Source organism: Halotia branconii CENA392 (assembly GCF_029953635.1).
Lineage (GTDB): Bacteria > Cyanobacteriota > Cyanobacteriia > Cyanobacteriales > Nostocaceae > Halotia > Halotia branconii.
On the sequence record NZ_CP124543.1, the window covers coordinates 3,690,977 to 4,613,722 of the forward strand.

Genomic DNA, 922,746 nt, shown 5'->3' on the forward strand with positions numbered 1-922,746 from the left:
GACAATGCGTAAGTTCTATCAGGAATTCATCAAAGTCAGGCTAACTGCCCAGTACTTCACTGATTTGTTCTGCCAGTTTCAATGGACGGAAAGGCTTGGCAAAAATAGCAGCAACATCCAAATCAGTAAACCTCTCTCGATCCGATTGCTGGACTTTGGCTGTTAATAAAATTACTGGAATTTTTTTAGTGGCGGGGTTAGCTTTCAGTTGCTGCAAAGTTGTACGCCCATCCATATCAGGCATCATCATATCTAGTAAGATGACATCTGGTTTGTGGATGGCAGCTACGTTCAACGCTTCTTGACCAGAACTAGCTGTCAATACATTCCAGCCAGCACCCATTTCTAATCCTAACTTGGCGATCGCCCGCACATCTTCTTCATCATCAACAATCAAGATATTTTTGTTCATAGTGACATTCTTGCCAAATGTATGTGCTGATTTGTTTGATCGCTCTTGAGATACTCTAAAGCTAAATCGGGGAAAAGTAGGAGAGAATTAAGCAGTTAAAAGCTATTTATTATAAAGCTGCTAAAGGTAATAGTACATAAAAAGTACTGCCTTGATTCAAATTGCTCTTAACCCAGATTTTACCGTTATGTTGCTGGACGATATTTCGACAAATAGCAAGCCCTAAACCTGTTCCTCCTTTGTTGCGGGAATCGGATGCATCTACCTGTTGAAAGCGCTCGAAGATAATTTGTAATTTATCTTCAGGAATTCCTCGTCCTTGATCTCGGATACTAATCAGGAGAAAACTAGGTAATAGATTGTCTTGTGTTGAGGAATCCTCATTTTCTCCTAACTTAATGCTCTTGTGTTCTGTGAGTGTAGCACTTACCCATATCGTATCGCCTGGTTGAGAAAACTTAATCGCGTTGCTTATGAGATTGGTCAGAGTTTGCAATAAGCGATCAGGGTCTGCCCAAAGTTCAACTGATAGAGGATGAACAATCAATTTAACTTGTAATTTATCTGCCATTGCCTGCATTGTTTCTGTTGCCATTATCAGCAGATCGGCAGCGTTACACTTCACCTTTTGCATGAATATTTGGGCTGATTTCATCCTCTCTAAATCGAGAATATCATTGATCAATCGGATTAGGCGTTCAGTATTAATGGTGGCAATGCTGAGAACTTTTTGTCCTTGTTCAGTTAAAGTTCCTAATTGTCCTGATCCCAATAAATCTAACGCTCCCATTGTAGAGGTTAAAGGTGTGCGTAATTCGTGACTAACTAAAGAGATAAACTCGTTTTCTAAGCGTTTACGTTCGGTGATGTCGTTAGCAATTAATAAAGCGCATTGCACCCCTCCCAAGTCAATCAATTCGATGGATAGTAGTATAGTCTTGGACTCTCCCGACTTAGTAGAAAATTCAAATTCTTGATTATAAAGTGACCCAGTATCAGATATAAGTTGGATGGTCTGGGCAATCGATACTGTATCCTTACCTAAATTCAGTACAGTCACAGTGTGTCCAATCACTTCTTCCAATGAGTAGCCGCTCATCTTCAAAAAACTGGGATTGACATCAATAAAGCGTGCTTCAGCAATGGTAGCGATCGCAATTGGATTGGGACTAGAACGAAAAACTTTAGCAAACTTCTCTTCAGCTTTGGTGCGATCTTGAATTTCTTGCTGTAGTTGCTGATTTTGTGCTTGGAGTTGTTGTTGCAATTGTCGAATTGTCAAGTGATTTTCAATTCTTGCTAAGACCTCTTCTAGCTGAAAAGGCTTAGTAATATAGTCAACTCCACCAACTGCAAATGCTTTCACTTTATCCAGCACATCACCCAAAGCACTGATAAAAATTACTGGAATTTCGCGGGTGCGATCGTTGGCTTTCAAGTTTTCACAGACTTCATAGCCATTCATTTCAGGCATATTCACATCCAGCAAAATCAGGTCAGGCAAAACTGCATTTGCACCACGTAACCCTGTAGAACCTTTAGTTACACTCCTAACTTTGTATCCCTGTTCCGTCAGCATGGCAGATAAGAGATTCAGGTTTTCTGGTGTATCATCAATTACTAAAATATCAGCTTTGGGGAATTCGAGTGACTGGTTAAGCATCACAATATCGACTTGAGCCAGAATGGTTACTCATTATTCTTAGAAATTTTAACCTGAGTTGACTTTCACTCTAGTAAGTTACCCAAGCCCAGCGTAGATGAAATCAATTTTCTTTCTCAGCCTTTCAAACGCTTGTTTCGGTTTGTAGCATAGTTCTGATTCAAGCGTTCCAAGCGTAAAGGGATGCTCACAAGCGGCATAACACAAACCATCTTCTCTATAAAAAATCTCTAACAGCAGTCCTTTGTGCTGCTCGTAATGAACCGTCATTAGTCAAAATTCCCTTTTATGTCACATTCACAACGGAACCCCACTTTATTAGTGGGGTTTAGCATCAGGTATTTACGATCGCGTTTTGGCGATCGCGTCCACAAATAGATTAAATAGCAGGTTAGCCACCTTAGCCATCAACTTGCTTTGCAAGTGTTTACCATTGAGCAATTGTCTCCCCGATTCATCAGTAAAGTCTTTGAGCTTAGTACGGTATTTGAGCATGGCGGCGGCAGTGTCACTATCGGGTAGTTTTTCTGTTTCTACCTGACACAACACATACTGCCAAAAAGACTTTCGACATAAAGCAGAACCACTGGTAACTTCTGCCAACTCATCACCAGACTGCTCTAAAATCGTTCCCATACCTAACCGCATTTTAAAAGCGTCGCGGCTACGGTTACGTTTAACTCGTTTAACATCACCAGGGGAACGTTTGACGATCGTGCGACTATCACGGCGAATTTTTTCTACCCGCTTTACCTCTCTAATTTCGTACTCAATCAATGGTTTACCATTTACCAAGAAGGCTTCAAACGGATAAATCCGACTTAGTAACCGCGCCCGAACTCGCAAGCCAAAACCAAACTGACTAAAAATTTGGTTATAAAGCTGGAAACACTCACTCTCAACAAGAGTTTTAATTTCAGTTTCAAGGCGCTGCTCAGTTAATCCAATGTCACATAACCAATCGGCGTGTTGTCTTAAGATTGGGTCAATGGATATACCGTAATGCTTGGCAGCTGATAATTCATATTTATTGTTCATCATCTTCCAAGCTTGCGGTGATACCTCCATCTGACGTTCAGTTAACCATCCCCAAAGCGGCGGTACATTACCAACCTTGGTGCTTCTAGATTTGACATGGGCAACTTCGGGAAACTGCCAAGCAAGTAATTGTCGAGCGTAGTTGATAATTGGGTTTTGTACTCGATTGAGATGTTCGAGTTGTTGGCACAGTTCTCGTAGTCGGTCAATTTGTTCTGGCCTGTGCATGAGGAAATATTTGAGGTTGAGTTCTCCTGTTTCGGTGTGATGTTCTAGATCCAATGCGTAAGCAGCCATAGCCAAAGCATCAGCAGCATCACTTTTATTTGGCAGGTTTTTTCCGCCACGGTAACGCCGTAACTCTATATGACCTACCCAGAGAATTTTTATTTCTAAGCTTTCAATTATCTTTGACCACAGTCGAGAATAATGATTGCCAGTTGGCTCCAAAATAGCAATATTAGGCTTGTGTTCTTTAAGAAAGTTAGCAAAATCAAAAGCGTTTTTTTGTTTCTTTTTTGGGTCAGGATTGCTGTAAAAAACTGGATACAAACTTGATGATTTATTTCTAGTTTTTTCCCAATATGCTTTTAAACCTCCTTTTGGATAGCATGATAAAATATGAATTGTGACTGATGATTTAGAAACATCAATACCCAAGGTTTTTAATTCAATTGTCATGGTTCAGCTAACAATTTATAAGAGTGTAGTAACAGTGAGGCAACACTGTTTCATTTGTGTGTTGAAAACCCAGCTTTGAGCGCACGAATCACCCTAACGCCCCACATCAATCAAGCAGGGGCGCGATTCACTCCTAAACGAACTGGGAACCCATTACACTTGGGAAGCTGCGCTTGAAAGTACAAAACGCCTCAATTAAATGGGCGCGTTTCTTAATTAACGCCGCATTCCTGATGTAATGGTGCGAACTGCTTTGGACACAATCCGCGACGGTAGGCAGTGCCTACCGTTTCGGCTACTGTGTCAGGTAGCCTCATCAGGCGGTTTCATCGTCGTGAGTAACTAAATCGTTATCAATTATTTCTATTAGCCTATCTGAGGCTATCTCAAGAGATAATTTGATTTCCTTGTCAATTTCAGCAGTTGAATTTTCGCTGTTTTTCATAATTTTTAAAGCTTCATCAATTCTTGCTTTAATGCCATGTAATAAACGCCAAGTTCCGTAATAATCCCAACTTGGATCTGGTTGAGGAATGTTTGATAAATTTTCGTTATTCATAAATTTCGTCGTCCTCAAAATCGTCATCATCTCTAACTAATGACCATTCATTATTGGGGTCGATTTGGTTGAGAACATCAACAGTTGCACGACCGCTGAGAACATCAAAAACGGAGTAGCCACCAGCCGCGATCGCTTGCTCAACTTGGCGCATTTTCCAATGCTGTTCTAGTTCAGGAGTTCTCAAGCGGGGGTCGATGTCATCAATACTGTTGATTGGTGGCGGTTGCTCGTCACCCTCGATCCAGCGGTCGTGCTGGCTGTTATAAAATTCTCGCCAAGCCCTAGCTGATGGTGGCTGTGGTGCAGTTTCAAAAAAATCAGCAACTTCCTTGCTGCGCTGGAAGCCTTCAGCGCCACATTCCATAGCTTCAACCCAACCGTCAGTCATGGCAAAGCCACCTTGAAAAACTGCTTCTTCCATGACTTCGGTGACATGAACACCGCGACGGCTGGCAATTAGTTGAGCTAAAGCGTTGGCTTGAGGTGGAATGAGTCGTTCTAAATCTATAATCCACAATGCAACCTGTTCACGATTTACAGTGACTCGCTCCAGGGGGAACGGGTCACGCATGGGTAGACCGTAGGGGAACAGGTCTAACACTGGCTCGTAAGGATTGCCGGGTTTGAGCTTTACCCAGGTGTCATGTTTAGTCATCAATGCAAAATGTGATATTTTTGACATGTTCAAGGTTGAAGCAAGTGAATTTGAAAGGCGATCGCGTTTCCCATTGGCGCGATCGCCTTTGGCTTTGCTATCCTTGTGTAACTTGTTGGGGTAGCTTGTCGAAAACCACCTGAAAATTTGCTCCTGGTGTTAGACGGCGTAAGATGCTCATGTAAGCATCGGCATCGGGACGAGTACGAAATCGGGCAACGCAGATATTGTCAACTGCGGAAACACGACGAAACACAGCCCACGGTCTTAAGTCAGGACGGTAAGTCATAATTTAAAATCCAAATTTTTCTCAAAAAAGCACCAGCGCGAACTGTACCAGCAGCATGGCGCTGGAGCATTACCTATAAATTCAAAAAAACGTCACAACAAATCACTCGTTGCTACATAGACATAACCTCCAACGAACGTTACAGAGAGAGCGCGACTCGGTGATGAGGGAGGAAACGCCAGTGGGTGTACTGGCGAATAATGATTTCAAGTGCATAGATGTTGGTTACATGTGATTTGCGTCTAAATTTATACCTCCAATAAACAGCATGACTGTACAGGTGCTGTGGTGAAGTGCATAGCACCAAAATTTGTCATTTGGCTACAAGTTGTCTATGACTTAGCTACAAGTTGTCTCTAAGTTTTTGTAATTTGCGGATGTTCCGCGCAAGGTCAAGGCGCGGGTGATTGCTCCATGTTTGCCCTCACAGGCACTAAGGCAAGGGTGAGGGGGGAGAAATTAACGTGCGAACGTTTCTAGTGTTATTATAAAGTACGAACGTTATCTGTCAACTCTTTTGTTCGTACGTTTTGTTTTGTTCGTACACTAAAATGAGGTTATTGTTGTGAACACTAGAAAGAATGGCGAAACCCAGAAAGATAGAAAACGAAGTACGCGCAACGATTCGGATCAACTCCGAGGACTGGGAGGGGTTCAAGTCTCAAGCAGATACGATGGGACTGACTCGCTCAGAGTTAATACGTCAGATTGTTCAGGGCAAGATTCCGCTAGGCCAAGTTTCGATGGAAACACGCCTTTTGGGAAAATTCTCCAGCGTCTCAAATTAATTGAGGAAGCTCATTTAACATACGTGCATAGTCATCGGCAACGTCTTGAGGCGCGTCTAGAAGAAAACAAAGAAAGTGAAGAAAGCTTCCGTCAACAAGTAGCAGAACTAGAACAAGAAATTTACAAACTGGCTACTCAAGCTTCAGATGATAGTGTTTCTGAACCATAAACCGTCCCGCATTTGGTGAGGACGGTTTTTTAATGGCGCGATCCGTTGCTTAGGAGGCGCGATCGCCACAAAGCTAAAACCTCCCGGCAGTTCTAAAACAGGGAGGCAGAAGAAAATACGCATCTATCTAGTTTCATCATGCCAGAAAACAACAAATTACAAAACTCCCAGTGGACGGAGCAACACGACGCGTTCTGTCTAGAAAACAAACTCACCCCCGCGGCCAAACTTCTATGGCAATGGTTGATCCGCCAGGGAATGGGAGAAGAAATAGAACCAGACCTCAAAGAAGAATTTAACCATTGGGTAGAAAAACATCGAGGTAAACCATACCACCGCGACACCCTCAAAGAAGCCCTACAGCAATTAATCAACTGTCGTGTGGTGCAGCTAGTAAAAAAGTTTAAGTGGCACATTGTAAGAATCATTACACGACCCTTAGACTGGTTAAAACCGAGAAAAAATTCGCCAAAGCGCAATCAAAATTGCGATTCACCACCCTCAAATCCGCAGTCAGCCGAGCAGGGGTTTAGCAGCAGCAGCAATACATCTTTTAGTGAAGACCAGCTTCTGATAATGGAGTCCGTTCTCAGTGAATGCGAGAAAGAGGGTATTGTTTTTGACCCAGTTCAATCACCTGAGATTTTAGAATACAGCCTAGAGGAAGTGCAATATGCCTTAGCACTTTTTAAAAACCGTGGCGGTCATCAAACAGATTATCGTGGCAAGCCCAGAATCCGTAACCCTCAAGGCTGGCTGCTAACTTGTTTAAGAAAGTGCTGGTATCGCCAAGCCGATCAATGGAGTTTCGGGGGCTTGCTTGCAGCGCTGGGGTTTGACTTATGACAAATCAATTATCATTGTTTGACCTGCAAGCATTCCAGTGGCAGCAACCAGTTTACGATCCAACTTGGGATGATACCCAAGACCCCCCAGATCCAGACGATTACCCAACACTCCAGGAATATGAAACAGCCTGGAATGAATGGGAACAGAAATTTCCGGAACTAATAGCACACGTCCAGGGCATGAGTGTTCTGGAGCAAGTTACACCGAATACTCAGCAAGCTTCAAACAATGATAATCATGTTCTGGAGCAAGCATCAACAGATACTGCTCCAGAACACAAGCACTGGGTAGAACAGTACAAAGTAGTTCGATGTGGAAAAGAACATTACTATTACCGTTACCTGTGGATGTCTGGCCGGAAGCTGCACCATGTCCATATACCCGGTGGTAATGTGCGATCGCCATTAGCTATTGAAAGAAAGGAGATGGTAGAGAATGCGATCGCGGCTAAATTATCCCCGGTGCAGATCGAAAAATTGATAAAAATGCGATCGCATAACCGGAGTTGAAAAGCGATCGCAGAATGCCAAATTATTACTTGTGCCATTAGCACGTAGTTCTGTCACTCTAGAGTACTGTAAGCTTCTGTTGTAAGAATTTCCAGTGCTTTGGTCAACATCAGTGGATTGTCAAAAGCACCAGCCTCAAACTTTTGATAAAAAACCCGAATTTTCAAAAACAACAAATCCTGGCTAGTTAACATTTGTTGCGTATTCATCAATCAATCCTCAACAATGTTGTTACAAAGATAATCAACATCGTCCCATGCCCTGTTAGCTAACGCCTCTAGTGCCACTGCTAAATCAAACGGATGATCGTAGACACCCTCTTGTAGCTGGCAGTAGAAAAACTCAATTCTGACAAATAAACTGTGGTTCATAAAGTGGCGATCGCGTTTTTAACTTGGTCTTGAGTCACATGAATGTACCGCCGGAGGGAATCTAAACTAGAATGCCCGGTAATCTCCTGAATAATCGGTAAAGCAATACCTTGATTTCCCAGTTCAGTAGCTCCTGAGCGTCTAAAACTGTGAGTTGAATATCCTAGTCCATCAAGTTTGGCCGCCAGCACAGCCCTTCTGAAAGCGTCATCAGCACTCTGAAACTGCAAATGAGTACCAAGCTTTGAGCCAAAAAATAAAAAATCATCATATTTCGGTTGAGATTCAAACCAGTAAAGCCGTAAGTAGTTTTGCAACTTCTCATTAATTGGCACTTGCTTAGTTTTTTTACATTTAGTACTCTGCTTTGGATAAGTGATAGTAGACAAAGGCTTACCATTTTCTTGGTAAACGTCACTAGTTTTCAGCTTGCACACTTCACCCATGCGCGCACAAGTAAAATAGGCAATTTGAAAAATTAGTTTATGATTAGCTCCCTCAGTGGCACTAATCAACTTATCAAAATGCCCTGGTTGAAAAATAGCAGCTTGCCCATGTCCATTGACTTTCATATACAACTTTCACTAATCAGCAAATAAAATCATGTATATGCTTTATTTAGCTATTAATTATTAACCAGTCAAATATAGACACAGTAACTATTACAGGCAATCAGTGAATCTACAGCTTTTAGGTAAAAGTTGTAGATTTACAGTCTTTTAATTGCCGAGTAAAACAGATTTAGATTGTTAATAATTACTAACTACAAATGGCAGAACCAACATTAACCGCAGTCTTCGGTGCAAACGCCACACAAACAAGCACTACCATCACCATTTCAAAAGCCGACTTACCAGGATTGACTGCTAGCGCGAATAACACAGCTGAAAGTTTATTAGTTGGTTTAGTGCTATTAGCCAAGCAATCATTAAGTCAGACCAACTTCGATGCAAATTTAAACCAAAGTATTTACGTTGATAACGGCTTTCCTACATTCACCTTTCGAGGCACTAACAACGACTCATATCGAGTTGATCAATTAACAATTAACCTAGCTAAACCAGATACCGCAGGCACAATTGACCCGGATGATTATTAAAAATGACGCAATGTTTTCGATTTTACGGTCAAGGGACAGACGGAAAAAATTACGAGTTTTTTGCTTGTGGCATAACCCCAGAGTATCGTCCGAGAAATTCAAATACCTCTTATCTATTTTTAGACGACATTAACATTGCTGGTACAAATTATTTTTACATAACTACAACAGCACAAGTAACTGTTGTAGATAATGATAATTCTACGGCTGGTTACACCAAATTCGGTAGTTGTATCGCTTGCAATGCGGTTTCTTACGATTGTATCAATGGAATTTGTGTCAAAAAAACTGTGTATAACACTCCAGGTTTTTACACAACTATTAGCGACTGTGAAACAGCTTGCGGTACTGGGTGTAGTGGCAAGTGCATTTCTAACGCTGAATGGTCACAAATTCAAGGCTTATCTAGTCAATTAAAAAATAAGAATTGCAGTTAAAAATATGAGTGCATCCGGTACGATTTCAAATCTCCAACAAGCTTTAAATTGTGCTGGTAAATGCGATTGTTGTAGCAACTTACAACAGCAAATCAACGCACTCAAATCTGAATTACAAGCACTTAAAAATAGACCGCCTAGCGTAGATGAAGAAGCGCGAAGATTAGCTAAAGGCGCTTTACATTTAGCACGGGATGCATACGCCAGAGCTGGCGAAGCATTGAATGAAGCTGAAGATGTTCGCAGAGAACTCAAAGAACTTAAAGCAATTTTAGTCGCCGCCGCCGCTGCCGCGGCATTGGCAGCAGCAGCATTGGCAACTGCCGGTACAGCTGCGACCGCTGCTGCTGGTGCTGTGAAGACTGCTTCTACTGCTCTAAGTCGGATTGCTGGCATTTTAGAGAAATTGGATCGGGTACTAACGATCGTTGATACAATTCTGTTTTTAAAACAAGTAGTAGATCAAATTAGGGCGGGTCAGCTAGATTTACAAACAGCTGTAAATGCTTTACAGTTGGCTGTTGGCTTTTTGAGAAATCGTCCCGGATTACAAGGCACTCCCGGACGCAATGGGCAAACCGGAAGACCAGGACGTGACGGGCAATTTGGTAGACCTGGAACCACTGGCAGAGCCGGACGCGATGGTCAGACGGGAAGACCGGGAAGAGATGGACAGCGTGGACTACCAGGACATAATGGTCAACGTGGACTGCCAGGAAGAGATGGTCAACGTGGACTGCCAGGACGTGACGGTCAACGTGGGCTACCAGGACGTGACGGTCAACGCGGACTACCAGGGCATGATGGACAACGTGGACTGCCAGGACGAGACGGTCAAAACGGTAGAAACGGCACTGATGGTAGAAAAGGCAATGACGGCAGGAATGGTGTTAACGGTCGTGATGGTCAAACTGGTAGACATGGTGCTGACGGCAGAAACGGCAATGATGGACAAGTCACAACCATTGAGTTAACCAAAACTGAGGTTAAAAACACCTTTGAATATATTTACAGGCCGGCCCCCGCGCCTATAGTTGTTCATGGCCGCGACGGTAGAAATGGTTTAGATGGTCGTAACGGCAAAGACGGACGTGATGCTATTCCCCTGAAACCTTACCCCATACCAAGAAATGGTGTTGATGGTCGTAACGGTAGAGACGGTCTTCCTGGTCGTGTTGGCTTACGCGGCTTACCGGGAACCAACGGCAGGAATGGCACTGACGGACGTAACGGTGTAGCTGGCAGGAATGGCACTGACGGGCGTAACGGTGTAGCTGGTAGAAATGGCACAGATGGGCGTAACGGTGTAGCTGGTAGAAATGGCACAGATGGGCGTAACGGTGTAGCTGGCAAGAATGGAACCGATGGACGTAACGGTGTAGCTGGCAGGAATGGCGTTGACGGGCGTAACGGTCTAGCCGGTAGGAATGGCACTGATGGACGTAACGGTGTAGCTGGCAGGAATGGAACCGATGGGCGTAACGGTGTAGCTGGCAGGAATGGAACCGATGGGCGTAACGGTGTAGCTGGCAGAAATGGCACAGATGGGCGTAATGGTGTAGCTGGCAGAAATGGCACAGATGGGCGTAATGGTACAGACGGGCGTAACGGTGTAGATGGTAAAAATGGCGTTGACGGGCGTAATGGTACAGACGGGCGTAACGGTGTAGATGGTAAAAATGGTGAGGATGCAGATGTGAGGTTTACTTCAATTAAAGTTCCTGTCTGCTTATGCACTCAAGATGTTAACGGTGAATGGAAAGTAGAAAGACGTGAAGAAACCGTCAAAGCAATTACAAATAAAGCTGGTACAGCGAGTAATGCAGCGACAATTATTTCTGAACATGAGGAACTATTTAAAGCTAATTCTGAACTTTGTTTAGCTAAAAATAAAGAATTTGAAGCTTACATTTCAGTCCCTGATTATTGGCAAACTCGTAGTCCTCAAAAACCCCAATTAGCCATTCAATATGCAGAAAATTTAGGTGACGGTAAAATTGGCCGTTCCAGGTGGACTTTAATTATTCCACATTATCGGTATGGTGAATCTCATAAACCCAACTTCCCAACTTATCAAAAAGGGAATTATAGAGGCGTTCAAGTTTTAAATGACAATTCTAAAATTATTGTCTGGTGTAAAACTGAAACTGAATGTTTACGGGTTTTGAATGCTTTAAAGCAATATGTACATCCTGATTTCTTGAGAGGAATAGAACCTCCTCAAACAACTAATTCAAATAGTTCTCGTAAAGAAAACTCAGTTACTCCTACTCTGTGTCAGTTTTTTCCTTTGGGACAGAAAGACACTGTACCTCAATGGAGTAAAAAGCTGAGGACTAAAAAATGAGAGTCCTAGAGCTTGATAATGTTTTTGTTGTTAATGGACGATTAGCTATTAAGTTAATCACATTTGCTAAACTGCTGCATTATTCAGATATCTATTTACTGCAACTTATTAAAAAATTATTAAAAAAAGGTATAAAAATAGCTTTTAAATGGAAAAAAAATTGGTACATTTTTCTCCCGACTACTCCGATTAAGTCAATTATTCAGAATAAAAGTAATAGTGACGGTGGCGAAGTTGCTATTACTCCATCTGGAAACAGTATTAATACTAATTGGGATGCAGCTGTTAATGAATTACCACTAGCTGTTAATACGGCTTTAGGTCGCACAAATTTTACAATCACCGTTATTAATAACAGGCTTGTAATTCCGACTCCATCATCTGTCACACTTTCTTCGACATTAATCCCAAAGAACGGAACTCAGTTCATTCCCCCTAATTTGGGACTTTTTCCGGCTATGACTGATTATAAGTACGGCTATTACATTTATTACGACGAGAATAAGATGAGTACATTCGACCCCGGAACGGCTGGAAGCCTCAAATCTACCCAAATTCCTCAAGCTTTTTTTGAAGTCTGTCGCGCTCTTGATGCAGCTGAAAATAGCAGAAATGGTGCTAATCCTGGTTTACCACCGCGCCGAAATTTGTCTACTACAGTTAGTTTTGATACTGGAACTATTGCTGTTGCTGCAACTGTTCCCATTGTTACTAGTATTCAATCCGATGGCACAATCAAAATTGTTGCTAGTGATTATTTAGGCAGTACATATTCAGCGTTTACCAATGGCAGTGGTGATTTAACCTCAACCAATATGGTAGCGGCGTTTTTAGAAATTGCTTCTTTATTATCAGCTTCTGAAAAAGCTGTAACTCCTGCTGAAAACCAACCAAATAACATTCAGATTCAGGTTGATGTTGAAGCAGGAAGTGCTGTTGTATCTGCTAATTTGCCTTTTACAACTGCGTCTGCAACTAATGGTGATGTCACCATTCAAGCCATTGATTACCTCTAAAGTTTACCAACATAAACCATAAGGAGGTTTAAATAATGCCTAAAGGTGTAAAGTTAGGACCACGCGTCACAGTAGAGTTTGCAGCTGCCAAAAGAGGTAGTAAAAAAACTGGGACACAAGGTGGTTCTGCCCGATATGTTTATATTCTTAAGTCTACAGCCGAAGCATTGGGACTTAAGGTTGTTCCAGCGGCTGGTGTGAAGAACAAAAAAGGAACTACAATCGCTGTACGCGGTTCCAGCGGTGCAGGTAGTATTAAAGTTCCTATTGGTGATGGCAAGGATGGGAAGCAGAAATACAAGAGTATTCCTGTCCCTGGCGGTGCAACTATTAATGAGATTAGACAGTTTCTGTCTAAAGCATCAAAGAAGCCTCAATCATTTGTCAGCGTTGATGGTAGGACTTACCCACTGTCTACTAAGTAAGTAAATGTTTGAAACTCAATTAGTTTTTAGGAATGAATACAGATGGGACTTGAAAAAGATTAATTCTGTAATCATTCCTTACTTATTTGATAATGATGCCAGTTTGGTTATTACGGTTGAGTCAAAATCAAAGTTGACTAAAAACTATACTTCTGCTGGCAAGTTAGATCAAATTTTAATTGATTATCCACGTAAGTTAGTCGCTAGTTCTCAAGTCATTAACTTGACTAAAAACTATCAAGTTAATTTCCCGCAAGAAGGAAGATTTCAGTTAGAGTTCTTCCCTTATCAGTTTTTAGGTAAAACTCTTATATCTATCAGTCGGATTTTAGATTGAGTCCAAATAGAATGCAAATTACTTTAAAAGATGCTCTAGAATTTGCAATCTTAATTTCTGGAGTAATTGCTGTAGTAGTGAGAATAACGCGGCTAGAAAGTAAAATACACGAACGTATTACAGCTGTTGATAATCGCTTACTGTTACATATATCTGAATGCAATGGTGATAAAGAAATGGTGTTGTATCGAATTAATGGACTAAATGAAAAAATAGATCATAAATTCGGAAGACTTCACAGTATCCAAAAAGACATACAAGATTTTCTAGCTAAAACTACAAGTTTTATTAAGCGAGAAGGGACATGAGTCAAAAAACTTTAGATAGGATTACCACAATTTTAGGGTTGATTGCTGGCGGTTCTGCTTTGTTGGGCGGTTCTAGTGTGATTAGTCAACCAGTGGCGGGGACTATTGGTGGTGTGGCTGCGGCTGTACTCGGTTACTTTATACAGCGTCCCGCAGCCACCGACAAGCCAGTTAGTTAGTTACTGGGGATTCTTAATAATCAGTTACAAAAAACATAGCAATTTTTTGGTTATCTCCCCCATTTCTCCCCGATTCATCCCTAATCTGATAACCATCAAATCAAGTTTGTAGCTCATAACTAAATTCCCCAACAAGGAGTAACAACTATGCAAACTTTAACCATGCGTAAACCAATTGTTCTCAAACCAGGAGAAGGTAAGCAATTTTCAATTCTTGGCGCACATTTTACAACCAAAGCAACCGGGGAAGATACAAATGGAGCTTGGACAGTTTATGAAATTACAGATACACAAGAAAATGGCCCACCATTGCATACTCATCCTTGGGAAGAAGCATTCTATATTCTAGAAGGAGAAATAGACATTCAAATTGGTACAGAAACAATTTTGGCATCATCAGGCTGTTTCGTTAATATTCCTCACAATGCACCACACGGCTTCAAAGTACGTTCTGCTACTACTAAATTTTTAATTTTAGTTGCCCCCCAGGGAGCGAAACATTTCTATGAAGAAATGGGTGAAGTAGCTGATAGTCCAGTATTAAATATGGAAGGAATACAGCCTATTTTGAATAAGCATAGATTGCAGTTTATGGAATAAATTGGACAAAATTCTGCTTCTTGTCTCTTCAATAAATCTATTTCTACAACAGTCATCCAGTCATGATGAAATCAATAAAAAATCAGCAACTTAATTCTATGCCAAAAGCTGTTCGTCTCTTCGCTGCTAGTGCCCTTAGCTTTAGCCTCAGTGCCAGCCTTATTTTTTACCCAAATGCCAGTCAGGCTGGCAAAAATGACGCTGGAGTGCCTACCGAACTTCAAGGCGAGTGGCGGTATGGTCGAATCTCGTCCATCCAATACCAAGACAGCTACACAGGACAGCCAGCAGCCCCGAACGGTTCTAGCGATCAATTTCAACTTGCTGCTAACGGTAACTATCAGCGCAGGAGGTTAATTCAAATTACCACTTACAACTGTGCGTCTAACTTGTTCATAGAAGAAACAGGCAAAGTTAAGGTTGAGGCTGGGCTTTTGACTTTCCAACCCAACGACAGCACATCTAAAGGGCAAATCTGCAATAGCGGACGCACCTACTCTAGCCGTAACACAGCAAAACCTGAGGCTTACCAGTGGTCAATTGAGACAAATGAGTACGGGCAGCAAGTTCTACTACTTGAAACTACTGATGGGCAAGGTAAAGCTCATTATGGGCGACCCCAGTAGTATTGCCAAAAGTTAATAACTAATAAGTAATTAAGCATCATCAAACATCACTAAATTGAGGTTATTCCATGATTCACCATATTTCCATTGCTGTTAAAAACCCCAATCATGTTGCCCAAGTTTTGGCGGAAATTTTAAAAGCACAAGCTGTTCCTTTTCCTCCTAACCCAGGTAGTTACATAGTTATACCTTTCGATGAACACGGTACAGCTATTGAACTTTATCCTTTAGGTTCTCAAATAGAACCTGGTGAAGGTGATGAACAATGCGTATTTGTACATACTGCTACTATTTCGAGGTTTACAGATATTCATGCAGCTATTTCTGTATCCGTTAGCCAGAATGAAATTGAACAAATCGGTGTGCGTGAAGGCTGGCGCGTAATCCGCTGTAACCGCGATTCTTTCTTTGATGTAATTGAGTTTTGGGTAGAAAATAGATTAATGATTGAATTTCTAACACCAGAAATGACAACACGGTATTTGAACTTTACCACTCAGCAAGAAAATCTGAAGTACTTTTTGGCAGAACCCGCGTTAGCAACTGTTTGATCTGCAATCATTTTCTGTCACTTGAGGAGACCTCAATCGCTGGAAACCTCTGATATCGTGTCCGGTTAAATACTTGTCATTAAGACCGCAGGGGGCAGCACTTCGGCTACGCTCATACCAATTCTGTATGAAGATGCGCCCAATTATCTCAGGCTTAGTATAAGAAATCAAAAACGTAGACCGAAGAGCTTGCCGTAGGCTACCGCAAAGTACGCAAAGTACGCCAAGATTAAGAGTTTAAGAGAGTTGGGCGCAGCTTCACAAAGAAACGGTATCAGTGACCGAGGGCAAAAAGCAGGGGGAAACAGGGTTTCATGCTTTTTGCATAGATGCGGGAATTATAACTAATTACGTGGACATGATATAGGACTCCTATTTGATTTTTGAACACGATTCAGTACATATCTATCCCTTCTTAACTGTTCCCTGTTTCCTGTTTCCTGTTCCCTACCTACACAAATAAATTTGGGAATAAAACCGGATTACTATATGAGAGCTTTAATTTTTAGGTTTTGGCTATAAATTTTAGTTGCTGTTAGCAAAGAACAGATCAAAGCTTGATTAAACTAAAGTTTTAGAGTCTTGCTTCGATTATTGTTTTCCGAGAGTGACAAAATGTGGACAATGATTAATAAAGAATTACGAATCAGTTAACTCGATAATTTCATCGAAGCAAAAGTTACGGACTAAATTTGTTAATTCTGCTGCTAAGTAAGACTGAGTGAGATCGATTTGCTCAATTAGTTGGCAAATGCGCTCACCATCGACTTCAATGGCGGCCTGATTTAATTCTGCTATCCATTGAGCAGGCATAACTTGAATTGCACAGTGAAGATCCAATATAGAAGATTGAACATTATCCGGCTTTTTTTCTGTAGCATTTTCACTGGTTTCTTCTGCATAGATATAATCTACCTGCAAATGTTCAGCGATCTTTTCAAAAATCACCTGCTCCCGAAATGGCTTACGAACTAAGTCGTCACAGCCTGCGGCTAAGATACTTGCTTGTTGTTCTTCAAAAGCACTGGCAGTTAAAGCAATAATTACAGTGCGGAAGTTTATATCTGTATTTTTTTCTCTAGCTCTAATTTCTTTAGTTGCATCATAGCCATTGATTATAGGCATCCGCATATCCATCCAAATGAGGTGGGGTTGCCAAGTTTGCCAAATTGCGATCGCCTCTTGCCCATTATTAGCAGTTTTAAGCTCAAAACCAATACTACTTAAAAGCTGCACAACTAAATCTCGGTTTTCTTTGCGATCATCTACCACCAGAATACGGTAAGCAGGTTGGTTTGCTGCCAACTCGATTACGCGTCCCTTACTCAATTTGGGTGTAGCTTTAAAGGCTGCGGCTAAATTCACTTGAATATCAAAGCTAAAAGTAGAGCCTTTCCCAACAGTACTGATAATATAAATGTCGCCACCTAGCAACCGTACAAATTGTCGGCTAATAGTTAATCCTAGTCCAGTACCCTCCTTGGTTTGGATACCACTTGTTGTTTGTACAAAAGGTTGAAACAAATTGTCCATTTCTGCTAATGCTATTCCCCGTCCAGTGTCTTCAACTTCAAAGATGAGAGATTGGGGCATCGGGTGTTGGGCATCGGGAATTGTTCTCTCCTGCTCCTGATTCCCTAATCTCACTCGCAGCGTTACTTTGCCTGTCTGGGTAAACTTAACGGCGTTGCCTAAAAGATTGATTAAAACTTGGCGAAGTTTACCTTCATCTGTGTGAATGTAACGTGGAAGATTGGGGGACATTTCAAATTGGAGGCATAATTGCTTGGCTTGTGTCCGCACTTGGAACATTTCTTGTAATGTTTGCAATAGTAGATGAAGGTCGAAGTCTTCTGGATTGAAAATGATTTGTCCGGCTTCGATTTTGGACATTTCCAAGACATCGTTAATCAAGTTGAGCAAGTGTTCTCCACTGCGATTAATGGTAGCTAATGATTCGCGCTGGTTGGAGTTAAGGCTAGTGTCTCGCTCCATTAATTGAGAAAAACCGAGAATCGCATTTAAAGGGGTACGAAGTTCGTGACTCATGTTAGCGAGGAAAGCACTTTTGGCTCGGTTGGCAGTTTCGGCGGCTTCTTTGGCAATTCTCAGGGCTTCTTCGGCTTGATGTCTAGCCCGACCGATCGCTATTATTTCACCTACGAGTTTCAATAAATTAATATCTTCTTGGTTCCAGGTTTTCGTATAATGAATCATCGCTGCACCAACAAACCCCACAACTCTGCCGGCATGAAGCATCGGCACAGCTAGTAAAGATTGAAACGACATACTTTCAAACAATTTTCGCTCAGGTAGATGAGGCGATAGTTCTTCTACACGAGAGATTTGACGATGTCTACCACGGAGAATTGGCTCGTAGAAATAGGGGAAAGCTTCCACGGGCGAACCTCTGGCAATATCTATCAATGGTGCAACATCTTCGCCACACCATTCATGAATCAGGTAAAATTCTCTTTGATCGTTGGAACATTCAAAAATGCAACTGTGTTCGGCATTAATAAACTCAGCGATCGCCTGGAGTGTAAAATTAATTGCTGTTTCTAAATCTTGGTCAATAAATTGCCGAGAAATACTACTAATTAAACTTTCTGCTTGAGTACGACGTTGCAGGGCTACTTCTGCTCGTTTGCGATCGCTAATATCACGCGCTACACCCACAATCTGAAAGTTACCTTGGGCATCTTGGGTGCGTACTATGTTCGCAGTTTGCCAAACCCAGCCCCCATTCCGATGTCTGCCACGAAACTCACTATCCGAAATTCCTTCACCTGTTGCTAAAACAGTTTGGGCGACATTCATACATTTTGGTACATCTTCGGGATGGGTAAAGGATGCGAAGGGATTGCCTTCTATTTCGCTGGGGGCAAATCCGATAGTATTTAAAATATTAGGAGAAATATAAGTAAATATTCCATCGGCATTAATAATAAACATTACATCATTAACTTTTTCAACGATAGTGCGAAACTTTAACTCGCTTTGCTGTAGGGCGGCTTCTGCTTGTTTGCGTTCCAATTCAGCACCAGCACGGGCAGCAAAAATTTTGACAATTAGTTCCCGTCCGGGATCGGGCTGCATTGGTTTGACATCGATCACTGCAAGGTGGCCGATGATTTCGCCGGATGAACTGGTAAGAGGAACACCAAAAAAACTTTCGGCATTCATCCTCACTAAATCTCCATCTTGGGGAAAAACAGCTTGCACTTCTTGAGGGTAGTGACACATATTGCCTTGCAAGGTATGTTCGCAAGGAGTTCCCTGTAATTCATATTCCAAGTTCTCGCTAATAACTCCACAAGACCAAAACGCTAATGTGCGGACTTTAGTTTTGAGTTCATAATCTAACTCAGTAACTAAGGCATATTGAACTTGCAATACCTCAGCCAAGTAACGAACACAGGAATTGAAAAATTCGTCACCTGTTTTGGCTGCCGTTCCCTCAACAATTAAGCGTAAAGCCTGCTCTTGCTGTTTGCGATCGCTAATATCTGTAAATACGCAATCGAGACAAGATTCTTCCGAATTGAGGCGCAGTGACAACAAAAGCCAAACTACAGAACCATCAAGACGATGCATCGCTATTTCAAAATTACATACTTCGCCATACTCTGCTATCTGTTTTAAAATCAGCGCCCGTTCGTTGGGATCGATATACAAATCAGTGATAGAACGCTTGCCAATTAAGTCAGAAGCACAGGCAAAACCCAAAATATTTGCACCGCGATCATTAGCATCGAGAATTAATCCATCCCCAGGGCGGGTACGAAAAATCCCCACTTGAGAATTTTCAAAGATGTTGCGGTATTTCATTTCACTACGACGCAAGGCTTCTTCTGCTTGCTTGCGTTCTGTGATGTCGCGTCCTACACCTGCGATCGCAATTTCGCCACTATAAGTATTGATTGTGGAAGTATTAAAGTTGAACCATCGCCAGCTACCGTTTTTGTGTCGCAATCGCACTTCAATATCAGTCAGCTTTTCGCCTGTCACTGCTCTTTGTAAGGCGGCGGCGCTAGTTGCTAAATCTTCAGGTTTGGTAAACTCTACTACCGAATGACCTTCAATTTCTTCCAAGTTGTAACCCATAATTGCCGTCACATTCGGCGAGTGATAAGTAAAAATTCCCTCTGGCGACAGCACAAATATCAAGTCATTGGCATTTTCGACAATGGTACGGAATTTTAACTCACTTTCTTGGAGGGCTGCTTGGGCGCGTTTGCGTTCTGTGGCATCAGTGCCGACAGAAAGAATTTCGATTAAGTTGCCTTGGGCATCTAAAATGGGTTTATTCGCCCAAACAATCCAAACGCGATCGCCATTCTTACACAAGTTCTCATTTTCATTAAATATATAATTTTCTGGGTGCTGACAAATATCCACCATTAATGTCTGTAAGTCGCGCCCAGAAGTTTCAGTTTCGGGAACAATTGTACCCATGACATTACGTCCGATAATTTCATCTGAATCGAAACCAAATAGCCTTTGACCATAGTCATTTAGAAATATGATGTTACCATTACTGTCCCAGCGTAAAATGATGCAGTTGGCTGTTTTCACCAAATCCCGATATTGGACTTCGCTTTGGCGTAATGCTTCTTCGGTGCGCTTGCGATCAGTAATATCCCGCACTATTGCCAAAACGTGTCGCTTGCCATTATAAATACAAGTCGTTCCTTTGACTTCCACATCGATTAAAGTACCATCTTTGCAGATATCAACAGCTTGCCCATAAAATTGCTCACCCACTCGTGTTTTTTCAATAAATTCATGGAAAACAGTATGTGAATCTGGGTGAATATAAACAGATGGATGCAAAGTGATAAATTCTTCGTAGGTGTAACCGTGCATCTGACAAGCAGCCGGATTAACTTCGGCGACAGTTTCAGTTTCTATTTCAGTAATAAATAGTCCATCATTAATCGCTTCAAAAATACTGCGGTATTGTAGCTCACTTTGTTTTAGTGCTTCTTCTGCTCTTTGCCGTTGAGTAACGTCGCGGAAACTCCATACTCTGCCAATAATCTGTTCGCCAATGCGTTGAGGACAGGAGTATCGCTCAAATACTCTACCATCTTGCAGTTCCAATAAATCATTACTAACTAGCTCTGGCTGTGTGTATAATTCTCGGACTCGTTGCAAAAAAACATCTGGATCTTTTAATTGATTTGCCAAATACGCCAACCGCTTGGGATGATCTGGTTCTGTCAAAAGTTCTGGTGGAATTGACCACATTTCTAAGAATTTTTGATTGTAACTAGTGATATTACTGAAGCTATCGACTACTAAAATACCGTCTTGAATCGATTCAAAAATAGCACTTAATAAAGATAGAGAATTTTCTAAAGCTAATTGGGTTTGTTTATGATGGCTAATATCCCTACCTAGAATTACCAGACTCTTACGTCTGCCATCTTGGTGAAACAGAGGAACTTTGAGCATGTCTGCAATGAACACTGTACCATCAGGTCGAGTAACAACCTCCTCTACCCGATGAACACATCCTTGTTGCCAAGATTGCTCATCTGTTTTGTGGCAATTGAGCAAGGCATCGTGATAGTGGTTACTGAACTGCGCCAATTCTAAGTCGGTTTTGCCTTTATAATCTATGTTTTGGAGTTCTAAAAATTCCAGGTTCGCTTGGTTCGACTCTAACCATCTGCCTGAGCCGTCCTTTAAACAAATAAAATCAGGTGTAGCATTAATAAGTGTCCGCAACCGTTCTTCGTTTTCTTGCAAAGATGCTTGAGTCTGCTGAACCTGCGTTATATCCCGAATAATCAGTACGGCACAATTATCATCGGTAAGTCTGGCAAAACTTCCAGAGATTTGCAATACCAAAGAACTGTCTTTTAGTTGCAACTCATATTCTGTTGTTTGATACTGTCCACTGTGTATCTGCACATCAGGATAAGCTACCAAAGCAACTGGTTGTCCTGCTTGTGTTAGAGGTAGCAAGTCAGGTAACTTCGCGCCACAGACAGTATTATGGGGTTGATTCACCAAATGCTCAAAGCTAGGATTGCACCATTGGATGTATCGGTCTTTTCCTACCCAGACTACAGCATCAGCGATCGCACCTAATGTTACTTCCATCTTGGTCAGGGTAGCTTGCAATTGCTCTACCTGCCCCAATTGTTTAGCGCTCATCACCAACTCCTTAATATCTCCTGGATAGATAGAACTATTTGGTATAAGCGATTGTATCTTTAGTTGATTCTTCGGATGTCTAACTACAGCAAAACTACATATTTACTTTAAATGTTACAGCATTAATACTGATATCAGCATCATAATACCCCAATGAATCCATGCTGCAAAAATTCTCTGCAATTTGCAACTATCTCCCCTATTTCTCCCCTATTTCTCTCTAAATTTAAATCAGAAAAGCAGAGAACACCGCCCCAAACCAGCGCACAACCTCTGCCTGATTAATAAAGTCAACAAAAACAAAGAAAAAACTATGCTACACCAAATTAAAGAATTACTAGAAAACGTACAATTACAACAGCAAATCAAAGCAGCAACTAACCAAGCAGAAGCGATTAAAGTGTTAGCGATCGCTAGTGCAGAGAAAGGTTATAACTTCACAGTTGAAGCTATCTCCCAAATGCTGGCAGAGTTAACTTTTATGGATGCCAATGAATTGAGTGAAGAAGAATTACTAAGTGTTAGTGGCGGCATGATGGCTGATACTGGTCATGGTCACATGTCATGTTGTACCGATTGTCCCAAGGGAAATGGTCAATGTTGATATTTCTGCACTTAGCTAAAAATATTTTTCATTGAACCTGACTGTAAAAGAGAGAAGAAAAGGATAAGGGTATCAGGGGTCAAACAACAATTTTTTCCAATTGCGATTATATCCCATATTTCTTCCTGATTTCTCTCTAAATTTATATTTGTAAACGCAGAGAACACCGCGTAAAACAAACAAAAAGTCTGCCATTTTTTTAAGTAAATTGAAAGGAGAAAACAATCATGTTACACCAAATCAAAGAACTGCTGCAAAACATTCAACTACAACAAAAATTAGCAGCAGCGGCTAACGAAGCAGAAGCAATTAAAGTATTAGCGATCGCTAGTGCCGAAAAAGGTTATAACTTCACAGTTGAAGCTATCTCTCAAATGCTGGCAGAATTAACATTTGTGGATGCCAATGAACTGAGCGAAGAAGAATTACTCAGCGTTAGTGGAGGCATGATGGCTGACACTGGTCACGGCCACAAGTCATGTTGTACTGATTGTCCAAAAGGAAATGGTGAATGTTGATATTTCAACACTTAGCCAACAATATTCTGCATTGAATCTATGAAAAGGGGAAGAGGCTAACTCTTACCCCTCTACTTCCCTGCTCCCCTGTAAGCCAGTATTATGAAAAATCCAGTCATCCTCAAATCAAGTATCCCAAGTTTCACAACTATTGTTGCCAACGCCAGTTTTCTTTGGGAACGCCTCGATACAGAAAGATTTGTTATTGATATCGATTCGATTAATGAAAAAGAAATTCAGCGTCGGCTTGATCGCTGGTATCACATTTTAGGCGACTGGAATACTTTAAATAAACGCTTGCAGTGGGAAAACTTAGACCTTGATAGCATTCGTCCTCACTTGGGAAGTATTGACTGGAATCCGCAAGCAGCATTGCCAATATGGGCAGAAACTTTGCGGCAAATCACCCAAACGGCCAGGGAATTTGTGCCGACACAGGAAATAGATTTACCAATCAATCCAGAAAATCCCATTCCCTTTGAAGATATTTTACTGCCTGCGATCGCAGTTGCCAGACAGCAACTTTTAACTCGGCTTGGTTCTAGACAACTGACTGAAAAAAGCTTACCTCTATCAGTGCTTTCAAAAGCTGCTTATCGAGAATTAGAGCGTAGTTTGCTACAACGATTAACAGGAATTTGTACCAAGACACTAAATTTTGAATTTTCTCAAGTTCGCCCATTTGGTGAAAATCTGCTTAACTTGCTAGGAGTAGCAACAGAAAATAGCAATAATAAAACTTACTATAATAAATTTGTCAATCAACTTCTAAAAGATGGATTGTTGACTTTTTTTAATAAATATTCAGTTCTCGGTCGTTTAGTAGCAACGGCGGTTAATTTTTGGGTAGAGTCGGCGAGTGAATTTATCCAACGTTTAGCTAAAGATAAAGTAGATATTCAGCAAACTTTTAGTTCAACAGTTGATAACTTGGGCAAAGTTGCAGAAATTCAGACTTCCCTTTCTGACCCCCACAAGCGCGGACGAACAGTTATTTTATTGACCTTTGAATCTGGACTCAAACTCGTTTATAAGCCGAAAGATTTAGGGCTAGAAGTTGCTTTTAACCAATTTTTGAATTGGTGCAATCAACATAGCCAGCTTTTAGATTTCAAAGTTATCCAAGTATTAAACCGAGATAATTATGGTTGGGTAGAATACATTACACATCAACCCTGTAGTGATGAAGCTGCTGTAGAACGTTTTTATCAGCGAGCTGGGATGTTGTTGTGTGTGCTTTACGCTTTGCGGGGAACAGATTGCCACCACGAAAATTTAATTGCCAGTGGCGAACATTTGGTGTTAGTGGATATGGAAACATTGCTACACCATGAAGCCAATTTGATTGAAGATTCACCGAATGCCCCAGATTTTGAGACAGCAGCAGAACAGCAATTCTGGGAATCTGTTTTACGTACCGGGCTGTTACCGCGTTGGGACTTTAGTAGCGATCGCCGCATAGCCTATGATGTTAGCGGATTGGGTAGTACAGATTCTCAAAAAACTCCTCATAAAATACCCAAATGGCAGCACATCAACACTGACGATATGTGTCTGCACTCTGAATCTGTCACCATGTCCGTGGGGAAAAATGTACCGCGCTTGGGTGAAATTGCTTTATCTGCCAGTGATTATCAAGCACAAATTACTAATGGCTTCGAGGTGATGTATCGCTTTTTGATGATGCATAAGGACATATTACTGGTTCCTGGAAGTCCTTTAACTGCAATGCAGAATCAGCAAGTCCGCTTTGTTTTCCGCAACACTCGCATTTATAGTGCCATCATCCAAAAAACTTTATCACCCGATTACCTCAAACACAGCGTAGACTATAGCATTGAGTTGGATCGCCTCAGTCGTGCCTTTTTAGTTGCTCAAGACAAACCAAATGCTTTGCCGATTTTAAGTGCAGAACTGCGAGCAATGGAACAATTAGATATTCCATTTTTTACCGCGAATGCTGCTAGCGACCGACTTCAGGTGAGCAGCGATTTATCTATTCCCCAATACTTTAAGCAACCGAGTTATCAGCACGTCTCGAACCAGTTGCAAGCAATGGATGAAACTGACTTAGCCCGCCAAACGGCGATTATTCAAGGCTCATTTCATGCTAAAGTAGCCCAAACTCCCAACCAAGGAAGTCCGCAATGGAACGCCGAATCATTACCATTGCTGAGTGCAGCAGAATTAATTGCCGAAGCCAGTGCGATCGCTACAGATTTGGAAACAACAGCAATACCAGATCCCGATGGCAGTGTTAACTGGATCGGCTTAGGTTATGTCCATGAAGCCGAGCGATTTCGATTGCAAGTTTTGGGCAACAGTCTTTATGATGGACGCTGCGGAGTTGCCTTGTTTCTCGCCGCACTTAGTCAGGTAACTAAAGATTCACATTCCTCTGATTTGGCACTAAAGGCATTACAACCACTACGTCGGCAAATTCAAACCCTGAACTTAGAATCTCGGCAAATCATGGCTCGGCTCATGGGTATCGGTGGCGCAGCAGGTTTGGGTTCGATAATTTATGGCTTGGTGAAAGTCAGCCAGTTCCTCAAAGATGAGACACTATTGCCAGATGCTCAAGCATTAGCCGAGTGGATGACACCAGAGTTGATTGCTGCCGATAAAAAGCTGGATATTATGAGTGGATCTGCGGGAGCTATTCTGGGACTGTTATCCCTTTATAGAGTAACCGGGAATGCCACAGTTTTAGAGAAAGCGATCGCCTGTGGAGATCATTTACTCAAGCATCGAATTAGCTACGAGAATGCTCCCAAAGCTTGGCAAACCGTAAGCGAAAAGCCCTTAACTGGATTCTCCCACGGAGCCGCCGGAATCGCTTATGCTTTGCTGCAACTCTACGCTGTCACACAAAATCAAGCTTATTATCAAGCAGCACTAGAAGGCATCGAATATGAGCGCAGCGTCTTTAGTGAATTTCATGCCAACTGGCCTGATTTTCGTAGCCTAGAACCCAACCAGCCACCAAGCTTTGCGGTTGTGTGGTGTCACGGTGCAGCCGGAATTGGGTTAGGGCGTTTAGGTTGCGTCAGACTTGGAGAAATTCCCGGAGTTGAACGCGAGATTGAAATTGCCCTGCAAACTACCCAGAACTATGGATTAGAAGCCAGCGATCACCTGTGTTGTGGTAATTTGGGTCGAATAGAAACTCTGTTAGTCGGCGCACAACACTATTCTCGCTCTGATTGGCGTGAAATTGCTCTCCAGAATGCTACCAACGTTGTAGCTAAAGCCAAACGAACCGGAGCGTATCAAATGTTCGTTAACTTGCCCAGTTCAGTATTTCACCCCAGCTTATTCCGGGGTACAGCCGGCATTGGCTACGAGTTGCTACGGCTAGCTACCGATGATTTGCCTTCAGTACTGTTGTGGGAGTGAGCTTGTTGTTCGTACTCAAAAACCGCTTTTGACTACACCCTATTAGCTAAACTAATAGGGTCAGAACTAGCCTTCTCAAGGTGTTGGCTGCTGATAAAGACCCAAAAACTAGTCATCTCAAAATTTTAACGTTCTGCTGGTTTCTGTGTGACTGAGGCAGTTGGATTTAGACTTGAAGTGATGAGACTGGAGGAAAGACTGGTGACGAAAGCAATTGGTCTAGAGCAAATTATTGCCCAAAAGGTTCTTACCTTATCAAAGGAACAACAGCAGCAAGTACTTGATTTTGTAGAATTTCTGCAATTGAAATCGTCAACAGTAAAATTTAGGTATCATAATGGCACGCCAATGTCTGCTTTAGAAGCAGCAGGAGACTTAGTTGGCTGCGTGGATTCTGGGCCTGGGGATCTCTCGACAAACAAGGAGTACCTTAAAAGACCATTAACAGAATGAAGCAAGCGGTAATGCAATAGGGCTTTTGGTCAATTGCAATCTTAGCGGTAGCGTAAGGGTATAGCGATAGGGATTGGTATTTGGAGCGAAGGATTGGGACATTTCTAAGTACAGCAGTATTTATTTCCATAAATTGGGCAAAATTAATCACCTGTGCCATATTGGTAAAACCCAATACAAGTATGAGATAAAAAACTATGGATTTTATTGATGCGGTTAAAGATGTTGCCCAGCATATTGAAAAATTAAAAGACTCGGTACAGACAGAACAAGCTGCAAAAGCTGCTTTCGTTTTACCTTTAATTCAAGCTTTAGGATATAAGATTTTTGATACAACTGAAGTCTGTCCTGAATATATAGCTGCTACACCAGGCTTAAAAGGTGAAAAAGTTGATTATGCCATTTTAATAAATGGAGTCCCATCAATTTTAATAGAATGTAAATTTCATAAAAATGATTTAGCACATCCCAAAAATTCCTCACAATTATTCAAGTATTTTAGTGCAACACAAGCAAGATTTGCCGTGTTGACTAATGGAATCCATTATTGGTTCTATACGGATACAGAAAAAACTCACATTATGGATGAAAAACCTTTTTTTGAGTTTAATGTATTAGATTTCAATGAATCGTCAATAAATGAACTTAAAAAGTTCTCTAGGGAAGTATTTAACCCTGATGAAATGGCTAGTTGTGCAAGACAGCTTTTATATAAAAAGGAAATTAACCGATTAATCTCAGAACAGTTTACAAATCCTTCTCCTGATTTTGTTAAGCTTTTTGCTGCTCAGGTGTACAAAGGACACATGGTTGTATCAGTGGTAGAAAAATTTACTGAAATTTTCAAAGGTTGTCTTAAAGATTATATTAACGAGCGAATTAATGAAAAGATAAGATCTGCTATGGATATTGATATTTCTGATACAACAAAAACAGACGTACCAGACCCTGCTAAAGTCACAATCAATATCAACACTGAAGTTATTGATACTATTATAACTACAGCAGATGAGATGGAAAGCTTTTACATTATTAAATCCGTGTTGCGTGATGTTATCGAATTACCTCGTATTCAGTATAGAGATACAAAAAATTATTTCGGAGTTAACATTGACGGGAAAGCTAGCAAAACTATTTGTCGTTTATGGCTTAATTCGGAGAAAAAATATATTGGTTTTCTGGATATAAATAATAAAGAAGTTAAAACGCCAATTAACTCTTTAGACGAGATTTACAAATTTGCCAACATCTTAAAAGATAGGGCAATATTTCTAGCTAAAAATAAGGTAGAAGCAGAAGTAACTGAACAATAAAATTTTGATTAGGAATTTTTACCAGCGTTGGTGCAGCCTTTGGGTAGAGAAGCAAGGTATTGGTGATGAAGCAGTAAAAGCGATCGCTTCCCTTGTTTCTCCCCTAGTTCTCCCCGATCGCACTTTAATCTTGAAAGTCTAGATCCTAAGCGCCATCAGCAAAGAGGAGAACAATGCAACTCAAACATAGCCACATTTTCCGCCCAGAAGCGCTAGATCGCTTATCTTCACCAGAACAACTGGATCAAGCAATACAAGTTGTTAAACCTCAAGCTTGGTTAACCCTATCTACTTTAAGTTTTGTGGTTGCTGTGGCTGGTTTGTGGAGTGTGTTTGGTAGAATCCCCCTCACTGTCTCAGGTCAAGGTATATTGATTAAACCGCATCATGTTGTGGAATTTCAAGCACCCAGTTCTGGCCCATTACTAACTCTCAAGGTCAAGGCGGGGGATGTTATTAAACAAGGTGATATTTTAGGTATTATCGACCAATCAGCGCTGAAGCAGCAGTTGCAGCAAGAACAAGTCAAATTACAGCAACTACAAACCCAAAATCAAGAAACTGACAGACTCCAAAAGCTGCTAATTGACCAACAAATCATGACCCTTGGGCAGCAAAAACTGGATTTAGAAAATAATCTCCGCCGAGAACAAGATGCGCCAAAGTTACGCGATCAAACCCAAAGAGCGATCGCCCAAAAACGTCAAAGCATCAATTCCCGTAAGCAACAAATTAACTACTTACTACAAGCTTTACAAGCACGGGTTAATAACCGTCGTCGCCTCTTTGAGGAACATGTTATTAGTCAAGATATGCTGGTGCAAGCTGAACAGGAATATTTTAATACTCAAAGTGAACTTTCAGATATTGATGTGCAACTCAAGGATCTGGAAATTCAACAAACCACTACACAACGAGAATATCTAGAAAATCTCAACAAAATAGACGAAATTAAAACCAAAATTAAAGATATTAATACTCAAAATACTAAACTACGCGAACAAAATTTAAAGCAAGCGATCGCCAAAATAAATCAAATTCAAGAAGTCAAGCGGCGGATTGCCCAATTAGAACTGCAACTATCTCAAGAAAGTAGAATAATTAGTAAATATAACGGTCACATTCTCGAATTGAGTGCTGTCCCTGGACAAATGATGAATCCGGGTAGTCGCCTGGGGTCAATCGAAGCGGAAGAACCAAATTCTAAACTTGTCAGCTTGGTCTATTTTGCAAACAAAGATGGTAAGCAAATCAAGCCTGGGATGCCTGTACAAGTCACTCCTAGTTTTGCCAAGCGGGAGCGCGAAGGTGGAATTGTCGGAGTCATTACAAATATTTCTCCCTTCCCTGTAACTACAAAAGATATTACAGCGATCGTTGGTAATGGAGAAATAGCCGCCAGTTTTGCAGGTAAAGGTGAAGGACGGGTGCAAGCTTTTGTCAAACTACAAGAAAACCCCACTTCAGTTAGTGGCTACAAATGGTCATCTTCTGATGGTTCATCTCTAAAAATATCTTCTGGCACAACAACATCAGTTCAAGTCAAAGTTGGCGAAACAGCACCGATTTCTTATATTATTCCTATGCTTCGTTCTTGGACTGGGATTTATTAAATGGGCATTGGGCATTGGGCATCCCTTCGGCTTCGCTCAGGGCAAGTGGGCATAGGGCATTGGGCATGGGAGGTTAAAATCTGAGGGTTTACTTTCAGAAGTCCAACGTTAACCCTTGAAAGTCCAACGTTAACCCTTGAAACTTCAACGTTAACCCTTGAAAGTCCAACGTTAACCCTTGAAACTTCAACGTTAACCCTTGAAACTTCAACGTTAACCCTTGAAACTTCAACGTTAACCCTTGAAACTTCAACGTTAACCCTTGAAACTTCAACGTTAACCCTTGAAAGTCCAACGTTCGCTCTTGAAACTTCAACGTTTAAGTTCTAATCCCCATGCCCCATGCCATGCCCCGTGTCCCATGCCCCATACCCCATGCCCTATGCCCACTTGCCCTGAGCGAAGCCGAAGGGATGCCCCATGCCCATTAAACCGAAACGTGTCCATACTCCCAGACTTTTGCAAATGGAAGCAGTTGAATGTGGTGCGGCTGCTTTAGGAATTATTCTGAGCTATTATGGTCGAGTTGTGCCTTTGGCTAAATTGCGCGAAGATTGCGGTGTCTCGCGGGATGGAAGTAAAGCTTTTAATATCCTCAAAGCGGCGAAAACCTATGGACTAACTGCCAAAGGTTTAAAACAGTCCCTAGAACAAGTAATAAATCTTCAGCCTCCCTGTATTGTCTTTTGGAATTTTAACCACTTCCTTGTAGTGGAAGGATACAACAAAAAACGCGTTTATCTTAATGATCCCGCTGCTGGTCAAAGAACAGTTACCTGGGAAGAATTTGACCGCGCATACACTGGCGTTGTACTGGTGATGGAACCAGGAGCAGACTTTCTCAAAGGAGGGAAAAAAAATCATCTTGTCTCAGCCTTAACTACCCGCTTACAAAACTCATGGGGTACTATTTTGTTTTGTCTGCTGGCAGGGTTATTGCTGACGCTGCCTCGATTAGCAGTACCAGCTTTTGCTCAGGTATTCGTTGATGAAATTTTAATTCAAGACCGTCAACAATGGCTGCGACCTTTGCTGTTGGGAATGGCGATGACTGCCTTATTAAGGGCATTCCTAGCGAGACTGCGGCTGACTTATCTGCGGCGACTGATGGTGAAGTTATCAGTCAGTATGTCAGGACAGTTTCTTTGGCATATTTTGCGATTACCCGTTGGGTTTTATGCTCAACGCTTTGCTGGGGAAATCAGTAGTCGAGTGCAAATTAATGGCAAGGTTGCAGAGATACTTTCAGGGCGTTTGGCAACTACATTAATTGATGCAGTAATGATGGTGTTTTACCTGCTGATTATGATTCAGTATGATGTATTGCTGAGTGCGATCGCAGTTGGTTTTGCTGCTATTAATATTATTGCTCTAATACTTTTATCGCAAACTCGTGTTGATGCCAATATGCGGCTAGCTCAGGAACATGGTAAGGTTTCTGGGGTGGCGGTGAGTGGCATTCAAACCATAGAAACCGTTAAAGCTTCTGGGCTAGAGTCCGATTTATTTGCTCAGTTTGTCGGTTATTATGCCAAAGCACTCAACACTAAACAGAAATTAGGTTTACAAACTCAAATTCTCACTACATTACCAACGATTTTAACTGCCCTAACCACGGCTTTTATTTTACTAGTTGGTGGTTTACGGGTAATGAATGGAAATCTGAGTATTGGGATGCTGGTTGCCTACCAAAGTTTAACGCAAAGCTTTTTAGAACCAGTTAATAGCCTCGTCAATTTCGGCAGTACCTTACAAGATTTGGAAGCTGACTTAAACCGCCTTGACGACGTATTGCAAAATCCCATTGATTCGGAAGTGGAAGAGAGACAGGGAGCTGGGGAGGCAGGGGGAGCTGGGGAGGCAGGGGAGGCTGGGGAGGAGAGGAGCAGAGAGGAATTTATTGCAAGTCTTGACCATACCCCATGCCCCATGCCCCATGCCCCATACCCAACGGGACATGTTGAGTTACGAAATGTCACCTTTGGCTACAGCCGGGTACAACCTCCATTAATTGAGAATTTCAGCTTAGTTGTAAAGCCAGGGCAACGAATCGCACTTGTAGGGGGAAGTGGTTCAGGTAAGTCTACAATTGCCAAATTGATTTGCGGTCTTTATCAGCCGTGGGATGGGGAAATCTGCTTTGATGGTATAGTGCGATCGCAGATTAAACGCTCGGTTCTTGCAAGCTATTTGGCAATGGTGGAACAGGATATCTTTTTATTTGCCGGCACTGTGCGAGAAAACATCACTCTCTGGGATTTTACTGTGCCAGAAGCTGATTTGGTGCAGGCTTGCCAGGATGCAGCTATTCATGATGCGATCGCATCTATGCCTGGAAAGTATGACTTTGAGTTGATTGAGGGTGGCATGAATATTAGCGGTGGGCAACGCCAGCGTTTAGAAATTGCCCGCGCCCTGGTGAGAAATCCAGCAATATTGGTACTGGATGAGGCAACCAGCGCTCTGGATGCAGAAACGGAGTTGATTATTAATCGCAATTTACAACAGCGTGGTTGTTCCTGCATTGTAGTAGCCCATCGCCTCAGCACAATTCGCCACTGCGATGAAATTATTGTGTTGGAGCAAGGTAAAATCGTGCAGCGTGGTACCCACGAGGAATTGTGGCAGCAAGATGGAAGTTATGTCCGCTTACTTCATGCAGCACAGACAAAGTAGTACTAGTAAAAAGCTGATTCTGAGTTTAAATGTTTTTGACTATAGCTCCTATAACTAGGCGTAGATTATAGTAGAAATTTATGACTATCTTATAGTTTTTTACGTCTATTTTGGCTCAACACTATGTTAAATCATCCCATTATTCTGCCTTTAATTGTCACTTTGATTATTCTTGGAGCTTTGATAATGGGATTGTCCATTTTAAATACCCAAAAAATTCTCAAATTATTCAATAATAAATCAGATAGACTAAGTTGGCAAATCATGTTTTCACTCATGATTTTTTTTCTCGGCGGTTATATATTATGCATATATTTAATAACTTCGAGGTTAATTGAATGGATACCAATGCTCACTGGTATGGTTTTCTTTTTCGGAGCATTATTCGTTTTATTTAGCGTTACTATCTACTATCAAACATTACAACACCTGCTTCTAATACAAGATCAATACCGCATAGCCAAAGAAGATGCCGAATCAGCGTTGTTTAAATTACAAGAAACTCAGCAATCTCAAATGCAACTAATTCAACGCGAAACTATGCTGGCGTTGGGGAAAATGGTTGCTGGAGTTGCTCACGAAATTAATAATCCAGTCAGTTTTATTCATGGTAATTTAAAATATCTTTATCAATATACTGATGATTTACTAAACCTTCTAGCAACTTATGCCGCTGCATATCCAAATCCAGATGTTAAAATTGTCGAAGCTCTGGCTAACAGCGATCTAACGTTTATCCAGAAAGACTTACCAAACTTGCTAAACTCGATGCAGGTTGGCACAAGTCGTATTAGTGACATTGTAGAATCGCTCTCAAATTTTTCGCGTTTGAATGAAGCTAACTATAAAAAAGCGGATATTCACCAGGGTATTGATAGCACTCTTGTAATTTTGCAGCATCGACTGTACGGTGATGATAGTAATAATAAACCTATTTCAGTAATTAGAGAGTATGGGAAAGTTCCTCTTATTTTTTGTAATCCTCGATTTTTAAATCAGGTATTCCTAAATGTAATTAATAATGCTATTGATGCCTTGATTAAAAAGACAGTTATTTTCAGTCAAACTATAGATGAAAAACCAACTATTTGGATTAGTACATTTCACACTCAAGACAATCAAATCACTATCTTAATTGCTGATAATGGTTGTGGTATGAGCGAAGAGATTTGCCAGAGCATTTTCCAGCCCTTTTTTACTACTAAGACTGTTGGAGAAGGAACTGGTTTGGGTTTGTCTATTAGCCATCAAATTATCGTTGAGCAGCACGGTGGTTCTATTACATGTACTTCTATTGCTAACCAGGGAACTCAAATCGATATTAGACTTCCGATTAAACAAGTAGAAAATAGCAATTAGGGCAGCCTATTCTACAAAATCAAAGATTAAGTGTCTACGAGCCAAAACTTTTCACACTTCCAAAGCGATCGCACTCAAGTTAGTGTTACTCCAAGCTACTTTATTTATCGATATTCTGTTCAAGCCAAGCAACTAAATCAGATACATCGGCAAAATCTAAAAACTCCTCTCCTAATACTTCTAACTGTTCGGTAGATAAAACCCTCAGACGCTCAATTATTGATGCATCTATTTCTCCAAATCGCCGATTTAATTGACGCTGTAAAAAACGCAGGGCTTCTTTTTGTTCTCCCTTGAGTAAAATATCCTGATAAATAACTGACTCTTGCATCATATCCTCGCTCAGTTTTATTTATTAATATTCTGTTCAAGCCAAGCAACTAAATCAGATACATTGGCAAAATCTAAAAACTCCTCTCCTAATATTTCTAACTGTTCGGTAGATAAAACCCTCAGACGCTCAATTATTGATGAATCTATTTCTCCAAATCGCCGACTCAAAAGGCGCTGTAAAAAACGCAGGGCTTCTTTTTGTTCTCCCTTGAGTAAAATATCCTGATAAATAACTGACTCTTGCATCATATCCTCGCTCAGTAGTTGACGAATCAAATCTTTTTCAAACCTCAACCCTGCTAATATCTCTGTATAAGCTGCTGTATTTTGTCTAATCCCGATATCTGGAATTTTAGCAATTTCCCCTGCCACCTGAGATAATAATACCTGGGCTGAATCTGTTCTTGTCAAAGGTGCTAGCGGTAATAGTGCCAAATTACTCAAAAAGAAATTTGAATCTTGTTCCCACATCCGTATGACTCGATATCGATGATTTGTAACTTCGCTGATGTATTCTTCAGTAAAAGCAATTTCATCTGTTGTTTCTTGCAAGAAAATTACCACCTGTGTCACCGACACTTGATATTTTCGCGTCAGTCTGACGTAATAATCCAACATTCGTAGAGCAATTGGTGTCTTGGATTGAATCGTAGTTTGAAATTCTAGGTGTAAGATGCGATTTTCGGTTTGGAGAAATGTCACCGAATCAGCGCGTATCGGTTCGATACTCAATTCAGTTTTTAAAATGGTAATTTGTTGCGGTTGTTGATTTAATAACCAACGGGCAAAATCAAAAGGATATGTTTGTGCAAGGATTTTACACAGGTTGTCATATTCTGCCATTGCTAAAAGTTATACCTGGTTTGACTGGGCTGATTGCCACAAACTATCAAGCGATCGCACTCAAGTTAGTATTACTCCAAACTACTTTATTTGTTGATATTCTGCTCAAGCCAAGCAACTAAATCAGATACATTGGCAAAATCTAAAAACTCCTCTCCTAATACTTCTAACTGTTCAGTAGATAAAACCCTCAGACGCTCAATTATTGATGAATCTATTTCTCCAAATCGCCGATTTAACTGACGCTGTAAAAAACGCAAGGCTTCCCTTTGTTCTCCTTTTTTTTCTCCTTTTTGTTCTCCTTGTCTCTCTCCCTTGAGCAAAATATCCTGATAAATAACTGACTCTTGCATCATATCCTCGCTCAGTAGTTGATGAATCAAATCTTTCTCAAACCTCAACCCTGCTAATATCTCTGTATAAGCTGCTGTATTTTGTCTAATCCCGATATCTGGAATTTTAGCAATTTCCTCTGCCACCTGAGATAATAATACCTGGGCTGAATCTGTTCTTGTCAAAGGTGCTAGTGGTAATAGTGCCAAATTATTCAAAAAGAAATTTGAATCTTGTTCCCACATCCGTATGACTCGATATCGGTGAGTGGTAACTTCGCTGACGTATTCTTCAGTCCAAGCAATTTCATCTGTTGTTTCTTGCAAGAAAATCACCACCTGTGTCACTGGTACTTGATATTTCCGTGTGAGTCTGACGTAATAATCCAGCATTCGTAGAGCAATTGGTGTTTTGGATTGAATCGTAGTTTGAAATTCTAGGTGTAAGATGCGATTTTCGGTTTGGAGAAATATCACCGAATCAGCGCGTATCGGTTCGATACTCAATTCAGTTTTTAAAATGGTAATTTGTTGCGGTTGTTGATTTAATAACCAACGGGCAAAATCAAAAGGATATGTTTGTGCAAGGATTTTACACAGGTTGTCATATTCTGCCATTGCTAAAAGTTATACCTGGTTTGATTGGGCTGATTGCCACAAGCTATCAAAGGCAATATACCAGAAGCGATCGCTATGCCAAAATAATCACAATCAAGGGGCATCTTAGCCTCAAAGAAACATTCCATTCGTTGAGCAGTGAATAGCCCGCAAGTGAATCCTTCTTCTAAAATCTCCTCTGTTCAAGCAAATGAACCAGTACTGTTAAACAATCCAGAAACATTCTGGATAGTGCAGTCTGGAACATTGGCGGTGTTTGCCACTCAAGTTAAAAATGCTTCACTTGAAAAACATCGCCACTATCTATTTCATGTCGGCGCTGGTGAGGCATTGTTTAGTACATCTGGGGAATGGGGATTTGTGGTAGTAGCAATAGCACCCACAAAATTATGTCAGATGTCAATGGCTGATTTGGAATCAGTCGCACTTTTGGAAGGTTGGATATATCATTTAGGGCAATTTCTTAGCGCCCAGCAAACTATTTTAACAACGCCATTGAGCCAAGTGTCGGTATTTGAGCGCGATTTTTCGTTATCGCCTGGTGAAACACTACAGCAAACAACACTTGTATGGGTGAAGTTACAGCAAGGTAGTACTCGTTGGATGGGAATTGCTGAATTAACGATTAATTCCACTTCGCCAGTGTTTCCGCTGACGCCTGCCATGTGGCTAGAGGCAGACAATGCGGTTACTGGACAGATATTGCCAACGACAGATTTAGAAAATTCTGAGGAACTCTTGGCAGGTTTGGCCAGGCTGCATACTTATTTCTTTCACTACTTTAGTTTGCTGGCGAACAAAGAAGCAGAATTTCGGCAGTTTCAGGAACGCGAGCAATTTAATCAGCAAGTAATAGAGGCAGCACTTTCTGATTTGGCAGCAGTTTTGCAGCCACAGCAGGAGGCGGTTTTCTTTCAGGAAGGGTCGCCATTACTGGTAGCAGTTGGGGCAGTCGGGCGATCGCTAGGAATAGAAATTCGTCCACCAATAGAGGATTTAAATTCTATTAAAGACCCGATCGCGGCGATCGCTAGAGCCTCACAAATTCGGATTCGGCGGATAACTTTAACAAATGATTGGTGGCAACAAGATCTAGGGCCTTTGTTAGCTTACACCCAGTTAGAAAACCACCCAGTAGCTTTATTACCCACGGAAAATCAAAGTTATCTCGTATTTGACCCCACAGCACAAACTCGCACACCCCTCAATGCTTCAGTAGCCAAAACACTGAAAGATGTAGCTTATGTTTTGTATCGACCGTTACCCAAGGTTGTGAACAATGCCATTGAGCTACTTCAATTTGGGGTGAAGGGCTACGAAAAAGACATGATTAATATTGCGATCGTGGGGATAATGGGGACGTTGCTGGGAATGATTGCACCCCAGGCAACCATAATTTTAATCAACAGTGCTATTCCTGATAGCGATCGCGCCTTACTGTGGCAGATAGGATTGGTATTGTTAGCAGCAGCTTTTGGGCAGTTAGCTTTTCAGATTGCCCAAGGCATTATCACCCTACGAGTTGAAAGTGCTACTGATAGCGCCTTGCAGCCAGCCATCTGGGATCGACTGCTGAGATTAAGTCCCGGTTTTTTTCGTCAATATGCTTCTGGAGATTTGGTCAACCGTGTGATGGCGGTGAGACAAATTCATGAAAAACTCAGTGGTGCGACTCAAAGAACTTTGTTGAGTGGAGTTTTTGCTTTATTCAACTTAGCACTGATGTTTGTTTACAGTTGGCAACTAGCTCTTGTGGGGGTGAGTTTAGCAATTGCTGCTGCTGTGGTAACGGCTGTTTCCAACTTCCTTTTAGTTAGAAAATCACAAAAACAGCAAGAACTAGATGGTGCAATCCAAGGACTGACTGTGCAACTGATTAATGGTGTTGCCAAGCTGCGGGTAGCAATGGCAGAAGAACGAGCATTCGCAGCTTGGGCAAAAAAGTACAGTCAACAAATCCGTTTAAAGGCGAGTTGGCAACAAGTAAAAGACGGCGTTTCTATATTTAACGAAGCACTGCCTTTAATTAGTACTTTGCTGCTGTTTGGGTTTGTGATGTTGGTAATGCAGACAAAGTTAAATCTTGGGACATTCGTTGCTTTTAACTATGCTTTAGCAATTTTTATTAAGGGAGTGATTGACTTGAGCAATACTGTAACCGACATCTTGGGTATTCTACCAATTTGGGAACGGGCTAAACCAATTTGGCGATCGCAACCAGAATCAGACTCAACTAAAGCAAATCCTGGTGAGTTAAGCGGTCGTATCGCCCTAAATTGTGTCAGCTTTCGCTACTCGGAAAATAAAAATTTAATTCTTAACGATGTCAGCCTTCATGCCGAACCAGGAGAATTTATCGCAATCGTTGGCCCTTCAGGAAGCGGAAAATCAACAATATTGCGGTTGTTATTGGGGTTTGAAACTCCATTAACAGGCAGCGTCTTCTATGATGGCAAAGACTTAACAGAGTTAGATATTCAGGCTGTGCGAAGACAGTTAGGAGTGGTGCTACAAAACGGTAAAATCGGCACAGGCTCAATTTTTCAGAATATTACTGCTAGAGCCTTGGTAACGCAAGAACAAGCTTGGGAAGCGGCACGAATGGCAGGCTTGGCTAGCGACATTGAGCAAATGCCAATGGGAATGCATACCATAATTAGCGAGGGAGGGACTAATCTTTCTGGTGGACAACGACAAAGATTATTAATTGCGCGATCGCTTGTTTCCCAGCCGAAAATTATTTTGATGGATGAGGCAACTAGTGCTTTAGACAACCGTACCCAAGCAATTGTGACTGCAAGTTTAGCAAAGTTAAATGCTACTAGAGTGGTAATTGCCCATCGCCTCAGTACGATTCGTCATGCCGATCGCATCTATGTTATTGATGCTGGTCATGTTGTACAAGTAGGTAATTTTTCGGAACTGATTGCCCAATCAGGGTTATTTGCCAGACTGGTAGCCCAACAGTTAGAAGGCGAACTTTAGTTATGCTTGAGCATGGAATTAGCAACTTGGTATAAAGATTGTAGCTTCAACCCATCATGAGGATACTCAACTACAGCATAATTGCAGGTTGCCTGGAAGCGATCGCCATTGAAAGCTGTAAATACTTGTTGGCGGAGCTTGGTTAAAATTTCACTCAGGCGATGTTGAACAATCAGCCGTTCTGTTTCAGAAAACCCAGAAACTCCTACTACAAATTCTCCGTTACCCCAATAGCCCAATATTTCACCATTGTAAAAGACCGATTGCAATAGACGACTCCATCGTTGCAATACTTGATTACCAGCCTCATGACTGTGCTGAATATTAATTTGGCGTAAATCACTGATACTCAAGATCATCAAGTAAACCGATTGCTGATTTTTCTCGGCTTGAGTAATCAGGTGTTGTAAGTCACGGCTAGATTGGAACTGATTTGCTAGTCCCGTTAAAGAGTCTTTGGTAGAGAGCGATTGGAGTAGGCGACTGCGTTCAAGGCGATGGGTAATCCTTGCTAACAGTTCTGCCCCTACAACAGGTTTCACTACATAATCATCTCCCCCAGCAGCAAATACCTGCTGCACCGTTTCCATCTCCCGATGAGCTGTCAGAAATACAATTGGCAATTCCTGCCATTGGGGATCTGTGCGGACTGCCTGGCAAAGTTCCATACCATTGATGTGGGGCATTTCCACATCCAAAATCAACAAATCTGGTGCAGTAGCTTGTAATACTTCCCAGAAACGTAGAGGATCGTCCAAGCCAGTGATACGCATTCCCCAAGGTTCTAACATTGGGGCTAGTGCCGCTAAAATCAGTGGATCATCATCAACTACTAATATATTTACTGTTAAAGAACGGGTAAACTGCAATATTTGAGATGCAGTTTCTCCGATTTGAATTGCTGTCACAGGCTTAACAAGAAAACCCCGCGCCCCAGACTGAGCCAAAGTCACGCGATCTATTAGCTGATCAGTGATAGCCAGGATTAGAACAGGTACAGGAGGAGTACGTGTTGCTAAATTTAACATTAGTGCCAAACTTTCCTCTCGCTGCCCTATTTCATCTACATTTAGTACTACTAAATCTGGTGAGTTGGTTTGCAAGAAGTTTCTTGCATTTTCTAGCGTTGTTATTTGTTGCCAGCGCATTTCTGTAGGAGAATATGCTAATTGTTGCAACTGTGAACCCAGCTGTAAATCAGGGTCTATTAACAGTAAATTGGGACTAATCTCTTCCTCTATCAAGGTAGCAGTTTGATTAACTACCTTTTGTGACATTAGATTTAATAAATTGCCTAACTCTTGTATTAGCGATATCAGTTGGCGTTTTTGTGCTGGTAACAGCTCTCTATCTTTATCTAAAGTTTGTTCGATTTCCCGCGCTATTTGAGTGCCTGTTTCTTGTTCAAACATTCCCAAAACACCAGCTAGCTTGTGCGCTTCACGTTCTGCCGATTTACGTAACTCTATAGTTAGTGTGCCGCTAGATAGTGCTTTAGCTGCTTGTTGCAGTACCTCCATTCGCTGTGTCATTAGCCCTTGGTATTGATTCCACAACCCGCTCATTGCTTGGTTAAATTGCTGTTCAACGGATGGGGAAGTATCGGATATTAAGGAATTTTGCTTTGGATTTTTTTGAATTATTTTTTCGCTATTTCTACTACTAGTAACTTTTTGGGAGTTTAAGCGATATCCCAAACCATAAACGTTTTCAATCCAGTCTACGGCTCCAACTACTTTTAACTTGTGTCGCAACCACTTAATATGAGACTTAACGGTTTCCTCTTGGGGTGGATCGTCAAAAGTCCAGAGATGTTCGATAATATCTCCGCGACTAAAAACCCGCAATGGATTTCGCAGTAATAACTCTAGCAGACCATATTCTTTGGGTGTTAAATCCAGAACTTGATTATCGTATGTTACCTTGCAAATACTTGGATCTAACCGCAATGCCCCAACTTCTAGCACTGGAGGACGAGGAGTATCGCCGCGACGTAACAAAGCGCGTACCCTTGCTTGGAGTTCTCCCAAATTTAAAGGTTTAATGAGATAATCATCTGCTCCAGCATCGAGTCCACGAATGCGATCATTAGTTTCATCTTTTGCTGTGATCAACAAAATAGGAGTGGAACAGCGACTAGAACGTAAGCGCTGACACAAAGTAATGCCATCGAGTTTCGGCAGTCCAACATCTGTTAATATCAGGTCGTAGTTTGTACCTTGGGCATATTCCCAGCCAATTTGTCCATCTTGTGCAATTTCAACAGCATAGTGGTGTTGGGTAAGAGACTGTAACAAAGCACTCGCTAAAACTTCGTCATCTTCGATCAGCAAGATTTTCATCTGAACCTATCCTACTATTAGTCTGTCACAGCGGCTTTGGCGCTTGATGGGGAGCCGTTTTCACCAACTTTTTCGCGTACTGCGGTGATGGGGTATGTTGATGTGTCTTCATGAGAAACATGTCTGAGGATAAGGGTATCATTATTGACATCTTCAACTATCAAAGCAGGGTCTTTATCAGCGTCATCTTTGAGTTTTACGCGATCGCATTCAAGAATTATTCGACCAACTTACAATTGATCAGGTAATTTCTGTCTTTTCTTATAACTTTATTCTAGAAGCTCTATTCTATGCAGCTTCACATTAAATTGGTATTAAAAGCCATATTATTGTATTACACGCAAGCGATCGCCATTATAGTCATTAATATAAATAACGAATGAATAATCGTTACTAACTAAAATTATGATTAAAATCCTCCACCTCTCCGATATCCACATGGGAAGTAGTTTCTCTCATGGACGAGTCAATCCAGCCACAGGCTTAAATACACGGTTAGAGGATTTTGTCAATACCCTATCTCAATGCATTGACCGAGCGCTAGCAGATGGGGTGGATTTAGTAATATTTGGCGGTGATGCTTTTCCTGATGCCACTCCGCCGCCGTATGTACAAGAAGCCTTTGCTAGTCAGTTTCGCCGCCTCGTAGATGCTGACATTCCTACAGTGCTATTGGTAGGCAACCACGACCAACATTCCCAAGGACAGGGAGGAGCAAGTTTAAATATTTACCGCACCCTAGGAGTACCAGGGTTTGTTGTAGGTGATACGTTAACTACTCACTGTATATCTACTCGCAATGGCAGCGTCCAAGTGATCACTTTACCTTGGTTGACTCGCTCAACACTAATGACTCGCCAAGAAACAGAAGGTTTGTCTTTATCAGAAGTCAATCAACTATTAACAGAACGGCTGCAAGTGGTTTTAGAGGGAGAAATTCGTCGTCTTGACCCAGATGTACCAACAATTCTTTTGGCTCATTTAATGGCTGATAATGCTACCTTGGGAGCCGAACGTTTCTTGGCAGTTGGTAAAGGCTTTACTTTACCTTTGTCTTTGCTGACACGACCTTGTTTTGATTATGTCGCCTTGGGACACGTCCACCGCCATCAAAATTTGAATAAATCCAACAACCCGCCGGTGATTTATCCAGGGAGTATTGAGCGAGTAGATTTTAGTGAAGAAAAAGAAGACAAAGGCTATGTAATGATCACACTGGAAGGGAAACAAGTTGATTGGGAATTTTGTCCTTTGCCAGTTCGGACTTTCTGCACAATCGAGGTGGATATCTCCAAAGCCGACGATCCTCAAGCTGCATTAATCAAAGCGATCGCTAAACATGATATTCAAGATGCTGTAGTGCGATTAATTTATAAGCTTCGCTCAGAACAGATCGATATAATTGATAGCGCCTCTTTACATACTGCCTTAAGTCCAGCCCACACCTATACTATTCAAGCAGAATTAGTTAGTCAGTTAGCTCGGCCCCGTATTCCCGAATTAAGCGCTAGTAGTAGTATTGACCCAATGGAAGCTTTAAAAACCTACTTAAATAACCGCGAAGATCTCAAAGACATAGCATCATCAATGTTAGAAGCAGCACAAAAGTTATTAGCTGATGATGTGGAAGTTTGGCTAGAAGCAGCAACTAATGAGTAGGATAGATATAGTTTTTGTCAGGTGATTTAGAACATCAACTAATCATAAAACCCTGACATCAAAAGACTTTCAAGCTTATCTCCTGTTCCCTGTTCCCTATTATAATAATGACACCTGAAGAAATTGCGGCTACGCTGACAGAATTATTTGAGCCAACAGATGTACAAGCGATCGCTCCTACCTCTTGGCAAGTAGATACTGCTAATTTTCGCTTATTGGTACTACTATCTGAAGATCATGCTTGGCTACGAATTTTACTACCAATTGCCCCAATTCAAGAAGCTCAGGAATTTTTAGCACAGTTTTTAGAAGCTAATTTTGATGAAACTCAAGAAGTCCGCTACGCTTTCCATGAAGGGGTAATTTGGGGAGTGTTCTATCACAATACTATCACTTTAGTAAGTGCAGATTTTAAGAGTGCGATCGCTCGACTAATATCTTTACATGAAGCTGGTTTAAATAATGTCTTTAACCAATTAATTGAAAGCCGCATCCGGCAAATTATCCAGGTTGCAAAACAGCAGGGACAATCACTTTCAGCTACTATGCAAACTTTAGAACGCTTTTATGCAGAAGGATTGATGGGGGAAATCAATCAAACATCAGCAGCGCGAGAAGAAGTACTAGCAGCTTGGCAACGTCAGTTAGAACGCCTCTGGAGTGAGGTAGATTTAAATCCCTAAAAGGCAATCATTATGGATATTATTGAAATCCTCAAACAAGACTATCAAAGATTTCCAGCTAATCAAACATATAGCATTTATTCAGAAGATGTTTATTTTCAAGATCCATTAAATAAATTTAACGGCGTTGAACGTTACAAAACGATGATTAAGTTTATCCAAACTTGGTTTATCGATCCCCAAATGGATTTGCACGATATCAAACTTTTGGGAAACACAATTAAAACTGAGTGGACACTGAGTTGGAATACTCCTTTACCTTGGAAACCACGCATTTCTATCCCTGGTTGGAGTGAGTTAGGTCTAAATTCTGATAGTTTGATTATTTCCCATATTGATTATTGGAAATGTTCGCGCCTAGATGTGTTGAAACAGAATATATTTCCTTTCTAGCAACACACCTTGAGCTTACAAAAGTTGTGGCAACACTAAAGAAATTAATCACAGCCAAAAACTTGTAACATCAGGTCGGGATTTGCTTTTTTCGGTAAAATTTAGTCATGTCAGTAATTCGCCATCACCCTTAAAAATTATGATATCTGCTGACACAACTTCTGAACTGTTGACAATTCCGCCTTTAGAAAACGGCGACAAACTCACCCGCCAAGACTTTGAGCGGCGTTATCGCGCTATGCCTCATCTAAAGAAAGCAGAATTGATTGCAGGAACTGTTTACGTAGCATCACCCTTGAGAATCAAAAGTCATGGAGAACCCCATGCTTATATTATGACTTGGCTAGGAGTTTACAAAGCAGCAACCCCAGGCGTAGGCTTAGCAGATAATACTACAGTTATCATCGATGCCGATAACGAACCACAACCGGATGCGATACTGAGAATAGAACAAGGTGGACAATCAACGATTAGCAAAGATGATTATGTTGAAGGTGCGCCAGAATTAATTGTAGAAATTGCCGCTTCTAGTGCTTCATACGATTTGCATGAAAAACTAAAAGTATATCGTCGTAATCAAGTCCAAGAATATTTAGTTTGGCGAGTTTATGATCGTCAATTTGATTGGTTTAGGTTAAACGAAGGAGAGTATATCCAACTTGAGCCGAACACAGGTGATATTATTTGTTCGCAAGTATTTCCTGGGTTATGGTTAGCAAAATCGGCTTTATTATCAGGAAACTTAGCTAAAGTATTAGCCATTTTAAATCAAGGATTATCTACATCAGAACATCAAAGTTTTGTAGAAAAATTACCTACTACGATTGTGTAGTTGGCATTTGATCGCTCAAGTGCCAACTACGAGCTTAATATATTAGTATACAAAACCAAGCAATTTCTTAATTCAAATGTCTACCAAAGTAACAACAACTTCTAACCTTTCAACGCCTTTCTAAAGTTTTGACGATAAGATTTATTACTAATAAATAAAGCTGGCCATAACAAAGACAAGCCAAGACGGTTAGATATACTAGGAGTAAAATTAGTTCGTCTAAAACCAGTCCAGAATTTCCAAACACCACCTATATAAACTACTATTAAACCAAAAGTAATTAAACTACCCATTCTCATCAACTCCGCTAGTAACTGATAAAATTTGATTTCAGCATTGATGGTATTGATTAAAACCATCAGTCTTTGACATCTAAGTCACTTGATGATAAATTCTCTTATTCCAGTTTAAAGTAGCTTTCCATATCACAGCTAATTAGTTAACAAACAGAAGTACCTATTGCCAAAATAGAACATCAGCCTCAGAAAAACAAATCAAAAGATCAAAATATTGATCTTGTAATCTATGTTACTTGCTGACAATTATCTTGATTGATTTTCTCTGAGCGGATAGGCTGATGAAATGAGTAAAAATGCTTATTCCTGTTCAGATGCATCTTGCGGAAGTTCCTCAAATATGAATATCCGTAGGAGACTAAAGAAAGAAAAACACAACATAACTATCACAGGTCTTAAAGCAGCAAATATTGCAAACAGTTAAGGAGGATTTATGCGTGCAGTACTGATGGCAGGCGGTTCGGGAACACGGCTTCGCCCGTTAACTTGCGATTTGCCCAAACCGATGGTGCCAATCTTAAATAGACCAATTGCCGAACACATTATTAATCTTCTCAAACGACATCAAATTACAGAAGTCATTGCAACATTGCATTACTTACCTGATGTTTTGAGAGACTACTTTCAAGATGGCGACGATTTTGGCGTACAAATGACTTATGCCGTCGAAGAAGACCAGCCTCTTGGTACGGCAGGCTGTGTAAAAAATATTGCCGAACTTTTAGATGAAACTTTTTTAGTCATTAGTGGTGATAGTATCACAGATTTTGACTTAAGTGCAGCGATCGCCTTTCACAAACGAAAAGGCTCAAAAGCAACTTTAATTTTAACCAGGGTTCCTAACCCCATTGAATTTGGGGTGGTGATTACCGACGATCAAGCCAACATTCGCCGCTTTTTAGAAAAACCCTCTACCAGTGAGATTTTTTCAGATACTGTTAATACTGGCACTTATATTCTAGAACCTGAGGTTTTGGAATATCTACCAGATAACACTGAATCTGACTTTTCCAAAGATCTATTTCCTCTACTTTTAGAAAAAGGTGAGCCAATGTATGGTTACATTGCTCAAGGTTACTGGTGTGATGTAGGTCACTTAGATGCTTATCGTGAAGCTCAGTATGATGCATTAGAGCGTAAAGTCAACCTCGATTTTGCTTATAAAGAAGTTTCGAGTGATTTATGGGTAGGGCAAAATACTTTCATTGACCCAACAGCTACGATTGAAACCCCAGCAATTATTGGTGATAATTGCCGAATTGGGGCGAGAGTGCAAATTGAGTCGGGAACCATTATTGGGGATAACGTCACTATTGGCGCTGATGCTAATCTCAAGCGTCCGATTGTCTGGAATGGAGCAATTATAGGGGATGAAGCACATCTGAGCGCTTGTGTAATTTCTCGTGGGACTCGTGTAGACCGCCGCGCTCATGTATTAGAAGCATCTGTGGTCGGTTCTCTTTCTACTGTGGGAGAAGAAGCTCAAATTAGCCCAGGTGTACGTGTTTGGCCGAGTAAAAAGATTGAATCGGGGGCAATTTTAAACATTAATTTGATTTGGGGTAACACAGCCCAACGTAATTTATTTGGGCAACGTGGTGTACAAGGATTAGCTAATATTGACATTACTCCAGAATTTGCGGTGAAGTTAGGAGCCGCTTATGGTTCTACTTTAAAACCTGGTTCTAAGGTGACAGTCTCCCGTGACCAACGTAATGTTTCGCGCATGGTGACGCGATCGCTCATTGCTGGTTTGATGTCAGTAGGGATTAATATTCAAAACCTTGATGCTACAGCTATCCCCATCGCTCGGACAATTATCCCGACAATGGCGGTGGCTGGTGGCATTCATGTACGGGTACATCCAGATCGCCCTGACTACATCCTGATTGAATTTATGGATACTAAGGGGATTAATATCACCAAAGCTTTAGAAAAGAAAATCGAAGGGGCTTACTTTAAAGAAGACATGCGGCGATCGCAAATTCATGAAATTGGCGATGTGTCATACCCCAGTCAAGTCATTGACCGTTACTGCACTGCCTTTGAGAAACTGTTACATGTTCATACCCTGCGCCATAGTCGAGCCAAAGTAGTAATTGACTATGTTTATGCGGTGTCTGGGGCAGTTTTACCCCAAATGTTAGATAAATTTGGCGCTGATGCAGTGGTGTTGAATGCTAGTGTAAATAAAACGGCTGTATCTGTGACTGATCGTGAAGGACTATTGACTCAATTAGGTCATGTAGTGGAAGCACTCAAAGCTAACTTTGGTGTCCAAGTCTCAGCTAATGGAGAACAGCTGATTTTAGTTGATGAATCAGGCTCCGCGATTCGTGGAGAAACTTTAACAGCCTTGATGGTAGACATGATGTTAACCTCTAATCCCAGAGGAACAGTAGTAGTACCAGTTCATGCTTCCAGTGCTGTCGAACAAGTTGCCCGTCGCCACGATGGCAGGGTAATTCGTACCAAGGCTAACCCTACAGCCTTAATGGAAGCTTGTCAGAAAAATCCTAATGTCATACTAGGAGGGAGTGGAGAAACTGGTTTTATTTTCCCACATCTGCATCCGGGATTTGATTCCATGTTCTGCATTGCTAAACTAATTGAAATGCTGACTATTCAAGAGCGATCGCTTGCTACTGTGCGAGCAGAATTACCTCGTGTAGTTTACAAAACTCACACAGTCCGCTGTCCTTGGACATCTAAGGGGGCGCTGATGCGTTATTTGGTCGAAACTCATCCAGCCCAAAATTTAGAACTGATTGATGGAGTGAAAATTTGTCAGCCCTACGATGATAGTTGGCTGTTAGTTTTGCCAGATGCTAGTGAACCTTTAGTACATTTATATGCCAATAGTAATGATCGCGATTGGGCAGATGAAACTTCGAGAAACTATCGCACTCGTGTTCAGGCTTTTATAGAGAGACAACAAGAACAGCAACCTGCCGAAGTGTAATTAGTCTTTATTAGTGTCTTTGTGGTCAAAAATTGGTTTTTTAACCACTAAGACACAAAGGCACAAAGGAAAGTATCAAGCTAGTTGTAGTTTCAGGTAATTAATGAAATCTATAATTTCTGCATCAGTTAATTGTAAGCGCGATCGCTTGCCATACTTCTGTTGTAAATACTCTCTTCCTTGGTCTGGTGTCCAATTTAATTGTGCTAAATACGTGTCGGTTTGAGTTATAAAGATTTCACGTTTTTCAGATGTGTAACTTTGGTTTTGATGATAGTTATGATTTTCGTTAATTTTTAGACTGACTTTTTGTCCTAATGCTTGCCAATCTATCTCTTGATGTCCGTTCCAACTAACATCTAAGGAGCGATAACTCATCGGATCATAAATATTGCAAAAAACTACATTACTATCTCCTGGGCTGACTGCGATCGTCAGTGGATTACGCAGTTGTTCAAAGGTAAGGGCATCTAAGGATAATAATAAACTTTTGGAAAAGTAAGTATCATTTCCTGATTGAATAATATAAGGTTTATCTGCTAAGACACACAAATTTGTTTTTTTGTCTGTTCCAAATGTATTTTCAACTTGTCTATCAACTTTTATTTCTGTTATCACTCCAGTTAAAGCTCTTTCATAAATTGGAATGCGCCTATTATCTTCAGCAAGCATATACCAGCAGCAATCATTATCTTTTTTGACAAAGACATATTGAGGTCTTGGAACTGCTCCAAATCCTAATTTTACTTCCATATTTCCGGTTAATGTACAAGTTACTTGATAGATATAACTGTTGCCAAATAGTTTAGAACATCAGCTGAATATAAAACCCTGATATCAAGAGACTTTCAAGCTTATTCCCCGTTCCCTGTTATATAATTCCCTGAATAATTAAGTTAATCAACATTGAAGTAAAAAATTCTGTTCTGCACTTCTGTTGACAGCAAATTTTAAAAAAAAAGAGTGGGTAAAAAACCCACCCTCAAAGCAGTAGTAATTTAAATCAATAGCTATCTAATTGCTAATCGCTGGCGCACTCAAAGAAATTTGTGGCGCTTCTTGTTTTTGCTGTGCTAACGTCGGCACAGAATCACGCAACCTTGCTGTCAACTGTACAGTTGTCGCGTCATACATCTGAGTAAGTAACTTGGGATAAAGACCAATACCAATAATTGGTACTAACAAACAAGCAATGATAAAAACTTCGCGGGGTTCAGCATCTATCAAAGCTTGGTGAGAAACTAATTCTTCGTTCTCTTGACCGTAGAAAATTTCTCGCAACATTGACAGCAAATAAATCGGAGTTAAAATCACCCCAACTGCCATCAAAAATACCACGATGACTTTAAATGTGGAGCTGTAAGCATCGCTAGTCGCAAAGCCAACAAACACCATTAATTCAGCTACAAAACCACTCATTCCTGGCAATGCTAAAGAAGCCATCGAACAGGCAGTAAACATAGCGAAAATTTTCCGCATCCTCTTACCAACACCACCCATTTCATCCAACATTAAGGTGTGTGTGCGGTCATAAGTTGCACCGACGAGGAAGAATAAACTTGCCCCAATTAATCCGTGAGAAACCATTTGTAAAACTGCCCCACTCAATCCCAAATCTGTGAAGGAGGCAATACCAATAGTGACAAAGCCCATGTGTGAAATTGAGGAGTAAGCAATTTTTCGTTTGAGATTTCGCTGGGCAAAGGATGTAAGGGCTGCGTAAATGATATTAACTACCCCCAAAACTACTAGCACCGGCGCAAAATAAGCGTGGGCATCGGGGAGCATTTGAGCATTCATCCGAATTAAGGCATAACCGCCCATTTTCAGCAGAATACCTGCCAGTAACATGTGTACTGGCGCTGTGGCTTCACCGTGGGCATCTGGTAGCCAAGTGTGCAAGGGAATAATTGGCAATTTAACAGCGTAGGCAATCAGGAACCCGGCATATAGTGCTAGTTGAAAATTGAGGGCGAAGTCTTTAAGGGCGATCGCTCGCATGTCAAATGTCACCGTATCGCCATAAAATCCCATTGTTAGGGCTGACAGCAAAATAAACAGCGAACCACCAGCAGTGTATAAAATGAACTTCGTCGCTGCGTATTGTCGCTTTTTGCCTCCCCAAATCGATAGCAGAAAGTATATCGGTACTAGTTCCAGTTCCCACACCAGGAAAAATAACAGCATATCCTGAACAGCGAACACGGCAATCTGACCGCCATACATCGCCAAAATCAAGAAGTAAAATAGCTTTGGCTTAAAAGTCACAGGCCAAGCTGCTAAAATCGCCAGCGTGGTAATGAATCCAGTCAAAATAATTAGGGGCATTGATAAGCCATCTGCCCCTACTGACCAATTCAAATCTAGTTGCGGAACCCAAGGGTAACTCTCTACCAGTTGCAAATCGGGATTGGAGAAGTCGTACCCAGTATAAAAAGCATAAACAATCAGCGCAAAATCTATCAACCCTACGATCAGGGAATACCAGCGTACTGTTTTGCCGTCTTTATCTGGGATGATGGGAATCAGTAGTGACGCGGCTATCGGCAACAGAATAATCGTCGTCAGCCACGGGAAATTAGTTATATTCATCACAATTCGTCTGCAATCAAAGTCATGTTTGGCAAAAAGTCACTAGCTATTAACTAACAGTTTTTTGGGTATTTGGTCTCTCTTGTTAGGTTGATTTAATTAAATTGGCAATTCCCCATTTTGCTCTTGTAAATCTATTTTGACTAGAGGGAGGGGTGCAAAATGTGGGTTAGGATACACCCAGCCAAGTCAAAAATTTATCCTCAAAAAGCCTTTAGTGGTCTGGCAACCCAAAAATGACAGGTGGAGGCAGGCAGGGGAAGCAGGGGAAGCAGGGGAAGCAGGGGAAGCAGGGGGAGAAAAGAACTGGACTTTTTCACATTAACTCCGCAAAGTTCTCTTGGCAGACCACTAGTGGTCTGTCGCAAAAGTTTTGATAGGTGAATCAGGTTTTAAATTTCTCTTCTTTACCTCTTAACTGTGTACTCTTAGGGTACTTTGCAGGTTCGCCCTTGGCATTCTCGTTCGCGTAGCGTCTCCGTCAGGAGAAGAGTAGCCTAAGAGCGCGTCTGCGTTCTTCTAACCCTCAAAATTAATGGGACAGACCACTACTTATCCTACGGGTACTCCTGATCAAAAACTCAAAGATTAGCCGCTGGTACATCTTTGGAATACACCGTTTAGCATACATAACAATTTTAGTTTTCCGTAGTCCGCGCAGTTGTCAACGCTTTGCTATCGAGCGTCAGAAACTCACTTTTACATAATCCATTGCATCCTTGAAGGTGTCGGGTAATTTGCATACAACCAAGTTGCTTTTTCTTGGCAGACTAAGATTTTTGACTCATCCATAAATTTATTGTCATGAAATCATCATATAACTTGCGTCTCCAAAGCCGAGCTAGCTTTAAATGTCAGAAAACTATAACAATTTGATCCCCCAAGAGCTAATAAATTCGTAGAACAGTTAAAAAAGTGCCTTTATACCCCTTGATCCCTACTAGGGGTTACTGGTTAGTATTTACTTAACAAAAGGACACCTTCTGATCCCAAAGAAATGCTAATCTTGGCACGAACAAGGAATGGAAAGGAAGTCAACTTTAATTTAAAAACAGACTAAAAAACTTACAAACTGGGCAACCCAGAAGTCAGGAATAAAAAATTCATCTGGCTGAATGACATTTTGAATAGGTTCTTTAACCAGGGGAAATCACTCACATTTCAAACTACTGGAGGCCAAATTCATGGCAAAAGAACGCCCACCGCTAGAGGAAATGACACTGCGGCAACTACGTAAAGTTGCTAGTGAATGTAGCATTTCTCGCTATAGCCGAATGCGTAAATCTCAACTGCTGGCAGCAATTCAAGAAGTCCAGCGTCATAAAGTTTCACTTAGCCCATCTCGTTCACTGGAGGCACAGGAAACCGTGGAAGCAGCAAAATTTGAATTAGGACAAGAAGATCGCACTGGTGGCTCTCTAGCTGATGTTGATGAAGGACTCGCAGATCTACCAGCAGGTTACGGTGACAGCCGGATTGTGCTTTTACCCCGTGATCCCCAGTGGGCTTATACTTATTGGGATGTTCCTAATGAACATAAAGAAGAACTGCGGCGGCAAGGTGGACAACAACTAGCACTGCGGATCTACGATGTCACTGACATTGATCTAGATCACCAAAGCCCTCACAGCATTCAAGAATATCCTTCTGATGAGCTTGCAAGGGAATGGTACATCCCAGTTCCGGTGAGCGATCGCGATTATGTGATTGATATCGGCTATCGTGCTAGTGATGGACGTTGGTTGGTATTGGCTCGTTCTGCTCGTGTACACATCCCCCCTGTTTATCCATCCGATTGGATTGAGGATGTGTTCGTCACCGTCAACTTTGAAGAAGACTTGCGCGGTAAGACTGTCTACGAATTAGTTCCTCCTGCCAAAAAGATCGCAGCGACAGCAAAAACAGGCGCAAACGGCAGCAACCCCATCTATGACCAAATCTTTGGCATGGCTGAATCTGCCGAAGCACAAAGAGTTGCTGGTTCTTTATTTGGTTCCATGCAACAAGTACCGGGTTCTGCTCGTCCTGAAGAAGCTATCAGTTCCTACATCTTCCCCTCTGGTGTAGGTATGTGGGCAGTTCCCACCACATCTGGTTTAACCATGTCTGGTGCAGGAATGTCAGGTGTTGGCTTCTCAGCTTCCGCTGTACCAATGCGTCCACGCCAATTCTGGTTAATTGCTGACGCTGAACTAATTGTCTACGGTGCAACTGAACCTGATGCTACTGTGACTATTGGCGGTCGCCCAATTCAGTTGAATCCAGATGGTACATTCCGCTTCCAAATGTCCTTCCAAGATGGTTTAATTGACTATCCAATTTTGGCTGTTGCTGCCGATGGTGAGCAAACACGGTCAATTCAGATGAAGTTTAATCGTGAAACACCTTCTCGAAATACCAACACCAAAGAAGAAGCCGTTGTAGAATGGTTTTCTTAAAATAACCCCAGATTGAAATTTTGAATTATTCCCCGCTATAGTCGTTCTGTAGCGGGTTTTTATTGATTAATTAAGATGTCTGTAAACAAAATATTGTTTTTATCTGTATTTATCTTTAGTATGAGCTTGTTATCAGGTTGTAAACAAATCAAGGCAATCTCCGCACCAGAATTATCTCAAACTTGTATTGGAGAAGATCCTAAATTCAGTATTGAGTTTTTCAAAACTAATAATCAAGGAGATAAATACACAAAAGGTATCAACCATGTGATTATTTTTAATCCTCAATCACCAGCATTAGATTTTAAAGTTAATGTAGGTTTATCTCATAAACTTTATGCCCAAGATGCTAGAGGAAAAATACGCAAAGAATATGTACCAAAACAGTTTCAGGAAATTATCTCTGATCAAAATGCTACATTAGATGGACTACAACCTATAGCAGCAATTAACGCCGATTATATAGATACTGATAATCAACCCCAAGGATTAAATATTTCTCGTGGAGTAGAGTATTCGGGAGCTTTTAAAAATAGACGTTCTTCTTTTGGAATTTCAGGAGGGAAACCACAAGAGCGAAAAGCTACTATTCAGGCTGGTAAAAGAGCAGCAAATATTCTTAATTATAATTTAGTCGGTGGTAATGGCAGATTCTATCGTCAAGGTAAATTTAAAGATATTTGTGAAGATTTAGGAGAATTTGCTTGTAGACAAGCGACTAACAGATCTATGGCAGCAATAACTAATAAAGGTTATGTGATTTTATTAGTTAATGATTCCAAAGCAAATTCCAATATTGACTTTTCGCCAATTAATCAAGAGTTAGTTCCAGATAAATTTGATGATGTCTTAGAAGGCATTGCCCGTAATAATTGTTTGGGTAAAATTCAAGAAGGAATGTTATTTGATGGAGGGATGTCTCCAGGGTTATATTATAATCAAAAAATATATGTAGAAAATTTTGGCCCTATAGGTTCAGTATTTTTAATTTATAAAAAACCCAAATAAATTAAGTGCAAAAAAGCAGGATGCTCCCCTCTGCTTCTTGTTACCAGATATCGTCTCTGACATCATCAAAACGGTAAGCTAAATTAGGCAGCTTTGGTGTGATTATCCCCTAACCGTGAAAACCGATACCATCTTTTACAGCCTATTTCAGGCATTCCCCAGTATATTTTTTGAACTAATCAATCAGTCTCCAGCAGAAGCAATTAGTTATAAATTTACATCTAGCGAAGTCAAACAACTTGCATTCAGGCTTGATGGTTTATTCTTACCAACTATCAAAGACCCAGCAAAACCCTTCTACATAGTTGAAGTTCAGTTTCAACCTGATGATGATTTATACTACCGCCTGTTTGCTGAACTTTTTCTTTACTTGCGGCAATATAAACCTTCTCACCCTTGGCAGGTTGTAGCCATCTATCCAACTCGCAGCATTGAAAGAGAACCGGATTTACAATTTAGTGAAATTCTGGTTCTTAATAGAGTCAGACGTGTTTATTTAGATGAGTTGGAAACAGAAAATTCTATCGGTGTTGGTGTTGTTAAGCTAGTTATTGAGCCTGAAGAAACCGCACCAGAAATAGCAAGACGCTTAATTGAACAAGCAAACAAGCAGCTAACTGATGCAGCTACTAAGGGTGACCTAATTAACTTAATAGAGACAATTATCGTTTATAAATTACCGCAAAAGAACCGCGAGGAGATTGAAGCAATGTTAGGTTTAAATGATTTGAAACAGAGTAAAGTCTATCAGGAAGCTTTAGAAGAAGGCAAGCAAGAAGGTAAGCAAGAAGGTAAGCAAGAAGGTAAGTTAGAAGCAATACCGCGCATGATCCAGTTTGGTTTGAGTGAGGATGCGATCGCACAATTATTAGATTTACCATTAGAGGTAGTTCAGCAAGCAGTGATAAATCAACATCTCTAAATTCAGGAAAATCTGCTGAGGCTGCACATCAGCTAACTGGAGTAATATTTATGACAACTAGTTAGACTATGTATCATGTTTAAAATATTGCCAGTTACTTTAGCCGCTGCTACCGTTTTATTATTATCAACTAATAGCTCCGATATAACTCTGGCTGGAACCTGTGCTTCTAAGTGTGGGGCGCGGCCAATTCAGTTTACACCTGGGCAACGCATCCAAGTTCAAGTAGTTAATAGCACACCCCGCCTCATTAAACTGCAAAAACCTTCTGTAACTGATCCCATTCTCCTGAGTCCAGGAAAAACATTACAGATGGAACAGATAGAAGGTACTGAACCAAATACATCTTTGATATTTTGGGATGACACAGGTTTGTCAGTACAAGCAATTGTCTCCAAACCTAACTTCGGCACATTGCGGGTTGAACTTCGTCCCACTTGGCGATCGCCTGGCGATCGCTCGTTGTATATTACGGATGATGGTCGGATAAATATCTTTTAATTACTAGCAATATAGTCAGGACTTACGCAACTGGCACAGAACTCCAGTTAGACAAATACCAACGCCAAGGTAAATCTACGCCTTTGGTTAAGCCGATACGAACAGTTTGTATTAAGCTTAAATGCCCTTCTTCTAGATATTGTTGGAACTGAAAATGTCGAGGTTCCAGCCATAATGGTTGTCCTGGTTGAAGTAGCGTAGTGTTTAAGTTAACATCAATCATTAATGCGCGGCAGAGCTTTCCTGGCCCCGCAGCAATTAGATGGGGTTTTCGTCGCTGTGGAGGCTGAATCCAAGAAGGAATGCTTTCTAGCTGAAGGGCACGAATAAGAACAGCACTTGCTACTTGGTCTTGGTCAGTCACAATATTTAGACAATGATAAATGCCGTATATTTGATATACATACGCCCTGCCCGCAGGGCCAAAAATGACTTGATTTCGCTTCGTGCGGCAGCGATAGGCGTGCATGGCAGGATCATCGGGCATGTAAGCTTCAGTTTCAACAATCAGACCCCGCACAATTAGTCCATCTGGCATTAGGCGGACAAGGGTACAACCAATTAGCATGGGTGCAACTTCTATAGAAGGACGACTGAGCCAGACAGCATCTATCGGTGAAGTCACGCTACCTCCTGTTAAAAAAGTGAATGCCCTTATTTATCCTAAATTAATTACAACAATTATGATCAAAAGTCCACTACGCTACCCAGGTGGTAAGTCAAAAGCCATTAATCAAATAATCGAATATTTACCAGAAAAATTTTCTGAATTTCGAGAACCTTTTGTGGGTGGCGGTTCTGTATTTATCTATTTAAAGCAAAAATTTCCTCATCTAAAAATTTGGATTAACGATTTAAACCGTGAGCTATTTCTGTTTTGGAAATTCACTCAATCTCATTTACCTCAGTTAGTGGTAGAGATACGTCGTATTAAAGATAAATTCACAGATGGTAAGTTACTATTTAAAGAATTGACTAGTGTAGTTACTAACAGTTTGTCTGATTTTGATAGAGCAGTACGTTTTTTTGTTCTGAATAGAATTACTTTCTCTGGTACTGTAGAATCAGGAGGATTTTCTGAGCAAGCTTTTCATAAACGCTTTACTGACTCGTCAATAAATCGCCTGGAGAAGTTAGAACAAATTTTAACGGCAGATGTCAAAATTACTAATTTGGATTATAGAGAACTATTATACGCAGACGGTAAAGATGTATTTATATTTTTAGATCCCCCTTATTTTGCTGCTACTAAATCCAGGTTGTATGGCAAAAATGGTAATTTACACACATCTTTTGAGCATCCGATGTTTGTTGAATCGATAATGAAATGCCATCATCATTGGCTCATAACTTATGATAATTCACCTCAAATTAGAGACAATTTTCTCGATTTTAATCTCTTTGAGTGGGAATTACAGTATGGAATGAATAACTACAAACAAAGTAGTGCTGCTAAAGGTAAAGAATTATTCATTACAAATTATAAAAATAGACGTAAATCTAATTAATGTAGATAGAAACAATAGTCAAGATTTAAAAACCCATCAACAATTGAGTCTATAAGCTTTGATTATAGTCCATTTTTTCATTGCAGTTGTAATTCAAGGCACTGTATGCTGTTTTTGGTATTTAAAAAATTAACCTTAAAATCAAGTAACTAATGCTGCGTTCAAACAGTGTATGGCTTGTTCCGGTAGTTTTTTCATTAGCAAGTTTTGGGTTAGATGCTACAAAAGCAATCGCGCAAACTAATTATGAGTTTGAAGCTGTCTACAATTTAGAACTTAGCTTGAGGGAGATTGCGCCGAATATCTCGATGACAATGGCGGTTGGTAATAGTCTTGATGCTTCCTACGGCTTAACTCAATTCTCAAGCATGAGCTATTCTCAACTCAATCCTAATACTGGTGTGTCTATAATCAGTTCAGATGCAACCGCGTTTAGTTTAGAAGATTTACCACTACTCACTGACAGGTTTTCTAGTAACGATAGTGATGATAGTTTGATTGGCAGCAGTAAACTTACTGGTACAATTGACCTTGAAAATCTGACGGCATCGGCTTTTGGTATTCTGACTATTACTGGTGGTACAAATAGATTTAGTAGTGCGATCGGCACACTAACTCTTACCGAAAATTACATCATTAGTCCAGACCCCACTGTTCCTTTGATGGGTCAAGCTTTAGTTCAAGGTTCCTTCGAGATACCTGTGTCAGTGCCAGAACCGGGAAATTCCTTAATGCTACTAAGCATTGGCGCGATTAGTACTACTTTTGTACTGCATCGGCATTATCGAAAAACCAATCATAGATACTCGTAGGGACACAATGCCGTGTCCCTAACCGTGTACCTCATCAAATGAGAATTGCTATATATCGACGCTAACTAACAACCGAAAACTCAAAGCCGATTAGTGATAAACGTTGGCGGCGGATTTAAATAACCACCATCTGCTTTGATAACTGTTCACTGCTCTAATTCTCTATTTTACTCTGATGAACACTCCACCAATGAAAAAATAGTCCTAATCCCCATCCTAATAGTGGAAAGATAGCCCAAAAATAACTGGGACTAGTTATTAAATTCAACACAATTAAGAATAAATTCACTGCTAAGTAAGAAACCAAATGTCCCCAAAAGCTTCTGCGTCGAGAAGTATTAAGTCTGCGCTGCAAACGTTCTTCTTTTTGTTGAATTAACCACTTTTGTTCAGTTTTTTCCAAAACATTGGCGGAAATACCTAATTCAGCTGCCATTTCTAAAAGTTGTTCTCGTGAAAATTCTCCTTTGTGTTTACGAGCTAGTGCTACTTGCAGGATTTTTTCCACATCTTCCGAATCATAAGTCATTGTAATTACCTTATAAAGTTGTGTGTAAATGCGCGGTTAATTCCACAAAGTTCTCAATTTACTTCGATAAATTCAATTAGCGATCGCATCCACGTTTTGCACCCAATACTTAGTTGCATTCACAACCTGATTATTTTCTCACCATTGACTGATGACTACTGTATTTGTCAATACGTCTATATTAATTTCGTCTGAAATTTCAACTGTAAAAATCAAATTAAAAGTAATTTGCTAACTCAAAAATATTCAATATTTTAATTGTTTTTTTCAGCAAGAACTACTATCGGTTTTTTATTTCATCAATGGTAGTGAGTGCGTTAGGTCAAATGCCGTAACGCACACTACAAAATAGGATATTGTTTTAATTAATAGACAACACCCAATCGCGTAAAAGTGAGTTGATTTGATCGGGTACTTCGTCATGAGGACAGTGACCCGCTTTGAGAAAATGCTCCGTGAGTTCAGAATAATATTGACGAAACTTTTGGGAACGTTCTCTAGCATTCATCCAGGGATCAGCTTCTCCCCACAACAGCAATAAAGGACAATTTAATTGCTTCAACAATACATCTACTTTTTCTCCTTGGGGAGTGCTAAATACTGAAACAAATACATCCAATGCACCAAAATCATAAGCAGGGCGAGAAATTTCTTCTATCAATTGGTCTGTAATTGCGCTCTTATCTAGATAAACTTTTTCTAGAGTTTGGCGAATTACCCAACGTTGTCGCACGTATTGAAATAGAAGAAATTGAGCTAAAGGTTGTTGAAAAATCCACTTGACAGAGTCACCTAATAATTTTTCTAAAGATGAAGATTGTTTAGGTGGCTGAATTTCAGTTTGTAAAGCTTCCGGCTCAGATGTCGCCTCAATTTTATTAAAAGGGCCTGCACTATTGAGCAATACTAAACCAGCTGCATTATCAGGACATTGTGCAGCAACACACAAACAAGCATAACCACCAAGAGAGTTACCTGCTAATATTGCTTTTTGACCAATCACTTCACTGATAAAATCATTGAGTTGGTCGCGCCATAAGTCACCGCCATACTGCAATTTTGGTTTTGCTGAACGTCCAAATCCCAAAAGGTCGATCGCAAATACTTCAAAATCTAGACACAGTCCTGTGATATTCTTGCGCCAGTGGTCAGTGGAAGCACCAAACCCATGCACTAATAATAGAGGTGGACGTTGCGGTTGTTTCTCTCCTGCATGGACATAATAAATCTTATGCCCTCGCCACTGCCAGTATTGACCAGGAATTGGAGTTGTAGAAGGAGCCTTAGTTACTTGCATAGATAAAGAAATGTTAAGTCACTTCTAATAATTGTAGGCTAGAGCAGAGGGGCAGAGGGAAGAGGACAAGGTGCAGGGAGCAGGGAGCAGGGGGAGAGAAAGAGACAAGGAGACAGTTATTTCCAAAATTCTCCAATTCTCCTTGTCCCCAATTCCTCTTCACAATGCCCAATGCCCCATGCCCAATGCCCAATGCCCAATAACAACTGACTACTGACAAAATTATGATTACAGGCAAAACGAAACTTTTAGGAGTAATTGGACATCCGGTAGAACATTCGCTGTCGCCAGTGATGCATAATGCCGCGATCGCTCATTTGGGATTAGATTATGTTTATCTGCCTTTTCCTATAGCGCCAGAAAATTTAGAAGCTGCGATCGCAGGTTTCGCGGCTGTTGGGGTTGTCGGTTTTAGCGTTACAATACCTCATAAACAGTCAATTATGCCGTTTTTATCGGAAATCACTCCCATCGCCCAAGCTATAGGTGCAGTTAATACCGTTAGTCGTCAAGCTCATCAGTGGGTAGGGACGAATACAGATATAGAGGGATTTATCGCCCCTTTGCAAACAACATATCAACGAGATTGGAGTGATAAAACGGCTGTTATTTTAGGCAATGGTGGCGCAGCCAGAGCAGTTGTAGCAGGTTGTCATCAACTGGGTTTTGCCAAAATTTATGTGTTGGGGCGCAATGTGCAGAAATTACAGGCATTCTGCAATAGTTGGAGCAATTCACCCATAGAAGAGAATTTGCAAGTTGGTACATGGGATGAACTAGCAAAACTGATTTATCAAGCAGATTTATTAGTAAATACAATACCTATCGGCATGTATCCCCAAGTGGATGAGTCGCCATTAAGTGCCGATGAAATTAAAAATTTGCCGCCTGACGCGATCGCTTATGATTTGATATACATTCCTCAGCCGACGCGATTTTTGCAACTGGCAGAAAAACATGGTGTAATTGCGATCAATGGCTTAGAAATGCTCGTTCAACAAGGAGTTGCAGCCTTAAAAATTTGGTTGCAAACAGAAATAGTGCCTGTAGATGTGATGCGCCAAGCACTAAAAAATCAGTTAGGTTTAGATTAAAATTTTTATGTTTTTTTGTATTACTTAGATTTTACTATTGATCTGCTAATATGCCGCTGAAATTCATCAGCGTACTACAAAGGAACGGCACGTATGGAGCAGGCAGGCTCAAACTTTTATGACGATGAGGTAGTTTTTACAAACTACATACGCCATCGTCAACGTGTAGATACGCCGAACGAGACGCTGGAAAAGCCAGTGATGATAGACCTCATCCAACCGATTACTGGCAAACGTATCCTTGATCTGGGGTGTGGCGATGCAGCAATTGGGCGAGAACTCCTCCAGTATGGCGCGGCAAGCTACCTTGGTATCGAAGGCTCGCAAAAGATGGCTGCTGTTGCGACCCAAACACTTGCTCACACGGCTGGTCAGATTATTATGCAGACTATTGAGCATTGGACGTATCCGCACGCAGCATTTGATCTGGTTATTGCCCGACTTGCTCTACATTATGTCGCTGATCTCGCGCCAATTTGCGCTAATGTCTTTCATGCACTCGCACCAGCAGGACAGTTTGTCTTTTCGGTTGAGCATCCTGTAATCACGTCGTGTGACCGTGGCTGGACAGCTGGGACACTCCGCCAAGATTGGGTCGTAGATAATTATTTTACGACCGGACTGCGAGTTACCGATTGGCTAGGCGGCACGGTGCAAAAATATCACCGCACGGTCGAAGATTATTTCCATCTCCTCCAAGAAGCTGGATTTCTCATTGGAAATCTACGCGAAGCACATCCGCAACGCCAGCACTTTCATGACGTGCAAACCTACGAAAGGCGAAAGCGTATTCCGCTGTTTTTAATTCTGGCAGCGCGCAAGCCCATATAGCGCAAGTGCATACCTATGGGATAAAACAGGCGTATAAATAACAAGCTTTTCCAGTCTTGATTTCTGTTTTTACATAGGTCTCGACTCAACGCCGAGTTGCTTAAAAATCACTCTACCCAAGCTAAATCTTCTTTTAACTTGTCCCTTACGGGTTCGCCATGATTACCCCCATCGGTTCTATTCTGCCAGAGCATCAAGTTTAGCCAGTATTCTTAAGCCTTCTTCTGAGTTCCCAGTTGCAGCCATTGCTTTAAATCTGGTATTAGCATCAAATTCCGCTAGAGCGATGGTGGAAAGTTCTTCAATTAGCTTATTGACACTTATGCCTTTGGCTTGGGCAAGTTCTTTTAATCTGTTGTGTTTTTCGTCTGGTAAACGAATAGTTAAAGTAGCCATTTTTGTTTAACTCCTAATAATTTCTTCGGGTTTTACGATTGATAAGTTAGGAAATAACAATTCTGCATTTTGGAAATCTCTGATATTTTGAGTGGCAATAATTTGAGCGTTACCAGCGATCGCTAATTCAATTAAGTGGTTGTCAGCTTCATCTTTTAAATTAGGTCGCCATAAGTAGTAAATATAAATCCATTGACTCACGCTCATAAATGATGCCAGTAAAGCAGAAATTTCTGCACTAGTTAAAGGGCATTTGGCGAGAATTTCTGATCGCTGAATGACTGACTCATACTCAGAAAATAAAGCATTTCCCATCAAAGGCTGATATTCGCCTTTCAAGCAGCGTCGAATCAGTTCTCTATTGGAACCCTTAGAACTAATAAGCGCACTAATAAAAACGCTGGTATCAACCACAATTTTAATCGCCATGTTGTTATGATAGCATATATGCTGTCATCGAAGCCTCAGCTATCGAAATATTGCATCTATGTTTTCTAAACCCAAAATATTTTTATCATGGCTGGCATTATTGCTGAGTTTTGGCAGTGTATTTCTCAGTGCTTGGATTATTCTTCCTGCTCCCAATATGCTCTTACTAACTTTAGGAGTGGGAGCGCCAGAAATCAGTCCTGGATTATTTCTACTAAATTTATTTTCTTTATTACTTGCTTTTTTTGGCATCCGTCGCCGTCAATTACAGCGTTTAACTTGCATTATCAGTTTAATCGGATTGCTAATTTGTGGATGGGTGCTGGTGAGTATCCCAATAACTCAAATGCAAATGGCTAGGGCGATGCAACAAGGATTGGGAGCAGACTATCTCAAGCAAATCCCAGCTTCAGCTAAAGCTAAAATGCAAATTTATCCTTTTAATTTAGCTAATTTCTTTGGGGGTATTCCATTAGGTAGAACGCGTCATCAAACAGATATTGTCTTTGCTACACCTGCGGGAGTACCTTTAACAATGGAAGTTTACCAGCCTCCAGAGACAGGAAAATATCCAGCATTGGTAGTAATTTATGGGGGAGCTTGGCAACGTGGCAATCCTAGAGCTAATGCTGAATTTAATCAATATATGGCTAATCGTGGATATACAGTATTTGCGATTGACTATCGACATGCACCTAAATATCAATTTCCAACTCAATTAGATGACGTGCGTACAGCCCTTGATTTTATTCGTAAACATGCAACGGAATATGAAGCAGATTTAGAACGTATGGTAATTTTAGGTCGTTCTGCGGGAGCGCACCTAGCCATGCTTGCGGCTTATCAGCCGGATGCACCACCTATCCGCGCTGTAGTGAACTATTACGGGCCTGTTAACTTAACTGAAGGATACAAATCACCGCCAAGTCCAGATCCGATCAACACCCGCGCTGTGTTAAGAACATTTCTTGGTGGTTCTGTTGAAGAATTACCCCATCAGTATCAAATTGCTTCACCAATAAATTATTTGACGCACCCAGTACCACCAACTTTATTAGTTTACGGCGATCGCGATCATTTAGTAGAATCACGATTTGGCAGACAAATGTACAAGCGTTTACTTCAGTCTGGTAACACCGCGGTTTTTCTCGACATTCCTTGGGCAGAACATGCTTTTGATGCTGTTTTCAGTGGTGTAAGCAATCAATTAACGCTATATTACACCGAAAGATTTTTAGCTTGGGCAGTGTCCAACCAATAATTACGAATTACGTTAGCGACGCAGGAGCGTTACTCGTACTGACTTGTGCTGAGCGTAGCCGAAGTAGCGTAGTCGAAGTATTACGAATTATTGAGGCCAGCGCCAATTATAACGATTCCATTCATAGATGCCTTGAATTTCATACTCAGCGCCGCTGTAGAAACGGACAACGCAATTGGTAGAAGAATCATCACCATTGCTAATTTCATTAACCTCAAGGACGATACAACTAAACCATTCCCGCTTACAGGGGCCATCTTCTTGTACCCATTCCCACATTGCATTAGAAACTTCAATGCGATCGCCTACTCTTAATTTCAGGGCATCCTCAAAGTAAGAATATTTATCAAAATGATACGATTCGACACGATTTAACCATTGTAAACCATAGCGTTGGCGAACAAATTTTACTTCTCCAGAGTCATTGTCGTGCAGCCAGTCGTTGAGTAATTGCACTTTCCAGGTGCGGTTTTGTTGTTCTTGTGTTTTGACGAACTCTAGAAATGCTTCTAGTTCTTCTGGTGTCAGATCATCTAAGGGATTAGCTACATCTGACATTCGAGATTTAGAGTTTCCCTGAATTTGCTCAATTACTTGCAGTAATATCTGTTTTTGAATATCAGTGAGAGGACAGCTAGCTGCATCGCAACTATTAAAGGCTGCTTGCAAGGCTGTTTCAATCTCATCTGGAGTCATAAGTTAATAGCAATTTAAGGTTTGATTTCCTTAATTATTACAAATGCTAAATTCCAGTCTACAATCCCCAAGTACTTAAATTCAGGTAAGCTGGGGTTATAAGTTGCATATTGTTAGATTAAATCACGGGGTGTTCTATGCGGTTGCGCTCACTCACGGCCGTCTTTATTGCTTGTTTCGTCACCTTTCTATCGTGGGCGTTTACTCCCTCTGCCATAGCATTGACACAGATTAAACTTTCTCATGTCTCCTACAAAGATTGTCCACCAGAACTAGCCGAAGGGGCTGTGATTAGCAGTGGTAGTGCAGCTGCTAATTGCTTTATTGTTACTGGCAAAGCGGAAAATGGCACTAATAAAACCGTTTATGATGCAGATATCTTCGGGCGCATTTATGATGCCAGTAACAACCCGGTATTACAAAATCGGACTCGACTTGGTTCGATTGCTGAGGTTCCACCAGGTATCAGCGATTTTGAATTAAGAATTTCTGTACCAGCCAATCAGTCGTTACCTTTAAAGTTGAAACAGTTTAAAGCAACTGGGTTTAGCGGCAAAGTTCGTAGATAAGTAAATTTTGGATCTCAGTCCAAGATGAAGTAAGTAGGCATGAATATAGCGGTTTGATTATAGATAAAATACTACTCTAGCCCCTAGCCCTAGCCCCTAGCCCCTTTTCTCTAAAAGTAAAGTAGAGACGCTGTTAAATTTAACGTCTCTACAAATGAAAAGTACTTAAAATCCCTGTACAAGTGGCAAGGTAGCCAAACTACTGAGTAAGCTACTTACAAAACTAAGCGCCAAGAAAGCCAAGATAGGGGAAAAATCCATACCACCCAATGGGGGAATAATTGAGCGAAACAGATTCAGATAAGGGTCAGTAATTTGGCTCAAAGCGGTGAATGGTTGATTGTACCAGTTGATAGCGGGGAACCAAGTCAATAAAACCCGAATAATTAGTAAGTAGCTATAAATCGTTAAGAAGGTAACGAGTGTGGTAATCAGTAAATTCATGGATGGCTTGTTTTCCTGTTAAGTCTCAAAATGGTCTTATTATTGATTTTAATTTAGTCTACGCCATGATGTTTGTAGATTATTGCCGTATTAACCACATCAACACCTTTACTTAACATGAAATAATTTAGGAATCTGTGGTAAGAGAAGGGTCATTTACAGACGCAGATGAATTGCCATTGACATTACCCAGATGTTTCCGCACTTCGTCAATTGTGGCATTAAGTTGGGCGATTTTATCTTCTAGCGATCGCCTAGCGGTTTCCATTTCCATACCCTCACTATCCGAGGCTAAAATTTGACGGCGTTTTACTGACACTTTCTTTGTTTTGGCAGGGTTATCAGTCAGTTCTGACTCTTCCTCAGTTAATAATTCCCCATCGCGCCTAGAAGCGATCGCCGCTCCTACAATACCACCAACTACGCCACCAACAAAAGCCCCTGCTAAAAACCCACTGGCAAAACCGTCACGCTGACTCATACTTTACCCCCTTGAAGAAACCTTGCAACTTTCCTTAGCTGCATACTAACTTAAGTACCAAAGATGCGATCGCCTGCATCTCCTAATCCAGGTACAATATATCCTTTGTCGTTCACTATCTCGTCAATAGTCGCTGTGTAAACTATCAAACCAGGATATGTAGCACTTAACTTTTGTAATGCTGGGGGAGCCGCGACTACACAAACAATCCGCGCCAAGGTTGGATCAATACCCCGTTGTGTCAATTCTGCCATTGCAGTCATAATCGATCCTCCGGTTGCTAACATCGGATCGGTAATTAACACTCGTGTTTGCGGATCAAATTTTTCTGGTAACTTGTTCAAATAACACGCAGGTTGCAAAGTCTCTTCATCTCGCACTAAGCCTAGATGGTAAATCGAAGCCAAAGGCAATAAAGTTTGCGCTCCTTCCAATAATCCTAACCCTGCTCTTAAAATCGGCACAACTGCCACAGGTATCTCAGGATTAATCAAAGTTGCGGGACAGGAATCTAACGGACTCTGCACCATTGTTTCTAAAGTTGGCAACCATTCTCGTGCAGCTTCATAAGTTAGCCATCGACCTAACTCAGTTATGGCACTGCGGAATAATACTGAAGGTGTAGCAGCATCGCGGGCAACTGCCAGCCAGTGTTTAATTAAAGGATGAGGTGGAACATAAACACGCAATTGGGGCATCATAGCCAGAAATAGGCACTTTTATTGTACTAGAACTGAAACATCATCATACTCTTTTGCGCGTACTGCTGAACGCTAAAATTAGCACCGCCAAGTTTATTGAAAATCTTTTTCATTAATAGTTGACATCTATTCTCAATCAAGGTTATATTATTATTCAGTGTTCTCCTCTCTTTAAGGATCGGCAGACGGGATTAGCCAGCGGTAGCAGGCTTGTCCCTCTTTTTTATGGCATAAACAACAAAATAGAGGAGTTTTTAATTGTGTGTAATCAGTTCTAGCTGAGGATTTGAAAGCCAAAAACTTTTGTAATATTTTGATATGCAGCAGCTAATTTATGACTTACGCACAGGTAACGGAAAATTAAACCACAGAGGCACAGAGAGAATTTACGTGCGTGGGTTCCCCACGTTGAGTAAACTTCTCCTATCAAAGACGCTACGCGAACGGGAGAACACAAAGAATTAAGAGTTTGAGAGCAATTAATTTTGCGTAAGTCCTGTAATTAAAGAATAGGAATAATTTATTGCGTATTATTTATACAAGTAAAAGTAATATACAGTACTATTTTCTTGGTTAATTTTATGCAATAGCTAAATTTTATGTATCCAACCTTTAACACCACTACCTCCTCCTCAAATCCTTTATTTGATGTGATTGTTATTGGTTCTGGTATTGGCGGCTTGGTAACAGCAACCCAGCTAGCAGCAAAGAAAGCAAAAGTGCTGGTACTAGAACGCTATTTAATTCCAGGCGGTAGTGCTGGCTACTTTGAACGTCAAGGCTATCGATTTGATGTGGGTGCATCAATGATTTTTGGGTTGGGAGACAACGGCACAACTAACTTACTCACTCGTGCTCTTAAAGCGGTCAATGTTAATCAACAGACAATTACTGACCCTGTACAGATTCACTATCACCTACCCAACGGATTAGACATCAAAGTTGACCGAGTTTATGATAATTTTTTGCAAAATCTTATTGCTTATTTTCGCCATGAAGAAAAGGGGATTCGTCGCTTTTATGACGAATGCTGGAAAGTTTTCAATTGCCTTAACACTATAGATTTGCTGTCGTTAGAAGAACCTCGGTATTTAATGCGGGTATTTTTTCAGCATCCTTTAGCGTGTCTTGGTTTAGCTAAGTATTTGCCTCAAAATGTTGGAGATGTCGCACGACGCTACATTAAAGACCCCCAGTTATTGAAATTTATCGATATGGAATGTTACTGCTGGTCGGTGGTTCCAGCTAACATGACACCAATGATTAATGCGGGAATGGTCTTTTCTGATAGACACTATGGCGGAGTTAACTATCCCAAAGGAGGGGTAGGGCAAATCGCTCAAAAATTAGTAGAGGGCTTAGAAAAAGCTGGAGGTAAAATTCAATACCAAGCCAGAGTTACGAAAATTATTACAGAGCAGGGACGAGCTGTAGCCGTACAATTAGCTAATGGCCAAGTCTATCGAGGTAAGCGCATAGTCTCAAATGCTACACGCTGGGATACATTTGAAAAATTACTACCTGTAGAGAAAATACCTAATAATGAGAAAAAGTGGCAACAAAGATATCAAAAATCACCCAGCTTTTTGAGTTTACATATCGGGGTGAAACAGTCAGTGTTACCAACTGGAACAGAGTGCCATCACATAGTTTTAGAAGATTGGGAAAAAATGGCAGCACCGACAGGTACAATCTTTGTTTCGATTCCTACATTGCTTGACCCAGATTTAGCACCAGCAGGATATCACATCATTCATGCTTTTACGCCCCACTGGATTGACGATTGGCAGGGATTGTCTGCAAGTGAGTATGAAGCCAAGAAAGAAGAGGCAGCTTGGCAAATAATTGACCGATTAGAGAAAATTTTTCCTGGTTTAGATGCTGGCTTAGATTATCTGGAAGTGGGAACACCTCGTACCCATCGCCGCTTTTTAGGGCGAGAGGATGGCACTTACGGGCCGATTCCTCGGCGCAAGCTGCGGGGGTTATTAGGAATGCCGTTTAATCGCACAGCTATCCCCGGACTGTATTGTGTGGGGGATAGTACCTTTCCTGGTCAAGGTTTAAATGCAGTCGCATTTTCTGGGTTTGCTTGCGCCCATCGCATTGCTGTTGATTTGGGATTTTAAAGTATTAAAAAATTATTCAAACATTCCAGGACTTACATACACATAAGTAACAGAAAATCTAACCGCATAGGACAAAGAGAAATAGGAGTTTCAGAAACTTATTGCGTAAGTTCTACATGCAAGTGTTGAAGCTAAATTGAAAATTTCTGAACAACGTAGAATATATAACCATAATACTCAGAATATTTTCGATAAAGATCAATTTCAAGTTGTTCCATATTAACTACTTCTAGAGCTTCTGCATCATTTTGGTAATGTTTTTTTAATACCTGTAATCTTTCTTCGAGGGGATTGTAGTAGTCATTCCACCACGCTGATTCAGGTAATACAAAGTAGTCAATAATTTTGTATTCACTATTTCGGATAATTTGCAAATTACCTTCGATATTTTGCATGGCAGGATAACCTGCATCCCAAAATTCTTTGATTTCACTTGGTGGATATGGTTTGAGCCATGTTATTTCGGAAGCTGCTAAATAACCTCCTTGTTTAAGTAAGGGTCTCCATTGTTTTAACCCATTTTCAAACCCGATAATATAAATTGCACCTTCAGCCCAAATAATGTCAAAGTTTGTGTTAGGAAAATCAAGTGTAAACATATCAGCATTGATGACTTGGATTCTGTCTGACAATCCTTTTTGAAGCACTTGTTGTTTAAGTTCATCAATATAAATAGAATGATTATCAATAGCAACAATTTTTCCGCTTGTCAGGCTAGCTAAATCGAAAGTCTGAATGCCTGTCCCACAGCCAATATCCAAAATATTTGGATTTTGTGGCAAATCAATCATTTGAAGAAAAGCATTTCTTGTTGATTCAGAATTACCAGGGCCTTCTCTAGGTAAACTCTGATGAATTTGAAAAAAAATTTCTGTTTGCTTATCGTTCACACCTACTCCCCATCATGGTCTATAGTAAAGGTGGCAAGAGTTAAAACCCTACAAACTTTCGTTTATTTACTGCTATTAATAGGATAAATCAACTAGACAATTGTGATTTTACTGGCTGCTTTTGTAGCCTTTGCTCTTGCCTCTTGTACATCAGTACCTTTAGCTAAAGCTACTCCCATACGGCGATAAGGATGAGCGCTGGGTTTACCAAAAAGCCTAATATCAACATCTTTTGCAGATAAAGCTTCAGCGACACCTGTAAATGCAACAGAATCTGATTTTTCAGCAGCTAAAATAACGGCACTAGCTGATGCACTTAGCTGTTCTATATGGGAAATTGGTAAGCCTAAAATAGCTCTGAGATGCAGTTCAAATTCGTTGAGATTTTGTGAGATTAATGTCACCATTCCTGTATCATGGGGTCGGGGAGAAAGTTCGGAAAAGATAACTTCATCTTGGGTGATGAAAAATTCAACACCAAAAATTCCGGCTCCACCTAAAGCATCTGTGACTTTTTTGGCTATTTGTTGAGATTGTAATATTTTGTCTTCAGAAATACCTGCTGGTTGCCACGACTCTTGATAATCTCCTCTTTCTTGACGATGACCAATCGGAGAACAGAAGATTGTCGGTGCATTCCACTGTTTAATTGTTAGTAAAGTAATTTCGATTTCAAAGTTGATAAATTCTTCGACTATTACCTTTTGACTGTCACCTCTAGAATTAGCGATCGCATAATTCCAAGCTTTTTCTACTTCACTCTGGGATGATACCACAGACTGACCTTTACCAGAAGAAGACATTACGGGTTTAACTACATTAGGAAACCCTATTTCATTGGAAATAGCAATCAATTCTGTTAAAGTTTCTGCATAACCATACTTAGCAGTTCTAATACCTAATTCTTGATGTGCCAGTTCCCTAATTCTGTCACGATTCATTGTATAGTTAGTAGCCGCCGCCGTGGGAATAACTGTAATTCCTCTTTGTTCAAACTCTAAAAGTTTTTCTGTTCTAATAGCTTCAATTTCTGGTATAATAAAGTCAGGTTTATACTTTGTTACTACAGCTTCTAAAGCATCAGCACTAAGCATAGAAATAACTTCAAAACAGTCAGCCACTTGCATAGCAGGAGCATTGGCATAGCGGTCAACAGCAATCACATAATTTCCTAAACGTTGAGCAGCAATTACAAATTCTTTGCCTAGTTCTCCTGAACCTAACAACATCAGTTTTTGGGGTAAATTAATTGAATTATTCATCAATTTAATTTAAACTATTTCAAATTTTTGTGTTTTCATTAATCATCTATTGAAGAGTTAAATATGGCTCCTCGTCTTTGTAAATCTTTACGTTGCAATTCGGTCAAGCCAATACCAAAGCCAAGCTGACATCCTACAACTAAAGTGTCCAACCAAATAGTCTCATTTAAGGTTGCACCTTGTAAATTAGCATTTCTTAAATCGGCTTTGGTAAAGTTGACAAATAACAAGTCTGCATTTAATAAACTACTATTTTGCAAGTTAACTCTTGATAAATTTCCCCGGATAAAGTTGACTTCATCTAAAATTAAACCAGATAAATCTGCCCCGACTAAATTGGGAAATTTTAGCTGGCTGGGATTTTGAAAAAATCGCATTATACAAGTTATATTTGCTTCATTAAGACGCATTTGAGTTAAGAAATCATAACGAGCTATACCTAATGTTTGGAGAATTTGTAGACGTTTTAAGGGACTTTGTTTTAAAAATTCGATAGCGGTAGAGCGTAAGTCTAGAATGGGACTATTGAGCATAATAATACTTGTTTATTTATTTTGAATTAAAGTTACGTCAGGAACAGTGTACAATACCTTGCTGTCCTATCCTGGAGATAAGTAATATTGTGGGTGAGACTGTGTTTTTCAGTGTTGTGATACCGACTTATAATCGTCAGCCGATTTTAGAAAAATGTCTCCGCGCTTTGGAGGCGCAGGAGTTCAGTACTTCCAGCTCAGTCAGTGATTACGAGGTTGTCTTGATAGATGATGGTTCTACTGATGGCACATTGAAGTGGTTAGCGGCACACAAAGACGAGTTTCCTCATGTACGTTGGTTTCAACAAAACCATGCTGGCCCAGCCGCAGCACGAAATTTAGGAGTAGAACAAGCGCAGGGTGATACAATTATCTTTATTGATAGTGATTTAGTGGTACTAAAAGATTTTTTACAAGCTCATGCAAATGCATTAGTAGCAGGACAAAAGCAATTAGACTGCGATCGCTTTTTTACTTACGGTGCAGTAATTAATACTTGCAACTTCGATAATCCTACTGCTGAACCCTATAAAATCACAGATTTTTCAGCCGCATTTTTTGCCACAGGAAACGTTGCAATTCCTAAACATTGGTTAGAAAAAGCTGGACTTTTTGACAATAGCTTTCACCTTTATGGTTGGGAAGATTTGGAATTAGGAGTAAGATTAAAAAACTTAGGTTTAAAACTAATTAAATGTCCGGCTGCTGTTGGCTATCACTGGCATCCAGCATTTAAATTAGAACAAATTCCCAGCTTAATAGAAAAAGAAATTCAACGCGGACGTATGGGAGTTTTATTTTATCAAAAGCATCCTACTTGGGAAGTAAGGATGATGATTCAAATGACTTGGCTGCATCGTTTACTTTGGGGTATCCTCTCACTCAATGGCGCACTTAATGAAAAGACGATGGCTCCTTTTTTGCGTTGGTTGATTAATTTAGGTAGACCTCAATTAGCTTTAGAAACTGCTCGAATTTTTCTAAATTGGTATAACGTTAAAGGTGTTTATGAAGCTTATGCTCAAATGCAGAAAGCATCATAAGAATGAGCGCCTACAGTAAATTTTATGGGCAAACTGACCCAGTAAAACATATATATGTTAACCTAGGAGAGTTGACTAATCTCGCACACCTAAGAATTCGGGTGTTTCCTGACGAACGGAAATACGCTTGGGTGGAGGTTTAACCCGAATAGGAGAAAAAAATACATGCCAGTCGTTTCTTTGGCTCAGATGATGGAGTCTGGGGTTCACTTTGGGCATCAAACCCGGCGGTGGAACCCGAAAATGTCTCCTTACATTTACACTTCCCGCAATGGTGTACACATCATTGATTTGGTGCAAACTGCCCAATTGATGGAAGATGCTTATACGTACATGAGAACTCAATCGGAGCAAGGCAAAAAATTCCTGTTTGTTGGCACTAAGCGGCAAGCAGCAGGAATTATCGCTCAAGAAGCTGCTCGTTGTGGCTCTCATTATATCAACCAACGTTGGTTGGGGGGAATGCTCACCAACTGGGCGACCATCAAAACCAGAGCAGACCGTCTCAAAGATTTAGAACGCCGTGAAGAAAGTGGCGCGTTGGAATTATTGCCCAAGAAAGAAGCTTCGATGCTGCGTCGGGAGATGGCAAAGCTTCAGAAATATTTAGGTGGCATTAAAACAATGCGGAAAGTTCCTGATATTGTGGTGATTGTCGATCAAAAACGGGAATATAACGCAGTTCAAGAATGCGAAAAATTAGGGATTCCAATTGTATCGATGTTAGATACAAACTGTGATCCGGATGTAGTAGATATTCCGATTCCAGCGAATGATGACGCTATCAGGTCAATTAAGTTGATAGTTGGCAAATTAGCAGATGCCATTTATGAAGGTCGTCACGGTCAATTGGATGCAGAAGACGACTACGAAGATTACGAAGGCGGTGACGAGGATTACGATTACGACGAAACCGAGTACACCGACTCAGTAGTTCCCAACGACGAAGAGGGAGAAGAATAACTTTAGTTATGAAGGATGAAATTTCATCCTTCATACTTGACACCGTCCTGAGTAAGATAGAAATACTCAACACCTGTGAGCGATTACAACTCTAGGTCAAGTTAGGAATTGAGGCAACATGGCGGAAATATCTGCAAAACTCGTCCAAGAGCTACGCCAAAAAACTGGTGCTGGCATGATGGACTGCAAAAAGGCGCTAAAAGAAACTGAAGGCGACATAGAAAAAGCCATAGAATGGTTGCGACAAAAAGGCATCGCTTCGGCGGGTAAAAAAAGCGATCGCATTGCGGCAGAAGGTCTAGTAGACACCTACATTCAGCCTGATGGTCAAGTAGGTGTACTTATAGAAGTTAACTGCCAAACTGATTTTGTCGCCCGTAACGAAGCTTTTAAAGCTTTAGTTAAGAATCTAGCCAAGCAAGCAACAACTGCTGATAGTGTTGAGGCTTTATTAGCTCAACCCTACATTGAAGATAAAAACGTCACTGTAGAACAATTCATCAAGCAAACCATAGCCCAACTTGGTGAAAACATTCAGGTGCGTCGCTTCGTCAGTTTTTCGCTAGCAAAAGGTAAACCAGGTGTAGTAGATAGCTATATTCACACTGGCGGTCGTGTTGGTGTGTTGGTTGAACTTAACTCAAAAACTGACTCAGCAGCTGGTAATGAAGAATTTCAAGCCTTGGCACGGAATACGGCTATGCAAGTCGCGGCTTGCCCGAATGTCGAGTATGTGACCGTAGATCAAATTCCGGCTGAAATTGCCCAAAAAGAAAAAGACATTGAAATGGGGCGAGATGATTTGGCTAACAAGCCAGAGAACATCAAAGAAAAGATTGTTCAGGGACGGATCGAGAAACGCCTGAAAGAAATGACTTTGCTGGATCAGCCCTACATTCGCGATCAAAGTATTTCTGTAGAAGACTTGGTGAAGCAAGTTAAGGCTCAAGTTGGCGAAGAGATCCAAGTCAATCGCTTTGTACGTTATGTGCTGGGCGAGGGCATTGAAAAGCAAGAAAGTAACTTTGCTGATGAAGTTGCTGCACAAATGGGTAACAAGTAATTGAAGTTAGGAGTTAGCAGAAACTTTGCTTCATAACTCTTAACTTAATAACTATTGCAATAACAGGTCAGTCAAATTAAATTGTGCTGACCTGTTTTATTCGTTATCAGGATCAGGATATTGATAAAAACTCTACCCAAACAACTGACAACTGACCACTGACCACTGACAACTGACGCATAGTTAAATATAAAATTTAAAGTCCTTTGGATGACTATTTGAAAATAAATAGGTACATTTGTACCATGCTAAGGTTGAGATGAGCTATCAAAAGAAGATATGGCAAGAGCAATTGAGCGAATTGAGCAGGATATCGCAGCCCTGCAAGAACAGATCCGGGCGATCGCAACAGAACTTCATAGCGCTTATGCCAGTTATCTAACTACTTTGGGGCAAGCCTTACAAAAACAGTTGATTCTGGCTAGTTACCACTTGTGTACTCAAGGGTATCCCGAAAAATTCTTAGGTTTGTCATTAAATCAGCGGCAAAAATTACAACAAGCTATCCGTAAATTAGGTAAACAGGCAGCTGAGAAATTGCTCGCTTTGATGAAAAGTGAGGAAGACAGAGAATTGCTAACTGATGAAGAGAGCGATGAGAAATTAACAGATGAAGAAAGTCTACGCCCTACCCTTTGGGAAGAGATTAGCTCCACGGTAAGCAACCCAGAAGAACTATACACCCCATCACCCCGTTACTTAACATCCCCTGACCCTTCTAACCCCGTAGAATTAGCAAAATGGCAACAGGGATTAGAACATCAGACACAACAAACTCTGAAAAAAGTCTCCCATGACGCTAATCTGGTATTACAAAAAGCTGATCTTTTATCCAAAAAATTACCAAAACCCATTTTAGAAGCAGCAGCAGCAGCCTCAGAAGCATCTGCCGAGGTGATGCCAGGGCCACCTAACCTTTTAAATTTGGTAATTGAAATTGAAAATGAGCAAGATGCAGAAGACTCCAAGCTGACACAGCTGATGGCGATTAATCTCAGGCTAGGGGAAATTGAATTTGCCGATGTGGCACTTTCATCTGACCGCAAGCAAATTCGCAATATTTTAGGTAAGCTAAACAAGCTAGGACGAGAGTATCAAAAAAAGCAACGAGAGCGATCAATTGCTGAAGCCGAGGCTGCATGGCGTGCTAGTTGGTTTGAGGATTAATCCAGAGTCAAACAGTAATAACCAATGACTAATGACACGCCAGATTGGATTAGATTACATAAAGCCTTGGCAGTAGAGGCTGAACACGGCTTTACCGATTTGATGGGCAAGCAATACCGCTTCAGTGAATTTCTCAGCCTGACTTTTGGTAAATTCCCCACAATCTTACCTGCTATTGAACGCCGCCGTTGGCAAGAATTAGCTGGGCAATTTGTTAATTATCCCCATTTGGTACTAGAAGAAAGACAACATTTAGTAGCAGAAACTCGTAGATATCTTTATCAACTGCAAAAAGAGCCAGGGAGCAGCACTTCGACTACTTCGGCTACGCTCAGCACAAGTTCGCTCAGTGGCCGGGGAGCAGGGGAACAGAAAAGAAATTATCAATCTCAAGTCAAAAATCCTACATCTCCTATGGTTGCGGAGGTGAGTAAAAGACTTGCGCCAAAAATTGATCAAAAACTGAGTGATTTACCAGAAATTGGCATTAGAAAAGCTGATAAGTTGGCAGTTTTGAATTTGTATACTGTGCGTGATCTGTTGTTCTATTATCCCCGCGACCACATTGACTATGCACGTCAGGTAAATATCCGTGAGTTACAGGCGGGTGAGACAGTAACAATAGTAGCCACCGTGAAGCGTTGTAATTGTTTTACTAGCCCGAAAAATCAGAAATTATCAATTTTAGAACTGATATTAAAAGATAATACAGGTCAAATTAAAATTAGTCGCTTTTCTGCTGGTGCGCGTTTTACTAGTCGTGCTTGGCAAGAAAGTTTAAAACGCCGCTATCCAGTAGGTAGTATTCTAGCAGCGTGTGGGTTGGTCAAAGGTAGTAAATATGGCTTGACCCTGGATAATCCAGAATTGGAAGTTTTGGCAAATCCAGGAGATGCAATTGAGTCACTAACGATTGGGCGGGTAGTGCCAATTTATGCCCTAACCGAGGGAGTGATGGCAAGTATGGTGAGACAGGCAGTTACTACCGTTTTGCCAGCCGCAGTTCATCTCAAAGATCCTTTGCCTAAAGGTTTGCGCGAAAAATATGGTTTGATGGAATTGAAGGATGCGATCGCTAATATTCATTTCCCTGATGATAGCGCTACCTTACAAGTTGCTCGTCGTCGCTTAGTCTTTGACGAATTTTTCTACCTCCAACTTGGTTTACTGCAACGTCAACAGCAAGCAAGACAAATTCAAACTAGTGCCATTCTTGCTCCCAAGGGTCAGTTAATTGAAAAATTCTACGAAATTCTGCCCTTTCAACTAACTAACGCACAGCAACGAGTTCTTAACGATATTCTCAACGACTTACAAAAGTCTGCACCGATGAATCGTTTAGTACAAGGTGACGTAGGTTCTGGTAAAACTGTTGTGGCTGTAATTGCCATCTTGGCAGCAATTCAATCTGGTTATCAAGCAGCACTCATGGCTCCTACAGAAGTGTTAGCAGAACAGCATTATCGCAAGTTAGTCAGTTGGTTTAACCTTTTACATTTACCAGTAGAATTACTCACAGGTTCCACCAAAGCTGCTAAACGGCGAGAAATTCACTCTCAACTAGAAACTGGTGAACTACCTTTGTTGGTGGGAACTCACGCTTTAATTCAAGATACCGTCAACTTTCAGCAATTGGGTTTAGTAGTAATTGATGAACAGCATCGCTTTGGAGTCAAACAGCGGGCGCTATTACAACAAAAAGGCGAACAACCCCATGTATTAACTATGACTGCTACTCCCATCCCCCGGACACTGGCACTGACAATACATGGAGATATGAATGTCAGTCAAATTGATGAACTGCCACCGGGACGGCAAAAGATTCAGACTACTATGTTAACAGGGCAGCAACGCACCCAAGCTTATGACTTAATTCGCCGCGAAGTTGCCCAAGGAAGGCAAGTTTATGTGGTGTTGCCATTGGTAGAAGAATCAGAAAAACTAGATTTGCGATCGGCGGTAGAGGAGCATCAAAAGTTACAAGAAAGTATTTTTCCAGACTTTCAAGTGGGATTACTGCACGGTCGCATGAGTTCAGCCGATAAGGACGAAACAATCACCAAATTCCGCGATCGCGAGACCCAAATTTTAGTTTCTACCACTGTTGTTGAGGTTGGTGTAGATGTACCGAATGCCACAGTAATGCTGATTGAAAATGCGGAACGATTTGGTTTATCTCAGCTACACCAACTACGGGGGCGTGTCGGTCGAGGCGCGGCTCAGTCCTATTGTTTGTTGATGAGCAGTACTAGAAGTCCCGATGCTCAACAACGGTTGAAGGTATTGGAACAGTCCCAGGATGGCTTTTTTATTTCAGAAATGGATATGCGGTTTCGTGGCCCTGGGGAAGTACTGGGAACTCGGCAATCAGGAGTGCCAGATTTTACCTTAGCTAGTTTAGTAGAAGACGAGGAAATATTACTTCTGGCGCGGCAAGCAGCAGAGAAGGTGATAGAGATCGATGTAACTTTAGAGCGTTGGACTTTGATGAAAGCAGAGTTGAAGTATCGGTATGAGCGACTAATGGGTGGAGCGATTTTGACCTAATCGTAACCCGGTGGGTTTCGGAAAGCATTAATGACTCGATCAAGCTTGTCTGCGATCGCCAACAACTCCATTTCGCACCACCGCTTACCAACAATTTGCATCCCAATTGGCAAGCCGTTTTGAGTTTGTCCAATTGGAATCACGACAACAGGATGCCCACTTAGATTAAATGGCATAGTATAAGCTCCGTTGGCCACAGCATGAGGGTAAGATCTGCCATCAATATCAATAGCACTCCAAGCGTTTCGATGAGTAAAAGCAGAAGTTGCTGCAACAGGAGTCAGCCAAGCATCCCAAGGTTCTAATGCCTCATCCATTTCGGCTATGAAGCGATCGCGTTCGGTGAGTGCCTCAAAATATCCTTTTAGGCTGGGATTCAATAATTCTGGTAGAAGGCGGCTGAAATCTCCCATTTTGCGGAGTTCTTTATCGCCTTGGGTGGCAGTGCGAAATATCTGCTGCAAACTTCGACGCACATTATATTGATCTATTGGTTGAGCGTAGATGTTAATGTATGCAGCCATCCGTCCATAAAGATTGAGTATTTGTGATAGCTCAAATTTTTTAGGAAACCAATGTTCTATTTGGACACCTACTTGAGATAGTGTTTGGGCGATCGCAGCCATTGCCGAGCCAATTTCGGATGCAACCGGAACTTCTGCCCATTCATCACTCCAAGCAATTTTGAGATTTTGCAAAGACTTACCAGAGGGCGTATCTAATGGAATTGGCGGGACATCAGGACGGCGAATATCAGCACCTGCGATTAATGAAAAGCATAGCCGAATATCTTCAAGCGATCGCCCAAAACAACCCACTGTAATCATTTGCCGAAGACATATTGGCATTCCAGGCACTTCTGGAATTTGCCCGGCTGTAGAAATCCGGCGATCTGTAGGCTTCAAACCATACACACCACAGAAATGAGCAGGTTGACGCACTGAACCCGCAATATCGTTGCCTAAATCCAAGCTTGAAAGTCCTGCTGCCACAGCCGCAGCACTACCTCCAGAACTACCCCCAGCAGTGTAGTCCAGATTCCAAGGATTGTTGACTCGTGGAAACAAAGAATTTGTACTTTGGTAATCACCAGCCAATTCCGCCATATTCGTCTTTCCCAGGATGATTGCTCCTGCTTTCCGCAGCCTTGCCACAACGCTAGCATCTTGTTGAGGTACATAGTCTTTAAGAGGAATGTAACCTGCTGTGGTTAATAGTCCCTCTGTTTCAAAAATATCTTTAATCGTGATTGGAACTCCGTGCAGAACTCCCCAGTTTTCTTTTTTACTTAAAGCTTCGTCTGCTAGCTTGGCCCTGACAAGGGCATTATCTGCATCCAGTGTACAAACGGCATTCAGCTTACTGTTGTGTTTAGCGATTTGATGCAGATGAGCATTGATAACTTCAACAACAGAAACAGTGCGATCGCGAATCATCTGCGCTAGTTTATGCGCTGGAGTAAACGTTAGGCTACTCATAAATATTAAACTGGTAGTTCTTAATAAAGTTATTCTCAAAAAGTAAGGATTCAGGTCTAATATTGAGGAAGCAAAGAAGGGCGAGACTGATAATTAGTAGAGTCAGCAATTAGAGCTTGTGCAAAAAAATCAATTACAAGCTTGGTTCCCATAACCAGTGATTGCCATAATCATTAACCAGGCGGAGTTCGCTGGGAATATTAGTTCCTTTGTCCAATGTCTACCAACTCCTTGAACAGCAAAGGTTGAAATTCCACCTAAACCTGCAACAATCTAAATATCACCATCTTCTTTGTAAGTTCCAATGTCTTGTGAACGAATGTTATCTATCCTAGAAGAAGTTGCATTTCCCATACGATACAAATCAACGTGAGTTTTTCTCATACCAATCAGTTAAAGACTTAGACTTCAGGTTATAGAATGATCGCACTTCCTCTGATACAGTAAGAAATGCGATCGCTAACTTGATTTACTTCGCTACCATCAAATTAACTGGCGCAACCCCAGCTAAATCCAAAATTGGTGTAATCAAATCTTCTCGCTTCACCGCCATCATGTGGACACCCTGACATAATTGCCGCGCAATTTGTACTTGCTCCGCTGCAATTTTCATGCCTTCTGCAAGCGGCTCTTTGGCTTGTGCCAACCTATCAATAATATGTTCGGGGATATTTACACCCGGAACGCACCTATTAATAAATTGAGCATTTTTCGCTGACTTCAACAAAAAAATTCCTGCCAAAATTGGTTTTTTATGGGTAGAAGCTATCTTATCCATAAACTTTTCTAGTCTTTCAAAATCAGTAATTAATTGACTTTGAAAAAACTGCGCTCCGGCTTCTATTTTGCGTTCAAATCGACTTTGTAAACCTGACCAACTTGCACATTGCGGATCTACGGCTGCACCTGCAAATAAATCTGTCGCTTCGTCACTCAAAGGTTTTTCGTTACAATCAACGCCTTGATTTAATTTACGAATTAATTGCAGCAATCGCACAGCTTCTAAGTCAAACACAGCTTTGGCATCGGGATGATCGCCTGCTTTTACTGGGTCGCCAGTCAAAGCTAAAATGTTACGAATACCCAAGGCATGAGCGCCCATGAGATCGGCTTGTAAACCAATACGGTTGCGATCGCGGCAAGCCATCTGACAAATTGGTTCAATGCCGTTTTGCAATAAAATTGCTGATGCCACTAATGAAGACATCCGTAATACAGCGCGGCTACCATCAGTAATGTTGACGGCATGAACCCTCCCCTTAAGGGTCGCCGCCATTTGCAGCATTTGTGCTGGATTTCCTCCTTTTGGTGGTGCTACCTCGGCGGTAACTAAAAATTCTCCCGCTTGCGTGGCTCTACGGAAATGATTCAAATTGTTATAGCTATAGCTATGGTTATTGTCCATAACATTGATAATTTAGTTCTCTTCAAGGGTAAAACAAATCACACCTTAAAGAGAAACTATCACCAGAAGAGGCAGAGGAGCAGGGAGCAGGGGAGCAGAGGAGCAGGGGAGCAGGGGAAGCAACAAGAGGGGGGAAAAGGTTAAAGGGTAAAGGGTAAAGGATGAAGAAACAAACCCTTTAACCCTTCCCCTTTCCCCCTTACCCCTTCTTTCCCATGCCCCATGCCCTTTTGTTTGACTTACACAGGCAAATAATAGCCCAAAGCAGCTTTTACATCTGCTAAAGTTTGATTAGCGATCGCTTGAGCTTTTTCTCTACCATCGCGTAGCACAGAATCTAAATAGCCTTTGTCTTCTGTAATTGCTTGATATTTTTCTTGGATTGGTTGTAAAGCTGCGATCGCACTTTCCATTAATAAGGGCTTAAATTGCCCCCAACCCATATCCTGACACTCAGCGGCTACTTCTTCTTTGCTTTTTCCAGAAAATAGCATATATAGAGTTAACAAATTATTACACTCTGGACGCTCTGGATCGTCGAAGGTCAAACCACGAATCGGATCAGTTTTACAACGTTTAATTTTGTACTGAATTTGCTCTGGTGAATCTAGTAAATTAATTCGGCTCAAGTCGGAAGGATCAGACTTAGACATTTTGCGTGTCCCGTCTGCCAAACTCATTACCCTGGCTCCTTCCTTACGAATCAAAGGATCTGGTAACTTCAGTACTGGCTGATCTGGTTTAGCAAATAAATGATTAAATCGCGCGGCAATATCTCGTGTCAATTCCAAGTGTTGCTTTTGGTCTTCACCCACTGGCACTTTATCAGCTTGATAAAGCAAAATATCAGATGTCATTAACACAGGATAATCTAACAAGCCGACGCTGACATTTTCTCCCTGTTTGACAGCCTTTTCTTTGAACTGGATCATATCTTCCAACCAGTTCAAGGGTGTAATGCAGTTGAGTAACCAAGTGAGTTCACTGTGAGCAGAAACGTGAGATTGTACAAAAATAGTGGAATGCTGTAAATCTAGACCACAAGCTAGATAGAGCGCCGCTAGGGTGTAGGTATCAGATGCCAACTTAGTCGGGTCATGTGGTGCTGTAATCGCGTGCAAATCAGCAACGAAGAGGTAATTTTCGTATTCGCTTTGACCTTTTACCCAGTTACCAATGGCTCCGAAATAGTTACCCAAATGCAAATTACCCGTTGGTTGAACTCCAGAAAGAACGCGCTGCTTGCCCATAAATTTCACTCTAGTAATCTCAAATCTGCGTTATGTATAGCGATAAGTCGCTGAGTGCCGACGCAAAACTCATTTAATTTTGACACTTTCTAGGGTAACTCGCTGTTGAGGATGAGATATTTAACGGTATTGCTGATTTATGGGATGCATTTTATCTCACGCAGAGGCGCAAAGGCAAGGCAGTACGGTCTTGGGGGTTTCCCCCATGAGTGACTGCCGTGCAGAGAGGATAAGGAGTTTTAAGTTTCAATATCTCAGGAATGAGGATTTAGGCAAAGCCTAAGTGTGTGGCTTTGTTACCGTTAAAAAAAATATCGGATGCAGGTCTGACTACTTTCTTATGCTAAATTACTAAGGCTTGGGGTTGGGAAACTCCGGTGAGATTCCGGGACTGTGCCGCAGCTGTAAAGGTTAGGATTCACTTTTTTCTTTCCGAGTCAGAATGCCAACTCCAGCAATGTCTTTATGGCATATTTATTATCTACTCTCTGCGTCGCACAGAGAAGGAGTCTGAGTTTTGCTGTCTGGATTAACTCCCTGTCCTGGGTTATTTTACACCACACCTGCTCAAGATGGTACATTGTCTCGCCTGAGAATACCCGGTGGCATTCTTGATAGTCAACAATGTCGGGCGATCGCAGATATAGTTGACCAGTATGGCGGTGGTTATGTTGATGTGACGAACCGCGCTAATATCCAAATCCGTGAGATTGATGGCAAGCTCAGTACCGCAGTTTTGAAGTATCTCCAGGATATGGGGCTAGGTTCTCGCAACACTGCTGTAGACCACATCCGTAATATTATGACCAGTCCTACGGCTGGTATTGATCCTCAAGAGGTGATTGATACCCGTCCTTTTGTCCAAAGTTGGAATGATTATATTGAGGCACATCCAGCTTTATCAGGACTGTCTGCCAAATTTAGCGTTTGCTTTGACGGTGGTGGAATAGTTCGAGTGAGCGATCGCCTCAATGATATCGCCTTTGTTGCGGTTTTAGTTGATGGTAAAGTTTACTTCCGCCTTCATTTAAGTGTCGGCGTAAAAGGAAAGCCACCTGTTGCAACGGGAATTTTACTTTCACCTGAGCAATGTTTGCCAGTGTTGGCTGCTTTGGCTAATGTTTATTTAAATCATATTGATACAAATAGTAGACGCAAGGCACGTCTGAGGGAAGTAGTTAATGATTTGGGTTGTGAAAGTTATTTACAGGAAGTAGACAAAAGTTTGCCTTTTGCTCTTTTCACCACAGAAGATCAGGTAATGGAGGGACAATTCTCCAATCTTTTTGTAGAAAGTTCAGATAACCAGTATCAGCATATCGGCATCCATCCCCAGCGGCAAAAAGGTTTATTTTATATTGGCGTTGTGTTGCCTCTTGGTCGCTTGGAGAGTAGGCAAATTATGGGTTTAGCGGATTTAGCCCAAAGATATGGTAGTGGTACTTTGAGGTTAACTCCTTGGCAGAATTTGCTGCTTACTGATATTCCCCAAACAAGGCTTGCTGATGTCCAAAAAGAAATTACATTTTTAGGCTTAGATTACTCAGCCAACAATATTAAAAGCGGATTAGTTGCCTGTTCTGGTAGCCGGGGTTGTGCTGCTGCTGCTACAGATACTAAAGGTCATGCATTAGCATTAGCCAAGTATCTCGAAACTCGCCTGACTTTAGATTGCCCAGTTAATATCCACTTTAGCGGCTGCGAAAAATCTTGCGCCCAACATAGCAAAAGTGATATCACCTTGCTCGGTGTCAGTAATGGCAAGAGGTCGAGTTATCACATTTATATTGGTAATGGTGACAGCAATCAAAAATTTGGCCGCGAACTCTACCAATATGTCAGCTTTGATGAATTGCCTGCATTGGTAGAACAAATGTTAAAGGTATATCAAATCAAACGCATAAATGTTAACGAATCATTTGGTGAATTTGCTAACCAATATGCGTTGGCGCAACTCAAACAGTTCTTCTCACCAAATACGGCATTCCATCAAGAAAGAATCACCGCCTCTCCTCTGGCATAAAAAGCATAGGTAATACCAATTCACAAAGATTCTAATACACTTTAAATTCTTTCCCCCTGCCCCAATTCCCATGTCCGATTACATCCGAGATGCTAGTGAAATTTATCGCAATTCCTTTGCCATTATCCGGTCGGAAGCTAACTTAGATGTGCTGCCACCAGATGTAGCAAAAGTTGCAGTGCGTCTGATTCATGCCTGTGGAATGACTGATATTGTCACTGATTTGGGATATTCATCAACGGCGGTACAAGCGGGACGAGCTGCCCTAGCGGCAGGAGCAGCAATTTTGTGTGACTGTCGCATGGTTGCGGAAGGCGTTACCAGAAAGCGGTTGTCAGCGAATAATCCAGTAATTTGTACGCTGTATGAGCCAGAAGTCCCAGAAATGGCTAAACGCCTTGGTACTACAAGGTCAGCAGCAGCTTTGGAATTGTGGCACTCTTATCTAGAAGGAGCAGTTGTGGCTATTGGTAATGCACCCACAGCCCTATTCCGCCTGCTGGAAATGCTTGACGAGGGAGCGCCTAAACCAGCGCTGATTTTGGGTTTTCCAGTGGGATTTGTGGGTGCAGCCGAATCAAAGGCAGCATTGGCAGCAGATAGCAGAAATGTCCCTTTTATAACTTTACATGGTCGGCGTGGTGGCAGTGCGATCGCCGCTGCCGCAGTTAATGCCCTAGCAACGGAGGAGGAATGATCATGACAGCTAAAGGTCGTCTCTATGGAATTGGTGTAGGGCCTGGTGATCCAGAACTATTGACCCTCAAAGCGTTGCGGCTATTACGGGCTGCCCCTGTGGTTGCTTATCAATCGGCAACAGACAAAGAAAGTATAGCGCGGGCGATCGCTGCACAGTATCTAACTGGCAATCAAATCGAGGTATCATATCACCTCCCCCGTGCTTTAGAGCCTGAGAAAGCTGAGTCTATTTACGATAAGGAAGTTGAACCAATTGCTCAACATTTAGCTGCTGGGCGAGATGTAGCGGTACTGTGTGAAGGCGACCCGTTTTTCTACGGCTCATTTATGTATGTGTTCACGCGCTTATCTGAGCATTACCAAACAGAAGTCGTCCCTGGAGTTTCTTCACTCATGGCTTGTCCTGTGGCATTGGGTGTACCGTTTACCTATTACAACGATATTTTGACTGTCCTCCCTGCTCCCATGCCAGCAGAACAATTGACTACACAATTGCTGACGACTGATGCAGCGGCCATTATGAAGCTAGGCCGGCATTTTACCAAAGTGCGGGATGTGTTACATCAATTGGGCTTAGCATCACGGGCGCTCTATATTGAACGGGCGACAACGGCACGGCAACGAATTATACCGCTTGATGAAGTTAATCCGGCGGAAGTACCCTATTTTGCAATGATTGTGATCCCAACCAAAAATCGACTGTAATAAATACATTTATCGGGCAAGTGGGCATGGGACAGTGATACAAAAATGTCCTGATACGGCGCTAAAGGTTAGAAGAATTTATACAGACAAATAATTCTTTGTGTAAGTACCAGGAGCTACTGCAATCATGGCTATGACATCCGTTTATGTATTAAAAATTGCTGAAAATCATACTATTGAAATTGCTCAAGATGAATTGCGATCGCTATTAGGTGAAATTGAAGCTGAATTACATCGTAGTCAAGTTTATCGTCGTGCTGTTGCTAGTTTACAAAAATTACTAGGTTCTTCAAACGAACATGCCAAGACTTTATTTAAAGCTGTAGGTAGAGAAGCCATTGGTTTAGCATTTCAGCAGTTTGCCCAAAAACATCCACACGTTACAGATACTGATCCACCTACGGATACTGCTGCCGTTTTATCAAATGTTGAACAAGAAAATGTTACTGACTTATCAGCTTGTATAGCTAATGTTAAATTAAATTCTCAAAATACTAGTACAAATACTAATGAAGAAAATTTAATGTCGGCATCTACAATGGTAGCAAATACAACTATCAATTTTATGAAAAAATCAGAAAGCAACCTTCCAGTAGCAATACTGATGAAGTGGCTAAAACCAAATAAACAACCTTCAAAAACTGAAATAGTCAATCAAGCTGCTGAACAACGCTTGGAACAATTACGTCAAATCGGTCAGCAATTAAAACAAGCTCGTGAAGCTCAAGGTCTTTCTTTAAGACAACTTAATATTTATACTCATATCGCTATCCATCAAATGGAAGCGTTAGAAAATGGCAATTTTGAGTTATTGCCAGAAGATATTTTGGTACGTGGTTTTATTCGCCTAATGGGCAATGCTTTAGGACTAAACGGCACAATTTTAGCTACCTCTTTACCTGCAACTGAGACAGCGAAATCGGTTATACCTTCTTTGTCTGGTTCTAAAAATATGCCTGGAGGATTGGGAATAGCAATCAGCCCCACACATTTATATATAGGTTATACAGCTCTTGTTGCTGGGGCTGTGGGAGGATTATCTTTAATTTCTCAGCAAGTAAATCCTGACAAAGGACTGAATCCAAATATCATCGTTATTCCCCCGTCATCTATTTCTCAATCACCTCAAAATACTGAACCGACTGTTAAACCAGGACTAAAGGCTAATACTACTGGTATCACTGTTGGTTCAGATATTGCTCCACCAGAGGCATTTTAAGGGACTTCCAGCTAAAAAAATATCCCATCACTATTTAGGCAGGGGAGCAGGGAGCAAAGAGAAATATATTATCTGAGTAAATTGGATAATTTATTTTCTGGAAGTCCCTAAAGCAATTTCCTTTTTTTATGAATTGATCGCACTTAAATCGGACTCAATCAATGAGTTCAACAATGTCCACAACTGCAAATCGGTAAAGTCTGGAATTGCCATAAATGCGCCAATTTCTCGCAAAATCTGGGGATCATAAGTAGAGGCAATACCAATAGTACGAATGTTAGCAGCGATCGCAGCCCGAATGCCAGAGGGAGAGTCTTCTAATGCGATCGCTTCTTCTGCTTTGATTTCCAATTTTTCTAAGGCGACTTGATAAGGAGTGGGATCAGGTTTACCTGCTAGACAATCTTCTGCTAAAACAACTGTGTGGAAAGCTGCTTGGATTCCTAGAACCTTTAGCATAAATTCTGCATTTAATCTAGGTGCATTAGTTACTAAAGCGCGTTTGAGTTGATGTGCATCTGTCCAGGCTATTAATTCGGCAAAACCACTTAGTGGTTTCAGTTCCCCAGCCTTATAGCGAAACAGCGCTTCTTTTTCATCTGCAAATCGTTGACCTGCTGCTAGTGATAACTGCGGCAATATATCTTTGACAATTTCTGGGTTTAAGCGACCACTAATCCTAGATTTATAAAATATCTCATCAATTTCGATGTCATAACTCAACAAAGTTTGTTTCCAAGCTTGGTAGTGTATAGGATCAGTGTTAACAATAGTGCCGTCCAAATCAAAGAGAATTGCAGTTAGCATGATTTGTTGGTAAAGTTATGAATAATTATTAAGTTAATTTACACAGTCTACATTGTTTTTTTATCCTTAGTCATTGTTCTTTTGTGAACATGAGATAAAAAACCACACAGCAGAAATCAGCTCAACCCTGAAATCTATTCTGCAACGCCAAACAAAGTTGGGAATTATTATTCGCAACTGAACTTATACTGGAGTGCTTTACCCAACAATACTCAGTCATGAATTCTGTTCCCCTTGAAACAGCTGCATCTCTAACTCTAGAAATTCCCCAGACTGTTACACCACAAATTACACTTCCTCCAATCTCAACACTCAGTCCTCGAATTTCTAAGAATGCTATTCGCACCAGTTTAAAAGCTTCCACTACAGATGCCGTTCTAGCAACGGTTTTTTCTATAACGACTGGCGGAATCCTACTGAGTAATTTTCTAGTGGAATTAGATGCTAGTCCAGTGGTATTTGGGATGCTATCTTCTATCCCCATGCTGGTGAATCTTATTCAACCCTTCGGTGCTTACCTATCAGAACGTACCACCAGTCGCCTGCGGTATTCTCTTTGGATTCATGGAATTTCTCGGCTACTATGGCTAATTTTAGTTGTGGGCATTGCTATCTTCAATTGGGGAGGTTTAAATTCCCACCAGTTAGTAGTATTGACACTTTTGATTGTCTTATTTAGCCATCTTGTGGGAGGACTAGGAAGCGCATCGTGGTTAAGTTGGCTAGCAATGATAGTTCCTCGACGACTACGAGGTAGGTATTTTGGCTTACGCAATAGCGCTGCCAGTATGACTAATTTGCTGTGTGTCCCTTTGGCAGGTCTAACCATATCACATTGGTATGGCGGGAGTTTACAAGGTTATGGGGTGGTACTGCTAGTAGGTACTGTGTTGGGGATAGTGGGCTTGGGATGTCAATGCTTGAAAGCGGATGTGAATCCACAACTACAAAATATCGTTTTCCAGCCTCCTCAAAACTCAACAAGTGCAGCTGATGAAAATGAGCAAATTTGTATACCTAAGATTACTCCACCACAAAATGATTTTGTCAGCAGCATCTGGAAAAACTCTAACTTTTTGATGTTTTTGCTTTATTTCAGTTTTTGGATGCTGGCTATTAATCTCAGCGCTCCTTTTTTTAACTTCTACATGTTAGAAACACTACATTTAGATGTAAGTTTGGTAACAATTTATAGTAGTTTGCAAGCGGGAGCAAATTTGCTCATGCTTGTTTTGTGGGGCAAATTAGCAGATAAAATCGGCAATCGTCTAATTTTAATCTCGGTGGGGATTTTAGTGGCAGTGATACCACTATTTTGGCTAGGAATAAATACTGACAGCTTTGATTTATGGTTATGGTTGCCGCTATTACATATTTTGATTGGAGGGACTGGGGCAGCAGTTGACTTATGTAATAACAATATGCAATTAGATATTACACCAATTAGAAATCAGTCTATTTATTTTGCGATCGCAGCTGCCGTCGCTGGTGTCAGCGGTGCTTTAGGTACAACCATCGGCAGTTTAATTGCCCAATTTACGGGATCTGGAGGATTACTAGGATTGTTTGCTTTATCTAGTCTGTTGCGATTAGTAGCACTCACCCCACTAATGTTTGTAAAAGAACCAGGACGATAAGAAAGCAGAGGAGCAGGGAGAAGAGGACAAGGTGCAGGGGGCAGGGAGCAGGGGAGAAGAGGACAAGGTGCAGGGGGCAGGGAGCAGGGGAGAAGAGGAAAGAGTGTTAAGCACAAGTCAATAAGCGCGAAGTAGTTTCAAACTCCTCCTTGCACCCCGCACCCTGCCCCAATTCTTCTTAATTGCCCAATGCCCAATTCATTTTATAACTGCTTGTCCTAATACTTTTTCTTGGCTAGGGGAAAATAATTTCGCCTTAAGTTGGTAAGAATGTGATGATTGAGTAGGGGAAATTTTCAGCTTGTGGACATCCCGCAATACCGTACCTCTACTTATTTGTTCAGGAGAAACGTATCCGTCTAGCAAAAATGTATGAGAAAACTTAGTTGGATTGTCATTGTCTGCACCCGAAGCATCAGTAAAGCGATCGCGCCAACCAATTTGAAGTAAAACATCTGCTGGTAGTGGTGTGAGAAATTGCCAATAAAATGTGATAATCAAATCTCCATTTGTAGACACTTTTGTTTGATTCAAGTCATAACCTAGTAGCCGTACTTGCTCACCGAAAGACAAAGACAAAGGAAACTGGATATGTTTTATATCTTCAGCTAAAGGTAATGCGCCAGGATAAACCCATACATAGTCAACATCATGCAGCCGTACAGTGTATAGAGGTTGCTGCATAGCAAAATAATTCAATATCTTTGGTTCTGGCAATTGACGCTGCAATTGATTTTTGTAAAATACTACTCGATTCGCCTGTGTCCAAGGTTGGATTCCCGATGAAATACGCTTGTCTATGGGTAAGGTTTCACCGTGGAAATAAGTGGCAAAATATCGACTATACCAACTAGCTACTTTAATTTCTTTGACATTAGGTGACTGATTTAACCATTGTGCAGCTTTTTCTAAACCTTCCCCTTGACCAATCATAAATATATTTTGGGCTACTTTTACACCACCCAGCAAAGGATTATAGTAAGTCAAGTAATAGGGATAGTGGGGTAAAAGGAAGATAAGTTGCAACAGTAATAAAGTTAATGCTGTCAGCAGTCCGCGATCAATAAGGAAGTTAGGGACGCGATCGCCTAGCCAATATTTCATCCCAGAAATTATTTTTAGCCAACCAACCGCCCCTAGCAATCCCAGGACAGGTAAGCAAAGATTAATATAACGGTCTATTTTGTTGTCACTTAGCGATAGTATCAGCAGCACACACAGAGAAATCAGGATGAGTGCTGTCAATTCAGGCACTTTTTGCTGCTGACGGCGCAGTTTTGGTATCAGCAATACTGTACCAGTTGCTAATAACCCTGCTTGCAGCACAGGTGAGAGGCGATATGCTAACACTAACGGATAAAAAAGGATTCCTGGGGAATGAGTGAGTTGTCCTAAGAAAAAAAGAAATCCGCGATCAGACTCTTGCAAAACACCCTTGTATATCTTAGTGAAAACATATCCAGGTGAAACCCACATTGCGGGAAAAATCAGAATAAACACTACAACAATAGTGGTTACCCAAAATGCAAAATCCTGAAATTGCCGCTTCCAACCTCTTTTAGGAAAACTACTTTGCCATACTCCTAACTCAATTAATATTATTAATAAAGCAACAGCAGGTAATAAAAATAACGCAGTTATTTTTGCTGCCGTAGCTAGTCCTAAAAATAATCCCGACAATAAAAGAGATTTGCGTTCCCCATCTTTTCGCAAATATAAAAGAAACAGCAGTATAGCCAAAACAGCAAAATCAGCTTGTAGTGCATCAGTAGTAATAAAGCGTTGATATGCTAAAAAGAATGGCTCTAATAGCAGTAAGCTAACGGTACACAGGGCTACGGCTTTACTAAATAAACGTTTAGCGAGTATATATAAATACACCATACAAGCAGAAGTGATTACTGCTTGCGCTAAGCGGGGAATTATATATAAAGGAATGGGAAACTCTTGAATATTCAAACAAGCCCCCACATTTAAGGGCAAATCTATATCTATCAAGCTGGGAAAAAGCTTGTGTAGCCAGCAATTTAACCACATACTGCTACCACTCAGCCACATGTTGGGAACCCCAGGGTGATGCTTGAGAAAAGTACCGATTAAATCTCCCTCTAACAAGTGTTTAATAAATTGACTGCCACGATATATCCACAACCCCTCATCTGTATTAAGAGAAGCAGTGATTTCTAAGGTTCGTAGCGTTAATGAGATGAGGAAGATGGCAAATAATAACGGGGAACGTTTCATTGAAGCAAAAAATTCGCCTGTAACTTTTCTGGGATAGCTTATCAGACGAAGATATACAGTTTAAGTTTTTGCTTTATTTTCTTGATTATTGGAAAATCATTACTCACGAAAAACTTGAAGTATTTATAGCGGTTTTCTTATGAATGAAATAACCACTCTAGCCCCTAGCCTCTAGTTCCTAGCCTCTTTTTAATAAGACCAAGGGACGATACAAGTCCAATTTAAGGCATTGGCCGATGAAACTGGAAACCCCAAAACGACTGCGAAGCCAAATTGGGGTAGTTCACTTTATTCAGCGGCCGTGGAACTTAAGGTCATTGTCTCCCATAACACCATTGGAGGGGTATTGGGTATGGGTTGGTGCAAGGCGATCAATTGCGCTAAGGTGTTCTTTAACTGGGTACGGGGTACAATATCATCGACAAAACCGTGTTTCAGTAAATCTTCCGCAGTTTGAAAGTCTTCTGGTAGTTTTTCCCGTAGTGTTTGCTCAATCACTCGCCGACCTGCAAAGCCAATAGTTGCTTTTGGTTCTGCCAAAATGATATCTCCTAACATGGCAAAACTAGCAGTAACGCCACCAGTGGTAGGATTTGTCAAAACAGGAATGTACAACAGTTTTGCATTGCGATGGCGTTCTAGGGCTGCGGATATCTTGGCCATCTGCATTAGGGAAAGCATACCCTCTTGCATTCTAGCGCCACCTGATGTACAGACAATAATCACGGGATACCGTCGCTGAGTCGCTTGTTCAATCAAACGAGTGAGTTTTTCTCCTACGACCGAACCCATACTACCGCCCATGAAGCGAAAATCCATCACACCAAGGGCAATGTGTAAGCCATTAATTTGACCTAAACCAGTTTTAACTGCGTCTATTAAGCCAACTTTTTCTTCTGTTTCTCGTAGGCGATCGCTATAAGATTTGCGATCGCGAAATTGCAAGGGATCTGTCGGTCGCAGATTTTCATCTATCGGTCTCCAGGTGTTTGGATCTATCAATTGCCGGATGCGTTCATCACTATCCACCCGATTATGATGACCACACTCAACACAAACCATTTGATTGATTCTCAAGTCTTTTGTATAAGTCAATACACCACATTGAGAACACTTATTCCACAGTCCATCAGCAATTTCACGTTCTTGGCGTTCGGGGCTGGTAGATCCTGATTTACGTCGGTTTGCAAACCAATCAAACAGAGACTTTAAACCGCGTGATTCTTCGTTGTTCGCCATTTTTATCTTAATTTAAGTAGGTATGAGGTCGAAAACAAGTCAAGCCGTTACCGGAAGTTAATAGTCCATAGTCATTAGTATTTGCTATTGACTATAAACTTTTGACTCTTAAACGCCAGTCGCCAAAGTTGGAAAACCCTCAAACAAGCACTGGCTCCTCTTGACTACATTGTCAAATTACGCTTCTAAGCACTTCAGACATTATTTTGCATCTTTGGTTGCCAGCTTAACGAAATTACTGATGCTAACACAAGTACCTTGTCCACCGAATCTTGTAAACGTGTTACCAAAATTAACGATGCAGTCAGCATCTATGAAATTTAGTTATGTTCGGCAAAGGATACTTTTCGTTCAGAGAGTAATACAAGTCACAAGGCTGATATTACCAAAATGCGAAGGGTCGATGAGGTAATGGGGACTACAGTCATGAATAATCAAAATGGAAATGGAGCATAGAGAAAAAGGTTAAGGGGAAAGGGGTAATACCATTTCACAAAATTATTGATACAAATTACTTTTCTTACTCCTCTTGCCTCCGGTCACTGAGCGTAGCCGAAGCGCTGCTTCCCCTGCTCCACGGCAGTTGCTCCTGGGGGGAACCACGCCACTTGCTCCACTTGGTGAGGAAGTTCAAGTCTTGGCGGTTCCCGTCGAGTTGAAACTTCCGAATCCGGAGGGGGAGACCCCAAGACCGCAGTGGCTCCCCAAGACCCACAAGGGGTGCGGCAGTCGCTCCTGGGGGAAACCCCCAAGACCGCGCTGCCTTACCGCACTGCCTCCCCTGCTTGCCCAAATGTATCAACTTTAAAGTGAAACGGTGTAAGGGGGAAAGGGTTTATTTTTTTCTCCAAGTGATTAACCACAAAAATGATGATGCCTACGCTAAAACTCTTGAAAACTCGTACTGGGTTTTCTGATGGTTGACAAATCCGATATATCGCAATATATTTCGTTTATAATAAAGATATATCGTGATACGTCAAAAACACAAGGAGTCATATAATGTTTAGACAACTTCATTCACGTTTTCCTGTACCAGCCCATGCCGGAGAAGGATTTGTCCATCAATTTTCTATGAGTAGGCGACATGGACACAGAGGTTCATCTGGCGGTGGCTGGCAAGAAGAGCCTCGCACCCGTCGCGGTGACATCAAATTTATGCTGCTTGGGCTTTTGTCTGAGCGTTCCCAGCATGGTTATGAACTGATTAAGGAGCTAGAAAACCGTCGCGGAGGCTTTCGCCGCCTAAGTCCAGGTTCAGTCTATCCAACGCTTCAAATGTTGGAAGAAGGCGGTTATTTAACTAGTGAACAAGTCGAAGGTAGGCGTGTCTACACAATTACAGAAAGTGGTAGACAGTTATTGAGCGATCGCAAACAGCATAATGATGCCAGAAACACTCATGGCAGTTTTACAGAAAACAAGTCTTCGGAATTGATTGAGTTGCGGCGGACTTTAACACAATTGAATGATGCAGTCACACAAATTGCGCGCAGTGGCAATTTAGAGCAAGCTTTGCAAGTACGCGATCTATTAGTTCAGGTAAAGCGTGAGATTTACAAGTTTCTGGCCGAGCAGTAAGAAGTAGGTTAATGTCAATTTATCGACCTACTTAACTAAGAGGTGACAATGAATCTCAATTATTGAAAATACTGTTGATGAACTGAAAATCCATTTGCTGCTCCTTGCCTGTCTTAACTTGTAGAAAAAAACAACCGCAGATAAGCAGATAAAATTGTTTGGCCGCCAAACACACTAATCACTGCTCCTAATGCCAAAAAGGGGCCAAAAGGTATCTTTTGTCCCAATTTACGTTGCGATAGAATGATGCCAGTGATACCTACTAATGCCCCTACTGCACAGGCAATAAATCCAGCTAAGAGCAAACATTTCCAGCCTAACCAAGCTCCCATCATGGCTGCTAATTTCGCGTCACCTGCCCCCATTGCAGTTTTACCTAAGGCAACTGAACTAATAAGAGCGATCGCTTCAAATAACCATAACCCTAATACTGCTCCGATGATCGCCATCATTAGGTGATTGATTAATCCTACCCAACTGGCTGCTGATAAAAAACCAACTATCATTTGAAAAACCATCCCCGCGACTAACCCCGACTGAGTCAGGGCGTTGGGTAATGTCATCGTGTCTAAGTCAATTAGCGATAGTGCCAATAACCAACTGCAAAAGACCCAATATCCTAATGTCTCAATTGAGACTTTAAATACTAAAAAAATCAGTAAAAATATGATACCTGTTATTACTTCTACCACAGGATAACGGGCAGAAATCTTGCTTTTACAATATCGGCATCGTCCTTTTAACCATACCCATCCCAGCACAGGGACATTATCGTAAGCTTTTAGCTGGTTTAAACAACGGGGACAGCGGGAAGGCGGCCAAAGAATAGATAACTTAGCTGGTAGGCGATAAACTACAACGTTGATAAAGCTGCCAATAGATGCACCCAAAGTGAAAACAATCACACTTGCAGGTGCGACCATCAAAATGTCCATATAGTCGTGTGTCATTTGTTCTGTGTCATTTGTCGTGCATCTTGAGCCTTTTGTCGAGAGTCATCGACCACTGACAACTGACAACTGACCACTGACTAATACATGTGAGATTCAATTTGATTCAACGGCACAAAACATTCTTGCGGTAATAAGACTGGTTGATTAGTAAAAATCACTTTACCTCTATGAGTAACGCGATTAATGGCTACTCCTGAAGTTTGACCAGCGATTTCAGGATGTACTTCACAGTGGGTGTAGTATATTTGCCCCGCTGCTCTAATTAAGGCAGGATCAACCAAGGGAGGCTGTTTCCTGGGAGTAGTAAAGTTAGTTTGTTCTTGTCGTAATGCGTACACTATCGACTGCTGTATAATTGCTAGATTTGTTTTTAGTTTACCCGATACTTTTAGCGAATATTGCCAAATTGCCTGTTTTGGACTAGAAACTTATTTTTTTTCGATTGTTTTAATTAATGCGTCACCCATAGCACGGCAACCTAGTAAATTCATTCCTTCAGACATGATATCTCCAGTGCGATCGCCTTGTGCTAAAACTTGCAAGACGGCTTTTTCAATAAAGTCTGCGGCTTGGGGCTGGTCTAAACCGTAACGTAACATCATCGCCGTACTTAAAATCTGTGCCAAGGGGTTGGCTTTATCTTGTCCTGCAATATCTGGGGCGGAACCATGAACTGGTTCAAACACACCAGCCTCAGCAGCGCCTAAGCTAGCAGATGGTAACATGCCAATACTACCTGTGAGCATGGCCGCAGCATCAGAAAGAATATCACCAAATAAATTGCCTGTGACAATCGTATCGAACTGCTTAGGAGCGCGTAACAACTGCATGGCAGCATTATCGACATAGAGGTGAGATAGTTCGACATCGGGATATTCGGCGGCAAGTTTGGTGATGCGATCGCGCCATAACTGAGATACTTCTAATACATTGGCTTTATCTACTGAACAAAGTTTGCCTTGGCGTTTCCGTGCCGTTTCAAAAGCCACCCGGCCAATTCGGTCAATTTCTGCTTCGGTGTAAACCATCGTATTTACACCCCGTTTTTCACCTGTCTCAGTGGCAAAAATTCCCTTGGGTTTACCGAAATAAATCCCGCCTGTGAGTTCGCGCACCACCATAATATCTACGCCTTCTACAACTTCGCGCTTCAAAGTCGAAGCGTCAATGAGTTGGGGTAAAATTTGAGCTGGGCGTAAATTGGCAAATAATCCCAATCCTGCACGTAACCCCAACAAACCTGCTTCTGGGCGTAAATGAGATGGTAGAGAATCCCACTTATAACCACCAATAGCGGCAAGTAAGACAGCATCACTATTACGGCAAGTATCTAAAGTAGTAGATGGTAGGGGTTCGCCTATAGCATCAATTGCTGCACCGCCAATTAATGCTTCTTGAAATTCAAACTGAAGATCAAATTGCTTCCCTACAACTTTCAGCACATCTACCGCTACGGCCATAATTTCGGGGCCAATGCCATCGCCGGGAAGTAAGGTAATGCGGTAGTTCTGAGTCATAGCTGGTGTTTACTTGGTAAATGCTTGCAGATTAAATATCATACCGAGCAATTGCACCCCTAGAGTTTTTAATTTATTTGCGCTACGTGGGTCAGTTATCAGTAAGTTTTAGATTGGTTAAATGCTCAAGTGCCTAAAACACTTTGTTTGAACTCATTCACCGGATGGCAATAATAAATGAGCAAGATCGTCAGTTCTACCACCATAAACTTAAGTTAAGCAATGATTTAGAATTGACTAATGACCAAAAAACAGAAATTTCCTTACCTAGTTGGCTCTAAGTGGACAACGCAGCAAAAAATAGATGGTTGGAGACACTTTCAAGTTGTCAACCGCAAAAATCAGGGGAAGTGGGTGTATGCCGAAATGGTCGCCGCTTGTGACCCTAAAGTCCGCTTTTGGGTCAACGCTAAATTATTACAAGATAACTCCCAGTGGCAACCAGGCTGGCAATCATTGCAAGAAATTGAACAATCTAACTTGATTCCCTAATGTTTTGCAATCAAAGCTTGGAACTTTATTGAGCTAATATTTCAAAATTAATAATTTTTTACACCATCACCCCAGATATCTCAAAAGCATCAATCATATCTTCTTGGTAATTCAATAAAATCTGCTTGGAAAACCTTTCTGTATAAAGGTGCAGTGGTATTGGCAGTATAGGTTTGCAAAGATTTCATATCACTTTGAGATCCTGCCTATCTTCCTGGCTTTTTATTTGTCTAACTATAAGCATCCATCTATGAAAACCATATATTACAGGCAATTTAAGCTTATTGTTTTTTGTAACTATTTTTATATAAAAAATAATATAAAAATTTTTATAACTGTTTTTTTATGTAAATTATCGGTTTTTAGGAAAAAATAACCATAATATATCTGTATTAATATTTAATAAGCCTAATAAAACCATTTTAGAGATTACAGCCACCTTTCTTTTCCCTGTGATTTCGACAATAATGACACTTACGTACCTCATACCGACATCTGAGGCTAGGTGAAGGCAAATGCTTGAGCCACGAGTTTGACAAAAAACTATAAAGAGGCAAACAACAGTGAAACTAGCAGTTTACGGAAAAGGTGGGATTGGCAAATCCACAACTAGCTGTAATATCTCAGTCGCCCTAGCCAAACGCGGCAAGAAAGTTCTGCAAATTGGTTGCGACCCAAAACACGACAGCACTTTTACCCTCACAGGGTTTTTGATTCCAACAATTATTGATACCCTTCAAGAGAAAGACTATCACTACGAAGATGTCTGGCCTGAAGACGTAATTTATAAGGGTTATGGCGGTGTAGATTGCGTAGAAGCAGGTGGGCCACCAGCAGGCGCTGGATGTGGCGGCTACGTAGTTGGCGAAACCGTGAAATTACTTAAAGAACTTAACGCCTTTGATGAATACGATGTCATTTTATTTGATGTATTGGGTGACGTTGTGTGTGGTGGTTTTGCAGCGCCACTTAACTATGCTGATTACTGCTTGATTGTTACGGATAATGGTTTTGATGCTTTGTTTGCTGCCAATCGAATTGCAGCTTCAGTCCGGGAGAAAGCACGGACTCATCCATTGCGTTTAGCTGGTTTAATCGGCAACCGTACATCCAAGCGTGACTTGATTGAGAAATACGTAGAAGCTGTACCCATGCCAGTTTTGGAAGTCTTGCCTTTAATTGAAGACATCCGGGTTTCTCGTGTTAAGGGTAAAACTTTGTTTGAAATGGCAGAGCATGACCCATCTTTGAGCTATGTTTGCGATTATTATCTCAACATCGCTGACCAGATTTTGGCGCGTCCAGAAGGAGTTGTACCGAATGACTCCCCAGACCGTGAATTGTTCTCTTTGTTATCTGATTTTTATCTAAATCCGAGTAAACCCCAGGTTCCTAATTCAGAAGAGGAACTAGACTTGATGATTGTATAACATCATCAAGTTCTCAGGATGAGGAACAATATGGCTTTCTTCAATAGCTTTACAGATTCAATAAGACAAAAGTGGTTGCAATTCTTTCAGGTAAACCATGATTGGATTACTCTGCACATGAAAGCAGAATCAGTATACACTCCTGATGGCGGGAAGCGACCACCTTCTTACCTCATCCTGGGCGTTGTTAACGCGCTGGAACCAAAGTTAGCGCAGTTAATGTTGCCCTTTTCCAAGCTGAATCCTGACGCTGATACGCTAATTGAGGTGCTGGATTTGCATTTTGACCCAGACATTGCTTTAGGGAACCGTTTTATGCCCCCAATCGAACCGGAGGCAGAACAATACGAGCCAACAATCATCGGCCATGAAAACCCCGAAGATGAAACTTTGGCAATTTCTCATACAAATGGTTTTGCCAGAGAAGCAATGGCTCAAGAGTTTGCCATCCAAGAAAGCCACAATGAGTTGGGGGATATTTCCTTAAACTCTAGTGATCAGTCTTATCAAACATCTAGTATGCAAGCAGATGATTTTAGCGAGATTTCCTTTGATACAACAACTGCAAGTAAAGGAAAGCTAGATGAGCAAATTCTTGATGAACTGAATACACAAGAAGAAAATGCGTTTAGTGACGTGTTATCAGATGTCTGGGGCGATCAAACAGCTTTGCAAAAGGGTGAAGATAATAATGATTTTTTAGGGGAAGAACTACCAGCTGGCGTTTTTGATGAATCGGAGATTGCCCGTCTCTTCCCCAATGCTTAATTACTAAAGTTAGGAGTTAAGAGTTAGGAGTTCGTAAAATCACAACTCATAACTCATCCTCCTAACTGGAAAAATCAAGGGGAGAAAACCGAAATGACTGTTGCTCAACAACCAGAAGCTTTAAGCTTTGAGTGTGAAACTGGAAATTACCATACTTTTTGCCCAATTAGCTGCGTAGCGTGGTTATACCAAAAAATTGAAGATAGCTTCTTTTTGGTGGTTGGAACCAAGACTTGTGGGTACTTTCTGCAAAATGCAATGGGGGTAATGATTTTTGCTGAACCCCGCTATGCAATGGCAGAATTGGAAGAAGGTGATATTTCCGCCCAACTGAATGATTATGAAGAACTAAAGCGGTTATGCTTACAAATTAAGCGCGATCGCAACCCCAGTGTAATCGTATGGATAGGCACTTGCACTACTGAAATTATTAAAACGGATTTAGAAGGCTTAGCACCGAAACTGGAATCCGAAATTGGTATTCCCATTGTCGTAGCGCGTGCTAATGGTCTAGATTACGCCTTCACCCAAGGAGAAGACACAGTATTAGCAGCAATGGCTAATCGTTGCCCTGATAAGGCTCCCGTAGCAGAGACGGAAACAGACAAGAACGAACGTAACGCCATTCAAAAGCTGCTTAACTTCGGTAAGAAGAAAGAAGATGTTGCCCAAGAAGAATCTGAGTATGTGGATCATCCACCTTTAGTTCTGTTTGGTTCTCTTCCTGATCCTGTTGTGACTCAGTTAACTTTAGAACTGAAGAAACATGGTGTCAAAGTTTCCGGTTGGCTACCTGCAAAGCGCTTTACCGAACTGCCAGTAATCGAAGAAGGATATTATGTTGCTGGTGTCAATCCATTCCTGAGTCGCACTGCTACTACTTTAATGCGTCGCCGTAAATGTAAACTTATCGGCGCACCGTTCCCCATTGGCCCTGATGGTACACGCGCTTGGATTGAGAAAATCTGTTCGGTGTTTGGTATTACTCCCCAAGGTTTAGACGAGCGCGAAGCGCAAATTTGGGAAAGCTTAGAAGATTACGTGAAACTAATTCGCGGTAAATCTGTATTTTTCATGGGTGACAACTTGCTGGAAATCTCCCAAGCTCGGTTTTTGGTGCGTTGTGGAATGACAGTTCATGAAATCGGCATCCCCTACATGGATAAGCGCTATCAAGCTGCTGAGCTGGCCTTATTAGAGAAGACTTGCCAAGAAATGGGTACACCTATCCCTAAAATTGTTGAGAAGCCGGATAACTATAACCAACTTCAGCGGATTTATGAACTAAAACCAGACTTGGTAATTACTGGTATGGCTCACGCTAACCCATTAGAAGCACGCGGTATCAATACTAAGTGGTCTGTAGAGTTCACTTTTGCTCAAATTCACGGTTTTACCAATGCGCGTGACATTTTAGAGTTAGTAACTCGTCCTCTACGTCGGAATAATAATTTGAAAGACTTAGGCTGGGATAAGCTAGTCAAGGAAGAAGCGAAAATTTAGAGTTTGGGTTTTAATTGGGCAACACCATAAGATCATAAATTAAAGGCGAACCGAGAGTTCGCCTTTTTTTGATCCCGCAAATATCCAACGCTATAATTTACTGTTCCCTGTTTCCTGTTCCCTATTCAGTGCTATACCTTGAGAACAACGGTCAAACCACTCTTGGTATTTTTTCTGGAGTGATTCATTTTCAACAAGAACTGCTACTTTAACTTGCTGAGAACCGTGATTTTTCTCTAGGGCGATCGCATTTAAAAGCAAACTAGCAGTTTTAACTGAGCTAAATTCACCACTCACTGTTAAACTACTATCAAAATTGGTAATTTCTCGATCTTCAGTTTCAGTTAATTCAGTACCAGAAATTTCTCCTTGTTCTAAATCAATTTCTGCAAGTTGTTTATATTCTGGAGTAACTTGTTCGACTATTAACTTTTCACGTTGAACAGGAACTTGGATCATCCGAGTTTCGATTATTTTGCGAACAATAACTTCGCCAACTTTATGTTTTTTACTATCAATTATTAACCGTTCTTCTAGCAAACGAATAATCTCTTCTTCGGCTATTTCCTCTGAGTTTTCTAGTTCAGTCTGGTTACTTATAATCTCATGATCAGTTGGTTTTTCTGTAAGGTTCTCTGATGAAAATTGTTCATCGCCTGGGCTTTCTGTTCCTAAATATTCAGGCATATATTTTATTTCTGATTGTTCTAAATCTATGAAAACAGATTTATTAAGATTGTCAATCCTAATAATTTTTTGGCTTTTTAAGAAAGCTAATCTATAATTATTTGCTGCTTTTTGGGCTTGTTCTTTAATTTGTTGATTTATTTCTTGAGATATGACTAAATTTAGCCGATAATTAGCATCTAAAACTAAATCCTTAACCTTACCTACTAACTGATCTTGTTTATCAATTACAGCAAAACCTGTTACCTTTTTTTTCAATGTTTTTAGCAAAGTATGAATACTATTTGTTTGATTTACTTGTCTAAAATTATTCATAATTGATGCAATGGCTTTAGCAAGTTAGGTATATGATCTTATTTCATTTAGTTGACACAAGTACAGGTAAAGCTGCTTAAGTAGCTCTACCTGCACTGTATTTAGTCAGTAATTAGTTATGAACTAATTACTGAATTGATTAGCGTTCTTCAATGGGAAGATTAGGAGAGCTGACATCTAACTCTTCGCGACGCACGGTGTCTTGAGCTTCAACTGTTTCTTGCTCAACAACTTTTTTAACTCGAACTTCTTCACGCAAAACTGCTTCTTTGCGAACGTCAGCAGTTTCTTCATAAATTTCAACACGAGCAACTTCGCCTTCACGGAAGTTAGCTTCACCAGGAGAAACAGCCCTACCAGCACCTTCGGGAGTTACGCGTTCAATAACCACATGTTCTCTTTCTACAGGTACTGCAACTCTTGCAGTTTCTGTTTCAATGTGTTTACCAACTGTGACTTCTCCAGTTTTTCGGCGTTGTTTGTTGGCAATTAGACGTTCTTCATACAACCTCAGGGTTTGATGATCTTGATCATTTAGCCCGTATAAAGAAGGCTCATGTTGATAATTGTAGGTGTCACGATTATATGTTGGCGTAGGTGTGGGTGTTGCGGTTCCGACAGCGCCAGTTTGGTATTTAGGGTTACGATATACTCCCCGAACTTGTTCTTCGTAGTCGTAATCTAGTGTCCGACGTTCATCAAATTCAGGTAGATTTTCTGCTTGCTCTCTTGTCATACCAATAGCGTAGATGCGATCGCTACTGTAATCAATGCGAGAACGACCAACAGGTAATAGTACTTTTTTACCAAAAATCCAGAAGCCTAAGTCAACGACTAGATAGCGGAAATGACCTTCTTCATCGACTAAAGCATCATTTACAGTGCCAATTTTTTCATCGTTTCCTTCAGCGTAGACTCCAAATCCCTTAATATCGTTGCCTTGAAAACTGTCCCGGTAATCTGGATCAAAATCTTCTAATCTGTGAAGTGCCATTATTTTTTTCCTCTTAAAGATTTAATAACATCTCTGTGAGAATTATTCTAAAAATTTATTCTTTGCTTTTCATCTTTCTCTCGACTTAAGCATGTATCATCAAAAGTAAGAGATATTTGATCTAGTTATTTCCAGTAACTAAAATTAGGACTTATACCAATTCTTCATGAAGATGCACTAAATTTTTTCATTACGATTTGCTAAGAGCGCCAAGGAAGAAAAGGATAATCATTAAAATGCAAATTTATAAAAAATTGGTATTACGTATTAGTAATGAAAAGTAAGCCTTTGCAATTACTACCCTGCGGGAACACTTCGTGTTAAGCGTAGCGTCTTTGACAAGAGAAGGAACGCAGGGCGCAGGGGAAGAAAGAAAAATATTATCTGAAAAAATCGGATAATTTATTTTTTGGAAGTCCTTATACCGTTTTACTTTAAAGTTTATACATTTGGGCAAGCAGGGGAAGCAGCACTTCGGCTTACTTCGGCTTCGCTCAGTACAAGACGCTCAGTGACCGGAGGCAGGGGAAGCAGGGGAGTAAGAAAAGTAATTTGTATCAATAATTTCGTGAAATGGTATTAACTCAAAATTACAGGCAAAAGTAGATATCTCCCTTGCCTGCAAAGCCAACAATTTATTTCGACTAGATACTAAACAGAATCTTTTCTATTTGTACCAGTTTCATTCACATGTAACTCGCCGTTAGTATTAATATCTAATTCTTCTCGACGAATCGTTTCTTGTGCTTCTACTGTATCTCTATCTATTACTTTTTTGACTCTCACTTCTTCTCGCACAAACGCTTCCTTACGAATCTCAGGAGTTTCTTCGTATACTTCTATGCGTGCTACTTCACCCTCTTGAAATTGAAGATTACTTGGATCTACTACTGTTGTAGCTGCTGTTGATGAAACTCGCTCAATTACTACTCTTTCTTTTTGAATAGGAACTGTAACGTGTGCAGTTTCCGTTTCAATATGCTTACCAACTGCTACTTCACCTCTTTTTATGCGTTGCTTATTAGCAATTAATCGTTCTTCATACAGTCTAAAAGTTTGATGGTATTGGTCATTTAAATTATATAAATTTGGTTCTTTTTGGTAATTGTATGTATTGCGATCATAAATTAAATCACTGGTTGGAGAACGAAATACTCTGCGTACTTGTTCTTCGTAGTCATCTACAACTACCATGCTTTCTTGATACTCTGGTAACATTTCTACTTGCTGTTTACTTAGTCCATCAACATAGACACGCTTTGATGCATAATTTATCCGAGAAAGACCAATTGGTAGCAATATTTTTTTACCCAGAGAATCCCAGCTTGTATCGATAACTAGATATCGAAAGCGACCGTCGTGATCCACCAAAGCATCAGTAACAGAACCAACTTTGACTTCACCTTCCGTATAGAGATCTAAAGCCTTAATATCTTCACCGCCAAAGGTTTCTCGGTAGTTAGGATCAAAATCTTCCAATTTATGAAGAGGCATAAGCTGTTACCAAGTTATTTAAAATATCTGATTACTATTAGCATATATAGAATAATGTCAGTTTTCCTCCTGCTGACGACTGAAGCCAAATGAGAGATTTCATCGCTTCAGGTTCAACTTTATTTCTTTTGGTTACAGTTGAGTAATCAATCAAGCAAAACTAACTTATAATTTCAACCAAAAGATATTTCTTGAGGTAGTTGTAACAGTCAATTTAAAATAATCTTACTCGTGACTTTTTCTTCAGCGTTAATATCGTAAACAATGGGGATACCAGTCACAAGTTCTAAATTGGCAACCTCTTGTTCATCGAGGTGATCGAGATACATGATAATTGATCGCAGTGAATTACCATGAGCCGAAACTAAGACATTATCTCCGTCTCGTAGGTGTTTCATAATGCGATCGCCAAAAAAGGGAATTGTCCTAGCGGCTGTGTCAGCAAGACTTTCACCCCCTGGCGGTCTAGTGACAAACGATCGCCGCCATTGATGTACTATATCTTTGCCGAATTTCTGTACAGTCTCGGTTTTATTTAAACCCTGTAAATTACCGTAATAGCGCTCATCTAGGTCACGGCTAGTAAAAATGGGGATTTCTTGACTATGGTCGCCTTCATAATTATCCCAGCCTTTCCAATTAGGGTCATCAGCATCGTGTTTAAAAACCGGACTTCTACCACCACAGACTTGTTCACACTCAGTCAAGCAAATTGCGATCGTTTCTATTGCTCGTACCAGTAAGCTGGTAAAACCTACGTCAATTTGATAAGAACTCAGTTTATGAGCAGCTTGAAATGCTTCTTGGCGACCTTTTTTGTTGAGTGGGACATCGACCCAACCGCTAAATCGATTAGCTGCATTCCAGGTACTTTGACCGTGACGGACTAAGAAGAGTTTTGTCATGGTTTTAAGCGGTATCCTCGCCAGTTTGCACTAATCATGGTTACTTGCTCCTGAATTTATTTGCTTAAACTATCTGTTTCGTGGTCTTGCTCCAAAGCTTGCAGCGCTTTATGATACTGCTCTTGGACATCTTGGCGGTCTTGCTCCTCTGGCAATCCCTCGTGACTACCTCGTTTAATCATGTCTGCATGACGGCGCAAATTTTCTCTATCTTGGGGATTGTGGGTGTAATTAGCAATAATAGTTATGGCTTCAAGTAGACGAATGGTAACTGCGGCATCAGAACGACCATACTGCCGAATTTGATTAAAGGCATCATTAACCATTCCTGCAAAAGTTACAGGTTCGGCAATTATTCGTAGTTTGTTGTCGTCATCATAGCGGTGGGGTGAAGGAAATTCCCGTTGTACTAAATGGCATAATCCAGCGCACAGTCGATCAACACAACGGATCGCAGTAAATGGATCGTTAATTCCAGGGGAAAGAGCGCGTAGAGCAATTTCTACTAATTGATTAATAGGAAATGCTACATCTTGTTGATCAGTACGTTCTTTACCTAGAATAAATACCTGTTCAATTTGCTGGGTAAGTTTTCGATTGACTCGTTCACTAGGCCAAGCCATAGCTAACTCGTTACCTTGGAATACAAACTTGCCGGGTCGAGACTTGATGTGAATTAAAAGATTATGCTGAGTGGCAATCTCCATTAATTTTTGATTATCAATTGCTTGGAGATAACCATTACCATTAGCTCTAATTAAGTAAGCCTGTAACTCAAAAGCAGGTGGGATTTCTCCTAGATGTAGTTTGTGTTCTGGGGGATTAAGACCAATTCTGTCTGGAAACAGCCGAGCAATTGCTTGATCTAAATCTTGACTGACACCTTCAATAACATGGGATGCCTGAATGATCGTTGATGCGTGATGAATAAAGTAAATTAGCACACCGATACTAGCGATCGCTAGTATTAGACCAATTGTCACCGATAGATGGGGAACAAACAGATTGTAGTTTTCCCCATAGATAGTCCTTAATACAATCAAGGAGTAAATGAAAGTACCAATGAAAGTGCCTAAGACTATTTGATTGCCTGTATCCCGCATGAAATTACGCAAGATTCGTGGTCCAAAACTGGACGAAGCTAGTTGCAGAGCCACAATTGTAATCGAAAAGGCTGTAGCAGCAACACTCACCATTGAACCAGCGATCGCAGAAAGCACTGCTCGCGCCCCATCGGGGCCACCAGTGTAAATCCAACTTAAGCCGTCAAAGCCGATTGTGCGGTCAAGGGTGATCATGACAAACGCCAGAATGACTGCCCCTAGTGCGATGATTCCTGGCAAAAACCAGTAACTAGAGTGGAGTGCATCCCAAAGTTTTGCCAACTGCACGTTCTTCATGATTCGTTGTCATGTACTCTGTTATTGCCATTTTGCATTTGCACCAGCTGCTTGAGTGAACCACTGATGCTGCGTGGTTGAGGAACTTCGTTTTTTCCAGCAGGCCAGCCTTCGCGTTGACGAGAGCGATCGCCATCTGTCTCTTCGGTTTGATCGTGGAATAAAACTTGTGTGGTAGGAAAGGGTAAATCGATACCGTTTTCTACCAGCTTGCGTTTGATTGCAGAGATCACCTGATCTCTTGAATCTAAAGAATCTGCCCGGCGTGGCGGACTAATCCACCATCGAGCGCGGATATTAACAGTGCTTTCGGCAAGTTCCATCACCAATGCATCAGGGGCTGGGTCTTTGAGTACAATGTCTACACTGTGCATGGCTTCAAGCATCAACTGCTTTGTCTGATCCAAGTCATCGGCATAACCAACGCCGATATCATATTCTAAGCGGCGGTTCTCAAAAGCAGTATTTACTGTTACTGAATTGGTAAATAGTTCAGAATTAGGAATGACAATCCGGCGACCATCGTAAGTTCTAATGGTTGTAGCTCGTGTTTGAATATTTTCTACCGTACCTTCAAAATCTTTAAAAACAATTTGGTCATCAATTTGAAATGGCTCAGTCAACAAGATTAAAATGCCAGCCAAGAAATTTTGTAAAATATCACGAAAAGCAAAACCAATTGCTACCCCACTGATCCCCAACAGCTGCACCAAATCGGAGGCTTTTAGTGAAGGAATAACAATAGACAAAGCAATAAACAGACCAACTAGAATTGTAGTCCCCTGTGCTAATCGACCTAACACCATCCCCAAACTGCGAGCTTCGCGACGATGGCGGGTCAAACGCTTAACTAGTCGCTTAATTGCCCTACCAACAAAGAAAAATAATGTAAATACAACCAATCCCAACAAAATATTAGGCACTAGAGCAATAAAGCCGTTGACCATTTTCTGCATTTTGTCGAAAAGTGCCGATATATCTGCATTCATCCAGCTTTCCTCGCTCATCAGTCGTTGCTAATTTTACTCAAAGACGATGAATTTAAATTCCTCCTGGAGTCTGTATATTACTGTTCTATAAGATAGATTTTGAGAACTTCATCTGGGTTTTCGAGATTTTAAAGAATTGATATGATGCGATCGCCTAGTTGTCTATTCGTGATTATTGACTTTGTTTTCTTGGTTGAGCTTCCGTCTATGTAGCATTCTCAAAACACGCTTGAATTTTTCAAAGTCTTCTTGACTCAACTCAGTTCTTTGCCAAACTTCTCGTTGCATCAAACGCTCAAACCAATCTTTGAGTTTGGGGTAATTATTGAAACTAAAACCCAATTTTGATAATAAAGACATATCTGTTCCGGCAACAATATCTGCTAGAGTCAACTGTTTGCTAGCAAAATAAGGACTATTTCCTAAACATTCCGTTAAAAAGACTAAGACTTGATTGATATGTTCCTTTGCTTGTAACAATTTTGGCGAATCTTCAGTTTCAAACATTAAAGAAATTGCTTTGGGAAAGAGTTCATTTGTAACCGTCATTTGCACCATTCTGACTACGGCTAAAGCCTCAGCTTCTGTTGGTAGTAAAGCAGGTGCGGGATATTTAGTCTCTAAATAGTCCAAAATAGCCAGAGATTCTATTACTCGAAAACCTTGATCGACGATCGCTGGAACATGATGAAATGGATTAATTGCCAAAAACTCCGATTGTAGTTGATCACCATTCAAGCTTAGTAAAACTGGCTCGAATGAAATTTCCTTTTCTAGCAAGGTTCACTCTAGTAACTTGTGGGGAATGGTTAGTACCAGGTACAAGCAAGGGCTAATACTTTAGCCCTTGTAGATTAAGGGTCTCAGGTTTCTTTTGCTAATGCCTGTATACTTTCACGCTAAACTGTAGCCATTCTTTACAGGCGCAACACGCACCACTACAAGACTATTATTTCCGTATTCAGTGTAAAAAGTTACCTCCCACACATCTGTTTCGTCATCCCATTCCATACCGATAAAGTCATAATCTCTGTATCCTTTCTTGACCTTGGTTTCTGTTAAGCATTAGTTGTTATTTTCCTTTTTGGCCAACACCTATTACAATTGCGACCATCGCCATCGCAGCACGGGCAATCTATCCATTTAGAGGATTCGTAATGTCCCGTATCATCATTGACATAATTGGCAATGCGCTGTCCGCCTTCCCCGAAGCAAACCATACAGGTTCCTGGACGCAATTTAATGTCTTTCGTCATTAGTCGTTATTCCCTAAACATCAACAGAACCACTACCATTGCAACGAGGGCAACAGAGCAAGTCACCTTCAACTTGAATTAATCCACCTCCATTACACTTGCTACATAGAGAGTCATCGTAGTATTTGTAGTATTCTGGATCTAAATCTTTCTTAGCTTGTTTCCTTTCAGTGTTTTTTTTAATCCAATTAAAGTTAGGCATAATTCCCTTTTCGTCACATTTACTTCTCAGCCAACACCTTCACCAGTTCACGGAACAGTAACCGCGTTCCGATCGCAGCAACTTTCATTCTCACCAATTTGACCGGGCGGCCTGCTGCTTTCTCGGTATCCAGTTTCTCACCTAAAGTTTTGCCAATATCATTTTTTAACCGCGATCGCTTGGGTTCAATCCTGGTAAAAACCCACTGCCACAAAGCAAGCCGGCATAAGTCAGAACCTCCAACCACTTTAACTTTACGGCTATCCCCGGATGCCTCCAAGCTAGGAGCAACCCCCAAAGCCTTCTGAAATCTTCTTAAAGATAAGTGCCGCTTGGTAGACTTTTTGGAGTTTCGACCCTGGCGTATTTTCACTTCTGGCTTGCCATCTTCACCCAGGAAACCTGCCAGCGGGTAAATTTGGGAGAGAACGATCGCGCCGAGACGATCACCAAAGCCAAACCTGTGGAAAACTTCAAGGTAAGGCTGAAATCTAGCGTCAGACAGCAATTGCTGTAACTCTGTTTCAATTGCTAATTCTTCAAGTTGCAGATTGCATAATCGTTCGGCGTGATAACGCACAGTATCGCTAATTCCTAGTCCTGCGGTTGTTTTGTAAAGGTTGTCATAACGTTTACTGGTGCGTCTTTGGGCTAACCATCCCCAAAGCAAAGGTACTAGACCAGCTTCACCGCGACGCGATTGCACTTGTGCAACTTCGGGGAACTGCCAAGCCAAATCCTGACGCAAACGGTTGATTATGGGGTTTTGGACGCGGTTTAAATGTGCGAGTCTCAGCACTAGTTCCCTAATTCTGACAATAGTTTGATCACGAATTTGGAGAAACCGACGCTGATCAGCATGGTAGTCAAAGTAGTAACAAGCGAGTGCTAGGGAATCCGCATCATCATCTTTATCAGGTAATGCTAGGTGATTGGCTCGATAATTTCTTAACTCTCTGTGACCTACTAAGCAAACCTCGACACCTGCGCGGGCCAAGTGAGTGCCCCAAAGCTTGCTGTAATTGTTGCCTGTTGGCTCCATCAATGCAATATCCGGCTTGAGTGCCAAAAGCTCTTTAATCCCGGCGCTGTTGGCACTTAAGCGATAGAACGGACATTCATAATAAAATTGTCGTGGCACATCTGGCTTATCTAAAAGCAGACACGCAACAACTGAGGACTTGCTCACATCAAGTCCTAAAATTCTGGTCATTCAATTTACCTCTTGGTGGTTTTATGTCCCTGATGCCGTGCCTGCGAATCACCCGTAAGCCAGTAGCTTTTTTCACTCTCAAGGCAATGCCGCAGCGGTCAACTGCGGCGACATGGGATAAAGACAGAACACAGACCAGTAACCGAGCTTACGAACCTTGGAAAGCCACAAGAGCTTGTTTCTCCACAAAAGCCCTAAATTACTGGCTGTTGTGCTGTGCGTCTGGGTTGGACTCCAGACCGCGACGTGAGCAGCGCTCACGTTTCGCCGGTGAGTCAGTCCGGCTCATCAGGCGTTATTCTTGGCTAAGTCGTGTCGTTTCCAGCAAATTAACAAGTTCAAGCAAATCTTCATTAATAGCTTCATGAGATTCAGCGTTTGGTTCCTCAATGTCACCCACAAACTTTATTAATTGTTCGAGTTTAAATTTGGCTTTAAATAATTTGTGCCAAAGTATGTAGTAGTACCAGCTTGGATCGGGTTGAGGAATGCTTGATAAATCTTCGTTATTCATAGTTGATTTTGAGCAATTGCGATCGCATTTCAAAAATTTGGGTTAATTAAATATTGTGGTCCTTTAGAAATTTCCTAGTTCATTGGATGTGGTGGATGAGTCAAAAGGGATATCGTCTGGGTTTGGTTCCTCCGCCCCGGCTAATTCGTCTTTTTCAGCCTTGAGGCGTTCTACTTCTTTTTTAAGGTCATGTAACTCTTGCTTGAGTTGGCTAATCTCTGACTCTATTTGTTGACTGGCATCTTCTCTAACTTTTCGCTCTACTTTCTCCATAAGTCTGGAGGCTGCCTCTTCTGCGTCTTCGCCTTCAAAGATTTCAGCAAACATCTCTAAATGTTTACTTTCGTAACTTCCAGCATTGAAAATCCGTTTATAAGTAATGGTTTTAATTTGCATAGCGGGACTTAGGCAAAAAAAGAGAATAAAAAAGGCTATAATGCAGAATTAGCATAGGTTTTACGTCAAACTAACCCCCATGAAAGAGACAACTCCCACAGCTATGCCCCCATGCTTTGAAAAATGGTGTCAAAGGTTTGACGATGTATTTGGTCATAAAGCGCAAAAAAGGGAGTTTAGACATTATTTAGGGGGGTTGTTAGGAGAAAGCGAACGGAAAAACTTGTTCCAGCTCGCAGAAAATGCCGTAGGAGTAAATTACCACCGATTACACCACTTTTTGACAGATTCCCCTTGGTCGGCCACAAAGGTGAATGAACGACGCTTAGAGGTAATGAACAAGTGTAGTCAGACTAAAATCAGTAGGGGATTTAGCTTGATAATTGATGATTCAGGGCATAGGAAAAGTGGTAACTTTACCGAAGGTGTGGGAAGACAATATATCGGAGAAATTGGCAAGACAGATAATGGAATAGTGGTGGTAACAACTCATTTATATGATGGGAGAAAAAGCCTACCATTAGATATAGAGTTATATCAACACGCTGATTCATTACCCGAAGGAAAACAAGACCCTCTATTTGAGAAAAAAACAGAGATAGCAATTAAGTTAATAGACCAAACAAGAGAGCGAGGATATCAACCAGGAATAGTGATTGTAGATGCCGGATATGGTAACAATACATCATTCCTATTAGAACTAGAAAATCGCAAATTAAAGTATTTAGGAGGAATAGCCAAAAATCGGAAAGTCACAATTAGTGAGCAAGAGAATAATCAACGAACAATTAGGATAGATGAGTTAGCAAAGTCTATACCCCAAGAGGCTTTTAGCGAAACTCAACTCAATTTAGATAAACCTAGAAAAGTATGGGTAGCAACTTTTGAAGTAGAGATATCACGTCTGGAAGGTAAACGAAGTATAGCTATCGTCATGAATGCTGCTACTTTTTCTGATGCCACAGATATCGACTACTTTATTACCAATGTTTCTACATCTGTTGTAACTTCAGAATGGATAGTAAACACCTATTCTCAACGCAATTGGGTAGAGGTCTTTTATAGAGAAGCCAAGGGTTTTTTAGGATTGAAAGAATATCAAGTCCGAGATAAAACCAGTCTCATGCGACATTTTATCTTGGTATTTTGTGCCTATACTTTTGTCCTTTGGCATCAGTTGACTGGTGGTTTTAGACGTAGGTGGGCAACTAAACCGTTGAACACTTTTACTGAGGCTTTAGAAGCCTTTAGAACTGCTATTTCTTTCCGATTTATTGAGTGGTTGACTGTTAATCGTGACGTATTTGCCGCTCATAAAGCCAGTTTCGGCTTTATTTGGGCTTGATTTTTCCTTAAGTCCCGATAGTCCTGTGATATTTTTGACATTAGTTGAATCAGCCCAGAGGCGATCGCGTTACCTCCTTCACGCGATCGCTTTTGGCTTATGAGCCGAAATCCCTCCTAAGTTTTTCAATCAACCTCATTCCCTGGTCGTAACGCTTGCCTGTGTAACCTAAAATTTCGGTGGCAATGGTGCTGTCAGATTTTCCCTCCCCAAATTTCTGAATTAGCCGCCAAATCAAGCGGTTTTCATCCCCAGTATTTTCGCTATAATCCTTATCCTGACTAGTTTTCAGCGATTGTTCTGGGTGATTTTCAGTGCTGATCGCGTTGTTGGGCGATGGTTGGACTATGGTTGAACCATTCCGCATTGTTGCGGCTTTCATCTCGCGGTATGGGGGGAGTTTCAAAGGTATATCATCCAGTAAGCAGTGTGACTGGTCGGTTTTTAACCAGCTAATAAGCTGCTCATTTTTCAATGATTTGGCGTGTGCTTGAGCCTTTTTCCCCAGGCGTATGCGGTAGAAAGCATCAGCTAAATCACTTTTACCATCCAGCCCCCAGGCTGATACTCGGTCGTACTGACTGAGTAGAACTGTAAAGCGTCGTGCTTTTCGTCCCCTCCTAGCGTGACGCTCTAACCATTCGCCGGAACTGGCAACCTTTGAAACGAGTTCTGGGTATTCCTCGGCGATGATTACGCGCTCACTGCCAGCCAAAGCACCGTCACCGCGCTCAGTTCTGAGTTTGAGTTGGTCACTCAAGTCCTCCAAATCCTCAGCCATTCCCAACTCAATCGCTGACCAATTCTCACCCTTGCCAATGACCTCAAGCCCTTGCCAGTCGGTCGGTGTCCCCTCGCACTCGTAGACACGAACCCGACCGCCGACAGTGTAGGCGAGGTATTGGGCAAGGGTAGATTTACCCGTCCCCATCTCGCCGATAATCATGACTTGCTTGCCCTCGATGGCACTGATGATATCGGTAATGATTTCCAGTGGTTCATCTACTGGTACGGCTGACGCTTCAATGACTTGAGTCATGGGTGTGCCGGCATAGGGTAGGGCATCGTAGACTTTGAGTAAGCGTTTGACCCCAGCTTCCAACCCATCGCACAACCAAATACCGAGTTTTAAGCTGGCGCGGGTGATGTTGACTGAGAATAGTGAAAGTGAAAATATCACCCTCCCCATTCCCCAGGCACAGTAACGCCCAAGAGTTTGTGCATTGGGTAGATGCATATCTACCCAAACACCAGCTGTAGTAGTTTTTGGAGGTGAGGCAACCTTGATGTCTATTAGGTCATTTGCCATAGGTCACCCCGTCTTTAAACATCGAAAATTCAGATTTACAGGTTTTTAAATTGTCTTGCAACTGCTGGATGTTGGCTTCATAACTGCCAGAACGGTCTTGATACCACAGGGTAAAACCTACAGCTAATACTGCAACCAATAGCCAAGACAAGTTACTTTCGCTTTTCATGGGTTTAATCGAGTGCATCTAAAATCGCGTTTAAGTTGTACAACGAGCTATCTGGTTCTGGATCTGCTTGGGGCATGGGGTCAAAGTTAGCGCTGATTGCTTGTCTGATTTCTGATTCAGAATTACCCAGATCCAAGTTTGGCTGTAAGTTCTGAACAGGTAGACTTGAATCTGGTGGAGGTAAACTACTGCTGTGCATTGGTTTGACCTCGGTGATAGTGTTCCATTGCCTGATTTACAGCCTGTTGATCTTCAGAAGAACGCCCCAAGTCTGGTTTATGAGGGTCATCTTTAGCAACGACTATTGATGCTTTCTCGGCTATATCCTGGGGAACACCGCCGGCTGTCAGGTGTTGCAGTGATGTTTTGTAAACTTCTAGGTTCATCCTCCAATCCTCCGATACATAAAGGAATTGGTTGATGACCCCTCACGGGCAACCAATTCCTCTTCTGGTGTATCTGCGATGATGTCAGCCCAGCCGGTTTTATCGTTGTTGCGGATGTTATTTTCAGCTAGAGCGCCAGTGCCGGGGCGAACTGCTTCAAACTCCTGAATTACTTTTTGTTCTTTGGGTGTTAGCGGTCTTGGTTCAGTCATGGTAAATTTTAGTTACTCAATTGTTGAGTCAAAGCAAGCCCTAAGCGCTCACTGGGGCTTGTTTTGGCTTTTGATTTGGATGATTGGACAAAGAAACTCGAAAGCAGCGACCGGAACCGACCATCATCACTTCACGGTCAGCGAGGCGGACGGCCTTGCTACGGCTGACTTTCATCATTGGGAATGAACCATCAGCACTGAGACTAAACATTTCGTAGTTTTTGAGAGAGTTCCATTCCACAGCTGTACGGTCAGCCAAGCCGGAATACTCGACAGTATTCATGTCTGCGGCCGAGACTGCACTTGGTAAAGATGGTAAGTGCCGCTTCTGCTTGTTTTTGGGTTTATCGTCGGTCTTTGATCCTGTCTTAGTGCCATTAATGGCGGGTTCTAGTGCTTCCATAGTGGTTGCATAAGGGTATGATGCACGGACTTAAGTCCGTGCATAGTGCTTTTACAGTCCGGGCATAGTGCGGTTTAAGTGCCACTATGCATGGTGTTTAGTACTGCGACACGCCGCAGTGATTTTTGCTAAAGGCTTGCTGCTACTGAGTTATAGCGTTTTTAGCCTCCATAATTTGGGTTTTTGTTTTGGTGTGCAACGCAAGGTTTAGGCGTTGGGAAACTAGTGCATAATTCATATCTTAATAAGATACGGATATAGTCTAGCATCTTATATAATAAATTTTATAGAAAATCTTGGTAATCTTATATAAGAAGAAGTCCATCATGGTTTCAGAAAATGTCGAAATCGCCGAAGTCCAAGCACAGAGAGCATGGAGAAATCAAGAAAGTATTCAGTATGGGGTTAACTCAGACAAGCGTGGAGGGGTTAGACAGGCTGGCACAGAAATTAGGGGTGAGTCGTTCGCAACTGATAGAAATGATTGGCAGAGGGGAGATTTCACTGAGCAATGTGGACAAGCAATTCTTGGGGGAATCATTGATCGGCTGATCTCAAAGACCCTCGATCTCATAGAGGAATCTGAAAATAGAACAGCCGAGCTAAAAAAACATGTTGAAGAACTAAAAGAATTGTCTACTCAGTTCCAGGAGAAAACTGAAAACAAAGAATAACCCGTCCTACGTACAGATAGGGCGGGTTTATTCATGGCGATCACGTCTAACTTCAAAACCGGGCGCGATCGCAGCTACTCTAAAAAAATACTCACCAGAGATTAAGTGGTGAGTAAAACTTTTCAAAATATCAAAAATACTAATGAATAATAACAGAAAACAAAAGACTGAAATAGCAATTCAGATAACTTTTAATGCCGTCATTGAAAGTAATTATAACACAACATCTGGAGGAACTGAGAAATGGTAGCAGTTCCTTATTCCTACACAGATGAATACAGTTTTAAACCTGCTGACGATAGGTTGCCACCACAAAATATTGAAGCAGAAGAGGCTGTTTTAGGTGGTATCTTGTTAGACCCAAGCGCCATATATCGTGTTAAAGACAGGCTAGAAACAGAACACTTTTATATCGGCGCACACAAAGATATTTATCATGCTTGTCTTCGGCTAAACAAGCAAGGATTACCAACCGATTTATTACATGTTAGTAGCTGGTTATCAGACCATGATTTACTTGCAAGAATTGGTGGCAGAAACAAATTAGCTACCCTTATAGATCGCACAGTCAGTGCTGTAAACATTGATAGCCATGCAGCAATAATAATTACAAAATCTAAGCGTCGAGAACTCCTAAAATCAGGCTATAAGACTATACAGTTAGCCTACGATGAGGAGCAGGATTTGATAGACATCTATGCTAAAGTTACCAACAGAATAAAAGCAGTAACAGATACACCACTAGCACCTACAAAAGATGAATATCAACGCTGGAAACATGACCAACTACTAGAAGAGGTGACAAGTATTTATACAACTTGTGTAGAGCCGTCTTTCAGGTTTCTCAAACTGCATGAACTAGCCAAGGAGCATTCAGTTACTAACAATTTCTTAGAACATTTTTACTTAAAAAGTCTGACTGCTCAATGTAGTAAATTACTCACCTATGAAGAATTAAAAGAGTTAGCAGGTTCTACAGTTCGTGAGTGGTTATTAAATGGCTTGGTTCCTAAAAGCACAACTATTTTACTAGCTGCTGATGGTGGAGTTGGTAAAACTAAACTCGCTTATGGAATTGGTAAAGTCCTGATTCAGGGTAATCAGTTTGGTAATTTCATTGCTACAGGAGAGAAACGCAAAATTCTCTATTACCAAGGAGATGAAAGCCCCGGTGATATGATGCAGGCACTAGAGTCGCTAGGTTATTCAGAAGAAGATATTGGCAAGTACGTTAGGGTGCGGTTTGGCTGGAGTGCTGAAAATATCCCAGCTTTAATTGAAGACTTAAAAGAGTTTCAACCTGATTTTGTTGTCATCGACTCGCTTTCAACCATTAACAGATTTTCAATTTATCAGGAATCACAGATGGAGTATGCCCGTCCCATCCTAGAGATGACCGGGCTGGCCACTAATTATAAAACCACCTTTTTACTAATTCATCACAGCAATAAGCTAGGTGGTGTCAGGGGTACAACAGCCATTAGAAATGCAGTTAGTGAGGTCTGGACACTATCAAAGGACAGCAGTGAAACTGGTACGCCTAACGACCGCATCTTAGAAATTGACAAATCGCGATCGCGCTCCTCCGGCAATAAATATCGGATGTTTTTCAATCCTGAAGACCTCAGCTTTACTTTTATGGGAGAAGAGGGGCAAGACTTCGGTGGTCCAGCGCAATCGGCAAAGGAAAGAACATTGCAACTGCTGGCTGACCACAGAAACGTCAAATTTACTAGTGAAGAGATAGCCCACAGGCTAGGCTTTTCAAAGGATTATGCCCGTCGTTACCTAACGGAGCTATCAGCCGATGGTTTGGTGAGCGTAAAGCGCCAGCCGGGGAAAGCCAACCTCTATTTCCTTGCTTATGAAGGATCACCAGAGGATCACCCCTCGGATCACCTCGATACACATCCTGAAACCTTTGCTAATGGAGACATACAGCCAATTCTTAATGTTGGTATAAAAAAAGCAGGATCACCCCAGGATCACCCCTCGGATCACCTCCAAAAAGCAGATACAGTAAGCAACACAGCCAAAGGTGATCCTGAAAGTGCTGAAAATCGTGAAAAAATTCAGCAGTCAGAAAATTTTGTAGCCCAAAGCCACCTTGAGGATCACCTTTGCTCGAATGCCTTGCTAGGTATAGAGTCTGGAGGTGATCCAGGGGGTGATCCTACCCCGGATATGTGTGAAAAGATACATACCCAGGAAATAGCAGTCAAAGACTTATCAGAGAATAATTGCAGCCATTCTCCGCAGGGTGATCCGGGGGGTGATCCTAGGTTAGACCCCTCACCCGCAAACCCAGAATTATCTCCCTTACCTTTGATCCAGGAAAAATGCAAATACTGGAGCATATCCCAAAATCGAGAGGTGGAGGTATTCCACATTTTTGATAATTTCTCTGAGGTCAGTTGCAGGATTCCAGGCAGAGGTACTGTTACCCTACCTTTCTTAGATTTGCAATCCTGCCCAGAATCACCCACTTACCAGTTGAGTGTTAGAGATGAGGTGGTAATTTTGATAGGCAAGCATAAAGAAACCTTTGCCACCATCACCACCATTACAAATACTGGCATCTACCTAAAATCTGACAGTGGCAAGCTACTTGGTAAGTCCTACTTTCCTCACCAGATGGTCAAAGTCTGAAGAAAGGCGACATTATAACCCGCGACTCAATGAGTGACAACTATCGTCTTCGAGCAGTGCTGCTGGATTTTCCCGCAGCAGCTTTTGAAACTTCCTCAATTCATCCCAGGCACGGCTAGTCATGTCAGGTTTTTTAGAATGCTGGTTTGGGCGAAAATTGCGCTGCCTAAATTTGATGTAGCAGTCAATAGCATCAAGAATTAAATCGGCTGTATTGACGTGTGACACGTCTTTGCCGCTATCTATTGCTCTGGCATAATCCATGATTTGAGCCTCCAGCACAATTGGTACTCGAATTGTTTTCGTTTCTCCGCTGTGCCAGGTGCTACCACCTGTCCAAGTACCAGGAGTATGTCCACCCTTGCCCATGCAAAAATCCTTATATTGACGTGTGACACGTCAATATAGCATCAAGCCATAAAAAATGCGATCGCGCTAATAGGGTCAAAATTGCGATCGCAGAATCCCAAAATATTACTGATGTTGTGCTTAGCATATTCGCTTGGTCGGGCTTTGTCACAGGTTTGGGGGGTTTATAGAGTGGCGATCGCGTCCTTAACATCGTCATCGCTGACCTCGATGTAGCGAGACAAAACCTTTAAATCGGTGTGTCCAGTGGCTTTTTTAATAGTTGCAAGGCTGACACCTCGCTTTGCCAACTTGGTAATAAAACTCCGGCGGGTGCTGTGAGTGCTGATGCCTTTAGCAGCCAATCCAGCTTTTTCAACAGCACTACGCAAAATCATGTCAGCCCAGCGGAGCGAGATTGCCTTGTCTCCTGCGCGGTCGGGGAACAGCCAACAAGAATTTTTTTCTGGCTGATAAGCTGCTAAAGATTCATAAAGTACCGGATGTACAGGCACTTGACGAGTTTTTCGCTTTCCGTCAGGACTGGCCTTGCGAGTCCTGGCTCGAAAATTGATATACTCGCGTGGTGTATGGTCATCGTTATAAACATCGTTGACTTGCAATTGCACCAGCGCCCCCCAGCGCTCACCAGTGTACCAAGCCAGATCAAGAAGTAAGCGATATTTCCTACTTCTAATCTGTTTGCGAATTTTGGCATAATCCGCTTCTGTCAAAATGGCTGCTTGTCCATTTCGGTTATTCTTCATTATTATTTTTCTCTGCTTCTGCATGTTCCGGTTTAACCAACTGCAATGGTTAAATCGGAATATTTCTAATTAATGGTATTAGCAATATTCGGCTTAATCTTAGTTGTAGCAATGGTTTCACGCCATCCGTAAATCTTCCGGTTCTACATAAAACTGGAAGATTTACATAAATTTCAATCGCTCATAAAACGGATCTATCACTTCTATTCACTTCATCAAAAATTCGTTTTATGGCAGAACCAACTTTAACTCAGGTATTTGGTGCTAACGCGATTCAGGACGCAACAACTATTACTATTACAAAATCTGATTTAGCAGGATTAACCGCTTCTAGTAACAACACTGGCGAAAGTTTGTTAGTAGCTATTTTGTTGCAGGCGAAATCTTATTTAACTACGACTAACTTTGACTCCAATATTGACCAATCTATTGTTATCGATACTGGCTATACAAGCTTTATCACACGCGGCACTGATAACACTGGGTATAGGACTGATCAACTAACAATCTCTTTGAGCAAAATTGACACCGCTGCAACAATTGACCCGGATAATTACTAAAGATGACTCAATGTTTTCGGTTCTACGGCAAAGGGGCTGACGGGAATGTTAGTTACGAATTTTTTGCTTGTGGCACAACACCTGAATATCGTGCCAGAAACTCAACTACTGTATATCTTTATCTTGATGGTGTAAACGTTGCCGGGACAAATTATTTTTATCTGACTACAACGGCACAAGTAACTGCTGTAGCTAATGATAATCCTAATGCTGGTTATACAAAATACGGTAATTGCACCGCTTGTAACGCGGTTCCTTATGATTGCATAAATAATTCATGTGTCAAGAGCAATGTTTACGGGACTCCTGGCGAATATGACTCATTAGCTGAATGTCAAGCCGGCTGTGGCATGGTCAGCGGTCAGACATGTCCAGATCCATTTAAGTGTCTCGATCCAAATAACTATTGTCCTCCTGACATGGTTTGCATAGAACAAGCTGAGTTCAACGAAATTAGGAGATTATTAAGGTGATATGCCAACTTCTGGAGGGCAAACATTAATAAGTGATGTCGATGGGCTGAAATCGGCATTACGCGCACTAGAAATAAAGTTAAGTGATACCACAAACATAGCTGTTAGAACCGCTAATGGTTTAAATACGGTAGAGAGGAAAACAGATAATTTATCATCAAAAATTGATATCGTAGACGGAAAAGCTACTAGGTCGCTTAGTACCGCTAACGGTGCTAGTAACGAAGCTAAAAATGCAACTGGTGTCGCCAACAAAGCCGACAATAAGGCCAATAAGGCGTTGAATGTTAGCAACGAAACACAAGGCACAGCAAGACGAGCGCTCGTCGTAGGTGAACGTGCTGAAATCGTTGGCACAAAAGCAGACAGAGACGCGGCGGCTGCATTCGGTCAAGCTAATAATGCAAGCGCTCAAGCAACTAAGGCTGCAAGCGATGCCGAGTTAAGTAAAGGTTTGTCTATTCAAACCAGAAGAGTAGCAGAAACGGCTATCAGTGAAGCCAAAGCGTCAACGTTAGTGGCTAAAGAGGCAAGCGCACTAAGTAAAGCGACTAGGGGGATTGCTGACAATGCTGTAGGGGTAGCAAAAGCAGCCCAACGCGCTATTGACATCGTAGACAACAAAATCGCTAGTGTTGTCGGTCAAGTTGGCAGGCTTGCTAGCAAAGTAGCAGATGTAGCTTTAGACGCGGCTGAAGCAATAGGCATATCAAGAAAAGCGTTAACTACTGCTGGTAAGGTAGCTGGTGATTTATTGGGACTTGCCGCTAGAGTGGCAGGTTTAGCGAGTACTGTTATCGAAATTTTGCAGTTAGTAGCCTTCGCTGAGGCTTTGGGTTCTCGGATAGACGGCATAGAGCGAGAGTTGACATCACTTGGTGACGCTGTATCTAATATTTTAGGTCGCCAATTGCCAACCATTAGAGGTATAGCCAGGAATGCTTTAGAGGTAGCTAGTTCGGTGCGTGGTGTAGCTGACTATGCCGTAAGCTTAGGAAATTCTGCAAGCTCTCAAGCAAGCAGTGCAATATCTCAAGCTAGGCAAGCAATTGGCACAGCGGGACAAGCAATTCTTGCAGCTAATGTTGCTCAAACCGTTGCATCCACAGCAATCAATACAGCAGTACAAGCAAATTCTCAGGCAGTGAAAGCTGCAAGTATTGCGATCGCTGCGGGTAGCGTCGCCGCAACTGCAAACGTAACTGCCAACGCTGCTAGCACTTCAGCAAATGAAGCTAAATCAACAGCTAAGGATGCTAAGGACACAGCCAAGAAAGCCCAAAACACTGGTGATAATGCCCTAGCAAAAGCTGTAGAAGTAGCTGCGGGACTAGCGACATTATTGGGACTGTATCAATTGCTTAAACTTAAACCCGGCATTCCAGGTGTTCCAGGCATTCCGGGTCGTGACGGTAGACCCGGCAGGGATGGACGGCAAGGCGCTCCTGGTATCACGCAAATTATTCAAATTCCAGGCCAACCGGGCAGAGACGGAAGAGATGGTTTAAATGGATTCCCCGGTAGACCAGGGAGAGATGGAAAGGATGGAGTAGATGCAGTGCCTTATAACGATTCAGGGCTAAAAGCCTTTATAGCAGCTCAACACTCAGCAACTAGGTCATCGATATTGGCTCCGATCATGGCATTGCTAGCCCCAATATTTGCTATTTGTAAGCAGATTTTAGATGCTGTTAGTCAATTTAGTAATGCCGCACAATTAGCACTATTAAACATTATTAATAATAAGCTCGGTGTCCAACTTCCTGGTGGCATTGCTGGTAAGTTATCGCGAGTAGCTGAATGGCTGCATTTAGATCGAGTTTTGAATGTTCTTATCTGGTGGCAGACTTTGCACAATGCCTATATGCTCAGTGCCAATTTAGGACAAACATTAACTAGTGCAATATCCAATGTATTAGCAGCAATTGGTATCAAAGATGCAGAAGGTAGCCCTTTAGATATTGGTGCAATTTTAGGTGGTCAGTTTGATTCACTCGCTAAATCTGTAATTGGTGAGAGTGAATGGGGAAGTATTAAAGCTGAATATAAAAAATGGAACCGTATTTATCAAGCTGCTGCTAACTTAATGAATAGCATTCAATCAATTGGCTATTCAATTTTAAGTGCTTTAGAAGTTGTTGGTTCTTGGGTTGCTTTTATTGGTAATGCTTTAAAAAGATGGGGAAAGGTTAGCGAAAAAGCTTACAGATGGATGAATCCTACACCTAACTTTCAAAATAAATTTTTTACTAATTTAGAAAACGCTGAAAATGTAGTTTCTCAAGTAGATCAAGTTGCTAGTGAGGTTCTCTCTGTCCAGCAAACTGTTAACCAGATTGGAGAACAAAAAGAACAATTTACTAAAGCATTGAGTCAAGAGCCAGAAAGTAAGCAAGGAACTACACCACCAGAGGCAGCACAAATTAAAGCTGCTTCTGATGTTGCTAAATTGTTTAGTGCAACTGGTTTGGCTATTACTGATATAGACAAGGAGGCAGATGATTAATGCCATTACCAGAAGGATTTGATGAGTGGGAAAATCTACAAGATATTGTCAGACTGGAGCATAATAAAGCAGTTCGAGCATATTTTAAAAACCAGCCAGATGATGATATTAGTAATCCTAAGCCACGACTGAAGCATTCTTGTTTAATGAAAGATGACGACACCGATGTTATGACCATGATGAGGATGTGGTTGTTTGAAGTAACAATAGGAAGGTTAGAAGCAGTTCAGCGCCCAGTGTATGGTGTTCCTTGGTTTGATGTGCAATCAGAACGAACTTTTAAGCCTCAAGTAAAACTATTCTTTTTAGAACCTTATAATTTTGAAATTCATAGCAATGAATCAACACCACAAGCAGAAGGCGAAATAACTTTTAGGTTGATGAATGAATCAAGTGAAAGTATCAGCAGAACTGACGCAGAAACATTAGCAAGAAAAATTAAAAGTGTTTTTGCGACACCTCCTTTTGTTTGGCATAAAGGACGCTTTAAATGTACTTATTCAGATAAAGAACGTGGTTATGAATTAAAACTGTTAGTTCCCAGTAAGACTGAGGGAGAAAGAATTATTCGAGCCGTGCTAGATATCCAAAATCATTCTCTTGACCGTGATTATCTGCAATTTATAGACAATGACCGCGTTTATTCAAATAACCCAGGAACACATCGAGTTTATGGGCGTACAGTTAAAAAGTTCGTGCGTAGACGCACATCTGACGTAAAGTTTCGTTATGCTCAGTTGTTTATTTGGGGAAAACAGAATCCTGTGAATTTAGTAGCTGTTAGTGGATCTCGGCTACGAAGTGTAATTGAACGCGTTTAATTGAATAAAACTAAAAATTTTACGGACAACCTTATGTTATCCGGTTGAGAAAATTACTGCTAAACCCTTGCTAGAAATGATTTACGCAAAACATTTTTTACACAAACCTCAGTAACTATGGGAAGACGCAAAAGCGCCAAACAGATTGAAAAAGAGTTGCAATATGCTCGTGCAAGGGAAGCTTATAACCCACCCGTTAGAGAAGATGGTGCAAGTACTCGCAAAAATCCTTTAATTGCAGTAGCTTACAAACCTATACAGATTGCAGCTGGAGAAACTGCTAAAAAGTACAAAGTACAGGCATCCCAAAAAAGTGTCGTGTTTTTTGGACAGACAGCTTTAAACTTGGTTGATGCCGGTTCAGAAGATCCTTTACCTCGCGGCGCTAAGCCTGCGAAAGTTCACGCTACTGTATCAGACGATTCACCTAATATCATTCGGGCTTTAGGTAGTAATCGCCCATACAAGAGATATGCGCCAGGGAATCGTGGCAGTAACACCCAATATTCTTACACTGCACCACTTTCAATTCAATCAGCAGCAGCTTTAGATAATGAAGTGAAAACTGTTTTCAACGCTGTTAAAGGCAAATTAGGGGGTGCTTATGGGCGTGTTTGGTTTACGCCTGAATATTTTGTATTAACTGGCAGTGGTGAATAATTTTTTAGAAACTCCTGCAATTTGGTATCCGGGACAGTCGCAATTGGAGTATGAGGAGGAATTAAATCTCATGCTCCAGCGGGCAAATATGACAGCAGCGTTTCTGCGCGGCAATATTCACCCAGATACCTTTCTCGACTTCCTGGACGAACAAGAGTATGACGTTTTTGAACTAGCTGAAGATTGGGAATTAGTCAAAATATGACACTTCAGCTTGACCTAACAGCAATGGGAGCTTGGGAATTAACTTACTACCAAAAGTTAGTAGGTAATCCCGACAACCGCAGAGCCAGAGCGCCGCTAATTGACCCAGTAGAGCTTCCTTATTTGACTGATAGTCACGTTTTTTTAGTCGGGGCTTCCTGGCTTAATGCCAAACCTACTTGGATTAGAGCAGGATATTTCTATCAACAAATTAGCGGCATTCATGTTGACGACACTGTAGTTTTTGAGGGATTGGGACAGGTTCCAACCACTGAAGTAGATGGTACACGCCGACTAATTAAGCTTAATGCGATTGAGTTGGTTCAGTTTCCCAAGCTGACCGAATCTTATCGTTTGAGGTTTGAGGCTTTACCTTGGATTTACCAAGTCACTCTGGCTGTCTGGGAATACAGAGGAATAGAAACTGATACCACGGAAGATTTAATCAACGCGGTTCGCTCCAAATTAGAAACAATTGAGTTCAAAATTGATAATTTATGACTACTGCATTAAGTTACAGCGCATTAGCCGAAAAGTTACCCGCTGGTTCAATTGAATTTGTTGGAAATAATCAAGTCAAGCTTAATTTCAGCACAACTACAGAAAGCGGTAGCAATCTGACTCTTAATGCTTCTTGTGTTAAGGGAATTGTTAAACTTTTGCAAGGATTAGCTGCATTAACCGACCAAGTGAATGAAGCAAGAGTTAATGCTGAATTACCACCTATTCAATTTGCCAGTCAACAGCTTACGGGTACACCGGAGATGCCAGAGTATGAGTTTACTGTCCGGGTGAAGGTTGACACAGCACAGTTTATTGAAAATTTGGATGATCCAACTGATTAACACAAGTGACTACTACAAAATCAGTAATAGCTGTTAGTAACTCAACTAACAGTAACAGCCCAGGAATCACAATTACTTTAGAATCTACTGGTATATTTTTAGGAATCCTTGTTAGCTTTTCCATTTTAGGTGGGTTAGGCATCAAAATTGTTAGCAGTATCAATAGAATTTCAACTTCAATTATTCAAATTGAAGAAGATTTGAAAGAGTATGCTAGCAATGCCGAGAAGATTAGAGAGTTAGACAAAAGATTTGATTTACACGTTCAAGAGTATATCAACAGAAAAGATGTAATTCAAATGCTGTTGGGTCAAATGAATGAAAAAATTGACCACAAGTTTAAACGAGTTTTATTCTACACCCGCGATATTCAACGCTTTTTACAGCGCGACACTAACTTCCAAATTCGGGAATACGAAGAGAATACAGAACAGGAGTAATTACAAGTGAATCAAAAAACTTTAGATCGATTCAGCACAGTTTTAGGTTTGGTTGCAGGAGTCTCTAGTGTCCTGGGCGGTAGTGGGATGATTGGCAGTAACACTGCGACGATAATCACAGGAATATCTACAGCTATTCTGGGCTATCTGGTGCAACGCCCGGCTAGTGACAAGCCGGCTGACTAACCGGACGGAGATTACTTTAGTTCAAGAATCAAGATCAACAATCCAAAATAAAAAGAAAAGCTTAAACACAGCATCCCAAATAGTTTAAGTCTTCCCCAAGGATAACCATATAAATCATCGTAATAGGCTATAAACGTTGAGGGTAAAGTTCCCCAGTATTTGATAAATTCGTCTAATTCTCTAATTAATTTTTCAAGGTTGAACATGATTAGTAAGTTTACGTTAGAAAATTACTTTCAGATACACGAAGGAAAAGCAATTGATTTTAGACTTAGAGTCCAAAAAGACCAAAACAATCAGTATAGCTTTTACATTCACCCCCAAGATATTAACGGGGAAACTTGGGATTTTAAGGTTATTGGTAATTTCCTAGAATGCACTACATCCACAAGTGAAACTTTAAACAGTCTATTAGTAGACGGTGAGACACTTGACAATCTTGATAAAAACGTATTGTTTTTGATGATTAAGCATCTCAACACTAAAATCAGCGAACTAGAAACCGTCAGCACTTCGCAACGCGATCAGCTATTTCGCCGGGTACAAGAATTAGAACAATTCCAGCGTGAGTACGAAACTGCACAGGAGTATGAAAGCGATCGCAGTTAGGTCTACTGGGGATTCATCTAAACAGCGAATTGCCACCAAACCTTGCAGTCCACCACTTTCAAATTGACGACGTAAGTTTTCTCGTTCGTCTAAAGAAGTGTGGGCGGTGTAGGTGCTGACTTTATATCCCAATTCTACACCTAAAATTTTGGCAACGGCTTTTAGTTGACGCAAGGATGAACGCTGTCCTATTTCTTGTGAACCATCGCTGCAATAAAAAAGTGTATGAGTGGTTTCGCGGCGAGTTACCATTAAATCTCGCAAGGCATTTAATTTATTTTCTGCCGCACCAATTAATCTAGCTCGTTGCATCAATAATGGCTTTAAATCTTCATGGTCTTCAAAAATTTTTGTTTCTCCATGTTCTCGTTGTCGATATAATAGCGATCGCCCGATCTTTTTTGTTAGTTTTAAATAGGCAATGCTTTCGGTTTCAGTTAACTCCACCAAAATTGGATAATACAAATAATGCACTAAAGCACTTTGAGAAATTGCATCCTTCAAAGTGAACTCTGGTTGCAACACTGAACCAAAGTAATCAAATAACGATTGAGTACCACAGTCATCAAAATACCTTTCTGGGGTAGCAGATAAAGCTAACCGCAACCCCACCCGCCGCGGCAGACTTTCTTCTAATTTGGGTGCGCCTAAATTATGCGCCTCATCGCCAATAATTAGAGTTTTCGCGGGAAAATATTTGAGTTGAGATTGAAAACCATCTCCAATTAATGTGGAGTTGGTAGTAATTACCGTGACGAATTGCTGAGAACCAGAACGCAGATTATAAAGTTGCGTGGAAAGTTGACTTTGCCAAGTGCGTAAATTTTCAAAAGCTAAGATAGGCTGCAAATTAAATTTTTCACATTCTCGCGCCCATTGGGTGACAAGATGACGGTAGGGACAAACTACTAACAAGACTTGTAAGTTAATCTGCTGGTAAAGTTCACAAGCGATCGCTAATGCTGTAATAGTTTTACCACTACCAGTAGCCATTTTCAGCGTTCCTCTGCCATTATTGCTAAACCAATTAGTAATAGCTTGTCGCTGATATTGCCGCAATTGCAAAGATGGAGGAAGTCTGGGACATCCTGGTAGTGGTTGTTGAGTTTGGTAACTACCCTTACTTTCTTTGGCAAATGGTAATTTCAGCCGGAAAGAGGGCAGTTGCTGCACTGGATTTCGTGTCAGGTACATAAATCAATGGGGCATGGGGCATGGGGCATTGGGCATGGAAATATGGGTTATTTCCCTTTATTCCTTATTCCCTATTTACTGTTTACTGTTCTCAGTAACCGCGCCAAACACCAATGAGAGAACCTTGTACCTGCACTTGCACAGCGGATACTTCAATGGGATTGTACTTACGATTAGCAGGTTTTAGAGTCACGCGATCGCCGTTTCGATAAAAACGCTTCAACGTAGTGCCGTATCCGTCAACTCTAGCAGCAATAATTGTGCCATTTTTGAGATGATCTGGTTCTGGTACTGGCAACAGAAACACTACATCTCCATCGGCAATTAAGTCTTCAATCATGCTGTCGCCAGTTACCCGCAAAGCATAAGTTTTAGCAGGTAATGTGAGACTAGAAAAATCTAAATGATCTACAGCATCAGTAAATGGTTCTATTAAACCACCAGCAGCGATTGTGCCCAAAATCGGGATACCTTGCTTAGTAGAATGTAAAATCCGAATAGTTCGCGCTTTACCTTCAGTCCATTCAATATATCCTTTGGTGCGTAAATGTTCTAAACGACTTTGAATGGGCGCTGGTGATTTCAGGTTCATTGCCTGCATCATTTGCCGAATAGAAGGTGAATGCTGGTGTATTTTAATATATTCTGCCAGCCATTCATAAAGTTCTTGTTGAGCTTGTGTTAGACTTTCCATAAATTTGTTGGGAGATAAATATAAATGTCTCTAGAACATTAGTACTACAAAAAAACTCCCATAACAAGATAAAAGTAAAAATATTAAAGGTAAAAGAAAGACTATCAGCTTCTCTTTTACCTAATTAAGGTTTCAATTTGTACCTAAAATGCTGGCAAGTAAAGCTTTTTGAGCATGTAAACGATTTTCTGCTTGTTCCCAAACTCGTGAGTGAGAACCTTCAATAACTGCATCAGTAATTTCTTCACCGCGATGGGCTGGTAAACAGTGTAAAACAATTGCCTGAGAATCGGCAAGACTTAATAGTTGCTCAGAAATTTGGTAAGGTTGAAAAATTGGTAAGCGATCATCGGCTTCTGTTTCTTGTCCCATACTTGCCCAAACATCAGTATAAAGTACGTTAGATCCTTTGGCTGCTAATTTTGGGTCATCAGTGAGGAGAATTTCAGTTTTATTGGCAGCGATCGCTCTTGCTTGTTCTACAATTTCAGAATCCGGCTCATATCCCTTTGGGGTAGAAATTCTTACATTCATACCTACCAAAGCACATCCCAGCATCAGTGAATTAGCTACGTTGTTACCATCACCCACGTAGGTTAAAGTTAATCCCGCAAGCTCACCAAAGCATTCTTGAACTGTCAATAAATCAGCTAATATCTGACAGGGATGTTCTAAATCAGTCAGTGCATTGATTACAGGAATCTTGGCATAGTGAGCAAAAGTTTCCAATTCTTGCTGTGCAAAAGTGCGAATTGCCAAAATATCTAAATATCTATCTAACACCCGTGCTGTATCTTGTATGGGTTCTCCGCGACTAACTTGAGTGACATTAGGATTAAGATCAATTACTTGTCCACCCAATTGGTACATCGCCACGGTAAAACTGACTCGTGTGCGAGTTGAAGCTTTAGAGAACAACAAACCCAATACCTTATTACACTGTAACTTTAGCTGTTGTGATTTGAGTTGAGTTGCTAGTTGCAAGATGTCTTGAAGTTCTGTTGGACTGAGGTCAGCCAAACCTAATAAATCACGTCCGATCAATGCTGCCATGCTTCTGAACTGTAAAAAACAATTATATATTTCTTTCAAAGGAAAAGAAATATATGCTACAATCATAAATCGTTAGTTAAGGACGTATAGCTCAGTTGGTTAGAGCGCTACGTTGACATCGTAGAGGTCACTGGTTCGAATCCAGTTACGTCCATTTTTGTTGTACAGTGACTAGTTATTTGTCGTGTGACTTTACCCATAAGTTTGCCGCAACGGCAAGCTTATGGGTAAAGTCACAAATACCATTAACAAAGCCGATGATATCAGGCCGTTTGGAATAGAGAGAACCTTTAATAGACAACTCCCGCACTATTAGGAAATGATTATTTTCAGGGTTTTGAAAGTCAATCACTTTGAGGCGGGGATTGATGGTTTCACCCTCTGGATTTTTGTAGGGTTTCTCTAGGATACCTTCGCGGATGAGTTGATATTTTTTCTGGTTGATGGTAACTAATTGGTCTGAAATATTAGATGTGGTGAATTGGGCGATCGCATCGTCGTATACTTGCTGTGGATGACCAGGATTAAATTTCTCTAATGCTTGGCGAAGATAGCGTGTGAGGACAACTTCTCGTTTATCTTTGCGTCCTAGTGTACCGTTAGTACCGAATGTTTCTTTTTTGTATGCGTAAACTGAGTGCCATTTCAGGGTTTGTTCAAAGAAGTTAGCGGTAGTTTGTTGCACTAGGCAGTCTTCGGAATATTCGGCACTCATGGGGGTGATAAGTAATACAGGTAGCTATTATATTGATAGCTTTGGAATTGAGTAAGTAGCAAGTATCGCCTTTAAAAGAATTTCAAATTTTAAGCGATGATGGATGTGTGACCATAAATGACAATTGGTAATTAAAGATGGTTTCAGTCGAATTACTTAATACACTGCAAGGGCTTAACCGTGCTGATAAACTTTATATTGTGCAGGTTTTAGTATCAGAGTTAGCTCAACAAGAGACTGAACTAATCAAACCTGGACAATCTTATCCTGTTTGGTCTCCTTATAATGCCTTTGAAGCCGCAAATACAATGCTAGAAGTTTTGCAAGCAACCAAAAATCAAAACAGTGTCTAGCGTCGAGCAATTTCCTTTTGTCAATGCTGACACAACGTTAGGTGAGGCTGGTTTTCGTCCATATATGCCAATTCAGCTTGTGAGTCAGCAATGTTCAATAACAGCATCCGCTTTGTTAGATACAGGAGCAACAGTAAATGTGTTACCTTATCAAGCTGGAATTGAACTTGGATACATTTGGGAACATCAGACAGCAACTTTGAACTTGACAGGTAATCTTGCTCAATTTGAAGCTCGTGTTGTAGTGATTCAAGGAGTGATTCGTCAGTTTGAACCTATACAACTTGTATTTGCTTGGACAAAATCTGTGCAAGTTCCTCTGATTTTAGGACAAGTGAATTTTTTTATGGAGTTTGACGTTTGCTTTTACCGCTCACAACTTTATTTTGCAGTAATTCCTAAGAAAAAGCTTTCAGAATCATCATAGCGTCTTATTTAAATATTCCCGCACCAACCCTAAATAACGTTCTTGCTGACCGCGATACAACCAAGCGATCGCCGTGATATTCTGGAGTTGTTCTTCACTAAAATCGCGGATTTTGCGCGTCACTACCCGGTAGACATTCCGCGCATCAATCATCAATACTTTATCTTGGCGTTCTGCTGGTTTTCCGTTGTCAAAAAACCACAATGTACAAGGTAGAGGTTTCGTGTAAAAAAAGTTTGTGCCAATTGAAACAATCATATCTACCGCTTGGGTAGCGATTAACTCTTCCCGAATTTCTTTTTCCCCATATCCTGCATCCGATGCCGAACTCGCCATGACAAACCCGGCTCTACCTCGCTGATTTAAATAACTGTAAAAATACTGTATCCACAGGTAATTTGCATTGCTTACTGCTTTAGTTTTCGCCGCAATTCCTGGTATCTTTTTCTCAGTAAACAGCCAGGGGTCAGTCTTCACTTTCTCTGGACTCACACCATCGACGTTAAACGGCGGGTTAGACATGACAAAATCACATTGACCAAGCAACTCTTCCCAGCGATCGTAAAAAGTATTACCCTGGCGAATTATCCCTTCTAAAGCGTGAACCGCCAAATTCATCCGCGCTAAACGGGTGTTAGTATCCGATTTTTCCTGTCCGTAAAAAGTAATTTTTGCTGACGCATCCTCACCGCGATTTTCTACAAAATGTCCCGTCTGCACAAACATACCCGCACTACCGCAAGCAGGGTCTAAGACATTTCCCCGGTCGGGTTCAATCATATTTACAATCGTTCGTACCAAAGAAGGCGGTGTAAAAAATTCTCCTCCTTCCTGTGCGCCACTCATGGCAAACTTATTCAAAAAATACTCATAAATTCGCCCAAACACATCGCTCGTAGCTTTCCGTAACTCCTCCCGGTCAAAAATTCGCACCAAGTTATACAGCAAATCCGGCTCAAAACTGGTGTACTCCTTCGGTAACACTCCCTGCAACATCTCAGTTTCGTCCTCAATCGCTTTCATCGCCGCATTGATAGCCTTGCCAATATCTGCATTTTCTGCCAAGTTCAAGATGCGATCGTACTGGGCTTCTGTGGGTAAAAAAATCGCTGACTTTCCTTTAAAGTCATCTTTGGTAATCGGGCGTTTTTTTCCACCCCGCGATGGTAAACTATTTTCAATCTCCGCTTGTACAGCATTGAAGCGATTTGTCGCATGGCGCAGAAAAATTAGCCCCAGTACGGGCATACTGTATTCATTGGCATTGAGTTTTGAGTTAGCGCGGAGTTGATCTGCGGCTTCCCACAGGGAAGATTCAAGTTGACTGATATTGAGCATAGTTTGTTAGCGATCGCTTAGGCGAAATTATGACTGTCTACTTCGCCTAAAAAATTATGAGTTTACATATTAACTGTTTTGGCAACCAGAGAATCTGTTATCCTTTCGCCTAGCCCAAACAAATATACTTAGCACGTTTAGTTCCTATATAGGAATTTTTTAACCTAAAATAACGTTCCAACAATGATCGCTTGGAAACAGACACGATAAATCGCCGTCTCTACAGCAAATCTATTCGTTAATTATTTCTTGACACACTAGGCGATCGCAACTCAAACCCACTAAGCGTTTACACCTTATTTACCCTGACTTGGTGGAATTTTGCCCTCATTCTGAGCTTGTTTAATCGCTCGTTTCACAATTAACACCGCCATTTGAGACAAAGACCGCTCCTCTGCATCAGCTAACAATTGCAGGGCTGCTTTGTCTTCTTCTTCCATATAAATAGTTACAGTTACTTTTGCCATGTCATCATCATAAGCAATTTTGATTATTTTTATGTTAAACGCATTAAAACACACTAATTAACATAAAAACACTTTATTTTAGCGTATAATTACTTATTAAGTCAAAAGCCAGCCATCAACTTTCTCAGGGCGGATGCTGGCTTTTGGCCCCCATATCACAGGAGACATATACAATGTTAAAGCCTGTTAGCTACAAAACAGATGAACACAGAGCTTATCAACAAGCTTTAGGTGATTTTGGCATCACAGAATTATTGGCAAAGCTCAACAACTACTCTGATGCTGACTTTGATAGCACTTGGGTACAACTCCAGCAGCAAGAAATAGAAACTCTAGCTGCGATTCTGATTTCTGGGTTAACTCACAGCATCAGTGGTAAGTTGATTGCTGACTATCTCAATCTCATTCGGCACAATCACCAAGATATAGCCCCAGGTTTGATTAACCCTTCTCTGCGAGACGCTACGCGAACGGCTACGCTCAGGGTTAACCTCAAATACACAGACGCATCTATTGAGCTTCCTGTCAACTTTCCTGATGTAGCCAAAACACCCAGATTTTTATATGGCGATCGCTTGCGTTGGCTTTCTCATGAAAGCGATACTGACTGGGGTATTGTCATTGGTCGATTTTATAGCTTTGGTTGCGATCGCTGTTGCTGGAGTTGGTGTTATCTGATTTGGTTGAGCTAGGTATCGCAGCAATTTGTAAATCATACGCGCCAATGGGAGTACCTAAAGCATAAAAGCTAGCCTACCGAGATACAGGCTGCTATTTTCAGGCGATACAATCGCATTGTGACTTGATGCAATGGCATTGTCAAGGGACTTTATCAGATGTATGTCAAACTCGCTCAAAGCATCAATGGCAGGACTAGCAATCGTGGACAAAGCCCGGCAACGTCTTGGTTGGACAAAAACCAGTACGGCGCGTTGGTGGCAAGATGCACATACATCTAGAGCTACTTTACGGCGATTTTGGCAGGGCGATCGCATTCAGCGAGAAATCTTCATCGCCATTTGTCAAGCTGTTGGCATTAGTAATTGGGAAGCGATCGCAGATGCGGTTAATTTGAACTCGGATATTGCAGACATCACTACACCTTACCTTGACTGGCAGCAAGCGCCTGATATCGAAAGTTTTTATGGACGAAATCAGCAATTGCAGCAGTTAGAGCAATGGATTACAAGCGATCGCTGTAAATTAATCACTATTGTTGGCATCGGTGGTATTGGCAAAACTGCCTTAGTATTAGCTTTAACAGACCGTATGCAGTCGCAATTTGATTTTTTGATTTGGCGTTCATTTTCCACTGTTCCATCTCTGATTTCCCTGCTGGATAGTTTGTTAAGCATTTTTGATCAAACCGTTGTACAAGATATTTCTCAAGGTACAGCGCAACTTATATATCACCTGCAAAAACGTCGTTGTCTGCTGATATTAGATGGACTAGATGCTGTTGAAAATTTAAATAATTATAATCAGTTTATCCAACAATTAAGCCGTAATCATCAAAGTTGCATTCTTATTACCAGTCGTGAACAACCAAAAGCTATTGAAATCAATTCAACAACAATTTGCTGTTTGACTTTAAAGGGTTTGCCAAAAACAGATGCAGTAGAGTTATTAAAATCTAGAGGATTTACAGGTCAAGAATTGGGACTATCAACCTTAATTAAACTTTATCGCGGTAATCCTTTGGCACTGAAACTTGTAACCCCATTGATTCAATCTGTATTTGTTGGCAATGTCGCTACATTTCTCGCTCAGAATACTTTGGTAATTGGCGATCGCTTACGAACTATCCTCAAACAACAGTTCATGCAACTTTCTGATTTAGAAAAAAACATTCTCTATTGGTTGGCAATTTGGCAAGAACCGATTACTTTTTGCCGTTTGCAAACTCATTTATTGGTATCTGTTGATCCGGCTACAATGTTAGAAACAATTGTCGCTTTAGAAAGGCGATCGCTTCTAGAAAAATGGATTAGTTTTGAGGGAACTTCATTTACATTGCAACCATTAGTTATGAAAATAGTAATTGATGAATTAATTGAAAATGCTGTTCAAGAAATTTATCAGGTGATGCAAAGTTCTAATATTACTCATTTTAAAATACTACGAACTCATTGGTTATTGCGACCGGGTACTGATGATATTGCAAGCGATCGCATTTTGCATCAACTGCAACAAAAACTATGGCAAGTATATAATGCAACTTTACCACAAACCCTCAATCAAATTTTCTTGCTGTTAAAAGACCAATCTCCTTTAGCAATTGGTTACATCGCTTGTAATTTGACGACACTTCTCAACGCCTAATAAAAGCCAGATTTAATGTTAAAATATAGTCAAAATGCCTAAAATAGTCAAAACTATGCAGACCTATACTCTTACAGATGCTCGTAACAAACACGGTGAAGTTTTTGACAAGGCTGCTATTGAACCAGTTCTGTTAACCAAGCAATCACGGCCTAGCCATGTGATTATTTCAGCTGACAACTACCAAAAGTTAATGAATCGGCTGCAAGAATTAGAAGATATGGTTTTCGGTCAAGCTGCCCAAACAGCTTTAAGTCAGTCCAAAATGGTTGGGACAGAAACTTTTACATCTGCATTGAAGCATTTTGCTAATGGCGAAACTTGATGGTCTAGCAGCTGTTCTTGATTTTCTGAAGGGCTTGCAACCTAAAATAGCAGCGCAGATTGCAAAAAAAGTTTTGGCTTTGAATGTTGAGCCTTTACCAACTGATAGTGAGCAACTATCTGGTTATCAGGGTTTATACCGTGTTGATAGCGGTGAATATCGAATTATTTACAGATATTTTCCTAAGCAAGATTTAGTAGAAGTGATTTTAGTTGGTAAGCGCAATGATGATGATGTTTACAAAAGATTAAAGCGTTTATTGGACTAAACTTTGGTTTTGATTAAAAATGCTAAAATCAGTCCAGCACCATGCTTTCAGGCATCTTCGATGACTTTCGATGTTCCCAATTCTCTAATTCTTGATACAGCGCTTTCAGTATCTGGATTAACTGACTATATCCGCTTGCTGTTAGAGCAAGATGAACAATTGCGGCAAGTTTGGATAACTGGCGAAGTTTCTAGTGCTAATCAGCATCGTAGTGGGTTATTTTTTACCCTGCAAGACCCAGATGGGACAGCAGGAATTAAGTGTGTAGCGTGGAATAGCCAATTAGCAAAACTCGCCCAAATGCCTATTGCTGGTGAGCAAATAATTATTTTGGGCAGTATTCGGGTTTATCCGCAAAGGGGAGAATATCAAATATCAGTTTGGCAAGCTTTACCTGCTGGTGCGGGTTTACAAGCACTGCGTTATCAACAATTGAAAAACCGTTTGCTAGCTGAGGGTTTATTCGACGCAGAACGAAAACGTCCTCTTCCACTCCACCCCCAAACGATCGCTGTTGTCACTTCACCAACTGCGGCAGCTTGGGGTGATATTCAAAAAACCCTTAAGCACAGATATCCGGGTTTACATGTTTTATTTTCTCCTGCGACTGTGCAAGGTGAACAAGCACCAGACTCTATAGTGAAAGCGATCGCACGAGTAGAACAAGATGGTCGTGCCGAAGTGCTAATTTTATCGCGGGGTGGTGGTGCAGTTGAAGAGTTAGCTTGTTTTAATGATGAACGAGTAGTGCGATCACTGGCTAATTGTTCAATACCTGTAATTACTGGTATTGGCCATCAACGAGATGAATCTTTAGCAGATTTAGTTGCAGATGCTTCTGTGCATACACCAACTGCGGCAGCGGAAACAGTAGTCCCAGCATTATCAGAGTTGTATACTCAGCATCGTCAGCGAGTTGTGGCTTTACATGAGGCGGTAAACGATTCTGGGGAAACTGCTGTTAATCAACTGCAAGTATTGCGAAACCGTTTAAAGCGTTTGCGGCTAGAAAAGCAAGTGCAGCAAGAGATGCGGCAGCTAACTTGGAAGCGTCAGCAATTGATGCAGGTGACACTGGGGCGATCGCAGCAAGCAAAGCAGCATCTAGAATTGTTACGGCAAAAGTTAGTAAGTCTTGACCCGAAAGCTGTATTGCAGCGTGGTTATGCGGTGGTAAGACAAGAAAATGGCGCGATCGCTCGTTCAACAGGTGAGTTAGCTGTGGGGCAAAATTTGATGATTCAGTTGGGACAGGGTGAGGTTAAAGTGAAGGTTAGGGAAATCAAAGATTAACTAACTGTATTAGACAATTGCTGCACAAAATTCTGATGTTCAACTGAATTTAGCCCTTTCTGCAACACTGCTAAAACCTGTTGCATATTGTCGGTAACTAATGCTGATACATCAAGCCATAATCCTGGAAACACTTGACTTTGAATTATGCCTGATGCATTTGGTGTTAGCGCGACATATTCCCCATTCTGCAAACTAAACCAACTAACAGTACTTTCAAACACCTGCCAAACAATATATTCCTGAATACCATTGCGGCGGTAGGCGCGTTTTTTATCATACAAATCTTTGGTTGCACTACTGGCGGCAACTTCTGCCACTAGTTCTGGCGATCCTTCCACATAACCATCATTACCCAGATATGATAATCCGCCACACGCTGCATTGATTAATAAAATGGCATCGGGTTGGGGTTCATTATCTAAATCTAGCCGCACAGTTGGATTATCACCCAGTCTGACACCCGGCGTAGCTACTTTATATGACCACAACCAGCCCATCAAATTACCATGTGGTTCGGCATGGGGTTCAAAGCGTAAAGGTGATGCCACGTGAACGACTCCTTCAATTAATTCGGCTTTCTTGAGGTTGGGCATAGCATTGTAGCGACGCTCAAATTCAGGACGAGTGAGGCGATCGCCACTCTCAAGAGGCGGAATGTATGAAGGGGAATTGGTGGGGGTCGGATTTTGTGGGGAGGTATTAACCACGATCGCAAGTGGTAAAGGTGGGTAAATTGATTGTATCGTCAAGGAAGAACGAACCGCCAAGGCGCAGAGGACACAGAGAAATTGATGGTTAAACGTAAAAATGCAGCTAATTCTGATGCAATGGATGGTTGGAATTATGAGGCGAAGGTTAATGAAATAGAAGGGATTATTACTCGTATTGAGGCGGGTGAGTTGGAATTGGAAGAGGTTTTTGATCAATTTGCTAAAGCTGTTGAATCTTTACGTCAGTGTGAAAGTTTTTTGCAGCAGCGACAACAACAGGTAGATTTATTGATAGAAACTTTGAATAATGAATAAGTCTTTTGCAAATGTTAAATAGGTAAGTGTGAATATTTGTCGTTGGAATCAGGCAGGAGGCAGAACGGAAGAGGTGTTAAATTTTATTGATTTTTTACATAGTTAGTTTTAATTTTATTGACCTACTTATTAATCCAGTAATTTATACCAATATCAGTTACCAGGAATGGAAATTAATCACACTATTTCAGTGTTATCGAAACATTGAATTGTTTTTTGACAATCATCATTAATTAGTATTTCTGTAAATTTTTCTGTTGTATATTCTCCAATAACACTGCGCCAGAATTTTTGAGCAACTATATTTGTGGTAATTTGATGAATCTCCCACTTTCCACAAAATCGGTCAAAAATTTGAAAAGCAACCTGCTTGCCAATTCCTTGCTGTCTGTACTTTCGTAAGATGAAGAACTCTGCGATTGAATATTGACTGTCTGGAATGTAGGTGTACTGATTCACTAAAACAAATCCAGTTAGTTTTCCTCCTATTCGCACAATGAAGGGATAGCGATCATCTTCAACCCAGTAATAATCTAAGTATGGATATCCAAAATAACCATGTTCATTGATGTCTTTATCTTCAAACTCTGAAAAGTCATGCTGATAAAGCTCCATCATCCGTTGGATGATTGGTTTGTCATTAATTGAAGCAGATAATACTTCTACACCGCTTGAGTGTCTACGTTTTTCCATAATTTTGCGTAAATCCTGGGCACTTTAGCGTACCCTGGTTAATTACTATATATCTACAGAGCGATCGCATAAGTTAGTGGCAAAGTTACAGTAAATGTTGTACCCAAACCCACTTCGCTTTCAACGCTAATTTGACCACCATGTAGTTCAACGGCGCTTTTAACAATTGTTAATCCTATACCGTTGCCAGCAATTGTTTCTGTGTTACTACATCTAAAAAAAGATGTAAAGAGTTTTGCTTGATCTGCTTGAGGAATGCCAATTCCTTGGTCTTGGATGCGGAATAGGGCATTTTGATGGTCGCACGTTAATTCAAATTGGATATTGCCGCCTTCAGGTGAATATTTAATAGCGTTGGAAAGTAAATTAGTCAGAATGTGGCGTAGGAGTTTTTCATCCATTAGGGGCAAGTCTTGGATTTTTGAAGCATAAAAACACCGTTCTACAAAATTAATATGATAGCGATCGCCCGCGTTAAATTGCTGTTCTTCAACTATTTGTAAACAGAAGTCTATCAAATTTAAGGGTACAGGCTCGAATTTGAGTTTTCCTGCTTCTGCTTTACCGATAACTAAAATGTCTTCGACTACTTGATTAAGATGTGTAACGGCTGATTTTATTTGATGAAAATATCTTTCTTTTTTCTCTTCAGTTAATTCTTTATCATATTTTTTTAACAATTCACAAGATAATAGAATACTAGTTAAAGGTGTACGAAATTCATGAGAAGCAATAGAAATAAATCGGGATTTGAGTTCACTAGTTTCTGTTTCTTTTTCCAGCGCTAAACGTGTTTCTTCTGCTTGTTTGCGCTCGGTGATATCTTGAGCAATACCTACTCGACGATAAACTTCTCCAAAGTTATTTTTGACTAAAAAGCTGCGTTCCCAAATCCAACGCACTGAATTATTCGGCTGGATAATACGATATTCATGACCATAAACGCTGTTATGGTTGTTCTCTATGGTGGTCAGTACGCATTCTCTATCTTCTAAATGAACCGCATCTATCCAAGAGTTAGGATTGCTATATAAACTTTCGCAACTACGACCCCATACTTGTTCATAAACTGGACTGATGTAAATGATTTCGTTACTGAAAATATCTTTGAGCCAAAATACCTCTTGGATGTTTTCTGCTAATTGGCGAAACTTTTGTTCGCTTTGACATAGCATTTCTTGCACTACCAATTTTGAGGTAAGTTCCATCTGTAACTGGATGTTGCTGGTTTTGAGTTCATTTTCTTGTTGAGTCAAAGTTAAGACCATTTGACTTAGAGATTGAGATAACTTAGCGATTTCGTCTGTGCCTTTGAGTATGGGAATTTTAATTAGTTTGTTTCCAGAACGAATGCCGTTAGCAGCTGTGGCGATCGCTAGCATAGGATTAGTAATTGCTGATGCAACTAACCAACCCAAAATTGCAAATATTAAACCCAAAGTCATATTCCAAATAAATATTTGCTGTTGCAATCGACGTACAGGCGCAAAGGCATTATCAGTTTTTTGCCGTACCAGCACCACCCACCCTAAGCCAGGATAATTACGATAACCAACGCTTTGAGTAAAGCCAGTTAAATAAGTTTTACCATCAGGCCAAGTTTCAATTAGATAATTTTTATCACCTTTTTTGGCTGCTTGTAGACTCTTTAAAGATTGTAAGTTTGTAGCCTGAAATCCAGGTGGTGATAATAACAAATCACCATTTTGTCTAAAAATAAATATTTCCGTTTTATGCCTTTCTTGGGAATTTAATAATGATTTTTGAACTTCTCTAGACCATGACCAACTCAGATGAGTCCCTAATACACCGTGTACATTTCCTTGAAGATCTTTCACAGGTATTGCCAAATCTACAAAACGTAAAGGTTCGTCTGTTGAGTTGGGCAGCAATTTGGCAAGTTTCACCGCATCATGCACATCTCCCACATAAGGAGTTTTTTGCCCTTTGATGAACCAAGGTCGTTGAGAAATATCTTTACCTTCTAGTAATTTTCCTGTGCTGGCAATAACGATACCTCGATTATTGGTCAAGCCGATCCAAGCATAGTTAGTATAAGTACTTTGTAGTTTTTCTAAAAGGGCGCGCTGCTGGAATACAGAAGAGTTAGGATTGCTGAAAATATCCAGTGTGCTAATAATTTTAATATCGCGATAACGCTCAAACATTCCCCTATCTAACTTGTCAGTCATTTGATAAGCTAGTTCTGCCAGCGATCGCCCGACATCCACCTTGACTTGTTCGCTGGCGGTGTATCCAACAATTAAACTGGCAAATATTGACAACAAAAAGGCAATCCCACCAATTGCCATTCCTAGGCTGGTTTTAAGGCTATTGTGAGGATTGAGCTTAGTAGGTAAACGACCTAACAGCTTAAGTATGATCACCACAACAGAAGTTCCTAATTTATCACTGTTTTAATTTAAACTATCAAGCAGGTAGATTGTTATTTATACTAAATTAATTTATTAATGGGCATGGGGTATTGGGCATTGGGCATGGGGCATGGGGCATGGGGCATGGGAAGAAGGCAGCACTTCGACTACGCTCAACTGCCGCGTAGTCGAAACTCAACAACCGAGGTAGAGGGGAATATTTTGTAAAGCGGTTGACCTCTAACCATTTTGGTATCAAACCACTAAACAATGATAAAAGCACAACTTCAATCTGCTATCCGCCAGTTTCAGTCTTGGTTTTTCCAGGCTAAAAACACTAATCCCGATAATGTCCTTAATCAACCCCCTAAAGAAATTATTGCGGAATTTGCTCAGAAACTGTATCAGCTTCCTCAGCCGCTAAAATATCGCACTACTGTTCAAGAAGCTTTAAATGTAGCGATCGCAGATTGGCAACAAAATCCTCAAGCTGCTAATAGTCTGGTGATTTTAGGTTCTCCGGTGGAGGCGATCGCGCAAATTGTCCAGTCAAGTTTGACAGCAGATTTGCTTGGCAATTTACAGGTGATCAATCCCCTCACACAATGGCAGCGATCAACCGATCCCTCAGCGCTGCAAACAGTTATTAGCAATGCTCTTGCTAGTCAACTAAAATCCCCCCAGTCTGTCAATTCCCAACTCAGCGAACGGCAAACCTTGATTGTGATTCCTTGTCTGGCACAATGCTTTCTGCGATGTATCCAAGGTTGGGAAGGAATCGAGTTTCTACAAAATGCTGTTATTCAGGATCAATCTCGATTCTGGTTGATTGGTTGTAATTATTGGGCTTGGACATTTCTGAACCAAGTTTGTCAAGTAAGTGCCTATTTAGAGCAAGTTCAGCCTTTACCAGAGTTAGCAGGAGATGAACTTCAGGAGTGGTTAAAACCTGTTACTACAGAATTTAAGCCCCAAGAAGGTGTTGAGCTGGCTTACTGGAAATCTCTTGCCAATTTTGCCTCTGGGTTAAGCAGTGTAGCAGCCAATCTTTGGCTACAAGCACTGAGGATTCGTGCTGCTGACACACCTGATGCTGTTTCTGAAGCCAAGCCTGGGCTGATAGATCATGATGTAAATCTAGAAGTTACTGCTAACCTTCTACAGACAAACCCAATTTTGCCGATTATGCCTGATTTGATTACCTTTGATCGTTACTTGCTACATTCTTTATTGCTTCACGGTCAGATGACTAGACCTCATCTAGCTTTGAGTTTAGGCGAAAATGAACAAATTGTGCGATCGCGTGTACAAACACTTCAACGTGCAGGAGTAATAGTCCAACAGCAAGAGCAATTAAGTCTCAATCCTGCTTACTATCCCACACTCAAAATAGAGTTGAGTAACAACAATTTTTCGGTTGGAGACAAATAATCATGCTTTTGCCTTGGTTGTTTACTGAAAGTTCTACTTTTATTGTTAAGACTAGACTGTTTGCTCAATTGATTAATAATAATGGCGCAATCGAAAAACTCCTGACTGACATCACAGTTAAAAAGATTATTAAAGCCCTAATTAGTATTTTCGTTGCCTACGGAATCTCAGTCACAAATCAGTCTTTGATTAATTGGCTATCTGAGCGAGTACCGCGACGCTTTCGATTACTAATTAAACAATCAGTACCTTTTTGGAAAGGTCTAATTTTAATTGTCACTACAGTTTACCTGCTTAACTTATTTCTCAATCTGTCTCAAAATAATTTTTTGGCACTTACGGGTACTCTGGCTGTAGCCTTGGGATTTGCCTTTAAAGACTATGTGAGTTCCATCATTGCTGGGATTGTGACTTTATTTGAAGCACCGTATCGGGTAGGCGATCGCATCCGCATTGGTGAAAACTATGGCGAAGTTATCGGTTACGGGTTACGTGGACTAAGGCTACAAACCCCTGACGATAATACCGTCACTATTCCCCATAATAAAACTTGGACTGATGCCATCTCTAATGCCAATAGTGGGCAACTAGAAGCACAAGTAGTTACGGAATTTTACTTAGATCATGAAGTTGATGTAGAGCAGGTAATCAGAATTTTATATCAAGCAGCTTACAGTAGTCGGTACACACAGTTAAAGCTGCCCGTTGCTGTGGTTATGGAAGAACTACCTTCGAGTACTCACTTTAAACTCAAGTCTTATCCAATGGATGCTAGAGACGAGTTTGTTTATAAAACAGATTTGATCCGACGGGCTAAACAAGTGTTTGCCAAATATGGACTTTCCTATCCCCAATTGAGCCAAGAATCTCCTCAAATTTTGGCTAAATCATAATTAACTAACAAAAAATGATCGTGATTGCTAGGTAGTTGAGGACACAAACTAATTATAAAAAGCACTTCTTTGAATAATTCTGACACTAGCAAGAATACACAAGAGCCAAAATCTGGTAGATTATCTCGGAACGCATGGTCAAGAATTTGTGCTTGCAGATTGTACCTAGCGAGTCTTCAAATTTTTGAGTAATTTGCCATCTACTAACTTGTAAAACCATGAAACCATTTCTTTTTGTTACTGATCTAGATCACACTTTTGTAGGTAACGACCAAGCTTTAGTAGAACTGAGCCAACTTTTGAGTCAACATCGCCAAGATTATGGGACTAAAATTGTCTATGCTACAGGGCGATCGCCTGTTCTTTACAAAGAACTCCAAGTAGAAAGAAATCTCATCCAACCAGATGCTCTGGTTCTTTCTGTAGGTACAGAGATTTATCTTGATGGTACTGAGACTCCCGATTTTGGTTGGTCAGAAATTCTCTCACCTGGATGGGATAGGGAAAAAGTACTATCCATCACTCAGTGTTTTCCTGAGTTGGCTTTGCAACCAGATTCAGAGCAGCGTCCTTTTAAAGTAAGTTGTTTTCTGCATCAAGAAGTTGCAGCAGATGTTTTGCCACAGCTAGAGTCAGAACTGCAAAAATGTGAATTAAATATAAAGTTAATTTATAGTAGCGGTATTGACCTTGACATTGTGCCACTTACCAGCGATAAAGGTCAGGCAATGCAGTTTTTACGTCAAAAGTGGAAATTTGCAGCAGAACGGACAGTTGTCTGCGGTGATTCAGGTAATGATATTGCTTTATTTGCTGTAGGCAACGAAAAAGGAATCATAGTCGGGAATGCACGCAAAGAGTTACTCCAGTGGCACAACGAGTATCCCGCTGACCATCGTTACCTAGCACAAGGTTCTTGTGCAGGTGGCATTCTTGAAGGCTTAAAACATTTTGGTTTCTTAGAATGATTAGCTATCTCAAAGGAATCGTCGCTGGTATTCAAACAATTAGCGGTAATCGCGTTGTTTTGACTTTAGAAGTGAATGGCTTAGGGTATGATTTGCAAATTCCTCAACGCCTAGCACAGCAATTGCCAGACTCAGGAGGAGTGATTCAGATTTTTACCCATTTGCAAATTCGGGAAGAAGTACCGTTTATGTACGGCTTTGCCTCCCCAGCAGAACGTGATTTATTCCGTCATTTACTGACTGTTAGCGGTATTGGTGCGTCTTTAGCGATCGCTTTGCTGGACACTTTGGAATTACCAGATTTAGTCCAAGCAATTATCGCCGCTAACACGCAAATCTTAATTCAAGCCCCTGGTGTCGGCAAAAAAACCGCAGAACGCATTTGTCTAGAACTCAAAAGCAAATTAGTCGAGTGGCGCAAATCAGCAGGCTTCTTCGTCGCCACAGGCGGCCCAGCACCAGGGATTCTTGAAGAAGTGCAAATGACTCTCTTTGCCTTGGGATATACTGCCCATGAAGTCAGTCACGCCCTTCATGTCGTCAGCGAAGACATTGGTCTACCCAAAGACGCTTATGTGGAAGACTGGATCAAACAAGCGATCGCTCATCTAAGCAGCAGCGAACAAGTTAGTTAGTCAAGGTGCATTCCCCATGCCCTATGCCCTATGCCCTATGATTGGATAGCAGAATCTCTTACAACCATTCACCGAGCAGATTGGTATCGCTCAGTACAAACAATCCACGGTCGCCCTGGTGCTACTGTGCTTTTGGCTGGGCAAGAGGTGATTAACTTTGCCAGTAACGATTATTTGGGATTGGCTGGAGATGAACGCTTAATGACTGCGGCAATTGCTGCCATTCAAAAATTTGGGACTGGTAGTACTGGTTCTCGATTACTTAGTGGACATCGTGAATTACATCGGGAATTAGAGCAGGCGATCGCATATCTAAAACAAACAGAAGATGCAGTAATATTTAGTTCTGGGTATCTAGCAAATTTAGGTGCAATTACTGCTTTAGTAGGTAAGCGCGATTTAATTTTATCCGACCAGTACAATCATTCAAGTCTCAAAAATGGGGCGATTCTCAGCGGTGCAACGGTAATTGAATATCCACACTGTGATGTTGCAGCACTAAAAACCCAATTAATTCAACAGCGGCAAAACTACCGACGCTGTTTGATAATTACTGATAGTGTCTTCAGCATGGATGGTGATTTATGTCCCTTACCAGCACTTTTAGCTCTAGCTGATGAGTTTAGCTGTATGCTGCTAGTCGATGAAGCTCATGCCACTGGGGTACTAGGAAAAACTGGCGCTGGATGCGTCGAACATTTTGGATGTACAGGTAGGCAATTAATTCAAATTGGCACTTTAAGTAAAGCCTTGGGTAGCTTAGGCGGATACGTTGCCGGAAGTGCTACTTTAATTGACTTTTTACGGAATCGCGCCCCTAGTTGGATTTATACCACTGCACTTTCACCCGCAGACACAGCAGCAGCCTTAGCAGCAATTAAAACATTGCAGCAAGAACCACAACGCCTAAACCAATTGTGGCGGAATATAGATTATTTAAAAAATTTAATACACGAACAGCTACCTAATTTAAAATTGTTACCTTCAGAATCACCTATATTATGTCTTCAATTGCCAAGTGCTGCTGCGGCACTCAATGCTGCTAAACAACTCAAAAATCATGGCATTTTTGCCCCAGCAATTCGTCCGCCCACAGTACCCATAAGTCGGATTAGAATTTCTGTAATGGCAACTCATCAACCAACGCATATTGAGAAATTAGTAGCAGCATTAAATAACATTAATAAAAAATTATAAATCACTTTTATATCAAAATTAACAGGAAAATTAACAATGGTAAGCAGCCTTAAAGAACTAATTGATGAGCCAGAATTGGGACATGCTGAAGATCCAGAGGAAAGGTTCATCAGCAGTGGCGTAAGTTGGGATAGCTATGAATCATTACTAGCCAAGCTAAAAGACAACTTTCATTATCGTGTTACTTATTTAGATGGAATATTAGAGATAGTGTCGCCATCAATCAGGCATGAAAAAATCAAAACGAATTTAGGGATGTTGTTAGAACGTTTCTTTTACAGCAAACGCATTCGTTTTGTACCTATGGGAAGTTTCACTTTTAAAAACAAAGCAAAAAAAGCAGGTGCGGAACCAGATGAATGTTACTGCCTAGGTGAAGAAAAAAACGTATCAGACTTAGCGATAGAAGTAGTTGTCACCAGCGGTAATATTAATAAACTGGAAATCTACCGAAGATTAGGAGTTGCAGAAGTTTGGTTTTGGGAGAGAAACCAATTTAAGTTATACCATCTGCGAGAAAGTTCTCAGAAAGAACAAGCCACAGTTTACTCTGATACCTATGGATATGAGCAAATAGCAACAAGTGAAATACTGCCAGAATTGGATATTTCTTTGTTAGAGCAATGCATTTCAATTTCAGATTCAATTCAAGCTGTTGATGAATTTGGACAGGGACTAAAAACGGTCATTAATTAAAACAGAATGGTCACAACCGCTTAAGAATTACTTATTGAGTTACCTAAAACTTGTTGTTTAAGTAATTCAATTTCTTGAGCTAATTCTTGGCGAGTTGAAGACTTTATAAGATAACGAAAAATAAACCAACTTACATAACCAAGTCCAATCACCTCAAAAATTGGTGCTAGTAATGGAATATCATTGATTGCATCTACCATTGCTAACAATACCTTGCCTGTCACAATTGCCGCCACAATCAAAACGACAGTAATTAAAGGCTGTTTATATTTTTGAAAAAATCTACTAAAATATTTGGGCAATTGCGTTATAGATTCAGCAGTCTTTGTGCTAATTTGCCGCCATTGAGATTTAGGTTCTTTAGCTGGTGGTAACTTAGGCAAGTTTTCATTTTCTGCACTTTGGAGTGCTAGCATACCTTCTTGCGACATAGCATTTGCTGATTCGAGTCGCTGTTGTTCAGTTTCCATAATTTTTCTTTTTTAGCGATAACAGCAGTTTTAATAAGGGGTTAGGAACTAGGGGTTAGGGATTAGAGTGGTGTATTTCGTTCATCAAAAAACTGTTATGTTATAGATTTTAGATTAAGTACTAATCTAAAATCTATAAATTACCTATTCACTAATTTAGCTTTGTGGCGGAGCAACTATTGCTTTAACAACTACATTAGTGACACCTTTGATTTCCTTTGATAAAGGTTCAATTTTAGATAACTGATCCTGATTTTTAACAGTACCTGCTACAGTAACAGTACCATCTTTTGCAGCCTCAACTGTTAGTTGACCACCAGGAATATTAGCCTCCAACTTAGAGCGTACTTCACTTGCTAAGTCACCTACGGCTCTATCTGCGTCACCCCCAGTTACATTATTGCGTCCTTCACGAGCGCGAATATCAGCATTAAGTTGTCTTCTACGAAGTTCACTCTGAGCATCTTCTTTAGCAGCTTGTGTTGTTTCCACAGATGGAGCCTCTGGGGTTTCACCTGGAGCAGGGGCTTCTACGCTTGTTTTGGCAGGATTTTGACAAGCAACTGCGCCAAAAAGTAAAAAACCACTAATTAAGAAGGGAGTTAGCTTTTTCATTTGTTTAATTCTTGATCGAAGCGTGAAAATTGTGAAAGTCTTTGCTATTTATTAAGAGCGACCAGGAGCAAGTTTCTTTGTTGCTCCTAGAAGAATCAATCAAAATTAACTTGGGTTAGATTCTTTCATCTCGGTGATCAACAACGATTACATTAGGATCGTCGTGATCGCTTGTTGCTGAATAAACAGGTGTTTCATCATAACGGTTGCGGTTGAGGTCTGGGCGATATGCTCTATTGTTGTCATTGACATCGTAGGTGGCAAATTCTTCAATACCCCGATGTCTGAGAATCGCTTCAGCTTGACGGACTTCAGATTCCGTCCCATCAACGATGATTAAGTAATCGCCTCTTTGAAAGCGATCGTTATAAACTCGTGCCCGATCTTCAGGAATACCTAAACCAACAAGTCCGCCAACAATACCTCCGGCTGCTGCACCAATAGCACCACCTGCAACTGTTGTTGCGATCGCAGTGGCTGCTGCACCACCTGCAATTACAGGACCGACTCCAGGAATGGCTAAAGCACCAAGACCAACTAACAAGCCTCCTAAACCTCCCAAAGCGCCGCCTGTAACTGCTCCAGTTTTTGCTCCTTCGTCTGCCTTATTGCCGACACCAACATTTCTATCTGCACCAGCAATATTATGACCTGTTGTATCTTTAGCAATTAGCGAGACGTAACTCATCGGAAAACCAGCGTCTCGAAGTTCGCTCAATGCTGCTTCTGCGTCCCGGCGATGGGAAAATACGCCGATCGCTCGTCTAGTATGATTAATATTGGTATGAGTTGGAGCTGTATGAGCAACATCAGTGGTTACACGCTCGCTGTCAGGATAGTCATACACCCCAAACTCTTCTATCCCATGTCTACTGAAAATTGCTCTTGCTGTAACGATTTCTGCATCTGTGCCATCAAGCATCACCAAGTAGTGACCCCGTTCTACCCGTTCGTTGTAAACTCTGGCTCGTTCTTCAGGGATTCCTAAACCAATTAATGCGCCAATTAAACTACCTGCTACAGCACCAATACCAGCACCAGCTAAAGTTGTAGCCAAAGCGGTTGCAGTTGCTCCTGCAAGCATAATTGGCCCAACTCCAGGAATTGCTAAAGTTCCCAGACCAACTAATAAGCCAGTCAGACCACCCAAAACACCGCCAGAGACTGCTCCTGCTGTCGCGCCTTCGTCAGCTTTATCGCCAACTTTTTCGGTGACTTGAGTCCCAGCAATATCATCTCTTTTATCTGCATCCCTGGCAATGACAGAAACTCTGTCCATTGGAAAGCCTGTATTTTTCAATTCATGTAATGCTTGTTCAGCATTTGTGCGATTTGAAAATACACCTACGGCACGTCTACGTACACCTACAACCATTATTTACTTCTCCTTAAATACGAAATTATTTATTTACGAATTTATTAGATGTCACCTTCTTTCTAATTAACGCCCATTTTTATTAAAAATGCATCAATCTAGTGGAATAAATTCTTTCTATATCATTAGATATAGATTTGTTTTACGAACAGAAAAAATCAAAATCAACGAATTATTTACATAAAATATTTATTTTTATACTTTTATGCATTACAGAATAATACTCAAGTATGATTTTTTGTTTTTAGACATTATTATCTGAATCAAGTTATTAGCAATATGGCAGTTAATAAATATTATTTAAAATTTTAATTTCTTAAGCTTGATTTAAATTTAACCACAAAGATACTAAAACACAAAGATGGAAATAATTTTTATGTAATTTATTTTACAGGCTTAATTATTGCTACTTAGTAATTTAAAAATCTAACTTTTGTTGAAGACCTTTATTACCTAGGAAGGTGTAAGTCACGGTGAGTGTTATTTAAAGTTAAAAGTAGACATTTTAGAAATTATTTCATCCACTAAGTACAAATAGAGATGTGTAGTTATGTTGCAAAATTTTGAAAGTATTTTGATATGGAATTGGTTACCTTTAGGAATAGCTCCTACAAACCAATTGCCAGAGATTATAACTCCAACAGAAGTATCGCTTGTATTTTCTGGCTCTAAGTTTTTAGTAGCATTCTTGGCTGGTACTTTGATGGCATTTGCTTTTCAATTTTTATTAACCAACTTTTCCGTTGCTGTCGGAATCTCGACTTGGGGAAGTGATGCATATCCTGATTCTGATTCAGAAACTTGGGGTGGAACAATTCGTAAATTTGAAGCTAAAGTTGGTTCTTGGGCATTAATAACTGCAAGCATAGCCTTATTTATTGCTTGTTTTTTGGCAGTCAAACTTAGCGTAATTGAAAGTGCTTTGCTAGGAGCAATTATCGGCATAGTCATCTGGTCTGCCTATTTCTCGATAGTAGTTTGGTTAGGTTCATCAGCAGCAAGCTCTTTGATTAGTTCTATGATTAGTACTGCTACTTCTGGCTTGCAAAGCTTGATGGGTACGGCAACTACTGGCATTGGTACTAATGCTGCCAAAAAACAAGTTGTTGCTACTGCTGAGGAAGTTACAGCCGCAGTTCGACGTGAATTGACTTCAGGATTTGACCCTGAAAGTATTAGTAATACGCTGCAAAGTTCTTTAGCTTCTTTACAAATACCAAAGCTAGATTTAGCTGAAGTTCGCAGTCAATTTGAGAATTTTTTGAGTGATATAGATTTACAATCTCTTGGTGATAGTGATCTACTAAAAAATATTAATCGTCAGACATTTGTGGATTTAATTAGCAGCCGTGTCAACTTACCTAAAGAAAACATTAATCAAATTGCTGACCAATTAGAAGATGCTTGGAAGCAAGTAGTAGTTCGCAAAAATCCGACAGAGCAAGTAATTAACTTACTCAAGTATTCTACTCCTGAAGAATTGAACTCAGAAGATTTAGGAGAAAGACTTCAGCAACTAATTGAAGTTAGAAAAAACGGCGACGGCACAAATGGTGTGATGAAGCAAGCGGTTAGATATGGCTTGGGTGCTGCTGTACCAGCATTATTAAATAGGGTAGACATCTCAGATATTGATGTGGGAAGAATTAGAACTCAGCTAGAAAAGCTAAAAGTCAAAGTTCAAGATATCGATGTTGATAAGATTACACACGAACTGCAAAGTTTTACAAACGAAACTACTGCCCAAATATCTCACAACTTGCCAACATCAAGATCTAATACTATCAAAGCAGATGTAGAAGACTACATCCGCAATTCTTTCCCTTGGCATTTCAACCGCATTACAGTTAAAGATGAATTTCAAGAAGTTATTTATGATTCTCAAGCAGATCCTACAACTGCACGTCGGGAATTAGAGGAAATTAATCAAGAGTATTTTGTGAAATTGCTGACGCAGCGAGGTGATATCAGCGAAGTCAGAGTCAAAGAAATTTCACAGCAAATGGAAAGCACCCGCCAGGAAGTTTTAGAACTGGTGCAACAAACACAAGCGCGAGAAAAAGGTCAAGACTTCCGCAGCCGCATTGAAAATTATTTACGTTCTACTGGTAAAGAAGAACTTAACCCAGAAGGAATTGAGCGAGACTTTACTAAGTTGGTAGAAGATCCAGAAGCTGGTTTAGAAGATTTAAACGATCGCCTATCCCAGTTTGACCGTGATACTTTTGTCCAATTACTCCAGCAACGTCAAGATATTAGCGCCGAAGAAGCTAATAATATTGTTAGTCAAATCGAAAACGCTCGTGATCAGGTGTTGAATCGTGCCAAAGAACTGCAAGCACAAGCAACAGCCAAAGCCGATGAACTGCGCCAAAGAGTAGAAGACTATCTGCGAAATACCAACAAGGAAGAATTAAATCCTGAAAGTATTAAGCGTGAATTGCGGATGTTACTGGAAGATCCTCAAGTCGGAATTAGGCTTTTACGCGATCGCCTGGCACAATTTGACCGTGATACATTGATACAACTGCTAACTCAGCGTCAAGATTTGAGTGAAGAACAAATCAACCAAGTTATTGATAATCTAGAATCAGTGCGGGATAGCATTTTGCAAGCACCCCAAGCAGTAAAAGCACAATACGAACAAACAACAACAGCGATCGCCCAATATCTCCGCAGTACCAATTTAGAAGAACTTAACCCAGAAGGTATTAGACAAGATTTAGAAAGATTACTCAGCGATCCTCAACAAGGTGCTGTGGCATTACGCGATCGCTTATCTCAGGTAGATCGAGAAACCTTAACAAAACTTGTCAGTCAACGAGGAGACTTAAGCGAAGCACAAGTTAATCAAATCATTGATAACTTCCAAGAAGCAATTCAAAGTATAATCAAAGCGCCGCGTCGCTTGGCAAAGCGCACTGCTCAAAGAGTTGCAGATTTTGAAGCTAGGTTTGAAGATTATCTACGTTACACCAACAAAGAAGAACTCAACCCAGAAGGTATCAAGCGCGATTTACAATTGCTATTGCAAGATCCGCAAGTGGGAATGGAAAATTTAAGCGATCGCTTGGCTAAATTCGACCGTTCGACAATTGTGGCGCTACTATCTCAACGAGAAGATATTTCTGAGGAAGAAGCTAACCAGTATGTAGATCAAATCGAGTCTGCACGCAACTCAGTTGTAGAAAAATTTCAGCAGATTCAGCAAAAAGTGCAATCTGTAATTGATCAGATTTTCGCTAGAGTTCGCAACTATCTCAACTCCCTAGAACTTCCAGAATTAAATTACGAAAGTATTAAGCAAGACTTTACCAAAGTGTTTGATGATCCACAAGCCGGATTTGAAGTGTTGCGCGATCGCCTGAGTCAATTTGATCGTGACACTTTAGTCGCTGTAATCAGTTCTCGTAAGGATATTTCAGAACAAGATGCTAACCGGATCATCAACCAAATAGAAGCAGCACGAGACAGCGTCTTGCAACGAGCCGAACGCATCCAACAAGAAACACAAAAACGTCTGCAAGCTGTGCAAGCAGAAGTTCAAAAGCAAGCACAAGAAACCAAAAAAACCGTTGCTAGTGCCGCTTGGTGGCTATTTGGTACGGCTCTCACTTCCCTTGCAGCTAGTGCGATCGCTGGAGTCATAGCCGTCACAGGTCTAACTTTTCCTGGTTAAATGTGCGCTATCCAAAACCCTTGTAGAGACGCGATTAATCACGTCTCTACTTTTTTTCACCTCCAGATCGCTCTCGCGCCAAACTATCAATCGCATCACCCAAAGCAGTAGTCAGGCTTTTGCGGGTTTGAGCATGACTTTCTTGTTCAGTTTTCAAAGCTTGTAACAAGCGATCGCGTTCTTTGGTGATAGCAATCAATTTAGCTTGCAACTCTTCTGTAGACTCGATTTGTTGGATTTCTTGTTGAATGGCTGTCGTCGCTTTACCATCACCAAGCATTCCGCCCTCAATACCTTTGAGTTGGTGAATTTCGGCCTTGAGAGAGACAATTGTCTGTTGAAATAAATGAGCATCTGTACGACGTTGTTCGGCTTCAGTGTTGTAAAGTTGTCGCCACTTTTGGGAACTTTCCCAAGCACTATCGCGATCAATCTGCTGTTGCGTCAACTGCTGTTTGAGCGCTTTAATTTCTGCCAACCACTGTTTTGTTAAGTCTTGACTCATAAAAAATTATTTTGGATTACTTTAATTTACGCTATGCGGGTCAGTTGTCAGTTGTCAGTGACTCCGTAGAGTTTTTATTTATAGCTGTTTCCAATTACACGAGGTACATAATACCTAGCCCCTAGCCCCCTAGTCCCTAGCCCCTGATCTTAAAGAGATGTACCTTACTAGACTAGGAAACGCCATATCTTCTTTCAAATTTCTCATTATGACATTTTGCCAATTAGTATTTAGTCAGTTGAATCGTATTCATATTTAAATATGTTTAGAGACTGGTTTGCAAAAAACTTGGGAATTGGTCAAGTTCGTAAAGAACAAGTATATCTAGATATATGTAGGTCAGTAAGTCTTGAAGATGTCAGCTATTGGATTCAGGTATTGTTTGCAGCTGGCATTGCTACCTTGGGACTAGTATTGAATAGTCCAGCTGTGATCATTGGGGCAATGTTAATTTCTCCATTGATGGGAGGTATTCTCGCCAATGGGCTAGCACTGGCTGCGGGTGATGTGATCTTAGCTATGCGGGCACTACTAAATCTGGCCTTGAGTTGCTTTGTTGCCATTTCTTTTGCAGTGCTACTGGTGTCTTTGTTGCCATTTAAAGAAATGACCGCTGAGATTGCTGCTAGGACTCGACCCAATATCCTGGATTTAGTAGTTGCTTTATTTTCTGGTGCAGTCGGTTCAGTCGCAATTTGTAAAGAACCCAAAGGGGTAGCAACTTCTATTCCTGGTGTGGCGATCGCAGTTGCTCTCATGCCACCATTATGTGTTGTCGGTTATGGCATCGGTATAGCTATCAGCGTAAATCCCATGAATGGACTAAAAGTAGCTAGTGGTGGAGGATTACTTTTTTTCACCAACTTGGTAGCGATTACATTCACGGCCATGTTGATTTTTTTGGGTTTACATATTGACAATTATCAAGTTAAAGAAAAAGTGAGAGAGTGGCGGAATACACACCCAGAAAGTATTTGGATGCAAAGTATTTTAGAAAGACTACCTGCCTACCAAAAAGTTAAAAAAATTGGAACTCTTCCGGGGAGATTGTTGTTAATTTTTATTACCATTGTGGCAATTATTTTTCCACTCAATCAATCTCTTAGCCAACTCAGACGCGAAATCTCTTTGCAGCAACAAGAAAATCGCATTCGTGCAGCCGCAACAGAAGTATGGCAAAAGGAATTTGCAGTACTTAACGGCGAACCACGCTCTTATATCAGCAATATTTCGACCTTAGAGCAAAATAAAAAACTGACAATTCAACTCCAGGTATTTACTAGTAAACAATATACGCCAGAGGAAAAGAATAGTTATATCCAACAGCTAGCTGCTAATTTAGGTAAACCTCCAGAATTGTTAACACTAAAGTTGATTGAAATTCCTACTGCATCCAATGAACTGTTACGTCAAGTAGCTGAAGAAAAATTGCCGGAACCAGTAATCACCATCGCGCAGCTACAATCAAGTTTCATGCAAGAAGTGCAGTCTGCTTTGGGTGAACTTAGACTTCCTCAACCAGCACAGATGGTTAATTACGAATTAATTACCATTCCTTATGAACCATTAAATATTCGATTGGTGTATTTAAGCGAACGTGACATAGATAGAGACGCTCAAACTCTGCTCATCGATAACATTCGGTCTCAGCTAGATTATCAAACTGCCAAAATCAGTATGCAGAGAATAGCAACTAACTTAGGAGTTATAGCTTATGAACCTGAGCAATCAACACTAACACCAGCTGCGGTCAAACAATTAGATCGTGCTGTCCAATTTTTGCAGCAACACTCCAATTTAAAGCTACAAATCACGGTTAACCAAGAAGCAAACGAGCCACAAGAAATAATTAAAGCGCGATCGCAAGCAATTACACAATATCTACAGTCAAAATGGCCAATCAGTGGCGATCAAATAGTTATGCAAACAGGAGTAGAGCCTAAACCAAGTGCAATACTCCAACTTACGGTAAAATCACTGAGAAAGCCACCAAAGATAATTCAACCCGAATCATTCTAGTAGTGTGTCAAGAAATAGTTGACGAATGGATTTGCTGTAGATACGGCGATTGATCGCGTAAATGATTTTGACAGACTACTAGAGCGATATCAATAGAAAAACCAAAGCTTTGCTAATACAGAGTTTTTCTCTTGTAAATTTTGACTGACTGTAGTTATGCCAAAGTCTCGTTTTATCAAGTTTTTTCGTCATTTTAGTTGGCACACCCTCAAGAAAACCATTGTGAGGACAACCCAAAGACGATTGTTAGGACTAGCCTCAGAAATTGCCTTCAATGCGATGTTATCGTTGTTTCCAGCGATTCTTGCTCTCCTCACAGCCATCGGCTTATTTGAAAAATCCTTACAAGACACTTTTAGACAGCTAGCAAATCAAATCAGTCAAGTTGCACCGGAAGCAGCATTAACTCTAATTCGCGAGTTTGCCACCAAAGAAATTACTGACCCCAAAAACGGAGGTTTGTTTTCTTTGAGCTTTGTAATTGCTATTTGGACTGCTTCTGGAGCGATTAGTACCGCCATGACTGCTCTTGATCAAATCCACCAAATCCCTCCCAAAAAAATGCGTCCTTTTTGGAAAGCAAAACTCGTCTCTTTAGGATTAACAATCGGTACAATTTTGCTATTTGTACTGGCTTCTTTCTTAGTGTTTATGAGTGACTTGTTATTAGTAATGGTGGTAAATGGCAATTCTTCTTTGGAATTTTTATTGCATATTTGGCAACTGTTACGCTGGCCTTTAGCTTTAGGTATAGTTGCTAGCGCATTTAGTTTTGTCTATCGCTATGGCCCTAGCATTTGGAACCCAGGTACACCAATGATGCCTGGGGCAATCGTTGCAGCTGTTTTCTGGGCAATTTTATCTGCCCTATTTAGAGCTTACGTGGCAAATTTCGGCAACTATAATAAAGTTTATGGTGCTGTAGGGGCTGTCATAGTTTTAATGCTATGGCTGTGGATGAGTGCTGCTGTTTTGTTGGTAGGCGACCAATTAAACGTGACCGTTGGTGAACAGATGCGGTCAAAAGCAGATGAAGATTTGTTGGAAAATACTCATCCCAGAGTTAACCAAAGTATGAAGTAAGATATTGAACAATTCAATTTTAAACAAGCGATCGCTCTCATGCCCAATTCGATTGAACCTGAAGTTAAAGCACCTACCTTAAAACGGCTGCGTCAGATCAGTTGGCTGATGGATAATGTAATTACCATTCCCGGAACTAAAGTTGGTGTTGGTCTAGATCCAATTTTAGGATTTATACCTATTGGTGGTGATTTTTTAGGAGTCATGTTTTCTAGCTACATCATCTTAGAAGCAGCGCGTCTAGGTGTATCTAGGGAAACCTTGGGAAAAATGGTCATGAATGTGATCATCGATGGCTTGGTAGGCGCTGTTCCATTGTTAGGAGACTTGTTTGATTTTACTTGGAAAGCCAATGCTTATAATATCAAGTTATTAGAAGAATACTTAAGGTTTCCCAGCGAAAGAAAGAGTGCAGATAAATTATTTATCTTTGCCGTCTTGGCTGGATTACTACTACTTGCCATTGTCTTAGTTACTATACCCGTGATATTAATTAGAATGCTGTGGCAAGCTTTTACTGGCGCTTAAATTAGTTATAAATAACAGGAATGAAAGATTGGTGGCAACAGACTTTTCCTCAAGGGCAACAAAGTCTAATTATTACAGACGCTCAAGGGTATCCTGTCAAAATTGCTTATGGTGAAAAAGGCACAGGTAAGCCATTAATTTTATTACACGGTATGGGCAGTTGGAGTTATAATTGGCGTTACAGTATTGACCCATTATCTAAATATTTTCGGGTAATTTGTTTTGATGCCAAAGGCTACGGTTTTTCAGAAAAGCCTTGGTCTCGCCGGGAACATAATGGACATCAAGTTATTGAGCTAGAGCGAATTATTCAAGCATTATGTGATGAGCCTCCTGTGATTGTAGCAGAATCTTTAGGAGGATTAATTGCTCTTGCCCTAGCTCAAAAAAATCCTCAATTAATTGGGCGATTAATAGTTGTAAATGTACCTATTTTTACTGAACGTTTACCCCATTGGGCAATGTGGTTACTTGCTCAAACACCATTAGAATTTATTCAAACAATAGACTCTTTGCGTTTAGCATATTTGTTTGCACCTCTAGTTAGAGAAGTTATGGCAATAGAAAGACGTGGAGTATTATTTGATCCATCAATTCTGACACAAGAAGATGTCTATTGGATAACTTACCCATTTATTGAACTTCCTGGTACTCTGGTGAAAGTTGCTGAAGAATTACAAATTGCCGCGCAAGAGATAGAGCATTGGCAGACAAATAAACCTAATATGCTCACTAAAATTCAAAATAATTTGCACACTATTAAGTGTCCTACACTAATTTTGTGGGGCGATCAAGATAGTTGGTTCCCTGCTAGCCACGGAGAAAAATTACATCGATGTATACCTAATTCTAAATTGCAAATTTTGCATAATTGCTGTCATGATGCCTCAACTGGTTCTTCAGAAGTATTGAATGCAGCTATTGTTGAGTTTATACAGGATACAAATTTTTGGTAGGATTCAGGACTTTGGGGCTGCGAGATCCTACTTTCTCCCTGATACTACTATTTTGATTACGCCTCTTAATTAGCTGCAAAAACAGATTCTTTCCGCCATGAAAATACCTCTCTCTCTTTATTTGCTAGAACCATCACTCTGTAACAGGACTTACGCAAGCCCAAATCGTCATTGCGACCGAAACGAAGTGTAGGGAAGCAATCGCAGGATTTTTGCGATTACGTCGCTATCGCTCGTAATGACGAAATTGCGTTAGTTTGCGTAAGTCCCATATAAGCTCGACTTTATCCATTTTCTGAGGTGAAAATCAGCGAACGGACTGTACTGACACCTGACGGCGGCGGAGCGTTAAATCGTTCTACGTTACACCGGAGGTTTCCGAATTGTTAGACAATTGACTGTTGACAGTTGACTCTTGACTAAATAATGATTTCTCTCAAAAATCAAATCATTTTAATTACTGGTGCAAGTAGTGGTATAGGTACTGCTTGTGCCAGAATATTTGCCCATGAAGGTGCAAAATTGATTTTAGCAGCGCGACGGCTGGAACGTTTGCAGCAACTAGCAGATACACTCGCTAAAGAGTTTAATATTGAAATTCATTCATTGCAGTTAGATGTACGCGATCGCATTGCTGTAGAATCTGCCATCTCTACTCTACCCGCTGCTTGGTCTAACATTGACATTCTTATTAATAATGCTGGTCTCAGTCGTGGTTTAGACAAGTTGCATGAAGGTGACTTTCAAAACTGGGAAGAAATGATTGATACCAACATTAAGGGTTTACTTTATCTTACTCGCTATGTGGTTCCCGGCATGGTAAGCCGTGGTGGTGGTCATGTAGTTAACATTGGTTCTATTGCTGGACATCAAACTTATCCTGGTGGTAATGTTTACTGTGGTACGAAAGCTGCTGTCAAGGCGATTTCTGAAGGCTTAAAACAAGATTTGTTAGGAACTCCTGTGCGTGTGACTTCTGTTGATCCTGGAATGGTAGAAACAGAATTTAGTGATGTGCGGTTTCACGGCGATACTGAACGTGCTAACAAAGTTTACCAAGGAGTGACTCCCTTGACAGCCGATGACGTGGCTGATGTGATATTTTTCTGCGTCACGCGATCGCCTCATGTCAATATCAATGAAGTGATACTTATGCCTGTTGATCAAGCTAGCGCCACTTTGGTTAATCGGCGAACATAAAAGTAATGCATATAAAGTTAAGTCGAGCAACCTATGGAAAATACTGCTAACTCTGAAAAAATTGGAGTCACTGCACTCACAGCTATTAATATCGCAAAAATACTTCCCCTTGTCTGGTTTATAATTTTTGCGATCATTTTTGGTATCCAAGACTGGCGACAGCTAATTTATGTTTGTTTACACGGCAGTTATTGTCTCTGGTGGTTGATAGAACAATGGTTTTATCCCCAGCGACGAGAATTATTTAATGAGCCTCTAGGAGCTTTGGCATTCATCTTTGCACTTTTGTATGTCGGAGTTTTTTATGTCTTACCAGGATATTTAGCGTTTACGAATCCTGTCCCTTTATCGATGGCAACGGCATCTGTAGCATTGATAATGTATATTTTCGGCAGTTTAATTAATGCCAGTGCTGATGTACAAAAGCTAACTGCCAAACAATTCGGCGCGGGACTAGTTCGTGATAACATTTGGCGCTTCTCACGCAACATTAATTACTTTGGTGATTTGCTGCGGTATCTAAGTTTTAGTGTGGTGGCTGGTTCACTGTGGGCTTATTTAGTACCAGGATCAATCTTGCTGTTATATCTTCAACGCATGTCTCAAAAAGAACAGTCTGCTTCTAATAAATACCCAGATTATGCCGAATACAAACAATCTAGCGCCCGTTTGATTCCATTTATTTGGTAACTGTTCTTTATTTTTCATACTCTTTTTTTGTCAAAGATCGCAGCAAAAAAACCTGCGATTTTTTTTGCAAACCACTTGCAAGTCATAATCATTTCGACTATGATTTATTTATGTTAATTAAATAAATAACCCCAGCTATGGAAAGCCTTGTCATTGGTGTCATCGCCAGTTTAGCAGCAGGACTTGCCACAGTCATTGGTGCTTTGCCAGTTTTACTACCAATCAATCTCACACAGCGAGTACAGGGAATCATGCTGGGGTTTGGTGGAGGAGTGATGTTAGCAGCAACATCATTTTCGTTAATATTACCCGGTACAGAGGCAGCGGTCGCCCAAGGCCAATCTCAAACAAATGCTGCTTTAATTATTGTTGCAGGGATTTTATTAGGTGGGCTATTTTTACAGCTAGCCCATCGGTTTATGCCCCACGAACACTTCTTTAAAGGTAAAGAAAGCTATCAAGGCAATAATCTCAAGCGAATTTGGTTATTTATTGCTGCAATTACTATTCACAACTTCCCGGAAGGATTAGCCGTAGGAGTGAATTTTGGCAATAATAACATTACCGATGGCATTCCTGTAGCTTTAGGAATTGGCTTACAAAATATCCCTGAAGGTTTAGTAGTTGCCTTATCTTTAGTAGCTGAAAAATATTCAGCAGGTTATGCTGTATGGATTTCGTTACTTACAGGTTTGGTTGAGCCAATTGGTGGTTTGATTGGTGCAGGTGTGGTGAGTATAGCTAATTTTATTTTGCCTTGGGCTATGGCATTTGCAGCCGGAGCGATGTTGTTTGTAATTAGTGATGAAATTATCCCTGAATCTCATCGCCAAGGCTTAGAAAAAGAAGGAACTTTTGGTGTGATGATTGGTTTTGTTGTGATGATGTTTTTAGATATTGCTTTGGGGTAAAAGTTGCTGATTTTTGACTATTGAACGTTAAATTAATTTATTGATCGCTAGGAGCGAAATATGAACTTTCTTCGCTTTGAACACATCAACCTTTCTTGCCAAGATATCGAAGCCAGCAAGAAATTTTACCAAACAATTTTCCCTGATTGGTATGTACGTGCTGAAGGTATATTCAATGGCGATCGCTGGATGCATTTTGGCAATGACCAATTTTATCTAACTTTAAATGACAGTTCCGGACAACAGCAAGTACATCAGGCATACGAAAATATTGGTATTAATCACGTTGGTTTTGTGATTAAAGATGGCGAAGCTATGACCAAATTGCTTGATGCTGAAGACATTGAATATTACACAATGACAGCACCTGAAACCAAACACAGAATTTATGTTAACGATCCAGATGGTAACGAGATTGAGTTAGTTGAATATCATCTAGAGTACGCACTTAAGTAATTGATTGATCACAGGAGAAAAGCTTTATGAGTACAACTCAAAAAGTTGCAGTTATCACTGGCGGAAATCGCGGTTTAGGATTTGAAACTGCTCGACAATTAGCAAAAAAAGGATATCAAATAATTCTTACTAGTCGAGATGCAGCCAAAGGCCAAGCCGCAGCTGAAAAGTTAAAAGCTGAGGAATTAGATGTAATTTCTCATCCCCTTGATGTTACTAATCATGAAAGTATTGACCAATTAGCTGAGTTTATTCGTCAACAATTTGGCAAAGTTGATGTACTGGTAAATAATGCAGGTATATACATTGATGACAAAGTAAGTAACAATAGCATTTTCGATGCCAAAATTGACACTTTACAGCAAACAATAGAAACCAATGTTTATGGTGCATTGCAAGTAACTCAGGCGTTAGTTCATTTGATGAAGAACAATAACTATGGACGTATTGTGAATGTTTCTTCTGGAATGGGACAACTACATGATATGGGTGGAGGCTACCCAGCGTATCGCCTTTCTAAAACAGCTTTGAATGCTCTGACGCGAATTTTTGCCAGTGAATTAAAAGGCACAAATATTTTAGTTAATTCTGTGTGTCCAGGATGGGTAAAAACTGATATGGGGGGAGCAAATGCAGCGCGAACTCCCGAACAAGGAGTAGATACAATTGTTTGGCTAGCAACTGCTGCTGATGGGAGTGCTACTGGAGGATTTTTTCGCGATCGCCAACCTATTGATTGGTAATAAAACATTCTACTCTAAGACAGCTACAGTTTAGGCGATCGCGCTTCAAGAAAATTCCCGAATTGGGGATCAAAATGTGTAGACTGATACAATAGTTTTCCAATAACTGTTATAAGGTTTGAAAACCCTTTACTTTTACCCTTATAGTGGAAACTTCCGCTAAAGAAGCACCAGAGCGATAGGAAATTATCCTTAAATCAAGTACGATTGATATTCATCAAACGTAATACTTGTACAAAGTGTAATTAATTTCCTGCGCCCTGGTGATTTATTTATTTGTTGTAGTTAACCCAGTACAGTTTATAAAAGCTTTTTTTGCGTCAACTGGTAAATGATTTTACTTAGTGTCTTGGTGTCTTCGTGGTTAATTAATTTTTCTTGCCACAAAGACAAAGATAGGATGAAGAGAAGAATAAATTAGCTTTGCTCGTAATGAACCCGGCTGAAACTCCCAACCACGAAAATTCTGATAATCCTTTTCTCACCCTCAACTACGAACCAGCTTTAGAATCTTTGGGTGATGATTACTACGACGAAGTTGTTGCAGCAGAATTTCCTCAACACATCCTCCGCTGGCGCAACGATGCACTGTTACCCTGTTTAGGGCTAGATACTCAAGCAGTAACAGACGAAGATTTCATCACCGCTTTTGGTAAATTTCAGGGACGTAAGCCATTGTTAGCCCTGCGCTACCACGGCTACCAATTTGGTGAATATAACTCTAAATTAGGCGATGGTAGAGGCTTTCTCTACGGACAAGTCCGCGCCACTAATGGCGAACTTTATGACTTTGGTACGAAAGGTTCTGGTACGACACCTTATTCTCGTGGTGGTGATGGGATGCTTACCCTCAAAGGCGGCGTGCGAGAAATTTTAGCAGCAGAAGCACTGCATTGTTTAGGAGTACGCACCTCTCGCTGTTTGACTATGATTGAGACAGGTTTACCTCTGTGGCGGGGTGATGAACCTTCACCGACTCGCTCATCTGTGATGGTGAGGATGAGTAGTTCTCATATTCGTTTCGGCACTTTTGAACGTTTGCACTTTTTCCGCCGTCCAGATTTAAGCAAAAAGTTATTAGACCACGTAATTGAGCATTATTACCGTCACTTACTGGGGGAAAAAGATAAATATGCTTTATTTTATGCAGAATTAGTCAAACGAGTAGCAAAATTAGTAGCGCAGTGGATGGCTGCTGGTTTTTGTCATGCAGTACTCAACACTGACAATATGTCAATTACTGGTGAGAGCTTTGACTACGGCCCTTATGCATTTATTCCTACTTATGACCCATATTTTACGGCTGCATATTTTGACTATTACAGACGTTACTGTTACAGTCATCAACCAAGTATTTGCAAATTAAATTTAGAAATGCTCCAAGAACCGTTAAAGGCAATTATTGACCCAGCGGATTTAGAGGCAGGACTAGCAAATTTTAATGAGTATTATCATGCTACATATCGTTCCTTAATGTTGAAAAAACTAGGCTTTGAGGAGTTGTCTTATTCAGAGGCAGATGAGCTTTTACATCTAACGATTAAATTTTTGCAAGATAGTCAAATTGGTTATCACGAGTTTTTTTATGAGATGGCTCGTACTTTTTCACCCAAATGGCGAGACGAGCCAGGATTGGTATTGAACACTTCCAATATCGTGCCAGCTTCAGGTACATCCCCAATTTTTGATGATTGGTGCGTACTGTACCATAAAATTTTGAATTATTTCGACCTTGATCACTTAGATACAATTTCTCGCACATTAACCAATCAAAATCCTCAGACTGCATTGTTAAGACCACTTATTGAGTCAGTTTGGGAACCAATATTTCAAGCGGATAATTGGCAACCTTTTTATGAATTAATTAAAAAGATTCAGTCTGGCAAATAATCCAAATGCCAGGATTATTAAACTAATTTCAAGTACTAGAATTTTAATAGGACTTACGCAAAATTTACGTGATTACGTTATTAAGTTGGCGTTAGCATTCCCGGAGGGTAGTGAGTTTTACGGCTCTAAAAAACCCTGCTTCCATTCCTCTCCCTCAAGGTGAGAGAGGCTTTGAAAGCTGGATTGTTCCGTTCAAAACTAGAAAATTTTTGCTTCTCTCCAAGTCGGTTATACCATTTCACGAAATTATTGATACAAATTACTTTTCTTACTCCCCCTGCCCTCTGCTTCCCCTGCTTCCCCTGCCTCCTCTGCCTCCCTTGCTCCCTCTACCTCCCCTGCTTGCCCAAATATATCAACTTTAAAGTGAAACGGTATTACAGCGTATACACAAGTCTTTTAAAGTTGCCCTATAGCCTTTTAATCCTTCCAACTCCCTTTTTAAGGAGGATTTATACTATAAACAGCAAATTATAAATTAGTAAGAAATATGTTGCGCCCCTACTCGTGTACTTCATTTACGTGAAATACACCCTAGCTCTTAACATAAATATCAAGCTAATAACAGGCTTGACAGATAAACACTACATATATCATTGGTTTTGAATATAGTAATCCGGTTTGATTCGGTGAATTTATTTGTGTAGGTAGGGAACAGGAAACAGGAAACAGGGAACAGTTAACAAAGGATAGATATGTACTGAATCGTGTTCAAAAATCAAATAGGAGTCCTATATCATAGACCAACAGATTAGATAATTTTAAAATTAGAAGATCTAAATAAAGTTATATAAAAGCTTCTTGCTGTTTTTTTATATATAAACTAATCTAATTTTTACTAACAAATTGACCTGTTGAGAACAAACTTTGGAACTATGCAAATTAATCTATTCAGGACTAAGTAAGTCGGTGAAATAAAATCAAACTATGTGAATAAAAGTAAATAAGGCTCAAACTCTTTCTCTCCCTGCTTTCTACTTACCTTGAATAAAATATAGCAATCCGATTTGATTAATGAACATATTTGCGTAGGGAGGGAACGAGGAACTTTTAACGGGGAACACTTCGGCTACTTCGACTGCGCTCAGCACAAGTACGCTCAGTACATCGCAGGAAAAAAGGGATTTAGGGGTGTACTAAGTTTTTTCTCCAAATCAAATATGAGTCTTATATTTGATTTTTACTTAAGAAGACAATTTACGTAATTACCACATTGTGATTGATGTATTAATTACTTACTGTAAACTTTTACTAATAGCTTTCAGGAAACAGATTACTGAATGTGCTGGAGGAAAAATCAGTGGTTAGGCAGCACAGATATTACCAACTTGGATCTGTAAACCTGTTTAGTAAACGAGGATTGCTGCCACTTTTAATTGGTATTATAGTTTCAATTGCAGTAATTATACTCTGGCAAAAATTAATAACAGAAGAAAAAACCGATATTAGGCAACTAATTCAACAGCAAGCGATCGCCATCACAACTGAATTAAATAGTCAACTGAATACTCGTGTTATGGCGTTGGAGCGAATGCAAAAGCGTTGGCAAAGACATCAGGGAATTTCTCAAAACGAATGGGAAGCAGAGGCAAGAGACTACCTTAAAGATTATGGAGGATATCAAGCAATAGAATTAGTTGATCCATCGTTTCGGGTACGTTGGATTGTACCATTAGCCGATAATAAAGCTGCACAAAATTTAGATCTTAGCCAAGAGCCACGGCGGCGTGCTGCTCTAAAAATGGCTCGCGATCGCCGCCATACCACTTTTACTTCTACAATAAACCTTGTTCAAGGTGGCAAAGGATTTCTCGCCTACGTACCTTTATTTGTGAGCGATCGCTTCGATGGTTTTATATTAGGAGTTTTTCGATATCAAACCCTGTTAGATTCAGTTGTGCATGTACCGAAAGGTTACAAAATTAGGGTCTTTGATAATCGAGAATTAATTTATACTAATGATTCACAACTGCTAGCACCATCACCTTGGCAACAAGAGGTAAACTTAGACCTATATAAAATTCATTGGCGAATCCAGGTTTATCCAACTCCAGAGTTATTAACAAGACTGCACTCTCCCCTGCCAATAGTTGTATTGTTGGCAGGGTTATTAATTGCTGTCATGCTGACATTATCAATTTATTTTGCTCAATCGACTGAATCGAGCAGCCGTCAAATAGCAGCAATCAATCACCAGTTAGTCCAGACAATTTTTCAGCAAGGACAAAGCGAAACTCGTCTGCGGCAATTATTAGAAACAGTCAAAGTTATTCCTTGGGAACTAGACTTGAAAACCTGGCGATTTACTTATGTTGGGCCTCAAGCAGAAACTTTACTAGAATATCCCCTAGAAGAATGGTATCAAGAAAATTTTTGGTTGAATCATCTGCATCCCCATGACCGAGAAAAATCTCTAAGTTTTTGCCAACAAGCAGTTAGCAGGGGAGAAAATTACGAGTTTGAATATCGCATGTTGGCAGCAGATGGGCGAATTGTTTGGCTGCGAGACATTGTAAATGTATTTCAAGAAGCAGGAACCCCCACTATGTTAAGGGGGTTCATGTTTGATATTACCGACCTGAAATTAGTTGAAAAAACTTTACGATTGAGAGAACGGGCGCTAGCTGCTACTAGTAACGGTATTATTATTGCCGATGCCAAACTGGCAAATAATCCAGTGATTTACGTCAACTCTGCCTTCGAGCAAATTACAGGCTACAGTGCTACCGATGTGATTGGGCATGGCTGTGGATTTTTACAAGGCACAGATATCAATCAACCAGCAATCAATGAACTGCGCTTAGCAATTAAAGCTGGCATAAGTTGCAAAGTTGTACTCCGCAACTACCGCAAAGATAACACTTTATTTTGGAATGAATTAACTATTTCTCCTATCCATGATGAAAACGGTCAACTAACTCATTTTATTGGCATTCAAAATGATATTAGTGAACAGCAAGCTGTGCTGCGCGAACGCCAACTTACCGAAGCAGCTTTGAGAGAAAGTGAAGAACGCTGGCAATTGGTAATTCAAGCTAACCATGATGCAATTTGGGATTGGAATATCATCACTAATGAAATGTTTTGTTCTGCACAGTGGGCGGAGCTAGTAGGAGAACCAGAACATCAACTCATTAGTAGCAATCACGATGATTGGGTTGACCGCATCCATCCTGATGATTATGACCGAGTCATGGCTATGAGGCAAGATTACCTCAATCGTCAAATTCCTCATTATGTCGTTGAGTATCGTCTACGCTGCAATGATGACAGCTATAAATGGGTATTGGTACATGCGATCGCTCAATGGGATAAAGAGGATAATCCTGTGCGGATGGTTGGCTCAACCAAAGACATTACTGAACGCGTGCAAGCACAAGATGCCCTAAAACGAGAATTAAATCGGACGCTGCTGCTAGAACGCATTACTTATAAAATTCGCCAGAGTCTCGAAACCAAAGAAATCTTTGAAACGGCTGCTACCCAAATTGGACTAGCCTTTGAAGTGAGTCGCTGTTTAATTCACTCATATATAAGTGAACCTGTTCCCCGCATTCCTCTAGTAGCAGAGTATATTGTTTCCGGTTACTGCTCCATGTTAGACAGGGAAATTCCCATAACTAGTAATCCCTATGCCCAAAAGACAATAGCACAAGATACAGCGATCGCCTCGCCTAATGTCTATACTGATCCATTACTCCAGGCGGCCACACCTTTATGTGAAGAACTCGGACTGAAGTCCCTGTTGATTGTTCGCACTTCCTACCAAGGAAAACCTAATGGAGTTATTTGTTTACATCAGTGTAACGATTTTCGCCAATGGACTCCAGACGAAATTAAATTATTAGAAGCAGTAGCAGCTCAATTAGGCATTGCCTTAGCACAAGCTCAACTATTAGAGCAAGAAACCCGTCAAAGTAAAGAACTCACCTGGAAAAACTTTGCCTTAGAAAAAGCCAAACGTCAGGCGGAATCTGCAAATCGGGCCAAAAGTGAGTTTTTAGCCATGATGAGCCATGAAATTCGCACCCCCATGAATGCCATTATTGGCATGACTAGGCTGCTGTTAGATACTAACCTGACTCCTCAGCAGCAAGACTTTGTGGAAACGATACATACTAATGGAGATGCTTTGCTCACCATTATTAACGACATTTTAGATTTCTCTAAAATCGAGTCAGGCAAGCTAGAACTGGAAGAAAAGCCGTTTGATGTCAGAAATTGCGTCGAGCAGGTGATTGATCTATTTGCACCAGTAGCAGCCCAAAAAGATATTCAACTAACTTATCTAATCTACCCTCAAGTACCTATTCAAATTGTTGGCGACTTGACTCGTCTGCGTCAAATTTTGATGAACCTCCTCAATAATGCCATCAAGTTTACCCAACAGGGAGAAGTTGTACTTTTTGTTCATGCTAAGCCAACTGCAAGTACAAAAGTAGAAAATAGTTGCGAAATTTTATTTGCGATTGAAGACACAGGTATTGGTATTGCACCAGAAAAAATCAAACGTTTATTCCAATCCTTCACTCAAGCCGATGCTTCCACAACTCGACAATATGGTGGCACAGGACTAGGGCTAGTAATTAGCAAACGCTTAAGTGAAATGATGGGCGGTAGCGTTTGGGTTGAAAGCCAAGGTTGTATCGCTGGTAATCCCTCTTTGGGATGGCAACCAAAAAAGTTAGTTTCATCAACCTATCCTTCCTCTGGTTCTATTTTTTACTTCACCATTACTGCCCAAGTAATCACTAATCAAGAATTAAATGAATCCTGCCATCTGCTAGCTCCACTTATAGGTAAGCAGTTGTTAATCGTAGACGCAAATCCTACTAGTCTGCAAATACTCAGCTTACAAGCAGAGTTTTGGCAGATGAAAACTTATACTGCCAAATCCGGTGCAGCCGCTTTGACTCTACTCAAACATGGAACACAGTTTGATGTTGTCATTTTGGATATGCAGATACCTGATATCAAAGGTATCACCCTTGCTCACGAAATCCGCAAGCATCCTGGCTATGAAAATACACCCTTAGTGATGCTGACTTCATTGAGTAAACAAGATTATGATTTTGATTTTAATGACTTCCCACTTAGCACCTGTTTGACTAAACCAGTCAAACAAACTCAACTTTACAATGTTCTTGCTCATGCTTGGAACAATCAGCCATTTCTAGCTAATATCTCTCATTCTCCCCAAGTTAATCCCTATTTGTCAGAGAAACTACCGCTGCGGATTCTACTTGCAGAAGATATGGTGGTTAATCAAAAAGTTGCTCTTTTGATGCTACAGAAAATTGGTTATCGGGCAGATATAGCAACTAATGGATTAGAAGTGCTGACGGCATTACAACGTCAGCCCTACGATGTAGTGTTAATGGATATTAATATGCCGGAAATGGATGGTTTAGAAGCTAGTCGGATAATTTGTCAGCAGTGGGAAATTAATTCTCGTCCTTATATAATCGCTATCACTGCCAATGCCATGCGGGGCGATCGCGAAGCCTGTATTGCTGCTGGTATGGATGAATACATTAGTAAACCCGTACAAATTCAAGAATTAATTGACGCACTTAGCAAATGTCGTCCTCGAATCAGTGCAGACTTTACTACCCAAAATAAACAAAATCCAGAAACGAGTTTTTTCAATTCACTCAAAACAGGGCAAGAAAATACACAATTTATTGTCATTGATGCCAAAATTTTGCAATCTCTGCGAGATATGTTGGCAGGAGATAAAAAGGCATTTGCAGAACTAATTGAATGCTATCTGAGCGAAACTCCTAAGTTAATTCAAAAGATTATCACAGCAGTCACAGAGCAGGATACCCAAGCGATATGGAAGACAGCCCACAACCTGAAATCTAGCAGTGCTTCAGTGGGAGCCACCAAACTTGCACAACTTTGTAAGCAGCTAGAAATTCAGGGACGAAGCAACAATCTTCAAGAGAGTAGAGAAATTTATTTACAAATTAACCAAGAGTTTGAGCGAGTTAAAACTGTTTTGCTAGCAGAACTGGAGAAGGAAGCATGATTACCACTACTTTTCCAGAATGCCAAGCTTTAGTTTTAATTGTTGATGATGAACCATTTATCCGTAAACAGTTGCGACTTTCTTTAGAGCGTGAAGGTTATCGCATAGCAGAAGCTGAAAATGGTAGAGAAGCTTTAGTTGCTTTTCAAGAACTTCACCCGGATATAGTGCTTCTTGATGCCATCATGTCAGATATTGACGGATTTGAGTGTTGTACTCAGTTACAGTCCCTTGAAGGTGGTCAACATACTCCTGTTTTAATGATTACAGGATTAGAAGATCAAGAGTCAGTTGATCGGGCATTTGCAGTAGGTGCGATCGATTATGTCACCAAACCAATTCATTGGCCAGTTTTGCGTCAGCGGGTACGGCGCTTAATTCAGCAATCTCAAACGCAGCAAAAACTAGAAGCTGCTAATCGAGAGTTACAACGATTAGTGACGATTGATGGATTAACTCAAATAGCTAATCGCCGACGATTTGAGGAGTATTGTACCCAAGAATGGCAGCGCATGGCACGAGAGCAACTGCCTTTATCTTTAATTCTCTGCGACGTTGACTTTTTCAAATCTTACAACGATACTTATGGTCATCAGGCAGGCGATCGCTGTCTGCAAAAAATTGCTGGATCTATCCAAAATACTGTTAAACGCCCTGCCGATTTAGTTGCTCGTTATGGAGGAGAAGAGTTTGCTGTAATCTTACCGTCTACAAGTATTGAGGGTGCTATTTTTTTGGCTGAAACAATTTGCTCTGCGATCAGAAACCTAGCAATTCTCCATCGAAATTCCCTAATTAATTCTTATGTAACCGTTAGTATTGGGGTGGCGACAGAAACTCCTCAAATAAGTTCTGACTTTCAAACAATTATTGCTGTAGCTGATCAAGCATTGTATGAGGCAAAAACAGCAGGGCGCGATCGCGTGAAGTTTTATAATCAGCAATCACCTATCAAAATTGGTTTTTAAGCTGAATTTCGTCAGCTTTAATGGGTAAGAAACACGCTGTTATTGCAGTTACACGCTTTGCTTTAGCTGATTTTCTATTACAGTACAAGATGGCATAAATCAACCATCCATTCCAAATCAATAAAAAGCTTATGCTGTGTTCATTTTTAATTTTTAATTTTTAATTTTTAATTCCGCCTTGCGGTACTATTTTCCACAACCTACCTCTTTGGTAAATCATAGTCAGGTGATAGTTTTTTTCTATTTCCGATCTAAATTTTTGAGATGGATTAAATAAAAATACATTACTGAAATTACGAGGAATATTCGGTATATTTGGCTCTACGACTAATTGCATTTTCACATTTGGATTAAGCAAGTGACTCAAAGACATTAAATCACCAATATTGAGGGAAGAAGTACTACTAACTATCAGTGGATTATGACTTTTATTAATTATCCGAGCTACTTCAAGATTGGCATGACTACCTTTATTCCACCATGTTTCGGCTTGAGAACTAACAGCACAAGATAGCAACCCAATTAAAATTACTAGAACTATGACTGATTGCCAAAACTTACGAACTATTAATTTCGCAGCAATTATTTGAGTTGCTAATAAGTAAGCAATAGCTAGCTGAATCCCTATATAACATGGCATGACATATCTAGCCCTAACACTTAATTCTCCCCCAATAATCACATCAGGTAAAATGAGGGCTAATGCAGGCAATCCACTCAATGTAAAAATAAATAACCAAACTCTAGGTGCTGTTCGTCGATAAAGAAATAAAAATGCGTAAATTACTAAAATTAAAAGTAAAGGAACTAAAAATCTACCCCAACGTAAAATAGGCAAGTTCAAGTCTGGAAAAAATGGTTCGTAACGCCAAAAGTCGGCAAATAATCCGCCAATATTAGTAATCCAATTGGCAACCAAGCTTGATAGAGATTGTTTTGTTTGAGCGCTAGCTGTAGTGCGATCAATTTGAGATAAATTATGAATAATATTAATAATCCAAGGCACAAAAGCCAGAATCCCCAAGCTAGTTGCTATCAAATAAGTTTTAACTGTTTTGGTTAATCGCCAACCTTCTATAGCCATTACGTAAATGCCATGAGCGATCGCTACTAATCCAGTAAACAAAAATGTATATAATCCAAGTGCTACTGTAACTGCATAAATTCCCCATAGTCGTCGCTTACGAAGGCGTATTGCTCTCAGCAAAACAGCACTCTCTAACAGGATAGTTACAACCCATAAACTGAATTGTCGTGCTTCTTGAGCATATAAAACATGTAAGGGTGAGACTGCCAAAAGTGCTATACTCATCCATGCTGTTATTGGTGACTCAAATAACTCTAAACACAGCCAATAAATACAAGGAAAAGCTAGTAGACTAATAATGACTGACAGGCTCCTCGTTGCTGCTAATGAGTTGCCAAAAGTTTGTACCCATAACCTAACCATCACATAATACAGTGGCGGGTGCTGGGCTTCATCTACTGCTAAAGAATTGATTGTACTAATTACACCTGTTTCTGAATGGGGACGCTGATAATTTTGGATGGCATCAACATTGATGACTCGCCCATCAAACACTTGTTGGACAAATTCTGTTTTAGTGTAACCAGAAATTCGTAATGAGGTATAAGCTTCATCATGCCAATAGACTTTTCGATCCAGATTGACAAAACGCAAATATATTCCCAAAACTAATAAAACGATAATTAAAAATTTTAGCCAAGGAGGAGGAATATTTCTTAAATTTTGTAAAGTGTTTGTTTGAGAAGTATAAGTTTTCATCAATTTTTAGAGAATTGAATGATAATTCATTTTAATAGTAAAATTACCATGTTTTTAGTTGACTGAATAACTTAGTAGTGTATTATATATGTTTTAATGTAATAATGTCGTGGAACAGTAGTTAGATGTTTTTTTGAAATTCAGAACAATTATTGCATAAATATCAACAAGAGGTAGCTTAAAAAAAGACAACTATAACGAATAACAGTTTGATTAGTTAAATACAAAATTGCAAACAAAAGTTTTTTTACTTAAATTTAAATAGCACAGTTAGTATAGATTAAACAACAAACAATTATAATTTACGTCAAATTTTACACACTCTTTTTTTTTAGACTTACAATTTACTTTATGAATGTCAACTCATTCGACACGCTGTTAAAAGTTCCCACTGGTGTATTACAGATTTCCGATTTGTTACCTACCAGCATGGACAGAGATAATGAAGGCATTCATTTATCTCTAGTGATTCCCACTTATAAAGAGCGTGATAATATCCAGAATGTAATTAGGATATTAAGTCAATTATTGGATGAGTTGATACCAAAAGACTATGAACTGATTGTGGTCGATGATGATAGCCCAGACCGTACTTGGGAAGTAGCACAATTCTTAACGAGAGAATATCCGCAACTGCGGGTGATGCGCCGCCAAAAGGAAAAGGGACTTTCATCGGCAGTCATTCGGGGATGGCAGGTAGCAAGAGGACGGGTATTAGGGGTAATTGATGGAGATTTGCAGCATCCGCCAGAGGTGTTAACACAACTATTATCGGGGATTCAACAAGGCGCAGATTTAGCTGTAGCTAGCCGTCATGTCGAAGGTGGTGGTGTTAGCAGTTGGAGTGCTGTCAGGCGTTTTTTATCTCGTGGCGCTCAGGTATTGGGATTAATTTTGTTACCGGGGGTGCTGGGGAGAGTTTCTGACCCCATGAGTGGTTATTTTATGGTACGCCGCAGGGCGATCGCTGGGGCAATCCTAAATCCTGTAGGATACAAAATTCTCTTAGAGGTAATCGGACGCGGACAAGTAAACGAAATTACTGAAGTGGGTTATGTCTTTTGTGAACGCCAAGAGGGCGAAAGCAAAGTGACATGGAAACAATATATAGAATATCTCCACCACTTATTGCGGTTGCGGTTGTCCATAGGCAGGTCAGGACGAATGAATGAACAAACCGGGTTCCCTGTAGGTAGATTTTTGCGTTTTGGATTGGTGGGATTAAGTGGTGTATTTGTAGATATGGCAATGCTGTATTTGCTTAGTGACCCGACTACTTTAGCTTTGCCATTGACACGCAGCAAAATCATTGCTGGTGAAATTGCGATTTTAAATAATTTCTTTTGGAATGACGCTTGGACTTTTGCTGATGTCAGCAAGAAGCAGCAGGAATGGCATCAACGCCTGAAGCGCTTTTTAAAATTTAATCTCATTTGCTTGGCTGGATTGATTTTAAACGTTTTGGTGTTGAACTTGGTGTTTAATTTTATTATTCCTAACCGCTACATTGCTAACTTAATTGCGATCGCCGTTGCTACTATTTGGAATTTCTGGGTGAACTTAAAATTAAGCTGGCGTGTAACCGACGTAAAATAATATATGGGAACAGGGAACAGTAAATAAGAAAGGATGCATCTATATATAATATATGGGAACAGGGAACAGGGAACAGGGAACAGTAAATAAGAAAGGATGCATCTATATAATCGTTATTTCGCCATTCCTCATCGCTGGTTTCACCCCTTGCTGTGCCTGATTTTGTTTCTAATTGGGCTGTGTCTGCGTCTGGCTAATTTGACTGGAAAGCCTCCTTGGACTGATGAATTTTCCACCTTGGTATTTAGTTTAGGCAACAGCTTTTTGCCAGTACCGCTAGATCAAGCGATCGCACCTGATATTTTATTACAACCACTACAACCACAACCCGGCGCTAATATCTCCGATGTCTGGACACGCCTCAGTAGTGAAACTAACCATCCTCCACTTTACTTTTTTCTAGCTCACTGGTGGATGCAGTTGTTTCCTCCACAAAATAGTTTAGTTTCTTTGTGGGGAGCGCGATCGCTCGCTGCTATTTTTGGCGCTGCATCTGTTCCAGCTATTTATGCCTTAGGCTGGCTAACTTTTCGCTCTCGGTTGGTTGGCCACTTAGCCGCTGCCATCATGGCAGTATCACCTTACGCTATTTTTTTGGCGCAAGAAGCCCGTCATTACACTTTGGCAATTTTGTGGGTGATTGCTTCTTTAGCCTGCTTGGTAGTTGTCACGCGTCACATTCAAAACCGCAGTCAATTACCCATCTGGATAGCCCTTGCCTGGGTGGGAATTAATGCTTTGGGTATGGCAACTCATTACTTTTTTGCTTTGACTCTGTGTGCAGAAGCTTTGGTTTTGATAGTTTTAGCTTGGCATCAAAGCCAAGAAGAGGCAGGGGAGCAGGGGAGCAGGGGAGCAGGGGAGCATAAGAAGAGTTTTTCCCCTCTGCTTTCTTATCAAAAAGGTAGAAAATTTTCTCCCCTATTTTTCCTTCCCTGGCGGCGCATCTATGCTGTGGCTGCTGGTACTTTTGTTGCTAGTGCGGTTTGGCTACCAATGTTTTTGCACAATAGCTATGGTAGTAAATTGACAGATTGGATACAGCAACCACGAGAGGGATTTGCTTGGTTAAGTCCAGTTTTTCAAGCTCTTGCAGCATGGATCACCATGCTTTACCTGCTACCAGTTGAAGCCCCCCAACTAGCAATTGTCATTGTCTCTGGGCTAGCGATGTTGGTGTTCTTGATTTGGGCAGCACCAATTTTAGTTCGTGGGTTTAAGACGCAACTCCAACAACCAGAAAATCAATTGATGACACGGGTATTATCTGGGGTAATTGTAGGAGCGATCGCTTTATTCTTTATTTTTACTTACTTTCTTAACATTGACCTCACACGAGGCGCTCGTTATAACTTTGTTTACTTTCCTGCTGTTATCGTCTTACTAGGAGCGAGTTTAGCAGTTTGTTGGCAAAGTCCTCAAGGGTTTACCCTGAGCGCAGTCGAAGGGTCAACCGAAAAAGTCGGACGATGGGGAATTAATGGGAAAAAAGCCGTCGTTCTCATTTGGTTGATGGGATTTTTTAGTGCTGTGACAGTTGTTAGTAATCTTGGCTATCAAAAATACTATCGTCCCGACCTTTTCTTACAACTAATTCAAAAAACATCCCAAGTTCCAGTACTTATTGCTACTACCCAAATTACTCATGTCCAAATTGGGGAAATGATGGGTATAGCCAGGGAGTTGAAAATTCAAAATAATTCTTCTTTATCTCCCTTGTTTTTACTTGCCCATCAAGATCAAAATCCTCAGACTTCCACCACTGTCTTAGAAAATACATTAAAGACACTGCCGCAACCTTTTGATTTATGGCTAGTAAACTTTCATGCCCCCATAGCAGAAGAAGTTAAAAAATGTGTTCCTGAGACCCAATCTTTACCAGCAGTTAACGGTTACGAGTACAAAATTTATCACTGTAATCAAAATTAAATTAGCTTGATATAGCATTTCCTTTTACCAAAAAGTTGTGTTATGGTTTTACTGAATGAACATTCAGTCAGTAAACATGCAAGCAAAAAGTTCCCGGCAGCAACAAGCGATCGTGCGGCGCGAACATCTGGTAGATACAGCGTTGGCACTGTTTTCCCAGCAGGGTTATGACGCAACGAGTATCAAACAAATCGCGGCGGCGGAGGGTGTAGCAGTAGGACTGCTGTATCATTACTTTCCGAGTAAAAGCGAGCTACTGAGGGCGGTCTGGGAGAGACACAGCTTTTTGCCAGAGTTGCGATCATTGCTTTTAGTAGAACATGGCGAGACAGCAGCGTGTGTATTGCAGAAAGTGGCAGAGCGCTTTTCAGCGATGATTGATCGCAAAGAGTCACTGTTTCGCCTCATGGTGCGCGAAAGTCAGAGTAACCCTGAAGTTGCAGACTGTCTACATGCGATCGTCGAAGAAGGAATTACAGCGTTGGGGGCTTATTTAGAAACCCGTGTTGAACTAGGGGAATTACGTCCTCACAATACAGCCTTAACTGCCAGAATGCTGCTTGGAACAGTGTTAACCACACACTTAGCACGTCTACCGATTCGCCCTTGGGTAGAGTTAGTTACTCAACTACTGCATGGCATCAGCGTTCACCCTAATTAAGAATAATTTTGAAAACTGAGGTTAAAACTATGAAGTCAACAATTAAAACAGATGTGATTATCGTTGGAGCCGGGCCGACTGGGCTTTCCCTAGCTGTACAATTGATGCGTTACGGCATTGACTTTGTAATCTTTGACAAGAAAGAAGGTGTCACCGATTTGTCAAAGGCTTTAGTTGTTCATGCCCGCACATTAGAAATTTACGACCAAGTTGGTTTGGCACAAAAAGCCGTCCAAGATGGAGAGATTGTGCAGAAGGGTATCTTGATGCATGACGGTAAAGTCAGCAGTAACATAGATTTTTCGGACTTCGGCGTACAACTCAGTCCCTTTCCTTTTATGCTCGTTTATGAACAAAGCAAAAACGAACATTTGCTTTACGAGCATCTCCAACACCACGGGAAAAATGTGCAGTGGCAGACCGAAATGTCAAGCCTGACGCAAGATGCAGAGGGCGTGACAGCGGTTCTGAAAGCTGCAAACGGCGAAACGCAGACAATTGAAGCCCGATATTTGGTGGGTTGTGACGGTGCAAGCAGTCCAACACGACATTTTCTGAATCTTGGTTTTGAAGGTTCAACCTACCCGCGCTTGTTTTATGTTGCGGATGTAGAGATGGAGTTCCCAGCAGAGGAAGGCACATTTTACGCTTCTTTAGGACATGACTCTTTTGTGCTAGTTGTTCCTATGCAAGGCGGCAAACACTGGAGATTTATTGGCAATTTACCTGAATACAATGACCAAGTTGATCGAGAAGTGACCTACGATCAAATCGAAAATAAGGTCAAGCAATTGATTCAGCGTCCGCTAGATATTACGAATGTGCGCTGGTTTTCGAGTTACAAAGTGCATACTCGTCGCGTCGATAAGTTCTCCGTCGGCAGATGTTTTCTGGCAGGCGATGCTGCACATGTCCATACACCTGCGGGGGGTCAGGGCATGAATACGGGTATCCAAGACGCTTACAATTTGGCATGGAAAATTGCGTTTGTTTTGCGCGGCGATGCTAAGGATTCGCTTCTCGAAAGTTACGATGAAGAACGCCTCGCGAATGCGAAACGCCTCTTGGAGACTACTGACCAGTTTTTTGAAGTTGCGGCGGGTGATCATTGGTATTTCCAATTTTTCCGCGATCGCATTTTACCAAGTCTTGCTGGTTTTGCGATGCAGTTGGGGGCAGCAAAAGAGTTTCTTTTTCCAATGGTTTCTCAAATCGGACTTAACTACCGCCACAAATCTTTAAGCAAGCATCAGGGCGATCAAAAGTTTGAGGTCAAATCCGGGGATAGAATGCCTTATTTTCTAGTCGACGGAATGAGTCTTTACGACAAACTTCGTGATCCCAAATTTCACCTGCTTGTGTTCTCAGATGGTAAACACGATTATGAGGGTTTGAAGGCAGAACTCGCAAACAAATACGGCGATTTAATCGACTTCAATGTCATTCCCCTTTATCCAATAGTCGGGGAAATCTTCGGCACTCATCAACCTTTCCAAGTACTGCTAAGACCTGACAATTACATCGGATTTATCTCCACAGACTTCTCCTTAAACGATCTCCAAGCCTACTTTGATCAGTTAGGCACTGGTAAACGCCGCTTATCGACTGCTGTCGCGTAAACACTACAAATAGAGCGATGCAAGCGATCGCTGAATTTTAAGAAGAGATGATCGATACATCAATAAGGTTAAAAAGCTAATTATTAAATAAGCTTTTTAGCCTTTTGTTCTCTACTAACTTTAACGTGAGTTCGATAGATTTTAAAGAACCTCTCCCCGAAGCGGCTACGGTGTACACACAAGTCATCTAAAACTGCCCCATTGACTGACAATGCGATTGTATCGACTAACAATGCGATTGTATCGATTAACAATGCGATTGTATCGACTGACAATGCCAATGTCTCGACTAACAATGCGATTGTATCGACTAACAATGCCAATGCCTCGACTAACAATGCGATTGTATCGATTAACAATGCCAATGTCTCGACTAACAATGCGATTGTATCGACTGACAATGCCAATGTCTCGACTAACAATGCGATTGTATCGATTAACAATGCCAATGTCTCGACTAACAATGCGATTGTACTGGCCTGCAAAAATTAACCTACCTTACGTTACACAGCAACTCTAAAAGACTTGTATGTACACGGTAGCCGAAGCAAAGAGAGGTTTGAAAACCCTATTTTTTCGTACCAATTTGTGGATTATTTGCCCTTTCCCTTGTAAAGAAGGGGTTGGGGTTAGGTTCCGTCAAACTCACGTTAACTTTATTAATCAATTCTTGGCATGAAATAATTAAATATAACGCAAGCTTGATTGAGCAAAACTGCTGTGACTGTAATGCTGTTAAAACAACAATTCAATTTTGTCATTAAGGCAATACTGTCAATACTATTGAGTTACATTATTCCCTTAGTTTTTCTGCCACCATCTGCCTTAGCTGTAGGATTATCAATACCTAGACAGATTAACAATCCCATAATTATTGAAAATCAAAAAATTGGTAGTACTGATTGGCAGTTAAATAACCCAGCTACGAAGCGAGAAATTGAAGGCTATGCCTCACTAACAAGCGTCAATCGCGGCGATGAAATTAAGTTGTTTGTGAATACGAAAGAGCCAAATTACAAGATGGAAATCTTTCGGATGGGCTGGTATGGCGGTGCTGGCGGACGTAAAATGGTATCTGCAATCAAACGAAAAGGAGTTAAACAACCACGTCCAATTGTAGATCAAGCAACTGGTTTGATTGAGTGTAACTGGCAAGATCCTTATATTTTGAAAATTCCCTACAATCCCAAAGATCCTACACAATGGGCAAGTGGAATTTATTTAACAAAACTCACTGCTAATAAGAGTGGTAAGCAAAGCTATATTATCTTTGTGGTGCGTGATGATAGCCGTCCTTCTGATATCTTGTTTCAATCGAGCGTCACGACTTATCAAGCTTATAATAATTGGGGTTGGATGTCCCTTTATCGCTGGAATAGTCGCGGTAAACAAGCATACAAAGTTTCCTTTAATCGTCCCTATGCTGCTAGTCCCAACTCAGCCGCCGCATCTGGAGTGGGAGCAGGTGAATTTTTAACCAATTTTCAACCAAAAAATAGAACGTCTAGCGCTGGTTGGGAATATAACATGGTCAGGTGGCTTGAACGTTCCGGCTACGATGTCACTTACTGCACAGATGTTGACACACACAACAATCTTTTAGATATATATACTACCAAGCCCTTACTTTGGTTGCATAAAGCATTTCTTGCAGTTGGCCATGATGAATATTGGTCTGCACAGATGCGGCAAAATGTAGAAACTGCACGGGATTATGGTGTTAGTTTGGGCTTTTTTTCTGCTAATACTTGTTACTGGCAAATTCGCTTTGAGCCTAGCTTGATTACTAAAGAGATCAACCGGACTATTGTGGCCTATAAGGAAAATGCACTACTAGATCCATTTGCCAGAGATGATAATCCAGAAAACGATTTCCTTGTGACAACTATTTGGCGTGGTAAACCAGTAAATCGCCCAGAAGAATCTTTAATTGGAATAATGTACGAAACGTTTCAAGTCAATGCCGATATTATTGTTGATGAGACAGCACCAGATTGGTTGCTTGCTGGTACGCAACTAAATTTAGATGAGACTACAGCATCTAATAAAGCATATTTGAAACAAATGCGCCTTGAGGGACTTTTAGGCTACGAAGTTGATCGAATGTTTAGTTATGCGCCAGCTAATACTGTTCGTATTGCCCATTCACCTTATCGATATAACGGTAAAACGAAATATTCAGATATGACTTTTTATACTACAGATTCTAGTGCAATAGTGTTTGCAACCGGATCTATGCAGTGGATTTGGGGACTTGATGATTACAATTCACCACAATTGCGTCCTAATGTGGAAAGTCTGGACGCTCAAGCTATGACACGCAATATTTTGGATAGGATGATAGATAATAATTAGATAAAATTCATGGGGCATAGGGCATCCCTTCGACTTCGCTCAGGGCAAGTGGGCATGGGGCATTGGGCGTGGGAAAACAAAGTTGAGTTTAATTATGCCCGATTACTCAACTTGAAGATAAGTTTTGTTTATTCAGCGCTTTTAATTTTTTGGTATACCAACGGGTGATAATCCAGCGATCGCCCGCAAGTTTTGGCAGCGCATCAATTCGCTAAAATTAAAACTGGTACGTCCTTCAATTTTAGCGATCGCTTCAATAGCAGATAATAAATGCTGGGCGGCTTCGGTTTCAGAATAACCTCGCCGTTGGGCTATTTTAATGGCTGTGGCATCGGCACTTAATTCTGACTCTTGAGATTTATTATTACGCCAAATACGAGCTAAAGCGATCGCACTCAATCCTCCAGCAACAGCTACACCCACTACATCTGACTGTGCTGATTCGATTAATCCACCCACAAGTCCCGCCACTACTACACCTTTATAAATATTGGGTTTAAACCACTTCACTCCTGTTAACCAGCTAACTTTTTGCAATAGTATTAAGTCTCGTTGTGGTTTTGCCAAACGCAGCCATAAGTCAAAATTAATATATATCGGTCGCTCCTGATTCCACGGCAACGGAAAAACAGCATCAATGACCTTAGCTTGTTCTGGCTTGCTGACGATTTTTGTAGTCATGCGAGCAGAGGCGGGCATTATATCTAATAAACGACGAATTTCAAAATTTGGCTCCATGATTTTAAAGAAAATTGATGCTGACATCCCAATTTTGAAGCACTTGGTGAGGGATGTCTAGCGAAAAGCCGCTTTACGAATTACAAACTGGAGGTTAAACCTATACGAAAAGTAAAGCCAGGACTATAGATACGATTAACTCGCTCGTATTGTTCATCTAGTAAATTTTCTAAGTAAACTGTTAGTCCCAAACTACTATTTATAGGTATGCGACCGCTTAAATCTAAATTTACAAAAGAAGGTATAAAATCTAGACTTGTGTCACCAGGATTCGTAAAAAAGGCTCTACGAGCGCCACTATTGTAAGTAACATACAAATTAGCTTGCCAGCCAGAATTTTGATAACCTATACCACCTTGCAAGACGGAGTAGGGAATAAAACCTAATTGCAAACCTTTTTCTGAGCCTGTTTTGATTTGGGCATCTGTATAAGTGTAGTTAAGAAAAGTTGACCAATTAGCAGCAAATTTTAATTGTATTGCTGCCTCAAAACCATTGGTATCTACTAGTCCAATATTTTCCCATCTTCCGGCAATAATTCCTAATCGATTATCTAAACTACTGCCGAAGTAAGTGAACTGTCCAGTCAAATTATCAGAAAACTTGATATCGACTCCCGCAGTCCAAGATGAGCCTGTTTCTGGCTCTAAATCAGGGTTTTGTTCCCAACCATGAACTGTATCATAAACATACAATTGATCTAACCCAGGATTACGCTGTCCTCCTGCCCAACTACCGCGTACAGCAACATTTGGTGTGACGGCATAACGTAAGCCAGTACTAGGATTAAAATAGCTGCCAAACTGTCCATCAAAGCTTTGTCTTAATCCTAAATCTAACTGAAAATCATCACTAATATTCCAAGTATTGACAGCAAATAAGGCTGTATTCAATACACTTCTATTTTCAGTTTCATTATTGGCAATTCTGCTAGGATTAGTACTTAAAACATCGCCGTTTAAGTCAGTATTTTTTAAATCTAATCCCCAACGTAATTTATTATTAGTAGTCAATTTCCATTCATGATCAACCCTAGCGGTGATTTGTTGTGTATCTAAAGCCCCTGTGCGGTAAAAATTTCCTGTAGGTCCATAAGTGCTAAAGTAATCTTGGTTATAGCCTAGTGAAGTTGTCAAAGTAGAATCTTGAGCATTACCTAGCTGAGTTTTCCAAGATAAGCCAACATTTAGCCCATCATGGTCTAGTCTGTCTCTTTGCAGAGGAAAACCAAAATAAACTAAGCCGCGACGACTGCTGAGTTTAGTAACATCTAAATTTAAAGAGTTTTTGGGATCTAAATTTAGGGCAATGCTACCAAAGTAAGTACTTGTAGCTGTGTCTGCATTTGATAAAAAACCCTGAGAATCACGATTTGCTGCACCAAGCGGAACACGGTAACGGTTATCGGTAAAGTATCTTTCAAAGCTAAAGTTATATTTGACAGCACCAGATGAGCCACCATAACTCACCTGTTGATTATTTAAACTCAATGAGCCAAATTCTACGCTACCAGTCAATTTAGGTTCGCCATAACCTTCTTTGGTGATGATATTGACAACTCCTCCAAAGGCTGATGAACCATACAAAGCGGAGGTAACACCGCTATATAATTCCACTCGTTCAATAGCTTCTACAGGGATACTATTTAAGTCAGTTCCACCATGATAGGTATTGATGTTGGTATTAATTGGTCTGCCATTAATTAAAAATACAGACTGATTAATTGATGCTCCCCGGTAGTATGTACCTGTGTGAATATCCGCACCATGACCGACATCATTAATCGCGAATCCAGGCATTTTTTTTAATACATCAGCTAGACTTGCAGCACCCTGTTTTTTTATTTCTTCTTGATCAATAACGTAAACGGGAGTAGATTCGGGTAGAGTATCTTGTTCTCCGATTACTTCGATAAAAATGTCTGCATCATCAGTGGAAGTCGGATCTGTTTCTGGCTGATTTTCTGAATCAACGTTATTTGGTGTAGATTCTTGAGTTAATAATTCAGCATTAGTTGCAGGTAAATTGATTTCATGCAAATGATAAATAACTGCATTTACCTGAGTTGATTTATTAACATCTTTTGGCTCAATATCCGCAGCAAAGACAGGAAAAGCTATCAGTAAGCTTGGTAAAGCAACTGGAACAAAAAAAAACACCTATTCACGTTTATCTCTCACACCAAGTAAAAACAGTAACCAAATGATATTGTTCCTGTTTTTGTAAATGAGTGTCAAAAGACAAGCTGTCATACTTGTACTAAGCAATTTCAGTTGCCAATTGGATTTGTTGTCGGAGACTTTTTAGTAAGTCTAAAGTTTTTTGATAGGCAACCTGATTTCCTTGATGTCCAAAATACTTAGATGCTGTTTGTAAATCAGCGATCGCCTTTTGATGATACCCTAAACGATAGCTAGCCACTCCTCGGTTAACATAAGCTTGGGCATTACTGGCGTTCAATCGAATGACTTGCGAAAAATCTCGTATTGCACCAAAATCATCGCCGTTTCTGCCGCAAGTACAAGCTCGGTTAAAATAAGCTCTGTCATCTTGAGGATTAAGACGAATTGCTATATCAAAATCGAGTACTGCTGCGGCAAAGTCTTGTAACTCAAAACGCACCAAGCCTCGGTCATTGTAAATATTCGCTAACGGTAAACTAGTAGTCTGAGGAATTTGAGTCAGAGCTAGATTATAATTAGTGATCGCCTCTAGGTAATTACCTTCGCCTGTGTGGGCTAGTCCTCGGTTATAATAAGCTCGAAAATCATCAGGTCTTAGAGCGATCGCTTGGTTATAATTAACAATGGCAGCTGGGTAATTTCCTTGTCTGTAATGTGCCAATCCCCGGTTAAGATATGGTTCAACATTGTCTGTTGCCAAATTTATCGCTTGCGTACAATCTGCGATCGCTTGGTGGTAATCTTGTAATTGTAGATAAGCCAGACAGCGATCGTTATAAGCTACAGGCAAATTTTGCTGTAGTTGAATTGCTTGGTTGAAATTATCTATTGCTTTATTGTAACCACCATTCCTCATTTGCTCTATACCCAAATTTAAGAACTCGCTGGATGTATTTTGGGCAGTAAATAGAGGTGACGAATGGGCGTTAGGAGTCGAAAAAATCAACAAAAAAGCAATAAATATACTGAGAAACAATCGCCTAAAATCAGTCATAAGCGTCCTAGGTGACAATTTCAGCTACAACAAAATTAGCGGGACAAAAAGCCCCGCAAAGTGTTAATTGTGGAAGTTCAATTGATTTAACCTGAACTACCAGCCCTTGTCTGCTTGTTCAATTACATAAGCAGCTACATCTGCAATTTGGTCTGGTTTTAAACGACCTTTAAAAGCTGGCATAGCATTTTTACCATTCGTCACTTGAGCAATAATCGCTTCTGCTGAGTACATATCGTACTTTTCTAAAGCGTCTTTTTTCAAGTTTTTGGCAGCTTGAACTAAATTCTTACCACCCGCATGGCAAGAAGCACAATTAGCACTAAATACTTTGGCTCCACTAACACTGTCTGCTGCCAAAGCCGGACTACTGAAGGCAAAAGTGAAGATTGCTATGCCTAACAATAGTACCGAAAAAATTCTTTTCATCTCGTGTTCCCTCTACAATAACGGCTAATTTGAGGCGATACCCTTCATAATTGTTCATTTAAATAGTTACCTACGTCAAAAGACAAGCCGTCAAACTTTGCTTTTCCTATGCCCCATACCCCCTCGCCCTGAGCGAAGTCGTTCGACGGAGTCGTTCCCGAAGGGTAGGGATGCCCCATACCCTATGCCCCATGACTTTTTGCAGCCAATTCTGTCAGCGCCTCTTCTGTTACTCGGCAGATTCGCCAATCATCTAAAATAGATGCGCCCATACTGCGATAGAATGCTTGTGCCGACACATTCCAATCTAAAACACTCCATTCTAGTCGCCCACAACTGCGCTCTACAGCTATTTGAGCCAGTTTAGTTAAAAGAGCCTTACCAATACCTTGCCGCCGATATTCTGGTGATACAAACAAATCTTCTAAATAAATTCCGGGCTTGGTAAGAAATGTAGAATAGTTATAAAAAAATAGAGCAAAACCAACAGCTTGTCCTGCATATTCTGCTAATATTGCCTCAACGTATTTTTGGGAGCCAAACAGATGCTCCTTGAGTTCAAAGGCATTGCCGGTTACGGCATGAGATAATTTTTCGTACTCTGCAAGCTGTTTAATTAATTCAAATAGTATATTGCTATCAGCTGGTTCCGCAAAACGCAAAATCAAATCACTACGTGCAGTCATCAGTCTAAAATCCTTAGTCTATAGTTTTATAGTCTATAGTCTTTGGTGTAAATTTTTTGACCAAATGATTTTTAACGCAGATAAGTAGTATAGTTTGAGACCATTAGAACATCTTAAAAACTTTTATTTCAAATCCCAAATTGATATTACGGAATAAAGAATCGAGTTTATATAGCTATTGGTAGATAATTTAGGACATAAACTGAGATAGTAAAACTCAAAAACAAAAAGACTTTTAAGTTTGTTCCCTATTCCCTATTTCCTTGTTATAGATACCCAGGTGGTGGTTAGGATTAAACAATATACTTCAAGCCCCCTATATTTCATCGGGAGCCAATCGGCTGTGGGGTTGCATTTCTATCTCCAGCAAAATCATATCTGACTGCTTAAATTAACCAACCCTTTAAACGTTTGGCTATGTGAGGACGACGCAATTTTCGCATAGCTTTACTTTGAATTTGCCGCACGCGTTCACGAGAAAGATTGAACATATTACCGACTTCTTCTAAAGTGCAAGGTTCACTAGTTGTCAAACCATAGCGCAGAGAAATTACGTCTTTTTCTCGCGGAGTTAGCACATCACCTAAAACTTCCCAAATCTCCTGACGCATCATGTTTTCATTCATCTTTGCTTCTGGAGATAAATTATCTTCATCTTCTAGCAAATCCATTAATTCCGTATCTTCTTCCTTACCAACACGGTGATTAAGGGACAGTGCTTGACGACGTAGTTGTTGTAGTTGACGTAGCTGTTGGACATTCATTTCTAAAGCTTCTGCCATTTCCGCTTCGGAGGGGTTGCGACAGAGTTTTTGTTTTAATTCTCGCTGCGCTTTTTTCAGCTTGTTAAGTTTTTCGACAATGTGGATGGGCAAACGAATTGTCCGCGCATCATTAGCTATAGCTCGTGTAATCGCTTGTCTAATCCACCAATAGGCATAGGTAGAAAATTTGTATCCTTTATCGGGATCAAATTTTTCTGTAGCACGATTTAAACCCATTGCTCCTTCTTGGATTAAATCCAGAAAAGGGACTCCGCGATTTAGATATCGTTTGGCAATTGATACGACTAATCTCAAGTTTGAGCGAATCATTTTACGTTTCGCCACTCTACCTTGATACAAGCGACTTTCTAATTGCTTTTCTGTCAAATCTAATTGAGAACCTACTTGCTCTTTGGTAGGTTGCTCTTTTAGTTCCAACTCCAAAGCAACTTGTATTTCTCTAACTTCCTCTAAAAATCGCACTCGTCGCGCTAATTCCACCTCTTCATCAGGTTTTAATAGCGGATAACGTGCCATTTCTTTAAAAAACGCACCTACAGCATCGTCATGCTCAGTTTTGTTATATCCTGAAGGCCGAGCTGCGGCCATTTCATCTCCATCACGTTCATCTGATTCCAGATTTTCGACAATAGAGGAATCTTCTTCTATTAATGGTTCTAAATTATGGAGTGATTGTTCTTCATGCTCAACTGCATTCTCCAGTATTTCCATTGTTCCCAATTCAGCAATATTCATAGTTTCCTTTAGGGACTGTTGCTTTGTTTGGTACATAATTAGTGACAGCTGTTTATTTGAGAATTGGTAGTTTTCCCTAAGAAACAAATGCACCCGCTTCATAGCAAAATACAGGTTACTGCCAATTGCCTATCAGAAGTCGAAATCAATCTCTAGCTGTCATTTTGTTGGTTATTGCTAGATAGATCTTCTAACGAATAGTTGTTTTTGCACTCAAAAACTATCTTCTCAGGTTCCAACAGATATATTCCTTATTTTTTTATTAATCCCCAAATCTGTCAAACCCCCTTCAACCTTCATCCACCTTAACAAATATCAAGTACTCAGGTAAATCTCCCCATATCTTAAAAAATCATATATTTTTAAAAATTTTTTAATTTATATGGGTTGGTATTAATTGCTGCGATCGCAATTTTTACTTCTGGGGTTATATATTTTTCATAAACTCCCCTAAAACGGCACTAATTAAGCAATTTAATTTTTCCAAATATCTTCTTTGTATAAAAGCATCTCATATACTCAAAGGATTGAATATCTATCGGTAGGCGGAAAAAGGCTATGCCCTATTTAGTAAATAGACACACTTTTTCAGAAATAGCCGAGGAGAAAGTTTGATTTTTTATAGTGAACTTCAAATATTTATTGCATGTATGGTTGCTATAAGTTTGTCTAGTAGATTACATAAGCCGAAATTTATCAAATCTTATGTGTATTAAAAGTATTGTTAAATACACTTTACATTTCAGAAAGTAAAAAGTTAAATTGATGCCAGATAGGCAAAGTCAATAAAAATATCTGTCTATAAAATTCAGAAACTATGTATATAAATGACATAAATTTACCTAATTTTATGGTTGCTGAACCGGGAGAATCCTATCAGTCAAATAAAAACACAACTCAGTGGATAGAAGTACTGGTGGACTTTCCAAGCAACACCGGATTATTTACCTACCGATTGCCCCCACAGTTAAAAGTAAAACCTGGGGATATTTTAAGTGTGCCATTTGGCGCACAGCAATTAGGCGCGATCGCCATTCGTTTATTAACAAAACCAAACGTAGATCTACCACTAGAAAAAATTCGAGAAGTAGAAGATGTAGTCAGTGCTGGATTTTTTACCACTGCTTATTGGGAATTATTAAATCGAGTAGCCGCATATTACTATACACCTTTAATTCAAGTTATCCGGGTAGCTTTACCACCAGGTTTGCTTGGGCGATCACAACGTCGTATTCGTTTGACTATAACTGGTGCAGCAGTTTCTCCTAAAATTAATGCCAATATCTGGTCAGATAGACCCCTATTTCGTTCTTGCCATTATCCTTATTCCCACTTACTAAATTTGTATTTATTTAATATTTTGGAAAAGAATGAACTAATTAAAACTTTGGCTTTATTAAGCTTTAAAAGCTCGGTAGCAGAAGTCAAAAGTACAGACGCTAATAAAATTTTGCAGATCCTCCAACAACAACCAGAAGGCGACTATAGCTTCCGATATTTACAGCGTCAAGTCCAACGAGCCTACAAAGAAGTACGCGAACTTTCACAACAAGGTTTTGTAGAAAGCTATTTAGAAACACCACGACAAATTAAACCTAAATTTGAAAAAGCAGTGACGCTTGTAGGAAATACGTTTGACCGAAATTTAACTACTCGCCAAAGAGAAATTTTGGAAGTTCTGCGACGACGTGGTGGTGAGTTGTGGCAAAGTGAATTATTGCAAATTTGTCATGCTAGTTCATCTACCCTCAAGACGATGGCACAAAAAGGCTATTTAGTTATTGAAGATAGAGAAGTGCTGCGAACAGAACAAAGCCAATTATTAACCCAAGATCAAGCAAAGTCTTTAAATTCCGACCAAGCTAACGCTTTGACAAGCATACAAGCAATAGACGGGTTTGCTCAAGTATTATTGCATGGAATCACAGGTTCCGGCAAAACAGAGGTATATTTGCAAGCGATCGCACCTCTAATTCAGCAAGGTAAATCTGCTTTAGTCTTAGTGCCAGAAATTGGACTGACACCGCAGTTAACAGACCGTTTCCGCGCCCGATTTGGTAGCAAAGTCAGCGTTTATCACAGCGCCCTCTCAGAAGGAGAACGTTACGACACTTGGCGACAAATGCTCACCGCAGAACCCCAAGTAGTCATCGGGACTCGCAGTGCAGTTTTCGCCCCATTACCCAACTTGGGCTTAATTATTTTAGATGAAGAACACGACAGCAGCTTTAAACAAGATTCTCCCATCCCCACTTACCACGCCCGCACCGTCGCTCAGTGGCGGGCAGAATTAGAAAACTGTCCTTTAGTGTTGGGTTCTGCTACGCCTTCTTTGGAAAGTTGGGTAAGCGTGGAGGAACAGGGGGGCAGCACTTCGGCTTCGCTCAGTGACCAGGGGCAGGGGGCAGGGGAGGCAGGGGAGGCAGGGGAGGCAGGGGGAGAATTTAGCTCCTCAACTTACTACTTATCATTGCCTGAACGTATTAACTCCCGTCCTCTGCCACCGGTAGAAATAGTGGATATGCGGCAAGAATTGCAACAGGGAAATCGTTCTATATTTAGTAAGCCGCTAAAAGAAGCTTTAGAACAACTACAAGAAAGACAACAGCAGGGAATTTTATTTATTCATCGGCGGGGACATAGCACTTTTGTCTCTTGTCGCAGCTGTGGCTATGTCTTGGAATGTCCCCATTGTGATGTTTCGCTATCTTATCACCACACCGAAGCCGGAGCGCCGCAATTATTACGCTGTCATTACTGTAACTATGGGCGATCGCATCCGCAAGAGTGTCCCGAATGCAGTTCTCCTTACCTCAAATTCTTTGGTAGTGGTACTCAGCGTGTCGCTCAAGAATTAACACGACAGTTTCCGCAGCTACGTTTTATCCGCTTTGATAGCGATACCACCCGCAATAAAGGCGCACACCGTACCCTACTGACTCAGTTTGCTAATGGGGAAGCAGATTTATTAGTAGGTACACAAATGCTGACTAAAGGTTTAGATCTTCCCCAGGTAACGCTTGTCGGTGTTGTCGCTGCCGATGGACTGCTGCATCTTAGCGATTATCGCGCTAGTGAACGGGCATTTCAAACCCTAACTCAAGTTGCTGGACGCGCTGGCAGAGGTGATGATCCCGGTAGAGTAATTGTGCAGACTTACACCCCGGAGCATCCAGTAATTGAAGCTGTCAAACAGCACGATTATCATTCTTTCTCTGAGGCTGAACTACAACAACGGCAAGAACTCAATTATCCCCCTTACGGCAGGTTAATTTTATTGCGATTGAGTAGCCTTGATCCCATACAAGTACAAAATACAGCGCAAGCGATCGCAGTAGCATTAAGTGCCAAATCAGGATTTGAAATTTTAGGCCCTGCACCAGCTAGTATTGTGCGGGTGGCTAATCGTTATCGCTGGCAAATCTTATTAAAATTTGCCCATGATGCATTACCACAATTACCCGACTGGGAGAAAGTGCGGTCGCTTTGTCATGATGCTGTTAGCTTAACAATAGACGTAGATCCATTAAATATTATGTAATATGGTCAAAAAAGTAGCGATCGTTGGTGCTGGACCTAGTGGACTTCTTTTAGCTCATTACCTGTTGCGTCGTAGTGATAAATATCAAATTGACATTTATGAACGTCGCAGTGATCCCCGAATAATTCCCTTTTCCAAATCTAGAACCTTTCCTATCTCCCTCAGCGCCAGAGGAATGAATGCTTTACGACAAATTCCTGGATTGGAAGCAGCAGTCAAAGCTATCAGCTTGGAGATGACGGGAGCAGTTTTTCACCAAAAAAATGGCAAAGCGCGGCTGACACCCAGAAAACAATCTCTGTTTACTCTTGACCGTACTAGTTTAGTAATTGTGCTATTAGAAAAGTTAAATGAAAAGCATGATAATAGTCAACTCAATATTCACTTTAACTGTCAATGTACTCAGGTAGATTTTGCAGCGAAAAAGGCAATATTTAAACAAGTTGAAACAGAAACAGATTTTACTGTTGATTATGACTGGTTAATCGGTGCTGATGGTTCGCGTTCTGTAGTTAGAGAAAGTTTTTTTGGTACAGAACTATTTGAATGTGAGCAGAAGTACATCCCCTCAGATTACAAGTCGATTTTCCTTCCCCGTCCAGATGCCAACGTAGAAACTAACCTCAAACCCGATAAAATCCATACTTGGACATTAGATGACAGCACAATATTTCTGCTTTTACATCAACGAGATGGGACAATTAGTGGTGTTATTTACTTTCCTCATCAAAACAATCAGCTAATTGGACTTTCTAGTAAAGAAGAGGTTATCAAATTCTTTTGTGAGCATTTCCCCGAAGTTGGTCAATTAATGCCAGAATCAGAAGCCGCAGCTTTCCTCACTAGACCGATATCGAGAATTATCACAATTCGCTGTAACCGTTATCACCAAGGCAATAGTGTACTATTAATTGGAGATGCGGCTCATGCTGTGTCATCATCCATTGGTCAAGGTTGCAATGCAGCTCTTGAAGATGTGGTTTTGTTGAATCAGCTTTTGGATGAGTATTCTGATAATTTACCTACAGTCATAGAACAGTTTACGATTCGTCGCCAGTCAGATGCCCATGCTTTAGTAGAACTTGGTGATTATGCTTTTCCTGCATCTAAGAGTTTATTAATTGAGTTTATTTTTAGGGAACTAATTAGCAAAACCCTACATCGGTTGTTTCCTCAACGGTTTTCACCATCTTTATTTGAACTGATATCTGAAAGTACAGTTCCCTATTCAGAAATTTTGAATTTATACCAAGGTTGGATATCCAAAGTTAAAAAATCGAACCAAATATAACGTGATACTTAGAGTAAGTATTAGGGAATACTAAAGCAGAGAAACAACACTATGAGAATCGCTGCAATGTTAGTACTATCCGATACAATATTTACCCTGCCCGGATATCGCATTACTGAGCAAATCTACTCAGGCAGCAAAACCCTAGTTTATCGAGGCTTTAGAGAACAAGACCAAACAAGTGTGATTATCAAGCTGATGCGGAATGAGTATCCCACCTTTAATGAAATTGCTCAGTTCCGCAATCAGTATACCATCACCAAAAACCTTGACCTTCCTGGCATAGTTAAACCTCTATGTTTAGAAAATTACCGTAACGGCTACGCCCTAGTAATGGAAGACTTAGGTGGTATATCACTCAAAAATTGGGGACAAGGAAATAAGGGAAAAGAATTAAATGGTTTAGGTCTAAAAGAATTTTTCCATATCGCCATAGAAATAGCATCTACCTTAGAAGGATTGCATCGCGCTCGCATCATCCATAAAGATATTAAACCTGCAAATATTCTCATTAATCCCAATACAAATGAAATCAGACTTATTGATTTTAGTATTGCTACATTACTACCCAGAGAAATTCAATTTCTCACCAATCCCAACGTTTTAGAAGGAACACTTGCTTATATTTCCCCCGAACAAACGGGAAGAATGAACCGAGGTGTCGATTATCGTAGTGATTTTTATTCTTTAGGTGTCACCTTTTTTGAACTGCTCACTGGCAAGTTACCTTTCAACAGTACTGACCCGATGGAGTTAGTTTACTCCCACATTGCTAAACAACCACCAACAGCAAGATATACAAATCCTCATGTTCCCTTAATCTTATCTGATATTGTCAGCAAGCTGATGGCAAAAAATGCCGAAGACCGCTATCAAAGCGCCCACGGACTCAAGTACGACTTAGAGGTGTGCCGCAATCAGTGGCAAGAAACAGGAAACATTGTAGCCTTCAAATTGGGAACAAATGACATTTGTGACCGTTTCCTCATTCCTGAAAAACTCTACGGTCGTCAACAAGAAGTAAAAACCCTACTTGCAGCTTTTGAGCGTGTTACGAAGGGAACAACAGAAATGATCATGGTTGCGGGGTTTTCTGGTATTGGTAAAACTGCTGTAGTTAACGAAATCCATAAACCCATTGTGCGGCAACGCAGCTACTTTATTAAAGGAAAATTTGACCAGTTTCAACGAGACATTCCCTTATCAGGATTAGTACAAGCTTTTCAGGATTTAATTGGGCAAATTCTATTAGAAACTGATGATCAAATTCAATATTGGAAAACTAAAATTTTGGCAGTATTAGGCGAACAAGCTCAGGTAATTACTGATGTCATACCTGAACTCGAACTAATTATTGGTAAACAACAATCAGTTAGTGAACTTTCTGGGAGTGCTGTTCAAAATCGTTTCAATTTATTGTTTCAAAGATTTATCGATGTCTTCACTACCAAAGAGCATCCTTTAGTGATTTTTCTGGATGACTTGCAATGGGCTGATACAGCATCTTTAAAGTTTATTCAATTATTAATGAATAAAAGTAACACAGTTAACAAAAATATTTTAATATCTTCCCCGGAAAGAATGGAGAATGTATGGACTCCCATTTTTGATGGTGAAGCTTGGGAACTAGATGAAACACAGGAAGTTAATGAAACTGAAGGAGGACTTTTACTAATTGGTGCATATCGTGACAATGAAGTTTCCAAAGCACATCCACTTGCTTTAGCACTCCAGGAGATAAAAGAAACAGGAGTAACCATTAATACGATCACTCTAGCACCTTTAAATCAGAGTCATTTAAACTGTTTGATTGCTGATACTCTTTGTTGTCAAAAATCTGTTGCTGTTTCTTTGACCCAGATGGTGTTTGCCAAAACTAAAGGTAATCCCTTCTTTTCTACTCAATTTCTTAAGTCTTTATATAAAGATGAAATAATTAAATTTAATTTTGATGTTGGCTTTTGGCAATATGATCTTGCAGAATTGCAGACATTAGCTTTGACAGATGATGTTGTAGAGTTTATGGCGCTTCAATTAGAGAAATTACCAAAAATTACTCAGGAAGTATTAAAACTAGCAGCATGTATAGGCAACGAATTTGACTTAAAGACTCTGGCGATTATACATGAAAAATCTATAGTAGACACTGCTTCTGATGTATGGGCAGCATTACACGAGGGGCTGGTTTTACCTCAAACTGATGTTTATAAGTTATATCAAGATGGTAGTACTTCAGGTCAATTTATTGATAGCTCAGAACCTCAAAAATTATCTATTGGTAGTTTACAATTACCCAAATATAAATTTATTCACGACCGAGTACAACAAGCTGCTTACTCTTTAATTCCTGAAGAACATAAAAAAACAATTCATTTAAAAATTGGGCTGTTACTGTTAAATAACATCCCAATTGTAGAACGGGAAGAAAAGATTTTTCAACTTGTTAATCAATTTAATATTGCAGTTGAATTGATTATAGATAAAACTCAGCGTGATGAATTAGCACAAATGAATCTGACGGCTGGACGTAAAGCTTTAATATCAACAGCTTATCCAGCTGCCCTCAAGTATTTAACTACTGGAATTGACTTACTAACAGCTGATAGTTGGGAAACAAAATATGAGCTAACCATAGCTTTGTATGAAACAGCAGCAGAGACAGCATATCTAGCCGGCGATTTTGAGCAGATGAAAAAATTTGTCCAAATCGTATTGACAAAAGCGAAAACACTGCTGGAAAAAGTGAAAGTTTATGAAGTTAAAATTCAAGCTGATGGAGCGCAAAATCAAGCACTAGAAGCTGTCAATACTGCACTAGTTGTTCTGAAATTATTGGCAGTAGAATTTCCTGAAAATCCCAATCAGTCTGATATTCAGCTAGCAATGGCAGAGCTCACATCGAGTCTAGCTAACAGGCAGATTGAAGAACTTATAGACCTACCAGAGATGATAGAAGGCAAATCATTGGCAGCAATGTGTATATTGTCAAGTGCATCTGGTTTAGTTTATCAAGCCGTTCCTCAACTTTTTCCACTATTTGTACTGAAACAAATTGAATTATCCCTTCAATATGGCAATGCACCATTATCTGCTTATGCCTATGTTCTTTACGGATTAATGCTCTGTGGGATGATGGGAGATATTGAATCTGGCTATCAATTTGGCAACTTAGCATTAAATCTGGTTACTAAGTTCAATACTAAAGAAGTAAAAGTGAAGATTAACTTAGTATTTAATACAGCTATTTTGCATTGGAAGGTACATGCTAACAATATTTTAAAACCTTTGATGGAAGGTTACTCTACTGGACTAGAAACTGGAGATTTAGAATACGCAGCTTATTCTCTTAATGCTTATTCTTATTGTTCTTATTTCATCGGAAGAGAACTCACAGAATTACAACGAGAAATGGCAATATATAGCCATGCTATTAGTCAAATAAAACAAAAAACAGTATTTCATTGGAGTACAATATATCGGCAAAATGTCTTGAATTTGGTATTTTCTGGAGAAAAACACTCTGATTTAATCGGTAGCGTAGATGAAAAACAAATATTGCCGCTTCTTTTAAAAGCTAATGATAGAATGGGACTTTTATATTTATATTTTGCTAAACTACATCTTTGTTATTTATTTGAGGATTTCCCTCAAGCAGTTGAAAATTCAAATTTAGCAGAAAAGTATCTCGATGGTGGAATAGGACAACTAGTTTTTTCTCAATTCTATTTTTTTGATTCACTAGCTAGACTAGCCATTTATCATGATATTGAGGAATATGAACAAAAGCATATTTCTCAAAAGGTAAGAGCTAATCAAGAAAAGATACAATATTGGGCGCATCATGCCCCCATGAATTATTTAAATAAATTTTATTTAGTAGAGGCTGAAAAATATCGTGTTACTGGTCAATATCTTGAAGCAATAAATCATTATGATCGTGCTATTTACCACGCTAAAGAAAATCAGTATATTAATGAAGAAGCTTTAGCTAATGAATTAGCAGCTAAATTCTTTATTGAATGGGAAAAACCGAAAATTGCTCAAACTTACTTAACTGACGCTTATTATGGCTACAGTCGTTGGGGAGCAAAAGCTAAAGTTGATGATTTAGCAAAACGTTATCCCCAATTACTTGCTCCCATACTCCAACAAGAAAAACTGAGCCTCCATACCAGTGATAAAAGTACTTATCCTACTTCTCAATCTATTTCAAGCCTCAGTAATAACCAAACAGTTATTGGCTCAAAAACAAGTATTTCAGATTCTTTAGATTTGGCTGCTGTTATTAAAGCGTCTCAAGCACTCTCTGGGGAAATTGAGCTTGAACAACTGCTTTCTACCTTAATGAAAGTTGTGATGGAGAACGCAGGAGCCTCTAAGTCTGCTTTAATTTTAAGTAAAGGCGATCGCTTGGACTTAACTATCACTGCTGTTAGTTCTAGTTCAACTTTTGAGTCTATCTCCACAGAATTTCCATCAGTTAATTTGGAGTTGAGCTATGATGTTCCAATTACTTTGATTAAGTACATTAAACGTATAAAGGAAATCTTTGTTGCCGATGATGCTAAAACTGTTGCTTTTTTAGCAGGCGATCGCTACATTGTTCATGAAGAACCTAAAAGTATTTTATGTATCCCAATTCTCAATCAAGGTAAATTACTAGGTATTCTTTACCTGGAAAATAATTTAACAACAGGAGCATTTACACGCGATCGTGTCGAAGTCCTCAAACTCCTCACCACCCAAGCAGCAATCTCTCTAGAAAATGCCATTCTCTATAAAAATTTGGCACAAGCAAATCAACACTTAGAAGAATATAACCATAATCTAGAAGAAAAAGTCGCAAAAAGAACAGCAGAACTTAACGATAAAAATCATAGTTTGCAACAAACACTACAAGAATTGCAACGTACCCAAACTCAATTAATCCAAAGTGAAAAGATGTCTTCTTTAGGACAAATGGTGGCTGGTATTGCCCATGAAATCAATAATCCCATCAACTTCATTCATGGCAATATTACTCATACCAGTGAGTATGTAGAAGATTTACTGGATTTGATTACTGTCTATCAACAGGAATACCCCAATCCTTCGCCTCTAATCGAAAAGAAAGCCTTAGAAATTGACATGGATTTCTTAGCAGAAGACTTACCCAAAATTATCGATTCTATGAAGGTCGGAAGTTCACGCATCCGAAATATTGTTTTAGGTTTACGCAACTTTTCCCGCTTGGATGAATCGGAAATGAAGCCTGTTGACATTCATGAAGGTCTTGACAACACTTTAATGATCTTACAACACCGACTTAAAGAACAAAGTGAAAGACCTGAAATTAAAGTAATTAAAGAATACACCCAACTACCACAAGTAAATTGTTACGCTGGTCAACTTAATCAGGTATTTATGAATCTTCTTAGTAATGCGATCGATGCTTTAGAAGAGTCATTTGTCAGTGGTCAGTGTGCAAATGAAACAACAACTAATAATCTACAAATTCAGATTCAGACTCAAATCGTTGATAGCAACTGGATAAAAATTTGCATTGCTGATAACGGTTTTGGTATGACTGAAGCAGTGCAACAAAAAGTTTTTGATCCATTTTTTACTACTAAACCAATAGGAAATGGTACAGGATTGGGGTTGTCAATTAGTTATCAAATCGTAGTGGATAAACACAAGGGACAGTTAACCTGTAATTCTACTCTAAGACAAGGGACTGAGTTTGTGATTGAGATACCGATATAACAGTAAGATAGCTAGACTAAAGGGCAGATGTAGTTGCTATATTTTCTAGAGACTTTTGATTAACACGCTGCCCTGTAATTACCATTTTGACTCCATTTGCAGGTGCAAGGGCAAAACCTCGACGCTGAGGTTTTTCTGGTCGTCGATCAACTAACGTGAGCTGATAGCGCGACAGGATAGTTGCTAAAACTAATTTCATTTCAAACTGAGCCAAAGCTTCACCCATACAGCGACGTACTCCTCCACCAAAAGGCATAAATTCATAGGGAGAAAACTGCTGTTTTAGAAAGCGTTCTGGCTTAAACTGCTTTGGTTGCGGATATAAATCTTCACGTTGATGAGTTAGATAAATGCTGGCAAGCAGTACTGTACCAGTCTCTAAAGGATGTCCTAGCAGTTCACAAGGTTCTTGCACTATCCTGGGGAACGAGAACATTACAATAGGGTAAATTCGCAAGGTTTCATTACAGACAGCCGTGAGATAAGGTAATTGGAAAATCTTCATGGGGTCTGGAAATTGACCCAAAGTATCCAGTTCTTGAAGCAATTTTTCACGGACTTGAGGCAAATAATGAATCCAGTACAATGCCCAAGCGATTGCTGTTGCTGTAGTTTCATATCCGGCTAGTATTAGCGTCATTAACTGATCGCGCAACTCCTGATCTGTCATTGCTTGACCAGCTTCATCTCTAGCTGATATCAATAAAGAAAGAATATCGATGCGTTCTGAATCTGGTTTTGCTCTGCGTTCAGCAATTTCAGCATATAGCAATTCATCAATTTTTTGGCGATCGCGCAAAAACTTTCCCCAAGGACTCCAAGCTCCAAAATCTTTTTGCAGAAATGAGAAAAAGAATAAGCTAGAAGTGAGTGGTGACTTAAAAAGATCCAATAACAACGTCAGTAGGTGCTTAAGTTTTTGAAATCTTTCTCCTTCATGAAGACCAAAAACAGCTTGCAAAATAACTTGAAGAGATATCTCCTGTGTAACATTCCGAGCGATAAAAGGCTCACCTATTGGTAGCTGACTAAAGACTTTTTCGGTCAGATTAGAGATTAACTGACCATAGGCTTGCATCCTTTCTCCATGAAACGAGGGTGTTACTAATTGTCGTTGCCGTTTATGCTGATTGCCATCTAATAATATGAGTGAATAGCTTCCAAGAAAGGGATGTAAAATTTTGTTTACCCCGCCAAGGGCAGCAAATTTTTTACGATCATCAGTTAAAATTTCCTGAATAGTTGCAGGATGATGTACGAATACTACAGTGTTTCCAAAACCAACTACTTCAGCAGTAAAAATCTCAGGATATTGCTGAGCTGCATTTTCCATAAATCCTACAGGGTCTAAAACCCATTGGAGTTTTTGGAGAAAAGCAGGAGTTGTCAGAGTGTTCGGTAATTGCATCTGATTTATCATTCTTGTTGCAGAACGTACTATACTTCAACTAGCTCTAAACTTTCTACTAACTCTAGTCTTTTTACAGTTTGATAGCGATCCGAGGAAAAATACCAATCGAGATTACTACGTATCCATGCATGACACCCTGAGATATATGCTGCAATTTGAGCATCTAACTCTTCTCCAAAAGATTGAATAGATGCTTCTAAGTTCAGAAGATATTTGACTTCTTGATCGTGCATTGCAGCAACTTTATTCATTGCTTCCTCCACAGTAATTTTTTGGTAATAAGATAGTACTAATACAAGATTATGAACATCACCACTAGCCATTTCTCTATGTGCTGAAAAGATATCGTTAGACCAAGCAATAATTTGTCCTGTCATTAGTTTTATCTGGTTCAGTAAGTGGTGATTTCGGAGAAAATTATTCACTGTAAATTGGTGGCAAAGTTCAGTCAAAGTGAGGAAAATATTTACTCCTACGCTTGATCTACGTAATAATATGTAAGTATTAACATCAGGTACTATTTTTTGAGCGCGGATTGTTGCTTCTTGGGCATATCCGTGGAACCATTCCTCAAAACCGTGAACTAAGTGAACAAACCATTCTTTGCTGGCTCTTTGGAGGGTCTGCTGTCGTAAATCTCTTAAAGCATGACTAAGAGGTATATCCTGACTTGTAAGTTCTGCTCCATGCAAAATTTCTAGAAATCTCTTGTGAAACATTTTTACAACTTTAGGTTGTTTTCCTAATTCTGACAAATCGCATTGATCATCCCAAATAAACACCCAACTTAACCAGTTATTAGCAATTTTAAGTTCTTCAAGTTGGCATTCAGGATATGCATGTGCAGCTAGCAAAAAAAATTTTGATTTTGAAAAACGCTGATATGATGATTCATTTGCTAGAAGATCGAAGCGTCGCACCCATTCTAAAGAACAGTTTTCCATAACATCAACATATTTATTGATTTTAGATGGAAATGGGCAGTATAAATCAGGGAAAATAATCTCGTTCATAAATCCTCCATTGGTTACAAACAGAAAAAACAAATTGGCTTCTTGAGAGAAGTTCAAAAAATATAAGAAGTCAATTGAATTTTTGATAAGCCAAGATAATCAAAGCCTATCATTACAATGTTTCGCAAGACTTCAGTTGAGTTCTTATATTAATGTCACTCTTGAAACTGAAAATTTTGAAATCTAACAACCTTAAGCATAAAAGCCATAGTTTAATCTTTTGACAACACGAAATCTAAAATTTCATGATCAAAAGATCACTATTATTTAATTTACAAGAAGATATTTTTAAGTCTGCAAAGCTACTGCAAAACAGCAACGCAGATAGAGAAACCCCCATCTTCTTTTAAGGTGTATTTTCTTGTATTCTGTAAACTTTCAGGAACAACACTTGATAAATTAATTTTCACACCGTATCAAACTCATTATGTGCGGTGTTGTATGAGATTGTGTTTAACTAGGTTGGAATCTCAAAAACTAACTTACTTAAGTATTATTTTATTTTTTCGCAAACATAACCGTAATTGTATGTAACTATAAAAAAAAGTTAAGTTTTTTTGTATACAAAGTAACAAAAAATACAAAATTTTAGCTAAATTACTTAAATTTCTACGTTTTTTCTTAAGATTTTATAGTTAAAACGGTTATATGTAACATATTTTATAAATTAAGTAAAATGCGTAAGTAATTCTATTTATAATTTTTAAGTTATTTTAATAACTTAAAAATTAAGTAACTAAACGTAAATATCATAGAACCATAACATAATCATCATTATCCTGATAAAAATTTTGTGATTAGCTCATTTAAACACAGGTTATAGAAACCTATTACCTATTCTGTTTTCTATCTAATGGCAGATGTAATTATAAGCAGTCAACTATAGTTGTAAATAATACAACGGTAATAATATTTCTAAACGTTAGTAAAATATCAATCTAAATAAAGATGACAACTAATAATTATTGCTATATATGTAGTTATTTTGAAGCAGCTTTAGGCACAAACTTATTATGCCCGCACTAGCTTTGAGCAATGATTTTTGAAGAGCGATCGCCTGTGATGAGTTGACGATAAAATAAGGGTTTACAGCTAATAGTCATTGCTTAACCCAGATCACAAACAACTGACCAGCGTAGCGTAAACAAAAAGTAATTCCTGACAACTAAACAAATGACTAATAACGATTCTGCTCTGATTTTAGTTGTGGATGATGACGATTTGACGCGAATGCATCTGTGCTATCTGATGAAACAAGCAGGATATCAGGTAGCAGAGGCGAGTAACGGTGACGAAGCACTGACTATTTATAATCATCGACAGCCAGATATAGTGCTGTTGGATGCGATGATGCCAGTGATGGACGGATTTACTTGCTGCGCTAAATTGCAAACACTTTCTGTTGCCAAAAGTACACCTGTACTAATGATTACGGCTCTTTACGATCAAGAATCCGTGGAACAAGCTTTTGCTGTGGGTGCAACTGATTTTATTAACAAGCCTATTCAATGGTCAGTGTTGCGTCAAAGAGTAGATCGTCTGTTAGCAGCTAATCGCACAATGCAGGTATTACGACAGCAAACTGAGCAAGCTCAACTGCGGGAAGCACAACTACGGATGGCACTAGAGGCAGCCCAAATGGGCATCTGGAACTGGGATTTGCAAACCAATAAAATTACCTGCTCGGATACCTTAGAAGCACTTTATGGTGTGAAAGAAGGTACTTTTAATGGCAATTGTGCAGCTTTTACTAACTGTATTCATCCTCAAGAGCGTGATTTAGTCAAACAAGCTAGTCAACAGGCAGTACAGAAAGGGGAAGATTACGATATTGAATTTCGAGTTGTTTTGCCCGATGGCAGCATTCGCTGGTTAGCCAGCAAAGGAGTAGTCTTTTATGATGCTTCTGGAATGGCTGTAAGAATATCGGGCGTAGATATAGATATTACCAAGCATAAACAAGCAGAGGAAACTTTGGAAGTTTATGCCAAACAACAAGCTATTTTGGCAGAGATGAGTCAAATGGCACTAAGTGGTACAGATTTAACTACACTGATGAACTTATGTGTTATTCACGTTGCTCAATGCTTGAAGGTAGAATATAGCAAAGTTTTAGAACTGCTGTCAGATGGCAATGCATTACTACTAAGAACAGGAGTAGGTTGGCAATCTGGGCTTGTAGGGCAAGCAACCGTCAGTAGCGGCATAAATTCCCAAGCTGGCTACACTTTGCTTTCTAGAAAACCAGTTATTGTCGATGACCTGCGTACAGAAATGCGATTTAATGGGCCACAATTGCTTCATGACCATCAAGTAGTTAGTGGCATTAGCGTTGTTATTGATAGTAAAGAACATCCTTTTGGTGTCCTAGGGGCGCATACAACTAAACAGCGCACCTTTACCAAAGATGAAGTTTATTTTCTTCAAGCCGTTGCAAATATACTTGCAACAGCTATTGAGCGTCAAAGAGTTGAAGAGGCACTGAAAAAAAGTGAAGAACGGGCTTCTTTGGCTGTACGGGGAAATAATGATGGCATTTGGGACTGGAACTTAAAGACTGATGAAGTATTTTTTTCGGCACGTTGGAAGGAAATGCTTGGTTACGAAGTCTATGAAATTGATAACCATTTAGATGAATGGATCAAAAGAATACATCCAGATGATCTGACTACGGTGAGACAAGCGATCGCTGATCATTTTGCTAAAACTACCCCATTTTATATCAGTGAGCATCGAGTCCGATGTAAAAACGACACATACAAATGGATTTTGGCTCGTGGTCAGGCTGTGTGGGATCAAGATGGTCATGCAATACGAATGACAAGTTCTCATACGGATATTACAGAACGCAAACTAGCACACGCAGAATTAGAACGGCAAAATATGCGATCGCAATTATTTGCCGATATCACTTTAAAAATTCGTAAGTCTTTACAAATTGATAAAATTCTCCAAACCAGTGTCACAGAGGTACAAAAGCTATTACACGCAGACCGTGTATTAATCTTGCGGCTCAAATCTGATTACTCTTTCATGGTGATGCAAGAAGCAGTAGTTCCTGGTTTGCCTATCTTTGTGGGGCAGTTGATTAAAGACCCTTGCTTTGGAGAAGATTACATCCAGCAATATCGTCAGGGAAGGATTAGTACTATTAACGACATAGAACAAGCTAATATCCAACCTTGTCATCTAGAATTACTAAGACAATTTGGTGTTAAAGCCAACCTTGTCGTCCCCATTTTCTGGAAAAATCAACTTTGGGGGCTACTAATTGCCCATCAGTGCGCCCATCCCCGCCAGTGGACTAACTGGGAAATTGAGCTTTTGCGACAACTAGCAGATCAAATAGGTATTGCTCTAGCTCAAAGCTTTATTCTTGAAAAAGAAACTCGTCAACGCCAAGAACTCGCTCGGTCTAACGAAGAATTACAACAATTTGCTTTTATCGCTTCCCACGATTTAAAAGAACCACTGCGTAAAATTAAAACATTTAGCGAAAGGCTGCAAACTACCTGTGGTGAATCTTTAAACGAACAGGGACATGACTATTTAGAACGGATGCACAATGCAGCCTTGAGAATGCAGAATTTGATTGAAGACTTGTTGACACTTTCGCGTGTTACTACTAGAAAACAGCCTTTTGTGTTGGTAAATTTAGCACAGATTGTACAAGAAGTCTTATCCGATTTAGAAGTATCTATTCAGCAAAGTGGAGGATGTATAGAGGTGGGTAAATTACCTATCATTAAAGCTGACCCTCTGCAAATGCACCAATTGTTACAAAATCTCATTGGCAATGCTTTGAAATTCCATTGTCCCCACACACCACCTATTGTTAAAATTTATAGTCAATTTTTAAACAGTCAATCAGATCAAATTTCCGTTGATTCCGAAACGTGCCAAATTGTTGTAGAAGATAATGGAATTGGTTTTGAAGAAAAATATATTGATCGCATCTTCAACATTTTTCAACGCTTACATAGTCGCAAAGAATACGAAGGTACAGGTATGGGTTTAGCTATCTGCCGGAAAATTGTTGAACGTCATCATGGAAAAATTACTGCACAAAGTAAACCAGGAAAAGGAGCAAAATTTATTGTCATTTTGGCAGTCGATTCTCAATCCTAATTTTTCTTACTGGAGAGGGATTATCAAAAATCCCTAAAATGAGGTTTATTGTACAACTATGACCAACGCTTATTATAATTCAACACTAAATTGATACTAATAATTATCATAAAGGAGACAATGCAGAGTGAAAGTTCGGCGAACAATGGTTACAATTTTAATGGCTGATGATGACGATGATGACAGCATATTAGTTCAAGAAGCTTTGAGAGAAAGTCAATTGTCAATTGAACTATGTATTGTCAAAAACGGTGAAGATTTAATGGATTATCTTCATAACCGTGGTCGATATACTGACAAGAATATTGCCCCACGTCCAGGTTTAATTTTGTTAGATTTAAACATGCCTAAAAAAAACGGTATTGAGGTACTGAAAGATATTAAAAATGATCCAAATCTCCGGCGAATCCCTGTCATAGTATTAACCACCTCAGAAGCACAAGGAGATATTTATCATACCTATGATTTAGGTGCAAATTCCTTTATAGTCAAACCAGAGAAGTTTGCTTGCTTAGTTGACGTGATGAAGACTATAGGAAAATACTGGTTTGAAATTGTAGAACTACCGCTAGAATTAGTGGGAGATGAAAATGAACAAAACCTTAATCAGAGTTCTTCTAATTGATGATGACGAAGATGATTACATCTTAACTCGTAATTGGTTTAGTGAATTTCAGGGAGCTTGCTGTGATTTGGATTGGGTAGATAGTTATACAGCAGCAAAGGATGCGATCGCCCGTCAAAATCATGATATATATCTTGTAGATTACCGTTTAGGTATACACAACGGACTCGAACTATTACGCAAAGCAATTGCCGACGGATGTTGTTCTCCATTCATTTTGCTCACTGGTCAAGGAGATAGAGAAATTGACCTAGAAGCAATGAAAGCAGGAGCAGCAGATTATTTAGAAAAAAGCCAATTGACTGCACCTTTGTTGGAGCGTTCTATCCGTTATGCTATTGAACGCAAACAAACAGAACAGAAAATTCGCCAACAAGCTGCTTTACTCGATGTTGCTACCGATGCCATTTTTGTACGTGATTTAGAAAACCAAATTTTATTTTGGAACAAAGCAGCTGAACGTTTATACCTTTGTAAAAAGGAGGAAGCTATTGGTAAGAAAGCACAGCATCTCTGGCATGAAAATGATTTGTCACACTTGCAATCAGCTCTCCATATTCTCATAAAAAATGGCTCCTGGGAAGGAGAGTTACATCAACGAACAAAGTGTGGTAAATCAATCACTGTAGAAAGCCGCTGGACATTAGTAAAAGAGTTTGGCAATAGACCACAATCTATTTTGGTTGTTAACACTGATATTACCGAAAAAAAACAACTAGAAGCCCAATTTCTCCGCGCTCAACGATTAGAAAGTATTGGCACTTTGGCAAGTGGCATCGCCCACGACTTGAATAATGTCTTAGCTCCTATTCTCATGACAGCGCAACTTTTAGAGTCATATATACATGATGAGCGCCCCCGGCGGCTGCTACCAATATTGATTACTAATGCTAAACGTGGAGCTAATTTAGTTAAGCAAGTACTGTCATTTACGCGGGGTATTCAGGGAGAGCATACTACCTTACAATTAAAACACTTAATCACTGAAATCCAGCAAATTGTTAAAGAAACCTTTCCCAAATCAATCGAAATTTCTATCCAAGTTCCGCAAAATCTAGGAACTATATCTGGTGATGCCACCCAATTGCATCAAGTATTAATGAATCTGTGTGTAAATGCTCGTGACGCTATGCCAAATAGCGGTAAATTAAAAATTTCAGCAGAAAACTTTTTGGTTGATGAAAATTACGCCAAAATGAATCTTGATGCTATGGTTGGTCCTTACATTGTAATTAATGTTACTGATACTGGAATTGGTATCCAACCGGAAATATTAGAACGGATATTTGAACCATTTTTTACTACTAAAGAACTTAGTAAAGGTACTGGGCTTGGTCTTTCAACAGTACTTGGTATTGTTAAAAGCCACGGTGGTTTTATTAATGTATACAGCGAGGAAGGCAAAGGTAGCCAATTCAAAATTTATTTACCTGCACAAGAGGCAACAGAAACTATAGAAGAAATAGAACAGGAATTACCTCAAGGTAATGGAGAATTGATTTTAGTTGTGGATGACGAAGCTGCAATTCGAGATATTACCAAAACATCTCTAGAAAGCCATAACTACCAAATAATTACAGCCAGTGATGGTATTGAGGCCATAGCCTTGTATGCAGAACATCGTGAGCAAATATCTTTAGTTATAACAGACATGTTAATGCCGTCTATGGATGGCATCAATACAATTCGGACATTACAAAAAATTAATCCTGATGTCAAAATTATTGCTGTTAGTGGGCTATCAACCAGTGATAAAGTTGATACAGCTTATGAAATAGGTATCAAAGCTTTTTTACCCAAACCTTACACTACTAACCAGTTATTGCAAGCTATTAGCAAAATAAACAAAAATAGGGAATAGGTGAGTTTAGCACTGCAAAGAAAACGACTTGTATTCCTTCACCGAAGAGGCAGAGGGGCATTGGGAATAGGGGATGGGGCATAAGAGGCAGGGGGCAGGGAGCGGGGTGCAAGGGGGATGAAGAAGAAGCAGGGGTGCGGGGTGCAGGGTGCAAGGGGGAGTTTGAAACTACTTCGCACTCATTCACTTGTGCTTAACACTCTTTCCTCTTCTCCCCTGCTCCCTGCCCCTTGTTCTTTTCTCCCTGCTCCCTGCTCCCTTGCCTAACAAGCTAAGACCAGCGTCTTTGATAAAACAAGGGTGAAAGATAGACTAGAGATTTTGGGAACACTACATAGCAGTCCTAAATCATCCGTGAATAATAACATCCTCGACTTCTTTAAAGAAGTCGGGGTTCTGATGCCTCTCAAAAAATAAACAGGGATTGGTTGATGTCAAAAGGTGAATCGAACCACCAGAAAAAAAATACATTTCCTATGCAAGGGTCTACAGCACACCTGAAACAAATCAGGCGTAATACGATTACCCATGAATTTGACCAAAATTCGCCTCAAGAAATGTTACTTGTACAAGAAAGTGAGAACCAATTATCAGAAGCATCCCAGCTATTACGCCAAGGAATTCAACAGCATAAATCTGGTGAACTCTTAGCTGCATTTAAATCGTTAAAGCAATCCTTAGAGATGTTTCAGGTAATTGCGGATGTACAACAACAAGAGCAGACACTTTCTTGTTTAGCACTGGTAACTTACGCTTCAGGTGATTACAAAAGTGTGATTTCTTACTGCCAGCAGTGTCTAGCTTTAAAAAAAGATACCCCAGACCTATTGGTACAGATGCAGGTCTTGTCCCACTTAGGTAATGCTTATCGTCACCTGAATGATCATGAAAAAGCAGTTGAGTATCTAGAGAAATGTTTAAAAATTACTCAAAAATTGCAAGACAAGCGCAGTCAGGTTGCAGCATTAAATAATTTGGGATTAGTATATAAAGCTTCAGGTAATTTTGTACGGGCCATTGAATATCAGGAGCAAAGCCTAGAAATTGTTCGAGAACTCCAAGATAAATGGGGTATGGAGCAGGTATTAAAAAATTTAGGTAATGCCTGGTATGCTTTAGACGATTACCCAAAAGCGATCGCTTACTATGAAAAATGTGTAAAAATATCACGCTCTTTGAATAATCTTCGCAGTGCTACCCAAGTACTCAAAAATTTAGGCAATGCTTGTTACGCCATCAGCGATTATGCCAAAGCCATTATTTATTATGAGGAGCGTTTGCAACTAGCCAGGGAACTCAAAGATAAACGCAGTGAAGAACAGTCCCTTGGTAGTTTAGGAGTAGCTTGTGAAGCTCTAGGTGACTATGCTAAAGCCATTAGGTACTATGAAGAGCGTTTGCAACTTGCTAGAACCATCAAAGATAAACGTATAGAAGAACAAACCCTTGCTAGCTTAAAAGTTGCTTGCTATGCCTTGGGTGATTATGCCAAAGCAATGGAATACCAACAGTAAACATCTGCAAGTATTCATGGGCATGGTGAGACAGCGCTGCGGGAGGGTTTCTCTCCGCAGGCGACTGCGAACCCGAAGGGGTCATGGTAAAACTGAATTTAATTATGCTCAATCACTTAGTTTAGAGTGTATTTGATTTCAAATTCACTGATAAAATGAAAGTTATACACTCAAAGCTATAGCTATATTTCACTGAGATTAAACAGCTGTTGCTGACCGCCATATCCCGATTTTCATGAACAGCGAAATCCAACTCAGTCTATTTAACGATGACTCTAACCCTCACCAACAAGGGCTAATTCCCACAGACTCAAAAATTCCTATTCCTCCCGGAACTTATGCCAATATGACCGAATTGGCACAGCACTGCAATCAATGTCACCGCTGCGAGTTAGGAAATACTCGTACTCATGCTGTGGTCGGACGGGGAAATTTGCAAGCACCAATTATGGTGATAGGGGAAGCACCAGGTCAAAACGAGGATGAAACAGGTTTACCTTTTGTAGGTAGGTCAGGGCAATTGCTAGAAAAAATCTTAGCATCTGTGAACCTGAGTACTGAACATGATGTATACATTGCCAATATCAATAAATGCCGACCACCAAATAATCGAGTTCCTACTCCTGATGAGATGGTAGCTTGTAAGCCTTATTTATTAGAACAAATTCGCTTAGTTGACCCCAAAATCATTTTGTTAACAGGTGCAACTGCGGTCAAAGGTATAACTGGCGATAAACGGGGAATTACTAAAATTCGTGGTCAGTGGATAGAGTGGGAAGCACGTTTATGTATGCCAATTTTTCACCCTTCCTACTTACTACGTAACCCTTCTAAAGAAAAAGGTGCGCCTAAATGGTTAATGTGGCAAGATATCCAAGCAGTGCGTGCCAAGCTTGATGAAATCCAGCAAAATAACAAGAGTGTAACTTAAGTTTACAGGTATGCAACGTCTTTGGGGCAGGAAAATATCAGATTTGGCTTTTGGCGAATTTTTACAAATCCTAGAATGGATTGCCAAAAAGAAGAATCAATTAGTTGTTTTCATCGACCAATGGTATCCCAGCAGCAAGACTTGTTCTCATTGTGATCATATTTTAGAAAGTTTAGATTTGTCTTGTCGGTCGTGGCGTTGTCCCTCCTGCCAATCAGTTAATAGAAGGGATGAAAACGCCAGTCGCAACATTTGTGCAGTTGGGGCATCGACTGTTGGGTTAGGTGAAAAACGCGGTCTTGAGGGTTTTCTTCAAAGAGCGATTTTGAACCCGTAGGGTGATGTAAGTCGGGCTGCGCCTATAATTGCTGTTTGAGCCTAGAATCCCTGCAATTCAATTGCGGGGAGTATGTCAATAGATAAAAATAGGTAAAAATCATTTTAAGTTAGTCTTTTCTAAAATAAGTGCAAATTTTATATGAATACTCAAATAAAAAATAAACTTCCTATACCCCCGTACTTTAACCCTAATAAGGTGGGAGAAGTCTGGCGCGTACCTTATCAAGAACGTGCAGCAGAAGCTGAAGTATGGGCAAAACAAGAAAATATTAAACCAGCTTCTTTAGATAAGACTCGTATTGCCTTACTTTTAATTGATGTCCAAAACACTTTTTGTATTCCTGGATTTGAATTATTTGTAGGAGGAAAATCTGGAAGTGGGGCAGTTGATGATAATCGACGATTATGTGAGTTTATCTATCGGAATCTAAGAATAATTACGACAGTTATACCTACATTAGATACTCACACAACAACACAAATTTTCCATCCAATTTTTTGGGTGAATGATACAGGCGAACATCCCACACCAGCAGCGACTAACATTACTCCAAAAGATATTGAGCAAGGTATCTGGAAAGTTAACCCAGCAGTTGCTCACAGTATTACTAATGGAGATTACGAATTATTAGAAAAGCACGCTTATTATTACGTTAAAAAACTCACTCAAGACGGCAAATATCCTCTCACAGTTTGGCCTTATCATTCTATGTTGGGTGGTATTGGTCATGCTTTAGTTTCATCAATAGAAGAAGCAATATTTTTCCATTGCATTGCTCGTCAGAGTCAGACACAATTTGAAATCAAAGGCGAAAATCCTTTAACAGAAAACTATTCAATCTTACGTCCAGAGGTGTTAGAAGATTTTGAGAAACGTCCACTGGGACAGAAAAATATGCGTTTGATTCAGCAGCTTTTAGAATTTGATGCTGTAATTATCGGTGGACAAGCTAAAAGTCACTGCGTAGCTTGGACAATTGATGACTTGTTAACAGAAATTAAACTGGTAGATGCTACCCTGGCTCAAAAAGTTTATTTGCTAGAAGATTGCACTTCTCCCGTTGTTGTTCCGGGTGTTGTGGACTATACAGAACAAGCAGATGCAGCATTTGCTAGGTTTGCAGAGGCAGGAATGCACATTATAAAATCGAGCGAAGTTATCGAAATTTAGGAATTGGTTAGTTGTCAGTTGTCAGTTGTTATAAGACAAGAGGCAACAGCTAGTGATTATTTCTTGTTCATTGTTTGAAATAAGTTTTTGGATCTTCTGCTACCCAGCCTAAATCTGAGCTAGCACGCATTTCAAAATGAAGATGGGGTTGTTTGGAAGTAGGTTTTCCAGTTGTACCGACTGTTCCTATTAAGTCTCCTTTGTTGACTTTTTGACCAACGGTAACTTCGATATTATTAAGTTGGGCATAGCGACTTTGGAGTTTGCCACTGTGGTTGATAATGACTAGCTTGCCATAACTACCTTGATCGTTAGCAAATACTACGGTTCCCGGTGCGATCGCTTCTACAGGAGTTCCAACTGCTGCTAATAAATCTACGCCACTATGAAAAAATACCTCACCCGTAATAGGATTAATTTGCCAGCCATAAGCTAATCCCACAGTTCCTATTTGCTGTAAGGGATATCCAGATATAGAAGCGCGATCGGGCTTCTCTACGTCAGCAGGTGCTGCAATAGGGCGATTTGGCGAGCCATTTACTTCTGGAACAAAGACGATTCTGGGATTTTGTTGACAGCCATTAATTTCAAACAGTGTATCGGCACGGACTTTATATTTTGCAGCCACTTGTCGCCAAGTTTGTCCACGAGGAACTTCTACAACAATCCCGTTGTAGGGAGGAATCTGAAGTTCGCTACCAACAGTCACACTGCCATTACCTAAAGTTGGATTCATGTCGATAAGTGTTGTAGGAACAAGATTGTAACTTTGTGCGATACTCTCCAAAGTTTCACCACGAACGACTTTATGGCGTTGGAAGCGAAATAAAGCTGGAATTGGGCAATCCGCTACCGCAGCAGTGACACTTTTTGGTTCTGGCAATATGGATGCTAGTCCCAAAGTGCTAACTAAGCTACAGAGCAAAAGCAAACGATAAGGAATAGTCATATTTACACGTCAGCAAAGCGCTAGTTTTAAATTTTAGATGGGAGTTTAAAAAGGGGCTAGGGGCTAGGGGCTAGGGGTTAGGAAAGACAGGGGAGCAGGGAGAAAGAAAGGGAGAAAGAGGTAATTCCTCTTCATCTCCTCTGCCCCCTGCCCCTCTGCCTCTTTCCCATTTCCAATTCATAACAATTTTTATGAAAATTGATCTGTCCACTTGCCGTTTGCTTGACTACACTTAGAAATTAACAACAGCACTGCTGTTTTGGCTTAAACGTAATGATTATGAATTTATCCTTAAAACAACTGGCTATTTATCTATCTTTACTAGCAATTGGCGGCAGTGCGGGCTTGTTTGGCAGTCGCTATTTTCTGCCACACAATCGCTCGTTTCAACAGTTGAAAAATGTGACAATGGCTTTACCTCCAGATTCTGTAGTCCCTAGCTATGGAAGTGGGACGAATGGTTCTACTGGAGGCGATAATGTGAATTTTATTGCCACAGCAGTCCAAAAGGTTGGCCCAGCAGTGGTACGAATTAATGCCACCCGTAAAGTACCCAATCCCATCTCTGAAGCTTTAAAAAATCCTTTGTTCCGTCGGTTTTTTGGCGAAGATGAGGAACCAATTCCTAGAGAACGGATTGAGCGCGGCACTGGTTCAGGATTCATTTTGAGCGAAAATGGCGAATTATTAACCAATGCTCATGTTGTAGCAGATACAGATACAGTACAAGTAACCCTCAAAGATGGCCGGACTTTTGAGGGCAAGGTAATGGGCGTTGATGCGATCACAGATGTAGCGGTGGTGAAAATCCCCGAAAATAAATTGCCCACAGTTCAGCTGGGCAATTCACAAAACTTAGCGCCAGGACAATGGGCGATCGCTATTGGCAATCCTTTAGGTTTAGATAATACTGTCACCATCGGCATCATCAGTGCCACTGATCGCACCAGCGCTCAAGTCGGTGTACCCGATAAGCGAGTCAGTTTTATCCAAACAGATGCAGCGATTAACCCTGGCAATTCTGGTGGGCCTTTGTTGAATGCTCAAGGTGAGGTAATTGGTGTAAATACTGCTATCCGCGCCGATGCTCAAGGACTTGGTTTTGCCATTCCGATTGAAACTGCTGCTCGTGTTGCAAATGATTTATTTACCAAAGGCCGGGCGGAGCATCCTTTTTTAGGGATTGAAATGGCAGACCTTTCTCCAACTAAAAAACAGCAGATTAACCAAGAAAACGACCTCAATATTCAGGAAAACACAGGCGTTGTCATTAAGGGAGTTATGGACGACTCCCCAGCAAAGCGGGCGGGACTACTTCCTGGAGACTTGATTCAAAAAATTAACGGTAAACCGATCAAAATAGCAGCTCAAGTTCAGAAACTGGTAGAGTCCAGTTCTGTTGGAGATATCTTGGTCATGGAAGTCAACCGCAGCGGGAAAATTCAAACTCTAAAAGTACAATCAGGAAGTTATCCTGAGAAAAAAAGGTAGTCAAATCGCTTTGCTCCAATTAAAAATTAAAAATTATTAATTAAAAATTGCAAGGCGTTCGCGGATTCGCTACCGCTGCATTATCAGTTGGGGCTTTTACCCACCAATGGCTGGAGACCACTGAATCTTTGAATCAGTGAGGGCTTGTACTCAGAATTAATTAAAAAGCGAAAAGTGCGGTCTTTTCTCAGGGGGAAACGCCAAGGGCGATAGGGAGCCAGTCCGGTCTTGGGGTCTCCCCAGGTGGGGGATCTTAACGTTTTTACCAACAAGGGGTAAAGGGAAAGAATTAAAAACTTTTCCCCACATGTATAAAGCCTACTTCGGCTACACGGTAGTTGAGCGCACTTGTATTGAGCGAAGTCGAAGTAGTCGAAACTCAGTGCATCGCCTCTTTTTAAAGATAAAGAACGAAAAAGATGTATTTCGAGATACGTAGTACAAAACAAGTCGGGAAGCCTGCCTAAGCAGGTGTCTCAACTTTTCAAGACATTTTCCTTGTTAATTTTCAATTCAAAAAAAGTCAATAGTCCTAAAATTGTCAGTTATGGACTATTGACTAATTGACTATTGGTTGTTAGACAAATGCTCTAATTGCATTCTTTGTTCCATCTGACGCAGAAAATACCCCGTCATCATGGCTGATGCTAGTAGCCCAGCGAGATTATCCCTGTCTGTCGTGATTTGCACGTTGAAGTTTTCTGCGGGGAGCATTCCCACTAGCCCTTGGACATTTTGCGAAATGATTTGTTTAATTTCGGGGCTTACGGACTGGGCTACACGAGCTAAAACATCAGGAGACTGATGCTGTAGATATTTGAGTAGCTGATTGGGGTATTCCTCAGAGTGGTCGTTCAGAAGCTGGTTGGGGTGTTCTTCAGAGTTGTCATGTAAAAAGTCAGGATCAAACACCATGGGCAATTTTTTTTAGCTTAGTTGCTAATTCTACTTTAAACCATAGTACAAGGGTAGTGCATTCTCCACGGGCATAAATAACTGGGGCATGGGGCATTGGGCATTGGGCATAAGAGGCAGGGGGCAGGGTGCGGGGTGCAAGGGGGATTAAGAAGAAGCAGGGGGCAGGGTGCAGGGTGCAAGGGGGAGTTTGAAACTACTTCGCACTCATTCACTTGTGCTTAACACTCTTTCCTCTTCTCCCCTGCCCCGGTCACTGAGCGCAGTCGAAGTGCTGCTCCCCTGCCCCTCTGCTCCCTGCTCCCCTGCCTCTTCTTGGAGTGTTAAATCTAGTTCTAATTGTTCTTCTTTGTGATTATTGGACAATATTTGAGGAAGTTGGTCGATTTGGAAATACTGATGAAATTTTGGTGTTACTTGTAACGAGTAGGAGCGAGATTCATTATTTCGGCGTTTGCGGACAAAACCAAGTTCGACTAGTTCTGGAACGTGCTGATATACTCCTGAACCGCGCAAGTTAATTAAGTCACTTTGGAGTATGGGGTTATTAAGAGCGATCGCTGCTAAAGTCCGCAATGCTCCTAATCCCAATTCTACGGGAATCAGTGCTTGGACTAAGTCATGAAAATCAGACCGCAGTTGCAGACTGTAACCACCAGGGGTTTCTATCACTTCTAGAGCGCTATCTCGACGGGCATAGTTGTCAATTAGTTCAATGATGCCTTCTTCAATAGTGGCGCGATCGCAGGCGGCATACTCGGCGATTTCACCGAGCGACAAGGGTTTACCCTTCAAATAGAGAATTGCTTCTATCTTCGTCGCTGTGGCTGTGTTCATTTAGTCATTGGTCATTGGTCATTAGTCATTAGTCATTAGCAACTGACATTTGACAAAGGACGTTAACTTGTGTGTGGAATTATACTGCAAATATTCAAAAAAGTCAATTTAATTTTGACTTGATTAAGAGCCTCGGTTTGTGAGGATAAATTCTGCGATCGCTAAATCTTGGGGAGTGGTCACTTTTAAATTTGTCTCTTCTCCCTCAACAATTCGTACTTCGATGCCGCACCTTTCAAATAAAGCAGCATCATCAGTTACTTCCCAACCTTGGCTGACACCTTCGGCGTGGCACTGTTTCAACAACTTGACATTAAATCCTTGGGGAGTTTGTGCTGCCCACAGTTGCTGTCGGTCGGGTGTACTTTGAATGATGCCATTTTCATCCACAACTTTAATTGTGTCTTTTACAGGTACGGCGGCAATTAAGCCAGGACATTGACGAATAGCTTGGGCGCAGGAATTTAGTAAATTTGGTGTTACCAAACATCTAGCGCCATCGTGAATCAATACTTGCTCTGCGGCTGTTGGCAGTGCTTGCAAGCCATTATAAACAGATTCTTGGCGGGTAGAGCCACCGATAATTAGTTCTACTGGTTTAGTGAGCTGCAAATCAGCAAGAATTGCCTTGAAATCTGGCCAATCAGTGGGCTGGGAGATAATTCCTATCCACTGAATTGTACTTGCTGCTGCCGCAGCTTTGAGAGTCCAAGCAATAATTGTTTGCGATCGCACTTCGAGTAGGAGTTTATTGCGGTTACTCCCCATTCTTTTGCCGCTTCCTGCGGCTGGAATTAGTAAATACACAAAATTTAGGGGCTAGGGGCTAGTAAAAAAGCAGGGGAGCAGGGAGCAGGGGAGCAGGGGAGCAGCACTTCGACTGCGCTCAGTGACCGGGGCAGGGGAGAAGAGGAAAGAGTGTTAACCACGAATGAATAAATGGGAAGTAGTTTCAAACTCCCCCTTGCACCCTGCCCCCTGCCCCTCTGCCTCTTCTTCCCAATGCCCAATAATAAATCTCTGATACCCAATACCTATATTCCCCTAAAATAGGGAGCGAGTACGCGTCAATAAATATTATGCGAGTAGTAGCCCTTGTACCTGGCGGAATTGGCGACCAAATCCTCTTCTTTCCGACTTTAGATGACCTGAAGCGCTATTACCCTAACGCTCAGTTAGATGTCGTTGTTGAACCCCGGTCAAAGGCTGCCTACCGGGTGAGCAAGTCAGTTAATGAAGTAATCACATTTGATTTCAAAGATCGTAACAGTCTGGCAGATTGGGGTAATCTGGTGGGTGCAATTCGCGATCGCGAATATGATGCCGCCATTGCTGTAGGGCAAAGCTGGTTGGTGGGTCTTTTTCTCTGGTTAACAGGGATTCCCACACGCATTGGCTACCAAGGCAAAGGATCAATTTTTCTCACCAATTCTGTGCCGTTCAAACCATCCCAATATGGGGCGGCGGTCTACCATGACTTGGTGCAAGGATTAGGTATTGACACCCTTTGCCCAGAGTTAGCAGTGAATGTACCAAAACCAGATATTGAGTGGTCACAGAAGGAACAAACACGCTTAAAACTGCATGAAACAGGTTATGTCTTGATTAACGACGGTTTTAACCAGGATTCTCAGACTAAAAGTTTGGATACAAGCTATCCTGTAGCGAATTGGCAGCAAATTATTCAAGATTTTCAATCTAAACAGCCGGATTTGCCTATGGTGGTCGTTAAAGGAGTTGACAACGAGCAATTTGTGCGATCGCTCTTGGAATATAGCCCCCAAATCAAGGTGACTGCCCCAAGCGATATTGGTAAGTTGGCTGCTATGATTGCTGGGGCAAATTTAATGTTGACTACAGATAGTGCGCCACTACATCTGAGTGTGGCAGTACAAACCTATACCATCGCCTTATTTGGCCCCACAGAACCAGCCAAAGTATTACCCAAAAACGATAAATTTCTTGCCATAAAATCTCCCACAGATCGAACGGCAGATATTTCCCCCAAAGCAGTTTTAGAAAAAATCTGGGGCGGCTAAAAGAAAGCAGGGAAGCAGGGAGCAGGGAGAAAAAGAGAGAAGTGCGGTCTTGGGGTCTCCCCAAGTGGAGCAACTTCGGGAGAAAGAGGTAATTTTTCTTTATCCCCCTTGCGCCCCGCACCCTGCCCCTCTGCCTCCTTTCCATGCCCTTTTAACATCTTTCAAATAAAGCATCATCCAACTCATAACCAAACATTTGCGCCATGTGTTTTAGCCGTGATAAACTGGGCAAATTTTTCTGTTTGAGCCAATCGCTTAAAATGAAAATTTTATGCATCAAAAAGATTTCTAAGGCTTCGGGGTTATACTGTATGCCTTCTTTGGAACTGAACTGATGGGGTACTAACATGGCAGTATAGCGGGCTAATTCCCCAGATTTCCAATCTAGTAAAAACAAAAACCAAGGATACTTGGCATCTAAACGAATAAACCACAGTCGTAACTCTGGAATTTCTGAAAGTTCGCGAGGGTCGCTAGGTTCCAGGGAATAATCGATATCAAAACACAGTTGCTGCTCGTAACAGATGTAGATGCTCTGTGTCTTGTCGTCAGACATTGCTTCTTTTTGCAACATGTCATCAATCACCGTTGATGCAGGTGAAAGATCCAAATTATTAATAGAGTCAGCATTCAGTGCGATCGTGATTGTCATTGACTCAGCAGCCACTTTCTTTATGCTCAACAGTAGAATTGAGTATCCACAGTACCAGCTTTCAGGAATTGATGCTACCTATCTGCATTAGGTCACTTTAATTCAGTCCACTTGAGCAAGAAAAGCACCTGTCTTAAGGTGGACATTTATAGTAATTGTAAGCTAAAGTTGTAATGAGTTTGTTTTAGATTAGGGTGTGACAAAACAACCGTCAATAAGCAACCAAAGTCATTACCTCAGACTGTGAATTTCGCAGCAACTACAAGCAACAAGACAGGTAGAGGTGAAATGACGGTGTGTAATATCCTTGCATATAATCAAGAACCAACGAACATTAAAAACGGAAAATTTTTCCCAATAGTTAACAAACTTAACTATGCAAAAACAAACAATATCAACAAAACCGATTTGTTCCTTAGAAGATGCTTTAGAGCGTTGTCAAATGCTGGGTATGCGCGTTAGCCGCCAGCGTCGCTTTATTCTAGAGTTATTATGGCAAGCAAATGAACATCTTTCTGCTAGAGAGATTTATGATCGCCTCAATCACCAAGGTAAAGACATTGGTCATACTTCTGTCTATCAAAACTTAGAAGCTTTATCTAGTCAAGGTATTATTGAGTGTATTGAACGTTGTGACGGGCGTTTATACGGCAACATCAGTGATTCTCATAGTCATGTCAATTGTGTTGATACCAATCAAATTCTTGATGTTCATATAGAACTACCAGAAGAAGTTATCCGTCAAGTTGAACAAAAAACAGGAGTGAAGATTACCGAATACACGATTAATTTTTATGGATATCGTAATCCACAAAGATAGCATAGGGCATGGAGAGCAATTTTCATTTCTTGTCAAATCTTGTTAAATACTTATGTGTTCTCTTGTGCAGCCAGCCGGACAGATTTTACATCAACACTGAGCTGTTGAGCAATCTGTTCTACACTCATCCCTGTTTGTAGTAACAGGGGTACTGTAACTTTCAACATTTCAACTTCCCGTTCTTCTCGACCCTCAGCTTTCGCTTCCTGATAAAACCTTGTTTGATCTAAAGTCAGTCCCAGCATAGCTTCCACTTCCTCTCTACTCAAAGACGAAAATTTGTAAACAGCAATTGTGGTGATAATATCTATAACTTCGTTTTTCGGCAGTGACTTTGTTGACTCTAATTGTACCCGTTGAATTAATTGCTTTGCTTTATCTGCGACCACTTCATCTGATGCAATTGTCAGCTGCATCAAATTGATCCCTATTGGCTGCTGATTAGAAGTACTTAACTCATCTAAATAAATGCACTGCACTTGGTTGCTGTTTAAAAATATTCGATGAGTTCTTGTATCAGATGGTAACAAACTGCGTGATGGGAAAATGACCACACAGTACCAATCATCATATTCAGACTGATTCCGGTATAGATACATCAACGACTCAGTAAAGAAGCGATGATAAAGAGCTTCATCTTTCTGAAATTGAACTTCTGCAAACAAGATAATCCTGGGTGTTGCACCTGCTGGAGGTAAAAAGACCCCATCAATGCGAAAGGCAGTTTCTTTGACCTCAACTGACTCAAATCTATAGTTTTGTGCCTGTTCAGGACGGTAATCAACGAGTTCAAAAATTAACCCAGGAAAACGCTTAAAAATTTGGTAATAAATAGGGTCTGCTGAACAGCTTTAAAAGTCTTGTCTTGTAAAGTTTTGCGGCTATTTTTTGAGAAAAAAGTGCATGAAAATAGGCGTATAAGCCTTAAAAACCTTGGATATCAAATTTTTTGGAGTTCAAAAAATTGGAAACCATAGGCATAAAACTGTTCCCTGTTTCCTGCCCCTATCAAAAGACTTTTTCAGTAAGCCCTAAATAGAGTCGCGTTTCACTAAAATACCCAATAATAATAGCTGTTTATTAACTAGTAATTTTATTGTTAATTGGCATTATTACTTCAATTACTTGTTAGGACTTACGCACTTACAACTAAAGTATAATTGGCAAATAATACGATTAAAATAACTTGGGATAACAGACAATTACTCATTACTGTAATTACGAGGATTCACCTCAAAAACTGTTTCGTCCTCACAATCATCATCGTATAAATCCATTGGAGAAATCGGTTCATCTTCTAAGCCTTCAATTAAGCTCATATTTGCAGTCTTTTGAGACCAAACATCTGTGTTAAGTGCGGTGTCAGAGATGCTCAAAAGAGATTGCTGTGACAGTAAACTTTTTAGGGTTTGAAACTTCTCTAAGGAAAATAAAGCACCATTGAGGGTAGCAGTTTCTCTATCAGCATCAGAGAGGATAGTCTGAAATAAGCAGGTGTTCGTCAGATTAGCAGTTTGAAGATTAGCACCTGTAAGGTTAGCACCTGTAAGGTTAGCACCTGTAAGGTTAGCACCTGTAAGGTTAGCACCTGTGAGATTAGCGCTTGTAAGGTCAGTGCCTGTAAGATTAGCACCTGTAAGATTAGTATCTGCTAAATTTGCTCCTATAAGTACTGCATTTGATAAATTGGTCTGCTCAAGATTTACCCCAGTTAGCATGACTTGCAATAAATATGCACCTGAGAGGTTGAGTTTAGCTAGAGAGTGTATTCGCTTTGTAAAAGTGGTATTAGATAAAACTGCTGCTCTACCAATCAATACTAGCAGTGCTTCTGGATAAAACTCTGTCACGTTGGCTGGATTACCACAAGGGCAAAAGGAAACTTTTATTTCTTGATAGCCAGCGCTGAGTAATAAAAATACGTTGAGTCCCACATTGGCATTTATGTGTTCAACGTTCACAGGATTTTGCAATGTGTGAAAATAAGTTAAGACTTGGTGTGCTATCCCTTCATCTAACCAACGACCTTGACAGTAAGCCCGCCAAAAAGATTCTAGACGTGGTAAAAAAATTTCCCAAGTAAAATCGCTGGTTTGCTGCTGTAAGCTTTTAATCACCAGTTCGGTAATTTCTGGAGTAAGAATGCCATAACCGAGTAATTGATAGAGATGCTGGGCGATACTACTAGCAGAATCAAGGATAAAACTGAGTGTTCCATAAACATCAGCTTGACGTTGAGTCAGGATTTGTAATTGAGCAGCAATAGCTTCAGCGCAGAGGTACTCTCCTAATTTGGGGTGAGAAAATTCTGTATTAATTGTTTGTGATACCTGAGAACTGACAAAAGAGCGAAAATAAAAAGCTGGTAAGATATTTGTGCTTAATTCCGCAGACAAGGTAACTTGATGACGATCGCCATGTAAAATTTGTAGAGCGATCGCTTGCATTTGAGTCAGCAAATCTTGGGGATGGCGACCAAAAAGTAGGTTGGCAATGGCTTCTGGTGTTCTATGAATATGAGCTGATCCTGACCGTAGTAACATTGTCTTAATCCCGCCAGTCAGAGGATAACCCAATAACCATCGGCTCAGACGATGATAAATTTCCCATAGTAAAGCAGTGTCGGTAGTTTGCAACACTTGATTATCTAAAAATCCGTCACGGTGCAAAACACCCAACAAATAAAGCATCAAGGGTTGACGGACAAGGTTAGAGAGTTCTGATAACTGAGATTTACTGGTAAATAACCCTGCTTGCTTCAAAAATGTAAAGTAATTTTGAGCAATAGGTAAAGACTGCACTGTCGCCCATTGCTGAAACCATTGTTTTAGTTGGTCAGCTTCTAAAGGTTGAATGGTAATTCGCTGCCATTGCAACGATATTTCTGGGGAAATTTCTTGTAAAGTCGCTGTTCGACTAGTCAACAAAATTTTATGTCGGCGTTCAGATTGCAATTTTAATAACTGCTGAATAAAAATTGCCTGTGTTCTTTTACCTTGACTAGAAGGAGGTAATTCATCTAGACCATCAAGCAGTAACAGACATTGAGGATAATCTTGCTCTAGCCAAGTGGTAAGGTCGGTGTGAAAATTACTAGGAAAACCAGAATTGAGAGTTTCAGTTAAAGTACTGCCATACTTGACATCTCGTAGTCGGATAATAATCGGCATCCAAGTAGGGTAAAGTTCCTGGGCTACTTGCGCCGCCCAAATTTGACAAAAACTGGTTTTACCATAACCGGATTCCGACTCAACTACAGCAATAGTTGATAAATCAGCTAGTTGCTGTTGCGCCCATATTTTCAAATCAACTGATGAAGTAGTCTTTTCTTGGAGTGGTAAACCAACCAGAGGAACATAGATATCCTTGAGGGCGAAGGATTCTATTAGCAAAGGTGTACTCAGGCTTTGTAGTAAACTTGCCCGGTAGTTTTCTCGGTGCAAATCAATTTTGTCACCTACTATAGAAGCGGAATTTTGGATATCACCAGCAATTCCCAAACGGAAAAATTTTTGCAGTTGGGCTAAAGGAGGAGCATTTTGGGCAACTACTGTTAACAAATGTCCATCCAGGGCGGATGTTAAACGCTGCGTTAATAGTTTAGCCTCTAGTTCCTCTGCACCATTGGCGATAAACCAAGCTACCGTGGCGTTATTTATTTGTTGCACCAGAAATGAATCTGCCACCAAAGAAAGGGCTTGTTCGGCTTGAGTGTCACTCAGTTTTCCAGGGTTAAGAGTTTTTAATAGCCCTTGCAATTGAACATCTTGCAGAAGAGATTTACCGATTCCCTGTTTAATTACTGGTTGGGAGGGTATCATCGCCCGATTTAGCCAAGGTCTTTGTAGACTTTCTTCTTGGTCTAAAATTTGTCGTAATCCTCTAAGATAAGCAATCTGAAACGTCAGCCATGTACCCTCATTGCGTTTTAAGGCCTTTTTTTGGCTTAAACTACGTAATAAATTTTCGCTCAACAAAGCAATGATAGTGATGTCTTCCCCAACAGCGCCTAATGGTAGTTCTAAAACCTCTGCTAGGGTACAAATATCAAACGGCATGAGGCTTTTACCTTCCATATCCTGAACAATCCGGTAGGCAATACCTGCCAACTGTCCAGATAAAAACTCTGTGATGGAATTGATTTCGATATGTCGTTCTGCCAGCCAATGCTGAATATTGAAGTTCATTTAATTACATGGTTAGTAGCTGCCTATGGCAATTATCATCCATTTATCAGTAGACGAAAACAGGTAACAATGGGAAGGACTAAGCCTAGCGTGAAAAAGCAAGGGAGTAGCACTTCGGCTTCGCTCAGTGACCGGGGGCAGGGAGCAGGGAGCAGGGGGAGCAAGCCCTGCTCTTCTTGGGCGCTCGAACTTAGGCGGAGTACAAGCTCCGTTTCAGCCTCTCCCCTTTGCTAAGAGTTCCCTGTTCCTCTGCTTCTTTTGACTAGAAAAAACGGTGCTTGTGTATTTGAGCAAAATATGAGCGATCGCCCTTTAAAATTATTATTAGTTGACCAAGACCCTATCTTCCAGCTGGGACTACGGGTAGCCTTAGAAGAAATCCATAACATCCAAGTGGTATCGACGGTAGAAACCGATACCGCCGCCTTGCAAGTATTAGCAGAACTTGCCCAGCAAGACCCCAACTTAGTAAATTTGGTCATTTTAGAATTGGGTAATGGTCGCTCTCTTGACAGTCAGCAGCAAGGTTTACAACTTTGTCGGCAACTAAAAACTCAATATCCTAATCTACCGATTTTACTTTTTAGTTTTATCCGAGAACCAGAAATACTGCTGCTAGCAAAATCTGCTGGTGTCAATGGTTACTGCCCTAAAGGTACTTCTATTACCCAATTAGTCGCGGCAATGGAAGAAGTAGTAGCTGGCGGTTCTTATTGGTTGAATGAAAGAGTAACAGATAGAAGTATCAGTAAATTAGTAGCTGAGGAAAATCAAAATTCCTCACGCCTTCCTGTTTCCTCACTTCCTTTTGCTAGATTACGCCATAATTGGCATTTGTCAGGAATTGGTTATATTGATGCCACATTAAAAGCAGTTACAGACCAATTACACATTCCCGGATTACCACTAATAGATAAAGCAGTGCTGGCTGGACAGCGACGAGAACTACTAGCAGCTCGTTGGCTACTCAGTCGTTTATTAATTTCACCACAAGAAAGACAACAAAAACAGCAACAATTTATTTTTTCTACTCAACAAGAGCCTACTATCTCTTCACTCAGTAGCACTATTGTCTGGCAAACCTCACCACCTTTACTCAGCCCTAGAGCGCTACAAGCTACTTTATTTTCATCTTGTGTCACTAAACTGCAATTTTCTTTACAAAATGTGACAAATGTGGCTTTAGAAATTGATATTTTTCGGGAAGAGAAGAAGCGGGAATTACTTTATTTAATTTTGCAAAAACTGGCTCAACAATTGGATGAACTGCGAATTGCTGAAATTACAATCAATCAATTAGGAGATTTAAAAAGTACTATATTACTTGATTTATGGCAATCAACAATTACAGATTTTTTTGGTAAGTTTTCACGATTGCAATTAGGGAAGCAAAATATCGAAATTGTGAATTTATTACTGCAAAATCCTGGAGTTGTCCAAGCAGAAATTTTAAATAAAATTCCTTTAGTTGGAGAGTTATTTGCTTATTTATTATTTCAGATAGATTTACAAATTGATAATACCTCTTACCCAGCGGGAAGCTCTGAAGCCAAGTCTCAAGCCGAAATAATTTTAGAAAATTTGCTGATTCAAGTAGCAAATGGTGTAGTGCAGCCGTTACTGAACTCTTTGGCAGATGTAGAAGTAATTAAACAGAATTTTTATGACCGGAAATTGATTTCTACGCGAGATATTGAACGTTTTAGAAATGATTTGTCATGGAAATATCGTTTGAATAATTATGTTAAAGAAGCTCAAAGAACTTTTGAAAGCCGTTATGAGTTATTTGTCTTAGCGCCTCGCGGAATTGCCAATACTTCGATTTATGCTCCCCGTGGTCAAGAATTAGCCCAACTTTCGGGAATCCCTTTAGTGGTGACTTTGGTACTGGAATTTCGAGATGCGATCGCTCCTCGTCTGCGATCGCTGTTATCCTTTTTAGGTAGTGGCTTTGTCTTCATTCTTACTCAAATCATTGGTCGTGGTCTAGGTTTAATTGGTCGTGGTATTCTGCAAGGTATTGGTAGTGTGTCGTTTCCAGAAAAAAACTTTAAACGTAACAGCGATCGGCAAAAATAAGACAGGGAACAAATGACGAATAGCGATTTTATGGGGTTAGCGTTCTCCTATATCTACGCAATTTCTCTACTAATTTTGGGCGAAGGACTACGTAGGCTGTTTAATGTGCAGCCAAATTTAACCCGTAAAATTATCCATATTGGTGCAGGAATGTGGATTTTCGGTGTATTGTCGCTGTTTAATCGTTGGGAAATTGGTATTCTGCCCTTTGCTACATTTATCGGACTCAATTACCTGTTTTACCGCTACCGAATTATCGGCGCGATGGATACTGAAGATAGTTCACCCGGTACGATTTATTTTGCTATTTCGGTAACACTACTATTTGGGTTGCTGTGGCGACCGGATAGCGCAGTTGACAACGTTCCTGTTGCTGTGGCTGGGGTGATGGCGATGACTTGGGGAGACGCACTGGCGGCGTTAATTGGCAGGCGTTTCGGACAGCATAAATACCAAGTTGGTAATTCTGTGCGTTCTTGGGAGGGTTCGGTGGCAATGTTACTGGCGAGTACGTTAGCGATATTTTTAGTACTGCTGTTATTACCTGGTTCGTCCCTCAGTCCTCTAGCAATACCTGTAAGTGCGGAAAAGGCTTTTTTGATAGCGTTAGTTAGTGCTATTTTTGCCACCCTAGCTGAGGCAGTTTCGCCCCACGGTACAGATAATCTCAGTGTGCCGCTAGTGACGACAGGGGTAGCATGGTTGATGATGCAAGGTTTATCCAACTTTGAGTTTAGCTGATTATTCTCAAAAGCTAAAAAGGTCGAGCCAACGGCTAAGACAAAAAAACTAGCTAGGTTAAATTTTATTTAATTCATTAAGACTCAACTCTCTTCCTCCCAATCCTCAATCTGCAACCTATTCACTCGACTAAACTCCCGTGTATTATGTGTAACCAATATTAAATCATTCGCTAGTGCAATAGCTGCAATTTGAAAATCATTGGGGCCAATAGGAGTCCCCCTAACTGACAATTCCACGCGAATTATTCCGTAAATGAGGGCAGCAGAATCATCAAACGGCAGCGAAACAAACAACTTGAGAAACTCTTGTTGGCGAGCTTTGGTCCTTTCAGGATTCTTGCTTTTTATTGCACCATAAAATAACTCACCTTTGACCACAGAACACACAGCAATATCTGCAATATTTGTTGCTCGCAAATGCTCCCGAATTGCCATTGACCTACCATTGAGATAACGAGCGCAAACATTAGTGTCCAGTAAATATATCACACGATTTCTTCCCTTTCTTCAAAATCACCCTCAGAATCAATAACAATAGGGTCATCTTGACAGCTACTATAAGTCTGCTCAAAAAAACCAGGAGGCCAACCCAATTCTTCTGGTGTTTTTTGCTGTTTTGGTATTTCTATCGGTTGATAAATTACCATGATTTCAACTTCTTTATCTGTGATTCCCACGGGAATTTCTAAATGTAAAATCCCATCTTTGCCGACACGCTTTGTTAATTTAATACTGTGCATTATTGTTTATCCTTTAGATATTACTCTACTGGAGTTTAGAATAGTTCGCGGTGCAAAACTAGAGACAGAATCAAGCAAAACTATTATTAAAGCTGGAAGAGAAAAGATAGAATGAAGAGCGATAATAGCAGCAAACAAAAAATTAGTTAAATTCCAATATCTTCGTCAAGAAACTAATATTGATGAAGTGTGGTTTGTAAAATGAAAAATCTCAAATTATTTAACAGTCTCAGTCTGCGAAATTAAACCTCGACTGATAATAGTTAAATTATGAGCGATTATTCCCCAGCCCACCCAACGTTTTAATCCCATGTCTCCTCTATACAAACAACGTTGGAATCCAAAACATCTTTTCAAAAAACTAATACGTCCTTCTACACCGTTATGCCAATACTGCCTTAAAATTAAACTTTCTTTGACATTTTTAATTTTTTTCTCATAACTTAGGCTGCGTAAGTGTTTTAAAGTTAACATCCTGAATATCACTTCTACAGGAGTTGATTTTCTTCCCGTCTTGCTGGAGAGTGGATAACGTTTTGAAAAGTCTGCTGACATTAACTCAAGCAGCTTGTCATCACAGAGCAGATGGTCAATTTGAGTCATTTGCTCATCCATTTCACCAAACAGGTGCAAGATAATGTTGAACTCCCGGTCAATGTGATATTTTTTTCGTAACACTTCTAGAGAGCCTTGTGATTGAGTATATTTTTCGTTTTCTCAATCACTGTAAGGCTTTTGGGTTTCGCACCGCGAACTAGTCTAAACTCCAGAAAGTTGGTATTGCACTAATTTAGATCATATACAAATAAGTTTCCATCTTTGGGAACAATAAACCTATTAAAGCTCAGGCAAATAGGTAAAAGCATTGATTGATGAAACTGACGAACCATTGTACCCCTCTGTTGAGAAATTGGTTCAGGAGATTGTGGCAATTAACCACGCGTGGAAAGTGGCTTGTGAATTGTTTGGACAAAATTCACATCTATCTACTTCTTCGCGGGATTTAAAAACCTGTTTACAAGTTCGTTTGTTGCGAAGTTATTCACCAGAACAGGTTTATTTAATTGAGGATAAACAATCAGAAGGTGAACCACTTTACAGCTTACGTTTACGGGAACCTATAGGAAATCGCTTATATGCAGAACATCTGCCAATGCGGGTAGCTAAAGAAGTTCTTGCGGATAAAGAATTAGAACAATTCCAAAAGATATAAACAAGAGGGGTGCAGTGTGGAAATAGCAAAAGTTTGGGGCATTATTTGGGATAATGAACCTTTTCATTGGGCAATTGCTTTTGTGTTAATAGCTGCAACTGTCGTCGAACTTTACACAGTATGGCAGTATTGGCGCTCAGAGTGTGGAACAACTGAAGCCTCGATTAAGTTTTTGAAAAATTTTAAAAATGGTAAAAATGTAAAAGTTCGCTCCTGGTTAAAAAAGCATTTAGGAACCGATGATGAAAACAGAATTAGGCAACAAAAAGAAAAGGATGGTAACTTTGTACTGATAAAATATCCATCTGTCTTAGCCCGACCCATACCTCGAACTTCCTTGCGTTTTGTGACAACCTTATGTACTGCTATCGGCGTTTTAGGAACCTTTTACGGCATACAACAGGGACTTCAAGGAATCAATTTAACTACAGATAATCCTCAGCAACTGATGAGTGACAGTAAAGTTCTGCTGGTAGGAATGAAAACAGCTTTTTCTACTTCCTTGATGGGGCTTGGTTCTGGTAGCTTGTTTACTTTAGTTTTATTTATATGTGATTTGCTACGGCAGACACGGCGTGAGAGTTTGCGTCAAAAACTAGAGAACATTGCAACTTTAAAAACGGCAGACAATGCCAATATTGAAGTAGCTGAAACACTTAGTCTTGTAGCAAAAAACTTGACTGGTTTAAAACAGTTAAATGCAGAAGGTATTGGTCAAGCTGTAGGTAGGAGTATTGCAGAACAGTTTGCAGGTTTAAATGAGTTGTCAGCCCCAGCTATTGGTCAAGCTGTAAAGCAGCAAATTTTCCCAGCCTTGGAAGCAATATTCAAAGAACAGAAAAAACTTCGGGAACTTGAAGAAAATCAAGGGCAGAGAGTATTAGAAGAACTTATCAAAGATTTACGAATCCAGGTACTTGAGCCGATTGTAGTTCGACTAGATAAAAGTGCAGAGTTAACCCAGCAAGCTTCCACGGCAGTCTTAACATTACATCAAGAACTTGGTGGTATCTCTCAAAGATTAGCAAGTTCCATCCTGACAATTCAGAACTTTCAACAAGAGACTTTGGTGCAACTCCAAGGATTTGCTCACACTTTGGGACAGACTCTAAATCAATTTCAAACAGATACAAAAGGTGTCTTACAAGAAACAGCACAAGAAATTAATCAAGCCGTAGACCACAGTATTCAGGGAATGACAGCCCAGCGAAGTGCCTTTGAAGCAAGTGCAGTCCAAGCTGCTGATACCTTCCGAGGAATCCGAGAAGAACTGCAAACAGCACTACAAGAACGCGCCGCAGTAGAACAAAAGATGCTTCAAGCTACTCAGACTGGAATTATCCAAATTCTCACCCAAGCAAATAGAACCTTTCAGGAGCAAACTAATACTCTAAAAACAGTGGGTAATCAAGCTTCTGAATTGATGAATGATGCAAAAAATAATCTTCTGGCTACTTTAGGAAATATCGACGCAACACTCACGGCAACTCGCCATACAGTAGAAAATGATTTGACAAGATTCAGAGAAGAATATCAAACAAATTTACAGACATTCTTTGAACGACAAAACAACTTACTTGAGAGAACGCTAGGCAAACAACGAGATGGATTATCGGGAGTTGTGAATAATCTTGATCAAGTCTTCCGGGAAGAATTTAAAAGACGCAGTGAATTGACTCAAGAAGTAGACAAAAGTATGACTAAAATTCAGACATCTGTCGAACAAATTAACAAGTTAGTTATTGCGGCTGGATTAAACGATACAGAACGACTAATGCAACTAGAAAATCTTGCTCGTGGTATTGGCGAACAATTACAAAAATTGGACAATTCATACAGAAACTTGAATCACAAATTTGACAGTAGCCTTCAGTCTTGGCAGAGTCATCTTGAAGGTTCTATGCAAAGAACTGTTGACTTACAGGTAAACTTTTTCAAACAGGCAGATACTTCTATGGCTAAAGTTTGTGGAGATTTACTCAAAACAGCAGAAGTTCTGGTAGCAACAAACAATAAATACTAAATTATCAATAAAGTAATTGGAATGGTTAATTTAATCAATGACGATTTTTTTGAACCAGAGTTCATAGAGGATGATGACTCTAATATTTATTTGTCTATTGGCGATTTGATGTCTGGTTTACTAATGTTCTTTGCTTTGTTATTTATAACTGCCCTACTCCAGCTTGCCCAAAAAGATGTACCAAAACGGGTAGTAATTGGCAATGTTGTGGGACAAATGAAAAGCAACAATATCAATGTCAAAGTCAACCCAGATACTGGGGATGTTAGTATCCAAGAATCAATTTTATTTGCCAAAGGAAGCACAGAACTTAAACCAGAAGGTAAAGCTTTTCTACGCCGTTTTATTCCTGTTTATAGTGGTGTGATTTTCTCAAAATCAGAATTTGAGCAGGAAATTAGCCGCGTAGTCATAGAAGGTCACACTAGCTCAGATGGAGACGATAAAACAAATCTAGAACTAAGCTTGTTGAGGTCTTCATCAGTTTATCGATACATTTTCTATGACATGAATTTCTCTACCAAATTACCTTTAAGCCGGAAAATATTAGCTGCTGGACGTGGAGAAATTGAATCTAACAAGAAAATTGATAATCCAGGCGATCGCAAAGTAGTTTTTCGCTTTCAATTTCGTAGTGATGAATTAAAGAAAGATATTATAAAAACCTCTATTTAAAGGAGAAACAATTTTGAGTTTTCAGTTTTCTATTCCTTCTCTACCTGAAACTCCTCAGTGTAGTCCTAATCAACTTATTCAGATTGCAAGTAGCTTACCAAATGCAACAACATCAATACCAAGTGTTGATAAAGTATTAGAAGCTATTGAACAGGGTAAAGCTGATCAACTAAGTAAATTAGACTGGGTTTACTGTATCTATGCTAAAGCACAATGGGATCGGCAAAATATTGACCAATCCTACAAAACATCAGCAGCCATTTGGAGGGTAGCAATTTCTAATTCATGGTTGCAACATCAACTATTGTGGCGTATAGCTCTTTATTATAGTGGTCAGCAAGAACAGGTATTAGCACAGTCTCTAGCTGAATCTTTTGATGTATTTGCTAATTCTGACTTAGTTAGTAGCCTACTACCAGTTCAAATTATTCAGGTGCTTTGTAGTGAACAAGCAGGTCATAAATTAGCAAAAATTACTTGCGAAAAGCATATTACTCAAACTGAACTGCTAAACCAAATTCGAGAAAGTTTACCTGTTTGGATTCCATTATTTAGCCAATTCATAGAAGATATAACTCCCTATTTTACTACAATTATTTCTCCTGATAACCTACAAGTAAAATGGTTATTAAGTTGTTTGGGTGAAATGTTAGATAATCAGCAAATTAAAGCGGTTAATCATTTACTCACTAATATTTCTAACGAAATAGTTAGCGACCATTCTTTACTGATTGATTGGTTACGAAATAACTACAGAAATGGTGGAAATTGGTATAAACTTTCAACTCCAGCAAAGCAAAGACTTCGAGAGTGGATTGGAGGCATCAATTATGGTGATTTCCAAAAGTTAGTTAATTTAATATTAAACAAGCTCGATTTACAAAACTTCGAGTCAAATCAGCTATGTAGACGCAGAGACTTTTGGGCTGATTACAGTAACCGCTTTGAACGGCTTCGCATCTTGTTACCCAAAGCATCACAAATTGCCATAGGGTATCAAATCCAAGGTGATGTTAATCTACTAGAAGATGATGGTAGCGACCCGACAGAGGTTTGTATATTCGATTTTGGTGAATGGTTTGTAGTCGAGTTCTTTCGGGGAAAAGGTAGTGAGATGCGCCTGTTTCCGAAAAATTCCATAAACGAACAAATCCTTTTTGGTGAATCCACTCTTTCAGTCAAGCGGATTCGCTGTCTGGGTGGCGATAGACATGATCATGTTTATCTTTGGCAGGAATTTTCCCCCACTTGGCTTAAAAATCATGGAATTTTGCCTAATCCAAATACCCGGCTTTCCAAAAACCCAACAGCAGATAAATTGCAAAAGCGAGAACACAATCTTGAGCGATGGAAAAAAGAAATTGAGTATCTAGAAAGGGAAGCTAGAGTTTACCTATGATGTTATAAAAAGTATTTTATATTAGTTTACTTTGTTCACAAGCAATTCACATATCATACATTACAGTTCAGACTGGCAACATGACTCGCAAACCTCACGATCAGTTTGCAAAACAGTTTTTAGAGGAGCTACTATCATCTTTGGGCAAGGTAGAAGCCAACAAGGAAGTGATAGATGAAGCTCGACAGGTAGATGTTTTGTTTTCACCAGTGCTAACAACTCCAGCGCAAGCACCAAATCTAGGGTTATTGGGCAGAATTGCCTTGCTGAATACAGCTTTACTGGAGCCGTTTCGCAATCAACCCAGTAAAACAGAAATACGGAACTGCCTTACAAAGCTGTTTGCCGTAATCGCAGACTCGCAACGTAAAGCCAAAAGAGAAGATACAACCATAGCAGAGAATAATTTAGCGCGGCTATGGATTTTGTCACCGTCAGCTTCAGAAAATCTGCTAGCAGGTTTTGGCGCTAAACTGGACTTAGAAACTTGGCTGCCTGGGGTGTATTTTCTACCCTTATCTTTTAGAGCAGCGATAATGGCAATCAACGAGTTACCTATTACGGATGAAACTCTTTGGTTTAGGTTGTTAGGGCGAGGGGCTGTTCAACAGCAAGCAGTTAGGGAATTGGTTGCGCTTCCATCGGAGAATGTTGTACGCCGTAATGTTCTAGAAATAATTTACAGGTGGCGCATCAGTGTAATGATGCAGCAAGAGTTAACTGAAGATGAACAGGAGTTAATTATGAGCTTAACAGACGCTTACCAGGAAGCCAGGGCTGCTGCTGTACTTGAAGGAGTACAACAAGAACGCCGCCAAGTTGTAGAAAATTTGTTGAGATATCGGTTTGGTTCTGTAGATGGGGAACTAACAAGAGTTGTTGATAGTTTATTACAGCTACCTCCAGAAGAGTTTACGTCTTTGTGTTTGCAATTATCTCGTGAGGAACTGTTAGATAGATTTTGAAACACGGGGCGATAGAAGTAATCTCTATACTCAGCCTTCCAGAAATCCGACAGTAGATAAAAAGTATTTTGTATTACAATTGTTGTCTTTAGACTTGGAAATATCATAAATTCCAATTACGGCGGAAATGGAAAAAGCCTTCTAAAAAGTCTTGCAAAGCAATTTTGTTATTTAATTTGTAGTTACTCCACTCTCTGGCAGCTTGTTCGAGAATTTCTGAAAAGCTGGGATAGACAGAAGCTAAATTTGCTAAATGTTTTACTGAAATTTTTTGAGACATAGCAAAAGCAATCAAATTTATTAACTCTCCGGCTTCTGCACCTAATATAGAAGCCCCCAAAATTTCCCCATTTTTTAATACTATTAATTTGCAAATACCTGTGGTTTCATCCCGCAGTTGGGCTGCTGCTACTGATTTATAATATTGCCGTAAAATTAAAACTTGATCTCGCTTAAATTGGCGTTTTGCTTGCGCCTCTGTCAAACCTACTTCTGCTAACATGGGGTGAGGAAATATCGCCCAAGGAATACACCGATAATTGACTTGGAACCTGGGAAAAAATAGGGCATTTTTCAAGGCGATTCTGGCTTCATAATTAGCGACATTAACAAAATCATAACCACCAATAACATCGCCACAAGCATAAATTCGGCGGTTGGTGGTTTGCAATTTATTGTTGACAACCAAGCGATGTCGCCGCCATTTTACTCCTACCGCAGCTAAATTGAGAAATTCTACATTGGGCTGTTGTCCAGTTGCTACTAAAATTTCATCAGCTTCAATTGCCTTATCTCCTGCTTGAATCCACTTTTTATGCTCAATTCGCATCACTTGAGTTACTACAGTTTGGGTGAGGAGGCGCACACCATCAACTTCTAATTGCGCTTGAAGTAGCAGGGCTATCTCTGGATCAGCATAAGGCAAAATATGGAGAGATTCGACTACCAGCGTTACTTTACAATCCAATCGCGCTAAGATTTGGGCTATTTCAATGCTTTGGGGAACACCACCAATAATCACCCAATTTTTGGGCAGTGTTGGTTCTTTCAAAGACTGCCAAATATTAGATAGAGTCAAGTAACCAGTGGTTGACAATCCTGCAATATCTGGAATTGCTGAACGAGAACCACTCGCGAGTAAATAAGTTCTGGCTTTGAGTAGACGGTCATTAACGGTAAATGCCAGATGGGGTGAAGATTGAAATTGACCACTGCCAAAAATTACATCAACTCCTAGCGCCGCTAAGGTAGCAGGAGAACTTTGTTGTTGAATATTTGAAACGACGCTGCGCGTATACAGCATAGCTTCTTGCCATGCTATGGAAGTCTGTGTGGCATGAATACCAAAATCCGTTGCATGATTAAGACTTTGTGCGAGTTTGCCAATTTCGCTCATGGCGTGGTGATGAAGAAACCTGCTATTTATGGGAGGTTCTACTAAAGCAACTGTGGCATGTAGTTGGGTGGCAACTAAAGCAGCGTAACGTCCGGCTAGACTACCGCCAATAATCACGACATCGTAATCAATAGTCATATTAGTCAATGGTCAGTAGTCAGTGGTCAGTGGTCAGTTAGTGTAGGTTGGGTTGACGTAAGGAAACCCAACACCTTTATCAATGTTGGGTTTTGCTGCGCTCAACCCAACCTACAATCTACAATCTGACAAAAAATTCAGAACTTAACACTTAGCAATGAGTGTAGCGCTGTTAGTAAGCGCTGGTTATCAAAATCGGAACGTACAGCAATCCTAAAAAAGCGATCGCCTAGTTCTTTAAAACTCAGGCAATCGCGGATTAAAATTCGCTCATGCTGGAGTAATTGTCGCTGTAACTGCAAACTTGACTGTTGTGACTCAATCAGTAAGAAGTTAGCAGCACTTGGTTGGGGTTGCAATCCTGGAAGTGAGGCTAAACCCGCAAACAGTTGATTTCGTGCAGGTGGTAGCCATTTCCAGGTTTGTTGTTGGAATTTTTGATCTTGGATGGCAGCAATTGCTGCTGCTGCCGCTAGGGTGTTTACAGGCCAGGGATCACGCCATAGTTGCCATTTAGTAAGGCGTTTGGGGTTAGCGATCGCATATCCTAATCTCAGTCCAGGGAGACTGTAAAATTTGGTTAGCGATCGCAATACCACTAAGTTCTCATATTCCTGCACCATCGAAATCAAGCTTTGTTCCTGATTGGGGTGCAAAAAATCCATAAATGCTTCATCCACCACCACCAAAGCAAACTGTTTCAAATAAGGCAAAATAGCTTGCCGCGAAAACAGCTTTCCGGTTGGGTTATGGGGATTATTCAGAAGTAGTCCTTTGTCCTTGGTGTTTTGTCCTTTATTAAATGACAAATCATCGTTATCCCCTAAATTTAAGGGAAACTCCAGTACTTTAGCGTTGTACGCTGCTAGGGTACGGTAATAATCGCCAAAGGCTGGAGTAATTAACGCTGTTGCGGCTAGTTCTACTAATTCCCTACCTGCGAGAGTGAGTAACTCTGCTGAACCATTTCCAGGCAGAATCCACTCTGGCGGTAATTGATGGAAGTGACTGAGAGCAAGTCTCAGTTCACTATAATCTGGGTCTGGATAGTGCCTGAGATTGTCGATTTGGGACGTAATAGCAGCGATGGCGCTATTTGGTGGTCCCAAAGGACTGATGCTGGCAGAAAAATCCAGAATAGCGTCAGGGGGACAGCCAGCCAGTGCTGCTGCCCAAGCTAAATTTCCCCCATGAGCTGGTTGCCGCATCAAAAAAATGTTTCCAAAAACAGAACCTATGATTTTGGGGGTGCGACTCTTTCTCTAAAGAGCTTACCAGCGGAAAAAGCAGGAACCTTAGTTGCTGGAATTTCCATCTTTTCATTGGTTTTGGGGTTACGACCTTCACGAGCTTTGCGTTCCCGTGATTCAAAGGAACCGAATCCTACTAGCGTCACTTTATCGCCAGAAGAAACAGCTTCAACAATCGTTTCCAAAGCGGCGCTTAAGACTGCATCCGCTTGTTTTTTGGTAACACTTGCCTTTTCAGCTACGGCATCAACCAATTCACCCTTGTTCATGTCAAACTCCTTGTGGTTTACTTGAGATTCTTTACGGATGCACCCTGTCGCATCCTTACGGAAATCTCTGTTGGGAGAAATATAAAAATCGTCCTTTGGGAGTACTTTTACTTAAAACGCCTGTAAATCCCATCGGCTCGACTTTTCAATGAATCATTCTAAGGCGTTGTAGCCTGAAGTGGATATATGAAACCATTAATTTATATGGATTTCAGGATTTTTTATGTTTTTTGGTAGTTCTTTCACTAAAAACCACCCCTAAATTAGGAAAAAATACTTACTAAATACCCTTTTAGTGAAAAATAGGTAAAGAAAAGTTAGTAATTCAAAATTCAAATTTATTTGCTTATTTACGTAATATAGGTAAATATTGATACATTTTCAATTTTCAATTTTTAATTTCCAAGAGGATGCCCAACTACTGTTAAAAATCAATTCATATATCCGGTTATGCACTTTCAAAGACCCTTCTTCTTTAATTATTAACCCCGACAACAGCAATTCTCTTGCTTCTGGACTATCTACTGCGGGAATTTTTTCTTGATGCCAAATTTGCTGATATAGTTCTAGTAACCCAACAGGGTGGCGAGTATTTTTGAGGATGCGATCGCGAATTGTTCGCAAATGCTCCGGCTCATCCTGTGATTCCCAATTATTGATGATATTCGTAAACACCAAACTTTCAATCCATTCTGCTTCACTATTTGTAGGAATAGCAGATACCGAACTGCGAATCAACTTACAAAGTTTCTGGGTAAGGAAAGGCTGACCACTAGTCCAAGCTAGTACTTCTTTGAGTACTAATTGAGGATTACTAACTTTTTGTGTCAATCCCTCCAACAAAGGTTGAGCTTCATGAACATGAAAACCATTTAATTGAATTGCTTGACCAATATTAAAAGGTGTTCTTTGATAATCCGTAATCAAATCGGACGGAGTAGCAACGCCAAATAAAGCAAAAGTTAAACGTCGATATTTAGGATTAATGCTGCGCTGATTATAACAAAAGCGAATTAAAGCAAAAAAATCATTAACTAGAAAATCTAAAGATAAAACACTATCAATTTCATCAATAAAAATAAAAATATTTTCGTCTGAAACTTGATCTAATAAAACATCTTCTATAAATCTACTTAAACACTGGATAGGTGATAAATTTTTTTGCTCATGCCACCAAGCTTTTAAATTCACCTTTCCTAATAAATTAAAACTCTGCCACAACTCCACGACTAATCCTTTATACCATTGAGCAGGAGTAATATTTTCGCAACCCAGGCGAGTGATATCGATGGCCGCACAGTTAAACCCTTGCTTTTGAAGATGATGTATAATCCTTACCATCAAGCTGGATTTGCCCATTTGTCGGGCATTGAGAACGTAACAAAACTCTTTATTCTTTAATGCTTTGTAGAGATAACGGTCTGCTGAACGCACGACATAAGTAGGAGCATCCATAGGCAAACTTCCCCCTACTTGATAATCAAAAATTGAAGATTGCTCTGCACTTTTAAGCAAAGCATTTTCAAATACAAGTTCTGCTTTAGTAGCTTTAAGAATTTCTAGTGTTTGTGATAGCTCTTGAGTCCGTTCTTTGACTTTTTGTTCTAAATTTAGGTTAGATTTAGCTAACGCTTCTTTAGCTTCTTGTAAGGCAAGATTCTTAACTTTCAACTCTAAAATTAACTGTACTCGTTCAGCTTCTGATTGTTTGCGTTGTGTGATATCTTGAAAAGCGGCTATGGCATAAACAATTTCACCTTGTTCATTAAAAATTGGCGTAGCCGACACCTCTAAAGGAATAATCTTGTCGGCTTGGTGAATCTCCATATTATCGATAATGACACTTTTACCGTTTAATGCTTGCACAATAGGCTGCTGTTCTGTAGGGTATAACTGCTTTTTACCTGCCAAATAAACTTGATAAATCTCTGCTAATTGAGTAGGTGTGGCTTCAGTGACGATTCCCTTACCAAGTAGCTGCTGTGCAGTTTGATTAGCGTAGTAAGGTTGACCATCACTATTAACTACGAATATGCCCACTGGCACAGCTTCTAAGAATTGAGTCAGCCTTGCTTGGCTTTCACGTAATGCTAACTCTGCTTGTTGGCGTACTGTGACTTCTTGTTGTAAACGTACTAATAATTTTGCTTGAGTTTCTTGTACTAAAAATTCCTGCTTCTTAGCTATTTTCATTTGCTGCACATGTTGCAGAGTTTTACTAGTTGTAATTTCTAAATCCTGAAAATTTATTGGTTTAGTTAAAAAGTCAAAAGCACCACGATTCATCGCAGTTCTGATATTTTCCATATCATTATACGCAGAAATAATTACTGCTTTAATAATGGGATATAACTCATTAAGTTTGGTAATTAAAGTTAACCCATCCATTTCCGGCATATAGATATCAGTTAACACTATATCTATATCCGGTTCCATTTGTAGTATTTCTAATGCTTCAACACCATTACGGGCAAAAATCAGATGAAATTGTTTTTCCCGAATTTTTTTTCTAAATTTCTGGCGGAGTAAGAGTTCTAAGTCAGGCTCATCATCCACAACCAGTATTATTGCTGGCATAGTTTCTTACCTGATGTAGATTATTCATAAATTAAGTATTTTTTCTTTCAGCTTGTCAAATTGAATAGGTTTTGTGATATAGCCATCAGCTCCATATTGTTTAGCTGTTAAGTAATTATATTCATCATCATAAGCAGTAATGATAAATACTTTGAGATTCGGATAATGATCTTTAATAACTTTGAGCATTTCTAAGCCGTTCATTCCAGGCATATTAATGTCGGTTACTATCAAAGCTAGATGATTAATTAATTGACTTTGTAAATATTCCAAAGCTTCTTCTGCTGAAAAAGCAAAATATAATTTGATTTGCTCTTGTTTAAGTTCTCTCCTAAATTTCTGTCTAAACAACAATTGAACATCTTGTTCGTCATCTACAACCATTATTTTCATTTAAAATTTATATCTTGACAAAGTGAACCAAGTATAGGTAAAAAGACTAGCTGAGTAGAGCTTTTATAATTTATAATTCAATGAAATCAAGATTTATTACACAAACGTTAGGTTAATATTTGCTAAATTACGTAATTTTTTATACCATAAAAACACAAGTGACTAAGTAGTGAATCAGAAATTGCACACACCAAAATGCATGAGATACCCTGATTGTATTTGTGTTTTTGTAGTCAAAAATTGAAAGATCAAGCATTTTTTAGTCAATCGTCATAAAAATGGCGATAATTCTATACTACTATGAGTGCTAAAGCACTCACCAAAGGCGGCGGGAAGCCTACTTCTTTGAGGAGTGGGATAAGCTTAATACAAACTGTAAGCATCTTTGTTTAAAATTTAGCAGAAGAAGTTTCTATACTTTTTGAAGCTATTTCCTGTAAGCAACAAATTTAGGTAAGATAATAATAAAATATGTATAAAAATTTACTTTTGTTTCTACTTTGATTTCTCCTTGATGTTGCTGGACAATAATATCATGAGTAATAGATAGACCTAAACCAGTTCCTTCACCAGTCGGTTTAGTTGTAAAAAAGGGATTAAAAATCTTATCTAGTGCTTCTTGGGGAATACCTTCGCCGTTATCGTGGATATGAATTTCTATTCGTTGATTCAAATCTTTAGTAGTTATCGAAAGCATCGGTGAAAATTCTTCACCATTAGCTTCTGCACTGGCGATAAAACGCATTTTCTTTTTATGTGTTGTATAGCAAGCATTATTAATTACATTGATAAAAGCGCGACTAATATTTTGGGGTACGACATTTACTTGACCAAGATTATCAGCATAATCTGTCTTGATATTGATATTGAAAGAGGGCATCTTAGCACGCATTCCGTGATACGATAGCTCGATCGCTTCTTTAAGCAAAGCGTTAATATCTGTCATTTGCCGATCGCCAGCATGTCCGCGCGAGTGCATCAGCATTGCATGTACAATATTATCTGCCCTTTTGCCATGCTCATTGATTTTTTGGGCGTTTTGTTTGAGATCGTTTAAGGTTTCTGCAATATATTCTCTAGTTTCTGGATCTAAACGATTTTGCTGATTGGCAATTTCTTCGCAGAGTTCTTGAGTTAACTCTACGGAAAGCTCGGCAAAGTTGTTAACAAAGTTTAAGGGATTTTTGATCTCATGGGCAATACCAGCTGTTAAAGCTCCTAGAGAAGCCAGTTTTTCTTGGGCAATAATTTGAGCTTGTGTGGTTGTTAATGTTTGCAGGGTACTGGCTAATTCCAGATTTGTCTTTTGGAGTTCTTGAGTTCTAATTTCTACTTTTTGTTCTAGAGTCCGACTGTAACCTTCTAGCTGATCGTAAAGACGGCAATTCTCAATAGAAATGGCGGCTTGAGTCGAAAGGATTCTTAAAACTTCCACGCGATCGCTTGTAAAAGCACCTGTGGTTAAATTATTTTCTAAATATAAAATACCGCTAAGTTTGCCTTGATGAATTAAGGCAGTACAGAGAATAGATTTAGGTTGAGTAGTAATAATGTAGGGATCAAGAGTAAATTGTGTTTCGTGGGTGGCATCATTTAAGACTACATCTTTGTGAGTGTGAGCTACATAATTAATAATAGCTGTTGATAAAAGAGGAATTTTAGTTCCAGGAGCCACTGAATCTATTGGCAAGGATTGCAGTAAAATTAAGTCATCAACATCTACTGTTCCTTGGGCTTCAATCACTAAGTTATCTTGTTTATAAAGAATCAAAAAGCCTTTTTGAGCGCCAGCGTTTTCAATCACAATTTTCATTAATTTTGCTAGCAACTTATCTAAAACAATCTCTCCAGAAATTGTTTGTGAGGCTTTCAATATACTAGCAAAATCTAATACACCTGATGTAGTTTGATCTGAGTTGCTAGTTAAAGGATTTAAGCCAATAGCAAAGCTTTCTGTTGAGGTTTTAGTCAAAAATCGTGGGTATCTGGCCTCCAAATCTTTGACTTTAGCCACAGCCCCCCAACGCTGATAAGCATAATGAGCATCTTGTAGGTAGTGGCGAGCCAGATGTTTTTGGTTTTTAGCTAAATAAAATCGCCCTGCTAGCTCATAAGCTAGAGCTTCTTCATGGAGATATTCGTGTTTATGAGCTAGAGTAATGGCGCGATCGTAATATTCTCTGGCATCTTGATCTTTACCTAATACACAGCAACGTTCGGCTTCTACTAAATAAAATTTGTGTAAATAATTCATGGGAGCATGATTTGCCCATGTTTGCATTTTTTCTTGGTTAGCAGCAACTTTTTCCAAAATGCTATTTTTATCATTTACAGAAGCATCAGCAAACATCATTAACCGAGTTAACGAATCATAAAAATAAGCCGGGGGAGCAAAACAAGTTGTTGCCGCATTAACTAAATATTCTTCCAACTTTGTTGCATTTTCACTTGCTTGCTCAAATTGATGAAAGTGATAGCTAAGGATTAATTTATTTGTATATAAATGCAGCATTGCAGTTCGATCTTGAACTTCTAAATGCAACGGCAGCATTTTGTTTTCATCGTAGACTTCACCATTTAAACAACAAGGGTTTTCTGCCTTACCAATCCAGTTGAGAACTACCTGCCAAAATATGCGATGCCAATTGAGAAATGCTTCTTGTTTAAGTTGAGCGATCGCTTGATGATAAATTGCTTGCTCTTGTTCTAGTTTTACTAATTCTTTGCCACTTAAATATGACATCATGCAGTAACCCATTGCTCCACCAGCAGCAAATTCAAAATCTCCACTTTCCAACCCACTTTGATAAGCTTCTAACTCGTATAACAGTACTTTTCTCAGATGCTCTTTTAAATGTCTGACAAAATTACAAAATACATAGATCTTGGCTTTAAGTTTTGTGGCATGGAATTTTTCTAACAGATGTAAAGCCAATTGACTGAATTGATATGCAGTATCAATCTGCCCCTGACCGCATAAAATTAATCCATAATTTGCATAAGCAAAAGCTGATTCAGCAGCGTTACCTCCAGTAACCGAAAGATTTATCTGTTGGCAAGCAATTAACGGAATCAGTTCATTTACTGTTAAGTAAGCAGGACTCCAGACAATAGTCATAATTTGCATGGCTGCCAGTTTGACCAAATCGGTCATTATCGGCAAGTCAATCAAGTCTGAGGGTGCTTTTGCTGCTAAAATTGAATGTGTTTGTTGCAAAGCCAAAATTATATCTGGTTGACTTGGTTGTTCTGGAAAGGTGATATTTAATAACTTCAATACTTGCAATGCCGTTTTAACAGCTTCTAGATGTTTGTTTTCTGCCCAATAAGATTGGATGCGAACTTCGTAAACTCTGACCTTTTCTAGTAGCGTCTCGGCTTGTTGCAGAACTATATTTGTTAATAGCTCCATTGCTGCAAAATCAGTACTTAGATAAGCCGCCTCTGCTGCCTCTACATGAAGTTCCAAAGTCAGATTGTATTGATGATGCCAACTATCTTGTTGTAATAGCCTTAAACCAGTTTGCAAATAGTTAAATGCTGATTGATAAGCTGCTGAGTCTTTGGCTTTTTTTCCCGCCTGTAAATTTAATTGTGCTAATTGATATTTATCTCCTTGGTGGTTAATTAAATCCTGTCCTTGGTTTAGTTGATTCACAATATCAAATAAATTTTCATCTTGCTTTTGTGGCGGCGTATTTTGTAGTAATAGTTGACCCACACGCAGATGCATTGCCTTTTTATCTATTTCAGGAATTAGTAAATAGACTGCTTGCTGGATTCTGTCATGGGCAAATTTATATTCTGCTGTCAACCTGTCTAACAAACCTTCTACATCTAGATTTGTCAATTTGTAAGTATTGCTTAGAGGTAACACAAATCTCTTAGCGATCGCTGGCCAAAGAACAGATGCTGTTTCTTGTGGCGTTTCCTCAGAAATTGTTGATAATTTTTCTAAGTTAAATCGGTTGCCAATACAAGCGGCTAACTTCAAAATAGTTTGTGTCTGTAGCGGTAATTTTTGCACCTTATCGGCCATCAATTCGACTACATTGTCGGTAATTTGTTGAGATTGGATCTGCTCTAAATTCCATTGCCAACAACTTTGTTGATAATTAAAAGTGACTAGGGCTTCTGCATATAAAGACTTTAAAAACTCAGTCATAAAAAAGGGATTACCATTAGTCTTATTCAGGATTAACTCGGCTAAGGGGATAGCAGTTGCTGGCTCACAGTGGCAAACATCGCTCACTAGCTGAGTTATCTGTAGTAAAGTTAAAGGTGATAGAAAAATCTGATTAACTGTTGCTTGGGCTTGCTTGATTTCAGCCAAAGTCAACATTAAAGGATGTGCTGCACTGACTTCATTGTCTCGATAGGCTCCGATTAAAAACAGATATTTACTATCTGCTACTGTCATTAACATCTCAATCAACTTTAACGAAGCCCCATCAACCCATTGCAAATCGTCTAAGAAAATAACTAGGGGATGTTCTTGACGGGTAAATACTTTAATAAAGTTTTGTAAGACTAAGTTAAAACGATTTTTAGCTGCTGCTGGTGGTAAATCAGTCACAGGAGGTTGCGAACCAATAATCAGTTCTATTTCTGGAATCACCTCAATCATCACTTGGCCATTACCACCTAAAGCCGTAAGCAACTTTTCTCGCCAAAGCGCGATCGCGGTCTCATTTTCTGTAAGTATTTGTAGTATTAATGACCGAAATGCCTGGATAATCGACGTATAGGGAATATTACGTTGAAACTGATCAAATTTTCCAGCGATAAAGTAGCCGCGTTGGCGGGTAATTGGTTTATAGACTTCCTGCACTAAGGCTGACTTACCAATTCCTGAAAATCCTGATACCAACATCATTTCATTTGCACCCAGGCTTACCCGTTCAAAGGCAGCCATTAAAGTTGCGATTTCTTCTTCCCGCCCATATAGCTTTTGCGGAATTTGAAACTTATCTGAAATATCATATTGTCCTATTAAAAAAAGTTCAATTTGTTGTTTGGCTTGCCATTGCTGTAAACATATTTCTAAGTCTGCTTTTAATCCACATACTGATTGATAACGATCTTCAGCATTTTTATTCATCAATTTCAAAACAATCTCTGAAATCATTTGAGGAATGTCTGACTTATATTCATGTAAAGGCACAAATCGTTTAGCAATATGACAATGTACTAACTCCAAAGCATCATCTGTAGGAAAAGGCAATTGACCTGTTAATAATTCGTAAAAAGTTACTCCTAATGAATAAAAATCTGTGCGATAATCAATGGCTCGATTCATTCGTCCAGTCTGTTCTGGCGAAATGTAAGCGAGGGTTCCTTCTAATACATTAGGATTGCGAAATGTAGAATTTTCTCGCGATAGTACTATCGAAATCCCAAAGTCGATGAGTTTAACTTGTCCTGTTTGCTGATTCCAAACAATATTAGCTGGGTTAATATTCTTATGGATTACCTGATATTGATGTATCTCTTTGAGAATTTGCACAATATTAATGGCAATAGAAAGAAATTCTGCAATAGTAAATTGTCTCTTTTTAATGAAGTGATTGAGAGATTCACCACCAAAATCTTCTAATACCATTACCCATTGATGCAAATAGTTTTCTAAGCTGTAAGCTTCTATCACCCCTTTAAGTCGTAAAGATTTGGTCGTCTCATACTCTTGTTTAAACCAAGCTATTCTTTCTGGTGATGGATAAGTTGGTTTGAGGACTTTGAGGATGATTGGTTGAGAATTTTCTAGGCGATATCCACGATAGACAAACGAGTTAGGACTATCATGTAGTGCTTCAATGATTTGGTAGCCTGGAAAAGATGTTGGCATTCATCTACCTCCCAATTATTTGAATTGTTATGTGGCGCTTTCCATTGTTAATACTTCCCTCTCCCTTAAATTTGGAGCAAAACGGCGGTAAATAAGTTGCTCTGCATAACGGTAAAGATTTATAACGCAAGAAAATTTGAGGAAATCTATATTTTCTCAGTGCAGCGCGGTGTCGCCGCTGAAAAACCGGATAACTCGAAAGTTTCACGTCCGGTTTTGTAGACGAGTCGCTCTGGTCAAAAGACACAGGAGAGCAGGGAGCAGGACTTCGGTGACGGGGCGGCTTAGTCACTATCACTGCTCATTTTACCCCTCACCCTATAAGGTTAACTTTTTATCTGATTCTGTTTCCACTCAGTTCCTTCTGCATAGCCTTGACGATAGTAGAGGAAGATATTAAGCAGCCAATGTTGGAGCAAGGAAAAACGCTTAATTGAGCCATTTCTCCAGCCCAAGCAATAGAGTCTGTATAAGCAACCCATACGTTCATTCTGCATTTCACATTTCCAATTGCTTACGTCTGCTGGTGTACTGCCTTTAAGTAATTAGCTCTTAACAACATGTGTATACATGCTAAAATTCTGCATTGCTCTGTTAATTCACACAGTGCTATACTCTACTAAATAATTTATCTACCAGTTTTTTTTCAATAACTGGTAGACCGGGTGACGGTAGTTGTTTCACAGATGATTATGCTGTGAGCGATGTCATTTGTTTTTTCAGAGCATCAACTTGTGAAATTATAATTTTGTTCATTTTGCCGATTTCCCTTTCTTCCATCCAGATCGTCATAGATGAGATGATTAATTCTTTCAAGAAAGCATAAGAGAAGCCCTTAGTCTTCTGAGCAATTTGAGTGATGTCCGTCTTCGATACGCACATTTCAGATTTGAATTCTTCGTTCCAAAGAGTAATATACTTAATTCGTTCTTCGACAGTAGGTAAGTCAAATTTATATATGCGATCAAATCGACCAGGACGCTTCAGAATTGCTTCATCTATACGCTTTGGATAGTTAGTTGTCGCTAAGATCACTATTCCTGTATTATCGGCAAAACCGTCTAGCTCGTTGAGCAGTAACGAACGACTTTCCTCTAATATAAGTGAGTCTAAATCTTCAAGGACTAGGATACAAGGAGTCGTTTCCCGTGCTCGCTCGAACACTTGTTGGATACTATAGTGATCATTATCGTACCGAGATTTTAAGCTTTTAACGTACAAACACGGTACCTCCATTTCGTTAATTATAGCTTTGATAGTGTGACTTTTTCCGTTTCCAGGAGGACCGGTAAATAAGATTCCGCATTTATGGGATACACCATAGTATTCATACAAGTCTTGCGAGGCAAAAAACCGCCCTAAGTAATCTTGAATATCTTGTTTGAGAGTTCCACTCAAAATTAAAGTATCGAAACAGGCACTACGAATAGACTCAAACAATTTTGGATCTCTTGACCAATAACCATTTTGAAAAACTAATATCTCGTCTTGAATTTCTGAATTCCAATCACAAACAGCAGTAAAAAAGTTTTCAGCAATTTCTTTGTTATCAGCTATGATCCAATGATAATTGACTTGACAATAAGCCTCCTGCCATTTCATCGAAATTACTTCTAGTTTATTTTCTTGTGATATAACTTCAAAATGTCCATTTTTGGTAAAGTTGTAAATTCTATTTTCTATCCCATTCCAACCCGATATAATCTGGTTGTAGTTTGATTGGTTATGTTGAATCTTGCAAAGATTTGCTTTTGCATATCTTGTGATATTGAAGTTAAAGTCACTAGTTTCCAACAGAGCTTTTTGAGGATACATTTCGGCTAATCTCCGGCGAACATGATAGGAAATAGCATTATTAGGAAGGCTAAGAGCTTCCAAGATCAGTTGTTTTAGTTGCATGTTCATAATTAGGTAGTTCTACAAAAGTAAGGATGCATTTTAGTGATGAATAAAATACTATGTTCGCTCCTACACCAATTCTTAAAGTTTTTGGGCATGGCTGCCGTAACTTAATGTTTTATTTGACACTGCTCAATCATGAAACTGTTAAATCAAGCCTGAGCTATGAAATGAATAGAAGCAGTTACATTGCTCACACAAAGTAGTAAATGTCGCTCGGCAATCCTTGCTCAAATTCCTTGGGTAAAATGCTTTTTAATTCAGCCTCGATGTGATTCATCGCAAGTGATATGATAAAACCTGAGTAGGACACGCACAGCTTGCTCTAAATCCTTTTCTTTAATTAAATCTAAGATAGCTACATCTGCACCAGCCTTGGCCACAAGGAATAAATCAGCAGGTGTATACAATTCTGATTCGCTGATAATGATGATGCCTAGATTTTGTAGTTGCGATCGCCTAGCTGCTAGTAGTTGCTCAGTAGCGCAGATATCGACACTAAAATCTACTAAACTCTGATTGTTAATTACTACTAGATTTAAATTGTTAAGCTTTAACACCCGATCTAGTTCAGTCAAGGTATGAACTTGTACTAGAGCATTCATGCCCAAATCTTGAATTACTCTCAACAAGTTTTGCAGTTGTTCATCTGAAAGAATTGCTGCAATTAGTAGTACTGCGTCTGCACCGGCTTCTCTTGCCAAATAAACTTGGCAGGAGTCTAAAATAAAATCCTTACACAGTATGGGTAATCTTACTCGTTTACGGATAGTGCGTAGAGTGTCATAACTACCTTGAAAAAATTTTTGGTCAGTATACACAGATAGACAAGTTGCACCACCGCGTTCATAAGCTTGGGCGATCGCTACTGGATCAAAATTTTCTCTAAGGATGCCGTGAATTGGGCACGCCTTCTTCACATCTGCAATGATGCAAGGCTTGTAAGGACTTTGTTGCAAAGCGGTGAAGAAATCTCTGACACTCGGGGCTTTGGTTAACTGGCGTTCAAAAAAAGCAACAGGCATTTGTTGCTGAATTTGTGCAATTTCTTCTTTCTTATAAAAGAATATCTCCCTAATAATAGCTTGTAAACGACTATCAGTGATATCAGATGGGTAAGTCATAAGCTGCTAGGAATCAAGTAAGGAGGCGAGGAAGTCGCCGACACACTCTTGCGTTTGAGCGTCACCCCCTAACCTATTAGCAAGGCAAGAGCATCAGGGCTTGCTGCACGCTAGGATGAGGTATGAAGAGCCAAATTTTGCTCTCTTCAGACTTCGCCCTTCCTGTAGGTGTGCCTCCGTTGAAGACTCACGTAATTAAAGTTAATTTGAGGTCAAACGCCTTCGCAGTCTTGCTATCAGTTTGACTTTGTTTTTAACTCTCAACTAATCTATTAGTTGTTTTTTGTTAATCGATTATAGGTGCGGTAAGGCATATAGTGTAACGGGTTGTAACCTAAAAAACGCAAAATCAATACACATGCCCAAGAATATTTGCCAGCGATAATTGCTTCGGTAATTGGCTCAATTTGCTTGGTATTAATTTTCCAATCTGCTTGTGTCTGATCATCATTAATGTTCTGAGTCATAACTTCCACCCTTGTGTATAGATAGACTTAAACCAATGTCTAATACTAATTTGCAATTAGTAGTTGAGATATATCCCAACATACATAAGTAAAGCAGTTTTAAATCCAGGGCAAACGAACCTCAATCAATCTCGCCCACGACTACGATTGAGCTATTAAGAATATAGCAGTCTTAGTTAAGATTTTAGTTGCCGCTTTCATCTTATGACTTCAAATTTATAGTATTTTTTCAAATTTTGCAAATAAATTCTGTTATTTTTTTCTTCTTTTTACAGCCCTAAAAAAGCCTGAATTCAGTGTCAATTTCAGTAGACTTCAGTAAACTTCAGTAAACTTCAGTCTAATTCAGCTAAATATCGATAAATGTCCCTAATTTCATCATCACTAACAGCAACTCTCCAGACCCAGATAAATTAGTTACTAAGCGAAACTCACTTTTTATTTATAAATCGCAAAAATTAATCACTTTATAGGCCTGAGCATCATCAAATGACTCCAGAAAAACAGCAAGCACTTCAAGAACATATACAAATTAAACTTTTATGTCAAAATTCCGGTATGAAACTCCATAAGAGCAATTTTTTAAGTAATCTTTAGATAAATAGTGTTGCTCTCAGACAGTTAGCGATCGAGCAGATAGTAAGCATCATTAGACATAGCACTTACGCAAACTATCTCTCAAATTCTTATTTTTTTGTATACTCTGTGCTTACCTCTGCGGTTTTATTCTTCTGTGACTTGTGCGTAAGTCCTAAGACAATATATAAAGTGGTTCATCGAGTAATTGACGCAGGTGGTAGACCGACTTAAGGTTAGCTAAAAACAAGATAATTGAACTTTTTTCAAGCTCTCTTTTACCTGGAGTTAACTTAATGAATATTAACGAAGTATGTGAATCGGTAATAGATTTTAACAAAATAGTTGAATTGGTCAATCAAGCAGCTGCTAAATATTTCAAAGATGGCTGCATGAATCCTATTCATGAGTGTGTGATTCGGGGAACTTTGGAAGGTCTAACTTACCGAGAGATACATCAACGGTACAATAAAAAAATCAAGGTTTCATTGGACACATTTATAAAGGATTATGGTTGTGAACTTTGGAAATCGCTCAAAAATGTAAAGACACTAGAAAAAATCCATAAGAAGAATGCAGAGACTCTACTAACAAATTTAATCAAGGCAAAAGGTGGAGACACTCAACTAACAAATTTAATCAATGCAAAAGGTGGAGACACTCACCCTTCATGTTATGAACACACTTTACTACCTACAATCTATTGGACTCTAGACAACCAACAAAATCTGACGAAAAAAAACATCTTAAGAAAACTTAATGTAATTGGAGATGCAGAATCGTTTAAAATTTTCGGTCTTCTAAGTGCCCCTACTAATAGGAAGGAAAACTGGACTGCTCAAGACCTATTTGATCGCTTGCCACATAGTAATAATGGACTATGTTTAGAAGAATTTATAGATTCAGTCCTCCACTTAATTCGTGGCGGAAGGTCAAATAACAGTAGGAAAAACTACCGAGAAGATCAATTGACGTTCTGGTCATCAGATAGTAGATTACTTAAACTTACAGTAAGTAAGATGGAAGTCTTCAAGAATGGTTCAATAAGGTTTACTATGATACTTCAGGAAATTATAGCCATAGGATTCATAGAAAACGCGCCTAATCTAAAATCAGCTACGCTAGCAACTGCTATAATCCTTGGGAATCGCCTTCAATGGGATGTGTGTGACATATTTCTGCTAATACTTAATTCTGGGGATTTTCAGAATAAGCCACCAAAGGAAAAGAAGAGATTACTTCTAAAACTTCAAAACTCGTACCAGTATATTAAAGAAGATGCTGAAAGTCGTAGAAAAGGTGAAGCTTATGACCAGACAAATGAAGATAGACTTAGAGACTGTTTTGAATCTGAGCATGAAAAAGCACTAATTACAAATAATTTGCAAGAACAAGAGAGCCACAAACAAGTTCTACTTGAGATTGATAGGTATAGTATCGATGAAATCCGATTTGCATTAACTGAGCTTAGTAAGTTGAATAAGATTGTGATGCGTATGATATTGAGAGAGCTAAATTTATACTACTTGAGTTCAGACTAGTTCCCGGTGCAAAACTAAATTTCCAAAAAATAAGGATACGGATTTAAGATGTTTCCAGGAACTAAAACCTTGGTTTTTAGGCTTTATAGAATGAGCTTTCTGAGTTTCGCACCGAGAACTAGACTAGGCAACATAACCGATGATGATTCTCCTTGACCAGGGCTTCGCCCTTAAGGAAGAGGTTCGAGGGAAGAGGGAAGAAGTGAGTTCAGCCACGCATACGGAGATGAGTTTTCTTCCTTCTTCCTTCGTTTCTGACTGCTTAGCATACTGCTTTTTTCTATGACTTGGATTGCTCCCTTTCTTACTAGAGCTATTTTCATAAGTTTGTTTTATAATAATTCATTTATTTAATGTAAGCTAGCTTCCAGTATTTACTTTAGATAAAAACTATGGAAAAAACGTTCGAGACCATTTTTCGGCATAACCTATGGAATTGTTCTGAGTCAGCTTCCGGTTGTGGTTCAACACTCAAAAACACAGAAGAGATTAGAAAACAGTTGCCTGGTTTAGTTAAAAAGCTAGGCGCAAAAACATTTCTGGATCTTGCCTGTGGTGACTTTAATTGGATGAAAGAGATTGACCTCAAAGTCGATACATATTTTGGGGTTGATATAGTTCACAGTATTTGTGAAAACAATAGGCACAATTATGCACAAGATAATAGAGATTTTAGAAGACTAGACTTTACAAAGGACGAACTACTCAAGGCTGACATCATTTTGTGTCGAGATGCATTAGTGCATTTGTCTTTTTACGATATCGGTCAAGCTATTCAAAACATTAAGAAGAGTAGATCTCAATATCTGCTGGTAACAACTTATCCTAACGTTGAAGTGAATTTTGAGATATGTACTGGGGGTTGGAGACCACTAAATTTGCAAAAACCACCCTTTAATTGGCCAGAACCAATCTTTTATATAGAAGATTCTGACGAAATTGGTCTACCGGATTGGGGTAAGCACTTAGGGCTGTGGGAAGTCCAAAAGGTAATGGTTCCTAGTTATGGAACTTATTTATGTTCCGGTTTTGTTGATGTGCCAGGCTCTTATGCTACAGTACTTCCTACACTGTCATGGATAGAAGCTTATCAAGAGATAAGCCCGAAAGTCATTCATGAAGTCGATTAATTGCAAAAAGCAATACTTTTTGCCAAAAATGTTAAATACTGAGAACTGAGGTCGAATCAAACAGTAAATAATTACCAGTGCATAAATCAAGATTTTTTTAGAAAATACTAAAAGCCCTGTGATGACGGGGCTTTTAATAGCTAAGAAATTATTTTTTTAGTTACATCTTGGCAATGAAAAAGCACAAAGATATAACTCAAGCTAATCTTCTTTAGAAGGCTCAGGTTCGGGATCAGGATCAGGAAAAGGATCTTCTGGATTAGGATCATTGCAAATTTCCGCTAATGGAGTCATTTCATCAGCGAATAAAGCTGCAATTTGTTGACTACTCTTACTTGCAAAAGCTGCCTGAGCTGCTTTTGAAAATCCAAGCATATCTGTCAGAATAACTGGCTGTTGGACAAATGCTATCTGCTGTTTGGGATTAGTAGCAATATCGGTCAGAAAATCGAATAAGCTGCTCATAGTGAAATCTCTCTTAACTATTGGAGAATAAATTGAGTACAACCTCCAAGAGTGAATATATTTTATCAGTCAACCCTGGCCCACTCTTCGGCGATCGCTGTTAAAACTTGATTGATCTCTTCGGGATTAACTTTGTCGTATCCTTCTTCGTAAACGCGCTGTGCCAATTTAGCATACATTTCAGAAGGAGACAGATTCAGGTTAGCAGTCAAAGTAGGCTGACTGAGATTAGCAGCTAAAAAACTTGCTGATGGAGGCAGAAACACTTCGCCAATATCTAAAACGATAGGGCGTTTAAAAACGTTGAGATAAGTCTTTAAACTCTTTTCGAGATCAAGATAAGTTAGCTTCCATTGTTCTAAAGCACCTGCTTGGTTCCCATTGATTTCTAATGCTCTGGCTTTTTGCCGATGAATTGCGGCTCGAAAAGCTATGGCCCAAGCATATTTATTATTTAACTCGATCGCTCTACTAAAATCTTTGATTGCTTCGTCGTAGTTGGGCTGTTCTGGTGTACCATCCTCTCCTTTGAGATGCCCAAGAAATCTATATACAGAGCCTCTACGGGCGAAAGCCCAAGTATAGTTGGGATCAAGATCGATAGCTTTATCTAAATAGGTTTTGGCATTCGATAAAAGTATTTTGACTTTTTGCTGATCGTTTCTGGGTCTTTCGGCGATCGCCCACCAAGTATTATTTTCGCCTCGATGTGCCAAAGCCCAAGCATAATTGGGATTTTGTTGAAGTGCTTGATCAAATTTTTCATCTGCTTGTTGGTAATACTCGAACTTTTGGTCGTTTAGACGTTTGAGAGTACCACCGCGGTACGACAGCGTCGCGCCCCAATGAGACCAAGCCCATGCATAACTATCATCTTCTTGAATTGCTTCTTCAAAATACCGTCCTGCCCGTTCAAGTAGGCTATCGATATTATCTTTGATAAATTCGTCCTGGTTGTACCTAGCCAACAGACGAAAACTCTCTCCTTCTCTGGCTTTGGCTATAGCTGCTTTTCTGCCCATTTTTAGGTCTCCTTGGTGTTTGTATTTAGCACTAATCAAGTTCAGAAATTAAGTTTAAAAACTTCGGCAATTTTCGCATTTCCAGCCATGCTATGTCATGACGAGCAAACTCAACCGCTTCTTGATCTAGTGGGATCGCTGTTTGCAGATAGTTCAAAGCTATCTCTATCTGACCCTCAATCGCAGCTAGTCCTCCCAATCGATAGAGAACCATCCCGCGCTCTTGAGTGTCCCGCAAAGTTAATAATAATGCCCGTGCTTTTTCAATATCTAGACTGGCCTTTGCCAATCCTTGCCAACGAGCTTGAAAGATTGCAATGTTATACAAAGCAAAGTGATTATTTGGATCTGCTTGCAAAGCTAACTGACAACAGTTGATCGCTTCGGCGTATCGCCCAACATAACTAAGCAACGAGCCGCGCTCACTCAGCCAATTGTCAAATACTGTCTGATCAAGGGCGATTGCTCGATCAAAATCAACTAATGCTTCCTCATACCGTCTTAATAGATCATAGATACGCGCTCGATAAGCAATTGCCCAAGCATAATTAGGGTTAAGGTCAATTGCTCGGCTAAAATCTGCCAAAGCTTTTTGGTAATAATGCTTTCCCATGCAGCGGTAAGTTACGCCCCGATGAGCAAATGCCCAAATATAGTCAGGCTGTAATTCCAGAGATTGGTTAAAATCAGCGATCGCTTGGGGATAGTATTTCATCTGTCGATAAACTTCTCCCCGGTGGGCAATTGCCCAGGTATAGTTAGCATTTTGAGCGATCGCTTGGTTAAAATATGTCAAAGCTTGTTCATACTGTTTAGCCAAACGGTAGGCTTCTCCTTGATGAGCGATCGCCTCAGTATTATCGAGATTGTGTTTGATTGATTGATTAAGGCGATCAAGGGTTTCCCCGTAACTTTTCAAGTTCATCCTCCTTCATAAGTTAACGATTGAAAACGTGGATAATCGCGTAGATTCAACCAAGCTAAGTCCCGGCGTGCTAATTCCAGCGGTTCATTATCCAAAGCAATAGCTTGTTGAAGATAGTTAAAGGCTTGCTCTGCATCACCTTCAAGAGCAGCTAAACCCCCCAATCTGTAAATAACGCCAGCATTTCTTGACTGTTTGGCTATTGCTTTTAAGATATTTCGGGTTGTTTTTATTTCTACTTGTGCTGCTGCTAGACCCTGCAAGTGGGTTTTAATGACAGCAAGAGTATATAAGGTAATATAATCAGTTGGGTTTTGCTGCAATCCTTGCTCACAGCCAGAAATTGCCTCAGAGTGTCGCCCTAAATAACTAAGTAGTAGCCCGCGCTCACCAGGCCAATAAGGAATAATAGTTTCGTCAAAAGCGATCGCTCGATCAAAATCGACTAATGCTTCTTCATGGCGCTCCATTTTGATATAAAGGTTAACCCGGTAAACTAGCGCCCAAGGATAGTTAGGTTGTAATTTGATGGCTTGGTTAATATCAACTAAGGCATCTTGGTAATACTTTAATTTATAGTGGCTTGCTCCTCGGTGTGCCAATGTCCAGGCATGTCTGGGTTTAAGGGTAAGAGAACGGCTAAAATCAGCTAGGGCTTTTTCGTAGCGTTTCATTTGCCGATATGTTTCCCCCCGGTGAGCGATCGCCCAAGCATAGTTGGGGTTAAGCTCAATGGCACAATTAAAATTAACTAGAGCTGCTTCCAAATACCCCATCAGCCGACAGGTTTCACCTTCATGAGCCAAAACCTTAGCATCATTGAATTTCTGTTCAATCGCTCGGTCGATGTTAGCCAAAGTTTTTTGATAGTACTCCATCCGTTGACTTGCTCTGTTGTAGTTTCTTTGGCAAAAGACATACCCAAACGGGTCATCATTTCACAATCTAAAGTTACTGGGGGTTGAGGCGGAACATAAAGCGTGGAAATTGGTGTAACATCGGCTTCTGGCAGTCTAAACAAAGGAATCCGTTGGATTGTTGGTTCACAAACTGGATAATAAACTGCTGCTTGGTAAACAATCACTTCATGGTCAAAACTATAGTGTGTTGCCAAAACCTCGGCTAACACTGTCAGTCCATGCAAATGTTCTCCTTCTTTGTAAAAACCAAGATTACCGACCATTGCAATCTGCCACAGAATTAAAGCGCTAGTAGGATCAAATCTGCGATGTCGGATCAAAAAATCTGTGGCTTCAAAACTCTGACAACCATTACGTCCGGGATCAAGACCAAGATCAGCATATAAACAATCTTCGGCAGAAATTCCAGGGAGCATTTGTGCCGTGAAACCTTCACTACGTGCTTGTTTAATTGCTTGATGTGCTGGATCGGCAAAGACACCTGGATGTCCGTAAAAAACCACACAAACATTTAACCCCTGACGAACTCCAAGCAGCATTCTTTCGACCATTTCACTATAGGTCTTTTTACGCCGCTGATAGTTGGTATTGTAAGGTAGGGCTTCTGCCGTAGGATTGAGCGATCGCAGCCATTTTGCTGTGATTGGGTCAGCTACAGCAAAAAAAACCTTATCAGCCTGCTCAATCCAAGCTTTCGCAGCTAAAGTCAGATGACCTACTAATTGAATACCCGTACCAACAATAATTAAAGAACCTACTTTCAAATTTAAATTCCTCCTCACTTTAAGAAGGTTTTGCTCTGTTATGGGTTCTTCTTATCCCCATAAATTAAAAGTCTCTAAAATAGATCAACTTTTTCTGATTCCGCAACCGATAATTATTGATCAAATCAATTAATTTTTCATAATATTTGGAATGTTGAAGGTTTCCAACTTAAGCTAATATTAGCTTTTGATTAGATATTCATAAACAGACTTTAAATCAACTTTTATAGAAGATTATGTCTAGAATATTATATCTAAGCTACAGGTACAAATAACTGATTATGGTGAAAAATCAGCAAATACTCAGTTGACTTAATTACAGTTAATCATACCGTTACTGGATTATTGCACAATACGAGAATATACAAAAGATACATTTTTTTATATTCTATTTAATATGAGATTAATTAGAGTTTTAAATAATTTGAATATGAGGTTTTCTATGAGGTTTTATATGAGGTGTGTCTAGTTAATAAGATTAATAATGTGATATTGATAAATGGACAGTGGTAGTGATGCTCTAGATTGCGGAATATATTTTCATCTGCTATAGTTGTACAATAAATAGTACAACTATGAACCGATGAAAGTGGTGACTTTTAGCGAAGCGAGAAGTAATCTCAAGACTGTTTTAGACCAAGTGGTGGAAGATGTCGACTACACCATCATTACTAGAAGAGATGCGGAGGATGCTGTAGTGATGTCGCTAGAGTTATTTAATAGTTTGCTAGAGACTGTCCATTTACTCAAGTCTCCTGCCAATGCTGCTCATTTAGAGCGTTCTATTGCTCAGTTCAAGCAGGGGAAAGTGGTAGGGCAAAATTTGTTGAATGACTAGAAAGTTAGCATGGACAGATGAAGCTTGGAATGATTATCTATATTGGCAAGGGCAAGACAAGAAAATATTAAAACGAATTAACAAGCTAATTGAGGCAACAATCCAATTACCGTTTGAGGGAATTGGAAAACCAGAACTACTGAGGGAGAATTTGGCTGGTTTTTGGTCGCGGCGAATCGATGATACGAACCGCTTAGTATATGCAGTAAATGACGAATATCTAACAATTATTTCTTGTCGATACCATTATTTTGATTGAAAGCGGCGGTAAACTCCATCCCTTCATGGGGCATTGGGTATTGGTAACTTCTTCCACATTCCCTTTTGGGTAAAGTTTTTCATATTTGTCTATTTTCAGGGAAGAAATCTCGCTGAAAATAGTGTCTATATAACTGACAACTAAGTGTAGCTTTATTATTAGCTAATTTAATTAATCCCATACTGCTTAACTTGTATGCAATGATGGGTTCTAATAATACAGGTTCAGTAGTACTGATGACAGCACCAAGAGCGATCGCTAATTCTGGCTGTTTTTGCAAAGTTGCCCAATGACGTTGTAAGTGATGCACATAAATTCCAGTCGATGTCGGTGCAGTTTCCAGTAATTGCAGCAATGTTATTTCCCCGCGATTCAGGTGATATAATGCTATATTTACCAATGCAGGATGTCCTCCAACCATATCCATAAGTTGTTGAGCTTCCTTGCCATCAGTCCAGTCAAGTCCGTAGCGCTGGGCTAACTGCTGTACCTGTTCTAAACTAAAGCAAGTTAACTGAACTGGTAAACCGACATTAAAAGGCGATTGCTGAAGTTGCAGCGGCACATAAATTTCAGTTGAGTGGACTATAATTAGACGCAGTTTTTGCCAGACAGGCAATCTCTTGGCTTCTTCATACCAAGAACGCAGCAGGGGTAAGAAGTCCTTGGCTACTTGAGGATACTCAAAAATGTGGTGCGCCTCATCCAACACCAAAACTAAAGGAGAATCAATCTGCTCTAGTAGACAGTTGCGGAAGTATAGACTACAGCTGACTTTGCTACCAATATCTTCATCCCAATAATCATCAAGTTTTGCATCAAAATCAAGTTGACTAGCGACGTTCGCACATAGCCAACGCAAAAAACGATTCAAATTGCTCAATATTGCTTGGTCAGTTTGCTCTAGATTGAGGCTAACAGTATAGTAGCCATGACGCTCGGCATAATCTAGAGTTCTGAGAATGAGTGAGGTTTTACCCATTTCTCTAGGAGCTTTAATACGTACTAAAGCTCCTGGCTTTTTAATTTCTGCATATACCTGATCATCAACTAAAGAGCGTTTCAGATAAAATGAGGAATTTAGTGGAACTGAACCACTGGGATAGCGAGGTGAAGACTCTTGGTTAGTATCTGAAGGAAATTCTATAAGTTCTTTTTGGATGTTGATGACTGATACTGTTTGAGAAGTAGCATAAGACTCCAGTAACAGACGACAGTTTTTTTTATTAATGCGTTGACCAATTAGTGCAAATAGGCGTTGAAACAGCTCTGGAGCAACTACATTTGTCAAGTATCCAGTACTGTAGCTACCTTCCTCAGCAATTTTACTATAGGTTTTATAGTGCCAGATACCTCGAATAATTAGAACTTCTGCGGAATTGAGGGGGCGACTTTGAGTTTCCCGCAGTTTTTGATTCACAATCCTAATGAGAGAATCAAGGTTCATAGAGGCTCAAAGCTCATCTTATACCTACAAATTGACCTGTCCATAACCAAAATACCGTTTTTTGGCATGAAACTGAGCATCAATCTATGTATGAAAAGAGAAGATTTGAACAACAAGATCCCCGACTTCTTAAAGAGTTGGAGATCTTAGCCTCTCAATTTTAATTTGTGATGCGAGGTTGGAACGCCTATTCCAGTAATATAGGTGATCATCAAGAAGTTTTAATAAATAGATCATGTCTTCATCTCCTTTGACACTGAATCTAATTGAGGGTTCTGTTTCCTTTAGTTTTTCACCCCAAGCTGCACGGGAATTAAAAACCGCTATAAATCAATTGATGGAGCGACTCAAAGCTGTCGCTGCTAAACCAACACCTGGTGGTGGTAAAGCGACTCCTCAACCTCCTTTAGAATACCGCTACACTGGTGAAGTGTTTTTAGAAGTTTTCTGCAATCCTAATATCTGGCCTACTCCCTTTGCAGCCAAAGTCTTACTTACTGTCCGGGATGTCAGCATTCGTTTGACTACAGAAGCTGAACTTACACGGATTATTGAAGATATTAATCAGTACTTAGAGCAAGTAGGATAACAACTCTGTTTTTGGGCATGGGGCATGGGGCATGGGGGAGGCAGTGCGGTCTTGGGGTCTCCCCAAGTAGAGCAACTGCCGTCATGGGGCATGGAAAAGAAGTTATCAGTTATCACTTGTTGAAGTCTACGCCTTGAGCTTTGATTTCGACTAGAGCAACTGCCGTCATGGGGCATGGAAAAGAAGTTATCAGTTATCACTGTTAATTGTTAACTGTTCACTAATTTAACCACCTATGAAGGGATGGAGTTTCTCACCGCTTTCGATGAGGTAGTGCTAAAAAAAATCACCTCTGAAAAACTACCGGAGCAGTTCAATATAAGGAACTGCTCCGGCCAGTAAATCTACATAGGATATTCAACTAATAACATTAGATTTACACAACTGCTTGTTCAATGTTTCGGCTAACTTGAAAAGTTGTATAAATCCTATTTTAATGCTTTTGCATCAATGGAAAATAGAAGATTCTGGATGGGGAAATACTGAAATCACAACTATAGATTACACCTCAAATCGGGTATTGAATATTTCTTGTCAAATCTAAACGTTTAAAAGAAACTCCCAATCCAAAAATCATCAAGTGAATTAGTCGTTGTCCCATTGTTCACGACCAATTAAATCGCCGATGCGATCGCGTAGTAAAAAGTCACATTTCTCTAACTCACATTCAACGCAAACCCACTCTCTTGCTGGGATGTATTGGCAGAGCGTATATATTGGCTGTTGTCTGCTGACCATTCCCCTTTCCACCAGACGACGAGCTTCATCTTGAATTACGTCCAGAGAATAGTAGTTGATAGAAGGCACCGTATTCACACTCATGGTTTTTACTCACAAATTTACACGTAGATAGTGTTCCCAAGAATTACTGGGAACAAACATGACAAGGATTAGACTTGTGGCTAGGGTTTTGTAGTTTGCTATACGGAACTATTTCCATTTTGACGCTACACATCCTAAAATTATCCTAAGAAATGTTAAGAATGTCAACATTTCCTGACATATTGCCTAAATGTGGTTCATCTTGTCATATCGGTGGTAATTAACTTAACCCGCCAATAAAGTTATTTATTTTGCATTTAAAAAGTCTCAAAGCTTTGCTATAACTACTTTCAAGCATGATTGGATAAGTGAAAATATTTCAGCAGGTAGATTGTTAATGTACTAAATCATCACTGTAGAACCAAGCTTTATAAGCTTGGTATTTGTGCATCGTTGAACAACATGGAGATTTGTGCCAGAAGCAACGGTATAAAGCGTTGCCAAACACCAGGGCTACCGTACACTAGAAAAACTTGTAATGCACCATCTGTTAATCATTTCTTAAAAACATCTGTGATTATTGGTTAATTGCTGCACAGTAAACAAACAGGCTGCTTTAAGTAAGCATCTGTGAAACAAGGGGATGATGTGCCTTTAGAGTAGCAGTAACTTACGTAAAGCGATCGCCAAATTGCCTATCTGAGTCATAGCTAGGGCGCAAGTTGGCTCTGATATCTGCTGCTTTAGCCATAAATTAAGTAAATCATTACTGTAAGTAAGTCGGTGCAATAAAACCAAACTATGTAACGAAAAGTAAATAAGGCTCAAACTCTTTCTCCCCCTGCTCCCGGTCACTGAGCGTAGCCGTTCGACGGAGTCGTTCCCGAAGGGTAGGGATGCCCCCTGCCTTATTCCAACAGTAATTATTTACGCCGACCTACTTAGTAGGTTATGACATACCTATTTTTCCGACAAATTACTGATGATAGTTCTAAATTTATCCGCTGAACCCAAAGAATAATCCCTTAATTTAAAGTCACCAAAAGGCTTATTTTCTAACCTATCTCTGAGGGCTTCATCTAGAATTACATTTGCCGATTGTTTTTTAACACCAATCAAAATAACACTTCTTTGGTATGCGGTTGCTTCTTGATTTGTCTGACAATTACTACGTTGAAATCTGCCCAGATTTAATAAGCGATAACCTTTGACACTGGGTGTATTGCTAAACAACTTTTTTGCTAAAACTTGAATTTGTTTGGAACGCTCAAAGGCTCTGCGTTGTTCAACCTCTACATTACCTTCACAAGAAGCCATGCCTACAGAAATAATCTCACTAGGATTTTTCATAATTTTCTGTATTCCTTCTTGTTCTAAATTTAATTTTAAAACTTCTAGACTAATAACTTGATCGTTATATTTTATTTGAAAATTGCTGCCTACAAGCCATTTATACTCTACTGATAAAACAGCGATATTAAATTTAGCAATTCTACCTTGATTGTCTCTACCTTCCTCGTAGGGAAAATAATCAATTTTGCCTTTTCTTTGGGGAAATTGTCCTTGGCTTGGTAATGCTACAAATTTAGGATAACCCGTTGCAAAGGCGATCGCATTCAGTAACCCTAATGATACCAGCATTGCTGCAAACAAAGCTGTCAGAGGCACTTCTTTTGACTGCTTTGCTGATGGTGGTAAAGATGTATGAAGTTTTGTCTGGGATATTTGTTTAATTTGAGACTGTTGCTGTGCAGTTTCTTGAGCTGTTGGATGACTGCGCCGTTTTTGAAGCCACTGTTCTGAGTCGAAGCTGTCGATTTTTGCCATTGCAATGCAATGTAATACCAAACCATTTCTAGTTCGATATTGAAAATAACTATCGATTTGAGGAACATCAGCTTGTTGTCGAAACAGTTCTACTGCTTTAGCATCGTTTGATAAATCCTCATGAAGTACCTTGAGGATTTTCGATGTACTGTGTTCGTGTATCTCATAAACTTTGCCAAAGCCAGTTTTGTCACTTAACAAACGTATTACCCGATAACGGCCTAGCAATTCCAACTGAGAACCACAACTTTTACAGAAGCGGTCTTTGTCATTTTCAGAGTAATAGGGTTGAGGACAAGCTGGATTTATACAAAGGCACATAACTGACTGAATCTGTGGTAAAACTTAGCACAGGCTCATCTCATTCTGGTGTTTGCGTCGAATGAGCATGAGATAGATTCACCTATACTCTTCTGCTAAGAAAGCTGACACAGTCCGGTTAAATGCTTCAGGATTGCTCAAAAAAGGCCAATGATTGCCGGGAACTTGGCACAAATGTAAATTTTTCAAATAGGTTTTGTAAGGTTGGAGTTGCCAATCTTGACGGTTAACCCCTTTTTCTGGCTGAATGAACAAAGTAGGAGTATCAAGGAAAGTTGTCAAACCCGGTACTTGCATTACTTCCTCAAAAATTTGATCGCGGGCTGCTAAAGTAAACTTACTACCCCAGCTACCATCAGCTTTTTGTTCAATTCCGGCTTGAAAAACTTGCTGCTGTAAAGTAGTCCATCCTTGATATTGGCTTAACTGGCGTATTTGTTGTTCTGCTTCTTCGTAACTAGCAAATGGCCCCATACCTTTGAGAAAAGGCAAGACTCGGTATAAAAAGGGAAATGTGAACTTGAAGAAACTGGGCATTTTCCAGATGAAAATCGGATCAACCAGAACCATACTCCGCAAACGTTCTGGACTTTTTCTTGCCCAAATAGCAGCTAATTTCCCCGTCCAAGAGTGACTAACAACATGAGCAGAAGTCCATCCCAAATGATCCATGAGTGCTTCTAAATCTGCGATCGCACTATCAAAGCTATAATCTTGATCTGGCTTGCTGCTTTCGCCATGACCGCGCATGTCTGGGGCAATAATGTGATAATCTGCTGCCAAGTAATCACCTAAGCTAGACCAAACAAGGGCGTTGTCGGCTAAACCATGCAACAGCAATAAAGGTACTTGACCTTGCTGCCACTCTAAATAAGAAAGTTGAATATCAGGCTGGGATAAAACTTGACGTAAAGGCATCAGAAGACATCCATCTGGAGATAGACAAACTGTTAAGCATTTAATTTGCACATTGAGGTCGCAGGGGGGCAGGGAGCAGGGGAGAGGATTTGCAGCTTTTATTACCATGAACATGGTGCAATTTAAATGATGATTAACTTAGCTTGGCGCTTATATGGTACTGTAAAAGCCTTCTTTCAAGTTATGACTTTTTCTACAGAAACGTTGAATGTCAATAAAAGCCTGATACAAACCAAACGATTAAGATTTACGACTTTCACGCCGCCACTTTTCCCGCATCAGGCGAATTTCATCAAAGGTGTAGCTTTCACCCAGTTGTTCTTTAATTGGAGTCAATGAAATATCACCAAGCACTTCTAAAACTTGCCAAATTTTTTGTTGATGTTCTAATGGTATTAACTGATTAAAATCTACAGGTTGATTTTTCTCAATTAATTTTGCGAGGTGATTAAAAACTGTCGAGGGGCTGAGATTGCGTTTTTGGGCAATTTCGGCAATATTCAAACCTTGTTGATGCAATTTTAAGGTTGTCAATTCGGTGTCAGTAGGTAAATTTTTAAAGGCTGTATCACTATCTGATTGTTCTGGTATGCCTTGTTCTTGGCGATAGGCTTTGATTTCTGCCAGGAACTTTTTACCATACTGAGCAAGTTTATGACTACCTACGCCAGAAAGTTTAGCAAACTCAGTTAAAGTTTGAGGTTGTACTTGCGCCATGAGTTTCAGCGTCGAATCGGGAAAGACAACATACGGTGGTACAGATTGTTGATCAGCTAGTTGTTTGCGGAGCGATCGCAAATTTTGCAATAATACTTCTGCGGCAACAGCTTTTTCACTTCCTTCTTCCCAAGTAATTTTTTGGGCGATGGGAACCGCAATTGCCACTGTACGCTGACGCTTCATGACTTCCCAACTTAAGGCGTTCAGTTTCAAAACAGAGTAACCATCATTAGTTTGTTCTAGCAGACCTTGGTGCAAAAGCGATCGCCCCAGCATTCGCCACTCATCTAAACCTCTATCTTTACCAATACCGTAGGTAGAAAGTTTATCGTGTTCGTATTGAGTAACTTTCTGGTTTTTTGCACCCCGCAACACATCAATAATGTGCAACATCCCAAATCTTTCTTTACAACGCGCCACACAAGATAAAAACTTCATGGCTTCAATTGTCCAATCTTGCATGGGTTTGGGATGACGGCAATTATCACAGTTGCCACAATTACCCGAAAAACGTTCGCCAAAATAACCTAATTGAATTGTACGGCGGCAATCTGTACCTTCAGCATAATCAATTACCTGCCGTAGTTGTTGTTTAGCAATCAATTGTTCTTGAGGATCAGTTTTTTGATTAATACTCCATTCAATAGTTTTAATATCACTAAAACTAAAAAATAATGTACAACGTGAGGGTTCGCTATCTCTTCCTGCCCTCCCAGATTCTTGATAATAACTTTCTAAATTACGTGGTAAATCAAAGTGAACAACTAACCGCACATCAGGTTTATTAATTCCCATCCCGAAGGCAATTGTTGCCACCATCACGCGGACATCATCTCGAATAAATCGAGTTTGATTTGTGGAACGTTCTGCATCAGTTAATCCGGCATGATAAGACAAAGCCGAAATCTGATCATTTTGTAGTTTAAAGGTGAGTTCATCAACCTTTTTACGAGTTAAGCAATAAATAATTGCCGAACCATCAATTTCTCTAATTAATTCTAATAGTTCAGTATAAGCATATTTAGTTTTAGAACGAACTTCGTAATATAAGTTTTGGCGGTTGAAGCTGGCAATGTGGATACTAGGTTGCTTTAATCCTAATTGTTGGATAATATCACCACGGACACGATCTGTTGCTGTGGCTGTGAGGGCGATAGTAGGAACATTAGGATAGCGTTTCCGTAATGATTTTAACTGGCGATATTCTGGGCGAAAGTCATGCCCCCATTCGGAAACACAGTGTGCTTCGTCAATCGCAAAGGTAGAAATACCAATTTCGTGATTTACTAAATCTAAAAATGGCAAAAATCTTTCACTTAAAAGACGTTCTGGGGCGACGTAGACTAATTTAACTTTACCTTTAAGAATAGCTTCTTCACGCGATCGCACTTGATAAGCATTCAGACTGCTATTGAGAAATGTGGCGCTAATATTATTATTTCGCAGCGCTTCCACTTGGTCTTGCATTAAAGCAATTAGTGGCGACACCACCACCGTTAAACCTTTTTTGATTAGTGCTGGTAATTGAAAACACAGAGACTTTCCTCCACCCGTAGGCATTACAACCAGTAAATCTCGATTTTGCAGCGCATCTTCGATAATTTGTCGTTGTCCAGGGCGGAATTGATCGTAACCGAAGTTATATTTTAGCGCTTGTTCGAGATGAGGATACTGAAGCATAGCGATCGCTTTTTGAGAGGCGTTCTGTGTAAATAGTTATAACAGCATTATAAAAAACTCCACCCACAAGGGGATAGAGTTTGGTCAATGGTTAGTGGTCAGTGGTCAGTCAACTAACAACTGACCCGCATAGCGTAAATCAAACAGTCACTATATAAGGCGAGTTAATCGCCGCTACACGATTGGCATCAACCAAAGCTTGATATACCATTACTGCTACCTCAGCGCGTGTAGCATCGCGGGTAGGGTTAAGTTGCTTGAGATTTGGATAATTAACAATAATCTGCTTACCGATAGCTTTTGCGACCTCATCTTTAGCATAATCAGGAATCTTTGCTTGGTCATCAAAAGCCTTAATGGCAGTTGCAACATTGCTAGATAATCCTAAGCCGATACCGTTTATCAAAGAGACAATTACTTGTACACGCTCGATATTTTTGTTTGGGGCAAAGGTATTATCAGGAAAGCCAGAGAGAAACTGTCCTTGATATGCTTGTTCAATTACTTTAGATGCCCAAAAACTATCTGCTACATCTTTGAATTTAATTGCAGCACGTTTAACGGGTGGATTAAAAGCCTTTACTAATAAAGCTGCAAACTGCGCCCGTGTCATTGTAGCATCGGGTCTAAATGTGCGATCGGGAAAACCGCTGACTATTCCTTGTTTGACTAATTCTCGAATAAATACAGATGCCCAATGATTACCAATGTCACTTAAGTCGATAGGACTAGGTGTGGGGGTTGGTGCAGGTATAGGAGTCGGTGTCGGGGTTGGCGTTGGTACAGGTATGGGAGTCGGTGTCGGTGTTGGTGTTGGTGCAGGTATAGGAGTTGGTGTCGGCGTTGGGGTTGGGGTTGGAACCTGATTATCTGCAAACTCTACGTTACCCGTAACCTTAGCCGGATTGATTTGATTGCCTATTGAAATTAGTTTGTTGGAACTGGCATTCTGCACATCAAATTTACCGTTATTACGTAAAATATTCCCACCTGGGTTATTGATGCTGCCAATGTCTGGTAACGCATTGGCAATTATCGTAAGACCATCATCAGTGTTATTTTCACTAAGATTGTTACGCAATACAGGACGCGCACTACCAGAAATGATTATTCCAGAACGGTTTTCAGAAATTTTGTTGTCTATTAGTGTGGGTGATGCTGTATCACTAATAGCAATACCATAACCTGTTTTATAGCAAGTATTACCTTGAATTTTACCTTGGGAATTTTTAGCGATCGCAATCCCATTTGCAGCATTCTCGCTGAACACGTTACCCAAAATAATTGGATTAGCATCGCCTGTAGTAAAGACTCCCTCACGTTTGCACTGGGTAAAGGTGCAATTAGCAACGGTAGGAGATGTTGATTCCACCCAGACACCACTACCCCGACTCGCTAAATTAGTAACTGTCACTCCTCGAAGTTCGGCGTTATCTTGCAAGACGAAGGTGACATTTTGACCAGCAAAGGTGCGGCTGAGGTAACTACCACTGCCTTCGATCAAAATACTGCTACCCTTGTTGATTTCGTTGCCAACCACCATTACTTCAGATGGAACTGTCAGAGGAAAAACTTCCCCACTAGCGGCATTGTAATTACCAGTTGCAAGTTGAATCTTGGTATCGCTTGTGGCAACCTTGAGGGCTTGAGTGATTGTTTTAAATGGGGCTTGTTGATTACCAGCATTAGTATCACTGCCTATTGCTGGATTTACGTAAAAAAGCTGTGGCATATTTATACTGTCAAAAAATACATTGCCATCCTAAGCGCTAACCTTTAAAATCGGTAGCGATCGCAACATTTTAATTTGCAAAAATAACTACCACAGTCACCCAGCACATTCCAGAAGACTGAGAAGAAGGCGGCTTTGCGGGAAACTCCCCACTCCTGCCAAAGTAATCATCTCTTTGATGATGTTTGAAGTTTACCAAATAAAGTAAAAAGCGCGATCGCTCGACCTTTAAGCTTGGTGATTCAACTTCTGAACTCGAAAGTTGAACTTTGGAAGCTGAATGATGCAGTAAAAAGCGCGATCGCTCGACCTTTAAGCTTGGTGATTCAACTTCTGAACTCGAAAGTTGGACTTTGGAAGACGAATGATGCAGTAAAAAGCGCGATCGCTTCACCTTTGAGCTTGGTGATTCAACTTCTGAACTCGAAAGTTGAACTTTGGAAGATGAATGATGCAGTAAAAAGCGCGATCGCTTCACCTTTAAGCTTGGTGATTCAACTTCTGAACTCGAAAGTTGGACTTTGGAAGCTGAATAGTTATACCATTTCACGAAATTATTGATACAAATTACTTTTCTTACTCCCCCTGCCTCCGGTCACTGAGTTTCGACTACGCTCAACTGCCGCGTAGCCGAAGTGCTGCTTCCCCTGCTTGCCCAAATGTATCAACTTTAAAGTGAAACGGTATTAATGGTGCGATCATCAACATTCTTTGATAATGAGTATGTACAACCTGTTAAAACATCAATTAAGCAACCACATGTTTACAGACACATCAAACTCTGTTGCCTTTTCTGCTTCTCCTGTGGAGATTTACGATGTTGTAGTGGTTGGCGCTGGCCCGATTGGGCTAGCAACTGCTATTGGCTTACGCAAGCGTGGTATTGAAAACATTCTTGTTATTGATCAAACTCGTGCCTTTCGTCAGGTTGGTCAGGTTTTGGATCTTCTCCCCAACGGATTAAAAGCCATCAAACATCTAGATCCTAATGCTTACGAAGAAGTCAAAAAAAGTGCTATTAATTTCTTGAAAAATACACAGCCTCATCATGAAAAATCTGTCAGTAAAGCTCCAGATAAAACCCCTCCCAAAACTTCACGCCAATGGGTTTATAAAAACTTGCATGGGCAGAAACTTCGGTCAATTCCTCTAGATTTCGACGACTGGTTTCGAGATTATGGTGAGGGTCGAGTATCAATTTTTTGGTATGTTTTGCAAACAACATTAAGACACTTACTTCCCCCAGACAAAGTAAAAGCTAATCACCGTTGCATCAACGTTGTCAATGAGCCAGAAAATTGTTGTGTTCGCATAGACTGTGTATCTGATACAACGATGGAAGCTAATCCTTATGCATATTGGGTTGATAGGCAGCAACAAAATGATATACAGTCTCAGATGTTAGATACTGCTCCTCAAGAATCAGCGACAAAATCGTTTCGAGCTAAGTTAGTTGTTGCAGCAGATGGAATCAATTCTACAGTTCGTAAAATACTTTATACAGATAGTCCATCTCATGATTTTGCCAAACCTGAATATTCTGGATTTGCAGCAATAGCTTGTAGAGAAATAGCCGATATCTCAAATAATTTGCAAACAGAAATTAAAGAAAAATTCTTTCCAGATTCATCAGTTGTTACCGTCAGTAATGATGAAATATCCACAAATCCTGATTGTACACAAGATACAAGAATGATGTTATTTCGTAGACAAGATAACCAACTGGGATATCTTCTACATTTGACTTTGCCTTTAGATGTTTTACAAGGTAAATCTGGCAATTCCTTAACTCAATTAGCCTTGCAGGAACTAAAAAAAGCAAACTTCCCCAATATACTCAAGCAATTGGTGAGTGTATCTCCTGCTGCCACAATAGAGCAGCGTCCATATTATATTCACCGTGCTGTCACTCAATCAGCCTGGAGTGCAGGACGAATTGTGTTAGTTGGTGATGCAGCTCATGGAATGCCTCCTTTCATGGCTCAAGGAGCTAATCAAGGATTGGAAGATGCCTTGGTAATTGCAACACTGATTGCTAAAATTGCAGAATCAAATAACTGGGATGACATACCAACTTTAACGAAAGCCTTCAAGAAATATGAGCATCTTCGTCGCCCAGTCATGGCTTATGTGCAACAGGTAACACTAAAACGGTTTCCTTATTCGTCAGACAAAGATTGGCAAGAGTATGGCAAACAAGTGTATTGCCGAAATTTTGATCAAATGCTAGAAGCTTTAATGTAAAAGAGACTAGAGACTAGGGACTAGGGACTAGAGTGGTGTATTTCATCCAAATGAAAACCGCCATAGTAACTGATAACTGATAACTGATAACTGATAACTGATAACTGAAATGAGTAATCAACTTCAAGACTACAATCCTAGCGGCATAGGTGAAATCAATGGCAACCTTTTAGGCTTGCCGTTTGATTACGAATCTGCAAATTTGATTGTTTTTGGTATGCCCTGGGAAGTTACTGTTTCCTATGGCGCAGGTACAGCCAACGGTCCCCAACGGGTTTTGGATGCTTCAACTCAACTAGATTTATTTGATTTCGATCATCCTGATGGCTGGAAACAAGGGATTTTTATGGTAGAAATTCCCCAGGATATTTTAGAGAAAAATATATACTACCGCGCCTTAGCAGCAAAAATTATTGAACGCTTAGGACAAGGTCAACCACTCACAGCAACACCAGATTTGACACCTGTCCTTAGAGAAATTAATCAAGCTGGTCAACAGGTAAATCAATGGTTGTTTGCCCAGTGCCAAGAAGCAATGAACAAGGGCAAGCGAGTTGCTGTCATTGGTGGCGACCACAGTTCACCATTGGGTTATTTACAAGCATTAGCAGCGAAATACACCGATTTTGGAATTTTGCACATCGACGCTCACGCAGATTTACGTGATGCCTATGAAGAATTTGAATTTTCTCATGCGTCTATTATGTTTAATGCAATGAAACTACCGCAAATTTCGCGGTTAGTGCAGGTCGGTTTGCGTGATATTTGTCATGATGAAGTGCAAATAATTGACCAATCTCATGGCCGCATTGTTGCTTACTACGATCCAGCTATTAAACAAAAACTTTACTCTGGCACGACTTGGATTGATTTGTGTCGAGAAATAATCAGTCATTTACCTGAATACGTTTACATCAGCTTTGATGTAGATGGTCTTGATCCTAAACTCTGTTCGAGTACAGGTACTCCTGTTCCTGGTGGACTGGAGTTAGAACAAGCTTTTTGTCTGTTTAGAGAATTGGTCAAGAGTAGTAAAAAAATTATTGGTTTTGATGTCTGCGAAGTTGGTGATGCTGAGTGGGATGGTAATGTAGGTGCGCGGATTGTTTATAAGTTAGCAAATTTGATGGATTTATCTCAGCGACAATCTACGACGGCATAATCGCTGACGATATTTTGTCATCTGTATAAACCTGTAATACTTTATATTTATGAATCAGCTAAGTAAGTCGGTGAAATAAAACCAAACTATGTGAATAAAAGTAAATAAGGCTCAAACTCTTTCTCACCCTGCCCCCTGCCCCCTGCCCCCTGCCCCCTGCTTATCTCAACGATAATTATTGACATCGACCTACTTAACCGACTCCTTAGCTTGCGGTTGGGCGCGGACTTCATTCGGACAGGGACGGCCTTGTTCAACGTCAGCAATATTAGCAAAAGTTGTCTCTGCAATATTTTGGAGAGCTTCTTCTGTAAAAAAGGCTTGGTGTCCAGTAATCAAGACGTTAGGAAAAGTTGTCAAGCGTTGAAAAACATCATCTTGAATAATTTCACCAGACAAATCTTCAAAGAATAAGTCTGATTCTTGCTCGTAAACATCCACACCCAAAGAGCCTATCTGGCAGGATTTGAGTCCTTCAATTACAGCTTGGGTATCTATTAGCGCTCCGCGACTGGTGTTAATTAACATTACCCGTGGCTTCATTTGTTTTATCGCTTCGGCGTTGATTAAATGATGAGTCTCAGGAGTTAGAGGACAATGCAAAGAAATGATATCAGAGTTGGCAAATAGTTCAGGTAGTTCTACATATTTCCCCCCCATTGCCTCTAATTCTGAGTTGCGGTAGACATCATAAGCTAGTATGTGACAACCAAACCCTTTCATAATCTGTCCTAAAATCAGACCGATTTTTCCAGTACCGATAATCCCCACTGTGCGACCATTGAGATTAAATCCCAAAAGTCCTGCGAGGGAGAAATTACCTTCTCGGACACGGTTATAGGCTCGATGAATGTTGCGATTGAGGCTCAAAATTAACCCAACAGTATGTTCTGCTACTCCATAAGGTGAGTATGCAGGAACACGGACAACAGTAATTCCTAAGTCTGCTGCGGCTTGTAAATCTACATTGTTGAACCCTGCACAGCGGAGAACAACTAAACGCGTTCCCCTAGAGGCCAGAATCTCTAAGGTTGAGGCATTAACTTGGTCATGTACAAATACGCAAACTGCTGGAAATTCGGCGGCTAAGATAGCAGTATCATGATTCAGTCGGGGTTCAAAGAAGACCAACTCATGTTGGTTGGGAGAATTTGCAGCTGACAAAAACTGCCGGTCATAGGCTTTTGTACTGAATACTGCGACTTTCATGCAAAACCTTGGGCTGAAACTGCATATTTTCTTATATATAATAGCTTGCGGATTTAAAGGTGCGTTAACGTCAGTTTTGCCGCTAGGCATCGCTCTTTCTCTAACTGCCAGCCATAGCTACCATTATTTGAGAATCTCACGACTAAAGCAAAACTTGAGGATTTAGCAGACTACACTTCTGTTTGCAGAAATTTTCGCTGATAGCGAGTCCGCGAGCGTCTTGTAATCTTTAACTTTTAATTTTTAATTTTCCGAAGGGTTGGCTGGCGTTTGAGTGTCGAAATATTCACGCCATCGACTGATATAACCATCTTGGAAATCGATAACAATAACATCGTGGGCTTTGTTACGATGACCTGTAGCTTTTTCAGTATCTTCATAATGCCACTCAACTGCGGCTTGATTATGGTCAATCAAAATCCGTTTAATATCAATTTTTACATTTGTATATTGTTGAACAAAATTAGTAATCTCTTCTCGAATTTTTGTTCTTCCTTGCCATTTTTTACCCGGCAAAATAATTTCACCATCTGCTGTAAACATTTGTGTAATAGCATCAGCGTCTTGATTAACCCAAGCATGTCTCGCTTTTTCAATTAAAGTCATAATTTCTTGTTGATTCATATTATTTCGATTTGCGAATGCCGGATCATTTAACAATTTTATATATAGGAATGCTGTTGTAATTCTTAGGGTTAGACAGTATTTATATGAATCATTTTAAAAATAACTATTTTGTGGTTTTCAATGTAACTTACTTAAAACATGATATAGGACTCCTATTTGATTTTTGAACACGATTCAGTACATATCTATCTCTTCTTAACTGTTCCCTGTTTCCTGTTTCCTGTTCCCTACCTACACAAATAAATTCACCGAATCAAACCGGATTACTATATCAAGAGAACACTAACCAGAGATAGGTAATAGCAATCAAGACAGTTATTTCTTCAGTTTGACTATGGTTATTCCCCAAGAGAGACTAACTTTCAGTTTTGAAATTGCTATTGTTATTACATAACAGTTTAGTACTGGATGGGTGTTATGCCGCTGTGACCCATTGTCGTGTATCCAAGGAGAGCGATCGCAGATACATGGACAGTACTAGAGAATAACTCAGCAACTTGTGGAGTTTTTATCGCTTCCTCCACTTTGTTACCACCAAGGGAAGGCTAAACCCTTCATCAGAGCGGTCTGAGGTGGTAAAGAGCTAGTGTTTTTCGGTAGTTTCTTAAAATTATTTAAGTTGCTCTACTATTTAATCTGCTTTCGTTCACTTGATGAATGAAGGCAGTTTAGCTATTAAAAAACTGCGATCGCAGTCAGTATTCAGTATTTTGTATTTTTACCACTAAGACACAAAGATGAAGAAGGGTTTTTGGGGTGTAAATGCGATCGCCTTTTCTCCCTGCCCACTGAGCGACTTGTACTGAGCGTAGTCGAAGTAGGCCGAAGTGCTGCCCCTCTGCTCCCTGCTTCTTTTGACCCCTAACTCTTAAAATAGGAACTATGTCTACTAAAAGAGCAGGATTGGAAACTGTGACTACTTCATTTGTGCCTAACTTTGGATCAACAGTAAAACTCAAACCTAGTTACAATATCCCTGTAGTATTGGTGATTGCAGCCATTCCCTTAGTCTTGGTGCAAGCTTGGTTAGGAGTAGCGATCGCTTTGTTTGGCTTGTTTCTTTTGTTTCAAACTGTAACATTGTCCTTGCATTTTACCGCCACCGACTTAGATATTTATAGAGGCGAAAAATTACTCCGGCGCTTTCCCTACCAAGAATGGCAAAACTGGCGGATCTTCTGGAATCCAGTTCCTATACTGTTTTATTTTAAAGAAGTTAAAAGTATTCACTTTTTACCGATTTTGTTTGACCCCAACGCCCTGAAAACTTGCTTAGAAGAACGTTGCCCACGAATTTAGCTAGGGGCTAGGGGCTAGGGACTAGGGGCTAGGGTGGTGTATTCTATCCGTAAGAAAAACGCTATATTTCTGAAAGCTATTTATTCGCATTATAGGAATTGCACTATAGTTTATGAACTCAGAGGAATCCCGAACCCCAGAACCGATTGATGAATGGTTAGAGCAAATACAAGAACAAAACCTTAATGTTGAAAATTCAGATGTGGAAACAGCAGGGTTAACTTCTGAAGTTAACGCCCAAGCAGATGATGCCAACCAACCTCTGTCCGTATCTAATCAGAAAATGGCAGATTCTGAAGTTGAGCTGACACAAGAATCAGATGCCGAATTAGTAGCAAATACCACACAAGAGTCAGAAACAGTAGAATTAACGCCATCAGATAATTCACCATATACACAAGCAGAGCAACGAATTGTCCAGTTGCAAAGCACTGAAGCAGCTTTAAAAACAGAAATAGCTAACTTACAAACGTCCTACAAAACCCTCCAGGCACAACTGAGTGAAACTCAAACTACGATGGGGCGATTTATACAAGAGTCGCTGGTGCAACTAGAACAACGTAAACAAGCACTGCAAATTTCTGTAGAACAGCTAGAACGCCGTCAAGAACGCATCCGTAATGAGATGCGAACCACTTTTGCAGGAACATCTCAAGATTTAGCGATTCGGGTACAGGGTTTTAAAGACTATCTTACCGGTAGCTTACAAGATTTAGCCGTCGCTGCCGAGCAATTGCAACTTGTACCCTCTGTAGTAGAACGACAAAAGCCAGATGTCCCAGAAACTAGAGCAACCAAAGCTGAACCTGAACTAGTAACACCGCAATTTGCCCAACAACAGTTTCAAGAAACAACAAAGAAAATTCGCCGCTTACTTGACCAATACCGCAGCAAACCAGATTATTATGGCCCTCCTTGGCAATTGCGTCGTACCTTTGAACCAGTTCATGCTGAACGAGTTGCTAACTGGTTTTTTAGCCAAGGAGGACGAGGTGCTTTGCGGACAATGGGTAGCCGCTTACAAAATATTCTCATTACCTCAGCAGTGATTTCGATTTTACACAAGCTGTATGGCGATCGCGTCCGTACTTTGGTTTTAGCTAATACGCCAGAACGACTCGGTGAATGGCGGCGCGGCTTGCAAGACTGTCTAGGAATAGGTCGCCCAGATTTCGGACCTGATCGAGGTGTAGTATTGTTTGAAACACCAGAAGCTTTATCCCAAAAAGCAGACCGCTTAGTAAAAGCAAATCAGCTACCCTTGATTATTATTGATGATTCTGAAGAGCAAATCAGTCTGGCAATGCTGCAATTTCCTTTGTGGTTGGCATTTGCCCCTGACCCCAAAACAGTGAGAAATTATGATAATGACTTTTAATTAGTCAGTGGTATTGGTCAGTAGTCAGTGGAAATAAGCAACTGACTACTGACAACACTTCGACATGGTTCGACTGCGCTCACCAGCCGCTCAGTGCATCGCTGACAACTGACAACTAACAACTAACAACTGACAACCGACAACTAACAACCGACAACTTTTATGACTATTTGGTTAACTTTATGTGGGGCAATTGTAGTCGTAGCTTACCTGCTGGGTTCCTTTCCCACTGGCTACATTGCTGTGAAAAAGTTAAAAGGTATTGATATTCGGGAAGTTGGTTCAGGTTCAACCGGAGCAACTAACGTATTAAGGACTTTAGGCAAAGGGCCGGGAGCATTTGTATTAGTACTGGATTGTTTGAAGGGAGTCTTAGCTATCAATCTGGTTTACTGGTTGTTTGAGTTTGCTAACAGTGAAAATTTGATCCCTGCAACGGTAGATATAAATTTGTGGCTCTCTTGGATGGTAATTTTGATTGGGTCAGCCGCTATTCTAGGACACAGTAAATCAATTTTTTTGGGCTTTAGTGGTGGGAAATCTGTAGCTACTAGTTTGGGGATTTTATTAGCAATGAGTTGGCAAGTAGGTTTGGCCACAGCAGGTATTTTTGCTTTTGTCTTTGCTGTATCGCGGATTGTTTCTTTGAGTTCAATTGCAGGTGCGATCGCTGTTTCTGCTTTTATGCTAATTTTTCATCAACCATTACCTTATATATTGTTTGCGATCGTTGGTGGAATTTATGTAATATTGCGCCATCGTAGCAATATTGAGCGACTACTTGCAGGAACTGAGCCAAAAATTGGACAGCAAGTCGTAACGAAACCAGAACAAACTGCATAAATTGCGAAATGCCAGCAATGTTTGGGGAGCTTTGGCAGTTGGTTCTAATGATGCTTGTGTTACTGGCTGGGGATATAATACCAATCATTCAGGAAAAGGTAAGTCTATTGCAGCACGCTATGCTGTGCAAACTTGTAAAAATTATGGTGGTGTAAATTGTCGAGTAATTTTCACTAGAGAAGCTAGATATCGTGTTATTGATCATGGGTTAGTATTAGTTCCAGCTAAGCAGTAACTAGTTTGAGGGCGATATTCAGATTATTGACTAAAACTGCGCTGTTGCTGTTGGCATTTTGTTGTTCCTTTAAGCTTGCTCTTTATCTCTCCTCATCTGTAGGCTCTGCTACGTTTTCCCGTAACTGATGAATGTAGAATTTATTCAGCGATAGTTTAATGGAGTTTAGACAACAACAGCAAGGTCTTGGAAGCAGATATCGATAAGTATAAACTACCAACTCTGCTTACAAGTTGACCATAAATTTAAGGAAACTGAAATGTCAGGAATGCTCTATTTTACATATATATTTTAGCCCTTGAACTACGTGGCAGTTGAGCGCAGCGCCGCACTGACTTGTGCTGAGTTTAGCCTGAGCGTAGCCGAAAGGCGCAGTCGTAAAGCCTACGGCATAGCTACGCTTATCGCGCAGCGTCTTTGACAGGAGAAGGGCGTAGTCGAAGTGTCGAAACTCAGGGCTTTAATTAGTCGTTGACTAAATGAAGGAATACGCAATTTTTCAGCAAGATTATGTTCAAAGCTCATCAATTTAGACTTCTATCAGAGCTATATCTAGGTAATTGATAGTAATAACTTTGCCTTGGTAGTCAAGAGTATAGCAGTATATGCCGTACTCAATTTTATAGGTAAAGTATTTATGAAATTGTTGATGTAGTCTCTTTCAAACTCCACAAAAGTAATTTAAGTTGCAGCAAATATCGGCAAGTTTTTACTTACTGATATCTGTCTACAAAAACATACTTGCTTAATTTGTGCCAGGTTGCCATCAAAAATAGTATCTGGGTGAAGCAAACTCTTGAATTTTAAGCAATATTCGGCTTTGGGCTGCTGTTGTTTTTTGAAGCTGGCTGTTTGCTAAAAACCCTTATTGACAAATTTAACTAAGCCTACGTAGCTTTTTACTTCCATCAGCACAATTTAGATAAACAGGCAACTTACTATGTCAAGGGTGACTGAGACAAGATCAATAGAGCAGCCACTTGATCCAGAACAACCTAAGGTTTGGTGGGGTATTGCTGTAGCTCTGCCAATAGCGATCGCAGCTGGACTTCTCACCACAGCTAAAGTTGAACAGCTCAGAAAGCTAAGCCCATCTGTGCCTGTAAAACCAGCTGCTAACAGCATTAGTGCTGTAGGGCGTTTGGAACCACGAGGGGAAGTGATTCAACTTTCTGCCCCAACCGCAGGCGCACAAGCTGCATCACGAGTTCAGCAAATCTTTGTCAAAGAAGGAGAACGGGTAAAAAAAGGTCAAGTAATTGCGATTTTAGACAATCATGATACTCAAATAGCAGCTTTAGAAGAAGCAAAAGCCAAACTACTAGAATCTCGTGCTAATTTAGCCCAGCTAAGAGTGGGATCACCAAGGGATATTCAAGCTCAAACAGCAATTATTGCTCGTTTACAAGCTCAGTTGCGTGGAGAAAAAGAAGCCCAGCAAGCCACAATCACTAGAGTTGCTGCCCAATTGAGTGGGGAAAAACTTACTCAACAGGCAACAATAAATCGTCTAGAAGCAGAACTTCGGGGGCAAAAAGATAGTTTAAGAGCAACGATCGCGCGGGTACAAGCTCAACAGCGTAATGCTCAAGTCGATGCTGGACGCTATGACTACTTATACCGAGAAGGTGCTATTTCCCAGCAAGAACGGGACAATAGACGTTTGAGTGCAGTAACTACTAGTCAACAAGTTATTGAAAGCCAAGCCACCTTAAGGCAGACACTAGCAACTTTAAGGCAACAACTGGCTGAGGCTAGAGCTAATCAAGTTACAAATTTAGCAACTTTGCAACAGCAACTGATCGAAGCTAAAGTTAACCGCGACAAAACTGTAGCAACTTTGCAAAAGCAAATTGATGAAGAAAAAGCCAGATTGAACAGACTTATAGATGTTCGTCCTACTGATATGCAAATAGCCCAAGCTCAAGTTAGTAATGCGATCGCTAGTGTCAGACAAGCGGAAGCACAACTAAAATTAAGCTATGTCCAAGCCCCAACTGCTGGCGAAATTTTAGCAGTTCATACCAAGTCAGGAGAAGCCATCAGTCCCAATGGTATTGCTGAGATTGGACAAACCGAGCAAATGATGGTGATTGCTGAAGTTCCTGAAGACAGTATTGGTAGAGTGCGTTTAGGTCAAAATGCCACGATTACCAGTGATAATGGGGCTTTTAGTGAAGAATTAAAGGGAACTGTAACTGAAATTGGCAGAAAAATTGGTAAAAAAGATGTGCTGAATACAGATCCAGCAGCAGACGTGGATGCCAGAGTCGTAGAAGTCAAAATTGCTTTATCTCCAGAAGATAGCTTCAAAGTTTCAGGTTTAACTTACGGCAAAGTTCTTGTTGAGATTAATAACTATAGCAACAATCAAGTACCTTAAGACATCGAAAAGGTAACTACTTCAGAAAAAAAAGCTGAAGGTTGTTAGCGTAATGAGACATTACACCAATTCTCCAAAATCTGGCAACACATTCAAACTCCGAAACCCAGATCAGAACTTTTATTAATTACGAATTGGTATTAGTCTAGACTGAAATTTTATCATTCATCATTCCCACTTCTTACTTTATCAAAGCCTAGAAAATGAATCATAAAATACCTCTGTCTTGGCTACAATTAACGCGGGAAAAGACTCGTTTAGCCGTAGCTTTGGCAGGAATTGCCTTTGCCGATATTTTGATGTTTATGCAACTTGGTTTTCGGGATGCTCTCTATTATAGTAATGTCCGTTTACATAGTAGTTTGATAGCTGACGTTGTTTTAATCAATAGTCAATCTAATGCTGTGTTAGCGATGAAAAGCTTTTCCCAACGGCGATTGTATAAAGCTTTAGAATTACCAATAGTAAAATCAGTACATCCAATATATTTAGATTATACAAGCTGGAAAAATCCCGTGACTGGTCGTCCTCGGAGTATTTTGACATTTGGAATTAATCCAGAGACGAATGTGTTTGATTTACCTGGAGTTCCGGAAAACTTAGAAAAGCTAAAACTGCCTGATGTAGTTTTATTTGACCGTTCTTCTCGTAAAGAATATGGTCCCATTGCTGCTGAATTTAATCAAGGAAACATTGTAACAGCAGAAGTAAGAAGAAGAAGAATTAAAGTAGCAGGACTATTTACTTTAGGTGCGTCCTTTGGGGCAGATGGTAATTTAATTACTAGTGATGTTAATTTTTTGCGGATATTTAATAACCGTCAGCGGGGATTAATTGATATTGGTCTCATTAAATTAAATCCGGGAGTAAATGCGACTATTGCTGCTGAACAATTGCGAAATTATTTACCTGAAGATATTAATGTTTTAACTAAGCAAGAATTTATTGATTTTGAGCGTAATTATTGGGCTAGTAGTACAGCTATTGGTTTTATTTTCACTCTAGGAACAGTTATGGGTTTTATCGTAGGAACCGTAATTGTTTACCAAATTCTTTATACCGAAGTTTCAGATCATTTATCTGAATATGCTACTTTAAAAGCCATAGGTTATACACAAACATATTTATTAACTGTGATTCTTCAAGAAGCTTTAATGTTAGCTTGTTTAGGATATATACCAGGATGGATATTTACTATGTTGATGTATAACACTGCTAGAAATGCTACACTTTTGCCCGTTTTTATGAGCTTTGAACGTGCAATCACAGTGCTAATTTTGACGATAATTATGTGTTTTATTTCTGGAGCGATCGCAGTTCGTAAATTGCGCTCTGCTGATCCAGCAGATATCTTCTAACTGCTGTAAAAAACTATTGAATTGTAATACCTAACTTATGATGAAAAAAGAACCTGTAATTTCCATTAAAAACCTCAATCATTACTATGGTAAAGGCTCACTCAAAAAACAAATTTTGTTTGATATTAACTTAGATATTTATCCTGGTGAGATTGTGATTATGACCGGACCATCAGGGTCAGGTAAAACAACATTATTGAGTTTGATTGGTGGTTTGCGCTCTGTACAAGAAGGAAGTCTCCAGTTTTCCGGTATAGAATTGTATGGTGCTAGCCAAAATAAATTAGTCCAAATTCGGCGGAACATTGGCTATATTTTTCAGGCTCACAACTTGCTAGGATTTTTAACTGCTACCCAAAATGTCCAGATGGCAGTGGAATTGAATAAAACAGTTTCTCAAAGCGAAGCAATTGCTAAATCACAAGCTATGTTGGGGGCTGTTGGTTTACAAGAACGAGCTAGTTATTACCCCGATAATCTTTCTGGTGGACAAAAACAAAGAATAGCGATCGCTCGTGCCTTAGTAAATAGTCCTCCACTAGTTTTAGCAGACGAACCAACCGCAGCATTAGACAAACAATCAGGACGTGATGTGGTAGAGATCATGCAAGGACTAGCCAAAGAGCAAGGAACTTCTATTTTGCTAGTGACACACGATAACCGGATTTTGGATATAGCTGATCGCATTGTAGAAATGGAAGATGGTCTTTTAGCTCGTGACTCCCAAGGCACAGTCACCAGTCCCAATCCTGAGAGCCAAAAATCATAATAGCTAAAGTCTAAACAGTTATTATTGAGTGCAGAAACCCAAAAACCCTCTCCTCTGCGCCTCTGTCTTGAAAAGTTTCCTACGCCGGGAAACCCGGCTTTCCTGCGGAACGCTTACGCGAACGAGGAACTTTTCGCTGCGCCTCTGCGTGAGATAAATAATCTGTGGTTCATTACCTAAAGCCACCTAAAAGCTAAATTATGCTGTTGCTAAAACCGCAATGCATAATGATAAAACTCCTCGTCTTTTAAATATCCACGCGATTCATATAGCTCTTGTGCTGCCGAGTTTAAAATCTGAGTTGATAACACAACTCGAACCGCTTTACTTTGTTTTGCATAGTTTTCGGCAGCCTCCATCAATAATCGAGCTACTCCCTTGTTTCGATGCACTTCCTGCACAAACAAATCATTCAAAATCCAAACTCTTTTCATCGATACCGAAGAAAAGCTGGGATAAAGCTGTGTAAACCCTACCAAGTCGCCCTGATCATTTGCTACAAATATTACAGAGTCACGATTTTGGAGCCGTTCATCTAAAAATTTCTTCGCAGATTCAAGATCAGATGTCTGTTGATAAAAAACGCGATACTGATCAAACAATACTGTTAAGCCTTCTAAATGTTCATCAGCTGCTAAAATGACTTGCATTCATTTACCCCACACTTGAATGTAGACTACATGCACCATATAGCAGTGAAACGTAGTCATACTAAATTATTTACCAATTAATATCTCATTGATGATCTCAAAATAATTTAACCTTAAACACCAAATTAATAGCCTTTCAACAAGCATTAAACGACCGAAATATATTCGGCATAACTTATAGCTGCACCCTCAAACTATAATTATTTAACTCCAGACTACTTTTGCGGTGTCATAGCATTTGGTTGGCGACTAGTGCGGAAAGTTACATTCACGCCCTCATTTGATTGTTCCAGCACCAATAAAGGTGTAGGCTTAGCCTTTTGATCCCAATGCATGTGGGCAATTCGGCCTTGAAGTGTTGGTTGCCAAGTATCGTGGTCTTCTATGGGGCTAAGATAAGTTTCAATACAGTCGATAATTTGGCTAATAGTAGCAGAAGTTGCTTGTGTCGGTAACTTCATCAAGCGAATTTGAATGCGAAACAGTACTCGCTTAGCTGAATTTGGTGGTGTACCTGTCTCATACTCGACATCAAAGGTTTCATCAACTTGCCGTCCAGCACTATTAGCAATTCCTACTGTTCCTTGTTGGGATTGATTGGGACGTAAAGCTTGAGAAATTTTATCTTTAACCCTAATTTTAATTTGATTCAAGATTGCAAAATGAAACACTTCCTCAGACATTCGCATTCGCAGATAGTCGAGGTTGAAGTCCCGTGAGTTAACTAAATCAGGATTAGTTTCCATTTTGCGAATTGTTTCCAGCGCTAGTTTAAACTTTTTCTCTAGTTCTCGCGCCCGGAATTTTTCAAACTTGAGCTTTTTCTCAAATTTATTCATCTGGAACTTGCCATACACAATCAAAGCAATCACTGCTAAAGCTAGTCCTCCAGAAGTTGCAACTAAAACTGGTGGCATCTGAGGATCGCTTGCTGGTACTTGCTGGGATGCCTTTCTAGGCTTTGCTCCTGAGGATTGGGCAAGAAACATCGGATTTAGCATGGCTGGCAAACATAGATACTTGACTTATTATTTTTAGGATGCCCAAATTGTGAAGGTCATCTTGCTGTATTATGTGTATTTTTTACGGCTTTTATTAAATTGCGTATGTACGGAGATTTCACAAGTTCTAGGCAACTGTCTCAGATTACATCTAACTGCTTGAGTAACATTCGCCTCATCGCTACAGATATGGATGGCACATTGACTAAGAAAGGCAAGTTTTCTGCCGCATTACTACAGACTTTAGAAGATTTAGCAGCAGCGAGGATCAAAGTACTAATTATTACGGGACGTTCCGCTGGCTGGGTAAGTGGACTGAGTAGCTTAATGCCAGTTGCGGGTGCTGTGGCAGAAAATGGCGGTTTATTTTATCCATCTGGGAAAGAAGAACCAGTCGCCTTAACACCGATTCCCGATTTAGTAGAACATCGCCAACATTTAGCTGGGGTTTTTGCACAATTAAAACTTAAATTTCCGCAAATTCAAGAATCTGCTGATAATCGTTTTCGCATCACTGATTGGACATTTGATGTAGCAACTTTAAATACCGATGAACTACAGATACTAAGTAATCTCTGTCAACAAATGGGTTGGGGATTTACCTACAGTAACGTGCAGTGTCACATTAAACCCCAAGGACAAGATAAGGCTGTAGGATTGTTACAGGTATTGCAAGAATATTTACCCGACTACTCACCAGAACAAATTGTGACTGTTGGTGATAGCCCTAATGATGAAAGTTTATTTAATCAACGTTATTTTCCTATTTCTGTTGGTGTAGCCAATGTGTTGAAATATGCAAAGCAATTACAATATCAGCCTACTTATATTACTGCCGCAGCTGAAGGAGAAGGTTTTTGTGAATTATCTAGTTATATTTTGAACAGTCTTGAAGATTTCCCTGGCTTTAAGGTTTAACCAAAGCCGGGGATCATTATTTGATGTAACTTCCATCGGTTAGAAGAAAATCACAAAATCAAAATTATTTTTCGTTATGCTTCATTTCATATTGATTATGTATTTGTTTTGGTAGAATCAAGGCGATCGCTAACATCAGTCGCAAAATCTTCATAGCGTCTCAAAGAAACCACCTCAACATGAACATACTGCCCCATTTTTTTCATAACAGGTAAATCCAACAGAATTTGGTCGAGTATATCTGGTGATGGGACATCGACAATCGCAATCACTCGCCGCATCCCCACACATTTCCACAAATCTACGATAGTGCCGTTTTGCTTAGCTGCCAGCGCTGTATCTGCTTCTTCTTTCCAGATAGTCAGTAGATCTTGCTGTGACATATCCGCAGCGTATTCAACTTGAAAATCCAGATGGTACAACATAGTTATATTAAGTAAAGGATACAAAAGATGTAGACAATAGGGTTTCGTTGAAACCCTATAAATTAAGTTACTCTAATCCACACCTATTTCTTTAAACCAAATAACTAGTATTAGGCACAATTGGAAAGAAAGCATACTCATACCAAGCAGTCCAGATAAAACTACGAATCCATCGCTCTCGTTTTTGTGGACTCAACTCATATTCAAACACTCCTTGAGATGCATCAATGGCAGATAAGTGAGAATTACAACCGCAACCATGCTGATAAGTAAAACCGTACTTGGAAGCAATGCTTTGTATTTTCATTTGCATAGCAAACACCTTACCAGCATGTAGCATGGCATCCCAAGACCGCTTATGCTCTATATCACGCTTGTCAAATCTCAGGGCGCGTTCTTCAAACACATGATCTCGATAAATGGGAGCTAAATGCACATGGTAAAAGCTTGCAGGAAGTTCGTAACCAAACTCCTGGAAAAGTTCCATGCCAATCTGAGCCACTTTCATCTCATCAGCATAATTAACACCTTTAGACTCAACATCACGTAGAACTTTTGCAAAGTTTGGATAGTTGTGAGTCATTAAGTCATGTCCATAAAATTCTAGGGTTTCACGTCCTAGATATCCAAATAGTTGGGAAAATGAAGGTTTGAGGTGAGCTAATGCTGGGTGATCGCTAAACAAGTCTACATCACCTTGTTCTAATTTATATTGAAATAACTGTGCCATCTCAACATAAATTTGGGGATTGCAGAGTCCGACATTTGCTGTTCCCTGAGCGATGTCTTGCCACACAGGAGGTAGTTGAGAAATAGGAAGGGCATTTTCCCCTGCAATGACTGCAATATTAGGAACTTCAAGCAGTTGCATACGTAATTTCCATTAAAACTGTAATCAGTAATTTACCGTAAGTAACACTTATCTTGTTGTATCAACAGAATCAAAAAATGTTTTACAGACCGTCTTTTGACAAATGGCAGATAGTAGTGTTAGCAATTGGGCTAATCAAGTTAACTTTTATGTTTTAAATTTCGCCAGCGATCACTGTTGATGGTATTTTGAGACTTGGTAAGTTTGTCTAAGAGTATCTTCTATAGAACCTACACTTTCAAACACTTCTATGAGTTCGTGAGATTTTGTTTTCCGCTTTGCCAAAATATTTTTTAGTGGTGTTAACAAATGATAGTCTGGATCATCTTTTAGGGCAGTTTCAACTGCTTGCATAACTTTTGTGGCATTGGCAAAAATATTTTCGTTATCAAAGCCTTCTTTGGCTGAAAGCTGGTGTAAATCTGCATCAGGTGTAGTTGCTCTCCCTAGTAAAGTTTGATCTAAAATCAGACCTTTTAATAATGCCAGTAATGCTGCATACATTGAAAAATCATCACAACTATCACAAGCTTTAAATTCGATACGGCCTACTTCTGCGGGAAGGCGGGCAATTTTTGTTAACGAAGGGGTGCTATTAATTAATTGTTCTTGTGTTTGGACAAAAACTAAGGCAGCTGGTCTTTTTCCTGTTCTGATAAATGTCCTGACTGATAGTCCATCCCATAGACTGCCATTATAAAAGGGAGAACTATAACTAAAAGGCACAATATAAGGACTATAATAAGTTAATTTTTTTCCGATATCAATGACAGTTTCAATCGGCAAATCTGCCACTGAAATATTTAAATCTGGACCATACGTCACCATATAAATATTAGCAGTTTGTTCGTCAGGATAAGCCTGTAGTTGTTTCAGCTCATAATCATTTAATGGCGGTTGAGGTTCAAAAACTGTTTTGTAGGGATTAAAACTAGTTAAAACTGGTGAATAATTAAATTTAGTAGCAATTTCACATAATAAACGAAAACTGTCGGATAATTCATCAATAGCATTTTGAATATTAGAATGTATGGTTGTTCTGATTTCGATACCTTTTGAGACGCAATCAATGACTTTATCAGAATTAGCAAATCGCTCAAATCCCTCAATGTACCATCTCTTCATTCTAATGCCGGCATCACCAACCCGTAGCTGCAAATAATCATCAGGATATATGGGTAGTTTTTCCACAATTTGATTGAAATCAGTAAACTTAGTGCAGGAAAAATCAGCAAACTTTCCTTCTTTATTCAAGAAAGCAACTTCGTGTTCAAGACCAAAAAAGAATTGCATATATACCTTAATTACTGATTGAACCTTGTGGATATTAGTTGAACTAGTCGTGTACTCACTAGTTAAGACTTATTCCTGATAAACAACGAACTATCTGAGTTATTTTTGCAGTAGTGAATCTCTCAAATCCGCAGCTAATTATACCCAAAATCGTAGATAATTAGGGATTTACTGTGATTAAATATTCTGTCTAAAACTCGTAAGCTTTGATTCAGAGGGAAATTAGTAATATCTTTTGAAGAAGACCAGGATTAATTTTAATTGTGCTTATGAATGTCTCCACTGTCCACTACACAGATTAACTCCTTTCTTTAGTTTAATAAAAAATATTCTCAAGACTAATTTAAATGAATTTTACCTCAAGATGTACTATTGCGGATAAAAAATTTGATGTTGCTGAATATATCTTTTTGAGTTGCAAGTCCTGAAAACCAATATTTATTACTAGCGATAGTGTCAAGTAAGTCGGTGAAATAAAATCAAACTATGTGAATAAAAGTAAATAAAACTCAAACTCTTTCTCCCCCTGCTCTTGGTTACTGAGCGACTTGTACTGAGTTTAGCCTGAGCGTTGGTTGCTGAGTTTCGACTTCGCTCAACTGCCGCGCAGTCGAAGCAAGCCGAAGTGCTGCTCCCTGCTTTATCCCAACGATAATTATTAACATCGACCTACTTAGGGCTTGCTGAGATAAAGTCACAGTAACAAGATAAATTACCAAAATTTGTTAGGTTTCTCACCCATAGCAGTTTTTGAAAGAAAGCAACATTGTAAGTATTGAAAAGTCAGAATAGGACAAACTACTTTTGGCATAGTTACGTATCCTGCTGTCAAATCCTTCTTAGTGTCGATTTACGAGTAATGATTGCAAGCTGCACAACTTAAATTTATTTAAAAAGTGGAAAATTATGGCAGCCGAACATAACTTGATTCTTGATTTAACAACTGTTTTAGGAGCCTCAGCCTTGGGAGGATATCTAGCCAACCGACTGCGTCAACCTGTTTTGCTAGGTTATTTAATCAGCGGGTTAATAGTGGGGCCTTTTGGCTTCAAGCTGTTAAGTGATGTGCCACGAATCCAATCTTTGGCATCAATTGGTGTGGCTTTCTTGTTGTTTGCTTTGGGTGTTGAATTTTCTTTGGCAGAATTGAAACGAGTTAAAAATATTGCTATTCAGGGAAGTCTGCTGCAAATTGGGTTAACCACAACATTTGTAGCATTGTTAACTATTTTACTAGGTTGGGCTGAGGGAATTACCCAAGGAATTTTTTTAGGAGCAGTTCTTTCGCTTTCCTCTACAGCGGTAGTATTAAAAACTTTGGCTGAAAGAGGCGAAACGAATACACTCCACGGTCAAGTCATGCTAGCAATTTTAATTGCCCAGGATTTAGCATTGGGTTTAATGTTAGCGATTTTACCTGCTTTGAATCAGCCGGAAAGTATTGGCTTGGCGTTAGGTAGTGCTTTGCTAAAAGTTTTGGTCTTTTTAGCAGCAGCGATCGCCTTTGGTAAATGGATAGTGCCAAGTTTAATTAGCAACGTCGCCGCTACTGAGAGTACTGAACTCTTTATCCTGACTGTGATTGCTTTATGTTTGGGGGTAGCTATAGTCACAGCTAAACTTGGCCTTTCCATCGAAATGGGTGCATTTGTTGCTGGGTTAATGGTTTCGGAGATTGACTATGCAGATCATGCACTCGCTAAAGTTCTACCTTTAAGAGATACCTTTGCTTGTCTGTTCTTTGCCTCGATTGGTATGCTGATCGATCCTGGTGTTTTAATCCAAAATTTGGGGCTAATTTTGGCACTGGTAATTTTAGTGATGTTGGGTAAAGCGATGATTATTTTGCCCATCATTTTGAAATTTGGCTACTCTCTCAAAACTGCTATTATTACTAGTCTTGGCATTAATCAAATTGGGGAGTTCTCTTTTGTCTTAGCTTTGGCGGGTTTGGAACTCAAGCTAATTTCAGAGAGAAATTATCTTTTGCTGTTAGGCACAACGGCAATTACCCTGGTTCTCACCCCAATGTGGCTTAACATTTCTCCTCATCTAGCATCTCGCTTAATCCAAATGCCATTTTTTACTCAGTACCTACAGCAATTTGCAGAACCCAAAATTTTATCTATTCCAGAAAGTATTAGTGGTCATGTTGTTGTTGCAGGTTATGGAAGAGTTGGACAAGTCCTGGTCAAAATTTTACAAAATCAGGGATATTTGGTTTTAGTAATTGAAAATAGTGAAGCTGCCATTCAAAGACTAAGAATGCAACAAATCCCCTATATTTTTGGTGATGCTGATTCCGAACTTGTGCTAGAGAAAATTCATTTAGAAACAGCAAAAGCCTTGGCAATTGCTCTACCCGATCCTGCTAGTTCTCGTTTGCTGTTACAACGGGCTTTAGCGATCGCTCCGGAATTGGATATAATTGCACGCTCACATCATAATAGTGAAATTGACCTTTTAACTCAAATGGGCGCTAAAGAAGTCGTACAGCCAGAATTTGAGGCAGCACTAGAGTTAGGCGCTCATTTATTAGCAACTTTAGGCGAGCCAGTCAATCAGATCCGCACAGTTATTAGTAATATTCGCACCGATAGGTACCGCAGTATTCGACCGGAACAATAAGGGACTTCCAACTAAAAAAATATCCCGTCGCTGGGGTAGGCAGGGGAGCAGGGGGCAGGGGGAAGACAACGAATATTATCCAATTTACTTGGATAATTTATTCTCTGGAAGTCTCTAACAAAGAGGGTAGTAGTTTATCAAGTTTCAATTGATAAATGAGTAAGTTCGTAGTGAGGACTTTAGTCCTTCTTTTCCAAACCCTAAAAACCAGCATCAAAATAGCGTATTTTAGCATCTTGAAACCGAATTAAAATTTTTCCACTCCTTCAAACTGCTTCATGTTTTTAGCATTTGCAGCTTCCCCGCAAGTGCGGGGTGTAGGAAACATCTTTTCAGGATTTGCTAAACCTTGAGGATTAAATACTTGCCGTATCCATTGCATAGTTTCTAAGTCAGCGGCACTAAACATATCTGGCATATAACATTTTTTATCTGCTCCAATGCCATGTTCTCCAGAAATACTACCACCAACTTTCACACAAAGTTTGAGAATTTCTCCTCCTACTTCTTCTACTTTTTCTAATGCACCATGCACAGAATTATCAAACAAAATTAATGGATGTAAATTTCCATCACCAGCATGAAACACATTAGCAATCTGATAACCATACTTTTGACTTAAGGCTTCAATTTCTTGGAGAACATAAGGCAATTGAGTCCGAGGAATTACGCCATCTTGCACATAATAATCTGGACTTAAATGTCCAGCCGCAGCAAAAGCCGCTTTCCGACCTTTCCACAATTTCAGTCTAGTTTCTGGGTCACTAGCAGTAGTGATGTTACGCGCTCCATTTTTTTTACAAATATCAGCAACACGCTGTTTATTTTCTGCAACTTCAACTTCTAAACCATCAATTTCTACCAATAAAATTGCAGTAGCATCGCGGGGGTAACAATTTGTAGCAACAACATCTTCAACTGCATTGATACTAATATTATCCATCATTTCCATACCGCCGGGAATAATTCCCGCGCTGATGATATCAGAAACACTAGCCCCAGCAGCTTCAACACTGGTAAAGTCTGCTAATAATACACAAATTGATTCTGCACTTTTGAGGATTCGCAGAGTAATTTCTGTAGCAATGCCTAGAGTACCTTCTGAACCGACAAATATACCTGTTAAATCATAACCAGGCATTTCGGGAATTTGTCCGCCCAAATTGATAATTTCTCCTTCAGGTGTGACAATTTTTAATCCTAAAACGTGGTTAGTTGTAACCCCGTATTTAAGACAATGCACCCCACCAGAGTTTTCAGCAACATTACCACCAATAGAGCAAATAATTTGGCTAGAGGGGTCGGGAGCGTAGTAAAATCCAGCACCACTAACTGTTTGTGTCACCCAGCTGTTAATTACTCCAGGCTGTACCACAATCCGTTGATTGTCTAAATCAACGTTTAGAATTTGCCGCATTAATGAAGTAACAATCAAAATAGAATCTTCAGTTGGTAAGGCTCCACCAGATAGACCAGTACCAGAGCCGCGTGCTATGAACGGGATAGAGTGTTGATTGCATATCTTTACCACTTCAGCAACTTTTTCTGTAGTTCTTGGTAGTAACACCAAAGCCGGACGTTGGCGATAGCTAGTTAAACCATCACATTCATAAGTAATCAGTTCCTCACGACGTTGGATTACACCATTTTTGCCGAGGACAGCCTCAAATTGTTTAATGATAGGTTGCCAGTTACGTTGTTTTTTATCTTCGATCAGCATGGTTTTTGAATGGGGTTAGGAGCGAGTAAAGAACGGTGGCAATAAAATACTCATTTTAAATGTCTGGAACCCTTGCAAAAAAGTAATTACGAATTACGAATTATAAAGGTCTGATTTAGTTCTGGTAAATTCAATGCTGATTTTGCCACCGAAATCTGGAATAGGTGCAGAGGGTTTACTGACAGTTAGTTGAACCTTGGTAACACGATCGCACTCTTGTAGTATAGAATCTGCGATCGCCCCTACCAAGCGTTCTAGCAAAGCAAACTTGGATGTTTTTACCAGATTTTGAATCAAGCTGATGATGCTGCGATAATCTAAAGTGTCTTCTATAGCATCAGTCTTGGCAGCGGTGGACATATCTAACCATAATTTTACATCGACCTCAAACCATTGACCTAACACCTGTTCTTCTGGCAAATACCCGGTGTAACCGTAGCAGCGAATCCCCGTCAAATGAATACAGTCCATAAGAGCCTAAGAGCGAAATTAGTATTTTGTAGATAGTTGAACCTGTCGTGTGCGAGTATTTACTCCCATTAATAGCGGTATCGGTTTCTGTACCGCCCAACTTTTCCAGACGGATTTTAAATTAAATTTCCCTATACAAAAACTAAAATTAAAAATTGTCTAATATTTATCTTTAAATTTAATGCCGATCGCCTATAGGAATGTTAATCAATTTTGGGCTTATGTCTTAACCGAGACACTAAAACGTCTGGGATTGACTTGTGCTGTCATTTGTCCCGGTTCACGTTCCACACCGCTAGTAGTCGCCTTTGCTGAACAAGTACCTGAGATTGAAGCGATTTCTATTCTCGATGAACGTTCCGCAGCTTTTTTTGCGTTGGGAGTAGCTCAAGCAACTGGTAAGCCTGTAGCACTAGTTTGTACCTCTGGTACAGCAGGAGCGAACTTTTACCCAGCAATCATTGAAGCGAGAGAAAGTCGTGTTCCCATGTTGGTATTAACTGCTGATAGACCAAATGAACTGCGAAACTGTCACTCTGGACAAACAATAGATCAACTGAAGCTATATGGAAATTACCCAAACTGGCAAGCAGAGGTAGCCTTACCTTCCCTAGAAATGGGAATGCTAGCTTATCTTCGGCAAACAATAATTCACGCTTGGGAGAGAACGCAAACTCCGACAAAAGGCCCAGTACATCTAAATATTCCCTTTCGTGATCCTCTCGCCCCCATACCTGACAATACTGACTGGAGCTATTTGCAGTCACAGTTTAATTTAGAAGACTTCTTTGCTGGAATCACAAACCCATGCCCACTTGCCCATGCCCTATGCCCCATACCCAAAGAATGGCAACAATGCGATCGCGGTATCATTATCGCTGGTGTAGCCCAACCGCAACAGCCACAGGAGTATTGTAAGGCGATCGCGCATCTTTCCCAGACTCTTAAATGGCCTGTGCTAGCAGAGGGACTTTCCCCACTGAGAAATTATGCTCACCTCAATCCCTATTTAATTTCTACTTATGACCTAATTTTGCGTAATCAGCAACTAGCCAAGCAGCTAGCACCAGATATCGTAATTCAAGTAGGAGATATGCCTACTAGTAAAGAACTGCGTAACTGGATTGATGCAACCCAACCCCGACGCTGGATCATTGATCCTAGTGACCAAAACCTCGATCCCCTTCATGGGAGAACAATTCATTTACGAGTTGCGATAGAACAACTGGCAGGTGAGCATACTTCGACTGCGCTCAGTAACCAGGGGAGTAGGGGGATAAAATCTTCCTCATCTGAATACATGCAAAAATGGTGTGTAGCAGAAACACAGGTGAGGGTAAATATTGACCAGAACATGGCGACAATGGAGGAATTATTTGAAGGTAAAGCCGCGTGGTTATTATCTCAGATACTACCGCCCAAAACGCCTTTATTTATCGCCAATAGTATGCCTGTGCGGGATGTAGAATTTTTTTGGAGACCAAATAATTTAGGAGTGCGATCGCACTTTAATCGTGGTGCAAACGGCATTGATGGTACATTATCCACAGCTTTAGGAATTGCCCACCGCCAGCAAAGTAGTGTGATGTTAACAGGAGATTTAGCGCTGTTGCATGACACCAATGGTTTTTTAATCCGCAATAAATTTATTGGACATCTCACAATTGTATTAATCAACAACAACGGCGGTGGGATTTTTGAAATGTTACCCATTGCCAATTTTGAGCCTCCATTTGAAGAGTTTTTTGGCACTCCCCAAGATATTGATTTTGCCCAGCTTTGCGCTATTTACAATGTGCAGCATGAATTAATTACTTCTTGGCAGCAGTTGCAGCAAAAATTAAACCCGCTACCAACTAAGGGAATGCGGGTTTTAGAGTTGCAAACAAATCGCAAAAATGATGCAAAGTGGCGACAAGATAATCTACGTAATTTTGCCACAGATATTGAAATTTAACTATTCTGGTAGGTATTGCTGAACAGCGATTAGGTGAAAATAAATAATTTTTTGTGTTATCAAAGTTAAAAGTAATTTACCAGAAGTCTTCAAATTACTGATGTTGATTTACAGTATTCTAAATTTCTGAATTTTAATCGTGAAAACCTTAAATATAGAATACATAATCCGCAATTCAATTTTTTAAAAAGGTATATATACATCTACAAATTCAAATCTACCATCATAGTGGTAAATTGTATTCAAATTCTTAGCTACCATTAAGCATATTTTTTTATTTTCATTTAAACATTTAGTAAATTCTTGTGGTATGTCTAATGATATTATAAGGGATTTACTAGCTTCGTTCCAATTAATATCTGCTTTTACATCTTTTACAAAATCATCCAATGTTCTTTTATATCCATATTGAATTAATTCAAAATATAAACTTGTCTTTATTAAATCATAAAACTCATCAAATAATAGTTCTAACTTATCTTCATTACTTATAGCATCGATATAGAAATCATCATATTTTTGCTGAAAAAAATTACAATTAGCTATATGATAAAGATTATATTCTTCCAATATATCGCTAAAAATTTTAGCTTTAATAAAATGAATACGAGCAATAGTTTGTTCTTTATTTATAATATATCTAGCAATATAATTATCTTCATCTATCTCAAATGTATCAATTTTCTCTTCATCAAATAGCATTCTTATTAATTTTGAATCTATTATTGAAATCAGATTAAATTGATAAATATAATTTAATTTTTCTGAACTTCTTCGTTTTGGTAGAGAATTAATTTCATAAGACTGCGCTTTCATTAATGAACTAATAGAGCTAAATATCGCCGTGTCATTTTTTGGATTTCCACTATCAATATCCATCTCCTGATATGCAAAAATTTGAAATTTAGGTGTACATAAAGCTCTACCAACTTTCTTGTTAATTATATTTTCATAATAATCATTTTTAAAGCCACTCATAGAGGTAATAAATTCTAAAACTTTATTGTTAGACCAAACATGAACAGGTTTTAAATCTAAGTTTGGATCTTTCTCATCAAGCTTCTTAGAAAGAAAAGCCCAAAGATTTTTTTCACTTTTTTTACAGCTAATAACAAGCGTAGTAAAAATTCTAATGTCCTTCGTATCCATAACCTTATAAGCTATAATATCAATTTCTCTTACCTCTTCTTTCACATCATCAATATAATATTTATTATTTATTGTAGACCATCCAGATTTTCGCAGGATTTCCGAAATACGGAATTCTAAATCAAAACCTGTCTTTTTAATATTCAAATGGTATTTTTCAAGATTCATATATAATTTGTTCTGCTAATTTTTATAAAAAAACCATAAAAAATGACAAAATTAAATGTTTTTTTGGGAAAAGTTGCAGGATATTAATTTTAGCGATTGCTTTCCTTTTTTGTGTGAAATTTATCCTTTGGTTGACCTTGTAATTACCTTTCCAAATCAACGATCGCAATCTCAATTCCAACAACGCCAAAGCTAACGCTTCCAAGGTTCCTCAGCAATTTCATCAAATAATCGTTTTAAAAGTCAGAGGACTAGCGATCGCACTTTTTCTTCCACTGCTTCTAATATACCCGTGTGTCTGCAAATGCTTCTTCACGTCGGAAACCTTCATTTGTAGCCATAATTATTTTACAAAGTGTGATCGCCTTTCTTTTCTGCGCCTCTGCGCCTCTGCGTGAGATTTACCCTCTTGGTTGACCTTGTAACCACCCTTCCAAATCCGCCATAGAGGAAAAATCTAACAACGCCTCACCTAAAGCTTCCAACTGTTCTAGCGACAACCCTTGAATCTGGGACAGCAGCGCATCGGGAAGCTCACCCAATAGCCGTTTTAATTGTCGGAGGACGAGCGATCGCGTTTGTTCCTCCTTCGCGTCCCTAATAGCCCGTGGTTCTTCTTCCAAATTTAGTCCCAACATCGCTTCAATCTCCTCTCGACTCAAGGTAGAAAACTTGTAGACTATAATCGTCGTCACTAAATCTATTATTGCTTGTTCCGATTGTTGCTGTGCTTGTTCCAGCAAAAACCGCGCCCCTTCCACTGCTTCCGTTTCAGAATTAACATTTGTCAATAACATCAACCCTAGCCCCAAAGGTTGTTGTTTTAAATCCCCCAACTCATCCAGATAAACCCGCCGCACTTGATTACTCTCTAGCAAAGCGCGATGAATCGCAGGATTTGAAGGTTCCAGACTGCGAGAACGAAAAATCAGCACTCCAGACCAGTCATCGTAACGGATAGAGTGGCGATAGAGAAACAAAAATAATTCACTAAAAAAGCGGTGATATAAGTCTTCATCTTTCTGAAACTGCACCTCAGCGAAAAAGACAGTTTTGGAAACTGCATTAGCGGGAGGTAAAAACACTCCATCAATCCGAAACGCCGTTTCTTTGACTTCAACCGATTCAAACTGATAGTTCTGTGCTTCTGCGGGTGGTTCATCTACTAATTCAAACAGTAAACCCGGAAATTGCTTAAATAATTTATAGAAGATGGTGTCACGTCGCATTTTTATTCCTCAACACCTAGACAATTAACAGATTGTAAAAGCTTGAGACACCAATTTTAGCGATCGCCTGTCCATTTAGAATTTGCAGAAGAATAATGAAAAAATGGCTTTCTATTGTCGGTATTGGTGAAGATGGGTTACAGGGATTAAGTGCGATCGCTCGTTCTTTAATAGATCAAGCTGAAGTAATTGTGGGAGGCGATCGCCATCTGGCAATGTTGCCTCCAAATGACCAACGTGAGAAACTAACTTGGGCATCTCCCATTAGTGCCTCAGTAGCAGAAATTATCCGTCGTCGTAATCAATCTATTTGTGTACTAGCGAGTGGTGATCCCATGTGTTACGGCATTGGTGTTACCTTAACGCGGCAAATTCCTATATCAGAAATCACAATTATCCCTGCGCCTTCAGCCTTCAGCCTCGCCTGTGCCCGATTAGGATGGTCTTTAACTGAAGTGGAAACCTTGAGTTTGTGCGGTCGTCCACCTTCGTTACTTCAGTCTTACATCTATCCCCAAGCCAAGTTGTTAATTTTGAGCGAGGGAAAAAATACACCTGCAATTGTGGCTGAAATTTTGACCAAACGTGGCTATGGTGACAGCGAAATTACAGTATTAGAACGCATAGGCGGTATTGAAGAAAGAATTGTCACTGGTACGGCTGCATCTTGGCATGTAATAGAACTTGCCGATCTTAATGCGATCGCAGTTAATTGTATTGCTGATCCTGGAGTTGTGCCTTTGCCAAGATTACCAGGACTTCCAGATGACGCTTATCACCATGATGGACAACTTACCAAGCGCGAAGTTAGGGCAATTACCTTAACAGCTTTAGCACCGACACCAGGAAAACTGCTGTGGGATGTCGGCGCGGGTTGCGGCTCAATTTCGATTGAATGGATGCGGACTCATCCCAGGTGTCGGGCGATCGCGATCGAACAAAATTCTTCTAGATTACATTATATTGCTGAAAATGCTTCTACCCTTGGTACTCCCAACTTACAAATCATTGCAGGTAAAGCACCAGATGCCTTCAAAAATTTGCCTACACCAGATGCCATTTTCATTGGTGGTGGAGTCACAGCAGAGAAGCTTTTCGATATTTGCTGGGAAGTTTTGCGACCCGGTGGACGTTTAGTAGCAAATGTTGTCACGGTAGAAGGTGAACAAACTTTATTTCAGTGGCATCAACAAGTTGGTGGTAAGTTAAACCGGATTGCCATCCAAAGGGCGGAACCTATTGGCAAGTTTTTGGGCTGGCGGGCAATGTCACCTGTAACACAATGGATAGCAGTTAAGGCTTAATTGTACGCCAAATATCTTAGACAAATCAACGTCTCGGCTGTCTTGGAAAGTTCTGATCAAAGGAAGCCTCCGCTCAGAGTTTCCGCTATGTCTACCATTGTGTCTTGCCTTTTCACGTTAAATTACGAATTACATAAATACCAACTTTGTAATGCCGATCGCTGAATTTCACGCCAAGGAATATTATATTTTCGGGCTAATTCTGCACAATCTTCATATTCTGGCTGCACGTTAGCAATGAGTTTTTCTGGTAATTTTCCCTGCCATGCTACCTTGATGCGTACCTGACCATATTCAGTTGCCACCGATTGAATTTCCCGCTGTAAGATGGTTCTTTGCTGGGTAGTCCGGCGAATGCCTAAAGTAGTTGTCTCCCGAAATAAAACTGCTTCACAATTGAGTACATTTTCCGGATCACAAATCACAGTCAGTAAAATTCCCGGACGTGACTTTTTCATTCCTACAGATTGAGTAAACACATCCAGCGCACCCACAGCAAACAACGCCTCAAATACATAGCCGATTGCCTGGGGATTTAAATCATCAATTTGGGTTTCTAGTACTGATATTGTCTCTAAAGTAGAACTAGTATCGTTAGAATTGGTAAAATTTGCCTGTAAATTAATACTTTCGCCCAACCATAGACGTAATATATTGGGAATGGGTAAATCTATAGAACCTGCTCCCAGTCCTACTTGCTTGATAGTCATTGGTGGTGGCGCACCAAAATCTCTCACGAGAGTAGTGGCGATCGCAGCTCCTGTAGGTGTCACTAGTTCCCGATCAATACCATTACTATAAACTGGACAACCCCGCATTTCCCATAGTTTTAATACCGCTGGGACTGGTACTGCCATCTGACCATGTGCCGCCCGCACTGTTCCCCCTCCCGTCGGGAACGCTGAACAATATAGTAGGGGCAATCCCTGATGATTACTTACAATGCCCAACCAATCCAACCCTAAACAAGTACCGACAATATCCACGATCGCATCCACAGCACCCACCTCATGGAAGTGTACTTTCTCTGGGGCAATGCCATGTACTGCCCCTTCTGCTACTGCTAACTGCCGAAATACTGCTAAACTCCAAGCTGCTGCCCGTGATGGTAATCCTGCTTTGCTAATCATTTGCACTATTTCTGGCAAGTGCCGTCCATGATGATTGTGTTTGTGGTCGTGGTAATGATCTATTAAATCTACATGAACTTTCGTCGCTTGCTGACCATTGCGTTGCACAAGTTCTGCCCTTAATTGGTACTCTTGGGCAATTCCCAAATTATTGAGTTTTTCTATTAAATACTCTATAGGGACACCTAGACTAACTAAGGTTCCTAGGCACATATCACCAGAAATTCCCGTCGGACATTGAAGATAAGCAAGTTTAGTCATAATAAATAAATTTAGATAAATTAGTCAGCTTAATTTTAGTGGCGATCGCCCTTTCATAAGGGACTTCCAACTAAAAAAATATCCCATCGCTGTGTAGGCAGGGGGCAGGTGAACCAGTCCGCAGAAAGTTGTTTCAACAAAGAGGAGCCAGCGCGGTCATGAGGGTTTCCACAAATACATTTCAACGCCTAATTCTGTAATTTTCCCTTTCAAGTCTCTAAACCTTATGGCCAAAATTTTTGCAGTCCATCCTGATAATCCTCAAATCCGCCGAATAGAGGAAATAAAATCAGCGCTCTCTAGTGGCGCAGTTATGCTCTACCCTACTGATACAGTCTATGCCATTGGTTGTGATTTAAATGCTAAGTCAGCGGTGGAACGAGTGCGGCAAATTAAGCAGCTAGCTAACGATAAACCACTGACATTTTTATGTCCTTCACTATCGAATGTGGCAACTTATGCCTTTGTCAGTGATACTGCTTATCGGATTATGAAACACCTGATACCAGGCCCTTACACGTTTTTATTACCCGCTACCAAGTTAGTGCCGCGACTGGTGCAAAGCCCCAAGCGAAAAACTACTGGGATTCGCGTCCCCAATCATCCTGCGTGTTTAGCATTACTAGCAGCTTTAGGCAATCCAATTATTTCGACTTCGGCACATCTGCCGCCAGATGAGGCAGATGCTGGCACAGTAGAGCTAAATCCAGAACTAAAAATGTCGCGTGTGGAGCTATTTGACCGTTTGGATAACTTAGTAGATGTCATTGTAGACACTGGTGAAGAACCAACATACCAAGTGTCTACGATTTTAGACTTGACGGGAGACGAACCAATGATTACACGGCGGGGTTTAGGTTGGGAAGCAGTCACAGCGTGGGTATGAAAACTTCACCTCACGGGCTGCTTGAGCAATTTCGGAATAATGTATTAAAAATACTCCAGTTTCGTGATTGTCATACTTATAAAAATTTTCAACAAAGAGAACTGGATGAAGGAAAGGTTAGATATAGCAAGCATTTTGGCTACTTTTGATGTTTGACAGATATACTTGTGTCACCCTCAATTTAATTGCTTGTGAAAAAAGCGACACATTACTTTCACTGTAACTTTTTGAGATTTCCTACAGTCTTATATATAAGCAGTGCTTACAGAAAATCAAATACTGTCTCTGCTTTGTAGTTAAGGTGCGATACCACACCCAGGAAAAGTCATGAAAGCTAACCTTGCCAATCTACCAACCTCTACATCCACTTTTGAGTCCGGCGTTGCCATTGAAGAATTACCAATTACGGATAGCTTGGCGCAACTGCTGCATCAAGAAATGCAAGCTCAAGTCAAAGCAGCGCCTGGGTGTATACAAGCTTTAGCACAGCGTATCGCTAAAGAAGTCAAACGAATTTGCGACAAAAGCTACCGCATTCAAACATCAGGAGAAATACAGTCTTGGCAGCTAACTTTGTCTAGACATCGTTTGCAAAAGTGTTTACATTATTATCGACTTGGTTCGAGAAAAGGACGTGTGGAATTGCATAGTACTTTAGGTGCTATGGTTTACCGTCATGTGACAGTTGCCGGCTCAGAGTTAGGATTTGATGCTCGCTACACCCTCATTGAAGATTTTTTACAAGCATTTTATATTGAAGCTGTTAAAGCTTTCCGCCGCGAAAACGAACTTCCAGAAGATTACACCCCACGTACTCAGCTGCAATTAGCAGAATACATCGCCTTTACAGAGCAGTATGCCAAGCGCCGCATTAATTTACCGGGTGGTAATAATCAGCAATTAATTATTCTGCGCGCTCAAGGGTTTGCTCGTCGTCAGCCCCAAGAAACTACCGTAGATATTGAAATGGCGGTAGAATCTGCTAAAAGTGAAGAAGCAGAATCTTATCAGCGCAGCTCGACAGCCCAACAAATCCGGTCAAAAATGATTGCTCAAGCTAGTTTTGACCCCTCGGAAGCATCAGAACGCGATCGCGTTATCTCAGAATTGGTAAAATACTTAGAGTCTCAAAATCAATCTGATTGTGTAGATTACTTGACTCTCAAACTCCAAGACCTCTCAGCACCAGAAATTGACGAAATTTTGGGTCTAACTAGCCGTCAACGCGACTATCTGCAACAGCGTTTTAAATACCATGCAGAAAAGTTTGCCAAGCAGCATCAATGGCAGTTAGTACATCAGTGGTTGGGTGCAGGTTTAGAACACAAGTTGGGACTTTCTGCTCAACAATGGGAAACCTTTTTAGGTACGTTATCTTCACAGCAACAACAAATCTTACAGTTAAAAATTGCTCAGCAAAGTGATCAGGCGATCGCTAAAATAATTAAATGTACCCCTAAACAACTACAAAAACGCTGGACTCAGTTATTAGAACTAGCCTGGGATATTCGTAACGGTAACAATGAAGCTCAAGCAAGCTAAAGTCAAGGTCTATTTAGTACAAGAGTACCAAATTTTCCTTGTTTCTACCTGTTAATTTAGCCTTGTGTATCCAAAATTGAAAATTCATATTAAGTAAATGACTACTTATCCTGCTTTCAAGGAATCCTAAAATTAGGAACTCTTGTGAAAATTATCAGGATAAATATGACTCAAGGCGGAAGAGCAGTTACTTCTGGCAATGTTCTAGAAAAAACCGTAGAAGGTGCTTTGCTCGGACATAAATATGTCCAAGTTGGGTTTGATTTACCAAAAAAACAAAGATTTGAATGGCTTGTAAGCTCTAAAAATATACCAAAACGATATGCAAAGCAGGTTTATATTGGAGAAGGAATTTATGGTAGCGATATATATGTAGACTTTTATATTATTGGCTCTGCATCTATATCTTCTGGATTAATTATTGAGTGTAAATGGCAGCAAACTAGTGGTTCAGTTGATGAAAAACTACCTTACCTTAACTTAAATATTCAAAAATGCTACCCTACACAAGCACTTGTATTAATTGACGGTGGAGGAATGAAAGCAAAAGCCATATCATGGTTAGCCGCACAAGTCGCAGAAAATCAAAATTTGTTAGCAGTTTATAACTTAAGTTCATTTCTTATATGGTCTAATAACCATCTTTAATAAGAAGTTACTAATACTTCAGTAATATTTCCCCGCTTCTTGCTATTAGAATTAATTGACCTTGCCGCTGATATAGTATATATATTGAAATCAATATAAAGATTACGAATAAAATCACAATCTGAATTAGATAGCATAATTTTTACTCCTCGATCAGCTAGTTTTACAAATACGTCCTTGAGTTTAATTTGTTGCTCTTCAGCAAAACAATGATTACTATAAGCAGTAAAATTACTAGTTTGACTCACGGGATAATATGGCGGATCAAAATAAACAAAATCATCATGGCTGTTTGCTTTATTTAGCACAGCAGTAAAATCTGCTTGTTGAATTTTAGATGTAGAAAGCGCTTTAGAAGCTAATCTTAGTAAATCTTCAGGACAAATATTAGGATTTTCGTACCTGCCTAATGGTACATTGAATTGTCCCTGAGAATTGACTCGATATAAACCATTAAAACAAGTTTTATTCAGATAAATTAAACGAGCAGATTTTTCTAAAGCAGTACCTCCAGAATTAGCCCTGACATGATAGTAATAGTTTCTAGTATGTTTAATTTTATGTTCTTTAAGTAAGCAGATTAATTCCTCAACTTGATCCTTAACACAGCAATAAGTAGTAATTAACTCAGAATTGATATCAGTTAAAATTGCCTGTGAGGGTTGCAGATGGAAAAAAATAGCACCTCCACCTAAAAATGGCTCATAGTAAGTTTTATAATGCTTGGGTAAATAAGGAATATATTGTTTAATTAATTTACTTTTACCTCCCGCCCACTTTAAAAATGGACGTGGATAAGCTTCTTTAGTGATTTGAGTTACCATTTAATCGAAATTTAACTGAAACTAAGCTACTAAATATAACAAAATTTAACTGAAAAACCATATTTTATGGTAGCTGAGAAATATTTCACCTGTATAGATTACAATTAGTATGGATAAAACACATCAAAACAAACGTAAGTCTATAGCAAGGCAGTTTATATTCAGATGTTTGATGGATTTTGGGATAATATCTCTCGCTACCCCCGTTACTTCGTGACTGTTCTCTTAGGCGTGTTTATAAACACGTTTGAGCCATTAATGCCACTTTTGAAACGTCCAGTTACCTTAATTGCCCTTTTGGGTTTATTCGTGGGCAGCTTGGTCTTTGTTTCTCTTACCCTACGTGCCATGCTGGGCTTGAACACCATCTAGAGGCTGTATCGGGGTTTTGATCTACAGACAGTTGTTGTCGGTGGTATTGCCAGCGTTAACAGTGAACAGTAAAAACTGGTGACTGATAACTGATAACTGATTAATTACGTTGTACAACCTCTGTAAGGAGGCTTAATTTTTATGGCTACAAATCGCCGCATTTCCCGCGTTGCAGAAATGATCAAACGGGAAGTTAGCCAAATGCTAATCAATGGGATTAAAGATGATCGTGTAGGTACGGGTATGGTAAGTGTTACCGATGTAGATGTTTCTGGCGATTTACAACACGCCAAAATCTACGTCAGTATCTATGGTACAGATGAAGCCAAGGCAGAAACAATGGCTGGCTTAAAATCGGCGACGGGTTTTGTTCGCAGCGAACTAGGTGCGCGGGTACGGCTGCGTCGCACACCAGAAGTAATCTTTATCGAAGATCCTTCTATAGAACGGGGTACTAAGGTATTATCGCTCTTAAACCAACTCCAGTATCAGCGATCGTCAGAAAATCTAACAGCAAGAGAAGATACTACAGATGAATATGACGAAGAATCCTGAGAATTAAGTAGTTTATACCAGAATGTATAGCAACAGACAGGTCATTTAGGACATCGTGTTCTGATTCAAAGGGAACAAATAAATGTCCTAATAATTGTGGCTACTGCTATAACTTTAGAACAATTAATATTTAAAGAATCCGCCAAACAGTTTACAGACGCGATACCTTTGCGTCTGTTTCAATATGACTATATCGCCTTAGAGAATGATCGTTGAAGTTTTTATGCTCCCATTCCAGAATACCGTTTTAACCCTGCACGCCACAGTAAACGATTTGCACCCAAAAATATTAATATCCAAGCGATTATAGATAAAAATCCTCGCCCAATATCTACAGGTAGCCCTACTAAAAGACTGGCAGGAAAATTAACTAAATAAGGAAATGGTGTAAATAGCACTACTGTTCGGATAGGTTCTGGAAACACATCTAAAGGTGCAATTAAACCAGATAAAAATAAATAAAACAATAACCATAAATTTTCTAAAGATGTAGCCCTTTCTGTCCAAAAAGCGAACATAGCAAAGGTGTATTGAATTGTAAATCGTAAAATAAAAGCTAAAGCTACCGCCACTATGAATAGTAAAATTTGTCCTAAATTCGGTAACCAAACAGCCTGGGGATAGAGTAAAAAAAATAATGCAATTAATAACAAAGCAAATGGTATACGAGCAATTCTTTCAGAAAGATGGGAAGCGACATGATGCCATACAGGGTCTAGGGGTTGTAGCAATCTAGGCGATAACTTACCTTCCACTACTTCCCTTTCAAATTCGTAAATTACCCAAGCAACGGTAATTTGTCTCACAATAAAAACCGTCAAAAAGTAACGAGCAAAGTCTACCGATGTCAAACCAAATTGTCCACTTTGGGCTGCCTTTATCCAGACACCCATGAGAATAATTGGCAAAGACCCAGATAAAACCCATAAAATTAATTCTGCTCGATATTCAACCATGTAGGCATAGTAGACCGAAAGCAAAGTCAGGGCTTTTCTAATAATCTTTTTCATACTTCCTATGCTATCCCCGCCTGAAAAACTTTTCCAATTACTTCTTCTACAGGCGGCTCAGTTACAGTTAAATCAATTACTTCTAAATCTGCCAAAATCCGAGATACTGTCACGGTAAGGGCTTCTTGTTGCACCATAAAACGCACTGCTCGCCCTTCTAAGAGTTTCACATCTCCGTAAACCTTTAATTTTTCTATCGGCAGAGGCTGTGCTAACTCTACATGGACTTCACGATAAGGTGCAAAACTTTCTAGTAGCCCATCTAAGCTACCATCGTACATGAGATTACCTTGGTGAATTAAGAGTACCCGTTCACACAAAGCTGTGATATCGGCCATGTAGTGACTAGTCAACAAAACTGTCGCTTGATAACGCTGATTATACTCACGCAGAAAATCACGCACTGCTACTTGAGCATTGACATCGAGTCCTAAAGTCGGTTCATCCAAAAATAGTACGTGAGGACGATGTAAAAGTGCTGCCAATAATTCTGCTTTCATTCGCTCACCCAAAGATAACTTGCGTACAGGTTGGGTAAGCTTACCTTCTAAGGCCAGCATTTCGGTTAATTCTCCTACTCGCCGCTGAAACTCTTTATCGGAGATTTCATATACAGCAGCGTTAATTTTCAAAGAATCTAGCGCTGGTAAGTCCCACAGGAGTTGCTGCTTTTGCCCCATCACTAAGGTAATTTTTTGTAAAAATGCCTGTTGGCGAAGAAAGGGAATATGTCCAGCGACTCTGACTATACCGTTAGAAGGATGAATCAGCCCTGTAAGCATTTTGAGTGTGGTGGTTTTACCAGCACCATTCGGCCCCAAAAAACCTACCACCTCGCCTGGGTCGATTTCAAAATAAACGTCTTGAACTGCTTTAATTGAACGGTAGGTGCGGCGAAAAAAGTGGGTGATTGTGCCTTTAATCCCCGGCTCTTTGACTGCTACCGGATAGAATTTACTTAAATTTTCAACAACGATGATTGACATAAATTTTAAGTTACGACCACAAGATAAACACAAATAAACGGTGGTTCATTCGTGTTTATTAATGGCTACAAAAATTCAACAAAGATCTTTGTAAATTAGATAATTAGTATTTGATTTAAAAAAAATCATACACTTCTACCTTTTTTACTGTTCCCTGTTCCCTTCCCTATACATTTATCGTAAACGTCCCGATCGCAATATACTTACAATTAACCACAATCCCAATAAACTCGCAGCTGCAAACAGCACACTGCTTAAAAAAGATACTTGAGAAGTTTGCGCTTTGTTAGAAATAATTGCTGCTCCCATAATCAGCGAACCTACCAATATACTAAAGGATAAACGATTAGCAGCATCATCCATAGTCCGCCGCATTCCGTCCAAACCACGTAGTGACAGATTCCACTGTAAAGTTTCTGAAGTAACTCGGTCTAATAACAGTTCGATTTGACGGGGAGATTGCAATGACAGACTTTTAAGATCTAAGGCTGTTCGTAGCAGCGATCGCACTGGATTATCGCCTATTAGTTGCTTACGAAACAAGTCTGTCATTAAGGGCTTGACTTCATCAAAAAGATTTACCTCTGGGTTGAAGGTACGCGCCACTCCTTCTAAATTAGCTAGGGTTTTGGCATATAAACCCATGTTGCTAGGTAATCTAATTTTATTGTTGCGAGCAACTTGTAAAACTTCGTAAATTATCTGGCTAAAATTGACTTCCGTTAAACTGACATTGTGATACTTTCGCAACATGCGATCGTAATCATTTTCCAACCGTGATAAAATTACAGGCTGAGGAGAATCTGCTAACTGCAAAGTTAACTGAGCGCATCTTCCCGCATCTAAATCGACGATCGCTAACAGCATTTCTGTTAATATTTGCTGAGTCCGGGGATCAAGTCTTCCCACCATGCCACAGTCTAGAAGCGCAACCCGCCCATCACTCAGATAAAATAAGTTTCCTGGATGGGGATCAGCGTGAAAAAACCCATCAATATATAGTTGCTGAAAAAACGCTCGAAATAATAAAGTAGTTATAGCTTGACGCTCGGCAACTGGATCTTTCCCGTTGGTACTATTATTTAAATCTGCTGAGAGAAACGGCACTCCATTCAGCCACTCCATTACCAGTAATTTTTCTGTTGTCAAATCCCAGTAAATTTCCGCAACGACTATTTGTGTGGGATCAAACCAGCGACCTTTGGATAGATTACGTCGTAGCTGATCTGTAAAACCAGCTTCCCGTGTAAAATCTAACTCGTCTTCTAATGCTTTAGTAAATTCTCCAGCAATAGATTTAATTTCATAAGTTTGCCCAAAATCGGTACGCGCTACTAAATCAGCAATACCTTGAATTAAAGCAATATCTTGAGCAATAGTAATATCAATACCAGGACGTTGCACCTTTAGAGCAACTTCTCGACCGTCTATTAATGTCGCTCGATGTGTCTGGGCAATTGATCCCGCTGCTACTGGTACAGGATTAACTATACTGAATGTCTCTTCTAGCGGGCGTTTTAGTTGTTTGCGAATGACTATCTCGATATCTGTCCAGGGAACGGGGGGTACTTCGTCTTGCAGTGTTGAAAGTTCCTCAATGTAGCCAGCACTGAGTAAATCTGGACGAGTGGAAAGTAGTTGACCGAGTTTGACATAAACTGGCCCTAAATCCACCAGGATATTTTTTAAAACCGCAGGTGTAGGTAACTGGGGTTCATCAGCTTTACCGCCAGTTAACAACCTTCGCATATAATCCCAGCCATTGCGAAGGACTACTTCAATAATTTCTCGTTGACGAGGAACAGTTTGGGTCAGGAACATTTTTGTCAGGAACTGCAAAGACGCAGGGTAATTAAAGGGGTAAGCAACAGGGGATGACAATAAAACCGCAGTTGGAACTAGCTAAAGTTTTGCTGGCTGTAGCGCAGTTTTGCAATCTTTGTCTGGATAATTTGACAGTTTCGATCAGGCTTTGCTCACTTAATAAGATTTTTTTCACAAAATTAGAACAGGAATCTCCACCGTGTAATAGGCGATGGGGGCAAGAAAATCCTTTAACAGGAGAAATATATTGTTGATAACCGTTAATAGAGTTAATGGCGATCGTTTTAGCTAGAGGCTCAAAGTTGAGGATTGGCATAACTGTCAGCAAACAACAACAGACAGTTAAGTTATAATAGAAAAAGCTCAATTTGAGCCTCTGCCAGGGGTTTTAACTTTTATAATTTCAAGTTATAGCAGGTCGGTGAATCGGGGATCACCTTGGAGGGTTTTGAGAACTAGCTTGATTTCTTGGGTGCGGTCTTTGTTAACAATCAGGGTGACGTTGCGATCGCGCACAATCACCACATCCTCTAAACCAATAGTAACAATTACATCTTCTGGATTAGTAGCATAAACAATAGCCCCCCGCGTATCTAGCCCTACATGGGTAGCAAGTTCTACATTAGGATTATCTTCTTGTTTAAGTAAGCGTTCGATCGCATTCCAATCTCCTAAATCATCCCAACCAAATTCCACTGGCAAGACATGTGCTAAGGTTGTCTTTTCCATGAGCGCATAGTCTATACTTTTCTTAGGCAACTGAGGATAAATATCAGGGCCATGTTGCTCTAAAGGTTCAATGATTTCTGGTGCATGGGTATGTAGTTCCTTGAGAACAACCCCAGCCCGAAACACGAACATGCCGCTATTCCAGCTAAAACGTCCCGTAGATAAAAAAGCTTCTGCCGTTTCCCGGTTGGGCTTTTCAGTAAAACGATTGACGTGATAAGCTGGCAAGTCATTAAAGCTACCAATTTTTTCGCCTTGTTCTATGTAGCCGTAACCAGTTGATGGGAAAGTAGGCTTGATCCCCAAAGTGACAATTGCTTCTGTGCTTGCCGCTAGCTGAGTAGCAGCGCTTAAGGTGTTTGCAAACGCCTCTTTGTCAGCTATCCAGTGGTCAGAGGGAAAAAAGCCGATAATAGCGTCTTCTCCGTAACGCTTCTCAATTTCCAAACTTGCCCAAGCAACGGCAGCAGCAGTATCCCTACCCTGTGACTCAATTAGTAAATTTTGAGATGGCAGTTCGGGTAACTGTTGCCCTACTCCTTCAGCTATCTGACTAGAGGTGATCACCCACAAGGACTTCCAACTGCCTACGATTTCTAGTAGTCGATCGGCGGTTGCTTGCAATAGACTTCTAGAGCTACCATCGAGACTTAAAAATTGCTTGGGTCTGTCTTGGCGACTGAGAGGCCAAAAACGCTCACCTTTGCCTCCGGCAAGGATTACTGGGAACAAAGAACTATTCATGTTGTCATACACACATACTGAAGACCAATACATAGTGTACAGTGAGCTTTTACTCTGGCGAGATTTGTAGCTTGCATTAATAACTTTTAGGGAGTGGTTGAGTGGGGAGATAATTGTGATTAAACAAGTTCAATGGTCGGAAAATCAGTTTACGCCTCAACAAATACCAGAATTGGATTTGGAGGTCAGACCTCAACAAATACAAATAGCAGAAGAAACTGAGGGAACAATTCAGCCAGTACCAGTTTCGGATTTAGAAGCGCCACAGCAACCAGCAAATACTTCCCGTAGTGTTGTCGAGTCCGTGGGCGCAATTCCCAACGAACTCTATGAGAGATTGGGTTTGACCATGCCTCGATGGCTACTGTGGATTTTAACAGTTGTTGTCGGCATTGTTTTATCTGGATTGTTGGTATCGACTCTGGCACTGTGGACTCCCCTATGGAGCAATCTAGATCGAACAGATGAAGAATTAGGATTTGCTGGCAAAAATGAGCAAAAAATGCCATTACCTGGGGAATTATGGAGCAAAATTTCCCAGTACAAGCTGTCACGTCCAATGAATATTCTCATTATGGGGATCGAACCAGTCAGGGGTACAGTTGATGGCTCACCAGAAAGTTTTGCAGGCAAAAGCGATAGTATGCTGCTTGCAAGACTCAACCCTAGTGATCAATCAATGCGGGTACTGTCGATTCCCAGAGATACGATGATCGCGATTCCAGAGGAAAAGGGATTAACTAAAGTATCCGATGCCAATGCCCAAGGCGGTCCTGTCTTGGCAGCGCGGGTAGTTAGCCGTACCCTCAACAATGCGCCTATTGATCGCTATATCCGCATATCTACTAGTGGTTTAAGGGAATTAGTTGATCAACTCGGTGGAGTAGAGGTATTCGTTCCCAAAGCAATGGAATATCAAGACTCTAGCAGTCCGTCATCGGTAAGTTTAGTTAGTGGATGGCAAACTCTTAACGGCGAACAAGCAGAACTATTTGCCCGCTTCCGCGAACCAGGCTTAGGAGATTTACCAAGAGTACAGCGGCAACAAGCACTCGTAGCGGCATTACTAAAACGGCTGAATAGTCCTACTGTTTTACCGCGATTGCCCCAATTAACCCGCATAATGCGGAAATATTTTGATACAAATCTAAAGATAGAAGAAATGATGGCTTTGGTGAATTTTTCCGCCAATTTAGAACGGGATAATTTCCAAATGACCATGTTGCCTGGTACGTTCAGCAAATTCAGCAAAGACCCTGATAGTTATTGGCTGAATATGACTGGACAACAGAGCCTACTGAATAATTATGTTGGGGTAGATGTACCTGGTCTTAAGCCAGACTTGCGTCCTGTTCCTAACCTCAAAATTGCTATTCAAAATGCTTCTAATCAACCTCAGTTAACTGAAAAAGTTATGGCCTATCTCAAACAGAAAGGCTTTAAAAATGTTTATACAGTGCCGGATTGGCCAGACACCCAACGACAGACTCAAATTGTTGTCCAAAAAGGGAACCGTAGACCAGGGGTTGACCTACGAAAAATTATCGGCTTAGGTAAAATTGAAGTGTTGGCAACTGGCGATCTAGAATCTGATCTAACAATTCGTATTGGTAAAGATTGGAAATAGTCACTAGTCAGTCGTCAGTAGTTATAAATTCTTACACCACTGACAACTGACAACTGATAAAATTTTAAAGTTATGAAAAAGATTTTAATTCGATTGTTTAGTTTGATTGTAATTTTGATTTTGGCTTGGTTATGGATAATCATCAATCCCAAGCCAGCCTTTGCTCAACTAAACACAATTAACTATAGCAATATAAATCTAGCAAATCGTGACTTTGAAGGCGCTGACCTCGCAGGTGGAACTTTTGTTGCGGCGGAAATGCGGGGTACAAATTTTCAAGGAGCAAATTTAACTAACGCAATTCTCACTAAAGGAGTTTTATTAAAAGCCAACTTGGAAAATGCTAACTTAACTGGTGCTTTAGTTGATCGCGTAACTATGGATGGTGCAAATTTAAAAAATGCCATTTTTACAGAAGCAACTTTGACTCGCAGTCGTTTTTATGATGCTGTGATTACGGGTGCAGATTTTAGTAATGCTTTAATTGACCGCTATCAAGTATCATTACTTTGTGAAAGAGCAGATGGAATTAATCCAATTACAGGTGTTTCAACACGAGATAGTTTAGGATGTCGTTAGTTACGGCTTGTAAAAAAATCTTCAATCTTGGAAAAAGGATAAGGTTTAAAGGAGAATTTAATTCCTTTAAGCCTTATCTTTTTTTATTAAGACTTGGAGGATTGCAATTTTTCGAGTTGTGCCAAAACTTCTGTGCTGTGAACAGATGGGTTGACCTTAACAAAAGTCTCACGCAAGATTCCCTTGGGATCGATGATAAAACTATGACGCATAGAAACAAAACCAATCCAAGAACCGTAAGCTTTACTCACTGCGCCATTAGTATCAGCCAAAAGGGTAAATTTTAGCCCTTCGGAATCACAAAAATCGGCATGAGAGTCAACGTCATCAGCACTAACGCCAATTATTTGAGTGTTTTTTTCAATATATTTGGGTAAATCTTGTTGAAAACGACGAGCTTCAATAGTGCAACCAGAAGTGAAGTCTTTGGGATAAAAATAAAGCACTACCCATTTACCTTGCAAATCAGATAGGGAAACTTTGCCATTGCCTGTGTTGGTTGGCAAAGTAAAGTCTGGTGCAGGTTGGTTAATTGCAGGTAGTTTGCCACCCATAGCATCAGCAGAAGGGAGAAAATTTAACCAACTGATGACAGTAAAACAGGTGATAAATAATATACTCAAAAAATTGCGGCGGGAAATCATGGTAAAGATGAAAATTACAACTTTACATAAGTTTACCTATAAGCAGGCTTCTGTCATTATCTCTCATTCAATTTTGAACAGGTTGGAGAGACATGATAAATCGCTTGTTTAAAGCAAATCTATTCGTTAACTATTTATTGACACATTTAGTAGAGCGATCGCTTTTTTGAAGGCAAAATAAAAATAAGCCTCGATTTCCAAGGTCACTAGTTTAATCCCGTTTCGGTACACACAAATTTTAAAGGTTTATCCCAAGGGTCAATGGGTAATTCAGGTAAATAGGCAAAATCAAAAACAATGCCAATAGTAGATTTATTTTGCCAATCAGCAGCAACTAGTAAGCGATCATAATATCCGCCACCATAGCCAAGGCGATATCCTTGATAGTCACATGCAACACTAGGGATAAGAATCAAATCCACTTCTTCAGGATTTAAAATTGGAGCTGTGGGATGAGGTTCAACAATTCCGTAAGTGCCGATTTGCAAAGAATCATTCGATGTCCACAGATGCCAAGAAAGGGAGTTATCAACGCAGCGAGGAAATCCCCAACGATATTTAGTCTGTGCAAATAGTAGGCTGATATCTGGTTCTTGGCGAAAACTGAAATAAGCAAGTATAGTTTTGGCTTGGGTAAATAAAGAGGATGTTTGCAGGTGCGCGCAGATGCGATCGCTTTTTTCTCTCCATTCTAGAATAGACATTGATTGCCGTCTTGCGAGAAGCGATCGCCGTAGTTGTGTTTTTTCCATCATTTAAAAATTATTAACCACCAAGACACAAAGAAAACACTTCTTTGTGTCTTGGTGCGGGCAGTCCGTTCAAGTCGGCGGCACTTCCTACAAGTCGGGGAACCGCAAGGGCGGAGTGCCTTGGAAACCCGCCCATACGGCTGCCCTCGTCTTTGTGGTTATATTTTGCCTAAACAGAAGCAGCGTTTTTACGCCACCACTCAATGGTATTTTTTAGCCCTTGCTCAAAGCTTACCCCAGCAGTAAAGTTAAAAGCTTGTTTAGCCCGTTGAGTATCTAAACATCTACGAGGTTGACCATTTGGCTTGTCAGTTTCCCAAACAATTTCACCATCAAACTCCATCAGCTCACAAATCAAGGTAATTAAATCACGAATAGAAATTTCCTCACCTGTTCCCAAGTTAACTGGTTCAGAGTCATTGTAGGATTGAGTACCCATGACAATCCCCCGCGCTGCATCTTCTGAATATAAAAACTCGCGGGTAGGGCTACCATCACCCCAGACAGGAAGTTGTTTTACTCCCTGAATTTGTGCTTCGTGAACTTTGCGAATTAACGCTGGAATTACGTGAGAACTGCTAGTATCAAAATTATCTTCAGGACCGTATAAATTTACTGGCAACAGATAAATACCATTAAAACCATACTGCTGACGATAAGATTGTAACTGGACTAACAGCGCTTTCTTGGCAATTCCGTAAGGGGCGTTAGTTTCTTCTGGATAACCATTCCAAAGGTCATCTTCTTTGAAGGGTACTGGGGTAAATTTGGGATAAGCGCAGATTGTACCAACACAAACGAATTTTTCTACTCCAGCTTGATGGGCAGCGTGAATTAGCTGGGTTCCCATGATCAAGTTGTCGTAGAATAACTCTGCTGGTTTTTCGCGGTTAAGACCAATACCACCAACATGAGCTGCTAAGTGGATAATGATGTCTTGCTGGTCAACTGCACGCTGGCAATTTTCCCAAACACGGATATCACAATCACGCGATCGCGGTACTGTAATCTTCGCACTGTCAGCCCCAGCTTTACACAGTTGATCTATTACCTGACGACCCAGGAAACCTGCTCCACCAGTGACGAGAATCCGTTTATTTGTTAGTTCTAAGGCGGTCATTTTCTTATCCTCTGTGGTGTAAATCAGAAGTGGAGAGCGCCCAGTTCTTGACGAATAGTAGCAATATCACGAGGCATTGAGGAAGCATTGCCGTTGGGTGAGGTGTGACCTAATGCTTGTAAGTCTGCCTCTACCATCAAGGCTACAAGCTCTTTAAAGGTTACTGAAGGCTTCCAACCCAACTTCTGTTGCGCCTTGGTAGGATCGCCGATTAACAAATCTACTTCAGCTGGACGCAGATAACGATCATCGAACTCTACATGATCTTGCCAATTGAGATTCACATAACCAAACGCCAGTTCTAGAAATTCTCGCACTGAGTGAGTTTCACCAGTAGCAATTACGTAATCGTCTGGCTGGTCTTGCTGCAACATTAGCCACATTGCTTTGACATAATCCTTGGCATAGCCCCAATCACGCTTAGCATCAAGGTTGCCCATAAAAATTGTTTTCTGCTTCCCAGCAACAATTCTGGCAACTGCCCTGGTAATTTTGCGGGTTACAAAGGTTTCACCCCGCCTTGGTGATTCGTGGTTAAAAAGAATGCCATTGCAAGCAAACAAGTTGTAAGACTCACGGTAATTGACTGTTTGCCAGTGGGCGTAAACTTTCGCACAAGCATAAGGGCTACGGGGATAGAAAGGCGTGGTTTCGCTTTGCGGTACTGCTTGCACTAAACCATACATTTCTGAAGAACCTGCTTGGTAGAAACGTACCTCGATACCAGTACGTCTTTGGTAGTCTCGGATTGCTTCTAGCAATCGTAGGGTTCCCATTCCTACTGCATCAACAGTATATTCTGGTGAATCAAAGCTGACTCTAACATGGGATTGAGCGCCCAAGTTGTAAATTTCTGTGGGCTGGACTTCTTCTAAAATACGTCGCAGCGTTGTACCATCTGTCAAGTCCCCGTAGTGAAGCAACAATCGCACTCCCTCTTTATGAGGGTCTTCGTAAATGTGATCGATGCGGTCTGTGTTGAAAGTAGAAGTCCGGCGAATAATGCCATGAACTTCATAACCTTGCTCTAGCAAAAATTCACTCAGGTATGAACCATCTTGACCAGTAATACCAGTAATCAACGCTCGCTTGTTTTGGGTCATGCTCAATTATCCCTTGTTATCTTTGATAAAATAGTCGCAGTGCAATTGATACAACCTAGCAGCTAATCGCTAAATTGCCTAATGGGAAACCTACGGGTTTTAATTAATTGATACAGAAGCTTTACGTAAATAAATATACCAAATCATCAATTAATTTAACAAATTAGCCCTAATCTGCTCAACATTAGATTATTGAGGCATTTGGTGTAAATTTTTTAATCTTTGTCAAAACTTTATCTAGAACGAGTTTTTGTTAAGACTGAACCAACTCAAAATTTTGAATGAACTGAAATCTAATACCAATTTGAAAAAAGAATGCGACAGATCTGGTAGGTTGGGTCAAGAATAGCGCCGCCTAACAAAGCAACGTAAATGTTGGGTTTTTTTATATTCAATATATTCAATGCCCAGTAGTAAATAGTGTGGATGTTCTGGGACTGCACTCAACTACTTACTGAAAAATTTCTCTTCAGTGCAGTCAGACACAATTAACTGCCCATGCGATAACAAGTCGAAAGTTCTCGCAAAAAGGTCTTTTGACTTTTGCGTAAGCAGCACTAGGGGCATAAACTGCCCCACATCATAAAAGTTGAGTTGTGGTTTAGTACGCTCCGTTATTTTTAGGGATAATAACTACATCAATCGTTTTTAACATGATCCATAAATCGAGCCAAAAATTCCTAAACTTGACGTAATGCAAGTCTATTTGGACTCTTCGGGGGTAAGGAATGTCATTACGTCCCGAAACTTGCCACAATCCAGTGATTCCTGGTCGAATTGTTAAAATCTGCTCGATGTGACAACCATATTTTGGTAATTCTTCTGCTACTAGAGGGCGTGGCCCAACAACACTCATGTCCCCTTTTAAAACGTTCCAGAACTGGGGAAATTCGTCCAAGCTAGTAATTCGTAAAAATCGACCAATTTTTGTAATACGGGGGTCTTGTTTGAGCTTAAAACTGCTCTCAAATTCTTGTCGCAACTGGGGCGATGTTTCCATCATTTGTACTAGAACCTCATCCGCATTGCTCACCATTGTTCGGAATTTAATACAATTAAATAGCCTGTAGTTTTTACCCACCCGTTTTTGGACATAAAAAATCGGGCCTTTTGAACTCAAAGCAATTAGCAAGGCCAAGATTAAGTAGACGGGGAAGAACAAAATTAATACGAACAGCGAAAACGTTATATCGAATAGTCGCTTAGCAAACTCTCCGTTTAAGCCCTGAAAAGACAAACCTTTGGGTTTGACTCTGGGCATTTTTGTTTTTTGACCACGCTTTAAGAAAGTACGCGTAGACGTTCTAGCGTCTTGCCGTAGGCCTCGCTTGCCGGAGAGGAGTGAGCTCTGGGCAGTCATCATACTCCTTAATAATCCACACCACACATAGTCCCAATCTTAAAGCCAAAAGTAGGTGCTTCTGGAGGGAAATTGCCAAAAGCCTACAAAACAATTACAAAAATCAAGACCTTTCTAGATGTGATGGTCTTTTTTCTTGGCAATTGTTTATAAAGTCCAGATAGCGCTGTGCAAAGATTTGCGGCGAAAACTGGGCAGCGTGCGATCGCAAATACTCAGGATTAATCGAATTTTGATACAATTCAAATTTTTCTACTGCCTCCACTAAAGCTGCTTCTGTTTGAGTCTTAAAAAATATGCCTGTCCCTGTATCTACATTAGAGCGCAGATCTCGCACAGTTTCTAAAGCGCCCCCTGCACCATAGGCAATCACCGGAGTACCACAAGCTTGTGCTTCCACTAAGGCAATGCCAAAATCTTCACAAGCTGCATACACAAATGCCCTGGCTCTGGCCATATATTTTTTTACCACATCATCAGGCTGCCATCCCAGTATTTGGATGTTAGAGTTAGATATCTTACGAATCTTTTTCATTTCCCCTCCTGTACCAATAATCACCAATGGTCGTTGCAATTGATTGAAAGCTTTGACAATTAGAGATACCTGCTTATAACTCACTAACCGGGAAACTGTCAGGTAAAAATCCTCCTTTTGAGAAAAAAAAGGAAATGCCTCAACATTCACTGGTGGATAGATGACTGTTGCTTCTCGCCGATAGCAGCGCCAAATGCGACGGGCTGTATGCTGCGAATTGGCCACAAAGTAATCAACACGGTTCGCACTCAATACATCCCACTGGCGCAGACGATGCAGCAAATACCGAGTTATCCATCCAGCTACACTATTGCCTAGTTTGCTGTGGCGTAGATAATCAAAGGTTAAATCCCAGGCATAGCGCATGGGGCTGTGACAGTAACAAATATGCAACTGTTCTGGAGTGGTCAAGACTCCTTTAGCTACAGCGTGGGATGAAGACAAAATGATGTCATATTGTCGCAAATCTAGTTGTTCAATCGCCAGCGGCAATAAAGGTAGATATTTTTGGACACCATTACGAGCATTAGGCAAGTGTTGAAGAAATGTTGTGCCAATCTGACGTTGATATAAATAACTTTCACGATTGCTGGATTCAAAGTCAATCAGGGCGTATAAATCGGCATCAACATGATTCAGAATTTCTTGTACAACTAGTTCTGAACCTCCAGTGGCCTTAGGTGTCAGCCACTCATGAACCAGAGCGTATTTCAAGGGCACAGCTAACTTTAACGAGGTAGAAAATATGTAAAAAAGTGTGAGGTTAACTGAAAAGTTTCCCTTTGCAATCAACGAACGGGAAGCGCCCCAGGTTAAACCTAAGACGTTATTCTTTCTCCAGAGGTTCCAGACCTGATAACCTCAGATAGGGAATAGGGCATGGGGCATAGACAGTTATCAGTTATCAATTATCAGTTATCACTGCCCCCTGCTTCTCTGCTCTCTAGCCCCTAAAAACTAAAAATAAGAATGGGAAATTTATGCGAATTTTAATTATGGGTGGTACTAGGTTCATTGGTGTTTACCTAACGCAACTGTTGGTGGAAAAAGGACATGAAGTAGTGCTGTTCAATCGTGGTAATCGTCCTATACCTTCTTTACAGGGGGTAGGACAAATTATAGGCGATCGCACTGACCCCACCCAGCTAAAAGAAAAATTATCTTCAGAAAATTTTGATGCTATTTTCGACAACAATGGCCGAGAACTGACAGATACTCAACCATTGGCAGAAATTTTTCAAGACCGCTTGCAACACTTTGTTTACATGAGTTCTGCGGGAGTGTATCTCAAATCTGACCAAATGCCCCACATCGAAGGGGATGCAGTAGATCCTCAAAGTCGCCATAAGGGTAAGCATGAAACGGAAGCTTACTTGAATGAACAAGGACTGCCATTTACTTCGATTCGCCCAACGTATATTTACGGGCCGCGTAATTATAATGACTTAGAAAGCTGGTTTTTTGACAGAATTGTGCGCGATCGCCCAATTCCTATTCCTGGGAATGGATTACATATTACTCAGCTAGGACATGTCAAAGATTTAGCCACAGCCATGACTCAAGTTTTAGGCAATCAGCAGGCGATAAAACAAATTTATAATGTTTCAGGCGATCGCTATGTCACTTTTAATGGTTTAGCCCGTGCTTGTGCTGTAGCTGCTGGCAAATCACCCGATGCTATCAAAATTGTTAACTACGACCCGAAAAAATTTGATTTTGGTAAGCGTAAGGCTTTTCCAATGCGGGTGCAGCATTTCTTCGCCTCAGTAAATAAGGCTCAAACACAGTTAAATTGGCAGCCTGAATATGATTTGATTTCTGGGCTTAACGATGCCTTGGAAAATGATTATTTAGCAACTGGGCAAGATAAAGCTGAGGTAGATTTCTCTATTGATGAAGAGATTTTAAAAGCTGTTTAGAACTGATCTGAATTACGAATTAGTTTGGATCAATTCCCAATTCTCGTAACTTTGCGCTAATCTCTCAGCCCTTTGGCTTTCCCGTTCTACTGGAGTAGGAACCCAATTTTCCTCTGCATCGTACCAGCGCAACCACAATCGCTCAATTCCTTGGTAAGCACCTTGCCATATTCCTAACCCTAGTTGCAGACTAGGCATCCATATCCGTGGTGTAATCAGATTCAACCCACTGTAGCGGTCTGCAACTAGCTGGAAAGCTTGTAATTTATCAGTGTAGCGATTAAATACAATGTAATATGGAACTCGCAAAATTCGTTCATAAACTTCCCATTTTGTTAGGGGTTGGTTAACTTCCTGTAGAGTTTGCCCCAAGTCTTCTTTTTCTGTCCCAGGAGACAGCAACTCTACCATAACGAAGGGAGCAACGCCTTCTTGCCAAATCACATAACTCAGACGCAAATCTCGTTGTTCATAAAGGCGAGATACTCCCACAGCCGCAAACCAGTCTGGGCGTTTGTACCATAGTGGATGATGAGGATCATAGTAGAGGTTTAAGTCACTGGCAACAAATACCTGCTCTGGTTGATAGTCGGGTGGAGAAAACGTATCGCGCAAGAGTTGGGGTTGGAAAGCGTGAAATTCGTCAGGCAAGCCAGGTTCCTCAGGGTTCTCGCTGGGAAGATCATACATTGTAGGTAAGGCTTCTTTCGCAGGGCGGGGAGGGTCTGTTTGATACATCAGGGCATTCCTAACGGACTATCTTTAAGTTAGCGGATGAGGGGGAAGGTTTGGTAAAGATTAAAATTCTTAAGAAAAAATCTTTTCTATTTTCATTTTATTAAAAAGCAATTAACATCGATTACAAATAATATTTTTTAAAACTATGCTCACAGCATTAATTACAGGAGGCGCAGGTTTTATCGGTGCTAACTTTATTCTTTTAGCCAGAAATAACCAATGGTTAAATGTAATTAATTTAGACAAATTGACTTATGCAAGTAACCTACAAAATTTAGCAGAACTCCAAAATGATAATTATTACCATCTTGTACAAGGAGATATTGGCAATATTGAGTTAGTAACTTATTTACTAGAACAATATCAACCAAATGCAATTATTAATTTTGCTGCGGAAAGCCATGTTGATCGTTCTATCTTAAATCCGCAAAAGTTTATCCAGACTAATGTTTTAGGAACATTTTATTTACTAGAAGCAAGCAGGTTTTACTGGCAAAAACTATCTTCACAACGACAACAGCAATTTCGCTTTTTACATGTCTCAACAGATGAAGTTTACGGCTCACTTAACCTAAAAGACCCAGCCTTCCGAGAAGATACACCTTATGCACCTAATAGTCCTTATGCAGCATCTAAAGCAGCATCTGACCATTTTGTACGAGCCTACTATCACACTTACGGACTGCCCACTTTAACAACAAATTGCTCCAATAATTATGGAATGCGCCAGTTTCCAGAAAAATTAATTCCTTTGACTATTCTCAATGCTATAGATGGTAAACCTTTACCTATATATGGAGACGGGCAAAATATCCGAGATTGGCTTTATGTTATTGACCACTGTAAAGCTATCTATTTGGTTCTACAACAGGGCAAAATGGGTGAAACTTACAATATTGGTGGTCTGAATGAACAAACCAATTTAAGTGTAGTAGAAAAAATCTGTGCCATCCTAGATGAGTTGGTTCCTAAACCTGATTTTAGTTACTCTTCTTTGATGACTTTTGTTAAAGACCGTCCTGGTCATGACCGAAGATATGCCATTGATTGTAATAAAATCAAGCGTGATTTAGGTTGGCAACCTCAAGAAAATTTTGACAGTGGTTTATTAAAGACAGTTCAGTGGTATCTCAATAACTTTGATTGGGTAAATCAGGTACGCTCAGGAGCTTACCAAAACTGGCTAAAACAAAACTATGAAAACAGAAAATCTTAGCAATGCATTATGAAAGGTATTATCTTGGCTGGCGGTTTTGGAACTCGTCTTTATCCATTAACTCATGTTATTAGTAAGCAACTAATGCCTGTTTATGACAAACCAATGATTTATTATCCTTTGTCTGTCTTAATGTTGGCAGGTATTCGGGAGATTTTAATTATTTCTACACCTAACGACTTACCATTATTTCAAAGACTGTTGCATGATGGTAGTCAGTGGGGTTTAAAGTTTAGTTATATTGCCCAACTAAAACCTGAAGGTTTAGCTCAAGCCTTTATTCTAGGCAAATATTTTATTGCTAACGAGCCAGTATGCTTAATTTTAGGTGACAACATTTTTTATGGACATGGTTTAACAGAAGTATTAAATCGGGCTGCCAAATTGAGCCACGGTGGATTAGTATTTGGCTATCAAGTGAAAGATCCTCGACAATATGGGGTAATCGAATTTAACGCATCCGGTTATGTAATCGGTATAGAAGAAAAACCTATAATTCCTAAATCTAAATACGTGATTCCTGGTATTTACTTTTATGATGCCCAAGTTGTAGAAATCGCTGATAGTCTCAAACCTTCTAATCGCAATGAGTTAGAAATTACCGATCTAAACTTAGTTTATTTGCAGCGTGGTCAACTGCAAGTAGAACTTTTAGGAAGAGGATACGCTTGGTTAGATACTGGTACTCACGAATTTCTACACCAAGCAAGTAGTTTTATTCAAACTTTAGAAGAACGACAAGGATTAAAAATAGCTTGTATAGAAGAAATTGCTTATTATCAAGGATATATTGATTCTTGCCAACTCCAATATTTAGCTGAATCTATGGCAAAAAGTAGCTATGGTCAATATCTCATGCAAGTTTTAGAAAATGAGCAAATGTTACCGACAATATCACCGTCAAATATCAAGGAATCGTCTACTGATCATAGTTTACAACTTTTATAGATTATCAATCAATAATTATATTTAGTATATAAAAATGTAGTTATAAAGGTACATTAATGAATATTATACAGACAGAGATTGCTGATATACTAGTGATTGAACCGCATGTATTTAAAGATGATCGCGGTTTTTTTTATGAAAGCTACAACGAAAGAGTTTTTCTAGAAAAAGTAGATATTACTGAACATTTTGTCCAAGATAATCACTCTTATTCTACCAAAAATGTATTACGTGGTTTGCACTATCAAATTCAGCAACCTCAAGGTAAATTAATACGAGTAGTATCAGGTGCAGTTTTTGATGTGGCTGTGGACTTGAGAAAAAGTTCCTCTACTTTTGGTCAATGGATAGGTACAAATCTCACTGCTGAAAATAAAAGACAACTATGGATACCAACAGGCTTTGCTCATGGTTTTTTAGTACTCTCAGCTTATGCTGAAGTTTTGTATAAAACGACAAACTACTATGCACCACAGCATGAACGTACTATATTATGGAACGATCCTAATTTAGCGATCGCTTGGCCAATTCAAACAAAACCCATACTTTCTGCTAAAGATCAAATTGCTAAGTTGCTACCAGACGCAGAGGTGTTTGCATGAAAATCCTCCTCACAGGTGTTACTGGACAGGTGGGTTGGGAATTGCAACGCACTTTGATGACTTTAGGTGAAGTAATTTCTGTAGGACGCAGCCAGCTAAATTTAGCTCAACCAAATACTATTCGCTATATTATTCGAGAAGTTCAACCGAATTTGATTATTAATCCCGCTGCTTACACGGTGGTAGATAAAGCCGAATCGGAACCAGAATTAGCAATGACCATTAATGGTATTGCTCCTGGTATCATGGCTGAGGAAGCAAAGCGATTGGGTGCAGCGATAATTCACTATTCTACAGATTATGTATTTGATGGCGCAAAGACCACACCCTACACAGAATCAGATCAACCTAACCCACAGAATACCTACGGTAAAACTAAACTAGCAGCAGAACAGGCGATCGCATCTGTAGGAGTACCACATTTAATTTTACGCACTAGTTGGGTATATGGGTTGCGAGGTAAAAATTTTTTACTGACTATGCGAAAGCTAGCTTTAGAGAAAGAAGAAATTAAAGTTGTTAATGACCAAATTGGCGCACCTACTTGGAGTCGTGTAATTGCTGAAGCTACAGCACAGATTTTATCTCAAGCTCGACAGGATGTATCTAGTTTTTTTGCTGAAAAAGCTGGAGTTTATCACTTAACAGCCAGTGGAGAAACTAACTGGTATGAATTTGCTCAAGCAATATTTACCTATGATGTCCAATATGATGAGCGCAAGTTACAGAGATTGATAGCAATTAAATCTAAAGATTATTCTACAGTAGCCAGTAGACCAGCGTATTCTTTGTTAAATAGTCAAAAGTTGACTAATAATTTTGGGTTGATTTTACCAGATTGGCAAAGAAGTTTGAAGTTAGTTTTGGTTATGAATAAATAAGTAATTAATTTATTCAACAATGTCATAAATTCCGCGCAGGTAATGGAAGAAAAATCTAACCACAGAGAACGCAGAGAACACAGAGAAATAAGAGTTTTGGAGAGTTATTGCTTAAGCAGATTGCAAATGAGTAGGGTGACAACATGTTGTGTCCCTACCCGTGTCCTTAATTTATGTGAAATATGCTGTATTTTAAACCTTCGCTGTATACGTCATACTTGGTATAAGTATGACACTTTGTCTTTTGACATATCTGAGTCGGTTATTTATTATGCCTAAGCTGCTTCTAGACTGAATTTAGCTTGTATGACCGACAAACACAATAAATTAAAGCTGTTATCCATAGGCATCTCACCGCATGATGGTTTATTCTCGATTGGTGTCTCCCCTCATGGATTAATTTCGATTGGTGCAATTCCCCACGGTTTGATTTCGATTGGATTAGTACCAATGGGCGTTGTTTCGATTGGATTTGTTTCAATGGGGTTATTTAGTGCTGGAACGATCGCAATGGGACTACTCAGCTTTGGAAAAATTAATATGAGTTTAATGCAACTCAACCCAACTAGTATAGAACAGCAACAACCCAGAATGCAGATGAATCCTCAACATAATATGTCTCATTAAAAAAAGGTATTGAGTTAACAATACCTTTTAGTTGTCATCTTAAATTTCAGCTACTGCTCGTTCAATCAAGCGGCGTGCTAAAGTTTGTGTACCTGTGTGTTCGTAATAATTCGTGGACATATCGAGGAATGCTGCCAGGTAATCTAACTTGTCATCGGCAATTTCCACAAAACCTTGCAAGTGATTAACAACCTTTTGGGGCGTTAAATTATTGCCATTAACTAGTCCACTCATCCAACCTTTAACTGAATCAAAACTCTCGCCGATAAAGTTAAGTTTACTACTGGCATTATTGCCCGGTATCGCATCTTGGATGCCTTTGAACGTCGAGTTATTTTCTAATTCCTGGGGATTTGTTTGATTGAGTGCAGATATAGCTTTGCTAATAAAATCTGGCCCTAAGGGAATTAAACCATCAACGCAAACTAACGCCACCATCCGCATGAGTGACTCGCCACTATACTCACCCAAGGAAGCAACAAAATCCCCAATACTATCTCCAGGAATACCGTTGATTTGACAAAAAGCTACTAATTCGGCGACTAATTTCAACGATAAATCAATAGTTTGAGCTTTATCTGCTTTAGGAGTGACAGAATTTAAAAAACTCAAAAGGGGAATTTTTTCACCAACTTTGTTAGCTAAAGCTGCTGCACCAAGGGCTTTATCTGTATTATCAACGGTTTGATAGAGCCACATAGCTCGTTGGTATCCTTGGGAGCGATCATTATAGAGATAAATCGCTCGTTCGCCAATCTGCTGAATTAAATCTTCGTCGGTTTCGCCAGTTACGTCCCTAATAGTGTTAACAAAGCCGACAGTATTTTGCCACTCACCAGGAGCAACAAAATCTAAAGACTTTAACATAGAAATGGTCAAGCCGCTAGTTGGTAGTTCATCAACCAACTCAAAAATTGATTTGCTCACAAAAATCTCACTTATTTAGGTTTTGTTATTTCAATGACAGTATTACAGGTCATTTGAGTTTAGCTAAACCAGTTAGGTTAAATTTCTTGATCCAAGCTGCGCGATCGCTTGCGGTAAATGATGAATCGCGAGAAAGTACTTTTACTTGGTACTTATTTACTAAAATTGCAGTCTGCGTCTTACCTACTTCAACAGCTGGATAGCCGGCAATCTTTTTGGTACTCTTCGAGAATTTTGCTGCTGCACTAGGTGTACTAGTAGTATCAGAAATCGATAGGGCGGCTAATTCTTTATTTTCTTTTTTTAACTTTGCTTCGGCAAAGCCCTTTTTCTCTTGGGTAAATACTTGCTCATACCCAGCTTGCTTCGGTGGAAAGAATTTATTAAATTTCTCGCCTTGGGTAGCGTTTTTGGCAACTGCTTGACCACTTTTTTGTTTACTGCTTTCTTGTTGTACTTGGTCAAAACGTCCTGGTACTTTAGGAGTACAGGCTGTAGTTAGCAATACGACAGACAGTAAAAAAGCAGCTAAAATTTTGTGCCTACGGTTTAAAATCATCTTTGGCTTTTCCTTGTACTTGAGCTTTGAGGCAATTATCAGCGCTGTTGTCGACTTTAGCTGCAAAAATTTACTATTTGATCATATAGTGGTTTTTTTATGAATAAAATACACCATTCTAGCCCCTAACCCCTAATTCCCAGTCCCTTTTTCTTACCTACGACGAGCTATCACAGCATAGAATGGATCTCCTCCGGTTGCACCCAACCACTGCAAAAAATTGGGCGCTGTAGATTTATGAGTAATAATTTCTGGGGTTGTAAACTCTGGTACTGAGGCGAAGTAGTTTTTAACTAATTCCACCCTGGTAGCTTCTGAAGCGTCCCGCCAAGCTTGAATCGCCTTTTGAAAAAACATACGGTTAGAAAAGCTGATAATAGCTATACCACTAGGTTTAAGGATACGGTAAATTTCTGAAAAGACTGCCTCTGGATATTGAATATACTGCACTGAAACGCAATTGAGGACAGCATCAAAATCTTGATCTCCAAAGGGTAGCTGGGGCTTTTCGTTGATGTCTTGTACAAAGTAATGATCTAAGCGGGGATTGCGTGAGAGTTCTTCAGCGTTAAGTCCATGTCCTTCAACATGAGCAAATTGCATTTCTTCTGGTAGATGCGATACCCAACTGCCCATCATATCTAGTATGCGCGTGTTGGGTTGGAGGCGATCGCGATATAAATCTGTTAGCTGTTGAATAAATCCTTCATCGACATGGGTAACGAAGCGCGGATAAGCATAAAACAGCTTGTCATCTGTATCGTCTAATTTCTGACGTTGATTCGGTCTAAGCATTATCAATCTCTGTTTTTACAGGTCTTTTATTTCAATCTCTGATAGGGATTTTGTATACTTGCGTTAACCTAAATTTTAGTAAAATAGCCTTCAAATACAGATATGCTAAGCATTTTAGGCACAAAACTAAACGGCGTTGTTGAATCTAGGGATGAAATTTATGTGTTGATATCTAAAACTCCTTATTTTCTCTGCGCGGCAGTCGCTACCCTGCGGGAAGCCGCAGAAGCGTCTACAAGTCGGGAAACCCGCCCAACGCGCTGCCTTGCCTCTGTCTTGAGAAGTTGCTTACGGAGCAATACTGCTCGGTTAAGCTCAAAAAGCTTAATCTTTGTAGGTTGGGTTGAGGAACGAAACCCAACATGTCTGGGTTTTTTTTGGGTTTCACTTCGTTTAACCCAACCTACAATGATCCTTAACCGAGTAGTATTGGGTTACGGAGGGAAACCCTCCTGACAACTTTTCGCTGCACCTCTGCGTGATAAAAATCATCCCGCATTTATGCAACGCCAACTAAACTTGTTTTGCTCAACACCTACATGACGCAAATGCAGTACTTGTAATTTCACTTTATGAGAAGCGATCGCAGTTCCGTTACAGCGATCGCCCCGCGATCAACCCCTAGCCACAGGAATCAACCAATAAGATTGTATGTCTTGTAATGAGTTCAGGGTTGCGGTGGCAGCCCCCCCACACCCTCTACTACAAAATTTCAGAAAGGTGATCGCTTTACCTAGCCACAGGTAAGCAATCACTATAAAGTAATGGTGTGTATACGCTTTGAAGAGTAAACACAAACTACAATTAGTACTTTATCATCATCAGGTTTTTTAAATGCAGACATTACTAAAAAACATCTAACTCGACTACTTGATTAACAATTATTTACCTTTGCAACCCCCAAGTCATGGATCAATGAAAGTCAATAGTAGGCTGAAGAAGTAATGTAATTGCACCTACAACTACAAACGACAACGTTACCCAAAATAAAACTAAATTTAGTCTCATGATATTTTTCTAAATTAAAACAAAAGTTAAATAAATTTTAATAGCCAAGAATCGTAATAATCGTCTTTCTTAAGTATCGATACTCAATCTTTCTTTGGGAAGGTTTGTCAAGTTATATATCTCCAAATAACTGCTCATAAATAAAATATGAAAATACCTCTATCCTAGGTTATAAATATTGTTTACCAGACAAACATTCATTAAATACCAATTTATGTAAAATGAGGGTTGACGTTTTGCATATAGGAATCCAATTTGATTAATGAACATATTTGCATAGGAAGGGAACTCTTAAGGGGAACACTTCGGCTACGCTCAGTACATCGCAGGAAAACAGGGATTTAGGAGTGTACTAAGTTTTTTCTCCAAATTAAATATGAATCCTATAGTTTGTAAATAAATCTTAGCCAAGACTTGATCTAGTTTTAATAACTCAATTTGATGTTTCATTTAGATTTACATCTAATTGTTAAACTTACGTAATATTTAAACTTTTATGCAGATGTAGTAAATTAAGATTTTTTTTAGATTTTGTTAGTAACTTTATTAACGGATTTAGTTGAGGAGCAGTTATGAAAACGTATTCTATAAACTCAAAAATATTACGTCAACTTTGGTCTATAGTTGAAGAAACTCAAACTAGTACTCTTCTTGGACTCAACGATACAGATTTAGTCAAGCAATTATTAGAGCAAATAGAGAAGCAAAAAGCACTTAATCCTCAAGAAACTAACACTCTGAGCGCTTATATTCATTCTAAAACGTTGTTAATACGTGATTTAGCCCAGGCAAGATTAGTCAATTGTTAAATATTAGCTCAAACAGAGAGTTGAGTGTTTGTGTAAGTATTGAGGATTATGTCACATTGTTATTAAAAAGATTTGTTCATTAGGCAAATAAATATAGTTAGCTATGCCATTGGTCTAGTATGTTTAACTGCCTGCATTATATTCTGGCAATGAGAGCAATAATGTCTCTTGTCAAGCTAGGAGCAGTCTAACTTTTATTGAAGTAAAAATCCCCGGATGAAGCGCAGCAGAATGGGGAGAGCGTCAATTCTTAATAGGAAATGTAAAGAAATATTAAAACAGCAATATGATTGAAAAGTGCTGAAACATCTGATAAATAAGGGTTTGAGTATGTCTTTATATTTCTTAATCAACTCCCTCAGGATGTTTAAAAAATTGCACAAAATTTGCACAAACAGGTTGCTTTAATCAAAGGTGGTTCAAAAGGCACTGAACTCTTGACTACTAGGTCAGGGTTCAGATTCCCTCAAACTTTATTTAAATATTTAGGGAATTGATTGTCATGCATATCTGTTTATTAGGCTGTGTAGTGGGTTGCTCTGAATCGAAAAACAGCGTTAGAGGCTGAGCTCTCCTTTGTTACGCCTTCAAAAGCTTTTGTTTGCCCGTTCATCAATACTCACGGCTCAATATTCTGCACCAGTCAGCCTTTGAACCACTTTAACTCATGTCATAACAGGAGAAGATCGAATGCTAGACGCTTTTACCAAAGTAGTTGCTCAAGCAGACACCAGAGGCGAATACGTAAGCGATACTCAAATTGATGCGTTGAAAAATATGGTGGCTGAAGGTACTAAGCGGATGGATGTTGTTAACCGCATCACCTCAAATTCCTCTGCGATTGTAGCTAATGCAGCGCGGGGATTATTTGCAGAGCAACCTCAATTGATCGCACCTGGTGGTAATGCTTATACCAACCGCCGCATGGCAGCTTGTTTGCGGGATATGGAAATTATCCTGCGTTATGTGACCTACGCTGTGTTTGCAGGTGATGCTAGCGTTTTAGACGATCGCTGCTTGAATGGTTTACGGGAAACTTATGTAGCTTTAGGTGTTCCTGGTAGTTCCGTAGCAACTGGTGTCAGCAAGATGAAAGAAGCAGCGATCGCGATCGCTAATAACCCCGATGGAGTTACTCGTGGTGATTGTAACAGCCTGATGTCTGAACTAGGCAGCTACTTCGACCGTGCAGCTTCAGCAGTAGCTTAAATTCCCATAAATAAAGACTTTTTGTCTTTAGATTTACGACAACGATTTTGCAAAATTTTACAAGAGGTATATTTAGCATGAAAACTCCTTTAACAGAAGCAGTAGCAACAGCAGATTCTCAAGGACGCTTTCTCAGTTCCACAGAAATTCAAGTGGCTTTTGGTCGGTTCCGTCAAGCTGCTGCTAGCTTGGAAGCTGCTAAAGGATTAAGCTCCAATGCTCAAAACTTGGCTAATGGTGCAGCAAATGCGGTGTATCAAAAATTTCCTTACACCACTCAAATGCAAGGCTCCAATTATGCTTCAACCCAAACAGGTAAAGACAAGTGTGCGCGGGACATTGGATATTACCTCCGCATGATTACTTATTGTTTAATTGCAGGCAGCACTGGCCCAATGGATGACTATCTCATTGGTGGACTGGCTGAAATTAACAGAACCTTTGAATTGTCTCCTAGCTGGTATATAGAAGCGCTCAAGCATGTCAAAAATAACCACGGTTTGAGTGGAGATCCAGCTGTAGAAGCTAATTCTTACATTGACTATGCCATTAATGCCCTAAGCTAAGGGTATTTTCTAGCCCAGAACAGCAGAATACTATGTAAGGGAACAGGGAACAGAGAACAGGGAATAGAGAAAACTAAGTCATCCGCAAGGCGCTGGCTCAACTTGAGAAAACTGGCATTGGGGTTTCAACCTACCTACCCCAAGAGCATTAGCGCAGCGGTATAAAGTACGGCTTTAAACCTTGTTTTGTGGTTAATGCTTTGTTTCGTTGCATAAAGTAGTCTGTGGTTCTGGGCATGTTGTTTCTGATATTCAGGAGCTAAGATCATGACAAGTTCTATGGCAGCTAGGCAGTTAGGGTTTGAGCCATTTGCAGAGCCATCTCTTGTAGAATTGCCGATAAATTGGACTGAGGGCGATGTGCAAGCAGTGATTTGTGCCGCTTATCGTCAGGTATTTGGCAACGACCATCTGATGGAAGTAGAACACTTAATCAGTGCCGAATCGCTACTTCGCAAAGGTGACATTACAGTCCGGGATTTTGTGCGCGCTTTGGCTCAGTCAGAATTGTACCGACAAAAGTTTTTTCACTCAACGCCCCAGGTTCGCTTTATCGAACTGAACTATAAGCATCTTCTTGGTCGCGCACCTTATAACGAGTCAGAGATTACCTACCATGTTAATCTTTACATTGAAGAAGGATACGAAGCAGAGATTAATTCTTATATTGACTCTGTGGAATATCAAGAAAGTTTTGGAGAGTCCATCGTTCCATATTACCGGGGATTTGAAACTCAACGCGGACAAAAAACCGTCGGTTTTAACCGCATGTTGCAACTTTATCAGGGATATGCAAACAGCGATCGCGCCCAAGGCAAAAATAAATCAGCATGGCTAACTCACGATCTAGCTCGTAACTTAGCAAATCCAGTGCGGACACCGACCTTTGGAAAAGGACTTTCTGGTACAACCAGTGGCGATCGCGGACAGATCTATCGAGTGCGTGTAATGCAATCTTCTAGTAGTCGCACGCCCCAAATTCGGCGCAGCATGAGTGAGTATGTTGTTGCCTACGACCAACTTTCACCTACACTCCAACGGTTGAATCAGCGTGGTAGTAAAGTAGTAAGTATTTCCCCTGCTTGATCGAATTAATGGTCAAACATAACCATACAAGGAGAAGAGTTTAATGGCAATTACAACTGCGGCTTCCCGTCTAGGAACTGCCGCCTTTAGCGGAAGTAGCCCCATTGAACTACGTGCAAACTGGACGCAAGAAGATGGTAAAGCCGTTATAAATGCGGTTTACCGTCAGGTATTGGGCAATGAGCATTTAATGGCGGCAGAACGTCTTACTAGTCTTGAGTCTCTGCTTTATAACGGTCAACTTAGTGTGCGTGAGTTTGTTCGTGCTGTTGCTAAGTCTGATTTATATAAAAACAAGTTCCTTTACCCGCATTTCCAAACGCGAGTAATTGAATTGAACCTCAAGCACTTGTTAGGACGCGCTCCCTATGACGAATCTGAAGTGATTGAGCATTTAGATCGCTATCAAAATCACGGATTTGAGGCAGACATTGATTCCTACATCGATTCTGCCGAATACGAGGCGAATTTTGGCGATTACATCGTTCCCTACTATCGCGGGTTTTCAACTCAATCTGGTCAAAAGACCGTGGGTTTTACCCGGATGTTTCGTCTTTATCGAGGCTATGCTAGTAGCGATCGCTCCCAGTTAGAAGGAACTAGTTCTCGTCTAGCGGGTGAACTTGCTAGAAATAGCGCTTCTGCGGTTGTTGGCCCTTCCGGTGGTAGTGACGGTTTTGCTTACCGTCCTTCCAAACAAGGTGTTACGCCTAACCGCGCCTTTGGCAGATCTTCAGTTGGCTCTGCCAGTGGTCTTTACCGCATAGAAGTCTCAGGCATCTCTCTACCTAGATATCCTTGGGTTCGTCGTAGTAATAAAGAGTTTATCGTTCCCTACGACCAGTTATCAGATACCCTCCAGCGAATTAATAAGCTGGGAGGTAAAGTAGCAAGTGTCACACTTGCACAATAACAATAAATTGGGCATAGGAAAGAGGCAGAGGGGCAGGGGGCAGGGCGCAGAGGGAACAAAAAAGAATTGGGGATAAGGAGAATTGGAGAATTTGGGAAAGATAATGTCTCTTTGTCTCCCCATCCCCTTGTCTCCCTGTCTTCCTCTGCTTCCCCTGCTTTTCCTACTCCCTGCTTCTTCCCATTGCCCAACCTACATAAATCCTCATTTTTAGCTTACTGAAACGTATTGAATTAAAAATCGGTATCACCCCTTAATAGGAGATATTGCAGCCATGTTGGGCAAATCTGCATTGACTAGAGCTTCTAATTCAACATCAAATAATCGTATTTTTGTCTATGAAGTGGAAGGACTGAGACAGAATGAGCAAACTGATAAAAACAGCTACCCAGTTCGCAATAGCAGCACAGTTTTGATTCAAGTGCCTTACAGCCGTATGAATAACGAGATGCGTCGTCTGACTCGGTTAGGAGCCAAAATCGTTAGTATCCGTCCTCTTACAGAAAGTTCAACTGAAAATTAAAGTATGGGGCATGGGGCATGGGGGCATGGGGCATGGGGCATGGGGCATGGGGCATAGACAGTTATCAGTTATCTATCAGTTTTCACTGGTCACTTGTTAACTGTTTACTGTTCACTGCCTCTCTCAACGCTTTTCGATTTGAGAAATCGCTAATTTGGCTAGTAAGCGTACAACCTCTAGTTCGTCTTTGAGGGCGGCTTGTAAAGGTTCTAAGGCGGTGCGATCGCCTATTTTGCCAAGAGAAGTCACAGCGGTCTTTCTCACTTCGCCATCGCGATCGCGCAATGCCAAAATCAGATGAGGGATGGCTGGAGGATAGTTGATTTGAGCTAATGCTGCTGCGGCTTCTGTACGAATTACGGAGGCTGGGTCAGTTAAAGATGAGACTAAAACCTTACAAGCGCGTTCGTCTGATTGTTCTTGAGCTACATGAGCGATCGCACCTACTACCGCACATCTTACATCTACAGAATCGGAATCGAGGGCTGCATACAAATGTTCTGCGGCTTCTGAGCCAATGAACGCTAGTGCCCAGGCGGCTTGTCCTTTAGTACTTTCGGGATATTCAGTTGATGCTAAAACCTCTAGTAATGCTGGCACTGCTGTTTCACCTGTCCTAGCTAATGCTCCAGCAGCTGAACCTCTAACTACGGTATCTTCATCATTTAATAAGGCGTGGAGTAAAGGTGATACAGCTGTAGGGTCAGCAATAATGTTAAGAGTTTTAGCAGCAGCTCGCCGGATTACTGGGTTAGGGTGATTTGCTAGTGCTTCTATTAAGAATGGAGTTGCTGGTTCTCCAATTTCACCGAGTGTCTCTGCAAAACGCAGCCTAACTAAACCTCGCGAATCTCCTAGACCCTCAATCACCATCCGCTTCAGAAGTTCATGATCATTGGGGTCAAAGGTGTCGAGTGTAATTTGGTCACTAACCATCTCAATCAGGGCATCAGTTTCTGCCTGAGCTAACAAAATCGAATCATCTCCAGATTGCGTTTTGGAGTTGAGCATATTACTCATCGCAAGTTCCCTACCACCAGTGACTTCGTTAGATGACAGTTTTTAAATTTAATATTCAAAAACTGCATTATTAATTTTTAGTTCTTAATTTCAGGTCAAAGATTAACTTAATTCTCTATGTCAAAGCAGCTTGCTGATTACGGAGTGCTTGGAGAGTGGCATCAATTTTAGCAAGATCAGGCTCTAGTTGTGCCAATGCTTGAGACCTTAGCATCTTAGCCCGTTGTGCCATTGTCAGGGTGTCGTTAACTAGGCGTTCCCGATATTCTTCGAGTTCTGTAATCAACTCCGTCAGTTCTTGAGCAGTTACCGGATCTGTTGCAGTCAGTTCTGAAGATTCAGTCATATTTATTGTTTTTCCTAAACGCTGTTGCTAAATGCTTGTATCCGATCTTCTCAGATCGCGTTACCAGTGGGCAAACCTTTTTTAAAATAAGCAAAGTAGGCATTGAGAATAGGGCATTGGGCATTGGGCATTGGGCATGGGGGCATTGGGGAAGAGGATTTTAAGTTAAGCGTTGCATAAATGCGGGATGAATTGAGATATTTGACCAAGACTCAAGATTGATTTTTCGCGCCTTTGTGCCTACTTTGCGAGTTCCGCTTTAGCGGTATGCACAAAAAAAATTCGTCCCATCAATCACCAACGCCATTATATTTATTTATTCAAGATTCGTAGACGAGTATCAAAGACTTGTGAGCGCCTCAATGCCCAATGCCCCATGCCCCATTCCCCATTCCCCATTCCCCTTAGTCAATATCACCAAAATACTCTCGCACATCAGAAATTTTGCCGTTTTTAACATTAAATGAAATAGCATTCCGTCCCTTGAAAGGCTGATTGGCAATGGTTCCTTGGCTTTCAAACTCAAAGGTTACTGTTTTATCGTTACTGGTGACACGATCTGGTGGACTGAATGTGAGGCGATCGCCTTTTTCTTTACGCCTCCATAGTCTGGCGATTATTTGCTCTTTACTCTCATATCCAAAGGATGTGTTTCGTTGTTTGCCAACTGGAATCCAAAACTTGACTTGATCACTGAGCATGTCAATGTAAGGTTGAAACTCTCCAGTTGACCATCCTTGAGCAAGATGATCGAATGCTTGTTGAGCAATTTTAAAAGTTGGAGTCTGCTGCATCTGGATGGCAGAATTAAGAATTTTGAGGATTTTGAGCGATCGCCACTGCCAATTCTCGATATCGACGTGGATCACCTTCTGGAAAAACCAACCGTTCTTGAACTCGGCGATCGTAAAGTTTCTCCATAATTAAGTGCCAATCCATTGCTGACAAAGGCGAGGGCTGCTCTTCAACAGATTGGGACACAGGAACTGCTGTGGTTGCGGCTAGTTGCTGCTGTGCCATCCAGACACGACCGCGAACTGCCCAACTATCATCGCTGTTGGCCATTTGCTCAAACTGCGCCATAATTTGCGATCGCCAATCTGCATAATCAGCAGAGATTGCTGTTGCCAAGCAGTGTAAGCCCACAACTGCGGAATACCGCACAATCCACTCTTCATCCTGTTGGGCGACAAATAATAGAGCTTCTAAAGCTTCTTCTTGAGCAATTTCTAAAAACTCATCCGGGAACCAATGCCACTTCATGGTTCCTAAACCCCTAGCTGCTGCTCGGCGGACACTCAGGGCAAAATCAGCAGTTGCTGCCCCCAATAAGGTGACTAATCCTCTGGGATCGCCAATACCTGCTAAGGCACGAATTGCCCAAGCTCTAGCAGAATAGTTATGTCCATCCAGTTGATCTAGTAAAGCGGGTACTGCTGGTTCTCCGATTTGGATTAGCCCATCCACAGCCGCAACTGCTGCCCCTGGATTGTTGTAGCCCAAAGCTGCAATCAAAGTTGGTACAGATCCTTCTAGACGAACTGCTGCTAAGTTTTGTACAGCTTCTAACAGCAGGGTAGAAGAATCGGCTTCTTCTACGGCACGAATCAAAGATTGGAGAGTGGCATTCATGAGGAGTGAAAATTAAGGATGAATAAAAATCTTTTAAGTAATTGATACGTATATCAAATATATATAACAATCTTATAACAATTTATGGGGCTTTGATTTTGTGATGGAGACGTGCCGTTGCCCATTTCTACACCGATATAAAATAAAAATAAATCAAATAATAAGGCAGTATCTATGGCAACCCAGGTTAGTGAGACCAAATCCTCAACTGAACTGGTAATTTCTTGGGAACCATTGCCCGATGATTTTCAGTTAGAGGATGATCCAGTGGAGAATACAGGTCAGCCAATCTTGGCTGGTGCTTTGCGTGAGAGTCTAGAAATTAGTGGTTTCATCCAGCCCCAGATGCTGATAGCTTCCAATTTTGGTATTTGTGCAACACTCAACGGACAGTTTATTGCTAAAGCTCCTGATTGGGTTTATATTCCTTCTGTAAATCAGGTTTTAGCTAACCGCAAAAGCTACACACCCAATTTAGAAGGGGAAATCCCGGCGGTTGTGATGGAGTTTCTTTCTGATACTGAAGGCGGAGAATATTCAGTTAAGCGAACTTATCCACCGGGAAGATGGTTTTTCTACGAGCAAATTTTGCAGGTTCCCCTTTATATAATTTTTGAACCCGATGGGGGTTTACTAGAATTTTATCAACTCGAAAATGGACGTTATGAGTTAAAGCAACCTGATGAAAATGGTCGTCATTGGATTGCGGCGATGGGATTATATTTAGGAACTTGGCAAGGAACAAAAGAAGCCAGAACAGGTTATTGGTTGCGATGGTGGGATGAATCGGGTAATCTGTTGCTTTGGGCAGTGGAACAGATTGAACAAGAACGCCAACGTGCTGAACAAGAACGCCAACGTGCTGAACAAGAACGCCAACGTGCTGAACAAGAACGTCAGCAAAAAGAACGGTTGATTACCTATTTACAATCTCAAGGTATCGATCCGAATAATTTGCCTACAGGTTAAATCAGTAAACAGTAAACAGTTATCAAATGGCTTTTGACTGATAACTGTTTACTTCGGCTTCGCCCTTCTTTATGAGAGGCTATGTTCAGAATAAACTCAGGATAAATTCAGTACAAGACGCTCTAATAACCATCCAGAGCGAATTTGTTCTAAAAAACCTCAAGGGGTTTGCTTATGGATGAAATACACCACTCTAGCTTCTAGCCTCTTTTCCTGACTGGAGTGTATTGCACATAACCAAGAAGCGTTATATTACCGTTAAAGCAATTCATCCATCAATGTCATCACCTTAACTGCCCCTGATGATAAATTTGGTGGCGTGGTTTGTTGCAATTGTTTTTCTAGTAAACCTTTAAGGGCGATTAGTTTAAGACTATTTTCTGCTAAAGTCTCAGCGATCGCCTCTGCCGCAGGTAAATATCCAATTGCTCCTAAATCAGCTAAAACAGCCCGACGTAATTGTAAATCTGGGTTGGAGAGTTCTTGGATTAAGCGATCGCCATACTTATTTGCTGCTTGTGGATCAGATGTTAACTGGTACATCGCCCGCGCTGCGGCATATTTAATCCTAGGCAGAAAGTGATCCAAAAAACTCATAATATCTGGAATTGCATTTGTTGCCCCTAGTGTTCCCAATGCTTCTAGAATTGAGTCGAAAGGTTGAACTAGTTGCGGAGGTTCGGGAGCTGGCAGGGTTCCTGGTACATTATCCTTGAGCAATTCAATCAAAACTGGAATGCAAGCTAAATCTCCCAACATCTCTAGGGACTGTGCTGCTGCTTCTCTGACATAAAAATCAGAACATTCTAGCGCCTGCATTAAGGGAGCCACCGCCCGGCGATCGCCTAATTTTCCTAATGCTCTCGCTGCATTTCGCCGTAAAGGATAACCACCAACTTTTGTGCGATCGTCTTCATCTTCTAATGCTTGAATCAATACATCAATCGCTTGTTGGTCATCAACCCGAAAACGCCCTAACCACCAAGCAGCGTACACCCGCAATCCCAAATCTTCACCTTGAAGATTAGCGATCGCTTGCTCTACTGTGAGTTGATTTTCGTCTTGGATACCAGATTCGTTGTCCATAGCGAAACATTTTAGGGTCGAAGACAAAAGCCAAGAATAAGTAAGGTCATAGTCAGGACTTTAGCCCTGATTTTTATAAGCACTAAAGTACTTACTACAAACCTTCAAAACTAACTTGAAAGACTACTAATTCAACAACTTTACACAAAACAATGCCCGGAGTGGTAAACAATCACTAACATTTGTCAGTCACTGCATACCCCTCCGGGCAGGATTTTCGACTAGCTTAGAGCGTTGATAGCGTAGTCGAGGTAAGAGTTAGCTTCAACAGCAGGATCGCCTGTTTGACCGTGGTTAGCTTTGACATACTTCAAAGCTTCAATGTACCAGCTAGGAGATAACTCAAATGTGCGGTTGATTTCAGCCAAACCACCGAGTAAGAAATCATCCAATGGACCTGTACCACCTACAACTAAACAGTAGGTAACAATGCGAATGTAGTAACCAATGTCACGAACGCACTTGTCTTTACCAGTTTGAGTAGAGGCGTAGTTAGGGCCTTGGGTGCTGGTGGTGTAGGGAAATTTTTGGTAAACAGCATTTGCTGCACCTTGAGCCAAGCTTTGAGCATTAGAAGTCAAAGCTTTAGCAGCTTGTAAGCTAGCTTCAGCTTGACGGAAGCGACCAAATGCAACTTGAATTTCGGTAGAGCTGAGGAAGCGTCCTTGAGAATCAGCAGCAGCTACTGCTTCGGTTAAAGGGGTTTTCATGGTTTACTTAATCTCCCAATTTATGTTGTGAAAAACGTAGCAGTGGAATAGTGACTTAATATTTAGTCGCTTTTTCAGCAATTATTAACAATTAAGCAACAGCAGAAGCAGCTTTATCGAAATAACCACTTAGTTCAGAAATAAGGCTGTTGCAATCGCCTCTGGTGATGCCAGTGTTGTCGTTAGCGATCGCGATCGCTGCATCCTTCATTTTCTTAACACCCACTGCTACAGAAGCACCAGGAGTACCCAAAGCTTGGTAGGTTTCCCGTAGACCATTTAAGCAACGATCATCTAAAACGCTAGCGTCTCCAGAGAAGGTCGCGTAGGTGATGTAACGCAAGATAATTTCCATGTCGCGCAAACAAGCAGCCATCCTACGGCTGGTGTAAGCATTGCCACCAGGAGCAATCAACTGGGGCTGCTCAGCAAACAACTCACGAGCCGCATTCGCAACAATCGCTGATGAGTTGCTGGTAATACGGTTGACGATGTCCATGCGCTTGTTGCCATCAGCAACCATGGAACTCAGTGCATCCAGTTGAGAAGCACTTAGGTATTCGCCCCGTGCATCAGCCTGAGAAACCACCTTTGCAAATGCGTCTAACATAAACTCAATCTCCTAGTATGTTTTAGTTGAGTACGGTTTTGATCACAACCGAATTTGGTTAAGTTTGGCGTAAGACTGCTTGAACAGTCTAGGGAAGGCAAGGCCAGTTGATGATTCACCAGCGAAATGTCTCCCTTTCTTCCGAATCTGGAAACTTGGAAGATTTTACATTTCTTAAAAGATTGAATGGACTGGATCTTAGGTTACTGGATAACCTGCACCTGTTCTTTAAACTTGCATTTCAACCTTTTTTTCAACCTTCTTTCTTTTATACTATGTCGTTGGATCATTTTTTGTTACGAATTATCATGAGTTTTGATAACTTTCCGTAACTTTACTTTACAAATGATTCATAAAAAGAGGCTAGGGGCTAGAGACTAGGGACTAGGGAAAGCAGGGGAGAATAATGATCTCTATGCCCCATGCCCTATGCCCTATGCCCTATGCCCAATTGTCAATTTCCGTTCTAAGTCAAACAAAAAACCGTGGATATATTCTTCAGTCCATTCGGTTCCATAAAAGCGGGTGAACATGCCCCGTGCAGGGTCTTTCTCAGCCCGATAGCGTAGATAACGCAGTTGAGCTTGTTCAATATCCGCTAAAGCATGAGAATCGGTAACTGGTTGTGCTTGGTCAACAAAATTTAGGTAAGCCTGGAGATAGTCTTTAAAAGCAGCCAATACATGGGTTTTTACCGTTTCATCTTGCTGTGTGCGAGTCCAGAGAAAGGCAGGTGAGAAAAAGGGACGGGCTTCTTCAGGAAAATCTCCTCCCCAAGGAAGATGTTGTTGATATGCTTCAAAAATAGACAATATGGGTTGTGTGTACTTGGCTTGGTACGCTGGATCATCTCGAAACAGTGGTTGCATATCCAAGGCAATCAGATGTCCTCCAGGTAGAGTCACCAGATCTGCACCGAAGAAGGGTAAATCGTAATTCAGATGAGGAAAGATGACAAAATTGAGAACTTGCAGCGATTTTCCGCCTTGGACATGAGCAGCTCGAATTTGCCGCAGTTTTGGGGATTGAAAGCCAGTACTGGTCGTTAATACCTCTTCTTGATGTTTGCCCTTGCCTACAAGTGCTGATTTACTTTCAAATCCTGTGGGGATGGGATAGGGTTGTAAGTCTAAGCGTTCATGCAAAAGAGCGATCGCATAGTCCAAAAAAGGCTGATATAAAGTCATGGTAAATCTAATTTACTTTTTGCTTACTCCAACAGCTAATGGCACTGCATCCTCAAATAAAAACTCATACAAAAATCGCTCTGACCATTCATGACCAAAGTAGCTGCTGAATAAACCAGATGCAGGATCACGTTCAGCACTGTATTGATCGTAATCTTTCTGGGCTTTGACAATTCGCTGAATATCTTCTGAGTCAGTTAAAGGTGTAGCTGACTCTAGCATCTGCCAGTACAGATTTAGATAATCTTTAAATGCTGAAAATACCCTTGTCCTTACAGTTTCGGCATCTGTCTTAGCAAACAGCAGGTATTTCGAGAAGTACTGATTAGCATCGTAGAACTTCATTTCTAAATCTTGTGCTAAGTCAGGATACTTTTCATGCAAGGCTTTTAGAGGATGAATATACTTTTTTAGGTAAGCTTCATCTTGAAACAACGGCTGAAAGTCCATCACAATCAAGTTTTTTACTTGGCCGAACGAGAGAAAGTCTACGCCGAGTAACGGTAAATCGTAGTGGTGACTGGGATAAATAACACTATTAAGGATTTGGGCGCTAGCACCCGCATCAATACTGGTATAGCGAATTTTACGCAACTCTGGACACTGATAACACCAACTACGAATAGTAGCGGGATTTTTGCCGCGATCGCTTGCTTGATAATCTAACCCTGATGGAATTGGGCGACTTTGTAAATTAAACCGTTGAAATAAAGATTGTTCTAGATGTTGAATAAAGGTTCTATACATCAATGTTATGCACTCATATACCTTTAACCCTTGAGAATACGAAACATCGTGAATCCATGTCCCATTTCTCATAAATAATGCAACAATCCTTAATTTTTGGCATGGGAAGGAGGAATTGGGGCAAGGTGCGGAGTACAAGGGGGATGAAGAAAAATTACCTCTTTCTCCTTTTCTCCCTGCCCCCTGCTCCCCTGCTTCTTCATTTACTAGCCCCTAGCCCCTAATTCCTAGCCCCTAATCTCTAGACAAATTACGTTGCATCATCTGTGTTAAAACTTCTTCAGACACACAGCGCCGTTCGGAGCAATAGGTCATTAAATAAACGCCATTCATCATCCGAACTGTGCTAGCGCGTACCCGAAAGTCATCTGTCAGAAACCAACAACGCTCTTGACCTTGATTATTGTCATATTCTGTATCAATGGTCAAAATGCCATCTTGACCAAACCAATAACGACTAACCACCGGAATTTTTTCTACATAACCTTGGTCGCGTAATAGTTTACCAGATCGTCTTGTTTCGTCATCCGGTACATCAACCAAAACTGCTGCATAGTCTGGATTTGGTGCTTGTTCATCCAAGTTATCTTGCCACATAAAGCTGGCTCCCCCCATCGATTTAGCTGGATCAATTCCCTGCTGTTCACAGATGGTTTTAACCCTGGGGTCATCTTTAGTAATGATGCCTATATGCAGGTTCGATTCTCCTGACTCATCTGCCACCAAATCAAAGTGATGCACGGTGCGCTGGATAAACCAGACACCTTCGCTTTTACTAAAAAAGTCAAGCATCGTCATAGGGGGGATGAGTCGCATCGTTTTTCTACCTCAGATTGCTTCTATCTAAAAATAAATGAAATGTCCGCGATCGCTGCACTCATGTCAGTGTGAATTTTTGCCATTATTCATCCTACGACGATTGCTGTCACAATTACCAATAGATTTTGTAGAGTTTTAGACAATCGAGAACAGCTATAATACCTCTAAATAATTAATCTCAATTCATAACAGGTAAGGAGATGCAAAAACCATCCCCAGAGATTTTAGCTGCTATCAAAGCAGGGGTAGCTCTCAATCACGAAGACTTATACCAATTGAATTTCAGTGGTCTTGATTTACAAGGAGCCAACCTGAAAAAAGCTAATTTGATTGGAGTTAATCTCGCTCAAGCAAATTTGAGTGAGGCAGATTTGAGTCAAGCTGATCTCCGGGGAGCAGATCTAAGTCAAGCTGTTTTGAAGAACGCAAATTTACAAGGAGTCTGTTTACATCGGGCGGATTTAAGTGGGGCAGATTTAAGTGGGGCTAATTTAGCAGGAAGTAAGCTGCAAGTATCTCGCTATGATAGCCAAACAATTTTTCCGGCAGAATTTGCCTACAAAAGCTCAGGGGCGGTTGGGCCTGGTGCTAACCTAAATGGAGCTTATCTGAATACTGCTAATTTGCGTAATGCTGATTTACAGGGTGCAAATATGCTGGGGGCATACCTCGGTGGCGCTGACTTGACAGGAGCCAATTTAAAAGGTGCTAGACTCAGCAGTGCTGACTTGCGGAGAGCTTTTTTGACGGGTGCTTATTTGCGAAATGCCCGATTAAATGGAGCAAATCTCGCATCTGTTGATTTGCGGGCGGCGGATTTAACTGATGTGGAGTTTGATCATCTAGAAAGTATTGCTGGAGCAGATTTTAGTAATGTGCAAGGACTGAGTAAAGAAAATAGATCACGCTTACTTAGCCAACCGATGGAAGAATTAGATGCTTGGAACTCATTTACGCGTAGTACAACGCGAGCTAGTTTGCAGAGGGATTAGGGCTTTAAATAATAAGTCAGAAGCAAGGAGGAAGTATTTCCTCTTCCTTTTGACTTGTTCAATTTTATTTGAAAGCAGAGTTTATAGTAATCAAATAATCTCTAAATTATGGTGTTAATATTATTTTTCATTGTATAGAACAAGTTTGCTCTTTACTTTTTTAATAATTCCTGCCAACACCAGTTTAAAAAGAAATTCCTCACATTGTTACTCTTGCATTGATTGTCGTTGCCATAAAATAAGCAACCGAGGTCAATTTAACCGCTGTTCTAAATACTGACCAATCATTTGTTCTTCTCCAGCGCGGGAAATGATCGTTTGGCGGGTGCGGTATTGAGTGCCGATTAGTTTTAATTCTTCTTCAAACACGTTTCCACTGTACTCGGTTCGCAAACACATGGTTTTGGGGTCGCGCATAGAAAATTGAGCGATGATCGGTTTTGAAGTGGAAAATCCGCGATCGCGATACAATGATGTTCCTAAAACCCCAAATACTGTTTCACCTTTCGTCTGCTTGGGACTGGGGCTAACATAATTACTTTCCCACGTTGTTAAAGCTCCACAAATTAAAGCAGTTTCATCTGCCATTTCGTGCAATCTAGCTAATTTTATTAGTTCCTCGTGTCCTGGCTCTAGAAACTGCACAGTTAAAAAACTAACTACTTCCTGTGTTTCTCCATCCTTGAGTGTATAGTAACGACGCTGCGATCGCCAGCTTCCCTCAGATTGCTGAAAAAATTCTTTAACCAGGGATTCTGAGGATAGCTGAGTAATTTGAGGCTGAAATGTCATAACAGGATTTAACCTCTTCAGGATGGAGATTTACATAAAAGTTTGTGTGTCAAGTAGTCTACAACATTTTTTATATTTTGTCACATAAGTTAATATTTATACATTTCTGTAGAATGTCTGGTTTGTATTAATGTTGCTCAATAGCTGCTTTGGGACTGGATACAGAAAAAAGTATTTTATTAAGGTGATTTTTGATGAAAAAAATACTTGTGTTGACGAGTTTCGACTACTTCGACTACGCCCTTCGGCTGCGCTCAGGATAAACTCAGCACAAGTTCGCTCAACTCTTGACCATTTTAGTTGGTTGAGCGAAGTCGAAACCAACGGCTATGGTAATTTTATTAGTATTAATTTACTTAAACAGTTACCCAACCTTTTTTAAGCAGTGCCAAAAAAGTCGCATATCCTTTAGAAAACTCTTTCGGGTCTGGCAAAAAATACTCAGGAAATTCCTCATAAGGTCGCCAAGGTTCTGAGGAATTATGCCGTAAATGCAAGGCACAATCTGTTGAACCTGCTAATTTCCAAGTCATTTGACCTTCTGTTTGGATCTCACTCATAGTTTTCTCCACCAAAATACTAAAACAATTATTAGCTCCTCAAAATTTTGACACCTTAGCCATTAATTTCTGTAAATGTTAATACTATTCATTGGAAATATTACTAGTGTATTAATATTGTGCTATGAAGTCTTAAGTTTAGTAAGGTACGTACTATTGCCTTACACTCTTAGAAAGCAATATTGTAACGTACCTTACAAAAATTGGAATTAAATCCGCGTTTCTTAGTTGATTTTAGTCATAGGTGCAGTTGCTTCTTCACAACAGCACCTATGTCCACAAATAACTAGATGCTTAGTTATTGGACTTAGCACCCAACTGAGATACTACATTACGAATGAAGATCACTTTGCGGTCGAAGTCCATTCCATTGAGTGATTTTAAAAACTCTTGCCCTTCAGATGGCAATGAATAGTCAGACGGTACTTGGATAACTGCTTTTTGATCCATACCTTGGGCAAGCCGATACCAAAACGCCAGCTTGTTAGGAGTATCCATATCGCTGTAGGTTTGGTTAATCGGTGTATTTGCTCCTGCTAACAAATCACGCATGATCTGTAATTGCTCATCAGGAGTCATCTGTTGAACTTCAGGTACTAGTGAATCAAGGGCATCATGTCCCGCTACGTCCGTTGAATCTTTTTTGCTAATTGCTCCGCCAAAGTCTTCGTAGATATACCACAGCAAAGCTAGCTGATTGTCAACGCTAAATTTCTGGAACCTTTCTGCAACTTGTTCTAGGTTTCCAACAGCACTAAAAGTCATAAAACTTTACGAATTTCTACCGTTTCATCCTAACTAAGATGAACTGAGTGTAAATCGTTCATAAGTAGTGAAGAAAAATCACTCATAAGTTAGAGGATATTTTTGGGAATACTGAACTTACAAACGTATATTGCACATTCCGTAACCTCTAGTATCATGTTGGCATTCTTAAAATATCCCTTGCAATCAAACGGTTTTATTCCGCACGGACATTGTTATCTTTGGAAAACGGGACTAGTGTGGCTGCATATTATTTCTGATGCCACGATCGCCTTAGCTTATTATTCCATTCCTATATTACTGATTTACTTTATTTCTAAACGCAAAGACGTTCCTTTTAATGGAGTCTTTCTGCTATTCGGGGCTTTTATCATTGCCTGTGGTACTGGACACCTGATGGAAATTTGGACACTTTGGCATCCAGATTACTGGATTGCAGGTAGTTTAAAAGCTATAACCGCGATTATTTCCATATATACAGCATTTGCATTAATTTATTTGATGCCGCAAGCTTTGACACTACCCAGCCCAGCCCAGTTAGAAGCTATTAATCAAGTACTTTCAACTGAAATTGTAGAGCGCAAGCGTATCGAAGAAGAACTACGCAAAGCCGAGGAAGTGGCGAATAACTCTAGCCAAGCTAAGAGTGAATTTCTTGCCAACATGAGTCATGAGTTACGCACACCTCTCAACGGCATCCTCGGTTATACACAAATTCTCCAACGCACAGAATCTTTAAGTGAGAAAGGTAGCAAAGGAGTTAGCGTTATTTACCAATGTGGTTCTCATTTATTAACCCTAATTAATGATGTTTTAGATCTCTCCAAAATTGAAGCCCGCAAGCTGGAATTGAATCCGATTGATTTTTACTTGCCTGCGTTTCTAGACAGTGTAAGTGAAATTTGTCGCATCCGTGCCGAACAAAAGGTGATTGGATTTTATTTGCAAATTGACCCCGATTTACCAACAGGGATTCGTACTGATGAAAAACGCTTGCGACAAGTATTAATTAATTTGCTGAGTAATGCTACTAAATTTACCAATCAAGGTAGTGTCACCTTCAAAGTTAAAGTGATTAATCAATCAACAAATAAAGATGGACAAATCATCTATAAAATTCGCTTTGAAGTAGCAGATACCGGCACAGGTATCACCCCAGATCAAGTCGAGAAAATCTTTGTACCTTTTGAACAAGTAGGAAATCAAAAACGACAAAGTGAAGGTACAGGATTAGGATTAGCTATCAGCCAAAAAATTATTTCGTTGATGGGTAGTCAAATTCAGGTAGAAAGTGAGTTGGGCAGAGGTAGCACTTTTTGGTTTGAGGTAGAAGTGCCACAATCTCAAGATTGGGCTAAGGCTTCGCGAATAGTTGAGAAGGGAACTATTATTGGTTATCAAGGACAAAGACGCACCATTTTGATTGCAGATGACAAATGGGAAAACCGCTCAGTAGTTGTCAATTTACTAGAACCAGTAGGGTTTAATGTTATTGAAGCTAGTCACGGTCAAGAAGGATGGGAACAATTAAAAGCCCATCGACCAGATTTGATTATTACTGACTTGGTTATGCCTGTGGTGGATGGATTTGAGTTTATTAAAAGTTTGCGTCAGTCTGACGAATTTAAACAGATATCTATCATTGCTTCCTCGGCCAGTGTTTTTGCAGCTGACCAATACAAAAGTATTGATGTAGGTGCAGATGCCTTTCTACCAAAACCTATAGAAGTTGAAACGCTACTGGAACTACTGCGACAGTATTTACAACTGGAATGGCTGTATGAGAACAAGACAAATATAATCAACAAAACCCATGTAGATAATTCAAATAATCCAGTTGAAATGGTTCCTCCACCCAAGGAAGTTTTACAAAAATTACTAGAATTGGCACAAGATGGTGACATTCAAATAATTTTAGAAATGGCTCAAGAAATTGTTACATCTAATGAGCAGTTAAGTACTTTTTCTCATCAAATTAATCAGTTGGCTAGCAATTTCCAACTCAAACGTTTGGAAACTTTTCTCAAACAATACCTTAAATAATTTGGGATAAATTCTACTTGTAAATGCATGATGACTACGAGTTTAAATAACGGATTTATTTTAATTGTGGATGATAATCCCACTAATTTGTCTGTTCTATCGGAAGCGCTGGCTAGTGAAGGGTTGCGTTTTCGGGTTGCAGTCGATGGCGAAAGTGCGATCGCCCTTACTGAACGCAATCAACCAGAGTTAATTTTACTAGATGTGCAAATGCCAGGTATTGACGGATTTGAAACTTGTTGTCGTCTTAAAGCCAATCCTGTTACTGAAAATATTCCGATTATTTTTACTACTGCTTTAGCCGATACAGAAAGCAAAACTAAAGGATTTTTTCTAGGTGCAGTAGATTATATCCCCAAACCGTTTGCTCAAGAAGAAGTGATTGCCAGAGTGCGGGTACATTTGCGACTCAAACAATTGACTGAATCTTTAGAACAACAAATCAGCGATCGCACCACCGCTTTACAGCAAGCCCAAGTTCAATTGGTGCAGAAAGAAAAACTTTCAACATTGGGAGAGTTAATCGCTGGGATTGCCCACGAAATGAACAATCCCATTAGCTTTATCACTAACAATATCCCGCCTCTCAAGGAATACATTGCCGGAATAACTGAGCTTCTCCTGCTTTATGAACAAGAGTATCCCAACCCCACAGCCACAGTTACCAATCTTATTGAAAACTTAGATCTGAAATTTGTTCTCGAAGATTTAACAAAAATTTTGAACTCATTCCAGCTAGGGTCTGAACGGATTCAGCACCTTTCTACTTCACTGCGGAGCTTCTCTCGTTCGGATAGCGATACCAAAATATCGGCGGATTTGCACTTAGGACTAGATAGTACACTGATGATTTTACAACATCGTCTTAAGGCCAATGGCGATCGCCCCCGTATTGAAGTTATGAAAAATTATGGAAAATTACCACAGGTAAATTGCTATATCGGGGAAATGAATCAAGTGTTTATGAACCTTCTGGCTAACGCCATTGATGCCCTTGACGAAGCCATCATGCAAGGTGAAATGAGTTATAAAATCCCTCGAATTGAAATTACAACAGAAATAAATTCTCAACAAATGATTGTAATTGAGATTGCTGACAATGGGCTTGGTATTCCTGAAAGACTCAAAAAACGGCTATTTGAGCCTTTGTTTACCACAAAACCCGTTGGTAAAGGGACTGGACTTGGCTTGTCGATAGCCCATCAAATTATTGTGGAAAAACACAATGGTACATTAGAAGTAAATTCTCAGCCAGGTGTAGGAACCGAGTTTAAAATTACAATTCCAACCTTGAGTACCACTACATAGATTAGCTGAGGAAAACTGAAGTATTTTACATAAATTTTATCTTAAATAATTAGATCAAATCTTCCATTGCCGCCCCGATTACACGATGATCGGTATCTTGTCTTAGTTGAGCCAGAGCTTCTTTAGCATCAGGTTCATCATAATGTTTCAGAGCGTAAGCAACCTGTACCCGAATGCGTTCGGACTCGGAATTTTTGAGTATCAAAAGCTGGGATAAAGCAGCTTGATGTTGACGAGAGCCAGCTAAAGTTCCTAGTGCTTCAACAGATGCTTCCTCTACACTTGCATCTTCCCCTGCTAATCCTTGGATGCAAACCTCAAATAATTCTTCAGGACACTCCAGTTCAATTAAAGCTGCTAAGATGCTGCGGCGTAACAACCAGTGATCATTCATAAAAAATGCTTCTACTAAATGGGAAGCTGAAACCCTGCCAAACAAAGATAGAGAGTTAGCAGCTTCTGCCTGCACATTGGGAGTATTATCAAACTTGATCATTTGGAGTAAAGCAGCAAAAGATTCAGATGTCTGCTGTTTGCCTAATCCTCTAGCAACAAACGATCGCACCAAAAATTCTGGATCTTGGATGTGCTTAGTGAGTAAAGGCAAAGCTACTTCTGGGGGATAATCTTTAAGAGCTGCGATCGCATCAAGGCGATACTTAAAATCTGGATTTTGCAGATTTGTTTCGATTTGATTGAGTTCCATAATTAAAGAGGCAGAGGGGCAGAGGGGCAGGGGAAGAAGAAGCAGGGGGGCAGGGAGCAGGGGAGCAGGGGGGCAGGGGAAGCAGGGGAAGACAGGGAGACAAGGAGACATTATCTTTCCCCAATTCTTCTTTATCCCCTCTGCACCCTGCACCCTGCCCCAATTCCTCCTTCCCATGCCCCATTTATTTTATGCCTGTCCATCAAATCGTGTGCGAAAGCTGCCATATTTCAACCAATATTGCTTCAGGTTATGACAAGGAGTATGCAAACTGGCTTTAGCACGATATAAAAAAACTTGGCGATGATCTCCCATCCATAGTTTATCAATCGGTTCAACCGAAATTACAGTTCCCCCTAATGCGGCAACGCAGTCAGAAAAACGCTCGACGGCGCTATAGTCTACCGTTTCAAAAATAAAAAAATTACCTGAACAAATCAAATGACGGCTGCGGAGCCAACATTGCATCTTTTTTTGAGCTTCTGGTGGCAACATTTTTGCTTCAACTGATTCCAGACTCTTCAAAGAAGCGTTACATGATAGCTGGGACTTCATGGGCAAAACTCTCTCGTTTTTCAAACCGCAAGGGCCCGAAGGTTGAACCCCAAATCTGTTCGTTGGTATTAACATCCATACCTCTATCGAGGCTAACCCAAGTGGTTTCTGTGACTTCAACATCGCTCACTAGGTAAGTCTGGCAGCCATCACGCTCAATCAAACATAAATTTCCAGGTTCTACATTGCCTCGAAACAGATCACCGTCTCGCTGAAAAATCATGCCGCAGTGAAACCGTCGCTCAATGCAGTCGTTGTTAATAGTCTTGAGGATGTCTGAATTACGCGCCGCACCGGCATAAAGAAAGGCGTTTTTTAGACCGTAGTTTTCAACATAAATATGGTCTTTTTTATCTACTAGCCGATGTACACCTTGACGATAGGGACTCCACAAATCGTAGTCATAAACTTGCTCAGAATAGAAGCCAATTCCAGAGAAAAACTCAAAGGGCAATGGACGAAAAAAAACATGGATATGAGCATAATTTTTAGGATTTTCAAAAGATTGTTTATAATTACTGAAATCCCCTGCCATACAACGAGCCAGGGTCACTAAATCATGGGATTTAGACTCAGAGTTATGCAGTGGAGTAGTCATTATTATGGATTGACTAAATTTGGATATCGATTTTTGATAAGTGTTAACTGCGATGCACTAAATTTCGACTACGCGGCAATCGAGCGAAGTCGAGATTCAACTACCGTTTGTCGAAGTGTTCACTGATTTAATTTCTTGGCGGATTTCTGAAGAAAATGAAGCTGTAACAACGCCTGTATTAGCACTAGTTTTGATTAAAGAAACTCGACAGCGGACATTAGGATTAATAAACCAGATTTTTTCTTCTGCGGCTGCGCGATCATATCCTGTAACTAAGACAAAGGTTTCATCTTCAGTTAAATAATAAGTACCGGCCGCTGCCATCGTCTCTGCATAACCTTGGTCACGCAGAAGTTGACCACGATTGGGGTGTTCACCATCAGGAACAGGAACTAAGATGCAACTGCCTTTGAGAACTTCATTTTCATCCCAGTCTGATTGACCTTCCCAACTCATCCGAAATGGAGACACAATTATTTGAGTATCAATATTATAGGATTTGCACAGGTCAATAACTGCTGGATCATCTGGAGACAAGGCAACAATGTCGATTACTGATTGTACGGCTTCAAAGTGACCAAAAGCCAAGTGATGGACGCTGCGCTGCGATCGCCACCGCCCAATAGAACGCTCAACAAATTCTGTAATGTTCATCAATTGAAATTGGGAATTGGGCACTTGTACTGAGCGAAGCCGAAGTATAGGGCATGGGAAAGAGGCAGTGTTTCGACTACGCGGTAGTTGAATCTCGACTTCGCGGCAGTTGAGCGTAGTCGAAACTCGATTGCCGCGCAGCGCTGCACTGAGCCTGTCGAAGTGTAGAAACTCAACTACCGGGGCAGGGTGCGGGGTGCAGAGGGGATGAAGAAGAATTAGAAACAAGGAGAATTGGAGAATTGGGGTAAAGATAATGTCTCCTTGTCTCCCTTCTTCCTCTGCTTCCCCTGCTCCCCTGCCTCCCCTGCCTCACTTGCTCCCCCTGCTTCTTCTTCTCCTTGCTTGGTTGAATTGAAAAAGTTTTTATTTAAATAGACAAATAGGGTAGACATTGCCCACCCTATTTGGGTTTACGCGATTTCGGTGATGCTAACGATTTTTCCACTGGTGCGGTTAATCCGCTGGATTTGTGGGGTCATTTTGCTAGCGGGAACAATATATTCAGTGGTACTAACGCGACGAGGACTGTCAAATTTTGAGCCGGAAACAACAATTTTAAATTGCTTTTCACTACCTGAGCCAATCACAGTTGCCGAAGATGGCTTGATGGAATTGGTAGAATTACTAGCAACTGAGTAGACTAATTGAGAAGACTTGACAGCGCTGTCAATTTGAGCAGGGCCGCGATCCAGAGCAAATGTGCGGTTATAGCCTACTTGCTTCATATTGGCTTCGCTATTTTTACCGCGAGAGTAAGGCACAATATTTTCACCAAAGGCTGACTGATATTCATCGCTGTCAATGTAGGAGTCAATCTCAGCTTCATAGCCTTCAGCGACACAACGAACGATGTGTTCAGAAATTTCTCTTTGATCTTGGGGGGCGCGACCGAGTAGGTGCTTAAAGTTCAACTCGACAAAACGGTAGGGGGCGCAGGATTCAAAATAGCGGGTGCGGTAGAAATCCGATTTAGCAACGGCTCTCACAAAATCACGCACAGAAATGGCGCGATCGCACAGCTGCGACTCAGCCGCTACTAAACGCTCACTCTCCATCACATGAGGATTTCCTAAAACCTGCTTGTAAACTGCCCGAATTATAGTTTGAGTGTTTTCTAAACTGTCGGTAGACCACATAAGTTCAAAAACTGCGGGTGATGCCATTGCCATCTATCTCCTAAAAATGATTCAATTTTTTGGTTTGCTTAAATTCATATCAAGGATCTGGTAAACGGTAATGTGTAACAGTTTATATCAGTGCTGAGTCCTGATTTTCAATTACAAACTACCAATTACCAGCTAATTCGTTGGGTATTGCAGCCTACTACTGACTAGACAGCTGTAATACTGGCAATGACACCACCTTGTTGGTGAATCCGTTGGTATTCCTGCGATAATTTTTCGTAGGGTACTAAAAAGACTTGGTTAGAACGGCGGAATTTAGAAACTGCGTTCACAGCTTTTGCTCTGTAGCCAGTGACTTCAATGCGATAAACCTTACCATCGGCACTAGCACCTACTCCTTGACGAGAGCGAGAAGTTCCTGCTGGTGTACGGAAGGTTGCGCCATCGCTAGCAGGTGAAACTACTGGAGTGGCAATTGACTGAATAACTAAAGAATTTAGTTTGGGACTCTTCCCTGCTAAATCGCCCTTCAGGCTGCTACTAGAAGCACCACGAACTAATTGGAAGGTATGGGTAAACTGAACCATACTTTGAAGGGCATCAGTTTTGTAGCCTCGGATGTAAGGTACAAAGTTTTCACCGAAGTTGTTTTGGTATTCGTCGCTGTCGATATAAGAATCAATCTCGGCTTCAAATCCCTTAGTATCGAGAATGGTGCTATGCATCCGCATTTCTTCCAAATCGAGTGGAGGACGACCTAGAAGATGTCTAAAGTTTAGTTCGATCGCTCGGTAACGAGCGCAACTGGTAAAAAAGCGGGAACGATATAAGTCAGACTTTGCTACTGCACGCACAAATTCGCGGACGCTGAACATACCCAGCTTGAACTGCGACTCTGGTACGGCAAGCCTCTCGCTTTCCATGACGTAGGCATTGCCTAGCACTTGTCTGTAGACTGCCTGAATAATTGATTCTGTTTCTTCTTGTGAGCGACCGGGAACCCATTCTACGGGGGGGGTTTCATCAAATAAGCTGACCCCTAAGCGTGAAGCTGGTCCAAAAGGCATTTAACGATATCTCCTGCGTTAACGAGAGAGTTTAAGAAATTTGTTTCAAAAAGTGAAGAAATTTCAGATTGTTTATCCAGCCAAATTAAGCTGCTGGATTGATTTGTTTGATCACAAAGCAGAAATTTCTCCATAAGAGACTTTACCCCGATATGTTATAAAATTTTTCGGGGTTTTATACGCTTTGTTATGATCATCTTCATACGAGTCTGTAACCAAAGACATGAAGATTTATGAATCTTGATGATTTTACTTTACAAAACTTAATGTTATTAATTAATTAAAGCGCTTATCGGTTGTGTGGATTAACTGTGGTAGGAAAAGGGGCTAGGAACTAGGGGCTAGAGGCTAGGAAAGAGGCAGGGGGGCAGGGAGCAGGGAGAAAAGGAGAAAGAGGTAATTTTTCTTCATTCCCCTCTGCACCCCGCACCCTGCCCCATTTCTTCATTCTGTTGCACCTGCTTTAATCAAAATCTCTGCTGCTTGAGAGGAACGAAAAGATTTTCGGGCTTCACTCAATGCTGTTGCCCCCCAGCGATTTTGGGGACGGAAATCTGCACCGTTTTCTAGCAAAATTGTCATTGTTTCTAAATCACCTCGTGCTGATGCCATCATTAAAGGAGTCCAACCACCTAGATTTTCGGTGTTCACCTCACCACCCAGATCGATAAGTGCCTTCATAGTGTATGGATGACCATTGTCTACAGCAAGATATAATGCCGTATCGCCAATTTTATTAGTGGCATTGACTTCAGCTCCCATTGTCACCAAACGCTGCACTATATCAGTTTCCCCGTGACGTGCCATCGACATCAGTACTGTCTCCCCATAGTGATTGCGATCGCCTATATTGGCTCCATGATCAAGTAAGAGTGAAACAATTTCTCTATAGTTTGATTCGGCTGCATACATGAGAGCAGTGTAATTTGCCGTATTCTTGACATTTATATCAGCATTGTGAGCAAGCAATAGCTTCACAATCTCCAGATATCCATCTGTGGCTGCCCACATCAGGGCAGTATTACTGGCTCCAACGGCTGTTACACCACCAGTTGTATTGACATCTGCACCTTGCGCTAATAACGCTTCTGTGCTGGTGGTATCACCTCTGACGATCGCTCGAATTAGTTCATTGTTAAGAGACATAATAAAAATTTGGGAATGGGGCATTGGGCATAGGGCATGGGGCATTGGGCATTGGGCATGGGGCATTGGGCATTGGGCATGGGACATGGGGCATAGACAGTTACCAGTTATCAGTTTTCACTGTTCACTGCCCTTTGCCTACCCTGCCTCTTTCCTAGCCTCTAGCCCCTAGTTCCTAGCCCCTTTTCCTACCCTGCCTCTTGCCTAGCCCCTAGTCCCTTGTTTAGTTCAACTTTAAAAATGCTGTCAGCGGGCTTTTGGGCGATGGTGGCATCCCAAGCGATCGCTTGTAAAAATGCTTTTGAGGCAAGTGTTTCTACTACATCTACGCCCCATTCTCCTAATTGTAGAGCATCAGGTGAAGTGCTTGTGGGAGGAGTTGTTTTGATGCCACCTAAAATGAGAATCTCAGGAATTGATGAGCCTTGTGTCTGCCGCTTCTGTGCTAGCGCATCAGCACATAATTTTCCTACTTGCTGGGGTGAAAATTCCTCTGGAGAAAATAAAACCTCTACAATCCAATGAGGATTATTCACCGGACGACATTTAATGTTTTTATCAGCAATCAAGCCCTCTTGAAACACTTTAGTAAACTCTTCCCGACTAAGGGCTGGTACGATGTCCGTTGTAATATCAAAGTTGTGGGAAAGCAGCATCCGCCCTTGGAGTATATCGTTCACAATTTTTATTTTTCGTTTATAAAATCTTTGATTCCAGCCTAACTTAAATTAGTTATCAATTACTGTTCACTGTTAATTGGTAACTCGAATTTTCTAATTTTGGAACTGTTTTAATTGTTTAATCAGGTGATCGAAATAGGGGGCAAGCATTTCTTGTTGCTGTGGTTCCACGCGCTGTAAACTTGCAGTCTTGATACCTGCTAATCCTACTACCATTGCATCTAAAGGCACTTGCAATTCTTGATAAAGTAGTTGCATGTAGTGCAAGCCTTCTGCACTGGTGTAATCGGTGTGTCCTCCAGCAATGCCGTAGGTAATGCAGCGCAAAAAGTGCCAAAAGTCGCGCCAGCAAGCCTCAGCTCGTTCTGGGGGGTAGAGTCCGCCGCTTGGTTGGGTAATATGAGGAAAGGTTTTTAAGACCTCGGCTCTAGCTTCGTCAACGATATCATTGACGCGATCGCGCAGCATTTCTGTAACTAAAATCAATTCTGCTGTGTCTGGTACAAGGTTTTGCAGTTGCTGACAATCTTCATCTGTGAGATAACGTCCTTGATCGTCGGCTGCCTGAAATAGCTGGATAGCTGCTGCTGGATGGGTATTTTGCCAAGTTGCAAAGCTGACAATCCGGGCTTTTCGGATTAGTTCTTGAACTTTTTCGCTCAGTTGTGGTTTGATCATGAGACTTCTTGCATGAATGTTTAACGACTTGACTTATTATTACGAAGGGAATTGTCCTCAAACTGGCGATCGCTTAAGATTACCTCGGACTTCTTTGGCAGAAGCGATCGCATATAATTTAATGCAACATCTGGTCAACAATCACCTTTATTCTTGTGAAGGCAAAATGTATGGGGTGTTATTAGTTGAACTATCTACAGGCGAAAAACGAGTATTAAAAGCTTTTTCTGGTCTTTTGAACGGTAAAAGTGTTGTTGAGGGATGGGTTCCACCAATTCCAGGTAGAAATGAAGTTGCTGTAGAAGAAGCCCGCACCTTGGCTGAACTGGATGCCATCAAGCAAGAGTTAATTACTTTAAAGCATCTACCAGAATGGCAGGAATACAAAAACTTATGTCATAAATTTGAACAGCAACTGCAAATAATAAGCGATCGCCATCGACATTGCAAGCATCAACGACACGAAAAACGTCAGCTAATCTGTAAAACATTAACAGGAGAAGCGTTAACTACTGCGCTTGCAGAACTCGACAGCCAAAGCCGTCAGCAGAAAATTGAGCGCCGACAACTCAAACGCCAGCAAAATGAAATATTGCAACCCCTCAAGCAGACAATTACAACAACACAACTGCGGATACAGGAACTAAAACAACAGCGTCAAGTACTATCTCGCCAATTACAAGCTCAAATGCACGCTGCTTACAGCCTGACTAACTTTTCAGGGGTATCCTTATCATTGCAGCAATTAATGCCGATGGGCTTACCCACAGGTACAGGCGACTGTTGCGCCCCCAAGTTATTGCACTATGCAGCAACACATAATCTTAAACCTTTGGCAATGGCAGAGTTTTGGTGGGGATCTTCCTCGCCCAATCAAGACAAAATTCAGGGACAATTTTATGGAGCTTGTGCAGAACGTTGTCAACCGTTGATGGGGTTTTTGCTTTCAGGATTGAAAATTAATCCTCAAAATGAAGAAGTAAACATCCCGATTATTTATGAAGATGAATGGTTGATTGCTGTCAATAAACCCGCTGGGTTATTATCAGTGCCTGGTCGTTATCACGATCGCCAAGATAGTGTGCTGAGTCGTTTACGTAATCTATTACCGGATGGTATGACACTGGCGACTGTACATCGCCTTGATCAAGAAACTTCTGGTATTTTATTGTTAGCGCGCGATCGCTTCACCCATCGTCAACTCAGTCGGCAATTTCAGCAAAGACAAATTCACAAAGTTTATGAAGCCGTACTTAGCGGTGTTGTAAATACTGAACAAGGTGTAATTGAATTACCATTGTGGAAAGACCCGCAAAATCGCCCTTATCAACAAGTTGATTGGCAACAGGGAAAACCGAGTATAACTCACTTTCGAGTCATAGCGAGGTCAAAAGACTACACTCGTGTAGAGTTTACACCATTAACAGGACGCACCCATCAGTTAAGGGTTCATGCGGCTGATGCGCGAGGACTTGGGGTAACTATTTTAGGCGATCGCCTTTATGGATGTAACGCTGTTGCTGATCGGTTACATCTCCACGCTAGGGAAATTTACTTTGAGCATCCGCAGTTAGAAAAAAGACTGCATTTACAAACAATTACGCCATTTTGATCTTGTATCAAGAAATACTTCTAATAATAGATGACTGAGTTGTAAAAACGGGGATAATTCTGAAGTGTTCTAATCAGGAAATTATTCAATGAAAACTAGAAAACTAGGCAGTCAAGGGCTAGAAGTTTCCCAATTGGGACTTGGTTGTATGGGAATGTCTGAATTTTATGGTAGTCGTGATGAACAAGAAGCGATCGCTACTATCCATCGGGCGTTAGAACTGGGATTAAATTTTCTCGATACTGCTGATATGTATGGGCCTTTCACCAACGAAAAATTAGTCGGTAGAGCAATCAAAGATCGTCGAGATCAAGTAGTACTCGCAACCAAATTTGGTAATGTTCGTACCGAAGACGGTGGCTGGAAAGGAGTTAATGGCAGACCTGAATATGTTCATCAAGCTTGCGATGCTTCACTCCAACGTTTGGGAGTAGAGGTGATTGATTTATACTATCAACATCGAGTTGATTCAAATGTGCCGATAGAAGATACTGTCGGAGCAATGAAAGAGTTAGTACAGCAAGGTAAAGTTCGTTATCTGGGACTATCAGAAGCTGCCCCGGCGACAATTCGACGGGCGCAAGCAGTTCATCCAATTACCGCCCTACAATCAGAGTATTCACTGTGGACTCGTGAGCCAGAAGATGAAATTCTAGCGACTGTACGGGAATTAGGAATTGGATTTGTGGCCTACAGTCCCCTTGGTCGTGGGTTTTTATCAGGAGCCATTACTCGTTTTGAAGACCTAGCAGCAGATGATTACCGTAGAAATAACCCGCGTTTTCAAGGCGAGAACTTCTCTAAAAATCTGCAATTAGTAGAAAAAGTCAAGGAAATTGCTGAACACAAGCAAGTTACATCTAGTCAACTAGCTTTGGCATGGCTAATGGCTCAAGGTGAAGATATTGTACCGATTCCTGGTACAAAGCGACGCACTTATTTAGAAGACAACATTGCAGCTACCGAGATTGTTCTCACTCCAGACGAGCTAAATCAGATTGAAACCGCTGCACCTAAAGGTATTACCGCAGGCGATCGCTATCCTGATATGAGTACCGTCAACCGATAAATTATGAAGTACGCACATCTGCTGGAGGCGCAGATGTGCGTTTCTGAATAGAAAAACCCGTTCAAATCTAACATCTGAACGGGTTATTTTCATCTTTTAAGTTATTTTTACTACAGATATAACTAACGCTGTCGTTCTACAAATCAGGAGGTAACATCACCTGATCAATTGCATGGATTACACCGTTACTACCTGTAATATCTGCTTTAACAACTTTGGCATCATTGACAACCACGCCAGTACTAGGATCAACTTTGACGTTGATAGCACCACCTTCAATGCTTTTCACTTCACCAGATTTTAAATCGGTGGACAATACCTTACCACGCACAACATGATAGGTTAAAAGTTTTACTAGTACTTCTTTATTCTCTGGCTTTAATAAATCTCGCACTGCATCTTGTGGCAATTTAGCAAAAGCAGCGTCAGTCGGTGCAAAAACTGTGAAGTCTTCTTTACCTTCAAGAGTCTGTGTTAATCCAGCTGCTTTTAATGCCTTGGTTAACATTGTAAAAGAACTGTTTGACGCTGCGATCGCTACTAAGTTTTTGTCTTGAGTAGGAGTTTCAGTAGTTGGTACTTCGCTTGGGGGTGTAGTAGGTGTTTCTTCCGGGGTAGTAGTTGGTGGGGTGGGTGCAGTTTCGCTAGGGGTAGTCTGACTACCACGGTTATAAGGAGGCTCATCAAAAATACTAGGCCGAGGATTTAATGGGCTGTTTCCGCCACCTTGGGCTATTTGCTTTGTGCTTTTGGTGCTTTCTGAAACAGGCTCAACTTGAATTTGAGTATAAGGAGCTTCACTAAAAATACTGGGGTGAGGATTTGTTGCTTCTTTTGCTTTAGATGGCAAAGTTATCAACAGACTAACGCCTGCTACTCCTACTACACTTGCCAAGCCGTTCAACAATTTGCTGTAATTTGCCTTCATAAATTTTGTTTGTTTTGATTTTACACAAGTTACATAAAGACTTATAACATTTTGCTACGCACAAAATCTAACCATAGAAGTAAGATTTTTTGGCAAACTTATGATTTCCTGGTAAGGCTCTCTAATCACGGATCTTTAACATCTAGGTAATGTCAATTAATCCAATTTACTCTTCAGCTTGACTAGCTATTGTTTGCAGCATAATTTTCATCTTTCCTCATGCCAGACTAAATTCTCAAAGAATATGAGTTATTGGAGAAATAAATCTTACCAGTAGTAGATTCATAACTACAAGTTAAAAATAACTCACAGTGAAATTGTTAAATTAGCTACTTATCTTTGGAATAATTGCATATATATCAAAAGGTGCTAACGTATATGAGACGTAGGCTGATGCTAAAAAAGTTCCTAGATGGTCAGATTAAATTAGGTAAACTTAAAAAATCCTAGAAAAAGTATGCTACAAGCAATGGAAACAAACTTGACTAGTGATACTGGAAGATTAATCAGTTAAGTTGATGTATGCCTGTATAGTCAATTAACTGAATTAGTTGATCTTCTCACCAAACAAAGCATACTTTTTTCGATTAAATGACTAGATTGCTAGAAAAATCTATTTTCTCGTCAATTATTTTGGCAATAATATTGATTGTTTTACTCGGAAAATAGCTATAACTAAAGATACAATGATAAAGTTGATTGAGCAATTACTTATCAGGTATCAATATGTTAGAATTATACCAATGGGAACTATCTCAATATTCAGAAAAAGTACGCCTAATTCTAGATTTTAAAGGGCTGGATTATCGAAAAATAGAGGTTGCGCCTGGAATCGGACAAGTAGAATTATTCCGACTAACTGGTCAAAGACAAGTTCCAGTCTTGAAAGATGGTAATAAATATATTGCTGATTCCACAGAAATAGCTAAGTATTTAGACTTAGAATATCCAGAACGCCCATTAATACCAAAAGACCCAAAGCAAAAGGGTTTATGTTTATTGATAGAAGAATGGGCAGATGAATCAATAGGCATTAAAGGTAGGAAAGCTTTATTCTCTGCGATTAGTCAAGATCAAAATTTCCGCAAATCCTTATTACCCACCTCAACACCAGACGTACTCAAAACCCTAGTAGGAGGAGTACCCAGTGATTTACTTACAGCTTTAGGATTTGGGGTAGGTTATAGTCCAGATGCGATTAAATCAGCGATCGCTGACTTAAAGCAAGACTTAGAAGCGTTAACTTTATTATTGACAGATAGTCCTTATTTAACTGGGGATGAACCGACTTTAGCTGACTTGGCAGTAGCAGGTTTATCAATGATCTTAAAATTTCCTGAAGGGTCATATTTAGATTTACCAGCATCAATCCGAGGTAAAGGAGTTCCAGCCTTAGCGCATAATCCCAATTATGAATTATTCTTCACTTGGCGCGATCGCCTCTATACCCAATTTCGTAAACCGCTAATCCCTACAGCTGGATCTGGAAGCGCCCCCACGGCAATTCAAATTGATTAGATGATCTAGCAGTCTTAATAGGGATGGAATACACTACTCTAATCCCTAGCCCCTAGCCCCTAGTCCCTTCAGGGAAAATTTCACTATTGACTAATGGCTATTAACTTATGACTATTGACTTATGACTATTGACTAACTAAATGAATGCTGCACAACCATTAGGTTCGGTAATCGAAGGTTCTTTGACTGGGGGATTAGAAGTACGATTGCACCCCGATATTTCCGTTGAAGATATGCGGGTGGGTAAGTTTTTAGTTGTGCAGGGGATGCGATCGCGTTTTTTCTGTATGCTGACAGATGTGGCGTTAGGAACTGCTAACGCCCGCATTATTGCTAATCCCCCCAGTTGGGAAGATACTTTTTTACGAGATGTTTTAGCCGGAAGCGGTACTTATGGAACTATTAACCTCTCACCGATGTTGATGTTCACTCCCGAATCTGATGAATCTTTCTCGTCCACAAACGGCAAATCGACTAATCCCTTTTTACCATCAACTACAGGTTTGGCATCATTTCAGCCCCAAACCAGCACCACGATGGAATTATTACCAGTCAAAACTATTCCCAGCCATTTTAGCCAAGTTTACGAAGCCAATGTTGACGATTTTCGCCGAGTCTTTGGTTGGGAAGATGATCCTCAAAGGCGCAACTTTTCCATCGGTAAACCGCTAGATATGGATGTCCCAGTATGTATCGATTTAAACCGTTTTGTGGAACGTAGCAATGGCGTTTTTGGTAAATCTGGTACAGGTAAATCTTTTTTGACACGCTTGCTATTAGCTGGTGTAATTCGCAAAAATGCAGCAGTCAACTTAATTTTTGACATGCACTCCGAGTATGGCTGGGAAGCAGTCGCAGAAGGGAAGAACGTCAATACAGTTAAAGGACTCAAGCAACTGTTTCCAGGGAAAGTCGAAGTCTATACCTTAGATCCCGAATCGACAAAGCGCCGGGGTGTGCGGGATGCTCAAGAACTTTATCTTAGTTATGAGCAAGTTGAAGTTGAAGATATTAAATTATGCAGTCGAGATTTAGGATTGTCGGACGCAGCTTTAGATAACGCCAACATCCTATATAACGAGTTTGGCAAATCTTGGATTGTTCAACTGCTGAACATGACTAACGAAGAAATTGAGATGTTTTGCGACGAGAAGCGAGGACATAAAGGTTCAATTATGTCTTTACAGCGCAAACTTCTACGGATGGATAGTTTAAAGTATATGCGAGCCGTTTGTCCTCAAAATTACATTAATAAAATTTTGCAATCTTTAGAAGCTGGGAAAAATGTAGTTGTAGAATTTGGTTCTCAGTCAAATATGCTCTCTTATATGTTGGTGACTAATATGATCACCAGACGGATTCATGAGCATTATGTCAAAAAAGCAGATAAATTCTTACAAAGCAAAAATCCCTGCGATCGCCCAACTCCATTAATGATTACAATAGAAGAAGCCCATCGCTTTCTTGATCCAGGAGTTGTCCAAAGTACTATCTTTGGGACGATCGCCCGCGAACTGCGGAAGTATTTTGTCACTCTCATGGTAGTTGATCAACGTCCATCGGGGATAGATAATGAAGTTATGTCCCAAATCGGGACTAGAATCACTGCTTTGCTCAATGATGAGAAAGACATTGATGCAATTTTTACTGGTGTATCAGGTGCTGGTGGACTGCGATCGGTGTTAGCAAAATTAGACTCTAAACAACAAGCCTTAATTTTAGGTCATGCCGTTCCAATGCCCGTAGTGGTGCGTACCCGTCCTTACGATTCAACCTTTTATGCAGAAATTGGCGACCCAGCTTGGGAAGAAAAGCCAGATGAAGAAGTGTTTGCCGCCGCTGAACTAGCTAAAGCCGACCTCGGTTTTTAGCATTTCGTAACATCCCCCCATTGTCACACTCAACAAAGTTCGGTTATCTCGCTAGTTGAAAGCAACTGTAGAAGAGGTTTTGCCGTCACTATAGAAATAGTTGGATTTATTAAGGGACTTGAAAATAAAATTTGGCAAGTAGACAATTTTGCATTATAATTTAGAGCCTTCTACAGGCTGCTTTACTATTTGCCTAATTTGTCTTACTATAAGAAAAGTAGAACTCATATCGACTTCGGATTTTATCGTTACTACTAACGAGTAAGGATAGGTAAAGTAAATAACTCTCAAAAATAAACCAGCGTGCTTTTAAAAGATTAAAAAATTTAGAGAGGGTAGGGGAACCTATCTCAGGGACGCAGCTTCTTAAAACGGACGTACAAACAAATCGCTTTTGGTAGCGCCTGAGTTCCGTGATAGATGTACTACCTTTTTCATTCACTTAGTTATTAAATATTCATTGTGTTTACGGAGTAGAGGATAAACGCAGCAATGCCTACTGTCAACACCCAAAGCGAAAACTTGAACACCAAATTTACAGCCGATATGGTGCGAACCTATCTGCGGGAAATTGGTCGTGTGCCATTGCTAACTCGTGAGCAAGAAATTGTTTTTGGCAAGCAAGTACAACAAATGATGAAGCTTGTGGATGCTAAAGACGAATTAGCGAAAAAACTGGATCGTGAACCAACTTTAGTTGAGTGGTCTGAACTTGTTCAGCAATCAGAAACTGAGGTAAAACAGACAGTTGCTCAAGGTAAACGAGCCAAGCAAAAAATGATTGAAGCGAATCTCCGCTTGGTAGTGGCGATCGCCAAAAAATATCAAAAGCGGAATATGGAGTTTCTGGATCTGATCCAAGAAGGAACTTTAGGATTAGAAAGGGGTGTAGAGAAATTTGATCCTATGAGGGGTTATAAGTTCTCGACCTACGCTTACTGGTGGATTCGCCAAGCAATCACACGAGCGATCGCTCAGCAAGGTCGGACTATTCGCTTACCAATTCACATTACCGAAAAACTGAATAAAATCAAAAAAGTGCAGCGAGAACTAGCTCAAACCTTGGGGCGATCGCCTTCTCCTGTGGAAATTGCCAAAGAATTAGAGTTAGAACCAGCTCAGATTCGTGAGTATCTCAACATGGCACGTCAACCAGTGTCTTTGGATGTGAAAGTTGGCGATAACCAAGACACTGAACTGCAAGAAATGCTGGAAGATGACAGTCCATCACCAGAGTATTACACTACTCAAGAGTTCTTGCGCCAAGACTTAAACACTCTGTTGGCAGAACTAACTCCCCAACAACGAGAAGTCGTCGCCTTGCGCTTTGGTTTAGAAGACGGTAACGAGATGTCACTGGCAAAAGTAGGTGAGCGACTGAATCTCAGCCGTGAGCGCGTCCGCCAGCTAGAACACCAAGCTCTTGCTCATCTGCGTCGCCGTCGCGCTAACGTCAAAGAGTATGTTGCTAGCTAAAAACAGATAGCTTTTAGTTAGGTGACGCGCCTCCTGAGTACAGGGGGCGATTTTTTTTGCCTATGTCCTACATTCCGCCTCAATACTGTTCGGTTAACAAACTGATCTGTTGAGGCAAGCAGGGGAGGCAGTGCGGTCTTGGGGGTTCTCCCCAGGAGCAACTGCCGTGGAGCAGGGGGAGAAGAGAAGCAGGGGAAGAGAAGAATTATTCAACAATGACCCTTTTCCTCCTCTGCTTGCCCAAATGTATCAACTTTAAAGTGAAACGGTATTAGAACTGGCACACGGGGTATTTTTGACGCATTAATTAAATGGTACGTTTATCGTGGCTCAAATTCAAAGTCAAGAGACTCAAAACCCTTACGGTTGCTTCGCTTTGTGTCTTTGTGCCTTAGTGGTGAAAAATCTTGAACTACAGAGACGAGGGCAGCCGTGTGGTGAGGCAGCGCGGTCTTGGGGGTTTCCTCCATGAGCGACTGCCGAAAGGGTTTACCGACTTGAACGGACTGCCCGCACCAAGACGCAAAGAGAAAAATAATCAAAACTAATTCGGAATGAAATACGCTCTGTTGTAGCTCTCTAAATAATCCTAAAAATGTGAATTTTAAATTCTATAAAATGTCAAAAGCACGATATCCAACAATTTATGAAAATGTTTAACTTTGGATTTACATCACCCAATCGGGTGAATCTATGGGGTGAAGAAAGAATGTATGAATTAATGATAGGGTATGACTATCGTCAAAAATTAAACAAAAGCTTCCTTTTACGCTAGTTTTTTATTTTAAACAATATATCAAACCTTTGATGGAGCCTTGATCATAGATAGTTGTTTATGGTTTAAGTGAGTCGCAGAGGAAATAGTTAGTTTTTTAACAGGAGAAATCGGGTGCTTAACAACATTGCTAAATTCTTTCCCCCGCGTCGGTTACAAATTCCCTTCCTTAGCTTACTTATCGCCCTTGGTGCTGTAGGTGAGCAAACAAAACCAGTTCTGAGTAATCAAGTAGATCCAGAGTTAGAACCCACATCAATAGCGTTATCTGAAGATTTTTCACTATCAACTGATACGAATTATCAAAGTAGCTATCAGCCTTCTGTATTGTCAAAGCTGAGAGAAATTCGAGACCAGAGAAGTCAAGTCTATTCTCAACAATATTCTGAGTTACCATCCTCTGTAACTTTGTCAGAGAAAAATGACAAAATATCATCTACAACAACAGTGCAGACTATCGAGACTCGAAAAGCTGCAAAAGAAACAGAAATGATGCCAAGAGCGAATTTCCCTAAAAAAGATGGAATTTATCTCTATGGTCAATCGCCAAAACCAAATCAGTTGGGACAAGGGTATGTTTTATTTCAGAAGCAGCAAGACAAAGTAATAGGTGCTTTGTATATGCCTAACTCTGAGTTTAGTTGCTTTCAAGGCACGCTTGATCGCTCAGGAGAGCTAGCAATGACAGTTAACAGTTCGCCAGATGAAGATAGTTTGACTCAAGTAGCTACATCCAACGGTATACCTAGGATTAATGGAGATGAGCCTATTACTTATGCTTATTCGGTAGCACTGCAAGACTATCATCAATTAAAGTCGATTAGTGTTAACGATCGCCGCATGTTGCAGATGTGTAATCAATCTTCTACAGGTCTCTACACAAAACTAGTTAAATAATGAAAAATTCCAGATTTTAATCAACAATGAATTGTTTTTAAACTTCATTGTTGATTAAAAGCTAGTATTCAGTAAAAACTGACAACTAACATTAATACTCAATTCCTGGTTGCGCCTTAACGCCTTGATCGCGGAAAGGATGCTTAATTAGCGTCATTTCGGTTACTAAGTCAGCTCGCTCAATTAAAGCCGCTGGTGCGCCTCTACCTGTAAGAATAACGTGTTTATGAGGCGGTTTTTTTGCTAACCCATCTAAAACTTCATCTATTTGTAAATAACCCAGCTTGAAAGCAATATTAATTTCATCCAGTAGCACTACATGAAAATCTGGGTTGAAGATGTATTCTAAAGATTTTTCCCAAGCGGCGCTGGCTTTATCGAGATCGCGATCGCGGTCTTGAGTTTCCCAGGTAAAACCTTCACCCATAGCGTGAAACTCTAACTGGTTTTCCCAATGACTGAAAACGGCTTTCTCCGCAGGTTCCCAGCCTCCTTTGATAAATTGGACGATCGCCACTCTATAGCCATGACCAAGCGATCGTAACACCATACCTAAAGCCGCAGTAGTTTTACCTTTACCGTTGCCAGTATTAACAATAATTAACCCTTTTTCTGGCACAGCTTGTGCTATGCGCCGTTCTTGCACTTCTTTACGGCGCTGCATTTTCTGGCGGTACTGTTCATCAGTTAACTCAGGTAAATTTGAGGACATTACTTCGTCAATTAAGCGCTCAATTTCTTTATCTGAGTTTAACTCTTCTGGTGTATCGCTTTTCATCAAACTTGCCTGAAAATACTGCTGCAATTAATAAAATTACCTAACTTGACTGAGATAGTGTTATCAAACGTGTCTAGTCAGTTGAGACTCAAAAATTGATATTTAATTAATTTAATTAATATATTTATTCAATAAATATGCAACAACATACGATACAAAAATAGAATCTTTAGCTTGATATAATTTTTGCTATTTGGAAGCAAAAGTCAAGTTGCTTTGCTTTAATTAAAAATTGTAACTGCTATCTAGTAAATGCTACGCGTAGATTAAGCGCACTCTTTCTATTGTATTTAATATCATATTTCCAAAAGATTTAAAGTGACATTCTACTATCTTATCAATAACGAATTTGGCTTTGATTTCTGAATTGCTGTTATTGAGATTTTGACGATATGTGTAAGGCGCACCTAGACGCTGACACTCTGTGCTACCACTTTAACTATGAAACTAAATAATATATAGTAATCCGGTTTGATTCGGTGAATTTATTTGTGTATGTAGGAAACAGGAAACAGGAAACAGGGAACAGTTAACGAGGGATAGATATGTACTGAATCGTGTTCAAAAATCAAATAGGAGTCCTATATAAGTTTTTCAGATTATTTTGTAATTTATTTAAATTAAGATAACCACTTAAATGATTACTAAACTTTAATGTTGTATTTACGTCTTATTTACCTTCTGTTATACAACCAAAGATATATTGCAATCGCTAAGTTTTACTGAACTTCTAAAACTTTGCACAAACAATTGCAGTTTTTTAACAAATGAAAAAGTCTAAAATTTTCAGGGTTCTACCTATTGCTGCTGGTACAGCAATATTTTTCACTCTGTTTAATTATCTACAAACAACTGCCCAAACTTCAAGTGTTCATTTAAGAATGGGAAATCCCAGTAATGCCGGGAGTAGTTACAGCAATCGGTTATTGAGCAAATCTCAGTATGCAGTGTCTTACAATTGCTATAGAGGAACACCTAATTGGGTTAGTTGGCAATTAAACAGATCATGGCTAGGAAGCGCACCTCGCCAAGATGATTTTCGTCCAGACACTACATTACCTTCAGGCTGTTATCGAGTCACTTCTTCCGATTATACTGGTAGCGGATTTGATAGGGGACATACAGCTCCTTCAGCAGATAGAACAAACACAGTGACCAATAATTCTGCTACTTTTTTAATGACAAACATGATACCCCAAGCACCTGATAATAATCAGGGAGTATGGGCAAGTCTAGAAAGTTATTGTCGAGATTTGGTGAATAATCAAAACAAAGAACTTTATATTATTTCAGGTTCTTATGGTACTGGTGGTACAGGTTCAAATGGTTTCAAAACTACAATTGCTGGTGGTAAAGTTACTGTTCCGACAAGAACATGGAAAGTTATTGTAGTATTAAATTCATCAAATTCCAGTGCTAGTAGCGTCACTACTAACACAAGAGTAATTGCAGTCAATATACCTAATACACAAGGTATCAGAAATGCGAATTGGAAAAACTACAGAGTTAGTGTTGATTCTATTGAAGCGAACACTGGTTACAATTTGCTCTCTAATGTTTCTACATCTGTTCAAAGTACAATTGAAGCTAGAGTTGATACTTTGTAAGACTTGTTAATGCAAACTAAAGCCTGTCCATATCAGCAGGGAACAGGGAACAGGATTGAAACTTTCTATATGGCTTTGTTCTTAAAGTTTGTACCTTATATATCTGCAATTTGCTGTATATAGACAGGCTGATGATTGATTAATTATGTTTCTACAACTTTTGTTGAAATTCCAGCTAAATCTCCAGATGGAGTTTTACCAACAATATAGACATCGATATTTGTGATACCAATGCGATAAACCTGAATATCAGTCAGGTTATTTTTTAATGTTTTGACGAGCGATTGAAATTTGGGTACATTTTGTTTTTGTGTTTCATCATACCATTCCTTTTCTTGAGCATGATTACGAAAAAAATAATTTAGTTCTACTGTTTCAATTGATGTTTCTGGAGGATGTCCTGTTAACTGGAGAAGTTTTTGATTTGTCAAAGGTTCTTGAGCTTGATTAGACCGCAAAAAAACTGCAAATGGATACTCTGATTCACTCATCATTAGTAAACCATTGGTAGCTTGATTGAGCTTTTCAGTAATTTCATTAGTCATAGAATTATATAATTTATTTATATACGATACTTTTAATTTAGCATCATTATAATAACTTAATATTTATTATAATAAAAACTAGCGATCGCCTACTTTATTCTTAGAATTTACTTGTCTTTGCTTTTTTTCTCATCTAGTGCTTTCTGGATAGCTTCTCTACAAAATTCAGGCGGGTCATCTTGTGATTTAACAGATTCTTTCATTTCCTTAGTGACACGAAAATTTAATTGTTCAGTTAAATCTTTGCTAGGCGGATTATTGAAATTTTCTGGTCTACCTTTGCGTTCCGACATTTATTTAGAAAAATAAATATAAGTTGAAATCGATGTTAACATCGGGATAGAGTTTAAATCGGTAGGTAATACAGCCTGAGAAACTTGTTACCTACCGATACCACTTTTATCAAGAGGTAACTCTATTTTATGTTCACGAGAACCGAACTGGAACTGTTGACAATCCAACAGTTAAGAATTTTATGTAATCGCTATGGATTACGCCCTACTGGAAACTCAGGTTACAAGGATTCGTACATTACTACCCTGATGGCATTTTCGGTATTAGCTCTCAAGCAGTTAGAAGATAATAAAGGGTTGAGATTACCATCATTCGGTAGTTTACAGGCTATGAATATAGCCTTAGACGAGATGAACACCCCTACTGACGAACAAATAGCACTGATTAGAATATCTTTGGAAGGTAGGCGTATGAATTATCCAGATAGGTACGACCAAGAGAAGTTGTTAGCCATTTATAAAGCTAAATTAGCCCTGGAACAAGTGATTAACTTATTAGAGGTTCACTAATCAATTTTTAATCTGTATTAAGGGAGTTTGACCACTCCCTTGTTTTTTCAGCTGAAGTTAATTATGAAACCCTGATACCAAGTCTAGCTGTTCCCTGCGGGTGAACGAAATTTTGTGTGGGATTTCTAGCTAAGTATCCAAAAAATTATCCTCCACACTCCCCACACTCCCCACACCTTTTTTCGCTCACCCAGTTCCCTGCTATAACATTGTATTCGGGCGTGTTTACTATTCGGGAGTCTAAAAATGTCAAAACAGCTGGGTCAAAAAATTGCACCCATACCGATGTCAACTGATATCGGGGTGGTGGATTTGATTGATAATTACTTCACTGCTTATAATTCGGCGCGGTTACGAGAAATCTGCCAACTATTAAGTCGTGATGTACTCACAGCAGACGTTACCGTGGGAGTTAGTCTTTCCGGTGCGATGACACCAGCCGGCTTTGGGGTTTCTGCGCTTGCACCCTTAATTCGTAATGGTTTTATTGATTGGATGATTAGCACTGGCGCTAATCTTTATCATGATATGCATTATGGCTTGGGTTTTGAATTGTTTGCTGGTAATCCGTTTTTGGATGATGTGAAACTGCGTCAACAAGGCACTATCCGCATTTATGACATTATCTTTGGCTATGATGTGCTGCTAGAAACTGATGCTTTCATCCGTAAGATTTTGCAAGCAGAACCGTTTCAAAAGCGCATGGGAACCGCCGAATTTCATTATTTACTTGGTAAGTATGTCCGGGAAGTAGAAAAGCAATTGGGAGTAAAGCATTCTTGTTTGCTGGCTACAGCTTACGAATATGGTGTACCCATTTATACTTCTTCTCCTGGAGATAGTTCCATTGGCATGAACGTGGCAGCTTTGGCCTTAGAAGGTTCCCAGTTAATTTTAGATCCTGCAATTGACGTAAATGAGACAGCTGCGATCGCATATTCGGCGCGAGAATCAGCAGGTAAAAGCGCCGCTGTAATCATCGGCGGTGGTAGCCCGAAGAACTTTTTATTACAAACCCAACCGCAAATTCACGAGGTTTTAGGACTAGAAGAACGCGGACATGATTACTTTATCCAGTTTACCGATGCTCGTCCAGATACAGGCGGTTTGTCAGGGGCAACTCCCTCAGAAGCCGTTAGCTGGGGTAAAATTGACCCGGAAGAGTTACCCAGCACAATTGTTTGCTATACCGATAGCACGATCGCTTTACCATTGGTGACAGCATACGTGATCAAACAGTGCCAGCCCCGGACTTTGAAGCGATTGTATGATCGACGAGAAACAATGTTTGACAAATTACAAAAAGATTATTTAGCAGCCAAAACCCAACCATTAGATCAAGTTCCTGCGGCTGTAGCCGATAGTGCATCCCAACAAGCAGCTACTTATCCTTGCGGTAGAATGATTCCTAATACTCCTTAAGCAAAATTGGGAATGGGGGAAACGAACAATAATGATTTCTCTCCTCCCTATTTAGATTGCGATCGCTTCATAACTAAACATTGCCATATATCGCGATCGCTGCTCCCCAAATATATTTAGTGCCTTCAAAGGCTAAAAAGCAGATTAATTTTGGCAGAGTTTCTCATTAATCAGCATTTAAAAGCCTTAACGAAGGATCGCAAATTCTGTTAATTTAAGTAATTTCTCCTAATTTATAAATTGTCATAGCTTACGGCAAAGCTTGTACTTACGTAATTTGTAATTGACTTTAATCGGCTAGCTATGCCGTGAAAACAAGATTTTACCAAAGAAAAAGATTTTGTTTATTTGTATATTTTTTATCTTGACGCTGATAACTTCATAAGTTAGAAAATAGGAATCTACGCAATATATTATACGTAGTTCTATCTATAACGTATAGCCTCTAGCTGTTCAACTCCGGCATAGAGAAATTTAATTATGCACTGAGGCGGGAGTTTTTGACGAACGCTAGCTTTTGCCTGAGTAAAAAGCTAATCGGGAATTTATGTACATTCTCAATGGCGTGGAATGCACGTTTTTTGTAGGGATACACAGTTAGCTGTATGCCCAAATGTGTCGTATCTATGACACACCATAAGACTCACCTCAACTTGTCTTTTTCACTTGGGGATGTGTTGATTTTGGCTGACAGAAAACAGGGTTTTCATCTACTTGAAATTACTACACCATTCATTCCAGATTCATTTCCACCTTTACGTAAGGACAAAAATTGATGTCAGATATTTGGGAAAATGCCATAAATCTCACTCTCAATACCCCTTTGACAGGCACTTGGTCAGGTGCTGTCAACGACTATCAGTTTGCTGTAAACAATACTTTTACTGGCATTGGACAAACAGCAACCACAGCCACAGGTGCAGATGTAGTTTACAAGTTCACTGCTCCCAGTGCAGGCACTTATTCCTTACGCGTCAAAGCCTCGACTTCTGCACCTGATATTGTGCTGTATGCCCTGAATAGCATACCAGCAACGACTCCCAGCACACCCATCAATATTAACTCTGCTAACGTCTTGGCAGGAGCTAATCGTAACAGTAGCAATAGCCAGCCAAGAGCGGAAGAGGTCTATAATCTCTCCTTAAGCGCCAATCAAACCATCTACTTAGTAGCGGATATCGCCTCTGGCACTAGCACCTCTGGCTTTACAGTAGAAGTTAACCCAACGGTAACGGAAACAGAGTCCAACGATACACCTGCTACTGCCAACCCCTTGTTTTTTGGTATCGAAGGCTCAATTAACCAAATTGGAGACTTTGACTATTACAGCTTATACCATTTCACGAAAAGCCTGATACAAATAAAGCATCCAGAATAAAACCCCAACCTGTAATATTCGCAACAATTGATGTGTTTAATTCCTCAAGACGTTGCCAAATAACTGTTCTTAACTCGTCCAAATTAGCAAAGCATTCCCAACTTAAATTCCTTTTTACTTCTTCCCATAAACGTTCAATGGGATTGACTTGGGGAGTATGTGGAGGTTGAAATAATAAAATAATATTTTCTGGAATTTTAAGAGTCTGGCTTAAATGAAAAGCACCATTGTCTAATTGAAGTATGTGTATATCTTCCGGATACGTAGCTGCAAACTGTTCTAAAAAGATATTGAAGCAAGCTGTGTTGAGATGAGAGAATTCCCAAATATAATACTCACCAGTTAACGGCTCTACTAAACCATATAAATAGAAATTTTCTCGTTTCCATTGCATGATGCCAATAGGTTTAATGCCACAAAGCGTGATCAGTCTTCCTAATTCTGTTTTTAATCCTACACGGCTTTCATCACCACACCAGTATCTAATTTCTTTATGTTTATCTTTTGGCTCTATGACGTGTTTTTTTATAACTTCTAGGTATTGTGGCAGTTTTTTTTAAATTCTAATTCTGCTTCTTCATTGTGTTTTATCCCTACTGCTCTTGGTACTTTTAACTTCGCTTTCATTCGATAGCGTACTGTATCATGTACTACTTTATACGACGCTCTCACACCTTGAACCGCTTTCAACCATGTTCGGATTTCTTCATAGCTTTTAAATCCAAATGGCTGTTCAAGTTCTTTTAAAAGTTGTTCTTTGGTCGAACCATCAATAATTGGCGGTCGCCCTGGACTTTTTTTTGTTGACAATAGACCGTTTATTCCCGACTCTGTATATGTTTTTAACCATCTTTGCACTGTCACTCTTTCTCTGCCTACGACAAAAGCTGCATCCTGTACCGTTCTTACTTGCCCCATTTTCAGTAAATACAAAGCTTGAACTCGTTCACGGCTTGATGCTGTTTTCTGTTTGACGAGCAGTTCATGCAACTGTTGGACTGATTCTTTTATTTCGACTTTGGTGACTCCAACCATTTTTACCCGTTCATATTTATTCCTAATTTATCTGTATCATACTTTTAGTGAATTGGTATTAGGTACTCCAGCATCTGGGTCGCGGGTGTTTGCATTTATTGACGGGTTGGCTGGTAACACTTCTGATTTTGATCTGCGTGTCACCACAGCAACTGACACTTTGGAGTATGATGATTTAGATGGAGATGTTCTGTTTGGGCAATCAGGTTTCAACCCTAGTATTGCCGGCACCTCTTTAACAGGTGTTCCCAGTTACTTGCAGGTGACACGTTACCAGAACTCCACTGTGGCTGAACCCTATCGTCTCTACGCAGTGGTGCAACCCGGTATTGCTAATGCCACCGTTGAAACTGAGGGTAACGACACCCTAATCACCGCCAACACTGCCAGTAATAACTATTTTTCCGGGGCGCTCTCCTCAACGGCTGACTTAGACTTTTACGCCTTTACTGCTCGCGCTGGCGATTTAGTATTTCTGAGTTTGGATGCTGACCCCCTCCGCAACAACACACCCTTTGACGGTAGGTTAGCCCTGCTGGATAGCACCAATACTATTTTAGTTAATGTTAATGGTGGCGGTGGTTCTTCTAATACCACTTTAGGCATAGGCAGCCTCACAGTCAGCAATCCCAACTATCCCAGTGAAGGGCTGGTCTATCGCATCCTCACTGATGGTACTTACTACGCCCGTGTGAATGCAGCCTCTACATCCATCGGCGATTACCTGCTTTCTATCTACAGCATTGCAGCCACCTCAAACAGCATTCAAGGCACATCAGGTGCAGATGTCTTGTTTGGTACACCAAGTGACGATAGCATCAACAGTGGAGATGGCAATGATCGCATTTTCGGTATAGCAGGTAACGACACCCTAAATGCTGGCGCAGGTAACGACTATGTATTTGGCGGCGTAGGCAATGACATTATCAATGGTGACGATGGTAATGACTTTTTGTATGGCGAAGCCGGCGATGACATCATCAATGGTGGCGACGGTGGCGACAACCTCAATGGTGGCGCTGGTAGTGATACCCTCAATGGTGGTTTAGGCGATGATATCTACACTGTTGATGCAGATGACACAATTAATGAAAATGCCAATCAAGGCATAGATCAGGTCAACGCGGAGATATCTTGGACACTAGGAAATAATCTTGAAAACCTCACCCTCAGAGGTAATGCCGCAATTAATGGTACTGGCAATGAACTCAATAACCAAATCTTTGGTAACGATGCTGTCAATACCTTGAATGGTGGCGGTGGTAATGATTGGCTTTTAGGCAAAGGCGGTAACGACACACTTATTGGTGGCGATGGCAACGACCGACTCGATGGCGGTAGTGGTGATGACATCCTCAATGGTGGTAATGGTAATGATCTTTATGAAGTAGATAGCCTCAATGACCAGCTGATTGAAGCTGTAGATGCTGGCACAGATACAGTTTTGTCTTCTGTAACTTGGACGTTGGCTGATAACTTCGAGAACCTAACTTTGATTGGCACTCAAGTTATTGATGCTTCAGGCAATAGCGTTAATAACCGCCTACAAGGTAATGCCGCTAATAATGTTTTGTCTGGTCTTGATGGTAATGACTACCTCGCTGGCAATAATGGTGATGATGTACTCATCGGCGGTATTGGTAGTGATACCCTTGTCGGTGGTTTGGGTAGAGATATGTTTGACCTTGCTGATACTCGTACTGGTGGCTTTGATACTCTAGTTGATTTCAAGGTGGGCGATGATACTGTTTTACTCTCGGCTAGCGACTTTGGGCTAACTCAATCATCAGGTGTTCTCGATTCTGGTTTGTTTGTTCTTGGTAGCATTGCTACTAATAATACTCAACGCTTTATTTACAATCAAACTCAAGGTTCTCTTTGGTTTGATAGTGATGGCAATGGTGGTAATGCGGCGGTACAGATTGCTTCGTTCTCAAATCGTGTTGCTCTTTCTAATACTGATTTTCTAGTGTTTGATAATGGTGGTTTAACATAGCTCTATAGCGATAGCCACAATTGTTATGACATTTATGTGTTCCCTTTGAATCAGAATACGATGTCCTAAATGAACGTGAGTTCGACGTTTATAAAGAACCCCTTTTTAAACCTCTCTCCCACGGTGGGAGAGGTTCATCGAACTCACGTTTTATGAGGTGTGCGATCGCACCATACTAATGATGTAGTCAAAAAAATACGCTCATATTGTGAAAACCTGTTTGAGCAAATTATGTTTTAGATCAAAGAATGCTCTATGGCTTCGGCCACGGAAAGTGTCAAAAAGGTTCCCAGCCAGTTCCTTTGTAGCCATAATCAAAAATCTCTGGATGCAAAATATCTGCCAAAATTTCTAAAGAATCTGCTAGTCGTGGCCCTGGACGGTTGAAGTAGGCATTACCATCTGTAATGTAAACTCTACCACATTGAACAGCATGGAGTTTTTCCCACTCTGGACGTTGAGCTAATAACTGGGCTTCTTGACGAGTGCGATTTAAATCAAAACCGCAAGGCATAAAAACAATCACATCTGGATTACTGACTATTAATGTCTCCCATTCCAACTTAGGAGAAGGTTGGCCTACTACGCTAAAAAGTGACTGTCCTCCTGCTAAATTGACTAATTCGGGAATCCAATTCGCACCTGTCATTAAAGGATCAATCCATTCAATACAGGCAACTTTGGGAAATTCGTTGAGAGAAAGTCCTTGGATTTTTGTCTGACAAATTTTGACGCGAGCTTCTAAGTTTTCGATTACCTTTACTGAGTCTACGCTAAAAGTATTACCTACTCGTTCAATATCAGCCCAAACATCCTCAAGAACATTGGGGTGTAAAGAAATAATCTGGGGTGAACTGTGGGTGAGGCTAGCAACTGCTTTTTCGACTTCTTCAAGGCTGACAGCACAAACGTCACACTGGTCTTGAGTGATAATGTGGGTAGGCTGTAATTGCTCTAAGACATCTGTTTTGATTTGATAAATACTAAGAGCAGATTGTAATAAATTATTTACTTCACCGTGAATTTCGTTGCTGGGAACGTTGCTATCCAACCGGGCTTGGGTACAAATAGGGCGATTCTGGATTTCTGGAGGATAATCACATTCGTGCGATCGCCCAACAATTGCATCAGTTAACCCCAGCGTAGCTAAAATCTCTGTTCCGCTGGGAATTAAAGAGACGATTCTCACACTACTATTTGTCATTATTCTACCTCTGCAACAGCTGTTACACTAATTTTTACAAACTTCAACCCTTAGGGTATCTTTCTCTAGAGGAATGCACAGATTTTTAAATAGTCAGGATTTGCAATATAGCTGTTTTTAATTGTGAGTACTACGTAATTACTTAAGTAATTAGAACTAAATTATCACAAATTTTATACTTTTTAAGTTCTGCTGAGAGTTGCGTGTATTTTTTGATTGCCGAAAATACTTCCTTATTTGACTCAGGAGTTAGGATTCAATTAAATTTTTCCTCTTTACCTGACTAATTTTTTGAAGTTGCATGTATTGCATTTAGTCGAATGCCGTAACTCTTTTGATAAAGCTGTTGTGTAGGCGATAAGCACAACATGTAAAATAATTAACGTTCTACTGTTTTGTCATCATCATACAAAATTTAAAGCATTAGCTCCAAATTTATTCTTTAGGAGTGATGCAAACTTGGTATCTTCAGTGTTAACTAATGTAAGCATAAATAACTCTGTCTCTTAATCTATGGTTTTGACTCTTCGACTACGCTTAGGGTCAAATGATTTAGGTTCAGGAATTTAAAAGGTACGTAGATTTTGCGAACTCAATTTACAGATTTTGTTATATTACGTTTTTTGTTGAAATATAATAAAGATTTAACAAATGTTTATCGTTTACGTAGACCGTTAACCATGAGTCAAAAGCAAGCGATCGCTCTTGATCTAGCAACTGAAGCGAAAGATGAAGTTTGCGCTTTAGAAGGGTTAAGAATGGAGATACAAGAATATTTACTGATTAGAAACATAAAATCAATAATTTTATACAGAGATAAGCTACGTGTAAATGAACAACAAAATATTTTTGCCGTCAAATATTATTAGCAACAACTGCGATTTTTATCCAGTGGCTATTTTTCAAGTATTATATGACACCACATGAGGGTGGAATTACTGTAGATGATAACCATACCCTGGACAACATGACTAACTATGAAGTTACAGAACTAATTTCCCCAAACAGCTTTGAACTTTTCACCCTCGAATCACAAGATTTGATGAAAGAAAATATACCTTCCGGTTGTGAAAACCCCAGTGAAGTAATTGTAGTTAGAAAAGACGGTTCTACTTTTCCTGTAGAGCTGCAAGGTAAAGTAATTTCTTCCCAGGGGCAAACAATGCAGGTAATGGTGGTTAAAGATATTACAGAAAGTCAGCAAGCCCAAGAAGCTTTGCAAATTAAAGAAAACGAACAGCGCAAACAAAGTCAAACATTAGTGCAATTGGCAAGGAGTAAGACATTTCAACAAGGTAACTTAGATACGACATTAAAAGAAATCACTGAAGCTGCGGCTCGGACACTCTCAGTCAAGCGAGTTGGCGTATGGTTATACAACGAAGATTGTTCTGCGATTGAATGTGTTGATTTATACGATGTAATTACAAGAGAGCATACCTGTGGTAGGTCTTTTTTGAAAGCGAATTATCCTGCATATTTTCAGGCTTTAGAAGTAGAACGCAGTATTGCCATACATGATGCCATTAACGATCAAAGAACCCAAGAGTTATCTGCATCTTATCTTTCGGTATTTGGTATTGCTTCTTTGCTAGAAGCACCAATTTGGTTAGGTGGTCGTTTGATAGGAGTAGTATGCCATGAACACTTTGGCAAGATTCGTCAATGGACTTTAGAAGAAGAAAACTTTGCTGGATCGATCGCAGATTTTGTGACTTTAGCAATTGAAGCGAGCGATCGCAATGCTGCACAAGAAGCACTACGAAAGAGTGAAGCCCAATTTCGAGCAATTTTTGAGCGTTCTTCTATGGGCATCGGGCTTTCTGATATGAAAGCACAAATAGTAGATGTCAACCCAGCGCTGTCTCAGATTTTGGGTTATCAGCGCGAGGAACTATGCGGTAAACGCTTCATAGATTATATTTCACACCGAAGAGGAGATTTAGAACTTTATAAACAACTAATTTCCGGAACTCACTCCAACAACGAACAATCTGTAGCCAAACATCACATTGAAATGGAAAGACAACTCCTGCATCAAGACGGCAGGTTAGTTTGGACTCATTTATCTGTTTCGATGATTCCCGGTTGGAATGGTGAACCAGAGTTTTTCTTAGCGACTATCGAGGATATTACTGAACGTAAGCAAACAGAGTCAAAACTACTCGCCTCTCAAGCAGCAGCAGAAGCTGGTAGTCGAGCGAAAAGTGAATTTTTAGCAACGATGAGCCACGAACTGCGAACACCCCTGAACGCAATTATGGGCTTATCTCAATTGTTACAACAAGAAATGGTTGGCTCTCTCAACGAGAAGCAAAAAGAATATATAAGTTGTATATATGACAGTGGTGAGCATCTGCTGGCGGTGATTAACGATATTTTGGATTTATCTAAGGTGGAAGCAGGTAAAGAAGAACTGTCTTTATTACCTTTATCAGTGCCAGAATTATGTAATTACGCCTTATCGACAGTAAGCGATCGCGCCCAAGAACAAGGATTAGAACTTACAAGTATAATTGATCCAGAAGCGGATATATGCATTGCTGATGCACGGCGCATGAAGCAAATGTTACTTAATTTGCTTACCAATGCCATTAAATTTACCCCAGAGGGAAGGGTTTGTTTAGAAGTCAAAAAAGTCTCTGGAGGTGTGAATTTCACAGTCTCCGATACTGGTATTGGTATTAATGCTAATCAGTTTCAATTTCTCTTTGAACCTTTTAAACAATTAGATAGTCGCTTAAATCGTCAGTATGAAGGCACTGGTTTGGGCTTAGCATTAACTCGTAAACTAGCACGACTGCACGGGGGAGATGTGACAGTTGTTTCCACTTTGGGAGAAGGCAGTCAGTTTACTATATTTTTGCCAAATCGCTCAGATGAAGAAGTAAACACATTGTCTCCTGCTTCTCATACCAAAAAACGTATTTTACTTATAGAGCCAGAGGAAAACACTGCCGTATTTTTGCAAGATTATCTACAAATAATTGGCTACCAAGTAGATTGGACAAACAATAGTAATAGTTTTCTCCAAGAAATGCGAACCCTAAAACCAGATTTAATTTTATTGGATGAGCAATTAGAAGGAGATATCAATAGTTGGGATTTATTGAAAAGTATCAGACAAGAATCTGATTTGCAAAATTTACTAGTAATAATGATGAGTGTTAACGAACCTCCGTTAGAAAAAGTTAGCGGTTTAAAAAGTGAAGTTAACGATTATCTTGCCAAACCAATTCGCATAGGACAATTAGAAACCCTACTGAAGCGGTACTTAAAATAAATATTGTGTCCGATTAAAGACTTGTCATTAAGACCGCAGGGAGCAGGGGGAAAGAAGGTTTCATGCTTGATGCACAGATGCGGGAATTGTGACTAATTACGCGGACATGATACAATTACAAAATTTTTTCAAAATAAGTATTTTAATGATCAAAAGATTATAAATTATCACTTATAAATATTAAGTTTTTTTCTCATTTTTATATGCAAAATATCAGCTTCTGTAAACGTTTCTCCTGTTTCTATAAAATCCAACTGTTTGTATAAATTTTTAATATATACTTGGGCATGAACTACAACTTCAGGAATATTTTGATTTGCGATAATTTCAAGTGCTAATTCCGTCATTTTCTTACCTATACCTTGTCTTCTAGCTACAGATAAAACAGCTAGCCTTTCTATCTTGGCAGTATTATCATCCAAATATCTAATTCTAGCAGTACCCACAGCTTGTTGATCTAAATAAGCAATCAAATGGTTAGATATCTCATCTTTGCCATCAAATTCTAAAGCAGGGTCTACTTTTTGTTCTTCTTGAAAAACTGATTTTCTAATTGCTGCGATCGCTGGAAAGTCTTCAGGTAATTTAGCTATTTTTATAATTAAATTATTCATCCAAATCTTTCTGTAGTTCAATTATAAAATAAGGTGGGCAATGCCCACCTATAAATTTAATCTGCGCCTTCAATTGGTGCAAAACCTTGGCGCTGAATATTTTCTGTAACCGTGCGCGGTTCGAGGAATTGCAGCAGATAATCAGGCCCACCTGCCTTAGAACCAACACCAGAAAGTTTAAATCCGCCAAAGGGTTGCCGAGCAACGATCGCGCCTGTAATATTGCGATTAATGTATAAATTGCCGACTTCAAAATCTGTTTGCGCCTGTTGGATGTGGGAAGGCGTTCTTGAATAAAGTCCCCCAGTTAAAGCATAATTAGTACCGTTAGCGACTGCTAAAGCTTCGGCAAAATCTTTCACCCGAATTACTGCCAGTACAGGGCCAAAAATTTCTTGCTGGGCAATTATACCATCTGGTGGTACTTCACTAAAGATCACAGGCCCAACAAAATAACCTTGTTCTGGTGCTGGTAATTCTAGTGCTACTTGTGCTTCTGCCTTACCCTTTTCAATATACTCGCAGATGCGATCGCGGGCATGAGCATCAATTACAGGCCCAACTTGCGTACTTGGTAACTCCGTCTCCCCAATATTTAAAGATTTTGTTGCTTCTACCAACCGTTGCACAAAAGCATCATAAATTGGTTGCACCACAATCACCCTGGAGGCAGCAGAACATTTTTGGCCACTATAACCAAATGCTGATTGCACCACCCCGACAACACCTTGGTCTAAATCAGCACTTTCATCAATGATGATGGCATTCTTTCCTCCCATTTCCGCAATTACACGCTTCATGTGCTTTTGTCCAGGCTTGAGAGTTGCCGCCTCTGCATAAATTCGACAGCCAACTTCCTGAGAACCAGTAAAAGCAATTACATGAGTATCAACATGATTTACCAAATAAGCGCCGACTTGTGAACCTTTCCCTGGCACGTATTGAAAGACACCTTGGGGTATACCAGCCTCAACCAAAATTTCTGTGAATTTGGCAGTAATTACAGAAGATGTTTCCGCAGGTTTGAGCAAAGTACAATTCCCCGTAACCAAAGCTGCAACAGTCATTCCGCAAGCGATTGCTAAGGGGAAATTCCAAGGAGAAATCACCACAGCAATTCCTCGCGGTTGGTAAATATAACGATTCGTCTCTCCAGCCACGTCATAAATCACACCTTGATCTAGACGTTCCATCTCATCAGCATAATAAAGACAGAAATCTATCGCCTCAGAAACCTCTGCATCTGCCTCCTTAACTGGCTTACCAACCTCCAAAACAATCCAAGCAGCAAGTTCAGCGCGGCGTTGTTCCATCAAATCAGCAGCCTTACGCAAAATATCAGCACGTTGCTTCGCTGGTGTTTTCCTCCAACCAGGAAACGCCGCCTTCGCCGCTTGCATCGCCTGTTCTGCCTGTTCCACACTAATCAGCCCAACCTTCCCAATCACCTCACTAAAATTAGAAGGATTCAGAGAATCAATCACCTCCGAAGTACTAACATACTCACCATTAATCAACGGTAGATAACTTCTTCCCAACTGCTGACGAACAACTTCAAAAGCTTCAGCAGACATCCTTCTTTCTTCCTCTTTTGCATAATCACTATCTGCCACACCCGGAAAACTTGTCTTTTCTTCTTTGCGCCTTTGCGCCTTTGCGTGAGATAAATCCACCCCCGGCGCTGCTAAAAGTTCCTCAATTGGTCGATTCTCCAAATTTTGCCGTAAAAAAGAACTATTAGCCGTATTTTCCAACAAACGCCGAATTAGATAAGCCATTCCCGGCAACAACTCCCCATAAGGACAATAAACCCTAACCCTGTAACCCTTATCAACCAAAGCCTTAGCTAACTTATCACCCATCCCATAGAGGACTTGCATTTCAAACCGCCGCCGAGGTACATTTAAACTTTCAGCTAAAGCTATAGCCCTAGCTTGCGATCGCACATTATGACTACCAATGGCAGCGTAGACATATTGATGATTTTCTAGCAATAACTGAGTTATGGTTTCAAAATTAGCATCCGTTGCCGCCTTATCATTGTAGACAGGCTGTGGCCAATGCTTTTGTTCTGCCTTGATAGTTTCTTGATCCCAATATGCCCCTTTTACCAAACGAATTGTCAAAGGATAACCGCGCTGTTTTAACCAATTAATTAAATCTTGGGCATCTTCCTCACTATCACGCAGATAAGCTTGGATTGTCATGCCAATATCTGTCCGTTGCCGAAACTCTGCTTCCAGCAACAATTTTTTGAGAATATTTAAAGTTAAATCTTTATACGCATACTGTTCCATATCAAAATGCACAGCTGCGCCTAACTCTTTAGCACGACGTAATAAAATACGAATGCGATCGCTAACTCGCTCTTCACTACCTTTCGCATCTAATGGGTCAAATTGCGAATAAAATGCCGTTAACTTCACAGAAACTTGGACTTTGGGGATAGATTCACCATCAGCCTCATCAATGGCAGGAATTGTTGACCAACTTTTTGACGCTGCTACTAATTGTTGCATCAATTCTAGATAACGTTCTAGATAAGACTGCGCTTCTGCTTCAGTAATGACAGCCTCACCTAATAAATCAATGGTGAAAGCCATTTTTTCTTTTCGCAGCCGTTCAACTGTCTTAATGACTTGTTTAATATTTTCCCCAGAAATATATTTGTGGGCTAGGGTTTCTACTGCTGTGCCGACAGTTGTAGCCGCAACCTGCCCCGGCATAGACTCAGGGTTAGCAAAGTTAAGCATTCCCTTGAGGGCGGCTGGTAATTCTACAGATTCATCTCCTAAATATTCTTGTAAATGTGCAGCAACTTCCGGTTTACTATGTAACGCTGGCAGTGTATCTATAAAGCGAAATAACTGCACCCGCAAACTTGGATTACTCATTGCCCAAGCTAGTAATTTATCATCCCAGCGCATTTGATCGCGGAGGGAAGCCAAAAAAGAGCGATTTTCTTGAGTTGCTGTGAGTAATTGTTTAGCAATTTCTTGAGTTTTAGGTTCGTAGGTGCTGGTTTTTACTTGTAATACCACTGATAATAATCTCCTGTTAAGGGGCTAGGGACTAGGGGCTAGGGGCTAGTGGCTAAAGTGATATATTCCATCTATATAAAACCTTTTCCCAAGTCTGTGTCTTCTATTTTGACGTTTTCATCTTGCTGTCACCATAAGTAGAACGTAAATTAGTAAAATTAAGCGACAAAGATGAAGCCGCAATTTACTAAATTCAGATTAAATGAAACATCAGTTTACTATTGACATTTTTGTATTACGTATGTTACAAAACCTAATTAGATAATAAAAAGTGTCGTTGTGTAAATTTTGCTGTAAAAATTATCTAGCAACTAGCATAGTCCTTATCTACTAACTTTATATCTATAGCAGTTTTAAATCATTTGTGAAAATTATCTATTTCTTTCTTCTTTCTTTACTTTGCGTCCTTGGCGTTCTTCTCTCTCTAACGAGACGCTACGCGATGGCGGTAGCCTACGGCAAGCCGCTTTGCGTCTACATTTCCTTATCTATATTTTTCACAACTCATTTTCGGATTACTATAGTAAATTGAAATATGACCAGTGAATTTATCTATAAAGCTATGTAATAATTAAACAACTCAGTTGTGATATCAATCAACTACTGCTGTATAAATAAAAAACATGGAATTTGATTATTTTAGAAGTAACGAAAATAATGCTGCAAATAACAAAAGTCAAAGTTTAATTTCTAGCGGTTGGCGACCATTTCGGCGAGATTTAGACTGGGAGTTTTTATGGCAATTGTGGTGTAATGACACACATGAATTTACTCAAAAATCGTTTAATTTAGCTAGTAATTTTGCTGAAGTATTAGGACGCAATAATTATACTTGGTGGGCTAATTTATTAAGTGTAGTATCTGATAACACCCGCTACGAATTTGAAAAATTTTGGAACTACATTACACCTGACCCCCAATCACCAGACCATCGCTACAAGGATGTTTTAAGTACAGAAACGCCTATTGTTCAATTTGTCAGTCGTAGTAGTATTCCTATTGATTATGTCCTAAATCGATTGCAAGAAATTACTGTACTACGAGTTCTGCACTTATTAGAACGTCCAGATATTATTACCCAATATTACTTAGAAAGAGATTTTTATCTGCCTGTAGAAAAGTTTATCAATTGGGAACGTTTAGAAGTTATTAATACCGTTTATGCGTATTGGTCAAAGTATGATATTTGGCTACAAATTGACTCTTATGATCGCGGTCGGCGACAATATACATTAATGTCCAAAAATATATCGCCATTAATTAACAAAGCGACTTACGATTTAGCAGTCATGCTGAGTGGATATCAAAGTCGTGTAGGTAAAGTTTATAGTCAATTTCCTATTCGGACTTTTCCAGCAGATATTCAAGAATTTACTGACATATTACAACAGGCAGTGCTAAATCAAAACCAGTTAGCGGTTGTAGTACACGGAAAACCGGGTACAGGTAAAACAGCATGGACACAAGCAGTAGCAAAAGAAATTCTTGTACCTTTAGGGTATGTCATTTTTATTTTAGACCATGATGCGATCGCTAACTTTGTCCCACCAACTTACTTAGAGCGTATTTGTATTATCATCAACGAAGCCGATAACCTAGCCCAAAATCGGGCTTTTGAAGTAGCACAATACAACAATAAAACAGAACATATTTTAAGTTTACTAGATGGAACTTTATACCAAAGTGTAATAGATGACTCTGGGATTCAAATCAAGCAGCGGTTAGTTGTCTTAATGACTTGTAATACTACCGAAAGATTAGACCCAGCTATGTTACGGAAAGGAAGGGTAGATTTGATGTGTGAATTTACGCAACTATTTGTATAAAAAAACATTATTTAACTCATCTTCTCTGCGTCTCTGTCTTGAAAAGTTTGTTACGGAGGAGCAAGTGGCGTGGTTTCCCCCATGAGCAACTGGCGTTGGAAACCCTCCGACGCTCGCAGACTCGCTACCGTTACGCTATGACAACTTTTCGCTGCGCCTCTGCGTGTGATAAATTCACCGTAATCACAAACTAAACTCCGCTGCATCATCCTCATCCACAACAGTAGGCTTAAATTGAGAGTCATGAATTAACTCATTAAAACTCATTTTCGGATTTTGATGAAGGATATTCAACACACTAATAAAATCCCGGACAATTTCCCCTGGCGTAAGTAACGCTTCCGCCCCCAAGCGACTGACAATTTCTTGAACAAATGCTTGTAACTCACGATTTGTCAAAGTCTTTTCATACCCAAAATTCAGCGTATGAATCTCAGATATGCGTTGCAAAAGCGTGAGGATTTCTTCCTCACTTAAAGGATTTAGCCGAATCACAGGCCCTAAATATTCTTGCACATCGGTCTGTGTAGCGAAACGGCTTTCTTTAGTGCGTCTTCGCCAAGCTTGGTCTGCGAAAAGTCCTCGGTTTGGGTCTTCTAAAAACTTTGTTGTCCCACCAATGAAAATCCCTAGATGTTCGGCTTTACATTGCATGGTGTCATTAAACATTGCTAAAAGTCGGTTATAGTTCTTTTCACGAGTGACTGTAGCGGGTATTTGATATAAATTTACGGCCTCATCAACTAAAATTAACAGTCCTTTATAACCAATTTCAGCGACAAATTTAGCTAATAGCTTAATATAATCGTACCAACTTTGATCATCAATAATAACGCGCACACCTAAAGCTGTTTTCGCCTCGGTTTTGGTGTTGAACTCTCCACGCAACCAACGCATTGAGGCATTTTTCAATTCATCATCGTCTAATCGGTAGCCACGCCAGTAAGCAATAATAACATTACCAAAATCAAATCCGTGAACTAAATCTTCAATATACTGAACTACTTCTCTAATTTTCGCTTCAACTTGGTCATCAAAACCATCATCATTGGGACGCAAACTAGTTTCTTGGACTACTGTTTGTTGAATTTTATTAATCCATCCTTCCAAAATTGAAACTAAAGCACCACCATCAGGACGAGTTTTTGTAGCCAAGTGGCTCATTAATTCTCTATATGTTGCTAGACCTTCATTATTACTTCCTGCTAATCGGCGTTCTGAAGATAAATCAGCATCAGCAACGACAAAACCTTGCTCTATAGCCCGGTTACGAATTAATTGGAGAATAAAGCTTTTTCCCGAACCATAGTTACCAATTATAAAACGAAACGCGGCGACACCTTCTGCAATATCATCAAGATTTTGTGACAAGCTTTTAAGTTCTTTTTCTCGACCAACTGCTATATGTTCAACTCCCATTCTAGGAACTACTCCTGCACCAAGGGAATTGATTAAAGCAGTAGAAATTTTTTTTGATATTTTGAGCTTTGCCATGTAGTTCACTTTACTGGATTTTCAATGCAGAGGCATGTACATATAGTAATCAGGTTTGATTCGGTGAATTTATTTGTGTAGATAGGGAACAGTTAAGAAGGGATAGATACGTACTGAATCGTGTTCAAAAACCAAATAGGAGTCCTATGAATTATCAATAATCTGACAACATTCCAAAAGTTTTTAATTTGGTGAAGCATGTCTAGTCATGATAACTTCATACATAGAAAGCAATTTTCTGACGTTGACTATATGCTCTTGATAAACTTCTGGGATATCTACACTTGGCTCAATGATTAATTCTCCAATCGTATCGTTTGCACATTCATTAATCGAGTCGATTAACAGATTTGGCATTGTAATATGGTCTTCGGCAATTTTTTTAATTGCCATACTAGGATTATCTTGTTCTACTATAGCTTTTAGTACCTGAATTTCATGACTAGGCAACTTTTCGAGGAAATTAGTCCACTCTTCAGGTAAGCTTTCAACTACTTCTGAAAAAGGCAACAAATCATTTTTTTCTGGTTGGATATTTCCTGGCAACAAATCTTGATTGAGTATTTCTGTCTGTTGAAGTAATTCCCAAACTTGACTTTGTAATAAATCGCGTTCTTCTTGTAGTAATGAAACTTCGCTTTTTAGCTGTTGTAGTTCGGTTTGTTGTTCTCCTCTTTGCTTTTTTAAAGAATCAAGGCTAGCTGCTATATCGTCTTTTTGTATGGCTGTATCTACAAGCAATTTGCTTTGCTGATTAACTTCTGTTTCTAAGTCTTGAAGGGCAATCCGTAGTTCGTAAAGTTTTTCTTCTAATTGGGGTTTTAGTCTCCCCAATAAAGTTAAGTTACTCTCTATTTCTTGTTTTTCTTGCTGGAGTTCGCTAATTTGACTTTGCATCTGATTGATTTCAGAACGATGGGCGTTACAGTGCAATTCTAGACGGCGTTTTTCTGCTGTGAGAGTTGTCAAGGAATGATTCAGTTCTACTTGATTATTTTCAAGGATATAAAGTTCAGTTTTTAACTTATTAGATTCATCTTCTAATTGCTTTTTTTGCCCAGCAAAACTGCCTAATTCTCTGTGTAGGCTATTTCTTTGATTGCGGCATTCTAAGATTTGATTTTGGAGTTGTTGCGACTCTTTATATAATAAATCTCGATGCGTTTCTATTTGGTTGATTTCTCTGACAATCCGGGACTTCAATCCCTCCATGTCTTTAATTCGCTTGTGCAGTGAACTTAAAACTAGCATTTCATGATTTCTACGTCGCTGGTCTACAAACAAAGCTGCTGTATAAGTAGCAAGGACAGTAATTATAGCTGTAATCAGAGATTGCTTAAAATTCCAGTTAGGAACAAGACTCAAACCAAAACTCACACTAAAGGCAATTATACCTAAAATCAATCGATTACTTACCATTAATGATTGCATGTTGCTGGTTTTTAGCGTAGTTAAGTTATTAGAAGCAGTAGGTATTAAAGACATTATCCTTCACTTGATAGTGCGGATTTTTCCAGTTGTAAGTGTTTGTGTATAACATTGTTATAGAAGTAATAAAAAAGAGAAGTCAATAGCAAATAAATTTGATAATTACGTAGCAGATGTATTGTTATTTTTAGCAAAAAACACTAACTCGGCTTTTAAAAAATCGATAAATTGACGGGCTGTGCGTCCAGAACGTCCGTTGTGGCGAGTTGCCCACTGTAATGCTTGATATTCTAAATCTTCCTGGCTAAGATTAATTTCGGACTGGGTGGCTAGATGCTTAACTATTTGTAAATAGGTTTTTTGATTTGCGGCCTCAAAGGTTAAGGTTAACCCAAAGCGATCGCTAAACGAAAGTTTCTCCTGCATAGTGTCCCAGGCATGAATTTCTGTATTATCTTTGGGTGTAGGTCTATCTGCAAAAAACTCCCGAATCAAGTGACGGCGGTTAGAAGTGGCATAAACTACTACATTTTGTGGTCGTGCAGTCAAATTACCTTCTAAAACTACTTTCAATGCTTTAAAAGCATCGTCATCTTCCTCAAAAGACAAATCATCCACAAAAATAATAAATTTTTGGGGTACGCCCCGCAAATGTTCCACAATTTTTGGTAAATCTTGCAAGTCCGATTTGGCTACTTCTAGCAAACGTAGGTTGTAGTTACCATACTCATTCAACAAGGCTTTTACCAAAGAAGATTTTCCTGACCCCCGACTACCGTAAAGTAATACATGTAGTGCTGTCTCTCCTGATAATAGAAACTCTGTATTTTTTAACAAAGCATCTCGCTGAGATTCATAACCTACAAGTGCATTCAGCTTTACTGGGTCAGGATAGCGAATACCAACAAACTGCCCAGTTTGCCAGCGCAAAGCCTGATATTCAGCAAATAAACCAGTACCAAATTGCCGATAATAAACCGCTAACTCTTCAACAGCGTCAGCCCAATTTTCTAGCTGTTGCCAAGACGCAATATAAGTCATCTCTGGATGCTGCTTTATCAATCCCGTCTCTATTCCCACCCCATTCTGCTCCTGATACCATACAACAGGAGAAACAGGCAAATGAGCTACAGCTTGTACCCACTCACTTAAAACAGCGCTGCTACATTCGTAAAGGCTCTGCAACGCCTGTAAATCATGTTGAACTGCTGCGATTAAAGCCCGTGGTAAATCCTCAAATTCTTGTTGTTGAGCAAGCCTACTAAAAGGATTTTCGCAAATCAGAATTTGAGTAATTAGGTAATCCTCCCAATTTTGATTTTTAGCAGCCAAGACATGAAAGTAATTACCATAAGCTTGGAGGCAGCCCCTAGCGTCGGCATCAGTGTAACGTATAGCTTGCAACAGGTCAAGAAACGCGATCGCCACTTCGCTTTGAAGGACAGATTGGTACAGTAAAAGTGAGGCTGCTTGGCGCTGGAGGAATTGAACTTGAGCAGAGTATGAAGTACTTGCTATTGGCATTACTTAACTATCCATTAGTGAAAAAGTAGGGGAAGACAAGAGGCAGGGGAGCAGATGAGCCAGCCCGCAGAAAGTTGTTCCAACAAAGAGGAGCCAGCGCGGTCATGGGGGTTTCCCCCAGGAGCGACTGGCGTTGGACTGGCGAACCCGAAGGGGAGCAGGGGAAAGAGTGTTAAGCACAAGCGAATAAATGCGAAGTAGTTTCAAACTCCCCCTTGCACCCCGCACCCTGCCCCAATTCCTCTTAATTGCCCCATGCCTCTTATCAAAATCTACATAGGTTTTAACAATGAATTTAAGTATAGTTGCTGCTCTTGCCTACGGCATTTTAGCGTTGATTGGTGGTATTATTGGTTACATTCAAGCTCATAGTCAAGTCTCGCTACTCAGTGGTACGATTAGCGGCTTATTACTAATTTTTGCTGCTTACTTTCAATTCCAAGGACAAAACTGGGCTTTGATTTTAGCAGTTGGCGTTACTGTTGTTTTAGTAGCTTTCTTTGCATTTAGGTTGGCTAAAACCCGTAAGTTTATGCCTGCGGGATTAATGATTATTTTGGGTACACTGGCGCTGGCTGTAATGGTAAATCAACTTGTTAGCTTTCAGTAAAAATTACCTTCTTGCTCTTGTGATCATTTTATATAGTACATGTATATTACCGAATAGTGAATTGGGCGACACAGGAGCAGGGGAGCAGCACTTCGACTTCGCTCAGTGGGCAGGGAGCAGGGGAGCAGGGAGCAGCACTTCGACTTCGCTCAGTGGGCAGGGAGCAGGGGAGCAGAGGAGCAGGAGAAGCAGGGGAAGAAAATAACCAATGCCCCATGCCCTATGCCCAATATCAATATTTGTCAAAAATAAATTAATTATTACCTGCCTAAAATCTCCGGTTTTTTTCAGTTTGTAATGATAAATAAAAATAATGACATGAATTATGTTGATTATGCATTTGATGACATCATCTCAAAATCAGCAAAAATTCTCATTAAGAAATGAATATTTAACATCCCGAAACATCCATCCGTAGATAGTTTTTGGGAATTAGTGATTTCGAGTAAACCTAATTATTGAGTCTATAAAGTGACCAATAAATATGTTGAATTTATTAGGAATAACTAATTAGATAATTTTAAAGATTTGATATATTTAACAGCATAATTTAAAGTAAAAATAAAGGTAACATTGCCATTTTGGCAGGTTTTAATCAAAGACATGAGATATTAATAGATTGGAACAAACATGATTAATATTTGCACATTTGTTGTTGTCTACCGAAACTGCTAAAGCCAAATAAATCATGATATTTGGTAATCTTCTCAGCAATTTTACGAAGTAGGACATAATACATGTTATTACCAATGTCTTCTCAAAACGTCATCCAGTATCTGCAAGAGACAGATTTGTGTAGCTCAGAAAATGCCACATCAAACGAAACTGAGTTGTCAAAAAGTAGCAGTAAGAATTGCAATTTACTGGTGACGTTAGCAGATAATCGTAAGTTGCTGGTTAAACAAGAACGCAGTCTGAAAAATCATCAAACCTCTCACGAGTTATTTAATGAGTGGCTATTTCACCAATTGCTTCAGCAGTTTCCAGTTCTCGGCAATATTTCGGCGATCGCTCCATTAGTGCTACATTTTGATCAGGAAAACTCTATCCTCGTCCGTAACTACTTTAGCGAATATTTAGAAATAGACGGATTTTACCGTCACAATAATATTTTCCCATCAGAGATTGCGACTGCTATTGGTACTACCTTAGCAGGGTTGCATCGTGCGACTTTCCAACGTCGAGAATATCGTGATTTTATGGCAACTGCTCCCCAAGGAGAGTTTCGCTATCATTTTTACAATCCAGTACAAGGTATAGGTTCTATTAGTCCAGAAATTTTTGGTACAGTTCCGACTGAGGCATTAAAATTCTATATTTTATATCAAAATTATGAAAGTTTAGAGTCAGCGATCGCAGATTTGGCTTATGAATGGAATCCTTGTTGCTTGACTCACAACGATCTGAAGTTAGACAATATATTAATTCATTCTCGCTGGAATCAACTAGACAATTGCTTAGTACGACTGATTGACTGGGAAGCTTGTGCTTGGGGAGATCCAGCTTTTGATTTGGGAACTTTACTAGCAAGTTACTTAAGAATTTGGCTTTCTAGCTTAGTAGTAGATCCTACTATTAATTTAGAAGAATCTCTGGATTTGGCAATGACACCATTAGAACTTATTCAACCTTCATTACTAGCTTTCATTCAAGCTTATCTCAATGATTTCCCGATGATTTTAGAGGAACGTCAAAACTTTCTGGTGCAAGTTATCCAGTTTACGGGACTAGCACTAATTCATCAAATTCAAGAAACAATTAATGATCAAAAAAACTTTGGCAATTCTGACCTTTGTATGTTTCAAATCGCTAAAAATCTTCTCACTATACCTGAGCAATCTGTGATGAGTATTTTTGGTATCTCTGAGTCAGAAATTTTTAGTCCTTTGGCGAAACTCCATAAATTACCTCAGCCAGAAAAAGAGCAACAGTTAGTGCGGCTTTATTACGAAAAAACTCGTCTACGGGGTTGTTAATAATATGAAAAATTCAAACATTAAAATCAGGTGTCATGTTTTGAACTTTGAATCTGCCATCATTTTATTTACCCAAACTTAATTTTTTCTTAACCAAAATATAGGACTCCTATTTGATTTTTGAACACGATTCAGTACATATCTATCCTTTCTTAACTGTTCCCTGTTTCCTGTTTCCTGTTCCCTACCTACACAAATAAATTCACCGAATCAAACCGGATTACTATAGAATATTTACCACTGAGTGGTTGTCTAATTTTTAATATCCACTTTTGAGTTTGAATTGAGTAATGCAAAATTCTTCTACCAATACCCTTTTAAATCCTCTCTTTGACATTGCTAGTAATATCCAAATCGAGCCAAACTTCTGTATTCACCATCCTAATTATCAGCCTTTTGCTTTGCCAACGAAAGTAGCAGACAGATTTCAGCAAAATTCTCCCGCTTTACAACATAAATATCTCACTTTATTACTGCGAAATTTCCTCTACGGTATCTATTATAATGGTTCGCTACAAAGTGTTTTGGCGGTTAATACTAATACTGCTAATTGCCTACAACACCATAGCTTAGAAAATAATTCTGTTTTAGACATTGATTGGGAATTTTATCAACAACTGCACACCAGCAATCACGGTAGAGGTTATTTTGATCCTAGTTGGCAAGTGTTGCGCCAGGAACCAGACGGTAGTATGGCTGTGACTAAAGGTGGTTTGACGCTATATATTGAGCCTGATTGTCATCTTAAACCTAGTTCAAAATCGGCTAAGGCTGGCGAATCAGTAGCCATCTGGATGCCCAAAAATCGGCTACAAAATGGCTGTTACTTAGCAGTCAGCAATGTCGGACAAGAAAGACAATGTAGTCCTGACGCTGATTTAGGCACAGGACGCATCTATTTTAATTTCACTGCATCCGGTGCGATCGCGCTTATGGATAGCTTAACGCAGCAGTTAAACGCAGATACAATCCCGTTTACTTTTCAAGTTCTCTACAATCCCTCAGCATACGGACGCTATGACTCAGGGGTACTTTACTTTGAACGTCACAACTACCCAGCAATTCGTAAAATTCTTCAGAGTGTTTACACGCAGCATCAAGACGATTTTCAGTCCGAAATCCCCCTATTCACCAAGTTTTTAGCACCAGGGTTGAGTTTAGCCGAGGAACCAAGCCAAAAATTTGCCGCACAAGAAACTTTTGGCATGAATCGTTGCCAAATTGTAGCGAATGCTTTGTTAGAAGCTTGGCAAAAAGGTAAGAATGCAATCGAAGAAAAGATGAAGGTAATTGATCAACACTTTGCCCGACACTTGATTGACTTGCAGCGCCCCTATCTCAACCCCACTTCTGAGGATATCTATTCGCCTTTAAATAAGTAGCATTTAAGTAGCAGGGTTAAAAATCTGGACAGCTGGCGTTTACAACATTTGGATGAGTGTAGTGAAGCAAAACTGTCTGGATGTCGTCACCAAGCCACTTGGCAACTTTATCGGGACTAATACCGCTACTAATTGCCCAAGTTGCGAATGTATGCCTTGCAGCGTAAGGTTTGAGGTAGTAAGGCAGCTTTCCTTCTGCTACCAGCTTGGACACCACTCCCAAGTAAAAATACTTTTTTCCATTGCTGCTGGTTGATGTTGTTCCCTTCCAAATATCGTTAAGGGTGTAGCTGGTCATCTTATTGCCCAACTTCGTTGGAAAAATTATTTTGTCTTGGCTGCTTGCTTCTGTCCTCCTATTCAAAAGCAGCTTTTGAAGTTTTGAGTTAGGAGAGGTAGGAAAAACTCGTTTCTTCCCGTTTTTAGTCCCTTTCAGGATTCCATGTAGGTTTCTAGATTTAGAAATGGATATCAGACAGCAATCCGACGATATGTCGCCCCAAGTCAAAGCAAAAGCTTCCCCAGGGCGACACCCAGTCAGAAAGAGAAATTTCACCAAGTCCGCGTAGTGAGAATAACTAGGATTATTTTCAAAAGCCTCAATGATGATATTTCTCTGCTCTAAGGTGAACGCTCGGTAATCTTCAGTGTCAGTCGATTTTTTTTTGGGCTTTTCGATTGTGAGAGATGTAAATGGATTGGACACAATTAGCTGTGAATTGACTGCCCAGTCACAGCAACGACGGTAGTAATTTAAGTTGTCCCAAGCCATATATAGAGAGATGTTGTTTAGCAACCAATCACGAATCTTTACCGCCTGGGTTAAGTCTTGGGTAGGTAGTTTGCGGATGTAACGAGCGATCGCCGCGTAGCTGCTCTTAATAGTTGTCTGCTCCAGCTGCTTTGACTGGAAGTCAGTGTATAACTCCCACAATTCACCGAGTGAGTAGTGAGTGGTAACTTCTGGCTTCTGAGGTTTCGCGGCTGGCTTATGTCCGAATTGATAACTCACCAGGGAATCATCAAATCGTCCTAGAGCGATATCGGTGGCGATCGCATCTCTACGAATCCTTACAATCTCTCTGTTGCGTTTGGTATCCTTCAGTCCTGTTGCTATAAAAAATTGCTTGCCAGCCCCCTTTGCCCAAAAACGAATGACTAGTCGATTGCTGCGTTTATCGACGCTGATCCATTTGTCATCAGTCATCGTTGTTAAAATCCCAAGGCCAAAACATTAGCCAGTCACGATAAAATCCGTCCTCTTCGATTTGGTGAGACCAATCTGCAAAATCCCACTTTCTTCCATTCGCACTGACTGGAATAGGAGGCATAAAGATTTCACGATATTCAGGTGAACAGTTATATGGTTGTGTAGGGTCGTAAGCCCAGGGTGAAGCAAAAGTTACTTCACTGTCTAAAGACAGATGGTGAATGACTAGCAGCCCTCCCCTTGGATGTTGCTTATATGGCAGTTCGATTGCGCTCCACCATCCAGCAAGCCACAATTCCAGCCGAACGCTCTCCACCCAAGCGTTGTAACGGTCGTTCTCAGCAATCATGTGTTCAACATTAGGGCAGTCGTAATCATAATTTGGTACTGAAACAAGCAATCCCACCCCGGTTAGCCACGAAGGATTAATGTCATAGGGTATAGGCCACGGTTCTGCAAGATTTTGACAGTAACTACGGTTTTGGCAAACTGTGCGATCGCCCATCAACGCACAGTCAAAACCGATAGGACAATAGCTATTCATTACCGCAGTTTCGTTTCCTTAACTGATGTGGTTGATAAGGTTGCCCGTTATTCGCCATAGGTGGAGCAAACCCTTTAGTAGATTTCCTTAGCCAAATACCAGTGCCATCGATGGAGCTAACTATTAGCGTTTGCCCCCAGTGCTGCCCTGCAATAACTTCTACTTCATCGCCAGGATGCAAACTTATTGATACATCGGTAAGAGGCAATTCACCTTTTATTTGTGGTTCTGGTGGTTCTGCCTGGGTGGGTGAGGGGTCAGACCCCTTTTTAAGTGATCCAGGGGTCTGACCCCTCAGGGGGTCTATTGCCTGGATCACTTCTGGATCACTTTGAGGATCACTTATGAGGATCACTTTTTTTTCTATATCTGGCAAAGGTTCTGGCGATAAGTGATCCTCAAAATCCAAAATTTGCGATTTTTTCGAGGAAATTTCTGACTCGTTTATTAGTGCATTTTTAAGAGGGATCGGATCACTTTCGCCTGTAACCCTTGCCTCTACTGGAGAAAAAAAGTGATCCCGGATATTGGTGGCACTTGGATCACTTTTATCACTTTCGGCTGAAAGTGCTGTTTTTCCGTTCAAAGAAGTGATCCTGTACTGATTTTTGGGGGTATCACTGGTGTCTGATGTTTCACCTCCAATCAAATAAAGGTTGGAATAGCCTCTGCCTAAAGCTTTCGGCTTCAACCGCGTGATAATGCCGTCTTGAACCAATTGGAAGCATAATTTGCGAACAGTGTTTAAATTGTCACCCATAGCATGGGCAATTTCTTCAGCCTCAAATGGTGTGCCTCGGTTGTCCAACAAGAACTGCACGATCGCATCTTTGATGGTGGCATTGGGTGATGCGGGGTCTTCATCTGCTCGTCCCAGGCAAGTCCATGATTTGTCTTCCGGCTCAAATCTCAAACGATAGGCGGCGGGTGCGCGTGAGCGAGATTTCTCAATTGTCAGTAGACGATCTAAGCCATCGGCGTTATTTTGGTCGTCACGTTTGAGTGACCACACCTCAGACACGCTGTTAAAAATGGCTTTGGTTCCTCTGGATTCACCGTTACTGTTGCTGTGGTGAATAATCAGGATCGTGCATCCAAATTCTTGGGCGATATCTCTAAGCAAAAGAATTGGTCTAGCGTACTCGGTGTCATTTTCGGTGAAGGTCGAGTGACGACTGACCGAGGTTAAAGAGTCAATCAAAACTATGTCAGGCCGGAACTCTTCAATCTCTTGACGTAGATGCTGGATGTGGTCTGTTGTCCATTTGGTTTTGTAGCGAATGTCCATGTCGTCGGTAAAGCCTCGGTCTTCTAGAGCAGACAACATATCGTTAGGCGACTCGTCCGTTTGAATCACTAGACATCTACTTTTCTTGGTGACAGGGAATCCTTGCCAGTGTGTGCCTGTCGCCAAATGGTAGAAAAAGTCGTAGCTGAGGCGAGTCTTGCCCGTGCCACCTTTGGCATGGAGCAGTACCGTAGTACCTTTGGGTAGAAATCCGTGTATGAGCCATTGGCGGATCTCATTGCCGTAAAGTTCTATGATTTCTTGCATACTGATTAATCCTTCGTTCTCTGAGTGGATCAAGGATTTAAAGTAGATATTTTCTAAATCCTTAATTGATTGACCAAGCTTTTTAGACAATTTAGACATTTTAAAAAGTCTCTTCCCAGGGTCGAGGCACTCAAGTTCAATCTGTCTAATCGCCTCAATCATTTTGTTGTATTCCAAAGTTTCTCGATCTTCTTTTGACTGAAACGAGAACAATTCGTGAAGGGAAGTTGAGTTTTCTTTGAAAAGTGACATTGCTTCAGAAACTTCTATTTCTGTTGCGTGTCCAAGCTTACGTGTGTAGCTGCTAAATTTAATTAATTGACGACGAAATGCTGAATCAATAACTAGTTGAGCATGGTGATCTATGTTGATAGCACTAACAGTTCTATAGACTAGATCTGCTAGCTTATTTCTACCGCCAATACGTTCTAGTAATCCCTGCCTTGTTAGGTAGCTAGTAACAGTTAACAAGTCTGTTGGCTGCTGTTTTTTTGCTAGTTCTAAACAAATCTGATAGATTTCTTTGTGTGCTGAAATGTAAAAATGCTCCGGCTCCAACTTTTCCGAAATTCTTCCTATGGCTGATGGATCACTCAAGATGCCGCCTAATATCTTTTCTTCGGCTTCTATCTCTTGTGGAGGTAAACTATTGTCTTGAGAACTAAAGTCAAAAGTTGACTCTAACCGGGAAAATGAGCTTACCATTATTGCTCACCTCCCTTTAAAAATGTTAGAATTAACTTGAAATCGAATATTTTGCAAGTTATTTTTGAGGGGGGGGAATGCGCGAACATTCGTCCTTTTTTTTATACATTTATTCATTGTTTATTTGCCTCGATTGTATTGATTTACTACTGTTTTGAGAGTGCTTAAAGTGTTAAATTCACTCAGTATTCTTGTGCAAATTAAGTCTTTGTCTTGTTGGCGACCTTTTAGTTCTGCCAGTTCAGAAGCTAGGGCATAATTCGTTTCTAATGCGATTAATAGATGCGATCGCAAGATGTCTACGGTGCGCTCTAACTTGTCAAGTCGTTGCTGTGTTAAGTCTTTGGGGTCGGTCATAAGTAGTAAGGTTGGTCACAGATTGCTTGGATTTCTGTAGCAACCGAGTTAAGCGCATTTTTCCAAGCCACTAACTCGGTATCTGGGTATTGCTTGAGGACTCCTATCTTTTCACGCAATTCTCGCTCAAAGGCTTGGGTCAAAATTTCGACCGCATAGCGTAGATGCTCGTCAGACATAACTTGTTCTTCTCTGGTTTTGGTCATTGCTGTTAAGGAAATTTAGTACGGAGGTGTTCTGGTATCCGCTGCCACCAGCTTTTTACTTCCCCGTTTTCGTCAAGGATGGCGATGTAGAAGTATTTGGGAAAGTCGGGATGTTGGAAGTTAATCCACTCTGGCGGGGGTGGTAGTAGAGAAATTTCAAATGGTTTAGGTTTAGTCATTGGCTGTTAGTTATCGATCTGCGGAGACTACCTGCAAAAAAAGCAGCAGTTAACCTCCGCTTTTTTGTTGGCTAATTAGCGGCTAGGTACTGTGTAAAAGGCACTTAGCAGAAACTACATAATTCACTCCGTGACTTTTCGCTCAAAATTAGCGCTCAAGGATGTGAATGTAGTGAATGGGCAGATCTGTTTGGCTGCACATCTGCCCAAAAAATGTACTTTACTTAACTATGCAATCTGCTTGGCGTTTTGCCTATGCAAATTGCATAGCGTTTTGCTATCATGATAAACGAAAAACCAAATTTTGTGGAAGGCGTGTCTTTTTTAAGGCAATTACGTGAGGCGTTAAATCTGACCCGTGAGCAGTTTGCGGTAAAAATTGGCACGACAGGAAGCACTGTTTACCGATGGGAAACAGGCAGGCATCCTGTCAGCTTTAACTCGCGACAGTGGAAAAGTTTTCATAAAGAAGTTCTTGAACCACTTGGTATTAACGTTTACGACTTACCCGATGACTTAGGAGCGCCTTACAAAATGAGTGCCTAATGCACCCCAGTCGATTTTGCTTTAGCAATTTAGAACACCACTCACCCCAAACCAAGTAGAGATGGCAGCCTGCCGCCAGTAGTGCAATAAAGAAAGACCTGCCCGTGGTGAGTGTGTTCTTCAAGAGAATCGCCAATTACCCATAAGTCGTAGCGTCGCGGGGTAGCGATAACTAAATACTAAAACTCCAGAATGAAGCTGAACACCCTGGAGAAACTAAAAAGGAGGAATACGGATGCTGAACAGCATAACAAAAGCAATAAAAAATGCTGACAACCATCTACGGAAGTCGCCAGCACGGTCTTTATCTATAAGGATTTTAAACCAATGACACAGCCAATAGGGTACTGGACTAACTACACTCCTGGGGATGGTTCCTATCTAGAAACGCTACAAGAGCGTTACGGGTCAAGGTTTGAAGAAATGACCAAGCGAGAAAAACTATCTTTGATAGTCGCCCTGGCTTCTCACCTGTGCTGCACTGCCCCAGAGGAATGCCGTAGCGAAATTTTGGCGCTAGGCAGCGAAATACCTGAGAAGCTATCTGTTAGCGATCAAGCTGACTTTTCCCGTTATCTCCTTGATTGAGCGATCGCTTACTATACCCCTAGCCCAAAACCCTATTCTCTAGTGATTCATTATCATTAATCTTAATTTATTGAGAAAAAACTCTAGTCTGAAACCCTTGCTATTTCGTGCTTTTAAGACTTAACGGGAAAAGTCAGAGCGATCAAGAAGGTTTAATGCAAGCGGTGATCAACCAAATCTGCACTGGCTGCTATAGCAAAAATGTATCTCTGACTCACTCAACCTAAAACTTATGCCCCCGGTGTCTCACCACCGGAGGACTTCCACTCCATCAGAAGCGACCTGAAAGGAGGGCGATAGTATCTTACTTCACCATGCCCACTTTCACCAGTGGGCTTTTTGCGTTTAGTCATTCATGAGTCAAATAAAAATCGTGACTACAAATCGACTCAAATTTGACCCATCACTTGCCTGGATACCAATTGTCCAAGCTGCAAAATTGCTCAACGTCCACCCCAGCCAAGTTAGGAGAGATAGAGCCGTTGTAGAAGCTTTGGGGTTAATTACCTATACCAAGCACAGCGGCGGCTTTAGTCCTCAAGACTTTGAGGTTTTGTGGATATTTCGCCAGCTGGTCAAAGAACGGGGACGCAAAGAAGCAATTAAAGCGATCACACAACAATTAGAGGAATACCGTGAACGAGAAAGATAGACAGGCAGTGGCTGAAGCCCTTCGCCAGCAGAAACAAGAACATGGTCACTCAACCAGAACCGAGCAAATAGGTGAAGATGCTGCCCAAGGTGGCACAAACCAGTTATCAGCCATCTCAGATCAACTAGCTGATAACATTGTTGACTTCGTTTGGGCTGATGCCTTGCAAAAAGCCTTTGAACGTATGGGCAATGGGGATATGGGTAACGTTGCCCCTCAGCTGATTAAATCCTTTAGTCATGGCATTACCAGCAACTTTGAAATAGAGATTAAAGCTCTACAGGAGTGGCACGATTCCCCAAAATACGCTCTACCACCGGAGCAGTACAGCGATGGGTAGCAGTTGGTGTGGGGGTAGTTGCCCTCGCTGCCAGCTTTTACTTAATCGCTGCCACCAAAAACCAATGCAACTATGAAACGGGTAATCAAACGACGTATTACCCGCCCCGACCTTAGCCATGAAGAAGAAGATATCAGCGAGGTGAGCAGCAGTGGATTAATCGAAGTGTTGCTTATTCCTTTAGCACTTACAGGGGTGGGGGTCGGGTGCTGGGTAATTCTCCAAGCTGGGGTAAGGCTGGGAACTATTATCAATCCAGAGGTAAAACATGAAAAGATACACCTACAAAGGTGAAAAGCACAACTTAAAAGGGTTTCGGGCTGGACAAGGAAAAAAACTCGCTGACAATCTGTCCTCAAAATTGCCGTTTGGCTGTAAAACCAGTGGCAACTTGACCGAAGAGGATGTACAGCGGTCAGATGCTATCAAAATTGGCATGAAAGACCAAGCGCAGCGCTGGCACACCTACGCTAACAACATGACTCAAGCGATCGACGACGTACCAGAAGTAATCGACCAACAAAACCGAGTTAGAGGTGCTGTTTTAGATGCTGCTACCAAAATTGTTCAGTCCACGGCCAAACTTGACGAGAAAGGAGCCGTCCACCTAGGGGAACTGAGCAAAACCCACGCTCAAGTTACAGGTAACGTCTCTAATATCTTGTTGAAAGCAAGGCTAGCAGTGCGATACGTCGGACAGGTGGTTAATCAATCGGGCAGAGAAGCCAAGACTAAATTTCAGCTTGACTCTCAACTGTCAAATCACAAGCACCAAGTTAACCAAAATAATGCTCGTGCTAGTTTCCGCGAACGCTTAAAAGCGGTTAGAGAAACTAAACAAACTTACTCTCTCCAACCTGGAGACATCGACTTGTAGAAAATTTAGATGGGCTGGTTGCCCATCTAAATGCAGTTCTATCGCTCTACTTATGAATAGATTAAGTCGTTGGCAGTACCTCAGGTACGTTGCTTGGTTTTTGGCTGGAGTTTCTGGAGCTAATTTGATTGGTTTGTTAATCGCTCCCACATGGCAATTGACTTGGGGCATCAGAATCATTGCATCTGTGGCGATCGCTTCTGCTTGGGGAAGGAGCAACGGAGAATCTTTACTCGAACTGCCCCAAGAAACCCGCATTACTATTACTGCGATCGCTCTATCGGTTCAGCTTGGTCTACTGCTGGCAGCGTGGGGGTGATATGGAAATAAAATTGACTCCTAACACAGCCTTTGCTAGTGGCATCATCTTGGCCGGATTATCATTTGTCTTAATGTCGTCTCAATCTGCACCCAAAGATAAGTACAGTCCACACCGCACAATCACGGCTGCAATGTGCTTGATACTTGCTTCATCTGCTGCTATTTTCGCCACTAATGGCGAGGAAATGGACAACGATCAACAAGAACAAAAGCAAATAGCCAGAACTAAAACCACCGAACAGCGGATCATGGATATGGAGGCAGATTTAGCTGTTGTGGAAAGGGAACACGACAACGAAGATCAAATTGATGAACTTGAACAAGAGTTCGCCATGCTGGGGGCAGCCGCGCCGCTGTTGATGCAAATGGCGAATATTAGCGCTGGTATCGAAGCTGGGAATATGGCAATTTACAACAGTTATGGGTTCTCTGGTAAAGAAGACAAGCCAGCCTTGCCGATGGCAGGCAACGACCAAACGAGTGATACCATTCTTGATTTCTACAATTGGGATGACGTAGAAGATGAAGCCAGCGGCATCATTATTGTTGGTAACACCGGTTATGGTAAAACGTCCGTTGCTTGTTGGCTGGCCGGACATCTGACCAAGAATAAACCCGCCCAAATGTTGGCGCTTGACCCCCACGCCAGCAGAAATCCACTGTGGAAGCAATTAGAAATCCCTGTAATTAGTAGTTTTGAGGGGATAGAAGCCCAGATAGAGTTATTAATTGAACTTTTGGACGACCGGCGCGAACTTCCTGAAAACGGCGATCCAGTAATTGTATTTGCTGATGAAATTAACTCATGTTTAATCAACTTTGAGCAGCCCCAACAGATGGAAATAGCACTCAAACGTTTGGGTGCTGAAGGGCGAAAATATGACATTGTTTTCATTGCCCTTAACCAAAGTCCTAACGTTGAAGACTTACCTCTGTCTGCGGCCATGCGAAACAACTACTTTCTGTTGGCACTGGGGGCAGCTGCTAGAAGTTTGGGCGATCGCTGGCGAAACACCGATCCTAGAAAGCAACATCTCAATGCTGTTGCTTATCCCTGTGCTGTGGGTGGTTGCGTACCAACTCAAATTGCAGTGCATCCCACCCACGCCGATTACAGTAAGTTTGTTAAAAAAGGCAATCCTCCCAAAAACATCCAGTCTATTAACAAACTTCCTCTGACTATCCCCCTCGCTGAAGGATGGGGACATTTATATTCTCACTTTCGTCAGGAGCGCAGACCGCAACCAAAAACACTAGAAACAGTCCAGCCTTTTGATAATCGTCCACCAACAGAAGCACAACAACGATTACAGCAAATTAAACAGTTAAGAGAACAAGGACAATCGCCCCAAGTGATTATCAAAATGTTGTGGAATATCACCCCCAATGACGGTGAACGCTGGGAGTACGTCAAAGGCATTTACTTGGATATGTGCCAAATACTGGAGATACCACCAGAAGACCCCCCAGGGGCTAAAGTATCAGCCGTAGATACTGAAAACAATACTCCATCAAAAATTGTATCTGCCCAGAAATCAAACAGTACTGCCACTTCAAGCGGTGAGAATACACTAGATACCTATCCAAATTTCAACGGCTTACCCACAGAAAATGAGCTTTTGCAAATGCTGCAAGATACTACCCTCGCCCCAGGCGAGTTTATTAAACGAACACTGAAACTGACCAAGGGAGAACGCTATCGCTTAGGTATAAGAGCAATCCGGTATGTAGTTCGACGCTATGGTGATTTTCAGCTGATGGAGAAGTTTCAAAAATATTTGTAAAGTAAGGGCGATCGCATAACCAGGGTCAAAAGTTGCGATCGCACAGCAATGAATGTTCAGCGTATTCCCCCTACTCAGCTTTGTCCTGCTGATGAATCTTAAAGATTTGAATAAATTAATACTCTAATAGCTTCAGTACAGTTACTCAGGCGATATCTTCGTATGTTTGCATAAGTTCCGGTTTAACCCTGTTGTAAGGTTAAATCGGTATATTTTTAAATACTTAATTAGGGGGTATTGCTGGAATACTTACACAGCAAGATATAGACCCCGTGAAGTTACTTCCGAAAATACATAAAACTGGAAGATTTACCAATTCTTAAATCACGAATACAACGGATTTATTCACTTCAATAAATCCAAAATTGATTTATGGCAGAACCTACAATCGCTCAGATTTTTGGAACCGGCGCAACAAGATTAGCTAGCGGCGCGGCTACACCATCAGCAGGATTATTCATTCCAGATACGGCCCTACAAACAGCCGGGCTGGCGACACCATCAACTGCAACAGCAGAAGGGCATTTTGTAGCAATTAATATGGGCGCAAAAACTTATCTCACACAAACAAACTTTGATACCAATACAGATCAGTCTTTGTTAATGGCTGATGGATACGCATCTTTTATCGATCGTGGATCAACCAAATATCGAGTAGACCAAATAACATTATCACTTGCAAAGGTTGATGATAACGCCACAATTGACCCGGATAATTACTAAAGATGACTCAATGTTTTCGGTTCTACGGCAAAGGGGCTGACGGGAATGTTAGTTACGAATTTTTTGCTTGTGGCACAACACCTGAATATCGTGCCAGAAACTCAACTACTGTATATCTTTATCTTGATGGTGTAAACGTTGCCGGGACAAATTATTTTTATCTGACTACAACGGCACAAGTAACTGCTGTAGCTAATGATAATCCTAATGCTGGTTATACAAAATACGGTAATTGCACCGCTTGTAACGCGGTTCCTTATGATTGCATAAATAATTCATGTGTCAAGAGCAATGTTTACGGGACTCCTGGCGAATATGACTCATTAGCTGAATGTCAAGCCGGCTGTGGCATGGTCAGCGGTCAGACATGTCCAGATCCATTTAAGTGTCTTGACCCCAATAATTACTGCCCTCCTGACATGGTTTGTATCGAACGTGTGGAATTTAATGAAATCAAAAGTTTAATAGGGTAATGGCTACCTCTGAAGGACAATCAGTTATCAATGATTTACGTAGCATTAAAGCCCAGTTGGCTGCATTAAGGTTTGAAGTTAGCGATGCAAAGAATTTAGCTGCAACTGCTTCTAATACTGCCAACGCTGCTAACAAGAACGCCAACAATGCACTTAGTAAGGCGGAACTGGCAGACAATAATGCAAGTCGAGCAAATCGAACTGCTAATGATGCAAGCTCAGAAGCTAAGAACGCTAACAATACAGCTAGAACCGCAAGCACAAAAGCAGACAACGCTTTGAATGTAGGCAACGAAGCACAAGGCACAGCAAGGCAAGCGCGTAGTGTAGCCGACCGTGCCGAAATTATCGGCACAAAAGCAGATAGGGATGCAGCCGCTGCATTTGGACAAGCTAATAATGCAAGCGCTAGGGCAACAAAGGCTGCAAGTGATGCTGAGTTAGCAAAAGGATTATCTATCCAAGCAAGGGGAGTTGCTCAAGCCGCTACAACTGAAGCAAAGGTAGCCAATGCCGTGGCCAAGGAAGCTAATTCTATCGGCAAGATTGCAAGAGGAATAGCTGACAAAGCCATCGGGACAGCAAACGCGGCACAACGAGCTATTGACGTTGTAGACAACAAAATCGCTAGTGTTGTAGGGCAAGTTGGTAAGCTTGCTGGCAAAGTGGCAGATGTAGCTCTAGACGCGGCTGAAGCAATCGGCATTAGTCGCAAAGCTTTGACAACTGCTGGCAAGGTTGCTGGTGACTTGTTAGGACTAGCCGCTAAGGTTGCAGCATTAGCTGGTACTGTTATTGAAATTTTGCAGTTGGTGGCATTTGCCGAGGCATTGGGTTCTCGAATTGATGCAATAGAGCGTGAGGTTACAGCTATTGGTGCTGATGTCTCCAACATCCTTGGTCGTTTGCTGCCAACGATTAGAGGAATAGCTAGAAACGCACTAGATGTTGCTAATTCTGTTCGTGGCGTGGCTGATTATGCCGTAAGTATTGGTAATTCCGCTAGTTCTCAAGCAAGTAGCGCCATATCCCAAGCACGAGAAGCGCTGGGGCAATCTGGGCAAGCAATTCTTGCGGCTAATGTGGCACAAGGGGTTGCTACTACAGCGCTTTCGACTGCTGTAACTGCTAATTCTCAGGCAGTAAAAGCTGCAAGTATTGCGATCGCCGCTGGTGCTACAGCTGCTTCAGCTACAACTACCGCAAACAGTGCAAACACTACTGCAAATGAAGCCAAGACAAACGCAAGAGATGCGAAGGAGACAGCCAAAAAAGCGCAAACGACGGGTAACAATGCGTTTGCTAAGGCAGTAGAGGCTCTTGGCATTGCGACTACGCTGTTGGGACTATATCAGTTGCTCAAAAATAGACCCGGCATACCGGGAAGAGATGGTAGACCCGGTAGGGACGGAAGACCCGGCAGGGATGGGAAAGATGGTTTTATTTACACAATTCAAATACCCGGCATACCGGGAAGAGATGGTAGACCCGGTAGGGACGGAAGACCGGGGCTTACAGGCGCACCAGGAAGGAATGGAATAAACGGAAGAGACGGGAAAGACGCAATGCCATACAACGATTCTGGCTTGAAAGCTTTTATAGCGGCTCAACACTCAGCAACGAGAACTTCAATATTGGCTCCGATCATGGCATTGCTAACCCCAATATTTGCTATTTGTAAGCAGATTTTGGATCTAGTTAGCAAGGTAGGAGATGCGGCACAGTTAGCCTTACTAAACATTATTAATAATAAATTGGGTGGACAAGTAGTAGGTGGAATTAGTGGATTAATTACCAGGATTGCTGAAAATTCGTATATTGAAAAGGCGCTCAATGTTCTGACTTTTGCTGCGACGATGCATAATGCATTGATGTTGTCGAATAATCTTGGACAGACCCTTGGAGGGATAATCAATACTGTAGCGAATCTAATTTTCCCCAAAGGAATTGATGGGCAACCAATTGATATTTTTCAAGCAATTAATAAAACTACCGAATTTTTAATAAAAGAAGCTATTGGAGAACAACAATACACCAAATTGACAGCAGAATGGGCGCGTGCTAACAGAATTTATCAAGCGACAGCTAACATATTTAATGCTCTCCAAAATGCCCAAAATGCCATCATGAACGGCATGGAAGTTATCGGTGGACAATTAGCAAAAGTAGCCAATGCCTTGAAGAGATTTGGAGTGATTTACGAGAAAGCCTACGAGTGGTTTAATCCCCAGCCGAACTTTCATAACAAGACAATCATTGCTTTAAACAATGCACAGGAAGCCGCAAATATTATTGAAACCGTTGTACAAGTTCCCGTGTCAATTGCCGATGCGAGAACCCAAATAGTTCAAGCAGACGAGGAATTTAAAGCTGCTATTCGTGGTGATAAAAACGAAGATGGTACGGATAAAGCAAAAGGTGTAGAGACGGAAGAAAACAAGCCTAAAAAAGAAGAATTTGATGCCGGTAAAGCAGTATCCACATTCTTTGACAACATCTTTGAAGAAATGTTTGATGCTGGAGAATAACTAATGACAAATTCACCTCCCAACAATGCTTTACCGGATGGTTTTGATCCTTGGGAACATCTGCAAGGTCAATACATCACAGAATTTAACCGACGCGTCAGGCAATACTTTTCAGATCATAATGATAACTGGCAACCGAATGTTGCTGATAAACGCTCAAGCATGAGAGTAGCTTGCACAATGCTTGATACTGATAATCATGCAATGATGGCTCTTAGGATGTCTTTCTTTTTTGATTTACTTGGATACAGCAAAAAAGATTTGATAGTGTACCACGGCTCTAGAGAAAATATAGATCCACCGGTTGAGGGACATCCAAAGGTACTTCTGTATTTTTCACAAGATATGGAATCAATTCCTAAAGGCTACGATAAAGTTGATGCCGAAATAAGTTTTAGGATAATGAACGAAACCCAAGCAACTTTTACTGAAGCTAAAGCTAAAGCACTTGGGGTCAAAATCAAACAGCAATTTATTCAAAATGGTCAAGGAATTGTTTTTACAAAAGGAAAGGATATTTACAGCTATGTCGATAAATTAAACGGCTACAGAATGCGAGTATATTGCACCACAGAAACGGATGCTATAGATGTTGTGCGACGCGCTTTAGAATGCCAAAATTTCACTTATAACAAGAATAATTTAACCAAACACGAACCAAAAAAAACGAGCGATCCTAAACCAGGAAATCATCTCGTTTATGGAAAGCAAAGACCCAAGAAACGTTATCGCCCAATCGCAAATGTTCGCTTTAGATACGCTACTTGTGAAGTTCCGGGGATGAACAAAGAAGTTGTGCTGTATGACACCACTAACAAATTACCCGCCATAGTGTTCCCTTGAAGCACAATCAATCATCCTAAATGCTTGTGCGACATAACAGCCACACAAACCCAGAGAAATCAGAATGAGTATCCCTACACTAGACCGACGAGTGATTGCTTTGATGGCTTTGTAGCAGGATCTTCGTTTGTGTGGCGCTATGGGGAAACTTATAAGTTTCCTATACTCAAGAAGCTTATATATAAGTAGTTACAGTGATTTTAAGCACCAGCAAAGGAATCACTCATGGCTACTGCCGCAAAAAAGAAAACTACATATTTCATTAACGTTACTGCTACTAAGGTAGTCCGCATTAAAGCTGTAAAAGCTTCTGTCGGCAACTTGGCGGACAATCTTGGATGGACGGAAAGCACCACTGGGGAAGTGCCAGATGGCAAAACACTCGTAGGCACAGGCATCTCGGATGCACTACTGAATGGTTGCTTCCCCGTTGCCGTTTACTACACCAAAAACGGTACAGAACGCCGCGCTATTGTATTATGCTCTCCCACCAAGGCGGATACTATTGCCACTGAAGCAAAAGCAGGGACTTATTTAGGTTCTCAAGTGGTCAAAGTTACCGCTGTTCGTCGCCGCAAGTTTGTTTACTAAACATCAGCAATAAGTTTATTTATTAATACCTAATAAGGAGTAAGTCATGGCTCAAGGTTATATCGTAGCCCGCAAAGATGCAGATGGTGATGTTGATGCATATTGGGACGGAACGCAATTTGTTTTAATTACAGATGATGCAGACGCAATTGATAGTTCTGATTTTGTTGAGACTGTTGAAAATGCTCGTTTTATCCAAGGCAGTATTCAGGCTGCTAACACTGATTTTGATGTTGTTAAGCTCGAAGCAGAATCAAACATTACTTTAATCCCGTAATGACAACTTGGAGCAAGATATACCAAAGGTCTTTTTATCATCTCCAAGTACCAAAGCGTCAGCATATTGATATTGTTCAACCGCTATTAACCAATTTAGTAGCGGTTGAATTGTCAAAAATTGGTGGATGGGATTACCGTTTTGTAGGGCATTTAGCACCATTTACTTATATTCCCTCTTCTTTGCCAGGTAGAGCTTATGGGAGATGGAAACGTTTGTACATTGGTAGACAAGTACTAACCTTATCAGACGCGGATAGATTAGGAAATCTTGAATTTATACCAAGATTATGGGTTCCAGATATCAGTATTACTGTCTGGTTAGGTAGTAGTTAAAAATCCATGAAATATGAAATTACCTGACGATCCAATCACAATCGGAACTTTTCTTTTAGCTTTAGGTGGAAATTGTGTTTGGGCATTGCTATTCTTTGCTAATTCCATCAAACGGAAATATGCCGCTGAAAGAGATTTTGGACACATTAAAAATAATCTCAAAGACTTAACAAACAATTTAGAATTTCTTTTTAAGGAGCTTGATAGAAGACTAGACTCTCAGGATCGGGATTTATCAGAATTGAAATCTTATTTAATTGGGAAAGCAATACGTCGAGACCGCGAACACGAAGAAGGCTAGCGTCTGCGTTATCACAGTTAACTTTTTTGGGAATTATTCAGAAACAACAGAATTTTAGGATTAGAGAATAGGAATAATAAAATGTCTCAGAAAACTTTAGATCGTCTGACTACAGCTTTAGGTTTAATTGCAGGAGTTTCTAGTGTGTTAGGTGGCGCTGGCATGATAGGGAACAATACAGCCGGTCTAGTTACAGGCATTTCAACCGCTATTTTGGGCTACCTAATACAACGCCCAGCCGCTGATAAGCCAACCACTACTAATTAATCGTGCGGGGATTCACTCTAGTAAGTTTCAAAACTTGCAAACGTAAACAAGGCTAGTGGACTTTGGCAGACTCTATGTAAACAAACAATAATGCAAGCAGCCAAAAATACATCTGTAGGAAGTCTTTGCCAATCAAGGTAATACGGCTCCGTCAAAATTCTGTGAATAGTTTTAGGTGACAAAATACGTGATACCCGGTCAATGGCTGCATAATAGTCACTTTCAAACTTTCTCCGTTTCATTAGTCGTTATTCCCTTTTTGTCACACTGACTCTAATAATTTCTCAAAATAAGCAGCATTTGAGTAGCGCGATCGCGGTCGGCGATCGCCAAAAATCTTAGTTAAAAAGCATGATTTTAGTAGCAAACAAGTAGCTATTTGTGAGTAGAGGTCTACAAACGCTTGTGTCGCGCTGTTTCTTTATGCTTTGTTAGAAGCTTGGCAAAAAGGTAAGAATGCGATTGAAGAAAAGATGAAGGTAATTGATCAACATTTTACGCGCCATTTAATTGATTTGCAGCGCCCTTATCTCAATCCCACTTCTGAAGACATATATCACCCTTTAAAATAATCGCTATTATCGTAAAATTATGTTGTAAAGCAGGTTATAAGCCTGCTATTTTTGATTTTGAAAAATGCCTTTTACTTATAATCGCATTATTCGTTTTCATGATACTGATGCTGCTGGGGTAGTTTATTTTGCTAACGTTTTAAGTATCTGTCATGAAGCTTACGAAGAATCTCTAGCAGCATCAGGTATTAATCTCAAAGACTTTTTTACTAATGCATCTGTGGGTTTTCCTATTGTTCATGCTAATGTGGATTTTTTGCGTCCGATGTTTTGCGGTGATAATTTAGTAATTAGCTTAATTCCCCAAAAACTCAGCGTTGATAAGTTTGAAATTACTTACGAAGTTAATAATACTGATGTGTTGCTTGCTAAAGCAATTACTAGACACGTTTGTATTGATGTAAGTAGTAGAAGTAAGCAAGAGTTACCTGATGAGATAATTGAGTGGTTGGAAATGAACCGCAGAGACGCAGAGAACGCGGAGAGAAGAAAGTCAAGAGAGGTTTTGTAGGAATTTTTGGGCTATTTGCTGTAGTTGTTGACGATTGATTTTACCTTGGGAGTTACGGGGTAAGTTTTGCTGAGGAATCCAGTATTTAGGTATTTTAAATTTACTGAGTTTGTTTTTGAGTAGGGTTTGAATTTCTAAGTTAGATGTGTTTGAATCTTTGGGAATATAAAGGGCTGTTAATACTTGCCCCCAGTGTTTATCTGGTATACCGATTACACAAACATCAACAACCATTTGAGTTGCTTGAATAGCTGATTCAATTTCTATGGGGTAGATGTTTTCTCCACCTGTGATAATTTTGTCGCTGTTACGTCCGACAATATTTAAATAACCTTGTTCGTCTAAAAAACCTAAGTCATCTACTGAGAAAGAATCTCGATTTTCCTCGATTTGAGGATAATAACCAAGGGCTAGAGATTTAGTTTGAACAGTAATATTTCCTGTCTGATGGAAACTTAAAACCGAACCTTGCTGATTGCAAATTGTTACTTTAGCATGGGGTAGAATTTGACCACTACTAATTTTTCCATTAAGAAAATCATCGGGTTTAAGGGTAGCAATTTGAGAGGCGGTTTCTGTCATGCCATAAGTAGGCGCTAACCGAATATGATGAAATCTGGCTTTTTCTAGTAGTTCTGGCCACGCTGGCGCGCCTCCCAAAAGTACAGTTTGAAATTGTGCTATCCACTCTGTTAATTGGGGATTTTGTAAGCAACGTTGTAATTGTGTTGGTACTAAAGATGTAAAAAAATCTGAAGGATTTATTTTGTAATTTTTACCAGATTCTATTGTTTTAAATGATGTAACTGCTAGTTGACCTCCAGTAGTGAAGGAACGCATAAATTGCATTAATCCACTAACATGATATAACGGCAATATACATAAAGAATTGACTTGTTTTAGCTGAAAATATTCAGTAAATCCTTCTACAGATGACATTAGAGTTTCCCAAGTGTGGATGGCAAATTTAATTTGTCCTGACGAACCGCCTGTAGGAATCATGATTTGATTGGGCATGGGGCATGGGGCATGGGGCATGGGGCATGGGGCATTATTCCTATGCCCCATACCCCAAATAATATCGGGCTGTATTAACTCAAAGACTTGTTGCCATTCTTGTTTTCCCCAATCGGGGTTACAAAGAAATACTGGACAACCAGCAGCACAAGCGGCGATAAAACCTGCTAAAAATCTTACTGGTTCGCGTTCACATAAAATGATTTTTGGTGGTATTTTATTAGTTAATAACTGAGTTAATTCTAAATATAATATTTCGGCTAGTTGCTGAAATTGATAGCTGTTGCCACCAATCAACCAGTCAGATTCAGTATAGTTATTGAGATATGCTAAAGGTCTTTGCATAGATCTTGTAACCAAGTTTCCTCTTGGGCAAAAAAGTGGTTAACGCCAAAACCAACTGCCCTATTTTTTTGGGATAATGCTGTTGCTAATTGGAGGGCAGCTTGTCTACCAATCGCAGTTTCAAATACTGATGAAAATACAGCATCTATTTTATGCTGTTGACAAAACTGCCGAAGACGCGATGGTGAACCTACTATCCCCGGTTTTATCACAAAAATTCCTCGCCAGCCTTTTGCATAACAGGTAGTGAGTTGCTTAAGTGTGGCGACAGATTCATCTAAAGCGATCGCAGTTGCATAACATCTATTCAATTCCAACATTTGCGGAAATTTTTCAACAGGTAAAGGCTGTTCAATAAACTCAATATTTGCCCAGAGGCGATCGCAAGTTTCTAGCCATAAGTTCGCTTCTTCATAACTAAGTCCACCATTAGCATCTAATCGCAGCTTGGCAGAACTTGGTAATCTGTGAACAAGTGATTTAAAAACTTTTAATTCCTGAGCGATCGCATCTACCCCAATTTTCCATTTAAACGTCCGATATCCTTGCTCCCACAGCACTTGCCATTGTGCTAATGCCACTTCTCCAGCTGACAATAAACCGCTATTGGGCATTGGGCATGGGGCATTGGTTATTTTCTTCCCCTGCTCCCTGCTCCCTGCCCACTGAGCGAAGTCGAAGTGCTGCTCCCCTGCTTCCCCTAGCGCTGACTCAAAGCCAAACTGACAAGCAGGTAACTCGTCTGGGATGGAAAAAATTATTTCTTCTGTGAGTTCTGTTGGTAATTGATGACAAAAATCTAAAGCTTGTTCTAAAGTTTCCGAACCAAACCAACTAATGGGGGCAATTTCTCCCCAACCGACTTTACCTGTTTCATCGCTAAGACGAAGGATAATACCTTTACGAATATCCCAATTACCATGACTGGTAGTCAGCGATCGCGCAAATTTTCGCTGATAAGGACGAAATTTAAATTTATAATTTACCACATGAAAATCAAGTTAACTCATTAGGTTTATCAGTTATTAAGCTAATCGTCATTTAAATTGCATCATGTTAATGGTAATAAAAGCTGCAAACCCTCTCCCTTGCCCCCTGCTCCCTGCCCCCCTGCGGCCTCAATGTGCAAATTAAATGTTTAACAGCTTAGTTATTGGTGTTTTGCTATTGACAACTAACCACTAACAACTGACAACTGACCACTGACTAAATCATAAATCCCAAACCGAACAATAAGCAGCTCCAAAAATGCATTTTGACGGCGATGAATTTACAGTTACTAACTTTTTCTGGTAAATAATGATTTTGTTGGACATGACGGCATAACTTAACGGCATAAGGCAAACTTAGCCAACTTAACAATGTCCAACTTGGGAAAACGCCCAGTAACACAAACAGTAAAGTAAAAGGATAAATACTGCCAGTGAACCAATACAGCAGTTGAGCAGCTTTTACCGTACCCAACCGGACAACAGGCGATCGCTTGCCCGCGGCTATGTCATCCTTAACTTGATGAAAGTGGGAGCAAAATAAAATTAAAGTTGTGGGAATGCCTACAATTATCGAGGCTGCTAAACTTGTCATTGACCAAGTTGAGGTTTGGCTGTAATATGCTGCCGTGACTGCTAAAGGGCCAAAAGCAAAAAAGCAAATTATCTCGCCTAAACCCTGGTATCCTAAGCGAAAGGGCGGCCCTTGATAAACGTAGCCTAAACCACAACATAGTAGAATTATCCAGATGACAGTGGGGTCTTTTTGCCAAGTAGCGATCGCTATTATTCCTAACAAACCCGAAATTAAACTTAAATTTCCTAACCAGAATATTAGTCGCTTGTTACCAGTTAAATTTACTAGAGAATGATGTTTATTTTGATCGATTCCTGTTTCCGAATCAAAGACATCATTACTAATATTTTCCCAGGCCAGAATTAAAATCGCCGCAGCTACAAAAGTGGAAAATACTACTAGATTAAAAATCTTGGTTTCTGCAAAGGCAACCGCTGTTCCTACCCAAATGGGCATAATCGCAACGCTATACATTGGCGGTTTAATTGCCGCCATCCATAACTTCGTTTTAGGATGTGAAACCTGCTTTGTAGTCATTACTTGTGATTAATTAATTACCAGCAATTTACTTATTACGTGAAATTTTACAATTTTCAGATACACAAGATGTTAGTTATGTGCGAAATCTTATAACTTTTGCTGTGACTGGTTAACCTCCCTTTAGTAACAATCACTTTTTAATTGCAACCCAAAGTAGGGCATGGCTTGCCAGCGTCTGAGAACACCACAAACAAGACAGACCATACTCTGGTGAAATGGCAACTTAATATGTTACCTGTAGAAATACGACCACGTTTAATTACACTTTAGGAAGATAACTTAAAAAAAGTTTACTATTGCTAAATCCATGACAGTTTCACCATGTCGTAACAACTTCTTTGTTAAACACAAAGATTTATATCAATTTCTGTTATCCGTTCAAAAAAGTTGTCTCAAAAATGATTGCAAGCAAATTGTCAGTATTTCGCTAGATATTGACTGGGTAGATCCTTTAGTTGTATTAGATCAACTTACGCAAGCAAATGAAATAAATTTTTACTTTGAGAATAAAGGTAAAGAAGAAGCGATCGCAGCCATTGATGCTGTAGCAAAATTGCAAGTTGATGGACAAGAGCGTTTTATGCAAGCTGAAGATTTTATCAAATCTTGTCTAAAAAATATAGTTAATTTTGGTAATATTAATCAACCCTTTGCAGGTTCTCATTTTTTTTGTTATTTCAGCTTTTTTGATCAAAATTCTCAAGTCAATTATCCATTTCCATCTGCTACTATTTTCCTACCTCGTTGGCAAATAGCTGTTAAGAATCAGCACTGCACATTAGTAAATAATATAATTGTCAACGCCAGGGTAGATGTGCAGAAGATTATCCAAAATTTGCAGAATAAGCTGAAACTTATAGACTCTTTAGAGTATCATTCTTCAAAGCTTGATTATTTTCCTGTAAAATATCGTAAAAAACCTGTTACTAATTCTGCACAATTTAAACGCTCTGTTGTATCTGCCCTAGAAAAAATTAATTCTAGTCGTTTAAGTAAGATTGTGCTGGCTGATGCATTAGATGTCAAATCAAAAAATCATTTTAACTTATATAAATCTTTAGATAATCTCCGACAAATACATCCTAACTGTTATATTTTTTCTACCAGCAATGGTAAAGGACAAAACTTTATTGGAGCCAGTCCAGAAAGATTAATTAGTATTCATAACCAACAGTTAATTACTGATGCTTTGGCCGGTTCTGCACCTAGAGGTAAAACCCCAGCCGAAGATGCAGCTAATGCGAATCATTTACTTAATAGTGAAAAAGAAAGACATGAACATTTGCTAGTGATTGATTTTATTACACAACGCTTATCACAGTTAGGTTTGTTACCTCGAATACTAGCACCACGCTTGCGACAATTATCTAACATTCAGCATTTATGGACACCAATTAGTGCCGTAGTTCCTACTAACGTCCACCCATTAAAGATTGTCTCCCAACTGCATCCGACACCAGCCGTTGCCGGTGCAGCCAGAGATGTCGCCTGTGCCGAAATTCGTCGTTATGAAAGCTTTGAGAGAGGTTTATATGCTGCGCCTCTAGGTTGGATAGATTCTCAGGGAAACTGTGAATTTATAGTTGGCATTCGTTCAGCATTGATCGATGGCGATCGCGCTAGGTTATATGCTGGTGCTGGGATAGTCGCTGGTTCCGATCCCGAAAAAGAGTTTGCAGAGGTACAACTTAAGCTTCAAGCTTTACTCAAAGCATTAGTTTGAAGCTGCAATATAATCTATTTCTTACTTATGACAGTTGTTCTTTTTTGCTGCTACTGCCAAAGTTAGATATGAGTACATAAAAAATGAGTTTTATATATTGTGTTTTCACCTTGGCAACTTCCAATTCCATTGGGAGAAAATACACCAGTTCGTGTCACCGTCTACTTTTTCTGGAATAGCCAATGGGTTCCAATCAAGTTTTGTACCTTGGAGAAAGCAGTCCAGCTTTCCTATAAAGCATTATCCTTCGATAAGGAAATTTTTTTATTTCCTGTTGACTTAGATCCCAACGATTTTTATAGCACTCGTGAGGTAGCTTAGTAGCTGTTGTAATTTATGCCCATCAGATTGAGTTAGGAATCAGGAGTTGAGAAAACTTCTGACTCCCAGTTTTTTAGCTCAAAACTTAAGATTGTTTATACAAAATCTTGATGAGTAAATGCCTTAGCATTAGCTCCAGTATAACTTGCTACAATATGACCATTACCTGTCATTTGATACTTGTATGTCACCAATCCTTCTAAACCCACAGGGCCACGAGGAGGCATTTGTTGAGTACTAATCCCTACTTCTGCACCAAAACCGTAGCGGAAACCATCAGCGAAGCGAGTCGAACAATTATGAAATACATTCGCTGAGTTGACAGTTCCAAAGAAAGTTTCCACAGCCGTAGCATCTTCTGTAACGATCGCATCAGTATGACGAGAACCATAATCATTAATATGAGCGATCGCATCTTCTAGAGAATCCACGATTTTAATCGACAAAATATAATCGCTGTATTCTGTCTCCCAGTCTATTGCTGTAGCAGCCACAATGTTAGGTAAAATAGCCAAGGTGCGTGTATCACCTCTTAATTCTACATGGCATTCTTGCAAAGCCTGGGCTACTTTTGGTAAGAATTTAGCAGCAGTCGATTGATGAACTAACAAAGTTTCAATCGCATTACAAACAGCAGGATATTGTGCTTTCGCATCGACTGTAATGTCTACAGCTTTATCCATATCAGCCATTTTATCTATATAGAAATGACAGATCCCATCAGCATGGCCTAATACTGGAATCCGCGTATTTTCTTGGACAAATCTGACAAAAGAATTAGAACCTCTCGGAATAATTAAGTCTACATATTTATCTAAATTTAAAAGTTCTCTAGTTTCTTCTCTAGTGGTTAGTAACTGTACAGCATCCGGATTAACAGCTGTTTGAGATAATCCTTGTTTAATTGCTTTAACTATTGCTTCACAAGAACGAACAGCTTCTTTACCACATTTTAAAATTACGCCATTACCCGATTTAATCGCCAAAGAAACAATTTGAATTGCTGCTTCTGGACGTGCTTCAAAAATAATTCCTAAAACACCCAAAGCACAAGTAATCCGCTTCAAAATTAAGCCTGTATCGAGTTCGCGGTGAATTTGGATTTTACCTACTGGATCAGCTAACTTGCCGACATCTCGCACTCCTGCGATCGCATCTCTTAACTTATGTTCATCTAATTGCAAACGTTTATAAAGTGGCTGGGGAATTACTTCCGCAGCAGCTTGACAATCAGCAAGATTTGCTTGCAGTATTTCATCTTTTGCCAATTCTAAAGCTTGAGCGATCGCTTCAATCGCTTGATTTTTAGTGTCAGTAGAAGAAATGGCCAGCTTAGTTGCAGCTTGACGGGTTTTTTGAGCGATCGCAATTAAAGGAGAAGCAACTTGAAAAGTAGTCATCTGACAAAATAATTTTTCAGAATGGGAAAATATTTACCTTTTTCTCATCCTATCAACCTTAGTTAATCATTGAGCATAGTCTAGTTGTGGCACATGAAAATGTGCCACATAAAGCAGGGGTATCTCTGGAATTTTTCAAATAAAATATGTATATATCATTACAAATATAAAAGCCTGTTGGAAACTTAATATGAAATATTGTCGCCCCCGACTTAATTTTCGAGGCGGTTGGTTATTAGCTGTACTGACCGCTATAACTACTACACCTGTAATAGCAGAAACACCAAACTTTAGTACTTTTAGTCTTGCACCAGACTTTGAGCAAATTAAGGGAAAAGTTACAGGCTATACAGGCGGTTCTTTTTCATTGTCTGCTTTAAGTAACCGCGATCGCGATCGCAAAGCCTGTATTGGCTTCGCCGATCCTAAACCCGATCACATTATGATTTTAGAAAAAGACTTTTCTCACCTCAAAATATTAGTCAACAGTCGCGGCTTTGATACTACTTTACTTATTCAAGGGCCAAACGATAACATTATTCGCTGTGGTGATGACACTGGTAAAAGTAAAGATGCCAGCATTGATGACCTCGACTGGAAAAAAGGAACCTATCGAATTTGGGTTGGTACTTTTAACGCTGGTGTCAAACGTAACTATACTATAACCGTCAAGCAGTAAGCAGAGGGACTAGGGGCTAGGGGCTAGAGGCTAGGGAAGAAGCAAGAAAAGAGGAAAAAGATCAGGGAGCAAAGATTATGAACAAATTCAAGACATTCTTCATTCCCCTCTGCACCCTGCACCCTGCCCCTCTGCTTCTTTACCCATGCCCAATTGATAAAGATTACCCTTGAAACGATAATATGGGAGGGTAAGCTAGTTTTGCTTTCCGAGGGTATTATCTCGTGCTATCTACACTACGTGCTGACTTTCGTATCATATTTGAGCGTGACCCAGCTGCCCGTAACTGGTTGGAGGTCTTGTTCTGTTACCCCGGTTTGCAAGCCCTGCTATTTCATCGACTGGCTCACTGGCTGCATCATGTTGGTATTCCCTTTATCCCCCGCCTGACTTCTCACATCGCTCGGTTTTTGACCGGAATTGAAATTCACCCAGGCGCAACAATTGGACAGGGTGTGTTTATTGACCACGGTATGGGTGTGGTCGTTGGTGAAACTGCGATCGTAGGCGATTATGCTCTAATTTATCAAGGTGTCACTTTGGGAGGCACAGGGAAGCAATGCGGTAAGCGCCACCCTACTGTGGGTGAAAATGTTGTTGTAGGAGCTGGAGCGAAAGTACTAGGCAATATCCAAATTGGCAACAATGTCCGTATTGGCGCTGGGTCAGTTGTTCTGAGGGACGTACCTTCTGACTGTACTGTAGTCGGTGTACCCGGTCGTATTGTCTACCGCTCTGGAGTGCGGATTGCTCCTCTAGAACACAGCAACTTGCCAGATTCAGAAGCTGAAGTCATTCGCGCTTTAGTTGACCGCATTGAGTCGCTAGAACAACAAATCCAACATCTCCAAGGACTTCATTCTCCTGCAAAAACTCCTGTCTTATCAGATAACTTAGCTGCCCAAAACGGTCAACTAGTACAAGAGTCTCCTGTGTGTAATCTCCGAGATAAAGCAATTCAGCAGTTTCTAGATGGTGCTGGTATTTAGTAAATTATGAACGGAGCATCTATGAAATGGATTTACATTGTTGCGGGGATAGCTTTGTTTGTCAAATTCTTGATTATGCCCAATCCTGCACCAGACTTACAGGATATTTCTATCGTTGAAACGGTTGTCCAAGATAGTGGCATACCTAATGGAGTTTCGGGAATCATTTTCAGGAATCGGCTGTATGACACTATCTTTGAGGTGGTGGTATTTACGATCGCCATCATGGGTGCATACTTTCTCCTAGCGAATGAAAAACCATTAAGCACAGTTTATCGTTTCACCGATCAACCATCCATTATACTGGCGCGTTTGGGTGCGACCATTACCGCTTTAGTCAGTATCGAACTAGCAATTCGGGGACATCTGAGTCCTGGCGGTGGTTTTGCGGCTGGGGTAGCTGGTGGAACGGCGATTGGTCTTGTGGCAATTACCTCATCTCCAGAATGGATGCAAGCAATTTACCAACGCTGGCACGCCGCTATGTGGGAGAAAGTTTCGGTACTGATTTTCATTGTATTGGCGGTCATAACTTTAGTCGGAGTAGAGTTACCCCACGGAGAGATGGGCGCACTAGTTAGTGGCGGAGTTATTCCCTTACTAAATATTTTAGTTGCTATTAAAGTTGCATTGGGTTCGTGGGCAGTTATTTTAGTTTTTATTCGTTATCGGGGATTGTTGTAAGAGTTGATAAAATACGTTTTGGTTAAGATTGTTTGATAGATCAAAAAGACGTGATAAATTACCATCTTGTCAATAATCAATCCATCATCAAGAAAAAGTAGATAGACAAATTTTGTTTGTATTAGTAATATGCCAAAACAATTGAGTGATTTTCAGGTTTTTCCTAAACATGTTGGCACTTGGTCAGGTTACTGGATCAGAATGGATGCTAATGCTCAAGAGACAGAACGTTTTGAAGCAGAAATCACCCAAAAGATAGTTGATAATCAATGGCTACAAACAAATACTTACTATTACGCCGATGGTCGAATTGTCACTAACGATTTTGTTGGGAAGGTAATTAGTAATGATGAAATAGAAATAGAAGCATTAGATGTTCCTGCATGGGGAGGTTTTACCACTATTGCACGGGAACATGCAGATAACATTATCATTTTTAATGTCTGGAATAAAGCTACGGGTAATTTATTGGCAACGGAAATGATTAATCTTGTCAATCAAGATAATAAATGCCGTACAAGCCAAAGTTTTACAGAAGATGGAAAATTGAAAGGTTTGATGTTAATAGTTGAGAAACGGATATCTAATTAATTGATGACGAGTAGTATCTTCCAGACTAACAAGGGCGGTTATTCCCACCGGGAATTTATAACTTAATCTGTCAAGATTAAAAATAGCTGGAGGTTAAAAACATGAAATTTTCAATCCAATCGCTTTACAGTTGGTATCGCAACACGCTTCGTAATCCTAAGTACCGTTGGTGGGTAATTTTAGGAACACTAGTTTATTTGATTAGCCCTATTGATATTGCCCCAGATTTTTTACCTATTGTCGGGCAAATTGATGATGTTTTTCTTTTGACATTGTTAGTTTCTGAAGTGTCTGGGCTAGTGATTGAAGGCTGGAAAGCTCGTAAGGGTGTCACTGATACTGAAGTTGCTTATACTTCAGAAGGTTCTACTTCTCAAGCTAGCACCATTGATGTTGATGCGGTCTCTGTTAAATAGATTTTTCTATAAATTAAATATCATAAAACCCTTACCTTTGTTGTCTGCTATTAGCTTTAATACTGAGGTAGGGGATATTTTTTGCTAGCGATTGATCGCCTTTACTGAGAAATCAAATCGGATTACTCACTTGATCCAGCAACATCTAATCAGGGTAATCGTGAGAAACAAAGGGAATTTCTACTATTTCACCCTCGGTTTCTCCTATTTGAACTTTCAAACCAACCCCACCAGCTTTGCTGCGAACATAACCCAATCCGAAGTAACCATCAGCAGTTTCGGTGTAACTGGTAAGTTTGCCAACTTTTTCATCTCCAACTGCGATCGCACTTCCTACTTCAGCAGGAGCATTGAGGCGGATACCCCAAAGGTGTTGTTTTACACCTTTATATGTGTTTAATCTCGCAATGGTTTCTTGACCAATGTAGCAACCTTTGGTGAAAGAAATGGTTTGCCATAAACCAGCTTCTAGAGGGTTGTAATCATCTGTGAGTTCCAAATCTGGGACTGGACGACCTTGTAGTACGCGTAACGTATTCCAGGCGCGATCGCTCAATTCTACTGCCCCTAATTCTAAAATTTGATTCCACACCTGCTGTTTTTCGGAAGCTGGTAAAATCAGCGTATATCCCGCAGAAGCTAAGCCGCTACCTACTGCAACTATGATTTCCTCTTTAACTAACAAATGATTACCGTAGGGTTGACCAATAATTGCTTTAGCACCCAGCTTTTCTATGACAACATCACTTTTTGGCCCAATCAAGCTGAAGGTTGCGGTTTCGCTGGTAATATCTGTTAATTTCACTTTGTCAGCAAAGAAAATATAACGATCTAACCATTGCATCAAAAATTCACAACGATTAGGTGAAACCAGTAGTAATACTGCATCATCAAGAACGTAGGCTGTGACTAAATCAATTGTACGGGCGGTGGATGTCACCATGACAGTATCACAGCCTTGTCCTGGTTTGAGGCTTTGAAAGTCGTTAGTACTTTGGTTGTGTAAAAACCTAATCCGGTCATCATCAGAAACACGGATTCTTCCCCAAAGTGAGCGATCGCATATAGCAACTTCTTCTGTCGCTGCTTGGATGGCTGCTATGTCTTTACCGTCAATTGCAGATGTTGGCATAGTGATGAAGAGTTGCTTAGTTTCAATGTTTCTGCATTGAAAATCTTAGCAAATAAAAGTTTGCAGCTTCAATGATGTAGAGATGTATCATGTTCAAAAGACTTATCATTAAGACCGCAGGGGGGCAGCACTTCGGCTCCTTTCGACTGCGCTACTTCGGCTACGCTCAGTACAAGTCAAGGCAAGACGCTCAGTGACCGAAGAAGCGGAGGGGCAGGGGGTTCTTAGCTTTCTTGAGCAAGCCCTGTCCTAGAGCCGTGGAACGCAGCGGAACATGGAGAGAAGTCTGAGCGGAGGCTTCCTCCGATCAGAACTTCGGGGTATGTTCGCGTAGCATGTCCAAGACTTGCCCCGCCCTTACTTCGACTACGCGGTAGTTGAGCGTAGTCGAAACTCAGTAACCATCTAGGGCGCTCGAACTAATGCGGAGTACAAGCTCGTCTGGTGTTTTCCCCATTGCTCCCTGCTCCCTGCTCCCCTGCCTCTTTTGACGACTATTTTTGTAAATTACCAAGGTGTAAACCACACTCTTTAGCAGTGGATTCTTCCCACCACCAGCGACCTTCCCGTTCATGCTGGTTAGGAAGCACAGGTCTGGTGCAAGGTTCACAACCAATACTGACAAAACCGCGTTCGTGCAATTTGTTGTAAGGTACATCTAAGGCGCGGATGTATTCCCACACTTGGGCAGAAGACCAATTTGCTAAAGGATTGAATTTAATTAGTTGATGGTCTGGGGTAGAAAAGGCGGTATCAACTTCAATGACAGGGATATGATTACGGGTGCTGGGACTTTGGTCTTTGCGCTGACCTGTAATCCAAGCATCAAGGGTATTCAGTTTGCGGCGCAGTGGTCTTACTTTTCGGACACCACAGCATTCTTTGTGTCCATCCTGATAAAAGCTAAACAATCCTTTTTCTGATACTAAGGCTTGTACTTCTGCTGCATCGGGGAACATTACTTCTAATTTAATTCCATAATGTTCTCTTACTTGATCCAAAAACTGATATGTTTCTGAATGCAAGCGTCCCGTATCGAGTGTAAAAACTTGAAAGTTTTTAGAAATTTTTGAGGCAATGTCAATCAAGACAACATCCTCAGCGCCGCTGAAAGAAATTGAAATATTGTCAAAAGTTTCCAAAGCAAAGTTAAGAATTTCCTTTGGTGTTGTTTTACTATATTCTGCTTCTAAGGCGGCAATATTTAAATCTGTATGGGCGGCTACCATGTCTTCACGTTCTCATCTTTCTTACCCCAAATTTTACCAATTTCAGATGCTGTTATACTAAATTCTAATCAAACAATCCTATATTCATCTGTTGGATAAACTATTTTATACTTTATTAGGACTTACGCACAGGCAACGTAAAATCTAACCGCAGAGGACGCTGAGAACACAGAGAAATAAGAGTTTCAAAGAGTTATTGCGTAAGTCCTATTTATTAAAAGCAGTTTTTTTGATGACTGCAACAGATTTTGGCAGCTACATGTTCTAAATAAGTTGATGTGTTATTACTTTGAATTATCCTAATATTAGGCGAGTAGTATAAATTTAAGCATGACCACAAGCATAGCCATTGCCAAAAAAATTACTACTCTTCATCAAGTTGAGGAGAAACTGGGGTTAACACTAAGTGGTGATAGTCAATTTTTTAGCGAATGGACAACAATTTTACCAGCATTAAGTGAAGCAGAGCAAACAAGATTAGAACAAGTTCGACAAAACTATCTTTATCAAATCTCCTATGGAAGTCTTTTAGAAGAAACTATCAAAATGGTCGTGCTGTCGCCCTTACTTGAACTTGCTCTTTTCTATCAAGCACCTTACAGATTTAAAACCGAAGTATCCGTTGAGATTGAAGCACAAGGAGATAATGAGGAGATTTTACGAGGAAGAATTGACGCTTTAGTTTTACAAGCTAAATTATGGATTGTCCTAATTGAGTCAAAAAAAACGATCTTTGATTTAGAATTAGCAATTTCCCAAACATTAGCTTACATGGCTGTTCATCCCAAACCAGAACAACCTCTGTATGGCATGATTACCAATGGCAGTAGCTATTTGTTTATTAAAACTTTAGGTAAACAGTATGGTATTTCCGATTTATTTGCCACGCGATCGCGATATCATAACAATTTATCTGAAGTTTTAAAAATCCTTAAGCATTTGGGTAAAATTATTACGTAATCTTAAGTCTACGACTACGAAAAGTCAGCAGTTAGTAGTCAGTTGTCAGTTTTTTTTGCTACTGACTACTAACACCGTCCGGTGGCAGGACAACTATCCTGGACACTCCTCGTTCGCGAGACTCGTCTCTGAAACAGAAGAAGTGGGCTTCCTGCCGCCTTTGGTAAGAAAGACTAGCAAACAGACTAAGCTGAGAAAACAAAGTCGTTTGCTGTCAGGCTAGTTGATGTAATTCCCAGTAATGAAACTAGTTCAGTAGTTCCTGTTTTGATCACAGTATCGCTACACTGTTGCACTAGTGTTAAAGCATTAAACTGAGTAACGCCAATACCACCAATGCCAATTACATCAATTCCAGATGTAAAGTCGGTGATAATGTTTTTGCTAGTTGGGAGACTGGCGTTCGCAACCCAGAATTGGTCAGCACCAGCGCCACCAGTTAAACGGTTATTACCTCCTTGACCAGCAAATAAAATATCATCACCACCGCCACCAAATAGGGAGTCATTGACATTAGAAAATAAGATGTCATCGCCGGAACCACCGTAAAGACGGTTATTGTTACCGCCACTTTTGAGGGTGTCGTTACCTGAACCGCCATAGAGAAATTGACGAGAACCTTCAATTACTTCCAAGTTGTCATTACCTGCTTCTCCAAACAGATTATTGCTACCGTTAGCTTCAACTACGGTAAGTTGATCGTTACCTGCACCACCATTAACAGTAGTATTTTTAGCAGGACTATTAGCACCAATAAAGACTTGATCATTATCATTGCCTGTTGATACTGAAGAGTCACTACCTGCAAATACCGTATCGTCACCGTTCCCAGTCACAATGGTATTACCTGTGGTAGCCTCGACGATATCTGCACCATCTCCTGTAAATAAGGTTTGGTCAGGTTGGAGATTGTTGGTAGAACCAAATTGAATATCTGGTTTCTTAGCTGGGTCTACTTCAAATTGGCTGACAATTTGCGGTTGACGGTTGGTAACTGCACTAGGATTAGCTGCTAATTCCTCACGGGTGTAGGGTTCAATTCCATAAGTTGTGACAGTTAGCTTTTGAGTTTGGGGGTCAATATCAAACTTAGTCCAGCCGTAGGTTTGGGTGGCGACGTAATCTCCTTGTATGAGTTTGGCGCTAATTAAGCCGTTAGCTTGGGGAAGATTATTATTTAAGCCCACAGGGTCATAACCTAGAGGAGTTAAACCAGCATTTATCGCCTGCTTAATGAAATCGTCTTTGTCGTTGGGTAAACTATCGGCATCATTGGCAACAGGTAGGGAGTCGTAGAATGCTTTTTGTTCGGGATTGAGAAAGTCCGCTACTGTGGGGCCAAAAGGTGCATCGAAGGCAACAGAACCAGTACTAATTTCAAAGGCACTGGTAGCAATTTGTGGTTGACCCGGTGCTAATTGGTAGGTGAGATTATTGACTAATGTGCCGTGAATATCAGCAGTCACAAAGACGACATTGTTGATGTTGTTATCGTGGATGAACTTAAGAATTTCGGTGCGTTCGGCAGCGTAACCTTCAAAGCGATCGCTTGCAGCAGCTACCCCTAAATTCTGGATTGGTTCTGGAACCATAATAAACTTCCAGGTGATGCCATTGTTCTTGGCCTGCAACAAGTCGCGCTTAAGATCCTCAATTTGCTGGCTTCCTAATAATGTGCGATCGCTATTAAAAGACTTGCCCAGATAATCGGCTACTTGCGCCGGATCATTGGGGTTAGCAATAGCTGGTAATTCTGGATCTCGGAAAGAACGCGCATCTAAAACGAAAGTGGCCGCATCACTGCCGTAAGTATTATAACGGTAAAGTTTGCGTTCTCCATCGGTGCGGGCATCACCTGTTTGACCATAAAATTGGTCGCTGATGGGGTTGTATTCTTGGAAGGCTTGCAGACCGTTTTCATATAGTGGCGAGTCGTTGACTAACCCGGAAGTCGCACCGTATAAGGCTTGGTCTGCGGCTGAAGCAGTTGCTAAATTCTCGCCGCCTTGGAAGTCGTTGACTACTTCGTGGTCATCAATTGTGGCCAAGATAGAGGTCGAAGCTCGTAAATCTTCCCAGGTATTTTTGCCGTAGCGATCGCTGTAAACTTCCGCTTGTTTGGCACGGTAATCTTCTAAAGTTATAGCTTGGGCTTTTTCTGTACCATCTGGGTTTTTCAGTCCGGGTGAGGGAAAGTCAGCGTAGATGGTATCGCCAAATTCCAAGAAGAATTTCAGATTGGCATCATCTGCGTTACTGATGGCGGGATAAGGTGCTAATTCGCCACGCCAGTCGCCAGAGACACCGAATGTTAATCCTGCTTTCGTGCCAAGTGTTGCAGCTGTACTAAACTTGCCTGTTGCTGTTGCCCCTGCTGCATCTGTAACTCTGTAGTAATATTGAGTTCCTGCTTGCAAACCAGTAACTTCAACTTTCACAGGTTGATTTATATTCGTAACGCTAGCAGTTTTTGTGCCAGCGATCGCCTTAAAGTTAGCATCGGTGGAATATTCAAATGTTACTTCACCAGGGAAGATACTCCGCGCCCAAAGAACTGTCGAGTTTTGGGTAGTGTCACCGCTAGCGATCGCATTTACAGGAAGTTCTCCGGCAGCGTTGGCGACTTGTTGACGGTTAGTTTCAGTAGCACTCCAATTACCATCAATCAGTGTGATTGTAATATTTCTTGCTAAAAATCTACCGCCTTCTGATTCTAAATCCCCTGTACCTGTATTGCTGGAAGCACCTAAAGTCAAACCAGGAACACCAGGCTGAATCTCCGAAACATTTAAACCGAGGCTGCTAGCTTGGTCAAATTTAGTAACTGCAACCCCAGCAATTGTACTGAGTTCGGCAATATCGGGGTTGTAAGCAGGGATATTGATATTTAAACCTACCCCTTTTGGTAGTAAATTTGCATTTCTACCTTGGGTGGCTTGGAGTTGGTTAATCGCATTAACTACTAACCTCGCACCAATTTCGTAAGCATTTTCCGTGCTGGATGTGTCGCCTGTTTGTAACCCAGTTAAATCTATGCCAGCACTAACTGCGATCGCGGGGATGCCATTTTGCAGTGCTGTCACCGCCGCGCTGAGTGTACCAGAAGAAATGGCATCTAAACCGATGTTTTCACCTTCGTTAATCCCGGAGATCACCAAATCAGGTTTAGCGATATTCTCTTTGTTGGGGAAAATGTAATCAAGTCCCGCCCAGGTGGTAACAACCGGAGTACCATCGACATACCATTTGTTTTGACTGGAATCAAATTCCGCAACTTCGGTATTTTGGAAAATTTTATCGGTGTTGATGGAAGTTCCTTTGCCGCTTTGCTGGTCTTTTGGTGCGACTAAAATGACATTGTGACCAGCAGCCGTTAAAGCTTTATAGAGAACGTCAATACCTTTGGCTTGATAACCATCGTCATTCACCAGCAAAATATTTAACGACTTCCTAGCAGTTTCAATGGGGTCAGTCAGACTTGGGGGTGTGAGGTCAAGGCGAGAACTGATTTTGGGACGTTGATCTAAAGTTGTACCCCAATCACCATCAAAAGCAGTTACCGTCACCCGATTTGCTAAAAACTGTTCGCCTTCCGATAACGGTTTTGGTGTTGTGCCATCAGGTAAAGAATTTTGCGTATAAATTATGCCTTGACCTGTGCCGAAGTTAGGCGGTAATTCCCCAAATTTGAAGTCAAAACTACCTGCACGATCAAACTCTGTAAAAGCTATACCTTCAATTTGGTCAGTTGCCGGGATATTGACGTTTAAACCAATGCCTTTTGGTAATAGACCTGAATTATTACTTTGTTTTGCTTGTAATTCGGAAATCAAATCAACGACGTAATTAGCACCAACATCGTAAGCTTTATCAGTACTAGGGTAGCCTGTGCTACGTTCTGCCGTCTTAATACCCGCACTCACTGCGATCGCCGGAACGCCTTGATTTAATGCTGACACCGCCGCGCTAAGAGTCCCGGAAATGATTCCTTCTAAACCGAGGTTTTCGCCTTCGTTAATCCCAGAAATGACTAAATCGGGAGGATTATCTTTTAAAATGTAATCAATTCCCGCCCAAGTTGTCACAACTGGTTTGCCATCGACGTACCATTTATTCGGTTCGTAGTTAACAACCTCCAACGGTCTACCAAATTTATCAGTATCGAGGGCTGTACCTTGACCGCTTTGCTGTTGCTTGGGTGCAACCAATGTTACATGATGACCAGCCGCAACTAATTTGTTGTAAAGAACATTAATTCCTTTTGCTTGATAGCCATCATCATTTACTAATAGGATGTTTAGCGATGGCTGGGGTTTAGTAACCGCGATGTCATGAGGTAATTCCAAAATGCCGAGTTTTTCAGGTGTAGACCCGGCAATTTGGAAATCGTTGTCGTTAATTAAAGCTAAAGTGTTGGGTGCAACTAATGCTAAACCCTCTAATTTTTCTACCCCGGTGTAACCTAACTGGGCAGCATTAGCTATCAGGCTTTTGCTGACAGGAGTAATTTTGGCAGTAGTTAACTCAGCCGGAGTTAGTTGTTCAATAGTTTTCCCATCTGGCAATCTAAAATTAGCAGGATTATTGATATTTGTCGCTTCTGCTAAATCAATTTGATAGATTAATTTGTTGCCAGCATTCGTACCATTATCATCTCGTTCTACGACTGCGAATTTACCATTACCGAGGGAAACTGCATCGCCAATTTTGTCTGTTGCTGGTAGACCTTCGAGGAGATATAAGTACTCGCCTGTTACCTGATTGCTGATAATATCAAACTCTAAAATCCTCAAATTACGAGAAGCTTTAGAAGTTGCATCATTAGCAACATCAGGATTATCGATGGGGCTTTGAATAAAGGCATAGAGTTTAGAACCCTCCAAAGCCACAGCTTCAAATCCCCGGTTGTTGCGGCGTTGGGCGTAAACTTCTGGTAATACCTCAGTGCCAAAAGTACCCGCGCCCTGATCTGGATTTGGTGCGGTTGCAGTGCCTTTGGGAATAAACCGATCAATTAATTTACCGTTACTATCAAAGTGGTAAATCGCTGGACGGTATTCATCTACCAGCCAATAATCACCGTTTTCTGCAACTGCAATTCCCTCTAAGTCTGCACCTAAAGGATCGTTAGGTAGGGGATTGTTATCTAAATCAACGCCAATTTCATCTGTGTAGGCTGTTCCATTCTCCCCAGCTTGCAGATTTGGTAATCCAGTTAACGGAGTTGTACCATCTGGTCGGAATAATCCAGTGCGCTTGGTAATGGTAATTTCGCCTGTGGTGCGGTTGAGTTCAAAGCTGACGATTTCTGGTTGAAAATCGGGTAATAAAAATGGTCTATTTGCGCCAACAGGTTCACCATTCGGGCCACGATCTGTGTGGGTAACAAATCTCAAATTACCGTTAGGTGCAATTCCTTGGAAGTACAACCCAGAAAAACCACCCAAGAAAATATCTTCACCTTGAGAAGTTGTACCTAACTTTGGTAAGTCTGTAAATTCATAGTTAGTCAACTTGGGTTGGGCAACAGGATTACGCGGATCGTAACTACTGGTATCAATATTTAAAGGAGTAGAAAAGGCGTTAGCGATGTTTTCCCAAGGTACTAACTTGAAGTTAGTGTTGACATTTTCCAGTTCGCCTTCATCTAGGACTAGTTTGGCTGGTTCATTGTTACCATCTTGAGTAACAAATAAACCGTAGGGAAAGTTAGACCCCAATGGCACATTAATTACATCTGCCCCATCAGATTCTTGTACACTATCAATTGCCCCATTGCTACCAACGACAAAGTTACCCACATATTCGTTGTTACCTTCACGGGTGTAGGCAACAAAGGTGCTATCACCTTGGCTGGACGCTAACAGATAGCCTGTGCCATTTTTGCCGTAGTAGATTGTTAAACCTTCCACATCAGCGGTGAGATGATTACCGCCCAAGTCTTTGACTGTATCAATTAGCTTGCCAGTTGTACCGCCGTTGGGTTCTGCTTGGAACTTCCAAATACCGACATTTTCTTGACCAATGTAAAGAAAACCAGTCTCTTGGTCTACTACCATGCCCTCAGTTTGCGGATCACGTTCGCCTAGTGCAGGTATAGTAAATTCTCGTACTCGTTCGTAGCCAATTTTGCCATTACCTTGGTCGGTTAGCTTGAACTGGGCTATATCTCCGGTTTCGCGGCGACTAGTAAAGACGTAGTAATCGTTAGTTATAGGACTACGATATAAAGCTAGTCCGTAAGAACTGCGGGAGGATGAAGAATAAGGAGAAGCAAAAGGTGAAGATTGAAAAATCGTACTAATATTGCTATCGGTAATATCTTCTAAATATTCACCAGGGATGCTGGGATTGGGGTTAATCTTGAATATTGCTAGTTTATCGTTACCGCGATCGCTGGCGACAGCAATATCTATTTTTTTCCCACCTAATTTAAAACCATATTGCAAATCAATGTTGTTGTAGCGAATATCACCCGGATTAATCGTCTGCAATAACTTCCCAGATAAGTCATAAACCCGCAAACCGGCATTTTTGACCGAGGTTAATACTAAACTGTCAGCAGAGTTGTTGGCGTTGACATAAATAGCAGGATCATCAGCATCAGCATTTTGATCTACTGGGGCTTGTGTCGGATCTTCGTCGTCAAATAAATCGGGACGGGTTTCTAATCTGGGTATAGCAGTAGGTACTAAATCTGCATTCAAAGTGAGGATTTGGGTAAACTGGCTATTACCAAAGTTGTTATCACTCACCAATACAATTGACTGACTACCATCGGCTAATTTAGCGCCAAAAGCAAGACCTTCAATGTTATCTACTCCCGTGGGATGATTAGCGTCAGTAGGGAGATTTAAATCATTTAAATTTAACAGTAAACGCTTTTGGGCTGGTTGAATAGCAGCTAATTGAGTTTCGCTTAAACTGCTGAGTGAGTCGATGCTGCTAATATCCGTTGCACCTTGTAAAGTGACTTCGTAGATTTTAATTGTATTGCCTACGCCCACAGCATAAGAACGTTCCAATGCCAAAAAAGTGCCACGATTATCTATTGCGAGTAAATCCACCAAACCATTATCACTAAATTCTGTTTCCGGTTCTGGCGTTACAGCTGCATCTGTAATGTAAAGGTATTCTTTCTCTGGCTGTCCACTTACCAAGTTATATTGCAGAATCCGCGATCGGCTACCACTAGTAGTAGATACCCTCGAACCATCTTGGAAGAGGGCGTTTTCTGTAGCGGTGAATAAAGTTTTTTGGTCTGGTGAGATAGTCAGACTTTCAAACGCCAAATTATTGTAAACGCCTGATATTTGGGTATCATCAGCATCTACAACACCATTGTTGTTAGTGTCTTGCACTACTGGTAAAAACTTAGTAGGGACAGGTAAAGAAAGTATTTCTTGCCCCGTAGTGAGGGAAAATTCTTTAATGAAGGGATTGCTAACCCGACCAGCACCAAGATTTACTTCGCCTTCTGAAGATATGAAAACTGTGCTGTTATTAGTTAAAGCAATGCCTTCCGGGTCGAGACTATTAAGGGCAAAAAAGTTGCCATTACTATCTTTTAGGGGTGTGACATTAGTAAAAGTCACCTGATCATCAGTAGTAAAAGTATAAAAACGGGCAGGGGCAACTTGTGAGCGATCGTCGGAGATAGCATAATAGCGATTGTTAGCAGCATCGTAAGTCACACCAGATAATCCCCCTAATGGTGTTGATACTCCATTTACAGTACCCGCCACACCAGAAGGAATAAAACCTGTCTCAAAAATTTGCTGTCCTACAAATCCTGCATTGGGAATAGTTTTCCCTGGTTCAGTTGCGCCAACCTCCACATCTGCAAAGACTAACCGATGGTCAGAACTAGGGAAAGGAAAAGTCCCTACTAGAGAAAATGTCGGGTCAGTATTTAAAGGCCAAAAAACTGCCGAGTTAGTAATTTTCAAATCACTTGAAGGCAATACATAATCTGTCCGCAGATTTCCGGGGGCTGTATCAGCGAAGTCTGCGGTGTCAAAACTAGGATTACCTTGTTGAGTAGCGTTTGCACCACCTTGTAAATCCGCTTGTTGCCGTCCACCAGCACTACTGGGAATAAAATTGGTATTAATACCTGGGTTTTGCAATAATTGCCGGATAGCATTGTCAAAACTGTCACCATCTACCGGGTCAGCATTTTGATCACCCATAATTACAAAGCGCGAACCAGCATTCAGACCGCCCTTTTTACCCTCATCATCATAGATGTAATCACCTTTACCAGGAGTAATATAATCTGCCCAAAAGCGAATTTCATCATGGTTGCGTTTACCATTGCGGTCTTCCAAACCATCAAAAGTAGGAGGCGTAGGGTGACTCACCAAAACATGAACTGTCTCCCCATTTACCTGAATTGGTACATCCCAATGACTCTTAGAAGACAGACGCAAAGCATTTTGTTCCTCCGAAGAATACCAAGATATACCAGAAGCATCGGTGATAGTAGGCAGCAAAGAATCCGGCATATCCTGCCACAGGAAATTTTGGAAAGTCCGCACATTAGCCGTATCAATAGGATACTTAGACAACAGCAACATGCCAAATTGACCAGGAAAATTCCCAAACCCGAAAGCATCATCACCGTATCCCGGTGCGCCTGGAATCGTAACTACATTACCGTCATTATTCAAATCAAACCCAGAAACAACCCCAGTATTAGAAGGCGCAATATAAAAATAAGGATAATCAACAGCACCTACACCATTTTGACTAACCCCAAGATAATTTTGTTGAAACAACCGCACCGCTTCAGGATCATAATCAAACTCATTAATCAACAGCACATCCGGATTATTACGCTGAATAACTTCCGCAACCGCCCTCGCCTGAACATTATCACCACCAGACAAATCACCAACCAACTGACCTTCAGTATTCCGATTCAGCGAAGCATTAAACTGAGAAAACCGAACAATATTACTAGTGACCATATCTTTCTTTGCGTCTTTGCGCCTTTGCGCGAAAAAAATAATTTGAGTAACTAAACAAACAAAAAGCGACTATCCATCGCCAAATTAGTATTTACATCCAACCCATCTTCAACAACAGCAACCAACTCCGTACCGTTACCAGTAAAAATACCGACAGCACCTCTGCTCGACCTCAAAGAATAATCACCAGCAACTCCCTTCAACTGCATCCGATCATTGCCCTTAAATCTGATAATCTCCGCATAGTCATTATTTTGAGAACGAGCATAAAAAACCGTACCCTCATCCCCCAAAACATAAGTATCTATACCCTGTCCACCATTGAGGATGTCGATTTCCTTAGTGCCATTTCCCCAACCAATCAGACGGTCATTGCCATCGCCACCTAAAAGCGTGTCATAGCCACTTCCACCTATCAGCGTGTCATTACCATCACCACCAGTCAGGATATCAAGGCCTCCTTTACCATCGATATAATCATCACCCTTACCGCCATTGATCCACTCGGTGTTACTAGTACCAATCACGCGATCGCTTCCAGCTAAAGCATTAACTACATACTTATTCAAACCACTAAGTTGACTGGTATAAATGATGTCATTCCCAGCAGTCGCCTGATTATTAGCAACAATCAAATCAAAAGTATCGCTAACATTGCCGCCTCTACCATCAGCAGCGGTAACTGTAACTGCAAAAATGCCAGTTTTGGCGACAGTACCTGATATCTCACCTGTATTGGCAACAATATTAGATCCAGTAGGTAAACCTGTAGCGCTGTAAGTCAAAGTATCACCTGCATCGATGTCAATAAATTGATTACTGACATTGAAAGAGAAAGCCTTATTAGTAGAAGTGATTTGATCATCAATCGGCTGTATTACTTGAGGAGCATTATTCGCAGCTAAATTAAACCGAGCCACACTAGGATCATGGTCACTATCCTGGTCAAAAAACTCAGAATTGATGTGAACAACATCATATCCATCTAATTTATTGAGCAAGTTATTACTAACTAAAATGTGATCCAAAACTTGGGCATTACCTTGGAAGTTGTAGGTATAACGCTCATTTTCTGGCAGAGTTTCAATTAAAGAAGTCAGTCCCGCACTTTCTAAAGTGCTAACCGGGTTAGAAAACTCAAAATCATTCAAGTCACCCACTACCGCAATATTAGCTTTGGGGTTAATAGCTAAAATACTCTCAACAAAATTTTTCACCACCGTAGCTTGCTGCTGACGCTGTACTTCACTACTGAGGGTAGGCGGTTGATTTGGCCCATATAAAGGTTGGTCGCCACCTTTAGAATTAAAGTGGTTGCCAATCACATACACAGTTTCACCGTTAAAAGTAAATTCACCAACTAACGGTTTCCGGCTGTTATTAAAGGCAGAATTAGTAGGATCAAGGCGACCAGGACTAGCAGAAAGTACAGGCACACCATCCACATTGGTAACTGTGGTATCAGTGAGGGAACCGCCACCGGGAATATCCACAAAACTGACACGACTAGGATTAAATAAGAATCCTTGCCGGATATTACCACCAGGTTCACCGCCATCTTGATTGTTTACTGGGTCGATTTGGCGATATTGATATGTGGGGCCACCAGCAGCAACAATGGCATTAATTAATGTTTGATAAGTAGTACTAGCATCAACCACACCATTATTTGTTGCCCCGTTGTTGTCTTGAATTTCTTCGATAGTTAAGATATCTGGTGACTTGAGGTTATTGACAATGCGGTTGGCTAGATTACTAAACTTGGTTGCACCATCATTTGGATCGAGGTTTTCGACGTTGAAGGTGGCAACTGTGAGCTGATCGATAGTAGAAGTGAGGTTAGTAACTTCTTTGGTTAGGGTGTCTGAAGTAACAGTTAATGAGGTAGGCAGAACTTCATAGTTATTAAAGCTGTAATCGACTACGCCTGCGATCGTTTCTAATGTCGCAGCTACATTAACTTGAGGAGAGTTACCAGAAGTAAACAGTGTGTCATCAATCTGAATGCGCTCTGGATTAAAATCATTGGCACTAATAACAATACCGCCCCGCGCCGTGCGTCCGGTAGCATTCGCGCCATTATCTGCCAATACCCAAATTTCCCCAAAGGAATTTGTCGGACTAACTGCTACCGGATTATTGACCTGCACCAGCATTGCTTCTAAGCTTTCATAGAAATCAATGCCATCTTCAGCAGGGTCGAAAACACCATTTTGTTCTACATTGCTGGCATCATCTTCAATAACTGTATTGGGAATTGCCCGCCCACCATTACCTAAAACTGTGGCAGTTGGTAAAGTATTACCACTAGATAATATGGCAACATTAGGGCTAGTAATTTCTGTAATCGTCAGGTTGTCAGTGCCGCCAGAACCGCCAGGACGGAACTCTGTGACTGTTCCACCAACTAGTACTGAGTCTCCCACTTGCACATTTGGTGCTGAAGAAGTGAAGACAAAAATTGCCTCACTGGTGCGGTTATCGTTATCTGGATTGGGGTCTTGTAGATAGAAACCGTTAGATTTGAGGGCAGTGACTATCCCTGGTACATCAGCAACATTTTGTCCATTGAACGGCGAAATGTGAGATGCTCCTTGAATTTCATGAATGCGAGGAGTTAGAGCTACATTATTAACTATGGTAGTAATGGCAGCAGCAGTATTGTTAGTTTCGTTGCTCTCAGTAATGATGTTGTTGGGGTCTACAGTTGCTGTGCCACTAGTCAGGAGACCTATTGTATTAGGAATGACTTCAACAGTTAGAGTTGCCGTCCCGCCAGCATTAATGCTACCACCAAAGAAAGTAACAACATTGCCAGCTTGATTAACACTAAAATTATTAGCAACTGTAGCCCTACTATAAGTAACGTCACTGGGTAAGGCGTATTCTACTGTAATGTCATTAGTATTAGTAGTGCTGCTGTTACCTACAGTCAGGGTATAAGTGAGAGCATTGCCTACAATTACTGGATCAGGAGAGTCAGCTTGAGTAATGGTTAGGTCTGGTTGAGAAGACATACCCCCAGACACATTAATATTGCCAGTTGGTAAAGAAGTTTCACTGCCAAATGTCCAGTTGGCTGCATTATTAATTGCCGCTAACCATTCAGCTTTAGTACCATTGCTGAGTGTATTGAGATTAAATGCTGCAAATGTAGCTCCACTATCAAAGAGAGTCGCTGTATTCTCAGCCTGCGATAACCCTGTAATCACACTACCCGTTGTGGAACTAGTTGCATCTTCAAAAGCACCAGTGTTATCAATCTGATAAATAGCTGTAAAGCCGGAAAAAAGAGGATTAGCAGTGTTTGTTGACTGTACGGCAGCAATTTGTTCACCAGATTGACTAAAAGAAAGATCGTTATAGCTGCCATTTGGTGTGCCAATTGATCCTGATGTAGTCCAGGTGAAATTAGCAGATGTATCAGTGCTACGAATAACTGTACCCGTAGGAATATCAGTATTTGCTGTGAATCTAATTAAATTCTCGTTACCATCACCGTCGGTAGAACTTACTCCCCTAAAACCTGAACCAGTCCAGCCATTATCATTGAAGTAAATTACTGTACCTGAGCCAATAGGAGCTAGGTTAACAAAAGAAAAAGAGTCAGGACTACCATTTGTAATGTAACCAGTAATCGCTATATCGCCAGGATTAAGAATTGTAGATGCCATAAATAACGTATGTCTGCTTACGAATTTTTGTGTGCTAAATCTAACTTGCAGTCTCTGAGCAAAAGTACATGATTAGCCGACTTGGCTATGCGATCGCAGTTTTCTTAATAGTTGAAATCAAGATAGATATAGATGCTGCAACTGCAAAGATGCTGTTTACAGGCGGGATAATCCAGAGATTCAGTATGAATAATCGCGGCATCAGTATTAATTCTGATTCAGTGAACTCAAACTATCCCAAGTAGATTAAGAAACAGCTAGCGAAAGGTTAAAACGACAACCTTTATAGGACTCACGCACACTCTATAAAATAAAATCTTGGCGTTCTTTCTACCCTCCGGGTTTGCCCTTAGTGTTCTCGTAGAGTAGCCGCATTGCGTCTAAGGCATCTCGGCGGTAGTCTGCGGTGAGCCGCTTTGCGTTTACGATAAATTAAAAACGATCTTTGCGTAAGTCCTGCTTTAAAATCTCTAGCAGACAAGTAGAGGTAAATTAAGATGAGTGAAACCACAGAAACGATTTTTAGTAAAATCATTCGTCGAGAAATTCCAGCTAATATTGTTTATGAGGACGATTTAGCTTTGGCATTCAAAGATGTAAATCCCCAAGCACCAGTTCACATCCTCGTTATTCCCAAAAAACCTATTCCTCAATTAGCTGATGCCGAATCCTCAGATCATGCTGTTTTAGGACATCTTTTATTAACTGCTAAGCGTATTGCCGAAGAAGCTGGACTTAAAAAAGGTTATCGCGTTGTGATCAATACTGGTGCTGACGGTGGCCAAACCGTCCACCACTTACATTTACATATTTTAGGAGGACGGCAAATGACATGGCCTCCTGGTTGATCAAACTGGATGAATCGTGGTTTCTAAATGCGATTCATCACAAAAACAAATATCTAACATAACAAATACTTAATTAAAATAGCTTTACAAATCTCAATTTTACTTTTAAGGTAGTAAACAGGACAGGTAAGCAACTTTACCTATCCAATTCATAAGAAACATAAAGCACTCATAAAAACATGACTACAACCTTACAACAGCGCTCCAGCGCCAATGTATGGGAACGGTTCTGCGAGTGGATCACCAGCACCGAAAACCGGATTTACATCGGTTGGTTCGGCGTATTGATGATTCCTACCTTGCTAGCCGCTACCACCTGCTTCATCATCGCCTTCATCGCTGCACCTCCAGTAGACATCGATGGTATCCGCGAACCCGTTGCAGGTTCTTTGATTTATGGCAACAACATCATCTCCGGTGCAGTTGTTCCTTCTTCTAACGCTATCGGTTTACACTTCTACCCCATCTGGGAAGCAGCTTCCTTAGATGAGTGGTTGTACAACGGTGGTCCTTACCAATTGGTAATTTTCCACTTCCTAATTGGTTGCGCTTGCTACCTAGGTCGTCAGTGGGAATTGTCCTACCGCTTAGGAATGCGTCCTTGGATCTGTGTAGCTTACTCTGCGCCATTGGCATCAGCTACAGCAGTATTCTTGATCTATCCACTAGGACAAGGTTCATTTTCTGACGGTATGCCCTTGGGTATCTCCGGAACCTTCAACTTCATGATCGTCTTCCAAGCAGAACACAACATCTTAATGCACCCCTTCCACATGCTAGGTGTGGCTGGTGTATTCGGTGGTAGCTTGTTCAGTGCAATGCACGGAAGTTTGGTAACTTCCTCCTTGGTGCGTGAAACCACCGAAACCGAATCACAAAACTACGGTTACAAGTTCGGTCAAGAAGAAGAAACCTACAACATCGTCGCTGCTCACGGTTACTTCGGTCGTCTGATCTTCCAATACGCATCTTTCAACAACAGCCGTTCACTGCACTTCTTCTTGGCAGCATGGCCAGTAGTAGGCATTTGGTTCACCGCATTGGGCATCAGCACAATGGCGTTCAACCTCAACGGTTTCAACTTCAATCAGTCTGTGATTGATTCTCAAGGTCGCGTTATCGCTACCTGGGCTGATGTGATCAACCGCGCTAACTTGGGTATGGAAGTGATGCACGAGCGCAATGCTCACAACTTCCCCTTAGACTTGGCTGCTGGTGACGTTGCTCCTGTTGCTTTAACTGCGCCTGCAATCAACGGCTAATCTTCTCAGTCTTAGCTGAATAAAGAACGCCTCCCATTTGTGGGAGGCGTTTTTTGCTTTTATCAAAAGGCGACGGGAAACCCACTTCTTCTCTTTCAAAGACGCTGACGCGAACGAGGAGTATCCGGAATAGTACTTTGGCTGCGCGCTAAGCGTAGCTATGCCGCAGGCTTTACGACTACGCCCTTTCGGCTGCGCTCAGGCTAAACTCAAGACAAGCTCAGTAACCATCGCCCCGTCGCCGTCAGAATATCATAAGTTGTTAAACATTTAATTTGCAAATTGAGGTCGCAGGAGAGCAGTGGGCAAGGGAGAGGGTTTGCAGCTTTTATTACCATTAACATGATGCAATTTGAATGACGATTAGCTTACCATTTCACGAAATATTTGAAACAGAAATGTAGTTTTCTATTGCAGTTTGTAACTGTTTTGTGTTATCGAAAGGAATATTCCTTTAGACTGAATCTCAATTGAAAAAATTGGGATAAACGCAAATGCATTCAATAAATCTTTTGTGTCACGAGTTTGTAGTTGCCGTTTCCTTTGTTGCCTGTATTGTCGGTCTAGTATTGCTTTGGGATGACAAACAATCAAAAGACGATTTAGAAGCAACTGAACAGATTTTGTTTAGAATGAGCTTTTCTTATTGGCTAGTTTATTGTGTTGCTTTTGCCATAGAAAAGATGATTTTACCCGATTGGGAAAATCTAGTCATGACTTTGAAAATAACTACGGCCTTGTCATATTTCTTAACTTTTTCTTGCATACTGAGTCTGCCACTACATAAATTTGCAGTACACAAAGTTGAAGAATAGTTATTAGTTGACTATAGACTATTAAATTAGTTAATTTTTCATAGCGCTCGCAATCGCATCTTCAAACTTATCCTGATTTAAAGTGGTCAGGATAAAAACCTCTTGTACTGTTTTACCTTGTCTGGCAATCACTTTATAACCACCACGAATTGGTACAGATACACGCAGTTGCATTTTTGGGCAATGACCCCTTACGCGCCCAATTACTCCTGGCGTGACGGTTTGAATGCCATTCTGCTGACACAGACGTTCTAAAATGGGGATAAGACCAGGAATATGAGTAGAGTGATTCCAGACTAGTCTGCCGTCTTTAGCAGAAGTGCTTGGGAGAGATGCTGATTTGGGTTTGCCCATGATAATTAAGCTGCTTCTAAAGGAGCCATTGTTAAACCAGCTCGGCGCAGCTGTTGATGATAAAGTTCTGCGGGTTCTTGTGGACCAACCCAGACGATCGCTTGCCCTTCATAGTGTACCTGATTTGTGAGTTCCCAAGCGCGATCGCTTGTCATTCCGGGAATATATTTTGTTAAACAATCAGCAACGTGTTGAAAAGTGTTGAAGTCATCGTCTAGAACGATGACTTTGTAGCTCGGATAAAGCTTACGGGTAACTTGATTAGACCGTTCAGGAGCTACAGTTGGTGCTGTACCCATCCCATAAACAGCTGAAAGTCTTGTAACCATAAAACACTTAGCCAACAAAATTTTGCAAAATTACCTTTAAATAACTAGTTTAATCCATAGTCAGCGGCTATTAAAACTAGGGTATAGGGTATGAGCAAGAAACAGGAACTGACCCATGCCCCATGCCCCATGCCCTTATGGGCATTAACTACTTCCAATCATCCCAGTTTTGGTTAAAAATCGACGTATCAGGGAAAGCAGTAGGGTTGCCATTTTGCTCTAACAGACGTTTAAGCGCTTGCAATTGCGGTTCTGCTTTGGGTAAATCATCTACCAATTGATAGGGGGCAACATCATTTTTTAAAGAAAAAGCTGCCACAGTTCCCGCCGCTGCACCAGCAGACCATTCAAAGGAGTGTACTCGATAGGCAGCCGCAGCAATATGGCTAGTAGCAATGCTTTTACCTCCGACTATTAAATTATCAATTTTTTGGGGAATCATCGCTCGTAGGGCAATTTGGAAGGGATAAGCTTGACCAGCACCGCGCCTTTCACCTGGACGTTCTGTGTTACCAGGGGCTTCTGGTGGGCTTTGTACCATGCAAGGATGAAAATCTATCGCGTAGTGACCGATACCCACAGCATCAGGAAAGATGGTAGAACGAGTCCGCCGCATTGCTTGGTCTGGGGAAACTTTACCATCAATTACCGATACTGCTTCCAAACCTGCAAGTGCTGCTTTTAAGCGGCGATACATATCTGCGGGTAAAGTTTTACGATAATACTCGTCATTGTAATCACGGCGAGAAATATCAATTTCCCAAATCCCAAAACCGCCAGGTTGTCCCCAACTGGGTCGTCCAATAACCCGCCTTCCTTCCCGCATATAGGGATATTTTGATAAACCATGCACCGTTCCCATTGGGGAATTTATACCCGATAAAAAGCGGTTATTTATTTGCTGCTGTTTCACACCTTCTCCCAGTTGAGAATCTGTAGTACCAGCTACCAGCCAGTAATAAAATGACAGGGCATTTTCTTCTGCTTTGTCGAGGGTTGCTGTTCGCAGTCCTCCCATCCAACCCCCTGGTTTTAACTGCCCCGTAGCTTGCAACTGTTGGCGAGTGTAAACTAAGTTATCTTTAGCAGTGCCAGGACGGTAGTCATTGCCCCAAGTCCAGTTTTGCATGGAGATATCCCCAGGCGTAGGAGTAGTAAAACCTATCCCACCAAATTTTTCTGGTTTTCCTTTTTTGGGACTCCAAATCCGCCGATAAGTAAAAAGTAAGTCGAAACTGGCTAGTCGCTTTAATTCATAGCTGAAATATGGGGCGTATTGTAAATAAAATGGGGGCATTTTCTGCGGTTGTGGTTCCTTGGTGGCCTCCATTGCAAAAGTGTAAGTAAAGCCTTGAGGACAATAGGGGTCGTTTGTAGTGCTGGAAGCAGAAGGTTCTAGGTAAGAACGCGCATCAATGCCTAATCTGTAAGGAACATCAGCCAGAGCAATAATTTCTCCGGTTTCGCTAGCGTCTACGACGTACCACTTAGGGGCATTTCCTTTATTTTGCTTGGGAGCAAGGCGGATAATATTTTTGGTAAACCGTGAAGAGTTTTGGTAACGATAAGCATCTTCAATGGTATTAGATAAAGGAAAGGTATTAATTGGCGGTGCGCCTTTTGCTGGTTGATGTTGGATGGCGATCGCACTTTTAATTAATTGTCCACCTGCTTTGCTATCTTCTTTACTAAGGGGTGAAATTTCTAATTCCTTAATTACTGTGTTGGGGAACCATTCCAACTTACCTCTGCCCCGTTTTTCGGCATCTTTGAGCATTTCAGTCAAAATTTTATGGGCATCGCGGGGAAGAAAGCATGAATCGCTAACCCAGCAATCGCCAGGGTTGAGTTCACCGTATTTGCGCCGAATGCGATCGCGCAGTTCCAAATAACCGCGAGAATAAAATTGACGCATTCGCTGGGTTGGTCGTTCATCTAATGCTGATGTCCCTTGAGAAGAAATTTGTCCTCCCAACCAGTCGGTAATTTCTGTCAAGCAAACCTTTCTTCCTGCAAGTAAAGCCTCGTAAGCTGTAGCTACGCCAGAAAGTCCACCACCTACAACCAAAATCTCACAATCTACAGTTTTGTCTGGGTTCCTTGGGGGCGCAGCAACAACAGTATAATCAGGTATAAAAAAGTTAGATATTAAGCTGAAAGTAATAAGCGATGTCTGGAAACCGGCCACTTTGTGTCTGCGCTTCATGATTTAAAACTCTTTTCACTCCTGGGTTAACTTGTAGACGTTAACATCCAGTAAATGTTTATCACAAGTTTATTTTGGACAATAAAAGCTAAATATCTGCCTGATTTAGATTTTTGTAGATACATTAGTTCATACCACTCACCAAGAGCAAAATTTTCGCTCACTCGCTCTAGCTGGTGAAAAATCCGATTTTATGAGTAAAAAAAGTGTATGGCAAGTCTAACCAAGTACAATATGTGATTAATCAAGAAAATAATCATATACTTTACTGTTATTAGAATTTAAAACTTGTACCTAAACACATAGATATCAGTTTTTACACAATTAAATTGAGTCTTATTGATTATAGAAGAGCTGTGTTATAAGTGCTAAGATTTAGGCGAAGTCATTAATGTTTACCTATTCTTCTGTGGCTAGAGCTAGTACAGCGATCGGTGTTAGTCCAATTATTAAGGAGATTGTGCAAAAACAGGCACATTCGACACGTTTGACCTTGAAAGAGGTGATTCTTATGGGGATGTTAGCAATTGACAAGCTAGATGATCAAAGTCGTCAAGAACTAGCAGATCAAGTTCATCAAATGCAAGTTAATGGAGAGATTTAAGTAAATAGTTATGAGTTATAAATTTTATTTACTCACTCCTAACTACCCACTCTTAAGTTAGTCTAACTATTGACTAAAGCGATAACGACTACCTATAAGATAATCCTCATTAATTTCAAAAGATATCCATCGGCGTTCCAGAGTTTCAGCAACAAACCCAGTTGTGTTAGAACCTGCGAATGGATCTAAAACTAGATCACCTTCGTCAGTTAAAAATTTGATAAAAAACTCGGCAAACCCTTGAGGAAAACGTGCTGGATGGGGTTTAATTTCTGCTGCTTTACAACGGCGTAAATAAGCACTATTTGATTCAGTGTTAGCAATTTCTAAAACGTTTGCTGGAATTGCGCCTTGGTTATCTTTTTGGAATTTCTGAGAAATATCATGTCCACTAGGACGTATTTTAGCTTGATAGCCATTTGTGAGTAACTTTTTCATACTTTGGCTATAGGGCTTTAAAACTTTTCTGTTATCTGCTTTGGGATTTGGTGTTTTCGATAACCACCAAACTACATTTACAGAATCTTTCACCCGAATCCGTTTGATTGTCACCCACTCCGCAGGGGTAGGTAATCGAGCTGGATTGTAGTGGTAAAATTCTTGAGCAAGAAAAAAGCCCACTTCCTTACACAATCTCACTAAAAGCTCATATTGATAAATACTCCGTACCGGATTACCAGGAAGGTAAGCACCTCCCAAATCTATAACAAATGAACCATTATTTGCTAATATCCTTTTAAATTCATAAGCGAAAGGTAGAAACCATTCAATATATTTTTCCGCACTTTCATTGCCATATTCTTTTTTACGTGTCAGAGCAAAAGGAGGTGAGGTTAAAATTAAATTAATACTATTTTCGTCAATTAGTTTAATAAGTTCAAAACTATCACCACAGTAAGCAACTCCGTTTTTTTGTGTGTAATAAGGTGCAAAATTAATTGTTTCTTTTGTCAAAATTGATAATTTAATTAAGTATTTTATTTACGCTACGCGGGTCAGTTGTCAGTTGTCAGTTGTCAGTTGTTATTTATCTCTCCTGCCCCTCTGCTTCTAAAACGATGGGATACTTTTTAGTTGAAGTTCCTTACTACTGACTACTAACCACTGACTACTGACAAATAGTTAGCTAATCTAAGCTCCGACAGCTTCCTTCGCCGCATAAAGTACTTCAGCGTTGATTTCTTTGAAGCCGCGATCGCGGGCAAACTTCTCAGTATTTCGCTTGACTTTACCGCGCACAAATCCCGGAATTTTGTTCAATTCTGCTTGACCATCTTTTGTCCAGTTCAAATCAGAATCAGCAGAAATTCCTTTAGTGATTACTTCTTTGGTATCATGACCACCGAATATTTCTAATAGGTGATCTTCCATTCCCAAAGTGAAGGAATTGTAGATCAAATCTGTAATCTGATTTGTACCTTCGTAACCTAAAAATGGTTTGTAACCAATAGGAAAGTTTTGTACGTGGATTGGTGAAGCAATTACACCGCAAGGAATATCTAAGCGCTTACCAACGTGGCGTTCCATTTGAGTACCAAAGATGGCGGAGGGTTCAACACGAGCGATCGCATCCCCAATTTCGCCGTGATCATCAGTAATCAACACTTCGTCGCAATACTCACTAACCTGTTCGCGGAACCAGTCAGCATCATACTTGCAATAAGTTCCAGCCCAAACAACGTGAATCCCCATTTCTCGCGCCAAAATTTTGGTAACGGCGGCGGCGTGGGTGTTGTCACCAAATACTACAGCTTTTTTGCCAGTCAAATTTTGACAGTCAATAGAACGGGAGAACCAAGCAGCTTGAGACACATGCAAAGTTTGCTCATTGATGAAATCTTCGTAGTCAACATCTGCACCTTGTTCGTTAATTACCTGCTGAATCTTACGAATACAACGGGCAGTTTCCACCACACCCATCGGAGTAATATCGATGTAGGGTGTACCAAATTGTTCTTGTAAGTAAACAGCTGCCATTAAACCGAGTTCACGGTAAGGCACTAAGTTAAACCAAGCCCTTGGCATTTTCTTCAACTCACTTACTGAAGCACCTTCGGGAATTATGGTATTTACCTCAATTCCCAAGTCAGCCATTAGCCGCTTGAGTTCGGTGCAGTCGTGTTGGTTGTGGAAGCCAAGGGTGGAAGTACCAATGATGTTAACAGAGGGCTTTTCGGTTTTGCCTTCTGGTAGTTCTCCTTTTTTACGGGCTTTCTCAATATAGTATTGGACGATTTGATGCAAAGTGCGATCGGCTGCTTGCAGTTCGTTAAAACGGTAGTGGTTCACGTCCGCTAGCATCACGTCACTTTTTGCTTCCAGTTGCGCCCGTTCCACAAAGTTATGTAGGTCTTCTTGCAGAATGCTGGAAGTGCAGGTAGGAGTTAACACAATTAGATCCGGGTGTTCTTCGGCATCTTTGCGGGTAATGTTGTCTACCACCTTCTCTTGAGAACCGCGTGCCAAAACGTTACGATCAACAACACTAGTTGTTACTGGGGTAAAGTTTCGCTCCCGCGATAACATCGAACGCATAACGTTGAAGTAGTCATCACCAAGTGGGGCGTGCATGATGGCATGAACGTTTTTAAACGAACTGGCGATTCGCAGAGTGCCGATGTGAGCTGGGCCGGCATACATCCAGTAAGCCAATTTCATTATGTGTTCTCCCTTTTCAACTTAAATTAAGATGGAGTCCGATAAACGGTGGACTATGATTGCTTGACTATTAATTAAATCGCTTCTGAGATTGTCTCAAAACTTGTAACCCCAAAGAAGTGGGTGCTTATCTAGGTTTACACTCCAATGTAATCGCCCAAACTCTTTCAGTGAGAGGGGTTTAGCTGTTTACTTAAACAACATTAAGGTTGTTTAAGTAAAACAAATCTTAATTTTTCAGCAAATATTTTTATCAATTTGGGTTAGTAGTGGTGTAAGGATTCAGGTCTAAAATATGACAATAGCCCGTGATTAACGCGGCGTAAAACTTTCAGCAGTTTCCACCTCTTCTATTACAGTCTTAATTTTCAGGATAAGTCCTCATCTCGAATCTTACTAAGATCCTTTTCAAAGCTTTTTCTGAACTAGACTTTCACGATTTCGGCTCCAAAAGTTGAAAGATGGAGTCGCTGTTAACCAGTTCAGTTGTTTCACCTTCCGCGATCGCTCGTTCCATTACTATGTCTTCAATAATTTCTGCCAAAAATTCAGAGACTTCTTCACGTTTATCACGAATCAATTCGATGATCGCGCTTTTCAATATTTCCTTGAGTTGTTCTGAGTTTAGGGTAATCTCGGACATTATGCCTCTATTAAATTAAGTTGAATTTGAGAAATTAATGCCAACAGCTTCAAGTTGTTGGTTTATTCAAGCCGTTGCGATCGCTTCATGCGTCTCTCTCTATCGGCTGTTCTATTCCTGTTTTAGCCATTCAACTCAAACGGTTGAAAAATCAATATTTTCATAAAGTTCTGCAATTTGAATTTGCAACTCAAAGGTACTCAAAGAAAGGGTGACAGTTGGGTCGTCGTATTCTGAAAATAGCCACTGATGAGCAGCTGTTTTGACATGATGCTCAACGTGTATGCGATATTGATCGATCAGCAAATACTCTTGGAAGGTAGGAATTTTACGATAGGCAACAAATTTCTCACTGCGATCGTAGTTTTGGGTGGACTTAGACAACACTTCCGCGATAAAGCAAGGGTTCACCACGGTATCTTTGCGTCCAGTTTGAAGTTCTAAGGGTTTGGGCAGAACCATCACATCGGGATAGGTATATAGGCTGACACTGGGAATCCAAAGTCGTTGATCGGCATAGAAAGTTCGGTAGTTTTTACCTTTTAGGGCAGATTTAAGCAAAATATACAAGTTTCCAGCAATATCGTTATGGTTGGGTGTTCCACCAGTCATTGGAATAATTTCTCCATCGCAGTATTCGTTGCGGATATCGGAGGCGATTTCAAGTTCCAGGTACTCTTCAACGGTGTAGTGTTTTGTCTCAGGTTGAGCAATCATGTCAGTTTTACCCCCAAGGCTTCAAGTTGCTGGTTTATCCAAGTTGTGGCTGTCGCTTCATCGGTTTCTATCGCCCGTTCTACTCCTGTTTTAGCAATTTCTAGCAGTGGTTTATATATCCCTTTCTTCATCATTGATTGTCTGTTGCTCATATTCTGCAATGATGCTCTGAATATCTTTTGCTGCAATATCAACTTGTTTAGATTTGGTATAAACAGTCAGTAGAATGATTCCAGTTGCTGTTTTGACGTAATAAATCAGACGATAGCCGCCACTTTTACCTTTTTGAGCGTCGCTATTTCGGACTCTCAACTTGAAGATTGCATAACCAACACCAGGTATTTGATCTCCTGATAACTCTCCCTGCTGAAGTTGTTCGATAACAGGTTGTATGTCATTCCGAATACTGCGATATTTTTTAGCAAGAGCGCGTATATTTCGTTTAAACGTTGGCGAAGCTTGAACTTGAATCAAAGGCTGATCAACCATCTTCAAGACCTTCCCAAAGTTGAGCCACCGGGATAGTGTGCCCAGTCATGGCTTCGTGCCAAGCTTGCCGGAAATCTGCTAAGACTTCTACTTGAGATTGATCATCGAGAACTTCTTCTTCTTCAGGGATTAGCACAATGACTTCTACTCGGCTATTTTTATCAGTTAAAAGCGGATGATCTAAAGTTAGTTGTCCCTGATCGTTAATCGTTGCCATAACTTTAAGTGCTTTCATGATTACTCCCAGATGCTTTAAGTGGTCGTGGTTAGATTAATGCCCAAGGCTTCAAGTTGCTGATTTATCCAAGTTGTGGCTGTTGCTTCATCAGTCTCAATAGCCTGTTCTACTCTTGTTTTAGCAATTTCTAGTAGTTGTTTGGATTTTAGTTTTAATGAAAATGATGAATTTATCTTTTCAACAATCTTTTGCTGTTGAAGTTTTGGTAAAATTGGAATTAACAAATTGGCTAAATCTGGTTGAGAAATACTGTAGTAGGCTACGCCATGAACTCGACGCTCAACCTGTAAGTAACCGAATTTTGAATTCAAAAATAAACTGACATACTCTGGTAAAACTTTTTGCCTAGAAACTGAAGTTAAACGTAGAAGCATAATTTCACTGCTAATAATCCCGTTAACTTCTAGTTCTGTAACAACTGCGGAATTACCAAAACTACCTTTACGGGTAAAAAGAATATCTCCGATTTGTAAGCCCACAGGCTTATCAACATCAGCCATCGTAATTGGAATTTTTACGGCACTGTCAAAATTAATCTGTCCGTTTTTGACATCGCCAACACGAATATAAGGCGTTCCTTCTTCGTTATACTCTCGGTAGTCAAAACCGTTTTGAATTGGTTCTATCAATGAACCTAAGTTTTGAGATGAAAAACCACAATTTTTAATAGCTTCTTCTGCTTGATCATATTTTGGTTGATAATATTCAGCATCTAAGCGCTCGGAGGACAGGAACGACTCAGCAAAACTCTTGACGGCAATGGTTTCTTCGGTAGATTGCCAGTTCTGCAAGCCAAGCTCCGACAACAGCAAATCCTCAGCTTGTTGATATATGTCCTTAGACAACTCTTTCGTTTCCCAAGATAGGTCAATTAATGATTTTATTCTTAGTTGAAATTTTATATTCAAAAAGGGTATGGGTATTAATCTGACTTTATTTAAGGGTAATCCTTGCTGAACCATACCGGAAGAATTTCTAATAACCCAGTCATAGCCAATATTTGAATTTAGGTAGGCTAAGAGATATTCAGGAAGAATTGGTGAATTTGAAATAATTGCTATTCTGGCAATATCTTGATCTATATTTGCTGGCAAAATATCACTTTTAACAATAGAACAACATCCTATTGTTCCACGATTAGCCAGAAGAATATCATTTTCTTGAAGAGAAGAACGTTTATTTTTATCATCAACCCATTGAGCTAATCCATCTGCACCAATTTTATCTGTAAACCAGTTCTTCGTATTTTTAGCCGTTATATGAGAGATGTTTGATGTTTCATCTACTTCATGATATCCATGCTGACCATCAGTAATAAATGCAATATCACCAAGAATGATATTTTCAAACTTATTTCTTTGAAAATATTCTTGTAAATATTGTTTTTTAAAAAAATCACTATCTACTCTAAAAGAAATATTTTCCTTCAAAGCTTCCTTTAAACTTAATTCAACTGCTTCCAGCCCATCCATTAACTGCTGATACTTCACAGCATCAAACGGCGCAACAGATGGGCTTAGTTCAAAAAAACTGAAGTTCTCCTTTTTGGCAAACTCAATAAACGCTTCAGCAATGCCGTCTTCTGTCTTTCCTTCGTGGTTATACAGGTCGTGATCTACCACTAAATGTTCGTGATTATCTCGCAAAAAATCACTCTCTACCCCAACGACTCGTTGCACTGGAGAAGGCGGCATCAAATCGCTGAGTTCATCATTGGGTGGTGCAGCCGCAGACGATGAAATCTTGCGCCAAATTTTGTCTCCAGAATTATCCTTCCCCGACTTTCGCATCGTGGCAAAAAAGATGTTGTAGTCATCCTTTCGGGGGCAGAGTGCGCCTGCTTTGGGGTCATCATTCCATTTCTGCACAAACAGCACAGAGGTTTTTGTGCCTGTGTGCGGCTTAAAGGTGTTGCCATGTAGTCCCACCACCGCCAAAATCCGGCAGCGTTCCGCAATGAAATCTCGAATGTTCTTGTCGGAAGAGTTGTTAAAGCGTCCTTGAGGAAGCACGATCGCCATTCTACCCCCTGGTTTCAAAAAATCCAGATTGCGCTCAATAAACAAAATATCGCGCCCGACTTTACTTTGCCACTTGCCATCCGGCTTTTTCGCTAGGTCATAGCGGGCAATCATGCGCGGTTCTTTGATGTCTCCTGCAAAGGGTGGATTTGCCATCAGCACATCAAATTGAAACTCTCGATAGTCCTTGCTATTTTTTGGCCGCAGCCGTTTCAGCCGTTTGAATCCCTCATGGTAAATGTCATCCCAATCATCTTGCTCGGTGACTTCATCGTGTTCAGGTGCAACACATTCGTCTGCCCATCCCCCGCAATCAGGTTTAGCGTCCGCGCCACTCGCACCGCCTTTTCATCAAAGTCGATCGCAAACACCTTTTCTTCCACATACTCCTTGCACCGGGGCGGCTTATCTTCCAGCGAAAACAAATGACTGGCTTGCAAACCCTCATCATCTAAAATCTGACGCCACACATGAAAAATTGTATGCACCGGAAACCCCGATGACCCCGCAGCTGTGTCGATCATGTACTCATCCTCTTGCGGGTTGAGCATTTTCACGCACAGATCAATTACATAGCGCGGCGTAAAAAACTGTCCCTTTTCGCCCTTGCTGCTCTGGTTGATCAAATACTCAAAGGCTTCATCGATTACATCCAGGTTGGAGTTAAACAGCTTGACATTTTCCAAAGATGACACACAAACCGACAGGTGAGACGGCGTGAGGCTAATTTTGGCATCCTCGCTAAACACCCCTTCCCACTTCTTCTTGGCTTTGTCGAATAGATCCTGAATCTTAGTTTTCAGTGCGGCTTCTGTCTGTCCCGTATTACGAAATTCTAAAGAACGGGTCGATCGCCTGTTGCCCTGTCCAGAATACCATTCATCATAGAGCTTGGTGAAAATCAGCTTAAACAGTTCCTCAAATACATCCACCCCAGCATTTGCTAGCACCTCATCTTCCATTTCTTCGATTAAGGTCTTGAGAGATTTATTCTCCTTCACCAATTTGTCATTAGCGATCAAGTCTTCCAGGGTGAACTTGATCTGGAGAATATCTGCTAGGGTTTGATTCGCATTGGGCAGCCCTGGAATGTCTTCAAAATAATTGGGATCTTTGCGCTGATAGTAGGAAATTTGATCGCCATTCGTCCAGACTGCGATGGGCGCACCTGTGGCATTGCAGTAAGAGCGCAGCTGGTCTTTTCCATCCTTGAGCTTTGGCTTTTTTAGCTCTACAAGTATGTAAACCGTGTTAGGACGGTCTTTGTCCATCACCACGATGTCTGCCCGTTTCACTTCTCGCCCAAAGTTCACCCCATACTCAACCTGAATGCGACTGAGGGGATAGTGCAAGCGATCGCTCAAAACTCGTAAATATAATTGCCGGATTGCCTCCTCTGGCGTTAGCTTAATCGCCTTTTGGCGCACCAAACAAACCGTATAAGGAACATCACCGTTTTTGGTCGCCTTGAGAGTAATCGTCTGCTCTAACTGCTCAATTTCAGCGATCGCAAACTGCGACAGCTTATAATTTGAGTCTTTGAGGATATCGGCTAATTTCATCAGGGGCTATCAAATTGACTCTAAGGGCTGCTTCGTCATCAGAGTTTAGCGTCATTGTAGTCACTGCCTGATAAATTTTTTTAATTCTTGAATGGCGATCGCTGGTTCTCAATGGACTCACGCCCGACGATGGACGCGCTATTTTTCTGCAAAAGGGGGCGTTTGTAGGCTAAGACACCCAGTGGCAAACTTTGATCGAGATTCGTTAAAATGTTATCGATTCAGCCTCACAGCAAAATGTTCTCCAACAAGTCAATTCACTGCTTTGGCGATCGCTGCTGTTTCTATCAATTACACTTTAATTTAATTCAATGGCTTCATTTTAACTTTTCCTGGGTTTGTTCACCAAAGGCGGCGGGAAGCCCACTTCTTCTCTTCCAGAGACGCTAACGCGAACAAGGAGTGTCCGGGATAGTCGCCCGCCACCGTCCGGTGTCAGTAGTCAGTGGTCAGTAGCGAAAACAACTAACAACTGACTACTGACCACTGACACGAAATCCCATCCCCTTTTATGGGATGAGCTTAAGGTAAATTAATGGCTGGATTGCGGGGAAAGAAGCCTCTAGGAGCAATTTTAAATCCAACTCGGTGAACAGGCATTACAGGCCAATCCTCCGATCGCGGGATATGAGTTACGCCCATTGTGTACCACAAAACGATATCTTCACCCATCAAAGATTCATCATTTGAAATGTATTTTGGTAAACCTTGGTTGGGTTGAGTTTGATTAGGATAATCGCCACCAGCGTAAAGTTCATCTGGCTGATATTTTGTTACCCAGACATGATGAGTAGCAAATTCTGCTTTCTGGCGAATTTTTGAAGCTTCCACAGGTAAAAATACAGCATTTCCTCCTGGCATTAGCATATATCCAGGTGCAGCCTCCAGAGTATTTTTTTGGTCTGCGCTGACAATCATCCATTCTCGACTGTGTTTTAAATCCAGATCGCGTACAGCAGTTGTTTCTTTTGCTAAGGGAGTTTCTTCAACTGCGATCGCATTTCCTAAAGGATTTTTTTCATCCATCGGTAAGGCTTGGACATTCATTTCCATGACAGAATTAGCCTGACCATCTACATCCATATCTAAACGGTAATTGAAAAAGTGCTGATGATTCACTCCAATAATATTCTTAGCTATTAACTTACCATAGGCATCTGCTTCAGCAGCCGTTCCTTTTGCCAGCACAATCCCCGTTAATTCGTTTTCCACCTCCAAAGTACCATCCTGATGAAAAATCCAATTGAGGCTGTAATCATAGTTATCAACTGCCACAGTCATCGTCATTACTAGTTCACGACTGCGGCGTACATCATTACGTTGAGTATTATATTCATAATGCTTCCAAAGCATTCCGCGATCGCGTTCGTAAATACCCACAATCCCCGGCATTACAAAAGGTTCTCCTTGCTCATTAGCTAATACAGAATCCAATAACAAGCCGTTTTCGGGAATTTCTTTACCTAATTCCATTCTGCTTGCTAAAGAACCTAAGTTGTATTCTCCAACATCAAAGGCATTCCGAAATGACCAAGTAGGATCGGGATCACCATAAGGTACAACCATCTCCGATAGACTGGCACGGTATAATACTGGTCGAATTTTTTCTCCGTCGTTGTAATTAACCAAGTACAGGATTAACCCTTCACGGGGATGCATTAAATAGCGAAACTTCCAACCTTGCCAGCTAATCTCATTATCATTAATTCGGAAATTTGCACCTTGAGGTTGCAAAATTTTTAATGCTTTGAGTGGTGAAAGTAATTTGCCTAAAGACTTTAGATCGTAGTCCCAGTTTGCTTTCGAGAAGGGAACAATTCCCTGATCTACAAAACTGGAGATTGTACCAGTATTTAAGTTGACCGTTGCCAACACTCCCTCAATGGGACTGCCGTAATAATTCCAGCGTTCGCTTCCAGCGCGCCGTAGGTGTTCGCCTTTGTAATAAGATAAAGCTCGACACAGACGATTACCTGCGGCTTCTTCTTGTTTACTGAGAACTCCCGCCGCCCAACAACTGATTTGGACTTGATCAAAATCTGTAATTCCCCGCTTCTTCATTGCGGTTCGCCAGCGAGGATCAGCTTTGACTACATGGTTGGCCAATTCATATTCTGGATTAACAATTGCAGGCTGAACACCAGTTATTTCTTGCCAAGAACTTAATTTTTGAGTTTGCAGATCAACTACACCTTCATAAGTTTTGTTTTGCGATCGTTCATAGACTACTAAAAAAGCTTGTCGCGGAAATGATTTACCGGATGTAAAATTAATAACTGCATTTTTATCTGGTTCTTGTAAGGCAATCACTGGAAATACTGCCATTTCACTCAACGTTTTTGCTTTTTTGAGTACTGAAACCGCAGTTGTAATTTCTGCTTTTGTTAAAGAAGCTAAAGGATGGGAGATTACAGGCTGTTGAGCTGATAATCTTTCTGTCAAACCTACAGAGAACGAAATGCAAATAATGATGGCGATCGCTAAACCAAAAAACTGTAGCCTCTTAATCATTTTTTATATGTTGAGAACAATGTATAGTTATCTATTTCCTAACTTCAGCTAGGAACCCGATAGATTTAGAAGCTTAGACCAAATTAATTTACCAGCATTGGTTATTAGTAAACATAAGTAGCTCAGAGCGAGTTTCTAGCTAAAAAAGGTAGATTCAAACAGATCTTGCCCATGATTCATACCGTTTCACTTTAAAATTGATACAAATAGGCAGCAGGGGAGCAGGGAGCAGGGGGAAAGAATTAAAGACCAATCATCTGTTTCAAATATTTCGTGAAATGGTATCAAAATAGGATGTTTATTTAGATTTAGAATATGATATTTCTAGAGTCAGAAACTAAAAACTAAAAATGACAATATATGCCCTAAATTTACCTGACCAGTTGAAACATGAGATTGAGCAATTAGCTCAGAGTCAGGGTATTTCGCTTGACCAATTTATTTTGTGGGCTGTAACAGAAAAAGTAAGTACCCTGAAAGCGTCTTTTCTACAAATTGCTTATCGTCAGGGTGCAAAAGGGCAAATTGTACCAGTCATCAAAGGGACAGGAATTAGAGTGCAGACTGTGGCGATCGCTTTCCAAAAATGGGGTATGAATCCAAGTCAGATTGCTAATGAGTATGAGCTTACTGAAGTGCAGGTAAAAGAAGCTCTGAGTTTTTATGCAGTAAATAAAGTGCAGATTGACACGGCGATCGCTTTTGAGCAATCCTTAGAACTTGCCAATGGTGAAACTTAAGCTTCATCTGGATGCAGATACCTCAAGTAAATCCCTGCATTCAGCATTGGTGGCTAAAGGGCATGATGTCACTCGTACACCAAATGACTGGATGTCCTTGGATGCTAATGATGAAACTCAATTATTACGCTCAACTGCTCAGAGCAGATGCATCTTTACTTTTAACGTGAGAGACTTTATTGTTCTAGCACAACAGTATCCTCAACATAGCGGGATTATCCTTGCTGCTCAGAATAGTTGGTCACTTTCAGATTTGATTGCGGCATTAAATGGCCTGTTATCTGAGGCAAAAGCAGCAGATTGGGTTGGTCAGATAGATTGGCTCAATCGGTGGCGAAAGTAGTTATTAAATCAGATTTATTTGAGTTATAATTTTCCTCGGAATGCACAATTTGGAAACTTAGATCAAATTAATTTACCAGCATTGGTCATCTATAATATTTTCTCAATTTTGTTTTATTAAGTTTAATAAATATTAAGTGCATTTTCATAGAGTGTTAGTACCGGGAGCAATATGAAAATAAAAATCTGGCCAATAGCTTTAACACTCTTTTTATGTTTCGGTTATATAGTTTCTCAGGTGAAAGCAGCTAAACCTATAAAGAACAACGGTATGGATGAGCAATTTAGAAATGAAGCAACGAAGCAGTTTACTCGCCCTTGGTCTGCAAGGCGAGGTATTGAATCGATTGATCGCAATGCTGAAGTTATACTTGTGAAAGTACCGTTAGATCAGCTATCCAATGCTCTTGCTAAAAAATCTATAGAATCCCGATATGATGTGATGGGAAAAGAGATCGAAGCGTCAGGTACTTTTGTATTTGCATATCAATTAGTTGGACATCCTTGGTCGATTATAGTTTCTGACACAATGCATTTGCAATCAACCGAATTAGCCCAGCTTTCAAAACAATTAGAAAAACCAGTTATCAAGCTGAATGTAAGTGACACTAGCGGTACAATTGGCTACGATTTATTTGAAGATGGAAGACTTGTTGAATACTTTCAGGGAGAAGAAGGTGAGTTAGCTGATGATGCTAACGAACATGGAATCCAGCCGCAACGGTATCTATTATCTCCATACCCAGATGATGAACCCGAAACTCAACAAACGGCATATTTTTGGTCACTTCGTCGTCAATTAATAGCTAAAGAAATTGGCAATATTTGGAGTTTTACAAATCAATTTTTGATTGAGTATGATGCCTTTGATCCTGCCATTGACTCTAGCTATCTACTAGGAGAATCTTCTTTAAGACGTGGCGATCGCTATCAAGTTCAAAATCAAGGTTTCACTTTAGTTTTAGGTTATGGGCAAAAAATTACGTCTGTACCTGATTTAGTCAGGGTCGATTACTTCAAATTGGGAAATTAATTCAGTTACCTTTGATAAACTATGCAGAAACCAAACGGCGTAAAGATTCAGCCCGACGTTTGGCTGTAGTATTATTAGGAGCAAATTTTAATGCTTCTTCGTAAGCTTGTAATGCCTGAGTAGTTAATTTTTTTCGTTCATAAGCATGTCCCAAATTATTTAAGGCTGTCACATAATCGGGTTTACGTTTTAAGGCCTCTTTGTATTGACGAATTGCTAAATCATATTGCTCTTGAGCAAAATAAACATAACCTAGTCCGTTGAAAATAGGAGCGCTATCTTCTTCTTGTTCTTCTTCAGCGGCTTTAATCGCTTTTTGAAACAGCGCGATCGCCTGAGAAAAAACCTTTTTTTCTGAATAAATACTCGCTAATTCGTAATATTCTTGAGCCGTACCCTTTTCTTTTTCCAATTTTTTTCGCAACCGTGACATTGCATTTTCACGCTTACGAGTTTTAAAAATCTGGCGAAAAATACTCACAACTGCAAATGCAAGTATACCTACAAAAATTGAGAGGTAAACAACGGCTAGATTATTATCCATTATTTTGAAATATAAATACTAAAAGTTACTTAAGGCAAACCCCAATACTTAGCACGTTCTTTTAGCCAACCTTTTGCTGTGTAAAGCGCGATCGCTTCATTAATCTGTCGTCTTAAATCATCGTACTGCAATCCCTTGGGCATGACTACAGATAACGGTGCAGTTGATAGCTTCGTTGGCAAAAGTCGATATTGGGGATATTGTTGCACCCAACCGCTAAGAACGCTAGTATCTGCGGCAAAGGCTGTTACCGCATTGCTTTCTATTTGTTGTCGCGCTTCTTCATAAGAATTAACACCAACTAACTCAGCATTAGGAACATAATACCGAACTTCGGCAATGGTACTAGAGTGATTGAGTACGGCAACTTTCCGTTTTGCCAAATCACTAAACTTCTGCACAGAGGCATCTTTTGTAATTAAGACAGTACCATCGAAGTAATAAGGTACACTGAAACTTACCAAACGAGCGCGTGATTCAGTTGCTGTAACTCTAGCGATCGCCAAATCAACTTTATCATCTAAAACTACAGACAGGCGATCGCGGTTTATTACTGGTTGCAATTTTACAGCATTATCTTTATCTAGCAATTCTTCTGTCAAGCGTTTTGCTATGTCAATCTCTAAGCCTTGTAGATTGCCATTAGCATCTTTAAAAGCTAAGGGACGAAGGTTATCTTTAACAGCAATCTTTAAATAGCCCCGCCGTTGAATTTCTGGCATGGTGGCGGCAGATGCAGTCAATCCGATTCCTAAAAACGAATAGCAAAAAATAGTGGCTGACAATATCAAAGTTAAGTATGTACAAGCTTTGGGGGCAAATTGGCGTAGATTAGAGTAAAGAATGAAGGATGAAAAAAAGAATTTTTGCCTCATGTATGTATTCTTTTTTTCCAAGCAATTAGCTTCTCTTGGCAACTTATCTTCAGATCTATCTGTAGAATATACTTCAGCCTTCATTCTTTACACTTTACCCTTTTGCTTGGCTTGCCAATTCAGCAACTTTGCTAAAGCTAGCTGGATCGAGGACTGCCAATTGTGCCAACATCTTACGATTGAGTTGGATGTCTGCTTTTTTCAAGTTGCCCATCAGCTGACTGTAACTCAAGCCATGTTGTCTAGAAGCCGCGTTAATCCGGGTGATCCAAAGGCGACGAAAATCGCGCTTTTTCTTTTTGCGATCGCGGTAAGAACTGCGTAGTGCCTTCATTACCTGTTGGTTGGCGGTTCTAAATAAAGTTGAGTGAGAACCACGAAAACCTTTAGCTAGTTTGAGAATTTTATTGCGGCGTTTACGAGCTACATTACCGCGTTTTACCCTAGTCATAATTTATTTCCTGAAAAACTTATACTTACAAATATGGGAGCATCAAGCGCACATTCTCTGCATCGCGTTCATTGACAAGTGCAGTCTGGGACAGTTTACGCTTTTTGTTGGCAGACTTGTGTTCTAAAAGGTGATTTTTGAAAGCTTTACGGCGCACGATTTTACCTGTGCCAGTGGCACGGAATCGCTTCGCTGCTGCTTTACGGGTCTTTAATTTAGGCATGGTCTAGCTTGGAATCGACACAATCTCTAATTATAGACTAAGACCATGAAATTGCGCGAGTTGCTGGGTTGAAGTTTTAAACGAAGTTCTCTCGCATAACTTTACTTGGTGTATGGTTGGCGATCGCTGTGAGTTTTTAAATTATCGCTAAAAAACTTAAAATAGAAGATATGAGTTGGCCGTTAATTCGTCCGCCTTTACCAGGATTGATTTTATGTAGACATAGGCGGTAAAAAAAATTAAGAACTGCATGTACTTCACATGTCATGAGAAACCTGTCTTGCGGAATATGACTATAGTCACGTTTAAAAACGGTCAGAAACAAACTCAGTAAGTCCTCGTCATTAAATATATTACAGACATAAATGGAAGCCCTACTATGACACGCTTTTATCGTTGGAAATCTGGAACTGCTGCACTTATGACAATGGCAATGACTACAGTTGCCCTTACTCCTCTAATTACATTAGCTCCTGCTAATGCACAATACAATATCGGACAATCTAGAAACATCACCATTCCTTCAGGGGTAAGTTTTCCTGTGAGAGCCGACAGCGATAAAATTACTGTTAAGCCTGGGGAAACTAAATCTTTAAGACTGAAAATTGCCAATGACATTATTGATAGGAATAGAAATGTATTAATTCCTAGAAACACTGAAATTGTTGGACAACTAGAACCTGTAAATCTAGATACTTATTATAGAGATAGAGATAACAGACAAGGTGTACGGTTTGTAGCCCAAGAATTAATATTTTCTAATGGCCAACGTCAACAGATTAATGCTACTTCTCAGACATATACTACAACCGAAAAAATTTCCCAAGGACCTAATACTGGTCAGGTTTTAACTGATGCAGCTATTGGTGCAGGTGCTGGTCTTTTAGGTTCACTAGTTACAGGTAATCGAAGAATCGATGATTTAAAACCTGTGATTGGTGCGGCTGCGGGTGCAGGAGCAAGTGTACTATTACGGAAACAAGAAACTGAAGCCTTCGTCATTAGACCAGAACAGGATTTAAGACTCACATTAAATTCTAACTTGACATTATATCGCTACTAAAAATCGTTCATTTTTAGTCGTGAACTTAATCATTATCTATGAGCGATCGCCGCTTTTAATATAGTAGGCGATCGCTTAGTTTTTAATCGGAAAAATATTTAATTATCAGCAACTTTCCTGCCTTTTGTATCGTCTTCTATTATATCCACATTGGTTTGATAGCAAGTAATAGGTATTAGGTAATTGCACTATTATCTAATACCTATTTTTTAGGATATAAAGTTGTTTTAGAACTGCTATTTAGAGTAAAAATAGACATAAAACATCAAAAAAATAGGAACTTTGTATTTCATAAATGGTCTAAGTAACTAACAGAAGAAAAAATAAATTTAATGGAGTAAAAACAATGTTTACTTTAAATCGTTGGCAATCTAAAACATCTGCTCTTATGGCTTTGAGCCTTACAGTAGGTGCTATGGCTCCTTTTGTTGCAGCCGCACCATCTTTAGCTCAAACTACCTTTTCTGATGTTTCATCTAATTATTGGGCATCACAATTTATTCAACAATTATCACAGCGAGGTGTAATTGCTGGCTTCCCTGATGGTAGTTTCCGTCCAGAAGAACCTGTGACACGCGCTCAATTTGCGGCAATGGTCAACAAAGCTTTCCAAAAAGCCCAAAAACGTCAGCCAATTGGATTTGTAGATGTACCTAGCAACTATTGGGCATCAAGCGCCATTCAGCAAGCTTATACTATTGGTTTCTTGTCGGGATACCCTGGCAATCGCTTTGAACCTAACCAAGCTATTCCCCGCCAACAAGTTTTAGTTTCCCTCGCCAATGGTCTGGAATATTCTCCCATTGGTAACGTTAACAGCACTCTCCAATACTTCAATGATGCCTATAACATTGCTGACTATGCCCGTAGTCCCATCGCAGCAGCGACTGAGAAGCAAATTGTAGTCAACTATCCTAACGTTAAGTTCTTAAATCCCACTACAACCGCTACACGCGCCCAAGTAGCAGCTTTTATCTACCAAGCGTTGGTTAGTTCTAATCAAGCCTCGGCAATTAACTCGCCTTATATCGTGGCTGGTGGACAAACTACGCCAACACCCGTAGCTGTAACCATTCCCCAAGGAACCTCTATTCCTGTCAAATATGACAAGGCAGAAAAAATTCTGGTGACTAAAGATGAAACAGCACCTTTAACGCTAACAGTATCGCAAAGCGTAGTTACTCAAGAAGGAGCAGTAGTGATTCCTGCTGGTAGTCAAGTTATTGGTCAACTCAAACCTGCAACAGGCGGTTCTCAATTCGTGGCTGAAAAACTAGTTTTAACTACAGGCCAAGAGTATCAAATTAACGCTACTTCGGAAGTTATTACCAAAAAAGAAACTGTGAACAAGGGTACTAGTACAGGTACAATTCTCAAGAATACTGTTTTAGGGGCAGGAGCCGCCGCCGCAGTCTCTGCCGTCACAGGCGATCGCGCGATCGCCACAGAAGAAGTCTTGGGTGGTGCTGGTATCGGTGCATTAATCGGTTTATTCTTTGGCAAGAATAGCGTTGATTTAATCGCTATCAACCCAGACACCGATTTGCAGATGACAATCAATCAAAATCTGTTAGTTTCACTCAAATAGCCCGTACCCTAGTTTAACTACGAATTGTGAAAAAGCAGGAGAAGCTCTATCTTCCCCCCTGCTCCCCTTCGGGTTCGCCAGTCCAACGCCAGTCGCTCCTGGGGGAAACCCCCATGACCGCGCTGGCTCCTCTTTGTTGGAACAACAAGACCGGGCTGGCTCACCTGCTCCCTGCCCCCTGCCTCTTATCAACTTCCGGCAACCAAACAATAAACGTAGTTCCCGGAGTATCGGGTGAAGTAATATCTGAATTGATTGCAGGGCTGAAAACTTCAATTTCGCCCTGCATTTGTTCGATTAATTGTTTAGCGATCGCTATTCCTAAACCCGTACCAGGAATTTGAGTTTGAGCTTGTACACCCCGATAATGTCGTTCTCCAAGATGTGCTAAATCTTGTGGAGGAATGCCAGGGCCAGTATCACTAATAGCAACTCCTTGAAAATTAGCTTTTTTTTGCCCTGCCTGGATGGAAATTTTGCCACCTGTGGGAGTATATTTCAATGCATTATCAATAATATTGCTTAATACTTCTCGCAATGCTTTGATGTTGGCTTTTACTATTGGCAAATTGGTAGGGATTTGTGTTTGTAGTTGCAGATGGCGCTCTTGTGCTATGGCTTGAGTTGAAACTAACAATGGCACTAATAAATCTTTTAAATAGCAATTAGTCGCTTGATCTCCCGTTCCTGGCAATAATAATGCTGGTTTGGATTCTTGTTGGACAGTAGCTTCTACAAATACTTCGTTTTCGGGCAGCGACCGTGGTGTTAAGTCTAACTCTGTCCAGTCAATGACTTTATCAAACTCTTGAAGTAATTCTTGCAGGCGATCGCTTTCTCGGACAATATTGGCTCCTACATCTCGGTTAGGATCACCTGGGCGCAGTCGCTTTAATAGCAGTTTGCCAAAGGTTCGTAAGGCTGTTAACGGGTTGCGGAACTGGTGCAATAAATTATCTAACAAATCTTGTTGCTGTTCTTGGAGAATTTGTTGTTGATGCAGTTGATGTTGCAGCCAAGCCCGACGTTGATCCAAAATACAAGCGATCGCCAGGGTTTGAACTATTCTTTGTATTTTGCTTTGCTCTTGTTCGTTCCAAGGGCGATCTTCCCTAGCTGTCACCAATAAACCGAGCATTACGCCCTCATGGATTAGAGGTAGCACGATTTGGTTTTGACTGAACAGGTATTCATCTTTTAAATAAGATTGCTCAGTATCTGGTATTTCTGTCTCCTGTGAAGAGTTAGGAGATTGCGATCCTGTAGTCAATAATTTTCCCTGTTGCCGGGGTAGTAGCAAAACATTGCTTATTTGGAGTTGCTTGCGTACTGTTGCTTGACTAATTTCTTGCCCTGACTGCAACAATGCTGTCTCTGGATAAACTACCACAGGAATCAATTTTGCCTCATCGGTTGGAGCATCTACCAATTCGTGTGTGAGGTAAACAACACTTAAAGTTGCTCCTAGCCCTTGGGTTAGCAGTGCTATTTGCTCTCGACATAGAGCAACAAAATCTGAACTGGCAGACATTAACATTTTTCAGCTCTTGCTCAGGATCACGGAATTTGAGGGAAGATTAAAGAAAACACTTAATTTTCCCTCACTCATTCAATAAAGCTTAACTAAAACTTCTCAGTAATAGCTTGCTTTTGGGGATTATATCTTCCACCACTATCGATTTAGCTATATACAAAAATATTATTTTTCCCGTATCAAAAGTTAAAAAACTATTGATTTTTTTAACTAGAACTTATATAATTGCGACGGATTTTGTAGCTATAACTACAATCTATCAGCTTGAAAGAGGAGGACAATAGGTTGGCAAGGAGACGCAAACGCAAAAGCCGTCGTCGCCAAGAAGGACGACGAATCTTAGAACATGTGCCTCAATATAGCATTGAAAGTGGCGAAGAAAAGCCTGTGACAGCAGCGAGAAAATTTATTCAAGCTGAGAGGATAGCGCCACCTGCTTTACTACTGGTAAAGCGAAATGAACACACCACAGACCGTTATTTCTGGGCAGAAAAGGGGCTGTTTGGTGCTCAATACGTAGAAGAAAACCATTTCTTGTTTCCCAGCTTACGGGTATTAGAAACTCCTGTAGGTACTGAACCTTTGGCTGTGGCTGTAGCTAGTCGCTAACCATAGATGGTTATTTTAATATGTTGAATGTGTCTTCTGACAATCATTTAACTGGCAAAGTTGCTCAGTTTATGCAAGATTTTGGTTTTTTTAAAGTTTGTAGCTGATTTGCCAGTAGACTTAATGTCCAAGTAATTGGATAATCAACTCTGATCAAACCGCTACGGTTTGTATAGTATTGGTTTTTAAGTCTAATGATGATGCACAAGGGAGTCAGGATAGAGCGAAATGCATCCAAAAACGAGAGTTGAGTTGCGCTCTCATCTTAGGGATTGCCCAGGAAGAAAGCTCTGTCAACAAACTACAGCTTTTTCCCTACAACATTTTGTCGTAGGGAAAACCTACGTCCCGTTAATCGTTTTTCCTTCTCCCTAATGTCCATTTCCTCAAGAATTGTCTAGAAGTCTGCATTTCACATTAAAGCAAGGGTAACAGAAAACCAAGTTTACTCACTAAGCTTAAACTGTAGTGTCTTTTGTAACTCACTGAGTTCATCTCGATGAGCAATTACAGTCAGCTTACTTGAGGAGTGTTGCTGATTTGGATTTGCTTCCAGTTTTAGTGACACTTTCTCAAGTCTCCCAGCTTTTCTCCAATAAAAAATACCACTTAAAGGTGATAGCAGTACTATTCCTAAAAAAAGAGTACCGACATTAGGAATGAGCATAGATAAAACCAATGCTAGACAAGCAAGACCAGCCGATGCCAGCAGTGTCAAAAACACTGCTAAAAACCAGCTTGGTTTTACAAACCCTTCAAAAGTCACTTGGTTTTTTTCCCGGTCTACCGCTGCCACTCGATAAGACCGAGAGCGAAAATACTCCTGTAATTGCGGCATTAAGGTAGCTTCGTTTTGCTCAGATACTAGTTGCACTATTTCTGTGCGGTCTTTGGTCGAGGCACGAATAAAAAAAATTAGCCCAACCGCTAATAACAAAGTTAGTAGCAACGTGGATGGCAGAATAGCAGTATCCATAACTAATTGTTAGTGTTTGACTGGAGGAGATTTATTCATTATCAATATCAATTATTCGTTAATTTGTCCTCCGATTGATGTAATCATGCCAAAGCTGGGCCAAATCCTGTGCTTGAACTTGCCATTCTGGAGAAACTTGGTACATCCGCCTCGGTCTTCCCCGACCTTCGAGTTTCTTCCAATACCCAGTGATTGCCCTATGGTCTTCGAGAAATTTGATCGCACTATAAAGTACGGTATCCGAAAGCCGATAGGTTGGATATTCAGTTTCCAATTGTTGGATTAACTCGGTTCCGTAGGATTCACCTCGTAGCAAAATATACAAAATATAACAAACTGCTAGTTCCTGACAGAGGTAAGTTGGCGGAGGATTCTCAAAGAATTGATATATATCCTCAAGTTTCATGGTTGGTGAATGGCTAAAAAAATGCCTTAGGGTAGAATCTACAAACCTTGCAGTAAGTATATAATGCTACTTTAATAAAGTAAGCATTATGATAGTGCTACTGAGACAAGACTTGCTAAACGTCAACATTAAACAGTAACCCACGATGCTAAATTCGCGGGAGGATAGTGAAAATCTTAGGAGCGCAAGATATACGCCCCTATCCAAGCTCTAGGCGGTGTGGTGAGGAGCAATTTAAGACAATGGTGCAGCCATTATCTTGGTGTCAAGTGATGCCGAGCTAGTTAGAACTGCTTAAGCATAAGATGCTATCGAAGAAATTTTACAGGTAAAATGCCGTTTTGTCTGTAAAAGTTAATAAACACTTTGTTGGATAGTGATTATCTTAGTGCAAATCTTAAAAAACTAAACCAAGTTAGATATTATGCGTATAAACACAAGAAAGCAAACATTTAGTACTGATTGTCTAAACTTGAGATATTCATTTCGTATCTGGTAAGTGTGATAGTAAATTTAGCAAGTGCCTAATACATAGTTGATCAGTATGTCGCAAACTCCGGACACTCCATCGTCTTCGTCTAATCTTCGGGCAATAGCCCAAACCTTTCGCCTGATAGGTTGGATTAGCTTCTGGATTCAGTTAGTACTAGGCGTAGTTTCTGGCATAATTGTGTTGCTGTTCGCCATATTTAATCAAAGATCTGGCAGCCCCAGTAATAATCCGGGAACTGGCTTTGGTGTTTTTTTAGCAGTTTGTGGATTAGTTGTTTTGGGTGGGGGCATTTATTTAGCTTACCGTTACACCAGAATAGGTAATCAACTACAATCTTCTAACCCCAGTAACCGTCCTCGTAAAAGTGAAACGGTGCAAGTATTACGCTTGGGACTGTGGGTAAATTTAGGCGGAACACTGGTGACTCTTTTGGGAGCTCAGGCGATCGTTGGTACGCTGGTAGCAAGGTCTATATCTCCCCAAGCTATAACTACTCAATTTTTTGATCCTACGCGGATTATTAGCGGTTTAGACATGCTTGTAGTACAGGCAAATACCAACACTGTATCAGCGCACTTTGCTGGACTTGTAGCGTCGCTTTGGCTACTCAATCGCGTCAACCGTCCTTAATAGGAGAAGTCGGCAAAAAAGGTAGAGGTTTTAAGAATATATGTAACCAGGGGCTAGAGGTTAGGGGCTAGGGGCTAGGAGTTGTGTATGTACTTCATGTAATTGGGAACTTCTATAGTGTGCAACTTTCTAGCTTTAGTAAAATTGCTAGGGCAAAATAAAAATTTTGCTTTTCCTGTGATGGCAAGTCAAAATCAGTATATGCTGATGTTTTGGCAGGTGAAAGACTGAGAAAAATCTGTGCTGGATATTAAGCAAATACGGGAAAATCCCCAACTCATTCAAGAACGATTGAATAGTCGTAGTGGTAAGTACGATATCGCCCCGATATTAAATTTAGATCGGCAACAGCGAGAATTGGAAGTGACACGCAGTCAACTCCAAGCTCAAAGCAACGAAATCGGTAAAATTGTTGGGCAGAAAATCAAATCTGGCATTACTCCTCAAGACCCAGAAATTCAATCCTTGCGGGACGAAGGTAACTCGATCAAAGCTACATTGAGTCAACTAGAACCCCAAGAGAAAAATCTCAAAACAGAAATTGAGCAATTAATCCTAGCACTGCCCAACTTGCCCAGCGATTCTACACCTGTGGGTAAGAGTGAAGAAGATAATGTAGAAGTGCGCCGCTGGGGTGATGAGTATATTCCCCAAAATCCGAATATTGTCCCTCACTGGGAAATTGGTGAAAAGCTAGGCATTCTCAATGTTGAACGGGCTGTGAAAGTGGCTCAAAGTCGCTTTATTACTCTGATAGGTGCTGGTGCTGCATTGGAGAGGGCATTAATTCAGTTTATGCTTGATTGTCAAACTCAAGCTGGGTATTTAGAAGTCAGTCCGCCACTTTTAGTGAATACTGCATCTTTGACAGCGACTGGTCAATTACCCAAGTTTGCGGAAGAAAGCTTTAAATGCGCTGATGATGACTTGTGGCTAATTCCGACGGCGGAAGTTCCAGTTACTAACCTCTACCGTGGTGAAATTCTTGCTGCTGAAGATTTGCCTATTTACCACTGTGCTTACACTCCTTGTTTTCGCCGTGAAGCTGGTAGTTATGGGCGCGATATGCGAGGATTAATTCGTCTGCATCAATTCAACAAGGTGGAATTGGTAAAATTTGTCAATCCTAGCACTTCCTTTGATGAATTAGAAAAATTGGTGGGGAATGCAGAAGCGATTTTACAGGCACTACAACTGCCTTATCGAGTCATAAATTTATGTAGCGGGGATTTAGGGTTTTCATCTACAAAAACTTATGATTTAGAAGTTTGGTTGCCTTCTTCTGGTAAATATCGAGAGATTTCTAGCTGTTCCAATTTTAAAGATTTCCAAGCACGACGGGGTGATATTCGTTTTAAAGAAGCCGGGAAGAAAGGCACTCAGTTCGTGCATACTCTCAATGGTTCTGGTTTGGCGGTAGGACGTACAATGGCAGCAATTTTGGAGAATTATCAACAACCAGATGGAACTGTGCAGATACCGGAAGCGTTGCAAACTTACTTAGGGCGTGAAGTGTTGTAATTTAGCAATCAACAGGTGTGCAATTGATAGGTATGGTAATTACAAATCGAGTACCTTCTCCTGGCGAGGAATTTACTTCTAGAGTCCCACCATGTTTTTCTATAATAATTTCATGAGCGATCGCTAACCCTAAACCAGTTCCTTTACCTAGAGGTTTGGTGGTAAAAAACTGCTCAAACATTCTCTGTTGTACTTCTTGGGGCATTCCTACACCGTTGTCAGCAATCTCAATCAATATAGATTTTTCGTCACTTGTAACGACTGTGCGAATCCAAATTGTCGGAGATTGTTTATTAGTATTTGCTTCGACTTGATCTATTAATTCATCAATAGCGTCAATAGCATTAGATAAAAGATTCATAAAAACTTGGTTGAGTTTTCCGGCGTAGCACTCTACTAAAGGCAAATCACCGTACTCTTTGACTACATTGATATTTGGTCGTATCGATGTGGCTTTGATGCGACTACCCAAAATGATCAAAGTACTATCAATGCCATCATGCAACTGTACCAATTGTAATGCCGTCTCGTCTAATCGGGAGAATAATCGCAGCGATCGCACAATATTTTCCACCCGTTCAGTACCCATTGTCATTGAGGATAAAAGCTGCGGCAAATCTTGCTTGAGAAAGTCAAGTTCGATTTGAGTTGAGTAAGCTTGAATCTCCGGAATAGGATGAGGTGTATGAATTTCATATAAGTGTAACAACTTCAGTAAGTCTTCTATATATTTTTGAGCATGAATTAAGTTACCAGAAACAAAATTTACCGGATTATTGATTTCATGAGCAATTCCTGCCACTAATTGCCCTAGGGAAGACATTTTTTCTTCCTGTACTAATTTTAATTGAGTTCTACGTAATTCTAGGTGGACATTGATTCGGGCTAATACCTCTTCATATTCAATGGGCTTTGTAATATAGTCTACTGCTCCTATTTGTAATCCCTTTACCTTATCAACTGTTTCAGAAAGAGCTGTCATAAAAATTACTGGAATATCTTTAGTTTTGGGATTATGTTTGAGGCGACGACACGTCTCAAACCCATCAATTCCCGGCATCATCACATCTAGCAAAATTAAATTAGGTAGAATTTCTTGCACTTTTTCTAAAGCACTTTTTCCATTTTTAGCCACAGAAACTCTAAAACCAGCTTGATTTAATATTTCAAATAAAACTTTGATATTAGTTGGGATATCATCAACTATCAAAATCGAATTATTGGGGATATTTTTCATAACGCACATTCTCAAATGCCTGACAAAAATAAAATTGTTGTAATTAAATATTAAAAAAATTATACTTGCGATAACTTTGGTTTAATAAACTCAACAATTGCTTCATCTTCAAATTCCTCAAGTAATTCTAAAATTTTATTAGTAAAGAGTGTATATTCAGAATTTAGCTTTTGAATGCGGTTTACTTCTTCTTGAATTTCCAAAACATAACCAGATTTAGCAGCTTGATATAAATTAACTAGTTCGACTGATGGTGGAAATGTTATTTCCTGAAAATTAACATCAAGAGTTGTAGAAGATTGATTAGACTGATAAATCCAGACTAATTGCAAGTGATTTTGTAACTTATCAAGCAACTCATCAACTTGCACAGGTTTAGGCAAAAAATCATTACAGCCAGCTTCTTGGCTTTGTTGGCGGTTCAATGTAAATACACTAGCAGAAGAAGCAATAATTACTGTATTTTGATATTCTGGTTGGGAACGCAAAAGTCGTGTCATCTGAAAGCCATCCATTACAGGCATTGCCAAATCAGTAATAATTAAATTGGGTTGGTAGGCTTTTGCTTTATCTAAACCCTCTTGACCATTGATAGCCTCAATGATTTTAAACCCTAACGGTTGCAGTAAATTGACAATGACAGCACGATTTTCCCAAAGATCATCAACAACTAAGATAGTTATTGATTTACCTTCATATTTAATGATATTAATGGGATTGTTATTTAATTGTGATTCCTCTAACTGGATGTAACTTGTAACTTCTGGTAAATCTAAATCAAACCAAAACTTGCTACCTTGACCATAAATACTTTCAACTTGAATTTCACTACCCATCATTTCCACAATTTGGCGGCTTATAGTTAGTCCTAAACCTGTGCCTTCAGTCTTAAAAGACATTTCTCCAACCTGTTCAAAAGGTAGAAAAATTTTCTGTAATTGCTCTGGAGTCATACCAACTCCTGTATCTTCAACTTGAAATCTAATTGTAGTAATTGGTAGTTGTTGATCTTGACTAAAATCTACTAATGATGTTATTTGATTAACTACTCCTACCGTAAATGTTACTTTTCCATCAGCTGTAAATTTAATAGCATTACCTAAAAGATTAATTAATACTTGTCGTAGACGTTTTTCATCAGCATAAATAACAGTTGGTATATAGTTGGAGATTTGATAATGAAAACTAACTTCTTTTTGTTCTGCTTTCACACGGCAGATATCACCAACTCCCGTCAAGAAGTTTTTTAAGTTAAAGTTATTTGGGTAAAGTTCTAGTTTCCTCGCTTCGATTTTGGAAATATCTAAAATATCATTAATCAGCATCAAAAGATGAGAACCGCATTGATAAATAATACTGATAGCGTCTTTTTGGCGGGAACTAACAGTTTGATCGCGTTGTAAAATTTGGGCGTAGCCCAGAATACCGTTAAGGGGAGTACGAAGTTCGTGACTCATATTGGCCAGAAATTCGCTTTTTGCTTGGTTGGCAGCATCGGCTGTTTCTTTTGCTGTTTTTAATTCTATAGTTCGTTCTTCAACCCGCTTTTCTAAAGCTGTAAAAGATTCCCGTAATTGTCCTGCCATTTGGTTGAAAGCTTGGGCAAGAATGCTGAGTTCTTTAACATCAGAAACTTCTACTGTTTGGTCAAGATTACCAGATGCGATCGCACTACTAGCTTTAGTTAAACTTAAAATAGGCTGAGAAATCCAACGAGATGTATATATTCCTAAAATTGTCGCTAAGAAAAGCGCCCCTAGACACAGCCAGATAGTAGTCTGATTATTAGCATTAATTTGAGCCATAAAGTCAGTTTCAGGAACAATGACAATCACTAGCCAATCCAAACCGAATTTGTCATGCCAAGGTGTTACTTGTACAAACTGACGTTCGCCGTGAAATTTTAATGCAACTTGTTGGGTCTTTTTAATTTTTTGAAAATTGCCAAATTTTTGTTGTAGATATTTTGCCGTACTTTTAATTAAAGCATCATTGCTATTTAATGCTGATAATCTTTGTGCTTGACCAGCAATCACTTTGTATGGTAAATCGTCAACTGAAGAAGCTACTATTTCTCCAGAACGCTCTACAATAAATATTTGACCTGACTTACCAAGTTTCAAGCTGGTTAAAAAATTACTAATTTGTGACAAAATTAAATCGACACTAATTACACCAACTAACTTTTGATTCACATCATCATAAATAGGATAGCTGGAAGATATCGAAAATATTTCTGGTTTATCTTCCCACTGATAAATTTGACTCCACACAGGTTTACCTGCCTTGGCGGCATCTGTATACCAAGCTTCTAGGCGAGGGTCATAATTTTTAACTGCTGTTAGTTCGCGGCGATTTCCTTGATTATCTGTGGTATAAACATAAAGTTTACCAATGCCTTTGGGTGCAGAAACTTCGTTAATCAAAAGATTGCCATCATCTAAACGTTCAACTCCAATAAATTCTCCTTGGGGGTTGGCAAAGCTATTGTAGCCAATATTAAATACCCGCATTTGTTTCCAGAAGTAATACCCAGTTTGCTGAAAATCTTGTAAATTCAGCATTTTTAATTCTCTGGCATCTGCATTGATTTGATTAATTTGATGAGGAATTGCTAGGTAAGTATCAAGATGCTGACCAACTAGTATATTGACTTGACTCATTAATTGTAGAGCAAGGTCATTAACTGCTTTTTGCCCATTTCTAAAAGATAAATAACCTACTAGTCCGACTGCGGCAAAGATTTGGATGACAAAAGGAACAATGAGGATGAGGCGCAAGGGCATCTTTTGGGAATTTTTAGCACCATGCTTCATAATTTTAAGTTTTGGGCTGCTAAGAATGTGTGGTGTAAATCTCTGGCGTTATTTTGCCCATTCTCTTGCTATTGATATCATCCAATACATTAACCTACTGTCTCCTGTTATCGGAATTTTACTGCGATCGCTTTGTGATCAATAATTTAGTTGTATCAATACCTCCGCCATTTTTGTGTAGTATCTGTTGGGTTTCCCTGCGGGTTCGCTGAAAGCATTCTCGTCAGAGTAACCCCTTCGCGTCTACGTGCCTCAATCAAACCTACGAATCAAGGCTTTTTTTACTTTGGCGAAGGTATTATGTATCTATTTTTAAGTAATTAATGCTTCATGTGTGGTATGTGTAGTTCTACTGGGCATTTCTGGCGGTTGGGGTAGTTGGGGAACTCAAGTTTAAGAAATCAATCAGCGTCAGGATTCTATTACTAATTTTCCAGCGCCCATTTCTGTTGAGAATGACATCATCTTCATAGGTACCATTGGCAACATCAATGCTGGTTTCCGAACGTTTGTGAGTTGCATGGAGGTAAGAGGACATCTTGGCACGGTTAGATCGAACCGAGATGTTGATCGTACCTATAAGATGTTGAGTAGCTAGATATCCATTTCCTTGGAATACAGAATAAACAAAATCCGCCCAAGCATCTGTACCAATGCGTGTTTCACTTGCGCCATTAGGGAAAATGGCAGTGATACGTGCATCTTGAGTAAAACAATCCCGATAAATATTTTTCCCTTCTTGGAGGTTTCCTCTACCAATGGCATCAGTTCCCAGTGCATAACAGTTTGTTAATTTTTGAATTTCTAATTCTGCATTAGGTTGAGTTACGCTTGCTGACTCAAAATTAGGTTGAATCGCGCTTGCTAGTTCAAATCTACTTCCAAGTAATAACGTCAAAATAGCTGTCAGCGAAATTAAGGTTACACGATGTAATAGAAACGAAATAACCTTTGAAATTACTCGCTTGTTTTCTCTGTTTTTTTCCACAAAAGGAATCCTTTGTTTTAATAATTTTTACATCTTACACCTCACCGTAAACTTAGATTACAGCCAAAAACTTTAGTTTATTAACATAGACTAAAACTATTGCATATTTATCTAAAGCTTACTTAATAGTTCAGCAAAAATTATTTATTGGTGAATTTCGGATTGGTGTAAAATTTCAGTATCCAATTATTTATAGCAAGTAAAAAATTAATTTGTAACTGTTATTTGTAACCAATATTATGCTGATAAATCTAGCTAGAACAGCTAACATTGGCATGAATTATTTACCACCGAAATCATACTTAGGGCTTGCTGAAAAAGTCTTTTGGTAGGGGCAGGAAACAGGGAACAGGGAACAGGGAACAGTTTTATGCCTATGGTTTCCAATTTTTTGAACTCCAAAAAATTTGATATCCAAGGTTTTTAAGGCTTATACGCCTATTTTCATGCACTTTTTTCTCAAAAAATAGCCGCAAAACTTTACAAGACAAGACTTTTAAAGCTGTTCAGCAGACCCTACTTACAATCTAGATGAAGAGTTTAAAAAGTCAATTGCTTCGCTTTACTCGCAATGACAATTGGGTATTGTTTTACTTTGAGTACTCTTAACTGTTATCAGTTATCAGTCATCAGTCATCAGGTAATTTCTATTCGCCAATTTACAGCAAATTTCATTTGGATAAGGTACATTTTTCTAGCCTCTAGCCTCTAGTCTCTAGTCTCTAGCCCCTTTTTTCTTAAAAGGTGTACTACACCCAACCGAGAAACGCTGTAAATCATTTCTACCAATGTCATTCTACTGTCTCATTAACTGGGAATCGATCAATTAATTGCATAGCTCGACGGGCATTGCGCTGTAGAGATTCTGGCAAGTTGGGAACGTGGGGAATCTGGGATAATAAATCCAAAGTCCGGCGTAAAATTCTCACTACATCACCTTCATCTAAGGTGGTATGATCGCAGAGTTCTGTCCATTCTTTTCCTAATGCCCATTGTTCGACAATGGCAATTAAGTTAAGAAATCGATGCTCTAAACCAACAGGTAAGGCTACACCATGTCGGTATTGAATCTTTAAAACCGAACGGCGGATTGGTTGTAATCTAGACCAAGCATTATCTGCTTCTGAGGAAAGTTCAAAGTTAACTTTAGTGTCAGGACGTGGGGTTTCTGTCACCAAAGCGGCGGCGACTGCTGCTAAATGGTGCGGATCTATATAGTCTAATTCACCACTGGCGAGTGATAAACCCAGCCATAATTCATTTTCTCCTCGAATTGCCGCCGCAACTTCCCCCAATTGTGTGGGTACTAAGTTATCTAAACAGCCAAACTGTTGCAGAATCGTGATTAAGTTGAGAAATTCTTCCCAATGACGTTGTGATTGTTGCTCTACTTGAGTTTGCAATTCTTCCAATTCTGCTTCTAGTTCTACATAGCGCGCCCTACGTTTGTAAATCGCACCCACATTGCCCGATTGATGTATGGGATGATTTTCTAATTGCTCTTGGACAGCAGTCGTCCGACTGAGTTGTTCGGCAACTTCTGGGGGCGTGTACAGAAACTCTCCAGGGTCAGGAATTTGTTGAGCGATCGCCCATGTGACTTCATTTCCACGGCCTGATTGCCCTGGTTGAAAGAGCAGTTCTGGTGGTGGTAAGATTTCTGGCGGCACTTCAACTCGTGGTAATTCGGCATATAAATCAACTACATCCTCGCTTGTGGCCACATACCAACGGTTATCGCATCCCAAACACACTAAATAAGGAAGTTCTACAGAATCAGGTGTTTTCCCGACTAATACTGCTGTTATGGGTGAAGACACTGTGATGTTTTTACCCTTGAGACTCAATAGAGTTCCGGAGATTGCAAAGCTCAACATCATACCTAATTGTTCTTGTCGGTCTTGTTGTGCTTGTTCTTGCAGTGTTTTTAATAACTGGCGTTCTACTTTCAGGCGTTGTCGCAATTTTTCATAAATTGCCAATTCGTTTTCATCAACAGCGTCAATTTGCTCTTGCAGTTGAGCTAATTGTGCTTGGATATCGGCAATTTCATCATAATCTGGTCGCAGATGCAACGTCGCCATGTACTGCCCAAAGCTGCGTTCTATCAGTTCTCTGGTTTGTTCTAAGGTATGGGTTTGCAGTAGATTCAGCACCATACCGTAGCTAGGCGTAAACTGGCTAACTAAGGGATCTGGTTTAGATGTGGCTAAATATGCCGCTTCTTTCGCACCTTCAAAGGGAGTTTGAACTGTGACTACATGACCTTGTTCATCCATGCCTCGACGGCCAGCCCGCCCTGCCATTTGCAAAAATTCGGAAGCGTTCAATAAGCGGTGTCCAGAGTCGGTGCGCTTAGAAAGGGTGGAAATGACTGTTGTCCGGGCGGGCATATTAATACCCGCAGCCAGTGTTTCGGTAGCGAAAACTACTTTAATTAGTCCTTGCTGGAACAATTCTTCTACCAACACTTTCCATGCAGGTAAAATACCGGCGTGGTGGGCAGCAATTCCCCGGTAAAGGGGAGCAATTTGTCCAGAACGCCCAGCTTCGGGGTTGCGATTTAAAAAATCATCAATTTGTCGGCGCAATGTCTGCGATTCGTCATTATTTACTAGCCATAGATCACCTACTTCAGCCACCGCTTTATCACATCCCCGACGACTAAAGATAAAGTATATTGCTGGCAACATGTCTCGTTGCTGAAGCTGGCTGAGAGTATAAATAATCCCAGGTGCTTCTGGTCTTCCACCTTTACCTCTATCCCCTTGCCTTCTTTTGCCCCTATTTGCCAAGCGGGGGTTAATTTTAGTTTTGCTATCGTTCAGCAGGGGAAATAAGCCTTTGGGATTGCAATAATGAAATTCCAAGGGTACAGGGCGAAAATCAGAGTAAATTAGGTCAGTTGGGCCATGAACGCGATTTAACCAATTGGTGAGTTGATCGCTGTTGGCAACTGTAGCTGAAAGGGCTGCTAGTTGAATTTCACGAGGACAATAGATGATTGATTCTTCCCAAACTGTGCCTCGTTGGCGATCGTTCATGTAGTGGCATTCATCTAGTATCACCGCTTCAACATCTACCAAGGAAATGCCAATTTGTCCAATCGGTGTGCCATAAAGCATGTTGCGGAAAATTTCTGTGGTCATCACCAAAATTGGTGCATCTCTGTTAATAGAAGCATCTCCAGTTAACAGTCCTACTTGGTCAAAGCCAAATTTTTCTCGAAAGTCACGTAATTTTTGATTCGACAACGCCTTGAGGGGAGTGGTGTAAAACACACGTTTTCCTCGTGACAAGGCGCGATAAATGGCGTATTCGCCTACTAATGTTTTGCCCGAACCTGTGGGCGCACATACAACTACAGAGCGATCGCCATTTAAGGACGCGATCGCATCTTTTTGGAATTGATCCAGATCAAAGGGAAATATCAACCCTAGGTCAAGTTCTGGAGACGGCGCGGGATAATTCACTCAATCACATTTGCAACCAGATTGTTTACTATATTAACGGCTATCTTGTCAACTTCGTTAGGAGTATTAGGGATTGTTTATAAGGAAAGCTCTTTCCCTAACCCCTCATTTTCCCAATTCTTGAGAGCGTTGTGCAGCCACTTTCACGGCTTCAATTAAAGCTGAACGAAAACCTGAGCGTTCTAGCTGGGCAATCCCAGCAATGGTAGTACCGCCGGGACTGGTAACGCGGTCTTTTAGTTCAGCTGGATGCATTTTGCTTTCTTGTAATAGTTTCGCTGTTCCCAGTACAGTTTGCAAGGCTAGTTGATTGGCGATGCCTCTGGGCAAACCTGCTGCTACTCCTCCGTCAGCCAGGGCTTCTGTCATTAAGGCTACGTAAGCAGGGCCACTACCAGATAATCCTGTGACTGCATCCATCAACGTTTCTGAAACTTCTACAACTTCTCCTACCGCCGAAAAAATTTGTTGTGCTATTTGCTGGTGTTTGGCGTGGGTGTATGCACCTAAACAGATCGCTGTAATTCCTGCCCCTACTGTTGCTGGTGTATTGGGCATGGCTCTAATTACAGGTAATTGCGGAAACGCAGCTTCTAACTGATTTAAACATACCCCTGCCAAAATAGAAATTACTAGGGGCGAGATTTCTATAGTAATAATATCTGCTAATTCTTGAGCGATCGCGCTAAATACTTGCGGTTTTACTGCCAAAAATACGACTTCACTTGCTTGGGTAAACACCAGGCCATTATCTATAGTTATAGCCACATCATATTTTTGCTGCAAAAAATCTTGACGCGCCGATAAGGGTTCGCTGACTATAACTTCCGAAGGCTGATAAATTCCCCGCGCAATAAGGCGGGATAATAGCGCTTCTCCCATTATCCCGCCACCAATTAAACCAAATTTAATAGTCATTACTTAATAGTCAATAGTCATTAGTTAATAGTTAGGTATGAGCGAATTTAATCTATCAATATATGGTAAAACACTATATACAGTTAAACTCGCCCGTACAAGAATCAAAAACTTTTGACTCTAAACTATTGACAAATTTAACTTTACTGTGCCATCCGGTTGGTTTCGTTGCCCCAGGCTGGAGTTGCATTAGTTGCGGCGGGACGTGCAGGGCGGGCTGGCGGTTGTGGTACTTCATGAATAACTCCACCTTGAGTACTAACTTGCACACAGCTTGGTGTAAACAAAAAGATGCTTTCTCCGATGCGCTCTTGATGTCCATCGAGTGCGTAAGTCCCACCTGCAACAAAATCTACTGCCCGTTGGGCTTGATCCGGGTCCATGATCGTCAAGTTTAACACTACTGACTTGCGCTCTCTTAAAGCTTGAATTGCTTGAGGCATTTCTTCAAATGTCCGTGGTTCAAGCACTAATACTTCTGAAATTCCGTTACTTGCTCCTGGCATACCAATCACATTCCCCATTGTAGACTTTGATACTGCTGCTGCTACATCATCACTCATTGTAGTCACGGGTTCTCGCCAACGTCGATTTTGAGCGGTGGCTTCTGCTGGTGCTGGCTGAGGATTTTCTTGCTGATATAGATTTTGATAATTATCTGTATCTGCCTCTTCTTCGTAATACTCGTATTCTACTTGTTCGTTGAGACCTACAAAGTCTCGAAGTTTGGAAAATATATTGTTCATTATTTCGCTCCTGGTAAAAATTACCCTTATTTGATGTGGCTATGAGTTAATGTAGCCAGTTTTAATCGCTACAAAAAAGAACAACCTCATGATTTTATCGCTGCTTGTAGCCTCTATCACAGTGATCAGTGATGAACTGGCGCTGTCGGCAACGCCTGTAGATTAACCTAGATACAATAATGAGTCAAGATTATATCCTAATGATTGTCCGAAATAAAACTGAGTTTACCTCCTTTTTTCTGAGCAGTCACGTTTTTTAAAACTAATTTTTGTGTACAATCACGCACCAGTATTATCTAAAAAACCTCTGTAGGTTATCCCTAGTGCTATTAATACTTAACCCAAAAGATCGGAACTTAGACGCTAAGTGCGATCGCCAAATAATATCGTTCCTAATCTTACCATCGTTGCTCCAGCTTGCACTGCCAGTTGGTAGTCGCCTGACATCCCCATCGACAACTGCTCCATTTTTAGATGAGACCAACTTTGTTCTTGGATTTCTTTAGCTAACTTGCGAGTACTATTAAAGACGCTCAGTATCTCCGTATTACTTAATGCTAACGGTGGAATTGTCATCAAACCTTGAATTTGTAAAAATTTACACTGATTAAGTGCAGGTAAGTCAGCTAATAGTTCTGACACACTCCAACCCGACTTGTTAGAATCGGCAAGAATCTTCACTTGCAAGCAAACCTGAGGACTAACTCCTAGATCTTGCGCTAATTGATTTAAGCGCTGTGCCAACTTCAAGTTATCTACAGAATGAATCCAAGGAAATAGTTCAATTGCTTTTTTGGCTTTATTACTTTGCAAATGTCCAATAAAGTGCCAGGTAATATCCGATAAATCTTGCAATTCGGTTTGTTTACTGGCAGCTTCTTGGATACGATTTTCGCCGAAATCGCGGATTCCGGCGTTATACGCAGATCGAATTACCTCAGTCGGAACTTGCTTGCTGACAGCAATCAATCGGACTGAAGGTGGAAGTGAGGCGCGAATTGTGGTAATACGTTCGTTAATCGAACTAGTCATTGGAAGGTGCGTTGGAAAACACTCTGAAGCTGATCGTACTCCTGAGATTGACCACTGCGACGCAAAATACGCAAGCGATTTTCTAACAGCATTCTTGCCTCTGTACGTCCTATAGGCTGAAATTTAATACCTTTAACATCATTGGCGACGACAAAAAACAAGCGTTGAGCATAAAGTGTAGTGAACAGATCTTGGTTTTCGTCAACCATGCAGATCCGATAAAGCAAACCCCAAGTTGGATGATTTATGTAGGTTTCAGAGTTTTCTGGATTCATTTAGTAGTCAAGGTAGGAGTATGTATCTTTTTGCAGATAAGTACAAACATCCAGACGATAATAACTCTCTTTCGTCAGAATATTTGGACAGAGTTACGCAAAACTCAGCAATTTTTGCCGTTGAATAACGGTGATGAAAACCTTAATCTAGTTCCTCATGGGCAGATGAAGTTAGCCATAGGGAAGCAGAACAGTACAACAGAGGCGATAATTCTGGTATTGTCAAGCCTTTGAGGTAGATTGGACAATTGAACCCGCAAAGAAATCGCTGTTTGCTCTTGACGAATCATACTCAGTTGCAATTGCTAAACCAGAAAGTCTTAACCATTTTGCTTGATTTTCCCCGTGGCAACAGGATACACCCCTTTCAGCGCCCAAGGGCAAAAGTCAACCCACCCTGCTTTTGACTGCCGCAGAAGCATCTACATAGCTTCTGTTTACACTAGCTTCTTTTAATGTTGCCATAATTATTGATTTGTGGCGCAAAATAGCTTAGGAATAGGGCATTGGGCATTGGGCATGGGGCATAAGAAGCAGAGGTGCAGGGTGCGGGGAGCAAGGGGGATAAAGAAAAATTACCTCTTTCTCTTTCTTTCTCCTTTTCTCCCTGCTCCCCTGCTTCCCCTGCCTCCCCTGCTTCCCCTGCTTCCCCTACTCTCCTGCTCCCTGCTCCTTTTTCTCTTGATTGAGAGTTTTAGGGATTGAACATTTTAAGGGCTGCTAGTTGTGCTTGCGCTTTGTGTAGAGATTCATCCCATTCTCTTTGTGGATTGCTGTCTGCGACGATTCCGGCTCCTACTTGTCCCCAAACGGTATTGAGTGGAGAGTGGGTAGATGAGGGGGTTAATAGCAAGGTGCGGATTAAGATATTTAAGTCTAAGTTGCCTCGCCAATCTAAATATCCACAAGAACCGTAGAATAAACTGCGTCGCATGGGTTCTAGTTCTTCGATGATTTCCATGCAGCGAACTTTAGGGCATCCTGTGATTGTGCCGCCAGGGAACAAGGCACGAATCAAATTAGTGGCAGTGCATTTGCATTTTAAAGTACCTTGAATATTGCTGACAAGGTGCATAACATGGCTATATCGCTCGATTGTCAGCAATTCATCGACATTTACTGTACCATATTCGCAAACGCGCCCTAAATCGTTGCGTTCTAGATCTACTAGCATTATGTGTTCTGCACGTTCTTTAGTGTTGCTGAGTAGTTCTTGTGCCAATTGATTGTCTTGTTCTGGGGTTGCACCACGCGATCGCGTCCCGGCAATTGGTCTAGTTTGCGCTTGCCGATTTTGTAATAATACCAGACGCTCTGGTGAACAGCTCATCACTTCTCCCCAAGGCGTTTGCCAATAGCTAGCGAAGGGTGAAGGATTAATTTTTTGTAAAGCTTGATAAATTGACCAGCCAGAAGCCGATGTGGTAGTGGTAAATCTTAAAGAAAGATTCGCCTGAAATATTTCTCCAGCTTGAATGTATTTTTTGGCACGGTTGACTGCTGCTTCATAATCTGGCTGAGATGTCAAGAACTCAGGGGCAAAGGTGAGAGGATTAGAGGAGTTGTCGTCATATTTTCTGGTTAACCGAGTTTCTAAGTGATGGATATCGTCAATTTCACTAGCTGCTAGCCACAAAATTTGTTGGGCGTGATCCAAAATGGCAAAAGCATCTGGTTCGTACCAAAAAGCCACGGGAAACGGTAAATTATCAGATTTTTTATCAGGTAACTGTTCAATTTCCCAAGCAACGTCATAGCCTAGCCATCCTAACCAACCACCTGTGAAGGGGAGGTGGGGAGGCAGCACTTCGACTACGCTCAGTGACCGGGGGCAGGGGGGCAGGGGGGCAGGGGAGCAGAGGGGCAGGGGGGCAGAGGAAGAATTTCTAGTTTGTAGCAAGTTTTCTAGGAAGGGGAGGACTGTTCCTAGTGGCGGTGTCCACATCTGCGGAATTTTATTTATTATCCGAGGAGCGCCTGCACAGATAGAATATCGACTAAGTTGGGGTTGGTTGGTTGGCGTTGGGTAAGGACTTTCGAGGAGGGTAGCAATTTCAGATACATTATTTGAGCGAAACAAAGCAGCAAAAACTTCAGAACCAGTACGATTTTTTAACGGAAGCGATCGCCAATACCAAGGTTTGGTCATAATTTATCAATAGTCAATAATCATTAGTTACTCTCCCATGTCCCATGCCCCATGCCCAATGCCCCATTTCAAAATTGATTTCCCAAAACTACTCGCACTCCCCAAAACAGGGTCAACATTGCAATAGCCAACCAATCTCGCGCTTTAAGTCTCAATTCATGCCACTTAACGCGGTGTTCATTTGGACTGGTAAAACCGCGTACCATCATCGCACTAGCCATTTGTTCTGCCCGGAGTAACAAATTTTCTAATAGTCTTTCTGCGACTATCATCCAAACTTTAAATGCTCCTTTCAATCCCAGCTTTTTCCAATTAATTGCCCTTGTCATCACAGAACGAGCTAAGTTTTGGACTTCTTCTAGGACTAGGGGAATAAATCGCAAAGACAAAGTTAAAGTCAAAGTAATTTCAGTTACAGGTATCTTGAACCGTCGTAGAGGCTGCATTAAACTTTCTATGGCAGTCGTGATTTCTTCTGGTGCAGTTGTGAGTAGATACAGGTTAGTGCTGTAAATCACGGTAAATAAAATTGTACTGAGGCGTACTGCCAAATCTAAAGAATGACGAGTAACTTTGACTGGTCCCTTATGAAATAAGACATAGCTGTACTTTTTAGTATTAAAGACTTGCTCTGTAACAACTTTGGCATTATTTGTGTTTGATTGCTGGAGCAAAGCTTGTTCATTAGCTGGCAGACGCGGTTGATAATCTATACCTAGTCCATCTGGACTCACAGCTGCAATAAGTAAAACTAAAACCGAAAGTGTTAATAGCCAACCCATCTGCTGTTGCCACACTCTGCGGGGAATTTTGGCAACTAAGGTAAAAATAATTAACAATGCTACCAGTAATATACGCCATTGGTTATTGGCAAAACTGTAGCTTGTCAAAAAGCTCATCAACCAGAAAATCTTGACTCGTGGATCGAGTTTATGTAACCAAGTTTGCGGTTGTTCTAAGTAAAGTCCAAGTGGTAGCGATCGCAATAAGTCCATGTTTGAGTGCTGGGTAGTAGAAAGCCAGGGCTTTGCATTCACTATTCTACGAACAAAAATATCCCCGACTTTTTATTTTATTAGTTTAAATCCTGTAGAAAATTGCTATTTTTATTTATCAATTGTTTTCTTTGTAAACTTGATTTCGGTGTTTTACTTTGATTACAGTTACCAAGAAAATATCTTCAAAAATCTCGTATATTACACGATATATACCCACTCGAATACGATATAGATCTTCTTCGTTCTTCAATTTTTTCACACCACTTGGACGAGGCTATATTGCTAATTCATTAATTTTAGTTTTTATCCGCTCCTGTATATCTAGAGGTAATTTCTGGAATTGTTTTCTTGCACCTTTGGAAAACTCTACGCTGTAAGTCACGCAACGTCCTTTTTAATTTCGTTTTGGATTTCTTTCCAAGGTACAGTACCATTAACACGTATATCTTCTCTAGCTTCTAGAATTGATTTTAAATCCTCTTCATCCTCCTGTTCATCAATTGTTTTTAATAAACCATAAATTTCATCTAAAGTACTGTCGTAAGCTTGGTAAAGCAGTAAAATGATATCTTGAATTAACTTTTCTCTCTCACGATCAGTTTTCATTTTGACACCTCTATTGTCTAATTTTTATATCCTGTATTACAGTACGGATGTGTTAGCTGTCCATTATCTATAGTCGCCAAGCCACCATCTTCCTTGCGCTGTATATGATCAATTGAAATTGAATTTCTATGGATAAAACCACGACAGATATGACATTTAGGTGCATTTGGCAATGTACTTCTTATATAAATTTCACTCTTTTTATTTGCATCAAAGTCTTTTGCAGATGAGTTATTTTCTTGATTGATTTGACGAAGATTTAAATAATTAAAATCATTTTGGGATATAATATAATGTATTGCATCATTTATTGTTTTTTCTAATTTCAAATTGTTAATCATTTCTAGAAAAAAAATTGATAGATATTTATAACTCTTCTGTACAGACCTATACTTGACGTAAATTTGCTGAATTAAATAATCATTATTAAGCAGAAAGTCTTCAAATTTTTCCCTAACTTCTATGAAATCATTAACTTTATTACGTTTATTTAGTTCCATAACAAAATCAACAATGGCTAGAAAAGATACCGTTCTATGCCTTCCTTCTTTTGAATAAAAATATACAATTGGGTGCAAACCTAGAGATGAGGGATGATTCCCATTTAATTTATATGCAATTTTTTTGACATTCTTTAAAAATTGTATTGTTGCCTCACCTGTTGTGTCATTATTAACTCCCTTATTATTAAAATCTATATTATTAACGATATTAACGAAATCTAAAATTAGTGGTAGTGTTTGAGGAGAATATAATTTTCCTCCCATTGGTATATCCAAAGTTTTTATAGTATTGTGCAACTTGGGTTCAAAAAGTATTTCATTAATTTCTTTAGCTATTCTTTGTATCTGATTTTGAATTTCATCTGAAAAGGACGACCAATATTTGTGACCTCTACCACTTCTTATGATTGCGCGTGCTGCGATGCTATTAGGTTTCTTTCTAGATTCTAAAAGTTTTAGCTCAGTTTTATCAATTGGGGCTGCTTGCTGATTAATTTTAAAGAATGAGCTTTCTGCTTTACTTGCATCACCTTCAACCCATTGAAGTTGAATTGCTACTGCTGCTAGGTTTTTTGCATATTTGGCAACTTCCAGTTTGACTTTATCAGGGTGCGTGAGAGCTAACCGAGAATCTTCGTATGAGCCGATTGTTTTGTTAATTAATTTTCGTGTTTCTTCAGCAACTTTTATTTGTTCATCAGGAATTACGCCATCATAGAAAAGCTTTGATATCTTACCATCACCATAATCGTCATTTACCCAAGCAGACAATGCACTTAATCTATGGCTGCCATCAATTACGAATAAATAGCCACCTGTACTTCGCCACAAAATAATAGCTGGTATTAAATCACCCTCTATAAAACTTTTTATAAATTCGCAAACTTTGTATTTATCCCATTCGTTAGTTTCTCTTTGAAAATCTGGTTTTCGGATATTTGTAAAGAAAAATGAATCAGCTTTGATATCTTCAATAGCAATTCTGTCTTTTTTCGTACCTGAATTGATATTGTCTTCTACTTCAAAATCTTCTCTTGAAATCAGAGCATCTAGATTAATTTTAGCCATGAGTTTTTCTGTGTGTTTTTACTGTGAATTATTCACTTAAAAAGTATAATACAAGCTTGAACACAGCAAGTAAGACTAATTTGATTGTATAAAGTTGTGGCAAAATACTAAAATCCCCGACTTTTAAAAAAAATCAGGGATCTGAATCATCATTTATTTAACGCGAGTTGCTCTGTTGACGCTACCAACTTCCATATCTCGGACTTTCTTACTCCGCCACAGTAGACGAATGGGAGTACCTTTAAACCCTAATTGTTGCCGGAATTGTCTTTCAATGTAGCGGCGGTAGTTGTCGTTAAAGCGTTTGGCTTCGTTGACAAATAAGGCGATCGTTGGTGGTTGTGTACTTACTTGTGTACCATAATAAATCTTACCCTGACGACCTCCGCGTGAGGCTGGGGGAGAATGCCAGCTAACAGCATCTTCTAGTACTTCGTTAATAACTGATGTACTGACACGGCGTTTATGTGCCTCAGCTGCTATATTCACAAGTTCTAAAATCTTTTCTACCCGTTGTCCTGTTAAGGCACTCACAAAGATAGTTTCTGCCCAGTCAGTAAAATCTAGCCGGGATTGCATCGTTTTTTCATAGTCGTAGATAGTGTAAGAGTCTTTTTCGACTGCATCCCATTTATTGACGACGATGACACAAGCTCGACCTTCTTCGATAATTCGCCCGGCTAATTTTTGGTCTTGATCGGTGACTCCATCAAGGGCATCTATGATCAATAAAACCACATCGGCACGACGAATTGCTTTGAAGGCGCGGTTAATGCTAAAAAATTCTGTGCCGTATTCTATATGTTTCTTTCTGCGAATGCCAGCAGTATCAATCAAGCGGTAAGTTTGCCCATCTCGTTCGACGACAGTATCAATAGCGTCGCGGGTTGTGCCAGAAATGGGACTGACGATCGCCCTTTGTTGCCCGACGAAAGCATTTAATAAACTGGATTTACCGACATTTGGTCGCCCGATAATTGCAACTTTGATTTCGTTGTTTTCCGGTACTTCATCAACGCTCGGAATGTGACTAATTAACTCGTCGAGTATTTCTCCCGTACCGTTACCATGAATTGCGGAGATCGGGAAAGGTTCGCCCAATCCCAACTCCCAAAATTCGGCGGCTTGCATTAAGCCTTGTTCTATAGACTCGCATTTATTTACAGCCAGTAGAACAGGTACTGGTTGTTGACGCAACCATGTAGCAATTTCTTCATCTGCCGAGTTGGGGCCAGTTTTACCATCTACGACAAAAATAGCGGCACTTGCTTCTGCCAGGGCTGTTAATGCTTGTTGGCGAATCAATGGTAGAAATTCGGTGTCATCGTTAAATACTAAGCCACCAGTGTCCACTACTAAAAATTCGCGATCGCCCCAGTAAGCTGGCATGTAAGTGCGATCGCGTGTCACACCCGGTTCGTCGTGGACAATCGCCGTTTGCTCCCCGGCGAGACGATTAACCAGGGTAGATTTGCCCACATTCGGGCGACCGATAATTGCAACGATTGGCAGTCCCATAAAACCAGGGTGAGTAAGAGAGCTAGTATATCACGTCTCTATATTTTAGCTACTTTAAATCTTTATTTAATTCCTCAACCCCCAAGGTGATTTACCGCCAAATTTAAAGAAATAGCATAACGGAAAAACTGGCAGTCACATCAAAGGAGATTATGCCTTGAGAATTAATAAGTGGCTCAAACAAGCCAGTAATTTAGCTTGGCGATGTTTAGGATGGTGCATTATTTTAGGATGCTGTACCTTACTATACGCCAAGTTAATTGAACCGAATTGGATCGAGATTAATTCTTTACAACTGACCCTACCTCATCTTTCATCGGAATTTAATGGTTATCGCATTGTGCAAATCAGCGATATTCATCGAGATAGATGGATGACTCCAAGACGTATAAAACGTATTGTTCACTTGGTTAATCAACAAAAACCAGACTTAGTAGCAATTACAGGTGATTTAATTACTCGTCATTCACCGCAGTTAATTCCTACTCTTGAAGTTCCCTTAGCTCAACTTAAGCCCAAAGATCAAACTGTGGCAGTATTGGGTAATCATGACCACGAAAACGACACTAAGAAAATTATCAAGGTACTGGAACAAAGCGGTATATTACACCTTGGTAACGCTGTTTATACACTACAGCGGGGTAGTGCAACGTTGCATATCGCTGGGGTAGATGATGTGGGCATGGGTGAAGACCGTTTGGATTTAGTTATGCAACGCTTACCTGATGAGGGTGCGGCAATTTTATTAGCCCATGAGCCAGATTTTGCTGATACTAGCGCTACTACAGGGCGGTTTGATTTGCAACTATCAGGGCATTCTCACGGCGGACAGGTGCGTTTACCTTTTCTCAAGCCGCCGATTCTACCACCTTGGGGTCAAGAGTATTACTTAGGATGTTATCAGGTAAAAGAGATGCTCTTATACACCAATCGCGGCTTAGGTATGACCGGATTGCATCTGCGCTTTTTTGCTCGTCCTGAAATTACAGTGTTTACTTTGGTTGCACCTAAATTTTGATTAATTAAGGTTGATGCCCAATCTGTTAGCCTTAAAGTTATTGGTAAGGCGATCGCAAAGTCTGGTATTACTGGTTGTCTTGCTGTTCCTCAACTTCCAAATCTAAAGCAAATATCAAAGCTTGTTTGATTTTGAGTATTGCTTCATCCGGTAATTTACCCAGTTTGCGTTCCAACCTCACTACAGGAATTGAACCTAAACCTTGGATATTTGCAATAGAGTCTTGCCGTAAAAAAGACATTACAGGCAGTTCGACTTCATATTTACTATCCCGATTTTGCGTGGTGACAGGGACATAAAGAACTAAAGCACGTGGTGGGGCGGGGTCATAGCGAGACACAACTATAACAGGACGCACCTTAGCAGCAAGTCCCAAATCAACCAGCCATACTTCACCAAGTTTCGAGTTCATCAATCAAATCTAATACTTCTTGCTCAACCATTCTAGAACGAAGAATGTCTAAAGCATCTTGGTCTGCTAGTTCAATAATCTCTATGAGGCATTGTCGCACCTGTTGAGCAATGTCGGGTTGCCATTGGCGCAGTTTTGTGTCAAGTTCTTGGACTAAAGCATCCATTTCCAGTTCTCACAAGATGTTGTATTTGGTTCTATGCTACGGTATCCAGCAGCAGACTCACAACGTCCATACACACCGACCGCTAGGAAGGGAAGTATCATGTTATCCCACGAACCAGCCCTCGCCGAACAAGCTAAAACTTGGAAGTTCTTAGAGCTTTGGATCGATCCAGTCCTTTTTCCACCTAAAATCCTAATGCTAATTGGCGATCAAGATGGTACTTGCCGTATTTTTAACCCTGCTTCTGACTATAAGCTTGTGGTTGCTCACTCAAACTATCAAGCAGCGCAGGAATGGTTGCTTGAGGATGAATACGAACGAGTTCAAGGTCAACTTTTAGCAGAAGCAATTCTGTAAGCAAAGTTCAGGTACAAAGTTTGACTATATCAGGACTTACGCACAGGTAACGGAAAATCTAACCGCACAGAAGCCAGTGCGTTGGGCGGGTTCCCCGACTTGTAGACGCTTCTGCGGCTTCCCGCAGGGTAGCAACTGGCGCGACGCTGAGAACACAGAGAAATAGGAATTTTAGAGAGTTCTTGCGTAAGTTCTGTATATAAAAAGTTAGGTGGGCAATTACCCACCTATTTTGTCGAGACTAGGCTATGGTTACGTCTGGCGACAAATAAACATCCTGAATAGCGTGAAACAGTTTCACTCCTTCTGCAAACGGACGCTGAAAAGTCTTGCGTCCAGAAATTAACCCTGTACCACCAGCCCGTTTGTTAATTACCGCTGTGCGAACTGCTTCGGCAAAGTCATTTTTACCAGTCGCCCCACCAGAATTAATTAATCCTGCACGTCCGCAGTAGCAATTCAGCACTTGGTAACGAGTCAAATCAATTGGATGGTCAGTTGTTAATTCTGTATAAACTCGTTCGTCGGTTTTACCGTAACTCTTACTAGTAGCTTTAGCGATCGCACCATAACCATTATTGCATTCAGGTAACTTTTGTTTGATGATATCGGCTTCAATCGTCACACCCAAATGATTTGCTTGCCCAGTCAAATCAGCAGCAAGATGGTAGTCTTTATCTTGTTTAAAAGCGTTATTACGCAAATAACACCAAAGAATTGTCACCATCCCTAATTCATGAGCGCGTTTAAAAGCTCGGCTGATTTCTTGAATTTGCCTAGTAGAATTTTCTGAGCCAAAGTATATTGTTGCACCTATCGCTACAGCACCTAAATTCCAAGCTTGTTCTACATCAGCAAACAATACTTGGTCATATTGATTAGGGAAAGTTAGCAGTTCGTTGTGGTTGATTTTGGCAATAAAAGGAATTTTGTGGGCATATTTGCGCGACACACTACCTAATGCTCCTAAGGTAGTAGCAACAGCATTGCAACCTGCTTCCATTGCCAGCCTGAGAATATTTTCTGGGTCGAAGTAAATTGGATTAGGTGCAAAAGATGCTCCTGCTGAATGTTCAATGCCCTGGTCTACAGGTAAAATTGAGAGATAGCCTGTATTGGCCAGACGACCAGTAGAGTAAAGTTGCTGAAGATTACGTAGTACTTGAGGATTGCGATCGCTATTCAACCAAACTCGATCTACAAAGTCTGAGCCTGGTAAATGTAGTGAATCTTGAGAAACTTTGGCTTTATAGGTAAGCAGGGATTCCGCCTCTTTACCTAATAATGACTCAAGGGAATTAGCCTCTATGAGGGTTGTAGTCATAGAATTTTCCTCAAACTAGGGCAAATAACTTTGCTTTTAAGTTAACATTTCAATGCTAACAGTCGCAGATGATTTGGGAATTATCTATATTTTCTATATTTCTTATTAAAGAGAGTTCGCTTCATCGGAAAGCTCGTAAATACATCCCTTAGTTATTTAGTAGTGTAATAGCGATCACTTCATCTAACCTTAATACAGCTACATAACATTTCTATAGATACTCTCTATTTAATTTTGACCATTCTTTTATGCGATCTCTGAATTTTGACCATTCACTATAAACTTCATTAAACAATTTATCTTTTTTTGCATAGTATTTTAATAGGTCATCTGTTTCTTTTTTAGCTCTTATTAAAATTTTTTGATCAAAAGGTTTAGGTATAATACCCAGTGACTTTAGTACTTGCAATTTATCACTATTTTTTTGATCGTATTCAGCTAATATTTTTATATGAGTTTCAAGGCAAACAGCCCTAAATATTTCTTGATATTTTTTTGGTAAGTCTTTCCAGGCGTATGTATTGACTTGTATATCATACGTCGTACCTGGTTCCCACCAACCTGGGTAATAATAATATTTTAATACATTATGTAATCCTAATTGAAAGTCATCGTACGGCCCAACCCACTCAGCTGCATCAAGTGTTGTGTCTCTAACTTTATCTGCTATTTGATCAATTGGAATCTTCTTGAAAGGTAAGTCTTTCTCTGTTTTGACACCCAATTTTCGTAAGACATCTCCTCCTAATCCAGGAATACGCATGGTTATACCATTAAAATCTGCGATTGAATTAATCTCTTTATTAAACCATCCTCCCATTTGTGCGCCTGTAGCTCCTGCGGGGAAAGGAATTACATTTAAGCCTAATTTCGGATATATTTTTTGCATGAAAGTCAATTCATCATCAGGATTATCTTTGTAATGAAGCCAAGCATTTTGTTCTTGAGGATTTAGACCAAAAGGGATGGCACAACCAAAAAATAGAACTCTAAAACTTTCCCTGTTGTAGTAGACCCCACTGTAACCACACTCTCTGTTGCCATCACTAACGTCTTTGAGAATTTCTTCTGTATCCCCAGTGTTAACTAGCTCAATAGTAAAGTTACCACCTGTCATCTGGTCGATACGCTTACGGATTATTTCTGGAGCTTGCCAAAGTATTAGTTTGTTAGGATTATCACCCACAAAACTAACCATTTTCCAGGTAACACGCGGCCAATGCTGACCAGCAAACCAACCACCAGTTAGTCCCACCGTTGTACCAGTAGCGGTCTGTATAAAAGCTCTACGAGACATCCGCTTTGGTAAAAATCTATTTATTTTGATCGTTTTTTTAACTTCTTCTGGAAAATTAGGCAACTGACTGATGTTCTGACTAGATTCACTAGAAGGTGAATTTATTTTGTCACTTCCTGTTTGGTTTGGCGTTTGTATGTGAGGAAACCCAACGTTAACATTGACAACGTTGCCAGTTGAATTGCTATGTGTTTGATTTTGATTATTATCATTGCCAATAGTACCCTGCATTCCGCCCTCTATTGTAGAGTCTTCAGCGTTTTGCTGAATACTAGGCTCAGAACTGGGTGGTGAATTGTCGGAGTAAGGCGATGGCAATTGGCTCACAGTTTCACTCTGCTAAAGTCCAAAGAAGGATTTTGCAACATTTAACCAACCTAATAGTTGACCTAAAATAGGTTGAACTTTTTCTACAAGTCCTTTGCCTGCACTAAGAGTTTTACTGGCATCTTCTAAGGTTTCCGCCATTCGTTTTAGATTGCCTGCGGCCAATTTTTTGTCAGGTTCTTTCTGCTGAACCTCATCAACTGCGGCTCCCAAGCGATTACTGGCTTTTTGTTTGATATCTTCAGGTAAACTAGAGCTTTGAAGAAGCTGTTGAATTTCACTCAGCAGTCTGAGTACGTCTTCTTGGGTAAGTGCTTTTTGTGCAGGTACAGTCTGAGCTTGCATAAGCTGTTGATTATTATTGCCGATCGCTGCTTGCATTCCACCAGACATTTGACCTGTGTTGAATTGTGAAATACCACTTGGATTGCTGGACATCTTAAACCTTCCTGGTGCTATGAAGTTACCCTTGGTACATGTAATCTAGCTTCATTCAGCGGACTGTGGTTTAATGACTTAATTATACTGAATTTTTCAGTATAATTTTCCTAGAAAAGCGATCGCCTGTGCATCTAAATATTTCTACTAGCAAATTATCTCAAACTAGTCTCATCAATAACTTAGTTATTAATAGATATATACTTTTACCGTATCCTTTTTTTACCTTGCACCATATATGAATGCTAAAATCCTTTGGTAGACAGTTAGGATACCTCGATGCCAGTTGTAGCTAACTCTATTAAATTTGGTACAGATGGTTGGCGCGGCGTTATTGGTGATGAGTTCACCTTTGAACGCCTAGCCCTAGTAGCACCAGCCGCTGCACAAGTATTATATAATACATATTTTTCTACGGTCGGTAGCCGAACAATTGTTGTTGGCTACGATCGCCGATTTATGGCAGAAGACTTTGCTCGTGCTGTCGCGGATAATGTCACTGCCGTCGGATTTGATGTTTTACTCAGTGAAACTTATGCCCCCACTCCCGCTTTTAGCTGGGCAGCAAAACAACTTAATGCTTTAGGGGCGCTAGTAATTACAGCTAGTCATAACCCTGGTACATATTTAGGTTTAAAAGTCAAGGGATATTTTGGTGGCTCAGTTTCGCCAGAAGTAACAAAAGAAATCGAAACGCTATTGCTAGATGGAGTACCACCAGCCAGTACTCCTGGCAAGGTAGAAAGCTTTAATCCCTGGCCTAGTTATACAGAAGCACTAGAAAAAAAAGTAGATATTGCCAAAATTCGCTCGGCGATCGCCTCTGGTAAATTGACGGTATTTGCTGATGTGATGCACGGGGCGGCGGCTGGTGGATTAGAAAAACTTCTAGGCGATCGCGTCCATGAAATCAACAGCAATCGCGATCCTTTATTTGGTGGCGGTGCGCCGGAACCTTTACCTAAGTATTTATCGCGTTTATTTGAAGTGATCAAAACTCACCGCCAGACAGATAAATCAGGTTTAGCAGTGGGATTGGTATTTGATGGCGACTGCGATCGCATTGCCGCAGTTGATGGTGAAGCTAATTTCTTGAGTTCCCAAATATTAATCCCGATCTTAATTGACCACTTGACCTTAAGGCGGGGCTTTAGTGGTGAAATAGTCAAAACTGTCAGCGGTTCTGATTTAATGCCTCGCGTCGCAGCATTACATAACCTATCAGTTTTTGAGACACCAGTCGGTTACAAATACATCGCTGACAGAATGTTAGCTGCAAAAGTACTGCTAGGTGGTGAAGAGTCGGGAGGAATTGGCTATGGTAGCCATATTCCCGAACGTGATGCCTTGTTGTCAGCATTGTACGTTTTAGAAGCGATCGTCGATTCGGGGTTAGATTTAGGTGATTATTATCGCCAGTTGCAAGAAAAAACAGATTTTATATCAGCATACGATCGCATTGATTTACCCTTAGCAAGTATGGAAGTGCGATCGCGTCTTTTGCAACAACTACAAACTCAACCCTTAACAGAAATTGCCGGGTTAGCAGTAATTGATTGTCAAACAATTGATGGTTACAAATTCCGTCTAGCCGATCAAAGCTGGTTAATGATCCGCTTTAGTGGAACAGAACCAGTCTTACGCCTCTATTGCGAAGCCCCCACACTTGAGCAAGTGCATAAAACTCTTGCTTGGGCGAAACACTGGGCAGAATAAACAATCTTGGGAAAAGGTTAAAGGACGAAAAAACAAACCCTTTTCCCCTTACCTTCTTTTCCATGCCCCATGCCCCATGCCCAATGCCCCATGACAAAACTACTCGTAGTCGCCACAAGCAATCCAGGTAAGTTGCGAGAAATGCAAGCTTACCTCGCAGATTCTGATTGGGAATTAACTCTCAAACCGGAAGAATTAGAAGTTGAAGAAACAGGCGATACCTTTGCTGCTAATGCTTGTCTCAAAGCCTCTCAAATTGCTCAAGCCACAGGAGAATGGGCAATTGCTGATGATTCTGGCTTAGAAGTAGATGCCCTAAATGGTGTACCCGGAGTATATTCTGCACGTTATGCTAACAACAACTCAGAACGCATTGCTAGATTGTTGAGGGAATTAGGTAACGAAGTAAATCGCCAAGCACAATTTGTCTGTGCAGTGGCGATCGCTCGTCCTGATGGTGCGATCGTTTTACAATCTGAAGGTATTTGTCGTGGTGAAATTCTTCATGCACCCCGTGGTAATGGTGGTTTCGGTTATGATCCAATTTTTTATGTTCCAGATAAACAATTGACCTTTGCTGAGATGGGGCGGGAATTGAAGGGGTCAATTAGTCATCGGGGTCAGGCTTTAAAAGCTCTAATTCCTCAACTGAAAACGTTGCTAAGTACTGAATAATACGTTTATTTTAAATAGGGAGAAGAACTAACTTTGTAAACCAGCGTCAAAAATCTCTTGTGCGGTTAAATTCAATTGCGGAAATGTTGGTGACACAATGCGTTCCCCATTTTTAAATAGGCTAACTTGGTATTCGCTTTCCACTAGTTGATAAATCGAAATAGTTGGTTGTTTGGGGTTGCCGATAAACCGTCTTCCACCCAAGCCAAGATAATCGACAATCCAATATTCAAGAATACCAATTTTTTCATAATCGCCAGCTTTATAAAGATAATCATCACGCCAGTTAGTACTGACAACTTCTACTACTAATGGGATTGATTCACCATAACTAACTGTTGATTGATTTTTCCATCTCGGTTCTGTTGCTAAATTAGGACGGTTTAACAAAAGTACATCTAGTGAGTAACCTGTTTCGCTTTCAGGTGGTTTGACTAAAGCTGTTTTGGGTATTCGATAAGGCAAGTTTAAACGGGTATATTCTGTAACTAACTTTTCAACCAAAAAACCAACAATATCTTCATGGTCGCCTAATGGTTGTGACATCTCAACAATGACCCCATTGTGTAATTCATAACGTCCATTATCTGGTTTCCAATTTGCAAATTCTTCAAAAGTTACTACTTTAGGTAAAGCTTGAGTCATATTCCGCTGCCCTCGTTGCGATTGCGTAAGATGCGAAGAATTTCATTAAGGAATATTGTGTGGTTGGCTAGCGTATCTGTATGGCTGAAAAGAGTGTTCTCTTGTTCTAGTTAGAGTAGTCTTAATTCCACTTTGCTAGCTATGGTGTCAAATTAATCGCCGATTATTGGAAAATATATACTAGGTGATTTACGACAAACTTTAGGATTTATATTTCTCCTGGTGATTTTAAATTGGATATTTAATGGCTGTAGTAGTTTTGTTCGATATACGTTTCGAGGTAGTCATAATGACTGCATGATTCAGTGCGTTAGTGCTGGTAGAAAGTTTTGCGAAAATGAGTGCAAATAGCTTATTACTTTAAAACTATTGCAGTGTTCGCTCCTAACTAAGGCGATTGCTTTTTTATGCAGATTTTTAAACAGTTTAGTTTAGCATGAATTATTTTTGCAAGAGGTCTAATAGAAAGCGTTGCTGATTTCAAAGATGAAAATTTACCTGAGCGTTATCATGTTCGATATACTTCATCTTCCTATTCAGCAACGCCAAACTCATTCTTTAGCACGAGCTACACTAACAGTATTCAGTATTTAAACTGCTTCTGTGTTCTTTTCGCCAGTGCGAATCCGCACAACTTGTTCAACAGGTGAGATGAAAATTTTACCATCACCGATTTCCCCTGTACGGGCAGCAGCGATAATTTTATCCACCACCATATCAACTTGACTTTCCTCAACAACGATTTCTACCTTCAGTTTTTGCAGAAACTCAACGGTGTACTCAGAACCGCGATAGCGTTCAGTTTGACCTTTTTGCCGCCCAAACCCCCGGACTTCGGAAACGGTCATCCCGACAATACCAGCGTTAACCAGGGCAATTTTCACTTCATCAAGCTTAAATGGACGGATAATTGCTTCTACTTTTTTCATCTTCTCGACTCCTGACTTCTAATAGGTTCGTTTATCTATCTAACCAGATATGTTGTCTAACAGTTTCACCATTCGCACTATTTCAAATAGATATGTAAAAATTACAACTTTTTTTAAACTATATGCACTCTAAATAAGCAATGTTGACATTAGTTAGAGTGACAATCATTGATTAATTGATTAATCCTTGAGGTTGTAATATATGACAATTGTTTTCTAACAAGCGTTTTTGTATGTGGTTTTCGTGACTCCAAATATAGATAAATTCTATTATTGAGTAAATTTAGGTAAAAGCTAGATACTTGCAGCAACTACGAGGATATCCTCTAGCGACTCTGGTGTTGAAATAAAGGACGCACAATTAAGTACCCAGCACCAAAAGCGGTAAACATAATTAACAAGATAGTAAGAGCTAACCACCAGCCACTAAATTCTTTAACCTCTGTCTGTTTGGGAGGGTAATAGTTGACTTCCTGCTCTTCTATATAGACTGTTTCGGCCATTGGATAATTTATTTCCCCTATAGGTACAGAAAAATCTGAAGCACGGCTTTTGTGGCTTGGCACTTCTGCTGTTACAGAAGGACGGGCAGGAACAACAGGTTGACGCGACCGAGAAACGTGCTGAGGTGGACGTGCTTCAGTTGCTTGATGATTAGCAGAAGTACGTGGAGTTTGGTGATAACTGGATATAGCAGGGGAATCTACTAAGTTTTGCAGGTGTAAAAAAGACTGAACAACTTTAGTAATTTCCTGACGCAGCAGTTGGTTTTCTTGCACTAGTTGTTGATTTTTATTTGTAAGTGCATCTAACCTCGCCTGTGTTGCTTGCAATTCGGCTGCCAATTCTCGGTATACGGAAATGGGAACAGACGGGGGATAGGTGGGAGAGCTTGGTTTTGATGAATTGTGGTGAACAGAACCTGTGGTTGTTCGCATTGGTGACTTGGTATCAAAAATTAAGGTATGAGATTATTTCAAGATGCTATCAAAGATAGTTATCCCGGAAACTAGCCCAAGAATAATAGAAAAATGCTCCCAGAGCAAAGATTTTTTATGGTTAATTATGTAACAAAGAAAAGAAATGTCCTACAGGCCCTTGACCTTTGCCAATATTTATTGAGTCGGTGAGTGCATTTGTAACATATTCTTTTGCCTGTTGTACTGCTGACCACAATTCTTTTCCCATCGCTAGATTAGCAGCGATCGCAGCTGATAATGTACAACCAGTACCGTGGGTATTTTTTGTCTCTACTAACTTTGTTGTCAAGACTTCCAGTTTTTGTCCATCAAACCAAACATCAACACCACGCAAAGTTCCCTGCATTCCCCCACCCTTAACTAAAACAGCCTTCGCCCCTAAGTTCTCGTAAATCACTTGAGCTGCTGCACCCATATCATCTAGAGAATTGATTGGTAAATTGCTGAGAATTTGTGCTTCATAGCGATTGGGCGTGACGATAGTCGCTTGGGGAATCAAAACATCACGCAGAGTCTTCACAGCCTCATCGTCAATTAATTGCGCTCCTGTACGTGATACCATCACTGGGTCAACCACTAAATTGCTGATTTGCAAAGTTTCCACCTGCTGGGCAACAGCAGAGATAATTTCTTGGTTGAGCAACATTCCGGTTTTGGCAGCTTGTACGCCGATATCTTCAATTACAGCTTGAATTTGTGCCACAACTGCCTCTGGAGGTATAGCATCAACCCGCATAACTCCCAAAGTATTTTGTGCCGTAACGCAAGTTATAGCGCTAGTACCGTGGACACAATGAAAAGCAAAGGTGCGTAAATCAGCTTGAATCCCTGCACCACCGCCACTATCTGACCCAGCAATGGTTAAAGCCACAGACACCCTGGATTTTGTTTCAGCGTTCATAGATAAAAAGATTACTGACGAGATTGTAGTTGCTTGGCTAGTGCTGTCAAAGGATTTGGCTGGGGATTTAGCGATCGCTCTTGTGGTACAACAGTTAAATAAGGTTGAAGTTGCGCTTCGTCCACCCAACCAGAGTAATATTTAACGCTGGTTGATTGAGGAGAAAGATTAAGTAACTCTAAATCGCCACGCATAGCATTCCAATTAATAGGAATATTGGGAGAAAGTTCACCAGAACCGATGCCTTGCGGGCCACCACCAACTAAATTCAAAGAAACTTCATCCAATCCTCGCACAAAGCGTTGACCATTCCAATGCCACTCAAAACCAGGCCACTCCACAGCTGGTTTTCCTGGCGGCAAAAAACGCTGCAATTCATAAATACTTGCGCCTCTATCTAGTTTGACTGTGAAACCTTGAGGATATCTCACTTCATAGCGTCCTTTACCTGTCTGGAAGTCAATAAAACTCCACCACAACACTTCTATAGTTTCTTGATTATTACCAGATAAAGAAACAGCAGCAGTTTTGTTAGTCAATCCACTGTAAAGCGGTAGTTTTTTTGATGGTAGTTTAGCCATTGCCGTAAATCGCCAACAAGACCAATTATCAAAATTGTCAGCAGCTTGCCATTTAACTTGACAAACACCGTTAGCTGTACTGACCCACAGGCGATCGTTTTCTAATCTCAGCTTATCAGGAATTGCCCCCACCAAGGGACTATTATGAACATTATAACTAGTCAAAGAACCAGAATTAGGATTTTGGAAATCGGGACGATAAGCAACTAATCCCTTGGCTGGAATGTAAAGATTACCTTCTCCACTAACTTTAGTACCCAGCCAAAAAGTAGGGTTTTTAACATCTCCAGTTATGGCCAAATCAGTAATTTGTGTAAACCCTAGTTCCGGCGGCTGAATTAGGGTAAATTTGTTATTCTGGGGATTATATCTGACAATAGTAGCGATGCCAGTATTACCTTCACCTTGCTCAAAAGCAATTGACCACCAAAGAGAATCGCCATAAACTATAGCAGCTGTAATACGAGGAAAACCGAGTTGATTTCCTGTTGCAGAAAACCCAGCTTTTACTGCTGCTGCTTGTAAGTCTTTGAGAGTATATAAAGTTTTTTGTTGGGTTTCTTTACTATTAGGAGTAATTAACTCAAATACAATTTGATCATTAGTTGGCTCTGGTTCATTCGGTCTGGAAATATTATTGTCACCTAATGAAAACTGCGGTTTTCTCACAACGCGATATTGATAATTTTCACCCTGGAAATCAAGATTTTTGAATTTAGGGTTCACTAATTCTTGCGCGACCTCTGCATAATTATTTGGTGGTTGTAACTTCTTGGGTAGACTTCCTGGTTGTACCGTCCAATTATTATTACTTCGGCAGAAAACAAAATCTTGCTTTAAAGTTTGAAACTTAATCGTATCTACATCTGATGCAATATTGAGGATGTGGAAATTAAATCTGTCATAAAAGTTTTCATTTTTATTAGGGACAGGCAAAGATACGACTGTAGCCTTGGGACAGTTTTCTGCTTGAGGCTTGACAGTATTATTTACCTGCAAAGCAGTGTTGACGCTAGAAACACAAGCATTTAGCAGTAAAGTAATACCGAAAATAGGAATAAATTTTTTCATGGTCAAATATGTTCTTTAACAAGAACATTCGCTCTCTTACTTCATTCAATAAACTACAAAATCTCTAGAGAAAATTCCTAATCTTATTAAGATGTTTTGGAAATACTGGTATATAGTTATTATAACTATGTTTAAAACTGCAATTATCAGCGTAATTGATAAATTTGTTGAGAATATGACTAGTACAGATCACAGTTTTTAAGTATAGCAATCCTCTTAAAAACAGTGAGAGTTACAAACTGCCAAGTATGCCAGGAAAGAAAACGCTCATTTGACAAATAGTTTAAGATTGCTATATTGACTATCAACTATTGATTTTGTTCCGAATGTAAGTTTAGTAATGTATTTTGCAAATATTTACCCCATTGAGCTGCTAAAGGAATTTCTGTAAACGGAACATGTACCGAGTTTGCGGGTTTGGTAAAAAGAAATTCTAACTCAATCGTCCGACCTTTTTCGGGAGGAGTTTCTATTTCTACTGGGTTGCCATCTATCAAAAGTCGGATTTCTTGGATATCAAGTAAAGAAAAGGTTTCTAATTTAATTGGCCCTTTTGGTGTGGGTTTTCCCCAAGTTATATTGTGACCTTTTTGACCCAATACAGCATAAATATCGTATTTAGCTCTCTCAAATTGTTCTGCCCAAGTGCGGTAAGCTTCGACTTTTTGATACTCTTTCGAGCCTTGCCAAGCCAACCAAAAAAATGCTGCTAATAGAGGCAACCACAAAAGACCACGTTCCATCGTTTAAGTCCTGAATCCTGTGTGAAACTTGTGTAACTAAAAGTGCAAAATCCATCAATCAGAGACAGAGATAAGTTATGGTAGTGAGCAAACTGGCAAAAAGCGGTGATGAATTGATATGAGAAGACTTATATTATTGTGCTTGTTTGTCATCGGGTTAATAGCTGCTGTGTTTGGTTTCTGGAATTTTCAAGGACTAGCAGCCAAAGGTGATTTTGAGACAATTGTGCTTGATTTTCGGGAAGATATTCCTACAGAGTCAGTGAAGCGTGATTTACAAGCGATCGCTCAACAATACAACGTTACACCTCAATTAGACAATAAATTTTCAGCGTTAGACAATGTATATATTATCAAAGGCGATCGCCAGCGACTCAAACAACTGAAAAAATCTCAATTTGCTAAACAGACAGAGTTTATCGAACCAAATTATATTTACAACATAATTCCTCAACCGATTGAAGGTGTAGGATTAGGAACAATTTTGCAATCTCCCACTCCCAACAAAGAGAAAGCAAATCCTTCATTAGTTGGCCCTAATGACCAATATTACAGCAAACAGTGGAACCTCCACAAAATCGGCATTGAAGGCGCATGGAGTCAAACTAAAGGCAGCGGCGTGACAGTTGCTGTGATTGACACAGGTATTACTAAAGTGCGCGACTTGCAAGAGACGAAATTCGTCAAAGGCTATGATTTCGTGAACGACCGCGAAACAGCCACCGATGACCACGGACATGGTACTCATGTCGCTGGCACAGTAGCTCAATCTACTAATAATAACTATGGCGTAGCAGGAATTGCTTACGAAGCTAATCTCATGCCGTTGAAGGTACTCAGTGCTTATGGTGGTGGTACTGTTGCCGATATTGCCGAAGCAATTAAATTTGCTGCTGATAATGGCGCAGATGTAATTAATATGAGCTTGGGTGGTGGCGGTGAAAGCCAGTTGATGAAACAAGCAATTGAACATGCTCACAGAAAAGGCGTTGTCATAATTGCTGCTGCTGGAAACGAAAATGCTAATGGGGCAAGTTATCCAGCACGTTATCCTTACGTGATTGGCGTTTCAGCAGTCGGTCCAGACGGAGAGAAAGCATCTTATTCTAACTTTGGTGCTGGTGTTGATATTTCTGCCCCTGGTGGCAGTGAAACTGGTACGATTCTGCAAGAAACCATTGACGAAAACGGCCAAGGAGTATTTTTAGGACTCCAGGGTACTAGCATGGCTTCTCCCCACGTTGCAGGTGTGGCAGCTTTGATTAAAGCAGCTGGCATCAAAGAACCAGATGAAGTTTTAAAAGTTCTCAAGCAGTCAGCACGAGTTATTCAAGATGATGGTTTGAATTATTACGGTGCTGGACACCTGAATGCCGAAGCAGCCGTTAAACTTGCCATCACAGGGCAAATCAGCTTCCAAGATTTCTTCCGCTGGTTACGTGATAACGGCTACATTAACCCTGGCTTTTGGATTGATGGCGGTGTTGTAGCATTGTTACCCAAAGTTTTAATGGTACTGGGTTCATACTTGCTAGCTTGGTTTTTACGAGTTTACTTCCCCTTCACTTGGAGTTGGTCTTTAGCCAGTGGCTTAATTGCTGGTAGTTCTGGGTTATTCTTCCTCAAAGGAATTTATATCTTTGACCTTCCCCAATGGCCTTTCCGAGTTTTAGGAAGTTCCATTCCCGAACTAGGCAACACTTTACAAGGCACTGATGCTTTTAATCCTCTGTTTGCCAGTGTTTTGATTCCCATTGCTTTAGTAGTATTACTTTTGGGTCATCCTCGTTGGAAATGGTTCGCCATCGGTTCTACTCTAGGTATTGCAGCGTGTTTAACAGTAAGTGCAGTGTACGACCCAGAAGTTTGGGGCTTAGGAAGCGGTAACTTAGCCAGATTTTTCTTAATTACTAATGCCTTACTTTGTTATGGACTAGCTCGTTTAGCATTAAAAGATGAAAAAAGGGCATAGGGCATGGGGCATGAGGAAGAGGAATTGGGGCAGGGTGCGGGGTGCAAGGGGGATGAAGAAAAATTATCTATTTCTCCCTGCCCTCTGCTCCCTGCTCCTTGCTCCCCCTGCTCCCCTTGCCTCTCCTACACTACTCCCCCACTTACAATTATGAGCATCACAATTACAGGTACAATTGAACGGCGTGAACTTGGTATGGGCGCTTGGGCGTTAGTCTCAGATGAGGGTGTTACTTACGAAATCCTCAAAGGTGCTGACAAAAATTTACTTAAAGCCGGACAAAAAGCTAAAGTTAAAGGACAGGTGCGTGAAGATATCATGACAACTGCCATGATTGGCCCTGTCCTAGAAGTAAAATCTTTCGATGTAATTAGTTCTGACTAGCTGTGGAATTTAGAACCTCTTGGAGACGGCTTCTAAACTCTCCTTTGGGATGGCCTCCTTTAACTTCACCAATAATCTGAAATTCTCCTTCTGGAGCATCACAGATAATATAAGTAGGCCATCCCATCTCTGATTTATCGGGATACTGGCTCAGCAACACTTGGCGATATTTGCGGTAAGTAGCTGTGTCTTGCATTTTCACATCAATAAATTGCAAACCCAGTTCTTCAGCCACTTTTTGGTCGTAGAAAGACATTTTGTGGCAGATACCGCACTCTTCGGAAGAAAACTTAATGACAGCTAAATTCATCTGGCTCTGCGCCTCTTTTGCATGTAGGCGATACATTTTAGCATTTAGCATGGCTCTTGAGAGCCAATCATATTGTCATAAGTCCAAAATATGGACATTAAGTATTTAGACGTAAAAATTATAGGAAAAAATAAAAAACTTCACGCCACTTGCGGGATCAAGTTTTCGGGCAGGGGGCAGGGGGCAGAGGGAGAAAGAGTTTGAGCTTTATTTACTTTTATTCACATAGTTTGATTTTATTTCACAGATTTACTTATGGAAAATTAATCAAAATCAATGATATGATTAGCGGACTGCGGTGTTTATAAGGTGTAAATCCCATAACAGTTTTTGAGCAATGCCTCCGGCAAGCAGATACTCGGTACAATGCGAAACAATCAATATCTTTAAATAATTAGTGGTTTGGCCAATACTAAGAGTTAAAGCACCTAAATTAATTTCATAGCGCTAAGAGTAACCTAAAAAAACTATCAGTGAAGAGGATAATTGCGAGAGTTCAAAGTAAATTTGTGTCAGCAAAGTGTGACATTAATAGAAATGTATGTTATCTACGCTAGAATATTGTTCTCGACTTGCGCTAGAATATTGCCCTAAGCAACTACCAAGTAGGCAACCTACACAAGCAAAATATTTACCAAAAAAATCCCCTAGAGGGTGTTAAACAACCAGGGGAGTTAATTATCAGGGTGCATCTACCAATTAAATGTTCTAAGATTAAGCGCAATCCTCCGGATTAATCTGTACAAACCGAGGTTGTTTTTTCTAAAAAAAATTCCCCAGTGGTGGCAGCCAACTAGGGAAGTTAGTTATCAGGGTGCATCTACTAATAATTTGTTCTAGGATTAGACAGCATGTTCCGGATAAAATTGTCACAATTAATAGTGCTGTTTACTCAGCACAAAAAAATCCCCCGGTGGTGGCAACCGACTAGGAGAGTTAATTATCAGGGTTACGTTTATCAATAATTGATTTGTTAAAGGCGCAATCAGCATCTTTCGGATAGAATTTTTATCAACGGAGTTGCTGTTTGCCCTAAAAAAATCCCCCAACCAGTGTTAGCCAGTCAGGGGAGTTAGTTATCAGGGTGCATCTACCAATTAAAGATTCACGTCACAATCATCATTTCCCGGACAAATGTTTAATAATTATGGTTGTTGCTAGTTTGCCCTAAAAAAATCCCCCAACCAGTGTTAGCCAGTCAGGGGAGTTAGTTATCAGGGTGCATCTACCAGTTAAATGTTCACGTCACAATCATCATTTCCCGGACAAATATTTAATAATTATGGTTGTTGCCCAATAAACTCAACAAAAAAAATCCCCTAACCAGTGTTAGCCAGTCAGGGGAGTTAGTTATCAGGGTGCATCTACCAGTTAAATGTTCACGTCACAATCATCATTTCCCGGACAAATATTTAATAATTATGGTTGTTGCCCAATAAACTCAACAAAAAAAATCCCCTAACCAGTGTTAGCCAGTCAGGGGAGTTAGTTATCAGGGTGCATCTACCAATTAAATGTTCACGTCACAATCATTGTTTTCCGGACAAATGTTTAATAATTATGGTTGTTGCTGTTTTGCCCTAAAAAAATCCCCCAACCAATGTTAACCAGTCAGGGGAGTTAGTTATCAGGGTGCATCTACCAATTAAATGTTCACGTCACAATCATCATTTTCCGGACAAATGTTTAATAATTATGGTTGTTGCTGTTTTGCCTTAAAAAAATCCCCTAACCAGTGTTAGCCAGTCAGGGGAGTTAGTTATCAGGGTGCATCTACCAATTAAATGTTCACGTCACATCATCATTTTCCGGATTAATGTCTGATAATTATGGTTGTTGCTGTTTTGCCCTAAAAAAATCCCCCAACCAGTGTTAGCCAGTCAGGGGAGTTAGTTATCAGGGTGCATCTACCAATTAAAGATTCACGTCACAATCATCATTTTCCGGACAAATGCTTGATAATTATGGTTGTTGCTGTTTTGCCAATAAAAAAACCCCTAGTGAGTGTTAGCCGACTAGGGGAGTTGAAGATCAAGGTGCATCTACCAATAAATTGTTCTATGCAGATGCTAGCCAATCCGGATAAAGTTGTAGAAGCCTATCAGGTCAAAGAACTTGGTTCAGAAACATTCAGTAACAGGATGCATCTAAGTTATCAGCAGGAGCAAAAAATCGACTTGAAACTTTCGCGTTTCAAACTAGATTTAGGAGGCGAACAGGAGAAGTTGTGACCCAGGAATTTCATGTTTCTGTAACGCCAGTAGGGCAAAATGACTACTTGGTGCGGACGGAACGAGTCGCGCCTGGGGTTCCCTTGGCAGAAGAACTAGTGACGTGGCCTGTAACTGAATGGTTGACCGCAGCTGGGCATTTAATGAATGACCCACTAAAGTCGGTATTGCAGGGAGACATGTTCGCCAGAAACTCTGTTAACTTGGTGGCATTGGGTCAGCAATTTTATAACGCACTGTTTCAAGGCACTCTCAGGGATAGTTGGATTACTGCCCAAGGTATTGCCCAAAATCACCAAGAAGTCCTGCGCCTACGCTTGGGGTTAAAAGACACAAGACTAGCGCGTCTGCCGTGGGAAGTGATGCACGCAGGCGATCGCCCCCTTGCCACTGGCCCTTATGTGGCTTTTTCTCGCTACCAAAGTGGAATTTTAGCGGCTTCTCGTTTCCCATCAAGAAATAACTCAAACACGCCTGAAGAAGGTGGCGTAAAAGTTTTGATGGTACTGGCATCACCCCCAGATCAAGTCCGGTTGGAGTTGCTGAAGCAAGAATCGATGAGATTACAAGCTGAACTGCATCGAAAAATATCCCGAACCGCTGAAGGTGGCGATCGCCTCCCCGAAATTGAACTCACTTTGCTTGATCAACCAGGACGAGAAGAATTAACCCAAGCTTTAGAACAAGGAAGATATCAAGTTCTACACTACTCCGGTCATAGTAGCTTAGGACCAAACGGTGGCGAAATTTATTTAGTTAGTAGCAGAACTGGCTTAACAGAAACTCTCAGCGGAGATGATTTGGCGGGTTTGCTGGTTAATAATAATATCCAAATGGCGGTGTTTAATTCCTGTTGGGGAACATACACAGCTAACTCGGATAGTGTTGGCGATACAGGTGAACGCAACCTTTCAGAAAGTTTGGTAAAACGCGGGATCAGGGGCGTTTTAGCAATGTCAGAACGGATTCCTGATGAAGTAGCACTAACCCTTACACAATTGTTTTACCGCAACCTTAGTCAAGGATATCCTGTAGATTTGTGTGTGAGTCGAGTGCGTCAGGGCTTAATTTCTGCTTATGGTTCTCACCAAATGTATTGGGCTTTACCAATTTTGTATCTCCAGCCAGAGTTTGACGGTTTTCTCTGCCCAGAAATTTCTTTAAATGCAAATACGGAATCGCCGAATAATTATAGGCCGCCTTTACAGATCAATCCCAATATGATGTACTCGGCGATGGCAGAGAATGATGAGATGCATTTACCAATGGAGGATATGATCTCCTCTGGTTTGCCTCATGATCCTTCTGGGTTGGATTGGCTGGGTGAAGAGACTTGGGGCGATCTGGTTGATGAAATTGAGTATGATGATCCCATTTATACAGATGATCCAAGCTATGCAGAAGATTCTGCTTTAGTTTCGGATTTATTTCGCCAGTTGGATAACCAAAAAGCAAATCATCAGCAATTTCCTGGCGATGAGGAACTGGTGCAACAGGCAAGAGAAAATCAACATCAAGGGGAAATTGCTTTTATTAATCAGCAAGCAGGGTTACAAGAAGAAGTGCCAGAAGCCCTAACCGAAACTAACCGAAATTTTGCAGAAAACGAAGAAAATTTACAACTAGCCTCATCGCAACAAGCCACATCAAAACATCTCACCATTCGTCAACGGCAGGCTATTTTGGGCATCGTAGGCGCAAGTGCGATCGCCACAGTGATCGGTTTGGGTTGGTGGTGGCAAAATCGCCAGATGTTAGTATCGTCCGATATACCAGTAATTCCTACACAATCTCAAACCACCCAAAATAATTCTAAAATCAACTTACAAAAAGCTCCTACTGAAATTGTTACCGCTAATGCTACGGAAAAATTGAGCCAAGGAGACTTACAACCTGGGCTGGTAGCTGTCGAAGAACTTCTCAATCGTGGCGCACTTAATGCTGCTCAAACTGCCTTGAATCTGATTCCCCAAAAGCAAGCTAATGAGGCATCTGTCAACTTTTTCAAAGGGCGATTAGCGTGGCAGCTAATTCAAACTGGAGACGACAAATATAGTATTGATGATGCCCGCCGTTATTGGGAAAGTGCTGTTAAGGCTGAACCAGACTCATTTTTGTATAAAAATGCTTTGGGTTTTGCTTACTACGCAGAAGGCAATGTCAATCGAGCCAATGATTCTTGGCTAACGGCGTTGGATTTAGCGCTGAGACAACAAAACGCAACTTCTAACGCAGTAGTATCCTTTAAAGGATCAGTCCCTCAAGATGCTTTAACTTCTTATGCTGGTTTAGCTATTGGGTTGTATAAATCTGCACTGAATCAACCTGCTGCCAAACAAGCACAATATATGAAAGAAGCGATCAAACTACGTCAAATGGTGCTTAAAGATGATCCAGTTAATTTTCAGGTAAATAAATTAAGTAACAATTGGTTGTGGACAGAAAAGGCAATTAGCGACTGGCGATCGCTACTTCAGGAAAAATATCAATAGTCATTCCGTCTTACGAGGTTTTTATGTCAGAAGGAGCAAAATTAGTTGCCATCAACGCATCTGATGCACCGACAAGAACTAAGCCCTCAAACTATCCTAAACCGTTTGCATCGCGTATGGTGGGCAGGAAGAAACACCCACTTAGTCCCGGATTTCTCACAAGTAGTGAAAAATCAATTTACATGACCTGATGTGAGGCATTTTTTTGATACATCATCAATCAAAATTTAGGTGTAGAGATAAATTAAGTATAAAACCGCATTTATAAAGGTAAAATAATCACTATTTTTTTATGGGGAGTAAAATTAAAATGCTCTGCTCATAAAATTAAGCATGACAAAACAAGACTTGAATCTTGAATCAACCTAAGCCCAAAGTATAACTGATTAGAAATAAGTCAAAGGCAATTTAACTTAAAATTAAGCAGTATTAGTCAGCATTCTTAAACGTCTATGAGCAGTAGCAAAGATATTTTTGTATGGGCAAGAACTAGTAATTGCAATTAAAATACAGCGTGTATTTACAGTAATTAAAGCTCCTAACTTCAATAACTTGGTACGAATAGTTCCAACAGTAGCATTTTGTAATTCAGTTTTAGTTAAACATTTTTGGCGCAAAGCATTCATCAAAACGTAAGCTAAAGAAGAAAACCATAAACGTAATTGGTTCCCTGGAAATGTGTGGGTGCTTGTTCTATCACTAAAAAGTTCTAGTTGTTGTTCTTTAAAACGATTTTCCATCTCCCCTCGCTGACAATATTTTTGTTTATATAGTTGACTAGGTGGTACTTTATTGGTAGCAAGAGTTGTTACAACAAAACGAATATTAGTCCCCTTTGCTCCATATTCAACCTTACAAACAACACGACGACTACGACTCCAAGATTCACGAGTTTGATAGTCTAATGACTTATACCAAATTGAGTTATCAATCAAGTCACAAGCAAGCCTTGGAAGCTGTTCATCTGGTTTAAATACTGTTTCCAAAAACGAAACTGCTGTTGATAATTTCTGCTCAAACTCAAGTGAGGCTCTACTTTGAATCGTCGTAGTCATCCCAATTAAACGACTATTTTGCGCTAATCCAAAAACATAATCTAAACCGGGCTGTGATTCACACCACGTCATAATATCGTCCCTAGAATAGGCACTATCTCCACGTACTAGAATCTCAACATTCTTCCATTGTTGACGTATTTGTTTAATGACTCTTTGTAATTCTGATAACGCCCCAAATGCTGGGTCTACATTAGAAGGGCGCAGTTTGGCTGCTAATAGATGTTTTCCACAAAATATATAAAGTGGAGCATAGCAGTATCCTCCATAATAAGTGTTGAAGAAAACTTGCTCCTGCGAACCGTGTACTAAATCATCGGTTACATCTAGATCCAAAATAATTTGCCTTGGTTCTTTGGCGTGAGATTCTAGAAATATTTTGACAAATAAGCTTTCAATTTCTGATGGACAATGCCCAATTTTATGGTAACGGCTGTCTGCTCCTTGTTCCACATCTTCTGGACAATGTTCCAGCCGATTTAATGTACTTTTTCCTGCCAATATTGTTGGTTCATCCTCTATTCCCATTGTTTTTAACACTGCTAGAGCAAACATCGGGTCTTGACGTAATTCCTCGTGGTCATTTAAGTCTTCATATCCCATGACCAACCCGTATATACGTTGTTTAATTAAACTCTCTATTGAATGGTCAACTCGATTTGGTTGACGGTAATCTTGGAAACACTGTGCAAATTTTGATGTGATTTCTAATTTTCTGTCTATTTCCGCAATTAAGCTTAATCCTGCATCCGATGTTACCGTCCCACCCTGAAAATTAACTACAATCGGGTGTGATTTTTCCCCGGAGAATTTGAATTGTTTTGGTGTACGATCTGTGAAAGTCGGGGTCATGCTTTATAACTGCTGAAATGCTTATCCTATATACATTTTCGCAGTTTTTGACCCCCTTTTTTTATCTCTTTGTGAGAAATTCGGGTTTAGTGACCTGTTTGGGATCACGAACTTTGGTGTAAACCTAACACGCCTAGCTCCCCAGGCAATCTCAGCCCTTCGTCACGCTCACAGCAAGCAAGACGAGTTCGTGTATATTTTGGAGGGGCATCCAACGCTATGTACCGATGAAGGTTGTACACAACTCTCCCCAGGTATGTGTGCCGGCTTCAAGGCTGGCACTGGTAACGGCCACCACCTGATTAACGAAACCTCAGAAGATGTTCTTTACCTCGAAATCGGGGATAGAACACCGCAAGACGAAGGCAGCTATCCCGATGACGACCTTATGGCCAATTTAGAGAATGGCTTGTGGAAATTTGTTCACAAAGACGGTACACCGTACTAATTATGACCAAGAGTTAAACTGCGGTGACTAATGCTGCTAATGCACGCATTCTTTTATAGAAATTATACAGAAAAATATCGTGTAGTTTGAAGTGCGATCGCCTCAATAAAAAACGCCTTCCAGAAATGGAAGGCGTTTTTTATTTAGATTTAAAACTTGAGAATTAACCGTTAATAGCAGGTGCAGTTAAAGCAACAGGAGCAACATCACCAGCAGCCAAGTCTAAGGGGAAGTTGTGAGCGTTACGCTCGTGCATTACTTCCATACCCAAGTTAGCGCGGTTGATTACATCAGCCCAGGTAGCGATAACGCGACCTTGAGAGTCAATCACAGACTGGTTGAAATTGAAACCGTTGAGGTTGAAAGCCATTGTGCTTACACCCAACGCTGTGAACCAGATACCAATCACAGGCCAAGCAGCTAGGAAGAAGTGCAGTGAACGGCTGTTGTTGAAAGATGCGTATTGGAAGATGAGACGACCGAAGTAACCGTGAGCAGCGACGATGTTGTAGGTTTCTTCTTCTTGACCGAACTTGTAACCGTAGTTTTGTGACTCGGTTTCGGTTGTTTCACGAACCAAGGAAGATGTTACTAGTGAACCGTGCATTGCAGAGAACAAGGAACCACCGAATACACCAGCTACACCTAGCATGTGGAAGGGGTGCATTAAGATGTTGTGTTCTGCTTGGAAGACAATCATGAAGTTGAAGGTTCCGGAGATACCCAAGGGCATACCGTCAGAGAATGAACCTTGTCCGATGGGATATACCAAGAAGACTGCGGTTGCTGCTGCTACTGGGGCAGAGAAGGCTAGGCAAATCCAAGGACGCATTCCTAAGCGGTAGGATAGTTCCCATTCACGACCTAAGTAGCAGAATACGCCGATTAGGAAGTGGAAGACTATCAATTGGTAAGGGCCACCGTTGTAAAGCCATTCGTCTAAGGATGCTGCTTCCCAAATGGGGTAGAAGTGTAAGCCGATAGCGTTAGAGGAAGGCACAACTGCACCGGAGATGATGTTGTTGCCGTAAATCAAGGAACCTGCTACTGGTTCGCGGATGCCATCGATGTCTACTGGAGGTGCGGCGATGAAGGCGATGATGAAGCAGGTGGTGGCAGCTAGCAAGGCGGGAATCATTAGTACGCCGAACCAACCAATATATATACGGTTGTTGGTGTTGGTGATCCAATTACAGAATTGCTCCCATACGTTGGCGCTGGAGCGCTGTTGTAAGGTTGTAGTCATGTTTTTATGATTGCGATTGTTTTATGTATGTATCAGGCTCTTTGTTTGTGCCTGTTAAAAATACTTTACAATGCTTTACAAAACTTAAGCAAGTAGTTAATGCTTTGTAAAAGTGATAATAAACATTAGTTTTAGTTATGCAAGCTACTTACATCTACTGGTCTATCACTCCGTCACTAAGAGGCTGCGAGATCCTTCAAGAAGTCGGGGATCTTACCAGATGGTGGCATTACGGTATTATTCTTGTGCAGTGATTTTGTCTGGAAAAAAATTCCATCATCTTAAAAGGAGCTTGTCAGAATGTCTACAAAACCTACTCCACGCCTGATTTTGGAGACTTTACTGCCTCATCTCAAAGTAGCAGCAGCTTATGCCCGCTTTCTACAACCAAAGATTGCTGCTTTACCTGCGAAAGAATCAGGAGACAACTTTTTTGCGGCTGCACTAACTGATGCAGATTTAGCAATTCAAAATTTGGTCGAAGTTGTACTACTGGGTACTTTCCCGGAAATTCGCTTTTATGGTGAAGAGTATGAAAGTTCTGGTAATACTAAATATTTTCGTGCTGTCGAACTCGGTTCAACTGATGATTACTTAGTCACTCTTGACCCGATTGATGGCACAAAGTTTTACATGGATGGACATTCTAACTATCAGATTATTCTTAGTATTCTTAATACAGATGACTTTGAAGCAGTACTCGCCATTTCCCCTGCCCAAAACATTTATGATTACGCTTTGCGAGATCAAGGTGCTTTTCAAGGAACGCTGGAGATGGACTTAGATAACTGCAAACCGCTACGGGTAACATCCTCCAAACCTCATGTATTGTTAGGGTGGGGAATGAGTTCAATCGCACCTGCACTAGAAGGACAATATCAAGTAATTGATGTAGTAACAGACTACTCTAGTGATAGACAAATTCCTAACCTCAATGGTATTCTCAGTGGCGACTTGAGTGGAGCAGTTATCAAGTCGGGTAAATTTATTGATGGTGCTGCACTTGCTTTTTTGGCGAGAGAGGCTGGTTGTATTGTTACCACTTTAGACGGCTCAACTCTACCACCACTACATACTTGTAAAGAATACAGTCGGTCTGGGCTGATAGTCGCTACCTCTAAAGAAATTCACCAACATTTGCTGCAAGCGACGCAAAACTCATTTGTTTGACAGCAATAATTTTTTCTACTTTTCCTGAACAAGTAAAACCGATTTTACAGGTCGTTTGACAACATTACCCTGTGAATTAATCTTGCCGTAGAAGGTTTTGCCTTTGTAATATAGGGAGGACGAACTTCCTCCGTCTAAGTTCATTGCTTTTTGGACACCAAGGGTTTTCATGAAATCTGCCAAGGCTGGTAAAGATATCCCAGAATCAGCAGGAGCCGAAGGTTTTTGAGCTACCATTACTAAAACAATCGTTCCGTCATGGGTAATACCTACAGCAGTTCTGGCGTTGAGTTGGTTACTGCCAAGGGCATCTCGTCTATTGTTATGATCTACAAAGCCTTCTTGTACTGATGTCAGTTTTGGTAACAGACTCGGCCCAGCACCGATAGCATCGATTAATTGACAACCTGCGGGTGCTGACTGATTATGTAAAGCAATATCGTAACGGCTAGTTTGCCCACATAAGTAACGGCGGAACTCCGCACGATTGAAAATTTGATTTAGGTAAGGTTTTAATTTGGGATTGTTTACCAACCGTTCGTTTTGCTTGGGGTCAGCCACTATTTGACCGGAGAGGATAATATATGATGTAGATTTTTGGTTGACTGGATCAAAAAAGCCTGCATTTAAGATGGCGATCGCTCGATATTTCTGAGAAAATTCTTCTACAGTAGCTACTTTTTCTGATATTGCCGGAGTCACTAAAAATCGGCGATCGCTAGGAATAAACAGTATATGAGCTATACTCTGGGCTAAAGTGCGCTGCTCGTAGCGAATTTTTTTTGGTAGTGGGGGCTTCTGTGAAGGTACAACAGCATTCATTAATAAAGAACTTTGTCCGTAACCTCCCACAAATAACAGCATCCCCAAACTAATTAACACTCCCCCTAATAGCCAAATTTTTCTCACTTATTTCCTACTCAAATTTGTTTGCAACTTTGATTATATAAAAATGGGGTATTGGGCATGGGGAAGAAGAGGAATTGGGGACAAGGAGAATTGGAGAATTGGGGAAAGAACTGTCCCCTTGTCTCCTTGTCTCCCCTGCTCCCTGCCCCCTTGCTTCTTCTGCCTCTGCCTCTCGTCGCTTAAACTGAAGAAGTCCGGATTTAGATAATCTTTCGTACAGGCAATCTATGACATTGGTGGCTCCCAAGCAGTATAACTTTTTGCCTCGATTTTACCGACTAGCAAGTATTAGTGTGCTTTCTAACATGATGGTTCCTCTAGCAGGTTTGGTTGATATTGCCTTCCTCGGACATTTGGCAGATATCCGTCACCTAGCTGGAGTCATTTTGGCAACCATCCTTTTTGACTACCTTTATCGTGTATTAAAATTTCTGCGTTCAAGTACTAATGCAATTACCGCACAAGCTGTTGGACTTGATGACCCCAAAGCCGTTTTATTGTCAGGATTACGAAGTGGTTTAATTGCCTTGGGAATTGGATTACTTATCTTACTGCTTCAGTATCCACTGCAACAAATTGGATTTACCATCCTCAGTGGTTCTCCAGCGATTGAAAGCTCTGGAGTAGATTACTATTGCGCCCGGATTTGGGGAGCTCCTGCTGTCTTGCTCAACTTTGTGTTGATTGGTTGGTTTCTGGGACGAGAAATGAATAGCGTAGTACTGCTCATCTCGATTATTGGCAACGGTTCTAATGTATTGCTGGACTATTTGATGATTGTCAAATGGGGTTGGGCAAGTATGGGAGCCGGACTGGCAACAGCTCTTAGTCAATATTTAGCACTGGTTACTGGTTTGGTTTGTGTCTGCTTTAGTATCAAATGGCAAACTTTACCAGCTGCTTTGCAAGAGGTTTTTGATTGGGTAGCTCTTAAAGAAGCTGTTGTACTCAAAAGTAATATTTTAATCCGATTTTTGGCTTTGATTTCCACTTATGCCATTTTCACTAATCTCAGTGCGGTAATGGGAACAACTTTCTTAGCAGAAAACGGTTTGCTGCTCCAGATTGCTTTATTGAGTCAGTTCACAGTGCAAGGGGTAGGAATGACAACCCAAACCCTGACCGGAAATTTTCAGGGTAAAGGAACCAGAGAACAGATGTTTCCATTACTTCTTGTTTCGGTACTCACTAGTTTGGTAATTGCTTTGGCTTTCGCCGCCGTGTCTGTTTTATTCCCAGATGTAGTATTCGGATTGTTGACTAATCATACAGAGATTAATCAACATATTAGTGGCTATGTGGTTTGGTTATTGCCTTTGTTAGGGTTTACTGCTATCGCTTTCATGCTGGAAGGATACTTCATTGGCTTAAAAGAGGGTAAAACTTTACGTAACGCCGTTTTAATTGCCTTTGGATTGGGTTTTAGTCCTCTGGCGATCGCCGCATGGTATTTTCACAATAACCACCTTTTGTGGATGTCTCTTGTAATGTACATGGCAATTATTATGGTAGTACTGGGTGTACAACTACCTCGGACGTTGGATAACCAAAACCTGCAAAATCAGGAACTACTTCCAAATCCTTAATTTTTCTTACTTCCAGCTATGACTGAGAACAAAAACTTACAGCCAGGGATGCCTAAGACAAAAAAAAAGGGCAAGTCTCTCCCGCCAAAGCTAATTATCAAGCTGGGTAAGTTTGTTTGGACGACACTTTGGCACACAATGATGTCAAAAATTGCTCCCCGTAATCAATCTGGAGAATACATTCGTCCTAGCAGCCAGTTTAGAAGCTTTATTACAACGCAAGCAGTGGCGGGACGCTATCACCTTTATGTCGGTATGAGTTGTCCTTGGGCGCATCGAACTTTGGTTGTACGCGCACTCAAAGGACTAGAACAAGCAATATCAGTGTCTATTGTCTCTCCTGATGCGACTTCTGGAGGCTGGGTATTTAATGAACCAGAACAAGGTTGCAATACCCTGGCTGAGTTATATGAGCTGGCTAACCCTGGTTATAGCGGGCGTTCTACAGTTCCAGTGTTATGGGACAAACAAACAAACACCATTGTTAATAATGAAAGTGCAGAAATTATTGTGATGTTGAACTCACAATTTAATGAGTTCGCACTCAATCCTACACTGAATCTTTATCCAGAAGAGTTAAAAGAAAAGATTGACTCGTGGAACGATCGCATTTATAAAAATGTCAACAATGGTGTATATCGCTGCGGATTTGCCCAAAGTCAAGCAGCCTACAATCAGGCGTGTGAGGAACTATTCACTACTTTAGATGAGATTGATACCGTACTAGAAACCAATCGCTACTTATGTGGGAACAATGTCACCCTTGCAGATGTGCGTTTGTTCACCACATTGTTTCGATTTGATATTGCATATTATGGTTTGTTTAAATGCAACCGCCGCAGAATCAAAGATTATCAGAATTTGGGAGCTTATCTGCGTGATATGTATCAGTTAAAAGGCGTTGCAGATACTTGTGACTTAGAAAGCGTCAAGTACGATTACTATGGCAGTCTTTTTCCATTAAATCCAGGTGGTATTATTCCTGCCGGGCCTGACATCACATATCTATTAGAGCCACATGGTCGTGCTTAAATAGCTGATAGGGCTTTTAAGAAGGCATTATTAGCATTCCCTGGGCATAAATATCAATGTTGTATAGACTACATTCCTGGCGGACTATCTGGCGGCAAATATATCTATCCTCTGTATTTCCTTATGTCAGTTTGTTAATTTGGACACTGCCGTTATTGCTATTTAGTTCTGGACAGAATAGCTTGATGGCACACGATGAAGGGCTGTACGCTTGGCGGGCGCGCCAAATGTTCGACTCTGGCGACTGGATAGCTCCTTGGGGTAATGTTCATCATAAAACCCCTGGCCCTTATTGGTTGATTGCTATTGCTTACAAGCTATTTGGTATTAGTGAAAACAGTGTGCGAATTACTAGCATAATTGCTGGTATTTTTAGCTTATTACTGGTATATGAAATCGGCAAAATTATACTGAGTAAAAAGTTAGGTTGGCTAGCTGCGGCGATTTTGAGTGTAGAGTTTCTCTGGCTGCAATATTGTCGCTTAGGCACACCTGATGTACCAATGATTTTTTTGATACTTTTAGCTATTTGGTCTTTAATCAAAGCTGAACTAAATTTTAAATATCGCTATTTGTGGAGTTTTATTGCTGGTTTAAGTTTGAGTTTAGGCTTTTTAGTCAGAAGCTTTATGATTTTTTTGCCGATGATGGCTTTATTACCTTATTTAATTGGTGAACATCGCCGTCATCGTCATCTTGCTAACCCCATGTTGTATGTAGGATTTGCAATTGGATTAATTCCTACTTTGGGTTGGCTGTGGTTCAATTGGCTACGTTTTGGAAATGCTAGTTTTGCAGAATTATTCAGGTTTGTTTTTCAATTGGGTACTCATGAACGTGGCGGCAATGGCATAATATTCTATTTTTGGAATGTACCAGCTAAATCTTTCCCTTGGTCTTTGTTGAGTATTTTAGGTTTAGTTTTAGTATTTCGCCATCCCATTCCTCGTTACCATTTGCTATTAGCCGGCTTTCCGCTAGTGCTATTTGCTGAACTGAGTATTTTTTCTACGCGCCTGTCTCACTATAGTCTTAGTCTTTATCCGTTTATCGCTTTTTTGGCTGCGGTTGGTTTAGATTGGTTAAGCAAAATTTACCAAAGAGGAATTACAAAAAATATTCCCCGTAATCTTAGTTATGCCTTTGGTGTATTGGGTGTTTTACTTTTGCTAGCAGGTATAGGTGTTTTTGTTTGGGGTGATGCTAAAATTCGTGACTATGCAATTCTGGGCTTGATTGTGGGATTGAGTTGGTTAATTTTACCTGCGGTATGGATTGCTCGTTACCACTTGGGGATGAAGTTTTTTACAGCAAGATATTGGGTGGCTGGTTGGCTAATTCCCTGTTGGCTGGCTTTGGCTATAGCTGGTAATTTAGGCTTATTAGGTAATTATAATTCTGATGTTAAGACGTTTATTCAAAAACCTGCGATCGCCTCAATTGTGCAAACTCATCCTATCTACTTTGTACAAGTCGGTGGAAAAACTGCTGTGTTGCTCAATTTTTATACTCCTGTTCATGGTAAAAAAGTAGACTCTATTTCTCAAGTTCCTGTCTTAAGCTATGCTTGGGTTTCTCCAGAAGAGGCGGCTAAATTATCAATACCTTACCGCGTTCTTGGTACTGTGCAGAAACATTTATTGATTCAAGTTATGTGAGTTTGGGCATGGGGCATGGGGCGTGGGGCATGGGGCATCCCTTCTCTACGAGACGCTGCGCGAACGGCTGCGCTCAGGGCAAGTGGGCATGGGGCAAAAAATCTCAAGTTTGTCTTTCTTGCTAATATGCAGCAATTTCGCTAGGATCAATATTACGTATGCTAAATAATTAGTTAAATGATTGCTCAATCAGATCATTCATCAGGTTTAGAATCGTGGCAGCAAAATCTAGCGCCATATAATTTGGGCTACAGAATCAAATTGCTCTCACAATTGCTCACTCGCAAGTTTACAGAGAGGCTAGAACCCTTTGGACTAACTCCATTTCACTGGCTAGTACTATGTTGTCTGTGGCAAGAAGATGGTTTACCAACTTCTTGTATTGGAGACAAACTCCAGCAAGTCGGAGGAACTTTAACAGGTGTTCTAGATCGGATGGAAGAACGCGGTTTAGTACGTCGAGAACGCGATTCACACGATCGCCGGATCTGGCGAATATGGTTAACTGATGCTGGTAAAGAACTAGAAGCAGTTTTGCCCCCAATTGCCGCCCAAATGCGCGATGCCGCAATGGATGGTATTTCTGCTGCTGATCGTGAACTTTTTTCGCAACTTCTCAATCAGGCGATCGCTAACCTTTCCTAAGACTATGCCATAATCACTCCATTGGGTGAAGTATTGTTGAGATGCTTTTGTAAGAATAATACGTATATAAAATAAACGATATATAAAAGACCATAAGCAAATATTAATTACTCTAATTAAATTTCTAATCAGGAATTGGGAATGTCTACAAAAAAATGTTCATGGAAAGTTAAGTAATACCAACTTGCCTTAAAAAAAAATTCTGCTTTAATAACATCTCTCCACTTAGTAGTCTATCGCAGCAACTTTGCAAAGTTAATGTGAAAAAGTCCAGTTCTTTTCTTCCCCTGCTTCCCCTGCTTCCCCTACCTGCCTCCACCTGTCATTTTTGGGTTGACAGAGTACTAGGGGGGGTTGTAGCTACGTCGAAATGATATCTATAAAAGCATTACTGGTATAAAGTAAACCTTACATGAACAGACAAGCTATCCAGAAAGAATCGCTACTACCAGCATTAAGATCAAGAAACTACCGTTTGTTTTTTGTTGGACAAGGTATTTCCTTAATCGGGACATGGATGACACAACTGGCTACAATTTGGTTAGTTTATAACTTGACAAATTCCCCATTTATGTTGGGTGTTGTGGGATTTACCAGTCAAATTCCTAATTTCTTTTTAGCTCCCTTCGGCGGAGTATTTGTAGATCGTTTTTCTCGATATCGTACTTTAATTGGCACGCAAGTACTAGCCATGATTCAGTCGCTAACTTTAGCAGTGTTAGCGTTGAGTGGAGTCATTCAAATTTGGCACATCATAGCTTTAAGCTTATTTCAAGGATTTATTAACGCTGTAGATTCACCTGCACGGCAAGCATTTGTACCAGAATTAATTGAGCGCAGAGAAGATTTAGCTAATGCGATCGCTATTAATTCTACGATGATTAATGGGGCGCGATTAATTGGCCCAGCGATTGGGGGTTTACTTATCGCTAGTGTCGGAACTGCTTACTGTTTTTTAATTGATGGTTTGAGTTACATTGCCGTGATTACTTGTTTATTGGCAATGAAAATTCAACCTTGGAAATTTGCAGCCACTCAGGGTAATCCCTGGCAAAAAGTCAAAGAAGGATTTGTATATGCCTTTAGCTTTCCGCCAATTCGCGCCATCTTACTGCTATCATCTTTAGTGAGTTTGATGGGACTACAAAATACGATTCTTGTACCAGTTGTTGCAGAAGAAATTCTCAAAGGAGATGCAAAAACTCTGGGATTTTTAATGGCAGCATCAGGAGTTGGAGCTTTATCAGGTGGTATTTATCTAGCTACACGGCGAACAATCTTAGGAATTGGTAAGTTGATTAGTTTAGCACCAGCTATTTTAGGAATTGGTTTAATTGCTTTTGCTTTATCTCGATTTTTACCTTTTTCATTATTTACAATGCTGTTTGTAGGTTTAGGAACAATTCTTCAAATTGCCGCTAGTAATACCTTTTTACAAACAATTGTTGAGGAAGATAAACGTGGAAGATTGATGAGCTTGTATACAATGGCATTTTTGGGAATGATGCCCGTGGGTAATTTATTAGGAGGAATATTAGCAAGTCACATTGGGGCTGCTAATACTTTAATTATTGACGGAGTAGCTTGTTTAATCGGATCTATAATTTTTAGTAGACAGTTGCCTAATTTAAAACAAATGGTTCTACCAATTTATGAACAAAAAGGAATATTAATCACCAGAAAAACTTAAAATAATTATTATATTGATCAGTAAAATTTAGCTCTAATACCATTTTTTTGTGAAGCTGCGCCCAACTCTTTTAAACTCTTATCTTGACGTTCTTGGCGGTAGCTTGCGGCAAGCCGCTTTGCGTCTACGTTTTTAACGTGAGACTCCAACCGAAACAGAGGCGCACGTATTTATAAAGCGCATCTTTATACAGAATTATTACTACTACGAACTTATCAAGTGTTACAGGTTAACATTTAAGTAGTAGGTACGGGAAATAAGGAAAAAGAAATGCTGTTTTCCCTATTTCCCAATCATTGCAAAATCTCTATTGCAACTTACTTAAAATCATACTGACATCAACAGCTAACTTTTGACCCAACTTCAGTAATTGATTGCACTGATTACTATCTTCTTCATTAGCAACACTAGTCAGACACAAAGGCATAATTTGACTATGCAGACAGCTAAAGTATAGCTCTTGCGATCGCTCTAGGGAGATACCAACATTTAGCTGATACCCAACATCAATAAATCGTTCAAATAGTTGGATATCTGCATGAAAACTACCATTAGCGTCATGCAACAATTGCCAAAGCGATCGCGCAATTAATTGTTCTAACATTTGCTTGGCTTCGGGAACATTCAGCCGACAACGCAGATGTTTGGCCTCAGTGGCGATCGCTTCTAATTCTACAATATGATTCCAACACAATTGAGGTTCAGTGATATCTTGCTCTAGCGATCGCAATGTCATCATACAGCGATAACCCAAAGCAATTTCTGCTGCCACCTGCAACTCTTGGGGTACTTCTAGTCCATCGCGGTGAAACGCCATCAGTACGCCATAATTTTCTCTATATGCCTGGGTATATAATTGGTCTAACCGTGTCAAGGTTTCTTGACTAATTAACCGCATAATTCGATGGCGTTCTTCAGTAAAGAGATTCTGCAAACTAAAAGCTTCTTCTCCAAATAGCTGCGTCATTACCAAGATAGAGTGAGCTGCACTCGCTTGTTGCAGCGCCTCAAACAGCTTTTCTTTGAGTTGGGTGTAGTCACGTCGTCCCATAAATTGTTGAATGCAACAGTGAAAATCCCAGCCTCCCAAATGGAGAACGGCAAACACTAAATGTTCGCTTTCCCAAGTAATTTCTGACACCATTTTTAAGTGTCCTACAACCAAAGTTAGCGATCCCATGCGTTGTAGCTGGTAATCTAACTCATTGGCAGTGTAGCAATAAACTCGCTTTTGGTAAGGCTGAGGATTTTGACTAGTAGCATTTTCTCTAGAGATGAAATTGCGCGTTTCTGCTGGCTGATAATTACTAAACAGTGAAGTAATAGCGTAATGCGCTGCAACTTGTTTAAAGCCTATCTGAGCAGTTAGTACCAATTGGCGATAAATTTCCGCACCATGCTGGAAACTCTCAACATTACTAGGGGCTAAACCCAAATGTTTGAGGAAACCTTTTTCTAGTTGTACACCCGCCACATCTCCGGCTAATTCTAAAGCACGGGCGGCGTAACGCAGAATCTGCGTTCCCTCTGGACGAGAAATTTCTTCAAAAAACCATCCGCAGCTAGTGAACATTAATAAAGCGTGACGCTGCATTTCTAATAAGCGCAGAGCGTCTACTTGTTCGGCTGCTGTGAGTTTGTGGGTTTGATGACAAGACAGGAAACGGCTAACATTGTCAGTAGAGCGATCGCGCAATACTTGAATATATTCGTCTCTTGCTTGCCAGGGATCATTAAAAAGTTGTTTGCCACATTCTTCATACACTTCTATTAATTGATCCCGCAGCCAGTTTAAAGCATCTCGTAGAGGTCGCCGCCATTTTTGATGCCATACACCGCCTTCACCACCACAACCACAATCATCTTGCCATCTATCTACACCGTGAGCGCAACTCCAGGCTGTAACTGACTTTAATTCTACTTCCCAAGTAGGAGGATTAAGGCTGAGGTAGTGGGCAAAGTTTGTCACCGTCCAACCATGCTGGGGAAACTCATTAATAAAAGCGTAGGCTAAAGTTTTTTCAGTTCCTTTCTTGTGGTGTCCAAAGGTTTCGCCATCTGTAGCCACAGAAATTAATTGTGCTGGACGATGATCCCCGCGCACAGCCGAACCAATACGTCCAGCGAAGTGATGAGAGTTATAAACAACATCACTAAAACCCATGTCTCTTGAAATCGGACCATCGTAGAAGAAGATATCGATGTAAGGACGGGAGTCATCATCACTTCCATTTCCTTCATTGATGGTGCTGAGGGGTGAAGATGAATTGCTGAGTGTAGGCTTTAGATAACAGCGATAAGGACGTGTGGGATCAATTTGACTGCCACCAACTTCATGCCATTCCGGTTGAGAATGATCTGGGGTAGGTAGGAGACGACAACGCTTGGCTTGAGATGGTGCAAGGATAATAAAGCGAATCCCTTCAGTAACTAAAGCTTCTAGAGTGGCATAGTCTACGCCAGCTTCAGCTAACCATATACCTGCGGGATCACGTCCAAAGCGAGAACGGAAATCTTCTTTACCCCAGCGAATTTGGGTATATTTATCACGCTCGTTAGCTAGGGGCATGATGATGTGATTATATACTTGCGCGATCGCGTTGCCGTGACCTTGCAAACGCTGACAACTTTTGGTGTCTGCTTCAATAATCCGCTGATAAACTTCCATATCATGGCGCTCTAGCCATGACATCAGCGTTGGGCCAATATTAAAGCTGAAATACTCGTAATTATTCACGATCCCCACTACCTCGCCTCGGTCATTTAAGACTCTGGCAAAGGCATTGGGACGATAACATTCCGAGTGGATGCGCTCATTCCAATCATGGAAAGGTGCAGCACCGGGTTGGCGTTCAATCGCGTCGAGATAAGGATTTTCCCGTGGTGGCTGGTAAAAGTGTCCATGTACCGTTACATAAACACCATTCGCTTGGTTCACGGGATCGCTTTGGTGAGTATCTTTATCAGTATCAATTAAATTTGATGTAAATGTTGAGCCAGAACTAGCTGGCATTTCAGCAGCAGAAGTCATGTATATTTATCCAAAACAAAAAACTTGTATTTGTGCCGAAAACATTGTATTTAAACCTTTCTACAGAGGTTTGAACCCAAATTCCGGTATATATGAAAACTATGTGTATAGAATATCAAATCTCCGAGAAAGCTGCCTTACTAGAGTGGGAAATCTGCGTTATCGCACAGCGCTTTCCTACAGGCTCGAAATCATCAGCCATTGACTAAACACCTCAATTAGGGGTTTTCTCTTTGGCAGTGTCAATAAAAATTTAATTGTCTTTATAATACATTAAATTCGATTATTGAGATCAAATTTCGGCTATAACTGACATTTTTGCTAAGAAAGATTGCAAAAGCTCCATAAATTGCAATTTTGTTTTACACATCTCGTACAAGTGAACAGTATAATCTCTCGATGGATTCATGGACAGTTGAGAGTATCCTAGAGTCTGGTTGTAAACCCCTCAAATATCCTAATAGATCACAGACATCTGTGAATGGTACTCTCAAATTAAGGTAGCAAATGTCCGGTAAAAATGCTCTTTTTCTAGTTTTCTTACTGTTTATCCCAGTTTCTTTAGTAGCCCACTTTTTGCAGTGGGGAGACTTAATAGTTTTTATCACAGCTGGTTTAGCAATTCTGCCCTTAGCAGCCTGGATGGGTACAGCCACAGAAGAAATTGCTGTAGTAGTTGGGCCAACATTGGGAGGATTATTAAACGCCACCTTTGGCAATGCAACAGAACTGATTATAGCTTTAATTGCCCTGAATGCGGGGCTAGTTAATGTCGTCAAAGCCAGTATCACCGGATCAATTATCAGTAACTTATTACTGGTGATGGGTTTTTCTATGCTGTTAGGCGGACTGCGCTACAAAGAACAGACATTTCAGTCGATTGTGGCGCGAGTAAATGCTTCGTCGATGAATTTGGCGGTAATTGCTATGTTGCTACCAACGGCGGTAAATTACACCTCCATTGGAATTAACGAAAAAACTCTGCAAAATTTATCTCTTGCCGTTGCAGTCGTGCTAATTGTAGTCTACGTTCTCACACTGCTATTTTCGATGAAAACTCACGCCTATTTATATGATGTGGGTGTAGCAGAAATTGAAGCAGAAGAAACGCCTCATACCAAACCCAATATTTGGCTGTGGAGTGGTGTGCTGTTAGGATGCACCTTATTAGTGGCACTAGAATCTGAATTATTGGTCGATACTTTAGAATTGGCTACGTCCCAGCTAGGTTTAACATCGCTGTTTACAGGGGTAATCTTAGTTCCCATTGTCGGTAACGCCGCTGAACACGCTACAGCCGTAAGTGTAGCCATGAAAGATAAGATGGATCTTTCTGTATCCGTGGCAGTGGGATCAAGTTTGCAGATAGCTTTATTTGTTGCTCCTGTTTTAGTAATCGCAGGATGGATAATGGGTCAACCAATGGATTTGGATTTTAACCCTTTTGAATTAGTGGCTGTGACTGTATCAGTATTGATTGCCAATAGCATTAGTTCAGATGGTAAATCCAATTGGTTAGAAGGCACTTTACTATTAGCCGCCTACATTGTACTGGGTTTTGCTTTTTACTTTCATCCAGTCATCGAAGGTATTGGGTAGTATAGCAGCGATCGCTTTTTAGTTTAATAGAGAGCGATCGCTTTCTGCTCAAGCTTGAGTAATCAAATGAAATGGCAAATTGGAAATACAAAAATCTTACCTATAGATATACTGCTTAAGGTAGAATAAATTTTCTCTAATCTAGAGTTTATTGTTGACAGGATAAATACAGAAAGCAGGACAACAAGTGGATCATTTATCCACTCTTTCAGCAATCACTGATGATTGTCATCAAATGGTGGCAATTTATTGATTTGTCAATACACACCATTCCGGAATTACGGCAATTTTTTTGTCAAAGGAAATATGGGTGTTAGTAACATCAAATGCAATGAATGATATTGTCCTGCTGATGACAGGTGTGTTGATCGCAAAACAACCATCTCCCTCCAATTTACTCAATCAGCCTGTGATTCAGCTAGATGATGGCCTGCAAAAGCCCCCAAAGAGTCACTTATATCAGGTATATCAGGTTCCAACTTCTAAAATTGCGCCACCTGAATTTATACAATCAGCTGAAAATTTCCCAGCTAATCGATTAGCGATTAAGCCTGAGTATTCCAAAACTCTAATGAGTAAGACAGATAAAAATCTTGTCAAAGACTTATATAGCTTAACTGAGTTCCAACATTTCCAGCCTGTAAAGGTGAAGTTTCCTAGTGAACAACGCCTAATAGCTCAACAAAGTCGTGACAAAATCGTTGTTACAAAATTTCAAGGGATACGTTTTTCTAATAAACAACGTTTAATAGCTCAACAAATTGATGACGACATTGTTGTTGCCAAAAATCCCAGGTTTAGTAATCCTACTGTACCAACTCTACGTTTTAATAGTTCAGGTCTTGCTGTCAGAATATTGCAACGGTTATTAGTTGCTAACGGTTATGCTATTCGAGTTGATGGAGTATTTGGGGCGCTAACAGAGACTGCTGTTAAGGCATTTCAAAACCAGCAAAATTTGGCTGTAGATGGCATAGTAGGGCCGAGAACTTGGCATTCTTTGACAAGATAGTAACTTTATGGGTATGGGACATGGGAAAGAGGCAGAGGGGCAGGGAGCAGGGAGACAAGGAGAGAAGTGCGGTCTTGGGGTCTCACGCCAGTCGCCTCAAGTCGGGAAACCCGCCCACGGCGCTGGCTCCCCAAGTGGAGCAACTTTGGGAGAAAGAGGTAATTTTTCTTCATCCCCCGGTCACTGAGCGATTTGTACTGAGTTTAGCCTGAGCGTAGCCGAAGGGCGTAGTCGAAGTAAGCCGAAGTAAGTCGAAGTGCTGCTCCCTGCTCCCTTACCTCTTTTTGATTACCGATACTGATGTTGTTCTAAGAGTTTTTTAGCTGTGGGTTTGTAAATTAAATAGAACAACGACTCAATGTAACGCAACAAATCTTCTCGATTTTCTTTTGAGGTAAAGTTCCAAAAGCCATAAATCCGCGCTAAGGATAGCAGCTTGCTTGTATGAATTTTCCAAGTGTATGTGCTGTAAACCCGGTCAATTGCTTTACGAGAAACTTCTTCCCAATATTGAGGACTATGCTCACATTTTGTGACAAATTCCAAAATTTTGGCGGCTGTTTCCTCTAAATTAGTTGGGTTAATGTAGAAGCCATTCACTTTATTCTGAATAATTTCTAATGGCCCACCAAATTGGGTAGCAAAAGTTGGTAATCCCGAAATCATCGCTTCTAAAATTGTCAAACCAAAAGCTTCAAATAAAGCTGGTTGGACAAATACACCTTTATGATCGGCTATAACTCGGTAAATTTCTCCAGAATCATTTTTTGAAAGACGCACACCTAGCCAACGAATCTTACCGTGGAGATTGTATTCGTCAATGATGTGGTAGAGTCTAATAATTTCGTCACGTTCTTCGTTGTCGCCTGATTCTTCTACGCGCAACTTACCAGCTACTAAAATTAAGTTGCAATGTTCTTGCAATTCTTGACTTTGACCAAAGCATTCTGCTAAACCTGTGAGGTTTTTAATTCGGTCGAGACGCGCCATTGAAAAGATCGGTCGCTTGTTGGGATCATCAAGTTTGCCAAAGATTTGCGAGGGATCTTCAAGAGTAAAGAGGATTTCCGCCAAGCGATCGCGATCTTCTTGAACTCGGTCTTCAGTCCGCGTGTAAGGAAAATAAGCATTTTCGTTGACCCCAGGTGGTACAACGTTAAATTTGGGGCTAAATAGTTCAACTCCATTCACCACATGATACAAATCCGGCATAGTGAAGCACTTGTATGACTCGTACTGTCCTACACTATCGGGTGTCCCAACAATTTCTTGATAAGTGCTGCTAATGACAAAATTGGCAGCATTCATGGCAATTAAATCAGCGGTGAATTGCAGAGAAAAATGATATTTATCTTCTAAATCTTGCCAGTAGAGGTTACTGAAAAGATATTTAGATTTTTCTAAAGCGTGGGCAACATTACACTGAGTAACTTTCATCCGCCGCGCCAGCAAAAACGCTACTAAATTACCATCAGAATAATTACCTACGATTAAGTCAGGTGTACCGTGAAATTCTGCTAGTAGTTCTTTTTGGGAATCAATCGCGAAAGTTTCTAGGTAAGGCCAAAACTCAAACCGGGAAATCCAGTTTTGAGTCATGTTGGGATTGAAATCTCGCAGAGGAACTCGCAAGATCCAGGCATTTTCTGTACCGTGGACTTTTTCTAGTCGTTGATTGCAAAGTGTGCCATCGCTGTTAGGAATCAGGCGGGTGAGAATAATCACCTTGGGCTGGACATTCAATCCCTCTAACCCAGCGAGGATAATATCTTCTTGTAGTTGCTTTTCTAAATTTTTGGCTTGGTCGAGAACATAAACTACTTGACCACCAGTATCAGGACGACCCAAAACTCCCTCTTGGCCAAACCAACCGTGGGCGGAGACTAAAACGATCCTAAAAATCATCGGGACGCGAGAAATAAAGGCTTCTAGCGTCTGAGGATCAGGAGAATCGATTAATTCATCTAGAATATTCAGCGTATCTTGGACACGCCCAGCGGTATTACCCCAACCCGGTTCAAAACCCATCATTTGCAGTTGAAAGCGGAATTGTTCGTAGGGTTCATCTTCGGGGCGATCGCTAACAAAACCTATGGCTTTTTTAACTTGCAAAGAAAGTTGCTGCTGTGTTTGAATGCGATCATTGATCAACAGTTGGAAACCGTTGTAATGGTGTAGACGCAAGAAATTTAATAAGCTTTCTAGCCATTGTTTAGCGTCTTGAAAAAGTTTGCTGGACAGATAACGGTTGAGGAACTGTACCCCTTTACCGATATTTTTCGGGTCGCGGATTGTTGGGGTGTAGTCATAAAATGGACCAAAATCTAGTTCTAGCAGATCACCTTCTTGGGGTTGAAATTTGTTCACCAAGCGATCGCGCAGATCCAGCAGTTCTTCTGTTGTCATTGGTTCAATATCTAAGTCTGCTGTCAGCCGATACACTTCTTGACTAGCAATCTTAGGACGAATGATGAAACAAAGGTTTGAGTCTTCTTGAATAATTTCTTGAGTGTAATAAATTAATTTGCCCAGATGAGAAGAAGTATAAAAGTTGTCTGGCTTCTCAGACTTAGAGCAATATTCACCAAATACATTCAATATATCGTTCCGCAGCAAGTAATTTTGGTCATGCTGGCGTAATTGACTCATGAAAGAACGCAAATCACTTTTTTCTTCGCTATCCAGTATTGCTTGGATCAATTCAGACATGTGTACCCCTAAAAATGATTTCGTATTTTTGACTTAATCAGGCATAATTAAGTGCCTACCTTTTTGTCTGAGCGCATATAGGCACGAATAAACATAAGATAAACTGCTATCTTGGTTTCCCTCAGGCAGCAGTTTTCTATAAGGCGTTTAAATTCGTGTTACTCTCTTACCTTAAGATACTAAGATACTAATAATATCTATTACTCAGTATTTTTTGACTCTAACCAAAGGCGTACAATTTACTATGCTTTTGGAAGATAAAATGTTTATAGTAATTTTCTCATAAAGGTTTCAAATTAATTTGTTTTTTTCTAAAATAGTATTTATTAACATAATTAATAATTGTTCTTATTAAAAAAAATTATGTTTAATAAAAGTAAAACTGATTATTTAGGAATCTCTCATTAAAAAATTGTTTTATTTACATTTGCATAATTCAATTAATATAGGCCAGTTGCCTTCAAACTTGTTCAGTTCTTTTTGAACATGATTTTGAAATCCTAATAATCCCTTATGTTGTTTCCAATGTAGTTGGAAATCTTCTTTCTTTTCTAAATTCATTACTTTCCCATCTGGAGGAAAGTTAATCGGATAACCAAATATTTCTTCATAAGTAGGCAGTTTGTCCCAATTATTTGTTATCCAAATTACTTGGACTAAACGACAACAACTAAACTCAGAATTAAAGCCATGATCGTAAAGAACATTATTTAAAAGTTTAACAATATGTGTGACTCTAGCGCGTTGTCTTAAAATTATCAATTCACCTTCTTTAGGCTTATACGCATTTTCTTTAGATGTATTTTTCCAATTTAAAAGAAAAATTTTAGAATTAGAATCGAAATCATAAGCCCAATATTTGCCACGACTTTGATGATTTACATTTTTGCTCCACTTTAAACCTGTTAAATCAATTATCATTATCTTTGCCCTATCTGATAAATCTAATTTTAGATTGCCCTGAAGTAGTGCAAAAATAACAACTTATTTTATAGAGATAATTTTAACAACGCTGCAATTTAGTTAAAAATACCACAATTTCATCCATTGCTTGCCGCACTAAACTTGCAGGCTGATCAGATTGATTTACCATCATACTAAAAACTAATGGTTCATATTGAGGTGTATTCACATATCCAGAAAGAGAAATTACACCATTCATTGAGCCTGTTTTTGCTTGTACTGTTCCCACAGCAGTTGTGTTCAAAAAACGGTTTTTCAATGTACCGCTGACACCTGCAACAGGTAAAGAAGCACGAAAAACTTCTGCTTGTGGTGATTGCGCCATTAACTGTAAAACTTGCACTAAAGCTTCTGGACTAATTAAGTTTTTGCGGGATAAACCAGAACCATCTACTAAAACATAACTTGTAGGATTAATTCCCATTTGGGTTAAAGTAGTTTTCAAAACTTTTAACCCGGCATCAGCAGTAGTTTGGTTTTTTTCTAGTGGTTGTTTGATAGCTAAAGTTCTCAGTAAAGCCTCAGCATATAAATTATTACTATTTACATTTGTTTCAACCAATAATTCAGATAATGGTGGAGATTCCACGGCTGCTATTTCTTGTACATTCTTACCACCAGTAGCGCTGAACATTCTTGTTACAGAAATTCCTTCTATTGACAAACTTTGACGGAAGTGCCGTAAAAAGTGTTCAATAGGATCAAAAACAGCGATCGCAGTGATATCAGGCTGAGAATCCACAGGCAATTGACCTTGAATCTTTAGTGTAGCTCCTTTTAAATCACGACTGACTTCAACTGATCCTGGTGTATCTGTTTGCGTAGTTACAGAGTTATTTTCAATTTGCCAGCGATATGCTTCTGTAGGTTCCGTCCACCGCAGTCGTAATGGCTTTCCTATAGTTTGAGGTAGCAACGACAATACAGCAGCATTTTCATTCAAAATTAAGCTGTTGACTGGTGCGCCATAATAAGCTTGTACATCTTCCCATTGCCAACTAGAATTAATAATTTCTCCTTGAAAATAACTATCATCGGCAATCAACTGTTGAATTTGACTAACACCAAGCTTGCGTAATTGCTTGGCTAATTCTGTTAATTGAGCAGTTTTAAGGCTAGGATCTCCCCTACCCACAACACGCAAAATGCCTTCACCATCTTGATAAATAGAGGTGCGAATCCGAAAATTTGCGCCTAGTTGCTGTAATGCTGCTGCTGTTGTGAGCAACTTGGCATTAGAAGCTGGAGTAAAATATTTTTCAGCATCCCGACTATAAAGAGTTTGAGCAGATGATAGCGGCTTGACAAGAACACCCCAACGCATCCGACTGAATTGAGGACGATTAATTAACACATCCACCACTGGCTTTAGTTGGTTAGGACAAATTGATTTAGTTGAGTTTGTCGGTATAACAGGAGTTTGTGCTTTAACACCTGTAGAACTAAAAGCTATCTGGGTAGTTAAAAATAGCAACAAAAAGCTCAGTGGTTTCTTGAATGTGTTAAATCTCACTCATGCTCCTTCTACTAAATTATCGATTTTGATTAAAATTTCTGTTATCAAACAGAGTTAGTTAAGTATAGTTACTTAATAATATCTGATTAAGACGTTAACCAAGAAGACGGCGGTAAGCTCACTTTTTCGAGGAGTGGGAAGAATAGTACTTCGGCTTACTTCGGCTACGCTCAGCACAAGTACGCTCAGGCTAAACTCAGTACAAGTCGCTCAGTACAAGTCGCTCAGTAACCATCGCCCCGCCGTCGTCCGGTGTTAGTTTTCAGTTATTAGTAGCAAAAACAACTGACCACTGACAACTAACGCGAAATCTCACTCCTTCAAGGGATGGAATGAGCTTAACTCATTATTAGCGATCGCTGTTCAAAGAAAACTGTTGGTTTACATTTACAAAGCTTTAGTAAAAAAAATTTAGCTACTCAAAATTTTTATGAAGAGAATGATTAAATGGGAGAGAATTAATAGGTAGTAGCCAGCGATCGCTGTTTAAGTGTGAGTGAGTGTGGACTTATTCTCCATAAAAAATAATATATCTGTAGGCTCAATGGAAATACCATAAATAAGCAGCAAACAGGAGGCATTCTCACCTAAATCTAGCTATACTCGTGTTGCTACTATTAAGTTATCCTTGGTAAGAATAAAACTGTGTGTGTGATTGATTGCTGAGGTCACACAATACTGGCAAGTCTACTAAGCATAAAAAATTACATATAGCTATTGTTATAGAGCGAGTAAATGGACTAGACGGACGAGGTAAATGAATATACACACCTTTGATAATCATTATGTTACTTGCCCAATTTGCCAAAGAAATGCTAGACCAAAACCAATCAAGACTGGCATTGGCTTGTTTAGCTGTCCGTATTGCCAAGAAAGACTAGTAGTCTGTCGCAGCGGTCATTATGTCCGCGATCCGTTTACTCTCAAACAAATAATGATCTGTTCGGCACTACGCCGTCAAAGTAGCCCATTAGCTCGAATTATACGAGATTTTGTTCTACTCAAACGTCCTGTATTAGCTCTGGCTGTAGGAAGTGCAATTCTTTTAAGCATGATTACAATGACTCAGCAAAACACCAGCTACGATCAGCAACTGCCATCAGTAACAGAGAAACTTAAAGATACAGAAAAAGGAATTGGGAATTAAATCAGTTATCACAGTTTCAGCTTGGGACTTCAACCCAAATACATCACTGTTCAGTGTTCACTCTCTCCCCGTCCCTCCCCTACCCCGGTCACTGAGTTTTGACACTTCGACAGGCTCAGTGCAGCGCTGCGCGGCAATCGAGCGAAGTCGAGATTCAAGTACCGCGTAGTCGAAGTGCTGCTCCCCCTGCCAGCCTCCACCCGTCATTTTTAGGTTGACAGACCAATAGCCTCTCCTAGAGAAGCCACACTATTTGACCACAAGTCCTTTATAACTAAATATCAATCATCAAAAGGCGACGGTAAACCCACTTCTTCTCTTTCAGAGACGCTGACGCGAACAAGGAGTGTCCGTAATAGTACTTCGGCTTACTTCGACTACGCCCTTCGGCTTGCTTCGACTGCGCTCAGCAACCAACGCTCAGGCTAAACTCAGCACAAGTCAGTGCAGCGCTGCGCGGCAATCGAGCGAAGTCGAGATTCAACTACCGCTAGCCGAAGTGTGGTGAGTAGCAAAAACAACTGACCACTGACCACAGACACGAAATTCCGCCCCTTCCAGGGGTGGAATGAGCTTAACCATGCTACCAGATTAAAGCTAATCTCCACATTGTTGGGAGAGGGAATATCTGGTGAAGAAGTTTGCATATTTGCGAGTCAAGCTGATTTCGCAGATAATAACTAGTGCCTATGAAAGGAAACTTGTCAAGCACTTTTTACCTTTCATTGCGGAAACCAAACAACTTAAACTGTAGCAAAAGTATTCCAGTAAACTATTTTAAGCTTAGAGCCGATGAGCGAAACTAGCCAACGTCGAATTGTTATTGGGGATGTGCATGGTCACTATGAAGGATTGATGACTTTGTTAGAGGCGATCGCCCCTAGCTCAGATGATCAAGTCTATTTTCTGGGTGACTTAATTGACCGCGGCCCTCATAGTTCAAATGTAGTTAATTTTGTCAAACAAAATAATTATGGGTGTCTGTTGGGAAATCATGAACAAATGTTGTTAAATATTCTTACCAGCCAAAATATCCCCACACCCGCCATGCAAGCATGGCTATACAGCGGTGGTCAAGCGACTATAGCCAGTTACCAAGAAGCCACTATTCCCCATGAGCATTTAGATTGGTTCAAAGCTTTGCCCACATATATCGATTTAGGGGATGTTTGGTTAACTCATGCTGGGATTGACCCCAATATGCCTTTAGCCGAACAAAGCGCTGAACAATTTTGCTGGATACGAGATGAATTTCACAGCATTACCAAGCCATACTTTCCTGATAAGCTGATTATTATTGGTCACACAATCACATTTACATTTCCTGGTGTTACCCCTGGTAAACTTGCTCAAGGACAAGGCTGGCTAGATATAGATACTGGTGCTTATCATTCTCGTAGCGGCTGGTTAACTGGATTAGATATTACCAATAATCTGATTTATCAAATTAACGTTTTTAGCAATTGCCTCCGTACTATGCCCTTAGCAGAAGGGGTAATTACTATTGAACCATCCCAAATCACTGAGCGCCGCAAGAAGCAGCGAGCATAACAGGATATGAGATGGAACTTTGTGTTTTGCACTATTGAGATCAAAACTACAGCAATGGTCGGATATTCGCTCTATAAGCAGCATGATCCAATCCATAACGTGAATTACTAGGATTGGCATTAATGGCACGTTGTAGAGCATTAATGCGATCGCCTGTTGCAGGGTGAGTACTCAAGAATGTAGGAACAGAACCCTTGTTCAACAGTTTTTTCATGAAAGAAACCATTGCAGACGGTGCATAACCAGCCCTTGTCAAAGTTCTTAATCCTCTTTGATCCGCATCATATTCATCTTGACGACTGCGGGGACGATTGAGTGCTAGTTCTACACCTATACCTACCGCTTGATTGCGATCTAAACCTGTTGCTGAAGCTACACCACTAGCAACTGCTCTTTGTCGCATTTGTTGAACTAAGTGTTTGCCAGTAATGTGACCCCATTCGTGAGCAATAACACTGGCCAGTTCTGCTTCATTATCTGCGGTTTTGATTAAACCTGTATTGACATAAACATAACCGCCCAAAGTCGCAAAAGCGTTAATAGCATCATCTTCAACTACCTGAAAAGTAGGTGGTAGATTGGGGCGATCGCTATTAGCTACCACACGCCGACCAATTTGATCTACATAACGATTAATTTCAGAATTGCGGTTAAGTCGAATTTCACTACTCACCAATTGCTTATTCATCTGTTTACCCAGATCAACTTCCTGGCTCTGGGATATATTAGATAGCTGGAGTATTTGGGCCCCTTGAAACAGAAGAGGTAATAAGTCTATAGCCTTACTAGGAGTAGCTGCGCTCAAAGACACACTTAAAGCGACCACCAAAGAAATTAATGGATAATACCAGCGACGCTGCCTTACACGGTAGTTAGCAAAGAAACTTTTCCAATTAATCATAGTCAGGTATGAGGATAATTTCCAAAGAACACTTAAGATAATTAGACGAATCGAGGGCTTTCTAAGTTGCACAATCTATACAACAAGAAGATGCGTAGCAATAAAATCCCTGCCCTATCTATAAAATAGACCAGACAACTCTTTGTTTTAATAAGTAATTGAGCATAATTAAATTCAAATTTGTTTTCTTATACCCTATGCCCTATGCCCCATGCCCATAAATATATTTATTTTCGTCTAGTTACTCATATTCATACTGCTTTGCATTTCCAAACTCGTGATAGACTGTCGCATGATTGTAATGCCTAGTCGCTTTGAGCTATTACCAAGCAGAGAAAATTGCCGTGTCCCTAATTAAACTTGTTGTTACAATCAATTACTTCGCTTGTATCTGGAAAAATTTTTTATGGCTCTTTTAGATTCCAAAGGTCGCTTGTTCGGTAAAATTAACATTCTCGATTTAGGTGCTGCACTGGTAATTCTGCTAGTTATAGTTGGCATCTTTGTTTTTCCTGGTACCACTGGTTCTGTTGCCCAAGTCGGTACAAAAACAGTACCCATCGAAGTCGATTTAGCAGTTCGCGGTTTGAACGTGCGTGACCCTGAACAGCTATTTAATAACGGCTTCAAGAAAGGTGGTAAAACTAACGTCATCATCCGCAACCAACCTTATGGTCAAATTGGAATTAAATCGATTCAAGTGTTACCTAGAACCGTAACAGTTTCCCAACCAGATGGATCTGTCAAAGAATTACCAGATCCAAGGACAAATAACTTTAGTACAGATATGCTTTTGACTCTAGAAGGCAAAGCTCAAGTAACTAACAATGGGCCAGTTTTAGGTAACAGTAAAGTAAAAATTGGTATGCCTTTTGAGTTGGAAGGCTTCAACTATAATTTCAATGCGACTGTTATTGATGTCAGATTGAAAGACAAATAGTATTTGTATATTTATCAGATAATAGCTCCCCTGATTATTACTCATTATTGGGGGCTATTTTTTGTATCTAAAGATTTTAAATTTTTATCATTTTCTTATGTAATTATACTATCTCCATAATTACAAAAGCAGGATAACTAAGGTATTCAGGCTTGACAGGAGCAAAATTGCCCTAAGATTGTAACATATATACCAGTAATTTTCGTAAGACTACCCTTTTCATAGCTCGGCAGCGTTAACAAAACTTCCCGCAATTGTGACGATTACGCTAGAATTATTAAAGCTTCTTTACAGAATTTGCTAATCATCCCCAATTCTGTTAGAAAAGCCTAGCATTCAAAATGTAAATCAGAAAACCCCCTCTAGAGTTCACATAAAAGCTCCTATGACGCTCCCAATTCGTAACGTCGCCATTATTGCCCACGTTGATCACGGCAAAACCACCTTGGTTGATGCACTCCTCAAACAATCCGGCATTTTCCGTGAAGGTGAAGACGTTCCGGATTGTGTCATGGATTCCAACGCCCTGGAACGAGAACGGGGTATTACTATCCTGTCCAAAAATACAGCGGTTCGCTACAAAGACACGCTAATTAATATTGTCGATACTCCTGGACACGCCGACTTTGGCGGTGAAGTTGAACGGGTACTCGGCATGGTTGACGGATGTCTTTTGATTGTCGATGCCAACGAAGGCCCCATGCCCCAAACGCGCTTTGTACTGAAAAAAGCTTTGGAAAAAGGGCTGCGTCCCATCGTTGTCATCAACAAAATTGATCGTGCCCAAGCTGACCCCCACGTTGCTGTTGATAAAGTATTAGATCTGTTCTTGGAATTAGGGGCAGATGAAGACCAGTGCGACTTTACCTATCTGTTTGCTTCCGGTATGGGAGGTTTCGCCAAAGATAGCATGGAAGCAGAATCGGTAGATATGCAACCTTTGTTTAATGCGATTCTGCAACACGTTCCACCTCCTGTAGGCGACATTAATAAGCCCCTGCAATTGCAAGTCACAACTCTAGATTATTCTGAATATCTGGGACGGATTATAATTGGCAGGATTCACAACGGCACTATCCGGGCTGGACAGCAAGCAGCTTTAGTAACAGAAGATGGCACTATTGTCAAAGGTAAAATTAGCAAATTAATGGGTTTTGAAGGGCTGAAGCGGGTAGATATGGAAGAAGCTACCGCTGGTTATATTGTGGCCGTTGCTGGTTTCGCCGATGCTTATATTGGGGAAACAATTACTGACCCCAACGAACCCCAAGCTTTACCATTAATTAAAGTAGATGAACCAACCTTACAAATGACCTTCTGGGTGAATGATTCACCTTTTGCTGGTCAAGAAGGTAAATTGGTGACATCAAGACAAGTACGCGATCGCCTGTTCCGTGAACTAGAAACCAACGTTGCTTTGCGTGTCGAAGAGACCGATTCTCCCGATAAATTCTTAGTTTCCGGTCGTGGCGAACTGCACTTGGGTATTTTAATCGAAACCATGCGCCGAGAAGGTTTTGAGTTTCAAGTATCTCAGCCTCAAGTAATTTACCGTGAAATCAACGGTCAACCTTGCGAACCTTACGAACTTTTAGTATTGGATATTCCTGCTGATGGTGTTGGTGGTTGTATTGAACGCCTGGGACAACGCAAAGGCGAAATGCAAGATATGCAACCAGGTAGTGGCGATCGCACCCAACTAGAGTTTGTCATTCCCGCCCGTGGTTTGATTGGTTTCCGGGGTGAATTTATGCGAATGACTCGTGGTGAAGGCATCATGAATCACAGTTTCCTTGATTACCGTTCACTTTCTGGTGATATTGAAGCCCGAAATAAAGGTGTATTAATTGCCTTTGAAGAAGGAGTTTCTACTTTCTACGCCATGAAGAACGCAGAAGATAGAGGTTCATTCTTTATTACTCCAGGCACTAAGGTTTACAAAGGCATGATTGTGGGAGAACACAATCGTCCCCAAGATTTAGAGTTGAATGTCTGTAAAACCAAGCAATTGACCAACCACCGCGCCTCTGGTGGTGAAGAATTGGTACAGTTGCAAGCACCAACAGATATGAGCCTAGAGCGTGCTTTAGAATACATCGGTCCCGATGAATTAGTGGAAGTTACACCCCAATCGATTCGCCTGCGGAAGATGTCGAAGAAGTTGGCGAAACGTTAAGTAAAATTTTTTAATTAATTTATAAAGCCCGCATTAGCGGGCTTTTTCTTTTGTAAGTTTCTTGAGTAAGAAGTTACCGTTTATACAATTTAGTGAAGCTAATAAGCTCATAGTAACAAACTGATTAAAATTGAGGCTATACTGACTCATTACAGTCTTTTTAGTAAGAAAAATGGCAAACAAAGGAGGGCGCGGGCGCATCCGTGTATTTTTCGCAGAGGTTGAGGACGATGATGAAACTATTCAAGAAGGTTTACAGGCAATTAACGTAGCAGCTAACAAAATTTTTCAGTCTCCTCCGAAAACGATAAAGGTTTTATCAGCTTCTGCGGTTCCTAGTGATGAAGATGAGCTTGTCGAAGAGCTTGACACAGAAGACGAAGAGGAAGATGTGAGTGTTGCAAGTGTTTCTACAAACTCGAAACAGAAGAAGAGTTCGTACAAGCCTCCCACAATGACAATTGTCAAAGATTTAAACCTACGACCAGAAGGCGAGCCTTCATTTCGGGACTTCCATTCTCAGAAAAATCCTAAAACTCAAGAAGAAGCTATTACTGTAGCAGTTTATTACTTGAAACGAGTCCTAGAGCTAGACAAGATAACTCCAAACCATGTTTTTACATGCTTTAAGGATGTCGGACTACGGACACCAAAGAATATGCCTCAAAGAATTCGAGAGACTGCGACGAGGAAAGGATGGGTTGATACCTCGGAGCGAAGCAACATTAAAATTACCAACCACGGTGAGAATTTGGTTGACCATGACTTACCTGCTGCCAAAGGAAAAAAAGATTCGTGAGATTGTAGATGGAAATAGAAGATTTTTGTATTCGACTCAATCAAATTGAACTGTCAAACGCTGAACGCGCTCTGGCTATTTTATGGTTCCATGATTGTGCAACACCAGGTACTTATATAAAGGCTGGTACGTTGGCAGGTATCATTTATAAAACTGGACTGGGTAACCCTAATCCAACACAGCTTGAACAAGCGATTGCTAAGACAAAGCTGGTAACCAAAACCAATGCAGGATTCAAGCTTAAACCGACTGAGCGGAGTACTATTAAAAACTGGCTTGTACCAATTCTTGAAAGGCCACCTGCTGACGTTGACTTAGAGCATGGTTACCTACCAGAAGAAATATGGAAGAATACAAGGGGTTATATCGAAAAAATAGCTTTTCAGGTAAATGGTTGTTTTCAATATGGTTTTTATGATGGTGCATCAGTACTTGTTCGTCGGCTCGTTGAAACACTTCTAATTGAGTGTTACGAACATGAAGAGACTCAATCGCGTATAGCTGATTCGGATGGCAATTATTTTATGCTGTCAGTAATTATTGCGGATGCTGCTGATAAGAATGGACTTTCTCTAGGCCGTGAAACGAAGAATGTTTTGCGTGACTTAAAATTAATAGGCGATCATGCAGCACATAACAGACGATACAATGCTGTTCGTGCTGACTTAGAGAAAATTCAATTACGTGTTCGGTTAGTGGTAGACGAGTTGATTCAATTGGCTGAATTAAGGCGCTAGGTTCTCTTTTGTATCTCCCCAGCCTGTTAGACTCTGGGAAGGAAAGGCGGGGAGATTTTCACATGGAATTTGAATGGAATCCAGATAAAGCAACACTAAACTTTGAGAAGCATGGTGTTTCTTTTCAGGAAGCCGCAACCGTATTTAATGACCCGTTATCTGTAACTTTTACCGATCCTGACCACTCTATTGGAGAAAGTCGTTACGTTATTATTGGCTTATCTAGGTTTGGACAACTCTTAGTTGTTGCACATACTGATAGAGAGGAAAAGATACGAATTATCAGCGCCCGAAAAGCTACTCGCCAAGAGAAGAGGTTTTATGAACAAGGAAGTTGAAAACGAAATGGAAGATGAATTACATCCTGAGTACGACTTCGCTCAAATGCAAGGAGGAGTTAGAGGTAAATATGTTGAGCAATATCGTAAAAAAAACAACCTAGTGCTGTTAGATCCCGATGTTGCACAAGCTTTTCCCAACGAAGAAGCGGTCAATGAGGCATTAAGGTTGTTAATCAAGGTTGCCCAGAGTCAGCAATCCAACAATACAGTACAGCAGAAAGAATAAAAGTTGAGGTGCATGGATTATAAATGTGAGTATTGTGAAGGAACCGTTCAACCCCCAACTGTCAAGCGTGAGGCGTTTAAACATAGAGATGGATTCGTCATCCTTGAAGATGTAACGATTGGTGTTTGTGATACTTGCGGCAATCGTTACTATTCAGCAGATATTCTTCATGCAGTTCATGCTGTTGCAACTGGAGCAAAACCTCCTGAAAGAACCGAACAAATTCCAGTTACTGATCTAGAATCAGCATAATTGACGCGCTAGCCAGCAGCATTATTACAAAAAGCGATCGCCCTGGACTGAAAAAGGATTATTCTCATGACTATTCGTGAAACTGCGATCGCAAAATTGCAGCAACTTTCCGAACCACTTCTACAAGAAGTGACCGACTTCATTGATTTTGTGATGCACAAACATCAAGTTAAAACTGCTGACAGTCAGCCTGATGAACTACTTGTGGAAAAATGGTCACAATGGTTTGAGGCTGTGGATTCCTTAGAGGTATCTCCACCTGAAGCAGTCAGTAACTATCAGCAACTCCTACTCAACAAATATCGGCAACAAGGGCTAGAGCTATGATCCTGTGCGATGCAGGAGTCTTATTGTGTTTAGTTGATCGCACTCAGCCTCAGCACAATGCTTATAAAATCGCAGTGATGCGTTTGGCAAAGCCTCTGGTCACAACCTGGTCATGCCTGACAGAAGCCATGTATCTTGCCCTGCATCGTGGCAGCTGGCAAATGCAAAAACAGTTGGGGCAGCTTCTTTTAGATAAACTGTTGACCATTTACGAGATTCAGGAAAGTGATTACAGCCGTTTGTTGGCGCTGATGGAACAATACCGCGATTGCCCAATGGATTTAGCAGATGCAACGTTGGTTTTGACGGCTGAAAAGACAGGGTATCGTCAAATTCTCACTCTCGATTCTGATTTCTTATTTTATCGAATTGGTCATCAAGACACCTTTGAAATTATTTCAGTCTGAAGCAATGAGTAACCAAATCACAATTTAGATGAGGTTTAGCAACGCTAGGATGGATGTCTGTTTGAATGACCTGCTCGTAGATGTAGCCCGTCGTGGAAATTCCTAGCCAACAGGTATTCTTAGAGAAAGCGATCGCCAAACCCTAGCTTTTGCTCAATAGCCTGAAAATGAAATGGAAGATGAAGAAAGAAATGCTGTTATTGGCTTACACAGACGATGGAATCTTCTGTATTCAGTGAAGTTACTCAAAAATAGTTCAATTGCGATCGCCCTTGGCCTAAATTTAGTCAAATTTTTGAGTAAAAATGAAGAGACTGAAAAAGGATTATTCTCATGACTATTCGTGAAATTGCGTAGGTGTAGCCCGTCGTAGACATCGCCATTTATCAGCATAGATTTGACGCAATGGAGTAAATCATATAAGGAAAGGAGCGATCAAAAACAAATCAATTATTTTTAAAGCGTATAATAGTTGTGCTGGCAAAGAGTATGTCACAATTCAGGCAGGGATTGCTAGAGGTGAACGCGATGCCCCCACTACTCGACCGAACTACCGACCAACGCATTGTCCATTATGGGACGTGGGAACAGTTCAAGTTCATCCAAAAAGGTTTTGACGGTTCTCCTGGTGTGCGGCTGTTTTACTATGACGATACAATCGAGATTCTCATGCCAGGACGCGAACATGAAATTTTTGCCAGTATCATCGGTTATTTAGTGACAACCTTTCTCGTCGAAAAAGGCATTTTCTTTCAGCCAACTCGATCAATGACTCAGGAAAAAGAAGGGGTTGTCTCGGTTCAAGCGGACGAGTCCTACTGCATTGGCAGCGCTAAACCGATTCCAGATTTGTCCATCGAAGTCGTTTTTACCAGTGGTAGTACCAGCAAGTTAGAGCGCTATAAAGCTTTGGGAGTACTGGAAGTCTGGTTTTGGGAAGATGGGCTATTAACGCTCTATCATCTGCATGGCGGTAGCTATGAACGTGTCGAGCGCAGCCAACTGTCCGGACTCAATGATCTCAATTTGGATTTACTGAGACGCTACATTTTGATGGCTGAGACTGATGCTGGAGAAGCTATTATAGCATTTCGTCGAGAGATTTAAGCGGATGACTCGTGGTGAAGGCATCATGAATCACAGTTTCCTCGATTACCGTTCACTTTCTGGTGATATTGAAGCCCGAAATAAAGGTGTGTTAATTGCCTTTGAAGAAGGTGTTTCTACTTTCTACGCCATGAATAACGCAGAAGATAGAGGTTCATTCTTTATTACCCCAGGCACTAAGGTTTACAAAGGGATGATTGTGGGAGAACACAATCGTCCCCAAGATTTAGAACTAAATGTCTGCAAGACCAAGCAATTGACCAACCACCGCGACTCTGGTGGTGATGAATTAGTACAGTTGCAAGCACCAACAGATATGAGCCTAGAGCGTGCTTTGGAATACATCGACCCCGATGAATTGGTGGAAGTTACACCCCAATCTATTCGCCTGCGGAAGATGTCGAAGAAGTTAGCAAAACGGTAATTCGCGGCGGTGGATTTTATTTATCCATTTAGTTAATAACATGATAAAATAAAGCCTGCATCAGCAGGCTTTTTACTTCTATTAGTGCTGTAATAGTTAAATCTAGCACTCACTATACGCTAATATAAATTAATAATCGATTTAGAGCGAATCAGTAAAATTAGATTCGCAAACACAATAGTTAGAGAGTTTTTTATATGAGCGATGGAAACCGCAATAATACTTACAATATATATTTAGGGGCTGGTGGTAACTTTAACAATTCTATTTCTATTGAAGGTAATTATTTACAAGTACACGGTAATTACACAAGTATTAGTCAGGATTTATATCAAGCTACTACACAGATACAAGAGTTATTGCATCAACTAGAAAATCAAGGCTATAGTCGCCAAGATGCTCAACAGAAGGTAGCTAAAGACTGGGTAAATGAAGTTAAAAAGAATCCCACAACTAAAGGTAAGCTTGTTAAATTAGGGCAATCAATACATGATGCTGCTGCAAGTGCTGTCATAGGAGAAGCTACACTAAATGTGATTAAATTAGTTTTTGCTTCATTAAATATTCCTTTGCCATTTTAAAATGTCAACTATTTCGATGCCATAAAGCGCTATTCAAAAGTTGAAATATGAAAATCCCAATAAAGCAAATATGCAGAGAGTTTTATCTTCTGAGCAATCGGCTTTCGTTGGTAGAGAAGTTAATATACTGTTCGTTTGGCATAGTTTTAATTAGGGCTATATACCTAACTATTATTAATTTATGGCAAACAATTATTACTAGTATTATAGCCAAATCTCAAATAATTTATGCTATTTTTTTAGGCATAATTGTATTTGGATTAGGTTTTTATTTATATATTTCAATAGTTAAATATAAACAAAACAGACTAGAAGGAAGTTCACTAGATGATGATATAAATGAGCCTCGCAATATCTATCCAGAAGGTAATTATAACGAAAATATAAATGTTAATGGTGATCACATTGAGATACATGGAGATGTTATTAACATCAATCAAAATTTTTCAGAAGTTGCACAAGAAATTCGTGAGTTAATAACTGAACTGCAAAATCAGGGTTATAGTGAAGAAGAGGCGAAGACGGAAATTGCAACTGAATTAGCAGAAGAAGCCCGTAAAAAGCCCAAGGTTAGAAAAAAGCTTTTTATGTGGAAAAAATCCTTTAGTACTAATACTAAGAGAACTAATGATGAAAACGAGATAGCAAGAGAAGTTGTTACTAGTGCTACAGTCTATAGTCATACTTCTTCTAAAGATTTCACTGAAGTAGTTTCCGGTTGTTATCAGAAATTAGATGAATTACTTAAAGCTAGGAAATGGGAGGAGGCTGGGGACTTCCAAGAAATAAATTAATCAGCAAAAATCATAAGTTAATCTTTAAGAGATAATGATAATCATTCTGAAAGGGTAAGAGGTGGTTGCCGTCGGCAACCACCTCTTACCCCCTCAAACACAGAAGGAAAAGTCTGCATCTGCACTCTGTAAATAATTTCAGTGCAATATCATAATTAATATTCATGTTTTTAGATTTAAAAACTGAAGAGTGAAAATTAAGTGCTGCCACAACAAATATCAACAAACCATTTGCCTAAATCGGGAAATTTTTCATGTTCCGAGTTAGTGAGTCTTTCTATTTGTTTTTCAACAGCAGACATAGCCTCCTTAGTAAGAGTAACCCCAGTTTCATAAGTTTGAGTCACTAACTTAACCACAGGATTCTTACCTTTCCACGTCATGTTTTGAGCAAATTTTAAAGCGGTTGCAACTTCATCTAAAATACTGCCATTCCAAGAATTTTCTAATATCCCCCATACTCGCTCGATGGGATTATATTTGCTGTGATAGGGTGGATAGTAGGCTAAACGTATATTCAGTTGATATTCATGAACAAACTCAACGATACGTTTCATAAACTGGGTACGTCTAGAATTATTATCTGTCCCATTATCCTGGTTAATAATCAGGGTTTTTATTGAGGAAAATCGCCAACTCTCACTCTTCCAAAAATCTTCTAGAACGTCTACAATAAAATCACTCGTTACATTAGACTCTGTAAAGTATAAAAATAGTTCGTCTAATTCTGGAAGGAAGATGCCGTAAGGAGTTACGGTAGTTTTTGGATGAAAATTATGGTCTTCTGTTTCTGTGACAACTCGGTTTTTACCTCCTCTGTCAAAGTAGCCAATATCTACACGGGCTTTGGCATCCAGACTGAGACGTAAGATACTTGGATCATCCAGGGCGGATTGATTAACTATTGCTAATTGTTCAAAGATTGCGTCTGTTTCTGGAATTTTTTTTGAGGTAAAACTTTTGCTACTCGCTTGAGTCTATAACCTAAATCATTCAATTTAACTCTCATTGTTTCTTCAGTAGGTAACTGTTCATCCGTATAACCAAATTTATCAATTAATAGCTTTCTGACCTGACTAGCAGTTAGGCGTGTATACAGCCTTTGGCTTTTAAAACTTGGATCTGTTTGGCTTTGGAAATCAACTAATTTTTTGATATCTTCTAACAGGTTTGGTAAATGCTCTTCTACTTTCCATCTACCCCTAGCTGAATAATTATCTATACAACTAATCCCACTGGTTAGTTCTTTAATTCCTTTACGAATAGTATTTCTATCCCAGCCCAATTCTTTTTGAGCCAGTAATTGTCCTCCGTAACCTAATTCCATGACAATTTGTGCTTGAAAACGCCGCCTTGCTGCACCTTTGAGTTGGTTTGCTGTTTCCTTGAATACTTTTTTGACTGAATCAGTTAATTCGAGCAACACTCCTGTCCACCCACAAAATTCCCTCCAAATTGAATTTACTACGAATAGGGGGGAAGGAGAAGCAGCCTGCGGCTGCTTCTCCTTCCCCCCCCCCTTAGAATGATTATCATTATTATAATTGGTCATTTTATTCCTTGGAAGTCCCCTGATTTAGAAACGGCTAAAATAATCTATGTAATATCTCATAAAGAATTACCAGAAAACTCACCATACAAAACTTATTTGACAAACAGTTTTGGCTCAGAATATATAAAAGTCCTTCCCCGAAAAGACTTAAATAATATAAATAAACTCTGGTTAAAGTATAGCAATGGACGGTTTGGATTTAGCGCTCAAAAACGTATTTGGAAACGTCTTGGAGATGGTTATAATACCACTTATAATAGCTATGAAATCCAAAAAAAATTTGGTGATGAAGTTGGCTGGCGAAAAGAAGGAAATTGGTTATACTACTCTGATATTTACTATTGGCGGACAGCACTATCGGGTCATCTTCCAATACTTTTAATGCTCAGATCAGGTAAATCAGAAAGATGTCATATTGATTTTGAAATACTAAAAGTCCTTGTTGAGCGTATATAATTGTTGCCAGTTTATTGTGTACGAAAACCTTGTTTCCTTAATAAATGCTAACTGGACTTCATTGCTTTGAGTACGTAATTCAACATCGTTGGTTGTCGTGGCATAAATAAATTCCATAACGACGCAAGCCAAGGGCGATCGCTAGTCGGCAGGTATTCTTACAAAAAGCGATTATTAAGTTTTATACCTTGCGAAAGAGTTTAGAAAAGCTAAATATACGTATACTAATCTTATAATCTAATAATTCAAGTATTCTAAAATTCTCTGACTCTGCGTCAGCAGCAAAGTTTTGAGGGTTTTTTGAAGAAGAATCTTTTTTCTTCTAATAAAGAATTTTGAGAAACTGTTTAGGCTCTCTCTACGTTCTTTATTAGTCATATTTATGTCATATCTATCAAAGATACTTGGTAATAGACGGCTGTTTTAGCCCAAAGCCGCCCTGCTAGGAGCAAAATAAATGATTTTGGACGGAAATAAGCCACAAAAACTCTTGAAAATGCCAGATGACGCAGCCATAAATCAAATAATTTACACCAATCAAGAAGAAAACAGAGGAATGTTTTTTCGTCTGTTTAGATCGCCATCGAAGTTATTGATTGTTTGCCTGTTAGGCATTGGATTAATGACAGCGAGTTGTGGTTCATTTCAGAAAGAATCAGCCAAGGCACAATCTCAACGTTCTAGTAAGACAGGAGAAAGTGCAACACCTGTGGATGTGGCGATCGCCAGTACTGGATTGCTCAAAAAACCTCTAGAATACACAGGTACTACCACGGCTTTCCGTACAGTGTCATTGCGATCGCAAGTAGAAGCTAGGTTATTGGCATTGAATCTAGATGTAGGCGATAGAGTAAAGCTTGGGCAAAACGTTGGGCAGTTGGATGAGGCCATACTTTTGACAGGATTAAGGCAAGCAGAAGCAGAACTAGCAGCCTTAAAGTCAGAAGTAGCTAGAACCCAAACTCAAGTCAGTAATGCTCGTGCAGATGTGGAACGGGCGCGGTTAGAAGTGGTGCAAGCCCAAGCAGACTCGCAACGGCAACAAAATTTATTTAAAGAAGGTGCGATCGCCGAACAAACTGCCGAACAAGCACGTACTGAAGCCCAAACAGCAGCCCAGGCACTACAAGCTGCTCAAGAGCAAGTCCGTACAGAACAAGAAGCTGTCGCCGCAGCTCAAGGTAGAGTAGTTGCTCAACAGGCAGTAGTTGCCCAAGCAAAAGAGCGTCGCTCCTACGCTCGACTGGTATCTCCAATTACTGGTGTTGTCACAGAAAGGGTGACAGAACCAGGTAATCTGCTGCAAGCGGGTAACGAAGTCTTGCAAATTGGAGACTTTAGCCGGGTCAAAGTTGTAGTGCAAGTTTCTGAATTAGAACTGGCAAAAATTAAAGTCGGGCAATCTGTGCAAGTTAGCTTAGATGCCTTTCCCAATCGCTCATTTATGGGGAAAGTAACACGGATTTCTCCGGCTGCGGATGCGACAGCTCGTTTGATACCAGTAGAGGTCGTGATTCCCAATACTGCTAATAACATTGGTAGCGGACTATTGGCACGAGTTACATTTGGCAACCAGACACCACAGCGAGTAGTAGTACCGCAAACAGCTCTGCAAAAGCCAGCAGGAAACAAAAAAGCTGATGCGGATGCAGAACAAGAAAATCAAAATGGCACAGTATTTGTTGTTACAGATACACAAGACAAGCCAAAAGTAGCCGCGCGTGCTGTCACTTTAGGAAAAAAGATTGATAACAGAGTAGAAATTTTATCTGGTCTGCAACCAGGCGATCGCTATGTTGCTCGTAGTGCCAAACCTTTAAAAGACGGCGATGTTGTAAAGCTATCAATCTTATCAGAAACAGCAGATAAAAAAACTAATTAACATTTTAAATCTGGCATTTTTAATTGGAGCAAAGCAATAGTAATGCAGCAGGTTAATAGCGGATTTAGTATTAGTGGGATTTCGATTCGCCAACACATTGGTACTCTCATGCTCACCTTAGCAGTGATTGTGATGGGAGTATTTTTTCTGACTAAATTACCCGTAGATTTACTACCATCAATTACTTATCCAAGAATTGGTGTGCGGCTAGAAGCACCTGGAGTTGCTCCAGAAATTGGGGTTGATGAAGTCACAAGACCATTAGAAGAAGCCTTTTCCGCTACTGAGGGCGTAGTACAGATTTTTTCTCAAACTCGTGAAGGACAGATAAATTTGGATCTGTACTTTCAACCGGGCGGTAACATTGACCAAGCCTTAAACGATGCCACAGCTGCCTTTAACAGAGCTAGAAGCGGTTTACCAGACACTATTGAAGAACCTCGCTTATTTAAGTTTGATCCTTCTCAGCTACCAGTTTACGAATTTGCTTTAACTTCACCCTCCTTAAAAGGCGTTGATTTGCGTGTTTTTGCCGAAGAAGAATTAGCCCGCGAACTGAGCGTAGTATCTGGAGTCGCAGGGGTAGACGTATCGGGAGGAGTTCAAGAAGAAGTTAGAGTCAACATTGATTTAGATCGCTTGCAAGCTTTGGGTGTAGGTTTAACAGATGTATTAGATGAACTGCGAAACCGCAATCAAGATGTTTCTGGTGGTCGGATTTTGGGGCAAAATTCTGAGCCTTTAACTCGTACCGTTGGACGCTTTGAAAATGCGAAAGAAATCAGCAATCTTTCTTTTGAAGTATCTGCTCCTGCTGCTTCAACCTCCACCTCACAAACCCCAGTCGTCAATCGCCGCGTCTATTTGCGAGACTTTGCTGAAGTCATTGATGGCTCAGAACAACAACGGATTTTTGTCTTACTCAATGGGCAAGAAGCTGTTAAAGTTAGCATCCAAAAACAGCCAGATGCTAATACCATTAATGTTGTCGAGGGAGTAAAAAAACGCTTAGAAGAACTGCGACAATCTGGTGTAGTTCCTGAAGGGACAATTTTGACATCTACCTTAGATGAATCGCAATTTATCAGCAATTCTATCTCGAATGTTACCACTTCTGGGTTAATCGGCACAGGATTAGCAGCGATCGCAGTTTTATTATTTCTTGGTTCTTTACGACAAACTTTTATTATTGTTTTAGCTATCCCCCTGGCAACTCTTTCGGCCATTATCTTAATGGGGCTATTTGGTTTTTCCCTCAATGTTTTTAGCTTGGGTGGTTTGGCATTAGGCGTGGGTATTGTGGTAGATAACTCCATCGTCATGTTAGAGAACATTGCCGAGGGTGTGGGCATGACTCCCGGTAAAAATAGTAGAAGCCGCTTAAATCAACAACAAGTAATTTCTCAAGCTCAACAAAGTAGTCAGGAAGTAGAATCAGCTTTAATTGCTTCCACAAGTACAAACTTGGTAGCAGTATTACCGTTTTTGCTGATTGGCGGCTTTATATCATTACTATTTAATGAGTTAATTCTGACTATTACCTTTTCTGTTGCAGCTTCAATTTTGATCGCGGTGACAGTTGTACCGATGCTTTCATCGCAGATATTGGGATGGAAATTTTCCAGTCGGTTAAATCAATTTTGGCTATTACAAAAGTTTAATCAACGGTTTGATGCCGCTACGAGGGGGTATGGTAATTTTTTAACTAGGATATTGCGCTGGCGGTTAGTAACAGTAGCGATCGCTATTATCATTTTTGGTGGTAGTAGTTTATGGATGGCTCCGCAAATTCCCCAAGAAATCCTTCCCCGAATTAGTACTGGACAAGCTAACTTGAGAGCGCAATTTCCTCCGGGTACGCCTCTAGAAACCAACCGCAAAGTTATGGCTGCCGTGGATGACATTCTTCGCAATCAGCCAGAAACAGAATATGTTTTTTCCACAGCAGGTGGTGCGCTCTTTGGTACTAATACTAGTGCTAATGCTCAAAGGGGTTCTAGCACCATTACTTTAAAACCAAGTACAGATGTCGAAGCTTATGTAGAACGAGTTACCCAGGAATTTGACAAGCTAAATTTAGTCGGGATTCGCTTGCGTGTATCTCCTGGACAAGTGCGGGGTTTGATTCTCAATAACTCTCCTGTTCGTGGTGCTGATGTTGACGTAATTCTTCAAGGTAATAACTCTGATGTATTAGAACAAGCAGGCAATCAAGTATTAGCAGCTTTAGAACAGCAAGCTAATTTAGTCAGATTCCGCCCCGATGCTGATGAGCGCCAACCAGAAGTTCAGATTCTTCCTGACTGGGAAAGAGTTTCGGCTTTGGGATTAAATACTACAGACATTGGCGAGACAATTCAGACTGCACTCGAAGGAAGCATACCAACTCAGTTACAACGCGGCAATCGTTTAGTAGATGTCCGTGTCCAATTAAATGAAGAATCGGTGCAAACACCTTCTCAATTAGAGAGATTACCTTTATTTGTAGATAACAATCGTCAAATCCGCTTGAGTGATGTGGCGAAAATTGCTGAAGCCCAAGCTCCCGGAGAAATTCAGCGAATTAATCAGCGTCAAGTTTTCTTACTCGCTGGTGATTTGACTGAGGGAGCTAACCTGAGTGCGGCTCTAGAACAGGTGAATACAATCCTCAGTAGTTTAGATTTACCTGAAGGTGTCAGCGTCTTGCCCAGTTCGGCGGCTGAATCTAATCAACAACTGCAAAACTCACTGCAACTTTTAGGGGGATTAGCTGCCTTTTTAGTTTTTGTAGTCATGGCAGTGCAATACAATTCTCTTGTTGATCCTTTGGTAATTATGTTGACAATTCCTCTAGCATTAGCTGGGGGTATATTCGGGCTTTATATTACTAATACTGCCATTGGTGCAACTGTAATTGTTGGAGCGGTGTTGTTGGTAGGGATTGTAGTTAACAACGCCATTATCATGGTAGAACTGGCAAATCAAATTCGTGAACGAGAAAAAGTTGACCGCAAAACTGCCATTTTACGAGCTGCTCCTCAACGCTTACGTCCAGTTTTAATGACCACCATTACTACTGTTTTAGGTATGTTTCCTTTAGCCTTGGGAATTGGGCAAGGTTCAGAATTTTTGCAACCGTTGGGTGTAGTGGTGTTTTCTGGCTTGTCTTTAGCAACAGTGCTAACGCTGTTTATTATTCCCTGCTTTTATACTCTATTGCACGATCTTATCGGTGGTAAGTGGACGAAGCCAGTGTTTATCTGGTTACGTGTACTGAAAAAAAGATTCAGTTAGAGACTATTTATAACAGCCGTAGCCACATAGGTTAGGACATTTTAAAAGCATGAATGCTATTGATGGCAGTAGTTTTACCTTCTGCCTCCTGCCTTCTGTATACTTAACGGTTTCAATGTTTCGCTCCGATTATTGTTTTTTGAAAGTGACAGAACAGGGTTAATCAAATTCAGGTTAGTCAAAAAAATAGTTAATAAAAATACTGAAATTATAAAAGTATTATGTATTAAGTAATACAAGCTGCTTTTACATCATTATGAATGTAATCAAGCTAATAAATAGTTAATACTGAACTAAAAAATTACTGATTTAACGATTTTTGACGGTTGCTAAGACCTAAATAACTAAAATACTTTCGGGAAATAGTCAAAAAATTCTGTGTAGTAACTTTTGTTCAAAATCTCTAAAAAATCAATGTTACTCTGCCCTTATTACCAACTTTCACCCAAATCTTGGTATTTGAAAGATTTCAAACTGGATTTATTAGTAAGCGTGTACTAAATTTAGTTTTCCCACAATTGGGTAAATGGGTAAAACTGAAGGGTATAAAAGTTGGAAGATTTATAGGACGGGCTTTGCCACGCTCTCTTTCCGTTTGAGCGGTCATTTTGGCTCAGTGCCAAGTAAGGAATTTCATGAACAGGTTATGAAATAAAACTAGTAATTTATCCTACTTAAATAAGGTGCAAAATGAAATTATTTCACTTATTTAAAAAAAAAGAGCCTAATCTTATTCAGTCATATTATGAAATAAAAAAACAATGTCAATTTCAAGTTTTGTTTTCGGGTGTTCTCTTAATCAATTTTTTTATTCTGCAATATTCCGTACCAGTATCTTTAGTATTACTTGGTAGCCTCACAAGTTCAAGAGAGCAACTTGCTTTATTTTTACAAAGAAGTTCTACTTCATCTCAAGATACTCAAAAGGCAGAATTAGATGAGAATTTAGCTAAGAAAGAAGCTGAAATATTATTGGGAAAAATAATATTTATATTTGGTATTATAACTATATTGTTAGGGGTTATAAATAATACTGTTCGCCCCGCAGAAAATTATGATACTTGTGCTAAGTTTAATAGTAAGTTTTCCCAATTTCAACGTAAATTAGACTTACAAATTTTAAATCAAGGAGGTTTACAAAATAAGCTACCTGAAACAGATGACTTCAAACTTATTTGCTTATTTTTGATCAAAAAAAGTGATGAGCTTACTAAGTTGATACATGAATTTAACGAAGCTAGATCTCTTAGCCCACGAGAAGCTAATATACAAGCTTTAAATAATCAAGAGAATAAAGATGAGTTAAAAAGTACTAATAATACTTCACATGATTTATTTGATAGTGCTATTTCTAACAATGCAACGATTAATCACTCAAATTCTAATAATCATAAGTAAATCATAAATACAGTTAAACTGCATTTCAACGCAAAGGTACGCAGAGATTTTTTAAAGATAATTCGCTACGTTCTCAAATCATTAGACGCATCTTCATACAGAATTGGTATTAGCAAGGTGATGGAAGAGAAATGATTTGTACTGGAGATTTGCCGATTTGCCTTTACATTGAATCGAGCCGACGACGTAATTGACTGCTGAAAGAATCAATCACTGTAACAACTACCAGCAGTACTAACATCATGGTTGTTGCTTTAGTGTATTCAAAACCATCAATGTAATTTTTTAACTGAAAGCCAATACCACCTGCACCAACTACACCCAAAACAGAAGCAGCACGGATGTTATACTCAAACATCCATAAGGTATAACCCAATCCTAAGGGTAGTACTTGGGGCAAAATACCGTATTGGGCAATTTGTAACCTAGAGGCTCCCATCACTTGTAAAGATTCTAGAGAACGAGGATCAACCGCTTCAATGGCTTGTTGATAAAATTTAGCAAGGTAGCCGATAGTATAGATTGCCAACGCCAAAGTACCTGCGGGTGCGCCTAATCCGGTGGCAGCGACAAAAATTAGCCCCAAAATAATCGAAGGCACAGAACGCACAGCATTTTGCAGCAAATTAGCCAGCGATCGCAACCATTGAGGAGCAACGTTGGTAGCACTAGCTACAGCAATAGGCAAAGAAAGGATTGCTCCAATGCTAGTTCCCCATATAGACATCTGCACAGTTTCAACCAATGCCTTAATTGCTATATCTATAACTGTTAAATCAGGAGGAAATAACCGAGATATGAAATCAATGATGTAAGGCCAGCTAGATTTCAGCAGTTCAAAGTCAAGTTTTAGACCTTGCAAAGCCCAACCATAAACTGCAAAAACAATTAAAAGAATGAGTAAGGGAATTACCCAAGGATAGCGACGTAGGAGTTTTAAATTAAATAAGTAATTCATATTTTAAAAAAGGGCATGGGGCATTGGGCATGGGGAAGAAGAGGAATTGGGGACAAGGAGAATTGGAGAAAGAACTGTCTCCTTGTCCCCTTGTCTCCTTGTCCCCTAGCCCCTTGTCCCTCTTACATCGAAGCGTTAGCAAATTGGGCTTGTAAGTTATCACAAATGCCGTCATAAACTATGCGTCCAGCGTCTAAGACGATCGCTCGTTGGGCGTATTTTGCAGCTATACCCAAATCGTGCAACACTGCCACAATGGTCATGCCTTGCTGGGTGTGCAAATGAGATAAAGTCTGCATTACTTGTTGGGATGCGACAACATCTAATCCTGTAATCGGTTCATCGGCTAAAAGAATTTGTGGTGATTGAATTAAAGCACGAGCAATTGCTACTCTCTGTTGTTGTCCTCCACTGAGTTTACTGGTTTTTTGCTCGGCTAATTCTCTTAAACCCAACTGCTCTAATAAGTCTAGGGCTAATAAGCGATCGCGTTTGGGAAAGCCTAATAAAGTCTGCCAAGTTGTCCTGACACCCAGGCGGCCGCACAAGACATTTTCCAGTGCTGATAATTGCCGAATTAATCCTCCACCTTGAAACAACATGCCAATGTCACGGCGAATTTTGGGCAGGGTTCGGGGAGTTACTGTCATGCCATTAATCTGAATTTCTCCTCGTACTGGTTTGATTAATCCCACCAGCGATCGCAATAAAGTGGATTTTCCTGCGCCATTCAGTCCCAATAAAACGACAAATTCACCTCGTTTGATCTGGCAATTAATTCCGTTGAGGATAGGGCGATTGAGAGATGCAGCGTAAGCTGTTTCTAGGTTATGACACTCAATAATACAATCACTCATCCTCAACCTCGGTCAATTTTAGCGGTTCATTAAAAAGTTAAGAGTTAGGAGTTATTCGTTTCTAACTCCTAACTTTGCATTCATGTTGTTATGGTTCAATACCAACACGCTTAAGAGCATCCTGGATTGGTGCTAAGTGATTATCATGATCAACTTTCACCAAACTTGTAGCATTAGATAAGTCTTTGAGTAGCTCGTTGTTTGGTGATTGATTCAATTGCATTAAGGCAGCAATCAATTTTTCTCGCATGGGAGCTGCAACACTGTCATCAATCACGACACCGTGGGCAGGTACACCTGTAATTGCGTGAAGAACTCGCAATTGACTTTTTTCTTGCGCGGTTACATACGGTGGATTAAGCGCATATTCTGATACCGCAGCTGCATCTGCTTGACCGCGCAAAACTGCTTGCAATGCACCAGAGTAATTACCGCCGTATGAAACTTGTCCAAAGAAATTATCCAAGCGATCGCGGTTAGGTACAAATCCTTGTTTCACTAATTCACCGACAGGAAAAATAAATCCTGAGCCAGAAGTTGGAGAAACAAACGCCATTTTTTTACCCCGCAGTTGTTCTAGGGTAGCTTTGACAGAATTTTTGGATGTTAAAGAACTATTTTTGGGAACTACAAAGATTGAGCTATAAGTGTGGCCTCCAGAGTAATTGGGACGCACTTCTGCCAAATACAACCGAGCATTTGCCAACTGTTCAGCTTTCAGTGCCGGGCGACTACTCAAAAAAGCTGCATCAACTCTACCCGCTCTTAAGGCTTCTACTGCTGCTGTTTCATCGGCTACAACTGCCTGAACTGGCATTCCCACTTGCTTAGACAAAAAAGTCGCTACAGCATTTGCTTTATTTTGGGCATCTGTGATTTCACCCCGCTTAGGAAAAGCTACTCTTAAAGTCTTCTGGTTTTGGGCAATCAAGGTTGATGCCTGTTGATTATTTATGGGTTTGGCAATAACCTGTGTTTGCGTTTCCCCAAAGGTGCTAATTAATAAACCTGTAAGTGCCACAAATGCCGCGCCAGCACTCAATAAACCCTTTTTGCTCACACTCATTTATAACTCTCCATTCAGAATAATTCGCAATATTTTTGCAAATGTATATCAATTAGTCTCTTAAAAAGATCTATAGCTTTTAAGAACAAAAGTCAATATGGCGTTTCTTAATTGTGTGCAGTAAACTCTCGCGAAGAAAAAGGACTAGTACCGCAAGGTAGAAGTCAAAAGTATTATGGAATAAGCTCTTTAGAGCTTTTCAATGGTATACTTATTTCCGCCGCGCTGGACTAGAGGCTAGAGTCTCAAGTAGAGAAATTGCGATCGCGGGTTACAATCCTCATAAAATGTACTGCAACCGAGACTAACTGGCAGCAAAACTCAACAGCAGAAGCTTTTGAAGAACTCCAAATTGCTTTAGAAAAACTTAAAATAGCCTGTGAAGAGTTAGAGTCTACACGAGCAATAGTAGAAAAAGAACGTCAGCGCTACCAAGAGTTATTTAATTTTTTTGCACCAGATGGTTACTTAATGACTAATATCTACGGCAATATTCAAGAAGCTAACCGTGCTGCGGCTGTATTGTTCAATAATTAGAAAAGTGCGATCGCAAGAAGCAGAAAAAGAGGATAAAATTCCTGCTATAGCACTAACAGTATTTGCGAGAACTGAAGAATGTCAACTCGTCCTAGAAGCTGGATTTCAAGCTCATATAACTAAGCCCATTGAGGCAGACGAGTTAGTAGTAGCGATAGCAAACCTCGCTGGACTTAATAAGTAGTAATAAGTAGGTTGGGTTAAGCACAGCGTAACCCAACATGGATGAAGGTGTTGGGTTTCCTTACGTTAAGGTGAGTTCGATGAACCTCTCCCCAACCCCTCTCCGACGCGGAGAGGGGCAGAAAATTTACTAGTTTTAAACGAAAAATCAAGGTTTCAAAGCTTATCCTAGCAGTTTTGACTTAGACTGCAATTTTCGCTTCAGCAGTAATGATGTGCTTAATACACCCAAGAGTGCAACAGTCATTGATGGTTCTGGTACTGATTGCCTTTGACGCGATTGAATATATTCAGATAAACCAGTGAGATTGTCAGTGTTAATCAAGTCAACATTGGCATCATAGAGTGGCCCCCAAACGCTGGGCGCATCTTGTGGCAAATTCCAAAAGCGCAAGATTTTGTTTTCACCATGCACTTGAGCCACGACATCGTCTAAGGTTGCTTTAGTGTCATCTGGAATTGTGCCAGTACCGTCCCAAGCCAAATCGCCGTTAAAAAAAGTATTCCAGTTGTCGCTAATTAAGGGGATAAACTCAGGTACAATACCCATCCCTATATCATCTTGACGACCGTCGTAGGCAGCATAACGTATATCCTGCGAGAGCATATAATCTCGTGGTCGATTACCTGATATCACAACATTAACTGCTCCTTTTTGCATGTCATAGCCACCAGAAGCATTTTTGGTGTAAGTATTAAACAATCCCGGATTATTAACTGCGTAGTTGGCTAAAGTTTCATGTAAGCGTTGGTAAGTCGAAACACCTTCACTCTTAATATCAACTAATAAAAGTAGAGGTGTGCCGTCAGCGTAAATGCCACCATTATTTACCTGAGTTGCCAAGTTCTGCAATGGTGTCAGATATAAATCTTCCAAAGTAGGCAATGTTAAGGGGTTGTCTACTGGGTCGTGAGCAACACGCAAATCTGTATCTGTGTCATAAAGCCAAATATCAGCCTCGGCGCTAACGAAACCGTTGTGGAGGGCTTCAAAGAGTGGATACTCGTGTTCGTAGTCGTTGTGAGCATGGGTGCGCGGTACAGAATAGTCAAGAGAATCTGGAACTGTATCGGCATAAGCTTGACCGACATAACAACTTGCTGTAATTACGCCAACAGCCAACGTGCGAATGAGACTTTTCATGGTTTATCTTCCTTGAAGTCTCTTCAAAAGTAATTGGCTTATGTGTTAAAGCAAGTTAAGCTTCAGTAATCTTTTTTTTAAAGCTTCGGCTTGCGGAAATAGAGTTTTGACTTCGCAGCAGTTGAAGTGTTGAGACACTCAAAGGTTCAACTTTCGACTTCAGAGGTTCAACTTCCGACCTCAAAGGTTCAACTTTCGACTTCCAAGGTTCAACTTCCGACCTCAAAGGTTCAACTTCCGACCTCGAAGGTTCAACTTCCGACTTCCAAGGTTCAACTTCCGACCTCAAAGGTTCAACTTCCGACCTCAAAGGTTCAACTTTCAACTTCCAAGGTTCAACCTTTGACTTCAGAGGTTCAACTTTCAACTTCAAAGGTTCAACTTCCGAGAATAAGTAATAGGACAAAAATATTTACAGTCATTGCAAGCAAAGCAAAGCAATCCCAGTCATTGTGATTGCTTCGCTTTACGCGCAATAACATTATGTAATTAATTCTGTTCAACTACTTGAAAGTAGCTCTTCCCAATGCCCTATGCCCCATGCCCCATGCCCCATGCCCACTTGCCCTGAGCGAAGTTGTTCGACGGAGTCGTTCCCGAAGGGTAGGGATGCCCCATACAATTAAACTACTGCAATACAGTCAATCTCCACCAACACATCTTTTGGTAAGCGAGAAACTTGAACACAAGCCCGCGCAGGGGCTGTATCTTCAGAAAAATATTTAGCATAAACGGCATTTACTGCTGCAAAATCGTTCATATTAGCGAGAAACACAGTAGTTTTAACCACATTTTCAAAACTTGCGCCTGCTTCAGTCAGAATGGCTTCTAGATTAGCCATTACCTGTTCAGTTTGCTTGGTTACATCATCTGTATAAACAACGTTACCAATATGGGGATCAATAGCAATTTGTCCAGCGACAAATACCATCAGACCAGAAGCTGCGATCGCTTGATTATATGGCCCTACAGGAGCTGGTGCTTGATTAGTATTAATTACTTTACGAGTCATAGATATTATGGCAGGTAACAAACTTGAAAGTCTTTTAATGTCAGTTGTTTGATTTATTGACTACTAACCACTGACCACTGACTACTGACAAAACTCCACTTGGCTACAGCATTTTAACCTAATCGCGGACGTATCCCATAATGTTGATACTGCCAATAATCTTGCAAAATGCGATCGTGGTCAAAACATAAATTACTAGGCATACGCCAAGACTCGAAAATTCCGACATTTTTAGCATCATCCCCAGCCTTTGGTTCTCCCATCGCCGTCGCTAAGAATACAATGCTGATTGTATGTTGGCGGGGATCACGACTAGGATCGGAATATACCAAAAATTGCTCAACTAACTCCACCTGTAAACTTATTTCTTCTTCAGCTTCGCGCTTCGCCGCCACTTCTACAGCTTCACCATAATCGACAAAACCACCGGGAATTGCCCAACCCAGTGGTGGATTATGTCTCTCAATTAACACTATTGGCCGATGTGGTCGATCCACTAATTCAATGATGATATCAACCGTCGGTGCAGGATTTCGGTAAGTCATGGTTATTAGTCAGTAGTCAGTGGTCAGTTGTCAATAGCAAAAAATGACTGACTACTGACAAAGGGACAATAACATGAATACTCTTCCATGATAAATTCGATGCGATCGCTTCCTCTTAATAATTTAAGTTACTTATGCCTTTCAACAGATCCAGCGGCATTTTGCTACATCCTACCTCGTTTCCTAGTCGATTTGGCATTGGAGATTTAGGTTTAGAAGCCTATAAATTTATTGATTTTCTCGAAAAGAGTTATCAACAATATTGGCAAGTTTTACCCTTAGGCCCCACTGGTTACGGTAATTCTCCATATATGTGTTACTCAGCGATGGCAGGAAATCCCTTGCTGATTAGTCCAGAACAATTTATAGATCAAGGTTTGCTAACTGAAGCAGACTTTGCTAATTTACCAGGATTTCCAGGAGATAAAGTAGATTTTGAGCAAGTTGCAACCATTAAAATTGATCTCTTAAAAAAAGCTTGTAATAACTTTAGAACCCAAGCATCTCCCATTCAACAAAAGGAATTTGCCGGTTTTTGTGAAAGCAAAGCTTATTGGCTAGACAATTACGCTTTATTTATGGCGTTGAAAGATTACCACAACAATGCTAGTTGGTATACCTGGGAACCAGAACTTGCTAAACGTGAACCAGAAGCCTTAGATCAAATACAACGACAGTTGACTGAAGAGATTTTTTATTACAAGTTCACCCAATATGAGTTCTTCCGGCAGTGGTCAAATGTTAAAAGCTATGCCAACATGCGCGGTATAGAAATCATTGGTGATATTCCCATCTACGTATCTCATGACAGTGCTGACGTATGGGCTAATCCTGAGATCTTTTGCTTGGATGAAGAAACGGGAGCCGCTGCACAGATGGCGGGAGTTCCCCCAGATTACTTTAGCGCCACTGGTCAATTGTGGGGCAACCCTGTTTATCACTGGGAACAGTTGCAAAAGCAAGATTTTAAATGGTGGGTACAGCGCTTTGAAGCCATGCTGGATTATGTTGATATTATTCGTATTGACCACTTCCGGGGTTTTGAAGCTTTTTGGGCTGTAAAACAAGGTGAGGAAACAGCCATGAATGGAGAATGGATTGAAGCGCCTGGAGAAGAGTTGTTTGATACGATTAGACAAAAATTAGGTAAGTTACCTGTCTTAGCCGAGGATTTGGGAGTGATTACCCCAGAGGTAGAAGCGCTGCGAGACAAGTATGAATTTCCAGGGATGAAAGTTTTGCAGTTTGCCTTCGGTTCTGATCCCAGTAATCCATTTTTACCGTTCAACTACTCACGAAATGCGGTAGTTTACACCGGGACTCACGATAACGACACCACTGTAGGTTGGTTCAACACAGCGAGTGATTGGGAAAAGCAAAACTTATTGTTGTATTTAGGTTGTGTCAGTCCTGAAGGTATTCATTGGGATTTAATTCGCTTGGCTTTAAGTTCTATAGCCAATCAAGCAATTATTCCTTTGCAGGACATTTTGGGTTTAGGAAATGAAGCACGGATGAATTTTCCTAGTGTTGCTGAAGGTAACTGGGAGTGGCGCTATCAATCAGAAGCATTGACAGAAGAATTAGGCGATCGCCTAAAAATGCTCACCAAACTCTGTGGACGCGCCCCGGAAGGAAATTGAGGAATTTGGGCATGGGGCATTGGACATGGGGCATTGGGCATGGGGAAGAAGAGGAATTGGGGACAAGGAGAATTGGAGAATTGGGGAAAGAACTGTCCCCTTGTCCCCTTTTCTCCTTGTCTCCCTGCTCCCTGCTCCCCTGCTCCCTCTCAAGACTCAGGCTGGGCAGCAATTTTAATTTCTTCAACTTTACCTGGTTCTCCCATTTGCTTGGCTTCCTGCTGATTGACACTCATCAGCACACCACCTGCATTATCTGTTTTCACCGTCAGTTGTTCTTGGGCTTTCCAAACCCGATGTGTACCCTCTGGTAGAATGCCCTCAAACTGAGTTTTACCATCGGCTACTACCCGAATCCAAGAAGAAGCTTTTAGTGTGACACCAATCTGTAATGACCGATTTTCTTTGAAGCTACTGCGGGTGTCACTAACAGGTTGAACTATTGTTGATTTTTCTGGTTGAGTTAACTCTGGGTGTGATTCACTTTGACTATTATCTGCTTTGAGAACAGCATTATTTAGTAATTGAGACAAGCTGCTGACAGAGCATACAATCATGAACACATAAAGTAAATAAAGATGAATTGGACGGAATTGACCCATTGAACGAGTGTTTCCAGTAGTTGGCAACTTCACCTGTTGAGCAGCGACAGGAAAGTTGCTGGAAAACTCTGTTCCATTAAAGCCTAATACATCGGCAAATTGTCTAATCAAACCTTGAGTGTAAATTGGTTCTGGTAAATTGTCTAAATTACCTTCTTCGATCGCCTGTAATAACCGTCGGGGAATTTTGGTCAATGCTACCATTTCTTCTAGAGAGAAACCCCTTTGTTGACGCGATGCCCCAAGTTGAGCGCCGATTTCTGCCAACTTTTCGGTTTGTTGTTGTTCTAATGAAGGTGTTGGCTGTTGATGAGTTTTTCTTTTAAACCATTTCATATTTTTTCTACTCCCCTGACCTCGGCTGAATCTTTAATAGGTATATGCTTTATTTGCTTTTGCAAAAAGCGAATTTCATTCTCTTGTAAAAACCGATAATTACCTTCACGCAATAAGTTTACTCTTAGAGGGGCTACCGTGGCTTTTGGTGTTTGTAATTTGATTGCGCCTATGGCAGTCCGATGTAGTTTGATGACTGGATGTCCTAACTGTTCAGCTACACGACGAATCTGGCGATTTCTTCCCTCCTTTAAAATTATTTCTAAACGGCTATTTAGAGCAAGTCTTTCGATCATGTTTACTTGGGCTGGCAGGGTTTTTCTTCCATCTAACATCACACCTTCACGCCACATCTTTAATACTGCTTCAGTAGGATGTCCTTTAACCAAAACCTGATAGGTTTTCGCAATGCTATGGCGTGGATGAGTTAACCCAAATGTTAAATCTCCATCGTTGGTAAGTATTAATGCCCCTGTAGATTCTGCATCTAAACGACCAACTGGGTGAATACCTGTACCCTCACGCAATTCTTTAGGGAGTAAATCTAAAACTGTCTTTCGTCTTTGAGGGTCATAGCAAGTTGAAACTACTCCAACTGGCTTGTGCAGTAACAGGTATAACAAAGGCGGACGTTGCCTGCCAGAAACGGGCTTACCATCAACAGTAATCGTATCTCTTTGGGGGTCAACTTTTTGACCTAAATGCGCTAGCAAGCCGTTTACCTGCACACGCGATCGCCGAATCATTTCTTCAGCTTCACGTCGTGAGGCAATACCCCATTTAGCGATAATCTTTTGTAACCTTTCCTCCATGTGGAAATTACTGATTTTTTTCCTAACTTTAAATAATAATCAGAAATATTGGCATTTTGTAGTAAATAACCATAAATGTTAGATTTAAGACTTACTTAAGTTCAGTCCCTTGCTGAGCAAATACCCATTACAAGAGTGGTTAAATGCCAGAAGATAATTTCCCGACAAAAAGTTCCCATAAGATCCGGCTAATTACCAACGCACTCACAGCAGCATTAAAGCTATGGTTAAGAGCGCAAGTCAGCCAAGTATCTCAATTAGAGGTAGAGATAAAAGCTAGCGATCGCCAAATTCTCTCTGGCTGCATTCCTTGGGTATCTATTTTTGCCAGTCATGCAGTCTATCAAGGCCTCTATATTACACGAATTAAACTAATAGCGGAAAATATTCAGATCAATATAGGCTCAGTACTTAAAGGAAAGCCGCTACGACTGCTAGAAATAGTACCAGTAGTCGGCGATCTAATAGTAGAAGAAAAAGACCTCAATAATTCCCTGGCATCAGAACTATTATCAACTGCTTTAAATGATGTACTGGTTAAACTTTTACCAGAAAATTGCCTCCAATCACAACCAAAATGGCAAAAAATTATCCTTGACAATAATCAAATAACACTCTTTGCTAACTCAGGAGCCACCACTGAAAATATACCTCTAGAAGTGAGATTTGATTTAAAGTTAATTGGCAATCAGGAGTTGCAATTAATACATATTCAAGTTATTAAAAACGACGTAGCACTTTTAGAGGGTGAACATAATTATCATCTCGATCTTGGTTCAGATGTCGATATTCAAGAACTCAGTTTGATCCCTGGTCAATTAGTGTGTCGCGGACGAATCAACGTTAACCCTTAGAGGCTGTTTGCAGCGATCGCTATCATTAAATCAATGAACAGTTAACAGTTATCAAGTGGCTTTTGACTGGTAACTGATAACTGTTGAGAGTGCCTATAATCTATAAAAAGCCGTCAAATTTTCCCTTTAACCAATGACTGCAACACTCCTCACACCACCGGATGAAATAATTCACCTATCGGGGATTAGCTGGCAAACCTACGAAACATTGTTAACAGAACTGAGTGATCGCCGTCTTCGCCTCACTTACAATCGTGCTACTCTTGAAATAATGACTCCTTCTCCAGAGCATGAAAGATTTAAGAAAGTCGCAGGGCGCTTTGTAGAGACAATTGCAGAAGAACTGGATATATCTATTGAACCTTTGGGGTCAACCACGTTTAAACATCCTGGAGTGAGTGGCGCAGAGCCAGATGAATGCTTCTATATTCGTAACATTGCCCTAGTTCGGGGAAAAAAACGACTAGATTTAACACAAGACCCAGCACCCGATTTAGTCATAGAAATTGATGTGACAAGTAGTTCCAATAATCGTCTCCAAGTGTATGCAGATTTGGGCGTAGCAGAAGTGTGGATTTATAACGGAGAATCCCTGGTCATTCAACAATTGCAAAATGACACCTATATCACCTCCCAAACCAGTCAATTTTTTGTGAATTTACCCATTCCAGAGATTGCCAGATTTTTGCAACAAGCCCCGACAATGGATTATCTAGAATTGGTGAAAGCATTTCGTAATTGGGTTAGAAGCCAGTTACAAAATTGAAAAAGGTAACGATGAGACTTCCAAATAATACGAATTACGTAGCTTGCTTCTCACCTTTAGCGAGTATTACGAATTACGAATTACGAATTACTGGTAATAAAAGTGTCACGAAATAATAAACCAAAGGGGCTGTAAAAATGTAACTGTCAGTACGGTCTAGAATGCCTCCATGACCAGGGATCAGCTGTCCTGAATCTTTAACGCCAGCATCGCGCTTGAGCATAGACTCGGTAAGATCGCCCAAAAGACTAGCGATCCCAATTAGCAAACCCAATGCTACACCAGTAATAATAAATCTAGGAAAGTGTAGATAAGAGGCTCCTGCTAAGGCTACAGCAACGCTGGCAGTGATGCCAAAGACTGCACCTTCAACAGTTTTTTTAGGGCTAATGTCAGATAACGGGGTTTTACCAAAGAATCTACCAAAAATATAAGCGCCAATGTCAGCTGCCCAAATGCATAAAAAAGTCAGCAGTGTCATTGTTAACCCTTGGGGCAAATAGGTAAAATTTTGCTGCCAAATATCTGCCCAATTTAATGGCCAGTAACCACCCAATGGCAGATTACTTAAAGCTGCACTACCAAGGGCGCGTAACCTGACCCAGAAACTTGCTAAGTAACCCACATAAAATAGTCCCATAATTGAAGCGGAAATATCGGCGATTGTGGCCATCTTGGGCTGAAATAGCAAATAAAAACAGATAAATGTCCCAGCTAAAGGTAATACAGCATCAGCTAAATTGCCATCAACTGTACAGATTACGAGCAAGACTTGGCTGACAAACATCGTGGTTTTAGCAGCGGGAGCTATACCTCTGGCTCGCACTAAATTAAAATATTCTTGATGACCCAAAAAGACAATCACCGCAATTGCAATAGTAAAGTACCAACCCCCCAGTAGGGTTGCAACCAAAGCAAGAGCGATCGCAAAAATTCCACTAACAATTCGAGACCAAGGCATAGAAGTATTTTGGATTTTGAATTTTGAATTAGAAATTAGGTATTGAGGATTAAGATGGGAAGTTGGTAATTGTAGCTTAGTTTCTCATTACCTATGACTTAATCCTCAATCTAAAAATCTAAAATCTAAAATCTAAAATCTTTGAGGTTTAGTCTAGTTTCTCACCACTAACGATAAAAATAGGATCAACAGCTGCAAAAGTTTGAGAAAAGCCGCGTGTTTCCAAACGGTTGACCGCAGACTGAACAACTTCGATATTTCTCGCTTGTAATTGAGAAAAGCTCTGGGAAATAGCATACAGACTCTCTAGATTAGCAGCTGTAGCTACAACTCGTCCTGATGGCGGTAAATAATGCCACACAGTTTGCAAAATTTCTTGGATGGGACGACCCCCCTCGATACAAACACGGTGAGGAGGTACTTTGAGGTCGTGCATACAATCTGGGGCGCTACCTTCGATGACTTCGACGTTTTTAACATCAAAGCGATCGCAGTTGCGCCGAATTAGATTAGCGACTTCTTCATCCCGTTCTACAGCCACAATTTGTCCATTAGGACACAGCAGCCCCACCTCTACCGGAATTGTACCTGTCCCTGCGCCAATGTCCCACAAAACTGAATCGGGTTTGAGCCGCAATTGGGAAATCAACAGCAGCCTAACTTCTCGCTGACTGAAAGGAATACCCGGTAACTGCTCAAATAATTCATCGGGTATACCAGGGGTGATGTAAGGCCAAAGTTGGGAGGGCATAAAAGCACGCGATTATACTAAAAAATATGGGCTTGTGCAACTTGACAAGTTATAAACTATCAAAACTTTTAAATGTAGCGTCATCAGCAATAATTATGATTCAGGAAATATTAAACGGCCGCTACGAAGTCCAACAGCAATTAAGTAAAAAGGCAGGACGACGGATATTTTTAGCTCAAGATCAAATCACTGATGAATTAGTAATTGTGAAGTTACTTTCTTTTAGTAGTGATTTTGAATGGGACGATTTCAAGTTGTTTGAGCGTGAAGCTGAAACTTTAAAATCTTTGTCACATCCGTTGATCCCTCGTTATTTAGACTATTTTGAAGTAAATTCACCTACTATCAAAGGATTTGCCTTAGTACAGAGTTATATCCCAGCTCAAACTTTAGAGCAATACATTCAGACTGGACGAACTTTTACAGAAGCCGAAATTAAACAGATAGCCAAGACACTTTTAGAGATTCTCGTTTATCTACATCAATTGCACCCGCCTGTAATTCACCGTGATCTTAAGCCTAGCAATATTTTATTAGGCGATCGCTCTGGCAACAGTTTGGGTCAAGTTTATCTCGTGGATTTTGGTTCAGTGCAAACTGTCTTAGCTACAGAAGGTGGAACTAGAACTGTAGTCGGAACCTACGGATATATGCCACCGGAGCAATTTGGCGGCCGCACGGTTCCAGCATCTGACCTTTATAGTTTAGGTGCGACGCTCATTTATTTAGTAACTGGTGTCCATCCAGCCGATTTACCGCAAAAAGATTTTCGGTTTCAATTTGAGCAACTGACTAATTTAAGCCCTAGTTTCACTCGCTGGTTGCAGCAGATGACTGAACCCAATTTAGAAAAGCGGTTGAGTTCTGCAAGCGTAGCGCTAAAGGCTTTAAATGAGCCGCATTTTCCTGACACTACTGCTTTAGTTGTTAATCAACCAACTGGTAGTACAATTCAACTATCCAAAGATTGGGATCATCTAGATATTGTTGTTCCACCAGTTGGCTTTAAACCGTCAATGGTGTTTTTGAGTTTATTTGCGATCGCCTGGAACTCATTTATTCTGTTTTGGACAATTGGCGCTCTTTCTGCCCCTTTTCCGCTGAATATTCCCTTTGCTTTGTTTTCATTGCCTTTTTGGGGTGCAGGCTCGTTTATGGTGTATACGTTTCTATTTAATATGTTTGGACGTATACACTTACGCCTGAATCAAGAGCAAATTGCCTTAACCTGGGAGTTATTTGCTTTTAAATTCCATCGTCCTCGGCCATCACCAAGACAAAGTATCACTAAACTAGTTTATATTTCCAAACACTTTACTAGAGACTCTGAAGGCTCTAGAGTTAGTGTTCCAGCGCAATTAGATATTTGGTCAGGAGTGTACAAGTATAAACTTGGTGGTAGTGGTGGTGCGATTGAATCTGAAGCAGAGATTGAATGGTTAGCCCAGGAATTAAGTGATTGGTTAAATATACCAATTACGCGAGAATAAACAAACCAAGTAATATAAAGAGGTCTGAAAATGACAACTACAAGCAAAAGGCAATCGCTAATAGAATTAATTTATAAACATCTAAACATCGCACCCGAAAGCACTTTAGAAAAAGTTTTAGAACTTTTAGAAGATGAAGAAGATATTAGAGATGCTCGTGCTGAAATAGCAGAAGCAAAAATTAACGGTACTATATCTTGGGATGAATATAAGAAAGAAACCGCGCGACTTATCAAATTGAATTTACCAAGGGTGCTAATAAACAACTAAAGAAATTATCAAGCGATATCAAAGAACGTATTGACTCAAAAATTCAAGAATTAGCAATAGAACCACGTCCAGCTGTAGTTAAAAATTAGTAGATGAAGAATATTTATATCGGATTAAAGTAGGTGATTACAGAATAATCTATCAAATACTTGATACTATTTTATTAGTGAGTGTGATTAAAGTGAAACATCGTAGAGACGTTTATAGAAATGAGTCTTGATACAGAACAGTAAAAATTAATTATTGAGAGGAACTGTGTATGTTTGGATTGGGATGGCCGGAAGTAGGTGTAATTGCGATCATTGCTATTTTAATTTTTGGTCCCAAAAAAATTCCGGAATTGGGAAATGCACTGGGTAAAACACTGCGGGGCTTTAAGGAAGAACTCAAAACTTCTAGTGATGACAATGATCCTGAGCAAGAACAATAATGTCAAAAGTTAGGCAATTGCTGCTTCACAGATAGCAAAAAGCATATTGGCTAGAAAACTTCTACATTGAAAAAGGGTGTGGGGTGTAGGCGAAAGAACCCTTTTTATAGAAATTACCTTCTGCCTCCTGCCTCTAAACTAAAGCAAGGTGTTGATCACAGAAGATGTCACCCCATTTTGATTATCTACAACCATTGTAGAGGCGTTTTGTTGAATTTCCTCTTTGACCAAACCGCGTACCTTAATTAACTTGATAGCGCGATTGACACTTTCTGGTAAGATTACCACTAGACCATTATCAGGAGCCGTGTCCAAAGCTTTGTTAATGGCTGCGGTCTCATCCATAATTACTTCATAACGGGCATCACGGTTAACTTGAATGATACCTTCAGTAATTAACTCAGAAGCTGATCCCCGTGGTCTTCCTCGTGTGTCATCGTCTTCTTTGACAATGATGTAGTCAAAAATATCTGCTGCTAGTTTACCTAAGGTAACAAAGTCTTCATCGCGGCGATCGCCTGGGCCACCAACTACACCAATTCGCGCTCCTGTATTCCAGTTACGTACAAAAGAACCTAATGCTTCATAACTGGCGGGATTATGAGCATAGTCTACCAAGGCATGGTAGTTTCCTAAATTAAACAAATTCATGCGTCCCGGCGTTTGGCTGACAGAGGCACGGAAGGTCTTTAAGCCTGCCCGAATTTGCTCAATCGTCACATTTTGCACAAATGCTGCCAAAGCGGCTGCTAAAGCGTTGGCAATCATAAATGGCGCTCGTCCGCCCATTGTTAAGGGAATATTTTCTGCTCTTTCTATCCGGTGTGTCCAATCGCCTTTAACAATCGAGAGATAGCCATTTTCGTATATTGCTGCGACTCCACCTTTTTGGATATGCTGCCGCACTAATTCTGAGTCGGGATTCATTGTAAAGTAAGCAACATTAGCCTTAGTTTTTTGGGCCATTGCGGCGACGCGGCGATCGTCGGCGTTAAGTACAGCATAACCATCAGGAAATACAGCTTCCGCGACTACACTCTTAAGATTTGCCAACTGATCAATAGTATCGATATCACCGATTCCCAAATGATCGGCAGCGACGTTTAATACTATACCTACATTGGCAGATTCAAAGCCCAGCCCAGAACGAAGAATACCTCCACGAGCGCTTTCTAATACCGCAACTTCTACAGTTGGATCTTGTAAGATGACATGGGCGCTTTGAGGCCCTGTGTTATCTCCGGCTTCTACTAAGAAATCACCGATGTAAGTTCCATCCGTAGTTGTATAACCGACTACTTTGCCTGTCTGCTTATAAATGTGCGCCAGCAATCGGGTAGTAGTGGTTTTACCATTAGTGCCTGTCACACTCAGTATGGGAATGCGGCTGGGTTGTTCGTTGGGGAACAACATATCCATCACTGCTCCGGCAACATTGCGGGGTATGCCTTGACTGGGGGCAACATGCATCCTAAAGCCAGGGGCGGCATTAACTTCTACAATTACGCCATCCATTTCTCTCAGGGGGCGACTAATATCCGTAGTGACAATATCAAGTCCGGCGACATCCAGGCCAATAATTCTCACTACCCTTTGTGCTAACCAAATGTTTTCGGGATGAATTTCATCAGTACGATCTACAGCACTACCGCCTGTACTCAAGTTAGCTGTTGCTCGGAGATAACAAATTGTATCCCTGGGTGGTACGCTATTTAAGGTGTAGCCTTGCCTTTCTAATAATTGATAACTAGTCCGGTCTAGTTCAATCTTAGTCAAGACGTTATCGTGTCCTTCACCGCGATTTGGGTCTTGGTTTGTTTCTTCAATGAGTTCGGCAATGGTAGATCTACCATTACCAACGATGTGAGCTGGCACACGTTCGGCTACTGCTACTACTTTGCCATTGACTACTAGTACTCTGTGGTCACGCCCAACATAATATTTTTCAACAATAATTGACCGTGAAACTTGTCTAGCTGCTTCGTAGGCTGCTTCAGCTTCTTCCCAAGTTCTAATATCGATGGTGATCCCGCGTCCATGATTACCGTCTAGCGGTTTAATGACGATGGGATAGCCGCCAACATATTCAATAGCTTCTTCTAAATCGTCTAAAAAGTTAATTACCGTACCTCTAGGTACTGGCGCTCCGGCTGCGGCTAGGATGCGTTTGGTAGCTTCTTTGTCGCAAGCTAGTTCTACCCCTAAAATGCCAGTATTGTGAGTCATTGTGGCTTGCATTCGCTTTTGATTCACACCGTAGCCCAGCTGAATTAAAAAGCGGGCGCTCAATTGCATCCAGGGAATACCTCTTTTTTCGGCTTCCTTGACGATCGCTTCGGTTGAAGGTCCTAAAGATGAATCACGCCAGAAGTCTTTCAGGTCTTGAATATCTTGCTCTAGTTCTGCTTTGGGATAGCGACCCCGATCTGCAATACTTTGACACAGGCGCACAGCGGCTCGTCCAGCGTAGCGTCCTGCTTCTTCGTTCAGGTATTCAATCACTACCTGAAAAATTCCGGGTGTAGCGGTTTCGCGGGTACGGCCAAAGCCAACATGCATTCCAGCTAGTTCCTGGAGTTCTAGGGCTACGTGTTCGACAATATGACCCATCATGGTGCCTTCTCGCACTCGCATTAAAAAGCCACCGCGACAGCCAGGCGAACAATAGTGACCCTCCAGACTCGGCAGCGCCTCAACTAATCCTTCATAAAAGCCAGGGATTTCATTCGAGGGCGTTTCAGCCAGGTTTTCTAAATCGAGGCGCATGACGATCAGCTTGTGGCGTCGAATGCTCCAGTAGTTTGGGCCGCGTAAGGTCTGGATCTTGAGGATTCTCATGGGAATAGGTAGATGGAGATTCGGAACCAAAATTCTAGTTTCTTACTGGAATTGACCGCTAAACTGTCCATTGTAAACAGTTTTTTCTTTTTACATGGTATTTCTCTGATTTTTCTACAGCAAGAAATAAAGTAAACGATCAACACACTGTAACCTCAGATACTCTATTCCGTCAGCTGGAGATGCGGTGTACAGCGGGTAGTACAGTGCGCTGGTACAGGTGGAAGCGATCGCCATAGCTGAGGATATGCAGACGTAAGTTGTGTATAGTTAAGGGTTCGTTAGCACCGACATGAGGCTCGTTGGTATGAGTTACTTCAGTGGGATCAACAATGGTGACGCTGCCTTTGCCCATGACTTGTAACCAACCGTCACGTTCAAATACAGCACAAGTATCTTCGTCAATGCCAATACCAAGACGGTCAGGATGAGCTGCGATCGCACTGATTAGTCTTCCCATGCGATTACGGTTGTGAAAGTGTTGATCAACAATCACTTCGGGGATAAATCCCAAACCCGTGGCCATATCTACCAAAGAGCGATTTGGCGTTTCACCACTACCACCACCAGCAATCATGTGATGCCCCATTACTGCTGCTCCTGCACTGGTTCCGGCTAAGGTCAATTGTCCACCTCTGACTCGTTGCCGGATAATTTCCATTGCTGGCGTGTCTGACAACACACCACAAAGGCGTAATTGATCTCCTCCCGTCAAAAACACGCCACTACAAGCTTCTAGAGATGCTTTGATTTGGGGAATTTCACACTGTTCGCGTTCGCGAATGTCTAAAATTTCCACCTTCTCAGCACCCATTTCTTCAAAAATGCGAATATACCGACCACCGATGATTGCGGGTTCGCGGGAGGCAGATGGAATAATTGTAATATAGGCCTTACTAGCACCGGCGCGGCCAACAAAAGTTCGCAGGATTTCGCGTCCATGAACTTTATCTTCTGCGCCGCCGATCACTAGAACGGCGGTTTTAGTTGCTTGGGGTGTCCTCATTTCCAGCGATTTAGCTTTTAATTGCGGCATTGTGTTTCTCCTGTCAACAACTTCAGGAGCCATCGCCTTGGTGTTAGCACAGCGTAAAGCCTACGGCATGGCTTCTCTAACGAGACACTACGTGTAGCTTGCTTCCCCGCAGGGGTACGCTTAGAACGAAGCAGGAGCGTCGGCAGCGCGGTGAGTCCATTGCTGCGTAAAGCCTACGGCATAGCTACGCTTAGCGCGTAACGTCTCGCAGAGAAGAGAAGTGCGGTCTTGGGGGTTTCCCTCCATGAGCGACTGCCGAAAGAGTTTCCTCGCTTTTGGCGAATGGCGTGCAAATTTAACAAAAGAGGCAGCCTGATAATTTTTGCACTTTGCTTGATTGAGAGGAGACTTTTTGTAATGTTTGGAGCGAAGTTGCTCCCAATTTTCGCTTAACATACACAATGCCTCGGAAATCAAGTGTCTATTGCCGTTACTCAAAACCAGCGCTTTGTTGTTCACCTGTCCACTTTTTCCAGACTGGCAAAATAGTGCTTGGGGGGCTTGGGTTGCACTCTGGGGTTTGGGGCGAGGAGAGTTTGACACGCTTTTTCTGAGGCTGGCTCGATGCATCCTGAAAGTTGTTAACCTAGTCAGATTATTAATTTAAATGTAGTTGTGACAATATTTAAACATAAATTAAGTAATTAGAGAAACTTTTGATCCCAGAAAAATCAATAGTTCTGGTACTTTTAGACACTATTGATTAAGCTTATCTGTAGTTTTACCTGACATTAGCATCTTGTGTTTGCTAGACATTCAACTTTAAGATTAGTGTTCTCGAATACGAATTACTGTGCGCTTTGATATAGTTACACTTTTTCCTGACTGTTTTACCTCAGTTCTCAACTCTGGGTTGCTGGCTAAAGCCTTAGCCAAACAAATTGCCCAAGTAAATCTGATCAATCCTAGAGATTTTACAACCGATAAGCACCGGAAAGTAGATGATGAACCTTATGGAGGTGGCGTAGGGATGCTGATGAAGCCAGAACCCATATTTACGGCTGTGGAGTCCCTACCAAATTTACCCCGAAGAGAGATTATTTTAATGAGTCCTCAAGGACAAACAATCAATCAACCTCTATTGCGAGAATTGGTGACAAATTACGACCAGTTAGTAGTTATTTGCGGACATTACGAAGGAGTAGATGATAGGGTACTACATTTAGTGACTCGTGAGGTATCTTTAGGTGATTTTATTTTGACTGGGGGAGAAATTCCGGCAATGGCATTACTAAATGGCGTAGTGCGTCTTTTACCAGGAACTGTAGGTAAAGTAGAGTCTTTGAAAGTAGAAAGTTTCGAGCAAGAGTTACTAGATTATCCCCAATATACTCGCCCAGCCAATTTTCGCGGCTGGAAAGTGCCTGATGTCTTACTTTCTGGTAATCACGCCGCGATCGCTCAGTGGCGTTACGAACAACAAATCAAAAGAACAAGCGATCGCCGCCCCGATTTGCTCAAAGAGTGGGAGCAGAGGAGCAGGGAGCAGGGAGCAGGGGAGGCAGGGGAGCAGGGAGCAGGGGAGCAGGGGAGTAGGGAAAAATAACAATGCCCAATGCCCAATAACAACTAACAACTAACAACTGACAAATGACAAACATACGTATTGGTAACGGCTACGATATTCACAAATTAGTGAGCGATCGCCCTTTAATTTTAGGAGGAGTCCAAATTCCCCATGAACTTGGTTTATTGGGACATAGTGACGCTGACGCACTAACCCACGCCATTATGGATGCCATGTTAGGGGCATTATCTTTAGGAGATATTGGGCATTATTTTCCCCCTACTGATCCCCAATGGGCAGGTGCAGATAGTTTAATGTTATTAACTCAAGTACATCAACTAATTCAAAATCAAGGTTGGCAAATAGGTAACATTGATTCAGTTGTGGTTGCTGAACGCCCCAAATTAAAACCGCATATTGAAAGGATGCGTGACAAATTAGCAAATGTTTTAAAATTACAACCAAATCAAGTTGGTATTAAAGCTACAACTAACGAAAAACTCGGCCCTATAGGAAGGGAAGAAGGTATTTGTGCTTATGCTGTTGTCTTGCTAGTTGCTTGCGAGTAATTGTCTTTAATTTATTCATAACCGTTAAAATTGAAATTAATCGCATCCTTAACTTAGTGGGACATTAAAGCAATGTTAGCTGCCAACTTAGAAGATGTAAATCGTCCTGACTTCGTAGCCTTAGACAAAAATGGGCAGATTGTTCTCATAGCTGAAGTCAAAGGTTTCCCATTCAACTTTCAAGAAACCAAAACCAAAACCTATGCTATTTTGCGGCTTGTTGATTATTTGCAAACGGCAAAAATAGTGATTCCTTTTGCCATGCTTGTTGATGTAGATAAAATTCAAATTCTCAAATGGGATGGTAATAGTTTATCAGAGCCAATTATCTGCTTGAATACTGCTGATGTGCTAAGTTATTATGAGCCAAAATTCCGCGACAAAAAGATATTTAGTCTTTATCTTAAAGGTTTAACAGAAGCATGGTTACGTGACTTGGCATATAATTGGAAATCTGCAATACCACCTTTCACAAAAGAAATGGCAGAAATTGATTTATTGCAATTAATAAAAAATGGAACAACTAAAATTTATTAATTCTGTGTAGTGATAATTTACGTTGAAACTAATTTTTTGATGGGTATTGCTAAAGGGCAAGATACCCTAGCCCAAGAATTACTGCAAAATACACCCTCTTTTTTACGTTTAGTAGTGCCAAGTATTTGTTTTGTAGAATCATTAACAACATTAGAACAAGAAGAAAAATATAATCTAGATTTTCTTCGTAATTTAGATATACAAATTAATCAAGCAGAGCGAGATAACTCAGACAATGCACAAACACTGCTATCTTATCTAGAACAATCAAGAACTAGTTTTTTGCAACGAGCTAACGAAGTTAAAAAACGTTTTGATGTAGCTTTTAATCAGCTTGTTAGTAAATCAGAAATGATTACATTAAATACGGGTATTTTTCAAGTAACATTAAATAGAGCAATTTTTGAGAAGCACATTATAGATAAAATAATTTTGGAGTGTATAATTTTTCATGCTGGCTTACACCACAATGAAAATAAATTGTTTTTAAGTAATAACTCTAAGGAGTTTGGTAAACGAGAAGTTACAGAAATTTTACGAAATGTTGGTATCCAGTATTTTAATAAAACTCAAAGTTTTCTTGGTTGGCTACAGTCTCAAACAAATTGATTTACCTATTCACATATTGAAATTATGAAATTTATTAGTGGTATTTTTTCCAATTTTAAACGTTTTTATTTACCTGTAATTTTAGCTTCATTAACAGCCATTACTGTTGCCGCTTGCAATCCAGAGAATTTTAAAAGTTCAGCGGCTCAAGTACCACAGTTAGTAAGTAGCATTCTCAGCGATCCCCAAACCTTTAACTATCCCCTCAATCAAGATGCATCAACAACGAGTCTTCTAGGATTAGTTTTTGACGGCTTAACTACACAAAACCCTACAACTGGTAAATTTGAGCCAAGTTTAGCAGAGTCTTGGCAAATTTCTGATGACAAATTGGGGTTTGTTTTTACCATGCGTGAAGGATTGAAATGGTCTGATGGTCAACCATTAACAGTAGATGATGTGGTGTTTACCTTCAATGATATTTATCTTAACGAAGCAATTCCTACAGATGCTAGAGATATTTTACGCATTGGTGAAAGTCGGGCATTACCAAAGGTGAGAAAAATTGATGATCGCCGAGTTGAATTTAGGACACCAGAACCTTTTGCACCGTTCTTAGGAAATATAGGATTGCCAATTTTACCTGCTCATGTATTGAAAAAATCTATAAAAACAAAAGACCAAAATGGGAAGCCAATATTTCTGACAAAGTGGGGCGTTGATACTCCTTTAGACCAAATTATCGTTAATGGCCCTTATAAATTAGAGCGTTATGACACCAGTCAGCGCATAGTATTTAGACGTAATCCTTATTATTGGCGCAAAGGATCTCAAGGAGAACCACAACCTTATATTGAACGAATTGTATGGCAAATTGTGGAATCAACAGATACTGCCTTGCTTCAGTTTCGTTCTGGTAGTTTAGATACGATAGGAGTTACACCAGACTATTTTTCTTTGCTCAAAAAACAAGAAAAGCAAGGTAATTTTAAAATTTATGAAGATGGGCCAGCTACTGGAACATCGTTTGTTTTGTTTAATCTCAATCAAGGCAAAAGAGACGGAAAACCGCTGGTAAATCCAATAAAGTCACGTTGGTTTAATACAGTCGAGTTTAGGCAAGCTGTAGCTTATGCCATTGATCGACAAAAGATGATCAATAATACTTTTCGTGGCTTAGGTAAACCACAAAATTCACCAGTTTCTGTGCAGAGTCCCTATTATCTTTCACCCCAAGAAGGATTGAAAACTTACGATTATAATTTAGAAAAAGCTAGGCAATTACTCAGAAAAGCCGGATTTAAATCCAATGCCCAAGGTCAGTTACTTGACGCTCAAGGCAACCGTGTTCGCTTCACTTTACTTACCAATTCTGGTAATAAAATCCGTGAGGCAATGGGAGCGCAGATTAAGCAAGATTTGAGCAAAATAGGTATTCAAGTCGATTTTACTCCGCTAGCATGGAATACTTACACAGATAAGCTGTCTAATACCCTCGATTGGGATGCTTCTTTGTTGAGTTTGACAGGTGGTTTAGAACCGAACGATGGGGCTAATGTTTGGTCTCCTGAAGGTGGTTTACACATGTTCAATCAAAAACCACAGGCAGGACAAAAGCCGATTCAAGGTTGGGAAGTTGCTCCTTGGGAAGCAGAAATTGGTAGGCTCTATATTCAAGGCGCTAGGGAATTAGACGAAGCCAAGCGAAAAGAAATTTATGCCCAAACACAGCGAATTACCCAAGAAAATTTGCCCTTTATTTACTTAGTCAATCCCTTGGCAATGTCAGCAGTACGCGATCGCTTTGAAGGTATCGAATACTCAGCCCTCGGTGGAGCATTCTGGAACATTTATGAAATTAAAATTACTAAGTAGATAATTGGGCATGGGGCATGAAGAAGAGGAATTGGGGCAGGGTGCAGGGTGCAGAGGAGTGAAGAGGAATTACCTCTTTCTCCCGAAGTTGCTCCACTTGGTGAGGCAGCCCGGTCTTGTTGTTCCAACAAAGAGGGACTGCCGAACCCGGAGGGGGAGACCCCAAGACCGCACTTCTCTCCTTGTCTCCCTGCTCCCTGCTCCCCTGCTTTTCCTAGTCCCTAGCCCCTAATCCATAATTTAAAATTACCGTGACTCAACCTGAAACTCTGCGATCGCTTCTCGAAGCGGTTGCTAATGGCAAAGTTACCCCAGATGTAGCTTTAGACTCTCTTAAAAATTTAGCCTATGAGCCTGTAGGTGAATTTGCCAAAATTGACCATCATCGTACCCTGAGAACTGGTTTCCCTGAGGTAATTTGGGGGCCGGGTAAAACTCCTGAACAAATTGCTCAAATTATGGAGGTGATGCGCCTCCGCAATCCAGTAGTCATGGCCACCCGGATTGAACCCGCAGTTTATGCTGCACTGCAATCACAGGTTAAAGATTTGCAATATTATGGATTGGCAAAAATTTGTGCGATCGCTCCCCCAACTGTTGAGCCACAGTTTCTAGGAGAAATTGGGATTTTGTCTGCTGGTACTGCTGATTTACCAGTAGCTGAAGAAGCCGCAGTTACAGCTGAACTGTCTGGTTTTCGCGTCCAGCGTCTTTGGGATGTTGGTGTGGCTGGTATTCATCGCTTGCTGAATAATCGTCACCTGATTGAATCGGCATCAGTATTAATTGTCGTGGCGGGGATGGAAGGCGCTTTACCCAGTGTGGTTGCGGGTTTAGCTAATTGTCCGGTGATTGCCGTTCCTACTAGCATTGGTTATGGTGCGAGTTTTGGTGGTTTAGCACCTTTATTGACAATGCTCAACTCTTGTGCTGCTGGGGTAGGGGTAGTGAATATTGATAATGGTTTTGGTGCAGCGGTTTTGGCCGGACAAATTTTGCGGACAGCCGAAAAGCTAAATCACAAACCCTAAGTGTGGTCTGTCAAGATAGTTTTGATTGGTTCGTAGTAAGCCCTTTAGTGCTTAAAACTCAGGACTAAAGTCCTGACTACGAACTGAACTTACCCTTAATTTTCTTGATTGTTCACTTGCACTTGTGTCAGCTTCAACTGCTCAATCTGCTCTGCTGACAAACCAGTGGCTTTGATTACCACTTCATCAGCTACCCCCTCGCGTAGAAGATTAATCGCCACGCGGCGAATACCTTCTTCAATACCTTCAGACCGACCTTCAGACCGACCTTCAGCAATGAGTGCTTGATAAGTTACTGATTCCTGCATAATATCCTTTTGCAGCAACTGTTGAATAATATCCTTATTTAATATTAGCCCAGCGAGAATAAACGCTGACGCGGCTATATTGCTTTGTGTACGCTGGTCGTTGATTTGTGAGATTTGTTCAGCTACTTGTCGCAATGTCTCAGTAGGATTATCAGCTTGGCTTAAAACCGCGAAAGGGAGCAGTCCTGGAGATTGAAAAAAGTTATCTGTTGGTTGTTCCCAAAGGCGAATTACTTGGAAGCGATGAAAGGTATCTTCTAAGGTAAATGTGGTTTGTTGAACCAGATCAGAATTGGTTTTTTGCAGGTAAATCACCACTTGACGCATTCTTTTTTGGGGAAAACGACGATACACCCGCAGCCGATAGTCAATCATCCGAAAGGGAATATCAATTTTCGGCTGAGTCTGAAATTCTAGATGTAGCACGACTTCTTCTGATTGGAGTAATATCAGCGCATCAGCACGAATTGGCTCTAAAGAAAGTTCTGAAGGACTTAATTTAGTTAGGGTTATGGGTTTTCCTAACAGCCAAGTAGCAAAATCACTAGCAAAGTTTTCAACGAGAAATTTGCAGATGTTATCAAACATGAAAAAACTTTACCAAGTAATGGTAGAGCGATCGCTTGTAATAACTTCCAAAGTTTTTAAACACTGGACATTGTCTGCAAGTAAAGGTTATGACATAAAAATCTTTTTTAAAACTCAGTATGAACTCCATCAGCAATTTGATGTTTCAGTTATATTGGCACTTGCCAGCAAATTTGATGCCACTAGCTCAAGCAATTCACGATCCAGATCTTATAGGTCAAATCCAAAAAGCTTGGAGCCACTTTATACAGACAGGACAAGTGTGGGCGCTGTTGATTGGTTTAGTCATTGGCTATATCATTCGGAATCTAACAAGCTACGGCTAACGGGACTAGGGGCTAGGGACTAGGGACTAGGGACTAGGGAGCAGGGGAGAAGAGGAAAAAGTGTTAACCATAAATGGATAAGTGCGAAGTAGTTTCAAACTCCCCCTTGCACCCTGCACCCTGCACCCCTGCTTCTTCTTCCCAATGCCCCATGCCCAATTCCCTAATAAATTTATGACTAAAGAACAAACTTGGAGTCAACGGTTTGAATCAGCACTGCATCCAGCGATCGCTCGTTTTAATGCCAGTATAGGTTTTGATATTGAATTAATAGAATACGATTTAACTGGTTCTCAAGCTCATGCCCAAATGTTGGCTTACACGGGCATTATTTCCCCAACCGAAGGAGAACAACTAATTGCAGGGTTAGAACAAATTCGCCAAGAATATCACCAAGGCAAATTTCACCCTGGTATTGATGCCGAAGATGTACATTTTGCGGTGGAACGGCGGTTAACAGAAATTGTCGGCGATGTGGGTAAAAAGCTGCACACGGCGCGATCGCGTAATGACCAAGTAGGTACTGATACTCGACTCTATCTCCGCGATCAAATTCAACAAATTAAACAGCAATTACGAGAATTTCAAGGTGTTTTAGTAGATATAGCCGAACAGCATATTGAAACTTTGATTCCTGGTTATACCCATTTGCAACGCGCCCAGCCTCTAAGTTTAGCTCATCATCTTTTGGCATATTTTCAGATGGCACAACGCGACTGGGAACGTTTGGGGGATGTTTACCGCCGAGTTAATATTTCACCTTTGGGGTGTGGTGCTTTAGCTGGAACTACTTTTTTAATTGATCGCCACTATACAGCCGAACTATTAAATTTTGATAGTGTTTATGAAAATAGTTTAGATGGAGTCAGCGATCGCGACTTTGCGATCGAGTTTCTTGGTGCTGCTAGCTTAATCATGGTTCACCTTAGCCGTTTGAGCGAAGAAATAATTCTCTGGTCATCGGAAGAATTTCGCTTTGTTTCCCTCAAAGATAGTTGTGCCACTGGTTCCAGCATTATGCCCCAAAAGAAAAACCCCGACGTACCAGAATTAATCCGGGGAAAGACAGGGCGTGTATTTGGTCATCTCCAAGCAATGCTGGTGATTATGAAAGGATTACCCTTGGCATACAACAAAGATTTGCAAGAAGATAAAGAAAATTTATTTGACAGTGTCAATACAGTCAAAGCCTGTTTAGAAGCAATGACAATTTTGTTGGCGCAAGGTCTGGAATTTCGTACCCAACGATTATCCCAAGCCGTGGCAGAAGACTTTTCTAATGCTACAGATGTGGCAGATTATTTAGCAGCGCGAGGAGTTCCTTTCCGAGAAGCCTACAATCTTGTAGGTAAAGTTGTAAAAACCAGTATTGTCGCAGGTAAACTTCTCAAAGATTTGACTTTAGAAGAGTGGCAACAACTACATCCGGCATTCGCAGCAGATATTTACGAAGCCATATCCCCTCGTCAAGTTGTAGCTGCCCGCAACAGTTACGGTGGCACAGGTTTTGCACAGGTAAGTAAAGCAGTTATGGCTGCCCGTATTCAAATAGGGACTAGAGACTAGGAAAGAAGCAGGGGAGCAGCGAGCAGGGAGAAAAGGAGAAAGAGGCAATTAATTTTTTTTATCTCCCTTATACCATTTCACGAAATTATTGATACAAATTACTTTTCTTACTCCCCCTGCTTCCCCTGCTTCCCCTGCTTCCCCTGCTTGCCCAAATGTATCAACTTTAGAGTGAAACGGTATTACGCCCCGCACCCTGCCCTTCTGCCTCTTCTTTCCCATGCCCAAATAATAAATTAGGGCATACAGATGTACGCCCCAAAAAATAATTTAAGTAGGAAACTTATTCAGTATCAGCTGCTGCTGTTCCTTCATCTTCCTCACTCTTCGGTGGTCTTTGTTGGAACCTTCTTTGCATTCTTCCTGTCGTAGTTCGTTTACGAAACTTTCTGGCGTATGCCTGGTTCCGTAGCGCCTTTTCTTTTTTCGGGTTACGGCGCTTAGCCATGTTCACCTCATTAAATAAACAACAAAAAAATGACAACTAGGCATCCCGTAGACAATATCAGCTACTGATGTTATTGATATAGTTTTAGCCTAGTTTAACAGTCTATATATTTTAACAGTATACTAGTCTAACTTATTTAGTCTATTTATGTCAATAGTAATTCGCAACCATTTTATTAAAACTAAAGTATTTATATAGTAATCCGGTTTGATTCGGTGAATTTATTTGTGTAGGTAGGGAACAGGAAACAGGAAACAGGGAACAGTTAAGAAGGGATAGATATGTACTGAATCGTGTTCCTTAATCAAATAGGAGTCCTATATATAGGAATCCGGTTTGGTTTGGTGAAATTACTTGCGTGGTGCGTGTTCGCAAAGCGTCTGGCAGAGAAGCGCAAGCGCGATAGGCGGGGAACTCTTAACAGGGAACACTTCGGCTACGCGGTAGTTGAGCGCAGTCGAAACTCAGTGCATCGCAGGAAACAAGGCTCTTTGAGGTGTACTGAATTTTTTCAAAAATCAAATATGAGTCCTATAGCAGTTAGTAGGAATAAAATCAGTACGTTAGTTGGTGAAAGAATTTAGAAAATATCTGTTCTGCAATCAAATCATCAATTTTTATACTTGAAAATTTATATAGTTAAGTTTTTGCAATGATGTGAATATTTAGTGAAAATTCATTATCAATCAAAATTGGCATTATTAATTGCGTTTCATTTACGAATCTTGTTGGGACAGAAAAATCAGCAATTTTTAGATAACTTAATATACATTTAATAAATATTAAAAAACATTCTAAGTTTCAAAACTAGTACACGATGGCGGGAATAAACCACCATTCAAAATCAATGAAAAGCTTATGCTGTATTCATTTTTAATTTTTAATTCCGTCTTGCGGTACTAGTGTTTTATGCTAGATTTAATCTGAAACATATACAAACAATTTGTGTATAATTAAGCACAGTATTTTTTTATGATATCAACGTTAAGATTGATATATTATACGAAAATCGTTTAGAATAAAGTCCCAAATCATCAGCATATTTGTATAACACGAATCTCAATTATTCATGTAGTTGAGCAGATGCAAATGGTAGGGAATTTAGATAATACAATACAGACATTTTAAGATTGAACATTCTTGCTTTTTTTGCGGCAGCTGTCCAATCCACACGAGGCTTATGGCGCGTTGGACAAACGGTACTGGGTATTATCTTCCGTCATCCCATTACTGGTACTAGTATTATCCCCATATTACCTGATGGTCGAATCGTACTAATCCGACGGCGTGACGATGGCTGTTGGGCATTACCTGGAGGGATGGTGGACTGGGGAGAAGATATTCCTAACACAGTCCGCCGAGAATTAATGGAGGAAACCGGACTGGAGTTAGTAGAAATTAAACGTTTGGTTGGAGTTTACTCTGCACCAGACCGTGATCCGAGAATCCATTCGATTTGTGTTGCAGTAGAAGCGCAAGTTCAGGGGATAATGGCAGTTCAGGATACTTTAGAAGTTATGGAAATTCAGGCTTTTTCTGCTAATTCTTTACCTCCAGGACAAATGTCCCATGACCACTCTCGACAACTACAAGACTATTTAAATGGTTTGACAACACTCGCCTAAAACATTTTGTCACTTGTCATTTGTCATTTGTTCAGTTATTTATAACCAATGACGATTGATAATTGACTAAGTAAGTCGGGGAGAATAAATCAAACTATGTTAACTAATCTAAAGTTAGCTAAATTTAGCTCGTAGTAAGGACTTTATTCTTAATAAAAGGGCTAAAGCCCTTACCCTACGGGTGACGCTCGAAGACTCGCTCTAAGCGAAGCTATGCCGCAGGCTTTACGCTGCGCTAACTCACTACAAACATTGAATTTTTTACTTCGTTCTACTTGATTCTCTAAAAGTTAACTGCTTAATTAAGATGCATACGCTATTTCGCAACTCCCGGAGAAAAATTTCTCAAGGGCTATTATTCTGGCGTGAAGCTGGCAAAGGCATTCCTGTAATCTTTTTACATGGTGCTTGGAAAGATAGTAGTCAGTGGTTATCAGTCATGGAAACACTATCTGAGAATTTTCATTGCTTTGCCCCAGATTTATTAGGGTTTGGGGAATCAGAAAATCCGAATGTTCATTACTCGATTGATTTGCAGGTAGAATGCATAGCTGAGTTCCTACAAGCTTTGAAACTAGAAAAAGTGTATTTAGTAGGACATTCTCTCGGAGCTTGGATTGCAGCTAGTTATGCTTTAAAGTATGCAGATCAAGTTTATGGTTTAGTACTGTTAGCACCAGAGGGGGTAGAGATAGAACGGCAAGAGAATAGTTGGCAAAAAATGCAAAAATTGATGAGATATCCACCGTTAGCATTAAAATTATTAAGATTGCTTCGTCCTTTGGCAAAACGTCTGGCTTGGTACGAAAAATTTGAACAAGATTTGCAATTGCGTCATTTGCTTCTACGATATCCGACAGCCTGTAAGCTATTATTTCAAAGGCAGCACCAAGAAATTAAGATTGAATTATTACAGGATAAATTGCATTTAATAGAAGTTCCAGCTTTGATTTTGCAAGGCGGTCAAGAGACATCAGATATATTAGCCAAAAGTCAAATTTATGCTCAATCTATTCCTCAAGCTGAGTTTAAGATGATTGCTCATGCTGGAGATGATTTACCAGAATCTTATACTGGGTTTGTAGCTGGAGATATTCAGGACTTTATTAAAGGTCATGGGTAATTGGTATGCAAAAAAGTGGCGCTGCGCGATCGCCTGATTCATGCTTTGCTCATAGTGGAGTTTCTTTCTCTGTTACCGTGAAGTGAAACAGAGTTAGATTTGGGAGCAAGAACCACACTTTATTAAAGTTAGATACGGCTAATCAAGTGCGGTTCAAGCCCCTGCTTCTTCTTTGACTTATTTGAAGCTTCAGCAAAAATGGAACAAGACACAAATTGTATGTTACAGCAAGTTTCATTTAAATGAGGTACATTTTCCTAATATCTAGCTCCTTTCTTCTTAAAAGGTGTACTACACCCAACCGAGAAACGCTGTAATTAAATGCGATTTCTTAAGCTGGCATATCTTGTATTCCTATCCAGCCTGTTACGCTTTGGCGCTTCTTGGTATAAGTTTTGGTATTAGTTCTTTCTCGGTTTCCAATCGTTACAAGTGGTTTGTTAATGATTGCCTTTTCTAAAGAAGTAGGATTATTCCAAGTGTCGGCTGGCATGTATTGCCAACAGTGGCGACAAAACCAGGAAATTTCGGAACCATGTACATGTTTTAAAAGTAATCCAGAACAGCAAGGACAGTAGTTCATATTTCTCTAAAATCCTGATTATAAAAAAGTATGTTTTTAAAATTGGAGTTGTTAGTTAACAAACCAATATTTTTTTGCAAAACTGCTCATATTTCAAGGATAGTGATGAAATATGAGGAACTTGTGAAGAAAATTATATTACTCAATTTTTTGTAATATTTATACATACAAAATTAAGTAATGACCTGATAGTCGCTTTCTCAATATTTACAACTCTTTTAGCAAAGGTGTATTTTGTTACTATCTATGTATCTGATAGCTAGTTGCTGTATCAAAAAAAAACTGTGTACTATATGTCTAATTGTTAAAAGTAAGTATGTACAAACGTTAGAGAATTTTTTGTATATTAAATTTGTGAGGAATTGGTTATAGATGATTTCCTCACAAGATCCTCAAAATAATTCCTTATAAGTATAAGTGTGAGCCTTATCTGGAGATTGATTGACTACACCTTTGCCATGCATTTTTATTTCTCATGGCAACTGTTAGTGATATAAATGATACTTAAAGTTTTAAGTATTATATAGAAACAATCGAGATTGCAGACATCTCTATAGTTAAGTAGATTGGTAAAAAAGCTTTTCTGAAATAAATAGTTTCACAAAGGACTTTAAATTATGTTTAACAAAATTTTAGTAGCAGTTAATAATACTGAAATTGGTCAGCAAGTTTTTGAGGAAGCCCTGACTTTAACAAGTTCAAATAATGCCAAATTATTATTACTACACGTTATCTCGCCTTTCGATGATGACTATCTCGCTGCTTCAAGGATGCAAACAGATGAAGCTTATACAAATTTTCACACTCATGGAGTAGAGTATTACATGAGGCAATGGGAAGCTTTGAAACAAAAGGGAATTGAATTTTTGACATTGCTCACTAATCGAGCGATCGCTAAAGATATCAATGCTGAATTTACTCAGGAAGTTGGCGATCCAAGTCGTTTAATTTGCGAAATGGCTCGTACTTGGAAAGCTGACTTAATTATTATGGGTCGTCGCGGACGAAGTGGACTAAGTGAATTTTTCTTAGGTAGTGTAAGTAATTATGTATTACACAATGCTCCCTGTTCAGTACTAACAGTACAAGGAGCAATTCCTACGACCAAAAACACATTAATGACAGCATCAACAGTTTCATCTGTTTGATATCATATCCGCCTATAAAGTCGGCACTATATATTAAATAGCGCTGACTGATTTGTTAAATTCAGGACTTACGCACTCATATTAAGCTCATCCTACCCCTGGAAGGGGCGGGATTTCGTGTCAGTGGTCAGTTGTTTTTGCCACTCACCACACTTCGGCTAGCGGTAGTTGAATCTCGACTTTTCTACGAGACGCTACTGGTCTGTCAACCTAAAAATGATAGGTGGAGGCAGGCAGGGGAAGCAGGGGAAGCAGGGAAAGCAGGGGGAGAAAAGAACTGGACTTTTTCACATTAACCCAGCAAAATTATCTTGACAAAGTACTACGCGTAACTTGCTTCCCCGTAGGGGTACGCTCGATTGCCGCGCAGCGCTGTACTGAACGAAGTTGAAGTAGTTGAAACTCAGTGCATCGCTGACTACTGACATCTGACGGCGACGGGGCGATGGTTACTAAGCGTCTTGCCTTGACTTGTACTGAGCGTAACCGAAGTAGCGCAGTCGAAAGGAGCCGAAGTACTATCACGGACACTCCTCTCAGAAGTAGGTAACGCGATCGCCTTTTGATGAAAAACTAAGCCTTTGCGATTACTTTTCTTTGCTCATAAGAACGTGAAATTGTAGTCTATGTGTAAGTACTGTTTGCTAATAAGTTGAGATTTTTCTTGTGAATTATTAAAAGTGTTTGATGATGCAACAAGTTTGGCTAAAGATTCAATCCTAGGTAAGGAAAGTATGGAGGAGGTGTGTTTGTTTTAAAAATGACATCAATCCAGTAATTGCTCGCATCATAACCTTCCGTAGGAAAGCCACCACCTACACCATATTTGTATACACTATTACGCTGACAATTATTATCTGTTATTTGTACACATTGTCTTAAATAAATACCATTGCTGTCATACACACCTTGACGCAATATGTGCAATGGGCCGTTTTCAACACTACTAGCAGTCCAGAAGTCTGTTTCTGCCACATAAGATCCCTCGCTTGCATAGTAAGAAGCAATGTAAATTTCTCCGGCTTCAATGGGAGCTGGTGGGTAAACTATGACCGTTTGCCAGCCGGGAGTCGGTCCTTGTCCCTCAATGGCCACTCCTGTACCTACTAACTGACCTGTTGATGCCTTCCATACGTGAACTGTATAGCCACTATCAATTGGTACACTTCGGTAAAATCGGACAGCGCTAACCACACCGTCTACATCACTACGGAACTTTACTCCTAGTTCTACGGCACTAGTATCTGGGTCAACTGGACTACTCACTTGGGGTGAATCAGGCCAGAATGAATAAGAGTAGGTTGGTGTCTGTGCTGATACTGACTGAATATGAAGGTATGTAGGCGACGATCCAGCTAGTGCAACAATACTAAGAATTTGCCAGATATTACAATGTTTCTGCGATTTAGTATGATGCATCTTAAAATTCTCCTCATATATTGATGATTCGATGATTATGCCACTTGGCATATTGCGTCTCAGTTTTGTTTGTGGTAATCACTCGTTACCTTAAGTACTTCTACCAGAATTTGGCTTATTTTTGCAAGAAAATCCCCAATAATGGCTTATTAGCCGCTTATTTGCTAGTTTTTGCCAAATTATGAAGTTTAAGTGATCAATAGAGAAATCTAATTGGTGTTATTTGACCGGAAGAGGCAGAGGAACAAGCTCTTTTCCCCTGCGTGGAACATGGGTACAAGCCCCGCCCTTCTAGGCGCTTGACTAGGGCAAAGTACAAGCTCCATCCCGGTCTTCCCCCTCGCTTAGAGTTTCCTGCCCCTTTTCCTCTTGCTGACCTCAGTCATGCAAATAAGTATTTTTAAGTAACTATTAGTAAAAAATAGTGTTTAGGATCACTTTAACTATTCATTATTAGTTCAGAAAATCAGAGTATAAATATTGCTAATACTAGGTCTTAATCGGATGCACAGTCGTTATACGTATGCGTTAAAAAGCACATTTATTATTTGAGCGATCGCTATCTCTGAAAAAATAATTGTATTGATTTCGCCAAAACAGTCTTATCAAAACCATGAATTAAGGTAATCTTTTTAGATAACAGATCACCTATTCCTCATTTGACAATAGAATGAGTTTGACAAGTACAAATTTTGATCAACCTCTCAGGTTGCGTAATCATTTAGTTTGGAGCCAATGAATCGTGTTTCCTGATTGCGTTGATACTCCTATATTCATCAATAAATTTGATTGATACTCTATTACATCTTAGTAACCGCTGATTGCCAACCGTTATCTCAGTTTAACTTTCGCTATATCTTTCTGATGTCGATAAGATAATGAGAATTGACGAATTAACTATGCGATTCCACGATCAGCTAATTGAATTACCTAATTTATATGATGTTATTGATTATTCTCCATTAACGATTAGTCCTGATAGCTATGTCATTGATGCTGTGATCTTGATGAATCAGGAGCGAAGTCATAGCTTATCACTGAACAGTTCTAATTCATCGTTCAACTCCAGCAGATGGGATCAGCATGAAACTAATTGTATTTTGGTTGTAGAAGCAGGATATCTCTTAGGAATATGCACAATTAGAGATATAGTGAGAATCACGGCAAGTGGGATGGATTTATCCCAGGTGAAAATGGCTGAAATTATGACACAGCCAGTTATGAGCCTGACGCGATCGCCTGATCAAAATATATTCACAGCTTTATCACTATTGCGTCAATACCAAGTTCACCATCTGCCAATTTTGGACGATGAAAGACAATTGCTAGGAGTCGTTACTGAAACTAGTTTGTTACAAGCCTTTGATTTGATGAAAATGTATGGTGTTGTTTCAGCCCTACAGCAACACTTACAAAACCCCAATCATGATTTTGGGCAGGTGAATCAGCAAATAGAGAAAGTACGCTACCAAACTTATAATTATTTGAAAGGATGGATTGATGCCCAATCAGCTGAAGTTATGCAAGTTAACCAAGAACTTCAGCAAGCCCTCGAAGAACTCCAAGTGGTAGAAGAAGAATTACGTCAACAAAACGAAGAACTGACTAATGCCTGTGAGGCATTAGAATTGGAACGCCAGCGTTACCAAAATTTGTTTGAATTTGCTCTTGATGGTTATTTGGTGACAGATATTCATGGCGTTATCCAAGAAGCTAATAATACCGCAGCGACTCTACTGTCTGTGCGTCAAAACTATTTAATCGGCAAACCATTAGTATTATTTGTTGCTGAGCAAGACCGTCATCAATTTATCAACCAACTGCGTAACTTTCAAGATAGACAAGAAGGAGAAATTAACCTCAAGCCACGAAACGGTGAACCTTTTGTTGCTGGTATCAAGGTAGCTAGCGTTTACAACTCACAGGGTCAACGGGTTAGTTGGCGATGGTTTATTGGTGACATTAGTCAACGCAAACACTCAGAAAAGGCATTACGCCAAGCCTCTGAAGAATTGGAACAAAGGGTAATAGAACGCACAGCAGAACTAGTCGTTGCTAACCAACTGCTGCAACAAGAAATCATCGAGCGCCAATGCACCGAAGAAGCATTGCAGCAAAGTGAAAATCTCTATCGCCAGTTAGTTGAAAGTCAAATTGACTTGATAATCCGCATAGATTTGCAGGGACGAATTAATTTTGCCAATATGGCAGCCTGCGAAACATTGGGCTGGCAATTGAATGAGTTGCGCGGTCAGTCGTTGTTTGAGTTTTTTCCTGCAAATGAATTGCCGCAAGCGATAGAAAATCTGAGAGTTTTAGCAGCATCACCCCATTGCTTGACGATTAGTGAACAACGTCTATTGACTATTAATGGTATACGCTGCTTTCAATGGAAAGTTGCTGCAATTCAAAATGAAGCAGGAGAGGTAATTGAAATTCAGGGAGTAGGTAGAGACATCACCGAGCGCCAGCAAATGGCAGAAGCACTGCAAAACAGTGAAGAGAAATTTCGCCTATTTGCAGACAATGCTCACACACTTATCTGGATAGAAAGTTTAGAGCCGCAGCAAATTTTGTATGTAAATCAGGTTTATGAGAGAATTTGGCAGCGTTCTTGCCAAAGCCTATACCAGCACCCTCAGTCCTGGATAGATTCAGTTCATCCAGAAGACCGCGATCGCGTCATGGTAAATTACCAGCAATATGATGACAACTACACTAGTTCAGAATATCGAATTTTGCGACCTGATGGTTCAGTGCGCTGGATCTGGTCTCGTTGCTTTGCTATGCACAATGAACAAGGGAATATTTACGCCTATGGTGGCATTGCCGAAGATATCACTGAACGTAAGCACATAGAAGAGTCACTGCGAAGCAACGAAGAGCGACTGACTTTAGCTCTAGCAGCAGCCAATATGGGGATATGGGATTGGAATCTTGTCACCAACGAATCAGTTTGGTCTGCTAATAGTGGGCCATTATATGGTCTGCCTAGTGGTAGTTTGTGTCCCACCATTGAAGACTACCTAAATAATTTGATCTATCCAGAAGACCGCGAATCTGTAGCTCACTGTCTTCGAGGACGAACTGCATGTAAAATGGAGTTTCGTGTTGTCTGGCCTGATGGTAGCATCCACTGGTTAAGTACAAAATGTCAGGTTTACTATGACGAACAAAGACAGCCAATACGGGTGATTATTGTCACTCAGGACATCAGCGATCGCAAACAGGCAGAACAGCAAATCCGCGAGCAAGCAGCCCTACTTGACATTGCCACCGACGCAATTTTAGTCCGAGATTTCCAAACCAAAATTTTATTCTGGAGTCAAGGTGCAGAGCGTTTGTATGGTTGGCGTTCAGAAGAAGCTCTAGGCAAAGATCCCCAAGAGCTTTTTTACAAAGATACTTCAATTCAACTAGAAGCAATTCTGAAAACTGTAACTGAGCTTGGTTCGTGGCAAGGTGAATTACGAAAAGTAACCAAATCTGGACAAGCAATTATTGTAGAAAGCCGATGGACATTAGTACGTGATCCGGCTGGACAACCTCATTCCATTCTCAGTGTTGATACTGACATCACCCAAAAAAAGCAACTCGAAGAACAGTTTTTCCGTACTCAGCGATTAGAAAGTCTTGGCAATCTAGCAGGTGGTATTTCCCACGACTTGAACAATATTTTGACACCTATTTTAGCAGCAGCTCAACTGCTACAGACAAGATTCACTCAAGACAAAGAACGCGCTCACCACCTACTCACAATCATAGAAAGCAACGCCAAGCGCGGAGCTGCTTTAGTTAAACAAGTGCTGTCATTTGCACGAGGATGTAAAGGAGAGCGCACAATAGTTCAAATCAAGCACCTAATCACAGAAATTGCCCAGATTGCCAAACATACATTTCCCAAATCTATCGAATTTGCCATTGCTTTACCAGAAGACCTTTGGGCTATCTCTGGTGATGTCACACAACTGCATCAAGTGTTGATGAACCTAGTAGTTAATGCCCGTGATGCTATGCCAGATGGCGGTATTGTGAAAATATGTGCAGAAAACTTATTTATTGATCACGCCTATACGACAATGAATCTCAATGCCAAAGTAGGGCATTATATTGTAATGACCGTTGCAGATACTGGAATTGGTATGCCATCAGGAATTTTAGATAAAATTTTCGACCCATTCTTCACTACAAAAGATGGCAATACAGGTACAGGATTAGGACTGTCAACCGTGCTTGGTATTGTTAAAAGTCACGATGGTTTTATAAATGTATCTAGCAAAGTTGGTAAAGGCAGCGAATTTAAATTATTCTTACCAGCAGTAGGAGCTGCTCAAGCCTCAGATATAGAAGAGATAGAATCGCCTAGGGGAGACGGGGAATTAATTTTAGTTGTAGATGATGAAGCCCAAATTCTAGAGATTACGACACTCGCCCTAGAAGACTACAATTATAAAACTCTGGCTGCTAGTAATGGCATTGAGGCGATCGCACTTTATGCCCAGCATAAGCATACTATTAGTGTAGTCTTAATGGATATGATGATGCCAGAGATGGACGGAACGACCGCCATCCTGACTTTAAAAAAAATGAACCCACAAGTTAAAATCATTGCTTGCAGCGGACTCAGCACCAATAACGCACTCACAGCAGAAGCTTATAGTAGTGTTCAGCTAGTTTTATCAAAGCCCTTCACTGCTCAAGAATTATTACACGGTTTACACCGCATACTCAAAGGCCAAAATTAGCAGTTATGCATAGGGCATGGAGAAGAGGAATTGGGGCAGAGTGCGGGGTGCAAGGGAGATGAAGAAAAATTACCTATTTCCCCCCTGCTCCCTGCCCCCTGCTCCCCTGCCCCCTGCTCCCCTGCCCCCTGCTCCCCTGCCCCCTGCTCCCCTGCCTCTTCTTCCCCTGCTCCCGGTCACCGAGCGTAGCCGAAGTGCTGCCCCTTGTCCTTTTCTTCCTGCTCCTCTGCTTTTTTGTCGGCCTACCTAACTGAAAATGCCTCGCTAAATCGACGAGTAATTGGCTCAATGATAAAGGTTAAAACTGACTTCTTACGAGTCACAATTTCACCATTAGCAGCCATCCCTGGAGTAAATGCAACTTCTTGACCCCGGACACTAACGGAATGTTTATTCAGTTCGATTCTGGTGGGGAAAACTAAGCCTAACTCTTTATCGACAATGGCATTAGGACTAATTTGCACGACTTTACCATTGATAGTGCCAAATTCCTGAAAAGGGAAAGTTGCCATTTTCACCTTTGCCTTCATGCCTTCACGAATAAAGCCAATGTCTCTGTTGAGGACTTTAACTTCTAATAACATTTCTTCCCCTTCTGGCAAAATTGACAGCAACTCTTCACCTGCTTGGACTGGGCCTTTAGTTGCCTTAATTTTGTAAATTGTACCTGCAACGGGAGCTTTAATTGTTTCTCCGTCTTTTTGCTTTCTTGCCTGTTCTAGCTGACCAGAAACATTGGTCAGTTCTTCTTGGCGCTTGTTTATTTGGGTCAAAATTTCACTTTGGCGTTCTGAGGCTAAACGTTGCGCTTGACTCAAAGCAGCTTGATAAGCTTGTTCAGCTTGGCGAATTTCTTGGGCTTGAGCTGCAATATCTTTCTGTAAAGATTCTACTTTGTCTTGAGCCTCTGTAACTTTATTTTGGGCATTGATAATTTCATCTTTTGCCCTGGTAATTTCTGTGTTCGCACGATTTAATCTTTCTTGAGCATCTAAATAGTCAACTCTAGGTACTGCGCCAGGAGTAACTAGGGTGCGTAGGTTTTCTTCTCTATTTTGAGCGATCGCTAAACCATTTTCCACTTTACCTAGGATATTTTCTGCATTTGCCAGATTACCTTTGGCGTTAACAAAGCTAGTTTTAGCGTTGGCTTGATTTTCTTGTAATCGTTTTAGACGCACTTTCGCTTGATTCATCAACGCTAATTGGCGATTTGCTTCTGCTTCTGCTGCGGCTTGACGCGCTTGGTAATCTTTGAGTCGTGAACTTAAAAGTTCATCTTGCAATTTTGTACCAGCATTTTTCACCCCAGCGCGTTCTGCTTCTAAACGCTGTAAGTCTTCTTTAATCAACTTGGCAGATTCGGCAAGGCGCGTAACATCGGTTTGTTGCAAATCGGGGTCACGTTGAATTAGCACTTGATCTTTGGTGACATGATCGCCTTCTTTCACCTTTACAGCTACAATCGAGCCATTACCTATAGATGTCACAGGTCGCACTTGTGTAGAAGCAATTAATTCCCCAGGTGCGGTTGCTACTTCATCGATTTCAGAAAAATTTGCCCAAGCGATCGCTCCAAAAACCACTAAACTTAAAGTTCCCGCTAAAAATCTCGTATACAGCGGTGGTAACTCCTGGACTGCCTTACCCAATTCGTAAGACAGTTGATCTTCTGGTTTGGCGAATTGCTGTTTTGTCTGACGTGATTGAGCAGCATTTGCAGCTAAGGAATATTTCATACAATTTTAGATTTTAGATTTATTTGGTGGTAAAAAAAGGCAGGGAGCAGGGAGCAGGAAAGACAAGGGGACATTTCTTTTCCCAATTTCTTTTCTTGCCTCTGCCCCTTTGCACCCCTCATTCTTGCTTCTTCTTTTATGCCGATAAACTTGCATACAACTAATTCAAACTGCTAGATAGCGCCTTAAGAAGCTTTCCAGAGTTTCTACTTGAAAGTTGAAAATCCTTTCTAAGTTGGCTATCTCTTCTTTTGTACAAAAGAACTCATTAGATAACAATGTGCGGTAAGTTCCCAGAGCTTGTTGTACTTGAGGATTAAATAAACCAAAGGCATTCCGTAACCCATCAACCACAAATAGTGGTGAGTTAATTACTATGGGGTCTTTATTGAAAATGCGACTAAAAATCCGGGGAATATCCTCACGTAATAAAATTTCCGGCCCTCCAACTGGTAATATTTGGTTAAGAGCGCCTTCAAGTGTGATTGAATCCACCACCATTTTTGCCAAGTCATCTGTACTCACAATCGAAGTGCGGTTTTTAGGATCACCAACGAGTAGATACAACCCTGTTTCTCGAAATCGTTCTGCCAATGGCAGCAAGTTCGATGCTAATCCAGCCGGACGTAAAATAGTGTAATTCAAACCACTAGCTGCCAAATATCGCTCTACAGCTCGTTTGGCTTTGAATACAGGGGCATCCTCATAGCCACGGTCGGCTCCTAGTACAGATATAAATACAAAGTGCTGTACTTCGTTGGCTTTTGCCTGATTAATTAATTCAATGTTAGCGCGGTAGTCCAAGGATAGGGCATCACTATCAGAACCGTGGGCGCTGATAATATATTGCACACCCCGACAAGCTTTTTCAATATCCTTTTCCACCTGCAAATCACCAATGAAGATGTCTGCTCCTCGGTGTTCTAACTCGCTATAACGCGAACTTAGGCGGACAAAAGCCCGCACCAAATTCTCCTTTTGGCGAAGGAGTCGCACAACTTTGCGACCTATTCCTCCCGTGGCTCCAGTTACTAGAAACATAAGGATTAGGGATTATGATTTTCACTTATACCCTAATCTAAAATCTTCAACTTCAAATTTCAAATTTGACAATTATTTGGGTATGCTACTCGTGGGAAGTCCCAAAAACTTGCTCTGAGTGCTTGCCTTGAGAAAATGGTGGTCTATCTGCACTAAGATGTGAGATACCTCTGAAGGAGATCAATTACCTCTACCATGTATCTCTTTTCTAGGGAACTCCTGCAAGCATCTAACTTAGTAACTATTGCAATATGCCCTTATTAACTGGCAAGATATACCAAAATACTTCCAAAGTTGAAGCAAGTTACATATTATCAACGTAAAAGTCTAGCATGTACTTATATATTTGATAACTCGCTACCACCGCGATTAGTTTAATTTTAAATAAACATAAACTATGAATGTCCTTGTTACAACAAGCAAATCTGTCTTAAAGGTAGACATACTCACAAAAAAAAAGTCTTCTTTCCATCAAGGTAAAGGACTGTATTATGGTATTGCTTATTCTAACAAAAAAATATTTATTGCAGCTCGTAATCAGGGAGTTTGTAGTGATCAAGAGAGAGCAAAAGAAAAAGGTGAAATTTTAGTTTTTAACTTCTCAGGCGATTTAATTAACTCTATTGCTCCAAAAGATTTCAGTTTAAGAGATTTACATCAGATTATATTTTACAAAGAAATTTTATTGGCAACCTGTAGCTATGAAAATCTGATAGCAATATATCAAAATAATCAATGGTATAAATGGTATCCTAACTCAGAGATAAATTATGATTTAAATCATTTTAATTCGTTACATATTGAGAATAATAAAATATATTTACTTGCACACAATTTAGATAAAGGCAGTGAAGTATATACATTTGAAAATCCATTTAAATCTATGCTAAAACAGCTTAAATATCAAATTCAAAATCTACATAAAAAATCAGTTAGTCTCAAATCAATTGAAGTTTTTAAGTTAGGTGTCCAGTCTCATAATATCTGGATTAAACAAGATGAAATAGTTACTTTAAGTTCCAAAGAAGGAAAACTTTGTTCTTTATCAGGATTTAATTTCAAATTAGGTAAATTTCCGCGAGGACTATGTGTATTAGAAAATTTTATTTTAATAGGATTGTCAGAATTAGCTGAGAGAAATTCTAGAGATTTAACTTCAAGTTCTATTTTAGTGTTCAACAAAGAGTTCGAGCTAATTCACGAAATCGAACTCAAAAATGAAGGCTTAGTGCTAGAGATACGCTCTCCAGGATACTTTGATGAATGTTATCCTTACTATTTAGGCCAACCTGTGTGATTTGTAAAACCCATAGCGTTTTTGGTCAGTTATAGTTAATAAAAAGGAATAGTAGAGCAAGGCGGAAATAAACCATCCATTTTGATTTATACATGTTTTAAAACCGTTTGGAGACTAAACCACCTTGCTAATGCCTAATAATGAGTTCCCGTTTTGCGTTGATGGACGGCTGTAACACCATCTTGATTTAGTACTTTGCCATCATCTACAGTTGCATAAATTAGCCAGTGATCGCCAGATTCCATCCGGGTTTGTACGGTACATTCTAGATAAGCAAGAGCATCAGTAAGTACAGGAATATCATTGGCGGTTGACTCCGCAGCCACATCAGCAAATCGGTCTTGTCCTGGGCCAAAGGGTTTGAGAAAGTGCTTCATTAAACCCAGGTGATTACCTTCTTGCAGGATATTGAGGACAAATTTGTTTTCTGAGTGCATCAGTAGTTCCAAGGCGCGGTCTTTGGCAACGGCTATGGTTAAACCAGGAGGATTAAAACTGGCTTGACTTACCCAAGAGGCAAGCATGGCACTGGAGATATCACCTTGTTTAGCTGTGACAACACACAGTGAACCGACAATTCTGCCCACAGCTTGTTCTACAGTTGTGGCAGGAACACTTTGCGATCGCACTTTTTTGGCTTTTTTGAGTGCTTGGGCAAAGTCAGTTCCAGCTTCTTCACATAGTTGCAATGTGACATCATCTGGTTTGAATTTCACACGGATGGGGTCAAAACCAAATCGATAGCCAGCATCTTTGAGTTTGCCTTCAATTAAATCAACTGCTTCTCCACTCCAGCCAAAAGAACCAAAAACTCCAGCGAGTTTATTATTAGTAGCGGTGGATAAGACAATCCCCAAAGCTGTTTGTACAGGTGTGGGTGCATGACCACCAAGAGTAGGGGAACCGATGACAAAACCAGAGGCTTTTTCGACAGCCGCGCGGATATCTTCTGGTTCTGTAAATTCGCAGTTAATGGATTCTACAGCCACACCAGCTTTTGTAATGCCACGCGCGATCGCCTGGGCTAAAGTAGCTGTGTTACCGTAAGCTGAAGCATAAATCAACGCTACTGTAGCATCAGCAGATTTTTGTTGTTGAGTCCATTCTCGGTAAGCTTGGGTCAATTCAATTAAGCCGTAGCGCACCAAAGGCCCGTGTCCTGTGGCATACATTCTCACAGGCAAATCGGCAAGTTTATCTAGGGTAGTTTCCACTTGACGAGCATGGGGAGCCATCAGGCAATCGAAATAATAGCGCCGATCTTCGGTATATATTTCCCAACCTTCATCAAATACCTGATCACCGCAAACATGGACTCCAAATAACTTATCTGAGTAGAGTATTTCTGTTTGGGGATCATAAGTGCAGAGTTGGTCTGCATAGCGGGGATTAGGAGTAGGAATAAATTGTAAACGATGTCCTTTGCCTAAATCTAGGGTTTCTTCCCCGCGCATTACCATAACTGGTAAATCGGGATTTTCTAAAGCCCCCCGCAAATTTATTGCCCCAGGATTAGAACAAACAAAGGTAATCTGCGGTGCAATTTCTAACAAAGCTTTTAATGTTGCAGCACGGTTGGGATTGACGTGTCCCAAAATTACATAATCCAGGGTTTTAATATCAAAACGCTGTTGTAACGCTGCTAAATAAATTTGCGTAAATGTTTCCCCTGGTGGGTCTATCAAGGCAGTTTTATCACCTTCTATTAAATAAGAATTGGCAGTTGTACCTTTGGCTAGAGCATATTCAATTTCAAATCTGAGTCTAGCCCAACTGCGCGATCGCAGTACTCTGGTATCTGTAGCAACAGGAAAAACCTGAACATCGCGGGGTTTGTTTTGTGGCATAGTTTTTTAGTTAATGGGGCATTGGGCATGGGGCATGGGGCATTGGGCATGGGGAATTGATTATTATTCTCTTCATCTTCCCCTGCTTCCCCTGCTTCCCCTGCCTCCTCTGCCTCCCCTGCTTTTTTAATAGTGGTTGCCGACTTTACGGTGATGCACAGCAGTCAGTGCATCTGGCTTACTCACTCGTCCGGCGTAAACGGTGCTGTATACTGCCCAGTGGTCGTTACAGTCCATGCGGCTAACGACTTCGCATTCTACGTAGGCGAGGGCATCGGTGAGGATGGGCGCACCATTTTCGGCGGGCTGGGTTCTTACACCTTCAAAGCGATCAGCACCGGGAACGAATCGCTTCAAAAAGTGCCTCATGAGTTTTTGGTAATTGCCTTCTTCTAAGACATTGAGAACAAAGCGATCGCCTACTTGCATGAGTGATTCAATCGCCCGATCTTTGGCGACTGCAATGGAAAAGCCGAGGGGTTTAAAGCTGGCTTGGCTGACCCAAGAGGCTAACATGGCACTGGAAACATCGCCTTTTTTGGCGGTGATAATATACAACCCGCCGCTGATTCTACCTAAGGCTTTATCTAGGTCTGCACCTAGAGATTTCATGGCTTTGATGCTGCGATCGCGCCCTACCCATTGCCCTAAGTCGGTTCCAGCTTCTTCGCACTGTTTGTAGGTGTTTTCTGTGGGTGTTTGTTTAATCCGAATTGAGGGGAAACCTTCTGTTAAACCCAAATTGCGGAATTTACTCAACAAAGGATCTATCGGCTCATCATCGCCACCGCCAGTTTCAAAGATGCCTATGGCTTGCTTTTCTTTGGCAGATCCTAAAACGGTGCTGAGGGCAGCTTGGATACTAGCAGCGCCAGAAAGCGGTGGCGTTCCTACCACAATTCCGGTACAACGACTGACTAGTTCTCGTAGTTCTTGTAAATCTACTTCTGCGCCCAAGTCTACTATTTCCACGGCGACATCAGTTTTACTAATGCCATTGGCAATTGCTTGGGCGAGGCGATCGCTATAGCCATATTCTGAAACGTAAAATATCCCAACTACTGTTTCTGCCTTGGTTTGTTTTTTACTCCAAGTGCGGTAGCGTCCAATTAGTTCTTCAACGTTGTGGGATAATAATGGCCCGTGACCTGTGGCAACCATGTCGATGGTTTTCAATTCTGCCATACGCTTAAGGGCAGACAATACTGACCGTGCGTTTGGCCCCATCAAACAATCGTAGTAATATCTAAAATCTGCTTCAATCGCTTTTAAATCTTCATCAAAAGTGCTTTCTGAGCAATAGTGCAACCCAAAAGCATCGCAGGTGAACAAAATTTTGGTTTTGTGGTCAAAACTAAAGATGGTATCTGGCCAATGTAAATTGGGTGCAATCACAAATTCAAATTCATGACCATTGCCTAAATCTAAGCGATCGCCATTTTTGACAATTCGTCGTTTAAATGGCTGATGTACAAAATCTTCCAAAAACTGAATTGCTACCTTAGAACCAACAACCGTGATTTCTGGAGCCATAGACAGTAAATCTTTAACTAAGCCGCTATGGTCTGGCTCAGTGTGGCTGATAATTAAATAATCAATCTCAGTGGGTTTAATTAATCCGGTTAGAGTATCAAAATATAGTTGACGGAACTTTTCATGAGAAGTATCAACTAAGGCAGTTTGCTCACCCCGGATGAGAAATGAGTTATAAGTAGTACCATTTTGCAGACCAAACTCAATATCGAAGCGATCGCGATCCCAGTCTAGAGAGCGAATTGCTGTTGTCTGTTGAGCAATTTCTACAGTCTGTATGGTCAGCCGTTTTTCAGTTTTTTCGGTGAGCGCTACCATAACTCCCCTCCTTGACATAATTGAGTATTTCTCTGACTTTATTGTTACACGTCTTGATTGTTACGTTTTATTAAAAAATTTATAGTTTAATTAAAAAATTAAAACTGTGAAACCTCAAAGGCACATCGAGAATATTTGGCTAGCTTTAGAAATTGGCAATTCCCGGTTGCATTGGGCATTATTTAAAGGTGAAACCCTTGATTTGGCTTGGGATACAGAACATTTACCTGAATCAGTCATCCAGCAGCTAGCTCAATGCCAGACGCTGGATGATTTATTGTTGATAATTTTTCCTATCTATCATAAAACTGCTGCATTTTCCTCATTCCTGCCTCCTATTTTTATTGCTTCGGTGGTTCCTAGTCAAACGGCACTTTGGCAAAGTTACCCTCATGTGGAGATTATTACCTTAAATCAAGTACCCCTTTTAGGCATGTATCCTACATTAGGGATTGACCGCGCCTTGGCTTTGTGGGGTGCTGGGAAAGTTTGGGGTTTCCCGATGCTGGTAATTGATGCTGGAACAACTTTGACTTTTACAAGTGCAGATATCAACCAATGTTTAGTTGGGGGCGCAATTTTACCAGGATTAAGCTTGCAATTTTTAACTTTAGGTCAAAAAACAGGGCAATTACCAATAGTAGAAACCAAAATTATTACGTCTTTACCTCCACGTTTTGCACTCAATACACCAGAGGCAATTCAAAGTGGAGTGATTTATACATTAATAGCGGGAATCAAAGATTTTATAGAGGCGTGGTGGGATTTATTTCCTCAAGGAAAAATTGCAATTAAAGGAGGCGATCGCACTTTATTATTTAATCATTTGCAAGCGTTATATCCTGAAATTGCCGTACATTTGATCGTAGAACAAAACTTAATTTTTTGGGGAATGCGGGAGATTAACTGAAAGAGATTTTGTCAAGCTTTGACCAAAGGAGATAAGTAAATGGTTCAATCGCTACCAATTACAATTACTGTTGACCAGTTTCTAGACTGGTATCCTGTTAATTCAACACAGTTACGTTACGAATTACATAATGGATTTATTAAGCAAATGCCATCACCAACAGGTGATCATGAATTACTTATCGCATTTTTGATCAAGCAAATTTTGCTAGAGTGCGCCCGTCTTGTAAAACCCTATGACATTCCGAAAATAGGGTTTGTTCAGTCAAATGAAAGTGAATCTGCTTTCTTGCCTGATGTACTGTTGTTGAATCGCCTTAACTTAGTTAATGAGCCTTTATGGAGAAATAAATCAACAGTTAGGCAACCATTATCAATCCCATTAGTTATAGAAGTTGTCAGCACGAATTGGCGTGATGATTACTTCACCAAGCTTGGTCAATATGAAGCTATTGGCATCCCTGAATACTGGATTGTAGATTATGCGGCTTTGGGTGGTAGAAAATTCATTGGTAATCCTAAACAACCAACTATCTCAATTTACTCGTTAATTGAAGGGGAATACCAAGTTAAGCAATTCCGAAATAGCAATCGCATCGAATCGCTAACTTTTCCCGACTTGGAGCTAACTGCTGAACAGATTTTTCAATCTGCCAATCCAGTGACATAATTCCTTATTAATTTATTGACGCTGCGCGTGTCAGTGGTCAATTGTCAGTTGTTTTTTGGTTTAATACCCCATCCCTTTATGGGTGGTTTTCACAAATCTTTACCACTGACTACTGACTACTGACAAAACTCCATCCCTTCATGTGGAGTTTTTATTTTTCGTATTGTTCGTATGCAGCAACAATACGTTGAACTAAAGGATTACGTACAACGTCTTTTTTAGAAAATTCACAAAAGGCAATACCATCAACGTCTTTTAAAATTTGTAATGCTGCTGTTAAACCGGATTGCTGATTTAATGGCAAATCAGTTTGGGTTGTATCACCTGTAACCACCATCCGGGAACGAAAACCCAAACGAGTTAAAACCATTTTCATTTGAGCAGGTGTAGTATTTTGGGCTTCATCTACGATCACAAAAGCATGATTGAGGGTACGTCCTCGCATATAAGCTAGTGGGGCAACTTCAATGACACCGCGTTCCATCAAATTAGGGACTTTTTCGGGATCAATAAATTCATAAATAGCATCGTAAAGCGGACGTAGATAGGGATTAACTTTTTGCTGCAAGTCTCCAGGTAAAAAGCCAAGTTTTTCACCAGCTTCTACGGCAGGACGAGTTAAAATCAACTTTTCAACTTGGTTAGACAACAATGCTTGTACGGCGACAACAACAGCGAGGTATGTTTTACCAGTACCAGCTGGCCCAATACAAAAAGTCATGTCACGCTTACGTATGGCATTGATGTATTGTCTTTGTCGAAAAGTTTTAGCGCGGATTTCTTCGCCTCGACGAGTTTTGGCAAGGACATCTCGCTGCAATTCTTGCAGTTCTTCTTCTCGATGGGTATCTAGAGCTTGACGGGCTGTTAAAATGTCGGCACTAGAGATGTTATTGCCTTTAATCCAAATTTCTTCAAGCGATCGCACTAATCGAGAAGCCAATTTAATTTCTTGGTCTGTACCAGAAATGCGGAGTTCTTGACCGCGCAGCACTAAGCTGGCTCCTGTTTGTTGGGATAAAAGTTTGAGATTTTCTTCCCTATCACCTACTAGAGCGATCGCACTAGGAATATTAGGCAGCGGAATTGTTAAGGCTTCTGCCATAAGTATTGCTTAGTTTTTGAGGATGAGGAAGTAAAAGGAAGATCAAGAAGCAGATTACAATTACTGTCCTTCTCTTCATCCTCCTTCCTCTCTAATTTTGATCTAACGAAAACGGGGTTTAACAATGGGTTTAGGACTATCGTTACCGCGTCGTTCTATCGTTTTGGGCGGTGGTAATTGCTCTTCTTGGTCTTCATCAAAAGATGTACCCTCCCGGCTCTGAGAATTGCTGCCATAGATATCCAGGTATACTGATTGACCAGCAACTTCAGCCGCTGCGGCAATTACTGTACGAATCGCCTGAATATTACGTCCCCCTCGACCAAACACTTTTCCTTTGTCTGTGCTGTCAAAGGCAATACGAATCCAAGCCCGTTTCAGGGTGTGAGAGATTTCACAATCAACGCTTAAAGTTTCTGGAGATTCTAAAAACGGTTGCATTAAAAAGCTAACCAGTCCAATGTAGTTGGGGGTAGCAGTTGGAGATTTTGTTTCGATATTAAGATGAGGCTGTGGCACTGACCTGTTCAAAAACATTGGCTTTTACTAGAATGCGACGAACGGTATCAGTAGGTTGAGCACCTTGTTGTAGTCGCTTGACGATGCCGGGAATGTCTAATCGCACTTCATCGGTTCTAGGGTTATAGAATCCTAGTTCTTCTAGGGGACGACCATCGCGGCGAGCGAGGCTGTTGATGGCAATAATGCGGTAACTTGGTTCCCGTTTTTTACCGTATCGCTTTAAGCGCAGTTTGATCATAGTTGAGGAATTATTCTCCTGTTGTAGTTATGGTCAAATGATAATTTTAGCATTTGACTAGCATTCACTGCTATGGGTTAAGAATTAATAGACCAAAACCTCAGATAGCGTTTTTTGGTTGTGTGTAATACGCTTGAAGAAAAGGGGCTAGGGGCTAGGGGCTAGGGGCTAGGGACTAGATAGAGTAGAATTGACAAGACTCTGTTCATTTCCAAGCTGATAGGGGTGGAACTTGCATTAGTTCTTGGCTGAGGCTGTTGTGGAGATAACCATTAGTAGCGAGAAGTCTACCTGATTCAATTTTTAAGGGAGTGCCGTCGTAGGCGCTGACTTGACCGCCAGCTTCTTGTAACAAAATTATTCCAGCAGCAATATCCCAAGGTGAAAGTCCTCGTTCCCAATATCCATCAACACGGCCACAAGCAACATAAGCTAAATCTAATGATGCCGAACCGCTACGTCTGACTCCTTGGGTAAGATGGGTAAGGTGACAAAATTCTGCATAATTATTGTCAGATGTATCGCGGCGATCGTAGGCAAATCCTGACACCAAAAGACTTTTACTCAATTGGGCAGTTTCTGAAACTTTGATGGGACGGCGATCGCGTGTTGCTCCTAAGCCAGCCCCAGCCCGGAATAATTCATGATGAAAAGGGTCATAAATTACACCGACTTGTGGAACACCGTTAATTAATAACCCAATAGAAACTGCAAAAGCTGGATATTGGTGAGCGTAGTTGGTTGTCCCATCTAGAGGATCAATTGCCCAGAGATATTCATTATCTTGGTTTCCTAGTTGACCTGATTCTTCAGCAAGGATGGAATGCTGGGGAAAATGGCGATGTAAAATTTCTAAAATTATCGCTTCTGAGGCTTTATCCGCAGCAGTCACTAAATCACCAGGGCGACCTTTTTCGGTAATCGCATCTTCTAATTTACCCAAATAACCTTGCAACACTGCACCCGCAGCTAAGGCTGCTTCCGTGGCAATATCTAGAAAAATTTGTAGTTGAGTCATTTTAATAATTAGGGCATAGGGCATAGGGCATGGGGCATAGGGCATAGAGATTATTATTCTCCTCTGCTTTGGCCACTGAGCGTAGTCGAAGTGCTGCTTCCCTTAAGTATTCACTAATCAATACTGCTTAACGATTTAGGCGGCGAAATTCTACTGGAGTTAAACGCATAGGTTTTTCTGGGTTCCAAATTCCTTTCCCCATGAGTCTAGCCCATTGTTGAGCGCGTTCTAAACGTTGATCATATTTGTGATTAGGCGATCGCCCCACAAACAACCCATACCCTTGTTTAAGTATTTGTTCATTCAATAATTGTTGATCTCTCCACACGTAAGCCAAAGTTCGGCCAATTTTGTCTTTGGCTTCGATGTCAAACTCCAACGTTACAGGTTTTTCGAGATCGCCAATCAGCTGTTCTAAGGCTTCCTTTGCCCCATATCCCCAAGGGCGCTGTCGCAAATCGGGTGCATCAACACCAATTAACCGTACCTGGGATATAAGATTTGGTTGTTCAGCCATACCCAAAACTTCTAAACTTTGGCCACTTACCACCCGCGCTACCTTCACCTGAGCCTGATTGTTTTGAAGCTGACTTTTGGCTTGACAACTCATTAGTAGTAACAGACAAGCTAAAATGGCAACTTTTCCCATCCAAAGGCCAAAACCTTGAGACCCTTTAATTTGCAACTTTGCGACGGACAATTGTGTGAACAAAATTTTAATCTTCATCTAACGGTAAACCCGCCTTAACTCTCCCCCTAGCAAAATAGCGTCCAAATTGGAGTTCGTAAACTTCATCTTCATCTTGTGTCTCTACTTCCAAGTCGGAACGGGCGTAACTTACACACAACAAAGCATAACCTTGCCGACGCAACTCCGGCGACAATCCGATCGCTTCTGGTTGGTAAATATCTCCTGACAGTACCCTTACAGCACAAGCAGTACAAGCTCCATTGCGGCAAGAAAAAGGCAATTCCACACCTTGTCTTTCGGCAGTATGCAGGATATAGCGGTCTTCTGGTACTTGTAGGGTGTATTCTTTGCCAGTGGCGCGATCGCGAACTTTAATCGTATATATTCTGGACATCTTGATTTGAGTTTGAGATTTCGACTTTCAGATTCAATCTAAAACGTCTACTTTTATCTTTGCACTTTCTGGGCTTTCATAGTACAATCGTAAATTGTGACACCTGGAGAGGTGGCCGAGTGGTTGAAGGCGCAGACCTGGAAAGTCTGTTTGGGGGAAACTTCAACGAGGGTTCGAATCCCTCCCTCTCCGTTGTTTGAGACTAAGTTAAATATACACTCTAGATTTATTTAGTTAAGCTCATCCCAAAATGAAGCGCCAGAAGCGAGTGATCTAGCAACTGTTTTGATTGTGTTGTCGAAGTTTTTGCATGGTCAACAAAGCTATGCCCAACGATCTTTACCACACATGACGCATAGCTTGTTTCTACTTACGCAACACTTCTGGCAACAAATATATAAAATTTTGAGAGTGGGAATATCAAGAACAGTGATATAGTAATCCGTTTGATTCGGTGAATTTATTTGTGTAAGTAGGGAACAGGGAACAGTTTAGAAGGGATAGATATGTACTGAATCGTATTCAAAAATTAAATAGGAGTCCTATATCTTACTTCCTACCTACTGAACTTCTCTTGAGCGTAGCGATGCACTGAGCTTGTCGAAGCGTCGAAGTACGATATTGAACTAAACTTGCGCTTTATTTGAGTTGTAATACCATTTCACGAAATATTTGAAACAGATGATTGGTCTTTAATTCTTTCCCCCTGGTTACTGAGCGTAGTCGAAGTATGCCCCCTGCTCCCTGGTTACTGAGCGCAGTCGAAGTATGCTCCCCTGCTGTTTATTTGTATCAATATTTAAAGTGAAACGGTATAACCAGCGTATGGCAACGGACAAATGCTGCTATGGAAAATATGTACAGAGGCTGAACCTCTTATGTATGCAGCAAAAGACTACCCATCGCTACGTTTCAGGTTGGTGTTAAACTCACCATCTGCTGGATTATAAGTCGTGGTTTACCTGGGATAAGGATTTTAAAGAACAAAATCACGAGCAATTTATTAACTTAGGAGTTACGCATTGACAGAAAAGCCAAAATAACAGGTAGAGTTTTCAAGGCTTATAGCTAGATTTTTTCAATGAGATTTTAGCGATGTCTGTAGCGGGCTACGCCTACGCACCCAATCAAGGGTGATTGACAAAAGCCTGAAACAACGTATTTACGTTGACACACAAGTTAGTTATTTTGTACAGTGCGTAAATCCTAATAAATGTTCAATTGTTAGTCTTCTTTTCTACCAAAAACCATCTGTAAAATCATGGGAATGCCGCCGCTTTGGTGATATCTATCTGCCCAAGCGCGGATGATTTCATCCAATTCTTCCATAGCCCTATCCCATTTTTCTGGCGGAATATCTAACTCTTCTACGCCTCGCATGGTATTTGCGCGTTTTTCTGCCCAGTCTTTCATCATCCGGAAATACCGAGCCGTATCTTCGACCATAATGTATGTACGTTCTTGATCGTCTGCTGGAGCATAAAAAGGACGAGTCAGAGCGTAAAAAGGCATTCCCCAAGGAGAGTCAATTCGCGTTACTGTACCTGAGTATAGAAGACGGCGTTTGATATGTTCTGCTAAAGCTTCACTCAAGGGCATTTGATGCTCAGGTGGTAAAACCTCTTGCGATCGCTTGTGCAGAAATTCAATTAATTCTAAAAATTCAAAGGAACTAACTAACTGAGCGTCAGGTAAATTACTGGGTAGTTTTTGCTCAATTTGTTTTTTTTCTTCACCAGTCAAACTTGTCCCAGGAACACGCGATCGCCCCGGTTGCCAAGGATGTTTTTCCATCCAAACATAAGGCAGTTGAATGAGATAGCGAGGTTCTTGTGAACCTAGCATCTTTAATAATTTGCCTTCTGTCAGGGCTTGTCTGACTTCCTCAACGATAATTTTGACTCGTTTTGGTTCTAGGTGGTGCAAATGCCCAGTCATCCGCAGGTTTTGCCCCTGCTCTAGATAAGTCATATAAATTGCACACTTAGCTGCCGTTGCGGCTGCATCTAAGAATGCTCCATGCCTATGCCCACTTGTCCGCATGGCACTAAAAGCCAGATAAAGCATAATCTGATCCATCGCACTGGGGCTAAGTTGTTTGATCAGATCTATGTCGTTACTCATATTACAGATAGTTGAATAGCAAGTTTACACGATTATTAATCACACGAAAATACGTAGTATACACCCGAATGGAGACAGTTTTTGCACTCCAGACAGATCATTATGTTTTAACTATGAAATAGTTGTTACTCAGAACCGTTCACCTCCGTACTTTGTGACGCATAGCCAGGAGCAGTATAGCTCTAAAGTTGCCTTGTATCTGACTAAGAAATCACAAAATGATTTTCCACTTACCCTGAGGGTAACTTTGCAAATTACCAGCAAATTTTTTGCTTCTTATTAGTAAATTACAAAGACTTCCTGTGATATCCGGGTTTTCCTCACCCTTTATAAGCAACAATTGGAAAAATATTGTGACTACGTACTTGTATCAAGGATATTTTCCTAGAAAAATCAGGAGGTGAGTCTCATAGGAAGCATTTCTCTTTGAGGATGATAAATATCTTTTTTATCAGGCTCTGGAAAATTTAAGTTGGACACACTTCCTCAAGATGTTTGAGAACTATAAAACCAGAATTTACCTGCTGATCAAAGTCACACTGTTAAGCTCAGTAATTGCTTTAAACCATTGTGCTACTTACATCTGACGATGATTTATGGGCAGTATAGTACAGTGGATTGGAGGGACAATCAGAGGTTGTAAATGAGGCGGATAATTTCAATTTCAGAATACCTAAATTATTTGTTAATAGCGTTTGTCATATAATACTCGATTTTGCCGCTTTTTTTATCAATTTTGCATAAAGTCATGGTTTTTTAAGCTTTTTTTGCCTAGCATTTGAATACTTTATACACAATCAAATATTAAGGTTTGCTGATATTTCTCGATATGGCAAGTAAAAAGCAAATCATCTTTTAGTATCGGCAAGATGAATTAAGAAAGCTATTTAAAAAATAGAGAGATAAAACTAGTTTTAATTCTGTATTGTGAATAACATTTTATAAAAATCTATTTGATTTTTGAAAAAGTTAAGTACAACTAGTACCGTAAGGCGGAATTAAAAATGAATATAGCATCAGCTTTTCATTGATTTGGAACGGGTGGTTTATTTTTGCCAAACTGTACTAATAAAACTCCCTACAAGTCAAAAGACTTGTAAATAGGTCGGCGTAAAAAATTATGGTTGAGATTAGGCAGGAGAAGAAAGAGTTTGAGCTTTGTTTACTTTTATTCACGCAGTTTGGTTTTATTGTACTAACTTATATCATGTCCGCGTAATTAGTTATAATTCCCGTATCTGTGCAAAAACCAGGAAACCCTCTTTCCCCCTGGTTACTGAGCTTGTCCTGAGCGCAGTCGAAGGGCGTAGCTGAAGTATGCTCCCGGTCACTGAGTTTCGACACTTCGACAGGCTCAGTGCGGCGCTGCGCGGCAATCGAGTTTCGACTACGCTCAACTGCCGCGAAGTCGAGATTCAACTACCGCGTAGTCGAAGTAAGCCGAAATAAGCTGAAGTGCTGCCCCCCTGCGGTTTTAATAATAAGTCTTTGACCGGACACGATATTACTTATGATTAGCCTTTTTACCATTCCATTTTTTAGTTGAAAGTATAACCTTAAAAGATAAGGTTATACTTTTGTACTTATTTATATGGGTCATTCAACGTTCCGGACTAGGTGACTTAACTTGATTTCGCATTTTTTCAAAGCTGAATGCTGCTGCTCCAAAAGTTACGAATAACACTCCCAAAATCTGCACGAGTTCTAAGGTTTCCTGAATCATTAAGCCCGCAAAGATAACGGTTAAAATTGGGACACCTGTACCGATAATCGCTGCCCGTAATGCACCTAGCTTGCTAATGCCAATGTGATTGAACACATAGCCAAAGAGAGTCAGTACTCCCAAAATAAAAGCACTTAAAACAATTTCTAGCAATTTAGAGGGGTCAACTATAAGACTCCAATCACTTGGTAAAGGTAGCATCAAAAAGATGAAGCTTAACGCCAGCATGGTGGCGAAGTTAATTAAAGTAAAAGATACAGGATGTAGTTTAGCAGCACATATCCGCGTCAGAATTATGTAGCAAGCAAAAGCTACCCCTGCCAAGATAGCGGTGATACTTCCCAAGGAAATATCAGCGATACCCATGCTGGTAGCACCTCCTAAAATCAGCAATTCACCGCAGAAAATAGAACCAATTGCCGCAGCGCGAAACATCCTAGGGCGATCGCCAAACAACAACCAAGACAGAACTGCACTCACAACTGGATAGACAAAGAACAGAGCGATCGCCATTCCCGCAGCAACTTCACCGAGAGCAAAGTAGATTAGCACTTGCGATAAAAACAAAAAGCAGCCACTAGCGATCGCTAACTGCAAAGTCCTCTGATTTCTACCACTACCAGAACCAGGATTACCACGAGATGATTGCACCAGATTTTGCAAGTCTTGCCATACTTGGGGATACATCATAGGCGCTAGAAGTACCATCAGTGGTACAACCACCAACAACCGCAGCGTTAAAATCAACATAATATTGCCTAAAGTCGGCGATATTAAACGCTCTTCTAAAACACCAGGAATTTCATAACCCTTGTGAAACATGTCTTTGATAGCGACGTTGTAAAGCGATGACACTACCGTTGACAACACAACTAATAAAAAACCAATTTGGACTGGTGACAATCCTGAAGAACTACGCGACTTTGATGATGAAGGCGTTGCTTTCTGCTGAGGTATTGGTGCTGGAGGAGGTGGGGGTAGGGGTGGAGAGTTTGTTTTACTTTGAGATGCATCTTTGCTAAGGACAGAAATTGGCTCTGTATTGTTTTTCTTAGATGGTGGAGATTTAGTCTCTTTCTCAGATAAATCCTTGGCAATCAAAGAAATTGGCTCGTTAACCTTTCCTCTGGTGCGTGAAGATTCGGTGTCTGTCTGGGATAAGTCTGGAGTAATTTTGGTAGTACTTTCTTTGACTGAAGGAAGGGTTTTTTCTGACGACTGTGGTAGTGCAACAGTTGGCTTAGTATCATTTTCCTTGGCTGAGGAAAGGGTTATTTCTGATAGCTGTGGTGGTGTGTTGTTTTCGGGGATCGGCTCTTTAAAGCTCTTTGTTTCCTCTTTTAATTGCGTTTTAGATGTTGGTTCCTCAGGAGGTTGCAACACAGTAAATGGTGATACTGATGTTACTTGAGGTTGCACCACAGTAGGCGGTGTTGGTTGTGCTACTTGTTGTCCAAAGTTTTGCGGTGAGACAGTCTGATTTTGAGAGTTTTCCCCCGTAGGATCAACTTCGGGAGGTTTTTGGGTAGTTTTTGTGAGTTCTTTACGTAGCTGACTAATTAACTCTTCTAAAATCGCTTCCCCTTCTTGCTGTTGTCCGTGCATCCGGGACAACTGTTGGGAAAAACTACTTTGATAGTTTTTCACTTCTTGTTGCAATGAGTTGAAAGCGATCGTTAGGTTATCATCCAAAGTGCCAAGTAGTTTTTCTACATTTTTATTATTTTCTTCTACGGTGTTAATAGTAGTTTCGGCTGACTTCAGTACTGATCGTTCCTTAGTATCTCTTTCTATTGTTTGATTAGCTATCGTCGTTAGTGATGATTGCAGTTGCGAAGATATGTGCTTCGCCAAAGCTTCTGATAGTTGACGGATTAACACTTGCTGTTCAGTAATTTGCCTGACCTGTAACAAGTGTTCTTTTTCATCTATTAGCTGTTGAATGTCATCAGATAAACGGCTTTTTTCCGCCTGGAGTTGCTTTATTTCTTCTTGCAGCGATCGCAGTATATTCTGCTGGAGATGTTCTAAATCTTCCACAACAGCCCATAAAGCCGTTTCTGCGGAGCTGGGTAAATCGCCTCTAACTCGCGGGGTGTCTGGTCGCTTTTCAAATCGTCCCATTAGTTTCTAACCTCTAATACATTGACGATAAAGCTGCTTCCCGTAAACTTTCTTGGCGCTGCTCATAATTTCCTGTATTTTGTCAAATAAACTAAAAGTCTTAAACAGGACTTACGCATATCAACGTAATTCTGTCATGCTCAATACAAGGTTGGCAAAGTATATTTTTTTTTGCTTACAGCTTACTATACTGTGTTACCTTCAGCATTACAGAACAATATTCCATCAGTCTGATTTTAAACATCGTCTCAAGTGAGATTTTCTAAGGAGAAAACATCTCACCCAATATAAATACTTATTATTTTGGTAGCAATAAGTAATTGTCAAAGACATACAAATACATGCATTGCCACCACAGAATAGTCGAAGTTGTTAAAGCTATATATAAATTTGTACAGAATGTAACTTGTGTGACAGTTTACATCTTTAATCAGGAATAAACTAGCCAACCGCAGAAATTCCACATATTCCTAGTACAGGCAAAAATAAGCCTATGATTCAAAACAGCTAGAAAGCCCAAAATTAAAGCTTTTTGACTTTTGACTTTTGAATTTTGACTTCTGCCTTGCGGTACTATCCCCTGCACAACATTTTAGTGAATTAACAGCCATTCTGCAAAAATACACTTTGGTTACAGTGTTGCCCAAGTTAATTGTTTACGGATAACGGATGCAGTAAAGAGGGAACATTAAAGACATATTAATTAGGATGTATACAGAGTCAGAACATCTGGGCAATGCTAAAAATGGTAGCACCCAGAATTGCACTCACAGGAACTGTAATTACCCATGCGGCTGCAATACCTTGTAAAGTTTGGAATTTAATTGAATTGATATTTTGCACCAGTCCAATGCCAACTACACCACCGACCAGAGCGTGGGAAGTTGAAACAGGTAAACCTAAACGAGAGGCCAGGAGGATAGTAGTGGCAGTTGCCAGTTCAGCGCAAAATCCACTACTAGGTTGTAAAAAAATGATGTTTTCGCCAATGGTAGCAATGACTTTTTTACCCCAAATTGCTAAACCAGTGATAATACCAGCGCCACCAAGGATTAAAATCCATAAGGGGATGTTGAGACCATCCGTAGGTACGCTGCCAGTACGATTGATATAAACGATCGCCGCTAAAGGAGCGATCGCATTCCCCACATCATTGGAACCATGAGCGAAAGCTACAAAGCAAGCACTCAGTACTTGAAATCGAGCAAATAAACGCTCAACTGAATTAGAAAGTGGCGAATTGGGGATTTCTCCAATTTCCACATCATCCAACTGTCGCCAGCTGATCAAGGTCAGTCCAATTGCTGCGGCTGCACCTGTTAACAACGGAAGATCGTGAGCAGGTATGCTTAACCCAGTTTGTTCCTGCAAAAAATTGGTTAGTGGTTGAGTCAGCAAAGGTAGAACAATTATGCCAAACACCCCCAATAAAACCGCACTCAACCAGGGAATCCACTCTCGTAGCTGTAGTAATTGATTAGGTTGATCCAAAATCCAACGCTTGATTTGACTATAGAACAAAGCGGCAATAGCCCCACTGATAATCGGCGTTAAAATCCAGCCAATAGTAATTGAGCCAATTGACGACCAATCAATTGCACCAACTCCCAAAGCTACCCAACTAAATCCGGCGATCGCACCGACAACCGCATGAGAAGAAGATACTGGCAAACCTCGTGAGGTAGCAATTTGCAGCCAAATACCACACGACAGTAGGACTGTAAACATTCCAGTAACTAATATTTGGGGCGTAGCCGCAAATAAAGTAGGGTTAACAACTTTCGTCGCTAACGTTTCTGTTACCTCATGTCCAAACAGTACAGCACCCGTAAATTCTAAAATGCCGGCAATAATAATTGCCTGTCTGAGAGTAATTGCTTTGGAACCTACAGAAGTTCCCATTGCATTGGCAACATCGTTGGCTCCGAGATTCCAAGCAACGTAAAAGGCCAGTAAAGCCACTATAAGTAATGTAATGGTCATTTCAATGTTTGGGGAGAGGGGAGAGACCTTTCATGAGAGGCAGGGGAAGATAACAAAGAGGCTCAGAACCCCGACTTCTTTGAGAAGTCAAGGATCTTATTGTTCAATTGATACGGTTTCTAACTCAGCTTCTAATTGCTCAATTGTTGGTAAATTTCCTTGCAAAGACTCTGGTAAATTATTTCTCATCTGATATGTCGAAACACTAATTGGCTTATGCATATCTCGCAGAGAGTATTCTGCAATCACCTTATTTTTGCTCTTGCACAAAATTATCCCAATAGTCGGCTGATCGTCTGGATGTCTCAACAAATCATCCACTGCACTCACGTAAAAATTCATTTTCCCAGAAAATTCTGGTTTAAACTCTTCAATCTTGAGGTCAATCACAATATAGCAGCGCAAACGTAAGTGATAAAACAACAAATCAATATAAAAGTCTTCATTGCCAACTTCAAGGTGGTATTGACTACCCACAAAGGCAAAACCAACACCTAATTCTAGTAGAAAATTGCGGATGTGCTGATTAAAGCACGTTCCAAATCACGCTCTAAAAAATCTTCCCCTAAATTGAGAAAATCAAAAGTGTAGGGATCTTTTAATAACTGCTGTGCTAATTCTGACTGTGGTTTAGGCAGAGTGTTGTCAAAGTTAGTAATTGCTTTACCCTGACGGTGGTACAACTGGCTTTCAATCTGGTGGACTAAAACATTACGACTCCAGCCATGTTGGATAGTTTGCTGTATGTACCAAAGACGTTCTTCTGAGGATTTAAGCTTTTCTAGCAAAGCGATATTGTGATACCAAGTAATTTGTGCAAGCACCTCTTGCACAAATTGCTCATCTGGGTAAGTCTCAGCAAATGTCCGCATATACTTAAGGTTGCGAGAAGAAAAGCCTTTCATCTCTGGGAAAGCTTGCTGCAAATCAGCAGCCAGACTATCAATTACTTTTGCTCCCCAACCCTGTTGTTGTTGACGATTGAGAATATCTCGCCCAATTTGCCAGTAGAGCAATAATAACTCTTTATTGACGGCAACCCCTGCCCGTAATTGAGCGCTGGAAATTCGTGTTTTTAGTTCTTTTAAAAAGTCGTCATAACCAACGATATTAGATGCGCCGCTTTGTGAAAATTCAGACTTATCGCTTTTAGGCATACGATGTTAAAAAATTTAACAGGAATCACGCATGGATTACGATTTTACGTCATTGCGATTACTTCGCTGCGATCGCAATGACTTAGCACAACGCACCGTCAAGTTGTAGAGACGGCAATTTATCGCATCTCTACAGCAAATTTATTCATCACTATTTACTCTTTTGTCTATCCAGTTTCTCTTGGATGGCCTGACGACAAAATTCAGGAGGATCATCTTGTGCTTTTACCGCTTCCTTCATCGATTCAGTACACCTGAAGCTAATAGAAGTTGTCATAGGTTCCTCTCCCCTAAGTTGTCCGGGTTCTAAATTCTCTGGTGTACCTTTGGGATTAGGCATTATTAAGAAAAGTAAATATAGCTTGAATTGATTGTATACAACCGATTAAGTTTGTATAACAGTGGGTAATGTGTCTGGAAAACTTGTTACCCACTGATACCACTTTTAGAAAATGGATAACTCTATTTTATGTATACGAGGTCAGAACTGGAAATCAAAACTATCCAGGAACTTAGCCAATTGTGCCTGCGTTACGGTGTACGTCCAACTGGGAACCGTGGTTACAAGACTAGTTACATCACAACTCTGATGGCATTTCCGATATTAGCGCTTCAGCAGTTCCAAGATGTTAGAGGATTGAGAAGACCATCATTTGCAAGCTTACAGAATATTAGTACAGCACTTGATGAGATGGATTCTCCGACTGATGAACAGATAGCGCTGATTAGAATATCTCTAGAAGGTAGAAGAATGGCTTACCCAGATAGATATGACCAAGAAAAGTTATTGAATGTGTATAAAGCTAAGTTGCATTTAGAAGAAGTACTGAGTCTGCTGGATAATTAAAATCGCCCATCATATCTTTACAGCATCCCCTCATACCGTTTCACTTTAAAGTTGATACATTTAGGCAAGCAGGGGAAGCAGCACTTCGGCTACGCTCAGTGACCGGAGGCAGGGGAAGCAGGGGAAGCAGAGGAAGCAAGGGAAGCAGCACTTCGGCTACGCGGTAGTTGAATCTCGACTTCGCTCGATTGCCGCGCAGCGCTGTACTGAGTTTAGCCTGAGCGCAGCCGAAGGGCGAAGTCGAAGTAGTCGAAACTCAGTGACCGGAGGCAGGGGGAGTAAGAAAAGTAATTTGTATCAATAATTTCGTGAAATGGTATCAAGCAGGGGATTTTTTCTCTAGAGGTTCAGATCCCCGACTTCTTTGAGAAGTCGGGGATCTTGTTGTTCACAAAATTAGCTAGAATGCTTGTAAGATAAGGATTTTATGTTAGTTAAAGTATTAAAATATAATCGCTAAAAGTATTGATATTATGTCGGTTTATCGTAATCTGCAAGAAACTCACTTAAACCGCGCCCGTGCTAGTCTTAGACAAGCGCTGTCTTGGTATGGATATCTTCGTAAATCAGGACATCTATCATTCAATCCAGAATTAGCAGGGTTGGTAAAACCAGAATTAGAAGCATTAAACTCTACACTCAACAAGCTAGACTCGAATGTAATTAAAATTGCCGCTTTTGGTTTGGTGAGTCGTGGCAAATCAGCAGTATTAAATGCTTTATTGGGAGACAAAATTCTGCAAACTGGCCCTCTAAATGGTGTCACCCAATGGCCGCGTTCGGTGCGGTGGCAACCAGGGGGTAAGGTACTGGTAGAATTAATTGATACTCCTGGATTAGACGAAATTGAGGGTGAATCGCGATCGCAAATGGCGCGAGAAGTAGCACGTCAAGCTGATTTAATTTTGTTTGTCGTCTCTGGTGATATTACACGTACTGAATATCAGGCATTGCTAGAATTACGGCAGTCACAAAAACCCCTGATTTTAGTATTTAACAAAATAGATTTATACCCAGATGTAGATCAAGCGGCGATTTACGAAAATTTACAACAATTGGGCGCAGGAAATATCCAAGCAAAACCCCTACTACCCGATGAAATTGTTATGGTGGCGGCGGAACCTGCACCAATAGAAGTACGAGTTGAATGGCCTGATAATCGTGTCAGTTATGAATGGGAAACACCACCCATCCAAGTAGATGAACTAAAACAGACAATTTTAAATATTCTCAATCGAGAAGGGCGATCGCTTCTAGCCTTAAATGCACTCATCCAAGCACGGGATGCAGAAGAGGCGATCGCTCAAAAAACTATCGATTTACGCGAACGAGAAGCCGAAGATATTATCTGGCAATTTACTAAATATAAAGCTTTGGCAGTAGCATTAAATCCCATCGCCTTTTTAGACATTTTAGGTGGAACTGTTGCTGATTTAGCTTTAATTCGCTCTCTAGCTAGGTTGTATGGTTTGCCAATGACTAGTTATGAAGCCAGTAAAATTTTAAAAACAATTTTATTTAGTTGTGGTGGCTTACTATTAGGAGAATTGGGTAGTAGTTTTCTATTAGGCTTAGGCAAGAGTACAGCTGCTTTAGCTAGTGGTGAAAATCCCACCAATATTACTGCTTTTGCCGGCAGTGCGATCGCTCAAGCTGGTATTGCTGGTTATGGTGCATATTCTGTAGGTAAAGCTGCTCAAGTTTATTTAGAAAAAGGCAGCACTTGGGGACAATTGGGCGCTAGTACTGTAATTCAAGAAATTCTCTCTCAAGTTGACCAAAATACAATTCTGTATCGTCTGCAACAAGAGTTAGGAATTAAGTAATAAAGAAAAAACTTCACACTAATTGCAGGATAGATTTTTTGTCAGTTGTCAGTTGTCAGTAGATTTCTATCAAATTGTTCTGTTAATAGCAGTAATTAATAGTCTAGTATGCAACATTGAAAAAATGACTGCATCAGGGTGAATGATCAAAGCTAAAACTTAGATTTTAGACTTTATACTTCGGATTTCATCCTTTAATGGACGGTGTTCACCACCGCAGTTTGCAAAGAAGCCTATCTAAACTAGAAATATGAGCTTTTTGGAGTCATTGGAAAGCTCACAGTTAACGTTTATATCAGTAAACAAAGGTGAAAGTATCATGACAACAACCTTAGACACAATTCAAGCTGCTGTAAACTCTGGAGCCAAAACTATTGAAGAAGCAATTTTAGAGGCTACTGTTGAAGCCCGTAAAACTTGTGAAATTGGTGGCGACAACTCTGCTGACTGTGCTGTAGCTTGGGATATTGTGGAAGAATTACAAGCTGAAAAAGCTCACCAAAAACAAGCAAAACAACGCAAAACTGCTTTAGAAAGTTACTGCGATCGCCATCCAGAAGCGGTAGAGTGTTTAATCTACGACGTTTAATGCTCTCGAAAATCAGCAACAGCTAATTTCGTGATTTTTTGAATCTCCTCTAAATTAGGCGATGGTGTTTCACTTTCCATTCCTAACCATAAGAGATACTCAATATTCCCTGCGGGGCCAGTAATCGGCGACCAAGTTAAGCCTTGATATTTCCATCCTAATTTGTGAGCTGCTTGCAGTACTAGGAAAATGGCATCAGCTTGGTCGTTAGGGTCGCGCACTACACCTTTTTTACCGACACGAGATTTTCCAACTTCAAACTGTGGTTTTACCAGTAACACCAGTTCTCGGTTAGCTTGAGTTAATCGCCACAAAGCAGGCAAAATCTTAGTTAACGAAATAAACGATACATCCACCACTGTCAAATCAGGAAGAGGATCACCCTCACCGTACAACTCATCGGGTGAAAGATGACGTAAATTAGTCCGTTCCCGCAAAACTACCCGCGGATCATTTCGCAAACGCCAATCAACTTGTCCATAACCGACATCAATACCATAAACTAATTTTGCCCCAGCTTGGAGTAGGCAATCTGTAAAGCCACCCGTAGAAATACCACCATCTAAACAAACACGTCCGGCTGTGGGAATGGCAAACAATTCTAGAGCTTTAGTTAGTTTCTCACCTCCGCGGGAAACAAACCGCGATCGCTCTTTAATTCTAATTTGAGCAGCAATATCAACTTCTGTACCAGATTTATCAACTATCTGGTCATTAACCATCACTTCCCCTGCTTGAATTAGCCTCTGTGCTAAAGCGCGAGAAGCACATAAATTTAGTTCTACTAATAATGTATCTAGTCGTTGTTTAGCCAATTAACTTTTTAAGCGTCCTAGAGTAGTTTTTTTCACTTGCATCCGCCAATTATAATAATCGCTAAAATTAATGCGATCGCTCTCAACTTCTTGTTTATTTTATTCTTTAGGAATGCACAATATTCAGGTAATCAACATACAGCAAAATCTGTATATTGACGCAGTTCTACAGGATGGAAAGCCAAGACAATGTCTTCACGCGGGACACCAGCTTCCAACAATGCTTCTGCTACTGGTTCAGACGTACCATCATATTGAATCCAGACTTTACTATTAATAATATCTATATGCACTACTGAACCATGTACGCGCCGCACTCCATCCCAACCGACGTGTACTACTTCGTAATGGTCGCGTTCTGAGTCAACCACAGATTCTGTCTCTATTTGACCATTAGCAGGTTTGTGATTGGCATATTCAAATATCAATTGACGAATGATTTCCCGATACCGAGTTAGCTTATCCATTTGATAATCCTATCTAATTGATCGTCAAAGACAATTAGGTTTATTTTTATGCTACTAAGGATTAACTAACCAAAGCGTTCAGAAAATATACATTCATAAACTCGCTTGGAAACTGCTATTAAACACTTACTGATAATTCTCACGCAGAAACTTCAAAAAAGTAAACGCACTTTGTTCTTAAAGTCAAAGTGCGATCGCAATACTTAACTTTTATCGGGCAGACATTTTGCCCGCCCAAAGCTGACTAAATATCTATCTCACTTAACTCACGACTCAAATGGTCAAAAGGCTCGTCTACAAAAGTAGTATCGGCCACACCCGCAGCTGCCACTTTTTCCTTAACCATATCTTTGAGAATTTGGATACCGCGAACTGTTGGACTAATAGGTACTCCTAAAGAGTTGTAAGTTTCTCGCAGTCCTTGCAATACTCGTTCATCCAACACATTTGTATTGCCAGCAACTAACGCATAAGTAGCGTAGCGCAAGTAATAGTCCATATCTCGCAGACAAGCCGCGTAACGACGAGTTGTATAGGCATTTCCGCCAGGACGAATCAACTCTGGTAATTCTTCAAATAATTCCAAACCAGCCTGCTTCACGAGTCCTGCGGCATTAGAATTGATCGCTGCTGCTGCTTGTATCCGTGCTGTGCCACTTTCAAAATATGATTTTAGGCTGTCGATCGCATTCCGGTCAAAATATCGACCAGCTACGTCATAATTCTTAATCAAGTTTGTTACTGCATCGCGCATTCCTTCTTCTCCCAATTGTTGCTATCTATGGTTTGATATTAATTTGTCTGCACTTATGCACCAGTAAATTTTTGTGCTATTTAAAATAGATTCAGCACAAAAATAATCATCCGCTACTTAAGGATTTTATGTCAAAGTTGACCCCCTCTGAGATGAACTTTCCAGTTTTGTGTAGATGATCAGGTAAAGGTTAATATAAGCTGTAATCCAGATCATCTGTAACAAAAACTACAAAATTCTCTAATATCCAGAATTTATGATATTTCAGGTGTGTCACAACTGGGTTCAGATCAGCAAGATGAGGAAGCTTTGGCGGATTCTGATTTTACTTTAGGAAATTGGTAGAGAAGGAGTAACAATGACAACCCCACAAGAAGTCTTGAAGATGATTCAAGACCAAAAAATTCAGATGATTGATCTGAAATTCATCGATACACCAGGAACTTGGCAGCATTTAACGGTTTATCACAACCAAATTGATGAAAGCTCATTTGATGATGGTGTACCTTTTGATGGTTCCAGCATTCGGGGTTGGAAAGCAATCAACGAATCAGACATGACAATGGTACTCGATCCCAACACTGCTTGGATCGACCCGTTCATGAAAGAGCCAACACTAAGTATAGTTTGTAGTATTAAAGAACCCCGCACTGGTGAATGGTATAGCCGTTGCCCACGCGTTATTGCTCAAAAAGCAGTAGACTATCTAGTTTCCACAGGCATTGGTGATACAGTCTTTTTTGGCCCTGAAGCTGAATTTTTTATCTTTGATGATGTCCGCTTCGACCAAACTGCTAACCAAGGTTACTACTACGTAGATTCTATAGAAGGTCGTTGGAACTCTGGTAGAGAAGAAGGGCCCAACTTGGGTTACAAACCACGCTTCAAAGAAGGCTACTTCCCAGTATCGCCAACGGATAGCTTCCAAGATATGCGTACAGAAATGCTGCTGACAATGGCAGAGTGTGGTGTACCCATTGAAAAACAACACCACGAAGTTGCGACCGGTGGTCAGTGCGAATTGGGTTTCCGCTTTGGAAAATTGATTGAAGCTGCTGACTGGCTGATGACCTACAAATATGTCATCAAGAATGTTGCTAAGAAATACGGCAAAACCGTCACCTTCATGCCAAAACCAATTTTTGGCGATAACGGTTCTGGGATGCACTGTCACCAGTCTATCTGGAAAGATGGTAAACCCACATTTGCAGGTGATAAGTATGCTGGTTTGAGTGAAACAGCGCTTCATTACATTGGTGGTATCCTCAAGCACGCACCAGCACTGTTAGCAATTACCAATCCCACCACTAACTCTTACAAGCGTTTAGTACCTGGTTATGAAGCACCGGTGAACTTAGCCTACTCCCAAGGTAATCGTTCTGCTTCTGTGCGGATTCCTCTATCTGGTACTAACCCCAAAGCTAAACGGCTAGAGTTCCGTTGTCCAGATGCTACCTCTAACCCTTACTTAGCATTTGCTGCTATGCTTTGTGCTGGTATAGATGGAATCAAAAATAAAATCCATCCTGGTGAACCCCTAGATAAAAACATCTATGAACTTTCTCCAGAAGAACTAGCGAAAGTACCTTCAACACCTGGTTCTCTAGAAAAGGCGTTAGGACATCTGGAAAATGATCACGCTTTCTTGACAGAAACAGGCGTATTCACAGAAGATTTTATCCAGAATTGGATTGATTACAAATTAGCTAACGAAGTTGAGCAATTGCAGTTGCGTCCTCATCCTTACGAGTTTTACCTCTATTACGATTGCTAATTGCCGCAGATGAAAGGAAACTCTTAACGGGCAACAGGTGAGTCCAGCACTGCGGGAGGGTTTCCCTCCGCAGGTGACTGGCGAATCCGAAGGGCAACAGAAAGACTAAGCCATCCACAAGACAGTTATCAGTCAAAAGCTACTTGATAACTGTTAACTGTTAACTGATTTAACCTTATTTCAGGGCTAATTTTCTTTTTCTATTTCCTATTCCCGCCTTGTTGGTGCAACCTCTCGCCGAGAAGGGGCATTAGTTTTAAATTTTTTAGCCACCTCACGGGGTGGCTTTTTTCAGAGTTTTTAGTTGAGTCAAATCATCAAGCTGAGAAATCATGCAACCTAGTACAGCACAGAGAAAATAAAATTTTGAAAAGTGTTAAGAACCTTCTATTGCCATGAGCTTAATAACTGCTGCAACTAATTCTTCTGCGTCAAAAGGTTTGGATAAGTGTATCTGAAACCCTGCTTGTAGTGCTTGTTGCTGATCATAGTTTCTCGCAAAAGCTGTCAAAGCGATCGCCAAAATTGTTCCACCTTGTTCTGCTGTCCAAGTTCTCACCTCACGAATTAGCATATAGCCATCCATTCCGGGCATACTAATATCGCTAATTAATACATCTGGCTTTTTCTGTTTCAGGGTTTGTAATGCTTCCAAGGCTGAAGATGTCGCAATCACTTCAGCTCCGTCTTGCTGTAAAACAAAAACAATGAAATCTCGTGAATCAGCATCATCATCAACCACTAAAATCTGTATGTTAGCTAAAGGTAAAGATTGAGGAGTTAATGATAAGTGATGATTTTTTTCATCTGCCCTGCTTAAACTTTCATTTTGCAGAAGCGGTAACTGGACGGTAAACTTTGACCCTTGATTCTCGCCAGTACTTTCTGCTTTAACTGTACCACCATGCATTTCGATAATCTTACGCACAATTGCTAGCCCTAATCCTAATCCGCCAAATGTTCTAGTGGAGCTACTATCTGCTTGTCGGAAGTAATCAAAAGCATAAGGTAAAAACTCTGCGCTCATTCCCTTACCTGTATCACTAACTACAATTTGAGCGTAGTTATCAACTTGCTCTAGTCGCACTTCTACTTTTCCACCACTAGGTGTAAACTTGACAGCATTGGAAAGGAGATTCCAAACTACTTGCTGCAAGCGGGCAGAATCACCTATCACTAGTCCTACATTCGGTGCAAATATTTTAGTTACTTGAATTGATTTAGTTTCTGCCGCTAAACGCATTGTTTCTAGTGCGAGCAAAACTATGGGTTCTAAGTTTAAATTAGTAATATTCAATACTAATTTGCCCTGTAAAATTCTAGAGATATCCAGCAAATCTTCAATTAGTTGTACTTGTAGTTTGGCATTACGCTCAATTGTTGCTAAAGCTTGAGATATTTTTGCTGGCTCCAGTCGACGGTTTTGCAATAACTTAGACCAACCAAGAATAGCGTTAAGTGGAGTGCGTAGCTCATGAGAAAGAACGGCAAGAAATTCATCTTTAATACGATTAGCTGATTCTGCTTTTGCTCGTGCTATTTGTTCTAATTCCAGTAGGTGGGCGCGTTGTTGTAATATTTGTTTTTGTTCGTCAATATCAGTACAAGTCCCAAACCATTTGATTACACGATCTTGCTCATCTTTAAGGGGAAAGCCTCGCGCTAGTTGCCAACGATAGGAACCATCACCAGCCCATTTGAACCGATATTCATTTTCATATAAAGTGCCACGTTTTACAGCATTTAACCACACTTTTTCAGCTTGTTCTACATCATCTGGATGCAACGCTGCCACCCAACCAGAACCCAAAGACTGCTCTAATGTTAGCCCTGTATAATCGTACCAATTTTGATTAAAATAATCACATTGACCGTCAGCATTAGTTGTCCATACAAGCTGAGGAATTGCATTAGCTAAGTAACGGTAACGCTGTTCACTTTGTCGTAGAACTTCTACAACACGCTGACGTTCAGCTATTTCTTGTTGTAATTGTTCGTTAGTCTTGGTAATTTCATTGGTACGCAGAGTAACCAATTCTTCTAAATGATCCTCAACCCGTAACCGTTCGGTTATTTGTATTTGCAGTTGTTGATTTGTTTGTTCTAGTTGAGCAGGACTGGGAAGTGCAAGCGCTTGTGGCACTAGTGGCACAAGTTCTATGGCTGTAATTACAGATATTATTGCAGTTACTGCTTTGACTAATCCCGACAGCCAATAGGTGGGATGCCAAAGTGTCCAAATCTCCAATATATGAGTAGTGCCGCAAGCAACAATAAATGCGCTAAATAGTAAGAAAATCCAATCAAAAGGTAGATCTTGCCGCTTGCGAACAAAATAAAACAGTGTTGTTGGAATCGAGTAATATGCTACGGCAATAAGTGCGTCAGAAATTAAGTGTAACCACACTAAATTTGTCTGCCATAAATAGCAATGTCCATGTGGGATAAATGATCCTGAACTAAATAAATTACTCCATAATTCTGACATAGGTTTTAAGATAGGCATTCTCAATTTTTGATCGCATATAAACTCAGCTAATTAGCAAACAAAATTAGATGTTTCAACTGAAGTTATGAGGTAAATTTGTGGTTAATAACTCCTGATTTTACTTGTGGAAAATATTTATTTATCAGTTGGGCGTATTATTTCTAACATAGCTGAATGATATAGGAATCCGATTTGATTTGGTGAAATTACTTGCGTGGGCGGGGAACAGGAAACAGGGAACAAGAATCTTTGAGGTGTACTGAATTTTTTCAAAAATAAAAAAAGTAGCAAGTTAATACACTACTCTTTAATACTAAAAAATTCAGACAGCAAAAAGCGATCGCTCATCCCAAATTACAGTTTATTGGTTCAGGCGATCGTCCCAATAACTATATAATTCGTAACTATTTGCTTTTCAGTTCAATATAATTATTCTCATTTTACAGTTTTACACCTGGAACCACGCTGTTAAAGCCACCGCCAAAGCATCAGCAGCATCATCTGGCTGGGGAATTTCTGCTAAATTTAACTCCCGCGCCACCGCATCTTGAACTTCTGATTTATCTGCATTACCGTAGCCTGTTAAAGCTTGTTTGATTTGAGCAGGAGTAAATTCTATATATGGTAAATTATGTTGCGCTAAAGTCAACATAACTACACCTCTTGCTTGTGCCACGAGGATTGTACTTGACATACGATAGAAAAACAATTTCTCGATCGCAACCAAATCTGGTTGTAATTCTTGAATCAGGGTGTGTAAATCGTCAAATATTGTACATAGGCGTTGTCCCATTTCTGCATCTGCCGATGTCCGAATTACGCCAAAATCTAGCATATTGACTGCTGTGTTTTGTCCTTTAGTAGCAGCCTGTGTACAGTTAATTGCTCCAAATCCTAAAATTGCCAGTCCTGGATCTAGTCCTAAAATTCGTTTTTCCATTAAACTCACTTTTATCAAGTCAGGGTACTGTTTTATGGGGAACACTGGCAACTTTAACGACTCACTTTTAATCTAATCACACAGAAAAATTTAATAATGTGCCACTTGGTGTTAAAACCAGGTAGTGTACATTTTCTGTTAATCATTAGTTTGTTCCCCCCTGCTCCCAATTAGGTATGTCAATCGGTTTTCTTAGACAAGCCCTCAACACTTTGCAAAAACGGTCACGTAGTCGAACTTCCTATCGGGTCAACCAGTGGTTCAAATGGTTATCCCCTGGACTCTCTGTCAAACGTTGGTTGTTGATTAGTGTTGGAGGTGTACTGCTAGCTAGTTTGGGGTTAGCTATTTGGATTAAGCTCACCCCGATTTTTTGGATGATTGAGTTGGTTAAGGGTTTTTTAGGAGTGATTACTGACCTCTTACCCAACTATATCAGTGGGCCTTTAGTGCTGCTTGGCGGCTTGCTGTTGCTGCTGTGGGGGCAAACTCGCACCGTCAGTTCAATTACTAAGGTATTAAGACCAGAAGGTGAAGAAGAACTAATTGATGTCCTGCTGGCTTATCGGCGATTATATAGAGGGCCAAAAATCGTCGTGATTGGTGGAGGTACAGGACTTTCTACCTTACTGAGAGGACTCAAAACATACAGTGCTAATATTACTGCAATTGTAACTGTAGCTGATGATGGTGGGTCTTCTGGAAGGTTACGCCAAGAATTTGGAGTTTTACCACCAGGGGATATTCGTAATTGTTTGGCAGCTTTAGCAGATGAAGAAAAGTTATTAACAGAATTATTTCAATATCGCTTTCGGGCTGGGGATGGATTGACAGGTCACAGTTTTGGTAACTTGTTTTTAACGGCAATGAGTGATATTACTGGCGACTTAGAACGGGCAGTTGCAGCCAGTTCTAAAGTGCTAGCCGTGCGCGGGCAAGTTTTGCCAGCAACTTTGAGTGATGTTCGTCTTTGGGCAGAATTAGCTGATGGTCGCCGGATTGAGGGCGAGTCAAGTATTCCCAAAGCGGGGGGAAAAGTTGTCAAAATTGGCTGCATTCCTGCTAATCCTCCAGCAGTACCAGCAGCTATTAAGGCAATTAAAGAAGCCGATTACATTATTATTGGCCCAGGTAGTCTTTATACGAGCTTAATTCCTAATTTACTTGTACCAGAAATTGCCGATGCGATCGCTGCGACACAAGCCCCACGTATCTATGTCTGCAATATCATGACCCAACCGGGAGAAACTCAAGGATACACAGTTGCTGACCACATCAGAGCAATAGATACTGCTTGCGGGCATAGACAGCTTTTTGATGCTGTATTAGTACATAAAAAATCTCCCTCTGAGCAATCACTCATCCGCTACGCCCAACAAAACTCCCATCCTGTCTTCTTAGATAGAGAAGCTGTCTCTTTATTAGGGCGACGGATTGTGCCAGCGAATATCTTATATGAAGACGAAACAGGTTTTGTACGTCACAATCCCCAAAAACTAGCACAAGTTTTGTTACGTTGGTACAGTAGAACTCATCACAAAACTCGCGATGGGAAATGAAAATATTTCTTGCAGATGCACAAGCGACGCTACGTTTAGGAATGACTCTTGGTCAAAATCTTAGTGTCGGTAGTGTCATCTTGCTAGAGGGTGATTTAGGCGCTGGCAAAACTACATTAGTACAAGGTATTGGACAAGGTTTAGCTATCAGCGAACCAATTGTTAGCCCTACTTTTACTCTGATTAATGAGTATACCGAAGGACGCTTACCGCTTTACCATTTGGATTTATATCGCTTAGAACCACAAGAGGTTTTAGCCTTAAACCTAGAAACTTACTGGGAAGGTCTTGAGGTAATGCCAGGTATTGTAGCGATTGAGTGGGCTGAACGAATGCCCTGTAAGCCTCATGTTTATCTCAACGTGCATTTGACTTATGGAGATGAGGGCGATCGTCAAGCTGAAATTATACCTTTTAATTGTGTCATCAGTGAATTTATTACTACCATTTGAGTATTTTTTCTGAAGTTGGGAAAAAATACTGTCTGATATTTAAATTAGCATCTGATGATTATGAATGACTGAATTTGGATGCAATGGGTTATTGAATTTATGAGGCTGAATAGACAAATCGCCCCACACCGCATCATTAACTGACTAATACTATCAGTGTCATACCCAAGAGATCCTAACTTGATTACAGCACTACAAAATTTTCACCGATAGTCGAGGGAGGATTCCACACTCGTTCTATCTACCGCTACCACGCTCATCCACAAAATTCACTAACATTGTTGTCCTTATTATTCAGATTCAGAAATCAATGAAATACTGTTATTCGGTCACGATTGGCATCTACTAGTTTTCTGCCTGAGGTTAGCTATGATGGGTGAAGACATTGACTCAAAGCGTCTCAACAGAACAATACTCTTGCAGGTTATATCTCTTAATCCAGCAAACCGCCAAATTTTTAGAACACCTGCACTCAAAAAAAATATAATTTAACTGAGGATTGACATAAACTTGTCCTCTGGTGGATCATCTTGACTGTTAAGGCTCATAAATGAATTTCAGTTACCTAGTAATTATTGGTAATTTTTTTTCATCTACTTGTATCATGGTTGTGCTGATTAACTCATTGTTTTGATGTATCGGTAAATCAGTCCTCGACTTTATTTGAGCAGATGCTTGTTTGTCGATTATTAAACCGTTTTAACCAATAAACATCAGCTTTCTGGCAACATCACTTTTGTTACCAGAAGGTAGTCAAAAGTGTAAAAAACCCGTTTTAAGAGCCTAATAATTAAGTGCATATAAAGTTTTTATATGTATAAAACTGAATTTTCATAGAAAGTTGCCCGTTTACTTAACCCTATTAATTCTCTACAGTTTTTAGAGGAAAAATCCGGATAGTTAAGCACCAAAAGCTAGCCTAAAAAAGTTAAACAGTTACCGATTTCCGTATTTATCGTTTAACTTATGGTCATGCTTAGTATTCCCATAAGAGCTTGCGGATCTGCATACAAAAATGTATAAATCCTAAATTCATGAGATAAATTAATTATTTTTTTTTAAACTACAAGCTATTCTTATAGTGCTTTTCGCTTGTATGTAATACATTCCAGTCAGGAAAAGGAGCTAGGAACTAGAGGCTAGGGGCTAGAGTAGTGTATTTCATCAGTATAAATATTTATACTTATAAATAGTAGTAACGCTAGTCAGAAATCAAAGTTCAAAAAAAACCGAAATAAAATAGCAGTCCCATCTCCAGCTTTTGACACTGATGACAGAACTGCTATTTATTGTCAAATCTAAAATTTCTACTTATGTAATTACTTAATTCATACCGAAATAGATCATCTCGCACTAGGGTAAAGTGGCGACTGATCTATTTCTCCAACATGATTGAGAGGCCAAAAACGTACTATAGCGCGACCTATAATGTTCTCACGAGGAACAACACCCCAGCAGCGGCTATCATAGCTGCTGTTACGGTTATCACCTAGCACTAAGTACGAATTAGGTGGTATGGTTTCTGGCTTTGCTAAATAAGGTGGCTGCTGTCCTGATGTGCAAACATCAATTGCTGTGATTTGCTGTGAACTCAGGTATTTACCTTCTTGAAGGGGTTTTTTGTTGATATATACCTTACCATTCCTGAGTTCTACTATCTCTCCAGGTAACGCAATTATACGTTTGATAAAGGCATCTTGGTATTGCTCTTTTTGTAGCTCTTCTGTAGGTGAAAAAACTACAATATCTCCCCTTTGCGGTTCTGAAAACTTATACTTCAACTTATCAACAATAATTTTGTCTGCTTCCCACTGATTTGGGGTTCCGTGCAGTGTTGGCTCCATAGAACCAGAAGGAATCCAGCGAGCTTCAGCAACAAAAGTACGAATGCCTAGGGCTAGAACGATACTTAATACAACTGTTCTACCTAGCTCTGCGATCCAGGAATTATCGGGTTGTTGACTAGAGTTGTTATCAGACACTTGGTTTTGCATTAAATTACTGAAGTAAGGAAAAGCGTGGATATTCACTCACCTAAAGAGACTTTATATCTTGATCTTAGCGGCAGATATGTCGGTTTTTTGGTAACCCGACTTATAAGTTAAAAGTAAATTTTTTTTACCATTATGCAAAAAATTATTACCAAGAGTGCAACTAAGTTTAACCTAAAAGCATAGTTTTCTGTAACACATCGTTTCTTATTTGAAATATTATTAACTCCATGCCATCTCTAGAAAGTTTACTGATTCGCCACGCTCACATTATTCTACCTAATGGGGAATTGATGTTAGGAGATGTGCTAACGCACGATCGCCAGATCATCGAAGTTGCATCAGAAATTTCTACGACAACACCAACTACAGTAATTGACGCACAAGGGTTAACTTTGTTGCCAGGAGTTATAGATCCCCAAGTGCATTTCCGCGAACCTGGCTTAGAACACAAAGAAGACTTATTTACAGCCAGTTGTGCTTGTGCCAAAGGTGGAGTTACCTCCTTTTTGGAAATGCCCAACACTCGTCCTCTGACAACTACCCAACAAGCTTTAGACGACAAACTGCAACGTGCCTCTAACAAGTGTTTGGTTAATTATGGCTTTTTTATTGGGGCAACGACAGAAAATCTGCCAGATTTACTTTTAGCCAAACCAACACCGGGAATTAAGATTTTTATGGGGTCGATGCATGGTCAGCTGCTAGTTGATCAAGATGCAGCCTTAGAAGCAATATTTGCTCAAGGCAATCGCTTAATTGCTGTTCATGCCGAAGACCAAAGCAGAATTAACCAACGCCGCCAAGAATTTGCCGGGATTCACGACCCCGCAGTTCACTCTCAGATTCAAGATAATCAAGCTGCACTTTTAGCAACAAAATTGGCATTACAACTTTCTCAAAAATATCAGCGCCGTCTGCATATCCTACACATGTCAACGGCCGAAGAAGCAGAACTGCTGCGTCAAGATAAACCGAGTTGGGTAACAGCGGAGGTAACGCCACAACATTTGTTGTTAAATACCAGTGCTTATGAAAAAATTGGTACATTGGCACAAATGAATCCACCGTTGCGATCGCCTCACGATAATCAAGTTCTCTGGCAAGCTTTGCAAGATGGTGTAATTGATTTCATCGCCACAGATCATGCGCCTCACACCTTGGCAGAAAAAGCTCAAGAATATCCTAATAGTCCTTCTGGAATGCCTGGGGTAGAAACTTCTCTGGCTTTGATGTTAACTGCTGCTACTCAAGGGCGGTGTACGGTTGCCCAAGTTGCTAATTGGATGTCAACATCTGTAGCTAAAGCATACGGCATTGCCAATAAGGGTGCGATCGCTCCTGGTTACGATGCTGATTTAGTACTGGTAGATTTGAACACATTCCGCCCAGTCCGGCGCGAAGAACTGTTAACCAAGTGTCGCTGGAGTCCTTTTGAAGGCTGGAACCTCACAGGATGGGCTGTAACAACCATTGTTGGTGGTCAGATTGTTTATGACAAAGGTCAATTAAATACAGAAGTACGAGGCCGAGCATTAACTTTTTCGTAGTCAAAGTAATAATTTCAGATTTACGTAATATACAAAACTCATATTTGATTTGGAGAAAAAACTCAGTACACCCCTAAATCCCTTTTTTCCTGCGATGCACTGAGTTTCGACACTTCGACAGGCTCAGTGCAGCGCTGCGCGGCAATCGAGTTTCGACTACGCTCAACTGCCGCGAAGTCGAGATTCAACTACCGCGCAGCCGAAGTGTTCCCCGTTTAAAGTTCCCTCTCTACGCAAATATGTTCATTAACGGGACTTAAGGAAAAATCAAGCCCAAATAAAGCCGAAACTGGCTTTATGAGCGGCAAATACGTCACGATTAACAGTCAACCACTCAATAAATCGGAAAGAAATAGCAGTTCTAAAGGCTTCTAAAGCCTCAGTAAAAGTGTTCAACGGTTTAGTTGCCCACCTACGTCTAAAACCACCAGTCAACTGATGCCAAAGGACAAAAGTATAGGCACAAAATACCAAGATAAAATGTCGCATGAGACTGGTTTTATCTCGGACTTGATATTCTTTCAATCCTAAAAAACCCTTGGCTTCTCTATAAAAGACCTCTACCCAATTGCGTTGAGAATAGGTGTTTACTATCCATTCTGAAGTTACAACAGATGTAGAAACATTGGTAATAAAGTAGTCGATATCTGTGGCATCAGAAAAAGTAGCAGCATTCATGACGATAGCTATACTTCGTTTACCTTCCAGACGTGATATCTCTACTTCAAAAGTTGCTACCCATACTTTTCTAGGTTTATCTAAATTGAGTTGAGTTTCGCTAAAAGCCTCTTGGGGTATAGACTTTGCTAACTCATCTATCCTAATTGTTCGTTGATTATTCTCTTGCTCACTAATTGTGACTTTCCGATTTTTGGCTATTCCTCCTAAATACTTTAATTTGCGATTTTCTAGTTCTAATAGGAATGATGTATTGTTACCATATCCGGCATCTACAATCACTATTCCTGGTTGATATCCTCGCTCTCTTGTTTGGTCTATTAACTTAATTGCTATCTCTGTTTTTTTCTCAAATAGAGGGTCTTGTTTTCCTTCGGGTAATGAATCAGCGTGTTGATATAACTCTATATCTAATGGTAGGCTTTTTCTCCCATCATATAAATGAGTTGTTACCACCACTATTCCATTATCTGTCTTGCCAATTTCTCCGATATATTGTCTTCCCACACCTTCGGTAAAGTTACCACTTTTCCTATGCCCTGAATCATCAATTATCAAGCTAAATCCCCTACTGATTTTAGTCTGACTACACTTGTTCATTACCTCTAAGCGTCGTTCATTCACCTTTGTGGCCGACCAAGGGGAATCTGTCAAAAAGTGGTGTAATCGGTGGTAATTTACTCCTACGGCATTTTCTGCGAGCTGGAACAAGTTTTTCCGTTCGCTTTCTCCTAACAACCCCCCTAAATAATGTCTAAACTCCCTTTTTTGCGCTTTATGACCAAATACATCGTCAAACCTTTGACACCATTTTTCAAAGCATGGGGGCATAGCTGTGGGAGTTGTCTCTTTCATGGGGGTTAGTTTGACGTAAAACCTATGCTAATTCTGCATTATAGCCTTTTTTATTCTCTTTTTTTGCCTAAGTCCCGTTAATCAAATTGGATTGCTATATATAACAGGGAACAGGGAATAGGCTTGAAAGTCTCTTGGTATCAAGGTTTTATGATCAGCTTATGTCCTAAAATATTTAGTAACAGCTATAAGTGTGAAGCATTTTTGATGAACAGTTTATATATTGAATTTGAATAAAAACGTCAACTAACATCTAAATGTAAAATATATCAGTTAAACGTCAACTGCTAGAAACACATATATTATCTATCTAACAAAGTATTTTGTGGCATTTGTTGCCGATATTACTTAATTAGACAATATACTTTATCAGTAGCAAGTTGTAGCAAAGAAAGTTTCTCTATATTCTGCTGAACAAAAGTAGAATTTTCTGATTTTTCAGAGATTTAGTGAACAACTCTCGGCCGAAGAAAATCATGGAATTGACTAGAAACAACGCAGAATGAATTACCAGCGGTTAAACCCTGATAAAAAAGATATTTTGATTATTGACGACATAGCAGACAATCTAAGAGTGTTGTCTTCGCTGCTTACCAAGTCAGGATATAACGTTCGCAAAGCTTTAAACTGGCAAATGGCATTAACTGCTTGTCAAACAGTGTTACCGGATCTCATTTTACTTGACATTATGATGCCTGAGGTGGACGGTTATGAAGCTTGTCAGCGTTTAAAAGCTTGGAGTTTGACTGCGGATATTCCGGTGATTTTTATCAGTGCTTTAGATGATGTTTTCGACAAGGTAAAAGCTTTCAGAGTCGGAGGTGTAGATTATATTACCAAACCCTTTGAGTTTGAAGAAGTTCTGGTGCGTGTGCAGAATCAAATGGCATTGAGGGCGGCGCAATTAGAAGTATTAAGTCTCAATGCTGAACTAGAACAAAGGGTAAAAAAGCGGACGTATGAGTTAGAAAAAGCTCTACAAAATCTTCAAGCAGAAATGACTTATCGCCAACAACTGCAAAGCGAATTGTTTCATTTAGCGCTGCATGATTCTTTAACTGGTTTACCAAACCGAGTTTTGTTTATGAGGCGACTAGAAAAAGCTCTAAATTTTGCCAAGCAAGAACCCAGTTATCAATTTGCTGTATTATTTTTAGATTGCGATCGCTTTAAAGTTGTCAATGATTCTCTAGGACATCTTGTGGGAGACGAATTACTCATAGCCATAGCCCGCCGTCTGCAAGTGTGTTTAGCACCATTTGATACTTTGGTAAGATTAGGTGGTGATGAATTTGGCATTCTCTTAGAAAATCTGACAGATATAAATTCTGCAATCCAAGTTGCTAAGAATATTTTGCAACAACTATCATTCACTTTTAAATTGTCTAGATATGAAGTATTTATAAGTGCCAGTATCGGCATTAACTGGGGTGATAAAAACTATGAGCAATCAGAGTATTTACTACGTGATGCTGATACAGCAATGTATCGTGCTAAAGCTTTAGGCAGAGCTAGATATCATATCTTTGACCCAGCAATGTATCAAGAAGCAATCCAGCTTTTAGAGATGGAAAATGACTTGCGTAGAGCTATCGAACGTCAAGAATTTCTCATTTACTATCAGCCAATTATTTCTCTGACTACAGGTATGATTGCTGGATTTGAAGCACTTGTACGCTGGCAACATCCGGTTCGTGGTCTTATTGATCCCATAGATTTTATTCCTATAGCAGAAGAAACAGGTTTAATTAATGATATTAATATTTGGGTATTACAGTCGGCTTGTCAGCAACTACGAACTTGGCAAAATCACCCAACAATACCAAAAAACCTGACAATTAGTATTAATTTAACTGCGCGGTTGTTATCACATCCTAATTTAATATCACAAGTTGATCAAATTATTTATGAAACTAATATAAAATCTGCTAGTTTACAATTGGAGATTACAGAAAGTGTAATCATGGAAAACACCGAAGCAGTAAAAAGAATGCTTCAACAAATGAAGGAACGAGAAATTAAGTTAGTTATAGATGATTTTGGTACAGGATACTCATCTTTAAGTTATCTGCACAGATTCTCATTACATGCACTCAAAATTGATAAATCATTCGTCAAACGTATGCAGGATAATCAAGAAGATATGGGACTAGTACCTGCTATGATTAGTATTGCTAAATCAATGAGTATGTCTGTGATCGCCGAAGGAGTTGAAACCAAAGAACAGTTAGAAGAATTGAAAAGCTTAAATTGTGAATTTGCTCAAGGTTATCTGTTTTCTAAACCTCTAGAACAAGAATTAGTTGTTGATTTGCTTGCCTCAAACCCTCGTTGGTAAACAAATTCTTTGATGATAATTATACAATACTTTTCATTAACATTCAATATTCTTAATAACTATAATAAACTCAGATTCAAATGCATTTAAACCTAACTCAACATTCCAAAGGAAATATATTAGTAGTTGACGATACGCCAGATAATTTGCGATTACTATCAGCAATGTTGACTGCCCAAGGTTTTGAAGTTCGTAAAGCCTTAAACGGAAAAATAGCTTTAACTGCTTGCCAAATAGTTTTACCAGACTTAATTTTATTAGATATTAACATGCCAGGGATGGATGGCTATCAAGTTTGTCAACAACTAAAAGCTGATGCTCAAACTTGTGATGTACCAGTGATTTTTATTAGCGCTTTAGATGACGTTTTAGATAAAGTAAAAGCCTTTGATGTTGGTGGTGTAGATTATATTACTAAACCTTTTCATGTAGCAGAAGTTGTTTCACGTATTGAAACTCAAATTAATTTACGTTCACTGCAAATTAAACTTCAAGAAAAAAACTTTCTGTTACAAGAAGCTCTTGATAACTTAAAAATGTCCCAAGTTAAACAAATTCAAAATGAAAAAATGGTGGCATTAGGGCAGTTAGTCGCAGGTATTGCTCATGAAGTTAATAATCCAATTAGTTTTATCTATGGTAATCTGCAATATGCCAGTCAATATGTACAAGATATAATTAATATTATTGAAACTTATCGACAAGAGTATCCACAACCAAATCTAAAGATTCAAACAATAGTTAATGATATAGATTTGAATTTTGTCATTAATGATTTACAAGAACTAGTAGGCGCGATGTATAGAGGAGCAGATCGGATTCGAGAAATCGTATTAGCACTGCAAAATTTCTCTAGACACGATGAAGCTCAAATGAAAGCAGTGAATATTCATGAAGGAATTGAAAGTACTTTGGTAATGCTACAGCATCGACTAAAGAAAACAGCAAATCGTCCAGCCATTGCCGTCATCAAAGAATATGCTAATTTGCCCTTAGTTACTTGTTATGCAAGTGAATTGAACCAAGTATTTATGCATTTATTGAATAATGCAATTGATTCTTTAGAAGAATCTGTAATCAAAAATCGTCAATTATTAACTACGGATTATGGACTTTTGACGAAACCGCAGATTCGGATTAGCACAAAGGTAATAGATTTGCAGACTGTGAAGATAGCGATCGCAGATAATGGTGTTGGTATAGATGAATCCTTAAAATCTTGTCTGTTTGATCCTTTCTTTACCACAAAACCAGTAGGACAAGGTAGTGGACTAGGATTGTCGATTAGTCACCAAATTGTAGTACAGAAACATCAAGGGGAGATTACCTACTCCTCATCTCCAGGACAAGGTGCAGAGTTTGCGATCGCCATTCCTATTAAACCAGCTGCGTAGTAAGCTGTTGATTATGCTAGATAAAACTCAGCATTTATACTTCTTCATCAAGAAACAAAAATATATGACTTTATAACAATGACGGAAACTTTCGCAAATATCGTCTTCATAGTCGATTTCTTCAGTAGAAAATTGACTACTCGAAACTAAAGATAATAAAATTAGGATTTTTTATCTAGTCAAGAATACTATTTTCAATCACATCAAAGCATAATAGAAATGTGACTGATCTGTTTTTTCCTTTACAATCCCTAAAAGAAGGTCACTGGTTCAAGCTGATCTGCGGAGCCAGCTACCAACATTTACCTACAGTCAGAAGTTTAACATTAGCCTATACTTTGGCGGGCGCTGACTGTATAGATGTCGCAGCTGATCCAGCCGTCATGGCAGCAGCCCAAGAAGCGTTAGAAGTGGCCAAGTATCTATTTAAGGATGCCCAAAAGCGAGGCTTTCACTGCCAAGAAAACCCTCCCTTTTTAATGGTCAGCTTGAACGATGGAGAAGACCCCCATTTTCGCAAAGCAGAGTTTAATTCTACTGAGTGTCCCACAGACTGCCCTAGACCCTGTGAACAAATTTGTCCGGCACAAGCAATTGTATTTAACCGTATAAAAGACAACTTTTCGGGAGTTGAACACCAAAAATGCTACGGCTGCGGTCGTTGTCTACCTGTTTGCCCAAACGATATAATTAATACAAAATCATACATGTCAACACCGGATGCGATCGCGCCATTGGTAATGTCAACAGCAGTAGATGCCGTAGAAATTCATACAAAAGTAGGACATTGGGCAGAATTTCAGCGACTGTGGCAAACAGTTTCACCGTGGGTCGGTCAATTGAAAGTATTAGCCATCAGTTGCCCTGATGACGAGGGCATAATTGACTACCTCCAGGCAATTTATAACTTAGTTACTCCCTTGCGTAGTGCTTTAATTTGGCAAACCGATGGTCGCCCAATGAGTGGTGACATCGGAGATGGCACTACCTCAGCAGCGGTGAAATTAGGACAAAAAGTTTTGACAGCTAAGTTACCGGGATATGTGCAGTTAGCAGGTGGTACTAATAGCTACACCGTTGCTAAGTTGAGGGCAATGGGGCTGCTGAAGAGAGCAGGGGAAGCAGCACTTCGGCTTACTTCGACTTCGCTCAGTACAAGACGCTCAGTGACCGGGGAAGCAGGGGAAGCAGGGGAGGAAGAAGAACTTTCCCCCCAGCTCCCAGCTCCCTGCCCCCCCGCCTCCGTCGCTGGGGTCGCTTATGGTAGCTACGCTCGTGTACTGCTGTCACCAATTCTCGAAAAGTTAGAGAATCAGGAGGTAAGTAATACTAGTATTAAGGCGACTATCCGCCTAGAAGAAAACGATATACTACTCTGGCAAGCTGTAGGACTTGCCCATTCTCTCGTTTCCCAGCTCAAGTCACAGCAGGAGCGCTAATCGCTCGTTCTGGATACTTTCTTTAACGGGAAAATCCCCCACAGAAATATCCTCGTTATCTCTAAAAACGTCACAATAGAAAGCATGACGATAACAGAAGATCTCCAAAAGTTATTAGACATTTTGCCCCAAGACCTGCGACAAATACTAGAGAATCATCCCAAACAAGATAGTTTAATTGAGGTAGTCTTGGATTTGGGACGTAGACCAGAAGCTCGTTTTCCCAATCAAGCCGAGTATCTGAGCGAAGTACCCGTTACTCAAGAACAAATAGATGATTGTATTGTGCGAGTCGGAATCTTTGGCGGAGATAATCGGGCAGGAATTGAGCAAACTTTGCACCGCATCAGTGCCATCCGCAATCGCACTGGTAAGATTATTGGCTTGACCTGTCGCGTAGGTCGAGCAGTATTCGGAACCATCGGCATGATCCGCGATTTGGTAGAAACTGGTAAATCCATTCTGATGTTGGGTCGTCCAGGCGTGGGTAAAACCACGGCTTTAAGGGAAATTGCCCGTGTTTTAGCAGATGAACTACATAAACGAGTAGTAATTATTGACACCTCCAATGAAATTGCTGGTGATGGTGATGTTGCTCACCCCGCCATTGGCCGCGCTAGACGGATGCAAGTGGCTCATCCAGAACTTCAGCATCAGGTGATGATTGAAGCAGTAGAAAACCACATGCCAGAAGTCATCGTTATTGATGAAATTGGCACAGAATTGGAAGCTTTAGCGGCTCGTACCATTGCTGAACGAGGTGTGCAATTAGTAGGTACTGCCCACGGAAACCAAATTGAAAACCTGATTAAAAACCCCACTCTTGCTGATTTAGTTGGGGGTATTCAGGCGGTGACTTTAGGAGATGACGAAGCCAGACGCAGAGGTAGTCAAAAGACTGTTTTAGAACGTAAAGCTCCCCCTACCTTTGAAATTGCTGTGGAAATGTTAGAACGGCAACGCTGGGTTGTACACGAAAGCGTTGCTGATACAGTAGATAATCTATTGCGAGGGCGGCAACCTACCCCACAAACCAGAAGCGTTGATGATCAAGGTAAGGTGGCAGTTACACGGCAGTTAGCTGTTGTCAATGGTCGTGGTGGACATACAGCCACAACAGAGGAATCTTTCTTGCCTGCACGACAATCCAACGGCTGGCGTTCGTCTGGACAAATGGTAGCATTGCCGCCATTGTCTTTAGAACGCGAACGGGTAAGTGGGCAAAGTGAATTTGATCGCTTACTGGATGAATCTTTTAATTACTCGGATAGCATCGATTTTAGTGCTACCAAATATCCAGGGCCAAATGGTGAAGATTTACCACTGCACATTTATCCTTATGGTGTCAGCCGCCATCAACTAGAACAAGTAATTAACGTGCTAACTTTACCAGTGGTATTGACAAAAGATATTGATAGTGCTGATGCAATTTTAGCATTGCGATCGCATGTCAAAAATCATGCCAAACTCCGGCAAATCGCCAAAGCCCGTCATGTACCAATCCACATGATTAAGTCCAGCACAATTGGGCAGATTACCCGTGGTTTAAGGCGGTTACTAAATATTGATGACCCAGAAATATCTGATGAACGAGAATTACAACTGTTTTTACACAGTGCTAGTGATGACGAAATTGATGCCCTAGAAGAAGCCAGACTTGCCGTCGAGCAAATTGTAATTCCTAAAGGACAGCCAGTTGAGTTATTGCCTCGTTCTTCGCAAGTCCGCAAAATGCAACATGAGCTGGTAGAACACTATCGCCTCAAGTCGCACAGTTTTGGAGAAGAACCAAATCGGCGTTTGCGGATTTATCCAGCATAATCTCAATTTCTAGATTTAAAACAATAAGGTCGCGATCGCCAGGCGATCGCGACTTAGCATTAATGCAAATATAAAATAGTCTATGTCTAAATTTTTTGACTGTATTACTGAAGAACTACAAAAGTTTATTGCTGCACAGCACCTCTTTTTTGTTGGTTCTGCTCCATTGAGTCCTACAGGACACGTTAACCTATCCCCTAAAGGACTGGATTGCTTTCGTATTTTCTCGCCCCATCAGGTTGGTTACTTGGATCTCACAGGCAGTGGTAACGAAACCTCAGCCCATATCCAAGAAAATGGACGAATCACTTTTATGTTTTGCGCTTTTGTAGAACCTCCATGTATTCTACGTCTTTACGGTCAGGGTCATACAGTTTTACCTAATTTTCCTGAGTGGAACTCATTGTATTCTCTGTTTCCGCAACTTCCTGGAACTCGTCAAATTATCGTTGCTGATATTGAGAAAGTGCAGACCTCTTGTGGTTTTGGCGTACCACTTTATGAATATCAAGGACAACGACAAATTCTAGTAGATTGGGCAGATAAAAAAGGAGAAGAGGCAGTTCAAGATTTTCAGCAACAAAAAAATCTAGTCAGTATTGATGGTTTAGCAACTCCATTGAGTAAATTCCATAAGATGGATTACGCAATTCGTCCCATCACAAAGGAAGACGAGCCTTTTCTTTGGCAAATGCTCTATGAAGCGGCGCACATGGGAGAAGAAGCTAATCTAAATGTGCAAGATGCAATGAATCATTCTGATTTGGCAAAATATGTCCAGAATTGGGGACTTAAAGATGACATGGGCTTTGTCGCTATTGCAGTCAGTAGCAATCGGCCAGTAGGAGCTGCTTGGCTACGTTTATTAACAGGTGAAAATCAGGGATATGGTTATGTTGATGATCAAACTCCTGAACTTGCGATCGCAGTTTTGCCCGAATATAGAAATCAAGGTATAGGATCACAATTACTTACTCATTTATTAGCAGCAGCAAAAACATCTTATCAGTCAATATCACTCAGCACTAGAAGCTCAAATCCTGCTGTCAGTTTATACCAAAAATTAGGTTGGAAAGTTATTGCTGGTAGTGAGACAATCAATCGAGTTAATAGTATTTCTTTCAAAATGAAAATTGATTATTAAATTAAAATATTAGACCTTTTGCATAATCTGATGATCTTTAGATATGGTTTAGTCAATTTTAAAATCCCTGTTTATCAGGACTTACGCAAGCCCAAATCGTCATTGCGACCGAAACGAAGTGTAGGGAAGCAATCGCAGGATTTTTGCGATTACGTCGCTATCGCTCGTAATGACGAAATTGCGTTAGTTTTGCGTAAGTCCTATTTATAATAAAAATCATTGATTTTACAGTCTAATAAACAGGAAAATGCAATTAACTCATCTTTATTCTCTGGCAATAACTATATCATTGGATTTGATTACTGCATAAGCTTCTGTTCCTTCCAAAAGTTGTAATTCTTCTGCTGACATTCTGGTGATAATTGAGGTTAACTCAACTTTATGAACAACTTCTATTGTCACCTCACTATTGACGGCTCCAGTAACTACTCGCTTGACAATGCCCTTTAAAATATTGCGGGAACTAACTTTTAGCGGTTTTCTGGGACTACTAATTTCTAACTTAGAAGTGTAAACATTTTCCTTATCCGCCTGTATGGTTGGTAGCGGTGCTGGTGTTGTATCGTGCTTGTTTAAACCACGTACTAGTTCCCGCAATATCTCAGTCTTAGTACGCTGAGACTGCTGACAGAAATCTTCTAGAAGCTTACGCTCCTCTTCCGATGTTTGAAATGTAATCCATCCTTGTTCTTTTCTGGGCATAACACTACCAATTTGGTTGGTAAATATTGAGATTAATACTTGATATGATCCTACCAAGCATCAATACTTTGCAGAAAAATCTATCTCAGGATAATTTCTTTAGAGAAAGACGACTAATACCAGTCCCGGCAATTATAAATAGCGCACCACTTGCTACAGTTTGCCTTTAAGCATCCTCATATCTCTGCAAGAAACACAAGCTAGATGTTGCGTCTTTATCAAGACAAGAGTGAGTGCGGCACAGGCTGGATAGTTAAAATTTGAATTATAAAAAAAAGAGGATTAGATATATAAGACTCATATTTGATTTGGAGAAAAAACTCAGTACACCCCTAAATCCCTTTTTTCCTGCGATGCACTGAGTTTCGACACTTCGACAGGCTCAGTGCAGCGCTGCGCGGCAATCGAGTTTCGACTACGCTCAACTGCCGCGAAGTCGAGATTCAACTACCGCGTAGCCGAAGTGTTTCCTCCCTACGCAAATATATTCATTAATCAAATCGGATTGCTATATATTATTAATATCTTTAAAAATTATAGTAATAGAAAAGCTTTTTAGTTAAGTTCAATTTTTACTTACAAGATATTTGTTATAGAGGTAAAAGTAATTTTAAGGTCAGGTTAAAGTTTTGGTTTCTCTGCAATAAATTTACTCAGTTTTCACATTACGAAGAGTAAGAGCAGAATAAATTGTGATAGCAAAATCCATGCTCATATAGATAACTCAAATAGTAAGAAATACTAAAAGCAAACATTGCTAGAATAACGGGAATCACAGTACTCAACTCTAGCTTACGTTTTTTTAATATCTCTAAAAAAGACATAGGAATAGTTAGAGGCCAAAAAATAGTTGTAACTAGAAACATGACAAACGATAAAAATTTCTCTTCAGGAAAAGAGCTAGGATGACGTAAGGAAAATCTTAACCAATTACTGAAAAAATAGCAGGACATCAGCACATAACCAACAATTAGAGTCAACTGCATCTGATTCATGATTAATACTCCTTGAGTTATGGTTAGATAATCAGGATCTTGACTATTTTGCCTCCTGATTTGTTTGTGACTTAATGATGAAGGGTAAAAAGCGAGTGGAATAGTGAGCGACCTAATTCATCCCTTTACCGATTCGGCTGACACTCACGGCGAAGCTTTTACCCCTCTTTTTTTATTGCATTCATCCGAGAACTGCTAAAGTTACAAGACAGATTTCACATTTAGCAATTTTGATGCTACCCTGATATTCCTCAATACGATAAATATTAGGCGAAGTCAGAAAACACATAAATCAGTACTTTTACTTATTTTCAAGTTAAAACTAACAGAGTTGTAATTATACTTTTAAATCACTAAGAGCCTACTATGGATTGATATGCAGTTTTCAAGTGTAAAATTGAGAACATTTTTGATTGTGGTGGATCTAAACAATAATTGAAGCATAAGAGAATTTACCACCTATCTCAGAAAAATTTCAATATCAATGCAATTGCTTTCATGAATGCTAGGGCGTGTTTTCAAACTCGAACTGTAGGTTGGGTTTGAAAATAGTCTTTAGTAAGTACCTAAGGAGAATCAATTACCATTACCCACCTTGTTTGTCTGTTCTCTGCTATCAATATCCAATAGCGATCGCCCACAAAAATACTCAAGCGCCAACGAGTGACGCTTGAGTTAGAAAAACATGACGATTGCTTTAATCTTGGGAATGATTTTGAGGAAACAAGTAAGAGATTGCAGTCCAACCAGATACAGTCACTAAACTCACTAAAAATGTAGCCAGAATAAAAGTAGACATATAAGGACTAAGCACTGAGTTTTAAGAAGAATCGAAGAAGTCTCCCTCTGCTTGGTATTCTCCTAATCTCTTTTAAGCTAGCAATTTGATGTGACGTAGATACAATCAACTTGTGACAATTCGTTGTATCTATAACTCAAGCCAAAGGCAAGAAAAAACGAAATGTACTGCCAACACCCAACTTACTTTCTACGTCAATTTGACCGCCTTGCAATTCAACCAAACGGCGAGTGATCGTTAAACCAATGCCTGTTCCTCCAGAATGGCGATCGCGTGATTGATCGGTGCGCCAAAAGCGCTCAAACACGTGAGGCAAATCTTTTGAGGCAATGCCAATACCTGTATCAATAACCGCAATCCAAAGTTTAGATGCTTCAGTCCAAGCACGTAGGATAATTGAACCTTGGGTAGTATAACGCACTGCGTTACCCAGCAAGTTGACCAATATCTGTTCTGTACGGTCAATATCTGCCAATACTAGCGGTAATTGAGATGAAAATTCTGAACGCAGAACAGGGCCATCTTCCAACATCTGGTCAGTAAATTTTTCTACTAATGATTCTAATAAAGGAAACAGATTTATTGGCTGTATATTAATTGGTAGATAACCAGCCTCTGCTTTAGAAAGTTCTTGCAAATCGTTGACTAAACGCTCTAAACGTTTAGTTTCCCTGGCTAGCCGCTGATAAATCTCTGGTGACGGTTCTATTTCTCCGTCTGCAAGTTCTTCTAAGTAACCGCGTACAACAGTCAAGGGTGTACGTAATTCGTGGGTCATGTCTCCAATTAGTTCTCGCCGCCGTGCTTCCACTCCTTCTAAACTAGCTGCCATACGATTAAAACTAGTACCTAATCGATGCAGTTCTGGAATGTCAGACAAAGGTAATCGCGCTTCTAATTGACCAGCAGCAAACTTTTGAGTAATTTGTTCCATTTCGGTCAACCGCTGCATAATTCGTTTTGATACCCAATAACTCAAGCCTCCCGCAGCAGTAGTACCGACTATGACTGACCAAAGAGTGCTTCGCCGCCAAGCTATCTCAAATCCTTGAACTAATTCTGTACGAATATTAATTAGCTTCAATCCCCTGCTTTCTAATCTTTCTAAATGCAAGACGAAAAAGCGCGGTGAAGAAAATCTACTAATGATTACAAGACTCAATAATCCCACTACCATCACTACTAAGTGGGAGAAAAACAGGCGCGACGCTAAAGGCAAGGACTTTATCCAACGCCAGTTTGTTTTAGTCATACTTACATTACAGGGGAATCTTCAAATTTATAACCGACCCCAACAACAGTTTTGATAAAAGCGGGATTACTAGGATCAGGCTCAACTTTTTTTCGTAACCTAGCGACATGAGTATCCACCACCCGTTCATCACCAAAAAAATTATCACCCCAAAGTTTGTCAATTAACTGGGTGCGGTTCCAAACGCGGCCAGGATTGCTAACAAAAGTGGTTAATAAATTAAATTCTAGGGTAGTTAAGTCTAAAATTTCTGGTTCTTGAGCATCTATTTGACGACTGGCTGTACGTTGATCTACATCTACTATAAAGTGTTGAGTACGATTGACTTGATTTTGTCCTCCTTGGCGGAGACTGCGCCGTAATAGCGCCCTTACTCTAGCGACCAATTCCCTAGGACTGAAAGGTTTGACCATGTAGTCATCAGCACCAGTAGACAAGCCAATCACCCGATCAATTTCTTCACCCTTAGCTGTGAGCATTAAAATATAGGGGTCTTTTGCACCTGGTTTCTGGCGAATCCTGGCACAAACTTCTAATCCATCCAATCCAGGAATCATTAAGTCTAGGATGATTAAATCTGGCGGTTGTTCCTGAAACATCCGCAAAGCATTGATTCCATCGCGGCTAACACGACAAGAAAATCCTTCTTTGTCTAAAGACAGTTGAATTAACTGAGCAATTTCTGGTTCATCCTCAACAATTAAAATATCCATCTTGATTAGGATTTAAGTAAAATACGCAGAAAATTTCCCTGTTGGTAGTGAATTTCAATGGATTAGCGATCGCAATTTAAAGTTTAGAGTTAGACATCGCCCGATAATTATAGCCTGGGTGAGAATCCTTTTGAATGTATTGTTTAATGCTATCGAGATCAACAAAATAATCAGCAACATCAATCAAGCTGTCACTGGTCATTGTTCGCAGACTTACTAATTCCACTCTAGACCCTGTGCTGGTGACAGCATTCACCGCGTAAGCTAAATCTCCATCGCCGCTAACTAAGATTGCAGTATCGTAGTGAGGAGCCAAGGTAATCATATCGACAGCAATTTCTACATTCAAATTGGATTTTTTGGAATTATCTTTGGAATTATCTACTGACTGTACTTCTTTGGTAAATACACGATAACCATTACGACGCATCCAAAATAGAAAACCCTGTTGTTTTTCATTGCTGCGAGGACGCATAGTAGTTTGTCGTGAAACGTCTATTGTAGTGTAAAAGAAGGCACGCAATAATCGTGAACCAGCAGTTAAACGACAAAGCAATTTGAGATAATCGATTTCAATCCCCAGTTGCAAAGCTGCATGAAATAAGTTGACACCATCAATAAAAATAGCGACTCGACCACGATTTAAGTCATTGATAATCAAATTTTCAGCTTTCGGCTCATTTTTCTTGGGATCTTCAGATTTGATACCATTTCTTATCAAAATTTTCCCTTGCAAATTTGTTTCTTCTTCAAGGCGCTTATATGCATTTTTGGTCTTGGGAAAAGTATTGATAGTCATTGATTCCTCGGAATTTTAAATTGGGTCTAGTGCATGGAACATGGGAAATAAATTCAACAGTTATCAGTTATCAGTCAAAAGCGACTTGATAATTATTCACTAATTTAATAGGAGTCAAATCCAAAGAGTGAAACTGTGATAACCGTTTAACTGTTCACTGATTAAAGGCTAATAATGCCAATTGTTTGAGATCAATAAAGCTGTATGCCATTGACAATGTGCTGGCTACCCAATTACCAATGCTCACGAATTGACTATACTGATAAATCAGCACAGTATAAATTGGATGAATTGTGCAAATGACAAAATTTAACGCACCAGATTTTACCTATTAACAGAGCTGGTTTTACGAGATATTCCATGTGCCTACAAATATGCTGCTCTTGCTCTATGCCTAATACATATTGATTTACCACAGGATGCTAGCGATTAGGCATAGACAGCTTCCTGATAGAATAAAGTTAGAGTGAGCGATCGGCAACTATTTGTATTGTACATCTGTATGATAAAAACCTTCAATCAAGGCTTCATATATATATTGATATGGTGATATTGAACAACAAGAACCCCGACTTCTTAAAGAAGTCGGGGTTCTGAAGAGTGAGTTTTATATTTTGATGGAAATTAATACTATAAATTTAATATTTAACAATAGTTTATTAATAATTTTTTAATATTAATTGTCAGTGGTCAGTAGTTAGTAGTTAGTGGTAAAGATGGGCTTTGTTTGTCTAGCCTTAAGTTTTAGATTGAGGGTAAATAGGACTTGTGTGTATAAGGTATACTTGTCGAACTCACGTTACACCGATTAAAAACAACTGACAACCGACAAATGACCACTGACAACTGACAACTGACAAAACTCTATCCCGCAAGTCGCGTGTAGTTTTTAGTGATTTACAATATTAATCTCCCAAATAAATACCTAAACCACGAGCAGTTTTGACTAAAGTATCCTCTGGGTTGACAGTTTTATATTGAGCGATCGCCTCAGCAATGGGTACAGCAAAAACTTGGCGATTTTGCCAAGTCACCATGTAGTCATATTTACCTTCTGCGATCAGCTCTACCGCTGCTACACCAAAGGCAGCGGCTACTAATCGATCTAGTGGTGAAGCTGTTCCACCACGTTGGATGTGTCCCAAGACTGTGACTCGTGTTTCTGTACCAATGCAATTGCTAATTTGATCGGCTAAGTACTGACCAATACCACCATATCGAGATTGACCCAAGCTATTTGTCATGGTCACAGTTTCACCGTCTTGGGTACGAACTGCCTCGGACACAATAATTAGACAATAATTTTTGCCTTTTTCTTGGCGCTGTTTAATTTTGTGGCAAATATGGTCAAGATTGTAGGGAATTTCGGGAATTAAAATTACATCTGCTCCTCCGGCAATTCCCGCAGCGATCGCAATGTGTCCGGCATCACGACCCATCACTTCTAGAATCATGACTCGACTGTGAGAGGCAGCGGTAAAATTTAACCGATCAAGTGCTTCTGTAGCAATATTAACGGCAGTATCGAAACCAATAGCATGTTCGGTAATCCCAATATCGTTATCAATTGTTTTGGGAATACCAACTAAATTAATATTGCCTTGTTGTGCCAAACGACGGAGAATAGCCAAACTACCATCGCCACCAATGCCAATCAAAGCATCTAAACCTAATTGATGATAACCTGCAATGATTTCCTCGGAGCGATCGCAGACACTACCATCAGCCATCAAAAAAGCAAAAGGATCGCCTTTGTTGGTGGTTCCTAACATTGTGCCACCAGAGGTTAACAGCGGGTCAACTAAATCAATTTCCAGTTTTGTAAATTGCGGTGGACGTGCCATTAAGCCTAGAGTTGCTTGACGAATCCCTAATACTTCCCAACCTTTTCCACAAGCACAATGCACAACAGATCGAATAACCGCATTTAAACCAGAACAATCTCCTCCACTAGTTAGAATGCCAATACGCTTACATTTACCCATCTTCATTTTCTTAATTAAATTTGCCAAACAGTCAGCTGTTCGGCATTCTTAAGAGCCTATGAGAATTTGGGTACATCTGAGCTTAGTCTGAAACAAAATTTTATCAGCTGTAACTCACTCGTCTTTGCGAAGTATTGCTACATGTTGTTGATTAGCTGTCAAGTAGGAATTGACACGAGATTGTCCCTGCAATGTAACTGGCGTACCTCGGAGTATTCCAGCCAAAGCAACAGAAAGCATGAATCCACCAGCGGCCGCAGCAATTAAAGAAAAGTTATCTTTCACACAAATCTCTCAGTAAAAATACAAGTTTAGTCAAAAGTCAACGTCAAGAATATAGCGATTCTAGTCCCTAGCCCCTAGTTCCTAGCCCCTAGTTCCTAGCCCATCGACTATTTCCGGATTCCATTTTCTCGCCGTAATCGTGGATTGACAAATTCATTTAACCCTTCACCAAGTAGTGATAACCCTACAACCATGAATGTCATTCCTAAACCGGGGAAAAGTGTAGTCCACCAAATGCCTGTGGGTAGGGCTTCTAAAGCTTGTTTTAAATCATGTCCCCATTCTGGCACTTCTTCGGGAAGTCCTAGTCCTAAAAAGCCCAAACCGCCTAATACTAAAATTGCATCGGCGGCATTCAGGGTAAATAGTACGGGTACGCTTTGAATGACGTTGAAAAATAGATATCGAGACAGAACAATCCAAGTAGAAGCACCCATTGCTTGCGCTGCTTCGATAAAAACTTCAGTTTTGACGCTGACTGTGTGGTTGCGAACAACGCGGTAATATTGGGGAACGTAGGCAATACTAATAGCGATCGCAGCATTTAATATTCCCCGTCCGACTACAAATGCTAACGTCACCGACAGCAATAACCCCGGTAAGGTGTAGATGCTATCCATAATAAATAGCAAAAATTTATCTAACTTACCGCCCAGATACCCACTTACCATGCCTAAAGGCACGCCGATAATCATACTCAATGCTGTTGCTAAAATCACCACTTGCAACGCAGCTTGAGCGCCAAACAGTGTGCGGGAGAAGACATCATGACCTAGGCGACTCGTACCAAACCAATATTGAGCTGAAGGTGGCTCTTGAATTGGATTTGAGAGAAATTCTTTAGGATCTTGTAGCCATCCCCAAGCTTGGAATACAGGAGCAAACAAAGCTATAAAGATGAAAAACAGGGTAATGGTTAACCCAACCAACATTAATTTTTGAGAAAGATTAGAATTTTGAGCAAAACGTAAAAAATTCGGCAGCTGAGGTTTAGTTATGGCCATGAGCGATCGCCTGGATGGATCAAGCAAGATACGCTGACCATTTTACATATCAAACAGGGAATTGGGAGTTGATCAAAATTAATGTATAGCGATCGCCAAGTAGTTTTTTAGAACATAAACTGAGATCAAACCACAACACCAAAAGACTTTCAAGCCCATGCCCCATGACGGCAGTTGCTACAAGTCGTCAGAGCCGCCCAACGCACTGCCTCCCCTATGCCCTATGTCCCATTCCCCATTCCCTGTTATATATAGTTGTAACAGTAGCAGAAATAATTTTAAGAAAAGTCCTAAATGTTGAAAAGTTCAAAGATTGGAACCAAGATTGGATCTGGTTTTGCGATCAGTCTGGCGCTTCTAACCACAATTGGTCTAATCTCCTACCAAAGCACTAATGAACTTATTGAAACTTCGCGCCGAGAAAGCCATACATACGAAGTACTAAGTGAACTCAAAGATTTAAATCTGGAACTGAGAAATGCTGAGACTGGACAACGCGGTTACATAATTACAGGAGAACAGCGTTATCTAGAACCTTATAATGTTGCTACGAAAGTACTAGATCAAAAATTTCAGGAGCTGAAAAAGTTAACAGCAGATAACTCCATCCAACAAAGTCGGCTTGATAGGTTACAGCCACTGATTAGGAAGAGGCTGGCTGTCATGCAAGCAGCGATTAGTCTGCGGCAAAACCAAGGCTTAGAAGCTGCTCAAAAAATTATCTTAACAGATGAAGGCAAGCAACTGATGGATGAAATCCAGCAGATTGTCGAGGCCATGAAGGATGAGGAGAATATGCTCTTGCAGCAGAGGTCTCAGAAAGCACACGCAGCTGCCCAGCGAACTATTAACATAATTGTTTTTAGTATTCCCCTATTATTTTTAATCTTAGCTTTGATTGGGTTTATTCTGACTAGATATATCTCTAAACCACTGAGGCTATTTTCGGAGGTGGCGGAGAATATTGCAGATGGCAATTTATTGGTGAGTTTACCAAACAGCGATCGCCAAGATGAAATTGGTGTACTAACGCGAACTTTCAACCAAATGATTGTGAATCTGCGAAACACCAATCAAAAAAATGACGATCAAAATTGGCTAAAGTCGAATTTAGCTGAATTTACCCAAATCCTCCAAGGACAAAGAAATCTAGAAAGCGTATCTCGCCTGATACTATCGAACCTAGCACCTTTGGTTGGGGCGCAGCAAGGCGTTTTTTACGTAATGGACTCGGTTGATAACCAGCCTGTATTCAAGCTCATAAGTAGCTATGCTTACCAAGAGCGTAAAAACTTAGCAAATCAGTTTCGCTTAGGTGAAGGACTGGTAGGACAGTGTGCCTTAGAAAAAGAAAAAATACTGTTAACTGAAGTTCCTAACGATTACATCCGTATTAGTTCTGGCTTAGGAGAAGCACTGCCGCTAAATATTATTGTGTTACCTGTATTATTTGAAAACCAAGTCAGTGCTGTCATTGAACTGGCTTCCTTTCAACGTTTTAGTCAGCTGCATTTGGCATTTCTAGAGCAATTCACTGAAATCGTTGGTGTATTTTTGAATAATATTGCCTCAAGCGCACAAACTCAGCAGCTATTACAAGAGTCTGTTGCTTTAACAGAAGAATTACGACTGCAACAAGAAGAATTAAGACAAAGTAATCAGCTTCTAGAACAACAGGCACAAGAGTTAGAAGAATCACAATTACTCTTAAAGCAGCAGCAAGAGGAGTTGAAGCAGTCTAATGAAGAATTACAGCAGCTAAATGAAGAACTAGAAGAAAAAGCAGAATTATTAGAAGTACAAAACCGGGAAGTTGCCCGTAAAAATCAAGAGGTTGAACGAGCAAGGCGTTCTTTAGAAGATAAAGCAGAGCAATTGGCTTTGTCTTCTAAATACAAGTCAGAGTTTCTGGCGAATATGTCTCATGAGTTGCGAACACCGCTTAATAGCCTATTAATTTTGGCTAGACTGCTGGCAGATAATTCCGGAGACAACTTAACCGATAAACAAGTAGAGTACAGCCGGACTATCTACTCGGCTGGTACAGATTTACTGGAGTTAATTAATGACATTTTAGATTTGGCCAAAATTGAGTCGGGAACTTTATCAGTAGAAATTGAGCAAATTCCTTTAGTAGATTTACAGAGTTCTCTAGAACAGACTTTTACTCAAATAGCCCAGAATAAAGGACTCAAGTTTGCAGTTGAATTAGACAATAATTTACCAGATATCATTTCTCAAGATCCCAAACGTCTGTTACAAATACTGAAAAATCTGTTGGCTAACGCCTTTAAGTTTACCGACCAAGGAGGCGTAAAGTTACAAATTAGTAAAGTTACTGAGGCAGAACAACCTGAGCATCCGATGATTGCTTTTGCCGTTAGTGATACAGGTATTGGTATTCCTGAAGATAAACAAAAGATTATTTTTGAAGCATTTCAACAAGCGGATGGCACAACTAGTCGCAAGTACGGGGGAACTGGCTTAGGCTTATCTATCAGCCGTGAATTGGCTCAGTTGTTGGGGGGAAGAATTGAAATAGTTAGCCAACCAGATCAGGGAAGTACCTTCACTTTCTATCTACCCCAGACTTATTCAGGGAATACTCAAATAACGATTCCCAAGCCAAAGACAAGGCTAGAAACCACCTCTTCACTACCTCCTCAACCGATTAGATCATTACCCCAGTTAGCCCCTAATTTACCTTATGAAATTGCCGACGATCGCCAAGTCATTCAACCAGGCGATCGCATCTTGCTAGTTATCGAAGATGATGATAAATTCGCCCGGATCTTACTAGAAATGGCTCGCCAACAAGGCTTTAAAGTCATGGTGGCTTTACAAAGCAAACAAGGTTTAGTTTTAGCACAACAATTTAAGCCTGATGCCATTACATTAGATATTCACATGCCAGAAATGGATGGTTGGACAGTTTTAGATCGTCTCAAACATGATCCAGAGACTAGACATATTCCAGTACATATATTTTCTGTAGATGACAGAGAGCAAAGGGGGCTACAGCTAGGAGCAATTACTTATTTACAAAAACCTGTATCTCCAGAAACACTAACTGAAGTATTGACTGGCATTAAAGGCTTTATTGAGCGTAAAGTCAAAAATCTTTTAGTCATAGAAGATGACCCCGTACAAGCTCAAAGTATTATTGAATTGATTGGCAACAGTGATGTCCAAAGTACAGCTGTGGGTACAGGAAAAGAAGCGCTGTTAATTTTGAAATCCCAGCGATTTGATTGTATCGTGTTAGATCTAGGTCTACCCGATATGAGTGGATTAGAACTGATTGAACAGATCAAACAAGAGCCTAGCCTATTGAAACTGCCAATCATTATTTATACAGGTAAAGAACTAACTCGACAAGAAGATACCCAACTTCGAGGATTAGCAGAGACTATCATCATCAAGAATGTGCGATCGCCTGAACGTTTGTTAGATGAAACAGCTTTATTTTTACATCGAGTCCAGGCTAATTTGCCCCAACCGAAGCGTGAGATCCTAGAACAATTACATCAAAGCGATCCAGTACTTGCGAATCGGACAATTTTGATTGTAGATGATGATTTGCGAAATATTTTTGCTCTCACCAGCTTTTTAGAAAGTTATCAAATGCAAGTATTATTTGCTGAAAATGGTCGAGACGGCATTGAAATGTTGCAAGCTAATCCTGAGACTAATATTGTTCTCATGGATATTATGATGCCAGAAATGGATGGTTATCAAACTACCCGTGCCATTCGCCAGCAACAAGAGTTCCGCACCCTGCCAATTATTGCTTTAACTGCTAAAGCCATGCCAGGCGATCGCGAAAAGTGCATCGAAGCCGGAGCTTCTGACTACATCACCAAACCTGTAGATACTGAACAGCTACTTTCGCTACTTCGGGTATGGTTGTATCGTTAAATACTACTAAAACCTTTGTCTCTTGTGGTTGAGTTTTTGGGCATGGGGCATGGGGCATTGGGGAAAGAACTGTCCCCTTGTCCCCTTGTCTCCTTGTCTCCCCTGCTTCCCCTGCCTCCCCTGCTTCCCCTGCCTCCCCTGCCTCCCCTGCCTCCCCTACTTGCCCAAATGCATCAACTTTAAAGTGAAACGACATTACATAGTTATAAATATTTTGTAAAAAATGTAATAAAAATTAACGTTTTCTTGGGTTATGTAATTTACGTTAACTATTGCAGAGAAATTTGCTTACAGTGAGTAGAATAACAAATACAGCGAGACAAACTACTTGATGAATTAGCTATGCTAGAGCTATAGACTCTTTTTTAAGTCCTCAGTTATTTTAAATATCGTACTTCTGAGGAACGTCAATTAAGACCAAACCACATTATTAACTAAAGAGCTTCCACAAATCATAATGCCTGTGATTGAAAAGAAAAGAACTCGCGATCTGCCCCAAATTAACGAACGCATCCGCTTCCCAAAAATCCGAGTCATTGATACCGATGGCGCGCAGTTGGGAATTATGGTTCCCCAAGAGGCACTACAACTAGCAGAAGAAAAAGATCTAGATTTAGTGCTACTTAGTGACAAGGCCGACCCGCCGGTTTGTCGGATTATGGACTATGGGAAATATAAGTTTGAACAGGAAAAGAAAGCGCGGGAAGCCAGGAAAAAGCAGCACACGGCTGATGTTAAGGAAGTGAAGATGCGCTATAAGATTGAGGAACACGACTACAACGTGCGTGTTAAGCAAGCAGAGCGTTTTCTCAAAGATGGTGATAAGGTCAAAGCTACCGTGATGTTCCGAGGTCGAGAAATTCAACACAGCGACTTGGCAGAACACTTGCTCAAGCGTATGGCTACTGATTTAGAGCCATTTGGTGAAGTGCAGCAAGCACCAAAAAAAGAAGGGAGAAACATGATGATGCTGATATCGCCCAAAAAATAATTCTCCGAATTTTATCGCTAACAAGTATAATCTGCAACTGAAAATATCCAAACGATCCTGAAGTCGTAGCAATTTACTTAAAACTGATAGTCCTGAGCGCTGAGTGGGAAACATAATACTCAGTTGCTTGGGGCTTTTGTTGTTTTTAGGGCATTGGGAAGAAGAGGCAGAGGGGCAGGGAGCAGGGAGAAAAGGAGAGAAGTGCGGTCTTGGGGTCTCCCCCTCCGGGTGACGCTCTCTACGAGACGCTACGCGAACGCAAGCTCGCTATCGCTACGCTAACGGCAGTCCAACGCCAGTCGCTCCTGGGGAGCCACTGCGTTGCGGGGGTTTCCCCGTTGAAGCAAGTGGCATGGAAACCCCCATGACCGCGCTGGCTCCTCTTTGTTGGGACAACTTTCTGCGGGCTGCCTCACCAAGTGGAGCGACTTCGGGAGAAAGAGAAGAGGTAATTTAATTTTTCTTCATCGCCCTTGCCCCCTGCCCCCTGCTCCCTTTCTTCCCCTACGGATTGCATCAGAAAGTAAAAGTGCATGGAATTAAAAAATCACTTGTTGGCTGCAAATAAAGGCACTCTGGCACGACTGCTACAGTGGGTAAATCTTCGACCGGAAGAAGGCGATCGCACTTTATTGATGTTCGCTTTTTATACAATTGTGTCTGTAGGATTACGATGGGCTGAGGACAGTACAGTAGCGCTGTTTTTGGATGAATATGGAGCTGGCCCCTTGCCTTGGATGTATATTGCCAGTGCTGTAACGGGTGCAGGAATGGTGTTTTTCTATTCTTGGCTGCAAAAGATTTTTCCTTTGCGCTGGGTAATTGTGGCGATCGCACCCTGTATGGTCACGCCGTTAGTGTTATTAGTGTTACTGCGCTGGGGACTACACGCTTCATATTTATCTGTGATTATTGTATTTCTGATGCGGCTATGGGTAGATGCACTTTATGTAGTTAACGATCTCAATACTTCCATTGTCGCTAATCAACTATTTAACATTCGAGAAATTAAGCGCACCTATCCTCTAGTCAGCAGCGGTGTGTTAGTGGCAGATGTGATTAGTGGTTTTAGTTTGCCTTGGCTGTTGCAATTCGCCAAGCTCAATAAAGTCATCATTATCGCTTGTGCAGTGATTGTCTTGGGGGCAGTGATTTTATGCTCTTTAACTCATAAATATCAAGCAGTTTTTCCTGATGCGCCACAGCGATTAATTACTCAAGAACAAGCCTCACGACATCGACGTATTCAAGCTCCACTCAGTCGCTACACATGGCAATTGTTCGCCTTTGTCGGGCTTTTACAAGTAATTGGGTTATTGGTAGATTTTCAATATCTGCGAGAATTGAAATCTAATTTAGGCGATCGCGATCTTGCTAGTTTTTTGGGTTTATTTGGTGGGATTGTCGGACTGTGTGAGTTAACAACTCAGTGGTTTGTTTCTAGCCGACTAATCGAACGCCTCGGCGTATTTTCTACTGCTGCTTTATTACCTATATCTGTAGGCTTTATAGTACCAGGAGCGATCGCATTACTCAATCTCTTACCAGGAATCCAAACCCAAGGAATTTTCTGGGGATTGGTGAGTTTAAAGTTTTGCGATGAATTGCTCCGCTACACCTTCGTAATTAGTAGTAGCCCGATACTATATCAACCTATACCCGAACACATTCGTAGCCGGATGCAAGCTTTATCTGGTGGCACAGCAGAAGCGATCGCCACAGGTTTAGCAGGAACAATAATTTTAGTAACTTTATTGTTTTGCCACCGCTTTGTGCCGGAATCATTAGGAAAATGGATATTTGTGGCCGAAACAGTACTTGCCGCTGCTACTTGTTTAAAAGTAATTTTAGTACTGCGATCACGCTATGTTGATTTGTTAGTTTTGAGTGCAGAACGAGGAGAATTAAGTGCCTCAAATGTCGGTTTGCGTGTCTTTAAACAAGGTGTAGTCAAAGCTTTGGGCGAAAAAGGCAGCGCCGCAGATAAACATTCTTGCATTGAACTTTTAGCCCAAATTGATCCCCAAGGTGCAGCCCAAGTTTTAGCACCTTTATTGATCAAATTACCTCCAGATTTACAGCGTCAAAGTTTGGAGGTGATGCTCACCGGAGGTGCAAATCCTACTTATGTGCTAGAAGTTAGGGCTTTGTTAGAACAGCCTCAAAATAGCGTTGATCCCGAAGTTTTTGCTCTGGCTTTGCGTTACGTTTGGTTAGCCCAAACAAATCCCAATTTAAGCCAACTAGAAGATTACCTGCAACAACGACATCATTCTTTAGTTCGCGCTACAGCAGCGGCTTTGATTTTGCGTCAGGGTACGCCGATGCAAAAAGTCGCTGCGACTAAAACTATGCGCCGGATGCTGACTCACAAACAAGAACGAGAACGAATCAATGGAGTTAAAGCTTTAAGAGAAGCGGTATATCTACAGGCGCTGCGGATTCACATCCCTAATTTATTGCAAGATGAATCGTTACGGGTGCGCTGTGCTGTTTTAGAAATGATTGCAGCTACTCATTTAGAAGAATATTATTCGGCACTATTAGGCGCGCTTTACTATAAGTCAACTCGCGCTACCGCGATGCGTGCTTTAGTGAAGCTAGAAAATGAAGCTTTAGAAATGCTGTTACAACTAGCTACTAATAGTTATAAACCAGAAATAGTACGAATGTATGCTTGGCGTACCATTGCTCAAATTTCCACTTTAGAAGCAATGGAGACTTTATGGTTGCACTTAGAAAAATCTTGGGGTGCTACTAGATATCATATTCTTCGCAGCTTACTCAAAATCCAAAAACAACCCGAAATTACTAATTCAATAGATCGGTTTCAGCACAGTCGGGTAGAACTTTTAATTAACCAAGAATTAAAGTTTTTAGGCGAGATTTACGCTACTTATATCGACTTCCAAACACCCCAAATTATCGAAAATTATCAACTCAATGAAAGAGTAATGATTGTTTGCGAATTACTACAATGCTCCCTCCAAGAATTGGAATTGGATGTGAAAGAGCGATTACTGCTACTACTGAAGTTACTTTATTCTCCAGAAAAGATGCAAGCTGCGGCCTTTAATTTGCGATCGCATTCAGCGGTAAATTTAGCACGGGGATTAGAAATTTTAGAGCATACCGTGAATTTACCGACAAAATCTTTATTATTGAATATTTTAGACCAGCGATCGCCCCAAGAAAAACTGCATTATTTAGTAGATGCAGGATTTGCCGAATATCAACAACTGCCAGTGAGCGATCGCTTGCGTAAAATGCTGACAATGAGTAATTTACTCTCTGATTGGTGTTTAGCTTGCTGCTTTCATTTAGCACAAGTGAGCCGGATTCGATTAACAACTCACGAAATTTTACTCGCTTTGCGCCATCCGACTGGTTTTGTTCGAGAAGCAGCGATCGCTTATCTTAGTGTAGTTTCACATCGTGTGCTTTTAGAACTTCTACCCAAATTGCAACAAGATTCACACCCGTTGGTTGCGACACAAGTTAAGGAGTTAATGAAAAAATACCTAATTAAAATTTACAATTAAATCGAACTGCTCACAAGTGCTATTACTTTTAGGTCATATCTGTTATTCAGTTTTATCGCGTCTGGTGTCTTAACCGAACAATATTGAGTGCAGCCCTACATAGAATTGGTATAAGTTGTAAAGTAAAAACTTGAAAAGCATCAAGAATAACCATGTACGTACTAATTGGCGGAGCAGGCTTAGTGGGGCTAAGTTTGGCACAAAAATTGGTAGAACTGGGGCATACTGTTGCCGTCATTGACATTGACCCTATCGCTTGCCGCTACGCCCGTGAACAAGTAGGAGCAATGGCTTTTGAAGGCAGTGCTGTCAGTACAGAAGTATTGTTAGAAGCTGGGATTCGTAAAGCCGGCTCCTTGGCAGCTGTTCTTAGAAGTGATGCCTTAAACTTAGCAATGGTAACTCTTGCTAAACACTACGGTGTCCCTCATATTTTGAGTCGAATGCGCCACCCCGATTTTGCTGAACCACTGCGGATAGCTGGAGCCAACCACATTATTAGTACTGTTGAATTATCAGTTTCTACAATGGTGAATGCCATTGAGTATCCGCAAGTAGAATCAATGATGCATTTTGAGCAGGGACAGATTGAGGTTTTGAAACTTTCCATCCCAAACAATTGCTATGTTGCTGGTCGTAGTGTTGCCGAAATTGCTCAAGATTCCCAATTTCCTACTGGCTCGTTAATTATTGGCTATCAACCCCATCCTCATGATGATTTGATGATTCCTAACGGTAGTACAATACTAAAACCTCATTCAACTGTATTAATTGTGACTAAGCCAGGATGTTTACATCAAGTTATTGATTTTATTGAACAAAGATGTTAATAGCAGTCCCTACCTAAATTATTTATTCAATAAACGTGAGTTTGACGGCTCAAAAAACCCCGCTTCCATTGCTCTCTCCCAGAGTCTACGGTGTACACACAAGTCATCTAAAACTGCCCCATTGAATGACAATGCGATTGTATCCGCTGACAATGCCAATGTATTGACTGACAATGCGATTGTATCGACTGACAATGCCAATGTCTCGACTAATAATGCCAATGTATCGACTGACAATGCCAATGTGTCGACTGACAATGCGATTGTATCCGCTAACAATGCCAATGTCTCGACTAATAATGCGATTGTACTAGCCTGCAAAAATTAACCCACTTTACGTTACACAGCAACTTTAAAAGACTTGTGTGTACACCGTAGCCCCTACAATGGGAGAGGCTTTTAAATCTGGATTGTTTTGTTCAAAACTTGAAAGATTTCTGCCTTTCTCCGCGTCGGAGAGGGGTTGGGGAGAGGTTCATCAAACTCCTAAGAAATAAGGCAGGAGGCAGAAGGCAGGAGGCAGAAGGGAAGAGGATTTGATTTGTTTCTTTCGCCCTTCCCGCAGGTGCGCCTTCCTTGGAAACTCATGTTAAATAAGGTTAGCTACACATAATAAAAAATTGGTGTAAATAGTTTTGATGAAGCCGTATCCACATATTTATTTAGCGATCGCTATTATTTTTCTTGCATCTTGTCAATCAACAAAAATTCCACCCAAATCACAACCCGATGCCACTCAAACAACTCCATCTCAAAAAATAGTAACACTAGATAAAAATTTTAAAATAGCAAGCGGTCAAACTATCTATGTTCCTGTTTATTCTCATATCTATCACCACAATCGCCAGGAGAATTTTGAGTTAGCCGTTACGCTTAGTATTCGGAATACAGATATAAATAACCCTATTATTATTACTTCCGTGCGCTACTATAACTCAGACGGTAAACTAGTTAAACAGTATTTGGAGCGCCCTATTCAACTTGATGCCCTAGCTTCTACAGATTTTTTTATCAATAGAAATGACACCAGTGGAGGTTTAGGCGCAAACTTTATTGTAGAGTGGGTAGCCCAAACAAAAATATCTGAGCCTTTAGTGGAGGCAGTGATGATTGGTACTGACTTTCAACAGGGAATTTCTTTTATCAGTCCTGGTAAAGTAATTAAAAAAATTCCTAATCTGTAATTACGAATTACGAATTACGAATTATTTTAATCATCTTCTAGTTTCAACAATTGTTCATCAAGAGTTTGTATTCGCCCGCGCACAATTTCTTCTGAGAGAATCCGCTTGCGTATTGCCTCATTGAGCGCTCCTTTTTCTGCCAAAAGTAAACGTCGGCGAATAGCTTCAAGTTTACTGCTCTTGCCACTTCTACTTTCCACTTCATCAGGACGACGATTATAAAGTTCCCGCAGTGTCTTTTCTGCACTGGCAATTCGTACCTGATAAGCTGAACGCATCTCTTCATAAACAGCCTTTGGTAATACGCCTGATTTCAACAGGCTATCTAATTCATCTTGTGCAGCTTTACCAGTCATCAGCTGGGCTTGCAATTGTTCAACCTGTTGTTGAGCTTCTGAAAAATTAGATAATTTTAAGCGTTTTACTGCCCAAGGCAAACTTAAACCTTGTCCCACTAACGACACAAGCACACTGCCAAAAACTAAAGCGATGAGGATATCTCGCCCTGGTAATGTAGTGGGTAAGCTCAACGCCAAGGCCATCGAAAGTGAACCTTTGATGTTGCCTAAAAAGAGTAAATGTTGCCAGCGCAGCAAAATTGGGCGGTCAATCCAACGAATCCCTGCTAGCAACGGATAGACCGTAAGAACTCGCCCGATTTGATAAGCCAAAACTGCAAATAGAATTGCAGGTAAAGTTCTCCAGAGCGTTATTAGGTCTATTTCTACACCAATCAGCAGAAAAATAAAGGTATTAACAGTAAAGCTGGCATATTCCCAGAAACTCAACAAGGTGATGCGGCTAGAAGCAGAAGTATTGCGATAAAGTCCAAAATTACCGAAAATTAATCCCGCTACAACTACAGCCACAGCACCCGATACACTGAGAGATTGCCCAACCTGAAAAGTTCCTAATGCAACTGCGACTGTTAGTAAGAGACTACTCAGGGGATCATCTAAACGGGCGAATACAGGTATGCTCAAGTAGCCCAAGACTAACCCTATAAGGCAGCCTCCTAGAGAGATAAACAGCAGTTGTTGGATTCCCTCTATAAATGTAAGTGAGCCTGTTGAATATACTTGCAAAATCAGGTTGAATGAAACTAGGGCAGCGGCATCATTGAATAGGGTTTCTCCTTCAACGATGGTGGAAAGCCGGGAGGGTACTGGTATTTCCTTAAAGACGGCAATCATGGAAACAGTATCAGTGTTTGCCAAAATTACTCCGACAAATAAAGCAGGTATCCAACTCAGTCCCAACCCAAATTTCAACAGGACGGCAATAATAGCACCAGAAAGCACAGCCCCCGGCCCAGCTAGTAGGGCAATTGGTTTAAAGGTGCTGCGTAGGCGGCTGACATCTGTATTAATACCAGCTTCAAAGATGAGAATTGGCAAAAAAAGATTCAAAACAAGGGAAGGATTTAAACCAATCGGACGAGATAACAGCTCAGTGATGGGCAAACCTGCTAAAACTAAACCTGTAACATAAGGGATTTTCAACCGCCGGGACAGCAGAGCTACACCTGTAGCAAGCAGCAAGAGAATAATTGAAACTTTGACTAATTCGGTAACATCCACTATTACGATCTGAAAGTTAGTTTAGCTTGACTGATAGATTTTCTCCTCATTCATGCCAAATTAGCAACTTCAGCGTGTGAGTTTAGAACGTCAAGAAGAATGTACGGGTGTAATACCGTTTCACTTTAAAGTTGATACATTTGGGCAAGCAGGGGAGGCAGTGCGGTCTTGGGGAGCCACTGCGGTCTTGGGGTCTCCCCAAGTGGAGCAAGTGGCGTGGTTCCCCCCAGGAGCAACTGGCGTGGAGCAGGGGAAGCAGAGGAGGCAGGGGGAGTAAGAAAAGTAATTTGTATCAATAATTTCGTGAAATGGTATAAGGTGAGCTAAATTAATTGTATGGGTAAATGTTAAGAAATCGTTACAAATAAAATAGTTATTGTCGCGGATCTTCATCAGGTGGATGCCAACCACCTTTCATGCAAAGACGACGCGCTTTAACGATAGATCCTTCATTATGACGTTCATCATTGAGGTCTAAACGATTGCAAGTAGCTCGTCCTACGGAAGTAATACCAATAATTTTTAGACCATCTGCTGACCAAATAAAGTGTTCACACCACTTTTGCTGGCGTGGATTAAACAGAGATAGCATTTGGCCTGTATCTGGATCAATTCCAGTAGTGAAGTTATAACGATATCCATTACAACGCTGACAAGCTAACGCTAAGTTATCGGAATCATCTGAACCACCAAGAGACTGCGGTACAATATGGTCAATCGAAAATAGAGCAGCACTTGCTTCTTCAGAAGAATGACAGTATTCACACAGAAATTTGGCTCTTTGTCTGATTAATTTTTTGCTAGCATCATTGACTGTCATGATTCAGAGATGATTTTGGCATTAAGCAAGGTAAAAATTCTATCAAGTTCTAATATGCCCGCCAATTCAGCATCTTCTTCTGGAGTTAGCAATCCAGCTTTCTTTTTCTCAGATAATCCTTCAAGTCGAGACTGTAATTCTTCAGTAAATTTAAATAAATATATGCTCCTAACTTTACTGAGTTTTATCCCAGATTCTACCCAGAATGAGGGTTGAACCATCATTTGAGTAATCATAAGCTGTGTGTCTTGTTTAAGTAAGCGGACTGGTCGTATTTTAACAGTGAATTTTGCCTGTGTTGAACGCTTGGAATCCACCATTAGTTAGTGGTGATTCAAATGTAGCAACAACTACAGAGGATACAAAGCAATTAGAGTTTGTCCTGATTTTTTGCCCATAAAAGTCCTACATTTAACTGATGTCATCTGAAAATAGTTAGATGAAGACGATCGCAAAATTTTTAGGAATTTGTTTATGGTGCTTGAAGCGGTAATTAATGCGGCTACTAACGAGGAAGTCATCACCACCAATCTCAAGCAGTTTCTTTTGGTACTGTCGGTATCTTTAGGTGTGGCAACCCTACCACAGGTATTTAGTTGGTTTCGCCACATACCTTATACCTTACTACTGGTAATTGTCGGTTTAGGGTTAGCGGTTGTTGATGTCCGTCTTGTCACCCTTTCTCCAGAATTGATTTTGTTTATTTTTTTACCACCACTGCTGTTTGAAGCTGCCTGGAATTTGAAATGGTCGAGCTTGAAGCAGGAGTTTCTGCCAGTTTGTTTATATGCTGTATTGGGGGTAGTAATTGCGATCGCGGGGATAGCAATAGGTCTCAATCAGTTAGCTGGACTATCTTTAACTACAGCTTTACTAATCGGTGCAAGTCTGTCTGCGACTGACCCAGTTTCTGTCACTGCTGTATTTCGTGAATTGGGTGTAAGCAGCCGTCTAATCACCTTGATGGAAGGCGAAAGCTTATTTAACGATGGCATGGCAGTAGTTGCCTTTGGTTTTTTAGTGGCGCTACCTTTTGGAACTATGGAATTGGGATTCCAACCAATTTTAGTGGAGTTTTTTACAGTTGTCGGCATTGGTTTAGCGGTGGGAGCGTTGATTGGTTTTGGCATTTCTTACCTCACCCAGCGCTTTGATTTGCCAATGGTGGAACAATCTTTGACTTTGGTTTCTGCTTATAGTACTTACTTGATTATTGAAGACTTGGGTGGTTCTGGGGTAATTGGAGTTGTAACTACAGGTTTGATTTTAGGTAACTTTGGCTCTCGCATTGGCATGAATCCCCGTACTCGGATTATTGTCTCCGAGTTTTGGGAATTTTTGGCGTTTTTTGTCAATTCAATTGTATTTTTGCTAATTGGCGACCAAATTCGCTTTGCTAGTTTGGGTGAGAATTTGGACATCATTGTTGTGACAATAGGAGCAATGATTTTGATGAGGGCAGGTGCTATTTTCATTCTTAGCAACTTGAGCGCTAGCATCACTAAATCTAAAATTTCTTTACCTGACCAAACTATCCTTTGGTGGGGGGGGTTACGTGGTTCTGTCTCTATTGCCTTAGCATTGAGTGTACCTATAGGCTTACCAGAGCGAGAAAAAATTATCGCTGCGGTGTTTGGAGTCGTCTTGTTTACTCTGCTTGTCCAGGGATTGACAATTAAACCTTTACTGCAAAAGCTGGAATTGATGGGTGATGCACCCCTACGCGAACAATATCTAGAATTAGCTGCTCGCAATGTAGCCTTAAAACGCGTTCTGCAATACCTGCAAACAGCTCAACGTCCTGGTATAGACCCAGAGTTTTACCGTTATCAAGAAACGCTAATTAAGGGCGAAATAGAAGATCTACAAGTAAAAATTGATAAATTGCAGGATGAATATCCCAATCTTCAGAGTTTTACAACTGAACAGTTTCGCGGAGAACTGCTAGCAATTGAGGCAGATACTTATGCGGAATTTGTCCGGGCTGGTCGGTTAAATAAAGAATTGGCTCCCATGCTTCAGGATGTTTTGCAAAATTGAGATAGCTTGATTTAGCCTCAATACAATTAGGTTGAGGTTTTTTGATAGTAGAGACGGCGATTTATCGCGTCTTTTGCCTTAATACGCGTAGTATCTTTGTTAGGACAAGTGTAGAGTAAGGACTTTAGTGCTTAGAAAACAAGGACTAAAGTCCTTATTACGAAGGCGGTTTCCTGTATTGGAGGCGATCGCTTTTGGCATACTGGTATTTGATAGTTTGGTGCCATTACCAAACAAAAGGAAAATAAAGCCTAAACTTTCTCTTCCCTTTGATAAGATTTCATGAGAAATAATTTATCGCGGTGCGAAATCTAAAGAATGGTTAATGTATGCACTTTATCTCCTAATTGATGATTTGTTAAAACATTTTCATCAAGCTTGGATCACAAAGTCTGATGCAGTCAATGATGGGTTGCCTGTTAAATTAGCAAAATTTGCTCCAGTTCCGAAGCCAGCCGCAAGTCCATTTTGATTATAAAACAGAGAGCCGCTGCTTTGGTTGTAAACAATTTTGGCAGCACTGATTGCAGCCGCAGTGTTGCTAGTAACTATGGCAAATTCATTACTCAGGCTAAACCCATTACCAGCTAAGCTTTGTAGGGCTATGAATGTGGTTTTATCTAGGATGATTTTATCGCTCCCTCTTTGAAAATCCGTAATGCTGTCAATGCCAATAGCTGAACTGCTAAAAGCAGCATTGGTGTTGTAAAGGAAGAAATCACCGCCATTGCCACCTGTTAATATGTCATTACCTGCCCCGCCAATGAGGGTATCATTTCCGTCTCCCCCAATAAGGATATCCTTACCCAGCACATCCCTGACTGAACTAGCAATAAGGGTATCATTGCCTGCACCACCATCAATAGTGTCACTGCCTGCACCACCATCAATAGTGTCATTGCCTGAACCACCATTCAAGATATTATTTCTTGTGTTACCTGTCAGGTTATTGTTTAAGCTATTGCCAGTCCCATTAATTGCTCCTGAACCTGTCAGAATCAAGTTTTCTAGATTTGCTCCCAAGGTATAAGTAACGGAGGCTTTTACTGTGTCAATTTCAGTGCTGAGTGTGGAGATTTCGGTGACAATATCTCCGGTGCTGTCAACGATGTAGGTGTCATTTCCAGTACCGCCAGTCATCTTATCATTACCTGCACCCCCATCAATAATGTCGTTTCCAGCACCACCATTGATAATGTCGTTTCCAGTGCCACCATTGATAATGTCGTTTCCAGCGCCACCATTGATAATGTCGTTTCCAGCAACAGTATTGATGGTGTCATCTTTGCTGGTGCCTGTAACTGTGAACTCCTCAATGTTGTAAAAACCAATGAAATCCAAGCGAGTATTGTTTGTACTGCTGACTTGTCGTATAGCAGAGCCATAAGTGCTACTACCATTGAAACGCATACCAGTGCCAGTATCACCAACAGAATAGTCCACTATCAGGCGGTCAATACCATCACCACCATAAACAGTGTCACCATCATTGATACTTCCGCCAGCTAGTCCGGCGTTAATAATGTCGTTGCCAGCACCAGTTTTAATGACATCATTGGTTCGCAGCACAGCACCATTAACAATTCCCGAATGGGTAACAATGTCGTTACCACTGCCTGTAGTAATCGAAAATCCCTCAAAATTGATGGCAGTGACAACACCAGAAATATTGATATTCGTGAGGTTAGAAAGGTTGAGGTTAGCTGTTTGTGTGGAGAGGTCAAGGGTAAGGTAATCTAAACCGGAACCACCATCTAAAGTGCCAGCAATAGCCGTCACACTGTCATTGCCAGCACCCGCTTTAATGACATTACTGCCATAGAATGTTTTGATAGTATCATCTTTGCTAGTACCAATGACGGTGAATTTCTCAATATTTTTGAAGGCGACGTAATCCAATAGAGAACCGCTTTCATGTCGATTAGCAGTGCCTAAATTAGGGTTAACACCACTATTAAAAGACATACCGCCCCCCGTATCACCAACAGAGTAATCGACAATCAAGTGGTCAAAACCTTCACCACCATCAACAGACTCATATTTACCTAGTCCTGGGTTAATTGTGTCGTTACCAGCACCAGTGCTGATAGTATCGTTACTCCGAAACACTGTGCCATTGACAATAACTGGTCTAATAACAGTGTCGTTGCCGCTACCTGTGATAATTTCCATGATTTTCAGTGTGTCTTCAATATTAGGTAAATGCAATGATTCTAGTAGATATTTCGTAGTCAAATCTTACAAATTACGCAAAATACTGAATTTTTTATAGTTTTTCGTTCTTCTTACATGGAAAGTGACAGAAGGAGAGGGATAAATTACAAATGCCGACATACACTAATAATTTGGAATTATCCATGTTTATCAGTGTAGATCGGCGCTTCAAGATTCTATTGAAATTAAACAATATTCAGTACTTTCCGTAACAGTACTTGGTCTTCTAGTTTGGCTTTTAAACGCCCATTTTCTACGTCTCGAATCCAGCTTTGGCTTTTACCTGCAAGCTTTGCTAATTCCCGTTGAGATATTTGCAAATTTTTTCGTGCCTGTGAAATCTGCTCACCTAACAGATCACCTGTGATTTTAGGTTTTCTTCTGGTCTTAGTAGTTCGTCGTTGCTTTTTCTGTGATTCCGAAATTTGCTGTTCCCATTCTGGCGGTAGTTCAAAAGATAAAATCCGCGCATTCATCAATAGATTCCACTTACCACGAGGGCCTGTATCTGTCAGGCGGTTTTCACCTCCTCCATCGTTAATCCAAAATTCTAATGCTTCGTCTGGGTCTTCGGGAATAGCCATTAACTTTGCCCACAAAGGTTGAATTTCTGGAGGATAAGTCACTGGATCAAAAACTGGTTTGATGCCGTGATGATTGAGAACTTCCAAATCATTTTCAAATGTTCGCAACAAGCGTTTACGTTCTTCCCGTTGTCGGGATGCTTGGGTAACTTTTTCTTCGCCGTAAGCAATGCGTAACAAAGTCGGAATAGTAATACGTTGTTCTTTGCCCATTTTGGTTTTGAACAGCAACCACAGCATTAGTCTGACTGCGCCTTCATGTTGCTGCCAAATACTCATCACAGTAGTTAACAATATTTTGGGTAGGCTACCGTATTGATAAAATGCGGTTCGTGCTTTACATGCTTGTTTGTTTAAGAAATACTGCGCCCAGATTCCGGCTTTGACTTTAAAAGTTAATCCAATTAGATATTTACATCCGCGATCGTCTTCTTGAAAGTGATGTTCAACCTCTAATAAGTGCCACAAGCGGCTTTTTGTCACCGAGAAGCCGTTAACTCTGCCTTGTTGTGGCCAGTCAATAGAAACAATCAGTGAGCAAGCTTGCTGCACGATGTTTTTCATTAAAGCTAGCTTGGCATTTTTGTTGAGGTCTTTGCGTTTTTCTAACCCTAAATATTTTTCAATTTGCCGTTCATTGATTGCAAACTCCATCTCCCAAGGTTGATCTAGGGTTGTAGCATAAGCCGCAAACATTAAATGAATACAAGTAGCTCTAATATCAAGTTCTTCAATCGCTGATAATTCGGTGACGCGATCGCTAACTTTAAATGGATCTTGAATGTGAAAAGCGATCGCTCCCCGGCCTTGCTTGACTCGTCGGCCATAACATAAGTTACCTTCAGCATCAGCTTCCCAATTTAAAGATGTCCGCTGTGCCAAAACATTACAAGCTTCCCAAATCACGATCGCTGAAGCAAATGGATTATTCTTACCATTAGAAAACAAATCTGGACTGGTAGCATCTCTCGGTTCAACCTTGCATCTGCCTTTTTTCGCTTGCCAAGGTATGGGAGACTTTGTCGGACACGCTATTACACATTGGGGTTCAGGATAATAACCTTCACAATTGTTACAAAGCAAAGGATCGATCCAGTATTCATCATTCTCTAGTTGGATTGCACCCGTAGGACATTGAGGACGGCAGTTGTCACATCCAACGCAACTGTTGTTAGGAATTGTATAAGGCATATTGGCTCTCTTCCCACTCTAATCGTTGAGATGTTTGGCTCAGGTCTCCCCTGGATGTGTCCTCTTTATTCATCACTTATCACTAAATTATTCACCGAGCAAGAAAAAATTATTCTTGCTGCAAAAACTCCCCACCTACATTTTGAGATTTCGCATCCAATCGGAAGTTTCTTTTCAGGCTTTTAAACTGAGCCTAATATTAGTTCTTTATTAACTATACATTTCATAAATACTGTAAAGAGTTTGTTCAGAGTGAGCTTGGAAGTATTTCTTAATGATTTAATTAATACTTAGCTTACGAAATTTTTGACCTTAGCCTGATAATTTTACCTAAAGGCTTTTTGTCTAATATTTATGCCTATTATGATTTACTTTTATCCAATTTATTAATAATTTTAATATTTGACACTAACTCACATTCTGCTATAAACGTTACAGTTCTTTTGTAAGTTGAATAATCTTGATAAGTTAATATCAGACAAATAGACGATCATTACTTTGATAAATGTTAGACAGATAATTATATAAAACTTGATTGCGTCATAATATTTACTCTAAAAGTATGTCATTTTAATCAAGACAAACATCAGTTGTATCTCTAATTACTGTTCTATCTACATTTGTACATTTCAAACAGAATTGCCAAAGAGTCTCATTATTTAATAATTATTACTACTGTTAACTTGTATTCGTAATTACATTAATTGATTATTTTAGCAATACAAAAGGCTATAATATATACCTGTTGAGATTCAATTAGTATTGAGCTATCAAAAGAATAGTAAGTTGGGTTAAGCGATAGCGAAATCCAACAAAGTCTTGTTCATGTTGGGTCTACGTTCCTCAACCCAAAATACATCTACTACGCAAGTAAGGTTAAAAGTTAAAGCGGACTGTTAGATATTTGTGGATGTTAAATTAGTATTAGTATCTGAATGTTTACTAAATAATTATTGGCAAAAACTTTCATTTAAGCTTAAAACCTTTAAAACAAGCAAGAATTTAGCTAAAGTCATCAAATTTTAATGAAGAGAAAATTAACTGCTAAACACTAAAATTAAAGCCTAATATTAAATGAGGATGACAATTAGCTAACCAACAATATTACAGGCATAATTGCCGAGGAGCTATTCATGGCAACACTAACAGGAGTTACATTTGGCGGTCAAACTTGGACACCAAAGTTTGCTCAAGAAATTGACAAAGATAAATGTATCGGCTGTGGCAGATGTGTCAAAGTCTGTGGTTACAATGTGTTAGGTTTAAAAGCACTCAACGAAGAAGGCGAATTTGTTGAAGATGAAGACGATGAAGAAATTGAACGGAAAGTAATGGCAGTTACTTCTCCAGAAAATTGTATTGGTTGTGAGGCTTGTTCACGGATTTGTCCTAAGAATTGCTACACCCATGTTGCATTAAGTAATTAAAACAGTGAACAGTAAACAGTTATCAAGTGGCATTTGACTGATAACTGATAACTGATAACTGTTAAAGGGACATTGTTAGAAGCGGGGGGAGATATATTAAGCAAGGTAACTAGAGGGGAATACTAGTACCGCTGAGATTAATTCGTAATTCGTAATTACAATTGTCTGACTGTGTTGTACTAGATATTTACTGTAAATGGTATAAAGTTCACAGTAAACAAAATCGTAAATCCAAGTTGTCAGTTATTAACAAATTTATACTTGCTGCTAATCTAGACTGAACAATATTAGAACTAACAATGTCTCTTTGTCACAATGAGATTTTTCCCAAGCAAAAGCATCTTTGGCATAGGAGTTAAAATATATTGTTAGTTTTTGGGGGAAAGATGTGAAAACATCTGGAAAATTCCCCCAATTTTTGTAAGTGTGAGATAGAAAGTTAATAAGTGAAAGAAAGTAACTGGAGACTGGGAAGTATGATTGGGAGTTAATATTGGGCAGTTTAACTAATACTTGATACCCAATCATCAATACCTAATACCTAATACCAGAAAATCACACCTTTAACGCTGTTTTATAGAGCAGGTAGCATATATGCAAGAAATTCCTGTTTCACTATGGACTCTGGTTGGCGGGATAGTAGTTACAGTAGTCAGTATTTGGCTTGGTCAAAACCACACTCTACTACCGGTGCAAGCATCGCAACAAGCGCCTTTGGTAGATGGATTTTTCAACATCATGTTTACCATTGCGATCGCTTTGTTTTTAGTGGTAGAAGGAACTATTCTGATTTTTTTAGTTAAATATCGTCGCCGTCGGGGAGATGATACCGATGGTGTGCCAGTAGAAGGCAATGTTCCCATAGAAATCTTTTGGACAGCAATCCCCACATTTATTGTGCTTTGCTTAGGCATTTACAGTGTAGATGTCTTTAACCGCATGGGAGGTTTTGAACCTGGAGATCATCCTCATGTTGCTCATATCAGCAACAGCGCGTTCGCGAAGCGTGCGGGAACCGCTCTCGCTGCAACTCTCAATAACGATAACGTCAAATCTACAAGTGCGCCGACTATTGGCATTGGTGCATCTCCCCAAAACATAGGTAAACAAGCAGATTTGGTTGTTGATGTCAAAGGAATGCAGTACGCCTGGATATTTAACTATCCCGATAGTGGTGTTACCACTGGGGAGTTGCACGTTCCTGTAGGCGCTGATGTACTACTCAATCTTTCAGCGCAGGATGTCATTCATTCATTTTGGGTTCCAAACTTCCGGTTAAAACAAGATGCGCTTCCTGGTATGGCTACCCAACTGCGATTTGTCGCTACAAAACCAGGTACATATCCGGTTGTTTGTGCGGAACTTTGCGGCGGTTATCACGGTTCGATGCGGACAACAGTAGTTGTTCACACTCCAGAAGAATTTGATAGCTGGTTGACAGAAAGCCAAATTGCTCAAAAGCAAGATCTCAATCAAGCCATTGCTGTTAATCCGGCTGAGTTATCCACATCAGAATTTCTCGCCCCCCATGTCCACAATCTGGGGATTGATGCAGCAACTTTAAAGTCAATAGTCAGTGGTCATTAGTCAGTGGTCAGTGGTCAGTGGTCATTAGTCATTAGTCAGTGGTCAGTGGTCAGTGGCAATCATATTTGTTAAGGCTACGACACTTGCAAGATTGGGGTATTAAACCAGATCAAAAACAACTAACAACACTTCGACTACGCGGTAGTTGAGCGCAGTCGAAACTCAGTGCATCGCTGACAACTGACAACTAACAAAGGAAAAAATTATGACACAAACAGAATTTCCACGGAATACGCCACCCGAAGGAAATAAACCTCAAACTTCAGCAGCTGCACATAGCTCCCATCCCCAAGCGTGGAAATGGTACGACTACTTTACATTTAATGTTGACCATAAGGTCATCGGCATTCAATATCTGGTGACGGCGTTTGTGTTCTATCTCATCGGTGGACTGATGGCTGTTGCTATCCGTGCCGAATTAGCTACACCAGAAGCTGACTTGCTAGACCCCAACTTGTATAACGCTTTCATGACCAATCACGGGACGATCATGATCTTTTTATGGATTGTTCCGAGTGCGATTGGGGGATTTGGTAACTACCTAGTACCGTTGATGGTCGGTGCTAGAGATATGGCTTTTCCCAAACTAAATGCGATCGCCTTTTGGTTAAACCCACCTGCGGGCGCATTAATATTGGGTAGTTTTCTCTTTGGTGGTTCCCAATCTGGTTGGACAGCTTACCCACCACTGAGTTTAGTGACAGCGCCCATTGCTCAGACAATGTGGATACTAGCGATCGTTTTGGTGGGAACTTCTTCAATTTTGGGTTCGCTAAACTTTGTCGTCACCATCTTGATGATGAAAGTTCCCAGCATGAAATGGGATCAGTTGCCTTTATTTTGTTGGGCAATTCTCGCAACTTCAGTTTTGGCGCTGTTATCTACACCCGTTTTAGCAGCAGGTTTAGTTCTGTTGTTATTTGACCTCAACTTCGGAACTTCCTTTTTTAAACCAGATGCAGGCGGTAACGTTGTTATTTACCAACATTTATTCTGGTTCTATTCTCACCCGGCAGTATATTTGATGATTCTGCCCATCTTCGGCATTATGTCCGAAGTGATTCCCGTTCACGCCCGCAAACCAATTTTTGGTTATAAAGCGATCGCCTATTCAAGTTTGGCTATCTGCGTTGTTGGTTTATTCGTCTGGGTACACCACATGTTTACCAGTGGTACACCCGGTTGGATGCGGATGTTCTTCACCATCTCGACTTTGATTGTCGCCGTGCCTACTGGCGTGAAAATTTTCGGCTGGGTTGCTACCCTTTGGGGTGGTAAAATCCGTTTCACCAGCGCTATGCTATTCGCCATTGGCTTGTTGTCTATGTTTGTGATGGGTGGCTTAAGCGGTGTAACGATGGGAACAGCCCCTTTTGATGTTCACGTACATGACACCTATTATGTAGTAGGACATTTCCATTACGTTCTCTTTGGTGGTTCCGTGTTTGGCATTTATGCCGGTATTTATCACTGGTTCCCCAAAATTACCGGCAGAATGCTCAATGAAACCTGGGGTCGCATTCACTTTGTCCTCACCTTCATTGGCACTAACTTGACCTTCTTACCGATGCACGAATTGGGTTTACAAGGAATGCCCCGACGCGTTGCTATGTATGACCCCCAATTTGTTGACCTCAATCAACTTTGTACCATTGGTGCATTTGTTTTGGGGATATCAGTAATTCCTTTTGCGATCAACATTATCTACAGTTGGAGCAAAGGCAAACTAGCGGGTGATAATCCTTGGCAAGCTTTGTCCTTAGAATGGACAACCAGCTCACCACCTGCGATCGAAAACTGGGAAGTGTTACCCGTTGTGACTCATGGTCCTTACGACTATGGCCATGATCTGAGTAATGAAGTACAGCCCTCTGCAACGCCAGAAGCTAGCGCTTAGAGGCTGAGCGTCGAGAACTGAGCGTCGAGGGCTGAGCGTAGTCGAAGCCCGATCTTATAGTCATTTGATTTGAGAACTCGAAACTCCGAGATCAGAACTCGAAACTCCGAGATCAGAACTCAAAACTCCAAGCTTGGAACTTGAAACTCCGAGATCAGAACTCAAAACTCCAAGCTTGGAACTCAAAGCTCCGAGATCAGAACTCAAAACTCCAAGCTTGGAACTCAAAGCTCCGAGATTAGAACTTGAAACTTCAAGCTTGGAACTCAAAACTCCGAGTCTTATCAGACACGATAAATTACGTCTACATGAATGGTATTGGAATTAAATAAGAATTTTGGATGAGGAATGCAAATTTTATCGCTTCCAACTTCATCCTTTATTCAAGCTTCCACAACAAACACAGCGCAAATATTGTTGATAAATCTATGACCATAGCGACAACAAACGAACATCACGAAGAACATCATCCAGATTTAAGAATTTGGGGATTGTTAACTTTCCTTGCTTCTGAATCTTTGATGTTTGGCGGTTTTTTTGCCACTTTTTTGTTCTTTCGCGGAATTACAGCGGTTTGGCCTCCAGAAGCAACTGAGGTAGAGTTATTCGTACCAACAATTAACACCATCATTCTAGTGTCTAGTAGTTTCGTCATGCATTTCGGTGTTGTGGCGATTAAAAAGAATGATCTCAAAGGAATGCAGAGATGGTACGCAATTACCGCCATCATGGGTGCAACTTTCTTGCTGGGTCAGGTCTATGAGTACGCAACTTTAGGATATGGTCTGACTACCAACGTCTTTGCCAACTGCTTTTATATCATGACTGGGTTCCACGGTTTGCACGTTTTTGTGGGACTGTTATGGATGTTGAGTGTCTTATGGCGATCGCGTCGTCCTGATAGCTATTCTGCCAGCAATCATACTGTTGTGGAAATGGCAGAAATTTACTGGCACTTTGTAGACATTATCTGGATTGTTTTGTTTACTTTGGTGTACATTTTGGCATTGTTTTAAGTTGGGCATGGAAAAGAGGAATTGGGGCAGGGTGCGGGGTGCAAGGGGGATGAAGAAAAATTAACTCTTTCTCCTGCTTCCCCTGCTTCCCCTGCTTCCCCTGCCTCCCCTGCCTCCCCTGCTTCCCCTGCTCCTCTGCTCCCCTGCCTCCCATAGGAGATGATTATGCAAGAAGTTGATGCCAATCGATTCTCATGGTTTGAGGTTTCGGAAGATATCAAAAAGTTGCTGATATTAGCAGCACAAACTTGGGAAAATACATCAGAATCTGAAAAATATATTCAACAAGCTCTAGCCAAAACTGGAGATAATACCGATGTTTTGATAGCAGCTTATAGGTTTTTCTACTATAAAAATAATTATGCTTTGGCATTACAAACAGCAACCAAAGTTATAGATAAAATTAAAGAAGCAGAGCAATTTCCTGATGATTGGGATCACCTTCAACCCATATTAGTGAAACGGCAAGAAGAACCCCAAATCAGGCTGTATTTAAATGCTTATGCTGCTTCGGGATTGGTATTAGCAAAGTTAGGAGCGATCAAACAAGCGAAGCTAGTAAGTACCAGAGTCAAAGAAATTAGCGATCAGCATGATTTCGGAGCAGGAATCCTCCTGGATATTTTGACTCGTCCAGTAGAAGATGATGATTAACTACTCAACAATCAACACCTCAACAGTCATGAATAATTTTTCTTTCTATCAACCTCTTTCCACATTTGAACTTCCTAGTAATCCGCTTCCTAGTACTTTTCCCTCATCTCCGGTAGTTATTCCTAACAATAATAATTTGGGAACTATGTATCCTGCACCAGTATTTCTCTTACCCCAATCTTCAGGGCTAAGAATTTAAGAGTTATGAAAGGTAGGGATTGGCTAGTAACTGGTAACGGTCAGTATCAAGCCTGTAAATCTGTCAGAGCATGGGATTTATTGAGAGAGAATTATCGCCTCTATCGGTTTTTAACTGAGATAGAAGATGTTCTTAACAATGTGGCAGATGAATCTACTCGTTTGCCAGAAATCCGCATGTTAGTAAGGCGCTTGATCGTAAATTCCTACTGGGTGAGAAGTCAAAATTTAGAACCTTCTCCGACAACAGGAACCTCTGTTTTACTACTTTATGATGAATTGGGTTTTCCGCTGACGGTGCAAACAGTCACATTTGCACCGGGAACTCAATCAAACATTCATAATCATGGGACATGGGGAGTCGTCGCGGTGTTAAAAGGTCAAGAAAAAAACACTTTTTGGCAACGCACCCCTAGCTCAGAATCTCCAGAAAAAATTGCACCGACGGGAGAAATCATTCTATCTCCAGGTGATATTGTTAGCCTGACTCCCGATGCAATTCACAGTGTAGAAGCAGTGGGTAATGAGCCAACTGTGACATTTAATGTTTACGGCGAAACTGAGCCGAAAGCAAGATTCGAGTTTGACACGATTAAGCATAGTGCTAAAAATTTTTAGTCCTATAGCAGACAAGATCCCCGACTTCTTTAAGAAGTCGGGGATCTGAGCCTCTAGAATTAGGAGTTAGTTAAATGGCAAGGGTAATTTTCTACAGTAAACCAGGTTGTAAAGGTGGTACAAAGCAAAAAGTTTTGCTCACAGCTGCTGGTCATGAAGTAGTACCATACAGCTTGCTTACAGAACCTTGGACAGCCGATCGCTTGCGCTCATTTTTTGGCGATCGCCCGGTAGCTGAATGGTTTAATCGTTCGGCTCCCAAGGTAAAATCTGGTGAGGTTATTCCTGAAAACATCGATGAACAAACCGCCTTGATGTTAATGCTCAAAGATCCGATGTTAATTCGCCGTCCTTTACTGCAAGTAGGCGATCGCCGCGAGGTAGGATTTGAAGTAGACAAAATTGACGCTTGGATTGGTTTAAACCCTGTAGATGAATCCCTCAAGGAAATAAGTGAAAACCTCATGAGTCAGGATTTACAAAACTGTTCTCATGGTCATGGTCATGAACACCACCATCATTAAGGTGGTTGTAAGGGACACGAGAAAAAGTAGCTATTAAATCAGTTAACAGTTAACAGTTCCGTCCCTCTCCAAGTCGGTCAGGGACGGTTTTGTGTGGCTTAATATGGAAATAATGACCAATCAGCTATTATTCATACAGAACGCGGACTAGCGATGCCTTTGGCAACCCCTGCGGGGAACGCAGGTACACGCATCACTTTATTTCCATGAGTTTGCTGATCGAAAAAATCCGTCAGAAAATTTGTGATGAACAATTTGAATCTTCCAAGCACGCCGTTGACCAATTAATTTTGCGGCAAGTTAAAGTTCAAGAAATTAGAGAAGCGATCGCCAATGGGCAAGTTATCGAAGATTATCCAAATGATAAATATAGCCCAAGTTGCCTTATTAGTGGTTTGACCCAAAACCAACGCCCCATCCACATTCAATGCAGTTATCCTGATCGTCCTTTAATAAAAATTATTACTTTATACGAACCCGATCCACGTCAATGGAATGATGATTTTACAAAAAGGAGAAACAATGATGACGAGTCATGAGCAAGAAGTTTTAATTGAAAAACTGGTGACTTATACACTCCAACTCAATGGGCAAGTTTTTGTAATTAAGAATGTGCCTGCTCGCGTCAACGAAGAAACAGGAGAACAGTTTTTTGCACCCTCAACAGTAGAGCATTTACAGCAAATTATACTGACTGGGCAAGAGCCAGATTACTTCACTGAAGTTCCGGTGTATAACTATGCAGCATGAAACGGCTATTATTCGTACAGAACGCGGACTGACCATCATAGGTACACGCATCACTTTGTATCAGTTGATGGACTATATTCATAAAGGTTATGCACCCCATTTAATTCGCAATTATTTCTACATTACCGATGAGCAATTCAATGCAGCAATGGCTTACATTGAAATCCATCGTGCCGAAGTAGAAGCAGAGTATCAAACTGTACTGCAACAAGCCCAAGAAATTCGTCAGTATTGGGAAGAACGTAACAAAGAGCGTTTAGCTGATGTTGCCACATTGACACCAAAACCAGAGTACAAAGCCGCTTGGGAAAAATTACAAGCACGCAAAGCTAAACGTGCTGCACGCGTATAATATGCAAAAGAACACATTGTCCTTAAAACGAGTTCTCCAATAGTCAGCCTGTGCAAATCACTCTCAACCTGGATGAAGCCCTTCTTAACGAAGCTCTCCAACTTACCAACCTCACCACTCAAGAAGAACTGCTAAACCTTGCTTTGCAAGAATTTATCCGTTTGCGTAGGAAGAAAAACCTTCTTGACCTTGCCGGAAAAATCCAGTTCACCCCGGACTTTAACCATAAAGCCCTGCGCGAAACTCGTGATGCTGCTGATTGATACATCTGTTTGGATCAGCGTCTTCCGCGATCGCATTGGTCAAGTACGCCCGCAGCTTGAAATCCTAATTGCCGATCGCCAGATTTTCCTTACCCGATTTACTCAGCTTGAACTGCTTCAAGGTAGCCTGAACGAGCAAGAATGGACTATCCTTTCTACTTATCTTGAAACACAAGATTATATCGAACCCACACCTCATTCCTGGCAGTTGGCTGCTCGCATTTACTACGACCTGCGCCGCCAAGGGCTAACCGTTCGCAGTCCGATTGATTGCTGTATTGCTCAAGCTGCATTGGAGAATAATTTACTTTTGATTCACAACGATCACGACTTTGAAATTATTGCTCAAGTGCGATCGCTTCAACATATTCGCTTTCAACCCTGAATCTTTTCAGCTACAGGACTTACGCACAAACTGAAGTTTATACTCTGTTTTTTCAAAAAAATTTGATCATTCCGCTTCGCTACCCTTAAGAAGGGAAAAAGAAAGAAGGGTAGAGGGGAAAAGGGCGAAAGTATAAAGGGCTACTAAAGAATCCTCCCAGCGGTACAAACAACACGAAAACCACAATAGTAGTAATAGTTGTCGCGGCTACCATTGAAGCGAGACCCGGAACGGCAGTTAGAAGGATTGCTACTCCAGGAGCCGCCCCGCAGCAGACGAGAATAAGAATTACTATCTATCCATGCACTTCCATTTCCAGGCGCTTTTTCGTAGCTGTCATGCCGAGTATCTTGACACCACTCCCAAACGTTCCCGTGCATATCGTATAATCCAAAGCCGTTGGGTGGAAAACTTTCTACCTCTATTGTTTCTCCGCGTTTATTGCCCTTTGGCTCAGAAGCGTAAATGTAATCCCCATTGTAGTTAGCTAACTCAGTTGTAATCGTTTCCCCGAAGTGAAATGGTGTTTTTGTTCCTGCACGACAGGCGTATTCCCATTCTGCTTCACTAGGTAAACGATATTTACGCCCAGTCTTATCACTAAGCTTTTTGCAAAATTCTATTGCATCATTCCAAGACACTTGCTCTACAGGGCGTTTCTTTCCCTTGAAGTTGGATGGATTTTTACTCATCACTTTTTGATACTGTTCTTGGGTAACTTCAAACCTGCCCATAAAAAAAGCAGGCACATTGACATCGTGCTGCGGACTTTCATCTGAAGTTCTACTTTTCTCCCCTGATGGTGAACCCATCTTAAAAGAACCACTAGGAATAGAAACCATTTCTAGAGTTACACCATTACCCAAATTCTCCTTAAAGAACTTAGCTTGCTTGTTAGGATATCGTTTAATTACTTCTCCCTTTTCATCTACCGTTACCGTTTCAAACTCAACCGTCCACAAAGGTAATCCAAATACCTTCTCTTTTGAAAGTATGTATTTGGGTTTTGCTACAGAGATTGGCAATAGACCCTTAAAAATTTCACGACCTACTACGGCTGTTACTAAACCTGCACTTCCCAAGCCAGCCCACTTCAAAAACTTTTGTCGGGTTATTCGCTCTTGAGTCGGTTGAGTGGGAATTGGCTGCTGAATTGAAGATTTAATAGTTTCTGCTAGTGATGCCAATCTAGCCTCTATTGCTATGACTTCTACTAGTAATGCAAATTTAGCCTCTATTGCTACTGTTTCCGCTATTCTTAGTTTAAGAGTACGTTGAATCTTCTTTAATTTTTGTCGGGAATTATAACTATCAAAAGAAATTCCAGCTTCAATTGTTTTCAGAAATTCTTCTTGGTAATATAGCAACTTCTGTCCATATTCTGCTTGCTGTATCTGTTGTAAAATCTCATATTCTGCTTGCTTTTGTGCCAGAAGTGGCTGTTCAACTTGCTCAGAACTTACTGATCTACCTCCCTTTGAAGAAGTCTCAGGCTCAGAAATTGAAATTATAGGTTCAAAACTTCCTCGCTGACGCACCGCAATCCTTTCAATCGCTTCAATTGCATCCCAATCACCACGAGATACAGCTAAAACTCTTACCCATAATTGTTTTGCTAACGATAAATCGCCTCGGTTTTCAGCTTGCGAAGCTTGATATTTTAATGGCTCAACATCTCTAAGTGTGGCAGTTTGCTCTAATAAAATAAAATACATTTTATAAGGCGGTTCTGCTTGCCAGTAAGGATTTTGTGTTTCCTTTCCATAGCGAGTATTAATAGCGGGAACTTGATAACTTAAATATTGCGCCAAACGCTCTACTGTGGCACAATTAGCCTCACCTTGTAGTCGCAATGCTTCTAATAGTGAATATGTAAAAGCACCATGTTGTAATTCCTCAATTTCCCAAGATTTTTGGTTAGCTGTGCAAGAATAAAATGTAATCACTCCCTGATGTCTTTGCTCGCCAATTCCCAATCCAGAACGGCTACTTTCATCTCTGCAAGCATCCAAAAACAACACTACATTATCAGCACCACTGCGACGCAATCTTTGGGTAACATAATCAACAGAGATAGCAGTATGTTCTATATCTCCTGGGTCACTATCTGAGAACATTAAATAATCTTTATCTTGATAGCGATTGCCATGACCGGCAAAGAAAAACCATAAATTATCTTCTGGTTTTAATAAAGTATTCTCAAACTGTGCGCGTAAAAATCGCCGCAAATGACCAAAAGTAGGTTGAGTGGGAATTGGCGGATTGACTGCAATTGAGGGAGAATCATCAGTAAATAAAAAAACCTGCTCAAATCTAGCTTCTTGTTGAAACCAAGTCGCCATGACAGATGCATCTCGCTTGGCAAAGTTTAGCGATCGCAAATTTTCATAGCGATTAATCCCGATAGCGATCGCCCAATTCCTACCCATACATCAACACCGATTATTTCCGCTTGAATTTAAAAGTCATTGCTCCTTTGCCGCCGGCTTTACCACTACCAATCCCAAACAGACTAACTTGTCCTTCGCCATTAATTTCTACTGAAAGCTCAACCTCATCTAACTGCATTTTGGAATTGGGTTCTTCTGCTTCATCAAGCATTTCCCGCATTGCTTGCAGAAATCCCTTCATTTCTTGCTTGATTTTAGTTACCTCTACTTTGCGTCTAGTAATTACTAGTTCGCCTTTTTTTTGGCTGACAACTATTTCTTCCTTGGTTTCAATTCCGCCGATTCTTCCTCCTATATCGCCACTGCTTCTGGCTCCAATGCTTCTGGTTACACTATCTGTGACTGTTTCAGTAGTTGTATTTGAGGTTTCAGCCACTTCTTCAGTAATAATCCAGATGGCATCTGGGGTGGAATTTTCTGCTGACATAAATTTAATTATTTAAATAATTCTTTATTTAATTAGCTTTTACCAAAGCTTTAGGCGAATCTTAGTCCGCCTTCGCGGACTAAGCAAAAATTAGAGTTTTTCAACCCGCTTTGCGGGTTTTGCTTGTATAGCCACGATTTCTAATCGCCAGGGCAGGTTTCCTATTAGTTACTATTATTCAGTAGTAACACCTAAACTGGCAAGAAGAAGGGTAAATTAGTCAATAGCAACGCAGAAATGGCTAAAAATTGGGCAATGCGATCAGTAACCTAAAACGGTAACGCGATCGGCATTAACTAGTACAACAATCTTCAGCACCTAAACTTACGTGAGTCTCCAACGAAGGCGCACCGGCGGGAAGGGCGAAAGAAACAAAAGGCTCGTTGCGTATAGGCTTCAGTCTCGGATGCAAAATTTATTTCTTAGGAGTTCGATAAAATTTCTCCTATCCAATAGTTAGAAATACTCTCAGGACTTACGCAAGCCCAAATCGTCATTGCGACCGAAACGAAGTGTAGGGAAGCAATCGCAGGATTTTTGCGATTACGTCGCTATCGCTCGTAATGACGAAATTGCGTTAGTTTTGCGTAAGTCCTAACTCTTTCTACCATTAGTCAGACGTAATGGTGTCTTTAAGCTTTTAAGGTGAGTCCAGAGGTTATCACACCTCTAGGTAAACTTAAAAAATTAAAGAAGGTGCAAAATGGCCATCGAGCAACTCACCTTAAACCAAGTTAACCGGGAGATGCAGCAGTGCATTCAAAACTGCTTGGACTGTCATAGTATCTGCTTGAATACAGTCACCTACTGCCTCCAAAAAGGTGGTCGTCACGCAGAACTCGCTCACATTCAGCTAATGCTTGATTGCGCTGAAATTTGCAACACCAGCGCTAATTTTATGCTGCGAGGTTCTGATTTACACGCTCGTACCTGTGGCGTTTGTGCAGAACTATGTCAACGATGTGCAGAAAACTGCGATCGCATGGGCGATGATGCTCAAATGAAAGCCTGTGCTGATATGTGTCGTCGTTGTGCCGATTCTTGCCGACAAATGGCAATGGCAACCGCCTAAACAAACAGTACTAAGACGTAAGCTAACAAGGGAGTATATTATCGTTCCTCCCTTGTTTTCTAATCTTTTTAACGGATACCAGCAGTTTCTAAAGACAAGTCTTGAAACATTGGGGTGCTAAGATAACGTTCGCCAAAGGAAGGCTGAATCATCACGATTAGCTTTCCGGCATTTTCTGGACGTTTACCTACTTGGATGGCAGCACACAAAGCAGCACCAGAAGATATTCCAGATAACAATCCTTCTTCTTTGGCTAAACGCCGTCCATAAGCCATTGATTGCTCATCGCTAACTCGAATCACTTCATCGATTAATTCCAAGCGCAGAACATCCGGGACAAATCCAGCGCCAATGCCTTGAATTTTATGCGGCCCGGCTTCACCACCAGAGAGAACTGGACTGTTGCTGGGTTCAACTGCGATCGCTTGAATACTTTGCTTACGTTGTTTAAGGACTTCGGCAATTCCAGTAATTGTCCCGCCAGTACCTACCCCAGCGATAACAATATCCACTTCACCATCTGTATCTGCCCAAATTTCTTCTGCGGTGGTTTCTCGGTGAACTTTGGGATTAGCTGGATTGCGGAACTGTTGCAGCATTAAGGCATTAGAAGTGTTAGCGACAATTTCCTCTGCTTTGCGAATTGCTCCCCGCATTCCCTCAAGCCCTGGTGTTAACTCTAAACTAGCACCGTAGGCTCTCAGCATCGCTCTACGTTCTTGGCTCATCGTCTCTGGCATTGTCAAAATCAAACGATAGCCACGTGCCGCTGCTACCATCGCTAAGGCGATACCTGTATTACCAGAAGTTGGTTCGACTAAAATTGTTTTACCTGGCTCAATCAAACCTTCTGCTTCTGCCGAAAGCACCATACTAATCCCAATTCGGTCTTTGACTGAAGCAGCCGGATTCATGCCTTCTAGTTTGACAACTATCCTGGCTTCTACTCCTTCAGCTTGGGGAATCTTATTTAACTGAACTAAGGGAGTTCTACCAATAAGTTCTGTTACGTCTTTAGCAATTTTCATTAATTAACTCCTAAGATGCAAATTCTAGAGCAGATTATTTACCTATAACAATTAACTTGTATATATTTAATTTGCTGTCGAGTCTTAGCGAATGTGTATACCCTGTAATCTCAATAAAGCACAAAATCACTAGGTATAAACAGGAATTTGATCAAATTTTCTCACTAATTAGCGTTTAAGACTGTCTTGTATTTACCCATAATAGGGTTTGAAAATTCTAAATTGCTGAAATTCACTGCAAATCTAAGAATTTTAATATAGGACTCATAATTTGATTTTTGAAAAAATTCAGTACACCTCAAAGATCCTTGTTTCCTGTTTCCTGTTAAGAGTTCCCCGCCCACGCAAGTAATTTCACTAAATCAAACCGGATTTCTATATTTAGTATCAACAGCTTCATTTTGGGAAACATCTTAATGTTTTTTTCTATATTATTAGTGTATACTCATCACCATGTAATCTCTTTGCTTGAGTACAAGTTTTAATGTCAATTATTTGAAGTTAAAACAGCCCTTTATCTTCAACCCACATAGCTTTGACATTGAGTGCAAAAATACTAGAACCCCTCCTCATCAATACTAGTACCCTTCCTCAAAAATACCAGCACCTATACCCCTAATAGTTTTTATAAGACTTGTCAGTTAAGGGTTAGGAGATTTGAGTACAACTTTAATAAATTTAATAATTCTGATCTACCAAGCTCAACTTCGAGCCAGAAGGACGACTGCTATAAATTTTATAGGATTTACGCAGAGATTCCCCTCTACCCCCCGAAATTCCTGGGCTTTTGTTCAGTGAACAAGGGGGGACTTCTTAACCCTCCTTTTTTTTGTTGCTAAGAGAACGAAAAATTTTCAGGGTTTGAGTGCGTTAGTTCTGAGTTGATAATTATAGTGTTTGTGGAAAATTTGTTAATTGTTCAGTGGTCAGTAGTCAGTAGCAAAGAACAGCTAACAACTAATAACTGACAACTCTTTTCTAGGTGCATACTACCTAGCAAAGGAAGCAAAGATGAAAGTCAAATTTATCAACGTTATCACAGTTTGTCTGGTTACTTTAGCAGTGCTTTCTCCAGGATTAGTAGTATTGAGTGTAGTTTGGGAACGACATATAGAGCTAGTTAAAACACAACAATTAGCCTGTGAATTTAAAGGTAATACTACTTTATCTCCTCAGATAGTTAGTACAAATTCATCTCAATTTCAGCCTAATATCCAACTTTCTGAGCGCAATACTATAAACCAAGTGATGACTGCTATTGAACAATATAAACTTGTTGCTATCTTACAATGGTTTGTCTTGCTAACTCCAATTTTTGTAGAGTTAGGAATCATTGTTTACGATAGGTATCTTGTTTATCGTGCTGCTGTTTTACAAGAACAAATTGAAATGTTAGAGAGGCTATGGCAGCAAGGTATTGAACAATAACCAAGCAAAATTTCACTTATTCCAAATCATAAATTTACCATGACAGAAGAACGCCAAGTCCAGTATTTCGATTTAATTGACCAATTACTTAAATGTCCCAATGGTCAAGAGCCAGAAGTTTTAGAATCTCAACCAGAATTAATTGATGCTGATTTTGTACAAACAGTATTACAAGTAGCAACTACATTTGCACATCAAGGTAATCAAGATGGAGCCCAGTTTTTATTCTTTATAGGACGTGAACTAGCTAAACAATTGGGATTATATCCTGAAGTTCCAAATCCTGAAGATGTGAATCCTGAAGTTGCCAATAAGGAGTAAAGATGTTGCTGAGCGAAACCGACGCTGGACAAATAGCATTAGAGTTTCTCATGGCAGACTGGAACATCTCAGAAGATCATAGAGAGTGGTTTACAGTCTTGGACTCTCGTTTAGTTGGTGAGAGTTGGTACATTGTGGAACTAGGTGTAGAAGGGTTTCCAGATAGATGGTTTATTCAAGTCTACGATACCGGAATGTGTGACCCAAACTATACATTTACTTCACCTATTCGTAGTTCAGAGGGATTTTTAGACTTTATAGAAGTACCAGAGATGGTGGCCGAAGTCTTAGTTGCAGAACGCAAGTCCCGATAATAACAATTAAAATTAAAAGTTCATATTATTTAAAGCATAAAGTTTTGAATTTGATATTTAAATTTTTATGCTGACATGAGGTGTTAAAAAATAAGATAACACCTCATTTTTTATGTTATATTTAATCTTATATTTAGGATATACAGGGTAAAATGTCATCTAAATTTGACAAATATGTGTTATATTAAATAGCGTGATGAACGCTACAGAAATATCAGTTGAAATGATTGCTGAAGATATCCTAGCTAAAGAATTCATCAGAGTCGTCAATCACTATTACCCAAAAGTTGGGGAATTGCTAGACGGGTGTTATTTGAAAGTCATCACCTGCTTCTGGGGACGACCTGCTAGACGTTTGCAATATATAGGGATTTATTGCTCTGAAGAAATGCTGCCTTTTGTGCAAGCTCAAAAAGAAATACTGCGAGAACTGGCAGATAATATGGGACTGGTTCAAGTAGTTTGTATGAACGCAAGGCGATTGCTACACGACCCAATGTCAAAACTCAAGCACAACAATCCACGCTTATGGTTAGAGTTGCAGTGGGTGGCTTAATGGTGGTTAGATCCCCGACTTCTTCAATTAGGGATCTCGCAGCCTTTGAAACCTTAAGGTGGGCAATAATTGCCAATGCGAAGTAAACAATGAAAACTGGACTTTTTTGCAATTACGACAATCATTACCAGGATGCTCACCGCGCCATCTTTGAACAAGTTGCACTGGTAAAACAAGCAGAAAGCTTAGGCTTTGCGGAAGCTTGGGTGAGTGAGCATCATTTTAGTGAATCTAATCTCAGTCCATCCATGTTGGTGTTGATGGCACACTTGGCAGGATTGACCTCAACTATCCAATTAGGTACAGCAGCGGTTTTACTGCCCTTCCATAACCCAATTCGGGTAGCCGAGGATATTGCTACTCTAGATAACCTGTGCAATGGCAGATTATTATTTGGGGTTGCTAAAGGAGGGCCTTTTCCACAACAGAACAAGCATTTTGCCACATCAATGGGTGAATCTCGCGCCAAAATGCTAGAGGCGATCGCCTTGATTCAGAAGCTTTTATATGAAACTGATGTATCATTTAATGGGCAACACTATCAATGCGATCGCCTGACGATTTACCCTAAACCATTACAATCACAAATTCCAGTTTATGTTGCTACTGGTGGTGATGAAGGCATCGAATTTGCTGCTCAAAATTCCTTCGCTTTAATGGGAGGGCCACCGTTTTCTTTGGAAAGATTAAAGCAGACGGTAACCAAATATCGCGCCTTCAATTCTAGCGGCTCCGAAAAGCTGGTATTGGCACGCTTTTTTTATGTTGGCAAAACATCCGATGAGGCAGTCAGTGAAGCAATGCCTTTCATTCGCAAATTTAGCCAGAAAATGAAAGCCAACTCCACTCAAGTCATCCAAAATAACTTGAATCCCCAACAAAAACCCTTTGACCGCACTAATATTTGTTTCGACGAAGACTATTTGATTGAAAATTCAATCATTGGTGATGTAGTTACTTGTCGTAACAAAATCAAAAAATTTCAAGACGAATTAAATATAGGTACACTAGCGCTCAAACCTTCAGCTTTAACTCTGCAAAAAAACCTAGAAAGTTTGCAGCGCTATAACCAAGAGGTAAGGAATTATGTCCAAACTACCCATGCTTCCTCCCGATGATTTACCGCCAAATGAGGTGACAAAACAGGATGGAATGCTGCATCTAGAACTAGAACAATCTATAGGTAGATGCTTTTATCAAGCTTGCGATCGCATTACACAAGTACTATTGTCTAATTGTCAATGGTATCTTACTACAAATAATGCGACTCTCATGCTAGTAATTGATTGCCCTGATCTCGTATCTTACTGGCATATAGTCAGCAATATTCCCCAATTAGGCAATAGGCTGGAGAGATTTACAAGTAATGCTAAAGTCCGCGTTTATCCGCCATTTGGTAAAGGCGGCCCCTTTGAAATTAGTGTGAACGAAATCTCTGCTTACAAAGACTGGCTGTAGATTGGGGAAGTTATTCAGACTCCAAAAGTTTACCTAATTTAGTATCTTAGTGGTTGACTTTTAACCACTAAGACACTAAGACACTAAGAAAAATACATTACACTTCGTTATATTTTTTTAATTATACCTTGATCAAAAATGCGTTTGTCAGTGCCAATTGCTTTAACTTCAATTCTATCGGGATAGACTTCGTAGGTTGCAAAACTTAAATTGCTTGTAGAATATTCCGTCCATTCAGAACGCCCTACGGGACGATTACCTGCACCTGCACCACAAATTAAATAGGTTGTACCATTAATAGCGCGAGTCCGTTCATAACTGTGTTCGTGTCCATTAATATAAAGTTGAACATTGTATTTTTGAAATAAAGGAGTAAAGATTTTAATAAAATCTGGATTATTGCCATAATGACCTGATGAATAAATCGGATGATGACCAAACACTACTTTCCAATCGGCATTACTACGGCTTAATTCTTTTTCAAACCAAATTAATTGATTTTCCCAATCAGCATTACTGTTAGTATCTAAGGCAAAAAACTGTACTTGGTCGCGGCGAAATGTATAGTAACGCCGTCCATTCATATTAAAGCCAGCATATTGAACTTGTGGATTACCGTTAGCGGTACGAATATCGTGATTACCTAAACAAGCTTGAAATTTGACACCTTGCTTGAGTAAATATTTGTAGGGTCGCTCGAAAACTGCGTTAACTTTCTCAATTTCGCCATTATTGTAAATATTATCTCCAGCTAAAACTACTAAATCATAAGGGTTTTGCTGGTGATAAAAATTCATCGCCCCAGCGACAGCATACTGCCCTTTAGCACCAGTCCCGGTATCTGCCACAGATACAAAACGCAATAGCAAATCTTTTTTTGCAGGGTTAGCAGCGATCGCTAAGTCACTAATGTTAGTATTTTGAGTACTTTGATGAGCTAACGTCCGGGTTAAAAATCCTGTACCAAGAGCGCTGATGCTAGCTAAAAATAAAAATTGACGGCGTTTCCAGGTCATAAAATCACCAAATTCAATAAATAGTTAGTTTAGCCGAAGTAATGAGCAATGAAGTGATACATTAAGGCTGTAGAGACAGCACCCAGAGAAACTTGTATTCTTTGTCTTTGATTCGCTGCTTTTGGTGAAAGTTCCATGTCACAAGACAATCAGCATTCACAACCGCCTTCGTCCCGTGAACCGGAAGCGAATCAGGCTGCCCAAGCACCTTACCAGAAAGCCCAACCCTTTTGGAAGTCTAAAATTATCCAACTTCTCAAAGGGACAATTGGAGTTTTAGAAACAACGGTAGAAAAGCTGGAAACAGTACCACCGCCTGATGCAGAAGCAGCACCCGGTTTTTGGCAGCAGTTTCAGTCTGCCTGGAGTGGACTGTTAGAGAAAATCCGTTCTTTGTTACCAGCAAATTTATCGGCAAAGTTTTCAGATACAGCTTTGACGGGAATTATTGCTGTAGTTACCGTACTTGGAGTTTGGACAACTGCAACTGTTTTCACTAGTAAGCCTACTGAAATCGCCACAGTTCCCCCAGTTGAGGAAATTCCAGCACCAACACCAACAATAACTACTCCACCAGAGTCAGCAGTACCAGAAGTACAACCACCAATAGAAATTACACCGCCGCCAGAACCAGAAGCAACTCTACCACCAGAACCGGAACCAACACCGGAACTTATACCAGAACCAATACCAACCCCAACGCCGACACCGACACCAACCTTAGAATTGACACCAGAACAAACCTTGATTGCAGCTATCGAAAATCAAGTAGCAGAAATTAGCGATCGCTTTGCCTCTGGTCTGATAAAGTCAATTCAAGCTAACTTCCGCACTAGCAATCTGACTCTCAAAATTAACGACGATTGGTATACTCTCGAAGCGTCTCAACAAAACAAACTAGCTGCTGAAATCCTCCAACGCTCTCAAGAACTTGATTTCACGCATTTAGACATTTTCGATTCTCAAAATAGGCTAATAGCACGTAACCCAGTTGTGGGAAACGAGATGATTATTTTTAAACGACAAACCACAAGTTAACAGTTATCAGTCACTGTTCACAGTTAACTGGTTTAAGTACTAGGCAAATTATTAGGATCAACACCAAGAGTTCGCAAATACTGCGCTAATTGTTCTGCGCGTTGTCTTTCCTGTTGAACTTGCTCTTCTGAGGTTAAATATCTTTTATTATGTTCGTCATACCAGGATAAAATCTCTTGTTGAATGCCACCAAATACAGTTTGGCAGCGTCCAATACCCAAACCGATTTCTGGCATCCAATAAGGTTCACCGATTTGTTGTTGATAGTTCTCTTCAATTAATTTATATACTTCAAACGGCTGTTGGCGATCGCGTTGCCAAAATTCGGGATTATAAATTACATAATAAAGTACACCAAGTTTCCGATAAATTTCTAATTTCTGGTCATATTCATCCCCTGGTGTATGGGATACCATTTCTAGCGCCAGTATAGGAACAACTTGATTTTCTTCCCAAACTGCGTAGCTTTTGCGGGATTTGCCACCTTTTTTACGTTCCACCCCTAAACTCAAAAAGCCATCTGGAACTACAGGGACTTTGGGACTTACTCCTGTAGTGTGATAAACTGCCATATCTACACCAAAGAACCAATCCATTCGATTAGTCCATATTGAATTAAGTAAAAATAGCAATAGATTGGGTAGAAAATTCTGATCTTCGTTATCCACTGGTGTATCGTCAGAACAAGGTAGTTCGTCAGTTGTTGGTAAAGTAAGTTTTAGTTGATCTGACAGCATAACTACGCCGGGGATAGTGCTTGTTGCCCTAATTATAATTGGTTATCAACAGAGGCATCTGAGGGATAATTTGAAGACGTGTCTTTAGGTAAATAGTGCTGTGTTGGTGTAGGAAGTTGATGGGTTATTTCTGGAAGTTGACGATTGAGGTTTTCAATCTCGTAGTTCTGTTGGTCGATTTTTTGCATGAGTTTAGACCTCTTTCTCATACCTTTAATAGCTGGAGGTAATGAGACGAGAATGCCAAATAATACGCCAAAACTAAAGGTAATCAGAAGTATTAGCGCCATTGACAAGTCTAGCGATCGCCATATTAAAAATTGTACTGCTACGGGGGCTGAGTTTTGCAGTGCGAAAGTCACAGCTGCGATCGCAATCAATAATGCTACCAAAGTCAGTATTCGCATGTTATACCTCTACAATATAATTAGGTTGTATTTATTTTTAATTCCGCCTTGCAGTAGTACTAGCCTCTTTTACTGACTCAGCACTCTCATCTGCTGGACTGGTATCCACACAGTAAAAATTGAGCCAATCCCCACAGTGGATTCTACTTCAATTCGACCTCGATGCAGTTCTATAAGTTGTTTAGTTAAAGCTAAACCGAGTCCAGTACCTTCGTAGCGACGGCGATAGGGCGTATCAAGTTGTTGAAATTTTTCAAACAGCAATGGTAATTTTTCTTCGGGGATGCCAATGCCTGTGTCTTCTACTTGAAAAATCGCTGTGTCATCTTCCACCCACAAACGCAAAGTAACACTGCCACCTTCAGGGGTAAACTTAATAGCATTAGTTAACAAATTCCAAAGAATTTGTACCACTCGTTCTGTATCTGCTGTAAAGCGATCGCGCTGGGGGTCAATTTGTAAATCAAGTTGAAGATTAATTTGTTCGCTTGTGGCTTTTTTTAACAACGACTCTAAAGTGTTTTCAGCAATATTCGTTAAGGAAAATTCTGTAATATTTAAAACTGTCTTGCCAGCCTCAATTTGCGATAAATCGAGGATGTCATTAATCATTTCTAATAAATGTTCTCCGCTATCATGAATTGTTTGCAGATAATCGCGTTGTCGTTGACTTAATTCACCTAAAGGCCAGCGTAACAACGTCGAAGACATACCAATCACATAAGTTAAAGGCGTAAGCAATTCATGGCTAATAGTAGCTAAAAATTCACTTCTTAGACGACTAGCAGCTTCAGCAGCCAAAAGAGCATCGCGCAATGCCGTTGTGCGCTCAATCACTCGTTGTTCGAGAGTTTCTTTTTCTTCGGTAAGGATTCGTGCCGCATCCCGCAGAGATCCCATTAATTCCGATTGATGAATAGCTATTGCTAATTGTTCAGCGATTGAAGTCAGCAAGCTTTTTTCACTTTCAGTCCATTGACGTGCATCATGGCACTGATGAGCAATCAACAGCCCCCAGAGTTTGTCTTCAAACATAATTGGGGCTGCTAATTTCGCCCGGATTTGAGATTCTCTTAAAAAATTTAACAAACACTCTTCTAGAGAGTATGCTTTTTCAACATCATCTATGGCTAAAATAAATCCTTGGCGATATTTTTCCCAACACCGAGTAGCTTGCCCAAAGCATTTTTCTTTGTAATACAACACCGATGAAATAGCATCTGTAGCAAGGGCTTCATAGACAACACAACCCCCATATTCTGGAATTGGGGATTGGGGTGAAATTTGACCATTAACTGCTAACTGTTGCGTGTCTGTTGCTGCAAATAGAGAAACCTTCCCAGGTTCACTCAAAGACAAATTCTCTAACCCTTTGTTAGCAACGCACTGATTTCTGTTGACTCCAGAACCTGCAAATTTATATATAACTAATCTGTCTAATTCTAAAAACTCCCGGACTTGGGCGATCGCTGTTGCTAAAATGACTGGTAAATCTAAGCTTTTGCGAATTTGAGTCGTGACTTGATTCAGTAATCGCTCTTGGGAAATCTGTTTTTTTAGGGCATCTTCTACTGGCTGACAGACATAAACTTCAGGATTAACTTCCCTAGGAAGTGCTGTCGCTTGCTCATTTGACTGCGGCAGAAGGCATTCTAATAACAGCAGCGTGAATTGACTTTGCAGCGTGGCATCATTAGGGCGAATTAGTTGACGATAGGATTCAAGATTTTGGTAAGTAGAAGAATCACACCTAAACAAGTCTTTTAACTTTGTGAGAAAGGAAGCGATCGCCTCTGGATTAAATGTCAAACTAGCACTTAGGGCTAAGTAAGTTTCTGGTTCTCCAACTACTCTACCTATAGGCGATCGTTCCTGCTCTATATTTCCTAGTAATAATGCACTAAACCCATCAGCCACCACCAACGTAAACCTCTGCATCTGCAACTCTACAGGTATATGAATCCGCGCCACTATAGCTTCTGTGAGTATCAGAGCATTATTCCCTATTGCTTGAGCCATTTGCCTTAATAGTTCCTCCAGCTGATTAAATACAACTAAAGGCAAATTTCGAGAAAAGCTCAAATCAGAGGAACTAAGCATTTTCAATGGTCTGGTGAAAGAAGGTGGATGCTAAGGTAAAGTTTTTGGCGATCGTGTTCTAACCAAAAGTTTAAAACGGTAATACAGGATTATGCATCGTATAAGCGCTACATCAATCGGATTGAATCAGTCAGAAGATTTAGTTTTTTTATCACAAACTCCAGCTCCTGTTGTGTTTATTACGGCTGCCGATACCGATATTCAAACCTTAGCAGCTGCATTTCCCAAATTACCCGCTACATTTCCGGCATTAAGAGTGGCCAACCTGTTGCAGTTACAGCAACAAATAATTATAGATACTTACGCAGAGCAAGTTTTAGAATTTGCCCAGGTAATTATTCTACGCCTATTAGGAGGACGTTCCTATTGGGCTTACGGCTTAGAAGTAGTGCAGGAAATTGTGCAACGTAATGGTACAACCTTAATTGTAATGCCAGGAGACGATGGTCTTGATCCCGAATTGATTTCCCAATCTACCGTGCCTTTGGGTGTCGTTAATCAAGTATGGCAGTATTTCAGTGAAGGTGGAGTGGAAAATATTGTTAACTCTTTGAAATTAATTGCTGATACTTGTTTAAAAACTTCATTTCATCCCTCACTACCCCGGTCTGTTCCTCGTGTCGGTTTATATGAATGGCAAGGGAAAGCAGAGGAACAGGAGAGCAGGGGAGCAGGGAGCAGGGAGCAGGGGGGCAGGGAGCAGGGAGCAGGGGGGCAGGGAGCAGGGAGCAGGGAGCAGGGAGCAGGGGGGCAGGGAGCAGGGAGCAGGGGGGCATCTTCCTCTTGTTCAAAAGTCGGCATTCTCTTCTACCGCGCTCATTATCTGGGAGGAAACATTAAAGTAATTGATGCTTTGTGTGCAGCCTTAACTCAGAGAAACTTACAACCTGTGCCAGTATTTGTTTCTTCATTGCGTGACCCCGTTGTACAAGAAGAATTGAGTGAGTTGCTTCAGCCTAAAGATTCAAAGCAAATTGCAGTGCTGCTAAATACTACTAGTTTTTCTCTAGCGCGGTTAGAAACAGAAACGCCCCAGACCGATTTGTGGGAAAAATTAAACGTGCCTGTTTTGCAGGTAATTCTCAGCGGTGGTTCAATTGAGCAGTGGGAGGTACAGTCACAAGGGCTTTCTCCCCGCGATATTGCGATGAATGTGGCACTACCAGAGGTAGATGGACGGATTATTAGCCGCGCTGTCTCGTTTAAGGCGGTACAAACCCGAAATCCTGACTTAGAAACAGATGTAGTAGTTTATGAACCAGTCAGCGATCGCATTGACTTTGTAGCTCAACTGGCAGCAAATTGGGCGCATCTACGCTCTAAATTACCCCAAGAACGGAGAATTGCTCTAATTTTGGCAAATTACCCCAACCGCAATGGTCGCCTTGCCAATGGCGTAGGACTAGACACTCCAGCTAGTTGTGTAGAAATTATTCAAGCTTTGCAAGCTGCTGGGTATTTGGTGGAAAATCCACCCATCCAAGGAGATGAGTTAATTCAACGCCTGACTGCTGGTGTGACTAATGATCCAGAAGGTAGGGAATTACGACCAGTACAGCAAAGTTTGTCTGGTGAGGATTATCAAAAGTATTTTGCTTCTTTACCAAAAGTAGTGCAGCAGGAAATTAGTGAGCGTTGGGGAGATTTCAGTAAATCTTTCTCCCCTGCCCCTTGGCCACTGAGCGAAGTCGAAGTGCTGCCCCTCTGCCCCCCTGCCTCCATTCCCATTTCTGGGATTCAACTCGGTAACGTCTTCGTGGGTATTCAGCCAGCACGAGGCTATGATCTTGACCCCAGTTTGAATTACCATGCGCCGGATTTAGTTCCAACTCATGATTATTTAGCTTTTTATTATTGGGTAAGGGAATGTTTTAACGCTGATGCTGTTGTACATGTAGGCAAACATGGAAATCTAGAATGGCTACCCGGTAAGAGTTTGGCTTTATCTAGTCATTGTTATCCCGAAGTAGCATTTGGAGCGCTGCCGCACCTATACCCGTTTATTGTCAATGATCCCGGTGAAGGTTCACAAGCCAAGCGCCGCGCTCAAGCGGTGATTATTGATCATCTTACGCCGCCAATGACACGGGCAGAACTTTATGGATCTTTGCAGCAGCTAGAAAATTTAATTGATGAATATTATGAGGCGGAAAGCTTAGATCCTTCACGTTTACCAGCAATTCGCGATCGCATCCGTGAACTGATTATCCAAGAAAATCTTCACCTTGATTTAGGTATTGAAAATGAAAACGACATTCTCAAGTTTGAATCTCTAATTTTGAATTTTATCGGTGGCTATCTTTGTGAATTGAAAGAAGCCCAAATCCGCGACGGATTGCACATTTTTGGACAATGTCCTCAAGGAAAACAATTACGAGATTTAATAGTAGCGATCGCCCGTATCCCCAACCGTTATTCTATAGGTATTACCCGCGCCTTAGCCCAAGATTGGGGTTTAGACTTTGACCCCCTCACAACAGACTTCAGCACTGAATTATCAGCAGATAATTTAAAAATTTTATCTGCAAAAACTCAGCACCCCTGTCGCACCGTCGGGGATGCCGTTGAAATTTTAGAAGAACACGCAGCTTTATTAGTAGAACAACTCATCAGTCAACCTTCCCCCTGCCCCCTGCCCCCGGTCACTGAGCGTCTTGTACTGAGCGAAGCCGAAGTAAGCCGAAGTGCTGCCCCCCTGCCTCTTGCCCTCGACTGGATCAAATCCAAACTCCTCCCTGCTTTACAACAAACCCACCAAGAAATTACCAATTTATTGCGTGGACTTGATGGTAAATATATCAAGAGCGCTCCATCTGGCGCACCTACACGCGGGCGACCAGAAGTCATACCTACTGGCAGAAATTTTTACTCAGTTGATATCCGTGCCATCCCCACAGAAACAGCTTGGGATGTCGCCAGAAAAGCGGCTGAAAACTTAATTGAATGCTATACCCAAGAACATGGTGAGTATCCCAAAACACTAGCATTATCATTATGGGGAACTGCCACGATGCGGACTGGTGGTGATGATATTGCTGAGGCTTTGGCTTTGTTGGGTGTGCGCCCTGTTTGGGATGGTGCAGCACGACGGGTAGTAGATATTGAAATCTTGCCACTATCGATTTTGGCACGCCCCCGTGTCGATGTCACCTTGCGAATTTCTGGGTTTTTTAGAGATGCTTTTCCTAACTTAATTGATTTATTTGAGCAAGCAGTAACAGCGGTAGCAGCTTTAGATGAAGTTTTGGAGTATAATCCCCTCGCGGCACAAGTTCGTCAAGATACTGATTTTTGGATGCAACAAGGTTTAACTTCTCAAGCGGCTGAAGTGCGATCGCGTTATCGGGTTTTTGGTTCTCAACCGGGTGCTTACGGTGCGGGACTTCAAGGCTTAATTGAATCACAAAATTGGACAGATGACGAGGATTTAGCTCGTGCCTACATCAACTGGAGTTGTTACGCTTACACAAGTGCTGATGCTAATCAAGGTGTTGGAGGTTTAGTGGGAAATGCTGCACCAGAAGCATTTGAGCAACGCTTGGCACAGATGCAAGTTATTTTACACAATCAAGATAACCGCGAACACGACTTGCTCGACTCTGACGATTATTACCAATTTCAAGGAGGTTTAACCGCAGCGGTACGTTCTGTGCAAGGTAAAAATCCTCAAACCTATTTTGGTGATCATTCTCTTCCTGCTCAACCACGCATTCGCAAACTCAAAGAAGAAATCGCACGGGTGTATCGTTCTCGCGTAGTTAATCCCAAATGGATTGCGGGTATGATGCGTCATGGCTACAAGGGTGCATTTGAAATGTCCGCAACTGTAGATTATTTATTTGCCTACGATGCGACAGCCAAATGTGTGGAAGACTACATGTACCAAGGCATAGCACAGGCTTATCTGCTTGATCCAATAGTCTCGGAATTTATTCATCAAAAGAATCCCTATGCTTTGCGTGACATTGCCGAAAGATTATTAGAAGCATCTCAGCGCGGTTTATGGGAGAATGTAAATATACTGATGTTGGAAACTTTGCGGAACTTAGTACATCAAGCTGAAGCAACGATCGAAGAAACATAATAAAACAAGTGATTTAGGAAACAAGCATGGATAGTATTGCGTATTTGCACTTAGCTTTCGCCCATGAAAATAGCGAATCCAATGAACTCGTCTCTTTAAGATCTTTGTTAAATCAAGGAGATGCACCAGACTGGAAACGGCTTTCTAGTAAGGCTTGGAGTTGTATGCTACCCCTTGCCCTTACCTTGTCTATTCTCAGTTCTGTCGGTAGCGCCTTAGCATTGGAAAGAGGTGATCAAGGCCCTTCTGTCAAGAATTTACAACAAAAATTGCAACAAGCAGGTTTTTATCAAGCTCCCGTGACCCAAGTCTATGACTTTAATACAGAAGATGCTGTCCGGCGTTTTCAAAAAGCCAATGGCATCACAGTTAATGGCATTGTGGGAACAACTACCTTACAAAAATTAGAAGCTTGGCGCACACAACCAATCACTAACCAAATTCAGAAAATCAGTAATACCAATACACAGCCTAAAAAAACCACTGTTCCTAGCACAACAACCAAAAAAACTACTACTGCTAATTCAGTAACCAGCAAACGCCGTAATCCTGGTTTACTTGTCAAAGGTGACGAAGGCGAAGATGTGAGAACTCTGCAAAAACGCTTGCAAGTTGCAGGTTTTTACTACGGTAATGCCACAGGCATATTTGGGCCAATCACTGAAGAAGCTGTGCAAAAGTTCCAAAAGGCTTATAACTTAGATGTTGATGGTGTTGTCGGTCCTGCCACACTCAGCAAACTACCACCAATTGGTGTTGGTGGAGAAGATACTCCCACCAAACAAGTTGTTGACAAAGATAAACTCACTATAGGCGATCGCGGCGAAGCAGTGAGAGTTTTACAAGACCATTTAATCCGCGCAGGATATTTAGAGGGAGAACCAAACGGCTACTTTGGTCCCTATACTGCTGATGCTGTACGGAGATTTCAAGCAGCTAATTACTTGGCAGCTAGCGGTGTTGCTGGCCCTACTACCAGAGGTAAGTTATATAACTTAGTTAAGACTGCTTCCAAGAGTGAGTTTAGTGTTCTCGAAATTCAAAGACGACTACGAGACAAGGGCTTTTATAAAGGCCAACTCAACGGTGTCATGGCGGACGACACGAAAAAAGCGATTAAGCAAGCCCAGGAATACTACGGCATCAGCCTCAGTGATATTAGAAGCGGAAGCTTTTAACATCCGCTTCGGTTTGATTACTACAAGTCTTCAATTGGTTGCTTACCTCCGATAACAATTAACAGGAAATTGCTCAAATTATGAGTTGACTTGAGTAACTTTGCTTTGTTATCTTTCCCAGGTGCTAGAGTGGCATTATTGCCCGCTGGCACTTGGGACACACTGCATGAATTGTCATTTGGCAATCAAGCAGGTGAAATCCTTCTTTTTGAGCAGTTTTCGCACCTATCTTTAAAATAGAGTCGTTTTTGAACTCAATAGTCGTGTTGCACTTTACACAAATCAAGTGGTGGTGGTGATGAGGATAAGGCTGGTTAATTTCGTAATGTTTATGACCTTCTCCCAGTTCTAGCTCCCTTAAAATCCCCATCCTTGCCATCAACTTCAGTGTGCGGTAGATAGTTGAAAGGCTAATACCTTCACCTTCACCTTCTAATCGATGATAAAGATCCTCGGCACTAAGATGTTGACCTTGCGGAAGTTCTTGAAAAATGTGTAGAATCGTTTCGCGCTGGGGAGTTAAACGCCAGCCTCTCTCGTTTAATTCTGCCTTGAGTGAAGTATTTGTGTAGACAGTCATACTAGTTTTTCTCAACAAAGCCTGTTAGTTGAGAATATAACAAATGTTTTGAGTTGTTTGCAACAAACATGACTTATTGAGAATTTTTGTTAAGCTCTCAAGAATAATCAACAAAATATAAATAAGCGGCGTTGCATAAATGCGGGATGAATTGAGCTTGTTCACCAATAGTAAACCTAGATTTTTCGCGCCTTTGTGCCTACCCTGCGGGTTGTAAAAGAATTAAGAGAGGTGTATTTAGGTCTCAATCTGGGAAAACATATTCAGCAAATTTTAACGGTTCCCTAAATATATTTAAGAAAGGTAGTTGGGGATTCTATCTTTGATAGAAACTCAATAGAGAGGCTTGTAGTTAGCCCAGTCAGGTTTATACCTTACAAAGTTAGAAATATTTGATTATATTTCAGGACTTACGCACAGACTACGATTTCACGTCATTACGAGCAAAGCGTAGACGCGTTAGCGGCTTCTCGAAGAGTAGTAATCGCAAAGACCTAGTTTTTCGTTATGAGTGCGTAAGTCCTATATTTTTAGTAACTATGTTAGGGACTTGCATGAAAATAAAGTACCAGTAAACCGAGTTTCGACTGCGCTCAACTCTCGACGGTTGAGGGTTGAGTTTCGACTGCGCTCAACTCTCGACGGTTGAGGGTTGAGTTTCGACTACGCTCAACTCTCGACGGTTGAGGGTTGAGTTTCGACTACGCTCAACTACCGCGCAGTCGAAACCCGGCTGGTTGGGACACTATTAACCCGCAGATCCCTTACTGTAATATGCCTTATCAAAAAATTGATGATTTACCAGATTCAGTAAAAAAACACTTACCTAAGCACGCTCAAGAAATTTTTCAGGCTGCGTTTAACAACGCTGAAGAAGAATATGGTGAAGAAGAACGTGCTTTTCGTGTTGCTTGGAGTGCAGTGAAGCGCGACTATGAAAAAGGTGATGATGGACAGTGGCACAAAAAGCCAGAATAATTGCTACATTCCCAAGCCAAGATTCTTTAACTAGTAGATGCTTTTTGCTGCTGATAAAGCTGTTTAAACTGCTTTTGTTGTTTTTTATGATCCACAATTGGCTCAGGGTAATCAATACCGTGACGCTCCAGAGGTGGAATTTTACCAGTTACTAAATATTCTGTATCCATAGAACGTAATTCAGAAACCCATTGTCGGATATATTCGCCTTCTGGATCAAACTTTTGGGCTTGACTAGCTGGATTAAAAATCCGCACGGGTTTAGGATCCATTCCACTAGAAGCACTCCATTGCCAGCCGCCATTATTTGCAGATAAATCGCCATCAATCAATTTCTGCATAAAATATTTTTCACCCAGTTGGGGATTTATTAACAAGTCTTTAGTTAAGAAACTGGCGACAATCATGCGACAACGGTTATGCATCCAGCCAATTTCATTTAATTGGCGCATAGCTGCATCCACAATGGGATAACCTGTTCTCCCTTCGCACCAAGCCTGGAAGTTTTCTTCGTTAGTTTCCCAAGGAAAGTTCTTGAAGGTATCGCGGTAAGCACCCTCTGCCAATTCCGGGAAATTATACATTGCCTGTTGATAAAATTCTCGCCAAGCTAGCTCTTGTTGCCAAGTACGAATACCTGCTTGTGCTTCTTCACTACGGCTATTTTCTTGGGCTGCAATTGTGGCTTGCCACACAGTCCGAATGCCAATAACGCCAAATTTCAAAGCTGCACTCAGTTGTGATGTGCCATCAACGGCTGGAAAATTCCGCTGTTCTTGGTATTCAATAATTGCTTGATTAGTAAATTCTTCTAACCTCGATTGTGCTGCTGCTTCTCCTGGTGAAATAACTAACTCTCCATCCCAAATAAAGCCTAAATCTTTCGCGGAGGGTAATTCAATTGCTCCTGCTTTTTGGGCAGTTTCCTGTTCTGCTTTAGTTAATGCTTCAGTATTTTGTAGAGTTTCTACTGATTTAGCTTTGGGTTTACTACTCCAATTTTTCCAAAAAGGCGTGTAAACAGTGTAAGGACTATTATTACCAGTGCGAATTTCTTCTGGTGAGTGGAGAAGCTGATCCCAGTTTTGGGTAAGAAACTCAATGCCCTTTTCTTTTAGCGTATCAATAATGCTGCGATCGCGGATTTGTGAATAAGGTTCGACATCCCAATTCCAAAACACAGCTTTAGCATTCAATGCCACAGCTAAAGCTGGTATTGCTGCGATCGGATCACCATGTAAAATTAATAATTGGCTGCCCGCTTCAGCATATCGCTGTTGTAGTATCTGCAAGCAACCAATCATATAAGTCATTCTGGCTGGGGCAACATCATCCCGTTCTAAAATGTTGGGATCAAGGCAAAATACGCCCACGACTTTAGGACTCTGCTCTCTTGCTGCTGCTAGTCCTGTATTATCAGAAATCCGTAAATCGCGGCGATGCCAAAACAAAATTAAATCAGACATTTGAGATTAAATATAGTTCGCTTGTACTAAATTATATATTGGGCATGGGGCATTGGGCATTGGGCATGGGGCATGAGATGAAGTCTTACTCCCCCTGCTTCCCCTGCTTCCCCTGCTTCCCCTGCTCTCTTCCCTTCCCTACATGTTTATACTTAAAACACCTTGATCGGCATCTAAGGTTGCCAATACACCTACTGGTAATGCTGCATTGGGACTACCGTGACCGAAGGGCAAGTCTGAGACAATAGGAATATCTAAATTGCCCAAGCGATCGCGGAGTACTTCCTCAACACTAAAGCTAGGTATGTTTGGCGGTGCTTCGCATCTAGTGAAGCTTCCTAAAGCAATACCCCGGACTTTTGCTAAAGCACCGCTTAAACGCCACTGAGTTAACATTCTATCAATGCGATAGGGTGCTTCGGTGACATCCTCCCATGCCAAAATTACCCCATCTAAATTTGGCTGTATGGGTGTAGCTAAAAGATGAGTAGCCACGGTCAAGTTACTCGGTAATAAAATGCCACTAACAACGCCTCCACCCCACGCACAACCTTTAAGAGGTGCGAGAGGACGACCTTCTAATAAATCAAATAATCGCTGAATTGACCAATCTGGTTCATCTACCAAAGTAGTGAGTACGGGAGCATGAACACTAGAAATACCCGCAGCATAAAGACTCCATAACAGCGTAGTGATATCAGAAAAACCAATCAGCCATTTGGGAATTATGGGGTTATTTAAAGACTGCCAACTCCAATCTTCTAAAATGCGGGTACTGCCAAAACCGCCTCTGGTGCAAAGGATACCGCGACATTCAGGATCTTGCCAAGCTGCGGCTAATTGTTGGCGACGATTTTCATCTTTTCCGGCTAAATAGCCCCATTTTTCGTCTATATTGGGGATAACCTCGATTCGATAACCATGCGATCGCCAAATTTCTAAACTCCGTCCAAACGCCTCAAATTCTCGCAAAGCACCACTAGGGGCAATTACTCTTAATAAGTCACCAGGTTGCAAGGATGGGGGTAAGATTTTGGATTGCATGAATAATTGGCTAATAGTTTAATTTATTTTTAACTTTTGACCTTTTATATCATGCCCGTTTGATTACTTAGTTATTTCTACAGATGTGATATTTAGATCTAACTCAACCCCAATTCTTGCTTTAACATTTCTGGCACATTTACAAAAAGAAAGAGAACAGGGAAAAGAAGCAGGGGAGAAGAGGACAAGGGGCAGGGAGCAGGGAGAAGAGGACAAGGGGCAGGGAGCAGGGAGCAGGGAGCAGGGAGAAATAGGTAATTTTTCTTCATCCCTGATCGCTAAGTTTAGCCTGAGCGTTGGTTGCTAAGTTTAGCCTGAGCGCAGCCGAAGGGCGCAGTCGAAGTAAAAGCCCAGTTTAAAAAAGATGTTTTTTGGGCGTTGCATAAATGCAGGATGAATCGGCGTTTGAAATCATTGATAATTCGTTTTGAATTGGGCTGAATCATCCCATGATTCAGCAATGCTAGGTTGTCTTTGCGTTAATCTTTATTGAAATGAGACTCTATATCCATGCGGTCGTGCAAAATGCGAACGATATCAATATATTCGTCGGTTTCCCGATAAAATATCAAATGTCGTCCAATATGGTATTTCCGATATCCTGGGCTAATCTCATCACAAGCACGTCCTTTGTGTGGATTTCGTGCCAAGATTTGAAAGCAGTCGTCCAACATAGTAAGATAACGGTTTCTTTGCTCAATTCCCCACGTTTTTTGAGTGTAACGACCGATTGATAGTAAGTCCTGCTTGGCTAATTCAGTAAGGCGAAATAATGACATGAGCTATTCACGGTCAAGTTCTGCAAGCAATCCTGAGAGAGAATAGTCAGTAAATCCGCTGTTTTCCCCTTCTGTTAAAGCGCGTTGCAAAGCGGCAAGCTTTATTTCTCGCTCTTCTAACAAGCGCAGTCCAGCCCGAATTGCCTCACTGGCACTGTTGAAACGTCCGCTTTCGATCTGACTGGCGATAAACGCTTCAAAATGCTCCCCCAAGGTAACACTTGTATTTTTTTGCATACAATATCCTCTTATATAATACCAATATATAATATTTGTTGGTATTATTCCAGTGCTGATCGACAAATGTACTTTTTTGTGCTTTTAACCAGAGATAAGTATTTTGGCATTGCATAAATGCGGGATAAATCGGCGCTTGAAATCATTGATAATTCGTTCCGAATTGGGCTAAATTATCTCATGATTCAGCAAAGCCCAGCGACTTTAACTTTGATATTTCTTGCAACCATAAAGCAATAGCATCATTTTTCAAAAGCTGCCAAATCTGAGACAAATGAGACATTTCTGTATCTTTTTTTACTATTTATCTAGTATTTTGTCAAAATTTTTCTAAAGATTTATGTTTACCCGGTTGATTTTTAGAGACTAAAGAGAAAAACATAAAGTAATATATATATTCTCGGTTGAGAATTTATTGCCTAAAGCTCAAGGGCAGGTGTAAGGAGCTTTTTGTCTTGGTGAAACCAAGTTTTAGCTTAAATATTTGTTCATTTTTCAGTGGAATCAACTATTTGGCACTATTCTAACTAGACTGCTATATTTTTCCCAGCGACTCTATAAGTCTGAATTTTAAAATCAGACGTAATGTTTGCTACAGTGCAACTTTTAGGAAAGATATTACAGTAAAACAGCGCCATTAAGCATAAAAATCTCGGCTAAAACTTAACTCAAAAGTCTCCCTTTAATATCAGTTAGTTAGGAGTATTTTTGAGTTGGCTATATTAGATGAGATTAAGATACTTTAATTTGGCAAAAATTAAAAACTAACTAGTGATCTTTATCAGGGATGGGATGAATGAAGAGAGTAACTTTTTATGTAATTTTATTGCATAGTTTATTTTTAGGAATATCAAATGCTAACGCTAAGTCACTACCTAATAACAAAATCAATACAGTTTTGTCTACTAATCAAAAAGCAGAAGAACAGAAGTGCTTTCGTTCACAAGAAGAGAAGTTGCCAAGAGTGAGCAGCACTGTGGGAGGGCTTCCTTCTAAGCAAAATTCTTTAAAAGATACACAAGGGACAGGGACAAGGTTAATTACATCTTTTCCCTCTGCCCCCTGCCCCCGGTCACTGAGCGCCCTTCGACTTACTTCGACTACGCTCAGTACAAGTCGCTCAGGAGCCGTAGCCGAAGTGCTGCCCCCTGCTTCTTCTCTATGGGTGATTAATCACGATCAACAACCACAACAACAGCCTTTTACTTGGGTAGTTAAAGATACAAACAAAGCAGGACAGCAACCATTTTTGCAAACTGAAAACACCACCATTAAATCGCAAAGTAAGCCTAATACAAATAAGAAAACTCCAAAAAAGGATGACTTAGAAGAATTTGACGAAGTAATTAAAGATACTAAAAAACAGGGGGGACTTTTTACTCTCTATCGTAATCAAGAAAAGAATAAAATATATTTAGAAATTAAACCAGAGCAGCTTGATAAAAATTATTTAGCCACGGCAACGCTAGAATCGGGCATTGGTGAAAAAGGTATTTACAGTGGGATGCCATTGCAAGATTTTTTGTTTTATTGGCAACGGGTAGATGACAACTTACATTTTGTTGTCCGCAATGTAAATTTTCGCACCCGTGACGGTGATCCCCAAGCGCGATCGCTAGCTCGGTCTTTTAGTGATTCTGTTCTTTACAGCATTCCGATCAAAAGTATTCATCCAGAACGTAAAACTCTGCTGGTTGACTTGGGTGATTTGCTACTTAAAGACTTGGCTGGATTGTCTTTAAGTTTAGGTATTTCCGCCAGTACAGACGATTCGTATTTTGGCAATGCTAAAGCTTTTCCCCAAAATTTAGAAATTGAATCGGTTTTGAACTTTTCCAACAGTAGCGGTAGTAAGAAGGATATCCCAGATTTTGCCGTCTTAGCTGACGGACGCGGCTTTACTTTACGCGTTCATTACAGTCTTTCTGAACTTCCAGACAACGATTACCGTCCGCGTTTGGCTGATGAACGTGTTGGTTATTTCGTTACTGCTTACCAAGACTTAACCAAAGACGATCGCAGCGATCCTTTTGTCCGCTACATTAATCGCTGGAATTTAGAAAAACAAAACCCGAAAGCAGCAATTTCTCCACCCAAAAAACAGATTATTTTCTGGATTGATAATGCTGTGCCACTTGAGTACCGCGATGCCATTAAAGAAGGGGTACTGATGTGGAACAAAGCCTTTCTCAAAGCCGGATTTAAGGATGCGATCGAAGTGCGCCAAATGCCGGATAATGCTACATGGGACCCCAGCGATATTCGTTACAACACAATTCGTTGGATTAACACAGTAGACGGTTATTTTGCGATGGGGCCATCCCGCGTTAACCCATTGACTGGAGAAATTCTCGATGCAGACATTCTTGTAGATGCTAGCTTTGTCCGGGCATTAAAAAGTGAATATCGCCAAATTGTCCAGCCTAACCAAATGTCAACCCGCACTTCTTTATCGGCACTAATGCAAAATCGTCTGCTTTGTGCCAACAGTTTAGGTGACAAAGAGAACAAAAATGAAGAAGAGGAACAATCAGAATCAAAAAAATTGTTTCCTCAGTTATCTAAAATGGCCAGTGAGTACGATTTATGCTATGGAATGGAAGCTGCAAATCAGTTTGCCTTTGGTTCTATGGCAATGACACTACTGCAAGATACTACAGCTAGCCAAGACGAACTCAAAGAATATATCCATCAATATTTACGGTTAATTATTGCTCACGAAGTTGGACACACCTTGGGTTTACGTCACAACTTCCGTGGTAGTACCCTGCTACCACCGCAAGAGATGAATAACACTGAAATCACCCGCGCCAAAGGTTTGACTACTTCGGTGATGGATTACATTCCGCCAAATATTGCACCTCAAGGGACAAAACAAGGAGATTATTTTCCTAATATGGTGGGAGTGTACGATGACTGGGCAATTAAGTACGGTTATATACCAACTCAAGCAACAAGTCCCATCGCCGAAAAGCCCATCTTACAGGAAATTGCTGATCAATCTTATAATCAGCCTGAGTTAAGTTATTCTACTGACGAAGATGTGTATGACCTTGACCCTACTGCGGATGCTTGGGATAACAGTAGTAATGTATTGCTGTATTCTCGTTGGCAGTTGGATAATTCGCGGTTGATGTGGGAACAACTTAATAAACGTTTCCCAGTAGCAGGGGAAAGTTATAGCGATTTGAGCGATCGCTTTAGCACGGTCTTAAATAGCTATTTTCAGCAAATATACTATACAAGTAAGTATATTGGTGGACAAAGCTTTCACCGAGTTAAGCCTAGCGAAGCATCATCAAGCAAAGCACAACAGCAGCGATTACCCTTTGAAGCAGTTCCCGTAGAAGAACAACGGCAAGCATTAGAGACACTGCAAAAGTATATGTTTGCAGAGGGTGCATTAAACTTCTCGCCAGAACTACTGAATAAATTAGCACCTTCACGTTGGCGACATTGGGGTACTAGTCCACAGGTTGGTCGGTTAGATTATCCCATTTCTGAATTGATATTATTCATGCAAAGTTCAGTTTTGCGGGATTTACTCTCAGCCGATCGCCTCTTCCGCCTCAAAGATATCGAACTTAAAACTCAACAAGGTGAAGCACTCACACTACCAGAATTGTTTGATACTTTGCAAAGTGGAATCTGGACAGAGGTGCTAAAACCAAAAGGCGAACCGCTGAAAATTACCAGTATGCGACGGGGTTTGCAACGCGAATATTTAGACCTTTTGTCATCAATGGTGTTGCGGAAAAAGTATGTACCCGAAGATGCCCGGACTTTAGCGTGGTATAAACTAGGACAATTAGACGATAAACTCAAGCAGGTTAACTCCAGTGATGAGTATACTAAAGCACACATTTTAGAAACACGCGATCGCATTGATAAAATCTTAAATGCTCCATTACGAGGGAATTAATTATTAATTTGTAATTCGCAATTAAGAGGGTACAGAGCTAAAAAGTGCTGTGAAATTTTGGTGCTATGTTTACCTCTGATTAAATTCTGCTTAAACTTGGGATTTTAAGTTTAGCTGACCGCAAGTATTGAGGAAATTTCACTTTGCAGTCAAGAGTATGGCCTATTTCCCTCTAAAAGCGATCGCAGAAATTTATCTTGAGGAAAGTTAACATGAAACTAGTTCCCAAATTAACACTAGTTGTTACTAGTTTGTCTTTGAGTTTTAATGTTGTTAGCCAACAAGCAGCTGATGCTGCAATTATTAATTATGATTTCACTGTAAATAGTTCTTTAGTGAATGGTAGCGGTTCTTTCAGCTTTGATGACTTGACTTTCAATAATGAAGCCATTCCCACAGCACCAGTTCAGCAACTAAATTTTGCGTTCAACAATGATCCTCAAACTGTTTATACAGAGAAGGATGATATTGACTATCCAATTTCACTAGGGCCTGTTGTATTTGCCAATGTGGTAGGTAATTCATCTATCGGCTTATCATATTTATTTAACAACAAATCTGATGCTTCCATAAGTTACGAAATTGCCGGATATGATTTTATTGTCGGCAATCAAACCTTCAGCGATGCAGTCTCCTATACCTCTGTCCCTGAACCTACAACCTGGATTGGTCTTTTCAGTGTTTGCAGTATTGCTTGGCTGATGTCAAAAAAAGTTAAATCAGCAAAAAATAATCAAGCTTAACCTTTACTAATAAATGTACAAAAATTTTACCCAAATCTGGGAATTGGGTACATCACAAGATCCAATTAATTAGGATCTTTTTTTATATGATTTCAGGTGAACTGAGTTATTTTTTGATATTATCTGTTGAAGTTAAATATTAATTTATTGTCTTTTAATTTTAGCAATAGAATCAAGATTTAGGAGTAGTTGAAGCGCTGCGAAAGCCAGTCTATAAACTGGATTTATCTCCTTTCGCTGCTTCCCTCTTGACAAAAGTGCAATTAGCTTAATCTCTCACGAATGATCAATCCTCTACACTACAGTAGAGGACTTAATAATCAAAGGACAATTACTAGAGTGAATAGGCAACGCTCATTTTTCAATTTCTTAGTAGCTAGTGCGATCGCTGTGCTAATATTTGCGATCGCTGGCTGTTCCGGGAAAAGTCCAGTTAACCTTGGTGCTTCTACTACTGGGCCTAATGCTGCTATATTCGTATCTAAGTTGGCTCCTGTAATGGTATCATTATTGACTAATCCCGACCAGTTGCAGGCTTGGGAGCGTGAAGAAGAATTATCTAAACTCAAAACCAGTTTATTAACTAAGAGTGGTATAGATTACAAACAAGATATTCAACCTTGGTTAGGCAACGAAATTACACTGGCTGTCACCACTTTAGACATTGATCGTGACTTTGAAAACGGCAAGCAGCCAGGGTATTTGATGGCATTAGCAACCAATAAACCAGAAAAAAGTCGTGAGTTTGTAGAATTGTGGTTTTCCAAGCAGGTATTGGCTGGAGGCAATTTAGTTGTTGAACAATACAAAGGTGCAAAATTGCTCTATGACAATTCTCAACCACAGCAGGATTTACTTGTCGGTACAGTTGTAGATGGTTTTGTGTTGTTTGCCAATGATCCTAAAGTGCTGCGAGACGCAATCAATAATGTCCAGGTTCCCGATCTCAATTTAACCAGTTCACCTCAATACCAAAAAGCCACTCAAAAATTGCCTCAAGGATTGATAGCGGCGGCTTTTCTTAATCTCCCTATCATTGCTCAATGGCAAGAGTTAGAGCTACCAGAACCGACATATAATAGCGAGATTATTGCCTTGACTTTGAACCCCAAGGGTTTACTCGCAGAAACGAGTTTTCTGACTTCATCGGCAACTGTCACCCCATCCTCGCTACTCTCTAAACCTGTAGATGCACTGCAATATATCCCAACTAACGCAAGTTTGGTAATTGCTAGTTCTGATTTGAGCGATCTAGCTAACAGCAATTTAGCCAAACTTTGGACACAAATAAAAACAGCTATATCTGGTTCTAAAACAGATATAATTTCTAGAGTGGTACAACCCTTGGCAAAATTGCAAGAAAGCCGAAACATTAACTTGCAACAAGATATCTTCAGTTGGATAAAAGGAGAATACGCCCTAGCATTGTTACCTCGTGAAGGTCAAACAACTCCTGATTGGATGTTTGTAGTAGAAAAATTAGAAAATGTAGCAGAAGGGATTTCTCGTTTAGATGCGATCGCCTCATCTAGTGGACTCAGTAATAGTTCCCTTAATCTAAATCAGCAAAAAATCTCTGCTTGGATAGAGTTAACTGCTGCTACACAACAGACTGAACCTCAAGATCGACCAAAATATGCCGTGGAAGCAAAAGTCCAAGGAGTGCATACCACCCTAGGCAATTATGAAATTTTCGCCTCCAACTTGGAAACTTTGAATGAAGCGATCGCAATCAAAGAAAATTCCTTAATTAAAGATCGCAATTTCCAAAATAGTATCGCTGCTATTCCCCAACCAAATCAGGGTTACGTATATTTAGATTGGACAAAGAGTCAAGATTTATTAGAACGCCAGCTACCAATTCTCAAGCTAGTAGAAGTACTAGGGAAACCATTTTTTAACAATCTGCGATCGCTAACAGTCAGCAGTTACGGTAGTGAACCAGGAACTCTCAAAGGCGGTGTTTTTCTCGAACGCCATAAATAAGTAGGGTCTGCTGAATAGCTTTAAAAGTCTTGTCATGTAGGCTTTTGGGCTATTTTTTGAGAAAAAAGTGCAAGAGAATAAGGGTATAAGGCTTAAAAACCTTTTGCTTTTACCAATACCTAAATTTCGTATTTTAGCAGCAATTTTTATGGCAAAGTCTAAATCTCTTTTAAAAAACCGAATTACGAATTACGTAAAGCCTGCGGCATAGCTGCGCTTAGAGCGTAGCGGGGCGTAGCCCATTATCAATTACGAATTATTTAAAGAATATCCTGTAGTTTTCTGAATAAATTTTAAAATTTTGTGATATGAATCTGGATTACTCACAGGGTTGATGATAATCGGAATCGTCCCATCAGGCAACCAAAAAGTTATCCTACCATTAGATTCTTGACAAAAAGAACTAATGCAAGTGAGATTAATTACATATTCATTTTTTTCATACAGAATTTTTACCCAGTAGGCATTCTCTATTTCCAATTCTGTAACGCATTCTAGATAGTCCAGCACCTTTTGATAATCTTCTATATTACTTTGGGGGTTAATCACAACAGGAATAGCACTATCAGGCAACCAAAAAGTTACCCTGCCATTCTTTTCATAACAAAAAGCATTCACACGGTCAAAGTTTACTACATATTCTTTCCTCTCGTAAAGGATTTTCACCCAGTACGCCACAACATCTCCTTAAGTCCAAAGTTTATGAAAGATAGGCACCCTGTATATCAAAAAATTTCTTAAGTCTCAAGTTAATGTTGCTGTCTGCCTCTACAGGCAACGGTTTTGTGTCAGAGTAAAACCCCCATTACAAAACGTAACTGTGAAGTACGAATCCGCAAACGCCATTACGAATTACAAATTAATTTAAGATACCTCCACGGGTGTTTGCAAGCCGGATGTTGAATGAGTTCTGCTAATCGCAGCTGCCATAAATCCTTTAAATAAAGGATGTGGGTTGCTGGGACGCGATTTAAACTCTGGATGAAATTGACAAGATATAAAGAAGGGATGTTGGGGATATTCCACAATTTCCACTAAGCGTCCGTCAGGAGAAGTCCCACTAATAAGATACCCAGAATCTAATAACATCTGGCGGTAATTATTGTTGAACTCGTACCGATGACGATGCCGTTCTTTAATTTCCTCTTGTTGATAAAGCTTGAAAGCGAGGCTGTTGCGAAGAATATTACAAGGATATACACCTAAACGCATTGTGCCGCCTAAATCAACCACATTTTGTTGATCTGGTAACAGGTTAATTACTGGATAGTTGGTAGAAGGGTCAAATTCAGAACTATTAGCATTGGCTAGTCCTGCTACGTTCCTAGCCCATTCAATTACGGAGCATTGCATTCCTAAGCATAAACCTAAGAAAGGAATTTGACGATCGCGGGCATATTTAATGGCGGCAATTTTGCCATCTACTCCCCGAATCCCAAAGCCTCCTGGGACAAGTACACCGTCTACACCCGCCAGATAAGTTTCGACTGCTTCAGTTTCTAAATCTTCGGAATTTATCCAACGGAGGCGTAAATCTCCATAAGTGGCAATTGCTGCATGGCGCAATGCTTCTACAACTGAGAGATAGGCATCACTTAAGCGTACATATTTACCAACAATGGCAATTTCCACAGTGTACTTGGGACTATATAACCGTTCCACCATCGTTTGCCAACGCGTTAGATTTGGTTGGCGCTGTTCCATCTGCAACAATTCCAGCGCTTGCTGTGCTAGTCCTTCCCGTTCTAAAATTAGCGGTACTTCATAGATACTGCTGGCATCTTGGGCAGTAATCACACATTTTTCCGCTACATCGCAAAATTCTGACAATTTATGTTTTAATCCTAGAGGGATCAGGCGATCGCTGCGACAAACTAAAATGTCTGGTTGAATGCCAATAGATCTCAGTTCTTTAACAGAATGCTGAGTTGGCTTGGTTTTCATCTCGCCAGCAGAGGCAATCCACGGTACTAATGTGACATGCATATACAGCACATTTTGCCGTCCCACCTCCTTACGTAACTGGCGGATAGCTTCCATAAACGGCAGTGACTCAATATCTCCTACCGTGCCGCCAATTTCTGTGATTAATACCTCTGGTTGAGTATCTTTTGCAACTAGTAGTATCCGTTCTTTAATTTCGTTGGTGATGTGGGGAATAACCTGCACTGTGCCGCCATTGTAGTCACCGCGACGTTCTCTATTAATTACCGCTTGGTAAATTGAACCTGTGGTGACGCTGTTCAACCGCGACATGGAAGTATCGGTAAAACGTTCGTAATGTCCTAAATCTAAATCTGTTTCAGCACCATCTTTGGTAACAAACACCTCTCCATGCTGAAAGGGACTCATTGTACCTGGGTCAACGTTAATATAAGGGTCGAGTTTTAAAATCGACACCGAATAATCTCGTGATTTGAGTAAACGTCCCAGACTTGCTGCTACAATGCCCTTGCCGATACTGGAAACCACACCCCCAGTCACAAAGATAAACTTAGTCATATTTAGTTGGAATTTTTAGCAACTTCTCAAAACACATCTCGTCATTGTGCCACACTCAACTGTGGTGAAATTTTTTTGGGCTTTTGCCGTGAAAAAACTTTTAGGGTTAGTAATATCAGGCTATATAGTAGTTACCTCCTCCGTAGCATTGGCAGAATCATCTGTGTTAGTCGTTTTTCCTCAGACAAACTATCAGACAACTGCGGAAAAAATCTTCTTTCTTGGTAGTGCGCCACCGAATGGTCAGGTTTTCATTAATGGTAAGCCAATAACTCGTAGCCCTGCCGGTTATTTTTCCCCCAGCTTACCATTGCAGTTAGGAGAGAATCTCTTTACTGTACGTCACCAAAATCAAGAAATTCAAATTAAGGTGATTAGGCTGTCTACTCAGCCTGAGTTACCACAAGGGTTAGGCTTTGCTAAAGGTTCTTTAACTCCAGATACTGACATCGCCAGACTACCTGGGGAATTAATTTGTTTTAAAGCTATTGCACCCCCTAATGCCAGTGTATCTGTGAACCTGGCTAATCAAACTATTGCCCTTCTACCCCAACCTCAACAGGCGCAATTACCAAGTAATTCGGCAGCTCTCACCGGGCAGAATCGCCCTAATGCTCAGTCTTTTGCAGGCAAGTATGAGGGTTGCACTACAGGCCAACAACTCATTTCTCAAACCCTGATTTACGGTAATAACATCACCTCTGGTGCTGTTGTGGCAGATGCAACTAAAGAGGTAAATCTGGGAACACCTCAGTTTCGACTCACACTCAACGGTAAGACGACAACTCAACCTGGGGCTGGTAAAATTCAAATTCTCTCACCTGCACAGTTACCAGTTGTTGAAGTTGTAGCAGATGCAGGAGTAGCACGCACTGGCCCTAGTACCGATTATTCTCGACTTACCCCACTGCCTCAAGGAACTAGGGCAGCAATTACAGGCAAAGAAGGTGAATGGTTACGCCTAGATTACGGAGCCTGGATTAATAGTAAAGAGACTCGCGTTCTGACTGGTGCTGTTCCGCCACGCACAATTATTCGTAGTGTCGGATATCGTCAGCTTCCTCAAGCAACGGAGATCATTTTCCCTTTACAAGTTCCTGTACCTGTCAGCGTGCAACAAGGTGATAAAAATTTCACCCTCACACTTTATAACACTACTGCCCAAACAGACATTATTCGTCTTGATGATGACCCCTTAATTTCTCGATTAGATTGGCAGCAGGTGACTCCGGAACAGGTGCAATACACTTTTAACCTTAAAAAAGCTCAACAGTGGGGATATAAACTGAGATATGACGGTACAACCCTGGTTTTGACTTTGCGTCATTCACCCCCAATCGGGCGTAAAAGACAAAAGCCTTTATCTGGTATCAAAATTGTACTTGATCCAGGGCATGGTGGCAAAGAATCTGGGGCTAGTGGCCCAACTGGGTATTTAGAAAAAGATGTCAATTTGGCTGTATCGAAGTTGGTACGGGACAATTTGGTACAGTTAGGGGCAACGGTCGTGATGACCAGAGACACCGATAAAGATGTCTCTTTAGCAGAGCGTCAGGCAATTATCAATCAAGAAGAACCTGCGATCGCAATTTCGATTCATCATAATTCCTTACCTGACAATGGCGATGCGGAAAAAACTAAGGGATTTGCCGCTTTTTGGTATCATCCCCAAGCCCACAGCCTAGCGATGTTTCTACATAATTATGTAGTCAAAAAATTAGGTAAACCTTCCTATGGCGTGTTTTGGGATAACCTAGCGCTAACACGTCCTAATGCTGCACCATCGGTATTGCTGGAGTTGGGCTTTATGAGCAACCCTAATGAATTTGAGCAGGTAATCAACCCATTAGAACAAAAAAAGATGGCAAAGGCGATCGCTCAAGGAATTACTGAATGGTTTGGCAGTGTACGGTAAAATTTATAAATATATTTTGCCAAAATATCTGTAATTATAATGAACCGCAGGCTGCTGATTCCTTTGCTGTTGAGCTTTGGCTTGACGATATTTCTAGCAGTACATTTCATTATCGATCTTAACCAAGTGCATCGCTTGACGATCGCCGCGGGATCGAAACAAGGGGAAAGTTATATTTTAAGTCAGGCGATCGCCCAAGTGATCGCCAAACACGAGCCGAAGATTCAAATCCAACTTCTAGAAACTAAAGGTACTGAAGAAAATATCCAATTATTAGAAGACAACAAAGCACAACTAGCTACCGCACAAGCTGATATTCCCACACTTCCCTCAGCTCGATTAATTTGCAATTTATACTCAGACGCATTTCAGCTAATTGTGACTGATAAATCTGGTATCAAGCAAGTTGCAGATTTTAAGGGTAAACGTATTGCTTTACCACCACAAGGAGGTGGTCAATATCAATCATTTTGGTTGCTGGCTCAACATTATCGGCTGACATCAAGCGATTTTACATACAAACCAATGTCTGAGAAAGCAGCTGATACAGCCTTTCGCAACCAGCAAGTAGACGCAGTATTTCGCGTCCGTCCTCCAGGTAATTTATCCATCCAAGAACTTGTGCAAAACAGTGGTGGTAGGTTAGTACCAATTGACCAAGCTGCGGCGATGAAAATTACTCAGCCAGCTATTGAACCAGCATTTATACCTAAAGGAGCTTATCAGGGAAATCCTCCAATTCCAGCTACAGATTTACCTACTGTAACTGTACAGAGAACACTTTTAGCTTCCAAAGTAGTCGATGGGGATATTATCCGCCAAGTTACCTCTATTTTGTATGAGTATCGTCAAGAGTTGGCGAGGAAAATGTCTTTAGCAGCAAACATTAGTCCTCCGGAAACAGTCGGCGGGACTGGTTTACCACTCCATAGAGGTGCAACTGCTTATTATGATCGAGAAAAACCCAACTTTATTCAAGAAAATGCCGAGTACTTTGGATTAATATTAACGGTTGTACTACTCTTGGGGTCTTGGATTTGGCAGTTAAAAGGGCAAATTGAGAAGATTCAAAAAAATCGTGGTGATGACTACAATCACGATATTGTTCAACTTCTCAAACAAATTGAAACTTGTTCAGATATCAATACTTTAGAAAACATTCGCTCTGACTTGTTAGATAAATTTGAGAAAGTTGTCGAAGCTTTAGACAAAGATAGAATTACACCAGAATCGTTTCAGTCATTTACTTTCACTTGGGAAGCTGCAATGTCAGCCATGCGCGATCGCAAAATTTGGTTAGCAGCAAACACAATCTCTCACTCTCCATAGAAACCCGTTAAGCATTTAGTGTCAACTCAATTAAAAATTAAAGACAATTACAATTTTTAATCTTTAATTTTTAATTAAAACTGGTCAGTAAAACTAGACAAAGAGAAAACTATGAATACTGCGATCGCTTCGCCTAAAAATATAACCATACTTCAAGGCATTTACTAGGACACTTATCAGAATTTGGTACAGATTCACCAATGAGCTCAAAAAATATCTGGGGAAGTTTTGAAATAACTAATAAAAAATAGAGTCAGTTTTCATTGATCAATCAGAGTTTTTTTGATTCATCGCTTGCTGCACTTGCTCAAGCGACAAACCCAAAGCTTCTGCTACCTGTTCGGTAGTTAACCCTAACGTCAATAATCGGGGTATTGCTTCTGATAGAACTTCTTCCTTGATTTCTTCCTTAATTTCTTCTTTAATTTCTTTTTTGGCTTCTTCTCGGACTTCTTGATATGCTCTGGTTTGCTTTAAGTCACTTAATCCAAACATTGTTGCTATCTCCTGACGAGTCATTTGTGGTAATTTGTACCAAACTATTGTCTCTATCAATTCTATAATTTGCTTTTGGACAGTTTCATCAACAATTTCTTGCCTAGCTTTGTTGATTAATCGTCGTGCTTCTTCAGTTGCTCTATTTTTTGATTCTACAACTAATTTTACTACCCCTATCCCTAGCGAAAGGTCTGCGTCTTCTCCTAATTCATCTAAATAAATGCGTTGTACTTGCTGAGTCAATAGCAGACCGCGATAGTGTATATGCACTTCCGGGTCTATACTGCGTTGAGGATACAACACAACTGCACGCCAATCATTAGGTAATTCATATTGACGCAGGTAAAGAAATATTTCACTAAAAAAGCGGGAATAAAATCTCGAATCAGATTGAAACTGAACTTCTACAAAATATATTGGTTGGTTGGAAGAATGAATGGAAGGTAAAAATAAACCATCAATGCGAAAGGCAGTTTGCTTGATTTCAACTGATGTAAATTTATAAGCATCACCAGTTGTTGCAGATTCACCAATTAACTCAAAAAATATGCTGGGGAAGTTTTGAAATAACTGATAAAAAATAGAGTCAGTTTTCATGCCAACCGTGTAAAATCGGCATCGTAAACAACCCCCATGCTAAACCCGTAATCAACCCAAAAGGCGTTACTACGTAATTATTAAAACCCCATAAACCAAAAATTTGCGCTGCCAATTCCAAAGGATAAGCCATCATTAACACACTAGCTAACGCTGCACCATTCCAGCCATATTGACTTAACCAATAAAAACCCTTACCGCCAGTCACTCCATACAGTAAGCGAGTTATCAACAAACCCGTGACAGTGCCGTAGCAACGCATACATACAGCCATAATAAACGGGGGCGCTAAATCTAACCCCATATTGGGTTGCGGACATACATGATTACCCATGAAGTAAATGATGTCCGCAATACCCGGTAGCAAAGACACCCCAGACGCAGCCAAAAAAGGAGCAACAGGCGGGCCAAAAACCATCCCCACCAATAGAAAATCAGCAAACCAACTGACCCAATTAACCTGCAACCCTCTGTTGAAAGCGACTCTCGCCATTCTCTTCCCCTGCGCCCTCTGCGCCTCTGCGGTTCGTCTCTTAACCTACCTTACTCACATAAGGACTTGTCAACTTATCCAACTGCTGAATCAACAAACTAAGGAATAACCCCACATCAGTCACCACACCCACCGATTCTACAGAACCGCGATCGCTCAACTTAGTAACCACAGCTGGATTAATATCCACACATACCATTTTCACACCAGCAGGTGTCATATTTCCCACACCAATCGAGTGCAGCATTGATGAGAGCATCAAAATCATCTCCGCACCTTCTAGATGTTTAGCATATTCTTCCTGTGCCTTAATCAAATCCATTTGGGTATCAGGTAAAGGCCCATCATCTCGAATCGAACCAGCTAACACAAAAGGTACATGATTGTGGACGCATTCATACATCACACCACTTTTGATTGCTTCCGCCTCAACTGCTTTAGCAATGCTGCCATAACGGCGAATGCTATTAATTACCTTAAGATGATGGCGGTGTCCACCACGGACAGCAACGCCCCGCTTCATGTCCACACCGAGGGAAGTACCCATGATATTTTGCTCAATATCGTGGACTGCGATCGCATTACCACCCAACAGCGCTTGTACGTATCCTTGCCGAATTAGTTGTGATAAATGTTCACCACCGCCAGTATGAATCACTACAGGCCCAGCTGTGACAACTACTTTACCGCCAGCATCCCGAATTTTCCGTAATTCCCAAGCTACCTGTTCCACAACTAATTCCACACGGCGTTCGCTAGAAACTCCCGCGGACATAAAACTGAATTCTTGAGTATTGCGTTGTTCTCGTGATTCCGGTTTACGGATGGTGCGGATACCTAGCACATCTACAATGACGCGATCGCCTACTTCTAAATCCCGGAGGATTTTACACCTAGCAACTAAGCCATTGGGAGTTTGAGAAATTGCGATCGCGCCATCCATGCGTTGATTTTCTACCTTCATCCATTGCCCATCGATCCGTACTTCGGTAGGATAAATCGTACTCACGTAGAAATCATCGGGAGCTACGCCAGCTTGAATTACAGGCTCTAGTTTGGCATCTCGCTCGTCTTCGGGCAAGTTGACAGCACCCAAATCAATTAACTGGGAGATGATTTCTTCCATCACCTCGTGGGATGGTGCTGATACCTTAACCTCAGCGGCTGATGTACTTTGCCGCTGTTCTCCCAAGTCGAAATTCAAAACTTGGAAACTACCGCCAGAATCGATAATTAGATCCAAAGCGCGGTTAATTAAACCAGAATCAAGTAAGTGTCCTTCGATGCGAATAATCCGGCTTTCTACTGAGACATTAGCATGAACTTCTGCTCGTACTGGTTCTGTTACCCGCAAGGTAAGACATTTAGCTGCACCACCAGCTTTGAGAAATTCAGTCAAAGGCGTTTCAATGACTTCAAAACCAACATCTGCTAGCCGTGTTTTTAAAGTATCACTGGCTTTGTTCATAATCACGATACTGTCCACATTCACCGTATTACAGGCAAAGTTGACGGCATCAGCTTCGGTAATTGCAATCAGTTTTTCTGGCGCTACTCGCATTTCTATTAAGCGGTTAGAATATGCGTCAAAAGCACCCGGATAGTAAAGTAAATAACCGTTAGCTAAAGGACAAAAGCAAGTATCTAAATGATAAAAGCGCTCATCAATCAATCGTAGAGACAGCACTTCAACGTCTAACCATTTGGCTAGATAAGGATGAGAATCTAATTCCGAACGAAAGCCGTATCCTGCCCAGAGCCAACGCCCTTCGCGGTCGAGGAGTGCGTCTCCGGCTCCTTCAAAGGGTAAATCTTTAGGCAGTTCATAAACTGTGTAACCATTTTCCTCAAACCATTGTTTGAAGTAGGGTTCTTCTCCTTGACGTTCTTTATGTAAAAAGCGACTAAGAACAACGTTATCCCCTAGTAGTAAGCCAGCGTTGGCGGTAAAAACCATATCAGGCCAACCGTTCTGGGGCGTTACTAAATCTACAATGGCGTGATCTTTGAGGACATGGTGTAACTTTTGCCACTGTTCGACGGCGCGATCGCGCGATGACTTGTGAATATTCCCTTCCATCCAAGGATTAATCACATAGTCCACATCGTAGTGGTCAGGAGCGCACATCAAAAAGCGAATCCGGGAAGTCATAAAAATTTTTAGAGCGTTTTAGATGCTACAAGCCTATTTTGAATACAGATTTTTTATTTTACCAGTTTTAAATCTGTTGCTAACCCTCTACATTTTAGATAGTTAAAGGTGGTACAAAGGCTTCGCTTTTTATTCTATTACCCATAGGGGTACAGTGAAGTGACAAGATGGTCAAAGATCAAAGACATAAAGCTAAAAGTGTATAATTCTATGATCTTGTAGCCATGCAGTGCTAGTAATACCAATTCAAATAATGTTTGCGACAGATAAATTCTTCGTAGGGAACATCACTCACCTGTGTCAATTTACAGCAATTTTCAGGCTTGGCCTTCTCACCCGCCTTGGAATCAATTCCCAGGCTAATAGCGAAAGTCTACTAAAGTAGACTCAAGATTTTGGGCAATATCTAGTAATCTAAAGATTACTTTGGCTATTAGCAAGGAACTGAAGTTCCTTGCGGGGCAAAGGCTTCGCGTTCAGTTGACACCAATGGGCAATGTTCCCTACTCATCTGTCGCATTCTTTTTTCAAAATGGTATAACTTCAAGTGACAGAACTAACAATAACAGTTGAAGATAATCCGAAATTAAAAGATATTCAGGTTGTAATTGGCAATATTCTTGATTACAACAATAACAGCCAGATAGAAAAAGATATAGCGTATCCTCTAGCCGTTTTAATTCGAGATGCTACAGGTGAAATTGTTGGGGGTTTAGTTGGCAAAACACACTGGGGATGGTTATTTATCTCGCATTTGTGGGTTTTGGATACACTGCGAGGTCAGGGATATGGACGACAATTAATGCACAAAGCCGAACAAACAGCTAAAGAACGTGGTTGCGATCGCGCTTATCTCGATACTTTCAGTTTTCAGGCTTTGGGCTTTTATAAACGTCTAGGCTACGAAATTTTTGGGATCTTAGAAAACTTTCCCCCAGGTCATCAGCGGTATTTTTTACAAAAACAAATTTAGAGATTATCGTTCGTGTAATTGTTTTTAACTAAATGGAAGCTTTACCCAAAAATTGGTCAGATATCCAAGCTGATACTGTATATTTTTCAATCAGTATTAAGTATGACAAGAATCGAATTAAAAAATCATCCAGTCTGGCAATATTTGACTGAAATACTAGAAAATTTAAATACTGATGTTCTTGTCAAAGAGCATCTTAAACTATGTGATTATCAAATATGCGGTTACTGGGATGAACAAGACGAATATTATGAAATAGTTACTTTGCCTCGTACCATAGAAACAGAACTAGTCAGTAGTTCTATCGGCGTTACCTACAATAAACGCTTTCTACAACTGAAGTTTTTTCTAATAGCTTTTGCTATTGATGACATACAAAAAACAAATAATAATTTTCAAAAAGTGGGTAAGTTGGTTCTTATTTATGATGAAAATCTGGAATTTATTGATGAAAATTTTATCTTAGATATTGATTCTCCAATGCTGACAATCAAACGCACTCGCTCTGAATAGACAGCTTAAATTAAAAACTAACTTCCCAATCTAAAGATATATGATATAGGCAAATCTGACGACTACAACTAAAAACAACCGTCAGATATTTAACAACGTAAGTTCGATGAATCTCGCTGATAAAGGTAATCCCAAACAAGCAATTGAGCGTCCCTAAAAATGAGCGAACTGACAGTTTTATCTTTCATGGTATATGTTCTAAAGCTAAAGCTTTTTCATATTTCTGCTGATGGGGTCAAAACCTTGAGAAAAGCTGGTGCTGTCATCATAGCAAGCACCAGTTAAATCTGCTCCGTACAATTTGGATAGGTTAAGTTTAGCTCCTCGCAGATTTGCTTCTTGTAGTTTCACACCACTCAAATTCGCTCTAGTTAAGTTTGCTTTGGCTAAGTTAGCTCTACTTAAATCAGCTCCCCAAAGTTTGGCTTTAGCTAAGTTAGCTCTACTTAAGTCGGCTCCCCATAAATTAATTCCAGGCAAATAGGCTCCAATCAACTTAGTTTTACTTAAGTCTGTTGCTGGAAAATACCTTTCTCCTGCGTTATAACGCCGTGTCAGTTCTTCAGCATCCATGATTTGTGTTAACTTTATTCAATAATAAAGAAGTGATTTGTTGCCATTCTTGATTTAACTCTCCTAAAAACTCTGGCTGGCCACTACGTCGATACCAGTAACGAGCATTGTTCAAATCGCCTTCTTTACGATGTAAATAGGCATGAACCCAAGCACTATCAGCATCGCTCACATTTTGAACTATTTCATGAGCTTGGTTCCAATCACTTTGCTTGTCATACCATAAGGCTTGCAATGCTTTTGGTAATGTCAGGGGGCATGGGCGCTGTTTTGCGATCAATCGTAGAAATTCCTCTGTAGTCATAATCGTTACTCAACAAAATCAAACCTTTATTCAGTCTAATAAGTTAATAATTTGCGATTATTAAACCACAAGTTATACCGTTTCACTTTAAAGTTGATACATTTGGGGAAGCAGGGGAAGCAGAGGGAGAAAATAACCTATGCCCCATTCCCCATGCCCCATTCCCCATGCCCCATGCCCCATGCCCCACGCCCCATGCCCAAAAACTTCATCCCGCAAGTGGCGTGAAGTTTTTTATTAGTGAGGATTTATAACCTAGCAGCGCATAAAGCAGCCCCTATTAGCCCCACTTGGGGATTGAGAATAATATATACAGGTATTTCTTCAAGGATAGGACGCATTCTACCTTTTTGAGTGAAATTGAGCAGGAAATTGCTGTTTTGGATTAAAGGAAGTATTTTAGGTGCAATGCCACCGGCAACGTATAAGCCGCCGTAGGGTAGAAGTTTAAGGGCAAGATTTCCGGCTTCTGCACCGTAAGCCTCTATAAATAATTGTAAAGTTTGTTCTGAAAGGCGATCGCTTTTTTGTAATGCTGCTTTACCAATAGCAGCACCAGGATCAACACTTTTTTCTTGTTGTCCTGCTTCTTGTTCCCAAGTTCTAATAATTTGGGCAATTTCTGGTGATTCGGTGGCTATTTTGCGATCGCGCAGAAATTGGTAAATTGCGACAATTCCCAATCCAGAAACTACTCGTTCTACAGAAACACGCTGGATATCATGTTTATCCAGCAGATATTTTAAGAGTTGAAACTCTAACTCGGTACGGGGGGCAAAATCAGCGTGTCCACCTTCGGAGGGAAAAACTTGATGCTGATTTCCTTGTTTCATTAAAAAGCCTTGTCCTAAGCCAGTACCAGCACCAATAATGGCAATAGGGGCATCGGGTTTGGGTTTGCCAACTTGTAAAGTTAGTAGGTCTTGTTTATTTAAACCAAAAATACCATAACCAACAGCAGCAAAGTCATTGATTAAAGAAATTGAGGCGATGCCTAATTCTTGTTCGAGGCGTTGGGTATCTAAGAACCATGCCAAATTAGTCAGCTTGGCGGTATTATTAACCACTGGCCCAGCGATCGCAAAACAAGCTTTTTGTGGTGTTGGTGTTTTAGCTTTTTGCAAAAACTGCTGCACCATCGGCACTAAATCAGGAAAGTCACCACTAAGATAAACTTCTTCACAAATAGTATGTAACCCTGATGAATCTGAGGTTTCAACTAAACGTAAAATAGTTTTTGTGCCGCCAGTGTCTCCTGCTAATAATAAGGTCATACCAGTTATAGTTAATGGGAATTAGTTAAATCGAATTACTTCTTCTATATGAGTCAAATGGGAAGTGTCACCTTTTAGTTCTAGCAACCATTCTGGATCTTGACGCACGACTTTTACTAAGGAACACAGGGAAGCCTTAACTTCTGTTTTGGCAATTTCCCCTACTAACCCCATTGCCCCACCTAATACGGAAGCACCATGTCCTACAAGTAGAATATCGTGTGGGAAGAACTCTGTAGATAAACATCTAGCGGCTTGCCCAGAACGTTCGCGCACTTTTTCGTGAGTTTCAGGATATTTAGCCGCGATACGTGAGGTGTAGCTAGTATCAATTCTGGGGAATAATTCTGCTAGCGCCCAAACTGACAGTCTTTCTGGTTCCTCTGTCATCCAAGCAGGGTTAAGCCATTCACTTAAGCCTGTTTCTAATTTAATGGGTAAATTTAGCACTTGGGCGATCGCATTGGCTGTTTGTACTGTCCGCAAGAAAGGAGAAGCGAAAATATGGGCAATTCGTTCTCTTTTTAAGCGTTTAGCTAACTGCTGTGCTTGGATAATTCCGTCATCAGACAAAGGTGGATCGTAGCGTCGTTCTGCGGTGAGAAACCAATCAGGATTTACAAAGTCGAGGCGGTTGGCGTGTCTTGCGATCCAGACTATTTGACTCATGAGTTTTTATATATTTTCCCCTAGCTAAAGCCTTGGGCTACACAAAATAGAACCACGCTTAAGTAGGCTTTCAATTTAATATACTCTGATGATGAGGAGCTTTGTCTAGTAAAAAGTCGTTATGCTTGTCAGCCCTCAATACTGCTCGGTTAAGCTCAAAAAGCTTAATATTTGTAGGTTGGGTTGAGGAACGAAACCCAACATGTCTGGGGTTTTTTTGGGTTTCACTTCGTTTAACCCAACCTACAATGATCCTTAAGCGAGTAGTATTGTGTCAGCCCTAGTTTTACGTCTGTTTTAATCGTAATTAGGAATTATCAATGGCACTCAAAGTTTTTCAGCTACTAGCAGTTATTTTAATGGGCGTACAGTTGGGCGTTTCTTACGCACACTTTATGCAGATGCCAGGAAAGTTATCATTGCCTCTTGATTGCTACATCTTGGTACAAAATCAAGTAATTAGCTATAAAGTCAAATTATCTTTCATTGAGATTCCATCTCTCATTTCTGCTGGGCTAGCAACTATTTTAATTCGTCGCCAGCGAAAGTCTTTTTGGCTAACTTTAGTTGGATTAGCTTGTATGATTTTGATGTTGATTGTTTGGGCATTATTTATTCAACCACTCAATCAGCAAATTGATAATTGGACTTTGCTCACTGCTCCCACTAATTGGTCTACTCTTCGTTATCAGTGGCATTTTTATCATTTAATTCGTCTGGGAATATCATTTATAGGAATGGCAGCACTTACCGCTTCATTATTATTTGATAAAGCCAAGTCTCGCGTATAAAAAATTTTGGATTCATCTATCTGAATTTACACGTAACATTTGATTGCCATTTTTCTGAAATTCGTAAGGGACTTTTTTAATTTCTACTGAATATCCTTGCTTTTTTAATTCATTAATTACTGGATTTAACCAAGGCGATGTTTCACCTGATATATTCAATAATGGAAAAACCCGTACTTCCTTAGCAACTCTGCACATTTCTAAAATTGATGATAAATGAAATGCTTCTAAAAAGTTATCGGAATAAGTAAATAATAAGTGGGAACATAAAGCTAAATCAAACTGATTTGTGACAAACGGTAATATAGGTAGTTCATCTTTTATATAGCGTTTTTCTATAATTCCTATAGGAAAATCCGCCAAAAATTGCTGCATTGCCGCCATGCGAATTGCGCCCATTTGTTCTGGCGACTGGATATCTTGCCAAATATAATATTCTTGATTGGCTTTAACACCTTCGACGACTGTTTCATAAGTATCTTCAATCCGTTTACTAATTTCATCGGCTGTAAATTGATAAATTGGATCGCAAGAAATAACTTTATAGCCTTGAAGTGTCATTTCTGCGTTGAAACTAGCAGGCCCACCAGCACAATCAAGTATATTTAATTTGAGTTCTTCAGGAGTTAAATTAAACATTTTGACGTATTCCTTCATCGAACGCCCCCAAGGAATAACGTTTTCCAGTTTAAAAACCATTCGGCTCAACTCCTACAATTTTAACCATCCAAATAATTGTCTTACAGTCAATTGCAAATTACTAACTAAATCAAGAACTGGTAATACTTCATGTTCTTCTTGTTGAAGTTCCGGTTGCTGTTGTTGGGGATAGACTAAAACCGATCGCTCCTCTGGATCAATCAACCATCCGAAACTACTACCGTATTTGAGACAGTGCAAAATATTTCCGGTGACTTTCGTTTGATTTTGATCTGGTGAAAGAATTTCGGCGTTGCTGAATCATGGGATGAAGCACGATGTATTGAAATCTTAAACTCCTTATTCTCTCTGCGCCTCTGTCTTGAAAAGTTTGTTACGGAGGGAAACCCTCCTGACAACTTTTCGCTGCGCCTCTGCGTGAGATAAATCATCCCGCAATTATGTTAGGGGTTTAGTTGGTAATTTCACCATCTATTTTTGCCTTTCAAGTCTTCATCCCAAATAAGCTTTTTTGACTCGTTCATCACTAATTAATTCTGATGCTACACCTGTCAAAGTTATAGAACCAGCTTCTAAAACATATCCGCGATCGGCAATTTGTAGAGCTAAATGAGCATTTTGTTCAACTAACAAAATAGTCACGCCAGTAGCACGTAAGTTTTCAATAATTGAGAAAATTTCTCGAACGATCGCAGGTGCTAAACCCAGGCTAGGTTCATCTAAAAGCAGTAGTTTTGGTCTACTCATTAAAGCACGGGCGATCGCTAGCATTTGTTGTTCACCACCGCTGAGGGTTCCTGCTAGTTGATTACGTCTTTGTGCCAAGCGTGGAAACAATTCAAATTGATGCTGAATATCTGCTTTTATTTCTGCTTTATTGGAACGAATATAAGCACCTAAAAGTAAATTATCTAAAACTGTTTGCTTCGCTAACACTCTGCGTCCTTCTGGACAGTGGGCGATACCAATTTTGACGATCTTATGGACTGGGCGGCGAGTAATATTGCGTCCATTGTAGATAATTTCACCACTTCTAGGATTAACTATTTTAGATATAGCCCGGAGTGTGGTAGTTTTACCAGCACCATTTGCACCAATTAAAGTAACTACCTCACCTTTTTGAATAGTTAAGTTAATTTTTTTGAGAGCCTGAATACCGCCATAATTAACATTAAGGTCTTGAATTTCTAATATTGTAAATTTTGGTTGCTCATCTATGTTCATCTGGAGTTTACATCTAGAAATGTTCAATACTTATACCATGTCTCGTTAATCAAGCTGAATAAAAAATATTGGTAATTAGGGCTTTAGTCCTGACTTTGGGGACTAAAGTCCCTACTACAAACTGCAATTATGACCGAATTGCAGACACTTCCATAGAACCACGAGTTACCCCTAATTGATTTTGCAATTTCAACTCTCGCCAGAGTTGAGAACCTGTAATTTCACCTTGTAGTAGTTGGCGGTAGCAATGTATTGTTTTGCTTACTTGTTCTGGTGTTTCATTCACAAATTCAATGCGGAAGTGGCGTAAACCAATGTTTATCAGACGTTGTATATACTCGGCTCCAGTTTGGGCAGTACCATTAAATACAGTATTACGACAACCGACATCTGCTTTGAGAACGTGTTCACTACCCACGCGGTCTTTTAACTTCACCTCGTGTTTATCACAAGGTCGTCCACAGTTAGTGTAGTCTGTCCCTGTAGAGAGGAAGGCACAAAAAACACAATGCTCCATGTGAAACATTGGTATATGTTGGTGGATTGTCGCTTCAAACCACTGGGGAGGACAACTAGTAAGCAAATCTTCCAATTGATTAATGTTCAAGTCGTAGGATGCTGTTAACCGTTCTAAACCGAAGCGCTGGTGAAAGTAATCTGCTGTTAAGAGGTTGGTAATATTTAGTGAAAAATCACCAATACAACGGTCTGTGCCAAAAAATTGCAGTTGGTCATAATTTCGTACCAGATAACCATCTGCCTCTGAGGCGCATACTTGTTGCAAAATCCAGTTTTCTCCAGGTTTAGTAATGCGGGGTGGTGCAACCCAGATGGTGGAGTTTTGATTTTGTTGACGTACTAGCTGCACCGCTTCTTTGTAAGCGCGGGGGTCTTCAAATTCACAGTAAAGTGTCTCAATACCAGCTTTTAGGGCAGCTTGGAGTTGTTTGAGGTTTCGTACCAGAACTATAAGTGAAGGGGATAAGGAAGATGATGGAGATGAAGGGGGAAGTAAATCTTGAAAAGAAACATCAGAATGCAATTGCCAGCGTTTGGGTTGAATCCGCAACTCCTCTAACTGCACGACTATCTCCCGCCGCATTCGGTTCAACTCACTTACAGGCAACATCGCAGCACCAATGAGATGATTTTCTAGCGACCCCAAATAAAACGGAGTATTACCCAGACGACCTAACTGTGATTGCAAACGTTCAGTGGTCAGGGGTTTAGTGTGTGCCTCTACCAGAGAAATAGCAGATTCCATCTGGATAATATTACCAAGTTCATCGCGGGCGATCGCAATTAATGGTTGACCAACTTCTCCATGAACTTCTAAATAAATAGGACGCTGAAATTGGGGATTATCCCCAGCAAAACTCTGACGCAGTTGTTTATCGAGTTCTGGATCACTGGTTTTCCAAACTTTATCACCTACATGTATCCGACGAAAATTCAGGTCGTCCCGGCCAAAATTTAGTACAGTTTCCTGACCTTTGTGTACCACCCCATAAACCCGACCGCCTTCTTCCTTACCCTCTGGATGACCACAGTCAAAAACAATTCCGTCTCCTGGTTTGACTGGCGCTTTCAGTTTAAGTGTCACCTCTTCGTTGCGAATACGAGTGACTTCACCTAGATAAACCCCGCGCTTTTTACCAAAACGGGCGTGAACTAATTCTTGATTATTAATTCCATCAAACCAACCTGTGTAGAGTCCACGAGAGAATGCCATCTCTAGATTGTAGCGTTCTGGATCTATTCGACTTTTCCCTGAAACTGAGAGGGCAGCTTTTATCCCCCCTTCCCTTGTAGAGAAGGTGGTTAGGGGGTTAGGTCTTTCTAATTCTGCGATCGCCCGATCTAAAGCTTGCCGATAAACACGGGTAACATTGGCAACATATTCTGGGGCTTTCAAACGACCTTCAACTTTCAAAGAAGTTACACCTGACTTGACCAAATCTGGCAGTACTTCCAACCCCGCCAAATCTTGAGGACTCAGTAAGTATTTGCGTTCCCCTAAATCTACAACTTCCCCATCAGCAATTAACTCATAAGGCATTCGGCAAGCTTGGGCGCATTCGCCCCGATTCGCAGAACGTCCGCCTAAAGCTTCACTTGTTAAACACTGACCAGAATACGCCACACACAAAGCACCGTGGACAAAAACTTCCAAGGGTAGCGAAGTATCCTGTTTAGTAATTTGCTGCTGAATTTTATTGATTTCTTTCAAAGAACATTCACGCGCCAGTACCACCAAATGACAGCCCAAAGACTTAGCAAATTCCACCCCAGCAGCGCTAGTGATGGTCATTTGCGTAGATGCATGAATCGGGAAATCGGGCGATAAGTAACGGATGAGACGACAGATACCTACATCCTGCACAATCACTGCATCTACACCTGCTGCAATAATTGTGCAGAGATATTGCTGTGCCTGTGCTAGTTCTTTGGGAAATATTAATGTATTGACGGTGACATAGCCTTTTACACCCCGATGGTGCAGAAATTGCATTAGTTGCGGTAAGTCCGACTCCGTGAAATTTTGCGCCCGCATCCTAGCGTTGAACTTATCCAAACCAAAATAGATCGCATCAGCCCCATTTTCTACAGCAGCTTTGGCACATTCCCAATTACCTGCCGGTGCAAGGAGTTCAGGACGTTGAAGAAAGGGTTGGAAAATGGGGCGATCGCTTTTCATCAGGCTTGGGGTTAAGTAGCACCGTAATGATTTTATCTAAGATAGTCGGCAATGGTGGGGGAGGGGAGGCGATGCACTTACCCGCACTGGTGTCTTAATTTGCCTTTAAATGATAAAAGATGATATTTTCCCCGTAATTATTGAATTCAATCAAGCCCAATTTTGATGAATACGTTCTCGCAAAAATCTTTGACTATCATAAGCTTCGGATGTTGGCAAAGAAATATAAACTTTATCTTTTTCAAGACAATAATTAATAAACCATTTGATAACTGTACACCAGTCTTGCCAATTTAACTTTCTTTTATTCATCAGATCTCGTACTTTCCCAATATAGTTTTTACCAATTACGGGAGTTGTCAAAGCCATTTCTATCATATAACTTCCTTCTTTATCATCTACAGCAAATTCGTAATGGATGCGTCCGCAAGGAGTAATCTTGACTCTTTGTGACTCATAAATATTAATATCAGTTGGATCGTAAGGCTCAATTAGACGATAACTCATGAGAGCTTCAAGATGTTCTTTAACTAATCCCCTGCTAACAGCAGCAGGCTCAAAATAATTCATAATATCCTCAATTGAGCGATAGATTTTTTCTGAATCTGTTGTTTCCGAATAGACATCTAATAACATGCGAAGTATTGACAGCCTTAACAAGGGACTTGTAATACTACTTGAATTGACTTCAAAAAGATTCAGTATAAAATCACTATCCTTCTGTTCAAAACGATTGTAGTCTCCAACTAGAAGTGCTTTTTTTATTTGACGACGATTTGGACGAGATTTATTACCAACAATATAAGTTTTAACAAGCTCTGGAATTCCAATAATTGGTGAAGTAATAATTCTCTGGGCTATTTGTAAACTTCTACGAATATCATAATTAGAAAGCCACCCGATCACGCGTCCTATGTAATCTTCGTTAATAAATATATCTTCTATAGCTAAAGCAAATGCGCTAATATTAGATATTGAAACTCGAATTCCTTTTCTAGTAAAGTATTGTCTAGATATTTCAGAATCTTCTATCGTCTTTTCTTTAATAAAATCAACTCTTTTAGCAAGAATCTCTTTTGTAGATGGTACAGGTAAGTAAAAACTGATGCTTTCGTAAGACTGAAATGGTCCTGATTTTGATAGCTGCCAAATTGTCCGATCTGTTATCGGACAAATTATAAATGAAAAGACACTTCTATATATTGATTGGGCATATTGAAAGACTGCATCCTGAAAAGTTTGCGGAAAGTGATCGGTATTATCAAATACTATACATGGCATTAATAATCTGGCTTTAGCTGCATTTTCAATTAATCTCATGACGTACTTATCAGGATGCCTCTCAATCAAATCTGCCATGAATTCTCCAAATTTTTCTTTAAATTCATTTTTATTCCTTTCATATAAATGTTTTCGTTCACCATATCTCCACCGATCGTACTCTTTAATAAAAACTCCTTGAAGTTCTTCATAGGAAGGATATTCACCTTTAAAAAGCTTTTTTTCTAGTTCAATTTTTAGTTTATCAGTAAGCCATCCTACTATGTTCGTTTCTTCCCCACTTGAATCAGCCAAATTAATCTGAAGAAATAGGCAGCGATCGCTTAAATGTTTATCCAAAATTAGACGGAAAAAACGGTCAATAAAAGTGGACTTACCAGCTCCTTTGTTACCTATAATTATAACAAATTCTCCTCTCTGTAATTCAACAGCATTTCTTATTTTATTTTCTAACTCACTTCCTTTGTCCGAATTTACAATATCAATTCGATTCAAAAGATTTCGTGTTATCTTTTGAAGGTTTTCATCTGCTGTTCTACTTTCTTTAGACTCCACAAAACATTTCGCTAGCATATCAGGATCATTTTCACCTGACATACTGCTAAAAAAACTACGATAAACATTCTCAATATCAGCAAAAAATGTAGATTTATCAAGTAAACGTCTATCAGAAATACTAATTATAGATTCCAGCGATTCACTATGATTAACCTGTAAACCTTCTGCTTTACGTACATGTACCTGATATAAATTATTTAGCATTCCCTCTCTGGAAAACAAATCATAAAAGATAGCAAAATTTTGTTGCACAGCTTCAAGGCTAGGAAATACTACTGCTTTACCTTCTGATGGTGGTATACCGTCAGTGCGAATAGCCCAAAAACCAATCCATTCAAAGCCAGTTGTTATGGCAGAAAACAGCGCAGCAGTGTCAGCACAGTAGCGCTTTGCCTGAGCAAATGCATCAAAAGCAGACTTAAGAGCAGGACCACCAACTTTGTACCAAGCCATACGTACTTGACAAGTATCAATCAGTAGTTTTGCTCTTCGTTTCGCCTCTACTACCAGTCTGCTACGTCCTCCGGAAGCTATTAGGTAATCAATATAGCCAGAATCAGTATGGGGTTCTGTAATAATTTCCGTTCTTTCCCATCCCAAAACTTCGGTTAAAATGCGATCAATAACTTGAAATCTTGCATCCTCTTCTGTTTCAATTTTTATACTGGTTTGTGTTAATTCTATATACAGTAGATCAAATTTTTCTTTTGCTTGATCGATATTCATCAGGTATGATCCTTTGCAAAACCTTAGTTTAGCGATTTATAGCTATTATTAGTATATTTATACTACTATACAGAAAGCAAAAAATATTCTGATTATCAAGTAATGGATTATACGTTAAGATTTGCCGTGATCAATTTTATTTGACAGGCAAGAAAGTTTTCAAAATGTCCACTATCTACATTTAGATGAGCCAAAAATTGTTGACTCTAATGAAGCAATCCCCTTTGTCGTTGAGATGAATTAGGTAATTACTCCCCAGTGTTATAAGTAACTAGGATTATGTGAAATAGGAAGAATGAGCGATCGCTACAGTATGGTAATTCAATGGTCAGATGAAGATAACTGCTACTTGGTACACTTACTAAAGTTTCCTTAGCAGCAATTCCACACTCATGGTAAGACTCATGAAGAAGCCGCTAAACATACACAAGAAATGATTGAATCTCTGATTGAATGGTATGAAGAGCTAAGAAAACCTCTACCAAAGGCGATTACTTTTCCTCAGAAACATTAAAATCAAATACTTGTTATTAAGAACGCAGGGGGCAGCACTTCGGCTTACTTCGACTACGCTCAGTACAAGTCGCTCAGTGACCGGGAGCAAAGAGCAGGGGGAAAAGAGGGTTTCATGCTTTTTGTACAAATGCGGGAATTAGAACTAATTACGCGGACATGATATCATCCCAAAAATTTTTATCTTAGGGTACTACCTCTGAACGCAACTTAGTATTGAGCGATCGCACACTAACTTTACACAATTCAAAACACATTGGATCAGCAATTTGATAGATAATGCTGCTTCCTGTGGTTATTCTTGGGAAGATATCCGCCTTTTCATTGGGTCTTAAGGTGGCAAATGTAAAGAACAAATTAAGAAATCTCAATTCTTTACAAAACGAATCTCAAAATTAACATTAATTCACAATTAACTAAAATCCAAGCCTCTGGTGCATTGGAGGAGAACAACACGAGTAATTTGATTTCTCTCTAATTCGATTGGAATCGAATTAAGCATCACAAATTATGAACAAACAACAGTTTCAGACACTACTACAATTTTTTAAAGCTTTGGCAGACGAAAGCCGATTGAAGATTGTGGGTATCTTAGCAAATCAGGAGTGCAGCGTCGAAGAATTGGCAGCACTCATGCAACTCAAGGAACCGACAGTATCTCACCATTTAGCGAAACTCAAAGAGCTAAATTTGGTGACTATGCGCCCTGATGGTAATAGCCGTCTGTATCAGTTAGATAGCGAAGTATTGCAAAGCATTAGCAAAGAAATTTTCACCGCTGAGAAAATAGCCTCTTTTATGGAGGGTATAGATACTGAAGCCTGGGAAAGCAAAGTCATGAACAACTATTTAGAGGCTGATACTAGCAGCCTGAACGGAATACAACGCCTCAAAGAAATTCCCGCTAGTCGCAAAAAGCGCTTAGTAATTCTCAAATGGTTGGCAAACAAGTTTGATTTAGGGGTTCAGTACCCTGAATGCACAGTCAACGAAATTCTCAAGCGCTACCATCCTGACTGCGCTACCTTACGGCGAGAATTGATTAGCCACCAGTTAATGCAACGAGAGAATGGTATTTATTGGCGCATAACCTAGAGTCAAAAAAGCAGTTATCGAATAATATAGCAGTCGAAAGGAGCCGAAGTGCTATCACGAACACTCCTCAAAGAAGTGGGCTGACCGCCGCCTTTGTGAGTTCGATGAACCTCTCCCTAACCCCTCTTTGACGCAAAGAAGGGCAGAAAATTTCCTAGTTTTAAACGAAAAAATCAAGGTTTCAAAGCCTCTGCCACTGTAGGGGTTTGGAGAGGGGTTATTTAAGGCCGTCGAACTTACGTTAACTACTGTATCAAGGATACCCTTGGGGATACATCGGTATATAAGTTGGTGCGGAAAAACCCGGAGATATTTGGGGATATATTGGTATGTAGGTCGGCGTGGAAAAACTTGGAGACACTTGGGGATAAATCAGTATGTAGGTTGGTGCGGAAGAACCTGGTAAATATCCTGGATACCCTTGAGGATACATTGGTATATAAGTTGGTACAGGAATATTTGGAGATGTTTGGGGAAAGTTTGATGGACATCCCGTATAGACTTGTGAATAAGTTGATGTTGGACAAGGTGAATATGTAGCAAAGTTAGGTTTTTGCTGTGTGTTTATCCAAGATTGATTGGTATATGGTGCTGCTTGATTATTAGAGTCAATCCCCAACCATTCTTCTAAAAGGCGTATAGCTTGTTGATTAATAATAGGTTCAAGAGGTATGGCTAAACTTTCTTGGGCTGTCATCATAACTATTGAGATAGCCAGCATTAATGATGCAGCTAGTTGATAAGACTGTTTTAAAAAGAATTTGTATTGTCTAATCATGTTTTAGCTTCAATTAGACATCTTAAAACGATAATTTTTGGTTACTACGAGTACCAACTGCAACACAATAAACCGCTGCATGATGTTTTCCATCAATACCTAAAATGGCATTCATGCTCATGTCATGAAATCCACCAATACAAAGACTGTCTAATCCCAATTGCACAGCCATTAGACATATATTTTCAGCTTGATGACCAGCTTCCAAAAGTGCAAAGCGGTAGCCGCGCGCACCGTATTTGCACATCGAGCGCATAAACACAGATGTAAATACGAACAAAGCATTGGCATTAACTGCGTAATCTTGTTGCAATAAAGATTCTACAAAGTCTGCTGGTACGGCATCATTAATCCGATGAAGCCCATGACCACGGCCTTCATAGTGGTACAACCCAGCTGTTAGATTTTCTACCGCCTGGGTAGATACGAAAATTTCAATCGGATAAAGTCCTCCCGCAGATGGTGAGTTTCGCGCTTCATAGGTGTAACCATCCATTTCACGCAACCCATTGATGCCGCATCCTGCATCGAGTAGCTGAACCAATGTGATCAGCGGCATAACCTTATTCTCAAACGATCGCATAGAACAACGTCGCTGCAAAAGCTCAATTAGTGGGTTATCGCGTGGTGCTGGCGGCAGTTCCAAAAAAGCAGCCTCCGGTAAATACCGCATTTCAGTAGCCGAAACACGCTTGACATAACTTTGAGGTACTGGAGAATTTAAATGATACAAAAGAGCTAACTCCAGAGGTTCGTTAACTTTGTACATCGCTTTGATTTCCTCATCTTCCGAACTACGAACTACGAATTACGAATTACGAATTAGGCCATAGGATGTGGACAGGGATTTAAGTCATTTTCAGTACGTCGTCCACCATAACCTAATCTTTCTGGAACCTCGAACAAACGCCGATTTCCCAGTGGCTCTAATCCATAACCAAAATATATAGGGACTAATTCACTTGCCAAAGTCCGCACTACTCGAAAACCCAGCGATGCGATGTCAGGAGTTGTAATCTCTACTAAATAAGGTTCAGCACCCACTGAATGCAACTTGGCAATTACTGATTGCAATTTTTCTGCTTCGGACTGAGAGTCATAAGTTGGTAAATCTTCAACTTTTAGATATTGGTCATGGTGAAACAAAAAATTTAACTCGCTCAACCGAGCTGTTGTGTAGAAAAAAGCGCTGTGATCGTCTAAATCCTTGACATCTTCATATTGATTGAGATTAGCTCCAGCACCAGCAGCCATGCGTTCTATGTCACCAAAACGGGCTTGACAAACTTCAAAAATTGCCTTGCGAAGCGCTGTTGAACCATCAAGATGGCATCCTAAACCAGTTGCAACAGCCGGATTTTTACCCGAATAATCAATTAACATTGCCATTACAACCGGGACTTCAATATCGGTAGTGAAATTGAAGGCAACTAGCTCAATGCCAAATCGGGCATAATGGCGTAAAATTTCCGTCTCGATTCCTGGTCGGTGGTCAAAATAAATACGTGGAGCAGGTAAGCGATTTAACCATGTAATGATGAAAGCATCGCGCTCAATTAACTCGCACAAGCCACCGTAGGCGGCAAACTCTAAAGAAGGGCCACTAGCCATGCCGTTAGAAGTTATGGGTAAAATGTAATCTCCTTCTAAATCGCTGTTCCAGTCTAAATAAACCATAAACGCTGGGATTAAAACCTTTTGGTTGCTTCCTAGAGCAAGGGCAGCCATCCATGAAGTCTGCGTTGCTGGATCAAAAGCTGGATATGGAAAAGTTGGGTCAGAGTATTGTTTGTCAGAAAAAGAGAAAAAAGCTGGAGGATAAACGGCGCGTTGGCTTAGTTCTGCATAGCTACTGACAGTTAATTGCCGACGATCAACAATACCACCACAGTAGCGCTCTATGGCTTCACCTACCGCCCCAAAAATTGCTTGTTCATCAGTCATGCCTCTGCCTACGCCATAGCGTAAATCATCTTGCTGTTTACGAAGCTGAAAATTGGCTAATTCGGCTTGCCACAAGACTGGCAGATCAAACTCTGTATAAGGCTTGGTAAATCTATCAATTGCTCGGATAATTCCTGTATGTGGGCTGACTAAATCGCGCCAGCGTGGACTAGCAACTGCTGCATTCACTGTGTTCTCTCCTGTTGCGAACAATGTGGACAACCAGGTTTTTTTAGCACCACGTTATGAGTTAGCTTTGTGCCGAGCAAGTCTAAATGCAGTAATTTACCATTAGTAGCGATCGCTAAACCAAGTATCATTTTCACTGCCTCAAGAGCTAAATAACTTCCAACCAGCATCTGGGCGATCGGCAAACTTTCTCGCAGCCGTGGTTGAGAACGCCGTTCTCGGTCAAGAAACTGCTCAATCGCCAATTCGGCCTCTGGCAGCTTGGCACAGGCTATAGACCGCATCCGATAGCACAGATAGCAAGGGCTATCCTGAAAAAGTACCAATGGCCCAATATTTCCCTCAACACCAACAGCTCCGCCCGGTAGCAATGGTCGCTGCATTTTTAGGCATAATCGATTCAAGCGATACGCCAAATTTACAGATACAGCATCGGTTGCGACAATCACCAAATCAACGTCATCCAGCAAAGTATTTACTGTTGCGTCATCAGTTAAAGAATCTGTGACGATTTCAGTTTGGGTTACTTCTGCATTAGCAGAGCTTAATGAAGTTATCGCCTCGATTTGTTGAGCCGCTTGCACATGATCTCGAAAAGCACCGATTTTATTTACTTGGTCTGACATCATCAGGAAATCATCATCGCATAGACGCAGAAAACCAATACCAGCAGTAGCCAAGTTTGTTGCTGCTACCAGCCCTGAACCTTTAAGTCCGAAAACAGCAATTTTAGCGTTGGCTAAATGCTTTTGGACATCTTTTTGCTCAAAGCCTAGCTCGTGATAAAGGCTGATTTGAGGCAGTAAATAAGCACGACTATCTAAATCAACTGCATCCTCTACAACTAAGCGATTATTTATCAAAAATTCTAAACATTGATTCAGTGAAGAATCTGTCAACTTTTCCCCAATCGCAGCCCGGATTTCTCCTATTGTTCGGGAGCCATCTAGTAAAGGTAATACAATATTTTCTACATCGTGCAGTGATTGACCTTTTACTGTTAGCGTTCGTCGTGTCGTATTGAAGATCATAGCTTCTTCATCATTACAATCTGGCGGTGCAACGTGAATTACGATATGTTCTAAAAGACGCAGGCGCTGATTATCGTTTAATTTCATAAGCTTTGTTTTATTGTCTCGATCTTCATAGAAAAAACAGAACAATATGAAAACTCGGTTTGATATAGTAGGACTTACGCACTCATAACGAAAACTAGATCTTCGCAATTACTACCCTGCGGGAACACTTCGTACTAAGCGTAGCTATGCCGTAGGCTTTATGCTTTGCTTTTGATGACGTTAAATCATAATCTGTGCGTAAGTCCTGATAGGAATAAGGGAAATATTAAGTAGCAACTCAGAAAGTGAAAAACCCTGTTTCGCTACAATATTAGTTAAATAAAAACAGGGTTTTTGTTGGCTATGAAAGCAATATTTTATGGCTCTAAACTTAAAAATCTCGGTTTCTCTAGTTACTGAATTGCTGTTCTATCTCCAGGTTAATTTAGTATCCAAATCCGACTTCGTTATTGTCTTCTATCACACCTGATAATGTTCCAAAATCACTAATCCAACATCCACGACAACCTTTACATCCGCCGCATCCACGGCATCCGCATCCGCGACATCCGCCACATCCGCCACATCCACGACATCCACGACATCCACCGCACCCACGACATCCACCACAATTAGCAAACCATCTTTGGGTAGTGGAAGAGTCAAATACTCCTGGCATGGCTAATTTTTCTAAAGCTGCCATTTCTTCATCAGACAACAGAAGTTTCTCTAGTTTGTCTGCTTTGTCTACCAAACGTATATCTATTGTTTGTTGGGTAAGTGGTTTTTCTGCAAGCATTGTCATATCACTTAACTCCTTTTCACTTCAATTTCATAACTTGTTCGTAAATCTGCATTCAAGTTTGTGAAAAACTTGGATGATGTTTTTAAATCAACCAGTTTTTACGAAAAGATACATATTTACACAAGCTAGTTTTAAAAATGATCAAAAAAAAACAAGACAATCTCTCATGTCTAACTATCATTTTTATATAGGTCAAGTTAAACACAAAACACTACAGTTTATATTCAGAGTCTTAACTAGTCCATAAAAGGTCAAAATTACTTTCTGATAAGTGCAAAAAACTCCCAGATGAGATTTATTTTCCCTAAAACCTTGTTTTTGAGAAAACTTTTGCTGCTGTTAGCGTCGTGTTGTCTTTTTTTGATCATCTGATTCCTATAACAATATCTTTTTCTAGAGGTTTTTATTCTTTCTGAAGTAGTACTTTATTTATTATCGAAAGTAGTTTTACTATTTCTGAAGTAGGATTATTTTCATTTTTGATAGCACCTAAGATATGAGACTGCATTATGTTACTAATGTAGAAAAACTACAGAAAATTGAGAATAAAAAGCATTTTGACAGTTAAGACCAATTTTTAAACCACAAGATCCCCGACTTCTTTAAAAAGTCGGGGATCTAAGCCTTATAATAATCAGGTTTAATTGATGAACGATTTAAGAGTTTGGTTTGAAGACTACATTAGAGCTTTATTTCGTTCTTTACCCTTGTTGTGGACAGCAGCACCCAAGGAAATGACCTTTCTTGTCGCTGTCACTTTATTACAAGGGTTTCTTCCTGCTATCAGTGTTTGGATTACCAAGCTAGTAGTAGATACTGTAACAACAGCCTTGACATCTGGCAGAGAATTAAGCTACTCAATTTTATGGCCTTTGGTAGCAGGATGGGTTGGAGCCTTGTTATTAGAGACACTTTTATCTCCTTGGGTATTCGCACTTCAGGGAAATCTCAATGACAAGTTAACGGCTCACATTAGCTTATTGTTAATGCACAAAGCTGATACTTTTCCAGACCTGAGCCGTTTTGAAGATTCTCAGTTTTATGATGAACTACAACTTCTCCAAGAACAAGTTAGCTATAAGCCATTGAACTTATTGGAAAACTTGGTGGAATTAGGTCGATCTTTTGTAACTTTGATTGTAATAATCGGGCTACTAGTTCCTCTCGCTTTTTGGATACCCCTAGTGATTGCGATCGCAACTATACCCCAGATAGTGGTTTCTTCCCAGTATGGAAAAGCTATTTGGCTAACTTTATTTGAAAACAGTCCTCAAGCCCGGCGCATGGAGTATTACACTTCGGTAATGCTGACTGACACCTACGCCAAAGAAATTAGGTTGTTTCAGCTAGGTTCGTTTTTTATGCAGCGCTACCTGATAGCATTTCAATCTTTACATCAATCAATGCGTCATCTGAGGGGCAAGCAAGCATTTTGGTCATCTAGCTTAGCTATTTTGAGTACTTTAGGCAATGGTTTTTCTTTTTACTGGGTAGTACAGAAAGCTTTCAGAGGAGAATTTAGCCCAGGAAGTGTACTTTTGTTCGTACAGTCATTAACTTACTTCCAGAATAATCTAGAAAGATTGATTGCTAATTGGCTGGATCTATTGGAAAATATTCTCTACATGCAGCAGTTTTTCAATTTTCTCGATAGCCCAATCCCCATGCCACTGAGCATACCTGGAGAGAAAATACCAACTCCGATTCGTTCGAGTATTACTTTTGAGAAAGTTGACTTTCGCTATCCAGATAATCGATTAGCCCTCAAGAATATTTCTTTTAGCCTGTATCCTGGACAAACAGTAGCCATAGTAGGAGAAAATGGAGCAGGTAAAACTACTCTAGTCAAGCTGTTGACTAGACTATACGATCCAACAACAGGAAGCATTTTAGTTGATGGTATAGATCTGAGAAATTTTAATTTAGAGCAATGGCGGCAGCAAATTGCTGGGGTTTTTCAAGACTTTGGTCACTATGCGCTTACCCTAAGAGAAAATATCGCTTTAGGAAACCTAGCTGCTCTGGAACATCCAGACATTCTCAGATACGCAATTGAAAAAGCCGATATCGTCAAACTAGTCGATCATTTTCCCACAAAAGAGGATACACCACTGGGCAAACAATTTGGCGGCACAGAACTTTCTGGAGGTCAGTGGCAAAAGTTAGCTATAGCTCGTGCTTTTGTCCGCCAAGAAGCTCAATTATTACTCTTGGATGAGCCTACTGCTGCGCTTGATCCCCGTAGTGAGTCTGATCTTTACCTTCGGTTTATTGAGCTAACTGAGGGTAAGACTACCATTTTGATTACCCACAGATTAGCTTCAGTACGAATGGCTGACCGAATCTTAGTTCTTAAAGATGGTCATTTGATTGAGGATGGTACTCATCAAGAACTTTTACAGCGTAGAGGTGAATACACCGCACTGTGGAATATACAGGCACAACAATACGGTATTTCTGCTCAATAATCATGTGGTTGTAACTATATATTTTTCAAGTGGTATAAAGTTTTATCTATGATACCAATTTAATATTAATTTAATAATTAACATCTCAAATAAACAATATTTGAGGCTAAAAGCTGTAAGCTATTTTAAACGCTTTGAAATTAAAGCTTATAAGTAATACTTACCTGTGTGGGAAGTATTACTTATAAGTTAATTTTCCATTTGTCTTGCGCTAGAGATTATTTATCTAGTCAAGACGCAATAGCTTTTATACTTCGCAATGCAAGAAAATGTTTTCTTGTCCTGAATTTTCATGCTTATAGAACATGAAATTTCTTCAAAGTAGCGAACAAGTTTTACAAGCCTCAATTTTGCTGTTTTTGTAACCAAATACCCGACAATGTCTCTGACAAATACTATCAACTTTAGGAATTTACGAGGCGATATATTTGGTGGTTTAACTGCCGCGATCGTTTCTTTACCGCTAGCATTGGCGTTCGGCGTTGCTTCTGGTGCTGGGCCTGTAGCTGGTCTTTACGGTGCTGTTTGTGTTGGTTTTTTTGCTGCCTTGTTTGGCGGCACACCTACTCTGATTTCTGAGCCTACCGGACCGATGACTGTAGTAATGACTACAATTGTCGCTTCTCTGACTGCAAGTGATCCTGAGAACGGCTTAGCAATGGCATTTACTGTAGTCATGCTTGCCGGGATATTTCAAATTATCTTAGGAATATTTAAGCTGGGTAAATATATTACCCTCATGCCTTATAGTGTCATTTCCGGCTTCATGTCCGGGATTGGAGTCATTCTGGTTATCCTCCAGATTGCACCTTTTGTAGGACAGCTAAATCCTAAAGGTGGTGTGCTGGGAATGGTGCAAAATCTGCCCCAGCTGTTAGCAAATATCAATCCTGTGGAAACAGCTTTGGGAGCGATGACTTTGGCAATTATTTTCTTAATGCCATCTAAACTTAAGCGCTTCGCTCCACCGCAACTAGTGGCATTAGTACTAGTTACCATAATTTCTCTGGTCTTTTTTGGAAATGCTGAAATTAGAAGAATTGGCGAAATTCCAATGGGACTACCAACACTACAACTTCCCACCTTCACAGCATCACAGATCACTGTGATGATTGTCGATGGGGTAATGTTGGGGATGTTGGGTTGTATTGATACCTTGTTGACAGCAGTCATTGCAGATAGTTTGACTCGCACAGAACACAAGTCTAATAAAGAATTAATTGGTCAAGGTATCGGTAACTTGTTCTCTGGTTTATGTGGTGGATTACCTGGTGCTGGGGCCACTATGGGAACGGTGGTAAATATCCAGACTGGTGCAAAAACGGCTTTATCTGGTCTAACTCGTGCCTTGATTTTACTAGTGGTAGTTTTATGGGCTGCGGGTTTAACTGAAAGTATCCCGATGGCAGTGCTGGCGGGTATTGCCCTCAAAGTCGGGATTGATATTTTAGACTGGAGCTTCCTCAAACGCGCTCACAAGGTATCTTGGAAAGGTACAGCCATCATGTACGGTGTCATGTTCTTAACCGTATTTGTTGATTTGATTGTGGCTGTCGGTGTAGGCGTTTTTATTGCCAACATCTTAACTATCGAACGTCTTTCTCAGTTACAGTCTCAGGATGTGAAGACGATTACCGATGCTGATGATGCCATTGTCTTGAACAATGAAGAAAAACAATTGCTCGACCAAGCTCATGGGCGCGTCCTATTATTTTACCTGAGTGGGCCGATGATCTTTGGAGTTTCCAAAGCGATCGCTCGTGAACATTCAGCAATGGCAGATTCTGACGTACTAATTTTGGATTTGAGCGATGTGCCGATGTTAGGCGTGACCGCTTCTTTGGCAATTGAAAATGCCATTCAAGATGCTTGTGACCAAGGTCGTCATGTCTTGATTGTTGGTGCTGCTGGCAAAGTTAAACAGCGCTTAGAAAAGTTTGGTATTGCCAGATTTGTACCTTCACATCATTTCTTTATGAATCGTGTAGAGGCACTCAAGCAAGCTGTAGCTTTAGTTAATCCTTACGCAGTTAGTGGCAATGTTGCTGGTAGCAGTGAATATCGCTCCCCTGCGAATGACACTGATAACTACGGCTATCAAACTTAAGAAATGAGGAAAAGGGGCAGGGGAGTAGAGGAGAAGATGAAAAGGAGCAGGGGGCAGGGAGCAGGGAGAAAGAGGTAATTTTTCTTCATCCCCCTTGCACCCCGTACCCTGCCCCGGTTGTTGAGCTTGTCCTGAGCGCAGCCGAAGGGCGTAGTCGAAACACTGCCTCTTTTGCCCCATGCCCTATGCCCCATCCCCATTTTCATTCGTTTGCCAATTAGGATTAATCAGACTAGTAAGAATATGGTCTTGCCATTGGCCGTTAATTAATAAATAATCTCTAGCATATCCTTCGACAACAAAACCGAGACTTTTAAGTACGTTACCACTCCGCCGATTGTGGGGCATATAATTTGCCATAATGCGGTGAAAATTTAGTTCCTGAAATACATAATCAGTAGCAACTTTTAGCGCTTCTCTCATATATCCATTACCTTGCTTAGCTTCTGCAAGGCTATAGCCCACATAGCAAAAGTGGGCTGCTCCTCGAACAAAATTATTGAAGTTGATCACCCCAATAATTTCATTGGGATTTTTCTTAATAAAAATAAAAAGTTTTAAAGATTGTTCATGAATAAACTCTAAAAAACTATTTTCGATTTGATATTGCCAGTACTGTTGTGTAAAAAAATCTGCTACCCAAGTAGGATAAAATGGAGTAAGATAATTTCTATTTTCAGTAAAATATTTTACTATTTTGGGTATATCCTCTTTTATACCAATTCTTAATAATAGGCGATCGCTAGTAATTAATGGTAGTTCTGATTTCATAAACTAAGTGATTTAATCTTTATCGTTTAGCAAAATTTAAGATAAATGTAACGCAGCTTACAAAAATGTAATTAAGTAATGCCCACATTTTCTAAAATTTAGTAGCATTCATTCTTGCTGTGTTATCGTATTGCAATTAGAAAACTTAGCCGAACAGCTATGGTTATTGTGCCTAAAATGAACAATAAATACTTCGTTTTCAGCTATTTAACATAGCAGTTGTTATGTGATGAAATACACCCGTCTAGTCCCTAATCTCTAGTCCCTAGCCCCTTTTCCTTACGAGTGTATTGCACACAACCGAGAAGCGCTATAGTGAATATTTTTACAATAAATTCAGTCTACAAGAAGGTATAGTAATGTCGGGAATACGCTATGATTGGCAGCAAGCAGAGATCCAGGCGATATATAATACGCCATTGCTAGAGCTTATTTATCGAGCTGCTAGCATTCATCGCCAATATCATGACTCAACAAAAATACAAGTCTGTAAACTCATCTCTATTAAAACCGGAGGCTGTCCCGAAGATTGTAGCTACTGCGCCCAATCTTCTCGGTATCAAACAAAAGTAAAACCCCAAGCGTTTTTAGATAAAACAACAGTAATTAACATTGCCCAAAAAGCCAAAGAAACTGGAGTTAGCCGCGTCTGCATGGGTGCTGCTTGGCGTGAAGTGCGAGATAATTCTCAGTTTGAGACTGTGTTGGAAATGGTTAAAGAAGTCACCGACATGGGTTTAGAAGTATGCTGCACCTTGGGAATGTTAACAACAGACCAAGCAAAGCGATTGGCAGCAGCAGGACTATATGCTTACAACCATAACCTGGATACCTCACAAGAATATTACAGCACAATTATTACTACCAGGACTTATAGCGATCGCTTGCACACTATAGAAAATGTCCGGCAAACGAATGTTACAGTGTGTTCCGGCGGTATTTTAGGTTTGGGCGAAAGCGTTGACGACCGTATAGGTATGTTACATACTTTAGCCAACCTCCATCCTCATCCCGAATCTGTACCTATTAATATTCTTTCCCAAGTACCGGGTACACCCTTGGAAAATCAACCCGATGTGCCAATTTGGGATATAGTGCGGATGATTGCCACAGCCCGGATTTTAATGCCAGCTGCCGACGTGCGTTTAAGTGCAGGTAGAGCAAGACTTTCTCACGTTGAACAAGCTTTATGCTTTATGGCAGGAGCAAATTCTATTTTTTCTAGTGACGACAACAAGATGTTAACAGTTACTACTCCTTGTCCAGATTACGACGCTGACCGAGAAATGCTGAATTTACTCGGTCTAGAAATGCGTCCTTCTTCCCAAAGACAACAAAAGGTAGCAAGTCCTGCTGTTGTGGGATGAAGTTGAATGGGGCATGGGACGTGGGGCATTGGGCATGGGGAAGAGGAATTGGGGCAGGGTGCTGGGTGCAGAGGGGAAAGAAAAAGCAGAGGGGCAGGGCGCAGGGTGCAAGGGGGAAGTTAAGAAAATGCTTTGAATTTAAAGATGTGTACTTAATCTTTAATCTTTCTCCTTTTCTCCCTGCTCCCTGCTCCCCTGCCTATTTCCCCCTGCTCCCTGCTCCCCTGCTTCTTTCCTAGTCCCTAGCCCCATGCCTCAACGACACGTACCTCATCAAAACAGAAGCACTAAATGATCTTGGCAGAACGCAGACCAAACAACAGACCTACGGCTATACCCATGAACAAAGCCAAGAAGCCGATATAAGCTACAATTCCAAACATTGATGTTTCTCCACATACTTCAATAAATCTATTGAATCATTTAGTTTGGGCTTATGGAATGGGTAGAGTACCAATCTCTGATGTCCCACATTGCGATAAAATACAGCCCACGGGCGCTTGTTTAGGGTTAGGCAATGACTTCTATCATTAATGTCAATTTACCACAGCAGTCTTATGAGATTGCGATCGCACCTGGGAGTTTAGAGCAGTTGGGTCAACAGATGGCTAATCTGAACCTAGGTAAGAAGGTATTGGTGGTTTCTAATCCGACAATTTTCAAGCATTATGGAGAAAGAGCGATAAATTCGCTCACATCTGCTGGATTTAAAGTAGTCAGCTATTGCCTACCAGCAGGTGAACGCTACAAAACCCTCAATTCTATCCAAAAACTTTACGATATCGCCTTAGAAAACCGCCTAGAACGTTCCTCGACAATGGTGGCTTTAGGCGGAGGCGTAATTGGTGATATGACAGGCTTTGCAGCAGCAACTTGGTTGCGAGGGATTAATGTTGTGCAAGTGCCTACCACTCTCTTAGCAATGGTAGATTCTGCAATTGGTGGTAAAACAGGTGTCAATCATCCCCACGGCAAAAACCTGATTGGAGCATTTCATCAACCGCGAAAAGTCCTCATCGACCCAGAAGTACTGAAAACTCTGCCTATGCGAGAGTTTCGGGCTGGTATGGCAGAAGTTATCAAATATGGCATAATTTGGGATGCGGAATTGTTCGCTCAATTAGAAGCTAGTAAAAACCTCAATCAATTACGCTACGTCAAGCCTGAGGTGATAGACGCAATACTAACGCGCTCTTGTCAAGCTAAAGCCAATGTTGTTAGTAAAGACGAAAAAGAAGGTGGACTAAGAGCAATTCTCAACTATGGACACACCATTGGTCATGCAGTGGAAAGCTTGACAGGTTATCGATTAGTCAATCATGGTGAAGCTGTTGCTATTGGTATGGTGGCAGCTGGGCAAATTGCTGTAGCATTGGGACTTTGGCAACAAGAAGATACAGAACGTCAAAATGCCCTGATTCAAAAAGCGGGTTTACCCACTCGGCTACCAGAGGGAATAGATATTGAAGAAATTATTGCAGCACTGCAATTAGATAAAAAAGTCAAAGCTGGTAAAGTGCGGTTTATTTTACCGACGCAGATTGGTGTCGTGAAAATTACAGATGATGTACCATCAGAGACTATCCGGCAAGTATTGCAAGGAATGTAATTCATAACCAAATTACAATTAAAACTAGCCGCCAGCTGGTTTGCCATGATACTCCAAGCCAACAATCAATTGACCTTGCAAGAGTTCCTCAATCTGCCACCAGATGAGGGAGATGTCACCTACGAACTTGTGGATGGTCAAGCAATTCCTAAGATGTCACCAAAGTTTTTTCACTCTAAGCTGACCCGTACCCTGCTTTACTTAATTGAGCAGTGGTGTGAAGAACGAGGGGAAGCCTTTCCAGAATGGGCAATTGCATTAACCCGTCACGGGCGAGACTGGGTACCGACACCAGATATTTTGTATATCTCTTATGAACGTTTACCCGCCGACTGGAGCGAAGATACAGCCTGTCCTGTTCCTCCCGATTTGGTAATTGAAATTATTTCACCAGGACAAACCTTTGGAAAAATGACAGCAAAGGCGAAAGACTATTTAGACGCTAAAGTGTTGCGGGTTTGGGTGGTAGATAGCAAAGCTAGAAGCATTACTGTGTTTTACCCAGATGCTGCACCACAAACTTATATGGGAGATCAACTTCTCACAGATTCCCTATTTGAAGGATTAAAATTTACTGCTGAGCAAGTGTTTAAAAAAGCAAAAATTTAGTGGTCTGTGAAACTTAAGTTCATATAGCAATCCTATTTGATGCGCGAAAATCTAGAGGCTCAGATCCCCGACTTCTTTAAGAAGTCGGGGATCTTGTTATTCAAGTAATGCTATAGTCAAAAACTTCAGATTATTTCATTCATTCCGCAATAATATATACAAATTGTTTTGATTACCACGCACCAAACGTAAAGTTTCATCTAAAAAAGTAATATCCACCCAGCCATTAAATGAGAGTGATGCCTCTAAAGGTAATTCTTTATTTACTTGTAGAACCTCTCGAAAAGCAGAGTCACTTAATTCATTATTAGTGCTGTTGACGGATGTTTTCAAAAAATCAATATTGAGGCGTTTAATATCTTCTATTGTATAGCGTCCTTTAACTAAAACAATACCACCGATACTAGAGCCTACCGTACATTCAATCAGGTTATTGTACTGTTGGTTAAGTATATAAACTTCTTGGAAGATACCAGTAACTCTAATATTTACATCAGGTAATTTACCAAAAGAGAGACGTTGCAGAGTAGTTTCTCGCTCTAGTCCAAAGGTGCTGTACAAAAGCCGCCAGCGCCCTTGAATCATTGCAAGATGATTTGTAGGTTCATTAGTGGGATTAAGCGACTCAAGCTTTTGGGCTAATGTTTCGATTTGCTGTTGGGCTATGGAAGTGTAGTTAAACCCCATTTCACTAGCCTCTGAAATAGAAATTAGTTCTTGTTTAAGGTTTGCTAATTTACAACTCATAATTTTTCTTAAAAATCTGCTAATTTGCGAAGAATACTTGCAGTTTGAAGAAAAGGTACTGATCAATTGTATCCCTGACGACTGCCAAACTTAACCTTAGCCTCTCCTCCAGATGGAGGGAATACAATTGAACAAAAAGATAAGTTTGTTTATAGACTAGTCAACTATAAAATGTCTTTGCTAATTGCCTCCAGTGATATCCCCATCCTGGAGGTTATTTCTAACTTTATTAAGAATTTTAATCACTAATTGATTTAAGAAGCGATCGCACTGACGTTATCGTTAAGTCTGCGAATCAAACGAGATAATTCACGAATAATATTTACTGCAATTTCTGGTGTTTCTTCGATCGCATCATAAAGTTGCTCTTGCGTCAACTCCAAAAATTCACAGGGTTCTAAAGTCGTAGCAGAAGCGGAACGGGGTTGAATATCAAATACTGCCATCTCACCAAAGTATTTTCCCTGTTCTACTTCTGCCAATTGCTTATCCCCTATATGGACTTTAACTCTACCTGAGACAACAATGTAAAGCGATCGCCCTTCTTCTCCTTGCCGAAAAATGGTGTAATTAGCGGGAAATTGCAGCTCATGCATCACTGAAGTCAACCGCACAATAAAATCATCCCGCAGTTCTTTAAAAATTGGGACTCGCCGGACAAATAATAAACGGTCAACGCTACTGAGCATAAATAGTTAATTATAAGTTACAAATTACACATTAATTATATCAAGATTTAGAGGTGAAAGCCAAAACAATGCCGACATTAACCTGATTATTGACCTTTTGATCGGTTCATTATATTACGTACTGATTTATTTTTAAACTCACAACAGAATCAGTAAAAGCTTATACGCACCGAACTATGGATATTTTTCTTAAAGATCTGGGTACTGTATAAAATAGTAACAATTGTTGCTGATAGAACTAACAGCTTGGGATAGGATTTTTGAATTACTAACTTGGCTGAAACTAAAACTAAATAATTAAATCTTCATCTTTGAGAACAATTTGATAGTAATTGCAACAATCAATGACAAATTTGAGTGGTTTCCAAAAATTAATCGCAATTGCAAATGAACATGGAATTAGTTGCCATGCAGCGCCAGAAGAGTGCTTGGTTGCATCCTTGCCTGGAGACGATGATTTTTTATTAGCTTTTACTTGGTCTGGTGCAGTTGAAGGAGAGCCGCCAGAGCATGAACTAATAGCAATTAGTGTACAGGATATTGCCAAAGAAGTGACTGTTGCTGCTTGGCAGATTCCTACTTATTTATTTGGTAATGTCTTAAGACAGGCACAGATGCTTGTTACTGCTCATAAAGATTTTATGCTAGGAACAAATGAACCATAGTTAAAAACTATAGATAGCATTTTTATTGCTTCCTGTTATTTCACTGAGGTATACCTCTGAAGACAGATACTATATACTGTTAAAAAGCTTACATTTATAAAGAAATGTAAAGGGATTAAATCAAAAAATATGGCAGACATTGTTGATACTGCTGCAAATGCTGGTTCTTTTAACACTCTAGTTGCTGCGGTCAAAGCTGCTGGTCTAGTAGATACCTTGAAAGGATCTGGCCCATTTACCGTTTTTGCACCCACTGATGAAGCATTTGCGAAGCTTCCAGCAGGTACAGTAGACTCATTACTCAAGGATATTCCAAAACTCAAGAAAATCCTGACTTATCATGTAGTTTCAGGTAAAGTGTTGGCAGCTGACGTGGTGAAGATGAAGTCAGCTACCACTGTTGAAGGTTCTGATGTAAAAATTGATGCGTCAAATGGTGTCAAAATCAATGATGCTACTGTTGCAACACCAGATGTTGCTGCTGATAACGGCGTTATTCACGTCATTGATACTGTGTTGATTCCTGCGTAAGCAAACGCTTGATAGCTGATTTATAATTGCAGGACAGTGATTAGTTATGGTCACTGTCCTGCATTTTAAATTGTGGCGTTGCTGAAGAAATATGAATTGGTCTTACGCAGAATCGCAGCGAAAAGTTGTCAGGAGGAGCCACTGCGTTGGACGGGTTTCCAAGGCACTCCATTGGGGGGTTCCCCGACTTATAGACGCTTCTGCGGCTTTCCGTAGAGTAGCAAGTGGCGTTAGTTTCCCTCCGTAACAAACTTTTAAAGACAAAGGCGCAGAGAGTAAGAGATAAAGAATTAGTTTAGTTTAAGAAGCGATCATTAAGTCTGCGAATTGAACGAGATTATTCACAAGGTTCTAAAGTAGTAGCAGAGGAGTTAAGACTTTTCCCAACACCTAATACTCGATACCTAAAAAAGCCATGTTCTGGAAATGGAGCTTTAGATTATTGATCATCTTCCTAGGATTGTGGCTACTCTTGGATTTGAGTTCCCGCCTAGGTGCAGAGATTTTCTGGTTTCAGGAAGTCAAATATCTACAAGTATTTTTACTTAGAATAATGACTAAGGGTGGTTTATGGATACTTGTAGCTGGTATCACTGTTACCTACTTTCTCGGAAATCTCGCTTTGGCACAACGGCTAAAGTATGCCGATTCAATGAAAATCGCAGAGGTTAGGCGTGAAGAAGCAGGACTTAGAGGTCAACTAAAAAACTTGCTCAGTCCCCAGTATTTAAAACGTGAGCAAATTACTAAACCAGATACCCGAAGTGTGCCATTAAGACTGCACTGGTTATTTCCTTTAGCTTTGGTATTCAGTTTACTAATAGGGTTAATGCTAGTTCATTATGGCGAAATTGCTCTATCTTACTGGAGTTCTTTAGTTAATCAGGTTAGCTTACCCGTTTTTGCCTTGTTCCGGCCGGAGGTTATCTGGCAATTGAGCAGAGAGATTACTGCTAAAATTTTGTATTTTGGCTTGCTTTTGGTAGCAGCGATCGCTGTACTAATATATCCTCGATTTTTGCTGAGAGCGATCGCAATTGTATTCAGTATTTTGTTGAGTTTTATACTTTCCCAAAATTGGGCTAAGGTGCTGCAATATTTTCATTCTACTTCCTTTAATCAATCTGAGCCTTTATTTAATCAAGATATTAGTTTCTATATATTTTCTCTACCCTTGTGGGAACTGCTAGAACTCTGGCTGATGGGGTTATTTTTATATGGTTTTTTGGCTGTTGCTTTAACTTATCTGTTATCAGCAGACAGTCTCAGTCAAGGAATTTTTCCTGGGTTTTCATCCCAACAACAGCGTCATTTATACGGCTTGGGTGGCTTGTTGATGCTGGTGGTAGCGCTAAGTTATTGGCTGAGTCGTTACGAATTGGTTTATTCTAAGCGCGGGGTGAGTTACGGTGCTAGCTATACCGATGTTACAGCCCAGTTACCAGCCTATAATGTATTGTGCATTTTGGCAGTAGCGATCGCCATTTATCTATTACTAAGAACATTTTTTTGGCGACCTAAGTCTCGTTATCGCCCATTAGTATTTTATGGGTTAGGGTTTTATCTTGTGATGGTTGTAGCTGCTGGTTTTATTCTGCCGACAGCGGTGCAGTATCTAATTGTCCAGCCAAATGAATTACAACGAGAACAACCTTACATTCAACGTACTATTGCCTTGACGAGGCAAGCATTTGATTTAGAAGCAATCGATGCCATCAATTTTGACCCCCAAGGAACACTAACTGAAGCTGACATCAAAGCCAATGACCCGACGATTCGCAATGTTCGGCTTTGGGATCAACGACCTTTATTACAAACTAACCGCCAGCTGCAACAATTTCGACCTTACTATCGGTTTCCTGATGCTGATATCGATAGATATACTCTGCGAACAGAGGCTACCCCACCCGTATCAGAATCAGATCAAGGATTAGCTAGAACCACAGAACGGCGACAAGTACTGATTGCAGCTAGAGAATTAGATTATGGTGCTGTACCGCAGCAAGCGCAGACATGGGTTAACCGTAATTTAATTTATACACATGGTTATGGTTTTACGTTAAGTCCAGTAAATACAGTTGCACCCGGTGGATTACCTGAATATTTTGTCAAAGATATTGCCGACAATAATGAAGGCGCTCTTGATACTTCTAGTACAGCTATTCGTGACAGCATTCCCATTGGAGAACCTCGAATTTATTACGGTGAAATTACTAATACTTATGTAATGACCAAGACCAGAGTCCAGGAACTAGATTATCCTAGTGGGAGTGATAACGTTTACAATAGCTACGATGGTCAAGGTGGTGTGCAAATCGGTTCGTTGTGGCGACGATGTTTATTTGCCTTGTATTTGAAAGACTGGAAAATGTTACTAACACGGGACTTTCTACCTGATACTAAGGTATTATTCCGGCGGAATATTAACCAAAGAATTAGAGCGATCGCCCCTTTTTTAAAATTTGACAGCGATCCTTATTTAGTAACTGCCGATGCTAATCCTGATAATCTTAATCAACAGTCATCAGGAACAAAAAATTATCTTTACTGGATTGTTGATGCTTATACAACCAGCGATCGCTATCCCTACTCAGATACGGGTACTCACAGCATTAACTACATTCGTAACTCTGTCAAGGTAGTGATTGATGCTTACCACGGCAGTATTAACTTTTACATTGCCGATCCTAGAGATCCAATTATTGCCACTTGGTCAGCAATATTTCCCAATATGTTTAAACCTCTCAGTGCGATGCCGGTTAACCTTAAAAGCCATATTCGTTATCCGGTAGATTTTTTCAAAATTCAAGCTGATCAGTTATTGGTTTATCACATGACAGACCCCCAAGTGTTTTATAACCGGGAGGATCAATGGCAGATTCCTAACGAAATTTATGGTAACGAAACCCGGCTTGTAGAGCCTTACTATTTAATTACCAGTTTACCTACTTTAAATGCTGTTGATGCAGCCTCTGGTAGAGAAGAATTTCTCCTGTTTTTGCCATATACTCCTAAACAGCGGAATAATTTAGTCGCTTGGTTAGCAGCGCGATCGGATGGCGAGAACTACGGTAAATTGTTGGTGTATATCTTTCCTAAACAGCGCTTAGTTTACGGGCCAGAACAAATCGAAGCCCGAATTAACCAAGACCCAGTAATTTCACAACAAATTTCTTTGTGGAATCGCCAAGGTTCAAGAGTTGTTCAGGGAAATCTTTTAATTATTCCCATTGAACAATCTTTGTTATACGTTGAGCCAATTTATATAGAAGCTACTCAAAATAGTTTACCTACCTTAGTTCGGGTAGTTGTAGCTTACGAAAACCGCATTGTCATGACCAAAACTTTAGAACAAGCATTACAAGCAATCTTTCAACCAGAAGTGACACCAGCCCCGGCAATTATTCGCCCCGTCGAGGAATCACCTTTATCTAGCGAATGATAAGCACGAATATGAATCTGGCTCTAATACCGTTTCACTTTAAAGTTGATACACATGGGCAAGCAGGGGGAGCAGAGGTAGCAGGGGAGGCAGGGGAAGAAAGAAAAGTAATTTGTATAAAGAATTTCGTGAAATGGTATAACATCTTTGAACTTCGCTGAGTCGGCGTTCTAGAAAACGGCGTTCGCTATCATTATTAACTAACGAAATCGCTTGTGTATAACTTTTGGCTGCTTCTAGGAATGCTCCCATACGGCGCAGGAGGTCGGCACGAGCAGCGTGAAATAGATGATAGTTATCAAGCTCTTGGGCCAGCCCATCGATGAGTTCGAGTGCTGTCTGAGGAGTTTCTACCATTGAGATAGCTACTGCTCGATTCAATCTCACTATCGGCGAAGGCTGTAAGCGTTCAAGCAAATCGTAGAGACGGACAATCTGCAACCAGTCTGTTTCTTCGGCTTGTGCCGCCTGACAATGTAATGCAGCGATCGCTGCTTGCAGTGCAAACGAACTAATCTCGCCTTGCAATGCCGACTCGACCATCGGTAGTGCCTCGTTGATCTGCTGTCGATTCCAGCGACGACGATCCTGATCTTCAAGCAGGACAAGATCGCCAGCCTGATCAAGACGGGCATCACGCCGGGAGTCGTGTAGCAACATCAGTGCAAGCAGTGCCGTAACTTGGGCTGGTGGCTGTGGTGTCATCAATGTCCTCACAAGGCGACTTAGCCGAATGGCTTCTGTACACAGATCGGCTCTCACCATCTCCTCGCCCCTGGTTGCAGCGTAGCCTTCGTTAAAAATTAGATAGATTACCGTCAGCACTGCCTCCATCCGCGTCGATAATTCGGTTGTGTCTGGCACTTTATAGGGAATACCTGCATCACGGATTTTGCGCTTGGCGCGCACAAGTCTTTGTGCCATTGTCGCCGGAGGTACAAGAAATGCTCGTGCGATCTCATCCGTCTCAAGTCCACCTAACATCCGTAGCGTCAGAGCAACCTGAGCCTCTGTTGCCAATGCTGGGTGGCAGCAAGTGAAGATCAGTCGTAGCCGATCATCTGGAATTTCATCGGTGTCATAGGTTGGTTCCTCGCTTGTGGGAATTAACCCAGATGCTGCGTACCATGAGAGTTTTTCTGTCAACTTTGTGCGGCGACGGAGGCGATCAATGGCTTTGTATCTAGCTGTTTTGATAATCCAGGCACGGGGAAGATCGGGAATGCCTTTGGACTGCCATTGATTTAGAGCAACAGCAAAAGCTTCTTGTGCCGCCTCTTCAGCTACATCGAAATCCCCAACCAGCCTCATGAGCGTGGCGACAATCCGACCCCACTCAGCACGATAAATAGAGGAGATTGCTTGAACTACATCTGATTGTGCGTTTGAGGTCATAGCTGAGTTGGAAAAATTTTTGGGAGATATGTCGATTTGAGTAATTGCTATTCGACTTATTCACAAAGGGAGGCAACAAAAGTCAAGCAAAGCTTGATTTTACCTAAATAATAAAAAATTTTCTGGGGAGGTGTCGATTTAAGCGATCGCCGTTCGACTTTCTTACAAAGAAAGACAACAAAGGCAAGCTAATGAAATATGTACTGCTGATTTACTTAGAAGAAAACGCCCTCAGCGAAACCGAGCGGAAGGAGTGTTATGTAAAATCCGCGCAGCTGGCACAGCAACTCAATTCTAAAGGACAGTATTTAGCTACTGCCCCACTCCACCCTGTAGCGACTGCAACCAGCATTCGGGTACGCGATGGTAAACCGCTTGTCACCGACGGGCCGTTTGCAGAAACGCGCGAACAATTGGGCGGATTTTTCCTGATTGATGCCCAGGATCTTGACGCAGCAATGGCGATCGCTGCTCAAATTCCAGCAGCACAAGTTGGTACTGTCGAAATTCGCCCCGTGATTGAAGTTGCAGGTCTGCCAGAGCAATAGGAGCGATCGCGCGTTAAAGCAATCATGACGCAAAACACACTAATTGATGAATTTACACAAAGACAAAATATGGCTATTAACTTAACAAAAGAAACCACCAGTACACACGACGAAGCTCAGATTCGACAACTGATCGACGATCAACAAAGTGCCATCTGCGCTAAAGACTTAGACCGAATCATGGCTTACTACACCACAGATATTATTTACTTTGATTGTAAACCGCCGTTTCAAATTAAGAGTGCAGATGCCTTTCGCCGCATTTGGGAGGAGTGTTTACCTTACTTCCCAGACTCTTTTGGAACACAGACGCGGGATCTCAACATCTTCGTGAGTGGCGACTTAGCTTTTGCCCATTGGCTGTTACGCTTCACAGATATGGCAGAGGATCATCCAGCAATGCAGACTTGGCTGCGGTTTACTGCTGGCTACCAGCGACAACAGGGTAAATGGCTAATCGTGCATGAGCATTGTTCCGTCCCTTTCGATCCGCACACATCTCAAGCCGTCTTGACGCTAGACCTATAGCCCAATTTACTGAACCTACCCAAGGAGATCCTCATGAAAATTAATTCTTATCTGAACTTCAACGGCAACTGTCAAGAAGCATTCAAATTCTACGAACAATGTCTAGGCGGCAAAATCGTCATGATGCTCACTCATGGCGATGCCCCGACAGCAGAACACATACCTACCCTGTGGCATGACAAAATTATGCACGTCTGTCTTGATCTGGGCGATCAATTATTGATGGGGTCTGACAGTCCACCGGATTACTTTGAAACACCTCAAGGTTTCTACGTGCAGTTGAGTATTGAAGAACCAGACCAAGCAGAACGCATATTTTATGCTCTAGCAGAAAACGGAAAAGTGAAGATGGCCATTGATCAAACTTTTTGGTCTGTTCGCTTTGGAATGTTGGTTGATCAATTCGGCATTCCGTGGATGGTCAACTGCCAGAAGACTGCTTAATTCTTCGGCAGGTGCTTTTGAACATCTTCCCTAAAATAAAACCTCAGTGCTTTTTCGCTAACAAACTACTGTACGATAACTTACCACAAAGATCATGAGTACCCAAATTTTCGTCAATCTGCCAGTCAAAAACCTCAATCACTCAATCCAGTTTTTTACTCAACTCGGCTTTGGCTTTAATTCTCAATTTACTGACGAAACTGCCACCTGCATGATTGTGTCCGAAAACATTTTCGTCATGCTTTTAACGTATGAGAAATTTAGGACTTTTACTCCTAAAGAAATTTGTGATGCCAGCAAAAATACGGAAGTGCTGGTGTGTTTGTCCTGCAATAGCCGAGAACAAGTCGATGAAATGATTCGCCAAGCAGTTACCGCTGGTGGAACAACTTATAATGAACCACAAGATCATGGTTTTATGTATGCACATGGATTTGCTGACTTAGATGGTCACATCTGGGAACTAATTTATATGGAGCCAAGCGCAATCAACCAAAGTTAGAAATGTACCCACATCAAAACATCTAATATCGTGTTTGGTTAAAGACTTATCATTAAGACCGCAGGGGACAGGAGGTAAGGGGAAAGAAGGTTTACTAATTTTGCACAGATGACTCAAGTTAGATGCACGCTGATTTGCAATTTCATTTGTGGTGAAATTGGGCTTTTTAAGTTGAAATTAGGCAATTTTTAAATTTAGCGTATAGTTTTAACTTTAATGTAAATAGCGAAGCGTCAATCAACACGTTCAATATTACCTGCTTTTACCCAACCTTCTTTTGTACCACCTTCTAGACGAATCTTTTGCCAGTCTTTATCTTGGCTTTCTTCCAAGATGATCACTCTTTGATTAAAAGTTGCCCCGCCAATACGTTCAGCATCTTGGTTGGGTTCTGCTCGCATACTTAAACCTTCAGACCAAGTAACACGTCCTCGGTAAGCTCCTGGTGGCAATGCTTCTGCTGATTCATTAGGAGTTGCGCTATCAGATGAACTAGAGGCGGTTTCTTTATTAGTCGCCTTAGGAGATTTGTTCTGCACGGCAGGGCTATCATTTGAGAAAATGGGTTTAGCAGGAGGTATGGCAGTTCGATTCATGAAATAGAGCGCAACTGCAACGCCGCTACCGATTAAAACAGCGATCGCTAAGGAAACCCCAAGTATAAATTTTAGTAAACCAGAAAGCATAATTAAAACCTAATCACCAATAGTCAATAGTCAATCTTCAATCGTCAATCGTCAATGATTATTGAGAAATATAGCGCTTCTCGGTTGTATGCAAACACTCCAGTAATCAAAAGGGGCTAGGAACTAGAGGCTAGGGGCTAGAAGAAGCAGAGGAGCAGGGAGACAAGGAGAGAAGTGCGGTCTTGGGGTCTCCCCAAGTGGAGCAACTTCGGGAGAAAGAGGTAATTCCTCTTCATCTTCTCTGCACCCCGCACCCTGCCCCCCTGCCTCTTTCCAATGCTCCTTTCTAAGTTTTTACGTTAGCGTAGCTTACCAAAAGTATCGCTCAAAGGAGTCTGTCTAGATGCCATGCGCGCTCTACCAGCCGCAGCCCATTCTTGTAGTTGCTGAATTTGCTCAACGGCAGTTCGGGCTAAGGGTATAATTTGACTCGCAGCTTCTAAAACGTCGTCGGTAGTAAAATCACGGTTTTGGCTAAATCCAATATGCATCGCTTCAATTAAAGTTTGCTCGATTTCTGCTCCAGAAAAATCAGGTGTTTCATAAGCTAGTCTGTCGATGTCATAGCTTTTTAAATTATGGGGGCGCAGTCGGGATAAATGTACATTAAAAATGGCTTTTCTCTCTTCTTGGGTAGGCAAACCGACAAAGAAAATCTCATCAAATCGCCCTTTGCGGAGCATTTCCGGTGGTAGGGCTTGGATGTCGTTAGCAGTAGACACAACAAACACAGGTGAGGTTTTTTCAGCTAACCAAGTAATAAAGGTACCAAAGACACGACTCGTAGTACCTGCATCACCTTTACTACCAAGTCCCGAAAAAGCTTTATCAATTTCATCAATCCACAGTACACAAGGAGCGAGGGCTTCTGCTACCTGAATCATTTGGCGGGTGCGGGATTCTGATTCACCCACTAAACCACCAAATAAACGCCCGACATCTAAGCGCAATAAAGGTAAATGCCAGTGATGAGCGATCGCTTTTGCTGTTAAAGATTTGCCAGTACCTTGAATCCCCACTAACATCAATCCGCGGGGGTGTGGTAATCCGTACTGTCTGGCTCGATCTGTAAATGAGCCTCCCCGACGAAGTAGCCAATCTTTAAGGTTATCAAGTCCGCCAATATCGGAAATTTGCTCAGTGGCAGGATAAAAGTCCAGGATTTGGGTTTGGCGGATGGTTTGGCGTTTTTCTTCCAAAACGAGATCAACGTCCTCTGGTTGCAATTCGCCGTGGGTAGCGATCGCTCTCGCCAAAACCCGCCGAATCCTTTCCATTGAAAGCCCTTGACAAGAACGCACCAAGTCATCTAAAACTTTCACAGAAAGAGAGTTACCAGTGCTTTGTAGTAAGCGTTCCACCTCAATTTTAATTTCTGGAGCAGCTGGTAAAGGAAATTCAACCACTGTCAAAACTTCGGTCAAATCGTCAGGAATGGCGATGCGTGGCGATAATAGTACAATATTTTTTGGTTGCGACTTCAAAAGTCGAGTTAGATTGCGGAGTTTGCGGGCGATCGCCACATCTTCTAAAAAACGATGATAGTCTCGTAGAATTAATACTGCTGATGCCGAAGCGGGTAATTTTTCGATAAATTCCAAAGCTTGCAGCGGGTTACGCCGCCCAAATCCTGCATCATTAAGGTTTCCCTGGTAGCCATCGACAAAATCCCAAGTATACACAGGCCGATTACCTTGGTTAGCGGCTTCTTCTCGAATCGCTGCTTCTACCCGTTCTTCTTCATAAGTGGGAATATAAATTAAAGGATAACGGGCGCGTAATAGCAGTTTAAATTCTTCACGAAAGTTCATATATAGCTGTGGTTATTAGTTCTTTTATCATTGTTCAGGTTTGTATTGTGTCTTACAACTAAAAACTAATATATTCTCGTTCAATAAGGATTTGGGCATGGGGCATGAAGAAGAGAATTGGGGCACAAGAGAAGTGCGGTCTTGGGGAGCCAGTCCGCCCTTGCGGTTTCCCGACTTGAAGGAACTGGCGTGTCTCCCCCTCCGGGTGACGCTCGCAAGCTCGCTATCGCTACGCTAACGGCAGTCCAACGCCAGTCGCTCCTGGGGAGCCACTGCGTTGCGGGGGTTCCCCCCGAGTCCCGCAAGTGGCATGGAAACCCCCATGATCGCGCTGGCTCCTCTTTGTTGGAACAACTTTCTGCGGGCAGCCTCACCAAGTGGAGCAACTTTGGGGTGCGGGGTGCAGAGGGGATAAAGAAGAATTGGGGACAAGGAGAATTGGAGAACTGGGGAAACAAATGTCTCCTTATCTGCCTATCCCCTTGTCTCCCTGTCTTCCTCTGCCCCCTGCTCCCTGCTCCCCTGCGGTTTTATTCTTCCGTCAATAGATCTCAACTTATAGTAATAATATCATGTCCGGATAATCGCTTACGATAAAAGCAGGGAGCGCAAAGATGAGTCATGCCAAAACGAATTAGTGTAGCCAAACATTTAAGTATTGAAGAGCTAGAAAAACGTTATCGTCAAGCTAAAGATGGCATAGAAAGCCGTCAGTACCAGATTATTTGGTTAGTAGCACAAGGTAAAAAAACGGAAGAAGTAGAGGAAATAACAGGCTACAGCAAAACATGGATATACGGATTGGTAAAAAGATACAACGAATTTGGAGTGGGATACTTAGGCGATCGCAGGCAGTTAAACCAAGGTAAACAGCCTGTAGTGGATGATATGCAACAAGCACAGTTATGGCAGGCATTACAAGAGAAAGCACCAGATGGAGGGCTATGGAACGGTCGAAAGGTAGCAGACTGGCTAACTGAAGTCACAGGAAATCAGATCAGCCGACAGAGGGGATGGGAGATATTACGGCAGATGACTTTTAGACTCAGAGTACCTCGCCCGTCTCACACTAAAAGCGATCATTTTGAGCAAGAAGCCTGGAAAAAAAACTAGCGACACAAGTAAAACAACTCCAAACTATCTATCCAGATGCAGAAGTTCAGTTGTGGTGTGAAGATGAACATCGTTTAGGACTCAAACCGATTTTGCGACGAGTGTATGTACCTGAAGGAGAAACACCAATTGCTGATGTCCATTGGCGGTTTAAATGGTTATGGTTGTATGCTTTTGTACATCCCAAAACAGGAGAGAGCTATTGGTGGATTCTGCCTTACGTGAACACAGAATTGTTTAATCAGGTTTTGGCTGATTTTGCTCGTGAATTTGGATTAGGTAAAAATAAACACATTTTATTAGCTGTTGACCGTGCTGGCTGGCATACCAGTAAAAATTTACAGATTCCTGAAGGACTACATTTAACATTTTTGCCTTCTCACTCACCTGAGTTACAGCCGGCAGAAAGGTTGTGGACTTTGGTGGACGAACCAATCGCTAATCAATCGTTTAACTCACTCAATGATTTGGAGAATATTTTATTTCATCGCTGTCAGTCTTTACTTCAACAGCAAGATTTAATTCGTGGGTTAACTGGTTTTCATTGGTGGCTTCAGATTGGAGTTTAATCGTAAGTGATTATCCGGACATGATATAATCAGCTCACCACATAAACAACTTTTGGAAATATTTCAGGAAAGTTGTCAACGCAACTTGAAGTAGAGCTTAAATTAAATTATGTTTTTATCAAGCAAATAAAATGGCAGAAAATAACTCACAACCCCAAAACACTGGAGGAATGTCCCTAAACATTGGTGGTGGTCAATTTTCAGGTGTTCAAGTTGGCCAAGCGGCTGGCGATATCACCCAAAATCAGCAAAATACTCAAGGTGGGACTGAAAAACAATTGACCTTACCTGAAGTTGCGGAATTAATGGCACAAATTGAATCTATATTTCGTAATTCAGATTTACCAGAAGACCAAAAAAAACAAGCACTAAAACATCTCGATTACGCAACCGACGCAGTGAAAGAAAAAGAACCAGACAAAAACACTGCGGTCACAAGTTTGCAAAAAGCTAGCAAAGTCCTCAAAGAAGCGAACGAAACGTTTAATGCTGGACAAGGAATTTGGCAAAAATTAGAGCCAATTGCCAAACAATTAGCTCCTTGGTTAGGAGTTGCAGTTAAAAGTCTTTTACTTTTTACATAATAAAAGGTTATGCATCAAGAACCACAGCCACTTCAAAATTTGAACATTGATGGTGCTTTGATTCGAGAAGCTCAAATTGGACAAGCTGGACGTGATTTGCACCAAATCCAGTACCTAACTGTAAACGAAAGCTTCAGCCTAGCTAAACTCATAGGTCACAGAGAGGTAAAACCTCCTTCAGGAAAACAAGAGTACCGTTTCCGAGAAGTTATACTTAATAAAGTAAAACAGTACTGGATTAAAGGCGTACTAGAAAAGTCGCTATATACCAAAGCTTTAATTGATTTGGGACTGGAAGAACGATTAGACGCAGTAAAACATCCCTTGAGCAATGTCCCAGAAATCCCTGATGAGTCTGAGCAAATTTTACCTGAAGGTCAAAGTGTCTCTGATGTCTTCAATCAGATGGGAAAAGGACGAACTTTACTGATTTTAGGAGAACCAGGAGCCGGAAAAACGATCACTCTTTTAAAGTTGGCACAAGAATTAATTACTCGTACCGAACAAGATTTAAGCCAACCTCTCCCAGTAGTGCTGAACTTATCTTCTTGGGGAAATAAACATCAAACACTTGGCGATTGGCTGATTGAAGAATTGCATAGTATATATCAAGTTTCTCCGGCACTTGGTAAAGTTTGGATTGAAGAGCAACAACTATTACTATTACTAGACGGTTTAGATGAGGTAAGAATTGAGCAACGAGAAGCTTGCATTAAAGCCATCAACCAATTTATGCAAGAACATGGACTAATTGAAATTGTGGTAACAAGCCGCATTCATGATTATGAAGCTCTTTCTGAACGTTTACAATTGCAAGCTGCTATCTGCATCCAATCTTTGACATCTCAGCAAGTTGACCAATATTTAGATAGAGCTGGTGAACAACTCGAAGCTGTAAAAACTTTGCTTCAACAAGACACTACGCTGCAAGAGTTAGCCAAGTCTCCCTTAACTTTAAATGTTATGACTTTGGCTTATCAAGGTAAGAAACTTGAAGATTTATCCAGTATAGGCTCAAAAGAAGAACGCCGCAAACATTTGTTTGATGCTTATATTGAACGGATGTTTAAACGTCGTCAATCTCAGCAAAGATACTCAAAAGTGCAAGCAAGGCGCTGGCTAATTTGGCTAGCACAACAGATGTATCAAAAGTCTCAAACGGTTTTTGTTATTGAAAGAATACAGCCTTCTTGGTTGTCAAATCGAGTGCCAAAAATATTTTATCAATTGGGAGTTTTTCTATTTGGAGTCATAATTTGTGGGTTAATCGGCATTTTTAGCAATTTCATAAGTAAATCACAGTCAATCAATCTGGTATATATTGTTGTAATCACTGTTGTATTAACTGTTTACTTAAGTAATACAGAAATTAAGCCAGTTGAAACTTTGAGATGGTCTTGGCAAGAAGCCAGAAAATCTCTGACAAATGGGCTACTAGGGGGCTTATCTCTGGGACTAATTGTAGGAGTGGGTTTTAAGCTAACGGAACCTCAACCAAATATCATTGATGGTCTAGAATTAGGGTTAATACATGGGCTAACTGGTGGATTAATTTTAGGATTATTAGGTGGATTGAGAGGCCCAGAAATAGAGACAAAAACGATTCCTAACCAAGGTATATGGAACTCAGCTAAGAATGCTGTGATAGTAGGATTACTTGGCGGATTACTTGGCGGATTTTTTGGTGGATTAATTGGTTTGATAATTTTAAATCACCCCTCATGGCTGCAATTAGGGATAGTATTTGGAGTAGCGTTTGGGCTAGTATTTGGAGGTGGTAAAGCGTGTCTACAACACTTTACCTTACGCCTCATTCTTTACGCCAAGAATTACATACCTCGAAACTATGCCCGCTTTCTTGAATATGCGACTGAACACATATTTTTACAAAAGGTTGGAGGTAGTTATATTTTTATCCATCGAATGCTGCTAGAGCATTTTGCCCAAATGGAACCAGTATTTATTCAATTAAACTCACAACCAATTCATCATTCTACTGAATTTCATTCAAATAACAATTCGAGTAGAAATACTTCATCTCAAACTTTAGTAGAATGTACCAATTGTGGTCTGAATAATCCAGGAAACTTAAATTTTTGTACTAAGTGTGGAAGACGATTAAATCAACCATCTAGCTGAGACTAAATCAAGAAAGTGAAAGCAATTTGTCTATCCCGGAAGTTGCTTTTTCAAAGCTTCTAAAGAAGCCCAGCGGTTATCAACTGGCTGATTTGAACCATTACCACTATTGCTAATGATACCAGGGCAATTGCGATCGCACAGCTGGCGCTGGGGTATTGCTAGACACATTTGCTCATACAGCCATTCACTGGGATAAAAATAACCATCAGGCGGTAGAGTTTCTATCAAGTCTTCTACAGCCACTTCCCTCTCTAAGGGCAAGTCTTCCACTTGATTAGCAGTTTCGTCTAACCAGATGATTTCTTGGGTATCAACCCCCAAACGCTGGTTATACTGCTGCAAACAGCGGTTGCAGGTACAAGTAATAATTGCCTCTGCTTGACCGGAAACTTCCAGGTAGTTGCCATGATGCTGCACACGAACATGACCGCGAACTGGTGTCAACGTCTCTAGACCAGGCAGAAACTCTTTAACCTGAACTTCCTCTGTTCGCTCCGATGCTCTAGTTAGCTGCGGAATATAAATTGCGTCCATAGGATTAGTGATATATCTTCACGAAAAATATATGTGAGTTATCAGCAATTCTACTGATACTACATTTTTAGTTTATCTCTTTAGGAATAAGAGAAATCTTGAAATTACAGCAGATTGCACAGGCATGAGGTACAAACTTTCAAAAAAAGCATATATTAAGGGAGTTTCACCCCTGTTCCTCGTTCCCTATATGGTTATGAATTTTCAATTAACTCCTAACTTCCAACTTCTCCCAAATCAGCCGGACGAACAACCAAATGACGATGTGGCTCTTTACCTCGGCTGAAGGTTTCCAAATCTCCTAAATCCTTTAAGAAGGTGTGGACTTGACGACGCTCAGCTGAACTAAGGGATTTAATTTCTACTTCTTGACCAGTAGAACGTACTTCATCGGCTGCGGCTTCTGCCATTGCCTTAATTTCCGCTTGTCTTTTGACACGGTAGCCATTTAACTCAATGGTATAAGAGGCTTGCCCCTCTTGCGGTTGATTCAGATTAAGAACTGAATTAGCTAGATACTGCATTGCATCCAGTACAGAACCATTAGGGCCAATCAGAACTTGAATTTCTTTTGGTGTCAGGTTGGTTTCATCAATCGTTAACCAGTAATTATCTGGTTCTGAAGCATCACTTTCTTGAAGTAAGGCAGTTGCTAAATTACCCTGAATTTCAGCAGGTACTCCTGTTAGTTGCAGCAGGGTTTTTAACCACTGCTGCCCTCTTTGCATGGGACTGTCGAGCATTATCAACCTGTAGTCTTTTTCTTAGAACTTTTTGGCTCAAAAGGTAATGTCTTTTGTTCTGCCGCTGCTGCTTCTTTTTCTTTCTCTTGAGTGGCTACAATTTTTTGTAGTTCCTCTGATAGTGGTTCACGCGAGAGGATATAAGTTTGTATTGTTTGGAAAATATTCCCAATTACCATATACATCAACACCCCGGCTGGTAGAGGGAAGAACAAAAACATCCCCGAAAATATAACTGGGGTAATTTTGTTTACTGTCTCCTGCTGCGGGTTACCACCACTGGAATTTTGCCCAGAAAGTAGTTGACTAACATAAAGGCTAATCCCAAAAAAGACAATCATAGAGACAATATCCCAATGAATTGCACCGTCGGGATCTATAGCACCAACTCTACCTAAGGCATCAATGAAGAGAAATCCTTTATCTGCTGCCAATCCAGGAATTGTGCCTTGAATTGTGACATCTCCTGGTTGTAGAGCTTCTATGTTGCCCTCAGCATCGATTTTGACCCTATCTTCCCCTTTGATGACTTTCCATTGAGGAATTAGCTTGTTTTCTGGGTGTTCAGCTAATAAAACCTGAAATGGTTTACCCTCAAGAGTTTGATATTGTATTTTGGTTGTTTCTCCCACTGCTAATTTGTTACCACTAGGGAGAATCGCTGTAATTCGAGCATGTTCTCCATCAGCAACATAGATGTTTTGGGGAGAAGTAGCAAAAGCTTGGGGTTGGATTCGTTCGATTTGTTCAGATGGAAGAACTTGCAGGTTAACAGAGTAGTTCACTCCAGCAAAAGGTGAACCCCGCAAAGTCGCAAATAATGCTAGCAAGACTGGCATTTGTAATAGCAGTGGTAAACATCCTGCTAGGGGGTTGCCAAATTCTTTTTGAACATTGACCATTTCCTCCTGCTGCTTTTGCGGTTCGTCTTTATAACGCTCTTTGATTTCTGCCATCCGCTTCTGCATTAAAGGTTGCACAACTCGCATCCGCCGCATACTGCGAATTGAGCCAGCACTCAGGGGATAGAGCGCAAAGCGGATTATCAATGTCAAGGCAACGATCGCCAATCCATAGCTAGGCACAATACCATAGAAAAAATCTATGATTGGCAGCATTACGTTGTTTGAGAGAAACCCGATACCAAAATCCATTATTCTGAATCCAACCTGAGGTACTGTAAATTCAACTGAATCTAATTTATCTAAAATCAAGATTCGTCTGCGACTATCCTACGCTACGGATAGCCGCACATTCAAATAAAATTGGGCATGGGGCATGGGAAAGAGGCAGAGGGGCAGGGTGCGGGGTGCAAGGGGGAAGAAAAATTACATCTTTCTCCCGAAGTTGCTCCACTTGGTGAGGAAGTTCAAGTCTTGGCGGTTCCCGTCGAGTTGAAACTTCCGAACCCGGAGGGGGAGACCCCAAGACCGCACTTCTCTCCTTGTCTCCCTGCTCCCCTGTTTCTTCAGCTTTCCTGCCTCCCCTGCTATTTGGCTGCACCAGTGTATAGAGGATTTTTCGCTATAACTCTCTCATTGATGTAGTCATAAGTCTCACGGAAGTTGGGAACAGCCCGCATTTCTAGACGACTACCGTTTCTGAGGGTTAGCACCATATCGCCCCAAAGACCAATACCACGAGGTACTTTGACAATTTTAACTATTTCTGAATAAATTACGTCAGTGCGATCGCGTCCTCTCCAACCTCCCGTCACGGTAACTCGGCGATCGGTAATACGGTAACGTAACCACAATGCCCTGACAATTGCTCCAACCGCTAATGGCAAGCCTACGACGGTTAGCCCAATTAACAAGTTGAGAATTAAATCCCCAACATGGGGGCCGCCTTCATAATAAATTTCTTCACGAATGCCCATTGAATACCTCAGTTTGTGCCAACAACTGTTCTAATTCTTGCAGAAATTGTTGGCTTACGCACTTAGATTCTGCTGCTGTTGGTTTTACAACCACTACTAACCGCCAGCCCGGTGACAATTTCGGCAACAATTGTTGAAAAGCAGCTGCAATTTGGCGTTTGATTCGATTGCGAATTACTGCTCTTTTGCTAACTTTTGTGCTAATTGTAATGCCAATTTGGGTACTGGCTAGCTGGTGTGGATCAGTTGGTAGAACAGCAGTACTCAAAGAAGACTCTATTGTCTGTGACGGGCGTAAGGCTCTCAACGTGAAATAAGAACTATGTCGCCGAATCCCTTCGCGGAAAACTGCCTGGAAATCCTTACGGGATTTTAGTCGATTCGCTTTGGGCAAAGCCACAGTTGCTCCTTTAGCTTGAATTACCCTAAACGCTTAGACGATAACGTCCTCTTTTTCTTCTAGCCCTAATCACGTTTCTTCCGTCTGGTGTCCGCATTCTGGCACGAAAACCAGAAGTTCTTTTTCTTTTACGGCAAGTGCCGCCCAGGGTTCTCTGCATATTGTTCTCCTCTTAGGCGATTTTTATAAAAAGTCACAATCTATAACCTTATCACTTTACAGATAAAATATACAGATCCAGGGAAAAATTGAATCAGTTGCCAGTTGCTACTGACAACTAACCACATTTCGACAAGCGGTAGTTGAATCTCGACTTCGCGGCAGTTGAGCGTAGTCGAAACTCGATTACCGCGCAGCGCTGCACTGACTTGTACTGAGTTTAGCCTGAGCGTAGCCGAAGGGCGTAGTCGAAGTAGCCTGTCGAAGTGTCGAAACTCAGTGCATCGCTGACAACTGACAACTGAAAATTTACCCAATAGTCAAAATCCAACTTCCCAAGTAACGCAGTAGTGGCACATCTCCAGGAGAAAGAATTTGACAGTTGAAATAATAAGTACCACCAAACGCAGGATTTTGGACATTAGAAAAAACTAACTCAACTTTGGTTCCTGCTGGCACTGGTTCTTGGGGAAATATTTCAATCACCCCGCCTTCTTTATCCCACTTGACTTCTGAAAGTGGAACTGCTTTGCCTTTAACCCGGACTTCTATCTTTTTGGGGTCAAAAGTTCCTTTATAATAATTTGGGTATGTAACAGCAAACTGAGCAGCTGCCAACTTCATTTTATTGGCTGGAATCCTCAAATTGTAGCGATCCCAGGAATTAGCTTGTCCACCAAAATCTAACCGGAAGGGTAGCTGATTTTCACTTTTAACACCGCTAAATAGTGTAAATCCAGGTAAACCATTTTGCGCCCAAGTGGCGGTTTGCAATCCGGTTATTAAACAGCTAGTTACAGCCAAAGCTGATAAAAGTCTTAGCGGTAGCTGACGCTGAGATTTAGAAAACAGTAAATGTCGCATAATATTAAGCTTCCTCCACCAAAACAGATCTGTTATTTAAATAACTAAAATTTAGTACGTGTTCCTAAACTTTATTACTGACTTCTTGACAATTGACCTGAAGTTAAAACAAAAAGTGCCTTTTCCTCTCAGAACAAAATGCTAGAAAAAATACGTAGTAATATATTTAACCTTTATTTAATTTATTCAGATGAGCGCTTGATTATAGCCATTTTTTGAGAATTTCAGCTAAATTTGAACTAGATACAAACACATGGAGGATTTGATTGTGTTTCTGAATATGTATAAGTGTATCTTAATTTAAGGTTTTTGTTATAAAAATTGAGCCATGCTCTAGGCGATCGCCATTGAACTTAAGATAGATTGATTAAAATAAGCTTAAATCGTTAGGAATAATCATTAAAAATTAGTTGGGAAGTTATTAAGCTTAAAAAATTTGCTAAATATTGGACTATGTAAGTAAGGAAGACCAAAAATTTTCAATCCCTAAAACAAGCTAAAGACACAGAGGCAAAATTGGGAATCAACATAGGATTTGCAATATGTAAATCTATGCGTAACTATCAGCAAGGATGACACCTGTAAGCGGCAAAGTCTTACTTTGTCTGGAGAACCGAGAGTGGGAAAGGAAAAATTCAAGGTTTAATCTAGGAAAAAAGTAGTCGCTGACAGTTTTTATCCTGAACTATGAATATGAGACATCCCTAAATCGGGAAAAGTGCATACTTTGTAGAGATTAGGTATTTATCTCCAGGAGATTTCATGAGAATAGCAGTTGCTAAAGAAATAGAAGTTTGTGAGCGTCGTGTAGCATTAAATCCCGATACTGTTGCCCGCTTGGTAAAACAAGGTTTGGAAGTTTGGGTAGAAACAGGTGCAGGAGAGCGATCTTTTTTTAGCGATTCTGCTTATGAAGCAGCAGGAGCTAAAATTATCAGTGATTCTGCCACGTTATGGCAACAAGCAGATATTTTATTGAAGGTTAGTCCACCACAAGAACGAGAAAATGGAGGTTCAGAAGTTGAGTTGCTTAAGGAAGGAGCTGTTTTAGTTAGCTTCCTTAATCCCTTGGGTAATCCCGTCGTAGCGCAGCAACTAGCAAATCGCCAAATCACAGCCTTGAGTATGGAGATGATCCCCCGTACTACTAGGGCGCAAAGTATGGATGCTTTATCCTCACAAGCTTCACTCGCAGGTTATAAGGCAGTTTTGATTGCGGCGGCGGCATTACCAAAATATTTCCCAATGCTGACAACAGCCGCAGGTACAATTGCCCCAGCTAAAGTATTTATCATGGGCGCTGGTGTGGCAGGATTGCAAGCGATCGCCACCGCCAGACGTTTGGGAGCAGTAGTAGAAGCCTTCGATATTCGTCCGGCTGTTAAAGAGGAAGTGCAAAGCTTGGGAGCAAAATTCGTCGAAGTCAAGCTAGAAGAAGAAACTGTCGCCGCTGGTGGTTACGCCAAAGAAATTTCTGAAGCTAGCAAACAGCGCACCCAAGAAGTTGTCGCCGAACACGTCAAAAATGCTGATGTAGTGATTACTACTGCTCAAGTTCCTGGCAGACAAGCACCACGGCTCGTTACAGAAGAAATGGTTGCCCAAATGAAACCAGGTTCAGTGATTGTAGATTTAGCCGCAGAACAAGGTGGTAACTGTGCCTGCACCGAACCCGGCAAAGATATTGTGTGGAATGGTGTGACAATTATTGGCCCAATTAATTTACCATCATCAATGCCAGTCCACGCCAGCCAGTTGTATTCCAAAAACGTCACATCTTTGATTCAACTACTAATAAAAGACAAAGCTTTGCAAGTAGACTTTGCCGACGACATAGTTGATGCAGCTTGCATTACCCACGCAGGCGAAATTCGCAATCAGCGGGTACGGGATGCGCTACAAGCTTTGAGCAATCAACAATCAGCCGTTAATTAGAGAGCAGAAGAAGCAGGGAAGTAGGGAGTGTGGGAAGAGAGGGAAGAGAGGGGGAAAGATTTCTTCCCCATCCTCCCACACCTCCCACACCATGCCCCATGCCCTATGCCCCATGCCCCATGCCCTATGCCCCATGCCCATTTACACAAGGAGTTTTGATTTCATGACAGAGACATTACTTGCTGCTTTGTTTGTATTTGTTCTGGCATCTTTTATTGGCTTTGAAGTTATTAATAAAGTACCGCCTACCTTACACACCCCTTTAATGTCAGGATCTAACGCAATTTCTGGCATTGCGGTATTAGGGGCGATTGTGGCTGCTGGTGCTAGAGAGACAAGTGTATCGGTGATTCTTGGTTTGATTGCCGTAGTGTTGGCAACAGTCAACGTTGTTGGTGGCTTTTTAGTTACAGATCGGATGTTGCAAATGTTCAAGAAGAAGGAGATTAAGGCGTGAGCGACTTTCTACCAACTGGGATTCAGCTGACGTACTTAGTTGCTGCATCTTTATTCATTCTGGGTTTGAAAAAGCTGGGATCACCTGCTACAGCACGCAACGGTAATGTTGTAGCAGCCGTGGGAATGTTACTAGCGATCGTGGCAACAATGCTGGATCAGCATGTGTTGAATTACGAAATGATTTTGTTGGGTTTGGCAATTGGTACAGGAATTGGGGCGATCGCAGCCTACAAAGTCCAAATGACCGAAATGCCCCAAATGGTAGGTTTGCTCAACGGTTTGGGTGGTGCAGCTTCTGCACTGATCGCCGTTGCTGAATTTTGGCGGTTAATGGGAACTTCTCAGCCCATACCCCTTGATGTCAACATTTCCATGCTATTGGATGTGTTAATCGGTGGTGTTACCTTAACAGGTAGTTTTTTGGCTTTTGCCAAATTGCAAGGTTTAATCAGCGGTACTCCGATTACATTTCCATTTCAGCAACCATTTAACCTTTTGCTTTTGGGTGCTTACTTGGTAGGAAGTGCGTATTTAATCATTACACCAGATAGCCTACCCATATTTTTAGGAGTAGTTGCTGTTTCTTTAGTATTAGGTGTGATGTTCGTCATCCCCATCGGTGGTGGCGATATGCCAGTGGTAATTTCACTGTTGAACTCGTTGTCAGGTGTCGCCGCTGCTGCTGCTGGGTTTGTGGTAATGAACAATATGTTGATTATCGCTGGTGCTTTGGTAGGAGCTTCTGGGTTAATCTTGACCGAGATTATGTGTAAAGCCATGAACCGTTCTTTGTTCAGCGTGCTGTTCAGTGCTTTTGGTTCAGCGGCTGCTGGCGGTGGCGGTGCAGCAGGTACTATAGGCGATCAAACCGTCCGCAGCATCGATCCCGAAGAAGGAGCGATGATGTTGGGTTATGCTCGTAACGTGGTAATTGTCCCTGGTTATGGGATGGCAGTTGCTCAAGCACAACATAGCGTGCGAGAGTTGGCAGACCAATTAGAACGGATGGGCGTTGATGTCAAGTACGCCATTCACCCCGTTGCTGGAAGAATGCCGGGACACATGAATGTGTTATTGGCAGAGGCGAATGTACCTTACACCCAGTTGTATGACATGGATGATATTAATCCCCAATTTGAGCAAGCAGATGTGGCTTTGGTAATTGGGGCTAATGATGTCGTAAATCCAGCGGCGCGCAGTGATAGCAATAGTCCTATTTATGGTATGCCGATTTTAGAAGTAGATCGGGCAAAGCAGACAATTGTCATTAAGCGCGGGATGAGTGCAGGTTTTGCTGGTGTAGATAATGAATTGTTCTACAAAGATAAAACTACGATGCTCTTTGGTAGCGCCAAGGATATGGTGTCGAAGTTGGTTTCAGAAGTGAAGCAACTTTAAAAGAAACAAACTGCGAAGGACACAAAGAGCGCAAAGGAAGAATTTAGACAGTTAACTTGCCTTGGGGATACTATATTCTTAAGGCAAGTTTTATTTAAAAAAGTATACAATTATACTAAAATTTATGACAGGCGATCGCTGGTAGTTAGAGCTTTATTTCAACAACTATTGACTAATTGCTAGACAATCACTTTCTGCCCACCAAGCATAAATCGGCGTATCACGGTCTGGTAAATCACCAAAAGTATTGGGTTGTAAAACGTTGATGCTAACACCATTTGTTAGTTCCACAACATAATTAACATGGGTTCCCAAATACATCACATTGACTAATCGTCCTTCAAAGCAATTAGTTGACAAAGTGGGCGGATAAAGTGATAGTTGAATTTTTTCTGGACGCACACTTACCATTACTGCTTGTAATAATTCAGTTGGTGTATCTTCATGGCGAGTCACAACAACTGTGAGTCCGGTTTTAGTCACAATTTGTACACAAGCAGATTCCACCGCAGTAATTTCACCGCTAAATAAATTGGTATCACCAATGAAGTCAGCGACAAATGATGTCTGAGGACATTCGTAAATTTCGCTGGGAGTACCAATTTGTTCAATTTTGCCTTGATTCATTACCGCAATGCGATCGCTCAAGCATAGCGCTTCTTCTTGGTCGTGTGTCACCAATACAAAAGTTAAACCTAAATCTCTGTGTAAATTTGATAACTCAAACTGCATTTCCTTACGCAGTTTCAAATCTAACGCCCCCAAAGGTTCATCTAGCAGCACCACAGCCGGACGGTTGACTAAAGCTCTTGCTAAGGCGACTCGCTGCTGTTGACCACCAGAAAGCTGACTAGGAAAGCGCGATCGCAGACTTTCCATTTTTACTAACTTTAAAGCATCTTTAACTCGGCTCTCAATTTCTGATTTGCGTAATTTTTGCAACCGCAGCCCAAAAGCAATATTTTCCCACACATTCAGGTGATTAAACAAAGCATAGCTTTGAAACACAGTATTCACGGGTCGGCGATAAGGAGGGACATGAGTCATCGGCTGACCTTGAATCAATACCTTGCCAGCATCAACCCTCTCAAATCCAGCAATTAAGCGTAGAGTTGTGGTCTTTCCGCAGCCAGAAGGACCTAAAATACTAAAGAACTCCCCCTGCCTCACATCTAAATCTATTCCATGTACTGCGGGTTCTTCGTTAAAAAACTTGAACACGTTACGCAATTCAACATCAAGTGGCTGAAAAGTCGTTATCCCCCTCTGATTCTGCATGAAAGTTTGAGCCATAATCTTCAGTAGAATGCCGTAATTTTACGTGATTTCGTTGAGTCAATGTAGCCTCAAGAAAATTTGAAGGATAAAGTTATGAAGGATAAAATTTTAGATGCTTCTATATCAGCTAAGCAGGTTTATCCGTGGAGTCTTCACTTTAATCCTTTATACATCATCTTTCAGTAAACACTTTGGTTTATTGTATCTGTCAAAAACAGTTGTTCAGGAATATACTTTCTCAATTGTTACAAGCTCTGTATCGCTTCTCGGTTGTATCCAATACACTCCAGTAAGGAAAAGGGGCTAGGAACTAGAGTCTATGGGCTAGAGTGGTGTATTTTATTCAAAATAAAACCGCTATATATACGGTAATAGTTAAAAAATATTGTATAAAATCATATTAAGGTTATTTTATGGCTTTATTTTCATCATCTTTCTCCAATAGCAAAAAAGATACACGTACAGTAGGACGTGGCTTGCAGTCAATATTTTTAATTATATTTACCTTATTAATGACTACTGGTATTGGAGTTCGTTTGGCATATTTGCAAATCGTTGAAGGGCCAAAACTCCGCCAACGAGCAGAGTCTAACAGGATACGGATGATTCCTAAACTACCAGAACGGGGTAATATTTTTGACCGCAATGGCAAGCTTTTAGCTAGTACACGTTATCCCCATTCTGTATATCTGTTGCCAATGGCTCATACTAAGCCTTCTTGGTCAATTGTCGGTTCGCGTTTAGAAAAAATTCTTCACATTTCCCCAGAGGAGATGGAAAAAAAATTAGAAGAAGCAGGTCCTAACTCTTCTTCACTAATCCGAGTGGCACGGGACTTGAACGAAGTACAAATTACAGCTTTAAAAGAATATGAAAGCGAACTTCCAGAAGTAGAAATAAATACAGAAGCAGTTCGTTATTATCCTCATGGCAAAGCCTTAGCACATGTGCTGGGATATACACGAGAACTTACTCCTGACCAGTTGAAAGCCAGGAAAGATGAAGGCTACCGACTAGGAGACGTAATTGGTCAAATGGGAATCGAAAAAGCTTACGAAAAAACACTGCGGGGTGAATGGGGCGGTAAGCAAGTAGAAGTAGATGGTACAGGTAAGTTTATCCGGGTAATAGGAGAACAACAAGCAAAATCTGGTACAGATTTGCACTTAACCCTAGATTTAGAGGTGCAGAAAGCAGCAGACAAAGCTTTAGGAAAATTACAAGGTGCAGTTGTGGCAATTGACCCAAATAATGGTGCTGTCTTAGCAATGGCATCTCATCCTACCTTTGATCCTAATATTTTCTCCAAGCAAAAACTTTCCCAGGAAGATTGGCAAAGTGTCCAAGGTAAGAACCATCCCTTGGTTAATCGTGTCCTTAGTGCCTTTCCACCTGCCAGTACCTTCAAAATTATTACTACGACATCTGGTTTAGAATCGGGTAAATTTTCTCCTGACACAGTACTACAAACATTTGGTTCTCTGACCATTGGTGGAGTGACTTTTGGCGAATGGAATCATGCCGGATTTGGGCCATTAGGATTTCCTAGAGCGATCGCCATGAGTAGTGATACCTTCTTTTATCAAGTTGGCAGAAAAGTCGGTGGCCCAACGTTGATTAAATGGAGTCGCGAATATGGATTTGGTCAAAAAACTGGTATTGAGTTTGCCAACGAAGAATCAAGAGGCTTAGTTCCAGATGAGATATGGAAACAGAAAGTTTTTAAAATGCCTTGGACTATAGGCGACACTATCAATATGTCCATTGGTCAAGGCGCTTTACAAGTCACACCACTACAAGCAGTGATTATGTTTTCTGTCCCAGCGAATGGTGGGTATAGAGTCAAGCCACATTTGCTCAAAGATCATGAAGAAGCAAAAAGCTGGCGGGAATCATTAGATATGAAACCGTCAACTATCAAAGTTCTTCGTGATGGACTACGAAAAGTGGTAACAGAAGGTACAGGTAAACTTTTAAATGTGCCATCAATCCCCCCCACATCAGGAAAAAGCGGTACGGCGGAGGCTGGTGTTGGTCGTCCCAATCATACTTGGTTTGGTGCTTATGCCCCTAGTAATAAGCCAGAAATTGCAGTGGTAGCGTTTGGGGAAAACTCTGGCGGTCACGGAGGTACTGATTGTGGCCCAATGGTTTTACAAGTACTAGAAGCTTATTTTCAACATAAATATCCAGGCAAATATCTGAAATCTCAATCTGAAAAATCTTCAGTCGTGACTCCTGGCGATTAATTGATAAGAGGCATGGGGCATGGGGCATTGGGCATCCCTACCCTTCGGGAACGACTCCGTCGAACGACTTCGCTCAGGGCAAGTGGGCATTGGGCATTGGGCGGGTTTCTCGACTTGAAGGAACTGGCGTGGTTTCCCCTCTTGTGCGACTGCCGCACCCCTTGTGGGTCTTGGGGTCTCCCCAAGTGGAGCAACTGCCGTCATGGGGCATGGGTTACGGGGCAATAGCTCAAAGAGTTGTTGTGACTATGTGTATATACAAAAAAATAGTAAGGTGTAAATACTGTTTAATCTGACAATATCAATTGCTCAAATTTATCAGTATTTAGATTTATTGTGTAAATTTTTATACTAGTTTTTCTGTCAAATACGGTACTTCTTCCGTTATTGCGACTGAAACAAAATGGAAGGTTCGCACAAGCGTTCCCGCAAGGTAGCAATCTCATCAACCTTGAACTACTACAATAGAACGCAAATTAGTATCAACTGAAAGCTAAAAGCAAATTCTGCCTTGTAATCCAATTAAACTTATCTTTTTTATGCATCGACCAGCATCATCTTCATCCCAACCCCACCCAACAAAATCGCTGGCTCTCTCTTCTTTTCATATTCGTTTGGAAGCTTTAGATAAAGAACATCAATGGTTGCTAAAACAAATTAAGAGAAAACGGACTGAGTTAAATAACTTTGTCGAGCAGATGCGTTCTTTAGCGACAGAAATATTTAGTCGCTGTAGTCCTCGGTTTCAAAAATTGGCAGATATCGACCGAGAAATTCATACTTTGTTTGATGAAATATTTACTAAGAGAAAGTTTGGTAAACAAACTAAAAAAGATGTTGAAGGAGTTTATCGCAGTCTTCAATCAGCAGGGATCATCAGTCCAAAATTTGAGCAAGAAGATGAAGATGCAGAACTAGACGAATTGTTTGAAAACAATGAACAAGAGCAAACTTTCTCCCAAGAACCTACTGAAGAGCGCCATCAATATCAAAAAGCACAACAGGAATTAGCATCTCCTAGTGCAAATAAAAATAGTTCTTCCAGAAAAGTTCGCCAGACTTTTTTAAGATTAGCGGAAATCTTTCATCCCGATAAAGTCAAAGATGGCGAAACGCAAATGCGCCATACAGAAATTATGAAAGAAATCAATAAAGCCTACCAAGAAGGAGATTTTGCTCGTTTATTAGAAATTGAGCAACAACATCAACTGGGTGCATCTATTGATAGTAATAGCGAGGACGATTTAACCCGAAACTGTAATCGTCTAGAACAAGAAAATGAATTTCTTAAAACTCAATATGAAAACTTGAAGCGAGAACTACGCTTAGTAAAAAATACACCAGAAGGAGAAATGGTTGCTGATTGTCGAAAAGCTACTAAAGCAGGTATAGACCCGATGGATCAGGTGGTAGAACAAGTTGAAGCTCAAATTCAAGTCATTGCTTCTATCCGCGATTTTGTTAAGGATTTTCGAGAACAGAAAATGACAATCAAAGAATTTCTTCGTGGCCCGGAAATTCTACGTTCATTAAACCGAGAAATGATGGAAGAAATGCTGGAACAGATGCTTGAAGAATTAGGCGAGATTGTCATATTTTGAAGTTTTAGTCACAATTGATTCGATCATCGCTGGAGATTGAATGCAATAATTGAATACTTGATTTATATATCCATAAACCTTGTATGCAACAAATCAGGTATATGGATTTTTAATCATGCATTGATTTATTTAACAGTTTGTGCTATTGGGAATGAACTATCAATCTGGGGATGAGTATTTACAGGACATGCCGCTAATTTTGGCAGGACCAATGTTACAGCATACAGAACCGGAATCAGTTACGGTGTGGTTGGCACTCCAACAGGCTTGTCAGGTAGAACTCAAGGTTTACGACACCACAAATAACGGTGCTGTGTTAGGTAATTATCTATTCCAGGGAAGACGTTCTACCATTGCTCTGGGCAAATCGTTACATATTGTTGCCGTAACAGCTCGTTCTTTGGATATGTATCGCCTGAGGAGCGATCGCATCTATGCTTACGATCTCCAGTTTATTCATCAGGCTGACCAAAATCGGCAAACGCTACAGCAAGCCTTATGTTGCGATCGCTTTCCTGACGTTAACATCAGCTATTTTGCCCACCAAAAACCAACGTTTGTCCTACCGCCTGATCATCTCCAAGATTTACGAATTGTACATGGTTCTTGTCGCAAACCCCACGGACATGGGTTTGATACATTACCCATTTTAGATTGCTTGATTGAGGAAAACGCCAACCAGCCTCGAAAACGCCCCCATCAACTATTTCTGACTGGCGACCAAATTTATGGAGATGATGTGGCTGAACCGTTATTGTGGGTTTCTAGTATGCTGGGTGATGCGCTTTTGGGTTGGTCAGAACGGCTACCAGTCACTCAAAACAAGCCTGGAGATGTTGCTTATTACACACCAAAACAACTACCTCCCGGACATCGGGCTGATGTAGTTACTCACCAAGCCGGCTTCACCGCCGGATTAGATAATAAACGCGCTAAAATCCTGAGTCACCTTCTGAGTTTGGGTGAATATTATGCCTCTTACTTATTGATTTGGTCTCCAGTCTGCTGGCCAGATACTTTTTTGCAAGGACGGGAAATGATGAAGACTCGCAAAGCTACTAAAAAGTGGGATCGGCAAGTGCAAAATATGCAGCAATTTATCCACACTCTTTGGAAAGTCCGCCGGGCTTTAGCCAATATTCCCATGTACAGTATCTTTGATGATCATGATGTCAGTGATGACTGGAATCTCAATCAGGCTTGGTGTTTACGGGTACTGGGACAACCTTTGGGGCAACGATCTGTGCAGAACGCCATGTTAGCCTATGCAGTTTCTCAAGCATGGGGTAATACACCCTGGCAATTTGCAGCCGATCAGCCTGGTGAAAAACTATTAAAGGCAGCTAGTGACTGGTCTGCTTCTCAAGGAACAGATATTGAGGCTTATGAGGCGATCGCTCGTTATGTAGGAATGCCAGCTAATAACCCCCACACTAACTTACCTGAGTTTGTTCTAGACGGTTCAGTGTTGATTTTAGATCGACATCCAGAGGCACTTACTTGGCACTACACAGTACGTAGCAATTGCCACGAAGTGATTGTTTTAGATACACGCACATGGCGGGGCTACCCTGCTGAAAAAAAACCGACAGCACCACCAATGCTGTTATGCCCACAAGCCTTTGAGCGCCAACTTTCTCTGCCTCTGCAACAAACACCTAAAATGCCAGCCACAATGGTAATTGCACCAACAAATGTGTTTGGTTTAAAAATAATTGATAAAATTCACAATTGGCAGTTGCAACGTGACAAAGTATTTGCTACAGATGTTGGAGATGCCTGGAATATTAACACCCAAGCATTGGCGAAATTTCTTACAACTTTATTTGAACAACGCCAAAAAATTGTAGTTCTATCTGGAGATATTCACTACAGTTCAGTTGTGCGTTTATCTTTTGCAGATAATTCTAGAAGTTTTGCCACAGAGTCAGTCTTGGTGCAGTTAACTTCGAGTGCCATGAAGAATGAAGAGACAATTACTCGCATCCTACATACACGACTGAAACACTGGCTTCTGCCCGAAAAGATCCGACATTGGATAGGATGGCTCAATCCGCCCGATATGGTAGAACAAAAAACGAGCCAATCTCAGCGTACCCAAACCAAAGCAGATTGGAATTGTGCGTTGGAGTGGATTCCTCGCCAAAGTATTCAGACTCCTAACTTTGGCACTAGTCCATCATGGCTGATGACTCCCCAACAAAAAGCTAAAAACGATCAATGGCAGTGGTTACAGCAGCTAATGTTCTGGAAATCTCCTTGGTTTCAAGATGGACAAGAAGTAGTAGGAGTTAATAATTTGGGATTAATTCATTTTGAACTAACAGATACCAGCAATTCTTATAAGGTTATGCAAGATTCGTACTGGTTTTCTTCCTGGTATCCTACCCAAATTGTTTATAGCCGCTTCCTCAGCCAACTATAGCGCTTCTCGCTTGGGACGCTTAGGCTAGAGTGGTGTATTGCATCCATAAGAAAACCGCTATATATCAACCAGTTCAAACTTAACTCGTTTACCAACAACTTTAGCGGCACGTTCAATCGTTTCTAAAGTTACAGATGTGTTGTTTGGGTCTAACAATCTGTCAAGAGATGATCTGCTTGTTCCTATCTTCTGCGCCATTACAGTTTTGCTTAAATTTCTTTTTTTCATAGCTTCGCTAATCTGCTATGCAATGACGCGCTTATACCAATTCTGTATGAAGATGCGCTAAACTACGCCTTAGTAATTTTGTTATGAGTCGTCCATTCCAAATCGAGATTAAAGAGCGTCAAGAAGAATTGGAGAAATCTCTCAGACATGCCACAGAGGCGAGCAGCAAAGAAAGATTGCAAATGCTTTATTGGCTAAAGAGCGGTCAAGTGAGCAGCAGGCGATCGCTAGCACAACGTTTAGGCCGTGATGAATCAAACATCACTCGTTGGGTTAGGAAGTATAAAGACGAAGGACGAAGGGGATTGCTTGAAGTCAAACATGCACCCGCAAAAGTTCCGCTGATTAGTGGAGAGGACTTAGAACGCTTGAAAAAGCGGTTGCAGGAGCCATCTGGGTTTCACAGCTACGGTCAAATTCAACAATGGTTCAAGAACGAATTAGGGCTTTCGATTGCCTACAAAACGGTCTATGAAGTTGTTCATAACCGTTTGGGTGCGAAGTTAAAAGTGCCTCGCCCTCAAAGCAATTACACCTGAGATAATTGCTTCTCTTACTTCTTATGACTTTATTCTTGAAGCATTATTTAGCGCAACTTCATAAAGAATTGGTATAAGATTGCGCTCTCTTTTTTTGTGCCTAACTTAAGAATACGATCACCTTTTTTTGCCAAGCGTTAACGTAGTGCGGTAAACGATAGCTATGCCGTCAAGCTTATCGTTTGAAAAAAAAGATTACTATAGTAATCCGGTTTGATTCGGTGAATTTATTTGTGTAGGTAGGGAACAGAAAACAGGAAACAGGGAACAGTTAAGAAGGGATAGATATGTACTGAATCGTGTTCAAAAATCAAATAGGAGTCCTATATATATAATAACTAACTATGAATATCGGTCAATTTATGTCTACTAAACATATCGCAGATCTTAATAGATTAATCTTTGCTCGCTCAATAAAAACTGGGATGCTCCCTCTACAACTCTGTTAAAATCATATACAACTAATTGATGCTGTATTGATTCTATGACCATCACTAAAGAATTAGATTCTCAAAAAAGCATCTGCCAAGATGTTATATTTCCCCCTGGTGACTTATATAGTGACGAACCTCCCTTGGAAACAGAATTACATTTAGAGCAGATTATGCTCTTACTCAAATGCTTAAAATGGTTGTGGCGAGATAGAAATGATTTCTATGCGGTAGGAAACTTGACGATTTACTATAGTCCGCGCCAACTCAAATCAGAATACTTCCGTGGCCCAGACTTTTTTGTAGTATTAGGAACCCAACGCAAAACACGCAAAAGTTGGGTAGTCTGGGAAGAAGATGGCAAATATCCTAACTTCATTTTAGAAATTCTCTCCCAATCAACAGTAAATACAGACAAAAATTTAAAGAAAAAAATTTATCAAGAGACTTTCCGTACTCCTGATTATTTTTGGTTTGACCCTTTTACACAAGATTTTGCGGGATTTCATTTAGTAGATGGAGAATATCAACCTCTGCAAATGAATGAACAAGGACATTTGTGGAGTCATCAGTTAGGGTTACATCTGGGAATTTATGATGGACTATTGCGATTTTTTACAGCAGATGGGCAATTAGTACCCACACCTGAAGAAACGGCAGAACGTTTGGCAGCAAAACTGCGCGAATTAAATATTGACCCAGATACAATTTAGAGTACTGCGATTATACAATACGCTATGCGATCGCAACCTACGACACTGCTAAGCTGATACCATTTCACGAAAAATTTGATACAGATGTAAACCTTGAAAGGTTTACTGTGTCTAGGTTTTTTAATTGCGTTAGCGAAGCGGTAGCGAGTCTGCGAGCGTCATTGCGACTTGCGAATTGTGAATTGGTATGAGGTGCTTGGGCTAATGAAAATTTTCCTATTATTAATGCTAAAAATATGCTATCGCTTTCAAGGCGATCGCTAATATCCATCAACTTTGTAGACACTGTTAGTTAAAAATAATCGCAACAAATAGACTGAATTTTTGAGACTACAGAGAGATATAATCCTTACTGCGTAAGACTTTGATACATTTAAGTGATGTAATGAGTTTTACATTAGAAGTCATAGAACTAGAAATAAAAAATTATCTATGACTTACGATAATCGCGCCGAAGTGCGAAAGGTTTTAATTATTACTCTAATTCTCAACCTGTTTGTCATGGGATTGAAAGCAGTTGTGGGGTATTGGACAGGTTCTTTAAGCTTGTTAGCTGATGCCTTGCACAGTGTGACAGATAGTGCCAACAACGTTTTAGGATTAATCGCGAGTAAATTTTCTTCGCCACAACCTGATCGCGAACATCCCTACGGACACCAAAAGTTTGAAGCTGTGGGCGCTTTGGGTATTGCAGCCTTTTTAGGAATCGCTTGTTTTGAAATTCTTCAAGGTGCAGTTGAACGGATTCTTAAAGGTGGTGCGACTGTAACAATATCACCGCCTGAATTGTGGTTATTGCTAATCGTATTAGGTATAAATATTTTTGTGGCGTTTTACGAACGTAGTGTAGGTAAGCGGGTACGTAGTCCAATTTTAATAGCTGATGCTACTCATACGATGAGCGATATTTGGGTGACAATCTCAGTCATTGGTGGCTTGATAGGAGTTTGGCTAGGTTATCAATGGATGGATGTAGTATTAGCTTTTCCGGTTGCATTATTGGTATTTTGGAGTGGCTGGTCAGTTTTGAAAGAAAATTTACCTTTACTTGTAGATCAAATGGCGATCGCACCTGAAGCAATACATACGATCGCAGTTTCTGTACCTGGAGTAATTAACTGTCATGACATCGCCTCTCGTGGTGTTCTTGGTCGTCAAGTCTTCATTGAAATGCACTTAATAGTAGATGCACCAGATGTAGAAACCGCGCACCAAATCACTGAAGAAGTAGAAAGCCGACTAGAACAACGCTTCAGTCCTGTGAGAATTGTCATTCACGTCGAGCCACCAGCATACGAGTCTGAGCAAATTAGCTTTGAACCTAAAACAAAATAGTACCAATTCTCTCAAATCTGGCAACAGATCAAAATTTGTTAACTCAGATGAAATCTAAATTTCTTAATTACGAATTACTTTGGTGTTTTCTCACTCCGCCATAAAGCAATACCGCCTAACAAACCAGTGATATTGGGGATAAGTTTCACATTTAAAGGCAACTGAAGATCAACTCTCACGGCTTCACCACCACCGATATAAAGGTAATCATAATTAAACAAATGGTGCAAAGATGCGATCGCCTTTTCTAAACGCCTGTTCCATCTTTTCTCACCTATTTTTTCCAGTTCTGCACGTCCTAGTTGTTCTTCAAAAGTCTCTCCCTTGCGAAACGGATGATGTCCCATTTCCATATTTGGCACAAGTTTACCATCTACAAATAAAGCCGAACCAAACCCTGTGCCTAAAGTAATTACAAGTTCCACACCTTTACCTGCGATCGCACCAAATCCTTGCATATCAGCGTCATTAATTACCCGTACAGGTTTATTTAAAAGGTTTGTCAATGCTGTTTGTAAGTCAAACCCAATCCAGTCTGGATGTAAATTAACTGCTGTTTCTGTGACTCCACACCTCACCACTCCCGGAAAGCCTACCGAAACCCGATGAAATTCACCTTGGGCAGCTGCTAAAACAGCAATTGCATTAATTACAACCTCAGGTGTAGCAGGTTGTGGTGTATCTAAACGCTTCCTTTCGGTTAAAGGAACCCCGGTAATATCTAATACCATAGCTTTGACACCACTACCGCCAATATCAACAGATAAGGTGCGAATTGATCCATTTTCTTCAGTCATTAAGTTTTGTCCTTGTTTGATTCCATATCTTGATAAGCTTTAATTTTTTCATACAAGGTATCAACATCATCCTGAGCAAACAGTTTGTCTTTTAGTTGTAAATAATTACCTTCGCCTAATTTACAAACTGCCCAAAATTTCATCACTTTGGATGGCTCTAAATGTGTGAGTAAAATCTGTATTACTTCTTGTAGATTTTGCTGTTCGTTAATCATTTTAATTGTCATCTTCTATATCCAAAATAAAATCAGTAGGCTTGATTGTTTTAAGTGTTAAACCATGACAGCGGTTGATTAATCTCTTATCGCAAGTAATCAAATAATCACTTTGAGAAGCTTCGGCACAAGCAATGTGGAGAGCATCAATGGCTTTAATTCCTTGTTGTTCTAGTTGTTTTGCTCTAACTCTAATATTTTCATCTACTAATACTTTTAATGTAGCTATTTGTAAATATCGCTCCATTGACTGTTGGTTTACAGAAAACGGGTTACGGCTATTTTCATATTCTAGAACTGAAGAATTGACTAATTCTATTAATTTTGCTTCGACCATTTGTAAAATTAAGATGACAGCTTGTGTTTCTAAAAAGATTTTTGGCTGTGTTTGGTCATCAAAGGGGCGGTTATAAATACTTGTATCTAAATAAACTCTGGTCATGTCAACACCTATGATACTTTCTCAGCATTTTCTCCTCAAACGCCTGATCATCATCTTCAACTTCCTTTGTCCCGCTTCCTTCTCATCCCACTAAAATGATTATCATTTTTATTGCCGTATATTTCACTCTCTGGAAGTCCCTTACCTGTGGCTTGGGTGACGCGAGATATCAGTAAAAGTAGAGTTATTGGTGATGCTACAACTGCAACCAAAGAAAAAGGCGATCGCATCCTCGAATCTGTTACTGATGGTTGGGTACAGGTGATTAAAGATATTTATACTTTTAAACAAACCCATAAATAATTCGAGAAAACCGTACCTACATTTTATCTAGATTTGCTAATGTAAGAATAGTGTAAATATTACTAATAGTAAGGGTATAGCTGCATAATAGCTATCGGGCGATCAATTGTTATTCAAAGTAACACTACAGAGATTATAATTATGACGGACTTTGAACCTAAGAGCCTCCGTTCTTATAGCCAAGAAGATGTGCAGAAAATTCTTCAGTTTGCGATCGCCCGTCAAGCTGATGACCAAAACAAAGAATTTTCTTACGAGCAATTGGTAGAAATTGCTACTGAGTTAGAAATATCGCCTGAATGTTTAAATTTAGCAGAGCATGACTGGCGATCGCAAGCCAGTGAAATCCAACAGCGCCGAGCTTTTGACAATTATCGCCTCACAAGATTTAAGAAGCGATTTGGTAATTATGCCATTATTAATGGTTGTTTAATGCTTGTGGATTTTATCGGTGGTGGTGGTCTGAGTTGGTCGCTGTATATTTTGTTATTCTGGGGAATGACAGTAGGGCTTGATGTTTGGAATACTTTTCAAGCTAAAGGCGAAGAATATGAAGTCGCTTTCCAGAAGTGGAATCGCAAGCACCAATTCAAACAAACAATTAACACAATTTTAAATAAGTGGTTCAAGGCGTGGCAAACTTGATCGAGTCAACGGAATAACAATACAGGAATATGACTTCCTCGTAGTATTTGTGCTGTCGTGCTGCCAATGACTAAATGACGAATCCGGCTATGTCCGTAAGCTCCCATTATTAGTAGATTGATGTTTTGAGCTTCCACATAGTTAGCTATTTCCTGTTCTGGATTACCTTGCGTCAGCTCACAGATTGGTGTGAAACCACTTGCTGTTACTTGGCGTTGGGCAATTTTCAAGTAAGCTTCTGCCAAATCTTAAATATTAGCAACAAAAATATAAAAATGAACTCAAACAAGCAAAAATATTCAGTATTGCATATTTAGATACAGATAAAAAGTCAATTTGATTCAACTGGAAAATTGATTGATTTAATCTTAGAAGTTTATGTTTTGGGATAGTGTTATTGAACTAAGCCGGACACTCACCCATCCGACTCATCTGCAAAATTGACGCTACTCAATAATTTCGTCATACTGATTGGTGTCGTCTTCGGGTGATTCTTTCATCTCTACCAACACATCAGCTAAAATTTTTTCATCTAGCCATTGATAACGTTCTTTGGTGTAGTCTCCTTTACCGGGACTGAAATATTGAATAAACCGAATAGTATCGGCAACTCCCAAAGAATTGATTAAGGCATCGTAGCCCTGTTTAATAATTTCATTTTGGGTTTTTATCATTGCTTTCCTCAGCTTGTATTACTTCAACCAGGGAGCATCCCACTTTTTTGAATGTCATTGTGAGCGAAGCGAAGCAATCGCAAAATCCTCCAACTAAGAGCGAGTCGATGCGATTGCTTCGTCGTTCCTCCTCGCAATGACAGTTATTATCTCATTGGAAAATAAAAACTGGGATGCACCCCTTCAACCAGCCATTGAACGGGATTATTAATCAAAACGTTAATTAATTGAGAGGTTTTTTGAGCTTTTTTGAAAAGTCTATCATCTGTTGTCAGAAATACATCAGCCCGACTTCTTTCTGCGCTGGCGATTGGGTGGCATCATAGCTTGAAAATCCTAATTTTTGAAGTTCGGCGGCTCTGTCTTTAATGAAGATACTATTAATAATTTTGATTTTAGCAATGGAGAGTAATTTTTTGACGTTTTGTATTCTTTCTAAATCAGGTGTTTGGTTTAATTAGGCAATTAAAGCACTGCTGTTGATCAGTTTCCAAGTTGCTGATTGACATTGACTCAAAATTGTCATAACTGCCTGTGCTTCTAAATAAATCCGAGGTTGCGCTTGGTCATCAAACGGACGATTCAAACAACAAGCATCAAGATAGATTTTATATTGTTTGCTCATATTAAAGTCGGTTTTATTCCGTAATTAATTCCTAGACTACATCCTTTGTTATCAGAGGTTAAGATTGAGATAATATTCATCTATAAAAGTCAAAAAGAATGAACATTCTGGGAAAAAAGTTGGCGATTTGCTGAAATTAGTTAGAGCTTACAGGCATAAACGGTATAACCTCATAGTTGTTAAAAGTGTAAAATAAAACCATAAATTCACATATTGATTAGCTATGGAAGCAGAATATCGGCAGCGTCGTGAGCAGTTAATGGCAAAAATTGGTAATAGTACAGCCATTTTTCGCAGTGCGCCAATGGTAGTGATGCACAACGATGTCGAGTACGCTTATCGCCAAGATAGTGATTTTTTCTATCTAACTGGCTTTAACGAATCCCAAGCAGTGGCAGTGTTAGCGCCCCATCATCCAGAACATCGGTTTGTGTTGTTTGTCCAACCTAAAGAGCGAGAAAAAGAGGTTTGGACTGGTTATCGTTGTGGGGTAGATGCCGCAAAAGAGATTTATGGTGCAGATGAAGCTTACCCCATTAGTGAATTAGATGAAAAGTTGCCGCAGTATTTAGAAAAAGCCGATCGCATTTACTATCATTTAGGACGCGATCGCAATTTTAACGACAAAATTCTTAAACATTATCAAATTTTACTGCGGACTTATCCCAAGCGCGGTACAGGGCCTATTGCGATTGCAGATACAGGCCCTGTCCTGCACAGCATGAGATTAATTAAAAGCGAAGCCGAGTTAAAACTGATGCGTCAAGCTGTGGCGATCGCAGTTGAAGCTCATAATAATGCAATGGCAGCTAGTACACCTGGACGTTATGAATACGAAATCCAGGCGGGAATAGAACACATATTTCGGTTGCGGGGGGGAATTGGCCCGGCTTATCCTTCAATTGTGGCTTCCGGTGCTAATGCTTGTGTACTGCACTACATCGAAAATAATCGACAGATGCAAGATGGAGAATTGCTGTTAATTGATGCTGGTTGTGCATACGGTTATTACAATTCTGATATTACCAGGACATTTCCTGTAGGAGGTAAATTTACATCAGAACAAAAGACATTATATGAGATTGTATTAGAAGCACAAAAACAGGCGATCGCTCAAGTAAAACCCGGTAATTCTTTTAACTCAATTCACGATACAGCAGTACGTGTACTAACTGAAGGTTTAGTTGAATTAGGCATCCTCAAAGGTGAAATTGACAAGTTAATTGAAGAAGAGAAATACAAGCCATATTATATGCACCGCACCAGTCATTGGTTAGGCTTGGATGTCCATGATGCAGGAGTTTATCAGCACGGTGAAGATAAACCGCAGATTTTACAACCAGGTCAAATATTAACTGTAGAACCAGGACTGTATATTGTGCCTGATACTAAATTAGCAGAAGACCAACCAGCGACTGATCCCAGGTGGGTTGGCATTGGCATTCGCATTGAGGATGATGTATTAGTGACACCTGAAGGGCATGAAGTTTTAACTGCGGGAGTACCAAAAGCAGTGGATGAAGTTGCACGAATGAGTTAGATAAAGAACGTTGCTGAATCAAGGGATGAAATTTGTGTATTAAAATCTAAAACTCTTTATTCTCTCTGCGTCTCCGCTTACTGAGCGCAGTCGAAGTATGCGCCTCTGCGTGAGCAATTCATCCCGCATTTATGCAACGCCTAATTATCCACTAAATGAAATCGCAATCAATGGTTGCAACAATTATTGTTTTTCTAATTATAGGGCTGATTATTATCGTAATTATATTCAGCCCTTTCCTAATTAAACAACAAAGAAGCCGTTTTAAAAAACGTTCTTTTCCACCGCTTTGGAATGCCATTATTGAAAATAACTTTCCTTTTTATTTGCGAATTTCTCCCATAGAACGTAGAAGACTACAGGGACATATTCAAGTGTTCTTAGCAGAAAAACAATTTATTGGTTGCGGGCAATTGCAAGTAACAGAAGAAATGAAATTAACTATTGCGGCTGTTGCTTGTTTGCTTTTATTAAATGAGCGAGGAGAATATTTTCCTAAACTTCGTTCGATTTTGATTTATCCCAGTACTTATTTTGTGAATGAAACTGTAGCCACTGGAAATTATATTATCGAAGAAAGGCGTGTAGCCAGATTAGGGGAATCATGGATTAAAGACCAAGTAATATTGTCTTGGGAACAAGTACAACAAGACATTGTTAACTGGAGAGATGGACATAACGTAATTCTTCACGAATTTGCCCACCAATTAGATCAAGAAGATGGTAAAGCTGAGGGTGTTCCTATTTTGCCACGCAATTCAGACTATGTAACTTGGGCTAGAGTAATGACAAAAGAATATCAACAACTCTGCAATGATGTTCAAAAAGGTGCAAAAACCGTGATGAATAGCTATGGTGCGACTAATCCCGCAGAATTTTTTGCTGTAGCGACTGAAACGTTTTTTGAAAAACCGCACCAATTGTTAAAGCAGCATCCGCCACTTTATGAGCTACTACAAAGTTACTATCAACTAGATCCTGGACAATGGGTTTAAGTAGGTCGATGTCAATAATTATCGTTGGGCTAAAGTAGGGGGCAGTCGAAGTATGCTCCCTGCGGTCTTAATGATAAGTATTTTACCGAACATGATATGAGAAGGTTAGATTCTTTTTTGCGTGCCAATATCGTCGCATAAGTGCCTGTCGCTCTCGCTGACATTAGGATTATTTTGTAAATAACCGCGCACCCAATCACAACTACGCCCCATTAAAGCGTCTAAGTCTAAATTCCAGAAATCTAGATTCCACAGTTTGATTGTGTTGTCACCACTACCAGAAGCCAAAGTCTTGCCGTCGGGGCTAAAACTGACGCTATAAACAAAGTTATCATGCCCAGAGAGGGTGCGGATTTGCTTGCCTGTCTCTAGATTCCACAGTTTGATTGTCTTATCCTCACTACCAGAAGCCAAAGTCTTGCCGTCGGGGCTAAAACTGACGCTATAAACAAAGTTATCATGCCCAGAGAGGGTGCGGATTTGCTTGCCTGTCTCTAGATTCCACAGTTTGATTGTCTTATCCTCACTGCCAGAAGCCAAAGTCTTGCCGTCGGGGCTAAAACTGACGCTATAGACCCAGTTATCATGCCCAAAGAGGGTGCGGATTTGCTTGCCTGTCTCTAGATTCCACAGTTTGATTGTCTTGTCACTACTGCCAGAAGCCAAAGTCTTGCCGTCGGAGCTAAAACTGACGCTATAGACCCAGTTATCATGCCCAGAGAGGGTGCGGATTTGCTTGCCTGTCTCTAGATTCCACAGTTTGATTGTGTTGTCAGCACTGCCAGAAGCCAAAGTCTTGCCGTCGGGGCTAAAACTGACGCTTATGACAAAGTCATCATGCCCAGAGAGAGTGCGGATTTGCTTGCCTGTTTCTAGATTCCACAGTTTGATTGTCTTATCCTCGCTGCCAGAAGCCAAAGTCTTGCTATCGGGGCTAAAACTGACGCTTCTGACAAAGTCATCATGCCCAAAGAGAGTGCGGATTTGGTTCCCTGTTTCTAGATTCCACAGTTTGATTGTCTTGTCACCACTGCCAGAAGCCAAAGTTTTGCCGTCGGGGCTAAAACTGACGCTTATGACAAAGTTATCATGCCCAAAGAGAGTGCGGATTTGCTTGCCTGTCTCTAGATTCCACAGTTTGATTGTCTTGTCACGACTGCCAGAAGCCAAAGTTTTGCCGTCCGGGCTAAAACTGACGCTTATGACAAAGTTATCATGCCCAGAGAGAGTGCGGATTTGCTTGCCTGTCTCTAGATTCCACAGTTTGATTGTCTTGTCACGACTGCCAGAAGCCAAAGTTTTGCCGTCGGGGCTAAAACTGACGCTTATGACCCAGTCATCATGCCCAGAGAGAGTGCGGATTTGCTTGCCTGTCTCTAGATTCCACAGTTTGATTGTCTTGTCATAACTGCCAGAAGCCAAAGTTTTGCCGTCGGGGCTAAAACTGACGCTTATGACAAAGTTATCATGCCCAGAGAGAGTGCGGATTTGCTTGCCTGTCTCTAGATTCCACAGTTTGATTGTCTTGTCATAACTGCCAGAAGCCAAAGTTTTGCCGTCGGGGCTAAAACTGACGCTCCAGACATCCCTATTATGCCCTTCCAAGCGGTTGCGTTCGCTTCCCTCATTAAGAGCTTTTTGCAAGGCATTCATTACACCTGAGTTATATGCGTGCTGGCTTTGCAGAATTTTTCCCGCTTTAATTGCCTTGACAAAGGCATCCAACTCTTTTCTTCTATCGAGTAAAGACAAAGAAGAAGAACCGAGGGAATCTGCAAGATTGAGTTCTGCTTGTTTTGTCTGATTCCATGCCGTCAAACCCAATCCACTGCTAACCACCACCGCCACCAACGAACCCGCCGCAATTGTCCTCGCCGTTCTAATTTTTTCATTCTTTTGGCGTTCTGCTTGAGCTTCACTAACCTTAATAAATTCTTTCGCTTCTTTATCAATAATCTGGATAGATTGTTCTTTTTCAAGCTCAACAATTCGCACCAGCTTAGAACCGTTCCAGAGTTCACTGTTAGCTTTTTGGGCATCTTTTTTGCGTAATTCATTCCACTGTTTCGCATCAGCAGATAACCGATTTTCCAGGACTATTATCTCTTCCTTGTCCCGAATTAAATTTTGTAAAACTTTCCAAGAGCGAAGTAATTCCTCATGTGCCACTTCAACCGTCGCCTTTCCTTTTTCTCTTTTACTTACCAAAAGGCGACTATTAATCAATTGATACAGAACTTTTTTTTGTGTCTCATCTTTCTCCAAAGCTGTTATATCAGCCCTTTTACTAACAGCTTCTTTGCTTTCTAATGCGATTAATTTTATAAAAATGTTTTCTGCTGCTTTTCTTTCTTTTTCATTAAATTTATTATATATTTTATCAGCCTGTTTCTGAAGTGCGCCTTTCACTCCTCCCAAATCTTGATAAGTTTTGGTATTTAAAACTCTGTCTTGAATATTATCTTTCTTCCACAATTCGTTTAAAGTATATTGCAAAAGTGGTAAAGACCCAGCCCGTTCACGAAAATCAGAAATAATTTGCTCAATTAATCCCTGTTCAAAAGTTACTCCATTCCTAGCGGCAGGTTCAGCAATTGCCAATCCTAAAGCAATATCATCCATCTCTGTGAGCATTTTGCTAGATGAATCATGGATTTTTCCTAATTTTGGATAGGGGCTTAATTTATCGAGAAAATCAGCCCGCATAGTCATAACAACTTTAACGGAAGTCTCCGATTTTTCAATTAATTGAATGAGGCTTTTTATAAAAGAATCTCTTTTATCCTTTGGTGTTAGGGTAAATAGTTCCTCAAATTGATCAATAAAAATCAGCCATTGAGAATCCCGTTTAAGAGATTGAACAACTTTTACAAGAGTATCTTCTTTAACAGCTAGAGCTAGTTCCGCTTCTGATTGGTTATATTTTGTTAAAAGACTACTATGAAAAGATTTAAAGGGATCTTTATCAGGTACAAAGGTTAAATTTACTAATTGTTCATAACCAGGCTGATTTTCTAAAGCAGGAATTAACCCCGCTCGAATTAAGGAAGACTTACCACTTCCAGAAGCTCCTAAAAGCAGAAGAACATTATTTTGTTTGAAGTAATCTGTTAATTCACTAATCCAAGTGTCTCGACCAAAAAATTTACTACTATCTTTCGTCTCAAATTTACTTAATCCCAAATAAGGAGAACCTTCAATAAGCTTTCGAGCATGAATTTCAGTCTCAGATGAAATGCTAGAAATATAGGTGATATTAACAGTTCCTGAATTTGCTCCAGCAACGCCTAATACATCACCTTCAGCCGTTACTTTGAAAGGATCTGTAGTCATTTTAATTTTACTTAAATTTGATTAAACACAATTAAATATTATTTATTCGGTCTTGGGTACTGAGCCAATATTAACCGTACCTGAGTTTGTTCCAGCAACACCAAATACATGACCCTGCACTGATACGTTTGTATTGTATTTGCCTTCTTCAAACCCTTGAGGATCTTCTTTTTTCATGACCTCTTCGGCTGCTTTAATAATTTCCTCATCTTTATCAACACCAGCTTGAGTAAGCTTATCTTTCAATAAACCTTCAGCTTTCTTAATTTCTTCTGGTTTGGCATCTACCATTGCTTGTCCCAGAACATCTCCTTCAAACTTTTTCTTAATCAAAGCCTTCAAACCTTGATAGGCATCTTTAACGGCTGTTCCTGCGGTATCTTTAGCAGCAGCGATCGCACCAGCGCCTAAAGCAGCAATAATTAAAGAAATAGGTTCCATAGTTAATCCTCAAAAATTTGATTTTTAAAAACATACTGAGGCTGAAAAACCCGTATTCACAAGGATTATATCTAAAGTCTTGTTCACAAATCAGATATGAGTCCTATTTAGATAAAGATTTACGCCTAAGGCTAAATACAACATGAATATGTGGTTTTCCAGATATAAAATTAATAAATTCAACGTTTTAAATTGATATTCTCTTTCTAATACCATTTCACGAAATATTTGAAACAGATAATTGGTCTTTAATTCTTTCCCCCTGCTCCCTGCTCCCCTGCTGCCTATTTGTATCAATTTTAAAGTGAAACGGTATAATGCCAGAATTTACGCTTAACGTTTTTAGCAGCTTTGTCTGCGGCGAATCTTTTCAGAAACTATCAAAATATTATTTTATACTGCAATTTACTAAATGTTTAGTAAATAATACTGAGTGTGACAGTTGCAAGTGTGGAATGCGGCTTGTTGTTTGTTTTAAGTATTCATGGGAACCTATCCAAGTAACAAATAAACTATGCAGTGAATCTTAATAGATTCCATACAGAACGCCCTTAGTTCTGTCACATTCTTATAGGTGAATAAAATGAAAATAGTTGCTTTTTCATCTAGATTACTAGATGCACTTTTTGCTGCCACTGTTGCAGTACCATTATCTTTTGCTGGGATATTTACTTTTGCTAGTTCTGCTACAGCAGCCTCTTTTAATGGTGACTTTCAGCTAAGTAGTGGATATACTTTTTCGCCTCCTAATTCAGCCACTAGCTTAGTAGAATTATCAGCAAAATCTCTAACATTTTCTCCCCAACCCATAACACCAATTGCTCTTGCAGCTCAAACAGGAAGTTTTACATCATTTAACACAGCCAAAATAAATAATATTATCAATTTTTCTCCTTTATCTGTAAAAAATCCTTTTATTGATTTTGGTAAAACTTTCATACCTGGAACAGTTCAATCTGCTGCTGAATCTGCTTCAATCACCGATAAAATCAATACATTTAATTTGAAATCTGCAAATTATGAACTTAAACAAAGCGGTGAAAACGTAGCTATAGATGTTGCACTTTATGGATTATTTAGCAGTGAGGATGGGTCAAAATCTCAAGGAGCCGGAAACTTATCTTTCCAAGTCAATAATGTAAAAGTTGCCAATGTTGAGTCAATTCTTAGTAGTGGTGGATCAGTTAAGAATTTAGCTTTTTCTGGTGCTTTATTCACTACTACTACTTCTGCTACTTCTGTCCCTGAGCCAGCTACATTACTTGGTTTAGGAATAGTGGGCGCAGCAATAGTGATGTTTCGCCGTCATCAACCTCAAAATAGTTCTATAGATATATAGCAATCCTCTTTGATTTGTGAAAATTGAGAAGCTCAGATACCCGACTTATTAAAGAAGTCGGGTATCTTGCTGTTCGCTAGTCCCTAATCCCTTTTCCCGATTAGAGTATATTGTAAATAACTAAGAAGCGCTATATAGCTAGCAAAAAATATTACATATACATCTAAAAAACAGTCAAATACAATCAATCAGATAGCTGTATTCTTTAAAGTAGCTTTCGTAACGCTTGTTACAAGGTAGGTTGAAACCCTCACCTCAGGGTTGACTTAGTTTCCCTATTTTCTTTCATTTTGCATTAATACAATACACTTTTTAGGACACCAATATTAATCAATTGGTAACTCAAAGGCGTGTCTACTTACATAGCTTTCTTTACTTCAACAAGAAAGCAAAACAGTTTTAGTACAAACATAGTTGTAAATGCAAACCTATCATCCACCTTTGCTTTTAAAAAGTTTTGGTCTTGTTTATGCAGCTATCAGATTGGTTTCTGTCCAATTTTCGTTGGTATCGTCGTCTATCGGGCGGGTTGTGGTGGCAAGTTGAAGTTCCTTTGTTCGACGGTTCTCAAATCATCTGGGTACGTCACATGCCGGAATCTAAACATTACATTCTACAAAAAGAGGAATACTAGCACCGCTGCATGTTTAGATTTTTACAAATGTTTTAGACATTCAAAGCTGTTAGAATGCTTGACTACTAAGTAAGTCGGTGAAATAAAATCAAACTATGTGAATAAAAGTAAATAAGGCTCAAACGCTTTTTCCCCCTGCTCCCTGCCTTATTACAACAATAATTATTTACACCGACCTACTTATAGCGGCACTAGTATTATTCAAACTCCATTTATTTACACCTGTGTATGAAAATTAATTAATTTTAAACACCGACTCGACAGTTGATTTAATCGAATCTCGTGCATCTTTTAAAGTTTGAGCAAAAGGATGTTTTGCTTGCAGAAATACACGGGCGCAATTGCGTCCTGGCATTCCAGAAATAGAACCACCTGGATGAGTTCCTGCGCCAGTTAAAAACAAATTTTCGATTGGTGTTTTGTAGTTGGCCAACTCTGGCAAAGGACGGAAAAACACCATTTGATCCAAAGTCATATCAACGTGGTAATAATTGCCTTTGTATGCACCTAATCTTTCTCCTAATTCTGCTGGGCTTTCTACACGACGAGCAATAGTAGCCGTTTTTACATTCGGTGCATAAGTTGCTAACTTATCAATAACTCTATCTGCAACCTTGTTTTTCAATTCATCTGTCCAACCAGTACCTTTTAAACCAGTACCTTCTGCACCCGCAATTTGATAAGGAGCAAAAAACTCAATCCATAAAGTATGTTTACCTGATGGTGCTAAGGTTGGATCAAGAGCGCTAGGCATGACTACATACATTGATGGGTCAGAATCAGGTATTTCTCCTAAGGTACATTTACTATGAGCTTGTTCTACATGAGCCACGGAATCTGCAATCAAGATAGACCCGATTAAATATTCATCTTTGTGGGCATGGTATGGAAAACGCAAAGGTTCATCTAAAGCCAAATCTATCTTGAGGATGGTTTCGTTGTTATTAACAATGCGGCGTTCTAATCTTTCCCACAATTCGGGTTCTGCTGCATCAATGTCACTTTTATCAGTCATTTGTAAAAATAACCGTCTGGCATCAATATTAGAGATTACCCCGTATTTAGCACGATATTCTTTACCGCCACTAACTCTTACACCAACGGCTTTATTATCATCAATCAAAACTTTTTCAACATGCTGGTCTGTGAGAATAACACCACCTTTACTTCTAACTAAATTCACTAATGCTTGCACAAGCGCACCAGTACCGCCCCGTGGTCTAGCCATACCGGGGTCATGACGCATCGCCATCATAATTGCACCAATAGCAATGGTTTTTTGTGATGGTGGTGCGCCAAGTTCTGAGGCTAATCTTGCCAGTGGCGCTTTGAGAAATTCTGAATCAAACCACTCGTTGAGTAAGTCTTCAGCACTGGTCATCATGTTGCGAACAAAATCCAGCGTTTTGTTGGGCGAACCAATGACTGAAAATAAATCCTTGATTTTTGTAATGTCGTAGTTGCCAGCGATATCAATAATTGACTTGGGCGGCGCATTAAACATGGGAATCATTGCCCCCAGCGCCCGCTGCCAATATTGAGTATATTCTCGGTATTTTTTGGCATCGCGATCGCTATATCTGGCAATTTCTGCACAAGTCTTATCTAGCGATTTATGACCTAAGAAATATTTTCCATCAGGATGAGGACAAAAAACAACTGGATCGCATTCTAGATATTCTAAACCGTATTTTTCTAGTTCTAATTCTTCAACAACTGGCCCTAAATGAATAAATTCATGGTCAATTGCACACAAGTTAAATTTAAATCCCGGTGCTGCTTCTGGTAAACATTCTTCAGTTGTCGCTGCCCCTCCTGGAACAGAACGCTTTTCGAGCAACAGAACACTATAGCCAGCTTTAAGCAAATAAGCAGCACAAACTAGTCCATTATGTCCTGCACCGATAATTACAACATCATACTCTTGCATATTTTTAATTGAGAACAGATTAGGAGTAAATAAAGTGACTTGTTAATATTACAAAGTGTTAAGCAAAATTACAACTTTAAAAATTGCTAATTTACTTAATTAAAGAATTTATTTTTGAAGCAGACAGTTGCTGCACATTAGCTTCTAAAATTATTGTTATATTTTCTTGTTGTATTTCCATTTGTTTGACACTAAACGCTATATCTTCCCAGGTAAAATATGGGAGTTTTACTAGTTCTTTGAGTTTTTGTAAAAAGGCTGCAATCAACTCTATCGAAAGACCTGACTCTGGGTTACATTTGATACTTTCTATTTTGATAGGTTGGGAATTAGTACGGGGAATCACTATTCCCTCAACATCTAATGATTGAGTGTTATTGCTTTCTTTAATCAGCACTTTCACTTGAAATTCTATTTTGCGATCGCTTGTTAAAAATAACTGGATATTTTGTAGTTCAAAACTAACACTTTCACCATCTACATCCAACTGAAATTTCTGTGATAAGCTGCGAGCAAATTCAGAATTTAAAGCACAGTTAATATCTGCTTGGGTCATGACAACACGAGCGATCGCATTCACTGGCTCATTTAATTCGACTTGACCAAAAATAGCACTTAAAGGATTAATAGAAATACTATCTGTTTGTAGTTTTATTTCTTGAATACGGATGTTTTCTTTTAGCACCAGTCCTTTTCCTGCAACGGAAACACCATCAGAATGTCCTCGAAGTACTTGCAACAAATCGGTTTGCACATCTATATCAATTTGTTCTGCTTCATCTACCTGGTCAGATACCCTGCGTTCAGCTTCTTGTGATATTAGCTGCTCTTCCAAGCGTTGCTTGTCTGGCATAACTTTTTACTCTTTAAGCTTCCTATTGTTAATTACTGTAAACCTTAAAGAGGCAAGAGCGTATCTATAAAAAGAAGGAAACAGAACACAGCAAACAAGGAACAGAGAATAAGGGAGATGAGGTGTCCTGAATAATTTAAAAAATCAAATATGAGTCCTAAAATGTAAGTACAAAAAGCTTTTACGTTTTAATAGACAAATAAGATAATTACCGATAAATAAAAATCATCATATTTTTCATTAATCCTAGGAATGATTTAAGACAAATATTTCAAAAAAAAACTGTTTCTTATCAACTGTAAAAATCATCCTTGAGGACTATAAAGTATCTTTACTTCAATCCCATTTTTTTAAGGGTGGATTTCTTTGATTAAGTAATTATTGCTACTAAAAACCATTATACTGTTACGATCAATTTAGGTAACAAGCGCCATTAATTGAGTTATGGAACGAGTAACACTACCAGATATTCTAACTCTTGAAGAAGCCTCAGAATACTTAAGACTACCCACTCAAACAGTTGTGCATCAAACAATACTTGGAAATATCCCAGGTCGTAAAATTGAAAATGACTGGAGATTTTTGAAAGTGGCTATTGATGACTGGTTACGTTCAAAAAATGGTCGGGCTGTTCTACTTCAACAAGCAGGCGCTTTAATAGATGATGATACTCTCTCAGATTTGAGAGCAAAAATTTACCAAGACAGGGAACGTTCTGAAGTCGATGGGGAGTCTGTCGATTAATGTATTTGCTTGATACCGATACCCTAACTCATCACCAGCTGTTTCGCTTCAATCACCGAATCGTAACGATGTACTAAAGAGCAATACAATCAAAGATAATTTTCCAGAAATACAGGAGTAAATTCATTGGTTCAACAACCAGAACTTCAGGAAAATTCTTCAATGCAGTCAATCTGGCGTGTCCTGGGGAGTTTGCGTACTTACCGATGGATTTCACTGGGAGCCTTAGTCAGCTTGTTGCTGTTGACAGCTGCCAATGCACTGACTCCCCAGTTGTTTCGGTGGAGCATCGATCAAGGTATTGTCCCACAAAATTTACGAATTGTACTTTACAGCGCTGCTTGGATGGTTGTTGCAGCGATCGCTCGTGGTTTATTTAACTTTGGACAAAGTTATTTGGCAGAAGCTGCATCTCAAGGTGTGGCCTATGAATTGCGTAAGCAAATTTTCAGCAAAATTCAAAATCTCAGTTTCAGCTACCATGACCAATCACAGACATCTCAACTGCTAACCCGCGTCACTAGTGATATTGAACAGATTCGCACATTTATTGGTACTAGTTTAATTCAAGTAATTGGTGGAACTGTAACATTAGTAGCAATTGCGGTAGTTTTGCTAATAATGAACTGGCAACTAGCACTAATTACATTGACGGTTGTACCGATGTCAGGATGGTTAATGGCACGATTTATCTCCCGTAATAGTGGATTATTTCGGCAGGTACAAGAGCAACTCGGCGATCTCAATGCCGTCTTACAAGAGAATTTGTTAGGAATTAAAGTAGTCAAAGGTTTTGTGCGGGAGTCAGCCGAAAAGAGGCGTTACACCACCATGAATGATGCCTTAATCAAGGCAAACATGAAGACCATTCGCGCTATCCGTAATACCTTCCCCTTTATCTTTTTGCTGAGTAATTTGGTGACATTAGCAGTTTTCGCCTACGGTGGGGCGCAGGTAATTGATGGTAGATTTTCTATTGGTGAACTAGTAGCGTTTAACTCCTATCTGGTATTAATTCTGCAACCGATTTTATTGATTGGCTTTGCTGCACCTGCGATCGCTCAAGCAGCCGCCTCTGCGGAACGGATTTATGAAGTAGTCGATGCAGAAGTAGAAATTCGCGATCGCCCAAATGCAATTGCTTTTGAAACCTGCGGCGGTAGAATTACCTTTGAAAACGTCTGTTTTCGCTATCCTGGTGCTGCAACCGCAGCCCTAAAAAATGTTTCTTTTGAAACAAAGCCTAAGGAGCTAATCGCCGTTTTGGGGATGACAGGTTCTGGGAAAAGCACAATTATGAACTTGATTGCTCGATTTTATGATGTCACGCAGGGATCAATTCGTATTGATGGACGAGATGTGCGGGATTTTACACTCCAGAGTCTGAGAACACATATAGGCATTGTGTTTCAAGAAACCACACTATTCTCTGGGACTATCCGCGAAAATATCACTTATGCCAAACCCAAAGCTACCCTAGAACAAGTAATTGAGGTTGCAAAAACTGCCCAAATTCATGATTTTATAATTAGTCTGCCTGATGGCTATGAAACAATTGTAGGTGAACGTGGCGTGGGTTTATCTGGTGGACAAAAACAACGAATTGCGATCGCCCGTACCTTACTGACCGATTACAGTATTCTGATTTTAGATGATAGTACCTCTGCGGTAGATGCTAAAACTGCCGCTCAGATTCAAGCTGAACTCGATGATCTAATGCGCCAAAAAGCCTGTGTAACTTTTGTTGTGGCTCAACGCATCAGCACCGTCAAAAATGCCGATCGCATTTTGCTAATCGATCAAGGAAAATTAATTGCTCAAGGTAGCCATGAGGAACTAATGCAAACAAGCCCCCTATATGGTGTAATTTTGGAATCTCAAGTTAAGCAGAAGGAGAAAGTATAAAAATGGGCATTGGGCATGAGAAAGAGGAATTGGGGCAGGGTGCGGGGTGCAAGGGGGACGAAGAAGAGGAATTACCTCTTTCTCCCTGGTTACTGAGCGCAGTCGAAGTATGCCCCCTGCTCCCTTGCCTCTTCTAATAACAGCTTTGTGACCAAAACTTTTAATCCAAACTCTAAAATTTAAATCTTATGAGAGGTACAGGCCCAGTTGTTGCACCGGATCAAAATGCGAGTCATCAACTTTCCACTCTGCGACGTTTTTTACAATACCTGCGACCTTACCGTAAAGAAATTCCTATTGCTTTGACATTAGTCGCGATCGGTGCGTCAACTCAAGCAATTGGGCCGTTCTTACTTGGTTGGTCAATTGATAATTTGATTGCAAAGGGTAATTTGCCGGATTTACTACTGCTGTTAGGCTTACTAGGGCTAATCTACGGACTTGGTATTGTGGCAATTCGGGGTCAAATTTTGCGAGTTGGTTGGATTGTGCAGCGATTGTTAGCTCAATTGCGGCAAGATATTTTTCTGAAAATCCAAAGTTTACCAATGAGCTTTTTTGACCGCAGTGAAGCCGGTGATTTAATGAGCCGCTTATTAAATGATGTTAATACTGTCAATCAAGCGTTTGGGCAAACGATCGCCCAGATGTTGGGTAATACTTTGAGTTTAATCGGCATTGTCATTGCAATGCTGGCAATTAACTTGCAACTTGGGTTATTGAGTAACTTAGTTGTGCCACTAATGATTTTAACTACAAGCTTTTTTGCCCGGTGGGCAAGAGCTAGATTTCGCGTCACTCGCCAAACTATTGGGGAACTTTCTGCTAAGTTAGAAGAAGACATTGGTAGTGTACGAGAAGCACAGGCATTTAATCGTGTAAATCTCAACATCGCAGAGTTCGATGTTCTCAACGCTGCCAATCGTGATGCTAATGTTGAAGCAGTGGCAATTACCGCTGCTTTTTTGCCATCTATCGATTTTCTCAACACCCTAGCAACCGCTGCTGTATTAGCCTATGGAGGCTATCTCGCTGTCACAGGAGCAGCAACCGTTGGTGTAGTGACATCTTTTTTACTTTACGTTCAGCAGTTCTTTCGCCCTATCCAAATTCTCAGTCAATTTTACACCCAAGCTCAGTCTGCCTTTGCTGGATTAGAACGTATCTTTCTACTATTGGATGAACCGTCACAACTCCAAGATGCAGCCGATGCTATTGAAATGCCTCCTATTCAAGGTGAAGTAATATTCGATCACGTTACCTTTGGCTATAACCCAAATCAATTAGTTCTTAAAGGAGTAGATTTACACGCCTATCCCGGACAAATGATTGCTTTAGTAGGGCCAACTGGATCGGGAAAAAGTACGATTATTAACTTGATTTTGCGTTTTTACGATGTCTCTGGTGGTGCAGTCAAAATTGATGGTGTTGATGTGCGGAGTGTGACTCAAGCTAGTTTGCGCCGTCAAATTGGTATTGTTTTACAAGACAACATTTTATTTAGCGGTACAGTTGCCGAAAATATTGCCTTTGGCTGTCCCCACGCCACCCAAGCCGAAATTGAAGCGGCGGCGCAACTGGCAAATGTGCATGAGTTTATCACTTCGTTGCCAGAAGGTTATGCAACTCAGTTAGGTGAACGGGGTGCGCCTCTAAGTCAGGGACAGCGACAACTGATTAGTATTGCCCGCGCCGTATTAATCAATCCTCAAATTCTGATTCTCGATGAAGCAACTAGTAGCATTGATACCCGCACAGAAGCGCTAGTACAAACTGCGATCGCTCGTTTACTCAAAAATCGCACTAGTTTTGTAATTGCTCACCGTCTCAGTACAGTTACTCAAGCCGACCAAGTATTAGTGATTCAGCAAGGACAAATTGCTGAACGCGGTACTCACGAGGAACTGATTAATCAGCAAGGTGTCTATGCTAACCTTTATGCCTTACAGTTGGGTGCAGCATCAGCGACGGAAGTTCTTAATTAACAGGACTTACGCAAAATCATGGAAAAACTAACCATAAAGACACAAAGGACACGTAGACACGAAGTGGCTTTCCGCAGGGTAGTTAGAAGGTTTCAGAGAGTGATTGCGTAAGTCCTAATTAAAAATGATCTAGGATATAAGACTCCTATTGATTAGGACTCATATCATGTTTTGGAGATGTTTATACATCCACTCAATATCCGCGTCACTTAATGCTGGTGGGGGTGGAGGTTGGGTGTAGTCTATCGATAAATCATATCCAGCTTCGTCATAGATAGCATTCAGCCCAGCTTGTAATTCTAATACAGCATCAGGGTCGCCTTCACGGAGGGGAACGGTTATCGTCGGCAGAGTATCCTGCAACGTCACAGGCCACAGATCAATTACTCCAGACCGAGCTTGCGTTAAGGTTATCAAGTAGGGAACATCTGGAAGACGGGGATGGTTAAATGGTCGATTTCCCCGACGCAGCAAGTCAATTTCAATGAGATGGACGTTGGCATTATATAAACGTTGGCGTTTCTTACGGTAATGGGCTAAACCGGGTTCGCGTTTGTTTACTGGAGAAAGAATTTCGATACAGCTGATCAATACATTGTTGGCTGTATCCCGAATTTCGACTATGGGGATGCGAACTATTACTGGCTGGATAACTGGAAGCGTTAGTAGTGGGGGGGTTGTTGCAATATTTGATGTGTGGATAGCAGGAGTTACGTTACGGCTTTGTTTGATCTGCAATACCTCGACATCTGGGTATAAAATGCCAATTTCACTTGCAGGGGAAATATCTTCCACAACATATACTTCCAGTCGCGCGGCATACTTGGGACGCAACTGTGGAGCGAGGAAGGCACGGATTTTACTGGCAAGGGCGTTGTGTACGTCACTCCACAGATAGCCTTCAAGATATGGGTCCATAACGGGGAACGGGGAAGGCATTTTAAAAGCATGGGTAACTACACTTTATATTCTAGAACTTGGCGGCTCATTTCACCCCTGAACTTTTTGCTTTCAGCTTTTCAATTGCTTTATGAGAAAGAAAATGTTTCCATTGAGTTTATTAGTTATATTTAGACCTACTGAATGACTTTTGAATGGTTTAGGTTAATGCTAGTAACCATCTGATCTAAAACTTGTTTGTTACGTTGATAGTTTTGATTTGGTACATCATAAGTAACAGCAATCAACGTCTTGCCGTTCATATCAATTAGGTATCTATAAAAACGTCTTCCCTTGGGTAAAAGACCAAAACCTGTAGCTTCACTTTCAATCGCTACCGCTTGGCGGTCATCTACATTTATTTGACGACGAGAAAGTGTCTGTGAGGTTCGGCTATCTGTATTATTGACCAGCTGATTAAATGAAATATTTTCTAGCCGAATATAAACCGTTTCATCGAAATCTTCACTGTTTTTAGGCAGTTTAATTGATTTTGAATCAAATACTTGGCATTGGTTAACAACTTGACCAGAATTAGCTTGCCAGTTTGTAGGATAACTAATGGTGTAACCAATCTGTTCATTCGTGCAAGTTTGTCCTAATCTAATCGAATTATTATTGGGTTTGTTACCAGAGGAAGATGAACTGATTACATATTGGTTAGAGACACCAGCTATATTTTTAACTTGACATAGGGCTGCTGCCACTTCGGCTCTTGTCGCTAAACTAGAAGGTTTAATTAATTGCTGATTAAACTGTGTCTTTGGAGAACTGATAACAATTCCTTGCTGAGTTGCTGCGGCAATTTTACCTCTTGCATATTCGGGAATTTCCTGTGCATCATTATATATAGTGTTAAGAATTTGATTAGCTGAGGTAGGAATTGGATAATCTAAGCCACTTGCCAAAGCGACAAAAGCTTCTGTGCGAGGAATATATTGATTGGGTTGAAAAAGTTGATTTGGATAACCAGAAAGAAATCCTTTGCTATAAGCAACTCTAATTGCTTCTTGACCCCAGTAATCAGATAAAACATCACTAAAGTTAACTTCTGCTCTTTCTGCTGAAGTATTAGGAAACGCTTGATTCATAATTGCCGCATATTCAGCGCGGGTAATCAGATTATTTGGTCGAAAAGAACCGTCTGTATACCCACTAATAATTTTCTGCTGAGTCAAATTCTGAATACAATTTCTTGCCCAATTACCTTGAATATCAGAATATATTTGCGCTTTTGCTTGCAAGTTAAAACTCAAGGGAACCATACTTGTCACAAACCCTAAAAATAACCGAAAGGAGGTTTGCTTAGTTTGTTTCCAAATCATGATTTTATCGTTTTGATATCATTACCAGTTACCAGTTAGCAGTTATTTTTTGCTGTTCACTGGTTTAATTTATTGTATTTATTACTTTTTGTTTTAGCTGTAAATGTTTTACAATACCTCTAACTGAGGCATATAATTTACTATCAAGATTTCAGTTCTGGGGATAGTTGACAGAGTAAACATTCTAGAAGCAAGTAATCTGTCTGGAGAAGAAAATGCCCCCACAGCAAATCTTCAAAAAATTAACAAAACTTAAACACTAGATTTAACGAGAAATATGGGTGAATTTATTTTTAGAGGCGATGTTTAGTTTAGAGTAATATAGAAAATAGACATTAAGTTACTGTCTCCCAAGAACATCACTCATAAGTTAGCATTGTCTTACGTCGGCATTATTTGCCAAGCAAAGCAAAATCTTAAAAATTGAGAGGAAACCGTTATCGTAGTCCAAAAGCAACTGATTAACTCACAAATCAAGTCACCTCAAGTCTTCTTGATTGACCATGAAAATAACAATCGTGGCCTGATCGATACTTATGAAGCTCTACAGATAGCACAAAGCGTAGAGCTTGACCTAGTTGTAGTCTCCCAAAGCAAAGACACTCCAGTAGCGAAGATCCTCAACTACGGCAAGCTTCAATATCAAAAGAAAAAGCGTCAGGGACAAAGTGCTAGACATGTAGTCAAAGAAGTTAGGCTTCGTCCAAATGTGGGTGCGGCTGATTACAGAATACGTATTGAGCAAGCAATTCAGTGGTTGAGTAAAGGTGACTCAGTCAAGTTTGCCATTCGTTTAAGAGGTAGAGAAAATCAATATCGTGACAAAGCTGGAGAACTGCTAGAGCAAGTTGTCAACGATCTTAGTGAAGTAGGTAAAGTCCAGTCGCTTGATAAACGCTCGTTAATTGCTCAAGTCATTCCTGCTTAAATTAATTATCCGGGAATATTCTAGTGAACCCAAGCAGACAGTATAATTCCCAAAATTAAGCACTGACTAGCGAAGCGCAACAGAAATTTTGGGAAGAATCTGCATCATAGTAGGGGTTTTATAATACAAAACTTCACGCCACTTGCGGGATGAAGTTTTCGAGCATAAAGTACTTGTACTGAGTTTAGCCGAAGTATAAGGAATGGGGCATGGGAAAGAAGTTACCAATGCTCAATGCTCAATGCTCCAAGTGGCAAGAGGAGCAACCTCGATCACCCATGAAGCAATGGAGTTTCCCGCCGCTTTCAATAAAAATGGCACACTCTCAAAGCAAAACCTTTGCCTTGGCAAGATGTAGAAAATGAGAGTTAGGAGATATCTCTTTTACAGTAATGTCTTAGTGCCATTCTCCTAATAAAGATTATGAAAAACCTTAATCCTTCGGAAAAACAAGCTTTAGAGCAAGAGCGCAACGAAATTTTGCAGCAGCTTGAAGATTGGCTAGAAATTCCGATGCTAGTGCTGGCATTCACATGGCTAGCACTATTTATTATTGAACTGATTTGGACACTAAATCCTTGGCTCGAAGTCGTTAATGCAACGATTTGGATTGTATTTATTATAGATTTTGGAATTAAATTTGCTCTTGCTCCTCGTAAGTTTTTTTATCTTAAAAATAACTGGCTGACTGCTTTTTCTTTGATTCTTCCTGCTTTGCGGATCTTTCGGATTGTTCGCGTGGTGCGTTCACTCGCATCAATTAGGGCTATTCGAGGATTAAGGCTACTACGAGTAATGACTCGTACTAACCGTACCATGAGGGCTTTGGCTGCAAGTGTTAGCCGTCGTGGTTTTGCTTATGTACTGACGCTGACAGCAATTGTAACTTTGGTAGGAGCTGCTGGGATGTATGCGTTTGAAAGTGGGACTCCTGATAGTTCTGGTTTAAACAACTACGGCGCAGCTTTGTGGTGGACAACAATGTTAATGACAACTATAGGTTCTGAATATTCGCCCAAAACGCCTGAAGGTAGAGTGCTTTACTTGGTTCTTGCAGTGTATGCGTTCACTATATTTGGCTACGTGACAGCGACAATTGCAACATTTTTTATTGGTCGTGATGCAGAAGATGAAGATGCAGAATTAGCAAGTGCAAAATCCATTGCAGCGCTTCATAGTGAAATTGCATCATTAAGATCTGATATTCAGACTTTGTTGCATCAAGAAAAATCAACTTAAGTGCGGATTGCTATATTCAATCCGTACTTGTTTTACATGAGTTTGTTCAGACTCTAAAATCAAAATATGCTCTACTTGGTGTAATCCCAATTTCTCAAATTGTGCCAGTTCCGCGTTTGATAATGGCCATGGAGGGCCAGAGGGTTCGACTTCTGTTTCTCGGATACGAGTAATCACTAGTAGTATCCCATCGGGAGCGACAACAGAGGCCACAGAGTCAATAACTGAAGAACGCACACTCAAGGGTAAAGCTTGAATATTGCGACATTCAAAAACAAAGTCAAAAGCAAGATGCCATTGTGAGGGAATTGCTAATAAATCTGCAATCACGTACTTCACAGGCGAATCGGGAAATCGTTGTTGACACCAAGTTATTGCTGTGGGAGATATATCAAAAGCAGTCACTTCAAATCCTCGCTTTGCTAAAGCTTCTGCATCATCTCCTAAACCACAACCAATTATTAATGCCTTTTGACCTTGAGTAAATGGTTCATGGGTACTCAACCAATCTTGCAAATAAGGGTGAGGAGCTAATTTTGCCCAAGGTATTTGTGCTGTATCACCTTTTGCTGAGGCATATAAAACTTCAAACCATGCCGATGGTTCTGATTGTTGTATGGCTTCTGTAGCCAACTGTTGAACATAAAGCTGTAAATCTTCAGGTTGTTGTTCAAACATAAAATTTAATATTATAGGACTTCTATAATAAACTTTTAAATTTTTGAACAATAGTAGAGGTAATATTTTTACTTTTGGAGTTTGCTGTTGAATTTGTCATCGCCATTAACTTACCTCCTTTAATCAACTTCAACCGTTGTCCCCGCCATTCAATGGTTCCGTCTATAAAGCCATAGCACCAAATGGCAAATTGAATTAAATCACTGATAGGGATAATCCACAAAAATTTTTGGGACACTTGGTCGCGGATAACTTTGATGGCAACAACCCAACCCATGATTAATCGCATTATCCAAGCAATAATTAACCCACTCCACCCTAATATCGAACCTCCTGTAACCATCAGCAGTAAAAAGCTGGTAACTGTACCATAAGTAAAAATTAGTGCTAGATAACCCCAAGGGCGAGAAACACGAATACAACGCGCCCAGCGAATTTGACGCTGAATGGCATCAATCAGACTACTGGTAGCTAAGACATGTTCAACTATATAGTCAGATAGCACAACTTTGTAACCTGCTTGGGCTGGTAAGTAGCCAAGCATGAAGTCATCTGCTAAATAATCGGCTATTGCCTCAAATTTACCTATCTCTTCTAGAACTTGTTTACGAATGACAATTGTGGAACCGAAAGCAAATTTTATCCCTTCTAAATGATTGCTGACTAAAACACCTGCATGAAAGTCGGTCGCAGTCTTGATTGCTTCTAAAGTTGTCACCCATCCTGGGGCTGAAGAACGATACAAACAAGTGACAACACCGACTTTGTCATCTTGCAAAGGTTGGACAATTCTGAATAGATAATCTTTTTCAACTCGGATATCACTATCAGCTATTACTAAGATTTCATGTTTAGCAATACCTACAGCATTGGATAAATTACTGACTTTTAAGTTAGCTCCAATGATGCGATCGCTCACGACTAAGTTAAGATCTAAATGGGGAAGTTCTTGGATAATTTGCTGTATAACTTCTATGCTGGGGTCTTGGCGATCGCGCACTGCGAAAATAACTTGGTACTCTGGATAATCTTGCTGACAAAATGAGGCGAAGTTTTCATAAGCATCCTGATCTAGTCCGCAAATCGGCTTGAGAATACTAATAGGTGGATGAAACTTGGGATTGAAAAGACGAGGATGATTTAAAAAAGCGATCGCGGCATAAATCCCATAGCAGTAAAACAAAACTGCTGCTAGACAGAGGATGCACAAAAATACATTAATAACTGCCATCTGAAGTTTGCAGTAAATCCAAAACTAAATCTCTTTACCCTATATTTTCGATGGACTAATCATTGTTTATATCCATATTATACCATTAAAAGTATTGCTAAGTATTTATTTTTTCAACTTAAAGCTTGTCAAGAATAGCTAAAAAAAAGTATTATTGAATATACATTAAAAAACAAATATTTCTCAATAGTTAAGTATATAGCAACTTAGCTTATTTATCAAATAATGTTTTTATTTAAAAATGTCATAGTTGCCAGTTATTGATCATGAATTTAATTTATTTTCTCCTACGTTCTTCTTGGGTGATGGTGGCGATCGCGATCGTTACTGGCTTTTTGAGTGGCGGTAGTAGCGCAGGATTAATCGCTTTAATTAGCAGTGCAGCAACTCGCACTCAAACTTCACCGTTAACATCTATCGCTTGGGCTTTTTTAGGTTTAGTAATTATTGCCCTGATTACTAGTATTATTTCACAAGTAATGCTGGTTCGCCTATCTCAGAATGCTATTTTACAATTACGGATGCGCTTGAGTCGCCAAATCCTTGCTTCTGAGTTAAGTCATTTAGAACAACTAGGAAACTCTCGATTACTGGCAACCTTAACAGAAGATGTCCAAGCAGTAGCCAATGCTGTATATATAATTCCTTTTCTTTGTATTGATTTGGCGATGGTTTTGGGTTGTTTGGTATATATCACTTGGCTATCTTGGTTAGTTTTGCTGATACTTTGTTGTCTAATAGTGGTAGGAATAGGTAGTTGTCAGTGGCTATTGAATAGAGGTGGAAAACTGCTTGCTTTAGCCCGTGACGATCAAGATTTGCTATTTAAGCATTTTCGTACTATCACAGAAGGAGTTAAAGAACTTAAGCTTAACTATCAACGCCGTCAAGATTTTTTATTGAAAAATCTTCAATCAACAGCTGTCAGGTTTCGTCGTCATAATGTTGACGGTTTAACTTTATTTGCCACAACTACTAGCTGGGGTAAATTGCTGTTTTTTTTCGCGATTGGTTTTTTATTATTCGCACTACCAAAATTACTCACCATCAGTTCTGCGACTCTTTCGGGCTACATCTTGACTTTTACCTACTTAATGTTGCCGATGGATAATATCGTCAGTAATTTGCCTCAAATTAGTAAGGCTAATGTAGCATTGCAAAAAATAGAATCTCTAGGTTTATCTCTAGCTAGTCGCTCTGAATTATCAACTGTGCCACCTACTTTTAACTCTGCTTGGCATAGTTTACAATTAAAGAGTATTACCCACACCTACTATACAGACCAAGGAGAAAACAGCTTTATCTTTGGCCCAATTGACTTGACAGTTTATCCTCAAGAACTAATATTTATTGTTGGTGGTAACGGCAGTGGTAAATCTACTTTAGCTAAACTGATTACTGGTCTTTACATCCCTGAAAATGGCAAAATATTATTAGATGGGCAGTCAATTGATCAACAGAATCGAGAATGGTATCGTCAGCATTTTTCGGTAGTATTTTCCGACTTCTATTTATTTAGAGAACTTGTCAATTCCGAAAATACCAACTTGGATACTCAAGCGCAACATTATTTGCAGCAACTCCAGTTAGACCATAAAGTCAAAGTAGAAAATGGTAGACTTTCTACTACTGCTCTTTCTCAAGGACAACGTAAACGCTTGGCATTACTGACAGCCTACTTAGAAGACCGACCAATTTATTTATTTGATGAGTGGGCTGCCGACCAAGACCCAGTATTCAAAGAAGTATTTTACACTCAGCTGTTGCCAGAATTGAAGAATCGCGGCAAAACAGTACTAGCAATCAGCCATGATGATCGCTATTTTCATTTAGCAGACAGGATAATTAAATTAGACTACGGCAAAATAGACTATAGCAGCACTACAGCAGTTCAACCCACCCCAACAACAAGGATTTGAAAATGGCAGATGCTAAAAACGTGCTAGGCAAAAATCTGGAAATTTGCTGCAACTCTCCCATGACTGGGTATTATCGTGACGGATTTTGTAATACAGGTGGTCAAGATTTTGGAATGCACGTTGTTTGCGCCCAGATGACAGCAGAATTTCTGGAGTTTACCAAATTGCAGGGAAACGATTTGAGTACACCAGTGCCGCAATTTAATTTTCCCGGATTACGGCCAGGCGATCGCTGGTGTTTGTGTGCGGCTCGTTGGCAAGAAGCCCTCGATGCTGGCGTGGCTCCACCTGTAGTTTTATCAGCCACCCATGCTAGAGCTTTGGAAGTCTGTAACCTGGAAGATTTGAAGCAACACGCCATAAGTTCCTCATAGATATTGCTGAATAATAGAATGATATTTGTAATACCCGTATTTATCCAGAAAAATGTGAGGTAATTTTGGCTACTGCTATACCGCAGTGACTCCATGTGGGTAAGCTGTTAAACATTTAATTTGCACATTGAGGCAGCAGGGGAGCAGGGAGCAGGGGGCAAGGGAGAGGGTTTGCAGCTTTTATTACCATTAACATGATGCAATTTAAATGACGATTAGCTTAAAAGGGAATCAAAACCATTGTGACGTTACTTCCCTTGCCTCGTTTGCTCCCTACACTCACCGTTAACCTGTGGCAAGATTAAAATCAGACACAACGCGTTCAACTAGGCAATCAAGATGCTAGGAAACACACTTGTTGGAAGATACCAAATTATTAGCCACTTGGGAGGTGGGGGATTTGGTGAAACTTTTGTTGCTTGTGATACTCACTTGCCTGGTTTACCTCAGTGTGTTGTCAAGAAACTTAAGCCTCAAGCGATTGACCCGGTAACTTTAGAAACAGCTAGGCGGTTATTCGATACGGAAGCGCAAGTACTGTATAAGTTAGGTACTCACGATCGCATCCCGCAACTTTTAGCTTATTTTGAAGAAAATGCCGAATTTTATCTTGTACAAGAACTTATCAAAGGTCATGACCTAAGTACAGAATTAGCAGCCGGGAAGACTTTGAGTCAAGACCAAGTGATTTTGTTATTACAAGAAATCTTAGAAATTTTAGAATTTGTTCACCAACAAAAGGTGATTCACCGCGATGTCAATCCACACAATTTACTGAGACGGCAGCAAGATGGCAAGTTAATTTTAATTGACTTTGGAGCCGTTAAACAAATTACTACCCAGTTAATTACTCCTGATGGTCAAACTAAATCTACTGTTGCGATAGGCACACCCGGATATATCCCCGGAGAACAGGCTCATGGTACGCCAAAATTTAGTAGTGATATTTATGCTGTAGGGATAATTGCGATTCAAGCAATCACGGGAATATCTCCTGAACAATTAGATAAAGATGCCGAAACGAATGAGATTATTTGGCAAAATAAAACCACAATATCGCCAGATTTCGCCCAATTTTTAGACAAAATGGTGTGTTATGATTTCCGACAACGATATTCTTCGGCTTCTGTAGCCTTGCAATCTCTCAAGGATTTCACACAGCCAACATCTGGCACTATAGCCTTGAGTCCTCCTGCTTTACCAATGCAGCAGACAAAAGGTGGTAAACACAAAAAAGGACTATTTATTAAGTTATTATTAGCTATATTTCTCATTGGTGTTAGTAGTGTAGCATCTATATTTATTGTTAATAGTATTAATGCTAGTAACGCTACAGAATTATCTAAACAAGGCAATACTCTTTTTGAATTGCAACGTTATCAAGATGCACTAGCCGCTTATGAACAGGCAGTTGAAATTAGACCAGATTATGCTCAAGGATGGAATGGTCAAGGCAAAACTTTATCTAAATTAAAACAATATAAAGCCGCACTAGCAGCTTACGATAAAGCAATTCAAATTCAGCCTGAGTATGTAGAAGCTTGGAGTGGCAGAGGTTTTATCCTGCAAAATTTACAGCGATATTCAGAAGCGATCGCCTCTTTTGATAAAGCCTTAAAATTACAAAATAATTATCCAGAAGTTTGGAATGCCAAAGGCGAAGTTTTTAGTAATTTAAAGCAGTATGATAACGCTATAAAATCTTATAATCAAGCGATAAAACTCAAGCCAGATTATTATCAAGCTTGGTATGAAAAAGGGCTAGCCTTACAAAATATCAAACAATATGAAGAAGCGATCGCAGCTTATGATAAAGCGATTGAAATCAAACCTAGTTATGAACAAGCTTGGTACAATCGAGGTAATGCCCTAGTAAATTTAAACCGCTACGAAGATGCCTTCAAAGCTTATGACCAAGTAGTACAGTATAACCCAAATTATGACCTAGCTTGGTTATCTAGAGGTAATGTCCTCATGACTTTGCGCCGCTATCCAGAAGCAATAGAATCATTTAGTCAAGTCATAAAAGACAATTCCAAAAATTATCAAGCTTGGTATAGTCGAGGTTGGGCATTGCATCAAAGCCAACGTTATGACGAGGCTGTGCAATCTTATAAAAAAGCGGCAGCAATCGAACCAAAAAATTATCAAGTTTGGTATAACTTAGGAAATTCTCAATATATTTTACAGAAATACGAAGATGCGATCGCGTCTTATAATAAAGCAGTTCGTTACAAGCCAAATCATTACGAAAGTTGGTATAGCAAAGGTAATGCTTTATCAAAATTAGCACGATATAAAGATGCGATCGCTTCTTATGAACAAGCACTTAAATATAAACCTGATTATCAACAAGCAATAGAAGCTCGTAATCAAGCTCAAAGTCAATTACAAATAGAAAAACCACAGCCGATAATCGTACCAACCATACCAATACAGGAAAACACTGAAGATTAAATTATTTTTCAGTAGCAATAATATGTAAATCTATTTTTTGATGTCTGATTAGCTCCATCAATCTTTGGGTGAAAGAACCTTTGAGCCATCTTCTCCATGAGGACTGCTGGCTTTCACCAATGATAATTTGAGTGATGCGATAATCTACTGCAACTTGAGCAATTTTTTTGGCGATACTTTGGCTCTTAAAGTGCAAAAATTCACCGCCAAAATCTTGACATAATTTCTCGCATGTATCGATATGTAAACTTTCTTCTTTGGTAAGGAAACGTTCGGGATATGCTACAAACACAGTATACAATCGCGCATTCATATAATTGGCAATTCGTGCGCCTCTACGTAGCAATTGCACTGAATCAGGATAAGTGGATACACATACTAAAACTCGTTCGTGAACATTGCACTTTTGTCCTACCAAGTTGGAAGTATTTGCTTCTTCCTCAACGGTATCTGCTACTTCTCTTAATGCTAGTTCCCTTAAAGCAATGAGATTACGACGCTGAAAGAAGTTTTTCAGGGATTGCTCGATTTTTTCAGGAGCATAAATTTTCCCTTCTTGTAAGCGTTCTTCTAGAGTTTCTGGAGTAACATCAATCACAACAACAGCATCAGCTTCCTCAAGTAGATAATCAGGAATGCGTTCTCGTACCACGACACCTGTAATTCTTGCCACTAAGTCGTTTAAACTTTCCAAATGCTGAATATTGACAGTTGAATAAACATCAATTCCATTTGCTAAAATGACTTCTACGTTCTGATAGCGCTTTTCTCGTTGGGAACCAGGAACGTTAGTATGAGCAAGTTCATCCACTAGAACCAATTGGGGAGAGCGTTGCAAAATTGCCTCTGTATCCATTTCCTGTAGAGTGACGTTCTGATGGATGCAGGCTTTTTGGGAAACTACCTCTATTCCAGCAGCTTTCATTGCCGTATCTTTACGTCCATGAGTTTCTAAGATACCGATAACTACATCAATGCCATCTTGTTTGAGTTGATGTGCTTCTTCCAGCATTTTGTAAGTTTTGCCGACACCGGGAGCCATACCAATAAAAATCTTATGTTTTCCGCGTCGGTGAGGACGAATATAAGAACTGTCAGGGGATGGGGTGTGCGAATGAATCATATCATTAACAAAATACTGGGCAAATTGGCAATTGTTGCGGTTTGATATTAATAGGACTTACGCAAGAACTCTCTAAAACCCTCTTAACTACCCTCCGGGAAGCCACTTCGTGTCTACGTGTTCTTTGTCTTGAAAAGTTTGTTACGCAGGGAAACCAACGCCACTTGCTACAAGTCGGGGAACCCGCCCAAAGCAGTGGCTCCTCCTGACAACTTTTCGCTGTGTCCTTGGTGGTTCGTTTTTCCATAACTTTGCGTAAGTCCTGATTAAGTTAACTTTTAGGCTGTAAAGCATCTAAAGCTAGATTTAGCCGTAAAACATTAACTCCTGGTTCACCAAAAATTCCCAAGAATCTACCATCGATGTTTTGAGATACCAAAGTTTGAATTTGGGCTAAGTTAAGATTACGGGCGCTGGCGATACGTCGCACCTGTGCTTGGGCTGCTGCAATGCTAATGTGAGGATCTAAACCGGAGCCAGAAGTATAAACTAAATCAGCAGTTGGTTGTATGTTGGCTTGTTTCAGCCGTGCTACTTCCACTTGAATGCGTTTAAGGAGTTCAGGATTGCTGGGTGCGAGGTTGCTAGCTCCTGATATCCCGGTTTTGGCAACTTCTGGGTCTGTACTATATTTTACAGTGCTGGGACGGCTCCAGAAATAGCGATCGCTACTAAAGGGTTGACCAATTAAAGCAGAGCCTACAACTGTACCTTGACTATTAGTAATTAAGCTGCCGTTAGCCTGAAAAGGCAATGCTATCTGTCCGCAAAGTAGCATGAAAAAAGGATAGAGAAAGGCTGTTAGTAGCCATAAAGCTAAGGTGGAACGAACAGCTTTATTGAGTTGGCTCATTAGAATTTCTCCGGTTGAAAAATGACTACAAATAAATAAATACTCACGCTCAAAGTCACAAGTCCTAAAAGGGCAATAGCATAAGATGCAGAACGTGATATTTCGCTCGATGTTGCGGCTTGTACTATTGGTGCTAAAAATGCATTCAAGCAAAGCAGTAAAAATAGAGAGAAAGGAACGCGATTTGGTTTTTCACCAATAAAGTCAAATACATTCTTCATAGTTAAAATAGTGAATTGAAACGCCAAGTAACGCAGGTTTTAAACTAAGCCAGACCTATGGACACAATCAAAACATCAATTATTTTGATGACAAAGAAGGGAATCAGAACGCCACCAAGTCCATAAATAAAAATATTGCGTTGCAAAAGTTGATCTGCGGTCAATGGTCGAAATTTAACTCCAGTTAGTGCTAAGGGGATGAGTGCTGGAATCACCAATGCGTTGTAAATTAAAGCTGATAAAACCGCAGATTGGGTACTTGCCAAACCCATAATATTGAGAGTGCCAACACCAATACCCGCGAAAATAGCAGGAAGGATAGCAAAATACTTAGCGATATCGTTAGCAACAGAAAAAGTGGTAAGTGCGCCGCGGGTAATCAGTAATTGTTTACCAATAGTGACGATGTCAATTAACTTGGTAGGATCAGAATCAAGGTCTACCATATTAGCAGCTTCCTTCGCCGCTTGAGTGCCTGTATTCATTGCCACACCTACATTTGCTTGAGCTAAAGCTGGGGCATCATTAGTACCATCCCCAGTCATGGCTACGAGTTTTCCTTGGGCTTGTTCTGTCCGAATCACTTCAATTTTGTCTTCAGGTGTAGCCTCGGCGATAAAGTCATCAACTCCTGCTTCTTCGGCAATCACAGATGCAGTAATCCGGTTATCTCCAGTTAGCATAATAGTTTTAATTCCCATCCGCCGCATTTGGTCAAACCGTTCTCGAATCCCCGGTTTAATAATATCTTTGAGATAAATTACACCGTAGATCTCATCATTTTTACAAAGTGCTAATGGAGTACCACCTAATCGAGAAATTCGTTCAAAGGTGGTATCAAGTTCAGGGATTAATTTTCCATTTCGGGAACGCACAAATCCTTTAATTGCATCCACTGCACCTTTACGAATTTGCACCTCGTTGGCTAAATCAGTTCCACTCATCCGCGTTTTTGCAGAAAACTCAATACCTTCTGCTTGTTTGGGGTCAAAATCTAGTTTTGCCCCTAATTTTTCTGCCAATTTGACGATGGATTTTCCTTCTGGTGTTTCATCAAATACACTTGATTCTAGAGCAACTTTTGCTACCTTCTCCATAGAATGACCATTAACAGGAATAAATTCCTCTGCTAAACGGTTTCCCAAAGTAATCGTACCTGTTTTGTCCAATATCAGGGTGTTGATATCCCCACAGGCTTCAACCGCCCGTCCGGAAGTCGCAATGACATTAAACTGAGCGACTCTATCCATTCCAGCAATCCCAATAGCACTTAATAATCCGCCAATCGTGGTAGGAATCAGTGCCACAAGTAAGGCTATGAGTACGGCAATACTGAGAGGTGAGTTGATGTAGACTGACACTGTAGGTAAAGTAGCAATCACAACCAAAAATACCTGAGTAAGAACTGCCAATAAAACTGTCAGGGCGATTTCATTAGGTGTTTTGCTGCGAGAAGCTCCTTCTACTAAACCAATCATGCGGTCAAGAAAGCCTTGGCCAGGGTCAGTAGTCACCCGAATGATCAGCTCATCGGAGGTGATACGCGTTCCTGACTTTTCACGGGATGTGGAAAAGGGGAGTTGGTTCGCGTAAAATTTACGCGAACCAATGCCAGAGAATTAACTTGTGATTTTAGATATTGTCGTGGTAGGTGTGTCAATGAGTGCAAATGAAAATCTTAGAGAAGAACCTGTATGAGGAGTGTAACTTTGGAGACAAACGTTTAACCCAAAGGGCAGCATTTATAGGTGAACTTTTATCGGTAAAATATGGTCAGCCTTTATCGAAAATATTTAAAACTGCTAGCGACCTCAAACGTGGTTACGAATTTTTCTCTAATCCAAAAACAAATTTTGAGAAATTGACTCAACCTTACTTTAAACAAACAGCCCAAGAAATAAACGGCGCTCCTGTGGTGCTAGCTGTAGGAGATACAACTTTTTTAGATTATAAAAAAATATTAGACAAAAGAGAAGAATACGGCCCAATAGGTAATGGCGGAAATGGATTAATTTTACATAGCTGTTTAGCTATAGAACCTGATTTTGGGCAGCCATTAGGGTTATTGTGGGAGAAGCTGTGGCATAGAGAGCATAAAGCTTCACAGCCGATTAATGAAAGCCAAGAAGCTAAAAAAGAGCGTCTAAAAAAAGAGCGAAAAGCCAAAAGAAATAAAGAATTTAAAGAGAAAGAATCTTATAGATGGGTTGAGGCTTTCTCAAAGATAGAAAAACAGTTTTCTACTTTAGAAATTCCACTAGGGGGATTATCGTCGAAGATAATTCATGTCTTTGACCGAGAAGGTGATATTGCAGAAGTCTTCGCCCAAATCAGTCAAACTAAAAACGCGGGTGTAATAGTCAGGGCGGCACACAACCGTTGTCTAGAAGGAGAGAATGAGCATTTATGGTCATACGTAACTTCCACTGCTGTCAAGTTTGTAAAAGACGTTGGACTAGCCGAAACTAAAAAGCGTAATGCCAGAACTGCCACCTTAGAAGTCAGATATTGTCCAGTATCAATTAGTTCGCCAACAAGGCTGAAAAATCAAGGCAGTTTTCATGTTTATGCAGTCTATGCCAGAGAAATTAATTGTCCAGAAAATTGTGAACCAGTAGAGTGGATGCTACTAACTACTGAATCAGTTGATTCAGAACAATCAGCAGCACAAATCCTCCGTTGGTATACGTATCGTTGGCGAGTTGAAGAGTATCATAAAATTCTCAAATCGGGGTGTAAGGCTGAAAGCTACCGATTAGCTGGTGAGAGTATGTCAACGATGTTGGGATTTTTAACTGTGATTGCCGCACAGCTATTGCGAATGACGTACTTACACCGTAACTGCCCGCACCTTGATGCTAGTGTGGTGTTAACTCAAGTACAAATGGATGTACTGTTAGCTAGTAGCCCGCCTAAATTCAAAAAAGATATCGAATTTACCGTTGATTGGGCAATCCGCGCTATCGCCCGCCTGGGGGGATACTTAGAACATCGAAAAAACAGTGCCATTGGTATACAGGTTTTATGGAGAGGTTGGTTAGAGTTAGAAACCCTGTGCCAAGGTTGGCTATTACACCAAAATCTTAAATAATTCGCTTCAAACGGTAAACACCTACCTGACTCCATCAGAAAATAATTCGCGTAAATTATCCGCGAACCGTAACGCCCGGTTTGTTATATGCCTCAGTCGCCAAAATCTTCAATTCAAGATGATTTAGCCAAACGTGTAGACGCGGTAGTCAAAATTAAACAGCGCCTTGAGCAAGAAATTCATTCGATACTCGCTTTGGGTAAGGTCGCTCCTGCTTCTTGTTGGATTGTTCGCTATCAAGCTAAGGGGCGGAATGATAATTATTGGTATTACAAACTACAGGCTTCTTCCCCAATCTTTCCCACAAAGACCGATGGTAAATTATCTCGATATCAGCATTTGGGTAAAGCTGGTAGTCAAGCTTACATAGATGCCCTTGAGCAAATTACCCGTCGCGCTAAAATTGAAGCTTTAGATCGCTCCATTGAGTCTCTAAACCTTGGTTTGAAAGATTTAATCGAAGAAACCTCCAAATATCGTCAACAATAAAAGTTGGTTCGCGTTAATCATACGCGAACCAACTCCCCTTTTCCACATCCCGTGAAAAGTCAGATACGCGTTCCCCCAGTCACGGAACTAGCAATATCTGACCCTGGTTCTTTTAGTACTGGTGCTGATTCTCCTGTAATGGCAGATTCATCCACAGAGGCAATACCTTTAATCACCTCTCCATCAGCAGGGATAATGTCTCCAGCAGTTACCTTAATTTGGTCGCCACGACGTAGGGCAGTAGAACTAACCTCTTCGATGAAACCATCAGCAAGGAGTTTTTTGGCTTTAGCATCAGATTTTGCTGATCGCAAGGCATCTGCTTGAGCTTTACCTCGTCCTTCAGCTACAGCTTCGGCAAAGTTGGCAAAGACAACGGTGAAGAACAAAATTAGAGTAATTAAACCATTGAATAATCTGGGGTTGTCACCAGATGTTGGGCCAAATAAGTTTGGTGCAATTGTTACCAGTGCTGTGATAATCGTACCTAACCAAACCACAAACATCACTGGATTTTTCAGCATGTTACGCGGATGCAGCTTAACAAATGCTTGCTGAAATGCGCGTTTGTAAAGTCCGGCTGATTTGGCTTTGGGTTTATGTTTGCGTTCTTGTCGCAGTTTTGTAGATAATGTCATTGGTGATTAATTAATTTAAAAAAATTAGGCACAGGCGCAAACAAGAGAATATTTCGCGTTGCATAGTTGCGGGATGATTTACCAACTTCCAAAATTCTCCCCCTGCTCCCCCTGCTCTCTTCATCCACCTCTAGCAATCAAAAATGCCTCTGCTATAGGGCCTAAAACAAGTGCAGGAAAGAAGGTAAGAGCGCCAAGAATTAAAATCACTCCGCTTGTAACTCCTGTGAAGAGTCTAGTGTCAGTTCTGAGAGTGCCGGTGGTAACAGGAACAGGTTGCTTGCGAGACATATTATCCGCCAAAAGCAACAGTGCAATAATCGCGATATAACGTCCTGCCAAAATACTGACACTCGTGCTGAGATTCCACCACAGAGTGTTATCACTTAATCCTTCAAAGCCAGAACCGTTATTCGCTGCGGCGGAAGCGTATTCGTAAACTACCTGGGAAACTCCATGAAAACCTGGGTTACTAATACCTGAAAGGATATCGGGAAAGCCGAAAGTAATAGCCCAAGGAATGAGAATAGCAAAGGGGTGAACTAATAAAACAACGCTGGCTAGGACAATTTCTGGTTTCTCAATTTTGCGTCCTAAAAATTCTGGTGTCCGTCCCACCATTAACCCAGTCAAGAACACCGCCAAAATTAGATAAATAAATAGGTAAGCTGTACCAGTTCCTTGACCTCCCCAAATAATTTGCAAAAACATATTAAAGAGAGTGGCAAATCCTCCAGGCGGCATCAAAGAATCATGCATACCATTAACAGCACCACACATAGTTGCTGTAGTCATGACTGCCCAAAGTGCTGTTTGCGCCCATCCAAATCGAACTTCTTTGCCTTCTAAATTGGGTTGTTGTTCTCCTAATAGTGAGTTAACAAGGGGATTTCCTGGAAATTCACCTACTGCGGCAACACCTACTAAAAAGACAAAGATGATGAAGACCATCCAAAACACTAACCATGCTTGTTTACGGTTGTTAGCAAATATGCCGTAAGTGTAAATCAGTGCTGTGGGAATAGAAATCATTGCCCACATTTCTAATAAGTTCGTAAAGCCGTTGGGATTTTCAAAAGGATGGGCTGAGTTGATTCCAAAAAAGCCACCACCGTTTTCTCCTAGTTCTTTAATAATTTCAAAATGTGCAACCAGGCCACGGGCAATTACTTGAGTTGCACCCTCTAAGGTGGTTGCTGTAGCCGGGCCTGCCAAGGTTTCGGGTATACCCGCCAAAATCAATAACAAGCCACCAATCACAGATATTGGTAACAAAATTCGTGTGATTGACTTAATTAAATCGCTGTAAAAGTTGCCTAATGGTCTACCAGTTAAACCGCGAATAAAGGCAATTCCTACTGCTAAACCAGTCGCCGCTGAAGTAAACATCAAGAACCCAAGGGCAAAAGTTTGACTAGCATAGCTAAAGGTTGTCTCACCAGAATAATGCTGTTGATTGGTATTAGTGACAAAGGAAAGTGTAGTGTGCAGTGCTAAATCCCAACTTGGCGCACCTAAATTTGTAGGATTTAGCGGCAACCATCCTTGCAGCATCAGGATTAAATAAACTAAAATCCCCATGACAAGATTGCTATACAGTACTGTTTTGGCATACTGCCAACCTGTCATTTCTTCTTGGGGACGTATACCACTAAAGGCATAAATAGCTTTTTCTAGAGGATTTATTACTGCATCAAGGATTATTTTTTCTCCCATAAAAACGCGAGCTATATATTTCCCCAGTAGAGGAGTAGTTACTATGACTATCAGTAATGTCAAAGCAATTTGTATCCATCCTTGTAACATGAATTTCAAAAATCTCCTGGTAGATTTTTATATTGTTGGCTTTTTAATGAAACACTCTTTGGGTGAATAGTGAACTGGATGTTTTTTATTAAGGACAACATTTAGCATAGGAACTGAGGCCGAACTTAAAGCAACAGCTAGTAGATAATCTCCATACCAAATTTGGGGTCAGTACTTGCTAGGATGACTTAATTATTTCTAATAATGCCAATAATTATGCAGCTTTCTGGCAATAATAAGCTAGTTAAAGCTTTACCACAATGGCGACTATTGCTTGTTATTTTTACACTTATTAAACCTAATGCCATAACGCATTTTTGCGATTAGAGAGAACACTAAGGATAAAGTTCTCTAGTTGTTAACAATTAATATAATTGACTAATCCATGAATCAAAACAAGTAATAGAAGGATATAAAACAGCGTTTGTTTTTTGTATATATTGTTTATTGAGTAATATATATTAAGCGTTTATGATGTTTATTTTTATCTAAACACTTTATTGATGGGTTGATAATCTGCTATAGTTAATTTTAGATAGATATAATTTTTAGTTATACTAATATGTACAGTAAACATCACGTCCTAAATGGTAGATTTCAAAGTTAGATTACTTCATAAAGAATCGCTTTTAGGCAAATTCCTGTTAATAGCAGGTCTATTTATAGTTGTACTAATTCTGGAGTACTCTACACCTAATGAATATGTGTTTGGCTATCTCTATACAGGGCCGATTTTGTTAGCAAACTCCTGGTTGGGGAGGCGCAGTACTTTTCAAACTACCTTTGTTGCTGTGTGCCTAACTATGCTGAATCTTGTAGTCCCAGGAGGTGAAGCCATGAAGGTTCCGACGATCGCCAGTAGAGCGATCGCAGCGATCGCCTTGATTGTCACAGGTGTTTTGAGCGATCGCCTGCGCCGTTCGCAAGAAGCGATCGCCCTGACTCGTGCCAAGCTAGAAGCTCAAGAGGAATTATCTAGAGTACGTGAAGATTTTGCTTCTACTCTCACCCATGATCTCAAAACTCCATTGCTGGGAGCAATTGAAACTCTCAAAGCGTTTGAACAAGAAAAATTTGGTGCTGTCTCATCGGCGCAGCAAAAAATTTTATCTACAATGACGCGCAGTCATCAAACTTCCCTACAACTGCTAGAAACTTTACTAGATATCTATCGCAATGATACAGAAGGCTTAAAACTCAACTTAACACCTGTAGATTTAGCTATCTTGGCAGAAGAAACTGCTAGCACTCTCTCGGAATTAGCAGCTAGTCGTCGCGTTTATCTTTCACTTAACTATGGTGACTCTGATTGGCGGCGATCGCTATGGGTTCAGGGTGATGCTTTGCAACTCCAACGAGTTTTTAACAATCTTTTAGTTAATGCTATCAACCATTCTCGGCGCGGTGAGCGTGTGGAAATAGTATTAGAACCGCAAGCTTTCTATCAAGTCGTGAAAATTTTGGATACGGGTGCAGGTATTGTACCTGAGCAGTTCTCCCATTTATTCGACCGATTTTACCAGGGACATAGCGATCGCCAAGCTAAAGGTTCTGGATTAGGGCTTTACCTATCTCGCCAAATTATTGCAGCCCACGGCGGTATAATTTGGGCAGAGAACAGAGTACCTATCGGTGCAATGTTTGCTTTCAAGCTTCCCGTTTACCCGTCTCAATCTTCTGTTACTGTGTGAGATGCCATCTACCCCAATCAAAATTCTCCTAGTAGAAGATGATGAACTCTTTCGTTTAGGTTTGCATGTGCGATTGCAACAAGAAACAGGGTTAGAAATTATTGCTGAGGCTGAAGATGGAGAAACAGCTATTGAGTTAATTAATCAAGAATCTTTCAATGTGGTGTTATTAGATGTAGGATTGCCAGGAATTGGAGGAATAGAAGCCTGTCGCCAAATTAAGCAGCAAAATCCTCAGTTACCAGTTTTAGTTTTGACTTCCCACTCTCAAAAGTCTCTAATTGCCCGATTAATTGAAGCAGGCGCTCAAGGCTATTGTCTCAAAGGAGTGGCAGCAGAAAAATTAGTGCTGGCACTTCGTTCTGTCGCTGCTGGAGCATCCTGGTGGGATGAAACTGCAACTAAAGAAATTCGTTCTAATTTTGCATCTGATCTTGACGAACCTAACTCAGAAAATATCTCAAAACTCTCCAACCCCCTAACTCAACGCGAACAAGAAATTTTGTCGCTATTAGCAGTCGGCAAAACTAATCAAGAAATTGCCTTGACACTCTACATTACACCTGGGACTGTCAGAGTGCATGTTCATGCGATTTTACATAAATTGGGAGTAGGCGATCGCACTCAAGCTGTTGTTGTTGCTTTACAAAAAAGGTTAATTAAAAGTAACTCGACTGTAGAAGAGCAGTAATTCCAAAACTTTTTTACTTGAAATTACATTAACTCTTCATTTTTGATTAACGACTATTCACTTCTTATAAATGATTTCTAGGGTGAGAGTTTTCAATTTGATGTGTAGAAGAAACCATACTGAAAGCTACATACTGAAAGCTACATTTTGACCTTGAGTTTGTCGGCGCTGTTTTTGAGTATATTCGTTTAGTTTCACCTGAACTTGAGCATATATAGGGGTATCTTTAGGAATCCTGCGGAGAAATGCCACAGCTCCATCGAAGTCACCCATTAACGCTTTTTTGTGGGCATTATGTAAAAAATAGGCTGCTCTAATTTGCCGCTTTTGACTATATTCAGCCAATTTTTTTTGCACTAAAGCGCCAGCAGAACTTTCTTGAGGAATTTGACGCAGATACTTTAAAGCCGTAGAAAAATCTCTTGCCTCAGCTTTTTCATAAGCTTTTGCTAATAAATCTTGCGTCTGTACTTCAATATTAAATTGTGCCTGCTGAACTAATTTATCGATTTTAGATTGCCAATATAAAATATCAGGAACTTTAGGAGCAACACTTAGCACATCTGACCATCTACCTTCATTGAAAGCTTGTTCAGCTATTAAATATTGTTCCGCCGCCTGTTGCCATTGCTGTTGCCATTCTTCAATTGTGGCTTGAGCTTCTGGATAAACATTACTATGAGAGGGAATCGATTTAGCCAAAGCGATCGCTTCTTGTAAATCCCCAGCTTGATATTCTTCTGTTGCTTTATATAAAGTTTCGGTTTCAGAATAAGCGGGAGAATTAGTTACTAAAGAATATACTCCCAATCCCATTAATAAAGAATTAGCAGCCAGTCCTACTTTCATTCCTGTTAGTAGGGGCGAAGATTGCTCAGATGTACGACGCTGGTAAGAATCACGGCTTTCAACTGTTACCTCCAAAGGTTCATCAGGCTGAGTTTCTTGTACCATTTGCTGGAGTACACGCAGTACCTCACCCACAGACTGAAAACGCTCTTGGTAGTCATAACGAACCATTTGACTGAGAACTGCTGCTAAATAATCATTAACTGGCGTATCTTGAGAACGCCATAAAATCTCGTTGGTATCAGCATCACCTTTTAATTGCAGTGGTTCTAGCCCTGTTAAAGCCTGGATAGCAATCATACCCAAAGCATAGATATCACTATTAGGTTGTGTTTGACCAATAAATTGTTCTGGGGGAATATAACCCAGTGATGTTACAGGAATCCGATAGATGGGCAATTCCCCATCTATATCTAAATCAACTGACTGGATTGAGCCAAAGTCAATTAAAACTAATTTGCTATCAGCAGTACGTCTGATTAAGTTTTCTGGTTTGATATCACAATGAATTACACCTTGAGAGTGAACAAATTCCAAAATACTTAAAACGTCTTGTAAAAAATCTATAACTTCGTTTTCAGTCCAAACACATCCCCATTGTGGAGTGATGGGCAATTCTGCTGTTAACGAGTGTCCTTCTATAAACTCTTGGACTAAATAAAACCGTTCGTGTTCTTCAAAGCAAGCGATAAATTCGGGAATTTGGTCATGAAGTCCCAGACGCTTGAGGGTTTGAGTTTCGGTAAGAAAGCGTAATCTTAAGGTGTCTAAGTAGCTGGGTTGAGAATTGCTCACCTTGAGCTGCTTAACGACACATTGGGGATGATGTGGATAATCTATATCTACAGCAATATATGTCTGTCCAAATACCCCTGCACCCAGGCTTTGGACTATTTGGTAACGTGATTGTAGTACTTTACCGATCATGTGGTAGTTCATGAGCTGGTTACTTGGTAAATCCATATATAAGTTTTCTAACATGGCTAATTAATTCCGGAAGTCCTGAAAAATAAATGATTAGTGCTTTGATTGCTGAAACACGGCTTCTTTTATTATGTATTTTTACGTAGAAGTTGAGTGGTTTGTCAGACTTTAGATTACAAAAAGCTTAAATTACTTTAAAGTACTAACAATTACTGGTGATTTCAACTTGTCACGTTGTTTTTACTTAAATAACGTGTCAGAGTTTTGAACAGAAATAATAAATATTTTTACTTAAATTATTGCTTACCTTTTGATATAGCTAACTGAAAATTCAGTAATTTAACTTAAATCAACATTCACTGATGTACACAGTACTTATCTTAAGCTGACGACAACATAAGAAAGGGGTTCCCTTCATCAGGGGAAATTTATAGCAGTATGAGGATTTATACTTAGTCTGTATAGTTGCGATTTCCAATCGCCCGGTTTATTGCAAAAGTGGATGCTTTCGGTTGTGGACTTACAAACTTTTCTGCGCTACCAACAAAATAGATACACCAAAAGGTAGTTTTATGCGATTAATTAAATGACGTTCACTGGCAAATAAGAAAGTTAAGAACTGATTGATAGGTTTAGTTGGCAAATTTAAGTCATTACTACCAACAGAATTACTTTCGATACGTGATAAGTTTTTCAAAAAACGCATTAAAGCAACTATAGGAAATAGAAAAGCATTAAAATAACTGCCGTAACGGACAGTGTACCCAGCCTTGGTTACAAGTCGCTTTAAAGCTGGCAAAACATAACGGCGTTTGTGGTGATTGATGTCATCGTGCTGACTCCACAAAAATTTGTAAGCAGGGACTGTAACTAATAACCAACCTCCGGGCTTTAATCTAGAATGTAATGCCATTAGTGCTGCTAAGTCATTATCAAGATGTTCTATAACATCTAAGATGACAATCAAGTCATACTCGTCTGTAAAAGGAATTTTATCAGGTAAGCTACCTAATTTAACCTGAGTTACTTGTCGTTCATTAGCAATTTTGCCAGCGATTTCGTCTAGTTCCATCGCAGATATTTGACCATGACGAGCTAGCATACTCAAGTTACCGCCTGTACCACAACCAGCCTCCAGGATTTTGGGATTTTTTGGTAAATGAAGTTGACGAATGACTCGATTTATGATCCGGCGGCGACCCACAAACCACCAGTGCTGATCTTCTACGGCTGCATATTGTAGGTAAAAATCTTTGTCCATTTGGGATTTTAAATAATGACTTTAGCCCTTTGTTGAAGATGCTGTACGCATGGAGAGGACTTTAGTCCTCACTACAAACCTGCATCTTTCCAAGTGCCGTGGAAGCCGTGGGGAATAATGCTGGGTAATCCTAGTTTACAGATAGGTTCTGCGTCTAAGCGATCGCTATCAAATATCCAAACTTGACTATTATCAGAATTACCATCGTATACAACTGTGATTACCCAACTCTGTAGGGAGTTTTGAGCATTTTGGACATGTATGGGTTCTGAAGGATAGCGATTTTCTCCGAAATCTGCTTCGGTGAGAATTTGGCTCTTGTGATCGAAGCGAGCGATCGCGTTTAATAATTCTTGGCTGATATCTGTCCCTTGGCGGAACCCAGACATATATGTGTAGCGAGAAAATTGCCCAACGTTTTGCTGTGGCACACTGGGAAATTCACAATGTCGGTCTGACAATTGCTGAATTTCTATAACTTTCCCTGTTTGGGGATTGAGACGTACCCGTGAAAATGTACTTTTAGCAGCAGTGTGAGTTTTTCCTGTAGCTACTTCTTTGAGATATTGGTTTGTCTGAAAATCTTCATAACGGGCAATATCTACAATCACTGAACCGTCAGCATCTACATAACCATTGGCAAAATGCCATTGATACCAAGGTTCAGTTTCTTTTCGAATTACTAAAGATAAATTTTCGCGGTCAAAGACTAAAATCTGGGTTCCTAGTTGAGGTCGCCATTCTAACGAATCACTATAACTGCTTGTTCCCAATAATATGGGTAAAATATTCAACCGCACTGGTGGCACGAAAAAGACAAGATACTGTCCTGCCAAGACAAAATCATGCACCAACGGCACTCCATCTAGTTGATATGCGGCTTTTTGGTTAATCTTGCCTGTGGAATCGCTTTTATAGATATTTAATGTCGCATCTTTTCCAGAACTAATGCCAAAGTTAAAAATTTCTCCTGTGTTGGGGTCACATTTGTCATGGGCAGAATAACTTAAGCCTCCAGTTAATCCCCCTAAATCATCTTCGCCCCAAGTTTCTAAAGTTTGCAAATCTAAGGCATGAGGTTTACCACCTTCCCATAGTGCTAAGAGTTTATCGGGGAGTGCTAGCACTGAAGTATTAGCAGCGTTCTTCACTGGTTTTCGCCATTGATTCCAAATTGGCCCCGGTGCTGTCATGCCATAGTTGCCGTAAAGCAGTTTACCTGCGGCAGTTTCTTGTTGATAGCCAAGAGTTTGCACGTAGCGATAAACTCCGGTAGCGCCTGCATCAGTAAAATGCACAGCAAGAATTGCCCCATCTCCATCAAACCAGTGTCCCATAGGGATACCACCACGTTCTAGACGGGCTGGCCCGTTGCGGTAAAGTGTGCCACGCAACCCATCAGGGATTTGCCCCCAGAGAATTGGCAGTTGGGTAGAAGGAAATTCTGGGGCTGGTTGTGCGATCGCATTTCCCCAAGTTTTTGTCATTGACTTTTGATTAATTGTATGCATTTTAGATTACTGCCAGATGAATCATCAACTTATACAAATACATCCTAATACTTTCATATTTATTGCAATTTTTGCACAATATTTATAACTATAAAATTATCAGAATTTTTGTTTTAAAATAGCGAAATTAATTAAAACTCATAATAGCTAATATTGAAAGAATACCAAGGCATAAATTTAATTTTTAATATAATTTGTCTGTTCAGCTTAATTACTTTATTTTTAAAATAATCTAAAGATTTGATCTTCATTATCAAAACATTTTCTATTGTAATTCAAGATAAAGTTATTTAAATTGTTATACGTAGATAGTACAGATTCTCAGTTCATTTCTATATCAAGTCAAACAACATAATTACCTGAACAAGCTAACAACTCCTAACTAGATTTCGCAAGGTACAGGCAATAAGTAAATTGTGGAACAAGTTTAAAATTGCCTACTTGTTATTCTCAATATTTGCAAAACTTCTACCCTAAAAACAGGAGAACTATTTCTCATGGCAGATGCAATGAATGGCGGTAACGGTAGTCCCTCTACTGGTGATTTGAGTGAGCTACTAAAGACAACACCCTTTGCTCCTTTGTTTGACATTCCAAATGTTGATGAAAAAGTGATCATCGAGGGTTTTGGTAACGCCTTTGGTAATGGAGGTATCGAAAACCCATTCCCAGCTGGTGGATCGGTTGATCCTAGTGACCTTCCTTACAATGGTAATCCTTTTGCCGGTGACAACTTCTGGGATATTTTCGCTGGCGGTCAAAATCCAACCAAAGTTGGTAGTAGCGGTGATCCTTTAACTGGTGGCGAAAACCCATTCGCTGATGGTAGTAATCCTTTTGCAGGTGGTGACAATCCAATTGCAGGGGGTAGCAATCCTTTTGCAGAGGGTAACAATCCTTTTGCAGGAGGTAGCAATCCAATTGCAGGGGGTAGCAATCCAATTGCAGGGGGTAGCAATCCTTTTGCAGAGGGTAACAATCCTTTTGCAGGGGGTAGCAATCCAATTGCAGGGGGTGACAATCCTTTTGCAAGTGGTAGTAATCCCTTTGCTTAGTCGCAGTTATTAGAATTACTCCACAAAACTGCTCCTCAATACAGATGAACACAAAAATTTAATCGTTGTTCATCTGTGTTTGATTTTAAAAAAGATGATTAGCAGAGATATATTTTGCTTTTTAAATTAGATCTTATCTTCAACAGAAAATATCTATTTTTAACAACGATCAAAACAAATGTCATATTAATCAAAAAATTAATCATTGTGATCGCACAACAAAGTATATAAAATTACTTTTTAAAGTAATACTCCAAAATCTTAAAAAACACTACTAGTAATTTTTAAAGGTTTGATATTTATATTTTTTTATTAGTTAATTTTTGAATTATAAACAGGAGATTAGTACTGATGGAAGCATCTGCTATCAACCAGATTAATGCTGGAGATAATACCTTTAATATTGGGAATCTCTTTGCTGGCAGTGGTAGTAATTCAGTGACAAATATTAGTGACATCTCCAATACTAGCAATCCTATTCCAGGTGGTGGTATCAACCCATTCGCAGGTGAGGGTGGCAGTCAGCTTCAGCAATTAATCTTTAATCGCTTGCAGTTAGTTCTGGGTGAAGACTTTTTTAAAGATATTGACAACGCTTTGGCAAGCGGTGGTAATCCATTTGCAGGTGGTGACAGTAATTTATTTACAAATGGTGGTAGTTCATTTCAATCGCCCTTTGATCCTTTGCAAATAGTTTTAGGAAACCAAACACCTTTTAGTGATAACAGTAACTCTATTACTGATAGCCCTCCCTTTAATAAGGACAATGCACCTGTTGGCAATGGCAATAGAGATTTTGGTAACAATAACGCAACTATTGGTAATTTTAATTCCGACTACGGCAGCGACAGCGCGACCGTTGGCAATGGCAACTGGAATTTTAACAATAACAATACTACCGTTGGTAATGGTAACTGGCTATTTGCAGAAAATAATACAACCCTAGGCAATGGTAATTGGTACTGGGATGATGGCAGTAATAATGCCACTTTAGGTAATGGTAACTGGCATTTTGGTAATGACAATGCCACCATTGGTAACGGTAATTGGGACTTCGGCAGTAATAATACAATCGTCGGTAATGGTAATTGGCTATTTACAAGTAACAACACAGTCGTTGGTAATGGTAACTGGTTATCTACCAATGACAATACAATCATTGGTAATGGCAGTAATACCAACATTTTGGAGTCTTCACCGCAAGAGATTAGATCTGATGTTGACAATCTGATTAACTCCTTCATCGGCAAAATAGGTCAAGATTTTCTGGAGTTAACAGAAAATTTTGATGTATCACAAACCCAAACATTTAACCGACTCATACTTTCTAGAGATACTGATACTAATTTCAACACTAATATTGAGCAACTTTTGGCATCACTCAGTAGCCATTACCAACCTGTACAGCCTCAATCTGTTCCAGAACCAACTTCTTCAGTATCGCTGGTAGTAGTGGGACTTGCGTGTTTAGTGTTGTCGAAGTTGAAGAAGAATCTACAAAATAATTGATCTTGAGATAACATAGCAATTCTCAGTGAGTCGTAAAAATCTCTGATTTCTCTCTCTGCGCTCCAGTTGCTACAAGTCGGGGAACCCGACGACAGTCGCTACCCTGCGGGAACGCTAAAAGCGAACAAGTCGGCAAAGCCGCCCACAGCGCTGTCTCCCCAACGCACTGGCCTGCCTCTGCGGTTAATTATTCTTATCCTAAGCGTATTGAGGCATAATTAATATGCAGATCCGCTTCATTTAAAATGCGAACAATTGCGGAAATTAATGATAAAATCATCAGCCAACATGCGGTGGTGTTGACTGTTGAAGAATTAAAAGCACGAGTTGCAGAAGTTGGCGTTACAAAAGTTGCTCAAGAAGTTGATGTAATTACCACTGGCACTTTTGAGCCAATGGAATCTAGCGGTGCAATTATCAATCTGGGACATACTGACCCCCCAATCAAAATTCGCCGTTGCTGGATAGATGGTGTTCCAGCGTACTCTGGATTTGGGGCAGTAGATTTGTACTTAGGTGCGAGTTGTGCCGTAGATGTGATGGATGGTGAAGAAGTTCGAGAACGCGGCGGCGGTCATGTCATAGAAGATTTGATAGCGGGAAAACCTGTACACATTAGAGCGCAAGGACAAGTAACTGATTGCTACCCACGGGCAACTTTTGAAACTACTGTTACTCGTGACACTATCAATCAATTTTATTTATTCAATCCACGCAATCTCTATCAAAATTTTATTGTGGGGGTAAATGGAGGCGATCGCCCACTTTTTACTTATCTTGGCCCTTTACAACCACGTTTGGGCAACGCTGTTTACTCAAACGCTGGTGCTATTTCCCCCTTACTCAACGATCCCAATTTACAACTTGTTGGTATTGGCACACGAATTTTTTTAGGCGGCGGCATTGGTTATGTTGCTTGGGAAGGTACTCAACACTTTCCCTTACAAAAGCGGTTAGCTAATCATGCACCGATTGGCCCGGCTGCGACTTTAGCTTTAATTGGTGATGCCAAGCTTATGGATACTCGTTGGGTGCGGGGTTGTTACTTCAAAAGTTATGGGCCTTCGTTAATGCTGGGTGTAGGTGTTCCCCTCCCGGTATTAAACGAAGAAGTAGTAGAACACTGTGCAGTGCAAGATAAAGATTTAGTAGCGCCGATAGTAGACTTTTCTATTCCCCGACGCGTCCGTCCCACATTTGGTTTAGTGAGTTACGCCCAACTTAAGTCTGGACGTATCACCATTGAGGGCAAAACAGTACGAACAGCTCCTTTAGCAAGTTTGTTTTTTTCTCGGCAAATTGCCCAAGAATTAAAACAATGGATTGAAGCAGGTACTTTTACCCTTACAGAACCAGTTGCTTCCATTCCGATGGAGCGATCGTTTCTTCCCCAAGACCGCTGGACGGATTTTTAATCTTAGGGGCAGTGTGAGTATTCATTAGCATTGGTGTGAAAACCAGTATCAAACCAAGATGCATTGGTAACCAAAAATGCTGAAAAATAAGCATCTTATACCATTTCACGAAATTATTGATACAAATTACTTTTCTTGCTCCCCCTGTTTCCCCTGCCTCCCCTGCCTCCCCTGCTTGCCCAAATGTATCAACTTTAAAGTGAAACGGTATTAGAGATTGGTAGTGTGTTTTAGCATCATTAATTGAGATTAAAGAACTTTGTGAGTGTGGGAATGCTGTTTAATGTTGTCTTCTTTGGTGACAACTCTAGCGGCATTTAGTACCCGTTTGCGCTCAATAGAATAATTTAAATCAGTATAAGTTGTTCCCAGAGGAATTAGAGATTTTGCTGTTTCACGACGTTTGTAGGTACGAGCAGTTGCAAATACTCGTGAGACAAATTCCTCTCCTAACTGAGCTGATTCTGGGAAGCCGTCTGGTAAAAGCGGTGTATCGCCATCTAGCAAAGCTCCCAACGTAATTGCACAAGCTAACTTATAGGAAGTAGGAATACCTTTTAATAGTGCTTCTAAAGCCGCAGAGGGAATCGGTTCTATCACTTCTACTTGATGAACTTCTCCATCTTCTTTAACAAAGCAGGTTGCCAAGCCTATAACGATATAATCATCAGCCGCTAAATCGGGAGCGTTTTGATAAGAAGTTGCTGTTGTCATAAGAAAAATTTATCAGAATTTAAATATTTTACCAACTTGTCGCTCTCCCTACATAATTAGTCTTGCAGACGGAGATTAACTGTTTCTGGAATTTAACTTAGGGATGACGTATCTATTATCAGATTGGAACATGAATTGTTGTGTAAGGTGAAATTTTCTAGTTGTTACAGTGTCTTAAATAAACTTAAGTAATGATAGGCACATTAAAAATTGACACACGGTTAAATCACTATTACTACAGCAAACTTTAATTTGATTGCAAAGAGCAAGTAGCTCAGGTAGGAAACATGAATAGTCACTCATTTTTAGCTTCTGGTAATCAACAAAATAATTGTGATCAGTTTGTTGTAAAAACTACATTAGAAGTTCAAGCTCGTGGGACTAGCGATCGCGAGGAATCTACTTTAAAAGACAGCTACTTACGCTCTGGCGCTCTCAAGTTAGCTCAACGAGGAGATTATACTCAAGCGATCGCATTATTAAGCCAATTAATTCACCGCCATCCCCAAAACGCTATTGATTACAACAATCGAGGCTTAATTTATTTTCAAAGTGGTGAGGCGCAAAAAGCATGGCGCGACTATAACACCGCTTTACAACTTAATCCTGATTTAGCTAGTGCTTATAACAACCGAGCTAATTATTATGCATCCCGTGGGGAATTAGCAACTGCACTTGTCGATTATGATCGAGCCATTGACTTAAATCCCAGCTATGTGAGAGCGTGGATTAACCGAGGTATCACCTTGCGTGACTTGGGACAATACGAAGAGGCTATTGATAATTTTGAGGTAACATTGCTTTTCGGTCAACTGAAAGGTCATATTTGGGCTGAACGCGGCAGAACTTATCATCTTTGGGGTGATTGGAATTGTGCGATCGCTGATTACCGTCGTGCCTTGACTCAATTACCTACGCACAACAAAAAAGATGTTCTTGGCTGGCGTTTACGTTTACAACTGGAAAATTGGCTAGATGAACTATTGTTTCCTCAAGGTTCTGATTGGTAAACATCAACCCGGAAGGTAAGTCAAAGTGCTTGAATAAGTACCAGTAACTGACCAAAAAATTTGACTAATGAGAACTTTGGCTGCAACAATTTTACTAACTTCTTCTTGGTTGATATCTGGAGTCATAGTTTCTCAACCAATCGGGGCAACTATAGCTGTAGCAAACGATACTATAAAATCTTCTGGGTCAATTTCTCAGTCAAGTAATTCTAAACCTATTACTGTTAGTAAAGCTGAGTTTGGAGTCCTGAGAATTGACTCTAACGGTGAAAGTAACTTTACTCCTACTAACAGAATCTTACTAAGTCAAGGCGGTAAATATGGCTGGCGTATTCAACTGAAAGACTATAACGGTGAGGTGACGTGGCGAGAAGTTTTACAATTACCAAAACGTCCAGAAACTTGGGCTACAGATGATGGGGAAAACTTCTCAGTTTCAAAAGATGGGAGCGAATCTGTAACAAAGCGTACACAGATGGCTTCAGAAGGTGTAATTGAAAATTTTTGGACAATCACCCCTGGCGATCCAGGTGGTAAATATAAAATACAAGTTTACATTGATCAGCGTCTGATTGCTTCTTTTGAGTTTGAAGTTATTTCTCTAAGAAGATAACAATTTAATATCCTGGTTTGAATACTAAAAATCGAGGATTTCTCTCATGTTTGGGAGAAATTCTTTTTCTATAAGTTGTTATGGAAAAAACAATAGGTAGCGCTCACAAAAATGTTGCAAACTACTTATGTAAACATTTTGGCAACTGTCTCTATCATAATAAATAACCAATGAGAAAAATTAGGAAAACCAATAAAATTATAATGCTCGTAGAAAGAGCAAGCTGCATCATCTTTGGCATCGACTACTACAGCTATAGTAGCTATTTCACTTTTTAGGCTGCGATAGAGTGCATCCATTAATAGTATCTCTCCTAACCCTTTTTTTCGGTGATTTTGATCAACTGCTAATCTACCTAAAAGAGTTGCAGGAACAATAGGATATTTTGGCAAATTTTTACTTAACTCTATTGGTAACTCTTCAAATTTAATACTTGTTGATGAAAGTGTGTAATAACCAGCAATGATACCAGAATTTTTTTCTACTAAAACAAAGGGAGCAGCTACGCGTTTACGGGCATCTTGTCTAGCTTGCTGTTTTAGATAACGATCTAAGATTTCAATACCACAAGAAAAAGCCGCCCGATCATGCTTGCCTAGCGGCTCTATTAAATAATTATCAAAAGTCTCAAGTAACGCCACTTAAACACCCATATTTTGTTTATAGCGTTGAGCAGCAGCTTTTAATTTTGCACTTGGTTCTGGTGGATTGAGGAGTGCTTCCACAAAAACTTCTTGGTCTTTTCTGCTTAAGATCATCATTTCATTTTCCTGGATAACTTGGTTAGCAGCATTGAGAAGGCTACTAATTACGAAATCTGTTAAAGTTCTACCCTGAATTTTTGCTGCACGTTGAAACAATTCTTTTTGCTCTTTACTGATCCGTGCTTCCAAACGTTCAGCTTTAGATTGCTTGGATTTTTCTTGGCTGCTTTTAGCCACCGTGTCAGCCATAATAGCCTCTATATTAATCATATATATTTTGTGTACGGCAATTAGCCATACAAATTAATAATAGCACGAAATTTAGCGATCACCTTTCAACTCTTAACTTAACGGTAAGCTAATAAAAGTACCCAGTCACAATAAAAGTAGTAATAGTAGTGGGTGAATAGTAATGAGTCCAGAACAAGAGTTATTAACCAAGTGGCGTTCCCTTCCACAAGACAAACAGGAGTAAGTTTTAGATTTTGTTGAATTTCTTCACTTGAAAACTTCTGCGAATAAAACTCCTTTGGGAGAACGGTTACGCCAAATTCGCTCTAAGATTGTTGCTGATGGTGAACCTTTATTAAGTCGAGATGAAATAGAAAAAGAAATTGCTAGTCTTCGCGGAGGATTGCAGGAAACTGACGCATGAAGATAAGGGACTTACGTGAAAATAAAGTATCAGTAAACCGAGTTTCGACTGCGCTCAACTCTCGACAGTTGAGGGTTGAGCGCAGTCGAAACCCGATTGGTTGGGACACTATTAACCCGCAGATCCCAAACTTTTATTGATTCTGGAGTGTTAATAAATGCGGCGCGTGGTGTGGGAGAAGATTCAGAAAAAGCTTTGGAAATATTTTAGCAGATTCAAGCCGTGAATTTGCTTCGAGCGAATTTATCAAAATGGAGGTAATGCCTAAAGCAATTTATAATCGAAAAACAGTAGAAGCTGAATTTTACAAATCATTCTTTAGTGCTGTCACTTACTGGTCTAACGATATAGAAAAAGTAGTACAAGACGCTTATAACATCGCTTGTCAGTATGGTTTAGCAGCTATGGATGCGCTTCATGTAGCTACGGCGTTGTCAGTTGGTGCAGAGGAATTTATGACAATTGAGAAAAAAAGAAAGCCTATGTTTAGGGTGTCTAGTATTAAAGTAATTTCTATTTTTGATTACTAAATAATAGCGCGAAATTTGATGATCGCCTTTCAACTCCTGTACGAACAGCGTATAAAATGTATCCCTTAGCTGTAGGCTAATAAATGTCAAACACAATGGCATCACAATGGTTATTGTTGCTAAATTTCGACAGGTTGCGATCGCTGTTTTTTCCTTAAATATTATTCTTGGTAGCCAAGTTGCATCAGCCGTCTTGACTTTACCTCTACGCAGCAAAAAGGCGATGGTGGTTTCAGCAAATCCCTTGGCGAGTGAGGCGGGAATTTGGATGTTACGCAAGGGTGGTAATGCAGTTGATGCAGCTGTGGCCACAACCTTTGCTATTTCTGTAGTTGAGCCTTTTTCGGCGGGTATTGGTGGCGGTGGATTTTTATTGATGCATTCTGGGAAAACTGGGGAAATCAAAGCGCTAGATTTTCGGGAACGCGCACCACTCAAAGCTACCAGAAATATGTATTTAGATGCCCAAGGTAAGGTGCGTCCCAATGCAAGTTTAAATGGATATTTGGCAGTGGCGACACCGGGAACGGTGGCAGGAATGTATGAAGTTCATCGTCGTTATGGTAAGCTGCCTTGGCAAGAAGTAATCAAACCTGCGATCGCTTTGGCTAAATATGGTTTTATTATTAGTCCTCAAGTGAGTTGGCGATCGCTTCCCCAGTACGAAAACCGTAAACAAGTAATTCTCAACAATCCGGCGGCAAAGGCGATTTTTACTCGTAATGGTGAATTTTATCAACCAGGAGAAAGGCTTGTACAGCGTGATTTGGCAACAACTTTAGAAATAATTGCTCAAAATCCCCAAAGTTTTTACACTGGCAAAATTGCTCAAGCGATCGCTGCTGATATGGCCAAAAATGGTGGTTTAATTACACTTGCAGACTTAAAAGCTTATAAATCAATCTGGCGTACTCCCGTATGTGGTAACTTTCGCCAAGCTAAAATTTGCTCTATGCCGCCACCTTCATCAGGAGGTGTTCATCTATTGCAGATGTTAAATATTATTGGTGACACTGATTTGAAATCTTTAGGATGGCATCATCCTGATAGCTTACATTTAATGGTAGAAGCAATGAAAATTGCTTATGCTGATCGTTCGCAATATTTAGGCGATCCGGATTTTGTGAAAGTTCCCGTACAACAGCTAATCAGCCCAGCTTACGCCAAAAAACGCCGTCAAGAAATAAATATGCAAAAGGCTCAACCTGCAACTGAGGTTAAGCCAATAGATTTAAAAACCTTACAAAACTTCAGTCAAGCTGATACGCAGAAACGAAATACACGTCGTCATGAATCTACAGAAACCAGCCATCTTAACGTTGTAGATGAAGAACGTAACGCAGTCAGTCTCACGTTTACAGTCAACTTTGGTTTCGGTTCTGGAGTCGTGACACCGGGAACTGGTATTCTATTGAATGATGAGATGGATGATTTTGCAGCCGCACCAGGAGTACCAAATGTATTTGGCCTTGTGGGTAATGAAGCTAATGCAATCGCACCTCGCAAAACTCCCTTATCCAGCATGACTCCAACAATTATCACGGAGAATGGCCGCCTCCGCATGGTAGTAGGTACACCTGGCGGTAGCACTATCATCACTCAGGTACTGCAAATTATTCTGAATGTGCTGGCATACAATATGGATGTTGGTTCAGCCGTTTCTGTGCCACGCATACATCATCAATGGCTTCCCGATAATTTGCTAGTAGAACCTTGGGGTTTGGATGCTCTAACTCTGCAAGATTTACGCCGTCGCGGACACAAGATACAAGAAGCTGAACCTTGGGGTAATGCTAACGCGATCGCCGTTACAGCAGATGGAACCTTAGAAGGAGCAGCCGATCCTCGTGGTGATGGTTCTCCTAGAGGGTTTTGAATTAGGGACTAGGGGCTAGGAGCTAGGGACTAGAGTTAGAGTATTAACTATTGATTTTGGATTTTAGACTCTGAATATTGACTACCAAACTCGTTTGCCCGTGCGCTAGGTACTAATGTCCAACCTGCTTTCAGCAGTTTTTGATAAGTAGCCCAACCTTTAGAACCGCCTGGGATGGGATAATCTGGCACTGCATATTGTCGGCAAGCTGTATAAGGCCGCCAAGGCTCATGAGGCGCGGCTTGCAAATACAATATCTTTTCTCCATCTTCACCAGACTTAGATAACCAGCACATTTGTTGATGCATGGCAAACTCCTTTGTGTTTTAGCTTATATAGCTTATAGTGCATAATGGCAGATTTTTGTCAAGATCTACCTCGCTCTTGTGAGATAAATTTTTATCTCCCTAGCATGTGTCCATTTATCTACAAATCCATGTGGTACAATTACTGAATTAGAAATACGTCTTAAGACAGATTCCTTTGCATATCAAGACAAAGAGACAAATGTTTTTGTCTCTCACCCTACCTTTATGGTTAGGATTTTCCTAATGGTATCTGTGGTTTTTGTAAGTGTATGTATCGATCACTACTATTTTTGGAGATACTTGGGGATCAGACAGTTTGTTTTGATGGCTACAATAGTGCAGATACCTGGACATCAACTGCGATCGCAACTTTACAAAATTAGTCTAAAAACATAATGAGCTTAAAATGCTGCGAATTTCCTTTACTTGTTGAGTGTATTGCAAGTCAGATAAAACAGGTTTTGCGTCTTGTAGCTGAATCGGTTGGGCTAAATCAATCCATGATTTGCAACCACCGTATTCATGACTATAAAAAATTTCCTGCTCTTGGGGTAATTTATAAGTCCGCAGGAGGAGTATATATAAAGGCTGATGTGGTTTCCACTTGAGGCGATCGCTAATAAAATGCTCGTTCCAAATATGAAAAGGAAGTAAAGCATTGACAGCTGATTCGTCATTAATCGGCAAAATATCGGTAATTTCAGCCCAACTGCTGATGGGAACCTTTTCTGGATGCCAGCCAGGAGTGACTGGAGATACAAGATTGGCATATTCAGATTTAAGCAAGCCAGTTTGTTGGTGTTCGTAAGTCGGATAAAGCACAATCTGCTCATGGGCAACTTGGAAACGTCCCTTTGTTTCACGGATACCACCTTTACGAAGCAGCATAATAGTTTTACCTTTTTCTAGGGCATCTATGGCTACTGCCCATTCTTTGAGTGCATGTAAAGTCGTAGTCAATTTCATTGGCATCTACTATAACTCTGATTTAATTTCTAGTTAAGACCGTTAAAGTATGTAATTGTGCGGAAATAATGAACTAAAGAACCATCATGCAAAAGCGGACACTAGGGAAATCGGACGTACAAATTACACCTATCTTGATGGGGACTTGGCAAGCCGGTAAAAAGATGTGGAAGGGAATTGAGGATGCTGACTCTATTAAAACTATTCGAGCAGCATTTGAAGCGGGTATCACAACCATTGACACCGCTGAGGTCTATGGTGAAGGACACTCTGAGCAAATTGTAGCCGAAGCTTTATCTGATGTTCGCGATCGCGTGGAATATGCTACGAAAGTTTTCTCCAACCATCTCAAGTATGACCAAGTGATTACAGCTTGCGATCGCTCTTTGAAAAACCTCAAAACCGACTATATCGATCTTTACCAAATTCATTGGCCTTCTGGGGCTTTCAATAGTGAAACAGTTCCCATTGAGGAGACTATGAAAGCTCTGACTTTCTTAAAAGAACAAGGAAAAATTCGAGCGATTGGTGTTTCTAACTTTTCTAAGACTCAATTGGCAGAAGCCTCCAAGTATGGACGTATTGATAGTTTACAACCGCCTTATTCTCTGTTTTGGCGAAAAATAGAAACAGATGCGATGCCTTATTGTATTGAGAACAATATTTCTATCTTGGCTTATTCATCTTTAGCACAAGGATTGCTGACTGGTAAATTTGCTGCCGACCAGAGATTTGATCCAGAAGATAACCGGGCTAAAAATAAATTGTTTCAAGGCGAAAACTTTAAACACGCTCAACAAGCCTTAGAAAAATTACGTCCAATCGCTGACCGACATAATTCTACATTGGCTCAGTTGGCATTAGCTTGGTTAATTGCTCAACCCCAAAGTAATGCGATCGCTGGGGCGCGTTATCCTAAGCAAGCAACAGATAATGCCCTAGCAGCCGAACTAAAACTTTCTGCCGATGAAATTGCCGAAATAGATGCGATCGGACGCATTGTCACCGATCATCTTGATGACAACCCAGTTATGTGGAACTGGTAAAATTCGGTGCATTTAACTGTCTTGTCTCTTAAATATCAGTTTTGATCTCTTTAAAAGCTAGCCGGGGATCAAAGTGTTGATGGTTTGTAGAATCTCAGCTATATTGCAAAATTCTACAAAACGTCAACTTTGGTAAACTAAGGGTTACTCATCAAAAAGTGAGTGTTAAATTAAATAGCAGGACACCAAACAAAGCACAAACAAACTAAATGGGTAAATGACTTTGTGTCCCCTGTCATCACCCCAGGCAAATATCGGCAATGTTAAGTGGCAAAAAGCCTGACTTCAAAGGTAAAGCCAAATCCCAAAGCGGAAAAACAAAAATTGCTGAGTTTGCTAATTATGTCCACCTTAGTTGTATCTAACAAACTTAACAATTTGAAGGCTCTAAACTTTTAGAAACCTGGTCAACCTAGACCGGGTTTTTAAGTTTGATAAGTAATAGTGTACAAATATTTATAGTCATTATGTAATTTATTGTGCTTAACTACTTAGTAGTTTTGATTTTCAATATCAATCTGGTTGATTTTTCAGCAGCAAGCAAAATAGGATGGTTACATATTGGAAAGATTTAATGAATAACTGTCCTATTTGGAAACAAATATTTATAGCTATCAGTATAGGCACCTTTTCTTGTTCCTGTGAGTCAAGCGTGACCAAAAAAGTAGAACAGGCAAAGGCAACTAGCGAACCGCAGCCACAACCAAATGTTATCTACGGTGACTTAGTTATTAAAGAGCAATCAGATTATTTGATGATTCCAGTTAATCTTGCTGTGCAGTATCAAAAGCAAGATAAGAGTTGGGAGTTTTCACGTTCTTATGAAAGAAATAATAGCAATCTACATAACATTATTTTTTATCATAAACAAGATGGCAAGTCTCATCTTTTATTAAATAGAAAAGCTATTATCAATTCTTTTGATTTATTGGAGGTGAAAAATACAGGGAAGGCTCCTATTAGAGTTTGGTTATATAAAATCATTAATGAAGATACAAATAAAGATCAAAAAGTTAATAACGAAGATGCTGTGATTGGCTATATTTCTGATTTGTCAGGTAAAAATCTTCAACAAGTTACCCCAAATAATACTAAAATTATCAATTGGGTTGTAGTACCCAGTCAAAATGCAATTTTTCTCAAAGTTATTAAAGACTCTGATAATAACAAAAAATTTACAGCAGAAGATAAAATTAATTTTATTAGAGTTAATCTAGAGAAACCTAGTATGGGAACAGAGATTATTAGCGACCAAATAGAGCAAGAAAGTAAGTCTTATATTTTTAAATAAAAGAATTAGGTATTGTTATATTACTCATTTCCCAAGTAAGCTTCAATCACAGCTGGATCGTTTCTTACTACAGACGGTTCACCCAAAGCAATTAATTGTCCAAAGTCTAAAACAGCAATGCGATCGCACAAGCCCATGACTAAAGGAACATGATGTTCAATTAAGATAATTGTCAAGTTGAAGCGATCGCGAAGATTGCGGATAAATTTACTCAGATATTGCTTTTCGCTGGGATTCATCCCAGCAGCGGGTTCATCGAGAAGTAAGACTTGCGGTTTTAGGGCTAAGGCGCGGGCAATTTCTATGCGACGTTGATCACCGTAGGCGAAGTTTTTGGCTTTTTCGGCGGCGCGATCGCTTAAACCGACTAAATCTAATAATTCTAAAGCTTTTTGTCTGCTTTTATATTCTTCTCTAGGCGCAGGTGGTAATCCCAAAACTCCTGTAATCATGTTGCTTTTGGTGTGTAAATGCCGAGCAATAATCACATTTTCTAATGCTGATAATTCCCCAAACAAACGGATATTTTGAAATGTCCGAGCAATACCCAATCCTGCAATTTGATGAGGACGCAATTGAGAAATTGCTGAACCTTGATAATGTAATTCTCCACTAGAAGCTGGTATTAAAGCTGTAATCAAATTAAATAATGTTGTTTTCCCAGCACCATTAGGGCCAATCAAGCCAAAAATCTCATGTTTATTAACTGTAAAAGATACATTATTCACCGCTACCAAACCTCCGAAGCGGCGAGTCAGAGATTTTACTTCTAAGGCTATGTTGCTGCTATTTACTGAACTATATGACATTACTTGTTTCTAAGTTTACCTATTTTAAAAATATCTGGAGTTACTAAACCTTGAGGAAAGAAGATTGTTCCCACTACAATCAACAAGCCAAAAATAATTAATCTCCCATCCCGCAAAAATTGCGCTAACCAATCGGGCAAACCACCTGTGTCAGCTAGTCCTCGCAAAACTTCAGGTAAGGCTGTAAATAGCATACCACCGACTACAGAACCTAAAAAAGTTCTTGAACCACCAATTAACACAAAAGTTAAATAGATAATACTGGCATCAAAAGTACCTTGACGAGCATTCCAGGTATTAAGAAAATGGGCGCTAATAGCACCTACAATCCCTGCAAGAATTGCTCCTAGAGTAAATGCTAAAACTTTGTAGTAGGTGGGGTTAATGCCCATTGCCCCTGCTGCTAATTCATCTTCACGGATAGCTGTAAACGCTCTGCCTACGCGAATACGTTCCAAACGATAAAAAACTACCATACTTACTAATAGTAATGGTAGAGCAATCCATAAATATTCAATTTGAGTTGCGAAGGGTTGAGGAATACCGAAAATTCCTACAGCACCGCCCGTAATTTCTAAATTTAAGGACAAAACTCGCAGGATTTCTACAAACGCAATAGTCGCGATCGCTAAATAAATTCCTCGCAATCGTAAGGCCGGAATGCCTACTGCTACGCCCAATAAACCTGAAATTATCCCAGCAATTAACATCTCCAATAACAATAATGGAATGGGATATAAACCACTACTAGATGTAAAAATTTTTGTAGATAAAATTGCTGCAATATATCCACCTAAAGCATAAAACCCAGGACTTGCTAAGGACAATTGCCCAGTCATCAGAGGTAAATAAAGTGATAGTCCCAGCAGCGCCCCCAATACCATTGAGACAATCAGTGAACCGTAAGTAGATAAAAATTCAGCCATTTTAAAATACTTTGATTACATTGAATGTACTCAAAAGTGTACCTTAAACGCCTTGCGTAACTGCGCTAACCGATGCGATCGCAAAATTTATAGTTTTCGTTCTTTTATAGGCTGGGCTGGATTACCTGCATAAATGATCATCGGCTCCAAGGAGCGTCCGGTAACTCCACCTAAAGTCAGTACTGCACCCTTACCAATAGTGACTCCTGGCCCGATTACTGACTTAGCTGCAATCCAACTACTCTCCTGAATATGAATCGGGGCAGGAATTAGTTGAAAATCAGGATGATTCCAGTCATGATTGCCAGTGCAGAGATAGACACCTTGAGATAGGCACACATGACTTTCTATGGTGACAGCAGCCAAGTTATCGATCCAGGCATCTTCACCAATCCAAACATAATCGCCTACAATTAATCGCCAAGGAAACTTCACTCTTACCCCTGGCTTGATACGAACACCTTGACCAATTTGCGCTCCAAAGCAACAAAGTACCCAAACTTTTAAGCTTGATATCGGCAGCCAGTAACTCTCAACCAAGGGCGAACCTACAAAATACCAAACAAGTTGCTTCCAATATGGTGCGCCTGGGGTATAAGTACCTAAAGTGTAGCTATCTAAACGCATATTTGATAGTCAATTATATAGCAGGTCTGAGACTAGCACCTGTATAACCTGTAAAAATCCACAGAATAGAGCGAGCAACATCACGAGTTATATGCATGGTGGATTCTTTGGATTGATCTGAAGCTACAGAAAGTGGAGTAAAGGTAATACCTTGACTACCTAAAACAAGAGTAGCGATCGCTTTAGCTCTGGGCATGTGAAAATCGGAAGTAATCAGGTATAAATGCTGTATTTTGCGTTGTCTAAAATCTGGAATTAGGGTAGTGAAGTTAGTAACTGTATCAACAGCACGATAGTCCAAGTGAAGACGGCTATCTAAAATACCTGCATCTTTAAAAATCTTGCGTATTTTATGAGAAGGAATACCAGAAGAAATCCAAATTTCTAGGGATGGATACCAATGAGCAAATTCAGCAGTAAATTCTTCTCGCTCTCCTAATGTAGTGCCACCGAGCATGAAAATAGCTTGGGGTTGTGGTGCTTGGTAAGAGGCGATCGCTAAACGTACAGGAATCAGAACCAGTGTTGTCAGGATAAAAATTACTGGAGCCAAAATCAAATATTTTGTTAGTTGACGTTTGGATAATTTTACCCATCCTCTCATAAATTTAACTTATGATTTTCAAAAAAGTTTCAAGGACTAAGATATTTAAAAATGAGTCACAGGAAGGCTTTTAAATTGACTTCATCATTGGGTTTAAATCTTATTTGCAATCAGTTACAAAGTCAAGCTATTTTCTGCGAAATATTGATAATTTGATTTTCAGATTGTGATGCTAGTGCTTACAGGATAACAGTTTGAGTGATACTGAAATTTTCTCAATCTTTGTAAAAACTCTACTATTATCCTTTCAAATAAACGAGATAATTTCTATTGAAGTATGTGTGATACACGAATAAATCATCGGTTTAGCACCATAAAAATAAATTTAATTATTTGCCGAAAATATTGCTAGTTATAGTTTCTACAGTTTTTAAATGCCATTAAACGCACGTAATTTTACTGTAATACTATTGACGCTATGTGAATTTATGGTAAATTTACCCATGCGGAATAAGAAATTTTCATGTTTATTGAGGAGGTAGCAGTTAACTATTCACAGCATCTTTTGGATTTGTGCGATCGTATTCCAAACTACTCTCTCAAACCTAGTTTCTTCATCAATTTAACTTAGTGTTAGTCACAATTTAAGGTTTCAGTTCAAACTCTTTCTGTAGATAAGTTTTACGGCTTACCAAGGTCAATCAGTTGTTGAAAAGCTACCAAAAGTAGTTAATGTTTTCGTGCAATTTTGATACTTTCTAGTGTGTATCCCTCAATACTTCTGAACTTCTGAATTTAGATAGAAGTGTGTTCGCAAAATCAAGACAATCGGCGGATGAGGTTCTTATGAAGCTTTTTAATAACGTTCTGACAGCAGTCTATTCTCCTGCTGTTATCTTTTGTATTGCTTTCATTGGTGCAGTTCCCACCAATGCAGCTAATCTAGTTTCAACAAATACATCTCGAACAGCATTCAACCAAATCAGTGTCCCAGACAAGACTTCAGATATAACTGTCAATGGCAGTCATACTGCATCACTTCAAACAACAAAAGTCAAAGACACCAATAATAACTATGTTCTCAATAGTGATTTAGACAAGTTGATTGCCAACATCCAATTAGCACAGGCAACAACTGCACCTATCCGTATAGAAGCAGAAAGTATGACAAGAAGCGTGTATCGCTTGGAGTCAAACAGTCTTGCTTCAGGTGGTTCAATGATCAGCTTGGCCGGAAGTAGTTCCACAGAGAAAGGTACTGCCAAAACTACCTTTAGTGGAACCGCAGGAAACTACGATGTAGTGGTCGCCTACTACGATGAGAACGATGGTGTGGCTAGTTTGGCAGTGAAGATCAAAGGCAGCCAAGTAGATACTTGGAGTCTGAACCAAGACTTAGGTACTAACTATGTCACTAATAACAATCGAGTGCGCCGTACCGTAGCTACAGGCGTAACACTCAACTCAGGAGATGTGCTTGAAATTGAAGGGACAGAGAATAGCGGAGAGTATGCCAGAGTAGATTACGTGGAATTGATACCCACCAGTCAAACAACACCAGATCCAACACCAACACCCAGTAGTACTTCCTGGAAAGAACGGATTCTCAACTCTGATGGCAGTATAAATTGGACAGAATACACCAACGTAGCGCAGAACTATCACAAGCGCGAAATGATCGATTATCGTTTCGGTCCTAAATATAGCGACTTTCACACCACAGCAGAATCGTTCCCGTTGGTATATCAACCATCAAGCGATGGTATTATTCGCAAAAATGCTGGTTCTTGGTGTCGAGTAGAACCGGGAACAGACGGTGATCCAGGAGCAGCTTGGATCACCTCAGGTCAGATGCTATTTTCGCCTGATGCGGATGCACCTGCCCAATATAGATTCGGCTCATCAAATATGAGAAATTCTGATGGTGCTATTAGCTTCACTGATAATGGATTGTGTTTGAGGGCGCGTGCAGAGTGGACACCAGATTGGTGGAATCGTAATGGTATCAGTGTTCCAATAACTCCAGCAGTCAGCGAATATGACGAAGCTTCTGGTGGGACACTGCCACTACCACCAATTGCAACAGCTAGAGGAGTTGGTGGTGCTTCTGTGACAGGCTTTTTAGCCTTCCAAAATGGACTCATAGGAATTGCTGGAACTGGTAATGATGGATATAGTCTCGAAGGATATCTCAACCGTTCGGTAAAACTTGATGCAGGGAAAGTCCCGACAGCAATGACAGTTACTAACAACAACGAGTTTGTGTTAGTAACGGTTTGGGATACTGTTAACCGCAAAGGACAAGTAGCAGTATTGGCTGTGAAAAATCGCCAGAACGCACAAGAAAAGAGATTTTACTGGGGCTTGCCAGGATGGCCAACTGTTCAAGACCTTAAAGTGATTGGATACATTGATTTACCTTTTGCTGCACCAAATGCGATAGATGTGACAGTAAGTACTAGATTAGGAAATCCAAGAGGAAATAATGATAATTACAATGATGATTTAAATTCTCAATCAGTGCGTAACACTTGGTACAACAGGCAATGGGATGATACCAATAATAAGTGGAAACAAACTGCTCAAAGTGGATATGCGATCGTCAGTTCACGAGCAGAAAATAAGGTTGCATTGATCGACCTTCGTCCTTTGCTAAAGTACTATCGTCAGATGTACTTGACTACTCAAGCAAACTTCGACCAAACAAAGAATGAAGGTACATCTGCAAACCAATGGCCATACGCATTTAGTTACGCACCACAGCAGAAGCCAGTTATAGCAAAAGTGTTGACAGTAAACCAACCAACATCAGTTGCTACAGGTAATTGGTGGAATACTGCTTACTCTCCAAGAGCAGAAAGATATGGTGAAGAACGCAAGCCTCTGATGATAGCATATATCGCTTCTATGGATGGCAATGTGCGAATGTATGATGTTCAGTCGATGATTTATCCAAATGCTACGGCTGCTGTTTCTGATAATCCGTTTAAATCATTCCAAGTTGGTAAAAATCCAGTTCAGATGTTTCATGGATTTTTTAGCACTGCAAATGATGATCTGTTCATTGTCAGTCGTGGAGATCGAGCAATTTATTATGCATTTTATAATGGTATAATCAACGGAGTATTACGTGATTCTCGCCTTAAAGATCCCGTAAGTGTTGGAGTATCAATAGACCATGCCGGATATGGTGGCTCCGGGCCAAGTAAAACGATGTATAGTCATGTTATGTCAGTAATGGACTTTAGTGGCAAACAAGCTGTTAACTACATGGTCAATGACGGTTATAATAGGAATGGCGAAAGAATACCGTTTACTGGATCAAATGGAGAAAACCTAATATTCATGCACGGGTTTTCCAATCCGGTCAAAGGCAATCCATTTATGGTCACCTTTGAAGAAGTCATTTAGAATCCTTATTCTACATAGCTTGAAATAGTTTCAATCAAAACCTTGTACACAATTATTCTGTACAAGGTTTTATACTATTTTTTTCACGGTTTAATTCAATTTTCTATAGCCAAAACAATAATCCAATATCTTTTGAATTGGCGATGCAAATTAACTATGAATATTCAACGAGTAGGTATAGGTAAAGCTAGAGAACAACCTTGAAACTTTTGTTGTATGCAAAGCTGCTGAAAAATTAAATTTGCTGCTACCTCATAACCCATTTCAGTTAAATGAACTTCATCTCGAAAGTAAGTTTCAACAACATTAGTAGGAAGTTTCGACCAAGCCTCGTAAGTATCAAATAGTGGTACTTGTAAAGACTTAAGGACTTTCATAAACTCTGGTTTGTAAGGTGGAGTTGTTGGTTTAGGAATTAAGTCATAACGGTTAGGTGTAAAAAGAACATAAACTGGTCTTTTTTGCTCCCGCACTAACTTGACTGCTGCTTTAAAAAATTCCATATTTTTATGAAACTGTTGATTCTCTTGTGCAGGATAAATTTGAGGAATTTCCTGATTAGAAAATGGATTTAAGTTAACGTTTCCCAGCAATCGAGGTAATACATAGCGAGTTAAAGCCTCTTGAATTGCTGACAAAGAATGAACTGGGTAGTTAGGATCGTGTCCAACACGTTCGCTTGTGCTGGTAGGTTGAGTTAGGTCGTGTGTACCAATTTGTAAAATTACAGCATCGCTATCAAAAATGCCAAATTCTTTTAAATAACCAAAGTGATTACCAATTCCCCATGAACCCGCAGAAGCATTCAATATTTCTGTAGGCTGTCCTGAAGCTTTAAGTTTCGCTTCTAATTGTTCAGTAATTATTTTTTTTTGGTCAATAGGATTACCACCGTTGAGAACAGAATCTCCAACCATTAAAATTCTGAGTGTTCCTTTTGTTTTTTTGAGGTTTATAGATTCAGAACGCTGAGAATACTCGTTATATTGTATGCGTTTGCCAAAGCGTACTAAATTTTGGTTTGGTTGAAAACGGTAGCCTGTGTAAGTATCAGCTTGGCTTAAAACAGGATTACCCAGACCAAATAAAAGTCTTAAGGTAACTTCAATAGCTAACAAAGCAGTAATGATTAATATTAGTATTTTATATTTACGAAATTTAGATAATCTTTTCTGCATCAATTTTGGTTAGTCTGATTTTGACAAAGTTTTTCATATTCAATCAAGCGAATTGATAACAATGTTTCGGCTAGCATACGCTGGAAAGCATAGTAATATCCAGCCCATCCATCTAAAACTCCTCCTTTCAAAATTAAACAATAAAATAAAATAATAAAAGGAGCAAAAAGTTTTTGTTTACGAATGCGATCGCCTACACTTAGTTCATTAACTGGAGTTTCCAGTAATTTTTTCACTTCAATTATCATATAGCGATCTTGCGCCCATAACCAACGACTCAAGGGTTTGCGATCGTCATGATGAATATAGCCAGAAAGTATTAGTGATTCACCAGTGAGTTGCAAAAGCTGAGTGTGTCCATCATCTATGTAAATTGCTTGTTTTTTGCGAAAAAGAACTTGTCTTGGAGGAAGTATTGTACCTCTTAGTGGTTTGCCAAAAACGCAGTATTTAAATCTAGCAAAATAGCCATTTATCTGGTTATTTACAGGTAAAGCTTGAATCTCAGTAATTAATTGATCTGTAAGAATGTAATCTGCATCTAAAGAAATTACCCACTCGGATTTAACTTGTTCCAAACCATAGTTCCACTGCGCCGCATGGGTATCAAATTTGCGTTGAAAAATTTGTACCTGTGGGTAAGAATGCAAAATTTCTAGAGTCTCATCATTACTGTAGCTATCAACAACTATAATCGTTTTAGCCCAAGTTAAACGTTGGAGAGTGCGATCAATATTGTTTCTTTCGTTGTATGTAAGGATAAGAGGAGTAATTTTTTCCAGCATTAAAAAATTCTATTTTCTCTTGTAAACTATTGAATTTATTTTTGTGCTAATACTTAATATACTCAGTAAGTGAAATTCATTGAAAGCGGCGAGATAACCTTTCTTTGATCTAAAGTTGAACACAACTTGGTGCTTCACCACCATTGATCAACCAACGGTAAACAGTTGCCATATCACGGCCAACAGGCTCCCAAGAATATTTTTGTTCTACTAAATATCGTCCTTTCTGTCCCATAGCCTTAAGTACTTGAGATGACATTTGCATTCCTTCATTGAGGGCTTTAGCCAATGCCTGTTGGTTATTTTCTATCCACCAACCACACTCATAAGTACTTAAATCCTGCCAAGGGGTACCTTGGGTGGTAATGACTGGAACTCCGTATGCCAAAGACTCTGGCACAACATTACCAAAGTTTTCTGAATGAGTGGGTAAAACAAATAAATCAGCATTAGCGAAAGCGGCTGCTTTTTTTTCCCCAGAAAGCATACCAGTAAAAGTCACCCGTTTTTCTAAACCAAAGTCTTTGATCATAGGCTCTAATTGTGACTGGTAATTAATCAAGTCAGGCCCAGCAATAATGAGATGCCAGTCAAGAAACTCAAAAGCCAATTTATGCCAAACACAAAGTAAATTATCTAACCCTTTTTTAGGGTGAAGTCTGGATAAAAATAGCAGCCATTTTTTATCTGAAAGTTCAGGATAAACTTCCGTTAAAACTTCTTTACTAGGTAGTTTTTTCAGGTCAGGTAAATCTACACCGTGAGGAATTACAGCAATGGGTTGTGTAAACCCAAGACTGCGAATAGATTTAAGTTCTGCAATAGAAGTTGCATGGAAAAGACTAGCACTATTTAAATTTTGCCTTTCATATAAAAGCCAAGCTAATTTTTTTTTCAAAAAAGCATTTTTAAGAGACCAAGGCTCAAGCATCCCTTCAGGTGAAATAATTAATGGAATGTGATTACCTACTGCCGATTTACGAGCATAAATATTAGGAAACATCCACATACCATAATTATGAATTAAATTTAATTCTGTTGATGCTAATTGCCAAATAGCTTTTTCTGCATTCGGGTGAAATCCTCCAAAGCGTCTTCCCAAAAAGTTTGTTGGAAAGCTATGTAATTTAACATCTTGGATGGAAACTTGACTACCGAGTTCTGGATCATCAAGAGTAAATAAGTGGCAGTGTATCTCCTGTTTCACAAGGACATTAGCGAATCCTGCAATTGCAGGAACTATACCACCTGTATCCTCATTCATGTTGGTAACAACAATGCCAACAGAGAGATTATCACCTTCCATGTTTGAATTTGTCCTTTGTTTAAGTTATGTATGCCAGCGCAGTTAAATTATTTTAGCGATTCAGTTAACGTTAATTGTTGCTTTAAAAGTTCAATGAGAGTCTGTTGAAACTGAGCAAAGCCAAAAATATTAATGACTTTTTGACGCAGTAATTCGGGCTGATAAATGATTTGGTTAGGATAAGTACCTTGTAAAATTTGAATAAGGGTTTGAGCAAGTACATCGATATTGTCTGGGTCGATTAATGCTCCCAGTTGACCGTGACACAGTGCATCAATCGCTCCATCTTGGTTTCCTCCCAACGTTGGCTTGCCACAAGCTAGAGCTTCTAGATAAACAATGCCAAATCCTTCACCTTTGCTAGGCATCGCAAAAACATCACATAAGTTATAGTGAGCAACGAGTTCGTGATCTGGAATGAATCCGGCAAGAGTTACATAATCTTGTAAATTCAAACTTTGTATTAATTGCTCAATCCGCGGACGATCATCGCCTTTGCCAACAATAAGATAGTGAACATTGGGAATTTGCTGTCTAATTTGTGGTAATGCTTTAATTACTTGGTCATAGCCTTTGTAGCCATCGCTACGAGATAGTCGAGCTACAGTTAAAATTGTCGGCTGATCTAAAGTTAAACCGTATCGTTCTAGTAATAGTTTTGGTTTAGGAGCAATCTCAAATCGACTAGCGTCAAAAGTTACAGGCAACAAAGATATCTGATTTGGATCAAGCTTTTGTTCTTTAAGGAGGCGATCGCGTGTATAATTGCTGACTGAAATTACTTTTGAAGCAGTTTTTAAGGCTTTTTGTTTGATTTGATCTTTAATACCCCAAGCATCAGTGCCATGAACTACTATCCAATAGGGAGTTCCTGTTAAGCGGTAAACCCAATAAGCGACAGGAGCAAAGTTGATGTGGCCACATACAATCAGTGTTGGGCGTTTTTTTAGTGAACTTGTTAGTAAACTTAATGTAAAAATTAATGTTCGTAAGACATTAGGAACATTTCCATGAAAATGAAATAGAATATTATTATATGAACAAAAATTTTCAATTTTTTTACCTTGATCAAGTTTATTATAAACTTGAATTTTAAACTCAGGTAAATTTTCGACTATTACTTTCAATACGTCCAATAAGTAAACCTGTATACCTCCTTTAAAATCAAACAAATTTGGAAACCAAAGATTAATAGTTTTATCGTCATTATTCATAATATTTTGTTTGCAGCCCCAAACTTATATCAACTTAATCATAAAACATTATAAAGATTAGTTTTTTGGTAATAATTATGAATCTCTAATCTGGGTAATAGAAATATAAAGCCACTTAAAAACCAATAATAAACTACAGCGAGAGGATGAAAAACAACTTGACTTGGTAGAAATTGTAAATGAATTAAAAAAGCAACTAATGCCATGTCTTTTAAGAAAGCATTTTGGAGCTTTCTATATACAAACCAAAGCGCCATCATTAAAAAAATACGTGTTCCATACCAAAATATAACACCAATTAATCCAACTTCAATAGTGATTCGATGTATTTCTGCCTCGCCACTTGGGGGGCTTATACCAGCAGGTAAAGACAAGAGTCTTTTTATAGGCTGAACTCCTGACTGAGTTGCACCAGTGCCATATCCATCAATAACAGATTTGCCAGGAATAGACTGAATAGATAAAGCATAGGTTATTCGATCAGAAAATTCGCTTGATGAAGCACCACGAGTTGTAAACGCATCAATTGCTGGAGCAAAATAACGAGATAAAAGAAATACTACAACTACGGATGGAATAGCTATTTTTTTAAGAAATTTCAAAATTATAGAAAAATTATCAACACTCTTAGCCCATAAATAACCTAATAAAATTAAAACTGAATTTATCATTACTCCCCTAGAACCAGTCATAAAACAATTAATTATTACCAAGAATAACTCTAAAAATATAATGACTTTCCAGAAGAAAGATTGTTTTTTTTGAGTTGTTATCAAGGGTAATAAAAAACCAAAACAAATTGTCAAATAAGCCGTGTAAATGTTGGGAAAAGCAAACACACTAGATATTCTAATTTTACCTTCACCAAAGCCAAGTGCTTCCGATGCTTCTTCTCCTCCAGGAGCTATATTGAGAAAACTAGAGGGTGAACTATAAAATTGAAATATTCCAAGAACACAAACTGGAATCAAGCATAAAAGATAATTGCGTAAAAAATTAAAAAAATCTTCCTCAGAATCGAAAAGATAAGGAAGCATCCACATTAAAGGAATATACAATAGGTAGCGACTCAGACCAAATAGTCCAATGATTGGTGAGCCTAAATCAGGATTAAAAGACTGAAAAAGTAACCAAATTGAAGCTATAAACAAAAATATATAAGCATAAGATAGATAATTATTCTTGATTAATGGTCGATCTTTATAAGAAAAAATAAAAAATTTCAGATAAGCAATAATCAGAAAAAAATCTTTAATGAGATAAATTAAATTACTAGCTTGAGGTAAAAACCACTTTCGCAAAGCTCCATCAAGAATAACAACAAATAAGACACACTTGACTATATTTTGCCAGCTTAGGTTAACAACCGCAAAAAATATAATTATCAAAAAGGGGAGAGCCAAAAGTATTATGTTCACTGTACTATTGCTTCCATAACTTGGAGATATGCTTTGGCAACAGAGCTTTTATAATGTCTTATTAAGTGAGATTTTCGATGTTTATTATGAGTGTCAGATTTTTCAATATTGATTAATACCTCTGTTAATACTTTTGTCAAATATTCTACACTTCCATTAGGAAATGTAACTCCACATGAACCAATAGCATCTTTCAATCCTCCACTACTTGAACCCACAACTAAACATCCACAAGCAATTCCTTCTAAAGCTACAATCCCGAACGGTTCTTGCCATTTTGATGGTACAACTATGATTTTATGAGCATTTAGCAATCGAGCTAAAGTTTCTCCACGCTGAGTACCAATAAACTGAATCTGCTCTGCAATTCCAAGGGTTTGTGCTTGTTGTTTTAGAGCAAGCTCTTCTGGGCCTTGACCAATAATTGTTAAGTTGGGTTCCAATCCCTGTTGCTTAAGTAGTGCTAGTGAGTCTAAAAGTAAATCAGCGCCCTTATCTGAAACTAAACGTCCCAGAAAGACTAAATCGCGATCGCGTGAAATTTCTGGCATTATATAAAACACATCATCTTCATAGGAATTGGGAATAACCTTTACGGAGGCAGGAAGTTGATCTGCGATCGCTTGACTGGGAGCAATGTTAGTAGAAAAATGCGTTATCCAATGCTTTAGTGCAGCTTGCCATGTTTGTTTTGTTCCTGGATAGGAATACCATGTTTGATGAGTAATTACTAAAGGTTTTTTTAAAAGCAAAACAGGCCAAACTGCTTTCAAGCTTACACAAGCATGAAAACAGATGTCACACCAAAGAGTTAATTGCAAAAGTTCATAAACTGTAGGACATCTAATTATTTCAAAAGGAAAGTTATCAACTTCATTTGTTGTAGTTTGCGTAGCTAATTTAATATCATGTCCATGAGCAACGAACTCATGGGCTAAATTAAACATAACTGTTTCTAGCCCACCAATATTTGGGTAAAAAACAGATGAATATATGAAAATTTTCATACTTTATATGTAAATATAAATATAAATATATAAACAATATGCCTGAACTTAAATAGTTTATTTTTATTTAAAGACTTCGCTATATATTTTAGCTTGCCTAGATAAATTATGGGTTTGATACCAATTGTAGGCGTTCTGTGCGATCATTTCTCCCAAAGATAAACTTAATTGCTCAATTTTGTTATCTGCTAATAAATAGTGCTTGTTTTCTTCTAATCCATCCTGCTCTTTTCCCCAAGCATAGTAGGTAGTACCAACCGGAATCACTCCATGAGAACAGTATGCAGCAAAAGTACCAGAGCGAGTGAGAAAATCAAGTGGATAGTAAAAAAAACCTACCAATGAATCTTGAAGGATATCACTAACTTTTTCAGCAGGTTGTTGCCCTAATATAACTATAGGAATATCATTAATCTTAGATATTGACAGGTTTATTGGTGGTCCAATATCAATAATCTCTTGAATATTGAGTTGTTGACAAACACGTTTTAGATAAGTTATTGATTGCTCATAGACTTTTAATCGATTGCCAGTACCACCAAAAACGACTAAGCGTGGTTTTCGTTTAGCTATCGGTAGCATTTTGTCTGGCTCACCAACATTTGAAAAAACAGGGACAATTGGAATTTGCTGGTTTTTATTTGAAGAAAAACTATGCAATATCTTTGCATATTCAGGTTTATTAGTAATCATGCGATCGCTAAACCTCGCAAGACGATTCACAAGATATTTTTGCAATGGTTCTGTCCAAAAAGCACTACTCCAAATTGGATAACCAGCAGCGTAAAGTTCATGAAACATAGTAATTAAAGTAGCTTTACTTTTGCGGGTTTGCCACTGCTGCAATCCATCTACCAACCAAAAAGGACAACCTCGTGGAGCATAGCCATAGCCTACATAATGTAGGAGTATGTTAGTAGCAGAAGAAGCAATTTCTTCTAAAATGGAAGTTAAGTTTTTTGCAGAACGCTTGTCAACTTTTTGAATTGGAAAATCTTCTATTTGTGTAGCTCCAGTCCAATTAGGATCGCCCACAATAAAGTATGTTGTAATTCCAAATTCCTGACGTAATTGTTTTGCTAATGCTAAAGCATAATCCCCTACTCCAGTAGTCACTGGAGACATTTGGGGAACAATTTGAATAATCATTATAATGAAATTAATTGCTATTTTTTAGTTATACTCTTGACAAAATTTTTTTAAATAAAGTTTGCAATTGTTCACGATAAAGTTTCGCAGTAAATTTTTGAGCAAAGTTACTTGCTATATTACCCAGACTTGCATAATATTCGCGATTGTGATGCAACGTTAAAAGTTTTTCAGCGATCGCTTCGGCATTCATAATCGGTACTCGCCAATTTTCATCAGGAACTGGCACACCACAGTTTTCGCTGACAATTACAGGTAAACCACAAGCCATTGCTTCCATTGCCACCCAACCAAAAGTATCCACTAACGAAGGTAAAACGAGGACATCAGACTGCCAATAATACTCGCGTAATTGAGCTTTGGTCATCGTTGGCACATAATTAAATCTGCATTCTGATTTTTTTAAAAAATCATTTATTTCTGAAGTTTTGGAACCAATTAAAGTCAATTCTATATTGGAACCACATAGTTCTATAGCTTGTAACAAGTAGGGAACTCCCTTACGTAAACAAAGTCCACCTACAAATAATACATGCAATATGTCTGGGTTTTTAGAAATGGGTGCTGGCGGTGGGTAAAAAATACTTGTATCTGCCCATAATGTGATTGTTGCCAATTTTTCAGGGGCAAACCCTGCCTCTAAGAAACTCCGCTTTTGAGGTTCGGAAATTAGAAGTAAAAAATCTGCTAGTTCAAATTCCTGTAATTTTTGCTTTCGCCAAGTTGGTGTATCTATAGTTTCAGGCACAGGAATATTTAAATCTGAAGCAGCTTCAGCGATAACTCGGTCTAGAAAGTCCGGATGTACTTGATGGCAATCTAACAAAGTTTTGATCCCGCGTTCATGAGTAACTTCTAAACACCGGAGAGCGCAAGTTTCTACACCTACGAAAAGTTGACTAGTGACAGTCTTTAGTTGCCGCGCTGCCCATTGATCAAATAGATTATTAGTGATTTCCCAATCAGCAGGCCCTAAACTTTTGCGCTGGATTTGTTGGAAATACTGAAATGCTAAAGGCCAAGGATACTCTTTAACATGATGCAAATTCAGTTCTGAACAACGACGATTGACTAAGCGATCGCGTCCGAAAATCAAAGAAAATAAAGCGCCCCATTTACCAGGTGCATCAATCACAGAGCAAAAAAAATTATCCAATTCACCTAGTTCTTGAGCAGCTAAAGCAATTTGATATATTTGATGAACACTGCTATAGGCAATACTAATTCCTGGCACGTTAGAACCTAATTGATTTTTTTTGTTGGATATTTATTATTAGGAAAAATTTTTTCTACTAGTTATAATTAGCTTTGCCAAAACGTTCTAATGCAGCTGCTACGCCATCTGCACAAACTCCAAAATCCATATCTTCGCTCAATTTACGGGATGCTTGCCGCATTTGTTGCACCCGTTCTGGTTGTTGAGCTAAAGATATAATACATTGTGCTAGTGCTTCTACATTATGGAAGGGGTAAATCAGACCGTTGATTTCTGGATGTACCATATCTTTCCAGCCCAAAACTTGATCAGAGGAAATAACAGCTAAGTTAGCTGAGATTCCCTCATTAATCGCACATCCCCAAGTTTCTGAAGATGGGTGGATAAGAATATCACCTGTCCCTAAATAGCCTGGATATTTAGACTGGGGAATTAAACCTAGAAAGTGAATGTGTCGCCCATCTGCATGAGCTTGAGCATAAGCTTCCAATTCTGGCCGTAGTACCCCATCTCCAAGCACTAATAGAGCTGCATTGAGTTCTTTAGGGATTTGGCAAAAGGCTTGTATTACGTCCATTGGGTAGCGATCTAAACGGTGTTTAGAAGCCATGATAAATACAACTGTATTTGTATCTAGCCCTAATTCAGCTCGTATTTGCTTCCTAAATTCTAAACGCTCTGGTGTTTGGACATTAAACCAATCGTTATCAACATTGTAGGGAACGTAAAAAAGACGTTCTTCTGGAACGTGGTGATTGAGGTAAAATTCCCGGTTGTAGGAGCCGATATATAAAGCTGCTGCAATTTGCTTGAGAAAAGCAGATAGTCCGAAATTACGAACTTTTGTCTTCCATTTCGACCTGGGGAAAAAATCTTCACTTTCTCCCCGCAGAAACAAGGGAGTTTTTGTGGCTTGACAGGCTAAAAGCGCTAACCAACAAGTTGCGTAGGCATAACCATGTACCCAAACTGCGTCGAATTTTTCTTGGGCGATTGTTTTATGAACTCCCAAATTCATCAGAGTCCAAAAACTTTCACCATCATCAGTAATAGGAGAGTTGTTGTCTAAAAATACATAATCATATCCTTCTAGAACAGGAATATCCCATTGCAGCGTCATTTTGAGTTGAGGGTTGTAAAAAGGTTTGACTCCTCGCTGGGACATATACATCACTTTCAAACGAAAGCGACTGTCTTTAGCCATAAACTGAAAAAGGGGTGCATGATATTGAATCGGGCTTTCCATTAAGATGCCGATATACGGAGTCTTCATGTTATGTTTGCTTTCAAAAGCGAAATTTGCTAAGAATTGTTTATTACAGAACTGACGTTAGAGAGCTTGTCTTAGACAAATCCAAGAATTGGTGCATGGTTTCTTTAAGGGAAATTTGAATTTTCCAATTGGGATAGTCATTTTGGAAACGAGTTAAATCACTAATGTAACAAATGTGGTCACCGACACGATTTGTATCTATGTATTCGGTCTTTATAGACTTTCCAAATAACTCTTCAAAACTAGCGATCGCTTCTATAATAGAAGTACTGTTATTTCGTCCACCACCCAAGTTATATACTGCCCCACATCGAGGAGATTCGTAGAAAGCATAAAAAGCAGTGCAAACATCGTAGGAATGAATATTATCTCGAACTTGCTTGCCTTTATAACCAAAAATTCTGTAGTTTCTGTCTTCTCGGAAGCAACGAGCCAGATAAGCCAAAAAACCATGCAATTCTGCACCAGAATGGTTAGGGCCTGTTAAACATCCACCCCGGAAGCAGACAGTTGGCATATTAAAGTAACGTCCATATTCTTGAACGAGAATATCAGCAGCGGCCTTAGAAGCCCCAAACAAGCTATGTAAGCAAGAATCTATCCGACAATTTTCATTAATACCATGCCAATCTTCGGGGCGAGCATATTCCCAGCGAGTTTCTTTTTCTATTAAAGATAGTTCATTAGGTGCATCACCATACACCTTATTGGTACTCATGAAGATAAATGGTGACTCTGGACAAGCTTGTCGAGTTGCTTCTAAAAGATTGAGAGTACCAACTGCATTAATATCAAAATCGTCAAATGGTCTATCTTTCGCTAAATCGTGAGATGGTTGGGCAGCACAATGAATAATTGCATCGGGATGGATTTGTTTAAACAGATCTAAAATGTTAGAGCGATCGCGAATATCTAAACCGTGATGTTCAAATTGTTCGCAAGATTGCTGTAAGCGTTGTAGGTTATGAGTTGTATCTCCATCTGGCCCAAAGAAATCTCGCCGCATATTGTTGTCAATGCCATGCACTGACCAACCTTTTTCGTCAAAAAAAGAAACAGCTTCAGAACCGATTAATCCGGAAGATCCAGTAATAATAACTTTACGTTTCATAATGGGTTAATTCAATTACAACTTATGTAAATTTTTAAAGTCGAAAAATGGGTATCTTTTTTTATATCTTTAATATACAGGTGTTTTTACATAATTAGTTTTAGTCGTTTAAGTTTAACAATAAAACAGCCATGCTACTGTGAACTTTTCTTTGTAAGATTACAGGCAGTTGGTTGGTAAATTTTTCACAGACATTAATCCAATTATGTGGCATTACCTTAAATAAATTGCGTGATTTTAAATACCCGTTTGTTAAAGTATTGTTGAAAAGTCTAGTTTCTAAAATAGATAAATTTGCTTGTTGAGCTATTAGTTTAACCTCATCTAAATGTAATAAAAATATATGACCATCGGCATCGGGTTGAAATTGCATACTTTCAAAAACACTAGGATCTTGACATTCGGAAAATTTTGGTAGCCTATTTTGAAAATACTCACCATTAGGTGTACTCATAATAATATAGCCACCAGGTTTAACCATCTGAGCAATTTTATTCAAAAATTCATTAGGATGGGCAACATGTTCAATAATTTCAGCAATTAAAACAACATCAAAGTCAAAATCAAAACTAACTGAAAAAACATTTCCTGGTACATAATTGATTGTGCCGTATTCCCGTTTAAGTTTGACATAATCAATCAAATCTTCACGAAAATCATTCCAGGTAACTTCATAACCTAGCTCTGCTAGCATCAAACTAAAATTTCCCTGTCCAGCTGCTACATCTAAAACTTTTGCTCCAGGTTTGGCAACTTTTTGTATTAATTCTAAAATATGTCTGCGACGATTAGCATAAGCATAAGCATATCCTTGATGATTTGTCTCCCCATAAATTTCTAACAAATCATAGGTATAGCTATATTTCCAACTGTCAGGCCAGTTTGGTTCTGGGGTAACTCTTTTCATAATTATTTTTATAGACAAACTATTAAAATTAAGCTAATGTATGTAACCAGATATTACCATTAGATTAAGATGAGTTTATTCTAAAATAATCGGTCTTCCCATTAAACCTCTAAATATTATTCTAATATGCCAAATAGTTAAACCATTTTGAGACTGAAAAGCCGCTATTAATATTTTTAAGCAAGTAAGTAAAGCTTCTCTTTTTTTATTTAGGAATAAAAATCCTTCCATTTCATCATAGTAAGCAATTGCTCTATACTCGCTACTAATTTTTTTCAACATTTCTGGTTTAGCCCAGTTGCATGAGGTTTCTTCTGCCATTATAAGTAGTCTATCAGCTAAAGCATGAGTTACCTTTGCTAAATAATGATATTTAGTTACTTGACGCTCGTAGCTTTTTTTTTCTTGCCACCATATACCTGCACGAAAATAACTAGATTCATGAACTCGATAAAAAGATAAAACTTTATCAATATGAATACCATGACCTGCTGAGTTGATTGGATGAAAAAAGATTTCATTTTCAGCAGGTAGAAGTGTTAATGCAGTATTGCGATTCACACAAAAAGTACCTGTACTCCCTGTAGCAAGTCGGTTTTCTATATTGTTTCCTTTTATATCAACATATTGTTTTAGATGCTCTATATATAGATAACCTTGCTGAAGATAGGGCAAAATAGTTACTAATTTATTTAATGCAAAATAATCATCTGCATCAAGTAAACAAACATAATCTCCTGAAGCTTCGATAATACCCCTGTTTAAACTAGCACCAAATCCTTGATTTTCTGAACGTAATACTCGAATCCGATCTTGATAATTAAGGCAAACTTCAAATGTTTCATCAGTTGATCCATCATCAATCACTAATACTTCTAAATCATAGTCACCAGGCTGTTGATTTAAACAACTTTCAATAGCTTGCGCTAAGTAGCGACCGTAGTTATAGCAAAGAATAGAACAAGTAATTTTCATAGCATATTGGCTAATATTTTTAAATTTATATTAGTTTTGTAGTTAAAGTTTTTGACAATACCCAAACTAAGTTAAGATACAAAAATGTATCCTTTTGTTATTTTAATGAATAAATACCTACATCGATTTAATTTTTGCAAACAACTGTGTATACGTATTTATCGTATTTTCAGCAATTGTACGCCAAGTAAACTTATTTGCTATCTCAACACAGTGCTGTGACACTTGGGAATAACTTGTTTGGTCAAGCCTAAGCAATTTTACTAAATGAACTGCAAATTGTTCTATATCCCCTGGTTTAGTCATTAATTTAATATCTAACTTACCCAACATTTCTCTTGGACCTGGTATATCATATGCTACAGTTGGTAGTCCACAAGCTAATTTTTCTAACACAGCAAAACCAAATCCTTCCATATAGCTAGGAAAAGCTCCTACAGTTGCTCTACTTAACAGTTTTGGCAGTTCTTCACTAGTATAGTTGGGAATAATCTCAATTCCATCAGCACTTGGTAGGTTAATATCAGCTAAAACAGTTTCCATACTAAAACCTGTACCCAAAAATAGAAACTGCGCTTCTGGTATTTCGTTTCTGATAAGTTTTATAATTTCTCCCCAGTCTTTAGACCCCTTACGAGTTCCCCAAGCTCCTATAAAAGCAACTTGTTTATTTGTTAACCGAACTTCAGCAGGTTGAATAGCTTTAAGAAAAGCTTCGTGCCGTTGCTGTGATAATCCAAAAGGAAAGACCACACTTTTTTGCCCTAATCCCAATACATTACTGACATACATCAATTCATCATGGTTAGGTAGGTTAATCAAGTCACTTGCTTTTAAACTAGGAATAAAATTAGAAAAGTTCTGTTTTTGAGCATGAGAGCTTAGGAGATTACCTATTAAGTTTCTTTTTTTTAGTGAAGGCCACTTTTGATTTTGAAATTCTAGAAATTCTTGCAGCAACGGCATTAAGCCAACGGAGCGGGCAACTAACAAGCCACGAAAACCAAGCTCTTGTTTAGAAAAAGGTAAATTTCCTTGGTGGGCATCTATAATATCGAAACGATGTGCATTAGCCTGCACGAATTTTTGAGCTTGGCTGGAAAAGCTAGGACGAGTTAATTCTGCTAAACGCTTGGCTTTAGTAGTAAGTATAGGAGGAACTAATTCTGCCAAGCGAAATGGTTTAGTTTGTCCAAATGCATCATTGTAGTCAAATTTTTCTACTTCATGACCCATTGCCAAAAACTCATCAGCTAGCTCTAACTGTACCCGTGGTCCTCCTAAATTAGGATCCCACGGCATGTGCAATACCATCAATATCTTTAAGGGTCGATTCATGTAGATTACTTTATGCCTTGATAAACTTCTAAATGCTTTTGCACTACTGTTGACCAACTTAAGCACTTGATCCAGTTACAACAGTATTGTTGTAAAGCAGAGCGATCACTCTTTGAAAGTTCAAGTAGTTTACGTAGAGCAGCTGCTATAGCTTCACCTGAATTCTGCTTAACAACAAAACCACTATTCCCATCATCTACAAACTCATGCATTGCTCCAGCATCCGTACAGATAGCTGGAGTTCCGCACGCTTGAGATTCTAGCAAAGTAAAACCCATTAATTCAGGAACAGGACTATATTTCCCATAGCAATCAGTATGAACTGAAGGTAAAATTGTTACTTGTGAAGTGCGGTATTCATGTAGTAACTGATTATCGTCTGCATTATGAACAAATTCTACAGTTAAACCTTCTGCTAATTGCTTTAGATAGCTATAAAATTCTTCGTTATAAACTCTACCTACAATTTTTAGCTTATAATCTGGGCGATTTAAAATGCGAAAAGCATCAATCAAATAATTAATACCTTTGTGGGGTAAAATCCGACCAACATATAAAATTTTATTTTCTTTTGCTAAAGATATGTCAGGACAAAACTTATCTGTATCAATACCTCCCTTAATCAAAACTGCTTTTTTTTGCAATTCAGGCGGAATAAAATCTAAACCAAAACGAGAATAGGCGATCGCATTTCTATAGCATTTAAATATTGGTAATTTTTGATTAAGTACTAAACTTCCTCCACCACCATAATCTGTAACAAAAACTAATTTACCTAGTAAAAAGGCTATTAGACAACCTAAATCAGAAACCAAAGTATAGATATGATGAATATGTACTACGTCAGCATTCAAAATTGAACTTAAATATTGAAAATTAAGAGGATTTATTTTGTTTCCATGAATTAAATGTTTAACTGGATAAATTTCAATTTTAAGATTATCTAATTGATCGGTCTTTCGTACTGAAGAAAAACTGACAAGGGTTGTGTCTACAAACTTAGCCATCCAAGAAGCTAATTCAGTAGGATAACGTTCACCACCACCTATAATAGATGAATTGTCAAAATAAGTTGGAGTGATATGGACAACTTTCATGTTAGGAAAAATTCAATTACAATTAATAATATTTAGTCAAAAATTAATTTAGATTGGTATAATTTTTTCGTAAATTCTAGACAGCTTTTGTAAAACTTCGTACTTGATAGATTCTCGTGACTTTTGAAAAAATTTTGCGTTTAAATAATCATATTGATATATCTTTAATACATTTCTAAACATTCTATCAACTTTATTCTTCTTTTTCATTAGATTTAAATATTCATAATTACAAAATGGATTTAGTTCTTGGAGTTTTAAATCATCTGAATACAGATAAACACTTTCGTAATAAAAGTAACGCATCTCTAGTGTAATTTTTCTTTTGTTATTAAATGCTTCAAAAGCATAAGGGTATTTTTTACAATTTTCATATCCACATTCTAATAATATTTTTTTGTAATTAGTTCCTATTTTTTCCCAAATATTTGTACTTTTTTCTAAAGGTAAATATCTAGAAGCAATGGAGGGCTGAAAAATATTCCATCCGGTGAAATGTATAAAAATCACAGGTTTATCATCAATAAAATAAGTATTTTCGTGTTGATAAACTGGATGTGAAATCAGGCTCCAATATCCTACATTAACTCCCAAATGTTTCAAAGATACTGTTTCCGGGAAAAAAGTAGGAATAAGGTTTAACCATGATTGATCGGCAGTGAGTAAATTTAATTCTCCTTCTCCTCTTCTTTGAAAGCTATATTGTGTAAGTCTATTCTTATACCATTTTATAAAGTTTTTAGTTGTGTCAGTTCTTTTCAGTCCAATGAATCCTCCGTTATAAATACCAGAAACTAACATTCTCACTTCTAAAGCATCATAATTAGGATGATCGATAGGTGCGACTAAGTGTGGATTTAACAGGATAGAAGTTGTTTCAAGTTGCTGAAATATTTCTGTGAGTGAGTTATAGATTAAAATATCAGAGTCTAAAAACAACCATGAATGAGCAAGTTTGTTTTCGTAAATAAATTCGTGCAGCATTCCTCGTAATGCACAGCATAATTCAAAGGGCGTGTAGTAAAAGCACATTCTTTGAACTGTCTGCTGATCTGGTAGTTCTTCAAGACGAATTACCTCAAAAGGTTCTTTTGCTGGATCAAAATATTCATCTACTCTATCTGCTAATAAAACATACAATTTAATATCTGGGTTATGTTCAGTTAACGAAATTGCTAAGGCACGAGCAAAAGCTAAGTAATTCTTTGTAACAATAGTGCAGACTATTCTTGCATTCATAATTTTTTATGAAAAAATCTCAAAAATCAAGATTAAAAAATAAGTAAATTTACAAATTTTATGTACGTAAACGTAAGTAATAGCGCAAATAAAACCACTCTGGCAATAGTAAACTCAACCGACTAAAACCGTGCTTTCTAGTCAATTTAACCCAACTTTGCAACCTTTCATTAAATGGCATCAGTCTTATATGACCTTGAATCATTCCATCAAGATCAATGTGTTGATTTTCTGGATAAAAATATGGTAATAAACTATCTGGTTCTCCTAAACAAATTTGATCTTTGAAAGATGTATTGACAGTTAGCTTAGGCAAGTCCATAGCACGCTGATATACCTGTTCTAGATTTTTATACCAACCATTTCCTGTATGTGTTTTTACTATTTTTTTATTAGTTTTTTCACCCAAATTTAAGCGCAATTCCTCATCTTCGACTAAATTTGATAGTACTTGATTGTACTCATTCAAGTCAGATACATAAATCAGATTGCCAGTTAAACCAGGTGCATCACCACCAAGAATATCAGACTTAGGGGAGAAGTAATGACGACTTATTAGAGGAGTGCCATAACTTCCAGCTTCCAGCATGGATGTTATGGAAGTCATAGGGAATGAGTCTACGTAGATATCAGCAGCTTGATAAAAAACAGCAGTGTCTTCCCGTTCTCCAAATATCTTGATTCTCCCATTTGTTTGCTGAATAGCTGCTGACCAGTCTTCACTATTACCCGGCCCAATGACTATCAAAATAACTTGCTTATATTTTTCTAGTAACGGAACGTGTGCATCAGCAAAACTTATGCCATCAATTGTTTGATACTTCGCTGTTCTGGCGATAGAAAGCAACAATATACTGTCTTCGGCTATCCCTAATTCTCGCTTCGCTTCTGTGCGAGAGAGAGTTCTATGAATAGGACTCAAAATAATAGGAAGTAGCGCGTTGCGTTTTTCTTCAATACCTCGACGTGCTTGTGATAGACGCATACCAGATTCACGTAAGTTAGCTACAACATCGGTAATACTAGCTCCCAGCCAAAGATACGTGTCCGCATTATTTACAAAAATAATCGGTGGTAACTGTTCTTTGTTTGCAAATGCAATGGTTGGAATCACGTCATCACACAAGGTATGCAGCACAATCACATCTGTCGAGGCTGCATATTCACGGAGTTGTTTAGCCCAAGAAATAAGACTGCCAATACTTTCATTCAAAACATATATCTCACCCTGACGATCGCTGACAGCATCTTTAAAGATTTTTGGTATTTCTTTTGGTGCTTGCTGCGTTAACACAAGAGAGTGCGATCGCTCTGTGTCCTGCTGAATCCAGCGCAAAAGCATTCTAGAATGTCCACCAATATTTGCTACATAAGTGGCAACATGGAGTACATGCTTTGGTGAATCAGGACAAGGTTTGCTTTGACTGTGATCAACGCTTTTTCCTATTACTTTCCGTCCAATTGTGAGCAGAACTTCTTCGAGTTCTCGGCTGACAAAAAGACCACTATGTTTGCAAATAGCATAGAAAGCAGCGATATCAGCGTACACAGCAGCAGCCTCATAGTTGCCACGTCGCAGATAGCCTTTGGCTTGAGTAACTAAGCTATGGAACTCTTCAAAATTTTGTTGAATCAAGCGACTGCCTTCTTCTTGCCAAAAACTGAGTGTGTTATTAGCTATTTTTTCCATACAGTTACTTTGCTAAATCCTGCTAAGTTTTAATGGCTACTACACTCCAACCTGACACACACTTTTCAAAACTGCGATCACCCGATCTTGTTCCTCTTCAGTCATTTGATGGAAAAGTGGTAAAATGATGGCGTGATCCTGGGCTTGTTCGCTTTCAACTAAGCGATCGCACTTTCCTAGTTCACAGTTACAAGCTTCCCGACTAGTGCCACATGACCAAACTTCAATTTGATATGCGCTTTCACGGTGAGCGCACATGATACCACGTCGCGTGGCAATACCAGCATCCAGCATTACTTGCATTACTTGCACTTGGTTACACTTCTCAGGTAAGCGTACACAGTAACTTTGCCAGTTACTTCTTGCCCATGTTGGCTCTGTGGGTAATTTTAATCCCGGCACATCTGCCAGCTGTTGATCATATCTTTGGGCCAAGTAACGGCGGCGTTCTACAATCTCCGGTAGGCGTTTGAGTTGTTCTCGCCCGACTGCGGCTTGGATATCGGTCATACGGTAGTTGTAGCCCAACATCGGGTAAGATTCAAAAATGACTTGTTTGGCTCCGTGGCGCACGGTATCAGGAACGCTCATTCCGTGTTGTCGCCAGAGGCGAAACTGTTTATCCCATTCGGGATTATTTGTAGTCAACATCCCACCGTCGCCCGTGCTAACTACTTTGCGGGGGTGGAAGGAAAAACAAGCGATATCTCCATGTGGCTTGCCGATTTTTTCCCATTGTCCATCCCAGAGAATCTCACTGCCGATCGCACAGGCGGCATCCTCAATTACTGGTAGATTATATTGATGGGCAACATCTAAAATGGCTTTAAGGTTACAAGGCATTCCTATTTGGTGAACAACAAGAATAGCACGAGTGCGATCGCTAATCGCATCTGCAATTAATACGGGGTTGATATTATAGCTTTGCGGTTCAATGTCCACAAATACAGGCACTGCGCCACAGTAGCGGATGCTGTTAGCCGTGGCAATATAAGAGTGGCTGACAGTAATTACTTCATCCCCAGGCTGTACACCCACAGCTAATAGAGCTAGGTGTAATGCTGTAGTGCAATTAGAGACAGCGCAAGCATATTTTGACCCTACGTAAGCGGCAAATTCTTGCTCAAAGGTAGCGACTTCTGGTCCTTGAGTTACCCAGCCGGACATAATAGCCCGCTTGGCTGCTTCAGCTTCAGGTTCACCCATCCAGGGTTTAGCGATCGGAATATACTGCATTTTCTCAGACATTGCTTGCTTCCTTTGCCAATTTCTGTTCGCGCCACCAATTTACCAACTGACGCAATCCTGCTTCTAAAGATACCTGTGTTTCAAAGCCCAGTAATTTTTTAGCTTTGCTGACATCTGCTAGTCTACGTGCTACGGGGTTGACTTTGCGCTCTGGACCATATTCTGGCTGCAAATCTGATTCCATTACCTTAGCTAAACTATAGGCAAGGTCATTTAAACTGCTTTCTACGCTACTAGCGATATTAAACACTTCATCAGTAACATCGGCTTTAGCAGCCAATATATTGGCTCTGGCAATGTCCTCGATGTATACGAAGTCCATTGTCTGCTTGCCATCACCGAAAATTAATGGTGGTTGACCTGCGACAATACGCTCCATCCAGCGAATCAATACTTCAGTGTAGACACCGTAAATATCCATACGTGGTCCGTAGACATTGAAGTAGCGCAATGCCACATAGTCTAGCCCATACATATCGTAGAAACTGCGTAATAAGCCTTCATTAAAGACCTTGGCTGCACCGTAGATGGTGCGATTATTGTAAGGATGATGAGATTCAGTGGTGGGGAACTCCTCGGCCATGCCATATATTGAGGCTGAAGAAGCAGCAACTACCTTTTTGACTTTGGCTTTTACTGCTGCTTCCAAGACATTGAAAGTTCCATCAGCTAAAACTTCTAGTGCCAAACGCGGTTCTTCAGCACATTGGGTAATGCGAATTGCAGCCTGATGAAAGACTATATCGACACCTTGCATGACTTCTCCTAGAAGTTTTTGATCTCGGATATCGCCTTCTACAACTACCAAAGGACCATGTTCTTTCGCCCAAGCAAGATTGTTGAGTTGTCCGCGTGTGAAGTTATCTAAAATAATAATTTCGGAAACTTCTTCTTTCACCAATAAATCGGCGATATGAGAACCGACTAAACCTGCACCACCTGTAATTAATACGCGACTATTTTTCATTTTCTTGTAATTTGGTAATTTGTGTTTCTAGAGTTTGAATACGATTTAGTAAGTCAGATTTAGTTAAACCTAACGTGCTTTTAACAGACTTAATAATATTTGCTGCTGCTGTCTTTTCTTCGCCTTCAACCTGAACTTCAAAAATTCTTAACACTCCATCATTGGTTAGTACATCAACAAAACCTTCTGCTTTTGATCTGCCGATAACCCGGCCAGGTATGCGTCCTACATAGGTGGGAGGGTTATCTACAGGCTTGGCTTGCCACACCAACAGTTTTTTCCCTTGAAAGTAGGTGTAGGAACCGGGAAAAGGTGAGACTAATGCCCGAATAAAGCAGTCTATACTTCTAGTAGAAGTTGACCAATTAATTTCACCATCTTCGGGAAGGCGAGTACAACAATAAGTTGCCTCAGCATTATTTTGTGGTGTACCTTTATAACCATGAAATGTTTTGACAACTGTATTTCCTAGATGTTGTTCCTGAATTTCATTTAGTTTGTCATAGATGGTAGTTACAGTATCGTCAAGACCAATCGTAATTAGTTGTTGAAATAGAATGTTTCCCTCATCTAAACCAGGCGATATTTTATGAATAGTGATTGCGGCAGAAGTTTCATCATTAATAATTGCCCAATTGACATTGGCGCGACCACGATAATGGGGCAACGGGGAATAATGGACATTAATAAATGCAGACAGTTCAATCAGATTAGGTGGTAATATTTGGTTATAGGAAGAAACTACTACGCAATCTGGCTGAAATTTTAACAGTAATGACTTAATTTGTTGCTGAGAGGTGTCTGAAAATATAGGAATATCGACTTGTTTGGCAAGGCTAACAACAGGATCATCGCATTCAGTATCTACATTTCTCACTATTCCTTGAACGTTGCACTTTGATACTAAAGATTTCAGCGCACTTAAGGTAGTTGTACCAATCCCAATTAGAAGTACATTAACCATTTACCACCTACATTCACAGCAGTTGCACAAATTCCATAGCTGAGTCATTGGGCTGTAAGGATTGTCGCCAAATAGCTTCTGCCGCTTTCAGCCCACCTGTTTGTAACCGGATAATTGGTTCTGGTCCTACTGCTGAGGGCAGAATGGCCATGTGTCCTGGTTTTGGCTCTATTTCTGGGCATATTGGGATATGATGAATCGAAAAGGCAGACCGTTCTATATCTCCCCAGTATTGAGCCACAAGTGCGCCTGGCCAATACTTGGCAATCATCGCGGCATCTTTCACAGATAGGACTGGTTCTGGGCGGGGTTGCAAAGCCACCAAGATCGCATCATAAGTTTTATCTGTGGGTGCTGCTACGATACTGTCAACAGTGTCTACATTAGCACCAGCATTTACTAAACCGCGTTCAATGAACGAGCTAAAAGGGTTATCACACAATAACAAAATGTTACTTGTGTAAACGGCAACTCCTGCGTCTAATAAGAGCTTGACTGCCATGATACCCAAAAATGAGAAGACATCTACTCCGGGGTGGCGTTCATTTACACCTGCCACTGGGATACCGCGTTGTTGACAGCTTGTAAGATCTACATCCTCTGGTCTAAACTCCCACGCCTCATACATTAAGCCAATGACTGCTGTGGGCTTCATCCAAGTAATCATTTCTGCATTAATAGGACGGACGTGTCCACTGTTAGTTATAATGTCAGCCTGGGCGACAATATCTGTAGTTTTCTCGGTGATAAATTGAATTTGATCGCTCACTCCTGCTAGTTGGGCGAGTTCCAGCGTCTGGGCTTTCACTTCTTCTAGAGTGCCATAACGACTACTGCGAGCGATCGCAAATACTTTTTTTGCTCCGGCGATCGCTGCTATTACAGGGGTGACTGCATAAGCTCCAGTTGCTGCTTCTGTAAGTAAAATCAAGTTATCTAATTGCAGTTCGCAGCGTTGAACTGCTTGCTGCATCAGACTAACGAGGCGTTGGGAGTTTAAACCAGGACGGGTATCGTACATTAAACGGTGACTCCCTGAAGAATGCCTTGAAGACTGTCAGCCACAGTATTAATTTGTGCTGATGTTAGTTCAGCATACATAGGTAATGAAAATATTTCTCTAGCTGCTAATTCTGAGTGTGGAAAATCTCCTATTTTATAACCTAAATCTGCATAGGCTGGTTGCAGATGTACAGGAATTGGATAGTGAATACCTGTTTGGATGCCCTGGTCATTTAGCTTCTTTTGTAGTTCATCTCTTTGGGGCGATCGCACCGCGTATACATGGTATACGTGGCGGCTATAGGGCATGACTGTAGGTATAGTCAAGTTGAGATCTTTAAGTAAAGCATCGTACTGTGCTGCATTTGCCCGCCGTGCCTCAGTCCATTTCTCTAAATAACGCAGTTTCACTCGCAAAATGGCTCCCTGAATACCATCCATGCGGTAGTTATAGCCTTTAATCACATGGTGATACTTACGTTCTTGACCCCAGTCACGTAGCATCTGCATAGTATGGGCATATTCGGGATTATTGGTGACTATCATGCCTCCTTCACCATAAGCCCCTAAGTTCTTTCCAGGGTAAAAGCTAAAACAGCCAATATCACCAATGCTACCTATCCGCTGACCCTTGTACTCAGCCCCGTGGGCTTGGGCAGCATCTTCTATGACAGTCAAACCATGACGGCGGGCAATCTCCATAATTGGTTTCATGTCCGCTGGTTGACCATACAAATGCACTGGCAAAATCGCTTTTGTGCGTTCGGTTATGGCTTTTTCGATTTGATTGACATCTATTGTGTAGCAAACAGGGTCAATGTCTACAAAAACTGGTGTAGCTCCGGTGTAACAAATCGCGGCCACAGTAGCAACAAAAGTAAAAGGTATGGTGATCACTTCGTCACCAGCACCAATACCAGCTGCTAACAGTGCTAAATGAAGGGCACTTGTACCTGTATTGACAGCAATGCCTTGTTTAGCACTACAGTAATTGGCAAATTCTTGTTCTAAGGCTGTAACTTCATTCCCCAAAACAAATTGCGTACTTTCCAGTACTTTTAAAACTGCGCTATCAATTTCATCTTTGATACTAAGGTATTGAGTTTTCAGGTCTAGAAATGGAATCATGCTGCTACCTCTAATAAATTCAATTCAACTAATTGACCACGCTGCTTGACTGATTGGGTAGCAGCTTCCAAAATCTTGACTGTCTGTAGCCCGGCTTCGCCATCTGTAATAGGACGTTTGCCTTGGTTGATACAATCAATGAAGTGCAATCCCTCTGTTCGCAATGCTTCTGTCATATCCAACTTGGGAGACCACATATCACCAGTACGATAACCAATCAGCATTTCGTACACACTTTCAGAATTGCCATTGATGGTAATTCCCTTGTCGTAAATTTTGACTTTTTCGCTGGGTTCCAAGTCATCATAAACAATCATGCGTTGACTACCACCAATCAGGGTGCGGCGAACTTTGACTGGTGCTAGCCAGTTAACATGAAAGTGAGCAATCAAGTTGCTTTCAAAGAAGCATGTTAAGTAAGCGATGTTTTCTGGTTCTCCCGGAACGTGGCTAATTCCTGTGGCAGAGACAGCATAAGGTTGGGATGGCAATACATAATTCATGATTGAGAGGTCATGAACTGCTAAGTCCCAGATCACATTGACATCATGCTGAAACAGCCCTAGGTTGACACGTACAGAATCATAGTAGTAAATATCTCCTAGTTGATTGGTGGCAATCAAATCATGCATCTTGCGTACAGCACCTGTATAGACAAAGGTGTGATCTACCATCAATACCAAATTGCGTTTTTCTGCCTCTTCAATCAATCGTCTTGCTTGCTTAGAGGAGGCTGTCATTGGTTTTTCTACTAATACGTGCTTGCCAGCCTGCAATGCAGCTAAAGCCAAATCGAAGTGAGTGGAAACTGGTGTGGCAATGACAACGGCATCAATGTGAGGATCTGTAAAGATGTCTTGACAATCTGTCGTTACTTGGATGCTGGGATAGCGAGCTTGCACCTTTGCTAGTAATTCTGGTTTAAAATCACTGACCTTGGTAACTTGTGCGCCTGGAATTTCCGCAAAATTCCGTACTAGATTAGGCCCCCAATAACCATAGCCAATGACACCGATATTGATATTTTCCATTGCTTTTAAATTAATCAAAATCTATTAAGTATTCTTGAAATAATGACTTGTTTTATATTTTGCTTTCAGGTATATTTTCTTAAATGAGAAATAACGCTGCAAGTTAGCTAAAACTATTAGCTGTGGTTTCTAAATTTTGGTTGCGATCGCGTATATCACCAACTTTTTTAGCTGGCACACCTGCTACAATTGCATAATCAGGAACATCACGAGTCACTACAGCCCCAGCACCAATTACGGCTTTTTGTCCAATCGTTACCCCTGGCAAGATAGTAGCGTTACTACCAATCGATGCAGAGCGCTTGACTAAAGTTTTGACTGTATACCAGTCATCGTCAGTTTTTAAACTGCCATCTTCGTTTGTTGCACGGGGATAAAGGTCATTGGTAAACATTACTCCATGACCAATAAACACTTCATCTTCAAGGATTACCCCTTCACACAGAAAGCTATGTGATGAAATTTTGCATCTACTCCCGACGGTGACATCTTTTTGAATCTCTACAAAGGTTCCAATTTTTGTGTCATCACCAATAACGCAACCGTAGAGGTTCACGAGATTGGGATGAAAAATTTTCACATCTTTGCCCAATTTAACGTCATCATTTATTGCCATTATTTCTCTGCCTAATTAATTGAAATTAATACTTTTCAACACATTGCCAAACTGCATCTTCTAAATAAGCACATTCATCAGATTCCCATTGATACTCTGGACGTTCAATCTTGTGCATGGTGATTTCAAAGGGGCAAATATCTCTAAGGTTTTCTAACAGAGTTTCGCTACGACGCTCAGAAAACCATGTTGTTATGTTGTATGAACCCATGTACAGTCTAAATTTTGGGATTTCACACCGTAAAATAAATGTTCCTGCTTCTCGACGAAACGGCGCTTCAGGTTCGTAAAACCAGAAAATAGAAACAGGTTGCTGTAAAGTGCTTAACACCTGAAAAGAAAACCAAAGACTTTCATGGGGTTTAGTTACGTGTAGAGCAAACTCAAAAGTAATTGGTTGTCCCCAAGAGTGAATCCCTTCTTTTTCAGAAGTATGTACTCGTGCCCAAGCTAGATAATTACCAGTTTTGCTCAAAGGAGCTTCATAATAGGCAGGTTCTTCGTTAGAGGCTTTTTGCCCAGCACTATATAGTTGTACTGCTTTGCTGGTATTACCATCAAACTGAATATTACCTTTAGAAAGCAGTATACAACGCTTGGTAAGCTGGGCGATCGCTTGCATACTATGGCTGACAAACAAGACTGTTCGCCCTTCTTTGGTAGCCACATCACCCATTTTTCCCAAACACTTCTTTTGAAATGCCGAATCGCCCACTGCTAAAACTTCATCTACAATTAAAATTTCTGGCTCTAAGTGGGCTGCTACGGCAAATGCAAGACGCACATACATTCCAGAAGAGTAACGTTTTACAGGGGTATCTAAAAATTTCTCAACTTCGGCGAAATCAACAATTTCATCAAACTTTTTTTTAATCTCAACTCCACTCATTCCCAGAATAGAACCGTTGAGGTAAATGTTCTCTCTCCCAGTTAATTCTGGGTGAAATCCTGTACCCACTTCTAATAGACTTGCTACCCGTCCTTGGATGACAATTTTTCCTTTTGTCGGTTCAGTAATTCGACTCAAAATTTTTAATAATGTCGATTTACCTGCACCATTGCGCCCAATAATACCAATTGCTTCACCTTGTTGAATTTCAAAAGAAACGTCGTTTAATGCCCAAAACTCTTCACGAGATGGATTAGGCATTTGTTTACCAACTGGCTTGAGAAATTTCTTGCCTAGAGACTTGGCTCCCTGAGAAATCACATCTCGCAAAGCTTTATAACGATAACGACCGCCAGAATCCTCTTGTTGATGAGAAATGATATATTTTTTACCCAAATTCTCGACTCGAATTATATTATTAGACATCTGTCTAGCCTAAATTACGTCAGCAAAAGTTCGTTCCGTTTTGCGAAAGTACCAGATACCACTGACTAGTAAAATAACAACTAATCCTAAAGATAGTGTGAATCCCGGCCAGTAAATTTTTGAGTCTCCGCCTAAAATAGCCCAGCGAAAACCATCAATTACTCCCACCATTGGGTTCAAAGAATAGAGTAAACGCCATTGTTCTGGTACAATGCTGCTGCTAAATCCTACTGGTGATATATATAACCCAAACTGCATAATAAATGGCACAATATAGCGAAAGTCTCGATATTCTACATTTAATGCTGCTAGCCATAATCCCACTCCCATAGAAGCTGCAAAGGCAATAGCAATAAATAAGGGCAGTGTTAGTATTCGCCAATCAGGAACAAAGTTATACCAAGCCATTAACCCCAACAGAATCATGCCAGAAATCATAAAATCTACAAAGCTGACAATCACAGCGCTGACGGGTACAATCAAACGAGGAAAATAGACTTTAGATATCAAATTGGCGTTAGTAATTAGGCTGTTACTACACTCACCTAGGGCATTGGAAAAAAATTGCCAAGGTAGCATAGCTGCAAACACCAGAATTGGATAAGGTGCCCCCTCTGAAGGTAACTTTGCTAACTTTCCAAATACTACAGTAAATACTACCATCGTCAAAAATGGTCGAATTAATGCCCAAGTTATACCAATTGCTGTCTGTTTGTACCGCACTAAAATGTCACGCCAAGCCAGAAAATAAAACAGTTCCCGATAACGCCATAAGTCTTGCCAATACTGGCGTTCAGCGCGACCAGCCTCAATTACTAACTCTTGCTTAGAGGCCATACCTTGACTACTCATAGTATTAATTGAAGTCTATTTAGACTATTGTCTTTAAAACTTAAACTACAAACTGGAAATCCTTCATGCCGTGATAGCCAACCAGTTTTGAATGCCTGCGAGTAAATTCTCCAACGGAAGGGTTGCCTTGAGGATCAATTACTCCTGTTACTTGCTGCCAAAGCTCTTGTGGTGCTAACGCAAGTTCATAGGTGCGTTCGTCAGATTTGCAAACGTGATACCATGTTTTTTGTTGGCATTCTTCACACCAGAAAGCTTCTAACCATTCACCTTCAATAGAAACTGTGGTTTTGGTTGCTACCAGCATTAATGCATTTCGCCGACCCATTCCCCGTTGCTGCAACTGGCTCGGTTGATCAGCAAATATTTGATATTTTTGACTTACGCTATCGATGTAGCAGCCATGAATTGGACAATAGATAGCCCGTCGTTTTGAACGTTTCCGATTTCGGTCACACCTTCTCTGCAATTCGACCTCCCATAATCAACAAAATAGAAAAAGCACATGAGGAAGGTTACGTTGGAGGGACTGAGATCAATATAGTGACCATCAAAGCCCAACTCCGAAAATTTGCCAGAATTATTAAATTTCAAGCATTAAATTCAAGCTTTGTTTCCCTTAGGAAAACTGAAACTAATTTTTTGATAAGTGCAAGTAAAAGTTTTTTATTTAAGTAATTAAGTGTTCAATGCAAAAGAAAATAGCTGTTACATACTGGGTATTAATTAGTTGTATTTTCTTACTTATATGTAGGTAATCATAACATGTTTGGAGATAATAATATTTATTTAAATAAAATTTACATCATGTTTACATTGTGTTTAAATTTGATAGCTTTAAATATATTTACAATATTCTGAGAAAAAACAACGAAAGTCTAAGCCGAAAAAATAAAGTGAATGTTTTATAGACAAAGGACTTTTATTGTGCTGATTTACTTTTGGAATCAAAAGTAAATCAGTAATATTCAAATCAAAATAGCAAGATACATTACTATTCGCAATTTGAAATACTTACTTTTTTATATTTGTTAAGTCCATGCATAATACTTAAGGGAGGCAGCTTCTGATCCTCCCAAATAGAAAGATAAATGGTGATTCCAACCGTGTTATTAACACAAATTAAGTCAAAAGAATAACTATGCTGTTAGAATCTACCAATTTGGACTTTCCTGAAAGCTTATTTTACATGGCTTTTAGGCATAGTGATTACCTCATCAGGTAATATTGCTTGCTCTAAAACATTGAGGTATTGCTGGGAGATAACCTTAGGAGTGAAATGCGATCGCAAATATTGACGACCTGCTGTACCCATTCGTTCCCCCAATTGGGGATCGCGACTAAGTAAACGAATAAATTGGGCTAGACCATGACTGTCTCCATTGTCAAATGTGCTGCCACAATCAGCTTCTGAAATCAGTTGTCTAAGATATGAAGATGGAGAACAAATCACAGCTAATGGCCGCCCAGAAGCTAAGGCTGAGTAAAGCTTACTGGGAACAACCAAACTTTCTGTTGATGCATCTACACTTACGAGTGATAAATCACAAGCTGTCAAAGAATAAGGCAGTACATGCTTATCTTGATACGGTAGAAAAGTGAAATTCCTCAGTCCCAACTGCTCTACTTCCTTAATTAAGTCATCGCGTTTGGCTCCACCACCAATACACACAAACTGAATCGGCTGGTCTTGCAATTCCTTAGCAGCTTCTAGCATAGTGTCAAGATCATGACAGCGACCCATGTTGCCAGAATAGAGTACGGTAAATGTGTTAACTAAATTATGCTTTAAAGCAAACCAGTTTTCTTGCTTGGGAATCGGTCTAATTAAGTCGGGGTTAGCCCAACTGTGAATTACAGAAACTTTGTCGGCTATTTGGGGACAATGAGCTACTACTCGCTCTTTCATCGCCGGACTAAGAACCACAATTCCTTTAGCGTTAAGCCAAACTTGTCTATTGATTGCCCGCCACAATCGCACTAACCAGTTATCTTTGGGAATTACTCCTAAAGCGATCGCAATATCTGGATAAAGATCATAGAGGATACAAACATAAGGCAACCGAAATAATAGATAAGCTAGATATCCGATAACTGGTAAAAATGGAGGAGCAGTAGTCAACAAAACTACATTGCTGCGCCGCCAAGCTTTAAACATGTAAAGCGCAGCACGCAATGTGTACAGAATACCATTGACAGCTTTACCACGAATCCTCCCCGGCCACAGTTGAGCAGTCCGCGATCGCTGAACTCGGATTCTATCTACTCGTTCAACTGCTGGAGCCGAAGAAGATTTAAATGCATATCCAGGCTGACTTGTAAAAACTTCAATATCTACCCCTTGCTGACCCAATTGTTTTACGAGTTCCTCAATTAATTGTCCTGTAGCAGCATAGTCTGGAGGAAAAAACTGGGTGATTACAGATAATTTAACGGATTGCCGAGTTTTTATATCATTCTCTTTATAGGCTGTTAAAGGAGTAGAAGTAGAAATGGATGGCAAGAATTTTTGATTAATCCATTGATTCAGTCTCATTAGAATCTGTCCTATGTATCCTAGCTTTAGTATTTAGAAAACTTCTTGAAAACACACATGAAATTCTCAAACCAAAAAAGTAATTTAGATGAAAATTATTCTCAGTTATTGATAAGTATTTTCAAATTGCTCTAGGCTCATGCAATATTTACTTGACTTCAAATTTTATAGGTTTGAAGTAAGTACATACACACCTTACTGACCGTATAGACGATTAACACTAATCGTTTGTTCACTTTGATCCTGGTAGATGCACTTTTCTTGGATACGCAGGTAGAAAGTTTACAGACGGCTTCTCTTAAGAATACGTAAAAAAATTTACAGACGCGCTTTTATCAAACACAGGAACACAAAATTTATAGACGCGCTTTTATTAAACACAGGAACACAACAAGGGATAAAGAGAAGTCTGATTAATAATCTACAATTTTTGTGACAGGGATGTAAGCTCATACTACAGCAAACCGCTTTCCCAAATTTTGAAGAATTTTAATTGCATGTCAACCAAAGAGCCTGTGATAGAAAACACACTGCTTTTAAATTAGCACTGCTGTTTTGATAATAACTTCGGGATTTACTGTCATTGATTTGAACTAACTGTGCTACTACTATTGATACTTATCAAGTTTACTAGATTACTTTTGAGTATAGGCATTTTTTTATTACATTGTGATTCTGACTCTTAGAATATCATGTTTAAAGGTTGACTCTTATGCTTTACGGAAAATTTATGTTACTTAGATAACTTTAAACTAAATCTTTAATAAGGTACATATTTTACACTGTACATTTTCTTAGCTATAAGAATTGTTAATGACTGTGCTTCTTAGCTATGTTTTTAACAAATCTAACTATAAATCTTTGTTTACTCATTAGAAGCGGTACTTGTTGATGCATTAAGTAATGTAATATAAGCAAATTTCATTGGTTATACTTAAAGTCTATATTTATTGAGAACTCCCTATTTAAGTAGCTATTAACCATCTACCACCTAAAAATAAAAATATAGATGTTAATTAGCTGCTTGTTTTCGATACTGATTCTTAAAGCTACCACACCTTAGCTTTAAAAAACTGTTAAACTAATGTGCATAATCATAATGACAGAAAATAAGTGTTAAAACTCATACAGTAAATCTTCTCATCTTAAATAAAGACAAGTCAAGACTTCAAAAAATGTAAATATTACACAGGCTATTATTAAATAATAAATACAAATAATGGAAAACTATTCTTTTAACTCCTCAAGTTCTGATAGCAGTAGTCACTCCATACCTTCATTAGCTCAGACTCAACCTATTCCGTTTGCTGAAGGACAAGGAGATGACTGGAGTTTTCAATATTTTCTGGGTGTTTTACGAAGAAGATCGCTAGTTATTATAGGGGTAACTATCACTATGATGACAACGGTAGTGATCAATTTGACACTAAACCAAAAACCACCAGAATATGAAAGTAGTTTTCAACTCTTAGTGGAACCTGTAACCGATGATGCCAAAGCTATAGATGTTGTTAAAGATAAAAGTTCAGGCAATTCAGGCACATCTGGTCTAGATTACGAGAGCCAAATTCAAGTTCTCAAAAGTCCTGCACTGATGGGAAGTATTATTAGAACGTTGCAAATTTCCTATCCAGATATTAGTTATGATTCTTTAATCAATTCTAATTCCCTAACTATTTATCAGTTAGAGGGAACAAAAATTATAGAAGTACGCTATCGCAGTAACGATCCTAATAAAGTTAAAGCTGTACTAGATAGAATTGCTAAGGATTATATAGATTATAGCCAAGCAAAAAGGCAAACTAAGTTGCGTCAAGGTATTCGCTTTGTTAATCAAAAACTGCCATCTATACAAAACCGAGTTGATCAACTACAAAAAGAGTTACAAATATTCCGGCAAAAGTACGACTTTGTTGACCCAGAGACACAATCAGAACAAATTGCTGGTCAAATCAGTACTTTGACTAATCAACGGCAAAGTATTACTCAAGAATTAGCTCAAGCTCGTGCCAATTTAGCAATTCTACAGGGAAAAAATGGTAGACAAGCAGTGTTGATTAATGCTCCTTTATATCAGCAGTTACTCGCTCAAGTACAGCAATTAGATGTGCAGATTGCCACAGAGTCTACTCGCTTGCAAGATAATAATCCCACTCTCCAAGCATTGAAAGAAAAACGTGAAAGCTTAGTTCCTTTGGTACGCCAAGAAGCACAGCGCGTATTAGATGCAAAACTTGCAGAGGTAGCTACTCAAGTTCAGTCTTTAGAAGTACAAAGCCGAGAAATCGCTAAAACTGAACAAACACTTGAACAAAAACGTAAGCAATGGCCAATCTTGGCGCGACAGTACACCGAACTACAGCGAACATTACAGATTGCGACTGAAAATTTAAATCTTTTTTTATCTACTCGCGAAACTCTACAAATTCAAGTATCACAAACAGAATTAGGTTGGCAATTAATTCAACCACCAATTAAGCCAGAACAACCTGTTTTTTCTTCAGATTTCAAACGTAATCTGATAGTAGGATTAGTTGCTAGCATCCTCTTAGGAATTGGTGCTGCTTTGTTACTAGAAAAACTGGATAGCACCTACCATAGTGTTCAAGCTTTAAAAGATAAAGTTAAATTGCCATTATTAGGAAATATTCCCTTTGAACAGCAAGTTAAAAATCATCAAGACCGTGCCTATATCCATGCACATCGAAATAAAAGCAAGTTACCGCTGTTAGGAAACAATCCATTTGAAAGGCAAATTGAAACTAGTCAAAATCGTATTTTTACTCAAAAGTCCTCTATAGTAGCAGTGCAAAATCCTGTTTCTGAGGGTAGCTATGGTTCGACTGTTGAACCAAATCAAGATTACAATCACTACTCTCCAAACTTTTTAGAAGCTTTAAGAGTACTATATACGAATATTCAACTACTCAGTTCTGATCGCCAGATTCACTCAATTACGATTAGTTCAGCTACCCTTGGTGATGGTAAGTCTACAGTTGCGTTTCATTTAGCTCAAATAGCTACAGCAATGGGACAACGAGTACTACTTGTAGATGCTGATTTTCGCCAACCAGTTATTCATGCACTATCAGATTTAAATAATTTATGGGGATTGAGTAATTTAATTTCTACCAACTTACCAACTCAAGAAGTGATCCGCAAACTACCTTCTATGAATCAATTATCTGTAATCACTGCTGGCCCAACACCGCCAGATCCTACAAAATTGTTATCATCTGACAAGATGAAGCGACTGATGGCAGATTTTCATAATACTTTTGATCTAGTAATTTATGATGTCCCTCATTTAATCGGACTAGCTGATGCAAGCTTAGTAGCACCCCATACTGATGGTCTTTTAATGGTGGTGAGGATGGATAAAACAAATTCATCGGTATTAAATCAAGCTTTAGATAACCTAAAAATTTCCCGATTGAATGTATTAGGTATAGTTGGGAATGGTGAAAAAATTAACTTTAGCAGCTAGAAAATACTAATTTAAATTGCATCTTGAAAGTTTCCGGCTTCAGTTACGAAGCCGATTTGATAGTTTTAAATTGAGAACAAATCAGTTCATGATAGTTGCTATCGTCAACTTCTTCTCGATTGTTTCTCAAATATTCTGTATGGTTGTCACAATCACTACCTTAATAGTCTGTTAGTGCTGATAATGATTAAGATTAACAGCACTAATTGGATTTGCCAAGGAGCTAAAACCAAACTCAAAACTAGACAGATAATTGTAAACAACCCTATAAGATAAGCTACCTCGTCATTACATTTTTTAGACAAATAGCCAGTCGCTAAACCAGTAAATAGTGGAATTAAAAAAAACAAAGGCATTTTTACTAATCTCGGAACTAAAGACATAGTTGTTGACAAAAGTCAACAAAAATATATCGAAACTGTGTTTCTAATTGTGAATAATTTTACATCTAACAAGGTTTACGTCACAACACTCTATAGAAATAAACAGTGTATAAAGTCAAGATTATGCAGTGATCCGGTAAATTAGCTTAACACTTAGCGCTAGTGCTGTAAGAACGATCTAGCATATTACCCTTAGAAGTATTTTAAGTTAAACACTCAATGCTGAACATTCCTCAACTACTGGCAACTGAACTAGACCTTAAACCCTATCAGGTGCAAAACGCGCTGGAACTTTTGGCTGAGGGTGCAACAATCCCTTTTATTGCGCGTTACCGTAAGGAGCGTACCAATGAAATGAATGAAGTCCAATTGCGCGATCTTGCTGACAGGTATACTTACTTAACAGAACTGGAAGAACGCAAATCAGTAATTTTAAATGCGATCGCCGAACAAGGTAAACTCACCGATGAACTAAAAGCGAAAATTATACCCTGTTTACAAAAAACTGAACTTGAGGATTTATACTTACCCTATCGACCTAAGCGGCGTACCCGCGCCACTATCGCTAGAGAAAAAGGACTAGAACCACTAGCAGATTTCATCAAGTCATTAAATGTCAAAAATGCTGTGTTGGCTTCATTAGAAGAGGAAGCAGCTAAATATATTTCTGAGACTCAAGGAGTTAAAACACCACAAGAAGCTTTAAAAGGTGCGGCTGACATCTTAGCGGAAGAGGTGGCAGAAAAAGCAGAGCTACGCGCATATATTCGAGATTATCTGCTAGAAGATGGGGTATTTGTCTCTCGCATCAAAGACGATTTCCCAGAAGGAACAACTAAATTTGAGATGTACCGTAACTATCAGATTAAGGTGAAGAATGTTGCACCTCATAATATGCTGGCCTTGTGTCGGGGTGAAACTGAGAAAGTATTAAATTTTGAAATTGCCTTTGATGAAGATACAGTACTTTCGTATTTAGAATCCCAGGAAATTAACACAAAAATCCGGATAATTCGTGATTTTTATCAAACAATGTTGAAAGATGCATTCAATCGTTTGATGAAAACTTCTCTGATAGGAGAAGTAATTTCCCAAAAGAAAACTTACGCAGATATTGAATCAATCAAAACATTTGAAGCTAATCTGCGGGAGTTATTGCTATCAGCACCAGCGGGAATGAAACCTACGCTGGCAATAGATCCCGGATTTAGAACTGGCTGTAAAGTTGCAGTACTCGATCAAACAGGTAAATTCTTGGAATATCAGGCAGTGTTTCCTCACCAAGCCGCTGAACAACGTACTAAAGCTGCACAAACTATTCAGAACCTCATTGAAAAATACCACATTGAATTAATTGCTATAGGTAACGGTACAGCTTCCCGTGAAACAGATGAATTTGTCTTGCAAGTATTACAAGCAATAGACCGTAAACCCATCAAAGTAATGGTAAATGAGTCTGGCGCATCTATATATTCTGCAAGTAAAGTCGCACTAGAAGAGTTTCCCGATTTAGATGTTACAGTGCGTGGTGCAATTAGTATCGGTCGCCGCTTACAAGATCCTTTAGCTGAACTTGTAAAAATTGACCCCAAATCGATTGGTGTAGGACAATACCAACACGATGTCGATCAAAAGTTGCTGAAAAAGAAGTTGGATGAAACTGTAGAAAGTTGCGTTAACTATGTTGGGGTAGATTTAAATACCGCTTCTAAAGAACTTTTGACCTTTGTTTCTGGAATTACCGCAGCGGTTGCTAATAACATTGTCGCCTATCGCAACCAGTACGGAGCTTTTAAAAATCGTCGGCAACTCTTGAAGATAGCAAAGTTAGGGCCAAAAGCGTTTGAACAAGCTGCGGGTTTTCTTCGCATTCGTGGTAGTGAGAACCCTTTAGATAATACAGCTGTTCATCCAGAAAGTTACTCAGTAGTAGAAGCGATCGCCTCTGATTTGAATGTACCGTTAAATCAGGTAACGCAAATTGCCGAAAAACTTAAAAAGACAAATTTAAAGAGATATGTGACTGAGACTGTCGGTGAACCTACGTTGCGCGACATTCTTGGCGAACTGGAAAAACCAGGTAGAGATCCTCGTGCTGACTTTAAATATGCCACCTTTAAAGAAGGAATTAAAGAAATTACCGACTTACAGGTGGGAATGGAATTGGAAGGAATTGTGACAAATGTTGCCAATTTCGGTGCATTTGTAGATATCGGCGTGCATCAAGATGGTTTAGTACATATTTCCCAATTAGCTGACAGATTCGTAGACGATCCTAAAAAAGTTGTCAAAGTTGGACAAGTTGTCAAAGTAAAAGTGCTAGAAGTCAACGAGAAATTAAAGCGGATTAGCTTATCGATGAAAGCACTTAAACAATAAAAATTTTTTGTGTCTTTTAATTACGAATTACGAATTAGTTATGACAGTTTACCAAGTTCGACTTGTAAATCCAGCAATAGGATTAGATCGTACTATTTTAGTACCCGATGATCAATATATCCTCGATATAGCCGAAGAAGTTGGTATTCGCCTACCTTCTGGATGCAAACAAGGTGAATGTTCCGCCTGTATTGCCAAACTTGTTGATGGAGAAGTTAATCAAGGTGAGCAAAAATTTTTGCGACCAGATGAAATCAAAGCTGGCTACGTTGTAACTTGTGTCACTTACCCTTTATCTAATTGCACTTTAGAAACTCATCAAGAACAAGTTTTGTACAAAGCAGCGCTTTATTATCAGCAGTAAGGAACTTCCAACTAAAAAATATCTCATCGCTATTTAGGCAGGGGAGCAGGGAGCAGGGAGCAGGGGGAAAGAGAAATATATTATCTGAGTAAATTGGATAATTTATTTTCTGGAAGTCCCTGACTTAGATTTAACCAATATCCCAACCTTGTAATGATATTTTCAGCAATGAAACCTACATCTTAAATCATCTAAAACAAGGAGATAAAAGATGTCTGCTACCAATTCACAACCCCAGCTACAAAGAGAGTTAGGGGTTTTTGGTGCTACTTTGATGGGACTGGGTTCAATTATCGGTACAGGTGTATTTGTCAGTATTGGCATTGCTACAGGCATTGCCGGGTCTGCGGTAATTGTAGCAGTAGCAATTGGTGCGATCGTTGCTACCTGTAATGGATTAAACAGCGCTCAGTTGGCAGCTAACCATGCTGTAAGCGGTGGTACTTATGAATATGGCTATAAATATCTCACCCCTGCATTTGGCTTTACAGCAGGTTGGATGTTTTTGGTAGCAAAGACTGCTTCTGCCGCCACTGCCGCTTTGGGTTTTGCTGGTTACTTACTAAATATTTTGGGATTAAGTGCTAATTGGGTTATTCCTACGGCTCTCTTAGCTGTAATGATGATGACGCTGATTGTGTTGAATGGTATTCGACGCTCTAGTATTGTAAATACCGTGATTGTCTCGATAACGCTATTATCTTTAGGATTTTTTATCCTTGTTTGTCTACCCCGTGCGACTGAAGTGGGGATTGAAAATTTGACACCTTTCTTTACCACTTCCCCTAGAGCAGTACTTCATGCTAGCGCCTTAATGTTTGTTGCTTATACAGGCTATGGTCGCATTGCCACAATGGGGGAAGAAGCACGTTCCCCAAGAAAGACAATTCCTCAAGCGATGATTGTTTGTCTATTGCTCACCATGTTACTTTACATGACGGTGGCAACGGTTGGTATTGGGGCTGTAGGGGTGAATGTTTTGGGCAATGCTACAGGACAAACAAAGGCAGCTCCCTTAGAAGTAGCAGTTCGTAGCATTGCAGGTTCAAGTGCGGCTTTTGTGTTAGCTATTGGTGCGATGACAGCAATGTTGGGTGTGCTTTTGAACTTAATTTTAGGGTTATCCCGCGTGTTACTAGCAATGGGACGGCGCTCAGATGCTCCAAGATTTTTAGCACGATTGAACCAGCAACAGACAGCTCCATCCAGAGCTGTAATTGTAGTAGGAGGAGCGATCGCTGTGTTGGTATTATTAGGTAATGTCAAAACCACATGGTCTTTTAGCGCCTTTAGTGTTTTGATTTACTATGCAGTGACTAATTTAGCCGCCTTGAAACTCACCCCATCAGAGCGACTCTATCCTGTATGGGTGGGTTGGATAGGTCTTGTATCTTGCCTGTTCTTAGCTTTCTGGGTAGAGTCTACTATTTGGCAAGTAGGTTTAGGATTGATTGGTGCTGGTTTAATTTGGCACAAAGTACGGCGAACAATATTGTAAATTCAGGGAACAGGGAAAAGAAGCAGTGTTTCGACTACGCTCAATGCCCAATGCCCCATGCCCTTTACTGCAAAAGCCCAATCATGTGCAGTAGACCATGACCAGTAACCAGCTCGATAATTAAAGCAATAAAACCTAACATAGCAATTCGACCATTCCAAACTTCGGCGCTAGTAGTTAAGCCCCACTCCCAGCGTTCTTGGGGATACATCTTGACCCTTTTCTTCATTTGGGCGGCTTGCGAAAGCTTGAAACTAGGGTTTTTCAGCGCATCAATTACCAAGTCTGCTAGTGCTTGAATAAATACTGGATGGGTATTAGGAGCAGGCACACGGCGGAAGTTGTGAATCCCTGCTTCTTCTGCTACTTCCCGATATTCAATGTCAATTTCTTGGAGTGTCTCAATGTGTTCTGAGACAAAACTGATAGGCACGACGACCAAATCTTTTACCCCTTGTGCGCCCAGTTCTTTAAGGGCATCCTCAGTATAGGGTTGTAGCCATTCTACTGGGCCGACGCGACTTTGGTAAGCTAAGGTGTGGAGATTAGGTCGATTGAGAGTCTGCATAATCAAAGCAGTACAATCTTCAATTTCTTGCTGGTAAGGATCACCTGCTTCTTCAACATAGCTTTTAGGAACACCGTGGGCACTGAAGAAGATATGAACTTGATCAGGATTAGGAAACTGTTTAAGTTCTTGAGCTATGAGTTCCGCCATAGCTTGGAGATAGCTTGGTTGTTTATACCAGGAAGGAATAACGGTATAATCAAGACGCTGAAGCTTTGGATTTTCTTGCCAAAGTTTCTCTAATAGCCGGAAACTAGAACCACTAGTACTGATGGAAAATTGAGGATATAGTGGCAGAATCACTAAGCGATCAATATTGTCTTGGGTAAGCATAGCGATCGCTTCTTCAGTATACGGATGCCAATAACGCATTCCTACATAAATATTGGCTTCTTGCCCCAAATAGTCTAACTTTTCCTTTAAAGCTTCTCCTTGAGCCTCAGTAATTCGCCGTAAAGGCGAACCACCACCGATTTGCTTATAGTTTTCTTGAGATGTGCCGGTTCGCCGTGAGGCAATAAACCAGGCTAGGGGTTTTTGCAACCAGCGAAACGGTAGGCGAATAATTTCCGGATCTGAAAACAGGTTATACAAAAACGGCCCGACATCCTCTAACTTGTCAGGTCCACCGAGATTGAGTAATAAGACGCCTACACGACTCATAGCAGTTACTTTCCCCCAATCTTTTCAGGTTTTTTACTAATGTTAACAATATATCTTTATTAAATATAGAGCTTAATAGTCAGGAAAGATGCAATGGCAACAATTTTAAGAGATTGGAGTTACCGTTATCAATGGTTGTATGATGGTATTTCGCGGTTAGCAGCTGTCAGCGTAGGTGGTGAAGCTCGTTTTCGGCAACTCGCTTTACAAAGCTTAACAATTCACTCAGATACTCAAGTTTTAGATTTATGTTGCGGTAGTGGTCAATCGACGCAATTTTTGGTGAAATCTTCACAAAATGTCATCGGATTAGATGCTTCACCGTTGTCTTTGCAACGCGCTCAAAAAAATGTACCTGAAGCTTCCTATGTGGAAGCTTTTGCAGAAAAAATGCCGTTTGCAGATTATCTGTTTGATGTGGTTCATACCAGCGCGGCGCTACATGAGATGCAACCTGAACAACTGCAAAAAATTATTCGTGAAGTTCATCGAGTGTTAAAGCCGGGAGGAAAGTTTGTGTTAGTAGATTTTCATGCTCCTACTAATCCTCTATTTTGGCCTGGGTTATCACTATTCTTACTGTTGTTTGAGACGGAAACGGCTTGGAAGTTGCTAAAAACTGATTTACCCGGTTTATTAACTGAAATTGGGTTTGAGGTAGGTGAGCCAGTTTTGTATGCGGGGGGTAGTTTGCAGGTAATACAGGCAAAAAAAGTGTAAGCTAAAAAACCACTTTTTGGTAGCTAAAGGCGATCGCTGATGTATAATCTTCCAAAAATGCGATCGCTAAACCATAGACTATTCTTTTTAACTCAACTGTCTTGGGACATAACTTTCTAAAATATATCTGCCTCAGTAGCTTAATTAATAACTATTTCAATATTCACATTAGTAAACTTTGAGTGATTTCAGCTATTAAATACTGTAAAACAATAGAAAATCAAAAAAATACACATTTTGGATGTAATACTAATCGATATAAAATCAGACACAAGTCAATGAGTTAAGTCTAAAATTAAAATTTTAGGAGCTTGATTTTTTTTATTTCTTCATTAAAAATAAAGATGTCCTCTAACGAATAGTAAGCATCTTGGTAATAACCTAACCTTATCCAATGTCCGTAGTCCGCTAACGCGGACTTTTTTTTAGTTAACTAAATCCTGCAATTTATTCACTAAACCTTTTGCATAAATACTTTTATATTTCGCGCATAGGCGCATTCGCCGTCAGACGTTCCCGCAAGGGTAGACGCAAAGAAGAGCGCGAAAAAACAACTTTTACAAGAAGTCTACTATAGCAATCCTATTTGATTTGTGAAAATTGAGAGGCTCAGATTCCTCAAAGAAGTCGGGGATCTTGTTGTTCACGAATGATTGAGGACTGCTATATATATAATTAAATTTGACTAAACTTTCGCTTTTTTGATTAATTTGTAAAAATACAAGTATTGATGAAACAATCACAGGGACGTAAAACCAAAGCTCAGGAAATGCCCGATGCCATCGCAGGAGTCCCTGAGAAGCCCGCGCGCTCCCCTTTGCGATTAGTGCCGGGAGATGTCACTAAAGTATTACTGTGTCCAGAAAATTTGCATGAATTGTAACTGATTCGCTAGGCTATTTATATTCTGGTTTTTTAAGGCGTGCTATGGATTTTGAAAGCAAAGCGACCGCCCCAAATGCTACCGATAATGTCGAAGGTTTTGCTCAGCCACCTCGTAAGCCACTAGAATTGCTGCGAAATACTGAAGCTTTGCTACGCCGTCCTACTGTAGCAACGCTAACACCAATTTTACCACCCAAACTCAGTAATAAATTGCAATTGGCTTCAAGTTTAGCAGATGAAGCCTTACAGGAGCTTGCAGAGATTGATCTAGAACAAATTAGCGACCTAGAACTGCAATCAGCAAGAACTCGTGTGGGTTTAAGTTTTATTGGTTTTGGGGCGCTAATGATTTTAATGTTGCTGCTGTACTTAGACACCTTACATCCAGAACTAAGTCCTGTAGAACAAATTCGGTGTTTTTGGTATCAATACGTCTGGTTTGTCTGCCTAGGTGTAGCCGGACTATTTGTCCTGGGTCGAGAAGCTATGCGTCCTAACTCCAAGCAGGGAAAATTAAAATTAAAAAAAAGATATAGATAAACAATAGATAATAAACTTGACAAGAAAGCAGGGGAGACAAGAGAGGGAAAAGGTTAAAGGGTAAAGGATGAAGAAACAAACCCTTTTCTTCTTACCCTTTTTCCACGCCCCTCTGCTTCTTATTGACGGTGCGGAATTTTTTTGACTATTAATCGTTAGGAGCGATTTTACGTGAATCATGACGCTTTTATTGTTCCACCAAACTCAAAGATTTCTTTGCAAAAAGATTATGACCCAGCTTACAAAGTTGACAATTATTATAAAATTGATGCAGTAAGTAAATTACAAAAAGATATTCAACAAATAGCAAATTTCCAAGAGATTCTCTATGCTCAAAATATTTATGCATTGCTAATTATCTTTCAGGCAATGGATGCTGCTGGCAAAGATAGTACAATTAAACATGTGATGTCTGGTGTAAATCCTCAAGGCTTTCAAGTGTTTAATTTTCAAGCTCCCAGTGCGGAAGAATTAGACCATGACTATTTATGGCGAACAACCAGAGCGTTACCAGAACGCGGTCGTATAGGAATATTCAACCGTTCATATTATGAAGAAGTATTAGCAGTTCGTGTACATCCAGAAATACTTTTAAAACAACAACTTCCCCAGTTATCCCAAGGGAATCAGATATGGAAACAGCGTTTTGAAGAAATCAATAATTTTGAAAAATATTTAGTTAATAATGGTGTAATTGTTCTGAAGTTTTTTTTGAATGTCTCGAAATCAGAACAAAAAAAACGCTTTTTAAAACGAATTGAAAACCCAGATAAACACTGGAAATTTGCAGCAAGTGATGTCTATGCCAGAGCTTCTTGGGACGAGTATATGGAAGCTTATGAAGCAGTTTTTAATCATACTAGTACTGTTTGGGCTCCTTGGTATATTATCCCTGCTGATCGCAAATGGTTTACACGTCTGGTAGTTTCCGACATTATTTGTACCCAACTAGAAAAACTCCATCTCAAATACCCCACAGTCAGCGACGAACATAGACAGCAACTCTTACAGGCAAAATACATGCTAGAGCAAGAAGATTAGCTTGCCAGCTTAACAGTTCAATACGAAAACTTTCAGAAAGCTACAAAATAATGCATAATATTTTTGGGGGTATAAATGAATTTAAAATTTTGGCGTTGCATAAATGCGGGATGAATTAGGCAAATATAGGTATTTCTCTATACTTTAGGTAGTGAAGTAACAATCGAATTGAGTATTTGAGCATATCTACAGATTTGGAATAGCATAATGTTTTTCGATGTAGTCGTGCCAGATAATGACGTAAACGAGTATTCTCACCTTCTACTGTGGTCATATATGTTTTGCTGATGATATGGTCTCCTGGCTCAATAAAACTGGTAAATCTTAGCCCTATCCTTGATATATCCAACAGGGTTTCCATTACAGTTTAACTATGTAATCGCCCCTCTGACTAATATCACTGTACTCTCTACATTAGAAGCGATCGCTTCGGGAATATTACCTTGAATTGTTTGCTGTAACAATCCCTCCCGTGAAGCACCTAAAACTACAACATCATAATTTCCGGTTTTTACTAAATTAATTACACCTTCAGCAACCGAATCAGCTTGCACTGGAATAGCCACTACATTACTAGATAATTTGCGGCGACGCATTAAATGACGGATAGCTTGCTCTAAAACTGTCATATCTGGCTTGATTTCAGATGGCTTAAACACCTGTGTCAAGCGAATTTGGGGGTAATTTCCCAACGTTACTAACGCAGGTAGTAACTTAATTGCCAACCGAGCATTAGGACCACCAGCCATCGGTACTAGCCAGCGATTGAACTTAAGAGGAAAAGATGAAGATAAGTTTCTATCTTGTTCCCCCTGCTCCCTGCCCTCGGTCACTGAGCGTCTTGTACTGAGTTTAGCCTGAGCGTAGCCGAAGGGCGAAGTCGAAGTAAGCCGAAGTGCTGCCTCCTGCCCCCTGATTCCTTCTGCCAATTTCACGAGCATCACATCACAAGTGGCTTGGCGAATTACAGTGTCTACAACATTGCCAAAAATCCGCCCAGGGGTAGAAGTACTACCTTTCCAACCCATTAAAATAACGTTGATGTTACGTTCTTTGATAATTTCTAAAATTGCTTGAGCAGAATCATGGGCGACTCGAATTTGTGTATGCAAAGGAATTTGCCACTTTTTCGCCAATACTTCTGCTTGTCGTAGTAAGCGGCGACTATTTGTGGTTTTGACTGGCGTTTCTGATGGGGAAGCGTGACGTGACACTAAAATTACTTGCACGCACTCTATTTCATAATGGTGATCGCGGGCAATAGCGGCTGCCATTTGTAAAAGAATAGCTGCGGTTTCGGGGTTAGCTAATGGAACTAATAACCTGCCTCTACCAATGTTGGGCGATCGCGTTTGGTAAACTACATAAGAAGGTTCTAGTTGTAATTTCGGGGTAGTGTTTCCATAATTGAGATGCTCTGCTTCTACCCGGATGATATCAGCACGGGTAATAATCCCAATTAATTTTTGCCCTTCAACTACTGGTAAACGACTAATGTGATAGCGATCAAGCAAATACAGTACATTGGTAAGATTATGTACTGGTGTCACCGTCATCGGGTCAGAAATCATAATTTCCTTTAAGGGAGTATCATTTGATATATCGCGATCGCGTTGTTTGACTAAATCTGATTGTGTGACTATTCCTACCAATTTGCTTTCTTCTACCACTGGAAAGCCTCGATGATGAGAACGATTAAAAGTCTGCATAGCCTCATCTAAAGTCATCTCTGCATCTAGAGTTTCAACCCGCCGCTGCATAACATCTTTTGCTGTTAATCTTGTTAATATCCCTTCGGCAGTAGTTGCTTTAGCGATCGTGATGCCATTTAAATTTAAAAGTTTTTCATACAGTGAACCTGGCATTACTTTATCTGCAATTAAGTAAGATATTACAGACACAATCATCAAAGGCAGTACCAGATTGAAATCTGTAGTCATTTCAAATACAATCACAATTGCGGTGATGGGTACTTTAGAAACAGCACTAAAAAATCCCCCCATTCCTGCCAAAGCATAAGTACTAACAGAACCCACTCCCAAAAAATAGGACTCAGACACACCAACAAAGTGTCCTAAACAAGAACCCAAAATCAGACTAGGGGCAAATAAACCCCCAGGCGCACCAGAACCAAAGGCGATCAAAGTCAAGATAAACTGGGCAATAAAAACGATCGCTGCTAAAGATGCATTAGCATTACCAGTAATCATATACTCCCGCAAACCAGTATTGTCACGGAATAATTCGGGGAGCATGGCTACGATAATACCAGAGATTAAACCAGCTAAAGCCACGCGTAACGCCAAGTTAACATGTAAGCTTTTGTAAATTTTAATGCTTTCAACTATGCCATAGTTAAATAATGCACCCAATAAGCCAGCCAAGATACCCAATACTAAAAAAAAGGGAATTTCTGGCAGGGAAAACTTGCTTGAAGATTGGATTAACTCTAAGTTGAGTTGCAGACTGCGACCCCCAAGTAACCGGGATACCACCCCACCAATAAACGAGGCAATAATCGCAGTTTGTAAGGTTAAGCCTGATAAGTCTTGCAGTAACTCTTCAACAATAAATAATACACCAGCGATTGGGGCATTAAAAGCTGCCGATAAACCAGCACCAGCACCAGCAGCGATCATCTGGCGTTGATGATCTGGAGAAGTCGGAACCCAGCGACTCATCCCCGCTGCCAAACTTGCGCCTACATGGACAGTGGGACCTTGTCTTCCTAAAGTTATCCCTGAACCGATAGTGATAATAGAACTGAGTAATTTTACAGCGGCAACTCGCCAAGATAACCTAATTGGTACATTGGCTAGAGTAGCTTTAACTTGAGGAATACCGCTACCAGATGCTTCTGGGGCTAATCTTTGGACTAAAGCGCCAGCCAAAAATCCAAAAATTAAACCAATTGCTGGCAAGACTAACCATGCTGGGAAAATTTGGGTACTATGAACTCGCCATGTTCCCAACCATCCTGATCCCACTTTCAAAAATACCGCAGAAAAAGCGGCTACAAGACCAATAATAGAAGCTTCTGCGATCGCTAAACCTCTTCTAGGCTGCAACCAGCGGCGAAAGCGCTGAGTAAGAACAGGAAGCGACATAATAATTAAAATGAACTCTGTTCAGGCAAAGTTGGCTAGAGGTTTATACATACTCTAGTCGCTCAAATCAAAAAATTAGCCTATGGAGACTAACGCCGAACAAAACTTATTTATACCAATTAGAAATATTTTACAGCATCCTTAATTTCAGGACGTGTAAGGAAATTATGGGATGAATTTTGTTTCGCGCATACCGCTAAGGCGGAACTCACAGAGTAGGCGCAAAGGCGCAAAAAACATGGTTGATGAAATGAAAACGGTAGAATATGCCCAAATAATTAATGCTGCGGCAAATTAACTAGATTGCCGCCAATGTATTGGTGCTTCGACATAATCAGGCAGACGAGTTGTACGATAATCGCCGAGTGCCATTCTCAGTTGTTGTGATTCTAAATTTTTAGCTCCGGTTAAAACTGCCCCTTCCAGTTTGACATCACAGAGATTAGCGTCTAAAAAATTAGCTCCCATGAGATTAGCCCAAGACAAATCGGCTTGATAGAAAATGGTCTTATTTAAGTTGGTTCCCATAAGATTTGCCTTATACAAGTCAGCTTCTGTTAGGCTGGCCTCTGTGAGGTTGGCAAAAAATACTTCTGTGTGATGTAGTTTAGCAGCATTCAAGTTTGCCCCCGACAAGTTGGCAGCATTCAAATTAGCTCCAGACAGGTTAGCTCCAATCAATCCGCAAAGATGTAAGTTAGCTTTACCAAGTTTTGCCCCTTGTAAGTTAGCTAAAAATAGCTTGGCTCCAGAAAGATTAGCAACTTTTAAAGTTGCTTGTTGCAAGTTGGCTTTATAAAGGTTGGCTTCTTGCAAATTAGCTGCGCGCAGACTTGCTCCTAAAAGGTTGGCTCCCCGCAAGTTTGACCAACAAAGGTTAACTCGATTGAGATTTGCCCAGCAAAGGTTAGCTCCTCGCAGGTTGGCTTTTTGCAATGTCGCTTCATAAAGAATAGACTCAGTGAGTTTAGCACCTTCAAGGTCAGCCCCGTAGAGATTGGCATTACGCAGATTTGCGCCACAAAGGTCAGCACCACGCAAATCTGCTCGTTGGAGGTTAGCTCCCATCAAGTCTGCTCGTCGGATGTCAGTATGACGTAAGTCTAGTTTTTGATTGTCTTGTTCTTGTAAAAAATTACGTCGTCCCATAACAGTCAAAGCTGCTTGCACATCCCGGCGAATTTTTGGGGATGCTTCCTGGCTTTTTTGTTCTGTCTGTCGTTCCTTGTTTCTGTGTCTACTCAAATCTATCGAACGTAATTCTTCCCCATTTGCTAGCTCATCTTCACGAATAGGAGTATTTTCTCGCACAAAAGCAGCGAGAATTTCCATGATTGTCCAGTGTTCTTGGGGAAATTCTTGAGCGATTCTTTCTAAAACATAAATTGCACCTGTCCGCGTTTCAATTCTTTCATGCCCTAGCTGGGTAATTGCCGCCATAAAGCGTTCTGTAACCAGCCTGTCTTGAGTTAGTTTAGTATTGGCGATACTAATTTCAATATTTTTTTCGGCTGCGATCGCATTTTTCTGCATAGCCTCCGCACGTTTGGCTGCATAATAAGCATTAGTCATTACGGCCAATCCCAAAAAAACTATGGCGGTGGCTGTTAATGCTTGATTTCTTAATTGCATTTGTTGGGGAATTGATAATCCTTTGATATCGGATGATCCAAAAACAATTAAAGTCAGTGCGAGAGCAAATACAACTGTTATAGCTATCAACCAACGTAGGAGTGTGTCTGTTTTATTAGCAGACATAGCAGTAATATTCCTCACGACACAGAATTATTACTTAGAGGTTTTAAAGGATCAGTATATCATTTAGCTAGAAAATTTTAATATGTACCCCAAGCATTAACTAATGGGGCATTTTTTAGCAAAATTGTATCAATAGTAACTTGATTCTAGTCTAATTATTTATGCAATGCTGAAATAGCATCCTGTTTGAACGTAGCTAATACCGTTTCTTTGTGAAACTGCGCTAAACTCTCATAAACTCTTTTCTTGGCGTACTTGGCGTACTTGGCGGTTCGTTTTTGATTTCTTATACTAAGTCTGAGATAATTGGGCGCATCTTCATACAGAATTGTTATAACTGTCATACATAGCCAAGTTCAGCACTAATAGGATCTGTAGTCAAGAATTTAGCTTCTCGGAGATTAGCTTTTTCTAGTTTGGTCTCATAAATAATCGCCCCACACAAATTGCTTAAATATAGATTTGCCCTGCTCAAATTAGCTCCAGACAAATTAGCTCCAGACAGATTAGCTGCACTCAAAATTGCTCCAGACAAATTAGCTCCAGACAAATTAGCTCCAGACAGATTAGCTGCACTCAAAATTGCTCCAGACAGATTAGCTCCAGACAGATTAGCTCCAGACAAATTTACTTGATAAAAGTTTGCCTGTTCTAGATTAGCTTGATTTAGGTTTGCTCCTCTCAAATCAGTATGGCTTAAATCAACTTGTTCATTTTCTAATTCTTTTTGGACATCTCTCCTACCAATAACAGTCAAAGCTACTTGAATATCTGTGCAAATTGTCAGTGATGGCTGACTTGTAGCTTCTTCTGGAATTACAGCAGAAGCATTATTTCGGACGAAATTAGTCAATATTTCTATAACTTTCCAATGATGTTGGGGATAATCATGGGCAAATTGTTCTAAATCATAGATTGCCGCTAATCTGTTTTCAATAGTTGGATGATTCAAATGTTCTATTGCTATTTTTAAGCATTTTTGCAGTGCCTTATATGATAAGCTAGCTAATTTGTCTTGATGAAAAACTATCTGAGGTATGATGTTTATAAATGGTACTTGATTGAATAGTGAATGCCTTTTTGCTGAGTAATAAGCATGAATCATTACTTTCAACATAAGCAAAATTTTTCTTCAAAATACTGAGTGGTGTCTGCTATTGTCTACGCATTTATGAAGTTGTACATTAGTAAATTTAATGATTATTTTGATGTAAAAATATAGAAAATATTACTATTGATTCAGTAAAGGTAAATCAAAGCAGATGTTTCTTTAACTGCCATAAAATAGTCAGAGGTTATAATTATTACTGAGCCGAAATACCCTGATAACTTAAACTTAATAAGAGTAAATTAGTGTAATAAAACCAAACTGTGTAAATAAAAGTAAATAACGCTCAAACTCTTTCTCCCCTTGCCCCCTGCCCCCCTGCCCCGGTTGTTGAGTTTCGACTGCGCGGCAGTTGAGCGAAGTCGAAACTCAACTACCGCGTAGTCGAAACACTGCCCCCTGCTTGAACCCAACAATAATTATTTACGCCGACCTACTTAGATGCAGCAAAATTCCCAGCCAAGATTCAAACAACTGGTGTTAATTGGTGGCGGTCATAGCCATGCCATTGTGCTAAGAATGTTTGGCATGAAACCGTTACCGGGAGTTCGTTTAACATTAATTACCCCAGCGTCAGATACACCCTACTCTGGAATGCTACCAGGACATATTGCTGGATTTTATAGCCACGATGAATGCCATATTGACCTGCAAAAATTGGCGAAATTTGCTCAAGCACAGTTATACATTGACCGAGTGGTTGATTTAGATTTAAAAAACCACAAAGTAATTTGTGCTAAACGTCCTGCGGTAGATTTTGATGTGCTGTCTGTTGATATTGGCAGTACTCCAGCCATTATATCTGTATCAGGTGCAGCAGAATATGCGATCGCAGCTAAACCAGTACCACAACTTTTAGAACATTGGTATCAATTAATCAAAAAAGTAACACAAAATCCCCAAAAACCGATGAGAATTGGCATTGTGGGTGGTGGCGCTGGTGGTGTGGAGTTGGCGCTATCGATGCAAGCTCATTTGCATCAAATTTTGCGTGAACACCAGCAACCAATCAAAAATCTAGCAATTCATTTATTTCAACGTCATCAGGAACTGTTACCTCATTATCATCATTCAGTACAGCGTTTAGTTCAGCAAGTTTTAACTGAGCGTGGTATCAACCTGCACTTGAGAGAAACTGTTTGTCAAATTGCGCCCCAGCAAATAACTGAAAATCAGCAAAACGAAGAAAGATTTGAGATTAAATGCGAATCTGGCTTGACAGTGGAAGCTCAAAAAGTTTTTTGGGTGACACAAGCATCAGCATCCCAATGGTTAAAAACAACAGGGCTAAGAACTGATGAGCAGGGCTTTATTTTGGTAAAAGATACATTACAATCTTCAACGCACCCAGAAGTGTTTGCAGCCGGTGACATTGCCACAATGATTAATCATCCTCATCCGAAAGCTGGAGTATTTGCTGTGCGTCAAGGTAAACCCTTATTTGAGAACTTGCAGCGATTCTTACTAAGTAAGTCACTCAAACCTTACATACCACAGCGACAATATCTTAGTTTAATTGGTACAGGTGACAAAAAAGCGATCGCCACACGCGGCTCTTTGACTTTACCACCTCACAAACTACTATGGTGCTGGAAAGACTGGATTGACCACCGCTTTATGGAACGCTTCAGTTAGAGGCAAGGGAGCAGGGGGCAGGGGGCAGGGAGACAAGGCTACAGTTTACATTAAGTTTCTTAAACTGTGATGCCGCATCGCCTTATAACTTGATTGCATCGCCTTACAACTTGATTGTATTGCTCTGCAACTTGATTGTATTGCTCTACAACTTGAATACATCGCCTTACAACTCGATTGTATTGTTCTACAACTTGAATGCATCGCCTTACAACTTGATTGTATTGCTCTACACCTTGAATGCATCGCCTTACAACTTGATTGTATTGCTCTACACCTTGAATGCATCGCCTTACACCTTGATTACATCGCCTTGCAAAAATTAACTTACTCTGAGTTACACAGTAACTCTAAAATACTTCTGTGTACATGGTAGCTCCGCGCCGGAGAGGAGTTGGGGAGAGGTTTATCGAAACTCACGTTAATAACATTTTTGCAAAAGTGTATCCAGCCTAATCAGGTTTACAGATTTTGACTTAATAATGTATGTTAAATTTTGCACTTTGTCTAACATATATAGCTGTTACCAAATAGTTTAGGACATAAGCTGATAATAAAACCCTGATACCAAGAGACTTTTAAGCCTATTCCCTGTTATATATAATTATTCACCGATGAAAAATTCTATTACTTGCACAACAGCATTATTATCTACTTGTGTTTTGCTACTAACAGCCTGTGGTGGCGGCACTAATACTGGCGCAAGTTCTACAACTAACACCTCAGGAACAACATCAACCGCTATTCCGATTGGGATTGCTGTTGCCCAAACTAGCAACGTAGCTTTACTTGGTCAAGAAGAAGTTGCTGGTGCAAAAATTGCTGAAAAGTATTTTAACGACAAAGGTGGTATTAACGGTACTCCAGTTAAATTAGTGTTTCAAGACACTGGCGGCGATGAAGCGGGAGCAATTAACGCTTTTCAAACTTTAATTAATAAAGATAAAGTTGTTGGGATTGTAGGGCCAACTTTATCACAACAAGCTTTTAGTGCTGACCCTGTTGCCGAACGCGCTAAAGTACCCGTGATTGGCCCATCAAATACTGCCAAGGGAATACCTGAAATAGGTGATTATGTTGCTCGTGTCTCAGCACCAGTTTCTATCGTTGCTCCTAATTCAGTCAAAGCAGCACTTAAACAAAATCCTAACATCAAAAAAGTTGCTGTTTTCTATGCCCAAAATGACGCTTTTAGCAAATCTGAAACTGAGATTTTCCAAAAAACAGTTAAAGACCAAAATCTGGAATTAGTTACTGTACAAAAGTTTCAAACCAGCGATACAGATTTTCAAAGCCAAGCTACCAACGCTCTTAACCTTAAACCAGATTTAGTGATTATTTCTGGCTTGGCTGCTGATGGTGGTAACTTAATACGACAATTGCGAGAATTAGGTTATAAAGGTTTGATTGTTGGTGGCAATGGTCTTAATACCTCAAATGTATTAACAGTTTGTAAAGCATCTTGTGATGGAGTGTTGATTGCTCAAGCTTACAGTCCAGAATACTTAAGTGAAATTAACACAGCCTTTCGCAAAGCTTATACTAACCAATATAAGAAAGAACCACCTCAATTTACAGCCCAAACTTTTGCCGCAGTGCAAGTATATGTTGAAGCTCTCCAGGCTTTAGATAAAAAGAGCAAAGTCAACAAATTACAGTTACCACAATTGCGAACACAACTGAATACACAAGTATTAGCTGGTAAATACAATACACCGTTGGGTGAAATTGCTTTTACCCCAGTTGGTGAAGTTGTGCAAAAAGATTTTTATGTAGCTCAAATCAAAATGGATAAAGATGGAAGTAAGGGTAAATTTGCATTTTTGAAATAGATAAGAATTGGGCATGGAGAAGAGGAATTGGGGCAGGGTGCGGGGCGCAAGGGGGATAAAGAGGAGGAATTAGGGCAGAAGAGAAGTGCGGTCTTGGGGAGCCAGTCCGCCCTTGCGGTTTCCCGACTTGAAGGAACTGGCGTGTCTCCCCAAGTGGAGCAACTTCGGCGTACGGGGTGCAGAGGTAAGTTAAGAAAATGCCTTGAATTTGTACCTAATCTTTAATCTTTCTGCTCTCCTGCTCCCTGCCCCCTGCTCCCCTGCTTTTCCTAGCCCCTAGCCCCTAGTCCCTAGTCCCTAGCCCCTAATTATTTACATGGATTTCAGTCTGCTTTTACAACAATTATTAAATGGGTTATCCATCGGCAGCGTTTATGCAATTTTTGCCTTGGGTTATACTTTGGTGTACTCTATTTTGGGTATTATCAATTTAGCTCATGGAGCAATTTTTACTTTAGGTGCATATTTTACTTATGCACTGATGGGTGGTACTTTTGGATTTAATGGCTTGCTAGCTAATGCCACAATACCTATAAAATTGCCGTTTGCTATAGCCTTGATTTTAGGTAGCACCTTAGCAGGATTAGTGGGCATAGCAATTGAACGTATTGCTTTTCAACCTTTACGTCGCCGAGGTTCTGACCCTTTGCTAACTGTTGTTTCGAGCTTGGGGGTAGCAGTAGTAATTGTTAACGTCATCCAATATTTAGTAGGCGCAGAAAGTTACACATTTCCAGCTAATACTTACGGTAATTTACCACCTGCGATTAACTTTGGCAGTCCAGAACAACCAATACCGATTCGTAGCGTGCAAGTGGTGATTTTTGTCGTTTCTATGATAATTGTATCTCTTCTCACCTATTTTATTACTCGTACTAAATATGGTAAAGCAATCCAAGCGATCGCAGAAGATCCTATCACTGCTAGTTTATTAGGAATTAACAGCGATCGCTTTATTGTGCTGACATTTTTTATCAGCAGTTTCTTAGCAGGATTAGCAGGAACATTGGTAGCTTCTAGTGTTAGCATTGCTGGCCCATATTTTGGTATAGGCTTTGGCTTGCGGGGTCTAGCAGTGATTGTCTTGGGTGGTTTAGGTAGCATTCCTGGCGCAGTATTGGGAGGATTACTAATTGGATTAGTAGAGGCCTTCGTTCCTGCGGAATATTCTGGTTATAAAGATGCCGTAGCCTTTGGAATTTTATTTATCATGCTGTTAGTTAGACCCCAAGGCTTGCTAGGACGACGGTTTATTCAAAAAGTATAAATAGATAAGTTCAAAATCCTGATGTAGAGACGCGATTTATCGCGTCTTCAAATTCCCAGGTGAGGAAACCCCTACTGCCTATCTGCCGATTGAGACTTTCCCCAATTTGTTAGACTTAACAAACCAGGATTTTTCAGTCAAATCTCTGATAACGCCAGCAGACGAGGCTATCCATGCTTACAAGTACGCTACTTCTCTCAAACCAACTTCCCACCCTCCAATATTCCTCCACACCAGAACGATTCGATGAAACCTGGGAAGCCCCCTTGGCTACCCTTTTAGGACTCGGACGCGCTGCTGGGGCTGACTTTATTGAATTTTTCTTAGAACGTCGCAACTATATTAGTTGTCTTGCAGAAGACGACGCTATTACAAGTATTTCACCAAGTTTAGCTACAGGTGCAGGAGTTAGAGTCTTTCGTGGCAAAGCCGATTGCTACGTTAGTACAAATAACCTTTCGTTTTCCGGATTGAAAACTGCCTTAGAAAAGGGTCTTTCCATCTTAGGTTTACATTTACCTGCACCTAGTAATTTTATACCAGAAATTAATTTAGAATTACTGAGAGACTACGCTACTAAACGAGGCAAAGATGGCTGGCTACCTCTGTGTAGTTCTATCCGAGAAATGGGAGAAGTTCTCCTTGACGGTACTGCCCACCTCAAACGAAAAGCTAGCCACGTCCAATCGCGCCGCGCTACCTATTTTCGGGATTGGCAAGAAGTTTTAGTCGCTGCCAGTGACGGCACTTTTGCTCGTGACATTCGCCTCACTCAATCTGTAGGATTCAACCTTTTGTGTGCAGATGGTGCAAATCGTGCCTCCATTGGTGAACGCGCTGGTAATACTAGCGATGCTAACTTCCTGAGAACTTGGGATTATCAACAAGCATCCGAGCAAATCGCAGAATCTGCTGGCAAAATGCTTTACGCAGATTATGTAGAATCAGGCACTTACCCCATTATTATGGCTAATCACTTTGGGGGAGTCATCTTTCATGAAGCTTGTGGACATTTGCTAGAAACCACTCAAATTGAACGCAAAACCACACCCTTCGCCGATAAAAAAGGTGAAAAAATTGCCCACGAAAGCCTAACAGCCTGGGATGAAGGACGAGCAGAAAATGCCTTCGGTACAATTGACATGGATGACGAAGGTATGCCAGCTCAAAGAACTTTATTAATTGAAAAAGGTGTTCTCAAAAACTTTTTAGCAGATAGAGCAGGTTCTTCGCGTACCGGACATCCCAGAACTGGAAGTGGTCGTCGCCAGAATTATACTTTCGCTGCTGCTAGCCGGATGCGTAATACCTATATTGCTACTGGCGAACATACAAATGAAGATTTGTTTGCCTCTATTGATAAAGGTATTTACTGTAAAAAAATGGGTGGTGGTAGTGTTGGTGCTACTGGTCAATTTAACTTCGGTGTCGATGAAGCTTACCTAATTGAGAATGGCAAAATCACTAAACCGCTAAAAGGAGCCATCCTCATCGGTGAAGCCAAAGAAATTATGAATAAAATTTCTATGTGTTCTCAAGATTTGGAACTTGCACCTGGATTTTGCGGTTCTGTAAGTGGCAGTATCTACACCACAGTCGGTCAACCCCACATCAAAGTAGATTCAATTACCGTCGGTGGACGCTAAATAATTCTTCGTATCTTCGTGTCTTCGTGGTTGATACACAAAGACACAAAGATAAAACTTTTCGCGTTACAAAATTAAAAAATTGACTATGCCGAATATCAACGAAATTGCCAGTTATGCCAAGGACAATGCTAATAAACTTGGCATCAAAAAATTCGATGTTTATGGCTCAACAGTAGATGAAACCAGTGTCCAAGTAGACCAAGGTGAGCCAAAACAAGTTAAAGCTTCAAATCGTTCTGGTGTGACTGTTCGTGTCTGGAATGAAGATAATACAATGGGTGTTACCAGTACTACAGATGTAGACCCCAAAGGATTGGAATTAGCTTTAAAAACAGCTTATGAAGCTAGTTTTTTTGGCGTTAAAGAAAATGTTCCTGATTTTAGTCCAGAAGCCACTATTCCTATCCCAAATACACCTGACGACAAATCACCCCAAGCACCTGTTTCAGAACTGATATCAAAACTTTTGCTGGCAGAACAAGAATTATTGATATTTCATCCAGCAATCAAGGGTGTGCCTTACAACGGCTTAGCGCAAAGAGACATTGACAGATTCTATCTTAATAGTGAAGGTGCAGCTAGAACCGAATCTCATTCTTTGGCATCAGTTTATCTTTACAGCAAAACTGAAGAAGAAGGCAAAAAACCACGCAGTGCAGGTGCTTTTAGAATCAACCAAAGTTTAGATAATTTAGATATTCATGGTTGTATTAAAGAAACGGCCGATAAAACTATCAGTCATTTAAACTATGAGAAAATTAAGACTGGTAAATATCGCGTTGTTTTCTCTCCGGAAGCCTTCTTAAGCCTTTTGGGTGCTTTTTCTAACTTGTTCAATGCTCAAAGCATTTTGGACAAACAAAGTTTATCTACTCCTGATGATTTAGGAAAGCAAATTGCTTCTTCTTTAATCTCAGTATGTGATGATGCATTGCATCCTGCTAATGTAGGGGCAGAAAGTTTTGATGGTGAAGGAACTCCCACTCGCAAAGTTTCATTAATTGAAAACGGCATTTTAACGGGCTTTCTTCATAGTGCCGGGACTGCTAAAAGAATGAATGCCAAGCCTACAGGCAACGCAAGTATTGGTGCAAAGGTCAGCATCAGTCCCAATTTTTATCACGTCTTTGCGGCAAAAAATTCCGAGCAGGAGTTAAGTCTAGAAACTGCTGAAAATGTAGTTTTTATCGATGACTTACAAGCTCTCCATGCAGGAGTTAAATCCTTACAAGGCTCTTTTTCTCTGCCTTTCGATGGTTGGATAGTTAACAAAGGTGTTAAAACAAGCATTGAATCAGCAACAGTTGCTGGTGATTTCTTAGAACTTCTCAAGTCAATTATTTATGTGGAAAAAGAAGTTGAGTTAACGCCAGGAGGAGTTGCTCCCAGAATTTGGATTGATGAATTGTCAATTACAGGAGATTAAAGTTATAAGTTATGAGTTTTTATGCAAAACTCATAACTACTTACTATGTTTATTATCATTCTTCTCCACCAACACCAAGGGTTATATCCAAACCATCAGCACCACTGACATCTGTACCAATCATTACAGCACCGTCTACCTGAGCATTGTATAACTGAGCATCGCTCAAATCAGCATTGATTAAATTGGCATTATTGAAAGTAGTACCACTAGCAAAAGCTTCGGTTAAATTAGCCCCTTGTAAATTAGCCCCTTGTAAATCAGCACCTTCTAAGTTAGCAGCTTCCAAGTTGGCATTTTTCAAGTTAGCATTTCTTAAATCAGCACCAATCAAATGTGCCCCTCTGAGATTAACACCTTGTAGATTGCATCCATAACAAGCTCTGGTTGCTATTAAGCGTTTTACTTGTTGGCTCTGACTTTCGGCGACCTCAGCCCTTAAAGGAGCAGCTAGAGCAATGGTACTGAGTAAAGCTGTGGCTGTCAAAAATATCGATTTCATGATTTATTTATTATTTACCTTCAACATTTGTATGAGATAAAGTTAAGTATTCAACCTCATACCGCCCCATAATCGCAAATTCTCGATATTCTGTCTTCATACGATGGGCAGAATTTACTGATTAAAAAATCAACTGTAAGATTACTCCTTCAGTTAGAGCGAGGAATATCGAATTATGTCATTACTTACGCAAAATCATGGGAAAACTAACCGCAAAGATACAAAGTTAAGAGGGGTTCAGAGAGTTCTTGCATAAGTCCTAAAATATTCTCAAAGGTGTTTTTGAACTTCAATTTAGGTAAAAGAAAGGCTTTGAGAATTATTTTATGTCATTTTTAATCAATAATTTTAATAGTAAAATGATGACAATTGGACATGAAAATACTAAGTATAATTAAGTCCAACAAATATCTATATTTATAACTTGCTAAGATTTATTATAATTTAACTAAAGGCAGAGTTTCTCATAATTAACAAAAGCTAAATAAGTTTATTGAAACCATAACTTTAAGTATAAAACTAAATCCGATAAAAGCGATTACCAGTAATGCTTTAAGCAACAAAAATACGGTAAGCTTTTATAGCTCAACTCTAACAAAAATTTTCCTATGATTAAGGGGAGATCATCTCAATGGAGAAAGTAAAAATGCTAGAAGAATATCGTCAGCATGTTGCCCAAAGAGCAGCATTAGGCATTCCCCCCTTACCATTAGATGCAAAGCAAACATCTGATTTGTGTGAATTGCTGAAAAAGCCACCTAAGGGTGAAGAAAGTACATTATTGCATTTATTGCGCGATCGCGTACCCCCCGGTGTTGATGCTGCTGCTTATGTGAAGGCTGGATTTCTTACGGCCATTGCCAAAAAAGAAATTACCACTCCTTTGATTTCACCGATTGAAGCAGTAGAATTACTAGGAACAATGGTAGGGGGTTATAATGTGCAGTCATTAATCGATTTGCTGCAATCGCCTACTACATCTTTATCAGATTCTTCTGATACACCTTTAGTCATGGGAGGGGAAGGAAAGGAACCCATAGCCACATACGCTGCTGACGCTTTAAGTAAAATCTTGCTAGTATATGATGCTTTTCATGATGTTTTGGAATTATCTAAAACAAATCCTTACGCCAAGCGAGTGATTGATTCGTGGGCAGAAGCTGAGTGGTTTACTATTCGTCCACAGCTACCAGAGTATATTAATGTCACGGTTTTTAAAGTTCCTGGCGAAACCAACACCGATGACTTATCCCCCGCCACTCACGCCACAACTCGCCCGGATATTCCTCTACACGCCCTAGCAATGCTAGAGTCACGGCAACCGGGCAGTTTAGAAACCATTGCCGAATTGAAGCAGAAAGGTTATCCCGTTGCTTATGTTGGAGATGTAGTCGGTACTGGTTCTTCACGTAAATCTGCCATCAACTCGGTATTGTGGCATTTGGGCAATGATATTCCTTTTGTACCCAACAAAAGAGCTGGAGGGTATATATTAGGTAATGCGATCGCGCCAATCTTTTTTAACACTGCTGAAGATGCCGGTGCTTTGCCTATTCAATGCGATGTCACCAAACTAGAAACTGGGATGGTGATTACTATCTATCCTTACAAAGGTACAATCACCAACGAAGCAGGTGAAGTTATTTCTACCTTCACCCTCAAACCCGATACTATCCTCGATGAAGTCCGTGCAGGTGGACGCATCCCCCTACTTATTGGGCGCACCCTCACCGACAAAACCCGCGCAGCCCTCGGTTTACCACCCAGTACCTTATTTATCCGTCCCCAGCAACCCAACGATACAGGCAAAGGCTACACCTTGGCACAAAAAATGGTGGGTAAAGCCTGCGGATTACCTGGTGTCCGTCCGGGTACTTCTTGTGAACCCATTATGACTACTGTTGGTTCCCAAGATACCACAGGCCCCATGACCCGCGATGAATTAAAAGAACTCGCTTGTCTGGGCTTCAGTGCAGACTTAGTGATGCAAAGTTTTTGTCATACTGCGGCGTATCCCAAACCAGTTGATATTAAAACTCACCAAGAACTACCAGACTTTTTCTCTCAACGTGGCGGTGTGGCTTTACGTCCTGGCGATGGCATTATTCACTCTTGGCTGAACCGAATGTTGCTACCAGATACCGTCGGTACAGGTGGCGACTCTCACACCCGCTTCCCCTTGGGTATTTCCTTCCCCGCTGGTTCTGGGTTAGTAGCCTTTGCTGGGGCTTTGGGTGTCATGCCTTTAGATATGCCAGAGTCGGTGTTAGTGCGTTTTAAAGGGGAATTGCAACCCGGCATTACTCTAAGAGATATTGTGAATGCAATTCCCTATGTAGCCATGCAAAAAGGTTTGCTGACAGTAGAGAAGCAAAACAAGAAAAATATCTTTTCTGGCAAGATTCTAGAAATGGAAGGCTTGCCAGATTTGAAAGTGGAACAAGCTTTTGAACTTACCGATGCTAGTGCAGAACGTTCTTGTGCGGGTTGCACCATTAAATTGAGTATTGAGACAGTTAGCGAATATCTGCGTTCTAACATTACGTTATTAACGAATATGGTAGCGAGGGGCTATCACGATGAGCGTACCATTATGCGCCGCATTGCTAAGATGCAGGAATGGTTAGCGAATCCTGTGTTGATGGCAGCTGATGCAGATGCAGAATATGCCGAAATCATTGAAGTTGATTTGAACGAAATCACAGAACCAATTGTAGCTGCTCCTAATGATCCTGATAATGTGAAATTATTATCGGCAGTTGCGAATGATCCTGTACAAGAGGTATTTGTTGGTTCTTGTATGACAAATATTGGTCATTATCGGGCAACTAGCAAAGTGTTAGAAGGTGCAGGTGAAGTCAAAACTCGTTTATGGATTTGTCCACCCACACGCATGGATGAACACCAACTTCAAGAAGAAGGTGTATATGATATTTTTAATGCTGCAAATGCGCGTACAGAAATGCCTGGTTGTAGTTTGTGTATGGGCAATCAAGCACGAGTTGCTGATGGCACAACGGTATTTTCTACCTCAACTCGTAACTTCAATAATCGCATGGGTAAAGATGCACGAGTATACCTTGGTTCCGCAGAATTAGCCGCAGTTTGTGCATTGCTGGGACGCATTCCTACAGTTCAAGAATATATGGACATTGTGGCGCAGAAGATTCATCCTTTTGCTGATGATTTATATCGGTATTTAAACTTTGATCAAATCACTGGTTTCGAGGATGAAGGGCGAGTAATTGCGTTAGAAGATATGCCGAGAATTGAGGATATTTTGGGTATGCCTACGGCTGCGAGGTAGGTAGTATAGTAGGGTGGGCAATGCCCACCTGATTATGTAATATTAATAGGTCAACAAAAATTGCCAAATCTCAGTATTTTCTCATATTCTTTTTATCTGGACTTCAGCACAAAAGGCTAATATTATTAACAGCATTTTTGTTATAGTGATTTTATAGTGACCAGTCTGAGAAAATGGCATCGTCTCACTTCTAAAATTCCTGGTCAGATTTATCTTTGGCTAGCAATTGTGATCTTTGGAGCGTCTAGTGCAGTTACCCGTAAACTGACAGAAATCGGCGCTAAACATTTCATGGATGGACAGAATCCCATTTCTTTGTGTAATGTTTTGTTTGTAGGAAACCTATGCGCCTTAATAGTTTTGGTAATCATCTATAGGCGACAGTGTAACAAAACAGTTTTAAAACAAATCTCCCGTCAAAATTGGTACATTCTGACAATAATAGCTATTTTATCAGGAGCGATCGCTCCTGGTTTAATTTTTCAGGCGCTGGCACTGACTAATGTCAACAACGTTATTTTAGTCGGTAGATTGGAACCGCCTTTGACTTTGGCTTTGTCGATTTGGTTACTAAAAGAACGAGTATATTTTTGGGAAATTGTCGGAGCGATCGCAGCATTCATTGGAGTTACTCTAACAATCTTTTTACAACCACTAGATCCAGCCATGATAAATATGGCAGGTTTGCATTTAGGCTTAGGAGAACTTTTGGCCGTAGCTGGATCGCTGGCTGTAGCAGTAGCCACACTTATTAGCAAAAAATATCTCTCTGTTATTCCTTTAGGAATCTACACTATTTTTCGTACTGCCTTGGGAACTGTGATCTTTTTCTTGCTAGCTTTAATACTTTATGGTCAGGATCATTTTATGGGTGTATTCTCACCTTTTTTATGGCAGTGGATGTTAGTGTATGGTGTCGTAATTGTAGTTTTAGGTCAATCGTTTTGGCTAAAGGGTTTAAGAGATTCCACTGTGTCTATGACTTCTTTAATTGGCTCTTTTACTCCAATTGTAGGTATTCTAGCAGCTTATTTGATACTGAATGAAGCTCCGACACAGGCTCAATACATAGGAGGTAGTTTAGTTTTTGTGGGCATATTTGTTAGCCAATTAGGTACTTGGCATCAGACTCGCCAAAGAGTTGCCCTAGAACAGGTAAGGTCTATGCAAGCACAACAAGAAGTAGAAACTGACGTGGGATTTAAAGGAATTTAAGGCGTTGCATAAATGCGGGATGATTTTTATCACGCAGAGGCGCAGTGAACCAGCGCTGCGGGAGGGTTAGCCCGACCCAGGCGACTGGTGAATCCGAAGGGAGGTGCAGAGAGAATAAAGAGTTTTAGATCTCAACACATAAATTTCATCCCTTGATTCAGCAACGCCGAATTTAAATATTTGGTTTTTGCAGACACATTCATCTTTAAGACTGAACTAAGTGAGGAAATCGTAATGTAGCCTGGGTCTTGAGACAGAGTGTCTACGCGCTAAGCGTAGCTATGCCGCAGGCTTTACGGGTCTACGACGTTCCTCAACCCAACCTACATTGACATTGTAGTTTTTTGTGAAAAAATCACCCGTTAAGGCAAAATTCACAACCTAGCTGGAGTGATTGATAATAAAGACAGGTGTTATATTTGCTTTGGTTATGTACTTAACTTGGTTAGACAGCAATAGTTGGCTACTTGAAATCGGTAATCAACGAATACTGATTGATCCTTGGCTGGTTGGTTCGTTAACTTTCAGTAACTTGGATTGGTTGTTTAAAGGCTCTAAATCTCAAGAACGCCCCATACCAGAAAATATTGATTTAATTCTGCTGTCTCAGGGTTTAGAAGACCATGCTCACCCACCAACGCTAAAGCAGCTTGACCATCAAATTCAGGTTGTGGCTTCTCCTAATGCTGCAAAAGTAGTACAAGAATTGGATTATACTTCTGTGACATCTTTGGCTCATGGGGAAAGTTTCACATTGAATAATCAAGTAGAGATTACAGCTTTTCCTGGCTCTCCCATTGGCCCTACTCTGGTAGAAAATGGTTATCTCCTCAAAGAGCTAGCAAGTGGTTTAACGCTTTATTACGAGCCTCACGGCTATCATTCTCCGCAAGTTAAACAAGTTGCACCAGTGGATGTAATTATTACACCAATTGTTGACTTGGCACTACCTTTACTGGGGCCGATTATTAAAGGAACAAACAGTGCATTGGAAGTGGCAAAATCTCTACAACCACAAGTAATGCTCCCCACAGCAGCCGGAGGAGATGTGACGTTTGAAGGTTTGCTGATGAAATTATTGCAAGCTGCCGGGAGTGCAGAAGAATTTCGGGCGCTACTAGAAAAGAACAATTTGAAAACGCAGGTAATTGATCCTACTCCAGGCGATCGCTTTGAATTATGCTTAGAAGAGCATAAAACTCTACCTATAAGTGGGTAAAGTTTTGTCAGTGGTCAGTGGTCAATAGTAACGATGTTTTTAAGACCACCCATAAGAATATGGAGTATTAAACCAGATAAAAAACAACTAACAACTAACAACTGACAACTGACAACTAATAACTAACCCGCGTAGTATAAATCAAAAACTAAACGCATGTTATCTTTTCCCGTTCCTGCTTTTTTTAGCTCCTACTGGAATAATAGCTTTCACCTCAAGCATCATTTACAAACATTTTTGAATTTAGATCCAGACCTTTTGCAAGCTAATATTCTGGCAGGCCAACAAAAGATGTCTGATTTAGGTCAAAATAATTTTCAGTGGGAAACAGTAACTGAATTTTATAACAACCAAGTAGGTAATAATTATTTATTTGATTTAGCATCCTTTCATTTGGGAAGCCAAGACTATATTCAAGATACCTTATGCTTAATTGCAGACCAAGCTGATGGCAAAGTACTAGATTTTGGTGGAGGTCTTGGTACTCATGCGATCGCAGCTGCTTTTTGCCCTAAAGTAACACAAGTAATCTACTGTGATATTAATCCTATTCATTGTGAATTTGTCAAATATCGGGCAAAAAAACTAGGTTTGGAGGATAAAATTATTTGTTCTTTGCAATTCCCGACTACGGAAAATTTTGACACCATTTTATGTTTTGATGTTTTAGAACACTTGCCAGATCCAATTCAACAATTGTTAGATTTTTATCATGTTCTATCATCGAACGGCAAGTTAATCGTCAATTGGTACTTTTCACAAGGACTAAACAATGAGTTTCCTTTTCATATAGAAGATCCACAAGTAGTAGAAAAGTTTTTTCGGACAATTCAACGGTATTATTTAGAAGTTTTTCACCCTTATTTAATTACAGCTCGTTGTTATAGGAAGTTGCTGGAGCCTACTGTTTAGTATGGGGCATGGGGCAGATACTGTTGGTCAATTAATTGAGGGATATAACCCCCACCATAAAATCCTTCGCTTTGCGTTGTTCTCCCGCCCTGCAATTAATTGCGGGCTAATAGCCCAAGTGCGTTGAAACGCACTGAGAAATATTGGAAATATTCAATTGATGGGTCAAACCCCCACCTGATTCGCCAACAGCATCCGGGGCATGGGGAAGAATTATATTAAGTTTTGGTTTTTTGTTTTGACTCGCTGATATAATTCTTCCATTGTTTCAATAAACGAATTATTCTTTGGCCAGAAAGCGGGAAAATCTCCTTGCTTTTTAATTAGAATTGCTGATACACCGCTAGGGGTGGGAACTTCAATGGTTTGTGGTAATCGCTTGGTTCCTAACCAAAATTCCCTTGCAGTTGGCTTTTCGTCAATAGATTGTTTGGCTAATTGGGTGTAAAAAGATATGGAAGTTTCTAAAGAGATTTCTTTAGCATTTAGTTCTTCTGCAAGTGCTTTACCTAATGGGGAATCAGCAAGTTTTGTTTGCAGTTCTGCTTGAGATAATCCTCGAAGTTCAAATAATAAAAATGGGTTATTGTCTAGTTGAGAAGCTACGAGATAATAAACTCCGGCGATATGTTTGCAAGGATTGGCATAATCGGGACAGGAACATTTAGTAGTGAAGTCTTTGCTACTGTGGGGTAATAAATGTAGTCCTAATCGAGAAAAAGTATCTTCAATGTTTTCTGGTACTTCATTCAGCAGTAATCGAGATACAGTGCTAGCTTTAGAAGAAAGCTTTTTAATAGCTTCATTCCAGCTTGTTTTGGCGATAGGTTTAATTTCAATAGCTATCTTGTAAATTGGTACTGTATAAACACCAAAATATGGATTAATTGAACCTTGGACTTGAGCAGTAATTTTATTTTGGTCAATATCAAAATTCAAAACTTTACCACCACTAGCATAAGAACGCCCTCGTTTGAGTCGATTATCATCTGTAAAGTTTTCTAATGCTTTAATAAAGCGATCGCCCCACCAAGTTCGACTAAATTTAGTCATAAAATTTACTCCAAAATTGCACTTTTATTTAATGCGATTAATTGCTTAAAGGCTTCATTATTTAATTCTGTTAGCCATGATTCATCACTACCAACTATAGCAGAAGAGAGTTTTTTCTTATCTTCAATCATTTGGTCAATTCTTTCTTCTAAAGTACCAATGGAAACAAATTTATGCACAAAAACATTCTTTTTTTGACCAATCCGAAAAGCGCGATCTGTTGCTTGGTCTTCAACGGCTGGATTCCACCAACGGTCAAAATGAAAGACGTGATTAGCTTTAGTTAAGGTAATACCAACACCACCTGCTTTTAGTGAAAGAATAAATACAGATGGTTCTGTATCTGGTTCTTGAAATTCATTAATCATCTGTTCGCGGCGTTTGCGAGTAGTGCCACCATGTAAGTAATAAGTATTGCAATGCAGCCGATGTTTAATATGTTTTTCGATGTTTTCGCAAACTTCAGTAAATTGACTAAATATTAGTAAACTTTCTCCTTCTGCAACTGCTTCATCTACCATTTCCGCTAATCGGCTAAGTTTATGCGATCGCTCGGTAGAAAATTCACTGTTATCTTGTAAAAATTGGGCTGGATGATTACAAATTTGTTTCAATTTCATCAATGTTGCAAGTATTAGTCCTTTACGTTTAATACCTTCTGTCTGTTGTAATTTTTCTTCTACATCTTTGACTACTACTTCGTAAAGTGATGCTTGTTCTTTTGTCAAGTTGGTGTAGAGTTTTTGTTCAACTTTATCAGGTAAATCGTTAATAATCGATTGGTCGGTTTTGACGCGTCGCAAAATTAGAGGTTCAACTAACTTTTTCAAGGTAGTCGATTTTACCCGGTCGTTATCTTTTTGAATAGGAACTTCAAAGGACTTACGAAATTGAGCTTCTTTACCCAGATAACCGGGATTGAGAAAGTTAAAAATTGACCACAAATCTAGTAAGCGGTTTTCTACAGGTGTTCCTGTTAACGCTAACCGATGTTTTGCCGAGAGTTTCAGAATAGCTTTGGTTTGCGCGGCTTTGGGATTTTTGATGTTTTGTGCTTCATCTAAAACCAGGCGTTGCCATTCGACGCTATTTAATAATTTCTCATCCTTACGAGCTAAGGTAAAGGAAGTAATGATCACATCGTGCTGCTGACAAGCAACTTTAAACTCTTTCGAGTCTTGCAGGCGATCGCTACCATGATGCACCATAGTTTTTAAATGAGGTGCAAACTTGGCAATTTCTTTTTGCCAATTCCCCACAACAGAAGTAGGTGCAATTAACAGCGTTGGTAAAAGAGTTTCGTGTAAATCCTTCTCTTGTACTAATCTCGCAATCACCTGTACCGACTTACCCAAACCCATATCGTCTGCTAAACAGCCATTTAAACCCAAACGTTCCAAATATTCCAGCCAAGAAACGCCCCGCTTTTGGTATTCTCTCAAGTTTCCTTGCAGATTTAATTGGTCAGAAATTGGTTCTAATCGGCTTTTATCTTGTAGCTTCGCTATCATCTCCGACAGCACATCATCATGTTCAATTTCCCATTCTTCCCCAACTTCGGCACTGCGTTGGAGAAATTCCAGCAAATTCATTTGGGGCTGTTCATCGCCGTGAGATTGCCAAAATTCCAGTAATTGCTGCATTTTATCTCGATCTAGCTCCATCCACTGACCGCGAAAATGCACTAGGGGAGATTTGGCATTAATTAGTTGTTCCCATTCTTGAGGGGTGACGACTTGCTCACCAATCGCTAACTCATATTGATACTGTACTAGTGAATCTAAACCAAAGTAACTTTTTGTCTCGCCTTTAGTGGGGGCAAGTTTACGTCCTGATGCTTGCAGGCGAATTTTGGCGCGACGACGACCTGCGGGAGTATACCAAGCAGGTACAATTACTTTAAATCCAGACTCTTCCAACACCCAAGCACTTTCTTTGAGGAAGTCAAAGGACTCATCTAAAGTCAGTTGCATAGCTGTGGGTTGATCTGTTTCCAATCCTTGCCACAGTTTGGGATACATTCTGGCTGCATAACCCAAATTTAACAACAAATTAGTTTCAAATTCTTTGCCAAACTTTTTGTAGACATCAGTTTTAGCAGTTTTATTCATATTCCAATAGTCTGCCAACTCCAACTTCAAAGAAGGATCTTGTTTACTAGCTACCAAAAACTGCATTTGCCAGTTATCTATCTCTTCAGTAGGAGGGGAATGTAACTGAAAGCAAAGATGAAAAGGTGAGTCTGCTTGAGTGCGGGTAATTTTGGCTTTCCAAGCTTGCCATTGCTTGTATTCTTCTAGTGCAGCATTTGTTGTTAACGGGTTATGTCGTTGGGGATAAAAGCAATAATCAATGAGAGAATCGGCAATTTGCTTGTCAAAAGCGGCTGTAGAGGGTGTATGCGTCACTAAATCGTTAAGTACACATTCCGAAAAGTGACGCAACAAAGTTTCTTTATCGAAGAACTCAATATTATTGGCTGTTGTAGAACCTGCCACACAAATCAGCGGCATATAATCAACATATTTTTGAATATTAGCTGTGTATTCCTCAGAAATAATTTCCCAGGTAGCGTAAACTTCAAATGGCGGCGAAGTTGGTAGTTTGCTTTTTTTCTTAGTCTTCGTAGCTTCTAACTGCCGATATTTCAATGCCGGAATATATTGATCTTTAAGAATTATTTGCTTAAAAGCTTGGGTGTAGTGATACCAAAACAATAAATCAGAACCGAGTTGAATATCACCAGAATTATATAGTGCTAAAAAATGAATATCGTTGAGGAGCTTAATTACGTTGATTGCTAGTTCAGCTTTGGCAGATATCACTGTTTGATAACAATCCACTTGCCAATACTGAAATTCCTCGTAATCTTCGGGAATTTCCACTTCCAAATACTTAACTAATTCAGGTGAAGGGATGGGTTGATTATTGATAGTTGGCAGGGCAAAGTATTTTGGAGAGATACGCTGACTTAATTTAGGCGCTGGTTCTTTAATTCCTAACTCTTGGGTGAGAAACGTGATTAATTCATTCTGTGGCAAATGTCCGGGATGAGTGTGTGGACGATTAGTACGGCTTTTTTTCACAATAGGGGTTTCTACCCACAAGTAAAAAGCGCCTGACTGAATAAAGCCAGTCTCTGCATTGGGTATCCAGCTGCCATGAAGGACTTTCATAGTTGCAATACCTCTGGATGAGTAGAAATTTTAGTGGTTTAGAATTACTTTACCAAATGGAGGTAACAGTAACATTTTTAAAGCTACCTTGTACACCCAAGTTTTTTAGAGTTGCTGCGTAACGCAGGATAGATTAATTTTTACAGATTGATGTATTGGCATTGCAGGTCGATGTATTGGCATTACAAATCGATGTATTGGCATTACAAATCGATGCATTGGCATTACAAGTTGATGCATTGGCATTACAAGTCGATGCATTGGCATTACAAGGTGATGTATTAGCATTACAAATCGATGCATTGGCATTACAAGGTGATGTATTAGCATTACAAATCGATGCATTGGCATTACAAGTCGATGTATTGGCATTGCAGGTCGATGATTTCTCAACTTTATTCCAATTCAGTGCTTATACCGTGCCGGAATTGCTGTGATTATGAGTAGAAAGATATCAAATCTGATACTTTTAAGGCGATGTTATTAAAAATAAGTGGTATTGTAGGAGCGATCGCTGTTTTATTCAGTAGTGGTACTGCGATCGCTGAAGATATAGAAAGATATATCACGGTAGGGCATGACAAGTTAGGCAACCGGATAGCTCTAGATATAGAAACTATTAGCGGCACAACATACAAGCTTTATGGCATGTATGGTGATGGTATTTTTGAGACTACATTCTCGGCATCATGCGGACAATCGCGGCTGTTTCTCGATCATATTGCCATTTACGGCTCAGGAGGACAAGTACTTCAAGAAGAGCAAAAAACAGGGGAAGTCGCTTTTGTAGCAAGTTCTTCCCCAGGTAAGGCAATGCAAATTGTCTGCAAAAAGACTGGCGCTAGTGGTTGGTAAAAGGTTTATCGTGGTTCAGGATTTTTTTACCACTAGGGTACTAAGACACAAAGAGTTTTGGTGATCAAATACAGGTTTTTTGTTAATTTGATCTCGCTCTATTAACGAAATCAACTTTGCCATTCCGTAATTCATCAATTGATGGCATTTGATTCAACCGCATCAGTTCAGAAATTGCTGCTGTTTCTTGATCTCGATGGCTAGTTGCAACTGCTAATACTTGATTTTTGGCGACGTAGAAGGCAATAAATTCCTGCTTTTGTAGATCCCCATCTATGATAATTTCGTCCCAACTTTCAGCGTGTCCAACGTAGCGTAACGGAAATTTGAATTGCATTGTCCAGAAAAAGGGCAGTCCTCTAAATTTGACTGATTTTCCCGCCATATTATGAGCTGCAATTCGTCCTTGTTGAGCCGCAACGCGCCAGTGTTCAACACGAATCGATTCGCCTGTGCGCCAGTCAAGATAACGAGCAATATCACCAGCAATGTAGAGTCCATCAGCTGCACGTAAGTATTCATCAACTACAACACTGTGATCTTTAGGATGTAAGTTGACATCTTGCAGAAAATCTGTTGCAGGTTGTACGCCAATCCCTATAATTACTATATTTGCAGCCAAGCGATCGCCATTATCTAAAATTACAGTTTCTACTTGACCATTACCCTCAAATTTTACTGCTTTACTATTAAATTTGAAGTTAACGCCATTTTCTTCATGCACTTGTTGAAATCTTTTACCGATTTGCTCACCAAAAATTTTCTTCAAAGGCACATCGTCTGGTGAGACAATAGTGACATCAAAGCCTTGCTGAGTTAGCGCTGCTGCTGTTTCCATGCCAATAAAACTAGAGCCAATCACCACCGCTCGTCCCTTTGACTCGGCAGCTGTCAAAATATGATTAGCATCCTCAAAACTACGTAATGTAAAGATGTTTCGTAAATCTGCACCAGGAACATCTAGCTGACGTGGCTTGCCGCCTGTGGCTACTAACAGCGCATCATAGCTCAATGAATCACCATTGCTAAAGGTGAGTTTTTTTGCTGTTGTGTCTACTTGCTTGACTTGCTGATTTAACAGCACTTCAATATGATGTTCATCATAAAACTCTGGCGATCGCAGTGGCATTTCCTCTGGAGATGCCTTACCTGCTAAGTAAGCTTTACTCAGTTTAGTGCGATCGTAAGGCAGTTTATCTTCTTTGGTAATCATCACAATGCGCCCCTGATATCCAGCAGTTCGCAAAGTTTCTGCGGCGTGAGTACCTGCTGTGCCTGCACCTAAGATGACAAATGTTCGCCCATCAATGTTAGGGTCGAATTGTGCCATATCTGGCGATCGCAATCCTGTGGTATTTTCTGGTACGCTAACAATGACGTTTTCTCCTTCTACCCGCACTTCATAACAAGCTAAAGCATCCAAACCAGGGGGTTGGTTTTGATCGCCATTTGTCACATCAAAACAGGCATTATGCCACGGACAAACTACATGATGTCCACTCAATACACCTTTCGCCAGAGGCGCACCATAATGACTACAATGTGCGCCAATGGCATAAAACTTGCCATCTAATTTGTTCAGTAAAACTTCTTTTTCGCCTACACGCACCTGTCGCATGTCACCATCTTTGAGGTCATTGACATTGGCGGCGATCGCTTCTATATATTTCATAAATATTCTCAAATGGACAACAGTTGAATCATTACGAATTACACACTGGCGACTGAACCACCATCTACCCGGTAGTTAGCACCTAAAACAAAACTTGATTGTTCAGAACACAAAAAGCCAATCACAGCCGCTACTTCTTCGGGTTTACCGCGTCGATTCAGTTCGAGATGAGGGCGTTGTTCTTCGAGAAAACTTGCCACAGCCTGATCAAAGTCAACACCCATTTTTTGCGATCGCTTTTCCATCATCGCATCTGTCATGGGGGTGGCAACAAAAGCAGGAGAAACTGTATTTACTAACACACCATCTTTGCCGTAGGCTTTTGACAAGCCTTTGGCAAGGTTAAGCACACCAGCTTTGCAAGCACAGTAAGGTAGTTCATCTGCATAAGGCTGTACAGCATCTTCTGAACTAATTAAAACTACTCGTCCCCAACCAGCCTCACGCATTAACGGAATAAAGGCGCGACAGGTACGTACTGCTGCCATTAAATCTACTTCAATAGCCTTGTACCAATCTTCATCGCTAATTTCTAGAAAATCTCCAGTAGCTCCGGTAATACCTGCTGCATTCACTAAGATGTGAACTGTACCAAAATGCTCAAGAATTTGGCGTTTACCTGCTTCAATTTCTTCAGGTTTGGTTAAGTCTACCTGAACTCCCAGCACTTCTCCAAAGGGTTTTATCTTTTCGACGGCGTGCTGAAGTGACTCTGAGGTTTTGTCAATGAGAGCTACCTTTGCCCCCTCACGAGCTAGCAGTTCGGCTGTTGCTTTACCAATACCAGAATCACCTCCAGTAACTACAGCGATTTTACCTTTTAATCCAAGATCCATTATGCAATTCCTTATCTAGTAATTATTTCGTCTCAATAAACTCACAAATCGGTGAGACGATGATTAATTTCTAAAAGTTTAGTGAGACAGTTTTAACTTTGACATCTCACTTTATTAAAAATAAATTCAGTTATTCAACTAATCATAGATATATTTATGAAATCAATTATTCAGTCTTAAGACGGATATCAACCAATTAATATCAAAGTAAAACCCCAGAACTGGGAGTTTCTGGGGCTATTAACCTGACCACCTTTATAGTTGTAATTGAAAAATCTTTGGAATGCCGCTTTGTGAAAGACTTATATATCTAGTTTTTGTCCAAAACACACTCGAAAAACAAAGCAAATAATTCATTTAAACAAAGTTCTCGCAATTTTTAATTTCTAGTTTTTGTCACTTACACTATAAACAGAAATCAAAAATACTGATTTTTGAACTTTTAGTGCTTTTATATAAAGATATAACTCAATAATTTATGTCTAAAATAATGTTTCTTATACCTTGATTTATCATCTGAAATAATTGAAACTAAAAACATCATGTACCACATGATTGTAGCCAAAAAGTGACAGAAAGCCTTACTAGTGTCCGCGTTTGCGGACATTTTTTTATTTATGATAGAAAGAGAAAAGAAGTTAGGGACTAGGAACTAGAGGCTAGAGGGTGTATTTCATCCACTTAAATTAGACACGTAGCATCTTGCCACAAACTACTGCCAAGGATAAAACAGGAAAGAGAAATATCGGGTTTACAAGCTATTTGAGGTAATTTACAAACAACTTTTAACTTATTCAGGATTTATGCACAATTAATGGAAAATTAAACCGCAGAGGACACGGAGAAATACAAATTTCAGAAAGTTCTTGCGTAAGTCCTGATTTATAAAACACTATTAATCCAGGAGTTTATATGGAGTCTCTTGACCTGAAATGGATACGCGCTCAATTTCCTGCACTTACACAAAAAATCAACGGTCAACCTGCAATTTTTTTTGATGGGCCAGGCGGCACTCAAGTACCAGGAGCGGTGCTAGATGCGATTAGTGATTATTTGGTAAAATCAAATGCCAATGCTCACGGGGCTTTTGCTACAAGTGCGCGTACAGATTTACTGATTACCTCTGCTCGTGCAGCGATCGCTGATTTTCTCGGTTGTAATAGTGATGAGGTGATATTTGGTGCAAATATGACCACCCTTACCTTTGCCGTGAGTCGGGCTATCGGTCGAGAACTGCAATCAGGCGATGAAATTATTGTGACGCGGCTTGATCATGCTGCCAATGTTTCCCCTTGGTATGCCTTGGAGGAAAAGGGTGTAATTGTCCGCATGGTGGATGTCAATATCGAAGACTGTACTCTAGATATGAGTGATCTAGAACAACAGATTAATTCGCAGACAAAGTTGGTGGCGATTGGTTATGCCTCCAACGCTGTGGGAACAATCAACGATATTGCCGCGATAGTACGTCTTGCCCATGCTGTTGGGGCTTTGGTATTTGTTGATGCAGTCCACTACACTCCTCATGCACCTATTAACGTACATGCCTTAGACTGCGACTTTCTCGCCTGTTCAGCTTACAAATTTTTCGGCCCTCATGTTGGTATTTTGTATGGTAAGCGGGAGCATCTTACTCGTTTTAGTCCTTATAAACTAAAACCAGCCCCAGAAGAAGTACCATTCTGTTGGGAAACTGGAACTCTGAATCATGAAGGTTTAGCAGGTATGGTGGCGGCGATTAACTACTTAGCAAAACTAGGTTGCCATGTCTCACCCTCAATTGATAGTGAATTGGTTGCAGCTTTGGCAACAGCTGATAAAGAAGGTTTAGAAACATTCCACTGTCCCAGCTTTCTCACCTCGCCAAATCAACCGAGTCACGAATTAGCATCTGCTTATCATAGTCGTCGGGCTGCCTTAGTTGCAGCAATGTCAGCGATTCAGCAATACGAAAGAGAATTGAGCCAAAAGCTAATTGCCGGACTGTTGGAAATTCCTGGTTTAAGTTTTTATGGCATCACCGATCCGGCTCGTTTTGCTTGGCGGACACCAACAGTAGCGTTTCGACTTGCGGGGCAAACACCTGAAACCACGGCTAAAGCATTAGGCGATCGCGGTATCTTTGCTTGGCATGGTAATTTTTATGCGATCAATTTGACTGAAAAGTTAGGAGTAGAAGCAAGTGGCGGTTTAATAAGAGTTGGATTGGCACATTACAATTGCGTTGAAGAGATTCACCAATTTTTGCAGGTGTTAAAGGAAGTTGCTGCTTGTAAAAACCAGTGATTTTCCCTAGCTGAAAATTTATGTTAACAGTGTAGACTTCTAGCTTATTGATTTAGAAATCTATCTTTCACATTGGCTAAATCTTTAGTTGTTCTGATAACTACATCAGAATATTTTTTTAATTCTTTCTGGAAATTATTAATTAAAAACTTCTCAGCTTCTTCTGAATCTTTTTGATCTATATGAGTTTTAGCCATTGCTTCAAATGTTGATGCATAAGCTAAACCCGCTATGACAACTCCAGTTACTGCTGTTCCTCCTGCGATCGCACTACCGACAATAGGAACTACACTTCTGAAAACATCCAAGCCTAATGTTGCTCCAGCAAAACCAACTAAAGTTTTTGTTGATAACCCTTCGTAAGTTAGTTGTAGGAACTTTCTTGCATCCCTAAATCCATACACGGATGCAATGGAAATAGGAAGAGATGCTTGTATTGCTAAGTTTGCTCCCGTTGATACACCTGGTATTGGAATAAAAGCACTTCCAAAAGTTGTTACTGCTGCTGCTGCAATTAACTTCCAAGCTAGTTCTCTCTTAGATTTCAAGTCAACAACCTGTGCTATTCTCACTGCATCTGCATAGATTTCAGGTAAATATTCGAGAGTTTTAGTAATTACTTCTTCTAAACCAAAAGGTTCGCAGATAGGTTTGCCTCTGATTATTAACGGCGAGGCGGCTATTTCAATAACATCATCTAATTGTGTGATGTCAAAATGTGATAGCGCAGTTTTAAGACTGTTAACCTCTTGTTCGCTTGCTCTATCAACTTGTGAAAGAACAATCAGCAGTGGTATACCATACTTACGAAGTAGGCTAATAATATCAATATCAAAGTGTTCAATTCTAGCTGAAGGAGCGCTAATAACATACCAAACTATATGAATTTGCTTTTCAGGTTCTGCTTTTTGTTTAGAAGATAAAAAATCAAAAACATTGTTAACAAAATCACTGCCTTTACCTAACTCATAGCCCGCAGAGTCATAGATATTTACAAGACCATTACTATAAAAATGAAAATCTTGAGTTACGGGTAAACCTGCACCTGTACGAGCTAAGTTTTCACCGAACACAGCATTAATCAGACTACTCTTTCCTGTCCCAGTTGCGCCAATGACAAGGATATTGGGAGCCTTAATTTTTTTGATTACGTCCGCTACTGCTTCCGCAACAGATAATTCTTCCATGAGCTGCCTACTTGGTGGGGGAATGAGAACCTTATATTATGTAGCCCTCTTTATATACCTTTTGTAGGAGCAAAATCAGAATTCTTAACTTCTCTCAAAATAGCAATTTCTTGACTAAGTGATGCTACTACATGGTTAGTTATTTCTGTGACGATGATTAGCGGCTTGCGATAACAGAGATTCGGCAAAGGCGATCGCTTCTGTGGCTGATTTACCTCCAGCTAATTGGGCGAGTTCGTCTCGACGTGTAGTTAAATTATCCAAACTCGTGACTCGGACAACAGTACGCTGTTCGGCGTTGCCGTTGTTAGCTTTTTTACCTTTGCCTTGAGTAATAATCTGCTTATCTACGCGGAAATGACGGTCAGCCATTGCAGCTACTAAAGGCTGGTGGGTGACACACAATACTTGATTGTTTTGACTCAATTGGTGTAATTTTTCGGCGATCGCTTGGGCTACTCTACCAGAAACCCCGACATCAATTTCATCAAATACTAGTGTTTCAGCGGCATCTATTTGAGAAAAGCAAGCTTTCAACGCCAGCAAAAACCGACTCATTTCACCCCCAGAGGCAATTTCTGTTAAAGGTTGCAACGGTTCTCCAGGGTTGGGACTAAACATAAAAGTAACTTTGTCTGCACCTGTGGCGGTTGGCACTGTCGGTACTATTTCAACTTGAAACTGTACCTTTTCCATTGCTAGGGGTTTAAGTTCCGATATCAGCCGAGATTCTAAATTATTAGCAGCTTGACGACGCAATTGAGTTAATTTTTGGCAAGCTTGAGTAAGTTTTGCTAAACAAGCTTGTTCTTGCTGTTCTAAACTTTCAATAGATTGTTCGCTGTCGTTAAGTTGAGCTAGTTCTGCTTGGATACGTTGATAATAGGCGATCGCTTCTGTCAATGTTGGGCCATACTTGCGGCAAACTTGTTTTAATTCCCTAATTCTCTCTTCTGCTTCCTCTAAGCGTTGGGGATCGGCTTCTAAGCTATCTCCATAAGCATTAATCTGTCTTCCTACTTCCATGATTACTGCTTGAGCATCCTTGACCATATCTAACAATGGTTGGAGTTGTACATCATATTCCACCATGTCAGTTAATGTTGCTTCGCTGTCTCCTAGTAAATCTGCTGCGGCTGGGGTTTCGTTATCGTTTTCATACAAAGCTTGGTAGAGTTTGTAACTCATCTGTTGTAAATCGACGACATGGTTGAGGCGTTCTCGTTCCTGCAACAGTTGTTCTAATTCTTGAGGATCGTCGAGGTTAACTGCTCCTAATTCTTGCACTTGATAGGTGAGTAAATCTAATTGTTGCAGACGTTCCCGTTCTGATGTTCGGCGTTTTTCTAAAATGAGATGAGCTTGTTGGTAATTACTAAAAACTGTGGTAATCAATTGACGCTGTTGTACTGAAGAGTTACCGCCGTACATATCTAACCAATCGCGGACTTGAGCAGATTGTCCCACTTGTACAGTTTGACCTTGGGCTGTAATTTCCACCAAGCGATCGCGCAATCCCCCCATCAGTTGACGATTGACCAATACACCGTTTACCCGCGATCTACTACGAATATTACTAGTAGTTACTGTAATTTCGCGGCTGATCACTAAAGAATTATCATCAATCAAATCAATTTCTTGTTCATTCAACCAAGCTGCTAAAGAAGGACTATATGTAAAAGTAGCTTCTACTAACGCCCTATTTGTCCCAGTCCGAATTACCCGACTGGAGACTTTCCCACCCAAAGCCGCATCAATGGCATCCAAGATAATCGATTTCCCCGCGCCGGTTTCACCTGTGAGGACATTGAGTCCAGCGCCAAATTCCAACTCTAGTTGGTCAATCAGAGCAAAGTTTTCAATTCGTAGGCAGAGCAACATCAAGCCAAATTCTCCCTAAAGGCAGATGCCAGATACTTTAAACTTACAGAATACTCAATACAATCTTTTAGCAATCAGCAATACCTACTAGCAAAAGGGAATAGAAAACGGGGAACAGTAGAATAAATTAAGAAGCTTGCAAAAGGGAATAGTGGAGTCAATCAACGAATTAGAAACACATATTATTTTATCTTAGAGGGTAGGACTATCTAACCAAACGGATATAGAAAAGAGCAAAATAATTATCGCTCTTATTAAAAAGCTAGAAAAATAATTTCTGTTCCCTGTTCCCTGTTCCCTACTCAATAACATAAATTTAATTTTGTCCGGCTGCTAATTATTTCCATTAGAGGGATGCTGGACTGTATACATATTGTTACAATACTTAACATGTATCATTCCAACCAGTGGCTTTCTTCATGATTGTTAAGACAATTCCCCCGACTTCTGAGCCGATTGAGGGCGAACCACAGCTTACTGAAGTAGTGCCAGAAAATGGTACAGAGGCTTTAGTTTTACGATCGCCAAGACTCTCAGCAGCTCAAAAACAACAAGCGCTAGTAAATATACAATCTGATTCTGAGCCAATACGCTACGATCCCGTAGAGATTGCAGCTCATTACCGGAAAAGACCTCTGCAAGTTTTGCGACGCATTTTTGCAGTTTTAGGGCCAACTCTTTCCTTTGCTTTTGGGTTATGGTGGGACAGCCGCTGGGGAGTTGTTGTCAAAAATGATAGCCGTCGAGCCATTCAGCTACGAGAATTACTGACGGGATTGGGGCCTGCTTACATCAAAATCGGGCAAGCTTTATCCACCAGACCAGATTTAGTTCCTCCTGCATATTTAGAAGAACTAACTAGGTTACAAGACCAATTACCGCCTTTTCCTAACGAAATTGCCTACCGATTTATCGAAGAAGAACTAGGCGCACCACCAGAAGAAATTTATACAGAACTTTCGCCTGCGCCAATTGCTGCTGCTTCTCTAGGGCAAGTCTACAGAGGTAAGCTGCAAACTGGTGAAGAAGTCGCCGTTAAAGTTCAACGTCCTGATTTAAGAGAACGCATTGCCATTGATTTGTATATTTTGCGCTACCTTGCTGGTCGGGCGCAAAAAACTTTTAAAAGAATACGTAGTGACTTAGTTGGGATTCTTGATGAATTAGGCGATCGCATCTTTGAAGAGATGGATTACATCCATGAAGGTGAAAATGCGGAGCGATTTTTCCAATTATACGGTCATATAAAAGATGTTTACGTACCGAGAATTTACTGGGAGTATACTAATCGTCGCGTATTGACGATGGAGTGGATTAATGGTACTAAGTTAACCCAGACAGTTGAAATTCGTGACCAAGGCATAGATGCACGTTATCTAATTGAAGTAGGTGTGCAATGTTCTTTGCGCCAATTGCTAGAACACGGGTTTTTCCACGCTGACCCCCACCCAGGCAATTTGTTAGCAACGCCGGATGGTAAATTAGCTTATCTCGACTTTGGAATGATGAGCGAGGTTTTACCACACCAGCGCTATGGTTTAATTGAAGCGATCGTTCACGTCGTCAACCGTGATTTTGAAGGTTTAGCTAACGACTACGTTAAATTAGACTTCCTCTCACCAGATACCGACTTAACGCCGATTATTCCCGCTTTTGCCAGAGTATTTGCTGATGCTCAAGGAGCCAGTGTTGCCGAACTCAACATTAAAAGTATTACTGACGAACTTTCGGCTTTAATGTATGAATATCCCTTCCGTGTTCCTCCTTACTATGCTTTAATCATTCGCTCTCTTGTCACCCTAGAAGGTATTGCGATTTACATAGATCCTAACTTTAAAGTTCTCAGCGAAGCTTATCCTTATGTTGCTAAACGTTTATTAACTGATCCAGCAACCGAATTAAGAACATCACTGCAAAACTTACTGTTTAAAGAAGGAAGCTTCCGTTGGAATCGCTTAGAAAATTTATTACGTAATGCTCGAAAGAATCAAGACTACGACTTTAACCTAGCACTAAATCAGGGAGTAGAGTTTCTCTCTTCTGAACGCGGTGCTTTTATTCGTGACAAATTGGTAGATGAATTTGTTAACGGACTCAACGCCTTAGGTAAAAATGTTTTGCATAATTTCACTTATTTGCTGCGAGAACGAGTAGGTTTAACAGCAATTAATGAAGCACCTGCGGCGACAGTTGAGCAGCAACAGACTTTAGAGCATATCAAACGTATTTTAAAAATTCTTCAAGATACCCGCGGCTTTGACCCTGTGCAGATGGCTCCTCAACTTAC

General features: G+C 40.3%; 815 protein-coding genes, 2 tRNA genes, 13 pseudogenes and 1 riboswitch (1 of these 831 running past the window's edge). Of the genes and pseudogenes, 412 read left to right on the forward strand and 418 right to left on the reverse strand.

Annotation, left to right across the window (positions count from 1 at the left end; genetic code table 11):
* Positions 1–40: 40 nt before the first annotated feature.
* From QI031_RS16130 to QI031_RS16155, 6 genes are all read right to left on the reverse strand, one after another.
* A complete protein-coding gene (locus QI031_RS16130; RefSeq protein ID WP_281480680.1) occupies positions 41–412 on the reverse strand; it encodes a response regulator in 372 nt (123 codons plus the stop codon).
* 109 nt (positions 413–521) lie between these two features.
* Positions 522–2,075: an ATP-binding response regulator gene (locus QI031_RS16135; RefSeq protein ID WP_281480681.1), complete on the reverse strand. Its 1,554-nt coding sequence runs from the start codon at positions 2,073–2,075 to the stop codon at positions 522–524.
* A gap of 342 nt (positions 2,076–2,417) precedes the next feature.
* On the reverse strand, positions 2,418–3,794 hold the full coding sequence (locus QI031_RS16140) for an IS110 family transposase (protein ID WP_281480682.1): 1,377 nt from the start codon (positions 3,792–3,794) through the stop codon (positions 2,418–2,420).
* A 316-nt stretch (positions 3,795–4,110) separates the two neighbouring features.
* Positions 4,111–4,353, reverse strand: a complete 243-nt coding sequence (locus QI031_RS16145; protein ID WP_281480683.1) for a hypothetical protein — start codon at positions 4,351–4,353, stop codon at positions 4,111–4,113.
* Complete coding sequence (locus QI031_RS16150; protein WP_281480684.1) at positions 4,346–5,011, reverse strand: hypothetical protein; 666 nt, start codon at positions 5,009–5,011, stop codon at positions 4,346–4,348. The genes QI031_RS16145 and QI031_RS16150 overlap by 8 nt, the downstream gene beginning before the upstream one ends.
* Positions 5,012–5,108: 97 nt before the next feature.
* Positions 5,109–5,300, reverse strand: a complete 192-nt coding sequence (locus tag QI031_RS16155; protein WP_281480685.1) for a hypothetical protein — start codon at positions 5,298–5,300, stop codon at positions 5,109–5,111.
* A gap of 565 nt (positions 5,301–5,865) precedes the next feature.
* Here QI031_RS16155 and QI031_RS16160 point away from each other — a divergent pair.
* From QI031_RS16160 to QI031_RS16170, 3 genes are all read left to right on the forward strand, one after another.
* The gene (locus tag QI031_RS16160) at positions 5,866–6,258 is read left to right on the forward strand and encodes a hypothetical protein (protein WP_281480686.1); all 393 of its coding nucleotides are present in this window, start codon (positions 5,866–5,868) and stop codon (positions 6,256–6,258) included.
* 138 nt (positions 6,259–6,396) lie between these two features.
* A complete protein-coding gene (locus tag QI031_RS16165; RefSeq protein WP_281480687.1) occupies positions 6,397–7,104 on the forward strand; it encodes a hypothetical protein in 708 nt (235 codons plus the stop codon).
* Positions 7,101–7,616 (forward strand): hypothetical protein, encoded by a 516-nt coding sequence (locus QI031_RS16170; protein ID WP_281480688.1) that lies wholly within the window; start codon positions 7,101–7,103, stop codon positions 7,614–7,616. The genes QI031_RS16165 and QI031_RS16170 overlap by 4 nt, the downstream gene beginning before the upstream one ends.
* Before the next feature lie 53 nt (positions 7,617–7,669).
* Here QI031_RS16170 and QI031_RS16175 read toward each other — a convergent pair whose 3' ends face one another.
* From QI031_RS16175 to QI031_RS16185, 3 genes are read right to left on the reverse strand one after another with little or no spacing between them, the layout of a single operon-like run.
* A complete protein-coding gene (locus QI031_RS16175; protein ID WP_281480689.1) occupies positions 7,670–7,825 on the reverse strand; it encodes a hypothetical protein in 156 nt (51 codons plus the stop codon).
* 3 nt (positions 7,826–7,828) lie between these two features.
* On the reverse strand, positions 7,829–7,987 hold the full coding sequence (locus QI031_RS16180) for a hypothetical protein (RefSeq protein WP_281480690.1): 159 nt from the start codon (positions 7,985–7,987) through the stop codon (positions 7,829–7,831).
* Positions 7,984–8,559: a tyrosine-type recombinase/integrase gene (locus QI031_RS16185; RefSeq protein WP_281480691.1), complete on the reverse strand. Its 576-nt coding sequence runs from the start codon at positions 8,557–8,559 to the stop codon at positions 7,984–7,986. The genes QI031_RS16180 and QI031_RS16185 overlap by 4 nt, the downstream gene beginning before the upstream one ends.
* 197 nt (positions 8,560–8,756) lie before the next feature.
* On the opposite strand from QI031_RS16185, the gene QI031_RS16190 reads away from it, so the two are divergent.
* The 11 genes from QI031_RS16190 to QI031_RS16240 all read left to right on the forward strand — a co-directional run bounded on the left by QI031_RS16190 (position 8,757) and on the right by QI031_RS16240 (position 15,912).
* Positions 8,757–9,086 (forward strand): hypothetical protein, encoded by a 330-nt coding sequence (locus tag QI031_RS16190; protein WP_281480692.1) that lies wholly within the window; start codon positions 8,757–8,759, stop codon positions 9,084–9,086.
* A gap of 2 nt (positions 9,087–9,088) precedes the next feature.
* Positions 9,089–9,523 (forward strand): hypothetical protein, encoded by a 435-nt coding sequence (locus QI031_RS16195; RefSeq protein ID WP_281480693.1) that lies wholly within the window; start codon positions 9,089–9,091, stop codon positions 9,521–9,523.
* A 4-nt stretch (positions 9,524–9,527) separates the two neighbouring features.
* Positions 9,528–11,870, forward strand: coding sequence for a hypothetical protein (locus tag QI031_RS16200; RefSeq protein ID WP_281480694.1), 2,343 nt, complete (start codon positions 9,528–9,530; stop codon positions 11,868–11,870).
* The gene (locus tag QI031_RS16205; RefSeq protein WP_281480695.1) at positions 11,867–12,886 is read left to right on the forward strand and encodes a hypothetical protein; all 1,020 of its coding nucleotides are present in this window, start codon (positions 11,867–11,869) and stop codon (positions 12,884–12,886) included. The genes QI031_RS16200 and QI031_RS16205 overlap by 4 nt, the downstream gene beginning before the upstream one ends.
* A gap of 35 nt (positions 12,887–12,921) precedes the next feature.
* Positions 12,922–13,311: a hypothetical protein gene (locus QI031_RS16210; RefSeq protein ID WP_281480696.1), complete on the forward strand. Its 390-nt coding sequence runs from the start codon at positions 12,922–12,924 to the stop codon at positions 13,309–13,311.
* 4 nt (positions 13,312–13,315) lie between these two features.
* Positions 13,316–13,648, forward strand: coding sequence for a hypothetical protein (locus tag QI031_RS16215; RefSeq protein ID WP_281480697.1), 333 nt, complete (start codon positions 13,316–13,318; stop codon positions 13,646–13,648).
* Between the two features lie 11 nt (positions 13,649–13,659).
* A complete protein-coding gene (locus QI031_RS16220) occupies positions 13,660–13,956 on the forward strand; it encodes a hypothetical protein (RefSeq protein ID WP_281480698.1) in 297 nt (98 codons plus the stop codon).
* Positions 13,953–14,135, forward strand: a complete 183-nt coding sequence (locus tag QI031_RS16225) for a hypothetical protein (RefSeq protein ID WP_281480699.1) — start codon at positions 13,953–13,955, stop codon at positions 14,133–14,135. Before QI031_RS16220 ends, QI031_RS16225 begins: the two co-directional genes overlap by 4 nt.
* Positions 14,136–14,282: 147 nt before the next feature.
* Entirely contained in the window at positions 14,283–14,735 is a 453-nt protein-coding gene (locus QI031_RS16230; RefSeq protein ID WP_281480700.1) for a cupin domain-containing protein, read from the forward strand.
* A gap of 62 nt (positions 14,736–14,797) precedes the next feature.
* The gene (locus QI031_RS16235) at positions 14,798–15,361 is read left to right on the forward strand and encodes a hypothetical protein (RefSeq protein ID WP_281480701.1); all 564 of its coding nucleotides are present in this window, start codon (positions 14,798–14,800) and stop codon (positions 15,359–15,361) included.
* 68 nt (positions 15,362–15,429) lie between these two features.
* On the forward strand, positions 15,430–15,912 hold the full coding sequence (locus tag QI031_RS16240; RefSeq protein WP_281480702.1) for a hypothetical protein: 483 nt from the start codon (positions 15,430–15,432) through the stop codon (positions 15,910–15,912).
* A gap of 639 nt (positions 15,913–16,551) precedes the next feature.
* Here QI031_RS16240 and QI031_RS16245 read toward each other — a convergent pair.
* Positions 16,552–22,080, reverse strand: a complete 5,529-nt coding sequence (locus tag QI031_RS16245; protein ID WP_281480703.1) for a PAS domain S-box protein — start codon at positions 22,078–22,080, stop codon at positions 16,552–16,554.
* A gap of 313 nt (positions 22,081–22,393) precedes the next feature.
* Between QI031_RS16245 and QI031_RS16250 the strand changes: the two genes are divergently transcribed.
* The 9 genes from QI031_RS16250 to QI031_RS16290 all read left to right on the forward strand — a co-directional run bounded on the left by QI031_RS16250 (position 22,394) and on the right by QI031_RS16290 (position 34,015).
* Entirely contained in the window at positions 22,394–22,684 is a 291-nt protein-coding gene (locus QI031_RS16250) for a Nif11-like leader peptide family RiPP precursor (protein ID WP_281480704.1), read from the forward strand.
* Between the two features lie 227 nt (positions 22,685–22,911).
* Entirely contained in the window at positions 22,912–23,202 is a 291-nt protein-coding gene (locus QI031_RS16255; RefSeq protein ID WP_281480705.1) for a Nif11-like leader peptide family natural product precursor, read from the forward strand.
* 102 nt (positions 23,203–23,304) lie between these two features.
* A complete protein-coding gene (locus QI031_RS16260; RefSeq protein WP_281480706.1) occupies positions 23,305–26,601 on the forward strand; it encodes a type 2 lanthipeptide synthetase LanM family protein in 3,297 nt (1,098 codons plus the stop codon).
* Positions 26,602–26,802: 201 nt separating this feature from the next.
* On the forward strand, positions 26,803–27,054 hold the full coding sequence (locus QI031_RS16265; protein WP_281480707.1) for a hypothetical protein: 252 nt from the start codon (positions 26,803–26,805) through the stop codon (positions 27,052–27,054).
* A gap of 197 nt (positions 27,055–27,251) precedes the next feature.
* Complete coding sequence (locus QI031_RS16270) at positions 27,252–28,367, forward strand: type I restriction endonuclease (protein ID WP_281480708.1); 1,116 nt, start codon at positions 27,252–27,254, stop codon at positions 28,365–28,367.
* A gap of 4 nt (positions 28,368–28,371) precedes the next feature.
* Positions 28,372–28,509: a hypothetical protein gene (locus tag QI031_RS16275; RefSeq protein ID WP_281480709.1), complete on the forward strand. Its 138-nt coding sequence runs from the start codon at positions 28,372–28,374 to the stop codon at positions 28,507–28,509.
* Between the two features lie 31 nt (positions 28,510–28,540).
* Positions 28,541–29,980 (forward strand): NHLP bacteriocin system secretion protein, encoded by a 1,440-nt coding sequence (locus tag QI031_RS16280; RefSeq protein ID WP_281480710.1) that lies wholly within the window; start codon positions 28,541–28,543, stop codon positions 29,978–29,980.
* A 420-nt stretch (positions 29,981–30,400) separates the two neighbouring features.
* Positions 30,401–32,656, forward strand: a complete 2,256-nt coding sequence (locus QI031_RS16285; protein ID WP_281480711.1) for an NHLP family bacteriocin export ABC transporter peptidase/permease/ATPase subunit — start codon at positions 30,401–30,403, stop codon at positions 32,654–32,656.
* A gap of 123 nt (positions 32,657–32,779) precedes the next feature.
* On the forward strand, positions 32,780–34,015 hold the full coding sequence (locus QI031_RS16290; RefSeq protein ID WP_281480712.1) for a sensor histidine kinase: 1,236 nt from the start codon (positions 32,780–32,782) through the stop codon (positions 34,013–34,015).
* Between the two features lie 100 nt (positions 34,016–34,115).
* Here QI031_RS16290 and QI031_RS16295 read toward each other — a convergent pair whose 3' ends face one another.
* The 3 genes from QI031_RS16295 to QI031_RS16305 all read right to left on the reverse strand — a co-directional run bounded on the left by QI031_RS16295 (position 34,116) and on the right by QI031_RS16305 (position 36,141).
* Entirely contained in the window at positions 34,116–34,349 is a 234-nt protein-coding gene (locus QI031_RS16295) for a DUF4351 domain-containing protein (protein ID WP_425525972.1), read from the reverse strand.
* Positions 34,350–34,363: 14 nt separating this feature from the next.
* Positions 34,364–35,191, reverse strand: coding sequence for a DUF4351 domain-containing protein (locus QI031_RS16300; RefSeq protein WP_281480713.1), 828 nt, complete (start codon positions 35,189–35,191; stop codon positions 34,364–34,366).
* 86 nt (positions 35,192–35,277) lie between these two features.
* Entirely contained in the window at positions 35,278–36,141 is an 864-nt protein-coding gene (locus QI031_RS16305) for a DUF4351 domain-containing protein (protein WP_281480714.1), read from the reverse strand.
* 153 nt (positions 36,142–36,294) lie between these two features.
* Here QI031_RS16305 and QI031_RS16310 point away from each other — a divergent pair, with 153 nt between their 5' ends.
* On the forward strand, positions 36,295–39,126 hold the full coding sequence (locus QI031_RS16310; protein ID WP_281480715.1) for an NHLP bacteriocin export ABC transporter permease/ATPase subunit: 2,832 nt from the start codon (positions 36,295–36,297) through the stop codon (positions 39,124–39,126).
* Here QI031_RS16310 and QI031_RS16315 read toward each other — a convergent pair.
* Together QI031_RS16315 and QI031_RS16320 are read right to left on the reverse strand one after the other, a co-directional pair.
* Positions 39,123–41,468, reverse strand: a complete 2,346-nt coding sequence (locus tag QI031_RS16315) for a response regulator (RefSeq protein ID WP_281480716.1) — start codon at positions 41,466–41,468, stop codon at positions 39,123–39,125. The genes QI031_RS16310 and QI031_RS16315 overlap by 4 nt on opposite strands.
* A 17-nt stretch (positions 41,469–41,485) precedes the next feature.
* Positions 41,486–41,632 carry a hypothetical protein gene (locus QI031_RS16320; protein WP_281480717.1) on the reverse strand — a complete coding sequence of 49 codons (147 nt, stop codon included), beginning with the start codon at positions 41,630–41,632 and terminating at the stop codon, positions 41,486–41,488.
* 241 nt (positions 41,633–41,873) lie between these two features.
* Between QI031_RS16320 and sbcD the strand changes: the two genes are divergently transcribed.
* The 4 genes from sbcD to QI031_RS16340 all read left to right on the forward strand — a co-directional run bounded on the left by sbcD (position 41,874) and on the right by QI031_RS16340 (position 45,035).
* Positions 41,874–43,127, forward strand: coding sequence for an exonuclease subunit SbcD (sbcD, locus tag QI031_RS16325; protein ID WP_281480718.1), 1,254 nt, complete (start codon positions 41,874–41,876; stop codon positions 43,125–43,127).
* A gap of 107 nt (positions 43,128–43,234) precedes the next feature.
* Positions 43,235–43,810, forward strand: a complete 576-nt coding sequence (locus QI031_RS16330; RefSeq protein WP_281480719.1) for a hypothetical protein — start codon at positions 43,235–43,237, stop codon at positions 43,808–43,810.
* Positions 43,811–43,822: 12 nt separating this feature from the next.
* Positions 43,823–44,203 carry a C6orf136 family protein gene (locus tag QI031_RS16335; RefSeq protein WP_281480720.1) on the forward strand — a complete coding sequence of 127 codons (381 nt, stop codon included), beginning with the start codon at positions 43,823–43,825 and terminating at the stop codon, positions 44,201–44,203.
* Between the two features lie 139 nt (positions 44,204–44,342).
* Entirely contained in the window at positions 44,343–45,035 is a 693-nt protein-coding gene (locus tag QI031_RS16340) for a Uma2 family endonuclease (RefSeq protein WP_281480721.1), read from the forward strand.
* 101 nt (positions 45,036–45,136) lie between these two features.
* Here the strand turns inward: QI031_RS16340 and QI031_RS16345 are convergent, their stop codons facing one another.
* A complete protein-coding gene (locus tag QI031_RS16345) occupies positions 45,137–45,328 on the reverse strand; it encodes a hypothetical protein (RefSeq protein WP_281486050.1) in 192 nt (63 codons plus the stop codon).
* Between the two features lie 436 nt (positions 45,329–45,764).
* Here QI031_RS16345 and QI031_RS16350 point away from each other — a divergent pair, with 436 nt between their 5' ends.
* The gene (locus QI031_RS16350; protein ID WP_281480722.1) at positions 45,765–48,293 is read left to right on the forward strand and encodes a mannose-1-phosphate guanyltransferase; all 2,529 of its coding nucleotides are present in this window, start codon (positions 45,765–45,767) and stop codon (positions 48,291–48,293) included.
* Positions 48,294–48,368: 75 nt separating this feature from the next.
* Here the strand turns inward: QI031_RS16350 and QI031_RS16355 are convergent, their stop codons facing one another.
* Both QI031_RS16355 and QI031_RS16360 read right to left on the reverse strand, forming a co-directional pair.
* The gene (locus tag QI031_RS16355; RefSeq protein ID WP_281480723.1) at positions 48,369–49,046 is read right to left on the reverse strand and encodes a hypothetical protein; all 678 of its coding nucleotides are present in this window, start codon (positions 49,044–49,046) and stop codon (positions 48,369–48,371) included.
* Between the two features lie 261 nt (positions 49,047–49,307).
* Positions 49,308–50,885 (reverse strand): NAD(P)H-quinone oxidoreductase subunit 4, encoded by a 1,578-nt coding sequence (locus QI031_RS16360; RefSeq protein ID WP_281480724.1) that lies wholly within the window; start codon positions 50,883–50,885, stop codon positions 49,308–49,310.
* Positions 50,886–52,069: 1,184 nt separating this feature from the next.
* Between QI031_RS16360 and QI031_RS16365 the strand changes: the two genes are divergently transcribed.
* The 4 genes from QI031_RS16365 to QI031_RS16380 all read left to right on the forward strand — a co-directional run bounded on the left by QI031_RS16365 (position 52,070) and on the right by QI031_RS16380 (position 55,754).
* A complete protein-coding gene (locus QI031_RS16365; RefSeq protein ID WP_281480725.1) occupies positions 52,070–53,323 on the forward strand; it encodes a DUF4912 domain-containing protein in 1,254 nt (417 codons plus the stop codon).
* A gap of 75 nt (positions 53,324–53,398) precedes the next feature.
* On the forward strand, positions 53,399–54,331 hold the full coding sequence (locus QI031_RS16370; RefSeq protein WP_281480726.1) for a phosphodiester glycosidase family protein: 933 nt from the start codon (positions 53,399–53,401) through the stop codon (positions 54,329–54,331).
* Positions 54,332–54,446: 115 nt separating this feature from the next.
* Entirely contained in the window at positions 54,447–55,253 is an 807-nt protein-coding gene (locus tag QI031_RS16375; protein ID WP_281480727.1) for an Rpn family recombination-promoting nuclease/putative transposase, read from the forward strand.
* Between the two features lie 75 nt (positions 55,254–55,328).
* The gene (locus QI031_RS16380) at positions 55,329–55,754 is read left to right on the forward strand and encodes a hypothetical protein (RefSeq protein ID WP_281480728.1); all 426 of its coding nucleotides are present in this window, start codon (positions 55,329–55,331) and stop codon (positions 55,752–55,754) included.
* Positions 55,755–55,776: 22 nt separating this feature from the next.
* Here the strand turns inward: QI031_RS16380 and QI031_RS16385 are convergent, their stop codons facing one another.
* Positions 55,777–56,379: a DNA-3-methyladenine glycosylase gene (locus tag QI031_RS16385; RefSeq protein WP_281480729.1), complete on the reverse strand. Its 603-nt coding sequence runs from the start codon at positions 56,377–56,379 to the stop codon at positions 55,777–55,779.
* Between the two features lie 58 nt (positions 56,380–56,437).
* Between QI031_RS16385 and QI031_RS16390 the strand changes: the two genes are divergently transcribed.
* Positions 56,438–57,262, forward strand: coding sequence for a DNA adenine methylase (locus QI031_RS16390; RefSeq protein WP_281480730.1), 825 nt, complete (start codon positions 56,438–56,440; stop codon positions 57,260–57,262).
* A gap of 152 nt (positions 57,263–57,414) precedes the next feature.
* Positions 57,415–58,074: a hypothetical protein gene (locus tag QI031_RS16395; RefSeq protein ID WP_281480731.1), complete on the forward strand. Its 660-nt coding sequence runs from the start codon at positions 57,415–57,417 to the stop codon at positions 58,072–58,074.
* 154 nt (positions 58,075–58,228) lie between these two features.
* Here QI031_RS16395 and QI031_RS16400 read toward each other — a convergent pair whose 3' ends face one another.
* Both QI031_RS16400 and QI031_RS16405 read right to left on the reverse strand, forming a co-directional pair.
* Positions 58,229–58,603 carry a 2TM domain-containing protein gene (locus tag QI031_RS16400; protein WP_281480732.1) on the reverse strand — a complete coding sequence of 125 codons (375 nt, stop codon included), beginning with the start codon at positions 58,601–58,603 and terminating at the stop codon, positions 58,229–58,231.
* 361 nt (positions 58,604–58,964) lie between these two features.
* Positions 58,965–59,900 carry an alpha/beta fold hydrolase gene (locus QI031_RS16405; RefSeq protein WP_281480733.1) on the reverse strand — a complete coding sequence of 312 codons (936 nt, stop codon included), beginning with the start codon at positions 59,898–59,900 and terminating at the stop codon, positions 58,965–58,967.
* 224 nt (positions 59,901–60,124) lie between these two features.
* Here QI031_RS16405 and QI031_RS16410 point away from each other — a divergent pair, with 224 nt between their 5' ends.
* Positions 60,125–60,994 carry a shikimate dehydrogenase gene (locus QI031_RS16410; RefSeq protein ID WP_281480734.1) on the forward strand — a complete coding sequence of 290 codons (870 nt, stop codon included), beginning with the start codon at positions 60,125–60,127 and terminating at the stop codon, positions 60,992–60,994.
* A 93-nt stretch (positions 60,995–61,087) separates the two neighbouring features.
* Positions 61,088–61,825, forward strand: coding sequence for a class I SAM-dependent DNA methyltransferase (locus tag QI031_RS16415; protein WP_281480735.1), 738 nt, complete (start codon positions 61,088–61,090; stop codon positions 61,823–61,825).
* 177 nt (positions 61,826–62,002) lie between these two features.
* Here QI031_RS16415 and QI031_RS16420 read toward each other — a convergent pair whose 3' ends face one another.
* A complete protein-coding gene (locus tag QI031_RS16420; protein ID WP_281480736.1) occupies positions 62,003–62,221 on the reverse strand; it encodes a toxin-antitoxin system HicB family antitoxin in 219 nt (72 codons plus the stop codon).
* 6 nt (positions 62,222–62,227) lie between these two features.
* Complete coding sequence (locus tag QI031_RS16425) at positions 62,228–62,650, reverse strand: putative toxin-antitoxin system toxin component, PIN family (RefSeq protein WP_281480737.1); 423 nt, start codon at positions 62,648–62,650, stop codon at positions 62,228–62,230.
* A 58-nt stretch (positions 62,651–62,708) separates the two neighbouring features.
* Here QI031_RS16425 and QI031_RS16430 point away from each other — a divergent pair, with 58 nt between their 5' ends.
* Entirely contained in the window at positions 62,709–63,911 is a 1,203-nt protein-coding gene (locus tag QI031_RS16430) for an alpha/beta hydrolase (RefSeq protein ID WP_281480738.1), read from the forward strand.
* 87 nt (positions 63,912–63,998) lie between these two features.
* Here the strand turns inward: QI031_RS16430 and QI031_RS16435 are convergent, their stop codons facing one another.
* Entirely contained in the window at positions 63,999–64,607 is a 609-nt protein-coding gene (locus tag QI031_RS16435; protein ID WP_281480739.1) for a hypothetical protein, read from the reverse strand.
* A gap of 137 nt (positions 64,608–64,744) precedes the next feature.
* Between QI031_RS16435 and QI031_RS16440 the strand changes: the two genes are divergently transcribed.
* The gene (locus tag QI031_RS16440) at positions 64,745–65,176 is read left to right on the forward strand and encodes a biotin carboxylase (RefSeq protein ID WP_281480740.1); all 432 of its coding nucleotides are present in this window, start codon (positions 64,745–64,747) and stop codon (positions 65,174–65,176) included.
* Between the two features lie 165 nt (positions 65,177–65,341).
* On the opposite strand, the gene QI031_RS16445 is transcribed toward QI031_RS16440, so the two are convergent.
* From QI031_RS16445 to upp, 3 genes are all read right to left on the reverse strand, one after another.
* Complete coding sequence (locus QI031_RS16445; RefSeq protein ID WP_281480741.1) at positions 65,342–65,620, reverse strand: YggT family protein; 279 nt, start codon at positions 65,618–65,620, stop codon at positions 65,342–65,344.
* A gap of 127 nt (positions 65,621–65,747) precedes the next feature.
* Complete coding sequence (locus tag QI031_RS16450; protein WP_281480742.1) at positions 65,748–66,101, reverse strand: ssl2009 family thylakoid membrane protein; 354 nt, start codon at positions 66,099–66,101, stop codon at positions 65,748–65,750.
* Between the two features lie 50 nt (positions 66,102–66,151).
* Positions 66,152–66,802 carry a uracil phosphoribosyltransferase gene (gene upp, locus QI031_RS16455; RefSeq protein ID WP_281480743.1) on the reverse strand — a complete coding sequence of 217 codons (651 nt, stop codon included), beginning with the start codon at positions 66,800–66,802 and terminating at the stop codon, positions 66,152–66,154.
* Between the two features lie 599 nt (positions 66,803–67,401).
* On the opposite strand from upp, the gene crtH reads away from it, so the two are divergent.
* Positions 67,402–68,931, forward strand: coding sequence for a carotenoid isomerase (crtH, locus tag QI031_RS16460; protein ID WP_281480744.1), 1,530 nt, complete (start codon positions 67,402–67,404; stop codon positions 68,929–68,931).
* Between the two features lie 131 nt (positions 68,932–69,062).
* On the opposite strand, the gene QI031_RS16465 is transcribed toward crtH, so the two are convergent.
* From QI031_RS16465 to QI031_RS16475, 3 genes are all read right to left on the reverse strand, one after another.
* Positions 69,063–69,821 (reverse strand): class I SAM-dependent methyltransferase, encoded by a 759-nt coding sequence (locus QI031_RS16465; protein ID WP_281480745.1) that lies wholly within the window; start codon positions 69,819–69,821, stop codon positions 69,063–69,065.
* A 92-nt stretch (positions 69,822–69,913) separates the two neighbouring features.
* Entirely contained in the window at positions 69,914–71,083 is a 1,170-nt protein-coding gene (gene purT / locus QI031_RS16470) for a formate-dependent phosphoribosylglycinamide formyltransferase (RefSeq protein WP_281480746.1), read from the reverse strand.
* A gap of 38 nt (positions 71,084–71,121) precedes the next feature.
* Positions 71,122–71,616, reverse strand: a complete 495-nt coding sequence (locus tag QI031_RS16475; protein ID WP_281480747.1) for a pentapeptide repeat-containing protein — start codon at positions 71,614–71,616, stop codon at positions 71,122–71,124.
* A 101-nt stretch (positions 71,617–71,717) separates the two neighbouring features.
* On the opposite strand from QI031_RS16475, the gene QI031_RS16480 reads away from it, so the two are divergent.
* From QI031_RS16480 to recG, 5 genes are all read left to right on the forward strand, one after another.
* Positions 71,718–72,659 (forward strand): glycosyltransferase family 2 protein, encoded by a 942-nt coding sequence (locus tag QI031_RS16480; RefSeq protein ID WP_281480748.1) that lies wholly within the window; start codon positions 71,718–71,720, stop codon positions 72,657–72,659.
* Between the two features lie 165 nt (positions 72,660–72,824).
* The gene (gene rpsB, locus QI031_RS16485; protein ID WP_281480749.1) at positions 72,825–73,622 is read left to right on the forward strand and encodes a 30S ribosomal protein S2; all 798 of its coding nucleotides are present in this window, start codon (positions 72,825–72,827) and stop codon (positions 73,620–73,622) included.
* 118 nt (positions 73,623–73,740) lie between these two features.
* Positions 73,741–74,685 carry a translation elongation factor Ts gene (gene tsf / locus QI031_RS16490; protein ID WP_281480750.1) on the forward strand — a complete coding sequence of 315 codons (945 nt, stop codon included), beginning with the start codon at positions 73,741–73,743 and terminating at the stop codon, positions 74,683–74,685.
* A 279-nt stretch (positions 74,686–74,964) separates the two neighbouring features.
* The gene (locus QI031_RS16495; protein ID WP_281480751.1) at positions 74,965–75,852 is read left to right on the forward strand and encodes a hypothetical protein; all 888 of its coding nucleotides are present in this window, start codon (positions 74,965–74,967) and stop codon (positions 75,850–75,852) included.
* 24 nt (positions 75,853–75,876) lie between these two features.
* Positions 75,877–78,399, forward strand: a complete 2,523-nt coding sequence (gene recG, locus QI031_RS16500) for an ATP-dependent DNA helicase RecG (protein WP_281480752.1) — start codon at positions 75,877–75,879, stop codon at positions 78,397–78,399.
* On the opposite strand, the gene QI031_RS16505 is transcribed toward recG, so the two are convergent.
* From QI031_RS16505 to trpS, 3 genes are all read right to left on the reverse strand, one after another.
* On the reverse strand, positions 78,396–79,877 hold the full coding sequence (locus tag QI031_RS16505; RefSeq protein ID WP_281480753.1) for an amidase: 1,482 nt from the start codon (positions 79,875–79,877) through the stop codon (positions 78,396–78,398). The two genes, recG and QI031_RS16505, sit on opposite strands and share 4 nt — an antisense overlap.
* A 469-nt stretch (positions 79,878–80,346) precedes the next feature.
* The gene (locus tag QI031_RS16510; protein ID WP_281480754.1) at positions 80,347–81,282 is read right to left on the reverse strand and encodes a methylenetetrahydrofolate reductase; all 936 of its coding nucleotides are present in this window, start codon (positions 81,280–81,282) and stop codon (positions 80,347–80,349) included.
* A gap of 239 nt (positions 81,283–81,521) precedes the next feature.
* Positions 81,522–82,532 carry a tryptophan--tRNA ligase gene (trpS, locus tag QI031_RS16515; protein ID WP_281480755.1) on the reverse strand — a complete coding sequence of 337 codons (1,011 nt, stop codon included), beginning with the start codon at positions 82,530–82,532 and terminating at the stop codon, positions 81,522–81,524.
* A 344-nt stretch (positions 82,533–82,876) separates the two neighbouring features.
* Positions 82,877–83,000, forward strand: a riboswitch (cobalamin riboswitch).
* A 49-nt stretch (positions 83,001–83,049) separates the two neighbouring features.
* On the opposite strand from trpS, the gene cobG reads away from it, so the two are divergent.
* The 4 genes from cobG (at position 83,050) to QI031_RS16535 (ending at position 87,178) form a co-directional block, all read left to right on the forward strand.
* A complete protein-coding gene (gene cobG / locus QI031_RS16520; RefSeq protein WP_281480756.1) occupies positions 83,050–84,555 on the forward strand; it encodes a precorrin-3B synthase in 1,506 nt (501 codons plus the stop codon).
* Between the two features lie 70 nt (positions 84,556–84,625).
* Positions 84,626–85,252, forward strand: a complete 627-nt coding sequence (locus tag QI031_RS16525) for a precorrin-8X methylmutase (protein WP_281480757.1) — start codon at positions 84,626–84,628, stop codon at positions 85,250–85,252.
* Positions 85,253–85,254: 2 nt separating this feature from the next.
* Positions 85,255–85,959 carry a precorrin-2 C(20)-methyltransferase gene (locus QI031_RS16530; RefSeq protein WP_281480758.1) on the forward strand — a complete coding sequence of 235 codons (705 nt, stop codon included), beginning with the start codon at positions 85,255–85,257 and terminating at the stop codon, positions 85,957–85,959.
* Between the two features lie 127 nt (positions 85,960–86,086).
* A complete protein-coding gene (locus QI031_RS16535; protein WP_281480759.1) occupies positions 86,087–87,178 on the forward strand; it encodes a helix-turn-helix domain-containing protein in 1,092 nt (363 codons plus the stop codon).
* Positions 87,179–87,304: 126 nt separating this feature from the next.
* Here the strand turns inward: QI031_RS16535 and QI031_RS16540 are convergent, their stop codons facing one another.
* Complete coding sequence (locus QI031_RS16540; RefSeq protein WP_281480760.1) at positions 87,305–87,985, reverse strand: HAD family hydrolase; 681 nt, start codon at positions 87,983–87,985, stop codon at positions 87,305–87,307.
* Between the two features lie 218 nt (positions 87,986–88,203).
* On the opposite strand from QI031_RS16540, the gene QI031_RS16545 reads away from it, so the two are divergent.
* Positions 88,204–89,622 (forward strand): MFS transporter, encoded by a 1,419-nt coding sequence (locus tag QI031_RS16545; protein WP_281480761.1) that lies wholly within the window; start codon positions 88,204–88,206, stop codon positions 89,620–89,622.
* A gap of 198 nt (positions 89,623–89,820) precedes the next feature.
* Here QI031_RS16545 and QI031_RS16550 read toward each other — a convergent pair whose 3' ends face one another.
* Positions 89,821–91,866: a glycosyltransferase family 39 protein gene (locus tag QI031_RS16550; protein ID WP_281480762.1), complete on the reverse strand. Its 2,046-nt coding sequence runs from the start codon at positions 91,864–91,866 to the stop codon at positions 89,821–89,823.
* A gap of 288 nt (positions 91,867–92,154) precedes the next feature.
* Complete coding sequence (gene accD, locus QI031_RS16555; protein ID WP_281480763.1) at positions 92,155–93,105, reverse strand: acetyl-CoA carboxylase, carboxyltransferase subunit beta; 951 nt, start codon at positions 93,103–93,105, stop codon at positions 92,155–92,157.
* A gap of 1,002 nt (positions 93,106–94,107) precedes the next feature.
* Between accD and QI031_RS16560 the strand changes: the two genes are divergently transcribed.
* The gene (locus QI031_RS16560; protein ID WP_281480764.1) at positions 94,108–94,686 is read left to right on the forward strand and encodes a PadR family transcriptional regulator; all 579 of its coding nucleotides are present in this window, start codon (positions 94,108–94,110) and stop codon (positions 94,684–94,686) included.
* 113 nt (positions 94,687–94,799) lie between these two features.
* Here the strand turns inward: QI031_RS16560 and QI031_RS16565 are convergent, their stop codons facing one another.
* The 3 genes from QI031_RS16565 to leuB form a co-directional block, all read right to left on the reverse strand.
* Positions 94,800–95,621, reverse strand: a complete 822-nt coding sequence (locus tag QI031_RS16565; protein ID WP_281486051.1) for a prepilin peptidase — start codon at positions 95,619–95,621, stop codon at positions 94,800–94,802.
* A 95-nt stretch (positions 95,622–95,716) separates the two neighbouring features.
* On the reverse strand, positions 95,717–95,977 hold the full coding sequence (locus QI031_RS16570) for a hypothetical protein (protein ID WP_281480765.1): 261 nt from the start codon (positions 95,975–95,977) through the stop codon (positions 95,717–95,719).
* A 90-nt stretch (positions 95,978–96,067) separates the two neighbouring features.
* Complete coding sequence (gene leuB / locus QI031_RS16575; protein WP_281480766.1) at positions 96,068–97,156, reverse strand: 3-isopropylmalate dehydrogenase; 1,089 nt, start codon at positions 97,154–97,156, stop codon at positions 96,068–96,070.
* 240 nt (positions 97,157–97,396) lie between these two features.
* Between leuB and QI031_RS16580 the strand changes: the two genes are divergently transcribed.
* The 4 genes from QI031_RS16580 (at position 97,397) to QI031_RS16595 (ending at position 101,349) form a co-directional block, all read left to right on the forward strand.
* Positions 97,397–97,648 (forward strand): TIGR02450 family Trp-rich protein, encoded by a 252-nt coding sequence (locus QI031_RS16580; RefSeq protein ID WP_281480767.1) that lies wholly within the window; start codon positions 97,397–97,399, stop codon positions 97,646–97,648.
* Positions 97,649–98,211: 563 nt separating this feature from the next.
* Positions 98,212–99,078 carry a ferredoxin:protochlorophyllide reductase (ATP-dependent) iron-sulfur ATP-binding protein gene (bchL, locus tag QI031_RS16585; protein WP_281480768.1) on the forward strand — a complete coding sequence of 289 codons (867 nt, stop codon included), beginning with the start codon at positions 98,212–98,214 and terminating at the stop codon, positions 99,076–99,078.
* Between the two features lie 30 nt (positions 99,079–99,108).
* On the forward strand, positions 99,109–99,846 hold the full coding sequence (locus QI031_RS16590) for a DUF5331 domain-containing protein (RefSeq protein WP_281480769.1): 738 nt from the start codon (positions 99,109–99,111) through the stop codon (positions 99,844–99,846).
* Between the two features lie 93 nt (positions 99,847–99,939).
* Positions 99,940–101,349 (forward strand): ferredoxin:protochlorophyllide reductase (ATP-dependent) subunit N, encoded by a 1,410-nt coding sequence (locus QI031_RS16595; protein ID WP_281480770.1) that lies wholly within the window; start codon positions 99,940–99,942, stop codon positions 101,347–101,349.
* A 90-nt stretch (positions 101,350–101,439) separates the two neighbouring features.
* Here QI031_RS16595 and QI031_RS16600 read toward each other — a convergent pair whose 3' ends face one another.
* From QI031_RS16600 to QI031_RS16650, 11 genes are all read right to left on the reverse strand, one after another.
* A complete protein-coding gene (locus tag QI031_RS16600; RefSeq protein ID WP_281480771.1) occupies positions 101,440–102,351 on the reverse strand; it encodes a DUF2382 domain-containing protein in 912 nt (303 codons plus the stop codon).
* Between the two features lie 139 nt (positions 102,352–102,490).
* On the reverse strand, positions 102,491–103,345 hold the full coding sequence (locus QI031_RS16605) for a DUF2382 domain-containing protein (protein ID WP_281480772.1): 855 nt from the start codon (positions 103,343–103,345) through the stop codon (positions 102,491–102,493).
* A gap of 651 nt (positions 103,346–103,996) precedes the next feature.
* Positions 103,997–104,839, reverse strand: coding sequence for a DUF2382 domain-containing protein (locus QI031_RS16610; RefSeq protein WP_281480773.1), 843 nt, complete (start codon positions 104,837–104,839; stop codon positions 103,997–103,999).
* A gap of 209 nt (positions 104,840–105,048) precedes the next feature.
* Complete coding sequence (locus tag QI031_RS16615; RefSeq protein ID WP_281480774.1) at positions 105,049–105,744, reverse strand: 2,3-bisphosphoglycerate-dependent phosphoglycerate mutase; 696 nt, start codon at positions 105,742–105,744, stop codon at positions 105,049–105,051.
* Positions 105,745–105,800: 56 nt separating this feature from the next.
* The gene (locus tag QI031_RS16620) at positions 105,801–107,144 is read right to left on the reverse strand and encodes a DUF2254 domain-containing protein (RefSeq protein ID WP_281480775.1); all 1,344 of its coding nucleotides are present in this window, start codon (positions 107,142–107,144) and stop codon (positions 105,801–105,803) included.
* The gene (locus tag QI031_RS16625) at positions 107,141–108,133 is read right to left on the reverse strand and encodes a mechanosensitive ion channel family protein (RefSeq protein WP_281486052.1); all 993 of its coding nucleotides are present in this window, start codon (positions 108,131–108,133) and stop codon (positions 107,141–107,143) included. Before QI031_RS16625 ends, QI031_RS16620 begins: the two co-directional genes overlap by 4 nt.
* 162 nt (positions 108,134–108,295) lie before the next feature.
* A complete protein-coding gene (locus QI031_RS16630) occupies positions 108,296–108,913 on the reverse strand; it encodes a glutathione S-transferase family protein (protein ID WP_281480776.1) in 618 nt (205 codons plus the stop codon).
* Between the two features lie 489 nt (positions 108,914–109,402).
* Positions 109,403–109,591, reverse strand: a complete 189-nt coding sequence (locus QI031_RS16635; protein WP_281480777.1) for a hypothetical protein — start codon at positions 109,589–109,591, stop codon at positions 109,403–109,405.
* Positions 109,592–109,610: 19 nt separating this feature from the next.
* Entirely contained in the window at positions 109,611–110,804 is a 1,194-nt protein-coding gene (locus QI031_RS16640; RefSeq protein WP_281480778.1) for an IS110 family transposase, read from the reverse strand.
* A gap of 295 nt (positions 110,805–111,099) precedes the next feature.
* On the reverse strand, positions 111,100–111,318 hold the full coding sequence (locus tag QI031_RS16645; protein ID WP_281480779.1) for a hypothetical protein: 219 nt from the start codon (positions 111,316–111,318) through the stop codon (positions 111,100–111,102).
* A gap of 63 nt (positions 111,319–111,381) precedes the next feature.
* On the reverse strand, positions 111,382–111,714 hold the full coding sequence (locus tag QI031_RS16650; protein ID WP_281480780.1) for a hypothetical protein: 333 nt from the start codon (positions 111,712–111,714) through the stop codon (positions 111,382–111,384).
* Positions 111,715–111,793: 79 nt separating this feature from the next.
* Here QI031_RS16650 and QI031_RS16655 point away from each other — a divergent pair, with 79 nt between their 5' ends.
* A complete protein-coding gene (locus QI031_RS16655; RefSeq protein WP_281480781.1) occupies positions 111,794–113,059 on the forward strand; it encodes an IS701 family transposase in 1,266 nt (421 codons plus the stop codon).
* A 97-nt stretch (positions 113,060–113,156) separates the two neighbouring features.
* Here QI031_RS16655 and QI031_RS16660 read toward each other — a convergent pair whose 3' ends face one another.
* Genes QI031_RS16660 through QI031_RS16685 form a run of 6 tightly spaced genes read right to left on the reverse strand, consistent with a single transcriptional unit; the run spans position 113,157 to position 115,418 of the window.
* On the reverse strand, positions 113,157–114,368 hold the full coding sequence (locus QI031_RS16660; RefSeq protein WP_281480782.1) for a hypothetical protein: 1,212 nt from the start codon (positions 114,366–114,368) through the stop codon (positions 113,157–113,159).
* Positions 114,358–114,537, reverse strand: a complete 180-nt coding sequence (locus QI031_RS16665) for a hypothetical protein (RefSeq protein ID WP_281480783.1) — start codon at positions 114,535–114,537, stop codon at positions 114,358–114,360. The genes QI031_RS16660 and QI031_RS16665 overlap by 11 nt, the downstream gene beginning before the upstream one ends.
* A 4-nt stretch (positions 114,538–114,541) precedes the next feature.
* Complete coding sequence (locus QI031_RS16670) at positions 114,542–114,736, reverse strand: hypothetical protein (RefSeq protein WP_281480784.1); 195 nt, start codon at positions 114,734–114,736, stop codon at positions 114,542–114,544.
* Entirely contained in the window at positions 114,723–114,923 is a 201-nt protein-coding gene (locus QI031_RS16675; protein WP_281480785.1) for a hypothetical protein, read from the reverse strand. The genes QI031_RS16670 and QI031_RS16675 overlap by 14 nt, the downstream gene beginning before the upstream one ends.
* Positions 114,920–115,135: a hypothetical protein gene (locus tag QI031_RS16680; protein ID WP_281480786.1), complete on the reverse strand. Its 216-nt coding sequence runs from the start codon at positions 115,133–115,135 to the stop codon at positions 114,920–114,922. Before QI031_RS16680 ends, QI031_RS16675 begins: the two co-directional genes overlap by 4 nt.
* A gap of 40 nt (positions 115,136–115,175) precedes the next feature.
* Positions 115,176–115,418, reverse strand: coding sequence for a hypothetical protein (locus QI031_RS16685; RefSeq protein WP_281480787.1), 243 nt, complete (start codon positions 115,416–115,418; stop codon positions 115,176–115,178).
* Here QI031_RS16685 and QI031_RS16690 point away from each other — a divergent pair.
* From QI031_RS16690 to QI031_RS16700, 3 genes are all read left to right on the forward strand, one after another.
* The gene (locus QI031_RS16690; protein ID WP_281480788.1) at positions 115,417–115,551 is read left to right on the forward strand and encodes a hypothetical protein; all 135 of its coding nucleotides are present in this window, start codon (positions 115,417–115,419) and stop codon (positions 115,549–115,551) included. The two genes, QI031_RS16685 and QI031_RS16690, sit on opposite strands and share 2 nt — an antisense overlap.
* Positions 115,552–115,864: 313 nt before the next feature.
* On the forward strand, positions 115,865–116,212 hold the full coding sequence (locus tag QI031_RS31870; RefSeq protein ID WP_281480789.1) for a hypothetical protein: 348 nt from the start codon (positions 115,865–115,867) through the stop codon (positions 116,210–116,212).
* 243 nt (positions 116,213–116,455) lie between these two features.
* On the forward strand, positions 116,456–118,861 hold the full coding sequence (locus QI031_RS16700; protein ID WP_281480790.1) for a DnaB-like helicase N-terminal domain-containing protein: 2,406 nt from the start codon (positions 116,456–116,458) through the stop codon (positions 118,859–118,861).
* 12 nt (positions 118,862–118,873) lie between these two features.
* Here QI031_RS16700 and QI031_RS16705 read toward each other — a convergent pair whose 3' ends face one another.
* Positions 118,874–119,230: a hypothetical protein gene (locus QI031_RS16705; RefSeq protein ID WP_281480791.1), complete on the reverse strand. Its 357-nt coding sequence runs from the start codon at positions 119,228–119,230 to the stop codon at positions 118,874–118,876.
* 164 nt (positions 119,231–119,394) lie between these two features.
* A complete protein-coding gene (locus QI031_RS16710) occupies positions 119,395–119,976 on the reverse strand; it encodes a tyrosine-type recombinase/integrase (protein ID WP_281480792.1) in 582 nt (193 codons plus the stop codon).
* Between the two features lie 230 nt (positions 119,977–120,206).
* On the opposite strand from QI031_RS16710, the gene QI031_RS16715 reads away from it, so the two are divergent.
* The 11 genes from QI031_RS16715 (at position 120,207) to QI031_RS16765 (ending at position 127,280) form a co-directional block, all read left to right on the forward strand.
* Complete coding sequence (locus QI031_RS16715; protein ID WP_281480793.1) at positions 120,207–120,536, forward strand: hypothetical protein; 330 nt, start codon at positions 120,207–120,209, stop codon at positions 120,534–120,536.
* 2 nt (positions 120,537–120,538) lie between these two features.
* The gene (locus tag QI031_RS16720; protein ID WP_281480794.1) at positions 120,539–121,009 is read left to right on the forward strand and encodes a hypothetical protein; all 471 of its coding nucleotides are present in this window, start codon (positions 120,539–120,541) and stop codon (positions 121,007–121,009) included.
* Between the two features lies 1 nt (position 121,010).
* Positions 121,011–123,515 carry an alanine-zipper protein gene (locus QI031_RS16725; RefSeq protein WP_281480795.1) on the forward strand — a complete coding sequence of 835 codons (2,505 nt, stop codon included), beginning with the start codon at positions 121,011–121,013 and terminating at the stop codon, positions 123,513–123,515.
* The gene (locus QI031_RS16730) at positions 123,515–124,336 is read left to right on the forward strand and encodes a hypothetical protein (RefSeq protein WP_281480796.1); all 822 of its coding nucleotides are present in this window, start codon (positions 123,515–123,517) and stop codon (positions 124,334–124,336) included. Before QI031_RS16725 ends, QI031_RS16730 begins: the two co-directional genes overlap by 1 nt.
* Positions 124,337–124,453: 117 nt before the next feature.
* On the forward strand, positions 124,454–124,996 hold the full coding sequence (locus QI031_RS16735) for a hypothetical protein (protein ID WP_281480797.1): 543 nt from the start codon (positions 124,454–124,456) through the stop codon (positions 124,994–124,996).
* On the forward strand, positions 124,989–125,201 hold the full coding sequence (locus QI031_RS16740; RefSeq protein WP_281480798.1) for a hypothetical protein: 213 nt from the start codon (positions 124,989–124,991) through the stop codon (positions 125,199–125,201). The genes QI031_RS16735 and QI031_RS16740 overlap by 8 nt, the downstream gene beginning before the upstream one ends.
* Positions 125,198–125,701 (forward strand): hypothetical protein, encoded by a 504-nt coding sequence (locus QI031_RS16745; RefSeq protein WP_281480799.1) that lies wholly within the window; start codon positions 125,198–125,200, stop codon positions 125,699–125,701. Before QI031_RS16740 ends, QI031_RS16745 begins: the two co-directional genes overlap by 4 nt.
* The gene (locus tag QI031_RS16750) at positions 125,698–126,045 is read left to right on the forward strand and encodes a hypothetical protein (protein ID WP_281480800.1); all 348 of its coding nucleotides are present in this window, start codon (positions 125,698–125,700) and stop codon (positions 126,043–126,045) included. Before QI031_RS16745 ends, QI031_RS16750 begins: the two co-directional genes overlap by 4 nt.
* Before the next feature lie 5 nt (positions 126,046–126,050).
* Positions 126,051–126,485, forward strand: coding sequence for a hypothetical protein (locus tag QI031_RS16755; RefSeq protein WP_281480801.1), 435 nt, complete (start codon positions 126,051–126,053; stop codon positions 126,483–126,485).
* Positions 126,486–126,491: 6 nt separating this feature from the next.
* Positions 126,492–126,671, forward strand: a complete 180-nt coding sequence (locus tag QI031_RS16760) for a hypothetical protein (protein ID WP_281480802.1) — start codon at positions 126,492–126,494, stop codon at positions 126,669–126,671.
* A 204-nt stretch (positions 126,672–126,875) separates the two neighbouring features.
* Complete coding sequence (locus tag QI031_RS16765; protein ID WP_281480803.1) at positions 126,876–127,280, forward strand: hypothetical protein; 405 nt, start codon at positions 126,876–126,878, stop codon at positions 127,278–127,280.
* On the opposite strand, the gene QI031_RS16770 is transcribed toward QI031_RS16765, so the two are convergent.
* The 3 genes from QI031_RS16770 to argF form a co-directional block, all read right to left on the reverse strand.
* Positions 127,221–128,474 (reverse strand): DEAD/DEAH box helicase family protein, encoded by a 1,254-nt coding sequence (locus QI031_RS16770; RefSeq protein WP_281480804.1) that lies wholly within the window; start codon positions 128,472–128,474, stop codon positions 127,221–127,223. The genes QI031_RS16765 and QI031_RS16770 overlap by 60 nt on opposite strands.
* A gap of 91 nt (positions 128,475–128,565) precedes the next feature.
* On the reverse strand, positions 128,566–129,168 hold the full coding sequence (gene lexA, locus QI031_RS16775; protein ID WP_281480805.1) for a transcriptional repressor LexA: 603 nt from the start codon (positions 129,166–129,168) through the stop codon (positions 128,566–128,568).
* Between the two features lie 132 nt (positions 129,169–129,300).
* Positions 129,301–130,221 (reverse strand): ornithine carbamoyltransferase, encoded by a 921-nt coding sequence (gene argF, locus QI031_RS16780; RefSeq protein ID WP_281480806.1) that lies wholly within the window; start codon positions 130,219–130,221, stop codon positions 129,301–129,303.
* A gap of 80 nt (positions 130,222–130,301) precedes the next feature.
* Between argF and QI031_RS16785 the strand changes: the two genes are divergently transcribed.
* Positions 130,302–130,375 (forward strand) — tRNA-Val (locus QI031_RS16785).
* A gap of 21 nt (positions 130,376–130,396) precedes the next feature.
* Here QI031_RS16785 and QI031_RS16790 read toward each other — a convergent pair.
* A complete protein-coding gene (locus QI031_RS16790; protein WP_281480807.1) occupies positions 130,397–130,936 on the reverse strand; it encodes a type I restriction endonuclease in 540 nt (179 codons plus the stop codon).
* A gap of 137 nt (positions 130,937–131,073) precedes the next feature.
* Between QI031_RS16790 and QI031_RS16795 the strand changes: the two genes are divergently transcribed.
* Positions 131,074–131,289, forward strand: a complete 216-nt coding sequence (locus QI031_RS16795) for a hypothetical protein (protein ID WP_281480808.1) — start codon at positions 131,074–131,076, stop codon at positions 131,287–131,289.
* Positions 131,282–131,716 carry a pepsin/retropepsin-like aspartic protease family protein gene (locus QI031_RS16800; RefSeq protein WP_281480809.1) on the forward strand — a complete coding sequence of 145 codons (435 nt, stop codon included), beginning with the start codon at positions 131,282–131,284 and terminating at the stop codon, positions 131,714–131,716. The genes QI031_RS16795 and QI031_RS16800 overlap by 8 nt, the downstream gene beginning before the upstream one ends.
* On the opposite strand, the gene QI031_RS16805 is transcribed toward QI031_RS16800, so the two are convergent.
* The gene (locus QI031_RS16805; RefSeq protein WP_281480810.1) at positions 131,711–133,054 is read right to left on the reverse strand and encodes a type I restriction-modification system subunit M; all 1,344 of its coding nucleotides are present in this window, start codon (positions 133,052–133,054) and stop codon (positions 131,711–131,713) included. The genes QI031_RS16800 and QI031_RS16805 overlap by 6 nt on opposite strands.
* A 296-nt stretch (positions 133,055–133,350) precedes the next feature.
* Positions 133,351–133,521: a ribbon-helix-helix domain-containing protein gene (locus tag QI031_RS16810; RefSeq protein ID WP_281480811.1), complete on the reverse strand. Its 171-nt coding sequence runs from the start codon at positions 133,519–133,521 to the stop codon at positions 133,351–133,353.
* 173 nt (positions 133,522–133,694) lie between these two features.
* Between QI031_RS16810 and QI031_RS16815 the strand changes: the two genes are divergently transcribed.
* The 5 genes from QI031_RS16815 (at position 133,695) to xseA (ending at position 137,729) form a co-directional block, all read left to right on the forward strand.
* Complete coding sequence (locus QI031_RS16815) at positions 133,695–134,213, forward strand: hypothetical protein (RefSeq protein ID WP_281480812.1); 519 nt, start codon at positions 133,695–133,697, stop codon at positions 134,211–134,213.
* A 148-nt stretch (positions 134,214–134,361) separates the two neighbouring features.
* A complete protein-coding gene (locus tag QI031_RS16820; RefSeq protein WP_281480813.1) occupies positions 134,362–135,843 on the forward strand; it encodes an NB-ARC domain-containing protein in 1,482 nt (493 codons plus the stop codon).
* A 55-nt stretch (positions 135,844–135,898) separates the two neighbouring features.
* Positions 135,899–136,168 (forward strand): type II toxin-antitoxin system Phd/YefM family antitoxin, encoded by a 270-nt coding sequence (locus tag QI031_RS16825; RefSeq protein WP_281480814.1) that lies wholly within the window; start codon positions 135,899–135,901, stop codon positions 136,166–136,168.
* Entirely contained in the window at positions 136,155–136,436 is a 282-nt protein-coding gene (locus tag QI031_RS16830; RefSeq protein WP_281480815.1) for a type II toxin-antitoxin system RelE family toxin, read from the forward strand. The genes QI031_RS16825 and QI031_RS16830 overlap by 14 nt, the downstream gene beginning before the upstream one ends.
* A 60-nt stretch (positions 136,437–136,496) precedes the next feature.
* Positions 136,497–137,729 carry an exodeoxyribonuclease VII large subunit gene (gene xseA, locus QI031_RS16835; protein WP_281486053.1) on the forward strand — a complete coding sequence of 411 codons (1,233 nt, stop codon included), beginning with the start codon at positions 136,497–136,499 and terminating at the stop codon, positions 137,727–137,729.
* On the opposite strand, the gene QI031_RS16840 is transcribed toward xseA, so the two are convergent.
* Entirely contained in the window at positions 137,726–138,439 is a 714-nt protein-coding gene (locus QI031_RS16840) for a Uma2 family endonuclease (protein ID WP_281486054.1), read from the reverse strand. The two genes, xseA and QI031_RS16840, sit on opposite strands and share 4 nt — an antisense overlap.
* Before the next feature lie 84 nt (positions 138,440–138,523).
* Between QI031_RS16840 and xseB the strand changes: the two genes are divergently transcribed.
* Complete coding sequence (gene xseB / locus QI031_RS16845; protein ID WP_281480816.1) at positions 138,524–138,757, forward strand: exodeoxyribonuclease VII small subunit; 234 nt, start codon at positions 138,524–138,526, stop codon at positions 138,755–138,757.
* Between the two features lie 177 nt (positions 138,758–138,934).
* Here xseB and QI031_RS16850 read toward each other — a convergent pair whose 3' ends face one another.
* Together QI031_RS16850 and QI031_RS16855 are read right to left on the reverse strand one after the other, a co-directional pair.
* Positions 138,935–139,450 (reverse strand): GNAT family N-acetyltransferase, encoded by a 516-nt coding sequence (locus QI031_RS16850; RefSeq protein WP_281480817.1) that lies wholly within the window; start codon positions 139,448–139,450, stop codon positions 138,935–138,937.
* A 53-nt stretch (positions 139,451–139,503) separates the two neighbouring features.
* Positions 139,504–141,840 (reverse strand): ATP-binding protein, encoded by a 2,337-nt coding sequence (locus QI031_RS16855; protein WP_281480818.1) that lies wholly within the window; start codon positions 141,838–141,840, stop codon positions 139,504–139,506.
* Between the two features lie 255 nt (positions 141,841–142,095).
* On the opposite strand from QI031_RS16855, the gene QI031_RS16860 reads away from it, so the two are divergent.
* The 6 genes from QI031_RS16860 to QI031_RS16885 all read left to right on the forward strand — a co-directional run bounded on the left by QI031_RS16860 (position 142,096) and on the right by QI031_RS16885 (position 147,645).
* Positions 142,096–143,256: a hypothetical protein gene (locus QI031_RS16860; RefSeq protein ID WP_281480819.1), complete on the forward strand. Its 1,161-nt coding sequence runs from the start codon at positions 142,096–142,098 to the stop codon at positions 143,254–143,256.
* A gap of 2 nt (positions 143,257–143,258) precedes the next feature.
* On the forward strand, positions 143,259–144,149 hold the full coding sequence (locus QI031_RS16865) for a mechanosensitive ion channel family protein (protein ID WP_281480820.1): 891 nt from the start codon (positions 143,259–143,261) through the stop codon (positions 144,147–144,149).
* A 218-nt stretch (positions 144,150–144,367) separates the two neighbouring features.
* Positions 144,368–145,117 carry a sucrose-phosphate phosphatase gene (locus tag QI031_RS16870; RefSeq protein WP_281480821.1) on the forward strand — a complete coding sequence of 250 codons (750 nt, stop codon included), beginning with the start codon at positions 144,368–144,370 and terminating at the stop codon, positions 145,115–145,117.
* Positions 145,114–145,752: a Holliday junction branch migration protein RuvA gene (gene ruvA / locus QI031_RS16875; RefSeq protein WP_281480822.1), complete on the forward strand. Its 639-nt coding sequence runs from the start codon at positions 145,114–145,116 to the stop codon at positions 145,750–145,752. The genes QI031_RS16870 and ruvA overlap by 4 nt, the downstream gene beginning before the upstream one ends.
* A gap of 30 nt (positions 145,753–145,782) precedes the next feature.
* Positions 145,783–146,949, forward strand: coding sequence for an 8-amino-7-oxononanoate synthase (bioF, locus tag QI031_RS16880; protein WP_281480823.1), 1,167 nt, complete (start codon positions 145,783–145,785; stop codon positions 146,947–146,949).
* 36 nt (positions 146,950–146,985) lie between these two features.
* Positions 146,986–147,645: a Uma2 family endonuclease gene (locus QI031_RS16885; protein WP_281480824.1), complete on the forward strand. Its 660-nt coding sequence runs from the start codon at positions 146,986–146,988 to the stop codon at positions 147,643–147,645.
* Between the two features lie 20 nt (positions 147,646–147,665).
* On the opposite strand, the gene QI031_RS16890 is transcribed toward QI031_RS16885, so the two are convergent.
* The 3 genes from QI031_RS16890 to QI031_RS16900 form a co-directional block, all read right to left on the reverse strand.
* A complete protein-coding gene (locus QI031_RS16890; RefSeq protein ID WP_281480825.1) occupies positions 147,666–148,115 on the reverse strand; it encodes a CAAD domain-containing protein in 450 nt (149 codons plus the stop codon).
* Positions 148,116–148,271: 156 nt separating this feature from the next.
* Entirely contained in the window at positions 148,272–148,730 is a 459-nt protein-coding gene (locus QI031_RS16895) for a BON domain-containing protein (RefSeq protein ID WP_281480826.1), read from the reverse strand.
* Positions 148,731–148,845: 115 nt separating this feature from the next.
* A complete protein-coding gene (locus QI031_RS16900; protein ID WP_281480827.1) occupies positions 148,846–150,105 on the reverse strand; it encodes a general stress protein in 1,260 nt (419 codons plus the stop codon).
* A gap of 550 nt (positions 150,106–150,655) precedes the next feature.
* Between QI031_RS16900 and QI031_RS16905 the strand changes: the two genes are divergently transcribed.
* Complete coding sequence (locus QI031_RS16905; RefSeq protein ID WP_281480828.1) at positions 150,656–153,784, forward strand: MFS transporter; 3,129 nt, start codon at positions 150,656–150,658, stop codon at positions 153,782–153,784.
* Between the two features lie 46 nt (positions 153,785–153,830).
* Here the strand turns inward: QI031_RS16905 and QI031_RS16910 are convergent, their stop codons facing one another.
* Positions 153,831–154,289: a hypothetical protein gene (locus tag QI031_RS16910; RefSeq protein WP_281480829.1), complete on the reverse strand. Its 459-nt coding sequence runs from the start codon at positions 154,287–154,289 to the stop codon at positions 153,831–153,833.
* A gap of 261 nt (positions 154,290–154,550) precedes the next feature.
* Between QI031_RS16910 and QI031_RS16915 the strand changes: the two genes are divergently transcribed.
* From QI031_RS16915 to QI031_RS16970, 12 genes are all read left to right on the forward strand, one after another.
* On the forward strand, positions 154,551–156,308 hold the full coding sequence (locus tag QI031_RS16915; protein ID WP_281480830.1) for a DUF389 domain-containing protein: 1,758 nt from the start codon (positions 154,551–154,553) through the stop codon (positions 156,306–156,308).
* A 156-nt stretch (positions 156,309–156,464) separates the two neighbouring features.
* A complete protein-coding gene (locus tag QI031_RS16920; protein ID WP_281480831.1) occupies positions 156,465–157,391 on the forward strand; it encodes a YihY/virulence factor BrkB family protein in 927 nt (308 codons plus the stop codon).
* A gap of 39 nt (positions 157,392–157,430) precedes the next feature.
* A complete protein-coding gene (locus tag QI031_RS16925; protein ID WP_281480832.1) occupies positions 157,431–157,919 on the forward strand; it encodes a DUF4112 domain-containing protein in 489 nt (162 codons plus the stop codon).
* Between the two features lie 20 nt (positions 157,920–157,939).
* Positions 157,940–158,875: an alpha/beta fold hydrolase gene (locus QI031_RS16930; protein WP_281480833.1), complete on the forward strand. Its 936-nt coding sequence runs from the start codon at positions 157,940–157,942 to the stop codon at positions 158,873–158,875.
* Between the two features lie 426 nt (positions 158,876–159,301).
* Positions 159,302–160,075: an SDR family oxidoreductase gene (locus tag QI031_RS16935; RefSeq protein ID WP_281480834.1), complete on the forward strand. Its 774-nt coding sequence runs from the start codon at positions 159,302–159,304 to the stop codon at positions 160,073–160,075.
* Between the two features lie 33 nt (positions 160,076–160,108).
* Entirely contained in the window at positions 160,109–160,765 is a 657-nt protein-coding gene (locus QI031_RS16940; protein ID WP_281480835.1) for a methyltransferase family protein, read from the forward strand.
* A gap of 137 nt (positions 160,766–160,902) precedes the next feature.
* The gene (locus QI031_RS16945; RefSeq protein ID WP_281480836.1) at positions 160,903–161,676 is read left to right on the forward strand and encodes a ZIP family metal transporter; all 774 of its coding nucleotides are present in this window, start codon (positions 160,903–160,905) and stop codon (positions 161,674–161,676) included.
* Positions 161,677–161,736: 60 nt separating this feature from the next.
* A complete protein-coding gene (locus QI031_RS16950) occupies positions 161,737–162,132 on the forward strand; it encodes a VOC family protein (protein WP_281480837.1) in 396 nt (131 codons plus the stop codon).
* 26 nt (positions 162,133–162,158) lie between these two features.
* On the forward strand, positions 162,159–162,875 hold the full coding sequence (locus QI031_RS16955) for an SDR family oxidoreductase (RefSeq protein ID WP_281480838.1): 717 nt from the start codon (positions 162,159–162,161) through the stop codon (positions 162,873–162,875).
* A 432-nt stretch (positions 162,876–163,307) separates the two neighbouring features.
* Positions 163,308–164,765 carry a protein adenylyltransferase SelO gene (locus QI031_RS16960; protein ID WP_281480839.1) on the forward strand — a complete coding sequence of 486 codons (1,458 nt, stop codon included), beginning with the start codon at positions 163,308–163,310 and terminating at the stop codon, positions 164,763–164,765.
* A gap of 1,300 nt (positions 164,766–166,065) precedes the next feature.
* The gene (locus QI031_RS16965) at positions 166,066–170,799 is read left to right on the forward strand and encodes a PAS domain-containing protein (RefSeq protein WP_281480840.1); all 4,734 of its coding nucleotides are present in this window, start codon (positions 166,066–166,068) and stop codon (positions 170,797–170,799) included.
* On the forward strand, positions 170,799–171,767 hold the full coding sequence (locus tag QI031_RS16970) for a GGDEF domain-containing response regulator (protein ID WP_281486055.1): 969 nt from the start codon (positions 170,799–170,801) through the stop codon (positions 171,765–171,767). Before QI031_RS16965 ends, QI031_RS16970 begins: the two co-directional genes overlap by 1 nt.
* Before the next feature lie 160 nt (positions 171,768–171,927).
* Here QI031_RS16970 and QI031_RS16975 read toward each other — a convergent pair whose 3' ends face one another.
* Entirely contained in the window at positions 171,928–173,553 is a 1,626-nt protein-coding gene (locus QI031_RS16975) for a glycosyltransferase family 39 protein (RefSeq protein WP_281480841.1), read from the reverse strand.
* A gap of 351 nt (positions 173,554–173,904) precedes the next feature.
* Here QI031_RS16975 and QI031_RS16980 point away from each other — a divergent pair, with 351 nt between their 5' ends.
* The 4 genes from QI031_RS16980 (at position 173,905) to QI031_RS16995 (ending at position 179,358) form a co-directional block, all read left to right on the forward strand.
* A complete protein-coding gene (locus QI031_RS16980; protein WP_281480842.1) occupies positions 173,905–175,149 on the forward strand; it encodes a glycosyltransferase in 1,245 nt (414 codons plus the stop codon).
* Between the two features lie 96 nt (positions 175,150–175,245).
* Positions 175,246–177,078 carry a glycosyltransferase family 39 protein gene (locus QI031_RS16985; protein WP_281480843.1) on the forward strand — a complete coding sequence of 611 codons (1,833 nt, stop codon included), beginning with the start codon at positions 175,246–175,248 and terminating at the stop codon, positions 177,076–177,078.
* 55 nt (positions 177,079–177,133) lie between these two features.
* Positions 177,134–177,739: a TetR/AcrR family transcriptional regulator gene (locus tag QI031_RS16990; RefSeq protein ID WP_281480844.1), complete on the forward strand. Its 606-nt coding sequence runs from the start codon at positions 177,134–177,136 to the stop codon at positions 177,737–177,739.
* A gap of 8 nt (positions 177,740–177,747) precedes the next feature.
* The gene (locus QI031_RS16995) at positions 177,748–179,358 is read left to right on the forward strand and encodes an FAD-dependent monooxygenase (RefSeq protein ID WP_281480845.1); all 1,611 of its coding nucleotides are present in this window, start codon (positions 177,748–177,750) and stop codon (positions 179,356–179,358) included.
* An 83-nt stretch (positions 179,359–179,441) separates the two neighbouring features.
* Here QI031_RS16995 and QI031_RS17000 read toward each other — a convergent pair whose 3' ends face one another.
* Positions 179,442–179,843 (reverse strand): hypothetical protein, encoded by a 402-nt coding sequence (locus QI031_RS17000; RefSeq protein WP_281480846.1) that lies wholly within the window; start codon positions 179,841–179,843, stop codon positions 179,442–179,444.
* A 220-nt stretch (positions 179,844–180,063) separates the two neighbouring features.
* On the opposite strand from QI031_RS17000, the gene QI031_RS17005 reads away from it, so the two are divergent.
* Positions 180,064–181,713: a N,N-dimethylformamidase beta subunit family domain-containing protein gene (locus QI031_RS17005; protein ID WP_281480847.1), complete on the forward strand. Its 1,650-nt coding sequence runs from the start codon at positions 180,064–180,066 to the stop codon at positions 181,711–181,713.
* A gap of 141 nt (positions 181,714–181,854) precedes the next feature.
* Here the strand turns inward: QI031_RS17005 and QI031_RS17010 are convergent, their stop codons facing one another.
* The 6 genes from QI031_RS17010 to QI031_RS17035 all read right to left on the reverse strand — a co-directional run bounded on the left by QI031_RS17010 (position 181,855) and on the right by QI031_RS17035 (position 188,299).
* Entirely contained in the window at positions 181,855–182,451 is a 597-nt protein-coding gene (locus QI031_RS17010; protein WP_281486056.1) for a DUF3318 domain-containing protein, read from the reverse strand.
* A gap of 80 nt (positions 182,452–182,531) precedes the next feature.
* Positions 182,532–184,610 (reverse strand): TonB-dependent receptor plug domain-containing protein, encoded by a 2,079-nt coding sequence (locus tag QI031_RS17015; RefSeq protein ID WP_281480848.1) that lies wholly within the window; start codon positions 184,608–184,610, stop codon positions 182,532–182,534.
* A 100-nt stretch (positions 184,611–184,710) separates the two neighbouring features.
* Positions 184,711–185,628, reverse strand: a complete 918-nt coding sequence (locus QI031_RS17020) for a tetratricopeptide repeat protein (RefSeq protein ID WP_281480849.1) — start codon at positions 185,626–185,628, stop codon at positions 184,711–184,713.
* A gap of 96 nt (positions 185,629–185,724) precedes the next feature.
* Positions 185,725–186,057: a cytochrome c6 PetJ gene (gene petJ / locus QI031_RS17025; RefSeq protein ID WP_281480850.1), complete on the reverse strand. Its 333-nt coding sequence runs from the start codon at positions 186,055–186,057 to the stop codon at positions 185,725–185,727.
* Between the two features lie 182 nt (positions 186,058–186,239).
* Positions 186,240–186,743 carry a GNAT family N-acetyltransferase gene (locus QI031_RS17030; RefSeq protein ID WP_281480851.1) on the reverse strand — a complete coding sequence of 168 codons (504 nt, stop codon included), beginning with the start codon at positions 186,741–186,743 and terminating at the stop codon, positions 186,240–186,242.
* Positions 186,744–187,129: 386 nt separating this feature from the next.
* Entirely contained in the window at positions 187,130–188,299 is a 1,170-nt protein-coding gene (locus QI031_RS17035; RefSeq protein WP_281480852.1) for an RpoD/SigA family RNA polymerase sigma factor, read from the reverse strand.
* Positions 188,300–189,080: 781 nt separating this feature from the next.
* On the opposite strand from QI031_RS17035, the gene priA reads away from it, so the two are divergent.
* The 3 genes from priA (at position 189,081) to QI031_RS17050 (ending at position 198,840) form a co-directional block, all read left to right on the forward strand.
* Positions 189,081–191,804 (forward strand): primosomal protein N', encoded by a 2,724-nt coding sequence (priA, locus tag QI031_RS17040; protein ID WP_281480853.1) that lies wholly within the window; start codon positions 189,081–189,083, stop codon positions 191,802–191,804.
* A 1-nt stretch (position 191,805) separates the two neighbouring features.
* Positions 191,806–193,095, forward strand: a complete 1,290-nt coding sequence (locus QI031_RS17045) for an FAD-dependent oxidoreductase (protein ID WP_281480854.1) — start codon at positions 191,806–191,808, stop codon at positions 193,093–193,095.
* Between the two features lie 66 nt (positions 193,096–193,161).
* Positions 193,162–198,840 carry an ATP-binding sensor histidine kinase gene (locus tag QI031_RS17050; protein WP_281486057.1) on the forward strand — a complete coding sequence of 1,893 codons (5,679 nt, stop codon included), beginning with the start codon at positions 193,162–193,164 and terminating at the stop codon, positions 198,838–198,840.
* 16 nt (positions 198,841–198,856) lie between these two features.
* On the opposite strand, the gene QI031_RS17055 is transcribed toward QI031_RS17050, so the two are convergent.
* Positions 198,857–200,248: a cytochrome P450 gene (locus QI031_RS17055; RefSeq protein WP_281480855.1), complete on the reverse strand. Its 1,392-nt coding sequence runs from the start codon at positions 200,246–200,248 to the stop codon at positions 198,857–198,859.
* A 29-nt stretch (positions 200,249–200,277) separates the two neighbouring features.
* Positions 200,278–201,264 (reverse strand): terpene synthase family protein, encoded by a 987-nt coding sequence (locus tag QI031_RS17060; RefSeq protein WP_281480856.1) that lies wholly within the window; start codon positions 201,262–201,264, stop codon positions 200,278–200,280.
* A gap of 1,173 nt (positions 201,265–202,437) precedes the next feature.
* Between QI031_RS17060 and QI031_RS17065 the strand changes: the two genes are divergently transcribed.
* From QI031_RS17065 to QI031_RS17095, 7 genes and pseudogenes are all read left to right on the forward strand, one after another.
* On the forward strand, positions 202,438–205,392 hold the full coding sequence (locus tag QI031_RS17065) for a PAS domain-containing protein (protein WP_281480857.1): 2,955 nt from the start codon (positions 202,438–202,440) through the stop codon (positions 205,390–205,392).
* Positions 205,393–205,519: 127 nt separating this feature from the next.
* The gene (locus tag QI031_RS17070; RefSeq protein ID WP_281480858.1) at positions 205,520–206,017 is read left to right on the forward strand and encodes a response regulator; all 498 of its coding nucleotides are present in this window, start codon (positions 205,520–205,522) and stop codon (positions 206,015–206,017) included.
* Positions 205,983–207,878 carry a hybrid sensor histidine kinase/response regulator gene (locus QI031_RS17075; RefSeq protein ID WP_281480859.1) on the forward strand — a complete coding sequence of 632 codons (1,896 nt, stop codon included), beginning with the start codon at positions 205,983–205,985 and terminating at the stop codon, positions 207,876–207,878. Before QI031_RS17070 ends, QI031_RS17075 begins: the two co-directional genes overlap by 35 nt.
* 431 nt (positions 207,879–208,309) lie before the next feature.
* On the forward strand, positions 208,310–209,392 hold the full coding sequence (locus tag QI031_RS17080) for a tetratricopeptide repeat protein (RefSeq protein ID WP_281480860.1): 1,083 nt from the start codon (positions 208,310–208,312) through the stop codon (positions 209,390–209,392).
* A 235-nt stretch (positions 209,393–209,627) separates the two neighbouring features.
* A complete protein-coding gene (locus tag QI031_RS17085) occupies positions 209,628–210,323 on the forward strand; it encodes a uracil-DNA glycosylase (RefSeq protein WP_281480861.1) in 696 nt (231 codons plus the stop codon).
* Positions 210,319–210,660, forward strand: a pseudogene (locus tag QI031_RS17090) (zinc ribbon domain-containing protein); the annotation flags it as partial. The gene QI031_RS17085 and the pseudogene QI031_RS17090, both read left to right, overlap by 5 nt.
* A gap of 141 nt (positions 210,661–210,801) precedes the next feature.
* The gene (locus QI031_RS17095) at positions 210,802–211,833 is read left to right on the forward strand and encodes a cysteine hydrolase family protein (protein WP_281480862.1); all 1,032 of its coding nucleotides are present in this window, start codon (positions 210,802–210,804) and stop codon (positions 211,831–211,833) included.
* A gap of 67 nt (positions 211,834–211,900) precedes the next feature.
* Here the strand turns inward: QI031_RS17095 and QI031_RS17100 are convergent, their stop codons facing one another.
* Positions 211,901–212,782: a peptidoglycan DD-metalloendopeptidase family protein gene (locus QI031_RS17100; RefSeq protein WP_281480863.1), complete on the reverse strand. Its 882-nt coding sequence runs from the start codon at positions 212,780–212,782 to the stop codon at positions 211,901–211,903.
* A 279-nt stretch (positions 212,783–213,061) separates the two neighbouring features.
* Here QI031_RS17100 and QI031_RS17105 point away from each other — a divergent pair, with 279 nt between their 5' ends.
* Positions 213,062–214,273 (forward strand): HhoA/HhoB/HtrA family serine endopeptidase, encoded by a 1,212-nt coding sequence (locus QI031_RS17105; RefSeq protein ID WP_281480864.1) that lies wholly within the window; start codon positions 213,062–213,064, stop codon positions 214,271–214,273.
* Between the two features lie 567 nt (positions 214,274–214,840).
* Here the strand turns inward: QI031_RS17105 and QI031_RS17110 are convergent.
* The 3 genes from QI031_RS17110 to ispD form a co-directional block, all read right to left on the reverse strand.
* Positions 214,841–215,188 carry a DUF760 domain-containing protein gene (locus QI031_RS17110; protein WP_281480865.1) on the reverse strand — a complete coding sequence of 116 codons (348 nt, stop codon included), beginning with the start codon at positions 215,186–215,188 and terminating at the stop codon, positions 214,841–214,843.
* A gap of 207 nt (positions 215,189–215,395) precedes the next feature.
* Positions 215,396–216,025: an SMC-Scp complex subunit ScpB gene (gene scpB / locus QI031_RS17115; RefSeq protein ID WP_281480866.1), complete on the reverse strand. Its 630-nt coding sequence runs from the start codon at positions 216,023–216,025 to the stop codon at positions 215,396–215,398.
* Between the two features lie 123 nt (positions 216,026–216,148).
* Positions 216,149–216,832 (reverse strand): 2-C-methyl-D-erythritol 4-phosphate cytidylyltransferase, encoded by a 684-nt coding sequence (ispD, locus tag QI031_RS17120; protein ID WP_281480867.1) that lies wholly within the window; start codon positions 216,830–216,832, stop codon positions 216,149–216,151.
* A 272-nt stretch (positions 216,833–217,104) separates the two neighbouring features.
* Here ispD and QI031_RS17125 point away from each other — a divergent pair, with 272 nt between their 5' ends.
* Positions 217,105–218,064: a glycosyltransferase family 9 protein gene (locus tag QI031_RS17125; protein ID WP_281480868.1), complete on the forward strand. Its 960-nt coding sequence runs from the start codon at positions 217,105–217,107 to the stop codon at positions 218,062–218,064.
* 151 nt (positions 218,065–218,215) lie between these two features.
* Here the strand turns inward: QI031_RS17125 and QI031_RS17130 are convergent, their stop codons facing one another.
* On the reverse strand, positions 218,216–218,716 hold the full coding sequence (locus tag QI031_RS17130) for a CRR6 family NdhI maturation factor (RefSeq protein WP_281486058.1): 501 nt from the start codon (positions 218,714–218,716) through the stop codon (positions 218,216–218,218).
* Between the two features lie 376 nt (positions 218,717–219,092).
* Between QI031_RS17130 and QI031_RS17135 the strand changes: the two genes are divergently transcribed.
* Positions 219,093–219,536 carry a Fur family transcriptional regulator gene (locus QI031_RS17135; protein ID WP_281480869.1) on the forward strand — a complete coding sequence of 148 codons (444 nt, stop codon included), beginning with the start codon at positions 219,093–219,095 and terminating at the stop codon, positions 219,534–219,536.
* A gap of 50 nt (positions 219,537–219,586) precedes the next feature.
* Here QI031_RS17135 and QI031_RS17140 read toward each other — a convergent pair whose 3' ends face one another.
* Complete coding sequence (locus QI031_RS17140) at positions 219,587–220,369, reverse strand: Rpn family recombination-promoting nuclease/putative transposase (protein WP_281486059.1); 783 nt, start codon at positions 220,367–220,369, stop codon at positions 219,587–219,589.
* 369 nt (positions 220,370–220,738) lie between these two features.
* Positions 220,739–223,723, reverse strand: a complete 2,985-nt coding sequence (locus QI031_RS17145) for a pentapeptide repeat-containing protein (protein ID WP_281480870.1) — start codon at positions 223,721–223,723, stop codon at positions 220,739–220,741.
* A 297-nt stretch (positions 223,724–224,020) separates the two neighbouring features.
* On the opposite strand from QI031_RS17145, the gene QI031_RS17150 reads away from it, so the two are divergent.
* Complete coding sequence (locus tag QI031_RS17150) at positions 224,021–225,802, forward strand: DUF3685 domain-containing protein (protein ID WP_281486060.1); 1,782 nt, start codon at positions 224,021–224,023, stop codon at positions 225,800–225,802.
* Positions 225,803–225,814: 12 nt separating this feature from the next.
* On the forward strand, positions 225,815–226,543 hold the full coding sequence (locus QI031_RS17155) for a diacylglycerol/polyprenol kinase family protein (RefSeq protein WP_281480871.1): 729 nt from the start codon (positions 225,815–225,817) through the stop codon (positions 226,541–226,543).
* An 83-nt stretch (positions 226,544–226,626) separates the two neighbouring features.
* On the opposite strand, the gene vapC (QI031_RS17160) is transcribed toward QI031_RS17155, so the two are convergent.
* From vapC (QI031_RS17160) to QI031_RS31875, 3 genes are all read right to left on the reverse strand, one after another.
* Complete coding sequence (gene vapC / locus QI031_RS17160; protein ID WP_281480872.1) at positions 226,627–227,034, reverse strand: type II toxin-antitoxin system tRNA(fMet)-specific endonuclease VapC; 408 nt, start codon at positions 227,032–227,034, stop codon at positions 226,627–226,629.
* Positions 227,031–227,285, reverse strand: coding sequence for a hypothetical protein (locus tag QI031_RS17165; RefSeq protein ID WP_281480873.1), 255 nt, complete (start codon positions 227,283–227,285; stop codon positions 227,031–227,033). Before QI031_RS17165 ends, vapC (QI031_RS17160) begins: the two co-directional genes overlap by 4 nt.
* A 216-nt stretch (positions 227,286–227,501) precedes the next feature.
* On the reverse strand, positions 227,502–227,900 hold the full coding sequence (locus QI031_RS31875) for a transposase (RefSeq protein ID WP_484832928.1): 399 nt from the start codon (positions 227,898–227,900) through the stop codon (positions 227,502–227,504).
* Positions 227,901–228,150: 250 nt separating this feature from the next.
* Between QI031_RS31875 and QI031_RS17175 the strand changes: the two genes are divergently transcribed.
* The 5 genes from QI031_RS17175 (at position 228,151) to QI031_RS17195 (ending at position 233,560) form a co-directional block, all read left to right on the forward strand.
* Entirely contained in the window at positions 228,151–228,498 is a 348-nt protein-coding gene (locus tag QI031_RS17175; RefSeq protein WP_281480874.1) for a hypothetical protein, read from the forward strand.
* A gap of 16 nt (positions 228,499–228,514) precedes the next feature.
* Entirely contained in the window at positions 228,515–230,521 is a 2,007-nt protein-coding gene (locus QI031_RS17180) for a coiled-coil domain-containing protein (protein ID WP_281480875.1), read from the forward strand.
* A gap of 21 nt (positions 230,522–230,542) precedes the next feature.
* On the forward strand, positions 230,543–231,196 hold the full coding sequence (locus QI031_RS17185) for an OmpA/MotB family protein (RefSeq protein ID WP_281480876.1): 654 nt from the start codon (positions 230,543–230,545) through the stop codon (positions 231,194–231,196).
* A 13-nt stretch (positions 231,197–231,209) separates the two neighbouring features.
* A complete protein-coding gene (locus QI031_RS17190) occupies positions 231,210–232,595 on the forward strand; it encodes an EH signature domain-containing protein (RefSeq protein WP_281480877.1) in 1,386 nt (461 codons plus the stop codon).
* A gap of 80 nt (positions 232,596–232,675) precedes the next feature.
* Positions 232,676–233,560, forward strand: a complete 885-nt coding sequence (locus QI031_RS17195; RefSeq protein WP_281480878.1) for a hypothetical protein — start codon at positions 232,676–232,678, stop codon at positions 233,558–233,560.
* A gap of 103 nt (positions 233,561–233,663) precedes the next feature.
* On the opposite strand, the gene QI031_RS17200 is transcribed toward QI031_RS17195, so the two are convergent.
* The 10 genes and pseudogenes from QI031_RS17200 to QI031_RS17250 all read right to left on the reverse strand — a co-directional run.
* Entirely contained in the window at positions 233,664–235,094 is a 1,431-nt protein-coding gene (locus tag QI031_RS17200) for a dihydrolipoyl dehydrogenase family protein (protein WP_281480879.1), read from the reverse strand.
* Positions 235,095–235,231: 137 nt separating this feature from the next.
* Entirely contained in the window at positions 235,232–236,302 is a 1,071-nt protein-coding gene (gene cobD, locus QI031_RS17205; RefSeq protein WP_281480880.1) for a threonine-phosphate decarboxylase CobD, read from the reverse strand.
* A gap of 26 nt (positions 236,303–236,328) precedes the next feature.
* Positions 236,329–236,613, reverse strand: a complete 285-nt coding sequence (locus QI031_RS17210; protein ID WP_281480881.1) for an HU family DNA-binding protein — start codon at positions 236,611–236,613, stop codon at positions 236,329–236,331.
* A 381-nt stretch (positions 236,614–236,994) separates the two neighbouring features.
* Positions 236,995–239,190, reverse strand: a complete 2,196-nt coding sequence (locus tag QI031_RS17215) for an AAA-like domain-containing protein (protein ID WP_343217803.1) — start codon at positions 239,188–239,190, stop codon at positions 236,995–236,997.
* Between the two features lie 24 nt (positions 239,191–239,214).
* Positions 239,215–239,574, reverse strand: a complete 360-nt coding sequence (locus QI031_RS17225) for a response regulator (protein ID WP_281480882.1) — start codon at positions 239,572–239,574, stop codon at positions 239,215–239,217.
* Positions 239,575–240,010: 436 nt separating this feature from the next.
* Positions 240,011–245,428 (reverse strand): trifunctional serine/threonine-protein kinase/ATP-binding protein/sensor histidine kinase, encoded by a 5,418-nt coding sequence (locus QI031_RS17230; protein ID WP_281480883.1) that lies wholly within the window; start codon positions 245,426–245,428, stop codon positions 240,011–240,013.
* A 334-nt stretch (positions 245,429–245,762) separates the two neighbouring features.
* The gene (locus QI031_RS17235) at positions 245,763–245,918 is read right to left on the reverse strand and encodes a hypothetical protein (protein WP_281480884.1); all 156 of its coding nucleotides are present in this window, start codon (positions 245,916–245,918) and stop codon (positions 245,763–245,765) included.
* A 200-nt stretch (positions 245,919–246,118) separates the two neighbouring features.
* A complete protein-coding gene (locus QI031_RS17240) occupies positions 246,119–247,333 on the reverse strand; it encodes an AAA family ATPase (RefSeq protein WP_281480885.1) in 1,215 nt (404 codons plus the stop codon).
* Between the two features lie 254 nt (positions 247,334–247,587).
* Positions 247,588–248,451 (reverse strand): indole-3-glycerol phosphate synthase TrpC, encoded by an 864-nt coding sequence (locus QI031_RS17245; RefSeq protein ID WP_281480886.1) that lies wholly within the window; start codon positions 248,449–248,451, stop codon positions 247,588–247,590.
* 275 nt (positions 248,452–248,726) lie between these two features.
* A pseudogene (locus tag QI031_RS17250) lies at positions 248,727–248,918 on the reverse strand (HetP family heterocyst commitment protein); the annotation flags it as partial.
* A gap of 872 nt (positions 248,919–249,790) precedes the next feature.
* Here QI031_RS17250 and QI031_RS17255 point away from each other — a divergent pair.
* Together QI031_RS17255 and QI031_RS17260 are read left to right on the forward strand one after the other, a co-directional pair.
* A complete protein-coding gene (locus QI031_RS17255) occupies positions 249,791–251,035 on the forward strand; it encodes a helix-turn-helix domain-containing protein (protein WP_281480888.1) in 1,245 nt (414 codons plus the stop codon).
* Positions 251,036–251,427: 392 nt separating this feature from the next.
* Positions 251,428–252,165, forward strand: a complete 738-nt coding sequence (locus tag QI031_RS17260) for a class I SAM-dependent methyltransferase (protein ID WP_281480889.1) — start codon at positions 251,428–251,430, stop codon at positions 252,163–252,165.
* A 201-nt stretch (positions 252,166–252,366) separates the two neighbouring features.
* Here QI031_RS17260 and QI031_RS17265 read toward each other — a convergent pair whose 3' ends face one another.
* The 5 genes from QI031_RS17265 to QI031_RS17285 all read right to left on the reverse strand — a co-directional run bounded on the left by QI031_RS17265 (position 252,367) and on the right by QI031_RS17285 (position 256,261).
* Positions 252,367–252,630, reverse strand: coding sequence for a hypothetical protein (locus QI031_RS17265; protein ID WP_281480890.1), 264 nt, complete (start codon positions 252,628–252,630; stop codon positions 252,367–252,369).
* Between the two features lie 65 nt (positions 252,631–252,695).
* On the reverse strand, positions 252,696–253,652 hold the full coding sequence (locus tag QI031_RS17270) for a tetratricopeptide repeat protein (protein WP_281480891.1): 957 nt from the start codon (positions 253,650–253,652) through the stop codon (positions 252,696–252,698).
* Between the two features lie 31 nt (positions 253,653–253,683).
* Positions 253,684–254,577: a tetratricopeptide repeat protein gene (locus tag QI031_RS17275; protein ID WP_281480892.1), complete on the reverse strand. Its 894-nt coding sequence runs from the start codon at positions 254,575–254,577 to the stop codon at positions 253,684–253,686.
* On the reverse strand, positions 254,574–255,434 hold the full coding sequence (locus tag QI031_RS17280) for a tetratricopeptide repeat protein (RefSeq protein ID WP_281480893.1): 861 nt from the start codon (positions 255,432–255,434) through the stop codon (positions 254,574–254,576). The genes QI031_RS17275 and QI031_RS17280 overlap by 4 nt, the downstream gene beginning before the upstream one ends.
* Positions 255,353–256,261, reverse strand: coding sequence for an SAM-dependent methyltransferase (locus QI031_RS17285; RefSeq protein WP_281480894.1), 909 nt, complete (start codon positions 256,259–256,261; stop codon positions 255,353–255,355). Before QI031_RS17285 ends, QI031_RS17280 begins: the two co-directional genes overlap by 82 nt.
* A 583-nt stretch (positions 256,262–256,844) precedes the next feature.
* On the opposite strand from QI031_RS17285, the gene QI031_RS17290 reads away from it, so the two are divergent.
* Positions 256,845–257,099 (forward strand): type II toxin-antitoxin system Phd/YefM family antitoxin, encoded by a 255-nt coding sequence (locus QI031_RS17290; protein ID WP_281480895.1) that lies wholly within the window; start codon positions 256,845–256,847, stop codon positions 257,097–257,099.
* Complete coding sequence (locus tag QI031_RS17295) at positions 257,092–257,358, forward strand: Txe/YoeB family addiction module toxin (protein ID WP_281480896.1); 267 nt, start codon at positions 257,092–257,094, stop codon at positions 257,356–257,358. Before QI031_RS17290 ends, QI031_RS17295 begins: the two co-directional genes overlap by 8 nt.
* A gap of 79 nt (positions 257,359–257,437) precedes the next feature.
* Here the strand turns inward: QI031_RS17295 and QI031_RS17300 are convergent, their stop codons facing one another.
* Positions 257,438–258,805 carry an AAA-like domain-containing protein gene (locus QI031_RS17300; protein ID WP_281480897.1) on the reverse strand — a complete coding sequence of 456 codons (1,368 nt, stop codon included), beginning with the start codon at positions 258,803–258,805 and terminating at the stop codon, positions 257,438–257,440.
* A gap of 235 nt (positions 258,806–259,040) precedes the next feature.
* On the opposite strand from QI031_RS17300, the gene QI031_RS17305 reads away from it, so the two are divergent.
* The gene (locus QI031_RS17305) at positions 259,041–259,394 is read left to right on the forward strand and encodes a hypothetical protein (RefSeq protein ID WP_281480898.1); all 354 of its coding nucleotides are present in this window, start codon (positions 259,041–259,043) and stop codon (positions 259,392–259,394) included.
* A 585-nt stretch (positions 259,395–259,979) separates the two neighbouring features.
* Here the strand turns inward: QI031_RS17305 and QI031_RS17310 are convergent.
* The 7 genes from QI031_RS17310 to QI031_RS17340 all read right to left on the reverse strand — a co-directional run bounded on the left by QI031_RS17310 (position 259,980) and on the right by QI031_RS17340 (position 267,904).
* Complete coding sequence (locus QI031_RS17310; protein ID WP_281480899.1) at positions 259,980–260,216, reverse strand: DUF4327 family protein; 237 nt, start codon at positions 260,214–260,216, stop codon at positions 259,980–259,982.
* A gap of 594 nt (positions 260,217–260,810) precedes the next feature.
* Positions 260,811–260,984, reverse strand: coding sequence for a hypothetical protein (locus QI031_RS17315; protein ID WP_281480900.1), 174 nt, complete (start codon positions 260,982–260,984; stop codon positions 260,811–260,813).
* A gap of 132 nt (positions 260,985–261,116) precedes the next feature.
* Entirely contained in the window at positions 261,117–262,304 is a 1,188-nt protein-coding gene (locus QI031_RS17320) for a 4-Cys prefix domain-containing protein (protein WP_281480901.1), read from the reverse strand.
* A gap of 78 nt (positions 262,305–262,382) precedes the next feature.
* Positions 262,383–263,222, reverse strand: coding sequence for an alpha/beta fold hydrolase (locus tag QI031_RS17325; protein WP_281480902.1), 840 nt, complete (start codon positions 263,220–263,222; stop codon positions 262,383–262,385).
* A 240-nt stretch (positions 263,223–263,462) separates the two neighbouring features.
* Positions 263,463–265,622 (reverse strand): DNA helicase RecQ, encoded by a 2,160-nt coding sequence (recQ, locus tag QI031_RS17330; protein ID WP_281480903.1) that lies wholly within the window; start codon positions 265,620–265,622, stop codon positions 263,463–263,465.
* A 139-nt stretch (positions 265,623–265,761) separates the two neighbouring features.
* Positions 265,762–267,354, reverse strand: coding sequence for a DUF1565 domain-containing protein (locus QI031_RS17335; protein ID WP_281480904.1), 1,593 nt, complete (start codon positions 267,352–267,354; stop codon positions 265,762–265,764).
* A gap of 70 nt (positions 267,355–267,424) precedes the next feature.
* Positions 267,425–267,904 carry a hypothetical protein gene (locus tag QI031_RS17340; protein ID WP_281480905.1) on the reverse strand — a complete coding sequence of 160 codons (480 nt, stop codon included), beginning with the start codon at positions 267,902–267,904 and terminating at the stop codon, positions 267,425–267,427.
* Positions 267,905–268,077: 173 nt separating this feature from the next.
* Here QI031_RS17340 and QI031_RS17345 point away from each other — a divergent pair, with 173 nt between their 5' ends.
* Both QI031_RS17345 and speB read left to right on the forward strand, forming a co-directional pair.
* Positions 268,078–269,598, forward strand: coding sequence for an FAD-dependent oxidoreductase (locus tag QI031_RS17345; RefSeq protein WP_343217804.1), 1,521 nt, complete (start codon positions 268,078–268,080; stop codon positions 269,596–269,598).
* A 109-nt stretch (positions 269,599–269,707) separates the two neighbouring features.
* Positions 269,708–270,760, forward strand: a complete 1,053-nt coding sequence (gene speB, locus QI031_RS17350; RefSeq protein ID WP_281480906.1) for an agmatinase SpeB — start codon at positions 269,708–269,710, stop codon at positions 270,758–270,760.
* A 189-nt stretch (positions 270,761–270,949) separates the two neighbouring features.
* On the opposite strand, the gene QI031_RS17355 is transcribed toward speB, so the two are convergent.
* Together QI031_RS17355 and QI031_RS17360 are read right to left on the reverse strand one after the other, a co-directional pair.
* Positions 270,950–271,969, reverse strand: coding sequence for a 2-hydroxyacid dehydrogenase (locus tag QI031_RS17355; protein WP_281480907.1), 1,020 nt, complete (start codon positions 271,967–271,969; stop codon positions 270,950–270,952).
* A 243-nt stretch (positions 271,970–272,212) separates the two neighbouring features.
* Entirely contained in the window at positions 272,213–272,593 is a 381-nt protein-coding gene (locus QI031_RS17360; protein ID WP_281480908.1) for a nuclear transport factor 2 family protein, read from the reverse strand.
* 885 nt (positions 272,594–273,478) lie between these two features.
* On the opposite strand from QI031_RS17360, the gene QI031_RS17365 reads away from it, so the two are divergent.
* The 7 genes from QI031_RS17365 to QI031_RS17395 all read left to right on the forward strand — a co-directional run bounded on the left by QI031_RS17365 (position 273,479) and on the right by QI031_RS17395 (position 280,861).
* A complete protein-coding gene (locus tag QI031_RS17365) occupies positions 273,479–273,895 on the forward strand; it encodes a DUF3119 family protein (RefSeq protein WP_281480909.1) in 417 nt (138 codons plus the stop codon).
* Positions 273,896–274,007: 112 nt separating this feature from the next.
* Complete coding sequence (locus QI031_RS17370; RefSeq protein ID WP_281480910.1) at positions 274,008–275,273, forward strand: DUF3086 domain-containing protein; 1,266 nt, start codon at positions 274,008–274,010, stop codon at positions 275,271–275,273.
* A 162-nt stretch (positions 275,274–275,435) separates the two neighbouring features.
* On the forward strand, positions 275,436–276,116 hold the full coding sequence (gene plsY, locus QI031_RS17375) for a glycerol-3-phosphate 1-O-acyltransferase PlsY (RefSeq protein WP_281480911.1): 681 nt from the start codon (positions 275,436–275,438) through the stop codon (positions 276,114–276,116).
* A gap of 1 nt (position 276,117) precedes the next feature.
* Positions 276,118–276,351 (forward strand): hypothetical protein, encoded by a 234-nt coding sequence (locus QI031_RS17380; protein WP_281480912.1) that lies wholly within the window; start codon positions 276,118–276,120, stop codon positions 276,349–276,351.
* Positions 276,352–277,291: 940 nt separating this feature from the next.
* Positions 277,292–278,734 (forward strand): HlyD family efflux transporter periplasmic adaptor subunit, encoded by a 1,443-nt coding sequence (locus QI031_RS17385; RefSeq protein WP_281480913.1) that lies wholly within the window; start codon positions 277,292–277,294, stop codon positions 278,732–278,734.
* A 203-nt stretch (positions 278,735–278,937) separates the two neighbouring features.
* Positions 278,938–280,092, forward strand: coding sequence for an ABC transporter permease DevC (gene devC, locus QI031_RS17390; RefSeq protein WP_281480914.1), 1,155 nt, complete (start codon positions 278,938–278,940; stop codon positions 280,090–280,092).
* Between the two features lie 40 nt (positions 280,093–280,132).
* Complete coding sequence (locus tag QI031_RS17395; RefSeq protein WP_281486062.1) at positions 280,133–280,861, forward strand: DevA family ABC transporter ATP-binding protein; 729 nt, start codon at positions 280,133–280,135, stop codon at positions 280,859–280,861.
* A 209-nt stretch (positions 280,862–281,070) separates the two neighbouring features.
* On the opposite strand, the gene QI031_RS17400 is transcribed toward QI031_RS17395, so the two are convergent.
* Together QI031_RS17400 and QI031_RS17405 are read right to left on the reverse strand one after the other, a co-directional pair.
* Complete coding sequence (locus QI031_RS17400; RefSeq protein ID WP_281480915.1) at positions 281,071–281,511, reverse strand: GNAT family N-acetyltransferase; 441 nt, start codon at positions 281,509–281,511, stop codon at positions 281,071–281,073.
* A gap of 215 nt (positions 281,512–281,726) precedes the next feature.
* Complete coding sequence (locus QI031_RS17405) at positions 281,727–282,512, reverse strand: hypothetical protein (RefSeq protein ID WP_281486063.1); 786 nt, start codon at positions 282,510–282,512, stop codon at positions 281,727–281,729.
* Positions 282,513–282,617: 105 nt separating this feature from the next.
* Here QI031_RS17405 and QI031_RS17410 point away from each other — a divergent pair, with 105 nt between their 5' ends.
* Positions 282,618–283,430 (forward strand): HAD family hydrolase, encoded by an 813-nt coding sequence (locus QI031_RS17410; RefSeq protein WP_281480916.1) that lies wholly within the window; start codon positions 282,618–282,620, stop codon positions 283,428–283,430.
* Positions 283,431–283,525: 95 nt separating this feature from the next.
* Here the strand turns inward: QI031_RS17410 and QI031_RS17415 are convergent, their stop codons facing one another.
* The 3 genes from QI031_RS17415 to QI031_RS17425 form a co-directional block, all read right to left on the reverse strand.
* On the reverse strand, positions 283,526–283,855 hold the full coding sequence (locus tag QI031_RS17415) for a muconolactone Delta-isomerase family protein (protein ID WP_281480917.1): 330 nt from the start codon (positions 283,853–283,855) through the stop codon (positions 283,526–283,528).
* Positions 283,856–283,946: 91 nt separating this feature from the next.
* Positions 283,947–284,726 carry a hypothetical protein gene (locus QI031_RS17420; protein ID WP_281480918.1) on the reverse strand — a complete coding sequence of 260 codons (780 nt, stop codon included), beginning with the start codon at positions 284,724–284,726 and terminating at the stop codon, positions 283,947–283,949.
* A gap of 171 nt (positions 284,727–284,897) precedes the next feature.
* On the reverse strand, positions 284,898–286,019 hold the full coding sequence (locus QI031_RS17425; protein WP_281480919.1) for a glutamate--cysteine ligase: 1,122 nt from the start codon (positions 286,017–286,019) through the stop codon (positions 284,898–284,900).
* Positions 286,020–286,925: 906 nt separating this feature from the next.
* Between QI031_RS17425 and QI031_RS17430 the strand changes: the two genes are divergently transcribed.
* A complete protein-coding gene (locus tag QI031_RS17430; protein ID WP_281480920.1) occupies positions 286,926–288,647 on the forward strand; it encodes a cation:proton antiporter in 1,722 nt (573 codons plus the stop codon).
* Between the two features lie 247 nt (positions 288,648–288,894).
* Here QI031_RS17430 and glcD read toward each other — a convergent pair whose 3' ends face one another.
* Positions 288,895–290,367: a glycolate oxidase subunit GlcD gene (gene glcD, locus QI031_RS17435; protein WP_281480921.1), complete on the reverse strand. Its 1,473-nt coding sequence runs from the start codon at positions 290,365–290,367 to the stop codon at positions 288,895–288,897.
* Positions 290,368–290,460: 93 nt separating this feature from the next.
* The gene (gene folB, locus QI031_RS17440; protein ID WP_281480922.1) at positions 290,461–290,838 is read right to left on the reverse strand and encodes a dihydroneopterin aldolase; all 378 of its coding nucleotides are present in this window, start codon (positions 290,836–290,838) and stop codon (positions 290,461–290,463) included.
* A 181-nt stretch (positions 290,839–291,019) separates the two neighbouring features.
* On the opposite strand from folB, the gene menD reads away from it, so the two are divergent.
* Positions 291,020–292,795 (forward strand): 2-succinyl-5-enolpyruvyl-6-hydroxy-3-cyclohexene-1-carboxylic-acid synthase, encoded by a 1,776-nt coding sequence (gene menD, locus QI031_RS17445; RefSeq protein WP_281480923.1) that lies wholly within the window; start codon positions 291,020–291,022, stop codon positions 292,793–292,795.
* Between the two features lie 183 nt (positions 292,796–292,978).
* On the opposite strand, the gene QI031_RS17450 is transcribed toward menD, so the two are convergent.
* Together QI031_RS17450 and QI031_RS17455 are read right to left on the reverse strand one after the other, a co-directional pair.
* Positions 292,979–294,112: a hypothetical protein gene (locus QI031_RS17450; RefSeq protein WP_281480924.1), complete on the reverse strand. Its 1,134-nt coding sequence runs from the start codon at positions 294,110–294,112 to the stop codon at positions 292,979–292,981.
* A 401-nt stretch (positions 294,113–294,513) separates the two neighbouring features.
* The gene (locus tag QI031_RS17455; protein ID WP_281480925.1) at positions 294,514–295,341 is read right to left on the reverse strand and encodes a DUF2887 domain-containing protein; all 828 of its coding nucleotides are present in this window, start codon (positions 295,339–295,341) and stop codon (positions 294,514–294,516) included.
* A 92-nt stretch (positions 295,342–295,433) separates the two neighbouring features.
* Between QI031_RS17455 and cbiE the strand changes: the two genes are divergently transcribed.
* Positions 295,434–296,645, forward strand: coding sequence for a precorrin-6y C5,15-methyltransferase (decarboxylating) subunit CbiE (gene cbiE / locus QI031_RS17460; RefSeq protein WP_281486064.1), 1,212 nt, complete (start codon positions 295,434–295,436; stop codon positions 296,643–296,645).
* Positions 296,646–296,767: 122 nt separating this feature from the next.
* On the opposite strand, the gene larC is transcribed toward cbiE, so the two are convergent.
* Positions 296,768–298,036 (reverse strand): nickel pincer cofactor biosynthesis protein LarC, encoded by a 1,269-nt coding sequence (larC, locus tag QI031_RS17465; RefSeq protein WP_281480926.1) that lies wholly within the window; start codon positions 298,034–298,036, stop codon positions 296,768–296,770.
* A gap of 226 nt (positions 298,037–298,262) precedes the next feature.
* Between larC and QI031_RS17470 the strand changes: the two genes are divergently transcribed.
* From QI031_RS17470 to QI031_RS17480, 3 genes are all read left to right on the forward strand, one after another.
* Complete coding sequence (locus tag QI031_RS17470) at positions 298,263–298,922, forward strand: L-threonylcarbamoyladenylate synthase (RefSeq protein ID WP_281480927.1); 660 nt, start codon at positions 298,263–298,265, stop codon at positions 298,920–298,922.
* Positions 298,923–299,249: 327 nt separating this feature from the next.
* A complete protein-coding gene (locus tag QI031_RS17475; protein ID WP_281480928.1) occupies positions 299,250–300,464 on the forward strand; it encodes a HetZ-related protein in 1,215 nt (404 codons plus the stop codon).
* 165 nt (positions 300,465–300,629) lie between these two features.
* Positions 300,630–301,112, forward strand: a complete 483-nt coding sequence (locus tag QI031_RS17480) for a PD-(D/E)XK nuclease superfamily protein (protein WP_281480929.1) — start codon at positions 300,630–300,632, stop codon at positions 301,110–301,112.
* Here QI031_RS17480 and QI031_RS17485 read toward each other — a convergent pair.
* Entirely contained in the window at positions 301,109–301,936 is an 828-nt protein-coding gene (locus tag QI031_RS17485; RefSeq protein ID WP_281480930.1) for a DNA adenine methylase, read from the reverse strand. The genes QI031_RS17480 and QI031_RS17485 overlap by 4 nt on opposite strands.
* 165 nt (positions 301,937–302,101) lie before the next feature.
* On the opposite strand from QI031_RS17485, the gene QI031_RS17490 reads away from it, so the two are divergent.
* Positions 302,102–302,308 (forward strand): DUF751 family protein, encoded by a 207-nt coding sequence (locus QI031_RS17490; RefSeq protein ID WP_281480931.1) that lies wholly within the window; start codon positions 302,102–302,104, stop codon positions 302,306–302,308.
* A gap of 141 nt (positions 302,309–302,449) precedes the next feature.
* Positions 302,450–302,863 carry a 30S ribosome-binding factor RbfA gene (gene rbfA / locus QI031_RS17495; protein WP_281480932.1) on the forward strand — a complete coding sequence of 138 codons (414 nt, stop codon included), beginning with the start codon at positions 302,450–302,452 and terminating at the stop codon, positions 302,861–302,863.
* Between the two features lie 221 nt (positions 302,864–303,084).
* Here rbfA and QI031_RS17500 read toward each other — a convergent pair whose 3' ends face one another.
* From QI031_RS17500 to QI031_RS17520, 5 genes are all read right to left on the reverse strand, one after another.
* Positions 303,085–303,873 carry an ABC transporter permease gene (locus QI031_RS17500; protein ID WP_281480933.1) on the reverse strand — a complete coding sequence of 263 codons (789 nt, stop codon included), beginning with the start codon at positions 303,871–303,873 and terminating at the stop codon, positions 303,085–303,087.
* Positions 303,874–303,878: 5 nt separating this feature from the next.
* On the reverse strand, positions 303,879–304,859 hold the full coding sequence (locus QI031_RS17505; RefSeq protein ID WP_281480934.1) for an ABC transporter ATP-binding protein: 981 nt from the start codon (positions 304,857–304,859) through the stop codon (positions 303,879–303,881).
* A 174-nt stretch (positions 304,860–305,033) separates the two neighbouring features.
* Positions 305,034–306,680, reverse strand: coding sequence for an ABC1 kinase family protein (locus QI031_RS17510; RefSeq protein WP_281480935.1), 1,647 nt, complete (start codon positions 306,678–306,680; stop codon positions 305,034–305,036).
* Positions 306,681–306,711: 31 nt separating this feature from the next.
* Positions 306,712–306,999 (reverse strand): membrane protein insertion efficiency factor YidD, encoded by a 288-nt coding sequence (yidD, locus tag QI031_RS17515; protein WP_281480937.1) that lies wholly within the window; start codon positions 306,997–306,999, stop codon positions 306,712–306,714.
* Between the two features lie 92 nt (positions 307,000–307,091).
* A complete protein-coding gene (locus QI031_RS17520) occupies positions 307,092–308,156 on the reverse strand; it encodes a mannose-1-phosphate guanylyltransferase (RefSeq protein WP_281486065.1) in 1,065 nt (354 codons plus the stop codon).
* Positions 308,157–308,271: 115 nt separating this feature from the next.
* On the opposite strand from QI031_RS17520, the gene QI031_RS17525 reads away from it, so the two are divergent.
* Positions 308,272–309,783 carry an LCP family protein gene (locus tag QI031_RS17525; protein ID WP_281480938.1) on the forward strand — a complete coding sequence of 504 codons (1,512 nt, stop codon included), beginning with the start codon at positions 308,272–308,274 and terminating at the stop codon, positions 309,781–309,783.
* 72 nt (positions 309,784–309,855) lie between these two features.
* Positions 309,856–310,362: a pentapeptide repeat-containing protein gene (locus QI031_RS17530; RefSeq protein ID WP_281480939.1), complete on the forward strand. Its 507-nt coding sequence runs from the start codon at positions 309,856–309,858 to the stop codon at positions 310,360–310,362.
* Positions 310,363–310,448: 86 nt separating this feature from the next.
* Here QI031_RS17530 and QI031_RS17535 read toward each other — a convergent pair whose 3' ends face one another.
* The 6 genes from QI031_RS17535 to QI031_RS17560 all read right to left on the reverse strand — a co-directional run bounded on the left by QI031_RS17535 (position 310,449) and on the right by QI031_RS17560 (position 316,596).
* Positions 310,449–311,006, reverse strand: coding sequence for a peroxiredoxin (locus QI031_RS17535; RefSeq protein WP_281480940.1), 558 nt, complete (start codon positions 311,004–311,006; stop codon positions 310,449–310,451).
* A 206-nt stretch (positions 311,007–311,212) separates the two neighbouring features.
* The gene (locus tag QI031_RS17540) at positions 311,213–311,758 is read right to left on the reverse strand and encodes a 5-formyltetrahydrofolate cyclo-ligase (RefSeq protein WP_281486066.1); all 546 of its coding nucleotides are present in this window, start codon (positions 311,756–311,758) and stop codon (positions 311,213–311,215) included.
* 169 nt (positions 311,759–311,927) lie between these two features.
* Positions 311,928–312,878, reverse strand: a complete 951-nt coding sequence (locus QI031_RS17545; RefSeq protein WP_281480941.1) for a GDP-L-fucose synthase family protein — start codon at positions 312,876–312,878, stop codon at positions 311,928–311,930.
* 23 nt (positions 312,879–312,901) lie between these two features.
* Positions 312,902–313,981, reverse strand: a complete 1,080-nt coding sequence (gmd, locus tag QI031_RS17550; RefSeq protein WP_281480942.1) for a GDP-mannose 4,6-dehydratase — start codon at positions 313,979–313,981, stop codon at positions 312,902–312,904.
* 601 nt (positions 313,982–314,582) lie between these two features.
* Positions 314,583–315,341, reverse strand: coding sequence for an undecaprenyl-phosphate galactose phosphotransferase family protein (locus QI031_RS17555; protein ID WP_281486067.1), 759 nt, complete (start codon positions 315,339–315,341; stop codon positions 314,583–314,585).
* Between the two features lie 103 nt (positions 315,342–315,444).
* Positions 315,445–316,596 carry a glycosyltransferase gene (locus tag QI031_RS17560; protein ID WP_281480943.1) on the reverse strand — a complete coding sequence of 384 codons (1,152 nt, stop codon included), beginning with the start codon at positions 316,594–316,596 and terminating at the stop codon, positions 315,445–315,447.
* A gap of 260 nt (positions 316,597–316,856) precedes the next feature.
* Between QI031_RS17560 and QI031_RS17565 the strand changes: the two genes are divergently transcribed.
* Positions 316,857–317,795: an NAD-dependent epimerase/dehydratase family protein gene (locus QI031_RS17565; protein WP_281480944.1), complete on the forward strand. Its 939-nt coding sequence runs from the start codon at positions 316,857–316,859 to the stop codon at positions 317,793–317,795.
* Between the two features lie 12 nt (positions 317,796–317,807).
* Here the strand turns inward: QI031_RS17565 and QI031_RS17570 are convergent, their stop codons facing one another.
* On the reverse strand, positions 317,808–318,533 hold the full coding sequence (locus tag QI031_RS17570) for a Uma2 family endonuclease (protein ID WP_425525973.1): 726 nt from the start codon (positions 318,531–318,533) through the stop codon (positions 317,808–317,810).
* 145 nt (positions 318,534–318,678) lie between these two features.
* On the opposite strand from QI031_RS17570, the gene rfbB reads away from it, so the two are divergent.
* The 5 genes from rfbB to QI031_RS17595 all read left to right on the forward strand — a co-directional run bounded on the left by rfbB (position 318,679) and on the right by QI031_RS17595 (position 322,807).
* The gene (gene rfbB, locus QI031_RS17575) at positions 318,679–319,749 is read left to right on the forward strand and encodes a dTDP-glucose 4,6-dehydratase (protein ID WP_281480945.1); all 1,071 of its coding nucleotides are present in this window, start codon (positions 318,679–318,681) and stop codon (positions 319,747–319,749) included.
* A gap of 9 nt (positions 319,750–319,758) precedes the next feature.
* Positions 319,759–320,697: a glucose-1-phosphate thymidylyltransferase RfbA gene (rfbA, locus tag QI031_RS17580; RefSeq protein ID WP_281480946.1), complete on the forward strand. Its 939-nt coding sequence runs from the start codon at positions 319,759–319,761 to the stop codon at positions 320,695–320,697.
* 56 nt (positions 320,698–320,753) lie between these two features.
* Complete coding sequence (gene rfbC / locus QI031_RS17585; protein WP_281480947.1) at positions 320,754–321,299, forward strand: dTDP-4-dehydrorhamnose 3,5-epimerase; 546 nt, start codon at positions 320,754–320,756, stop codon at positions 321,297–321,299.
* A complete protein-coding gene (gene rfbD / locus QI031_RS17590) occupies positions 321,296–322,180 on the forward strand; it encodes a dTDP-4-dehydrorhamnose reductase (protein WP_281480948.1) in 885 nt (294 codons plus the stop codon). The genes rfbC and rfbD overlap by 4 nt, the downstream gene beginning before the upstream one ends.
* Positions 322,181–322,486: 306 nt before the next feature.
* Positions 322,487–322,807, forward strand: a complete 321-nt coding sequence (locus QI031_RS17595) for a hypothetical protein (protein WP_281480949.1) — start codon at positions 322,487–322,489, stop codon at positions 322,805–322,807.
* A gap of 39 nt (positions 322,808–322,846) precedes the next feature.
* Here QI031_RS17595 and QI031_RS17600 read toward each other — a convergent pair whose 3' ends face one another.
* The 3 genes from QI031_RS17600 to QI031_RS17610 form a co-directional block, all read right to left on the reverse strand.
* A complete protein-coding gene (locus tag QI031_RS17600; protein WP_281480951.1) occupies positions 322,847–323,734 on the reverse strand; it encodes a hypothetical protein in 888 nt (295 codons plus the stop codon).
* Between the two features lie 49 nt (positions 323,735–323,783).
* Positions 323,784–324,293 (reverse strand): hypothetical protein, encoded by a 510-nt coding sequence (locus QI031_RS17605; protein WP_281480952.1) that lies wholly within the window; start codon positions 324,291–324,293, stop codon positions 323,784–323,786.
* 153 nt (positions 324,294–324,446) lie between these two features.
* On the reverse strand, positions 324,447–325,091 hold the full coding sequence (locus QI031_RS17610; RefSeq protein ID WP_281486068.1) for a class I SAM-dependent methyltransferase: 645 nt from the start codon (positions 325,089–325,091) through the stop codon (positions 324,447–324,449).
* A 1,577-nt stretch (positions 325,092–326,668) separates the two neighbouring features.
* On the opposite strand from QI031_RS17610, the gene QI031_RS17615 reads away from it, so the two are divergent.
* The 6 genes from QI031_RS17615 to cpcD all read left to right on the forward strand — a co-directional run bounded on the left by QI031_RS17615 (position 326,669) and on the right by cpcD (position 331,202).
* Positions 326,669–326,905, forward strand: coding sequence for a hypothetical protein (locus tag QI031_RS17615; protein WP_281480953.1), 237 nt, complete (start codon positions 326,669–326,671; stop codon positions 326,903–326,905).
* Between the two features lie 690 nt (positions 326,906–327,595).
* On the forward strand, positions 327,596–328,114 hold the full coding sequence (gene cpcB / locus QI031_RS17620; protein WP_281480954.1) for a C-phycocyanin subunit beta: 519 nt from the start codon (positions 327,596–327,598) through the stop codon (positions 328,112–328,114).
* Positions 328,115–328,191: 77 nt separating this feature from the next.
* Positions 328,192–328,680, forward strand: a complete 489-nt coding sequence (cpcA, locus tag QI031_RS17625; RefSeq protein WP_281480955.1) for a C-phycocyanin subunit alpha — start codon at positions 328,192–328,194, stop codon at positions 328,678–328,680.
* Positions 328,681–328,947: 267 nt separating this feature from the next.
* On the forward strand, positions 328,948–329,766 hold the full coding sequence (locus tag QI031_RS17630) for a phycobilisome rod-core linker polypeptide (RefSeq protein ID WP_281480956.1): 819 nt from the start codon (positions 328,948–328,950) through the stop codon (positions 329,764–329,766).
* Positions 329,767–329,809: 43 nt separating this feature from the next.
* Positions 329,810–330,679 (forward strand): phycobilisome rod-core linker polypeptide, encoded by an 870-nt coding sequence (locus QI031_RS17635; RefSeq protein WP_281480957.1) that lies wholly within the window; start codon positions 329,810–329,812, stop codon positions 330,677–330,679.
* A gap of 274 nt (positions 330,680–330,953) precedes the next feature.
* Complete coding sequence (gene cpcD / locus QI031_RS17640; RefSeq protein WP_281480958.1) at positions 330,954–331,202, forward strand: rod-capping linker protein CpcD; 249 nt, start codon at positions 330,954–330,956, stop codon at positions 331,200–331,202.
* Between the two features lie 123 nt (positions 331,203–331,325).
* Here cpcD and QI031_RS17645 read toward each other — a convergent pair whose 3' ends face one another.
* The 4 genes from QI031_RS17645 to cpcF form a co-directional block, all read right to left on the reverse strand.
* Positions 331,326–332,213, reverse strand: coding sequence for a HEAT repeat domain-containing protein (locus QI031_RS17645; RefSeq protein ID WP_343217805.1), 888 nt, complete (start codon positions 332,211–332,213; stop codon positions 331,326–331,328).
* A 124-nt stretch (positions 332,214–332,337) separates the two neighbouring features.
* On the reverse strand, positions 332,338–332,568 hold the full coding sequence (locus QI031_RS17650; RefSeq protein ID WP_281480960.1) for a hypothetical protein: 231 nt from the start codon (positions 332,566–332,568) through the stop codon (positions 332,338–332,340).
* 404 nt (positions 332,569–332,972) lie between these two features.
* Positions 332,973–333,437 carry a nuclear transport factor 2 family protein gene (locus QI031_RS17655; protein ID WP_281480961.1) on the reverse strand — a complete coding sequence of 155 codons (465 nt, stop codon included), beginning with the start codon at positions 333,435–333,437 and terminating at the stop codon, positions 332,973–332,975.
* A complete protein-coding gene (gene cpcF, locus QI031_RS17660; protein ID WP_343217806.1) occupies positions 333,376–334,200 on the reverse strand; it encodes a C-phycocyanin alpha-cysteine-84 phycocyanobilin lyase subunit CpcF in 825 nt (274 codons plus the stop codon). The genes QI031_RS17655 and cpcF overlap by 62 nt, the downstream gene beginning before the upstream one ends.
* 174 nt (positions 334,201–334,374) lie before the next feature.
* On the opposite strand from cpcF, the gene QI031_RS17665 reads away from it, so the two are divergent.
* On the forward strand, positions 334,375–335,169 hold the full coding sequence (locus tag QI031_RS17665; RefSeq protein WP_281480962.1) for a Uma2 family endonuclease: 795 nt from the start codon (positions 334,375–334,377) through the stop codon (positions 335,167–335,169).
* Between the two features lie 258 nt (positions 335,170–335,427).
* Here the strand turns inward: QI031_RS17665 and cpcE are convergent, their stop codons facing one another.
* From cpcE to QI031_RS17695, 6 genes are all read right to left on the reverse strand, one after another.
* Positions 335,428–336,255, reverse strand: coding sequence for a C-phycocyanin alpha-cysteine-84 phycocyanobilin lyase subunit CpcE (gene cpcE, locus QI031_RS17670; RefSeq protein ID WP_281480963.1), 828 nt, complete (start codon positions 336,253–336,255; stop codon positions 335,428–335,430).
* A gap of 221 nt (positions 336,256–336,476) precedes the next feature.
* Positions 336,477–336,965 (reverse strand): C-phycocyanin subunit alpha, encoded by a 489-nt coding sequence (gene cpcA, locus QI031_RS17675; protein WP_281480964.1) that lies wholly within the window; start codon positions 336,963–336,965, stop codon positions 336,477–336,479.
* Positions 336,966–337,056: 91 nt separating this feature from the next.
* Positions 337,057–337,575: a C-phycocyanin subunit beta gene (cpcB, locus tag QI031_RS17680; protein ID WP_281480965.1), complete on the reverse strand. Its 519-nt coding sequence runs from the start codon at positions 337,573–337,575 to the stop codon at positions 337,057–337,059.
* Positions 337,576–338,009: 434 nt separating this feature from the next.
* Positions 338,010–338,762, reverse strand: a complete 753-nt coding sequence (locus QI031_RS17685; protein ID WP_281480966.1) for a phycoerythrobilin:ferredoxin oxidoreductase — start codon at positions 338,760–338,762, stop codon at positions 338,010–338,012.
* A gap of 12 nt (positions 338,763–338,774) precedes the next feature.
* Positions 338,775–339,509: a 15,16-dihydrobiliverdin:ferredoxin oxidoreductase gene (locus QI031_RS17690; RefSeq protein ID WP_281480967.1), complete on the reverse strand. Its 735-nt coding sequence runs from the start codon at positions 339,507–339,509 to the stop codon at positions 338,775–338,777.
* Positions 339,510–339,743: 234 nt separating this feature from the next.
* Positions 339,744–340,325, reverse strand: a complete 582-nt coding sequence (locus QI031_RS17695; RefSeq protein WP_281480968.1) for a phycobiliprotein lyase — start codon at positions 340,323–340,325, stop codon at positions 339,744–339,746.
* Between the two features lie 203 nt (positions 340,326–340,528).
* Here QI031_RS17695 and QI031_RS17700 point away from each other — a divergent pair, with 203 nt between their 5' ends.
* On the forward strand, positions 340,529–341,320 hold the full coding sequence (locus QI031_RS17700) for a pentapeptide repeat-containing protein (RefSeq protein WP_281480969.1): 792 nt from the start codon (positions 340,529–340,531) through the stop codon (positions 341,318–341,320).
* 252 nt (positions 341,321–341,572) lie between these two features.
* On the opposite strand, the gene QI031_RS17705 is transcribed toward QI031_RS17700, so the two are convergent.
* The 3 genes from QI031_RS17705 to QI031_RS17715 all read right to left on the reverse strand — a co-directional run bounded on the left by QI031_RS17705 (position 341,573) and on the right by QI031_RS17715 (position 343,437).
* Positions 341,573–342,112, reverse strand: a complete 540-nt coding sequence (locus QI031_RS17705; RefSeq protein WP_281480970.1) for a phycobiliprotein lyase — start codon at positions 342,110–342,112, stop codon at positions 341,573–341,575.
* Positions 342,113–342,468: 356 nt separating this feature from the next.
* Entirely contained in the window at positions 342,469–342,672 is a 204-nt protein-coding gene (locus QI031_RS17710; protein WP_281480971.1) for a hypothetical protein, read from the reverse strand.
* Positions 342,673–342,966: 294 nt separating this feature from the next.
* On the reverse strand, positions 342,967–343,437 hold the full coding sequence (locus tag QI031_RS17715) for an orange carotenoid protein N-terminal domain-containing protein (RefSeq protein ID WP_281480972.1): 471 nt from the start codon (positions 343,435–343,437) through the stop codon (positions 342,967–342,969).
* A 156-nt stretch (positions 343,438–343,593) separates the two neighbouring features.
* Here QI031_RS17715 and QI031_RS17720 point away from each other — a divergent pair, with 156 nt between their 5' ends.
* Both QI031_RS17720 and QI031_RS17725 read left to right on the forward strand, forming a co-directional pair.
* Entirely contained in the window at positions 343,594–345,480 is a 1,887-nt protein-coding gene (locus QI031_RS17720) for an ATP-binding protein (protein WP_281480973.1), read from the forward strand.
* Positions 345,481–345,510: 30 nt separating this feature from the next.
* Positions 345,511–346,788, forward strand: a complete 1,278-nt coding sequence (locus QI031_RS17725) for a hybrid sensor histidine kinase/response regulator (protein ID WP_281486069.1) — start codon at positions 345,511–345,513, stop codon at positions 346,786–346,788.
* A gap of 49 nt (positions 346,789–346,837) precedes the next feature.
* Here QI031_RS17725 and QI031_RS17730 read toward each other — a convergent pair whose 3' ends face one another.
* The 9 genes from QI031_RS17730 to QI031_RS17770 form a co-directional block, all read right to left on the reverse strand.
* Positions 346,838–347,494, reverse strand: a complete 657-nt coding sequence (locus QI031_RS17730; RefSeq protein ID WP_281480974.1) for a HEAT repeat domain-containing protein — start codon at positions 347,492–347,494, stop codon at positions 346,838–346,840.
* Positions 347,495–347,683: 189 nt separating this feature from the next.
* Complete coding sequence (locus QI031_RS17735) at positions 347,684–348,049, reverse strand: CpeR family transcriptional regulator (protein WP_281480975.1); 366 nt, start codon at positions 348,047–348,049, stop codon at positions 347,684–347,686.
* Positions 348,027–348,647, reverse strand: coding sequence for a chromophore lyase CpcT/CpeT (locus QI031_RS17740; protein ID WP_281480976.1), 621 nt, complete (start codon positions 348,645–348,647; stop codon positions 348,027–348,029). The genes QI031_RS17735 and QI031_RS17740 overlap by 23 nt, the downstream gene beginning before the upstream one ends.
* A gap of 96 nt (positions 348,648–348,743) precedes the next feature.
* The gene (locus tag QI031_RS17745) at positions 348,744–349,301 is read right to left on the reverse strand and encodes a phycobiliprotein lyase (protein ID WP_281480977.1); all 558 of its coding nucleotides are present in this window, start codon (positions 349,299–349,301) and stop codon (positions 348,744–348,746) included.
* A 413-nt stretch (positions 349,302–349,714) separates the two neighbouring features.
* Positions 349,715–350,467 carry a phycobilisome rod-core linker polypeptide gene (locus QI031_RS17750; RefSeq protein ID WP_281480978.1) on the reverse strand — a complete coding sequence of 251 codons (753 nt, stop codon included), beginning with the start codon at positions 350,465–350,467 and terminating at the stop codon, positions 349,715–349,717.
* Positions 350,468–350,634: 167 nt separating this feature from the next.
* Positions 350,635–351,495: a phycobilisome linker polypeptide gene (locus tag QI031_RS17755; protein WP_281480979.1), complete on the reverse strand. Its 861-nt coding sequence runs from the start codon at positions 351,493–351,495 to the stop codon at positions 350,635–350,637.
* 444 nt (positions 351,496–351,939) lie between these two features.
* Positions 351,940–352,641, reverse strand: a complete 702-nt coding sequence (locus QI031_RS17760; protein ID WP_281480980.1) for an ankyrin repeat domain-containing protein — start codon at positions 352,639–352,641, stop codon at positions 351,940–351,942.
* 188 nt (positions 352,642–352,829) lie between these two features.
* Positions 352,830–353,321, reverse strand: a complete 492-nt coding sequence (locus QI031_RS17765; RefSeq protein WP_281480981.1) for a DUF2656 domain-containing protein — start codon at positions 353,319–353,321, stop codon at positions 352,830–352,832.
* 93 nt (positions 353,322–353,414) lie between these two features.
* Complete coding sequence (locus QI031_RS17770) at positions 353,415–353,999, reverse strand: phycobilisome protein (RefSeq protein WP_281480982.1); 585 nt, start codon at positions 353,997–353,999, stop codon at positions 353,415–353,417.
* A 16-nt stretch (positions 354,000–354,015) separates the two neighbouring features.
* Here QI031_RS17770 and QI031_RS17775 point away from each other — a divergent pair, with 16 nt between their 5' ends.
* Both QI031_RS17775 and QI031_RS17780 read left to right on the forward strand, forming a co-directional pair.
* The gene (locus QI031_RS17775) at positions 354,016–355,611 is read left to right on the forward strand and encodes an RluA family pseudouridine synthase (protein WP_281480983.1); all 1,596 of its coding nucleotides are present in this window, start codon (positions 354,016–354,018) and stop codon (positions 355,609–355,611) included.
* A gap of 88 nt (positions 355,612–355,699) precedes the next feature.
* The gene (locus tag QI031_RS17780) at positions 355,700–356,680 is read left to right on the forward strand and encodes an aldo/keto reductase (protein ID WP_281480984.1); all 981 of its coding nucleotides are present in this window, start codon (positions 355,700–355,702) and stop codon (positions 356,678–356,680) included.
* A 136-nt stretch (positions 356,681–356,816) separates the two neighbouring features.
* Here QI031_RS17780 and QI031_RS17785 read toward each other — a convergent pair whose 3' ends face one another.
* Positions 356,817–357,608, reverse strand: a complete 792-nt coding sequence (locus QI031_RS17785) for a fasciclin domain-containing protein (RefSeq protein ID WP_281480985.1) — start codon at positions 357,606–357,608, stop codon at positions 356,817–356,819.
* A 726-nt stretch (positions 357,609–358,334) separates the two neighbouring features.
* On the opposite strand from QI031_RS17785, the gene QI031_RS17790 reads away from it, so the two are divergent.
* From QI031_RS17790 to QI031_RS17805, 4 genes are all read left to right on the forward strand, one after another.
* Entirely contained in the window at positions 358,335–359,126 is a 792-nt protein-coding gene (locus QI031_RS17790) for a glutathione S-transferase family protein (protein ID WP_281480986.1), read from the forward strand.
* A gap of 140 nt (positions 359,127–359,266) precedes the next feature.
* A complete protein-coding gene (locus QI031_RS17795; protein ID WP_281480987.1) occupies positions 359,267–360,997 on the forward strand; it encodes a helicase HerA domain-containing protein in 1,731 nt (576 codons plus the stop codon).
* A 492-nt stretch (positions 360,998–361,489) separates the two neighbouring features.
* Entirely contained in the window at positions 361,490–362,473 is a 984-nt protein-coding gene (locus QI031_RS17800; RefSeq protein WP_281480988.1) for an RNA polymerase sigma factor, RpoD/SigA family, read from the forward strand.
* 889 nt (positions 362,474–363,362) lie between these two features.
* Positions 363,363–364,145 carry a hypothetical protein gene (locus QI031_RS17805; RefSeq protein WP_281480989.1) on the forward strand — a complete coding sequence of 261 codons (783 nt, stop codon included), beginning with the start codon at positions 363,363–363,365 and terminating at the stop codon, positions 364,143–364,145.
* 91 nt (positions 364,146–364,236) lie between these two features.
* Here QI031_RS17805 and cobO read toward each other — a convergent pair whose 3' ends face one another.
* Entirely contained in the window at positions 364,237–364,923 is a 687-nt protein-coding gene (cobO, locus tag QI031_RS17810; RefSeq protein ID WP_281480990.1) for a cob(I)yrinic acid a,c-diamide adenosyltransferase, read from the reverse strand.
* 767 nt (positions 364,924–365,690) lie between these two features.
* On the opposite strand from cobO, the gene QI031_RS17815 reads away from it, so the two are divergent.
* Complete coding sequence (locus QI031_RS17815; RefSeq protein WP_281480991.1) at positions 365,691–366,530, forward strand: DNA/RNA non-specific endonuclease; 840 nt, start codon at positions 365,691–365,693, stop codon at positions 366,528–366,530.
* Positions 366,531–366,673: 143 nt separating this feature from the next.
* On the opposite strand, the gene QI031_RS17820 is transcribed toward QI031_RS17815, so the two are convergent.
* Both QI031_RS17820 and QI031_RS17825 read right to left on the reverse strand, forming a co-directional pair.
* Positions 366,674–367,075 carry a nuclease A inhibitor family protein gene (locus QI031_RS17820; protein ID WP_281480992.1) on the reverse strand — a complete coding sequence of 134 codons (402 nt, stop codon included), beginning with the start codon at positions 367,073–367,075 and terminating at the stop codon, positions 366,674–366,676.
* 107 nt (positions 367,076–367,182) lie between these two features.
* Positions 367,183–367,368 carry a hypothetical protein gene (locus QI031_RS17825; RefSeq protein WP_281480993.1) on the reverse strand — a complete coding sequence of 62 codons (186 nt, stop codon included), beginning with the start codon at positions 367,366–367,368 and terminating at the stop codon, positions 367,183–367,185.
* 129 nt (positions 367,369–367,497) lie between these two features.
* Here QI031_RS17825 and QI031_RS17830 point away from each other — a divergent pair, with 129 nt between their 5' ends.
* The 3 genes from QI031_RS17830 to QI031_RS17840 all read left to right on the forward strand — a co-directional run bounded on the left by QI031_RS17830 (position 367,498) and on the right by QI031_RS17840 (position 370,678).
* Complete coding sequence (locus QI031_RS17830; RefSeq protein ID WP_281480994.1) at positions 367,498–367,878, forward strand: hypothetical protein; 381 nt, start codon at positions 367,498–367,500, stop codon at positions 367,876–367,878.
* 246 nt (positions 367,879–368,124) lie between these two features.
* Positions 368,125–369,300 (forward strand): homospermidine biosynthesis protein, encoded by a 1,176-nt coding sequence (locus tag QI031_RS17835; RefSeq protein ID WP_281480995.1) that lies wholly within the window; start codon positions 368,125–368,127, stop codon positions 369,298–369,300.
* Positions 369,301–370,075: 775 nt separating this feature from the next.
* The gene (locus QI031_RS17840) at positions 370,076–370,678 is read left to right on the forward strand and encodes a hypothetical protein (protein WP_281480996.1); all 603 of its coding nucleotides are present in this window, start codon (positions 370,076–370,078) and stop codon (positions 370,676–370,678) included.
* Here the strand turns inward: QI031_RS17840 and QI031_RS17845 are convergent.
* The gene (locus QI031_RS17845) at positions 370,641–371,228 is read right to left on the reverse strand and encodes an IS630 family transposase (RefSeq protein WP_343217867.1); all 588 of its coding nucleotides are present in this window, start codon (positions 371,226–371,228) and stop codon (positions 370,641–370,643) included. The genes QI031_RS17840 and QI031_RS17845 overlap by 38 nt on opposite strands.
* Positions 371,213–371,713 carry a helix-turn-helix domain-containing protein gene (locus QI031_RS17850; protein ID WP_281480997.1) on the reverse strand — a complete coding sequence of 167 codons (501 nt, stop codon included), beginning with the start codon at positions 371,711–371,713 and terminating at the stop codon, positions 371,213–371,215. Before QI031_RS17850 ends, QI031_RS17845 begins: the two co-directional genes overlap by 16 nt.
* On the opposite strand from QI031_RS17850, the gene QI031_RS17855 reads away from it, so the two are divergent.
* Positions 371,700–373,709 (forward strand): calcium-binding protein, encoded by a 2,010-nt coding sequence (locus QI031_RS17855; RefSeq protein ID WP_281480998.1) that lies wholly within the window; start codon positions 371,700–371,702, stop codon positions 373,707–373,709. The genes QI031_RS17850 and QI031_RS17855 overlap by 14 nt on opposite strands.
* Positions 373,710–373,986: 277 nt before the next feature.
* On the opposite strand, the gene QI031_RS17860 is transcribed toward QI031_RS17855, so the two are convergent.
* Positions 373,987–374,913, reverse strand: a complete 927-nt coding sequence (locus QI031_RS17860) for a cobalamin-binding protein (RefSeq protein WP_281480999.1) — start codon at positions 374,911–374,913, stop codon at positions 373,987–373,989.
* A gap of 680 nt (positions 374,914–375,593) precedes the next feature.
* Between QI031_RS17860 and QI031_RS17865 the strand changes: the two genes are divergently transcribed.
* Both QI031_RS17865 and QI031_RS17870 read left to right on the forward strand, forming a co-directional pair.
* Complete coding sequence (locus QI031_RS17865) at positions 375,594–375,782, forward strand: hypothetical protein (protein ID WP_281481000.1); 189 nt, start codon at positions 375,594–375,596, stop codon at positions 375,780–375,782.
* Between the two features lie 44 nt (positions 375,783–375,826).
* On the forward strand, positions 375,827–378,196 hold the full coding sequence (locus tag QI031_RS17870) for a PAS domain S-box protein (protein ID WP_281481001.1): 2,370 nt from the start codon (positions 375,827–375,829) through the stop codon (positions 378,194–378,196).
* 167 nt (positions 378,197–378,363) lie between these two features.
* Here QI031_RS17870 and QI031_RS17875 read toward each other — a convergent pair whose 3' ends face one another.
* Together QI031_RS17875 and pruA are read right to left on the reverse strand one after the other, a co-directional pair.
* Positions 378,364–378,810: a GNAT family N-acetyltransferase gene (locus QI031_RS17875; RefSeq protein WP_281481002.1), complete on the reverse strand. Its 447-nt coding sequence runs from the start codon at positions 378,808–378,810 to the stop codon at positions 378,364–378,366.
* A gap of 56 nt (positions 378,811–378,866) precedes the next feature.
* A complete protein-coding gene (gene pruA, locus QI031_RS17880; RefSeq protein ID WP_281481003.1) occupies positions 378,867–381,851 on the reverse strand; it encodes an L-glutamate gamma-semialdehyde dehydrogenase in 2,985 nt (994 codons plus the stop codon).
* A gap of 623 nt (positions 381,852–382,474) precedes the next feature.
* Between pruA and QI031_RS17885 the strand changes: the two genes are divergently transcribed.
* Positions 382,475–383,677 (forward strand): AAA family ATPase, encoded by a 1,203-nt coding sequence (locus QI031_RS17885; RefSeq protein WP_281481004.1) that lies wholly within the window; start codon positions 382,475–382,477, stop codon positions 383,675–383,677.
* Positions 383,678–383,860: 183 nt separating this feature from the next.
* Here the strand turns inward: QI031_RS17885 and QI031_RS17890 are convergent, their stop codons facing one another.
* The 3 genes from QI031_RS17890 to QI031_RS17900 all read right to left on the reverse strand — a co-directional run bounded on the left by QI031_RS17890 (position 383,861) and on the right by QI031_RS17900 (position 388,123).
* On the reverse strand, positions 383,861–385,171 hold the full coding sequence (locus tag QI031_RS17890) for an ATP-binding protein (protein WP_281481005.1): 1,311 nt from the start codon (positions 385,169–385,171) through the stop codon (positions 383,861–383,863).
* Positions 385,172–385,354: 183 nt separating this feature from the next.
* On the reverse strand, positions 385,355–386,656 hold the full coding sequence (locus tag QI031_RS17895; RefSeq protein ID WP_281481006.1) for a tellurite resistance TerB C-terminal domain-containing protein: 1,302 nt from the start codon (positions 386,654–386,656) through the stop codon (positions 385,355–385,357).
* 105 nt (positions 386,657–386,761) lie between these two features.
* Entirely contained in the window at positions 386,762–388,123 is a 1,362-nt protein-coding gene (locus tag QI031_RS17900) for an ATP-binding protein (RefSeq protein ID WP_281481007.1), read from the reverse strand.
* Between the two features lie 289 nt (positions 388,124–388,412).
* On the opposite strand from QI031_RS17900, the gene QI031_RS17905 reads away from it, so the two are divergent.
* From QI031_RS17905 to QI031_RS17915, 3 genes are all read left to right on the forward strand, one after another.
* Positions 388,413–388,733 carry a TMEM14 family protein gene (locus QI031_RS17905; protein WP_281481008.1) on the forward strand — a complete coding sequence of 107 codons (321 nt, stop codon included), beginning with the start codon at positions 388,413–388,415 and terminating at the stop codon, positions 388,731–388,733.
* A 737-nt stretch (positions 388,734–389,470) separates the two neighbouring features.
* A complete protein-coding gene (locus tag QI031_RS17910) occupies positions 389,471–390,709 on the forward strand; it encodes a phosphotransferase family protein (RefSeq protein ID WP_281481009.1) in 1,239 nt (412 codons plus the stop codon).
* Between the two features lie 290 nt (positions 390,710–390,999).
* Positions 391,000–392,091 carry a T3SS effector HopA1 family protein gene (locus QI031_RS17915; protein WP_281481010.1) on the forward strand — a complete coding sequence of 364 codons (1,092 nt, stop codon included), beginning with the start codon at positions 391,000–391,002 and terminating at the stop codon, positions 392,089–392,091.
* 16 nt (positions 392,092–392,107) lie between these two features.
* Here the strand turns inward: QI031_RS17915 and QI031_RS17920 are convergent, their stop codons facing one another.
* The 6 genes from QI031_RS17920 to QI031_RS17945 all read right to left on the reverse strand — a co-directional run bounded on the left by QI031_RS17920 (position 392,108) and on the right by QI031_RS17945 (position 396,847).
* Positions 392,108–393,298 carry a tyrosine-type recombinase/integrase gene (locus QI031_RS17920; protein ID WP_281481011.1) on the reverse strand — a complete coding sequence of 397 codons (1,191 nt, stop codon included), beginning with the start codon at positions 393,296–393,298 and terminating at the stop codon, positions 392,108–392,110.
* Positions 393,291–393,845 (reverse strand): hypothetical protein, encoded by a 555-nt coding sequence (locus QI031_RS17925; protein WP_281481012.1) that lies wholly within the window; start codon positions 393,843–393,845, stop codon positions 393,291–393,293. Before QI031_RS17925 ends, QI031_RS17920 begins: the two co-directional genes overlap by 8 nt.
* Complete coding sequence (locus QI031_RS17930; RefSeq protein WP_281481013.1) at positions 393,838–396,105, reverse strand: AAA family ATPase; 2,268 nt, start codon at positions 396,103–396,105, stop codon at positions 393,838–393,840. The genes QI031_RS17925 and QI031_RS17930 overlap by 8 nt, the downstream gene beginning before the upstream one ends.
* A 120-nt stretch (positions 396,106–396,225) precedes the next feature.
* On the reverse strand, positions 396,226–396,462 hold the full coding sequence (locus QI031_RS17935) for a hypothetical protein (RefSeq protein WP_281481014.1): 237 nt from the start codon (positions 396,460–396,462) through the stop codon (positions 396,226–396,228).
* A complete protein-coding gene (locus QI031_RS17940; protein ID WP_281481015.1) occupies positions 396,459–396,668 on the reverse strand; it encodes a hypothetical protein in 210 nt (69 codons plus the stop codon). The genes QI031_RS17935 and QI031_RS17940 overlap by 4 nt, the downstream gene beginning before the upstream one ends.
* Positions 396,669–396,673: 5 nt before the next feature.
* Positions 396,674–396,847 (reverse strand): hypothetical protein, encoded by a 174-nt coding sequence (locus tag QI031_RS17945; protein ID WP_281481016.1) that lies wholly within the window; start codon positions 396,845–396,847, stop codon positions 396,674–396,676.
* A 282-nt stretch (positions 396,848–397,129) separates the two neighbouring features.
* Between QI031_RS17945 and QI031_RS17950 the strand changes: the two genes are divergently transcribed.
* The 19 genes and pseudogenes from QI031_RS17950 (at position 397,130) to QI031_RS18035 (ending at position 409,376) form a co-directional block, all read left to right on the forward strand.
* Positions 397,130–397,393, forward strand: a complete 264-nt coding sequence (locus tag QI031_RS17950) for a helix-turn-helix domain-containing protein (protein ID WP_281481017.1) — start codon at positions 397,130–397,132, stop codon at positions 397,391–397,393.
* Positions 397,394–397,720: 327 nt separating this feature from the next.
* Positions 397,721–397,981, forward strand: coding sequence for a hypothetical protein (locus tag QI031_RS17955; RefSeq protein WP_281481018.1), 261 nt, complete (start codon positions 397,721–397,723; stop codon positions 397,979–397,981).
* Between the two features lie 373 nt (positions 397,982–398,354).
* A complete protein-coding gene (locus tag QI031_RS17960) occupies positions 398,355–398,633 on the forward strand; it encodes a hypothetical protein (RefSeq protein ID WP_281481019.1) in 279 nt (92 codons plus the stop codon).
* Positions 398,617–398,973 (forward strand): hypothetical protein, encoded by a 357-nt coding sequence (locus tag QI031_RS17965; RefSeq protein WP_281481020.1) that lies wholly within the window; start codon positions 398,617–398,619, stop codon positions 398,971–398,973. Before QI031_RS17960 ends, QI031_RS17965 begins: the two co-directional genes overlap by 17 nt.
* Before the next feature lie 72 nt (positions 398,974–399,045).
* Positions 399,046–399,267 (forward strand): hypothetical protein, encoded by a 222-nt coding sequence (locus QI031_RS17970; RefSeq protein WP_281481021.1) that lies wholly within the window; start codon positions 399,046–399,048, stop codon positions 399,265–399,267.
* Positions 399,242–399,850: a hypothetical protein gene (locus QI031_RS17975; RefSeq protein ID WP_281481022.1), complete on the forward strand. Its 609-nt coding sequence runs from the start codon at positions 399,242–399,244 to the stop codon at positions 399,848–399,850. Before QI031_RS17970 ends, QI031_RS17975 begins: the two co-directional genes overlap by 26 nt.
* 52 nt (positions 399,851–399,902) lie before the next feature.
* Positions 399,903–400,169 carry a hypothetical protein gene (locus QI031_RS17980; RefSeq protein WP_281481023.1) on the forward strand — a complete coding sequence of 89 codons (267 nt, stop codon included), beginning with the start codon at positions 399,903–399,905 and terminating at the stop codon, positions 400,167–400,169.
* Between the two features lies 1 nt (position 400,170).
* Positions 400,171–401,955: an ATP-binding protein gene (locus QI031_RS17985; protein ID WP_281481024.1), complete on the forward strand. Its 1,785-nt coding sequence runs from the start codon at positions 400,171–400,173 to the stop codon at positions 401,953–401,955.
* 372 nt (positions 401,956–402,327) lie between these two features.
* Positions 402,328–402,678 carry a hypothetical protein gene (locus QI031_RS17990; protein ID WP_281481025.1) on the forward strand — a complete coding sequence of 117 codons (351 nt, stop codon included), beginning with the start codon at positions 402,328–402,330 and terminating at the stop codon, positions 402,676–402,678.
* A 2-nt stretch (positions 402,679–402,680) separates the two neighbouring features.
* Positions 402,681–403,151, forward strand: coding sequence for a hypothetical protein (locus QI031_RS17995; protein WP_281481027.1), 471 nt, complete (start codon positions 402,681–402,683; stop codon positions 403,149–403,151).
* Entirely contained in the window at positions 403,151–405,679 is a 2,529-nt protein-coding gene (locus QI031_RS18000) for a hypothetical protein (RefSeq protein ID WP_281481028.1), read from the forward strand. The genes QI031_RS17995 and QI031_RS18000 overlap by 1 nt, the downstream gene beginning before the upstream one ends.
* Positions 405,680–405,682: 3 nt before the next feature.
* Positions 405,683–406,522 carry a hypothetical protein gene (locus tag QI031_RS18005; protein WP_281481029.1) on the forward strand — a complete coding sequence of 280 codons (840 nt, stop codon included), beginning with the start codon at positions 405,683–405,685 and terminating at the stop codon, positions 406,520–406,522.
* 225 nt (positions 406,523–406,747) lie between these two features.
* Entirely contained in the window at positions 406,748–407,113 is a 366-nt protein-coding gene (locus tag QI031_RS18010) for a hypothetical protein (RefSeq protein WP_281481030.1), read from the forward strand.
* A 46-nt stretch (positions 407,114–407,159) separates the two neighbouring features.
* A complete protein-coding gene (locus QI031_RS18015; protein WP_281481031.1) occupies positions 407,160–407,390 on the forward strand; it encodes a hypothetical protein in 231 nt (76 codons plus the stop codon).
* Positions 407,390–407,725: a hypothetical protein gene (locus QI031_RS18020; RefSeq protein ID WP_281481032.1), complete on the forward strand. Its 336-nt coding sequence runs from the start codon at positions 407,390–407,392 to the stop codon at positions 407,723–407,725. The genes QI031_RS18015 and QI031_RS18020 overlap by 1 nt, the downstream gene beginning before the upstream one ends.
* Before the next feature lie 13 nt (positions 407,726–407,738).
* Positions 407,739–408,026, forward strand: a complete 288-nt coding sequence (locus QI031_RS18025; protein ID WP_281481033.1) for a hypothetical protein — start codon at positions 407,739–407,741, stop codon at positions 408,024–408,026.
* An 81-nt stretch (positions 408,027–408,107) separates the two neighbouring features.
* Entirely contained in the window at positions 408,108–408,293 is a 186-nt protein-coding gene (locus QI031_RS18030; RefSeq protein WP_281481034.1) for a hypothetical protein, read from the forward strand.
* 425 nt (positions 408,294–408,718) lie between these two features.
* A pseudogene (locus tag QI031_RS31745) lies at positions 408,719–408,865 on the forward strand (T3SS effector HopA1 family protein); the annotation flags it as partial.
* 64 nt (positions 408,866–408,929) lie between these two features.
* Complete coding sequence (locus QI031_RS18035) at positions 408,930–409,376, forward strand: acyl-CoA thioesterase (protein WP_281481035.1); 447 nt, start codon at positions 408,930–408,932, stop codon at positions 409,374–409,376.
* On the opposite strand, the gene QI031_RS18040 is transcribed toward QI031_RS18035, so the two are convergent.
* From QI031_RS18040 to menA, 3 genes are all read right to left on the reverse strand, one after another.
* Positions 409,359–410,738 carry a 2-succinylbenzoate--CoA ligase gene (locus QI031_RS18040; protein ID WP_281481036.1) on the reverse strand — a complete coding sequence of 460 codons (1,380 nt, stop codon included), beginning with the start codon at positions 410,736–410,738 and terminating at the stop codon, positions 409,359–409,361. The two genes, QI031_RS18035 and QI031_RS18040, sit on opposite strands and share 18 nt — an antisense overlap.
* Positions 410,723–411,727, reverse strand: coding sequence for an o-succinylbenzoate synthase (locus QI031_RS18045; protein ID WP_281481038.1), 1,005 nt, complete (start codon positions 411,725–411,727; stop codon positions 410,723–410,725). Before QI031_RS18045 ends, QI031_RS18040 begins: the two co-directional genes overlap by 16 nt.
* Before the next feature lie 217 nt (positions 411,728–411,944).
* The gene (menA, locus tag QI031_RS18050) at positions 411,945–412,841 is read right to left on the reverse strand and encodes a 2-carboxy-1,4-naphthoquinone phytyltransferase (RefSeq protein WP_281481039.1); all 897 of its coding nucleotides are present in this window, start codon (positions 412,839–412,841) and stop codon (positions 411,945–411,947) included.
* A 310-nt stretch (positions 412,842–413,151) separates the two neighbouring features.
* On the opposite strand from menA, the gene QI031_RS18055 reads away from it, so the two are divergent.
* Complete coding sequence (locus QI031_RS18055) at positions 413,152–414,567, forward strand: isochorismate synthase (protein WP_281481040.1); 1,416 nt, start codon at positions 413,152–413,154, stop codon at positions 414,565–414,567.
* A 99-nt stretch (positions 414,568–414,666) separates the two neighbouring features.
* Positions 414,667–414,888 (forward strand): hypothetical protein, encoded by a 222-nt coding sequence (locus QI031_RS18060; protein ID WP_281481041.1) that lies wholly within the window; start codon positions 414,667–414,669, stop codon positions 414,886–414,888.
* A gap of 95 nt (positions 414,889–414,983) precedes the next feature.
* On the opposite strand, the gene QI031_RS18065 is transcribed toward QI031_RS18060, so the two are convergent.
* The gene (locus tag QI031_RS18065) at positions 414,984–416,288 is read right to left on the reverse strand and encodes a glutamate-5-semialdehyde dehydrogenase (RefSeq protein ID WP_281481042.1); all 1,305 of its coding nucleotides are present in this window, start codon (positions 416,286–416,288) and stop codon (positions 414,984–414,986) included.
* 190 nt (positions 416,289–416,478) lie between these two features.
* Between QI031_RS18065 and QI031_RS18070 the strand changes: the two genes are divergently transcribed.
* The 5 genes from QI031_RS18070 to QI031_RS18090 all read left to right on the forward strand — a co-directional run bounded on the left by QI031_RS18070 (position 416,479) and on the right by QI031_RS18090 (position 419,647).
* Positions 416,479–416,967 carry a hypothetical protein gene (locus QI031_RS18070; RefSeq protein WP_281481043.1) on the forward strand — a complete coding sequence of 163 codons (489 nt, stop codon included), beginning with the start codon at positions 416,479–416,481 and terminating at the stop codon, positions 416,965–416,967.
* A gap of 224 nt (positions 416,968–417,191) precedes the next feature.
* The gene (cysE, locus tag QI031_RS18075) at positions 417,192–417,956 is read left to right on the forward strand and encodes a serine O-acetyltransferase (protein ID WP_281481044.1); all 765 of its coding nucleotides are present in this window, start codon (positions 417,192–417,194) and stop codon (positions 417,954–417,956) included.
* Positions 417,957–417,977: 21 nt separating this feature from the next.
* The gene (locus QI031_RS18080) at positions 417,978–418,640 is read left to right on the forward strand and encodes a Na(+)/H(+) antiporter subunit B (protein WP_281481045.1); all 663 of its coding nucleotides are present in this window, start codon (positions 417,978–417,980) and stop codon (positions 418,638–418,640) included.
* Positions 418,641–418,769: 129 nt separating this feature from the next.
* On the forward strand, positions 418,770–419,231 hold the full coding sequence (locus QI031_RS18085) for a DUF3598 family protein (protein ID WP_281481046.1): 462 nt from the start codon (positions 418,770–418,772) through the stop codon (positions 419,229–419,231).
* A 101-nt stretch (positions 419,232–419,332) separates the two neighbouring features.
* Entirely contained in the window at positions 419,333–419,647 is a 315-nt protein-coding gene (locus tag QI031_RS18090; protein ID WP_281481047.1) for a YkvA family protein, read from the forward strand.
* Positions 419,648–419,792: 145 nt separating this feature from the next.
* Here the strand turns inward: QI031_RS18090 and ygfZ are convergent, their stop codons facing one another.
* On the reverse strand, positions 419,793–420,779 hold the full coding sequence (gene ygfZ, locus QI031_RS18095; protein ID WP_281481048.1) for a CAF17-like 4Fe-4S cluster assembly/insertion protein YgfZ: 987 nt from the start codon (positions 420,777–420,779) through the stop codon (positions 419,793–419,795).
* Positions 420,780–421,273: 494 nt separating this feature from the next.
* Complete coding sequence (locus tag QI031_RS18100; protein WP_281481049.1) at positions 421,274–422,008, reverse strand: phosphoadenylyl-sulfate reductase; 735 nt, start codon at positions 422,006–422,008, stop codon at positions 421,274–421,276.
* Between the two features lie 330 nt (positions 422,009–422,338).
* Here QI031_RS18100 and QI031_RS18105 point away from each other — a divergent pair, with 330 nt between their 5' ends.
* Positions 422,339–422,968: a type I restriction endonuclease gene (locus QI031_RS18105; RefSeq protein WP_281481050.1), complete on the forward strand. Its 630-nt coding sequence runs from the start codon at positions 422,339–422,341 to the stop codon at positions 422,966–422,968.
* A 185-nt stretch (positions 422,969–423,153) separates the two neighbouring features.
* On the opposite strand, the gene surE is transcribed toward QI031_RS18105, so the two are convergent.
* Entirely contained in the window at positions 423,154–431,940 is an 8,787-nt protein-coding gene (gene surE, locus QI031_RS18110; RefSeq protein ID WP_281481051.1) for a 5'/3'-nucleotidase SurE, read from the reverse strand.
* A gap of 50 nt (positions 431,941–431,990) precedes the next feature.
* Positions 431,991–435,614, reverse strand: a complete 3,624-nt coding sequence (locus QI031_RS18115; protein ID WP_281481052.1) for an endonuclease/exonuclease/phosphatase family protein — start codon at positions 435,612–435,614, stop codon at positions 431,991–431,993.
* Positions 435,615–435,682: 68 nt separating this feature from the next.
* Here QI031_RS18115 and QI031_RS18120 point away from each other — a divergent pair, with 68 nt between their 5' ends.
* The 4 genes from QI031_RS18120 (at position 435,683) to QI031_RS18135 (ending at position 438,539) form a co-directional block, all read left to right on the forward strand.
* Positions 435,683–435,859: a hypothetical protein gene (locus QI031_RS18120; protein WP_281481053.1), complete on the forward strand. Its 177-nt coding sequence runs from the start codon at positions 435,683–435,685 to the stop codon at positions 435,857–435,859.
* A gap of 252 nt (positions 435,860–436,111) precedes the next feature.
* Positions 436,112–436,462, forward strand: a complete 351-nt coding sequence (locus QI031_RS18125) for a histidine triad nucleotide-binding protein (RefSeq protein WP_281481054.1) — start codon at positions 436,112–436,114, stop codon at positions 436,460–436,462.
* A 179-nt stretch (positions 436,463–436,641) separates the two neighbouring features.
* A complete protein-coding gene (gene psbA / locus QI031_RS18130; protein ID WP_281481055.1) occupies positions 436,642–437,724 on the forward strand; it encodes a photosystem II q(b) protein in 1,083 nt (360 codons plus the stop codon).
* A gap of 494 nt (positions 437,725–438,218) precedes the next feature.
* Positions 438,219–438,539, forward strand: a complete 321-nt coding sequence (locus QI031_RS18135) for a hypothetical protein (RefSeq protein ID WP_281481056.1) — start codon at positions 438,219–438,221, stop codon at positions 438,537–438,539.
* Positions 438,540–438,569: 30 nt separating this feature from the next.
* Here QI031_RS18135 and QI031_RS18140 read toward each other — a convergent pair whose 3' ends face one another.
* From QI031_RS18140 to QI031_RS18150, 3 genes are all read right to left on the reverse strand, one after another.
* The gene (locus QI031_RS18140; protein ID WP_281481057.1) at positions 438,570–438,893 is read right to left on the reverse strand and encodes a DUF2103 domain-containing protein; all 324 of its coding nucleotides are present in this window, start codon (positions 438,891–438,893) and stop codon (positions 438,570–438,572) included.
* Between the two features lie 5 nt (positions 438,894–438,898).
* Positions 438,899–439,222: an ATP-dependent Clp protease adapter ClpS gene (clpS, locus tag QI031_RS18145; protein WP_281481058.1), complete on the reverse strand. Its 324-nt coding sequence runs from the start codon at positions 439,220–439,222 to the stop codon at positions 438,899–438,901.
* Between the two features lie 148 nt (positions 439,223–439,370).
* A complete protein-coding gene (locus QI031_RS18150; protein WP_281481059.1) occupies positions 439,371–441,428 on the reverse strand; it encodes an FAD-dependent oxidoreductase in 2,058 nt (685 codons plus the stop codon).
* A 391-nt stretch (positions 441,429–441,819) separates the two neighbouring features.
* Here QI031_RS18150 and QI031_RS18155 point away from each other — a divergent pair, with 391 nt between their 5' ends.
* A complete protein-coding gene (locus QI031_RS18155; protein ID WP_281481060.1) occupies positions 441,820–442,032 on the forward strand; it encodes a hypothetical protein in 213 nt (70 codons plus the stop codon).
* Positions 442,033–442,098: 66 nt separating this feature from the next.
* Here QI031_RS18155 and QI031_RS18160 read toward each other — a convergent pair whose 3' ends face one another.
* The 9 genes from QI031_RS18160 to QI031_RS18200 form a co-directional block, all read right to left on the reverse strand.
* Positions 442,099–442,986, reverse strand: coding sequence for a DNA-methyltransferase (locus QI031_RS18160; RefSeq protein WP_281481061.1), 888 nt, complete (start codon positions 442,984–442,986; stop codon positions 442,099–442,101).
* A gap of 177 nt (positions 442,987–443,163) precedes the next feature.
* The gene (gene bchB, locus QI031_RS18165; RefSeq protein ID WP_281481062.1) at positions 443,164–444,690 is read right to left on the reverse strand and encodes a ferredoxin:protochlorophyllide reductase (ATP-dependent) subunit B; all 1,527 of its coding nucleotides are present in this window, start codon (positions 444,688–444,690) and stop codon (positions 443,164–443,166) included.
* Between the two features lie 433 nt (positions 444,691–445,123).
* Positions 445,124–445,333: a hypothetical protein gene (locus QI031_RS18170; RefSeq protein ID WP_281481063.1), complete on the reverse strand. Its 210-nt coding sequence runs from the start codon at positions 445,331–445,333 to the stop codon at positions 445,124–445,126.
* A 135-nt stretch (positions 445,334–445,468) separates the two neighbouring features.
* Positions 445,469–446,050 carry a Uma2 family endonuclease gene (locus QI031_RS18175; protein WP_281481064.1) on the reverse strand — a complete coding sequence of 194 codons (582 nt, stop codon included), beginning with the start codon at positions 446,048–446,050 and terminating at the stop codon, positions 445,469–445,471.
* Positions 446,047–446,184: a hypothetical protein gene (locus QI031_RS18180; protein WP_281481065.1), complete on the reverse strand. Its 138-nt coding sequence runs from the start codon at positions 446,182–446,184 to the stop codon at positions 446,047–446,049. Before QI031_RS18180 ends, QI031_RS18175 begins: the two co-directional genes overlap by 4 nt.
* Positions 446,162–446,539: a type II toxin-antitoxin system RelE/ParE family toxin gene (locus QI031_RS18185; protein ID WP_281481066.1), complete on the reverse strand. Its 378-nt coding sequence runs from the start codon at positions 446,537–446,539 to the stop codon at positions 446,162–446,164. Before QI031_RS18185 ends, QI031_RS18180 begins: the two co-directional genes overlap by 23 nt.
* Positions 446,532–446,774 carry a type II toxin-antitoxin system RelN family antitoxin gene (locus tag QI031_RS18190; RefSeq protein ID WP_281481067.1) on the reverse strand — a complete coding sequence of 81 codons (243 nt, stop codon included), beginning with the start codon at positions 446,772–446,774 and terminating at the stop codon, positions 446,532–446,534. The genes QI031_RS18185 and QI031_RS18190 overlap by 8 nt, the downstream gene beginning before the upstream one ends.
* 17 nt (positions 446,775–446,791) lie before the next feature.
* The gene (locus QI031_RS18195; RefSeq protein WP_281481068.1) at positions 446,792–448,954 is read right to left on the reverse strand and encodes an N-6 DNA methylase; all 2,163 of its coding nucleotides are present in this window, start codon (positions 448,952–448,954) and stop codon (positions 446,792–446,794) included.
* Positions 448,955–449,010: 56 nt separating this feature from the next.
* Positions 449,011–450,360: a type I restriction enzyme HsdR N-terminal domain-containing protein gene (locus QI031_RS18200; protein ID WP_281481069.1), complete on the reverse strand. Its 1,350-nt coding sequence runs from the start codon at positions 450,358–450,360 to the stop codon at positions 449,011–449,013.
* A gap of 181 nt (positions 450,361–450,541) precedes the next feature.
* Here QI031_RS18200 and QI031_RS18205 point away from each other — a divergent pair, with 181 nt between their 5' ends.
* Positions 450,542–450,667 (forward strand): hypothetical protein, encoded by a 126-nt coding sequence (locus QI031_RS18205; protein ID WP_281481070.1) that lies wholly within the window; start codon positions 450,542–450,544, stop codon positions 450,665–450,667.
* Between the two features lie 215 nt (positions 450,668–450,882).
* Here QI031_RS18205 and QI031_RS18210 read toward each other — a convergent pair whose 3' ends face one another.
* Positions 450,883–452,871, reverse strand: coding sequence for a primary-amine oxidase (locus QI031_RS18210; RefSeq protein WP_281481071.1), 1,989 nt, complete (start codon positions 452,869–452,871; stop codon positions 450,883–450,885).
* A 350-nt stretch (positions 452,872–453,221) separates the two neighbouring features.
* Between QI031_RS18210 and QI031_RS18215 the strand changes: the two genes are divergently transcribed.
* The 3 genes from QI031_RS18215 (at position 453,222) to QI031_RS18225 (ending at position 454,986) form a co-directional block, all read left to right on the forward strand.
* Entirely contained in the window at positions 453,222–453,611 is a 390-nt protein-coding gene (locus QI031_RS18215; RefSeq protein WP_281481072.1) for a DUF433 domain-containing protein, read from the forward strand.
* On the forward strand, positions 453,598–453,954 hold the full coding sequence (locus tag QI031_RS18220) for a DUF5615 family PIN-like protein (RefSeq protein WP_281481073.1): 357 nt from the start codon (positions 453,598–453,600) through the stop codon (positions 453,952–453,954). The genes QI031_RS18215 and QI031_RS18220 overlap by 14 nt, the downstream gene beginning before the upstream one ends.
* Positions 453,955–454,125: 171 nt before the next feature.
* Positions 454,126–454,986 carry a hypothetical protein gene (locus QI031_RS18225; RefSeq protein WP_281481074.1) on the forward strand — a complete coding sequence of 287 codons (861 nt, stop codon included), beginning with the start codon at positions 454,126–454,128 and terminating at the stop codon, positions 454,984–454,986.
* Positions 454,987–455,005: 19 nt separating this feature from the next.
* On the opposite strand, the gene QI031_RS18230 is transcribed toward QI031_RS18225, so the two are convergent.
* From QI031_RS18230 to rpmI, 4 genes are read right to left on the reverse strand one after another with little or no spacing between them, the layout of a single operon-like run.
* Positions 455,006–455,530, reverse strand: coding sequence for a tetratricopeptide repeat protein (locus QI031_RS18230; RefSeq protein ID WP_281481075.1), 525 nt, complete (start codon positions 455,528–455,530; stop codon positions 455,006–455,008).
* A gap of 29 nt (positions 455,531–455,559) precedes the next feature.
* The gene (locus tag QI031_RS18235; protein WP_281481076.1) at positions 455,560–456,489 is read right to left on the reverse strand and encodes a transporter substrate-binding domain-containing protein; all 930 of its coding nucleotides are present in this window, start codon (positions 456,487–456,489) and stop codon (positions 455,560–455,562) included.
* A gap of 10 nt (positions 456,490–456,499) precedes the next feature.
* The gene (gene rplT, locus QI031_RS18240; RefSeq protein ID WP_281481077.1) at positions 456,500–456,856 is read right to left on the reverse strand and encodes a 50S ribosomal protein L20; all 357 of its coding nucleotides are present in this window, start codon (positions 456,854–456,856) and stop codon (positions 456,500–456,502) included.
* A 25-nt stretch (positions 456,857–456,881) separates the two neighbouring features.
* Entirely contained in the window at positions 456,882–457,079 is a 198-nt protein-coding gene (gene rpmI / locus QI031_RS18245; RefSeq protein WP_281481078.1) for a 50S ribosomal protein L35, read from the reverse strand.
* 379 nt (positions 457,080–457,458) lie between these two features.
* Here rpmI and QI031_RS18250 point away from each other — a divergent pair, with 379 nt between their 5' ends.
* The gene (locus QI031_RS18250; protein WP_281481079.1) at positions 457,459–458,142 is read left to right on the forward strand and encodes a conjugal transfer protein TrbI; all 684 of its coding nucleotides are present in this window, start codon (positions 457,459–457,461) and stop codon (positions 458,140–458,142) included.
* Positions 458,143–458,488: 346 nt separating this feature from the next.
* Positions 458,489–459,730, forward strand: a complete 1,242-nt coding sequence (locus tag QI031_RS18255) for an S-layer homology domain-containing protein (protein WP_281481080.1) — start codon at positions 458,489–458,491, stop codon at positions 459,728–459,730.
* A 160-nt stretch (positions 459,731–459,890) separates the two neighbouring features.
* On the opposite strand, the gene QI031_RS18260 is transcribed toward QI031_RS18255, so the two are convergent.
* On the reverse strand, positions 459,891–461,267 hold the full coding sequence (locus QI031_RS18260; RefSeq protein ID WP_281481081.1) for a GAF domain-containing sensor histidine kinase: 1,377 nt from the start codon (positions 461,265–461,267) through the stop codon (positions 459,891–459,893).
* Positions 461,268–461,549: 282 nt separating this feature from the next.
* Between QI031_RS18260 and QI031_RS18265 the strand changes: the two genes are divergently transcribed.
* Complete coding sequence (locus tag QI031_RS18265; RefSeq protein WP_281481082.1) at positions 461,550–461,873, forward strand: DUF3155 domain-containing protein; 324 nt, start codon at positions 461,550–461,552, stop codon at positions 461,871–461,873.
* Positions 461,874–462,318: 445 nt separating this feature from the next.
* Here the strand turns inward: QI031_RS18265 and QI031_RS18270 are convergent, their stop codons facing one another.
* Together QI031_RS18270 and QI031_RS18275 are read right to left on the reverse strand one after the other, a co-directional pair.
* Positions 462,319–462,849: a cofactor assembly of complex C subunit B gene (locus QI031_RS18270; protein WP_281481083.1), complete on the reverse strand. Its 531-nt coding sequence runs from the start codon at positions 462,847–462,849 to the stop codon at positions 462,319–462,321.
* Positions 462,850–462,907: 58 nt separating this feature from the next.
* A complete protein-coding gene (locus QI031_RS18275) occupies positions 462,908–463,255 on the reverse strand; it encodes a PadR family transcriptional regulator (RefSeq protein WP_281481084.1) in 348 nt (115 codons plus the stop codon).
* 544 nt (positions 463,256–463,799) lie between these two features.
* Between QI031_RS18275 and QI031_RS18280 the strand changes: the two genes are divergently transcribed.
* Together QI031_RS18280 and serS are read left to right on the forward strand one after the other, a co-directional pair.
* Positions 463,800–464,378, forward strand: coding sequence for a DUF3611 family protein (locus QI031_RS18280; RefSeq protein ID WP_281481085.1), 579 nt, complete (start codon positions 463,800–463,802; stop codon positions 464,376–464,378).
* 240 nt (positions 464,379–464,618) lie between these two features.
* Positions 464,619–465,899: a serine--tRNA ligase gene (gene serS, locus QI031_RS18285; protein WP_281481086.1), complete on the forward strand. Its 1,281-nt coding sequence runs from the start codon at positions 464,619–464,621 to the stop codon at positions 465,897–465,899.
* A gap of 1 nt (position 465,900) precedes the next feature.
* Here the strand turns inward: serS and QI031_RS18290 are convergent, their stop codons facing one another.
* The 14 genes from QI031_RS18290 to der form a co-directional block, all read right to left on the reverse strand.
* Positions 465,901–467,136: a sensor histidine kinase gene (locus QI031_RS18290; protein ID WP_281481087.1), complete on the reverse strand. Its 1,236-nt coding sequence runs from the start codon at positions 467,134–467,136 to the stop codon at positions 465,901–465,903.
* A 59-nt stretch (positions 467,137–467,195) separates the two neighbouring features.
* The gene (locus tag QI031_RS18295; protein WP_281481088.1) at positions 467,196–469,952 is read right to left on the reverse strand and encodes an ATP-binding protein; all 2,757 of its coding nucleotides are present in this window, start codon (positions 469,950–469,952) and stop codon (positions 467,196–467,198) included.
* A gap of 349 nt (positions 469,953–470,301) precedes the next feature.
* Positions 470,302–470,940, reverse strand: coding sequence for a nuclear transport factor 2 family protein (locus tag QI031_RS18300; RefSeq protein WP_281481089.1), 639 nt, complete (start codon positions 470,938–470,940; stop codon positions 470,302–470,304).
* A gap of 791 nt (positions 470,941–471,731) precedes the next feature.
* Positions 471,732–474,413, reverse strand: coding sequence for a DEAD/DEAH box helicase (locus QI031_RS18305; RefSeq protein WP_281481090.1), 2,682 nt, complete (start codon positions 474,411–474,413; stop codon positions 471,732–471,734).
* A 105-nt stretch (positions 474,414–474,518) separates the two neighbouring features.
* Positions 474,519–475,331, reverse strand: a complete 813-nt coding sequence (proC, locus tag QI031_RS18310; protein WP_281481091.1) for a pyrroline-5-carboxylate reductase — start codon at positions 475,329–475,331, stop codon at positions 474,519–474,521.
* Positions 475,332–475,474: 143 nt separating this feature from the next.
* Complete coding sequence (locus QI031_RS18315; protein WP_281481092.1) at positions 475,475–476,077, reverse strand: cell division protein SepF; 603 nt, start codon at positions 476,075–476,077, stop codon at positions 475,475–475,477.
* Between the two features lie 363 nt (positions 476,078–476,440).
* Complete coding sequence (locus tag QI031_RS18320; protein ID WP_281481093.1) at positions 476,441–477,109, reverse strand: YggS family pyridoxal phosphate-dependent enzyme; 669 nt, start codon at positions 477,107–477,109, stop codon at positions 476,441–476,443.
* Complete coding sequence (gene pipX / locus QI031_RS18325) at positions 477,106–477,384, reverse strand: transcriptional coactivator PipX (RefSeq protein WP_281481094.1); 279 nt, start codon at positions 477,382–477,384, stop codon at positions 477,106–477,108. Before pipX ends, QI031_RS18320 begins: the two co-directional genes overlap by 4 nt.
* Before the next feature lie 694 nt (positions 477,385–478,078).
* Positions 478,079–479,533 (reverse strand): anthranilate synthase component I, encoded by a 1,455-nt coding sequence (locus QI031_RS18330; RefSeq protein WP_281481095.1) that lies wholly within the window; start codon positions 479,531–479,533, stop codon positions 478,079–478,081.
* 68 nt (positions 479,534–479,601) lie between these two features.
* Positions 479,602–480,528, reverse strand: coding sequence for an energy-coupling factor transporter transmembrane component T family protein (locus tag QI031_RS18335; RefSeq protein WP_281486070.1), 927 nt, complete (start codon positions 480,526–480,528; stop codon positions 479,602–479,604).
* A gap of 118 nt (positions 480,529–480,646) precedes the next feature.
* A complete protein-coding gene (locus QI031_RS31580; RefSeq protein ID WP_343217807.1) occupies positions 480,647–480,790 on the reverse strand; it encodes a type II toxin-antitoxin system RelE family toxin in 144 nt (47 codons plus the stop codon).
* A 119-nt stretch (positions 480,791–480,909) separates the two neighbouring features.
* On the reverse strand, positions 480,910–481,137 hold the full coding sequence (locus QI031_RS18345; RefSeq protein ID WP_281481096.1) for a hypothetical protein: 228 nt from the start codon (positions 481,135–481,137) through the stop codon (positions 480,910–480,912).
* 17 nt (positions 481,138–481,154) lie between these two features.
* The gene (locus QI031_RS18350) at positions 481,155–482,708 is read right to left on the reverse strand and encodes a GmrSD restriction endonuclease domain-containing protein (RefSeq protein ID WP_281481097.1); all 1,554 of its coding nucleotides are present in this window, start codon (positions 482,706–482,708) and stop codon (positions 481,155–481,157) included.
* A gap of 153 nt (positions 482,709–482,861) precedes the next feature.
* On the reverse strand, positions 482,862–484,226 hold the full coding sequence (gene der / locus QI031_RS18355; protein ID WP_281481098.1) for a ribosome biogenesis GTPase Der: 1,365 nt from the start codon (positions 484,224–484,226) through the stop codon (positions 482,862–482,864).
* A 157-nt stretch (positions 484,227–484,383) separates the two neighbouring features.
* Here der and QI031_RS18360 point away from each other — a divergent pair, with 157 nt between their 5' ends.
* On the forward strand, positions 484,384–485,244 hold the full coding sequence (locus QI031_RS18360) for a metallophosphoesterase (protein WP_281481099.1): 861 nt from the start codon (positions 484,384–484,386) through the stop codon (positions 485,242–485,244).
* 67 nt (positions 485,245–485,311) lie between these two features.
* Here QI031_RS18360 and QI031_RS18365 read toward each other — a convergent pair whose 3' ends face one another.
* Positions 485,312–485,656: a type II toxin-antitoxin system PemK/MazF family toxin gene (locus tag QI031_RS18365; RefSeq protein WP_281481100.1), complete on the reverse strand. Its 345-nt coding sequence runs from the start codon at positions 485,654–485,656 to the stop codon at positions 485,312–485,314.
* Entirely contained in the window at positions 485,637–485,822 is a 186-nt protein-coding gene (locus QI031_RS18370; protein ID WP_281481101.1) for a hypothetical protein, read from the reverse strand. Before QI031_RS18370 ends, QI031_RS18365 begins: the two co-directional genes overlap by 20 nt.
* A gap of 33 nt (positions 485,823–485,855) precedes the next feature.
* Between QI031_RS18370 and QI031_RS18375 the strand changes: the two genes are divergently transcribed.
* Entirely contained in the window at positions 485,856–486,179 is a 324-nt protein-coding gene (locus QI031_RS18375) for a hypothetical protein (RefSeq protein WP_281481102.1), read from the forward strand.
* A gap of 241 nt (positions 486,180–486,420) precedes the next feature.
* On the opposite strand, the gene QI031_RS18380 is transcribed toward QI031_RS18375, so the two are convergent.
* The 3 genes from QI031_RS18380 to QI031_RS18390 form a co-directional block, all read right to left on the reverse strand.
* Positions 486,421–487,503: a class I fructose-bisphosphate aldolase gene (locus QI031_RS18380; protein ID WP_281481103.1), complete on the reverse strand. Its 1,083-nt coding sequence runs from the start codon at positions 487,501–487,503 to the stop codon at positions 486,421–486,423.
* 211 nt (positions 487,504–487,714) lie between these two features.
* Entirely contained in the window at positions 487,715–489,031 is a 1,317-nt protein-coding gene (locus QI031_RS18385) for a TRAP transporter substrate-binding protein (protein ID WP_281481104.1), read from the reverse strand.
* A gap of 108 nt (positions 489,032–489,139) precedes the next feature.
* A complete protein-coding gene (locus tag QI031_RS18390; RefSeq protein ID WP_281481105.1) occupies positions 489,140–489,565 on the reverse strand; it encodes a hypothetical protein in 426 nt (141 codons plus the stop codon).
* A 279-nt stretch (positions 489,566–489,844) separates the two neighbouring features.
* On the opposite strand from QI031_RS18390, the gene QI031_RS18395 reads away from it, so the two are divergent.
* A complete protein-coding gene (locus QI031_RS18395; protein WP_281481106.1) occupies positions 489,845–491,281 on the forward strand; it encodes a phosphoglucomutase/phosphomannomutase family protein in 1,437 nt (478 codons plus the stop codon).
* 90 nt (positions 491,282–491,371) lie between these two features.
* Complete coding sequence (gene rdgB, locus QI031_RS18400; RefSeq protein WP_281481107.1) at positions 491,372–491,956, forward strand: RdgB/HAM1 family non-canonical purine NTP pyrophosphatase; 585 nt, start codon at positions 491,372–491,374, stop codon at positions 491,954–491,956.
* A 27-nt stretch (positions 491,957–491,983) separates the two neighbouring features.
* On the opposite strand, the gene QI031_RS18405 is transcribed toward rdgB, so the two are convergent.
* The 6 genes from QI031_RS18405 to QI031_RS18430 all read right to left on the reverse strand — a co-directional run bounded on the left by QI031_RS18405 (position 491,984) and on the right by QI031_RS18430 (position 497,806).
* Positions 491,984–492,601 carry a Uma2 family endonuclease gene (locus QI031_RS18405; protein ID WP_281481108.1) on the reverse strand — a complete coding sequence of 206 codons (618 nt, stop codon included), beginning with the start codon at positions 492,599–492,601 and terminating at the stop codon, positions 491,984–491,986.
* A gap of 590 nt (positions 492,602–493,191) precedes the next feature.
* A complete protein-coding gene (locus QI031_RS18410; RefSeq protein WP_214441728.1) occupies positions 493,192–493,530 on the reverse strand; it encodes a P-II family nitrogen regulator in 339 nt (112 codons plus the stop codon).
* A gap of 326 nt (positions 493,531–493,856) precedes the next feature.
* The gene (locus QI031_RS18415; RefSeq protein WP_281481109.1) at positions 493,857–494,468 is read right to left on the reverse strand and encodes a bZIP transcription factor; all 612 of its coding nucleotides are present in this window, start codon (positions 494,466–494,468) and stop codon (positions 493,857–493,859) included.
* A 121-nt stretch (positions 494,469–494,589) separates the two neighbouring features.
* Complete coding sequence (gene thiD, locus QI031_RS18420) at positions 494,590–495,411, reverse strand: bifunctional hydroxymethylpyrimidine kinase/phosphomethylpyrimidine kinase (RefSeq protein ID WP_281481110.1); 822 nt, start codon at positions 495,409–495,411, stop codon at positions 494,590–494,592.
* Positions 495,412–495,422: 11 nt separating this feature from the next.
* Positions 495,423–497,063 carry a hypothetical protein gene (locus tag QI031_RS18425; RefSeq protein WP_281481111.1) on the reverse strand — a complete coding sequence of 547 codons (1,641 nt, stop codon included), beginning with the start codon at positions 497,061–497,063 and terminating at the stop codon, positions 495,423–495,425.
* A 308-nt stretch (positions 497,064–497,371) separates the two neighbouring features.
* Positions 497,372–497,806, reverse strand: coding sequence for a hypothetical protein (locus tag QI031_RS18430; RefSeq protein WP_281481112.1), 435 nt, complete (start codon positions 497,804–497,806; stop codon positions 497,372–497,374).
* A 118-nt stretch (positions 497,807–497,924) separates the two neighbouring features.
* Here QI031_RS18430 and QI031_RS18435 point away from each other — a divergent pair, with 118 nt between their 5' ends.
* Both QI031_RS18435 and QI031_RS18440 read left to right on the forward strand, forming a co-directional pair.
* A complete protein-coding gene (locus QI031_RS18435; RefSeq protein WP_281481114.1) occupies positions 497,925–499,778 on the forward strand; it encodes a S8 family peptidase in 1,854 nt (617 codons plus the stop codon).
* 150 nt (positions 499,779–499,928) lie between these two features.
* Positions 499,929–500,162 (forward strand): hypothetical protein, encoded by a 234-nt coding sequence (locus QI031_RS18440; protein ID WP_281481115.1) that lies wholly within the window; start codon positions 499,929–499,931, stop codon positions 500,160–500,162.
* On the opposite strand, the gene QI031_RS18445 is transcribed toward QI031_RS18440, so the two are convergent.
* Entirely contained in the window at positions 500,149–500,472 is a 324-nt protein-coding gene (locus QI031_RS18445; RefSeq protein ID WP_281486071.1) for a thioredoxin family protein, read from the reverse strand. The genes QI031_RS18440 and QI031_RS18445 overlap by 14 nt on opposite strands.
* A gap of 1,964 nt (positions 500,473–502,436) precedes the next feature.
* Between QI031_RS18445 and QI031_RS18450 the strand changes: the two genes are divergently transcribed.
* Both QI031_RS18450 and hetF read left to right on the forward strand, forming a co-directional pair.
* Positions 502,437–502,703 carry a hypothetical protein gene (locus tag QI031_RS18450; RefSeq protein WP_281481116.1) on the forward strand — a complete coding sequence of 89 codons (267 nt, stop codon included), beginning with the start codon at positions 502,437–502,439 and terminating at the stop codon, positions 502,701–502,703.
* The gene (hetF, locus tag QI031_RS18455; protein WP_281481117.1) at positions 502,700–505,195 is read left to right on the forward strand and encodes a cell division protein HetF; all 2,496 of its coding nucleotides are present in this window, start codon (positions 502,700–502,702) and stop codon (positions 505,193–505,195) included. The genes QI031_RS18450 and hetF overlap by 4 nt, the downstream gene beginning before the upstream one ends.
* 419 nt (positions 505,196–505,614) lie before the next feature.
* Here hetF and QI031_RS18460 read toward each other — a convergent pair whose 3' ends face one another.
* Complete coding sequence (locus QI031_RS18460) at positions 505,615–507,102, reverse strand: IS1380 family transposase (protein ID WP_281481118.1); 1,488 nt, start codon at positions 507,100–507,102, stop codon at positions 505,615–505,617.
* A 103-nt stretch (positions 507,103–507,205) separates the two neighbouring features.
* Here QI031_RS18460 and QI031_RS18465 point away from each other — a divergent pair, with 103 nt between their 5' ends.
* A complete protein-coding gene (locus QI031_RS18465) occupies positions 507,206–507,550 on the forward strand; it encodes a cupin domain-containing protein (protein ID WP_281486072.1) in 345 nt (114 codons plus the stop codon).
* A gap of 163 nt (positions 507,551–507,713) precedes the next feature.
* Here QI031_RS18465 and psbA (QI031_RS18470) read toward each other — a convergent pair whose 3' ends face one another.
* Complete coding sequence (gene psbA, locus QI031_RS18470) at positions 507,714–508,796, reverse strand: photosystem II q(b) protein (RefSeq protein WP_281481119.1); 1,083 nt, start codon at positions 508,794–508,796, stop codon at positions 507,714–507,716.
* A gap of 300 nt (positions 508,797–509,096) precedes the next feature.
* Here psbA (QI031_RS18470) and QI031_RS18475 point away from each other — a divergent pair, with 300 nt between their 5' ends.
* Positions 509,097–509,966 carry an inositol monophosphatase family protein gene (locus QI031_RS18475; RefSeq protein ID WP_281481120.1) on the forward strand — a complete coding sequence of 290 codons (870 nt, stop codon included), beginning with the start codon at positions 509,097–509,099 and terminating at the stop codon, positions 509,964–509,966.
* 15 nt (positions 509,967–509,981) lie between these two features.
* Here the strand turns inward: QI031_RS18475 and QI031_RS18480 are convergent, their stop codons facing one another.
* Complete coding sequence (locus QI031_RS18480; RefSeq protein WP_281481121.1) at positions 509,982–510,875, reverse strand: phosphodiester glycosidase family protein; 894 nt, start codon at positions 510,873–510,875, stop codon at positions 509,982–509,984.
* Between the two features lie 227 nt (positions 510,876–511,102).
* On the opposite strand from QI031_RS18480, the gene gntT reads away from it, so the two are divergent.
* From gntT to QI031_RS18505, 5 genes are all read left to right on the forward strand, one after another.
* Positions 511,103–512,461 (forward strand): guanitoxin biosynthesis MATE family efflux transporter GntT, encoded by a 1,359-nt coding sequence (gene gntT, locus QI031_RS18485; protein WP_281481122.1) that lies wholly within the window; start codon positions 511,103–511,105, stop codon positions 512,459–512,461.
* Between the two features lie 18 nt (positions 512,462–512,479).
* Positions 512,480–513,493 (forward strand): glutathione S-transferase family protein, encoded by a 1,014-nt coding sequence (locus QI031_RS18490; RefSeq protein ID WP_281481123.1) that lies wholly within the window; start codon positions 512,480–512,482, stop codon positions 513,491–513,493.
* A gap of 56 nt (positions 513,494–513,549) precedes the next feature.
* Positions 513,550–515,151: an ArnT family glycosyltransferase gene (locus tag QI031_RS18495; protein WP_281481124.1), complete on the forward strand. Its 1,602-nt coding sequence runs from the start codon at positions 513,550–513,552 to the stop codon at positions 515,149–515,151.
* Positions 515,152–515,328: 177 nt separating this feature from the next.
* Positions 515,329–515,796 (forward strand): MarR family winged helix-turn-helix transcriptional regulator, encoded by a 468-nt coding sequence (locus tag QI031_RS18500; protein ID WP_281481125.1) that lies wholly within the window; start codon positions 515,329–515,331, stop codon positions 515,794–515,796.
* Positions 515,797–516,208: 412 nt separating this feature from the next.
* Complete coding sequence (locus QI031_RS18505) at positions 516,209–517,486, forward strand: MFS transporter (RefSeq protein ID WP_281481126.1); 1,278 nt, start codon at positions 516,209–516,211, stop codon at positions 517,484–517,486.
* 307 nt (positions 517,487–517,793) lie between these two features.
* Here QI031_RS18505 and QI031_RS18510 read toward each other — a convergent pair whose 3' ends face one another.
* Complete coding sequence (locus QI031_RS18510; RefSeq protein WP_281481127.1) at positions 517,794–520,517, reverse strand: DUF3536 domain-containing protein; 2,724 nt, start codon at positions 520,515–520,517, stop codon at positions 517,794–517,796.
* 507 nt (positions 520,518–521,024) lie between these two features.
* Between QI031_RS18510 and cax the strand changes: the two genes are divergently transcribed.
* On the forward strand, positions 521,025–522,116 hold the full coding sequence (gene cax / locus QI031_RS18515) for a calcium/proton exchanger (RefSeq protein ID WP_281481128.1): 1,092 nt from the start codon (positions 521,025–521,027) through the stop codon (positions 522,114–522,116).
* A gap of 331 nt (positions 522,117–522,447) precedes the next feature.
* Positions 522,448–523,128, forward strand: a complete 681-nt coding sequence (locus QI031_RS18520; protein WP_281481129.1) for a peptidoglycan-binding domain-containing protein — start codon at positions 522,448–522,450, stop codon at positions 523,126–523,128.
* A gap of 288 nt (positions 523,129–523,416) precedes the next feature.
* Here the strand turns inward: QI031_RS18520 and QI031_RS18525 are convergent, their stop codons facing one another.
* The 3 genes from QI031_RS18525 to dacB form a co-directional block, all read right to left on the reverse strand.
* A complete protein-coding gene (locus QI031_RS18525) occupies positions 523,417–525,837 on the reverse strand; it encodes a sucrose synthase (protein ID WP_281481130.1) in 2,421 nt (806 codons plus the stop codon).
* A 417-nt stretch (positions 525,838–526,254) separates the two neighbouring features.
* Positions 526,255–526,758: a hypothetical protein gene (locus tag QI031_RS18530; protein WP_281481131.1), complete on the reverse strand. Its 504-nt coding sequence runs from the start codon at positions 526,756–526,758 to the stop codon at positions 526,255–526,257.
* Between the two features lie 82 nt (positions 526,759–526,840).
* Positions 526,841–528,313: a D-alanyl-D-alanine carboxypeptidase/D-alanyl-D-alanine endopeptidase gene (gene dacB / locus QI031_RS18535; RefSeq protein WP_281481132.1), complete on the reverse strand. Its 1,473-nt coding sequence runs from the start codon at positions 528,311–528,313 to the stop codon at positions 526,841–526,843.
* Positions 528,314–529,073: 760 nt separating this feature from the next.
* Here dacB and QI031_RS18540 point away from each other — a divergent pair.
* On the forward strand, positions 529,074–529,463 hold the full coding sequence (locus QI031_RS18540; RefSeq protein ID WP_281481133.1) for a hypothetical protein: 390 nt from the start codon (positions 529,074–529,076) through the stop codon (positions 529,461–529,463).
* Positions 529,464–529,894: 431 nt separating this feature from the next.
* Here QI031_RS18540 and QI031_RS18545 read toward each other — a convergent pair whose 3' ends face one another.
* Positions 529,895–530,110, reverse strand: coding sequence for a hypothetical protein (locus QI031_RS18545; RefSeq protein ID WP_281481134.1), 216 nt, complete (start codon positions 530,108–530,110; stop codon positions 529,895–529,897).
* A gap of 145 nt (positions 530,111–530,255) precedes the next feature.
* Here QI031_RS18545 and QI031_RS18550 point away from each other — a divergent pair, with 145 nt between their 5' ends.
* Positions 530,256–531,014 (forward strand): metallophosphoesterase family protein, encoded by a 759-nt coding sequence (locus QI031_RS18550; RefSeq protein ID WP_281481135.1) that lies wholly within the window; start codon positions 530,256–530,258, stop codon positions 531,012–531,014.
* 46 nt (positions 531,015–531,060) lie between these two features.
* On the opposite strand, the gene QI031_RS18555 is transcribed toward QI031_RS18550, so the two are convergent.
* Entirely contained in the window at positions 531,061–531,915 is an 855-nt protein-coding gene (locus QI031_RS18555; RefSeq protein ID WP_281481136.1) for a M48 family metallopeptidase, read from the reverse strand.
* 406 nt (positions 531,916–532,321) lie between these two features.
* Here QI031_RS18555 and QI031_RS18560 point away from each other — a divergent pair, with 406 nt between their 5' ends.
* From QI031_RS18560 to QI031_RS18625, 14 genes and pseudogenes are all read left to right on the forward strand, one after another.
* Positions 532,322–532,855: a DUF4330 domain-containing protein gene (locus tag QI031_RS18560; protein ID WP_281481137.1), complete on the forward strand. Its 534-nt coding sequence runs from the start codon at positions 532,322–532,324 to the stop codon at positions 532,853–532,855.
* A 385-nt stretch (positions 532,856–533,240) separates the two neighbouring features.
* Complete coding sequence (gene typA / locus QI031_RS18565; protein ID WP_281481138.1) at positions 533,241–535,031, forward strand: translational GTPase TypA; 1,791 nt, start codon at positions 533,241–533,243, stop codon at positions 535,029–535,031.
* 172 nt (positions 535,032–535,203) lie between these two features.
* A complete protein-coding gene (locus tag QI031_RS18570) occupies positions 535,204–535,830 on the forward strand; it encodes a hypothetical protein (protein ID WP_281481139.1) in 627 nt (208 codons plus the stop codon).
* An 8-nt stretch (positions 535,831–535,838) separates the two neighbouring features.
* Positions 535,839–536,567, forward strand: coding sequence for a hypothetical protein (locus QI031_RS18575; protein ID WP_281481140.1), 729 nt, complete (start codon positions 535,839–535,841; stop codon positions 536,565–536,567).
* 62 nt (positions 536,568–536,629) lie between these two features.
* A complete protein-coding gene (locus QI031_RS18580) occupies positions 536,630–536,905 on the forward strand; it encodes a BrnT family toxin (protein WP_281481141.1) in 276 nt (91 codons plus the stop codon).
* Entirely contained in the window at positions 536,889–537,134 is a 246-nt protein-coding gene (locus tag QI031_RS18585) for a hypothetical protein (RefSeq protein ID WP_281481142.1), read from the forward strand. The genes QI031_RS18580 and QI031_RS18585 overlap by 17 nt, the downstream gene beginning before the upstream one ends.
* Positions 537,135–537,146: 12 nt before the next feature.
* Complete coding sequence (locus tag QI031_RS18590; RefSeq protein WP_281481143.1) at positions 537,147–537,386, forward strand: YgiT-type zinc finger protein; 240 nt, start codon at positions 537,147–537,149, stop codon at positions 537,384–537,386.
* 66 nt (positions 537,387–537,452) lie between these two features.
* On the forward strand, positions 537,453–537,713 hold the full coding sequence (locus QI031_RS18595) for a DUF2281 domain-containing protein (RefSeq protein WP_281481144.1): 261 nt from the start codon (positions 537,453–537,455) through the stop codon (positions 537,711–537,713).
* Positions 537,710–538,120, forward strand: a complete 411-nt coding sequence (locus QI031_RS18600) for a type II toxin-antitoxin system VapC family toxin (protein WP_281481145.1) — start codon at positions 537,710–537,712, stop codon at positions 538,118–538,120. The genes QI031_RS18595 and QI031_RS18600 overlap by 4 nt, the downstream gene beginning before the upstream one ends.
* Before the next feature lie 172 nt (positions 538,121–538,292).
* Positions 538,293–538,457, forward strand: coding sequence for a hypothetical protein (locus QI031_RS18605; RefSeq protein WP_281481146.1), 165 nt, complete (start codon positions 538,293–538,295; stop codon positions 538,455–538,457).
* Between the two features lie 152 nt (positions 538,458–538,609).
* Positions 538,610–539,227, forward strand: coding sequence for a Uma2 family endonuclease (locus tag QI031_RS18610; protein ID WP_425525974.1), 618 nt, complete (start codon positions 538,610–538,612; stop codon positions 539,225–539,227).
* Positions 539,211–539,651, forward strand: a pseudogene (locus QI031_RS18615) (translational GTPase TypA); the annotation flags it as partial. The gene QI031_RS18610 and the pseudogene QI031_RS18615, both read left to right, overlap by 17 nt.
* Positions 539,652–539,848: 197 nt before the next feature.
* Positions 539,849–540,232, forward strand: coding sequence for a hypothetical protein (locus QI031_RS18620; protein ID WP_281481147.1), 384 nt, complete (start codon positions 539,849–539,851; stop codon positions 540,230–540,232).
* A 47-nt stretch (positions 540,233–540,279) separates the two neighbouring features.
* Positions 540,280–541,026, forward strand: coding sequence for a hypothetical protein (locus tag QI031_RS18625; protein ID WP_281481148.1), 747 nt, complete (start codon positions 540,280–540,282; stop codon positions 541,024–541,026).
* Positions 541,027–541,223: 197 nt separating this feature from the next.
* On the opposite strand, the gene QI031_RS18630 is transcribed toward QI031_RS18625, so the two are convergent.
* Positions 541,224–542,449, reverse strand: a protein-coding gene (locus QI031_RS18630; protein ID WP_425526025.1) for an ISAzo13 family transposase whose coding sequence is annotated in 2 segments (ribosomal slippage) — positions 541,224–541,966 and positions 541,966–542,449 — 1,227 coding nt in all. Because the reading frame shifts where the segments join, the coding sequence is not laid out codon by codon here.
* A gap of 102 nt (positions 542,450–542,551) precedes the next feature.
* Here QI031_RS18630 and QI031_RS18635 point away from each other — a divergent pair.
* From QI031_RS18635 to QI031_RS18650, 4 genes are all read left to right on the forward strand, one after another.
* Entirely contained in the window at positions 542,552–543,034 is a 483-nt protein-coding gene (locus tag QI031_RS18635; RefSeq protein ID WP_281481149.1) for a GUN4 domain-containing protein, read from the forward strand.
* Positions 543,035–543,590: 556 nt separating this feature from the next.
* On the forward strand, positions 543,591–544,916 hold the full coding sequence (locus QI031_RS18640; RefSeq protein WP_425526033.1) for an efflux RND transporter periplasmic adaptor subunit: 1,326 nt from the start codon (positions 543,591–543,593) through the stop codon (positions 544,914–544,916).
* 42 nt (positions 544,917–544,958) lie between these two features.
* Positions 544,959–548,192: an efflux RND transporter permease subunit gene (locus tag QI031_RS18645; protein ID WP_281481151.1), complete on the forward strand. Its 3,234-nt coding sequence runs from the start codon at positions 544,959–544,961 to the stop codon at positions 548,190–548,192.
* 690 nt (positions 548,193–548,882) lie between these two features.
* Complete coding sequence (locus QI031_RS18650) at positions 548,883–549,590, forward strand: hypothetical protein (protein WP_281481152.1); 708 nt, start codon at positions 548,883–548,885, stop codon at positions 549,588–549,590.
* Between the two features lie 163 nt (positions 549,591–549,753).
* Here QI031_RS18650 and phnE read toward each other — a convergent pair whose 3' ends face one another.
* The 3 genes from phnE to QI031_RS18665 form a co-directional block, all read right to left on the reverse strand.
* A complete protein-coding gene (gene phnE / locus QI031_RS18655) occupies positions 549,754–550,548 on the reverse strand; it encodes a phosphonate ABC transporter, permease protein PhnE (protein WP_281481153.1) in 795 nt (264 codons plus the stop codon).
* Between the two features lie 122 nt (positions 550,549–550,670).
* Positions 550,671–551,405 carry a phosphonate ABC transporter ATP-binding protein gene (locus tag QI031_RS18660; protein WP_281481154.1) on the reverse strand — a complete coding sequence of 245 codons (735 nt, stop codon included), beginning with the start codon at positions 551,403–551,405 and terminating at the stop codon, positions 550,671–550,673.
* Between the two features lie 88 nt (positions 551,406–551,493).
* On the reverse strand, positions 551,494–552,471 hold the full coding sequence (locus tag QI031_RS18665) for a phosphate/phosphite/phosphonate ABC transporter substrate-binding protein (RefSeq protein ID WP_281481155.1): 978 nt from the start codon (positions 552,469–552,471) through the stop codon (positions 551,494–551,496).
* A 258-nt stretch (positions 552,472–552,729) separates the two neighbouring features.
* On the opposite strand from QI031_RS18665, the gene QI031_RS18670 reads away from it, so the two are divergent.
* On the forward strand, positions 552,730–553,008 hold the full coding sequence (locus tag QI031_RS18670) for a hypothetical protein (protein ID WP_281481156.1): 279 nt from the start codon (positions 552,730–552,732) through the stop codon (positions 553,006–553,008).
* A complete protein-coding gene (locus QI031_RS18675; protein ID WP_281481157.1) occupies positions 552,980–553,192 on the forward strand; it encodes a response regulator in 213 nt (70 codons plus the stop codon). Before QI031_RS18670 ends, QI031_RS18675 begins: the two co-directional genes overlap by 29 nt.
* 162 nt (positions 553,193–553,354) lie before the next feature.
* Here the strand turns inward: QI031_RS18675 and QI031_RS18680 are convergent, their stop codons facing one another.
* The 4 genes and pseudogenes from QI031_RS18680 to QI031_RS18695 form a co-directional block, all read right to left on the reverse strand.
* Positions 553,355–554,335, reverse strand: a complete 981-nt coding sequence (locus QI031_RS18680) for a phosphatidylinositol-specific phospholipase C/glycerophosphodiester phosphodiesterase family protein (RefSeq protein WP_281481158.1) — start codon at positions 554,333–554,335, stop codon at positions 553,355–553,357.
* A gap of 55 nt (positions 554,336–554,390) precedes the next feature.
* Positions 554,391–554,741 carry a ribosomal eL19 family protein gene (locus tag QI031_RS18685; protein ID WP_281481159.1) on the reverse strand — a complete coding sequence of 117 codons (351 nt, stop codon included), beginning with the start codon at positions 554,739–554,741 and terminating at the stop codon, positions 554,391–554,393.
* A 216-nt stretch (positions 554,742–554,957) separates the two neighbouring features.
* Positions 554,958–555,365: pseudogene (locus QI031_RS18690) on the reverse strand (Rid family detoxifying hydrolase); the annotation flags it as partial.
* Positions 555,366–555,460: 95 nt separating this feature from the next.
* Positions 555,461–555,892 carry an NUDIX domain-containing protein gene (locus QI031_RS18695; RefSeq protein WP_281481161.1) on the reverse strand — a complete coding sequence of 144 codons (432 nt, stop codon included), beginning with the start codon at positions 555,890–555,892 and terminating at the stop codon, positions 555,461–555,463.
* A gap of 134 nt (positions 555,893–556,026) precedes the next feature.
* On the opposite strand from QI031_RS18695, the gene malQ reads away from it, so the two are divergent.
* A complete protein-coding gene (malQ, locus tag QI031_RS18700; RefSeq protein ID WP_281481162.1) occupies positions 556,027–557,535 on the forward strand; it encodes a 4-alpha-glucanotransferase in 1,509 nt (502 codons plus the stop codon).
* 149 nt (positions 557,536–557,684) lie between these two features.
* Here the strand turns inward: malQ and QI031_RS18705 are convergent, their stop codons facing one another.
* A complete protein-coding gene (locus QI031_RS18705; RefSeq protein WP_281481163.1) occupies positions 557,685–558,473 on the reverse strand; it encodes a helix-turn-helix domain-containing protein in 789 nt (262 codons plus the stop codon).
* Positions 558,470–559,285 (reverse strand): pseudouridine synthase, encoded by an 816-nt coding sequence (locus QI031_RS18710; protein ID WP_281481164.1) that lies wholly within the window; start codon positions 559,283–559,285, stop codon positions 558,470–558,472. Before QI031_RS18710 ends, QI031_RS18705 begins: the two co-directional genes overlap by 4 nt.
* Positions 559,286–559,428: 143 nt before the next feature.
* Between QI031_RS18710 and QI031_RS18715 the strand changes: the two genes are divergently transcribed.
* Positions 559,429–560,139: an LmeA family phospholipid-binding protein gene (locus QI031_RS18715; RefSeq protein WP_281481165.1), complete on the forward strand. Its 711-nt coding sequence runs from the start codon at positions 559,429–559,431 to the stop codon at positions 560,137–560,139.
* A gap of 133 nt (positions 560,140–560,272) precedes the next feature.
* Entirely contained in the window at positions 560,273–560,905 is a 633-nt protein-coding gene (locus QI031_RS18720; protein ID WP_281481166.1) for a Uma2 family endonuclease, read from the forward strand.
* A 73-nt stretch (positions 560,906–560,978) separates the two neighbouring features.
* Here QI031_RS18720 and QI031_RS18725 read toward each other — a convergent pair whose 3' ends face one another.
* Together QI031_RS18725 and cbiT are read right to left on the reverse strand one after the other, a co-directional pair.
* Positions 560,979–561,866: a phosphatidate cytidylyltransferase gene (locus tag QI031_RS18725; RefSeq protein ID WP_281481167.1), complete on the reverse strand. Its 888-nt coding sequence runs from the start codon at positions 561,864–561,866 to the stop codon at positions 560,979–560,981.
* Positions 561,867–562,014: 148 nt separating this feature from the next.
* A complete protein-coding gene (gene cbiT / locus QI031_RS18730) occupies positions 562,015–562,617 on the reverse strand; it encodes a precorrin-6Y C5,15-methyltransferase subunit CbiT (RefSeq protein ID WP_281481168.1) in 603 nt (200 codons plus the stop codon).
* Between the two features lie 95 nt (positions 562,618–562,712).
* Here cbiT and QI031_RS18735 point away from each other — a divergent pair, with 95 nt between their 5' ends.
* From QI031_RS18735 to tatA, 4 genes are all read left to right on the forward strand, one after another.
* Complete coding sequence (locus QI031_RS18735; protein ID WP_281481169.1) at positions 562,713–564,107, forward strand: serine/threonine protein kinase; 1,395 nt, start codon at positions 562,713–562,715, stop codon at positions 564,105–564,107.
* A gap of 30 nt (positions 564,108–564,137) precedes the next feature.
* The gene (locus QI031_RS18740; protein ID WP_281481170.1) at positions 564,138–564,377 is read left to right on the forward strand and encodes a hypothetical protein; all 240 of its coding nucleotides are present in this window, start codon (positions 564,138–564,140) and stop codon (positions 564,375–564,377) included.
* Between the two features lie 145 nt (positions 564,378–564,522).
* Positions 564,523–564,597, forward strand: a complete 75-nt coding sequence (locus tag QI031_RS31585) for a hypothetical protein (protein ID WP_343217874.1) — start codon at positions 564,523–564,525, stop codon at positions 564,595–564,597.
* Positions 564,598–564,636: 39 nt separating this feature from the next.
* The gene (gene tatA / locus QI031_RS18750) at positions 564,637–564,807 is read left to right on the forward strand and encodes a twin-arginine translocase TatA/TatE family subunit (protein WP_281481171.1); all 171 of its coding nucleotides are present in this window, start codon (positions 564,637–564,639) and stop codon (positions 564,805–564,807) included.
* 138 nt (positions 564,808–564,945) lie between these two features.
* Here tatA and cphA read toward each other — a convergent pair whose 3' ends face one another.
* From cphA to QI031_RS18765, 3 genes are all read right to left on the reverse strand, one after another.
* Positions 564,946–567,645 (reverse strand): cyanophycin synthetase, encoded by a 2,700-nt coding sequence (gene cphA, locus QI031_RS18755; RefSeq protein ID WP_281486073.1) that lies wholly within the window; start codon positions 567,643–567,645, stop codon positions 564,946–564,948.
* Between the two features lie 172 nt (positions 567,646–567,817).
* Positions 567,818–568,681: a cyanophycinase gene (locus QI031_RS18760; RefSeq protein ID WP_281481172.1), complete on the reverse strand. Its 864-nt coding sequence runs from the start codon at positions 568,679–568,681 to the stop codon at positions 567,818–567,820.
* Between the two features lie 120 nt (positions 568,682–568,801).
* Positions 568,802–569,224: a hypothetical protein gene (locus QI031_RS18765; RefSeq protein ID WP_281481173.1), complete on the reverse strand. Its 423-nt coding sequence runs from the start codon at positions 569,222–569,224 to the stop codon at positions 568,802–568,804.
* Between the two features lie 250 nt (positions 569,225–569,474).
* Here QI031_RS18765 and trmD point away from each other — a divergent pair, with 250 nt between their 5' ends.
* The 6 genes from trmD (at position 569,475) to larB (ending at position 574,749) form a co-directional block, all read left to right on the forward strand.
* Positions 569,475–570,227, forward strand: a complete 753-nt coding sequence (gene trmD, locus QI031_RS18770) for a tRNA (guanosine(37)-N1)-methyltransferase TrmD (RefSeq protein ID WP_281481174.1) — start codon at positions 569,475–569,477, stop codon at positions 570,225–570,227.
* 44 nt (positions 570,228–570,271) lie between these two features.
* Positions 570,272–570,757, forward strand: coding sequence for a 2-C-methyl-D-erythritol 2,4-cyclodiphosphate synthase (gene ispF, locus QI031_RS18775; RefSeq protein ID WP_281481175.1), 486 nt, complete (start codon positions 570,272–570,274; stop codon positions 570,755–570,757).
* A gap of 72 nt (positions 570,758–570,829) precedes the next feature.
* A complete protein-coding gene (locus QI031_RS18780; protein WP_281481176.1) occupies positions 570,830–571,294 on the forward strand; it encodes a hypothetical protein in 465 nt (154 codons plus the stop codon).
* A 9-nt stretch (positions 571,295–571,303) separates the two neighbouring features.
* On the forward strand, positions 571,304–571,903 hold the full coding sequence (locus QI031_RS18785) for a PIN domain-containing protein (protein WP_281481177.1): 600 nt from the start codon (positions 571,304–571,306) through the stop codon (positions 571,901–571,903).
* Positions 571,904–571,927: 24 nt separating this feature from the next.
* The gene (locus tag QI031_RS18790) at positions 571,928–573,718 is read left to right on the forward strand and encodes an ABC transporter substrate-binding protein (RefSeq protein ID WP_281481178.1); all 1,791 of its coding nucleotides are present in this window, start codon (positions 571,928–571,930) and stop codon (positions 573,716–573,718) included.
* Between the two features lie 251 nt (positions 573,719–573,969).
* On the forward strand, positions 573,970–574,749 hold the full coding sequence (gene larB / locus QI031_RS18795; protein WP_281481179.1) for a nickel pincer cofactor biosynthesis protein LarB: 780 nt from the start codon (positions 573,970–573,972) through the stop codon (positions 574,747–574,749).
* 95 nt (positions 574,750–574,844) lie between these two features.
* Here larB and QI031_RS18800 read toward each other — a convergent pair whose 3' ends face one another.
* On the reverse strand, positions 574,845–575,645 hold the full coding sequence (locus QI031_RS18800; protein ID WP_281481180.1) for an Rpn family recombination-promoting nuclease/putative transposase: 801 nt from the start codon (positions 575,643–575,645) through the stop codon (positions 574,845–574,847).
* Between the two features lie 140 nt (positions 575,646–575,785).
* On the opposite strand from QI031_RS18800, the gene QI031_RS18805 reads away from it, so the two are divergent.
* Both QI031_RS18805 and argH read left to right on the forward strand, forming a co-directional pair.
* On the forward strand, positions 575,786–575,971 hold the full coding sequence (locus QI031_RS18805) for a hypothetical protein (protein WP_425526034.1): 186 nt from the start codon (positions 575,786–575,788) through the stop codon (positions 575,969–575,971).
* A 174-nt stretch (positions 575,972–576,145) separates the two neighbouring features.
* Positions 576,146–577,537: an argininosuccinate lyase gene (argH, locus tag QI031_RS18810; protein ID WP_281481182.1), complete on the forward strand. Its 1,392-nt coding sequence runs from the start codon at positions 576,146–576,148 to the stop codon at positions 577,535–577,537.
* A 283-nt stretch (positions 577,538–577,820) separates the two neighbouring features.
* Here the strand turns inward: argH and QI031_RS18815 are convergent, their stop codons facing one another.
* The gene (locus tag QI031_RS18815; protein ID WP_281481183.1) at positions 577,821–577,985 is read right to left on the reverse strand and encodes a hypothetical protein; all 165 of its coding nucleotides are present in this window, start codon (positions 577,983–577,985) and stop codon (positions 577,821–577,823) included.
* A 1,130-nt stretch (positions 577,986–579,115) separates the two neighbouring features.
* On the opposite strand from QI031_RS18815, the gene QI031_RS18820 reads away from it, so the two are divergent.
* Entirely contained in the window at positions 579,116–579,610 is a 495-nt protein-coding gene (locus QI031_RS18820; RefSeq protein WP_281481184.1) for an NUDIX domain-containing protein, read from the forward strand.
* A gap of 307 nt (positions 579,611–579,917) precedes the next feature.
* A complete protein-coding gene (locus tag QI031_RS18825; protein WP_281481185.1) occupies positions 579,918–580,733 on the forward strand; it encodes an alpha/beta fold hydrolase in 816 nt (271 codons plus the stop codon).
* A 331-nt stretch (positions 580,734–581,064) separates the two neighbouring features.
* On the opposite strand, the gene QI031_RS18830 is transcribed toward QI031_RS18825, so the two are convergent.
* Positions 581,065–581,316 (reverse strand): hypothetical protein, encoded by a 252-nt coding sequence (locus QI031_RS18830; RefSeq protein ID WP_281481186.1) that lies wholly within the window; start codon positions 581,314–581,316, stop codon positions 581,065–581,067.
* 617 nt (positions 581,317–581,933) lie between these two features.
* On the opposite strand from QI031_RS18830, the gene QI031_RS18835 reads away from it, so the two are divergent.
* Positions 581,934–582,464, forward strand: coding sequence for a universal stress protein (locus tag QI031_RS18835; protein ID WP_281481187.1), 531 nt, complete (start codon positions 581,934–581,936; stop codon positions 582,462–582,464).
* Positions 582,465–583,169: 705 nt separating this feature from the next.
* Here QI031_RS18835 and QI031_RS18840 read toward each other — a convergent pair.
* Complete coding sequence (locus tag QI031_RS18840; protein ID WP_281481188.1) at positions 583,170–583,883, reverse strand: DUF4082 domain-containing protein; 714 nt, start codon at positions 583,881–583,883, stop codon at positions 583,170–583,172.
* Between the two features lie 878 nt (positions 583,884–584,761).
* Between QI031_RS18840 and QI031_RS18845 the strand changes: the two genes are divergently transcribed.
* Positions 584,762–588,628, forward strand: coding sequence for a PAS domain S-box protein (locus tag QI031_RS18845; protein ID WP_281481189.1), 3,867 nt, complete (start codon positions 584,762–584,764; stop codon positions 588,626–588,628).
* A 242-nt stretch (positions 588,629–588,870) separates the two neighbouring features.
* Here the strand turns inward: QI031_RS18845 and QI031_RS18850 are convergent, their stop codons facing one another.
* Positions 588,871–590,367, reverse strand: coding sequence for a beta-barrel domain-containing protein (locus QI031_RS18850; protein ID WP_281481190.1), 1,497 nt, complete (start codon positions 590,365–590,367; stop codon positions 588,871–588,873).
* A gap of 165 nt (positions 590,368–590,532) precedes the next feature.
* On the reverse strand, positions 590,533–591,408 hold the full coding sequence (locus tag QI031_RS18855) for an SDR family oxidoreductase (RefSeq protein WP_281481191.1): 876 nt from the start codon (positions 591,406–591,408) through the stop codon (positions 590,533–590,535).
* Positions 591,409–591,805: 397 nt separating this feature from the next.
* On the opposite strand from QI031_RS18855, the gene QI031_RS18860 reads away from it, so the two are divergent.
* Positions 591,806–592,705 carry a hypothetical protein gene (locus tag QI031_RS18860; RefSeq protein ID WP_281481192.1) on the forward strand — a complete coding sequence of 300 codons (900 nt, stop codon included), beginning with the start codon at positions 591,806–591,808 and terminating at the stop codon, positions 592,703–592,705.
* A gap of 134 nt (positions 592,706–592,839) precedes the next feature.
* On the opposite strand, the gene QI031_RS18865 is transcribed toward QI031_RS18860, so the two are convergent.
* The gene (locus QI031_RS18865) at positions 592,840–594,552 is read right to left on the reverse strand and encodes a diflavin flavoprotein (RefSeq protein WP_281481193.1); all 1,713 of its coding nucleotides are present in this window, start codon (positions 594,550–594,552) and stop codon (positions 592,840–592,842) included.
* Between the two features lie 126 nt (positions 594,553–594,678).
* A complete protein-coding gene (locus tag QI031_RS18870) occupies positions 594,679–596,403 on the reverse strand; it encodes a diflavin flavoprotein (RefSeq protein WP_281481194.1) in 1,725 nt (574 codons plus the stop codon).
* A gap of 106 nt (positions 596,404–596,509) precedes the next feature.
* Here QI031_RS18870 and QI031_RS18875 point away from each other — a divergent pair, with 106 nt between their 5' ends.
* Both QI031_RS18875 and QI031_RS18880 read left to right on the forward strand, forming a co-directional pair.
* Positions 596,510–597,313, forward strand: a complete 804-nt coding sequence (locus QI031_RS18875) for a pantothenate kinase (RefSeq protein WP_281481195.1) — start codon at positions 596,510–596,512, stop codon at positions 597,311–597,313.
* Between the two features lie 39 nt (positions 597,314–597,352).
* Positions 597,353–597,982: a Uma2 family endonuclease gene (locus tag QI031_RS18880; protein WP_281481196.1), complete on the forward strand. Its 630-nt coding sequence runs from the start codon at positions 597,353–597,355 to the stop codon at positions 597,980–597,982.
* A gap of 151 nt (positions 597,983–598,133) precedes the next feature.
* Here QI031_RS18880 and QI031_RS18885 read toward each other — a convergent pair whose 3' ends face one another.
* From QI031_RS18885 to QI031_RS18910, 6 genes are all read right to left on the reverse strand, one after another.
* A complete protein-coding gene (locus QI031_RS18885; protein ID WP_281481197.1) occupies positions 598,134–599,087 on the reverse strand; it encodes a PhoH family protein in 954 nt (317 codons plus the stop codon).
* Between the two features lie 102 nt (positions 599,088–599,189).
* A complete protein-coding gene (locus QI031_RS18890; RefSeq protein ID WP_281481198.1) occupies positions 599,190–599,624 on the reverse strand; it encodes a KH domain-containing protein in 435 nt (144 codons plus the stop codon).
* Positions 599,587–599,847 (reverse strand): 30S ribosomal protein S16, encoded by a 261-nt coding sequence (gene rpsP, locus QI031_RS18895; RefSeq protein ID WP_281481199.1) that lies wholly within the window; start codon positions 599,845–599,847, stop codon positions 599,587–599,589. Before rpsP ends, QI031_RS18890 begins: the two co-directional genes overlap by 38 nt.
* Before the next feature lie 205 nt (positions 599,848–600,052).
* Entirely contained in the window at positions 600,053–600,865 is an 813-nt protein-coding gene (locus QI031_RS18900; protein WP_281481200.1) for an inositol monophosphatase family protein, read from the reverse strand.
* Between the two features lie 127 nt (positions 600,866–600,992).
* Positions 600,993–601,514 carry a thermonuclease family protein gene (locus QI031_RS18905; RefSeq protein ID WP_281486074.1) on the reverse strand — a complete coding sequence of 174 codons (522 nt, stop codon included), beginning with the start codon at positions 601,512–601,514 and terminating at the stop codon, positions 600,993–600,995.
* 67 nt (positions 601,515–601,581) lie between these two features.
* On the reverse strand, positions 601,582–601,950 hold the full coding sequence (locus QI031_RS18910; RefSeq protein WP_281481201.1) for a 2Fe-2S iron-sulfur cluster-binding protein: 369 nt from the start codon (positions 601,948–601,950) through the stop codon (positions 601,582–601,584).
* A 105-nt stretch (positions 601,951–602,055) separates the two neighbouring features.
* Here QI031_RS18910 and QI031_RS18915 point away from each other — a divergent pair.
* A tRNA-Ser gene (locus tag QI031_RS18915) sits at positions 602,056–602,142 on the forward strand.
* Between the two features lie 1,032 nt (positions 602,143–603,174).
* On the opposite strand, the gene hetR is transcribed toward QI031_RS18915, so the two are convergent.
* The 6 genes from hetR to QI031_RS18945 form a co-directional block, all read right to left on the reverse strand.
* Positions 603,175–604,074, reverse strand: coding sequence for a heterocyst differentiation master regulator HetR (gene hetR, locus QI031_RS18920; RefSeq protein WP_281481202.1), 900 nt, complete (start codon positions 604,072–604,074; stop codon positions 603,175–603,177).
* A 1,600-nt stretch (positions 604,075–605,674) separates the two neighbouring features.
* Positions 605,675–607,921, reverse strand: a complete 2,247-nt coding sequence (locus tag QI031_RS18925) for an EamA family transporter (RefSeq protein WP_281481203.1) — start codon at positions 607,919–607,921, stop codon at positions 605,675–605,677.
* A 720-nt stretch (positions 607,922–608,641) separates the two neighbouring features.
* On the reverse strand, positions 608,642–609,904 hold the full coding sequence (locus QI031_RS18930; protein WP_281481204.1) for an inorganic phosphate transporter: 1,263 nt from the start codon (positions 609,902–609,904) through the stop codon (positions 608,642–608,644).
* Positions 609,905–610,000: 96 nt separating this feature from the next.
* Positions 610,001–610,381: a PDDEXK nuclease domain-containing protein gene (locus QI031_RS18935; RefSeq protein ID WP_281481205.1), complete on the reverse strand. Its 381-nt coding sequence runs from the start codon at positions 610,379–610,381 to the stop codon at positions 610,001–610,003.
* Positions 610,382–610,404: 23 nt separating this feature from the next.
* The gene (locus QI031_RS18940; RefSeq protein ID WP_281481206.1) at positions 610,405–611,061 is read right to left on the reverse strand and encodes a DUF1016 N-terminal domain-containing protein; all 657 of its coding nucleotides are present in this window, start codon (positions 611,059–611,061) and stop codon (positions 610,405–610,407) included.
* A gap of 151 nt (positions 611,062–611,212) precedes the next feature.
* Positions 611,213–611,401, reverse strand: a complete 189-nt coding sequence (locus tag QI031_RS18945; RefSeq protein WP_281481207.1) for a hypothetical protein — start codon at positions 611,399–611,401, stop codon at positions 611,213–611,215.
* Positions 611,402–611,530: 129 nt separating this feature from the next.
* Here QI031_RS18945 and QI031_RS18950 point away from each other — a divergent pair, with 129 nt between their 5' ends.
* From QI031_RS18950 to QI031_RS18960, 3 genes are all read left to right on the forward strand, one after another.
* Complete coding sequence (locus QI031_RS18950) at positions 611,531–611,908, forward strand: hypothetical protein (RefSeq protein WP_281481208.1); 378 nt, start codon at positions 611,531–611,533, stop codon at positions 611,906–611,908.
* 473 nt (positions 611,909–612,381) lie between these two features.
* Positions 612,382–613,734 carry a GTP-binding protein gene (locus QI031_RS18955; protein WP_281481209.1) on the forward strand — a complete coding sequence of 451 codons (1,353 nt, stop codon included), beginning with the start codon at positions 612,382–612,384 and terminating at the stop codon, positions 613,732–613,734.
* A gap of 319 nt (positions 613,735–614,053) precedes the next feature.
* Complete coding sequence (locus tag QI031_RS18960; protein ID WP_281481210.1) at positions 614,054–614,323, forward strand: Calvin cycle protein CP12; 270 nt, start codon at positions 614,054–614,056, stop codon at positions 614,321–614,323.
* On the opposite strand, the gene QI031_RS18965 is transcribed toward QI031_RS18960, so the two are convergent.
* The 3 genes from QI031_RS18965 to apcB all read right to left on the reverse strand — a co-directional run bounded on the left by QI031_RS18965 (position 614,320) and on the right by apcB (position 616,359).
* Complete coding sequence (locus QI031_RS18965) at positions 614,320–615,138, reverse strand: TlyA family RNA methyltransferase (protein WP_281481211.1); 819 nt, start codon at positions 615,136–615,138, stop codon at positions 614,320–614,322. The two genes, QI031_RS18960 and QI031_RS18965, sit on opposite strands and share 4 nt — an antisense overlap.
* Before the next feature lie 131 nt (positions 615,139–615,269).
* A complete protein-coding gene (locus QI031_RS18970; protein ID WP_281481212.1) occupies positions 615,270–615,605 on the reverse strand; it encodes a XisI protein in 336 nt (111 codons plus the stop codon).
* A 244-nt stretch (positions 615,606–615,849) separates the two neighbouring features.
* Entirely contained in the window at positions 615,850–616,359 is a 510-nt protein-coding gene (apcB, locus tag QI031_RS18975; protein WP_281481213.1) for an allophycocyanin subunit beta, read from the reverse strand.
* Positions 616,360–616,717: 358 nt separating this feature from the next.
* On the opposite strand from apcB, the gene glnA reads away from it, so the two are divergent.
* Positions 616,718–618,133 (forward strand): type I glutamate--ammonia ligase, encoded by a 1,416-nt coding sequence (gene glnA, locus QI031_RS18980; RefSeq protein ID WP_281481214.1) that lies wholly within the window; start codon positions 616,718–616,720, stop codon positions 618,131–618,133.
* Between the two features lie 376 nt (positions 618,134–618,509).
* Here glnA and QI031_RS18985 read toward each other — a convergent pair whose 3' ends face one another.
* Complete coding sequence (locus QI031_RS18985; protein WP_281486075.1) at positions 618,510–620,621, reverse strand: hybrid sensor histidine kinase/response regulator; 2,112 nt, start codon at positions 620,619–620,621, stop codon at positions 618,510–618,512.
* Between the two features lie 448 nt (positions 620,622–621,069).
* On the reverse strand, positions 621,070–621,561 hold the full coding sequence (gene ruvC, locus QI031_RS18990; RefSeq protein WP_281481215.1) for a crossover junction endodeoxyribonuclease RuvC: 492 nt from the start codon (positions 621,559–621,561) through the stop codon (positions 621,070–621,072).
* Between the two features lie 176 nt (positions 621,562–621,737).
* Between ruvC and QI031_RS18995 the strand changes: the two genes are divergently transcribed.
* Together QI031_RS18995 and tsaE are read left to right on the forward strand one after the other, a co-directional pair.
* Positions 621,738–623,120: a gluconeogenesis factor YvcK family protein gene (locus tag QI031_RS18995; RefSeq protein ID WP_281481216.1), complete on the forward strand. Its 1,383-nt coding sequence runs from the start codon at positions 621,738–621,740 to the stop codon at positions 623,118–623,120.
* Positions 623,117–623,572, forward strand: a complete 456-nt coding sequence (gene tsaE / locus QI031_RS19000) for a tRNA (adenosine(37)-N6)-threonylcarbamoyltransferase complex ATPase subunit type 1 TsaE (RefSeq protein ID WP_281481217.1) — start codon at positions 623,117–623,119, stop codon at positions 623,570–623,572. The genes QI031_RS18995 and tsaE overlap by 4 nt, the downstream gene beginning before the upstream one ends.
* Positions 623,573–624,915: 1,343 nt before the next feature.
* Here tsaE and lepB read toward each other — a convergent pair.
* Entirely contained in the window at positions 624,916–625,566 is a 651-nt protein-coding gene (lepB, locus tag QI031_RS19005; RefSeq protein WP_281481218.1) for a signal peptidase I, read from the reverse strand.
* 227 nt (positions 625,567–625,793) lie between these two features.
* On the opposite strand from lepB, the gene QI031_RS19010 reads away from it, so the two are divergent.
* Entirely contained in the window at positions 625,794–627,113 is a 1,320-nt protein-coding gene (locus QI031_RS19010; RefSeq protein WP_281481219.1) for a dihydroorotase, read from the forward strand.
* 267 nt (positions 627,114–627,380) lie between these two features.
* On the opposite strand, the gene QI031_RS19015 is transcribed toward QI031_RS19010, so the two are convergent.
* The gene (locus QI031_RS19015; protein ID WP_281480781.1) at positions 627,381–628,646 is read right to left on the reverse strand and encodes an IS701 family transposase; all 1,266 of its coding nucleotides are present in this window, start codon (positions 628,644–628,646) and stop codon (positions 627,381–627,383) included.
* A 502-nt stretch (positions 628,647–629,148) separates the two neighbouring features.
* Here QI031_RS19015 and QI031_RS19020 point away from each other — a divergent pair.
* The 6 genes and pseudogenes from QI031_RS19020 to QI031_RS19045 all read left to right on the forward strand — a co-directional run bounded on the left by QI031_RS19020 (position 629,149) and on the right by QI031_RS19045 (position 636,782).
* Positions 629,149–630,984, forward strand: a complete 1,836-nt coding sequence (locus QI031_RS19020) for a two-component system response regulator (protein ID WP_281481220.1) — start codon at positions 629,149–629,151, stop codon at positions 630,982–630,984.
* Positions 630,985–631,064: 80 nt separating this feature from the next.
* On the forward strand, positions 631,065–632,378 hold the full coding sequence (locus QI031_RS19025; protein WP_281481221.1) for a hybrid sensor histidine kinase/response regulator: 1,314 nt from the start codon (positions 631,065–631,067) through the stop codon (positions 632,376–632,378).
* Positions 632,379–632,599: 221 nt separating this feature from the next.
* Positions 632,600–633,817 carry a circadian clock protein LdpA gene (ldpA, locus tag QI031_RS19030; RefSeq protein WP_281481222.1) on the forward strand — a complete coding sequence of 406 codons (1,218 nt, stop codon included), beginning with the start codon at positions 632,600–632,602 and terminating at the stop codon, positions 633,815–633,817.
* Positions 633,818–633,901: 84 nt separating this feature from the next.
* Positions 633,902–635,638 (forward strand): R3H domain-containing nucleic acid-binding protein, encoded by a 1,737-nt coding sequence (locus tag QI031_RS19035; protein WP_281481223.1) that lies wholly within the window; start codon positions 633,902–633,904, stop codon positions 635,636–635,638.
* 82 nt (positions 635,639–635,720) lie between these two features.
* Positions 635,721–636,266, forward strand: a pseudogene (locus QI031_RS19040) (pyridoxamine 5'-phosphate oxidase family protein); the annotation flags it as partial.
* A gap of 9 nt (positions 636,267–636,275) precedes the next feature.
* Positions 636,276–636,782 carry a GNAT family N-acetyltransferase gene (locus QI031_RS19045; RefSeq protein WP_343217875.1) on the forward strand — a complete coding sequence of 169 codons (507 nt, stop codon included), beginning with the start codon at positions 636,276–636,278 and terminating at the stop codon, positions 636,780–636,782.
* A 264-nt stretch (positions 636,783–637,046) separates the two neighbouring features.
* Here the strand turns inward: QI031_RS19045 and QI031_RS19050 are convergent, their stop codons facing one another.
* The 7 genes from QI031_RS19050 to QI031_RS19080 form a co-directional block, all read right to left on the reverse strand.
* Positions 637,047–637,484 (reverse strand): TOBE domain-containing protein, encoded by a 438-nt coding sequence (locus tag QI031_RS19050; RefSeq protein ID WP_281481224.1) that lies wholly within the window; start codon positions 637,482–637,484, stop codon positions 637,047–637,049.
* A gap of 1,930 nt (positions 637,485–639,414) precedes the next feature.
* Complete coding sequence (locus tag QI031_RS19055) at positions 639,415–640,530, reverse strand: sensor histidine kinase (protein ID WP_281481225.1); 1,116 nt, start codon at positions 640,528–640,530, stop codon at positions 639,415–639,417.
* Positions 640,531–640,532: 2 nt separating this feature from the next.
* The gene (locus QI031_RS19060) at positions 640,533–641,243 is read right to left on the reverse strand and encodes a response regulator (protein ID WP_281481226.1); all 711 of its coding nucleotides are present in this window, start codon (positions 641,241–641,243) and stop codon (positions 640,533–640,535) included.
* Positions 641,244–641,319: 76 nt separating this feature from the next.
* Positions 641,320–642,042, reverse strand: coding sequence for a LabA-like NYN domain-containing protein (locus tag QI031_RS19065; RefSeq protein WP_281481227.1), 723 nt, complete (start codon positions 642,040–642,042; stop codon positions 641,320–641,322).
* Between the two features lie 905 nt (positions 642,043–642,947).
* Positions 642,948–644,027, reverse strand: coding sequence for an ATP-dependent 6-phosphofructokinase (locus QI031_RS19070; RefSeq protein ID WP_281481228.1), 1,080 nt, complete (start codon positions 644,025–644,027; stop codon positions 642,948–642,950).
* A 114-nt stretch (positions 644,028–644,141) separates the two neighbouring features.
* Entirely contained in the window at positions 644,142–644,312 is a 171-nt protein-coding gene (locus tag QI031_RS19075; RefSeq protein WP_281481229.1) for a hypothetical protein, read from the reverse strand.
* A gap of 107 nt (positions 644,313–644,419) precedes the next feature.
* A complete protein-coding gene (locus QI031_RS19080; protein ID WP_281486077.1) occupies positions 644,420–645,316 on the reverse strand; it encodes an ABC transporter permease in 897 nt (298 codons plus the stop codon).
* Positions 645,317–645,610: 294 nt separating this feature from the next.
* Here QI031_RS19080 and QI031_RS19085 point away from each other — a divergent pair, with 294 nt between their 5' ends.
* The 4 genes from QI031_RS19085 to QI031_RS19100 all read left to right on the forward strand — a co-directional run bounded on the left by QI031_RS19085 (position 645,611) and on the right by QI031_RS19100 (position 654,597).
* Positions 645,611–649,234: a response regulator gene (locus tag QI031_RS19085; protein WP_281481230.1), complete on the forward strand. Its 3,624-nt coding sequence runs from the start codon at positions 645,611–645,613 to the stop codon at positions 649,232–649,234.
* Positions 649,235–649,691: 457 nt separating this feature from the next.
* On the forward strand, positions 649,692–650,225 hold the full coding sequence (gene infC / locus QI031_RS19090; RefSeq protein WP_281481231.1) for a translation initiation factor IF-3: 534 nt from the start codon (positions 649,692–649,694) through the stop codon (positions 650,223–650,225).
* 533 nt (positions 650,226–650,758) lie between these two features.
* Positions 650,759–653,767 carry an MFS transporter gene (locus tag QI031_RS19095; protein WP_281481232.1) on the forward strand — a complete coding sequence of 1,003 codons (3,009 nt, stop codon included), beginning with the start codon at positions 650,759–650,761 and terminating at the stop codon, positions 653,765–653,767.
* A gap of 152 nt (positions 653,768–653,919) precedes the next feature.
* Positions 653,920–654,597: a potassium channel family protein gene (locus tag QI031_RS19100; RefSeq protein WP_281481233.1), complete on the forward strand. Its 678-nt coding sequence runs from the start codon at positions 653,920–653,922 to the stop codon at positions 654,595–654,597.
* A gap of 18 nt (positions 654,598–654,615) precedes the next feature.
* Here QI031_RS19100 and QI031_RS19105 read toward each other — a convergent pair whose 3' ends face one another.
* Entirely contained in the window at positions 654,616–654,918 is a 303-nt protein-coding gene (locus tag QI031_RS19105) for a hypothetical protein (protein WP_281481234.1), read from the reverse strand.
* 317 nt (positions 654,919–655,235) lie between these two features.
* On the opposite strand from QI031_RS19105, the gene QI031_RS19110 reads away from it, so the two are divergent.
* Entirely contained in the window at positions 655,236–655,781 is a 546-nt protein-coding gene (locus tag QI031_RS19110) for a DUF3124 domain-containing protein (RefSeq protein WP_281481235.1), read from the forward strand.
* A gap of 26 nt (positions 655,782–655,807) precedes the next feature.
* Here the strand turns inward: QI031_RS19110 and QI031_RS19115 are convergent, their stop codons facing one another.
* Positions 655,808–657,361 carry a cation:proton antiporter gene (locus QI031_RS19115; protein ID WP_281481236.1) on the reverse strand — a complete coding sequence of 518 codons (1,554 nt, stop codon included), beginning with the start codon at positions 657,359–657,361 and terminating at the stop codon, positions 655,808–655,810.
* Positions 657,362–657,437: 76 nt separating this feature from the next.
* On the opposite strand from QI031_RS19115, the gene QI031_RS19120 reads away from it, so the two are divergent.
* Positions 657,438–657,638, forward strand: coding sequence for a hypothetical protein (locus QI031_RS19120; protein ID WP_281481237.1), 201 nt, complete (start codon positions 657,438–657,440; stop codon positions 657,636–657,638).
* Between the two features lie 96 nt (positions 657,639–657,734).
* Here QI031_RS19120 and QI031_RS19125 read toward each other — a convergent pair whose 3' ends face one another.
* Both QI031_RS19125 and QI031_RS19130 read right to left on the reverse strand, forming a co-directional pair.
* Positions 657,735–658,181 (reverse strand): HNH endonuclease, encoded by a 447-nt coding sequence (locus QI031_RS19125; RefSeq protein WP_281481238.1) that lies wholly within the window; start codon positions 658,179–658,181, stop codon positions 657,735–657,737.
* Positions 658,178–658,417, reverse strand: a complete 240-nt coding sequence (locus QI031_RS19130; RefSeq protein WP_281486078.1) for a hypothetical protein — start codon at positions 658,415–658,417, stop codon at positions 658,178–658,180. The genes QI031_RS19125 and QI031_RS19130 overlap by 4 nt, the downstream gene beginning before the upstream one ends.
* A 238-nt stretch (positions 658,418–658,655) precedes the next feature.
* Between QI031_RS19130 and QI031_RS19135 the strand changes: the two genes are divergently transcribed.
* Entirely contained in the window at positions 658,656–660,221 is a 1,566-nt protein-coding gene (locus tag QI031_RS19135; RefSeq protein ID WP_281481239.1) for a cation:proton antiporter, read from the forward strand.
* Positions 660,222–660,593: 372 nt separating this feature from the next.
* On the opposite strand, the gene QI031_RS19140 is transcribed toward QI031_RS19135, so the two are convergent.
* Positions 660,594–662,393, reverse strand: coding sequence for a calcium-binding protein (locus QI031_RS19140; protein WP_281481240.1), 1,800 nt, complete (start codon positions 662,391–662,393; stop codon positions 660,594–660,596).
* A 227-nt stretch (positions 662,394–662,620) separates the two neighbouring features.
* Positions 662,621–664,210, reverse strand: coding sequence for a helix-turn-helix domain-containing protein (locus QI031_RS19145; RefSeq protein ID WP_281481241.1), 1,590 nt, complete (start codon positions 664,208–664,210; stop codon positions 662,621–662,623).
* A 1,133-nt stretch (positions 664,211–665,343) separates the two neighbouring features.
* On the opposite strand from QI031_RS19145, the gene fdxB reads away from it, so the two are divergent.
* The 13 genes from fdxB (at position 665,344) to vapC (QI031_RS19210) (ending at position 673,881) form a co-directional block, all read left to right on the forward strand.
* Positions 665,344–665,637, forward strand: a complete 294-nt coding sequence (gene fdxB, locus QI031_RS19150) for a ferredoxin III, nif-specific (protein ID WP_281481242.1) — start codon at positions 665,344–665,346, stop codon at positions 665,635–665,637.
* 594 nt (positions 665,638–666,231) lie between these two features.
* Entirely contained in the window at positions 666,232–667,224 is a 993-nt protein-coding gene (locus QI031_RS19155) for a cytochrome c oxidase subunit II (RefSeq protein ID WP_281481243.1), read from the forward strand.
* Between the two features lie 205 nt (positions 667,225–667,429).
* Positions 667,430–669,121: a cytochrome c oxidase subunit I gene (gene ctaD, locus QI031_RS19160; RefSeq protein ID WP_281481244.1), complete on the forward strand. Its 1,692-nt coding sequence runs from the start codon at positions 667,430–667,432 to the stop codon at positions 669,119–669,121.
* 428 nt (positions 669,122–669,549) lie between these two features.
* Positions 669,550–670,137 carry a cytochrome c oxidase subunit 3 gene (locus QI031_RS19165; protein ID WP_281481245.1) on the forward strand — a complete coding sequence of 196 codons (588 nt, stop codon included), beginning with the start codon at positions 669,550–669,552 and terminating at the stop codon, positions 670,135–670,137.
* A 165-nt stretch (positions 670,138–670,302) separates the two neighbouring features.
* Positions 670,303–670,791: a hypothetical protein gene (locus QI031_RS19170; RefSeq protein ID WP_281481246.1), complete on the forward strand. Its 489-nt coding sequence runs from the start codon at positions 670,303–670,305 to the stop codon at positions 670,789–670,791.
* Entirely contained in the window at positions 670,781–670,990 is a 210-nt protein-coding gene (locus tag QI031_RS19175; protein WP_281481247.1) for a hypothetical protein, read from the forward strand. The genes QI031_RS19170 and QI031_RS19175 overlap by 11 nt, the downstream gene beginning before the upstream one ends.
* A 5-nt stretch (positions 670,991–670,995) precedes the next feature.
* A complete protein-coding gene (locus QI031_RS19180; protein WP_281481248.1) occupies positions 670,996–671,607 on the forward strand; it encodes a cysteine dioxygenase family protein in 612 nt (203 codons plus the stop codon).
* Between the two features lie 74 nt (positions 671,608–671,681).
* Entirely contained in the window at positions 671,682–672,131 is a 450-nt protein-coding gene (locus QI031_RS19185; protein ID WP_281481249.1) for an ArsC/Spx/MgsR family protein, read from the forward strand.
* 206 nt (positions 672,132–672,337) lie between these two features.
* Positions 672,338–672,670: a DUF4258 domain-containing protein gene (locus QI031_RS19190; protein WP_281481250.1), complete on the forward strand. Its 333-nt coding sequence runs from the start codon at positions 672,338–672,340 to the stop codon at positions 672,668–672,670.
* Positions 672,654–672,881: a hypothetical protein gene (locus QI031_RS19195; RefSeq protein WP_281481251.1), complete on the forward strand. Its 228-nt coding sequence runs from the start codon at positions 672,654–672,656 to the stop codon at positions 672,879–672,881. Before QI031_RS19190 ends, QI031_RS19195 begins: the two co-directional genes overlap by 17 nt.
* Positions 672,871–673,233 carry a DUF433 domain-containing protein gene (locus QI031_RS19200; RefSeq protein ID WP_281481252.1) on the forward strand — a complete coding sequence of 121 codons (363 nt, stop codon included), beginning with the start codon at positions 672,871–672,873 and terminating at the stop codon, positions 673,231–673,233. Before QI031_RS19195 ends, QI031_RS19200 begins: the two co-directional genes overlap by 11 nt.
* A 50-nt stretch (positions 673,234–673,283) precedes the next feature.
* The gene (locus QI031_RS19205; RefSeq protein WP_281481253.1) at positions 673,284–673,496 is read left to right on the forward strand and encodes a type II toxin-antitoxin system VapB family antitoxin; all 213 of its coding nucleotides are present in this window, start codon (positions 673,284–673,286) and stop codon (positions 673,494–673,496) included.
* Positions 673,483–673,881 (forward strand): type II toxin-antitoxin system VapC family toxin, encoded by a 399-nt coding sequence (gene vapC, locus QI031_RS19210; RefSeq protein ID WP_281481254.1) that lies wholly within the window; start codon positions 673,483–673,485, stop codon positions 673,879–673,881. The genes QI031_RS19205 and vapC (QI031_RS19210) overlap by 14 nt, the downstream gene beginning before the upstream one ends.
* A gap of 143 nt (positions 673,882–674,024) precedes the next feature.
* On the opposite strand, the gene QI031_RS19215 is transcribed toward vapC (QI031_RS19210), so the two are convergent.
* Together QI031_RS19215 and QI031_RS19220 are read right to left on the reverse strand one after the other, a co-directional pair.
* Entirely contained in the window at positions 674,025–676,310 is a 2,286-nt protein-coding gene (locus QI031_RS19215) for an SUMF1/EgtB/PvdO family nonheme iron enzyme (RefSeq protein ID WP_281481255.1), read from the reverse strand.
* A gap of 13 nt (positions 676,311–676,323) precedes the next feature.
* Positions 676,324–676,758, reverse strand: coding sequence for a Pepco domain-containing protein (locus QI031_RS19220; protein ID WP_281481256.1), 435 nt, complete (start codon positions 676,756–676,758; stop codon positions 676,324–676,326).
* A 703-nt stretch (positions 676,759–677,461) separates the two neighbouring features.
* Here QI031_RS19220 and QI031_RS19225 point away from each other — a divergent pair.
* The gene (locus QI031_RS19225) at positions 677,462–677,830 is read left to right on the forward strand and encodes a four-helix bundle copper-binding protein (protein ID WP_281481257.1); all 369 of its coding nucleotides are present in this window, start codon (positions 677,462–677,464) and stop codon (positions 677,828–677,830) included.
* A gap of 68 nt (positions 677,831–677,898) precedes the next feature.
* On the opposite strand, the gene cysK is transcribed toward QI031_RS19225, so the two are convergent.
* Positions 677,899–678,858, reverse strand: coding sequence for a cysteine synthase A (gene cysK / locus QI031_RS19230; RefSeq protein ID WP_281481258.1), 960 nt, complete (start codon positions 678,856–678,858; stop codon positions 677,899–677,901).
* A 1,011-nt stretch (positions 678,859–679,869) separates the two neighbouring features.
* On the opposite strand from cysK, the gene QI031_RS19235 reads away from it, so the two are divergent.
* The 6 genes from QI031_RS19235 (at position 679,870) to QI031_RS19260 (ending at position 682,935) form a co-directional block, all read left to right on the forward strand.
* Positions 679,870–680,286 carry a hypothetical protein gene (locus tag QI031_RS19235; RefSeq protein WP_281481259.1) on the forward strand — a complete coding sequence of 139 codons (417 nt, stop codon included), beginning with the start codon at positions 679,870–679,872 and terminating at the stop codon, positions 680,284–680,286.
* Positions 680,287–680,325: 39 nt separating this feature from the next.
* On the forward strand, positions 680,326–680,607 hold the full coding sequence (locus QI031_RS19240; protein WP_281481260.1) for a hypothetical protein: 282 nt from the start codon (positions 680,326–680,328) through the stop codon (positions 680,605–680,607).
* A gap of 2 nt (positions 680,608–680,609) precedes the next feature.
* Complete coding sequence (locus QI031_RS19245; protein ID WP_281481261.1) at positions 680,610–680,921, forward strand: hypothetical protein; 312 nt, start codon at positions 680,610–680,612, stop codon at positions 680,919–680,921.
* A gap of 196 nt (positions 680,922–681,117) precedes the next feature.
* Positions 681,118–681,477 (forward strand): hypothetical protein, encoded by a 360-nt coding sequence (locus tag QI031_RS19250; protein ID WP_281481262.1) that lies wholly within the window; start codon positions 681,118–681,120, stop codon positions 681,475–681,477.
* An 89-nt stretch (positions 681,478–681,566) separates the two neighbouring features.
* Positions 681,567–682,595: an LLM class flavin-dependent oxidoreductase gene (locus QI031_RS19255; RefSeq protein WP_281481263.1), complete on the forward strand. Its 1,029-nt coding sequence runs from the start codon at positions 681,567–681,569 to the stop codon at positions 682,593–682,595.
* Positions 682,564–682,935: a hypothetical protein gene (locus tag QI031_RS19260; protein WP_281481264.1), complete on the forward strand. Its 372-nt coding sequence runs from the start codon at positions 682,564–682,566 to the stop codon at positions 682,933–682,935. The genes QI031_RS19255 and QI031_RS19260 overlap by 32 nt, the downstream gene beginning before the upstream one ends.
* A 107-nt stretch (positions 682,936–683,042) precedes the next feature.
* Here QI031_RS19260 and QI031_RS19265 read toward each other — a convergent pair whose 3' ends face one another.
* Positions 683,043–683,951, reverse strand: a complete 909-nt coding sequence (locus tag QI031_RS19265) for a metallophosphoesterase family protein (protein WP_281481265.1) — start codon at positions 683,949–683,951, stop codon at positions 683,043–683,045.
* A gap of 135 nt (positions 683,952–684,086) precedes the next feature.
* Here QI031_RS19265 and QI031_RS19270 point away from each other — a divergent pair, with 135 nt between their 5' ends.
* On the forward strand, positions 684,087–684,989 hold the full coding sequence (locus QI031_RS19270) for a hypothetical protein (RefSeq protein WP_281481266.1): 903 nt from the start codon (positions 684,087–684,089) through the stop codon (positions 684,987–684,989).
* Positions 684,990–685,021: 32 nt separating this feature from the next.
* On the opposite strand, the gene QI031_RS19275 is transcribed toward QI031_RS19270, so the two are convergent.
* From QI031_RS19275 to QI031_RS19285, 3 genes are all read right to left on the reverse strand, one after another.
* Complete coding sequence (locus QI031_RS19275; protein WP_281481267.1) at positions 685,022–685,726, reverse strand: Uma2 family endonuclease; 705 nt, start codon at positions 685,724–685,726, stop codon at positions 685,022–685,024.
* Between the two features lie 32 nt (positions 685,727–685,758).
* Positions 685,759–686,133 (reverse strand): LapA family protein, encoded by a 375-nt coding sequence (locus QI031_RS19280; RefSeq protein WP_281481268.1) that lies wholly within the window; start codon positions 686,131–686,133, stop codon positions 685,759–685,761.
* Positions 686,134–686,202: 69 nt separating this feature from the next.
* Positions 686,203–688,233, reverse strand: a complete 2,031-nt coding sequence (locus tag QI031_RS19285; RefSeq protein WP_281481269.1) for a GAF domain-containing sensor histidine kinase — start codon at positions 688,231–688,233, stop codon at positions 686,203–686,205.
* A 91-nt stretch (positions 688,234–688,324) separates the two neighbouring features.
* On the opposite strand from QI031_RS19285, the gene cobN reads away from it, so the two are divergent.
* Positions 688,325–692,317 (forward strand): cobaltochelatase subunit CobN, encoded by a 3,993-nt coding sequence (gene cobN / locus QI031_RS19290; RefSeq protein ID WP_281481270.1) that lies wholly within the window; start codon positions 688,325–688,327, stop codon positions 692,315–692,317.
* Positions 692,318–692,343: 26 nt separating this feature from the next.
* Complete coding sequence (locus QI031_RS19295; RefSeq protein ID WP_281481271.1) at positions 692,344–693,495, forward strand: peptidoglycan-binding domain-containing protein; 1,152 nt, start codon at positions 692,344–692,346, stop codon at positions 693,493–693,495.
* 124 nt (positions 693,496–693,619) lie between these two features.
* Here QI031_RS19295 and QI031_RS19300 read toward each other — a convergent pair whose 3' ends face one another.
* Positions 693,620–694,075, reverse strand: a complete 456-nt coding sequence (locus tag QI031_RS19300) for a Fur family transcriptional regulator (protein WP_281481272.1) — start codon at positions 694,073–694,075, stop codon at positions 693,620–693,622.
* A 774-nt stretch (positions 694,076–694,849) separates the two neighbouring features.
* On the opposite strand from QI031_RS19300, the gene QI031_RS19305 reads away from it, so the two are divergent.
* Entirely contained in the window at positions 694,850–695,053 is a 204-nt protein-coding gene (locus QI031_RS19305; protein WP_281481273.1) for a ChaB family protein, read from the forward strand.
* A 26-nt stretch (positions 695,054–695,079) separates the two neighbouring features.
* On the opposite strand, the gene QI031_RS19310 is transcribed toward QI031_RS19305, so the two are convergent.
* The 4 genes from QI031_RS19310 to QI031_RS19325 all read right to left on the reverse strand — a co-directional run bounded on the left by QI031_RS19310 (position 695,080) and on the right by QI031_RS19325 (position 698,579).
* Entirely contained in the window at positions 695,080–696,519 is a 1,440-nt protein-coding gene (locus QI031_RS19310) for an FAD-binding domain-containing protein (RefSeq protein ID WP_281481274.1), read from the reverse strand.
* Between the two features lie 138 nt (positions 696,520–696,657).
* A complete protein-coding gene (locus tag QI031_RS19315) occupies positions 696,658–697,563 on the reverse strand; it encodes a S66 peptidase family protein (RefSeq protein WP_281481275.1) in 906 nt (301 codons plus the stop codon).
* Between the two features lie 479 nt (positions 697,564–698,042).
* Complete coding sequence (locus QI031_RS19320) at positions 698,043–698,342, reverse strand: type II toxin-antitoxin system RelE/ParE family toxin (protein WP_281481276.1); 300 nt, start codon at positions 698,340–698,342, stop codon at positions 698,043–698,045.
* A gap of 3 nt (positions 698,343–698,345) precedes the next feature.
* Entirely contained in the window at positions 698,346–698,579 is a 234-nt protein-coding gene (locus QI031_RS19325) for a type II toxin-antitoxin system ParD family antitoxin (RefSeq protein ID WP_281481277.1), read from the reverse strand.
* Positions 698,580–699,375: 796 nt separating this feature from the next.
* Between QI031_RS19325 and QI031_RS19330 the strand changes: the two genes are divergently transcribed.
* The 3 genes from QI031_RS19330 to QI031_RS19340 all read left to right on the forward strand — a co-directional run bounded on the left by QI031_RS19330 (position 699,376) and on the right by QI031_RS19340 (position 705,230).
* Positions 699,376–702,501 carry a zinc-dependent metalloprotease gene (locus QI031_RS19330; RefSeq protein WP_281481278.1) on the forward strand — a complete coding sequence of 1,042 codons (3,126 nt, stop codon included), beginning with the start codon at positions 699,376–699,378 and terminating at the stop codon, positions 702,499–702,501.
* 212 nt (positions 702,502–702,713) lie between these two features.
* The gene (locus QI031_RS19335) at positions 702,714–703,244 is read left to right on the forward strand and encodes a PEP-CTERM sorting domain-containing protein (protein ID WP_281481279.1); all 531 of its coding nucleotides are present in this window, start codon (positions 702,714–702,716) and stop codon (positions 703,242–703,244) included.
* 339 nt (positions 703,245–703,583) lie between these two features.
* Positions 703,584–705,230: a DUF3352 domain-containing protein gene (locus QI031_RS19340; protein ID WP_281481280.1), complete on the forward strand. Its 1,647-nt coding sequence runs from the start codon at positions 703,584–703,586 to the stop codon at positions 705,228–705,230.
* A 249-nt stretch (positions 705,231–705,479) separates the two neighbouring features.
* On the opposite strand, the gene QI031_RS19345 is transcribed toward QI031_RS19340, so the two are convergent.
* Positions 705,480–705,908, reverse strand: coding sequence for a hypothetical protein (locus QI031_RS19345; RefSeq protein WP_281481281.1), 429 nt, complete (start codon positions 705,906–705,908; stop codon positions 705,480–705,482).
* Positions 705,909–706,094: 186 nt separating this feature from the next.
* Positions 706,095–707,732, reverse strand: a complete 1,638-nt coding sequence (gene pyrG, locus QI031_RS19350; RefSeq protein WP_281481282.1) for a CTP synthase — start codon at positions 707,730–707,732, stop codon at positions 706,095–706,097.
* Between the two features lie 88 nt (positions 707,733–707,820).
* Between pyrG and QI031_RS19355 the strand changes: the two genes are divergently transcribed.
* The gene (locus QI031_RS19355) at positions 707,821–709,647 is read left to right on the forward strand and encodes an N-acetylmuramoyl-L-alanine amidase (RefSeq protein WP_281481283.1); all 1,827 of its coding nucleotides are present in this window, start codon (positions 707,821–707,823) and stop codon (positions 709,645–709,647) included.
* Positions 709,648–709,686: 39 nt separating this feature from the next.
* Complete coding sequence (locus QI031_RS19360; RefSeq protein WP_281481284.1) at positions 709,687–710,976, forward strand: TAXI family TRAP transporter solute-binding subunit; 1,290 nt, start codon at positions 709,687–709,689, stop codon at positions 710,974–710,976.
* 267 nt (positions 710,977–711,243) lie between these two features.
* Here QI031_RS19360 and QI031_RS19365 read toward each other — a convergent pair whose 3' ends face one another.
* The 3 genes from QI031_RS19365 to argZ are packed head-to-tail and all read right to left on the reverse strand — an operon-like array spanning position 711,244 to position 714,716.
* Positions 711,244–712,071, reverse strand: a complete 828-nt coding sequence (locus QI031_RS19365) for an Rpn family recombination-promoting nuclease/putative transposase (protein WP_281481285.1) — start codon at positions 712,069–712,071, stop codon at positions 711,244–711,246.
* Complete coding sequence (locus QI031_RS19370; protein ID WP_281481286.1) at positions 712,061–712,564, reverse strand: DUF2085 domain-containing protein; 504 nt, start codon at positions 712,562–712,564, stop codon at positions 712,061–712,063. The genes QI031_RS19365 and QI031_RS19370 overlap by 11 nt, the downstream gene beginning before the upstream one ends.
* Before the next feature lie 40 nt (positions 712,565–712,604).
* Positions 712,605–714,716 carry a bifunctional arginine dihydrolase/ornithine cyclodeaminase gene (argZ, locus tag QI031_RS19375; protein WP_281481287.1) on the reverse strand — a complete coding sequence of 704 codons (2,112 nt, stop codon included), beginning with the start codon at positions 714,714–714,716 and terminating at the stop codon, positions 712,605–712,607.
* A 547-nt stretch (positions 714,717–715,263) separates the two neighbouring features.
* On the opposite strand from argZ, the gene QI031_RS19380 reads away from it, so the two are divergent.
* Both QI031_RS19380 and QI031_RS19385 read left to right on the forward strand, forming a co-directional pair.
* A complete protein-coding gene (locus QI031_RS19380) occupies positions 715,264–715,689 on the forward strand; it encodes a GNAT family N-acetyltransferase (RefSeq protein ID WP_281481288.1) in 426 nt (141 codons plus the stop codon).
* A 102-nt stretch (positions 715,690–715,791) separates the two neighbouring features.
* On the forward strand, positions 715,792–716,202 hold the full coding sequence (locus QI031_RS19385; protein WP_281481289.1) for a hypothetical protein: 411 nt from the start codon (positions 715,792–715,794) through the stop codon (positions 716,200–716,202).
* 204 nt (positions 716,203–716,406) lie between these two features.
* On the opposite strand, the gene QI031_RS19390 is transcribed toward QI031_RS19385, so the two are convergent.
* From QI031_RS19390 to QI031_RS19405, 4 genes are all read right to left on the reverse strand, one after another.
* Positions 716,407–716,775 carry a pentapeptide repeat-containing protein gene (locus tag QI031_RS19390; RefSeq protein WP_281481290.1) on the reverse strand — a complete coding sequence of 123 codons (369 nt, stop codon included), beginning with the start codon at positions 716,773–716,775 and terminating at the stop codon, positions 716,407–716,409.
* On the reverse strand, positions 716,765–717,079 hold the full coding sequence (locus QI031_RS19395; RefSeq protein WP_281481291.1) for a hypothetical protein: 315 nt from the start codon (positions 717,077–717,079) through the stop codon (positions 716,765–716,767). The genes QI031_RS19390 and QI031_RS19395 overlap by 11 nt, the downstream gene beginning before the upstream one ends.
* A 248-nt stretch (positions 717,080–717,327) precedes the next feature.
* Entirely contained in the window at positions 717,328–718,353 is a 1,026-nt protein-coding gene (locus QI031_RS19400) for a glucokinase (RefSeq protein ID WP_281481292.1), read from the reverse strand.
* 21 nt (positions 718,354–718,374) lie between these two features.
* Positions 718,375–719,022, reverse strand: a complete 648-nt coding sequence (locus QI031_RS19405; protein WP_281481293.1) for a histidine phosphatase family protein — start codon at positions 719,020–719,022, stop codon at positions 718,375–718,377.
* 320 nt (positions 719,023–719,342) lie between these two features.
* On the opposite strand from QI031_RS19405, the gene QI031_RS19410 reads away from it, so the two are divergent.
* A complete protein-coding gene (locus tag QI031_RS19410) occupies positions 719,343–719,813 on the forward strand; it encodes an anthrone oxygenase family protein (RefSeq protein WP_281481294.1) in 471 nt (156 codons plus the stop codon).
* 12 nt (positions 719,814–719,825) lie between these two features.
* Here the strand turns inward: QI031_RS19410 and QI031_RS19415 are convergent, their stop codons facing one another.
* From QI031_RS19415 to QI031_RS19435, 5 genes and pseudogenes are all read right to left on the reverse strand, one after another.
* Positions 719,826–720,512, reverse strand: a complete 687-nt coding sequence (locus QI031_RS19415) for an SAM-dependent methyltransferase (RefSeq protein ID WP_281481295.1) — start codon at positions 720,510–720,512, stop codon at positions 719,826–719,828.
* Positions 720,513–720,524: 12 nt separating this feature from the next.
* Positions 720,525–720,761 (reverse strand): annotated as a pseudogene (locus QI031_RS19420) (Uma2 family endonuclease); the annotation flags it as partial.
* Positions 720,762–720,965: 204 nt separating this feature from the next.
* Positions 720,966–721,697, reverse strand: a complete 732-nt coding sequence (locus QI031_RS19425) for an ABC transporter ATP-binding protein (RefSeq protein WP_281481296.1) — start codon at positions 721,695–721,697, stop codon at positions 720,966–720,968.
* A 127-nt stretch (positions 721,698–721,824) separates the two neighbouring features.
* Positions 721,825–724,395 (reverse strand): U32 family peptidase, encoded by a 2,571-nt coding sequence (locus QI031_RS19430; protein ID WP_281481297.1) that lies wholly within the window; start codon positions 724,393–724,395, stop codon positions 721,825–721,827.
* A gap of 150 nt (positions 724,396–724,545) precedes the next feature.
* Positions 724,546–726,960 carry a hypothetical protein gene (locus QI031_RS19435; RefSeq protein ID WP_281481298.1) on the reverse strand — a complete coding sequence of 805 codons (2,415 nt, stop codon included), beginning with the start codon at positions 726,958–726,960 and terminating at the stop codon, positions 724,546–724,548.
* A 295-nt stretch (positions 726,961–727,255) separates the two neighbouring features.
* On the opposite strand from QI031_RS19435, the pseudogene QI031_RS19440 reads away from it, so the two are divergent.
* Both QI031_RS19440 and QI031_RS19445 read left to right on the forward strand, forming a co-directional pair.
* Positions 727,256–727,474, forward strand: a pseudogene (locus tag QI031_RS19440) (type II toxin-antitoxin system HicB family antitoxin).
* A 509-nt stretch (positions 727,475–727,983) separates the two neighbouring features.
* Positions 727,984–728,568: a DUF2087 domain-containing protein gene (locus tag QI031_RS19445; RefSeq protein WP_281481299.1), complete on the forward strand. Its 585-nt coding sequence runs from the start codon at positions 727,984–727,986 to the stop codon at positions 728,566–728,568.
* A gap of 253 nt (positions 728,569–728,821) precedes the next feature.
* Here QI031_RS19445 and QI031_RS19450 read toward each other — a convergent pair whose 3' ends face one another.
* The 5 genes from QI031_RS19450 to QI031_RS19470 all read right to left on the reverse strand — a co-directional run bounded on the left by QI031_RS19450 (position 728,822) and on the right by QI031_RS19470 (position 733,342).
* Positions 728,822–729,346: a hypothetical protein gene (locus QI031_RS19450; RefSeq protein ID WP_281481300.1), complete on the reverse strand. Its 525-nt coding sequence runs from the start codon at positions 729,344–729,346 to the stop codon at positions 728,822–728,824.
* Positions 729,347–729,368: 22 nt separating this feature from the next.
* Entirely contained in the window at positions 729,369–730,115 is a 747-nt protein-coding gene (locus QI031_RS19455) for a SagB/ThcOx family dehydrogenase (RefSeq protein ID WP_281481301.1), read from the reverse strand.
* A gap of 53 nt (positions 730,116–730,168) precedes the next feature.
* Complete coding sequence (locus QI031_RS19460) at positions 730,169–731,479, reverse strand: YcaO-like family protein (RefSeq protein WP_281481302.1); 1,311 nt, start codon at positions 731,477–731,479, stop codon at positions 730,169–730,171.
* Positions 731,476–732,597, reverse strand: coding sequence for a TOMM precursor leader peptide-binding protein (locus QI031_RS19465; protein ID WP_281481303.1), 1,122 nt, complete (start codon positions 732,595–732,597; stop codon positions 731,476–731,478). The genes QI031_RS19460 and QI031_RS19465 overlap by 4 nt, the downstream gene beginning before the upstream one ends.
* 385 nt (positions 732,598–732,982) lie before the next feature.
* Positions 732,983–733,342 (reverse strand): hypothetical protein, encoded by a 360-nt coding sequence (locus tag QI031_RS19470; protein WP_281481304.1) that lies wholly within the window; start codon positions 733,340–733,342, stop codon positions 732,983–732,985.
* Positions 733,343–733,989: 647 nt separating this feature from the next.
* Here QI031_RS19470 and QI031_RS19475 point away from each other — a divergent pair.
* Together QI031_RS19475 and bicA are read left to right on the forward strand one after the other, a co-directional pair.
* On the forward strand, positions 733,990–735,810 hold the full coding sequence (locus tag QI031_RS19475; protein ID WP_281481305.1) for an ABC transporter ATP-binding protein: 1,821 nt from the start codon (positions 733,990–733,992) through the stop codon (positions 735,808–735,810).
* 379 nt (positions 735,811–736,189) lie between these two features.
* Positions 736,190–737,917 carry a bicarbonate transporter BicA gene (bicA, locus tag QI031_RS19480; RefSeq protein ID WP_281481306.1) on the forward strand — a complete coding sequence of 576 codons (1,728 nt, stop codon included), beginning with the start codon at positions 736,190–736,192 and terminating at the stop codon, positions 737,915–737,917.
* Between the two features lie 183 nt (positions 737,918–738,100).
* Here bicA and rimJ read toward each other — a convergent pair whose 3' ends face one another.
* A complete protein-coding gene (rimJ, locus tag QI031_RS19485) occupies positions 738,101–738,688 on the reverse strand; it encodes a ribosomal protein S5-alanine N-acetyltransferase (RefSeq protein WP_281481307.1) in 588 nt (195 codons plus the stop codon).
* A gap of 359 nt (positions 738,689–739,047) precedes the next feature.
* Here rimJ and bioB point away from each other — a divergent pair, with 359 nt between their 5' ends.
* Positions 739,048–740,055: a biotin synthase BioB gene (gene bioB / locus QI031_RS19490; RefSeq protein WP_281481308.1), complete on the forward strand. Its 1,008-nt coding sequence runs from the start codon at positions 739,048–739,050 to the stop codon at positions 740,053–740,055.
* Between the two features lie 287 nt (positions 740,056–740,342).
* On the opposite strand, the gene petL is transcribed toward bioB, so the two are convergent.
* Positions 740,343–740,438, reverse strand: coding sequence for a cytochrome b6-f complex subunit PetL (petL, locus tag QI031_RS19495; RefSeq protein ID WP_281481309.1), 96 nt, complete (start codon positions 740,436–740,438; stop codon positions 740,343–740,345).
* A gap of 134 nt (positions 740,439–740,572) precedes the next feature.
* On the opposite strand from petL, the gene aroB reads away from it, so the two are divergent.
* Positions 740,573–741,664 carry a 3-dehydroquinate synthase gene (gene aroB, locus QI031_RS19500; RefSeq protein WP_281481310.1) on the forward strand — a complete coding sequence of 364 codons (1,092 nt, stop codon included), beginning with the start codon at positions 740,573–740,575 and terminating at the stop codon, positions 741,662–741,664.
* Positions 741,665–741,709: 45 nt separating this feature from the next.
* Positions 741,710–742,273, forward strand: coding sequence for a Uma2 family endonuclease (locus QI031_RS19505; protein WP_281481311.1), 564 nt, complete (start codon positions 741,710–741,712; stop codon positions 742,271–742,273).
* Positions 742,274–742,408: 135 nt separating this feature from the next.
* On the opposite strand, the gene QI031_RS19510 is transcribed toward QI031_RS19505, so the two are convergent.
* A complete protein-coding gene (locus QI031_RS19510; protein ID WP_281481312.1) occupies positions 742,409–743,020 on the reverse strand; it encodes a PAP/fibrillin family protein in 612 nt (203 codons plus the stop codon).
* Positions 743,021–743,274: 254 nt separating this feature from the next.
* Positions 743,275–743,709 carry a Crp/Fnr family transcriptional regulator gene (locus QI031_RS19515; protein WP_281481313.1) on the reverse strand — a complete coding sequence of 145 codons (435 nt, stop codon included), beginning with the start codon at positions 743,707–743,709 and terminating at the stop codon, positions 743,275–743,277.
* 344 nt (positions 743,710–744,053) lie between these two features.
* Here QI031_RS19515 and QI031_RS19520 point away from each other — a divergent pair, with 344 nt between their 5' ends.
* The 3 genes from QI031_RS19520 (at position 744,054) to QI031_RS19530 (ending at position 748,347) form a co-directional block, all read left to right on the forward strand.
* Positions 744,054–744,374: a hypothetical protein gene (locus tag QI031_RS19520; protein ID WP_281481314.1), complete on the forward strand. Its 321-nt coding sequence runs from the start codon at positions 744,054–744,056 to the stop codon at positions 744,372–744,374.
* A 66-nt stretch (positions 744,375–744,440) separates the two neighbouring features.
* Complete coding sequence (locus QI031_RS19525) at positions 744,441–744,905, forward strand: fasciclin domain-containing protein (protein ID WP_343217876.1); 465 nt, start codon at positions 744,441–744,443, stop codon at positions 744,903–744,905.
* Between the two features lie 415 nt (positions 744,906–745,320).
* Positions 745,321–748,347: a UPF0182 family protein gene (locus tag QI031_RS19530; RefSeq protein ID WP_281481316.1), complete on the forward strand. Its 3,027-nt coding sequence runs from the start codon at positions 745,321–745,323 to the stop codon at positions 748,345–748,347.
* A gap of 39 nt (positions 748,348–748,386) precedes the next feature.
* On the opposite strand, the gene QI031_RS19535 is transcribed toward QI031_RS19530, so the two are convergent.
* Positions 748,387–749,742, reverse strand: a complete 1,356-nt coding sequence (locus QI031_RS19535; protein WP_281481317.1) for an RNA polymerase sigma factor — start codon at positions 749,740–749,742, stop codon at positions 748,387–748,389.
* A 191-nt stretch (positions 749,743–749,933) separates the two neighbouring features.
* Here QI031_RS19535 and QI031_RS19540 point away from each other — a divergent pair, with 191 nt between their 5' ends.
* From QI031_RS19540 to QI031_RS19555, 4 genes are all read left to right on the forward strand, one after another.
* Positions 749,934–750,290: a YciI family protein gene (locus QI031_RS19540; RefSeq protein ID WP_281481318.1), complete on the forward strand. Its 357-nt coding sequence runs from the start codon at positions 749,934–749,936 to the stop codon at positions 750,288–750,290.
* Positions 750,291–750,314: 24 nt separating this feature from the next.
* Complete coding sequence (locus QI031_RS19545; RefSeq protein WP_281481319.1) at positions 750,315–750,818, forward strand: YybH family protein; 504 nt, start codon at positions 750,315–750,317, stop codon at positions 750,816–750,818.
* A gap of 33 nt (positions 750,819–750,851) precedes the next feature.
* Entirely contained in the window at positions 750,852–751,262 is a 411-nt protein-coding gene (locus QI031_RS19550) for a VOC family protein (RefSeq protein WP_281481320.1), read from the forward strand.
* 94 nt (positions 751,263–751,356) lie between these two features.
* Positions 751,357–751,764 (forward strand): VOC family protein, encoded by a 408-nt coding sequence (locus tag QI031_RS19555; RefSeq protein ID WP_281481321.1) that lies wholly within the window; start codon positions 751,357–751,359, stop codon positions 751,762–751,764.
* Between the two features lie 233 nt (positions 751,765–751,997).
* Here the strand turns inward: QI031_RS19555 and QI031_RS19560 are convergent, their stop codons facing one another.
* Positions 751,998–752,450, reverse strand: a complete 453-nt coding sequence (locus QI031_RS19560) for an SH3 domain-containing protein (RefSeq protein ID WP_281481322.1) — start codon at positions 752,448–752,450, stop codon at positions 751,998–752,000.
* Between the two features lie 299 nt (positions 752,451–752,749).
* Positions 752,750–754,261 (reverse strand): AAA family ATPase, encoded by a 1,512-nt coding sequence (locus QI031_RS19565; protein ID WP_281481324.1) that lies wholly within the window; start codon positions 754,259–754,261, stop codon positions 752,750–752,752.
* Positions 754,262–754,882: 621 nt separating this feature from the next.
* Between QI031_RS19565 and QI031_RS19570 the strand changes: the two are divergent.
* The 3 genes and pseudogenes from QI031_RS19570 to QI031_RS19580 all read left to right on the forward strand — a co-directional run bounded on the left by QI031_RS19570 (position 754,883) and on the right by QI031_RS19580 (position 758,666).
* Positions 754,883–755,943 (forward strand): annotated as a pseudogene (locus tag QI031_RS19570) (IS630 family transposase).
* A 131-nt stretch (positions 755,944–756,074) separates the two neighbouring features.
* The gene (locus tag QI031_RS19575) at positions 756,075–756,527 is read left to right on the forward strand and encodes a hypothetical protein (protein WP_281481325.1); all 453 of its coding nucleotides are present in this window, start codon (positions 756,075–756,077) and stop codon (positions 756,525–756,527) included.
* A gap of 9 nt (positions 756,528–756,536) precedes the next feature.
* Positions 756,537–758,666: an NACHT domain-containing protein gene (locus QI031_RS19580; protein ID WP_281481326.1), complete on the forward strand. Its 2,130-nt coding sequence runs from the start codon at positions 756,537–756,539 to the stop codon at positions 758,664–758,666.
* 30 nt (positions 758,667–758,696) lie between these two features.
* Here the strand turns inward: QI031_RS19580 and QI031_RS19585 are convergent, their stop codons facing one another.
* The 7 genes from QI031_RS19585 to QI031_RS19615 all read right to left on the reverse strand — a co-directional run bounded on the left by QI031_RS19585 (position 758,697) and on the right by QI031_RS19615 (position 763,248).
* Positions 758,697–759,203, reverse strand: a complete 507-nt coding sequence (locus QI031_RS19585) for a YceD family protein (protein WP_281481327.1) — start codon at positions 759,201–759,203, stop codon at positions 758,697–758,699.
* Between the two features lie 215 nt (positions 759,204–759,418).
* Complete coding sequence (locus tag QI031_RS19590) at positions 759,419–759,946, reverse strand: Jag family protein (protein ID WP_281481328.1); 528 nt, start codon at positions 759,944–759,946, stop codon at positions 759,419–759,421.
* Between the two features lie 2 nt (positions 759,947–759,948).
* Positions 759,949–761,100, reverse strand: a complete 1,152-nt coding sequence (gene yidC, locus QI031_RS19595) for a membrane protein insertase YidC (protein WP_281481329.1) — start codon at positions 761,098–761,100, stop codon at positions 759,949–759,951.
* Positions 761,101–761,435: 335 nt separating this feature from the next.
* Entirely contained in the window at positions 761,436–761,825 is a 390-nt protein-coding gene (locus tag QI031_RS19600) for a PH domain-containing protein (protein ID WP_281481330.1), read from the reverse strand.
* Positions 761,812–762,225 (reverse strand): ribonuclease P protein component, encoded by a 414-nt coding sequence (gene rnpA, locus QI031_RS19605; RefSeq protein ID WP_281481331.1) that lies wholly within the window; start codon positions 762,223–762,225, stop codon positions 761,812–761,814. The genes QI031_RS19600 and rnpA overlap by 14 nt, the downstream gene beginning before the upstream one ends.
* Before the next feature lie 25 nt (positions 762,226–762,250).
* Entirely contained in the window at positions 762,251–762,385 is a 135-nt protein-coding gene (rpmH, locus tag QI031_RS19610; protein ID WP_096558233.1) for a 50S ribosomal protein L34, read from the reverse strand.
* Positions 762,386–762,693: 308 nt separating this feature from the next.
* The gene (locus tag QI031_RS19615) at positions 762,694–763,248 is read right to left on the reverse strand and encodes a DUF2808 domain-containing protein (protein ID WP_281481332.1); all 555 of its coding nucleotides are present in this window, start codon (positions 763,246–763,248) and stop codon (positions 762,694–762,696) included.
* Between the two features lie 762 nt (positions 763,249–764,010).
* Between QI031_RS19615 and QI031_RS19620 the strand changes: the two genes are divergently transcribed.
* From QI031_RS19620 to QI031_RS19630, 3 genes are all read left to right on the forward strand, one after another.
* Positions 764,011–765,183, forward strand: a complete 1,173-nt coding sequence (locus QI031_RS19620; RefSeq protein WP_281481333.1) for a Re/Si-specific NAD(P)(+) transhydrogenase subunit alpha — start codon at positions 764,011–764,013, stop codon at positions 765,181–765,183.
* A 163-nt stretch (positions 765,184–765,346) separates the two neighbouring features.
* Entirely contained in the window at positions 765,347–765,640 is a 294-nt protein-coding gene (locus QI031_RS19625; RefSeq protein WP_281481334.1) for an NAD(P) transhydrogenase subunit alpha part 2, read from the forward strand.
* Positions 765,637–767,040 carry an NAD(P)(+) transhydrogenase (Re/Si-specific) subunit beta gene (locus tag QI031_RS19630; RefSeq protein WP_281481335.1) on the forward strand — a complete coding sequence of 468 codons (1,404 nt, stop codon included), beginning with the start codon at positions 765,637–765,639 and terminating at the stop codon, positions 767,038–767,040. Before QI031_RS19625 ends, QI031_RS19630 begins: the two co-directional genes overlap by 4 nt.
* 165 nt (positions 767,041–767,205) lie before the next feature.
* Here QI031_RS19630 and QI031_RS19635 read toward each other — a convergent pair whose 3' ends face one another.
* Complete coding sequence (locus QI031_RS19635) at positions 767,206–768,333, reverse strand: ABC transporter ATP-binding protein (protein ID WP_281481336.1); 1,128 nt, start codon at positions 768,331–768,333, stop codon at positions 767,206–767,208.
* Between the two features lie 398 nt (positions 768,334–768,731).
* Here QI031_RS19635 and mrdA point away from each other — a divergent pair, with 398 nt between their 5' ends.
* From mrdA to QI031_RS19650, 3 genes are all read left to right on the forward strand, one after another.
* Entirely contained in the window at positions 768,732–770,567 is a 1,836-nt protein-coding gene (gene mrdA, locus QI031_RS19640; protein WP_281481337.1) for a penicillin-binding protein 2, read from the forward strand.
* Positions 770,568–771,106: 539 nt separating this feature from the next.
* Positions 771,107–772,168 carry a J domain-containing protein gene (locus tag QI031_RS19645; protein ID WP_281481338.1) on the forward strand — a complete coding sequence of 354 codons (1,062 nt, stop codon included), beginning with the start codon at positions 771,107–771,109 and terminating at the stop codon, positions 772,166–772,168.
* Between the two features lie 151 nt (positions 772,169–772,319).
* Complete coding sequence (locus QI031_RS19650) at positions 772,320–774,593, forward strand: alkaline phosphatase D family protein (protein WP_281481339.1); 2,274 nt, start codon at positions 772,320–772,322, stop codon at positions 774,591–774,593.
* A gap of 57 nt (positions 774,594–774,650) precedes the next feature.
* Here the strand turns inward: QI031_RS19650 and QI031_RS19655 are convergent, their stop codons facing one another.
* On the reverse strand, positions 774,651–774,821 hold the full coding sequence (locus QI031_RS19655) for a helix-turn-helix domain-containing protein (RefSeq protein WP_281481340.1): 171 nt from the start codon (positions 774,819–774,821) through the stop codon (positions 774,651–774,653).
* An 83-nt stretch (positions 774,822–774,904) separates the two neighbouring features.
* On the opposite strand from QI031_RS19655, the gene QI031_RS19660 reads away from it, so the two are divergent.
* The 3 genes from QI031_RS19660 to cdf31 all read left to right on the forward strand — a co-directional run bounded on the left by QI031_RS19660 (position 774,905) and on the right by cdf31 (position 777,839).
* Positions 774,905–775,360: a helix-turn-helix domain-containing protein gene (locus tag QI031_RS19660; RefSeq protein ID WP_281481341.1), complete on the forward strand. Its 456-nt coding sequence runs from the start codon at positions 774,905–774,907 to the stop codon at positions 775,358–775,360.
* Between the two features lie 484 nt (positions 775,361–775,844).
* The gene (locus QI031_RS19665; RefSeq protein WP_281481342.1) at positions 775,845–776,504 is read left to right on the forward strand and encodes a Uma2 family endonuclease; all 660 of its coding nucleotides are present in this window, start codon (positions 775,845–775,847) and stop codon (positions 776,502–776,504) included.
* Between the two features lie 432 nt (positions 776,505–776,936).
* Positions 776,937–777,839: a CDF family zinc efflux transporter Cdf31 gene (gene cdf31, locus QI031_RS19670; protein WP_281481343.1), complete on the forward strand. Its 903-nt coding sequence runs from the start codon at positions 776,937–776,939 to the stop codon at positions 777,837–777,839.
* 74 nt (positions 777,840–777,913) lie between these two features.
* Here cdf31 and QI031_RS19675 read toward each other — a convergent pair whose 3' ends face one another.
* Genes QI031_RS19675 through QI031_RS19685 form a run of 3 tightly spaced genes read right to left on the reverse strand, consistent with a single transcriptional unit; the run spans position 777,914 to position 779,293 of the window.
* A complete protein-coding gene (locus QI031_RS19675; RefSeq protein ID WP_281481344.1) occupies positions 777,914–778,636 on the reverse strand; it encodes an ROK family protein in 723 nt (240 codons plus the stop codon).
* The gene (locus QI031_RS19680; protein ID WP_281481345.1) at positions 778,636–778,863 is read right to left on the reverse strand and encodes a hypothetical protein; all 228 of its coding nucleotides are present in this window, start codon (positions 778,861–778,863) and stop codon (positions 778,636–778,638) included. Before QI031_RS19680 ends, QI031_RS19675 begins: the two co-directional genes overlap by 1 nt.
* Complete coding sequence (locus QI031_RS19685) at positions 778,853–779,293, reverse strand: PIN domain-containing protein (protein ID WP_281481346.1); 441 nt, start codon at positions 779,291–779,293, stop codon at positions 778,853–778,855. Before QI031_RS19685 ends, QI031_RS19680 begins: the two co-directional genes overlap by 11 nt.
* A 141-nt stretch (positions 779,294–779,434) precedes the next feature.
* Between QI031_RS19685 and QI031_RS19690 the strand changes: the two are divergent.
* Both QI031_RS19690 and QI031_RS19695 read left to right on the forward strand, forming a co-directional pair.
* A pseudogene (locus QI031_RS19690) lies at positions 779,435–779,596 on the forward strand (creatininase family protein); the annotation flags it as partial.
* A 141-nt stretch (positions 779,597–779,737) separates the two neighbouring features.
* Positions 779,738–780,241, forward strand: coding sequence for a 2TM domain-containing protein (locus QI031_RS19695; protein WP_281481347.1), 504 nt, complete (start codon positions 779,738–779,740; stop codon positions 780,239–780,241).
* A gap of 5 nt (positions 780,242–780,246) precedes the next feature.
* Here the strand turns inward: QI031_RS19695 and QI031_RS19700 are convergent, their stop codons facing one another.
* From QI031_RS19700 to QI031_RS19710, 3 genes are all read right to left on the reverse strand, one after another.
* Entirely contained in the window at positions 780,247–780,486 is a 240-nt protein-coding gene (locus QI031_RS19700) for a universal stress protein (protein ID WP_281481348.1), read from the reverse strand.
* Positions 780,487–780,687: 201 nt separating this feature from the next.
* Positions 780,688–780,912 carry a hypothetical protein gene (locus QI031_RS19705; RefSeq protein ID WP_281486079.1) on the reverse strand — a complete coding sequence of 75 codons (225 nt, stop codon included), beginning with the start codon at positions 780,910–780,912 and terminating at the stop codon, positions 780,688–780,690.
* Between the two features lie 460 nt (positions 780,913–781,372).
* A complete protein-coding gene (locus QI031_RS19710) occupies positions 781,373–781,540 on the reverse strand; it encodes a hypothetical protein (protein WP_281481349.1) in 168 nt (55 codons plus the stop codon).
* 223 nt (positions 781,541–781,763) lie between these two features.
* Here QI031_RS19710 and QI031_RS19715 point away from each other — a divergent pair, with 223 nt between their 5' ends.
* Together QI031_RS19715 and QI031_RS19720 are read left to right on the forward strand one after the other, a co-directional pair.
* Positions 781,764–783,080: an aminopeptidase P N-terminal domain-containing protein gene (locus QI031_RS19715; RefSeq protein ID WP_281481350.1), complete on the forward strand. Its 1,317-nt coding sequence runs from the start codon at positions 781,764–781,766 to the stop codon at positions 783,078–783,080.
* 170 nt (positions 783,081–783,250) lie between these two features.
* Entirely contained in the window at positions 783,251–784,075 is an 825-nt protein-coding gene (locus QI031_RS19720; RefSeq protein ID WP_281481351.1) for a M90 family metallopeptidase, read from the forward strand.
* A 105-nt stretch (positions 784,076–784,180) separates the two neighbouring features.
* Here QI031_RS19720 and QI031_RS19725 read toward each other — a convergent pair whose 3' ends face one another.
* On the reverse strand, positions 784,181–787,408 hold the full coding sequence (locus QI031_RS19725) for an nSTAND1 domain-containing NTPase (protein ID WP_281481352.1): 3,228 nt from the start codon (positions 787,406–787,408) through the stop codon (positions 784,181–784,183).
* Positions 787,409–787,450: 42 nt separating this feature from the next.
* Positions 787,451–787,849, reverse strand: a complete 399-nt coding sequence (locus QI031_RS19730; RefSeq protein WP_281481353.1) for a hypothetical protein — start codon at positions 787,847–787,849, stop codon at positions 787,451–787,453.
* A 583-nt stretch (positions 787,850–788,432) separates the two neighbouring features.
* On the opposite strand from QI031_RS19730, the gene QI031_RS19735 reads away from it, so the two are divergent.
* Both QI031_RS19735 and QI031_RS19740 read left to right on the forward strand, forming a co-directional pair.
* Positions 788,433–789,188, forward strand: a complete 756-nt coding sequence (locus QI031_RS19735) for a PEP-CTERM sorting domain-containing protein (RefSeq protein ID WP_281481354.1) — start codon at positions 788,433–788,435, stop codon at positions 789,186–789,188.
* 469 nt (positions 789,189–789,657) lie between these two features.
* A complete protein-coding gene (locus QI031_RS19740) occupies positions 789,658–789,822 on the forward strand; it encodes a hypothetical protein (protein WP_281481355.1) in 165 nt (54 codons plus the stop codon).
* A gap of 235 nt (positions 789,823–790,057) precedes the next feature.
* Here the strand turns inward: QI031_RS19740 and crtO are convergent, their stop codons facing one another.
* Both crtO and QI031_RS19750 read right to left on the reverse strand, forming a co-directional pair.
* Positions 790,058–791,752, reverse strand: coding sequence for a beta-carotene ketolase CrtO (gene crtO, locus QI031_RS19745; RefSeq protein WP_281481356.1), 1,695 nt, complete (start codon positions 791,750–791,752; stop codon positions 790,058–790,060).
* 91 nt (positions 791,753–791,843) lie between these two features.
* Positions 791,844–792,605, reverse strand: a complete 762-nt coding sequence (locus QI031_RS19750; RefSeq protein ID WP_281481357.1) for an LmeA family phospholipid-binding protein — start codon at positions 792,603–792,605, stop codon at positions 791,844–791,846.
* A 444-nt stretch (positions 792,606–793,049) separates the two neighbouring features.
* On the opposite strand from QI031_RS19750, the gene QI031_RS19755 reads away from it, so the two are divergent.
* The 3 genes from QI031_RS19755 to QI031_RS19765 all read left to right on the forward strand — a co-directional run bounded on the left by QI031_RS19755 (position 793,050) and on the right by QI031_RS19765 (position 797,239).
* Positions 793,050–793,349, forward strand: coding sequence for a helix-turn-helix domain-containing protein (locus QI031_RS19755; protein ID WP_281481359.1), 300 nt, complete (start codon positions 793,050–793,052; stop codon positions 793,347–793,349).
* Positions 793,350–793,475: 126 nt separating this feature from the next.
* Positions 793,476–795,254, forward strand: coding sequence for an ABC transporter ATP-binding protein (locus tag QI031_RS19760; protein ID WP_281481360.1), 1,779 nt, complete (start codon positions 793,476–793,478; stop codon positions 795,252–795,254).
* 188 nt (positions 795,255–795,442) lie between these two features.
* Entirely contained in the window at positions 795,443–797,239 is a 1,797-nt protein-coding gene (locus QI031_RS19765) for an ABC transporter ATP-binding protein (RefSeq protein WP_281481361.1), read from the forward strand.
* Positions 797,240–797,398: 159 nt separating this feature from the next.
* Here the strand turns inward: QI031_RS19765 and QI031_RS19770 are convergent, their stop codons facing one another.
* Both QI031_RS19770 and QI031_RS19775 read right to left on the reverse strand, forming a co-directional pair.
* Positions 797,399–798,178 (reverse strand): DUF4058 family protein, encoded by a 780-nt coding sequence (locus tag QI031_RS19770; RefSeq protein ID WP_281481362.1) that lies wholly within the window; start codon positions 798,176–798,178, stop codon positions 797,399–797,401.
* A 137-nt stretch (positions 798,179–798,315) separates the two neighbouring features.
* The gene (locus QI031_RS19775) at positions 798,316–799,503 is read right to left on the reverse strand and encodes an S-layer homology domain-containing protein (RefSeq protein ID WP_281481363.1); all 1,188 of its coding nucleotides are present in this window, start codon (positions 799,501–799,503) and stop codon (positions 798,316–798,318) included.
* A gap of 460 nt (positions 799,504–799,963) precedes the next feature.
* Between QI031_RS19775 and infC (QI031_RS19780) the strand changes: the two genes are divergently transcribed.
* Both infC (QI031_RS19780) and QI031_RS19785 read left to right on the forward strand, forming a co-directional pair.
* Positions 799,964–800,431, forward strand: coding sequence for a translation initiation factor IF-3 (gene infC / locus QI031_RS19780; RefSeq protein ID WP_281486080.1), 468 nt, complete (start codon positions 799,964–799,966; stop codon positions 800,429–800,431).
* 423 nt (positions 800,432–800,854) lie between these two features.
* Positions 800,855–801,670 (forward strand): ion transporter, encoded by an 816-nt coding sequence (locus tag QI031_RS19785; RefSeq protein ID WP_281481364.1) that lies wholly within the window; start codon positions 800,855–800,857, stop codon positions 801,668–801,670.
* Here the strand turns inward: QI031_RS19785 and QI031_RS19790 are convergent.
* Both QI031_RS19790 and hpnI read right to left on the reverse strand, forming a co-directional pair.
* Complete coding sequence (locus QI031_RS19790) at positions 801,662–802,348, reverse strand: class I SAM-dependent methyltransferase (protein ID WP_281481365.1); 687 nt, start codon at positions 802,346–802,348, stop codon at positions 801,662–801,664. The two genes, QI031_RS19785 and QI031_RS19790, sit on opposite strands and share 9 nt — an antisense overlap.
* Positions 802,349–802,370: 22 nt before the next feature.
* Complete coding sequence (hpnI, locus tag QI031_RS19795) at positions 802,371–803,579, reverse strand: bacteriohopanetetrol glucosamine biosynthesis glycosyltransferase HpnI (protein WP_281481366.1); 1,209 nt, start codon at positions 803,577–803,579, stop codon at positions 802,371–802,373.
* Between the two features lie 266 nt (positions 803,580–803,845).
* Between hpnI and QI031_RS19800 the strand changes: the two genes are divergently transcribed.
* From QI031_RS19800 to QI031_RS19810, 3 genes are all read left to right on the forward strand, one after another.
* Positions 803,846–805,498, forward strand: coding sequence for a cyclic peptide export ABC transporter (locus tag QI031_RS19800; protein ID WP_281481367.1), 1,653 nt, complete (start codon positions 803,846–803,848; stop codon positions 805,496–805,498).
* A 2-nt stretch (positions 805,499–805,500) separates the two neighbouring features.
* The gene (locus tag QI031_RS19805; RefSeq protein WP_281481368.1) at positions 805,501–805,872 is read left to right on the forward strand and encodes a DUF2237 family protein; all 372 of its coding nucleotides are present in this window, start codon (positions 805,501–805,503) and stop codon (positions 805,870–805,872) included.
* A gap of 339 nt (positions 805,873–806,211) precedes the next feature.
* Positions 806,212–808,329, forward strand: coding sequence for a serine/threonine-protein kinase (locus tag QI031_RS19810; protein ID WP_281481369.1), 2,118 nt, complete (start codon positions 806,212–806,214; stop codon positions 808,327–808,329).
* A 1-nt stretch (position 808,330) separates the two neighbouring features.
* Here the strand turns inward: QI031_RS19810 and QI031_RS19815 are convergent, their stop codons facing one another.
* The 4 genes and pseudogenes from QI031_RS19815 to kdpB all read right to left on the reverse strand — a co-directional run.
* Positions 808,331–809,452, reverse strand: a complete 1,122-nt coding sequence (locus tag QI031_RS19815) for a sensor protein KdpD (RefSeq protein ID WP_281481370.1) — start codon at positions 809,450–809,452, stop codon at positions 808,331–808,333.
* Positions 809,453–809,723: 271 nt separating this feature from the next.
* Entirely contained in the window at positions 809,724–810,305 is a 582-nt protein-coding gene (kdpC, locus tag QI031_RS19820) for a K(+)-transporting ATPase subunit C (protein WP_281481371.1), read from the reverse strand.
* On the reverse strand, positions 810,305–810,526 hold the full coding sequence (locus QI031_RS19825; protein ID WP_281481372.1) for a potassium-transporting ATPase subunit F: 222 nt from the start codon (positions 810,524–810,526) through the stop codon (positions 810,305–810,307). Before QI031_RS19825 ends, kdpC begins: the two co-directional genes overlap by 1 nt.
* Positions 810,527–810,570: 44 nt before the next feature.
* Positions 810,571–812,076: pseudogene (gene kdpB / locus QI031_RS19830) on the reverse strand (potassium-transporting ATPase subunit KdpB); the annotation flags it as partial.
* A 119-nt stretch (positions 812,077–812,195) separates the two neighbouring features.
* On the opposite strand from kdpB, the gene QI031_RS19835 reads away from it, so the two are divergent.
* Positions 812,196–813,617, forward strand: coding sequence for an IS4 family transposase (locus tag QI031_RS19835; RefSeq protein ID WP_281481373.1), 1,422 nt, complete (start codon positions 812,196–812,198; stop codon positions 813,615–813,617).
* 87 nt (positions 813,618–813,704) lie between these two features.
* On the forward strand, positions 813,705–814,106 hold the full coding sequence (locus tag QI031_RS19840) for a hypothetical protein (RefSeq protein ID WP_281481374.1): 402 nt from the start codon (positions 813,705–813,707) through the stop codon (positions 814,104–814,106).
* A gap of 62 nt (positions 814,107–814,168) precedes the next feature.
* On the opposite strand, the pseudogene QI031_RS19845 reads toward QI031_RS19840, so the two are convergent.
* Positions 814,169–814,744 (reverse strand): annotated as a pseudogene (locus tag QI031_RS19845) (P-type ATPase actuator domain-containing protein); the annotation flags it as partial.
* 120 nt (positions 814,745–814,864) lie between these two features.
* Positions 814,865–816,550: a potassium-transporting ATPase subunit KdpA gene (kdpA, locus tag QI031_RS19850; RefSeq protein ID WP_281486081.1), complete on the reverse strand. Its 1,686-nt coding sequence runs from the start codon at positions 816,548–816,550 to the stop codon at positions 814,865–814,867.
* Between the two features lie 587 nt (positions 816,551–817,137).
* Here kdpA and QI031_RS19855 point away from each other — a divergent pair.
* Together QI031_RS19855 and QI031_RS19860 are read left to right on the forward strand one after the other, a co-directional pair.
* Positions 817,138–818,241: a sensor histidine kinase gene (locus QI031_RS19855; protein WP_281481375.1), complete on the forward strand. Its 1,104-nt coding sequence runs from the start codon at positions 817,138–817,140 to the stop codon at positions 818,239–818,241.
* A 1-nt stretch (position 818,242) separates the two neighbouring features.
* Entirely contained in the window at positions 818,243–818,932 is a 690-nt protein-coding gene (locus QI031_RS19860) for a response regulator transcription factor (protein ID WP_281481376.1), read from the forward strand.
* Positions 818,933–819,058: 126 nt separating this feature from the next.
* Here QI031_RS19860 and QI031_RS19865 read toward each other — a convergent pair whose 3' ends face one another.
* The 3 genes from QI031_RS19865 to QI031_RS19875 all read right to left on the reverse strand — a co-directional run bounded on the left by QI031_RS19865 (position 819,059) and on the right by QI031_RS19875 (position 823,477).
* Complete coding sequence (locus QI031_RS19865) at positions 819,059–820,720, reverse strand: protein kinase domain-containing protein (RefSeq protein WP_425526035.1); 1,662 nt, start codon at positions 820,718–820,720, stop codon at positions 819,059–819,061.
* Positions 820,721–821,225: 505 nt separating this feature from the next.
* Positions 821,226–821,966: a class I SAM-dependent methyltransferase gene (locus QI031_RS19870; protein ID WP_281481378.1), complete on the reverse strand. Its 741-nt coding sequence runs from the start codon at positions 821,964–821,966 to the stop codon at positions 821,226–821,228.
* Positions 821,967–822,037: 71 nt separating this feature from the next.
* Positions 822,038–823,477, reverse strand: coding sequence for a carotenoid oxygenase family protein (locus QI031_RS19875; protein WP_281481379.1), 1,440 nt, complete (start codon positions 823,475–823,477; stop codon positions 822,038–822,040).
* 497 nt (positions 823,478–823,974) lie between these two features.
* On the opposite strand from QI031_RS19875, the gene QI031_RS19880 reads away from it, so the two are divergent.
* The 3 genes from QI031_RS19880 to QI031_RS19890 all read left to right on the forward strand — a co-directional run bounded on the left by QI031_RS19880 (position 823,975) and on the right by QI031_RS19890 (position 827,456).
* A complete protein-coding gene (locus tag QI031_RS19880) occupies positions 823,975–824,532 on the forward strand; it encodes a hypothetical protein (RefSeq protein ID WP_281481380.1) in 558 nt (185 codons plus the stop codon).
* 351 nt (positions 824,533–824,883) lie between these two features.
* A complete protein-coding gene (locus QI031_RS19885) occupies positions 824,884–826,041 on the forward strand; it encodes a hypothetical protein (protein WP_281481381.1) in 1,158 nt (385 codons plus the stop codon).
* 245 nt (positions 826,042–826,286) lie between these two features.
* Complete coding sequence (locus tag QI031_RS19890) at positions 826,287–827,456, forward strand: homocysteine biosynthesis protein (RefSeq protein WP_281481382.1); 1,170 nt, start codon at positions 826,287–826,289, stop codon at positions 827,454–827,456.
* 249 nt (positions 827,457–827,705) lie between these two features.
* On the opposite strand, the gene QI031_RS19895 is transcribed toward QI031_RS19890, so the two are convergent.
* Positions 827,706–828,170, reverse strand: coding sequence for a hypothetical protein (locus QI031_RS19895; protein WP_281481383.1), 465 nt, complete (start codon positions 828,168–828,170; stop codon positions 827,706–827,708).
* Between the two features lie 287 nt (positions 828,171–828,457).
* Between QI031_RS19895 and QI031_RS19900 the strand changes: the two genes are divergently transcribed.
* Together QI031_RS19900 and QI031_RS19905 are read left to right on the forward strand one after the other, a co-directional pair.
* Positions 828,458–829,180 carry a tetratricopeptide repeat protein gene (locus QI031_RS19900; RefSeq protein ID WP_281481384.1) on the forward strand — a complete coding sequence of 241 codons (723 nt, stop codon included), beginning with the start codon at positions 828,458–828,460 and terminating at the stop codon, positions 829,178–829,180.
* A gap of 67 nt (positions 829,181–829,247) precedes the next feature.
* A complete protein-coding gene (locus QI031_RS19905) occupies positions 829,248–829,793 on the forward strand; it encodes a hypothetical protein (RefSeq protein WP_281481385.1) in 546 nt (181 codons plus the stop codon).
* A 125-nt stretch (positions 829,794–829,918) separates the two neighbouring features.
* Here QI031_RS19905 and QI031_RS19910 read toward each other — a convergent pair whose 3' ends face one another.
* Both QI031_RS19910 and QI031_RS19915 read right to left on the reverse strand, forming a co-directional pair.
* Positions 829,919–830,434: a GNAT family N-acetyltransferase gene (locus tag QI031_RS19910; protein ID WP_281481386.1), complete on the reverse strand. Its 516-nt coding sequence runs from the start codon at positions 830,432–830,434 to the stop codon at positions 829,919–829,921.
* Complete coding sequence (locus QI031_RS19915) at positions 830,435–830,767, reverse strand: type II toxin-antitoxin system TacA family antitoxin (RefSeq protein WP_425525975.1); 333 nt, start codon at positions 830,765–830,767, stop codon at positions 830,435–830,437.
* 232 nt (positions 830,768–830,999) lie between these two features.
* Here QI031_RS19915 and QI031_RS31590 point away from each other — a divergent pair, with 232 nt between their 5' ends.
* From QI031_RS31590 to ggt, 3 genes are all read left to right on the forward strand, one after another.
* Entirely contained in the window at positions 831,000–831,152 is a 153-nt protein-coding gene (locus QI031_RS31590) for a hypothetical protein (protein WP_343217808.1), read from the forward strand.
* 260 nt (positions 831,153–831,412) lie between these two features.
* Positions 831,413–831,682 (forward strand): type II toxin-antitoxin system VapC family toxin, encoded by a 270-nt coding sequence (locus QI031_RS19925; RefSeq protein WP_281481387.1) that lies wholly within the window; start codon positions 831,413–831,415, stop codon positions 831,680–831,682.
* Between the two features lie 106 nt (positions 831,683–831,788).
* Positions 831,789–833,558, forward strand: a complete 1,770-nt coding sequence (gene ggt, locus QI031_RS19930; RefSeq protein ID WP_281481388.1) for a gamma-glutamyltransferase — start codon at positions 831,789–831,791, stop codon at positions 833,556–833,558.
* Between the two features lie 47 nt (positions 833,559–833,605).
* On the opposite strand, the gene QI031_RS19935 is transcribed toward ggt, so the two are convergent.
* Together QI031_RS19935 and QI031_RS19940 are read right to left on the reverse strand one after the other, a co-directional pair.
* Positions 833,606–833,866 carry a hypothetical protein gene (locus QI031_RS19935; RefSeq protein ID WP_281481389.1) on the reverse strand — a complete coding sequence of 87 codons (261 nt, stop codon included), beginning with the start codon at positions 833,864–833,866 and terminating at the stop codon, positions 833,606–833,608.
* 384 nt (positions 833,867–834,250) lie between these two features.
* The gene (locus QI031_RS19940) at positions 834,251–834,838 is read right to left on the reverse strand and encodes a DUF1802 family protein (RefSeq protein WP_281481390.1); all 588 of its coding nucleotides are present in this window, start codon (positions 834,836–834,838) and stop codon (positions 834,251–834,253) included.
* Positions 834,839–834,918: 80 nt separating this feature from the next.
* Between QI031_RS19940 and QI031_RS19945 the strand changes: the two genes are divergently transcribed.
* Both QI031_RS19945 and QI031_RS19950 read left to right on the forward strand, forming a co-directional pair.
* Positions 834,919–835,878, forward strand: coding sequence for an aldo/keto reductase (locus QI031_RS19945; protein WP_281481391.1), 960 nt, complete (start codon positions 834,919–834,921; stop codon positions 835,876–835,878).
* A 550-nt stretch (positions 835,879–836,428) separates the two neighbouring features.
* Positions 836,429–837,169, forward strand: a complete 741-nt coding sequence (locus QI031_RS19950) for a hypothetical protein (protein ID WP_281481392.1) — start codon at positions 836,429–836,431, stop codon at positions 837,167–837,169.
* Between the two features lie 20 nt (positions 837,170–837,189).
* Here the strand turns inward: QI031_RS19950 and QI031_RS19955 are convergent, their stop codons facing one another.
* The 4 genes from QI031_RS19955 to QI031_RS19970 form a co-directional block, all read right to left on the reverse strand.
* Positions 837,190–837,978 (reverse strand): ABC transporter ATP-binding protein, encoded by a 789-nt coding sequence (locus tag QI031_RS19955; RefSeq protein WP_281481393.1) that lies wholly within the window; start codon positions 837,976–837,978, stop codon positions 837,190–837,192.
* Positions 837,978–838,904, reverse strand: a complete 927-nt coding sequence (locus QI031_RS19960; protein ID WP_281481394.1) for a branched-chain amino acid ABC transporter permease — start codon at positions 838,902–838,904, stop codon at positions 837,978–837,980. The genes QI031_RS19955 and QI031_RS19960 overlap by 1 nt, the downstream gene beginning before the upstream one ends.
* An 87-nt stretch (positions 838,905–838,991) precedes the next feature.
* Positions 838,992–839,531: a WcaF family extracellular polysaccharide biosynthesis acetyltransferase gene (locus QI031_RS19965; protein WP_281481395.1), complete on the reverse strand. Its 540-nt coding sequence runs from the start codon at positions 839,529–839,531 to the stop codon at positions 838,992–838,994.
* A gap of 13 nt (positions 839,532–839,544) precedes the next feature.
* Positions 839,545–840,135, reverse strand: a complete 591-nt coding sequence (locus QI031_RS19970; protein ID WP_281481396.1) for a YdcF family protein — start codon at positions 840,133–840,135, stop codon at positions 839,545–839,547.
* Between the two features lie 786 nt (positions 840,136–840,921).
* Between QI031_RS19970 and QI031_RS19975 the strand changes: the two genes are divergently transcribed.
* Positions 840,922–843,486, forward strand: coding sequence for a carbohydrate-binding protein (locus QI031_RS19975; protein ID WP_281481397.1), 2,565 nt, complete (start codon positions 840,922–840,924; stop codon positions 843,484–843,486).
* Between the two features lie 164 nt (positions 843,487–843,650).
* On the opposite strand, the gene QI031_RS19980 is transcribed toward QI031_RS19975, so the two are convergent.
* The 27 genes from QI031_RS19980 to QI031_RS20110 all read right to left on the reverse strand — a co-directional run bounded on the left by QI031_RS19980 (position 843,651) and on the right by QI031_RS20110 (position 874,048).
* The gene (locus tag QI031_RS19980) at positions 843,651–844,664 is read right to left on the reverse strand and encodes an SGNH/GDSL hydrolase family protein (protein WP_281481398.1); all 1,014 of its coding nucleotides are present in this window, start codon (positions 844,662–844,664) and stop codon (positions 843,651–843,653) included.
* Entirely contained in the window at positions 844,664–845,449 is a 786-nt protein-coding gene (locus tag QI031_RS19985; RefSeq protein ID WP_281481399.1) for a glycosyltransferase family 2 protein, read from the reverse strand. The genes QI031_RS19980 and QI031_RS19985 overlap by 1 nt, the downstream gene beginning before the upstream one ends.
* Positions 845,450–845,558: 109 nt before the next feature.
* The gene (locus QI031_RS19990; protein WP_281481400.1) at positions 845,559–846,755 is read right to left on the reverse strand and encodes a glycosyltransferase; all 1,197 of its coding nucleotides are present in this window, start codon (positions 846,753–846,755) and stop codon (positions 845,559–845,561) included.
* 47 nt (positions 846,756–846,802) lie between these two features.
* Positions 846,803–847,969: a glycosyltransferase gene (locus QI031_RS19995; protein WP_281481401.1), complete on the reverse strand. Its 1,167-nt coding sequence runs from the start codon at positions 847,967–847,969 to the stop codon at positions 846,803–846,805.
* A 38-nt stretch (positions 847,970–848,007) separates the two neighbouring features.
* Positions 848,008–849,387, reverse strand: coding sequence for a hypothetical protein (locus QI031_RS20000; RefSeq protein ID WP_281481402.1), 1,380 nt, complete (start codon positions 849,385–849,387; stop codon positions 848,008–848,010).
* Complete coding sequence (locus QI031_RS20005) at positions 849,384–850,394, reverse strand: glycosyltransferase family 4 protein (RefSeq protein WP_281481403.1); 1,011 nt, start codon at positions 850,392–850,394, stop codon at positions 849,384–849,386. Before QI031_RS20005 ends, QI031_RS20000 begins: the two co-directional genes overlap by 4 nt.
* Before the next feature lie 63 nt (positions 850,395–850,457).
* The gene (locus QI031_RS20010) at positions 850,458–851,543 is read right to left on the reverse strand and encodes a glycosyltransferase family protein (RefSeq protein ID WP_281481404.1); all 1,086 of its coding nucleotides are present in this window, start codon (positions 851,541–851,543) and stop codon (positions 850,458–850,460) included.
* A 28-nt stretch (positions 851,544–851,571) separates the two neighbouring features.
* Positions 851,572–852,777, reverse strand: coding sequence for a glycosyltransferase family 4 protein (locus QI031_RS20015; RefSeq protein WP_281481405.1), 1,206 nt, complete (start codon positions 852,775–852,777; stop codon positions 851,572–851,574).
* 58 nt (positions 852,778–852,835) lie between these two features.
* Positions 852,836–854,032 carry a glycosyltransferase family 4 protein gene (locus tag QI031_RS20020; RefSeq protein WP_281481406.1) on the reverse strand — a complete coding sequence of 399 codons (1,197 nt, stop codon included), beginning with the start codon at positions 854,030–854,032 and terminating at the stop codon, positions 852,836–852,838.
* A gap of 43 nt (positions 854,033–854,075) precedes the next feature.
* Positions 854,076–855,143 (reverse strand): NAD-dependent epimerase/dehydratase family protein, encoded by a 1,068-nt coding sequence (locus tag QI031_RS20025; protein ID WP_281481407.1) that lies wholly within the window; start codon positions 855,141–855,143, stop codon positions 854,076–854,078.
* 100 nt (positions 855,144–855,243) lie between these two features.
* Positions 855,244–856,050, reverse strand: a complete 807-nt coding sequence (locus tag QI031_RS20030) for a class I SAM-dependent methyltransferase (protein WP_281481408.1) — start codon at positions 856,048–856,050, stop codon at positions 855,244–855,246.
* A 75-nt stretch (positions 856,051–856,125) separates the two neighbouring features.
* Positions 856,126–857,025: a glycosyltransferase family 2 protein gene (locus QI031_RS20035; protein WP_281481409.1), complete on the reverse strand. Its 900-nt coding sequence runs from the start codon at positions 857,023–857,025 to the stop codon at positions 856,126–856,128.
* 117 nt (positions 857,026–857,142) lie between these two features.
* On the reverse strand, positions 857,143–858,363 hold the full coding sequence (locus QI031_RS20040; RefSeq protein WP_281481410.1) for a glycosyltransferase family 4 protein: 1,221 nt from the start codon (positions 858,361–858,363) through the stop codon (positions 857,143–857,145).
* A gap of 5 nt (positions 858,364–858,368) precedes the next feature.
* Positions 858,369–859,460, reverse strand: a complete 1,092-nt coding sequence (locus tag QI031_RS20045; RefSeq protein WP_281481411.1) for a glycosyltransferase family 4 protein — start codon at positions 859,458–859,460, stop codon at positions 858,369–858,371.
* A gap of 48 nt (positions 859,461–859,508) precedes the next feature.
* Complete coding sequence (locus QI031_RS20050; RefSeq protein WP_281481412.1) at positions 859,509–860,699, reverse strand: hypothetical protein; 1,191 nt, start codon at positions 860,697–860,699, stop codon at positions 859,509–859,511.
* 58 nt (positions 860,700–860,757) lie between these two features.
* Positions 860,758–862,389: a glycosyltransferase gene (locus QI031_RS20055; RefSeq protein ID WP_281481413.1), complete on the reverse strand. Its 1,632-nt coding sequence runs from the start codon at positions 862,387–862,389 to the stop codon at positions 860,758–860,760.
* Between the two features lie 39 nt (positions 862,390–862,428).
* The gene (locus QI031_RS20060; RefSeq protein WP_281481414.1) at positions 862,429–863,637 is read right to left on the reverse strand and encodes a DegT/DnrJ/EryC1/StrS family aminotransferase; all 1,209 of its coding nucleotides are present in this window, start codon (positions 863,635–863,637) and stop codon (positions 862,429–862,431) included.
* Positions 863,630–864,604: an NAD-dependent epimerase/dehydratase family protein gene (locus tag QI031_RS20065; RefSeq protein ID WP_281481415.1), complete on the reverse strand. Its 975-nt coding sequence runs from the start codon at positions 864,602–864,604 to the stop codon at positions 863,630–863,632. The genes QI031_RS20060 and QI031_RS20065 overlap by 8 nt, the downstream gene beginning before the upstream one ends.
* A complete protein-coding gene (locus QI031_RS20070; RefSeq protein WP_281481416.1) occupies positions 864,594–865,568 on the reverse strand; it encodes a methionyl-tRNA formyltransferase in 975 nt (324 codons plus the stop codon). The genes QI031_RS20065 and QI031_RS20070 overlap by 11 nt, the downstream gene beginning before the upstream one ends.
* A 13-nt stretch (positions 865,569–865,581) precedes the next feature.
* A complete protein-coding gene (locus tag QI031_RS20075; RefSeq protein WP_281481417.1) occupies positions 865,582–866,589 on the reverse strand; it encodes a hypothetical protein in 1,008 nt (335 codons plus the stop codon).
* The gene (locus tag QI031_RS20080; RefSeq protein WP_281481418.1) at positions 866,589–867,698 is read right to left on the reverse strand and encodes a DegT/DnrJ/EryC1/StrS family aminotransferase; all 1,110 of its coding nucleotides are present in this window, start codon (positions 867,696–867,698) and stop codon (positions 866,589–866,591) included. Before QI031_RS20080 ends, QI031_RS20075 begins: the two co-directional genes overlap by 1 nt.
* The gene (locus tag QI031_RS20085) at positions 867,695–868,729 is read right to left on the reverse strand and encodes a Gfo/Idh/MocA family protein (RefSeq protein WP_281481419.1); all 1,035 of its coding nucleotides are present in this window, start codon (positions 868,727–868,729) and stop codon (positions 867,695–867,697) included. The genes QI031_RS20080 and QI031_RS20085 overlap by 4 nt, the downstream gene beginning before the upstream one ends.
* Before the next feature lie 103 nt (positions 868,730–868,832).
* Positions 868,833–869,345, reverse strand: a complete 513-nt coding sequence (locus tag QI031_RS20090) for an acyltransferase (RefSeq protein WP_281481420.1) — start codon at positions 869,343–869,345, stop codon at positions 868,833–868,835.
* Between the two features lie 25 nt (positions 869,346–869,370).
* Positions 869,371–870,660, reverse strand: a complete 1,290-nt coding sequence (locus QI031_RS20095) for an ABC transporter ATP-binding protein (protein ID WP_281481421.1) — start codon at positions 870,658–870,660, stop codon at positions 869,371–869,373.
* Positions 870,661–870,669: 9 nt separating this feature from the next.
* Positions 870,670–871,512 (reverse strand): ABC transporter permease, encoded by an 843-nt coding sequence (locus QI031_RS20100; RefSeq protein WP_281481422.1) that lies wholly within the window; start codon positions 871,510–871,512, stop codon positions 870,670–870,672.
* Between the two features lie 40 nt (positions 871,513–871,552).
* Positions 871,553–871,981, reverse strand: coding sequence for a hypothetical protein (locus QI031_RS20105; RefSeq protein WP_281481423.1), 429 nt, complete (start codon positions 871,979–871,981; stop codon positions 871,553–871,555).
* A 711-nt stretch (positions 871,982–872,692) separates the two neighbouring features.
* Complete coding sequence (locus QI031_RS20110) at positions 872,693–874,048, reverse strand: glycosyltransferase family 4 protein (protein WP_281481424.1); 1,356 nt, start codon at positions 874,046–874,048, stop codon at positions 872,693–872,695.
* A gap of 1,219 nt (positions 874,049–875,267) precedes the next feature.
* Between QI031_RS20110 and QI031_RS20115 the strand changes: the two genes are divergently transcribed.
* From QI031_RS20115 to QI031_RS20135, 4 genes are all read left to right on the forward strand, one after another.
* Positions 875,268–877,535 carry a GumC family protein gene (locus tag QI031_RS20115; RefSeq protein ID WP_281481425.1) on the forward strand — a complete coding sequence of 756 codons (2,268 nt, stop codon included), beginning with the start codon at positions 875,268–875,270 and terminating at the stop codon, positions 877,533–877,535.
* A 602-nt stretch (positions 877,536–878,137) separates the two neighbouring features.
* Positions 878,138–880,297 (forward strand): Tex family protein, encoded by a 2,160-nt coding sequence (locus QI031_RS20125; protein ID WP_281481427.1) that lies wholly within the window; start codon positions 878,138–878,140, stop codon positions 880,295–880,297.
* A 40-nt stretch (positions 880,298–880,337) separates the two neighbouring features.
* On the forward strand, positions 880,338–880,661 hold the full coding sequence (locus QI031_RS20130; protein ID WP_281481428.1) for a 2Fe-2S iron-sulfur cluster-binding protein: 324 nt from the start codon (positions 880,338–880,340) through the stop codon (positions 880,659–880,661).
* 211 nt (positions 880,662–880,872) lie between these two features.
* Positions 880,873–882,159 carry an APC family permease gene (locus QI031_RS20135; protein ID WP_281481429.1) on the forward strand — a complete coding sequence of 429 codons (1,287 nt, stop codon included), beginning with the start codon at positions 880,873–880,875 and terminating at the stop codon, positions 882,157–882,159.
* 64 nt (positions 882,160–882,223) lie between these two features.
* On the opposite strand, the gene hemH is transcribed toward QI031_RS20135, so the two are convergent.
* Positions 882,224–883,390, reverse strand: a complete 1,167-nt coding sequence (gene hemH / locus QI031_RS20140; RefSeq protein ID WP_281481430.1) for a ferrochelatase — start codon at positions 883,388–883,390, stop codon at positions 882,224–882,226.
* 93 nt (positions 883,391–883,483) lie between these two features.
* On the opposite strand from hemH, the gene QI031_RS20145 reads away from it, so the two are divergent.
* The 4 genes from QI031_RS20145 (at position 883,484) to QI031_RS20160 (ending at position 886,576) form a co-directional block, all read left to right on the forward strand.
* Positions 883,484–884,110 (forward strand): class I SAM-dependent methyltransferase, encoded by a 627-nt coding sequence (locus tag QI031_RS20145; protein ID WP_281481431.1) that lies wholly within the window; start codon positions 883,484–883,486, stop codon positions 884,108–884,110.
* 730 nt (positions 884,111–884,840) lie between these two features.
* Complete coding sequence (locus QI031_RS20150; RefSeq protein ID WP_281481432.1) at positions 884,841–884,993, forward strand: hypothetical protein; 153 nt, start codon at positions 884,841–884,843, stop codon at positions 884,991–884,993.
* A gap of 44 nt (positions 884,994–885,037) precedes the next feature.
* The gene (locus QI031_RS20155; RefSeq protein ID WP_281481433.1) at positions 885,038–885,535 is read left to right on the forward strand and encodes a hypothetical protein; all 498 of its coding nucleotides are present in this window, start codon (positions 885,038–885,040) and stop codon (positions 885,533–885,535) included.
* A gap of 171 nt (positions 885,536–885,706) precedes the next feature.
* The gene (locus QI031_RS20160; RefSeq protein ID WP_281481434.1) at positions 885,707–886,576 is read left to right on the forward strand and encodes a polyphosphate kinase 2 family protein; all 870 of its coding nucleotides are present in this window, start codon (positions 885,707–885,709) and stop codon (positions 886,574–886,576) included.
* A gap of 115 nt (positions 886,577–886,691) precedes the next feature.
* Here the strand turns inward: QI031_RS20160 and QI031_RS20165 are convergent.
* From QI031_RS20165 to QI031_RS20180, 4 genes and pseudogenes are all read right to left on the reverse strand, one after another.
* A pseudogene (locus QI031_RS20165) lies at positions 886,692–886,889 on the reverse strand (IS1 family transposase); the annotation flags it as partial.
* Positions 886,890–886,947: 58 nt separating this feature from the next.
* A complete protein-coding gene (locus QI031_RS20170) occupies positions 886,948–889,683 on the reverse strand; it encodes a chloride channel protein (RefSeq protein ID WP_281481435.1) in 2,736 nt (911 codons plus the stop codon).
* A gap of 294 nt (positions 889,684–889,977) precedes the next feature.
* A complete protein-coding gene (locus tag QI031_RS20175) occupies positions 889,978–891,441 on the reverse strand; it encodes a pentapeptide repeat-containing protein (protein WP_281481436.1) in 1,464 nt (487 codons plus the stop codon).
* A gap of 340 nt (positions 891,442–891,781) precedes the next feature.
* Complete coding sequence (locus QI031_RS20180; protein ID WP_281481437.1) at positions 891,782–892,558, reverse strand: pentapeptide repeat-containing protein; 777 nt, start codon at positions 892,556–892,558, stop codon at positions 891,782–891,784.
* A 432-nt stretch (positions 892,559–892,990) separates the two neighbouring features.
* On the opposite strand from QI031_RS20180, the gene QI031_RS20185 reads away from it, so the two are divergent.
* From QI031_RS20185 to QI031_RS20205, 5 genes are all read left to right on the forward strand, one after another.
* Positions 892,991–894,184: an FAD-dependent oxidoreductase gene (locus tag QI031_RS20185; protein ID WP_281481438.1), complete on the forward strand. Its 1,194-nt coding sequence runs from the start codon at positions 892,991–892,993 to the stop codon at positions 894,182–894,184.
* 614 nt (positions 894,185–894,798) lie between these two features.
* Entirely contained in the window at positions 894,799–896,016 is a 1,218-nt protein-coding gene (locus QI031_RS20190) for an ABC transporter substrate-binding protein (RefSeq protein WP_281481439.1), read from the forward strand.
* Between the two features lie 316 nt (positions 896,017–896,332).
* Positions 896,333–897,283 carry a branched-chain amino acid ABC transporter permease gene (locus QI031_RS20195; RefSeq protein ID WP_281481440.1) on the forward strand — a complete coding sequence of 317 codons (951 nt, stop codon included), beginning with the start codon at positions 896,333–896,335 and terminating at the stop codon, positions 897,281–897,283.
* Between the two features lie 173 nt (positions 897,284–897,456).
* Positions 897,457–898,929, forward strand: coding sequence for a TldD/PmbA family protein (locus QI031_RS20200; protein WP_281481442.1), 1,473 nt, complete (start codon positions 897,457–897,459; stop codon positions 898,927–898,929).
* 88 nt (positions 898,930–899,017) lie between these two features.
* A complete protein-coding gene (locus tag QI031_RS20205; protein ID WP_281481443.1) occupies positions 899,018–900,358 on the forward strand; it encodes a TldD/PmbA family protein in 1,341 nt (446 codons plus the stop codon).
* Positions 900,359–900,413: 55 nt separating this feature from the next.
* On the opposite strand, the gene QI031_RS20210 is transcribed toward QI031_RS20205, so the two are convergent.
* Positions 900,414–900,860, reverse strand: coding sequence for a pentapeptide repeat-containing protein (locus QI031_RS20210; protein WP_281481444.1), 447 nt, complete (start codon positions 900,858–900,860; stop codon positions 900,414–900,416).
* Positions 900,861–901,506: 646 nt separating this feature from the next.
* Here QI031_RS20210 and acnB point away from each other — a divergent pair.
* From acnB to QI031_RS20230, 4 genes are all read left to right on the forward strand, one after another.
* Complete coding sequence (acnB, locus tag QI031_RS20215; protein ID WP_281486083.1) at positions 901,507–904,167, forward strand: bifunctional aconitate hydratase 2/2-methylisocitrate dehydratase; 2,661 nt, start codon at positions 901,507–901,509, stop codon at positions 904,165–904,167.
* A 156-nt stretch (positions 904,168–904,323) separates the two neighbouring features.
* Positions 904,324–905,382, forward strand: coding sequence for a DMT family transporter (locus QI031_RS20220; protein WP_281481445.1), 1,059 nt, complete (start codon positions 904,324–904,326; stop codon positions 905,380–905,382).
* Positions 905,383–905,812: 430 nt separating this feature from the next.
* Positions 905,813–906,601, forward strand: coding sequence for an MBL fold metallo-hydrolase (locus QI031_RS20225; RefSeq protein WP_281481446.1), 789 nt, complete (start codon positions 905,813–905,815; stop codon positions 906,599–906,601).
* 156 nt (positions 906,602–906,757) lie between these two features.
* Positions 906,758–907,513 (forward strand): class I SAM-dependent methyltransferase, encoded by a 756-nt coding sequence (locus QI031_RS20230; protein ID WP_281481447.1) that lies wholly within the window; start codon positions 906,758–906,760, stop codon positions 907,511–907,513.
* 213 nt (positions 907,514–907,726) lie between these two features.
* On the opposite strand, the gene QI031_RS20235 is transcribed toward QI031_RS20230, so the two are convergent.
* Positions 907,727–908,566 carry an SWIM zinc finger family protein gene (locus QI031_RS20235; RefSeq protein ID WP_281481448.1) on the reverse strand — a complete coding sequence of 280 codons (840 nt, stop codon included), beginning with the start codon at positions 908,564–908,566 and terminating at the stop codon, positions 907,727–907,729.
* 5 nt (positions 908,567–908,571) lie between these two features.
* Positions 908,572–911,742 carry a DEAD/DEAH box helicase gene (locus QI031_RS20240; RefSeq protein ID WP_281481449.1) on the reverse strand — a complete coding sequence of 1,057 codons (3,171 nt, stop codon included), beginning with the start codon at positions 911,740–911,742 and terminating at the stop codon, positions 908,572–908,574.
* A gap of 155 nt (positions 911,743–911,897) precedes the next feature.
* Between QI031_RS20240 and QI031_RS20245 the strand changes: the two genes are divergently transcribed.
* Together QI031_RS20245 and QI031_RS20250 are read left to right on the forward strand one after the other, a co-directional pair.
* Positions 911,898–912,179 carry a hypothetical protein gene (locus QI031_RS20245; RefSeq protein ID WP_281481450.1) on the forward strand — a complete coding sequence of 94 codons (282 nt, stop codon included), beginning with the start codon at positions 911,898–911,900 and terminating at the stop codon, positions 912,177–912,179.
* A 40-nt stretch (positions 912,180–912,219) separates the two neighbouring features.
* Positions 912,220–912,597 (forward strand): hypothetical protein, encoded by a 378-nt coding sequence (locus QI031_RS20250; protein ID WP_281481451.1) that lies wholly within the window; start codon positions 912,220–912,222, stop codon positions 912,595–912,597.
* A gap of 82 nt (positions 912,598–912,679) precedes the next feature.
* Here the strand turns inward: QI031_RS20250 and QI031_RS20255 are convergent, their stop codons facing one another.
* Both QI031_RS20255 and QI031_RS20260 read right to left on the reverse strand, forming a co-directional pair.
* Positions 912,680–914,269, reverse strand: coding sequence for an FAD-dependent oxidoreductase (locus QI031_RS20255; RefSeq protein WP_281481452.1), 1,590 nt, complete (start codon positions 914,267–914,269; stop codon positions 912,680–912,682).
* Between the two features lie 38 nt (positions 914,270–914,307).
* Positions 914,308–915,105, reverse strand: coding sequence for an SDR family NAD(P)-dependent oxidoreductase (locus tag QI031_RS20260; protein ID WP_281481453.1), 798 nt, complete (start codon positions 915,103–915,105; stop codon positions 914,308–914,310).
* A gap of 912 nt (positions 915,106–916,017) precedes the next feature.
* Between QI031_RS20260 and QI031_RS20265 the strand changes: the two genes are divergently transcribed.
* Positions 916,018–917,391, forward strand: a complete 1,374-nt coding sequence (locus QI031_RS20265; RefSeq protein ID WP_281481454.1) for a cysteine desulfurase-like protein — start codon at positions 916,018–916,020, stop codon at positions 917,389–917,391.
* 44 nt (positions 917,392–917,435) lie between these two features.
* Here QI031_RS20265 and QI031_RS20270 read toward each other — a convergent pair whose 3' ends face one another.
* Positions 917,436–918,578 (reverse strand): GTPase family protein, encoded by a 1,143-nt coding sequence (locus QI031_RS20270; protein WP_281481455.1) that lies wholly within the window; start codon positions 918,576–918,578, stop codon positions 917,436–917,438.
* A 135-nt stretch (positions 918,579–918,713) separates the two neighbouring features.
* On the reverse strand, positions 918,714–920,459 hold the full coding sequence (gene recN, locus QI031_RS20275) for a DNA repair protein RecN (protein ID WP_281481456.1): 1,746 nt from the start codon (positions 920,457–920,459) through the stop codon (positions 918,714–918,716).
* A 419-nt stretch (positions 920,460–920,878) separates the two neighbouring features.
* On the opposite strand from recN, the gene QI031_RS20280 reads away from it, so the two are divergent.
* Positions 920,879–922,746, forward strand: the 5' portion of a protein-coding gene (locus QI031_RS20280) for an ABC1 kinase family protein (protein WP_281481457.1). 160 nt of this gene lie beyond the right edge of the window; 1,868 of the gene's 2,028 nt are visible here — the first part of the coding sequence; it begins with the start codon at positions 920,879–920,881; its stop codon lies beyond the right edge, outside the window.

What these genes read in the sequence shown, in the direction of transcription:
- QI031_RS16130 (WP_281480680.1), bottom strand. Translation starts at nt 412, where the DNA reads ATGAACAAAAATATCTTGATTGTTGATGATGAAGAAGATGTGCGGGCG.
- QI031_RS16135 (WP_281480681.1), bottom strand. Translation starts at nt 2,075, where the DNA reads ATGCTTAACCAGTCACTCGAATTCCCCAAAGCTGATATTTTAGTAATT.
- QI031_RS16140 (WP_281480682.1), bottom strand. Translation starts at nt 3,794, where the DNA reads ATGACAATTGAATTAAAAACCTTGGGTATTGATGTTTCTAAATCATCA.
- QI031_RS16145 (WP_281480683.1), bottom strand. Translation starts at nt 4,353, where the DNA reads ATGAATAACGAAAATTTATCAAACATTCCTCAACCAGATCCAAGTTGG.
- QI031_RS16150 (WP_281480684.1), bottom strand. Translation starts at nt 5,011, where the DNA reads ATGACTAAACATGACACCTGGGTAAAGCTCAAACCCGGCAATCCTTAC.
- QI031_RS16155 (WP_281480685.1), bottom strand. Translation starts at nt 5,300, where the DNA reads ATGACTTACCGTCCTGACTTAAGACCGTGGGCTGTGTTTCGTCGTGTT.
- QI031_RS16165 (WP_281480687.1), top strand. Translation starts at nt 6,397, where the DNA reads ATGCCAGAAAACAACAAATTACAAAACTCCCAGTGGACGGAGCAACAC.
- QI031_RS16170 (WP_281480688.1), top strand. Translation starts at nt 7,101, where the DNA reads ATGACAAATCAATTATCATTGTTTGACCTGCAAGCATTCCAGTGGCAG.
- QI031_RS16175 (WP_281480689.1), bottom strand. Translation starts at nt 7,825, where the DNA reads ATGAATACGCAACAAATGTTAACTAGCCAGGATTTGTTGTTTTTGAAA.
- QI031_RS16180 (WP_281480690.1), bottom strand. Translation starts at nt 7,987, where the DNA reads ATGAACCACAGTTTATTTGTCAGAATTGAGTTTTTCTACTGCCAGCTA.
- QI031_RS16185 (WP_281480691.1), bottom strand. Translation starts at nt 8,559, where the DNA reads ATGAAAGTCAATGGACATGGGCAAGCTGCTATTTTTCAACCAGGGCAT.
- QI031_RS16190 (WP_281480692.1), top strand. Translation starts at nt 8,757, where the DNA reads ATGGCAGAACCAACATTAACCGCAGTCTTCGGTGCAAACGCCACACAA.
- QI031_RS16195 (WP_281480693.1), top strand. Translation starts at nt 9,089, where the DNA reads ATGACGCAATGTTTTCGATTTTACGGTCAAGGGACAGACGGAAAAAAT.
- QI031_RS16200 (WP_281480694.1), top strand. Translation starts at nt 9,528, where the DNA reads ATGAGTGCATCCGGTACGATTTCAAATCTCCAACAAGCTTTAAATTGT.
- QI031_RS16205 (WP_281480695.1), top strand. Translation starts at nt 11,867, where the DNA reads ATGAGAGTCCTAGAGCTTGATAATGTTTTTGTTGTTAATGGACGATTA.
- QI031_RS16210 (WP_281480696.1), top strand. Translation starts at nt 12,922, where the DNA reads ATGCCTAAAGGTGTAAAGTTAGGACCACGCGTCACAGTAGAGTTTGCA.
- QI031_RS16215 (WP_281480697.1), top strand. Translation starts at nt 13,316, where the DNA reads ATGTTTGAAACTCAATTAGTTTTTAGGAATGAATACAGATGGGACTTG.
- QI031_RS16220 (WP_281480698.1), top strand. Translation starts at nt 13,660, where the DNA reads ATGCAAATTACTTTAAAAGATGCTCTAGAATTTGCAATCTTAATTTCT.
- QI031_RS16225 (WP_281480699.1), top strand. Translation starts at nt 13,953, where the DNA reads ATGAGTCAAAAAACTTTAGATAGGATTACCACAATTTTAGGGTTGATT.
- QI031_RS16230 (WP_281480700.1), top strand. Translation starts at nt 14,283, where the DNA reads ATGCAAACTTTAACCATGCGTAAACCAATTGTTCTCAAACCAGGAGAA.
- QI031_RS16235 (WP_281480701.1), top strand. Translation starts at nt 14,798, where the DNA reads ATGATGAAATCAATAAAAAATCAGCAACTTAATTCTATGCCAAAAGCT.
- QI031_RS16240 (WP_281480702.1), top strand. Translation starts at nt 15,430, where the DNA reads ATGATTCACCATATTTCCATTGCTGTTAAAAACCCCAATCATGTTGCC.
- QI031_RS16245 (WP_281480703.1), bottom strand. Translation starts at nt 22,080, where the DNA reads ATGAGCGCTAAACAATTGGGGCAGGTAGAGCAATTGCAAGCTACCCTG.
- QI031_RS16250 (WP_281480704.1), top strand. Translation starts at nt 22,394, where the DNA reads ATGCTACACCAAATTAAAGAATTACTAGAAAACGTACAATTACAACAG.
- QI031_RS16255 (WP_281480705.1), top strand. Translation starts at nt 22,912, where the DNA reads ATGTTACACCAAATCAAAGAACTGCTGCAAAACATTCAACTACAACAA.
- QI031_RS16260 (WP_281480706.1), top strand. Translation starts at nt 23,305, where the DNA reads ATGAAAAATCCAGTCATCCTCAAATCAAGTATCCCAAGTTTCACAACT.
- QI031_RS16270 (WP_281480708.1), top strand. Translation starts at nt 27,252, where the DNA reads ATGGATTTTATTGATGCGGTTAAAGATGTTGCCCAGCATATTGAAAAA.
- QI031_RS16280 (WP_281480710.1), top strand. Translation starts at nt 28,541, where the DNA reads ATGCAACTCAAACATAGCCACATTTTCCGCCCAGAAGCGCTAGATCGC.
- QI031_RS16285 (WP_281480711.1), top strand. Translation starts at nt 30,401, where the DNA reads ATGCCCATTAAACCGAAACGTGTCCATACTCCCAGACTTTTGCAAATG.
- QI031_RS16290 (WP_281480712.1), top strand. Translation starts at nt 32,780, where the DNA reads ATGTTAAATCATCCCATTATTCTGCCTTTAATTGTCACTTTGATTATT.
- QI031_RS16295 (WP_425525972.1), bottom strand. Translation starts at nt 34,349, where the DNA reads ATGATGCAAGAGTCAGTTATTTATCAGGATATTTTACTCAAGGGAGAA.
- QI031_RS16300 (WP_281480713.1), bottom strand. Translation starts at nt 35,191, where the DNA reads ATGGCAGAATATGACAACCTGTGTAAAATCCTTGCACAAACATATCCT.
- QI031_RS16305 (WP_281480714.1), bottom strand. Translation starts at nt 36,141, where the DNA reads ATGGCAGAATATGACAACCTGTGTAAAATCCTTGCACAAACATATCCT.
- QI031_RS16315 (WP_281480716.1), bottom strand. Translation starts at nt 41,468, where the DNA reads ATGAAAATCTTGCTGATCGAAGATGACGAAGTTTTAGCGAGTGCTTTG.
- sbcD (WP_281480718.1), top strand. Translation starts at nt 41,874, where the DNA reads ATGATTAAAATCCTCCACCTCTCCGATATCCACATGGGAAGTAGTTTC.
- QI031_RS16330 (WP_281480719.1), top strand. Translation starts at nt 43,235, where the DNA reads ATGACACCTGAAGAAATTGCGGCTACGCTGACAGAATTATTTGAGCCA.
- QI031_RS16335 (WP_281480720.1), top strand. Translation starts at nt 43,823, where the DNA reads ATGGATATTATTGAAATCCTCAAACAAGACTATCAAAGATTTCCAGCT.
- QI031_RS16340 (WP_281480721.1), top strand. Translation starts at nt 44,343, where the DNA reads ATGATATCTGCTGACACAACTTCTGAACTGTTGACAATTCCGCCTTTA.
- QI031_RS16345 (WP_281486050.1), bottom strand. Translation starts at nt 45,328, where the DNA reads ATGGGTAGTTTAATTACTTTTGGTTTAATAGTAGTTTATATAGGTGGT.
- QI031_RS16350 (WP_281480722.1), top strand. Translation starts at nt 45,765, where the DNA reads ATGCGTGCAGTACTGATGGCAGGCGGTTCGGGAACACGGCTTCGCCCG.
- QI031_RS16355 (WP_281480723.1), bottom strand. Translation starts at nt 49,046, where the DNA reads ATGGAAGTAAAATTAGGATTTGGAGCAGTTCCAAGACCTCAATATGTC.
- QI031_RS16360 (WP_281480724.1), bottom strand. Translation starts at nt 50,885, where the DNA reads ATGAATATAACTAATTTCCCGTGGCTGACGACGATTATTCTGTTGCCG.
- QI031_RS16365 (WP_281480725.1), top strand. Translation starts at nt 52,070, where the DNA reads ATGGCAAAAGAACGCCCACCGCTAGAGGAAATGACACTGCGGCAACTA.
- QI031_RS16370 (WP_281480726.1), top strand. Translation starts at nt 53,399, where the DNA reads ATGTCTGTAAACAAAATATTGTTTTTATCTGTATTTATCTTTAGTATG.
- QI031_RS16380 (WP_281480728.1), top strand. Translation starts at nt 55,329, where the DNA reads ATGTTTAAAATATTGCCAGTTACTTTAGCCGCTGCTACCGTTTTATTA.
- QI031_RS16390 (WP_281480730.1), top strand. Translation starts at nt 56,438, where the DNA reads ATGATCAAAAGTCCACTACGCTACCCAGGTGGTAAGTCAAAAGCCATT.
- QI031_RS16395 (WP_281480731.1), top strand. Translation starts at nt 57,415, where the DNA reads ATGCTGCGTTCAAACAGTGTATGGCTTGTTCCGGTAGTTTTTTCATTA.
- QI031_RS16400 (WP_281480732.1), bottom strand. Translation starts at nt 58,603, where the DNA reads ATGACTTATGATTCGGAAGATGTGGAAAAAATCCTGCAAGTAGCACTA.
- QI031_RS16405 (WP_281480733.1), bottom strand. Translation starts at nt 59,900, where the DNA reads ATGCAAGTAACTAAGGCTCCTTCTACAACTCCAATTCCTGGTCAATAC.
- QI031_RS16410 (WP_281480734.1), top strand. Translation starts at nt 60,125, where the DNA reads ATGATTACAGGCAAAACGAAACTTTTAGGAGTAATTGGACATCCGGTA.
- QI031_RS16415 (WP_281480735.1), top strand. Translation starts at nt 61,088, where the DNA reads ATGGAGCAGGCAGGCTCAAACTTTTATGACGATGAGGTAGTTTTTACA.
- QI031_RS16420 (WP_281480736.1), bottom strand. Translation starts at nt 62,221, where the DNA reads ATGGCTACTTTAACTATTCGTTTACCAGACGAAAAACACAACAGATTA.
- QI031_RS16425 (WP_281480737.1), bottom strand. Translation starts at nt 62,650, where the DNA reads ATGGCGATTAAAATTGTGGTTGATACCAGCGTTTTTATTAGTGCGCTT.
- QI031_RS16430 (WP_281480738.1), top strand. Translation starts at nt 62,709, where the DNA reads ATGTTTTCTAAACCCAAAATATTTTTATCATGGCTGGCATTATTGCTG.
- QI031_RS16435 (WP_281480739.1), bottom strand. Translation starts at nt 64,607, where the DNA reads ATGACTCCAGATGAGATTGAAACAGCCTTGCAAGCAGCCTTTAATAGT.
- QI031_RS16440 (WP_281480740.1), top strand. Translation starts at nt 64,745, where the DNA reads ATGCGGTTGCGCTCACTCACGGCCGTCTTTATTGCTTGTTTCGTCACC.
- QI031_RS16445 (WP_281480741.1), bottom strand. Translation starts at nt 65,620, where the DNA reads ATGAATTTACTGATTACCACACTCGTTACCTTCTTAACGATTTATAGC.
- QI031_RS16450 (WP_281480742.1), bottom strand. Translation starts at nt 66,101, where the DNA reads ATGAGTCAGCGTGACGGTTTTGCCAGTGGGTTTTTAGCAGGGGCTTTT.
- upp (WP_281480743.1), bottom strand. Translation starts at nt 66,802, where the DNA reads ATGATGCCCCAATTGCGTGTTTATGTTCCACCTCATCCTTTAATTAAA.
- crtH (WP_281480744.1), top strand. Translation starts at nt 67,402, where the DNA reads ATGTATCCAACCTTTAACACCACTACCTCCTCCTCAAATCCTTTATTT.
- purT (WP_281480746.1), bottom strand. Translation starts at nt 71,083, where the DNA reads ATGAATAATTCAATTAATTTACCCCAAAAACTGATGTTGTTAGGTTCA.
- QI031_RS16475 (WP_281480747.1), bottom strand. Translation starts at nt 71,616, where the DNA reads ATGCTCAATAGTCCCATTCTAGACTTACGCTCTACCGCTATCGAATTT.
- rpsB (WP_281480749.1), top strand. Translation starts at nt 72,825, where the DNA reads ATGCCAGTCGTTTCTTTGGCTCAGATGATGGAGTCTGGGGTTCACTTT.
- tsf (WP_281480750.1), top strand. Translation starts at nt 73,741, where the DNA reads ATGGCGGAAATATCTGCAAAACTCGTCCAAGAGCTACGCCAAAAAACT.
- QI031_RS16495 (WP_281480751.1), top strand. Translation starts at nt 74,965, where the DNA reads ATGGCAAGAGCAATTGAGCGAATTGAGCAGGATATCGCAGCCCTGCAA.
- recG (WP_281480752.1), top strand. Translation starts at nt 75,877, where the DNA reads ATGACTAATGACACGCCAGATTGGATTAGATTACATAAAGCCTTGGCA.
- QI031_RS16505 (WP_281480753.1), bottom strand. Translation starts at nt 79,877, where the DNA reads ATGAGTAGCCTAACGTTTACTCCAGCGCATAAACTAGCGCAGATGATT.
- QI031_RS16510 (WP_281480754.1), bottom strand. Translation starts at nt 81,282, where the DNA reads ATGGACAATAACCATAGCTATAGCTATAACAATTTGAATCATTTCCGT.
- trpS (WP_281480755.1), bottom strand. Translation starts at nt 82,532, where the DNA reads ATGGGCAAGCAGCGCGTTCTTTCTGGAGTTCAACCAACGGGTAATTTG.
- QI031_RS16525 (WP_281480757.1), top strand. Translation starts at nt 84,626, where the DNA reads ATGTCCGATTACATCCGAGATGCTAGTGAAATTTATCGCAATTCCTTT.
- QI031_RS16530 (WP_281480758.1), top strand. Translation starts at nt 85,255, where the DNA reads ATGACAGCTAAAGGTCGTCTCTATGGAATTGGTGTAGGGCCTGGTGAT.
- QI031_RS16535 (WP_281480759.1), top strand. Translation starts at nt 86,087, where the DNA reads ATGGCTATGACATCCGTTTATGTATTAAAAATTGCTGAAAATCATACT.
- QI031_RS16540 (WP_281480760.1), bottom strand. Translation starts at nt 87,985, where the DNA reads ATGCTAACTGCAATTCTCTTTGATTTGGACGGCACTATTGTTAACACT.
- QI031_RS16545 (WP_281480761.1), top strand. Translation starts at nt 88,204, where the DNA reads ATGAATTCTGTTCCCCTTGAAACAGCTGCATCTCTAACTCTAGAAATT.
- QI031_RS16550 (WP_281480762.1), bottom strand. Translation starts at nt 91,866, where the DNA reads ATGAAACGTTCCCCGTTATTATTTGCCATCTTCCTCATCTCATTAACG.
- accD (WP_281480763.1), bottom strand. Translation starts at nt 93,105, where the DNA reads ATGGCGAACAACGAAGAATCACGCGGTTTAAAGTCTCTGTTTGATTGG.
- QI031_RS16560 (WP_281480764.1), top strand. Translation starts at nt 94,108, where the DNA reads ATGTTTAGACAACTTCATTCACGTTTTCCTGTACCAGCCCATGCCGGA.
- QI031_RS16565 (WP_281486051.1), bottom strand. Translation starts at nt 95,621, where the DNA reads ATGGACATTTTGATGGTCGCACCTGCAAGTGTGATTGTTTTCACTTTG.
- leuB (WP_281480766.1), bottom strand. Translation starts at nt 97,156, where the DNA reads ATGACTCAGAACTACCGCATTACCTTACTTCCCGGCGATGGCATTGGC.
- QI031_RS16580 (WP_281480767.1), top strand. Translation starts at nt 97,397, where the DNA reads ATGACCAAAAAACAGAAATTTCCTTACCTAGTTGGCTCTAAGTGGACA.
- QI031_RS16590 (WP_281480769.1), top strand. Translation starts at nt 99,109, where the DNA reads ATGGCTTTCTTCAATAGCTTTACAGATTCAATAAGACAAAAGTGGTTG.
- QI031_RS16595 (WP_281480770.1), top strand. Translation starts at nt 99,940, where the DNA reads ATGACTGTTGCTCAACAACCAGAAGCTTTAAGCTTTGAGTGTGAAACT.
- QI031_RS16600 (WP_281480771.1), bottom strand. Translation starts at nt 102,351, where the DNA reads ATGAATAATTTTAGACAAGTAAATCAAACAAATAGTATTCATACTTTG.
- QI031_RS16605 (WP_281480772.1), bottom strand. Translation starts at nt 103,345, where the DNA reads ATGGCACTTCACAGATTAGAAGATTTTGATCCAGATTACCGGGACAGT.
- QI031_RS16610 (WP_281480773.1), bottom strand. Translation starts at nt 104,839, where the DNA reads ATGCCTCTTCATAAATTGGAAGATTTTGATCCTAACTACCGAGAAACC.
- QI031_RS16615 (WP_281480774.1), bottom strand. Translation starts at nt 105,744, where the DNA reads ATGACAAAACTCTTCTTAGTCCGTCACGGTCAAAGTACCTGGAATGCA.
- QI031_RS16620 (WP_281480775.1), bottom strand. Translation starts at nt 107,144, where the DNA reads ATGAAGAACGTGCAGTTGGCAAAACTTTGGGATGCACTCCACTCTAGT.
- QI031_RS16625 (WP_281486052.1), bottom strand. Translation starts at nt 108,133, where the DNA reads ATGAATGCAGATATATCGGCACTTTTCGACAAAATGCAGAAAATGGTC.
- QI031_RS16635 (WP_281480777.1), bottom strand. Translation starts at nt 109,591, where the DNA reads ATGCCTAACTTTAATTGGATTAAAAAAAACACTGAAAGGAAACAAGCT.
- QI031_RS16640 (WP_281480778.1), bottom strand. Translation starts at nt 110,804, where the DNA reads ATGACCAGAATTTTAGGACTTGATGTGAGCAAGTCCTCAGTTGTTGCG.
- QI031_RS16645 (WP_281480779.1), bottom strand. Translation starts at nt 111,318, where the DNA reads ATGAATAACGAAGATTTATCAAGCATTCCTCAACCCGATCCAAGCTGG.
- QI031_RS16650 (WP_281480780.1), bottom strand. Translation starts at nt 111,714, where the DNA reads ATGCAAATTAAAACCATTACTTATAAACGGATTTTCAATGCTGGAAGT.
- QI031_RS16655 (WP_281480781.1), top strand. Translation starts at nt 111,794, where the DNA reads ATGAAAGAGACAACTCCCACAGCTATGCCCCCATGCTTTGAAAAATGG.
- QI031_RS16660 (WP_281480782.1), bottom strand. Translation starts at nt 114,368, where the DNA reads ATGGCAAATGACCTAATAGACATCAAGGTTGCCTCACCTCCAAAAACT.
- QI031_RS16665 (WP_281480783.1), bottom strand. Translation starts at nt 114,537, where the DNA reads ATGAAAAGCGAAAGTAACTTGTCTTGGCTATTGGTTGCAGTATTAGCT.
- QI031_RS16670 (WP_281480784.1), bottom strand. Translation starts at nt 114,736, where the DNA reads ATGCACAGCAGTAGTTTACCTCCACCAGATTCAAGTCTACCTGTTCAG.
- QI031_RS16675 (WP_281480785.1), bottom strand. Translation starts at nt 114,923, where the DNA reads ATGAACCTAGAAGTTTACAAAACATCACTGCAACACCTGACAGCCGGC.
- QI031_RS16680 (WP_281480786.1), bottom strand. Translation starts at nt 115,135, where the DNA reads ATGACTGAACCAAGACCGCTAACACCCAAAGAACAAAAAGTAATTCAG.
- QI031_RS16690 (WP_281480788.1), top strand. Translation starts at nt 115,417, where the DNA reads ATGTCTGCGGCCGAGACTGCACTTGGTAAAGATGGTAAGTGCCGCTTC.
- QI031_RS16685 (WP_281480787.1), bottom strand. Translation starts at nt 115,418, where the DNA reads ATGAATACTGTCGAGTATTCCGGCTTGGCTGACCGTACAGCTGTGGAA.
- QI031_RS31870 (WP_281480789.1), top strand. Translation starts at nt 115,865, where the DNA reads ATGGTTTCAGAAAATGTCGAAATCGCCGAAGTCCAAGCACAGAGAGCA.
- QI031_RS16700 (WP_281480790.1), top strand. Translation starts at nt 116,456, where the DNA reads ATGGTAGCAGTTCCTTATTCCTACACAGATGAATACAGTTTTAAACCT.
- QI031_RS16705 (WP_281480791.1), bottom strand. Translation starts at nt 119,230, where the DNA reads ATGGGCAAGGGTGGACATACTCCTGGTACTTGGACAGGTGGTAGCACC.
- QI031_RS16710 (WP_281480792.1), bottom strand. Translation starts at nt 119,976, where the DNA reads ATGAAGAATAACCGAAATGGACAAGCAGCCATTTTGACAGAAGCGGAT.
- QI031_RS16715 (WP_281480793.1), top strand. Translation starts at nt 120,207, where the DNA reads ATGGCAGAACCAACTTTAACTCAGGTATTTGGTGCTAACGCGATTCAG.
- QI031_RS16720 (WP_281480794.1), top strand. Translation starts at nt 120,539, where the DNA reads ATGACTCAATGTTTTCGGTTCTACGGCAAAGGGGCTGACGGGAATGTT.
- QI031_RS16725 (WP_281480795.1), top strand. Translation starts at nt 121,011, where the DNA reads ATGCCAACTTCTGGAGGGCAAACATTAATAAGTGATGTCGATGGGCTG.
- QI031_RS16730 (WP_281480796.1), top strand. Translation starts at nt 123,515, where the DNA reads ATGCCATTACCAGAAGGATTTGATGAGTGGGAAAATCTACAAGATATT.
- QI031_RS16735 (WP_281480797.1), top strand. Translation starts at nt 124,454, where the DNA reads ATGGGAAGACGCAAAAGCGCCAAACAGATTGAAAAAGAGTTGCAATAT.
- QI031_RS16745 (WP_281480799.1), top strand. Translation starts at nt 125,198, where the DNA reads ATGACACTTCAGCTTGACCTAACAGCAATGGGAGCTTGGGAATTAACT.
- QI031_RS16750 (WP_281480800.1), top strand. Translation starts at nt 125,698, where the DNA reads ATGACTACTGCATTAAGTTACAGCGCATTAGCCGAAAAGTTACCCGCT.
- QI031_RS16765 (WP_281480803.1), top strand. Translation starts at nt 126,876, where the DNA reads ATGATTAGTAAGTTTACGTTAGAAAATTACTTTCAGATACACGAAGGA.
- QI031_RS16770 (WP_281480804.1), bottom strand. Translation starts at nt 128,474, where the DNA reads ATGTACCTGACACGAAATCCAGTGCAGCAACTGCCCTCTTTCCGGCTG.
- lexA (WP_281480805.1), bottom strand. Translation starts at nt 129,168, where the DNA reads ATGGAAAGTCTAACACAAGCTCAACAAGAACTTTATGAATGGCTGGCA.
- argF (WP_281480806.1), bottom strand. Translation starts at nt 130,221, where the DNA reads ATGGCAGCATTGATCGGACGTGATTTATTAGGTTTGGCTGACCTCAGT.
- QI031_RS16790 (WP_281480807.1), bottom strand. Translation starts at nt 130,936, where the DNA reads ATGAGTGCCGAATATTCCGAAGACTGCCTAGTGCAACAAACTACCGCT.
- QI031_RS16795 (WP_281480808.1), top strand. Translation starts at nt 131,074, where the DNA reads ATGGTTTCAGTCGAATTACTTAATACACTGCAAGGGCTTAACCGTGCT.
- QI031_RS16805 (WP_281480810.1), bottom strand. Translation starts at nt 133,054, where the DNA reads ATGCTCAATATCAGTCAACTTGAATCTTCCCTGTGGGAAGCCGCAGAT.
- QI031_RS16810 (WP_281480811.1), bottom strand. Translation starts at nt 133,521, where the DNA reads ATGGCAAAAGTAACTGTAACTATTTATATGGAAGAAGAAGACAAAGCA.
- QI031_RS16815 (WP_281480812.1), top strand. Translation starts at nt 133,695, where the DNA reads ATGTTAAAGCCTGTTAGCTACAAAACAGATGAACACAGAGCTTATCAA.
- QI031_RS16820 (WP_281480813.1), top strand. Translation starts at nt 134,362, where the DNA reads ATGTCAAACTCGCTCAAAGCATCAATGGCAGGACTAGCAATCGTGGAC.
- QI031_RS16825 (WP_281480814.1), top strand. Translation starts at nt 135,899, where the DNA reads ATGCAGACCTATACTCTTACAGATGCTCGTAACAAACACGGTGAAGTT.
- QI031_RS16830 (WP_281480815.1), top strand. Translation starts at nt 136,155, where the DNA reads ATGGCGAAACTTGATGGTCTAGCAGCTGTTCTTGATTTTCTGAAGGGC.
- xseA (WP_281486053.1), top strand. Translation starts at nt 136,497, where the DNA reads ATGACTTTCGATGTTCCCAATTCTCTAATTCTTGATACAGCGCTTTCA.
- xseB (WP_281480816.1), top strand. Translation starts at nt 138,524, where the DNA reads ATGGTTAAACGTAAAAATGCAGCTAATTCTGATGCAATGGATGGTTGG.
- QI031_RS16850 (WP_281480817.1), bottom strand. Translation starts at nt 139,450, where the DNA reads ATGGAAAAACGTAGACACTCAAGCGGTGTAGAAGTATTATCTGCTTCA.
- QI031_RS16860 (WP_281480819.1), top strand. Translation starts at nt 142,096, where the DNA reads ATGATAAAAGCACAACTTCAATCTGCTATCCGCCAGTTTCAGTCTTGG.
- QI031_RS16865 (WP_281480820.1), top strand. Translation starts at nt 143,259, where the DNA reads ATGCTTTTGCCTTGGTTGTTTACTGAAAGTTCTACTTTTATTGTTAAG.
- QI031_RS16870 (WP_281480821.1), top strand. Translation starts at nt 144,368, where the DNA reads ATGAAACCATTTCTTTTTGTTACTGATCTAGATCACACTTTTGTAGGT.
- ruvA (WP_281480822.1), top strand. Translation starts at nt 145,114, where the DNA reads ATGATTAGCTATCTCAAAGGAATCGTCGCTGGTATTCAAACAATTAGC.
- bioF (WP_281480823.1), top strand. Translation starts at nt 145,783, where the DNA reads ATGCCCTATGATTGGATAGCAGAATCTCTTACAACCATTCACCGAGCA.
- QI031_RS16885 (WP_281480824.1), top strand. Translation starts at nt 146,986, where the DNA reads ATGGTAAGCAGCCTTAAAGAACTAATTGATGAGCCAGAATTGGGACAT.
- QI031_RS16890 (WP_281480825.1), bottom strand. Translation starts at nt 148,115, where the DNA reads ATGGAAACTGAACAACAGCGACTCGAATCAGCAAATGCTATGTCGCAA.
- QI031_RS16895 (WP_281480826.1), bottom strand. Translation starts at nt 148,730, where the DNA reads ATGAAAAAGCTAACTCCCTTCTTAATTAGTGGTTTTTTACTTTTTGGC.
- QI031_RS16900 (WP_281480827.1), bottom strand. Translation starts at nt 150,105, where the DNA reads ATGGTTGTAGGTGTACGTAGACGTGCCGTAGGTGTATTTTCAAATCGC.
- QI031_RS16905 (WP_281480828.1), top strand. Translation starts at nt 150,656, where the DNA reads ATGTTGCAAAATTTTGAAAGTATTTTGATATGGAATTGGTTACCTTTA.
- QI031_RS16910 (WP_281480829.1), bottom strand. Translation starts at nt 154,289, where the DNA reads ATGAGTCAAGACTTAACAAAACAGTGGTTGGCAGAAATTAAAGCGCTC.
- QI031_RS16915 (WP_281480830.1), top strand. Translation starts at nt 154,551, where the DNA reads ATGTTTAGAGACTGGTTTGCAAAAAACTTGGGAATTGGTCAAGTTCGT.
- QI031_RS16920 (WP_281480831.1), top strand. Translation starts at nt 156,465, where the DNA reads ATGCCAAAGTCTCGTTTTATCAAGTTTTTTCGTCATTTTAGTTGGCAC.
- QI031_RS16925 (WP_281480832.1), top strand. Translation starts at nt 157,431, where the DNA reads ATGCCCAATTCGATTGAACCTGAAGTTAAAGCACCTACCTTAAAACGG.
- QI031_RS16930 (WP_281480833.1), top strand. Translation starts at nt 157,940, where the DNA reads ATGAAAGATTGGTGGCAACAGACTTTTCCTCAAGGGCAACAAAGTCTA.
- QI031_RS16935 (WP_281480834.1), top strand. Translation starts at nt 159,302, where the DNA reads ATGATTTCTCTCAAAAATCAAATCATTTTAATTACTGGTGCAAGTAGT.
- QI031_RS16940 (WP_281480835.1), top strand. Translation starts at nt 160,109, where the DNA reads ATGGAAAATACTGCTAACTCTGAAAAAATTGGAGTCACTGCACTCACA.
- QI031_RS16945 (WP_281480836.1), top strand. Translation starts at nt 160,903, where the DNA reads ATGGAAAGCCTTGTCATTGGTGTCATCGCCAGTTTAGCAGCAGGACTT.
- QI031_RS16950 (WP_281480837.1), top strand. Translation starts at nt 161,737, where the DNA reads ATGAACTTTCTTCGCTTTGAACACATCAACCTTTCTTGCCAAGATATC.
- QI031_RS16955 (WP_281480838.1), top strand. Translation starts at nt 162,159, where the DNA reads ATGAGTACAACTCAAAAAGTTGCAGTTATCACTGGCGGAAATCGCGGT.
- QI031_RS16960 (WP_281480839.1), top strand. Translation starts at nt 163,308, where the DNA reads ATGAACCCGGCTGAAACTCCCAACCACGAAAATTCTGATAATCCTTTT.
- QI031_RS16975 (WP_281480841.1), bottom strand. Translation starts at nt 173,553, where the DNA reads ATGAAAACTTATACTTCTCAAACAAACACTTTACAAAATTTAAGAAAT.
- QI031_RS16980 (WP_281480842.1), top strand. Translation starts at nt 173,905, where the DNA reads ATGAATGTCAACTCATTCGACACGCTGTTAAAAGTTCCCACTGGTGTA.
- QI031_RS16985 (WP_281480843.1), top strand. Translation starts at nt 175,246, where the DNA reads ATGCATCTATATAATCGTTATTTCGCCATTCCTCATCGCTGGTTTCAC.
- QI031_RS16990 (WP_281480844.1), top strand. Translation starts at nt 177,134, where the DNA reads ATGAACATTCAGTCAGTAAACATGCAAGCAAAAAGTTCCCGGCAGCAA.
- QI031_RS17010 (WP_281486056.1), bottom strand. Translation starts at nt 182,451, where the DNA reads ATGGAGCCAAATTTTGAAATTCGTCGTTTATTAGATATAATGCCCGCC.
- QI031_RS17020 (WP_281480849.1), bottom strand. Translation starts at nt 185,628, where the DNA reads ATGACTGATTTTAGGCGATTGTTTCTCAGTATATTTATTGCTTTTTTG.
- petJ (WP_281480850.1), bottom strand. Translation starts at nt 186,057, where the DNA reads ATGAAAAGAATTTTTTCGGTACTATTGTTAGGCATAGCAATCTTCACT.
- QI031_RS17030 (WP_281480851.1), bottom strand. Translation starts at nt 186,743, where the DNA reads ATGACTGCACGTAGTGATTTGATTTTGCGTTTTGCGGAACCAGCTGAT.
- QI031_RS17035 (WP_281480852.1), bottom strand. Translation starts at nt 188,299, where the DNA reads ATGTACCAAACAAAGCAACAGTCCCTAAAGGAAACTATGAATATTGCT.
- priA (WP_281480853.1), top strand. Translation starts at nt 189,081, where the DNA reads ATGTATATAAATGACATAAATTTACCTAATTTTATGGTTGCTGAACCG.
- QI031_RS17045 (WP_281480854.1), top strand. Translation starts at nt 191,806, where the DNA reads ATGGTCAAAAAAGTAGCGATCGTTGGTGCTGGACCTAGTGGACTTCTT.
- QI031_RS17050 (WP_281486057.1), top strand. Translation starts at nt 193,162, where the DNA reads ATGTTAGTACTATCCGATACAATATTTACCCTGCCCGGATATCGCATT.
- QI031_RS17055 (WP_281480855.1), bottom strand. Translation starts at nt 200,248, where the DNA reads ATGCAATTACCGAACACTCTGACAACTCCTGCTTTTCTCCAAAAACTC.
- QI031_RS17060 (WP_281480856.1), bottom strand. Translation starts at nt 201,264, where the DNA reads ATGAACGAGATTATTTTCCCTGATTTATACTGCCCATTTCCATCTAAA.
- QI031_RS17065 (WP_281480857.1), top strand. Translation starts at nt 202,438, where the DNA reads ATGACTAATAACGATTCTGCTCTGATTTTAGTTGTGGATGATGACGAT.
- QI031_RS17075 (WP_281480859.1), top strand. Translation starts at nt 205,983, where the DNA reads ATGAACAAAACCTTAATCAGAGTTCTTCTAATTGATGATGACGAAGAT.
- QI031_RS17080 (WP_281480860.1), top strand. Translation starts at nt 208,310, where the DNA reads ATGTCAAAAGGTGAATCGAACCACCAGAAAAAAAATACATTTCCTATG.
- QI031_RS17085 (WP_281480861.1), top strand. Translation starts at nt 209,628, where the DNA reads ATGAACAGCGAAATCCAACTCAGTCTATTTAACGATGACTCTAACCCT.
- QI031_RS17095 (WP_281480862.1), top strand. Translation starts at nt 210,802, where the DNA reads ATGAATACTCAAATAAAAAATAAACTTCCTATACCCCCGTACTTTAAC.
- QI031_RS17100 (WP_281480863.1), bottom strand. Translation starts at nt 212,782, where the DNA reads ATGACTATTCCTTATCGTTTGCTTTTGCTCTGTAGCTTAGTTAGCACT.
- QI031_RS17105 (WP_281480864.1), top strand. Translation starts at nt 213,062, where the DNA reads ATGAATTTATCCTTAAAACAACTGGCTATTTATCTATCTTTACTAGCA.
- QI031_RS17110 (WP_281480865.1), bottom strand. Translation starts at nt 215,188, where the DNA reads ATGGTGTTTGATCCTGACTTTTTACATGACAACTCTGAAGAACACCCC.
- scpB (WP_281480866.1), bottom strand. Translation starts at nt 216,025, where the DNA reads ATGAACACAGCCACAGCGACGAAGATAGAAGCAATTCTCTATTTGAAG.
- QI031_RS17125 (WP_281480868.1), top strand. Translation starts at nt 217,105, where the DNA reads ATGCGAGTAGTAGCCCTTGTACCTGGCGGAATTGGCGACCAAATCCTC.
- QI031_RS17130 (WP_281486058.1), bottom strand. Translation starts at nt 218,716, where the DNA reads ATGACAATCACGATCGCACTGAATGCTGACTCTATTAATAATTTGGAT.
- QI031_RS17135 (WP_281480869.1), top strand. Translation starts at nt 219,093, where the DNA reads ATGCAAAAACAAACAATATCAACAAAACCGATTTGTTCCTTAGAAGAT.
- QI031_RS17145 (WP_281480870.1), bottom strand. Translation starts at nt 223,723, where the DNA reads ATGAACTTCAATATTCAGCATTGGCTGGCAGAACGACATATCGAAATC.
- QI031_RS17150 (WP_281486060.1), top strand. Translation starts at nt 224,021, where the DNA reads ATGAGCGATCGCCCTTTAAAATTATTATTAGTTGACCAAGACCCTATC.
- QI031_RS17155 (WP_281480871.1), top strand. Translation starts at nt 225,815, where the DNA reads ATGACGAATAGCGATTTTATGGGGTTAGCGTTCTCCTATATCTACGCA.
- QI031_RS17165 (WP_281480873.1), bottom strand. Translation starts at nt 227,285, where the DNA reads ATGCACAGTATTAAATTAACAAAGCGTGTCGGCAAAGATGGGATTTTA.
- QI031_RS31875 (WP_484832928.1), bottom strand. Translation starts at nt 227,900, where the DNA reads ATGGATGAGCAAATGACTCAAATTGACCATCTGCTCTGTGATGACAAG.
- QI031_RS17185 (WP_281480876.1), top strand. Translation starts at nt 230,543, where the DNA reads ATGGTTAATTTAATCAATGACGATTTTTTTGAACCAGAGTTCATAGAG.
- QI031_RS17195 (WP_281480878.1), top strand. Translation starts at nt 232,676, where the DNA reads ATGACTCGCAAACCTCACGATCAGTTTGCAAAACAGTTTTTAGAGGAG.
- QI031_RS17200 (WP_281480879.1), bottom strand. Translation starts at nt 235,094, where the DNA reads ATGACTATTGATTACGATGTCGTGATTATTGGCGGTAGTCTAGCCGGA.
- cobD (WP_281480880.1), bottom strand. Translation starts at nt 236,302, where the DNA reads ATGCGGCAACCAGCTCATGGGGGAAATTTAGCTTGGGCAGCAGCACTG.
- QI031_RS17210 (WP_281480881.1), bottom strand. Translation starts at nt 236,613, where the DNA reads ATGAACAAGGGTGAATTGGTTGATGCCGTAGCTGAAAAGGCAAGTGTT.
- QI031_RS17215 (WP_343217803.1), bottom strand. Translation starts at nt 239,190, where the DNA reads ATGCCAGCAATAATACTGGTTGTGGATGATGAGCCTGACTTAGAACTC.
- QI031_RS17225 (WP_281480882.1), bottom strand. Translation starts at nt 239,574, where the DNA reads ATGGTTGTAGATGACGAACAAGATGTTCAATTGTTGTTTAGACAGAAA.
- QI031_RS17230 (WP_281480883.1), bottom strand. Translation starts at nt 245,428, where the DNA reads ATGCCAACATCTTTTCCAGGCTACCAAATCATTGAAGCACTACATGAT.
- QI031_RS17235 (WP_281480884.1), bottom strand. Translation starts at nt 245,918, where the DNA reads ATGAACGTATGGGTTGCTTATACAGACTCTATTGCTTGGGCTGGAGAA.
- QI031_RS17240 (WP_281480885.1), bottom strand. Translation starts at nt 247,333, where the DNA reads ATGAACATGCAACTAAAACAACTGATCTTGGAAGCTCTTAGCCTTCCT.
- QI031_RS17245 (WP_281480886.1), bottom strand. Translation starts at nt 248,451, where the DNA reads ATGACTTACCCATCTGATATCACTGATAGTCGTTTACAAGCTATTATT.
- QI031_RS17255 (WP_281480888.1), top strand. Translation starts at nt 249,791, where the DNA reads ATGAATATTAACGAAGTATGTGAATCGGTAATAGATTTTAACAAAATA.
- QI031_RS17260 (WP_281480889.1), top strand. Translation starts at nt 251,428, where the DNA reads ATGGAAAAAACGTTCGAGACCATTTTTCGGCATAACCTATGGAATTGT.
- QI031_RS17265 (WP_281480890.1), bottom strand. Translation starts at nt 252,630, where the DNA reads ATGAGCAGCTTATTCGATTTTCTGACCGATATTGCTACTAATCCCAAA.
- QI031_RS17270 (WP_281480891.1), bottom strand. Translation starts at nt 253,652, where the DNA reads ATGGGCAGAAAAGCAGCTATAGCCAAAGCCAGAGAAGGAGAGAGTTTT.
- QI031_RS17275 (WP_281480892.1), bottom strand. Translation starts at nt 254,577, where the DNA reads ATGAACTTGAAAAGTTACGGGGAAACCCTTGATCGCCTTAATCAATCA.
- QI031_RS17290 (WP_281480895.1), top strand. Translation starts at nt 256,845, where the DNA reads ATGAAAGTGGTGACTTTTAGCGAAGCGAGAAGTAATCTCAAGACTGTT.
- QI031_RS17295 (WP_281480896.1), top strand. Translation starts at nt 257,092, where the DNA reads ATGACTAGAAAGTTAGCATGGACAGATGAAGCTTGGAATGATTATCTA.
- QI031_RS17300 (WP_281480897.1), bottom strand. Translation starts at nt 258,805, where the DNA reads ATGAACCTTGATTCTCTCATTAGGATTGTGAATCAAAAACTGCGGGAA.
- QI031_RS17305 (WP_281480898.1), top strand. Translation starts at nt 259,041, where the DNA reads ATGTCTTCATCTCCTTTGACACTGAATCTAATTGAGGGTTCTGTTTCC.
- QI031_RS17310 (WP_281480899.1), bottom strand. Translation starts at nt 260,216, where the DNA reads ATGAGTGTGAATACGGTGCCTTCTATCAACTACTATTCTCTGGACGTA.
- QI031_RS17320 (WP_281480901.1), bottom strand. Translation starts at nt 262,304, where the DNA reads ATGTGCCTTTGTATAAATCCAGCTTGTCCTCAACCCTATTACTCTGAA.
- QI031_RS17325 (WP_281480902.1), bottom strand. Translation starts at nt 263,222, where the DNA reads ATGCCTTTACGTCAAGTTTTATCCCAGCCTGATATTCAACTTTCTTAT.
- recQ (WP_281480903.1), bottom strand. Translation starts at nt 265,622, where the DNA reads ATGCTTCAGTATCCTCATCTCGAACAAGCGCTAAAATATAACTTCGGT.
- QI031_RS17335 (WP_281480904.1), bottom strand. Translation starts at nt 267,354, where the DNA reads ATGCCACAGCTTTTTTACGTAAATCCAGCAATAGGCAGTGATACTAAT.
- QI031_RS17345 (WP_343217804.1), top strand. Translation starts at nt 268,078, where the DNA reads ATGTACAACCTGTTAAAACATCAATTAAGCAACCACATGTTTACAGAC.
- speB (WP_281480906.1), top strand. Translation starts at nt 269,708, where the DNA reads ATGAGTAATCAACTTCAAGACTACAATCCTAGCGGCATAGGTGAAATC.
- QI031_RS17355 (WP_281480907.1), bottom strand. Translation starts at nt 271,969, where the DNA reads ATGAAAGTCGCAGTATTCAGTACAAAAGCCTATGACCGGCAGTTTTTG.
- QI031_RS17360 (WP_281480908.1), bottom strand. Translation starts at nt 272,593, where the DNA reads ATGAATCAACAAGAAATTATGACTTTAATTGAAAAAGCGAGACATGCT.
- QI031_RS17365 (WP_281480909.1), top strand. Translation starts at nt 273,479, where the DNA reads ATGTCTACTAAAAGAGCAGGATTGGAAACTGTGACTACTTCATTTGTG.
- QI031_RS17370 (WP_281480910.1), top strand. Translation starts at nt 274,008, where the DNA reads ATGAACTCAGAGGAATCCCGAACCCCAGAACCGATTGATGAATGGTTA.
- plsY (WP_281480911.1), top strand. Translation starts at nt 275,436, where the DNA reads ATGACTATTTGGTTAACTTTATGTGGGGCAATTGTAGTCGTAGCTTAC.
- QI031_RS17385 (WP_281480913.1), top strand. Translation starts at nt 277,292, where the DNA reads ATGTCAAGGGTGACTGAGACAAGATCAATAGAGCAGCCACTTGATCCA.
- devC (WP_281480914.1), top strand. Translation starts at nt 278,938, where the DNA reads ATGAATCATAAAATACCTCTGTCTTGGCTACAATTAACGCGGGAAAAG.
- QI031_RS17395 (WP_281486062.1), top strand. Translation starts at nt 280,133, where the DNA reads ATGAAAAAAGAACCTGTAATTTCCATTAAAAACCTCAATCATTACTAT.
- QI031_RS17400 (WP_281480915.1), bottom strand. Translation starts at nt 281,511, where the DNA reads ATGCAAGTCATTTTAGCAGCTGATGAACATTTAGAAGGCTTAACAGTA.
- QI031_RS17405 (WP_281486063.1), bottom strand. Translation starts at nt 282,512, where the DNA reads ATGCTAAATCCGATGTTTCTTGCCCAATCCTCAGGAGCAAAGCCTAGA.
- QI031_RS17410 (WP_281480916.1), top strand. Translation starts at nt 282,618, where the DNA reads ATGTACGGAGATTTCACAAGTTCTAGGCAACTGTCTCAGATTACATCT.
- QI031_RS17415 (WP_281480917.1), bottom strand. Translation starts at nt 283,855, where the DNA reads ATGTTGTACCATCTGGATTTTCAAGTTGAATACGCTGCGGATATGTCA.
- QI031_RS17420 (WP_281480918.1), bottom strand. Translation starts at nt 284,726, where the DNA reads ATGCAACTGCTTGAAGTTCCTAATATTGCAGTCATTGCAGGGGAAAAT.
- QI031_RS17425 (WP_281480919.1), bottom strand. Translation starts at nt 286,019, where the DNA reads ATGCAATTCTTTTTTGGTCTTGAACACGAAGTTGCTTTCTTGAATAAA.
- QI031_RS17430 (WP_281480920.1), top strand. Translation starts at nt 286,926, where the DNA reads ATGGCAGCCGAACATAACTTGATTCTTGATTTAACAACTGTTTTAGGA.
- glcD (WP_281480921.1), bottom strand. Translation starts at nt 290,367, where the DNA reads ATGCTGATCGAAGATAAAAAACAACGTAACTGGCAACCTATCATTAAA.
- folB (WP_281480922.1), bottom strand. Translation starts at nt 290,838, where the DNA reads ATGGACTGTATTCATTTGACGGGGATTCGCTGCTACGGTTACACCGGG.
- menD (WP_281480923.1), top strand. Translation starts at nt 291,020, where the DNA reads ATGCCGATCGCCTATAGGAATGTTAATCAATTTTGGGCTTATGTCTTA.
- QI031_RS17450 (WP_281480924.1), bottom strand. Translation starts at nt 294,112, where the DNA reads ATGAATCTTGAAAAATACCATTTGAATATTAAAAAGACAGGTTTTGAT.
- QI031_RS17455 (WP_281480925.1), bottom strand. Translation starts at nt 295,341, where the DNA reads ATGCGACGTGACACCATCTTCTATAAATTATTTAAGCAATTTCCGGGT.
- larC (WP_281480926.1), bottom strand. Translation starts at nt 298,036, where the DNA reads ATGACTAAACTTGCTTATCTTCAATGTCCGACGGGAATTTCTGGTGAT.
- QI031_RS17470 (WP_281480927.1), top strand. Translation starts at nt 298,263, where the DNA reads ATGGCCAAAATTTTTGCAGTCCATCCTGATAATCCTCAAATCCGCCGA.
- QI031_RS17475 (WP_281480928.1), top strand. Translation starts at nt 299,250, where the DNA reads ATGAAAGCTAACCTTGCCAATCTACCAACCTCTACATCCACTTTTGAG.
- QI031_RS17480 (WP_281480929.1), top strand. Translation starts at nt 300,630, where the DNA reads ATGACTCAAGGCGGAAGAGCAGTTACTTCTGGCAATGTTCTAGAAAAA.
- QI031_RS17485 (WP_281480930.1), bottom strand. Translation starts at nt 301,936, where the DNA reads ATGGTAACTCAAATCACTAAAGAAGCTTATCCACGTCCATTTTTAAAG.
- QI031_RS17490 (WP_281480931.1), top strand. Translation starts at nt 302,102, where the DNA reads ATGTTTGATGGATTTTGGGATAATATCTCTCGCTACCCCCGTTACTTC.
- rbfA (WP_281480932.1), top strand. Translation starts at nt 302,450, where the DNA reads ATGGCTACAAATCGCCGCATTTCCCGCGTTGCAGAAATGATCAAACGG.
- QI031_RS17500 (WP_281480933.1), bottom strand. Translation starts at nt 303,873, where the DNA reads ATGAAAAAGATTATTAGAAAAGCCCTGACTTTGCTTTCGGTCTACTAT.
- QI031_RS17505 (WP_281480934.1), bottom strand. Translation starts at nt 304,859, where the DNA reads ATGTCAATCATCGTTGTTGAAAATTTAAGTAAATTCTATCCGGTAGCA.
- QI031_RS17510 (WP_281480935.1), bottom strand. Translation starts at nt 306,680, where the DNA reads ATGTTCCTGACCCAAACTGTTCCTCGTCAACGAGAAATTATTGAAGTA.
- yidD (WP_281480937.1), bottom strand. Translation starts at nt 306,999, where the DNA reads ATGCCAATCCTCAACTTTGAGCCTCTAGCTAAAACGATCGCCATTAAC.
- QI031_RS17520 (WP_281486065.1), bottom strand. Translation starts at nt 308,156, where the DNA reads ATGAATAGTTCTTTGTTCCCAGTAATCCTTGCCGGAGGCAAAGGTGAG.
- QI031_RS17530 (WP_281480939.1), top strand. Translation starts at nt 309,856, where the DNA reads ATGAAAAAGATTTTAATTCGATTGTTTAGTTTGATTGTAATTTTGATT.
- QI031_RS17535 (WP_281480940.1), bottom strand. Translation starts at nt 311,006, where the DNA reads ATGATTTCCCGCCGCAATTTTTTGAGTATATTATTTATCACCTGTTTT.
- QI031_RS17540 (WP_281486066.1), bottom strand. Translation starts at nt 311,758, where the DNA reads ATGGAAAAAACACAACTACGGCGATCGCTTCTCGCAAGACGGCAATCA.
- QI031_RS17545 (WP_281480941.1), bottom strand. Translation starts at nt 312,878, where the DNA reads ATGACCGCCTTAGAACTAACAAATAAACGGATTCTCGTCACTGGTGGA.
- gmd (WP_281480942.1), bottom strand. Translation starts at nt 313,981, where the DNA reads ATGACCCAAAACAAGCGAGCGTTGATTACTGGTATTACTGGTCAAGAT.
- QI031_RS17555 (WP_281486067.1), bottom strand. Translation starts at nt 315,341, where the DNA reads ATGACTGCCCAGAGCTCACTCCTCTCCGGCAAGCGAGGCCTACGGCAA.
- QI031_RS17565 (WP_281480944.1), top strand. Translation starts at nt 316,857, where the DNA reads ATGCGAATTTTAATTATGGGTGGTACTAGGTTCATTGGTGTTTACCTA.
- QI031_RS17570 (WP_425525973.1), bottom strand. Translation starts at nt 318,533, where the DNA reads ATGTATCAAACAGACCCTCCCCGCCCTGCGAAAGAAGCCTTACCTACA.
- rfbB (WP_281480945.1), top strand. Translation starts at nt 318,679, where the DNA reads ATGCTCACAGCATTAATTACAGGAGGCGCAGGTTTTATCGGTGCTAAC.
- rfbA (WP_281480946.1), top strand. Translation starts at nt 319,759, where the DNA reads ATGAAAGGTATTATCTTGGCTGGCGGTTTTGGAACTCGTCTTTATCCA.
- rfbC (WP_281480947.1), top strand. Translation starts at nt 320,754, where the DNA reads ATGAATATTATACAGACAGAGATTGCTGATATACTAGTGATTGAACCG.
- rfbD (WP_281480948.1), top strand. Translation starts at nt 321,296, where the DNA reads ATGAAAATCCTCCTCACAGGTGTTACTGGACAGGTGGGTTGGGAATTG.
- QI031_RS17595 (WP_281480949.1), top strand. Translation starts at nt 322,487, where the DNA reads ATGACCGACAAACACAATAAATTAAAGCTGTTATCCATAGGCATCTCA.
- QI031_RS17605 (WP_281480952.1), bottom strand. Translation starts at nt 324,293, where the DNA reads ATGATTTTAAACCGTAGGCACAAAATTTTAGCTGCTTTTTTACTGTCT.
- QI031_RS17615 (WP_281480953.1), top strand. Translation starts at nt 326,669, where the DNA reads ATGAAAACGTATTCTATAAACTCAAAAATATTACGTCAACTTTGGTCT.
- cpcB (WP_281480954.1), top strand. Translation starts at nt 327,596, where the DNA reads ATGCTAGACGCTTTTACCAAAGTAGTTGCTCAAGCAGACACCAGAGGC.
- cpcA (WP_281480955.1), top strand. Translation starts at nt 328,192, where the DNA reads ATGAAAACTCCTTTAACAGAAGCAGTAGCAACAGCAGATTCTCAAGGA.
- QI031_RS17630 (WP_281480956.1), top strand. Translation starts at nt 328,948, where the DNA reads ATGACAAGTTCTATGGCAGCTAGGCAGTTAGGGTTTGAGCCATTTGCA.
- QI031_RS17635 (WP_281480957.1), top strand. Translation starts at nt 329,810, where the DNA reads ATGGCAATTACAACTGCGGCTTCCCGTCTAGGAACTGCCGCCTTTAGC.
- cpcD (WP_281480958.1), top strand. Translation starts at nt 330,954, where the DNA reads ATGTTGGGCAAATCTGCATTGACTAGAGCTTCTAATTCAACATCAAAT.
- QI031_RS17645 (WP_343217805.1), bottom strand. Translation starts at nt 332,213, where the DNA reads ATGCTCAACTCCAAAACGCAATCTGGAGATGATTCGATTTTGTTAGCT.
- QI031_RS17650 (WP_281480960.1), bottom strand. Translation starts at nt 332,568, where the DNA reads ATGACTGAATCTTCAGAACTGACTGCAACAGATCCGGTAACTGCTCAA.
- cpcF (WP_343217806.1), bottom strand. Translation starts at nt 334,200, where the DNA reads ATGAATGCCACTCTCCAATCTTTGATTCGTGCCGTAGAAGAAGCCGAT.
- QI031_RS17665 (WP_281480962.1), top strand. Translation starts at nt 334,375, where the DNA reads ATGGCAACCCAGGTTAGTGAGACCAAATCCTCAACTGAACTGGTAATT.
- cpcE (WP_281480963.1), bottom strand. Translation starts at nt 336,255, where the DNA reads ATGGACAACGAATCTGGTATCCAAGACGAAAATCAACTCACAGTAGAG.
- cpcA (WP_281480964.1), bottom strand. Translation starts at nt 336,965, where the DNA reads ATGAAAACCCCTTTAACCGAAGCAGTAGCTGCTGCTGATTCTCAAGGA.
- cpcB (WP_281480965.1), bottom strand. Translation starts at nt 337,575, where the DNA reads ATGTTAGACGCATTTGCAAAGGTGGTTTCTCAGGCTGATGCACGGGGC.
- QI031_RS17685 (WP_281480966.1), bottom strand. Translation starts at nt 338,762, where the DNA reads ATGACTTTATATCAGCCTTTTTTGGACTATGCGATCGCTCTTTTGCAT.
- QI031_RS17690 (WP_281480967.1), bottom strand. Translation starts at nt 339,509, where the DNA reads ATGTATAGAACCTTTATTCAACATCTAGAACAATCTTTATTTCAACGG.
- QI031_RS17695 (WP_281480968.1), bottom strand. Translation starts at nt 340,325, where the DNA reads ATGCGACTCATCCCCCCTATGACGATGCTTGACTTTTTTAGTAAAAGC.
- QI031_RS17700 (WP_281480969.1), top strand. Translation starts at nt 340,529, where the DNA reads ATGCAAAAACCATCCCCAGAGATTTTAGCTGCTATCAAAGCAGGGGTA.
- QI031_RS17705 (WP_281480970.1), bottom strand. Translation starts at nt 342,112, where the DNA reads ATGACATTTCAGCCTCAAATTACTCAGCTATCCTCAGAATCCCTGGTT.
- QI031_RS17710 (WP_281480971.1), bottom strand. Translation starts at nt 342,672, where the DNA reads ATGAGTGAGATCCAAACAGAAGGTCAAATGACTTGGAAATTAGCAGGT.
- QI031_RS17715 (WP_281480972.1), bottom strand. Translation starts at nt 343,437, where the DNA reads ATGACTTTTAGTGCTGTTGGAAACCTAGAACAAGTTGCAGAAAGGTTC.
- QI031_RS17720 (WP_281480973.1), top strand. Translation starts at nt 343,594, where the DNA reads ATGTTGGCATTCTTAAAATATCCCTTGCAATCAAACGGTTTTATTCCG.
- QI031_RS17725 (WP_281486069.1), top strand. Translation starts at nt 345,511, where the DNA reads ATGACTACGAGTTTAAATAACGGATTTATTTTAATTGTGGATGATAAT.
- QI031_RS17730 (WP_281480974.1), bottom strand. Translation starts at nt 347,494, where the DNA reads ATGGAACTCAATCAAATCGAAACAAATCTGCAAAATCCAGATTTTAAG.
- QI031_RS17735 (WP_281480975.1), bottom strand. Translation starts at nt 348,049, where the DNA reads ATGAAGTCCCAGCTATCATGTAACGCTTCTTTGAAGAGTCTGGAATCA.
- QI031_RS17740 (WP_281480976.1), bottom strand. Translation starts at nt 348,647, where the DNA reads ATGACTACTCCACTGCATAACTCTGAGTCTAAATCCCATGATTTAGTG.
- QI031_RS17745 (WP_281480977.1), bottom strand. Translation starts at nt 349,301, where the DNA reads ATGAACATTACAGAATTTGTTGAGCGTTCTATTGGGCGGTGGCGATCG.
- QI031_RS17750 (WP_281480978.1), bottom strand. Translation starts at nt 350,467, where the DNA reads ATGGCATCACCCGCAGTTTTTGAACTTATGTGGTCTACCGACAGTTTA.
- QI031_RS17755 (WP_281480979.1), bottom strand. Translation starts at nt 351,495, where the DNA reads ATGCCTTTTGGACCAGCTTCACGCTTAGGGGTCAGCTTATTTGATGAA.
- QI031_RS17760 (WP_281480980.1), bottom strand. Translation starts at nt 352,641, where the DNA reads ATGTCTCTTAACAATGAACTAATTCGAGCGATCGTCAGAGGTGATACC.
- QI031_RS17770 (WP_281480982.1), bottom strand. Translation starts at nt 353,999, where the DNA reads ATGATCAAACCACAACTGAGCGAAAAAGTTCAAGAACTAATCCGAAAA.
- QI031_RS17775 (WP_281480983.1), top strand. Translation starts at nt 354,016, where the DNA reads ATGTTTAACGACTTGACTTATTATTACGAAGGGAATTGTCCTCAAACT.
- QI031_RS17780 (WP_281480984.1), top strand. Translation starts at nt 355,700, where the DNA reads ATGAAAACTAGAAAACTAGGCAGTCAAGGGCTAGAAGTTTCCCAATTG.
- QI031_RS17785 (WP_281480985.1), bottom strand. Translation starts at nt 357,608, where the DNA reads ATGAAGGCAAATTACAGCAAATTGTTGAACGGCTTGGCAAGTGTAGTA.
- QI031_RS17790 (WP_281480986.1), top strand. Translation starts at nt 358,335, where the DNA reads ATGTTAGAATTATACCAATGGGAACTATCTCAATATTCAGAAAAAGTA.
- QI031_RS17795 (WP_281480987.1), top strand. Translation starts at nt 359,267, where the DNA reads ATGAATGCTGCACAACCATTAGGTTCGGTAATCGAAGGTTCTTTGACT.
- QI031_RS17800 (WP_281480988.1), top strand. Translation starts at nt 361,490, where the DNA reads ATGCCTACTGTCAACACCCAAAGCGAAAACTTGAACACCAAATTTACA.
- cobO (WP_281480990.1), bottom strand. Translation starts at nt 364,923, where the DNA reads ATGAAAAGCGATACACCAGAAGAGTTAAACTCAGATAAAGAAATTGAG.
- QI031_RS17815 (WP_281480991.1), top strand. Translation starts at nt 365,691, where the DNA reads ATGAAAAAGTCTAAAATTTTCAGGGTTCTACCTATTGCTGCTGGTACA.
- QI031_RS17820 (WP_281480992.1), bottom strand. Translation starts at nt 367,075, where the DNA reads ATGACTAATGAAATTACTGAAAAGCTCAATCAAGCTACCAATGGTTTA.
- QI031_RS17825 (WP_281480993.1), bottom strand. Translation starts at nt 367,368, where the DNA reads ATGTCGGAACGCAAAGGTAGACCAGAAAATTTCAATAATCCGCCTAGC.
- QI031_RS17830 (WP_281480994.1), top strand. Translation starts at nt 367,498, where the DNA reads ATGTTCACGAGAACCGAACTGGAACTGTTGACAATCCAACAGTTAAGA.
- QI031_RS17835 (WP_281480995.1), top strand. Translation starts at nt 368,125, where the DNA reads ATGTCAAAACAGCTGGGTCAAAAAATTGCACCCATACCGATGTCAACT.
- QI031_RS17840 (WP_281480996.1), top strand. Translation starts at nt 370,076, where the DNA reads ATGTCAGATATTTGGGAAAATGCCATAAATCTCACTCTCAATACCCCT.
- QI031_RS17850 (WP_281480997.1), bottom strand. Translation starts at nt 371,713, where the DNA reads ATGGTTGGAGTCACCAAAGTCGAAATAAAAGAATCAGTCCAACAGTTG.
- QI031_RS17860 (WP_281480999.1), bottom strand. Translation starts at nt 374,913, where the DNA reads ATGACAAATAGTAGTGTGAGAATCGTCTCTTTAATTCCCAGCGGAACA.
- QI031_RS17865 (WP_281481000.1), top strand. Translation starts at nt 375,594, where the DNA reads ATGAGTCAAAAGCAAGCGATCGCTCTTGATCTAGCAACTGAAGCGAAA.
- QI031_RS17870 (WP_281481001.1), top strand. Translation starts at nt 375,827, where the DNA reads ATGACACCACATGAGGGTGGAATTACTGTAGATGATAACCATACCCTG.
- QI031_RS17875 (WP_281481002.1), bottom strand. Translation starts at nt 378,810, where the DNA reads ATGAATAATTTAATTATAAAAATAGCTAAATTACCTGAAGACTTTCCA.
- QI031_RS17885 (WP_281481004.1), top strand. Translation starts at nt 382,475, where the DNA reads ATGGAATTTGATTATTTTAGAAGTAACGAAAATAATGCTGCAAATAAC.
- QI031_RS17890 (WP_281481005.1), bottom strand. Translation starts at nt 385,171, where the DNA reads ATGGCAAAGCTCAAAATATCAAAAAAAATTTCTACTGCTTTAATCAAT.
- QI031_RS17895 (WP_281481006.1), bottom strand. Translation starts at nt 386,656, where the DNA reads ATGTCTTTAATACCTACTGCTTCTAATAACTTAACTACGCTAAAAACC.
- QI031_RS17900 (WP_281481007.1), bottom strand. Translation starts at nt 388,123, where the DNA reads ATGCCAATAGCAAGTACTTCATACTCTGCTCAAGTTCAATTCCTCCAG.
- QI031_RS17905 (WP_281481008.1), top strand. Translation starts at nt 388,413, where the DNA reads ATGAATTTAAGTATAGTTGCTGCTCTTGCCTACGGCATTTTAGCGTTG.
- QI031_RS17910 (WP_281481009.1), top strand. Translation starts at nt 389,471, where the DNA reads ATGTTATTACCAATGTCTTCTCAAAACGTCATCCAGTATCTGCAAGAG.
- QI031_RS17915 (WP_281481010.1), top strand. Translation starts at nt 391,000, where the DNA reads ATGCAAAATTCTTCTACCAATACCCTTTTAAATCCTCTCTTTGACATT.
- QI031_RS17920 (WP_281481011.1), bottom strand. Translation starts at nt 393,298, where the DNA reads ATGACTGATGACAAATGGATCAGCGTCGATAAACGCAGCAATCGACTA.
- QI031_RS17925 (WP_281481012.1), bottom strand. Translation starts at nt 393,845, where the DNA reads ATGAATAGCTATTGTCCTATCGGTTTTGACTGTGCGTTGATGGGCGAT.
- QI031_RS17930 (WP_281481013.1), bottom strand. Translation starts at nt 396,105, where the DNA reads ATGGTAAGCTCATTTTCCCGGTTAGAGTCAACTTTTGACTTTAGTTCT.
- QI031_RS17935 (WP_281481014.1), bottom strand. Translation starts at nt 396,462, where the DNA reads ATGACCGACCCCAAAGACTTAACACAGCAACGACTTGACAAGTTAGAG.
- QI031_RS17940 (WP_281481015.1), bottom strand. Translation starts at nt 396,668, where the DNA reads ATGACCAAAACCAGAGAAGAACAAGTTATGTCTGACGAGCATCTACGC.
- QI031_RS17945 (WP_281481016.1), bottom strand. Translation starts at nt 396,847, where the DNA reads ATGACTAAACCTAAACCATTTGAAATTTCTCTACTACCACCCCCGCCA.
- QI031_RS17950 (WP_281481017.1), top strand. Translation starts at nt 397,130, where the DNA reads ATGATAAACGAAAAACCAAATTTTGTGGAAGGCGTGTCTTTTTTAAGG.
- QI031_RS17955 (WP_281481018.1), top strand. Translation starts at nt 397,721, where the DNA reads ATGACACAGCCAATAGGGTACTGGACTAACTACACTCCTGGGGATGGT.
- QI031_RS17970 (WP_281481021.1), top strand. Translation starts at nt 399,046, where the DNA reads ATGAAACGGGTAATCAAACGACGTATTACCCGCCCCGACCTTAGCCAT.
- QI031_RS17975 (WP_281481022.1), top strand. Translation starts at nt 399,242, where the DNA reads ATGAAAAGATACACCTACAAAGGTGAAAAGCACAACTTAAAAGGGTTT.
- QI031_RS17980 (WP_281481023.1), top strand. Translation starts at nt 399,903, where the DNA reads ATGAATAGATTAAGTCGTTGGCAGTACCTCAGGTACGTTGCTTGGTTT.
- QI031_RS17985 (WP_281481024.1), top strand. Translation starts at nt 400,171, where the DNA reads ATGGAAATAAAATTGACTCCTAACACAGCCTTTGCTAGTGGCATCATC.
- QI031_RS17990 (WP_281481025.1), top strand. Translation starts at nt 402,328, where the DNA reads ATGGCAGAACCTACAATCGCTCAGATTTTTGGAACCGGCGCAACAAGA.
- QI031_RS17995 (WP_281481027.1), top strand. Translation starts at nt 402,681, where the DNA reads ATGACTCAATGTTTTCGGTTCTACGGCAAAGGGGCTGACGGGAATGTT.
- QI031_RS18000 (WP_281481028.1), top strand. Translation starts at nt 403,151, where the DNA reads ATGGCTACCTCTGAAGGACAATCAGTTATCAATGATTTACGTAGCATT.
- QI031_RS18005 (WP_281481029.1), top strand. Translation starts at nt 405,683, where the DNA reads ATGACAAATTCACCTCCCAACAATGCTTTACCGGATGGTTTTGATCCT.
- QI031_RS18010 (WP_281481030.1), top strand. Translation starts at nt 406,748, where the DNA reads ATGGCTACTGCCGCAAAAAAGAAAACTACATATTTCATTAACGTTACT.
- QI031_RS18015 (WP_281481031.1), top strand. Translation starts at nt 407,160, where the DNA reads ATGGCTCAAGGTTATATCGTAGCCCGCAAAGATGCAGATGGTGATGTT.
- QI031_RS18020 (WP_281481032.1), top strand. Translation starts at nt 407,390, where the DNA reads ATGACAACTTGGAGCAAGATATACCAAAGGTCTTTTTATCATCTCCAA.
- QI031_RS18025 (WP_281481033.1), top strand. Translation starts at nt 407,739, where the DNA reads ATGAAATTACCTGACGATCCAATCACAATCGGAACTTTTCTTTTAGCT.
- QI031_RS18030 (WP_281481034.1), top strand. Translation starts at nt 408,108, where the DNA reads ATGTCTCAGAAAACTTTAGATCGTCTGACTACAGCTTTAGGTTTAATT.
- QI031_RS18035 (WP_281481035.1), top strand. Translation starts at nt 408,930, where the DNA reads ATGCCTTTTACTTATAATCGCATTATTCGTTTTCATGATACTGATGCT.
- QI031_RS18040 (WP_281481036.1), bottom strand. Translation starts at nt 410,738, where the DNA reads ATGCAAAGACCTTTAGCATATCTCAATAACTATACTGAATCTGACTGG.
- menA (WP_281481039.1), bottom strand. Translation starts at nt 412,841, where the DNA reads ATGACTACAAAGCAGGTTTCACATCCTAAAACGAAGTTATGGATGGCG.
- QI031_RS18055 (WP_281481040.1), top strand. Translation starts at nt 413,152, where the DNA reads ATGACAGTTTCACCATGTCGTAACAACTTCTTTGTTAAACACAAAGAT.
- QI031_RS18065 (WP_281481042.1), bottom strand. Translation starts at nt 416,288, where the DNA reads ATGACTACTTTTCAAGTTGCTTCTCCTTTAATTGCGATCGCTCAAAAA.
- QI031_RS18070 (WP_281481043.1), top strand. Translation starts at nt 416,479, where the DNA reads ATGAAATATTGTCGCCCCCGACTTAATTTTCGAGGCGGTTGGTTATTA.
- QI031_RS18080 (WP_281481045.1), top strand. Translation starts at nt 417,978, where the DNA reads ATGAAATGGATTTACATTGTTGCGGGGATAGCTTTGTTTGTCAAATTC.
- QI031_RS18085 (WP_281481046.1), top strand. Translation starts at nt 418,770, where the DNA reads ATGCCAAAACAATTGAGTGATTTTCAGGTTTTTCCTAAACATGTTGGC.
- QI031_RS18090 (WP_281481047.1), top strand. Translation starts at nt 419,333, where the DNA reads ATGAAATTTTCAATCCAATCGCTTTACAGTTGGTATCGCAACACGCTT.
- ygfZ (WP_281481048.1), bottom strand. Translation starts at nt 420,779, where the DNA reads ATGCCAACATCTGCAATTGACGGTAAAGACATAGCAGCCATCCAAGCA.
- QI031_RS18100 (WP_281481049.1), bottom strand. Translation starts at nt 422,008, where the DNA reads ATGGTAGCCGCCCATACAGATTTAAATATTGCCGCCTTAGAAGCAGAA.
- QI031_RS18105 (WP_281481050.1), top strand. Translation starts at nt 422,339, where the DNA reads ATGACCACAAGCATAGCCATTGCCAAAAAAATTACTACTCTTCATCAA.
- surE (WP_281481051.1), bottom strand. Translation starts at nt 431,940, where the DNA reads ATGGTCACTAGTAATATTGTTCGGTTTTCTCAGTTTAATGCTTCGCTG.
- QI031_RS18115 (WP_281481052.1), bottom strand. Translation starts at nt 435,614, where the DNA reads ATGGCATCTACAATTCTTAATCCTGGCGATATAGCGATTACTGGTTAC.
- QI031_RS18120 (WP_281481053.1), top strand. Translation starts at nt 435,683, where the DNA reads ATGATTAGCCGACTTGGCTATGCGATCGCAGTTTTCTTAATAGTTGAA.
- QI031_RS18125 (WP_281481054.1), top strand. Translation starts at nt 436,112, where the DNA reads ATGAGTGAAACCACAGAAACGATTTTTAGTAAAATCATTCGTCGAGAA.
- psbA (WP_281481055.1), top strand. Translation starts at nt 436,642, where the DNA reads ATGACTACAACCTTACAACAGCGCTCCAGCGCCAATGTATGGGAACGG.
- QI031_RS18135 (WP_281481056.1), top strand. Translation starts at nt 438,219, where the DNA reads ATGCATTCAATAAATCTTTTGTGTCACGAGTTTGTAGTTGCCGTTTCC.
- QI031_RS18140 (WP_281481057.1), bottom strand. Translation starts at nt 438,893, where the DNA reads ATGGGCAAACCCAAATCAGCATCTCTCCCAAGCACTTCTGCTAAAGAC.
- clpS (WP_281481058.1), bottom strand. Translation starts at nt 439,222, where the DNA reads ATGGTTACAAGACTTTCAGCTGTTTATGGGATGGGTACAGCACCAACT.
- QI031_RS18150 (WP_281481059.1), bottom strand. Translation starts at nt 441,428, where the DNA reads ATGAAGCGCAGACACAAAGTGGCCGGTTTCCAGACATCGCTTATTACT.
- QI031_RS18155 (WP_281481060.1), top strand. Translation starts at nt 441,820, where the DNA reads ATGTTTACCTATTCTTCTGTGGCTAGAGCTAGTACAGCGATCGGTGTT.
- bchB (WP_281481062.1), bottom strand. Translation starts at nt 444,690, where the DNA reads ATGAAATTGGCTTACTGGATGTATGCCGGCCCAGCTCACATCGGCACT.
- QI031_RS18170 (WP_281481063.1), bottom strand. Translation starts at nt 445,333, where the DNA reads ATGTCCGAGATTACCCTAAACTCAGAACAACTCAAGGAAATATTGAAA.
- QI031_RS18175 (WP_281481064.1), bottom strand. Translation starts at nt 446,050, where the DNA reads ATGATTGCTCAACCTGAGACAAAACACTACACCGTTGAAGAGTACCTG.
- QI031_RS18180 (WP_281481065.1), bottom strand. Translation starts at nt 446,184, where the DNA reads ATGATGAAGAAAGGGATATATAAACCACTGCTAGAAATTGCTAAAACA.
- QI031_RS18185 (WP_281481066.1), bottom strand. Translation starts at nt 446,539, where the DNA reads ATGGTTGATCAGCCTTTGATTCAAGTTCAAGCTTCGCCAACGTTTAAA.
- QI031_RS18190 (WP_281481067.1), bottom strand. Translation starts at nt 446,774, where the DNA reads ATGAAAGCACTTAAAGTTATGGCAACGATTAACGATCAGGGACAACTA.
- QI031_RS18195 (WP_281481068.1), bottom strand. Translation starts at nt 448,954, where the DNA reads ATGGCAAATCCACCCTTTGCAGGAGACATCAAAGAACCGCGCATGATT.
- QI031_RS18200 (WP_281481069.1), bottom strand. Translation starts at nt 450,360, where the DNA reads ATGAAATTAGCCGATATCCTCAAAGACTCAAATTATAAGCTGTCGCAG.
- QI031_RS18210 (WP_281481071.1), bottom strand. Translation starts at nt 452,871, where the DNA reads ATGATTAAGAGGCTACAGTTTTTTGGTTTAGCGATCGCCATCATTATT.
- QI031_RS18215 (WP_281481072.1), top strand. Translation starts at nt 453,222, where the DNA reads ATGACAATATATGCCCTAAATTTACCTGACCAGTTGAAACATGAGATT.
- QI031_RS18220 (WP_281481073.1), top strand. Translation starts at nt 453,598, where the DNA reads ATGGTGAAACTTAAGCTTCATCTGGATGCAGATACCTCAAGTAAATCC.
- QI031_RS18225 (WP_281481074.1), top strand. Translation starts at nt 454,126, where the DNA reads ATGAAAATAAAAATCTGGCCAATAGCTTTAACACTCTTTTTATGTTTC.
- QI031_RS18230 (WP_281481075.1), bottom strand. Translation starts at nt 455,530, where the DNA reads ATGGATAATAATCTAGCCGTTGTTTACCTCTCAATTTTTGTAGGTATA.
- QI031_RS18235 (WP_281481076.1), bottom strand. Translation starts at nt 456,489, where the DNA reads ATGAAGGCTGAAGTATATTCTACAGATAGATCTGAAGATAAGTTGCCA.
- rplT (WP_281481077.1), bottom strand. Translation starts at nt 456,856, where the DNA reads ATGACTAGGGTAAAACGCGGTAATGTAGCTCGTAAACGCCGCAATAAA.
- rpmI (WP_281481078.1), bottom strand. Translation starts at nt 457,079, where the DNA reads ATGCCTAAATTAAAGACCCGTAAAGCAGCAGCGAAGCGATTCCGTGCC.
- QI031_RS18250 (WP_281481079.1), top strand. Translation starts at nt 457,459, where the DNA reads ATGACACGCTTTTATCGTTGGAAATCTGGAACTGCTGCACTTATGACA.
- QI031_RS18255 (WP_281481080.1), top strand. Translation starts at nt 458,489, where the DNA reads ATGTTTACTTTAAATCGTTGGCAATCTAAAACATCTGCTCTTATGGCT.
- QI031_RS18260 (WP_281481081.1), bottom strand. Translation starts at nt 461,267, where the DNA reads ATGTTAATGTCTGCCAGTTCAGATTTTGTTGCTCTATGTCGAGAGCAA.
- QI031_RS18270 (WP_281481083.1), bottom strand. Translation starts at nt 462,849, where the DNA reads ATGGATACTGCTATTCTGCCATCCACGTTGCTACTAACTTTGTTATTA.
- QI031_RS18275 (WP_281481084.1), bottom strand. Translation starts at nt 463,255, where the DNA reads ATGAAACTTGAGGATATATATCAATTCTTTGAGAATCCTCCGCCAACT.
- QI031_RS18280 (WP_281481085.1), top strand. Translation starts at nt 463,800, where the DNA reads ATGTCGCAAACTCCGGACACTCCATCGTCTTCGTCTAATCTTCGGGCA.
- QI031_RS18290 (WP_281481087.1), bottom strand. Translation starts at nt 467,136, where the DNA reads ATGAAAAATATCCCCAATAATTCGATTTTGATAGTTGATGATATCCCA.
- QI031_RS18295 (WP_281481088.1), bottom strand. Translation starts at nt 469,952, where the DNA reads ATGAAGCATGGTGCTAAAAATTCCCAAAAGATGCCCTTGCGCCTCATC.
- proC (WP_281481091.1), bottom strand. Translation starts at nt 475,331, where the DNA reads ATGACTATTAAATTTGGTTTAATTGGTGGCGGGATAATGGGAGAAGCG.
- QI031_RS18315 (WP_281481092.1), bottom strand. Translation starts at nt 476,077, where the DNA reads ATGAACAATATATTTTCCAAACTTCGAGACTTTGTAGGTCTCAACGAA.
- QI031_RS18320 (WP_281481093.1), bottom strand. Translation starts at nt 477,109, where the DNA reads ATGACTAGTTCGATTAACGAACGTATTACCACAATTCGCGCCTCACTT.
- pipX (WP_281481094.1), bottom strand. Translation starts at nt 477,384, where the DNA reads ATGAATCCAGAAAACTCTGAAACCTACATAAATCATCCAACTTGGGGT.
- QI031_RS18330 (WP_281481095.1), bottom strand. Translation starts at nt 479,533, where the DNA reads ATGACCAAACCTTGGTATTGGCGATCGCTTCCGTTAAAAAATCGTACT.
- QI031_RS18335 (WP_281486070.1), bottom strand. Translation starts at nt 480,528, where the DNA reads ATGGACTTATTGCGATCGCTACCACTTGGACTTTACTTAGAACAACCG.
- QI031_RS18345 (WP_281481096.1), bottom strand. Translation starts at nt 481,137, where the DNA reads ATGAAAACTGATCGTGAGAGAGAAAAGTTAATTCAAGATATCATTTTA.
- QI031_RS18350 (WP_281481097.1), bottom strand. Translation starts at nt 482,708, where the DNA reads ATGGCTAAAATTAATCTAGATGCTCTGATTTCAAGAGAAGATTTTGAA.
- der (WP_281481098.1), bottom strand. Translation starts at nt 484,226, where the DNA reads ATGGGACTGCCAATCGTTGCAATTATCGGTCGCCCGAATGTGGGCAAA.
- QI031_RS18365 (WP_281481100.1), bottom strand. Translation starts at nt 485,656, where the DNA reads ATGAACTCGAAACTTGGTGAAGTATGGCTGGTTGATTTGGGACTTGCT.
- QI031_RS18370 (WP_281481101.1), bottom strand. Translation starts at nt 485,822, where the DNA reads ATGGATGCTTTAGTCCAAGAACTTGACACAAAACTGCGCCAATGGCAA.
- QI031_RS18375 (WP_281481102.1), top strand. Translation starts at nt 485,856, where the DNA reads ATGCTACGGTATCCAGCAGCAGACTCACAACGTCCATACACACCGACC.
- QI031_RS18380 (WP_281481103.1), bottom strand. Translation starts at nt 487,503, where the DNA reads ATGACTACAACCCTCATAGAGGCTAATTCCCTTGAGTCATTATTAGGT.
- QI031_RS18385 (WP_281481104.1), bottom strand. Translation starts at nt 489,031, where the DNA reads ATGCAGGGTACTATTGGCAATGATAATAATCAAAATCAAACACATAGC.
- QI031_RS18390 (WP_281481105.1), bottom strand. Translation starts at nt 489,565, where the DNA reads ATGTCCAGCAATCCAAGTGGTATTTCACAATTCAACACAGGTCAAATG.
- QI031_RS18395 (WP_281481106.1), top strand. Translation starts at nt 489,845, where the DNA reads ATGCCAGTTGTAGCTAACTCTATTAAATTTGGTACAGATGGTTGGCGC.
- rdgB (WP_281481107.1), top strand. Translation starts at nt 491,372, where the DNA reads ATGACAAAACTACTCGTAGTCGCCACAAGCAATCCAGGTAAGTTGCGA.
- QI031_RS18405 (WP_281481108.1), bottom strand. Translation starts at nt 492,601, where the DNA reads ATGACTCAAGCTTTACCTAAAGTAGTAACTTTTGAAGAATTTGCAAAT.
- QI031_RS18410 (WP_214441728.1), bottom strand. Translation starts at nt 493,530, where the DNA reads ATGAAAAAAGTAGAAGCAATTATCCGTCCATTTAAGCTTGATGAAGTG.
- QI031_RS18415 (WP_281481109.1), bottom strand. Translation starts at nt 494,468, where the DNA reads ATGCGAACAACCACAGGTTCTGTTCACCACAATTCATCAAAACCAAGC.
- thiD (WP_281481110.1), bottom strand. Translation starts at nt 495,411, where the DNA reads ATGAACGCTGAAACAAAATCCAGGGTGTCTGTGGCTTTAACCATTGCT.
- QI031_RS18425 (WP_281481111.1), bottom strand. Translation starts at nt 497,063, where the DNA reads ATGAAAAAATTTATTCCTATTTTCGGTATTACTTTACTGCTAAATGCT.
- QI031_RS18430 (WP_281481112.1), bottom strand. Translation starts at nt 497,806, where the DNA reads ATGGAACGTGGTCTTTTGTGGTTGCCTCTATTAGCAGCATTTTTTTGG.
- QI031_RS18435 (WP_281481114.1), top strand. Translation starts at nt 497,925, where the DNA reads ATGAGAAGACTTATATTATTGTGCTTGTTTGTCATCGGGTTAATAGCT.
- QI031_RS18440 (WP_281481115.1), top strand. Translation starts at nt 499,929, where the DNA reads ATGAGCATCACAATTACAGGTACAATTGAACGGCGTGAACTTGGTATG.
- QI031_RS18445 (WP_281486071.1), bottom strand. Translation starts at nt 500,472, where the DNA reads ATGAATTTAGCTGTCATTAAGTTTTCTTCCGAAGAGTGCGGTATCTGC.
- QI031_RS18450 (WP_281481116.1), top strand. Translation starts at nt 502,437, where the DNA reads ATGGTTGTTGCTGTTTTGCCAATAAAAAAACCCCTAGTGAGTGTTAGC.
- QI031_RS18460 (WP_281481118.1), bottom strand. Translation starts at nt 507,102, where the DNA reads ATGACCCCGACTTTCACAGATCGTACACCAAAACAATTCAAATTCTCC.
- psbA (WP_281481119.1), bottom strand. Translation starts at nt 508,796, where the DNA reads ATGACTACAACCTTACAACAGCGCTCCAGCGCCAACGTATGGGAGCAA.
- QI031_RS18475 (WP_281481120.1), top strand. Translation starts at nt 509,097, where the DNA reads ATGTCTACAAAACCTACTCCACGCCTGATTTTGGAGACTTTACTGCCT.
- gntT (WP_281481122.1), top strand. Translation starts at nt 511,103, where the DNA reads ATGACATTGGTGGCTCCCAAGCAGTATAACTTTTTGCCTCGATTTTAC.
- QI031_RS18490 (WP_281481123.1), top strand. Translation starts at nt 512,480, where the DNA reads ATGACTGAGAACAAAAACTTACAGCCAGGGATGCCTAAGACAAAAAAA.
- QI031_RS18495 (WP_281481124.1), top strand. Translation starts at nt 513,550, where the DNA reads ATGTTGTATAGACTACATTCCTGGCGGACTATCTGGCGGCAAATATAT.
- QI031_RS18500 (WP_281481125.1), top strand. Translation starts at nt 515,329, where the DNA reads ATGATTGCTCAATCAGATCATTCATCAGGTTTAGAATCGTGGCAGCAA.
- QI031_RS18505 (WP_281481126.1), top strand. Translation starts at nt 516,209, where the DNA reads ATGAACAGACAAGCTATCCAGAAAGAATCGCTACTACCAGCATTAAGA.
- QI031_RS18510 (WP_281481127.1), bottom strand. Translation starts at nt 520,517, where the DNA reads ATGACTTCTGCTGCTGAAATGCCAGCTAGTTCTGGCTCAACATTTACA.
- cax (WP_281481128.1), top strand. Translation starts at nt 521,025, where the DNA reads ATGTCCGGTAAAAATGCTCTTTTTCTAGTTTTCTTACTGTTTATCCCA.
- QI031_RS18520 (WP_281481129.1), top strand. Translation starts at nt 522,448, where the DNA reads ATGAATGATATTGTCCTGCTGATGACAGGTGTGTTGATCGCAAAACAA.
- QI031_RS18525 (WP_281481130.1), bottom strand. Translation starts at nt 525,837, where the DNA reads ATGTCTGAATTGATCCAAGCAATACTGGATAGCGAAGAAAAAAGTGAT.
- QI031_RS18530 (WP_281481131.1), bottom strand. Translation starts at nt 526,758, where the DNA reads ATGATAATTGATTTAACAGGTTTAAAGTGGAGCAAAAATGTAAATCAT.
- QI031_RS18540 (WP_281481133.1), top strand. Translation starts at nt 529,074, where the DNA reads ATGAATATACACACCTTTGATAATCATTATGTTACTTGCCCAATTTGC.
- QI031_RS18545 (WP_281481134.1), bottom strand. Translation starts at nt 530,110, where the DNA reads ATGCAAACTTCTTCACCAGATATTCCCTCTCCCAACAATGTGGAGATT.
- QI031_RS18550 (WP_281481135.1), top strand. Translation starts at nt 530,256, where the DNA reads ATGAGCGAAACTAGCCAACGTCGAATTGTTATTGGGGATGTGCATGGT.
- QI031_RS18555 (WP_281481136.1), bottom strand. Translation starts at nt 531,915, where the DNA reads ATGATTAATTGGAAAAGTTTCTTTGCTAACTACCGTGTAAGGCAGCGT.
- QI031_RS18560 (WP_281481137.1), top strand. Translation starts at nt 532,322, where the DNA reads ATGGCTCTTTTAGATTCCAAAGGTCGCTTGTTCGGTAAAATTAACATT.
- typA (WP_281481138.1), top strand. Translation starts at nt 533,241, where the DNA reads ATGACGCTCCCAATTCGTAACGTCGCCATTATTGCCCACGTTGATCAC.
- QI031_RS18570 (WP_281481139.1), top strand. Translation starts at nt 535,204, where the DNA reads ATGGCAAACAAAGGAGGGCGCGGGCGCATCCGTGTATTTTTCGCAGAG.
- QI031_RS18575 (WP_281481140.1), top strand. Translation starts at nt 535,839, where the DNA reads ATGGAAATAGAAGATTTTTGTATTCGACTCAATCAAATTGAACTGTCA.
- QI031_RS18580 (WP_281481141.1), top strand. Translation starts at nt 536,630, where the DNA reads ATGGAATTTGAATGGAATCCAGATAAAGCAACACTAAACTTTGAGAAG.
- QI031_RS18585 (WP_281481142.1), top strand. Translation starts at nt 536,889, where the DNA reads ATGAACAAGGAAGTTGAAAACGAAATGGAAGATGAATTACATCCTGAG.
- QI031_RS18590 (WP_281481143.1), top strand. Translation starts at nt 537,147, where the DNA reads ATGGATTATAAATGTGAGTATTGTGAAGGAACCGTTCAACCCCCAACT.
- QI031_RS18595 (WP_281481144.1), top strand. Translation starts at nt 537,453, where the DNA reads ATGACTATTCGTGAAACTGCGATCGCAAAATTGCAGCAACTTTCCGAA.
- QI031_RS18600 (WP_281481145.1), top strand. Translation starts at nt 537,710, where the DNA reads ATGATCCTGTGCGATGCAGGAGTCTTATTGTGTTTAGTTGATCGCACT.
- QI031_RS18605 (WP_281481146.1), top strand. Translation starts at nt 538,293, where the DNA reads ATGGAAGATGAAGAAAGAAATGCTGTTATTGGCTTACACAGACGATGG.
- QI031_RS18610 (WP_425525974.1), top strand. Translation starts at nt 538,610, where the DNA reads ATGTCACAATTCAGGCAGGGATTGCTAGAGGTGAACGCGATGCCCCCA.
- QI031_RS18620 (WP_281481147.1), top strand. Translation starts at nt 539,849, where the DNA reads ATGAGCGATGGAAACCGCAATAATACTTACAATATATATTTAGGGGCT.
- QI031_RS18625 (WP_281481148.1), top strand. Translation starts at nt 540,280, where the DNA reads ATGAAAATCCCAATAAAGCAAATATGCAGAGAGTTTTATCTTCTGAGC.
- QI031_RS18635 (WP_281481149.1), top strand. Translation starts at nt 542,552, where the DNA reads ATGATTATCATTATTATAATTGGTCATTTTATTCCTTGGAAGTCCCCT.
- QI031_RS18640 (WP_425526033.1), top strand. Translation starts at nt 543,591, where the DNA reads ATGTTTTTTCGTCTGTTTAGATCGCCATCGAAGTTATTGATTGTTTGC.
- QI031_RS18645 (WP_281481151.1), top strand. Translation starts at nt 544,959, where the DNA reads ATGCAGCAGGTTAATAGCGGATTTAGTATTAGTGGGATTTCGATTCGC.
- QI031_RS18650 (WP_281481152.1), top strand. Translation starts at nt 548,883, where the DNA reads ATGAAATTATTTCACTTATTTAAAAAAAAAGAGCCTAATCTTATTCAG.
- phnE (WP_281481153.1), bottom strand. Translation starts at nt 550,548, where the DNA reads ATGAATTACTTATTTAATTTAAAACTCCTACGTCGCTATCCTTGGGTA.
- QI031_RS18660 (WP_281481154.1), bottom strand. Translation starts at nt 551,405, where the DNA reads ATGAGTGATTGTATTATTGAGTGTCATAACCTAGAAACAGCTTACGCT.
- QI031_RS18665 (WP_281481155.1), bottom strand. Translation starts at nt 552,471, where the DNA reads ATGAGTGTGAGCAAAAAGGGTTTATTGAGTGCTGGCGCGGCATTTGTG.
- QI031_RS18680 (WP_281481158.1), bottom strand. Translation starts at nt 554,335, where the DNA reads ATGAAAAGTCTCATTCGCACGTTGGCTGTTGGCGTAATTACAGCAAGT.
- QI031_RS18695 (WP_281481161.1), bottom strand. Translation starts at nt 555,892, where the DNA reads ATGACTTACCGAAATCCTGCACCGACGGTTGATATCATCATTGAATTA.
- malQ (WP_281481162.1), top strand. Translation starts at nt 556,027, where the DNA reads ATGCCTTTCAACAGATCCAGCGGCATTTTGCTACATCCTACCTCGTTT.
- QI031_RS18705 (WP_281481163.1), bottom strand. Translation starts at nt 558,473, where the DNA reads ATGAAATGGTTTAAAAGAAAAACTCATCAACAGCCAACACCTTCATTA.
- QI031_RS18710 (WP_281481164.1), bottom strand. Translation starts at nt 559,285, where the DNA reads ATGGAGGAAAGGTTACAAAAGATTATCGCTAAATGGGGTATTGCCTCA.
- QI031_RS18715 (WP_281481165.1), top strand. Translation starts at nt 559,429, where the DNA reads ATGCCAGAAGATAATTTCCCGACAAAAAGTTCCCATAAGATCCGGCTA.
- QI031_RS18720 (WP_281481166.1), top strand. Translation starts at nt 560,273, where the DNA reads ATGACTGCAACACTCCTCACACCACCGGATGAAATAATTCACCTATCG.
- QI031_RS18725 (WP_281481167.1), bottom strand. Translation starts at nt 561,866, where the DNA reads ATGCCTTGGTCTCGAATTGTTAGTGGAATTTTTGCGATCGCTCTTGCT.
- cbiT (WP_281481168.1), bottom strand. Translation starts at nt 562,617, where the DNA reads ATGCCCTCCCAACTTTGGCCTTACATCACCCCTGGTATACCCGATGAA.
- QI031_RS18735 (WP_281481169.1), top strand. Translation starts at nt 562,713, where the DNA reads ATGATTCAGGAAATATTAAACGGCCGCTACGAAGTCCAACAGCAATTA.
- QI031_RS18740 (WP_281481170.1), top strand. Translation starts at nt 564,138, where the DNA reads ATGACAACTACAAGCAAAAGGCAATCGCTAATAGAATTAATTTATAAA.
- tatA (WP_281481171.1), top strand. Translation starts at nt 564,637, where the DNA reads ATGTTTGGATTGGGATGGCCGGAAGTAGGTGTAATTGCGATCATTGCT.
- cphA (WP_281486073.1), bottom strand. Translation starts at nt 567,645, where the DNA reads ATGAGAATCCTCAAGATCCAGACCTTACGCGGCCCAAACTACTGGAGC.
- QI031_RS18760 (WP_281481172.1), bottom strand. Translation starts at nt 568,681, where the DNA reads ATGCCGCAATTAAAAGCTAAATCGCTGGAAATGAGGACACCCCAAGCA.
- ispF (WP_281481175.1), top strand. Translation starts at nt 570,272, where the DNA reads ATGACAAACATACGTATTGGTAACGGCTACGATATTCACAAATTAGTG.
- QI031_RS18780 (WP_281481176.1), top strand. Translation starts at nt 570,830, where the DNA reads ATGTTAGCTGCCAACTTAGAAGATGTAAATCGTCCTGACTTCGTAGCC.
- QI031_RS18790 (WP_281481178.1), top strand. Translation starts at nt 571,928, where the DNA reads ATGAAATTTATTAGTGGTATTTTTTCCAATTTTAAACGTTTTTATTTA.
- QI031_RS18800 (WP_281481180.1), bottom strand. Translation starts at nt 575,645, where the DNA reads ATGTTTGATAACATCTGCAAATTTCTCGTTGAAAACTTTGCTAGTGAT.
- QI031_RS18805 (WP_425526034.1), top strand. Translation starts at nt 575,786, where the DNA reads ATGTTTCAGTTATATTGGCACTTGCCAGCAAATTTGATGCCACTAGCT.
- argH (WP_281481182.1), top strand. Translation starts at nt 576,146, where the DNA reads ATGACTAAAGAACAAACTTGGAGTCAACGGTTTGAATCAGCACTGCAT.
- QI031_RS18815 (WP_281481183.1), bottom strand. Translation starts at nt 577,985, where the DNA reads ATGGCTAAGCGCCGTAACCCGAAAAAAGAAAAGGCGCTACGGAACCAG.
- QI031_RS18825 (WP_281481185.1), top strand. Translation starts at nt 579,918, where the DNA reads ATGCATACGCTATTTCGCAACTCCCGGAGAAAAATTTCTCAAGGGCTA.
- QI031_RS18830 (WP_281481186.1), bottom strand. Translation starts at nt 581,316, where the DNA reads ATGAACTACTGTCCTTGCTGTTCTGGATTACTTTTAAAACATGTACAT.
- QI031_RS18835 (WP_281481187.1), top strand. Translation starts at nt 581,934, where the DNA reads ATGTTTAACAAAATTTTAGTAGCAGTTAATAATACTGAAATTGGTCAG.
- QI031_RS18840 (WP_281481188.1), bottom strand. Translation starts at nt 583,883, where the DNA reads ATGCATCATACTAAATCGCAGAAACATTGTAATATCTGGCAAATTCTT.
- QI031_RS18845 (WP_281481189.1), top strand. Translation starts at nt 584,762, where the DNA reads ATGAGAATTGACGAATTAACTATGCGATTCCACGATCAGCTAATTGAA.
- QI031_RS18850 (WP_281481190.1), bottom strand. Translation starts at nt 590,367, where the DNA reads ATGAAATATTCCTTAGCTGCAAATGCTGCTCAATCACGTCAGACAAAA.
- QI031_RS18855 (WP_281481191.1), bottom strand. Translation starts at nt 591,408, where the DNA reads ATGTTTCTAGTAACTGGAGCCACGGGAGGAATAGGTCGCAAAGTTGTG.
- QI031_RS18860 (WP_281481192.1), top strand. Translation starts at nt 591,806, where the DNA reads ATGAATGTCCTTGTTACAACAAGCAAATCTGTCTTAAAGGTAGACATA.
- QI031_RS18865 (WP_281481193.1), bottom strand. Translation starts at nt 594,552, where the DNA reads ATGCCACAAAACAAACCCCGCGATGTTCAGGTTTTTCCTGTTGCTACA.
- QI031_RS18870 (WP_281481194.1), bottom strand. Translation starts at nt 596,403, where the DNA reads ATGGTAGCGCTCACCGAAAAAACTGAAAAACGGCTGACCATACAGACT.
- QI031_RS18880 (WP_281481196.1), top strand. Translation starts at nt 597,353, where the DNA reads ATGGTTCAATCGCTACCAATTACAATTACTGTTGACCAGTTTCTAGAC.
- QI031_RS18885 (WP_281481197.1), bottom strand. Translation starts at nt 599,087, where the DNA reads ATGGCAGAAGCCTTAACAATTCCGCTGCCTAATATTCCTAGTGCGATC.
- QI031_RS18890 (WP_281481198.1), bottom strand. Translation starts at nt 599,624, where the DNA reads ATGTTTTTGAACAGGTCAGTGCCACAGCCTCATCTTAATATCGAAACA.
- rpsP (WP_281481199.1), bottom strand. Translation starts at nt 599,847, where the DNA reads ATGATCAAACTGCGCTTAAAGCGATACGGTAAAAAACGGGAACCAAGT.
- QI031_RS18900 (WP_281481200.1), bottom strand. Translation starts at nt 600,865, where the DNA reads ATGACTCAACTACAAATTTTTCTAGATATTGCCACGGAAGCAGCCTTA.
- QI031_RS18905 (WP_281486074.1), bottom strand. Translation starts at nt 601,514, where the DNA reads ATGGGAAAAGTTGCCATTTTAGCTTGTCTGTTACTACTAATGAGTTGT.
- QI031_RS18910 (WP_281481201.1), bottom strand. Translation starts at nt 601,950, where the DNA reads ATGTCCAGAATATATACGATTAAAGTTCGCGATCGCGCCACTGGCAAA.
- hetR (WP_281481202.1), bottom strand. Translation starts at nt 604,074, where the DNA reads ATGAGTAACGACATAGATCTGATCAAACAACTTAGCCCCAGTGCGATG.
- QI031_RS18925 (WP_281481203.1), bottom strand. Translation starts at nt 607,921, where the DNA reads ATGGGACGATTTGAAAAGCGACCAGACACCCCGCGAGTTAGAGGCGAT.
- QI031_RS18930 (WP_281481204.1), bottom strand. Translation starts at nt 609,904, where the DNA reads ATGACCATTACATTACTTATAGTGGCTTTACTGGCCTTTTACGTTGCT.
- QI031_RS18940 (WP_281481206.1), bottom strand. Translation starts at nt 611,061, where the DNA reads ATGCCTAAAAGCGATAAGTCTGAATTTTCACAAAGCGGCGCATCTAAT.
- QI031_RS18945 (WP_281481207.1), bottom strand. Translation starts at nt 611,401, where the DNA reads ATGCCTAATCCCAAAGGTACACCAGAGAATTTAGAACCCGGACAACTT.
- QI031_RS18950 (WP_281481208.1), top strand. Translation starts at nt 611,531, where the DNA reads ATGTATACGAGGTCAGAACTGGAAATCAAAACTATCCAGGAACTTAGC.
- QI031_RS18955 (WP_281481209.1), top strand. Translation starts at nt 612,382, where the DNA reads ATGTCGGTTTATCGTAATCTGCAAGAAACTCACTTAAACCGCGCCCGT.
- QI031_RS18960 (WP_281481210.1), top strand. Translation starts at nt 614,054, where the DNA reads ATGACAACAACCTTAGACACAATTCAAGCTGCTGTAAACTCTGGAGCC.
- QI031_RS18970 (WP_281481212.1), bottom strand. Translation starts at nt 615,605, where the DNA reads ATGGATAAGCTAACTCGGTATCGGGAAATCATTCGTCAATTGATATTT.
- apcB (WP_281481213.1), bottom strand. Translation starts at nt 616,359, where the DNA reads ATGCGCGATGCAGTAACAAACTTGATTAAGAATTATGACGTAGCTGGT.
- glnA (WP_281481214.1), top strand. Translation starts at nt 616,718, where the DNA reads ATGACAACCCCACAAGAAGTCTTGAAGATGATTCAAGACCAAAAAATT.
- QI031_RS18985 (WP_281486075.1), bottom strand. Translation starts at nt 620,621, where the DNA reads ATGTCAGAATTATGGAGTAATTTATTTAGTTCAGGATCATTTATCCCA.
- ruvC (WP_281481215.1), bottom strand. Translation starts at nt 621,561, where the DNA reads ATGGAAAAACGAATTTTAGGACTAGATCCAGGACTGGCAATTTTAGGA.
- QI031_RS18995 (WP_281481216.1), top strand. Translation starts at nt 621,738, where the DNA reads ATGTCAATCGGTTTTCTTAGACAAGCCCTCAACACTTTGCAAAAACGG.
- tsaE (WP_281481217.1), top strand. Translation starts at nt 623,117, where the DNA reads ATGAAAATATTTCTTGCAGATGCACAAGCGACGCTACGTTTAGGAATG.
- lepB (WP_281481218.1), bottom strand. Translation starts at nt 625,566, where the DNA reads ATGCAAAACCAAGTGTCTGATAACAACTCTAGTCAACAACCCGATAAT.
- QI031_RS19010 (WP_281481219.1), top strand. Translation starts at nt 625,794, where the DNA reads ATGCCATCTCTAGAAAGTTTACTGATTCGCCACGCTCACATTATTCTA.
- QI031_RS19015 (WP_281480781.1), bottom strand. Translation starts at nt 628,646, where the DNA reads ATGAAAGAGACAACTCCCACAGCTATGCCCCCATGCTTTGAAAAATGG.
- QI031_RS19020 (WP_281481220.1), top strand. Translation starts at nt 629,149, where the DNA reads ATGAATTACCAGCGGTTAAACCCTGATAAAAAAGATATTTTGATTATT.
- QI031_RS19025 (WP_281481221.1), top strand. Translation starts at nt 631,065, where the DNA reads ATGCATTTAAACCTAACTCAACATTCCAAAGGAAATATATTAGTAGTT.
- QI031_RS19035 (WP_281481223.1), top strand. Translation starts at nt 633,902, where the DNA reads ATGACGATAACAGAAGATCTCCAAAAGTTATTAGACATTTTGCCCCAA.
- QI031_RS19045 (WP_343217875.1), top strand. Translation starts at nt 636,276, where the DNA reads ATGGATTACGCAATTCGTCCCATCACAAAGGAAGACGAGCCTTTTCTT.
- QI031_RS19050 (WP_281481224.1), bottom strand. Translation starts at nt 637,484, where the DNA reads ATGCCCAGAAAAGAACAAGGATGGATTACATTTCAAACATCGGAAGAG.
- QI031_RS19055 (WP_281481225.1), bottom strand. Translation starts at nt 640,530, where the DNA reads ATGACTAAAACAAACTGGCGTTGGATAAAGTCCTTGCCTTTAGCGTCG.
- QI031_RS19060 (WP_281481226.1), bottom strand. Translation starts at nt 641,243, where the DNA reads ATGGATATTTTAATTGTTGAGGATGAACCAGAAATTGCTCAGTTAATT.
- QI031_RS19065 (WP_281481227.1), bottom strand. Translation starts at nt 642,042, where the DNA reads ATGACTATCAATACTTTTCCCAAGACCAAAAATGCATATAAGCGCCTT.
- QI031_RS19070 (WP_281481228.1), bottom strand. Translation starts at nt 644,027, where the DNA reads ATGGGTAAATGTAAGCGTATTGGCATTCTAACTAGTGGAGGAGATTGT.
- QI031_RS19080 (WP_281486077.1), bottom strand. Translation starts at nt 645,316, where the DNA reads ATGGCCATAACTAAACCTCAGCTGCCGAATTTTTTACGTTTTGCTCAA.
- QI031_RS19085 (WP_281481230.1), top strand. Translation starts at nt 645,611, where the DNA reads ATGTTGAAAAGTTCAAAGATTGGAACCAAGATTGGATCTGGTTTTGCG.
- infC (WP_281481231.1), top strand. Translation starts at nt 649,692, where the DNA reads ATGCCTGTGATTGAAAAGAAAAGAACTCGCGATCTGCCCCAAATTAAC.
- QI031_RS19095 (WP_281481232.1), top strand. Translation starts at nt 650,759, where the DNA reads ATGGAATTAAAAAATCACTTGTTGGCTGCAAATAAAGGCACTCTGGCA.
- QI031_RS19100 (WP_281481233.1), top strand. Translation starts at nt 653,920, where the DNA reads ATGTACGTACTAATTGGCGGAGCAGGCTTAGTGGGGCTAAGTTTGGCA.
- QI031_RS19110 (WP_281481235.1), top strand. Translation starts at nt 655,236, where the DNA reads ATGAAGCCGTATCCACATATTTATTTAGCGATCGCTATTATTTTTCTT.
- QI031_RS19125 (WP_281481238.1), bottom strand. Translation starts at nt 658,181, where the DNA reads ATGACAGTCAATGATGCTAGCAAAAAATTAATCAGACAAAGAGCCAAA.
- QI031_RS19130 (WP_281486078.1), bottom strand. Translation starts at nt 658,417, where the DNA reads ATGATTACTCAAATGATGGTTCAACCCTCATTCTGGGTAGAATCTGGG.
- QI031_RS19135 (WP_281481239.1), top strand. Translation starts at nt 658,656, where the DNA reads ATGGTGCTTGAAGCGGTAATTAATGCGGCTACTAACGAGGAAGTCATC.
- QI031_RS19140 (WP_281481240.1), bottom strand. Translation starts at nt 662,393, where the DNA reads ATGGAAATTATCACAGGTAGCGGCAACGACACTGTTATTAGACCAGTT.
- QI031_RS19145 (WP_281481241.1), bottom strand. Translation starts at nt 664,210, where the DNA reads ATGCCTTATACAATTCCTAACAACAGTTGCGTTGGATGTGACAACTGC.
- fdxB (WP_281481242.1), top strand. Translation starts at nt 665,344, where the DNA reads ATGGCAACACTAACAGGAGTTACATTTGGCGGTCAAACTTGGACACCA.
- QI031_RS19155 (WP_281481243.1), top strand. Translation starts at nt 666,232, where the DNA reads ATGCAAGAAATTCCTGTTTCACTATGGACTCTGGTTGGCGGGATAGTA.
- ctaD (WP_281481244.1), top strand. Translation starts at nt 667,430, where the DNA reads ATGACACAAACAGAATTTCCACGGAATACGCCACCCGAAGGAAATAAA.
- QI031_RS19165 (WP_281481245.1), top strand. Translation starts at nt 669,550, where the DNA reads ATGACCATAGCGACAACAAACGAACATCACGAAGAACATCATCCAGAT.
- QI031_RS19170 (WP_281481246.1), top strand. Translation starts at nt 670,303, where the DNA reads ATGCAAGAAGTTGATGCCAATCGATTCTCATGGTTTGAGGTTTCGGAA.
- QI031_RS19175 (WP_281481247.1), top strand. Translation starts at nt 670,781, where the DNA reads ATGATGATTAACTACTCAACAATCAACACCTCAACAGTCATGAATAAT.
- QI031_RS19180 (WP_281481248.1), top strand. Translation starts at nt 670,996, where the DNA reads ATGAAAGGTAGGGATTGGCTAGTAACTGGTAACGGTCAGTATCAAGCC.
- QI031_RS19185 (WP_281481249.1), top strand. Translation starts at nt 671,682, where the DNA reads ATGGCAAGGGTAATTTTCTACAGTAAACCAGGTTGTAAAGGTGGTACA.
- QI031_RS19190 (WP_281481250.1), top strand. Translation starts at nt 672,338, where the DNA reads ATGAGTTTGCTGATCGAAAAAATCCGTCAGAAAATTTGTGATGAACAA.
- QI031_RS19195 (WP_281481251.1), top strand. Translation starts at nt 672,654, where the DNA reads ATGATGACGAGTCATGAGCAAGAAGTTTTAATTGAAAAACTGGTGACT.
- QI031_RS19200 (WP_281481252.1), top strand. Translation starts at nt 672,871, where the DNA reads ATGCAGCATGAAACGGCTATTATTCGTACAGAACGCGGACTGACCATC.
- vapC (WP_281481254.1), top strand. Translation starts at nt 673,483, where the DNA reads ATGCTGCTGATTGATACATCTGTTTGGATCAGCGTCTTCCGCGATCGC.
- QI031_RS19215 (WP_281481255.1), bottom strand. Translation starts at nt 676,310, where the DNA reads ATGGGTAGGAATTGGGCGATCGCTATCGGGATTAATCGCTATGAAAAT.
- QI031_RS19220 (WP_281481256.1), bottom strand. Translation starts at nt 676,758, where the DNA reads ATGTCAGCAGAAAATTCCACCCCAGATGCCATCTGGATTATTACTGAA.
- QI031_RS19225 (WP_281481257.1), top strand. Translation starts at nt 677,462, where the DNA reads ATGGCCATCGAGCAACTCACCTTAAACCAAGTTAACCGGGAGATGCAG.
- cysK (WP_281481258.1), bottom strand. Translation starts at nt 678,858, where the DNA reads ATGAAAATTGCTAAAGACGTAACAGAACTTATTGGTAGAACTCCCTTA.
- QI031_RS19235 (WP_281481259.1), top strand. Translation starts at nt 679,870, where the DNA reads ATGAAAGTCAAATTTATCAACGTTATCACAGTTTGTCTGGTTACTTTA.
- QI031_RS19240 (WP_281481260.1), top strand. Translation starts at nt 680,326, where the DNA reads ATGACAGAAGAACGCCAAGTCCAGTATTTCGATTTAATTGACCAATTA.
- QI031_RS19245 (WP_281481261.1), top strand. Translation starts at nt 680,610, where the DNA reads ATGTTGCTGAGCGAAACCGACGCTGGACAAATAGCATTAGAGTTTCTC.
- QI031_RS19250 (WP_281481262.1), top strand. Translation starts at nt 681,118, where the DNA reads ATGAACGCTACAGAAATATCAGTTGAAATGATTGCTGAAGATATCCTA.
- QI031_RS19255 (WP_281481263.1), top strand. Translation starts at nt 681,567, where the DNA reads ATGAAAACTGGACTTTTTTGCAATTACGACAATCATTACCAGGATGCT.
- QI031_RS19260 (WP_281481264.1), top strand. Translation starts at nt 682,564, where the DNA reads ATGTCCAAACTACCCATGCTTCCTCCCGATGATTTACCGCCAAATGAG.
- QI031_RS19265 (WP_281481265.1), bottom strand. Translation starts at nt 683,951, where the DNA reads ATGACCTGGAAACGCCGTCAATTTTTATTTTTAGCTAGCATCAGCGCT.
- QI031_RS19270 (WP_281481266.1), top strand. Translation starts at nt 684,087, where the DNA reads ATGTCACAAGACAATCAGCATTCACAACCGCCTTCGTCCCGTGAACCG.
- QI031_RS19275 (WP_281481267.1), bottom strand. Translation starts at nt 685,726, where the DNA reads ATGCTGTCAGATCAACTAAAACTTACTTTACCAACAACTGACGAACTA.
- QI031_RS19280 (WP_281481268.1), bottom strand. Translation starts at nt 686,133, where the DNA reads ATGCGAATACTGACTTTGGTAGCATTATTGATTGCGATCGCAGCTGTG.
- QI031_RS19285 (WP_281481269.1), bottom strand. Translation starts at nt 688,233, where the DNA reads ATGCTTAGTTCCTCTGATTTGAGCTTTTCTCGAAATTTGCCTTTAGTT.
- cobN (WP_281481270.1), top strand. Translation starts at nt 688,325, where the DNA reads ATGCATCGTATAAGCGCTACATCAATCGGATTGAATCAGTCAGAAGAT.
- QI031_RS19295 (WP_281481271.1), top strand. Translation starts at nt 692,344, where the DNA reads ATGGATAGTATTGCGTATTTGCACTTAGCTTTCGCCCATGAAAATAGC.
- QI031_RS19300 (WP_281481272.1), bottom strand. Translation starts at nt 694,075, where the DNA reads ATGACTGTCTACACAAATACTTCACTCAAGGCAGAATTAAACGAGAGA.
- QI031_RS19305 (WP_281481273.1), top strand. Translation starts at nt 694,850, where the DNA reads ATGCCTTATCAAAAAATTGATGATTTACCAGATTCAGTAAAAAAACAC.
- QI031_RS19310 (WP_281481274.1), bottom strand. Translation starts at nt 696,519, where the DNA reads ATGTCTGATTTAATTTTGTTTTGGCATCGCCGCGATTTACGGATTTCT.
- QI031_RS19315 (WP_281481275.1), bottom strand. Translation starts at nt 697,563, where the DNA reads ATGCAATCCAAAATCTTACCCCCATCCTTGCAACCTGGTGACTTATTA.
- QI031_RS19320 (WP_281481276.1), bottom strand. Translation starts at nt 698,342, where the DNA reads ATGTCATTATTTCGCCTTACTGAATTAGCCAAGCAGGACTTACTATCA.
- QI031_RS19325 (WP_281481277.1), bottom strand. Translation starts at nt 698,579, where the DNA reads ATGCAAAAAAATACAAGTGTTACCTTGGGGGAGCATTTTGAAGCGTTT.
- QI031_RS19330 (WP_281481278.1), top strand. Translation starts at nt 699,376, where the DNA reads ATGAAGAGAGTAACTTTTTATGTAATTTTATTGCATAGTTTATTTTTA.
- QI031_RS19335 (WP_281481279.1), top strand. Translation starts at nt 702,714, where the DNA reads ATGAAACTAGTTCCCAAATTAACACTAGTTGTTACTAGTTTGTCTTTG.
- pyrG (WP_281481282.1), bottom strand. Translation starts at nt 707,732, where the DNA reads ATGACTAAGTTTATCTTTGTGACTGGGGGTGTGGTTTCCAGTATCGGC.
- QI031_RS19360 (WP_281481284.1), top strand. Translation starts at nt 709,687, where the DNA reads ATGAACCGCAGGCTGCTGATTCCTTTGCTGTTGAGCTTTGGCTTGACG.
- QI031_RS19365 (WP_281481285.1), bottom strand. Translation starts at nt 712,071, where the DNA reads ATGAAAACTGACTCTATTTTTTATCAGTTATTTCAAAACTTCCCCAGC.
- QI031_RS19370 (WP_281481286.1), bottom strand. Translation starts at nt 712,564, where the DNA reads ATGGCGAGAGTCGCTTTCAACAGAGGGTTGCAGGTTAATTGGGTCAGT.
- argZ (WP_281481287.1), bottom strand. Translation starts at nt 714,716, where the DNA reads ATGACTTCCCGGATTCGCTTTTTGATGTGCGCTCCTGACCACTACGAT.
- QI031_RS19385 (WP_281481289.1), top strand. Translation starts at nt 715,792, where the DNA reads ATGACAAGAATCGAATTAAAAAATCATCCAGTCTGGCAATATTTGACT.
- QI031_RS19390 (WP_281481290.1), bottom strand. Translation starts at nt 716,775, where the DNA reads ATGGATGCTGAAGAACTGACACGGCGTTATAACGCAGGAGAAAGGTAT.
- QI031_RS19395 (WP_281481291.1), bottom strand. Translation starts at nt 717,079, where the DNA reads ATGACTACAGAGGAATTTCTACGATTGATCGCAAAACAGCGCCCATGC.
- QI031_RS19400 (WP_281481292.1), bottom strand. Translation starts at nt 718,353, where the DNA reads ATGACCTTATTATTAGCAGGAGACACTGGCGGCACAAAAACTATTTTA.
- QI031_RS19405 (WP_281481293.1), bottom strand. Translation starts at nt 719,022, where the DNA reads ATGAGTCAAATAGTCTGGATCGCAAGACACGCCAACCGCCTCGACTTT.
- QI031_RS19410 (WP_281481294.1), top strand. Translation starts at nt 719,343, where the DNA reads ATGGCACTCAAAGTTTTTCAGCTACTAGCAGTTATTTTAATGGGCGTA.
- QI031_RS19415 (WP_281481295.1), bottom strand. Translation starts at nt 720,512, where the DNA reads ATGGTTTTTAAACTGGAAAACGTTATTCCTTGGGGGCGTTCGATGAAG.
- QI031_RS19425 (WP_281481296.1), bottom strand. Translation starts at nt 721,697, where the DNA reads ATGAACATAGATGAGCAACCAAAATTTACAATATTAGAAATTCAAGAC.
- QI031_RS19430 (WP_281481297.1), bottom strand. Translation starts at nt 724,395, where the DNA reads ATGAAAAGCGATCGCCCCATTTTCCAACCCTTTCTTCAACGTCCTGAA.
- QI031_RS19435 (WP_281481298.1), bottom strand. Translation starts at nt 726,960, where the DNA reads ATGAATATCGATCAAGCAAAAGAAAAATTTGATCTACTGTATATAGAA.
- QI031_RS19445 (WP_281481299.1), top strand. Translation starts at nt 727,984, where the DNA reads ATGAACAAACAACAGTTTCAGACACTACTACAATTTTTTAAAGCTTTG.
- QI031_RS19450 (WP_281481300.1), bottom strand. Translation starts at nt 729,346, where the DNA reads ATGATTAGACAATACAAATTCTTTTTAAAACAGTCTTATCAACTAGCT.
- QI031_RS19455 (WP_281481301.1), bottom strand. Translation starts at nt 730,115, where the DNA reads ATGTACAAAGTTAACGAACCTCTGGAGTTAGCTCTTTTGTATCATTTA.
- QI031_RS19465 (WP_281481303.1), bottom strand. Translation starts at nt 732,597, where the DNA reads ATGAAATTAAACGATAATCAGCGCCTGCGTCTTTTAGAACATATCGTA.
- QI031_RS19470 (WP_281481304.1), bottom strand. Translation starts at nt 733,342, where the DNA reads ATGACAATGCTTGCAGAAAAACCACTTACCCAACAAACAATAGATATA.
- QI031_RS19475 (WP_281481305.1), top strand. Translation starts at nt 733,990, where the DNA reads ATGAACGATTTAAGAGTTTGGTTTGAAGACTACATTAGAGCTTTATTT.
- bicA (WP_281481306.1), top strand. Translation starts at nt 736,190, where the DNA reads ATGTCTCTGACAAATACTATCAACTTTAGGAATTTACGAGGCGATATA.
- rimJ (WP_281481307.1), bottom strand. Translation starts at nt 738,688, where the DNA reads ATGAAATCAGAACTACCATTAATTACTAGCGATCGCCTATTATTAAGA.
- bioB (WP_281481308.1), top strand. Translation starts at nt 739,048, where the DNA reads ATGTCGGGAATACGCTATGATTGGCAGCAAGCAGAGATCCAGGCGATA.
- petL (WP_281481309.1), bottom strand. Translation starts at nt 740,438, where the DNA reads ATGTTTGGAATTGTAGCTTATATCGGCTTCTTGGCTTTGTTCATGGGT.
- aroB (WP_281481310.1), top strand. Translation starts at nt 740,573, where the DNA reads ATGACTTCTATCATTAATGTCAATTTACCACAGCAGTCTTATGAGATT.
- QI031_RS19505 (WP_281481311.1), top strand. Translation starts at nt 741,710, where the DNA reads ATGATACTCCAAGCCAACAATCAATTGACCTTGCAAGAGTTCCTCAAT.
- QI031_RS19510 (WP_281481312.1), bottom strand. Translation starts at nt 743,020, where the DNA reads ATGAGTTGTAAATTAGCAAACCTTAAACAAGAACTAATTTCTATTTCA.
- QI031_RS19515 (WP_281481313.1), bottom strand. Translation starts at nt 743,709, where the DNA reads ATGCTCAGTAGCGTTGACCGTTTATTATTTGTCCGGCGAGTCCCAATT.
- QI031_RS19520 (WP_281481314.1), top strand. Translation starts at nt 744,054, where the DNA reads ATGACAAATTTGAGTGGTTTCCAAAAATTAATCGCAATTGCAAATGAA.
- QI031_RS19530 (WP_281481316.1), top strand. Translation starts at nt 745,321, where the DNA reads ATGTTCTGGAAATGGAGCTTTAGATTATTGATCATCTTCCTAGGATTG.
- QI031_RS19535 (WP_281481317.1), bottom strand. Translation starts at nt 749,742, where the DNA reads ATGACCTCAAACGCACAATCAGATGTAGTTCAAGCAATCTCCTCTATT.
- QI031_RS19540 (WP_281481318.1), top strand. Translation starts at nt 749,934, where the DNA reads ATGAAATATGTACTGCTGATTTACTTAGAAGAAAACGCCCTCAGCGAA.
- QI031_RS19545 (WP_281481319.1), top strand. Translation starts at nt 750,315, where the DNA reads ATGACGCAAAACACACTAATTGATGAATTTACACAAAGACAAAATATG.
- QI031_RS19550 (WP_281481320.1), top strand. Translation starts at nt 750,852, where the DNA reads ATGAAAATTAATTCTTATCTGAACTTCAACGGCAACTGTCAAGAAGCA.
- QI031_RS19555 (WP_281481321.1), top strand. Translation starts at nt 751,357, where the DNA reads ATGAGTACCCAAATTTTCGTCAATCTGCCAGTCAAAAACCTCAATCAC.
- QI031_RS19560 (WP_281481322.1), bottom strand. Translation starts at nt 752,450, where the DNA reads ATGCTTTCTGGTTTACTAAAATTTATACTTGGGGTTTCCTTAGCGATC.
- QI031_RS19565 (WP_281481324.1), bottom strand. Translation starts at nt 754,261, where the DNA reads ATGAACTTTCGTGAAGAATTTAAACTGCTATTACGCGCCCGTTATCCT.
- QI031_RS19575 (WP_281481325.1), top strand. Translation starts at nt 756,075, where the DNA reads ATGGCAGAAAATAACTCACAACCCCAAAACACTGGAGGAATGTCCCTA.
- QI031_RS19580 (WP_281481326.1), top strand. Translation starts at nt 756,537, where the DNA reads ATGCATCAAGAACCACAGCCACTTCAAAATTTGAACATTGATGGTGCT.
- QI031_RS19585 (WP_281481327.1), bottom strand. Translation starts at nt 759,203, where the DNA reads ATGGACGCAATTTATATTCCGCAGCTAACTAGAGCATCGGAGCGAACA.
- QI031_RS19590 (WP_281481328.1), bottom strand. Translation starts at nt 759,946, where the DNA reads ATGCTCGACAGTCCCATGCAAAGAGGGCAGCAGTGGTTAAAAACCCTG.
- yidC (WP_281481329.1), bottom strand. Translation starts at nt 761,100, where the DNA reads ATGGATTTTGGTATCGGGTTTCTCTCAAACAACGTAATGCTGCCAATC.
- QI031_RS19600 (WP_281481330.1), bottom strand. Translation starts at nt 761,825, where the DNA reads ATGGGCATTCGTGAAGAAATTTATTATGAAGGCGGCCCCCATGTTGGG.
- rpmH (WP_096558233.1), bottom strand. Translation starts at nt 762,385, where the DNA reads ATGCAGAGAACCCTGGGCGGCACTTGCCGTAAAAGAAAAAGAACTTCT.
- QI031_RS19615 (WP_281481332.1), bottom strand. Translation starts at nt 763,248, where the DNA reads ATGCGACATTTACTGTTTTCTAAATCTCAGCGTCAGCTACCGCTAAGA.
- QI031_RS19620 (WP_281481333.1), top strand. Translation starts at nt 764,011, where the DNA reads ATGAGAATAGCAGTTGCTAAAGAAATAGAAGTTTGTGAGCGTCGTGTA.
- QI031_RS19625 (WP_281481334.1), top strand. Translation starts at nt 765,347, where the DNA reads ATGACAGAGACATTACTTGCTGCTTTGTTTGTATTTGTTCTGGCATCT.
- QI031_RS19635 (WP_281481336.1), bottom strand. Translation starts at nt 768,333, where the DNA reads ATGGCTCAAACTTTCATGCAGAATCAGAGGGGGATAACGACTTTTCAG.
- mrdA (WP_281481337.1), top strand. Translation starts at nt 768,732, where the DNA reads ATGGCTTTATTTTCATCATCTTTCTCCAATAGCAAAAAAGATACACGT.
- QI031_RS19645 (WP_281481338.1), top strand. Translation starts at nt 771,107, where the DNA reads ATGCATCGACCAGCATCATCTTCATCCCAACCCCACCCAACAAAATCG.
- QI031_RS19650 (WP_281481339.1), top strand. Translation starts at nt 772,320, where the DNA reads ATGAACTATCAATCTGGGGATGAGTATTTACAGGACATGCCGCTAATT.
- QI031_RS19655 (WP_281481340.1), bottom strand. Translation starts at nt 774,821, where the DNA reads ATGAAAAAAAGAAATTTAAGCAAAACTGTAATGGCGCAGAAGATAGGA.
- QI031_RS19660 (WP_281481341.1), top strand. Translation starts at nt 774,905, where the DNA reads ATGAGTCGTCCATTCCAAATCGAGATTAAAGAGCGTCAAGAAGAATTG.
- QI031_RS19665 (WP_281481342.1), top strand. Translation starts at nt 775,845, where the DNA reads ATGACCATCACTAAAGAATTAGATTCTCAAAAAAGCATCTGCCAAGAT.
- cdf31 (WP_281481343.1), top strand. Translation starts at nt 776,937, where the DNA reads ATGACTTACGATAATCGCGCCGAAGTGCGAAAGGTTTTAATTATTACT.
- QI031_RS19675 (WP_281481344.1), bottom strand. Translation starts at nt 778,636, where the DNA reads ATGACTGAAGAAAATGGATCAATTCGCACCTTATCTGTTGATATTGGC.
- QI031_RS19680 (WP_281481345.1), bottom strand. Translation starts at nt 778,863, where the DNA reads ATGACAATTAAAATGATTAACGAACAGCAAAATCTACAAGAAGTAATA.
- QI031_RS19685 (WP_281481346.1), bottom strand. Translation starts at nt 779,293, where the DNA reads ATGACCAGAGTTTATTTAGATACAAGTATTTATAACCGCCCCTTTGAT.
- QI031_RS19695 (WP_281481347.1), top strand. Translation starts at nt 779,738, where the DNA reads ATGACGGACTTTGAACCTAAGAGCCTCCGTTCTTATAGCCAAGAAGAT.
- QI031_RS19710 (WP_281481349.1), bottom strand. Translation starts at nt 781,540, where the DNA reads ATGAGCAAACAATATAAAATCTATCTTGATGCTTGTTGTTTGAATCGT.
- QI031_RS19715 (WP_281481350.1), top strand. Translation starts at nt 781,764, where the DNA reads ATGGAAGCAGAATATCGGCAGCGTCGTGAGCAGTTAATGGCAAAAATT.
- QI031_RS19720 (WP_281481351.1), top strand. Translation starts at nt 783,251, where the DNA reads ATGGTTGCAACAATTATTGTTTTTCTAATTATAGGGCTGATTATTATC.
- QI031_RS19725 (WP_281481352.1), bottom strand. Translation starts at nt 787,408, where the DNA reads ATGACTACAGATCCTTTCAAAGTAACGGCTGAAGGTGATGTATTAGGC.
- QI031_RS19730 (WP_281481353.1), bottom strand. Translation starts at nt 787,849, where the DNA reads ATGGAACCTATTTCTTTAATTATTGCTGCTTTAGGCGCTGGTGCGATC.
- QI031_RS19735 (WP_281481354.1), top strand. Translation starts at nt 788,433, where the DNA reads ATGAAAATAGTTGCTTTTTCATCTAGATTACTAGATGCACTTTTTGCT.
- QI031_RS19740 (WP_281481355.1), top strand. Translation starts at nt 789,658, where the DNA reads ATGCAGCTATCAGATTGGTTTCTGTCCAATTTTCGTTGGTATCGTCGT.
- crtO (WP_281481356.1), bottom strand. Translation starts at nt 791,752, where the DNA reads ATGCAAGAGTATGATGTTGTAATTATCGGTGCAGGACATAATGGACTA.
- QI031_RS19750 (WP_281481357.1), bottom strand. Translation starts at nt 792,605, where the DNA reads ATGCCAGACAAGCAACGCTTGGAAGAGCAGCTAATATCACAAGAAGCT.
- QI031_RS19755 (WP_281481359.1), top strand. Translation starts at nt 793,050, where the DNA reads ATGGAACGAGTAACACTACCAGATATTCTAACTCTTGAAGAAGCCTCA.
- QI031_RS19765 (WP_281481361.1), top strand. Translation starts at nt 795,443, where the DNA reads ATGAGAGGTACAGGCCCAGTTGTTGCACCGGATCAAAATGCGAGTCAT.
- QI031_RS19770 (WP_281481362.1), bottom strand. Translation starts at nt 798,178, where the DNA reads ATGCCTTCCCCGTTCCCCGTTATGGACCCATATCTTGAAGGCTATCTG.
- QI031_RS19775 (WP_281481363.1), bottom strand. Translation starts at nt 799,503, where the DNA reads ATGATTTGGAAACAAACTAAGCAAACCTCCTTTCGGTTATTTTTAGGG.
- QI031_RS19785 (WP_281481364.1), top strand. Translation starts at nt 800,855, where the DNA reads ATGAAAAACCTTAATCCTTCGGAAAAACAAGCTTTAGAGCAAGAGCGC.
- QI031_RS19790 (WP_281481365.1), bottom strand. Translation starts at nt 802,348, where the DNA reads ATGTTTGAACAACAACCTGAAGATTTACAGCTTTATGTTCAACAGTTG.
- hpnI (WP_281481366.1), bottom strand. Translation starts at nt 803,579, where the DNA reads ATGGCAGTTATTAATGTATTTTTGTGCATCCTCTGTCTAGCAGCAGTT.
- QI031_RS19800 (WP_281481367.1), top strand. Translation starts at nt 803,846, where the DNA reads ATGAATTTAATTTATTTTCTCCTACGTTCTTCTTGGGTGATGGTGGCG.
- QI031_RS19805 (WP_281481368.1), top strand. Translation starts at nt 805,501, where the DNA reads ATGGCAGATGCTAAAAACGTGCTAGGCAAAAATCTGGAAATTTGCTGC.
- QI031_RS19810 (WP_281481369.1), top strand. Translation starts at nt 806,212, where the DNA reads ATGCTAGGAAACACACTTGTTGGAAGATACCAAATTATTAGCCACTTG.
- QI031_RS19815 (WP_281481370.1), bottom strand. Translation starts at nt 809,452, where the DNA reads ATGATTCATTCGCACACCCCATCCCCTGACAGTTCTTATATTCGTCCT.
- kdpC (WP_281481371.1), bottom strand. Translation starts at nt 810,305, where the DNA reads ATGAGCCAACTCAATAAAGCTGTTCGTTCCACCTTAGCTTTATGGCTA.
- QI031_RS19825 (WP_281481372.1), bottom strand. Translation starts at nt 810,526, where the DNA reads ATGAAGAATGTATTTGACTTTATTGGTGAAAAACCAAATCGCGTTCCT.
- QI031_RS19835 (WP_281481373.1), top strand. Translation starts at nt 812,196, where the DNA reads ATGAAAATCTTAGAGAAGAACCTGTATGAGGAGTGTAACTTTGGAGAC.
- QI031_RS19840 (WP_281481374.1), top strand. Translation starts at nt 813,705, where the DNA reads ATGCCTCAGTCGCCAAAATCTTCAATTCAAGATGATTTAGCCAAACGT.
- kdpA (WP_281486081.1), bottom strand. Translation starts at nt 816,550, where the DNA reads ATGTTACAAGGATGGATACAAATTGCTTTGACATTACTGATAGTCATA.
- QI031_RS19855 (WP_281481375.1), top strand. Translation starts at nt 817,138, where the DNA reads ATGGTAGATTTCAAAGTTAGATTACTTCATAAAGAATCGCTTTTAGGC.
- QI031_RS19860 (WP_281481376.1), top strand. Translation starts at nt 818,243, where the DNA reads ATGCCATCTACCCCAATCAAAATTCTCCTAGTAGAAGATGATGAACTC.
- QI031_RS19865 (WP_425526035.1), bottom strand. Translation starts at nt 820,720, where the DNA reads ATGAACTACCACATGATCGGTAAAGTACTACAATCACGTTACCAAATA.
- QI031_RS19870 (WP_281481378.1), bottom strand. Translation starts at nt 821,966, where the DNA reads ATGGACAAAGATTTTTACCTACAATATGCAGCCGTAGAAGATCAGCAC.
- QI031_RS19875 (WP_281481379.1), bottom strand. Translation starts at nt 823,477, where the DNA reads ATGCATACAATTAATCAAAAGTCAATGACAAAAACTTGGGGAAATGCG.
- QI031_RS19880 (WP_281481380.1), top strand. Translation starts at nt 823,975, where the DNA reads ATGGCAGATGCAATGAATGGCGGTAACGGTAGTCCCTCTACTGGTGAT.
- QI031_RS19885 (WP_281481381.1), top strand. Translation starts at nt 824,884, where the DNA reads ATGGAAGCATCTGCTATCAACCAGATTAATGCTGGAGATAATACCTTT.
- QI031_RS19890 (WP_281481382.1), top strand. Translation starts at nt 826,287, where the DNA reads ATGCGAACAATTGCGGAAATTAATGATAAAATCATCAGCCAACATGCG.
- QI031_RS19895 (WP_281481383.1), bottom strand. Translation starts at nt 828,170, where the DNA reads ATGACAACAGCAACTTCTTATCAAAACGCTCCCGATTTAGCGGCTGAT.
- QI031_RS19900 (WP_281481384.1), top strand. Translation starts at nt 828,458, where the DNA reads ATGAATAGTCACTCATTTTTAGCTTCTGGTAATCAACAAAATAATTGT.
- QI031_RS19905 (WP_281481385.1), top strand. Translation starts at nt 829,248, where the DNA reads ATGAGAACTTTGGCTGCAACAATTTTACTAACTTCTTCTTGGTTGATA.
- QI031_RS19915 (WP_425525975.1), bottom strand. Translation starts at nt 830,767, where the DNA reads ATGATTAATATAGAGGCTATTATGGCTGACACGGTGGCTAAAAGCAGC.
- QI031_RS19925 (WP_281481387.1), top strand. Translation starts at nt 831,413, where the DNA reads ATGCCTAAAGCAATTTATAATCGAAAAACAGTAGAAGCTGAATTTTAC.
- ggt (WP_281481388.1), top strand. Translation starts at nt 831,789, where the DNA reads ATGGTTATTGTTGCTAAATTTCGACAGGTTGCGATCGCTGTTTTTTCC.
- QI031_RS19935 (WP_281481389.1), bottom strand. Translation starts at nt 833,866, where the DNA reads ATGCATCAACAAATGTGCTGGTTATCTAAGTCTGGTGAAGATGGAGAA.
- QI031_RS19940 (WP_281481390.1), bottom strand. Translation starts at nt 834,838, where the DNA reads ATGCCAATGAAATTGACTACGACTTTACATGCACTCAAAGAATGGGCA.
- QI031_RS19945 (WP_281481391.1), top strand. Translation starts at nt 834,919, where the DNA reads ATGCAAAAGCGGACACTAGGGAAATCGGACGTACAAATTACACCTATC.
- QI031_RS19950 (WP_281481392.1), top strand. Translation starts at nt 836,429, where the DNA reads ATGGTTACATATTGGAAAGATTTAATGAATAACTGTCCTATTTGGAAA.
- QI031_RS19955 (WP_281481393.1), bottom strand. Translation starts at nt 837,978, where the DNA reads ATGTCATATAGTTCAGTAAATAGCAGCAACATAGCCTTAGAAGTAAAA.
- QI031_RS19960 (WP_281481394.1), bottom strand. Translation starts at nt 838,904, where the DNA reads ATGGCTGAATTTTTATCTACTTACGGTTCACTGATTGTCTCAATGGTA.
- QI031_RS19965 (WP_281481395.1), bottom strand. Translation starts at nt 839,531, where the DNA reads ATGCGTTTAGATAGCTACACTTTAGGTACTTATACCCCAGGCGCACCA.
- QI031_RS19970 (WP_281481396.1), bottom strand. Translation starts at nt 840,135, where the DNA reads ATGAGAGGATGGGTAAAATTATCCAAACGTCAACTAACAAAATATTTG.
- QI031_RS19975 (WP_281481397.1), top strand. Translation starts at nt 840,922, where the DNA reads ATGAAGCTTTTTAATAACGTTCTGACAGCAGTCTATTCTCCTGCTGTT.
- QI031_RS19980 (WP_281481398.1), bottom strand. Translation starts at nt 844,664, where the DNA reads ATGCAGAAAAGATTATCTAAATTTCGTAAATATAAAATACTAATATTA.
- QI031_RS19985 (WP_281481399.1), bottom strand. Translation starts at nt 845,449, where the DNA reads ATGCTGGAAAAAATTACTCCTCTTATCCTTACATACAACGAAAGAAAC.
- QI031_RS19990 (WP_281481400.1), bottom strand. Translation starts at nt 846,755, where the DNA reads ATGGAAGGTGATAATCTCTCTGTTGGCATTGTTGTTACCAACATGAAT.
- QI031_RS19995 (WP_281481401.1), bottom strand. Translation starts at nt 847,969, where the DNA reads ATGAATAATGACGATAAAACTATTAATCTTTGGTTTCCAAATTTGTTT.
- QI031_RS20005 (WP_281481403.1), bottom strand. Translation starts at nt 850,394, where the DNA reads ATGAAAATTTTCATATATTCATCTGTTTTTTACCCAAATATTGGTGGG.
- QI031_RS20010 (WP_281481404.1), bottom strand. Translation starts at nt 851,543, where the DNA reads ATGATTATTCAAATTGTTCCCCAAATGTCTCCAGTGACTACTGGAGTA.
- QI031_RS20020 (WP_281481406.1), bottom strand. Translation starts at nt 854,032, where the DNA reads ATGAAGACTCCGTATATCGGCATCTTAATGGAAAGCCCGATTCAATAT.
- QI031_RS20025 (WP_281481407.1), bottom strand. Translation starts at nt 855,143, where the DNA reads ATGAAACGTAAAGTTATTATTACTGGATCTTCCGGATTAATCGGTTCT.
- QI031_RS20030 (WP_281481408.1), bottom strand. Translation starts at nt 856,050, where the DNA reads ATGAAAAGAGTTACCCCAGAACCAAACTGGCCTGACAGTTGGAAATAT.
- QI031_RS20035 (WP_281481409.1), bottom strand. Translation starts at nt 857,025, where the DNA reads ATGAAAATTACTTGTTCTATTCTTTGCTATAACTACGGTCGCTACTTA.
- QI031_RS20040 (WP_281481410.1), bottom strand. Translation starts at nt 858,363, where the DNA reads ATGAATCGACCCTTAAAGATATTGATGGTATTGCACATGCCGTGGGAT.
- QI031_RS20045 (WP_281481411.1), bottom strand. Translation starts at nt 859,460, where the DNA reads ATGAAAGTTGTCCATATCACTCCAACTTATTTTGACAATTCATCTATT.
- QI031_RS20050 (WP_281481412.1), bottom strand. Translation starts at nt 860,699, where the DNA reads ATGAATGCAAGAATAGTCTGCACTATTGTTACAAAGAATTACTTAGCT.
- QI031_RS20055 (WP_281481413.1), bottom strand. Translation starts at nt 862,389, where the DNA reads ATGGAAAAAATAGCTAATAACACACTCAGTTTTTGGCAAGAAGAAGGC.
- QI031_RS20060 (WP_281481414.1), bottom strand. Translation starts at nt 863,637, where the DNA reads ATGTCTGAGAAAATGCAGTATATTCCGATCGCTAAACCCTGGATGGGT.
- QI031_RS20065 (WP_281481415.1), bottom strand. Translation starts at nt 864,604, where the DNA reads ATGAAAAATAGTCGCGTATTAATTACAGGTGGTGCAGGTTTAGTCGGT.
- QI031_RS20070 (WP_281481416.1), bottom strand. Translation starts at nt 865,568, where the DNA reads ATGGTTAATGTACTTCTAATTGGGATTGGTACAACTACCTTAAGTGCG.
- QI031_RS20075 (WP_281481417.1), bottom strand. Translation starts at nt 866,589, where the DNA reads ATGTACGATACCCGTCCTGGTTTAAACTCCCAACGCCTCGTTAGTCTG.
- QI031_RS20080 (WP_281481418.1), bottom strand. Translation starts at nt 867,698, where the DNA reads ATGATTCCATTTCTAGACCTGAAAACTCAATACCTTAGTATCAAAGAT.
- QI031_RS20085 (WP_281481419.1), bottom strand. Translation starts at nt 868,729, where the DNA reads ATGGAAAATATCAATATCGGTGTCATTGGCTATGGTTATTGGGGGCCT.
- QI031_RS20090 (WP_281481420.1), bottom strand. Translation starts at nt 869,345, where the DNA reads ATGGCAATAAATGATGACGTTAAATTGGGCAAAGATGTGAAAATTTTT.
- QI031_RS20095 (WP_281481421.1), bottom strand. Translation starts at nt 870,660, where the DNA reads ATGTCTAATAATATAATTCGAGTCGAGAATTTGGGTAAAAAATATATC.
- QI031_RS20100 (WP_281481422.1), bottom strand. Translation starts at nt 871,512, where the DNA reads ATGAGTAGTCAAGGTATGGCCTCTAAGCAAGAGTTAGTAATTGAGGCT.
- QI031_RS20110 (WP_281481424.1), bottom strand. Translation starts at nt 874,048, where the DNA reads ATGAGACTGAATCAATGGATTAATCAAAAATTCTTGCCATCCATTTCT.
- QI031_RS20115 (WP_281481425.1), top strand. Translation starts at nt 875,268, where the DNA reads ATGGAAAACTATTCTTTTAACTCCTCAAGTTCTGATAGCAGTAGTCAC.
- QI031_RS20125 (WP_281481427.1), top strand. Translation starts at nt 878,138, where the DNA reads ATGCTGAACATTCCTCAACTACTGGCAACTGAACTAGACCTTAAACCC.
- QI031_RS20130 (WP_281481428.1), top strand. Translation starts at nt 880,338, where the DNA reads ATGACAGTTTACCAAGTTCGACTTGTAAATCCAGCAATAGGATTAGAT.
- QI031_RS20135 (WP_281481429.1), top strand. Translation starts at nt 880,873, where the DNA reads ATGTCTGCTACCAATTCACAACCCCAGCTACAAAGAGAGTTAGGGGTT.
- hemH (WP_281481430.1), bottom strand. Translation starts at nt 883,390, where the DNA reads ATGAGTCGTGTAGGCGTCTTATTACTCAATCTCGGTGGACCTGACAAG.
- QI031_RS20145 (WP_281481431.1), top strand. Translation starts at nt 883,484, where the DNA reads ATGGCAACAATTTTAAGAGATTGGAGTTACCGTTATCAATGGTTGTAT.
- QI031_RS20150 (WP_281481432.1), top strand. Translation starts at nt 884,841, where the DNA reads ATGAAACAATCACAGGGACGTAAAACCAAAGCTCAGGAAATGCCCGAT.
- QI031_RS20155 (WP_281481433.1), top strand. Translation starts at nt 885,038, where the DNA reads ATGGATTTTGAAAGCAAAGCGACCGCCCCAAATGCTACCGATAATGTC.
- QI031_RS20170 (WP_281481435.1), bottom strand. Translation starts at nt 889,683, where the DNA reads ATGTCGCTTCCTGTTCTTACTCAGCGCTTTCGCCGCTGGTTGCAGCCT.
- QI031_RS20175 (WP_281481436.1), bottom strand. Translation starts at nt 891,441, where the DNA reads ATGTCTGCTAATAAAACAGACACACTCCTACGTTGGTTGATAGCTATA.
- QI031_RS20180 (WP_281481437.1), bottom strand. Translation starts at nt 892,558, where the DNA reads ATGTTGAAAGTAATGATTCATGCTTATTACTCAGCAAAAAGGCATTCA.
- QI031_RS20185 (WP_281481438.1), top strand. Translation starts at nt 892,991, where the DNA reads ATGCAGCAAAATTCCCAGCCAAGATTCAAACAACTGGTGTTAATTGGT.
- QI031_RS20190 (WP_281481439.1), top strand. Translation starts at nt 894,799, where the DNA reads ATGAAAAATTCTATTACTTGCACAACAGCATTATTATCTACTTGTGTT.
- QI031_RS20195 (WP_281481440.1), top strand. Translation starts at nt 896,333, where the DNA reads ATGGATTTCAGTCTGCTTTTACAACAATTATTAAATGGGTTATCCATC.
- QI031_RS20200 (WP_281481442.1), top strand. Translation starts at nt 897,457, where the DNA reads ATGCTTACAAGTACGCTACTTCTCTCAAACCAACTTCCCACCCTCCAA.
- QI031_RS20205 (WP_281481443.1), top strand. Translation starts at nt 899,018, where the DNA reads ATGCCGAATATCAACGAAATTGCCAGTTATGCCAAGGACAATGCTAAT.
- QI031_RS20210 (WP_281481444.1), bottom strand. Translation starts at nt 900,860, where the DNA reads ATGAAATCGATATTTTTGACAGCCACAGCTTTACTCAGTACCATTGCT.
- acnB (WP_281486083.1), top strand. Translation starts at nt 901,507, where the DNA reads ATGCTAGAAGAATATCGTCAGCATGTTGCCCAAAGAGCAGCATTAGGC.
- QI031_RS20225 (WP_281481446.1), top strand. Translation starts at nt 905,813, where the DNA reads ATGTACTTAACTTGGTTAGACAGCAATAGTTGGCTACTTGAAATCGGT.
- QI031_RS20230 (WP_281481447.1), top strand. Translation starts at nt 906,758, where the DNA reads ATGTTATCTTTTCCCGTTCCTGCTTTTTTTAGCTCCTACTGGAATAAT.
- QI031_RS20235 (WP_281481448.1), bottom strand. Translation starts at nt 908,566, where the DNA reads ATGACTAAATTTAGTCGAACTTGGTGGGGCGATCGCTTTATTAAAGCA.
- QI031_RS20240 (WP_281481449.1), bottom strand. Translation starts at nt 911,742, where the DNA reads ATGAAAGTCCTTCATGGCAGCTGGATACCCAATGCAGAGACTGGCTTT.
- QI031_RS20250 (WP_281481451.1), top strand. Translation starts at nt 912,220, where the DNA reads ATGTTATTAAAAATAAGTGGTATTGTAGGAGCGATCGCTGTTTTATTC.
- QI031_RS20255 (WP_281481452.1), bottom strand. Translation starts at nt 914,269, where the DNA reads ATGAAATATATAGAAGCGATCGCCGCCAATGTCAATGACCTCAAAGAT.
- QI031_RS20260 (WP_281481453.1), bottom strand. Translation starts at nt 915,105, where the DNA reads ATGGATCTTGGATTAAAAGGTAAAATCGCTGTAGTTACTGGAGGTGAT.
- QI031_RS20265 (WP_281481454.1), top strand. Translation starts at nt 916,018, where the DNA reads ATGGAGTCTCTTGACCTGAAATGGATACGCGCTCAATTTCCTGCACTT.
- QI031_RS20270 (WP_281481455.1), bottom strand. Translation starts at nt 918,578, where the DNA reads ATGGAAGAATTATCTGTTGCGGAAGCAGTAGCGGACGTAATCAAAAAA.
- recN (WP_281481456.1), bottom strand. Translation starts at nt 920,459, where the DNA reads ATGTTGCTCTGCCTACGAATTGAAAACTTTGCTCTGATTGACCAACTA.